Origin of the sequence: Antarctobacter heliothermus (assembly GCF_002237555.1) — a bacterium.
GTDB classification, from domain to species: Bacteria; Pseudomonadota; Alphaproteobacteria; order Rhodobacterales; family Rhodobacteraceae; genus Antarctobacter; species Antarctobacter heliothermus_B.
Map to the genome: position 1 here is coordinate 1372501 of NZ_CP022540.1, position 897297 is coordinate 2269797.

Sequence of the window (897297 nt, forward strand, 5' to 3'; positions counted from 1 at the left end):
GGCGGGCCAAACCTGCTGCTGAAACCTACATGCGCTACGATCTGGGGCACCGCAACGGTCCCTTCGGCCATGCGGTCGGGCTTTCAGTTGGCGAAAAGGGAGAGGCCTGGGTCGGCTACGGCGCGACCTACCGGATTGATCTGTGGCAGAGCGGCTTCTACGTCGAACTGCACACGATGCCGGGGCTGTACTTCGATAACGGCGGCTTTGATCTAGGTGGAATGCTTGCATTCCGGTCAGGGATCGAGCTGGGCTTTGAAACGTCCCGCGGCTGGCGCTTTGCGCTGAGCTATGACCATCGGTCAAACGCGGAGATCTACGAGGCCAATCCCGGTATCGAAACGGTGCAATACCGTGTCTCCATCCCGAGCAGATAAGGTTATCATTAGTGTCCAGTCTTGTGACGGCGTACCTTTTGTATAATGGGTCATCGACTTGGTCTATCTAGCAAGCTTAAGCCGATAGGTGTAGGCGCAGCGAAAGCGAGTCTTAATAGGGCGTCGAGTTAGATGGATCAGACCCGAAACCGAGTGATCTAGGCATGACCAGGATGAAGGTAAGGTAACACTTACTGGAGGTCCGAACCCACACCTGTTGAAAAAGGTCGGGATGAGTTGTGCCTAGGGGTGAAAGGCCAATCAAACTCGGAGATAGCTGGTTCTCCGCGAAATCTATTTAGGTAGAGCGTCATCCGAATACCCCCGGGGGTAGAGCACTGGATGGGTAATGGGGCCCCACAGGCTTACTGATCCTAACCAAACTCCGAATACCGGGGAGTACTAGATGGCAGACACACTGCGGATGCTAACGTCCGTAGTGGAGAGGGAAACAACCCTGACCTACAGCTAAGGCCCCCAATTCATGGCTAAGTGGGAAAGCAGGTGGGACGACCAAAACAACCAGGAGGTTGGCTTAGAAGCAGCCATCCTTTAAAGATAGCGTAACAGCTCACTGGTCTAAATAAGTTGTCCTGCGGCGAAGATGTAACGGGGCTCAAGCCATGAGCCGAAGCTTAGGATGCGTGAGCATGGTAGCGGAGCGTAGTGTGATATAGCTTCATGTCTCTTTATCCCTTCGGGGAGACCGGAGACACGAAGCTTTCGATGAAGCCGGCGCGTGAGCGATCCGGTGGAGAGATCACTAGTGAGAATGATGACATGAGTAGCGACAAAGAGTGTGAGAGACACTCTCGCCGAAAGTCCAAGGGTTCCTGCTTAAAGCTAATCTGAGCAGGGTAAGCCGACCCCTAAGGCGAGGCCGAAAGGCGTAGTCGATGGGAACCAGGTTAATATTCCTGGGCCAGGAGGATGTGACGGATTGTGGCGGCGTGCGTGCCTTATCGGATTGGCGCGTATCCAAGACAGTCCCTGGAAATAGCCCTCCATTAGATCGTACCCTAAACCGACACAGGTGGACTGGTAGAGAATACCAAGGCGCTTGAGAGAACGATGTTGAAGGAACTCGGCAAAATACCTCCGTAAGTTCGCGAGAAGGAGGCCCGGCGTAAGAGCGTCGGGGGCACAAACCAGGGGGTGGCGACTGTTTATTAAAAACACAGGGCTCTGCGAAGTCGCAAGACGACGTATAGGGTCTGACGCCTGCCCGGTGCCTGAAGGTTAAAAGGAGGGGTGCAAGCTCTGAATTGAAGCCCAGGTAAACGGCGGCCGTAACTATAACGGTCCTAAGGTAGCGAAATTCCTTGTCGGGTAAGTTCCGACCTGCACGAATGGCGTAACGACTTCCCCGCTGTCTCCAACATCGACTCAGCGAAATTGAATTGCCTGTCAAGATGCAGGCTACCCGCGGTTAGACGGAAAGACCCCGTGCACCTTCACTACAGCTTCGCACTGGCATCAGACACAACATGTGCAGGATAGGTGGTAGGCTTCGAAGCAGGGACGCCAGTCTCTGTGGAGCCTCCCTTGAGATACCACCCTTGTTTTGTTTGATGTCTAACCGCGGTCCGTTATCCGGATCCGGGACCCTGCGTGGTGGGTAGTTTGACTGGGGCGGTCGCCTCCTAAAGCGTAACGGAGGCGCGCGAAGGTTGGCTCAGAGCGGTCGGAAATCGCTCGTTGAGTGCAATGGCAGAAGCCAGCCTGACTGCAAGACTGACAAGTCGAGCAGAGTCGAAAGACGGCCATAGTGATCCGGTGGTCCCAAGTGGGAGGGCCATCGCTCAACGGATAAAAGGTACGCCGGGGATAACAGGCTGATACTGCCCAAGAGTCCATATCGACGGCAGTGTTTGGCACCTCGATGTCGGCTCATCTCATCCTGGGGCTGGAGCAGGTCCCAAGGGTATGGCTGTTCGCCATTTAAAGAGGTACGTGAGCTGGGTTTAGAACGTCGTGAGACAGTTCGGTCCCTATCTGCCGTGGGTGTAGGAGATTTGAGAAGAGTTGCCCCTAGTACGAGAGGACCGGGGTGAACGATCCACTGGTGGACCAGTTGTTATGCCAATAGCAGTGCTGGGTAGCTATGATCGGAAAGGATAACCGCTGAAGGCATCTAAGCGGGAAGCCCCCTTCAAAACAAGATCTCCCTGAGGACCGTGGAAGACCACCACGTCGATAGGCCAGAGGTGTAAGCACAGCAATGTGTTCAGCTGACTGGTACTAATGGTCCGATAGGCTTGATTTGATCCAGTAACAGCAAGGTTAATCACCGAGCTCTACGGACAAATAAGCATACTACACCGTAAACACAGTAAACTTCGACCTGGACAACGACCTCGCCCCAAAAGCGACGGTGTTGATTGATTGACGATGCATCACAAATGCATCGTCCTGGTTTTTCCTTGGTTTGGTGGTCATAGCACGAGCAAAACACCCGGCTCCATTCCGAACCCGGCCGTTAAGTGCCGTCGCGCCAATGGTACTGCGTCTTAAGACGTGGGAGAGTAGGTCGCCGCCAAACCTAGAAAAAACCAGATACTCTATACGACAACCAATACAAAAAGCCCCGTAGGTGAAAACCTGCGGGGCTTTTCTCATAAATCAAAAAACTTTTGAATGTAATATGCTCTCCACGGAGTCCGCTAATTCAGGTTGGCTTTGTTCAGGTTTTGGTCTCTTTTGACCGGTTGATATATTCCGCAAGAGTCATACCAGCGGGGCTTGAACGCGGGCGGTGTGAGTCGAAGTCTGTGCGCTATGAGCCTCATCAAGCGCATCAGTCGACGTATCCTCTTTTCGTTTACGAGATGTCCGCCGCGGAGCAGGTGACCTACCACGAGATCTTTCCGCCACCGTCGATTAGAGGCCGGCCCAACTTGAGGACGGACAATGAAGCGAACGAGGAGATCATCCATTGCCCGGCAGGCACATGCGCAGAATGCTGCCGAGAGGGGGCATCCTAGCCGAGCACGAGGCAGGCGCAAAATGCGCGGATCTGTGCCACAAGCACGGCATGTCTGAAGGTACTTTCTACAACTGGAAGGCCAAATTCGGCGAAATGACCGTGTCGGAGGCGATGCGGCTGAAGACGCTTGAGGATGAGAGCGCCAAGCTTAAGAAACTGCTGGCCGAGCAGATGCTCGATCTCGCCTGGATTAAGGAACTGAGTTCAAAAAAGTGGTGACGCCTGCTGTGAAGCGCGAGGCGGCCGAGCATCTGAAGGCCCTGATCGAGCGCCACGGAAAGCTGGGGATGATCGTCTCTGACAACGTCCTATGCGCGGAATAATTGGCTGATTTGGCATCAGGTCATTGTCATGCTGAAGCGTTCCAGCACGTTCGAATGTGTGTCAGTTCGGCATTTTGGTCAACAACATGTCTCTCCCATAACAAACACAGAGTACGCTTATTGCGGCTCTCACCGTCCTTAAGACGAGATCTTCGGGTCGTTGAGCAGAAGGCCTGAACATTATCTACGAGGTCGAATGCTCGCCTCTACGGCCCTTACAGAGAAAGGTCCTTCTGCTGTCAATCATCCCTCAAAGAAGGGACGATAGGGTTCGCCGCGGTTTATTATCCCATGCACGGTGCGGGCCATTTTTGCGGCGATTGCGGTATACGCCTTGCGACGTAAATGCGTGTTTTGACGATCCTTGGCGATGTAACGCTCGAACTTGTCGCGGAAGCTGTTGGTCTTTTGCATGATGGCGACCTGACCGGCCATCCAGAGCGTGCGGCGTAATCTGGCATTCCCATATTTTGAGAGCTTGGTTTGGCCACGGAATGTGCCCGACTGGATCGTTGCGAGGTCCATCCCACAGAACTTCAAAAATTGGCGGTGATGCCGAAAGCGGCGCAGATCGCCTGCTTCTGCAAGGATGGTCAGCGCGTTGATCGGCCCGATCCCTGGGATGGATGTTAGCAGTTGATAGTCGTCGTTGGTCTTGAGAAGCTCAACGGCGCGATCCTCAATCTCGTTGCGTTTGGCAATCAGGCCGCGCCCTTCACCCAAGACCAAACGGAACATCCTTGCAGCGTCGGAGTCCGGCGCAATTGGCAGGCCTACAGAGAACTTGGCGGTCTGATAAATATCTGCAAGCAAACGTTCTTTTGACACTTTGCGGCCGACCACGTCCCAAGCATCTGCAATGAAAGCCTCTGAGATATGCGCGAAAGTTGGTGATGCCCTGAGGGGCGACATATCATGGCGGTGTCGAAGCGCCGTCAATTCTCAACCGAGAAAGGGATATGCCACATGCAAGAGAATACCATCACCCAGCTATCTGATCCATCCGGGATTTCGCCGGACCCGCTGACCGACCTCATCCGGGACGGCGCGCGCAAGCTGATCGAGCAGGCGATTGAGGCGGAACTGTCCACGCTGCTTGGCGCCTTTGCCGATCACAAGCTTGAGGATGGTCGCGCAAGACTGGTTCGTCATGGGCACCTGCCCGAGCGTGAGATTTTGACCGGTGTCGGGCCTGTTGCCGTGACGGTGCCGCGTGTGCGGGACCGCAAGCCGGGCACGGACAAGATCGCGTTCACGCCCAGCATCCTGCCGCGGTATCTGCGCAAGGCAAAGTCGGTCGAAGAGCTGCTGCCCTGGCTTTACCTGAAGGGCGTGTCCACCGGCGATTTCAGTGAGGCGCTTGCCGCCCTGCTGGGGCCACACGCCAAGGGCCTCTCGGCCACTACGATCACGCGGCTGAAAGCGGACTGGTGGTCCGAGTACGAGGCCTGGGAAAAGCGTGACCTCGGCACCCGGCGGTTTCTCTACATCTGGGCCGACGGCGTCTATTTCAAGCCGCGAAGGGCCGAGGAAAAACAATGCGTTTTGGTGATCGTGGGTGCGGATGAATACGGCCGCAAGGAGCTGCTGGCCATGACCGACGGCTTCCGCGAAAGCACTCAGAGTTGGCGCGAGGTTCTGCTCGATCTCAAACGCCGCGGACTGAAGCAGGATCCCAAGCTCGCCATAGGCGACGGCGCCCTGGGGTTCTGGGCGGCACTGCGCGAGGTCTTCCCCTCGACACAGGAGCAGCGGTGCTGGCTCCACAAAACCATGAACGTGCTCAACGCGCTGCCGAAATCGGTGCAAGCCAAGGCCAAGGCGCACCTGCACGACATCTGGCAGGCCGAAACCCGAGCCGCGGCGTCGGCCGCCTTCGACTTCTTCGTCGATGCCTACGGCGTGAAATGGGACAAGGCAGTCGCCAAGTTGGTCAAGGATCGGGATGCACTACTGACCTTCTACGACTACCCGGCCGAACACTGGAAACACATCCGGACGTCAAATCCGATCGAGAGCACGTTCGCCACCGTCAGACACAGGACGAAACGCACCAAGGGCTGCCTCAGCCGCAAGACTGGGCTCGCCATGGCTTTCCGGCTGATGATGTCTGCTCAGACGAAATGGCGAAAACTCGACGGGCGGAATCGCCTCCCGGAGGTCATCAGCGGGGTTGAGTTCCGCGACGGCGTCCGCCAACTTCAAAACGCCGCCTGATCACGCGTCACCAACTTCTGCGCATATCTCGGCAATCATAGCCTCAACATCAACAACATTCCGAAGGTGTTACGGCGCGGAACTGACCAGTAACGCAGTCTTAACCTTCGCTGCCGCGCACCGAATCGAGTGGCACTACATCGCGCAGGGTAAGCCGATGCAGAACGGCTTCGTGGAGACCTTCAACGGACGGATGCGGGATGAACTTCTCAACGAGACCATGTTCCGCAGCCTGGCCCACGCGCGGATGGTGATCGCGGCCTAGACTGCCGACGACAATACCGAACGCCCGCACTCGGCCTTGGACTACCAGACCCCGGCAGCAAGCGCGGACCCTGACCACCGCAATCGCCCGTCTCGGCGCAGCAAAGGGAGTGGATCATATGTTGTGCTATTTGGCCCGGCTGACCGAGCTGGAACTGGTCGACCGGGAACGGCGCATGGTGGAACGCCGGATCAAGGCGGAAAAGTTCCCGGCTGTCAAAAGCCTCCCCTCCATGGTTTGTGCTGCAAACCACTGAAGGGCAACGGACCAGCTTCGACTTCATGGCCATCACGTCCTTGAACACGATGACGGTGCTGGACCTGGCACGCTGCGAATGGATCGAGCGCAAAGAAAACATGATCGCGCTTGGGCCGTCGGGCACCCGCAAGACTCATGTCGCCCTCGCCCCTTGGCTTCGCTGCCTGTCCGAGGGGATTGCCCGTCGCCTTCGTGACCGCCGCCGCAGATATGCTTCGAGGCCATAGCGGGCGCATGGCACTCCCGCTATGCTTTTCAGGTTTGCGGATCATGCTGCTTCGGTCAGCCGTTGAAGGATCTCCAGCATGCTTGGCGACAGGTCCGTATGATGGTGCGCCAGTTTCCACGTTCCGTCCTGCTTCTGATAGACGTTGGTCACACGGTGTTGGATCTTGGCCTCATTGCCGGCGATGATTAACTTTCCGACCTCCACGCCGGTTTCAACGGCCATGTCCGATCCAGCGTTAATCATCTGATCCAACAGCCGGATGTCTCCTCCGCCAGCAATTTCGGCAACCTTGCTGAAGGAGGCCAAGACGGAATCCGAACCCATGTCCCGCCCGCCGATGGGATGCTGCGCCGTGGCGCCGCCGCCTTTGATCCACGCGTCCTGCATCGCGGTATCGTCGCCGTTCGCCATGCTGTTGAGGGCATCGTAGAATGCGACCGAGGCGCGGCGAACATCTTCTAAGTTGATCATGATTTGGTTCCTTTCAGTTGTTGGCAAGCCGGGAGTATGCCCGGCCCATGCCGAACGCCCCGTAGCCGAAAATTTCAGTGGGTTGGATCAGGCCGCCGGTTCTTGCGTCCCGGACTTCACCGACGAGAAGAAATCGGCCCGCGCATTGGTTTTGGGGAAAGGCGCATCCGGCACGTCAACGCCAAGAAAGCGGCAGAGAGGTTCCCATCCGTCGCGGACACTGAACACCAGGGCCTTGCCCTCCGCCTCCAGGTCCCGCGCGGCTGCTTCGTTGGCGCGGTAAACCTTCAGGATGCCGTCCCTGTCGGTATGCCCACCAAGGGCCCTGCCGATGATGACGCTCTCAATCATCTGAAACCAGGGAACCGCGTTTTGTGGCCAGGCCTCCTTGTCGAGGATCAGCGGCAGGATGGTCTGGGAAAAGCTGCCATACCAATCCTCGGCTTCCCGATGTGAAAGAATGACTTTGGCGTCCGGTGTTGCCGCAAGCACGTCTTGCCAGTAGGCCGAAACCGGGAAATCCACGGCCGATCGAAAGCCCGAGAAGATCGCGTCAAAGTCGGGACGCCCCTCTGCCACCTTGGACCAGGCTTCGATCTGCCCGGAGTCGCTGACGACCTCGGACATGTGATGGCATGGGCCGAAGCCCAAATGCTCCAACGCCGCCTTCAGTGAGTAAGTCCCGGTTCGACCGAACCCCGCGCCAATGATTTCGAGTGTCATTGCATATCACCTCCTCTATGAATAAGATCGATCTACCTTGCTTGATCTTCGCCTAGTGAAATTAAGATGAGCCATTCGCCCCACAAAAGTCGAACGAAACGATTTCATAGATCATGAGCGAAATTGATCTGCACCGCGTCGACCTGAATTTGCTGGTTGTTTTCGAGTCCCTGATGGAGACCCGAAGCGTTACGGTGACAGCCGACAAGATCGGGCGCACACAGTCGGCGGTCAGCCACTCGCTTGCTCGGTTGAGGGAGCAACTCGACGATCCTGTGCTGGTCCGGGTCGGCGGCAAGATGCACCCCAGCCCGTTCGCCGAGGCCATCATCGAAGATGTCCGCCCCATTCTGCGCAGCATCCGCCGGGTGATCGCGCCGCGCAACCTGTTTGACCCGGGCCAAAGCGATCGCGTGTTTCGCATCGCCATGCCGACGCTGACCAAAGTCATTGCAGAGGTGTCGGCACGGGTCGAAGCCGAAGCGCCAAAGGTAAAGATCGAGTGGCTGCCAGCGCACCACGACGTCTATCCGGCGCTGAGCGAAGGGTTGATCGACCTCGCCCATCTGGGCGGACAGCCGCGATTGCCGGATGGGCTTGATCAGCAAATCATGGAGCCATTTTCCTGGGTGACTTTCGCGCGTCAGGGGCACCCTGCGGTCTCGGGCTGGGGGATCGACGCCTGGCGCAAATACCCGCATGTCATGGTCAATGTCACGAGGTCGCAGCAAAATCCCTTTCCGGCCACGCCCTCCACCGATGTTGGGGGGCGGCGGGTCAGCGCGATGATTGGGGACTCGGCCGGTGTAGCCTCACTCCTTGCGAATTCTGATTTTCTGGCCACATTCCCGGCGGTCCTGCTCGCTTGGGATATGGAGGCGCACGGCCTGATTGCGATGAAGCCACCTGTCGACCTCGGACAGGTTCTTGTTCGTTTTTTCTGGAGTTCGCGCCTAGCCAACGACGCCGGTGGTATCTGGATCAGATCGATCGTGATCGAGGCCTACCGACGCCTGCAAGCTGAAGCAGAGGCGAAACTGGCCGAGCCACGACTTCTCCAGCCGTCTAGGCGACCGGCTTGATTGGAGCATCGCCTGCTCGTGCGCCGAGCAACCGCGCCCGAGCCACTTCGTTGCGCGTGTCGACTGTTGAAATCGAACACAGCGCATGGTCGGCTTGGTTTCCGCAGTCTGAACTGGATTGAACGACCGCGTAGGGAAAAGTCGATGCATCGCCGCGATTTCGCCGCCGCAATTGGGCGGATCATTTTCGGTTTTCAGCACTTGTCGTCGCTGCGATAAAGTAGGTCAAGAAAGGCCCGCACTGCCGTCACCGGGCTATCCAAAATGCTGCATGATCAACGAATGGCCGGTCTGGTGAAGCTGCGCCGCACAGACAAACGTTAGTCCATTCGCAAGGGAGAACTGGAGGCCCAACTCGTAGTTGAGCCGGAAAGGTCGCCGGTTTTACTGACCCAGGGCTGGCGGACCAGTATTGTGCCGAAGTTGCACAGTTGAGTGCTGCACTCGACAATCCTGTCAGAAGGGCCGAGGTGACGTCGATCGTCCGCAGCCTTTTGTCCGAAATCAGGCTGATTCCGGGCTCGGAATCGTTGATGCTCGAACTGGTAGGGGAACTGGAGAATCTCTTGTCGCTCAACGAGTCCAAAACGACAACGCCCCGAGGCGGCAAGCCTGCGGGGCGTTCGACACTGTTGGTTGCGGGGGTAGGATTTGAACCTACGACCTTCAGGTTATGAGCCTGACGAGCTACCGGGCTGCTCCACCCCGCGACAGTGAGGCTTAGTTATATCGCCAATTGGCGGACCGCAAGGGGAAGTCAGTGCTGAATGTAAAAGTTTTCCAACTAACTGTTAGCACAAACAGCACATGCATGGTTCCCTGAAGCCCGCATCGTTTGAAACTGGAATTTTGGGCTAGAGCTTCCTGCTCAGGGGAGGGCTTCGCCATTCCGGTGGGCTATCGCCGTTTGACGCCGTGACTTGGGTCTCGTGGCCATGACTTCAGCGCAGCGCGACGTTTAACAACTTTCCCGCACAGATAAGTTTCAATTTCTGGAAACGTGGCGCTGCTACGATCGGGTCCGGAAAGAGTGTTCGTCTTGGTGAAATGTGGATTTGTTCGGTGGCTCGCGGAAATTGGCCCGACAGAACGCCACGGCGCCCGCCTGTGCCGCTGCGGGTTTGCTTGTTTTAAGCGGCCTTTGTTGGGGCGTAGCGGGCGCCTAACCCGTTTTATACTATAAGGGAAATTGAACATATTTTGCTTCACCCAGTGCCGTGCAATGCCCCGGAGCGTACTTTGAAGAGGTTTTTGACGATAAGGTGATTTTTGCAGAAGAGGGCAGTTTAGCCTTGTAATCGCTTTATTTACTTGGATATACGCGTCGGTGGAGACGTGGCCGAGTGGTCGAAGGCGCTCCCCTGCTAAGGGAGTAGGCCCGGAAGGGTCTCGAGGGTTCGAATCCCTTCGTCTCCGCCATATGGCATTGTACTTATTGAATCATTCGGGACTTTCCAACCACACCCGCCAATGCACCCGCCAACTTGATTGCGTTTGGTTGCAACAGTTGGCGACGCCATCATGCGGAGCATTCCAGATTCGGCAGTCAATCGCCAACCAGCATCCGCGCCTCTCATCTCTTTCCAACTGATTCGAGAGCAAATGCACCGCCTCCGCCTCCCGACTGCGCCCGTCGTGTTTCCAGTAAGTGCCTACCCACCCGGTTTCGCCCTGCTGCGCATTCGGCGCTCAATTTAGCCCTTCAAAAATTCGTAACTGACGCTTAAGAGCGTCGGGCTTTTCCAACTAAACTGAGCGGGTCCGATGCGTAAATTTGTAAAACTCTTTTTGGCCGCAACTCTTTCCGTACTGTTTGCTGTTTCAGCTTATGCCGAAACCAACTCTCCCAACGAGGCTGCCTATTATGTCGGATCCTCAGTGACCGTTGAGGGCGTCGTTAGTCAGGTTTCAGTAACCCGCAGTGGAACGACCTTCATCAACTTCGGCGGGGCGATATCCCAACCACGTTTTTTATGGCGTCATGGCTCTGATGATGTAACCGCCCCCCGACGGCATCTGTGTGCCAAGGTGGGTCTGTGAGGATCCACAAAGGGGAGCGGTCATGTCGGAGATTATCACGGTCGGAGTCGATCTGGCAAAGAATGTGTTTCAGGTGCATGGCGCTGATGCGTCGGGTCGTGCAGTTCTGCGCAAGAAGCTGAGGAGAATGCAGGTGTTGGAGTTCTTCAGCCAGCTGCCGCCTTGCATTGTCGCGATGGAAGCATGCGGCAGCGCCCACTTTTGGGGGCGCGAGATCGGCAAATTGGGGCATGACATTCGGCTGATCCCACCTGCTTACGTCAAGCCCTTCGTCAAGCGCCAGAAAAACGATGCGGCAGATGCCGAGGCTATTTGTGAAGCGGCAGTTCGCCCAACCATGCGTTTTGTGCCGGTGAAGAGCGAAGAGACCCAAGGCGCGGCGATGATCTTCCGCGTACGGGAATTGCTGATCCGGCAGCGGACACAGGCGATCAATGCCCTACGTGGCCACCTGACTGAATTCGGGCAGATCGTGCCGCAGGGGGCGGCCAACGCGTCAAAACTCATCGCCATCGTTGAGAACCCGGACAGCAGCATACCCACCGATGCCATCGCCACTTTGAAGGTGCTGGTTCTGGCACTCGCCCACCTCGAGGCAGAGATTGGGAAGTTGGATGCCGAGATCGCCCGCCGGGCAAAAGAGAATGACGTGGCCCGACGGCTGATGACTATCCCGGGCATTGGTCCACTTATCGCCACGGCCATCGCGGTGTTGGCCCCGCCGCCCGAGACTTTCCGTAAGGCCCGAGACTTTGCGGCATGGCTTGGTCTAGTGCCACGACAGCATTCGACCGGTGGCAAGCAACGGCTCGGGGCCACGACCCGAATGGGCGAACGATCTTTGCGACGCTTGCTCATCATCGGGGCTAACAGCGTCATCATAAAGCGGCATGTCCACGCGGCGGCCAAGCCCGGCACCTGGCTTGGCCGCATGCTGACGCACAAGCCACCAATGTTGGTGCGGGTGGCGCTGGCGAACAAAATGGCGCGCATCGTTTGGGCCCTGATGGCCCGAGGTGGCGTCTACAAAGCTCCGGCCGTGGCGGTGTAAGCCGTCAGGGGCGCGAGGACGTCGGAGCGGAAGAGGGCAAGGAGCAGTTTGGCGCAATCGTCGTGAGACGGGATTGGGAGAACCAGTGTGCAACAGAGTGCCTTCGAGCACGCGGCTTTGATCTGGACCCGACCCTCGAACACCATACGGGCCCGCGGCACGAAGATGGCCGCACACGAGGCCGGATACATGTCAGCACCCGATGACGCGACAAAATCAGCTCTGAAAATATCTCTTGCGCAAGGGGCGGTTATACATGTTGCACAAAGCCCGTGAATCCAGTGTGGTAGCTGGCATGCATGAGCAGACCGATACCACCGACCTACAAGACCAGGAAGTGGCCAGCCTATAACGAAGCGCTCAAGCGCCGCGGCTCGCTGACGGTCCATTGACCGGCAGGGCAGTGCAGAGCAATGTCCCGAGAGGTTGGTTCGACGCCGAGATGAGCTGGGATGCCGTGCCGACAGGCAGGCGTGGCCGCCAGCAGACCTACAGTGACACCGCCATCCAGACGTGCCTGACGACAAAGGTTCTGTTCGGCATGGCGCTCCGGCAGACGACCGGTTTTGTCGAGAGCCTGCTGAGGCTGGTTGGCCTCGACTGGACGGTGCCTGACTTCAGCACGCTGTCCCGCTGTCAGAAGACCCTGGCCGTCAACATCCCCTACCGTGGGTCAAAGGACCCGCTCCACCTGTTGATCCCCTCTCGTGACATTGCTGCGCAATGCACTGCCGGGCAGTGGACAGCACCGGAATCAAGGTCGAGGGCAAAGGCGAGTGGCGCGCTCGCAAGCCTGGTGGCCCCAAACGGCGGGTCTGGCGCAAGATCCACCTTGGGGTCGACGAGGAAACGCTGGAGGTCCGGGCTGTCGGGATCACCGGGAGCCACATCAGTGATGCGCCGGTCTTGCCCGATCTGCTCCGCCAGATCCCGATGGGCGAAAAGATCGGCTCGGTGGTCGCCGACGGTGCCTGCGACACCCGCAAGTGCCACGATGCCATCGCGGATCGCGGCGCCCACGCAGTCATCCCGCCCCGCAAGAACGCTAAGCCGCGGAAGACCGCTGGTGCCGTGGCTCGAAACGAGGCCTTGCGCGCTGCGAAAGACCTCGGCCGAGCCCTGTGGCGACGATGGAGCGGAAACCACCGCCGGAGCCGCGTCGAGACGAAGATGCATTGTGTAAAGCTGCTGGGTCAGCGCCTCATGGCACGGGACTTCGACCATCAGGTCGCCGAACTCCAGGTCCGCATCGCCGTCATGAATGGCCACACAGCGCTCGGCATACCCGTCACAGAGCCTGTGGAATGAGTCCGTCCGGGTAAAGGGGAACCTCGGTTTTCAGACGATTTGGGCAACAGGGTCTCAATGAATAGACGCAATTTCTATAGTTCTATCGCACTGCACTGCAGCCCACCTACTTCTCTGACTCTCGCCGCAGTCGGTACACTTCCAGCCGGGCCGCCAATTCCTCGTCGGTCAGGGTCCTGGGGTCTTCTTCGTTCTGTTGTCCATCATTGTTTGAGGCGTTGCGCGCTTCGAAGTGCTCCAAGGTATTGCGCGGCTGCTGACCCCAGGTCGCCGGAAAACGTGTCGCCATGACCTGTAGTGCTGTGGTTTGACGGAAGGCCGGATTGGTGATGTTCTCTCGCAGCAAGTTGATCCAGCACGCGTGAAGCTTGTGCCAACTGATTTCCACAGCCTCTTCGAACTCGGGATATTCGTTGGCCCACGCGTAGAGCGTTAGCATTGCGATCCCGAGCTCGCGCACCATTCTTCGGGAAACATGCCCTTGCGGGACATGTCGAGGATCTGATCGGGGATGCTCGTGTGGTACTTCTGGCGGTTGGGGCGGGTGTCCGTTTTCGGTGCGGGGACGATATTATTCCTTATGGCCATGTGTGCAGTTCCAATTCAATGGCGTGAGAGTTCGAGAGCATGGCGCCGCTGGGCGTCAGGCAACGGATGTCTTTCGTCGGCGAGAGCGGTTTTCGACCGAGACATTGATGGTCAGCCACAAGCGCTATCGAACGGCTCGTCTCTTTCCGTGCAGGGTCAATTGCCGTTATCTGCGAACCATCTCTTCCGGATGTTGCACTAATGCCGCCCATTCGGCCCATGGCGATCCCAGTCCGACAGCCTGCGCCAATCGTCCATCGACACGACGCGGCCCGTCCCAGGTGAGCGGGCGCCCACCGGGTGAGGTGCCGTGCGGGAAAGGGGGGGGTCCGGCGCGGACGCGACTGTGCGGCTTGGCTCGGGCTGGTCCCGGTACAGAAATCCACTGGAGGCAAACAGGTTCTTTGTCGGACGTCAAAGATGGGACAGCGCGATATCCGGCGGTTGCTGATCATCGGTGCCATGACCCGGATCAGATGGGCGGTCCGGAACGGCGCTCCGCGGGGCTCCTGGCTGGAGCAGATGCTGGCGCGCAAACCGCGGATGCCGGTCACCATCGCCCTGGCGAACAAGACCGCCCGGGCGATCTGGGCAATGATGACGAAGCAGGAGGCGGCGGTGGTCGCCTAAGGCGACACCGGCTGGCAGGTGTGAGAAGGACATTGGACAGTAAGGACAAACGATCGGCCAGATCGAGGTTGGGGAAACCAGGCACTCCCAAAGGGCATTCAGCTCGGGCGCACTGATATGGACCCAACCTTCGCATCGCCATACCGGCCCGCGGCATGTGATGCGCCGCACATCGAGGCCTGACACATGACCGTACCCGATCACATGTTCGAACCGTGCAAAGGAAAGCTTGCATCGCCCGAGGTATCCACACATGAGGAGTGTGATCTGATGATGTTCCGCAACGAAGATCGCCAATCCAAGCCGATCATGGAGGCGCTGATCCAGGCGTTGGCTCCCCTGCCTGCCGGCGCGCGCCAATCGATTACCTTCGGCCGAGGCTCCGAGTTTTCGGCCTGGCGGCATCTCAAAGCGGGCATCGGCGCCGAAGCGTGGTTTTGTGATCCTCAAGCGCCCTACCAGAAAGGCATCGTCGAAAATACGAACAACAGGCTGCGGAAGTACCTGCCCCGATCAACCGAACCGACGGCGCTGACAAATCGATATTTGAGGTCGATTTGTCAGCGCCTCAATTCCACGCCGCGCAAATGCCTCGGTTACCGAACGCCTGCGGAGGTTTTCGAGGCAAAGCTCCTGGGAATTCAGAACCGATTGGAAAAAAACAGATCAGAGTTTGCACTTCGCCGTGAGTTCGCCAAGCACTTGCCATTGGCAAGGTTTGCAGGCTTCGCAGCGGCAAGTAGTGGAACTGTCGGGAAGGGTGCGCGCAGACGTCGCCAGCAGGCCCAGCGGAGATGACAATCGTGAACTTCGCGTGCGAATGGGAGCTATGGCAACAGCCGCAAACGTTTTCGTGGCCTGTACCTTACTGGACAGCGTGAAGTTGACCGGGCATTTCTTCTCGCACGCCACCGGACTGGTCAGTCCCAACTTGAAGGAAGATCCCATGACGGCATCGTCAGCCGAACCCCAGCGAAGTCTCACATCTTCCGAACGCCACGATTGCATTGTCGAACTGCTTCAGTCGCGCGCGATGGTTACCATCGCTGACCTCGCTGACCGCTTTGGTGTCTCTGCTGTTACAGTGCGCTCAGACCTTGCAGCGCTTGAGCGCCGACAACTGCTGCGCCGGGTGCGCGGCGGTGCGATCGCGGTGCATCCGGCGCGCTTTGAACGTCCGACCGATTTGACTCGGCTGAATTTCACGGAGGAAAAGAAACGCATCGGCGCGGCGGCCGCCTTGCGGGTGCGCGATGGTGACACGATCATTCTGGACAGTGGGTCGACGACGCTGGCGATGGCCAGCGCGCTTCCCCACACCCTGACCGACGTGGTAGTGCTGACAAACTGCCTCGACATAGCGCTGACGCTTCAGGATCATCCGGGAGTCGCGGTCATCGTGACCGGAGGACTGCTGCGCAAGAGCAGCGGGCGCGACGTCTGGCACACGCTGGTGCCGCCCCTCGCGACCCTTCTGCTGAAAGAAGTCAACGCTGACACAGCCTATCTTAGTTGCACCGGGATCGATGTGAACGCCGGGTTCACCAACGGAAACTGGGAAGAGGCGGAACTGAAAAAGGTGATGATCGCAGCCGCCCGGAAGGTGGTGTTCCTGGCCGACCACGCCAAGGTGGGACACATCGGCAGCGCGCGCATCGCTTCGCTTTCGCAGGCATCCGCTCTTGTAAGCGACTCGCAGATGGCTGCCGCCGCAGTTGAAGAACTGGAAGGGACAGGGCTGAACGTTACCCTTGCCTGACATTTGGTTATTTCTTTCTAATCTAGAATTATCGAAAGCTGAATCTTTCGGGGAAACGTCTGTCAATAGGCTTGTCCTGCCGCGTGGCGCGGTTGCGATTTTGCCTGAATGTGTGCAGATTTTGCCATATTCGGGCAAATAGTAAGCAAAATTCAGGGTAAGATCGGCAGAGTTGGAGCATCGTGCGGCCTTGCGAACAAAAAACTTGCCAATCTCTTTGTGCTTGCCTTAGCTTTCATTCAGGCACATTGTGAAAGTGTCGAAGTAGCAGCCGGCCATTCGACGGGCGGTGCCGGGCCACTTGGCCCGGGTGCAATAACGGCCCGAAGGGGTGGCCCCAACGATGGTCCACCTCGCGGTCAACAAGGATGAGAGAATGTCACTAAAAAGACGTACGCTTATGGGGGCTGGCACTGCGATCGCGCTGGCTCTGGCCGCGCCGGGGCTGGCCCAGGCAGAACTTGCCAATGTCACGATCTGGGTGCAATCGGGTCCCGAGGCCGAGGCTTTGGGTGAGGTCGCCAAGGCCTATACCGAAAACACGGGAAACCCCGTCACCATCAGCCCGCAGGGTCGGGCCGGGTGGCGTCAGCGCTATGAGACCGCGCTGGCGGCAGGTAGCACAGAATTCGACGGTGTTCTGCACATTAGCCGTTTCGTGCCGGCCCTGGCCGCCGGCGGCCTGATCGCGCCCTATGACGATTATATCGCTGGCGCGGCCGAATATGACGCCGATGACTTTCCCGAGATCATCCAGTCCGAGATGAAATACGACGGCACATGGTACATGATGCCGACCGACATCACGCTGGAAACGCTGGTCTATCGCACCGACCTGATCCCGGAAGCCCCTGAGACCTGGGACGACCTGCGCGAGAACGCGTTGAAGTTCACCCAGTCGCACAATCCCGACTCTCCCACCAAGTACGGCTTTGCCTATGCCGGTTCGCCCGGCAACGTGATGGCAGCTTTTCTCGGGATTATGGGCGGGCATGGTGGCGATTTCCTTGACAGCCAGAGCTGTGTGACCACCGACAGCCCCGAAGTCACCGCCGCCTGGAAGATGTTCGTCGACATGAAGAACGAGGACAAGGTGACGCCGCCCGACATCAACGCATGGGACTATCCCGAACTGCTGGTCGGTCTTCAGAACGGCACGCTTGCTCAGGCGCAGTTCTTTACTGCTGGCATGCCGATCCTGAACGACTGTGCTCAATCCCCTGACGTTTGTGAGAACCTTGCACTGGTCGCGCAGCCCGAAGGTCCGATGGGATCGAAGACCCGTGTGAACCCGCTTGGCGTGATGATGAACGCGCAAAGCCCGAACAAGGACGCGCTCTGGGCGTTTCTGGAATTCGCCACCGGGAAAGAAGGCGGAGTCATCTATAGCAAGGCTGGCGGTCAAAGCCCGCGGTCAAGTGTTCTCGCCAATGAAGAGGTCGCCTCTGAACGTCCTTGGGTGCCTGAGGTGTTGAAGGCCTCCAAGGCCGGTATGGGCACCCTGCGCATCGCGGAATCGCGCGAAGTGGCCGAAGCGTTCGACCGCTATGCCCAGCAGGCCATCGCTGGCCAGATCACCCCCGAGGAATCGCTGATCAAAGCGGCCGAAGAAATGCGCGCTATCCTCGGCGGCTGCTAAGCGACCACGACAAGGAACAGACCGGATGCCCATGGAAAAAACACGCCCCAGCGGCGCCGGTCTGTTCGACCGTATCGACAGGAATATCGGCCGCGTGATGATCGCGCCAGCGATCATCGTGTTCCTCTGCGTCTCTCTCTATCCCTTCCTGTTCAACTTCTGGATGGCGACACACAACGTGAGCCTGCTGAACATCCGCGCCCCTGAGTGGGCATGGACGGGCACACGAAATTTCTTGCGCATCCTGCGCGATCCCTCGACCCAGGGCGCGCTGATCCGCACGGCGATCTTTGCCTCGGCCACCGTGACGCTGCAACTGACCCTTGGCATGCTGGGCGCTTTAGCCTTCAACCGGGCGTTTCGCGGCAAGGCTGCACTGATGGTGCTGGCGCTGGTGCCGATGATGGTGACGCCCATCGTTGTGGGTATCTCATGGCGGATGATGCTGAACTACGACTGGGGACTGGCGAACTATTTCCTGGATCTGGTCGGAAGCGGTCCCCTGCAATGGCTGTCCAATCCGCGAATGGCGCTGATTTCAGTGATCTTGGTGCAGGTTTGGTGGGGCATGTCGTTTGCCATGCTGGTGATCCTTGGCGGTTTGGCGGCAATCCCGCGCTCTCTCTATGAGGCGGCAGAGGTGGACGGCGCCAGTGATCTGCGCATGTTTTTCCACATCACCCTACCCATGCTGCGCCCTGTCCTGCTGATCGTCGGCACAATCAAGGTGATCGACGCACTGCGAGAATTCGATCTGATCTACAGCCTGACCGGGGGCGGGCCGGGTGATGCCACGCGCGTCTTTGCGCTGGAGCTTTACTACACCGCCTATGAGCGGGGGAATTTCGGGATGAGCGCAGCCCAAGCCCTGTTGCTGATGCTGCTTGTATTGATCCTGACTGTGCCGCTGATCCGGCTTCTGACCAGCAAGGAGCCGACGTGATGGCCCGTATGTCCTCTATCCGCAGCCGGTCGGCCGCGCGACTTGTCATCACTTATCTGACAGCCGTCCTGCTGGGGGTTTTTCTCAGCCTCCCGTTGCTGTGGATCGTGCTGACATCGTTCAAACCGACGGCGCAACTGCTGACTTCGCCGCCAACCTGGATTTTTTCCCCGACGCTGGAGCATTTCGATGCGGTGTTCGCGCGGCCGGAATTCTGGCGCGCACTGGTCAACACCGCCATTGTGACCGTCTCTACCACCTTCGTCACGCTGAGCGTCGGCACCATGGCCGCCTATGGCATGGCCCGTGACCGGGCCGGTGGGGCACCACTGCTGTACACCACGCTTGCGATCCGGGCGCTGCCGCCCATCGTTCTGGGCCTGCCGCTGTTTGTTGTCTTCACCCGCACCGGTCTGATCGACACTTTGCCCGGTCTGACGGTCGCCTACACGGCGTTTATGCTGCCCAACACGATCTGGTTGATGCTGGGCTTTTTCCAGTCAGTGCCGAAAAGCCTTGAGGAAGCGGCGCTGGTGGACGGGTGCACCCGGTTCGGCGCGTTCCTGCGTATTGCGCTGCCGCTGGCCCGTCCGGGTCTGGTGGTAACGGGTTTTTACAACGCAGTGGGGGCTTGGAACCACTTCTTCTTCGGGTTGACCCTGTCCACTGCGGATGCGCGGACACTGCCCGTCTATGCCGCGCAATTGATCGGTGAATACTCGATCCGATGGGGCGAAGTGTCGGCGATCGGCGCGATCCTGGTGATGCCCCCCATCGTGCTGGTGATCCTGATGCAACGGCATCTGGCCGGCGGCCTGACGTTGGGCGGCGTCAAAGGCTGAACATGACAACAAGGAAAGACAAGATGAGCGATTATACCGCGCGCCTAAAGGCGTTGACTGCTGAACCCTCGAAAGACACCGGAGACGATGCCGCCCGCCGCGGCCGCGTGGGCCGCACCCGCGATGAGATGATGGATCAAGGCCGCGTTCTGGATACGACCATCGCCGCAGAGCGCGAAGCCTGCAGCACTCTTGCGCGTGCTGTGGTCGAGCGTGGGGTCAAACGCATCGTGATCACTGGCTGCGGCGATTCATGGTTCGCCGCCATCGGTGCCCGTCTGGCCGTTGAGCGGGCGACCGGCCTTGTGGTGGAACCTGCGCAAGCCTTTGACTGGGCGCATTTCGCTAGCTCAACGGCTGACGCCTCGACCCTTGTGATCGGCATTTCGTCTGGCGGCAGCACGCCTGCCGTCGTGGCATCCATGCAGGCGGCAAAGGCACAGGAGGCGCTGGTCTTTGGTGTTTCCAACACCACGGGTTCCACGGTTCTGACTGATTTCGACGGAGGGTTGGTCGTACACGCGCAGCGACGGGGCTGGCCGACACAATCCAGTACAGCGACCACGGGCCTTTTGATTGCTCTGGGAATCGAGATCGGCGCGCTGCTTGGGCGGGATGTCGATGCGTTGCGCAAGGGGCTGTCGACTGTGGGGGCGTCGATGGATGCGGTTGCACGCGACTGCGATGACGCCGCGCGCGACTGGGCGGCGCAGATCGCGGATGCCTCGATCGTGCTGTTCGCCGGGGCCGGTCCGCATTTCGCCGCGGCCGCGTTCGGTGCGGCAAAGGTGCGGGAGCTTTCCCCGATCCACGCTATGGCGATGCCGCTCGAAGAATATCACCACTATCGCTCGCAGAAGCGCGACGATCCGTTGTTCCTGATCGCGCCCGACGCCGCATCGCGCGAACGCGCGCTCGACACCGCGCTGGTCAGCGAGGATGCGGGCGGGCGCACGGTCGCCCTGTTGCCGGGGCCCGATGACGAGATCGACAGCCGCATCGCCCACAGCTGGCGGATGCCGCAGGTCGACGATGCTCTGGCGCCGCTGGTTTATTCTGTGCCGCTGCACCTCGTGGCCTATCACTTTGCCGAGGCGCGGTTCGCCCGCAACCTCGGGTATCCGGGCCACCTTCAGGCGACATGACCGATACCGATGCACATATTCTGACGACCGGGGGGGTGATCCGCGACAGCGTGATCACCGCCGACGGGCGCGTGTCGCTGGAACAGATGGGCGGCAATGCCGTCTATTCGGCGGTCGGCGCCCGACTCTGGTCTGACCGGGTGGCGCTGGCGGGCAATGTCGCGGCAAATTACCCCGACGCGCTGCTAGACCAGCTGCGCGCTGCCGGCATCGGCTGCGACGGGATCGATCGTGCGCCCGAAGAGGTTAGCGAGACTGAGTGGTTCCTGAACAACGCCGACGGATCGCGTGTCGATCTTCTGTATGCGCCATCCCAAGTGTTCCAAGCGTTCGGCTTTGCCGAGCCGTTGGATGCCGAGGATCGCGCGCGGTTTCTCTCCCGCCTGAAGACACGCACCCCTGAGGGGCTTGGCTTTGGCGCACTACGCCAACTCTACCCGGTGTCGGTCGATCAGGCGCTGCGGGCGGCGCCCGGACCGCGCATCGTGCATCTCGCCCCCGAAAATTTGTCGGCACAGGCTGACCTGATCGCCGCGTTCCGGGCACGCGGGGCGATCCTGTCGCTTGATCCCGGGTCGTCGGGCGCCCAATCCCCGCACGAGATTGAGACGCTGGCGGGTCAGGTCGACATCTTTCTTCCCAGCCAAAAGGAACTTGCGGCGATGCGTCCGGGCCTTTCGCCCGCTGCGGCCCTGAAGGATCTGGGCCGGACCTCGTCTGCGGTTCTGGCCGTCAAGATCGGCGCAGAGGGCGCGTTGCTGCTGGACCGTGATACGGACCGGATCGTTCATGTTCCGGCGCTGGAGGTCGATGCCCCGGATCCGGTCGGTGCAGGTGATGCATTTTGCGGCGGCTTTGCGGCCGGATACCTGGCGGGGCGGGACGTCCGCCATGCTGCGGCCTGCGGCACCGTTTCTGCCTCTTTCGCGGTTGGGGGCTTTGGTGCCCTGCATGCCCTGACCGCCACCCCCGACGAGATCGCGCTCCGCCACCGCGCGATTGTTTTCAACACCCTGCCGGAGTTTTCCCGATGACCGATCTCCTGATCCGCGGCGGAACCGTCGTTACGATGGACCAAGACCGCCGCATCATCCCCGACGCAAGCGTCGCGGTCAGCGACGGGCGCATCACATATGTCGGACCCGCCGCCACCGGTCCACAAGACGCCTCAAGGGTGCTTGAGGCTGACGGCGGCATCATCCTGCCCGGTCTGGTGGATGCCCACGGCCACGGCGGGCATGGCCTGCTCAAGACGATCGCCTCGGACACGCCGTCGTTCTGGGGCAAAGTGGTGACGCGCACCTATTACCATCATACCGATACCGATTTCTGGTCGGCGGAGGGCCAGCTTTCGGCGCTGGAGCGGTTGATGTTCGGTGTGACCACCGGCCTGTGCGTCATCGCGTCCGAACCGCGCAGCGATGATCCGGCGCTGGCAGGGGCCCATGCCGCCTCTTATGCAGAGGCTGGCCTGCGTGAGATAGTGGCGACAGGCCCCTGCAATCCGCCCTACCCCCGGCCCGCCACCCGGTGGCGCGACGGCATCCCACATGACGCGCCGTTCACCTTTGAAGACGCAATGACCGGCGCCGAGCAGGTTATCCGCGACTGGCACGGCGGTGCGAATGACCGCATCCGGGTGATGTTGACGCCCTTTCTGATTGTGCCGTCCTGCGACAGTTCCGGCCCGACCCCCGCCGATAAGGCGCGCCTGACCGATCACGACTTGATGCAATCGCGCCGGATCCGCGAATCCGCGCGTGAACACGGGGTGCGCATCCATTCGGACGCCTTTGGCGGCATGGTGCGGCTGGCAAGCCGCGATCCCAACGGGCTGCTTGGGCCGGATGTTCTGGTGCAGCATTGCACCGGGCTGGGCATCGATGAGGTGCGCATCATCGCGGACACCGGCACCTCTGTGGGGCACGCGCCGCTGGCTGGGTCGATGGGGCGGGCGCGCTGTCCAGTTGTCGAACTGATCGAGGCCGGCGCGAACGTGGCGATCACCACTGATGGCACCTCGCCGCGCACCAGCTTTGATTTGTTGCCAAACCTGCGCGTCGCGATGCGCCTGCAACAGAACCATTTTCAGGACAGTGCCGTCATGCCGACCGGAAAGCTGCTGGAGATGGCGACGATTGATGCCGCCAAGGCGCTAGGGATGGACAGTGACATCGGATCACTGGAAGTCGGCAAAAAGGCCGACGTGATTACCCTTGGCGGAGGTCTGCGTCCGCATTTGACGCCCATGTACATGCCGGTCCACCGGGTCGTCCATCAGGCGGCGGGGCAGGATGTGGATCACGTTGTAGTGGATGGCCGCGTGCTGATGGAAAATCGCTGCCCTGAGGTCGTTGATGCGCGTGCGATTCAAGCCCGCGCCGAACGCGAGTCCGAGCGCATCGTTGAGCGCGCTGGGCTTGCGCCCTTCATGGAACCTCCCGAGGGGTTCTGGAGCGCGTCGTCGTCGCGCATTTCCGATGATCGTTTCGCGGAGTTCTCATCATGACCGGTCTGAAACTTCGCAACGTCACGAAAAGCTATGGCACGACGCAAGTCGTGCATGGCATCGATTTGGACGTACCCGAGGGGGCATTCACGGTTTTCGTCGGCCCCTCTGGCTGTGGCAAATCCACCTTGCTTCGGATGATCGCGGGGCTGGAAACGATCAGCGGGGGCGAGATCGAGATTGGCGGCGTTCTGGTCAACGACATCCCGCCGCGCGGTCGTGACGTGGCCATGGTGTTTCAGGACTATGCGCTTTACCCGCACATGAAAGTGCGTGAAAACATTGGCTTCGGTCTCAAGATGCGCGGCGTTCCCAAGGACGAGGCCAAGCGACGGCTCGAAGATGCGGCCGAAATTTTGCAGATCGAACATCTGCTGGACCGGCGGCCCCGCGATTTGTCCGGTGGTCAGCGTCAGCGGGTCGCCATGGGCCGCGCCATCGTGCGCGACCCCAAGGCGTTCCTGTTCGACGAACCGCTGTCCAACCTCGACGCCAAGTTGCGCGCCGAGATGCGGACAGAGATCAAGCGCTTGCATGGTCAGTTGAAAACCACGGTGGTCTATGTGACCCACGATCAGGTCGAGGCGATGACCCTCGCCGATCAGATCGTCGTGTTGAACGGCGGGCGGATCGAGCAACTGGGCACCCCTGACGAAATCTACAGCCAACCGCGCAGCCGATTTGTCGCCGCATTTATGGGCGCGCCGCCGATGAACTTGATCCCGGTGACTGCCGTGGACGGGATGCTGGAACTTGAATCCGGCGCACGGATTCCGATCCCCGCCCGATACCGCGATGCGGTTGAACGGGAGGCGTCGGCAGGTGGCAAAATGACCCTTGGCATTCGGCCCGAACATTTCACTGCAACCCCCGAACCGGGAATCGACTCTGCCTGGATTGAGCTGCCGGTATCCGTGGTTGAACCGCTTGGGTCCGACACTCTGGTCTTTCTCAAGACCGGGCAGCGCGAGATCGTCGCGCGCGTCGCTCCTGCCGCCGCGCCGCAGCCCGGCAGCGACTTTCGGCTGGCCTTTGATCTGGCCGCCTTGCACCTGTTCCGCCTTGATGACGGGCTGAACCTTTTGGCCGACCCCGACCTGACTGGAAAGACCGCACACACATGACCGACACCACGCAAAACCCCGGCCTGTCGCCCCGTCCCGGCAAGCCGTTCCTTGTGGCTGCCCTGCATTTGCCCGATCTGTCGGTGCGCCGCCATCTCAGCCCTGCCTTCCTCGAGGACTACACCTTGGCCAACACTGAGGCGTTGGTTTCGGGAGGCATCGACCATGTGATCCTTCAGGATCAAACTCGCCAAAAAGGTGAAGCCGCGCCGGAAACCGTGGCACTGACCGCAGCGCTGGGACGGACGATGAAGCGGGCCTTTCCGGAGATGAGTCTGGGCATCATCGTGCAGGCTCATGACGCTTGCGCGCCCATCGCCATTGCTCATGCCTCTGGCGCGGATTTCGTCCGTCTCAAGATTTTTGTCGGTGCGGCCATGACCTTTGAGGGCCACCGCGAGGCGCTTGCCGTTGAGGCGGTCAGCTATCGCCACCGGTTGCAGGCCGACAACGTCGCAATCATGGCCGACGTCTTTGACCGCACCTGCGTGCCGACGATCGCCGTCACGCCTGAACGCGCCGCAGTTTCGGCGGTGCATAATGGTGCTGATGCGCTTGTGATTACCGGATCGGACGTGCCCGACAGCTTAGCGCGCATCCGCGCGGCGCGGGGGGCCGGGGTGAAACGGCCAATCCTGATCGGCGGCAGTGTCACGGCGCAGAACGCGCAGGACGTGCTGGCGGCGGCGGATGGCGCGATCGTCTCCTCCTCTCTGATGCGCCCCGATTATGCCGAGGGCGACCTGCTGCGCTGGGACGCGGGGCTGACCCGCGCGCTGGTCGACGCCGCTGCGTCATGACTGACCGGCGGGACTTCATCGGACATGGGGGGCAGCCCCCCATGCGCCACTGGCCGAACGGGGCCGGCTTGGCCGTATCGTTTGTCGTCAACGTCGAGGAAGGTGCAGAACTGTCAATCGCCGACGGGGATGAGTGCAACGAGTTCATCTATGAGGCGGTCGAGCCGGTCGAGGGTGAGATCGACCTGTGCATGGAAAGCCATTTTGAATACGGCCCGCGCGCGGGCTGGCCGCGCATCCGGCAGGCGCTGCAGGATCGTCGTGTCCCGGCGACCCTGAACGCCTGCGGACGGGCAATCGCTCGCCTTCCCTGGCTTGCGCAGGAGGCCGTCGCGGACGGCCATGAGATCGCCGCTCATGGGTATCGGTGGGAGCGTCACGTTCACATGGACGCCGCGCAAGAGCGCAAGGCGATTGCCGATTGCAGCGACGCGATTGCGGCGGCCTGTGGTGAGGCTCCGGTCGGCTGGCACACCCGCTCTGCCACCTCGCCGCGCACGCGCGATCTGCTACAGGAAAACGGCGGCTTTCTTTACGACAGCAATGCTTACAACGACGATATCCCCTTTACTGTCCCCGGTCCGAATGGCCCGCATGTGGTGCTGCCCTATGCCTTTGACACCAACGACATGCGGTTCTTCAATCGGGGCGGCTTTGTCTTTGCCGAGGACTTCTCACGCTATTGCATCGCCGCCTTCGACCGGCTGCTTGACGAAAGCGCTCACGCCCCACGGATGCTGTCCATCGGGCTGCACCTGCGCATTATCGGGCGCCCGGCACGGATCAGCGGACTGGAACAGGTGTTGGACCATGTTCTGAACCACCCCGATGTCTGGATCGCGCGCCGTGACCAGATTGCACATGCCTGGCGGGCAGGGCTGGATCTTCCGGTCTGGAACACACGATGAAAATCACGCTGGTTAATCCCAACAGTTCGCGCGCGGTGACAGAGGCGATGGTTGCTATTGCCCGCTCGGTCGCGCCCGGCGTCACTGTCCAGGGCGTGACCATCCCGGACGCCCCGCCGACCATTTTGAACCCCGATGCGTTGGACGCGGCCGCCATCCGCGTCGCGGCGCTGGCACCGTCTCTTGCAGGCGCGGTGATCGTGGCTGGGTTCGGCGATCCGGGGCTGATGGAGCTGCGCGCCGCGGGGCTATCCCATGCCACCGGCCTTGCAGAGGCGTCGATCGCTGAGGCCGCCGCCCTCGCGCCTCGCTTTGCCGTGGTGACGACGACGCCGCAACTGGTCGGGCGGATCGACCTTGCCGCACAGCGGGCCAGTCACGATGGGTATGCAGGCACCTGGGTCACTCCCGGCGATCCCCAGCAGCTTATGTCCGATGCGTCGGCGCTGACGGATGCCTTGCTTGCGGCCTGTCAGCGCGCCTGTGCCGAGGCCGAACGGGACGGCGCGCTTGGAGCCATCATCATTGGCGGCGGGCCGCTGGCTGTCGCAGCGCGCACCATTTCGGCGGACGCTCCAGTGCCGTTGATCGAACCCGTTCCCGCAGCGGTGCGCCGCCTGCTTGCAACCGCTCATACAGATGGAATTCCCGGATGACCGAAACGCTCGTAACAGCCGACCGCATCCTTGTCGGCTTTGGACCCGACCACACCCCCGACCTGCGAGAGGATGCCGCGCTGCTGATCCGTGACGGCAAGGTTGCCGCCATCGGCCCGGCAGAGACGTTGCGCCGCGATCACCCCGATGCCGAACGGATTGGGGGTTCGGGACAGGTTGTCATCCCCGGACTGATCAACGCCCACCATCATGTGGGTCTGACACCATTCCAACTGGGCGTGCCTGATCTGCCGCTGGAACTGTGGATCGCGGCGCGGATCGGCCTGCGTGAAGTCGCGCCCCGACTGGACACACTTTTTTCAGCGTTTGAGATGATCGCCTCTGGCGTGACGACGGTTCAGCACCTGCACGCGCGTGCGCCGGGGACACCAGAGGGCGTGCTGGGGCGGGCGGATGAGATCCTTTCGGCCTACGCCGAGATTGGGATGCGGGTGTCCTATTCCTTTGCCCTGCGTGATCAAAACCGGCTGGTCTATGCGGCGGATCAGGACTTTGTGGCGACGTTGCCAGAACCGCTGCGTGCGCCCACCGCGGAATACCTTGGAGCCTTTGCCTTGCCCCTGTCGGACCAGGTCGCCATCTTTGACGCCCTACGCAGCCGGTATGCCGGGGATCCGATGACTGCGATCCAGATCGGCCCGTCGAACCTGCACTGGCTGTCGGATGCGGCGCTGGAAAGCGCGGCGGAGATGTCCGGGCGAACCGGCGCGCCTATGCACATTCACCTGCTCGAGACTCCGTATCAGGTCGAATACGCCCGCCAACGCACCGGCGGATCGGCCGTTGCCCATCTGGATCGTTTCGGACTGCTGGGCCCGCAAACCACGCTGGGCCATGCCGTCTGGATGACCGCCGATGACATTGCGCTTTGTGCTGAGCGCGGCGTGTGTCTATGCCACAACTGTTCGTCCAATCTGCGGCTGAAAAGCGGAACTGCCGACCTCAACGGCTTTCTTGCCTCTGGCGTTCCGGTCGCCATGGGCATTGATGAGGCGGGCATAAACGACGACCGCGACATGATGCAGGAAATGCGGCTGGTGCAGACTCTGCACCGACCGTCCGGGCACAGCTCGCCGACCCCGTCGGCCGCGCAGGTGCTGCAGATGGCGACCGAATATGGCGCCGCGACGACGCCCTTTGCCGACCGGGTCGGACGACTGGAAGTCGGTTGCGAGGCCGATCTGGTGTTGCTGGATTGGGCCCGGCTGACCTATCCTTGGCAAGACCCCGCGCGGCCTTTTGCTGAGGTTCTGGTGCGCCGCGCCCGGCCCGAGTTTGTGCTGCAGGTGCTAATTGGCGGTCGCAGCGTTCTCAAGGACGGTCGGTTCGTGAATGTGGATCGCGACCAGATACTTGATGAGATCGCGGCCAGTTTGGGCCGTTCGCCACAAATCTGCGAACAATCTCGGGTCCAGCTTGCAGCGGACCTCTTTCCGCATGTCGATAAATTCTACGCGAACTGGTAGGTGGTGAGACGGAAATGCGCGGAGCCAATGCCACATGTGCTCCGAGAGATCTTTTCGAGTTTTAGCGCAGCGAGGTGGTCCCGAATGTTCGACCAGTTTGCCAACGGGCTTCAGCATGGGTTTCATGTCTAGCGGCGGTTGCCACTTTTTGGCTCCCGGTATCAAAGGCCTCCGCTAGCGTCAGCAACACGTGGGATGCGTACGGGCGTCTCTCGTTGCAATAGGTGATCCGCGCGTCGATCCCGCGTCTTGCCTCGGAACCGGCGGCAGGCCAGGTAAGCCAACGGCAAGGTCAACTCGCAGTTGCGCGTGAGCTACGACACCAACGATTACCCGGTCCCGGTCGCCTATGGGCATCAGGATGTCTGGACCCGCGCCTGCATCGACCGGGTGATGATAGGCTGCGACGGCAATGTCATTGCGCGGCATGCGCGCTGCTACGACCGCGAGGACATGGTCTTCGATCCGGTCCACTACCTTCCGCTTATCGAGCGCAAGATCAATGCCCTGGATCAAGCCGCGCCCTTGACGGAGTAGGATTTGCCTAAAGAGCTCCAAACCCTGCGCCGTCTCATGGAAGCGCGCATGCTGAAAATGGGGCGGCGCGAGTATGTTCAGGTGCTACGCCTGCTCGAGACCTTCGGCATGGAGGACCTGCACGCTGCCGCAAAGCAGGGATAGTATCCCGAGGACTGGAATAACTTTGCTCTTCGGCCTTGGCTCGGCCGCAGTTACAGGGCGGCGATTTTCGCCGGGTCCATTGGTGCAGTGTCACAAATGGCGGTGACGGTTTCCAGCGTCATGTTGCACCGCGTGATCGCCCATTCGTCATTTTGCTCCAGCATCAGGGCGCCGACCAGGCGCGTCACCGCGGCTTCGTCCGGGAAGATCCCGACGACATTGGTCCGGCGCTTGATCTTCTTGTTCAGACGCTCAAGCGGGTTCGTCGAGTGTATCCTGGCCCAGTGCTCCTTGGGGAAGCTCTTGTAGGGCAGGACTTCGTCCTCGGCCCTGCGCATCAGCTCCGCGAGCTTGGAGTGGCGCGGTCCGAAGGCGTCGATCAGCTTGGCCCAGTGCTCTTTCGACGTTGTGAGCGTGTCCTGATCGAAAGCGGTTCGAAGCGCCGCAGTGACGATCGGGCGGTCCATCTTGCCGACGCAGGCCAGCGCGTTGCGCATGAAATGTGCGCGGCAGCGCTGGACGGTGACGCCGAGCACCTTGGCGGCCGCAGCCTTCAGGCCCTTGTGGTAGTTTGCGATGATCAGGATCGTCCTTGATGGCCTGCGTGGCGAGGATAGTACCATTCGTGACGTGCCCCCCGCTGGTCCCTCGCTCATGACGAGAGTCTGCGGGTCTGATTTTGGTGGTCGTCGGTTTCGGGTTTGGCAAGCGCGGCGGGCGCGGAGCCCTCAAATAGCTCAAGCACCTGCCGCGCTTGCTTTGGCGTTTTGTTCCCCAGCGAAGAGTGCGGCCTGACGTTGTTGTAATCGTAGCGCCCCAGCGCCAGTTTGCGGCGGGCATCGTCCAGGGTATCGAACAACTCTTCATTGAGGAGCTCGTCCCGCAGGCTGCCGTTGAATGGCTCGATAAAGGCATTCTGCTACGGTTTTCCGGGGTCGATATAGTGCCAATCCACGCCGTTCCTGTCGGCCCATTTCAGGCTTGCCCGGCTGGTGAACTCCGTGCCGTAACACCTTCGGAATGTTGTTGATGTTGAGGCTATGATTGCCTGCGCAGCCCCCAAATAGCGCAGCAGGTGATCATAGCCGGGTCTCAGGTCCCTACAGTGGTTTTGCACAAACCACGCCGCAAGGGAGACCGACTATGACCGATGCCACTATTGCACAAACCGAGCCTGTTTTGGTTGCGATTGATATCGCAAAGGCCCGCCATGAAGTCTTGATCGCTGTTCCGGGCCGAAAGCGCCGCCGCCGTTTGACCGTTCTCAACCAGCTCGACGAATTCAATCGATTGATCTCTACACTCTCAGAGTATGATCGTCCTGTCCGCGCGGCTTTTGAGGCTACAGGCAATTACCATCGCGCTCTCGCTTACCGGCTTGGGGTGGCCGGTTTCGATGTGAAGCTGGTGTCTTCGGTCGCATTGGCGCGCACCCGTGAGGCTTTGAACAACAGTTGGGACAAGAACGATCCGAAAGACGCGCAAGTCATCCTGCATATGATGCTGATCGGGAACGAGCAGTTTTACCACGACCCAATGCTGAGCGGTACGAATGATCTTCAGGAGTTGTCCAAGACGCACGACATAGTCTCGCGCTCAAAGACGGAACTTTGGCATCGGGTGCTGACCCACTACCTGCCGCTGTATTGGCCCGAGGCTGACCGCTTTCATCGCAGCTCACGCAGCGATTGGTTCTTTGCCTTTCTCGAACGTTATCCTTCACCGCATTTCATCTCTGCCATGGACCAAGAGGCTTTCATTGCAGATGCTTGGGACGTGGTCGGCCGCAAAGTGTCAAAAGAACGTTTGCTTGCAGATATTTATCAGACCGCCAAGTTCTCTGTAGGCCTGCCAATTGCGCCGGACTCCGACGCTGCAAGGATGTTCCGTTTGGTCTTGGGTGAAGGGCGCGGCCTGATTGCCAAACGCAACGAGATTGAGGATCGCGCCGTTGAGCTTCTCAAGACCAACGACGACTATCAACTGCTAACATCCATCCCAGGGATCGGGCCGATCAACGCGCTGACCATCCTTGCAGAAGCAGGCGATCTGCGCCGCTTTCGGCATCACCGCCAATTTTTGAAGTTCTGTGGGATGGACCTCGCAACGATCCAGTCGGGCACATTCCGTGGCCAAACCAAGCTCTCAAAATATGGGAATGCCAGATTACGCCGCACGCTCTGGATGGCCGGTCAGGTCGCCATCATGCAAAAGACCAACAGCTTCCGCGACAAGTTCGAGCGTTACATCGCCAAGGATCGTCAAAACACGCATTTACGTCGCAAGGCGTATACCGCAATCGCCGCAAAAATGGCCCGCACCGTGCATGGGATAATAAACCGCGGCGAACCCTATCGTCCCTTCTTTGAGGGATGATTGACAGCAGAAGGACCTTTCTCTGTAAGGGCCGTAGAGGCGAGCATTCGACCTCGTAGATAATGTTCAGGCCTTCTGCTCAACGACCCGAAGATCTCGTCTTAAGGACGGTGAGAGCCGCAATAAGCGTACTCTGTGTTTGTTATGGGAGAGACATGTTGTTGACCAAAATGCCGAACTGACACACATTCGAACGTGCTGGAACGCTTCAGCATGACAATGACCTGATGCCAAATCAGCCAATTATTCCGCGCATAGGACGTTGTCACTGACAATGCAAGCGGGTTTTCCGTAGATCCGGGCGAGTGCGTCCAGCTCTCGGGTCACGCGCTCGCCTGAAATGCTGGTGTCGGCGGCCAGGCACAGGTTTTCCCGGCAGCAGTCATCGTTCACGGCCAGGATGCGGAACTTCCGCGATGCGCCGAAGTTGTCCGCCAGGAAATCCAGGGACCAGCGCTGGTTCGGCCGTGTGGCTTCGGGCATCGGCGTGCGCGAGCCCCGGGCGCAACGGCGGCACCGCCGCCGTTCCACCGCAAGGCCTTCTTCGCGGTAGAGGCGGTAGAGTTTCTTGTGGGTCATGTTCATGCCTTTGCGCTCAAGCAGCACGCCGATCCTCCGGTAGCCGAACCGGCGGCGTTTGCCAGCGATCTCCTTCATCTCCTGGCGGATCTCGGGATGGTCAGGCGGGCGTTCGCGCCGGACCGTCTTTGGATCGACACCCCCTCTCATGGTTTTCAAGCAAAACCACTGCCGGGCAGTGGACCAGCCGGCAGGCCCTGCGCTGCGAGACATCATGATCCCGCATTGCATGGAGCGCTGCCTCTCGCCGCTCTTTCGGTGCCGTCAGCTTTTTCCCAGCAAGTCTTTCAAAACCACGTTGTCGAGCATCGTATCAGCCAGCAGCCGCTTCAGCTTGGCGTTTTCGTCCTCCAACGCCTTCAGTCGGCGGCTTCCGACACCTCCCTCTCACACATGCAGCGCATATGTTGCCGGGCAATGCATGCCGCCATACTTGGACTTCAGCTTGTAAAAGGTCGCCGGGCTCAGGACGTGCCGACGGCACACCTCAGCTGTCGACATCCCGGCTTCCTGCTCTTCAATCATCCCGATGATTTGCGCATCAGTGAAACGGCTCTTACGCATTCGTCTGCTCCTAAATAGGTTGGGCAGACTCTACTTCATGGTGTGGGATTTGGCGGCGGGCACGTCATCCACCATGAACAGGGCCGGGTGATTGGCGTTGTCGATGGCTTTGCGAACAGCCGCAACAGATGTCACTATAGCCTGTCGAGGTTTCATTGTGGACCACGCAAACTGTCTTGAGTTGGTGCGCTCGATCCTCAGCCAGCTATGCCTCGATCTTGTCCGGCGCCGCGCCGCGGCGCCAGTCGCCAGAGATGAACTCAGGCCGACGCCCGAGTTTTTGCGCCAGTTTCTTCCGCTTCGTCGCAAAATGCCCGGTCTCAAACATCAGAACACGCTCGCCCGACGACAATGTGTTGACCAGCGCCGCCTCCCACGCACCGGTTCCGGAAGCCGGGTAGATGAAGACGTGTTCATCGGTCTTGAAGATGCTCTTGAGTCCATTCAGCGCTCTTTGCCCGACTTCGGAGAAATCTGCTCCGCGGTGATTGATGGTCTGCTGCGAAATCGCGCTGAGGATGCGGTCAGATAAGGCGCTTGGCCCCGGAATCTGCAAAAAGTGACGGCCGGCTTTTCTCATGAAACCACTCTTGAATTTCATCCGGACCCAACGATGGCGCGGGTGCGTAACCTTTTGCGGTTGCGAGATCATGATTTTGAATTCAAAATTTTATTAATCAGAATGTGATAGACGCTCGCCGGGCAATGGATTGGACCAAACATGAGTGATCTGGCCGAAATCCTGCGGAAGCGCACCCAAGGCGATGTCCTGTTCGACCGCTTTTCCAGAGGACGCTACGCCACCGATGCCTCTCTGTACCAGATGATGCCGCTGGGTGTTCTGGCCCCCAAATCCAAGGATGATATCGCCGCCGCGCTGGACATTGCCCGCGAACAGGGCGTGCCGATCCTTGCGCGTGGGGGGGGGGCGTCACAATGCGGGCAGACGGTGAATACCGCGCTGGTTCTGGATAACAGTCTGTACTTCAATGACATTCTAGAGTTGGATGTCGACAACATGCGTTGCGTTGTGCGCCCTGGCATCGTTCTGGATGAACTGAATCGCGCACTAAGGCCGCACGGGCTGTGGTTTCCGGTGGACGTCTCTACGGCGTCGCGGGCCACCATTGGCGGCATGGCCGGTAACAATTCCTGCGGCGGGAAATCGCTGGGCTATGGCATGATGCGCGACAATGTTCTGTCCATCGACGCCTTTCTGGCCGATGGCGGCCATCACCATTTTGGTGTGGGCGACGTTTCTGGCACGTTGGCGGCGCTGTCAGATGACATGTTGCGCCTGGGCGCGCGCGAGGCCGAGGAGATCAACGCGCGGTTTCCCAAAGTCATGCGCCGGGTGGGCGGCTACAACATCGACGCGCTGACGCCTGCACAAGCGCCCCACAACCTGTCCCATCTTTTGGTCGGCTCTGAGGGGACGCTGGCCTATTCCACGGCTATCGAACTGAAACTTTGGCCGTTGCTCGCACAAAAGGTGCTGGGCGTTTGCCATTTTGCGACCTTCCATCAGGCGATGGACGCCGCGCAGCATCTGGTGACACTGAAACCGCAGGGCGTCGAGTTGGTGGATGCCACAATGATCGCGCTGGCCAGAGACATCCCGATGTTCCGCACCACAATCGAAGAGGTGGTCACCGGCTCGCCAGAGGCCCTTTTATTGGTTGAGTTCGCCGAAGAAGACTCAACGCGCCACCCTGAAAGGCTGAACGCGCTGGAAGAAATGATGGGTGATCTTGGCTATACATGGTCCGGTACGGGCAGGGCATGGGGCGGGGTGACCAAGGTCACGGACGCCGCAATGCAAAGCCGGATCGCCGATCTGCGCAGCTCCGGCCTGAACATCATGATGTCGATGAAGGATGACGGCAAACCCGTGTCCTTTGTCGAGGACTGCGCCGTCGAGCTGCCGGACCTTGCGGCCTATACTGCCGGGCTGACCGAGATCTTTGAAAAACATGGCACGCGGGGAACGTGGTATGCCCATGCCTCTGTCGGTTGCCTGCATGTGCGGCCGGTCCTGAACCTCAAACTTGACAAGGACGTGCGCACGATGCGCGCCATCGCCGAGGAATGCTTTGACCTTGTCGCCAAGTACAAGGGCTCCCATTCCGGCGAACACGGTGACGGGCTGGTTCGGTCAGAGTTTCACGAAAAGATGTTCGGCACCCGCATGGTCGCGGCCTTTGCCGAGGTCAAAAAGCGCTTTGATCCGGACGGGTTGTTTAATCCGGGCAAGATCGTCGATGCCCCGAAAATGGATGACCGTCGGCTGTTTCGCTACGGTCCCGATTACGCCGCGCCCGAAATGCGGACCGAGCTTGACTGGTCCGAATGGACTGGCAGCGGCGGCGGGTTTCAGGGCGCTATCGAGATGTGCAACAACAACGGTGCTTGCCGCAAGCTCAAGGGGGGCGTGATGTGCCCGTCTTTCCGCGTGACGCGCAAAGAGCAGGACGTGACACGGGGGCGGGCCAATTCGTTGCGCCTTGCGATCTCCGGGCAGTTGGGGCCCGATGCGCTGACCTCGGACGCGATGGCCGAAACGATGAAGCTATGTGTGTCCTGCAAGGGATGCACGCGTGAATGCCCCACCGGGGTCGACATGGCTCGCATGAAGATAGAGGTGATGGCCGCGCGGGCGCACAAACATGGGTTGACCTTGCATGATCGGCTGGTTGGCTATCTGCCGCGTTTTGCCCCGTGGGCGTCGCGCCTGTCATTCCTGGCGAACTTGCGAAACTCCGTTCCGGGACTGGCAAAGCTGACCGAGCGCTTGACCGGTTTCACCGCCTCACGGAACCTGCCGCGTTGGAGTGCGCGGCCCTTTCGAAATGATGAAGTCGAGACAGTAGAGCCGCCCAAGGCGGTGATTTTTGCGGACTGTTTCAACCGCTATATTGAACCGGAAAATCTGCGCGCTACGGTCAACGTGCTGGGCGCGGCGAACGTGCCGCTGCATGTGGCAGCAGCACCGCGCGGCGAACGCCCCTTGTGCTGTGGGCGCACGTTCCTTTCCGTAGGTCTTGTGGACGAGGCCAAGGCGGAGGCGCAGCGCCTGTTGGCTGCGCTGCTGCCTTACGCGCGGCAGGGGATACCCATCATCGGGCTGGAGCCTAGCTGCTTGCTGACCCTGCGCGACGAGATCCCCGCCTTGTTGCCGGGCGAGGATGCGGCACTGCTGGGCCGGCAGGCCCGAATGTTGGAAGAGTACATTGCCGATCAGGATGACAATCCAGACTTTACCCTTTCGCTACAATCTCCTGCGCCACGGATTTTGTTGCACGGCCACTGTCATCAAAAGGCGATGGGTGTGATGACCAGCATTCAAAAGACCCTGTCACGCTTGCCCGATACCGAAATCGAGACGGTTGAGACAAGTTGTTGTGGTATGGCCGGGGCCTTCGGTTACGGCACTGACACACATGATATTTCGCTCAAGATGGCCGAGATCGACCTGGCCCCCACCGTGCGCAAGGCGTGCGACGCCACGTTGATTGTTGCCGATGGAACGTCCTGTCGGCATCAGGTGTCCGACACGACGGGGCGCAAGCCGATCCATGTGGCTCGGCTGCTGGAAATGGCGCTGAAATAATGGGGAACGGCGCGCGATGATGAACCACACCGGGTCTCAGGCGATCAAGCGGAAATCCCTTCACCAGGAGTTGGTCGACCGCCTGCAGCCGCTGATCATCGGGGGTGAGCTTGCCCCCGGTTCCAAGGTTCCGGAAAAGATGCTTTGCACGCGGTTCGGCGTTTCACGGACCCCGCTGCGCGAGGCGCTCAAGGTCTTGGCGTCCGAGGGGTTGGTGCGGCTGGAACCCAACCGGGGTGCGTGGGTCACGCAGGTCACGATCAGCGAGGTCGAAGAGGTTTTCCCGGTGCTCGGTGCGCTTGAGGCGTTGTCAGGCGAACTGGCCTGCAAGAGCATAACCGACGCAGAAATCGCTGCCGTGCGCGGCCTGCATGAAGACATGATCCGCAGTTACGAGAAACGGGATCTGGACAGCTATTTTGCCATCAACCAGAAAATCCACCGCGCGATCCTGCTGGCGGCACGCAACGACACGCTGACGACATCCTGCCAAGCGCTGTCCCTGCGGATGCAGCGCGCCCGGTATCTGGCCAACATGTCTGAGGGCCGCTGGTATGCCGCAGTGCAAGAGCACGAAACCATCCTGAAATTTCTGGTCGAGAGGGATGGCAGTAGGTTGGCCCGTACGCTGCTGGATCACATGGATGCCAAACGAGCATCGGTTGTTCAGTGGCTGGAAGCTCAGAAAGTGTCCACGGACCCCGATTGATCGACAAGGCGGTCGCGGGCAACGCGGTGTCCGATTGTAAGCCGCTGATACACAACCTTTCCCCGAATTGGTCGGACTAAGCCGATGACGATCGTCAATCTGGCGTAATACTTTCCACTCAAGATGGTTGTTGTGCCTGTCGGGCACGCAACCTCACACATCGGGACGCGGAGGCAGTCTTTGTCGGCTCTGCCGATACAGCACAGTCCAGACCCACTGGAATGAAAAATCGACAGGATAGAAAAATGAGCAACCCCCTCCTCCCAACGGTCTTGCGGATGCAAGGCAACGTGGCGCCACTAGAAGATGGCCGGGTGTCGGTTGAAGGCTTCGATCTGTCGATCTTGAACGAGTCCACCATGAAGGGCGCCTTTCGGCGTATGGTCCGATCCCACGAGTTCGAGGTCAGTGAACTGGCACTGACGACCTATGTGGTGGCCCGTGAATACGGCGCCCGTTTCACCGCGCTGCCGATCTTTCTGGTCCGTGAATTTCATCACGGAGCGATCCTGTTCAACCGACATGCGGGCATCACCGATCCTCGCCAGCTAGAGGGGCAGCGCGTCGGCGTAGACCGCGGATTTACCGTGACGACCGGCGTTTGGGCCCGGTCGATTTTGGCAGATGAATACGGCGTTGACCTGTCGAAAATCACTTGGGTTCTGTCGAGCGACGAACATGTGGAGAATTTCGAACCGCCTGCGAATGTCGAGTACCTTGAGGAGGGCCGCGAGTTGCGGGAGGAACTCAACAATGGCGCACTATCGTGTGTGATCGGCTTTTTCCCGCACGACATTCCGGCAGAATACGAAAACATCGTGGCGCTGTACCCCGACGGGCTTCAGGCTGGACTGGATGCGTTCGATGCGCGCGGGCACTATCCCATCAACCATCTGATGGTTGTGCGAAATGACATTCTGGACGCGCACCCGACATTGCCACGCGCCATGTTCGATGCGTTTTCCCAGTCGAAAGACCTATACGTCGATGCATTGAGGGCGGGCCTGATCAAGAACCCCGATCATATCGACGACATGCACCGAAGAATTCTTGACCGGGGCAAGGATCCGTTGCCCTACGGTCTGGCGCCCAATCGGGAGTTGCTTGAAACCTACATTGAAAGCTGCGTGTCTCAGGGGGTTCTGAAAAACCGGGTCGCCCTGGATGACCTGTTCGAACCTTCAACGCTGGACCTAGTCGGTTAAAAGGGCGGCTTTCCTTCGGTGCACCCAACCAGTCCTTAGACGCTTTGAACGGGGAGTTCCTGTCGAAGCGGTGGAAGGGCGTTCTCGTAAGTTATTGTAGTTAATTTATTTTATCTGAGCGTTGGCAGCGAGGTGCTTGACATGTGTTGCTGCCGCTGCATAGAAAATGAAATAATGATTTCACTGAATGAAATTATAGCTAAACGAAATGGGAGGCACCGGACATGTCCAAAATTATGGCGATCAAAGTCGGCAAGCTGATTGACGGGAACGGCGGGCCGGTTCTGGACAATGGCGTTATTGTCATTGAGGGCGACAGGATCACAGCTGTCGGCGCGCAGTCTGACATACAGGTGCCGCCTGATGCGGAGGTGGTCGAAGAGCCCGGCCTGACGGCGATGCCGGGGATGATGGACGTTCATCTGCATATCGGGCAGTTCAACAACCTCACTTTCCGGAACTACCGTGTGGCGCAGTATGAGATTTCGCCGGAACTTCAGCAGCTTTACATGCTGTTCCACTCTCAACTGTGCTTTGAGCGCGGCTTTACCACGTTGCGTGACGAAGGGCTGATGTCGACGCGCGGCCTGCTGACGGATCATACGATTGCGGTGCGGGATTCAATCAATCTTGGGATTTTCCCCGGACCTCGTCTTGTCGTCGCCGCCTTTACTGTGGGGACTGGCTCACATCTGGATCTCATTCATCCCCGTGCCGCGCTGCGGGATCCGGACGCAACCGCCGACGGCGCCGATGAAATGCGCAAGCTTGCCCGACAGAACCTGCTCCGGGGCGCGGATTGGTTGAAGACCTGTGCATCTGGTGGTGGTGGCACCGACAAAGAAAGCCCCAAAGTTCGCAATCACACTCAGGAAGAGTTGGATGCGGTCTGTGACGAGGCGCATGCGCAGCACAGTTATTGTTCTATTCATTGCTTTACCCCGGAATCCCAGAAAATGGCGATCAAGGCGGGGGCTGATACGATTGAACACATGGTGTTCCACAGTGACGAGATGAACGAGGAAATCGTCAAGCACGGTATCCCGGTCTGTCCAACCCTGCTCCATCGTACCGACCGCGCGATCGAGATCCGTAGCGGAACAGGCACGTCGCAGTTCACCTTGGACAAGATGAAAAAGATCCAGCCGTTCACCTATGAAACCTTTCAGGCAATGCACAAGGCGGGTGTCAAGATCATCATGGGCACTGACATGGGTCAGGAACCCGACATGGGCAGCAACGCGCTTGAACTGGAGGTCTACGTTCAGCTGGGTATGACGCCGATGGAGGCGATCCTGACAACGACGCGGAATGCGGCCGAGGCGTTGCATATGGAAAAGGACATCGGCACGCTGGATGCAGGCAAACTCGCCGACATCCTGTTGATCGATGGAAACCCGGCCGAGGATATTACGGTCTTGCAGCCGCGCGAAAATATCAAGGTGGTCATGAAGGACGGAAAGATTTTTGTCGACCGTCGCAATGGCAAGGACAAGTCGGTGATCAATGTTGATTATGGCTCATGGCAGCTTGCTGACGGGTGACGTTGGTCGCGGTGGGGGCGGCTCTTTCGGGTGTCGACGGAGTCTGCTGGCCATCCCCGTAGTTGGCAACGCGAAAACCGGCACGCGCTTTGACTCCCCCAACGGGTGTCCGCCAGACTTGGTGGGATGGATATGACTTTCCTGCTCATAACAACAATCGGCGTTGCTTGCCTGCTGGGCGGCCTCCTCAAGGGGATTTCCGGTTCTGGGTTGCCATCCGTTGTTGTCCCTTTGGTTGCGCTCCAGTCCGATGTGCCGACAGCGGTCGCAATTGCCCAGATTCCGACCCTGGCGATCAATCTCGTTCAGGCTTGGCCCCGCGCGCATCCTGCTCGTTCGGTTTTGCCGCACTGGCCCATTGCAGCAACGCTGTTTGTGGCCACGCTCATCGGTGTTAGCCTTCTTCGGGTGGCTCCGCCAACCATCCTGCTTCTCATCGTGGCCGGGCTTACCACTTTCGCCGCGATGTTCCTTGTCCTTGTTCCGTCCTTTGTTTTGCCAAAGCGACTGAGGTTGACGGTCGGCGTTCCCATTGCCTCGGTTGCTGGCGTGTCTGCTGGATTGGCGTCGCTCGCGGGGCCGATCCTAGTGCCCTATCTTCTGGCGCTTCGATTGCCGAAGGACCTCTTCATCTCGGTTGTCAGCCTTTGCTATCTAGCTTGCATTGTGCCGACGATTGGCGCGTTTCTGTATTGGAACGTGGTGGATCCCCGGCTGTTTATACTTTCAGGCGTCGCCGTCCTTCCCGCACTTTTGGGAATGTGGGTCGGCAATCGGATGCGCGACAGAATAGACGAAAGGCGCTTTCGGTATGTCGTTCTGACCGTATTGGTGGGAACAGCGGCCCTATTGGTTGGAAAGGCTATGTCATGATGGAACGTGCCTGCAACGGGCGGCGGGGCGACGTCCCTGGGGACCAGTGTTTGGATTAAGGGCAGCGGACGGATGGTGAACCAAGAACCACGGAAACCGGTCCAGACAGTGGAACGGAGTTTGACGATCCTGTTTCATGTGGCCCACACGGGGCGTCCCATGACGCTCACGGAAATCAGCGCGGGAACGTCAGTCGACAAGGCGACCGCGCTTCGGTTGCTCGGAACGCTTCAGGATTTCAACCTTGTGTCGCGCGATCCGGTCAAACTTGTTTATGTCATTGGTCCTGCAGCGCTTCATCTGGCCGGGGCAATGCAGGGTAGCCTCCAGACGATGGCGCTGCCGCATTTGACCACTTTGCGCGACAAGACAGAAGAATCGGCCTCGCTTAACGTTCAGCGCGGTTTGGAACGTGTTGCTCTTTTGTCAGTTGAGGCGCGTCACGAACTGCGAGTTGTGCCAAGTCCTAACAGCGCTGCACCGATATACTCGGGCGCGTCGGGTCTGGCGTTCATGGCGTTCATGCCGCCCGCGAACAGCGCCCGAATAATTGAGATCACAGGTCTGGACCCTGTCAACCAGCGCGGGATCTCGGAGCCCGGACAATTTCTGGAAGAGATGAACACAGTTCGGCGCCAAGGTTACGCCGTCACCCGAGGCGATGTCACGCCCGGAGCGGCAGCAATTGCGGCGCCGGTTCTGGACAGCGCGGGATTGCCATTGGCGGTTGTCTCTTTGCGCGGCCCGGATGTGCGGATGAGCCCGGCCCGCATTGCCGAAATTGCGCCGATGGTTGTGGATGCAGCATCGCGCATCAGCGCCGATCTCCTTGGCGCGACCGACGCAGACCTAAGCGAGGGAAAATGACAGATACTGTATTGATCACAGGAGCCACGCGGGGCATCGGTTTGAGCACGGCGCACCATCTCTCTGATCAGGGTTTCCGGGTCGTCGGCATTGGTCGCAGCGCGCCTGACACCGAGTTTCCGGGCGAGCTTTTTCTTGCGGACCTAGCAGACATCGCTGCAACTCACTCCGTCATGGACGCCATACTGGCGCGGTTTGAGGTGGATTGCATCGTCAACAACGTCGGCCTCAATATCGTGGAGCCTCTTGGTGACGTACAACTGGACAGTCTGGCACGGGTTCTGGACTTGAACCTGCGTGTCTCGGTTCAGGTTGCTCAGGCAGCGCTGGAAGGGATGAAGTCTCGTAAGTACGGGCGGATCATCAACCTTTCAAGCCGGGGCGCGCTTGGTCGCGCCGGGCGCACGAGCTATGGTGCCGCCAAAGCTGGCATCATAGGTATGACGCGGACTTGGGCGCTTGAACTCGCTCCGTATCAAATTACGGCGAATGCGGTTTCTCCGGGACCGACGGAAACGGAAATGTTCAAGCGCAACAATCTTGAAGGACCGGGCGCGGAGGAGAGGCGTCAGGAGTTTCTGTCGGGTATTCCCCTGGGCCGGTTCGCGCAGCCAGATGAGGTCGCGTTCGCAATCGGTTTCCTGCTCGACCGAAGAGCGAGCTTTGTGACGGGCCAGTTGTTGCATGTGTGCGGAGGTTCGTCACTTGTCTCATCGGCGATTTGATCGCGGCGCACCGGTCGCCGCGATCGGGATGCTTATCCGGCGTCGGGTGTAAATCCAACTTTCTCGATGGCGGCAATGGCGCAAATCTCGTCATTGGGGCCAGTGTCCCCTGAAATGCCCACGGCACCGATGATGTGCCCGTCCGCGTTCTTGATCAGCACACCGCCGGGTGCCGGAATGCAACGACCCCCCGACGCATCCGAGGCCCCGACCATAAAGCCCGGCGCGTTCTTGGCCTTGCCCGCCAGATCGCGCGAGCCGAGCCCGAAACCGAGCGCGCCGTAGGCTTTCCCGAGCGCCAGTTCGAAACGGATGATGCCGCTTCCATCCTCGCGTTTTGCCGCGACAACGTGGCCACCCGCGTCAAGCACCACCGCAGTCAGAGGCTCGAATTCCTGTTCTCGCCCCTTTGCGAGCACATTGTCGACCACCTCGGCGGCATCCTTAAGTGTAATACTTGTCATGGTTTATTTTCCTCTTTCCGATCAGTTTTTCTGCATTTCCATTGAGGCTTTCTCGACCAACTCCCGCGTCACGCGCACGCCTTCGGCGCAGACCTCTTTGGGACAACGCTCCCACAAGGCCGGATTGGGGGCCTCATAACTCAGGTAGCTGTCGTAGCCGATTTCGCTCAATCGCCAGAGCAGGAAGGTCCAGTCAATAACACCCTCACCGGGCACAAGCCTGTCGACAGGGCGGCGAACGCCCGGCTCGGGAACGGGCGGGACATCGCTGTATTGAAACGCGAACAGCTCATCGGCCGTCACGTCCTTCAGTCCCGTTTCCATGCCTTGGCTTCTATGAAGGTGGTAGGCGTCCAGCAGCATCCCGCAATTCGTTCTGTCGGCGCGCTCGACGATCTCTCTGAGGACCGTAGTTTTGTTCACAAGGGGGTGCTGTGAATTGAACTCCAGCGCAAGCGATAGGTCGTGCTCCCCCACGATATCGCCCGCGACCTTCGTCGCTTCGACGGCGTCTTCGATGGTCCCGGTGACCTGACCCGGTGCGCTCATGATCATATCGCAACCGACGGCGCAGGCTATTTCACAAGTCTCCCGGAGCACTTCGAACAATCGACGTGTCTCGTCAGGTGGTGTGAACCACCACCCATATTCGGTCCCCAAGACGCTTACCGTGACGCCACTGTCGCGTATCATTCCGATAACATCGTCCTTGCTCATGCCTTTTTCATAGCACTGAACGATGTCACTTCTTCTGATTTCGATTGCATCGAAGCCGCCGTAGGCCGCCGCCTCAAGACAGGTCTCCAGCGGGGTCGTATGGATCGTCCATGTGTGAAGCGAAAGCTTGAACTCAGTGAGCATTTCTTCACCCTTCGTCTTGCGTGAACGGAACGGCACTGCCACCCCGGCATTCGTCTTGCGGCCAAAGCCGCACGTTTTTCATTGATGCGCGGCCATGAATCGACACGATTGTTTCATTTCCACCTGATGCCGGAAGGTGCTCGCGCGTTTCAGGCGCAGAGCGCCCCGCACTACTGGCGTGACGGACAAACAATGACGCCACAAACCGCGAATTCGGCTCCGGGTCAGTGTCGATATTAGGCCCAGACAGACGCAGTTGCAGTTTTCAAACCCAACCATTTGCCCGATTGGGTTGAAGGCGGGCCTTACAGGGGCTCCGGTCCGAAAGGTATCGTTCGGTGTTTCTGTTCAACAGGTTCAGCGGAGACGCATAGTCAAGAAACGTAGGAATTCGGAGGGATCACCATGGGGAATCGCGTAGCAGTTGTGACAGGTGCCGGAAGCGGTGTCGGTCGTTCCGCAGCTCTGGCCTTGCTAGGGGGTGGATATGCGGTGGCGCTGGCGGGGCGGCGTCGCGAAGCATTGGAAGAGACGGCGGAAATGGCCAAAGGTGCCGAGGCGCTGGTCGTACCGACAGATGTGACCGACCCCGAGGCTGTAGAAGCGCTTTTCGCGGCGGTGAAGGACAAGTTCGGTCGCCTCGACACGCTATTCAACAACGCGGGCGGTGGTGCCCCAAGCACCAATTTCGGCGATGTTGAATACGAGACTTGGCGCAAAGTTGTTGAGGTCAACCTGAACGGCATGTTTCTGTGCGCGAACGCGGCATACCGCATGATGCGCGATCAGGACCCGCAGGGGGGCCGGATCATCAATAACGGATCAATCTCCGCTCACGCTCCGCGTCCGGGCTCTGCGCCATACACAACAACCAAGCATGCCATTTCCGGCTTGACCAAGTGCATATCTCTGGACGGGCGGGTTCATAATATCGTTTGCGGACAAATTGACATCGGCAATGCGGCAACGCCGATGACCGCGCGTATGGCGGGCGGTGTTCCGCAACCAAACGGGACCGTCATGCCTGAGCCGACAATGGATGTCAGCAACGTTGGAAACATGGTTCTGATGATGGCCAACACTGAACTTTCGGCAAATATCCAATCTGTCATGGTGATGGCGTCAGACATGCCGTTTGTTGGCCGTGGATGATGCTGTTCTGACACATGGAAAACGTGCAGGATAAGCCGATGAAGATCTGCATTTTCGGGGCGGGTGCCGTAGGCGGACACATCGCGGTGCGCAGCAGCTTGGGCGGCGCGGATACATCCATCATCGCGCGCGGCGAGACGCTAAAGGCGATACGCGATCACGGCATCGTGGTTCAGGCACCCGAGCAGGAATTGCGCGCAACATTCAGTGCCAGCGACGATCCCGCCGCGCTGGGCGTGCAGGATGCCGTAATCGTCACCGTGAAAGCGCCTGCTTTGGGGGATGTCGCCAAGACAATCGGCCCACTACTTGGGCCGGAGACGGTGGTTCTTTTTGCGATGAACGGCATCCCGTGGTGGTATTTCTATAAGGCGGGCGGGCCCTTCGACGGCAGGAAACTGACGACGATAGACCCTGAGGGCCAGCTTTGGGACCGTATCGGACCCGATCGCGCGCTTGGGGGTGTCGTGTTCTCTGCGTGCTCTGTCGTGGAGCCGGGCGTTGTGCGGCTTGCAGGGGCCAAGAACAGGCTGACAATCGGAGAACCCGGCGGTGCCGACACAGCGCGCGCGCGTCGGATCGCCGAGGTCTTGACCCGGGGCGGCCTGCAGACAGATGTGACTGAGACGATCCGCAATACCGTTTGGTCCAAGTTGCTGAACAATGTGGCGTCCGGGATTGTGGCAACCCTGACCCAAAGCACGGTCGATGTTATTGCGGCGGAACCACCTTGCGAAAGGGCAATGCGCGACATGCTGGCCGAGACGATTGCGGTCGCCAAGGCGCATGGCTGCGATCCGGGTACAGAGATCGACAGTGTGATCGGTTTCATGAAGGCATTGTCGCACAAGCCAAGCATCCTGCAGGATCTAGAGGCCGGTCGCCTGATGGAGATCGAATCCACCTACGGCATCATCCTGCGGCTTGCCGAAATGGTTCAGGTCGACACGCCGATGCTGGATCTGATGGTGACACTTGCCCGGCTCCGGGCCGAAACTGCGGGGCTTCTGGGCGATGTCCCGAACAGGATTGCCCAGTCGTGACGCAAGGCGTTTCCATGGAGTTCCCTCTGCGCCCGCAACTGGTCGCGGGCGCGCCTATGGTCTGTCAGGGAAGAACGCGCGCAGCTTGGGCAATGGGCCGACCGGCAAAGTGGTCTTGCAGATTTTGAATGAAGAAGTGCTTTCTTTTTTCCCGGACATCCTGAATCTGTGTCCCGATATGCGCCACCAGAACTGCGCGGTCCGAATTGCGCAGCCGCTCCGGGACGTGCGGTTCATTGGCGTAGACGTCAAGGGCCGCAGCGCGGATCGTCCCCTTCTCCAGTGCCTCGATAAGGGCATCTTCATCGACGACGGGGCCGCGCGCGATATTGACAAGTGTGCCGTCCGGGCCAAGCGCGCCAAGAACTTCGGCATCAATCAGTCCACGGGTTTCGGGCGTGTCGGGACAGCAAAGAACCATAAAGTCGCTTTGCTGCGCCAAGGTCTTGAGATCGGGTTCAAACCTGTAGGGAACGTCGACCTTTTTCCGGGGGCCGAAATATGCAATCGACATGCCAAAGGCGGCGGCGCGTTCGGCGACGAAACGTCCGATGACACCAAGTGCGACTATCCCGCATCGTCGGCCCGCCAGCCCAACCCCCATGCGCGGATACCCGTCAGTTTCCCAAGCCCCGGACCGGACCACGCGTTCGCTATCGGGAATCCAGCGCGCGGCTGCCAGCATCAGGCCAAGCCCCAGCTCGGCAACGGCCACCTTGGAGTCGTCAGGCGTTCGTGTGACGACAATGTTCCTTTCGCGCGCGGCATCCAGATCGAGTTCGCTGATGCCCGCGCCCCATACGGACACCATCTCGACCTTCGGCAACTTGTCCAACATCGCCCGGTCGAAGCCGCGAAAACCGGGAACCACAAGACCGCGCACCCGTGGACCGACCTCAGCGATCAGCGCATCAGGGTCTTCAGTCTCCGTCACAACATGCGCTGTGAAAGTTTTGCGAAGTTCCTCCACGTTGTCGGGCGGGATTTTTCCACCCACAAGAATCTCGATGCTCATGACAGCCTCCATTGCCTGCTTCGTTTCATCTGTCTGCTTGATGTTCGCGCGCCGCGATTTGGCCAATGCGCCAACCATGTGATCCACAAAGAAGGAGTCCACCCATGACCCGCCGTTCGCCTGAAAGCCTTCGCAGTGCCCGCTGGTTCGATCGGCCAGATCTCAAATCCCATGTCCATCGGGCGCGCGCCATGCAGATGGGGTATTCCGCCGAGGATTGGCGAAAAAAGCCATGTATAGCGGTCATCAACACCTGGTCGGACGTCAACCCATGCCATGCGCACTTTCGCGACAGGGCAGAGTCGGTGAAACGCGGCATTTTGCAGGCGGGTGGCTTTCCGCTTGAGATGCCGGCGATCTCGCTCGCCGAAACCTTTGTGAAGCCAACCACGATGCTCTATCGCAATCTTCTGGCGATCGAGGGGGAAGAGCTTTTGCGATCCCATCCTGTGGACGGGGCGGTTCTGTTGGCGGGCTGTGACAAAACAACCCCGGCGCTCATCATGGGCGCGATCAGCGCGAACCTTCCCACCATACTTGTGCCCGGCGGTCCGCAGATGAACGGAATGTGGCGCGGTGAACGTCTCGGGAGCGGTTCGGATGCGTGGAAATACTGGGATGAATTGCGGGGCGGGACCATAGATGAGGAACAATGGAACGATGTGCTTGCGCATACCAACAGATCGTTCGGGCATTGCATGACCATGGGAACCGCAAGCACGATGAACTCGTTGGCGGATGTGATGGGCCTGACCTTTACGGGTGCAAGCTCTATTCCGGCTCCGGATTCCAACCACACCCGCATGGCGACTGCGGCTGGCCGCCGCATCGTGGACATGGTCTGGGAGGATCTGACCCCGGACCAGATCGTGACGCGGGCCTCGATTGAGAATGTGCTGGTCACAGCAATGGCGCTGGGCTGTTCGACCAACGCGGTCATTCATGTTCTGGCGATTGCCGCCCGCGCGGGGGTCGACATAAGCCTTGATGACTTTGACCGGGTGTCGAGAGACACGCCCATCCTCGCCAACGTGCGCCCCACAGGTGAGAAATACCTGATGCAGGACTTCCACGAAGCAGGAGGCCTGTGCGCTTTGCTGGAACGTCTCAGGCCGCAGCTCAATGTCGATTGCTTGACAGTCAGCGGCAAGACTCTCGGTGATGAAATCGCGGGGGCCGAAGTCTACATGGACGACGTGATACGCCCGGTCGACAACCCCATTTTTAAAGATGGGGCGATTGCGGTTCTGCGTGGCAATCTGGCTCCGGATGGATGCGTTATGAAACCTCGCGCCTGTGACCCCCGGTTCCACAATCACCGCGGCCCGGCATTGGTTTTCGACTCTATGGCAGAGATGAAAGAGTTGATTGATCAGGACGACCTCGATGTGACTGCGGATCACGTCCTGATCCTGCGAAACGCGGGTCCGCTGGGCGGGCCGGGCATGCCGGAATGGGGCATGTTGCCGATCCCGAAAAAGCTGCTCGAACAGGGGGTGAGGGATATGGTTCGGATTTCTGACGCGCGGATGAGCGGTACCAGCTATGGTGCCTGCATCCTCCATGTCGCCCCCGAAGCCCATATTGGCGGCCCTCTTGCGTTTGTCGAGAACGGCGACATGGTCGCGGTCAATCTGCAAGAGCGGACCATCCATCTTGAGGTTGATGACGCGACTCTCCAGGCACGGCGCGCGCGCTGGACTGCACCGGAGCCACGTTTCGGACGTGGCTACGGTTGGATGTTTGCTCAACATGTCGGCCAGGCGGACAAGGGATGCGACTTTGACTATCTTCAAACCGCGTTCGGACCAGCAGTCGGAGAGCCGGAGATCTTCTGAGACGATCACGCCAGGAAATCTCGGTGCTGCGCGATACGCGATCGCGCATCCATCATGTCCACGTTTGTGTTCCAAGGGCCTTTTGGGATTACTCTTTCTGTTCGTTCCTGCTTTGCAGCTTTGACCGATGCTCGCGGATGCTGCTGATGGCGCTGTACAGGAACGTCGCCAGAGCGAGGAAGAGGATGACCAGCGTGATGGGCCGGGTCATGACGACACTCAGATCGCCCGCATGAATGGTCATCGCGCGCGAGAGGTTGGTCTCGATGATTGGCCCCATGACGAAGGCAAGCACTACCGGAACAACGGGGATGTCGACCTTCACCATCCAATAGGCGAGCATGCTCAGGAAAATTACCATCATCACATGCGCAGAGTAGTTCGCGTATGCGTAGGTTCCGAGCAGGATCAGAATGAATACCAGCGGGCCCAGAATGCGCCGGGCGATATTCGAGATGTAGGCGAACCCACGCGTGTAGATCAATCCCAGCAGCAACAGCCAGAAGTTGATAAAGATCAAGCCCACGAAAATCGTCGTGATCAGCAACGGTTCCTGTCCAAAGAGCAATGGACCGGGCACGATGCCCTTGCTGATCAGGACACTCAGCAGGATCGCGGCAGACCCCGATCCGGGGATACCCAGCGTCAAGGACGGGACAAGCGTTCCGGCGACAACCGCGTTGTTTGCCGTTTCAGGCGCCGCGATGCCTTCGGGAATACCGGTTCCGAACTCCTCTGCAGGCCGTTTGGACCAGCGTCTTTCCTCACTGTATGCGATCAACGATCCGATGGATGCTCCTGCGCCCGGTATTGCGCCAATCGCAGTGCCGATGAGGCTCGAACGGATCCATGTCGGCACTAGACGCCGAACGTAGCGCAGCGGGAAACGGTCATCGCTCGTTTTTTCGATAGCTAGAACCTTTTTCGGCTTCTCAACCGTCTTGCGGTGATTGATGAGCAGCCGCAGCGATTCCGGCCCCGCCAAGAAGGCAATAATGACGACGACAAGCGGTATGCCGTCCGTCAAAAATGCCTGATCGAAGGTGAAGCGCATACCGCCGAAATCCGACGCGCCAACCGTCGCGAGGAAAAGCCCCAGTCCGGTCGCAAGAAAGCCCCGCGCCGGATCGCGTCCAAAGAAGCTGCCGATCACCGAAAGCCCGAAAATGCCCAGGGCGAACATCTCGCCCGGTCCAAATTCCAGTGCGACGCTCGCGATCCAGCCGCCCACAAAGATAAAGATAACCGTGCTTGTCACCCCGCCGATCACGCCCGAAAACAGCGACACTTTAAGCGCCCGGTTCGGATAGCCCTGCTGCGCCATCGTGTAGCCGTCAAGCACCGTCACGGATTGCGCGGGCGTCCCGGGCGTTCGTATCAGAATGGCTGGGATCGACCCGCCATATTCCGCGGCGGAATAAACGGCCAGAAAGAAAATGATCGCCACGTCTGCAGGCATCGCGAAGGTCAGAGGGAAGAGCAGCGCCAGAGATTGCGAGCTGCCAAAACCGGGTAGAGCCCCAAGGATGACGCCGAATGTGACGCCGGAAATGATGGCGAAAACGACCGCCCAGCTTCCCATCTGGAGAATTGCAGGCACAACGTAAGTGAATAGGTTTTCCATGTGTGTCTCAATACTGGCCCAGATAGCGCGGCAGGAAAGCAAGCGGCAAAGAAACCCCAAGCCCGATGACGAAAGCGAAATAGATGAAGATGGTTGTGGTAACCGCGCCGACCGCCGCATAGGCCGCCGCCTTCGGCCACGGCATCAAGATGCGTGGAAAGAAAAGGCAGAACATGAAAATCGTTGTCATGATCTCCAATCCGACCCGTCGCATGAGAACGACATATGCCGTTGAAAGCACGACTATTGTCGCCGCTTCCAACAGGTCGAACCGGATTGGACCGGACTTGTCGTCGTCCTCATCGTCGTCTTCGTCGGCTTGAACAGCCGTCGTGACCTGATCGACCTCCTCAAGGGGCGTCCGGATGAGTTCACGAAGCAGGATAATTGCTGCAAAAATCAGGATAACCGACAGCGTGATCCGGGGGAAAAAGCCGTCTCCGGGGTATCCCGGCAGGATGGATCTCGGCAACTGCGTTGCGATGTAGAAGCAGTAAGCCGCACTGACAAATGCAATCGCTGTAGTCACTTGAAGGCTGCGGCGACGATGAAGCGTGAGTGTGCGGAGCTTGTTCAACATGAAGCGTGGTCCAATGGGAAAGCGGTGCTTCGGAAAGGCGGGTCTGGCCAAATGGCGCCTGCCGATGGAGTACTTGATTATGCGACCGCCCGGAACACTGGTGTGTATTCCGGGCGGCCGATTGTTCAGCCTTGGATGAACTCGATCTCGAGCAGGAATTCCCGCGTCGTCGCGACGGCATCAAGAAAATCGGACATCAGCTTGTCCCGATCGCCGCCAACGAAGTTCGGCACCACATGCGGGTTCCGATCCATGTAAACTTCCTTGTAGTGATCGGACTCCGAGACCTTGCGCAGGGCATCGGTGAGGATGTCCATCCGATCATCCGGAGTTCCGGCCTTGACCAGAAAGCCCTGCCACTGATGCGGCACGTCGTAGGACATGCCGACGTCGCGGATCGACGGAACGCTGGCCCACAGCGGATGATCCAGCTGCTCCTCGTTGAGGATGAGCACCGGGCAGATTGTGCCTGCCTCTATGTGGCTGTTCCAGAGGCCGGGCTGGGCCGCGCCAACGCGCAGGTGACCGCCGACAACGTCTTTGACGACCCCGCCAGTACCGGAGTAGGGCACAAAGTTCAGCTTGGCTCCTTTAGGGTCGCGCGTGATCATCGTGGTCTGCAAGTGGTGAGTCGACCCGATCTTGTTAAAGCCCATGCCAAGCTGGCCGGGATTGTTCTCTGCGTAGGCGACAATATCGTCCCAGGTCTTCAGATCGGGGTCATCGCACCGAACGCCGATGCCGTAGATGGTTTCCTCGAACTTCGCGAGGATTTCAAAGGCTGCCGGCTCCAGTTCAAAGTGGGGAAGATTGAAGTAGCTGGTGAAGCTGCGGCTGAAGTGCATGATCGTGTACCCGTCGGCCGGTTGTTGCGACACATACAGCGTCGGCTCCCAGTTCGACGCACCGTTCTTGTAGGTCACGTTGACCGGAACGCCGAGGTAACCCTCCTTGGCAAGCTCACCTGCCACCATTTCGCACCAAGCCGCGGTGCCCGAGCCCGGCGACGTCGTGCACACCAGGTCGATGGGCTTGGACGGGTAGTCCTGCGCCTGCGCGGCCGAGCCGAACGCGAAAGCGGCCGGCAGGGCGATCGCCATTGCCGACACAAGATTTCTGGTCGTCGTCTTGATGGATGTCATGGGTTGGTCCTCCTCGGTGTCGAAAAACGGAATAGTGATGCGGGACTCGTCTTGCGCTGCCTTCTGGCGGACAACGTCGTTGCTGCACCCTGGTGGTGCCGGACCCCGGAGCCGGGTTGGCTTGCGCAGACCCGTATTCCATGGCTTGAATCGTAGGCGCAGAACCGCTGGGTTAGATAGCTTGATTGCTGACCAATTCTCGTATTGGTCAGCTTGTGACGGTCGTTTGACAGCCGGAATCCGATGGATCGCCCGCGCGCCTTGGTCGCAGCGATGCCCACCGAAACGTATCATGCGCACGGATCAAAAAAATGTAAGCCATGAGGAAAATCATGCCATGCGAAAGGGGTGAATTAGCGTGACGCATGTGCAGAGAGTTGGGGGGGCGCACGTCCAACTGCGCGCAATCGGGCAAAATTTGCCCGATTGCGCGACAGGTCGGTGCGAACCGATGTTTCAGAGGGCCGGTAGGGGGCAAACGCCCGTGCCTCAATCGAAGCACGGGCGTCCGACAGGATCAGCCGAACGTAAACGAGTCGTGGTATGCGCCCTGAACACTACCACCCGTGATTGGCGCACCACCGGGTACATAGACAGTGTCGCCGATGACAGCCGCGGTCGAGCCGTGCAGGCCATGCCGCGGAATCGGCATGGGCGCCACGAGCTCCCAGCTGTCGGTCTTGGGATCATAAGCTTCGTTCGCCTCGAAAACGAGACCGCGCGCCTCACCACCAAAAGCCAGAATCTTGCCGCCGACATATGCAACCGAAAGCCCGCTTCGCGCGGTGGGCATTTCCTTGCGGAAGGTCCAGGCGGCGGTTTCAGGATCAAAGACCGAATGCAGGCCTGTATTGAAATCGTAGGAGTCCTTCCGGCCGCCAATCGCGTGGATCTTGCCGTCGACGACAACCGCACCGAAATGGCAACGTTGTCCTGCGAAAGGCTGGGTCGGCGTCGATCCCCGCATATCGTTCAGGATCTCGTATTTTTTCGTTTCGGGATCGTAGACCTCGTGCCAGTCAAGTGACCTGACATTGCGCCCGCCCAGCAGGTGTATTTGACCGTTCAGGGGCACGGCCATTGTCGCTCCGCGTGGGCGCAGAAGGTTTGGGATGCGCTCCCACTCGTCAGCGTCGGCATCGTAGACAAAGCAATTGCTGTGCGGGCACCGGTTCTGTTCGATGAACCCGCCAAAGCTGTAGATGCGGTTTCCGATAACGGCGTTGCACAAGTGGTTGCAGGCATACGGGATCGGGGCCTTTAACTCCCACTCGCCCGTGGCCGGATCGAACACCTGATGAAAATCGCTGTTCACCTGACCGCGGGCGTAGCCGCCGATCACATGGACCTTGCCGTTGCACGCAACGACACCCATTTCGGCTGTCGCGACGGGCATTCGCGTCTCTTCTTTCCAGCTGCCCATATTGGCCGCGTTCGGGATCGGATCAGGAACAGGTTGAGAGACCCCCTGCGGGATGCTCGTGATCGTCGGGTCGAATAGACCGGAGAAGAGAGGATCTTCGTGGCTGTCGCGTGTATCGGGCATCGATGACCTCATTCAGTTGCTGGTGTCTTTCAGTGGAAGCGTGCTTGGATGGAAAACATCCTCGGCATTCAGCAAGCGACCCGTCAAGCCGTCGGAATGCGCATACCGCAGCATCATCTCGATTTCCGCCTTGCTCTCGGAGAAACCATACTTCCAGAAATTGCCGCCCATCATGCTCCGCGCGTCAGCGGCTCGCTCCGCGACCCAAGGCAATGTCAGGCGAAGAATATTGACCTGTTTGAGCTCGTCATACGCGATTTGCTTTGCGCGCACGAAGGCATTGAAGACTTCTGCGGCCAGCCATGGGTGTTGTTCGATCAGGCTCCGGCGAATAACGACACAATGCATGATCGGGAATGCGCCTGTGCGCTGGTAGTAAGCCATTTCCGCCGACACATAGTCCGGGAAGAGGCGCGCGACATTCGGTTTGCCTTGGGCATAGCTGGATGGAGGCTTTGTCGCGATGATTGCGTCCAGTCCCCCCTCCGCCAACATCCCGTTAAGGGTCTGATCCGCCGGAATCGGACTAAGATTGATGTCCTCGGGAAGGTCGAGCTTGAGACGTTCACCGCCGCCGGGGGCCTCTAGACCGCCGTTCTTCCATTCGACGTCCTTTGCGGGGACACCATGCTCGTCACCCAGAATGCCCCGAACCCACAGGCCGATCGTTTGCTGGAATTGTTGCACGCCAATCGTCTTGCCGCTCAAATCCTCGGGGCGCTCGATTCCGCTATTGGTGTTGATGTATATTGATGAATGCCGAAACGCGCGGGACAGGAACACGGGGATTGCTACATAATCCTGCGCCCCGCGATCAACCTGCACAAGATGTGAAGACATCGACATCTCGGCAATATCGAACGCCTGATCATCCAGTACTTGCCGGAAAATTGTCTGCGTCACACCCGGGAGCGGGATAACCTCGCAGCCAGCGATCTCGACGCGGCCATCGAGAATTGGCGCAGCGCGATCGGTTTGCGTACAAGCAAGCGACAGCTTTAGCTTGGCCATTGGGAACTCCTGGTGTGCTGTGGCCGAAATACGAATTCATCGCTGATTGAATGGCTCACAGCGGCCACGCGGCAAGCCTCAGCACCTCGTCTCAGACTGAGGCGCGACCGCTTGAAATAAAAGGTGCAATGCCCAACCAATTGTGCGATTGGTGGCCCATGGCCCGTGATCAGCAGTCCGATGCGCTGCAAAAATTGCGCACATATCTCAAAACGAAAGACTTCGCACTAAACGACCGTTTGCCGCCGGAACGTATGCTTGCCGAAGAGCTTGGTTTGACACGTTCAACCCTGCGAAACGCGATGGACGTGATCGAAAGCGAAGGACTGATTTGGCGTCAGGTCGGACGCGGCACCTTTATCGGGGCAAGGTCGGTAATCAATCTGGCAGAGGTCCGCTATCTCAGCAGTATAACGCGGCCTTCGGAAATCAGCGACGCCAGACTGATCATCGAGCCCGAGCTGGCGCGCCTCGCCGCGTTGAACTCGAAACAGAGCGATCTTCGCGAATTGCGGCATTGCAACAGCCGCTGTCGGTCGGCGACAGATTGGCGGCTTTTTGAGTCGTGGGATAACCGGTTTCACTACGCCGTCGCCGTGGCGACGCGGAACAAACTGCTGATCACGGTTTTTGAGACGTTGAATGCCGTCCGCCGCTCTTCGACCTGGCAGACCGTTCGCAAAACGACTGGTCCCACCAAGGGATACCCTTCGCTCGACGAGCACGCGGCGATCTACGATGCAATCAAAAGCCAGAACCCAGATGCCGCTGCAGACGCCATGCGTGCACACCTCGGATCAGTTCGCACCCGCCTTATTGGAGCGGTGGAGGAATAAGGCGGCAGGATTTTCCACGATGCACCCGCCCGGCAACAACTCAAAAATGACCACGGCACAGGTTGACGACGCCTCGGCAAGGCGGACAGGCGTGCGCGCAAGTTATGCGTTTGCTGCAATGCGGCATTTCCGGATCGTCGGTGGTCATGTCCACACATGTGGCCCATTTCTAGCACAGCGGCGCAATAGCCAATCGAAATAGATAAGGTTGATCCAGATGACGACTGTCACAGAATCCCACATTCCTCAGACAAGCCTAATCGGTGGCTTGTTTCGCTTCCTGACCGAGACAGTCGGAGCCTTTTCGCGCGCACGTTCGGCGGCTGCTGAGTTCGAATTCCTCACTTCCCTGTCCGACGAAGAACTTACGGACCGAGGACTTGACCGCGATATGATCGTGGATCGCGTCAACCAGCGGTTTCTCGGCCGCTGACGGCGGCAAAGCCAATCTATTAAGGCACGTTCAATCCATCCAGACGGCAGGACATTTCAGCCCAATGCTGAGTGTTGCCGTCTCGGGCTGAACCAAATCAAGCACCCCGCTTGCGGCAGCGGTGAACCTACCTTCCCTCTCTTAGCGACGTCGAAACCTTTGCCTGCGTCCTGATCCTAGGACATTGCCACCAACGCCTCTGCATGAAGGGCGCGGTTGGCAGCGGCAATGACGCGCCCATCGGAATGCAGCCCCAGCGCCTTTCCGTCCCAGTCGGTGATGACGCCGCCAGCGCCCTCGATCACCGGAACCAGCGCCATGTAGTCGTACGGGTGCAGGTCCATTTCGAACACCAGATCGACATGACCCGACGCCAACAGCCCGTAGGCGTAGCAATCCCCCCCAAATCGTCGCATCCCGACCTGCGCTGACAGCGTCTCGAATTTCTTGCGCCCTTCTGCGTCAAAAATGTCCGGCGTGGTACAATAGAGCGTGGCCTCAGCCAACTGGCTGCGATTGCTGGTTCGGCACGGCTGCCCGTTCAGCGTAGATTGCTGGCCGCGCACCCCAACCCAGCGTTCGGCCATCGGCGGAATCGAGATGATGCCGATATCCGGTGCGCCATTGGCGAGACAGGCGATCAATGTTCCAAAGGTCGGCATCCCGGACACAAAGCTCTTAGTGCCGTCAATGGGATCAAGAACCCAAACATGCGCCGCGTCCAGACGGGCGTTTTCATGCTCTTCGCCAAAGACGCCATGCGCCGGAAATCGCTGCGTGATCCGTTCGCGCATGGCGGTCTCAATGGCGCGGTCGGCCTGCGTCACCGGGGACAGGTCATCCTTTGTTTCAACATCCAATGGCTTGCGGAAATAGGTCATCGCCATCGCGTCAGTCACATCGGCAAGCTCATCCGCGAACTGCGCCAGCATTTCAATCTCATGTGATCCCACAGGGCTCTGCATGATTTTTCCTCATTTGTAGGGGCTGGCACAACAAGACAGTGCGCTGTCAAAAATAAACATTAGACAAAGCGCACAAAAGTGCAAGACTGCACAAATAACCCCAAACCCGCACACTGTGGGCGCGGCAATCAGAATGGGCCACGGCGAGGGCCTGCACCGATCTGGGCGGGCGCCGGGTCGGCAATGCGTGGAGCAACAAGGAGAGATGACATGAAGACCTGGACCAAACTCACGGCGGCGACGGTGGCGACACTCGGCCTGGCGGCACCGGCCTATGCGGATGAACTGACCGTCTATACCGCGCTCGAAGAAGAAGAGATCGCGGCCTATGTCGACGCGGCGCAAAAGGCGATGCCCGACACGGAAATCAACGTGCTGCGCCTGTCGACCGGCAAGCTGGGCGCGCGCCTGTTGGCCGAAGCGGGCAACCCGCAGGCCGATGTGATCTGGGGTTGGGCTGTCAGCGCGATGATGGACCCCCAGATCCTTGAGATGCTCGAACCTTATGCGGCTGAGGGTGTCGATGTCCTGCCTGCCACCTTCCGCGACGAAGGCGGAAAATGGTTTGCGCCGATTGGCTACATGGGCGCCTTTTGCGTGAATACCGCGCGGCTGGAAGAAAAAGGTCTTCCGATGCCGACAAGCTGGAAAGACCTGGAGAATCCGGCATTCGAAGGCGAAGTATTGATGCCCGACCCGAACTCCTCGGGCACCGGATATCTGCACGTCAACGCCGTTTTGCAGACCCTCGGCGCAGAGGCCGGTTGGGCGCAACTCGAAGCGGTCGATCCGAACATGGCGGAATACACGTCATCGGGGTCAAAGCCCTGTAAATCGGCGCGTGTCGGCGAATACACCGTCGGGATCTCATTGGCCTTTACCGCAATGCAGTCCGTGGCTGAGGGCTATCCTCTGGCGATGGTCTTTCCCGAAGGTGGTGTCGGGTATGAGCTGGAGGCCTCTGGCCTGATGAGCAGCTCGGACAACAAGGACGCGGCGAAAGCCTTTCTTGATTGGACGATGTCGGATGAGGCCATTGGTTTGTACCAGCAGTACAAGGCGCTGATCACTGTGCCGGGTGTCGATGCGTCCAAAGCTGCCGAAGACGCAGGCTTGCCGGCGGACATCTCCACAATCCTTGCGGATATCGATTTTGTCGAAGCGGCTGAGAACCAGACTGCCGTCAAAGCAACCTGGAAAGACAAGCTGGGCCGCTGATCGAAACCTCGGCGGCACAGGCTGCCTTCCCTTGCGCGCGGGCCAGAAAGGGCCCGCGCCTCAACTTAAAAAAGACATTACCCCTATGTTTCTGACTGTCCGCGAAGCGACCAAAACCTATGGCACATTCACCGCGCTAGATCGCGTGTCGATAGAGATCGAACAGGGTGATTTCGTGTGTCTGCTGGGGCCTTCGGGCTGCGGAAAGACGACGCTGTTGCGGTTGATCGCGGGGCTCACTGACCTAGACGGCGGGGAAATCCTGCTGGAGGGCGAGACTCTTACAGACCTGCCAGCGCGCAAGCGGGGCTTTGGTATCGTGTTTCAGTCCTACTCGCTTTTTCCCAACATGACGGTGGCCGAAAACGTCGGCTATGGCCTGAAAATCCGCGGTATCCCGCAACCCGAAATCGCCAGTCGCGTCACCGAACTGCTGGATTTGATCAAGCTGCCGCAGGTGGCCGACAAATTCCCGGGACAGTTGTCAGGCGGTCAGCAACAGCGGATCGCCTTGGCGCGAGCCATTGCCGTCGATCCGCGTGTGCTGTTGCTGGATGAGCCGTTGTCGGCGCTAGACGCCAAGGTGCGCGCCGACCTGCGGGCAGAGATCCGCCATGTCCAACGCTCGCTTGGTATCCCCACATTGATGGTCACACACGATCAGGAAGAGGCGCTGGCTCTGGCGGACAAGATCATCTGCATGAACCACGGGATCGTGGTGCAGGCCGGAACCCCTGAGGATTTGTATCACCGCCCCAAGACCCGGTTCGTTGCGGAGTTCATGGGGATCAGCAACATGTTAACCACCGACGCGATCCGACGCGCCTTTCCGCACCTGCTGGATACGCAGCCAGGTGACACCGGCGACGGGCTTGTTGCCTGCATTCGCCCCGAACAGATCGGTGTGGCTCCAACGCAGGATGGCACCGCAACGGTGCGCAGCATCAGCTTTCTGGGCAATCTGCGGCGGCTGGAAATCGACAGCGAGGGCGGGACGCTGGTGGTTGAAACCCACGGCGCAAACCCCTGTCGGGAAGGCGACCGCGTCACTCTGACCATCGCGCCAGAGGCCTGCACATGGCTGGCAGACGACATCGTTGCCCGCCCCATCGCAGAGACCCCAGCATGAGCGTCGCAAAAACCGCGCCCGCCGCCGCGCGCCGCCCGCAGTTTGACGCCGATCGGTTGCTTGTTCTGGTCTGTGTTGGGTTGCCCCTACTGGGGCTGACCTTGTTTTTCCTCTACCCGATGGTCATCGTGTTCCTGCGCTCTGTCACCGTCGACGACGGATATGGCTTGGGCAACTACACGCAGGTTCTGGGCTCTGTCGGGTTCTGGCGCGCGACGTGGCACTCGCTGCTCATGGGCGGGGCCACCACGGCGCTCAGCGTCTTTTTGGGCTTTATCATTGCGCATGGCCTACATCGCTGTGCCTTTCCGGGCAAATGGCTGATCCGCGGCATCATAATCCTGCCGCTGCTTGCACCCTCATTGGTGCAGGCGCTTGGCCTGATCTTTCTGCTGGGGCGCAACGGCGTGGTCAGCCGGGCGCTTGGGGTCGAGATAGAGATCTACGGCTTTCCCGGATTGTTGATTGCCAACACCCTCTATGGCTTGCCGCAGGCGGTGATGATCATCGGGGCCGCGCTGGTCCTGCTGGACGCGCGTGTCTATGAGGCGGCAGAGGTTCTGGGCGCCGCGCCGTCGCGCCAGTTTCGTGACCTGACGCTGCCTGCCGCCCGCTTTGGCATCCTGAATGCGGCCTTTGTTTGCTTTACCATCACCATTACCGATTTTGGCAACGCGGCGGTGATCGGCGGCGATTATTCCGTATTGGCGACCGAGATCTACTCGCAGGTGGTCGGACAGAGGAATTTCAACATGGGCGCTGTTGTGGGGATCATGTTGCTGTTTCCCACCGTAATCTCTTATGCAATCGAACGGCAGGCGATGAAGCGGCAGAAAACCGGGCACAACGCCGGGCAGGTTCCGTATCGGCCCAGCTTTGCGCCACTCCGCGACACGATCATGGCCGGGCTGTCATTGTTGATTTGCATGGGCATCGTCGCAGTGATCGGCATCGTGGTCTACGCCAGCTTTGTCACCCTGTGGCCCTACAACATGTCCCTGTCGACCAAGCACTACAACATCACGCTGGCCGGTGGGTATTCGTCGCTCTGGATGACCATTGTCATCTCGCTGATGGCGGCGGTGGGGGGCACGCTGGCGCTGTTTCTGCTGGGTTTGGGATTGCGCCGCTTGCCGCGTGGTGTGGCACAACCGATCCAGTTGCTGGCCGCGATGCCCGCCGCCGTGCCGGGTATGGTTTTGGGGCTTGCCTATATCCTGACGTTCAACTCAACCGCCACGCCGCTGTATCTGCTTTATGGCACCGCTGCGCTGATCGCGATCGTCAACTTTTACCATTATCACACGCAGGGCTTTCTGACGCTGATGACCGGCTTTCGACAGCTGCCCCCCGCGCTGGAAGAAGCGGCTGGCAGTCTAGGCGCTGGGCTGCGGCGAACAGCCATTGATATCGTCGCGCCGTTCATTGCCCCCATGCTGGTCGCCGTGTTCTTTTTCCTGTTCATGCGGTCGATGGTCACTTTGTCGGCAGTCGTCTTCCTGACCACGCCAAAGCTGAGCGTCGCCGCCGTGACCATCATGCGACTGGACGATGCCGGGCTGACCTCACAGGCGGCGGCCTTTTCCACATGTGTCATGGCGGTGGTCTGTCTGGCGCTCCTGAGCATGAAGGGTCTGATGCTGTTGATGGGGCAGCGGAGCGAACCAAAGGGCGCGTCCTGATGTGGGCGCAGGAGCGGCACCAACGGATTCTGTCCATGCTGGCCGCCAGCCGACAGGTCAGCGCCAATGATCTTGCAGAGATGCTAAGCGTTTCCAGAGAGACCGTGCGGCGCGATCTGCTGGATCTTGAGAAAACCGGGCAGGTGAACCGGGTCCACGGCGGCGCGGTTCTGCCAGAGCCCCGCACCGAAGAGCCGTTTCGCCAGCGTATGACCGTCCAGCTGCGCGCCAAGTCAGAAATCGCACGCAAGGCTGCCGGACTGATCCAGCCGGGCCAGACGATCCTTGTCGATGCCGGCACAACCACGGCGATTTTTGCGCGTGAACTGGCCAAACTGTCGGGCGTGTCGGTAATCACCAATTCGCTGGACGTGGCCACCACGTTGCAGGGGGCTGGCAAAGAGGTTCTTTTGCTGGGGGGGAGGATGCTGGCCGATGTACCTGCCACCGTCGGAGAGTTGACGCTGTCAGAGATCCGTCGATTCAGTGTGGATTTGTGTTTCTCCGCCCCTGTGGCGGTTCACCCGGTCAAAGGCGCGTTCTTTTACGATCTGCAAGAGGCTGAAATCGCGATTGCCATGGCATCGCAATCGTCACGCTCTATCATTTTGGCCGATCAAAGCAAGTTGGGAGAAACCAGCCGTGTTCGGTCTTGGGAACCCGGAGAGATTGGTACCCTCGTCACGAACAAGGCCGCAACGACAGAACAGATCGCGGCCTTTCGGAAGGCCGGGGTCAACGTCATGATCTGACGTCTGGTCTCAGGTTGAGAAACCTCAGGCGCGGATGCCGTGACCCTGGGGGGCCGGATTTGCCTGAAATTCGGCTTCGGCGGCCAGACGTACATTGCGCACGGCCTGAGACACCTTTTCTTGCAGGCCGCCCTCAACGGACATGCGGGTATCGTGGAGCAATTGCATGATTTCATCATACAGGCCCGTCATATCAGCCTCCATGGTTGTTTTCACAAAGTGACCGCAACCATGGCTATGACGAGTGTGTGAACCAGAGATTAACGTCCTGCGGTTGATAGGGGTTTTAGCGCCTCAGGGTGTTGCGGCTGGGCCTCAGTTTCCGGGAGGGCCGCATAAGTACACTCGTGCATCTGCTGCGCCAGAACACGCAGCGACTGGGCCGTAGCGTGAAACCCTTGGGCTTCGCATTGATCCGCTGCAAATCTGGCGCGATTGATGAGTTCTTCGGACATCTTTGCACGACCTTCCCGCATTCAATTTTCTTCAATCTGGCGCGGGTCCGTTAACGAGCCTTTAACACACGACGAATTGGGCGCGCGCGCGCAAGATCTCGCTCAGTCGATTTCTGTCAGGCGGCAATCAGCTCATGCGGCCGTACAGTTCTTGCAAAGCTCTGTCCGAGTGGAGGTCTGGTTAACTTGTTGTAAATTATATAATATTCATAAGGCGGGAGACGCGCTATTGCCCAATCGCGTTGGGCGCACACAGTTCTGTCGCCTACTAAGCAATCTAGAGGCGCGCCGTTCAGGCCATCGGTGAATCACGGGGGGCCAGACAACATCGGGCCGCCTATGTGGTGCAAGGACTGCGATTCGAAGGGACAGGGGAGGCCCGGATGAGCCCCCAGAGCATCTGAATCGGGACCAACAAAAGGGCCCGTTCCTGCGCAGACAGCGCCAAGGAGGGGTCTAGGTAACCCCCGGAACGGCGCTCATGGCGATTGTCGCCTCCAGCATGACAGGGGCATTTCGCGGCAAACGACTGACCCCAAGGACTGTTCTGGGGTGGCGACCAGATGGGCCGAGCCTTGCAATAATCGTCTCCGATGCAGCATCGGCGACGCTTGAAATGTCAAAGCCTCCTTCCGCGACCGCGACATAGACCTGCAAGCGCAGGACGCGGTCCACGGTCTCATCGGGCAGGCGTTCGGCCTCTAGCCACGCAAGGACCTGCCCGGCGGCAAGGCGCGCGCTTTCGCAGGCAGTGACCATGTCGATGTCTTCGCCGCACCGACCGGCTGCGAAGATGGTTCTTGGGTCGGTCTTGGGGATCTGGCTGGCCAGCAGCAAAACACGACCGTGACGTGCCGCCATCAGATATTGATACTCGGTCCCGATAGGTTCCGGCAGGACATTGCTCTGACTCATCACGTCACACTTTCATTTGTATGCAGAACACGACGCTGAAGGCCGTAGACGCCAATTAGCAGGAGGACGCCAGCCAATGAGGTCCAGATACCCGGATGGACCATCAGAACCGCTGTGAGGATCAATCCGCCCCGCGCCAGCCATGACAGCGACGCGCCGAACAGCCAGCCGATCACGACCGCTGACAGGGCGCCAACCGCGACAACAGACCGGCCCAATGTGTAGATGAGATCGACAGAGACTTCGGGCGTCAAAAGAACGGTATTCGACACGAACATGAACGGAACGATGTAGATCGGCAGGCCGATCAGGAAGGCGGTCCATCCGACGCGGCTGGCCTTTTCGCCAGCAATGGGCGCGGCGGCGTAGGCCGCCACCGCCAAGGGCGGTGTGATCTGGCCGAGGACGGCATAGTAAAAGACGAACATATGCGCGGCCAGCGGGTCGGCCCCTAGCTTGACCAACGCGGGGGCCACCAGCGTCGCCTGCACGATATAGGCGGCCGTTGTCGGCATCCCCATGCCAAAGATGAACGCGGCAATCATGGCGAGCACCAGCGCCATATCCAGCGATCCGCCCGCAAACCCGGTCACGACGGAACTGAACTTGAACCCCAGCCCAGAGATTTGGACAATACCGACAATGATCCCGGCAGAGGCGCAGGCAACGGCCACCACGGCAGCCCCTTCAACACCCAGCCGGATACCGGCAACCACCTGCCGCCAACCGACAAAGGTGGATGGGCGCAGGTAGGGCACGACCAAGGCAGCAATCACCCCAAAAAAGGCGCTGTAGCCCGGCGAATACCCTTGCAGCATCAGCGTCACCAGCAGGACCACTGGCAAGAGAAAGGTCCATCCACTGGCCAGTACCCGGCGCGTTGATCCCGCCTCGGCCTTGTCCAGCGGCTTGAGACCCAATTTCAGCGAGGCAAGGTGAACGGCCAACAGAAGGGCCACATAGAACAGTGCTGCTGGTAGAAACGCGGCAGCGACCACCTCTAGATACGGAATGCCCAGAATTGCGGCCATCAAAAAGGCGGCAGCGCCCATGATCGGCGGCGTGATCTGCCCGCCTGTCGAGGCAATCGCCTCAACCGCGCCAGCGAAACGGCGCGGGTAGCCCAGTTTCAGCATCATCGGGATGGTCAGCGATCCGGTTGTGGCCACGTTGGCCACCGAACTGCCCGACATCATGCCCATCAGACCGCTGGCCACCACGGCAATTTTCGCAGGTCCGCCACGGGTTTGCCCGGTCATCGCACGCGTGATGGTGATAAAGAAATCGCCGCCGCCGGCAACCTGGAGAACAGCACCGAACATAACAAAGAGAAAAATGTACTCCGCCGACACGCCAAGCGCGGTGCCAAAGACGCCCTCAAAGCTGAAATACATCTGGTCGACAAACTCGCTCAACCCGACGCCGCCATGGGCAAGGGGGCGCAGCCAACTGACAAACCGCAACTCAGGACCGACAAAGGCGTAGGCAATGAAGATCAGGCAAAGCCAGACAATCGCCATGCCCAATGCCCGACGCGTTGCCTCTAGAATCACGACCAAAGCGCCTAACGCGATGAACAGCTCAACCCCGGTGGCCTCTTGGGTCCATGGTGGGCGCACCACGATAGAGGGTTCGAATAGGACTGCGTAGCCGAGCGTGACGACTGCCAGCGCGCCCAGTATCAGATCAATGGCGGCCCCCGCCCGGTTACGGGCGGCAGGCATCAGCAGCAAGATTACCACCACCGCCAGCAGGGCGTGAACCGCTCTGAGGACCAGATTTGGTGCCAGCCAAAATGGCGAGGCCGCGGCAAGATGAAAGGCGGCCATAGTCAAAGCCAGCACGGTGATTGCCCCGTTCCGGCGCACGGACCCCTTGTCTTGCCCTGCCGCGGTCTCTGTCATGGTTTATGCCCCGAGTTTGGAGTCAGAGACGGGGATGCCCATCTCTTCGTAAAAGGTTACGGCGCCGGGATGCAGCGGAATGATCATGCCGCGTCCAACAGTTTCCTCCGAGATGTTCCCCAACAGCGAATGCACCGCCTTGAAGTCATCCAGGTTTTCCCACAGCTGCTTGACGACCGCATAGGCAAAATCGTCTGGCATCTCAGCCGCAGCAAACAGGATCGTATTGGTGCCAACAGTGTTGGCAGGGATGTCCTGACCGCCGAACAGTCCGGCGGGGAGCGAGACCTTTTCAAAGCCTGCGCCGCTGTCTTCCATGAACTTGTCCAGAACGGCGTCGTCAAAGGACAGGGCGCGCATCGGACGCACGGTTTCGTTCTGCATCACCGTCGGGTGCGGCCACAGCGACAGCCACATCACTGCATCCAGCTGACCGTTGCGCAGCGCCTCGTGCGACTCGCTCCAGCTCAGGGGGTGCAATTTGCCTCCGTCCGCCTCGATGTCGTCGGTTGTCATGCCAGCGGCGGCCAGCAGGTTCTCAAACGCCAGCCAAGAGGTCTGGCCGGGCTGGCCCGCGCTGACCTGTTTGCCACGCAGATCGTCAAGCGTGCGAATGTCACTATCGCCGTCGACCCAGATTTGAATGGCGCTTTGCATGATGTTCATCAGGCCGCGCGCGTTCTGTACGGGAGAGTCCGGTGTGGCCGGATCGCGGCCTTCCCAGGCGTCCAGCGCATTGTTGGCAGAGGTGATGCCCAAATCCGCCTTGCCGTCGCGGACCCGCAACAGGTTGGGGCCAGAGCCGCCGGGCTGAACGTCGATGATCGTTGACGGAAAGACACGCGACAGGATATCGGCCATGCCGGTGCCAACGATGCCAAAGACACCGCCCGAGGGGCCGCCGCCGATGGTCAGAAAGTCGGGTGCCTGTGCAAGGGCCAAACGCGGCATGGCGGCAAGGGGCAGCGCGGCAACTGCCGTGGCAAGCAATCTGCGGCGGGTGATTGAGTCGGTCATTCGGGTCTCCATCATCAATAGCACGGGATCGTCCGTGCGGCCGTTGGTAACTGCCCCATAGGAGACGCGCGCGCGATGCTTCAATCAATTAAGAACTTGTGTCTTCAACTTCAGGAAAACTGAAGTCATATGCCTGCAATCGTGCCAGCCTCTCGTGCGCGCGCGATTCCATCCACCACAGCGGCTTCAAAGGCGCTGGCAACGGGGGACATTTCCGATTTCACCCGTGTCAGAATTTCGACGTGCCGCCGTGCGGATGAATCCGCAAGAGGCACAAAGAGCAAACCAGGGCCCAACCCTTCCAGGGCGAGCCGTGGCAAGACCGTGACACCCACCCCGGCGCGGACCATCCCCAAAACAGAGGCGGTGTTGCGAATCCGCAGGTTCGCGGCCTCATCAATGGCGCGAAAAGCATCATTTTCTATGACGTCGCCCGATGCGTTTGAGATGACCGGATGCGCCAGAAGATCCGCCCAAGCCAGTGGTTTTGTCACTTTTGCCAGCGGATGATCCACAGAACAGATCACGCCGAAAGGTTCTGAAAACAACGAAACACGCCGCAGCGCGCCACTGGGTCTTTTGCAAGACCCAATGCCGATGTCGATGCGCCCCATCTCTAGTTCACGTTGTACCGTCGGGGAATCCATGTCCCGAACCTGAATAACCACATTCGGTCGCACGCTGAGAAACTTTTGCACCACATCTGGCAGGATGGCTGTTGTTACAGACGGGACGGCACCAATGCGGACACTGCCGCTGCGGGCCTGCGTCAGTTTCATGATGCTGTCGATGCAGTGGTCGTAATGCACAGTGCCTGCTCGCGCCTCCGCCAGCACCAGTTGACCCAAGGTTGTCAGACGGTTTTTGCGGTCACTCTCGAAGAGGGGCGCGCCCAGATGATCCGTCAACTGTTTGAGCGACATCGACACGGCAGAGGGTGTGCGCCCCAGTCGGCTGGCGGCGTCGTTCAGATTGCCCAGTTCCGCCACGGCCACATAGCAGCGGAGCATCTCGATCTTGATTGCCATAGCGTTTCAGTTTTCCTCAAGTCCGGTTCAGAGGTTTGAGTGTGACTGAAGTTTTCTTCCCGCGCCATAGTGCGGGTGACCCGCAACAACAGAGTGACCGTCATGCCCCAATCCTATCGGATCGACTGCCTGCAATATGCCAACTGGTCGGAAAAGCTGTTCTCTCAGATGCGCGAAGGTGGGTTGGATGCTGTCCATGTGACCATTGCCTACCACGAAGACTTTCGTGCCACGGCGGCGAATGTTGCCGACTGGAACCTGCGGTTTCAGCGCCACAGCGATCTGATCTTTAAGGGGCGCACCGGTGACGATGTGCGACGCGCCCGCGAAACGGGACGAACCGCCATTTTTCTCGGCCTGCAAACGCCCGCCCCGATCGAGGCGGATATTGGCCTGATCGAGGTTCTGCACGAAATGGGCGTGCGGTTTATGCAACTGACCTACAACAACCAATCGCTGCTGGCGACGGGATGTTATGAGGCAGAGGATTCCGGAATTACGCGCATGGGGCGTCAGACCATAGCCGAGATGAACCGCATCGGTCTGGTCGTGGATATGTCCCATTCTGCCGACCGCTCGACCCTTGAGGCGATTGAAATTTCGCAACGGCCCATCGCGATCACGCACGCCAATCTGTCATCGTGGCACCCCGCGCGGCGCAACAAATCGGATGAGGTTCTGCGGGCGCTCGCGCAATCCGGCGGGATGCTCGGCTTTTCGCTGTACCCGCATCACCTGAAGGACGGCAGCAATTGCACGCTGGATTCGTTTTGTGAAATGGCTGCTCGGGCCGCGGATTTGATGGGGCCAGAGCTGATCGGCATTGGCAGTGATTTGTGTCAGGATCAGCCTGACAGTGTTGTCGAATGGATGCGTGTCGGGCGCTGGACCCGTGAAATGGACTATGGCGAAGGGTCTGCCAGCGCCGCAGGATTTCCGCCGCAGCCAAAGTGGTTTCAAGACAGCCGCGACTTTGCCGGGATAGAGGCGGGGCTTCGTCGCGCGGGTTTCTCTGACACGGAGGCCGCAGGAGTCATGGGCGACAACTGGCTGCGCTTTTTCGATGAGAACTTTGGCCCGGCGACATGAGCACGCCGATCCGGGTCGTTCGCACCGACGATTGGACAGAGATGCCTTGGCTCAACGGCGGCGGCACCACGTCGGAAATTGCAGCGCACAAAGAGGGCGACGCTTGGCTCTGGCGTTTGAGCACGGCCATCGTCGCCCAAGATGGCCCTTATTCTCAGTTCCCCGGCCTGACGAGGATCAGCACCGTGATCGCAGGCGCGGGGACCGATGTTGCGGACAAGTCCGGGGGCGACTGGCAGCGGATCACGCCATTTGCCCCGATCCGTCTGGAGGGCCACAGACAGGTTCAGGGACGCCTCGTGGACGGTCCGATCCGGTTCTTGAACCTGTTTTTCGATCCTACGCGGCTCTTTGCCAGCGTGGCCGTGACCCAACTGGACGGTGACCGTATGACAGATCCGCATGAAACCATGGTTTTTTGCGTAGAAGGTCAGTGTGACATCGGAACGTCCCCCGGCGTCGGGGTCAAGGCGATGGATCTGGCGTGTTGCGTCCCGGCCAGTCAGCGTTTGTCTGGGCGGGCATCCCTAGTATTGATCAGCCTAAACTGGATACGATAAGCTTCTGGCATAGAAGCACCGGCAATTAGGTGGCCCGGAGATCTCGTGCGACAGCGCGTGGAAGGTGCAGAAAGTGGCGGGCGAAGCTACGAAAACTGGTGCTCCGCCCCCACGTTGTCTCGATACTCGTCCGACTGGCAAAGACAGCGGGTTGGCCGATGTACGAGGGATTTCTGGGGGGCAGTCTCACCTATGAAGCAAGACCCAAACTGTCAGGAGATACTGCGCGATAAATGACGCCCAAGAGAGGTTAGGTTCAGGACCCACTGATTTCAGATCTGTTGCGCGATTCACGGCTCCGAAACCGGAGCGGTGACATGTCTGGTCTTTTCTGGCTAAGCGAAGCGCAGTTGGCGCGCCTTGAGCCCTGTTTCCCGAAGTCCCACGGCAAGCCACGCGTTGATGACCTGTGCCAGTTGAGTGGTATTATTTTCGTAAACCGCAATGGCTTAGGTTGGCGAGATGCACCGAGAGAGTATGGCCCGCACAAGACATTGTATATCCGATGGTTGCGTTGGAGCGACAAAGGCATCTTCGCCCAGAGGATGGTGGGACTGGCGGCTGAGCACTGCGAAAAGACGACGGTCATGATCGACGCAACTTACCTGAAGGCACATCGCACCGCGTCCCGTCTGGGCGCGAAAAAAGGGCGCGTGGCCGTCTGATCGGGCGCACCAAGGGCGGGATGAACACGAAGTTTCACGCCATTTGCGGCAGTCTGGGACGTCCAATCAACTTTTTCGTCTTCGCAGGGCAGGGCAGCGATTACATCGGGGCGCGGGCTCTTTTGAGCACGTTGCCACAGGTCAAATGGTTGCTTGGGGACCGGGGCTACGACTCTGACTGGTTCCGGGCAGCCTTGCAAGACAAAGGCACACGCGCCTGCATCCCCGGTAGACGGCTACGGAAAACGCCAGTCAAATACGACAAGCGTCGATACAAACGACGCAACCGCCTCTTTCGTGACATTGCTACGCAATGCACTGCTGGGCGGTGATCGAAATCATGTTTGGGCGGCTCAAGGATTGGCGGCGCGGCGCAACTAGATACGACAGATGCCCCAAAGCCTTCTTCTCTGCATTCACTCTCGCTGCAACCGTCATCTATTGGCTATAAGTCCTGAGCCTTGGAAACGCCCACAGCGGCTCTCGACCGGCTCCTCAAACAGGGGAAGATTGAGGATGTTGCGACGACCGTTTGAATCCGCCTTGAGCGCCTCGTAGTAGCTGGACCAGTTCGTCGTGCGGTAGCGGGCGGGGGACGGCTTGTGAATGCAGCGCGTCTAACCGCAGGAATTCGCGACGTGCATTTTCCACGGTCAGAGTTCTGCAACAACGGCCACGATCAATGTGACTGATCCGTCAAGACCCACATATGTTTATCCGTCAATTCGATCTGCCACCCCGGGGGAACAAGGATCGCCGTTGTTTCTTCTTCTATGACCGCCGGGCCTTTGACGATCTGTCCGTGTTTGGCAGCCTTGCCCGCAAAAATTGGCGTTTGTGTCGTTATTTCGGCAGAAAACCAGCAAGCACGGGGTGGCAGTTCCCAAACGGCCTCTCGGTCTTCGGCGCTTTGTTTGTCGGGTGTGAAAACTTTGGTCACGGTGTTCTCTCGTTTTCCGAAGGCGACTAAATTGAGCCCCATGACCTCAAGATCCGATTGAGGGTCAGAAAATGTATAGGCTGCCTCATGAAGTTCATGAAAGCTTTCGGTGATGGCGCCTATCCAATCTTCTTTGTTAAGCGCTGTCTGTACGTTTAGACGCAATTCTCCGATTTCGCCAACATAACGCAATTCCATATCCATCTCGATTTCAACTCGATCAGGATCGAACCCTTCTCGTGCCAGATCACGAAACGCTTCGGCGCGCATTTGTTCAAATGCCGTGCGCAGATCACCGATGTTGCAATCCTTCAATAGTGCCGAAAGGCTGCTGGAATAGTCGTGCCGTACATCCGTAATCGCTGCCCCGAAAGAACAGAGGACCGACGACACCCGAGGCACCAGCACTTCCTTGACTCCGATACTCTGTGCAATGGCCGCAGCGTGTGCCGGACTGCATCCGCCACCGCAAACAATCGTGAAATCACGAATATCATGACCCTTTTCGCTGGAAATCGATCGGACGGCATTGGCCATATTTTCATTGATTATCGAGAAAACGGAATGTGCGGCGGCCTGTGCGGAAACACCGAGCGGGTCACCAATTTCCTTCTTCAGCACATCTATTGACTTGCTGTAGTTGAGTTTGATCGAGCCTCCCAGCACAGCATCGGGTGAAAAGTATCCAAGCGCCAGGTTTGCATCCGTGACTGTCGGAGCAATACCGCCTCTATTATAGCATGCTGGCCCCGGATAGCTTTCGGCACTTTGCGGGCCGACGTTCAGGATCCCGGCATCGTCTATATGCGCGATAGAGCCGCCACCTGCCCCTATGGTCAGCACGTTTACCATCGGCAAACCCACGCGGTAGCGATGTACATCAACATTGCGCCGGGTTTCGATCTTGCCGTCGTTCACAAGGCTGACATCGAGACTAGTGCCCCCCATGTCCAAAGAAATCACATTCCTGTTTCCGACTTGTTCTGAAAAGAACAAGGCCGCACTGGGACCGGCGGCAGGGCCAGAATCCAAAGCGAGAACAGGCCGCTTTTTCAGCAAGTCACTTGAGGTCGTGCCGCCGTTGCACTGAATGTATCGCAATGCTCGGTCAAAACCGACTTGGGCGATGTTGGCTTCAAGCGTATCAAGGTAATTCGTGAGCAACGGGGCAAGTGCCGCGCAAAGCGCAGCCGTTGAAAAGCGAGGATATTCGCGGATTTGTGACAGAACTTCGGACGACATGAACACCGGTACGCCCGGCATTTCCTGCTCTATTATGTCACGCACCCTGATTTCATGTACAGGATTCTTGATCGACCAGATCAATCCGATGACAACCGCCTCGACTCCCTCCCTCTTGAAGATGTCCGCCGCCGCCCTGACATCATCCTCGCACAGCGGAGTCAGAACGCTACCATCATTGAGCACTCTTTCACTAACGCCCAACCTCAGCTGGCGCGGCACCAACGGTTTTGGCGGCGCGTAGCTATAATCGTAGAGCTTTTCCTTTAGCCCTTCGCGAAGTTCCAGAATGTCGCGGAATCCGGCCGTCGCAATCATGCCCGTCTTTGCCAGCTTGTGCTGGATGACTGCATTCGTTGCGATGGTGGTGCCATGCACGATTAAGTCGATCGACTGCATTAAAATTTCAGGGTCGATACCACTTTGTTTTGACAGTTTCGACAAGCCGTCGAGGATGACACCCGCAATGTTCTTTGGGTTTGAAGGGACTTTTGTGATGGCCAACTCACCGAGATCGCTCAACAGAACAAAATCGGTGAAGGTGCCGCCGATATCAACGCCAATGCGATATTTCATTTTCTACGAAGCTCTCTGGTGGCCTGGATGTCGGGTTCGAACGTATTGGGGTCGATCACACAGCCGTAATCGAGGCGTGCACCGCCAACAGAGACATAGCCATTGCGCACATCCTCCACGACTTTGTCGAGTGGCCTTCCGAACGGATCGCCAACGCCGCCCCCGCCTGGCGGGCGCATCTCAAAAGACCCGTTTTTTTGCGCGTGCAGCCTGCTGGCTCCGTTCGCCGCGCGACGTGTGCCGTCGGCATCGATGGCAAAGCGTTGCCCGATTTTCGGCGCCATCAGCGTGGATTTTGCCCCCGCAACCGATACAGGTGGCAAATGTTCGATCGTACCGTGAAAACGGCTGGTTTGTTCGTGGTCGATCGCTTCCCAAGAACAATCCATCCCCAAGCCTCCACGCCAATGGCCTGCCCCGGCGCTGTCGGTGCGGTACTCCATGCTGTGAAATCTGATCGGCAGTTCGTGTTCGACGAGTTCTATGGATTCACGCTGGACCGCACCGCCTGTGCCTTCTGATCCGACAGCAGACCAGCCATCCCCACCCCAGGTTGCGCCTGAACCACCTGCTGCCGCATTGGGATGATAATGCGCATAGAACGTATCGGTATCCGGATCGACGCCGGACAGGGTCGTAGGAGAGGCCGCGCACCATCCCGCAGTCTTGTTCTCGTCCGCGATCACCTCTGTAAAGGCCATGCGCACGCTGTCGATGATCTCGTTAAAGGGCTGTGACGTGCACCCCAGTACGGCCGCAGGCGGCACTTGGGCATTCACGATTGTTCCCAGTGGACCATAGTCGATTTCGATCGTGCGAAAGATCCCGTCATTGAACGGGGGCTTCAGTCGAAGGGAAATTGCTGCAGAATGATAGACTGCGGCCTGCGTTGCACCAAAGGGTGAGTTTCGCACATCCCGCAACTGCGGCGGGGCGCTCAGTGAGATTTTCAACTGGTCGCCGAAGACTTTCAGTTCTGTTTTGATCTCGTAATTGTGGTCCCCCTCGCGGGCGGACATGAATGCGCTGCCATGATAGACACCGTCTTGCAGCTGCATGATCGCTTTCCGGGCCTTTTGTTCATTGCGGTCATAAAGCTCTTCGACGCAGTTTTTGAAGGTCTCAAGGCCATATCTTGAGAGCAAGGCCCTCATGCGTTTTTCGGCAACCGTGCAGGCGGCCATCATCGACAGCATGTCGCTGCGCTGCTGCTTCTGAAAACGGAAATTGTCGAATAGCAGGTCGAGGATGTCTTGCCGGTTCTGCCCTTTTTCAATGATCTTTATTGGCGCCAGTCTTAGACCCTCGCCGTATACATCAGTCTGGGCTCTGCGCAGGTCAGCCATCGCGACACCGCCTATATCCAGCCAATGCGCGCGGATAACGGTCCAGCAAAACAATTCGTCGCCTTCGAAAATGGGTCGCAAAAGTGCGACATCATTCAGGTGGGTCCCTCCGCAAACCGGATCATTGCAAAGGAAAACATCCTCTGCATAGACGCGGCCCTCGAATGCCTTCGCAACAGCGCGACACACAAGTGGGATACTTCCGACCTGTACGGGTAGCTCCGCATCACCCTGAACCAGTTGCCGGCCATCCCAGTCGCAAAGCGAACAAGAGAAGTCCTTTGCGAGTTTGAAGACGGCGCTTCTGGCTGTCCTGATGACGACGCTGCTCATCTCGTCGACCACCGAAGACAAGGCGCCCGAAATAGTGGACAAAGTTGTAATGTCAGTGGCGTTTGGCGTTTTCTCTAGCATGAAAGGTCCATTTTCCGGCAGCGTAAGAACGTCGTGTCTTGCAACAATCACACTGCAGGTGGAATAAATTCAAATTGAAAGAAGTGCCGTTTGAATAGGCCGGCCTTATGAGCGTAGGGCGGTCCAGCGTCCCATCTGACCGATCACATCAATCGTCCAAATGGCACGCGACCATGTGGCCATCCGATGAAGTCGGCCGCATTTGTGGCACCACAGATCGACATTCCTCGTGGACAAACGGACACTGTGCAGCATAACGGCAGCCCGTTGTGCCCCCTGCATCTTTTGGGGCATCAGGCGCAGCCCGCACGGTTCGGCCTTTTCGCCTCATCATTTTCATCGAGGGGACTGCGGCGAGCAAGGATTTCGTATAGGGGTGTTTAGGTGATTTGAACAACGATATCCGGTCACCGACTTCGACGATTCGCCCCATGTACATGACTGCTATCCGGTCGCACATGTATTGGACCACACCCAAATCATGGGAGATGAAGAGATAGGTCAGTTTGAGTTCTGTCTGGAGCGTCCGCAGCAGGTTTAGGACCTGGGCCTGTATGGCCACGTCAAGTGCCGACACAGGTTCATCGCAAAGAACAAGTTTAGGGCCGGAGGCCAGAGCGCGGGCAATTCCGACACGCTGGCGCTGTCCGCCAGAAAACTGGTGCGGAAAAAGGTTGAACTGATCCGGCCTCAACCCGACCTTTGCCAGTAAATCCCTGGCTTTTTCATCGCGAAGTTGTGGTGAATGAAGGTTCATCACATCCATCGGTTCGCGAACGATCGCACCAATGCGCGTCCGCGGATTGAGCGATGAGTAGGGATCCTGAAAGATGAACTGAAAGTCCTGTCGGATCTTCGTCAGTGCCTTTGCGCTCAACCCGCATAGTTCTTGTCCGTCGAAGAGGATTGATCCTGACTCCGCCTGAACCAACTGCATGATTGCCAATGCTGTGGTCGACTTACCAGAGCCACTTTCACCGACGATACCAAAGGTTTCGCCCCGTTCGATACTGAACGACACATTGTCCACTGCTTTGACGGGGTGGGATTTCCCGAAAATCCCCTCGGATTTCTGCGAGAAACTTACGTTCAGGTCAGTTACCTTGAGCAAAGGGGGTGAAACGTTGTTTTCAACCATTTCCAGCTGTCCTCTGCCCTTGTGGATGCCAGCAAATCAGCTGATGCCCGCCCTCGAACACATGCAGCGGTGGATCACGATCCCAGCACTCAGATGTGGCAAAGCCGCAGCGCGCGGCAAAAGCACACCCAGTCCCGACATCCATCAACGAAGGTACGACACCGGGGATCTCTTCAAGAAACGGTCTTTCCGATCCGGGATCTGTATCGATCTGCGGCACGCAGTTCACCAACCCTTGGGTATAGGGGTGTTGCGGCGCGGACAGGACCTGTGTGACTGCGCCCTGTTCCACGATCCGCCCCGCATACATCACCGCCACACGCGATGCCATCTCGGCCACTACGCCCATGTCGTGAGTGATCAGGAAAATGGATGTTCCGACCTCATTTTGCATCTTTTCCAGCAAATCGAAAATCTGCGCCTGTACCGTGACATCAAGCGCGGTCGTCGGCTCATCCGCGATTAGAACCAGTGGCTCACAGGCCAGCGCAATTGCAATCATCACCCTTTGGCGCATACCGCCGGAAAACTGGTGTGGGTAATCATTAAAACGCTTTTGCGGAAAAGGAATATCGACGGCGGTCAACATCTCAATGGCATGAGCATCAGCCTTTTTCCGGTCCCAGCCGCGATGAACCCGGATCGTTTCCGAAATTTGTTCACCCACGGTCAGGACAGGATTGAGTGACGTCATCGGCTCTTGGAAAATCATCGAGATATCGTTGCCACGGACAGCACTCATAGCCTTTTCTGAAAGCTCGAGAAGATCCTTGCCTGACAGGGCTATCCTGCCGCCGGTCACCCGTCCGTTTGGTTGCGGCAGCAACCCCATGATGGACAGGGCTGACATGCTCTTGCCGCTCCCCGATTCCCCGACGATCCCAAGCGTTTCACCCCGCTTGAGGTCAAAGCTGACCCCATTCAGCACTGTCATCGTGCCTCGCCGGGTCTTGAATTCTACCGACAAGCGATCAACGTGAAGCACGGTTTGCTCTTTTTCTCGGGTCATCTCAACGCTCCCTCAGCTTGGGGTTCAGCGCATCGTTCAGGCCATCACCAATAAGGCTCACGCTCAACACGGTAAGAAAGATGGCAAAGCCCGGGAATGTCACAGTCCACCAGCCATCCAGAAGATAGGGGCGGTTCTGTCCGATCATCAAACCCCAACTCATCACGTTGGCATCGCCAAGTCCCAGAAAACTCAAACCAGATTCAAACAAGATCGATACGCCGATGGCCAGGGTCGCCGACACAATTAGCGGCGGCATGGCATTGGGCAAAATGACCCGCCAGATGATCCGCGTATTGCTGGACCCGATCACTTTGGCCGATGCGACGTATTCCAGATTGCGCAACTGCATGAACTCAGCCCGGGCCAGCCGCGCGGTTTGCGGCCATACAACCAGTCCGATAGCCACGATGATCGTATAGACGGAGGGCGAAAACAGCGTGACAAGTGCCATAGCGAACAACAATGCCGGAAGGACTTGGAAAAACTCGGTCACCCGCATCAGGACGTCATCGACCGTCTTGCCGTAAAACCCGGCAAAGGCACCTACCAGAAGCCCGATAATCACGGTGATGCCCGCAGCACAACAACCGATCAGGATGGTAACCCGACCTCCGTTGATCAGACCGGCGACAACATCGCGCCCCAGAAAGTCAGTGCCGAGCGGTAAATTGGGATTGGTAAGCGGCGGGATTAATGGGCTCGCAATCATCGAGTAGGGGTCCACACCGTACAGGCTGGGCCCGACTGCTGTTATCAGCAGAATGAAGCCAAGTATGATTAGCCCCGATAGTGCTGCCTTATTCTGCCGAAACACCCGCCACCCTTCGAGGAAAGGTTGTTCCGCTGCAGTCACTGAGTGGTTCTCGTTGCGTGTCATGTACCTGTCATTAACCTTGAGATTTTTTGATGCGCGGATCTGCCAGCCGATAGCAAAGATCGGTCAGAAAGTTTGCCGTGATCACGACGATCGAGGAGATCAGCAAGAGGCCGAGAACCGTGGGATAGTCACGCGCAAGAATGGAATCATATGCCAATGTTCCAAGTCCAGGCCAACTGAACACAGTTTCCACCAGTACCGCGCCCGAAATCAGATTGCCGAACTGCATGCCTGCCAGTGTGATCACCGGAAGTATCGCGTTCCGCAAAGCATGTTTGAATATCACGGTCTGTTTTGGCATGCCCTTGGCCCGCGCCGTGCGGATGTAGTCAGAGCCGAGTACTTCTAACATGCTGGCGCGCGATATGCGGGAGTACTGTGCAATATAGATCGTCGACAATGTAAAGGCGGGCAGGACAAGGTGATGTGCGATGTCCAACGACTGAACCATTAATCCACCGTCCAGTCCGAAAGTCATCATTCCCTGCGCCGGAAACACGGGAATCAGCCAAGCGAACAGGATGATCATCATAATCCCTGTCCAAAACACCGGCGCCGCATATCCCACCAGAGAAAGAACGGTAATGATCGCGCTACCGATGCCGCGCGGTGAAACGGATGCGAATACGCCCAGAAGGGTTCCGGTCACTGACGAGAAAAACAATGCAGTCAGCACCAGTAGCATTGTGGGCCAAAGGTGCCGCAGGATCAGCTCCGTGACGGGGGCGTTGTTAAAGAAAGAGACACCCAGATCCCCGTGCAACACCCGCACGATGTACCGAAGCAACTGTTCGTGAACAGGCAGGTCCAGTCCGTAAAGCTCGCGTAGGCGTGCCTGCAACTCAGGAGTGGCACCTCCCATTTCCGCGGCCAAAATATCCACCGGATCGCCGGGTGCCAGATGAATGAGAAGAAAATTCAGTACAATGACCATAACGATCAGAACAACCGAAAAGGCCAGCCGTTTCAGTACTGCACTCGCGATGTTCAACATATGTTTCGCCTATCGTCCGGTGCGAGCAGGTACATGTTGCCACGCGACCTTTCCCGATTTTCCTTGGCCAAGCGTATGAAGCACCCGTAACAAGTTCAAATTCACTTGATTGGTCGCTGTATAGGTTGGCCTTATGTGGATCCGTTTCGCCGCCGCTTCCGGCTAAGGACTTGGCCTTACTTCGGCTCGATCGGATACGCTTTTAGAAAGTCCTCGATCGCAGCGGCGAACAGATCAATCAGGTCGTTCACGATCAGCGACTCCCGTCCGCCGGAAGGCGTACACAGATCTATGCTCATCGGATACTGCGGCGACATCGGGCGGATTTCTACAGCACCCGTGCTGCTGAACAGTTCACCAAGAAACGGATTAGCAACGCCGATTCCGAGGCCCTGAGCGATCATCGCACATACCGTCTCACCGAGGTTGGCTTCAAAGAAACCAGTCGATTGCGTCTTCTGCTCGGCGCGTTGCGCGAGCACGTCGTCGCGAAAGGCGTTGGGAGTCGATAACAGTACAAGAGGTTCATCCTTGAAATCCTGCGTCGTTATCGTCTTTTTTGCAGTTAGCGGATGGTCCGGCGGCATCACGCAGACCATGGGCAACTGGTAGGACTTCCATGTCTTCAGCTCGGGGGACGGGGCCGTTTTGCCCAATATTACCCCCAGATCGCATCGACCGCGTGACAACATGTCGATCGACCGATGCAGTCTCGTGGACTGAAGGTTGATTTCAAGGTTAGGTCGCTCTTTCAGATAGGGTGCCAGAACGCTAGCCGCGAACGAACCTGAAAGCGCAGGAGAACAGGCGAGCGTAATCTTTCCCCGGGCACGGCTTCGGATTTCGGACGCCACCTGATCAATCTGGTTCAACCCAGAAAAGATCTCGTTTGCATAAAAATTCAGCAGATAGGCCTCTTCCGTCGGCACCAATCGCCTATTGTTGCGATCAAAGAGCTTGAGGCCGGAGAAATGCTCAAGGTTTGAAATCAACTGGCTCAACGCAGGTTGGGAAATCGCTATGTTTTCAGCAGCCTTGTTGGCATTGCCAGCCTGAATAACCGCGTCGAGCGCCCTCAACTGCCTAAGCGTGATCTTGGACATACATCGTTCCTTTTGAAGGGGCCTGACACGCCAACATGCGGGTTTTACACCGCTTTTCGCCTGAGCGGGGCGTACCGATGGTTTAGTACAGTATGTATATAAGGTTGGGTTATGTCATGCCCAATCAGTAAAATTAGACATTCTGTCGCCCGTACTTCTACCTTGTTAATGTACGCGGGCGCTCCGAGCGGCTTGCTGTCAGAACCATTAATTTCGTCAGTGCCCAGTTCTGGTAAAACAGCGATTTGTCCGACAGCCCAAATCTCAAGGAGATATAACATGCAAGTATCTGGAGTGCTGAGAAGCGCAAGGACAACTCTGCTTACGGCGGCTGTCCTGGCCGGGACTTTGGCCATTTCCGCCACGGCAGAGCCGAAACCGGGAGGGACATTGAATGTTACGAGCATCTCGAAGTGGCGGACGCTGAATTCTGCCGTTCAGTCCGGGACGGCAACGGGATTGCCCGCGTCCCAAATCTTTGCAGGCTTGCTTCGCGTTGACGAAGCCCTTCAGCCGCAGCCCTATCTCGCTGAAAGTTGGAGCATCGCTGAAGACGGGCTGTCCGTCACCTTCAAGCTGGTCGAAGATGCGAGATTTCATGACGGGGAGTTGATTACCTCGGAAGACGTCAAGTTCTCGCTGTTGGCATCCAAAACAAATCACCCGTTTGGCATGGCCATGTTCGGCACCGTGACGGATGTTGCCACACCTGACCCGCAAACGGCCGTTTTCGAACTTTCTGCGCCGACACCGTCGTTGCTGGCGTCGCTTCAACCGCTCTTCATGCCCGTCTTGCCAAGCCATGTTCTGGATGACGGACAGGAACTGAACACGCACCCGCGCAACAACGAAGACGTCGTCGGATCAGGCCCGTTTAAGGTCGCGAGCCATGTGCCGGGCGAAAAGCTGGAATTGGTGCGAAACGACGACTACTTCATCGAGGGCCGGCCCTATCTGGACAAAATCCTGTATACCCGTTCCAGAAATACAACGACACAGGTGCTCGAACTTGACCGAGGCGCGCTGGATTACTACCCGGTGGCGTTCCTCAGCTCTCAGGACTTTTCCCGGCTAAAAAAGAATCCGGAACTGACGGTTCATCAAGGCGGACACGGTGCGATGGGTCCGATTTTTTTCCTGGAATACAATCTGAGGCAAAAACCATTTGATCGGCTTGAGGTCCGTCAAGCGCTTGCCCACGCGATCGACAAAACACGGATGGTCCAGATTCTGGCCGGTGGCGACGAAGAAGCCATAACCTTTATCCACAAGGACAATCCTTTCTACAGTGACGATGTCCCGGTGTACGAATTCGACCTCGATAAGGCAGCCGCTATGCTGGATGAGGCGGGACTCACTGCAGGCAGCGATGGAATTCGTTTTTCTTTCGCTCTCGAAATGCCGACTTGGGGCCGCAACCGTCAAACCATTATTGCCGAAACCATCAAGCAGACATTCAAGGAGATCGGTGTCGAGGTGGACATCCGCACCCACCCGGACTTTGGCTCTTGGGTCAACCGGGTAACAAGTTTCGAGTATGACGCAACGCTCAACGAAACTCTCGGCTATTCGGACCCTGTTATCGGTGTCCACCGTTCGTTTCTCTGCTCCAACATCCGGCCTGTCATCTGGTCAAACACCGAAGGGTATTGCAACGAAGAGGTCGACAAGCTCCTGCAATTGGCATCGACCACTTACGACATTGACGAGCGCAAAGACTATTACGCCCAGTTTCAAAAAACAGTCGTCGAGGAGCTTGCTTTGACACCGATGCTGGTGCCTAGCTTCTGGACCGTCTTCAATTCTGACGTAAAGAACATTCCGCTGGAAGGTTGGGGGGCATATGGCCCGTGGGACAACGTTTATCTTGATCGATAGAGGGTTTCGCAAGTTGGAAAGCTCGGAGGTCTCGCTGCTTGCCTGCGCGAGATCGACGAGCGACCTTCTACCGCTACCCACACCAGCAAAGAAGTTTGACGCATGATACCGACCGCTAACTGGACCTACCCGACCGCCATCCGTTTTGGGGCGGGGCGGATCTCTGAGATTGCCGAAGCCTGTGCCGCAACTGGCATGAAACGGCCCTTGCTGGTGACAGACAAGGGATTGGCCAATCTCGCGATAACGCATGCCACACTCGACCTGATGGAGGCTGCGGGCCTGGGTCGCGCGGTCTTTTCGGACGTCGACCCCAATCCAACCGATCAAAATGCAGAGGCGGGCGTCAAATTCTTTCGTGACGGTGGCCACGACGGTGTGATCGCCTTTGGCGGCGGGTCCGCGCTCGACTTGGGCAAGGTACTGGCTTTTATGGCAGGCCAAACCGAGGCCCTTTGGTACTATGGTGGTCTAACTGCATGGAATACCCGGGCGAATGCCGACGGGATCGTGCCGATTATCGCGGTTCCCACAACCGCTGGAACCGGTTCAGAGGTCGGGCGGGCCAGTGTTATCACCAACTCCGAAACGCACGAAAAACAGTTCATTTTCCACCCCAAGCTTTTGCCAAGTGTGGTGATCTGCGATCCTGAACTGACCGCCGGGATGCCGCAGATGATCACAGCCGGCACCGGCATGGACGCATTTGCCCATTGCCTCGAAGCATTTTCCTCGCCGAACTACCACCCGATGAGCCAAGGGATCGCTCTCGAAGGCATGCGACTTGTCAAAGACTATCTGCCCCGCGCCTTCGCGGATGGAAATGACATCGAAGCACGCGCGCACATGATGTCAGCCGCCCTTATGGGTGCCACGGCGTTTCAAAAAGGGTTGGGTGCCATTCATGCGATCAGTCACCCGATCGGGGCGGTACATCACACCCATCACGGCACCACCAATGCGGTGGTCATGCAACCGGTATTGCGGTTCAACAGGGAAGCGGTGGAAGAACGGCTAGAACAGGCTGCGGCCTATCTTGGCATTGCAGGAGGCTTTGATGGCTTTTTTGGTTTTGTGGGCGAATTGAACAGGTCGTTGGCCGTCCCACTTAACCTCACCGATCTTGGTGTCGTCGATCCTGATATAGACGCCTTGGTCTCGTCCGCATTGGCCGATCCGTCTGTGTCCAATAATCCGGTCAAGATGAACGCGGAAAATACTCGTGCCTTATTGCTGGAGTGTTTTTGAGGGGGGCTGTTGGGCTCTGTTGCGGAACCCATGCTTTAGACGTGCCTCTCCGCCCCTCGGCTGTGTTTCAAAAGCCGGGTGAAGGCCGAGCTTCCCCCTTTCCGAGGGCGGACTTATCCAACAGCGTCCGTGACGGCTATGCCGAGCGCCGTGTAGTCATTGAGCACGGCGATATGGATCTAAAGATCCGCGACGTGGTGGCCGAAATCCCGCGCCATGAGGTGCTGTCCCAGCAGCTTCATGCAATGCATCCGCTGTCCGAGAGGTTGCGTTTTGACGCGGCTCTGGCGTTAGTATCTGCTCCATCGTTGCCACAAGGCTCCTCCGTTGACAGGAGGCCCGAAAATTTTCTTTCCGCAACGCGGCACCGGCGGTGAGGGTCTGCCACGGCTTGGCATTCTTCCGTGGCGGAATGACAGCCTGCCCTTCAACCCGCGATACGGGATATTTACGGCCAGCGGCCTCTGCGGCGGCTCAGAGTGCTGATGTCGGGCAGAGACCAGTCCAAGCCGACCAGCCCCAAAAAAGACTCTCGAAGAAGCCGGTCGTTTGGTGGAGCGTCATGCCGAACCGCACTTTCATTGAAAGGCACGTCTGGAATGGCAGCCTCGCCATTATAGGTCCGCTGGCGGCGACGCCTGCCTGCCAGCGCGGCATCCCAGCTTATCTCGGGGTCGAGCCAACCTCTCGGGATATTGCTTTGCAAAGCCCTGCCGGTCAATGGATCGTCAGCGAGCCCCGGCGCTTCAGCGCTTTGCTATAGGCCGGCCAATTCCTGGTCTTGTAGGTCGGGTGTGTCGGTCTGCTCATGCAGCCTAGCTACCATGCTGGAATCACGAGATGAATCCATCATAGGACTTGTGCAACATGTATAACCGCCCCTTGCGCAAGAGATATTTTCAGAGCTGATTTTGTCGCGTCATCGGGTGCTGACATGTATCCGGCCTCGTGTGCGGCCATCTTCGTGCCGCGGGCCCGTATGGTGTTCGAGGGTCGGGTCCAGATCAAAGCCGCGTGCTCGAAGGCACTCTGTTGCACACTGGTTCTCCCAATCCCGTCTCACGACGATTGCGCCAAACTGCTCCTTGCCCTCTTCCGCTCCGACGTCCTCGCGCCCCTGACGGCTTACACCGCCACGGCCGGAGCTTTGTAGACGCCACCTCGGGCCATCAGGGCCCAAACGATGCGCGCCATTTTGTTCGCCAGCGCCACCCGCACCAACATTGGTGGCTTGTGCGTCAGCATGCGGCCAAGCCAGGTGCCGGGCTTGGCCGCCGCGTGGACATGCCGCTTTATGATGACGCTGTTAGCCCCGATGATGAGCAAGCGTCGCAAAGATCGTTCGCCCATTCGGGTCGTGGCCCCGAGCCGTTGCTTGCCACCGGTCGAATGCTGTCGTGGCACTAGACCAAGCCATGCCGCAAAGTCTCGGGCCTTACGGAAAGTCTCGGGCGGCGGGGCCAACACCGCGATGGCCGTGGCGATAAGTGGACCAATGCCCGGGATAGTCATCAGCCGTCGGGCCACGTCATTCTCTTTTGCCCGGCGGGCGATCTCGGCATCCAACTTCCCAATCTCTGCCTCGAGGTGGGCGAGTGCCAGAACCAGCACCTTCAAAGTGGCGATGGCATCGGTGGGTATGCTGCTGTCCGGGTTCTCAACGATGGCGATGAGTTTTGACGCGTTGGCCGCCCCCTGCGGCACGATCTGCCCGAATTCAGTCAGGTGGCCACGTAGGGCATTGATCGCCTGTGTCCGCTGCCGGATCAGCAATTCCCGTACGCGGAAGATCATCGCCGCGCCTTGGGCCTCTTCGCTCTTCACCGGCACAAAACGCATGGTTGGGCGAACTGCCGCTTCACAAATAGCCTCGGCATCTGCCGCATCGTTTTTCTGGCGCTTGACGAAGGGCTTGACGTAAGCAGGTGGGATCAGCCGAATGTCATGCCCCAATTTGCCGATCTCGCGCCCCCAAAAGTGGGCGCTGCCGCATGCTTCCATCGCGACAATGCAAGGCGGCAGCTGGCTGAAGAACTCCAACACCTGCATTCTCCTCAGCTTCTTGCGCAGAACTGCACGACCCGACGCATCAGCGCCATGCACCTGAAACACATTCTTTGCCAGATCGACTCCGACCGTGATAATCTCCGACATGACCGCTCCCCTTTGTGGATCCTCACAGACCCACCTTGGCACACAGATGCCGTCGGGGGGCGGTTACATCATCAGAGCTATAAAAGTGGGTGAAGCCAAAATAAATCTGTACCAGTCTTTCCATAACAACATGATGGATCGACTTGATGGTGCCAGGAGAGGACTCGCGAAAACGTCGCAATCCTTTGAAATCAGATAGTTAACCGCCGTGTGGTTTTGCGATCTACCCCAGTACGTACCCCAGGGACTGAAACAAATTGTGAGGTTCGAGTACCGAACCCCGGTTCTAAGGGCGAGCGTCGCCGTAGGCGGCGCGAGAATCACCTGCGAGAGCAGGTGAAGTCACGGTCGCAGACGAGATGTTTTCGGTCAACTATGTTCCGGCATGTTCAGCTACGTTTCCACATACATGACCCCCATACGGGTTGGGGGTGCCGTATGGGGGTTTTTGGGTTTTGATTCCGGCACTCATGGTCATTCGCAATTTTTGAAAACGGGGTTTGCCGAGGTGCCGAGATCGAACCCGCGAGTGAGGGGCGGTGAGCGAAGGGGTGAAACCCCGTTCGCCCTCACACGGCCTCGAGCCTCGTGTCCGGCAAACCCCGTTTTCAAATCCCAAGTAGGTACATTTTCGCCGATCTGCCGCATCCATGCCAGACCCGCTCAGTTGCACCTGGCGCAGCTCAACCGCCCTACCGACCTCCGCCTCTGATCCATAGAATGAGGTGATGGATCCCTTCCTTCAACGTCACCTCGACCTTTGCCAGCGCAGCTTTGAAGACATGCTGCGTGATGGTTCTTGGCCGTGGCTGGATTCGCCAAATTCTGAAGATCTGGTAGAGTCCAAGGATAACAGCCACGATCTATGAAGCCGTGTTTTGGATACATCCGAGTGTCCTCCCAGAAGCAAGGCGATGGGGTGTCACTCGACGCACAGAAAGATGCCATTACGGAATTTGCGAGTCGTGAGAACCTCACCATCATTAAGTGGTTTGAAGAGAAGGAAACCGCCGCCAAGGCCGGGCGCACTGTGTTCGGTCAGATGATGAGGGAGCTAAAGCGCGGCGGCGCGGCTGGTCTCATCATTCACCGGATTGATCGCTCGGCCCGGAACTTCCGCGACTGGGGTGCGATCGGCGAACTATCCGACGCTGGCGTCGATGTTCACTTCGCCACCGAAAGCCTCGACTTCCGCTCTCGTGGTGGTCGCCTGGTCGCGGACATTCAGATGGCGGTCGCCGCCGGCTATTGCCGCAACCTCTCGATTGAGGCGCGGAAAGGCATCAACGGGCGTCTGAAGCAGGGGTTTTACCCGTTCAATGCTCCGATTGGCTACCTGAACCAGGGTGGTGGCCAGTTGAAAAGCTTGGATCCGGTGCGGGCGCCGCTGATCAAACAGCTCTTCGAGTTGTACCTGACCGGCGAGCATTCGATCAGATCGTTGCACCAGGAAATGGTCGCACGCGGCTTCACCAGCCGAGGTGGCAAGCCGATCTCACGCCGAACCGTTGAGAACATCCTCCAGAACCAGTTCTATTGTGGCCTGACGCAGAACGGCCGCACGGGTGAAATTTTCCAAGGCAAGCACGAACCGCTGATCTCGGTGGCGGACTTCGAAAGGGTCGATGCCATCAAGCAAGGCCGGTACACCAAGAAGAAGACCAAGCATGATCATTTGCTGCCCAAGCTTTTTGCCTGTGCCGCCTGCGAAACCGTGCTGACGCCAGAGCGCCAGAAGGGCCGTGTCTACTACCGCTGTCATACAGCTGGGTGTGTTGGGAAGACGGTGCGCGAGGAGCAGCTGGAAATTGCCATCGTAGCGCAGCTGTCCCAGTTGCAGTTCAGCGATGAGGACATTGCCACGCTGCGCCGTCAGTATGAAACGTGGAATGTGCCAGTGAAACTGCAGGCCGAGCGAAAGCACCTCGAGTTGCAACTGGCGGATGTGAAGGATCGCCAAGCCAGGCTGACCGACTATCTGTTGGATGGAACGCTTGATCGTGACGCCTACACGGAAAAGAAGCAAGCGCTGCAGATTGAGATCGCTCGACTGGAAGAAGAGTATCGGAACCTGGACAATAAAAAGCTTTCGACCGTTGATGTCGAGAAATTCTTCGAACTTATGAAAAGCCTTGCCGGGCTTTATATTTCAGCAAAACCACCGATCAAACGGGGTATCGTTGAAAACTGTTTTTCGAACCGGGTGTGGACCGGAGAAAACGTTGAACTAGAGCCGTCTGATCGTTTGATTCGGGCAAGAACTGACGTGCTTGCCCCATGTGGCGGGGGTACCCGAGACACTTTTCGAACTTTCATCCAACTCTTTGACAGCTGCGGAAATTGCAATGCTCTAGATGGCTAGGAAAATGTCTGGTAATGTAAAGTAACGAATTGAGGGAAATTGATATGAAAAAGCTGAAAATTAATCTTGAAAATTGCTATGGTATTGGAAGCTTCGATCACCTTTTCGATTTTTCAAAATCATCAACGTTCATAGTGTATGCGCCAAATGGAACGATGAAGTCCTCTTTAGCTCGGACTCTTCGCTTTTTCGCCGACCGAAAGACAGATCCGCCATGCGATCGATTTTTTCCAGATCGAGTTCCCAAATTCGAATTGATCCTTGATGATCAGCTCACTGAGGGTAATGTCGACATCTTGGTTGTTGATCCGGAGCAACCTGATTATGATGCAGCACACAAAATAAGCTCATTCGTGGCAAGTAAGGAGCTGAAGCGTGCGTATGACGCGATATACGAAGACCTAGAGAAGAAAAAGACTGAGTTTGTTCGCAAGTTGAAGAGGACATCGCAAAGTACTGACTGTGAAAATGAATTCTTTGACGCATTCCAAAATGATGATCAGCAAAATTTCTTCGATTTGTTGACGGTGGCCTTTCAAGCGCTCGGCGAAGATACTAGGCTTTACAAGTTCAGGTACAACGATGTTTTCGACAGGAAAGGCAACGTGAAGAAGTTCCTTGAGAAAAAACCAAGAATACCTGGATCAGTACATTGACTTATATACAGGGCTGCTTCGTCAATCGACAGTGTTCAATAGCTCGGAGAAATCTTTTGGGACATATCAAGCAGATCAGATTGTTAAGTCTATTGCCGACAACTCGTTTTTTGAGGCAGGCCACAGAATTGAACTGGCCGGAAATAAGGTCGTGGGGTCTTCTGAGGATCTACAAGAAATTGTTGCCGAAGAGATCAATCGAATTGTTGGTGACCCTGAACTAAAGAAAATTTTTGACAAGGTTGACAAGGCTATCGGGGCAAACGTCGAGCTTCGCTCGTTTAAAACACTGATTGAAAAGGAGAACCCTCTTCTTGTTGAGCTCAGGGATTACGAAAAGTTCAGAAAAGATGTTTGGCTTGGCTATCTCATTGAACTGAAATCTGACCTTCAGGAGATCTGTGAGTTCTACGAGGCACAGAAGGACGGACTCAAGAAGATTTTCGACGAGGCCAAGAAAGAGGTGTCAATTTGGCAGGAGCTAGTCACGACATTCAACTCTCGATTTTATGTGCCGTTTGAAGTTTCTCTCTCCAACCAGGAGGATGTAATCCTAAAGGAAGATGGGGCAAATTTGGAGTTTGCTTATTCCGATCGAAAACAAGAGTCGGTAAGCTGTGAAAGAAATGCACTTCTAAACACAATCAGCAAAGGCGAGCAGCGGGCCTTCTATATACTTCAAGTGCTCTTTGAGATCGAATCGCGAAGAAGCAAAGCGGCAAGCTGTCTTATTGTATTCGACGACATTGCGGACTCCTTCGACTATAAAAACAAGTACGCGATCATCGAATACATAAAGGACCTGCATGAATCCTCGGACTTCAATATCTTAATTCTTACCCACAATTTTGATTTCTACAGGACTGTTGCATCGCGCCTCTACTTAAGCAGACGGCATGCGGTTCTTATGGGAGCGAAGGATGATGATGGCATCGTACAACTTCTTCGGGGACAATACGTGAACGATGCTTTTGAGCATCTTTCTGGCCGAATTTCCGAAGAAAAGGTATTTGTGACGTTGATCCCGTTCCTGAGGAATCTTGTGCAGTATTCGGGGCAAGAAGATTCCGACGATTTTCTGACGCTCACGAAGTGCCTTCACTTGAAGGATGGATCTGGAGCAATACTGGCCGAAGACGTTGTTCAGATTTGGCGGAATCGGTTTGGCCGATACCAAACCGAGAAATTCGAATTCGGACAAGAACCCGTCATAGACATGATATTCCGTCTAGCTGACGCGATTGTTTTGGAAGGTGACGCTGTTGACGAAATAGTCCTTGAGAACAAGGTAACATTGGCGATAGCAGTTCGGTTGAAAGCGGAAGACTTCATGATCGCATCCATCGAAGACTTAGACCTCGATCAGATTGCCAGTGTTCAAACCGCTGGGTTACTAAAACAGTACAAGGACTGCCCCGCATATGACCCTGAAGCAGGCAAAATCTTGAACAAGGTCTCCCTGATGACTCCGGAGAACATTCACCTGAACGCCTTCATGTACGAGCCACTGATTGATATGTCGGTCAGGCATTTGACCGATCTCTATGATGAGGCGAAGACATTGGGAGCCTAGTGGTAAGTGTATGACAAGATTCAAAAACCTATCTCATATCGACTTCGAAGAGCTATGCCGAGACATCCTTGGAGCAGAAACTGGGGTGCGTTTTTCCGCGTTTGGTCCAGGCCCGGACGGCGGCGTTGATGGCAGGCACTCAAAAGGAGAAGAAGCCACAGTTCTCCAGTGCAAGCACTATGCAGGTTCAACATTTTCAAATCTCAAGGCTTCAGTGAAAAAAGAAGTTCTGAAGTTGTCGGCCTTGAAGCCAAAACGATATTTACTGTGCACATCGCACTCACTCACACCGCAAAAAAGTGATGAAATCGCTGAACTGATTGGTGACTATCTTCAGAGCCCGGAAGATGTTTGGGGGCAAGAAGACCTCGAGGAGGCTATTCGACGCCACCCCGAAATTGAAAAATCTCATATGAAGCTATGGCTGTCGAGTACCGCTGTTTTGGAGCGGATTCTGCATTCCGGATTGGAAACATACACTCAAGCGACAAAGGACGAAATTCTAGGCGATCTCAAAGTTTACGTCCGAAACCCTAGTTTTGATGAGGCTGTGAAAAAACTTGAGCGCGAGAAAATCCTGATAGTCTCTGGTCCGCCTGGTGTTGGCAAAACTACGTTGGCGCGAATGGTGGCCTATCACTACCTCAACGATGGCTGGAACTTTTATGCGATTAATTCACTGGAAGATGGATTCTCGAAGATCGATGACAGCAAGCCAACGATTTTCTTCTTCGACGATTTTCCTGGACGAATTGAACTGGATCGTCAGTCACTGCTTCAAAGAGACACCGCGTTGGCAACCTTCGTTCGAAGGGTAAGAAACTCAAAGAACGCTCGTTTCATCCTTACTACCCGCGCACACATTTTCGAAGAGGCACGGAACCTGTCTGATCACGTCGATGACCGAAGGCTGCAACTGGCGAAATACTTGCTTGACGTAGGTAGTTATACACGGGAGATAAAGTCTCATATTCTATTTAACCACCTGTCTGTGTCCAGCCTGAGTCAGGGTCATTTTTCGTCACTCTTGGAAGATGATTGGCTTAAGAAAATAGTGGACCACAAAAACTATAACCCCCGTTTGATCGCCTCTGTATCGAGCGATTGCCTGGATGATGTCGTTGCAATCAATTACCCAAAGTACATCTATCACGCGCTAGAGAATCCTGATCTAGTTTGGAGTAAGCCATACAGGTCTTTAGATATGAGGTTGCAGAACCTCCTGGTCGCTCTCTTTTTGGAAATCAGATCGGACAGGAAATTGACGAGCTGAGGGAAAACTACTCAGAGTTACACAGAACAGTCAGCGCTTACTACTCTCAGCCAACAAAACCAGGGGATTTCGAGACAGCGCTTCGAGCGCTTGAATCAGGGTTTATTTCAATCTCTGGCAAAAGGGTGATCTCCATTAATCCGTCTGTAAGGGATTTTCTGAAAGCTTACCTGACTGAAAGAGAGTACTTGAACCTACTCCCCCAGACGGCTCGACGTGTTGATTGGGCTGCTTCGGTTTGGAGGCACGTCAAGGGTCAACTAAAAACGCACCCTCCAGAGGTTAAGAAGTTTGTACAGTTGTTTAAGGGTGTCGCCAATCGCATTGAAGAAACGCCATCTCAGCGACATGTCAAATCCAGCAGCAACTTCTATTCAGTTTATTCAGATGATCTTTCTCTTTCAGGCAGACTTGAACTTCTGTTTGATTGGTGGGAGCAGTCTGAGGACGAATACTTTCTCGATAGATGTCTTGAGGTTCTGGCGTCTGGGAAAGTAGAGTTGGTACCATGGCGCGACGGTCGGGTATTAGCTGAGTTGCATTGGCAGGTATCCAACTTTGTTGATTCTGAGATCGCCCAAAAGGATAAACTCTTGAGGCTGATCGAACAGAGACTTGTTCATACAATTGAGGGAGGGCTGCCTGTTGATGAAATTCTATCGATCGTCGAGGCGGTGGACGAATTCATGGCTGACACGGCTCCCGACGAGGTTACCGAAGCACTCGAAGGTGTCGTTGGATACGAATTCAGTGAGACCGAAGAGGCAATAGGTCACCTCAACACGGAAAGCGAACTTTCCGAACACATGGAACACCTTGAGCAGTTGGCAAAGGTGACAGGTATTAATCCAGATTCTGCGCTTAAGGTCGTGTCGGAGAAACTGGTTCAGTACGAAAGGCCTGACTACGATGAGCATAGGGGAAGCTTCACCCGTCCAAAGCAAAGCCAGCGTACTGAGTTCAGCGATGAGGCCTTGGTCAGTCTATTCTCGAACCTGGTTGATCGTTGAAGGCTCCTGATCAGAGTGCTGTTTTTCAGAAAGGAGAAGTGTTCCAGGAGATGTTAGACATCCGTGATTTTGAAAGTTTCGAAAAGATCCGCCCACTCCCGCATCAACTCCACCCGCTGCTCCCAATACGTCGCTCGATTGTACGTTCGACGGATCGCGTTCTTGTCCTGGTGGGCCAGCGCTGCCTCGATCACATCCGGGTCATAGCTCCGGTTGTTGAGGATCGTGCTGGCCGTAGCGCGGAAGCCGTGGGCGGTCACCTCGTCTTTCGTGTATCCCATCCGGCGCAGCGTAGAGTTGAATGCATCCTCAGACAGCCACTTCCGGTTGGAATGGATCGACGGGAACATCAACTCAACACCGTCGATTATCGGCCAGTTCCGCTCCACAATGGCCATGGCTGGTTCTGAGAGCGGCACAATGTGTTCACGACGCATCTTGGTGCGCTCGGACGGGATCGTCCACATTCGCTTGTCTCGGTCGATTTCCTGCTTCCTGGCGCCCCGCACTTCTCCTGGGCGCGTCATGGTGAGGATCTGGAACATGAGGGCATCTTTGATCACGCCAGCACCGGTGTATTCCTCAAGGTCGCGCAGGAACTGGCCGAAGGCTGTCTCGTCGGTGATGGCGGCGCGATTGGTCACCTTAACCGGCAGCAAGGCTTCCTTCACCGCGTTGGTCGGGTCGGTCTCGGCCCGCAGCGTGACGATTGCTAGACGGAAGACACCAGAGAGTGTGCCGCGCAGCTTTTTCGCGGTCTCGCGCCGTCCGCTGTGTTCGACCTTTTTCAGGAGGTGCAGGATCTCTGCCGAGGTGATCTCGGCAATCGGTCGGTCATGCAGTGCCTCGGCCAGTGTATGGATGTGCCACCGCTTCTTCTTGAGCGTGATCTCGGCGAGTTCACGGTCTTCAGCTTGCTGCAGGTACTCTTCAGCAACGAGAAGGAAGGTGGTCCGGGCTTTTGTCTCCGCCTCGATCTCATCCAGACGCTTCTGCACGGTCGGATCAGTACCTTCCGCCAGCTGCACGCGGATGGCGTCACGTTTCGCTCTGGCTTCTCGCAGCGACACGTCGGGGTACGATCCGTGCGCCAGCAATCGCTCCTTGCCTCGGAACGTGTACTTCTGCCGCCAGAGCTTGGAGCCGTTTGGGTTCACCAAGACGAATAGGCCGAGGGAATCGTAGAGCTTGTACGGTTTCTCCGCCGTCTTTGCCTTCTTGATTTTGAGGTCAGTGAGCGCCACTGGGGTATCACCTCCACCATTCCCGCCTGATACCCCAGAACCGTACCCCAAAGTGGTGGGGTATTGGGTGGGGTAGCATGTTCAGCTATGGGCAGGATGATAGTCGCAAACCCCAAGAAAACCTAGGCTTTGAGGGTAGTTATGAGCAGCTATGTGAGGGGTAAGTGGTGCCCAGGAGAGGACTCGAACCTCCACGGCCTTGCGGCCACTGGCACCTGAAGCCAGCGCGTCTACCATTCCGCCACCTGGGCACAGGTGCGTGAGGAGGGCGTTTACGCTTGCCTGCGCGGGGTGTCAACGCGGTTTTTGAAAGAATGTCTGCGCGGCAAACGGGCGCCTTGCCGGGGCGGCGCTGGCCCGGTATTCCTGCATCCGCAGGCTTGGCTACAGGAGAGCGTCCCATGTCCAAACTCGTCACCATATATGGCGGCTCGGGATTCGTCGGGCGTTACATCGCCCGCCGCATGGCCAAGGAGGGCTGGCGCGTGCGCGTTGCCGTCCGGCGGCCCAATGAGGCGATCTTTGTGCGCCCTTATGGCGTTGTCGGTCAGGTAGAGCCTGTGTTCTGCAACATCCGCGACGATGACAGTGTCCGTCGCGTGATGCAGGGCGCAGATGCGGTCGTGAACTGCGTTGGCACCTTCGACAAGGGCGGCAAGAACAACTTTGACGCGGTCCAGAACGAGGGGGCGGAACGAATCGCGCGCCTGGCAATGGAAGAAGGCGTGGCACAGTTGGTGCATCTTTCGGCCATCGGTGCGGATCAGGAAGGCGATAGCCTTTATGCCAAGAGCAAGGGATTGGGCGAAGAGGGGGTTCTGAAACACTTCCCGCAGGCCGTGATCCTGCGTCCTTCGGTGATCTTCGGACCAGAGGACCAGTTCTTTAACCGCTTCGCCGGCATGACCCGCTTTGGTCCGATCCTGCCGGTTGTCGGCGGGGGCACCCGGTTCCAGCCGGTCTATGTGGATGACGTCGCGCAGGCCGCTGTCAAAGGCGCGCAGGGAACGGCACAGCCGGGTATCTACGAACTGGGCGGCCCGGATGTCATGACGTTCAGCGACCTGATGCGGCTGATGCTGACCGTGATTCGCCGCCGCCGTCTGATCGTGAACATCCCCTTCTTTGCCGCGTCGATCATTGGTTCGGTGTCGGACCTTGTGCAAAGCCTCTCGCTGGGTCTGATTCCGGCGCAGATCACCGCCGATCAGGTCCGTACCCTGCGCCATGACAATGTGGTGACGGGAGAGGCCAAAGGCTTTGCTGATCTGGATATCGTGCCCGATGCTGTCGGGGCGGTGCTCCCGGACTATCTGTGGCGGTTCCGTCCGTCCGGTCAGTATCTGGCGATCAAGGAATCTGCGCAGAACCTGCGCCCGCACTGACCGCCGACAATCCAGCCGGGACCGACCGTCCTGTCCCGGCTGGAACCGCCTCGACACAAGCAGGGACAACCTCCTGGCGCCCGCTCTAGGCGCGGCGCCGTAGGTTGGACAAAATCGTGCTGTTGCAGCAACCGGGTGGCGGCGTCGGGGTCAGGTTGGTCTGACTGGCCAGCCAGCGTTCGCAAGCCGTGACCAACGCGCATCCCCGGCAGCGGGTGACCATTCCGGCATAGGTGTCGGGCGCAAGGCTGCCTGTCTTCATCGCGTCGTTCAGGTTCAGTCCCATGACGCGCGCCACGCTTCGCGTCATAAAGAAATGCCGGGCGGGATCGCCAAGCGTCAGGGTCATCACATTTCTCCTAGGGTGCCGTGTCTTGCGTCGCGGCCTTCAATGCGGCAAGGCGCTTGCGGTTCACGCAGGGGGAGGGCAGGGAGCGAGTGTCGCCCCCGGGGCTATCCAGCCAATGACCGCATCCCTCGGCCCAACTGCATCCCCGACAACGGCTCACCAGTCCCGCCCAGTCGGCCTGACTCAGCAGGCCCTCATTGACGGCGCGCACCAGATCGACGCCGGTGGCTTTGGCCATCCGCTGAACACGCCAATAGTGGGTCGTCTCATCGCCAAGAGGCTGCGGGTTGCTCATGTCTCAGTCCTGTTTCAGGGCGCGAAACAGCGTGGCGTTGCGGCAATACGCGGGGGTGTCCGTCGCCGTTGCCGTCTGCGCCTCCAGCCAATGTTCGCATTTTTCGACAGATTTACATGCCGTACACCCCAGTACCGCGTCCTCAAGGTCTGACATCGACAGCTTGCCGCGCAGCATCTGTTCCTCAAGATCGACGCCGTACGCCTGTGCCATGTTGTCGACAAGCGCGGCGTGCCGTTTGAGCGTGGTCTGACTTTGCATGGGTCGGTCCCCCTGGTTCTGGTCCAATGGGGCAAGGATGGCGGCTTGGGGCCGACAGTGCCTTGATGCAGGTCAACGTAGCGTCAGCGGGACCTACTGCCCGGCAAGCGCCGCAGCGGTGTCGCGCACGATCTGCATGCGGGCGGCATTGGGCGGATGGCTGCCCAGAAACCTGTTGCCCGGATCGGGGATGCGGGCAAAGAACTTGGCCCCGTTCACCGGATCATAGCCGGCGCGATAGGCGATGATCGTGCCCAGCTGATCCGCCTCCAACTCGAATTCCTTGGAATAGGTGCGCGCGCCCACGGCGGCGCCCAGTTGTTCGGCGTTGCGCACCGCCTCTGCCTCGGCTCCGCTGATGGCGGCAATCCCGGCAAAGACCACTGCGCCGATGGTGGCGCTTTCGCGGGTCTTGGCCAGATGATCCAGAATGTGGTGCGCCGCCTCATGCCCCATCACAAAGGCCAGTTCATCCGCGTTGCGCACGGAATTGATCATGCCGATATTGAACGCCAGAATAGGCCGCCCGTACCGGTCCACCGTCTGAAAGGCGTTGGGCGCTAGGTCTGCCCGGTCATCCACGACGATTTGGAAATCGCAATTCAATCCGCTCGTCCGCTTGCGGCATTCTCGCTCGGCCAGCGGCTCGACGGTCTCGACCACTTCGACAAACTGCCGCGCGGCCTGGTTGGCGCGCACCTGCGCCTCGGACCCGCCCACCAACGAGGGCGCGGGAGTGGGCAGGGACATCGGCGCGCAGGCCGACAGCAGCGCACAGACGATGATCAGGGGCAGACGGTACATATACGGTCCAGACAGGCGATGAGTGCTAAAGATATCTATGCCGCATTCGCGTCCTGCGCCAGACAGTCGCGTTCACTTGGCGGTGTTGCGCCGGTGGTCTATCTTTCACCCATGCATGAAAAAACGACGGTCATCTACAACGACACTTGCCCGATCTGTTCGCGTGAGGTGGACGGCTATCGCCGCATGACCGCGCAGGACGGGCTGGATGTCGCCTTTTGCGGCTTGTCCGATGGCACGCAGGCGGAGCACGGGCTGACCAAGGACGCCGCCGCGCGGCGCTTTCATGTGATCCAGAACGGCGTGCTCCTCAGCGGGATGCCCGCGTTTGCCGCGCTTTGGCAGGAAATGCCGCGCTTGCGCTGGCTGGCGTGGCTGGTCCGGCGTCCGGGTCTGCGGCAATTGACCGGGGTCTTGTACGATCACGCCATGGCGCCGCTGCTCTACCGAATGCACCTGCGTCGTCAACGCCGCCAAGAATCGGTTTCCGACCCCGCCGCTCCGCGATAGCCTGCAGACATGTTTAGTGTAGAGCACGATTTCGACGCCACCGTTGTCACCCTTGTGGATGAGGGCAAAGCGCCTCTGAAAGAGGACGTGGTCATTTCCAGCTTTGAGGAATGCGTGACGGTCGAACAATATGACGCCCGCACCGACCGCGTGGAAAAGATCACCCTGTCGATTTCCCAGATGCGCGACCTTGTCGCCGCCGTTAGCATGCCCGAAGGCGTCTACCGCCGCGACGACTAAGACGGTTTAGTCCGCGATCCGGAACAGCTTGTCGCGCGAGGTCTCGCCGCGCAGCAGTTCCAGCCGCGACTTGGGCACGCCCAATGCCTTGGCCAGCAGCTTGATCACCGCCGCGTTGGCCTTGCCGCCCTCGGGCACGGTGGTCACGGTCACACGCAGCCCGGTCTCGTCCCGCAGGACCGCGTTGCGCGCGGCCTTGGGCGTGACGCGCACGGCCAATGTTGTTCCGGGGATGGCAAGGTCGCTCAGATCGGGCAGTTTCATGGCTCTCCGCATACAGCTTGTGTGGCGACGCGCAAGAAAAGCGGTTGAATCCTGCGCCTAGGGGCCTGACATAACACGCGAGTGATTGAAGGAGACGCCATGCCCACCCCAAATCTCGCCGCGATGGAGTTTCTGCTCAGCCGCCGCTCGCGCCCTGCCAAGACATTGACCGGCCCTGCGCCCGATGACGCCGCGCTGATGCCACTGCTGACGGCGGCAGCACGCACTCCGGACCATGGTAAGCTGGAACCCTGGCGCTTTATTGTGCTGCGCGAGAGGGCCTTGCGCCGGTTGGCGGGCGAGGTCGCGGCCTGTGGTGAACGGTTGGGTAAAAGCGCCGAGGACATCGCCAAGGCGCGTGACGCCTATGACCGCAGCCCGCTGGTCGTGGTGGTTGTCGAGGTGCAAAAAGACAGCCCCAAGATCCCGCCGCTGGAACAGACTTATGCCGCCGGGGCCGCCTGTTTGGCGCTGCTGAATGCCGCGCTGGCCTCTGGCTGGGGGGCGAACTGGCTCTCGGGATGGGCCAGCCATGACCGTGGTTTTGTCGAGGGCGCGCTGGGTCTGGCCCCGCATGAGAAAATCGCAGGCCTGATCCATATCGGCACAGAAGGGTCCGCACCGCCAGAGCGTCCGCGTCCCGATCTGGAGGCGATCACCACCTGGGTAACGGAATGATTTTCGGCGCGGTGTCGCGGGCCATCGCGCAGCTGCCCGACCCGCGCTTTCGCGGTGTGCTCATTCGTGGGGTCGGCATAACGCTTGCCACCCTGATCGCGGCTGTTTTCGTGGTCTTTCAAATGGTGGGCTGGCTGATCGGTGACGACGCCAGCCTGCCGCTGATCGGCACGGTGTCCTGGTTGGACGATGCCGCCAGCTGGGCCTCTGTGCCGGTGATGCTGGTGCTGTCGGCCTTTTTGATGATCCCGGTCGCCTCGGCCATCACTTCGCTATTTCTCGAAGAGGTGGCTCAAGCTGTCGAGGACCGCCACTACCCCGGCCTTGGATCCGCCACGCCGGTCAGTTTTGCCGACGGCCTGCGCGATTCGTTGGGTTTTCTTGGCACATTGGTAGTGGCCAACCTGCTGGCATTTGTACTGTACCTGCTGTTTGCACCACTGGCGCCGTTCATCTTCTGGGCGCTGAACGGGTTCCTTTTGGGGCGGGAATATTTCACGCTTGCCGCCATGCGCCGGGTCGGCCGGGTAGAGGCGCGCAAACTACGCCGCCGCCACATCGGCGCGATCTGGGCCACGGGTGTCATCATGGCCGTGCCGCTGACCATTCCGATCGTCAACCTGTTGGTCCCGGTACTGGGGGCGGCTGCCTTTACCCATGTTTTCCACCGGGTGACGACGCGCTAAAGCCCCTTGCCTCACTTGACGTGAGAGCTGCCGTCCATGCGGTTGAACATCCAGCCGTCGATGTCGCGCACCGTCACAACCTCGAAAATGATGATAGAGGCCACAACCGCCCAGATCACCGCCGCCATGCCGGTGGTGATCCACGCCTTGCGTTTCAGGTTGTGCACCTCGGGGCTGCCGGCATGGGTGCCTGGCACCACCGCGCCAACGTCGCCCTGAGTCTTCAGCCGGATCGGGATCACGACCAGAAAGGTCATGAACCAGATTACGGCATACAGCACGATGCCCGACATAATGCCCATCAGACTTGCTCCAACTCGACCAGGCACCCGTTGAAGTCCTTGGGGTGCAGGAACAGCACCGGCTTGCCATGCGCGCCGATCTTTGGCTCGCCTGTGCCCAGCACGCGCGCGCCGGTCTCTTTCAGGTGGTCGCGCGCGGCGATGATGTCCTCGACCTCATAGCAGATGTGGTGGATGCCCCCCGACGGGTTCTTGGCCAGAAAGCCGTTGATCGGGCTGTCGTCGCCCAGCGGATACAGCAGTTCGATCTTGGTGTTGGGCAGTTCGATAAAGATCACCGTCACCCCATGGTCCGGTTCATCCTGCGGCGCGCCCACCTTGGCCCCCAGCGCGGTGCGATACTGCGCTGCGGCGGCGTCCAAGTCGGGCACGGCGATGGCCACATGATTCAGGCGTCCGATCATCTCAACTTCTCCATGGCTGGTGTCGAATGAGGTTATGGCGTTTGGGCCACGACCGGACAAGGCGGTGCGACCCTTAACCGCTTGTTCACCGTGTCGCGGCAAATTGGTGAGCGACTCGTAAAGGAGCGCCTGCCATGGACGACACACAAAAGCTATCTCCACACCTGCGTCCCACTGCGACGCGCCCCCTGCTGGGGCTGACGATCCTCGTGGTTGAGGACAGCCGATACTCCTGCGATGCCATGCGCCTGCTTTGCCTGCGCTCAGGCGCGCGGATTCGCCGGGCGGATTGCCTGAAATCGGCGCGCCGCCATTTGCAGGTCTACCGCCCCAGCGTTGTGGTCATCGACCTTGGTCTGCCGGACGGGTCGGGGGCCGAACTGATCGCCGAACTGGGCGTCGCCTGCCCGCGTGTTGACGTGATCCTTGGCACCAGCGGCGACAGTTTTGCCGAAGAGGTGGCGCTCGCCGCCGGGGCAGACGGGTTCCTGCCCAAACCAGTGTCCTCTGTCGTCGGCTTCCAGAACGCGATCCTCAGCGCGCTGCCAATCGAACGACGCCCCACCGGCCCGCGCCTTGTCTGCGATGAACCCGTCCTGCCTGATCCGCTGGCCTACCGCGATGATATGGCCCACGCCGCTGACGTGCTCTCGGTTGCGCGGGGTGATGAACGCAATCTGACCTACCTGACGCAGTTCCTTGCCGGGGTGGCGCGCAGCGCGGGGGACGGCATCCTGCAAAAGGCGGCAGAGGATCTGGCCGATGCCCGCGCCGCCGGACAGCCGGTCACATCCAACCTCGCCCGCGTCTCCGCACTGGTGCAGGACCGCGTGGCCGACCGCATGGCGATCTGACCCGCGGCTACAGCAACAGCTCTGGATCGTCGCCCATATCCAGACCGGGGAATATCGTGGTCTCCAGCGCGGTGCGCTCGACCCCGTAGAGACCGCGCAACAACCACGCCAGATGCGCCCGCAGGTCGCGCGTCGGCATGACATCGCGGCGCTTGTACAGTGCTGCCTCGTCCAGTCCGGGCCAGTCGGTGATCACCCGTCCGCCGCGCACAGCGCCGCCCGCCAGCACCATCACCCCGCCAGAGCCGTGATCGGTGCCGCCGGTGCCGTTCCAGCGCGCCGTGCGGCCGAACTCTGTCACCGCAACCACGGTTGTCTGGCCCCACGCCCCGGCACCCAACGTCTCTTTCAGCGTCGTCACCGACTGCGCCAGTTGTGTCAGAGCACGGGGCAGATGGTGTGCCTGCGCCCTGTGCGTGTCCCACCCCGTCAGCGAATAACAGGCGATCCGCGCCGCGCCGCGCAACTGTTCACCGGCGAATCGCGCCAGCGCCGCACCGGGCCTCTGTCGGTCCTTTCCGCTCATCATGTCATCGCGCATGGCGGCCATCATGTCGCCCATGCTGCCGGTAAATTCCACACCGTCGCCATCGCCCCCCGCAAGGGCCATGGCCGTGTCCAGTGCCGCCGCCATCGCCGGGTCGGCCTGCATCACCCGCCGGGTCAGCAGAACCGCCTGTGGTGACAGCCGCAAATCGGCCTCCGGGGTCCAACGGTTCACCTGGGCGGGGCCTTGCAGGATGCGCAATGGCTCGCCGCCGATGGCATAGGCAGTCTCTGCCGTGGCATCGGGCATCCGTTGCACCAGCCGGTTCAGCCAGCCATCTCCCGGCAGCGGAGCATCAGAGGCGGCAACCCCCGCCTCCAACAGGTCCTGACCGTCGAAATGGCTGCGCTTGTCGCGGTAGGGGATCGACACCGCATGGGCAAACCCCAACTCTCCGGCACGCCACAGCGGGGCCAGCGGCGACAGCGCGCCGTGCATGGCAAACCGCCCGTCCAGATCAAGCGCCCCGCCACCGTCCAGATCCGGCGCGGGCCGCCCCAGCGTGGCAAAATCGGGGTCGCCATAGGGACTGACAGCAGCCAGTCCGTCCATGCCGCCGCGCAGGATGATCACCACCAGCCGGTGCTCGCCCGGCGTCGCGGCAAAGCTGACCGGCGTCACCAGCGGGCTGGCGGCCAAGGAACAACCCAGCGCGGCGCTGCGGGTCAGGAAACTCCGTCTGTCCATGCTCTACATCCTCTGAAACGCGGGGGAGGCCAGCACCACACCGATCCCGTCGGCGCGGGTCTCGGCGGCACTGGCGGCGAAACGCACCTCTTCGGGCGCGCGCGCACCTAGGGCGGTCACAACAAAATCACGCGGGTCCGGCAGGGCGTCCAGCATCAGTTGCGGCAGGGTGAACCCCCATTGCAGCCGCGCGGCCATTCCCTGCGGCGTGATCCACGCCGCATCCGCCTCTGGCAACCCGTCCGGCCCCGACGGCTGTTGCCAGACCTGTCCCATCAGGCGCAGCGGGTCCATCAACAGCATCTGCGCACGAGCGGCCAGCGCCTTGGACGGCACGTCCAGCGCACGACAGGCAGAGGCGATGAAATCCAGCGGCATCTTGACGTCACCCGGCGCAGGGGCCCACGCGGCGGGATGGTCCAGCATTGCGCGGTAAACCTCTGGCAGGTCGCCACCAGTCTCGTGCCACACTCCGGCTATGGCCGTGACCAGCGCCGGATCGGGGGTATCACCCAGAAAATGCACCGCCAGCTTGTGCGCGATATGCTGTGCCGTTGCCGGATGGCGGGCCAGATCGCGCAGGACGGCGTGGATGTCGTCAATCGTCGGTTTGCCGCCGCCATAGGCCTTGCCCAGCACGGTTTCCGGTCCGGGTTCCGCCAGCGGCGGGCGAAACTCGGTGCCCGCCTGTTCGGTAAACGCCAGCCCGGTCAGCAGTTCCGCCAGTTGCCGCACGTCGTCTTGGGTATACGGCCCGTCGACGCCCAGCGTGTGCAGCTCCAGCAACTCCCGCGCGAGGTTTTCGTTCATACCCGTCTTGCCGGGAAACCGCAGTGCCTGTGGTGAGTTCGGCCCGGCAGAGGCCTGCTGATCAAGGTAATGCAGCATCAAGGGGTGGGTGGCGGTGGCGATCAGCATATCCTCGAACCGCCCGGCCAGATGCGGGCGGATGGCCGATTCGATATACGGGGACGTCGCCACCTGCAGCACGCTGGCTTTGCCATGTGCGGTGAAATGATCGGCCCAAAAACTCTCCAACCGTTCACGCATCGGGGTGTCGCTGGCGACGCGGCGCGACACATGCGCGACCAGCCAGCCACGGCGCGCCTTGCGTCCTTCGCGGGTGATGTTGACCATGGCCTGATGGGCCTCATCCCCGATGCGCGTGCCCTTGGCAGACTTGCTGAGACGGAACAGCGCATTCGTCGGCGTCACGCGCTTGGCCAGAAAAATCTCGAACGGCTCAATGGGAAAGGTTTCGGCGACAGGGTCAGGGCCGGTCAATCCATCAAGGATCGCGGCAATGCTGTCTGGCGCGGCGATCCGGGGGGATCGACCGCACCCAAAGCGGATATCGGCAAGGATCGGATCGAACATGGGTTTGCCTCAACATTGCTATTGGCAATGTAGAGGATGCGGGGCGGTTTTACATCGCCCCGCACGCATTGCGTGTCCGCCGTTTCGGCGGAATGGTGCCTTGAGCGGCGGCTATTCCTGCGGAATGACGCGCAGGCCCAGTTCCATCAGTTGCTCCGAGGACGGGTCCGACGGGGCGCTCATCATCAGGTCTTCGGCGCGCTGGTTCATCGGGAACATGATGACCTCACGGATGTTCGATGTGCCGGCCAGCAGCATCACGATCCGGTCGATGCCTGCAGCACAGCCACCGTGCGGCGGCGCGCCGTAGTGGAACGCGTTGAACAGCGCACCAAAGCGCGATTTGACCTCATCGGCGCCGTAACCGGCAATCTCGAACGCCTTCAGCATCACCTCTGGCTTGTGGTTCCGGATCGCGCCGGACACCAGCTCATAGCCGTTGCAGGCCAGATCATACTGATAGCCCAACACCTTCAGCGGATCGCCTTGCAGCGCCTCCATCCCGCCCTGCGGCATGGAAAACGGATTGTGCTCGAAATCGATCTTGCCGGTTTCCTCGTCCTTTTCGTAGATCGGGAAATCCACGATCCACGCAAAGGCAAAGCGGTTTTCGTCGGTCAGGTTCAGTTCCGTGCCCAGCACGTCCCGCGCCTTGCCTGCGACCCGCTGAAAACTGGCCGGTTTGCCGCCAAGGAAAAACGCCGCGTCGCCGACGCCAAGGCCCAGCTGCTGGCGGATCGCCTCGGTCCGTTCGGGGCCGATGTTCTTGGCCAGCGGGCCAGCGGGTTCTGGTTCGCCCATTTGAGGAAAATGGATTCGCCTTTGATCTGCCGCGATCCTAAGATCGAGTGGGTCACCTTTTTCGATCAGATCCGCTATCTTACAAACTTTTGTTAGCCCCTCTGCGACCTCTGCTGAGTTCTCTTGTGCGAGCAATTCATTCAGTCGGTCGCGGTCCACTCTCTTGGTGTCCAACCAACCATTGATTTCGTCTGCTGTAGAGTTGGGCGTTTGGCGGGAGCGCCAGAAAATATACCCCATCCCCGGCAGGCCCTCTTTCTGGGCAAAGGCGTTCATGCGGTCACAGAACTTGCGGCTGCCGCCACCCGGCGCGGGAATGGCGCGGATCTCGGTGCCGTCCTGCTCCAGCAGTTTGGCAAAGATGGCGAAACCGGAGCCTGCGAAATGTTCGGACACCACCTGCATCTCGATCGGGTTGCGCAGGTCGGGCTTGTCGGTGCCGTATTTCAGCGCCGCTTCGGCATAGGGAATCTGCGGCCAAGTCGCCGGATCATCCACCGACTTGCCGCCGCCGAATTCCTCAAACACGCCTGCAATCACCGGAGCAACCGTATCGAACACATCCTGTTGCTCGACAAAGCTCATCTCCATGTCCAACTGATAGAAATCGGTCGGAGAGCGGTCAGCGCGCGGGTCTTCGTCGCGGAAACAGGGCGCGATCTGGAAATACTTGTCGAACCCGCTGACCATGATCAGCTGCTTGAACTGCTGCGGGGCCTGCGGCAGGGCGTAGAACTTGCCCGGCTGCTGGCGCGACGGCACCAGAAAGTCGCGCGCGCCCTCGGGCGACGATGCGGTGATGATCGGGGTCTGATACTCGCGGAAATCCTTGGCCCACATCTGCTTGCGGATGAATGCCACAACATCGGACCGCAGCGTCATCGACGACTGCATCGCCTCGCGGCGCAGGTCGAGATAGCGGTATTTCAGGCGGGTTTCCTCGGGGTATTCCTGATCGCCAAAGACGATCAGCGGCAGTTCATCGGCGCTGCCCAGCACCTCCAGTTCGCGCACGAACACTTCGATCTCGCCGGTGGGCAGGTTCGGGTTCACAAGGCTGGCATCGCGCGCCAGCACGTTGCCGTCGATGCGGATACACCATTCCGAGCGCACCTTTTCCAGCGCGGCAAAGGCCGGGCTGTCCGCATCGGCGATCACCTGAGTGATGCCGTAATGGTCGCGCAGATCGATGAAAAGCACGCCGCCGTGGTCGCGGATGCGATGTACCCAGCCAGCCAGGCGGACGGTATCCCCCACCTGGTCCTTGGTCAGATCGGCGCAGGTGTGGCTGCGATAGGCGTGCATGTCGGGCCCCTTTGGATATGCGCAAAAGACAGGCGCGATACATCCCGAGGGGCGCAGGAAGTCAAGGGAGCAGGCTTTAATTGGCGAGAATCGGGGGAACCTTGTACCCTAGCCAGCTGAAAGAGGCGCTGAAACGGCGAATGGGGGTCCACAATGTCTGAGTCTCTTCTGCTGAACATGTTGCGCCGGATGGTGCGCCTCGGCCGGTTGACCGTCACGCTGCCCAGCGGCCGGACAGAAAGCGTCGGCTCAGGGCAGGGCGACAGCGTTCAGGTAGTCCTGACCGGCGACGACACCATACGCCGCCTGCTGATGCGGCCCAGCCTTGCGCTGGGAGAGTGTTATACCGACGGCACCCTGCGCATCGAAGACGACGATCTGCCGGGCCTGCTGAACCTGTTGGCCGCCAACCAAAGCTTTGCCCAGATGCCGCTCTGGTACAGCGTGCCGCGCCGCATTCAGGGTGCATTGCGCGGATTTCTGCAACGCAACACGCCGTTCAGTGCGCGCCGCAATGTTGCGCATCACTATGACTTGTCCGACGACCTGTACCGGCTCTTTCTGGATGCGGACATGCAGTATTCCTGCGCCTATTTCGCCCGTCCCGACATGACGCTGGAACAGGCGCAAGCCGCGAAAAAGGCGCATATCGCGCAAAAACTGCTGATCGAACCGGGCATGAAGGTGCTGGACATCGGTTGCGGCTGGGGCGGCATGGCGCTGACACTGGCGCGCGACTATGGCGCATATGTCACCGGCGTGACGCTGTCGGAAAACCAGTTGGCCACCGCGCAGGCGCGCGCCAAGGCAGAGGGGCTGGAGGACCGCGTGACCTTTCGCCTGCTCGATTACCGGCGGCTTGACGAACGGTTTGCCCGCATTGTCAGCGTCGGCATGTTGGAACACGTCGGCGTGCCGCACTACGCCGAGTATTTCGGCAAGGTCCGCGACCTGATGGCCGATGACGGGGTGGCGGTGATCCACTCTATCGTCAAGAACGGCCCGCCGCGTCCGAACAACGCCTGGATCGACAAATATATCTTTCCCGGCAGCTACGCGCCCTCCGCGTCAGAGATTTACCGCGCCATCGAAAACAGTTGGCTTCACCAGTCCGACGATGAGGCGCTACGCATCCACTACGCGCTGACGCTCAAGGCGTGGCGCGCGCGGCTGGAGGCGCAGCAGGACAGGGTCGAGGTCATGTTTGACGCCAAATTCATGCGGATGTGGCGGTTCTATCTGGCCTCGATGGAGGTGGCATTCCAGTCGGGCAACCTGCATGTGCAGCAGTGGCAACTTGCCAAATCCCTGTCCACGGTGCCGATCACGCGGGACTACCTGTATTCTGCGGCGCGCGCGGATCACCCGAACTGGCGCGACGCGGCGGAATAGCCGTGCAACGGTGGTCTCATGTGTCCCCGCCCGGACGTGATTCGGGGTCCGTCGCCTAGAATGGGCGCACCACGTTGCCCGAATAAAAATAGACGCCCAGTCCCAGTGCAAACAGGATCACGCCAGACAGCGAATGCAGCACAATCGCCTCGGCGAAATTGCCGCGCCGCTCATAGGCCCATGCAAAGACCAGCCCTCCGCAAAAGGTCATCGCCGCGACGATCCAGTTCCAGTACATCAGGTGCGCCAGCGAAAAGAGCGCAGCGTTCAGCACCAGCGGCGGCCAGTTTCCGCCCGGCAGCAGCTCGCCGTAACGGCGAAAGAACAGTGGCCGGAACACCAATTCCTGCGGCAAGGCGGACAACAGCGGATAGAGCAACGCAATCATCAGCATCAGCCACGGGTTGATACGCAGCAGGGCAAACGCCGCCTCTGGCGCGGTCAGTTTGACCACCGTCAGCCCGGCCACAGCGGTGACCGCGCCGAATCCCGCCACCAGCCGCCAGTCGATGGTGCGCGCACCTTCGGTCAGCGACCGCCATGCGAATCCCGGTGTCAGGTGCAACAGCACCAGACCCAGCGCGCTAAAGCCGAACAGCAGCGGAAACATCATGTCGGGCGACACGCCCACGGCGATCCCCGCCGGGATCACGGCAAACAGGCCGACAAACTCGATCCACAGCCGGACCCGGCGCGCCGCACCGCCGCCGTCTTCTGACACAATGGACATCTCGGCGGCTCCTTGCTCTGCGCGCTTGCCAGAGATAGGCACGACGTGGCGGCGTACCACCCCGTTCGAGGCTTGCGCTCGAAGGCGCGCCGCGTATAACGCCGACAATTTGCGAATAGACACCTCCGGGGCTGCCGTCTCCCGGGGCTGAGCATGGAGCGCCCGATGCCGAAGAGAACCGATATCCAGTCGATCATGATCATCGGAGCGGGTCCCATCATTATCGGACAGGCCTGCGAGTTCGATTATTCCGGCGCTCAGGCCTGCAAGGCGCTGCGCGAAGAGGGCTACCGGGTCATTCTGGTCAACTCGAACCCGGCCACGATCATGACAGACCCCGGTCTGGCCGATGCCACCTATATCGAGCCGATCACACCCGAGGTTGTCGCGCGCATCATCGAAAAGGAACGCCCCGACGCGCTTCTGCCCACAATGGGCGGACAGACGGGCCTGAACACCTCGCTCGCGCTTGAGGAAATGGGCGTGCTGGAGAAATTCGGCGTCGAGATGATCGGCGCCAAGCGTGAGGCCATCGAGATGGCCGAGGACCGCAAGCTCTTCCGCGAGGCGATGGACCGCATCGGCCTTGAGAACCCCAAGGCCACCATCGTCACCGCGCCCAAGAACGCCAAGGGCAAGTTCGATCTGGATGCTGGCGTGTCGATCGCACTGGAAACGCTGGAATATGTCGGCTTGCCCGCCATCATCCGCCCCGCCTTTACCCTTGGCGGCACCGGCGGCGGCGTGGCCTATAACCGCGAGGATTACATCCACTACTGCCGCACCGGCATGGATGCCTCTCCTGTGGGTCAGATCCTTGTGGATGAGTCGCTGCTGGGCTGGAAAGAGTTCGAGATGGAGGTCGTCCGCGACAAGGCGGACAACGCGATCATCGTCTGCGCCATCGAAAACGTCGATCCGATGGGCGTTCACACCGGCGATTCGATCACCGTTGCCCCGGCGCTGACGCTGACCGACAAGGAATACCAGATCATGCGCAACGGCTCCATCGCCGTGCTGCGTGAGATCGGCGTCGAAACCGGCGGCTCGAACGTGCAGTGGGCGGTGAACCCCGAAAACGGCCGCATGGTCGTGATCGAGATGAACCCGCGTGTCAGCCGCTCCTCCGCTCTGGCGTCGAAGGCGACCGGTTTCCCCATCGCCAAGATCGCCGCCAAGCTGGCCATCGGCTACACGCTGGATGAGCTGGACAACGACATCACCAAGGTCACGCCAGCCAGCTTTGAGCCGACCATCGACTATGTCGTCACCAAGATCCCCAAGTTTGCCTTCGAAAAATTCCCCGGCGCACAGCCGCTGCTGACCACCGCGATGAAATCCGTGGGTGAGGCGATGGCCATCGGCCGCACCATCCACGAATCGCTGCAAAAGGCGCTCGCCTCGATGGAATCCGGCCTGACCGGCTTTGATGAGGTCGACATCCCCGGTGTTGGCGTTGACGCATGGTCGATCCCCGCCGACAAATCCGCCGTCATCAAGGCCATCGGCCAGCAAACCCCCGACCGGATGCGCACCATTGCGCAGGCCATGCGCCACGGCCTGACCGATGACGAAATCCACGGCACCACCATGTTTGACCCGTGGTTCCTTGCCCGCATCCGCGAGATCGTCGAGGCCGAGGCCGAGATCCGCGCAAACGGCCTGCCGCAGGATGCCGACGGCATGCGCGCGCTCAAGATGATGGGCTTTACCGATGCGCGCCTCGCCAAGCTGACCGGCTTTGCCGAAAAAGACGTGCGCAGCCGCCGCCACGCGCAGGGCGTCACCGCCGTCTTCAAACGCATCGACACCTGCGCGGCCGAGTTTGAGGCGCAAACCCCCTACATGTACTCCACCTACGAAGAGCCCATGATGGGCGAGGTGGAATGTGAGGCGCGCCCTAGCGACCGCAAAAAGGTCGTCATCCTCGGTGGTGGCCCCAACCGCATCGGGCAGGGGATCGAATTCGATTACTGCTGCTGCCACGCCTGCTTTGCCCTGACCGACGCGGGCTATGAAACCATCATGATCAACTGCAACCCGGAAACCGTGTCGACCGACTACGACACCTCGGACCGGTTGTACTTTGAGCCGCTGACCTTTGAACACGTCATGGAAATCCTGCGGGTCGAGCTGGAAAATGGCACCCTGCACGGCGTCATCGTGCAGTTCGGCGGCCAGACCCCGCTGAAACTCGCCAACGCGCTAGAGGCAGAGGGCATCCCGATCCTTGGCACCACGCCCGACGCCATCGACCTTGCCGAAGACCGCGAACGCTTTCAGGCGCTGGTCAACCAACTTGGCCTGAAACAGCCGCGCAACGGCATCGCCTCGACCGACGCACAGGCGCTGGCCATCGCCGAGGACATCGGCTTTCCGCTGGTGATCCGCCCCTCTTACGTTCTGGGCGGCCGCGCGATGGAAATCGTCCGCGATATGGACCACCTGCGCCGCTACATCTCAGAGGCGGTTGTGGTGTCCGGCGACAGCCCCGTGCTGCTGGACAGCTACCTGTCCGGTGCGGTCGAACTGGACGTTGACGCGCTCTGCGACGGGCAGAACGTCCACGTCGCGGGCATCATGCAGCACATCGAAGAGGCGGGCGTTCACTCGGGCGATTCCGCCTGCTCGCTGCCGCCCTATTCGCTGGGCAAACCGATCCTGCAAGAGATCGAAAAACAGACCCACGCGCTGGCCAAGGCCCTGAATGTCGTCGGCCTGATGAACGTCCAATTCGCCATCAAACCCAATGAGGCCGGCGAGGATGAGATCTACCTGATTGAGGTCAACCCCCGCGCCAGCCGCACCGTGCCTTTCGTCGCCAAGGCGACCGACAGCGCCATCGCCTCCATCGCCGCCCGCATCATGGCGGGTGAGCCGCTGTCCAACTTCCCCCTCCGCGCGGGCTATGCCGAAGACACCGACTACGACACCGATGTGCCGATGGCCGACCCGATGACATTGGCCGATCCGAACATGCCGTGGTTCTCTGTCAAAGAGGCGGTGCTGCCCTTCGCCCGCTTCCCCGGTGTCGACACGATCCTTGGCCCGGAAATGCGCTCCACCGGTGAGGTCATGGGCTGGGACCGCTCGTTCCCGCGCGCCTTCCTCAAGGCGCAAATGGGCGCAGGCACCATCCTGCCACAAGAGGGCGCGGTGTTCTTCTCCATCAAGGATGAGGACAAGACCCCCCAGATCGCCGAAACCGCGCGCGTCCTTGTGGACCTTGGGTTCACCATCGTGGCCACTCAGGGCACCGCGACCTTCCTGGAGGCGCACGGGATCGCCTGCGAACTGGTCAAAAAGGTCTACGAAGGCCGCCCCAACGTGGTCGACTTGATGAAGGACGGCGGCATCCAACTGGTGATGAACACCACCGAAGGCGCCGCCGCCGTGGCCGACAGCCGCGAAATCCGCTCTGTCGCGCTCTACGACAAGATCCCCTACTACACGACCGCCGCGGGCGCCCATGCGGCGGCCTTGGCGATGAAAGAGCGTGAAGAGGGTGAGTTGGTGGTGAAAAGCTTGCAGGGGTGAGGCGTTTGGGTCGGATTGCTCAAATCTTTGGCTGGGTCGCCATAGTTGTTGGAGGACTTCGAGTTCTCATGGCAGTGTGGGTTGCGACTTCGTTTGAAGGCGAGGCTTACACGAACGCGATTGGTCAATACCTTGGAAGTGCAGAGAACACCGGGGAAGCGATAGACAAAGGAACTGTCTCGCTTCTTGTCGGGTTTGCATTTGTTTTGCTGGGTACCCTCGTGCGACGCAGCAGGGCGTAGCGAAACCCCAATTGGCGCCTAGCAACTGCTATTTGTCCTATCAACGATGCACCTGCCTCAAGCGCGGAACACGGGCCGGAAGCCCGCCGGGCGAGCACCTGACCGGCATCGTCGCAGCGAAGGCGCGCCGATCCTTGACGGATTGTCCAAAGCGAGGCTGGCACACATCCCACAAAACACCGTAGGGCGGGCTTCAGCCCGCCACCTCCTCCGCCCCCCCCCACCCGCAGAGACCTCTGCACCTCCCAGATCATCGCCAAATTCGCCACGCCAAACCCCACCGGCGACACCAACATCGACGCCATCGCCAAAGGCAGGCTCACCCATCCAATATGCGGCAAGGCCCAAGCCTCGACCGCGTACCGCAGCCAGATCGACAGGGTAAAGAACGACACTGCCGCGCAGATCATCAAAATCACCGACACCACCCGCACCCATCGCGGCAATGGCCCGGCCTTGGGTCGGACGCGCGGTTCCGGCGCTGTACTCTCCACCCGTCGGGCCTTTCGCCAGCGTTGCACCGGCGGTACGATCAGGCATCCGGCAAAGAACAGCAGAAACATCCACGCCAGCGCCATGTTCCGGCTTTCGAACAGCGGGTCCAGTTGGATGCTGCGCGGATCGTCGGGCAGATAGCGCAGCGCGACGCGCGTGCCTTGTTCCATCGCGCGCAGGAAATCCCGCGTGACCTGCGTTTCGACCGTGATCCTGCGGCCCGCAGCCTCAAACGTTACGGTGGCATAGTACCGAAGGCGGGGCGGCTTATCCGGTTGCGTGTTGGTCCTTTGACTGCGGCCAGAGACAAAGACCGCTGTCGCGTCCACCCCATCACGCTCAAACCGCGTGGCGCGGGTTGAGGCGCTGTAGATCATGGCCAGCAGGACAAGGAACAACAGCGCGAACAGACCGGCGACGATCAGAGGGATCGGTTTGCGCGTCTCCATCGTGTTGTCCTGTGGTCTGTGTTGGCGTTCTGGGCGGCGCAAGACTATCAGGAACGCCCGGGAAAAGCACCGCTGGCCAAAGGCCATTCCCCGCTCAAATCCTAACACTTCGTAAATTCGTCTCTGTAACCCATTGATTTTCCATATCCGCCCCCGTGTCCACGCGTGGACAGCCCGGATGTTATCCCTCTCCACATCTGATTGCCGCGCTGTTAAACCCATCCCAGCAGCATTTTCGGAGGGCTTATTCCATGAAACCCGTCATCCTCACTATTCTCGACGGCTGGGGCCTGCGCGAGGACGCGGAACACAACGCGCCCAAGCTGGCCAAGACCCCCACGATGGACCGCCTCACCGCGACCTGCCCGCATGCCACGCTGATCACCCACGGCCCCGACGTCGGCCTGCCCACGGGCCAGATGGGCAACTCAGAGGTGGGCCACACAAATATCGGCGCGGGCCGGGTGGTCGCCATGGACCTCGGCCAGATTGACCTCGCCATCGAGGACGGGTCCTTTTTCCAGAACACCGAGATCCTCAGCTTTGCCGAGACAGTCAAAAATGCGGGCGGCACGGCACATCTGATGGGGCTGACCTCCGACGGGGGCGTCCACGCCCACACCGATCACATCCTCGCCGCCGCCAAGGCCCTGACTGATCAAGGGCTGTCCGTCGCCATCCACGTCATCACCGACGGCCGCGACGTGCCGCCCACCTCTGCCGGGGACCAGATCGCTGCGTTCGAGGCCGCCTTGCCCGAAGGCGCCAAAATCGTCAGCGTGAGCGGGCGCTACTACGCGATGGACCGCGACACGCGCTGGGACCGCGTCGAAAAAGCCTATCGCGCCATGGTCGAAGGCGACGCGCCATCGCAGCCTGACGTCCTCACCGGGATCAAGGCCAGCTACGCCGACGACAAGGCCGATGAATTCATTCTGCCCTTCATTGTCGACGGCTACACCGGAATCGCCGAGGGCGACGGCGTATTCTTTCTCAACTTTCGCGCGGATCGCGCGCGGGAAATCCTGTCCGCTATCGGTGACCCAGAGTTCGACGGCTTCGCCCGTACGCTCAAACCCCTGTCGGGCCTGTTGGGCATGGTGGACTATTCCAAGGCACATGGTGCCTACATGACCACGGCCTATCCTAAACAAACCATCGTCAACACGCTGGGCGAATGGGTGGCCAAACAGGGCAAGACGCAGTTCCGTCTGGCCGAGACAGAGAAATATCCACACGTCACTTTCTTTCTGAATGGCGGCAAGGAAACGCCGGAACCGCATGAGGACCGCTTTATGCCCAAGTCGCCCAAGGTGGCGACCTATGACCTGCAGCCAGAGATGTCGGCGGGCGAAGTGACAGAGAAATTCCTTGAGGCCATCGACCACGGTTATGACCTGATCGTGGTGAACTTTGCCAACCCTGACATGGTCGGCCACACTGGCGATTTGCAAGCTGCGATGAAAGCCTGTGAAGCGGTGGATGCGGGCCTTGGCCAAGTGGTTGCCAAGCTGGAGGAAACCGGCGGCGCGCTACTGGTCATTGCCGATCACGGCAATTGCGAAACCATGGTCGATCCTGAAACCGGCGGGCCGCACACCGCGCATACCACCAATCTAGTCCCGGTGATCCTGTTCGGCGGGCCAGAGGCCGCGCAGCTGCGTGACGGACGGCTGGCGGATGTCGCGCCGACGCTGTTGCAACTGATGGATCTGCCGCAGCCCGAGGAAATGACCGGGGTGAGCCTGATCAAGTGAAACGTCTTGCGCTCATTCTTGCCCTTTGGGCCGCACAGGTGACCGCGCAGGATGCGGGGGCGCAGGCGCGCGCCGCGGCTGAGGCGCTAGAGGCCGCGTCAGTCCTGCTCGGCACCGCGGAAGAGGCGCAGGACCGGGTGGCAGCGCTGACCGACACTGTGCGCGCCTATGAGGATGGGCTGGCCGCAATGCGGGAGGGCCTGCGCGCCGCCACGATCCGCGAAACGGAACTCAGCCGGAGATTGGCGGGGCAGGAGGCAGAGGTGGCCCGCCTGCTGGGCGCACTCATGGCGGTCGGCGATCGGGCCGCCACACGCACGCTGATCCATCCGGAGGGGCCGCTGGGCGCGGCACGGTCAGGCATGTTGGTGGCAGCCGTGACGCCGGGTTTGGCGGACAGGGCGTCAGCGCTGCGCGCAGATCTGGAAGAGGTCACAGCCCTACGCTCATTGCAACAGAATGCGGCGGACACGCTGCAATCGGGCTTGAGCGGCGTGCAAACTGCGCGCACGGCCCTCAGCAAGGCCATCGCCGAACGCACGGATCTGCCGCGCCGCTTTACCGAGGACCCGATCCGAACCGCCATCCTGATCTCGGCCACGGAGACGTTGCAGGGTTTTGCCTCGGGGCTGGCGGAAATCTCCGAGGACGACAGCGCACCGCCGCTGCCGGCCATTGAGGACCGCAAAGGCGCGCTGCCGCTGCCGGTGCGCGGCGTGATTCTGCATGAGGCAGGTGACCGCGACGCCGCAGGTGTGTCGCGCCCCGGAATCGTTGTGGCCACACGCCCCGGCGCACTGGTCACATCGCCCACGGCGGCAACCATTCGCTACGCTGGTCCGCTGCTGGACTACGGTCTGGTCGTAATCCTTGAACCTCAGGCCGACCTGATGTTTGTTCTGGCCGGACTGGACACCACGTTTGGCGAAGCCGGGCAGGTTGTGCCCGCTGGATCGCCGGTCGGGCTGATGGGGGGCGCGGCAGGCAATAATTTGTCACCTTCAGGTGAGGGGGCTGGCGCAGGCCGGTCCGAAACGCTCTATATAGAGGTCAGAGAGGGCGACGTGCCCGAAGATCCACTGCGGTGGTTCACAACCGACAAGGGATGATTGAGGTATGAGGAAATTCGTGATGGCCGCAGTGGGCGGCACGCTGGCGTCCGTCGTGGCGACCACCCAACTGGTGGGGCCGCTGCTGGCGCAAGAAGGGGCACGCCCGCAAAGCGTCTATGAACAGCTTGACCTGTTCGGCGACATCTTTGAACGCATTCGCGCGCAATATGTCGAGGAGGTTGATGAAAAGGACCTGATCGAGGCAGCCATCAACGGGATGCTCACCTCACTTGATCCGCATTCGGGCTATTTGGCCCCCGAGGATGCCGCCGACATGCGTGTGCAGACTCGTGGTGAATTCGGCGGTCTGGGCATCGAAGTCACGCAGGAAGACGGCTTTGTCAAAGTGGTCTCGCCCATGGATGGCACTCCGGCAGACGCGGCGGGCATGGAGGCTGGTGATTTCATCACCCATGTTGACGGCGAAAGCGTGCTGGGCCTGACACTGGATGAAGCGGTGGACATGATGCGTGGGCCGGTCGGCTCTGAGATCGTGATCACCGTGGTGCGCGAAGGCGTCGAGGAACCCTTTGATGTCTCAATCATCCGCGATACCATCAAGCTCACTGCGGTGCGGACCCGTACAGAGGGTGAAACCGTGGTGCTGCGCGTCACGACCTTCAACGACCAGACGTTTGCCAACCTTGCCGATGGACTGGCCAAACAGGTCGAAGAAGCGGGCGGCATCGACAAGATCAACGGCTTTGTCGTCGATCTGCGCAACAACCCGGGTGGCTTGCTGAATCAGGCGATCATGGTGTCCGATGCGTTCCTCGACAAAGGTGAGATCGTGTCGACCCGTGGCCGCGATCCCGCCGATGGCGACCGCTACAACGCCCAGCCGGGCGATCTGGCCGAAGGCAAGCCGCTGGTGGTGCTGATCAATGGCGGCTCTGCCTCTGCGTCCGAGATTGTCGCCGGTGCGCTGCAGGATCACCGCCGTGCTATCGTCGTGGGCACCAAATCGTTTGGCAAAGGCTCTGTCCAGACGGTGATGCCGCTGCGCGGCAATGGCGCGATGCGCCTGACGACCTCGCGTTACTACACACCCTCGGGCCGGTCGATTCAGGCGCTGGGCGTGTCGCCCGACATCGTGGTCGAACAGCCGCGCCGTGATCCCAACGCGGTGGAAGAAGAAGAACCCGCGAACCCGTTCCGCCGCACCGAGGCGGACCTGCGCGGCAGCCTCGACAACGACTCGCTGACGCCGGAAGAGATCGAGCAGATCCAAGCAGACCGCGCCAAGGCAGAGGCCGCCGCCAAACTGCGTGAAGAGGATTATCAACTGGCCTACGCCATCGACATCCTCAAGGGGCTGTCGGCTCTGGCACCCAGGGACTGACGCGACACCTTTGACGATTTTGAACCGGCGGCCTTTGGGTCGCCGGTTTTTCTTTGACTGCCACCGGGGGCAAGACAGGCGCTAATCTTAGTGATCCGGCCCTGAAACGGGGGTTTCGAACAAACCGCCCCTGCGCTAGCTTCCCTGCAAATCAACCCGACGAAAGCCCGCCATGACCCCCGAACAGATTGCCGCCTTGCCGTATCGCCGCAACGTTGGCGTCATGCTGGTCAACACCCGGGGCCAGGCCTTTGTCGGCCAGCGGATCGACAGTGACATTCCCGCTTGGCAGATGCCACAGGGCGGGATCGACAAAGGCGAAGATCCCAAGGATGCCGCGCTGCGCGAACTTGAAGAAGAAACCGGCGTGCCCCGCGACCTTGTCACCGTCGAGGCCGAAACCGATGGCTGGATCGCCTACGATCTGCCGCATGACATCGTGCCAAGGATCTGGAAAGGCCGCTACAAGGGACAGGAACAGAAATGGTTCCTGCTGCGCTTTCACGGCACGGACGATCAGGTGCGTCTGGACGCCGACGATCATCAGGAGTTTTCCGAATGGTGCTGGATGTCGGCGGACGAGGTGGTCTCGCAGATCGTGCCGTTCAAACGCATGGTCTACGAACAGGTGATCAACGCGTTCCGGAAACATCTCTGATGCGCTGGCTGACATGTATCCTGTCGCTTCTGGCAACCCCAGCGTTGTCCTTGTCTTGCCTGCCGCCAGACCCAGTGCGGGATTTCCATGCGGCGGATACAGCTGACACACGATGGGGCATCGCGGTCGGACGGCTCGACTTTGACGAAAACCGGCTGCCCAAGGTCGACTGGAACCGACAAGATGCGGTGCCGCCGCAAACCGACTTGCGCGCCACGATGGTCGGCCACGCGCTGGACCCTAGCGGCTACAACACGGTGTTTCAGGCCAACGTGACGCTGCGGGTGCTGTGCTTTGGCCCGTGGTGCGCCGCCCCCAAAAGCGGTGCCCGCTACCTGGCCTTCATCAAACACGAAAACGGTATGCGGGTGGTGCAGGCTGAACCCTGCGGAAATTGGCTGTACATCAACCCGCGTCGCGAAGATCTCGACCGCGTTCACAAATGCCTCGTCGGTGGTCCCTGCGCAGAGCGCGACTTCTAAACCAAACTGCGGTCCCGGCTTCTTCTGTCCTAAAATATCCCGGGGGGGCCGGGGGCCAGAGCCCCCCGTCGGATCGCCGGGCCGCAGGCACGGCGAAACCGCTCACAGACTTAGCGCAAACGTTTGAGGATCGCGGGTGAGGCATAACCGTCCGGCACCAACCCCTTTGACTGTTGAAAATTGCGCACCGCCTCGACGGTGAGCGGGCCGATCTTGGCGTCGATCCCTTCGGTGTCAAACCCCGCTGCGGTCAGACGTTTCTGCAACTCGATGCGCTCCTGAAAGGTCAACGCCCGGTCCTCGCGTGGCCAGCTACCGCTGAACGGGGCACCGCCTGCAATCCGGTCCGCCAGATGGCCCACGCCGATCACATAGGCGTCGGCGGTGTTATAGGTCTCGATCACCTCGAAATTTTCAAAGATCAAAAAGGCCGTGCCCTGATGGCCGGCTGGTAGGAGCACAGAGGCGGGACCGAAGTCCTTGACCGGCTCACCGTCCACGCCCACCACGCCTTTGCGTGCCCAGGCAGAGGGCAGGCGGGTGACCTCGCGCTTGGCCTCCAGATAGTCGAAACCTTTGGGCAGCGTCACCTCGACCCCCCAAGGCACGCCCGTCTTCCAGCCGTTGGCTTTCAGGTAGTTGGCGGTGGACGCCAGCGCGTCGGCGGGATCGTCATCCCAGATATTGCGCCTCCCGTCGCCATCGTGATCGACGGCAAGCCGCTGGAACGATCCCGGCATGAACTGCGTGTGCCCCATGGCCCCGGCCCAGGATCCTTTCAGCCTGTCGGGTGTCGTGTCGCCTTGTTGCAGGATCTTCAGCGCGTCGATCACCTGTTCCTCAAAGAACTCCGCGCGCCGCGCATCATAGGCCAGGCTCGCCATGCTCTGGATGACCGGGGTTGATCCGCGAAAGGTGCCATAGGCGGACTCCAAGCCCCAGATCGCCACGACAACCTCTTTCTGGACGCCGTAGTTCTCCTCGATCTGGTCCAGCAGCGCAGCGTTCTTGCGCAGGGCGGCCTTGCCGTTGCGAACGCGGGCGTCCGATGCGGCGCTGTCGAGGTAGACCCAGATCGTCTTGGTAAATTCCGATTGGTTGCGGTCCCGTTCGACCACTTTGCGATCGAACGCCACATCCTTGAAGGCGCGATCAAAGGTTTCTGCGCGCACGCCCTGTTCCAGGGCCCGGGGCCGAAACTCTTGCACCCAAGCGGCAAACCCGGCCTGCGTGCCGGTGATCCGAGCAGACAGCGCCGCCTCAGCCTGTAGCGCGGCGGGGCGCAGCGTAGGGCGCAGCGACAGGGCAGGCGCAAAGGCACCGTCTGTCAGGGTGGCGGCGCGGGCGACCACCTCTTCCTCTGGCGGGATAGTGGCGGGCGTCAGGGACGTTTCGCCCCGCGCAACGGGGCGCAAAGACCTGTCGACTGCCTCGGCCGAAACTACGGGGGCGGTCAAAAGCAGGGCGATCAGTCCGAAATACGCGCGATACATCATGGCTACGATCCTGCTGCTCTTTTGTTTTACAGCAGCTTAACCCGAGCCGGGTCACTTGCGAAGACGGAACCGGTGTGGGGCGCGGTTTCCTGCCGCCGCGCCCCGCGCGACAGCCTCAGTTCTTTTCCCGACGCTGCCGCGATACCTTGCGCTTGGTCTTGGCGTCCTTGGTCTTGGCCTTGGCCAGCTTGCGACGGGGGGAAGTTCCCGGCTTGCCGCGCCCACGCCCGCGTCCGCGCGCCTGACGACCGCCTTGCACGCTCTGGTATTCGTCGTCGTCAAGTTCCAGCAATTCAAAAGCAATGCCGCCGGTCACGGGAGCCGCTTCGACCAGTTTCACTCGCGCCCGCATTCCCAGACCGATAATTCGCCCCGTGCTGCCGCCCATCAAGGTGCCTGCGTCGCGGTCAAAGTGGAAATACTCGTTGCCCAGTGTACCGATGGGCACCAGACCGTCAGCCCCGGTTTCATCCAGTTTGACGAACAGGCCGAACTTGGCAATGCCGGATACGCGGCCCGTGAATTCCGCCCCCAGCCGCTCCGACAGAAATGCGGCCAGATAGCGGTCGGTGGTGTCGCGTTCGGCCATCATCGACCGGCGTTCCGTGTCGCTGATATGCTGCGCCGTTGTTTCCAGCCGTTCGATATCCTGCACGCTCAACCCGTCGTCACCCCATTTATGCGCCGTGACCAGCGCCCGGTGCACGATCAGGTCCGAATAGCGCCGGATCGGAGAGGTGAAATGCCCGTAGTTCTGCAACGCGAGGCCAAAATGGCCAAAGTTCTTTGGGCTGTAATAGGCTTGGGTCATCGACCGCAGCGTGGCCAGATTGATCAATTCCGACTCGCCGGTCTTGGCGGCCTGATGCAGCAACTGGTTCAGGTGGTGGGTTTTCAACACCTGCCCCTTGGCGAGTGTCAGCCCGGCAGATTCCGCGGTGTCGCGCAGCGACTCCAGCTTTTCCTGCGGCGGTTCCTCATGGACGCGGAACAGCAGCGGCGTGTCCTTGGCGATCAGGGTTTCGGCGGCGGCGACGTTGGCCAGCACCATGAATTCCTCGATCAGCTTGTGGGCGTCCAGCCGGTCGGCGAAATCGACCGATGTGACCTTGCCGTCCTCGTCGAGTTTGATCTTGCGTTCCGGCAGGTCCAGATCCAGCGGCTGACGCCGTTCCCGAGCGGCGCGCAATGCGTCGTAGGCGTCGTAGAGCGGTTTCAGGACCGGCTCCAGCAGCGGGCCGGTCTTATCGTTTGGGGAGCCGTCGATGGCCGCCTGCACCTCTGCATAGTTCAGCGAGGCCGGCGAGCGCATCAGCCCGCGATAGAACCGCTGGCCCAGCTTGTTGCCTGCTGCGTCGATCCGCATCCGGACAGCGATACAGGCGCGCGGCACGCCCTCATGCAATGAGCACAGATCCCCTGACAACCGGTCCGGCAGCATTGGCACGACACGGTCAGGAAAATAGGATGAGTTCCCGCGCGACTTTGCCTCGCGGTCCAGCGCCGAGCCGGGTGTGACGTAGTGGGCGACATCGGCGATGGCGACCCACAGCACATGACCGCCTTCGTTTTGCGGATCGTCGTCCGGTTCGGCAAAGATCGCGTCGTCGCGGTCGCGGGCGTCGACCGGGTCGATGGTGATCAGCGGCATGTCCCGCAGGTCGGTGCGACCGGACAGGCCCGCCGGTTTCATGCTGTCGGCCTCTGCCAGCACCTCTGGCGGAAAGTCGTCGGGGATGCCGTGCTGGTGGATCGCGATCAGTGACACGGCGCGCGGGGCGGTCGGGTCGCCCAGACGTTCGACGATGCGCGCCCGCGGCAGGCCCATGCGGCCCCGTGCGGGGCCAGCCTGTTCCGCCTCGACCAGTTCACCCTCTTGGGCGCCGCCGGTTGCCTCGGTCTCGACCATCCATTCCTTGTCCGAGCCCTTGTCGATGGGCATGATCCGCCCGCCCTCGGCGGTCTTGCGGAAGATGCCGACCACGCGGCGCGGGCTGGCGCCGATTCGGCGGATCAGGCGGGCCTCATAGTTGTGGTCGACCTCATGCACCACCTGCAGACGGGCGAGGATGCGGTCGCCTTCGCCCAGCGCGGGGTCACTGGCGCGGGGGATCAGCAGGACTGTGGGTTCGACCCCTTCGCCGTGCCATTCCAGCGGCTGCGCAAAGAGATCGCCGTTGGCGTCCGGGGCCTTGACCTGCAGCACGCTGACGGGCGGCAGGCGGTCGGGGTCGCGGTAGGTTTTCTTGCGCTTTTCAAGATGGCCCTCATCCTCAAGCTCTCGCAGGATGCGCTTGAGATCAATGCGGTCAGCCCCCTTGATGCCAAAGGCCTTGGCGATGTCACGTTTCGAGGTGAGGGTCGGGTTGGCGGAGATCCAGTCAAGGACCTCTGCCTTTGTGGGCAGCTTGCTCATGGGAATGAGGTAGCACGGGCGCATGACGGCGTCATGTCGATTCCGCAGCCGTCCAAAAAGAGGTGCCCACGCGTGGACAGCAATTCGGCATAACAAAATCAATAGGTTACAGAGGTGATTTCATCATTTGTTAGGAAATGCAGGTTTTCGGCCTGCGCGTGAAAACGACTTTCGCTTAGGCAGGTGGCCCGGATGCGGGCGGGACGCGGTGGATCGGAGCGGTCAGGACAGAGGACCATTCGCGTGCGATGCTGGCAAGGATGATGGTCAGAACCGGAGAGCAGAAGATCAGCAGGCGGCCAATGTTGTTCCCGACCGCTGCGGCGATCCCGACAAACAGGATCACACCGAAGGTCACGCAAAGATCGCGCGTCAGCCAGCGATCGACGCGTGGTGCCCTGCGGGTTGCGACCATAAACATCACGGTGGCAAGCAGCACGATGATGGCAAGGTTCTGGGTCAGAAAGACCTGAAAGATGAACTCTCGGTTGCCAAAGGAAAAGCCCGCCAGCGCGTCGATTAAGGACTGGGGCGAGAGTTGGTGGCCGTATTGGTCATTGGAGAGCGACAGACGCAGCGCAATATGCGCGCACAGGCTGAGGGTGGCGCTGGCCAGCACCAGCAGTCGGCTCTTTTGCTTGTGCTGCCCACCCGTGATCAGATCGACAAAGACGAGGGCGACAAAGAGGATCGGAATGAGCTCTCGCTGAAGGGCGGCGGCGAGGATGATCAGCGCCGCGATCAGGGGGAGACCGGCCCGATAGGCCAGATAGGCCGCCGTGAACATCAGCAGCGAAAGCCCCTCTGTCAGTCCCGAAAAGGCAAAGAAGAGGATGCTGAAGTTGAACACCATCACGGCGGGTATCCACCACGAGACAAGTTCGGCCTGCCGCGTTTGGCGGTGCAGATAGGTGCCCAGCAAAGCCGCCGTCAGGGTGACGGACAGGTAATTTACCGTGAGGGCGGAAAAGAAAACGCCGCGCTCATAGCCCGTGGCGGCAAAGGCAATGTCCGTGTCGTAGTCAAAGCCCGCTTCATACAGAAGGTTGACGAGCACCGCCTGAATTTGGCGCAAGACCCACGGCGCGTCTGCCGCGCTGAAATCAAGCGGGCTCAGGTACATCGCGTGGTAGTGGGCGTAATCCGTGCCACCGAAATCCGGGACGTGGAATTTGTAGGCCAGATAGAACAAAGGAAAGAAGGCGAAGAGGTAGATCAGGCTGCGCGCACCAAAGGAGATCAAAGCTCTTGCCATGGTTTTTCCTAGTGATCCAATGCGCGCGGTTGCGATGGATCGGCCCGGCGCAGGTCGGCCACGGTGTCCACATCCACCAGACTGTCGATCTGTGCCGTGCGCCTGTCGGGGATGGAGGCGATGGTATCGGCCAGTGCGTGTTCGGTGGACCAGCGCACGCCATCGAACAGCGTTGCGGGGACTTGGGCCGCATTGCGGATGCCGACCAGCCAATAGCCGCCATCCTCTGCCGGGCCAAAAACCGCGTCGGCAGGCCCCAATGCGCGAAAGGCGCGCCATATGGCGGGGCGGGTGATGCCGGGGATGTCCGCGCCGATGACGCAGACCGCGCCGGGGGCGGCGGCGCGCATCATGCGGGCCATGCGGTCGCCCAAGGTGCCGCCGCCCTGTGGCAGGCGCAGCAGGTCGGCGGGCCAGACGCGGCTGGCGGTGGCGGCGCGGTCGGGGCTGACGGCCAGCACCAGATGCCAGCGCGGATCACGCAGTCGGCGCAGCAGGCGCGCGCTTTGGTGATGGAACCACCATTTCGCGGCGACGGTGCCGATGTCGCGCGCCAGCCGGGTTTTGACCCGACCGGGGCGCGGTTCCTTGACCATGACGATCAGCGTCGGTTTCACGCCTGCGCCCGCATGTTTTGATGTGGAATGCCCGCGTCGTCGTAGACCGGGCCAAAGGCGGCAAAGCCCAGTTTCTCGTAGAACGGCAGCGCGTGGCTTTGTGCGCCAAGAACGACGGAGGAAATGTCGGGCTGGCCCTTGAACCAATCCACCCCGAACCGGACCAGTGCCGCGCCAAGGCCGGTGCCGCGCGCCTCAGACAGCACGCAGACCCGGCCTATGCGGCCCTCTACGCCCTCTTGCCGCAGGCGGGCAGTGCCAAGCGGGGTGTCGTCGATATAAGCCAGCAGGTGGACCGAGCTTTTGTCCAGATCGTCCCATTCCTCTGCCTCTGGGATGCCTTGTTCGTCGATGAACACGGCGCGTCGCAGGGCGTGGCAGGTGGCAAGGTCGGTGGTCTGTTCGATCCGGATCACGCGAAATAATCCTGCAGGATGCGGGTGTAGATCGCCTTGAGCTGGTGCACATGGGCGATTTCGACCCGTTCATCGACCGCGTGCATCCGTTTGCCCACAAGGCCAAATTCCACCACCGGGCAGTGGTTTTTGACAAAGCGTGCGTCAGAGGTGCCGCCGGTGGTGGACAATTCCGGCGTGATGTTGGTTTCCAGCGCAACGGCGCGCGAAACCAGGTCCGACAGCGGGCCGGGTGGTGTCAGAAAGCTTTCGCCGGAAATCTTGATCTGGACCTCGGTCGTGGTGCCGAATTCGGCGTCCACCTTGGCCGCCTCTGCGCGCAGCCAGTCCGACAGGGCCGCGCCGGTGTGGGTGTCGTTGAAACGGATGTTGACGGTGGCGCGGGTCTGGGCGGGGATCACGTTGGTGGCGGGGTTGCCGGTGTCGATGGTCACAACCGCCAGCGTCGAGGGGTCAAAGTGGTCGGTGCCCTCATCCAGCGTGTGACTTGCCAGCCGGTCCATCAGGCGGGCCATCGCGGGCATCGGGTTCAGCGCGCGGTGCGGATAGGCGGAATGGCCCTGTTTGCCGGTTGTGGTGAACCATGCGGTGAGCGACCCGCGCCGCCCGATCTTGATCATCTCCCCCATGGTGTCCGGGCATGTCGGCTCTCCCACCAGACAGACGGTCATCTGTTCGCCGGTGGCGGTCATCCAGTCCAGCAGGGCGGTGGTGCCGTCCATGGCATCGCCTTCTTCATCGCCGGTGATGGCAAGAACCACGGCCCCGTCGGGGGGCGTGTCGCGGACAAAGTCGATGGCGGCAGCGGCAAAGGCGGCGACGCCGGATTTCATGTCGGTCGAGCCGCGCCCGTAGAGATAGCCATCGTCGATTTCCGCGCCAAATGGATCAAAGCTCCAGTCGTCGCGGTTGCCGATGGGGACGACGTCGGTGTGGCCGTTGAAGCCAAAGGTTTTGGCGTGGCCCTTGTCGCCCCAGCGGGCATAGAGGTTGGAAACGCCGCCCCGGTCGACGCGAAAGCAGGTGAAGCCTGCGTTCTCCAGCAGCTCATGCAGCAGGATCAGCGCGCCGCCCTCTGCGGGGGTGACAGAGGGGCATTGCACAAGGCGGGCGGTGAGGTCGACCGGATCGGTCATCGGCGGCTCCTGAGATGGCGGCGTTTTGGTAGGGCTAGCGCGCCTTGGGACGCTTGGCAAATGGCGCAGGGGGATTGGCCGTGTTAGGTCTGTGTCAACGGTAAGGGCTGCGGGGCAAAATGGGTTGGATTGCGGTATCGGGGGCGGGTGCGCATTGGGTCGATCCGGACTGGCAGGCGGGGGCGGCGGACCGTCTTTTGCCGCGTGGCACTGTGATGGTCGAGGCCACGTTGGGCGGCGGGAAGCGGCCGGAACGGCTGTTGTCGATTGACCGGGTGTTGCCGTGGCCCGGTAGCCTGTCGCTGACGATGGTGGCGGGGCAGGGGCTGGCGCTGGTGATCTCGCAAGGGGCGCAGGTGTTTCAGTGCGTGCTGCCGCTGGCGGTGGAACAGCGCGAAGAGGTGCTGCGCATCAGTTTCGCCTGGGACAGTCCGGCGCGGCGTGGGCGGTTTGCGGTCGAACGGGCGGATGGCACGGTGCTGGCGGTACAGGACTCCGACGCGCCGTCGCCGCTGACGGGGGGCGATGTGCTGGCCTTGCAGGGGGCGGGCTGTTGCGCGCTGTCGGATGAGGTCGAACCGCTGGGGCCGGTGCCGACGCTGGCGGGCGACACGCAGGTGGCCACGCCGCAGGGGCCGCGGCGGGTGGCGGATCTGCGCTGTGGCGATACGGTTGTGACCCATGCGGGCGCGGCGGTGCCGGTGCTGGCGCAGGTCTCAAGGACGGTTCCGGCGATGGGGACGTTCCGCCCGGTGCGGCTGCAGGTGCCGTATTTCGGGCTGAACAAGGATCTGATCGTGGCCCCCGGTCAGTGCCTTGTGGTGGCGGGGGCGGACGTGTCCTATCTGTTTGGATGTGAGGCGGTGCTGGTGCCGGCCGCCGGGTTGGTGAACGGGCGCGCAGCGGTGTTTGAGGACAGCGGCCCGCTGGTCACATGGCATCAGGTGCTGTTGCCGGGGCACGAGGCGATGGTCTCTGCCGGGGCGGGCATCGAGAGCCTGTATGTCGGGCGGTTGCGGCGGCGGCGGGATTTTCTGCGCGATACGCTGCTGGCGGATGTACCTGCGGGGTTGATGCCGGAACACGGCGGCACCGCGCTCAAGGTGCTGGCCCCGTTCGAGGCGGTGACGCTGGCCGAAAGCCGCGCCGCCTGAACGCGCCGCGCGTCAGTCGTTGAAGGGCGTCACCTGTGCGACGATCACGGCGTTTTCGGCGCGCGCACGGTCCATCAGCGCGGCCTCTTCGTCGTCGATCTCGTGGCCTTGGGCCTCACGCTCTTCGCGGGTGCCATAGCCGGTGACGTCCAGCGGGGCCATATCGGCCTGTTTCAGGATCGCCACGGTTTCACGCACGGCCTCTGCCTCATCCACGCCGGAGGCATAGCACATGAGCGCGGCGCCGGTGGATTTGGCGGGCAGGCCGTCGCCGTTCTTGCGCCCGACCTCGACCAGCAGGGTGTAGACCTGTTGTGGTTTCTTGTCGGCTTTGGGCTTTTTGTCGGCCATGACGGCACCCCCTTTGGTTGCGGCGAGAGCGATGCGCTTTTGCGTCCCGGCTGTCAAGCGGCGCACCGTGGTCATTGTGCGTGCAGTTTTGGGCAGAAACGGCCCTATCGCGTAGCTGCCCGGCAACTGTTTTGGTATCGCACGGATTGAATGTTGCTTGCCACGGTCCTGACGTGGCAAGCAACATGCGCCCGGCGGTTCCAGGGGGCCGCGCAGCCCGGAGACACGATGACCACCTCTTTCCGCAAATATGGCCTATTTTTGGCGCTGATCCTGATGCCGTTGTGTGCAAGCGCGCAGACGTTGGTTTTTTCAACTGTAGAGCGCCCGCCCTTTGCGATGAATGCACCAGAGCATGACGGGTTCAGCATTGCCCTGATGCAACGGATCGCGGCGCAGATCGGCCGCGACGTGCAGTTTGAGACCGCAGGCAGCTTTGCCGAGATGCTGGACCGCGTCCGCAACGGCGAGGTCGACGGGGCCATCGCCAATATCTCGATCACCGCCGTGCGGGAGGCGGAGATGGATTTCACCTTGCCGATCTTTGAAAGCGGGGTGCAGATCATGGTGGCGGGCGCGGCGGAAAACTCTTTCTGGCAGCAGATCTTCACGCTGGAGGTGGCAGCGTACATTCTGCTGGCCATTGCCGCGCTGTTTGGCGGCGGCATGTTGATGTGGGTCTTTGAGCGCCGCGCCCAGCCCTATTTTGAACGGCCCGCGCGCGAAGCGATGTTCCCGAACTTTTGGTGGGCGCTGAACCTAGTGGTCAACGGCGGCTTTGAAGAGCGGATGCCGCGGTCTGCCCTTGGCCGTGTTCTGGGCGTGGTGCTGGTGGTGGCCAGCTTGTTTGGCGTGTCGATCTTTGTGGCGCGGATCACCGCCGCCATGACCGTCACCGCGCTGACAAGTTCCATCGATTCAATCAACGATCTGGACCGGCGGCGGGTCGGAACGGTCACAGGGTCCACCGCAGCGCTGTTTCTGGATGGGCGCGAGGTGCGCCACAACGCCTATCCCGGCTTTGCCGAGATGATCCGAGCCTTTGAAGACGGCGAGGTCGAGGCGTTGGTGTATGACGGTCCGTTGTTGCGCTATTACCTGCTGCGCTCACCGCAGAGCGACGCCTATGTTCTGGACCGGGTGTTCCGGTCCGAGGATTACGGCATTGCGTTGCCGACCGGCAGTCCGCTGCGCGAGTCGATCAATCAGGCCATCCTGCAACTGCGGGAATCGGGAGAGTACGGCGCGCTGGTCGACGCGTGGTTCGACGATCGCTGATGGGGGCAGGGGCGCAGGGCCCCCGCCGCCGGAATGTGTCGCGGATCAGTCGCGCAGCAGTTCGTTGATGCCGGTCTTGGACCGGGTCCGCTCATCCACGCGTTTCACGATCACGGCGCAGTACAGGTTGATGCCGTTCTTGGAGGGCATCGAGCCTGCGACGACGACGGAGTAGGGCGGAACCTCACCGTACATCACTTCGCCGGTTTCGCGGTCGACGATCTTGGTCGACTGGCCGATGAAGACGCCCATGCCAAGAACCGATCCTTCGCGGACGATGCAGCCCTCGACCACCTCGGATCGAGCGCCGATAAAACAGTTGTCCTCGATGATGGTCGGGCCTGCCTGCATCGGTTCCAGAACGCCGCCGATGCCGACGCCGCCGGACAGGTGGACGTTCTTGCCGATCTGCGCGCAGGAACCGACGGTGGCCCATGTATCGACCATGGTGCCCTCATCGACATAGGCGCCGAGGTTCACAAACGACGGCATCAACACCACGCCGGGTGCGAGATAGGCGGATTTGCGCACGATACAGTTAGGGACGGCGCGGAACCCTGCGGCCTTCCACTGGTTGTCGCCCCAGCCTTTGAACTTGCTGTCGACCTTGTCCCACCAGCCCGCGCCTTGCGGTCCGCCTTCCTGCTGTTCCATGTCCTTGATGCGGAAGCCCAGCAGCACGGCCTTTTTCGCCCACTGGTTGACGTGCCATGTGCCGTCGTCGCCGCGTTCGGCCACCCGCAGCTTGCCACTGTCGAGCGCGTTCAGCGTGTCCTCGATGGCGTCGCGGGTTTCACCCGTGGTCGACGGGGTAATGTCTGCCCGGTTTTCCCAGGCGGCCTCGATGGCGGTTTCAAGCTGTGCGTTGGACATGGTGCCCTCTCCCCTCGGAATACGTTCCGATGCCCTATAGCGGTCCTGTCGTGGCGGAACAATCCTCCGCCACGCCTTCACCATGGGCCTTATCCCAGCGGATCGGGGGCGATGTTGCCGCCGCACAGCAGCACCGCCACCCGTTCGTCTGGGGCGGGGATGTAGGCACCGCTGATCAGCGCGGCCAGTGCGCAGGCCCCGGCGGGTTCGACCAGCAGGCGGTGCGCTTGCCACAGGAGGCGCTGGGCGTCGGTGATGGCCGTGTCCGTGACAGTGACGACCGGGGTGGCGTGCTCTCGCGCGAGGTCAAAGCAGATCTGACCGATGCGGCGCGCGCCAAGCGCGTTGGCGGCCACGCCCGAGACGCTGACATCCACCGGTGCGCCTGCTGTCATCGCGGCGTGGAGCGTGTTGCAGGAGGCGGGTTCAACGGCGACGATCTTGCGCGCGCCTTGGTTCCACGCCAGAGACCCGCCGATCAGCCCGCCGCCGCCCACGGCGATCAGTACGGTGTCGGCATCCAGCCCCTGTGCTTCCCATTCGCGCAGGCAGGTGCCTTGGCCCGCCACGGTCAGCGGGGCGTCGTAGGCGTGGACCTGCATCGCGCCGTGCCGTTGCTCATGGCGTTTGGCCATGTCCAGCGCATCGGCGTATTCGCCGGGCACCACGGTCAGGTCGGCCCCGGTGCGTTCGATCAGGGCAATCTTGGCGGGACCGGCGATCTCGGGGACAAAGATCTGCGCCTTGTGGCCCAGACGGTGCGCGGCAAACCCCACCGCCGCGCCATGATTGCCACCCGAGGCGGCGACCACCCCGCCTGCGGGCACATCAACGGCACGCAGGGTGTTGAACGCGCCGCGCGCCTTGAAACTGCCGGTGTGTTGCAGATGCTCCAGCTTGATCGCGACGGGACGCTCCCAGAGCGCATCCGTGGTCATGATAGGGGTGGTCACGGTATAGCCGCTGATCCTGTCGGCGGCTGCTTTGATCTCGGCTTTCCAATTCATCGGCTGTCCTGCGGTGATGGGGGCGTATGTTCGCGGTAACTGGCGCTTTGGAGCGGCACGCTATAGTTCTGAGGAAAGGCGAACAAGGAGCCGCACAATGAAAGACGACCGCCGCAGCCCGCTGCGCAATGCGCATACGGACCGCGATACCGCAAAGCAAATCCCGGAAACCCAGCAGACGCTGTCCCCCAGCTATCGGCTGGCCTTTGCGGATGATGAATTCCTGTACCGCGATGAGTTGCGCCCGGTGCGTCTGCAACTGGAATTGCAGAAGTTCGAGATGCTGATGGACGAACACGGCATCGACTCGACCGTTGTGTTGTTTGGCGGCGCGCGTATCCCGGCCCCGCCGGACAAGGATACGGCGCGGACCAAGACGCTGGCCGATCTGTCGCGGTTCTATGACGAGGCGCGTGAATTTGCGCGGTTGATGACGGCCAAGTCCAAGGAAACCGGCAACCGCGACTTTGTGATCGTGACCGGCGGCGGCCCCGGTGTCATGGAGGCGGGCAACCGTGGCGCGCATGATGAGGGCGGCCAGTCCATCGGGTTGAACATCGTGCTGCCTCACGAGCAAGCGCCCAACCCCTATGTGACCCCTGACCTTGCGTTCAACTTTCACTATTTCGCCATTCGCAAGATGCACTTTCTGATGCGGGCGCGGGCGATCTGTGTGTTTCCCGGCGGGTTCGGCACACTGGATGAGTTGTTCGAGACGCTGACCCTGATCCAGACGGGCCGCATGCAGCGGGTGCCGCTGTTGCTGTTCGGGCGCGAATTCTGGGAGCGGATCATCAACTGGGACGCACTGGCCGAGGCAGGCACGATCAGCCCCGAGGATCTGGACCTGTTCCGCTTTGTCGAAAGCGCGGCAGAGGCGGTCGAACTGGTCGAAAACTGGGGTCCGGCGGACACGCGGACCGATTTGCCGGACCGCTAAGGTCTGGGCCTATTTCGAGGCTTGTGTCTGGCCTGTGAGACGGGTTTTCGGTGAAAACCTGTCTCAGCTGGATTGCGCGGCTTCGTCCAGTTCGGCCTGTTCGACCCAGCGTGAGATGACCGCCCGCGCCGCCCCCTCATCGCGGGTTTCGATGGCCTGCCGCAGATCCTTGATCGCGGTGGCCACTTCGAACTCTGACAGAAAGATTTCCTGCGCGCGCAGGATCTTTGTGTGTGGGGTGGTCAGCATGTCAGAGGAAATCAGCAGCTCTTCATGCAGCTTTTCGCCGGGACGCAGGCCGGTGATCTTGATCTCGATGTCGCCTTGGGGGGTGTCTTCGTCGCGGACAGTGAACCCGGCGCCTTCGATCATCTGGCGGGCCAGTTTGCGGATCGGAACCGGATCGCCCATGTCGAGCACAAAGACATCGCCACCGCGGGCAAACGACCCGGCCAGCAGGACCAGCCGCGCCGCCTCTGATATGGTCATGAAATAGCGGGTGACCTGCGGGTCCGTCAACGTGACCGGACCGCCACGCAGGATCTGTTCCTCAAACAGCGGGATGACAGATCCGGACGAGCCGAGCACATTGCCGAACCTGACCATGGAAAATCGGGTGCCGGGGGTGCGGGCGGCCAGATCCTGGACCACCAGTTCCGCCAACCGCTTGGACGCGCCCATGACGTTGGTCGGGCGCACCGCCTTGTCCGTCGAGACAAGGATAAACCGGTCAACCCCGGCAGAGCGGGCGGAATCCGCTAGGATCTTGGTGCCCAGTACGTTGTTGCGCAGGCCGGACAGCACATTGTTTTCAACCAGCGGCAGATGTTTGTAGGCGGCGGCGTGCAGCACCACGTCGATGTCGTTTTCGACCAGCACTTCGCGCATCAGCCGTTCGTCCACAACCGACCCCAGCACCGGCACGATATGCAGCCCGTCGCCTATATCACGCAGTTCTTTGTCGATGTTGTAGAGCGCCAGTTCAGAGTGATCGACCAGCACGACGCAATCGGGTTTGCAGGCAATCAACTGTCGGCAAAGCTCTGAACCGATGGAACCGCCCGCACCAGACACCAGAATGCGGCGGCCAGAGTAGACGTGGCTGACGCCGGGCAGTTCGCTTTCCAGCCGGCTGCGGCCCAGCAGATCAAGGAGCGATACCGGAGTGACCTGTTTGCGGATCTCACCTTCGCCGACCATGGCGGCGAAAGAGGGCAGGGCGTGGACCTCACATCCGATATGGCGCAGCTTGTGCGCGATGCGTGCCAGCGCGGGCTGGCTGATCGACGGCATGGCAAGGACAACGCGGTCGATGTCCTTTTCCAACACCAGCGTCTTGAGGCTGGAGGGGGCATGGACGCGCAGGCCCGCGACAATCAGGCTTTGCAGCGTGGGATTATCGTCGATGAAGGCCACCGGCAGGATGGCATCGTCATGACGCAACGCGGCGACCAGCTGTTGACCGGTCTGCCCTGCGCCGTAGATCAACACCCGCACGCGGTCCTTGCCGTGGCGATAGATGTTCAGCGTGACCTGCCGCAGGATGATCCGCCAAGAGGCGGACATGACCAGCACGAGCAGCGCAAAGATCACAAATGCTCCGACTGGCAGGCCCGTTCTCATGACGGTGTTCAGGCCAAAGCCCAACACGCCCAAAATCCCGGCATAGGTTGCAGTCCGGATCACGCCGCGCATCTCGTAGGCGTTGAGCGTGATCCGGGTCAGGCTCAGCGACCAACCCGCAGCAACGCCGGTGCCGGTTAGCAGGATCACCATGGGCAGGAGGGCGGACAAGGTCAGTTGATCGCTTGTGCCAGAGGTCGACAGGACAAGCGCGGCAATCATCGCCAACGGAACGACCAAAGCGTCCATCAGGATGAAAAGCAGTTGCTTTTGCGTCCGGGACAGGGCCATCACGAGGTTGTAGAACATTCTGCCGTGTCCCATGTCGATACGTTCCGGGAGCCTATCTGCCGGGTTCGAAACGAGGCTGGTCTTGCGCCAGGCTTGGCCGTTTCGTCGACGAGGACAACTCCGCTTTTTTCTGTCTTAGGTTACTCAACCGCAAGCAAGCAAGCCGCTTATTTCTGCGGTTGCGAGTACAAGCGGATTATCACCAGGGGGGCATGCCGGTTTTTCGGGCGAATTTGAGCGTAATTCGGGTCGGTTGCCCGTTGAAGTGGCGGTGGAGCAACGAATGGGGGCTTTCGCCCATGCTGCGCCTGCGATATGACACGCGCCATTCCGCTGGCCGTGCGATCCGCGCGTGGGTGGCGGCGCAACCCCTAAGGAGGGCCATATGGGCTACCGTATTGTCGTCGTTGGTGCCACGGGCAACGTGGGCCGCGAAATGCTCAACATCCTCGCCGAGCGGGCGTTCCCCGTCGACGAGATCGCCGTACTCGCCTCGCGCAAATCGCTGGGCACAGAGGTGAGCTTTGGCGACAAGACCCTCAAGACCAAGGATCTGGCCACTTTCGATTTCACTGGCTGGGACATCGCCCTGTTTGCCGTCGGCTCTGGCCCGACCAAAGAATTCGCGCCCAAGGCCGCCGCGGCGGGCTGTGTCGTGATCGACAACTCGTCCTTGTATCGCTACGACCCGGACGTTCCGCTGATCGTACCGGAAGTGAACGCCGACGCGGTCATGGGCTACACCAAGAAAAACATCATCGCGAACCCCAACTGTTCGACGGCGCAAATGGTCGTCGCGCTCAAGCCACTGCATGACCGCGCGCGGATCAAGCGTGTTGTCGTCTCGACATACCAGTCGGTGTCCGGTTCAGGCAAAGAAGGCATGGATGAGCTGTGGGAGCAGACCAAGGCGGTCTACAACCCGACCAAGGACGTGCCGCCGACCAAGTTCACCAAGGAAATTGCCTTTAACGTGATTCCGCACATCGACGTCTTCATGGAAGACGGGTCCACCAAGGAAGAGTGGAAGATGGTGGCGGAGACGAAAAAGATCATCGACCCCAAGATCAAGGTCACAGCCACCTGTGTGCGGGTGCCGGTCTTTGTTGGCCACTCCGAGGCGATCAACATCGAGTTCGAGGATCATCTGGACGAGGATGAGGCGCGCGACATCCTGCGCGAGGCCCCCGGCATCATGGTGATCGATAAGCGTGAGGATGGCGGCTACGTCACTCCCAAGGAATGCGTCGGCGATTTCGCCACCTTCATCAGCCGCATCCGTCAGGACAGCACCATCGACAACGGTCTGAACCTGTGGTGCGTCAGCGACAACCTGCGCAAGGGCGCGGCGCTGAACGCGGTGCAGATCGCCGAAGTTCTGGGCCAGAAGGCGCTGAAAAAGGGCTGAGTGCCCGACCGCGCGCTGCAAGGCCGCGCGACGTGAAATTGACCTGAAACAGGCCCGCGCCCCCCGGCGCGGGCCTGTTGTCATTTCAAATGTAGGTAAAACAGGCATCGCGCCGTGTGCCCCTGCGATCGCACGCCGGATTAAGGGCTTGTTTGCGCTTTAGGAAGAATCCTTTGACTGGGCGTGAGGTTGCCGCAGTTTTGCCGCATTTGCGTGCCACGGTTTTTGGATCGGTAAGGATGCGATCATGCTACAGGCAGCACTTTCCCAGGCCAACGGGCCAAATTCCCCCAAATCTTCGGGCCTGCCAAGGCCGCTCGACAGTGAAGCACTGGCGTTGTTGCGTTTGTTTCTCGCCCCGATCCTTGAGGGGGCCAAGAACTGGCAGACCTTGTCCGAGCAGCTGGCGCGCAAGGGGTTTGGGCTGACGTTTCGGCGGGGCCAGATGGTGATCCTGAACGATACTGGCGAAGGGCTGTGTACCGGCAGTGATCTGGGCGTCCCGCTGGCCAGGCTGGCAAAGCGCATCGGCCGCCCCCGCGTGCGGGCACATCGCACAGGGCAGGCGGGCGAACTGGCATCGTCCAGTCTGGCGCAGAAGGCCTAGTCAAATACCGTTTTAGACCGGGGCAAAGATCCCGGTCTTGCCGTCCAGTGTGTGCAACCCGCCCTCACCGATGTCGACCCATAGGCCATGCAGGCTGAGTCGGCCGGATTCGACCGCCTCTTTCACAAAGGGGAAGGTCATGAGGTTGCGCAGCGACACGGACACCGCCTCTTTTTCAAGCGCGTGCGGCATGTCAGCATGGCCTTTCACGGTCTCATAGCCGGGGCGCAGGATGTCCATCCAGCGGCCTACGAAAGAGGCGGTTTCCTCCAGTTCCGGCGCACGGCCTTCGCACATGTCCAGACAGCCCTGCACACCGCCGCAGTTGGAATGGCCCAGCACAATCAGATGCGCCACCTTGAGCGCCATGACGGCATATTCCACCGCCGCCGAAGTGCCGTGATGCTGACCGTCGGGTTCATAAACCGGAACAAGGTTGGCGATGTTACGGTGAATAAAGAACTCTCCCTGGTCCGCCCCAAAGATAGAGGTGACATGCACACGGGAATCGCAGCATGAAATCACCATGGCGCGCGGACGTTGACCTTCGGTCGCAAGGCGTTGATACCACGCGCTGTTTTCGGCATGGGTCGTTGCTTTCCAGCCGTGATAACGTTGCACGAGAAAGCCGGGCAGGGGGCGGGCGAATTCCATTTAGGTCTCCGGTCGTCGGTTCTGATTGCCTCAAGTACGACGAATACAGAGGAAATTCGAGCGAAAACACCGATCTGGGATAACCTTTTGGGAACCTGGTTTCGTCCATGTTGCCCCCGCGTGGGAGCACATGAATGGGGTGAAACGTGAAACAGGTAACGTATCTGGCACCGGCGGAAAGTCCGGCGATGGACAGGGCGCAAATCGAAACGCTGCGTTCGGACCTTGGTCGGAGCGCAGCAGAGGGTGTGGTGTGTCGCGCGATGGAAGAATTGGCACAACGGATGTGTCAGTTGCAGACGCAGGCGCTGTCCGGTCCGCGTGAGGACATGCACAAGGGGTTGCGCGCACTGGCGGCGATTGCGGACCAGATCGGTCTGTGTTCGCTCAGCATGGTGGCGCATGACGTCGCGGCTTGCATCGAAATGGGCGATGCGGTGGCCGAGGCGGCCACATTGGCGCGACTGGCCCGCGTCGGGGAACGGTCGCTGACGGCGCTGTGGGATATCAATGAATTCACGGTCTGACGGGGCGGCGCGGGCCGCGCGATGAAATCCGCTTGCGGCGCGGCGTGCAGGCAATACGGTAAGGGCACCCTGTCAATGGAGCCTACATGCCTGACCGTTTTGCCGCGTCCGACGCGCCCGCCCTTCCGCTGCACCTGATCGAAACGGGGTCTCTGGACACCTGGCTACAGGGTCAAGACGCGCGGGTGCGCGCCTGGGTCACGGCCAGCGGGTTCACCGGCGCGCTGAACACGGCGCTGATGGTGCCGGGGGCGGATGGCACCCCCGAGGCGGCGCTTGCAGGCTATGGGACGGCAGGCCAGCGTGCACGCCAGCGGTTTGCGCTGGCCGGCGCGCTGCCCGGTTTGGCACCGGGGACGTACCATATCGCGTCGGGCCTGCCGTCCGACGCCGCCACGACCGAGGCGCTGGGCTGGCTGCTGGCAGGCTATCAGTTCACCCGCTACAGCGCCGGAACTGCTGTGCAAAAGACGCTGGTCGCCCCCGACGGTGTGGACGCCGCCCGGATCGAGGTTTTGGCCGCGGCCGAGGCATTGACCCGCGACCTGGTGAATACGCCCGCCTCTGACATGGGCCCCGAGGCGCTGGAGGCGGCAGCGCGCGATCTGGCCAACACGCACGGCGCGTCGATCGAGGTGATCACCGGCGAGGCGTTGCTGGAACAGAACTTTCCCATGATCCACGCGGTGGGCCGCGCCGCCGAACAGGCGCCGCGTCTGATCGACATGCGCTGGGGCGACACCGGGCCGATGCTGACGCTGGTCGGCAAAGGGGTCTGTTTTGATACCGGCGGTCTAAACCTGAAGCCGAGTGCGTCGATGGGGATCATGAAAAAGGACATGGGCGGGGCGGCGAACACGCTGGGCCTTGCGCAGGCGATCATGGCGCTGGGCCTTCCGGTACGGCTGCGGTTGCTGATCCCGGCGGTGGAAAACAGCGTTGCGGGCAACAGTTTCCGCCCCGGCGACATCCTGACCTCCCGCAAGGGGCTGACGGTTGAAATCAACAACACCGACGCGGAAGGGCGGTTGGTGCTGGCCGATGCGCTTGCCTACGCCGATGAGGAAACGCCCGATCTGATGATCTCGATGGCGACGTTGACGGGGGCCGCGCGGGTGGCGGTCGGGCCGGATCTGGCGCCGTTTTACACAGATGCCGAGGATTTCGCCGCCGCCCTGTCGCAGGCGGCACCCGGCGCTGCCGACCCGGTCTGGCGGATGCCGTTCCATGATCCCTATGAGCCAATGATTGAGCCGGGGATCGCCGATCTGGACAACGCGCCTGCGGGGGGCTTTGCCGGGTCGATCACGGCGGCGCTGTTCCTGCGGCGGTTCACCGGACAGGCGGCACGCTATGCCCATTTTGACATCTATTCGTGGCAACCCAAGCCAGAGCCCGGCCGCTCCAAGGGCGGGTTGATGCAGGGTCCGCGCGCCATTCTGGGCGCGCTGCCGCAGGTGTTGGAGCTATGATGGACCGTCGCCTGACCCCCTCCAATGGCCGGGTCGCGCATGTGTCGTTGCGCGGGCAGGTCGAAGCGGAATGCTTTGTCGAAGGAGAGCCTCACAGGGTGATACGCCCGGTCGCGGATCTGCTGGCAAAACCCGATGGCGGGCGCGACCGGCAATTGCTGCGCGGCGACGGTTTTCGCGTGTTGGATCTGCAGGGCGGCATGGCGTTCGGGTTTGCGCAACAAGACGGCTATACCGGCTGGATGGCAGCGGCTGACTTGATCGCCGCGCCGGTGGCCGTGGAAACGCATCGCGTCAATGCCGCGCACAGCTATGGAAAATCCACGCCGGGTCTCAAGGCGATGGGGCAGATCACGCCGCTGTCGCTGGGCACGCGACTGACGGCTCTCGAAATCACGGACGGCTGGGCGCGTGTTGCCTGGTCACAAGATTCGGCCCCACAGGATTTGTATGTGCCCAGCCAGCATCTCGTTCCTATCGACCGACTGGACAGCGATCCGGTCGCCGTGGCGGAACAGCTGCTCGGCACGCCCTATCTGTGGGGCGGCGACAGCAGCTTCGGGATCGATTGTTCCGGGCTGGTGCAAATTGCGCTGAACAGCTGCGGGCAAACCTGTCCGCGTGACAGCGACATGCAAGAGGCGCTGGGCACGGCGCTGCCCCCCGGCACGCCGCCGCAACGTGGCGATCTGATGTTCTGGAAAGGTCATGTGGCCTGGGTGTCGGACACGGATACCATACTGCACGCCAACGCGCATGCCATGGCAGTTGCCTATGAGCCGATCAATCAGGCCGTGGCCCGTATCGAATCGCAGGGCGACGGGCTTGTCATTCGCCACGCGCGCCTGTCTTCTTCTGTCTGAAAATATCCCGGGGAGCGCGAGGGGCTGGCCCCTCGCTGTCCCGCACCATCAGGAGAAAACCTTGTCCGATCCGTTTTTCCATCCCGTTTCCGGCTTCGATCTGCCACGCTTTGCCGGTGTGCCGACCTTCATGCGTCTGCCCCATGTTCCGGCGGATCATCCCCGGTTCAAAGATGTGCAGGTGGGGCTGATCGGAGTGCCTTGGGACAGTGGGACGACCAACCGCCCCGGCCCGCGCCACGGACCGCGCCAGTTGCGCGATGCCTCGACCATGATCCGCGCGCAGCATGCTTCCAGCGGGATGCGTCCGTTTGAGACGGTCAATTGTGCCGATCTGGGCGATGTCGGACCGAACCCGGCGGATATTCAGGACAGCATGGCGCGCATCACCGCGTTTTATGCGCAGGTTGTTGCGGCGGGCATCCGTCCGCTGACGGCGGGCGGCGATCACCTGACCTCACTCCCGGTGCTGCGGGCGCTGGCCAAGGATGGGCCGTTGGGGATGATCCACTTTGACAGCCACACCGACCTGTTCAACAGCTATTTTGGCGGCACGATGTACACCCACGGCACGCCTTTCCGCCGCGCGGTCGAAGAGGGGTTGCTGGACCCGAAGCGGGTGATCCAGATCGGCATTCGCGGCACGATGTACGACACAGAAGATCGCGATTTTGCCGCCGCCAATGGCATCCGCATCGTAACGATTGAGGAATTCTTTGAGCGCGGCATCGCGGATGTGATGCAAGAGGCGCGCGCCATCGTGGGCGCTGCGCCGACCTATGTCAGCTACGACATCGATTTCGTCGACCCGACTTTTGCCCCCGGCACCGGCACGCCGGAGGTGGGCGGACCGAACAGCTATCAGGCCTTGCAGGTATGCCGCGAATTGAACGGGTTGAACATTGTCGGCGCGGATCTGGTCGAGGTCTCACCGCCCTTCGACCAAAGCGGCAACACCGCCTTCCTTGGCGTGTCGATCATGTTCGAGATGCTGTGCGCGATGTTGACCCCGACCAAGGGCTGACCCGGCGTTGAGCCGCTGGTGAGACGATCTTTCGATGAAAGATCGTCTCTTACTTGACCGCGCGGATCAGTTTGCGTTCCAGCACACGCAGCACGGCGCGCAGGTCATGTCCGCGTTTCAGAACCTGACCCTCCATCCCGTAGATCGCGTATTCGCCCTGTTTGCTGCGCAGTTTCGGGCGTTTCTCAATCCGGTACAGCGGGTTCTCGGCAGTGCGGCGAAAGATGGAAAACACCGCCACCTCGCGTAGTGACGAGATGCCGTAGTCGCGCCATTCACCGGCGGCGACCATGCGTCCGTAAAGCGATAAGATCACGTTGAGCTCGGCCCGTTGAAAGGCAACCACTTCTGGCGCGGGCCCCTGTCCGGGGAAGGGTGTCAAGCTGTTCATGATGCCAGAGTTGCGCTCTTCGGCCCATAAATCAAGGGGGTAGAGACGGGGTTTCAATTTACTTGACCGTGCGGTCGGTTTTAGGCAGTGTCGCCGCATCGAGGGAGGAGCACCATGACACCGCAGGAACGCGCCACGCGCGCAGCCGAGGCCATGTGGGCCGACGACGCTGCAAGTCAGCAGATGGGTATGCGGATCGAAGAGATCGCGCCCGGTCGGGCCGTTCTGTCGATGGAGGTCCAGCCGCATCACCTGAACGGGCACAAGATCTGTCACGGCGGTTTCATCTTTACCCTTGCCGACAGCGCCTTTGCCTTTGCCTGCAACAGCTACAATCGCCTGACCGTCGCGCAGGAAAACCAGATCACCTTTCTGGCGCCCGGACAGCCCGGTGAACGGCTGACCGCGACGGCACAGGAACAGGCGCTGACCGGGCGGTCCGGCGTCTATGATGTGACCGTGACCGGCGGTGACGGGCGCAAGGTGGCGCTGATGCGGGGCCTGTCGCGCACGGTGAAGGGCCAGCTGTTTCCCGAAGACGATTTGACCCTGCAAGACGGCGCCTGAGGCGCCTGCCGTTCCCATCCCGGAGGAGACCAGATGGAAGACTTGACCCCGTCCAAGGACAGCCTTGATGCGATTGAAATCGCTTCGCGCGATGAAATTTCGGCCTTGCAGCTGGATCGCCTGAAATGGTCGCTGCGCCACGCCTATGACAATGTCGCGCATTATCGCGACAGTTTTGACGCGGCGGGGGTACATCCGGACGACCTGACCTCATTGTCGGATCTGGCAAAGTTTCCGTTTGCGGTGAAATCCGATCTGCGGGCGACCTACCCGTTTGGCATGTTTGCCGTCCCGCGCGATCAGGTGCGGCGCATTCATGCCTCATCCGGGACCACCGGGCAGCCGACGGTTGTGGGGTATACCGCCAATGATCTGGACAGTTGGGGCACGGTTGTCGCGCGGTCGCTGCGCGCGGCGGGGCTAAAGCCCGGCGATGTGCTGCACAACGCCTATGGGTACGGGCTGTTCACCGGCGGCATGGGCATCCATCTGGGTGCGGACAAGTTGGGTCTGGCCACGGTGCCGATTTCTGGCGGCATGACACAGCGTCAGGTGCGCCTGATCGAGGACTTCGGTGCCACCGGGATCACCGTCACGCCGTCCTATTCGCTGTCGATCATCGATGAATATGTGGCGCAGGGGCTGGACCCGCGCAAATCGCCACTCAAGGTCGGGATCTTCGGGGCAGAGCCGTGGACCAACGCCATGCGGCTGGAGATCGAAGACGCCTTTGATATGCATGCGGTCGATATCTACGGGTTGTCAGAGGTGATGGGGCCGGGTGTTGCCAGCGAATGCGTCGAGACCAAGGATGGCCTGCACATCTGGGAAGACCATTTCTATCCCGAGATCATCGACCCAGAAACAGGTGAGGTGTTGCCGGATGGGGAGCTGGGCGAACTGGTCTTTACCTCGCTGACCAAAGAGGCGTTTCCGGTGATCCGTTACCGCACGCGCGACCTGACGCGGCTGTTGCCGGGGACGGCGCGGACAATGCGGCGGATGGAAAAGGTGACGGGCCGGTCGGATGACATGATCATCCTGCGCGGCGTCAACGTCTTCCCGACCCAGATCGAGGAACAGCTGATGACGGTGCGCGAACTGGCCCCGCATTTCCAGTTGGAGCTGAACCGGGTTGGTCACAAGGATGAGATGCGCGTCAAGGTTGAGACATTGCCGGACACGGTCGAACTGGGCGATCAGGCGGGCCGCGAACTGGCGGCGCGGGTCAAGCAGGTGGTCGGTGTGTCGGTCAAGGTGGACGTGGCCGCGCCGGGTGGCGTGGAACGCAGTCAAGGCAAGGCCGTGCGGATCGTCGACAACCGCCCAAAGGAATAAGGGATCGGCGCCCCGTCCTTCGGGGCGCCGGACTTCCGGATCAGCGATACTCTGACGGGACTGAGGCGCGGGCCTTTTCCAGCAAATCGGCCTCGTCCCAGCCGGTCAGGCGCGCCAGCGCGCGCGCCTCATCCAGCACGCGGGCCTTGGTGCGCAGGACATAGTCCTTGCCCGCCTCGCAGGTCATTTCACCGGTGTAGGGGTGGTTCATCACATAACGGCCCTGAAAGTTCTGCCGGTCTTCGGTGGCGCGAAAGAACACGTCTTCGGCCATCTGGTCGCCCTCATAGCGGGCGTGCAGCCGGGTGACATAGACGTTCTGGCCGGACAGCGGGCCGGTGCCGGTCTCTTCGGGCAGCCAGTCGACCCCCAGTTCCGCCAGTTGCGCATTGGTCAGCGGATCGGCGGCGCAGGGGTCACACCATGCCATGTCCCATGCGTATTCGACCACGATGCCGCCCTCATCCGGGGCGGCCTGCGCAAAGAGCGCGCGGTAGAACTCGCCAAATTCGTCTTCGACAAACAGCGGGACATCCATGTTGCTGGGCAGTTGGACGGGGACATAATTCGTCGGCACCACGCGGCCGGTGCGCGACAGCATGAAGAACAGCGCATCCTGCGGACCGTCGGCGTTCAGCTTGCCCAGTTGGATCGGCAGCATGAAATCCTTGGAGGTGAATTCGATCTGAAGTGGTGGCAGTTCCTTGGTGTCGGCGGCCTCATGCCGTTCAAGGTTCACACCGGCGACAAAGAATTTCATCCCGCCATCGATGTACTGTTGCAGCGTCGCCTCTCCGCCATCGGGCATATTGTAGCCCTCTCCGGTCAGGAAGGTGACCAGACCGTCGGACTGCTCGGCCCCTAGGATCAGGATGTCATAGGTGCCGACCGCATATTCCGCTTCGATCGTGACACCCAGCGCACGGGCGCGCACGGCCAGCGGCGGCGCGGCCTCATTCACGACGGCGGTCATGGAGATCATTGGCCGCGGGATGGGCGAGCAGGGGTCGCGGTCATGATATTCGACAAGGCGCGGTGCGGTGTAATCGTCCAGGTGCTGGACGGTCTCTGCCTCGACGGTGCGGATCTGGTCGCGCAGCAGCACACGGGGCGTGGGCACGATCAGGGCAAAATCCGAAGGTGCGCCACGATAGTCCGAGGACATGGTGATCACCGACCTGTCGCCGTCGCGGACAAAGACAACCTTAGAGCTTTCGTTGAACAGCGATCCGTCTGCCTTGGCGACGTAAAAGCCGCAAAAGGCCTGCGCCGAGGCGGCAAGAGATGAGAGCAATAGGGCAAGAAAAATGCGTGTCATGAAGATCTCCGGCAAATGCTTGAGACGTCAGCCTAGCACAGGTGGCGCGTTCGATAAGGGATTCGCTGATGGTGCGCCGGGACGGGCGGTTTGTTTCCGATGCGCGTCGGGCGTGTGTTGCTGAGGGGGAAATCCGACGCAATGGCCGCTGAATCCGACGTGATTCCGACTTGCCGCCGTGTGGGCGGTGGCGTAGATGCGTCCGTGGGACACCCCTCCCCAACGAGGGGCATCTATCTGGAAGGTTAGCAGATATGACTACGACTGCACCGGCAACGCGGCCGGCTAATCCGCGTTTCTCCTCTGGCCCCTGCGCCAAGATCCCCACATTCACGCTTGAAAAGCTGGCGGATGCCGCCCTTGGCCGCTCGCACCGTGCGAAGATCGGCAAGGATAAGCTGAAGGCCGCGATCGAAGAGACGCGTGAGCTTTTGAACATTCCCGCCGACTACCGGATCGGCATTGTGCCGGCCTCGGACACTGGCGCCGTCGAGATGGCGATGTGGTCGCTGCTGGGGGCCCGCAAGGCGACGATGGTTGCTTGGGAAAGCTTTGGCGCGGGCTGGGTCACGGATGTGGTCAAGCAGTTGAAAATCGACGCCGAAGTGAAGATCGCCGAATACGGCGAGATCGTTGATATGGCGGCGCTGGATTACAAAACCGACGTTGTGTTCACATGGAACGGCACCACTTCCGGCGTGCGGATGCCTTCGGGCGACGCGATCCCGGCGGACCGCGAAGGTCTGACCATCTGCGACGCGACCTCTGCCGCCTATGCGATGGACCTTCCCTGGGACAAGCTGGATGTGACCACCTTCTCCTGGCAGAAGGTGCTGGGCGGCGAAGCGGCGCATGGGATGCTGATCCTGAGCCCGCGTGCCGTTGAGCGGCTGGAAAGCTACACCCCCGCATGGCCGCTGCCCAAGATTTTCCGCCTGACCAAAGGCGGCAAGCTGATCGAGGGTATCTTTGTCGGTGAGACGATCAACACGCCGTCGATGCTGGCGGTTGAGGATTACCTTGTGGCGCTGGACTGGGCGCGCTCTGTCGGTGGCCTGAAGGGGCTGATCGCGCGGGCCGATGCCAATGCGAAAGCCATCTGGGATTTCTGCGCGGCGCGCGACTGGATCGATAACCTTGCCGTGGATGCGGCGACACGGTCGAATACCTCTGTCTGCCTCAAGTTCACCGATGCGCGCATCACCGACGGTCCGGTCTTTGCCAAGGCCGTGGCCAAGCGGCTGGAGGCCGAAGGTGTGGCGCTGGACGTTGGCGCCTATCGTGATGCGCCTGCCGGTCTGCGGATCTGGTGCGGCGGCACGGTTGAAACCTCGGACGTCGAGGCGATGCTGCCGTGGCTGGAATACGCCTTTCACGCCGAGATCGAGGCGCTGTCGCAAGCGGCCTGACACCACATGCCCCGGGCGTGACCCGGGGCCTCTTTCCCATTCCATCCTTCCAGCAGGAGGCCCCGGATCAAATCCGGGGCGCGTAGCACATGACCGCACCCAAAGTTCTCATTTCCGACAAACTCTCTGACGCCGCCGTTCAGATCTTTCGCGATCGCGGGATCGACGTGGATTTCCTGCCCGACGTGGGTAAGGACAAGGACAAGCTGGCCGAGATCATCGGCCAGTATGATGGCCTTGCCATTCGTTCGGCCACCAAGGTGACGCCGACGATCCTTGAGCATGCCACCATCCTCAAGGTCGTGGGTCGCGCGGGCATCGGCACCGACAACGTCGATAAGGAAGCCGCGTCCAAGAAGGGCGTGATCGTGATGAACACGCCGTTCGGCAACATGATCACCACCGCCGAACACGCCATCGCGATGATGTTCGCCGTGGCGCGCCAGATCCCCGAGGCATCGGCCTCGACCCACGCCGGCAAGTGGGAAAAGTCCAAGTTCATGGGCGTCGAGCTGACCGGCAAGACACTGGGCGTCATCGGCGCGGGCAACATCGGCGGCATCGTTTGTGACCGTGCGCGCGGCCTGAAAATGAAGGTCGTGGCCTATGATCCCTTCCTGAGCGAGGAAAAAGCCAAGCAGATGCAGGTCGACAAGGTCGATGATCTGGATGAGCTGCTCAAGCGCGCCGATTTCATCACTCTGCATGTGCCGCTGACCGATCAGACCCGCAATATCCTGTCCAAGGAGAACCTTGAAAAGACCAAGAAAGGCGTGCGGATCATCAACTGTGCGCGTGGCGGTCTGGTCGATGAGACCGCTTTGGCAGAGCTCATCAAGTCGGGTCATGTTGCCGGAGCGGCCTTTGACGTCTTCGCCGAGGAACCCGCCAAGGAAAATCCGTTGTTCGGTCTGCCGAACGTGGTCTGCACCCCGCACCTTGGGGCGTCGACCTCTGAGGCGCAGGAAAACGTGGCGCTGCAAGTGGCTGAGCAGATGTCCGATTACCTGATGACCGGCGCTGTGCAAAACGCGCTCAACATGCCGTCTGTGACTGCCGAAGAGGCCAAGGTCATGGGCCCGTGGATCAAGCTGTCCGAACATCTGGGTGCCTTCATCGGTCAGATGACCGATGAGCCGATCAAGGCCATCAACATCCTCTATGATGGTGAGGCCGCCACGATGAACCTGCAGGCGCTGAACTGCGCCGCTATCGCCGGGATCATGAAGCCGATGAGCTCTGACGTGAACATGGTGTCCGCGCCGATCATCGCCAAAGAGCGCGGCATCAAGATCTCGACCACCAATCAGGCGCAATCCGGTGCGTTCGAGGGCTATATCAAGGTGACGGTTGTCACGGATAAGCGCGAGCGTTCCATCGCGGGCACGGTGTTCAGCGACGGCAAGCCGCGGTTCATCCAGATCAAGGGCATCAACATCGACGCCGAGGTGGGGGCGCACATGCTGTACACCACCAACACCGATGAGCCGGGTATCATCGGCGCACTGGGCCAGACCATGGGCCGCAACGGTGTGAACATCGCGAACTTTACCCTTGGCCGCAAGGATGCGGGCGGTGAGGCGATTGCGCTGCTGTATGTCGATGAGCCGGTCCCGGCCGAGGCGCGGGCGCAACTGGCAGAAACCGGCCTGTTCAAACAGATCAAGCCGCTGCAATTCGACGTGGTCTGATACCTGCGATCCCTTGCCGGATCGACGCAACCCTCTCCCGCCTGCCGGGAGGGGTTTTTTCTTTGCTTGGGGGTTAGCCGCGTGTGGCGTAGGCCGCCACTAGGGTTTCGAACTGGTCCATCGGCGGCCATGCCTCATAGCTGTGCTCAACCGGGACGTGGACCCAAGGCAGTTTCTCGCGGGTCATCGTTTCGATGAAGGGCTTAAACCACGTCGTGTCATCAAACATCGTCGGGCGCACGTTTACGAAGTCATCATAGGCGGTAATGCGGGTGAACATCCACGTCATGCAGTAGGGGCAAGCCATGTGGTCCTGATCGGGGCCATGGGTGCCGCAGACAACCGGCTCTCCCTGCGTGACCTCCAGCGCGCCGGATGGCACCATGACGGTCAGGGAAAAGGCACTGGACGACATCTTTTGACAGCCGCGACAGTGACACACGGAAGTCATCAGCGGCGGCGCGGTGATGCAGATATGGACGCGGCCACAGCGGCAAGATCCTGTGAGGGGCAGGGTGGGGGCAGACATGACAGTCTCCATGTTGGTGAGATGCTGCCAGTTTAGGCATCGCCATGTGTGCATTCCAGAGGGAGCGGTGCCATTGGCCCGAAATAGTGCCGTTGTAGGCAACGGGTAACGGCGCGGACTGGCCGTGCGTGGGCGATCATGCTAACCGGCATTCATGATCGACACACTCTACGCCATCGGCGACATTCACGGCCAGTTGGCCATGCTGGAAGACGCTTTAGACCGGATCGAACGCGATGGCGGTCCCAACGCGCGCATCGTCTTTCTGGGCGACTATGTCGATCGCGGACCGAACTCACGCGGGGTGATCGAACGGCTTCGTCAGGGATTGGCGGAGGGGCGTAACTGGATCTGTCTCAAGGGCAACCATGACCGTCTGTTCGAATGGTTTGTTGCCCCGCCCGTACCCCGGCAGGATTCGCATCTGCTGATAGGGTATCACTGGTTTCATGAACGGCTCGGCGGGCTGGAAACGGCGCAATCCTACGGTGTCGATGTGCCGGAGCGAATCCGCCAGAAAGAGCTGGCGGCCGAGTTTCGGGCCGCGCTGCCGGACGGGCATCTGGCGTTCTTGCAGGGCCTGCAACTGTCGCACCGCGAGATGGGCAAGTTTTTTGTCCACGCGGGGGTGCGTCCCGGCGTGCCGCTGGCGGACCAGGACGAGGAAGACCTGCTGTGGATCCGGCAGGAGTTTCTGGAAGACACCCGCGACCATGGCGCGTTGATCGTACACGGTCATACGCCGGTCAAGGCTCCAGAACTAAAGCCAAACCGGCTGAATCTGGACACCGGGGCCGGATACGGCCGCCCGATGTCCATTGCGGTTTTTGAAGCCGACGAAATCTTTGCGCTTGGGCGGTCAGGCCGCGTCCGTCTCTGAGGCATCCGGCGCGGGTGGTTTTGGCTGTTCCAGCGCCTGCCAGGCGTCGTATTGCGACAGGAATACCCGTCCCGTCAGATCGTCGAGGAAATGCGACCGTTGCAGGCGGTCCATCACCGGGCCTTTGACCTCTGACAGGTGCATCTGGATGCCCATTTCCGACAGGCGGCGGTTCAGTTCCTCCAGCGTTTCCAGCGCGCTCATGTCGACCTCGTTCACGGCGGGGAACATCAGCACAACATGTTGGATCGGTTCATCGCAGGCGACGCGGCCCAGCACATAATCCTCAAGAAAGCGCGCATTTGCGAAGTACAGGCTTTCGTCGACGCGCAGCGTGACAAGGTGCGGGTGGGTTTCGACCTTGTGCCGATTGATGTTGCGGAAATGATGGGTACCCGGCACCAGCCCGACCTCTGCCACATGGGGGCGCGATGTCTGGTACAGGTGTAGCCCGATCGAAATCAGAACCCCCGATGAGACCCCTATTTCAACGCCAAACCCAAGGGTGAGGGCGATGGTTGCAAAGACGGCGGCGAAATCGACCTTGGAATAACTCCAAGCCCTTTTCAGGATCGAGAAATCGACAAGGCCCAGAACCGCGACGATGATCGTGGCGGCCAGCGTGGCCTTGGGGAGAAAGAACAGCAGCGGCGTCAGCAGCAGGGCCGCGATGCCGATACCAATAGCGGTAAAGGCACCCGCCGCCGGGGTCTCGGCGCCCGCGTCAAAGTTCACGACCGACCGGGCAAAACCACCGGTGACCGGATAGCCGCCCGATACGGCGGCGGCGACGTTCGACGCGCCAAGGCCGATGAGTTCCTGATCGGGTTGGATGCGCTGGCGTTTCTTGGCGGCCAAGGTTTGCGCGACAGAGACGGATTCGACAAAGCCGATGATGGAGATCAGCACGGCGGACAGGAACAACTGGTTCCACAGGTCCGGCGACAGTGAGGGCATGGTCAGCGGTGGCAGGCCGGTGGGCACCTCGCCAACGATTTTGACGCCCGCATTTTGCAGGCCGAACAGCCATGTGACAAGCGTCGTGACAGCAACGGCACCGACCGGCCCGGCCTTGGCCAGCACGTCGGCAAGGCGCGGCTTTAGCCCCGCAGCCAGCAGGCGCGGCTTTAGCCCCTTGCGGACCCAGAACAGAAAGGCGGTCGCGCTGACGCCGATCACAAGGGTGATAAGGCTGGTCTGCGACAGGTTCTCGAACAGAGATCCGACGACCGTGATCAACGTGTGGCCATGCGCCTCGATCCCGAAGATATGTTTAAGCTGAGAGGCGGCGATCAGCACGCCCGAGGCGGTGATGAACCCGGCAATCACCGGATGCGACAGGAAGTTGGCCAGAAAACCCAGCCTGAGCACGCCCAGCACCAATAGCAGCGCGCCAGAGATAAAGGCCAGCGTCCCGGCGGCCAGCGCGATCTGGGCCGGGTCCGACAAGCCCAGATTGCCGATGGCGGCGGCGGTCATCAGCGAGACGACCGCGACGGGACCAACTGCCAGCGCGCGGCTGGTGCCGAAGATCGCATAAGCCACCAGCGGCAGGATCGACGCATACAGCCCCATCTCGGCGGGCAATCCAGCCAGCAGCGCATAGGCCAGCGACTGCGGGATCAGCATGATCGTCACGATGACGGCGGCCAGAATGTCGGATGAGGCAGTGTCGCGGTTGTACTCTTTTGCCCATGTCAGGATGGGCAGGTACTGGGTAAAGGTCTGGGCCGAAATACGGGGCATGGCGTTTCCTGGGTCCGGGTCAGGGGCGGTTCCCCGAGTCACGTTTGAACCTCATATATATTCACAAAGCGGAATTTGAAAGAGCCGATAGCGCGTCTCTATCCCCTTGGCCCGCTCCGCATCAAAGATGTCATCACCAGCCGGCCCATCAGCGCCTTCGCCGTCGGGACGGTTGCAAATGATAGACCGACACCCGGCAGTCGCGATGGCCTGCAGATGGTCAGCCGTGATCTGGGGCGAAGCGGTGATGTCTGCTGTGATCTTGCGGAATTCCTTGGCGCGCTCCTCCGGCAGTCAGGCAGCAATATTGCCAGAAATATACATTCCTAACACTGAATTCGTTGTGGACCAGAGGGTCACAGGGCGACTTCACGATGCGCGAAAAAAGGAACATCTGCGCAAAAATGACAAAAATGTTACATCATCAGCGAAATTCCGGGCAATCCGGGCGGTTTGGCGGGGCAATTCGGTGAAATTGCCCGCCGCGCTGCTGATAGCCTTCTTTCAGCCGAAAAGGCGGAACAGGGAAAAGGAAAAACAAGAATGACGGACAAGTTTGTCGTCGGATTTGACGGCAGCGAGGCGGCGCAACGCGCGCTGGATTTCGCTTTGGAACGCGCGTCGGCGCAGGGGGCGACCGTGATTATCGCGCATGTATTGGAATGGTCTCCCTATTCCTTTTTGACGCCGACAGAAATCGAAGAGCGTCACAAGCGGCGCACAGAGGAATTGGACCGCGCCGAAAAATCGTTGATTGCGCCCGCCAAGGCAGCGGTCGAGGGCCGGGGCGTGCCGGTCGAGACGGTCCTGCGCTATGGTCACATCGCCGATACGCTGTGCGATGTCGCGAAAAAGCAAAATGCCGCGCAATTGTTCATTGGACGCAATGGCCACTCTCCATTCGGCAGCCGGGTGTTCGGATCCGTCGCCGGATCTCTGGTCCAGACGGCCCCCGTGCCCTGCACCATCGTCCCTTGAGCGCCGACCAGAACAGGACAGACACATGACAAGATTTGCATCCCGCCTGGCGCTTGCCGCCATGGCTCCAACCTTGATGGCCAGTGCTGCGGCCGCGCAGGAAGCCTCTATCGACCAAAAGATCAACGACGCCTTTGCCGGTGCAACCGGCTGGTTTGTGAACTTTATCTTCAGCCCGTTTCCGGGCACCAGCTTTCCCTGGATCGTGGCCTGGTTGGTGGTCGCGGCCACCGTGTTTACCATCTACTTCGGGTTTATCCAGTTTCGCGGGTTCGGCCATTCCATCGCCTTGGTCAAAGGCGACTATTCTGACCCGGACGATGCGGGTGAGGTCAGCCACTTTCAGGCGCTGGCAACCGCGCTTTCGGGCACCGTGGGTTTGGGCAATATCGCCGGTGTTGCGGTGGCTGTCGGTATCGGCGGACCGGGGGCGACATTCTGGATGATCCTCGCCGGTCTGATGGGCATGGCATCGAAATTCACCGAATGTACGCTGGGCGTGAAATACCGCAATGAATACCCGGACGGTACCGTTTCAGGTGGTCCGATGTATTACCTGACAAAGGGTTTTGCGGAACGCGGCCTGCCGGGTGGCAAGATCCTTGCGGTGATGTTCTCGGTCTTCTGTATCCTCGGCGCATTTGGCGGCGGAAACATGTTTCAGGCCAATCAGGCGCATCAGGCGCTCACCGGCGTTCTGGGCGAATTCCCCGGCTATATCACTGGCGTGATCTTCGCGATTGTCGTCTTCGTGGTGATTGTCGGCGGGTTGAAGTCGATTGCCTCTGTGACTGAAAAGGTCGTGCCCTTTATGGCGGCGATTTATGTCGGTTCCGCGTTGATCATCCTGATCATGAACGCAAACATGATCGGTTGGGCCTTTGGTCAGATCTTTGCCGGTGCATTCACCGGGCTGGGTGTTGCGGGTGGTATGGTTGGTGCGTTGATCCAAGGCTTCAAACGGGCGGCTTTCTCGAATGAGGCGGGCGTCGGGTCGGCAGCAATTGCACACTCTGCCGTGCGTACCAAAGAGCCAGTGACAGAGGGCTTTGTGTCCTTGCTGGAACCGTTCATCGACACGGTGGTGATCTGTACCATGACCGCGCTGGTTATCATCATCACCCAGCAGTTGGTGATCGATGAGGCAACAGGCATCTATCTGCTGAACGAGGCGGGTACAGCGATCAGAACAGTCGGTGACACGTCGGGCGTTGGTCTGACGGCCGCAGCCTTTGGCAGCGCGTTTAGCTGGTTCCCGACAATTCTGGCGATTGCGGTGATCCTGTTTGCCTTCTCGACCATGATCAGCTGGTCCTACTACGGGCTGAAGGCCTGGACCTACCTGTTCGGCGAAGGCAAGGCCAAGGAGATCACGTTCAAGGTCATCTTCTGCATCTTCGTCATCATTGGCGCCTCGGCCAGCCTTGGCCCGGTGATCGACTTCTCCGACGCGGCGATCTTTGCCATGGCGGTTGTGAACGTCTTTGGCCTGTACTTCCTGATGCCGATCGTCAAGCGCGAGGTTGACAGCTATCTGTCGCGACTGAAGACGGGTGAGATCAAGAAGTTCACGCACTGATACAGTGTGGTGAAACAGAAAGGGGCCGCCCGGTGGGCGGCCCCTTTTTTTGTTCTGACGCTCGCCTGTTTCAGGCCGCTGCGAACCCGGCATCAAGCGCGGCCAGGATGGTGTTCACCTCACCTGCGGTGATGGTCAGCGGTGGCGACATCAGAACGTTGTGCGCGCCAAGGCGGACCATCGCGCCCGCCTCGTAGGCGGTCTGGTGGATGCGTTTCATGGTGTCATTGTCCATCGGGGTCTTGGCGTCCCGGTTGCTGACAATCTCAATCCCGGTCATCAACCCGTGGCCTCCGCGCACATCGCCGATGATGTCGTGCTTTTCGGCCAGCTTCAGAACGCCCTCATGAAGTTGTGTACCGAGCGCGGCGGCGTTGGTCTTGGTGTCCAGACGCAGGGTTTCTTCAAGGCAGGCGATGACCGCCGCCGCGCCCACCGGATGCGCCGAGTAGGTGTAGCCGTGATAGATGGCGCCCTCGGCGCCGGAGGTCTCAAACACCTCCGCCACCTTGCCAGAGATCAACGCGGCCCCAACCGGGAAATACCCGGAGGTGATGCCCTTGGCGGTGCACATCATGTCCGGTTTCACCCCCCAATGCCGCGCGCCGGACCAGTCGCCGGTGCGGCCAAAGCCGGTGATGACCTCATCCGAGATCAAAAGGATGCCGTGGCGGTCGCAAATCTCACGCATCAGCGGCATGAAGGTCGCGTCGGGCACGATCACGCCACCGGCGCCTTGGATCGGCTCCATGATGAAGGCGGCGATGGTGTTGGCGCCCTGAAACTGGATCTCATCCTCCATCGCCTGCGCGATCAGTTGTGCCAGTTGGGCCGGGTCCGTCTCATTGAACGGATTGCGATAGGTGTAGGGCGCGGGGAGGTGGAAACAGCCGGGCAACAGCGGCTCATAGCCGATACGAAAGCGGTTGTTGCCGTTGACGGATGCACCGCCGAAATGAGTGCCGTGATAGCCCTTTTTCAGGCTGAGAAACTTGGTGCGCGTGGGTTCGCCCCGCAGGCGGTGATACTGCCGCGCCAGACGCAGGCAAGTTTCGACCGTGTCCGATCCGCCGGAGGTGAAGAACACCCGCTCTATCCCGTCAGGGGCAAAGAATTCCTGCACCTTGTAGGCCGCCTCGATCGCGGGCGGGTTCGAAGTGCCCGCAAAGGCGGAATAATACGGCAGCTCATACAGCTGATCCGCGATGGACTGCTTTACCTTGTCGTTGGAATAGCCAAGGTTGACGCACCACAGCCCGCCGACGGCATCGACCACGCTATGCCCGTCGATATCGGTGATAGAGCTGCCCGCCGCGCCCTTGATTATCTTGGGCGGGGTGACCTGCGCGTCGCCGGGATGGCCCATAGGGTGCCATAGCTGAAGGGCATTGTTTTCTTTGAGAAAGTTCTCGTCCTTCATGTGGCGACTCCCTATGGATTTTGATCAAATCTGGCAGGGGGCGAAAGGGCTGTCCAGAGGGCGGCGAGCGTTGCACCCACGGGCGATTGCTCCTACGATCTCAGCACGGGATTCTGGGATGGTATTTTGATGGGTATTGCGCGCTCGACGGTATTTTACGTCTTTTCGCTGGGGGTATTCACGGCAAGCGCCGCACTGGCAGACGAGTGTCCCGCGTGGCTGACGTCGGAGTTCCACGCGAGTGCGACATTGGAAGGCATCGACGATTGCCTTTCGTCTGGCCGACTGCTGACAGAAAGAACGGACGCGGGTGAAACGCCTTTGCATCTCGCTGCGGGAGCAGCGCGAACGGCTGATGGCATTCGCGCGCTCTTGCGGATCGGGGCGGATATCACCTTGTCTACAGAGGCAGGGTGGACTCCACTGCATAGTGCCGCCGCACAGGGGACAGCGCCGGCCTTTGTTTCGGCGTTGCTGGTGTACGGCGCAGACATAGAGGCAAACGCCGAGCCGGATTGGTGGTGCATGCGCAAGCATTGCAGTGTGACACCCTTGATCCTTACGTCTGGGCGAAAAGTCGATGCAATTGAGGTTCTGACAACGCTTTTGGGGGCTGGGGCGCGTGTGGATGTCAGAGACCAAGACATGCAAACGCCGTTGCACCATGCGGCGGCGAACAGGGGATTGGCTGAAGTCGAAGTTCTGTTGACTGCGGGCGCGGATGTATCTGCAGAAGATGCAGCGGGTGAAACGCCCTTGCATCAAGTTGCACGGAGGCCGGATGCAGACCCTGCTGTCGTTGCGTTGCTGCTACAGGCAGGGGCCTTGGTCGATGCCAAAAAGGACGAAGATACAACGCCTTTGATTCTTGCCTCTTACTATGTGAGCGATCCGGCCGTGGTGCAAATACTGGTCAAGCACTCAGAGGATCCCTGTTTTAAAGATGACAAGGGGCGTAGCGCCCTCGATGGTATTTTGTACAACGAGAATCTTGAAAAGGACGATTTGTATTGGTCGCTTAGCGAGATTTGCAAATGACGCGAAAGCCAGCAAGGCGGATGGGGCTAAAGCTGGGCTGGGCCGCGATACGCAGAGCGATTTGGGTGATCGGCTTTTGTGCGTTTGTCTTGGTGTATGGGGCGACGCTATTTATCCCTAGTGTAACTGGCGCCGTACTGGGCCTGCTTTCCAAAATGGGCGTTTCTTCTGCGGTCAGCCTGACCAGCGACGTCGTTCAGTTACAAAAAAAGAACGCCGAGCTGGAACGGAAAAGCGCGCGAGCCCAAAGCGAAAGCAAACGTTTGGCGAAAAAGTCGGTGGATCTGGACAGACAGGTTAAGTCGCTTGAGCTGGACAACGCTAAATTGAGACGGTCAGCAGACACGGCCGAGCAATCCGCGCGGAAGCTGCGTCTGGCCTCCACCAAGGCAGATGACATAACACGGCGGATGGCCCGCCGGACAGCAACGAACGCTAGTCGGAATCTGGGTTCAATGGTTCTGGAGGGCGTTCCCGTCGTCGGCGTTCTTACGATTGCCAGTGTGACGGTTTTAGAGATTCAGGATTCCTGTGAGAACATCAAAGACATGGCGGAACTGCGTTCCGCATTCGGATTGGAACTTGAGCAAAGCAGGGCCGATGAGATTTGTGGATACGTCGTTCCGATGCCCCACCAGTTTGCCAATCTGACTATTTCGCAATGTGAAGAGCACGCCGAGACAGTGGCTGCCGATCTTGGAAGCGAAGCTGCCGAAACGATATGGCAGACCTGTGATTGCATTCGATTGCCGGATGGTTGCACCGATGCCGCTCCGCGTCCGGAACAGAACAAGCAACTGTTGGCGCTCCCATAGATGGGCCGCCGGGTGGGCCGCCAAATAATGTGGATGAGGTTCACCATGAACAACTTGCTGATCGTTCTGTCGTTGTGGTGGCTGCTATTGGCGCCACCGCAAGCCCTTGCCGAACCGGCGCCGCTGTCCATTCCCGGTGAAATCACGGTGCCCTTTCGCGGCGTGGACCACTCCGCACTGCGCGGGTTTGCGCAGGACCGGATTACGCATATCACTTTTCACCACGAAGGGTTTGCCGGAACGGATTCCGACCTCTTCCGACGGGCAAGTGCGGCGCGCGACCGTCAGACTATCGACCAGCGGGTCCGCAACATTCATGCCTATCACGCCGGGGACGCGGGGCTGGGGATGTTTGCCTATCACTACGCCGTCGACAAGGCGGGCAATATTGCCAAGGGGCGTCCCGTATCGCTGAAACCTTCGACCCGGTCGACAGCGATCGGATCGCGAAATCTAGCGGATTTTGCCGGGCATTTTGCCGTGGTCGCTCTGGGCGACTTTAACCACGAAAGCCTGACCCCGGCGGGGCGATTGGCCTATGTTCGGGTGATGTCAGAGGCGCAGCGCGCCTACCGCGTGCCGACGGCGCAGATCCAACCGCACAAGCACCACGCTGCCACCTCCTGCCCCGGCACGCATATCCTAAAAGAGGCGGGTGCCTTGCGGGAAATGGTCCGACACTACAGCCTTCAGGCTGAACTCGTGGGGCGGGGCTGTCTGAAGGATACGCCGGACGGAAAATGGGGGCCGAAAAGCCGTCGCGCCCTGCGTGCTTTTAGCAAAGCCAACCGGGGTGTGGTGGCGCAACCTGAGGTCAGTGACGTCGCACTATTCGGGATGCTGGACGCGCCGGGCGCGGCCTGTCGGTGATCGGGCACAGCGGCGACACACAGAGCCAGAGCGCGAAACGAAAAACGCCGCCCCGAGGGGCGGCGTTTCGATACCGAAAGGCGTTGGATCAGAAACCCAGACCTTCGTACTTTTTCTTGAACTTCGAAACGCGGCCACCCTGGTCCAGGATGCGGCCCGTGCCGCCGGTCCAAGCCGGGTGAACCGTGGGGTCGATGTCGAGGACGAGCGTGTCGCCCTCTTTGCCCCACGTCGAACGTGTCTGGTATTCGGTCCCATCAGTCATCTTGACGTTGATGACGTGGTATTCGGGGTGCAGGTTCTTTTTCATGTCACGGGTTCCTTACGCGTCTGCGCCGGCGTTCTTGGTTTTGAGCGCCTTGTAGGTTGTGTCCTCTGCGATCCGGGCCGATTTGCCACGGCGCGCGCGCAGGTAGTACATCTTGGCGCGGCGGACGCGGCCACGACGGACAACTTCGATGCTTTCGATGTTGGTCGAGAACAGCGGGAACACACGTTCCACGCCTTCGCCAAAGGAAATCTTGCGGACCGTGAACGACCCGGCGATGCCCTTGCCGTGCTTGCGGCTGATGCAGACGCCTTCGTACATCTGGACCCGGGTGCGGGTGCCTTCGGTCACTTTGTAACCCACGCGAACGGTGTCGCCGGGTTTGAAATCGGGAATTGTCTTCCCGAGCGAGGCGATTTGCTCTGCCTCAAGCTGTGCGATCAGGTTCATCTGACCTTCTCCTATATGCGTCGCGGTTTTCCCGCGGAGATGTCTGGCGATTGCTTTCTTCCCAACCGGGAAAAGAGATGCGCCAGCTTTTGTTTGTTCTTCGGTGGTCCCGTGAGCGGTCCCACAAACTCAATCGGCGCCGAGTCGCCTCAGCACCGAAAGATGCGCGTGTGTAGATGCGCGCGCGTCGCAAATCAAGGGCAAAGCAGGCGTGGCCTCGGCAATCTCTGGCCTGCTCTATTCCGGGCTCACCGGCTGCCCGGGTCGATTCCCGAATGACCGTAGGACCGGGCGATCAGAACCTGCCCGAGGCCAAAAGGGCGGACCTAGTAGGTGGAACACTCGTGCAGCGTGACACCGTTCAGCGTGGTGGCGTTCAGGTTGGCCACAAGGGTCACGCCGGTGTGTGCGTTGCCCTTGGCAGAGGCGAGTATGCGTGGGCAATCCCCAAAGCCCAGATCCGATTCTATCGCGACCCCCACGGAACCGGACTGGGCATGCCAAAGCGACACGTTGAGGACTGCGGGATCTTCGTCGTAGGCGGGTTCTGCAACGGAATACGACGTGATTTCATCCCCTTGGAATGTCCAAGTCACAAAGGTGCCCTGCTGGACGCGGTCCCATGCAAGTGCGGGGGCGCCAACCATCAGGGCGGCAAGACAAAGGGGCAGGATTGGTTTCATGGCGCGTGTGCTCCGTATGAAGAGCACAAGCGTTGCACGGGCTCTGCCCCCCTGTAAAGCGCGATGCAGGGCGTTCCAGCGGACACAAGCGGGCCACGACGACCTTCTTGCCTGGCGTCCGGGCCTAGCGTCCAGGGGTGGGGCCGTCGATCAGCGGGCGCAGGTCGGACCACCAGTAAGGAGACAGGAATCGTGCACTGACCCAGCCCGTTTGACCGTCCGCGCGCACCTGCATCCAGACGCCCTGAACGTCGTCAACGATGCGGCAGTCGCTGACCTCGACGGTCTGCTCGGCGCGAAGCCGACCGGAGACAGCGGCCTCCAAAGAGGGTTGCGCACGCATGTTGACCTCCCGGACGGCGGTCTGCGTCAGGTCGTTTTCGTTGACGTAATCGGATGCCCCGTTCAGATCGCCGGACCAGAACTGTCCCTGCTTCGTCAGGCTGCCGGAGTGGCAGCCAAAGGTATCGGCCAGCAGCGCCACCGGCGCGGCGCGGGGCCGGAACCTGTCCACCGGCAAGGCGCAGAACTGCCGCCCATCGGCCTGACAGGGCGGCGACCCTGGGCGCATGTCTAACCCGATGGTGTCATCATCGAACAGTTCCACTATGCAATGTGCGGCCCCGTTCAGGCTGGCCGCGATGCGGCGACTGCCCAGAAGGTTGGTCATGTCCTCAAGGCTGGTTGTGATCGGGTCCGGGTTACTGCCATCGATGTAGCCGAATTCATAGTCGACAAAGGACCGCCGGATATCCGGCGCGGCGACAAAGGCCGTGCGGCACAGCCCGGCAACCGTGTCCATCATCAGCGCCGACTTGTGGATCGGGCGCGACAGGATCGGCGGGCCGACCGGGGTCAGGCGCATGGCATGGGTGCGGATGCCGCCACGCAGATAGAAAAAGCTGTTCGCCTCGCGATGTTCCAGTGCCTCGGACAACAGGATCGGCGGCGCGACGCCACCCATGATCAAAGAGGCATAGGCCTGCACGATGTCATAGGTGACGTTCATCATTTGCCGGGCCTCGACGGCCTGCGTGGCTTGTGCCTCTGGCAAAAGGCCCATGTGAAACCCCAACTGCGCGCCGTGTTCGACAAACCGCGCGTCATCGCCATAGGCGATGTCGCGGGTCGAGGTGGCCAGCGCCACGGCCAGCGCACAGGCGGACAGGCACGGCGCGTCACGCAGGACAAAGATGCCGTAGATGTCGGGATCCTGGCTTTCCAGAATGCCCTTGAGATACTGCCCGAGGGCGATGCCCTCGACAAAACTGCCGCCGGGGCTGTCGATCACGATCAGCTTGCCCCATGTGGACTGCAGCGTCTCGCGAATGCGGTCGGTGTCACCCGGATTGATCCGACCCGACAGGTGAAAGACCGTCGCATCACGAATGCCCTCATTTACCCTGCCCGGTCCCCAGTTGGCTGAATAGATCGACTGTAATTGCATCAGGCGCGGCACAAGATCGGGGCGTTTTTCGGCGTCCATCGCTGCGGCGGCAACCGGCAAAAAAAGGGTCAGCGCGCAGAGAAGTTTCCGGAGAATGGGCATTGTTGATAACCTTTGGTTGAGAAAGGGCGGTCAGTCTTTGCGGTCCTTGTATGCCTGCCAAAGATCAGGGCGGCGGGCCTTGGTCAGCGCTTCGCTTTGCGCGCGCCGCCAATCGGCGACAGCGCCGTGGTTGCCGGACAGCAGGACCGGCGGGATCGGACGGCCCTGCCATTCGGCGGGGCGGGTGTATTGCGGATGCTCTAACAGACCGTCGGAAAAGCTCTCTTCTTCGGTCGAGTCTGCGTTGCCAAGAACACCGGGCAAGAGCCGGACAACCGCGTCCAGCATCACCTGTGCCGCCAATTCGCCGCCGGTCAGGACATAATCGCCGATCGATACCTCTGCGATGTCAAACTGGTCGATCACGCGCTGGTCCAACCCTTCGAACCGACCGCAGATCATCGTGACACCGGGGCGGGTGGCCAGATCGCGGGCCATTCTTTGCGTAAAAGGGCGACCGCGTGGTGAGAGGTAGATCAGCGGCGCACCGGCATGCTGGCTGGCGCGGGCGGTTGCGATCGCGGCGGCCATGACGTCGGGGCGCAGCACCATGCCCGCGCCGCCTCCGGCGGGTGTGTCGTCGACGTTCCGGTGCTTGCCCTCACCGAAGGTGCGCAGCGGCACGGTGTTGAGTTGCCACTTGCCTTCCTTCAGCGCCTTGCCGGTCAGCGACAGGCCCAGTGTGCCGGGAAACGCCTCTGGGAAAAGCGTGATGATCTGTGCGCGAAAGGCGCGCGCCAGTTCCGGGTCCTGTTCCATCAGGTCGCGCGGCTGCAGTGTGGGGCGGATGGTCTTGCGGCCATGCGACCGGCTGGGAGGTGTCTTGTCTGACATGAGGTGTCCTGCTGTTCCATGTCCTGTTACCGCGAGGTATGGGCACGGGGCAAGCGCAGCGCCGTCAGAGATAATCCGAACGGTTGGGGGCGGCAACAAGACGGCCGCTGGACAGATCCCATGCCGGACGCGGATGCGGTTTGCGCCCCTCCAACACCGTAAAGACGCACTGGGGGTCAGGCCAGCGGGGGCTGTCACTGAGGCTGGCCAGCGCGTCCAGTTCGGCCTTCAACCGAATAACTGCGTCCGCGGGGGGCACATAGACCAAACCGCGGTGTCGGTAGATGCCGACGTTGCAATTGGCAATGATGCCACGCACCTGTTCGAGAAACGCGCTGTCCGCGTCGATGTACGCGTTCTGTAGCTGCGCACCATCGGCAAGGCGCGCGAGGTAGACCGCGACACTTGCGTGATCACACGCCGGCTGTGTCGCGCACCAAAGGGCGGCCTCCCTTTGGGCGAGATCCGTCGGGTCATGCTCTGTCACGATGCGGTGCCACAGGTCTATGTCGGGCGCGTTCATCGCGCGCAGGACTTGGGTCAGGGTGCCGGGGGCAGGGGCGGTGGCCTGCAACTCGCGCGTTGCCTGATAGGCCGCGAGGGACTGGTCATAGGACGCGCGTGCCTTCGCGATCATGTCGATTTCCTGGCGCAGGCCCAGCACGACGTCGGGACGCTGAAACAGTTGTGCGATACGGCCCGCTTCGCCAGGGGGCGCTTTCAGGCATTGTTTCAATAGTGTCAGGGTAAGTGTGAGGTCGCGCGGCAGCGCCGCGATGTCGGAGGCGTTCCAGCTATCCAGAATGCGCGTCAGGATGCGGGCGATAGCGGTTTCCCGAGTTGGCGGGGCATCAGGTTCGGCCCGCAGATCGACCGCTGCCTCTAGCGCTTTGGCGATGGCCAGCCTTTGGTCGTTCAGCGTGGGCAAATCCGATCCGGCGCGGCGCAAGGCGGCACGGCGCAAGAGCGCGGGGCCACGGCGGCGCGGTTTCCCGGGTCGAAATGACGACAGCAGAGCAAGCAAGCCGCCCGCACTTCCGATGACGATGCCGAAGGAAAGGAAGGCTGACGATACCGGCGCTGCCGCCAAAAGCGCTGCGGGGCAAAGCGCCGCTCCCGCAAGGAGCAGGCGATAAACCGGAACGTCCATGGAAACCTCTTCAAACCAATTTGATTGCGGCTAAAATTAGACAGAAAATATGGCCGCAAAGTGGTCTGGGGAGCGCTAAATCGCTTGGGCTGGTTGCGCATTTGGGGACTGAAGGCCGGAAATGCGGCGTCTGTTTCCCTGGGGCGATCAAGTGCGGAGGGTGTCCGGGGGCGCTATCTTTCTAAGGGCCAAGATCTGACAGATTCGCGGCAACGCTCAGTGGTGTTGCCCCCTTGCGTAGACACAACCACGGGGTCAGTCGGACGCCTGTGCCTCGTCGAACAGGCCCTCGGGCGGATCGGCGACGATGCGCCCTGCCGTCAGATCGACTGTGGGGACGGCAGCCATGGTAAAGGGCAGAAGGACGGTGCGGGACACACCCGGCACCTGAAGCTCCAGCAGATCCGTCGCGCCGTGATTGTGGACTGCGTGCACCTTGCCCAGGGGTGCGCCGCCGGTATCAAAGACCGAAAGTCCGATCAGATCGGCATGATAATATTCATCATCGGGCAGGTTGGGCAGCCGGTCGCGCGGCGCAAAAAGACGGACGCCGCGCAGGGCGTCGGCCTGTTCCTTGGTGGTGACGCCAGACACTTCGGCGGCAAACCCGTTTTTGATCTCGCGCAGGATCTGAACCTCGAAGGTGCGAGAGCCGTCTTCGGTGGTCAGGGGGTCATAGTCGCTGATCGCATAGGGATCGGCGGTAAAGCTCTTGAGCCGCACTTCGCCGTGAACACCGAAGGCACCCGCAATTGCGCCAACGCAGATCGTCTCAGTCATTGTGATATGTCGAAACAGACGCCACCGCGTGCCTCGCCTCCCCGGGTTTCGCAGCGGTCATGCCACGTTGTCTCGGAATACAGAAATCCCGCGACGAACGCCACGGTTAGAAGAATGATAAGGCGGATCAGGCGGAACATGATGCCGTCGGGTTGGCGGGACGGGACTCGTGCTGTCGCACATCGCCCGCCCACCAACCCGTCCACCGGAACGGCGCGGGGTCTTTCCAGTAGAAAGCCCCCTGAACCAAGGGGTGCCTGTGCCAGAACACATGCACGCCTCGATTAGTCCGCGGCGGGCTCTGCAGCGGCTTCGGCTGCTGCAGCGGCTTTGGCGGCTTTCTCTTCTGCGCGGTCCTGAGCTTTTTTGCCCGGGGTGCCCTTCTTGAGGTTGCTGCGCTCTTTTTTCTCAATGATTTCGGCAGCTTCAAGGAAACGCGACACGCGGTCGGTCACTTGGGCGCCCTGGCTCAGCCAGTACTGGATACGCTCGATGTCCATCTTGACGCGGTCTTCGCTGTCCTTGGCGAGAAGCGGATTATAGGTGCCCAGCTTTTCGATAAAGCGACCGTCGCGCGGCATGCGGCTGTCCGCTGCTACGATACGGTAAAAGGGGCGCTTTTTCGAGCCGCCACGGGCGAGACGAATTTTAACTGCCATTGGTATTCTCCTTTGGATGGCTTGGTCGACGGGAGGCCCGTCAGGATTTGTGTTGCTTGTGGTGCTGGATGACTTCCTGAATGACAAAGTTCAGGAATTTCTTGGCGAATTCCGGGTCGAGATCGGCCTGGAGTGCCAGATCCTGGAGCCGCGCGATCTGATTGTCTTCGCGCGCGGGGTCGGATGGGGGAAGGTCGTGTTGCGCCTTGAGAACGCCCACGGCCTGAGTGTGCTTGAACCGCTCTGCGAGCGTGAAAACGAGGATCGCGTCGAGACGGTCGATCGACTCGCGGTGTTCCTTGAGCAGGTCGGCAGCGCGGGAAACGGTGTCAGTCAATGGCCCAGCCTTTCGGTTTGAACAGGGGATCCTGGTAATGTGCGATTTCCATGTCGACGCCGTGACCTACCTGCCCGGACAACTCATCCAGTGACGGGTGGCGGTAGACCGCGTCGCTGCCGTCGATTGTCGGCGCGTCAGTGTCCTTGGTGCAGCCAAGTCGTTCGGCCAGTCGAATGGAGTCGAGGTTCTTGGGGTCGATATAGCTGACGGCGGTAGTCCAGCCGCAATCCCGGTAGAGATGCTGCCGCACGCGGTCCGTGGCCTCCAGCGCGTAGCCCTTGCCCGCCTGGTCCGGCCAGATGATCCATGCGATTTCACGTTCTGGCCATTTGGCAGGAAACCAGCCACCCGCCATGCCGACGGTATCGCCGGTCTCACGCAAGTGTACCATCCACATACCGAAACCGCGGATTTCCCAATGCCCGATTTCAGCGGCATACAGCATCCATGTCTCATAGCCATTGAGCGGGCCGCCCATGAACCGAGAGCGATAGGAGGCGAAGGTCGCCTTGAAGTCGGGGTAATCCTCGGGCTTGGGACTGCGCAGCACCAGCCGTTTGGTTTCCAGCACAGGAATATCGCGGTGGCCCATCAGGCGGCCTCCTTAATGTGGCGATAGACATGGGTCTGGTCGGTCAATTCTGCCTCGGCCACCGCATCGCGGCGGGCGCCAAGCCGGGTCATCAAGGCGATGCAGCGGGTGTTTTCGGGCGCGACGTAAGAAACGACGCTATCCCAGCCCAGAACATCGAACGCGTGGGAACGCACCGCTTCGAGTGCCTCAAAGGCATAGCCCTGTCCCTCGACCTCTGGTGTGAGGAAGATGCCCATTTCGGGTTCTGGATCTTCGTATTCGAACCCCAACAGGGCAAAGCCGGCGGAGGGGGTGGTGCTGGCGTCGATGGTCCAGAGACCAAAACCATGCAGCAGCCAGCAAGCGGTGTAGTTGGTGAAATCTGCCCAAGCCGCGTCACGGGTCGCAGGCCCGCCCATGTGGACAGCGCGGTCGGAGCACAGGATGCCGGCATAGGCGTCGAAATCATAGATGCGCGGACCGCGCAGTTGCAGGCGGCGGGTGTCCAGAACCGGCAGACGCCCGCCCAGACGGGCGGCGGCGCGGGCACCGGGGCCGGGGATGTGACGTTCGCAGGGCGCGGTCATGACGGCCCCCCGGTATGACGCCAGACTTGTACGGGGTGCTCCATCAGGGTCCGGTCACGTTCATGGCGGGCGCCAAGCCGTTCGGCGACACGGCGCGAGGCGTCATTGTCGGGGTGAATGTATGAGATGAGAGGACCAAGGCCGCGGTCGGTGGCGGCCCAGTCGCGCACGCAGGCGGCGGCCTCTGTCGCGTATCCCTTGCCCTCGAATCCGTCAAATATGTGCCAGCCCAGTTCCGGTTCGTCCCACATGATATGGTTGACCACGCCGACGCGGCCGACCTTGTGCCCGTCATGCAGGACCATGAAGAATCCGTAGCCACGCAAGGCCCAGTGACCAAAGCCAGACAGAAAGCCGCGCCATTGGGCGAACTCATCCTCGACCGGGCCGCCGACAAAGCGTGCGCGCGGTGAGGCCATGAAGGCGGCAACCGGCGCGAAATCCTCTTCAAGCGGGGTGCGCAGGGTCAGGCGGTCCGTTGTCAGGGTGATGTGCGGGATCATGTCAGCGCCTCCGGTCCCGGATGGCGCCACAGTTCGTCCTCACCCATGTTTTCGTTGTGGTAGGTCCGTTCATAGGTTGCGCCAAGACGCTGGGCCAATGCGGCGGAGCGGCTGTTGCCGGGCACGATGTTCGACGTCAGCGTGGTAAAGCCGAGGTCATCATAAGCCCATGCACGGGCGCGCTCTGCGGCCTCACGCGCGATGCCCTTGCCTTCAAACCCGTCAAAGACCACCCAGCCGAGTTCCGGCTCGGGCCAGGTTTCAGGGTTCCAGATGCCACAGATCCCGGCAGCCTGACCGGTGTCTTTTAGTTCGATCACGAAATAGCCGTATCCGTGCCAGTGCCAGTGGCCGATGTTCATTGTAAACCAGCGCCAGGCGTCGCCGCGCAGCGGGATGTGGCCAAAGCCCTCTGACCGCAGTGGATCGCGCAGGAAGGCGATGACCGCCTCGGCGTCCGCCTTTTCAGGTCCGCGCAGGATCAAACGTTCGGTTTCGATGCGGGGGGCGTTGGTCAGGCTCATGCGTAGGCCTCCGGTCCGCCGTCGGTGTCGGGGCTGTGCCGGTAGACCACGTCGACGTCGTCATAGGTTGCGGCGCGCGGATCCAGTTTGGCACTCAAACGCTGCGCCAGCGCGATAGAACGGGCGTTGCGATGGTCGATATAAGACACCAGTGTGGGCATCTCCTGTTCCCACGCCCAATGCAGCGCAACGGTGGCGGCCTCAAAGGCGTAGCCGCATCCCTCAAACCCGTCGAAGATGATCCAGCCCAGTTCACGCTCAGGGAAATGCGGAGGGTGAGTGATAGCGATCTGACCGGCCATTTGGCCGTCCACATCGATCGCCCATGCACCAAAGCCCATCAGATCCCAACTGCCCACTTCTGAGGAAAAGCCGTACCACAGGTGGGTCCGGTTCTTGGGGGCGTCCATAAACGCGGCCCGAGTCGAGGCATAGAATGCCTCGAAACCGTCCATGTCCGACAGGACATGCGGGCGCAGCGTCAGGCGCGGGGTATGCAGGGTGGGAGCGGGCATTGGGGTTTATCGGGCCTTGGCGCGTCTGGTGGGGGCGGATGCCTCCGGCGGGAGTATTTGCCACCAAGAAGAAGCGCAGGGTTGGATCCTTTTGCTGTTACTTTTTCTTGCCGAAACCGGAGAGACCGGGGGGCAGCGCGCCGCCGCCCATGCCGGGCAGGCCAGGGATGCCGCCCTTGGCGCCCATCTGTTTGGCGGCGGCCTCCAGCGCCTTGGGGTCCATGCCGGCGGGCATGCCGCCCTTGCCGCCGAACATGCCTTTCATGGCCTGTTTCAGCATGCCGCCCTTGCCCATCTTCTTCATCATGTCGGACATCTGGCGTTGCATCTTGAGCAACTTGTTGAGGTCGGACACCTCCATGCCAGAGCCTTTAGCGATGCGTTTCTTGCGGCTGGCCTGAAGGATCTGCGGATTGGCGCGTTCCTTTTTGGTCATCGACTGGATCAGGGCAATCTGCTGTCTGAGCATCCTGTCGTCGATACCGGCACCGTCCATCTGCTTGGCCATTTTGCCCATACCGGGCATCATGGACATCATGCCCTCCATGCCGCCCATCTTGATCATCTGTTCCAGTTGCGTCTTGAGGTCGTTCATATTGAACTGACCCTTCTGGAACCGCTTCATCATGCGCTCGGCCTGTTCGGCCTCCAGCGTCTGTTGCGCCTTTTCGACGAGCGCGACGATGTCGCCCATGCCAAGGATGCGGCCGGCGACGCGGTCTGGCTCAAACGTCTCTAGCGCGTCCATCTTTTCGCCAAGGCCGACGAACTTGATCGGCTTGCCAGTGATCGCGCGCATGGACAGGGCGGCACCGCCGCGCCCGTCGCCGTCCATCCGGGTCAAAACGACGCCGGTGATTCCGATGCGAGTGTCGAAATTTTCCGCCGTGTGCACGGCGTCCTGACCGGTCAGGCCGTCCACCACCAGCAGCGTTTCGCGCGGGTTGGCGACATCGCGCACCGCCTCTACCTGGGCCATCAGTTCGTCGTCGATGGACAGACGACCGGCGGTGTCCAGCATGTAGACGTCGTAACCGCCCATGCCTGCCTGCGTCTTGGCGCGTTTGGCGATGGCGACCGGGTCTTCGCCCTTGACGATGGGCAGGGTATCGACGCCGATCTGGGTGCCAAGGATCTGCAACTGTTCCATGGCGGCGGGGCGGTTGACGTCTAGCGAGGCCATCAGGACCTTCTTGCCGTCGCGCTCTTTCAGCCGTTTGGCCAGCTTGGCGGTGGTGGTCGTCTTACCGCCGCCCTGCAGGCCGACCATCAGGATCGGCGCGGGCGGGCTGTCGATGCGCAGCTTGCCGGGGTCACCGTCCTCTTCACCTGCGAGCACAGCAATCAATTCATCGTGGACGATCTTGACGACTTGCTGACCGGGGGTAACGGATTTCGTCACCGCAGCGCCGGTGGCTTTTTTCTCGACCGCCTTGATAAAGTTGCGCGCGACGGGCAACGAAACGTCGGCCTCCAGCAGGGCCACGCGAACCTCACGCAGGGCTGTGCGGACGTCATCCTCGGACAGCGCGCCCTGCTTGGTCAGCCGGTCAAAGACGCCGCCAAGGCGTTCTGAGAGATTTTCAAACATGAGGGCAGGCCCTCCTTCTCTTCTGTCTGTGCCCCTTAAGGATAAGGGGCCACAACCGGTGACTCAATCGCGGATGGGAAATGCCAGAGAGCCCTTGTTAGCTCTTTTCAAGCGGGTGCGCCCCCGTGGGCGCAACGCGCTGACGGAGGGCGATCCCGGGCATAGCCCATGGGACCGGAAGACAAAGACGGCTTCCGGGGTTCAGGATCGATTAGAGGATGGTGCGCGCCGAGTCAAGTCTAGGGAGGGTAAGGGTCTGTTAGGCATGTCGCGGCTAGGGTCAAGGCTCAAGGGCATAACCTTTTGAGGCGGTTGCCGATCCAGTCAAAACCGTGTCAGAGACGCCAGTAGTTCGTTTTTGCAATTGCAGGGACCGCCGACTCCATGCCCGCCACTTATCGCGTATTGCCGCAATTGAATATCGTGCTGGTCCTGTTCCGTGGCGATATCACTGTGGATCAGAACGTCGAGACGCTGCTTCGGTATCGGTCGGACCCGCTGTTCGATGGCGGGCAACATACGCTGCTGGATGTCATGGACTGCACCTTTCCGGAGGGTTTTTTTGCCGAAACGGCGCGACTGGCAAACCGGCTTCGGTCGTACCATGAGGCGCGCGACCCTCGCGCGCGATCCTCGATCTTTGCCCCCGGCAAGGTGAACTACGGCATCTGCAAGCTTTACCGCGATGCGGTTCAGGCCAAGATGCCGTATCCGGTGGATGTGTTCCGTGATCCCGAATCCGCTTTGCGCTATCTGGATCTTGATCCTGCGGATCGTCGCGTTCGGGGGCTGTTGGGGCAGGTCACGCAGGGATTTGCGTCGAATTGATTCGCTGGTGGTGACTCGATCTTGAAAAAGCTGTCCGCCAGTGTTGGCCCCGGCGGGCGGGTCTGCGCGACACCGAATATACGCGCAGACCGGGCGCGTTCAGGCAGCCAGCTTGCGAACATCCGCATCGGCGCGCGCTTTGGACGCTTCGGCATCGACCATCAGGCGGTCCGAGCGCACCACCTGCACGTCGGTGATGCCGACAAAGCCCAGAACGTGCCGCAGCCAGGGTGTGGCAAAGTCGATAGGGCCATCCACTTCTGTACCTCCAGAAGCAATGACAAGGATCACGCGCTTGTCATCCAACAGACCGACCGAGCCGGTTTCGGTGTATTTGAACGTGATGCCCGCCCGCGCGATCATGTCGACCCATGCCTTGAGGCTGGAAGGCACGCCGAAGTTGTAGATGGGCGTCGCAATCACCAAGGTGTCGGCGGCGCGCACTTCGTCGATCAGCCGGTCGGATAGCGCCAGCTTGTCCTGCTGTTCAGGGGTGCGGGCATCTGCGGGGGTCATGTTGGCGGCCAGCCATGCGCCGTCGATCTGCGGAACAGTGTCCGTCAGATCGCGAGTGACAAGATGGGCTGGGTCAAGACGGGCGATAACGGTGTCGGCCAGTTGGCGGGTGACAGAGCCCTCGGTGCGGGCAGAGGCGTCGATGCGTAGAACGGTCTGTGTCATGTAGCGGGTCCTTGTAGGAAACAGGTCTTTCAGACGCTCTATTTGACCATTGCATATGCGAACACAATGGCGGACAAAGCGCAGAGTGTGTGCGCAGTCGCGCAGCCGCTTTGAGAGGTGTAAGATGGACAACTGGGATGAGATCCGCACGGCTTTTCAGGTGGCGCGGCTGGGGACAGTCAGCGGCGCAGCGGAAGTGTTGGGGGTGCACCACGCTACGGTGATCCGCCATATCGACGCGTTAGAGGGCCGGATGGGCGTCAAGCTGTTCCAGCGCCATGCGCGCGGCTATACCGCGACTGAGGCAGGCACCGACCTGATGCGCGTGGCACAGACCACGGACGACCAGTTGCAGCAACTCGAAGGGCGGATCAAAGGGCGCGGCAATGCGGTCGCAGGTGAGCTGTTGGTGACATCGCTCATCTCGTTTGCGCCGCTCATGGTGCCGGCGCTGAAGACGTTTCGCGCGCGCTATCCGGATGTGATCGTGCGGTTCTTGACCGATGACCGGGTGTTCCGTCTGGAATACGGAGAGGCGCATGTGGCGCTGCGCGCCGGGCCTGCCCCGCAAGAGCCCGACAATGTGGTGCAGGCCTTTTCCCGGCAGGACATCGCGATGTATGCGCACCGCGATTACGTCGAGGCGCACGGCCTCCCCGAGGACGAGGCGGCGTTGAAGGATCACTATTTCGTCGGCCATGATGATCCCGACAGCCGCGCGCCGTTTCAGCGTTGGCTGACAGCGCGGGTGCCTTATGACCGGATCGTGTTCCGCACCACCGACACGCGCGTCAGCGAGACGGCGGTGATTGGCGGCGCGGGCATCGGGTTTCTGGGCACGCGTGAGGCGTCCCGGCATCCGGATCTGGTGCAGGTCATGCCCCCGCGTGAGGATTGGACCGCGCCGCTCTGGCTGGTGACTCATGTGGATTTGCACCGCACCGCCAAGGTGCAGGCGTTCCTGAGCCACCTCAAGGAATTCTGCGGCGAAGCGTCGGCGCGATGACAGAGGCGGGACGCGGGCATCTTGCGATGCTGGGCTTTGCGATGTTGGTGTCGGGGTCATTTTCGCTGGGCGCGCTGGCCGCGCCGCACATCGACCCGGCGGCCCTGAACGCGGTGCGCTTTGTCATCGCCGCGTCGGTGCTTTGGGCGGTGGCGCTGGCCACGGGCAAGGTGGACCGGGCGGTCTTTGCCGCACCATGGCGGTACTTCGTGCTGGCGGGTCTGTTTGCCATCTATTTCGTGACCATGTTCGAGGGGCTGAAGACGGCGGCACCTGTCAGCATGGCGGCAGTGTTTACCCTGAATCCCGCGCTGACGGCGGTCTTTGGCTATTTCGTGGCGCGTCAGATCACGACGCCGCGCATGGCTCTGGCAATTGTCGTGGGGGGCACCGGCGCACTTTGGGTGATATTCGACGCCGATTTCGCCGCTCTTTTGCGGTTTGAGGTCGGACGCGGCGAGGCAATCTATTTCTGGGGATGCGTGGCGCACGCGCTGTATGCCCCGATGTTGAGGCGGCTTAGCCGGGGAGAGTCCGGCATTGCGTTCAATGCGGGCATTCTGACGGCAGGGGGCGTGATCCTGTGTATCTGGGCGGGGCCGGCGCTGATCTCGATGGACTGGGCAGCCCTGCCGGCAATCGTCTGGTGGACCATCCTTTACATTTCATTGGCGGCGACCGGCGTGACCTTTCTGATCTTGCGCTATGCGGCGCTGCGCCTGCCATCGGCCAAGGTCATGGCCTACACCTATATCGTGCCAAGCTGCGTGATCCTTTGGGAATTGGCACTGGGGCGTGGCGTGCCGACCGCTCTTGTTCTGCCCGGTGTGGCATTGACGGCGCTATCTCTATTGTTGCTGCTTAAGAATGAGGAACCTGTTGCGGTGTCATCGCCCTGACACACTGCCGGTCTAGCCGAGGCAATTAGCTAGGCCGCAGGAGTGTGATATGATCGAAGTGACAATGCGATTTCCGGCGCAGCCGGGCCAGTTTACTGCGCCGATGGGCATGGTGACGCCACAAAGCTCGCCGGTCAGTTTTACTGCGACAGGCGCGCGGATGAATACGGTATGCGCGGCAAATGTCTCTCAGCATCTCGCTCTGGGCGAGCCAGAGGCCGATGAGGTCGTCTTGCGCTGGCAATTTGCACCGGGCGGAGGTCCCTATCCTCAAGAGATGTTCTCGACCTTTGACAACCGCTTTACTCGTGCGGCCAGCGGCATGGCCGGTGAAACCGTTGAGATCGCACAATCAGCAGGGGGCGGTCTGGCAGGGCTGCAAGCGATCGTCGACCATGTCGCGGGAATCTTTGACTATGGGCATCCCGAAGACCGCTTTTACGACGGCTTTGACGAGATCCCGCACCTGTGTGACATGACCACCGGATCCTGTGTGGATATCAACGCCTATCTGATCGCGGGGCTGCGCAGCGCCGGGTATGAGGCAGGCTATATCTATGGGCTCTTTGTGCCTGAGACCAAGCGTGACTGGGCGGAAGACGGGCATTGCTGGGTTGTAACCCGCCACGACGGCATGGTGCAGTGCTGGGATATTGCGCATCACCTCAAGATGGGGTTGCGCAAGGTGACGCCGGGGCTGAACCCACGCCCGGGCGTACGGCTGGCGATGGGGCATTCGATGGGCTGGAACGTGCCTGCACTGGGGCTGGAGGCGGTCAAGCTGATGGCTTTGCCGCTATGGATCACCGACCAGGGACCGCAGGTGCCTGAGAGTATGAAGATTTCCCTGTCGGGATATGATGAATTGGCCGCTGTGCCGGAGCCTGCCTAAAGGCGTGCCGCCGTTGCTTTAGCTCCCGGCGTCGTGGTCTTCATTTGGCAATTCCTGTTCTAAGAACCGTTCAAACGCGTCCAGATTGACCGGCTCAAACTGGCCAAAGCCCTGCATCCAGACAGAGGCTGTCCGCAGGGCGTCCGGTTCCAGTTTGCACCACTTTACCCTGCCGCGCTTTTCCTGACTGATCAGGCGGGCGTTGGTGAGCACGGTAAGGTGTTTGGAAATCGCGGCCAGCGACATCTCGAACGGATGGGCAACGTCCGTCACGGCCATGTCGTCCTCCAGCAGCATCGCAAGGATGCGGCGGCGGGTGGGGTCCGCGAGCGCGGCAAAGACGGTGTCCAGCGGATCGTTCATCGCGCGCCGAGGATAAAGGCACCGATCCGATCGGCCAGACCGGGAGCCAGCGGCAGCGTGGGATCACTGTAGGTCGCCAAATTGCCGGTGCGCGAGTCGTCAAGCGCGGACTTCAGAACGTGGGTCATGCCCTCGACCATATACAGCGTTCCTTGCGGCAGCGCCTCGACAAGGGCGCGCGCGTCGCCTTCGGTGATTTGCAAGTCAGAGGTGCCTTGCACAACCAGTGTCGGCAGGTCGATGGTCTGTGCCTGGACTGTCGGGTCATCAATGGCGAAGAGTTCCATCAAGAAGGGCTGAATGGGCGGCGCAAAGATAGCGGCCAGCGGGCCGGGCAGGGCCTCAGGCGGGACCGGGGTTCCGGCGATCAGAGAAACCATCGCCTTTTCCAGCGCCTTTTGATGCGGGGCTAATGCGGGCACGGCGCGCAGTTGTTCCAGCATGATCTGACTGACCGGGCGGCCCGGTGCGGCCAGCAGGACCAGACCGCAAATGTCGTCGCGGCTGTGGGCGAGTTCCAGCGCGACCAGACCGCCTTCGGAATGGCCGGTCAGCCAGATGCAGGGCAGGCCGCTGCGCTCCTTGGCAAGGTCGATCCACTGGGCGGCGTCCTTTGCGTACAGTCCGATGGTCACAGCGTTTGGATTGCCGGTGCTTTGCCCGATACCGCGTTTGTCGGCGCGGATAGTGGCGATGCCTTGCGGCTCCAATGCCTCGGCGAGCAGGCGATAGGCGTCGGTCGCCAACCCTTGCACAGAGTTGCCGTGCCGATCCGTTGGCCCCGATGCGGGCAGGACCAGAGCAACAGCTGACGGGGTCTGTGGCGTCAGGTACGTCCCCTGTAGTCGGGCGTCGGATTGGGTGATCTCGATCTCTTCGGCGACCATCGGGGCCGCAAGCAGGGCCAGCCAGAAACTCAGGTAAAGGGCGGGGCGCATGGGCGTCTCCTGTAGCGGTTTGAGGTGGTGTGGGCGGGGCGGAAAGAAAACTCAACCGCAAAGTTGAATGTGCAATTGCAGCGTCTCGGGCGCTGTCGGCACCTGCGGCGGAATGGCTTGCGAGCGGATGTGTTCAGTTTTGTCATTAAATAACAGTGGTATAGGGGCGATCGCGCCGGTCGTTCACGCGTGTTGACTCAAAGCCCGCCGCGACATAGCACCAAGGCGAACCTGAGTGGAGCTAACGCCGACGTGAGCGACCAAGATCCCAAGCGCAAGCTGGACGACCTGGACGCCAAACTGACCGCCTACAAGGCGGGTCGGAAAGTCGACAAGGCCCATCAGGAAGAGCACTACAGCCAGGCCAATATCGCCTGGCGCATGGTGACGGAAATGGTGGCCGGTCTGGGGATCGGTTTCGGGATCGGCTTTGGTCTCGATGTTCTTTTGGGCACCAAGCCGTTCCTGATGGTGGTGTTCGCACTTCTGGGCGTTGCGGCGGGCATCAAGGTGATGCTGCGCACGGCCAAAGAAGTGCAGGCGAGTATGAGCCCCGGCACGACCGGGACAGGCCCCGGCGGGGCCACAGGCAAAAGCCCCGGTGAGGGCGATGAAGACAGCGCCCGGGCCACCGGAGCGGATGAGGGGAAAAGACATGGCGACTGAAAGCGCGGAAAAGGCAGACGGCGGCCTGGTGTTCCACCCGATGGACCAGTTCATCGTCAAGCCGCTGTTCGGCGATGCGGGCACGGTGGGCATGTTCACCATCACCAACGTGACGCTCTGGCTGTTCCTGGCCATCGTGGCGGTTGTGCTGCTGATGGTTTTGGGCACCTCCAAGCGCGCCATCGTGCCGTCGCGGTCGCAGTCGGTGGCTGAACTGGCCTACGGCTTTGTCTACAAGATGGTCGAGGACGTCGCTGGCAAGGACGGTCTGAAGTATTTCCCCTACATCATGACCCTATTCATGTTCATCGTCTTCGCCAACTTCCTTGGCCTGCTGCCGATGAGCTTTACCACCACCTCGCATTTTGCCGTGACCGTGGTGCTGGCAATGGCGGTCTTCCTGACCGTGACCATCCTTGGGTTCGTCAAGAACGGCGCCGGTTTCCTGGGCCTGTTCTGGGTGTCGAGCGCGCCGCTGGCGCTGCGCCCGATCCTGGCGATCATCGAGCTGATCTCGTACTTTGTGCGCCCGGTCAGCCACTCCATTCGTCTTGCGGGCAACGTCATGGCCGGCCACGCGGTGATCAAGGTCTTCGCCGGTTTTGCAGCCATCGCAGCAATCTCGCCGATCTCGATCCTGGCGATCACCGCCATGTACGGGCTGGAGGTCTTGGTGGCCTTTATCCAGGCCTATGTCTTCACGATCCTGACCTGCGTGTACCTCAAGGACGCGCTGCATCCGTCACACTGATACGGTGGCCGGGCTAAAACCCGGCCTACCGACTGAACAACCCGAATACTCAACTTCCAATCGTAAGGAGAATCTCAATGGAAGGCGATCTCGCACACATCGGCGCAGGCCTGGCAGCAATCGGTTCCGGCGCAGCCGCAATCGGGGTGGGTAACGTTGCAGGCAACTTCCTGTCCGGCGCCCTGCGCAACCCGTCGGCAGCCGCCGGCCAGACCGCGACCCTCTTCATCGGTATCGCATTCGCAGAAGCGCTGGGCATCTTTGCCTTCCTCGTTTCGCTGCTGCTGATGTTCGCCGTCTAAACCACGGAACTTAACGATCCTTACGCGCGGGCGGTCAGGCAGTCCTGACCGCCCGATGTAGAGACAAGTTCCGACGGAGGACAACATGGCGACCGAAACTCACGGGTCCGAGCCTGTCAGCGCATGCGTTGACGCCGGCGGCAGCGCCGTCGGGATGCCGCAGCTCTGCGGCGACTGGATCGGAAACCAGGTCTTCTGGCTGGTGATCACGCTTGTCGTGATTTACTTTGTACTGGCCCGTATCGCCCTGCCGCGCATCGCCGCGGTTCTGGCGGAACGTCAGGGGACCATCACAAACGACATCGCCGCTGCCGAAGATCTCAAGCGCAAGGCCCAAGACGCCGAAGCTGCTTATGACAAGGCGCTTGCCGATGCCCGGGCCGAGGCTCAGGTTATTGCGCAAAAGGCGCGTGACGACATCAAGGCCGATTTGGGCGATGCAATCGCCAAGGCCGACGCGGAAATCGCAGCCAAGGCCGTCGAGTCGGAGAAGGCAATCGCCGAGATCCGCGATAGCGCCATGGCCCATGTCGAGACCGTGGCAAAAGATACCGCCGGGGCCATCGTGGCCGCGCTGGGCGGTGCCGCTGACGACGCCAAGATCGCGAATGCGGTCGACGCGCAGCTGAAAGGGTAAGGCCATGAAGAGACTCATCCTTCCCGTTCTGGCCGCTCTGTCGGCCACACCTGCGGCGGCGGCCTCTGGCCCATTCTTTTCGCTGGGCAACACCGACTTCGTGGTGCTGCTGGGCTTTCTGCTGTTCATCGCGGTACTGATCTATTTCAAGGTGCCCGGCATGCTGGCTGGCTTGCTGGACAAGCGCGCCGAGGGCATTCAGGACGAACTGGACGAAGCCCGCCAGTTGCGCGAAGAGGCCCAGACCCTGCTTGCCAGCTATGAGCGCAAGCAGCGTGAGGTTCAGGCCCAGGCGGATCGCATTATTGCGCACGCCAAGCAGGAATCCGAACTGGCCGCCGAACAAGCCAAGGCAGAGATCGCCCAGTCGATCACCCGCCGCCTTGCCGCCGCCGAAAGCCAGATCGCCTCTGCCGAGGCAGCGGCCATCCGGGAGGTGCGCGACCGCGCCGCTTCCGTGGCGATTGCCGCCGCTCGTAGCGTTGTGGCAGAACAGATGACACCGGCCAGCGCTGGCAAGCTGATCGACGACGCTATTGCCGACGTGGGTGCCAAGCTGCACTGACGGCACGTCTCTGGAAGCAAGGCGAGGCCCGGCCACTGCGCCGGGCCTTGCGCGTTGCGGCTCTATTTCGGGCCACAGGCGTAGAAAACAGCGGACCACGGGTCAGCCGTGGCGCAACAGACAAGAGGCACAGGCGTGGCACATATCATCGTTGTCGGGAACGAAAAGGGCGGTGCGGGCAAGTCGACCATCGCGATGCATGTCGCAACTGCGTTGGCCCGCATGGATCACAGGGTCTGGACGCTGGACCTTGACCTGCGCCAGCAGAGCCTGGGCCGCTATCTGTCCAACCGCCGTGCGTGGTTGAAAAAGGAAGAGCGCGACTTGCCGTTGCCCGGTTACATGCAACTGCCAGAGGCTGACCCCGCCGCCGTTGCTGCCGGAGAGCAGGCGGCAGACAACAGGCTGAACCGCGCGGTGGCGGAGTTGGAAGAGAAATCCGACTTCATCATCATAGACTGCCCCGGATCTTACACCCGGCTGGCTCAGGTTGCGCATTCTCTGGCCGATACGCTGATCACGCCCTTGAATGACAGCTTTGTCGATTTCGACCTGTTGGCCCGGATCGAGGGCGACGGCGAAAAGATCCTTGGCCCGTCGGTTTATGCGGAAATGGTCTGGTCGGCGCGCCAGTTGCGCGCTCAGGCCGGTCTGTCGCCGATGGACTGGATTGTTCTGCGCAACCGGGTCGGGGCGCAACAGATGATCAACAAGGCCAAGATGGAAAAGGCGGTTGCCACTCTGGCCAAGCGGATCGGCTTTCGCGTCGGCCCGGGATTTTCCGAACGTGTGGTTTTCCGTGAGTTGTTTCCGCGCGGGCTGACCCTGTTGGACCTGCGCGACATCGGTGTCCGTAGCCTGAGTCTGTCGAACATCGCAGCGCGGCAAGAGGTGCGCGACCTGATCAAATCGCTGAAACTCCCCGGTGTTGAGGTCAATTTCTGACAGAACCGATAGAAAAGGGCGCGGGCCCAAAGGTCCGACCCTAGAAGCGGCCGGACAATCGGTGAGGTGTTTATTCCGGCGGAATGGCGGTTTCGGGGGTGTGGCCAAAGTGCTGGCGGTTCAAGCGTAGCACCAGCACGATGGCGACAACCTGTGAGGTGATGGCAAGCCCGGTCAGCTCCCAATAGGCTAGGTCGAATTTCGCAATCACATCTGCGGCGACCAGCCCCTTGTTGATGAAGAATTGCAGCATCACGGACAGCGCCACAAAGGGACAGACCAGCGCGTAGGATCCGGGCGACGTTCTGGTGCCCACCACGAAGTCATTGAAATAGCCCTGCGCCCTTAGAACGACCGCGCCCAGTCCCAGAAATGCAAGCTGGATGGCGATCAGGCGGGCCAGAAAGACCATGGTCTCACCGGCATTGGCGTGCGAGTCGTAGGTGGCGTGCAGCCCATGGTCCTGCCGCAGGAACATAATCCCCAGCACGGTGGCGATGGGCACGATTATCATCAGGGTCGGGCCTGCCTCGCGCGCGGTGCCGTGTTGCAGCATCGAGGCGAAGGCGGTGATCGCCGCGACAACTGTGTAGACGATGGCGATGGTGCCCAGAACGGTCGACATCACCATGGCGACACCCACGGTGGTGGGATTTGTGCTCATCGCGACCGGGGCGGAAAAACCGACGGCCACCATCGACACGGCAAAGGCCGGGGTGAGTTGCGCGAAGGAGTTATGGGCGGTCACGTCGAACAGCCCGCCCTTCGCCAGCACGCGGCCCAGAAAGACACCGATCAAACGGAAGGCCATGACAGCGATCAGCGCAAAGGCCACCATTGCCAGCGGAAACAGGTATTCGACCACGCTCCAGAGTTGGGGCACAAAGACCATCCCGAGGATGAAGCCGACGTTCACCGTCATGGCCAGCGCCAGCGGCATCGCCAGCAGGGTGGATTCCGCATTGGAGGTCCGCAGGGCGGCGTAGGCCGGGGTCTTGCGGAAGGCGCTGAAGGACTGGAGGTTCCAGATCAGGGACTTGATGTTGAGAAAGGCAAAGATGGCGATCCCGGCCATGGCAACCGCGATGGCGACCTGTATGGGCACTTCGCCATTGACCCAGGCGGCCGCGATATCCTTGAACACCGGGACCGGCTGTGTCGGGTGCGGCACCCAAAACATCAGAAACATGAAGAAGGTGACGACGATGCCGCCCGCCCCAAGGGAGCCAAGGAAATAGAGCGGCGAATAGGTGTCTGCGGGGCGATGTGCTGGTTGGACCATAATGGCCTCCTGTGACGTATAAAGAATTCCAATTGTGGAATGTAATATGAATTCAAAAAATAGAATGTAAAGGGAAATTTGTAATACATTGGTCGGTCGGGACAATCTTAACTCTTAGGTAACCAGTTTGCGGAAGGATCAGTCATGCGTTGGTTATCATGTGTTCTCCTCCTGCTTGGCCTCGCCGCATGTGATGCGGCGAGGCCGGGTTTCTACGGGGCAGAAACACAAGTACAGGAGGTTGAGGGGTCGCGTTTTACCTTGCGGTTTCAGGGCAACCTGGTCGAGGCAACGCGCACATCTCCTGAATGGTTGCCCCGGTTTGAGGATGTCACCCGCAAGGCCGGGATCGCCGCGCAGATCCAAAGCGGATGCCGCGCCGACTGGGTCGAAGGCGACCCTGCCATGATGTGGATCGGCCTGTCCTGCGACGGACGGCCCGCGCCCAAAAGGCCGCGACGGTCCAAAACGATCTACAGCGATATTGACGGTCTCTCCCAGCGGGCAGGCACCCATGCCGGGGCTCTCACCTGCCGCAAAGGACGTTAGTGACCCAATATCTTGTGGAGAAGTGGCAAAGGTCCGCCATATGAGCCACCGAATTCTTGACTCTCGACGCCTCGACAGAGCACGCTGAGGGTTCATCACGGAATCGGACCGGCACCTTGCGCTTTTCCAAAATAAGACTGACAGGCTTCAAGAGCTTTGTGGATCCGACGGATCTGATCATCAACCCCGGGCTGACCGGAGTGGTGGGGCCGAACGGCTGCGGAAAGTCCAACCTGCTGGAAGCGCTGCGCTGGGTCATGGGCGAAACCCGCGCCAAAGCGATGCGTGGCGGCGGGATGGAGGACGTGATCTTTGCCGGGGCCGCCTCGCGCCCAGCACGCAACTTTGCCGAGGTCAGCCTGCACATTGACAACGCAGACAGGCTGGCGCCCGCAGGCTTCAACGACAGCGATCATCTGGAAATCGTGCGCCGGATCACGCGGGACGTGGGGTCTGCCTACAAGGTCAACGCCAAGGATACGCGCGCACGCGACATTCAGATGCTGTTTGCCGATGCCGCCACCGGCGCGCATTCCCCCGCGCTGGTGCGGCAGGGGCAGATTTCGGAACTGATCAACGCCAAGCCCAAGAACCGCCGCAAGATCCTTGAGGATGCCGCCGGGATCGGTGGACTGTATCAGCGCCGCCATGAGGCTGAGCTAAAACTGAAAAGCACCGAAACCAACCTGCTGCGCGTCGATGATGTGGTCGAGCAACTGGCGGGGCAACTGTCACAACTGGCCAAACAGGCGCGGCAGGCGGCGCGGTATCGCGCCATCGGCACGGAACTGCGACAGGCCGAAGGGATGCTGCTGTACCGGCGCTGGCGCGAGGCGGATGAGGCGCGCGCCGTCGCAGATGCCGCGCTACGCGAGGCGGTGACAAAGGCCGCACAGGCCGAAACGGCGGCACGGACCGCGGAAAAGACGCGCAGCACTTTTGAAGACGCTTTGCCACCGCTGCGCGAGGAAGAAGCCATCGCCGCCGCTGTCCTCCAAAGGCTGATCGTCCAGCGCGACACCCTGGCCGGGCAGGAAAAGCAGGCGTTCGCCCGGATCGAGACCTTGCAGAACCGCATCGCCCAGTTGGTCCGCGACATGGACCGCGAGGCCGGGTTGAACCGCGACGCCGGTGAGACGATCGAACGGCTGGAATGGGAAGCGCGCGAGCTGCAAAAAGCCTCTGAAGGGCATGATGAGCGGCTGGCCGAAGCGCATGAAGCCGCGCGAGAGGCATCCAGCGTCTTGCAAGCGCGCGAAGCGGACCTTGAACAACAGACCGAAGATGTGGCCCGGCTGGCCGCGCGGCACCAGTCGGCGCAGCGCTTTCTTGCGGATTGTCGCAAGACGCTGGACCGGAATGAGGCCGACGCGGTGCGCGCACGCGCCATGGTGGAGACCGCGCGCGAGGCTCAGGCACTGTCGCGCGAATCGGCAGAACTGGCGCAGGACCGGCTGGAAGAGGCCCACGCGGCGGCCGAAGAGGCCGAGGATGCCCTGACAGAGGCCGAAACCGCCCGCACCGAAACGCAATCGCGTGAGGCCGAAGCCCGTGGAGAGCGGTCCGAAGCAGAGGGCCAGATGAATGCCCTGCGCGCCGAGGTGACGGCGCTGGCCCGGCTGCTGGACCGCGATACCGCCGAGGGCGGCCAGATCCTTGATCGGCTTCAGGTGGAGCAGGGGTACGAAAAGGCACTGGGGGCCGCGCTCGCCGACGATCTGCGCGCGCCCGAGGTCGAGGGCGACGGGCCGACCGGCTGGGTCGTACTGGCGTCCTACGATGACACGCAGCCCTTGCCCGAGGGTGCCAGCCCGTTGGCGGGGCATGTTTCTGTCCCCGACGTTCTGGCGCGCCGCCTCAGCCAGATCGGTCTTGTAGACGCCGAAGATGGGCCGCGCCTGCAAGCCTTGCTGAAACCGGGGCAGCGGCTGGTCACGCTGGAGGGTGATCTGTGGCGCTGGGACGGGTACCGGGCCTGGGCCGAGGATCAACCCTCGACCGCCGCACTGCGTTTGGAGCAGTTGAACCGACTGGAGGGGCTGAAACAGGAGATGGCAGCGGCTTCGGCCCGGCTCGACGGTACGCTGGCGGCACACGAGGCGCTGGTGGCGCAGTTGCGCGATCTGACAGAGGCGGACAAGACTGCGCGCCTTGCCCGCCGGACGGCGGATCAGGCGGTGGCCGATGCGGCCCGCGCGTTGAGCCGCGCAGAGGCAGAGCGCGACATGTCCGAGGGTAAGGTTGAAAGCGCTGCGCTGTCGGTCAAACGCTACGAGGATGAAGCCGGTGCCGCGCGCGGGCAATTGGCAGAGGCGCAGCGCGCGGTCGACACGCTGGACGATCTCGAAGAGGCGCGGGCGCAGGCCGAAGACGTCAAGATGACGGTCGAGGCGGCGCGCATGACCATGATGGCCAAACGGTCGGCCCATGACGAACTGCGCCGCGACGGTGACGCCCGAAAGGGGCGGTCACAGCAGGTCACCAAGGATCTGTCTGGTTGGCGGCATCGGCTTGAGACCGCCGAGAAACGCGCGACGGAACTGGCCGAACGCAAGGCCGATAGCGAAGCGGAACTGGCCGAGGCGCAGGACGTTCCCGGCGCGCTGGAGGATCAGCGCGGAGAGTTGACTGACGCGATGGAAGCCGCTGAGGCGCGCAAGGCAGAGGCCAGCGATGCGCTGTCGACCGCAGAGGGCGCGCTGCGTGAGGCCATCGCCACCGAGCGCGACGCAGAACGGCAAGCGGGCGATGCCCGTGAGGCCCGCGCCCGCGCCGAGGCCCGCGCCGAGGCGGCGCGCGAAACCGTGACAACGGCTGCAGCGCGGATTTTGGACGAAATGGACCTGTCCCCGGCGGCCTTGCTGACCCAGTTGGATACTGACCCGGACGAAATGCCAGCCTCTGACAAGGTCGAGGCCGAAGTGTCCCGTCTGAAACGCCAGCGGGATGCACTGGGCGCGGTGAACCTGCGCGCCGAGGAAGATGCCAAAGAGGTTCAGGACGAGCACGACACGCTGGTGTCGGAGAAATTGGACCTGGAAGAGGCGGTCAAGACGCTGCGCTCTGGCATCGCCAGCCTGAACCGCGAGGGGCGAGAGCGGCTGTTGACGGCGTTCGAGCAGGTGAACAGCAATTTTTCGATGTTGTTTACCCATCTGTTTGGCGGCGGCGAGGCCAGCCTGATGATGGTCGAAAGCGACGATCCTCTGGAGGCGGGACTGGAGATTATGTGCCAGCCGCCCGGCAAGAAACTGTCGACTTTGTCGCTGATGTCGGGCGGTGAGCAGACGCTGACCTGTCTGGCGCTGATCTTTGCGGTGTTCATGGCAAACCCCGCGCCGATCTGCGTGCTGGATGAGGTGGACGCGCCTTTGGACGATGCCAACGTCACACGTTTTTGCGACATGCTGGACGAGATGTGCCGCCGGACCGACACGCGGTTTCTGATCATCACGCACCACGCGGTGACGATGGCACGGATGGACCGTTTGTTTGGCGTGACGATGCAGGAGCAGGGGGTAAGCCAGTTGGTTTCGGTCGACCTCAAGCGCGCCGAGAGCCTGGTGGCCTGAGGGGGCGCTGCCCCCGTCTCCCTTCGGTCGCCCCCCGGGATATTTTGGGACAGAAGAAGCGGGGCGGATGCTCAAGTCCAGAGACGTCTTGGCGTGGTTTGGTGAGATTTGTCTATCGCGCGGGCGACATGGGTTTTCCAGCTTGGGTTTTTGCGTCATGTAGGGAGGCGCCTTGAGATATCTGGCGCGTTTTGGGTGCGGTTCTTTGAATGCCCCAGTGGTTTCAATCCTGGCCCGAGTATTCTGATGCGTCTCCTTCTTCTGATCGCGATGACCATGGTGGCCTTTGCCGCCAACTCCGTCTTGAACCGGGCCGCGCTGGCGGCGGGTGGGATTGATGCGGTGAGCTTTGGGACCATCCGTTTGTGGTCGGGTGCGGTGGTGCTGGTTTTGCTGGGTTTGGCGCTGCGCGGGCGGGTGGTGCTGGGCGGTCCGGGCCGGGTGGCCGGGGTGTTGGGGCTGGTTCTGTATATATACGGGTTTTCGGTGGCCTATGTCGCGTTGGACGCGGGGTTGGGGGCGCTGATCCTGTTCGGGACCGTGCAGGTGACGATGTTTGGCGGCAGCCTGATCGAGGGCGAGCGGCCTCCGGTGCTGCGCTGGATGGGGGCCGTGATGGCCTTTGGCGGGCTGATCTGGCTGCTTTGGCCCGGTGGCGGGCTGGAGCTGAGTCTGGTGCATGGCGCGGCCATGGTGCTGGCCGGGCTGGGGTGGGGGATCTATTCGCTGGCCGGGCGGCGGGCGAGTGATCCGCTGCTGGCGACGGGGGCGAATTTTGTCTTGGCCGCGCCGATCGGGTTCCTGTTGGGGCTGGCCCTGCCGGTCAGTCCCGAGGCGATGGCGCCGGAGGTGTCGGGCATCGTTTTGGCAGTGATTTCGGGGGCTGTGACCTCGGGGTTGGGCTATGCGTTGTGGTATCATGTGTTGCCTCAGGTGACGGGCAGTATCGCGGCTGTGGCGCAGCTGACCGTGCCGGTCATTGCGATGGCCGGCGGCATGGTTTTTCTGGGTGAGGCGTTGACGGCGGATTTTGTGGTGGCGTCCATGGTCGTGCTGGGCGGCGTCGCGCTGTCGGTGCTGCGCAGATAGGGTGCCCACGCGTGGACAGGGGGCTGCCCGTTACAGATCAATGGGTTACAGCGATGATTTTATCATTTGTTAGGATTTGGGCCCGCTGAGACCTAACGCATGATCGGTTCCAGCGCATCGTAGATAAGGCCGGTTCCCCACGCCACGTCGGGCAGGCTGGAGGGTTTGAGGCGCAGCTTGGCGACCTCTGTCCGAGTAAAAAAGCGGCGGGTGTGAACGATGCCCTCTGGGTCTTGCCAGAGGTCGGACAGCGCCCCTGCGGTGATTGTGGCGCGAAAGAACACCTCGACCTGATGGAAGCGGCCCTTGGGGTCGTGAAATTCGTTAATGAGGCAGGGCGCGCCGACCGCGATGGTCAGGCCGGTTTCCTCAAACACCTCACGGATCAGGTTGTCCGGCAGGCTGGCGTGCCGTTCCGCACCGCCACCAGGCGCACACCACAGATCGGATTGCACATCGCGCCACGCGTTGACCAGCAAGAGCCGGTCCTCATGCAGGATCACGGCGCGGGTGGCGATGCGGGGGCTGGGCATTGGACGCTCCTTTGGTCCTTTTCTACGGGCTGGACCGGCGCTATGCCAGCGGCATGAAATGGTTTTTGTTTTCACTCCTGACCCTGCTCCCCGTCGCGGCACGTGCCGGGGACTGTGTGATCCTGTTGCACGGACTGGCGCGGACGGAGCATTCGATGGCGGTTCTGGGGTTGGTTCTGGAGTCGCGGGGGCACCGGGTGATCACGCCGGGCTATGCGTCGACGTCGGACCGGGTCGAGCAGTTGGCCAACGAGACGCTGCCTGATGCGGTGGCGGAATGCGGTGCGCAGAGGGTGCATTTTGTCACCCATTCCATGGGCGGAATCCTGTTGCGGTACTGGTTGCAGGATCATCGGCCAGAGCATTTGGGCCGGGTGGTGATGATGGGGCCGCCCAATGGTGGCAGCGAGCTGGTCGACGTGATGGGCGGCTGGGAGATATTCGAGTGGTACAACGGGCCAGCGGGTCTGCAACTGGGCACCGGGCCGAACAGTCTGGCCGCGCGGCTGCCGCCGGTGGATTTTCCGCTGGGGGTGATTGCGGGATCGCGGACGCTGAACCTTGTGACCAGTTCGATGTTGCCGGGGCAGGATGATGGCAAGGTCTCTGTCGCCTCGACCCGGGTGGTGGGGATGCGCGATCATATCGTTTTGCCGGTCACGCATACGTTCATGATGCAAGCGCCCGAGGCGATGGTGCAGGTGGTGCTGTTCCTTGAGCAGGGCCATTTCGACAGTGATGTGGATTGGCGCGTCCTGCTGGACGAGGCCCTGCTGTCCTGTCTGTTGGGGGATTGCGATGTCGATTGAACTGGACCTGTACGGCGCGCGGGTGATGCGACCGGGCGGCTGGGACGCGGCGTCATTGTCGCTGGCGGGCGGTGTGATTGTGGATGGCTCTGTCGGGCGTGCTGTCGATCTGACGGGCTATGATCTGCTGCCGGGAATTGTCGACGTGCATGGCGACGGGTTCGAGCGGCACATGGCCCCGCGCCGGGGCGCGTTGCGCGAGCGGGATTCGGGCATGGTGGCCGTGGCCGCCGAATTGGCGGCCTGCGGCATCACCACCGCCGTGCTGGCGCAGTTCTGGTCATGGGAAGGCGGGATGCGCGGGCCGGAGTTTGCGCAGGAGGTCTTTGCCGCCGTGGATGCGGTGGCCCCGACTGTGCCGGTGGATCTGCGGGTGCAGATGCGGCTGGAGACCCATTTTACCGAGAGTTTCGCCGAGGCAGAGGCGGCGCTGGACCGCTGGGGCATCGGTTATGTGGTGTTCAACGATCACCTGCCGCACAAGCGGCTGGCCGAGGGGCGCACGCCGCCGCGCCTGACCGGGCAGGCGCTGAAATCGGGGCGCAGCCCGGAGACGCATCTGGCGCTGATGCAGCGGTTGCATGCGGCGGGGGCCGAGGTGCCGGAGGCGTTGGACGCGTTTTGTGCGCGGCTGGCGGCAAAGGGCGTGCGGATGGGCAGTCATGATGACCAGACGTCCGAGGGCCGGGCCGAGTGGCGACGGCGCGGGGTGTTTGTGTCCGAGTTTCCCGAGACGTTGGAGGCGGCGCAGGCGGCGCGGGACGCAGGCGAGCCTGTGGTATTGGGCGCGCCGAATGTGGTGCGCGGGGCCAGCCATGCGGGCAATGTCTCGGCCTTGGAGTTGATTGGGGCGGGGCTGTGCGATGCGTTGGCTTCGGACTATCACTATCCGTCGCCTGCGCGGGCGGCGTGGCGCTGTGTGGAACTGGGCCTGATGGACGAGGCGGCGGCCTGGCAATTGGTGTCCGAGGGGCCGGCGCGGGTGCTGGGCCTGACGGATCGCGGGCGGCTGGAGCCCGGGTTGCGGGCCGATGTGGTGGTGATGGAGCGGGAGACGCGGCGCATCGCGGCGGTGATCGCGGGCGGGCAGGTGGCGTATATGAGCGGACCTGTGGCGGGGCGTTTCATCGCCTAGCGGGGCGCTGCCGCGCACAGGGTGGTTTGCGTTCAGGCCACGCAGGCCTTGAGGAGGGCGCTGCCCTCCTCAAACTCCACCCGGGGTTTTTTACAGAGAAGAAACCGGGGGTCAGGTCTGCGGTGTCAGAAAGTTCGCGTGGCCCATTTTGCGGCCCGGTTTGGTGTCAGATTTGCCGTAGAGGTGCAGGGCACAGGTGGGGTCGGCGGCGAGGGATGGGACGCGGTCCATTTCGTCGCCGATGAGGTTTTCCATCCGGATGTCGCTGTGGCGGCTGCCGTCGCCCAGCGGCCAGCCTGCGACGGCGCGGATGTGCTGTTCGAACTGGTCGGTCATGCAGCCGTTTTGCGTCCAGTGGCCCGAGTTGTGCACGCGGGGGGCGATTTCGTTGATCAAGAGGCCGGCGGGGGTGACGAAAAACTCGACGCCGAGGACGCCGACATAGTCGAGCGCGTTCAGGATGCGGCCTGCAGTGAGCACGGCGTCGGTGAGGGTGCGGTTGGGCAGCGGGGCGGGTACGGTGGTGGTGCGCAGGATGCCGTCCTGATGGACGTTCTGGCCGGGATCGAAGGCGGCGACGCGACCGTCGGTGCCGCGGGCGGCGATGACCGAGATTTCGGCGGTGAAGTCGACGAAGCCCTCTAGCACGGCGGGGGCGCCTTGCAGGTCTGTCAGGGCCTTTGAGGCGTCGGCGGGGGAGGTCAGGCGGGCCTGTCCCTTGCCGTCATAGCCGAAGCGGCGGGTTTTCAGGATCGAGGGGGTGCCGATGGTGTCGATGGCTTGGGCGAGGCTGTCGGCGTCGTCCACCGGGGCGAAGGGGGCGATTTGCAGGCCGAGGTCTTGGAGAAAGGTCTTTTCGGTCAGGCGGTCCTGACTGATGCGCAGCGCCTCGCGGCCCGGGTGGATGGGGCGGAGGGTTTCGAGGATGTCGAGCGCTGTGGTCGGGATGTTTTCGAACTCATAGGTGATGACGTCGACTGAATTGGCAAAGCGTTCCAGCGCCTTGGTGTCGTCGTAGTCGGCCTGAATGTGGTGGTTGGCGACATGGGAGGCGGGGCAGTCTGCGCCCGGCTCATAGATACAGGTCTTGAAGCCGAGGCGGCTGGCGGCGACCGAGAGCATGCGGCCAAGTTGGCCACCGCCAAGGATGCCGATGGTGCTGCCGGGGAGGAGGGGGGCGGTCATGGGCGTACCTGCGTTTTGGGCGTTGGGTCTGTGGGTCAGTCGCGGGTTGGTTCCTCGGCGATGGAGGCCGAGAGGTCGGTGCGCCATTGGTCGAGGCGGGTGGCCAGCGCGGAATCCTGCAGGGCGAGGATTCCGGCGGCCATGAGGCCCGCGTTTTTCGCGCCCGCCGCGCCGATGGCCATGGTGGCGACGGGAAAGCCGCGTGGCATCTGGAGGATGGAATAGAGGCTGTCGACACCGTTGAGAGCGCGGGTCTGGACAGGGACGCCGACCACCGGCACGCGGGTCTTGGAGGCCATCATGCCGGGCAGGTGCGCCGCGCCGCCTGCGCCTGCGATGATGACGTGCAGGCCGCGATCGACGGCCGTCTTGCCGTAGTCCCAGAGCCGATCCGGGGTGCGGTGGGCCGAAACGATGCGCGTCTCATATGGAACGCCGAGTTCGTCGAGAACGTCGGCGGCCTCGACCATTGTGGGCCAGTCCGACTGACTGCCCATGATGATGCCGACCTTGGGGCTGTCCATCTGTGCCTCCGCGTTGGGAAGGTTGCGTTATACGGGATGCGGAGGGGGGTGCAATGGGGTCGATCCGGGGGGAGCGATTCGGGCTTTCAGGCGATGATGTCCGGCAACAGCCGGTCTTCGATGATGGCAATCTTGTCCTTGAGCTTGAGCTTTTTCTTTTTCAGCCGTTGCAGGGTCAGTTGGTCGGCGGTGCCGGTTTGTTGCAGTGCACGGATGGCGTCGTCGAGATCGCGGTGTTCGCGGCGGAACACCTCAAGCTCGACCCGCAGGACGTCGTCGTTTTTCATCGAGATGTCGGTGGGCGCGTTCATGTGGCAATTCCCCTGTCAGTCGTCCGGCCCACACGATAGCTGTTCGAATGCTTTGCGCAAAGCCCCTTGCGCGTTTTGAGCCGGGTGCCCATATTTCGGAGGTGCGGTTGCCTATCGTGGGGCCGCGCGTGACGGTCGCTTGTGCAAAGGACGTGTCGATGAGCAAACTGACCTTGGGATCGTATCCCCATATGCTTGGCTTTGAACAGCTGGAGCGCCTGCTGGAACGCACGGCGAAGACCAGCGAGGGCTATCCGCCTTTCAATATCGAGCAGACCTCGGATCATTCGTACCGCATCACGCTGGCCGTGGCCGGGTTTTGTGAGGACGATCTGTCGATCACCGTGGAGGACCGGCAACTGGTCATTCGCGGCCGTCAGGTCGATGACGGGTCCGAACGCATCTTCCTGCATCGCGGAATCGCCGCGCGCCAGTTCCAGCGCTCTTTCGTGCTGGCCGAGGGTGTCGAGGTGGGCGAGGCGGTCATGGAAAATGGGTTACTGCACGTCGATCTGACCATGACGCGGCCAGAGACTGTGGTGCAAACGATCAGCATAAGAAAAGGGTGAGTTCGATGCATGCCAAGTATGATTTTGACAAGCTGGTCGCAGGCAAGACCGTTTATGTGCGCCCGGTGAAAACCGCCGACCTGCCGGACGACCTGCGCGAACAGGTGGCCGGGCAGGACACGCTGTATGCGGTGCACCGTGCCGATGGCGAGCGTCTGGCGCTGGTCAAGGACCGCTCTTTGGCCTTTGTGCTGGCGCGCCAGAACGATCTGGCACCGGTGACGGTTCACTGAGGGTGTGAGCCTGTATTAAGGTGAGAGGGAGCGCTGCCCCCGTCTTCCTTCGGTCGACTCCCCCGGGATATTTTTGGACAAAAGAAGCTGCGGCGTTGGCGGCAGGGATGTGGAATCATCGCGGGCCGCTGATGTAACTTGCGGGCGGTGGAAGTGATCCTTGTTGCCGGTGGCAAGTGTGTGCCGGGCCGGTGTCTTGGCAAGAATCCCGATGCCTCAAGGGTTTGGGGTAAGGCGGAGTGGCGCGGTCTTGACAGACTGTGCGCCGCCGGGCGTCACTGGGTGGATTGCAGTCAGCAGATTGGAGTCCCGGATGCCAAGATGGGGAGCGGCCGCATTGGCGGTAGTGTGCCTTTTGCTGCCCGCCTTGCGGGCCGAGGCGGGCGACGTGCATGTGGCCTGTGTGCAGGGGCAATTGGCGGCGCTGGGGCAGGATCCGGGGCCGGTGGACGGGGTGAGCGGGCCGCGCACTCGCGCAGCCTTGGGCACCTATGTGGACAGTCTGGACGAGGCCCGGCGTGGGGTGTTTGACGCCCTGCCGAGGTTTGATGCCCGCAGTTCTGTCGGATGGTGCCGCGAGATCGGGTTGAGCGCTCCGGAGGCGGCGCCGCTGATGCCCTCGGCCACGCCGCCGCAGATCTTTGTCGGGCCGGATGTGCATCCCGAGATCGCCGACCATGTCATGACCGCCTTTCTGGAGGCGGAGGCGTTTCTGTATCGCCGGTATGGCGTGCAGGTCGCCAGTCAGGTCAAGATCATCGTCGCCACCAATGCCGAAAGCTGGCAGCGGTTGGTGCAAGAGGCGGGCACGATGGAGTTGCAGGCTTGGGCCGATGTGCGGGCGCGGGCGCGGCGTGATTGCGAGACAGAATTCGGGCTGGGGGCCAGCGCCTCTCGCGATGGGTTGTCGTTCTGCGGCACCACGCTGGCGTTGCGGACCCCGGCGCTGGGCGAGTTGTACCGGATGGTCCTGTCGGTGACGATGACGCATGAGGTGGTGCACAACGTCCAGCGCGAGTTGAGTTTTGACAAGGTGCCGCGCTGGGTCAACGACCCCGACAGCGTGCGGCCGCGCATGGGGCCTGCGTGGATGGTCGAAGGGTCGGCGCAGGTGATCGAACAGGCCTTTATGGAGGAGAAATTCGGGCGGTTTGTGCCCGGACTGCACGCCATGCGCACGCTGGCGGCGGGGTCGGATCTGACCCTGCACCAGATCCGGCTGGCGGGCGAGGTGCGCGAGGCGGCGGCCTATGACGTGTCGGCGTATGGAGTGGCGATGCTGGTAGAGCGGTATGGCGAAGAGACGTTGTTCCGGTTTTGGCGTGTCGTGGGGCAAACCGACAATTGGTTCACCGCCTTTGAGCAGGTCTACGGCATGACGGTCGAGGAGTTCGAGGCGCTGTATACCACGCTGCGCGATGACCAGATGGCGCAGAGGGAGTTTCTGGCAGACCGGGATATGAATGGCGATCAGATCCTTGCCCACCGCCCGCTGACGGAGGCGGAACTGGGCCGGTGATGGGCCGTTCAGGGTAGGATTCCCCTGACTTGCCGCGCGGATCGTCTGTTCCTAGGTTTGGTGCCATGTAGCATCAGGGGGCCGAACCCATGACGATCACACGATTGATATCAGCGCTTGCCCTGTGTCTGGGGGCAACTGCGGGGGTCGCGCAGGCCTCTGATACACATGTGACCTGTGTGCAGCAGCAATTGGCGCGGCTGGGGCTGGACCCCGGCGCGGCGGATGGAGTCACGCGGGTGCAGACGCGTCGCGCAGTGGCGGAGTTTGTGCAGCGGCTGGAGGGTGACGCGGTTCATGCGGTGTTTGACGCGCTGCCGGAGTTTTCAGAGCGTGCGGCGGTAGGCTGGTGCCGTGAGATCGGCTCTTATGCGCCACAGGCGGCAGAGGTCATGCCCTCGGCAGAGCCGCCGCTGATCCTGACCAAGGACAGTATCTCGCCCGAGATCCGTGGCTATATCGAACGCTCTTACGAGGAAGCGCGGCAGACCTTTGCGCAGGATTTCGGCATCGCCACTGCCAGCAAGCCGGTGCTGATCGTGGCCTTTGGCCGGGACGATCTGGAAGACCTGTTGCGCGTGTCGGTGCCGGGGATCGACGATCTGTCGCCTGCGGCGGCGGAAGAGACGGCAGACGATATGTGCGTCGGGGTCGAGCGGGTGATGGGCAGCGCCTATCGCAACCGGATCGCGCTGTGCATGCCGTCTGGGGATCTGGACAGAATTACCTCCTACGAGATCTGGCAGGGGCGCTATCAATATGTGATGCTGCATGAATACATGCACCATGTTCAGCGCGAGATGAGCTATGACAAGGTGCCCGATGACGGGTTCGGACGCCGCCCCATGGGGCCGTCGTGGATGGTCGAAGGCAGCGCCTATCTGGCGCAGATAAAATCGCGCGAGGGGCCCACGCGAGAGGTGTCGGTGCCGATGCTGGTGTCGCTGCGGGCGCGCGATGCCGAGGATCCGGTCCGGCTTGATTTCATTCGCAAGAAGCAATCTGTGCGCAGTGACGCGGAATACTCTGCCTCGAACCTTGCTGTGGCGCTGTTGGCGCTGCGATTTGGTGAGGACCACATGGTCGCCTTCTGGCGTGCGACGGGCGAAGAAGATGATTGGCACGCCGCGTTTGAGGCGGTTTATGACATGCGGCTGGAAGACTTCGAAGAGCTGTTCGAGGACATGCGCCACGATCTGACAAAACTGGTGAAATTCGCCCGTGCCGAGGCCCCGTATGGGCCGGACGTGCTGCGCGTCGGATCGCGCGGGCCGAATCGGTTGGGCCATGGCGCGCGGGTACGGGGATAGACGCGGGCGGCGGGGTTACCCCGTGCCAAAACGCAGCAACCGGACCTCGCCCGTTGCGATCTGCAGCGCGTAGAGGCGATATTGGGCGCTGGCCCGGTCCGGGCCGTCATCGCCAACGCGCGCCTCGATCAGCAGCCATCCGTCGCTGAACACGCGCGGTATCAGCGGCGGCCCGTGTTCGTTGCCATAGTCGAACAGGTCGGTCAGCCCGGGAAACCCCGTGATTGGAATAAATGCCGAAGCGCGGTGCCCGTCCAATCCGAAGACCCGGATGTCGCCGGGTCGGGAAAACGCACCGGTCAGGACCAGTTGGCGGGTGTCCGCGTCATACAGCAGCCCTGCGGCGTCGTATTCGTCCAGACTGGTCACCACTGTCCAGACCCCGGTCCGTACATCGACGGAATACAGATACCCCTCGGCCCCGATCGTAATGCAATAGATCACCTGAGAGGTGGGGTCATAGACGCCTGCGACCGGCAAGAGTATCTCGGGGACATCGGGAGTCACCGGAAACCGCCGAGGGCCGGATGGGCCGGTCAGGGTGATCCCGCCTGCGTCGAACGCCACGTCAAATTCCGTGTCATCGTCGTCAGTGTCGATCCAGGTGCGGATGTCTGGCGAGAGGTCGTCATAGCCCCGCAGGAATTGCGGCAGGTAATTCCGCGCAAGAGCGGCGGTTGTCGTGTCGATGTGATCGACCGTGAGCGGGTGCTGATTTGCCTTGTGCGCCGCCTGAAAGCTGCTGATGTGGTCGGTGCCGAACCTGTCCGCCACAGCGTCGACCAGCCCGCGGAACTTGCGCCCCGAGGGGCGATAGACCAGTGGCAGTCCTGTGACCTGCACCCCGACCATCGGAATCCCGGTCAGGGACACCTTGCTGTCTTGCGCGGATGGGCCGCTACGGATGATGTCGCTGATGATGGTCCCGGCTGTTGTTTCGATCTGCCAGTGAAGGACGCCACCATCCAGCAATACGAGGCTGATGTCGTGACCCGGACGATCCACCCGCACGCGGGCCTCTGGCAGGGCATAGTAATTGTCGGTCTGATGGCCCCGGCCAACGGCAACAACATGCACCTCGCGCTCGGCCAGAACCGGGGCGGCAAGTCCGAAAAGCAAAAGGACGAGGCCGAGCTTGTACACTGTGACCCCCCGGCATCTGGTGCCGCGATTGACCGCCAGACCGGTTGCGGGCTGACGAAAACGGGTATGAGGCAAAGTGTACTGCCGCCGGCGGATTGAGTCGAGGCTGGTGGTTTCGGGGGAGTGCGGATCAATTGCCCGTCCGACCGGGGCACGCGACGGGGATGTTGGGCGCGGCCTATCGGGCGTAGGATGTGGTCCGATCCCTTTTGCCGTCGCCGCAGTGTCAAGTTTTCGACGCTGCAAACAAAAAGGGCCGGGCGACATGCCCGGCCCTTCGTTTGTCTAACTGGTCCGCTTATTGCGCGGCGATCAGGCCCATCGACTCCAGCTTCAGGATCACCTGATGCGCGCAGTTGTCGACGTCGACATTTTCTGTCTCGACGATCAACTCGGCGTTTGTGGGCTCTTCATACGGGTCGGAGATGCCGGTGAATTCCTTGATCTTGCCTTCGCGCGCCAGCTTGTACAGGCCTTTGCGGTCGCGGCGTTCACATTCCTCCAGCGAGGTTGCAACGTGCACCTCGGTGAAGGCGCCGTACTGTTCGATCATCTCGCGCACGGCGCGACGGGTCGCGGTGTAGGGCGCGATGGGCGCGCAGATCGCGATGCCGCCGTTTTTGGTGATCTCGGACGCGACATAACCGATCCGCTTGATGTTCAGGTCGCGGTGCTCTTTCGAGAAACCCAGTTCCGACGACAGGTGTTTGCGCACCACGTCCCCGTCCAGCAGTGTCACCGGGCGTCCACCCATTTCCATCAGCTTGACCATCAGGGCGTTGGCGATTGTCGACTTGCCCGAGCCGGACAGGCCGGTGAAGAAAACGGTAAAGCCCTGGTTCGAGCGCGGCGGTTTGGTCTTGCGCAGTTCGGTGACCACCTCGGGGAAGGAAAACCACTCGGGGATTTCCAGACCTTCGGCCAGACGGCGGCGCAGTTCGGTGCCCGAGATGTTCAGGATCGTGACGTTGTCCTTGTCGGCGATCTCGTCTGCGGGCTCGTACTGGGCGCGTTCCTGCACATAGACCATGTGTTTGAAGTCGACCATTTCGATGCCCATTTCTTCCTGATGCGTGCGGAAGAGGTCCTGTGCGTCGTAGGGGCCATAGAAGTCTTCGCCGGCAGAGTTCTTGCCGGGGCCAGCGTGGTCGCGTCCAACGATCAGGTGGGTACAGCCGTGGTTCTTGCGGATCAGGCCATGCCAGACCGCCTCACGCGGGCCAGCCATACGCATTGCCAGCGGCAGCAACGACATTGTAGTGGTCGACTGCGGATATTTGTCCAGAACCGCCTCATAGCAGCGCACGCGGGTAAAGTGATCGACGTCGCCCGGTTTGGTCATGCCCACAACGGGGTGGATCAGCAGGTTGGCCTGTGCCTCTTTCGCGGCGCGGAAGGTCAGTTCCTGATGCGCGCGGTGCAGCGGGTTGCGGGTCTGGAAGGCGACAACCTTGCGCCAGCCCAGCTTGCGGAAATAGGCGCGCAGTTCGTTGGGCGTGTCGCGGCGGGCGCGGAAGTCATAGTGCACGGGCTGCTGGATGCCGGTCACGGGACCGCCCAGATAGACCGCACCGGCCTCATTGTGCAGGTAGTTCACCGCCGGGTGGGCCAGATCGTCAGCGCCAAAGACCTTTTCGGCCTCGCGCGCCTTGTTCGGCACCCATTTGTCGGTGACGGTCATGGTGCCAAGGATCACGCCCTCTTGGTCGCGCAGGGCGATGTCCTGACCGATCTCGACGGTGTCGGCAAAGGTCTGGCTGACGTCGAGGTTGATTGGCATCGGCCAGAGGGTGCCGTCGGCCAGACGCATGTCTTCCACGACGCTGTTGTAGTCTTCTTCGGACAGGAAGCCCTTGAGCGGGTTAAAGCCGCCGTTCATCAGCAGTTCCAGATCGCAGATCTGGCGCGGGGTCAGGTCGTGGCTGGTCAGGTCAGCGGCTTCGACCTTGAGCTTTTGCGCACTGTCATAGGAGACATACAGCTCCTGAATGGGGGCGAGGTTGTTTTGCATGAGTTTGCTCCTGTACTTCAAGGGGATGAGACCGCTTGCGCTGCCGGTCAATTCGGCATGAAGCGCGTCGTATTCTGCGAATTTGCGGGCGAGAAACTGGTCGGCGAGCCGGATCTTTTCGTCAGCGCCAAAGGGGGTCAGCGCATAGGCAAAGCGTTGACGCCGGTCGGGGCCGGGCCGTTCGGTGACCTTGACCAGACCTGCGTCCGTGGCGGCGCGCAGGTAGGTGTTGAGCCGTCCCAGAGAGATGCCGATGGCCTCTGCCGTCACCCGCTGCGAGGCCTCTGGCGCGCGATCAAGCTGACGCAGGAGGCGAAAGAGCTGGTCTTCTTCCGGCAGGTTTGGGGGCAGGGTTGTGGCGGGCATGTCAGGCGACTCAAAGTGTGTTCAGCGCTGAACACATCGCACGCTTTGCACCTGCAGAAAAGTCTAGATTCGGCATTGCGGGGGATTTCCGCCTGCGTGGCGCTTTGGCAACGGGCCGGATTGGCTGCCTTAGGTTAATGTCCCGAACCCTTCGGGGAGGAAGCGAACCATGGCCTCGGGGCCTTTCGGATCGAGTTGAAAGAGGTGTGGTCGTTTGCTCAGGTAGCCGCGCCATGTTTTTTCGGGGCGCGTTCTGATCTGTGCGCCATGGCTGGTGCGCATTTTGACGCTGAGGTCGGTAATCCGTATGCCCCGGCCCTGCTGGCTGTGCGCGGCAATCATGCTGCGGATTTGTTGGTCAAATCCGGTGACCTCCAATTTGCAGGTCGGGGCGTCCGGACGGGTTGGGGAGTCCAGAAAAGTAAAACCTGCGCAGGCCGCGAGAAAACTGGGAGATGCCTTGGATTCGCCAATACCCTGCACTTGGTGGCCCAGTTCGCGCAGACGCAGCGCAAGTTGGGTGAAATCCGCATCCGAACTGGCAAGGACAAAGGTTCCGATTCCTGACGTCAGGGCCAATTCCATCGCGTCGATTGTCAGCAGAATATCGGCGGCGTTCTTTCCGCTGCCGGTGTGAAGAAGCCGATACCCTACTGCGTTCTGCCAATTCGAAAAGCCCCGAGTGTTCGCATATACGCGTGCGACCGTCACGCGGCCATGTTTCGCGGCAAAGGCCAGCACCTGCTCCGCATGGCTGGCTGCGATGTTGTCGCCATCGACCAGCACAGCAACGGCGGGGCGGTCAGGCTTTGCGGGATGATTGATTAACATACGGTTCGAAACGGCTACGCTTTAAGAATATGCCTAGCAGACTTCGTTTCGACCCAGATTTCAATATGCGGTTTCAAAAACGAACAAGGCCCCGACGCATCGTCCGGGGCCTTGGCCTTGCAATTCGCAGATAGTGGGGTGTTACGCGCTTTCGGGTTCGTTCGCCGCTTCGGGGGCCGGCTCTGCCGCCGCGCCATGTTCCGCCAGCCAGCGTTCCGCCTCTAGCGCGGCCATACAGCCCATGCCCGCGCTGGTCACCGCCTGACGGTACTTGTGGTCGGTCAGATCGCCGGCCGCAAAGACGCCGGGGATCGAGGTGGCGGTGCTGTCGGGTTTTGTCACGACGTAGCCGCCCATATGGGTTTCCAGCACGTCCTTGACCAATTCATTGGCGGGCGCGTGGCCGATGGCGACAAAGACACCAGCGCAGGGAATCTGTGTGGTCTCGCCGGTCTTGACGTGTTTGACGCGCACACCGGTCACGCCTTTGGGCATGTCGTCGCCGACAACCTCATCAAGTTGGTGGAACCACAGCGGTTCGATCTTGGGGTTTTTCATCAGCCGGTCGATCAGGATTTTCTCGGCGCGCAGTTCATCGCGGCGGTGGATCAGCGTGACCTTGGAGGCGAAGTTGGTCAGGAACAGCGCCTCTTCCACAGCTGTATTGCCGCCGCCGATCACCACGATTTCCTTGCCGCGATAGAAAAAGCCGTCACAGGTCGCGCAGGCCGAGACGCCAAAGCCCTTGAACGCCTCCTCGGACGGCAGGCCCAGCCACTTGGCGCGCGCGCCGGTGGCGAGGATGATCGCATCCGCCGTGTAGGTGGTGCCGCTGTCGCTGCTGGCGACGAAGGGGCGTTTGTCAAAATCGACCCTCGAGATGATGTCGCCGATGATCTCTGTGCCCATGGCGCGGGCGTGGGCCTCCATCCGGACCATCAGATCGGGGCCTTGCACCTCTGTGTCGCCGGGCCAGTTTTCGACCTCCGTGGTGGTGGTCAGCTGGCCGCCCGGTTCCAGCCCCTGCACCAGGATCGGGTCCAACATCGCGCGGCTGGCGTAGACACCGGCGGTATAGCCAGCGGGGCCGGAGCCGATGATAAGGACCTTGGTGTGACGAGTCTGGGACATGAAAGCTCTCCTAAGCGGCGGTGCCGCCGTCATATAGGCGTGTCGGCGGGATGAAGAAAGAGGGAGGGGCGTGGCGCCGCCGAATTGACCAAGTGGACAAAATATTGTTGCGCTTTGTTGAAATATTATTGCGCAAGGCCTGTGGGCTGCTATAACAATCGCGAAAATGACGGGGGAGACGATGGCAGGTCACCGGCTTGATCCGATCGATCGCAAGATTCTGGCAGAACTGCAAGCGGATGGTCGGATGACCAATGTCGAATTGGCCCGACGTGTGGGCATTTCGGCCCCGCCCTGCCTGCGCCGAGTGCGCGTGCTAGAGGACCAGGGCTATATTCGCGGCTATCACGCCGACGTCGATAGTCGCTCGCTCGGGTTCGAGGTGCAGGTGTTTGTTATGGTCGGGCTGCAAAGCCAGGCCGAGGTGGACCTGTCTGCCTTTGAGGAACGGTGCCGGGCCTGGCCGCTGGTGCGCGAGTGTCACATGCTGAATGGCGAAGTGGATTTCATCCTGAAGTGCGTCGCCCCGGATCTGTCGACTTTCCAGAGCTTTCTGACCGGCGATCTGCTGACCGCACCGAATGTGGCCAGCGTCAAGACATCGCTGGTGATCCGCAATGCCAAGGATGATCCCGGCGTGCCCTTTGAGGTGCTGGAGGAACGGCTGAGCCGTTCTGCGTGACCTGCGTGACCTGCGCGGGCGAGGGGCCAGCCCCTCGCGCTCTCCGAAATACTTCGACCATGAAGAAACACCGGCGGCGGGCTGACAGGCCCAGTGACCCGTCAGATGCCGCGCCGTTCATACATTTACAAGACGGTCGACCACCTCGCGCGCGGTGCGGGTCATGTCGACCTGTCCGAAATCGTCGAGATCGGTGATGTTGGGGAACATGCTGAGGAACAGGGCGCGCATGTTCTGACCCAGTGCCTGACCGGCGGTGTTGCCGGGGTGATAGGTTTCCAGCTCCACCCCGCCGATGCGGATGGTGGTGTGGCGCTGCACCATCAGATGGAACAATTGCACCGTCCCCATCGGCGTCACCTGCAAGTAGCGGTCGCCGTCGACATAGTCGCGCACTGGCGCCAGCACGCAATCCTTGCCCAGTAGATCCTCCAGCCGCGGGTGGCGCACCACCATGCGGGCCGCTGGACCCAGCAGCAGGTCCATCGGCGGATGTCCCATGCCAAAGGCGTCGCTGGTGATCCGTGTCATATGGGTCAGTGTCGTGGCAGATTGGTCATGCCCCGGCACATAGGTGGTTGAGCCGATCCATGTGACCGGCACGGCCCCGCGCGCGGTTTCGATGTAATCGCCCGGCACCACATCCTCGATTGCGACCGCACCGCGCACTGTTTCGATCAGCGTGCCACGCGCCAACGCGGTTGCGCATTCCTCGAACAGGGGGGAAGCGGGGGCGACGTGCTGGGTGAACGAGACCGTGAGGTCCGGGAGCAGGGCGGCGACCTCGTATTTGCGCATGAGAGAGCCTGCGCGACGAGGTCGCCCGTCCGGAGAGATCTCCCGGTCCGAATGGACGGGAGACGAGAGAGCAGTGTCGGCCATCGGGGCAATTCCCGAAAGACCACGGTGGAGACGTGTCATGTGAACACCCCGGCAAAGGGTCACATCCGTGTTGGCCCCCACCAACAACGACAGACGGACGATTAAAAAAACGCATCTGACTGGTGACGATCTGGCCGCAACTGGCGGGTGTTGTCAAAATTAGCGTAGGGAGGGTGTGGTTTCGCGCGACAATGCGGCGACGTGCGCGGGATTGTCGGGAGAAAGCGGACGATTCCGCCACATTCAACCGGAAAGCGCGGCGAATCTCTGGCATTGGAATGTGGGTTTTGTGTCGTCGGGCAAGGCGCGTGTACGGCGCCTCGCCTGGGCGTTCAGGGCGACGGAGTGGAGGCTCAGGCGCGTTTGGCGATTTTCGGCTGGGCGTGTGCGGCTGCCATGCGGCGGGCGATCATCTGGGCGCGCGGTGCGCCGCGTTCAAACGGCAGGCGGGGCGCGCCCGATTTGGCGGTGGCGGTGATGGATGCAATAAAGCGGCGTTGCGGTTTCATGGGAGGCTCTTCTTTCCTTTGCCGACAGGGACTGTCCCTACAATTCGCAGCGAATTGCGGCAGTATTGGGACAATCGCGGGTCGATTGGCGGATTGTTTCCCAGACCTGACCGCGCATAGAGCCTGACCGCAGCTAGAGCCGGATGACAGAGATCAGTCGCCCATAGTCCGCCTCACGCGCATGGGTGGCGCGGCGGTAGGAGTAGAACAGGTCCGGGTCGGAATAGGTGCAATGGCGGGTCCATTCCGCCTCTACCCCAGCCTCACGCAGGCGGTGCAGTCCGTAGGCGGGCAGGTCGAACATCATGCGGTCGTCTGTTCCGCCGGCAAAAAAGCGCGTGTTTGCCGGGTCTTCGGCGACGAAGTCCTCAAAGAACTCCGGGCCGACCTCATAGGCGCGCTGGCTGATGGTGGGGCCGATCACGGCACGGATGCCGTCGCGGGTGGCGCCAAGGGCCACCATCGCCTCAATCGTGGATTCCAGCACCCCGTCGCGTGCGCCGCGCCAGCCTGCATGGGCCGCGCCGATCACGCCTGCGTCCGGATCGGCAAAGAGCACCGGCTGGCAGTCGGCGGTCAGCACCCCCAGTGCCACGCCCGGCGTTGCGCTGACCAGTGCATCCGCCTTTGGGCGCGGATCGGGTAGCGGGCCGTTGACCGTGACGGCATCCGCGGAATGCACCTGATGCACGGTGGCCAGATGGTCCGGCGCGACCTCGACCGCGTCGGCGACGCGGGCGCGGTTGATCGCGACGATTTCGGTCTGGTCGGTCGATCCCGTGCCGCAGTTCAGCCCGGCAAAGATACCCGAGGACGCGCCGCCCTTGCGGGTAAAGAACCCGTGGCGGAACGGCGCGAGGCTGTTCGAGGTGATAATCTCGAGCGTCATGACGTGGGGCGTAGCTCCAGTCCGGGGGGTGGCGGGGCACCCTGAGGCAGCAGGGCGAGTGTCTTGAACAGTGACCCCATTTCGTCCGGGTGCGTCAACCGGCGATGTGCGGCAATGTGGCTGTCGAGGGCCGGGCCACTGAGAGATTTGGCCAGCGCCTGCGCCCGTTGGGTGATGCCGAGCCGTTCCAGAAACACACCCTGCGGGGTCAGCAGCGTGTGCGCGGCGGGGGCGGCAGCGCGGGCGAGCGCCTCAAAATCCACATGGGTGGTCAGGTCCGATTCGCCCGGCTGCGCAAAGGGATCGATGGGCGCGTGGCCCTTGAGCGCCTGAAGTGTGTCGCCCAGCGATCGCCAGTCGCCATAGTCAATCAGCAGGGCGATGCCGCCCTGTGTCGCAATGCGCGCGCCAAGGACGGCGACAATGGCCTGACCGGGGGCGCAGGTTTCGACAAGGTCGCCGTCTTTGGTGTCGTCCTGCCGGTGGATCAGACCGGGTTGCGGTGCCGGGGCGGCAAGACCCAGCACGAGGTGATCGTCGTGCAAGCCGACCACGCGCTCGCGCCAGTCCTCACCGTCGCGTTGGAACTGGCGGACAGGCAGGGCGTCGAAGAATTCGTTGGCGACAAGGAACAGCGGGCCGTCCGGCAGGGTCTGGACCGCGTCGTGCCAAGTGGCCTGTGGCAGGCGTTTGGCCTGTTCGGCGCGCAGGCTGGGCGAGGTTTCGACCAGATGCAGGCGGGCGGCGGCGTGAAAGCCGGGGACGCGGGCGGTGGCGCGCAGGATGTCGGCCATCAGCGTGCCGCGCCCCGGTCCCAGTTCCGCCAGTATAAAAGGCGTGGGCGCGCCCTGATCCAGCCAGCATTGCGCCAGCGACAGGCCCAGCAGTTCACCGAACATCTGGCTGATCTCAGGCGCGGTGGTGAAATCGCCGCCCGCGCCCAGCGGGTCACGGGTGCTGTAATAGCCATACTGCGGGTGCATCAGGCAGGCCGCCATATAGTCGGCCAGCGTCATCGGCCCGGTCGTGGCGATCTGACGGGCAAGGATATCGGCGAGGGGCGTGGTCACGTTGCCGGGTCTGGTGTTGTTGCGGTGCGGGCGCGGCGCAGAGCGACCCAGATCGCCAGCGCGCCGCCCGCGATCATCGGCAGGGTCAGCAACTGGCCCATGGTCAGGCCGTAGCCGTTCACATGCAGGGCAAGGCCCAGCGGATTGCCCACGGTTTGGAACTGCGCGTCTGGCTGGCGGAAGAACTCGACAATAAAGCGCGCGATGCCGTAGCCCATAAAGAAGGTGCCCGCCACAGCGCCGGGGCGTTTCAGCCAGCCGCGATGCACCATCACCAGCAGCACGATCAGCAGCACCAGCCCCTCAAGCGTGGCCTCGTAAAGTTGTGAGGGGTGGCGGGCGCACAGTTCCCCCAAAGGTTGGCCGCAATCCTGTGCCAATCGGCCGGGAAAGATCACCGCCCAAGGCAGGTCCGACGGGCGGCCCCAAAGCTCGGCATTGATGAAATTCGCGATGCGGCCCAGCAGCAGGCCCGCAGGTGCGGCCAGCGCCAGCATGTCCGCCGTCGAGGCCAGCGGCACCTTGTTGCGTGCGCAGAACATCCAGACGGCAAAGACGACGCCCAGCAGTCCGCCGTGAAAGGCCATGCCGCCTTGCCAGATCATCGGGATTTCCAGCGGGTTCGATAGGTAATATCCCGGCATGTAGAAGAAAACAAAGCCCAGCCGCCCGCCAAGGATGATGCCAAGGATGACCCATGTCAGCAGATCCTCGATCTGGCGGGGCGTCATTGGGGGCGAGTCATTGGCCCAGAGGTGCGCGCGCTTGACCGTCCAGACGGCCAGCCGCCAGCCGATCAGGATGCCCGCGATATAGGCCAGCGCGTACCAGCGCAGCGCAAATTCGAAACCGAAGAGCGCGATGGAAAAGATCTCTGACGAGAGGTCGGGGAAGGGGATAGCTGCCTGCATGCGTCCTGTTGCCTCTTGTCTGGCGGCAAAGTCAACCTTGAGGGTTGCGCCTTGGGGGACCATATAGGAACGGAATGCAACGGCGGAGTGACCCATGCAAACGCGTAATAAGGTTTTCGAGGATCTGAGCCAGCTGATGACCAACGCCATGGGCGTGGCGCAGGGCGCAAAAGACGAAGCAGAGACAGCGATGAAATCGCTGGTGGACCGCTGGTTGGCGGATCGCGATTTTGTGACTCGCGAAGAGTTCGACGCGGTGCGCGCCATGGCGCAAAAAGCCCGTGAAGAAAACGAAGCGCTGAAGGCGCGGCTGGACGCGCTGGAAAAGGGCTAAGGCCGGATCGTTCGTTTCGGCGGGCGGTTGTGGTGCTGGCCTTTGGGCGCGGCGAGTGGTGAGAGGAAACTCTCAAGACACTGATATTGGGGCGCGACGCTTGCAGCGATGCAAGGTTGCGCCTTTTTTCGTGCCCTCTGTTTGACAGTCCGATCATTTGTTGGCTTTCGTGTCGGCCAGCAATGGAGGGATGGTGATGTTTGTCGGTCTGGATTTGGGAACCTCGGGGCTGCGCGCCCTTCTGATCGATGGCGCGGGCCTGCCGCTGGGCAGCGCACAGCGCGCCTATGCGCCGGTTCATCCGCATCCCGGCTGGTCCGAGCAGGATCCGGCGGACTGGGTTGCCGCAGTGGATGCCGCACTGGTGGAACTGGCCGCCGCGCATCCGCAGGCCATGGCGCAAGTGCGTGGCATCGGCGTTTCGGGCCATATGCATGGGGCCACCCTGCTGGACGACACGGGCGCTGTGCTGCGACCCTGCATCCTGTGGAACGACACCCGCAGCGCGGTTGAGGCGGCAGAACTGGACGGGACGGATGGGGTGCGCGCGCTGTCGGGCAATATCGTCTTTCCCGGTTTTACCGCGCCCAAGCTGCTGTGGGTCGCGCGGCATGAGCCAGAGGTGTTTGCCCGTGTCGCCACTGTCCTGTTGCCGGCGGCCTACATGAACTTTCACCTGACCGGCGCGCGCTTTGCCGACATGTCCGACAGTGCGGGCACAGCGTGGCTGGACGTGGGCGCGCGCGATTGGTCGGCGCGTCTGCTGGAGGTGTCGGGCATGTCCGCCGACCAGATGCCGCGTCTGGTTGAGGGTTGTGAGGCGGGCGGCACGCTGCGGCCCGATCTGGCCGGGCGCTGGGGCATGTCCGGAGAAGTGATCGTGGTCGGCGGGGCGGGGGACAATGCCGCCTCTGCCTGCGGTGTCGGGGCGATGCGTGAGGGGACCGGGTTTGTGTCTCTGGGCACCTCCGGCGTGGTGCTGGCCGGGCGGGACGGCTATGCGCCCTTGCCCGAAAGCGCGGTGCACACGTTCTGCCATGCGGTGCCGGGACAGTGGTATCAGATGGGCGTGATCCTGGCCGCGACGGACAGTCTGAACTGGTTGTCGCGGGTGACGGGCGCTTCACCGGCGGAGTTGTCGCAAGAGGTGGGTGACACGCTGGACGGGCCGGGTGACCTGCAGTTTCTGCCCTATCTCTCTGGGGAACGGACGCCCCACAACGACTCCGACATTCGGGGCGGGTTTCTGAACATCGATGTCGGTACCGAGCGGCGCGATATGACGCGTGCAGTGATGGAGGGCGTCGCCTTTGCCCTGCGCGATTGTGCCGAGGCGCTGAAGGCGTCGGGCGCGCGGCTGGACCATATGCTGGCCATCGGTGGCGGTGCGCAGTCCCGCTATTGGGTCGAACTGCTGGCCACGGTGCTGGGCGTGCCTTTGGCCTTGCCTGAAAAGGGCGATTTCGGTGCGGCGCTGGGCGCGGCCCGGCTGGCTATGTTGGGCGCGGGTGCGGGCAGCGTCGATGAGGTCATGGCCCCGCCGCCGATCCGCGAAACCATCGCGCCAAATGCGGCGCTGACAGCGGGTTATGACGCGGCCTACACGTCGTGGCGGCAGATTTATCCGGCGGTCAAGGGGCTGACATAAGCACGGAATATCTGGACGCTATCGCGCCGATCCATTTTGTATGAGGGGTCGGCGGGGGGCTAGGCGTCGATCTGGTCTATCCAGACTTCGAACCCGGTCAGGTCGTGCCGCCCGAAACTGTGGACCATCGGCACATCCGCCGCGTCGCAGCCGCGCGCGATCAACACTCGGCCAAAGCGCGTGTCGTTGTTGCGCGGGTCAAAGGTCCACCACTGGCCGCCCAGATACACCTCCATCCAGGCAGCGAAATCCATTGGCCGGATCGGCGTGCTTTGCCCGATGTCGCTGACATAGCCGGTGCAATACCGCGTCGGGATGTTCAATGCCCGACACAGCGCAACGGCAAGATGAGTGTAATCCCGGCAGACGCCGACGCCCTCATTCAGCGCCTCGACGGCGGTGCGTGTGGGCCGCGAATGTTCATAGCCAAACTGGATATGGCCATGCACAAAGTCGCAGACCGCCTGCACCCGCGCCCAGCCCAGAGGGGTCTGGTCAAACCGGTCCCACGCGAAATTCGACAGCACATCGCTTTCGCAATACCGGCTGGGAAGAAGATACTCCAACACCTCGCTGGGCAACAGTTCCACGGGCACTTGGGGGGCATCAAGCCCGACCGGGTCAGATAGGCCTTCGTCAAACAGCGTGCCTTCGGTCGAAACGGTCATCTGACCCGGCGGCGCGACAAGGCGCGTGGCCCAATTGCCGAAACTGTCTCGGTACGCCTCTGTCGGGACGGCTGGATTGGTGCGCAACAGGTCGGGTCGTTCCAGATTGCTGGCCCGGGAATAATGGACGTTCAGTAGGAAGATCATCGGCGTCGGCATCGCAACATCAACAGAAATCTGGCATCCCAAGCGAAGGTGCATGTGGTGCTCCCGAAACGTGTCCTGCCTGACCGCCGGTACGGGGGTCTCCGGTGCAGAAGCCGTATGTTTCCCCACCCAAACACCTTTTGACCGGCAGGAAAAGGCTCGCGGCATCGCCTTTGTCTGCGCCGGACCTGCGATGCCCAACGAATGGGCCGCCCTGCGGGATGCGTTCCCCGACCGACGGACGTGCAGCGGCGTGCGCGTTGCGGGGGAGAAAACGCATCGTTTGGTTTGTTGGCGGGTCTGCCGTCGTCCGCGCGTCAGTCGCGCGTTGGGAACATCTGCTGTGCTATCCCGGCGAACAACAGGTAGACCGATGTCACCAACAGCCCCCAATGCGCCCAACTGGCCGGGTGAAAGTGCACCCAAGCCGCCCAGCCGGCAAAGATCGTCCAGGCCAGCGCCACCGGCAGCGATACAGCGCGCCAGCGCTCCGTACGGACCGGATGAATGAACTTCAACGGCAGGAACATCGCCACCGCCAGAAGCGTGACCAGCACGATGATCACCCAGAACCCCGGCTCTATCGCGAACAGTACCAACACCAACATGTTCCAGCAGCCGGGAAACCCTTGAAAGGAATTGTCCGCCGTCTTCATCCGGTTGTCGGCAAAATACATCGCGCTGGAAAAGGTGATGAGGATGATCGCAAACCAGCCTGTCCAGCCCGGCAACAACCCGGATTGAAACAGGGCAAAGGCGGGAATGAAGACGTAAGTGAGATAGTCGATGATCAGATCCAGCAGCACCCCGTCAAACCGGGGCGCATGGGTCTTGACGTCAAACTTTCGCGCCAACGGTCCATCGATGCCGTCCACAGCGAACGCCACCACCAGCCACAGGAACATCAGCGACCATTCTTCCCGCACCGCAGCCAGCATGGCCAACATCGCAAAAACCGCACCGGTCGCTGTCAGCAGGTGGACGGAAAGGGCGCTTGTTTCGGGTTTGATACGGGGAGTCATTGGACCGTCATGGCGCAAATGCGCGAGGGTTGCAATTGTCCCGGCGTGTCGCGCGGCTTGCATCGCGCCGGGGCGGGGGACATATCCTAGGGGTCTGGAGACAGTCGGAGAGATTTGATGTTCAGAGCATTTGTTTGTTTCATTCTGCTGGCCCTGCCGGCGGGGGCCCAAGAGCCGCGCGTCCCGCAAAGCCCGGCAGAAATATCACTCAGCTTTGCGCCGCTGGTCAAGCAGGCGGCGCCCGGTGTGGTCAACATCTACGCCCGCCGCATCGTGGATGCGCGCAGCCCGTTTGCCGACGATCCGGTCTTTGGCAACCTGTTCCGAGAGTTCCAGTCACGCCCAAGGGTGCAGAACTCGCTGGGGTCGGGAGTGATCCTGTCGGCGGACGGGATCGTGGTGACAAACTATCATGTTGTCGGGCAGGCGACCGATATCCATGTCGTCCTGAACGACCGGCGCGAATACGACGCCGAGATCCTGCTGGCGGATGAGGAATCGGATCTTGCCATCATGCGGCTGGCGGGGGCCAGCGACATGCCGCACCTGACGCTGCGCGACAGCGATACGGTTGAGGTGGGCGAACTGGTGCTGGCCATCGGCAACCCTTTTGGGGTGGGGCAGACCGTGTCGTCCGGCATCGTGTCAGGGCTGGCCCGTTCCGGCACCGCCACCGGCAATGCGCGCGGCTATTTCATCCAGACCGACGCGCCGATCAATCCGGGCAACTCAGGCGGGGCGCTGATCGACGTTGCGGGGCAGCTGATCGGGGTGAACACCTCTATCCTGACACGCTCTGGCGGGTCGAACGGCATCGGCTTTGCCATCCCGTCGGCGCTGGTGGCGCAGTTCGTCGAGCAGGCGCAAGAAGGCCATCGCCGGTTTCAACGGCCGTGGGCGGGCATGATCGGTCAGCCGGTGAACGCAGAACTGTCTGACAGTCTGGGCCTCACGGTGCCGGGCGGTGTGGTGATCGCGGAACTGCGCCCCGGCAGCCCCTTTGATTCGGCGGGTCTGCAAGTAGGGGACGTGGTGGTGCGGGTCGACCGCGCGCCGGTGAACACACCCGCCGAGATGCTGTTTCGCATGTCGGTGCGCGGCATCGGTCGCGCGGCAGAGGTGATTTATATCCGGCAGGGTCAGGAAAAGATCGCACTGGTTGATATGATTGCGCCGCCTGAATCGCCGCCGCGCGACACCATCGATTTGGGAGAATTGAGCATGCTGCCCGGCCTGCGGATTGCGCGGACAAATCCGGCGGTGATCGCGGAGCTGGGTCTGCCACATGACGCTGAGGGCGTGGTGGTGCTGGACCCCGGCCCATATGGCGGTCAGGTCGGCCTGCTAACCGGCGACCGGGTTCTGGGTATCAACGGCCGCCGGATCGACGCGCCGCGCGATGTCGACCAGATGCTGCGTGGCGGGGGCGGGCGCATACAGTTCGAGGTGCTGCGCGGCAACCGCCGCCTTCTCCTACGGTTCCGGGCCTGATCGGTTGGCGGATCTCTTTGACACCACGGACAGCGCGCCCGAGGCGCAGGCGCGGGCTGACACCGCGCCACGTCCCCTTGCTGACCGGCTGCGCCCGCAGGTGCTGGATGAGGTGATCGGCCAGCGTCAGGTGCTGGGACCAGAGGCGCCGTTGGGCGTCATGCTGGCCGCCGGGACGCTGGGATCTATTGTCTTCTGGGGGCCGCCGGGGGTGGGCAAGACCACCATCGCGCGGCTGCTGGCCGATGCCACCGACCTGCATTTTGTCCAGATCAGCGCGATCTTTTCCGGCGTGCCAGAACTGCGCAAGGTCTTTGAGGCGGCCAAACAGCGCCGCCGCACCGGGCAAGGCACGCTGCTTTTCGTTGACGAAATCCACCGCTTCAACAAGGCGCAGCAGGACAGCTTTCTGCCTCATATGGAGGACGGGACAATCCTGCTGGTGGGCGCGACCACGGAAAACCCCTCGTTTGAACTGAACGCCGCCTTGCTCAGCCGTGCGCAGGTCCTGGTGCTGGAACGGCTGGGGCAAGAGGATCTGGAGGCGCTGGTGGCAAGGGCGGAAACCGCGCTGGACCGCGCCCTGCCGCTGGAACCGGGCGCGCGCGCGGCGCTGCTGGACATGGCCGACGGCGACGGGCGGGCGCTCTTGAACCTTGTCGAACAGGTCACCTCATGGCGACTGGACGCGCCTCTGGATGTCAACGGCCTGAAAACGCGGCTGATGAAACGCGCCGCCGTCTACGATAAATCCGGCGACGGGCACTACAACCTGATCTCGGCGCTGCACAAATCGGTGCGCGGCTCTGATCCCGATGCGGCACTGTACTGGTATGCAAGGATGTTGGAGGCAGGCGAAGACCCGCGCTACCTTGCCCGCCGCATCACCCGCATGGCGGTTGAGGACATCGCCTTGGCTGACCCGCAGGCGCAGGCGGTCTGCCTGCAAAGCTGGGAAACCTATGAACGGCTCGGCTCTCCTGAGGGGGAACTGGCCATCGCGCAGGCGCTGGTCTACATCGCGCTCGCCCCTAAATCCAATGCCGCCTACGTCGCTTACAAGGCCGCACGCCGCGCCGCTAAGGAAACCGGCAGCCTGATGCCCCCCAAACACATCCTGAACGCCCCTACCGGGCTGATGAAGGACCAGGGCTATGGCAAGGGCTACGCCTATGACCACGACGCCAAAGACGGCTTTTCCGGTCAGAACTACTTTCCAGACGACATGGAGCGTACAACCTTCTACGAACCGGTCGAACGCGGGTTTGAACGTGACCTGCGCAAACGCGTCGACTACTTCGCCCGCCTGCGCATCCAACGAACCGAAGACTGACCCCGCAGTTTCTTCTGTCCAAAAATATCCCGGGGGGAGTCGACCGCAGGGAGACGGGGGCATGATGCCCCCTGCAACCTTTCGAACCTCGGCAACGTCAGGAGAACTGCGCGAATGCCCGGCCTCTCTCATTGCTTCGCGCCGGGGTGCTGCACTTAACGGTCAGGCAGCGCGCCCATCGCACCCGCAAACGGGCAGGCCGCTTGACTTCCGCACGCCGCACCGCCATGTCCGCGCGCATGGCACCCATTCTGCAAGTCGCCCTTGGCGGCGCCCTTGGCGCATCCGCCCGCTACCTGACCGGGATCGCAACGGCGCGCCTGCTGGGCAAGGGCTTTCCCTGGGGCACGTTGACGGTGAATATCCTTGGTTCTTTCCTCATGGGGGTGCTCGTCGTGGCGCTGCTGCATTTTTCCGCCAACCGTTTTGCGCCGCTCCTGATGACCGGTCTGCTGGGCGGTTTTACCACCTTTTCAGCGTTTTCGCTGGATGCGGTCACGTTGTATGAACGTGGGCAAGTCGGGGTGGCTGCGGGCTATGTCGCGGCCTCTGTTGTCCTGTCCATTGCCGCCCTTTTTGCCGGGCTGGCGTTAGCGCGGAGTGTCACCACATGAGCCGGGTACAAACTGTCACCGTGGGGCCGGGCGACGGCGATCAACGTCTTGATCGCTGGTTCAAACGCCATTTCCCGCATGTCGCCCAAGGCCGCATCGAAAAGATGTGCCGCAAGGGCGAGGTGCGGGTAGACGGCGCACGGGCCAAAGCCTCGACCCGGGTCGAGGTCGGTCAGCAGGTGCGCATCCCGCCACTGCCCGAACCGGGCGAGGTCGAAAGTGCCCCGGTCAAGCCCAAGGTCTCTGATCAGGACGCAGAGCTGATGCGCTCTTGCGTGATCTACCGCGATGACCACCTGATCGTGATCAACAAGCCGCCCGGCCTGGCGACACAGGGCGGCAGCAAGCAGACCCGCCATGTGGACGGCCTGTCTGAGGCGCTGAAATTCGGATTTGACGAAAAGCCGCGTCTTGTGCACCGGCTGGACAAGGATACATCCGGCGTGCTGGTGCTGGCCCGCACGCGTGAGGCGGCCAAGGCGCTGACCGACGCCATCCGGCACAAGCTGACGCGCAAGATCTACTGGGCGCTCGTTGCAGGTGTGCCGGTGCCCTATCTGGGTGAAATCCGCTATGGGCTGGTCAAGGCGCCGGGCCACGGCCACCACGGCGAGGGCGAAAAGATGCTTTGCGTCCACCCGCGCGATATGAATTCGACAGAGGGCGCCAAGCGCGCGCATACGCTGTATGCCACGCTCTACCGTGTCGCCAGCCGCGCCTCATGGGTCGCGCTGGAGCCGCTCACCGGGCGCACGCACCAGCTGCGCGCGCACATGGCAGAGATCGGGCATCCGATCATCGGCGACGGCAAATACGGCGGATCGGGTCAGGAAAACCTTGGCGATGGCTGGGGCGCGCAATTGGGAGGCGACATCTCGCGCAAGCTGCACCTGCACGCGCGCTCGATGAGCTTCAAACATCCTTTCACCGGAAAGCCGCTGTCGGTGACCGCGCCGCTGCCGACGCATATGGCACACAGCTGGGATACGCTTGGCTGGGAAGAAAGCTTTGCCGCGGATGATCCGTTCGAGGAGCTGCAATGACCCTGCGGCTGGTGATCTTTGACGTCGACGGGACGCTGGTCGACAGTCAGGGCGATATTCTGGGCGCGATGGGTGCGGCCTATGCCTCAGAGGGGCTGGAGCGACCATCGCGGGAGGATATTCTGTCCATCGTCGGCCTGTCGCTGCCACAGGCGTTTGCGGTGCTGGCCCCCGCGCTTGCCCCGGAGCAACGGACGCGGCTGGTCGAGGGCTATAAAGAGGCCTACGCTGGTCTGCGGCTGACCGGCGGGCCAGAGGCGTCCCCGCTGTACCCCGGAATCCACGCCTTGCTAAATCAACTGTCCGCCCGTGATGATGTGCTGTTGGGGATCGCCACGGGAAAATCGCGACGTGGGCTGACGGCGCTGCTTGAAAGCCACGGCCTGACACAGATGTTCGTCACCCGGCAATGCGCTGACGGCAACCCGTCAAAACCGCATCCCGCCATGCTGTATACCGCGATCGAAGAGGCCGGGGTTGAGGTTGAACAGGCGATGATGATCGGTGACACCAGCTATGACATGGAAATGGCGCGCGCCGCCGGCATCGCCCGCATCGGCGTGACATGGGGATATCATCCGCCTGAGGCGCTGGTGGACGCGCAACATGTCGTGAACGATGCGGTCGCGTTGGAGCGCGCTATCGACACCATTCTGGGAGCGATGCCATGAGCGAATGGGCCCCGAAACGGTTTTGGCAGAACGCCGAGGTGGCGCAGGCCGATCAGGGGTTTGCGGTCACGCTGGACGGGCGCGGTGTCAAGACGCCTGCCAAAACGCCGCTGGTGGTCCCGACAGAGGCCTTGGCGCAGGAGATTGCCGCCGAATGGGCGGCTCAGCAGGAGCGTGTGAACCCGGCCACCATGCCGTTTACCCGCATGGCGAACTCTGCGCTGGACAAGGTCGCGCCGCAGCACGCCGCCGTGGCCGATATGCTGGCGGCTTATGGTGACAGTGATTTACTGTGTTATCGCGCCGACAGCCCGGCGGGGCTGGTGGACCGGCAGGTGGCGGGATGGGATCCGTTGCTGGACTGGGCAGAGGCGACCTATGGCGCGCGGCTGACGCCGGTGATTGGTGTGATGCACCGCCCGCAGGATCCCCGCGCACTGGCCCGTCTGACGGCGCAGGTGCATGGTCAGTCCGCCTTTGCGCTGGCGGCCTTTCATGACCTTGTCTCCATGTCTGGGTCATTGGTGCTGGCGCTGGCGGTGATCCGGGGCGAACGCGACCCTGTCGAGGCCTGGGCGCTGTCGCGGATCGATGAGACGTGGCAGGAAGAGCAATGGGGCGTCGATGAAGAAGCGGCAGAGCTCGCCCAAAGAAAAAGCGGTGAGTTTCAACACGCGGCGGTTTTTCATGACTTGGCGGAGGGTTAGACAGTGTCGCGCCGTTTGGTCCCCTGCACGTCTGTTTGGCATCCTTGCTTGACCTTTGGGCGGGAATCCGCCCAAATTGCCGCGACGGAAGGGGTGGCAGAACATCAGCTCCTCCGTTGTGGTGTGCCCGGTTCGGTGTGCCGGTTGGTGGGACGCGAAATCCGAGGATATGAAACGGCATGCTGAGGGTACTACTTTGCGCGGCGACCTTACTGGCCTGTGCCACTGGTGCGGCCTCGGCCGGCACGCTGGAGGATGTGCAGCAGCGTGAAAAGCTGAGCTGCGGCGTCAATGCTGGCCTGATCGGGTTCGCCTCGCTGGATTCACGGAATGAATGGACCGGCTTTGATGTCGATCTGTGCCGTGCCCTTGCGGCGGCAGTTCTGGGGGATCCCACGGCAGTGAACTTTGTCGAAACCACAAACGCCACCCGCTTTACCCTGTTGCTGTCCGGGGAACTGGACGTTCTGGTGCGCAATACGACATGGAGCTTTTCGACCGACGTCGGACTGAAACTCGATTTCGCCGGGATCAATTATTACGATGGACAGCGGTTCATGGTGCCCAAAACCATGGGCGTCTCGTCCGCTACAGAGTTGAGCGGCAAGCGGATCTGCATGCAGCCCGACACCAAGACGGCGATGAACCTAGATGAGTATTTCGCACGCAACAACATCACATACGAACGCGTCGAAGTCGAAAGTCTGGCTCAGGCGCAGACACTCTACCTTGAAGGCGCGTGTGAGGTGTTCACGGCTGACGCGTCTTCCCTTGCGGCGATCCGCGCGACCTTCAAGGCGCCGGGGGATCACCTCCTGTTGGGCGACGTGATCTCGAAAGAGCCTTTGGGGCCGGTGGTCCGGCAGGGCGATGACGACTGGGCCGATGTGGTGCGCTGGGTTCTGAATGCGTTGATCACGGCAGAAGAACTGGGCGTGACGTCTGTGAATATAGACGAGATGCGTGAAAGCACCGGCAACCCGGAAATCGCCCGGTTACTGGGCACCGAGGGTCGCATGGGCGAGTTGCTGGGGCTGGACGCAGAGTGGGCTGTCCGGGCGATCAGGGCGGGTGGCAATTATGGCGAGATTTTTGCCCGCAACATCGGCGAAACAACCCCGATTGGCCTGTCGCGCGGGCTAAACCTGCAGTGGACCAACGGCGGGTTGCTGTATAGCCCGCCATTCCGCTGAGGTCGGCCCGCAAGGGGCAGACAGGGGAGGGGGCTCTGCCCCCGTCGCTGCGCGACCCCCCCGGGATATTTCTGGACAGAAGAAATCAGGGCGTGGGGCGGTCCGTCAGGTCACGCGGGACGACAAAGGCGTGGGCTGTGCCGGTTCCGGGCTGCAGATCTTTCCAGGTGTCGATGCCGAAGTGGGCCACCAGCGTGGCACAGGTGGGGTAGGCGTCAAAGCGCGGGTGGTCCGGCGCGGTGCGGACAAGTGCCTTGGCCAGGGCGGCAATGCCGGGGTTGTGGGCCAGCAGCATGACGTTGTTGCCTTGCGCGGACTGCAAAAGCTGCAGCATGGTGTCTGGAGCCGCGTGATAGAGCGCGCGTTCTAAGCGGGTGGGCGCGTGAGTGCCAAGCAGGGTCAGGGTTTCGCGGGTGCGGGCCGATGTCGAACACAGCACCTCGTCCGGCAGGTGTCCGTTGTCGTGCAGCCACGCGCCGATTGCCGTCGCCGCGCCGCGCCCGCGTGCGTTCAATGGGCGGTCATGGTCCGGGCGATCGTACCCCCAGTCCGATTTGGCATGGCGTATCAGGATGAGGTGTTTCATGGGGCCGCATCTCCGAGGAAGGCGCGCATGTGAAAGGCGGATTGTTCGGGACGACGGTAGAAATCCTTGGCCACCGGGCAGGCGCGGCGTACGAGGCAGCCTGCGGTGCGGCAGGTGCGGCCCGCCTCTGATGCGATGTGGGCCTTGCAACGCGCCACGTCATAGGCCTGTCCGGGGGCCAATGCGCCGACGGGACAGGCGGTTTGACAGGGCTGCCCGCAGGTTCCGCAGGGTTTGTTGACCGCGTCGGGAAGGGCCAGTCGCACCGGCAAGGCAATGGCGGCCCGGTAGCTGATGAAAAGACCTGCCGCGTCATGCACCAACATCCCCACGGGCGAGGACCATGCGCGGCCCGAGGTCAGCGCCCAGGTCAGGAACGGCGCGTAGGGCGGGCCGTCCGAGGGGAACAGCGCTTCGCCGCCCCAGTCACCGGCCAATGCTGAAATGACCCGTTTCGACCAGCGATCCAGCGGGTCTGGCCTGCCATCAAAGTATTCCGGGCTGAAGGAGAACAGCGGCCAGAAGCCCGGCTCATCCGGGCCAAGCAACACCAGAGTGCCGGTGCCGACGGGGGCGCCATCCTCGGAGCCGGGATGCAGAGCGCCACGCACACGCAGGCCCGCGCAGGCAGCCGTCAGGTCAGCCTCGCGCAGGTCCGCCGGGGTCATTCCCTCAACGGCGGGCGGTTGTCCGATCGGATCATCGAGCCTGAACCATGTTCGGTGAACAGTTCCAGCAGGCAAGCGTTTTGCACACGTCCGTCGATGATGACCACCGCGCGCACGCCTTCGTCGATGGCCTTAAGCGCGGTTTCCGTCTTGGGGATCATGCCCCCCGCGATCACGCCCTCCGCGGTCAGGCGGCGGACGTCTTCGGGAGTGAGGGCGGTCAACACGTTGCCGTCCGTGCCCTTGACGCCCTGCACATCGGTGAGCAGCAGCAGGCGGTCGGCCTTGAGCGCGCCAGCGATGGCCCCTGCAGCGGTGTCACCGTTGACGTTGTAGGTTTCGGTGACTTCGGTGCCGGTGCCAACGGGGGCCACAACCGGGATGATCCCAGCGGTAAACAGATCGCGCAGGACCTGCACGTTCATCTCGATCGGGCGGCCAACAAAACCCAGTTCGGGGTCGTCCGGTTCACAGACCATCAGATCGTCGTCCTTGCCCGACAGGCCGACGGCGCGGCCGCCTTCGTCCATGATGGCCTGAACGATGCGCTTGTTGACGAGGCCGGTCAGCACCATTTCGACCACCTCAACCGTGGCCTTGTCGGTGACACGCTTGCCGCGCACAAAGCGGCTTTCGATGCCCAGCCGTTTCAGCAGATCATTGATCATCGGCCCGCCGCCATGCACCACGACCGGGTTCACGCCGACCTGTCGCATCAGAACGATGTCGCGGGCAAAGGCGGCCATGGCGTCGTCGTCGCCCATGGCATTGCCGCCGAATTTCACCACCACAATCGCGCCGGTGTAGCGCTGCAGGTAGGGCAGTGCCTCTGAAAGGGTGCGGGCGGTGGCGATCCAGTCTCTGTTCATGTTTTGCTGTCTCATCTGGGGTCTTTCTCGGGGCGGGCACGGCATAGAATGCCCGCTAGCCGCCCCAAAGACCAGAGGGACAGATGGGGTGGCCGTCTGATGGTGCGCGTCAGGCGAGACCGGCGATGGTGGCGCGGAGGCTGGCGATGCCCTCACCCTTTTCGCTGCTGGTGACCACGATTTCAGGATAGGCGGCCGGGTGTTTCGACAGCCTTTCGCGCACCTGGGCCAGGATTGCGTCCTGTTCTGCTGCCTTGACCTTGTCCGCCTTGGTCAGGACCACCTGAAAGGTGACGGCAGAGCGATCCAGCAGGGTCATGATTTCATCGTCAACGGGTTTGATCCCGTGACGAAAGTCCACCAACACAAAGGCGCGGCGCAGGCTGACACGGCCCGCGAGATAAGATTTCAGCAGCGCCTGCCATTTGGCAACCACCGCGACCGGCGCGTTGGCAAAGCCGTAACCGGGCAGGTCGACTAGGAACCGTTCGCTGCCCAGCTTGAAATAGTTGATTTCCTGCGTGCGGCCCGGCGTGTTGGACGCACGGGCCAATCCCTTGCGCCCGGTAAGCGCGTTGATCAGGCTGGACTTGCCGACGTTGGAGCGCCCGGCAAAGCAGACCTCTGCCCGGTCATCCGGGGGCAGGCCGTCCATGGCCACAACGCCTTTGAGGAAATCGACGTCGCCGACGAACAGCTTGCGCGCTGCCTCGCGGGTTTCGTCATCGGGCTCTTCTGCGAGAGGGAAAGGAAGTTGCATTACAGTACCTCGATACTATCGCCGGTGGCGATCCGGCCGCCGCGCAAGACCTCGGCCCGGACTGAAAAGTCGCGGTGGTTCCAACTGTCGAGCGCGTTCAGCACGTCGGTATCCCGCGTGCCGGTGTCCGGGTTATTGTGGGTGGCAAGGCAGCGATCCGTGCGCTCTCGCGGGATCAGGATGGCCTCGCCAATGCGGATCTCACGGTTGATCCAGTCGAATTCTTCCCATGGCGCGCCGCCGTCGAACCATAGATTGCCGCGCCAGCGATGGATTGACAGCGCGTGACCAACCCGCTGTTCCACCGCGCGGTGAGACGACAGGTTGCACAGAGTGATTGACGGAAAAACGCTGTCTGTAAAGCCACGCTGCTGCCCGCGGATCACCCGCGCCGATTGCGCCCGGTTGTCGGGGACAAGACCCTGACCCCAGTCGATCAGCCTGTCGCCCTCTGTGTCGGGATGAAACGTCAGGTCGTCGCGGTCGGGATGGGACAGCGTGACAGTCGCACTGTTCTCATCGAGGTGTGCAGAGATAGCAGCAAGTGCTGGTGCCTTGGACCCGCGTGAGAAGTGCTGGCAGGGCGCCCATTCAGCGCCATCGACCTGCGACTGTTCATGCGCGACCGCCCAGTGGCGATCCCACGGTAGCGTTTGACCAGCCGTCAAATTGACCGCGTCCAGTGCTTCCCGGCCGTGGCTTTTGATCGGAAAGCGCCAGATCGCAGTCAACTGCCGTGTCATTTGCTATCCTGCTCCTTGTCCTTCTTTTTCACACTGGCCTTGATGTTGCCCAGGATGTCCGGCGAATAGCCGTGGCTGCGCATAATCAGGTATTGCTGCGTGAAGGTGATCACGTTGTTGGTGATCCAGTAGACGACCAGCCCGCTGGCAAAACCGCCCAGCATGAACATGAACACCCAAGGCATCCAGGCAAAGATCATCTGCTGCGTCGGATCGGCGGGCGCCGGGTTCAGCTTTTGCTGAAGCCACATCGAGACACCCAGCAACAGCGGGAGGATACCGATAAAGACCAGCGCAAGGATCGACTGCGGATCGGGCGCGGCCCAGGGCAGCAGGCCGTAGAAGTTGTAGATCGAGGTCGGGTCCGGAGCGGACAGATCGTTGAACGGACCAAAGAAGTTCGCATGCCGCAGTTCCAGCGTGACAAAGATCACCTTGTACAGGCTGAAGAAGATCGGGATCTGCAAGAGGATCGGCAGGCAGCCCGCAGCCGGGTTTACCTTTTCCTTTTTGTAGAGACCCATCATCTCTTTCTGGAGCTTTTCACGGTCGCCGGCGGCACGCTCCTTGATCTTTTCCATCTCCGGCTGGAGTTCTTTCATCTTTGCCATCGAGGCATAGGATTTATACGCCAACGGAAAGAGGATCGCCTTGAGCAGCAGGGTCAGCGCGATGATCGCGACGCCCATGTTGCCGATATGGGCGTTCAGCCAGTGCAGGACCGCAAAAATTGGCTTGGTCAGGAAAAAGAACCAGCCCCAGTCGATTGAATCCAGAAACCGGTCGATGCCCGCCTTTTGATAGGCGCGGATGGTTTCCCATTCCTTGGCACCAGCAAACAGTTTGGAACTCACCTCACGGGTCTCTCCCGGGGCAAGCTGAACTGTCGGCAGCACGGCCTCTGTCTGATAGATGTCGCGGCGGGCGTCGTATTTCACCACTGATTTGAACGGCGTTCCCGCATCCGGGATCAGCGTGGCCATCCAGTAATGATCTGTGAAGCCGATCCAGCCGGTTTCCTGAACGCGTTCGACCACCGCCTGCGTACCTTCGGCGGGAACAACGTCAAGGTCGGGCATCTTTGTGTATTTGGTCTGCTCAAGGATGCCATCGGACATCTGCAGCGCGCCTTCGAACAGGACGAAGAAGTTCTTGAGGTCTTCGGGTTCGCCGTGGCGGGCCAGCATGCCGTAGGGGGCAAGGGACACCGTCGCGCCGCCGGAATTTTCCACCGACTGGGTGACGGAGAACATGAAATCCTCATCCACCGAAATCATACGGCGGAACACCAGACCCGACGGGCTGTCCCAGCGCAGGGTCACGGGGCTGTCGGTGCCAAGGATCTCCCCCGATTCGACTGTCCATGCGGTGTTGGCGCCGGGAACGTCCTCAAACGCCAGTCCATTGCCGGGCGCCCAACCAAAAAGAGCATAGTAGGGATTGGTGCTACCGACCGGATCCAGCATCTGGACGATAGGTGAATCGGGGCCCAATTCGTCGCGGTAGTCTTTGAGCCGGAGGTCGTCGATACGCCCCCCGGTCAGTGAAATCGACCCTTCAAGGCGCGCAGTGTCGAGCGGCAGGCGCGGCGCGTCTGTCGTGTCCGCACTGGCAGATGCGGGTTCCTGACCGGCCGGCACCCCACCAGCGACTGGGGGGGCCGCGCGCGGGGCTGTGGCGACGCCATCAGGGGACAACGGCATGTCGGTTTCCGTGGCGACCGGCGCGTTGGGATCCTTGACCGGTTCCGGTGGCGGAAACAAGAGAAACCATACAAGGATCACAACCATGCTGAGCGCGGTCGCGAGAAGCAGGTTCTTGTTTTGATCGTCCATGAGGGCGGCCACCTATCCGTTGAAAGTCACCGCTGGGTTCAAACGGTCCGCGCTGCAAAGGTCAAGCGGAATCCCCCGTTCAGGGGCGGTGTGGCACAGGTGCGCCGACCGAAAAGTGGTGGTTGCGCGGGACAGGCACGGCTGGACGCTACAGGGTGCCGGTCTCGGCCGCAGCAGTGCAGTGTGATGTCAGCCAGTGCCGCGGCCCAGTTTCTGAGCCTCTGCAATGCGGGTGACGTGGTCTTTTGCCCAATCGATCAGATTGTCCGCAGGCATCGGACGGGCGATGCCGAACCCCTGAACATGGTCACAGCCCAACTGAGACAACAGAGCGTGTTCGCCGACGCTTTCGACACCTTCTGCGATGGTTTCCAGCCCCAGCCGGTCGGCCATGCCAAGGACGGCGGCCAGCATCCGGTGCTGTTCCTCATCGCGGTCGATCCGGGTGACAAAGCTGCGGTCGATTTTCAGCCTATGCACCTTGAACCGGCGCAGCGAGGTGATCGAGGCGTGGCCAGTGCCAAAATCATCGAGGTCGATGTGGCAGCCGATCCGGCCCAGCTCGACGATATTGCGGGCCACAATCCCCTCTGGCGCACCTGCGATTACGGTTTCCAGTACCTCGATCCCCAGCCGTTCAGCAGTCAGACCAAAACGATCCAGTTCCCACTGGATGCGTTCCACCAGACGGGGATCACGCAATTCGGGATCGGAAAAGTTGACGCTGACACGCGGAATGTCCAACCCCGCCTGATCCCAACTGCGCAAGGCTGTCAGCGAATGCTGAAGGATAACCTCACTAAGGTATTCCATCCGCCCCGCATCCTCCAGCACGCGCAGGAATTGTGCGGGCGGGACGATGCCACGTTCAGGGTGAATCCAGCGCGCCAGCGCCTCAACTCCGCTGATCGCCCCGGTCGAGGTGCAGACCTGCGGCTGAAACCACGGCTGGATCTGGCCGTTGGACAGGGCGCGATCGACCTCATTGCGCAGGGTTTTCTGTTCGATATGGGTCTGGCGCATGTTTTCGGACCACGCTCGAATGGCCGACGGGCCCTTGGCTGTCGCGTCGTCCAAGGCAATCTGCGCGGCGTCGAGTAGCTGTTTTCCGGTCGCTTCGGTTTTCAGGCGCAAGCTGCCGCAAAATCCGATGGAAGCCGAAAGGTAGCGCATTGTCTCGTCAACTGATGTGGGTTCCTCGACCGCATTTTGCAGGCGACCGGCAAGTTGCAGCAACGCCTCCAGATCCAGACGCAAGGAGGGCGCAAGCAGGACAAGATAGCGGTTTTCACCGAATCGCACCGCCTCGTCATCGCGGCGCAGGGTCTTGCGCAAACGGCCAAGGGTCAGTTCGCGCAGGTTATCGACAGTCGATTCATCTGCCTGCCGGGCAATTTCAGTCAGGCCATCAATCTCTAACACCATGCAGGCGGTCGCAAGATTGGCCGCCAGCGCCCGATCCATGGCCTGTTGCACAAGTCGCGCGGCAGCGATGGAATCCACGATATCGGCATGATCGCCCTCGGCGCGGTTTGCCCCTGCGTCCACGTTGAACCCGGACAACAACAGGAGCGCCGGGGTCCCCAGCGCCACAACCAGCAACAAAGGCTCGCCCCCCAACCAGAAGGCCGCAAGCGCGGCCGCAGGCAGGAACGCCAACGCCTGTGGTCCGTGAAAACCGCGCCGTACCGCGGTGCGCAGCCTGATGGGAAGCGCGCGAAGTGACGCAAACATGCCGGTATCCTTGCTCTTCATGAGAGGGACACTAGGCCACGTCGGTAACTCGAAACTTAACGCCGGTCCGGGTTTTTTACGATTTGGGCGAAACCTTGTCACGCATCAGGCCCGCAAAATCGAAAAGTCCGGGGTCCAGCATGTGTGAGGGGCGGACATTCATCAATGACCGGAACATGACCTGCCGCCGTCCGGGCGAATTTTTCTCCCATCCGTCAAGGATTTGCTTGACCTGCTGCCGTTGCAAACCGTCCTGTGACCCACAAAGATCGCAGGGAATGATCGGATAATTCATCGCCCGCGCGAATCGGTCACAATCTGCCTCTGCCACATGCGCCAACGGGCGGTACACAAACAGATCGCCTTCTTCGTTGACCAGTTTCGGAGGCATCGTTGCCAAGCGCCCGCCGTGAAAGAGGTTCATGAAAAAGGTTTCAAGAATGTCGTCGCGGTGATGGCCCAGCACCACCGCCGAACAACCCTCTTCGCGGGCGACCCGGTACAGGTTGCCGCGACGTAGGCGCGAGCAGAGCGCGCAGAAGGTGCGCCCTTGGGGTACTTTGTCGACGACGATGGAATAGGTGTCCTGATACTCGATCCGGTGCGGGACGCCCATCTTTTCCAGAAATTCCGGTAAAACGGTCGCCGGAAAGCCCGGTTGCCCCTGATCCAGATTGCAGGCCAGCAGATCGACCGGCAACAGGCCGCGCCACTTCAGCTCATACAATATGGCAAGCAGTGTATAACTGTCCTTGCCGCCGGACAGACAGACCAGCCATCTGGCGCCCTCTTCGACCATGCCATATTGCTCCACCGCTTCGCGCACATTCTGCACGATCCGCTTGCGGAGTTTCTTGAACTCGGTGGATTTGGGCGCTCCGTAAAAGAGCGGGTGAATGTCGTCGGCATCGTCCAGCATGGGCTGCACATAGCGGCAAGGCGGTGCCATGGCAACGGGCGGCAACGGGGTAGGGAGAGGGCCCGCCCCCGCCTTCAGCGCAGGCTGTTCAGCATTGCGGTGCCGGTTGAGGGTGTCGCAGTGCCTACCGGGGCAATCCCGATGTCACGGCGCAGATGGTCGTTCAACACAGGGGATGTCGGCGGGTAGTGGAGTGCCGGGCCAGAGCGGAACAGGTCCGCCAGTGCCGACGAAAAAGCGGGGCGTGGGGCGGTCGCCGTGGGGAAGAGGGGCGTCTCGAGATGTGTCATGTCTATCGCCCGGACAGAGTCCGGCCTTTCAAATTGGGCGAGACAGCGCAGCATCGCCCACGACAAAGCGGACAAGGGCGCACGGCCTCGAAATCAGGATGAAATTGGAGAGACCTGGGGTGTCAGGCCAAAGAGCGCTTTACCCGCGCAGGTCACCGCAGAGGCAAGCGACCCGGACATGGGGGAGCGATCGAATGATCATCATGTTTGCCTCCTTTGTTGCGTGTTGAACCTGCGGTAGGCCATACGCGATTCCCCGCCGGACACATAGCGCGCAATAGGTAGGGAATACCGGAGGGCCTGTCTCAGTCGGGGACGTTGTCGATGCCGGACCCGCCCCAGGGGTGGCATCTGGCGATCCGGCGGGCGGCAAGCCATCCGCCTTTGATCGCGCCGTGCTTTTCCAGCGCTTCCAGCGCGTAGACCGAACATGTTGGGTGATAGCGGCAGCCGTGACCGACCCAGGGGCTGAGCAGTAGCCGGTAGGCGCGTACCGGCACAGCAAAAACGTGGGCCAGCGGGGTCATGGTTGCGTGCCGTGGATCTTGGCCAAGGCGCGGCGCAGATCCGACTGAAGGTCGGTAAACTCGCGCCACGCCGTCTTTTCGGCGCGCCCGATCAGGACGTAGTCCCAGCCATCGACGCCCATGTCGGGCAGGACAAGGCGTGCGATTTCGCGCAGCCGGCGTTTGGCGCGGTTGCGGGCGACGGCGTTGCCGACCTTTTTGGAACAGGTAAAGCCGACGCGGATGCCCTCTGCCTCGCCCGGTGCGCGTTGGCGACCTTGCAGCAAAAAGCCTTCGCAGGGAACGCGGCGGGCGCGAGCAGCGCGCAGGAAATCGGCGCGTTTGTTGAGAACGGTCAATGGCAAAAAGGCCGCCTCGGATTGCTCCGTGGCGGCTTTTGCGGTGGTCACGTTCCGCTCCGCTGCGTCAGGCGTAAAGCTCAGGCGCTCAGGCTCTTGCGACCGCGCAGACGGCGGGCGTTCAAGATCTTGCGGCCTGCTTTGGTGGCCATGCGGGCACGAAACCCATGGCGACGCTTGCGGACGAGGTTGGACGGCTGAAAAGTGCGTTTCATCGCGGCTACTCCGGTTCATTGCCCCAGAGCGACTCGGGGACAGGAAATTCGAAGCCCTGCCTATAGGGGGCCTTGGGGCGGCTGTCAAACGGGAGTCGTGCTTTTTCGTCCGCGTCTGCCAATGTGGGCCAAAAAGATGTGTCCACGCGTGGACAGACCGCAGCACACGCAGAATCAACAGCTTACAGAGACGTTTTTACACTTTCTTCACCTTTGACCGACTAGGTCAAGCCACGCGCCCGCGTCAAAAGACCCGCATTCCCCACCTGCTTTGCAACAAACCGCTCGCGCCATGGGGTGGGAAATGTTTCAGTTTGGCCTTCACACGTCGGAATCCTCACGCTTTGGCCTGACAGTGATCAAGCGCCCGTGAAACCCCTGTTGTCCCGCGGACGTGGGCCGCATGTTAGTCCCACCCCGACCAACAACAGGCCCCAGCAGATGAGTGACATGACCCAAACCGACCGACCGACCGGACTGAAACGGTATCTTCCGCTGATGGTGATCGCCACCGCCGCTGTCGCCGGCTATTTTGCGCTGGGCGATGTCCTGAGCTTTCAGACGCTGGCCGACAACCGCGAGGCGCTGTTGGCGTTCCGCGACTCGCATTACATCGCGACGCTGACGGTCTTTGTTCTGGTCTATGTGGCCATCGTGGCCTTTTCCCTGCCCGGTGCGAGCATCGCAACCCTGACCGGTGGCTTTCTCTTTGCCACCTTCCCCGGCAGCCTGTTCAACATCATTGCCGCGACAACCGGGGCCACCGCCATCTTTCTGGCGGCGCGCTGGGGTCTGGGGGCCAAATTGGGTGAGCGGCTGGAAACGTCCGAAGGTATGGTCAAGAAGATCAAGGAGGGCATCGATGAGAACCAATGGTCGATGCTGTTCCTGATCCGTCTGGTCCCGGCGGTGCCGTTCTTTATCGCCAACCTTGTCCCGGCCTTTCTTGAGGTGCCACTGCACCGCTTTGTCATCTCGACCTTTCTGGGCATCATTCCGGGCACGGTGGTCTATACCTCTGTCGGGGCCGGGCTGGGCGAGGTGTTCGAACGGGGTGAGACCCCGAACCTGAGCATCATCTTTGAGCCGCATATCATCGGACCGATCCTTGGCCTTGCAGCGCTGTCTGCGCTGCCCATCCTGATCAAGGTCATTCGCGGAAAGAAGGGTCTGTGATCATGGAAAATCTCAAATGTGATTTGCTGATCCTTGGCGCTGGATCGGGTGGCCTGTCAGTGGCCGCAGGCGCCAGCCAAATGGGCGCCGACGTGATCCTGCTAGAAGGTCACAAGATGGGCGGCGACTGCCTGAACTATGGATGTGTCCCGTCCAAGGCGCTGATCGCCAGCGGCAAGACCGCCTACACGATGAGCCACGCGGAGATTTACGGTGTCGCGGATGCCGCGCCGCAGGTCGACTATGCCGCCGCCAAGGACCATGTGGCCGATGTGATCGCCCAGATCGAACCGGTCGACAGCCAAGAGCGGTTCGAAGGGTTCGGTGTGCGGGTGATCCGGGAATACGGGCGCTTTACATCAGACCGTGTGGTTGAGGCGGGCGCGTATCGCATCACCGCGCGGCGTATCGTGATCGCCACCGGATCGTCGCCGCTGGTGCCGCCGATCCCCGGTCTGGATGCTGTGCCGTATCTGACCAATGAAACGCTGTGGAAGCTGCGAGAGCGGCCCGACCATCTGTTGGTCATCGGTGGCGGCCCCATCGGCATGGAAATGGCGCAGGCGCACCGGCGTCTGGGGTCGCAGGTGACGGTGATCGAAGGGGCCAAGGCGCTGGGCAAGGACGATCCCGAAATGGCGGAAATCGTGCTGGAGCAGTTGCGCGCCGAGGGTATTGAGATTGCCGAAGAGGCGCTGGCACAAGAAGTGCGGGGCCAAGAAGGCGCCATCGAGGTGGAGACCAAGGATGGCCGCGTCTTCAAAGGCTCTCACCTGCTTGTGGCGGTGGGTCGCAAGGCCAACCTCGACACGTTGAACCTTGAGGCGGCAGGGGTCGAGACGACCAAGACGGGCGTCAAGGTGGACGACAGTCTGAAAACCAGCAACCGGCGCGTCTATGCCATTGGCGACGCGGCGGGCGGTCTGCAATTCACCCATGTGGCGGGTTATCACGCCGGTATCGTCATCCGCTCTGCCCTGTTCGGCCTTCCGGCCAAGACCAAAACCGCGCATATCCCTTGGGCCACCTACACCCAGCCGGAACTGTCACAGGTCGGCCTGACAGAGGCGCAGGCGCGTGACGCGCATGGTGATCGGCTGGAGGTGGCGCGCTTTCACTACCATCACAACGACCGCGCCATTGCGGAACGCAAGACCAAGGGCCTGATCAAGGTCATGGTGGTCAAGGGGCGGCCGGTTGGCGTGTCCATTGCGGGCCATCAGGCGGGCGAATTGATCAACCTGTGGTCGCTTGTTATCGCCAACGGGTTGAAGATGAGCGCGGTTTCCAACATGGTCTCTCCTTATCCGACGATTGGAGAGATTAACAAACGGGCCGCGGGGGCCTATTTCTCTCCCAAGCTGTTTGAAAACGACACCGTCAAAAAAGTGGTCCGGCTGGTCCAGCGCTGGCTGCCCTGAATGCGATAACGCCACATGCTCAATACCCTTTCCGGCCGATTTTTGATCCTGACCGTCATCTTCGTGATGGTGGCCGAAGTGCTGATCTTTATGCCGTCGGTGGCGCGCTTCCGCGAGGATTACCTGCTGGCGCGGCTGGAACGGGCGCAAATCGCGTCGCTGGCGCTGCTGGCGGACGACATGATCGAGCCAGAGCTGGAAGCGGAACTGTTGGCCAATGCGGGGGTCTACAACGTGGTGCTGCGGCGCGACGAGATCCGGCAGTTGATGCTGTCCTCACCGATCCCCGGCGAGGTGTCGCGGTCGTTTGATCTGCGCGACGCCTCGGCGTGGGAGTTGATGCGGGATGCGCTGGGCTGTCTTGTTGACGGCAGGCCGCAGGTGATCCGCGTCATGGGCGCACCGCTGCGCGACGGCGGAGAGTTGATCGAGGTCACGATGGACAGCGGCCCCTTGCGGGCCGCCATGATCGACTACGGGCTGCGCATCCTGCTGCTGTCGGCGGTCATTTCCATCATCACGGCTGTGCTGCTGTTTCTTGCGGTGCGCCGTCTGCTGGTGAAGCCGATCAAGGGTGTGGTGGGTCACATCCAGAACTATGCCGCCGCGCCCGAGGACGCGCGCCGGATCATCCGTCCGACGGCGACGGTGCGTGAATTGCGTGAGGCCGAGGAGTCGCTGAAGCTGCTGCAGACGCAGTTGACGCAGGCGCTGCGGCAGAAAGACCGGCTGGCGCAGTTGGGCGGCGCGATGGCGCGGGTGAGCCACGATCTGCGCAACATCCTGACATCGGCCCAGTTGTTCACCGACCGGATCGAAATGTCCGAAGATCCGGCGGTGCAGCGGATGGCGCCCAAGCTGGTGAATTCGATCACCCGCGCGATTTCGCTGTGCGAGAATACCTTGGCCTTTGGTCGGGCCGAGGAACCGGCTCCCAGCCTGATGCTGTTCAATCTGTCCGAGTTGACCAACGAGGTGCTGGAGGCAGAGCGGTTGGCGCTGGACGATCACGACGTCAGCCTGTCCGAGGACATCCCCGCCAGCATGACGGTGCGCGCCGATTCCGAACAGATTTATCGCGCGCTGTCGAACCTGATCCGCAACGCGCGGCAGGCCATTGTCGCCACGGGGCAGCCGGGTGAGATCAACGTGGCCGCCCACGCCGAGGATGAGGATTGGGTGATCACCGTGTCCGATACCGGGCCGGGGCTGCCGCCCAAGGCGCGAGAGCATCTGTTTCAGGCGTTTCAGGGCGGCGTGCGCAAGGGCGGGTCTGGGCTGGGTCTGGCCATCGTCGCCGAACTGGTGCGTGGCCACGGCGGCAAACTGCGTCTGTCCCGCAGCGATGATGCTGGCACCTGCTTCGAGATCCGCCTGCCGATGGGGGATGTGAGTTGATGTCCGGGATTGAATGCGCGGGTCTGTTTGGTGTTCGCCGGGCGGCGTGACCTCGTCAGTTCTGCCGGGCCGATGCGTATCGGTGACTTGCCTTCCCTTTGGGGGAATGAGGTGCGTGGACAGCCACATCTGACGGGCGTTGCGTTTACCGGTGCCGTGCGGCCAAGGCCGGGCCACAGCAAACGCCACCCGAGCACACCGCGCGCATCCCGCAAAGAAAACCTGTGATTGCCCCTTGCAATGGTCGGACACGAGAGGTAAATCCCGCCCTCACGGACCGATAGCTCAGCTGGATAGAGTACTTGACTACGAATCAAGGGGTCGGGGGTTCGAATCCTCCTCGGTCCGCCACTACCACTTGGTAGGGCGTTGAAGCGCTAGAGAAAACCGGCAGTGCCGGGCATCTCATACACAGAATAATCCGATTGTCGTGACATTGACATGGGCCGCTGTCAGCGCGCCGCAGGCCGTCGGACATCGATTGAACTTTTTGTTCAGGCCTGACACGGGTCGACCTCTTGAGGTGAAGTCTGTCGCAACTGGCAGGCGGGCTTGGCCCATGCAGCAATGGAGACCATGATGCGCCCTGACGTGATTGTCACTTATTCCGAAGCCCTGAAGGCCGCCCGCGCCGCCGGCAAGCAGATTGTGCCGCCGGGGGAAATTCCTACCTATTCAGAGGCAATAGCCATCCAGGCCGCAATTCAAACCGATCTGGGGGCTGTGGCAGGCTTCAAGGTTGCGGCGCGGCCCGAGGGGCCGCCGGTTCTGGCGCCGATTTCGGCGCATCGTGTCTTTGACAGCGGCGTGGCTATTTCGTCGCCGAACATGGCCGGGGTTGAACTGGAAATCGCATTTGAACTGATGCAGCCCTTTTCGGATGCACCGCTTAGGGATTTGTTCCGTCCGCGTCTGGTGATGGAACTGGTCGACACACGGTTTTCGGGTGACGCTTTGGACCCGATGCAAAAGATGTCCGACATGCAATTGAACGACGGTCTGGTTCTTGGGCCGGTTCTGGACAGCTGGGATGGGTCGGATTTCGGCACGGTACAGGCGCGGATGACCGGGGCGGATCGCGTTATTCTGGATGGTGCGGCCGAGGTGCCGGGCGGGTCCGCGCTGGCCAACCTGCAACTGTGCCTTGATCATTTGGGTGACCATTGCGGCGGCGTTCAGCCGGGCCAGCACATCATCACCGGGTCGCTCTGCGGCCTGCCATGGTTTGGGGCAGGCGACGTGGTTCAGGCGGAGGTCGCGGGTTTCGGTGAGGTTAAGGCGGCGCTGGTTCCGCGCTGAGCGGGGCGGCTGTTCGTGCCGCCTGAGATCCGGCGACGGCCCCGCCAAGGGAGGCGGTGGGCTGTTTGCCATGGGTCAGGGTTCGCCTTTGTCGGGAACCTGGATTGCAGGCCGCCTTGACTTGCGGCAACGGGCGTGGCGTGCGGTGAAATTTCGTGCAAACCGCGCCGGTTTTCCGGTTCCGGCCCGGGAATGCGGTCGTACCTGTTTTGCAGAGCGTGCCGCTGCCCTTCTGGTTGTCGTTTGTGTCATCGCGACAGGACAGGGCCAATGCACGGCGCATTTTTACGACAGGTCGGGACGGTTTTCGGAGCGCGGAGGGGCGGACTTGCCGGTCTGACCGGCGGTGACCCGATCTTGGCGGCGCTGCTCTGGCTGATCCCGGTCCTGATGCCCGCGCGGCGGCGGGGGGCGCGCCGATGAGCGATCTCCCCGTGACAGAGATGGATGCCACTGCGCTGCTAGCGGCCTATGCCGATGGTCGCATCGACCCGGTCGAGGTGACGCGTGCGCATATGGACCGGATCGCAGCAGAAAACGGCAGGCTGAACGCCTATAGTGCGGTGTCTGGCACGGCCTTGGACGAGGCGCGCAATGCAACGCAGAGGTTGGAGGCAGGTGGCGCGGCGGGGCCTTTGAACGGTGTGCCGGTGATCTTCAAGGACAACCTGTGCGCCGCCGGGATGCCCGCAGCATGGGGCAACGCGGAACTGGCCCAGCGCGCGGTCGAGCGTGACGAGGTGCCGGTGGCGGCGCTGCGTGCGGCGGGGGCGGTGATCCTTGGCAAGGGCAACACGCCGGAATTTGCAGTGGATGGCTATACTGACAACGCCACCTTTGGCCCGACGCGGCACCCGCTTGACCCGGCGCTGACGCCCGGAGGCTCATCCGGCGGGGTTGTCGCAGCGGTGGCCTCTGGCATGGCGGTGGCGGGGTTGGCGACCGATGGGGGCGGGTCCATCCGGCGGCCAGCGGGTTACACCGGGCTTTGGGGGCTGAAACCGGGGATCGGGGTGGTGCGACGCGGGGGCGGTTTGCCGCAAGTGCTGCTGGACCTTGAGGTGGTCGGGCCGATCACACGATCCGCCCGTGATCTGGAGCTGTTTCACCGGGTTCTGACGGGACAAGGGGCAAAAGCGCCGGGCAGTTGCCGCATTCTGGCGGTCGGGCTGCTGAGCGATGCACCCTGTGATCCGTTGATCCGTGACAGCTTTGCCGCGACGGTCAACCGGCTCCGTGCGCTGGGCCATAAGGTGGTTGAGGGCGCTCTGCCGGTTGATCTGGCACCGCTGAACGCGGTTTGGTCCGGCATCGGTGAGATCGGACTGGCGCATCTGGGGCGCAACGACCCAGCGGTGCTGGGTAGTGCCGCCGAGAAATACCGCGCGATGGCGCGGGCCGGGGCGGGGGCCAGCGCAGTGGATCTGTATGAGGCGCTGACCCGCATCTTTGCCCTGCGCGAGACGGTGCGGGGGCTGTGGGGGTATGACGCTGTGCTGATGCCGACGGCGGCAGCGATGCCTTGGCCTGCGGATCAGGCCTTTCCTGCGCAGATCGACGGGCAGGATGTGGGGCCACGGGGGCACGCGATCTATACAGGCTGGGTCAATGCGGCTGGCCTGCCAGCGCTGGCCTTTCCGGCGGCACAGGTCGGCGAGATGCCGGTGGGTATGCAACTGATCGCCGATCAGGGCGGTGAGGGGGCTCTCTTGGGTGTTGCCGCCCAGTTGGACGCGGGGCAGGGGACATGACCCCGCTTTTGATGAATCCCAATGCAAATGTCGCGACGACCGAAGCGATGGTGCAGATCGCGTGCCAGATCCTGCCCGACATCACCGGATGGACCGCGCCTAAGGGGCCCCAGATGATTGTTGATGAGGCGGCTTTGACGGCTGCCGGGCAACAGGTGGCCGAGGCGCAATTGCCTCGGGTTGCGGGGATCATCGTGTCCGCCTTTGGCGATCCGGGGCGCGCGGCGCTGGCGGCGCGGATGGTCTGCCCGGTGATCGGGATCGGCGCGGCCTCGGCCCGGGCAGCGGGGGGGCGTTGCTTTGCCGTGGCGACGACCACACCCAATCTGTCCGTTCCGATTGATGCCTTGATGACGCCGGTGGGTGGCTACCTTGGCTGCTATCTGACTCAGGACGATCCGCTGGCCTTGATGGCGCATCCCGCGCGGTTGGATGCGGCGCTTGCCGGGGCTGTGGCGCGCGCCGCCGAGGACGGTGCCGAGGTGATCATCATCGGCGGCGGCCCTCTGGGAGAGGCGGCGGAACGCCTGTCAGCATCCAGCCCGGTGCCCCTGATTTCGCCGATTCGTGCGGCCTGTGCTGAATTACGCGATGCGCTGTTGTCTGGCGCTTCGGGGGGCGCGGTTCGTGTGCCGCGAAAAGAGGCGTCAACAACTGCCCGCAAGACTAAAAATTAGGCATTTCGCTGCGGTGCAGAAAATCATGATCGGAAAATTCACGTTTCTGCTGGTTGGACAGAAATGCCCCGGTCAAAGTTTTGCGAAACTCAATTGGCGCAAGATAGACCGACAATACAAAGGAATAACAATGACTTGGCAACCCAAGGAGGTATCAATGCCTAAATTTCTAAAAGGGGCTGTGGCCATTGCGACAGCGGTCGCGCTGTCCTGTGCCACGATGGCCAACGCCCAAGGCGTTCTGCGCGTCGGCATGACGGCAGCGGATATTCCGCTGACCACCGGCCAGACCGACCAAGGCGGCGAAGGCATGCGTTTCATGGGCTATACGGTCTACGATTCGCTAATCGAATGGGACCTGACCAGCGCTGACAAACCGTCGGTCCTGATTCCCGGCCTGGCGACTGAATGGTCGGTGGGCGAAGACGAGCTGACATGGACATTTGCCCTGCGTGAAGGCGTGACCTTTCACGACGGATCGCCGCTGACCGCCGAAGTGGTTGTCTGGAACCTGGACAAACTGCTGGACAGCGAAGCCGAGCAATATGACCCGCGCCAGTCGGCACAGGGCAAAAGCCGTATTCCCGCCGTCGCGTCCTATGAGGCCGTCGATGATCTGACGCTGACCATCACAACAACGGTCCCCGACGCCACGCTGCCCTACCAGCTTGCGTGGATTTTGATGTCCTCCAAGGCCAACTGGGAGGCGATGGACAAGGACTGGGAAAAGGTCGCGATGGCGCCCTCGGGCACCGGCCCTTGGAAACTGGAGACCTTTGTCCCCCGTGAGCGTGCCGAACTGGTGCCGAATGCGGATTATTGGGACGAAACCCGCATCCCCAAGCTGGACAAGATGGTCCTGATCCCGCTGCCGGAACCCAACGCCCGCGCCGCAGCGCTGCTGTCCGGTCAGGTGGACTGGATCGAGGCACCTGCGCCCGACACCATCCCGGCGATGACCGGCAACGGCTTTGTCATCTCGTCCAACGCTTATCCGCACAACTGGACATGGCACCTGTCGCGTCTGGAAGGCTCGCCCTGGAATGACATCCGCGTGCGCAAAGCCGCCAACATGGCGATCGACCGCGAAAGCATGATGCCGCTGTTGGGTGGCCTGATGGTCCCGGCCAAAGGGTTCCTGCCGCCCTCGTCGCAGTGGTTCGGTGAGCCGACGTTTGACCCTTCCTATGATCTGGAAGCAGCCAAAGCGCTGATGACAGAGGCCGGCTATGGCCCTGACAACCGCCTGACGGTCAAGGCGCTGATCTCTCCCTCGGGTTCGGGCCAGATGCTGCCGCTGCCGATGAACGAATACGTCCAGCAGAGCCTTGCCGAGGTCTGGATCGACGTAGAGTTCATGGTCGTGGAATGGAACCAGATGATCAACCTGTGGCGTGCAGGTGCGGCGGATGAAGCGGTAGATGGCGCGAATTCCATCAACTTTACCTACTTTATCCAGGACCCGTTCACCGGCCTGATCCGTCACCTTGACGAAGGTCTGATCGCACCCAACGGCACCAACTGGGGTCACTACATCGACCCAGAAATGCAGGCGTTGTTCGAAGAGATCAAAACCACCTTTGATCCCGAAGCACAGACCGCCGTTCTGCAAAAGACGCATGAGAAATACGTCAACGACGCGCTGTTCCTCTTCGTGACCCATGACGTGGCGCCCCGCGCGCTGAGCCCCAAGGTCGAAGGCTTTGTTCAGGCGCAGAACTGGTACCAGAACTTCTCCTCAATCTCGATGGCCGACTAAGGCCCGCAGCCCCCGCCGCGCTATGTGGCGGGGGCCTTTGGACATAGAAAGCCAACCCCGTGCTCAGCTATCTCATCCGACGTATTCTGCTGGTCCTGCCTGTCGCCTTTGGCGTGTCGGTGATCTGCTTTCTGCTGGTTCAGATCGCCCCCGGCGATCCGTTGACCGCAATCATGGCCATTGACGCCACCGCCGAAGAACAGGCCGCCATGCGCGCCGCCTATGGCCTCGATAAACCGCTGCCCATTCAATACGCCATCTGGATCGGCAATCTGGTGCAGGGCGACATGGGCAAATCCATCGCCACCGGACGGCCCGTCGCCGCCGAGGTGTTCGGTGCGGTGAAAAATTCGCTGCTGCTGGCGGTCTCGGCGGCTGTGATCGCCTTTCCCATCGGCATTTTCCTAGGCTTCCTTGCTGGCTATTTCCGCGACACATGGATTGACCGCGCGGTGACCGCGCTGTCGATCACGGGCGTGTCGGTGCCGAACTACTGGCTGGGCATCGTTCTGGTCATCATCTTTTCCGTCAACCTCAGCTGGCTGCCGTCCATGGGTGCGGGGCCGGGCGGGTCGCAAAGCTGGGCCTGGGACTGGGCGCATATGCGCCACCTCGTCCTGCCTGCGGTGACCTTGGCCGTGGTGCCCATCGGCATCGTGTCTCGCACCGTGCGGGCGCTGGCCGGGGACATCCTGAGCCAAGATTTCGTCGACGCACTGTACGCCAAAGGCATGAGCCGCGTTGACGTATTGCGCCACGTCGCGCGCAACGCCGCCGCCACCGCGCTGTCGGTCATGGGGTTGCAACTGGGCTATCTGCTGGGCGGGTCAATCCTGATCGAGACGGTGTTCAACTGGCCCGGCTCTGGCTTTTTGCTGTCGAACGCCATCTTCCAGCGCGACCTGCCGTTGTTGCAGGGGACAATCCTGATCCTTGCGCTGTTCTTTGTGGCGATGAACCTGATTGTCGATGTGGTGCAGGCCGCCATCGACCCCCGTATCCAGAGGACGTGACGCATGGCCTTGGCTGACACCACCACGCTCCCCACCCCCGAGAAGGTCGAAAAATCCAAGGGCTATTGGTCCGGCGTTGGTCACCGGTTGGTCCGCGACCCTTTGACCATGTTCTGCCTTGCAGTGGTCGCCGCGCTGATCCTGTCGGCGGCCTTTGCCCCCTATCTGGGGCTGGCCGATCCCTACAAAGGATCGATGATCGCCCGACTGAAACCCATCGGCGCCCCCGGCTATCCGCTGGGCACCGATGAGCAGGGCCGGGATATGCTGGCCCGGCTGATCTATGGTGGGCGGCTGACGCTGTTCATCGGGCTGATGCCGGTGGTCATCGCCTTCTTCGCGGGGTCGATCCTTGGGATCACCGCCGGTTACGTCGGGGGTCTGACCAACACCATCATCATGCGAACGATTGATGTGTTCTTTGCCTTTCCGTCTGTGCTGCTGGCCATCGCCATATCCGGCGCGCTGGGGGCGGGGATCACCAACAGTCTTGTGTCGCTGACCATCGTCTTTATCCCGCCGATTACGCGCGTGGCCGAGGCGGTGACATCGGGCGTGCGCAAGCTGGACTATATCGACGCCGCTCGCGCCACCGGAGCCAATGCCTGGACCGTTATCCGGGTGCATGTGATCGGCAACGTTTTGTCTCCGATCTTTGTTTACGCAACCTCGCTGACATCGGTTTGCATGATCCTTGCTGCGGGTCTGTCCTTTCTTGGCATCGGCGTGCGCCCGCCAGAGCCGGAGTGGGGTTTGATGCTGAACACGCTGCGATCCGTTATCTACATCAACCCGTGGCTGTCGGCGCTGCCCGGCGTGATGATCTTTGTCACCTCGCTGTGCCTGAACTTGCTGAGCGACGGTCTTAGGAGTGCCATGAATGTCCGTGACTGACACCTACCAGCCAACCCCGGACACCGGCGGCCCGGCGCAACCGCTGATCCGCGTGACTGGCTTGCAAAAATACTTTCCCATTCGTGGCGGTATTCTTGGCCGCACGCAGGCCAAGGTGCAGGCCGTTGATGGCGTGTCCTTTGAGGTCAAAAAGGGTGAGACGCTTGGCATTGTCGGGGAATCCGGCTGCGGCAAGTCCACCACCGCCAAGCTGCTGATCGGGCTTGTGGAAAAGGACAAGGGCGAGATCGTCTTTGACGGTCATGCGCTGGGAGAACGCCTGTCGCTGAAGGATCTGCGCCGGGGTGTGCAGATGGTGTTTCAAGACAGCTATGCCACCCTGAACCCGCGCCTGACGATCCTCGATTCCGTGGCCTTCGGGGCAAAGGTGCAGGGGTTGGACAACCCCGAGGAACTGGCCCGCAAGATGATGGACCGCGTCGGTCTGGACCCCGACCGATTTGCCCACCGCTATCCGCATGAACTGTCCGGGGGACAGCGGCAGCGGGTGAACATCGCCCGCGCACTTGCCATGTCACCGCGTCTGGTGGTGCTGGATGAGGCGGTGTCCGCGCTGGACAAATCGGTCGAGGCGCAGGTTCTGAACCTGCTCAACGACCTGCGCGCCGAATTTGGCCTGACTTATGTGTTCATCAGCCATGACCTGAACGTGGTGCGTTATATCTCTGACCGGATTCTGGTGATGTATCTGGGTGAGGTGGTCGAGGTCGCGCCGGTGGACAGCATCTGGCAAGAGCAGGCGCATCCCTACACGCGCTCGCTGTTCTCGGCGATGCCGTCGATGGACCCGGACAATCGGACCAAGGAACCACCTTTGGCGGGCGATCCGCCGAACCCGATCAATCCGCCTTCGGGTTGCCGGTTCCACACCCGCTGCCGCTTTGCCAGCGCGGTCTGCAAGGAGGCCGTGCCGAAGCTATCGGGGCTGGCGCGTAACGGCGATCACATGGTGGCTTGCCATCTGCATGATGCGCAATCCGGCCATCCCAAGGCGGGGCAGGGGGTTCCAGAATGACCAAGCTGCTTGAGATGAAGAACCTTAACGTGCGCTTCAAAGGCAAGCGCACGGTTCACGCCATCAATGACGTGTCGCTGTCAATGGAGCAGGGTGAGACGCTGGCGCTGTTGGGCGAAAGCGGGTCGGGAAAATCCGTAACGCTGAAGACACTGCTTGGGCTGCTGCCGCCGAAACGGTCGCAGATCGACGGTTCGATCCATGTCAACGGTGTCGACATCATGTCCCTGCGCGGCAAGGCGCTGCAACGCTATCGCGGCGGTGAGGTGTCGATGGTGTTTCAGGAACCGGCGCTGGCACTGGACCCGGTGTATACCATCGGTCACCAAATCGCGGAATCCGTCATGCGGCACAAGGGCGTGGACAAGGCCAATGCCATGTCAACCGCGCTGGACATGCTGGACCGGGTGCGCATCCCGTCCGCCAACCGGCGGCTGCATAACTATCCGCACGAACTGTCTGGCGGAATGCGTCAGCGGGTGATGATCGCACTGGCGCTGGCCTGCCGCCCGCGCTTGCTGCTGGCGGATGAACCGACAACCGCGCTGGATGCGACGGTGCAGATCCAGATCCTGCTGTTGCTGCGTGAGTTGCAAAAGGAATTCGGCATGGGGGTGATCTTTGTCACCCATGACATCGGCGTGGCCGTGGAAATCTCTGAGAGGATCGCCGTGATGTACGCGGGCCAGATCATCGAAGAGGGGACCACGCACGAGATCATCCGAGACGCCCGTCACCCCTATACCCAAGGGCTGCTGGCCGCGAACCTGCACGATGTGGCACGCGGCGACCGGCTGTCCGCGATCCCCGGCGCGCCGCCCGCGCTGGAGGTGCGGCCTGATAGCTGCCCCTTTGCGCCGCGCTGCCCCGTGGCGATGCCCGACTGTCGCGCCGACCTGCCGCCGATGTTGGCCCCCGGCGACCGCCGCCGCGTGGCCTGTCTGCGTGCCGCCCAACCCATAGCTGCCGAGTGAGCCGATGCTGATCGACAAAGACCCCTATCATTGTTTCATGCCTTATCCGCCGATCGCGGTGCCGAATGGCGACGGCCCGCTGAGCGGCCTGCGTCTGGCGGTCAAGGATATCTACGACGTCGCCGGATATCGCACGGGCAATGGAAATCCGTTGGCCTTGGCCATGTCCGAGGTCAAGGACAGCACCTGCCCCGCCGCGCAAGCGCTGCTGGATGCGGGCGCCGCGTTTGTGGGCAAGACACATACGGATGAACTGGCTTGGTCGATGTACGGGATGAACGCGCATTTCGGCTATGTGCAGAACCCGGCCGCACCCGGACGGATCACTGGTGGGTCTTCGTCGGGGTCTGCGGCGGCGGTGGCGGGTGGCTTGGCCGACATCGCGATCGGGTCGGACACCGGCGGATCGGTGCGCGCGCCGGCCAGTTTCTGCGGGATCTGGGGCCTGCGCCCGACACACGGTCGGATTCCACTCGACGGCGTGATGGAGCTTGCCCCCAGTTATGACACCTGTGGGCTGTTTGCGCGCGACGGTGAGACGCTGCTGCGAGCGCATTCGGTGTTGCAAAGCGATGACGCGCCCTTGCCCGACATCCCACGCCTGCTGTGGCCGGTCGAGATGATGGATCAACTGGGAGAGGCGCAGCGCGCGGTCTGCGACGCAGGCTTTGCCGAGTTGGGCGCCGCGCCGTTGGTCGGGCTGTATGCGCAGGGGGTCGACACCGTTTATCAGACCTTTCTGACCACCATGGGCGCGGATGCCAAAAAGCATATCGTGCCTTACATCCGCCAGTCCGGGATGCCGTTGGTGCGAGGCATCGACGGGCGCGCCGCTGCCGCCGAGGCGCTGACCGAGGATGAGATTGCCCCCGCCTGCGCGGCCCGCGCCGCGTTCACCGCGCATGTGGACGCGCTTTTGGGGACGGACGGCGTGATCCTTGCGCCGGTGGTGCATGACGCGCCGTTCCGATTTGACGCACCGGTCGAGGTTTTCGACGACTTCCGCCATGTCTCGCAAAGGCTGCTTTGCGTAGCGGGTCTGGCGGGCTTGCCCCAAGTGGTCTTTCCTGCGGGCAAGGTCGATGGCGCGCCTTACGGGCTGTCGCTGATCGGGCCGCGCGGGTCCGACCTGTCGCTGATCCGCCTTGCCATGACATTGCAAAAGGACGTCGAATGACCTGCGCTATCGAAGAAAAGCTGGCCGGTATGGGCCTGTCCCTGCCGCCATCGGCGCCGTCGCGGGCGCTGTATCTGCACGGCAAGATCACCGGCAAGACGCTGTTCCTATCGGGGCATATTTGCGAATGGGAAGGCGTGCCAAAGTACTTTGGCCCGATGACGCCCACGTCGGATATCGAACAGGGCTATGCAGCGGCGCAGATGTGCGCGCTGAACCTGCTCTACAATATCAAGGCGGTCACCGGGTCGCTGTCCTCTGTCGCACAGGTCGTCAAACTAAATGGGTATGTCGCTGCGACCCCGGATTTCGGCAAGGGGCCCGCGGTGGTCAACGGGGCATCACAGCTTTTCATGGATCTCTACGGAGAAGCGGGTCGCCACGCCCGCACCGCTGTCAACGTCTCTTCCTTGCCGGAACTGGCGCTGGTCGAGGTCGAGGCGGTCGTGGAACTACACTAACCCTCTGTCCGGGTCAGCAAGCCGTAGTCGCCGGGCTGGCGGTGCTGGGCAAAATCAAACACGTTGCGCCGAATTTCGGCGCAACGATCTAGGTCAACGCGCGCGGTGATGACCTCATCCGCCACGGTGGCGGCGCGGGCAAGGATCTCTCCGGTGGGCGCGACAATGCAACTGCCGCCGATCAGGTCACAGCCCTCTTCACGACCGGCCTTGGCGGCCGCGATCACCCACATGCCGTTCTGATAGGCCCCTGCCTGCAACGACAATTCATTGTGGAAGTACTGCAAGTGGTCGTGCTCCGGCGCAGGCGGATAGTGCAGCGGCGTGTTATAGCCCAGCATGACCATCTCCGCCCCGCCCAGTCCCAGCATCCGCCATGTCTCGGGCCAGCGGCGGTCATTGCAGATGCACATGCCCAGTTTGCCGCCCGCGCCGTCGAAGACCGGAAAGCCCAGATCGCCCTTTTCGAAATAGCGCTTTTCCAGATGCTGGCAGGGGCGCCACGTTTGATGGTCTGCATGTCCGGGCAAGTGTATCTTGCGATATTTGCCAGTCACTTGTCCGCCTTCGACAAAAATCGCAGTATTGAAATAGCGGCCATCGGACGTTTTTTCCGCGTACCCGAGGTGAAATGCGATGTTCAGGTCGCGGCCCAGATCAAACAGCGGCTGCACCACCGGGTTCGGCATGGCCGTTTCAAACCATGGATCAAACTCGGCAGCGTCCTCCATGAACCAACGGGGAAAGAAGGTGGTCAGCGCCAGTTCGGGAAAGACCACGACCCGCGCGCCTTGTTCATGTGCGCATCGCATCAAACCGCACAGTCGGGCGACCACCGCTGCACGCGGCTCATTGCGGGCAATGGGCCCCAGTTGTGCGGCGGCAGTGATGAAGCTTCGGTCCGTCGTGGGTGTCATTGCGGGTACCTTTTGGGTGAAAGCCCGGACAACGAAACCGAAATGCACACGACTGTCAGGCAAAAACCGCCGCGATGTGGCGGAACGTCGGCATGCGGCCCCGGACATGCCTGCGAATGCGGCGTTCGCCGGGGGCCGCTGTGACCCGGTGATGGGGTGTCGCCGCATCGCCTCAACGATTCGTGCGACGTCTGGGGTTCTTTGAGGGTGTTTCAGCTTCCTCTGTATGTTGCGTATCCGAAGGGGGAGAGGAGGAGGGGGACGTGGTAGTGTGTTGGGTGTGACATGCCAAATCGGATCGGGATGATGTCCAGGAACCGGGGGTCTTCGGGTGGGGTGCCGCAGGCGTCGAGGTAGGCTCCGGCGTGAAAGACCAGCTCGTAGGTGCCGGTTTCGAACTGGTCTGCGGGCAGGATCTGTGCGTCGGTGCGGCCATCGGCATTGGTGATCACTGTCCGGAGCAGGCTGCGGGTGTCGCCGTCGATGCGCAGCAGGTCGATGCGCATGCCCTGCGCCGGGCAGCCGCGTGCGGTGTCAAGAACATGGGTGGTGAGATAGCCGGTCATGGTGTGCGTCTCCTCAGATCATGTGCAGTCTTAGGCCAACTGCGCTGGCAGAGACAAAGCCGGTCTGCCCGAATGGTCCTTTTTGTTTTTCTTGAAAAACAGTGAGGATTTTCTGGTTTATTCATGAGTTCAAGAAAAAGGATACACCTGTGACACGTTACCCACGAGACATGATCGGCTATGGTGCCCAGGCCCCGGCGGCGGCCTGGCCGGGGGGCGCCCGGATCGCGGTTCAGATCGTTCTGAACTACGAGGAGGGCAGCGAAAACAACATCCTGCATGGCGACGCGGCATCCGAGGCGTTCCTGTCAGAGATCACCGGCGCGCAGCCCTGGCCGGGGCAGCGGCACTGGAACATGGAATCGCTGTATGACTACGGCGCGCGGGCCGGGTTCTGGCGTCTGCACCGGCTGCTGGGCGATCTGCCGATCACGGTGTTCGGCGTGGCCAGCGCACTGGCGCGGTCGCCGGATCAGGTGCGGGCGATGCAGGGCGCGGGCTGGGAGATTGCCAGCCACGGGCTGAAATGGGTCGAACACAAGGACATGTCGGCCGAGCAGGAGCGCGCGCAGATCCACGAGGCGATCCGCCTGCACACAGAGGTGACCGGCAGCGCGCCGCGCGGCTGGTACACCGGGCGCTGTTCGATGAATACGGTCGATCTGGCGGCAGAGGCGGGCGATTTTGCCTATATTTCGGACAGCTATGCGGATGATCTGCCCTATTGGGCCCGCGCGGGGGGCAAGGACCAACTGATCGTGCCCTATACGATGGACTGCAACGACATGCGTTTTGCGATCCAGGCGGGGTTCACCAATGGCGACCAGTTCGAAAGCTATCTGCGTGACAGTTTCGACATGCTGTATGCCGAAGGGCAGGCGGGCGCGCCGCGGATGCTGTCGATCGGGCTGCATTGCCGCATCGCGGGCCGGCCGGGGCGGGCGATGGCGCTGAAGCGCGCGCTGGACCATATGCAGGGCCATGAGGGCGTCTGGTTCGCCACCCGCGAACAGATTGCTGATCATTGGGCGCAGGCGCACCCGCCGGTGCCGCGCGCGCGGCCCTCAACGATGGATAAGGTGCGCTTTGTCGCCGAATTCGGCGGTGTGTTCGAACACAGCCCGTGGATCGCCGAAGGCGCGCACGATCTGGAACTGGGGCCTGCGCATGACACGGCGACAGGGGTGCATTCGGCGCTGGCGCGGGTGTTCCGCTCTGCCAGCGAGGAGCGGCGGCTGGGCGTGCTGACGGCGCACCCGGATCTGGCGGGCAAGCTGGCGGCGGCGGGACAGCTGACCGCCGAGAGCACGGCGGAACAGGCGGGCGCGGGGCTGGACCTGCTGACCGACGATGAGCGCGACAGCTTTACCCAACTGAACGACGCCTATACCGCCCGGTTCGGCTTTCCCTTCATCATTGCGGTGCGCGACCACACCAAGGCGTCGATCATGGCGGCGTTCCAGCAGCGGCTGGCCAACAGCCGCGACGCGGAGTTCGCCGAGGCCTGCCGTCAGGTCGAACGCATCGCCGAGGTGCGGCTGATCGAAAAGCTGGGCGCATGAGCGCGCGCATCCCGGTACAGCCGCTGACGGCGCAGGGGTTTGCCCCCTTTGGCGATGTGCTGGATGTCAGCGGCGATGCGGATAAGATCATCAATCAGGGCCTGTGCGGGCGCTATCACGACCGCGCGGCGCTGGAGTTTGTCGAGGGCCGCGCCGGGATCAGCCTGTTCAAGGCAGAGCCGCGCGCGCTGCCACTGAGGCTGGACATGATGGAGCGTCACCCGGACGGCAGTCAGGCGTTCCTGCCAATGAGCCTGGACCCGTTTCTGGTCATCGTGGCGCCGGATCAGGGCGGTGCGCCGGGGCAGCCCATCGCCTTTATGACCGCGCCGGGGCAGGGGGTGAACTATCACCGGGGCGTCTGGCACGGGGTGCTGACGCCGCTGCATGCGCCGGGGCTGTTTGCGGTGGTCGACCGGATCGGCGCGGGCGCCAACCTGCAAGAGCATTTTTTCGACACGCCCTATCACATCGAAGGATAAGACCGCGCCGCGCAAGACCGGCGGGTGCGGAAGGACACATCAGAGGGGACTGGAAATGGCTGACACAAGCATCGGAACGCCAGAGCAACTGCGCGATCCGGATTACACACCGCCGCTGATCAAGGCGGTGCCGCTGGGCATCCAGCACGTTCTGGCGATGTTCGTCTCGAACGTCACTCCGGCGATCATCGTCTGCGGCGCGGCGGGGTTCGGCTTTGGCTCGAACTCACCCGACTTTCCGCAGATGATCTACATGATCCAGATGTCGATGTTCTTTGCCGGCATCGCGACGCTGTTCCAGAGCATCGGTGTCGGTCCGGTGGGGGCGCGGCTGCCGATCGTGCAGGGCACCTCGTTTGCCTTTATCCCGATCATGATCCCGCTGGTGGCGGGCAAGGGCGTGGATGCCATTGCGGTGCTGATGGGCGGCATCCTTGTGGGCGGTCTGTTCCACGCGGTCCTTGGCCTGTTCATCGGCAAGATCCGCTTTGCGTTGCCGCCGCTGGTGACGGGGCTGGTGGTGACGATGATCGGCCTCGCGCTGGTCAAGGTCGGCATCCAGTACGCCGCCGGGGGCGTGCCTGCGATTGGCACGCCGGAATACGGCTCGGGGCTGAACTGGCTGATGGCCGGGACGGTGATCCTTGTGACGCTGGGGCTGAAGTTCTTTGCCCGCGGGATGCTGTCGGTCTCGGCGGTGCTGATCGGCCTGCTGGTCGGCTATGGGCTGGCTTTTGTGTTGGGTCAGGTGAACCTTGGCAATGTCGGCCGCGCGTCCAGCTTTGCACTGCCCAACCCGTTGCATTTTGGGCTGGAGTTCTCGGTCGCGGCGATTGTCGGCTTTTGCGCCATGTCCTTTGTGTCGGCGGTGGAAACCGTCGGCGACGTGTCGGGTATCACCAAGGGCGGCGCGGGGCGTGAGGCGACGGACAAAGAGATCCAGGGCGCGACCTTTGCCGACGGTATCGGCACGGCAATCTCTGGCCTGTTCGGCGCGTTGCCCAACACCTCGTTCAGCCAGAACGTCGGGCTGATCGCGATGACCGGCGTGATGAGCCGCCATGTGGTGACCATCGGCGCGGTGTTCCTGATCCTGTGCGGACTGGTGCCCAAGATCGGCGCGATCATCTCCTCGATCCCGATCGAAGTGCTGGGCGGCGGTGTGATCGTGATGTTCGGCATGGTCGTGGCGGCCGGTATCTCGATGCTGTCGGACGTGACCTGGAACCGCCGCAACATGGTGATCTTTGCGATTGCGCTGTCGCTGGGCCTTGGCCTGCAACTGGAGCCGGGGGCGCTGCAATACCTGCCCGGCACGATCAAGGTGCTGGCGACATCCGGCATCCTGCCCGCCGCCGTGATCGCCATCGTGCTGAACCTGGTGCTGCCCGAAGACCTGTCCGACGAGTCCACCGAAGAAGTCTCTGGCGGCATGGCCGGACATGGCAAAGGGTCGTTGGGGCAGAGCGATCACGGGTAAGGTCGACCTTTAAGCAAATTTTGAAAGCGGCGTGCCGAGGCACGCCGCTTTTTTCTGTTGGGGCTGTCTCACACCCCAACCAGCGCCCGTGCCGCAACGCTGCCGTTCTTGGCCGTCTGACCGGCCAGATAGACCTCGGCCACCGCGCGGTCATCCCCCAGCATTTGCAGCACGAATAGCTCTTCGGACAGGGTGTCGGCCCGTGCCATCCGCAGCGCCGCCGCCGGTGTTGCGCGGGCGTCCAGCACGACGATATCCGCCTCTGTCCCCGGTGCCAGCGTGCCGATGCGGTCCTCCAGCCCCAGTGCCACGGCATTGCCGCGCGTGATCCAGTGAAAGGCGCGCATGGGGTGCAGTTTCTGTCCCTGAAGTTGCAGCACCTTGTAGCCCTCGTTGAGGGTCTGAAGCATCGAATAGCTGGTGCCCGCGCCGACGTCGGTGGCGATGGCGTTGCAGATGCCGCGCCCGCGCAGGCCCGCATCGTCGAACAGCCCGCTGCCCAGAAACAGGTTCGACGTGGGGCAGAACACGGGCTTGGCGCCGGTGTCTGACAGCACGTCAATCTCACGCGGGGTCAGGTGGATGGAATGGCCCAGCAGGGTACGGGGCGTCAGAAGGCCGTGGGCTTCATAGACACCCAGATAATCCGGCGCGTCGGGGTACAGTTGCGCGGTAAAGGCGATTTCATCGGCATTTTCGCTCAGGTGGGTTTGGATGTAGCAGTCCGGATGTTCGGCCACCAAGGCGCCCGCCATGTCCAATTGATCGGGGGTTGAGGTGATGGCAAAGCGGGGGGTGATGGCATAGTGCGCGCGGCCCTTGCCGTGCCATTTGTCGATCAGCGTCTTGCTGTCGTCGTAGGAGGATTGCGGCGTGTCCCGCAAACCGTCCGGCGCGTTGCGGTCCATCATGACCTTGCCGCCGATCATGCGCATGTTGCGCTGCGCGGCCTCTGTGAAAAACGCGTCGACCGAGGCGGCATGAACCGAACAGAAGGCCACCGCTGAGGTGGTGCCGTGCCCGATCAGCAGGTCGTAGAACCCCGACGCCATCGCCGCCGCATGCACCGGGTCGGCAAAGCGGGTTTCTTCGGGGAAAGTATAGGTGTTGAGCCAGTCCAGCAGTTGCGCGCCCCATGAGGCGATCACCTGCACCTGTGGGAAATGGATATGGGTGTCGACGAAACCTGCCATCAAAAGGTGCGGCCTGTGGTCGATCACCGGCACATCATGCGCCTGCGACAGCACGCTGGCATAGGGGCCTGCGGCCTCGATCAGACCGTCCTTGATCAGGATCGCGCCGTCCTCATGATAGGTGAAGGCGTCGGTGTCGCGGTCGTCCTGCGGTTCTGCCTTGAAATCAAGGATGCGCCCGCGCAGCAGCACCCGGCTGGGGGTCTGGGTCATTTGGCATGTCCATGTTGGGAAAGGGTCAAAGGGGGCGGGCCGTGTCCGGCCCGCCCGATTGTTTGTGGTGCGCTATTCCGCCGGGGTTGTGACCTCATCCAGCGTGGGCTGGGGCGTGTCGTCGCGATGGAACAGCGGATAGACATAGAGGAAGGTCGCTGCGATCAGATAGCCGGCAGAGACGCCGCCCAGTTCCGGCCAGTGCAGGCTGGCACCGTGGATGATGCCGACAGAGGACATCGCCGCCGCCGCAAGGGCAAAGCCGCCCGCATTGCGGAACCGCCCGTCAATCACCGAGGCCACGATGGCCCCCCAGATCAACCCGGTCAGGATCGCTCCTTGGCTAAGCGCAAGATGGCCCTCGAAATGCGCGCCCTGTTGCAGCAGCGCGGCGGTCAGCGCCGGGTCGCCAAGTTGCGGCAGGCCCTCGACTCCGCTGGCCCCCAGCGCGCCCATCATGGATCCCCATTTGACCATTAGAAAGGCCGAGACATGCGGCATCATCGCAATGGTCACGGCGGCCATGTGCGCGGGTTTCACCGACATCGCCGTGTTGGTCACCAAGCTGAGCGCCACAAAGACCAGAACCGGCGCGGCAGCGGCCACCGGGATCAGGTTGTTGAGGAAGGCCAGCAGGCCAAAGAAGGCGGCCAGCGGAATGACCGCACCGACGCCAATGATATAACCCGCATGCGCGCCCATGCGTTTGTAGGCAGGGTGGCCGATATAGGCCGTCGTCGGGAAGGGCGAGCCAAAGACCGCGCCGATCATCGTGCCCACGCCGTCGGTGATCTGGCAGGTGGCAACGGGATAGTGATCGCCCGCCGCCTCGGCGCTTTCGACGTTGTTCATGGTTTCGATGAAGTTGTAGATCTGCACCGGCACCAGCACGAGGAACAGCTCGGGGTTGGCAAACAGATGCTGGATACCGGCGATCAGGTCGCCGACATAGGGCAAGGGCGGGTAAAAGCCGACGCCCTCGGTGCTGATTTTGGCCTCGCCCATCGCAAAGGCCACGATCGTGCCGACAATCAGGGCCAGCAGACCGGCGGGAATGTTCCACGGCAAGCGAAACCGCCCCACAAGGCCCCAGAGGATGATGATCATCGAGGCAAAGCCGACAAACGGGTTCTCAAACACGATGGCCAGCGGCACGGTGCCGATGAACACCAGCGCGATGCCACAGAGCGTGCCCAACATGCCCGCGCGCGGTGTCACCCGTTTTAGCCAGGGACCGACGATGGCGCCCATGGCCGCCACGATGCCGCCCATAAAGCCCGCGCCAATGCCCACCTGCCAAGCCAGCACCGGATCGTTTGTGCTCCAGTAAATGGGGCCGATCACGCCGAAGAGATAGACAAACATCACCGGGGTCGAGATGCCGTAGGGCAGGGCGGTGACGTCGCGGCCATGCTGTGCGGCGGCGCGTTTCGCGAGCCAGACATAGACCGCGATTCCGGCCATGATGGCAACAGCCGCGCCCGGCACGATGCGGCCAAAGACAATCTCGGCCGGCATCTGAAAGACAAACTGGCAGATGCCCGCCAGAACCATCAGGTTGATCAGGTTGTCGGTGAACAGCGCCCAGAACGCGCTGAAGTCGCTGCGGTGAAACAGCCTGTAGGTGTAACTCCCATCCCTCATCGGGACCTCCTCTTTGTGATCCGGCACCGGGTGTCCCTTCCTCCTTGGGCGTCCGGTGCCGGCGCTGTTTACTGCGCCGCGATATGCGGCGCGGTGCCCCGTTCGGGGTGGTCTTCGGCAGGTTCACTGGTCAGCGCCGCGATCACTTCGGCCACGACAAATGTGGCGATCACGGCTGGCCGTTTGTCGCGGTTACCGGCTGCCCCGATGGGGCAGATCAGGGGCGCAATGGACAGGCCATCGCAATGTGTGTGGCACCAGTTGCGGAACTTCACCCGCTTGGTGGCCGATCCGATCAACCCCACATAGGCCGCGTCGCGCCGTTCCAGCGCGGCAGAGGCCAGCAGAAAGTCCAGCCCGTGATCATGGGTCAGCACGATGAAGGCGCTGCCAGCGGGGGCGGTCAGGATGTCGAATTCGGGGATCGCACTGTGCCGTGTTTCAACAGCGGCATCGGACAGGCTGAGTTCCTCGGCGCGCTGGTCGATCAGGATGGTGCGCACCGGCAGGTGCTGGAATTGGTGTGCCAACGCCCGCCCGACATGGCCTGCGCCAAGGATATAGACGGCGGGTTGCGCGTCCTGCGCCGCCATGTCGGCCTCGACGGCCTTTTGCCGGTCGGAGCGGCTCATCCGGGTCAGGGTAACCTCGACCCGCCCGCCGCAGCACTGGCCGATCTCGGGGCCAAGCGGCAGGTCAAGGTGGCGCGCCATGTCGCCGTCGCGCAGCATCTGCCGCGCGGCGTCGATGGCGCGGTGTTCCAGTTGCCCGCCGCCGATGGTGCCAAACAGCGCCTCGGCGGTGACAAACATCTGCGCCCCGGCCTCACGCGGGGAAGAGCCGCGCACGCGGGACAGGTGCAGGCGCACGACCGGGCCAGGGCGATTGAGAAAGCAGGAAAGCGTTTCGCGTACCATCGGATCACCCCGCCCGCAGCCGTTCGACGGCCATCAGCACCCGTTCGGGGGTGGCGGGTGCATCCAGACGCGGGCAGACGCGATAGTCGGCGACGCTGGCGACCGCCATCGACAGCGCCTCGAACACGGAGATGCCCAGCATGAAGGGCGGCTCACCCACCGCCTTGGACCGTTTGATGGTCCGCTCACGGTTTTCCGACCATTCCGCCAAGGCGACGTTAAAGATGCGGGGCCGGTCGCTGGCCAGCGGGATCTTGTAGGTCGAGGGCGCGTGCGTGCGCAGGCGGCCCCGATCGTCCCACCAAAGTTCCTCAGTCGTCAGCCAGCCCATCCCCTGCAGAAATGCGCCCTCGACTTGACCGCGGTCCAGCACCGGGTTCAGTGAGCGGCCCACGTCATGCAGGATGTCGGTGCGGTCGACCCGGTATTCGCCGGTCAGCGTGTCGATCGTGACCTCGGAACAGGCGGCGCCATAGGCGTAGTAGAAGAACGGCCGCCCCTTGCCCGCCGCGCGATCCCAGTGGATGTCCGGCGTTTTGTAGAACCCCGCCGCCGACAGGTGAACGCGCGCCATATAGGCCCGGCGGATGAGGGTATCGAAGGGCACCACCTCAGCGCTGATCTGCACGGCGTTGGGCAGGAACCGCACCTCTTCTGCTGTCACACCCCATGTTTCGGCGGCAAAGGAAACCAGCCGCGCCTTGATCTGGTCAGCGGCGTCCAGCGCCGCCATGCCGTTCAGGTCCGATCCGCTGGAGGCGGCGGTGGCAGAGGTGTTTGGGACTTTCTCCGTCGTGGTCTTGGTGATCTTGATGCGGTCGAAATCCACCTGAAAAGCATCCGCCAAGACCTGCGCGATCTTGGTGTTCAGACCTTGACCCATCTCTGTGCCGCCGTGGTTCAGGTGGATGGAGCCGTCGTTGTAGACATGCACCAACGCCCCGGCCTGATTGTAGTGGGTGGCGGTGAAGGAGATGCCAAACTTGACCGGCGTCAGCGCGATGCCGCGCCGCAGGATGCCGCCCTGAGCGTTGTGCTCAAGGATCTCGGCGCGGCGCGCCTGATACTGGGCGCTGTCCGCGAGTTCATCGACCACCCGTCCGATGATGTTGTCGGTTACCTGCTGGTGATAAGGCGTCAGGTCGCGGCCCTCTGATCCGTAGAAATTGGCCCTGCGCACCTCCAACGGGTCTTTGCCAAGGGCATAGGCGACCTCTTCGATCATCCGTTCGGCGGCGATGACCCCTTGTGGGCCGCCAAAGCCGCGAAAGGCGGTGTTCGACACGGTGTTGGTCTTTTGCGGGCGCGAGGTCAGCCGGACATGCGGGTAGAAATAGGCGTTGTCGGCATGAAACAGCGCGCGGTCCGTCACCGGCCCCGACAGGTCCGAGGAATAGCCGCAGCGGGCGGCGAAATGCCCGTCGACCGCGTGAATGCGGCCTTCCTCGTCAAAGGCCACGTCGTAGTCGATCACAAAGTCATGGCGTTTGCCGGTGGCGGTCATGTCCTGATCGCGGTCAGGGCGGATCTTGACCGGGCGGTGCAACCGTTTGGCGGCGATGGCGGCCACGGCGGCAAACAGGTTCATCTGGCTTTCCTTGCCGCCAAACCCGCCGCCCATGCGGCGCACGTTCACCGTGACGGCGTTCAGCGGCACGCCCAGTGCATGGGCGACCATGTGTTGCGCCTCGCTGGGGTGCTGGGTCGAGCAGTGGACAATCACATCGTCATCCTCACCCGGAATGGCAAAGGCGATCTGGCCCTCAAGGTACATGTGATCCTGTCCGCCCACGGTCATGCGCGCCTTGATCCGGTGCGGCGCGGTCGCCTGTCCCGCCGCCACGTCGCCGCGTTCCAGTTTCAGCGGGTCGGTCACCTGCGGCAGGCCCGCCGCCTGCGCGCTCAGCGCGTCGGTGGCGTGGGGCAGGACGTCATAGCTGACGTCGGCCAGTTCGGCAGCGCGGCGCGCGGCATCGCGACTGTCGGCGATGACGGCAAAAATGGGCTGGCCGTGGTATTCGACCGTATCGGGAAAGATCGGCTCATCGTTACGGCCTGTCGGGCTGATGTCATTGACGCCGGGCACATCGCGCGCCGTCAGCACGTCGACGACGCCGGGGGCTTGCCGCACGCGGTCAAGGTTCATCGCGCGGATGGTGCCGTGGGTGACGGTGGCAACGCCAAGATAGGCGTGCAGCGTGCCTGCGGGTTCGGCGATGTCGTCGGTGTAATCCGCGCGTCCGGTGACATGTTTGACGGCGCTGTCGTGGATACGGTCGTGATGCACCGCGCCGGTGAGGGTTGAGAGGTCTTTCATGACGGGTGCTCCTTTATGCCACTTCAAGCCGGACGGGGGGCTGGCCGTCCAGTTCAAGGAAAAACCGCCGCAGCAGGTTTCCGGCGACCAGCAGGCGATAATCGGTAGAGGCGCGCCAATCGGACAGCGGGGTGAAATCCTGGCTCAGCGCCTTGGCGGCGGCGTCAAACGTGGCTTCGGTCCAGGGCTGCCCGATCAGGGCGGTCTCGGCGGCTTTGGCGCGCCGGGGGGTGGCGGACATGCCGCCAAAGGCGATGCGCGCGCCGGTCACGATGCCATCCGCCCGCGTGACGCTGATGCCCGCCGCGACCGAGGATATGTCCTCATCCCGGCGTTTTGAGATCTTGTAGGCGGCGTCGATCTGGCCCGCCTGTGGGCGCGGAATGCTGAGGCTTTCGACAAACTCGCCCTCGGCGCGGTCTTGTTTGCCATAGTCGATGAAAAAAGCCTCAAGCGGCAGGGTGCGTTGCCCAGCGGCGTTGCGCAGGGTCAGTGTTGCGCCAAGGGCGATCAGCACGGGCGGGGTGTCCCCGATAGGCGATCCGTTGGCAATATTGCCACCGATCGTGCCCATATTGCGCACCTGCCACCCGGCGATGCGGGACCAATAGTCGTCAAGGTGCGGGAACGCCGTGGCGATGGCCTGCTCGGCCTCGGAATAGGTGACGCCCGCGCCAAGGGTTAGCGCAGTATCGGTCAGCTCGATCCGTTTGAGATCCTCCAGATGGCCGACAAAAACCACTGGAGAGATGGGGCGCATGAGTTTGGTCACCCACAGGCCGACATCCGTGGCCCCGGCGACAATCGTCGCCTGCGGTGTTTCGGCCAGCACCTGTGCAAGGTCATCGACGTCGACGGGCAGGATGGCGCGGTCATTATCTGGACCGGTGACGACGCGGCCCGTGGGTTGCAGCGCGGAGAGGCGCGCGGTGATGGTTTCTCGCTCTTGCGTCAGGTGATCATGGACCGGGCTGCCGTAGCTGTTGACCGCCAGCGCCGCCTTTACGATCGGCTCATAGCCGGTGCAGCGGCAGAGATTGCCCTGAATGGCGGTCTCTACCTGCGTGACGCTGGGCTGCGGGGTTTGCATCCAGAGTGCGTAAAGCGACATGACAAACCCCGGCGTGCAAAAGCCGCATTGGCTGCCGTGATGGTCCACCATGGCCTGTTGCACCGGATGCAGTCGCCCCTCTGGCCCGGACAGATACTCCACACTGACCACATGGCAGCCGTTGAGCGAGGCGAGAAACCGGATACAGGCGTTGACGGTCTCATAACGCAATTCGCCGTCCTGTAAGCGCCCCACCAGCACGGTGCAGGCCCCACAGTCGCCCTCGGCGCAGCCTTCCTTTGTGCCGGTCAGGCGCTGTTCGATCCGCAGGAAATCCAGCAGCGTCCGGGTTGCGGGCACGTCGCGGGCGATGATCTCCTGACCGTTCAGGAGAAATCGGATGTCGGTCTGCTGGTCCATCTTGGCTCCGCTCTGGCTGTGGAAGGGGTGAGACAACGCTACTCTTGCTCACTGAGTCGAAAAACGGCGCGTGTTGGGAAATACTTTCAACGATGCGTTGAAAATAGTAGACTGGTCTGGTCGTCTGTTCCGGGCGTCGCGGAGGACGGAACATGGCCTATCTTGAGAGTATGCGGGTTTTTGTCCGCGTTGTGGAACTGGGCAGCATCACCTCTGGCGGGCGTGACCAGCGCCTGACCCCCGCTGTCGCCAGTAAGCGCATCAAGGAGTTGGAGCAGCGGTTGGGCGTGCGGCTGTTCAACCGCACAACCCGGTCGTTAACGCCGACCGAGGTGGGTAAGCAGTTCTACGAAGAAGCGCGGCGCGTGCTGGAGACGGTTGATGAGGCAGAGGCCGTTGTGGCGCGATTTTCCGAGGCCCCGCGCGGCACAATCAGCCTGACCGCACCGCTAGGCGTCGGGCGGCGCATCATCGCGCCATTGGTGCCGGAGTTTGTTGACCTGCATCCTGATATCCGCATCCGGATGCGGATGTCCGACCGCAAGGTGGATATTCTGGCTGATGGCATGGATCTTGCGCTGTTTGTCGGAACGCCGCACGACTCCAGCCTGAAACTGCGCAAGTTCGCTGATTGTCCGCGGGTGTTGTGTGCCGCACCCGCCTATCTGGACCGTGTCGGCGTGCCGCAATTCCCCGAGGATCTGTTACGCGGGCATAACTGTTTGTTGCTGCGCTATCCGCGCTCGCCGGAGTATTTCTGGCTGCTCGACACCCCGGACGGGCAACGTAAATTCGAGGTGTCGGGGAAGTATGATGCCGATGACAGCGACGTGCTGACGGGGTGGGCGCTGGCAGGCGCGGGGATTGCCAACAAGCCGCTGTTTGACGTGGCGGATCATCTGGAGGCCGGGCGGTTGGTCGAGGTTCTGCCGCAGGCGCGGCCGGTGCCGTCGATCTTTGGCTGCCTCTATCCGCACCGAAAACTGCAAGATCCAAAAATACGGTTGTTTGTGGACTTTGTCGCGGATCGCGCGGTGGCTGCCATGAAACAGGGGGCGGCGGTACGGACCCCGGATTGATTGCGCCCTGCTCGGCGAGCAGGGGGCGTGCCGTCATGCGCCCTCGCCTCCCACCCCAAGGCGAACGTTGCCCTTGATCCTTTGTGTCCCCCAAAAGACGTCCTGCGCGACAATAGGGGCAAGCAGCCGCACCACCCGCCAACCTGCTTTGGGTGCCGGATCATTTATGGCAATGAAAAGATATTCTTTGACCAGTCTGTGGAGCGGCCTATATTTACAGCTTCATTTTCGTTTGATGCTTCAGAAATACCGGGAGCGGTCTCTGGCGACACGCCTAACTATTCGTAAAAAACATTCGGCGTTGGGCGCGCATTAAGGTGCGCCGAGCCAGACAGGGTTTCCCAAGGAGGACTACAGTGCCGGAACGCGGCCAACAAATCGCCGCCCTGCCCATGCGGCGGGACGCCAAGGATGAAGTCAAAGTGCTGATGGTCACCTCACGCGATACGGGGCGATGGGTCATGCCCAAAGGCTGGCAGATGGACGGCAAGAAGCCCTGGCGCGCCGCCGAAATCGAGGCGCTCGAAGAGGCCGGGGCCAAGGGGCATATCGGTAACGAGAGGATCGGCACCTATCGCTATGGCAAGGTGCTGGACGACGGACAGGTGGTCCCTTGTCTGGTCGAGGTCTATCCAATGTTTGTCGACCGACTATTGCGCGACTGGAAAGAGCGTAAAGAGCGTAAGCGCAAGTGGTTCACACCCAAGGCGGCGGCGCAACGTGTGGACGAACCGGATCTGGCGGAATTGCTGCAAAGCCTGCACAAGAACCCGCACAAGGTGCCGGCCATCCGAAAGCTGATCGACCAAATGGCCTGATCGGCGTCCGGTTCAGTCCGCACGCCTTATCCTGTCTCCCGGTTACTCCACCAATCAATCCACTGGCAGACCGCTGGGCACGCTGTCAGGCCGCCCCAGCGGGCGTGTTTCAGCGGTCTCTCCGGTCAACGCGTTCAGGAACGCCTCTAGCGCGTCGATGTCGCTGTCGACCATCTCGACCGGAGCGATGTCCAAATAGGCAATCTGATCCGCCAATTCGTCACCGAAACTCATCAGGCGAAAATCATGCTCGTTCAGCCAGTCCACATCGGGCAGCCGTGCCATGCCGGGAGTCCATTCCTCGCGCGCGGTGATCGGATCACACATGTGTCGGATCATGTCGCGTAGCTTGGGATAGGCACCGTTGTGACCATAGGGTGCGCTGAGCGCGACGTTGCGCAGGCTGGGTGTGCGGAACTTGTAGGCGTCGTCGGGGTTGCGCGTGGTTTCCATGCGGCCAAGGTCACGCGGTATCGTATCGCCGTCGAATGGGCGGCCCGGCCCGAATTGCGGCACGCCCACGGCATGAAACGCCTGATCCGAAAATAGGGGTCCGCTGTGGCACCCGGCGCACCCTGCGTCCCCAAAAAAGAGCTGCCGCCCCTGTTCCGCCTGCGGCGAAAGCGGTTCGCCCAATGTCAGCCATTTGTCATAGGGGCTGTCGTGGTTCTGCCATTCGGTGCCGATAAAGGCGGCTAAGGCATTCACGATCTCCACTATGGTGATGTCCTCCACGGACTGCACGTCGGGAAAGGCGCGCATGAACTGTTCTTGGTATTCGGGCACATTGCGGACTCGATCGGCCACCATGGCCCACCCCAGATCGATACGCGTCGCAAACGCCGCGGCAACGGGGTTTTCATCTGGCGCGCCTGCCATCTCTGTTGCCGAACTCATCGGAAAAAGCGCCTGTGCCGCAAGGATCGAATTGAGCCCCTCGGGGGTGTGGACCCCGGCGGGGGTCCTGAACCGGGTGCCGCTGTCATCTGCCATCTCGACCCGCCCGTCATGGAACATCTGACGCACGCCGGTATGGCCGAGGTTCCACAAGGCGGGCGCGTTGCGCGGTACCCGTTCAGCTATCCGGGTCAGGCCATCGCCGGGGGTGCGATCTGCGCCAAGCCCGGCCCCGCCTTCGCCGATGCCAAGGCTAACGCCATCCGCCCCATGCAGCGAATGATGGTGGCAGGTGGCGCAGCTGATGTTCTGGTTGCCTGACAGGATTTTGTCATAAAACAGTAGTTGGCCCAACTGCGCCTGATGCCGGTCGAAGGTCAGGTAGTCCGCTGGCCGGATCGCGTCGGCCTGTGCGACGACCGGAAACAACGTCAAGAGGGCTGCGGAAACGGCCCGCAAGGACCGGAGAAAGGGAGACGTGCGAAAAATGGGAAACATGCCAAACCTGTTCTGAAATGTCGGAACTTAGTGGATAACAAAAGTGTGATCATTCTGCGGCGGCTTGGCAAGTTTCGGAAATGGCTGGATGACGCGGAGCTTCATTTGTCTGGTGAAATCAACAGGTTTCTCCTTCGGGAAATGCGTCCACAAGGCAATGTTTGGCCAATTCGGCCTTCGCTGGCGCGACTCGGCGGACGTTAAAGCCATCCGCAACACCGCTGCGGGCGAAACTCTTGCGTACCTCAAAATGCGGGGTTCCCATGACGTGTATAGCGAAACGGCCTGCGGCCATGAAAAACGGATAGCGCGTCATCGACTTGGCCGGGGTCTAAAGGACAAGGGGTGGGGCCAGCGAGACGCTGGATAATCTGTTGGCGGTGATGCCTGGCGGTCCGGTGGGTTTCATGCAGGCGACCTCTGCCATACCTGCGCAGATACGACCCAATACATCGCGAAACGCGCGGCTGCCGGCCCGTGCTGGGGTCATCAGTTCTTGCTTCCCCAGCTGTGCCCTGACGGCGCGCTGGTGCTTTGGGGGCCGTTTCGCGGGCACCGATTGTGATGCGGGCAGCTCGGTCCTTTTTGTTCCGGGGCGTTCGGGCCATCGTTGAAGAGCATATAGGATGCCGCGCAAGCTGCCACATTTTTGCCACAGGTCGCGGCGGGATTGTGGCTCTTCAACCCAATTTCCGCCTTATACCCGGGGCTTCGGGCAATTGACTGTAGCGGCGTTTCCAAAAGTAAGATAATTCGCGAAGTGTAATAACAAGCTTGCCGACCTAAACAAGGCGAGCACAGAGGTAGAGCGGTGCAAATTATGAACGCGATTAATTTCGTGACCCGTACCCGTACGGGCGACGTTGAGCGTGGTGCAGTCGATGGGGACGGCAAAGGCTTCCTGATTGGTGCGACCGGCGGTCAGGATATTTCCCTGAACATCAGTCAGGCCGACGTGCGCGGATATGACCGCGCCGCAAACGACCTGCTAATTACCTTGGCCGACGGCCGAGTGATCGTCCTGGAAGGCTATTTTGATGCGGGCGGCGGGATGGCCAGCCGGTTGTTCCTTAGCTCGGACGGGATCTTAAACGAGGTCAGCTTTGTCGAGGCGGAGGGTGGCGCGCTGTTTGCCCAGTACGGTCCGACCGAAAGCTGGGGTAAATGGAGCCCGGACGACGCGCTGATCTTTATCAACGAACCGACCGTAGTTGCCGAAGCGCCCGTGGTGGTGGGCGGCGACAATGACGTCAGCATGCTGGCAGCTGGTCTGCTGGGCCTTGGCGGGATTGGTGCGGCGGGTCTTGGCGCGGCGGCGCTGGGTGGCGCCGCCCTGTTGGGTGGCGGCGCACGCAGCGGCGGCGGCGGCGGTGGTGGCGGCACTGTTGGGTGGACCCCGCCCACTGTGGACGACCCCGAGGCCAGCTATGACATCGCGAGCGGTGACACGCCCAGCATCACCATCACCGGCACGGCCAATCCCGGCTCGGAGATCATGGTCACCATCGGCGGTATTACCCTGACGGGTGTCGCGGGCGATGATCGCACCTGGGAGATTGTCTTTGAGGGTGAGAATTTCCCGCCAGACGGCATTTACCAGAATATTCCGGTGATCGTCACCGATCCAGACGGTACGATATCCGAACTTTACGGCCCGTCGTTCGAGATTGACACAACGCCGCCGCCGATTGACGTCACTGACGGCACCGTGTCCACGGGCGTCATTGTCAACGAGGACGACCAGAGCGATGGCGTCACCGTCACGGGTGAAGGAGAGCCAGGCTCCACTGTGACCATCACCGTCGACGGCACCACGCAAGTGGTTGAGGTCGGGGCGGATGGCGCGTGGTCTTTCGACTTTTCCAGCACCATCTTTCCCCCGGGCACCTATAACAAGGACATCACCCTGACGGCGACGGACCGTTTCGGCAACAGCACGACCGTTGTCGATGTGGTCGAGGTGGATACCGAAAACAGCATTTCGCTGACCAATCTGCCGCTGACCGGCGATAACGTGATCGCCGAGGCAGAGGCGGCAGCGGGCTTTACCTTTACCGGGTCCACGGACGCGGGGGCCACGGTCAACGTCACGGTCGAGGGTGTGACCTACAGCGCGACCGCCGCAGCGGACGGCAGCTGGAGTGTGACGTTCAACGCGGGCGATCTGCCCGGCGGCACCTATCAGACCACGGCCCAGATCGTCTCGACCGACACGGCGGGCAACGTCGCCACCATGAGCCACACCTTTGACGTCGATACCGAAACCAGTGTGACCGTTGAGACCGCGACCATCGGCGGTGACGCGGTAATCAACGCGGTAGAAGCTGACGGTGGCATTGTCGTGACCGGCACCGCCGAAGACGGCGCAACGGTCGTCGTCTCGACAAACGGCGAAAGCCATTCGACCACAGCCACGGCCACAGGCGGCTGGACCGTCGATATTCCGTCGGTCAGCCTGCCACGCGGGACCATGCCGCTGGAGATCACCGCGGCGGCGACGGATGCGGCGGGCAATACCGTCACCACCACGGGCACGGTTACAATTGACACAGAGATCGACCTGACGCTGAACACCGCCACGATCGAAGGTGATGGCGTGATCAATGCCGCCGAGGCCGCAGATGGCACCGTTCTGACCGGCACAGCCGAGGCGGGCGCAAGCGTTGTCGTCAGCGCCAATGGCTTTGATTACACGGCCACGGCGGACGGCTCAGGCGCATGGTCGGTAAATGTGCCTGCGGGCAATCTGCCCTCCGGCACCACCACCATGGACATCAGCGCCACGGCTACGGACGCGGCGGGCAATACCGTGACGGCCACCGGCAGCGTCGGGATCGACACAGAGATCGCCCTGACTATCGACACCTCGACTGTTGCGGTGGACGGCATCGTCAACAGCACGGAACACGCGGGCATGATCGCCTTTACCGGCACCGGGGAGCCGGGTGCCACTGTGACACTGGAACTGTATGGACAGACGGCCAGCGCGGTTGTTGCCAACGATGGCACTTGGTCCATGCCGTTCCCGGCCAGTGTCCTGCCAACCAACGCAGGTCAGATGGGCAGTATCGCTGTTCTGGCCACTGTCTTCTCGACCGATGCGGCGGGCAACATGGCCTTGGCATCAGGCGGGTTTGAGATCGACGTCACCAACCACGTCGAGGTCTACACCTCGAACATCGAAGGGGACGGCGTGGTCAACGCCGCAGAGCGCGCCGATGGCGTGTTGCTGACCGGCTATACAGAGGCCACGACCGCAGGTTCCAGCGTAACGGTCATGGTCAACGGCACCTCCTATGATGCTGTTATCAATTTCAACGGCAACTGGTCGGTTGTGATCCCGGCCTCTGAAATCCCCGCGGGCGAAACCTCGTTGGATGTTCTGGCCACCTCGATTGACGGGGCGGGCAACGTGTCCACGGCTACTGGCAGCATCGCCATCGACACCACCACCAACGTTGCCGTCATGACGGCAGCGGTTGAGGGGGACGGCGTGGTCAACGCGGCCGAACGTGCCGACGGTGTGACCCTGACGGGTACGGCGGAGCCGGGCAGCACCGTCATGGTGACGCTGGGCACCGTGACACATCAGGCCACGGTTGCCGTCAACGGCAGCTGGACCGCCAATTTCGCGACTGCCGAAATCCCGGCTGGGGAGCGGACGCTGAATGTGACCGCCATCTCCACCGATCCGGCAGGCAATACTGCAACTGCCAATGGCAGCATCGACGTCGACACTTTGGTACGCAACTTTGCCATCACCTCCACCCCCGGTGGGGCGGATGCGGTCATCAATGCGAATGAGGCGGCGCAGGGCCTGACCCTGACCGGCACAACCGAACCGGGCGGCAGCGTCACGCTGACCCTGAACGGCCACACCGTGCAGGCGACTGTGGATGCAAGCGGCAACTGGACCGCTGGCTTCGACGCGGCGCAGCTACCGTCGGGTGAGCAGACCGTGACCCTGACCGCCGTGTCCAAGGACCCGGCTGGCAACGTTGAAACCATCAGCCAACCTGTCACCCTCGACACCAGCGCGGGCACGCTGACCATCAGCCCCGCCCCGGTCGAGGGCGACGATGTGGTGAACATGGTCGAGGCCTCTGATGGCGTGACCCTGCGCGGGACATCGGATGCCGGGCAGATGGTCGACGTGACGCTGAACGGCGTGACCCATTCGGTCCTGACCGACCCCTCTGGCAACTGGTCGGTGGATTATGCTCCGGGTGAGATCGCGCCGGGCACCTATACCGCCAACATCTCGGCCACGATCACCGACAGCGCGGGCAACACGTTGACCCGCACCGACAGCGTCCAGATCGACACAGAGGTGGTCAACTTTGCCGCTTCCGGCGCGCCGGTCGAGGGCGACAATGTCATCAACGCGAATGAGGCCAGCGACGGCTTTGTCCTGACCGGCACGACAGAGCCGGGCGGCACGGTGTCCGTCACGTTTGAGGGCGTCACACATGCTGCATTCGTCGATGCCAGCGGCAACTGGAGCGTCGGTTTCACCGCCGCAGAGATCCCCACGGGCGAGAAAGCCACCTCGGCGGTGATCAACACCACGGATGCGGCGGGCAACACGGCCACAACCTCGGTGAGCTTTGACATCGACACTGTGGTGAACACCCTGACCATGTCTGCGGACCCGATCACACCTGACAACGTCATCAACGCGGCAGAGGCCCGTCAGGGCGTCACCCTCAACGGTACCGTCGAAGAGGGATCGACCGTAACAGTGACTGTTGGCGGCATGGCGCATGTGGCGGCTGTCGATGCCAGTGGCAACTGGACCGTGGACATCCCGCCCAGTGCGATGCCCACCGGCACCCAATCCGCCCCGGTGCTGATCGAGGCGGTTGATCCGGCGGGCAACACCCGCGCCATCACAGAGTCGCTGAACGTCGATACAGACGCGCCCGACGCGCTGGGCTGGGTTGGCTATGGCCGTGACGGCTCTGGTGTGGATCTGATCCGTACAGAGATCACCACCGACGATGTGTTCCTTGGTCAACTCAACGACCCGTCGGGGACGCCGGATGTGACGGCGGTCGGCATTGATGCCAGCACGGATATCACGGCTCTGGGTCAGACCTATATCGACCTTACCGGGTCGGTTCCTGACGGCACTCATCTTGTGCTGGCCTCCACCGATGCGGCGGGCAACACCTCGGGGTCTTATCTGGTTACCGATGATCCGGCGACCAGCACGGTGCTGATGTCCGACGATATCGCCAGCGCGCTGGCGGATTTCCAGATCGAAACCATCGACCTGCATTTTGCCGAAGACAGCAGCCTGACCATCACAGAGGCGCAGATCAAGGCGCTGTCGGACAACTCTGACACGGTCACGATCCGGGGCGGATCGGATGACAGTGTGACTATCACAGGGGCGTCGGCGCAGGGCACAGAGACCGTCAATGGCGAAAGCTTCAACGTCTTTACCCTAGGCGACGCGCGCCTGTTGATCGACGACGACATCACGCAGGTCCACGGCGTCGTTTGATTGCGTACCAGTAACGTCCGCAGGCCCGGCACAGAACCGGGCCGCGGATCCCGCTACATAACGATAAATCGAGCCGAGACGGGGGCACGGATGAGCATAGGCAGGCAGAGCCTGAGCCTGATCGCCCTGGCGATCGCGCTCTCGGGTTGCATGAAAGATATGGCTGCGAAGATGCCTTTTGGCGGACGCGCGGACCCTCCGGCGGAGGAGACGGTCACGCGCGCGGCATCCGCGGCGCGCCCTGATACCGCACATGCCGCCCCCATTATTCACGCTCTGTCGCTGCGCGGCTCTGTGGTTGAGCCGGGGACACCCTATGCCCGCGTCGCCGATGCGGTCATCGCGTCGGACTCGCGGGTTGCGGCGGCTGAATTGCACATTGCCCGCCTGCGCGCCGAGGCCGCCAAGTACAACTGGCTGCCCAGCATTGGGCCGCGCATCTCTCTCAACTCGTTGGGAGATTTTGTCGCCGATCTGGTGGTCAATCAGGTTTTGTTCGACAACGGTCGCAAGAAGGCAGAGCGCGATTTGGCGAAATCCCACGTCGAACTGGCCGCCGTCAAACTGGTTGAGGATGGCAATCGGCGCGTCAACGACGCTCTGACACTGTACGTCCGCGCGCAGGAAAGCCGCGAACTGGACTCCCATCTGGAATTTGCGCTCAAGGACATGACCCAATTCGAATGGATCATGAACGAACGGGTCAAGGGCGGTGTATCCGATACATCCGACCTAAACGTTCTGCGCCAAAAACTGGCCAGCATCCGCGCGCGCCGCAGTGAGGCGCAGGAAACTGCCCGCACGGCGATGGCGGAACTGGATGCAATGGCCGCGACACCGCTGACCGATATACATGGCCTTGGCGGATTGCGTGATGCCTCTGGCGGCCCGGCGTTGGCCGTTCTACGGGCACAAGCCGAACGCGATATCGCCGTGGCCGAGGCCCGGATTGCCCGCGCCAGCCATCTGCCGAGCCTTGTGGCCAGTGGTTCAGGCGGGCAATCGCCATTGCGGGGCAGTCTGGATATCGGGTCAGACACGCTGTTTTCGCTGGGCACCGTATCCGACCTTAGGGCAATCGACGCCAGCAAGGACGCCGCATCGCGCAAGATCGGCGAGGCAGAGGAAACCGCAGAGCGCGCCATCCGCAGTCAGGCCAGCCAATTGGCCGCCTATACCCGGCAGGCCAAAGAGGCCGATCTGTTGACCCGGCAGGCCAAGCAGAACCTTGACCTGTTCCAGCGCCAGTACGATGGCGGCCAACGGCAGGTCATGGATGTGGTGGGTGTGTATGAAACCTATGCCGCTGCGCTAGAGCGGGCGATTGACCTGAAATACAAGGCGGCGCGCGCCGAATTGGAACTCGCCCGCCTGCGTGGCGCGCTGGCGGAAGGGGCGCAGTTGTGACCCAAGGTGGCGTTCTCGAGATGGCAGGCAAGGCGGGTAAGGCGATGCTGCGGGCGGTGCCGGTTGGGTCCGTCGCCAACACGGCGCGCCGCGCGCCGCGGCACACCGACCGCGCCCGTGCCCGCGCCGCGTTGATCCGCGTGCTGGCCGGGCGGCTGGGCGTCGAGGGGAAACAGTCAGACATCCTTGAGGCGTTGTCGCAAAAGGCCGGAGAGGGCGACAGCTATGGTGCTGCTGCCTTGCAGGCGGGGCTGAAAGCGGCGGGCTTGCTTGCGCTTCAGGACGCGCCGGATGCGCTGGTGCCCGGTCTTTGGCCTGCGCTGGCGTTGATGCGTAACGGGCAGGCCGTACTTGTGCTCTCGCAAGAGGGCGGTTCGTTGACCATCTACGACGAAAGCGCGGCGCACCGCCGGTCTGACGTCGGGCTGGCAGAGTTCGGGTCCGTCTTTTCTGGAGAGATCCTGCGCGCCGAAGCGCCTGTTCAGGCCCTGTCGGACAGTCATGCCAGCGTCGAGGCTGAGGCGCATTGGTTCTGGGGTCAATTCCTGCGGTTCCGCAAACATTTCGCAGAGGTGGCACTGGGCAGTTTTGTCGCCAACCTGCTGGCCGTCTCTGTCGCGCTGTTTTCATTACAGGTCTATGACCGAGTGATCCCGCACCAGTCCGAGGCGACGCTTTGGGTGCTGGCCGCAGGGGCCGGCATGGCGCTGATGCTGGAGTCGTTTCTGAAGGTCGCACGCTCACAGCTGTTGGACGGGGCCGGACGGCAGATCGAAATGGGCGTTCAAGGCCTGTTGATGAAGCGCCTTCTGGGGATGCGGTCGGACCTTCCGGGGCGCTCTCCGTCGCAACTGTTTTCGGCTATGCGCGAATTTGGATCGGTGCGCGAGTTCTTTACCGCCTCGACCGTGGGCGCGCTGGCCGACATTCCGTTCATCTTTGTCTTCCTGCTGCTGGTCTGGTCCATCGCGGGCAGCGTCGTCTGGGTGCTGATCGCGGGCGGCCTGTTGATGGTCATTCCGGGGTTCTTCCTGCAAAAACGCATGATCCGCCTGACCCAGGAAATGCAGGGGGCCAGCGCCAAGCAATCGCGCCTGTTGCAGGAAACAGTGGTGGAACTGGACACGATCAAGACGCAGCGCGCCGAGGATCGGTTTGCCCGCATCTGGGAAGAACTGACCGCCGTGCAGGCGCTCAAAAGCTCGGACCAGCGCAAACTGGCGGCATCTCTGGGGTTCTGGAGCCAGGCGATCCAGCAAGGCACCTATGTGGCCGCCGTGATCACCGGCACCTATCTGGTTTTCGCCGGCCAGTTCACCGTTGGGTCGATCATCGCCGTTGGTATTCTGTCTTCGCGCACGCTCGCCCCGCTGACGCAACTGTCGGGCATTCTGGCCCGCTGGGGCAACGTCAAGGCGGCGCTGGACGGGTTGGACGCCGTGGCGCATGTGGCGCAGGACCGGTCGGCCACGCGGACCTATCTGCGGCGCGAGAAACTGAAAGGTCAGTATGAACTGCGCGACGCCACCTATCGCTATGATCCCGATGGGGCGGCGGTGCTGGACCTGACCCAACTGGTGATCCAGCCGGGGCAGGTGGTTGCGGTGCTGGGGGCCAACGGATCGGGCAAGTCGACACTGCTCAAGATGTTGTCGGGGCTCTACGCGCCGGTCAGTGGCAAACTGATGATTGATGGCACCGAAATGGCCCAGATCGAGCCCAAGGATCTGCGCCGAGCCATTGGCTATCTTGGGCAGGACGTGCGCCTGTTTCAGGGCACGCTGCGCGACAACCTGAACCTCAGCCTGCTGGAGCGCGACGACGACCGCCTGTTCGAGGCGCTGGATTTCGCCGGTCTTGGCCAATACGTCAAGGCGCACCCCAAGGGGCTGGATCTGGACATTCGTGACGGCGGTGAGGGACTGTCTGTCGGGCAGCGCCAGTCGATCGGCTGGGCGCGGCTGTGGTTGCAGGACCCCGACATCTGCCTGCTGGATGAACCGACTGCGGCGCTGGATCAGACGTTGGAAAAGACGCTGATCTCACGGCTGGAAAGCTGGTTGGAGGGGCGCACGGCGGTTATTGCGACGCATCGGGTTCCCATCCTTAGCCTGGCGTCGCGCACGCTGATCCTAGCCAATGGTCGCATGGCTATCGACGGCCCGCGTGATCAGGTGCTGGATCATCTGCGCACGTCCCAGACCGGAGCAGCGTGATGTCGACCTCGACCACCAATCTGTCGGCGCAACTGGCGCGGAAAAATCTCAAGGGACCGTCGCTGACGATCTGGCTGTGTGCGCTGACGGTCTGGGGGTTCATACTCTGGGCCAGCTTTGCCTGGCTGGATGAGATTGTGCGGGCGGACGGCGAGATCATCTCATCCTCACGCCCGCAGATCATTCAGAACCTTGAGGGCGGCATCCTGTCGGAGCTGCTGGTCAAGGAGGGCGACGTGGTGCTGCGCGGTGATGTACTGGCGCGGCTGTATGGCACGCAATTCCGGTCGTCCGTCGACGACCTGCGTGACCAGATCACCGCACTGGAGGTGCGCCGCCTGCGGCTGGAGGCAGAGTTGCAAGGCGCATCCGTGGTCGAGGTTCCGACCGATGTTGCGGACCGCTCACCCGCGCTGGTGGCCTCGGAGCAAGCGTTGCTGGCGGCACGTCAGTCGGATTACCTGAAGCGGCGAGAGGGGGCGAAACGGGTTCTGGAACAGGCCGCCTCTGAGCGCAATTTGATGGAAGACCTTCTGGACAAGAAGGTGGTTGCGCTGATCGAGGTCACCCGCGCGCGGCGGTCCCATGCGGATGCGCAAAAAACCTATGACGAGATCATTACCCAGACGGAACTTGTCCGGGCCGAGGAGTATTCGGAAACGCTCAAGGAACTGGCGACGCTGCAACAGAACCTGAAGGCCTCGCAGGATCAGTTGAACCGGACGGTGTTGACGTCCCCGATGCACGGGGTGGTCAACAAACTGTCGGTGACAACAATCGGCGGCGTTGTCCGGCCGGGTGAAGAGATCATGCAGATCATCCCGATGGATGAGGAGTTGTTTGTCGAGGCCAAGGTGCGCCCGCAGGACATCGCAAACATCCGTCCGGGGCAAGAGGCGACGATCAAGCTAACCGCCTATGACTATACCATCTACGGCACGCTCAAGGGGCGGGTGCATGTGATTTCTGCCGATACGTTCAAGGATGAGCGGCGACCGGAGTCAGAGCCGCATTACAAGGTGACGGTTGGGGTGGATTTGTCGTCGATGACGGATCAACAGGTGAGCATGGAAATCCGTCCGGGCATGCAGGCACAGGCCGAATTGCACACCGGCGAGAAGACGGTTTTGCAGTACCTGTTGAAGCCGCTCTACAAATCGCGTGAGGCGTTCCGCGAACCCTGATCCACCTGATCCGATTTGAGCCGCCCATGGCGGCACTGGATGTCTCGGGTTTTGCCTTTGGCAAACGCCCTCGGTGGATTGGGTATTTATGCAAAGAAGAAGCCGGGGCGGGGCGACGGGGCTAGCTCTTGGTGTCCATCCAAATCGTGACAGGCCCGTCATTGGTCAGGCTGACCGCCATATCGGCGCCAAAACGGCCCGTGGCTACGGGGATGCCCTGTTGCTGAAGCGCGCTGGCGAAGTATTCATAGAGGTGTTCCCCGTCGTCCGGCGGGGCGGCGGTGGAAAAGCCGGGACGGTTGCCGCGCGATGTGTCAGCGGCCAGCGTGAATTGGCTGACCACCAGAGCCGCGCCGTGGATGTCGAGAACCGAGCGGTTCATCCGCCCTTCGTCATCCTTGAAAATCCTCAGTTTGGCAATCTTTGCCGCCAGTCTGTCAGCTTCGGCCTTGGTGTCGCCCTGCATGGCGCAGATCAACACCAGCAGGCCGGGGCCAATCTCACCAACCGTTGCTCCGGCCACCTCTACGCGCGCCTGCGTTGCGCGTTGGATCAAGGCTCTCACAATTCGTGTTCCCATGGCGGGTTGGCACCGGCACGGCTGACGGTCACCGCAGCCGAGCGCACGCCCAGGTCCGCCGCAGTTCCAAGATTTTCTGCTGTGGCCTTGGCCAGCGCCGTTCGGGACAGCAGCCCGGCCTTGTGTAGCCCGGCCAGAAAGCCCGCGTTGAAGGTATCGCCCGCGCCGACCGTGTCGACGACTGTGACCCGCCGGGCAGGCACGCGGTGCGTGCCTTGGGTTGTCATCACATCGACGCCTTCTGCGCCCAGCGTGACCAACACCACAGAGGTCTCTCCCTGCAACAGCGCCGTCGGGTCCGTTCCCAGCCAGTCCATATCTTCGTCGGAGATCTTGACGATATCGGCACGCCCCAGCATCCCCGCAAGGCGTGCGCGATAGGACGCCTCATTGGTGATGAACCCGGGGCGGATGTTGGGGTCGATCATAACCACCCGGTCGCCCGCCCGGGAACACAACGCGGCATAGCTGTTTGCCTGCGGTTCCGAGACAAGGCTGATCCCGCCGAAAAACAGCGCCTTGGTGGTGTCGTCCAGTGTCGGCAGTTCTGGTTCGGACAGCATCCGCCCGGCGGTGTTCTCATCGTAGAAGGCATAGCGCGCCTGTCCGTCCGTCAGGGTGACAAAGGCCAATGTGCTGGGCCGCCCAGAGCGTGGGCAGAGGCTATAATCAACCTTTGAGGCGGCCAGTGCTTCGGCCAGCATTTGCCCGAACAGGTCGTTGGACAACCCGCCAAGATAGCCCGAAGGTGCGCCCAGCCGACCCAGTGCGATGGCCGTGTTGAACACAGCGCCGCCTGCATAGGGGGCAAAGGCTGGTTCCCCCGCATCGGACTGGCGTGGCAACATGTCGATCAGCGCTTCGCCGCAGCAGAGGATCATGGCGTGTCTCCTTCGTGAAGATGTTTGCGCTAACTATCTCGAAAATCGGCCCCGGTCAAAGCCCATGACGCCTTGCCGCGCCCAGAATTTGCATCGGGTCACCATGGCACTGCCGGGATATATCGGGCACGAAACAGATCGCACCCGGTCCCGATCATTGATTGATCGCGATCAGATAGCCGACGCCTCCCGCCACGATCAGGCCCAGAATCACGGCAATCGTGATTTTCCACGCCGACCAGGGGCGTTCTCCCTGCACCCGGCCAGTGCGCCCGTTGACCACAAAGCGAAAGCTCTTGCCGCGATATTTGTAGGCCGCCATCCACACCGGCAGCAGAACGTGTTTGAAGGTGATGTCGCGCATGTCCGTATCGATGTTGTGCACGCGCTGACGGTCTCCGCCAATGTCGAATTTCACGTCCCTCTGGATTTGCCGGTCCATCTTTTCCTTGGCTTCGACAAAGCCCGCGTCAAGATCGACCTGATAGCCCTCGGCCCGGAACCCGGCGAGGTACTCCGGTCGATACGGTTCCATCGCTGCCAGATCCCAAGGTTCCAGCGCGTCGGTAAACCGCTTTGGTAGCGCCTTGGACGCCAGAACCAGCACGTCGTCGAAAAAGCGCTGCACCCGTCCAGAAACACGCGTCCAGCGGATTTTCTGCACTCGCTGCGTTTCTGTCTTGCCGTCGCGGACGACTTGGCGAGTCTCATAGTAGACGGTGCCACGTTCGCCGCGGTAGTCCGACGAGGTGTCGGCGTCGAAGGTCCAGTAGGGCACATAGATGCCGGTCAGTTTGCGGCCTTTGCGGGCGTATTCCTGCAAGCCGTTGGGCGCGAACCAGAGCTTGCCCAGCCAGCCGGTCATCGCCTCACGCGCTGCTGCTTCGTCCAGTGCAAAGGGCAACAGGCCGCGGGGTTTGATGTGCCGGTGCGTGCCGGTGTCGGTGACGACCGGGGTGGCGCAGAACGGGCATTCGGCGGCGTGGACATCCGGGTCAAATTCGACCTGTGCTGCGCAATTGGGGCAAGTGGAGACGCGAGTTTCCTCCATCTCCTGCAAAGGCAGAAGATCCGCCATGGCGGCCTGAAAATCCAGCTCACGGATGCCGCCGCCGCCCCAGGGGCCAGCGGTGTCTGCGATCTCGGCCGTGTTGCCGCAGTGTCCGCAGACCAGCTCGCCGTTGTCGGGGTCAAAGCGGAAGTCCGAGCCGCATTGGTCGCAGGGAAAACGGTGTTCGTCCGTCAGATCCTTCGGCGCGGAAGGGGGTGGCGGGGTGTCGGAAGGCGGTGGGGGGGGAAGATCACTCATATCGGAAATGGACATCAATCTGTGCGGGTTGGCTGCATCCTTGCGCGGATCGCAGCCGAGGGAAAGGAAAAATAGTCGGGCATCGGGACGGATCGGGCGGTGCCCGTCCCACGGCCCTTGGCGGATTGGCACGCGGGCGCTAGCCTTTGGCGGGTGCAATGAAGGAGGCGGTGGATGAAGCGGGTTCTGGCCCTTGGCTTGACGATTGCGGCGGCGGGAGCTGTGGCCGATCCTGTCACCTATGCCTTTGAATGGGCGGGTGGCGGCGGCTATGCGATCAAAGGGGCGCTGCAGTTTGATGACGCGGCTTACACCGGGAGATTTGTCCGGGAACAGGACCTGAGCTGTTTTGTGATTGAGGGCAGCAAAGACGGTGAGGACGTGGGGCGCTGGGCGTTGACCATGTTGAATGAGCAGACGTCGTGGCGGATGCATTTCGATCCCGTGTTGGGCCGCTTTCTGGTCGAAGGGGAGGGCGTCTGGATGCCTCAGGCTTGGAATATGAATGGGGAGGGGATCGACTGCGGTGAGGGTGGTTTTGGCTTTAACATCGGCAATGCGGCGCAGGATATCTGCGTCGATAATCAGCTGATTTTTGAGAGCCAGGTGACCCCGGAAGAGCCGTTTTTGGCGGCTCGGATGGATGATTTTGAGTTCCCTCGCGATGCCTGCATCGCGCCGCCCTTATTGGGGTGGTTGCGCACCGGGAATTGAACCGGGAATTGAGGTGTCCACGCGTGGACAGAAACGCGCCTTATAAAAATCAATGGGTTACAGAGACGTTTTTACATTCCGTTAGGAAACTGGATGACCCGACGCGGGCAGAGGGTGGTTAGGCGGGGCCCTTCCAGATCACCGGGGTGACATAGACAATACTGTCATCGACACTGACCATCACATCGCCGTCCTGAATATTGACCTGAAGCTTCATCGTGCGGCCGGCCAATTCTGCCAGAGCGGCTGTGTCGGCCTCGGACAAATTGATCACCTGAAGATTGTCAAACCGCGTGGTGCTGTTCTTGATCTTGTCCCACCACATGTCAGCCGTGCGGCCGCCATAGGGGTAGACGATCACCTGAGAGGCCTTGGCGCAGGATTGACGGACCACCTTTTCGCTGGGCAGACCCAGAGCAACCCAGACATCCAGTTCACCACTCAGGCTTTTCTGCCAGATGTCCGGCTCATCATCCGTAGACAACCCCTTGGTCATCTCCAGATGCTCATGCGCATTCAGGGCAAAGGCGACAAGGCGCACCATCAGCCGTTCATCCGTCTCTGACGGATGTTTGGCGACTGTCAGCTTGTGGGTCTCATAATAATGGCGATCCATGTCAGAGACAGAGAGTTCGACTTTATAAATAGTGGCTTTTTGCGCCATGATCTGTCCCAAACCTGCAAGGATTGGGATGCCTACTCTGTCCGAGGGCGTTTGAAAAGCGGATTGGGAAACGGCGCAGAGGCGCGGGCAAGGGGCGCGCTCACGAGGGGGCGCTGTGTCCCCTATCCTGCCGTCTTTACCGGCGCGTGCTGATCCCAGAATGCAACGGCCTTGGCATAAGACGCCGGATCAATTGGCTGACCTGATCCGCCCGCCTCACGGCCCAATGCGTTGCGCCATTGGGTGATGGGCGGCATGGGCGGCTCTGTTGGGGTCAGGGTGCCAATGATCGACACGATGCCCCAATCGCAGTCTGGCACGACCTGATCCTCGGGGTAGTCGGCAGCTTCTAGCAGCATTTGGGCGTGGCTGTAGAGGATCACGTCCAGCCAGTTTGCGCGGGGGGCGGGGGTGTCGAACCAGCGTTCCAGCACCGGCATTTCGCCCTCGCGCCGGGCGCGGTAGCCGCTGCGCAGGAGATGCGCGTTGTCGGGCGTGATGGGGGCAAAGCCGCAGAGCGTGGGGGTGTCGTTTTCCAGAAACAGGTGTTTGCAGAAGGGCGCGTAACCGTCGACCAGCGGCGCGCCTTGCGCCATGGCCGCGTTGCAGCGGTTCGTCAAATCCTGTGGCGACAGGCCAAGGATGCGGGTGCCGCTGGCCTCTGGGTGCCAGTTGCGCAGGGCAAAATCGGTCATGGCGATTGGAGGGACCTGCACGGGCGTCCTTTGTGGAGAGGGCGAGGTCCCGGGGCAGGCCCCGGGACGGTATGCGCGTGGAGATTGGTGCGATTACATCGGTGGCGGGGGCGGTGGCATCACGGTGAAGAGTTGCGCCAGTTCCGTCACCTCTCCGGCACGTTTCCAGCCGTCCTGACCAGGGGTCCAGACGTGGGTTTCGCGGGTCAGTTCCTTGCTGGCGACCATCTTGCCCAGATCCGCCTTGGAGAACGGACCGGTGGTTTGTCCGTTCACGGCCATGTGCCAGACATGTTCGACCGGCGGCGGCGGTGGGGCCATTGGCGCGGCTTGCGGTTGCTGTGCCTGTGACGCGGCAGCCTGTTGTGGTGCAGCACCCCACGGGCCGCCCTGCGCGCCCATGGCATTGGCCATCTGCATGCCCATCCCGGCACCAAAGCCCATGCCCATGGATTGATCCATCGCACCGCCCTGACCCATCGCCTCGGCGGCTTTCCACTTCATGTGGTCGTCGAGGTTGCCCGCCAGACCGCGGCTGGTGCGGGCGTCCAGCGCCTTTTCCACCGCTTCGGGCAGCGAGATGTTTTCGATATACAGTTCGGCCAGTTCCAGACCGTACTGGTGGATCACCGGGTCGATCGCCTTGCGGATCAGTTCAGACACTTCGCCGGTATTGGCTGCCATGTCGAGCACGGGGATGCCGCTGCGGGAGATGTCCTTGGAAAATTCCTGCACGATGATGTTGCGGATCTGAAAGCTGATCTCATCCATGGTGAATTCGCCGTCGGTGCCGACGATTTCGGACATGAAGACCGCCGGATCGGCGACTTTGATCGCATAGGTGCCAAAGGCGCGGATGCGGGTCGGCCCGAATTCCGGGTCGCGCAGCATGATGGGGTTTTTCGTCCCCCACTTCAGATTGGTAAAGCGGTTGGTGTTGACGAAATAGATCTCTGACTTGAAGGGGCTTTGGAACGCGTGGTCCCAGTGCTGCAACGAGGTCATGATCGGCATGTTATTGGTCTCTAGCATGTAGAGACCGGGGGTGAAGACATCCGCAAGCTGGCCTTCGTGGATAAAGACGGCGGCCTGCCCTTCGCGGACTGTCAGCTTGGCGCCGTACTTGATTTCATGGCCTTCGCGTTCAAAGCGCCAGACCATCGTGTCGCGGGTGTCGTCCGTCCAGTGAATGACGTCGATGAACTGGCCCGATAGAAAATCCCAGATGCCCATGGTGCGGCCTCCAATCGTTAGCTTTAATCGTCGTGGGTGCGATGCTGCGCACAGGGTACGCGATCGACAGAATAGCGGAAGCCCCCGCGCAAGGTCACGGGGAAATCAGGGGGAAATGGCGTGTCGCCTGTCGGTGGGCCTAGCTGGGTCCGCTGGTCCCCATCAGGTCCGCCGCTTTTTGCTGCACGATTGGCATGGCCTCTTCCGCGCGCATCCCCGGTTTCAGGCGCGGATCGTAGAGGATCTTGAGCAGCAGTTCGTCGTGGGTTGTCAGCAGCGCGAATTCATCGTCGTCGTTAAAGATCGACGGACGGGCGCGCGGGCTGTCGTTGCCAAGGCCCATGCCCTGGGCGAGTTCCTCATGGATGCAGGAGCGGCGCAGCAGCGGCGGGTGTTCCGAGCGGATGATGGCGATGGCGGTGCCATAGTCATAGCCACCGGGACTGCGCGAAAAGGCGACGACGACGCAATGGATGCCGCGCGGCAGGTTGTTGAAGATGCGCAGGGCGTTGGGGTTCACGTCGGGCACGATCTGGCGGATGCGCGGGGCGATCTGGTCAGCGTCGTCCTCTGACATGAACAGGACGTGATAGTTGGGGTTGCTGTCAACCATCGAGATCGGGTGCCCGGTGATGCGCGACAGGCGGGCGGCATAACTAGCCACCGCCGCTTTGGACGAGGCGATCTGTTCCTTGGGGACATGGGCGCCGAATTCGGTCGTCATGCGGACCGGGATCGTCCATTTCTTGATCGCGCTGGGGGCCCCGGAGGAGGGGCGCAGGCCCGCGCCGCGTTCATATTCCTCTTCGAGCGCGATGGCGGCAAAATTGCGCACCAGCATCGTGTCGGTAAAGGCGGTGTCCGGTCCGCCACCATCGGTGCGCAACAGGCCGCGCGCGACCAGATCGTTCTGGACGCGTCCGTAATACTGCGACAGCGCCTTGCTGGCGGGGGACGCCTCTGGCGTAGGGGCGGTTGCGGCGGGCGCGGCCCCGGGGGGACGCGCCTCTGGTGTGACCGAAGTCTTGCGCGGCGCAAGATCAGATCCGACGCACCCTGACAAGGTCAGGGCCGCCGCCAATGCAAACGCCGATGCCAGGCCGCCCCGCACCCTGCTCACCTCAGGACGGAACCGCGCCGGCACCCTGACGGCGCGACTTGGCCGAGGCCAGCGTGTCGCGCAGTTCGGATTCCATCCGCTGCAGCTCTTCTTCGGCCTTGGCGCGGCGCGCCTTGCCCTCATCCGCGATTTGCAGGCTGTCCTCGATGGTGGCAACCAGATCGGCGTTGGCCTGCTTGACCGCCTCGATGTCAAAGACGCCGCGTTCCATTTCTTCGCGGATCATCTTGTTGCTTTCGCGCAGATTGGCGGCGTTCGAGGTCAGCAACTCGTTGGTGAGGTCGTTGGCATCGCGCACGGCGGCGGCGGCCTGTTTCGACCGCTGGATGGTCAGCGCCTGCGCCAATTGGGTTTCCCACAGCGGCACGGTGTTCACGAGGGTCGAGTTGATCTTGGTCACCAGCGACTTGTCGTTTTCCTGCACAAGGCGGATCGATGGCAGCGACTGCATGGTGACCTGACGGGTCAGTTTCAGATCGTGCACCCGGCGTTCCAGATCATCGCGCGAGGCGCGCAGATCGCGCAGTTCCTGCGCCACCATGACCTGATCGTTTTCCGGTGCGGCCTGAACAGCGGCCTCCTTGGCGGGGATCTCTTGGGTGTCCAGCTCTTCGAGCTTGGCCTCACCGGCGGAGATATAGAGCGCCAGTTCATCGTAGAACTGCAGCGTCTTTTCATAGAGCAGGTCCAGCGACTTGATGTCTTTCAGCAGGACATGTTCGTGCTTGAGAAGGTCATCGGTGACCTTGTCGATCTGGCTTTGGACTGTCTCAAAGCGCGCGGTGAACTTGGCGAAAGGCGCGGCGCGGCCCAGCAGCTTTTCCCACCAGCTGCGCTCGCGGCGCACGTCCAGTTCAGAGATGGAGAAGCCGCGAATGGTGGTGACGATGCCGCGCAGGCTGTCGCCCGCCGGGCCTACGTCCTTGTTGCGGACGTCCGCCAGCATCGCTTGGCTGATTTCCTGCAATTCGGACTGGGCGGCGGAACCGAACGAGACAATCGAATTGGTGTCGCCCATGTCGAGCTCTTCCATCCGGCTGCGGATCTCGGCGCTCACTTCGGCGGGCGCGTCCTTGAGCGGTACGACGGCATTGGCTTCGGCCGGGTCAGGCAGCACGACAGCGTTGACTTCATCGACCAAGGCAACGGCTTTTTCGGCTTCCTGGCGAGTGTTTTCAGACATGGGCTTCCTCGTTCACTAAAATCATCTACGATCGAGATGGACGCCTTCGCGCTGAAGGCGGTCGCGCAGTACCTCGATTTCTACATTCAGGTCTTCGTTGTTGTCGGCCAAAAGCTTGTCGGTCTTCTTGTCGAAACTTTCTTCAAGATCGGTCAGCAACATCATGTAATCGCTGCGCGCGGCGCGGTCGTTGGAGCGAGCAAAGACATCCGCGAACTTCACCGTCGCGTCGCGGGCCCCCATCAGGTAGACGCTGAGGAACTTCTTGGCACCGGTCAGGTCACGCGGGTCTTCCTCGACCGTGCGGATCATTTCGCGGACCTTGGTGACAAACCGTTCCACGCGCGCCTCGACCTGACGGTCTCCGGCGCGTTTGACGGCATCGGTCATGGCCGAAAGATAGCTTTCGGCCTCATTGACGACGCGGGCCACACGGTCCTGGGTGAAGGTGTCGATGCCCTCCATCCCCTTGTCCTTCAACGGGTCGATGCCGAACGCGCCCAGATGCAATGCGCCCGCTGCGCCGCCAAAGATCAGCGGTGCGATCAGCCCCGGTTCGGACCGCCAAGCGGCCAGACCGGCCCCGATGCCGCAGAGAATGGCGGCGAATATCTTGCGCGGGATCGCCGGGCGGCGCGCCACCTTGCGGTCAAGGAATGCGGCCTCGGCCAGCAGGCCGTCGCGCAACAGCCATGCGCCCAGAACCAGCGCGGCAGCACCCGCAAGGCCCACGGCCATACCGACGGCACCGTCATTGATTGACAGGATGGCAAGGATCACACCCGGGATGAACAACACGTTGGAGCGCGCGCCAGCCGGGGCCACGCGGGCCCGGTGATAGGCAGGGCGTTCGTCGCGGGGCCGGTCATCCGGTCCGCCTGACGCGCCATCGGGGCTATGTTTTCCGCCAAATCGTTGAGCCATGACGTCAGAGCCCCCCGAGCCAGCCGGTTGCCACTCCGAAAAGCAGCACGATCAGCAAGACATAGCTCACCTTCTGCAAGGCGTTTCCCGACATCAGACTCCCCGTTTTCCGGCGCTCTGCCGCGCCTTTTCACCGCAGAACTTAAGGGCAAAATGCTGCACTTGCTAGGGGGAAGTCCGGGGCGATACGCTCAGGCGGCGGATTCTCGGGGCATCCGGTCAATTAGCTGATCTGCCTGCCGTTCAAAGGCGTCGCGCGCACCGCGAATGCCGCTGTGAACGGCGAATGCCTCAAAGCTCTCGGTCATGACGTCCAGCTTGGCCAGATAGCGGCGGCGCGCAAAAGCCTGACCGGGTGTGTTCCATGCGGCTTCGAGGCGGTTCACTTCGTGGTCGAGCAATGTGATGACCTTGTTCACCGGGCGGGTGAGGCGGGCGGATTTTGCCGGATCGCCGGTACTGCGTCGCATCGGGCGCAGGACAAGATGGCGCGCGGTTTGGGTTCTTTTGGTCAGTTCGACATCTTCAAGCGCGGCAACCCGATCCGCCAGCGAGGCCAGCGCCAGTTCGGCTATATCCACCGCCGCCACCTGACGCGCCCGTTCCGAGCCCTTGTTGCGCATCGGGTCCAGTCCGAAGGCGGCAATGCTGAGACCGCAGGCAACCATCCCAGCCAGCGCGGGCATCCACAGGCTGTCGTATTTGAACCCGGCCAGAACCAGAACCACGCACCCGACCATGACAGAGCCGATCAGTTTGCGCGGAATCCGGGGGGCTTGGGCCACTTCGGCACGCTCATATTCGTGGTGCAATTGCTGCCCTACGGAAATCAGGCGCAGGGCCAGCGACAGCATCCAGATCAGCGCAATGGCCGTGGCGATGCCGGCAAAGGATTCCTGAAAAACCCAGAGCAGCAGGGGAAAGGCGGCAAGAAACAGAAAATTCAGCCCCGAGTCGAGCTGCGCCCGTTCCATCCGGGGCGTGTCCAGTCCGTCGGCGTCCTCTGCCGTGTCGGTTTGGCGGATTTGCTCTGTTGCCATGCGCGTGTCCCCTCAGGCGTAGCTCATGATGAAGATCATCAGCCACAGCGCGAAATAGGCCACATGCCGGGTCATTTGCCCGGTCTGGCGGGCGCGGCGCGCATAGGTTGCCACGGCGTCGAAGGTGTCGACGGCGACCGTGCGCAGGTTCCCCAGCACCAAAAGCGCCGAGGCCGTGAGAATCGCGAGGGCTATGAATGTTGTCACCATGACGCCAACATTCGTGCGAAACCGGGCAAAACCGGGGCAATCGGCGGGAAAAAGAAAGAAGAGTTAACGAAGTGTGAAGCTGACTGCGATTTTTTTGTGCTGTGTCAGCCTTTTTGGGGGGGGCGTCGCCGCCGCTGGACGGTGGGCTTGGCGGCCCGACCGGGTTTGCCGGGTCGTCCCGGCTTTGCGGCTGTGGCAGTGCCAACAGGTTCGGGGTCCATGCCCAATTGGTCGCGCAGGATCTTGCGGCGGACCTCTTCGACCTCGCCGGGTTTGAGCTGGCCCAGTTGGAATGGGCCATAAGACGTGCGGATCAGCCGGTTCACGGTCAGGCCGATGTCGATCATGGCGCGGCGAACCTCGCGGTTCTTGCCTTCGCGCAGGCCGACGGTCAGCCATGCGTTTGCGCCCTGCTGGCGGTCCAGCGTGACCTGCATCGGTTGAAAGCGTTGGCCATCGACCTCGATGCCATTGCGCAGCGGGGCCAGCACCTCATCGGTTGGGCGGCCGTTGACGCGCACGCGGTATTTGCGCAGCCAGCCGGTCGATGGCAGTTCCAGCTTGCGCTTGATCGCGCCGTCATTGGTCAGCAGCAGCAGTCCCTCGGAATTGAGGTCAAGGCGGCCGACGCTCATGACGCGGGGCAGATCCTCGGGCAGGTCGTCATAGATTGTCGGGCGGCCCTGTTCGTCGCGGGTGGTGGTCACCAGTCCCGTGGGCTTGTGATACAACCACAACCGTGCGGCATCGGGGGCGGCCAGCGGGATGTCGTCGACGGTGATCTGGTCGGCGTCGGTGACGTTCAGCGCGGGGCTGTCGATCTTCGTGCCGTTCACGGTGACGCGCCCCTCGGCGATCATGCGTTCGGCCTCGCGTCGGCTGGCGCGGCCTGCGCGGGCGATGACCTTGGCGATTCGGTCTCCGGGAGGGGTCTTGTTTTCCATCCGCGTCCCATAGCGCGGCGACAGGGGCGGTGGGAAGGGGGGTTGCAAGCGGCTTTCCCCGGCTGCGCTGTCGCGGTAAGCACCGGAAATGAGCTTTCGCAGTCATATGGAGGCGGCGCTGCAAGAGGCGCGCGCCGCCGCCGCACGCGGTGAGGTGCCGGTGGGGGCCGTCATTGTTGCGCCTTCTGGCGCGGTGATCGCGCGGGCGGGCAATCGCACGCGCGAGTTGAACGACCCCACCGCCCATGCCGAGGTTCTGGCGATCCGCGCGGCCTGTGCCGCTGTGGGGGCGGAACGGCTGCCCGAGCATGATCTGTATGTCACGCTGGAGCCTTGCCCGATGTGCGCCGCCGCCATTGGTTTTGCGCGCATCCGGCGGCTGTATTATGGCGCGGCGGACCCAAAGTCCGGCGGCGTGGCGCAGGGGGCGCGGGTGTTTGCCCATCCGCAGTGTCACCATGTCCCCGAGGTCTATGACGGCATTGGCGCAGAGCCGTCAGCGGCGCTGTTGCGTGAATTTTTTGCGGCGCGGAGGTAAGTCATGGCGCGGGTCATCTTGTTCAACAAACCCTTTGGCGTGCTGTCGCAATTTACCGACAAGGGGACCGAGGGCAGCCCGCGCGCGACCCTGTCCGACTATATCGACGTGCCCGGCGTCTATCCGGCGGGGCGGCTGGACCGGGACAGCGAGGGGCTGATGGTCCTGACGGATGACGGCGCGTTGCAGGCGCGGATTTCGTCGCCCAAGTACAAACGCCCCAAAAGCTATCTGGCGCAGGTCGAGGGCGTGCCGTCAGAGGAGCAACTAGCGCAGTTGCGCAAGGGCGTGACGTTGAAAGACGGGCCGACGCGCCCGGCCAAGGTCGCGCGGATCGACACGCCTGAACTGTGGGAACGTGACCCGCCCGTGCGGTTCCGCAAGACGGTGCCGGACGCTTGGCTGCAACTGACCATCACTGAGGGGCGCAACCGGCAGGTGCGTCGCATGTGCGCCCATGTGGGTCTGCCCTGTCTGCGATTGGTGCGTTGGTCGGTCGGGGATTGGACGCTGGACGGGCTGGAGCCGGGCAAATGGAAGGACGCATTCACCGGCTGAAGTCTTCTTAAAGTTGAAAAATGCGCCAAATGTGATACCATAGCGGTGCATTTTCAGCATTTAGGAGATTTCTCATGGCCATAACTACAGCGGACCCACGTCCGACGTCCAAATATGACAGGCACCTGTCGCAGCGACTTGACCAGATCGAAGAGGTGCTGGCGCAGTTTGCCACGCAGTACGGTGGCGGATTGGGCGGTCACAAACCCGGCGACGTAGCACATGTCGGCCAGTGCGACATGCCCAAGGTGCCGGAACGGGTGCTGGGCCCCGGTGTGTCGGACGAACGCGCCAGCCTGATCCGGTATGTCGACCGCAAATGGGTTAATGGCACCACCCTGCGCTATTTCCTGTTCGACGAAGGCCCCTTTGCCGGGGATGCCTATAACATGGACAAGGTGCGCGAGGGGTTTCAGATCTGGGCCGATGTCGGCATCGGGCTGAATTTCGAGGAAACCGAGGATATTGATGAGGCCGAGGTTCGGATCGGCTTTCAACCCGGCGGGTCGTGGTCCTATGTGGGGCGCGATGTGATCGATATTCCCGGACAGAATGAGCGCACGATGAACATCGGTTGGGATCTGCGCAACGATCCGCGCGGCGTCGATACGGCGGTGCATGAGATTGGCCATACGCTGGGCTTTCCGCATGAACATCAGAATCCGTTTTCCGGCATCGTCTGGGATGAGGACGCGGTTTATGCCTATTTCGCCGGTCCGCCGAACAACTGGAGCCGGGAGCAGACCTTTCACAACGTGCTGCGCAAGCTGACCTCTGCCGATGTGGAAGGGTCGGAATGGGACCCGGATTCCGTCATGCACTATGGATTTGGTCCGGGATTGATCCTTGAGCCGGATGAATACCGCACCGGGTTGCGGCCCGAACTGGGCCTGAGCGACACTGACAAGGCCGAAGTGCAGAAGTTCTATCCCAAGGCGCAGGCGGAAAAGACCGCGCTGCTGGAGCCTTTCAAATCGGCGGTTTTGGACATGATGCCCGCCGATCAGGTGAACTTTCTGCTGCAACCGACGGCCACGCGGGACTACACCATCCGGTCCTTTGGCCGGGCCGATATGCTAATGGTGCTGTTCCGCAAGGACGGCGAGGTGACGCGTTTCATGGCCGGATCAGACGACGCCGGCACCGAAGACAACGCGGAAATCGCCATCCGCCTATTGCAAGGGGAGGAGTATATCCTGCGCGTGCGCATGATGTCCCATTTCGGCAGCGGGCGGGTGGCGGTGATGTACTGGTAAGGGCTAGACCCACTTGGCCAGCGGCGGCAGGCTCATCAGCACGGCGTTTGCGTCGTGGCCTGTCGCCAGTCCGAACTTGGTGCCCCGGTCGTAGACAAGGTTGTATTCCGCATAAAGGCCGCGATGGACCAGTTGCGTGTCCTTGTCCGCCTCCGTGAACTCTTGCACGCGGCGTTTTTCCACCAAGGGCAGATAGGCGGGCAGAAAGGCGCGGCCGATGTCCTGGGTCAGGGCGAAATCCGCCTCCCAGTCGCCGGTGTTGCGGTCATCCATAAAGATGCCGCCGACGCCGCGTGCGCGGTGGCGGTGGGGGATGTAGAAATACTCATCAGCCCATGCTTTTAGTTCCGGGTAGAGCGTGTGCCCATGCGGGTCCAGATGCGCCTTTTGGGTGGCGTGGAAATGCGCGGTGTCGTCGTCGTATTCGATGCAGGGGTTCAGGTCCGATCCGCCGCCGAACCACCACGCGCCGGGCGTCCAGAACATGCGGGTGTTCATGTGGACGGCAGGGGCGTGCGGGTTCTGCATATGTGCCACAAGGCTGATGCCCGAGGCCCAGAAGCGCGGATCCGCCTCGATCCCCGGAACGCCGCGCGCGGCCATCGCCTTTTGCGCGGCCTCGCCCAGCGTGCCGTAAACGGTGGAGACGTTGACGCCGACCTTTTCGAACACGCGGCCCCCGCGCATGACGCTCATCAAACCGCCGCCCGCATCCGATCCGTCGTCCGAGGCGCGTTTGGTTTCGGTGACGTCGAAGCGGCCCGGTGTTTCGTCGGCAAAGGGGCCCGTGGCGTGGCTGTCCTCTATCGCCTCAAAGGCGGCGACGATGTCGTCGCGCAACTGACGGAACCAGTCGCTTGCGCGGGTCTTTTCGGCGTCCATCATGCGGTGTCCTCCGGTTTCGCGATGTCATGTGAGGGGGCGTTAGTGGGCGGGGGCGGCCACCGGGTCCAGCAGGGTGCGCCCGCCATCGACGGTCATGATCTGTCCAGTGATAAAGCCTGCGCCCTCACAAGACAGGAACTGGACCGCATCGGCCAGTTCGCGAGGGGCGGCGATGCGGCCCAGCGGCGTGTGCTCTTCGATGTCAGCGCGGTAGCTTTTGTGCTCGCGCAGCGTGTCCTTGAGGCTGGACGACATGACAGAGCCAAAGGCAACGGCGTTGACGCGGATGCGGCGTGGCGCAAGTGCGACGGCCATCGAGCGGGTCATCTGGTCCAGCGCGGCACAGGACACGGAATAGCCCAGCAGTTCCGGGTGGGTGCGGCGCGCGGCGATGGACGACAGGTTGACGATCGCGCCGACTTGCCCCTCTTCCTGTCCTTCGGCCTGCTTGATCATGCGGCGCGCCACCAGTTGTGTCATGCGATACGACGTCGTCAGGTTTTGTGTCAGCAGTTGTTCGACAGTGTCGTCCTCAAGATCCAGCGGGTCAGAGGTCAGCAATTGCCGCGATCCGTTGATCAGAATGTCGACCCGGTCAAAGGCGTCCAGCGTGGCGGAGAGCAGGTTGGCCATGGTCAGCCGCTCGCGCAGGTCACCAGCGAAATAGCGGAGTGTGCTGTCGTCCGAGGTGTCGCCGCATTCCTTTATCAGCTGCGGCTCGTCCATGTCGGCCAGCATCACGTTTGCACCCTTGTTGGCAAAGTGCCGGGCGATGGCCAGTCCGACGCCATTGGCGGCACCGGTGACAATCGCGGTCTTGCCTTGGATGGAAAAACTCATGTGGGCCTCGTTGGGGTTGTCCGGCCACGTTAGCCGGGTTCAGCGCCGCTGTCGCGTCGGTCTGACGGCGTGAAGGATCTTGAAACGGGTGTCGCCGCCGATCTCAGTGGTTTCGCGGAACGCCTCTGCGAGGGCAGTCTCATAAGGCAGGTGGCGATTGGCCACAAGCCAGAGCCGTCCATGCGGGGCCAGCATCCGCGCGGCGGCGGTGACAAAGGCGCGACCGATTTGCGGGTCGGCCTTGCGGCCCTGATGAAAGGGCGGGTTCATGATGACGCCGTCCAGCGCGCTGGGTGGCGTCCATTCAGTGGCATCGGCCCAGTGAAATACGGCGCGCGGGTCGGTGACATTCACGCGGGCGCAGTCCAGCGCGGTCTTGTCCGCCTCGACCAGATGCAGTTCGGAGAGGCCTGGACGGGTCAGCGCCTGTTTTGACAGCCAGCCCCAGCCCGCGCCCAGATCGGCAAAGCGGCCCTTGAGGGTGTCGGGCAACGCAGCGGCCAGCGCCTGTGAGGCGGGGTCCGGCCCGTCTGCGGAAAAGACGCCCGGTGCAGTCAGATCGCCCGAAGGCAGGTGCGCAGGGGCGTGACGCCAGTCGGATAGATCGGCACCGCCCTGAAACCACAGGCATTTGCCATGCGCCTTGGACACCTGCCCCAGAAGGGGCAGGCGGGCGCGCAGGGCCTTGGCGATGGATTCGATCCCGTCCGTCTTGGCCCCATCGACAATGACCAGCCCGTCCGGCGTCAGTGCGCAGGCCTCTGCGATGCGGAGTTCGGCCAGATTGCGGGCGCGTGGCAGGGTGACGATGGCGGTGGCGTAGGGGCCAACAGGATCGGTCCGGGTGGCAACGCCGCGACGCAACCACGCGGCATGATCGGGGAAAAACCCTTGGACCACCTCGACGCGCGACGGATCAAACGCATCAAGGACGGCATCCCCCGGCGCGCCGAACAGGGCAATGGTCCCGCTGTCCGGCAGGACAAGGCCGCCGGTGGCAAGGGCGTAGGAGAGGCGATCTGCTGACATGGGGCGGAACGGCGCGGGCGCCTATTCCTTCTCCATCGTGCATTGCAGGGGGTGCTGGTGACGGCGGGCGAAATCCATCACCTGTCCCACCTTGGTCTCTGCAATTTCATGGCTGAAGACACCCACCACGGCGACGCCCTTCTTGTGCACGGTCAACATGACCTCAAACGCTTGCGCGTGGGTCATGCCGAAAAAGCGTTCCAGCACATGAACGACAAATTCCATCGGCGTGTAATCGTCATTCAGCAGCAGCACCTTGTACAGCGGCGGGCGTTTGGTCTTGGGCTTGGTCTGGACAGCCACGCCGACATCGCCCTCGCCGTCATCGGGCGGGGTGTCCGTCATCATGAACGTCCGTTTCATGTGGGCGTCTGTCATCGAACCGTTCGCGCATTGGGTTTCCAGGTACGGTCCCTTTATATAGGCTAAGGCGTGTTGCCGAAAAGGGGGCCGTTGGGGCTGAATACAGGATGGCGGGAAAACTGCAAACAATCGGATTCGATGCCGACGACACCCTGTGGCACAACGAACGCTTTTTCGTGCTGACTCAGGACCGTTTCGCGGATCTGCTGCGAGACTACGCAGAACGCGATCATCTGGCCGACCGGCTGATCGAATCGGAGCGGCGCAACATCGGCCACTATGGATTCGGCGTAAAAGGCTTTGTCCTGTCGATGATCGAGACCGCCATCGAGGTGACAGAGGAGCGCGTGCCAGCCTCTGTCATCTCTGAGTTGATGGAGGCAGGGCGCGAGATGCTGGCCCATCCGATCGAATTGCTGCCCCATGCCCGTGAGACGGTCGAGACGGTGGCGGGCACGCATCGTGTGGTTCTGATCACCAAGGGCGACCTGCTGCATCAGGAACGCAAACTGGCGCAATCGGGGCTGGGCGAGCTGTTTGACGCGGTCGAGATCGTGTCGGACAAGCAGCCGGACACCTATGCGCGCATCTTTGCTGCCTCGCCCGGCGGCGCGAGTGCGGCGATGATGGTCGGCAATTCGATGAAATCCGATGTGGTTCCGGCCATCGCGGCGGGTGCATGGGGCGTACATGTGCCGCATGATCTGGCCTGGGCGCTGGAGCACGCCGACGCCCCTGAAACGCCGCGCTTTCGCACAGTTGTGGATCTGGGTGACCTGCCTGACCTTGTGGCTGAAATCGGCTGATCCCGCGGCGCGCCCGAGTCGCCACATTCCTGCCTTAATTCGCCACAATCCCGCCGCATTGGACGGTCTAGGGGGCGGATCAAGCGGGATCGCAACATGTAGACACATGCCTGCGATAAAACCATTCAAAATCAGTATATTGCCGACTTCTCTTGAAGTCGTTCTCATGTTAGCATGAACTTAACCACGGTGCTGGCAGAGTCGCATCGGGACAAAGAAAAGAACCCCAACCGAAAAATCGGGGGGACGAGGCAGAAAGGCAGTGAATCGTGACGGGACGTCGCAGGACTCCGGGCCAGTTTGGCCCGCTCATCTTCATGTTTGTTTGGCTGTTGGTACTCGTGCCCCTCAGCGTGGCCGCCGCACCCTATGCGGCCATGGTGATGGACGCGCGCAACGGTAAGGTTCTGCATGCACAGAACGCCGACACCCGGCTGCATCCGGCCTCGCTGACCAAAATGATGACGCTCTATGTCGTCTTCGAAGCGGTGCAGAACGGTGAAATCACCATGGACACGTTGGTCACCGTCTCGCGCAAGGCCGCCGCCGAAGAGCCGTCGAAACTGGGTCTGCGGGCGGGGCAGAAGATCAAGTTGCGTTATCTTGTTCGGGCGGCGGCGGTGAAATCCGCCAATGACGCCGCAACCGCCATGGCCGAAGCCATCGAAGGGTCCGAAGCAGCCTTTGCCCGCCGGATGAACCGCACGGCACAGGCCATGGGCATGACTCGCACCACCTTCAAGAACGCGCATGGACTGACCGAAAGCGGGCATTTGTCCACGGCGCGCGACATGACGATCCTTGGTCGGCATGTGATCTATGACTATCCGCAGTATTATAATTTGTTCTCACGCAAGACGGCGGATGCGGGGGTGCGGCAGGTGTCGCACACCAATACGCGGCTGCTGAATTCCTACAAAGGCGCGGACGGGATCAAGACCGGTTATACCCGCGCCGCGGGGTTCAACCTTGTGGCTTCGGCGGAGCGCGGCAAGGAACGCGTTATCGCCACGGTCTTTGGCGGTCGGTCGACGGCCTCGCGCAATGCGCGGGTCGAAGAACTCTTGGACCTCGGGTTCAAGAAGTCTCCGGCTTGGGCCAACCTACGCGCGCCCAAGGCTCCGCCCTATCTGGGCAAGGGGGCAGGCGCGGTCGTCGTGGCCAAGACGTCGGACCCGATGCCCGGAACGCGGGCTAAGTCGATCCGTGTCGCGTCGGCGGCGGTGACGCGCAGTCTGCGACCGCAGGCCCGCCCGGGCAGCGTGGTCACGCCCGGCATGGTGGCCCCGATTGTGGCATCGGTGGGCAAGGAGATCGAACGGGAGCTACAAGAGATCGCCATGGTCTCGGACACGGCGCCAAGCCCGATCCCAAGCCCTGCGCCAGATCCATCGCCAGAGGCTGTGGTGGTCAGTGCTGTCGCGCCAACGGCCTCGGTCAAGCCGGTCCAGCGGCCTACAGGCGTGGCCGCGGCGACCCTGACGTTCAAGGATACCCCGACACCGGCGCGCAAGGCAGAGGTGGTGACCCGCCTGTCGACCTCGGGCGGGCGGCATTGGGGCATCAACGTGGGCCGCTATCCCAGCGAATTTGCTGCGCAAAAGATCCTGTTGCAGACCGCGCTTGCCGAAACGGCGTCGCTGGATGGTGCGTCGCGCAAGGTGGTGCGGGGCAAGACGGGTTTTGACGCCAACTTTATGGGCATGACCCGGGACAGCGCCGAACTGGCCTGTCGTCGGCTTCAGGCGCGTCAGATCACCTGTTTCATGGTAGGGCCGGGCTAAGTCTCTGTCTGATGCATGGTTTCAAACAACACGGGCCCGCCTTCTTCCAAAGGCGGGCCCGGTTTTTTGTGGGGCTCGGTGTCAGCGAATGGCCAGCAGAATGCGTTCCAGCACGCTCATGACACGATCCACCCGGGTCTGATCCGTCAGCAGATCAAACACCAGCAAACGGATCTCATCGCTGGTGCGCAGATGTTTGGCCTGCGCGTTCGAGATCACCCCGATGAGGTCGTTCGACGGGCAGACGCCCTCGCGGTATTCCCAGACGGTGCCGTTGCGGGCCTCACGCGCCTGCAGGCCGCAGCGCCGTTCGGGCGGGACGTCCTGCCAGAACAGGGTCATGATATCGACCAGCGCGGAGCTGTCGTTGGAGAAATAGTTGTGCGCCAGCATGTCGTCGCCCAGCGACGACATGTCGATGCTGTCGAGGGCAGGGTGCGTCAGCAGGATGTCGCCGCCCAGACCCGCACGCGGGGCAGAGCCGTGCAGCTTGCCCGACGACACCAGCGCCCAATCGGTCGAAGAAGCATAAAGCGTCATGCGCTGCGCCAAGGGGGCAAAGGTGCCCGCCATCTCGCTGAACAGATCGGCGTCGACGTCGGGCGCTGCAAACATCACCTGATCCAGGATCGGCGCGTCGCCGGGGCGCGCATCGCGCTTCAGCGCCATGATCTCCAGCGCATCGGTCAGAGCGCGGTTGCCCATGGAATGCGCCACCACGTTGATCGACCGCGCTCCGGACCGCAGCACCAGATCCTCCATGAAGCGGGCCAGACGGCGCCCGGACAGACGCACCACCGCCGCATCGGCGTTGTAGCCGATGGTTGTATCGCGCGAAGGCCATGAAAACAGCACCGGCACCGTGTCATTGCCCATGTCATGCACCATCTGCGCCGTGCGCTGGGCGGCATATTCAAAGCTGGTGTTGTAGCCGTGAATGAACAGCAAGAGATCACGCTGATCCTCTTCGGCAAATTCGTCCTGCAACTTGCCAAAGAAGCTGTCGGGGTCCACCGGCTCGACCGATTTCAGCAAAACGTGCTTGGACGGAGTGGCACGAAATTCCAGCCGCCAGATCGACGGCTTTTCAACCCGGCCGGCAACATGGCTGTCGGGAATGGTCACCGTGGCAATGCCCAATTCCAGGCGGTCGCCCCGTTCGCCGCCATAAAAGCGGGCGGGATGGGTTGCCCCTGTGCGGGCGCGATCGGTGGCATAAAAGACGTCAACCGCGTGAAACCCGCCATCGTCGGTGCCAAAAGCGGTTTCCAGCGATGGGCTGCCGAGCGCCTTTAGCATGGCGCGCGCGTTTTCAGCGGCCTCTGCATCGCCCAGAAGGTCGGCCAGCCGCACCAGTTCCTTGTAAAGGTCGATTAGCGCGTCGTCGCTGCGGCCAGTTTCCTGTTCGGCCGTAATCGCGGCCTCGATCATGGTGCGGGCCGAGGCCAGCGCGCTTTGCGCCTCATAGATCTGGGCGGCCTTGAGATAGGCGGGCACCGGGTCCTCACCCAATTCGGTCCGGGCAAAGGCGCGGGTTCGCGCCAGATCGGCCCACGCGTCGCTGGCCTGAACATAGCCCAGCCCGTCCAGCAGGTCGGCGCGCAATTGCATGAGATCGACAAGAATGCGCATTTGTGGTGGCGTGCCCAACACCAGCGGGTCGCGCATGGCGATGTCGACCTGTTGCAGCGCCTGAAACGGATCACTGCCGGCCAGTGTGTCAAGTGCGACAACCCGGCTGATGTCCTGTGCCCGACCGGGCACCGGTATTACCGCCACGCAGGCGCAGATCGTGAAAAGGATGGATCGAGCCAGCAATGTCATTGTTCCCTCGCAATATGGGGGTTCGTCTTGGTGTCGAGTATGCGGCGTCGTGGGAGCTTAACAAAGTGGGGAATTCCGGGGCTTGTCGCGACGCCCGTCTCCTATGCCCCACAAAAGCGGTCCCGCAAACGAAAAACCCCCGCGGGCGGGCCGCAGGGGTTCGTATCTGACTAAAAGCGTTCGGTACGCTTACAGCATGCCTTCGCGCTGGGCCTTTTTACGAGCCAGCTTGCGGGCGCGGCGGATTGCCTCGGCCTTTTCACGGGCTTTCTTTTCGGACGGCTTCTCGAAATGTTGCTTAAGCTTCATTTCGCGGAACACGCCTTCGCGCTGCAGCTTTTTCTTCAGAGCGCGGAGCGCCTGATCGACATTGTTGTCACGAACACTGACCTGCATGTGGTTTTCACCACCTTTCTAGATTTGAGTTGCAAGGGAATTTGCAGGAGGTGGCCATATAGCAAGCACCGTTCTATTTGTCTAGGGTGTAGACGGAACATGAAGGATGCCCCCGATGCCCGATATCACCGACAGGATTCTGGACGCCGCGCTGCTGCATGTGCCTTTTGACGGCTGGTCAGAGCCCAGCTTTCGCGCCGCCGTGGCCGACGCTGATGTCGACCCGGTGGTGGCGCAGGGGCTTTTCCCGCGCGGGGCCGTCGATCTGGCGGTGGCCTATCACAAACGGGGTGACGCGGACATGTTGCGCCGAATCGCGGGCGCGGACCTTGCAGAGATGCGGTTTCGGGATCGCGTTGTCTTTGCCGTGCGCGCCCGGATCGAGGCTGCGGAGGATCGCGAGGCGGTGCGCCGGGGTACAACGTTGTTTGCGTTGCCGCCCTATGCGCCGGATGGCGCGCGGCTGATCTGGGGGACGGCGGATGCGATCTGGACCGCGCTGGGCGACACATCGCGGGATTTTAACTGGTACACCAAGCGAGCGACGCTGTCGGCGGTCTATTCCTCGACGGTGCTGTACTGGCTGGGGGACGATTCGCTGGGCAATGATCCGACATGGGCCTTTTTGGATCGCCGGATCGAGGATGTGATGCGGTTCGAAAAGGTGAAGGGGCAGCTGCGCGAGAACCGCCTGTTCGGCGCTTTGACAGCGGGGCCTGCGAAGATCCTTGAACGGGTCAAGGCTCCGTCGGGTGTGGATGCGGATCTGCCCGGCGGCACGCCATCCCGCTGAACGCGCCTTTACAGCGCAGGCATCCCGGCCTGAAACCGCTTTGCCCCCTTCGCCCCGCTTGTTACCAGATTCCAAAAAGGGAGGCCTGACCATGTCCGACACCATGCGCGCCATCGAGATCACCGAGCCGGGCGGCCCGGAGGTTCTGAAACTGACAACGCGGCCCGTGCCGCAGCCCGCCGCAGGGCAGGTGGTCATCAAGGTTGCCTATGCCGGGGTCAATCGCCCCGACGCGCTGCAACGCGCGGGCAACTATGCGCCGCCGGCGGGGGCCTCTGACCTGCCGGGGCTTGAAGCCTCGGGAGAGGTGGTTGCGATGGGGGCCGGGGTGGACGGGCTATCGCTGGGCGACACGGTCTGCGCGCTGCTGCCCGGGGGCGGATACGCGGAATACGTCGCGACCCCTGCGGCGCATTGCCTGCCGGTGCCCAAGGGGATGGGGCTAAAAGAGGCCGCTTGCCTGCCCGAGACGTTCTTCACCGTCTGGTCGAACGTGTTTCAGCGCGGCGGTTTGCAGGCGGGGGAGCGTTTCCTTGTGCATGGCGGGTCCAGTGGAATCGGGACGACGGCGATCCAATTGGCCGCGCATTTCGGGGCGCGTGTCTTTGCCACCGCTGGGTCCGAGGCCAAGTGTCAGGCCTGCCGCGATCTGGGGGCAGAGCGGGCGATCAACTATCGCGAAGAAGATTTCGTCGAGGTGATGCGCGCGGCGGGCGGTGCCAACCTGATCCTCGACATGGTGGGGGGCGAGTATCTGCCGCGCAACGTCAAGGCCCTGGCCGATGACGGGCGGTTGGTGCAGATCGCGTTTTTGCAAGGGCCGAAGGTGGCGCTTAACTTTGCGCAGGTCATGATGCGGCGGCTGACGATCACCGGCAGCACCCTGCGCCCGCAAAGCGATCTGGCCAAGGCGCGCATCGCCGACGCGTTGCGCGCGCAGGTCTGGCCACTTCTGGATGCTGGGCTGGTGGCCCCAGTTATGGACAGCGCGTTCCCGTTGGATGAGGCCGCCGCTGCGCATGCGCGGATGGAAAGCTCGGGCCATATCGGGAAGATCGTTTTGAAGGTGGGCGACTAGGAAGCCTGCGCAAGGCATGCTTGCAGCATGTCAGTGGGGTATTTTGACAGAGAAGAAACTGCGGGCGCGGCGCCGGAATTTGGGTCGTGCCCTGTTGACTGGTTACACGACCGCGCGGCGATAGAGGTGCCAAGTGGCGTGGCCGAGCACCGGCAGGACGATCACCAGCCCAAGCAGGAAGGGCAGGCTGCCCAGTACCAGTCCGGCGGTCACGATCGCCCCCCATGTCAGGATCACCTTGGGGTTCTGTCGTGTCACACGGAGCGAGGTCTGTACAGCCATCGGCAGTCCCACGCTGCGGTCTAGCAGCAGCGGGAAGGACACCACGCTGGTGGCCAGTACCGTCAGGGCAAAAACGCCGCCGATGCCGCAGCCCAGAACGATCATCAGCAGTCCGGGACCCGTCATCAGGCTGTCGATGAACGCCCCGGGTGAGGCGGGCATATCCGGCCCAAGCGTTATTCCATAAAGATGCGCTGCCAGCACGAGCCAAAGGCAAAAAATCACCGCCAGGTAGAGCCCCATTACGACGATGGCGGCAAAGCGCGGCCGTTCCAGCACCTTGAGCGCGCCGAGCCAGCCGATGTCTTCGCCCTCTTCCCGGCGGCGGCTGATCTCATACACGCCGACGGCCGTGACCGGGCCGAGCAGGGCAAAGCCTGCGATCATTGGAAAGATCAGCGGTATCAGCGACAGGTGATGCGCCGAGACCGCAAGGACAAGTCCGATGATCGGATAGAGCAGGACGAGGAACATGACGTCTGTGCGGCAGGCCTGAAAGTCGCGCCAACCTGCCTCCAGCGACTCGCGCAGGTCCTCTGCGGTGAGTTCACGGATGCGCGGCGGGGCGGCGACCTCGACCCCGCCAAGGTTTTGCGTTGAACGTGCCGCGTGGCGACCGGCAAGACCAAAGGCCTGCGCCAGCCAACTGCCGGGGTTTCCAATTGTCTGTGTCATGCGTCCTCTCCTAATGGCGTGGGAAGGCGCCAACCGGACAAGGGGCCGTCGCGCGGCGACGGACGGACCGGTCAGACGCGATTGTGCGTCAAAAGGTAGCATGGTTTTGGCGTGTTGCCTATCACAGTGGTGAGAGACGCGCCGATCAGTGGGTGAAAAAACCCGGACCGCCCTGTGCCAGAAGGTCGGCAGCAAGGGAGCGGCCCATCTCTGCCCCGGTGCCGACGGGGCCGGTGATTTCGCCGGCGTAGGCCGCCGAGCCATCGGTTTTCAGGATCTCGCCACGCAGGCGCAAGGTGTCGCCGGTCTGTTCGGCCAGCGCCGCGATGGGGGTTTCGCAAGAGCCATCAAGTGCGGCGAGGAAGGCGCGTTCGGCGGCCAGCCGCAGGGCAGTGGGCGTGTCGTGGATCGCGGCCAGCATGTCTTGCGTGCGGGTATCGTCGGCGCGGCGTTCAATGCCGATGGCCCCCTGTGCCACGGCGGGAAGCATGTCGTCGGCTGAAATCGGGCTTTGCGGCACATGGCTCATGCCCAGCCGGTTCAGGCCCGCGCAGGCAAGGAAAGTGGCGCGCGCCACGCCCTCATTCAGCTTTTTCAGTCGGGTCTGCAGGTTGCCGCGAAACTCGACCACGTGCAGGTCAGGGCGGCGGTGCAGCAATTGCGCGCGGCGGCGCAGGGACGAGGTGCCGACAACCGCGCCTTGTGGCAGGTCATGCAGGCTATCCGCATCGGGACAGATAAAGGCATCGCGCACGTCTTCGCGCGGCAGGTAGCAGTCCAACACAAGACCGGCAGGCTGTTCCGTCGGCATGTCCTTCATCGAATGCACGGCGATGTCGATCCGGCCTGCCAGCATCGCCTCTTCGATCTCTTTGGTGAACAGGCCCTTGTTGCCGATCTCCTTCAGAGGGCGGTCGGCGTCGATCATGCTGCGGTCGTCGCCGGTGGTCTTGATCACCACGATTTCGAACGCGTCCATCGGCAGGCCAAAGGCGGCGGCCAGACGGTCACGGGTTTCATGGGCCTGGGCCAGTGCCAGCGGAGAGCCGCGGGTGCCGAGTTTCAGCGGGGATTGGGGTGTGGGCAGATCGGTCATGGGCAAGGGTTAGCGCGGCGGCGCGGGAAAGGAAACGGGATTTGACAGGCTTGGGATGCGTCATGCGCGCCCGGTTTGGCCGCAGGCGGGCAAGGCTGCTTGACACGGGCGGGCCTGCATTGGACCAAGACAATCGAATTTGAGGAGCGAGCCGAATGACCAAGACGATCCTGCGGGCCCTTGCGGGCGAGACACTGCCGACTCCGCCGATCTGGATGATGCGTCAGGCGGGGCGTTATCTGCCGGAGTACAAGGCGACGCGGGCCGAGGCGGGGGATTTCCTGTCGCTGTGCTACAACCCGGAGCTGGCGACAGAGGCGACCTTGCAGCCGATCCGGCGCTATGGCTTTGACGCGGCGATCCTGTTTGCCGATATCCTGCTGTTGCCGCAGGCGCTGGGCATGGACCTGTGGTTCGTGACCGGCGAGGGGCCACGCCTGTCGACAATTACCTCGGACGCGGATTTCGACAAGCTGGGTCGGGGCGAGATGATCCACGACACGCTGAACCCGATCTATCAGACGGTGCGCAACCTGTCGGGGGCGCTGCCGTCAGAGACGACGCTGATTGGCTTTGCGGGGGCGCCGTGGACGGTGGCGACCTATATGATCGCGGGGCAGGGGACCAAGGATCAGGGCCCCGCCCATGCGCTGAAGGCAGAAAACCGCGCGCTGTTCGAAAAGATCATCGACCGGCTGACCGAGGCAACGATTGATTACCTGTCAGAGCAGGTGAAGGCGGGGGCAGAGGTGGTCAAGCTGTTCGATAGCTGGGCCGGGTCGCTGACGGATGAGGATTTTGATCGTTACGCGCTGGAACCGGCGCGCATCATCACACAAGAGTTGAAGCGGCGGCATCCGGGTCTGCCGGTCATCGCCTTCCCGCGTCAGGCGGGCGACAAATACATCGGTTTCCATCAGGCGTCCGGCGCGGATTGCGTCGCGGTGGATGACAGCGTGACGCCGGAGTGGGCGGCGGAGCATGTGCAGGTGTCGGGCTGTGTGCAGGGCAACCTTGCCTCGTCACATATGGTCACGGGCGGCGATGCGTTGGTCGCGGAAACGCAGCGCGTGGTGCAGGCCTTCCGCAACGGGCCGCATATCTTCAACCTTGGTCACGGGATCACGCCGGATGCAGACCCCGAGAACGTGCAGTTGATGATTGATACCGTGCGCGGGATGTAACGCGCTCAGATGTGGGCGGGTTGTCCCCGCCCACCCAGAATGGCGTCCATGCTCATCCCGCCGATCCACATGCAGAACAGCGCCAGCCATGCGGTGCCCGCAAAGATCGACCCGCCAGAGACGCCCGCGCCGATGGCGCAACCGCCTGCCAGCATCCCGCCAAAGCCCATCAGCACCGCGCCGATCATGGCGTTGCGCATCGGTGTTGGCCCTTCAAAGCCCTGAAACTTCAACTCGCGGGTTGCGGCGGCGGCAAGGAACGACCCCAGCACCACCCCCGGCACCAATCCGATGTCGAACTCCAGTACCGAATTGCGGTCGAGGAAGAACATCAGCGTATTGGCCGAGGGTCCGGTAAAGGTCAGGCTTTCGATCTGCACCGGCCCAAACGCGACCTGACTGAGGGCATAGGTCAGGCCATAGCCCACGGCGGCGGCAAACCCGACGCCTGAGGCAAAGACAAGGCGCGCAAATCCGATCCGGTTACGGCGGCTGAGTTCCAGTGCCAGAAGGGCGATCATGAGGCCGATCACCAGCCCGGCCACTCGGGGCAGGTGGGCGGCGGCCAGCAGGTCCATGTTGCGCCCGCCGCCGGTGATCCAAAGCGCCGCCAGCTTGTCCCGAACGGGTGACAGCCAGCCGGTCAGCGACATCTGCGCCACCACCGCAAAGATCAGTCCGGACACGACAGACCGCAGGTTTCCCGTCGCCGCCAGCACCAGCAGGCGGCCCGAACAGCCGCGCGCCAGCACCATGCCCGCGCCAAACAGCAGCCCGCCAATGATCGCACCGGACCAACTGCCCGGCACCGCCATCATGCGGGCGTCGGATGTGTCGAGAAGGCCCAGCAGTTGCGCGCCCTGCACCCAGACCACGGCGGTGGAGAAGGTCAGCAACCAGACCGCCACCTTGTCCCGCATCATGCCGCGCGCGAATTCGACCGTGGCCGCGCGCAGGCAAAAGCGCGAGCGTTGTGCCGCGACGCCAAAGATCACTCCGGTGATCAGACCAAACAGCGCCGAGGTCGGGTTCTCACCGATGCGGTCGATCAGGGGAACGATATCCATCACAGCTGCTCCTTGCGCGTGTTGCGCAGCGTGATGCACCAAAGGGGCTTTGCCTTGCCTTGATGCAGATCATGGGGCGGAACGGAGTAGAACGGACGTTGCCTAGACAACGACGATTGCGGCAACGGCCCCTGTTCTGTGCGCTGATGCGGAGTAGGCGGGTCTCGCCAACCCTGAGATTTGGGCGTAATGCGAAATTATGGCTCCTGTTTCCCTGAATGACGCGCACCAGTTACCACTGTGGCGGCGTCCCGCAGCCTTGTTGACGCTTATGGCGATCGCAATGCCGCTGTCGTTCGCCACTTGGTCGGCGCTGCTCAACAACTTTGTTATCGAAGCTGCGAATTTCGATGGCAAGGACATCGGCGTACTGCACACGGTGCGCGAGATTCCCGGCTTTTTGGCCATCGGCGTGATCGCCGTGCTGTTGGTGATGCGCGAACAGGTGCTGGCGTTGGTGTCATTGGCGCTGTTGGCCGTGGCTACGGCGCTGACTGCGATGTTTCCCAGCATGGGCGGGCTGCTGTTCATCACCCTGCTCAGTTCCATCGGTTTTCACTACTACGAGACGGTGAACCAGAGCCTGCAATTGCAATGGCTGCCCAAGGATCGCGCGCCGCAGATGCTGGGCTGGCTGATTGCCGCCGGCTCTGCGGCCACGCTGATCGCCTATGGTGCCATCGTGCTGACATGGCAGGCTTGGGAGCTGTCCTATAATTTCGTCTACATGGTGTCGGGTGGGCTGACGCTGGTCATTGTCGCATTCTGCGCGCTGGCCTATCCGCAATTCGAAAGCCCCAACCCGCAGGTCAAAAAGTTCATCCTGCGCCGCCGGTACTGGCTGTATTACGCGCTGCAGTTCATGTCGGGCGCGCGGCGGCAGATCTTTGTCGTCTTTGCCGGGTTCATGATGGTCGAGCGGTTCGGGTTCGAAGTGCATGAGGTCACGGCGCTGTATCTGATCAACCTTGTCGCCAACATGGTGATCGGCCCGGTCTTTGGCCGCGCGGTGTTCAAGTTCGGGGAACGCAACACGCTGATTTTTGAATACGTCGGCCTGACTGTGGTGTTCCTGCTGTATGGCGGGATCTACTGGTTTGGATGGGGCGTGATCCTTGCCGCCACGCTGTATGTGATCGACCACCTGTTTTTCGCCATGGCGCTGGCGCTGAAAACCTACTTCCAGAAGATCGCCGATCCGGGGGATATCGCCCCCACCGCCGCCGTGGCCTTTACCATCAACCATATCGCGGCGGTCTTTCTGCCGTTTTTGCTGGGCTACCTCTGGCTGATCTCACCCGGGGCAGTGTTCGGTCTTGCCGCTGGTATGGCGCTGGTCAGTCTGGCGCTTGCGATGATGATCCCGCGCCACCCGGAACCGGGCAATGAAACAGTTTTTGGCGGGGTCATGGCGGCCCCGGCCGAGTAGGTATGGCAGCAGGCCCCACGCAGACGGACGGGCGGTTTCTGACCGGGTCCACGCTGGGCCATGTGGTCCGCATGACCCTGACCGGGGCGGCCGGGATTACCTTTGTGTTTATCGTCGATGCGGCGAACCTGTTCTGGGTGTCGCAACTGGGGCAGCCGATCCTGATGGCGGCCATCGGCTATGCCTTTGCCATCCAGTTCTTTACCGTCTCCATCGGCGTCGGGCTGATGGTTGGCACCACGGCACTGGTATCGCGCAGTATCGGGCGCGGTGAACGGGCGTTGGCGCGCGAACAGGGCGCGGCGGGGATGCTGCTGACCTTTCTGGTACAGGCCGTCACGGCGGGCACGGTGGTTGCGTTCCGGCGCGATTTTCTGGGCAACGTTGGTGCCAGTGGCGAGGTGCTGGATCTGGCCGCGCGCTATGTGGCGCTGTCGATGCCGTCGCTGGCGATCATGGCCGTGGGCCTGTGTGGCAGTGCTGTGCTGCGTGCCGACGGGCTGGCGCGGCAGGCGATGATGGTCACCATGGGCGGCGGGATTATCATGCTGGGCGTCGACCCGGTGCTTATCTATGTGCTGGAGATGGGGCTGGATGGTGCCGCGCTCAGTGTCTGGATCTTTCGCGGCATTATGGCCGGGTTGGCGATCTGGTACGCGGGGTTTCGACACGGGCTGCTGGCGCGGCCCTCGCTGGTCCTGTTGGTGCGCCACGCGCCCGCGTTGCTGCGGGTGGCGGTGCCTGCCATCGTGACGCAAATGGCCACGCCTTTCGGGAACTTCCTGTTGACCGGCTTTATCGCGGCCTATGGCGACAACGCGGTTGCGGCCTGGGCGGTGATCAACCGCCTGACGGTGGTGGCCTTTGGCGGGCTGTTCTCACTTGCGGGGGCGATTGGCGGCATCTTTGGCCAGAACTTTGGCGCGCGGCAGTTCGACCGCTTGCGCCAGACCTATCGGGACGCGGCGCTGTTTTGCGTCTGCTACGCGGGCGTCGTCTGGCTGATCTTGATGGCGCTGACGGGGACGATTGCCAAGGGCTTCGGGCTGACGGCAGAGGGGGCCACGGTGCTGCGCGCCTTTACCCAGATCGGCGCGTTGTCCTTTACCCTTGGCGGGCTGCTGTTCGTGTCCAATGCTGCGGTCAATACGCTGGGTCGGCCGCTGTGGGCCTCTGTCCTCAGTTGGCTGCGCGATGGGCTGTTGTTGTGGCCTGCCGCAGTCTGGTTGACGGCGGGTTATGCGGCAGAGGGCGTGGTTTATGCGCAGGCGCTGGTTGGCGCGGTCATGGGCATTGTGGCCGGGGGATTGGGCTGGCGTTATGTCCGGACAATTGGCGACGGCCCGCTGCCAAAGGTCAACCTGCGGGAGCGGCGCGCATGGCGCGATCCCAATCGCTGGCGGCGGCGCTAGACCGCACCGCGCAGGGCGAAGACCAGGATCGCTAGCGCGATCACGGCGGTCAGCACCCAGAACACGCGCAAGATGCGGCCACGGCTAGTCATAGCTGAACTGCTCCAGAAGGATGTTTTTTGGGGGGACGCCAAGGTCCGTCAGGACCTGTTCAACCGCGTGCAGCATGGGAGGGGGACCGCAGAGGACAAAGACCCAAGTGCGCAGTGCGTCTTGATCGAAATGGCGTCGGATCATTTCCGCGGTGACAAAGCCGGTCTCGCCCGTCCAGTTTTCAGGCGGTTCTGACAGGACATGGACCACCCGCAGCGGCCCGTCCGTGGCGCGCGCTTTCAATTCCGCGTCGCAGACGATCTGGTCGATGGTCCGGTTGGCGTAGAGCAACAGACGCGGGCGCGGGTCCGCGTCGGCATCCAGTTGGCGCAGGTGCGACAGCATCGGGGCGATGCCGACGCCCCCCGCGATCAGCGCAACACCCGCAGCGTCCCGATGCCGGTCCAGCGTCAGTGACCCAAAAGGCGCATCGACATAGGCACGGGTGCCGGGCCGGATCCCTCCAATTCGGTTGGTGAAATCGCCCAGTTCCTTGATGACAAAGCGCAGGTCCGGGTCTTCCGCCGGGGCAGAGGCGATGGAGAACGGATTTTCATCCAGCGATACGGCAGGTCTGCCAACACTGATCCAGGCGAAATGACCGGGTTGGTAGCGCAGCCCTGTGTGGCCTTCGGGGCGCAGGCGCAGTTCCCAAGTACGGTCAGCCACGCGGGCAACGGCGCTGACCGTCCAGGGGCAGCGCGCCTTCATGGCCGGTTTGATCACATAGACCCAGAGCAGCGAAAAGACGGCCACCGCAAACAGCGCCCACCATAGCACGGCCAGCGTCGGATCGGCGCTGTACCGACCCGCGCGAGTGGCGTGCAGCACGCCAAGCCCGGCCACACCTAGCGCCATCAGCCCATGCATCGCGCGCCAGTGTTCATGTCGGAACAGTCCGTCGCGCCCCAGCGCTATGACCATCAGTGCCCCCAGCAAAAGCCACGCAACGATTCCCGGCCATAGCCCCGACCAATCGTAGTTGAGTGCGGCAGACCCAGGCGGCGTCAACCCGCCGCTCAAGCTTTGCGGACCGGCATACAGATAGGGGTGCAGCAGGATCATCACGGTGGCGGCGCGGGCCAGCAGCTGATGCAGGCGCATGGTGACGTCCATGCCGATCCGCCCCGAGATTACCCGGAACCGCCCCGACAGGACAAATTCCACCAACAGGATGGCCAACCCGGCCAGCGCCACGCCACTGGCCAGTTCGTCGCGCAAGGGGCGCGGCGCATGGCCCTGCACTGCGGCCAAGACAAGCGGCGCGCAGGTCAGACCGAGGTAGAACAGGACAAGCAGGGCTGCGGGCATGGCGTCATCTCGAAACGTGCATTGACGATACCACGCCCTAACATCGGTTTCACACCTGGGGTGCGGCGGCTTGCGGTGGACGGGCATTCGTGCAACAGCGAGGGCGTTTTCCCCCGGAATGGACTCCTCGACATGCCCAAGACATGGACCGCCTTCACCACACTTTCCGACAAGGAGCAGGCCGAGGCGCTGGGCCTCGCAATCGAGGAGATGGACCCGGAGCCCATGGGCGTTGGTGTCTTTGAGATCGAGGACGGCTCTGGCATGTCCGAGGTGGGCGGCTATTTCACCGAGGCACCGGACGAGGTGGCGCTAGCGCTGCTGGCGGCGGCCTATGGGGCCAAACCCTTTGTTGTCTCCAAGGTGCCGGACACCGATTGGGTCGACAAGGTGCGGCGCGAACTGACCCCGGTCGAAGCGGGACGTTTTTTCGTCTATGGCAGCCACGACGCGGACAAGATCCCCGATAGCGCTGTGCCTCTGCTGATTGAGGCCGCGATGGCCTTTGGCACCGGGCACCACGGCACCACGCAGGGCTGTCTTGAGGCGCTTGATCGTCTGGCAACTGAGGGGTTCATCGGCAAACATGTCGCTGACATCGGCTGCGGCACGGCGGTTCTGGCGATGGGGGCCGCGTGCCTCTGGCCCGACATGATCATTGCCTCCGACATTGATGAAGTCGCCGTCGAGGTGGCAGAGGCCAACGTGCGCGCCAACAACCTGTCCGACAAGGTAACCTGCGTTGTGGCCGCCGGGTTCGAGAACCCGGAACTGCATGCGCGCGCGCCGTATGATCTGGTCTTTGCCAATATTCTGAAACAGCCGTTGATCGACCTTGCCCCGGACATGGCCAGCCACATCGCCCCCGGCGGCTATGCGATCCTGTCCGGCATTCTGACCTGGCAGGCGGATGAGGTCGTCGAGGTTTATACAGCCCAAGGGATGCCGCAATTGCGCCGCGATACGATTGGCGAATGGGTGACGCTTACCCTCCAGCGGAGCCAGTAAACAAAGGGTTAATGTCTCTATTCAGAACAAATTTGAACTGAATTGCCTCATTCTTGCCGTAAAGTTTGGCTAAAACTTGTCTTAATCGGTGGGGGCCGATTTCAAGTGAGGCTGCCATGGATCAGGCCCAACAAAGTTTTCACAAGCGTGAGCAGGCGCTGCGGCGCAAACACATCCGCATGTCCAAGGGCTATGTGACCCGGATGAATCGCAACGGGGTCATCGAACAGGTGCCGGACCGGCATTTCAGCGGGATTGGCCTGCGCCTTGTTCTGCGATTGGCTCTGGTCGTCATGGCGTTCAAGATACTGGCCTATGCCTGGTTGGGTGAGACGCAATACCTTAGCAGTGTCGCGACCCTGTCGCAGGGGGCCTTGTATGAAAAGGCCGGGGCCTGGGTGATGCAGGCAGATCCCGTGACCCGTGCGGTGGCGGGGTTCATCTCGCCGCGGGTCGGCTAAGGCCCATTGGTTAAAACCCATTGGTTAAAACCCATTGGTTAAAACCCATTGGTTAAAACCCATTGGTTAAAACCCATTGGTTAAAACCCATTGGTTAAAACCCATTGGTTAAAACCCATTGTCCAGAATGCGAAACGGCCACGCTTCTTGCGAAGCGTGGCCGTTTGCCTTGCCGTGAGTGGCAACCGTATGGACCGGGTCATCCCACCCGTTCCATCCAAGTCTAAAGATCAGTAGCGTCCAGCAACGCTGTCGATGTCGCCGCGGTGCAGGCCGATATCGTCAAGTTCACGATCGGTCAGGGCAGACAGGCTGTTGCGGGTCAGGCGGGCATCATTCCATGCGGCAAACGTGCCGATGGCAGTTGTAAACATAGTGCCGATGCGCGCGGCGGAGCCCGAAGCGGCGTACGGGCGGGTCAGGTCGGTTGCGGCCATTTCTGGTCTCCTTGAGTCTGGTCGAATATGGTTTGTTGTTCGTTCTGAAACCGCACATAGTTTGGGCAATCGGCCCGTTCAAGCTGCATTTTCTGCATGGGTCTCATGCATTTTTTGCATGGCAGAAACAGAGGTTAACCCTGTTGAAAAACAAGCAAAAAACCGCCGTTTTCGGCGTCGGTTTCTGACGTTTGCGTGACGCAATCAGGCAGCGCGTGTCGGTCCGGGAGTAAGCGGTGTCGCAATTGGTCTTCGGCGCATTAACCTTGGTCTTTGTTCGCGTTTCGTGCTAGCCGTGTCTGAAAAACAACAACAGTAGGCATCCATGCGGATATTGGGCATCGACCCGGGGCTGCGCACCCTCGGATGGGGTGTGATCGAGGTAGACGGCAGCCGACTCAGGCACGTTGCAAACGGGTTGTGTAAGCCCGGTGGTACGGAATTGGCCGAACGACTCCTCAATCTGCACGTTCTTTTGACAGAAGTGTTCCGCGAAATGGCCCCCGATGAGGCGGCTGTGGAAAAGACCTTTGTGAACCGCGACGGGGCCGGGACGCTGAAACTGGGTCAGGCGCGGGCGATTGCCTTGCTGGTGCCGGCTCAGTTTGGGCTGACCATCGGAGAATATGCGCCGAACTCTGTCAAGAAGACAGTTGTGGGTGTCGGCCACGCTGAAAAACATCAGGTCGAACATATGGTCAATCTGCAATTGCCCGGTGCCAATCCGGCAGGGCCGGATGCGGCAGACGCGCTGGCGATTGCGATCTGCCACGCGCATCACATGGGGACGCGACGGATGAAGGTGCGGGCATGATCGGGCGCATTGCAGGGCGGATCATCTATCACGGTGAGGATCATGTGCTGATCGACGTTCAGGGCGTCGGCTATGTCGTCTATTGCAGCGACCGGGTGCGCGCGGGCCTGCCCGGCGCAGGCGAGGCGGCGGCGCTGTTCACCGATCTGCTGGTGCGTGAGGATCTGTTACAGCTTTTCGGCTTTCCGACGTTGGTTGAAAAGGAATGGTTTCGCCTGCTGCTGTCGGTGCAGGGCGTTGGGGCCAAGGCGGCACTGGCGATCCTCGGCACGCTGGGGCCGGACGGGGTCAGCCGCGCGCTGGCATTGGGCGACTGGTCAGCGATCAAGGCGGCGCGTGGCATTGGCCCCAAGACGGCGCAACGCGTGGTCATGGAGTTGAAAGACAAGGCGCCGATGGTCATGGCCATGGGCACGGCAGAGACGCAGGGCTCTGATTCTGTGACGCCGGTCGATGTGATCGAAACCGCGCCCGCCGCTACCCCCGCTCCACCACGCGCCGCCAACGCGCAGGCAGAGGCGCTGTCGGCATTGGGCAACCTTGGCTATGCCCCTTCAGAGGCCGCAGGAGCCGTGGCAGAGGCCGCTGGTGCCGCGCCTGAGGCAGACACCGCGGGACTGATCCGCGCGGCGCTGAAGCTGCTGGCGCCAAAGGGGTAAGGGATGCGATTGGCCGAAATCCTCATGGCGAGGGGCATTCAAACGCATGAAACTGCTGTCGTCCTTCATCGTCCATCAGAGCCGGGGTTGCGTGGCGCAATGGCCCATATCATACAAAATCGCCGCGAAATTTTTGAGGCGTATCAGTCGTTTCACAGCAAGACCGCGACGGCGACACTGCGTAGGCGGGCAAAAATGCTGTCTTTTGCGGAAACGGAACCGGGTGAAATGGTGTTTGTCGGCTTTTATGCCGCGGAGTTTGTTGGCCAGCGACCGAGCGCGGAGATTAATTTGGACCCTAGTGTTCTGGCCCTTCACAGGGACTATGGTATGGACCTGTGGCGGGAAGCCGATAATGAGAGTCAGCCATGGTTTGACGTGAAGTTGTTGCCTGAGATGGCTGATTTGGCGGGCCGTCTGCGAATCCGAACACCGGAGGGGCGCGCCTATGTGCGGTTGGCTGAAAACCTAGACGCGGAAGTCATCTCGATTGAGAGAGCCTCCAGGTATTCGCCACCATTTCCTGGGTGGCGCAAGCTGTGCTTGAAAACAGAAGATGTACGGTTTCTGCCTAACGCTTGGGCGACGAGGCTGCGCGAGTGGAGAGGGATTTACCTGATCGTCGACGAAAGCGATGGCGCTCGCTATGTCGGTAGTGCTTACGGAGCGGAGAATATTCTGGGGCGCTGGCAGCAACATTGTGCCGGAGAGGTGGGTGTCACAGTCGAGCTGGAGCGACGTGACACATCCTTTTTTAGGTTCTCAATCCTCGAGAGAGTTTCCCCGGATATGCCCCCGGAAGATATCATCGCAATCGAACATACATGGATGGAGCGTCTGCATACGCGTCAATTCGGGTTGAACGCATGACCGACCCGGACCCCACCCTGCGGCCCGACCCGCTGCCAGAGGACCGCGACCGCGCCCTGCGTCCGCAGATGCTGGGCGATTTCATCGGGCAGGCAGAGGCCCGCGCGAACCTGCGCGTCTTTATCCAAAGTGCGCGCCAAAGGGGCGAGGCGATGGACCACACGCTGTTCCACGGTCCCCCCGGTCTGGGCAAAACGACGCTGGCGCAGATCATGGCGCGCGAACTGGGCGTCGGCTTTCGCATGACCTCTGGTCCGGTGCTGGCCAAGGCCGGCGATCTGGCGGCAATCCTGACCAACCTCGAACGCAACGACGTGTTGTTCATCGACGAAATCCACCGTCTGAACGCCGCCGTCGAGGAAGTGCTCTATCCGGCGATGGAGGATTATGAGCTCGACCTCGTGATCGGCGAGGGACCGGCGGCGCGAACAGTTCGGATTGAATTGCAGCCTTTCACACTGGTCGGTGCGACGACGCGGCTGGGCCTGCTGACGACCCCCTTGCGCGACCGTTTCGGCATTCCGACACGGCTGAATTTCTACACCATCCCGGAACTTGAGACGATCGTGTCCGGAAACGCGGTCAAGCTGGGCGTGCGGATGGAAGGCGACGGCGCGCTAGAGATTGCACGGCGGTCACGCGGAACGCCCCGCATCGCGGGGCGCCTGCTGCGCCGCGTGGTGGATTTCGCCATCGTTGAGGGTGGCGGCGTGGTCAGCCGCGCGCTGGCCGACAATGCGCTGACGCGGCTAGGGGTCGACAACCTTGGCCTCGACGGTGCGGACCGGCGCTATCTGACGCTGGTGGCCGAGAACTATGGCGGCGGTCCTGTGGGCATCGAAACCCTCTCCGCCGCCCTGTCCGAAAGCCGCGATGCGCTTGAGGAGGTGGTGGAACCCTACCTCTTGCAGCAGGGGCTGATCAGCCGTACCCCGCGCGGGCGGATGCTGGCGCAAAAGGCGTGGACGCACCTTGGACTTGCCGCGCCCGTGCCGCCGGGACAGAGCACTCTGTTCGACAACTGACCGTCGGGCGGCGGGATTTGAGCATTTGACGTGAGAAGAAGCAGCATGGCACAAGACCTGACCCCAGAGGACATTGAAAAACTGTTCACGCGGTCGGATGGCAGCTATCTCTGCGCGCGCTGGGGCCGTCCCCTGTCGCCGATCGTCTTTGGCGTCGAAGAGACCACACTGCAGGTGATCAAAGGCGCGTTTGAGGCTGTTTGCGTGCTGGCGGGGCATCAGATGGCCGAAACGGATCCGGAACTGGGCGCCAACGTCATGGTATTCTTCTGCCGCGATTGGGCAGAGCTTCTCGATGTGCCGGACCTCGGTCGGATGATCGATGGCTTGGAAACGATGGTGGACCGGCTGGAGGCGGCGAACGCGAACCAGTACCGGGTGTTCCGTTTCGAAGCGGATGGCGGGATCAAGGCCTGCTTTGTTTTCCTTCGGATGGATGCGGAACTGGCCAAACTGCCCGCAGAAACGCTGGCGTTGGGGCAGGTGGTGCAGTCGATCCTGCTGTGGTCAGACACGGCCTTTGCTGACCGGTCGGCGCTGGCGCAGGTCGGGGGCGGGCAGGTGATCCTGCGCCCGGACATCGCCGATGTGATCCGGGCGGCTTATGATCCGGTGCTGCCGGTGGCGGCGACGGAGCCGGCCCATGCCTTGCGGCTGGCGGCGAGGATCGCGGCCGGACGTTGAGGGTGTCCACGCGTGGACACGCACCAGTGTCAGAAAAATCAATGGCTTACAGAGGCGTTTTTACGATCCGTTAGGGATTGGCCGGACGAGAGAGGGACTGCGCAAGGCCCTGGCTTCTTCTCTGTACAAATACCCCGGGGTCCGGGGCAGAGCCCCGGTCCGGCAGTGCAACACGCGCAGACATTGAACCCTCAGCGCACCATGCCGACAATCTCATAGGTCTTCGCCAGGATCGGGGAGGCGATTTCGCGTGCGCGCTCTGACCCGCGGCGCAGGATGGCGTCGATCTCTGCCGGATCGGCGGTCAGACGCTTCATCTCGGTCGAAATCGGCTCCAGCTTGGCAACCGCCAGATCGGCCAGTGCGGGCTTGAAGGTGCCAAATTGCTGGCCGGCGTGTTCTGCAATGACCTGATCGACGGTCAGATCCGCAAGAGCGGCGTAGATGTTTACCAGATTACGCGCCTCGGGGCGTTCAGCCAGACCCTCGGCGTTGTCGGGCAGCGGTTCCGGGTCGGTCCGCGCCTTGCGGATCTTTTGCGCGATGGTGTCCGCATCATCGGTCAGGTTGATGCGGCTCATGTCCGAGGGATCGGATTTCGACATCTTCTTGGACCCGTCGCGCAGCGACATGACGCGCGTGGCCGCACCCTCGATCACCGGCTCTGTCACCGGAAAGAAATCGACGCCGTAGTCGTTGTTGAACTTGATCGCGATGTCGCGGGTCAGTTCAAGGTGCTGTTTCTGATCCTCGCCCACCGGCACATGGGTGGCGTGGTACACGAGGATATCGGCGGCCATCAGCGCGGGATAGGCGAGCAGTCCCAGCGAGGCGTTCTGCGTGTTCTTGCCGGCCTTGTCCTTCCACTGGGTCATCCGCTGCATCCAGCCCATTCGGGCGACACAGTTGAAGATCCATGCCAGTTGCGCGTGCTCGGCCACCTGGCTCTGGTTGAAGAGGATGGATTTCTCCGGATCGACACCCGAGGCGATGAACCCGGCGGTCAGTTCCCGCGTCTGGCGGCGCAGTGCCTCTGGGTCTTGCCACACCGTGATCGCGTGCATGTCGACCATGCAAAAGACCGACTGGACGCCTTGATCCTGGCTGTCGGCAAAACGTTTCAGCGCGCCAAGGTAATTGCCCAGCGTCAGCCCGCCGGAGGGCTGGATGCCAGAGAAAACGCGCGGGGTGAAGGCGGAGTTGGGCTGGCCGTCTGACATGGGAACTCCCGAAGGGTGTGGATATTGCTGCGCGGCTGGCTTACCCATGCGGCTGAGGACCGTCAAGGAAGAGGCAGACCATGACCCATCCCCACAACGAAGCCCCGATCAACCCGCTGCCACCGGTGGTGGTTGCGCTGTTCCTTGTGCTTGCGGGGATAGAGCTGGTGATCTGGCTGGGCGGGCAGGGGATTATCGGCGGTCCGGCGGCGGTTGGCTGGCGGTCCAGTATGATCGAATCCTACGGGTTTTCAGGGCGCGCCTTTGACTGGATGCTGGAGACCGGGCAGACCCCGCCAGAGCTGATGGTGCGATTTGTCAGTTACTTGTTCCTGCATGCCAGTTTCAGCCATGGACTGTTTGCCATGGTGATCCTGCTGGCCATGGGCAAGATCGTCTCCGAGGTGCTGGGGGCGCTGGCCTTTGTGACGATCTTTTTCCTGTCCGGTATCATGGGCGCCGTGGCCTTTGGGTTGATAAGCGATGATCCGTGGCTGATCGGGGCGTTTCCGTCGGTCTACGGGTTGATCGGCGGGTTCACCTTTTTGCTGTGGATGCGGTTGGGGACGGCGGGCGCGAACCAGTACCGAGCCTTTTCGCTGATCGGGATGCTGTTGGCGGTTCAACTGATCTTTGGCGTTTTCTTTGGCGGCACCAACGACTGGATCGCGGATATTGCGGGTTTCATTGTCGGGTTCGGGCTGACGGTGGTTTTGGTCCCCGGCGGACGGGCGGGCGTGATGGCGCGTATTCGGCGGCGCTGACGCGGCCGGGATCGGCGCGTGCTAGAACAGGTCGTCGGGTAACCACGAACGGCTATAGCGCGGGGTGGCTGTCTCCAGCGTTTTCCCCCCGGTGAGAGCGGCGCTGACATATGCGTGCAGCGCCTGTGTCAGGTCCGGGTCACGGGCCAGCACCATGGCCTCTGTGTTCCAGCGGCAGGCGCGGCGGGTCAGTGTCGCTGAGCCTAGCAGCGTGACATCGTCAAACAGGCACAGCGTGGCTCTTTCGCAGGCGGTGGGATCGGCGTGGATTGTTAGCCGGTCGCCAAAAGCTGATTGTAGCAGGTGCAGGTTGGTGGCCTGCAGGGCACTGGCGCGGGCATCGTCCCATGTTCCTGTGGTCGCGGGTGGCAGCAGCAGCGTCACATCGGGGCCGCTAGGGGTTGCCGCCTCGGCCAGCGCCTGCGCCAGACCATCGTGGCGAAAGGCAGCGGTGCGGATCAGGACGCGGCGGCGGGCAGAGCCAAGCAAGCGGGACAGGGTCGCCTCTATGTCATCGGCAAAAGGACGCGGGCCAAGACCCCGTTGCGGGCGCGACAGCGTGCGCAGCAGGCGCAAATCTTCGCGGCTTTGCGGTCTGGCGGGGCAGGCAACGGGGGCGATGCGTGCGGCCAGGCTGGGGGCGCCGCTGCTGTGGGCATCTGCCCAAGTATCGGCAAACTGGCCGCGCAGCGCGCCGCAGAAATCCGCGTCCTCCACCGCAAGGGCAAGACCGGCAGGGCCATCGGTGCCCAGATCCGGCCCGCCGATCACCGCGCCCAGACCATCGGCGACCGCGAAACTTTGCGAGATGTCGGCAGGGCGGGGGATTGGTCCCGTGGATAGCAAAGCGCGCTGTACCGGGGTCAGACGAGCGGGGTCTTCCGCGCGGAGCGCGGCCAGTGCGGGTGCAAGGCGGCGGCGCAGGGATCGCGCGCGTAGGCCTGTAGCGCGCTGGCCGTGGGTGGCGCAGACCAATTGCGCCTCACCCTGCACCACATCGGCGAACCCCGACGCATGGGACCACGCCGCGCGGTGTCTGTCAGGCGACAGCAGCGGGTCCGTGTCGGCGATCAGGAGACGCAGGTCGATGCCACGGCGCGACAGCAGCGCCAGCAGATCGCCCCATGTCTCTAGCCCGCCGTCGCGCAGGTCGGACGTGATGAGGGGCGCTGTTGGCGACAGATGCGGCAGGCACAGCAGCAGTTCGCCTTTGGCCGTGGCGGCAAGGCGCTCCAGCGCTGCGGCGGTGTCTTTGGCGGAGAGCAGCGCACGGGTGGTCATGTGCGGGACCGTTTGAACATGGCCTTGACCTCGGACAGACGGAAGGCACCCAATGTCTGGCCGGCGATGCCATAGACCAATGCGCCCAGAACGATCAGGCCAAACAGGACCGCAAAACGCAGGTATGGAATGGCAAGCCATGGGGCGAGCAAGACGTTCAGGCCCCACAGCGCGGCGCCCATCACGACCGAGGCGGCGCAGATGCGCCACAGGCGATTGCGAAAGCGGGTGTCGAAGCGGGCGACCTCTCCCATTTTGCGGGCGCCGCGTGCCAGTTGCCAGACCATGATCCAGCCCGCCAGCGTGGTGGCGATGGCGGGGGCCAGCCAGCCGATAAAGGGCGACAGGCCGATGGCGATGGCGGCGTTGACCACCATGGCCCAGACGGCATAGCGGAACGGGCTGCGGGTGTCCTCACGCGCAAAGTAGAGCGGTTGCAGCACCTTCTGCAGCACAAAGGCCGGCAGTCCCAGACCATAGATCGCCACCGCCGTGGCGATGGCGGCGCTGTCGATGGCGGTGGTCGCGCCACGTTCGAACAGGACCGCCACCATCGGCAGCGGGATCACGATCAGCGCCACGGACGACGGGATCGTCAGCGCGAGGCTGAGTTCGCCTGCGCGGGAAAAGGCAGCGCGCCCGCCGGTGTCATCCTGCGCCTTGAGCCTGCGCGACAGATCCGGCAGCAGGACGATGCCGACAGCGATGCCAACGACGCCAAGCGGCAGCTGGTACAGACGGTCAGCGGCATACAGCCAGCCCACCGCCTTGTCGAAATGGCTGGCGACCTGCTGGCCGACCAGCAGGTTGATCTGCATAACGCCACCCGCAAGGGCCGCTGGCACGGCGATCACCAAAAGGCGTTTCATATCGGGGGTCCAGCGCGGCAGGCCGGGGCGAATGCGCAGGCCGGACCGTTCGGCCGCGACCCAGACCAGCGCCAGTTGCGCCATGCCTGCCACAGGAATGGTCCAGATCAGCCATTGGATCACCTCGCCCCCCAGTGCCACGCCCAAGGCCATCGACGCGCAGACGAGGATGTTGAGCAGGACCGGCGCGGCAGCGGCGGCGGCGAAATGCCCGGCGGTGTTCAGCGCGCCGGAAAACAGCGCCGCGAGTGAGATCAGCAGGATGTAGGGAAAAACGATGCGGCCATAGCCCACGGTCAGATCGAACCGGGCATCGCCGTAAAACCCGCCCGCCGTGGCCCAGACCAGCGCGGGCATAAAGATCATCGCCAATCCCGTCAGCCCAAGCAGAACCGTCGCCAGCCCGTTAAAGGCATCGCGGGCAAAGACCATCGGATGCTCTTCGCCTTCATATTTCTTGGAAAACAGCGGCACAAAGGCGGCGTTGAACGCGCCTTCGGCGAAAAATCGGCGGAACATATTGGGCAGGCGAAAGGCGGCGACAAATGCGTCCATCACCGGCCCCGGACCGATCAGGCCAAGGATCAGGATTTCGCGCACGACGCCCAGAACCCGGCTCATCAGGGTCCAGAAACCGACGGTCATGACACCGGCGACAAGGCGAATGGGTTTCATGGTTGTCTCGCTTGCTGCTCTGCCGACCCGCTTATCCCAAAGCGCCAGAGGGCGGAAGGGGAGGCGATGGAGGCTACAGCAGTGTCGTGGCCGCGACGGCAATCAGCAAGGCCCCGGCAAAGGCCATGTTGATGACCCGTCCGGCGCGCGGGCTGCGCACGGTGCGGGTCAACAGGCTGCCTGCACACAGCCATGCAAGATTGACAGCAAGAATCGTCAGCATCAGCAGGGCGGTTTTTACCAGCGCGTCGCCAAGTGGTGCCCCGGACACAAGGGTAAAGCCGGAAAAGACGGCGGCCATGGCGGCGTAGGCCTTGGGGTTGACCAGCGACAGCAGCGTGCCTTCGGTCCAGTGCGGAGGATTGCCCTGCGCCTTGGTAAGACCGATCGGCGGGGCTGTGGCGATCCGCCAAGCCAGCCAGAGGAAATAGGCGATGGCCCCAAGTGTCACCACCGGCGCGACGCCCGGCAGCGCCAGCAGAAGGGCCGACAGCCCACTGCCCACAATGGCAATCACCCCCAGCATGCCCAGCGTCAGCCCGGCCATGTAACGCAGCCCCTGCCTGCGCCCGAAGGCGGCACCAACCGCCGCGACCGACAGAGTATTCGGCCCCGGACTGCCCGTAAGGGCCAAGGCAACGACAAGGAATTGCGGCACATCTGACATGGCATCAGAATGCCGTGCTCTGCCGCGCATGCAATAGGTGGGGGGAAACGACCCGATTTTTGGCAAATGGCCTAACTATTGCGCTTTGCATGGCAAAGGGTTTTGCTAGGCTCTGAAATCGACCGCCAGAACTGTCCCGGAAAGGGCTTTGACGTGCCTGTTACCTTCAAAGTGCTGCCCGAACTCAATCTGGTGCTTTCCTGGTTTCGTGGCGATGTGTCCACCGCGCAGCATATCGCCTCTTTTCAGGCCTACGCCGCAGATCCGCTGTTTGATGGCAAACAGCATGTGCTGGTCGACATGTCCAATTGTACGCTGGAGAGCAGCTATTTCGACGACATGCAGCGTCTCGCCTACCAGATGAAAAGCTATTATTCGGTACGGGATCTATCGTCGAAGACATCGGCCTATGCGCCGGGCGACGTGGCCTATGGCATGTCGCGCATGTACCAGTCGATCACAGAGGGAAACAGTCCTTGGGCCTTTGGCGTGTTTCGCACGCGCCATGAGGCGATCGCCTTTGTCGACATCCAACCAGGCAGCGCGCAGGAGGCACTATTGCTCGCAAACTGGGATGCTAATTGAGCAAGGTGGCTTCTGCTGCTCTAAGTTGAGTTGTTGGTGTGAAAAGCCCGGCAGGATTGCCAGACGATTGGCGTTCGCGTAGCCTGACGTCATAGAGACAGTCCTTTGAGGATTCCAAATTCCATGACCGCCGCCGTGTGCAGATGGTGTTCCAACACATTGCCAGCACAGGATGCCAAGGTCTGTACCGCCTGCAACATGAGCCAGAATGTGGTCTATGAGCGTGCTCGGCAGACGATCACGGTGGCAACCCTGCTGGGCTTTGTGACCTCGGCGTTGTTGTTTGTCTGGCAACCGATGCTGGACGGCTACCACCGGCTGTTCACCACGCCCAGCCTGACCGTGACGGCCTTTATGACCGAGCGGGATGGCCTGCTGAGGAACACCGGGAAGTTGCCGATTTTTGCCTCACATATCGAGATTGTGCCGGTAGACGCGTCGCGCCGCGCGGTGGTGTCCATCGCGCAAGAGCTTGCGCCGGGTGAGACGATTTCGATTGATACGCGCGGGCTATATGCGCAGCGGGTCGAGAAATCCGATACGCTGGAGCCATGGATCTTTTCCGTGGCGGCACCGGATCCGGTATTTGCAATGATTGGCGAGGACAGTCGTGTGATCCCGGTCTATGCGGCCCGCGACGATTACCAGCTGAAGGCCCAGATCGCCCATGCTGAACAGAAACAGGCCGCCAGATCGAACGGTGGCCGGGCCGTCGGACTGCCGACAAAGGTGAACATCAAGGATGCGACCTGTGAGGTGCATTTTTCCACCAAGGCGCAGGGGGCAGAGCGGTCGGCGTTCGACTGTGTCATGCTGTTGGCGTCCAAAGGATCGCTGACCGGGCTGTTCCCGATCCGTGAGGTTCCGCCGGCGGCGGGCGCAGGCGACGGTCCGGCCAAATCGGACGGCGACGATTGAGCCCGACACAGGGAGACAGGGAATGAGACGGATTGCAATTGGCACGGTGCTGGCGCTGGTCGGGACGCAGGTCGCCGCAGATGGGCATGAAATGCCCGGCTCTGCGTTGTTGATGCACGGGTTCGACCCCGACCAGATCATCGGGGTCAGCCCGCTATTTCAGGCGTCGCCAATAGAACTGCTGACGCAGGATCCGGCAGAGATGCTGCGCGATCAGGTGCCGGATTTCACGCTGCCGGACAGCACGCGGAACGGGGGCGTGCTGATGGACGAGGGGCTGCGCGGGCTGGACCCGCAGGCCGTCACCCATGTGCGGCTGGTCTGGATCGAGATTGACGGTGAGGTCTATTGCATCACCGAAACCTCGACCCAGGATACTGCGCCGGATTCGTAGCGCGTCAGTCCCGCGCCCGTTCTGACCCTTCTGCAATCGCGGCGCGCAGCTTTTTCTCGATCAGGTCGCGCTTGACCTTGGAGTGCAGCTTTAGCCCGAACATGTCCTTGACGTAGAAGGCGTCGACCACCTGTTCGCCATAGGTCGCGATGACCGCAGAGGCGATGTAGATGTTCAGGTTGGCCAGCGTGCGGGTGAGATCATACAGCAGGCCGGGGCGGTCGCGGGTGTCCACCTCGATGATGGTAAAGATCTCAGAGCCATCGTTGTCAAAGGTGATGTGTGTCGGTACCCGGAACGCTTTTTCACGCTTCTTGAGCTTGTCCTTGGGACGGATCGCCTCTCGTGTGACAACCTCCCCCTTCAGGGTCTTGCGGATGGTTTCGCGCAGGCGCGGGATGCGGGTGTCCTCATAGGGAGAGCCTTCGGCGTCCTGAATCCAGAACGCGGCGGTGGCGTAGCCGTCCTTGGTGGTGAAGGTCCGCGCATCGACGATGTTGGCTCCGGACAGCGCCAGCGCCCCGGCGAGGCGGGAAAAGATGCCGGGATGATCCTGAAGCGCAAAACAGACGCGGGTGGCGTCGCGGTCCTCATCCGGGTGGATGTCGATCTTGATCTCATCTTCCTGAAGGTCGCGCAGAAGTTTGGCGAACACCACATGCGCGGTGACATGCAGGCCTTGCCAATAGGGCGGATAATGACGCCGGATTTCGGCAACCAGCGCCTCTTTTTCCCAGTCCGACAGTGCCTCGCGCAGGGCCTTGCGCGCCTCTGTGCCGCGATTTTCACGGTTGAGCGCCTCCATCCCGCCTTCCAGTGCGCGGCGGGTCTGGCGGTAGAGCGCGCGGATCAGCGCGGCTTTCCAGTTGTTCCAGACGCCGGGGCCGACACCGCGAATATCGCAGACCGTCAGCACGCATAGCAGATCCAGCCGTTCGCGCGTTTGCACGGCCTTGGCAAAGTCGCGAACGGTGCGCGGATCGGCGATGTCGCGCTTTTGCGCCATGTCGGACATCAGCAGGTGATAGCGGACCAGCCATTCCACCGTGGCGCATTCGCTTTTGTTCAGGCCAAGGCGCGGCGCGACACTGCGCGCGATGCGTGCACCGAGGATCGAGTGGTCCTCATCCCGGCCCTTGCCGATGTCGTGCAGCAGCAACGCCACATAAATAACGCGTCGGTTGATACCCTCTTTGAGGATCGTCGACGCAACCGGCAGTTCCTCTGTCAGATGGCCCAGTTCGATTTCCGACAGGTTCCAGATGCATTGGATGGTGTGTTCGTCCACCGTGTAGTGGTGATACATGTTGAACTGCATCATCGCGACGATGGGCGCAAATTCGGGGATGACGGCGGCCAGCACGCCGAGTTCATTCATCCGGTGCAGGGCACGTTCCGGGTTGCCGTGTTTCAGCATCAGATCAAGGAACAGGCGGCGCGCCTCTTCGTCCTGACGGAAGCCGTTGTCGATCAGGTGCAGGTTCGCCTTGACCAGGCGCATAGCGTCGGGGTGGATCAGCAATCCGGTGCGCAGGCCTTCCTCGAACAGGCGCAACAGGTTCAGCTTGTCCGACAGGAACGCCTCATCGTCGTCCAGCGCAAGGCGGTTGTTGACCACGCGGTAGCCGGGTTTGACCTGTGGCGGACGGTTGAACAGCCGCTGGATTAGTGGGGCACCCTTGGTGTGATCCGCCTCCAGCGAGGTCAACAGGATACGGGTCAGATCACCGACTGCGGTGGCGTGGCGGAAATAGTCCTGCATGAACCATTCCACTGCGCGGCGGCCGCCTCGATCATTGTAGCCCATGCGCGCGGCCACCTCGACCTGCATGTCAAAGCTGAGCTGTTCGTTGGCGCGCCCTGCCGCGAGATGCAGGTGACACCGCACGGCCCAGAGAAAACGCTCCGCCTGAACAAAGGTTTCGTATTCCTCGGGGCGAAACACACCTGCAGTGACCAGTTGCGACACATCGTCGGTGTGGTGGACGTATTTGATGATCCAGAACAGCGATTGCAGATCACGCAACCCGCCCTTGCCCTCCTTCACGTTGGGCTCGACCATGTAGCGTTGGCCTTGCTTGTCGTGGCGGGCGTCGCGTTCGGACAGCTTGGCCTCGACAAATTCACGCGCCGTGGCGTTGAAGAGATCGTTCCAGAGCGTCTTTTCCAGATCGTCGGAAAGCCCCCGGTCGCCGATGAGAAATCGGCTTTCCAACATGGCGGTGCGGATGGTGAAATCCTCGCCGCCCAGGCGAAGGCAGTCCCGCACGGTGCGAGAGCTGTGGCCGACCTTCAGCCGCAAGTCCCACAAAATGTAGAGCATCGATTCAATGACGCTCTCGGCCCAGGCGGTGATCTTGTAGGGGGTCAGGAACAGCAGATCGACGTCGGAATAGGGGGCCATTTCGCCACGGCCATAGCCACCCACCGACAGGACGGACAGCCGCTCTGCCTCTGTCGGATTGGGACGACGGTGCAGGACCTCGGTGGCGATTTCAAAGGTCAGGCGGACGATGCAATCGGTGATCCAGGTATAGGATCGGGTGGTCCGACGCGCGCCAAACGGCTCCAGCGCAAAGGCCTCTGCCACCGCTGCGCGCCCGGCGTCGCGGGCGTCGCGCAGGGTGGCGACAGTATGTTTGCGGATGTCGGTTTCCGCGGAGCTTTTCGGCAGGCCGGAAAACAGCGCGCTGCGCACCGCCGAGAGATCAAAGATCTCTGCGGCGGGCGCGATCAGGTCATCGGGGAGGGTTTCTGTCTCAGAAACCGCCGCCGGAGAGGTTGCTTGGGGCAGGGTCAAGGATCACCATCTGCTTGTCTTTTACCGTGGCCACCGCCAGCGCGCGCCGGTTGGTGCCATCGTTCAACAGTCGGAATACACCGCCCGTCCCGGTAAAGCCAGTCGAGGTGAGAGCCGTTGTGGACAGCGCGTCTGCGCGCCCGGCCACTGCCAGAGTGCCGATGGCGCTGATCCCGTCATAAGCCAAACCGGCCAGCGGGTGCGGATCGGTGCCATAGGCAGTCTTGTAGCGGGCCGAGAACGCAGCAAGGCGCTGGGTGTCCGGCAGGGCGAACCACGCGCCTTCGGCGCCGGGCAACGCAAAGAGATCGGGACGGACATCCCAACGAGTCAAGCCCAGGTATTGAACCTTGTCAGCCGTAACCCCGGCCTCTGGCAATTGTGTCAGCAGCATCTGCATCGCGGCGTTGGTTGCGTCCGTGGTGATAAAGATGCTGTCGGCAGCACCGGAGTTGACCACACGACCAGCGGCCTTGGCGGCGTTCGTCACGCCCTCGATCGAAAGTTGGTAAGGCTGCGCGCCGACAACTTGGACACCGGCGGCAGTCGCGGCCTTTTCGATGGCAAGTTTGCCCAATTGGCCCGCCACGTCGTCAGAATACAGGATCACCATCTTGGATTTGCCGTTGCGGCGGGCATGCTCGACCATGCGCAGGGCGGTGTTGTCAAAAGTCGCGCCCAGGATGAACACGTTGCCGCCGGCAATGGTCGGGTTGTTCGAAAAGCCCAGAACGTTGATGCCTTCGTCTGTCACCGCCAGACCTGCGGCGTTCACTGCATCGGCGCGCAACGGCCCCAGAATGATTTTGGCGCCGTCATCGACCGCTTTCTGGGCCACCGCTGCGGCAGCGGGTGCCTGACCGCCGGTGTCATAGACACGCAGGTCGATGATCACGCCGTCGCCAAGGTCCGCCATTGCCAGCCGTGCTGCGTTCTCCAACGCGGTGGCGATGGGGGCCGCGCCGCTGTCCGACTGTGGCACCAACAGGGCGACAGGGATCGGTTTTGCGGTGTTGATCCGGGGACCGTCGCCGCCGTCACCACCAAGGCCGGGCAGGCCCGATGGATCACAAGCGGCCAGCGTGAGGGCCGCAGCCAGACCGGCCAATGGGCGCAGCGCCTTGCGGAGGTTGGTAAAAATGGCAAACATGGACTACAGGCTCCCTCGTGTTCTGCGCTTTTGGTGCGACACGGGTAGTGTGCGGCGCGATTTGCCGCCGATCATAAAGAAGCGGGAAAGGGGGGGCCAGTGACGATTGCGGACAATGGTACGTCTGGTGGCGGATTGACGCCGGGTTTATATTTGATCGCCACCCCGATCGGCAACGCGCGCGACATCACCCTGCGGGCGCTGGACCTGCTGGTGGCTGCGGATGTGCTGGTGGCAGAGGATACGCGCAGCCTGCGGCGGTTGATGGAGATCCACGGCGTGACGCTGGGGGACCGGCCGCTATTGGCGTACCACGACCACAACGGGGCGCGAATGCGACCGCGCCTGATGGCGGAACTGGAGGCGGGACGTTCGGTGCTCTATGCGTCCGAGGCGGGAACGCCGATGATCTCGGATCCCGGTTTCGACCTTGCCCGCGCGGCGTCCGAGGCGGGGCATGCGGTGACCAGCGCGCCGGGGGCAAGCGCCGTGATCACGGCGCTGACTCTGGCCGGGTTGCCGACGGACCGGTTTCTGTTCGCCGGATTCCTGCCGAACGCGGGTGGGCCACGCAAAGCCGTGCTGCGGGATCTGTCGGGCGTCCCGGCGACGCTGGTGTTCTACGAATCCCCCAGACGGCTGCCCGAGATGTTGGAAGCCGCGCAAGAGGTGTTGGGCGACCGCGAGGCCGCGGTTTGCCGCGAACTGACCAAGAAATTCGAGGAAACCCGGCGCGGCCGCCTGTCCGACCTTGCCGAACACTACCGCGAGTCACCGGCAAGAGGTGAGGTCGTCGTGGTGATCGGAAAGGGCGATTCAGCATCTGTTAGGGAAATTGACCTAGAACATGAGGTGAACAAGGCGCTGGAAACGATGTCGGTGCGGGATGCGGCGGACTTTGTCTCGGCACGGTTCGGGGTCAAACGGCGTCCGGTCTATCAATTGGCCATGCGCCTCTCTGACAGGGGGAACGATGGTGACACATGATATGGTTGGAAACGGGCGTCAGGCGACCGGGCGGTGCGGCTATCACGCCGGGCTTGCGGCCGAGGATGGTGTCGCATTGGATTATGCACGCCGTGGATATCCCCAGTTGGCGCGCCGTTGGCGTGGGCAGGCGGGAGAAATCGATCTTGTCGTGCAGGATGGTGACGGTGTCGTCATGGTCGAAGTCAAGAAAAGTCGCAGTTTCGCGCGGGCTGCCGACCGACTGTCACAGCGTCAGATCGGGCGGCTAATGCAGGCGGCTGAGGAGTTTCTGAGCACCCAGCCGCGCGGCTCCCTGACGGATGTACGCTTCGATGTGGCGCTGGTGAATGCGCGCGGTGAAATCAAGGTGATTGAGAACGCGCTCTACTGAATCCGCGTGGATGAAAAGTTCCTGTGCGGCGGCGCAGGGCCTCGCCTGCATTGCGCCCGCTCGCATCCTGCGCCATCTATGGCAAGAGACTTGCAGGGAAAGCACATGAAAATCGCCTTTCAGATGGACCCGATCACCGGGGTAGACATCAACGCCGACAGCTCTTTCCGCCTCGCCGAAGAGGCGCAGGCGCGGGGACATCAACTGTTCTATTACGGGCCGGACCAACTGGCCTATGAAGAGGGCCGGGTGACCGCGCGCGGCCATTGGATGACCGTACAACGGGTTGCCGGAACTCCTGCTGTACTGGGGGAACGTGTGGCCGTCGATCTGGCGGATATGGACGTGATCTGGCTGCGGCAGGACCCGCCGTTCGACATGCACTATATCACGACGACCCATCTGTTGGACCGGCTCAAGGACGACGTGCTGGTTGTGAATGATCCGTTTTGGGTGCGCAACTCGCCCGAAAAGCTGCTGGTGCTGAATTTTCCAGACCTGACGCCCCCGACAGCCATTGCGCGCGACCTTGGGGTTTTGCGCGCGTTCCGGGCAAAGCACGGCGACGTGATCGTCAAGCCTCTGTACGGCAATGGTGGCGCGGGGGTCTTTAAGCTGGGCGCCAGCGACAGTAACCTCAGTTCGCTTTACGAGATGTTCACGGGCTTTTCGCGAGAGCCATTGATCGTGCAAAAATATCTGCCGGCAGTGTCTAAGGGGGACAAGCGGGTGATCCTTGTCGATGGCGAAGCTGTGGGTGCTATCAACCGTGTTCCGGCTGAGGGCGAGGTGCGGTCCAACATGCACGTCGGTGGGCGGCCGGAAAAGGTGGCTTTGACCGAACGAGACCTGGAAATCTGCGCGGCTATCGGCCCAGTGCTGAAAGAAAAGGGCCAAATTTTTGTCGGCATTGACGTGATCGGCGACTGGCTGACAGAGATCAACGTGACCTCACCGACAGGAATTCAGGAACTGGAACGGTTCGACGATATCAACGTCGCCGAAAAGATCTGGCAAGCGATTGAGGCCAAACTGCCGTGAGCCTGATGCGCCCGGTTCTGAATCGCTGGCTGAGATGGGCTGAAAAGCCTCATCTCGCCCGTGAACAGGATCCGCTGGCGCTGCGCAAGGCGTTCGAACGAAAGGCTCGATTTTTCTTTCGGGCACCATTCGGGACGCGGTTCAAACGCGACAGGCAAGGCAATGTGCCTGTGCTTTGGGTCAACAAGACTGAAAGCGGCCCGCTGATCTTGTACCTGCATGGCGGGGCGTTCGTGATGGGCTCTCCCGATACGCACAAGGCAATGATGGGGTATTTGTCGCGCGCCGCCGGTCTGTCGATCTGCCTGCCGGACTACAGGCTGGCGCCAGAGCACCCTTTTCCCGCCGGACTTGACGATGCACTGTCCTGCTATGGCGCGGTCATGGACCGTCCCGGCGGCGTGGTGCTGGGCGGCGACAGTGCGGGTGGCGCAATGGCGCTTGCGCTATTGGCAGAGATCTTGCGGCTGGGCCTACCGATGCCACTGGGGGTATTTGCCTTTTCACCTCTGACCGACATGGGGTTTTCGGGCGACAGCGTGCAGTGCAACGCCGAGGCGGATGTGATGCTGCCGGTGTCGCGGGCCCAGGATACGGCGATGCTATATCTGTCGGACCATGACCCGCGCGATCCGCGTGCCTCACCGCTATACGCGGATTTCGCGGGCGCGGGGCCGGTCTGGATGACCGTCGGTGATACGGAATTCCTGCTGGACGACACGCGTCGCATGACATCGCGGCTGCGTGCGCAGGGCGTCGCGGTGACCGAAGTTGTCGCGCATGATCTGCCGCATGTCTGGCCGATGTTTCACAACATTTTGCCCGAAGGCCGCGCGACGTTGCGGGCGGTGGCGGGCTGGATCAACTCTCTTTCGCGGTCAGAAGGCGATAGCTGAGCGCCTCGGCCACATGGGGGCGACAGACATCCGGGCTGTCGTCCAGATCGGCGATGGTGCGGGCAACCCGCAAAACCCGGTGATAACCGCGTGCCGTCAGCGCAAAACGGTCGGCAGCGCGGGTGAGCAGGGCGCGCCCCTCTTCGTCCGGTGTCGCGATCTCATCCAGGCACTGGCCTTCGGCATCGGCATTGGTACGCAGTTCTTCGTGACCAGCAAAGCGGGCTTCTTGTACGGCGCGTGCGGCGGCGACGCGAGCGGCGACCTCGGCCGAGGTGTCCCCTGACGCAGGCAGGTCAAGATCGGCAAAGCCCACCGGTGGCACCTCTAGCCGCAGGTCGAACCGGTCCATCAGCGGACCAGAGATGCGGCCAAGGTAGTCCTCGCCGCAGTTCGGCGCGCGGGAGCAGGCCTGTGCGGGATCGGTGAGATAGCCGCATTTGCAAGGGTTCGCCGCCGCCACCAGCAGAAACCGCGCCGGATAGCGGATGTGGGCATTGGCGCGCGACACCATCACCTCGCCGGTTTCGATCGGCTGGCGCAGGGTTTCCAGCACACCGCGCGGAAATTCAGGGAATTCGTCCATGAACAGCACACCATTGTGCGCAAGGCTGATCTCTCCGGGTTGGGCAGTGCGCCCGCCCCCGATCAGGGCCGCCATCGACGCGGTGTGATGCGGTTCGCGAAAGGGGCGGGTTCTGGAAATGCCGCCATCGGTCAGCAGCCCGGCGATGGAGTGGACCATCGAGGTTTCAAGCGCTTCAATGGGTGTCAGCGGCGGCAGGATGCCGGGCAGGCGCGCGGCCATCATGGATTTCCCGGACCCGGGCGGCCCGATCATCATCAGGTGATGGCGTCCAGCGGCAGCGATTTCCAGCGCTCGTTTGGCGCGCTCCTGCCCCTTGACGTCGCGCAGGTCGCGCGAAGTGGAATTCGGGGTGATCTCTCCGGGTGTGGCCGGTTCCAGCACATTGGCCCCGGAAAAGTGGCGCACGATGTCCAGCAGGTTACCCGCACCGATCACGGTGCAGGCCGAGACCCATGCTGCCTCTGCTCCGGAGGCGCGCGGACAGATCAAAATGCGATCTTCATCTGCGGCGGCCATAGCAGCGGGCAGGGCGCCCACCACCGGCAACAGGTCGCCATCAAGGGACAACTCGCCCAGGGCCACCGTCTGGGCGATTGCGTCCTTTGGCAGGATGTCGAGGGCGGCCAGCAGGCCAAGCGCGATGGGCAGATCGAAATGTGACCCGACCTTGGGCAGGTCGGCCGGGGCAAGGTTCACCGTAATCCGTTTGGACGGCAACGCGATGGCCAACGAGGTCAGCGCCGTGCGCACCCGGTCGCGGGCCTCTGACACTGCCTTGTCCGGTAGGCCGACGATGGAAAAGGCGGGCACGCCGGGGGTGACGGCGCATTGCACCTCTACCGGGCGCGCCTGCACCCCTTCGAAAGCGACCGTGTGGGCGCGCGCAACCATGAACCTCTCCGTGTCGGAACTGAAAGGAGCCTGCGTCGGTCTTGGTTAGTAATTGGTTAACGCGCGCTGGGACGGGTTAAGAAACCGCGGCTGTTCCGTCGCGCAGGGCGACAAACTCTGGCCAGGCGTCCGGGTCATTGACCGTCTTGTCACGGCAAAAGGCGTTACAAAAGCCAAAGACGCGGCCATCGGTTTCCATCAGGTGTGTGACCGGATCGCCGGAGTAGGGGCAGGCAGTGTTTTCCGCTGTGCCGGTGTCCACCGCCGGCGCGGCGCGGGGGACCGGACCCGGCCAAGGCGTCTTGGCATAGTCGCGGTCATACCAAGGCAGTGTCGCGCCCCGTGCGAGGCCCATCGCGCGCCAACGGCGAAAGGCCGGGTCGGCGAGATGGGCATCAACATAGGCGCGCACCTTGTCGGACACGGGCAAGGCATAGCCTGCGATCCGTGCCGCGACCGGGGCGTAAAACGCATCGGCGACTGAGTATTCGCCACAGAGCCACGGACCGCCAGACTGGTCCAGCGCGTGAGTCCACAACACCTCCAACCGCGCCAGATCGGCTTGCAAACTGTCCGGGACAGGGGTTTCGGCATAGGCGGTGCGCAGGTTCATCGGGCACAGTTCGCGCAATGTGCCAAAGCTGGCGTGCATTTCCGACGCAAGGCCACGCGACAGGGCGCGCAGCGCCGGATCGGCGGGCCAGAGACCGGCCTGCGGATAGCGGTCATTCAGCTCCTCCGCGATGGCAAGGCTGTCCCAGATCACGGTGCCGTCTTCGGTGACCAGTGTAGGGACGGTGCGGGCCGGAACCATTGCGGCCATCTGCTCAGCCACGCTGGCCTGCATGAAGTCGACCAGTTCGATCCCGACCGGGATGCCAAAGCGACGGAACAGCAGCCAAGCCCGCAAGGACCAGCTGGAATAACTGTAGTCGCCAAGAAAAAGCCTATCCGCCATGGAACCTCTCCGGTGGTGTTTGCGTTTTAGTAACGAAGCATAGGGGCATCCGGAAATCAGATTTCGTGAAAGGGGTGATCACCGACCGAAATCATCACGAAAATCTCAGGACGCAGCAAATTTTGGCCGCAAAGTGATCCGCCAGTCCGCACCCGGCGTATCAGAATAAATGCCCCGAACCCGAGGGGCGCGAGATCACCAGGGGAACGAAAATGGCACTTGATACTTTCAATGACCAGAGCATGTCGCGCCGGGCCATGAAGGCCGAGTTGCTGGATGCGGAAACGGAATTGCGTTTGGCTTATGCTTGGCGCGATGACCGCGACGAACAGGCGCTACACCGGCTCATCACAGCATATATGCGGTTGGCGATTTCAATGGCGTCCAAGTTCAAGCGCTACGGCGCGCCGATGAATGATCTGATCCAAGAGGCCGGTCTGGGCCTGATGAAGGCGGCGGACAAGTTCGACCCGGACCGCGGCGTGCGATTTTCGACATACGCGGTGTGGTGGATCAAGGCATCCATTCAGGACTATGTGATGCGCAACTGGTCGATGGTGCGAACCGGATCGACCTCTTCGCAAAAGTCCCTTTTCTTCAACATGCGCCGCGTTCAGGCCCGGATAGAACGTGAGGCGGCGGCCTCGGGTCAGGAGTTGGACGGACATCAGCTTCGCCACAAGATCGCTACTGAGATCGGAGTGCCTATGCGCGACGTCGAGATGATGTCGGGGCGGCTGTCGGGATCGGATTTCTCTCTAAACGCGACCCAGTCGGCAGAGGATGAGGGCCGCGAATGGATCGACACCATCGAGGATGATGGCGCACAGGCGTCAGACATAGTCGAAGACACGCACGACCGTGAGCAACTGCGCGATTGGCTGGTTCAGGCACTGGGATCGCTGAATGATCGAGAGCGCTTCATCGTGCGCGAACGCAAATTGCGGGACGACTCCCGGACATTGGAATCGTTGGGCGATGAACTGGGCCTGTCGAAAGAGCGGGTGCGCCAGCTGGAGGCGGCAGCCTTTGGTAAAATGCGCAAGGCACTAGAGGCGCAAAGCGGAGAAGTGCATCACTTCCTCGCATGAGATGGTTCAATTTCCTTTGCTTGATGGCTTTTTCCTCTTCCGTTGGGGCAGACCGAAGCCGGGCTAACCTGCCTGTGGAGAGATTTGACCCGATCGTAATCACGCCACCGTTTGATCGGGGCGCTTCCTAAGACATATTTCGCAAGGCTGAACGTGCAGGAAGCCCCGGATCAGGTCCGGGGCGGGCGGCGTTGTCGGGGACAGGTCTTGCGGACAGGCGCGGGTGCTGCATAGTGCGGGCGTCTAAAAAGGGGGGCGTGACGTGCTGGCCGGAAAACGCATTCTGCTGATCATCGGCGGCGGTATTGCCGCCTACAAATGTCTCGACCTGATCCGGCGGCTGCGAGAGCGCGGTGCGTCAGTCACGCCGGTGATGACGCGCGCGGCGGAGCAGTTTGTGACGCCGCTGTCCGTCTCTGCGCTGGCAGGGGAAGAGGTCCACCGCGACCTATTTGACCTGACCAAGGAAGCAGAGATGGGCCACATTCAGCTGAGCCGCGTGGCGGACCTGTTGCTGGTGGCCCCCGGCACCGCCGACCTGATGGCAAAGATGGCGGGCGGGCACGCGAATGATCTGGCCACCACGCTGCTGATGGCGACCGACACGCCGGTGATGATGGCACCGGCGATGAATGTCCGTATGTGGGACCATCCGGCGACGCAGCGCAATCTGGTCACTTTGCAGGCGGATGGGGTGCGGGTGGTTGGACCCAATGCGGGCGACATGGCCTGTGGCGAACATGGTCCGGGCCGCATGGCCGAACCGATGGAGATCATCGCCGCGATGGAGCGGTTCTTTGACGTCGGTCCGCTGGCGGGGCGGCGTGTGTTGGTCACATCCGGCCCCACGCATGAGCCGATTGACCCAGTGCGTTACATCGCCAACCGATCATCCGGGGCACAGGGCACTGCGATTGCAGAGGCTCTGCGCGATCTGGGGGCCGAGGTTGTCTTTGTCACTGGCCCCGCCGATGCGGCGCGGCCTAATGGCGTTCAGGTTGTTGAGGTCCAGAGTGCGCGTGAGATGCACGAAGCGGTTATGGGGGCCTTGCCGTTTGAAGCGGGGGTTTTCGCGGCGGCGGTGGCGGATTGGCGCGTGGCCAGCGCGTCGGATGCCAAGATCAAGAAGATTGGGGGCAAACTGCCGGTGCTGGAGTTTGCCGAGAACCCGGACATCCTGCGCGAGGTGGCGCAATTGACCGATGGACGGCCCGCGCTGGTCGTGGGCTTTGCCGCCGAAACCAACGATGTGGTCGAAAATGCCACCGCCAAGCGCGCGCGCAAGGGCTGTGACTGGATCCTTGCCAATGACGTGTCGCCAGCGACGGGGATCATGGGCGGGGCCGAAAATGCCGTGGTGCTGATCTCTGACGGCGGCGCGGAAAGCTGGCCGCGTGCCTCCAAGCGGGCGGTGGCCGAAAAACTGGCGGGCCGGATCGCCGAGGCGCTGGGGGCGGTCGTGCGCGCGCCCGGTCCATGGGATGGTGCGCGTGGACGTGGCGGAGAGTGAGTATTTGACCCAAGAAGAAGCACAGGTTGCGATTGCCTTTGAATGGGAAGACGCGGCGGACAGGGCGTTGGGCCTGCCGGTCTATGCAACGGCCGGGGCGGCGGGTGCGGATCTGCGCGCCAACTTGCCCGACCGGGGACAAATGGTGCTGGCGCCGGGTGCGCGGGCATTGGTGCCGACGGGGCTGCGGATTGCGATTCCGGGTGGGTTTGAGGTGCAGGTGCGGCCTCGATCCGGGCTGGCACTCAAGCACGGGATTACACTGCCAAATGCGCCGGGCACGATTGACAGCGATTATCGTGGGCCGCTGGGGGTGATTGTCATGAACGCCGGGGATGAGACGTTTGTGATCCATCACGGCGATCGGATTGCACAGATGGTGGTGGCCCCGGTTGTGCGGGCAGTTTTCCAAGAGGGCGCGCTGGCGGAAACCGCGCGCGGGATGGGCGGCTTTGGCTCGACCGGGCGCAACTGATGCTGCTGGTTATCGGGGTTGCGGCGGTGATCTGGACGATTGGCCACCTGATGAAGGTGCCGCGTGGTGTGCGGTTTAATTTACTTGGACTGCTATACGTCGCCGTCCTGATGGTGCAGGTGGTGCTGCCTGAGGGCCATCCGTTGCGCGAGGCGACCGGCGGCAATGCTGCCGGTTGGTTGATTCTGGGCGGGTTGATTGCGCTGGGGGTGGGGTATGCGCTGATCCTGCGCCGGGTCAAGGCGCGCGTGCTGGACAACGAGGCCAAAGAGATCCCCAAGCCCGATCCGGGCAAGTTCCGCGACGGTGAGCTGGAGCGGTACGCCCGCCATATCGTGCTGCGGGAACTGGGCGGGCCGGGGCAGAAGCGTTTGAAGCAGGCAAAGGTGCTGGTGGTGGGGGCTGGTGGCCTTGGCTCACCGGTTCTGTTGTATCTGGCGGGCGCGGGTGTGGGCACGGTGGGCGTGATCGACGATGATGTGGTGGACAGCGGCAATCTGCAACGGCAGGTCATCCACTCGGATGCGCGGATCGGAATGCCAAAGGTGTTTTCCGCACAGGCCGCGATGGAGGCTTTGAACCCCTATATACAGGTGCGCCCTTACAAGCGGCGGCTGACGGAGGACGTCGCGCACGACTTGTTGGCGGAGTATGACGTGGTGCTGGACGGCACCGATAATTTCGACACCCGCTATCTGGTGAACCGGGCCTGTGTGGCGGCGGGCAAGCCGTTGATTTCAGGTGCGCTCAGCCAGTGGGAGGGCCAACTGTCGGTGTTTGACCCGGCGCAATCCGGTCCCTGCTATCAGTGTATTTTCCCTGAGGCCCCCGCCCCGCATTTGGCGCCAAGTTGCGCTGAGGCAGGCGTTTTGGGGCCATTGCCCGGCGTGGTGGGGTCCATGATGGCGGTGGAGTGTATCAAGCTTATCGCCGGGTCCGGGGCCGTGTTGCGGGGCGAGATGCTTATCTATGACGCACTATGGGGCGAGACCCGCAAGATTAGATTGAAACGCCGCGAGGATTGCGCGGTTTGCGGCGCGAGCCACAAGAAACCGAAGACCCCGATTGAAGCGGGCGGCACCGGCGCTTAGCTAGACGGTGACACACAGGAGATTCCCATGACCAATCCGCTGCTTTCCGACTGGCAGACGCCATTTGGCATCGCTCCCTTTGCCGAGATTTCCGATGAGGATTTTGCCCCGGCGCTGGATGAGGCACTTGCCGCCCACATGGTCGAGATCGAGGCGATTGCCGACAACGCCGAACCTGCGACGTTTGCAAATACCATCGAGGCAATGGAAGGATCCGGAGAGGCGCTGGACAAGGTGCTGGGCGTGTTTTTCAACTTGTCCGGGGCGGACAGCAACGACAAACGGCAAGAGCTGCAAAGGGATTTCAGCCCGAAACTGTCGGCGCATTCCTCGGCGATCTATGCGAACGCGGCGCTGTTCGGGCGCATTCAGGATCTGTGGGATCGGCGGGACGAACTGGACTTATCCGAGGAAGAGGCGCGGGTTTTGTACCTGACGCATCGCGGTTTCGTGCGGGCGGGGGCCGCGCTGAAGGGCGATGAGGCGGACCGCATGACGGCGGTGAAATCGCGACTGGCGGTGCTGGGCACAGAGTTCACGCAAAACCTGCTGAAAGACGAATCCGCCTGGTCGATGGTGCTGTCGGAGGCGGATCTGGAGGGATTGCCAGAGTTTGTCATCGACACGGCGCGGTCCGCCGGAGAGGCGGCGGGCGCGGAAGGGCCGGTTGTAACGCTGTCGCGGTCGCTGATCGTGCCGTTCCTGCAATTCTCGCCGCGTCGCGATCTGCGCGAAAAGGCGTGGCGGGCTTGGGTGATGCGGGGCGAAAATGGCGGGGCCACGGACAATCGCGGGATTGCGGCCGAGGTTCTAGGCCTGCGCGCAGAGCGGGCGCAATTGTTGGGCTATGCGGATTTTGCTTCCTACAAGCTGAAGACCGAGATGGCGGGCACGCCTGACAAGGTGCGTGCGTTGTTGTTGGCGGTCTGGGAACCGGCCAAGGCTGCTGCTGAACGCGATGCTTCCGAGGTCGAGGCACTGCTGCGTGCCGACGGGATCGAGGGGCCGGTGGAACCTTGGGACTGGCGTTACTACGCGGAAAAGCGGCGCAAGGCACAGCATGATCTCGACGAGGCGGAACTGAAACCCTACCTGCAACTGGACCGCATGATCGAGGCGGCCTTTGCCTGCGCGAACCGGCTTTTCGGGTTGGAGTTCAGCGCGCTGGATGTGCCGATGTATCACGCCGATTGCAAGGCGTGGGAGGTGACGCGGGACGGAAAACATGTTGCCGTTTTCATCGGAGATTACTTTGCGCGCGCCTCGAAACGGTCCGGGGCGTGGTGTTCTGCGTTCCGGTCACAGGCAAAACGTCCGATGGTACAAACGCCGATCGTCGTGAACGTCTGCAACTTTGCCAAGCCGTCAGCGGGCAAGCCGGCGCTTTTGTCCTATGACGATGCGCGCACGTTGTTCCATGAGTTCGGCCATGCGCTGCACCAGATGCTGTCGGACGTGGAGTTTGGTTCTGTCTCGGGGACCAGCGTTGCGCGCGATTTTGTCGAATTGCCCTCACAACTGTATGAACACTGGCTCGAAGTGCCGGAGGTGTTGGCGGAATTTGCCACCCACGCCGAGACCGGCGAAGCAATGCCCGAGGCGCTGCTGAACAAGGTTCTGGCGGCGGCGACCTTCGATATGGGGTTTCAGACCGTCGAATACGTTGCCTCGGCGTTGGTGGATCTGGAGTTCCACTCCGGCACGGCACCCGCCGATCCGATGCAAAAACAGGCGGAGGTGTTGGAGGGCATAGGGATGCCACGCGCCATCACCATGCGCCACGCGACGCCGCATTTCGCCCATGTCTTTGCCGGGGACGGTTATTCCTCTGGCTACTACAGCTACATGTGGTCCGAAGTGATGGATGCGGATGCGTTTGAGGCTTTTGAAGAGGCGGGCGGCGCGTTTGACCCCAAGACGGCGCAAAAGTTGGAGCAGTTCATCCTGTCGAAAGGTGGCTCAGTCGAGGCCGAAGATCTGTACATGGCCTTCCGGGGCCGGATGCCGGGGGTTGAGGCGTTGTTGAAGGGGCGCGGTCTGGCGGCCTGAATCCCAACCGGGGACGGTACACGGCGCTCGTCCTGGGCCTTTGGCCCGAACGTCGCCCCGCCCACCGTCCCCGGCTATTTGGCGCTTGTCAGTCAGGGCTTGTCAGAATGGTAGCCGTTCGAGGGTGAAACCCTTGTCCGCTAACAGTTGCAGTACGCCTTCGTGGCCGGCCAAATGCGCGGCGCCAAAGGCCGCAACGACATAGCCATCGGTATCCTTCAGCGCGTCCTCCAGCACCGGAATCCAGGCGCGGTTGCGGCTTGAGATCAGCGCCTCATCCAGCGCGCGAAAGACTAGTTTGTTCTCGGCCTCTGTCAATGGCGTCAGGCGAGGGGACAGCACCTCAAGCACCACTTGGCTGGCACCGTGATCCTCGGCGAAATAGGCCGAAAGCATGGTTTCAAACAGATCCTCGCCGTCTTCGGGCGAGCTGAGCGCAGAGCGGACCATAAGCATCTGAATTTCGAATGGCATGTCGGCAAAGGCCTTGAACCCGGTTTCATAGGGCTCAAGTGAGCGTGCGGGAACACCCTTTGCAACGGCACGTCGTTCCAGACGGGCGTCGAGGCCGTCAGCCTCTGCCAGTTGCTCTTTCATGCAGGACGGGATCGCCAACAGGATCGAGACATACCACGGCCGCATCTTGGCCCCCATGAAGGGCGGAACGCCGCGCTGCCGCATGGCATCGGCCAACATTTGCCATTCCGTCTCTGGCAAGAGATCGGGCAGTGTCTTGTCCGGCAAGAGAAGCATGTCCATACGAGTGGATAGCGCCGTCTCCAGCGCGGATTTTTCGTCGGTGGCCATTTCCAACATCAGTAGGCCTGCGCCCTCGACCAGAGGGGTCAGGCGGGTTGTCGGGCCGTCCAGGCGTGTCTCACCAAGATGCATGGTGCCGACCAGATGCAGAACCGCATCGCCTCGCGTGGCGCGCCAGTGATTGCCGGACGCATAGGGCAGGTCCGCAAGACGGGCGTCCAGTTCCACCCGTTCTGCCGGGGTCAGCGACGGTGTCAGGCTTTGCCCGTCGCAGGCCGCGTGCAGCGGTCCAGTCAGCAGGCCGAGGATGGTCAGGGCAAGGAGGATCGGTCGCATGGCGGGCCTTTCATGAGGGCTATCTTTTCATAGTCGGCTTCACGGGTTCTGGACAAGGGCGCGCGGGCTGTTGAGACTGCGCGAATGGAGCGGGAAAGCGATTTATATGCGCCGGTCAAGGCGTTGCTGGTTGGGCAGGGCTATGAGGTCAAGGGCGAGGTCGGCGCTGCTGATCTGGTGGCGGTGCGCGGAGATGAGCCGCCGGTGATTGTCGAGCTGAAGCTGCGCATCACCCTGTCGTTGTTTCATCAGGCTTGCACCCGGCTGGCGGTCAGCGATCTGGTATATATCGCGGTCCCCCGGCCCACCGGACGCACCGCGCGGCGCGCGCTGAAGGACAACCTGTCGCTGTGCCGGCGGTTGGGCTTGGGGTTCATTACGGTGCGTGCCGATGGAACAGTTGAGGTGATGTGCGATCCCGGCCCCTATGCGCCAAGGCAGTCCAAGGCGAAGGCGGCCAAACTGTTGCGTGAATTTTCGCGGCTGCGGGGGGACCCGAATGATGGCGGCGCGACCCGGCACGGGATTGTCACCGGCTACCGTCAGGATGCGCTGGCCTGTGCGGCGCATCTGGCAGAGGCAGGACCATGCCGAGGGCGCGATGTAGTGGCGGCCACGGGCGTGTCTTTGGCGACGCGGATCATGCGCGACAACCACTATGGCTGGTTCGAAAAGGTCGGGACCGGGGTCTATGCGTTGACCAAGGATGGGCACGCAGCGCTGACCCATTGGGCCTATAGTTGGGAGCCACGCTGACGTTCAGGCGCTGCCCCATTCCAGCCAGTGACGGTCCTTTGGTGACAGCGCGACGGACATGCGCGCGTCATATGCGGCAAGGTCGTCGGGCGTCAGCCTCCCCTCCCATTTATTCGATGAGGCGGTGTTGAAGAACTCTGCGTCGTTGCGCCAGAACTCCTGCCCGGCGGAGGGGGTAAAGCGGTGGGCGTTGGCCTTCATGCTGTCAAAGGTTGCGGCGTCGGCGATTGCGTCCAGCAGTGCCTTTGGGTGCTCGATGCCGACGTGATCGGCGATGCGGGCGACGGTGCGGGGCAGGTCGCGCGTCATGTCTGCGTAGTGCAGGCGCAGGAGGTTCTCTCGGGGTTCTCGCACGAGTGTCTCGCGGTAGTGGGTCAGGATCGAGTCAAGGCTGACGGCGTCGAAGTGGTCGCCTTCGAGGAACAGTCGGAATCCTTCGGACAGATCGTCAGGGTATAGCCCGATGGCAAAATCAAATGACATATTGGCGACGTGTTTTCGAAACGAAAAATGGACGTCGATGGGATGCCGGTACACGGTGATGTAGCGCATTTGCGGCCAGTAGGGGACGCCGTCAAAGGGGGTGTGCGTCTTGACCTGACGGCGGTGCTCTTGTGCCTCTAGCCGGGCCATGACTTCTGCGACGTCGCGGAACGAGATGTCGATCCACGGTGATTTCATCGAGGTCTGCGCATCCACCAGCGGATCCCCGGTGATCAGCATCGCAAGGATGGCTTGGGTCCATGTCGTGCCACATTTGGGTGGGGTCGAAACGACGATGTCGCCATCGCGCGGGGTGAAGGCGTCCCATCGGCGCGAGTCGGTGAGCGTATCCTTGTAGTCACGCAAGGCCGGTTCTGGCGGGACTATGGTCATGGTCGCGGGCTTTCTGCCGGGAACCCTTAGATTGCGCGCCCAAGAGCTGCTGCGTCAAGTATTCGGCTGGGCCTTTGCTGCCAGACGTTCGCGGTGCAGGGTGTACAGGCCAGAGGCGATGATGATGCCACAGCCAATCAGGGTCCAACCATCGGGCAGGTCGGAGAAGACCACAAAACCGTAGAAGGTACCCCAAATGATCATCGAATAGTGGATCGGGGCCAACACCACGGCCTGTGCGATATCCAGCGCGCGGATCACCAGAACCTCTCCCAGTCCGGCCGTGGCGGCAAGTCCAACCGCCAAGAGCCAGAGCGACAGTTGATCCGGTGTTGTCCAGACAAATGGCAGGGCGACGCTGACCAAAACGATAGAGGTGAGGGAGGTATAGGTGACGGTTGTGATGACCGGGTCCGCCCCGCTCAGGCTGCGCGACAGGACTTGGCGCAGAGCAAAAAAGCAGGCTGCGGCGACGGTAAAGCCGATGGCGGGATGAAACACGCCCAGTCCGGGGCGGATCACGATCAGCATGCCGATAAAGCCGATGCCGACGGCAATCCAACGGCGGATGCCAACGGATTCGCGCAGGACAAACGCCCCCAGAAGGGTGACGATGAAGGGCGCGATAAAGGTCACGGCGACCGCATCGGCCAGAGGGACATAGCTGACCGAGATGATGAAACAGATTGCCGAGCAGACTGCCAGCAAGCCGCGGGTGATCTGCAAGACCGGCAAGCGTGAGCGCAGCATGGACGGTCCGCGCAGGGCCAGCAGGACAATCACGCCAAGGGCAAGGCCGATTTGCCGGAACCACACCACCTGCACCGGGTGCAGGGTTTCAGTCAGGACCTTGGCCATCACATCGCAGGCGGCAAACGAAAAGAATCCCAGTGCCATCAGGACGATGCCGCGCAGGTTTTCGGAACTCGACGGCGGAGGCGCATGGCGCAGGGGCGCGGCGATTGGTGAGGGCATGGGGTGCTCTGTCTGGGGGTGTCGGCGCGACCCTAGTGCAGCTTGGAGACCAAGTGCAATGCCAACGGCACAGCCAAATGCGCCGTTCCATGCCGCTGTCTTGGTCGTTGCCTTTGGGGGATCTACCGCATGGTCCGGGGCATTGTGCAGTTTGGCGCGGCGTCCAGCGCGGCCGCGTAGTAGTGACCGCTGACCGCGCCACGCCCGGTGCGCAGGATTGTCAGCATCCGCTTGGCGATCCCTTGGGTATCGCCATTCCACGCCTGTAGCACAGAGGAAAGTGGATGGCCGGAACAGTCCCGCCCCGTCGGGCAATAGGTGGCGGTAAACCCGTAGTGCGTATCGCTGTGCCAATCGAATTTGGGCGCGGTAAATTCGGTTGCGAAATAGGTGGTGGCCCGGTCCAGCGTAAAAGTGGCATCGAGGCCAAAGACCTTCATCGCGGGGTTGTTGCCGTGGTCGGTCGTGATCCCCGGAACGCCATAGGCGATCCCGGCGGCGTCGCCCTGACATGAAGTCAGAAGACGCAAATCGTCCAGATGGGTATGGGCTGTCAGCATTGCGGAGATGGTCTTGGCGTGGCGGGCTGTCAGCGCCAGAAAAACACGTTCGATGGTGTGGTTACCCGCCGCACTTGCAGCAGTGAACAGCGGATCATCGCCGGTGTACCCGCTGTCCGAATACCCGCGCGCAACGGTCCACATCGGGCCGCCGCCATAGCCGTCGATACCGGGTGGAACGTGCATCGCCAGGATGACCTTTTCCCCGGCGGCCTCGGCCTCCGCCAGTTGGGTGGCAAGCCATTGCAGTTGGGTCGCAATGCGCGTTTCGATTTCCGCGATGGTCAGGGCGTTTTCGCAGGCGTCCCAGTTGAACCCGGTGCCATAGTCGTCGGTGAACATGACTGTGTTCAAGGCAATCAGCCGCAGCCCGGTGTCCGGCAGCAGCGGATAGGCAGAGTAATAGCCGTGGTCAATATGGCTGGCGTCGATCAGCGTGTCCCCGGCGCGCAGTGTCGGCCATTGATTGGTGGGCGGGCCGCTTTTGGTGGGGTCGTATTTGTCGTCCGCGACAAAGGGCACCTGACCGCCGCTGTCGAAGGCGCAATAATCGCGGTCCAGGCTGTCGTTGTTGCCGGGCAGGAAATAGAGCCTATGACTGTCCCCCGCAATTGTGGCCAATCCGTTCAGGACAGTGGTGAACTCCAGCTTGCGTGCGGCGTCTGCCTGATTGTGTGCGGGCATGTCGCCAAGATATAGCGTGAAGGCAGCGGATTCGCTGTCACGCAGGGCGCGGGCCTTGGTCTGGGCCTTGTCCCAAAGCGCCTTGCTGGTTTCATGACTGTGACCCCAGACGTGTTCCTCTGCCGCAATGCCATAATGCACGTCCGACAGGGTAAGAAACGTGCTCTGTGCCTCGGCGGGCCGGCCAAAAGCCAGCAGCACAGCGGGACAAAGGACAAGAATGCAGAGGATTTTGGGCATAAAGGTCATGGGTGTCCTTGTCGTATTTTGGGACTCAGTCAGGGGCAGCATTTCGCAAAAGGCGATTCGAGGCGAGTCGTGTTCCGCTACTGCACGCATTGGATGAAGAGGGCGGGTCGGGCGATGTTTTTTCCTGCCGTGGGTGGTAAACGCGTCTGCTGTTCATAGGTCTCAACAAGTATTGTTTGTCTGGATGTCCGGGTCGCACTCGTCCCAACCTGCCGTGCCAGCCCTCTTAGCGCCAAGCGCACCAAATTTTCCCGGTCTCCATGTTGACAGAACTGAGACTCATCCTTAGCTAGACGCCGTTAGCACTCGACTACGGTGAGTGCTAACGCCCCCGCTCATACGGTGAGGGGGCATAGAAGAAACTTTGAGCTAGGAGACTCGGAGATGGCATTCAAACCGCTTCATGACCGCGTGCTTGTCCGTCGCGTTGAAGGCGACGAAAAGACTGCTGGTGGGCTGATCATTCCTGACAGCGCCAAGGAAAAGCCGGCAGAAGGCGTGGTTGTCTCGTGTGGCGAAGGCGCACGCAAGGACAGCGGCGAGCTGATCGAAATGGGCGTCAAAGAAGGCGACAAAGTCCTTTTCGGTAAGTGGTCCGGCACCGAAGTCAATGTCGGTGGCGAAGAGCTGCTGATCATGAAGGAAAGCGACATCCTCGGGATCATCACTGACGAAGCAGCAGCAGCCGCTGCCTGAACGCCAGTCGTGATCGCCAACGAAGACTTCTAAGGAGGACATGCGATGTCTGCAAAAGATGTGAAATTCGATACCGATGCCCGCAACAAAATGCTGCGCGGCGTCAACATTCTGGCCGATGCGGTCAAGGTGACTTTGGGCCCCAAAGGCCGCAACGTGATCCTGGACAAGTCGTTCGGCGCACCGCGCATCACTAAAGACGGTGTTTCTGTCGCCAAAGAGATCGAACTGGAAGACAAGTTCGAGAACATGGGCGCACAGATGGTGAAGGAAGTTGCTTCCCGCACCAATGATGAGGCCGGCGACGGCACCACCACCGCGACCGTTCTGGCCCAAGCTATCGTCAAAGAAGGCCTCAAGGCCGTTGCCGCTGGCATGAACCCGATGGACCTCAAGCGCGGCATTGATCTGGCGACTTCGAAAGTCGTGCAGTCGATCAAGGACGCGGCCCGCAAGGTCGAAAACAGCGACGAAGTCGCTCAGGTTGGCACCATCTCCGCCAACGGCGAAGCGGAAATCGGTCGTCAGATCGCTGACGCGATGCAGAAAGTCGGCAACGAGGGTGTCATCACCGTCGAAGAGAACAAAGGCCTCGAGACCGAGACCGATGTTGTCGAAGGTATGCAGTTCGACCGTGGCTACCTGTCGCCCTATTTCGTGACCAACCCGGACAAGATGATTGCAGATCTCGAAGACTGCATGATCCTGCTGCACGAGAAGAAACTCTCGTCGCTCCAGCCGATGGTTCCGCTGCTCGAGCAGGTGATCCAGTCGCAAAAGCCGCTGCTGATCATTGCTGAAGACGTCGAAGGCGAAGCGCTGGCGACCCTCGTGGTCAACAAGCTGCGTGGCGGCCTGAAGATCGCAGCCGTCAAGGCACCGGGCTTCGGCGATCGCCGCAAGGCCATGCTGCAGGACATCGCGATCCTGACCGGCGGTCAGGTGATCTCCGAAGACCTCGGCATGAAGCTGGAGTCGGTGACCATGGACATGCTTGGCACAGCCAAGAAAGTCTCGATCACCAAAGACGAGACCACCATCGTCGACGGCGCTGGCGAAAAGGCCGAGATCGAAGCACGCGTTTCCCAGATCCGTACTCAGATCGAAGAAACCACTTCGGACTACGACCGTGAAAAGCTGCAGGAACGTGTTGCCAAGCTGGCAGGCGGCGTTGCCGTTATCCGCGTCGGTGGCATGACCGAAGTCGAAGTGAAAGAGCGCAAAGACCGTGTTGACGATGCTCTGAACGCGACTCGCGCAGCTGTTCAAGAAGGTATCGTCGTTGGTGGCGGTGTTGCTCTGGTTCAGGGTGCCAAGGTTCTCGAAGGCCTGACCGGCGCCAATAGCGACCAGAACGCAGGCATCACCATCGTTCGCAAGGCACTGGAAGCACCGCTGCGCCAGATCGCCGAGAACGCCGGTGTTGACGGTTCGGTTGTGGCTGGCAAGATCCGCGAGTCGAATGACCCCAAGTTCGGTTACAACGCGCAGACCGATGAATATGGCGACATGTTCAAGTTCGGCGTCATCGACCCGGCCAAGGTTGTCCGTACCGCTCTGGAAGACGCTGCATCGGTTGCTGGCCTGCTGGTCACCACCGAAGCGATGGTTGCCGACAAACCGGCCAAAGAAGGTGCACCTGCCGGTGGCGGCATGCCCGACATGGGCGGCATGGGCGGCATGATGTAATCACGCTTCGCCCTGCGAAGTGTGACCGGGGGGGCGCAAGCCGCTCCGACATCGCCCGAAAGACAAGACAAAGGCGCCCCAGGGCGCCTTTGTGCGTTTGATGTGGTGCGTGTTGTGATCCAGCCTGGTCATGCGGGGGGCAACAGATTGTATCAGACCGACAGACGACGCCAGTTGGGCGCATTTTTTTGCGCGAGTCAGATCGTCTGCGGGATGTGGCGGTTGAACCGGCCCGACGGAACCCGTGTCGCGCGCGACAAATCCCAGGAATAGAGATAAGAAATCGCGTCGATGACGCGATTGTCGTCCATCGTCACAGGAACGCGGCGGCGCATGAATTCATGTGGTTCCGGGCGGGACGGGTCGCAGGCCTCATAGATGTCGAAGGCGGCAATCAGGGCCTCGGCCCCGTTACTCAATGCGTAGACTTCGCCGTGGACACGGTCGTTGTCATAGCCCGATGGAACCGCGCCGGGATACCGTTGGCCGGGGTCCTCAGGGTCCTCGATATGATAGAGACGAGCCCGGATCCAGCCCAAGCCGATCAGATCGGATTCCTCGCGGAGTCGTGCGCTAATCGGGTGGTTTGCAGTGGTCATCAACGTGCCATAGACAAAAAGATAAGTGAACTGGGACATGAGACCCCTTCTTGGCTGTATCCGTCCGTCAGGCTTAGCGTGGTTTGGCCATCGCGAAAAGAGTTTGACCTTACGCGTGTGTCGTCTGCGTCAACGACAACTTTCAAGAGATCGGGTCTCGCGGTGACCGGCTATTCTGCTAGAGTGCGAAAATCCAAAAAACGAGGAATGTCATGAGTCGCCGAGACCCTAGAAAAGCGTTGGTTCTGGGTCTGCCAGAGCCGCTGCGGAAGGTTTTGGTACGCCAGTCCACCGCCCATGTGCCGCTGGCCTATCTGGTGCGGCAAACGTTGCGGCGCGCTTTGGATGCGGGGACCGAATGGACCAAGACTGTCTCATCCGGTGATCGGCGTCCGATCCTTGTTCAACTCAGCTGTGAAGAACGTGCGAGGCTGGAGATGTGGATCGGATCCCGCAAGGTGACCGAAGAAGAGGCCGTGCTGACCCTGATCACGGCTTTTCTTTCGGACGAAGGCGTACAGGTCGATCCCGAAAGGGGTTGAGACCGGCCCGCGACCCGCGCTTTAAGGCAGAACAAGGCGGCTGATACGTTCAGCGGCTAGAATCGGCTCCGGCGGAGCAGGGGAGTTCAGCCTATGTTGAAGAAATATTTGGTTACGCTGGGCTTGTTGATGGCCGCTCCGGCGCTGGCGCAGGATGCGGCCGAACAGGCGCTGTTTGGCAATGACATCTACAAGGCGGGGGCCACCGTCCGCATGTCCGAAACCGGGCGCGACGACGCCTTTCTGGCAGGTCAGCGCGTACAACTGGCTGCGCCGGTCACCGGGACGGCGCATATGGCCGGACGCTGGGTTGATGTGGACGCGGATCTGGGCGGCAGCCTGTACGCCGCCGGACAGCGGGTGCGGATCAGCGCGCCGGTGGCCGGCGATGTGGCGCTGGCGGGTTATACCCTATCGGTGGACGCAGCGATCGCGGGGGATTTGCGCGCTTTTGGGTCCGAGGTCGTCGTGAACGGCACCGTCGGCGAAAGCCTGATTGCCAACGGCGAGATTGTGGAACTGAATGGCCAGATTGCAGGCGATGCCGTCATCTCATCGCGGGAACTGACGTTCGGCGCGGGGGCGCGCATAGACGGGACGCTGACACTGTATGAAGACGTGGTCGGCGCAACAGACGTTCCCGAAAGCGTGGTCGCGGCGGAGCGGCTGACGCGGATTGAATTGAAATACAAGCGCGTCAGCGGGGCGTTTCAACACCCCGCCGGGTTGCCGAAGCAGAGCATTGGCGAAAAGCTGTCCGACATGGTGTCCTGGGTGCTTGTGGTCGGGGCGATCACGGCGCTAGTGGCGCTGATTGCGCCGGTACGGATGACTGATATGGCGAACCAGATCGCAGCACGCCCCCTGCGTCTTGTCGGTGCCGGGTTCGTTGGCCTGTCCATCCTGACCGGGGGCGGCGTTGTGGTGGCGGTGACGATGATCGGTGCGCTGCTGACGCCATTTTTCTGGCTGGCGGCCGCAGCGTTGGCCGCAGCGGGTCTGATTGTCGGGGTTTATGCCCTTGGCCGCTGGGCGTTGAGCTATGTGCCGAAGCTGCCGCTCCCCTGGATCGACCGGGTCGTGGCGGCGTTCATTGGCGCGTTGCTGGCTGGACTTATCAGTCTGATCCCGATGCTGGGATGGGTTTCTCTGGTGGTTCTGGCCATTGTGGGCGCGGGCGCGCTTACCGTGCGGCTGCGCGCGGTACGGCGGATGATGGCGGGCTGACCCTCATGGCACTTACACTGCGTCTGGAAGAGGCGCTCTGGGCGCGTGGGTTTACGCGCGTAGCGGGGGTTGATGAGGTCGGGCGCGGACCACTGGCCGGGCCGGTTGTGGCCGCGGCCGTGATCTTGACCCGTGAGGCCATTCCTGATGGGCTGAACGACTCCAAAAAGTTGAGCGCCAAACGCCGCGATCATCTGGAGCCGCTGTTGCGGCAAAGCGCGCTGATTGGCCTGGGCGTGGCCAGTGTCGAAGAGATCGACGACATAAACATCTTGCAAGCCAGCCTATTGGCCATGCGCCGCGCCGTGGCGGATTTGTCCATCGAACCAGACCATCTGTTGATCGACGGAAACCGTTTGCCAACCGGCTTGCCGTGTCCCGCGACGCCGGTGGTGGGCGGCGACGGGGTGTCGCCGTCCATTGCTGCGGCCTCAATTGTGGCGAAAAACTGGCGGGATAATGTCATGAAAGAGGCCGCAGTACGGTTTCCCGGATACGGCTGGGAAACAAACGCCGGCTACCCGACGAAGTGTCACAAATCTGCACTCCGAGATTTGGGGGTGACCCCTCTGCATAGACGTTCCTTTGCTCCGGTGCGCGATATCTTGTGGCAAGAGAAAAACTCAAGTGACTGATTCAAAATTAGAATTGACCGCGAATCACCTTTGACTCATCTTTCCCTCAACCAATGAGCGCGACAACGTGCCGGGGACAGAGGCAGAGAATGACGAAGATGACCAAAATGACGAGCGCGCATGCGCTCCCTCTCAACACGATTCTGGCGGGGGACTGCATCGATGTGATGAACAGTCTGCCGGAGGCGTCCGTTGATCTGATATTTGCCGATCCACCCTACAATCTGCAGCTGAAGGGCACGCTGCACCGTCCCGACAATTCTCAGGTGGACGCGGTCGACGACCACTGGGACCAGTTTTCGAGTTTTGCCGCCTACGACAAGTTTACCCAAGACTGGCTCGCAGCGGCGCGCCGATTGCTCAAGCCCGACGGGGCGATCTGGGTAATCGGCTCATATCACAACATCTTTCGGGTGGGCGCGGCGTTGCAGGACGCGGGCTATTGGATCCTGAACGATGTGGTCTGGCGCAAGGCCAACCCGATGCCCAACTTTCGCGGTAAACGGTTCACCAACGCGCATGAGACGATGATCTGGGCGTCCAAGGGCGAGGGGGCCAAATACACCTTCAACTATGAGGCGCTGAAGGCCCTGAACGAGGGCATCCAGATGCGCAGCGACTGGGTTCTGCCAATCTGCAATGGCGGTGAGCGACTCAAGGATGACAACGGCGACAAGGCGCATCCGACGCAAAAGCCGACCTCGTTGCTGCACCGTGTTCTGGTTGGCTCGACCAAACCCGGCGACGTGGTGCTGGACCCGTTCTTTGGGACAGGCACAACTGGTGCCGTGGCCAAGATGCTAGGCCGCGATTGGATCGGGATCGAACGCGAAGATGCCTATCGCGCCGTTGCGGAAAAGCGCATCGCCAAGGTGCGTGCCTTTGACAAGGCTGCGCTGGAGGTCAGCACCTCAAAACGCGCCGAACCGCGTGTGCCCTTTGGCCAGCTTGTCGAACGCGGCATGCTGCGCCCCGGCGAGGAACTGTGGAGCATGAATGGCCGTCACAAGGCCAAGGTCCGCGCCGACGGGACGCTGGTGGGGAATGACGTCAAGGGGTCGATCCATCAGGTCGGAGCCCAGCTTGAGGGCGCGCCGTCGTGCAACGGCTGGACCTACTGGTGTTTCAAACGGGACGGCAAGACCGTGCCAATCGACGTACTGCGTCAGCAGATCCGCTCGGAGATGAGTGAACGCCCGAGCTGAGCGTTACCTAGACAATTTTATCGAACACCGCCGATGCCGCGCCTATGCGCGTGGCTCGAACTGGCCCCGCTTGTCCTTTGGCAGGCGGGGCATTTTTCATAGACGGTTGTCGGGGGCTGGTCCATCTGTCCACGCCGCCCTAGTTTAGAAGGGTTAACAAGGAGAGGCCCGGATGGAGCTGAATGCCGATTTCACCAAGCGGGTGGTGGTTCGCCCCGAAGAGCATCATTGGCGGCCCTCGCCGGCGAACGGCGTCGAGCGGATGATGCTGGATCGGATCGGGGATGAGGTTGCGCGGGCGACCACGATCGTGAAATTCGCGCCTAACAGCGCCTTTGACCGGCACAGCCACGGCGGTGGTGAGGAATTTCTGGTCCTTGACGGGGTGTTTTCCGACGAACATGCCGACTATCCCGCCGGAACCTATGTCCGAAATCCAATCGGCTCCGCGCATACGCCCCACATCGGGCCTGAGGGTGCGGTGATTCTGGTCAAGTTATGTCAGTTCGACGCGGCAGATACCGAACAGGTGGTGATCGACACGCGGTCAGCGGTGTTCCAATCCAGTTCCGAAGAGGGGCTGAGCGTACTGCCGTTGCATAAACACGGCCCCGAGGTCGTCCGGCTGGTGCGCTTTGCCCCCGGCACCCGGTTGAACTTCCAAGGCCAGAGGGGCGGCAAAGAGGTTTACGTGATCGAAGGTGTATTGCAGAACGACAACGGGCGTTACCCGGCGGGCACCTGGCTGCGCAGCCCGGATCGGTCGCAACATGCGCTTTTCTCCGATGACGGTTGTCTGATTTTCATCAAGACGGGTCACCTGCCCGTTGGGGCCTAAGCCGTGCGCATGGCAGTCAATCGCAGTGACGATGGGGCTTTCAGCGGTGCGTGAAAGGCCCTAAGCCTTGCCCATGGATATTCGCGCGATCTTTATGGGCCTCGCCTTTGCGGTGATGTGGTCTTCGGCCTTTACCTCCGCCCGTATCATCGTGGCCGCGGCACCGCCGCTGTCGGCGCTGGCGCTGCGGTTCCTGATTTCGGGGCTGCTGGCGGTTGTTTTGGCCCGGATACTGGGGCAGACTTGGCGGCTGACGCGTAGCCAGTGGCGTGCGACGATGATCTTTGGTCTGTGTCAGAACGCGCTGTATCTGGGCCTGATGTTTGTTGCCATGCAAACGGTTGAGGCCTCGCTTGCGGCAATTGTTGCCTCGACAATGCCGCTCCTCGTCGCGCTGGCTGGCTGGATGTTTTACGGTGACCGGCCGCGCCCGCTGGCTCTTGCCGGGCTTTTCGCAGGTATTCTTGGCGTTGCCTTGATCATGGGGGCGCGGTTTGGCGGCGGGGTTGATCCGTTTGGGGTCGCGCTTTGTGTGGCCGGGGTTATTGCGCTGACGGTCGCCACGCTGTCGCTGCGCGGGGCGACGTCGGGGGGCAATTTTCTGATGGTCGTCGGGTTGCAGATGCTGGTGGGCTGCGCGGTCCTGACAGTTCCAGCGCTGGTACTTGAACCGCTGGAGGTTGACTGGTCAGTCAGCCTTGTGGTGGCCTTTGCCTACACGGTTTTCGTGCCGGGGTTGGCCGCGACGTTGGTCTGGTTCTTGCTGGTCGACCGGATCGGTGCCGTGCGCTCGGCCACGTTTCACTTTCTCAACCCGTTTTTTGGTGTGGCCATTGCTGCGGTCCTTTTGGGCGAATCGCTGCGGCCTCTGGATCTGATCGGCGTCGCGATAATCGCGGCTGGCATTCTGGCTGTACAATTGGCCAGAATACCGGCGGTACAAGATAAAACTCTCAAGAATTGAATACCCCTGATGAGGGTCCGGTAACGTTTGTTTACGGACCTGCCGCTACACCCGGTTCCAAGAGCCGGGTTCCTGTGTGCCTGGCGTTATGGCGCGAGGGCACTTCATGGGCAGGTTCACGATCCGAATACAGGTGATGTTGCTGGCATCGGCCTTTATCGCGACGCTTCTGGTGCTGTCGGTCATTTCCTGGACGGTGAAATCCGAACTGACGACCAAGCTGAGCCAAACCTCGGACCTGTCAAAGGAAAGTGAGCTGTTGGGACAGATCATTCGGCAGGCCCAGGATGCGGAACTTGCGATGATGCTGTTTGTTGCAGGCGACGATCCGCAGATCGACGAAATGCGCAACAGCATGGCGGCGGTCCACCGCCACCTTGGCGCTGTCCCGGGTGTGTTCTCTGCGGCTGAGGGCGATTTGGTGATCGATCTGGACTTTATTGCGGCGAACCTTCGTCCTTTGTCCGTTGACGTCGAGACGCTGGCCGGGCTGACGCTGTTTGACCGCAAGGCCTTTGCTTACAAAGCGATCTTGCCGGTGTTGGAAGAAACGCGCGCCGAATTGGCTGCCATGTCCGAGGATCTATTCAAAAAGGTGTCGGTGCTGGATGCAGAGGCAACCCGGGTGGCGGCAGCCGCAGACATCAAGCAGCTTGTTGGCAACGGGCTGGTCATGTTGGTTGCCTTGTTTTTTGCCTTTGTCTTTGGACGGTCGCTGTCCCTGCCCATTCGGCGCGCCAGCGATGCGGTGGCCCGCATGGCAGATCACGACTACGAATTTGAGCTTGCCGATACAGACCGCGCAGATGAGGCAGGGATGATTTCGCGCGGGCTTGAGGATCTGCGGGGCAAGCTGGTCGCAGCCGATGCCGCCGAGAAACGCGCAACCGAGGAAAACGGTCGCCGGGTCGATCTGTTCCAGACCTTTGGGACCGCGATGAGCCGCTTGCGGAACGGCGACCTGCGCAGCCGAATTAACGGCGTGGAATGGCAGGATCTGGGGGAGAGCTATGTCACCCTGTGCACGGATTTCAACTGCCTAGCAGAGGCTCTTGAGGGGCTTGTCGGCTCCCTACAGCAAAGTGCAGACGCGGTGACGGGCAATGCCAACGAGCTGTCGACTATGTCGGATGAGATGTCGCGCCGAACCGAGGTTCAGGCCGCCACGCTGGAGGAATCGGCCGCGGCGCTGGATGAATTGTCAGCCAGTGTGCAATCGGCGTCGGAACGGGCGCAGGACGTGGATTCCAAGGTCGTAGAGGGGCGACGACGCGCCGAAAGAGGCGGTGAGGTCATGGCGCGCGCACTAGAGGCGATGGGGTCGATCGCAAAATCGTCCAACCAGATTTCACAAATCATCACGGTCATCGACGACATCGCGTTCCAGACCAATCTGCTGGCGCTGAACGCCGGGGTCGAAGCGGCCCGCGCCGGTGAATCCGGCAAGGGGTTCTCTGTAGTGGCATCCGAAGTTCGCAGTCTTGCACAGCGTGCGTCGGAATCCGCTAGCGAGATCAAGGAACTAGTTCTGAACAGTTCGCAACAGGTCGAAGACGGCGAAAAGCTGGTACAGGAAACCAGCGAAACCCTGAACCACATCGTCGACAGCGTGACAGAAGTCTCCGTCATGGTCTCTGACATCGCCACATCGGCCAAAGATCAGGCCAGCGGTGTGCGTGAGATCAACATGGGGGTGAGCGAACTGGACAAGGCGGTCCAGCAAAACGCCGCCATGGTCAGTCAGACCAATACGGCCAGTCAGGAGTTGCGGGTCGAGGCCACACGTCTGTCGGATGTTCTGTCGCGGTTCTCGGGCGCCGAGACAGTGAATGCCATCGGTTCGTTGGCGAGCGCAACGCCCGAACCCGGAACAGAGGGTTGGCCGGACCATCAAAAACCAAAACTAGACGACACTTGTTCCGCTGCGGACACTGAGAGGTTGGTGCACGGAAATTGGTCCGCCGGGACCATAGAGCCGGAGCCCGTTCAGGTCGTGGTCGACCCTGACAGCGCCGAAGGTGCCAGCCTGTATGACGCCACTCCGCCACGTCGCAAGGCGGCGGGCGGCGAGGGCCAGTGGACGGATTTCTGACCCGGGCGATCCGGTTCAGGGCCGGTCGGTATCACCGATGCGTCCGCCAGCGTCGCCAACCTGACCACGATGCAGCAGCAGGTGGTCTAGCAGAACACAGGCCATCATCGCCTCACCCACCGGCACAGCGCGGATGCCGACACAAGGATCATGGCGACCCTTGGTGACGATCTCGGTGTTTTCGCCGTGAACCGTGATGGTCTTGCGCGGTGTCCGGATGGAAGAGGTCGGTTTGACGGCAAAACGCACGACGATGTCCTGCCCGGAGGAAATGCCGCCAAGGATGCCGCCTGCGTGGTTCGAGCTGTAGACAGGCCCGTCCTTACTCATGGTGATCTCGTCGGCGTTTTCGGTTCCGGTCAGGGCGGCGGTTGCCATGCCGTCGCCAATCTCTACCCCTTTGACGGCGTTGATCGACATCATCGCGGCCGCCAGATCTGTGTCCAGCTTGCCATAAACCGGTGCGCCAAGCCCAGCGGGCACGCCGCGGGCTACCACCTCGATCACCGCACCGACGCTTTCGCCCGATTTGCGCAACGTATCCAGATACCCGGCCCATTCCTCGGCGGCCTGCGGATCAGGGCACCAGAACGGGTTGGCAGCAATCTGCGCGTCGTCAAATTGTGCCCTGTCCGCCTTGCGTGGGCCCATCTGAACCATGTAGCCGCGCAGGTCTATCCCGGGGACCAACGCCGCCAGAGCCGCACGGGCAAGCCCGCCAGCGGCCACCCGCGCAGCGGTTTCGCGGGCAGAGGACCGCCCGCCGCCGCGATAATCGCGCAGACCGTATTTCTGAAAATAGGTGATGTCGGCATGACCGGGCCGGAATTTTTCCGCGATTTCCGAGTAGTCCTTGGACCGCTGATCGGTGTTCTCGATCATCAACTGCACCGGGGTGCCGGTGGTCCGTCCCTCAAAGACACCCGATAGGATCCGGACCGCATCCGCTTCGCGCCGCTGGGTGGTGTATTTGTTCTGGCCCGGTTTGCGCATGTCCAGCCAGTGCTGCAACTGCGCCTCGGTGATTTCGATCCCCGGCGGGCAGCCGTCTACCGTCGCGCCCAAGGCGGGTCCGTGGCTTTCGCCCCAGGTTGTGACACGAAAGAGATGTCCAAATGTGTTCAGGCTCATGGCGCGTCCCCTCTATTTGAGGGCGAAATACGCAAGGCGGGTGCCAAAGCCAAGACTATTCGAGCAACTCCCGCCGGTGGCGGGCAATATCCGCGACAGCGCTGGTGGCGCGATCAACGGCAATGACGATGAAAGTAGACAGCCAGAGCGGTATTTCAAAAGCCGCCAGCCAGCCGAAACAAAGGTAGATGAGCCAGATACTGGCCAGCTCGAGACATAAAATCATTATACGCGTTCCCCCAAGGGCGCCTCCTTTCTCCTGAAATTTCTGTATGTACTGGTGGTATCATAGTACCGCAAAAAAGTCACGGAGATTGTTGAAGTTCCCACGCAGGGGCGCTAGGGTCCACCTCACCTCGGGGTGTCGGTTGGTGAACCGTCTGAGATGTCCGTACCGCGGACGAACCCGTTGAACCTGAACCGGTTAAAACCGGCGGAGGGAAGGGTGCGGGCCGCTACGACGGACTCCAATCTTGCCCTCGCGCCGCAATTTTGGAGGATCTCATGAGATCACTGACCTTCACTGTTGCCGCGGGATGTCTCAGCGCTGGCCTTGCCATGGCTGAGACACCTGTTCTGACAGTTTATGCCCCTGACTATTTTGTTTCCGAATGGGGGCCGGGCCCAAAGATTGAGGAACTGTTTGAGGCGCGTTGCGCCTGCGACCTGCAATTCAAACCCGGCGATTTGCTGCCGCGCATCCTGCTGGAAGGCGACCGCACTGAGGCCGACGTTGTGATTGGCCTGAACACGGATGTCACGAAAAAGGCGCGTGAGTCCGGGTTGTTCGCACCGCATGGGGTGGACTTGTCGCCTCTGACGCTGCCACTGGAATGGACGGATGAGGTGTTCCTGCCGTTCAACTATGGGCACACGGCGTTTGTCTATGACACCACCCGCATCGAAACGCCGCCGGCGAGTTTTGACGCGCTGCTGGACGCGCCCGATGATCTGCGTCTGGTGATCCAGGATCCGCGATCCTCAATTTCCGGCCTTGCGCTGGTTCTATGGGTGCAAGCGGTCTACGGCGACGAGGCAGAAGCCGCGTGGGACAAACTGGCCCCGAAAATCGTCACCGCGACCAAAGGCTGGTCGGAAAGCTATGGCATGTTCACCGATGGCGAGGTGGACATGGTACTCAGCTACACCACATCGCCCGCCTATCACATCATCGCCGAAGAGGATGAGACCAAGAAGGCCGCGATATTCCCCGAAGGTCACTACTTCATGGTCGAACTGGCGGCGAAACTGGCCGGGACAGATCAACCAGAACTGGCGGATCAGTTCATGTCCTTTGTCCTCAGCGAAGAATTCCAAGGTATGATCGCAACTGGCAACTGGTCCATCCCTGCGGCGCTGTCGCAGGACAAGTGGCCCGAGGGGTTCCAAAAGCTGGATCTGCCGGAAAACGTTCTGTTTTATTCCGAGGATGAGGCGGCAGAGTTGCGCGCAGAGGCCATCGAGGCATGGCGGCGCGCGCTCTCGCGGTAAGCGCGGCACTGGCCCTAGCGTTTTTGACGCTGGGGCCGGTGGCTGTGGTGCTGGCGCGGGCCGGGGGCTTTGGTGTTCTTGGCCCGGGCGATTGGCAAGCGGTGCGCTTTACCCTGTGGCAAGCTTTGCTGTCGGCCGCGTTCAGCGTGGTGCTGGCGGTGCCGGTGGCCAAGGCCATGGCACGGCGGCGATTTTCTGGGCGCGGTTTGCTGGTGACGCTCTTGGGCGCGCCGTTCATCCTGCCGGTGATCGTGGCGGTCATGGGGCTGATCGCGGTTTTTGGACAGGCAGGGCTGGTTAATGCGGGCCTGGCAGCTTTGGGGCTGCCGACCATTGATATTTACGGCGTGCACGGGGTCGTGCTGGCTCATGTGTTTTTCAACCTGCCACTGGCAGTGCGGATGCTGTTTTCCGCCTGGCAGGCCGTCCCGGCAGAGCATTTCCGGCTGACGGCCTCGTTGGGGTTGAGCGGGCAGGCGCAATGGCGGGTAATCGACGGGCCATTGATGGCCAGGGTCTTGCCCGGGGCATTTACGGTAATATTCGTGATCTGCCTGACCAGCTTTGCGGTGGCGTTGACGCTGGGCGGAGGTCCACGGGCCACGACGGTGGAACTGGCGATCTATCAGGCCATGCGTTTTGAATTTGATTTAGGCCGGGCGGCGGCGTTGGCGGTGTTGCAACTGGCGCTGGCGCTGGCGGCGGGGTTGGTGGCCTTGCGTTTTGCAGGGCAAAGCGGCTTTGGCGCGGGGCGCGACCGGGTGGTGCCACGCTGGGACGGGCAGGGGCCGTTGGCCCGGATCTGGGACGGTGCGTGGATTGTACTGGCGGCACTGTTCCTGTTGGTGCCGTTGTCGACGGCGGTCTTGCGGGGCGTGCCGGGGCTATGGCTGCTTGGCCCGGACACGCTGCGCGCGGCGGGGCATTCGCTGATGGTGGCGTTGGGCTCGACGGCGTTATGTATGGCTTGGGCGCTGCCATTGGCGTCGCGCCGGGGAGAACTGTTGGCCTTGCCCGCCATCGCGATTTCGCCACTGGTGCTGGGCACGGGGCTGTTCCTGATCGTGCGACCGTTCATGAACCCGTTTGATCTGGCACTGCCGGTGACGGGTCTGGTCAATGCGCTGATGGCGTTGCCCTTTGCATTGCGCATCTTGCGGCCAGAGGCAGAGGCCGTTGCGCGCGACTATGGCCGCCTGCGGGCAACCCTACGCATGACACCCTTGGCGTGGTTACGGCTGATCTGGCTGCCGCGTCTTCGGCGGCCCATGGGCTTTGCCGCCGGGCTGACGGCGGCGTTGGCGATGGGCGATCTGGGAGTTATCGCGTTGTTTGCAGACCCGGATCGGACAACCCTGCCCCTACAGGTGTACCGTTTGATGGGATCATACCAGATGGAGGCAGCGGCCGGGGCGGCGCTGCTGTTGTTGATGCTCAGTCTCAGTCTGTTCTGGCTGTTCGATCGTGGAGGACGGGTGAATGCTGCGACTTGAGGATCTACAGGTGCCAATGGACGCGGACGCTTTGAAGGCTGATCTGGTGCTGCCACCCGGTCGGCGGGTGGCGCTGTTGGGCCCGTCCGGCGCGGGCAAGTCGACGCTGTTGGACGCCATTGCCGGGTTTCGTGAGACGACGCAGGGGCGCATCCTCTGGCAAGACCGTAACCTGACACATCTGCGCCCCGAGGCGCGCCCGGTCTCTATCCTGTTTCAGGACAGCAATCTGTTTCCCCATCTGACGCTGGCACGGAACCTGTGTCTGGCCCTGCATCCCGACGGTCGCCGCCCCGACGATGAGGCGCGCGCACGGATCGAGGGCGCATTGCGCCGCGTAGGTCTGGAGGGCATGGCGGACCGTAAGCCCGGTACCCTGTCCGGTGGCCAGCAGGGGCGCGCTGCGCTGGCGCGCGTGCTGCTGATGGCGCGGCCGGTGATCCTGCTGGATGAACCGTTTGCCGCGCTGGGACCGGCGTTGAAACGCGAAATGCTGGATCTGGTGCGCGAGGTGGGAGAGAGCCTTGCCGCGCTGGTGGTCATGGTGACCCATGACCCACGCGATGGCGCTGGTTGGGCGCAGGACGTGGTGTTGGTTGCCGAGGGAATGGCGCATCCACCTGTTCCGACGGAAAGGTTCTTTGGTGATCCGCCACAGGCCTTTCGCGACTATATCGGCACGGCAGACTAATGCCCGACCCGCGCGCCAGAAACGAAAAAGCCCCGCCAGATTGGCGGGGCTTTTCTTTTGTCATGTCACTGTGATCAGGCTGTCGGCTTGCGCTTGATCGGGGCCCAGAGGCGCTTGTTGACCAGATAGAGAAGCGCGGTCAGCACCACCAGAAAGAACACACCGATAAAGCCTGCTTCGCGGCGGGCCATCAACTTGGGCTCTGCGGTCCACATCAGGAAGGCGGCAAGGTCTTGCGCCTCATGGTGCAGGTCGTTGGAGTGGCCATCGTCAAAATCGACGTCCTCGCCATACAGCGGCGGTGCCATCGAAATCCAGCCTCCGGGAAAGGCGTGGTTCTCATAGAGGATCGAACCTGCTTCTTCCTTTTCTTCGCCGGTGTAGCCGCTCAGCAGCGAGGCGATGTATTCCGGACCGCCCATGCCCTTGAACATCTGGTTGATGCCAAGGCCGTAGGGGCCGTGAAAGCCTGCGCGCGCCTTGGCCATCATCGACAGGTCGGGCGCCCCGGCAGAGGTCACCGCCGGGAAGTGATCGGTCGGGATCGCTGGGCGGAAGTCGTCCAGCTCTGCGTCGAACACCTCGAAGTTGGCGGAATAGGCGATGACCTGCTCTTCGCTGTAGCCGAGCGCCTTGAGATCGCGCAGCGGGACGTAGCGCAGCCCGTGACAGGCTGAACAAACCTCTGTGTAAACCTTGAGGCCGCGCTGCAGCTGGTTCTGGTCCCAGGTGCCGAAGGGGCCTTCGAACGAGAAGGCAAAGTCTTCGACATGGGCCTCGCCACCGGCGGCATGTGCGCCGCCGGCCAGACCGAGGGCCACGAAGGCCGCGAGGGTAAGTTTCTTGAACATCTCTTACGGTCCTTCCTGTCTTATTCGGCCGGGGTCGGGGCAGCAGTGCCCTTTGCCGCGTCCTTCGGCGGATAGTGCGCGTCGAAGTCGGCCTCGATTGTGTCGGGCTGTGCCAGCGGTTTTTCGATCACACCCAAGAGCGGCAGGATGATCAGGAAATAGGCAAACCAGTAGGCCGAGGCGATCAGCGAGAAGCTGGCGTAGGGTTCCTCGGCGGGCATGGCGCCCAGCCACATCAGCGCAAAGAAGTCGATCACCAGCAGACCGAACCACCACTTGAACATCGGGCGGTATTTGCCCGAACGCACTGAAGAGGTGTCAAGCCAAGGCACCAGCGCCATGACAAGGATCGCACCGAACATCGCCAGCACGCCAAAGAACTTGGCGTCGATTATGCCGCCTGTGACGAAGGAGGCGAATTGCACCAGCCAGACGTCCGAGGTGAAGGCGCGCAGGATCGCGTAGAACGGCAGGAAGTACCACTCCGGCACGATGTGTGCGGGCGTCGAAAGCGGGTTCGCCTCAATGTAGTTGTCGGGGTGGCCCAGGTAGTTCGGCATGAAACCGACGATGGCAAAGAAGACTGCCATGATCAGCGCCAGCGCAAACAGATCCTTGATCACATAGTAGGGCCAGAACGGAACGGTGTCCTTTTCGGCCTCTGCCTTGGACGCGCGACGCACCTCGACACCGGTCGGGTTGTTATTGCCCGTGGTGTGGAAGGCCCAGATGTGAACGGCGACCAGCGCGGCGATCACGAAAGGCAGCAGGTAGTGCAGCGAGAAAAAGCGGTTCAGCGTGGCGTTGTCCACCGCCGGTCCACCTAGCAACCATGTCTGGATCGGTTCACCCACCAGCGGGATGGCACCAAACAGGCCGGTGATCACGGTCGCGCCCCAGAAGGACATCTGACCCCAGGGCAGAACATAGCCCAGAAAGCCGGTGCCCATCATGCACAGGTAGATCAACATGCCGATGATCCACGTCACTTCACGCGGGGCCTTGTACGATCCGTAGTACAGACCACGGAAGATGTGGGCATATACAGCGACAAAGAACAGCGAGGCGCCATTCATGTGCAGGTAGCGGATAAAGTGACCGCCGTTCACATCGCGCATGATGTGTTCGATCGAGGCAAAGGCCAGATCAACATGCGGTGTGTAGTGCATCGCCAGAATGACCCCGGTGGCGATTTGCAGCACCAGACAGAAGGTCAGGACAATACCCCAGATCCACATCCAGTTCAGGTTCTTGGGGGTGGGGATCATGATCGTGTCGTACAGAAGACCCACGATCGGCAGGCGGCTGTGCAGCCACTTTTCTACGCCGGTCTTGGGCTCATAATGGTCGTGTGGAATTCCAGCCATGTTCTAGCTCCTTAACCCAGCAGGATCGTGCTGTCGTCGACCCATTCGGCGGGCGGGACAGGCAGGTTTTCGGGGGCGGGGCCTTTGCGGATGCGGCCCGCCAGATCGTAGTGCGACCCGTGGCAGGGGCAGAACCAGCCGCCAAATTCACCGGCATCGCCCAGCGGCACACAGCCCAAGTGGGTGCAGACACCCATCTGGACCAGCCACGCTTGTGGCGCTTCACCCTCGGGCGAGGGCATCGTCCGGTTGGCATCGGTTGCGGGTGCATTTGAATCGGCCAGGTTGGCGTTGCGCGCGTTGGTGTCAACGACGCTCTCGCCTGCTGCAAAGGCCACTTCTTGTTCCTTGGCTTCTTCAATCTCGGCACCGGTGCGGTGGCGGATGAAAACCGGCTTGCCCAGCCATTTGACGGTCAATTGAGTGCCGGGGGCAACGCCAGACACGTCAACCCGGATGGTCGACAATGCGCGCACGTCGGCCGAAGGGTTCATTTGATTGACCAGCGGCCATACGGCTGCGGCTGTTGTGACGACTCCGGCGCCGCCGGCGGCGTAGTAGAGGAAATCTCTTCTGGTGCCTTCGTGGTCTTCTGCGTGGGACACGAGGTTCGCTCCATTGCTGTGGGGCCGGCGGCCCGCGGTAAACCCATGAATCCGGAGCCTCCACAGACTCTGGACCCCGCTCAGGCACGGTATCTAGCCGGGTGCCTCAGAGTGGTAAAGGATGCAAAAGCCTCACACTCAATTCTCGCGCGCATCTGTCGCGGTTGAAACCGCCCCTTCCCAATGATTATGTCCTATCAACGAACGATAGAGGCGGCGACATGCGGCGTTTGATTCTTTCCTTGGGTATCCTGATTGGTCTTGCAGCACCTGCTGCGGCTGAGATGGAGCTTTCTATCTACTCCGGGTGGCAAACCCTTCCGCATAGCCGAATCTCGGGCAAGTTGCCCAATGGTGGCGGATCATACGACGAACTCGTCGGCTGGGAGGGCAAGCCCTTTACCATGCCGCCCTACTATGGCGCGCGTGCAACATGGTGGCGCAGCGATACATTGGGCTTTGGCGTCGAATACACCCATACCAAGGCATATGCAGACGATTCGACGCAAAAGGCCCTTGGCTTTGACCGGCTCGAGTTTACGGACGGCCACAACGTCCTGACGGCGAACGTCATGCGCCGCTGGCCGGAACGCTGGGGCAAGGTGACGCCCTATGTCGGCGGCGGTTTGGGGATCGCGTTTCCGCATGTCGACGCTGACCATGTCAGCGGTTCGGACACATACGGATTTCAGGTTACAGGTCCGGCCATGCGTTTGACTGCCGGTGCCAGCTATCCGATCAGCGATCGCTTTTCGGTCTTCGGGGAATACCAGTTCACCTATTCCGCAAACGAAGGCACGTTTGACGATGGCGGTACGTTCAAGACCGACATCAAGACCAACGCGCTGAATGTCGGTATCTCGCTGAATTTCTGACGGGATGCGGGGTTGACCCCGCCAATTGGTTTCACAGTGGGCGGACAGATGTCCGCCCTTTTTCGTGTCAACCGCTGGGCATCGTCGCGATCATCGACGGGCGTTGGGCAAACTCTGCATACCAATCGGACAACGTATCGCGGCCCGTGCGCCAAGACCGCGCTTCATGCCGGTAATCAAGGTACCCCAGTGCGCAGCCCACAGCGATATGACCCATGTCCATGCGGCCCTGCAGGTGGCTCATCCAGCGGGTGCCCAATGCGTCCAGGGCGCGCGACACCTTGGCCCACTGACCTTCGATCCAATCCATCGAGACGTTTTCCGGTGTGCGAAAGCGCTCTTCGTAGACGATCAGAACCGCCGCATCCATGATCGCGTCGCCCGTCGCCTCCAACGTCAGGGTGTCCCAGATGCGGGATTCCGGATACAGTTCCGCCTTGGCGCGGTCGTTCAAAAAGCGGCAGATCACCCGACTGTCATAGAGCGTCGGGCCGTTGGTGCGCATCAACGCCGGGATCTTGCCCAGCGGATTGGCGGAAATCAGCGCCGGATTGGGGGCCACGGGGGTGGTCTTGACGTTCACGATCTCCACATCGTCCATCTGCCCGGTCTCGTGCAGGGTGACCATGACCTTGCGGACAAAGGGCGAGGCGGCGGAATGGAGCAGTTGCATCGGATGTCCTTATCGTTGCAGGGGCGACTCGCCCGGCGGACAGGTAAACAGGTTGCACGACCGGCGTCACGCCTTGGGGTGCGTTGCCTCGTAGACCTTCATCAGGTGAACCTCATCCACTGCCGTGTAGGCCTGCGTTGTTGACAGGGACGCGTGGCCCAGAAGTTCCTGTATGGCACGCAGATCGCCGCCCGCAGCCAACAGATGCGTGGCAAAGCTGTGGCGCATGGCGTGCGGCGTGGCCGTGGCGGGCAGGCCCAGTTGCATCCGCGCGCGTTCCGTCGCCTTGGACACCAGTCGCGGGTTCAACGCGCCGCCGCGCGCGCCACGAAACAGTGCGGCGTCCGGTTCGACCGGAAAGGGGCACAGCCGCAGGTAGGTGTCGACTGCCCGGACCGCAACTGGCAGCACCGGAACGATCCGTTCCTTGCCGCCCTTGCCGACGATTCGCAGAGACGCACCCAACGGCAGGTCACGGCCTGTTAGGCCCAATGCCTCGGAGATGCGCAATCCACAGCCATAAAGCAGGGTGACCACGGCGGCGTCACGCGCGCCCTGCCAGCCTTCGCGCGATTGCACCTCGACCGTGTCGATCATTGCACGCGCGGCGTCCTCTGTCAGCGGGCGGGGCAATTTCTTTTGAAACTTGGGCGCGCGGGCCGACAACACGGCGGTCGCTTCAAACCCTTCGCGGCGCGCTAGCCAGCGGTAAAAGCTTTTGACTGCGGACAGTTTGCGCGCCACTGACCGCGCGCCGATGTCCTGCCGACGCAGATGCGCCATCCAAGACCGCATGTCGGTCGTGGTCACGCGTGCCAGCGGGGCCAATCCCTGCGGTTCGGCGTGATGTGCTGTCAGAAAGACAATGAAATCCAGCACGTCGGTGCGATAGGCGCTCAGCGTATTGTCGGCAGCGCCATCCAGCGCCTTGCAAGCCTCCAGCCAGTTGGCCAACACGTCGCGGGCGGCAGGAGAGATCTCAAGGCTCATTGCGCACCCGGCCTCAGGCCAGCCACCGCCGCATCGCCCGCTCAAACACGCCTCCAAAGAAGGCCAGCAGATCGGTGCCCTGTTGCGGCGTGAATTGATGGGGGTCTTCGGACCCCATGACAAGCAGGCCGGGCAGGCGACCGGGACCGAAATCCAGACGCAGACAAGCCTCAGAGCGCATCCATTCGGCGCGCTCGCCATAGATCGTCTCGCCGCCCTGTTGCACCTGCCGCAGTACAACCGGACGCATTGGCGCCTCACGGCCCTCACCGGCATAGGCCTCGACAAAACCGGGTTCGGCCACCGACAGCACGTCGCCAAGGCGGCGCACCACCGGGTCGTCGTCTTCTTGCGCGGTTTCCAGAACAAGGCGGATCATGTCGACGCGCAGAATCTGCGCTACCTCGCCGCCAAGGTCGTGCAGGAATGTTTCAAAATCGACGGGGTCCAACATCCGCAACACTGCGCGGTGAATCTGGTTGGTTCCAGCGAGGTTCTCATAGGCCGCCGCGATCACGCTGCGATGGGTGTCCTCCAGCCGGTCTAGCCGCGATTCCAGTCGCTCCATCGCGATTCCGCGCAGATCGATGATGTTTCCACCCATCGTCCGCTCATTCGAGGCGATCAGGGCCTGCATAAGATCCTTGTCGTCAAGAATCATGTCGGGGCGGGAAATGATGGAATCGCGGACCGACTCCTCGATACGCTTGGTGCTGCTCATGGGCCTGTGTCCTGCTCGTGCCGCGCTTGTGCGCTTGATCTTTTCGGATTGGACACTGTGTGGCCCTACGCGCCCTGACCTGTCAAGAATTTCCACCCCTCTACACGGTGTCGGCCCGTGACCGCGCGGGTTTGGCCACGGTCGCAATCCATGCCACACTCTATTCAGAAGAGGAGAGCCCGATGCCCAGGATTACCGTGACGTCCGACGCCCAAACCGTCATTACTACGTTTGAGACCAGTCCAGGCCAATGTCAGGATCTGCTGGACGCGCTGCAGTCGGCCTATGCCGAGTTCATCTCGAAACGGCCCGGTTTCATCGCTGCCGCACTGCACGTCAACGACGCGCAGACGCGGATCGCCAATTATTCGCAATGGGAGCGGCGCGAGGATTTCCTTGCCATGTTGCGATCCGGCGAAATGCGAGAGCGCAATCGCGCGCTGAACAGCTTTTGCCGCAGTTTTGAGCCGGTCCTTTATGATGTGGCGGCGACCTACTAGGCGGCCTCAGGCAGCGATGGCCCCGTCGAGGCAGTTGGGGACAAACCGATAGCCCGATCCGCGCACTGTTTCTATGTCGACAGCCCCTTCAGTGGCCGCAAGGCAGGCCCGCAGGTTGCAGACATAGACATCGAACACACGCGGATCGGGTTCATCCTCCAACCCGTAGATATGGCCCAGCAGCGCGGCCCGGTTGATCAGTCGCCGGGGGCGCAACGCAATGTATTCCAGCAGTTCATAGACCTTGGGGCTCAGCTTGATCGGGCAGCCCGTCAGATGGGCTATGCGGTGTTGCAGGTCTATCGACAGGGGACCATAGCGCAGCACCGGTTGCGCCAGTCCGTGTGCCCTGCGGGCTATAGCCGAAAGGCCCATCATGGCCTCTTCGGGCGGGCTGGCCGGGTCAAGAACCGTATCGGCCCCGCTTTCCAGCCAGCGCACGATCTGAGTGTGTGAGGCGTCTTTTGCCATCAATGCAATCGGCATAAGGGGATGGGCACGCCGCAGGTTTGCCAGTGACAGGCTGGGGCGGTCCAGATCTCTGGCGTCAAGCACCAGCAGGTCGGCGGGTGTGATGTGGAGAAAGTGGAGAATGTCCTCTGGCCGGTCGGTCCGGGTCAACAGGTTGCCCGCGTCAGATAGCGCGCTGGCCAGCGTCATCAGCGACCAATTGGTTTCGGCGATCAGGTAACGCATCGCGCAAACTCCTTGCCAACTTTCCGGCAAGGAGACGTCTGGTCCATGCGGAAAGGCCGCCTTTCGGCGATCGGACCCTGCCGACCCGTTCTGTGAACGGCAAAAAGGCCAGTTTGCGGTGCGTTCTGACACCGCTCAACAGGCTAGGCGGACAATGTGTCGTGATCATGACCCTCCAATGGCGGGCAGGGGGCAGGGGCACATGACCTGTATCAAGGCGGGTTACTGCGCCTTCGCTCACTCTGGTCCCATCAGGAGGAATGCCCATGTACAAGAACATTTTAGTCCCTCTCGCCTTTGGCGAAGACAGCGATGCCCGGATCAAGTCCGCCACGGCGGTGGCGCAAAGACTGGCGACTGAGGATGCGCGCATCACGTTTTTGCACGTTATGGAACAGGTGCCGGGCTATGCTGTCAGTTACTTGCCTGCCGACTATACGGCGCAGGCTCGACTGGCGATCGAAAGTGAACTCAACGACATCGCCGCGGTGGTGCCGGGCGGAGTTGGTCTGGTGGTGTCGGGCCATTCCGGGCGGACCATTCTGGACTGGGCTGCGGACAATCCTGTCGATCTGATCGTAATCGCCTCGCATCTGCCCGGAATGCAGGATCTGCTGCTGGGCTCGACCGCAGCTCAGGTGGTGCGCCATGCCCAATGCGCTGTGCATGTGCTGCGTTGACTCTGCCCCGTTCGGCACCATCCTGCGGGCATGGACAAGACACTTGACCTGACCCGCCGCGACGGTCTGCCAGAGGCGCTGTATGCCCTGCGTGCCGACTATCCGCGCGACACATGGCAGACGCATCGCAACTTTGATGGCTTGGTGGCGTTCTGGCTGGACCGGCACCTGATGTTCCGCCGTCTTGCAGAAACGCTCCGGCAAGATGCAGAGGCCGCCGTTGATGGCGCCATCGACCTGCGCCGGATGCAGGCGCGGTTGACGCGCTTCGGTGGCATGTTGCTGCAACAGCTTCACGACCACCACCAGATCGAGGACGTGCACTATTTCCCCAAACTGGTCGCCTATGAGGCGCGACTGTCGCGCGGGTTCGACATTCTGGACCGCGACCATCACGCGATGGACGGGCTTCTGCAGCGCTTTGCTGAGTCCGCCAATGGAGTGCTGCAGGACAAGATCGAACGGGGTGCCTTTCATACGGAGATCACGGGGTTTGAGACGCTCTTATTGCGTCATCTGGAGGACGAAGAGGACCTGATCGTGCCCGTCTTGTTGAAGCACGGGCCGCAGGGGATGGAGTAGGACTGGCGGCTGGCCCGACCGCCGTGGCGCGGTTTTCCCGAATGCCGCTTGATGCGGTGTCTGTCCAATCACATACTGCAAAGTGAATGTGAGTGCGGAATGCGAATCGGAGGGATTGAGATGGCGGGAAAGAAGCTGACCTGTCTGGACTGCGGGCAAGTGAACCGGGTTCCGGCGGAAAAACTGGCGTCGGGACCGAAATGCGGAACCTGCGGGGCCAGATTGATGCCGGGTAAGGCGATGGAGGTCGATGCCGCCACTCTGGCCAAGGCCGCGCGCACCGACGACGTGCCGTTGGTGGTCGATTTCTGGGCACCGTGGTGTGGTCCCTGCCGCTCGATGGCACCTGAATTTGGCAAGGCAGCGTCCCTGCTTGGCACTGAGGCGCGGTTGGTCAAACTCAATACAGAGGATTTCCCTCAGATCGGCGCACAACATGGCATCCGGGGTATTCCCACCATGGTGGCCTTTGCAGGTGGACGCGAGGCCAAGCGCCAGTCCGGGGCAATGCCAGCGGGTCAGATCGTGGGCTGGGTGCGGGGCTGATCCGCAGCTGCGCGGCGCTACATCGTAGGGGCCGTTGGATTCAACAACAGGGAGAGGATTATGAAACAGATTGCGATTGCGGCGGTGGCCCTGACACTTGGGTTGTGCGTGCCCGCCGGGGCGGATGAGGTCAATATCTCAAGGGACGTAGCCTCTGTCACGGTGACAACGACCGGCGGTGCAAAGGTCACAATCTCACGGGTGCAGGACACGGATGCGATGATCAAGGGTGACTTTGCCCGCATCGCCCGCCCCTGTCCCGGTTTCTGCATCCAGCCGATCTCACCCGCTGAGGGTGTTACCACCATTGGCGAATTGGAGGTGCTGGCTGCCCTTCAGAACCCTGACATCATGGTGATCGATAGCCGGGTGCGGCCCGACTGGGAAACCGGCACGATTCCGGGATCCGTCAGCATACCCTATACCGAAATGGTCGACCGCTTGGGCGAACTGGGTTGCGAGGTGGATTTCGAGGGATTCGAATGTGATCCGGCGGCGGTCACAGAGGTCGTTTTGTTCTGTAACGGTCCCTGGTGCGGGCAGTCACCCACGGCCATTCGGCGCATGATCGACGCGGGCTATCCGGCAGACAAAATCAATTATTACCGGTGGGGCATGCAGGGTTGGCGCATGCTTGGCCTGACGGTGGCGGGCGGCAGCTAAGGCAATCATGCCCTCCGTCCCGTTTGAGGACAGGGGGCGACAGACTTCTAAGGCGGTTGTCAGGTGCCGCCGTCCTCACCGATGCGCCATGCGATAGAAAGCCGGATCAGTCCGTCGACGGCGGTCAGGCCATCCTCGCCTGCGGTCTGTAATTCCATCAGAACGCGGTTCTTAGCGTCAAGAATCGGCCGGCATATCGATTGTGGTGTTCACAGGGCGGAAAGGCTCGCAGCTGCGGCGGACGGACATCTAGTCGCGTGAGGCACGCGCGCCCGGCGCGCCTCTGCGCGCTTGCAGCCGCTGGGCAGGAGCTGCATAGCCCGATGGCGCGACTACCAGGGGCATCGGCAATCTACCGGCCACCGAATCGCACGTTCTCCGCGTCCGCCCGCCCTGGACGTCAGAACGCGGCAATTCTCATCATGCGGCCGTTTTGTCCGGACAGCACAGCTGCGGTCTTTACAAGAGGCTTGCTTTTGTGCCGCTGATCTGGCATATGGACCGGGCTAAAGACCTTCTCTTCGACTTCTGTTTTCCTTCACCGGCACGCAGCTACTCGATCAAGACGCGCCTTTGCCGGGCCGCTGCATGTTGCGAGCGGTGTAGAAAACAAGGATAAAACACATGGCCAACGGCACTGTGAAATGGTTCAACACCACCAAAGGTTTCGGTTTCATTCAGCCTGATGCAGGCGGCAAAGACGTGTTCGTGCACATCTCGGCTGTTGAGCGTTCGGGCCTGACCGGTCTCGCCGACAACCAGAAAGTCACCTACGACGTGGAAGCAGGCCGTGACGGCCGCGAAAGCGCAGTGAATCTGGAACTCGTGTAAGGCTTGATTGCTTTTACGGTTTGATGTGGCGCGGTCCCCGAAAGGGGGCCGCGCTTTGCGTTTTGGTGGGGCGATCCTGGCTGTCAGGTCACCCGGACCATCAGAACCATGGCCGCGACGGCGCAGGCAATTCCGGCGTATTCCCGGGCATATAGCCGTTCACCGAACCAAATTACGCCGATAGCGCACAGGGCAAGCAGCGTCAGTATCGAATAAGCCACCCCTGCCTGAGCCAGCGTCATGTGACGCATGGCCCAGAACCAGAAGATTGCCGAGAACGCGTAGATCACGCATCCCGCGACGACCAGACCGGACATCAATGGTTTACCGCTGTCGGCAGCATGTTTGAGAAGAGTATCGCCCACAATGACAACAAGGGCGGTAATCAAGGTAAATGCGAAACCAACAAGAATATGTGACATGAGACTGGCTTCCAAAAGGCGTGTGGGTCGCCAGTGCGGCGGCCGGGGGAATGCAGGTAGTTTGCCTTGTGTGCGTGGGCCGCGGCAGTGGGGGAAACCTTACCAAATGGAGGCGTCGGACCGTTCGTAGCGCGTTGGTGAATAGATGACGCACATAGCCGTGCGAAATCCCTCCTTATGTTTCAGTGATATCGCTTCTGACCTTTAATGAAATTGGGGCTATCAAGGAGGGCGATATCAAACATGGAAGATGGGCAAGTTCACTAAGCTGCCCGAACAGTAATTCGCCCGAGGAGACGTCGAGAGTTCGGCGCAAATGTGCATGCCGGATTGTTGTCGAAGCTTCCCACACGTTTCGCCCAACGCTACGCGCGATGCTATCGGAGTTGCAATGCGTGAACTAATGGTGCTGAAAAAGAAGGATTTAGATCGCGTGCTGTTGTTCGACATCCAAAGACCGTTTTTTCGACAAAAGTCGATTTTTTACACTCGGCGATCATTTAGCTTCGTTTTCGTCGTTCTTGCCATGACCTATGAGCCCGCACACGTTTGAGCGGCTTCGGGCACTCCCCCGGTCAAGGAGGTTTTCAATCTCCAGCCAAGGCCCCGTATGAATTATTGTTTTTGAGTTATATTTCCGTGATTCATACGACGCCGCACTGCACCAGCCCCTTTGGACGGTCGGGTTAACGGCGTTCTTCAGTCTCAGGCAGGAAGATCTCGTATCTGACCTTCAATTGCTTCCCGCAGATAGACCGGACCATAGTCCTGTCCACCGGGAGCAAACCGTTCGATCTGCTTCGCCCTTAGATGAGCCAGAATCGTTTGCCGGTGTAAGCCGGTTTCTGCTTCTATTGCGGTGGGAGTGATGAACCTTTCATGGAACGCCTCGATGTCTTGTTCAGTCATCCGCATCTAAATGCGCCGTGTTTTGGATGCAGGCTTTCAGTGGCAGGCGTGTGACCCGCAGCTACAAAAACCAGAAAGCGTCCCTTTCCACGCAAGCCAACCGATCGACCAAACCCGGCGGCGGACATTTGCCCAATTCATTTCGTAGCGGTTGCTGTGGATTTCGCGTTCCGCACCTTAAAGAGGTTTATCTCTGATCGCTTCAGGTCAAAACCGTGATACCCGAATACGCCCTCACGTTTGCCTAGCTCACGTTGACAAATGACGCACCCAAAGCCGGATTGACGTTATGTCGATGATGCCGAGGAACCTCTCGGCGGTTTTGTCGCAACGGGTTGCGACACGGCGGGCGTTCTTCATCTTATTGAAGCACCGTTCAACCATGTTGCGAAGCTGGTAGAGCGAGTGATCCACTCCGACCCGCATTCTGCGCGATTTCCGCATGGGGATCTGAGGCAGGATATTGCGCTTTTCCATAGTTTTGCGAATGCGATCAGCGTCATAGCCGCGATCCACCAGAAGAGCCGCCGGCTCAGGCAGGTTGTCCGCCATGACCATGTCAAAGCCAAGATAATCGGATGTTTGACCCGGTGTTATTTCAGACCTCATTGGCAGTCCTGCCGCGTTGACGCGGAGGTGGATTTTGGTCGTGCCCCCACCTCTTGAGCGGCCAAAACCCTGTCGCGGAGTCCCCCTTTCGCGCGCGCTACCTGATGGTGAGCGCGGATTACGGTGCTGTCGACCATTTGGAGGGCGTCCGGCACCGCTCCACAATGGTTCAGGCCCTCGAGAATGTCCTCTCACAGGCCTGAAAGTGTCCAACGTCGGAATTGCCTGTAGACGCTCGGCCATTTGCCGAATTCTTCCGGCAGGTCCCGCCACGGCGATCCGGTCCGGGCGATCCAGAAAATCCCATCCAGAACAAAGCGATGATTGGTTGGCTTACGTCCGTTCGGGGCACGTGCAGCAAGGATGAAATGCTCAAAGAACGCCCATTCGCCGTCCGCCATCAGGTCTCGTGCCAAGCTGGTCTCCATAGCACTAAGGGCAAACTTGCTACCAATGCCGTTAAAGGCAAGTACGGCAAAGGCTTCCTTGGTGTTTTGGTAAAGCGCACGCGGGCGATGTTCACGGCGCTAGATGCCGCAGTTGTTGTGGAGGATTTACGGTTTCCACCTGGCAACCACTTGGAAGAACTGAAAAGTGATCGGGCTGGGCAACATTCCGTGCGGATCAATGGGCAATGGCGCATCTGCTTTGTCTGGACGCCGAACGGCCCCGCCGACGTCGAGTTTGTCGATTACCATTGAAAGGATACGCTGATGAGCCTGCTTGAAAAACCAATGCACCCCGGTGAAGTCCTGAAAGAGCTTTACCTTGATCCCCTGGAATTGGGAGCAATCGCGTTTGCGCGGCGTCTGGGTGTGCCTCGGACGCGGATTGAACGGCTGATCAAGGGCACGACTGGGATCACACCGGACACGGCGCTTCGTCTCGCCCGCGTGTTCAACACAACTCCGGCCTATTGGGTGAACTTGCAGACGAATTACGACATGTCGGTAGCGGCCAAAGAGATCGACGTTTCAAACATTGAGCCGCTCATCGCGGCTTAATCATCAGCCCGCAGTCCACCTCGACTTTCCACGCCTCTAACTTTGTCTTAGCAGATCATCGGCGTCCCTCGCTATGCTCGAATCTGCTTTGACTGCACGTTCAGTGAATGACGGAGACCAACCCACGCAAAATCCCTGACGTGCCCGCCGCCAAATCCCACACCATGAAGTAGAGTCTGCCCAACCTATTTAGGAGCAGACGAATGCGTAAGAGCCGTTTCACTGATGCGCAAATCATCGGGATGATTGAAGAGCAGGAAGCCGGGATGTCGACTGCTGAGGTGTGCCGTCGGCACGTCCTGAGCCCGGCGACCTTTTACAAGCTGAAGTCCAAGTATGGCGGCATGCATTGCCCGGCAACATATGCGCTGCATGTGTGAGAGGGAGGTGTCGGAAGCCGCCGACTGAAGGCGTTGGAGGACGAAAACGCCAAGCTGAAGCGGCTGCTGGCTGATACGATGCTCGACAACGTGGTTTTGAAAGACTTGCTGGGAAAAAGCTGACGGCACCGAAAGAGCGGCGAGAGGCAGCGCTCCATGCAATGCGGGATCATGATGTCTCGCAGCGCAGGGCCTGTCGGCTGGTCCACTGCCCGGCAGTGGTTTTGCTTGAAAACCATGAGAGGGGGTGTCGATCCCAAGACTGTCCGGCGAGAACGCCCGCCGGATTGTGCTGACATCCGCAAGGAGATGCAGGAGGTCGCCGGCAAGCGGCGTCGGTTCGGGTATCGCCGGATCGGCGTCTTGTTGGAGCGCAAAGGCATGATCATGAACCACAAGAAGCTCTACAGGATCTACCGCGAGGAAGGCCTGTCGGTGAGACGGCGGCGCGGCCGGAAACGGGCGCGCGGCACGAGGACACCGATGCCGGTTGCCGCGCATCCCAATGCGCGCTGGTCCCTGGACTTCGTGTCCGACAGCTTCGGCGCCTCGCGGAAGTTCCGGATCTTGGCGGTGATCGATGAGTACCCGGGAATGCTTGTGCCTCGTGGCGGACATCAGCCTGTCCGGCGCACGGGTCGCCCGAGAGCTCGGCGCCCTGATCCGGATCTACGGCAAGCCCGGTTGCATTGTCAGTGATAACGTCCTATGCGCGGAATAATTGGCTGATTTGGCATCAGGTCATTGTCATGCTGAAGCGTTCCAGCACGTTCGAATGTGTGTCAGTTCGGCATTTTGGTCAACAACATGTCTCTCCCATAACAAACACAGAGTACGCTTATTGCGGCTCTCACCGTCCTTAAGACGAGATCTTCGGGTCGTTGAGCAGAAGGCCTGAACATTATCTACGAGGTCGAATGCTCGCCTCTACGGCCCTTACAGAGAAAGGTCCTTCTGCTGTCAATCATCCCTCAAAGAAGGGACGATAGGGTTCGCCGCGGTTTATTATCCCATGCACGGTGCGGGCCATTTTTGCGGCGATTGCGGTATACGCCTTGCGACGTAAATGCGTGTTTTGACGATCCTTGGCGATGTAACGCTCGAACTTGTCGCGGAAGCTGTTGGTCTTTTGCATGATGGCGACCTGACCGGCCATCCAGAGCGTGCGGCGTAATCTGGCATTCCCATATTTTGAGAGCTTGGTTTGGCCACGGAATGTGCCCGACTGGATCGTTGCGAGGTCCATCCCACAGAACTTCAAAAATTGGCGGTGATGCCGAAAGCGGCGCAGATCGCCTGCTTCTGCAAGGATGGTCAGCGCGTTGATCAGCCCGATCCCTGGGATGGATGTTAGCAGTTGATAGTCGTCGTTGGTCTTGAGAAGCTCAACGGCGCGATCCTCAATCTCGTTGCGTTTGGCAATCAGGCCGCGCCCTTCACCCAAGACCAAACGGAACATCCTTGCAGCGTCGGAGTCCGGCGCAATTGGCAGGCCTACAGAGAACTTGGCGGTCTGATAAATATCTGCAAGCAAACGTTCTTTTGACACTTTGCGGCCGACCACGTCCCAAGCATCTGCAATGAAAGCCTCTTGGTCCATGGCAGAGATGAAATGCGGTGAAGGATAACGTTCGAGAAAGGCAAAGAACCAATCGCTGCGTGAGCTGCGATGAAAGCGGTCAGCCTCGGGCCAATACAGCGGCAGGTAGTGGGTCAGCACCCGATGCCAAAGTTCCGTCTTTGAGCGCGAGACTATGTCGTGCGTCTTGGACAACTCCTGAAGATCATTCGTACCGCTCAGCATTGGGTCGTGGTAAAACTGCTCGTTCCCGATCAGCATCATATGCAGGATGACTTGCGCGTCTTTCGGATCGTTCTTGTCCCAACTGTTGTTCAAAGCCTCACGGGTGCGCGCCAATGCGACCGAAGACACCAGCTTCACATCGAAACCGGCCACCCCAAGCCGGTAAGCGAGAGCGCGATGGTAATTGCCTGTAGCCTCAAAAGCCGCGCGGACAGGACGATCATACTCTGAGAGTGTAGAGATCAATCGATTGAATTCGTCGAGCTGGTTGAGAACGGTCAAACGGCGGCGGCGCTTTCGGCCCGGAACAGCGATCAAGACTTCATGGCGGGCCTTTGCGATATCAATCGCAACCAAAACAGGCTCGGTTTGTGCAATAGTGGCATCGGTCATAGTCGGTCTCCCTTGCGGCGTGGTTTGTGCAAAACCACTGTAGGGACCTGAGACCCGGCTATGATCACCTGCTGCGCTATTTGGGGGCTGCGCAGGCAATCATAGCCTCAACATCAACAACATTCCGAAGGTGTTACGGCACGGAGTTCACCAGCCGGGCAAGCCTGAAATGGGCCGACAGGAACGGCGTGGATTGGCACTATATCGACCCCGGAAAACCGTAGCAGAATGCCTTTATCGAGCCATTCAACGGCAGCCTGCGGGGAGATATGCGCGAAAGTTGGTGATGCCCTGAGGGGCGACATATCATGGCGGTGTCGAAGCGCCGTCAATTCTCAACCGAGAAAGGGATATGCCACATGCAAGAGAATACCATCACCCAGCTATCTGATCCATCCGGGATTTCGCCGGACCCGCTGACCGACCTCATCCGGGACGGCGCGCGCAAGCTGATCGAGCAGGCGATTGAGGCGGAACTGTCCACGCTGCTTGGCGCCTTTGCCGATCACAAGCTTGAGGATGGTCGCGCAAGACTGGTTCGTCATGGGCACCTGCCCGAGCGTGAGATTTTGACCGGTGTCGGGCCTGTTGCCGTGACGGTGCCGCGTGTGCGGGACCGCAAGCCGGGCACGGACAAGATCGCGTTCACGCCCAGCATCCTGCCGCGGTATCTGCGCAAGGCAAAGTCGGTCGAAGAGCTGCTGCCCTGGCTTTACCTGAAGGGCGTGTCCACCGGCGATTTCAGTGAGGCGCTTGCCGCCCTGCTGGGGCCACACGCCAAGGGCCTCTCGGCCACTACGATCACGCGGCTGAAAGCGGACTGGTGGTCCGAGTACGAGGCCTGGGAAAAGCGTGACCTCGGCACCCGGCGGTTTCTCTACATCTGGGCCGACGGCGTCTATTTCAAGCCGCGAAGGGCCGAGGAAAAACAATGCGTTTTGGTGATCGTGGGTGCGGATGAATACGGCCGCAAGGAGCTGCTGGCCATGACCGACGGCTTCCGCGAAAGCACTCAGAGTTGGCGCGAGGTTCTGCTCGATCTCAAACGCCGCGGACTGAAGCAGGATCCCAAGCTCGCCATAGGCGACGGCGCCCTGGGGTTCTGGGCGGCACTGCGCGAGGTCTTCCCCTCGACACAGGAGCAGCGGTGCTGGCTCCACAAAACCATGAACGTGCTCAACGCGCTGCCGAAATCGGTGCAAGCCAAGGCCAAGGCGCACCTGCACGACATCTGGCAGGCCGAAACCCGAGCCGCGGCGTCGGCCGCCTTCGACTTCTTCGTCGATGCCTACGGCGTGAAATGGGACAAGGCAGTCGCCAAGTTGGTCAAGGATCGGGATGCACTACTGACCTTCTACGACTACCCGGCCGAACACTGGAAACACATCCGGACGTCAAATCCGATCGAGAGCACGTTCGCCGCCGTCAGACACAGGACGAAACGCACCAAGGGCTGCCTCAGCCGCAAGACTGGGCTCGCCATGGCTTTCCGGCTGATGATGTCTGCTCAGACGAAATGGCGAAAACTCGACGGGCGGAATCGCCTCCCGGAGGTCATCAGCGGGGTTGAGTTCCGCGACGGCGTCCGCCAACTTCAAAACGCCGCCTGATCACGCGTCACCAACTTCTGCGCATATCTCACCGTCTCTTAGGAAATAACTCTATTTGGCCCCATAAGCGCTGACGTCAGACAGTTAGAGCGAGGTATAAGATATTGATTCCAAATATGTTTCTCGGATATCCTGAGGTAACTTTGTCCCGATTTCCACCTTTTGCCCCCGCTGACGGGGCGGTATCGAAACATGCAGGGCGCCCGATGGGCGCCTTTTCCATTCACAGGGCGGATATGGCATCTCTGCACTTCCTCATTGATGGCGGCGAACCAGGGTGTCCCACTGTACTGCTGGCACATGGTGCCTGTGCTCCGATGGACACGCCATGGATGCACAGCATCATCAAAGGGCTTGCTGTTAGGGGGTTTCGCGTTGTCCGGTTCGAATTTGCCTACATGGCGGCGCGGCGCACCGGTGGAACCAAACGCCCCCCACCCAAGATCGAACTGCTGCAGGCTGAATTTCGCGCCGCCATTGCCAGCCTGTCCCATGACGGACCGTTGATCATCGGCGGCAAAAGCATGGGGGGACGTGTCGCCAGCCTGATTTCCGACGATCTGCACGCCGCAGGCCGCATTTCCGGGTTGCTTTGCCTTGGCTATCCGTTCCACCCCCGTGGCAAGCCGGAAACACGCCGCACTGAACACCTCGCCGATCTGCGCGCTCCCACGTTGATTTGCCAGGGGACCCGCGATCCATTTGGCACGCGGGAAGAGGTCAGCAGCTATAACCTTTCCGACAGGATTGTCCTGAAGTGGGTGGAGGATGGGGACCACGACCTGAAGACCCGCAAGAGCGTTACACGTCTTGGTCCAGAAGACAGTCTCATGCAGGTATGTGCCGAAACGGCCGCGTGGTGGTCCACCCTCGAGGAACGTTCGACCAACCGTTGAGGATAAGCGGCGCGCGCATTCAGCCCGTCACCCAGCATGGTGATCGTCCGCCTGTGGATAGCGTTTCACACGAACCCTTCCGCGATTTCTTGTGCAGCCTCTTGTGAATGCTTGCTCTGTGATGAGAAAATCTGCAAAAGCAGCGGCAGCGAGCAACCGGTCAGTCCGAGTTGGACAATTGACGTCCGGATCAGAGGCGTGGATCTAAAATAGAACGAAAAGACAGACGGTTAGGAAAATGGCAACGGCTTGCGAACCGTTTTCCGAACCGTTATCACAGAACGACGGTCCCGTAGCTCAACTGGATAGAGCACCTGACTTCTAATCAGGATGTTGGGGGTTCGAGTCCTCCCGGGATCGCCAAAATTCACTAAGTGCTGCTGTTGTTCGACATCCAAAGAGCGTTTTTTCGACAAAAGTCGGTTTTGCACTTTGCGGACATTTGACTTCGATTTCGTCGGTTTTTGCCATGACCTATGAGACTGTACATGTTTGAGCGGCTTCGGGCAGGCCCCCGTCTAGGACGGTTTTCAATCTGCAGCCAAGGTTCCGTTTGAATTTTTGTTTTGAGTTATATTTTCATGGTTCATACGACGCCGCACTGCATCAGGCCCCTTGGACGGTCGGGTCAACGGCGCTCCTCAGTCACAGGCAGGCAGATCTCGTATCTGACGCTCGATTGCTTCACGCAGGTAGATTGGGCCGTAGTCCTGTCCATCGGGAGCGAACCGTTCGATCTGCTTCGCCCTTAGATGAGCCAGAATCGTGTGCCGGTGTAAGCCGGTTTCTGCTTCTATGACGGTGGGCGTGATGAACCTTTTATGGAACGCCTCGATGTCTTGTTCAGTCATTCGCATCTGCAAGCGCCGTGTTTTTGGATGCGGACTTTCAGTGGCGGGCGTGTGACCCGCTGCGACAAAAGCCAGGAAGCCTCCCTTTCCACGCAGGCCAACCGATCGACCAAACTCGGCCGCGGACATTTGCCCAATTAAATTCGTAGCGGTTGTTGTGGATTTTGCGTTCCGCACATTAAAGAGGTTTATCTCTGATCGCTTCACGACAAAACCGTGATACCCAAATACACCCTCACATTTTCCTAACGAAATGTCGTGGGCCCTGACGTATTGAATGGGGCCTATATACTTAACTAGCCGCATACAGGATTCTTGAAAACGCAACACATGCGTGCTACATGTCCCGAAGCAGCCCTTGCTTGGTGAACGGCCCCCGGGCCTCCTCGTGATAGCCAAGATCGCCAACATGGCGGGCTGCACCTAGTAGTACAGTTTTGTTCCGTGCGACCAAAGATCATACTCTCTCGTGATCATGTGCTTGATCATGTCGTATGATCGCGTATCGGCGCGCTCCCACTTTCTCTGAATCGCCCAAGCGCAGTAATCGGCGACTTGGAGGCAAGGGTCGCAGTAAGATGGACGGAATTCAACCGCCCATCGCGCGGCTTTAATTGTTTGGCGCATCACGTCATCCAATTTTGTGCAGTAGGTCAATCGTTGTTTTTTTTCCGATTGACGCTGCTGTAACAAGCAATTCGTCGCCCGCACTGACATGTGGCGCTATCCCATATCTCAACGTATAATACCAAGGGCGCTTGTAAAACTCTGCCTTAGAGGTTGCGACGTGGGGCTGGGCTTTGGCCTTTTCGCAAATTGTTGCTTGTATTCTCACATCGTGCTTTAGGATTTCCTCATAAACCCGGTCACGGACCTCTTGTTTGTCCACGGTGGCGTGAAAATAGTCGCCGATAGGCGACCCATCCCAAATCATTTCTCGACGTAATTTCACCAAGTCGGCTGCTACTGCGAGATCACTAAGGGTGATGGTGCAGATGATGAAGTACTTTGAGACATTCGGATTGCGGTTGAACGTGAAGCATCCTGCCTCATCAGAAAAAAGGTACTTCTTTGACAATCGCCGCCCTACTCAATAATTTTGTTCATCTCATCAAACAAGTACGGTGCAACGGTCACCGCCTTCCTGCGCTTAACCATCTCTTTAAATTGCTCGATGTCACTGCACATTTCCATCATGCCTTCAACTTTTCCAATCTGGCGCGTGAGAATTGTTCGCCCTTCGCTTGTAAGCCACTGATGGAACCTAGCGCGGCGTTTCCCCTCGTCGGTTATGTTCAGTTTATCCAACTCAGCTTTCACATAGCCATGTTCTATAGGGTCATAGACATACTTGTTAATGAATCGACTATAGTACTGCGGGCGGGACCGGGCTGACGTTGGCGCATTGTCGTATAACCTATCCAGCTCGGCAAAAAATGAGTCTGGAAACGTGTGTATCCATTTCTGGAGGCCATCTGCAATGTAGCGCTCCAAGAGCAAGCGTAGCGCGTCATGGCCGCGATCTGTTTGGAAGCCAGTGGCTTCGTCCACAAGTGCCACGATGCCAACTCGGGCGAACGCTCGAACAAGAATTTCAGCTTTTTCAGCGATGTGCTTTTGCTGCTTGCTTAGAGCATCATTCGACCTAGCGGATAGAATTGCCTCGCAAATGTCCGCCAAGACCGTTGCGTCGTATCCGTAAGCGAGCGCCCCCTTGTCAGTTCGAAACAACAGAGGCTCTTTGGTCACATCCCTTAACTCTTTGGAAACATAGGGTGAAAGTGTTCTTTTGGGCAACAAAATACGCGAGGCGGTCACCGCCGCCCCTGGAACTTCCGCCGCGTGACATGCCTAAAGAGCTGACCATTCCCCGCTGGTGTATCACTCGGGTGCCATCTTCAAGTACGTAGCAGGGTATCTGCACGTCACTGATTGCCAGAATACCCCCGTATCGCGCCCTTGGGGTGTTCTGTTCGTCTTTATCTGCTGCCCCAACGACTTTATTCACCACATCGTCAAATGTGCCATCCGTAATCGGTTGAATGAGGTCTTTCTTGTCAGCCATTGATCAGCCCTTTGTAGGTCAGCCGCTTCTCAACCATGCGGTCAATTGTCATTCCGATGAAATCCATGGTGCCAATCTGCGCCGTGTTATGGCGGAATGAGAATTCCTTCACATAGCGGTGCAGGTGCTTGGCGCTCATGTAGTGATAGATGCCGATGAAACCGCGCTTGAGAAGCGACCAGAAGCTTTCGATCCCGTTGGTGTGCGCCATGCCGTTCACGTACTGTCCGACGCTGTGATTGACCTGAACGTGGTTATAGTTGCGCGAAAGGTCATGATAGCTGCGGAATGTATCGGTGACGACAGTGGAGCCGCGACGGACGTTCTGGCGAATGAAGCCTTGCAGGGTCTTCTTGCTAACATCGGCAACGGGCATGGCGCGGACTTCACCGGAGGCAGTGCGCATCCCGACAACGGGCGTCTTGCCGACAGCGCCGCGACCGGCACGCAACTTCTTGTCCGAATGCTTATTGGCCTCTTTGCCGCCGATGTAGGTTTCATCAACCTGCGTCTGACCACCTGTGTGGTTGCCACCTTCGGCCAGCCATGTCTCACGGATACGCTGCGCAAGGAACCATGCGGTTTTCTGAGTGACGCCAAGTTCGCGCGCCATCTGGGCGCTAGGGATGCCCTTGCGGGCGCTGGTGAGCATGAAGATCGCCAGCAGCCACTTAATGAGGGGGAGGCGGCTTTCGGCCAGAACTGTGCCAGTGCGAACGCTGAAATGCTTACGACAATCTTTGCAGTGGTATGGCATCGGCTTATGGTCTTTGCACTCGGTCACGGAAACCGAACCGCAGTGACCACAAACCGGCTCATCGCCCCAGCGCTTCGTCTCGAAAAACTTGCGCGCCGCTTCCTCATCCGGGAACTTCTGGAAGAACTGGAAGGTAGAGAGGGTTTCGGGCTTCGGCTTGGACATTGGGTCAGGCTCCTTCTGGAACCTGTGTAACTTAACTAGCCAAGCATGGCAGGTCGAATTTGGCTAGTTAGGTATATGAGCCCCAATTTAATGGTTGATACCTTTGTTCGTGGAACAAGAATGCCGTCCTTTTCGAGCGACCTAAGTTCCTGCCGGGTCGCCCCAATTTTTTCACGTAGCGCGATTTGGTGTCAATCGGCTCGCAATCTTGACCCCCTATCGGCATCCAAAAATGACCCCCTGCTGCGCCCTCGGGCGCCTGTCTCGAAGCGGTGTAGCCACCACACAGCGCAGCCGTATCGGGCCAGCGGGAGTTCGTTTATTCCCTGGTCTTGAAGCGCCAGCTTTCGTTGCCGGTTTCGACGATCTCACAATGGTGGGTAAGACGGTCGAGGAGCGTAGTGGTCATCTTGGCGTCGCCAACGACGGAAGGCCATTCACCGAAGTCGAGGTTGGTGGTCACGATGACCGAGGTGCGCTCGTAGAGGCGGTTGATGAGGTGGAGCAGCAACTGGCCGCCGGTCTGGGCGAACGGGAGGTAGCCAAGCTCGTCAAGGATCAGGAAGTCGAGGCGGCACAGCAGGTCGGCCGTGCGCCCCTGCCGGTCGGCACGAGCTTCGGCATCGAGCTTGTTCACCAGGTCCACGACATTGAAGAAGTGCCCCCGTTTGCCGCGCCGGATGCAGGCCCGGGCGATGCTCATGGCAGGGTGGGATTTGCCGGTCCCGGTGCCACCGATGAGCACGACATTGCGCTGCTGTTCGAGGAACTCACCAGAGGCCAGATCGCGCACCAGCGTCTCGTTGACCGGCGTTTCTTCAAAGCTGAACTCGTCCACTGCCGGCAGTGGTTCGCTTTGCGAACCACGAGAGAGACCTCTTTCGCCAGGGGCAGCTTGGCGATGGTCATCTGGTATTTGATCGAGCGCGCCTGCTTCTCGCTGATCTCGGCATTCAGCAGGTCGCCCCCTCTCGGCAGCATGCTACGCATGCGCCTGCCGGGCAGTGGACGATCTGCTGCGGTTCGTGCTGACGCTTCACTGTCACGCTGGAAGCGTGCCTCCGTCACGACGGTGATGATCTCATCGTAGGCGGCCTTCATGCCGTAGAGCTTCAGCTGGGTCGTGCCGGAGGCACGCCTTCGGCGTGACGCGTCCAGCGCCTGTGATCTTTCCATGGTTGGGTCTCCTGAGGCTGTCGTAACGTTGGCAATCGGCCACGGGCTCGCAGGTCAGTCGTAACGCGTCCGGCGTATCAATGGTCAACGGCGGCGGCGGTTCACGATATCGGGCCAGGATGTTGATGACGACCGAGGCGGCAGGGGCTCCTTCGTTCAGGGCTTCGGCACAGGCAGCGTCCACCGCATCCAATCCGTCGGTCGGGATCATGCTCAGGATCTGGACCATTCACTGCCCGGCAGGGCATTGCGCAGCAATGTCCCGAGAGGGTGCCGGTCGCCGTTCGGCACCTTGCCAGGCTTGCGCTGCACACGCCGGATCGCTGGCGGCAGGTCCCAGTCCTTGAAGGGCGCGCCATTCCGGAGAGCGCCGGGCTTGCGAGCCAGAACAGGAATGTAGTGCAACGGGTCGTAGATGGCCTTGTCGCGCCCGAAGGCGCGGGCGTGCTGCCCCATGATCTTGCCGTCCTGCCAGAACTCGACCCGTTCGGCATAGGCGCGGATCTCGACAGGGCGGCCGTCATGCCAAAGGCATGCGACCCGCATGGCGCGGCCCTCCACCGAGTAGCGGTTCTTGTCAAACCGGACGAGGCAGGTCTTCGAGACCGACGCCGGCACGGCATGGAAGCCTCCTCTCGGCAGATTGCTTCGCAATCGCCTGCCGGGCAATGATCGAACGGACCGACGTAGGGCACAAGACTCGCGCGCTCGTCCTGGAACACATTCCAGATCGTTCGATCCCGAAGCTCCTGATGCGGATTGGCCTTGGCCCAGGCAACACAGCGGTCCTCGAACCAGGCGTTGAGCTCGGCGTAGCTCCTGAACTTCGGCCGGATGTCGGAGTGCAGGGCCGTTCATTGAGGCGCCATTGGTTCAAGCCCAATGGACGGCGGATCGACGAGGTAATGCCCGCACATCTGCTGGAACCGGCGGTTGTAGGCACGGTCGCGGCCGACGAAGATCGTGTCGACCGCGGTCTTCGCGTCCATTGTCCTCGGACCAATGGCGGACAATTCCCGCTGTCGTTGATGCCCCGCGTGCAGGTGCCCCTGAAGAAGGCGAAGGCCTTGTCATGGGCGTTGAAGACCATCTCCTGCGTCTCGCGCGGGTAGGCTCGCACGAACAGCATCCGGCTGTGGAAAAGCCGGACGTGGGCGACCTTCACAGTGGTCGTCGCGCCATCGATCACCACGTTCTGTTCGTCGGGGAAACGCGCCACTGGCGCCTTTCCTGATCCTCCTTACCTCCAATCGAATTGGTAGGCCTCACCCGGATCGAAGATCAGCGGCACATAGGCAGCCGCAGATGCGACCTGCTCCTCCTTGGACCACGTGGCTGCGCAACGTCGGACAGCATCATAGCCGCCGCCATATCCACGGGCCCTGAGTTCTTCAAACATCCGAATACGGCTCAGCCGCTCACGCTTGGGTTTCCGGGCGTTGGCCGCCAGCATCTCGTCGAGCTCACCCGTCCAAGGGCCGATCTTCGGCAGCGGCTGGATCGTGCGCTCGTAGGTCAGTTCGGTCGCCCCGGACCGGATCACCTTGCGCACCGTGTTCCGTGAAACCCGCAGCTCCCGGCAGATCTGCTTGATCGACTTCTTGTCCTGAAAATATGCCCGACGGATCTTCGCTATCGTCTCCACCACCAATATCCCACACTGTGCTCCCCGATGATCTCGGGGGCATCATCCACTTCAGTGTAAGGGGGTCATTTTGGACGCCGGTAACCCCTCTACGGGGTCAAAATTGCACGCCTGTTCACAGTCTAGGAAACTAGCGGCACCTCACACATCGCGCAAGACATGAACAGGATTGCAGCCTTCCGGCTGTGATCGAATGTCGTGTGAAAAATGCCTGCCACGCTTGGGATATGAGAGATTGGTGGGGGGCATCTTGCTGGCGAGATATTGGCCTTTTTACGAGGGCGTCAGACATGCAGAAGTCCAAGTGTTTTCGCGGTCGAACATTCGACGAAACTGATGACTCACTAGGCTTCAACCCGCTGCCAACGGGCTGTGGCAATCCCTGATTTTGCGCGGGCGTTAACATCGCCACTTACCAGCAGAGCAGCACTAATTCAGGTTTGCACAGAGAGTGACCAACTGTGGTGCAACTCCGCTTCATTGAGTTCGGCTGGCAACAAAGTCACCTCTTCCGCCGCTTCACATTCCCACCTCGTTGCCCCGGCTTCCCGGCTGTAGATCGCCCCTTGGCCTTTACTGCCGCCTCTGACGCTCGCTCAACCGCCTGCTGACGCGCCAAAGGATCGTCCGAGACTGCGAGGTCGACCGCCTCTAGTCGCTTGATTTCATCACGCAACCGCGCCGCGTCTTCGAACTCAAGGTTTTCAGCCGCCTTGCGCATGTCGGTGCGCAGCCCGTCCAGAACCGTCTGAAGGTTAGCACCCTGTCGCGCCGGATCAATTTTGGCGGTGACGCGGTTCATGTCCACGTCGCCCTTGTACAATCCGGCAAGAATGTCCTCGACGTTCTTTTTCACCGTGGCGGGCGTGATGCCGTGCTCTTTGTTGTAGGCAATCTGCTTTTCGCGGCGGCGGTCAGTTTCTCCCATCGCGCGTTCCATCGACCCGGTGATGCGGTCGGCGTACATGATAACGCGTCCGTCCGCGTTCCGTGCGGCACGCCCGATGGTCTGAATCAGCGAGGTTTCAGAGCGCAAAAAGCCCTCCTTGTCCGCGTCCAGAATGGCCACCAGTCCGCATTCGGGAATGTCCAAACCCTCACGCAGCAGGTTGATGCCGATCAGCACGTCAAACGCCCCCAGACGCAGGTCGCGCAGGATCTCGATCCGTTCGATAGTGTCGATGTCCGAATGCATGTAGCGGACCTTGATGCCCTGCTCATGCATGTACTCAGTCAGATCTTCGGCCATGCGTTTGGTCAAGGTCGTCGCCAGCGTCCGGTAGCCTGCGGCGGTGACGCGGCGCACCTCGTCCAGCAAGTCGTCCACCTGCATTTCGACCGGGCGGATTTCCACCTGCGGATCCAGCAGACCGGTGGGGCGGATGACTTGTTCGGTGAACACGCCGCCAGTTTGTTCGATCTCCCATTTGGCAGGGGTGGCCGAGACAAAGACAGACTGTGGGCGCATGGCGTCCCATTCCTCGAACTTCAGCGGGCGGTTGTCCATGCACGACGGCAGGCGGAAACCGTGCTCCGCCAGCGTCATCTTGCGCCGAAAGTCGCCTTTGTACATGCCGCCGATCTGCGGGACCGAAACGTGGCTTTCATCGGCAAAGACAATCGCGTTGTCCGGGATGAATTCGAACAGTGTGGGGGGCGGCTCACCGGGGGCGCGTCCGGTCAGATAGCGCGAATAGTTCTCGATCCCGTTGCAGACACCGGTCGCCTCCAGCATTTCAAGATCAAAGTTGGTGCGCTGTTCCAGCCGTTGCGCCTCCAACAGCTTGCCCTCATTGACCAGTTGATCCAACCGCTGGCGCAACTCTTTCTTGATGCCAATGATGGCCTGATTCATTGTCGGACGGGGCGTGACATAGTGGCTGTTGGCATAGAGGCGGATGCGGTCGAATGTGTCGGTCTTTTCGCCGGTGAGCGGATCAAACTCGGTGATCGCCTCCAGCTCTTCGCCGAAAAAGGACAGACGCCAAGCGCGGTCGTCAAGGTGGGCGGGCCAGACTTCGAGCGAGTCGCCGCGCACCCGGAACGACCCGCGCTGAAACCCTTGATCGTTGCGCCGGTATTGCTGCGCCACCAGATCGGCCATGACCTTGCGCATTTCATATTCGCGGCCGGTGTGCAGATCCTGCGTCATGGCACCATAGGTCTCGACAGAGCCGATACCGTAAATACACGACACAGAGGCAACGATGATCACATCGTCACGCTCCAACAGCGCCCGGGTGGCCGAGTGGCGCATCCGGTCGATCTGTTCGTTGATCTGGCTTTCCTTCTCGATATAGGTGTCCGACCGCGCGACATAGGCTTCGGGCTGGTAGTAATCATAGTAGCTGACGAAGTATTCGACCGCGTTGTCGGGGAAGAAGCCCTTGAACTCGCCATATAACTGCGCGGCCAGTGTCTTGTTCGGGGCAAGGATGATGGCAGGGCGCTGCGTCTCTTCAATCACCTTGGCCATGGTAAAGGTTTTGCCGGTGCCCGTGGCCCCCAACAAAACCTGATCTCGTTCGCCATTGTTCACCCCAGCGGTCAGGTCTGCAATCGCAGTGGGCTGGTCCCCGGCGGGCGAAAACTCGGTGTGCAGCACAAATTGCTTGCCACCTTCCAGCTTTTCGCGATCACGGACATCAGGCGCTGGCGCGTGCAACAGCACAGGCATCTGTTCGGGGGAATTGTTGTGCATGGATCGGCTCCGTTCCCGGAGAATATGTCGTGCGGGTGGGACGACGACAAGGGGCGGGACAGGCTTTCCGCCCTACCGGGGTCAGCGGTTCCGGGGCCCGAACCGGCGAGCTGGCGCGGACGCCCCTTTACCCGACTCCGGCTTGCTCTTTCAGATGGGCAATTTCACATGGGAAAAATGTGACATTCGGCGCTCTTGCAGCCCTTGTGTACGTCCTGCATATCACGCAAGAAGGTAAGGAACGACAGGAGCTGCGACATGCGGGCACGCATTTATCAGCCGGCGAGGACGGCGATGTCCTCTGGCCAGGCAAAGACCAAGGGCTGGACGCTGGAATTTGCCCCGGATTCGCCCCGCACGGTGGACCCGCTGATGGGGTGGACCTCCTCCCATGACATGCAGGCTCAGGTGCGACTGCAGTTCGACACCAAGGATGCGGCCCTTGCCTATGCTCGTGAGCATGGGATCGACGCGCAGGTCTTTGAGCCGAAAAAACGCAAACCCAATATTCGCGCGCGCGGCTACGCCGAGAACTTCGCTGTCGACCGACGCACGGTTTGGACACACTGACGCTGTAAATCGGGTTAAAGTTGTCTCGGAATCGGGGCAAGGATTTCGCGAAGATGATTTGATATCTATATGTTGCGGTCCGTTTTGACTGCCCCACATGATATGGATTGCCTGAGAGTCCCATCCATCCCCACATTCGCATCGACCTTATGGGCGGCCTTATTGGTCGCCCAAATTAATTTAAATCCGGCTGGAGCCTGCATCTGATGACCATCACCCACCTTGTCACCCATTCCGGTGGCTTCCACGCCGACGAGCTTTTGTCCTCGGTCATCCTGACACGGCTTTTCCCAAAGGCCGAGCTGGTTCGCACGCGGGACAAGGCGTGGATCACGCCCGCCGAGGGGCGGATTGTTTATGACGTTGGCGGCGATTTTGATGCTGCCGCGCAGATTTTCGATCACCACCAGCGGCCCAATCCGCTGCGCGAAGATGGCCAGCCCTATAGCTCATTCGGTCTGATCTGGGCGCAATATGGTCGCGACTATTTGCGTGCGATGGCCGTGCCCGAGAAAGATGTCGAGGCAATTCATGACTCCTTTGATCGCGGTTTCGTTTTGCCGGTTGATTTGGTCGATAATGGCGCCGTGAATACATCCGAGGCGGGGCCGCTGTTTTCGGGCATGACACTGCCGGTGCTGCTCGAAAGCCTGAAAACCGTATTTGATGATCGCGAAGAAGGTGCCGATGATCGGGCCTTTTTGGCCGCCCTGCCAGTGGCGCGCGCATTCGTCGAGGCGCAGATCAAACGCAAAGCCGCAAAGTTTCGGGCCGAGGCCATGGTGATGGCAGCTATCGAGGCCGCCGGTGAAGGCCGGGTTCTAGAGCTGCCGATGGGCATGCCGTTTCGTGCGGGCGTCGAAAAGGCAGGCGCCGATCACCGGCTTTTCGTCATCCACCCGCGTGGCGAGGACTGGGCGCTGACGACAATCCGCGTTGGCGATGACACGTTCGATAACCGCGCTGATTTACCTGTTGCATGGGCAGGGCTGACTGATGCGGCACTTGAAATCGCCAGCGGTGTTCCAGGCGCGAAATTCTGCCACAATGGACGCTTCATTGCCGTGGCCGCATCACGCGAGGCAATCCTTAAAATGGCAGACATTGCGGTGGCAGAAGCCTTGGCTGAGTAAGCCGCAGGGGCGGCACATGCAGGCCTTCATCGAATGGACAGGAAGGTCTGCAGTCGGCTCGAAGTGACGGTTTCAGAAACTGAGCTTGGCTGGCCATGTGCTGCGGAGGGCGGAAAGCTGACTTTCGCTGCGCTCAAAATCAAGGTCGGCTATGCGCAAGGACTTTATAAAGCTGCGTGATTTCTACCTAGAGAACAGCTGCAATCATCGGGTTCTACATCCAAATAGCAGGCCTAAATCTTCTGATGGACTGGGAAGAGGTTGGGTGGGCGTGCCTGTATGTGTGTGGTCCGCCGAAGCGTAAACTAATCAGAGACGTAGAGGCCTTGTAGTGGGTCCCGTCACGTCCTGAGCAGATATCTCAGGCAACCGCCCAATACTTCCTTAGACGGCAGTGTACACCGGTTGCAACCTTTTCCTTTGCAGGAAATGCGATGTTCGCCCAGTGCTCCAGTCAACAAAAGCTACGTGTTTAGCAAGTGACCTAACGTCATCGTCCGACAACCCTGTGTTCCCCAAGACCTCCTTTATCAACTTTTTCTTCTCCGAAACCTCGACGCTCGGGCAGCTTAAGACGTCACTGAACAAAAGGTAGGTTTCAGAATCTGTCCGAAGCTCCGTCTTTTTCTCAACAACGCGTTTGCATGCCATTAGGGTCAGCTTGTCCTTGGAAGACTTGTGATTGCCACTTGAATGCCCGAATGCATACATCAACCCAACAAACGTGAAGTACCCCACAGTCTTTTGCTCGAGAAGCTTGTCGAACATCTCTTTTACGGCTTCTTGAGCCAAGAATAGATCTGGCTTTATGGAAGTGCCAAGCAAGATTAGATTGCAGATTTCCAAGGAAACATCGTTACTCGAGTGATCGTTGCCGTAAGTCGCGATTAACTCAGTCACTTCGAAGATCAAATAGTCATCCAGTGCTTCGGCATCGGATGGCCCTATGTGACGCTTAAACTCAGACAGTTCCTCGATTGCTTGGTAAGCCTTGTAAACTGGGGAGACCCGGAAATCGGAAGCGAGCGAATAGAACAGTATCCGCAAAATCCCCCGGACTCGGTTGATAGCATCTAACTGACCATCTGCACTCATATCTTTCGAGTTTTTATTTACTTCGCGCAGCGCCTTCCCAATTACGTGGTATATAGGGCCACTTACCTCGCTAAACGTCGAATGCGTCTCACGCACAACTAATCGAAGCTCTTCCAGTGTGTTCCGAAGATTACGGCTTATGTCACGTTGGTCACTCCGGTCTTCAGTGATCTCCTTTTTAGTTTCCTCGACTAACTTGTCGGCAATATTAGAGATGCCCTGCTTAGCACGCGTAATGTTCGTCACGAAGGGGCGTTGGAGGGTCTGTTCTTTTTCTTCATTTGGAAAGAGCTTGTACTCTTCAAGGCAAGCCTCCACCGCCCTAGTCAACTCATCAAGCACGCCCTCGTTCTTCGCGAACAAGAAAAAATCATCAACGTATCGTCTCAAAGCAAAATCACGTTCTTCGTGAAGAGAAGGCCCCAAATGTTCGACAACCGAGCAGTCGATCTTCTGAAAAATGATCTCCGCAAAGACCCTTGAGATTTCCGGTCCAACAACGATCCCATTTGTTTCGTTGTAGTTGGACCGCTGCATCAACGTGTCGAAGCGACCCTCAAAAGAATACTTTCCAGAATGCTTCTTGGAGTACGCTTTTTCTTTCACCGCCCAAGTAATGGAATGAGTGTATATATTGAAAAAGCACTTCGTGACGTCGATTTTCCTCATGAGGGGAAATCTGCTTTCTAAGCGAAGAAGCTCATTTGACCCGTAGAACTTGTCCAGCAGGTTGTACTTGCGAAGAGAGAAGAAGGAAGGCGCAAAATTGATATCCAATTTTCCGTCAGCAGGAGCTACGTGCGGCAATCCAAGCTTCTTCACCTTGCCGAACTTTTTTAGCTCATCTTTCGAAACCTCGGGAAGGACCTGAAACGGAGCGCGCAGAGAGCGTTCACTATCTTTGCACTCCTCAATGATTGTGCGTGAATACTCAAAAAGAAACCCGGCCATTTTCATCTGCTGCAGTGGATGAACAATGCTCAACGTGTTCCGCCCGCGTGATCCCTTTCGGATCTGGAAGTTGAAAGGAACAGTGTACTGATCATCTTTCAAAGGGCGTCGGTAGTCACCGTTAAGAAAACCAAGCGCGGCAGGCGAAAGCTTTTCCTTGCGCAGCTCGGAGACAAAAAGAAACTCGTTTGAAAAAGTAACCGGGACCTCATACGGCAGAGTTTCGGTCAGAATCGCTCGCAGTTTTTTTGCGACAGGATCAAGCATATTGCCACGCCTTGCGAATTTTAGAAACGGTGCTGCGTGTGAAACGAACCGTCATCTTCTTTTGAAATCCTTGAAGGAAGGACAACTTCTTCAAATCCAAGATTTGCTGAGGAGTAAGAGCCGCCTTAATTGAAGTTCGAAACTCGCTACCACTGCCCCACAGTAGCGCTGAGAGAAAACCATCTAACTTTTTCAACTCATCCAAATCTGTAGATGTCAGTCTCGGACCGAATTTCCCGTGCTCATACTCACCACACTGATGGTAGTTGTAGAAAATACCTGTTTTGACTTTCGCCTTCGAAGAACCGTGGGAATGGCCTGATTTCGTGATTTCGAAGTTGCTGGTTAAGTATCGAATCCTATCAATCAACAGGCTGGCATTTTTGTCTTTCGTAAACGCTTTCAAACTGAGTATGACCCGTGTTTTTCGTACCGCTACTTTATTGTCTGAAATACAAACTTGTAGCCGCCTGCTCTGGCGGGCGCGCATCCCATTTTGGCACTCGAACCGATATCCTAAGTAGCTGAACGTACTTGCTGCCTGCGTACACGGGCGTTTTTCCGTATCAGGGAGCGAATCCAAAGTGACCGTTTCAGTCTTGTTGTTCAAACTCAATGACGGCTTCAGTATTTTTTCGATTTCTGCCTTAACAGGCTCCACCTTACCGATTGAAAAGACCAAGATGTCGTCCGCGAACCTAAAGTATCTATAAACGCCCGGAATCTGACGTACTTTTCTGTCAAGTTCCCGAAGAGCTAGTTCTGCCAGAGTCGTGCTTAGCCCAATACCGCGAGGTACGCCCTTTGTCGCACCACCAAGTAAGCTCTCTTCGCGCAGACGCCGGAGAACTTCCTTGATATGAGGATGCGTTCTAGTGGAGTTCTGAATTTCTTGAAGGATGCTTTCCGCGTCGACATTCTCGAAAAAGGACTGAATATCGCAACGGAGCAGATATGATGGCGTTGCATCGAAGAGGGTTTCTATTACTGCCCGAACAATCGCGTCTCTGTTGCCTGCATGAACACCAAACTGTCGGTTCAAGCTACGTGCCGTTGCTCGAAGGGCAAGCGCACCGTGATAGTTCTCGACGAGGAACAACTTGCGCCCTTTCGAAAGGATCACTTCTCTTTGGTCGAAAACGAGAGTGCTTGTTTTGATCTTGCTTTGTGTTTCGCTGAGCAAGCGTTCGCGGTCGGCATCTAGGTCTACGTTGAATTTCGCTGAGTCACCGGAACGGATACAGCATCGAAGGTGATTTTCTGAAAATGGAGAAAGTTGCAAAGGGCGCCATCTTTATTCTTAAAGTTGATGGATGCCTATCATACTAATAGCAGCTCGAAAACAGTACATACCGCCCGTAGTATTTGAGAACGGTCATTCGCTGCCCGATGAGCGAACGGCGGCTTCGGGCCGGCCTTATCGGAGCTAGTATGTGCTACCAACAAGACGTTGCGATAATTTCGGGGTCTACAGAGAATCCAAAACAGGCATTTTCGACCCTGTCCGGACGTGGTTGGCTATAAATGCCGCCTATGGCAGCATGTTTGGGAACGAACAAAGGATTCCACCGAGTGTGAGTACCGAGAAGCCGAAGACTAGCAACATCAATATCGACCTTGATGCGATGCGCGAGGTAGTCAACCGGGCAATCCGCCGGGCGAGTGCGTTTGTGCGTTTTGGGCTGGATGATTTGGATGAGAGGGATGGTGGCGACTTCAACCTAACGGCAAGTATCGTCTACAATTTTTGGCCTGAAGAGATCACCTCGGAGTTTCGAGACGCTGCACGGGAGGAGTATCGGGCTTGGCTAGTTGGTTCCTGTCTCCGGGAGCTCGATCTGTTCTATGGGCTATTTCTGGACAAACTCTGGTTCGCAATCGAGGTTGGCGATTTGCACGGCACGTCGGTTCGGTCAGATTACATGTTTGATCCGAAGTTTGCTCGGAAGACGAACGTCGCTGCGAAGCAGAGTGCGGTGGCAGTCAAGTTGGGAATCTCCGATCACTTAAGCGAGCTTAATTCCCTTAGTCTGGCGCGTAACGCCCTTACGCATCACGCGGGAGTGGTGCGGTCGCCGTTTGACTGCAACAATGACACCCGGGATACCCTGATCATGCAATGGCTCGCCTTCGACATGCTGGCGAGTCGAGATGGCGAAGAAAGAGTGGTCGATCATGCGCCGTTCGATACCCATACCTTGCCCGGCGATGGTCCAGTTCAGATCGGCCTGCGGTTTACGCCCCGTGAGATAGTCGTTCCAGCCGGGCATCAGATCAAACTGACCCACCCTCAGATCGCTGAGCTGTGCATGTTCTACAAAGTGCTTTGTGACAAGACCTTGGATGGTTACCGGTCCTTCCTCCGGGAGAAAGGGATACTGCCACCCGGCCCTGACGAAGACGACGCAGGCCATGACACGCGCTGACGTCACGCAACGGCAGAATTGTCCCGCAGACTGTGAGTTCGAGTAGCATCTGGTTTCGCGTTCGCAGCGAATGGCCGGTAACCGGGCTGCGACCGCAGCATCTTGACCGGTCGGTTAATGGCAGCAATGGGCCGTTAGGACCAATATCACGATCGCATCGGCGAGCATGGCACCGGTGGCATGCGCCGAACCTGCGGCGCTTATGAGCGGGAGGCCGGTAGCATACGGCCGTTGGGGGGGGCGCCAAGAGTTACTCTTTTTTCGGCTGCTGCGAACGAATGTGTTTGAAAGTATTCATTCTGCATTCGGCTGAGTTTTGATAGGGGGGTTCTTCGAACTTGGTGGATTTTACAGCGCGGAACATTAATAGCTTGGCGGGTATGCGGTAAGCCGATTTTTGGTGGTTTACAGCGATTGGCCGCTTGTTTTCTGTCCAGGATAGTATTCCATAAGAGCATGACAAAGCTCGTGCTGCTACATAAAGCGGACTCTATTTACGATGACGAACCTGACGTCGTCTACGACTTTCCGCGCAGCTATCTCAGGGCTGTCCAAGAAGCCGTGGGCGACTGGGTCATTTACTATGAGCCAGTGAAAGCTGGGCCACGTGGGTATTTCGCGGTTGCTAAGATCGAGCATGTGATCCCGAAGCCTGGATTTGAGGGTCGGTTTCTCGCCATGATCGAACCGGGCAGCTTCCTGCCGCTCGATACTGAAGTTCCAAGGCTGATCAACGGCAGTCCATTGGAACAGGCTCTCACGGAGCCAGATGGAACGCCGAAGAAAGGTGGGGCCGTGCAGCTCGCGGTGCGGCGTCTCCCGGATGAGGATTTCGCTCGGATTGTGCGACTAGGGCTTCCTGAAGACCTCGAGAGGCAAGAGGCATCACGATACGATCCAAAGGGGGCGGAGGTGGCCGAGAAGGCGGCGATCTTCGAGCGCCCGGTCCTGGAACGTCTCACACGGCGCCCATACCGGGACGTCGCATTCCGCCGGAAGGTGCGCGAGGCTTACGACTACCGCTGTGCCATGTCCGGGCTAATGCTCAGAAACGGCGGAGGGCGCCCGGAGGTGCAAGCAGCCCATATCCGCCCCGTCGAACATAACGGCAGCGACTCCGTAAGGAACGGGCTGGCTCTGTCAGGCACATTGCATTGGATGTTCGATCGTGGGCTGATCTCGGTCGCCGATGACGACCAGACAATCCTCGTTTCGCGCAACAAAGTTCCGGGCGACGTCGTTGACCGGCTTTTACGTCCGGATGGAAAAATCTGGATGCCCGAAGACGAGAGAAACTGGCCGCACCCTGCAAATCTGGCATGGCATCGAGAGAACATCTTTGGTCAAATGTCGTCTGAAGATTTCGTTCTTTAGGAATAAACCTGCCAGTATGAAAAACATAATTTCTCGAGGTATATCGAAAGCCCTTGCCCGCCGTCGACCACAGCAGCCTGAAAAACCAAAGGCTGATCCGCCGACAAATAAAGGTATTCAAATGCCGCGGGACCAATCCGAAATTTTGTCGCGCTGTCTGTCGATTGATTTGGAGGTCGATCCCCAAAAAGCCCGGATCTTCGCTTTCGCCGCCGTGCCGGAGGGAGAAGAACAGGGGATCGTTCACCGGAAAGGGGATCCGAGGGTCGCGCTTGAAAAGCTCGACTTGTTCTGCGCTGGGTTCGCGCATGTTATCGGGCACAATGTCATGCGCCACGACTTGCCGCATCTCATGGCGGTGTCGCCGCGCTTCGCACAGCTCGCGGACGGACCGATCGACACGCTGTGGCTCAACCCTTTGGCGTTTCCGCGCAATCCCTATCACCGTCTGGTCAAACACTATCACGATGGGCGGCTTCAAAGTGGTCACGTCAACGATCCCGAGTTCGACGCGCGCCTTGTGTTCGAAGTCCTTCGCAACCAGATCGACGCCTTTTCATCGTTGAACACTTCGTCGCCAGAGATGATGCTGGCCTATCACTGGCTATGTTGCCGAGGACCCGGTAGCGACGGGTTCGATCGGTTGTTCAGCGATGTGCGTGGGGCGTCCATTCCGACGGAAGAGGAAGCTCACGAGGCTATTCGGGCGCTGCTCAAAGAGGCAGCCTGCAGCGCGCAGCTGGACGCTGTGCTCGAGCGGCTCCAGGACACTGGGCTGGGCTGGCCGATGGCATATGCTCTTGCTTGGATTTCTGTCTCAGGTGGGGATTCTGTCATGCCGCCCTGGGTGCGGGCGCAATTTCGGGACGCCGCACGGCTCGTCAAAGACCTGCGGGACACGGATTGCCGTGATCCGCACTGTGCTTATTGCGCAGAGCACAACGATCCTATCCGTGCCCTCGAACGCTGGTTCGGCTTTCCGAGTTTCCGCCCGGAACCGGTCGACGAGGACGGACGCCCGCTTCAGGAAAAGATAGTGGCGGCGGCCATGGACGGCGAGAACATGTTGGGCATTCTGCCGACGGGCACGGGCAAATCCATCTGCTATCAGATCCCCGCGCTGTCTCGGTTCGATAAGACCGGAGCCTTGACCGTTGTCATATCGCCGCTTGTGGCACTGATGGCGGACCAGGTTCAGGGCCTGATGCGGGCCGGAATTTCCTCGGCGGTTACGGTTAACGGGCTATTGTCCTTGCCCGAGCGTCAGGATGCGCTCGACAAGGTGCGGCTGGGGGATGCTGCGATCCTGTTGATCTCGCCCGAGCAACTGCGCAGCACAACAGTTCGGTCCGTTCTGGCACAGCGCGAAGTGGGGCTGTGGGTGCTGGACGAGGCGCATTGCGTGTCGAAATGGGGCCAGGATTTCCGACCCGACTATCGATACGTTTCGCGGTTCATAAAGGAAAGCTCAGAGGACGAACCTGCTCCGGTGCTTTGCTTGACGGCAACGGCAAAGCCGGACGTCGTGCAGGACATCCGCAGTCATTTCAAAGAGCGATTGGGGTCCGATCTGGCCTTGATCGACGGTGGCGCATCTCGGTCGAACCTGAGCTTTCAGGTGCTGCCAACGCAGCGCGCCACCAAGATGGCCGATATCCTCGATACGATCGAGGCCCAGCTTCCGCGCGAGGGCGTGTCGGGGGCGGTCGTCTATTGTGCGACCCGAAACGCCACCGAGCGCGTGGCGGAGTTCTTGAAACAACAGGGCATCGCTGCCGAACGGTATCATGCCGGCCTCAGCGCCGATGACAAACGTGAGATTCAGGAGGATTTCCGTGTCGGCAATCTGCGCGTTATCGCGGCCACCAACGCTTTTGGTATGGGGGTCGACAAGCCGGATATCCGTCTGGTGGTTCACGGGGACGTGCCGGGGTCGCTGGAAAACTACCTGCAGGAGGCAGGGCGCGCCGGACGGGACCGCGAGCCTGCAAATTGCGTCCTTCTCTATAATACCGAAGACGTCGATCGTCAGTTCAGCCTCAGTGCGCGGTCACGGCTTGCGCGGCACGAAATCGGTGCGATCCTGAAAGCGCTTCGGCGCCTTGATGCAAGGACCGGAAAAGGTGGTGAGATCGTTGCTACGCCGGGTGAGATTGTTCACGAGGAAAAAGATCGGGATTTTCAGCGTGACAGCAATACCGACGATACGCGGGTCAAGACGGCCGTTGCCTGGCTGGAAGAAGCGCATCTTCTGAACCGCGAGGAAAACCGGGTGCAGGTGTTTCCCGCTTCGCTCCGGATAAGGAGCATGCAGGAGGTCCGCGAAATCCTTGCCTCCGCCGAGATCACCGAGCGGCGCCGCCAGGATCTGGCCGCCATCGTCCAGCATATCATCAACGCGCCGCAGGAAGAGGGCATCACCACGGACGAGCTTTGCGGGGTCAGTGGGCTCACGGTGTCGGGCGTGCGCAAGGCCCTGGCGGATCTCGAGGCATTGGGGATCGCAAAGGATGATACAAACATCACAATCTTCGTGCATGTGCGTATCAAGAATGCCTCCCCGAAACGGTTCGAGGCTGCATCCCGCCTTGAAGCCGACCTGATCGCGACCCTGAGAGAGCAAGCGCCAGACACGGAGATCGGCGAGGCTTGGCCCTGTCATCTGGCCTCGGTGGCGCAGGCTCTGCGAGAGCAGGGACACGCCTCCGTGCGGCCCGATATTGTCGAGGGGCTGCTCCGCGGAATTTCGCAGGATGGCCGCGACATGGATGGCGGCAAAGGCAATATTGGCGTGCGCAAGGCCTCCAAAGGCAGTCTCATGGTGCGACTGCAAAGATCTTGGGCGGTCATCGAGCAGACCGCTCAGCTGCGCCGGCAGGCGGCGGAACGTCTGGTGTCATACTTGATCGACAAGGTTCAGGCCGGCCTGCAGGGGAAAGACATTCCTGTCGAGACTACGCTTGGCGACCTTCTTGCTGCAATCAACAGCGACGCGCTCTTGCGGGCGTCCGTGAATGATCCGTCGAAGCTGATGGATCGCGCACTTTTGTGGCTGCATGAACAGCAGGTCGTAACCCTGGGTAAGGGATTGTCCATATTCCGCTCAGCCATGACGCTGCACATCAATCCAAAAGGGGGCAACTTTACCACCCAGCATTTTGCGCCGTTGGAAGACCACTACAGCGAACAGACCGTCCAGACCCACGTGATGGCTGCCTATGCGACCAAAGGCATCGACGATATCGATCAGGCGCAGCGGCTCGCATATGACTATTTCGTATTGGAACAGTCCGACTTCATGAAAGCCTGGATGTCGGGGAAGATGTCGGAGTTCAGACGGCAGGCGACGCCCCGGTCCTATGCCGAGATCGTCGACAATCTGGGGAATTCGACACAAGAGCAGATCGTGCGTGACGACCGCGAACAGACCAATGTGCTTGTGCTTGCGGGGCCGGGATCGGGCAAGACACGGGTGCTCGTCCATCGTGTCGCCTATCTGGTAAGGATCAAGCGCGAAGATCCAAACGGTATATTGGTGCTCGCCTATAATCGTCATGCGGCCGCCGAGATTCGGGAGCGCTTGCGTCTACTGATTGGCGAGGATGCTCGCTTCGTGACGGTCCTGACCATCCATGCCCTGGCCATGCGGCTGGTTGGCGCGAGCTTCGCCGGACAGGCAGGAGCGGATGAGCCTGATTTCAAGACGCTTCTGACCGATGCGGCACGTCTCTTGCGTGGCGACGGTCTGGACAAGGTCGAGGCCGAAGCCTTGCGAGAGACCTTGATTCAGGGGTTTCGCTGGATTCTCGTGGATGAATATCAGGACGTGGGGCCCGAGGAATACGCCTTGATTGCGGCTGTGGCGGGGCGCAGCATCCACGATCCGGATCAACGGATCAGCCTCTTCGCCGTCGGCGATGACGACCAGAACATCTATGCCTTTGCCGGTGCATCGGTACGACACATCCGGCAATTTGAACAGGATTATTCAGCCAGGCCGATCTTTCTGACCGACAATTACCGCTCGTCGAAGCACATCATCAGTGCAGCGAACGCGGTGATCGAAGGATCTCGGGAACGTATGAAAACAGGGCATGGTATTACCGTCGATCAATCGCGGCAAAGGGGCCCGGCCGGGGGGGGCATGGAAAGCCTCGATCCGGTTGCGCAGGGGCGGGTTCAGATTTTGGGTTGCCCGGCAGGGAATGACGCTCAGGCGCTTGCGGCGGTTGGCGAGATGCTCCGCCTGTCCAAACTGATCCCGGATTGGAGCTGGAAGGGTGCGGCCATCATTTCTCGTGATTGGCGCAAGCTTTTGCCGGTCCGCGACTTTGCCGAGGCGCATGGGATTCCTGTCGAAATGGCGAACGAGAACTTGCCCAGCTTGTGGCGCACTCGTGAGATGCAGGGGTTTATCGGCGGCCTTCGCGAAATGCGCGGGGCCATGGTCAGCTTGGACGATCTGACCGAAATCCTGAACGCGATACCCGCCAGCCGTTGGACTGACCGGATCGGCGAGGGACTTGGCCAGCTTGCGCGCGAAGTTGACGGCAAGGCGCTCCCGACCCCTGACGTGATTGAATGGTTTGCCGAATGGTCGAAGGATTCATGGGGTGAGCAGCGCGGCCTAAAACTGTTGACGGCGCACCGCGCCAAGGGCCTCGAATTCGACGATGTCGTAATCATGGATGGCGGCTGGGAGCGGCCCTCGCGAAACGAAGATCAGGACGCACCGAGGCGATTGTTCTATGTCGCCATGACACGTGCGCGGCGCAATTTGATCGTCATGAGCAACGACAATCACGAATACCTTCCCAACGAGTCGCCCTCCGTGATCACGCGGCATGTGGTGCCCGACCTGGCGACAGTCCCCGGCCCGCGCCGGTTCTTTCAATCGCCCGAAATGAAGATGGTCGACCTGTCATTCGCAGGACGCCAAGGTGATCGGCACATTGTTCATGCTGCGATCTCCGAAGCAGAGGTCGGCGCGCCGGTCAAGCTCTCCCAGGTCGGGGATCGCTGGCAGATCGAAGACATCCGAGGACGAGCCTTGGGGCGGATGTCAAAAGCATTCGCACCACCGATCGGCACGAAATTCGTCACCGGCGAGATCGCGGCCATCATTCATTGGCGCAAAGAGGATGCCGATGAGCGTTTTCTTCATTTTCTGAAACGCGCTGATTGGGAAGTTATTGTGCCCGAGATCGTTTTCGAAGAGATCAAGGGGGCTTCCGAAATGGTTGCCGAGAGAAATCAGAACGGCAAATAATTCGCACGGTGGGCAGTTGGGATCGCATAGATTTTGTGGCTGCAGCGAATGTCCGGTCTGACGGCCGCACCGCAACATCCGTGGTAATTAACGAACGGCAGCAATGGGCCGTTTTCCGCCCTTCGTGTCGAGGGTCATCCCACCGACGCGAACGGCCCTCAGCTGCCCTCCACCCACCACGCCGATGCTGCGCCGCAGCTTCACCAGAACGGTCATTCGCCCATGGCGCAGCATTTTCGGAGGGTGAAGGTCGGCAGAGCGGACAAAGCGAGAATTCTCTGCAAATGCTCCAATGGCCGCTTCTGCCGAGAAGCTTTGGGACTAGAGGATCGGGATGTAGGCCATCGGCGCGAAAGCGACGAATAGTTCTACAGAGATGTCGGTAACTTATAATGGCAATACTACACCCTTGTTATGATGGTTGGACCAAACCAGCTTACCTCGCTTTATGATTGGAAGACATTTGATGCGGCCAGATACAATGCATGCGGTTTTATTGACTGGTCACGGCGGCATGGAAAAATTGGATTACCGCACGGATGTGCCCATACCGCAGCCAAAGCCTGGTGAGTTACTGATCCAGGTCGCTGCGGCAGGTATAAACAACACGGATATCAACACCCGTATTGGCTGGTATTCGAAGGCGGTTAACGAGGGCACGGATACCGGTGGCGCAACTGGCTTTGACAGTGTGGACGATGATGACGCTAGCTGGTCAGGCACGCCGCTGACCTTCCCGCGCATCCAAGGTGCCGATGTCTGCGGTTATGTCGTGGCTGTTGGTGACTGGGTCAGCGACGCGCGTATCGGAGAACGGGTCTTGGTCCGTAATATGTTGCGCACCTACGTTGATTTTCGCCCCTATGAATGTTGGACTATTGGCAGTGAATGTGACGGCGGGTTTGCCCAGTTTGCGGTGGCCCCAGCGATCGAAACTCATGCGGTCGCCTGCAATTGGACCGACGCTGAACTCGCCTCTGTGCCTTGCGCCTATTCGACAGCGGAAAACATGCTGCATCGCGCAAATGTGGGCGCTGAACGGGTACTGGTGACGGGTGCATCTGGTGGTGTCGGGTCCGCAGTTGTTCAACTGGTCAAACGACGCGGCGCTGAGGTGATTGCGCTGTCATCGGCCTCCAAAACGGCAGAGGTTATGGCGCTTGGCGCGGACCGAGTGATCGACCGTAATGCCGACCTGGTCGCCGAGCTTGGGGCTGGGTCCATGGATGTGGTGATCGACCTTGTCGCGGGGGATCAGTGGCCATCGTTTCTGGATGTGCTTCGTCGTGGCGGGCGTTATGCCACCGCTGGTGCCATTGCAGGACCGCTGGCACAGATCGACGTGCGCACGCTTTACCTCAAAGACTTAACGCTGTTCGGCTGCACCTTTCAGGAAGACGAAGTGTTCGCCAATCTAATCGGTTATATTGAGGCCGGTGAAATCCGCCCGGTTGTGGCGCGGACTTATCCGCTGCGTGATATTGCCCTTGCCCAGACAGATTTTCTTGCCAAAAAGCACACTGGAAAACTCGTTTTAATCCCGCCGCAGGTGACGACATGAAGATTGCAAAAGTAGAACTTTACCAAGTTGATTTACCTTATTCAGGTGGGGTTTACCTGCTGTCCGGCGGGCGAGAATACACCAGCTTTGACGCCTCGATTGTGCGCATTGTCACGGATGACGGCATCGATGGATGGGGCGAAAGCACACCATTTGGATCAAGCTATATTGCCGCCCACGCCCTTGGCACCCGTGCTGGCATCGCGGAAATTGCACCGCATCTGTTAGGGCGCGACCCACGCCAGGTTGATCGTATCAACGACACAATGGATCAAGCACTTGTCGGGCATAACCACGCAAAAACCGCGTTGGATATTGCCTGTTGGGATGTTTTCGGCAAGTCGGTGAACCTACCTGTGTGCGAATTGTTGGGCGGATCAACAGGCATTCGGATGCCGACGATCTCATCAATTTATGCCGGTGATCCTGAGCATATGCGCGCGCGCGTTGCCGATCACCGCGCACGTGGCTACATGGGACATTCCGTCAAAGTTGGTGCGCTTGATAGCGAAGGCGGCCCTGCGCTGGACGCTGAACGCATTGCGGCGTCCCTCGCGGATCGCCAACCGGGCGAATATTTCATCGTCGATGCTAACGGCGGATTGATACCGGAAACTGCATTGCGGATGTTGCGGATGCTGCCTGCGGGCCTAGATTTTGTACTCGAGGCGCCCTGCGCCACTTGGCGCGAAACATTCAGTTTACGCCAACGGTGTGATGTACCGATAATCATTGATGAGCTGGCACAACAAGACTGTGACATCTCCCAAATCGTGGCACAGGACCTTGCGGACGGCATCGGGTTGAAGATTTCCAAGGCAGGCGGCCTCACCCACGGACGCCGTCACCGTGACATCTGTGTCGCTGCTGGGTTAACTGTGTCTGTGCAAGACACCGTCGGTTCGACCATCGCCTTTGCGGGCATCGCCCATCTGGGGGCGACGGTGCCACAACGATACCTGCGCTGCATTCTGGATTGCCGTGATATGGTTACACTTGAAACCGCCGATTTTGACGCACCCATTACAGATGGCGGCGTCCTTACGCCCATGTCTCCAGGCCTTGGCATCACGGTGAAACGAGACGCCTTGAGCGATCCCGTCGCAACATGGCGGTGATTAAAGTTTATCGGCACAAACCCTGAAGCCGCCATTCGCTGCGGTGCCAAAAAATGTTAATTTGGGCTCAGACCTGCCGTTAGCTGCCCAAGACAGGGAAGACGGCTATGTGCGGACGAAGCCCCAATTCGCTGCGGCTGCGCGAAAGTCAGCTATGCTTTGAATTCCATATACGCCGCCTCGTTTCGTCTCGGCTCTCGTAGGTCTCAATCACGCCTTCTAAATCGTCAGGCGAAAGCGCAGCATCCCCATTTGCATTCTGTGTGATCTGCATCGTGTACCACGCGGTCACACCGCCTTCTGGCGGGTTCTTAAAACGTGGAAACTGCGGCTCACCGCGCTGACCAGACAGCCAAAATGACGGAAGTTCCGGATCGACTACCAGCGCACGAGCCAACCCGATGAGATCGGCCTTGCCTTCGACAATGGCGTTTTCGGCCTGAGCGCGTGTTTTGAACCCGCCGGTGACCATCAAAGGTATCTTTGTTTTTTCGCGGGCGCGACCTGCGAATTCCAAGAAATAGGGGCCGGAGCCTGCTCGATCAGACGAGGATGCCGCACCGGGGAAGTATGTGCCGCCGCTGATGTCGATAAGGTCGATTGCCATTTGATCTACAGCGGCAATGACCTCAAGGGCCTCATCCTCAGCAAAACCGCCCTCGAGCTGATCCGTGGCGTTCAATTTGATACCGACCGGAAATTCAGGACCTACAGCTTTTCGCACTTCATTGATTACTTCGAGCAGCAGCCGCATTCGGTTTTGCAGAGAACCACCATAGGCATCTTCTCGTTTGTTGAACAAAGGTGACAGAAACTGACTGAGTAGAAATCCATGCGCCGCGTGTACCTGCACTCCTCCAAACCCAAGTTCCTTTGCAAGGCTGGCGGTGCGGGTAAATTCGGCGGGCAGCGCGCCTATCTCTTCCATAGTTAACGCGCCGCAAGTCAGGCCGGGTAGGTTCAGCGCGCTCGGTCCTTTTGGTGTGCTGATTGGGGCATCCGCCATTGCACCCGCGTGTCCAAGTTGGAGCCATAGCTGCGCGTTGTCGGTTGCACCTGCTTTTGCGAGGCGCTCAAACAAGCCGCTGTCTGATTGGTTATTCAAAATGAGATTGCCGGGCTTCTCAGCAAAGTAAGGTGTGCCTTGAGCCTCACCGATTATGGACAACGCAAGACCGCCCTCGGCCCACCGTTCGTAAAGCCTGATCTGATCATCAGTTGGATTGCCAGCGCCATCACCAAGAGAGTCAGACATCGCAGACTTGGCGATCCGGTTCTTTAACGTAGCCCCGCATGGCAGTGTCAGCGGTTGGGCGAGTGGCGAAGTTTGCATTTTGATATGAGGCCTCGTAATTCCGTTGTCGTGATACGTCAAAGCGGCCATTTGTGCAAAGCGCAGCATCAAGTAGTTTGGGCTCTTTGCCGACATTCTCTGCATTTGCATACCGAATCGACGCCAAACTGTAGGCTCCAGACTCATTGATTTACAGCCAGAACAAGACGGTTGCGGCGAGGGCTATTGCGGAAAGGAATACGGTCGGGGATCTGTCGTAGCGGGTAGCGACCCGACGCCAGTCCTTCAGGCGTCCGAACATGATCTCGATCCGGTTGCGTCTCTTGTATCTCCGCTTGTCCACTGCCCGGTAGTGCATTGCGCAGCAATGTCACGAGAGGGGTATTTGACAGGTTTGTCGCGCGACTTCCGTCCGGGGATGCAGGGCTTAATCCCTTTTTCTATCAAAGCCTCACGGAACCAGTCGGCATCATATCCTCGATCTCCCAGTAGCCAGTCAGCCGATGGCAGGCTGCTCACCAGCGCCCTGGCGCCGGTGTAGTCACTGACCTGGCCCGCCGTCATGAAGAACCGGATCGGACGCCCTGCAGCGTCGGTGACGGCATGCAACTTCGTGTTCATGCCACCTTTCGTGCGCCCGATCAGCCTTCCACGCCCCCCTTTTTCAACCGCAGGCTGGAGGCCGTGCGATGCGCCTTGAGGTAGGTCGCGTCGATCATGATCGTCTTCCGATCCGCAGCCACCGCACTCTCCGCAGCCAACCCCACCATGATACGGGCAAACACCCCCATGTCGCTCCACCGCTTCCAACGGTTGTAGAGCGTCTTGGGAGGGCCATATTCCGTCGGCGCATCGCTCCAGCGCAAGCCATTGCGGTTGATGAAGATAATCCCGCTCAATACCCGTCTGTCATCGACACGGGGCTTACCATGGCTCTTCGGAAAGAAGGGCCGAAGCCGTGCCATCTGCTCGTCACTCAGCCAGAAAAGATTGCTCATTACGCCCCCTGAAGTTCAGGAGCTTGAATCAGTCTGCTGTCGGGGCCGCAACCAAATCAATGGGTCCAGAGCCTAGGCGAGCGCCAGCTGTGCGGACTTTGCTGTCGTTGCGTTTCCTCATTTGAATGTCTGCTCTTTTTCTCTTTCGAAAAAGAGGGCTTAGGCCCAACCTGGCAACGCGATGCAATCATGGTTTGATCGTCACAAGAAGGACGATCAGCGACAATAGGGCCAGCCCGACAAACAGGAACAGGCCGCCCGTGGGCCTTACATCCCGGCCGTTGTCCTGAACCGCGCGGCGCAGTTTTCCGACCAGAGCACCGTGCAATCCCGAGAGGCCGAGCACGAGCACAATCTTCATCCCCAACCATGCTGATGTAAACCAGCCGCCCTGAACCCCAAGCGATATGCCGAAAAGAAAGACGAGGATCATCGCAGGAGTCGACACCGCCCTGTCATAGGCCCGCAACGGTTTCACATGGATCAAGGCTGGATATCGCAGGGCAAGAGCGACGGCGGCCATCCCGCCGAGCCAAACGAAAAGTGCAATCAGATGTGCGGCTTTAGTGAGGTCGTAGAGCATTACTTTTGTTCCATTTTTCGGCGCAACCAGCGCTCATTCACAAAGCCGCCGAACGGGATCATCGCACCGACAAAAAGACGCGCGGCCCCTGTCCAGCCGATCAGACCTTCCGCCCAGGATCGGATCACGAACCAGAGGAAAATCATGAAGGCCAATCCGTGGAGTGGCCCCATGACAGAAACGAGTTGCGACACACCGGCAAAGTATTTCAGTGGCATCGCCACGCAAAACAGGGCGAGGAGCGTCAGAGCCTCGAAAATAGCGGCACGCATAAGGCCAATCATGAAGGATCCTCCGAATCTCTCTGTGTAAACGTATGTTTACTTTGCGGCGAGACTCGATCTGTGTAAACAGTTGTTCACACGGAGACGATATCAATGAAAAAAACCAGCATCGTAAAAGACCGCGCAGCGACCGAGGCCCGCATTCTCAACGCGGCCCGGGCCGTGTTTGCCCGACGCGGATACGATGCAGCTGGATTGCGCGAGATTGCGGAAGCGGCCCAAGCGAACCTATCGCTGATCAGCCGGTATTTCGGCGGCAAAGAGGGGTTGCTGACTGCGTTGACAGATCAGTTTGTTGCGAGCCGCCGAGAGGGGAAGTTATCCTATCCGCCGCAGGATACCTTGGAAGACGAGATATACAGTTACCTGCACGAAAAGCTACGCGACGATCTGAAAGACGAGGACATCGTGCGGCTGATCGTCAGTCGCGCCGCCATCGATGCCGAGTTTCGAGAAAAGGGGCGCGTGCATTCAGATGGTCTCGCGGATGAAAATTTTCGCATCCGTGTCGGACGGTTACAGGATAACGGCAAAGTTTCACCAGATATTAATATCGACTTGTTGTTCGCTGGGGTTATGCATGTGTCTTTTTCGGTGAATTTCTTCGGCGCGATAGTTGCGGGGCGTCCAGACACAGAAATTGATGCGCTCTTCCATGGGTTCGCTGCGGCGTTGGCACAGGGGTTTCCGGTTCGGCATTAAAGGGCGCGTTTGGCGCATGTCGCGGCAAGAGCTACCGCGCAGGCAGGGGGGGAATGTCGGCTTTGCACTATGAGAACCAATAATCGCGCACTTGCAGCGAAGGTCTGCAAACCGCCCTCCCTGTCGCTCCACGCTTGATGGGAGACCCGATTCTCCGAATCCCCAAGCGCGTTTCCATTTTTACGCATCCATTATTGGCGAAATAATCGAATTCGCACTGACTATTGCTACAAAAATAGAAAAAAACTATTTCTGAAACACACCTAATATGGCGTATTTCCGGCCTCTGATCTCGCCTGAGGAAAGTCGCCAAATGCCATTTTAACCTTGCACAGCTGGCTGAGCCGGACAAGGGCATTTGGGAAAAATCAAGCTGTTTTCCCCTGTTATTATTGATCTTTCCCGCCGCCGAAAACCCACGCTGTTGACGCTTCCAACGGAAACAGGAATGTCTTTAGTCGCCGAGTTTGAGAGCGATAACCAATTCAACCCGGCGCAAATTAAAATTGAAACGTTCCGAAATGGCTGGAGAGCTCTGCTTTCCCGTGCGGCGGAGCTATGCCGAAAGGACCCTGTATGGCCCAGATCCAATTTATTCATGCCCGGTTTAGCAAACGAGCCGGAACCAAGGCCGAGCTTGTCCGGCACCTCCAAGGCCATTTGCTTAAGCTTCGTACGAAACGCTTAACGGACAGCAAGACTTCTTCAGTCACGACAGACGTTATAGGCGTCGCGGCGTCATCGCACGAAGATCATTTGGTTCGGAATGCCAGCCGCCAAGTACAGGCCGAACTAACGTATTATGATCTATCGCGGATAGAGCGTCGGGCGACGCGTTTACATAACGCGCGGTCGATTTCTAACGGCCTCAATCACCTGGGGCCAGAGGATTTAAAGCAACTGGAAAGGTTGAAAAACGGTGTGCGTCTGGCGCAAATCCAATCCGAACATCGTGCGGATGAGGTGGCGGCAGATCTTCATGCCGATTTTCCCTGGCTCGCCGCCGCAACCGAAGTGGTTTGGCACTCCATGCGGCGTTCAGTCCGAGAGGGTTGGCCCGGGCTACGTTTGCAGCCAATGCTGCTCGATGGCCCGCCTGGCATCGGAAAATCGGTTTGGGCACGGAGGTTGGGTGAGGTGCTCGACACGCCGTCGATGATTATTGAAGCAACCAATGAGAACGCCAGTTTTGGTATTGTCGGTTCACAGCGCGGTTGGTCAAATGCCGCTCCGGGGCGCGTGCTGGGAACCATTTTCACAAGCCAGGTTGGAAACCCGATTGTCATCGTTGACGAGGTGGACAAGGCGGGATCCGCAACCTCAAGTAAGGGGCGCAGCTTTGATCTCGCCGCCGCGCTTCTTCCGCTGCTGGAGCCAGCCACTGCCCGGCATTGGAGTTGTCCGTACTACGAGGTCGGGTTTGATATGAGCTGGATCGGTTGGGTGCTGACGTCCAACAATTTTCGGGATTTGCCAACACCGTTGCTTAGCCGGTGTCCGCCGATCCGCCTGTCCGCGCTGTCGCTGGAAGACCTGGTTGGTTTTGCCCTACGCGAAAGTCATCGGCGCGGTCTGTCACAGGCGTCGAGCGAAGCAATTCAGGAAACGCTGTTGCGGTTGTCGCCCCAAACGGAACGCCTGAGCCTGCGGACGGTGATCCGCATGATCGAGCACGCCGAGCGGCTGGAAGCTGAGCAGGTGAGACAATGAGCAACTACGTGTCACCATCAGTGTCAGGCACTGGCGCACGAACCCTTCACATCTCCCTGCACGCATGGTTTCGTGCGGCAACGGGGGAACGGCAGATGCCGAGAAAAATTTGGGCGACATCCAATATAGATTGGAAAAAAGAATACGCTTACTGGGGGTGGTTGCGTGCTCAGCTGCCTGACGAAGGTGTCGATAAGGCGTTCCCAGATGAAGCATCTTGTTTGTCCCGGCTGATTGAGGTGCGCTGGAAGGGTGAGATTGCATGCCCCCAATGCGCCGCCGAAAATCCCTTCAATGTATCTGCACGAGAGCTATGGCAATGCCGTCAATGTGACCATCAGTTTTCGGCGACATCAGGCACTCTGCTCGACAACAGCAAACTGCCGCTGAAAACATGGTTTGTAGCAGCTGAACATATAATCCAGAACTCCCCCCATTTTTCCAAACATAAGATGCCGCCAATTGCAGAATTCCAAAAAAGGGTGGGAACGCACAGAAACACGGCGGGACGTCTGCGAAGAAAAATTTATGATGAGCTTCGAAACAACGGAAACCAGGGTTTCCTCGGTCAATTGGTCCTGACCAATCAATTGAATCCGCCTGAAGACATTGATTTCGGCTCACCTGATTTCTACGCGTGGCAAAAAAATTCACCTTAATATCCCAGTGATTGTTGGGGTTATGAAAGTTAGGTGCATGCGGTACCCAGCTTTGAATCTGTGTGACTATAGGATTTTTGTTCGCATCGTTTACTTTGTGTTCAAGCGATGAAAAACGCGACCATCGGAAAAGAAGCCCGATAGCAGCGTCACAACGAAAAATCGTGAAATCAAGGCGCTAGCCTAACTGCAAACAATACTTGGAGCCGTTTTGCGCGGCCTGGGTCAGAGAACGCTGAATCCTGTTGGGCAGCGAATGGAGAAGCTATGTCTGAAGATAGGAAAGTGCAAAAATTCTGGTGTTGTTCGTCAAATTGCTGCCGAAGTGATCCAAATATATCTCGCGGGGGTAACTCGAAAGTTGACCCGCACACGGCTTTCGATACCCGGCGTTTCAAAGCCCACGCACCGGAGACTCACTCGGTGACTGAGACCAGCCTCGCTATGCAACAGGTAGGCAGCATCACAGGGGGCAGTTTCGCATGAGTGAAGCAATAAAACACCTCAGGAAGACGCCGGCAAAAAGCCGGGCCGTGCGCAAGATCCCGCGGTCCTCGAAAGGACATTTTGTTGGAGAGTTGGTCTACAACAATATCAATGGGCAACCGCAACGCCTTGGGTTCGCGAGCTTAACTGAATTTCGTGCTGCGTTGTGCCTGCTCTATCGGAACGACTTTGCCGACATTGAAGAACAACTCGCGGCACTCCCATTTAACCACCCGAAGGGTGCACCGAGCGTGCATCACTTCGATTTTCGGTTCACCACGAAGGGCGGCCAGCGGATTTGTATTTCCGTGAAGCCAGAGCGGATTGCCCAGACCCATGTCTATCAGGTGACAATTGGTGCTGTGAAGAAAGCAGCGATCGGCAACATTTGCGACGCTGTTGCAACTGTGACCGAGCGCAACATCAGTCCGGTCGAGTTGCACAATGCCGAACTTTACCACGCTGCACGCAAGCCTGAGCCCGTGATTGATGCCTTGGTGGTTGAGGGGTTGGCACGGCTCGAGGCGCCGGTCTCAATTAATCGGTTTCTCGAAGACATCGGGCTTTCCGGTCGGGGCTTTTTCAGCGTTGCCCGAGCAATACGCTACGGGCATGCGCGCCTTTTCACGCCTGAAAAGATCCGGGGAAAGACCCTGATTGAACGTGGTGAGGCCGCGTAATGGCGGCTCCGTTCAAGAAAAAGAACAAGGTCCTGCTTGAGAAGGATTGCGATTTCTCGATCGGCGTTCGGCAAGGGCGTGTCCTTGAGTTGCGCCCCGAGGGATACTTGGTGTTTTGGGAAGAGTGGACCGATCCGGACTCTGGCGCATGCCATGAGAGCACTGCTGGCGTCATTTCTTTCGATGCGATCGTCACCGAGAACAATTACGGCACCCTTAAAATTCTTCGTCGCCCCTTGGCCAAACCGTTTGACCGCAAGCAGATCCGTCGCATCGAACGGTTGCCTCTCGAAGTCGCGCGCCAGCGTTTCAAGAAGCAATATGTCCTGGCGATCCAGGATATGATCGATGCCGGGGAGCTTCGGCCGATCCGCGACGATTTTTGCGACAAGATCATCGACATCGTCGCAAGAGGAAAAAATCGGTACGACAGGTACCTTGCTGCACTTGTGATTCAAGAGAAAAAGCGGGGCGGAGCAAAGGCGCAGAGAACAAAGAAGGAGATCGAGAAGTCGGTTGAGTTCCACCAGGGATTCAGATGCGGCCAAACCATGTGGAAGTGGTACTGGCAATGGCGTGTCGACGGCGACAGCGGCCTCTTTGACAAATACAGAAACTGCGGAAAATACAATCGTTACGACGATGCGACCGATGCATTCATCGTAGGTGTCCTGAATACCCTTTGGGACCAGGAGCGTCCGACCGTCAAATCTTTCGTTGAGAGTGTTCAGGCTGCACTGGGCGCCGAGAATGAACGGCGTGAGCGTTTGCCCGTTCCGGCCGCTAAAATGAAGGTGGTTGGGTATAATTACATTCTGACGTTGATCAAGGAGCACGCTCCGCTCGATCACAAGATCCGTAAGGATGGGTGGGACAAGGCCTACAAAGACCTGCACACGTTGGGAGTGGGGACTGAAACCTCCCGTGCATTGCAACGCGTGGAGATTGACGAATACACGGTTGATCTCTTCGTGCTCATGCAAAGCACGGGTTTGTTCGATCACCTGCCACAGTCCATCAAGGACATTTTGGGGTTGGACGGACGGGCGCGGCGGATCACACTGTCTGCCGCAATTGATGTTCACACCCGCTGCTTCCTTGCGCTGCAGATCGTGCCCGAGGGCATCGAAAGCCCCCTGCGCCATACCGTGGAAATGATCTACACTGACAAAAATCCCATTGCCGACGCCGCCGGTGCCAAATTCGGTTGGCCAATGGCGGGGGCGCCTGAAACTATCGTTCTCGATCGTGGTTCCGCCTATGTCACTGATGACGCCTATGACGTTCTGGCCAGTCTAGGCATCACAAACCTCGGGGCACCCGCCGGCAAGCCCTGGCTGAAGCCTTTCATCGAGCGCGTTTTCAGGACGATCCACAGTGATCTTCTGCTGCGTTTTTCAGGACGGGCATTCAGCAACGTGGTGGAGCGCGGCGAGAATGATCCCGCAGCGCGCGCTACGCTGACTTTGGAAGCTTTTCTTATCTGGCTCGTGCGATGGACGGTCGATGCCTACCACACCAAGTTTCACAGTGGTTTGGGCATGTCGCCGAACCAAGCGTGGAAAAAGGCGACCAAGGAATGTGAACCGCGGTCCCTCAGCAGTGATGAAATGCGCGAGGCGTTCGGGATCCGGGGGCGGCGGAAGCTCAACCAGAGCGGCCTTCGCGTGTGCCACATCGACTACCAGTCTGACGCTTGCATGAAGACGTTTCTCGATTCCGGTGCTGAGTATTTCGATTTCCTGCGATGGGATGGCGATATCGGTACCATCAGCGTTCGCTGTAATGATGGGCCTTGGACCACCGTGCCAGCTGCGGATGAGCAGTGGATTGGCAAGAACGATATGGACCTGCGCGTTTGGCTCCAGGAGCGGGCCGAGGAAGACACGGACGAATTCCGCGCGCGCCGTGATTTCATCAACGACGCAAACAGGGAGTCTGTTCGCCTGAAGCAGCTCAAGGGATTGCTTTCTCTGCCCAAGACGCCCGCCGAACTAGAAAAAGATGTCGAGCGTTTCATGCGGCACGCCGACACCGCAGAGCGGCGTCATAGCGCAGGCCCCCATCGCGACCTCTTGGCTGACCTCGTCGATGAGACAAGCGACGTGCCTTCGCAGGGCACCCCGGAAAATGCTGCCGACTACGCTGCCAATGGTAGCGATCACAATGATTTTGACGATGATTCAATGGAGTGACCATGAAAAACATGACTGCCAGTACCCCCGTTACCATTTCCGAAAAACTCAAATGGCTCAAGCATCGATATTGGAAATTTGGTGACGAAGAAAACTTCGATGACTACCTTATGGACCTGTTTGAGGTGGATGACGAAGGGCACCGAACAGCAGAGCCGCGGTTCGACCCGCTGACGCGTGAGACTAAGGGGCTTATGTTCCTTGGAGCGTCTGACAACGGCAAGACGGCGTTTCTGATGCGTGCTCTGCGAGTGGACCCGGTCCTGAGGGAATTCAATATCGATCAGGGAGGAAATACGCTCTACATCACCGTCCCGCCGGAGGCTTCCATTAAGAACCTCGCGGAAATCATCCTCAAGAAAACGGGCTATACCAAGGTCCATGCCAAGCTTCGTGCTGCCGATGCGTGGGAACTCGCACGACATCGGTTTGGCGTGGTCGGTATCAAGGCTTTGGTGATCGATGAATGCCATCACATTTTCCGCCCAGGGGCGGGGCGTGATATTCCTGCCGCCATTCAGGCACTGAAACACATTATGCAGTCTGAGCATCGCGTGGCGCTGATCATTGCCGGTGTACCTAGTTTGAAGGATGCGATCTTGTCAGAGGTTTCCGGTGAAACCGCGCGCCGTTTTATCGAGTTTTCCATGGCCAGAATTCGCCCGGGGTCTAGGGGAGCTGCGACTTTTGGCAGGAACTTCGTGAAATCTGCCAATTTCCTTGGTCTCCAGGTTGCGGAAGAAGATGCACTCCCCGATCGCATTCTTTTCGCCGAGCATGGTCAGGTCGGAGCAAGCGTTGGGTTGGGTAAGGAAATCCTGCGCGCTGCGATCAGCCGACGGCGTGACGCAATCACTCTTGACGCCGCAGAGCGCGTTTACCGGAAATCGAATGCGGGCCTCGATATGACGCCGTTTGATAGCGCGGAATGGGATGTAGTGAAATCTGAACTGACCTCTATCGGATGGGGGCAGTGATGACCCTTTGGCCTCGCCTTCCTTTTCATGCCGATGAAACTCTGCTGTCCTACGCAGACCGGCTGTCTATTCTGCACACCGGCCGGGGCATGGAACGCCTTGTCAGGGATCTCGGGATCAACACCGAGCATTTCACGGCCGGGCGCGGAGAAGCGGTGCTGGCGTTTGCCGAGGCTGTCGGGCTGCCGGTCAATGACGCTGAGAGGGCTTCAGTCCGCGTATTCCAGCGTGGGGCATCTTTCCGCAGAGAGGCGATCTCGAAGACCTTCCTGAGCCCGCGTGCGGCCCGCTACTGCCCGTCTTGCCTTGAAGAGGACGGAAACCATGCTGATCGCCAGTTTCGTCTGATCTGGGGCTTCCGTCATGTTGCCCGCTGTGATCGGCATTCGACGTGGCTCTTGGCAGCCGCGCGCAAGGATGAAATCAACCTTCGCCTTGCTCTCGGTGGCGAACGGCTCGGATCACCGCGTGCGGCCACGCCGGAACCTCCGGAATACCTTGCGTGGCTACGGGCCCGCCTTTCCGGCGGTGCCTGCCTCGGGAGCTCTTGGATGAGGGGGCAAACCTTGGAGCAAGTGCTGGCCGCCTCTGAAATGCTGCGTGGCATTCTCCAGCACGGTCATAAGGTGGCCCTGACGAAGCTCTCCCCGGAGCAGGTCGAAGAGGCGACAGACATCGGGTTTTCCATCTACTCCGAAGGTCCGGAGGCAATCGAAGAAGCGCTGGATACCATCCGTGTAACATCGCCCGCCACTGCGGTTCAGGCCGGTCCTTTGGCCTATTACGGCAAGCTCTTTGATTGGTTGGACCGTCGTAGCAATGCCATCGATCCGGGCCCGATCCGTGACATCCTACGTGACCATATCGTGAAGCACTCAGCCATTGAGCCCGGGACTAGGGTACTGGGCGTAGAAATCACCGAGCGACGGTTTCACACCCTGTACAGCCTGTCGACCGCAGTAGGTATCGAGCGTCCGCGTCTGTCGCGCCTCCTCAAAAAGCTGGGTCGGATTCCGTCAAGCGCAACTGAAGTCGAAACAGGCAACATGGTGTTTGAGGTCGACAAAACGGTTCCTCTGATCGAAGCGTTCAAGACTGCGATCCCGCTCCACGACGTTCCTGAATATTTGGGGGCGAGCCAGCGGCAGGTGGAAATTCTTTATCGCGTTGGGGTGCTTCAGCCTCTGGTTCCGCGTGCCGAGCGTGGAGCTGTACGCAACGTGGTGTTTGGCCGGTCGCATCTTGATGATTTCTTGAAACGCATTTCCGATCTGCCCGCCTTGGATGACGCCGCTGTAGGAGATTACCATCCGATTTCCTATGCCTGTCAGCGAGGTGCCGGGCGTTTCGAGGACATTTTCGGCGACATATTGGAGGGGCAGACCTTGGCGTTTCGCCATTCAGAAAAATCCGGAGTCTCTGCCATTTATGTTGATGTCAGATCCTTGGTCTCGATCAGAAAATCCGCCTGAAACCTTTTGAAATCTTGGTCCACCAAGCCCGCTTCGGCGGGCTTTTTTGTTTCCGTGTCCAGTGGTTCGCGGGAACTTCGTCCGATTTTCGTGGGTTCTTTGCTCCCACTGTGAAGTCGCGGGAAATAAGGCATTGATTTCGTTTGTATTCTCGAACTCATTCGAGATACCTTTGCCTAAATTTACAGACGCTGTAAATCGGGTTAAAGTTGTCTCGGAATCGGGTTAAAGATCCCGCGAAGATGATCTGATATCTATATGTTGCGGTCCGTCTTGGTTGCGCCACATGATGTGGATTGCCTCGGAATTCCGCGCATCCCCACATTCACATCGACCTGACGGGCGGCCTTTTTGGTCGCCCAAATCAATTTAAATCCGGCTGGAGCCTGCATCTGATGACCATCACCCACCTTGTCACCCATTCTGGTGGCTTCCACGCCGACGAGGTTTTGTCCTCGGTCATCCTGACACGGCTATTCCCAAAGGCCGAGCTGGTTCGTACGCGGGACAAGGCGTGGATCACACCTTCGGCGGACAGGATCATTTATGACGTTGGCGGCGATTTCGATGCTGCAGCGCAGATATTTGATCACCACCAGCGGCCCAATCCGCTGCGCGAAGATGGCCAGCCCTATAGCTCGTTCGGACTGATCTGGGCGCAATATGGCCGCGACTATTTACGTGCGATGGACGTGCCCGAGAAAGATGTCGAGGCAATTCATGACTCCTTCGATCGCGGCTTCGTTCTGCCGGTTGATTTGGTTGATAATGGTGCCGTGAACACATCCGAGGCCGGGCCGCTGTTTTCGGGCATGACACTGCCGGTCCTGCTTGAAAGCCTGAAGACCGTGTTTGATGATCGCGAAGAAGGTGCCGATGATCGCGCCTTCATGGCTGCTCTGCCGGTAGCGCGCGCATTTGTTGAGGCGCAGATCAAACGCAAAGCCGCAAAGTTTCGGGCCGAGACCATGGTGATGACGGCCATTGAGGCCGCAGGCGAAGGCCGGGTTCTAGAGCTGCCGATGGGCATGCCGTTTCGTGCTTGCGTCGAAAAGGCAGGCGCCGATCACCTGCTGTTCGTCATCCACCCGCGCGACGAGGACTGGGCGCTGACCACAATCCGCGTTGGCGATGATACCTTCGACAACCGCGCTGATTTACCTGCCACATGGGCAGGGCTGACGGATGCGGAACTTGAAACCGCGAGCGGTGTGACAGGAGCGAAATTCTGCCACAACGGCCGCTTCATCGCTGTCGCCGCATCGCGTGAGGCAATCCTAAAAATGACAGAAATTGCGGTGACAGAAGCCTTGGCTGAGTAGGCCGCAGGGGTGGCACCTGCAGCCGACTCGAAGTGACTATTTCAGAAACTGAGCTTGGCTGGCCATGAGCTGCGGAGTCGGCGGATTGCGGAAGTTCGCGGTGGGTGCACACGGACTATAAGGCTTACGCGAAACTGGAGGTTAGAATTCAAACGGCAAAGCCATTTTCCCTCGCGAAAGCGTTCTCCCGATTCAGCTGTGGTCAGATTTTCCCTTTGTTTTCAAGAGCTATGCGGGAGGGGCTCTTTACTCGCACGGATACCAGGAGGGCCCTAAGCGTTCTCTGCCGACAGATATTTGCCGGACTTGTTGCCTGCACACTTTTAGTGATATTCACATAGGGCATTGAAAGTAATAAGGAAATATAGCGATTAGAAAAGTTCTCGATCTTAGGCTGTGTTGCCAAAAGGGATTCACAGTGTGGCCCTGACGTGATTCAAGCTGGTATCTGCTATGGAGACCAGCTTGGCACGAGACCTGATGGCGGACGGCGAATGGGCGTTCTTTGAGCATTTCATCCTTGCTGCACGTGCCCCGAACGGACGTAAGCCAACCAATCATCGCATTGTTCTGGATGGGATTTTCTGGATCGCCCGGACCGGATCGCCGTGGCGGGACCTGCCGGAAGAATTCGGCAAATGGCCGAGCGTCTACAGGCAATTCCGACGTTGGACACTTTCAGGCCTGTGAGAGGACATTCTCGAGGGCCTGAACCATTGTGGAGCGGTGCCGGACGCCCTCCAAATGGTCGACAGCACCGTAATCCGCGCTCACCATTAGGCAGCGGGCGCTGAAGGGGGACTCCGCGACCGGGTTTTGGCCGCTCAAGAGGTGGGGGCACGACCAAAATCCACCTCCGCGTCAACGCGGCAGGACTGCCAATGTCTGAGGTGCCGCTAGTTTCCTAGACGCCTGCCTCGTTCATTTTCCGTTGTTTGATTTCATAGTCAACCGGCGACAGCATGCGGTTGTTGGTGTGCTTGCGGTTCGGGTTGTAGAACATCTCGATGTAGTCGAACACATCCTGCCTTGCAGCGTCACGTGTGAGGTATGTCCGCCGCCTGATGTGCTCCCGTTTCAACAACTGGAAGAAGCTCTCGGCCACAGCATTATCATGGCAATTCCCACGTCTGCTCATACTGGCTTCCAGATTGTGTTTGCCAAGGAACGATTGCCACTCCCCGCTTGTAAACTGGGAACCTTGGTCGGAGTGGATCATGACCTTTTGCTTTAGTTTGCGCCGCCAAACTGCAGCCAACAACACCTGCAAAGCCAAGTCAGTTGTCATCCGAGATTGCATTGACCATCCGACGACCCGCTTGGAGAACAGATCAATCACGACGGCCAGACAAGACCAACCTTCGTGCGTTCTGATGTATGTGATGTCTGTTACCCAGGTCCGATCTGGCGCGTCGACCTCGAATTGTCGATCCAGTGTGTTGTCCGCAACCACAGCAGGCTTGCCACCATATCGACCAGGGCGACGCTTGTAGCCGATCTGTGCGGCAATTGCCTGCGATACTGGCCAGACGTGCCACACGGCTCTCTGAACACGTCTCACCAGCATCAGGCAGATCGTCTTTCAGTTTGCGGTAGCCGTAGACCTTGCCGCTGTCAGCCCAAGCCTGTTGGATCAGTTCTGTTTGACGCACATCCTCAAGCGCACGCTGACTTAACGGTTCTTTAAGCCATGCGTAAAACCCGCTGAAATGCACCATCAGCACCCGGCACATCGATCGCACCGAAAACTCCGCGCGATGTCTCTCAATAAACGCGTACCTCACTGAGATTCTCGCGCGAAGTACGCGGTCGCCCTTTTTAAGATTATGCGTTCCTCGGTTGCCCGGGCCAGCTCACACTTCAATCGCTTGATCCGCCACCTCTGATCAAACGTTTGGTGGCTTCGCAAACTGTGCCTTCCAAGTGTACAGCGACTTGGTGCTGATCCCCAACCGCTCGGCAACCTCGCTGACCGCGTAACCACGCTCTACAACCTGCGTAACAGCGTCCTGCTTGAACTCGTCCGTAAACCGTATTCCCTTGTTCATAACCGTCTCTCCTTGGTTCCAAAATTACCAAGCAAACCGTCGACAAATCTAGGGGCACTTCACGGTGTGAGTGCGCGTGGAGAGCATTCGTCCCTGATAGTCCTTTCGTCATGTGCTGATGAACGATTGGGATACTCATGCAGCTAGTGGCATAAACGCCGTCCCAAAATCGAAAAGAGCAGTTCAGGCACGGGACACTTGGGCACCGCGTCCGTTTGGATACTGCACGAGGCTCAGGTGGTGCGAGGATGCCCTCGCCATGCTCATGAGCGGAAATTGGATTCCTCTTGGTCCAGAATCCGCATATTGCTGGCCAAATGCAGCCGGGCGGATTCCGCGTCTTCTTCGCGCATCTGGCGGGCAGTGGCCTCGGCGATCTCGGTCGATACAGGCACGATCCGGCGCCCGGTGGACAGGGCGAGGCATTGAACCTCGCAAGCGCGTTCGAGGTAGTAGAGATCATCCCACGCCTCGGCCGCCGATCCGGCCAGCACCATCACCCCGTGATGTTTCATGAAGACAATGTCAGCCTCGCCCACGGCGGCGGCAATCCGGTCACCTTCGCGTTCGTCCAGTGCAAGACCGTTGTAATTCTCGTCGACCACGGTCCGGCCATAAAATTTCAGCGCGGTTTGCCCGGCAAAGACCAATGGGTCGCCCTCGGTCATAGTCAGGGCGGTGGCATAGGGCATGTGGGTGTGAAATGCCGCCCGTGCGCGCGGCAGCGCCTTATGCAGGCGGGCGTGAATGTAGAAGGCCGTCGCTTCAGGCGTCCCGCTACCGGCGACCACGTTGCCGTCAAAATCGCAAATCAGCAGGTCAGAGGCCGTCAGTTCGCAAAAGGCCTTGCCATAGGGATTGACGAGAAACAGGTCGTCATAGCCCGGTACCATCAGCGAAAAGTGATTGCAGATGCCTTCCTGCATCCCCAGACGGGCGGCAAAGCGAAAACAGGCGGCCAACTCTACACGAGCCTGCCAGACTTCGTCTCCATCAAGTTCGGGGCGGTTCGGTCGGTCTACGGTGTCGGATGTGCCGAGTGCGTGTGCCATTTGTCTGGTCTCCGTTCAATCGGGTTCGTGCGAGGGCGGGGTGATGCCCCGTGTCAGGAAGGACAGGATCATGTCCGTGATATGCGCCTTGCGGCTTGCGATGCTATCTGGGGCCGCCAGTTCGCGGTCAAAGATCATCGACAGGGTGTACTGGTTGGACAGGTAGAAATACCCAAGTCCGGAAATCGAAATATAGAGTTCCACCGGGTCCACATCGGTGCGGAAGACAGCTGCCTCTTCGCCCGCCTTCAAGATTGAGCGGATGGTATCCGACAGGCGGTCATACATCGCCCGGATCGCCGGGGACTTGGCAATGTGCTTGCCACGGTAAAGGTTTTCCGTGTTCAGCATGGAAATGATATCAGGTTCGTCGATGAAGACCTGAAAGGTGTCTTCGCAAAGGCGCTTCATCGCCTCGACAGGGTCAAGGCCGCTCAGCGGGATGTCGCCCTGTCGCCGACGGAGCGTTTCATAGATCCGCTCCAACACTCGGATGTAAAGCTCTTCCTTGCTGCGGAAGTGGTGATACAGAAGGTTCTTGGAGATTTTCGCCCGCGCGATAATCGCATCAACGCGGGCACCGTCATAACCCTTGCGGGCGAACTCGGCTTGAGCCGCCTTGAGAATGCGCTCCTGCGTGCGAATGGCATCTCGGATACGGGTCTTTGGCGCATCCGGCGCGGGGGTAGAGCGGGCTTTGGACAAAAGGGAACCTCGTCAATAACAGGCGTCAGGCCAGAGCGGGGGGCGGTCGTGTGGCCACAAACGGTGCGCAGCGGTGCACCGCCACCCGCACCGTTTCATCCCCGTCCCGCGTCCACCAGTCCAGCTTCGAGAAGATCTCGATCTCGAACGGCCCATCGTAGCCGATCTCGTCCAATATGCCACGGTAGTGGGCGATGTCGATGACACCGTCCCCCACCATGCCACGGTCCTGATAAACGTCACGGGTCGGAGCCAGCCAGTCGCAGAGGTGAAAGGTCAGGATCTTGTCGGGGCCTGCCTTGCGCAGCCCCTCCTCGAATTCTGGATCCCACCAGCAATGATAAACGTCGGCCACGATACCGCTGCCCTCTCCCAGCCGCTCGCAGAGGTCAAGGCATTGGGCGAAGGTCGACAGGCAAGAGCGGTCGGCGGCATACATCGGGTGCAACGGCTCCAGCCCCAGCGCCACGCCAGCGGCGCGTGCATGAGGCAGGAGTTCTTCTAGGGCATCACTCACCCGCGCGCGGGCGGCGCGCAGGTCCTTTTCGCCAGTGGCAAGGCTGCCGGGCACCACGACCAGGGTTTTGGCCCCCAGGTCTGCGGCGAGGTCGAGCCTGCGCCGGTTCTCATCCAGTGCAGCGGCAAAAGCTGCCTTGTCGGTCAGGTTCACCCAGGCACTGGTGCAGAGGCAGGGCACAAACAGCCCTGCGTCGCGGATCAATTTCGCGGCGCTGGCACCGTGCGCGTCCGCGTATTCAGTCCAGACGCCGATTCCGCGCACTCCCGCGCGGGCATAGCCGTCGACCGCCTGCCCGAGGGTCCAGTTCTTGGTGGTGATCTGGTTGATGGCAAAGCGCGAGAGGTCCATCACGCCACCTGCGCACGGCGCAGCGCCTCTGTTTCAACCATGTCCAGCGTATTGCCGTTCACCGCTACGCCGAACTCTTTGCGGGCGAAGCCAACAGTGATCTTACCGTCCAGCACGTCCTCCAGAACCGCCTCCGGCGTACGATCAAACGGGTTGCCATAGCCGCCGCCGCCCGCCTGTTCGTGCCGAAGCAGGGCGCCGCGTGTGATCTCCCGCGTGACCTTGCTGTTCAAAAGCTCGAAATCCTCTGCCGCGCCGCTCTGCGCGAACAGGTTGAGCGACGGGGCGCCCGGCGCGCCCCCAAACAGACCATAAGGCCGGGTCTGGTAGCGGTCGGTGCGCAACTGCATCACCGCCTCGTCCGCCAGCAGTCGGTAAGAACGGATCACGCTAAGGCCGCCGCGCTGTTTGCCCGCGCCACAGCTGTCGGGGCGCAGCCCGTATTCCTCAATGCGGATCGGATAGGTCGCCTCCATGATCTCTACCGGCATGTTGGACATATTCTGGCAAGGGTTGGTGACGCCATCGACGCCGTCCAGCGTCGCACGCCCCCCAAGCGCGCCGTTGATCATGTCGACAAGGATAAACGGTTCGCGCGTCTGCTTGTCATAGCCGCCAAGGCAAACGACAGAGTTGCCCCCTTCGCCGGCTGCGGCCACACGGCCGGGCACGATGCCTGCCAAGGCCCCCAGTACCGTGTCCGCGACACGGTAGCCGGTCAAAGCGCGCGCCGCGACAGGGGCGGGGAATTCGGGGTTCAGCAGAGTGCCTTTGGGTGCGCTGACGTCGATACAACGATAGATGCCCGCGTTGTTCGGAACGTCGTTGTCCAGCACGCAACGTATGCCGAGATAGGTGGCGGACTTGACGAAAGAGAGGGTCGAGTTGATCGCCCCACGCACCTGCGGCGCGCTGCCGGTGAAGTCGACGGTCAGATGATCGCCTTTGACCGTGATGGTGACCTTGATCGGGATGGGTGTTTCGTCAAAGCCGTCCCCGTCGATATAGTCGGTAAAGGTATAATCGCCGTCCGGCCATTCGGCGAATGCCTTGCGGGTCAATCGTTCGCCATAGTCTAGGAACTCCTCGAGGAATTCCTCCAGCATGTCGGCGCCGTACTTGTCGACCAGCCGCAATAGTTCACGTTCGCCAAGTGCACAGGTAGCCAACTGCGCTTCGAGGTCGCCGACAACCAGCGCAGGTAGCCTGACGTTGGTGCGGATCATTGCGAACAGCGTGTCATTGCGGACCCCTTTGCTGAACAACTTCAGCGGCGGGATGCGCAGACCTTCCTGAAAGATCTCGGTCGAGTCCGAAGCGTTGGAACCGGGCACCCGTCCGCCCATGTCGCAATGGTGGCAGATCACCACGGAAAAGCCGACATGACGGTCACCAGAAAAGATCGGCTTGAACATAAAGATGTCGGGCAGGTGCATGCCGCCATCATAGGGGTCGTTGAAAATGATCACGTCGCCCGGATGCAGATCGTCGCCATAGTGCTTCATCAGGGAATCGACGGCGTCGGGCACTGCGCCAAGGTGCAGCGCGACGGTCTTGGCCTGCGCCAGAATGCGTCCCTGCGCGTCGCACATGGTGGTGGAGTAATCCAGTACGTCACGCACAATGGGTGAGCGCGCGGTGCGCATGACGGTATAGGCCATGTCGTCAACGATGCTTTCCAGCGCGCTTTTCAAAACGGCAAAGGTGACGGGGTCGATGCTGGCGGTCATGGTTGCGTCCTTCATGCGTCGGCGTCCATTTCGATCAGGATGTTGAGATAGGGGTCGCGGGTACAACTTGCGTCTGGCGGGATGACAACGGTGCTGTCGGTGCCTTCAAGGATCGCCGGGCCCTGAAGGGTTGCAGGCGCGCCGAAACGGCTAAAGCAGGGCGTGTCGTGCCAGCCGTGCTCTTCGCCGAAATAGACTCGGCGCGTCGTGGCCGGGGTCTCTGCCTCTGGATCACGCGGCAGGCGGAAGTCCAGCTTGCCGGGGCGCTCGCCGCGCCCGGTGACGCGCAGGCTGACCATTTCGACCTGATCGGTCGGCGTGTAGCTGTAAATGGTGCGGTAGGCGTCAAGATAACGCGCGCGGATTGCTTCGGCGTCGACTGGATCACCAAGCGCCACGGAAAGCGACAGTTCCTGCCCGCGAAAGCGCAGGTCGATCTCTGCCGAAAGCGCGATGGCCTCGGCAGGTATACCCTCTGCGAGAACGGCTGCGTGCGCCTCTGTCTTGAGCTTTTCAACACGGGCGAGGGCGGCACTAGGGTCGATGTCTTCCAGCATCCCCGGGAAGGGCGCGATGAAGTAACGCTCTACATCCCCCGCAAGCATTCCCATGGCAGTGAAAACGCCGGGGGACGCCGGAACGAGGATGCGTTTCATCGACAACAGCCGCGCGATATCTGCGGCATGAACGGGGCCGGAACCGCCGATGGCCACAAGATCGAAATCGCGCGGATCAACGCCGCGCTCTACCGTGACTGCGCGGATGGCGCGGGCCATGTTGGCGTTGACCACGGCACGCACGCCCCACGCCGCCTGTTCTGCTGATAGCCCAAACGGCTTTGCGAGGTCGCGGGCAATCACTTCGGTCGCGCGCGCAACGTCCAGTGTCCGCGACCCGCCCGCCAGTTGCTGCGGCAAGTAACCCAGAATGAGGTTCGCATCTGTTACAGTCGGACGATCACCGCCAATGCCGTAGCAGACTGGCCCCGGCTCTGCGCCTGCAGAAATCGGCCCAACCTTCATCAGGCCACCTTCGTCCACATGAGCGATTGATCCCGCACCGCTGCCAACCTCGGCCACGTCCACTGCCGGAACGCTCATCATGTAGCCGCCTGCCTTGATGAAGCGGCTGGGCGTCGAGATCCCGGCGCGGAATTCGTACTCTGAGACGCGGCTCAATTGACCGTCAGCCACAAGAGAGGCAGAGGCCGTGGTGCCGCCCATGTCGAACACCACCAGGTTCGCGGTGTCCAGCGCGGCTCCCAATCGCCCGCCACCCGCCGCACCCGCCGCGCGGCCGGAGGAGATGAAGAACACTGGCTTTTCCCGTGCGGTGGCGGAAGACGCCAGCGCCCCGTTGGAATTGCAGACCATCAGTGGCGCATCGATTCCCAGCGCGCGTAAACCATCCTCCAGCCGGGTCAGGTAGCTTTTCAATGCCGGACGAACATAGGCATTCACGACGGCGGTGCTGGTGCGTTCGTATTCCTTGGCCTCAGGCAGAACCGAGACGGAGGTGGTGATCTCAAGATCCGGAAACGCCTTTTCCAATGCCGCGCCCGCCTGAACCTCATGCTCTGGGTTGCGGTAAGAGTTGAGGAAGCAGACCGCGAGAGAGGTCAGCCCCTCATCGACCAGTTCCTGCGCAACGGACAGCAATTCGTCGATGTCCAATTTGGTCAGGATCGTGCCATCAGCGGCGATCCTTTCCGATACTTCGCGGCGATATCGACGGCGCACCAGTGGCTCTGGTTTTTCCCACTGTAGGTTGAACATGTCGGGGGTGCGCAGGCGTCCGATCTCCAGCACGTCGCGGAATCCTTTGGTCGTGATCAGCCCGGTCCGCGCACCAAGTTTCTGCAGCAGCGTGTTCGATCCGACAGTGGTTCCGTGGACAATTTCGCCAATGCTTGAGGCGTCAATCTCGGCGTCTTCCATGATCGCGGCAACGCCGGCCAGAACCGCCTGTTCTGGTGCAGGCGGTGTCGAGGATACTTTGCGATGATACAGCTTTCCGCCCGTACCCGTCAGCACCAGATCGGTAAAGGTTCCGCCGATATCAACACCGATTCGCGCCAGTGATTCTTTGGTCATGTAACCGCCTTCCCTGCAACTATTGGACTGATTGGTTAGTTAATGAACTTGGTGCGGTCAAGGTAAATAGCGTTGTTTGGCTGATGCAAAATTGGTCAAAAATAAAACTTGCTATAATTATTGGACTAGTTAGTCTCGAATCAAATCATGCAGCAGGGAGTCTAAAAATGATCCGTAAAAACCATGGATATGTTCGCGCCGCCGTGTCAGCGCTGGCCTTGACGATTGGGTTCGCCACCACGGCGGGTGCGCAGGAGCAATTGACCGTCCGGCTCGATTTCTCACCCTGGGGCGTGCATGCTGGAATGCATTTGGCGCAACAGCGCGGCTGGTTCGAAGAGGCCGGATTGAATGTCGAAGTGCAAGATGGACGTGGATCGGGCAACACACTGCAACTGGTAAACGCCGGGCAGGTTGATGTTGGGCAGGTGCAATTGGGCCTGCTGGCGGCGGCGCGTGAAGAGGGGGCGAAAGTAACCTCCTTTGCCGGTTTTCAGCGCAAAACAGATCTTTGCATTCTTGTCGACAAGGACTCCGAGACAACTGAGATTGCAGACCTCAAAGGTAAGTCGCTCGTGGTTTTTGCTGCCAGCCCTTGGGCGAGTTTTGTCAACGATTTCATCGCCGCAGGCGGGCTGGAGGAAGGTGACGTCGAGATCCTCTTTGTTGACCCAGCCGCGCTTTGGGGCACCTACACCGCGGGACGGGCCGATGGGTTGATGTCGACCATCGGGTCCGCCATCCCGGTCGCCGAGGCGTCGCGCCCGTCAAAGTGCCTGATGCTCGACCTTGCCGAACTTTACTTCCCCAGCTACGGCCTTATCGCGTCTGAAGACGTGATCGCAGAGCGCAGCGATGAGCTGGCAAAGCTGGTCGAAGTCCAGCAGCGTGCCTGGGCCGAGATCAAAGAGAACCCACAGGCTGGGGTCGATGCGATCCTTGCCATGCGACAGGACGCCAAGCTGAACCCTGAAGTTCTGCGCGAGCAGATCCAGCTGACCGTCGACTATTTCGATACGCCCGCTACGGAAGGCAAGCCGATTGGCTGGCAGTCCGAAGAAGACTGGGCGCAGGCGCTGGCAGGGATGGAAAAGATCGGCCTGATTGCGTCTGGCTGGACAGCAACCGATTACTTCACCAGTGACCTTGTCGAGTGAGGCAGGGCTAGAATGGATGGAAGTTTTCAAGTGAGCGATGCGGCCACACCTTATGTCCAGATTAATGCAGTGGGGAAGGTCTACGCCTCTCCCCGCGGCGACGTGGTGGCGCTGGAGGACATCAACCTCGACATCAGGCCGGGTGAGTTCGTCAGCATCGTCGGCCCCTCTGGCTGCGGCAAGAGCACGCTGTTCAAGTGCCTCGCCGGGCTGGAGCCGGTGACATCTGGAGCCATGCATGTGGCCGGAGGGCCGCTATCCGGCCCTCCGGAATCGCTGGGCATGGTGTTCCAGCGCGACGTGCTGCTGGACTGGCGCACGATCCTCGACAACGTGCTGTTGCAGGCGGAATTCCGGAACCTGCCCAAGGCAAAGTACCGTGATCGCGCCGCGCAACTGCTGCAACGTTTCGGACTTGGCGGGTTCGAAAAGATGTACCCGTGGGAGCTGTCGGGTGGGATGCGCCAGCGCGCCTCGATCTGTCGGGCGTTGCTGTGCGATCCCGACATGTTGCTGATGGACGAGCCTTTTGGCGCGCTGGACGCCATGACGCGGGACGATCTGAACCTCGAGCTGACAAGGATCTGGCAGGGCAGTGAAAAGACGGTGCTGTTCATCACGCACTCCATTGCCGAGGCGGTCTATCTATCGGACCGGGTGGTGATGATGTCGCGCAGCCCCGGAGAGATCGTTGATGTCATCGACATCGATCTGCCGCGCCCGCGCCCCTTGTCGATCCGAGAGACCCCGGAGTTCGGAGCCTACACTCAGAAGATCCGGCACCACTTTGCCGAACTGGGGATCCTGAAAGAATGAAAAAACTTTACTCTGCCCTGTCGGGCGACAACCGGACCCGCGATGTGCTGCTTGTGCTGGTCGTCTCGGTCCTTCTGTGGGAAGCGGCGGTGGCCATCTTCCAGCCGCCGCTGATCTTTCTGCCGCCGCCCTCGGCGGTCTGGGCAGAATTCATGTCCAGCCCCGGCGTATTCCTGAAACACATGGGCTATACGCTCTCGACCACCGCCGTGGCCTTTGCCCTTTCGGTGATCTTGGGTGTATTCCTCGCGGTCTGTATCGTGCAATCACCCTTTCTGGAGCGGACAGTCTACACGTTGCTGGTGGCGCTCAACTCCGTGCCCAAGGTGGCTCTGGCGCCGCTCTTTGTGATCTGGCTGGGGGTGGGCGTGGCGCCCAAACTGGCGGTTGCGATCATGCTGGCGATCTTTCCCATCGTCATCGACACGGTACTGGGCCTGCGTTCGGTCGAGCCGGACATGATCAGTCTGGCCAAGACCTCACGCGCGTCGCGCTTCCAAGTCCTGATGAAGATCCAGTTTCCAAACGCATTGCCCAGCTTGTTTGCGGGCATGAAGGTGGCGGTTTCCTTTGCGCTGGTCGGGGCCATCGTGGGTGAGTTCGTGGCGGGCGGCAACGGTCTGGGCTTCCTCGTGCTGGTGGCACAGGGGCAATTCGACACCACGCGGGTCTTCGTGTCCCTTGTCCTGCTGGGCTTGATGGGCACCATCCTGTTCTACGCAGTGGATTTTCTTGAACGACTGATGCTGCCTTGGCATGTTTCGCAACGCGGTCATCGGCCATCGGCTGCGCCCGTAGCGGCAGGAGTGTGACGATATGAACGTGAACGTGAATGAAAACCGCAACAAGCGCGCACGAGTGGCCAAAGCAGCCCATGTGTCCGGCTGCCGAATGGACCTGAATGTCCGCCATTTTGGCCCGATGACGGCGGATGAGCCGGAAATCGCGGGCGGCACCGACAAGGGTCCGTCACCCTTGGAATATGTGACCTCGGGGTTAGCGGCCTGCCAGCTTGTAACTGTGACCAAGATCGCGGACGCCATGGAGTTTTCCTATTCCGACCTCACCGTTGACGCTGAGGCGGATGTCAAGTTCCGTGCCGCTAAGGGTGCCATGAGCCCGATCCCCCGCTTTTCGGCAGCCAGGCTTGTGGTTCGGATGCAAAGCCCGGAGCCGCCTGAGCGCCGTGCGCTGCTCGAAGAGTTGGTGGAAGAACGTTGCCCGGTCAGCAATCTCTTCCTCGACGCAGGGCTGGCACCCGAGGTCGTCTGGACCTTTGAGCCCGCCTGACCCCCATGCGTCCCACGACTCTCGGCATCTGCGCGCTGCTCGCTACGGCCGTCCTTTGGGGTAGCAACCATGTGGTCGCCCGAGCCGCCAACGGTATCGTTCCGTTGGCGGCTTTTGTATTCTGGCGATGGGCGCTGGCACTGCCGATCATGCTTGCCATTGCCTGGCCCTCGATCCGGCGCCACCGTGCGCTCATTCGGTCGGAATGGCGCGACCTGTGCCTGATTGGGACACTGGGGGTTGGCGTCTTCTCGGCATTGCTTGTGGCAGGGGCCTACTACAGTCGCGCAGTCGAAGTGAGCATGATCAATGCGACGACCCCGGCATGGGTGGCACTGATGTCCGTGCACCACCGAGACAGCCGTTTGGGCGGTGTCCAATGGGCAGGTCTGTCAATTGCTATGCTGGGAACCCTTCTAATCATCTCTCGCGGCGACCTGACGTCACTGACGCAGATCGAGGCGCGAACGGGCAATTTCTTGGCGCTTGCCGCTGCAATACTCTTCGCATGGTTCGGCATCAGGCTGCGGCGCTATTCGGGCCGCTTGCCCGCCTTCACCCTAACGACAGTCACAGCAGTCTTTGGCACGGCGATCATTTCCCTGCCCTATTATCTGATCGCAGTGTATGTTCTGCATCTACCCGTTCTTGCGACGGTTCCCGGCACCGAAGTGACTGCCGCGTTAATTATCTTGTATTGCGCCGTGGGTCCGACATTGCTGGGCAATGCCTTTTTCATCTATGGATTGTCGGTGATCGGACCGCAGAGGGCCTCCTCGTTTCTTTATGCCGCTCCGATCGCGTCCTCTGTGCTTGCGGTGGTCTTTCTAGGTGAAATCCTGCGCCCGTATCACTTTGTAGGATACGCCATGATCCTGACGGGACTTGTCATGGTGAATAGACGCCGCAGTGAATGACCGTGATGCGCTCTCCTGAAATGCCCGGTGTTTGAAGTTGGCCTGTTCTCCACGCTAGGAGACAGGCAAAGCAGAAGAGGCCTTTCAAAAGGCAGATCAATCGTTGCCCGGCAGGTGATTTGCAAAACCGTTCCACCGAGAGGGGGAGTTCTAATGCAGCATCAGGCCGGGATGGGCACCAAGGAACTGTGCCGGAATGAGCACCTGATCGCCAGTCTGCGCCACGCCCGCAGGGTGATCTCGGCTTGGGGTGACGGCTACAACCATCACCGCCCACACACGAGCCTCGAAGAGCTCACTCTGTAAGGGTAATGAGCGACGAGTGCCCGATCGTTGCCGCGAGATGCACCAGTAACAAGAATAGTTGAACTGTTTTCGGTCATCGGGAGGCGTCCTGTTCGATTTGGCGTCTCAACAGGAACTCGCGGCGTTGGCATCTACAGGATTGAATAATCATGCCAATCTCGCAGAGAGGTAAGCTAAGCCTAATTGAACGTATCCATCCTGATACCGATGTGGCTTGGCACTGGCAAAGCTGGTGCGCAATGCCTTGGACAATGGGGCACCTGCAACCCACTTACATCCCGAGCACCCTTGGCTTTGGGGGGGCACCAGGGCCCAGGCCATTGGATTTTTGCCGACTCCTGAAGAGGGCACACACCAACTGAGCTCGAGGATACGAACTTGTGCACAATTGATCCAACAGGTCCGAAGCGGTCATGCAGCCAAACATAGCCGAATGTCTTCACGGAGGTGCGCAAATGTCTGCTTCTGGATAATTTCCTAGGTCCTGCGCGCACTGTGGCAAGAATCCCGCTCAGTCGTTGCGCATGACATCATTAATCATCAGGTATGCGATGTGGACGTTGAAGGGACGGCAAGCACGTCGCAGTCTGCCATGCGCAGTACGTCCTCTGCGACACTGCCCAGAACGAACCTTGCAACGCCTTCCCGGCTTTGTGATCCCACAACGACCAGACCGGCCGCTTCATCCTTGGCGGCCTTCAGGATCTCGTCTGCCGGTGCGTGTAGCCCCAACCGCACAAGCTGACGTCGCGATTGCACACCCGTGGTCTTTACGAACTCCGCTAGGTTTTTTGCCGCTTCTCTGCGCTGTTCGTCGATGTAGTCTTCGCGCTCGTTCACGGGCATGATGTGGCTCATGGCTAGGCGTGTCGCGGGTGCATCGTAGACATGCACAAACGTGACATCGGCCCCATCCGTAAGGCCCAAGGCGATGCAGGTCGTCGCCGCGCGCGTGGCGCCAACGGACAGATCGGTGGCCAGCATCACATGTCGGTACGGGCCAACCGGGGGGGCATTGACCATGAGTACGGGACAGCCAACAGTACGGATTGTCCGCTCGGCGGTGGTTCCGACGAACACATCGCGCAAGGCTTGCCGCCGATGCGGGCCGATAACCAAAAGATCCGGTGCCTCTTCTTCAGTTGCACGCGCGATGCCGACAAAGGCGTCGGCCAGTACGACACGGGTGTCGCAGGATACCCCGTCGACAAACTGCACCGTGCTCTGCAATTGTCGCAGCAGGTCAGAGGCGGCGGCGCTTTCCATTTCAACGATGCGGCGTGGTTGGTCGTCGTCAACAACGTGAATAATCGACAGGGACCCCCCGAACTGTTGCGCGAGCAACGTCGCACGCCGGAGCGCGCGATCTGACCTCTCGGAAAAGTCGGTGGCCAGCATGATCTTCTTCATGTCGCTCTCCTGAACGCAACATCGATCCTAGTGTTTCCCACCAAATCATGTCGTCTGCGATCTGCGTTGATCCAAATCAAATCAAATACACCAAACTTCGCTACACTGCGCGGTGCCGCACCACACAGGTAACTGGGATGACGCGCGAACAATATCAAACAGTGAAAGAGGTCGCTGACCTGCTCAAAGTAAACGAAGCCTCTGTAAGAAACTGGATCAAAAGCGGCCAGTTGCGCGCAATCGAGATCGGCAAGGGGTGGCGGGTCGCCGACAGCGATCTGGAGGCGTTTCTTTGCAGTCATTCAACGCGCGCCAAGGACATCACTCATCAGGAGGACGAGGCCAGCCAGGGCGGCGACTCTGAACACGAAAGCTAGACATGATAGGTAGCCTGCTCCACACGCCCTTCGCTGAAATCGCAGTCCTTCTTGTCCTGGCGGCAGCCATCGGCTTGTTCGGACTGCTGTTGCGCCAACCACTGATCGTCAGCTTTATTGCCGTCGGTCTGATCGCCGGTCCGTCGGCGCTTGATGTTGTCCATTCTGACGAACAAATCGACTTGCTGTCGGAACTCGGGATTGCCGTACTGCTGTTTCTTGTCGGCATCAAACTTGACGTGAAACTCATTCGATCGCTTGGTGCGGTCTCGTTGCTGACCGGGCTTGGGCAGGTCGCATTTACCTCGATCTTTGGGTACTTGATCGGCCTCGCGCTAGGGCTGGGGCATGTCACCAGCGTTTATGTCGCCGTGGCGCTGACCTTTTCGTCGACCATCATCATCGTCAAGCTGTTGTCGGATAAGCGCGAAATTGACAGCCTGCATGGCCAAATCGCCCTTGGTTTCCTAATCGTTCAGGATCTTGTGGTTGTTCTGGCGATGATCGTTTTGTCAGCCGTCGGGATTGGCGCGGTGGGCGAAGGTGGGGAGCATAGCGGGGGATCGATGCCAATTGTGCTGGCCTCGGGCGTCGCCATGGTGGCTGTGATCATCCTGTTCGTGCGTTATGTCGCCAATCCGCTGACTGAACGGCTGGCGCGTGCGCCGGAACTGCTGGTGATCTTTGCCATCGCCATGGCGGCGATGTTCGCAGCGGCAGGCGATCTTGTGGGTCTCGGCAAAGAGGTTGGCGGCTTGCTGGCGGGCGTCGCGCTTGCCTCCACTCCCTATCGTGAGACGATTGCGGCGCGTCTGGCACCGTTGCGGGACTTTCTGCTGCTGTTCTTCTTCATCGCGCTTGGCTCTGCGCTGGATCTGTCGTTGCTGGGCGCGCATGTTACCGGAGCCATCGTGTTTTCGCTCTTTGTTCTGATCGGTAATCCACTGATCGTGCTCGCGATCATGGGGGCCATGGGGTATCGCAAGCGCACCGGCTTTCTGGCCGGGATGACAGTGGCCCAGATCAGCGAGTTTTCCCTGATCTTCGTGGCAATGGGTGTCTCTCTTGGCCATGTTCAGGACGACGCGCTTGGCCTTGTCACAATGGTTGGACTGGTCACCATTGCGGCCTCTACCTACATGATCACCTATTCGCACCAACTCTATGCGCTTTTCGGACCGCTGCTTGGCATTTTTGAGCGTAAAGGCACTCCGCGTGAGCCGTCTGAATCCAGTGGCCACAGCACCCACAGCTACAATGTGATCGTCTTTGGGTTGGGGCGCTTTGGCACGGCCATCGGGATGCGGCTGAAGAAACGGGGCATCCGGGTGTTGGGCATCGACTTCAATCTGATGGCGGTGCGGCGCTGGCGTGAACTTGGGCTAGAGACCGAATTTGGCGATGCCACTGACCCGGAGTTCGTCGCCGAACTACCGATAGATCGCGCCGATTGGATCATCTCGACCGTGCCGATCCATCCGACGGGGCTCAGTCATGAGGATACGCGCAGGACCCTGATCCAACTGGTCAGGATGTCTGGTTTTTCTGGTCGCGTGGCTGTGGCCTCGCACCACCCCAAGGACACTGAAGATTTGTTTGCCTCTGGCGCTGACTTGGTGCTGGAGCCGTTTCAGGACGCCGCCGACCGGGCCGTGGATCTGCTGTGCGGCGCTCCGGCGGAAGAGCGGACTGAGATTCCACCCATTGAGACAGAACAAAAACAGGAACCCTGATGCGACATAGAGCGATCATTTGGGGAAAAAGGACTTATTAAGATGCCTGACATCAACATGCCGCCGCGGTGCCACGCGATTTCTGCTGGCGACGCTCTGCAGGTACTTGCCGCTACGGAATATGGTCTTGATGCCGAAGAGGTTGTCCGGCGTCAGGCCGAGTACGGGCTGAACCGTTTACCAGACCCACCAAAGCGCAGTCCGCTCCTGCGGTTCCTAGCGCATTTTCACAACGTATTGATCTATGTTCTGATCGCCTCTGCGGTGGTGACAGGCGCGCTGCAGCACTGGGTCGATACCGGTGTGATCCTTACCGTGGTCGTCGTGAACGCGGTGATTGGTTTCATCCAGGAAGGCCGGGCCGAACAGGCGATGGACGCGATCCGAGGGATGTTGGCGCCGCGGTCAGCCGTGTTGCGCAATGGGGTGCGGGTCAGTGTGGATGCCGCCGAACTGGTGCCCGGCGATATTGTCCTGATCGAGGCTGGCGACCGTGTACCTGCCGATCTTCGGCTGATCCAGTCGCGCGGGCTCAAGGTAGAAGAGGCGATCTTGACTGGTGAATCCGTGCCGGTCGACAAGGCCATTGCCCCCGTGGCAGAGGAGGCGGCCCTTGGTGATCGCACCTCGATGCTGTTCTCCGGGACACTGGTGTCCGCCGGGGTCGGGCGCGGCGTGGTCGCAGCGACGGGGGCGGCAACCCAGATTGGCCGGATCAGCGGGATGCTTAGTCAGGTCGAGACGTTGACGACACCGCTCGTGGCGCAGATGGATCGCTTCGCGCGCTGGCTGACGGTGTTTATCCTGATCGTGGCTGCATCGCTGCTGGCCTACGGGTATTTCGTTGGGCACATGCTCTTTTCGGATCTGTTCATGGCCGTCGTTGGATTGTCGGTGGCCGCGATCCCCGAAGGATTGCCAGCGGTGCTGACGATCACGCTGGCCGTTGGCGTGCGGGCAATGGCACAGCGCAATGCCATCGTGCGCCGCTTGCCAGCGATCGAAACCTTGGGCTCTGTCTCGGTGATCTGTTCGGACAAGACGGGGACATTGACCCGCAACGAGATGATGGTGGCATCGCTGGCGGATGCGGGCCACGTCTATTCCGTGGATGGCAACGGATATGCCCCCGAGGGCGCGGTGTCCTTGAGCGGGGCCAACGCACTTCCCGGTGAACACCCGGTGCTAATGGAATTCGCGCGCACGGCAGGGCTGTGTAACGACGCGATGTTGCGCTCCCATGAGGCGGGTTGGCGGGTCGAGGGTGATCCGATGGAGGGTGCTCTGATGGCGCTTGCCGGCAAGATCACAGATGACGGAACGAACACGTTCCGCCAGTGGATTCGCATGGACGCGATCCCCTTTGATGCGGTCCACCGCTATATGGCAACCTTGCACTGTGATGGCGCGGGGCTTTCGCGCATCCATGTCAAAGGCGCGCCCGAAGCGGTGCTCGCGCTCTGCGGCGATCAGCGCGCGGTACATGGCAGGGCAGAACCGCTCGACGTGGCGTATTGGAACGACAAGGTGGAGGAATTGGCAGGCGAAGGCCAACGCGTCCTCGCGATGGCGGTGCGCGATATGCCGGATCAGCACGCTGATCTGACGACTGCCGATCTTGACGGGCACCTTACATTGATAGGGCTGATCGGCTTGATCGACCCGCCGCGTGCCGAGGCCATCAAGGCGGTGGCAGAATGTCATGAGGCCGGGATCCGGGTGAAGATGATCACCGGCGATCATGCTGCAACCGCCCGCGCCATTGCTGGTATGATTGGGCTGAAGAACGACGATCGCGTGCTGACTGGCGCGGATCTGGAGGCAATGGATGACGCCGCGCTGGCGGATGCGGCGGTTCATACCGACATCTTCGCCCGCACCTCGCCGGCGCACAAGCTGCGACTGGTTGCGGCGCTTCAGGCGCGCGGGCTAACTGTTGCCATGACCGGTGACGGGGTGAATGACGCTCCTGCACTCAAACGCGCGGATGCGGGCATCGCCATGGGGCTCAAGGGCAGCGAGGCGGCGAAGGAGGCCGCCGAACTCGTCCTCGCTGACGATAATTTCGCCTCTATCGCCGCCGCCGTGCGCGAGGGGCGTACGGTCTACGACAACATCAAAAAGGTGATCAGCTGGACCCTGCCCACCAACGCCGGTGAGGCCATGACCATCATGGTAGCGCTTTTTGCTGGCATGGCATTGCCGATCACCGCTGTGCAGATCCTGTGGGTGAACCTAATCACCGCTGTTACGCTCGGCCTTGCCCTCGCCTTCGAGCCGTCTGAGCCGGGAACCATGCACCGGCCGCCGCGTCCAAGGAACGAACCGCTGCTGACGGGCGGGTTGATCTGGCACATCGTGTTCGTGTCGACGCTGTTTCTGGCGGCGGTGTTCGGCATGTATTTCTACGCCATTGACCGTGGGTATTCCGTAACCTCGGCCCAGACTGTTTCGATGAACACGCTGGTCGTGCTGGAGATCTTCCACCTGTTTTTCATACGCAACATCTACGGAACCTCGCTGACATGGGCGGCAGCAAAAGGCACTCGGGTCGTCTGGGGATGCGTGATCTCGGTCACGGCGGCACAATTTGCCATCACCTACCTGCCGCCTCTTCAAACGGTTTTCGGAACCGAGGGCGTGCCTGTGCGCGACGGCCTATTGATCGTTGCCGTCGGTGTCGTCTTTTTCGCGTTGATCGAGACGGAGAAAAAGATGCGTTTGGCATTCCGTGGCCCGTAGTTGGTCCGCTCGAACGCTCTAATGTGTCGGTTTTTCCAACACGTGGAATTGCCGCCCTCCTCCTGCATTGCGTTGCAAACCCTGTGCGTAGCCGGTCTCCCCAGATGACTCGATGCAGGTTTATGCGGCTTTGTTTCGATAGTTTCCGTGACGCGCGCGTCGATACTTGACGCTGAATTGGGTTCTATCCAGTCCAAACGCAATGCAAAGTGGCTCTGTGTTTTAAGGTTGCCTGGCTGTCCGCTTCACCAGCTTTGGCATGTCCTGGTATCCATTGCGGCGTTCAACAGCCCCCCACTCGGACCAACATGGCAATCGGCGCCATGTCCCAAAGGTGCTCCAAAACGCTTACGGGCAAATGGCGATGCCGCCTGGATCATTTTGATCTAGCTTGGATACGCCAAGGGCGGTGGTCTTTTGACGGCGAACCGATGCAAGGCAGTCGATGAAGGTCTGTACCAACGTTGATCGCGGGCCATCCACACGCCGCACGAACTCGAAGGGCGCCGTATAGCCCATGTCTTCGGGCAGGAGCACGACCATTTCTCCGCGCCGTATCCACGGCTCGGCTAGATGGTCCGGCAAGTACCCCAGATAGCGCCCGGAAAGGATCATGAGTGCGACGGCTTCCATGTGGGCGGCAAAGCTGGCGGGCTCTTTGTCATCGGATAATTGCTGGCGCAGGTAGCTTCGGGATATGAACGGGTATCGGCTGATCGCGTCCGGAGAAAGCTCGGTGTCGCTTCGGGTGGACAGGGGGTGACGCGCTCCGCAAACCAGCAATTGTCGTTCGTCGAAAAGCCAATCGTACCGCAGGCTGGCGCCGTGGTGAAAGAAAGACCCAATGCCAATATCGCACTCTCCGTTCAGAACCGACAGTTCGATGTTGTCCGGGGTGTCGACATAGATCCGCAACCGGGCCTCTGGCGCTTTCTGGGTAAAGAGGTCGATAGCGTCGGGCAAAGGGCTGGCAGGATTGCTGGACACATGATCAACGACGTGAACCGCTAGGTCGCCGACCAACCCGTCCCGCAGGCTGGACATGCGCGCCTCGAAACTTCCGACGGAGTCGAAGAGCGTCCGTGCCGCATCTATCACCTGCTGGCCTTCCTCCGTGAGGCGAAATCCACCGCGCCCTCGGTGACACAGCCGGAACCCGAGCTGTTGTTCAAGTTCCGACATCTGGTTGGACACGGTCGACTGTCCGAGGTTGAGCGCTGCCTGCGCCTGAGCAAATCCGCCATGCTTTACGATCTCCATGAACAGGCGCAATAGGCGGAAGTCTTTGTAAAACAGCTTCTGGCCAACATTGGTCTGGTTCATTTTCGGGTCCCCTCGGCACGATTTTGCGTCTTGGTGCTCGGAAATTAGACATGCTCTCCGCCAATCAATCTTAATCTGGAGGGGCGGGCTCTCGTTTCCGCCCTTGTGCGGAACGCGTACATTTGTCCGGATGGGGGTGGTTTTGCTCTGAAATCACCCGATTTTCGGGTGGCTGCGTAGAAAATCGGCATGACGTGAAACGTGGCCCTCATTCATGTCCGGTTGGGAATATTTGCTCCCGGTGCCCGATATTGAAGACGCGCCGGTCGTTTGTCTTGCTTGGGGCTGGAACTTGGACCGGAGCCCGCATGAAGGACGACACCGAAAAACTCGACAGGCTACGCGCCCGTTTCATGGATCGCCCAAGTGGCGAGTTCGAAAATCCGCGATTTGCTCGCGTGGCGGAAAAACTGTTCTCCGCCAGCGGTACGCGTCTGGCGCCCTATGCGGGTCGCCCGACGCTGCTGTCCGCACCAGCACGGATGGTGGACCCGGAATCACCAGATTTCTCTGGGTTGGACGTGGCGCTGGTTGGTATGCCGATGGACCTTGGTGTGACCAATCGGCCCGGGGCGCGGTTCGGCCCGCGCGCTCTGCGAGACATCGAGCGGATCGGTCCTTACAACCATGTGTTGGATTGCGTGCCGGTGGGCGAACTGAGGATCGCTGATATCGGGGATGTCCCGTTCAGAAGCCGTTTCGCGCTGGAGGACAGTCATGCTGATATCGAGAACTGGATCAGCTTGATCGTCGAGGCGGGGGTCTTGCCGGTCTCCGTTGGCGGGGACCATTCCATCACCCATCCTATCCTGCGAGCGCTGGGACGTGACCGACCGGTGGGGATGATCCACATCGACGCACATTGCGACACGTCCGGGCCTTTCGACGGCACCAAGTTCCATCATGGTGGCCCGTTCCGCAACGCCGTGCTCGACGGTGTGCTGGACCCGGAACGCACCATCCAGATTGGGATCCGCGGCTCCTCTGAATATCTTTGGGAGTTTAGCGAGGCCAGCGGCATGACAGTAGTGCATGCCGAGGACATCACCGAGGCAGGACTGCCGGACCTTATCCAGCGCGCGCGCGACGTGGTGGGCGAGGGACCGACCTATCTGTCCTTTGATATCGACAGTCTGGACCCCGCCTTTGCACCAGGCACCGGCACGCCGGAAGTGGGCGGATTGACCACCCGTGAGGCGTTGAGCCTGCTGCGGGGGATGAAAGGTCTGAATCTTGTGGGCGCGGATATCGTCGAAGTTGCGCCGCAATACGATGCCACAACGAATACCGCTCAGGCGGGCGGGCAGGTCCTGTTCGAATTGGCAAGCCTGATGTGCTTTTCGCCCGCCGTCAGCCACAAGGGGCTGACCCGGTGAGCGGCATCAAGATCCTCTCTGCGTCGGCATCGTCCGGCTTGCCGCGAATGGACAAAACCCAACTCATCGTATGGACCATGGCGCTGCTGCCCATCGTGGTCCTGTGCGTTTTCTACTTCTACCCTCTACTGCGGGTTCTGACGATCTCGTTCACTGAACCGACCCTTGGGTTAGAGAATTACCGCGACATCTTTAGCAGTTCCGCCGTGCGGCGGGTGCTGAAGACCACGCTTTGGATCTGCACGATCGCGTCGGCCGTATCGCTACTGTTCGGCTACTTGCTTGCCTATGCAATCGTACATGCCTCCACCCGGTGGCAAAGCTGGATGCTGCTCGCGGTGCTGCTGTCTTTCTGGGTCTCGGTCCTGATCCGCGCATTTGCTTGGATCGCGCTGCTGCAAACCCGCGGTTTGGTGAACGAAACGCTGCAGTTCATGGGGCTGATCGACGAACCTATCCGTTTTATCCGCAACACCTTCGGCGTGATCCTCGGCATGGTTCACTACATGATCCCCTATGCGGTGCTGCCGTTGATGGCCAACATGCGCACCATAGACACACGGTATGTTCCGGCTGCGCGGGGTCTTGGCGCGTCGCCGTTCGGCGCGTTCTGGCGGGTTTTCCTGCCGCTTAGTCTGCCGGGTCTAATCAGCGCCTCGATCCTCGTCTTCATCTTCTCAATCGGGTTCTACATCACGCCTGCGCTGCTGGGCGGGGGGCGCTCGACCATGTTGGCGGAATATATCGCGCTACAGGTCAATGAGACATTGGCCTGGGGGCAGGGAACCGCGCTGGCGTCGAGCATGTTGTTCGTTGTTTTCGCGATGCTGCTTGCGCTGGGCCGGATCGTAAAGTTCCGCAATATGTTCGGAGCAGGGTGATGGAGAGGTTACGCGGTGGCGCCGGATTCGCCTTCACCCTTTGTCTGGCATGGCTGTTGATTGCCTTCCTGATCCTGCCCCTGTTGGTGGTCATCCCGATTTCTTTCACGCCAGAGCGCTACCTGTCTATGCCCGAAGGCGAGTATTCGTGGCGTCACTACGAAACGCTGTTCACCGACCGCCGCTGGCGCAAGGGCATCTTTGACAGCACAGTCGTGGCGCTGGGGGCGTCTTGTCTGGCCATCATTCTCGGCACAATCTGCGCTATCGGCTGCTGGAAACTATCCTCACGACTGGGCGAGACGATCAGGGTTCTGGCGTTGACCCCGATGATCGTACCTCCGATCGTCCATGCGCTTGGCATGTACCGGGTCTGGGTCGATTACGGACTGATCGACAGCTACCTAGGACTGATCCTTGCACATGCGATGAAGGGTATTCCCTTCGTGGTGATCTCGGTCTCGGCGGTGATGTCGAATTTCGATCCCCGGCTGGAACAGGCGGCGCGCAGTCTGGGCGCGGGGCCGCTGACCGCTATGCGTCTGACGATCCTGCCGAATATCTGGCCCGGTGTTCTGGCAGGCGGGGTCTTTGCCTTTGCTATCTCTTGGGACGAGATCGTTGTGGCCCTCTTCCTGACGCGGCGCGCGGTCTACACGCTGCCGCGCCAGATCTGGGACGGGATACAGGACAACATTTCGCCCGCAGTGGCGGCGGTCGGTGTGCTGCTGATCTTTGTCACAATCCTCGCCGTGCTGGGCAAGATGGCATGGGATCGGCGGATGGCCACCCGCGAGAGCCGCCGCGCATGACACATCAGCCAACCACGCTCCCACACGGTTCCGCAGTCTTTTCGACCCCGCCGCAGCAAGGACCCCGATCCATGACCGAGACAAAAGCCGTTGCAAGCGGCCTGACGATCCAACGACTGGTCAAGCAATACGGCGACACCTATGCGCTGAAAGATGTCAGTCTGGACATCCCCGCCGGCAGTTTCACCACGTTGCTGGGGCCGTCCGGATCCGGCAAAACGACACTGCTTATGTCGATCGCCGGGTTCACGCGGCCGGATACCGGGCGCATTCTTGCCGGGGGCCGGGATATCATCGGCTTGCCGCCCGAAAAGCGGGAATTCGGCATGGTGTTTCAGGGCTACGCGTTGTTCCCGCACCTGACCGTTGCGGGCAATGTCGCCTTCGCGTTGAAGCTGCGCCGCCGAGGCCGCTCAGAGATCGAAGAACGGGTCAGGGCCGCGCTGGATATGGTGCAGTTGGCCCATCTGGCGGACCGCTACCCGCGACAGTTGTCTGGCGGTCAGCAGCAGCGAGTGGCTCTTGCCCGAGCGCTGGTCTTTGAGCCAGGGGTGCTGTTGCTGGACGAACCCCTGTCAGCGCTGGACAAGTCTTTGCGCGCTGACCTGCAATGGGAACTGAAAGAGCTGCACGCGCGGCTTGGGGTGACCTTTGTCTACGTCACCCACGATCAGGAAGAGGCGCTGTCCATGTCGGACCAGATCGCCATCATCCGCGCGGGTGAAGTGGTGCAATGCGGCTCTCCAGCAGAACTGTACGACCGACCCAAGACCCATTTCATTGCCGACTTCCTTGGACGTAGCAACTACGTCGAGGGCACCATGGCTCAACGTGATGGCCAACCCGTCATCCAGGCTGGCGGGCAGGTGGTGCCGGTCTCGCCCGACCTTGCCGCCCCGGCAGAGGGAAAAGCCGCGATCCTCGCCATCCGCCCCGAGAAAATCACCGTGTTGCCCGATACCGGGCAGGGACCGGGCCTGCCCGGGCGGCTGACGGCGTGGAGTTATCTTGGGTCGAGCATCAGTTGCCGCGTCGCAACCGACCTTGGTGAATTCCATGTGCAACTGCCGACATGGCAGGCGGCGTTCGAGCCAAAGGTCGGCCAGCCCCTTTGGCTGGGCTGGGCAGAGGACGCCGGCCGCATTGTGCGCGACGACAGATAATAACCGCAGGCAAACTTCAATCAGACAGATAGGGAAATTTTCCATGAGAAACAGGACACTGACCTCCGAAACCGAAACCCGCGTCGAACGTTTCCGCCAGATGACCGACGGTAAGCTGATGAACCGCCGCACCTTCCTGAACGTGCTCGGGGCGCTCGGCGTTTCGGCGGGTGCGTTCCGCATGACACCGGCCTTGGCGCAAGGGCGCGAGATCGTGCTGGTTAATTGGGGCGGCGATGCGGTCACTGCCATGACCGAGGCATTTGCCGAACCGTTCATGCAGGCCGACCCCGAGCATACCGTCTATGTAGACGGGGCGGGCCCGTCGTCCGGCGCGATCAAGAGTATGGTGGACAGTGGCGCTGTGACCTGGGACGTGGCGGATCGCAACATCCCGGCTTCGCTGGAACTGGGCCGACAAGGCCTGCTGGAAGAGATCGACTACTCAATCGTCGACCGCAACAAGGTCCGCCCGGAACACGCGGGGCAATGGGGCGTGGGCAGCTATATCTTTTCCAACGTTATCTGCTGGGACACCACGGTCTTTCCCGACTGGGAACCGGCGGGCTGGGCGGATTTCTGGAACCTCGCCGACTATCCCGGCACCCGCACCCTGCGCCGCCATATCGACGGCCAACTGGAGGCCGCTCTGCTTGCCGACGGGGTCGCGCCCGAAGATATCTATCCGATCGATGTGGACCGCGCGCTGGCCAAGATCGCCGAAATCAAGGAGAGCACGATTTTCTGGGGGTCTGGTTCCGAGAGCCAGCAACTGCTCCGCGACCGTGAGGTCGTGATGGGCAACATGTTCAACACCCGCGCCAGCGTGGTGCGCCGCGAAACCGATGCCGAGATCGAATTCACTTATAATCAGGGGATCGTCTGGCCCGGCGCATGGATCGTGATGAAGGGGAACCCCGCGGGCAGCGCGGTGTTCGATCTGATTGCCTCAATGCAGGACCCGGCGGCGCAGGTCGTGCTGTTCGAGCTATTGGGCAACGGCCCTGTGAACCCCGAGGCCGCGCCCATGGTCCCCGATGAGCTGAAGCCGTTGGATCCGGGGTCGCCAGAAAACTATGCCAAGCAGATCTCGGCGGATTCCGAATGGTATGCCGAGAACTCTGCCAAGGTGCTGAACCGCTACATCGAGACAATCTCTTGATTGCCCCGGGCGCTGCCGGGGCCTGCCGGCGCCGGATCGGCGCCCGGACCCGGCGGGGGTACAAATGACTGCTCGCCGCCCTACGATGATCCGGGGCGGGCGCCTGTTGCGCCCCGGTGCCGACACGGCGCCCGCCGCAGACATCCTTGTCGAAGGTGGCCGCATTGCCCGGATCGGCCCCCCGGGCATGGATATGCCAGAGGGGTGTGCCGTGATCGACGCCGCCGGATGCTTGCTGCATCCCGGGTTGGTGAACGGCCATACGCACGGCCACGGCCACTTTTCGCGCGGGTTGACCGATGACCTGACGCTAGAGACCCTGCTGGCGGGCAGCTTTTGGTTCAACGGCAACCGGCGCCACGAGGACAAGTACCTCTCGACCCTGGTTGGTGCGGCGGAAATGGTTCTGAAGGGCTGTACCGCTTGCTATGATCTGTTCTGGGAATTCCCGACGGCCTCGCAGGAGGGAATGGTTACCGCCGGGCGTGCCTACAGTGATGTGGGCATGCGTGCGGTGGTGGCGCCCATGGTGGCAGATGGCAGTTTTCTGGCTTCGGTGCCGGGACTGCTGGATGCTATTCCTGATGCGCTGCGCGACGAGATTACGCCTTGGACGGCGCCCACCGCTGATGCTCTGCTGGCGCGATTGGCCGAAATAGACGACGCTTGGCCTTTTGACCGCGACCGGATTGCGTTCGGGTTGGGCCCGACCGTGCCGCTACTATGTAGTGACGCATTCATGGCCGGGGCAGGGCGTATGGCACGGGAGCGGAACCTGCCTATCCAGACCCACCTGTCCGAAACACGCATTCAAGAAGTGACCGCCCGCCACCGTTGGGGGCGATCCCTGACAGAGCATCTTTTTGATCTTGGGGTGCTGGGTGATACCCTGTCGGTGGCGCATGCGGTTTGGCTGAATGAGCGGGACATCGCACTGCTGGCAGAGGCCGGGGTGACCGCCGTTCTCAATCCCAGTTCGAACTTGAGACTGGGCTCTGGACTGCCGCGGATGCGCGCGCTGTTGGACGGTGGAATGACCGTCAGCCTTGGCACCGACAGCGCCTCCTGCTCGGACCACCAAAACATGTACGAAGTGACGCGCCTTGCGGGATACTTGTCACATGTCCAGTCGCCGGATCCTGCCCGTTGGGTGACCAGCACTGAGGCTGCGCGCGCTGCGACCGAGGGCGGCGCAGCAGCTTTGCAAATGCCCGAAATCGGGCGACTGGAAGAGGGGCGCGCGGCAGATATCGTCTTTCTGGATCTTGGATGGGTGCACTGGATGCCGTTGCGCAACGTGACGATGCAACTGGTTCAGGCGGAAGACGCAACCGCTGTCCGGCATGTGATGATCGACGGTCGTATGGTCGTGCGAGACCGTCAGTTGCTGACGGTCGATCTGGCCCGGTTGCAACGGCAGGTGTCCGATGCGGTCGCCCGACTTGACGCCATGAACACGGGTAATGCGGCCCTGTTTCGGAAACTGCAACCGATCGTTGGTCGCTTCTGCTCTGCCCTATCCCCCTTTCCGCAGGCTGGTGCGGCCCCGTTGCCACCCGCCAGCGGCCCTGACCCAGATTTGAATTGACGATATGAGGACACTGACATGACTTTCCCCTATCCTGAGACCGCCACATGGCGTGATATCCCGATCTTTGACGAACTCACGTCACATGACGTGGCAGCGGCGGCCAAAGCCGGGGCCCATGTAATCGTCCCCTTTGGCGCGACGGAACAACACGCCGGGCACCTACCGCTGGGGACCGACACCTATCAGAGCGTTGATATCGCCCGGCGCGCGGCGGCCACGCTGAACCATGAGGGCTTGCCTCTTATTGTCGGACCAGCAGTGCCTTTTGGCCCCTCTGCTGTGCAAAGTGAAAGCCCGATAGACTTTCCCGGTTCAGTCTACGTCTCCCACGCCACGCTGCTGTCTCTGACACGGGACATCTGCCATGAGTTGGCGCGGCAAGGATTCAAAGTGATCTACCTCGTCTGCGGTCATGCGGAAAGCGACCCTGTGCTGCAAATCGCAGCCAAAGAAGTGTCCGAGGAAACCGATGCTTCTGTCCTGTCGGTGCAATGGCTGATCGGAACGCAGCCGAAATACGGAACGGTCAAGCGTGCGCCCGGCTCTCAGGGGCACGCGGGTGAAGGGGAAACCGCCCGGATGCTGGCCTCTGCCCCGCATCTGGTTCGGACCGACAAGTATGTCAGTTATCGCCCGGCGCTGCCCGTGGATCCTGCTGCGCATGACAAGATGCCCTACCTTGGCGGTGCCATAGGCCGCTACAAATACCCACCACAGGTTTTCGAAGGGTTCGAGGACGGGCTGTGGGGCGATCCAGAATACGCAACGGCAGAGAGCGGCGAGGCCTACTATCGTATTATCGACGATTGGCTCTGCGAAGTGATCCGCAAGGAACATGCCATGTGGCAATCGGCATGAGGCCGGCGGTGCAGGGAAAGGGTACTCGATGAGTGAACAGAGTCCGAACCATCACGCCGTACCTACCTTTGACGAGATGACCTCGGTCGAGGTCGGGGCCGCGATCAAAGAAAACGCGGTCATCTTGATTTCGCTGGGCGCGACTGAGCAGCATGGCGCGCATTTACCTTTGGGCGCCGACACAATGCAGGGGATCGAACTGGCCCGCCGCACAGTTGCCCGGCTGCATGCCGAGGGGCACCCGGCCATCGTCGGCCCGGCAATCCCCTTTGGCCCGCGTGGCTTTTTGAGTGAGACCCCCATCAAGCTGCCGGGCAACGTGAACCTGTCGGCCAGCACCTTTATGAAGGTGCTCGAAGAGATCGGTCGGGAAATCATCGACCAAGGGTTTCGTCGGGTGTACTTCCTTGGGTTTCATGCAGAGAGCGACGCACCCATGCAGATCGTCGCCAAAAGCCTGTGCGAAACCACAGAGGCGAATGTGGTAACGTTGAATTGGCTCGTCGGCGCGCGGCCGCGCTATTCAAAGTACATGGAAGCGCAGGCGCAGGATGGTCACGGCGGCGAGGGCGAAACCTGCCGGATGCTGGCCACAGCACCGCATTTGTGCCGCATGGAAAAGGCCGAACCGTGGCACCCGACCATCTCCGAAAACCAACCAGAGGCGGATGCGTTGCCTTACCTTGGTGGTGGGGTTGGACGTTTCAAGATGGCGGAGCCCTACTTTCAGGGCTTCACCTCTGGTGTAACGGGTGATCCGCAACTGGCCACCGCAGACCGGGGTGAACTGGTCTACGATCTGATGACCGGGTGGCTGGTGGACGTGATCCGTCACGACCTACAGGGAACAGAGGACTACAGCCGTGCCGAGCTTTGATGCGGGTATGATCGAAACAAGGCGATGTCGGCTATGTCTGCACAATGATCAGCGATCACGGGACGGAACCGACGTTCAGCGCCATTCTGAAATGGCAGAAGAATGCATGGATCGTTGAGAGTGAGTGATTGGGACAGTCAGCCGCCACTCAATTTCGCTGGCGTCGAAGGTTTTTCCAAATGCATTGGTCAAGACAGGTGCCGTTAAAGTTAGCGTGGTCCCCTAGGGGACCACGCTGTCAGCTTTATAGTTCGGAAAAGAACTTCGCCGACCCACGGTGTTGCGGGATGCCGACATCTTGGCGAACCATCTCTGGTGTCGTGTTCCTGAGTGCTGCGACGGCAAGACCAAGGTCGGACAGCCGTTCGTAAATCGCCTTGGTGATTTTGTAGACCACCTCTTCATCCAGATCGCAGTCGGCGATCACATGCGTGCCGAAGCTGGCCGATTGCACAGGTTCGTCCATACCCTTGTAGATGCCACCGGGAATAGTTGTCCGTTGGAAGCCGGCGTTTTTCTCTTTCAGAAATGCGAACGCTTCATCGGAAATTGGCAGGAGCCGCAGGTCACGGGCGGAGCCTACGTCCATGATTAGACTTGCCGGAACGCCTGTCGTGAGAAAGACGCTGTCGATTTGACCGTCCTTCATCATGTTGGATTGATCCGAAACGGACGAGAAGTTGATTTGATCAAGGTCATCGTAAGTCAGCCCAGCGGACTCGAGAACCATGCGCAAGATCTGTTCTGCGGTCGTGCCGGGAGGGGCAACGGAAAATCGTTTGCCCGCAAAATCCTCGAAGCTTTCGATGCCGGAATCTGTCCGTACGGGAACTTGCAAGACTTGTGGGTACAGGTAGGCGACGTTGCAGATATTCGTAACAGGTTCATCGAATGGGGCGTTGCCCAAGTGTGCATCAACTGCGGAAATCGTGCTGGATAGCCCCAGATCAGCCTTTTTGAGGCTGATGGATTTGATGTTCGCCAGGCCGCCACCCGGGCGGATGTTGATCTGGATGTCGTCGAAAAGATCCTCGACAGCGGTCTTGATGGCGCCGCCTGCGGGATACCACGATCCACCCGGCGTCGAGGTGACAAAGGTCAGGGTTTCAGCCGGTGCCGTGGAGGCCAGGCCGAGCGCCGTCACAGTGGCGATGGCGAATTTCTTGAAATGCATGAGTTTCTCCTCTGTTGTCATGCGGATTGTTTGGAGGCGTCGATCGTGGCGCTGTTCGGAACAGTGTCCGGCTTGTTGCGCTGGATCAGGTAGGCGGTCACTGCCAGCGTGATACCGGCGACGTCGCTCCAGATGCCTTGATAGATCAGGAGCATTGCCGCGATGACCAGCAAGAGCCGTTCAATGAATCCCAGTCGCCGTGTCAGATAGCCATGCAATCCTGACGCCAGGAAAGTGACGCCAAGGATGGCCGATACGGTTGCCAGACTAATCTGCATCGGCGTGCCTTGAAGGATCAAAGCGGGGCTGTAGACAAACATGAAAGGAACGATATATCCCGTCATCCCCAGTTTGAGCGCCGCAACGCTCGCCGGCCACAGCTTTGCCCCGGAAATGGCATTTGCGGCAAATACGCCAATCGCCACTGGTGGTGTGATCGTGGACATGATCGCGAAATAGAAGGCGAAGAGATGCGCGGCTTCCAATGTGACACCCAGCTTGATGAGGGCCGGGATGAGCAGGGCGGTTTGCAGGATGTAGGCGGGGGTGGTTGGCAGTCCCATGCCCACGATGATGCCAGCGATGGCAGTCATAATCAGAGCCAGAAGCATCGAGCCATTCGAGATCGACCGCACGAAGCTGCTGAAATCCAGACCCAGTCCACTGTGAATGATCACACCGACAACGATGCCCGCACAGGCACAGGCAAGAGCGACCTGACAGGCATTGATCACGCCGGTCTGGATCCCTTCAAGAACGTGGATAGTCTTGAACTCGGAGCGGGTCGTTCTGCGCAATAGGGTTGTCGGCAATATCGACAGGATCCCCAGGAAAGCCGCATAAGCTGGGCTGTAGCCATAAAAGAGCACGCCAATGATCAGGAAAAGGGGAATGATCTGGTGTCCGCGTTCCTTGAGCACCGTGCGCAGAACCGGGATCGACGCTGCATCCAGTCCGCTTAGCCCTTGGCGTTTCGCTTCGAAGTGGATTGCAAGAAAGACGCTGACAAAAAACAGGATCGCCGGAATAAGCGCGATCATCATGACAGTGATGTAACCAACGCCCATGATCTCGGCCATGACGAAGGCCGCTGCACCCATGACCGGCGGCATGATCTGACCGCCGGTAGAGGCCACGGCCTCGACCGAACCGGCGAATGCGGGCCGGTATCCAAGCCGTTTCATTAGCGGAATGGTATAGCTGCCGGTGGTCATGATGTTGGCCACCGCGCTGCCAGAGATCGACCCGAACAGTGCCGAGGACAGGCTGGCCACTTTCGCGGGCCCACCCGTGCTGCGTCCGGCAACTGCGGTGGCGAAGTCGATGAAAAACCGTCCGGTTCCCAATCTTTCGGCGAGCGCGCCGAATAGAACGAAGAGGAAGAGGTAGGTCGCCGAAACGCTCAGCGGGATTCCGAACAGCCCTTCGGTTGTAAGGTAGAGCACATCAACCAGATAATTCATGTCCAATCGCCCTGAGGCGATGGCGTAGACCATGAAGACAAGGGCTGTCAGGGGCAGGGCGGGACCAAGCGTTCGGCGACACCCTTCTAACACCAACGCTGTCAGGCCGATGCCCATCCAGAATTGTGTGGGTGAAAGTTCATCCACGAACTGAAAGCGGTAATAAAGTGTTTCTTGAATTGCGAGCAGGTAACCAATCGAAACCAGCATTCCGGCGATCAAGAGCAAATCCATAATCCGCGACCAGAGTGGTCCGCCTGTAAAAGCTGGATAAATCAAGAAAACGATGCCTAGCGCAAAGCCCAGATGGATGCCGCGAAAGACAAAAGGCTGAGGCGCGCCGAAGATGACGGCATTGAATTGAAAGGCGGTCATGCCGAGCATGGCCGCGAGAACGGTCCAGCGCAGAATCCTGTGGCGGTTGGCAAGCATCGATCTATGAGTTCCTTGCGTTTCGATGTGGTGCGCGCCACTTTTGCGCGCGCTGACGATGTCCACGATCAACGTGAGCAACAAAAAGACGTTGGCCGGGTGACGGCCCGCGTAAGGGTTTGTGTCGTCACCGGGCGGGGTGAACTAACGGTACGGCCTCGCTCATGACTCTGTTGAGGAGCTGACATGGGTGGTTTGGGGGCCGCGTAGATCCGCAAGCGACCGTGCACCCATCTGGATCATGTTGTTTTCAAGGTCGCGGCGTAGAATGCCATAGGCATGGTCTGCCCCCGGGGCGCCCAATGCGGATATCGAATATAGGAAGCCCCGTCCTAGAAAGCAGAAGTCGGCGCCCAGTGAAATGGCACGGGCAATGTCCAGCCCGCCACGGATACCGCTGTCGAATATGATCGGGACTCGTCCGGCGGTTGTCTTGACGATCTCTGGGAGCATCTCGATCGCGGCATGTGCGCCATCGAACTGCCGCCCGCCGTGGTTGGAAACCCAGACAGCGTCCGCCCCATGGATTATCGCCTGTTCCGCATCATCAGAGTGCATCACACCCTTCAGGATGAGATTGCCGTCCCAAGCCTCGCGAATACGGGCAAAGTAGCTCCAGTCGGGGCGGCCGTCGACGATGCGACCGACCAGCCGTGTGCCCTTGTTCATCCGATCAAAGGAAAAGTATTTCTCCAGTGTCTTGAACCGCGGCAGCCCGTACTTCAGAGTCTCCATCGCCCAACGGGGTCTTTTCATAACCCGCCACAGGGTTTTGGCGTTCATCTGGGGCGGCACAGTCAGACCGGCGACCAGTTGTCGCTCTCGCGTGCTGCTTACCGGAACGTCCGCCGTGACGGCGATCGTCTTGATCCCAGCAGCCTTGCAACGGGCAATCAGGTCGGCGAGGACTTCGGGCTCTTTGGGGCAGTAGATTTGCATCCAAGTGTTTTTGCCGGCCTTCGCCGCCACGTCCTCGGGTGTTTCGTTGGCCATCATACTCAGGCAGTAAGGAAAGTCATTGTCGCCAGCGGCTTGCGCCAACATCAGTTCCGCTCCGGGCCACATCAAGCCGGTACTGCCCACCGGAGCCGCGCCGAACGGGACTGAGTACTCTTGGCCAAATAGCGTGGTGCCAACATCAGGAGAAAACCGGCCGCCCAAGGAACGGGGTGCCAAGTTGACCTCGTCAAAAGCAGATTGGTTGCGGTTCACCAGCCGCTCCATTCCCGTCCCGCTGTCGAGGAATTCCCAGGCAAAAAAGGGAATGCGCTGACGCGCTCGCTTTTTCAGGTGCCAGATGGATGGGAATTTGCTTTCGTAGTCCATTCTTCAGAATTCTCCATGGCGCTTAGTAGCTAGAGTAAACGCGACCTCTGTTTGAACCGCGCCCGACAAAGCTATGTATTCGGAGGAGGGCTCTCGGCGGTTCACGCAGCCGACCGCGAGAGTGGAGCAGTGGTCCACTACTGTGCACTCGTTGATCCGACCTTGGGGTAGGCCAGCAGTGCTCTCCGCCTTTGACGCGCGGCGGCATCTTGGTCCGCATCGCCCGCGCTGGATGTTGGTCAACGGAGATTGGTTAACTTGTAATGAAACGTAACAATTAGGCTGTCTGCGAGTGTGGGGCCCCCAGATGGCGTCATGCCACTGTGGATGCCGAATATTTTTCGGCACATTAGCGCATAAATCCAATTGTGTACGCTGCATAAACCCCTCCTCCAAGGTGTCATGCTCTGGCTGCGGTCGGGGGGATTCCCCACACGTTGCCGATGTTGGGAATCGATACGAGTTGAGGGATAAGTTGTCAACAAAAATGACAAATAAATTGACATGTCATACTACTTATTGCATTGCGCATCCGGGGTCGCGATGCTGGTAAGAGGTCCGGATCGGATGGCATCTGAGTTTGGCAAGGTCAGATCACCGAAGTTAAGAGGAGTTTTGCCTGCAGATGGAAGCAGAGGATGACATGGATTCGGCGCCTCTAGTCTTGTCCCCTGGAAAGCGGCCGCGCCTGAGTGACCAGTTGTATTCGCAAATTCTTGAGCAAATCGTCTCGGGGCGGCTAAGCGAAGGATCCCGGTTGCCACCGGAAAAAGAAATCTGTGAGATGTTTGGCGTCTCGCGCCCGGTCGTCCGTGATGCGTTGCTTCGGCTTCGATCAGATGGGCTAGTGCAATCACGTCAAGGCAGCGGAACATTTATACAGCGCCGCCCCGCCAAGAGATTGAGCGATTTCGGCGGTATGGACCAAGTGCCGGAATTCCTTCGAGTGTTGGAGCTGCGGATGCCGGTCGAATCCGAAGCCGCCAGATTGGCCGCAGAGCGCCGTACAGCTGCACAGCTACGAAAAATTGAAGATGCCCATCGGCAAATGGAGCGTGACGCCGAAGCCGGGAACATACCTGCCGAACCTGACGCTGCTTTCCATAATGCCATTGCCGCCGCGACAGGAAATGACAAATTCCTGTCGCTGTCCCGCTCGATCCAGAGTTCAATTTCCAGCTTTCGAACAGTCGCATCCAATGTGACGAGGACGGGCCCGCGGAAACGGATTGTTCAGGTTCTCAGTGAACACACTATGATCCTTGAAGCTATTCAATCCCGTGAAACCGAAGCGGCCAGAATTGCAATGATGTTCCATTTGGAGCGCGCCCGACGCCGTGTGACCGACCGCTCCGAAGATTCCTGACCTGGGTTCAGCCAGAGTACGCCGTTTGAAACGGGCGCTAGGCCAGACGTCAGCGGACCGGTCAGCATCTGACGGCGACGGCGCGTGGACGCAAGAGGGGTGGCGTCCACTGGCTGTGTCTACTTCGCGCATGGCTCTTGATCTCTGGGCGCTGGGGCCAGAGCGATCATGTCCTCACGCAGCGTCCCGTCCAGAAAGTCCAGCGCGTTCTGAGCGGAGCGCGTGGCCATCCGGATCGTGCTTTGCATGGTCATCGCAGCAGAATGGGGCGTCACGATCACGTCCTCCCGGCCAAGCAGCGGGTTATCCGGATGTGGCGGTTCGTCCAACAGAACATCGGTCGCGTATGCTCCCGGACGACCCGCATCCAGTGCGGCAGCCATTGCGCCCTCGTCAACGATCCCTCCGCGCGCCGTATTCACAACGATTGATCCCGGTTTCATGCGTGCAAGCAAATCGCGGTCGAATAGATTTGACGTCTCTGCCGTTCGGGGCATGTGGATGCTAACGATATCTGCCTGGCTGACCGCCTCTGCAAGCGAGTCCGCCAAACTATACCCTTCTGGCAGGCCGGCATCCTTTGGCCGAAAAGGGTCGAAGACTGTGATCTGCGCGCCGAAGGCGGCGGCGCGCTGGGCATAGGCCTGGCCGATCCGGCCAAACCCGACCACCAGCGTTTGACTGCCATTCAGATCGCGCGCTTTGAGGTTTTCCCGAATGGCCCATTTGCCGTCACGAACCGCACCATTGGCGCGATCGAGATCTTTGCAGGCGGCCAGCGTAAGAGTCATTGCGTGTTCGGCCACAGAAATGAGGTTGCTGTCCGCTGCGATGGCAACGCCAATTCCAAGCGGTTGAAGCACCTCAAATTTCAGGTTGTCGCATCCAACGCCGTGGCGCGAAACCAGTCGCAGCCGGGTGGCCTGTTGAAACATGTCATCCGCAAGCACACGGGCGCGAATGAGCACCACCTCGGCATCCTGAATGTGCTTTGCGATATCCGCTTCTGTTGGATTTGGCAGGTGAACCAGTTCAACGTCTGATCGAGCCCGCAAAAGGTCCAGCCCATCAGGGTGGATCGGGTCAAGCGCAAGTACTTTGGCCATTATGTTACCTTCAGGCGTTCGGCGGCCGCAGCCGCCGTTTTCGGAAAAGAATAGTGTTCGCAGGTCGTGGCGATCATGGTCGTGCAAAGCTCATTTCCTTCGCGCGCGGTGTTGGCTCGGGTTGCGAAAGTTAGCGCTCTGATCTGCGGGCTGGGTTGTGGATAGCGTCACTAAACATGTGGGAGTGATCGCTTTGCGTCGGGTCGGGCAGTGGATCGGCAATGCCCGACCCGACGCGGGGCGGCGCCCCTTGGGGCAGAGGGTTAGCGAGGTTGTCCTGCTATCCCGTCACTTCAAGCGGGTTAGCAGGGATGAGGTGTCCCAGCGGCCGCCGCCTGCCTTCTGCACATCCGCGTAGAACTGATCTACGAGCGCGGTAACGGGCAGGCTCGCGCCGTTGGATTTGGCCTCATCCATGCAAATGCCAAGATCCTTTCGCATCCAGTTCACTGCGAACCCATAGTCGAACTTGCCATCACCCATGTTGGTTGCACGGTTCTCCATCTGCCAAGAGCCGGCGGCTCCTTTGGAAATCACGTCGATCAGAAGAGGGATGTCCAATCCGGCCTTCTGCGCGAAATGGACGCCCTCGGACAACCCTTGAACCAGGCCTGCGATACAAATCTGATTGACCATCTTGGCCAATTGGCCTGCTCCGGTGCTGCCCAGCAGTTTGCAGGATTGCGCGTAGGAATCGATGACCGGTTCGACCGCCGCGAAGTATTTTTCTTCGCCGCCGCACATGACCGTCAGAACCCCGTTTTCCGCTCCTGCCTGACCACCTGAAACTGGGGCGTCGATAAAGCCAATGCCCCGCTCTGACGCGGCTTTGGCCAGATCGCGGGCCAAGCTGGCAGAAGCGGTTGTGTGATCGACGAGAATGCTGCCTTTGCTCATGCTGGCAAGGGCGCCCTCGGAGCCTACCGACACCTCCCGGACGTCGTCGTCGTTTCCGACGCAGATAAAGACATACTCGCAGTCTTTGGCGGCTTTTTCGGGTGTGGTGGCAAAGGACGCGCCGTATTCCGCCGCCCAAGCCTCGGCTTTGGCGGTCGTCCGGTTGTAGACAGTAACGTCATGTCCATTTTTGACGAGATGCCCGGCCATCGGGTATCCCATTACGCCCAGTCCAATGAAGGCAACTTTTGCCATTTTCAGCGTCCTTATGCGTTGTTGGTTTCAGCGGTGCCCAGGTTCTGGAACGTGTCGCGCAGAGAGCTTGAGCGCGCCGTTGCCCCGGCCATCAGGTAGTTGTGATCGGTCCCCGCGAGGACAAAGCGTACACCCTCGGTCATGTAGCGCGAGGCCCACTCGGTGTCGTAGACGCCACCCATGCCCATGGCCTTGCCCGATTTGCGGCACGCGGCGGCGACCTTTGCAAAGGCATCCTGCATCTTGGGGTGCCCGATTTCGCCGGCTACTCCCGTTTCGGCGGAAAGGTCCGATGCGCCGATCATCAGGACATCTATGCCCTTTGTCGCGGCAATGGCGTCTGCATTTGCCACGGCCTCAGGCGACTCGATCATGCAGATGACGATGATCTCGGAGTTTGCCTTGGCCATGGTTTCGGCATTGCCGGCTGCCTGATATCCGAAAATTGCAGGCGCCCCGCCCCAGCTGCGATGACCGTCCGGCGGGAAGCTGAAGGCATCGGCGGCTTGTTTCGCTTCTTCTGGCGTATCGACGTGCGCCACGACGATCCCTTGCGCACCATTGTCCAGTGCACGCGTGCCTTCATCCAGGGACGATTTCATGACCCGGACAAGTGGGGTAGTGCCACTCGGAAGGGCGGCGATGCAGACTTGGGCCAGCTGATCCTGACTAAACGCGCCATGCTCGGCATCAATGAACAGCCAGTCGTGGTCACATGCGCGTGCCAACAGGCCAGCACCGGCTGACCGCAGGTGGTTCAGGCCGAAACCCAGTGCAAGTTTGTCCTCTCGCAGTAGCTTGAGAGTTTGATTCTCGAAAATGTTCATTGTGTCTCCGTGACCGGGTCTGCGTGGCGCACCACGTTCGTCCCATGCTCAATTGCAGAATGTAACATGCGCGTCCTTTTCGTGGATGTTGGGTGGGCGCATCCTCCACTGTCCAGATGCGCGCGTATGTTTAGTCGCCAGTTTTTGGGGCAACAAATTTAAACACCGGTCTACCAATTTGAGTAGCGCATGGCTGTTTTCGTTGTCAACAGGCCTTTGGCGATGCCCGCGGAAATCAAATTGGTGGCTTGACCGGATTACCTTGCAGGTGTGAACCGCTATCAGCCCTCTTCGGGCAGCGGCGCACTAAGTTCGATAACTGCGCCGTGGACGCTTTCTTTCAGAAAGCTCACCTGTCCACCAAGGCCTCCCTTGTCGATGGGGCCGCCGGGATGTGTTTCAGTAGCCTCTTTCAGTGACTCGACGTCGAAGCAAATGTGGTGAAGGCCTTCGCCTTTTGTGTCCAGGAAATCGCGCACAGGCCCAGGCCCAATCGGTGTCACGAGCTGAAGAACGGTGTCGCCGACCTCCAGAAATGCCATGCCCAATGTGCCGGGGCCGTTAGTGGCCTCTCGAATGAGCGTAAGGCCGAAGTCCTTGGTGAACGTTTCAACCGCGGCATCGAGATCGTTCACGGCGATCGCGATGTGGTTAATGCGTTTTGCCTTCATCAGGCACTCCTTCATTGACGTTTCGAACGTAGCTTGTTCTATTTGGACGACCGGTGCACCAATTTGTAGGGCGTTTTGCTCCGGGCCGCAAGTCGAGGTTTTCGCCACTTACCTCTGAAGCCCCGCTGTGGGATAGTCGGAGGCAGCGGATACGCCCAAGGAACCGACGATGGCCGGCAAGATCAAACCAATTGAACAACAGCGGCAACCATCAGTTGCCGTGGAAGTCACCAAGAACCTTTTGGGCTTTCTGCTTTCGGGCGATATCAAGCCAGGTGACCGGCTTCCTCCTGAGCGCAAGCTGGCCGAGGCTCTTGGCGTCGGGCGTACGGTTCTACGCGAGGGGTTGAAATCTCTCACTGTGCTTGGCTTGGTCGAGGGTCGGCAGGGAGATGGAAACTACTTGAAAGCGACCGAGTCAGAGTTCCTTCCGCGGGCAATAGAGTGGGGTATGTTGCTCGGGGCCAAGGTGACCAACGACCTGATCGAAAGCCGCCAAGTACTTGAACTCTCGATTGTCCGCTTGGCAGCAGAGCGTATTACGGACAAGGAAATCCGGAAGCTTGATGAGCTTATGGACAAGATGCGCGACGCCGACGATGCGGCCAAGTTCGCACGCGCAGACGTCGCCTTCCACCTAGTGATCGTGAAGGCTGCCAGAAATGAAACATTGCTGCAGATCATGAACAACATGCTCTCACTGCTTAAGGTCTGGACAAGGCGGGTCTTGGCAGAAGAAGTCGATTTCGACGAGCTGATCGATCAACATTCCGGGATTGTGGAAGCTCTGCGTGCGCATGATCAAGATCGTGCAGTGTCGGCCATGCAGTTGCATCTGGAAAGTGTATTGTCAAAGTTGCAGCAGACGGTGTCCTCAACGGGCGGCAACATTGGGGAGCAAGCGAATTGAAGTCCGCTACATCTTGGGCAGATCTTGGCGCCAGTTAAGTTTTTTTCTCCTTCTGATGGGGAGGGGGGGCTTTGCCAATCCAGTGTTTTTCGGTGGCAGTTGCGGACTTCCGGTCGCCTGCATTGGTCCGCACGCCGATTGTGCGGACGTCGCAAATGCCTCACACATCACAGTGCCGCAAGCCTTGGTTTGCTGGCGCCAATATCGGAATCTGCTGTGAAAATCCCGCCGGCATGCGGATAGTCAGTCAGTTCTTCGTCTGTCAGGCGCATGCGCAGGCTAGTTATGAAAATTTGTCGGTTTGATGCGCCGCCAATTGTCAAACAGGTTGGGCCGCGTGTTGGCAGATTGATCTTGGCGTCGATCTTGCCATCCTTGGTTATGCGTACGATGCAGCCGGCCCACACCCGTGCGGACCAATAGCTTCCCTTTTCATCTACATAACCGCCGTCTGGCGCGCCCGGGGCTATGTCGCTTCCCGCCAGGGGCGAAATTTCGGTGAACTGATCAAAGTCGCCCTCGATACTGAACCGCCGGATCACACCGTCATGGGTGTCCGTGAAATACATGATCCGACCATCTGGAGAGAAGTCCAATCCATTGCTCACCACGATCTTGTTCAAAAGTTGAACAAGCGTGCCATCCGGTTTCAATCGGTAAAGCCCGGCGAGCGGCTGCCTGTTCGCCCGATCGGCGGGTTCGTGGAATGTGCCGAAGACCACACCACCAAATGGATCAACCGTTGCGTCATTGATCCTTGTCTCGGAAAGTGAAGGCTCCACCTCTTGTAGCGTGGCAAAACTTGTCAGGTCTTGGTTGGATATCACGACGCGCTTGGGAAAGCCGATCACGAATCCCGCCTGCTTCCTGGGGCGAATAAAACAGGCCCGGTCTGGCAGATCGAAATGGGTTACTCGGTTTTCCATATCAAGACGGAACACCTGACAATTGTGGATGTCCGTCCACCACAGGCAGTTATCTCGCGGATCCCAGAAGCAGCTTTCGCCCAGCGTGTTCCTAGTGTCGGCCAGAAGTGTTGCGTTCATCGGAGGTCTTTCGGTGTTTGTGGTCGGTGATTTCAATGGCTGAGTTACAAGGCGTGGTACGGGGTGTTGCCCCAAATTCGGCTCATGCAGCAGGTCAAAGGTTGGCGTCTTGAATTGCCCGGCCCGGTGTTTTGGGCGCTCGATCGGGGGCTGTGGCCGCAAGCGGGGACCATCACGCCATGTGTCGCATATAGTCCGAATAGATTCCGGAAATATTTTCAGCCACGTCCAGAAGGGATTGCAGATACGTTTCAACAAATGTGTCGGGCGCAAGTTTGCTCGCGAACTGCGAGACAATGAGGGCCAGCTTGACGTTGTTTGTGTGGTCTCGGATCGGTGCTGCCATCGAAATCAATCCACTTTCGATCTCGAACCGGGATGTGGCATAGCCTCTGGCCTGGATCTTGTGCGCTTCTTTGACCATCTCTTCCGCTTGCGTGATAGTTTTTTCGGCGAGCGCCGTAGGCGTATAAGCGTCAAACCAGGCGTGGATTGCATCGTCGGACATTTCCGAAAGCAGCAGCTTGCCGCCCGATGAGGCATGCGCTGGCAACCGGTCGCCTAGGGCGAGTTGCGATGCAAAGACCCGCCTCGACGGATCACGGCAAAGGAACATCACCTCAGGCCCGCGCAGCGCCACGATGGAACAAGGGCAGTTAATTCGGACGGACAGTTCTTTGACCTTCTCCGTCATGATGGACAGAATGCTGTTCTCAGCAAGAAACGACCGCGAGATCGACATGCATCGCTCAGTCAGGACATAACCATCCCGTGCGGGCGCCAGATAACCCAGCGCATGGAGGGTCAGCATTATCCGTCGCGTCGCGGCCCGACTGATCCCAAGATGGTCAGCGGCGACCTGAAACGTGACGCTTCGGACTTCGGGGCTGAACAGTTCCAGAACTGCCAACCCCCTTGCAAGGGTTAGCAGGTAATCCTTCGGCTTTTCGCTAGAGATTTCCGAAAACCGTCTGTCTGAGAACTTGGTTCCTGTCACGTCCGGATATGCCCTCAAAAGATTTTGGGTTCAGGTACCTTTGCACCCGACGCGGTTTCGAGGAAATCGAAATCGCATCCATCATGCGCCTGAGAGACGTGCGCGGCGAACATCTTGCCAAATCCTCTTTCATATGGCGCTTCCGGCTGAACCCAAGCGGCCCGACGGCGTGCAAGCTCATCTTCGGATACGTCCATATGAATGCTGCGCGCAGGAATATTGACACTGATGAGGTCGCCAGTCCGGAGCAGGGCCAGTGGACCGCCGACCTGCGCCTCGGGAGAAACATGCAGGATGCAGGCACCGTAACTTGTTCCGCTCATCCGCGCATCGGACAATCGCAACATGTCTCGAACGCCGGCTTTCACGAGTTTTCCCGGGATCGGCAGCATCCCCCATTCGGGCATTCCCGGGCCTCCGACCGGCCCCGCATTTCGCAATACCAGAACGCTGTCTTCGGTCACGTCCAGATCGTCGTCGTCGATTTGCGCCTTCAACTCTTCGTAGCTGTCGAACACCAGTGCCGGGCCGGTGTGTACCTGATATTTTGCGCTACACGCTGACGGCTTAATGACACAGCCTTCGGGCGCAAGGTTGCCTTTCAGAACGGCAAGTGCGCCTTCCGCGTAGATCGGCTGATCGCAGCTTCTTATGACATCGTCGTTGAAGACCCGTGCACCTGCGATATCATCGCGCAACGGTTGGCCCGTGACCGAAATCATTTCGAGATCCAGATGCTCGGATATTCTCGTCATCAATGCGGGCAGCCCACCCGCGTAATAGAAGTCTTCCATCAAATAGGTGTCACCGCTTGGGCGCACATTTGCGATGACGGGCACCTTGCGGCTTGCTGCATCGAAATCAGCCAGAGAAACGTCCACGCCGGCGCGGCGCCCAATCGCGATCAGGTGAATGATCGCGTTGGTCGAGCAGCCCATCGCCATTGCGACGGCAATAGCGTTTTGTACCGAAGCTGGCTTTACAATGTCTGATGGCTTCAAATCTTCCCACACCATGTCGACAATTCGGCGCCCGGCCATTTTGCTCATCGCTATATGGTTGGAATCCGCAGCCGGAATTGAAGAGGCTCCGGGCAGTGTCGTTCCCAATGCATCGGCAATCGCCGTCATGGTCGAAGCCGTGCCCATCGTCATGCAGTGACCATAGCTGCGCGCGATCCCGCGCTCCACGCCCTCCCAGTCTTGCCGGGTTATGTTGCCGGCCCTCAGCTCGTCCCAATATTTCCAGCTGTCAGAGCCCGAACCAAGTGTCTTTCCCTGCCAGTTCCCGCGCAGCATGGGGCCCGCGGGAATATAAACGGCGGGAACATCCATGCTGAGCGCGCCCATCAACAAGCCCGGAGTTGTCTTGTCGCAGCCGCCCATCAACACAACCCCGTCGATGGGATGCGAACGGATCAATTCCTCGGTTTCCATGGCAAGAAGGTTGCGATACAGCATCGCGGAAGGCTTGACAAACTGCTCTGCCAGCGAGATCGCAGGCAGTTCAATCGGAAATCCACCGGATTGAAGGATTCCGGCCTTTACCGATTCCGCGCGTTGACGGAAATGGGCATGGCACGGATTGATGTCTGACCATGTGTTTATGATCGCAATCACGGGGCGACCTTGCCAATCGACCGGGTCATAGCCCATCTGCATCATGCGCGATCTGTGCCCAAAGGTCCGCAATCCGTCATCGCCGAACCAGCGGTAGGACCTGAGAGATTCTGCTGTCTTTTTCATTAGGTATTCATCCCCGACGTTGTCGTCTTTCAGGTTGCATGCCCTGAACACGATGAGGCTCCCGGCAATTGGCGACGGGGTGATCGTGCTTTTTTCCAAGCCTGTTTGTGAAAAGTGAAACGCGAAGTCAAACGTGCAACGCGAGTGTGCGATTATCGCACTTCGGAAGGTAGCGTGGATCTGATGATACTAAGTTATACAGATGTGAAGCTGTACAGGAAGTATGCGTCTACCAGCGAAGTGTGTGCGATAATCGAACGGGTGGCTAATATTGTTGACGAGCACACGCGCCAAACCTAGTCCCGGTGGCAATCACAGTATCGGTTAACAGGAGGAGTAAAACCGGATGGGTAAGCTTTTTGGACTTCGGAGCTTGGTCGGAGCGGCCGCCGTTGCCGCATCGATGGGCGGGGCAGCGTATGCTCAAGACCTCAAACTGGGATTGGCGCACAACGTCGGGCCTGATCATGTCATGGCTGAGACGCTCAACTACTTTGCTGACAGAGTGGCCGAGTTCTCGGACGGTTCGATCGAGGTGGTCGTCTACGGCGGCGGGCAGATGGGCGAGACGCGTGATGTTGTGCCCATGATGCAGCAAGGCGCCATGGACATGAACAAGAGCTTTCATGGCGAACTGGAAGCGTTTGAACCCTCGTTCTTCGTGTTCAACGTGCCTTATCTGTTTCAAGACATCGAGCACCTGCGCCGTTTCCTGTACAGCGACGCCGGAACAGAGCTGAGCGAATCGGTCAACGATAAAGGCTTTTTCAACTTGGCCGCGTATGGTGCCGAAGCGAGAAGTTTCTACACAAACAAGCCGATCAGAAAACCCGAAGACCTGGATGGGGCAAAAATCCGGGTGTTCGCAACACCGACGACTAACAGAATGGTTGAGCTGATGGGGGGCGCACCGGCGCCGATTCCGTGGGGTGAAACCTACTCGGCAATCCAGCAAGGTGTGATTGATGGCAGCGAGAACAATATCACTTCCTACGTCGCCGCACGTCACTATGAGGTCGCCAAGATCTATTCGAAAGACGAGCATACCATGGTCGTCGACTATCTGAGCATTGCAACCAAAACTTGGGATAAGCTCACCGACGAGCAAAAATCCGTACTCAAACGCGCGGCGCGTGCCTCGGAAGAGCACCAGCAGGAAGTTTATACAATTCAGGTGGCGGATGCCTATAAACTGCTCGAAGAAAAAGGCATCGAAATCGTCGAAGTTGACAAGGAAGCCTTTCGGAAATCCGTTCAACCTCTGATCGATGAGTTGATGCAGGATCCTGAAAAGGCGAAGTGGATCGAACGCGCTCGAGCACTTGCTGCCGAATAAAGACGCGACACAGGACACTCCCGGTGCAGTGACATGCATTGGGGGTGTCTTTTCCCTATCGGGCTTTCGAGGTGAGCAATGCGAATACTGAGATGGATTGAAAGGGTGCTGGACACCCTGCTTCAGACGGCGATCTTGGGCCTAGTGACGGGCTTGATTGTCACGGTCTCATGGCAAGTCTTTAGCCGATACATTCTCAACAAGCCGAGCACTTCGACCGACGAACTGGCTAGGTTCATGTTGGTTTGGCTGGTCTTGCTAGGCGCGGCTTATTGCGTCGGCAAGAAAAGCCACCTAGCGATCGACCTGCTGTCCATGGGGTCATCCATAAAGATCCGCCAGTGGTTCAATCTCTACGTCGACTTGATGATCCTTGGCTTCACGCTCTTCGTGATGGTGTATGGGGGTTTTCGTCTTCTTGCCTCGATCGCGTCAAGCAACGGGATCTCTCCGGCGATGCAGATGCCACTGGAATACCTGTTCATGATCTTACCGGTTAGCGGCCTCCTGATGGCGGCCTACTCCACCTTGTCAATCATGACCTTCCTGATCACCCGATTTGAGAAACCTGGTCTTGCGTCGCAAGGGCCTGGAACTCTCAGGGACTAAGAGGACAAACGCATGGAAGTTAGCGTCGCAGGCGTTCTATTCGGAATTTTCTTCCTTTTGGCGTTCACGGGTGTTCCAATTGCGTTCGCACTTGGCATCGCTTCAATTGTCGCAGGAAGCATGATCCTTCCCTACGAGATCATCCTGACAATTATCAGTCAGAGAATGGTTTCGGGGCTCGACAATTTCTCGTTGCTGGCCATACCATTCTTTATTCTTGCGGGTTCATTGATGAACCATGGCGGTATCGCTCTGCGCTTGATCAATTTTGCGCAACTTTTTGTCGGCCGCATGCCTGGCTCGCTGGGCCATGTTAACGTAGTCGCAAACATGTTGTTTGGCTCGATTTCGGGTTCGGCCACGGCGGCAGCTGCGGCGGTGGGCGGAACGATGGCACCTTTGCAAAAGGAAGCCGGCTTTCCACCTGAATACTCAGCATCTCTGAATATCACGTCCTGTGTCACAGGACTTTTGATTCCCCCATCCAATGTCATGATCATTTATGCAGTCACGGCCGGGAATATCTCGATCGCGGCGCTCTTTGTAGCTGGATATCTTCCGGGCATCCTTATGGGACTGCTCTTGATTGCAGTAGGCTACATCATCTCGAAACGTCGGGGTTATCAGACCTCGCAAGAGCATTCGCTGCGCGACGCATTGAAAGCCTTCATTGCCGCCATCCCAAGCCTTTCTCTGATCTTCCTGATCCTGGGCGGTATCGTTTCGGGTGCCTTCACCGCGACCGAGGCATCCGTGGTCGCCGTGCTGTACGCATTGATACTGTCAATGTTCTTCTATCGATCTATCAAGATCAGTCAGTTGCCAAAGATTTTCATGGAATCCGCCGTCACGACCTCTGCCGTTCTGGTTCTGGTTGCGATGTCGATCAGTATGTCCTGGGTCATGGCCCGAGCCGAGATCCCGCAAACAATCACCGACGCATTGCTGACAATTTCTGACAACAAGATCATCATCCTACTGATCATCAACATCATTTTGATCGTTGTCGGGATTTTTATGGACATGACACCGGCGATCCTGATCTTCACTTCGATCTTTCTGCCAGTCGCCACCAAGATCGGCATGGATCCGATGCATTTCGGTATCATGATGATCTTCAACTTGTGTATCGGTCTATGTACGCCGCCAGTGGGGGTCGCGCTATTCGTCGGCTGCTCCGTTGCAAAAGTCAGCGTGAAACAAGTCCTATTGCCGATTATGCCGTTCTTTCTTGCATTGTTGATCGGGCTCGCGCTTGTTGTGGCCTTCCCGCAGCTCAGCTTGTGGCTACCCGAACTGATGGGTCTCATTGACAGGCCGAACTGACGGCGATTTTGATCCTAAAAGTGTCCCGGCTCAGAGCTAGATTTACCGCGTATTGATCACGCAACACGCTGGCTCTGGGCTTACATCAATGTGCGACCCAACATGGGCATCGGAGAGCTGAAACCTATACGGACGTTGAATGAGCCCAGATTCTGTTCGTGGCGCCCATTGGAAATGGGAGCATTCCCGCTCTCTAGACCTGTCCCGCAATCGTCCAGCCCCAATTGCTCGTCTAGGCGACACATGACCTCATCTTTCAAGGGCAGCACGGGAGGTCGTCCAGCAATTCGACTGGCAAGCCCCAGAAAATCAGCACCACGCATCCCGGCTCTGACCAGACGGAATGAACGCTGCCCGGTGCATTGCAGATTATGTCGCCGGTTGAGTAGGTTCCATGTTCGTCGCTTTGGTTCCCGTCCAGCACAATGATCGTTTCGATCCCGACGTGTCTGTGACGCGGCACCGAAGCACCCGGCTGATATTTCAGCACGGCCCATTCCGCGCCACTGTCGGGCTCTTTCCAAAGCCTGTGGATGGTGACACCCGGTCGGAACGGCCCGTAGTCGAGCCTGTCCCAGCCCCCGGTGATAATCTGTTCAAAGACAGCAGGTCTCATTGCGCCAGACTCTTCAGCACATCGTCAGAGCTGCTGACACAGCCAAAGACACCGCCCTGCATGAGCACCATGTTGATCGCGGCGTCGTGGTTTGCGCGATCCGTCGCCCCACAGCAATCCTCAAGCAAGACACATTCGAACCCGCGATCATTGGCCTCGCGCATGGTGGTGTGAACGCAGACATCGGTCGTAATGCCGGTCAGCAGCAGGTTTTCGATGCCCTTGGTCCGCAGGATAAGCTCCAGGTCGGTGGCGTAGAAACTGCCCTTGCCCGGCTTGTCGATGATCACCTCTCCGGCGAGGGGGGCGAGTTCGTCGATGATCTCCCACCCCGGTTCGCCGCGGACAAGGATACGGCCACAGGGGCCATCATCGCCGATTCCTGCCCCGATCTGGCGCGAACGCCAACGTTTGTTTTGGGGCAGATCCGCGAGATCGGGGCGGTGCCCTTCGCGGGTGTGGATCACGTGATATCCGCCGTCACGCATTTCCTTTAGCAGTTTGGCGATCGGGCTGATCGGGGCGCGGGTCAGCGACAGATCGTAGCCCATTTTGTCGACATAGCCGCCCTGACCGCAGAAATCGGTCTGCATGTCGATAACCATCAGAGCGGTGTTGTCTGGACGCAGATCGCCATTGTAGGGCCATGGGTAGGGGCGGGCATCGAGGCTGTGCATGAGGGTCTCCGTCTGATGTACGGAGGCCAATGTAATCATAGCGGCACGGTGACGTATTCTGCTAATAACTTGCAGTACTGCTGCAAAATAATCATCGCACGGCGTAGTCTTGCAAAAGGCTTGCCAATCGCTGTGCGAACCGGGCGGGGGCGACTGGCAAACTGCGGCCGCGAAGCTGTCCCAACAATAGCGCGCCGGGGGCAATGTCGCGCGCGGCCAAAGGGCGCGAGGTAAGACCCGTGGGCAGGCGCAGTCCTATGGGGATCTGGAACGCCACCGCATTCTCGAACTCAACATAGTGCCGCATGAAATCGAAGGAATCGGTTTCGACCACCGCCGACAATTGCCGCGACGTCCCGGCCAGCGCAGCGTCCAGCATATGTCGTACGGCGTAGGCCCGTCCGGGGACGACATGGGGCTGATCAAGGCAGTCCCGCAGTCGGACTTCTTTTTGCTGGGTCAACGGGTTGTCAGCCCGCATGATTGCATGAATGGGCTGGTCGATCGTGGCAAGGATGTCGAAATCGACAAGATGTGCGGGCTCTAAGACCAGCGCGAGATCGCTCTGAAATGTGCGCAGATCCTCTTCGGCCGCGGCGCGATCGCGGATCTGCACTGAGAAGGTCACACCGGGATGTTCTGTCCGGTAGGCCGCGATTTGGGTTGGCAGGAAGTAGGGGGCCAGTGCCTGAGAGCATGCAATGGAAACGTGGCCGCGCCGTTCACCATCCAGATCCGCGACCAGGCTTTGCACGCGGCGCAGATCGCTGAGTTGCGCGCGAAAATGCTGGATCAGCAGCTCTCCCGCTGGGTTCAGGCGCATGCCACGGGGAAGCCGTTCGAAAATCTGTGTGCCGAAATCTTCCTCGAAATGCTGGATGCGCCTGTTCAGCGCAGAGCCGGTGATGTTGAGGTCTTCAGCCGCCTTGCGGATCGACCCAGCCCGCACCACAGCCTGTATGTAATGAAAGTCTTTAAGGTGGCGCATCGGCAAGCTCCTACTGCTGCATTCATTGCAGCACTTATCTGAATCTTTGGCAATTGAGTTCAGACCTGTTTCCCGGTCAATCTGTGGAAGAGCAATTGGAGAAACACATGACGACCCCCTTGAACCTTGATGCCCTGTTCCGCGCCTATGATGAGGGCGTATCCGCAGAGCACATTGTCCGGCAGGTCTATGCGCGGATCGCAGAGGTGGCGGACCCGTGCATCTTTATCAGTCTGCGGGACGAGGCGGATGTGCTGGAAGAAATCCGCGCTATGGGACCGCGCGACGCCTCAAAGCCACTTTGGGGCGTGCCCTTTGCTGTGAAGGACAATATCGACGTCGCCGGGATGGCCACTACAGCCGCTTGCCCGGCTTGGGAATACAGCCCGGCCCAAGACGCCTTTGTTGTGGCTCGGCTACGAGAGGCGGGGGCGATTGTTATCGGCAAAACCAACCTTGATCAATTCGCGACCGGACTGGTCGGGGTGCGCACGCCATATGGTGCCCCGAAGAACGCGATCGACCCGGAAATTGTCCCCGGTGGATCCTCCGGCGGGTCCGGGGTGGCCGTGGCGCATGGGATTGTCAGTTTCGCGCTTGGCACCGACACCGCCGGATCGGGACGGGTGCCCGCCGCGCTGAACAACATCGTGGGGCTAAAGCCCACGCTCGGCAGTTGGTCGGCCAGCGGATCGGTCCCGGCTTGCCGGTCTGTTGAGACGATTTCCGTCTTTGGGCTGACGGTCGAGGACGCCTATCAGGTTTATCGAACGGCTGCCGTTTTCGATCCCGGTGACAGCTATGCCCGACGCATTGAGGCTCGCCCTTTGGAAACGCCGCCCTCGGGTCTGCGTATCGGCGTGCCCGATGCTGCAACGCTGAAGACCTTCGGCGATACTGTGCAAGAGACATCCTTCCGCGCCGCGCTTAGCCTGCTGGAAAAGGCCGGTCATCAAGTGGTGGAAATGGACTTTACCTGTTTTTACGACGTGGCCGAAATGCTGTACGAGGGCGCTTGGGTGGCGGAACGGTATAGTGTCATCGAACAGCTTTTGGCGCGTGATCCTGAGGCGATCCTGCCCGTCACGCGGCAGATTATCTGCAAGGCGGAACAACTGAGCGCAACGGATGCCTTTCGCGGGTTTTATCGCCTCAAGGATTTGGCGCGCCGCGTCGAAGGCCCGCTGTCGCAGGTCGATCTCCTTTGTGTACCCACAATCCCGACCTTTTACACCGTGGCGGAATTGGACGCGGACCCGGTCGGACCGAATTCGAACCTTGGCACCTATACGAACTTCGTAAACCTTTTGGATATGTGCGGTCTCGCCGTTCCGGTGCCGCCCCGAACGGACGGGCGACCGGGTAGTGTGACGCTGTTGGGCGCGGCCGGAAAGGATGCGTTGCTGGCCGAAACCGCATTGGGCCTGGAAAAAGCCGGAACAAGAACGCTGGGCGCAACTGGTTGGAAGCGCACATAACCCAGCACGCTGCGTGGTCGGCCCCAACGGGCCGGTCTTAATCAGCGCGATTTTGTCACAATGACCGCACAACCCCTTGGAGATTGAAGGAAACAGTTTAAGACGTCGCACGCCAATTGATGTTCGATTATGTTGATATGGGTGGCCAGAACCCAAAGGAAGTGTGCGCAATGACCACCAAGTTACGGACACCTGCGCAAATTCGCATGAACGCGATCTTGAAACGCTTGCATGATGGTGGATCGGTGGCGGTCGCCGATCTCGTGAAAGAGTTCGAAGTGTCCGACATGACCGTGCGGCGCGACCTTGCTGAACTGGAACGTGAGGGGCTTTTAGAGCGGGTGCATGGCGGCGCACGCCGCCGTACCTCTGGCCCGTTGAAGGTGAACGACGATATCGAACTGGATTTCGACGCCCGGCTGGCGCGCAATTCCGTGGCCAAGCGGCTGATCGCGGCGGACGCGGCTGAGTTGCTGTCGGGGTTTCGATCTGTGGCAATCGATGTTGGCAGCACCTGCCTGTTTGCGGCAGAGGCGTTGGCCTGTCGTGGCGGACAGCGTCACATCTTTACCAACAGTCTGCGTGTGGCGACCGCGCTTGGCGCCTTGGGGACGGAAACCTACCTACCCGAGGGGCGCACCCGCCCCGGTGAGCTTTCGATCACTGGCCCCAGCGCCATCGAAAGCTTTGCCAAGCTGCATTTCGAGGTAGCGGTCATCGGCGTATCAGGAATGTCCGACCAAGGATTTTACGACTTTTCCATCGAGGACAGCGAGTTGAAAAAACTGTACCTCGAACGATCCGAACACCGCGTTTTCTTGTGCGATTCATCTAAGTTTCGGCGGCTTTCTACGATCCGCGTCGCGGCCTTGTCCGACGCTACGGTGTTGATCACCGATGCCCCGCCGCCATCGGATCTTGCCTCGGCCCTTGCAGGGGCCGGGGTAGAGATCCGAGTGGCAGAGGAACCCTGACAGGCCGCTTCTCAGGACGCCACGGCCAGTTCTGGTTTGCCGGTCAAACCGGACGCGATCCCCAGCGCATCATGGAGCGCCGCACCCACACGGCACACCAGATCGTCGCCCAAAGATGGGCCTGTCAGCATTGTGCCCATAGGAATGCCGTCGTGTCGAAACCCGGCTGGGATCGAGGCAGAGGGCAGATCCAGCAGGTTCACGAAATTGGTGTAGGTGCCCATCTTTGCGTTCAGACGGATGTTGTCCGCCAGCAGCGCCTCGATTGTGTAGGTTGACGGCGTCGTGGGCGTGACGATCAGATCTACCGTTTGAAACAACTGCCGCACCTGCTGCTTGTAGCCCGCAATGATGTACTGGGCGCGGAAAACGTCGCGGGCGGTATACTTGCGGCCCCATGACAGGATCTCGCGCGTGGGCGGGCAAAGGGCGCTTTCGTCCTCGTCGAACCGGTCGCCGAAATTGGCGTACCGCTGGGCGATGAACGGCCCATCATACAGCATTTTCGCAGCGGTCAGGTAGGGCGTCATGTCGATCTCGACCGCAGTGCCGCCCAGCGTTTCCAGTCGGGCAACGCTTTCACGGAAAAGCCGCGCGGACTCGGCGTCGCCATCTGTGTCCAGCGTGGCGGCATCTGGGATCGCGAAACGGAAAGTCGCGGGCGCGGGGGCGGCGCTGACGCGAAAACCCTGTGCCTCTGGTTTTGAGAACGGGTCCGACGGATCGTGCCGAAACCCAAGGTTTGTGAGCAGCACGCTATCCGCCATTGTCAGCGTCAGAAAGTTTTCTGTTCCGACCATCCCGGCCTGCGATTTGGCCGAGCGTGGCACCAGACCGGGCGTGGGTTTGTAACCGACGATGTTGTTCAGCGCGGCTGGCACGCGGCCTGACCCGGCCGCATCGTTGGCCACGGCGAAGCTGACCAATCCCGCGCCGACGCTGACGCCCCCACCGGATGAGGATCCGCCGGAAATGTAGCGTTCATTGAAGACGCATTGCGGGATGCCAAAGTCGCTGCGCACGCCGACCACACCCATGCCAAGCTGATCCTGGTTCTGTTTGCCGATCGGGATCGCCCCGGCATCCAACAGCGTCTGGACAAGATGGCTAGTGGTCTCGGGCATCCGTGCCCAAGCGCGCACAGCCGAGGTCGACGGTACGCCAGCAAGGTCGACGTTGTCCTTGATCCCGAACGGAATCCCGTAAAGCGGCAGTGCCTTCGCCGCGGGGTCGGCCATTAGTGCGCGGGCGCGGGCGCGGGATGTTTCGCGGTCAATCAGGTGGATCCACACATGATCATCTCCACGCGCCTCGATGCGGTCGTAGACGATGTCGATCATGTCTTCGGGGGTCAGGCTGCCTTCGTCAAACAGGGTTTTGAGCGTTGCGATATCCAATGCGCCAGTGGCGCGGTCCCATTCGATGGTCATGGATTAGTCCTTTTTTAATGTCGTCTGTGCCTCGGTACGGGCGGCGAGATACGCCCGCCAATCACCGAGGTCTGTGATGTCTTCGGAGCCGTCCTGAGCGGCGATGGCCTCGCAGATGAAACCTTTGACCTTGCGTCCGTCCGAAAGGTGCAGGGTTCCTATTCCAAGCGGGCTGTCGATCATGGTCAGAAGCTGGCCCAACCCTGCGGGCGTCATTTCCCACAATTCGAGCGAGATGGGGGCACCGCTGCCGGGGGTGCCGCGGATCAGGCCGGGTCGGATCGGCTCCATGCCGACAAGGGCATGGAAACGGTAGCTGTCGTCGGTCTGGGCGATGGCGCCGAACTGCGCGCCGCAGCGTTTCATTTGCGGCTCCAGCGGCATGCCGCGCATGTGGGCGCCGCAAACGGCAACAAGCAGTGTATCGGGCAGGGAATGTGTCACCTTGAGTGTCTTTCGTCAGAAGGGGATGACGCGCTTGTCGCGCAAATAGGTGCGGGCGGCCTCCATCACCGTCAGGATGTGACGGCGCATCAAGAGAGTTGCTTCCTCTGCCGTGCCGCGTCGGATAGCGGCCACGATCAGACCGTGCTCAACCTGCGAATTGCCGATCCGTTCTTTCAGGTCGAACTGTGCCGCACGAAAGGCGGCAACGGCCCGGCGGATCGATAGCGTCGCGTCGCGCAGGCTGTCGTTGCCAGCGCCGTAATAAATCGCTTCGTGAAACCGGAAATTGTGGTCGCGGTAGGCTGCGCGATCACGCTGTTCGACAAGGCACAAGCCGTCCTCGTGGATTTCTTCGAGTTTGGCCTTGGCCTCCGGGCTCATGCGCCTTGCCGCGTAACCCGCACACAGGCCTTCGAGTTCGGCCATGAATTCGAACTTTTCCAACATCTTATCGGGGGACACCTCCGCCACGAAGGCTCCGCGATGGGGACGCGTTTCTACCAGCCCGATCACGGCAAGCTCTCTCAGCGCTTCGCGCACCGGGGTGCGCGACACGCCAAAATATTCGCCGATCAGAGTCTCGTCCAGCTTCTTGCCGGGCGGCAATTTGCCAGAGACGATTTGCGCGCTGAGTTCGCGCACGACCGCCGCGGTATTTGTCTCACCGGCTGCGCGTTGCAGCCGGATCTCAGGTTCTGTCATACGGCCTCCTACTCCTCGGGAATCAGGCTGACATGGGCCGCGACGATGCGCCAGTCGCCGTCGATTTTCGCCCAGGTCTGGGATTGCCGGCCAATCTTGCCCGGCGTCCGTCGAAACAGGGTCATCGCCGTGGCGAAATCAGTGCCAAAGCTGGTGATCGCTGTGCGCTCTAGCGTGCGATCAAGCCCGCCCGAGGGCCGCGAAGCCCGAAAGGCGGCGATTTCGTCGTGGCCATACAGGTTTTCGCCAATCCCGTAGCGGATGGTCCGGGGATCGACAAAGAACAGCTCATCCAGAACGGCCACGTCATTGGTCGTCAACGCGGTCTCGTAGCGTTCGAAGGCGGCGGTGATCTCGGCCAATGGACCGGGCAGGTTGATGTCGTCACGGGTCATGCGGGGAGTTCCTTCAAGAGGGCGACAGGCGCGGCACAGGTGCCGGATTGTTCCAATGCGTAGGCGATGCGCAGGGCGATGTCCTCTCGCCACGCGGGGGCGATGATTTGAACACCGATTGGCAGGTGCCCGGCGATGTTCTGAACCGGAACGCAGACCACTGGCAGCCCGATAAAGCTGATCGGTTGGGTGTAGATCCCGATGTGGGCGCGGTAGGGTTGTTCCTGCCCGTCGATCATCACCGTGTCGCTGTCAACGCGCGGCGCGGGGAAGGGCGTTGCAGGCGTCAGGATGGCGTCAACATGCCGGAACACCTCTGCCGCATCTTCGGCGAATTGTCGGCGCAACCTTTGGGCGCGAACGTAGGCAATACCGGGCACGAGGGCACCGGCGACCAGACGGTCGCGCATCGGACGGCCGAAATCCTCTGGTCGGGTCTGCAAGGCTTCGGTATGGGTCGCGGCCCCTTCGACCGCTGTTATCAAGGCAGCCGAGGCTCGCGCCGCTGCCGCGCCGGGCAGATCTGCGTCCAGTTTGACGTCCAGCGCGGCGCAAACCCGGTCCAACGCGTCTTTTGCCGGTCCATCCGGCGGGGCGAAATAGCCCGACCCGCGGGCGATGCGCAGGTCTGCGACACCCTTGTCCAGTGTGGACACGGCAGGGCAGGCGGGGCGGTCGACGCAGACGGGGTCGCCCGCATCGACGCCCTGCATTGCCTCAAGCGCCAGCGCAAGGTCGCTGGCCGATCGTGCCATCGGTCCGATGTGATCGAGGCTGTCGACAAAGGGAAAGGTGCCGGAACGCGGCACGCGCCCATAGGTCGCCTTGAGCCCGAAAAGCCCGCACCACGACGATGGAACGCGGATCGACCCGTTGGTGTCTGAGCCTATTGTCAGGGGCACCATGCCAGCGGCGGTTGCCGCGCCCGATCCGCCAGAGGATCCGCCTGGGCGCCTTTCCGTGTCGTGCGGATTCCGGGTCGATCCGACGTGGTCGTTTTCCCCGGTAAAGTCATAGGCGTATTCACCCATGTTCAGCGCGCCCATCAGGATCGCGCCGGCAGCCTCCAGACGGGTGATGACCGGCGCATCGGCGTCGGCGGGTGCGTTGTCCATGTTGATCGCCGATCCCGCGCGGGTGATGACCCCCGCGATGTCGACCAGATCCTTGACCGCAAAGGGCACACCTGCCAGCGGGCCCACGTCGTCGCCCTTGGCAATGCGCGCATCGACACGGTCGGCGGTTTGCAATGCACGGGCCTCTGTCAGGGTGGTGAAGGCGATCAGGTCCGCATCCGTCTTGCGAATGCGGTCCAGGGAGGCCTCGACAGACTGGCGCGCCGTCATGCGCCCGGCGCGGACGTCCTTGGCGATTTCGGCGGCAGAAAGTTGGGTCCAGTCGTTCATTCCGTGTCCTTTTCCGGCAGGGTCCAAACCGGCGCGTTTTCACATCGGGGGCGAAGGGGGGCCGACATGACCGCCGAAACCATGCCCATGTTTTGTTTCAGGATTGCCGCGATGGCTGGCAGCCGATCTTCGGATGGGGAAATGCCAAGAGTTGCCAAACCGCTTTTTGCTTCGCTTTCGTTGTCGGTCATGGGTCAGGCGGCCTCCAGCCGGTCCAGCAGGGCAGGGCGGTGGCCTGACCACGGGCGCGCGGCCTCGTATGCAGCGGCCGCACGCAGCACCATCGGGTCGTCCAAGTGCCGCCCGACGATCTGAAGCCCGACCGGCAGTCCGTCCTTCGTCAGCCCGGCAGGGACAGAGGCCGCAGGCTGACCGGTCATGTTGAACGGAAAGCAGAAGCCCAGCCATGCGGCGGGATCGACCATCCTGCCTTCGGTCTTTTCGGGGCCTTGCATATGCAGCGCAAAGGGCGGCACGGTCAGGGTTGGCGACAACAGCAGATCATATGTGCCAAAGAACTTGGCTGCGATGTTGCACAGTTTCTTGCGCGCCATGTTGGCATTGGTCAGCGCTTCGTCGTCGTGTCGGCCCTTCAGCAAATTCACCAGGTGCGGCGACATTTCGTGAGCGTGGTCTGGCAGCCAAGCGCGCATTCCGGCAAGATCGCTGTCAGCCAAAACCAGTCCCCAGAAATCGGCGCCGGGATCACTCCAGCCGGGATCTGCGATTTCGACCTCGCATCCCAGATCATTCTCGAACACAGCGACCGCTTCGCGCACCACGCGGCGGACTTCGGGATCGACGGCCAGATAGCCAAAGTCTTCGCTGAAGGCGATCCGCAGCTTGGGCAGTTGGCCTGCCTTGGCCTCATCCAACCATGCCACATCGTTGGGAATGGTGTGGCGGTCGCGCATGTCGGGGCCTGAGATCACCGATAGCATGAGTGCCGCATCCGATACGCTGCGCGCCATCGGGCCAATGTGTTCAAGGCTTTCCCAGCTGGAGACACCGGGGAAGCGTTCGTCCCGACAGCCGGGCCACAGTGGCACTCGGCCCATCGAGGCCTTGATCCCCACCAGCCCGCAGTGGGCCGAAGGGATCCGCACCGATCCGCCCCCGTCAGATCCGATGGCGAAGGGCGTGACCCCTGCGGCCACCGATGCACCCGATCCGGCAGAGGATCCGCCCGGCGTCAATTCGGTGTTCCACGGGTTGCGGGTTGTCTCAAAGACCGGGTTGTGCCCGACGCCGCTATAGCCAAATTCCGGCACGTTGGTTTTGCCCAAGATCACCGCACCGGCATCTTTCAGGCGTTCGACCACAATGTCGTCGTCCTCTGGGACAAAGTCGCGGTAGATGACGGATCCCATTGCGGTCACAAGGTCCTTGGTCGCGACCAGATCCTTGATCCCCACCGGCACACCGGCCAGCGGCCCTAGTGGTTCGCCTGCGGCGCGCGCGTTGTCGATCGCCGCCGCTGTCTTGCGGGCAAGGTCTGGCGCGGGGGTGCAGAAGGCGTGAAGATGCGGTTCTGTCAGCTCCATCCGGGCGATGGCGGCCTCTGCCACCTCGGTGGCGGACAGGCTGCCGTCGCGGACGGAGTCTGCGATTTCGCCCGCGGACAGGGCGGCGTAGCTTTCATGAGTCAGGGTCATGCGTGGACTTCCTCTTGGTCGAGTCGGAAATGGCAGGTGGCTGCGTGCGCGCCGAATTCTGTCAGCGGTGGGGCTTTTTGCTTGCAAAGCGGCTGCTCCTGCGGGCAGCGCCCGTAAAAGCGGCAGACATTCGGATCTGGGTCGATGGGGCTGCGCGGTTCGCCATTCAGGCGAATGCGGTCTTTCTCGCTAGAGCCGGGGATCGCGGACAGCAACGCCTTGGTGTAGGGGTGCGCCGGACGGGCGAAAATTTCCTCCACCGGGGCGCATTCGATGATCTTGCCCAGATACATCACCGCCACCCTGTCGCAGACCAGCTTGATCACGTTCAGGTCGTGGCTGACGAACAGATAGCTCATCCCCAGCGTCTCACGCAGTTCGCCCAGCAGCTTCAGGATCACGACCTGCACCGAGACATCCAGCGCCGATGTCGGCTCATCCAGGATCAACAGCTCTGGCCGCAGGATGATTGCCCTTGCGATGCCCACCCGCGCCTTTTGTCCGCCCGACAATTGGTGCGGATAGCGCGACAGAAGTTCCGGGGGCAGGCGGGTGATGCGCGCGGCCTCATGAACCGCCTCGGTCACCTCGGCACGGGTCTTGCGGCCACCCAGACGCCGCAGAGGGTCGGCGATGCTATCAAAAATGCGGAATTGTGGGTTCAGGCTGTCCGTCGGGTCTTGGAACACCACTTGAATGCGCTTGCGTTCGGGATGGGTGCCGAACCGGCGCGCGGGGATGTCGCCGATGCTTTGGCCGTCGATGCGGATCGCCCCGGCGGTGGGGTCGATCAGGCGCGACAGAACCCGCACCAGTGTTGACTTACCACAGCCCGATTCCCCCACCAGGCCAAGGCTTTCTCCCCGGGTGATGGACAGGTTTACGCCATCCACCGCATGCAACAGGCCGGTGCCGGTTGGGTAGATCTTTTCCAAGTTTTCCAGTTCCAGAAGCGGAGCAGTCATGCGCTTTCCTTCCATGGCATGTGGCAAGCGACCTCGTGGTTGGCATCCAGCGCGACGCGTGGCAGAGCCGCAGCGCAGGCCGGGGTGCTTTGTGGGCAGCGCGACACAAAGCGGCAGGGCGGCAGGTCAAGACGCAGGTCCGGGAGGGAGCCGGGGATTGCAGCCAAGTCCGACAGGCTGCTTGCGCCGTGCGGCGTCGCTTTCATCAACAGCCCTGTGTAGGGGTGCGCGGCGTTGTCGAAGATGTCGGCAGTGCTGCCCTGTTCGACAATATGACCGGCATGCATCACGGCGAAGCGATCACAATATTCTGCCGCAAGGGTCAAATCATGTGTGATCAGGATCGTCGACATCCGCCGCTGAGAGGATTTCAGCCGGATCAGGTCCATGATCACCGCCTGCGTCGTCACGTCCAGCCCGGTGGTCGGTTCGTCCGCGATCAACAATTCGGGCTCGCTGGCAAAGGCCAGAGCGATCATCACACGCTGGCACATGCCACCGGACAGTTCGAACGGATAGGCGTGGTAGCGGCGTTCGGGATCGGGGATGCGCACCTCGGCCAGCGCTTCGACGGCCGCCTTGCGGGCCTCTCGTCGCGGCATTGCACGATGGGTCCGTAGCACGTCGGCGATCTGTTCTCCAATCGACCGGATCGGGTTTAGCGCCGACCGGGCGTTCTGAAAGATCATGGTCATGTGTTTGCCGCGCATCCCGGCCACCTCGGCGTCGCTGGCAGTCAGCAGGTCCATCCCGCCAGAGACCATGCGGTCGGCGCTGACCCGGGCAGAGGCCCCAAGCAAACGCATCACCGCATAGGCCGAGACGGACTTGCCAGAGCCGCTTTCGCCGACGAGACCCAGCGTCTCGCCACGAGCAAGTTGGAAAGAGACGTTTTCGATCGCGTGAACCGTGCCGTCGCGGGTGGCGAAATCGACTTTGAGGTTCTGGATGTCGAGAAGAGGAACCCGGGTCATGTGCGGCCTTTCGGATCAATGATGTCGCGCAGCCCGTCACCCAGAAGGTTGAAGCAGAAGACGGCCAACACCAGCGCAGCCCCGGGAAAGAGAAAGATCCACCATTCGCCGGAGAAAATGAAATTTGCGCCCTCGGACACCATGATGCCCCATTCGGGTGTGGGCGGGCGCACGCCAAGACCGATGAACGACAGCCCCGCCGCGTTCAGGATCGCCCAGCCAAGGTTCAACGAAACCTGAACCATCATCGGCGGTAGGATGTTGGGCACCAGATGCACCGCAAGGATGCGCGCCGAACTGTTCCCGTTCAGGCGCGCCGCCTCGACAAATCCCGCATCGCGACGGCTGTTCACTTCGGCCCGCGCAAAGCGGATGTAAAAGGGCAGGTTGATGATCGCCGTGGCGTAAACGATATTCCAAACGGTGTTGCCAAGGGCCGCAACGACGCCCATGGCCAGCACGAACAACGGGAAGGCCATGATCGTGTCGACCAGCCGTCCGGTGATGCGATCCGTCCAGCCACCGTAGTAGCCTGCGGCAGAACCCATCCCAAGCCCCAGCAAGAAAGAGATCGACACCGCCGCAATGGCGATCCCAAAGTCCACTCTGGTGGCCACGATCGTGCGGCTTAGCACGTCGCGGCCCAAATGGTCGGTGCCAAAGGGATGCGCCCAGCTGGGCGGCTGTAGTGTGTCCGAAGAGGTCGCCAGCGGATCATAGGGCGCGATGATCTCTCCGAACAGCGCCGCGATCACGAACATCAGGAACAGTACCATTGCGAAGGCCGTCAACGGGTTGGACCGCATCGCGTGCATGAAGCCCGAGCAGAAATTGGCCAATTGCGATGGCGCCTTTGGGATAGGGGCAGGAATAGCGGAAACGTTGGTCTGGTCAGTCATCGTAGCGCACCCTCGGATCGACGATCATGTTCAGGATATCCACGCTGAGGTTCAGCAGGATGTAGAGGACGGCCATCATCACAACGAAGCCTTGGATGGCCGCGTAGTCCGACGTCAGGACCGCTTCGACGGCGTAAGACCCAATGCCGGGCCAGCCAAAAACCTGCTCGATCAGCACGTTGGCCCCCAGCAGGAAGGAAAAGATCATGCCAAGGATGTTGACGACCGGCAGCAGGGCGTTGCGAAATCCGTAGGTCCACAGGATCGTGCGACGCGGCAGGCCCTCGGCCCGGGCGGTGGTGATAAAGTCGCTGCCCAGCACCCCGATCATCGAGGCCCGCGTCATCCGCGCCAGCGGTGCCAGCGCAAACAGTCCCAACGAGACCGCTGGCAGGATCAACTGCCCAAGGGCGGCCCGCGCTGTGGCGACATCCCCGGCGATCAGCGCGTCAATGGTGAAGAACCCGGTGACAGTCGGCGGGATGGGAAAGTAGATCGCCAGCCGCCCGATGGGCGAGGGCGACCAGCCCAGCTTGTAGTAGAACACAAAGATCAGCACGAGTGCGGTAAAGAACGATGGAAAAGCCGCTGCTGCGGTCACTGTTCCCCGGCATAGGTGGTCGATCCAAGATCCCGGATTGACCGCCGCCCACAGGCCTAACGGCACCGCCACCACGATGGCAAAAACCAGTGCGTACAGCGTTAGTTCCAACGAGGCGGGCAGGCGCCGCGTCAGGTCGGTCAGCACCGGTTGCCCGGAATTGAATGAGCGACCCATATCGCCCTGCACGAGATCGCCGGCATAGGCCAGGAACTGCACCGGCAACGGCCTGTCCAGACCCAGCCTCTCTCTGGTTTCGGCGATCGAATCCGCCGTGGCAGAGGGGCCAGCGAAATACGCCGCCGGATCACCCGGCAGCGCGTGGCTGATCACAAAAGTGACGATGATCACCCCGATCAGGCTGGGGAACGCGCTGAGAAAGCGCTTGCCAATCATCTTGATCATGACAGTGCCTCGAACAATTGGGCCGAGGTGCCAACGGTGCCAAACAGCCCATCGCCCATTTTCGTGAATGTCAGGATCGCGGCGTGGTTGTGCGTCAAAGAGGCCGCGCAGCAGTCGTCAAGCAACATGCACTCGAACCCGCGATCATTGGCGTCGCGCATGGTGGTATGTACGCAGCAATCGGTGGTGACGCCGGTAAAGATCAGGTTGCGAATGCCGCGCGCGCGCAGGATCTGTTCCAGATCGGTGGCGTAGAAAGCGCCCTTTCCGGGTTTGTCGATGATGGGTTCTCCGGGCGCGGGCGCCAATTCTGGCACGATCTCCCAACACGGCTCTCCGCGCGTCAACATCCGACCGCAGGGGCCCGCAGAGCCAATTTCAGCCCCTTCGCGGGCCGACCGCCAGCGCTTGTTGTCGTTCAGGTCGGCCAGATCAGGGCGATGGCCTTCACGGGTGTGGATGATCGGGAAACCCAGGCTTCGCAGCCGCTCCAGCACTGTTTTGATCGGATCGATCACGGCGCGCATCGGTGAAACATCCGCCCCGTGCTGGCCGACCCAGCCGTCGGCGTCGCAAAAGTCGCGCTGCATATCAATGACGATAAGCGCCGTGTCAGAGGGAGAGAAACGCCCGTCGAAGGGCCATGCGTAGGGGTCAGATTTGACTTGTGGATAGGCAGTCATGCGGCAGCTCCGGCTAGGGTGGCAATCACATCGTCCGAGGTGGCGATGGACCCGTAGAGCCCATTGGACAGGCCAAACATTTCGATCTGTGCTTCGTGGTTGGAATGGTCCGCCGCGCCGCAGCAATCCTCCAGCAGCAGGCATTCAAACCCGCGGTCGTTGGCGTCGCGCAACGTCGATTGCACACAGCAGTCAGTGGTGACGCCTGCGACCATCAGGTTGCGGATTCCCCGTGTGCGCAGCACGGTTTCAAGGTCGGTTCCCATGAAAGCACCCTTGCCGGGTTTGTCGATCACGACCTCGCCGGGGGCAGGAGCCAGTTCCGGAATGATGTCCCAGTTCGGCTCACCCCGGATCAGGTAGCGGCCCATTGGTCCATGCGCGCCGATGCCCTGTCCGTTCAGCCGTTCTGAGCGCCACAGCTTGTTCGCGGGCAGATCGCTGAGATCGGGGCGGTGGCCTTCGCGGGTGTGGATGATGGTGTATCCTGCCGGGCGTAGCGCCCCGAGCAAGGTTTGCAGCGGCTTGATGGCGCGCCGCGTGTTTTGCAGGTCGACTCCGCGTGAATGCACCCAACCGCCTTCGCCGCAGAAATCAATCTGCATGTCGATGATGATCAGGGCGGTGTTGTCGGGTCGCAGGTCGCCATCGTATGGCCATGGGTAAAGGCCGGAAACATGCGATGTCATGCGGCTACTCCTTGCGGAAAGATGTCGTGTGGAAGGGGAGAAGGGGGGGGCCGCGCAAACGGCCCCCCGAAGGTCGTCATTCCGCGCGCGAAACCGTGCGGAAGTCGAGGAAGGTGTGGAACCAGTAGACATAGCCGTCGATGTCATTCTGCATCGCCACGTCCATGTAATCCTGAGCGATCGGGATCTTCGGAAGTTCGGTCATGACCGTGTCGATGATGCCCTTGAGGTCCGCTTCGTAGGCATCGGGATCGCTTTCGAAACGCGCCTTCTGGATTTGCGCATCAAGCGCCTCATCCACATGTGAAGCTACGTTAAACACCGAGTTGTTGGCGCCGTAGTAGGTCCAGTAAAAGTGGTATTCGGGCCAGTCGAGCCATGCGTGGAAGCTGGTGACGGCCATCGGCATGGATTTTTCCAGCATCTTCGAGAACCAGTTTGATCCGGGAACCTTCTCGATCGATACGTCTACGCCGATCTCCTTGAGGTTTTGCTGGATCAGCAGGGCGATTGGTTCGCGGATCGTCGCACGCGACAGGTCCAGGTAAATCGTGGATTCGAACCCGTCTGCATAGCCGGCCTCAACCAGCAGTTCTTTGGCTTTTACCAGATCGGTGTCATAGGGGCTTTTGACCGGCCATGCGGCCTCATACTCGGCGCCGGGTTCGGCACCAAACATCGGTGAAGCGCGCCCGTAAAAGGCGTTGTCCATGATCGCTTCATACGGGATGGCGTAGGCCATTGCCTCGCGCACCTTCGGATTGTCAAAGGGCGGCATGGTCACGTTCATTTCCAAGTTCACGATGGCCGACTGTTTAGGGACGCCAACCACTGTGATGGCCGGATCCTCGGCCAACTCGGCAAAGTCTTTTGGGGGCAGGCCAACTGACACGTCGGCATCGCCGCTTTCCAACAGCGCCCGGCGCGTCCCGGACGACGCGATCTGTCGATAGACAACGGTTTTCATCGCGGGCAGATCGCCGTTCTTCCAGTCATCAAAACGCTGGAACACGATCTCGTTGCCCGGCGTCCAGCGCACAACGTCATAGGCGCCGCCGCCTGCGGTGTTGTTGGCCAGCCATTCTGTGGCCCAGGGATCGTCGTCGGTTGCATGTTCCAGAGCGAGGTCAGAGTTGATCACGATCGGAATTGGTGTTGTCAGGTCGGGCAGGGCCAGCTTGTTGCCGTCGGGGACCTGAATGCGGAAGGTGTGTTCGTCCACCGCCTCGAACTGTTCGGGGCTGGTCAGTGACCCTGCGCCCATCTGGATCAGTGGAAAGCCACCTGCGGCCACGGCGCGGTCGAACGACCACTTCACATCTTTCGCCTCTACCGGAGAGCCGTCGTGGAAAGTCGCATCTTCGCGCAGCTTGAACGTCAACTGCGTGCCGTCTTCGCTAATGTCCCAAGAGGTGGCCAGTTCCGGCAGAACCTCGGTCACGTCATAGACCTGCGTGCCGTCTTCCAGCGTTTTGACGCCGTGTTTCACCAGCCGGTCATAAACATGCAACGCCACAAGGCGCGTGTAGTCGTTGGACGTGGGCGTCTGCGTGTCCAGAGAGTTCGGGCCTTGTTCACCCACTGCGATGATCACGTCCTGGCGCGATTGCGCGACGGCGGTAAAGGCCGCTGAGGAAGCGATCATTGCGCCGAGACTCAGCGCTTTGATCGTGATGGATATCGTCATTTCAAGCTCCTGTTGGATCTGTTTGAGACGCTTTTTCCGACGCGGGGAGGTCGCGGCTTCGGTCTCGCCCTTAACGAAGGACCATCGCGGCGGGGGAGCGACCCCGTGGAGCAAAAAATCAGGAGTGGTCCAAATAGTTTGTTCAAAAATAAGCCGTGCATACAATGTATGATTAATTAATTATCTTTCGCGCAACGAGGCTCAGGGGTAACAACAGTATTTGTGAGAGATCGAACATAATGAGTTTGTTTTCGTTCGAATCTCATCCGCGCAGGCAAAATGCACTCTCCCCGGAGTGTCTGACGTCAGCGCCTATGGGTCCAAACAGGGGGATTTGATAAGAGAGAGTTCTTGGCTCATCGTGACCCCTGAGGAGCGGAAGATGAGACAGACAACCGGAACACGGAAAAGTCCTGGCGAGAAGATCGTCAACGAAATCAAACGGGCGACTCGCAAACATTATTCGTCGGAAGAGAAGATCAGGATCGTGCTGGACGGCCTTGGTGGGTAACCGCGCCATTGGGACCGCCTGCCTGTTTGGCATGACGACGACAAGCTTGAGACTGTCATGTCGGTTGGGGGTGGCGAGGCAAGAGTGACGCAGGTTGCGCAGTGCCATGAGATTAAGCGGCAATAAACTTACGCTTGGTGTCATGACTTCAACAGAGAGGGCCTCTGATCTCCGAATGTCAGGGCGCTGTTTTTCCGGTAGATCCGCCTGTGGAGCAGGCATCGGTCGCTCGCTGAATTGCGACTTCGAGGCGGGCGCAGTTTGCAATTTGATAGCACGATTGATTCCGCTGCGCTGGCGATGCTGATCCGCGTGGTGGGCGTCACACATGATCGGCCCCGGCGCTGGAGTGCATGTGTAGGGGGCGTCGTCGAAGCCAGGTGGCGCCATTTCGAGCCCGATACGGGCATCTGGACTGTGCGGTCACGCAGCAACAAAGAGGACGCCGGGCGCATGAAGTCCGACCGCCCTTACTCACTGCGGCTGCCAGATCGGCACTTTCGGCAGTTGGCCAACCCATCTGCCGAGTTCGTTTTTGAGAGCCCAGCGACGCGCGGTCATTTCTCGCCGAATGCACTCATGAAGAGTCTCAAGTGTTTTGATGCGAGTCTGACCAACCACGGGTTCCGAAACGCGATCAAAGAGTTTTGCCGTCGCGCCGAGCCGCCGTTTTTTGATCACGTCGCCGATGCATTTTGTGACCATGCCCTGAATGGAACAGATGCGAGCTACAGGTGCATGGACACATCTGAGGGCAGGGCGGCTCTTGCCGAACTGCTGTCAGTTTCATTACCCAATCGCAATGCTGATGTCTGAAAAGCGCGCTGGCAAGATTGAAGTGGCTGTAATCGGCCATGTTGGTCGCCCAAAATCAATCTGGAGTTTGAAAGGCCTTCGGGGAACTTCGACCTTTTCATCCGTTTGAACGTTCTTCAAAAAAAATATTTAGGGCGGGGACCTCCGTCCAGCAGTGACGACAGTGAGTCATGCTCCACGACGGGCGTCGAGGCTGGAGTTTTTCAGCAACTCGCTAGGTCTGATAAAGCAACATTTCTTTACATAATCGCCTTCAGATCATTCCGTTCAAGACGCGAAAGGATCCGCACGCAGGGCCACAAGATCACCAGATAGATCAGCGCTGCCAAAACCAACGGCGTGGAATCAAAAGTCACGCCCTGTGCGATCCGCGCGCTGCGCAACAACTCTGCAATAGCAACGACAGAGGCGAGAGAGGTGGCCTTGAACAACTCGATCGAGTTGCTCAGCAATGGCGGCAACACATTGCGCAGAGCTTGCGGCAGAACGACGTAAATCATTGTCGACGCGCCGCTTAGTCCAGTTGAGCGCGCCGCTTCGGTCTGCCCTTTGGGGATCGACAGGATGCCGGCTCGAATGATCTCGGCAAAATAGCTGGACCCATTCAACGTCATGGCTAGCGCAAAGGCCGGCACTTCGGGCAGGCGCAGCCCCAGAAACGGCAAGGCGTAAAAAACAAAGATTATCAGCACCAGCGGCGGAAACGACCGGAAGAAATCGATGTAGACAAAGGTTAGCAGCCGCACCGGGCGCGCCCCTTTGGCCGCGACGATGCCGACCAGCAATCCGGCCAAAAAGGCAAGCGGCAGGATGATCGCCCCCAGCCACAGCGTGGTTATCAGGCCGTACTTCAGATACGGCACTGCCTGTGAAATCGCGTCTAGACTAAACATGCGTTATCTCACCACTGAATAGCGGGCTTCAATCCTACGGCTGAGTAGAACAAGCGGAAAGAACAGGGCTACATAGAGAATGGCCACCAGCGTCAACGGCGTCGGATTGGCATATAGGGCCTGTTGGCTAGACGCCTGATTCAACATCTCGGACACCGAAATGACAGAGGCCAGCGCCGTGTTCTTGGTGATGTTGATCATCTTGTTGGTCAACGGCGGAATGACCATCTGCACGGCTTGAAGCAAGACAATGCTGCCCAGCGTCTGGGTAAAGGTCAGGCCAGTCGAACGCCCCGCCTCCCATTGTCCTTGGTCGACGGCGATGATCCCGGACCAGATGATTTCTTCGGCAAAGGCGGCCATGACCAGTGACAAGACCAGAACGACCGCAACAAATCCCGACAGTCGGATGCCGATTTCAGGCAGCGCGAAATAGACGACGATCAGCAGGACCAGCGCGGGAATGGACCGCAGCACATCAGCAAAAATAATGATCGCCAGATTGACCAGCCGGATGTGAAAGGCACGCAGGCAGGCCAGCAACAGCCCCAGCGCAAGCCCGAAAACGATGGTCAACGCTGCAATGATAAGCGTCGTCACAAGCCCCTTCAAAAGAAAGGGAAATGATTTGACGATAATGTCCCAGTCGAAGAAGTATTGCAGGATGGCATTCATCAGCCGCTCTCCGATCCGGCACGAAAACTACGCAAAAAATCGGCAAGGCGCGGGTTCGTGCTGTCGCGAAAGATGTGGTCGGGCGGTCCTTGGTCTACGATACGGCCTTGGTCCATGAACACGATCCGGTCTGCCACATCACGGGCAAAGGCCATTTCGTGGGTGACGACGACCATGGTCTTGCCGTCATCGCTCAGCTTGCGCATCACCGACAGGACTTCGGCTACCAATTCAGGATCCAGCGCCGAGGTCGGTTCGTCGAACAGGAACAGCTTGGGTTCCAGAGCCATCGACCGGGCGATCCCGACCCGCTGTTGCTGGCCGCCCGAAAGCTGCATCGGCCTCGCGCAATAACGCCCCTCCAGCCCGACCTGATCCAATGCGGCGCGCGCCCGTCGGGCGGCTTCGCCGCGCGGCAGTTTCAGGACTTTGCGCAGCGCAAGCGCGACATTCGCTTCGGCGCTGAGATGCGGGTAAAGATTGAACGCCTGAAACACCATGCCGATCTGGCGGCGCATCCCATTCAGGTCACGGCGCGCGGCAGTCACATCGGCACCATCTAGAAAGATAGCCCCCTGCGTGGGCTCTTCTAGCCGATTGATGCAGCGCAACAGGGTGGATTTGCCCGACCCCGAAGGCCCGATCAACGCCACAAGTTCGCCGCGCCGCACCGAGAGGTCGATGCCCTTGAGCACTGCGGTCTTTCCAAAGCTCTTGTGCAGTCCTCGGATTTCCAACAGAGGGGCGGCCCCGGTTTCTACCGGAGCCACCACAGGTTGCGTCGATGCCATCACTTGCAATCCGGCACATGAAACGTAGCGTCATAGCCTTTGAACCCGACGGGGCCGAAACCAGCGTAGACCTTCATGATTGAGTTGACCGGCTCCGGGTATTCGCCAAACCACTTTTCGTGCAGTTCATGCATCGTGCCATCAAGCTTCATGCATTCCATCGCGACCTCGATGGTATTGCGCAATTCCACATCTACAGGACGCACAGCATAGGCGATATCCTTGTCGGTGTAGATCCGAGCAACGACTTTGAGCTTCTTGTTGTTCTTAGCCGCATGCTGCGCCACGAACATGTTGACGATATCGGCATCGGCGCGGCCGGTCACAACCGCCTGCATCGCATCGGTGTCCTTGTCGTAACGCTGAACGGTGAACCCGTATTTTTCAGCATTGGCCGTCGCCCAGATGTCTGTCTGGCTGCCATTGTTGGTTGCCAATATCTTGCCGTTCAGATCTTCGGGGCTGGCAATGGTGTCGTTGCTTTCGGCCGCAACCAAAGCCAGGCCGCTGGTCAGGTAGCCTTCGGTGAACAGCAGTTCGTCGGCACGGGTTTCGGTGATCTGCATCGGTGCCACAATCATGTCATAGCGTTCGGCGAATAGCCCGGCAAAGATCGCCGAAAAGTTCACGTCGATCACTTCGACACCGTCGCGACCGATGCGCTTGGCGATCTCTTCGGCGACATCAATCGAAAAGCCCGATGTGTCGCCCGACGCGCTGCGCATGGCCCAGGGCGCATAGCCGACATCTGCTGCAACCCGCAGCGGTTCGGCCGATGCTGCCCCCGGAAGCGCCAGCAGCGGTGCCACAACCGCGCCGATCAGCGCCATAGTGCGCATGATGTTGAGTCCACTCGTTTGCATATCAAGCTCCTTGAATGTGCTTGCATTTGATTTTCGGATTGCCCTAAGTTGTACGGACAACCGTATCTCTGCACAGTTCACTTCGATAGACAAGGATTATCTAAATGGCATCTTCAAACCTTCGTTGCGCCTTTCTTGGTATGGGAGCGGCCGGTTCAGGGCTTGCCATCGAAACCGTACGACGGGGCGGAACGATCTCTGGCTGGCACGATCCGAACACCGAAATCGCTGATGCTGTCGCCTTTCGTGGAGGTCTTGCTTACGAAGGTATCGTTGGACGTGGCGCGATCAGCCTGCCCCCTGCCGCCGAGAACTCTTCCGAAGCGGTGCGCGATGCGGATATCGTGTTTGTTTCTTGCACGGCGGACAAACACGCCGACCTGGCAAAGGCCGTCGCTCCAGCGTTGACCGCCGAACAACTTGTTGTCCTGCATTGCGGCTATGTAGGTGGAACCAAGGTGTTTGGCGATATCGTAGCGGCCAATGGCGGAGCCCCGGCGCGGCTGTTTGAACTGAACAACACATTACACCTTGCAGGCAAGATCTCCCCCTCGACGTTTGTCGCACGCAGCACCAAGAAGTGGCTTGAAATTTCAGGAAAATCTGAAGACACGGAGGGTTCGACCTATCGCGCTATGATGCAGATGTTCCCCGAGTTCGAATACTCTGAAAACATCCTGCTCAACGGTTTGAACAATCCAAATTTCATCGGCCATGTACCGGCTTATGTCGGGAATGCGGTGCTGCATGACCGTGATCTTGGCGAGATGACCACCGGAATTCTGCATTTCCACGAGGCCCGGATGGGCCGCGTCAACCTGCTGTGCGCCGCGGTCGAGGCCGAACGTGATGCCTTGATTTCGGGGCTGGGTTTGAAGCCCCTGCCGACCCGCGAATTTGACCGCCGCGCTTACCCTGCAGGCAGCCGCCTGGAGGGCGGGATTGCCCGCTTTGGACCCAAGGTACAGAAACGCTATGTCACCGAAGACTTGCCCTGCGCCTTGGTGCCGATGGAAAGCATCGGACGTCATTTCGGCATTGAAACACCATTGATTAGTGGTTTGATTAATATGGTTAATATCTTTGAGGGGGTTGATTTCAGAAAGCACGGCAGAAACGTCGAGATGCTGTCTGCCAAATGGCTGGAAAGTTTCTGCGCCCGCGCCTAAAAAATCGGCCGCCATGCTTGGTAATTGTGCGCGTTGGCAAGCGCCTGGAGGGGGAACGGACGAATGAGCGGCATGCCTTTATACCTGAGCCTGCAAAACGAGATCCTGGCGGCCATAGCCCGAGGCGAATATGTTGCCGGAGATCTCTTGCCGACCGAACAGGAATACTGCGAACGATTTGGTGTCAGCCGGGCGACGGTACGAAAGGCGCTGCAAAACCTGTCGACCGATGGACGGGTGGTGCGCAAACACGGGATTGGCACCTATGTCCATTCGTCCGAGCAGCCCGGTCAGTCGGTAAAGTTTCGCGGCTTTCTGGAGGATGTGCTGGTGCATGATCCGGAAAACAGGTTCCACCGCGTATACAAGCGGGAATGCCGGTTTCCAGAGGCCATTCTGGATCTGTTTGGCGATAACGCTGTGCCTGAAGGATCGGTCAGCCTGTCGACCGTCAGCCGCCGGGGGCAGACGATCATGGCAGGTCTGATTCATCTGCCCGCGCCCTCTTGTGACCATGATACCGAGGCGGCCTATGCAACCAGCGAACAGCCGACAGTCGTGATGCTGCGCAAGGCGGGCATCTACATCGCGCGCGGCCAGCAACGAATTCAGCCGATCATTGTTGAACAGGACATCGCTACCCTACTGGGGGTTTCGGTGGGCATTCCACTGCTGCGCGCCACACGGGTCTATTTCGACATCAAGGGCCGCGCTGTGGCTGTCATCCAGACCACCTATCACCCAACCAACCACGAAATGGTCATCGACCTGCTGCCAAGGTAGGGCGACTGATTTTCGGAAACTGGAAAGAGAACTTATGACGCACGACATGGATCTGGTCATCCGCAATGCACATTGCGCCACGGCTTGCATGACTTTCGATTGCGATATTGGCGTCAAGGACGGCGTGATCCGCCAATTGGGCGGCAAGATGTCCAGCCCCGATGAGATCGACGCCAACGGTCGCTGGGTGCTGCCGGGCGGGATCGACAGCCATGTCCATTTTGATCAACGCAAGACCCATGGCGGGCAGAATGCCGATGACTTCTATACCGGCACCGTTTCTGCCGCCTGTGGTGGCACGACAACGGTGATCCCCTTTGCGGCCCAACACCGGACCCAGTCGGTGAAATGGGCGATTGAAGAATATCACGCCCGTGCCACCGGCAATGCAGTGATCGACTATAACTTTCACCTGATCCTGTCCGATCCGGCGCACCCTGACTTTACCGAAGAACTGTCCGAGGTTTGTGACGCCGGGATAAAATCGCTGAAGGTGTTCACGACCTATCCGGCAATCCGACTGGACGACGACGCACTGCTGGATATCTTTAACAAGGCCAAACTGCATGGCTGTCTGGTCATGGTGCATTGCGAAAACAGCGGTATCATCGATTTTGTGACCCAGCGGCTGCTCGATCAGGACATGACCGCGCCGAAATACCATCTGGCATCGCGTCCAGCCATCGCCGAGGCCGAAGCTGTGATGCGCATCTGCGCGATTGCTGAATTGTTCAACGTGCCGACGATGATCGTGCACGTCTCATCCGGACGGTCGCTAAAGATCATCGATATGGCCCGTGACAACGGGGCCACGATCTTTGCTGAAACCTGCACCCAATATCTGACGCTGCCGCAGTCCTTGCTAGATCAGCCCGATCAGGAAGGCGCCAAGGGCATTTGTAGCCCGCCGTTGCGCAGCGCTGCGGAATCCGAGGCCTTGTGGCAGGCCGTCTGTGACGGCACGCTTGACGTAGTATCCTCTGACCACAGTCCCTATCGTTTTGACGAAACCGGGAAATTCGCACATGGGCGCGACGTGCCATTCACCCGTATTTCCAACGGATTGCCGGGCGTAGAGCTGCGGATGCCACTGTTTTTCACCCATGCCGTCCAGACCGGCCGGATCGACATCAACCGCTTTGTCGCCCTAACCTCGGCGAATGCGGCGGAAATCTATGGGCTGTCGGGGCGCAAGGGCACGATTGCCGTGGGTGCTGACGCCGATCTGTGCATCTGGGACGATGACTATCGCTGGACGATCAACAACGACCGGATGCACCACAATGTCGATTTCACCCCCTACGAAGGCATGGAAGTCACCGCATGGCCTGCCGTCACGCTCAGCCGTGGGCGCGTTGTGGCCCGTTATCACGATTTTACCGGTACCCGCGGCGACGGGCAATTCCTTGTCGCAGATGCCGCCCTTACTCGCCACGAAATGACTGCAACTCAGAAAGAACTTAACGCGTTCGGGTTGCGCCTATCCCCGCGCCAGTAGCTCCTCACTTTACTCTACGGACTGAGAACCTACCGCCAAGCAGATCGCTTCAAAGCCGCCGTCGCGCAGCCGGGCATCCAACTGCTCGCAATTGCGAGGACGGCGAGCCACCTCCAGCATCCGGCGTTGGATTTTAATGGCCTTCTCCGTGTTGTGGAGAGTTTCAGCGATCTGCAGGATGCGTTCGCCGTGACCTGAGACCCGTTTTCTCGACCATTTTGAGGTGGAATCCGTCCCAATGTGCTCTGTAACCCAACGTTGGACAGCCATAGGCTGGCATTTCCCAGCTTTTTAACGATGACGGGCTGGTGGCGGCATCGGGAAAGCGCTTGGCGAACTGTACGTTGTATCCGATCGCACAGTGAGGTCTGACTCCGTTGTCGTGGTGACGTCGATCCTCCAGCTTTTCGTGGGCGTCCGTAAGGCATATGAACCGGTGTGCTTAAAGGCATTCCGACCGTTGCTTGCTGTTGAATGCTTCGATGAAGTCGTTGTCCGTGGGTTTTCCGGGTCGTGAAAAGTCCAGCGTGACCGGGTTGGTGTAGGCCCAAAGATCCAGATCGCGCGAAATGAACTCGCTGCCCTTGTCGACCCTGCTCGTATTTGGACAGCCGATCGTCCCACAGACCCGCGCGAGCGTCTTCCGGATCTCCGCCTTGATAGCTGACGCGCGAATCGGCCGCCGGGCAGAGCCGGGGATGTGTATCGACGATGGACAGAATGCGGAGCTTCTTTTCCAGGGCAGGCTGGTCGTGAACGAAATCCCTCCTGCACACGCAATGCATATGCTGTCGGGCAAGATATCGCCCAGACGTCGTTCGGCCCAGTGGACTCCTGACTGTCGTCTGATGCTTTGTCTACTCCCGGCGCTTCGGGTGCTTGTTCCTAAGCTGCAGGCACAACTCGTTGTAAATCCAGCGGGTCTTCTTGGCATTGATCTCCCAACCAAGGAATTGTTGTGGAAAACTCCAGCTAAAATCGAGGACGTTTCCGGGGGTCACATCAGGGCAGAGCAGGGGTCAGTCAACAAATGGTTCGACTTGAAGCGTCTGGCCCGGAATTACCATGTCGCACTTCGGTGGGATGACCGCGATCCCCCTTGCCTGCGCTAAGGGCGACATGGATGCAGAGGCGCCTTGCCCAAGGCGTATCAGCACCGGACGTCCTACGCTATCACGCTCTGACCAAGTGACTGGCACATATTCACGCCGCCCGGTCCTGCGCCGATAAGTAAAGCCCGCAACAGCGGGCAGCCAAGTATCCGGCTTTTCCAAAAGACCAGCCATCCGTCGCAGCGCTGGCCGCGCGATCTGCGCAAAGGTGATCGCGGCGGCATAGGGGTTGCCGGGTAGGCCGACATAAAGCGTTTGACCAAGCCGGCCGATGGTCAGCGGCTTGCCCGGGCGGATGGCGACCTTGAGCACGTCGAGTTCCGCAGCCTCCGCCCGCAGCGCATCCAGAATATGATCTTCTTCGCCCGCCGAAACACCGCCCGAGGAAATCACGACGTCATTTGTCTGCGCGGCATGGCGAATGGCTTTGCGGATGCTGGCGGGGTCGTCCGGCCGGATGCCGAGGTCGGTCAGGTTGACCCACGGTAGCCCGGACAGCGTTGTCCCCAGAAGCACGCGGTTGGAGTTGTAAATTTGTCCCGGCCCTAGGCCGCTGCCCGGCTCGGATAGTTCGTTTCCGGTGGACAGTATAGCCACGCGCACCCGGGGGCGGACAGCAACGGACGCCACGCCACAGCCCGCGAGCAGCGCAAGTCGGGGCGGCGTCAGCGTCAGCCCGGCGGCCAGAGCCGGTGCGCCTTGGGCCACATCCTCTCCTCGGCGACGGATGTTTTGACCCAACTTTGGGCGTTCCGTCAGCGATATCATACCCCCGGTGCTTACGACTTGTTCCTGCATCACGATGGCATCGGCCCCGAAGGGCACCGGTGCGCCGGTGAAAATACGCGCCGCCGAACCCGCAGCAAGTGAAAGGGCGCGCGCGTCGCCCGCCGCAATCCGGGCCACCACAGGCAGATGCCACGGGCCGTTCCCAGTCAGGTCGACAAGGCGCACGGCATAGCCATCCATGGCGGAATTGTCGAAGGGCGGCAGCGCAGATGTCGACACGACAGGCGCAGCGCTCACACGACCAACCGCCTTACCGAGGGCGAGCATCTCGTGGCCTACCACCGGACAGGCGGCGGCAATGGCGCGCAGTCGCGCAGCATCAACCGACAAGGTCGGGCTGGATTTTCCAGCCGAACAGGAAACAGCCGCTGTCATGTCATCTCCTCTCAGAAAACCCGCCCCCGAAAAACGGGGGCGGGTCATCGTTCCAAATGACTTACAGCATGATTTCCTTCGACTTGAAGGTAATCCCCGCAGTCTCATGCGTTGCGTTCGACACCTTGCGAATGTCACCCCAGCAGTGTTTGTAGTCTGGCAAGACCAGCTCGTTCACCCCCGGGTTGACCACGTTGCCTTGGCTGCCCGCAGGTGAACCAAAGACCATGGCGACCTGGTTGCGCTTAGACGATGGCGTTGGATAGACCATGCCCTGTGTCACACCGTTGTCGTTGATGATCTCGATCAGATCGCCTGGATTCAAATCCATTTCCACCATGTCATCGGGGTTCATCTCGATGAACGGATAGGGGAAGCGGTCCTGAACGAACTCGTTCTTCTGATCGAGGAACTGGTTCTGCCAGAAGATGTTGGCCCGAACGTTGTTGATCCAGAACTTGTGAGCGGCTTGTTCACGGGCCTTGCCCGCCGCCTGCCAGCCGCGCCAGCCCGCCGCACAGAACAACGCCTTATTGTCGTCGCGGCCATGCCGGTCGAACGTGCCGTCGGCATAGAGCCGTTTGGTTCCGACCAGCGCACCATTCTCGTAACCGACAACCGGTTCCTGCACCCCGTTGTTGCCCATGGCCCGAAGGCGGTCGTAGGTCACTTCCGGATGGCCGGTATTGTAGCCGTCCATAAAGGCGTCTTCCTCGGTCTGCCAGTCATATCCCTTGAACTGGTCAGCATAGGCATCGTGGCCCATATCGCGCAGCACGCGTTCCATGTTCCAAGCCATTTCCGCCGCGATCAGGCAGTCCGGCTTGGAGTTGCCATAGGGGTCCATGTACTTTTCAGACAGGCGCAGGCGCCGCTCTCCGTTCATCGAGGTGAGGTTCATCTCATTCGATTCACAGGCAGGCAGGATCACATGTGCGTTCTGGCCGATCTGGCTGTGGATGATATCCACGTCCACCACGAACAGGCCTCCTGCATTGATTGCGGCCACGATCGCATCGACCATCTGTTCGCGGGTGCCCCCGGCCGCAGCGTCAATCGCATCCTTGACCATGTCAGAGCGGCGTTTGTGAACGCGCTTGAATTCTGCGGCATTCAGGGTGGTTTTGTAATGGTCGCAGGCCCAAATGTGATGCACACCGCCCAGACCCCGGATCAGGAATTGGTCGATATACTCTGCCGGACGACCGACATGCGCATCGGACGGACGATAATAGCCCTCCTGATGCCCCCCCAGACGACAGACACCACCACCTTCGCGGCCAACATTGCCTGTCGCAATGGCGATGTTCACCAGCGCGCCAATGGTGCGGTAGTTGTCATTGCCCCAGATGATGCCCTTTTCGTAGCAGGTCACGCATTTGCGGCGGCTGCCATCGTCATGCGGCATCGCAACCCATTCAGCGGCCTTTTGGATATCAGAAGCCGATACGCCACAGATCTCTGCTGCCTCATCAAGCGAGGTCCGGCAAGTTTGCATGGCGTAGTCGAGGCTGCCAAGGCCTGCGGGATGTGCGCTATCTTGGGCAACGGCTTCGCCGCCTTGGAAGGTCGAGTTTGCGACAAAGTCGGAATCCGTCCAGCCCTGATCTACGATGTACGTCAGAATGGCGTTAAACAGCGCCATATCCGTGCCTTCGTTGATCGCCAGATGCAGGACGTTCTCGGGTCCAGCATATTGCTCCGAGGAATGAACCGTCAAAGTGCGACGCGGATCGACAACAACCATTTTCGCGCCGCCCTGCAGGCCCGGCACCATGTGGTTGAGATAGAGATTGGTCTGGGTCTCCATCGAGTTGGCGCCGACCATGAAGATCGTGTCGGTCAACACATAATCCTCATAGGCATAGTTCAACTCGTCAATACCCATGTCGCGCGTTGAGTGGACCTCGGAATTATAGGCCGGTCGATTGTGGATACGGCAGTTCTTGATCTTCATGCTCTCGAAGTAGAGCTTGCCGGTGCCCCAAGTGTTTTCGTATCCGCCGGCAGATCCGCCGTGATCGAACATCGAGACGACAAGATCGTCCTCGGACCCTTCGGTCACCACACGCGCCGTGACCCGGGTGACGAGATCCATCGCATCATCCCACGATGTAGGCTGCCAGACGCCGTTCCGCCAAACCATCGGATCCGACAGACGCTGCTGCTGCGTCCCGGTCACTTTCGAGGGGCGGTTTTCAGCCATACGCGCACCACGGATCGAACCGAGGCCAGAGTTTACGACGCAATCCACATCCGGTTTGACCACCAGATGCACGTCTTTGCCGTCCTGTCTGACAACATTATACATCGACGGCGCATACCACGCCTCGGTGTCCTGATACTGCTGTTCACTCAGATCGATGCCAAACTTGTTCTCGCCCGGGGCGGTGCCGCCCTGCTTATGCAGTGGCCAAGTGTAAGCCTTGTAGCCACAACCGACGATGCAGTAGTGGCAGGTCACGTTGTGTTCCTTGGCGTCTGCGGGAATGATCGGCAGACGGTCGATATGTCTTTTGTAAGCCATGTATCCCTCTCCCTTAAAGCACGTTCGACAGACGACCGTAGATCAACTCGTCGACCCCGTTCGCATAGATGTCGCCCGCGTCATCGACGCTCAGCAGAAATTGTGGCAGATTGTTGGTGGCATGGCCCCAGATCTGCTGGCCGCCGTTTTCGCAGTCAAAGCGGGAATGGTGGCCAGGGCAGTTGAGGCTCTTGTCCTCGGCCGAGTAGCTCATCATCCAGCCCTTGTGCGGGCAAAGCACGGAAAAGGCCACGATATCGCCATCCGGACCAACACCCCCTTCGACGGCTTCGCCTAACTTAAGCAGGACGCCCAAGCTTTCCTCGTCGGGATAGGCGATGTCCATCGGTTCGTTCACCGTCAAATCCGCGATATTGGCAAGACGGTTAGTCGGCATTTCGACACGCGCCAGCGCGCGCGCCTTGGCTTGCTCTGGCGTCATGACCGTTGTCGCAACAGCGCCTGCCGTCGCCATCATGCCGCCTCTTAGAAACTGTCGACGCCCTGCATCGACCAATCGGTTACACTTCATTGGCTGGTATCCTCCCTAGCTCATCAAGTGATGGATGATTGCCGTCAGCGTACCCCTTGTCCCGGAGGCGCACGATGCCACAAAAGCCTGTGCCGCACTGCGGCTACAACTTGATTTGGAAAGGGAAAATCACATGTTCGGAAATCCGAACACGGGCTTCGCAGTGGTCAGGAACCAGACAGGCCGAGTTTCTGCATCTTTTCCCAGAGCGTCGTTCGGGCAATGCGCAACAGCTTTGCCGCCTCACCTATCTGGCCTTCAGTCCGGTCGAGGGCAGCTATGATCTGTGCCTTTTCGGCGGCGTCTCGGGCCTCGGCGAGTGACATTATCTCATCCGGCTTGGCAAGCCGTTCGGGGAACAGGTCGGTGGGCTGCAACAGCGGCCCCGTCGCCATGGCCAGCCCGCGCAGCAATCTTGCCCGCAGGTCACGGCCGCCGCCGGGCCAGTCATGACTGCGCACGGCCTCTTCACAAAGCCCGCTGATCCCTGTCAGCTCTGGCGCATGGCGCGGTGCCAGCTTGCCGAACAACTGCTGCAACAGCCAGACGGCATCCTCGGGCCGCGTGTTCAGCGGGGAAATCGGAATTTCGGTTCGCGCCAGCCTGTAGAACAGTTCAGAACTGAATGCGCCTTGCTCGATCATTGGCTCAAGATCGTTGCCGCAAGCCGCCATGAGACGCCCCTCGAAGCCTGCATCGATTCGTTCGAGCAGCCGCGCTTGGTCCCCTGCGCTCATTTTGCTGACCGCGCTGACGAACAGGGTTCCTTCGCCCACGGAATCGAACCCGCCGCCAGGGCTGAACAACGCCTCCTTGGCATCTGCGTTGCGGGCCAGATTGACCGTGACGAAGGGCGCAGCGGAGCGGTCCGACAGATCGTGGATGCGCCGCGCCACCAGATCCTTGCCGGTTCCCGGTCCGCCGAGGATCAGCACGGGATGGCTGGACGTTGCGGCCTTATCGATCAGCGATTCTATTCGTCGCGCGGCGACCGATACCCCCATCAAGGGTGGAAAGTCTTCGCCCTGAAACGGTTTTTCGTGGCTTTCGACGAGCAGGCTGAGGCGCTCGAGGAAGACAGACATTTCAAACGGCTTGGTCACATAATCCGCTGCACCCGACTTGATCAGCCGCACGGCTTGACCGATGCCCCCTTGGCCGGTGATGAAAAGGAAAGGCGGCGGCGTACCGGTGCGCAGGAGCGTCGAAAACAGCTCCTCTCCGGACCCGTCCGGCAGACCGATATCGCATATCACCGCGTCGATCGGTTTCTTGGGGGTTCGGATCGCACCCAGGGCCCGCGCCATTTGTTTGTGCCAGAGAACCTGCGCGCCTTCCAGTTCCAACCGCTGCAGCAGCGAGGTGCCCATGATCTGATCATCCTCGACAAGAACGATGTATCTATTCCTGAGCATCGCGGGCCTCCATGGGCGCCGGCAAACTGACCGTGATGCGCGTTGCGCCATTTTCATTTGCATGACCGATGGTTCCCGCCATCTTCCTTGCCAGTTCGCGAACCAGTCGCAACCCGACACCCCCACCGGGCGTGAGCGGGCCGTCACCAAGCAAACGGTCCAATGCGGCCCTTGGCATGGCCGCGCCAGTGTTGGTGATCCGGAGGGTCAGACCGCCATCCATCGCGCAAGCGATTAGGCCGACGCGGCCCTCTTTGCCAGCCGCTGCGCACGCGTTCAAAAGAAGGTTAAGCGCGATCTGCCGCACCGGCCCGGCTGGGATTCCGCTCGCGGTGACCGCCGCAGGATCGACGGACCACGACAAGTCCAGTGCCAGACGCGACACTTCGGGTTGGATAAGGAGCTTGATGTCCTCGAAATCATCGGGGCCCAGCACGCGGATCTCCGGATCGACGCGGTTCTGGTCTAGAGTTGCGCGGGTTACGTCCCGCAAATGGCGCAAGCCCCGGTCAAGCAGGTCGGCGGACTGGCGCACGACCTCGGGACGGTCGGGATAGCTGCGGATCGTATCCGTTGCGTTCAAAAGCCCGCCCAGCGGGTTGTTGATCTCATGCGCCAACGACGAAGAGAGCCGACCTAGCGCCACAAACCGCTCTCGTTCCGCCAGCCTCCGCTCGGCTTCGGTCTTGGCTGCCACAGCGTCAACCATCGCGTTGTAGGTGCGCGCCAGCTGCGCCAGTTCTCCATCGCCCGGCGGGATCTCAGAGGCCGGGATAGAACGCGGCTTTCCATGCGTTTCGGTCATCTGGCGGGCCAGCGACGTAACAGGATTCAACATCTTTCGGATCGCAAGAAAGCCGGCCACGGACAATAGGCCGATGGCAATGGCGTTGCCCATGATCAGATAAAGCAGCGCTTTCCTACGCTCGGTCAAGAGGTCGGACACGTCGAGTTCGGTCGCGATTTGCCCGACGGCGCGCCCCTGATAACTCAGGGGCGCAAGCAAGCTGAGCACGGGCGATGCCCCATCTACCGTCAGACCATCCAGCGCCACCGCATCCCCGGAAAGCGCTGCGATATCGCTGTCTATCGGAACACGCCGGGGATCGGTTGCGGCCAGCACCCTTCCACGCTCATCCGCCACTGCAGTCAGAACCATCCGGCGCCCTTCGCCGCCCTGAGCAGCTCGGTCAAGCGTGTCGTATACTTCCCATATGTCATGCCGCAGCACGAGCGGTCCGAGAGCCACCGACAACCCCTCGACATGCATCCGCGCCAGTTCCTGAATCCGGGCGTCCTGAACCTGCGCCAACGATCGCAAGACCTGCTGGGATGCCACCGTGCCAACAAGGACCATCATTGCAGCCGCGAGTAGGGGCAGCTTGATCGACAGGGGAATGGGAGCAAACCAATTCATGCCTCAAGGGGCCAGATCGCGAATGCGGTCTGCGATCCCGTCAAACAAGGTTGGAGTCGCCCGTTGGAAACCGTCAAGTTGCAGTGACATGAGCGCCTGTTGGCCTTCCTTCGTCTTTGCAAGGCTCAGCAACGAACTCTGCAAGGCCTGAACCGGTTCAGAGGCCAAACTGTCACGCCGCGCACAGACCGGGGGAAAGCCCAGCCATTCCGACCGGTCGATCACCCGTGTGCGCGCGGTGAGGTCAGGCTCGATCGCCGCGAGGGCTTCCCAGACGTAGCCATCGACGCTGCCGGATCGCACCAAACCATCCGCAACGGCGCGCACAACGTTGCGATGCCCGTAAGTAAAGATTGCACGGCTGAAAAAACTCTCGGCTTGCTCCCCCATGCGCCGAAGGTTGGTCGCCGTGACAAGATAGCCAGAATTCGAATCCGGGTCGGAAAAGGCGTGTGTGCTACCTCGCAAGTCAGAGAGATCTCCGGCCGGGTCGTCCGCCCCGACAATAAGGTAGGACTGGTAGCGCGGGCCACCGCGCCAGACCGGAACAGCAACAAGGTCCAGCAAGTCGACGTGTTGCAGATAGGGATACCCGCACAGCCACGCGGCATCGAGACTGCGTTCCAGCAAGAGACCGGTGACTTCCTGATAGGTGCGGCGCTGAACCAGTTCGATCTCGCGCCCCATACCGCGTGATAAGGCGCGGCGCAGGCCGTCTATGACGCCTGCATCGTTGTCGAGGAAAACCGGTGTCAGTCCAAGGCGAAAGATCGGTTGTGCCCGTGCCCCGTCAGCCATCAACGCCGTAAGCGCCGAGCCCAGAAACATGCGTCTGTTGATAGATTTCTCCATGACTTCGGGCCCCTCCCTTGGCCGGAACCCAGACCTTTGTTATTAATTACGCGGCGTTTTCGAGTGCCCGCGACGACAGCTATGCCGCGCTTTTGGAGCGTTCGTAAAAGCGACCCAACTTGGGCATCGGCGGAATGACACCCGCTATGAAACTGAAAACAGCCGCGTGAATTCTACGGCTGAACCCCATTAAAAATGGGGGATTACCCTCGACTGTGTGCAGATCGTCGAGCCGCTTGGTGAAGCTGATAAAAGTCAGTTGTTCGATCACGGAAAGCGGGTTGGAACCCCCGCCGGACCTGAACGGGTTCCAGATGCGATCGACCTGATTGCAGATGTTGCCTGTCAGCATGTGTGCCCTCGTTGATTTGGCGCGACTATACAGATGGGTTTAAGTCGGACAATCAGGGAGACAGGCCGATCGATTGAGGGGCGGGCAGAAGGGGCCCTTAGTTTTGGGAAAACGGTCTTGAAACAATACCTTTGTGGTGCGCCCCGGGTCTGTCGGAGGCCTATAGCTTCCTTTCACGCGACCATATCCAGCCTGTCGCGCTGTGGATAAAAGTTCTCTTCAACCTATGCGGAGGGTATCCGGAGGCAGCTACAGCTTACGGCGTCGATAGATAGTCGGCGGAGACGTATCCGGTGATGCCGGGCGCTTTGACGAGCGAGACCCGGCACCAGAGCTGGCCCATCTCGGTCGCGCAGTCGCGGCGTACCAGTTCGGTGCCGTCGGGCAAACCCAGCATGACTTTGTAGCCAAGGCTTGGCCCGTGCCGCAGCTTCAACAACTCGTCCGGCCCAGCGCCTTTGACCACCACGCGGTTGCCTGAGCTGCCGCTGCCGCTGCAACTGGCGACAAGGACAAGCGCGAGTAACGATATGACTAGGTGACGGTTCATGATCTGGCCTCTGCGTTTTCTCTCCGTCTCGCCTGAATTTCCTCTCAAAGCAAGGTGCAGGCGCGGAATCACGGATTTGGGGCGGCAGCTGCCACCTCCAATCGCGTCAGCAGGTTCCTTACGGCAGACACCGGCGGAAGCTCTCGACCGGCTGCTCAAACAGGATATGATCGAAAGTGTTGCGACGATCGGACCGTATCCCTCTGACTCGCAATCTCGGTCATCAACCGATTTGCGCAACAGATTCGGTGCTATCTGTACTTGGAACGCAGGTGTGGTCAGAAAGTTGCTGATCAGGATTTTGCAGACAGCAACGTGGTCCAATCCGGCAAATTTTGTCCGCTGCCAAGGCAGACTTCAATTGGCTAGGGCCTGCCCTACCACTGAACTTTCATCCAGCCGCGACCGGGGCCCGGTTGGTGCTTACGCCGATCGGCGCAGGTTTATCAATCGCCCGACGCGCGGAGCTTTCATCTCTCGCTGCGAGGCGGGCGATTGCGGTGCTCAGGGTCCGCGCTTAGTCAGCCGGCGTCTGATATTCCAAGGCCGAGTGCGGGCGTTCGGTATTGCAGTCGGCAGTCCAGGCCGCGATCACCATCCGCGCGTGGGCCAGATTGCGGAACATGGTCTCGTTGAGTAGTTCATCCCGCATTCGCCCGGTGAAGCTCTCCACGAAGCCGTTCTGCATCTGGACCTGTCACGCTTCAGTGTCGCTCCCGGTGCTCGTTTCAGCCACCTTCCGTCCGAAAGCGACGGGGCTTTCCCAGCCCAGTTCTGAATGGCGGCGTCGTGGATTGTAGAACCCATTGATGTATTCGAAGATGACCATCTCAGCCTGTCTGCGGGTGTTCCAGGTGTCCCGCCAGATCAACTCTGCATTTATGGTTTTGAAGAAGGTAGAAGTGGTCGCGGGCCAGTCAAATACGACAAGCGTCGATACAAACGACGCAACCGCCCCTCTCGTGACATTGCTACGCAATGCACTGCCGGACGGTGATCGAGAGCATGTTTGGGCGGCTCAAGGATTGGCTGCGCGTCGCAACTAGATACGACAGATGCCCCAAAGCCTTCTTCTCTGCCATCGCTCTCGCTGCAACCGTCGTCTATTGGCTATGAGTCCTGAGCCTAAGTGAACTCGAATTCACTCAATAAGGCAGCGGGTCGCAGATTTTGGGGGGCGGAGTCTACCTTGAACGCGCTTTTTGCAGCGCACTAACGACCGCGATATCGCCGTGAGCTTAAGCTTCCCTGATGGAGGGGCCGCGATCGCGTTTCACCAAGTGAAACTTTCAAGGCATGTCCTGCCCAAAACTGCCGTTGGTCAGATTATCAACTTGCTGCGCACGCGGCTCACAATGCGGCCATTCATTGCTGACGCACGATCCGAGGTACTTCGAAAGGCCTAAGATACGGACAAGGACGAAGCTGTCACCCGCGCTACAACGGCTGAACGGCCGTAGTAGAACTGACTGGGAGTTTTATTCACGTGCCTACTCCATCTTGCGTCGCTCCGACGGTCCTGCTCCAAAGTTGCAAGGACCGGGCCGGTAGCCATGCGGCGGCCGCTACAGCGGTCGCTTAATCCGCCGCCATGCCACTTTATTGACCGTCAAAAATGACGTTGCACCCGCATCATGTGTTGTGTATGACGTTTATTGTCGGACACTAAAGGGCAGCGCAATGGTCACCACGTCAAGTCGACAGCATAGAACTTCTCCGAAAAGCGTTCCGGGCTTGGACCTGGTTCGTTTGCAGGCGTACCTGATGCGTCACCGAATCGTTCTGAACCCGAGCGCCGCACCTGAAAAATTCGCTGCCGGCTATGGAAACATGAACTTCCTCCTTCAAACTGAAGGCGGGCCGTTGGTATTGAGGCGTCCGCCGCCGGGTCCAGTCCCACCTGGGGCCAACGACATGGCCCGCGAATACCGTATCCTTTCGAGCCTCCACCCGGTGATGCCGTTGGTCCCGAAAGCCGCGCTGTTTTGCGATGATCTGTCGGTCGTCGGCGCACCGTTCCTCGTGATGGAGTATCGCCCGGGCCTCGTCATTGGCGAGACAATTCCGTCGGACACTGTCAAGAGTTGGCGGGCCGTCGAGCAGATTGGCACCGCCCTCGGCCGCAGGATCATCCATGTCCTCTCCGACCTGCACGCGGTTGATGCCGAAGCCTGCGGCCTCGGCACCCTTGGGCGGCCCGACGGCTTTGTGGAGCGCACCCAACGCGGGTGGAGCAAGCGCGCACGGCTGGCCTGGGACAACGCTCCGGAGGACCTGACCGCACTGCTGGACTGGCTGGAAGCCCATGCTCCCGAAACTTCGCGCGCGCCGACCCTGATCCACAATGACTTCAAACTCGACAACATCATCCTCGATCCAGATACCCTTGAACCCCGCACGCTGATCGACTGGGATATGGGCACGCTTGGCGATCCGCTTTATGACCTCGCGGTCTTGCTCAGTTATTGGACCGAGGCAGGCGACCCCGACGCCATGCACCAGCTGCGCCAGATGCCCACGGCGTGCCATGGCTTTCCCACCCGCGAAGAGGCGGCGACGCTTTATGCGAAGGCGAGCGGTCGCAGACTGACTGACTTCACCTATTTCCGCGTGCTGGCCACACTACGCCTCGCCGTCGTGTTTCAGCAGCTCTACCGCCGCTATGAGAGTGGCGGCACCGATGACCCGGACTTCGCCCGTTTCGACGACCTTTCTCGGGGCCTGCTGAGCTTCGGCCTGCAGGTCGCCCGCGGTGACTTTTACTGACAAGGACTGCCCATGATCTCTTTCGAGCCTACCCCCGAACAGGATGCGCTGCGCCAGCGGATCGAGAGCTTTGTCATGGAGCAGATCGTTCCGTATGAGAAGGACCCGCGCAACACGTCCCATGGCCCTACCGAAGAACTGCGGATCGAGTTGAACGCTCTGGCCCGTGAGGCGGGGCTGTTCGCGCCGCATGTGCCGCAGGAATGGGGCGGTCTTGGGCTGGATCACGTCAGCATGGCGATTGCCTTTGAGGTCAGCGGGCTGTCGCCGCTCGGCCCCATCGCGATGCATTGCGCTGCGCCCGACGAGGGCAACATGAACCTGCTCGACAAGGTTGCCACCGAGGCACAGAAACAGCGCTGGCTGAAGCCGTTCGCCGCCGGAGAATTCCGCTCGTGCTTCTCGATGACCGAGCCTTGGGGCGCTGGCGCCGATCCCTCCGAATTGAAGACCAAGGCACGTTATGACGGCGAGGATTTCGTGGTCAGCGGCGTCAAATGGCTGATCACCGGGGCGCAGGGCGCGGGCTTTACCATCATCTTTTGCGATGTCGAGGCCGAGGGCGACAAGCCCGGCGGGCCGACCATGCTGATCTCGGACATGGATGCCGACGGCATCAACCTGACGCGGCAAATCGAGACGCTCGACAGATCTTTCACTGGCGGGCACTGGGAAGTGACCTTTGACCACCTGCGCATCCCGGCCGAGAATGTGCTGGGCGAGGTCGGCGAAGGCTTTCGCTACGTGCAGGTGCGCCTTGCCCCGGCGCGGTTGACCCACTGCATGCGCTGGCTCGGCGGCGCGGTACGGGCACAGGGGATTGCGCTGGACTATGCCCGCAAACGCGAGGCTTTCGGTAAGCCCATTGGCCGGCACGGCGAGATCGGCGCGATGCTGGCCGAGAACGAGATGGAGTTGCAGCAGAGCCGACTGATGATCTGGTGGGCCTGCGCCTTGCTCGACAAGGGCGAGCATGGCCGGCACGAAAGCTCGATGGTCAAGACGGCGGTGTCCGAGGCGCTGTTCCGCGTGGCCGACCGCTGCGTGCAGGTGCTGGGCGGCATGGGGGTGACCGGCGACACGGTCGTCGAGCAGATCTTCCGCGAGACCCGGGCCTTCCGCATCTATGACGGGCCGTCCGAGGTTCACAAATGGGCGATCTCGCGCCGGATCATGAAGGGTTGAACCGCTTCAGGGGAGGAGCAAGCATGCAACGTGTGGAGATGACGAGCTACGAGGCCGCCTGCGAGCGCTTCGAATGGCGGGTGCCAGAGAGGTTCAACTACGGCGGCGACGTGGTGGATGCCTGGGCGGAGGACCCTGAGCGCATGGCGCTGATCTGGGTGAATGAGGCGGGCGAAGAGCGACGGTTCACCTATGCCGACATCCGCGACCTGACCAACCGCTTCGCCAATTACCTGACTGCCAAGGGCGTCAAAAAGGGCGACCGCGTGCTGATCATGCTGCCGCGCATCCCGGAGTGGCAGATCGCCATGGTCGGCTGCAACAAGATCGGCGCCATCCCGATCCCTTGCGTCACCATGCTGACCGAGAAGGACGTGACCTATCGCATGGAGCATTCCGGCGCGGAGGCGGTGGTGACGACCGCGGCAGAGACGCAAAAGGTCGCCAGTGACCCCAAAGTCCGGCTCTCCGTCGGCGCGACAGATGGCTGGGATGACTTCGAGACCGAAATGTTGCGGCACAGTGCCGATTTCACGCCCGTCCGGATCGAGGCCGAAGACCCGGCGATCATGTTCTACACCTCCGGCTCGACCGGTCTGCCAAAGGGCGTGCTGCATGCCAGCCGGGCGCTGTTTTCCTGGCGGGTCTCGGCCTGGTACTGGCTGTCGCTGACCGAGCAGGACGTGATGTGGTGTACCGCCGACACCGGCTGGTCAAAGGCCGGCACGTCGATCCTCTACGGCCCGTGGAGCTGCGGCGCGACGGTGCTGTTCTATGACGGCCCCTTCGACCTCGAAAAGCGGCTGGAATTGATTGAGCGCCACAAGGTCAGCGTATACTGCGCCGCCGCCACCGAGATCCGGCAGTTGGTTCAGGTGGACACCTCGGGCCATGATCTCTCGGCGCTGCGGCTGTCGGTTTCGGCAGGCGAGTCGGTGAACCCCGAAATCGTCCGGGCGTGGTCGGACAAGACCGGCGCGCTGCTGCTCGACGGGTATGGCCAGACCGAGACGCTGATGACCGTGCTCAACTATCCGCAGATGGCGGTGAAGCCCGGCGCGATGGGCAAGCCGCTGCCGGGCACAGAGGCCGCAATCCTGGCCGAGGACGGGCGTGAGGCACCAACCGGCACCCCCGGACAGCTGGCGATCCGCTGCCCGCATCCGCAGCTGATGCTGGGCTATTGGGACAACCCCGGCAAGACGGCCGAGAGCTACCAGACCGTGGACGGCGTGACCTGGTTTTTGACGGGCGACACCGCCAGTATGGACGCGGACGGCTACCTGTTCTTTGGTGGCCGAGACGACGACGTGATCAACTCGTCGGGCTACCGCATCGGACCTATGGAGGTGGAGAATGCCTTGATGGAGCATGAGGCCGTGTTGGAATGCGCCGCCGTCGCCAGCCCCTGCGAGACCCGCGGCGAGGTGGTGAAGGCCTTCATCATCCTGAAGTCCGGGTATACCCCGAGCGACGCGCTCGCCAAGGAATTGCAGGATTTTACCAAGGCCCTGACCGCACCCTACAAGTACCCGCGCAGGATCGCCTTTGTCGACGCATTGCCCAAGACGCCCACCGGAAAGATCCAGCGGCGGCGGCTGAAACAGCAGGAGTTCGCGGGGCAGCCCGCGTGACTTGAACAACCGTCCCGGCCTCGCGCCGGGACCTCTCGGTCGGTCGAACAAGAGGCCCCGGATCAAGTCCGGGGCGCGTGTCGTGTGCGGCAACCGTCTGCGCTCAGTCGAAGCCTTCGCCCTGGTGCTCCCCGACACCCGGCGCCCGCCGCAGCGGCGCGTTGTCATAGGCCGAGAACTTCACCGGCTGGCGCAACACCGGCTGCACTGTCCCATCCTGCCGCGTGACCTCGTCAAACAGACCGCGCGTCCGGAACTGCGGGTCCTCTGCAAGCTCCTCACGACGCAACGCAGGCCCCCACATCTGCCCCGAGGCCTCGAACACTGCTTCCCAATGCGAGATGGGCTTTTCGAGGATGCGCGCTGCGATCCTCGCGACGAGTTCGTCTCGCCGATCCACGCGTTCCGGACGGGTCAGACCTACGCCCTCGGTCAGCCCGACATCACGGCACAGTTGATCCCAATAGGCATCTTCATGTGCGACCGAGGTCGTCAGCCATCGCCCGTCCGAGGTCTCGTAAAGCGCATAGCCGGGATCGCGCTGCGGCAGGCTGGCGTCCTCAGCGGCGTCGGCGGCAATGAAGGGCGTCTGCAAGGCCAGCACCGCGTCACTCATGGCGATGTCGACATGGGTGCCTTGCCCGGTCCGCTCGCGGGCCAGCAACGCCGACAACACGCCGGTCAGCGCATAGAGCGCCGAGACAGAATCGCCCAGCAGCACCGCCGGGGGCAGACCGTCGACCGCTCCGTTGATGCGCTCGCCCAAGGCGCCGCCGAGGCCCTGAAAGGTCAGGTCATGCGCGGGGCGCATCCGGTAGGGCCCGCTCTGGCCGAAGCCCGATATCGACACATAGATCAACCGCGGGTTCACCGCGCTCAGGTCGTCGTACCCGAGGCCAAGCTTCGCCAGCTTGCCCGGCCGAAAACCTTCGAGAAACACGTCGGCCTGTTCAATGAGGCTCAGGAGTGCCGCCTTCTGCGCCGGATCGCGCGCATCCAGAGCCACCGAGCGCTTGTTGCGGTTCAGCCCCTCGTAGAACGACGGCAGAAACCGCGAGGGATCGCCGCCCGGCCGCTCCACCTGGATCACATCGGCGCCCATGTCCGACAGGGTCAGCGTGCAGAACGGCCCGGGATATTGTTCGGCCATCGAGACGATCTTCAGCCCTTCGAGGGCGCCGGGTTTGCGCTCTGCCATCAGATCGCCCAGCTCTGTGCGTCGTCGACCGTCAGCGCTTCGCCATTGACGAAATGGCTACGCGGATCGACGAGAAACAGAAGCGCGCTGTCGAGGTCCTTCGGCTCGCCCACACGGCGGCGCGGCAGCTTGGCCAGCTCGGCCTTGCCCTGATCGGTCTCCCAAAATTCGTCGTTGATCGAGGTGCGAATATAACCCGGACACAACGCGTTGACGCGGATGCCGTGCTGGCCCCATTCCAGCGCATGTCCGGCGGTGAGATGCCGGATCGCCGCCTTCGACATGGTGTAGAGCGACACCCCCTTGGCGACCCGTGTCGACAGCATCGAAGAGACGTTGACGATGCACCCCTCGCGACCCTCGTCGATCCAGCGCTCGGCGCAGAGCTGGGACAGCCGCCAGGGCGCACGGACGTTGACCGCCATGGTCTGTTCGAAATCCTCAAGTGTCGCCTTGTGGGCGCGGGCGGGCCTGCTGATACCGGCGTTGTTGACCAGGATGTCGGGCGTGCCCATCTGCTCGGATACGGCTATGATCAGCGCATCGGGTGCGGCAGGATCCGCTGCATCAAAGCCGAAGGCCTGCGCCTGGCCGCCCTCTGCGGTGATCCGCGCCACCAGGTCGTCAAGCTTGCCGGTGCTGCGTGCGGCCACTGCGACGGCGGCGCCCTGCGCGGCCAGTGTCAGGGCGAACTGATAGCCCAGCCCCGACGACGCGCCGGTCACCACCGCGATCTTGCCTTCAAGCATGTGTTTCCTCCTCCGAAACTGCGTTTGCCTTGAACGCTATCATGCGCATTAGTGTCGGACAATAATAGAATGGCGCCTCAGGCGGCTTCACCGAAGAACCGCGCCTGCAGGGTCTGCCGGACCGAGGGGTTGCGGGTCAGTTCGATGAACCGGCGCACCTCCAGCCGCAACGCCGGCTCTATGGGCATTTGCAGCCCGTGATAAATGGCCTCGGCAATCAACCTCTGCTCGGGTCGCTCGGCCACACCGTCCCGCGTCAACCCGGCGTTTAGCGCGTGGAAGTACCGCTCGATCTCCGGCGCAGTCGGGCCACGATAGCCGCGCACCATCCATCGCTGTTCGGCTGCGGGGTTGTCCAAAAGCCACCGGCGGGCTGCATCTCGCAGGGCACCTGCAGGGACAACATCGGTCAGCAGGCCCAAAGATCGCGCTTCCGACACATCGTAGGTAGTCCCCTGCAACATATCCCCCGTCACCCGCTGCCACGGCGCCAACCGCGTCAGACGTTGCGTGCCACCAAAGCCCGTCATCAGCCCGAGCCCGGCCTCGGGCAGGCCGAGTTTGATCGCCGGATCGTCCACGGCGAACCGCGCATGTGCCGCCAGCGCCATCTCGAAACCGCCGCCGAGACAATGCCCGTTGATCGCCGCGGCCACCGGCTTGCCGCAGGTCTCCAGCCGGTAAAGGCTGTCTTTGACGCGGGCCATGACGGACCAGAGATCCTCGGCAGGTATGTCAAAGAACTCGCCAACCATGCGCAGGTCCGCGCCGGCGTGGAACGAGGCCTTGCCGGAGGTGATCAGCACGCCGCGAACGCTCGGGTCCGAGGCCACCTGATCTACCAAGCCCACCCATTCCGAGATGGCATCAGTGGAAAACACGTTGACCTTGCGGTCCGGATCGTCCCAGCGCAGTTCTGCGATGCCATGGCCGTCGACGCCGAGAGTAATGATCCTGCTCATGCGCTTTCTCCCTCCATCCGTTCGATCACCATGGCGATCGCCTGTCCCGTCGCCGCGCAAAGCGTGGCGCAGCCGAACTGCTTGTCCGCGCGCTCCAACTCGTCGAGCAGCGTGCCCAGGATCATCGCCCCCGTGGCCCCCAGTGGATGGCCCATGGCGATGGCCCCGCCGTTGACGTTCATCCGGTCCGGACTGACGCCGGTTTCCTCCTGGAAATAAAGAACCACAGAGGCAAAGGCTTCGTTCAGCTCCCACAGGTCGATGTCGGCATAGCCCAGACCGGCCTGCTTCAGCGCCCGGTCGCAGGCGGCCTTGGGTCCGGTCAGCATGATTGTCGGCTCGGACCCTACCGAGGCCAGCCCGAGGATGCGGGCGCGTGGCGTCAGGCCGTTCTCTTTGCCGGCTTTTTCAGACCCCAGAAGAACCGCCGCCGCGCCATCGACGATCTGCGAGGAATTCCCGGCATGGTGGACGTATTTCAGCGCGCCGATCTCGGGGTACTTCTGCTCCGCAACGGCGTCATATCCCATCTTCTTCGCGTAGCGCTCAAAAGAGGGGTTCAGCGCGCCCAGGGACTGCATGTCCGCCCCAGGCCGGATGGCCTCGTCACGGTCGAGCATGGTCAGGCCGTTGCGGTCCTTCACCGGCACGATGGACCGGGCAAAGCGCCCCTTTTCCCAAGCGCGGCCGGCCCGGCGCTGGCTCTCCACCGCCAGCGCATCCACGTCGTCGCGGCTGTATCCGCGCAGCGTGGCGATCAGGTCGGCCGAAATGCCCTGCGGCACCGATTTGCGCGGGATGGCGATGCCGGGATCGGCCAGAACCGGCATGCCCGACGACAGCATGGGAATCCGGCTCATCATCTCGACCCCGCCGGCCACGGCCAAGCCGACCTCGCCGCTGGCCACCTTGCCCGCTGCGATGGCGCAGGCTTCCAGCCCCGAGGCGCAAAAGCGGTTGATCTGGACGCCGGGAACCGCCTCGTCATAGCCCGCCTCCAGCGCTGCCGTGCGCGCGATGTCGCCGCCCTGATCGGCCACCGGATCGACGCAGCCGAGCACCACGTCGCCGACGGCTGAGGTGTCGAGGTTCGACCGTTCCTTCAACGCTTTAAGCGGGACCGTGGCCAGCTCCACCGGGCTGAGTTCTGCCAGCGCGCCGACCGAGGCCTTGCCTTTGCCGCGCGGCGTGCGCACAGCGTCGAAAATCCGAACATGTTGCATGGTCAGCCCCTATTTCGCGGTCATGCGCAGCGCGCCGTCGAGCCGGATCACCTCGCCGTTAAGCATCGGGTTGGCAAAGATCGCGGCAACCAGATCTGCGAATTCCTCGGCCTTCCCAAGACGCGGCGGGAACGGCACCTTGGCGCCAAGCGATTCCTGCACCTCCTGCGGCAGACCGGCCATCATCGGCGTCTCGAAGATGCCCGGCGCAATGGCCATCACACGGATGCCCGACCGCGCCAATTCCCGCGCCGCCGGCAGCGTCAGGCTGACCACGCCGCCCTTGGACGCCGCATAGGCCGCCTGGCCGATCTGGCCGTCGAAAGCCGCGACCGAGGCGGTGTTTACGATCACTCCGCGCTCTCCGTCCGGCCCCGGCTCAGCCCCCGCAATTGCTTCAGCCGCGAGGCGCATCGTGTTGAAGGTGCCGACGAGGTTGATCGAGACCGCACGCGCGAAGCTGTCGAGGTCATGCGGCCCGTCGCGGCCGACGATCTTTTCTCCGGGCGCGACGCCGGCGCAATTCACCAGCCCATGCAGGCAGCCGAAGCGGGTTTTCGCGGTCCCGATGGCCTTTGCCACCTGTTCGGCGGAGGTCACATCGGCCCGGACCATCACCTTGCGGTCATCCTCTGCCGCGCCATCGATGTTGATGTCGAGCCCGACCACATTCGCCCCGCCTGCCATGAGCCGTGTCACGACCCCCGCGCCGAGACCGGAACTCGCGCCCGTGACCAGTATCGTCTTGCCTGCAATGTCCATGCTGTCCTCCCTCAGTGGCTTGGCTCAGATCGGTAGGGCGTGCCTGCATGGCAAACAATGATATTTTCGTTCCAATTCGTGACTGAAAATGCCATATGAAAGCATGTCAGACCTCACGGCACCGGTCTCTCCGGTCTTCATCGACGAAGCCTTCGATTGCGCCCGCCGCGTAGGTCTCGATGCGGCGCCGATTGCCCGTCGGATCGCGCCGGACGGGCCAATGACGCTGGCGCAATACGGGGAGTTCTGGTTCGCGCTCGCTCAGGAGATGCAGGACGAAATGCTGGGCATGACTGCGCATCCGATGCGGCCGGGAAGCTTTGCGCTGATGTGTCATGCCATCCGTGGCGCACCGACCTTGGGCAAGGCGCTGGAGCGCGCGCTTTGGGCCTTGGACGTGATGGTCGGCGGGCCGCGCGGACGGGTCACGGTCCGGAACGCGCAGGCCATCATCGCCTTCACCGACGACGGACCGCCGGTCTCGGCCTTCGCCTATCGCACGCTTATGATCGTTTTGCTGGGACCGCTCTGCTGGCTGGCGCGGCGGCGATTGCCCTTGGTACAGGTGGCCTTTCGCTGCGCTGCGCCCGAGGGGGCCGAGGCCTATTCGCGCCTGTTCGGCACCGAGGTTCAGTTCGACGCGCCGGAAACACAGGTGGTGATCGACGCCGCGCCTCTGACCCTGCCGGTCAACCGCAGCGAGGCCGCCCTGAAGCGCTACCTGAAACAGGCGCCCGGCAACCTGCTGGTGGGCTATCGCGGCATGGACGACGTGACCGGGCAGGTCCGCGCGCTCTTGTCACGCACATCGCCGCGGGATTGGCCGGACTTCGACAGTCTCGCCCGGCAGTTCCGCATGTCGCCCAGCACCTTGCGTCGGCAGTTCAAGGATCAGGGCGAGAACTATCGCAAGCTGACGTCCGAGTTGCGCGCGGCCCGAGCCAGGCACCTTCTGACCAAGACCGACACGTCGGTTGCCGATGTGGCCGATCTAATGGGGTATACCGAGCCGAGTGCATTTTTCCGGGCCTTCCAAGGGTGGGCTGGGACCTCCCCGGCGCGGTACAGAGCAGACAGCCAGCAGACTTCTACTGTGTCGGACGATATTGAGTAAATGACGAAACCTCTCGCATTAGCGTCGGTCAGCATGTAAGCTGACGTTGCGTATGTCATCGTGAAAGTTGCCCATGAAGCTCGACCTCGACACCACTGCCGATCTGCCCGTGTTTCGGCAGCTCGCGCTTGCCCTGCAAACGAAAATCCTCTCGGGCGAGTTGCAGCCCGGGGCGCGTATGCCCGCCGAAACCGCGCTGGCCAGCGAAAATGGCATCCACCGCTCGACCGTGCGCGAGGCGATCCGGTCGCTGGAACAGCAAGGCCTGCTTTATCGCGAAGAAGGCAAGCGCAAGCTTTTCGTGTCCCGACCCGATACCGAGGAGCTGTCGCGCCGCCTAGTGACTCCCTTGGTGATGAACGGCGTCACCTTCGAGGAGATCTGGGAGGCGATCCGCGCGCTTGACCCCGTGGCGGCGGAGGCCGCGGCGAACCGGCGCAACGCCGACAATCTGGCGGCGTTGGAGGACAATATCTCCCGGACCAGAGCGGCGATGGACGACCCCGACGCCCTGGTCAAACTGGATATCGAATTTCACGAGTTGATTGCTCTGGCCGCCAACAACCGGGTGATCCAGTCGCTGAGGTTGCCGATCAGCGACCTGTTCTACCCGTCGTTCCAGACCGTGATGACCAGCCTCAACGCCAGCGAACGCCTGCTGACCGCGCATGAAAAGATCCTGCAGGCGATCAAGTGGGGCGACGCGGATGAGGCCAAGGCCTGGATGATCAAGCACATCAACGACTTCCGCAAGGGATACGAACTGGCCAGCCTCGACATCACCGATCCGGCGGTCTTCCCAAAGGCGCGGCAGGCTTGAGACTCAGGCCGCCAGTTCGAGGATTTGCATCACATCGTCCGCGCCTTTGATCGGGCGCGGGTTCTTCGGCACCCAAGGGGTGTGAAGCGCGGCCTCGGCGATATCGGGGAAAGCATCCCGCGAAATGCCACTGGTGAGCAAGCCTCGAGGTTGCCCGAGGCTGGCAATCAGCTTGTGCAGGAGGTTCGAGGCGGGCTCAGATATATCCCCCAGAGCCTCTGCCACCAACATCTGGCGGTCAGCGTTGGCGGAGGCATTCCACGCCATCACCGCAGGCAGCATCAGACAGGACGTGTGGCCGTGCGGGATGCCGTATCTGGCGCCCAGCACATAACCGATCCCGTGACTGGCCCCCATCGGTACGCCGCTGGTGAGGGGCCCCATCGACAGCCAGGCGCCCAGCAGACAATCCTGCCGGGCCTGCAAATCAGCAGCGTCCGCCTTGATGCGCGTCAGCCCGTCCGTCAACAGCCGCAATCCGTGCAGCGCCTGGGCGTCGCCGAAGGGGTTGGCCTCCTGCGAACAGATGCCCTCGACACAATGGTCGATCGCGCGCACGCCGGTGGACAGGAATAACCAGTCGGGCGTGTGCCGCGCAACCTCGGCATCGAGGATCACCACACGCGGCATCAGGCCCGGATGGCGCAGCATGTCCTTGGTCCCCGTGGCTTCGTTGGTGACGCCAGCGATGGCGCTGAATTCTCCGGCGGAGAGCGTCGTGGGGATGGAAATCTGTGGCACGGCGGGGGCCGCGACGTCACCGCCAAGCAGACGGTCGATGTCCTGAACGGTCGAGACGTCATTGGCGAGGCAGAGCGCCACCGCCTTGGCCCCGTCGGTGGGGGAACCGCCGCCGATGGTGGCGATGAGATCAGCGCTGACCTCTCGCGCCGCAGCGGTCGCCGCGATAACATCGCCGCGCGGCACATGCGCGTCCATCCGGTCGAAAACCCCGGCGCAGCGTGCGCCCAGGGAGGCCTTCAGCTTCTCGACCTCGTCGGTCTCACGACAGAGCGTCCCGCTGGCGATGACGAAGACGCGCCGCGCGCCAAGCCGCTCGGCCTCGGTCGCCACGGCCTGCGCGGCGGGGGTGCCGTGGATCACGGCCTCCATAGGGGTAAGCGCAATTCGGGTCATCGGCCTCTCCATTCAAAATGGCAGCGCCCCCCGGGAGCAAGGGCGCGCTGCCGGACGGGCATATCAGTCGACGGCGATCACGTCGCCGAACAGTGCCCAGTTGTCGCCGTCGAATTTCATCAGCGACATCGCCTCAATCGGCGCGAAATCATCCGCAGCCGTGTTCACCGTGATCCCCGGCAGCAGCATCGGCGCCTCGAAACCTTCGAGGTTGGAGGCGACCTTCATCAGGTTCTCGCGCGTCAGCTCATCGCCCGCCTGCGTCAGCACATGTTCGATGGTGTAAGCGGTGGAATAGCACGACCAGTCCCACCAGTTGCCGTCCGAGGCCTTGGGGAAATAATCCGCCTTGAAGGCCTGCCACGCCTGCACGTCCGGATCCTCGGCATAGGCGGGGTTGGTCGGCTCCTTCAGGTACTGGGTCGAGATGATGCCGGTGGAATGATCCAGCCCCGCAGGTTCCAGCACCGCCGATTTGGCGTTGGAGACCGAGACAAGGAACTGCGTGACGTCCCAGCCGATCTCGCCCGCGCGCCGGATCGCCTGCGCCGCGAATTTGGGCGAGGCGACGTTGAAGAACACATCCGCTCCGCTTTCCTTCAGGGTCGACATCTGGCTGTCGACCGTGGCCGCCGAGGTGTCGTAGCTGACCGCCGAGACCACCATGCTCTCATCGCCCAGCTGGTCGATGAAGGCATCCATGTAGTCGCGGCCGAAGTCGTCATTCTGGTAGAGGATGCCGATCTTGGCGTCGGGCATGTTCTCCTTGATGTACTTGGCATAGATCCGCCCCTCGGCCGCGTAGCTGGGGATATAGGGCATGGTCCAGGGATAGTTCTCGGGGTCGTCCCATTTCGAGGCGCCTGTTGTCAGGAACAGATGCGGCACCTTGCGCTGGTTCATGTAGCGATGGATGGCCGAGTTCGTCGGCGTACCGATATTGCCCGCGATGAACAGCACGCCTTCGCGCTCGACCAGCCGCCGGGCCTGCTCCAGCATCTTGGCCGGGTTGTAGCCGTCGTCCTGCACCGAGACGCTGACCTTGCGGCCGTTGATGCCGCCCTTGTCGTTGACCATTTCGAAGTAGGCCGCGATGCAGCTGCCGGTCGAGCCATAGGCCGAGGCCGGACCGCTGAGCGGCACGATGGTTCCGAACTTGATCTCTTCGTCCGAGGCGCCCTTGTCATAATTGGCAGCCATGGCGCCGCTGGCGAGGGTGAGGGTTATTGCGAGGGCAGTGGTTGATTTCAGCATTGTCGGTTCCTCCCTGTCTGCTGTTATCTATTGGTGTGAGTGGTGAGCTTGTCCTTGACCCAGCCGAGCATCCCGGCCAGTCCGCGCGGCTGGATCGCCATGATCGCGATGATGACGCCGCCATAGACGGCCCAGCTTCCGCCCTGCCAGATCTCTTCGGTCACGTTGGGCACCATGACGATGAAGACCGCGCCCAGCAGCGGACCGATCAGCGGCGAACAGAGCCCACCGACGACAACGGCGGTGAACAGCGAGATCGACAGGAAGAACGGAAAGCTGTCGGGTGCCACGAATTGCACGGCAACCGCCTGAAGCGCGCCTCCGACCGAGCAGGCCAGCACCGAGAAGACAAAGGCGCGGGTCTTGGCGCGGGTAACGTCAAAGCCCATGGCGCGGGCGGCAATCGGGTTGTCGCGCGTGGCGATCCAGGCCTTGCCGTTCAGCCCACGCACCAGCCGCAGGGTGAGGAAGGCGAAAAGCAGGAAGTAGCCCACGACCGCGAGATAGATCGACTGGTCAAGGTCCAGCCCCGCCCATTCGGGCGCGGGGTTGATCAGCAGGAACAGCCCCTGCACGCCGCCCGTCCACTCTGCAAAGAGGTCCGAGCGCAGAACCGTTGGCGTGGCAATCGCCAGCCCGAAGGTGGCCAGCGCCAGATAGACGCCCTCCAGCCGCAGCGCCGGCTTGCCGATCAGCCAGCCTGCCGCCATGCCGACGACACCGGCGATCACCGGTGTCAGGGCGAAAGGCACGGCGAAACGGTCGATGCAGATCGCGGCCGCATAGGCACCGATCGCAAAGAACGCGCCGTGGCCCAGCGAGATCTGCCCGTTGTAGCCCATCAGCACGTTTAGCCCCATCGCGGCGATGGCGTAGGACAGGATCGAGGACGCGAGGAACAGCTCGTAGCCTTCCAGCACCCCGGTCGCCGCCAGAAGGGCCAGCGCCGCGGCGCCGTATCCAAGCCGCGCCAGAGGAAACGAGACCTTGCGGCTGCGGGAGGCGCTCAGGGCCTGGGTCATGTCTGTACTCTCCACGGTCATTTCACACCCTCCGCGTCACGATTTCACCGAAGAGACCCGCAGGCCGCACCAGCAGGACCGACAGGATCAGCATAAGCGCGATCAACTCGCGGAACTCGATGCCATAGGGGACGTAGGCCGAAATCATCGCCTCCAACACGCCGACGATCAGCCCGCCCAGGGCGGCGCCGAAGGGGCTTGTGATGCCGCCCAGAAGCGCACCTGCAAGGGCAAAGATCAGCGGCGCAAGGCCCATGCCGGGATCGAGGAAGGTCACCGGCGCAATCATTACGCCCGCCACCGCGCCGATCCCCGCCGCCAGCCCCCAGCCAAGCGCCAGCATGACCGACACGTTGATGCCCACAAGGCGGCTGCTTTCGTGGTTGTCCGCCGCCGCCCGCAGCGCAAGCCCAAGTCGGGTGTAGCGAAAGAAGAACCAAACCGCCGTCAGCACCGCCCCGGTGGTCAGCAGCGACCCCAGAGTATGCGCGCGGATCGACAGGTCGTCCATCAGGTTGATGGAGCCGTCGGAAAAGGCGCTGGGGAATGGTTTGACTTCGTAGTTCCAGATCACGCCAGCGAGGCTGTGGATGCTGAGAAACAGCCCCACGAAGACCGCCACGACCACAAGATCATCGGCCTTGGCAAAGGGTCGGACGACGACGCGCTCCAGCACGACGGCGCCGACGAAAGAGACGGCCACCGTCAAAAGGATCGCAGGCCAGATCGGCACCCCCATCTGCACCAGCGTCCAGGCGATGAAGGTGGAAAACACCGCCATTTCGCCCTGCGCGAGGTTCACGTGGCCGGTGGATTTGTAGATCATCACCAGAGCCAAGGCCATGATCGCGTAGATGCCGCCCGAGGACAGGCCGATGATGAGTTGTTCGAGAAAAAAGGTCATGCCCCTGCCCCCTCTGCCGCGACGTCGCCCAAATAGGCCCGCGCGATCTCCTGGTTCTGCGAAAGCTCCTCGGCAGTGCCACGCGCCACGAGGTTGCCCACCTCCAGCAGCGCCGCGTTCGAGGCCAGTTTCAGCGCGAGGTTGGAGTTCTGCTCGACCAGCAGCATCGACACCCCCGCGTCGCGTGCAATCTGATCGAGGATCTCGAAGAGCTGCTTCACGATCACCGGCGCAAGCCCGATCGAGGGCTCGTCCAGCAGGATCAGCCGCGGCTCGGCCATCAGCGCGCGGCCAATCGCCAGCATCTGCTGCTCGCCGCCCGAAAGCGTGCCGGCATGCTGGCCCACCCGCTCTTTCAACCGGGGGAAATAGTCGAACACCCGGTCGAGCGAGCGCTGGAAGTTGCCGCGCTTTTTCGCGGTGAAGGCCCCGAGCCGCAGGTTGTCCATCACCGTGAGGCTGGTGAAGGTGCCGCGCCCGTCAGGCACATGGGCCACGCCCATCCGCGCGATGGTCTCGGGGCTCTTGCCGGTGATCTCCTCGCCGAACAGTCGCACCTCGCCATGGGTTTCGATCATGCCGCAGATGGCGCGCAGCGTGGTGGTCTTGCCCGCACCATTCGCGCCCAGTAGCGCCGTGACGCCGCCCTCCGGTACCGCAAGGTCGATACCGTGCAAGATGCTGCCGTGGCCGTAGGAGGCCGTGACATTGTTGAGTTCCAGCGCATGTTTCATGCCGCTTCCTCCCCGAGATAAGCCCGAAGAACCTGCGGATGCGCCCGCACTTCATGCGGCAGCCCGTCAGCGATCTTCTGGCCGAAATCCATCGCCACCACGCGGTCGGAAACCTTCATGACAAGGTTCAGGTGATGTTCGACCAGCAGTACCGCGACCTTGAATTCGTCGCGCACCTGCCGGATCAGGTCTTCCAGATGCCGCACCTCTTCGCGGTTCAGCCCGCCGGCCGGCTCGTCGAGCATCAGAAGGCTCGGTTTCGCGGCCAGCGCCCGCGCGAACTCGATCCGTTTGCGCACGGCAAAGTTCTGATCGGCGATGGTGTGATCGGCGATCTCCGCAAGGTCGAGCAACGACAGAAGATGCATGATCCGCTCGCGCGTCTCGGCCCGTTCCCGGCGCACCTTCGCGCCGTTGAAGATGTCGGCCGCCAAACCACCGTTCATCGCGAATTGCGCGCCGGTCAAAACGTTCTCATAGACCGTCGTCGTCTCGAACAGCGCGATGTTCTGAAAGGTGCGCCCGATGCCGCGGGCCGCCATATCCTCGGCGCCCAGCGGGGTGATGGTCTCACCCCTGACAAGAATATCGCCGGAGCTCTGGCGGTAGAGACGGCTGAGGCAGTTGAACAGTGTCGTCTTGCCCGCGCCGTTCGGGCCGATCAGGCCAAGGATCTCCTGCTCGTGGATTTCGAGCGAAATCTCGTTGAGGGCGACAACACCACCGAACCGTATGGTGAGATCCCGCACTTCGAGTAGTGGATTGCCATTTTGCCGCACAGTGCGCCTCTCTGCCTGCGGAAATCTCCCATATCCCCGCAATAATGTCCGACACTAATGACACTTCAAAGGCCGGTCAAGCTTTTATCGCTTAGTGTCCGACAAAACAAACTGCGCTTAGAAAGTACTGGAAAGTGACTGAAGCTGGTCATTGCCGCCTGCTCTTTGGGCCCCATGATCGCGTCTGGGACGGCGGCCTCCTCCGCGGCATTCTCAGTTCGAGGGTTGCGCCAGATTGACTGGGGCCGCGCCTCAAGAATGCGGGAAAGACCACACCCAGACCACGGCTTTAGTGGCCCGTTGTCGTCGGAGTGACCGCCCGTCTACCCCGGAATGCACGCCCCCTTGCGGCGAATGCTCGCAAGGGGGGAGGCGAGCTTAGTCCTACAAAAGCCAGTTTGCTTCCGCTTTGGGGATACTTTCCGAGAAGGACATTTCGTGGATGATGTTGCCGGTTGCGACCTCGACTCCACCTGCGAGTGGCACCGTCACCCTGATGTCGCCGCCAAGACGGATATAGCCTGGCCGTGCGGTTTCGTCATCCGGTTGCTGGTCGGAATTGAGCGCGTCGCTCAAGAGGTGATTGCCCGAAATCTCGATACGGATCATGTCGCCGTTGTAGGGTGCTTCGATCAGGAAGCCGTCAGGCCAGCCGTTGCCGGACTGCGGGCCGACATGGATTTCACCAACGAATCTGTCCTCGAATTCACCCGTGCTGAGCAGGATTTCACTGTCTTTTGCCAACATGAACTTGCAGACGACCTTGTTGTCGTAATCCGCGTTGTGTTGAATATACGAGAAGTTCAGCGTGAAATCTCCGCATTCCGCACGGCCCCAGTGCCACGCCTTGAGAACACCTTCGATACCGGCATTGCCCCAATTGTGGTCGTGATAGCCGTGACCATCCTCGATAGCGATGGTTTCGCCCGCGACCTGAATGGTGCCGTTCACAACTGCGCGCGGTGCGGGCACGACATGCGCGTTAAACACCGTCAGCGCCTCGTCGAAATACATCGCACCGGATCCAGCACGCCAGGATTCAACGGTCGCGACAAGCTCAAGGTCGACGACCACATCGTCATGCTCGGCGTGAAGCTGCCAATTCGGGTAGCGGCCTTTACACCAGTTGTTGCCCAGTTTTACGTCGCAATGCTCCTCGGACGCGATGAAGTCCACACCGGGGAACGGCACCTGGAAATCGCGGTTGGTGCCGTCGGGGAGTTCGACGTTCAACATCAACATCGGCGGTAGATCAGGGTTATCCAACATGATCAACGGGCGGTCCATCAGGATCACCGCGGCCTTGAGGCCTGATTGGGTGAACAGATCAAAATACCACCACTCGTAATGGCGCGGGTTTCCGTCATTATGATAGCCATCATCTCGGTCGGTCACGACTTCCTGGGCAGCCTGGTCGTACAAACCCGGTGCCTCGTAGTTGCCAATGACGAGTTTCGGCGTCTGGGCACTGGCCATGGAGCGCAAACCAGGCACAAACAGGAGACCCGCTCCGAACGCGGTTGAGGTCAAAAGGGTTCTCCGGGAGATTTCCATGGTCTTTCCTTCTGGGAGGGTTGGTTACGTCGTGAGTTGATCAGCCTTCAGGCTGGTTCAGCAGCTTTGCGTATTTCTTGAGAAACAGATCCTTGCCCTTCATCCTGCTGGTCAGGAAATCCCCGGCGGTGAAGAAGCCAAGGAAGGAATTCCCCTGCTTGGGGCCAAGTGGCACAAGGATCGGTGCCTTGCTGCCCCATGGCTTGTAAGGCTTCATGTCTTCTACGGTTTTGCCCTGTGCCAAACCGGACAGCGTCGCCTTGAGCCAAGGCAGTTGGCGGCTTGTGGCCACGATCGTCATCCCGTCGCCTGCATCCGCGACATCGCCGGCCGCGAAAATATTGGGCACCGAGGATGGGCGCATCCACGGGTCGACCTTGATCCGGTTTGCCGTCGTTTTCTGGACACCGGCAAGCGTTTCAATCACCTTGGAATTCGCGCGCGATCCGATAGCCGGAAAGATCAGGTCGAAGTCGTGCTGTGACCCATCGGCGAGTTGCAGGGTTCCCGCATAAGGCTCGGTCAGGCTTTTCAGGTTCTCCGCCCTCTGGCCAAGAATGAGCGTGACGCCTGCCTTGCGCAGTTTCGCCGCGAGCGAATTGCCCAGCTTGGACGGCATCGTCGGGAACAATGCCGCGTCGCTTGAAATCAACGTCACCTTCTTGTCCGGCATGGCATAGGCGATTTCGCCCGCAAGCTCGGTGCCAACGGCACCAGCCCCGACTATGCCGATGTTCTGCGCCTCTTTGAGTTGCTGGTGAATGCGCTGGTTGTCCGCCTTCAGGCCCGCGATATCGGCGCCTTGAGGCTTGAAGGGCATGGCGTTGCCAGATCCGGTGGCAACAACGATTTGATCCGCCTCTACCCGAGTGCCGTCCTCCAACGTGACACCCTTCGCGTCTATGGCTTTTGCCTTGGACGCGATGACCCTGCCGTTCGTGAGCAGCCGATCATAGGGAATGAGAGCGCGATCCAGCAGCGAAGGGTCGACAACTGCGCGGATCATGGCCGGCGCGTGAACGAAGTGACTGCGCGGCTCGATCAATGTGACCTGTGCGGTGTCATCGAGAGACTTCGCGAGTTCGGCACCTATGTAGCCGCCGCCGACAATGGCAATTTTCTGTGACATGAATTCTAACCTTCTTGGGGCCTTGCGGCGCTTTTCTATGATTTGTGGGCGGCGTGATCGGCGGGATAGGTGATCTGTCCGAATTTCCCGGCGCGATACTCGCGGAACGCCTCGGTCAACTCGCCGTCGCGGTTCATGACAAACGGGCCGCGCATAGCGATGGGGTCGGTGATCGCCTCACCGCCAAACAGCAGCAGATCGAGCGGTTCAACAGCCGGGTTGGTTATCTCCAACGTTCCACCCCGGGCGTCCAAACCGATGAGGGTATGAGCGTCGATCTTGGCATCACCGACCACGGCCCCATGCGTCGGCAGGAATCCCGCTACAGGCAGACCAGCGCGCAAGGCGATATCGACCGTCGCAAGCGGCTCGATCCTGACGTGCCAGATAAATTCGCCCGCATAGGTGGGGATGGGCGAGGATTGCCCGTCATAACCGCCAAGCAGAACTTTGACCTCTCCACGCCCACCCGCGAGCATGACCACGGGCAGGTCCGGTGATGAGACGGGCATATATTGCGCAGGCTCGATCTTATTCGGCGCGGGCAGGTTGATCCAGAATTGAAAGGAATGCAGCACCCCGCCATCACGGCGCACGGGCGTCGCGAGCATCTCGTCATGGATAATGCCGTTGCCCGCGTTCATCCATTGCACGCCTCCCGCCGTGACGGTGCTGTTGTTTCCCAAGCTGTCGAAATGGGTCATGGCGCCTTCCATGACATAGGTGAAGGTGACGATCCCCGCATGGGGATGGGAGAAGCTGCCATCGGGTTCGGGCAACGCACCGGCAGCAATTTCGCGCCTGGGCAGATGATCGAGAAGCAGGAACGGGCCGACCGCGTTCACAGCCCGGTTCGGAAGGGCGCGTGCGATGGTAAATGTACCGACCCGATCGGGCTGCGCTGGCTCTTGGAAAGAAACTTGTTTCATTGGATTGCTCCGGTTGTTGATCCGGTGATAGGCGAAGTGAAACTTGATTGATATTTATACTTTTTTAGTATCTACATAAGTAGCCTTTAACTTATGGTGCCTTATGAAACTCGATCAACTGAACGTCTTGCGCGCCGTTGTAGAAACCGGCTCGGTCAAAGCGGCCGCCGAGCGCCTCAACCGGACGCAGCCAGCGATCAGTCAGGCGTTGAAGGCCCTGGAGTTCCAGACCGGAACCGAATTGTTTGACCGGTCGGGGTATCGGCTTGAACTCACACCCGTTGGCAAACGGGTCTATCTTCAATCCTTACGCGTTTTGACGGAGGCGGAGGATCTGGGGCAGTTGATCCAGCATTTCGAGAAAGGGCAGGAAGAAACGGTCACCATCGCGGTGGATACCACCACCAACCTCAACGCGCTGACCCCCGTCTTATGCAAACTGCAAACGGACTTTCCCGAAACCCGCGTGGTCTTGCGCCCCGAGGTTCTGTCCGGCGCCATGGAGGCCGTAAAAACGGAATCCGCGGCAATCGCGATTTCGCCTATGTCCTCGGTCATGCTCGAGGAAGAGGGTTTCGACTACATCCCCCTCGGGACATCGACATTGCGCAATGTTACGTCACCATCCCTTTGGGCTGAGATGGACAATCCCAAGCGGCTCTCGGACCTGCGCCGTTTCCATCAGGTCATCGCAAGCGACAGCGGGCAAGCCGGAGGGCTGTTCGACCGCGAAATCGGCGTCCAGAAAGGCCAGCGCCGCTGGTACGTCAGCGACCTCCACACAAAGAAGCACCTTCTGGTCGCGGGCCTCGGCTGGGGCCGCCTGCCAGAACACATGATCGCGGAAGAGTTGAAGAATGGGCAGCTGTGCGAGATAGACTTGCCACACACACATCTTGCCTTCAACGTCACCATCTATGCGTTTCGCCAGTCCAAACCAGTCGTCCGAGCCGTAGCGGAACTGCTTTGGAGAGAATTTGAAGCCCATGCTGCGTAAGGCAAGTGTATCGTGAAAGTCGGCTTTGATCGCCGATTTCCCGACGCGTTTCTGCTCCTGACACTCTATGAAAATAGTGCTCCGGCTATCCCTGTGATGCCGACAAATGCATCATGGGAACCCCTGACAGTCGAATGGCAGCTTCGGCGAAATCCACACGCGATTTCGCACCCGCTGCAAAAGTCCGCTGTCCGCCGCTACGTGTGTTCGGTGTCCAGTCGTTGGGTCCGCGATGGACCGTCAGTCACCTCCTGAACCCAATCAGGGCCACGGCATCCACTTACGATCTTCATCTTTGCTCATCCCTCACCGACACGCGCCCAGAAACCAGATTTTCCGGTGGTGCGCCTGTTTGAGTTCGGCAAGATATGTGGCGTGGCTTGTGAGTTCGCCGAGGCGGGTGGCATCGGCATCTTCCGCAAGCAGGGCCAGTTTCCAAGGCATGTCGCGCCATGCCCATAAGCCTTGGACCGCGCGCGGGTAAGGATGTCGTCCAGAAGTGCCCGGTAGAGGATCGTTGCGGCCAAGCCCGCGATAGAAGAAAGGCTCGCACGGCATAATGAGACGATTTTGTCTTTGATTGCTCAGATGACTGCAGCGGCAAAGCACCGACAAGATCTTGCCGTAGCCGTGGACGCGCTCATGTCGCTGTATTTCTATCATGTCTCGTATGGTGATGTTGCCAAGGGGTTATACGCGGATATCGGGCGCATCATTCCCGAAATGGTGATGACCTTTCCCGCGCACTCATTCCCTTTCGCGCTCTCCCTGCTGTCGCATGGCGCGGATACCGCCGAACGTATTAGCAGGATCATGATTTTCCATGTGGTAGACCGCGGGGACGTTGCACATAACCTCTGTCAGGCGGTCGCCGAGGGCACGATAGACTTGCACAGGGACCGCAAATGGCTCCGCGAGTTAGGCCCGGCAATCATGGGGCCTGTTGCGCGGGCAGTGCGCGACGAGCGCCCTGAAATATGCGACGCCTTTGTGTCGGCCTTCGTGCTGACACCGCTTCACTGCAACCCGCAGAGCCATGAAGAGCAGATTGAACGCCTTGAAACCGACCTTTCCATTTTACGTGCTCGGCTTAAGAACTTTGAAAGATGGCTCAAGGCACCGACGCCTGTCACAGCGCAGGATACCTCTTTGGTGCTCGACATCTCCGAAAAGAAAGAAGAGCTGGAGCGCGTCAAGAACGACTTTGAGGCATGGACAGAGGAACGCTGGGATTTCGCCGTGCGCCAGGTCGCAACCCGGCCAGACAACCGCGCCACACTTGAGGCGATCCAGACCGAACTGTCTCCGCTCCTCAATGCCGATCTGGAACAACTTCTTTCAGATGCGGCACAGGTGACACCGGACAAGGGTTGAAAAGAGACCGTTGGTATTTCGAACGACGATCGCCAAAATTTCTATTGCAGCGAACGCGCGGTTTCCGCCACTCGTGCAAGTTGTCTCAAACGGCCCTTAGCGTCGCTCATCCCGTCTCCAGTAGTGAAAGCCAGGCTGAAAGTCCGCTTCTACGGAAAATTCGAGGCGCTTTCGCGCCTGAAGCGAAGTTGCACCTCCCGCCCTTGGTGCCGATCAACACGAACGGCCCATACCGGAACTTCACCTCATTGCGTCAATGCTGCGGTCACACATCACATAGCGGACCTTAGCTCATACCGCCACATTTCAAAGCGTCCAGATCGCCGCTCGGTATCCAATACTCAATGTTCTTCACGTGAGAAATGTTGCGGAGGTTTCATGCCTAGGGTCAGGACACATAGCCAATAGATGACGAGCGCTGCAAGGGCGATGGCTGAGAGGAAGACCTTCGGGCACCTGTCATAGCGGGTTGCCACGCGCCGCCAATCTTTCAACCTGCCGAACATGATCTCGATCCGGTTGCGCCGCTTGTACCGACGCTTGTCGTATTTGACGGTTTTCTTTCGCTGTTTCCGGCCAGGGATGCAGGCGTGTATCCCTTTGTCTTGCAACGCTTCTCGGAACCAATCTGCATCGTATCCACGATCTCCGAGCAGCCAATCGACTTTCGGCAGACTGCTCAACAACGCCCGTGCGCCGATGTAGTCGCTGGCCTGTCCTGCGGTCACGAACAGGTTCAGCGGGCGTCCGTGACTGTCGCAGATAGCGTGCAGTTTCGTATTCATGCCGCCTTTGGTTCGGCCAATCAGGCGTCCACGCCCCCCTTTTTGACGCCCATGCTGGTCGCTGTCCGGTGGGCCTTCAGATACGTCGCGTCCACTGCCCGGCAGTGGTTTGCCTGCAAACCATGAGAGGGGATCATCACGGTTTTCTGTTCGCCGTGTTTGGCGGCCAAACCGGCCATCATCCGCGCGAAGATGCCCTTGTCGCTCCACCGTTTCCAACGGTTGTACAGCGTCTTGTGCGGCCCATAGGTAGCAGGGGCATCGCGCCACCGCAAGCCATTGCGATTGATGAGGATAATCCCGCTCAACACACGCCTGTCATCGACGCGCGGCTTGCCGTGGGACTTTGGGAAGAAGGGCTCCAGGCGCGCCATCTGCGCATCCGTCAGCCAGAAGAGACCAGACATGTTAACCGCTCGGTTTTCGCGCGGTGAATCATGCCCCTTCGCTGAAATCAATGGGTCCTGAGCCTAGGATTGCAACCCGTCTTTGCAGGCGCGTGAATTGCTCAAACTTAGCTTGTCTGACGGTATTACTCTTAGATAGCGGTGTTTGGGCTGCGCCGGTATGTATGGTCGCTTGGTCGGGGATGGTGACGACCTACCCATGAATGTCGTCAATGGCGATGATACGGCAGTGAAACTAGCGTCTGTGTTTTGAGGTTGGATGACTCGGCATCCGTTAAACGGATCTATTCAATGCAACGCGGGCCGCCTGCGAAGGCGACCCCGCTACATTTCTACCAACTGTTATACCCAAGATATTTGCCCGACATTTCAACTTTCACGCGGTCCCCTTTGGGGTTTTCGACCCGTGTGACAGACATGTCAAAATCAATTGCGGACATGATACCGTCGCCGAACTTTTCCTGGATCAGCGCCTTGAGGGTCGGACCGTATACTCCGACGATTTCGTAAAAGCGGTAGATGCAGGGGTCGGTCGGAACCGCCTGTTCCCAGATCTTGGTGGGGCTTTCGGCCAGCACGCTTTCTGCCTCTTGTGGCAGGCCCATGACCTTGACCATCAACGCGGCCTTTTCCGCTGGAAAAGCGTTCATGCCCATAGCCGCCGAATGGGTCCAGACAGGGGACATGTCTATCTTTTCGGCAATGCCTTCCCATGTCATTCCGGCGGTCTTTTTGGCCGAAAGGATCATTGCTGTGACGTCTTCTTTGGTCATCATGTCGGTCATCGGCGTGGTGTCCTTCTTGTGTATTGATTTCTTACAGCCCAAGCTCTGTCAGGCTAGGGTGATCATCGGGGCGGGGCCCGGGGGCATCCCAATGAAAGAGGCGTTCTGCCTCTGGGATGGTTACATCGTTGATCGAAGCGTGACGCTTCGCCATGTAGCCATGAGCATCGAATTCCCAGTTTTCATTTCCATGAGCGCGGAACCACTGCCCTTCGGCATTGTGGTATTCATAACAAAATCGGACAGCGATTTTGTCTTCGCCATGAGCCCAGATTTCTTTAATTAGGCGATAACCATTCTCAGTGGCCCATTTGCGGGCCAGAAAAGCCTCCACCTCGGCCTGCCCGTTCAAAAATTCTGACCGATTACGCCATTTTGTGTCGGGCGTATAAGCCAGCGCGACTTTGGCAGGGTCACGCCCGTTCCAGGCATTCTCGGCCATCCGCACTTTTTGAACAGCGTCGTCGTAGCTGAACGGGGGAACGGGCGCGCGCGGCTGTCGGCCAGTCATGTCTTGACCGCCTGCAACAAGGGCTGCGCGTCCCCCGCGTGTTCCGTTTTGTCGATGCGAACGGTTTCGGGTGAGTGGGTCTCGCCCTCCGCACTTACTTGACCGGCCAGTTCCGCCGAACGTTTGCCAAGGAACTGCACAAGATGATTGCGAATGGCGTAGTAATTCGGGTGCTCTACAATATCGGTGCGCAGGCGGGGTCTTGGGATCGTGATCTCGACACTTTCGGCGACACGGGCCAGCGGTCCGTTTGTCATCAATAGAATGCGATCGGCCAGCAGGATCGCCTCGTCGATGTCATGGGTGATCATAAAAACTGTCTGATCGGTGCCGCTCCAAACCTTGAGCAGCTCTTCCTGGATGGTGCCGCGGGTCAGCGCGTCCAGCGCACCAAAGGGTTCATCCAGCAACAACAGCTTGGGTTCATTGGCGAAAGCGCGCGCGATAGACACACGCTGCCGCATACCGCCAGACAATTGGCTGGGTTTGCGGTGGATAGCGTCGCCTGACAAGCCGACCTTGTCCAAGAATGCGATCGAATGGTCCTCGACCTTTTTCTTGGTCCAGTCAGGAAACCGCGCAGCCACACCAAACGTCACGTTCTTCAAGGCCGTAAGCCATGGCAGCAACGAATAATTTTGGAAGACAACGCCGCGATCAAGGCTGGGGCCGGAGATTGCAAAACCGTCCATCTTCACGACACCTTCGGTCGGCTCCGAAAGTCCCGCAAGGATGTTCATAATCGTTGACTTGCCGCAGCCGGAGTGCCCCAGAATGCAAACAAACTCGCCTTTTTCGATGCCAAAGCTGGCGTTTTCGAAGACGGTGAATTCACCACCCTTGCCGTCAGGATAACGCTGGGTCAGCTTTTCGATGCTTAGAAATGAATTTGCCATGGGTCTACCTTATTCGAAATAGGCGACGTGCCGTTGAAGCAGGCCAAAGGCCGCGTCCAGCAACATGCCCACAACGCCGATCATGAGAATTGAGAAAATGACGGATGTCAGATCGAGGTTGTTCCACTCGTTCCAGACGTAATAGCCAATCCCCGTCCCACCAACGAGCATCTCAGCCGCGACAATGACCAACCAAGCGATACCGATGGAAATCCGCATTCCTGTCACGATTGTGGGTGCAGCCGCAGGCAATACAACCGTGAAAGCCGTTTTGAGCGCCCCAAGTTCATGGGTTCGCGCCACGTTCACCCAGTCTTCGCGTACACCTGCCACGCCAAAGGCTGTGTTCAGCAACATCGGCCAGATCGAGCAGATGAAGATCACAAAAATCGCCGAGGCTTCAGAATCTTGGATGATAAACAGGGCCAATGGCATCCACGCGAGAGGAGAAATAGGCCGCAGAACCTGAATAAACGGGTTTAGTGCCTTGTAGGCCACCGATGACATGCCGATCAGAAACCCCAGTGGGATTGCGATGATCGCTGCAAGAAAATAACCCGTCAAGACGCGATAAAGCGAATAGCCGATTTGGATGCCGATGCCCTTATCATTGGGCCCCGCATCATAAAATGGGTTGGACAGTTCTTGCCATGCTTTGACCGCGACCTCGCTGGGGGGCGGCACGCCTGCTTTCGCAGTGCCGGCCCCTGTCAGCAATTCATATTCGGTTAGCTCGCCTGTATTGACCGTTTGTGCAGAAATCGAGATCTCCCACACCAACAAGCCGAGAAAGAGCAAAGCTATCGACCAGATCGCCGCGCGCTTGTTTTCTGATAAAATCTCCATCAATCGCCTGCTTTAATCGCGAAGCTGTCGACATATGCTTCAGGCTGAGCAGGGTCGAACGTCTTGCCCATGATCATATGCGATTTGTAATTGTCCGAGGGTGCTTCATAGCCGAGATCTGTCATGACTTTACGGGCGTCAGACGCAAGGTAAACCTGCTCTGCCACACCCTTGTAATCGACATCACCCTCGATATATCCCCAACGCTTCATCTGCGTCAGAATCCAGACCCCCATAGACTGCCAAGGGAAGGGATCGAAATCGATGCGATCCGGCACACGCTGCACTGCGCCCAGACCATCCGCATAGGTGCCGGTCAACACCTGCTCGATGACTGTCACAGGCTGGTTAAGGTAGTTCGTCGGTGCGATGGCCGCAGAGATTTCTTTGCGGTTCTCGTGGTTTGAAGCGTACTGCGTCGCGTCAATGATCGACTTGAGCAAAGCGCCGTAGGTATTTGGCAATTCGGTCGCAAAAGACAAGGGTGCCGCAAAGGCACAGCATGGATGACCTTCCCAGATTTCTTTGGTGAGGATGTGTATGAAGCCAATGCCTTCATAGACAGCACGTTGGTTGAACGGGTCAGGGGAGAGGTAGCCATCAAGGTTACCGGCCCGGAGATTGGCGACCATTTCTGGCGGGGGCACAACGCGAATCTGGATGTCCACATCAGGGTCCAGCCCGAATTCAGCCACATAGTAGCGCAGAAGGAAGTTGTGCATCGAATATTCAAACGGCACCCCAAAAGTGAAGCCCTTCCACTGGCTCGGGTCGCGCTTGTCGAGGAGTTCGTTGGACAGAACAATTGCCTGCCCGTTGATGTTTTCCACGGCCGGCATAATGTAGGGTTCGGCCACGGACCCGGCCCCCATCGTCATTGCCAAAGGCATGGGGGTCAGCATGTGGGAGGCGTCGTATTCACCGGACAGGGATTTATCGCGGGCCACGGCCCAGCCTGCAGTCTTGATAACCTGAGCATTCAAACCGTAGCGCTCATAAAAGCCCAAGGGCTGCGCCATGATTATCGGCGTGGCACAGGTAATCGGCACAAAGCCGATGTTCAGGTCAGTCTTTTCTGGCGGGCCAAGGTCATCCAGAATATTAGCCACCGCCTGTTTGACAGGAAAGACCGAAGCCAGCGCCGCCGCAACGGATGTGCCGCCCAGCATGCCCATAAACGACCGCCGCGCGATGTCGTTCTGGCCGAAAACGGATCGGACAACCGCGCTTTCAACCGCCCGTTCCATCATCTCTTCCGATGACATGGCTGTCGGTTCTTTGTGGGTCTTGTCGTGTCCGTGACCTGTCAGACAGGTGTCGCACCCGCAATCCGCGCCATGTCTAAGGTCGGTCTTGTCGGAAAAAGGATTTCCAAGGCTTTTGATCGTCATGTCCGTCTCCTGTCATTGGTTGTTAACATGCTTCCACGCAACGCCGCAGCGCAGAAGCCCTTCGGCCAAGTGCCCTCAAACCGGGTTGGGGTTGAATTTATTGGTTAATTTCTGGGCGAACGTTACGAGTTTTCGTAAGTTACGGAATTTCGTAATTTGCTCGGCTCCTGCGGACCCACATCCTCTGGCTTATGCTTGATGAAACCGAATCCGCTGATCTGATCGCCCATCACCCGATGCCAACGATCATTGTCGACACCCGCAGCGACAGCATCGTCGCGGCGAATGAGGCGGGGCGTGCCCTGTTGGGGGAGGCGACCCTGTCTGCGCCCCTCTCTCGCCAGATGGAAAATGACTTCTCCGCCGCTGTGGTGTTTTTCGATGCCGTTGCGCATTTCGGATCGTATGTGGACCGCAGTCTCTCGCTGATGGGCGCGACGGGTGCGGCTTTGCGGCTTCAGACCTACGGCGCGCAACTCAAGTCGGGCTTGGTGCTGCTTAGCTTTCTGGACCTTGACGAACATGACCGTCGCAACCAGCAAGCAGAACGGGAGGCGCATCAGAAGGCGGGCATTTCCCAATGGCAAAACATCTATGGCTTCTTTCGTGAGGTCGAGGCCCAGAACCATCTGATCCTCGAAGCTGCTGGCGAAGGCATCTATGGCATCAACGCCAAAGGGCAGGCCACCTTCGTGAACCGCGCGGCGCAGGAAATGTTGGGCTGGTCGTCGGACGATTTAATTGGGCGCGAATTGCATTCAATCATCCACCACAAACACCTGAGTGGTAATCACTTCCCCGCAGATGAATGTCCTATCTACAAATCCTTCCGCCGCGACCAGACCATGCGCGTGGAAGATGATGTGTTCTGGCGCAAGGACGGCAAGCCGATCCTTGTGGAATATGTCTCGACCCCGATCTACGACCACGATGTGCTGGCCGGAGCCGTGGTGATCTTTCGCGACGTGACAGAACGCAAGGAAAACGAACGCAAGCTCCGCGATGCCTTGGCGCAGGTCGAAGACTTGAAGGTAAAGCTGCAACAGGAAAACGAATACCTTCTGACCGAGATACGCTCGGCGCAGTCCCACACGGGCGTGGTCGGTGTGTCACCCGCAATCAAGTCGCTAAACGCCCAGATTGATCTGGCCGCGCGAAGCGGTGCCCATGTGTTGGTCTCTGGCCCGTCTGGATCAGGTAAAAGTATGACAGCCTCGGCGATCCACGAAGCAAGCGACCGTCACCACCGCCCCCTCGTGCGCATTAACTGCGATCAGAAAAAGGCCGCCGATCTGGAGGCGGAGCTTTTCGGGTATCGTCGCGGTGCCTTTGCAGGTGCGGTGCGGGATATGACGGGCAAATTGCTCATGGCCCACAACGGCACCCTGCATCTGGACGAGGTCGCGAGCCTACCCGCCAAGGTGCAAGCCAGCCTGCACGACGTTCTTCACACCGGCCACTTCCGGCGTCTGGGTGACGGCACCGACATTCCCGTGGCGGCCAAGGTCATCGCCACTACAAGCTATGATCTGCTGGCCGAGGTGCGGGCCGGACGGTTCCGGCAAGACCTCTATTTTGCCCTGAACGTACTGCCGATCATGACCGAACCCCTTCAGAACCGGCCCGAAGACATCCCCTATCTCGCGCGGCACTACCTCGATCGCACGATGCGCCGTCTGCGCCTACCAAAGATGACCCTGACCAAAGCCAATATCGAAACTCTGCAATCCTACGACTGGCCGGGAAATGTGCGGGAATTGGAAAATGTGATCGAGCGCACAGCTATCCTTGCTCAGGGCGGCCGTTTGCAGTTCGACATCCAAAGCGGCCCATTAGATGCACCCACACAGACAAACCGCGTCCTGACCCAAAAAGAGCTGCGCCAGTTCGAAATCAAGAACTTTGAAGCAGCATTGCACCGCGCCAAAGGCAAGATTTCCGGAAAATCCGGCGCGGCAGCGATCCTCGGGCTTGCGCCAACGACCGCCTATTCAAAAGCCAAGTCGCTTGGCATCCAGATGGACCAATTTTCATAAGCGGGAATTGAAGGAAGACTACGAAGGGGCAGGTCTGCAGGCCAAAATCGAATGTCCTGTGTGGATGGCTCCCGCTCCCGGCGTCGCAATGCGCCATACTGCAGGTGTCAGAATCTGCGATCGAGAGGAGCCACCCCATGCAAGTTACCACCGTCGGCCTCGACCTGGCCAAGAACATCTTTCATGTCCACGGAGTTACCGAGACAGGAGACGTTGCTTTCAACCGCCCCTTGAGACGGGCGCAGGTTCTGGCGTTTTTCCAGCGCCTGTCACCTTGCCTCGTCGGCATCGAGGCCTGCGCTTCGAGCCATCATTGGGCGCGGGAGCTTTCGAAACTCGGCCACACCGTCAGGCTGATGCCGCCAATGTACGTCAAACCCTACGTGAAGCGCGGCAAGTCCGATGCGGTCGACGCCGAAGCAATCTGCGAAGCAGTGACACGGCCCAGGCCCACGATGCGGTTCGTCGAGATCAAGTCCAAGGAACAGCAGGCGCTACTGTCCCTGCACCGCGCGCGTGACTTCGTCGTGCGTCAGAGGACGCAGCTGATCAACATGGTCCGGAGCCTTGCAGCGGAGTTCGGGATCACCATCGCTCGGGGCGTCGCGCGCGCCATTGAGTTCGCCAAGTCCATCATCGACGGCAAGCAGCCGGGACCGCCCGATCTGGCCCAGGACGTTCTGCGCGTCCTCAGCCGACAGCTGATTGATCTTCACAACCGCCTTGGCTGGTTCGAAACCATGTTGCGCATTCAGGCGCGCCTCAGCCGACAGGCTCAACTCCTGCAGACTATTCCTGGTGTCGGCCCGGTCACCGCCTCTGCCGTGGCTGCGACGATCGGGTCCGGCCGACAGTTCAGGAGTGGCCGCGAATTTTCTGCGTGGTTAGGGCTGACCCCTCGCAACCACTCCAGCGGCGGCAAAGAACGATTGGGAAAGATCACCAAGATGGGTGACCGATACCTGCGCCAGCTCATTGTAGTTGGCATGACGTCGCGCGTCCGACAAGTCGCGCCCATCCCGAGCGTGCCGATCCTTGGCTGACGAAGCTGCTGCAGAGAAAGCCCGCAAGACTGGCGACCGTCGCCATGGCGAACAAAACAGCAAGGATCATGTGGGCAATCCTCACGAGGGATGAGCCCTACAAGCCGCACGCCGTATGAGACGGCGCGCGCCCACGAGATAGCAAGACCAACGATGTGATGGTGTGCCATTCAGCCGCAACGATCAGGACGCTCCGACGAATGTCCCGGGCGCCATTGCCCGCAAAGCAGATAGGAACCTGATCTGCGGATCCCATCAGGGCCAGCGGCAATGACCGCGTCAACAGGCCGGACACAAGACCGCTTCTGAACAGGTACACGAGATCATTTACGACTTGCTATGCGGGAGCCATCCACACAGGACATTCGTCCACCACGCAGCATTTTCGCGTGTGGAAGAATATAGATACATGCAGTCACCATCCTTCCTGCTTGCAGACAGGTTGTACGGCGATACTCTCCCGGTTGAAGGCCGTTTTGTCGCGAGGGTATTTTGATGTCGGATCTAATTGCAGTCGAGGGATCGGTCGAAGAAGCAGCCACACCCCCGGCGCCAATCCTGAACACTGAGTTCTCGCGCAAGATTACCTTCGCCTCGCATCAGAATGACGTGCCCGTCCTGCTTGAGTTGAATGTCGAGAACCCGTCTGAGGTACCACTCGAGAACTTGTGCCTATCTGTCTCCGCCGACCCGGCGATCTTTGGCGCTCGTGATTGGACCATCGACCGTCTGGATGCAGGGGCTAAGTTGCGGATCACGGATCGGCGTCTGCCATTGGCCGGGGGACTGCTGGACAAGCTCACGGACCGGCTTCGCGCCGATGTCCGGATTGTCCTTCGGCAGGGCGAGGAGATCCTTGCCGAAACGACCGATTCTGTAGAGGCGCTGGCCCGCAACGAATGGGGCGGGGCGCGGTATATGCCGGAGCTCCTCGCGGCTTTCGCAACGCCGAACGATGGTTTCGTGCAGAAGGTCCTGAAGGATGCCTCAAAGATTCTGATCGAGGGCGGGCGCGATGGTTCTATCAACGGCTACCAGTCGAAATCGACGCAGCGGTCATGGGAGTTGATGTCGGCCATCTGGGCGGCCGTCAGTTCGCAGGGGCTGACATATGCCGTGCCGCCCGCCAGCTTCGAGACGACCGGGCAGAAGGTCCGTCTGCCTTCCGATATCCGCCACACAGGCCTTTCTACCTGCCTCGATACGGCGCTGCTCTTTGCTGCGGCCTTCGAGCAGGCGGGGCTGCACCCCGTCGTTGTGTTCATCAAAGGGCATGCCTTTGCCGGAGCCTGGCTGCAACCGGCGTGGTTTCCGACAATGACGGTCGATGATCCGCTGGTGGTTCGAAAGGCCAAGGACCTGCGCGAGCTTGTCTTGTTCGAGACGACGCTGGCCACGGCCGGGCATCCCCTGCCGTTCACAAAGGCGATCAACGAGGCCAACCGGCAGATCGCCGAGGAGCACGACGCGGATTTCGTCTATGCGCTGGACATCCACCAAGCGCGCAAGCGGGGCATTCAGCCCCTGTCCTCGCTGACCGAGGTGGGGACAGGGGATGCGACCGCGCCGACCGCGGCACCGCCTCTGGACATTCCACCTGAGGACCTGCCTGCCTTCGAGCAAACCGACGACCTCGACCTGTCTGAGAAAACACCAGAGGAACGGCTGGCCACCTGGAAGCGCAGTCTGCTGGACCTGTCGCGCCGCAACCGCCTGCTGAGTGTCAAACCCTCGTCCACGGCACTGCCAATCTTCTGCCCGGACCCGGGGCGGCTGGAAGACCTGCTGGCCGGTGGTGCCCGCCTGCGACTGACGCCACCGCCGGAGAAGGGCCCCAAGGGCAGCGACAGTGACCGCGCCCAATTCACCCTGCGCACCGGAGACGACTGGGCGCGCAACCATGCGCTGGATGCGCTGGAGCGCAAGGAAATCATCGCCAACACCGATCCCAAGACATTGGAGAAGGCCGGGATCGACCTCTATCGCAAGGCGCGGGCGGACATCGAGGAAGGCGGCAGCAACACGCTGTTCTTAGCCCTTGGCATGCTGCGCTGGACGCCCACGGGCACCAGCAGCGACAGCCGCGCGCCGATGATCCTGGTTCCGGTGCGATTGGAACGGGCCAGTGCCCGGTCGAAGCCGGTGCTGGTGCGGCACGACGATGACACGGTATTCAACCTGACCCTTTTGCAGATGCTGAAGCAGGATTTCGGCATCGACATGCCGGATTTGGCGGGCGAACTGCCGCGTGATGACAGCGGGGTCGACGTGGCCCGGATATGGGACTTGGTGCGGCATCGGGTGCGCAACGTGCCCGGGTTCGAAGTGACCGAGGACGTGATCCTCGGGACCTTCTCCTTTGCCAAGTACCTGATGTGGAAGGACCTCGCCGACCGTACCGAGCGCCTGAAGGAGGCGCCTCTGGTGCGCCACTTGATCGACACGCCGCGCGCGCCCTTTGCCACGCCGTCCTCCTTCATCGAGCCGCGCGAGATCGACCGCCGGATCGCGCCGTCAGATGTTTTTGCGCCTCTGAATGCCGACAGCAGCCAGCTGGTTGCCGTACATGCCTCGGGGCAGGATGGAGATTTCGTGCTGGAGGGGCCGCCGGGCACGGGCAAGTCCGAGACCATCGGCAACATCATCGCGCACAATCTGGCGCTGGGGAACAGGGTGCTGTTCGTTTCCGAGAAGATGGCCGCGCTGGATGTGGTCTATCGGCGGCTGAAGGAGGTGGGCCTTGGGGACTTCTGCCTTGAGCTGCATTCGAACAAGGCGAACAAGAAGGCGGTGCTGGATCAACTCGACAGCGCCTGGTCCAGTCATGACACGCTTGATCAGGCGGAATGGGTCCGTGAGGCGGAGCGGCTCGCAGAGTTGCGCGATCGGTTGAACGGGTTGGTAGACGCTCTGCATTCGCCGGGACCGGCGGGGATCAGTGCGCGCGATGCCATGGGGCGGACCCTGCGTTACAGCAACTTGCACCGCGTCGCGCTCGATTGGCCAGCACGGCAGGGGCCTGTGGGCTTCGCGCCTACGCCGGAGGCTTTCGACGGCCTTTGCACTACGGCCCGCAGGCTTGGCCAGAGGTTCAGCGAAACGGAACCTGAGGATTTCGAAAGCTTTGCCGGGGTTGGAACCGAGGAATGGAACTTCGCTTGGCAGGGGCAGGTGGTAGAGGCCGCGCGGCGGTTGGGGCAGGCCGCGCAGGCGCTGCTTGATGCCCGAGATGCGCTGGCACAGCGATTGGACCTGACCGGGGCGGCGTCGCGAGAAGAATCCGCGGCGCTGGCAGACCTTTCCTTGTGCTTCCCGCAGTGCTTTGCGACCGACCTCGGATTTGCTCTGACGCCGGAGGGGCGGGGCGCGGTCGAAGGTCTCGCGGCGTTGCTTCCGCTGCTCGAACGCTGGCAGGAGGTGCGCAGCGAACTGCCGCAAAACTATCGCGACGAGGCCATCGCCACAGCCCCGATCGCCGTCTGGATTGCGGAGCGGACCGAAGCGCAGGGGCGCAGCTTCCTGACCCGGGGTGGAGCCCTGAAAAAACTACGCGCGGCCATCACAAGCCAGATTGGAAAGGGTGGCGAGAGCCCGGAGAACGATCTGGAAAAGCTGGCCGAACTGGCATCTCTGTACAGTCAGATGGCTGAAATTGCGGGCAATTTTCCCGAAGGCACGCCATGGAAGGGCTTGGGCACCTCGGTGCAGACGCTGCGGGCTGCGATCATGGGCGGCGAGGCTTTGCGCGCTTCCTTGTTGCGCCTTGGCGATGCCGGGCATGATATCGTGACCCTGCGCGCGGCACTGCGGTTGCGCCTGTGCGAGGGGCGCGATCTGCTGGAGCAGGGAGGCGCGACGGTCCGTGCCGGTGCCGATCTGCGGGCTGCGCTGGACAGTTTCACTTCCGCCGAAGCGGACTGGCATGGTCTGACCCTGCCCGCCGGGCAGGCGCCGGAACCGCAGCCGCTGGATCAGGTTATTGAATCTACGGCGGCAATCGCCGACCGGGCGCGTCGGCTCAATGCCTGGTGCGGCTGGGTCTCGGCCCGCCGCGGTGCCGAGGAGAAGGGCCTTGGGGCGCTCGCCCGCGCGTTGGAAGGCGGAACGCTGAAACACGAAGAGACGGTAGAGGTCTTCCGCACCGCCTATTGCCGTTGGGCCGCGCCCGAGTTGATCGACGCCAGCCCTCTCTTGCGCCGGTTTTCGGCAACAACCCACGCTGCCGACATCTCGGATTTTCGCAGGCTTGATGCGGCCTTTGCCGAGTTGACGGCCGCCTATGTGCGGGCGTGCCTCTCGGGTGAGATACCGGATCGCCAGACCACGGCTGATGCCGGGCTTGGCGTGCTGGCGCGGCAATTGCAGCGCGGTGCGCGGGCGGCACCGGTGCGCCAGTTGATCAAGGAGATGGGCACCTCGCTTACACGTTTGACGCCCTGCCTTATGATGAGCCCCCTGTCGGTGGCGCAGTTCCTGCCTGCCGAATCTGAGCTCTTCGACCTTGTGGTTTTCGACGAAGCCAGCCAGATCACTGTGCCCGATGCGATCGGCGCCATCGCGCGCGGGCGGCGCAGTATCATCGTCGGCGACCCGAAACAGATGCCGCCAACCAATTTCTTTTCCCGTGATGCCGGGGATGATGACGGCGACGGCATGATCATGGCCGATCTCGAAAGCATCCTCGACGAGGCATTGGCCGCCCGCGTGCCGCTGCACCGCCTGACCGGTCACTACCGCAGCCGGCACGAGAGCCTGATCGCCTTCTCGAACCATGCTTACTACGACGGGCAGCTTGTCACTTATCCCTCTGCTGACACGCGGGACACCGCGGTGCGTCTGGAACGGGTCGACGGCGTCTATGCCCGGGGAAAGGGCCGCAACAACCCGCAGGAAGCGCAGGCGGTCGTGGGCGAACTGGTTGCGCATCTGAAGGACCCGGCGCGGCGGCATCTGTCCATCGGTGTTGTTACGCTGAATACCGAACAACAGCGCTTGGTGGAAAACCTGCTGGACGAGGCGCGGCGCTCCGATCCGTCGCTTGAGAAGTTCTTTGGTCCCAACGTCTCAGAGCCAGTCTTCGTCAAGAACCTGGAGACGGTGCAGGGGGACCAGCGTGACGTCATCCTGATTTCCATCTGCTATGGCCCGACGGAGCCAGGCGCGCAGACCATCTCGATGAACTTTGGCCCCCTGAACCAGAAGGGGGGCGAGTGGCGGCTGAACGTGGCGATCACCCGCGCCACAAGCGAGGTGGTCATCTTCTGTAGCTTCGATCCCGCGATGATCGACCTAACACGCACGCAATCCGAGGCGGTGCGGGATCTCAAGCACTACCTCGAATTTGCAGCCCAGGGCCCAGCGGCGCTGGGGCGGGCGGTTCGGTCGCACGGTCACAGCGACTACGATTCCGATTTCGAGATGGCCGTGGCTGAACGCCTGCGGGCCAAGGGCTGGACCATCCGGACGCAGATCGGCGTGTCAAAATTCCGCATCGACCTCGGCGTGGTGCATCCCGACAAGCCCGGCGAATTCCTGGCCGGGATCGAATGTGACGGGGCGGCCTATCACTCCTCTGCCTCGGCCCGTGACAGGGATCGCGTGCGACACATCATCCTCGAACGACTTGGGTGGCGGCTGTTGCGGGTCTGGTCGACGGATTGGTTCATCGACCCGGATACGCGGCTTGAGCAGCTGCATCACGATCTCGAAGCCCTGTTGGAAACGGTCCGCGAAGCGGATCGGCTTGCCGAAGAGGCTGCAGCATTGGCTGTCGAGGAAGCCGCCGAACCCGAACACGCTGGTGAGTACGCGGAGCCATTGGAGAACGAAGACGAAGCCGCAACCAATGATGCCGCGTTTTCGGCGTTGCCCGTGCCGGATTCTGCGCCTGCCGCGCTCGAGCATCCCTCCGTCGAACCGGATCGCCCATTGGCGGCGCGCATGGCGGTAGCGGACACCCCGATCGCGCCGGAGCTGGATCTGGGGGATATGGCACAGCCTGATCTTGACTTCGACCCTGACTCGTTTCACGCGCCGGGCTATGCCGACACCTTGAAGCGACTGGCCGCGCGGTATGTCCACGAAGAAGCTCCGATCACTTTCAAACGGTTGAGCGATCTGATCGCAAGGGACCACGGATTCCAGAAGACCGGTAAAAAGATTTCTTCGACCATCTGGCATGCCGTCGAGAGGGCTGCCCCGCGAAGCCGTTCTGCCGATGAGCATTGGATCTTCTGGCCTGAAACGATGGAGCCGACCGACGTCCTGCCATTCCGCGGCCTCGAAGTTGCCGGGCGTTTGCGGCAGTGGAAAGAGGTTCCTCTGCCTGAGAAACTGGGCCTCATCCGCGAAACGCTGGACCGAGAGCCCGTCGATTTGGCGGAAGCTGTTGCGCATGTGCTTGGCTATGGGCGCGTCACACAATCCTTCCGGTCGGACATTGCCCAGCTTACTACGCAACTGGGGCATGGGGAGGATAACCCTGCTATGGACGACCCCGAGCCGGAATGAAGGAAACCCCATGAAACGAGAAAATTTTATCGCGGCGGTTGTCGGACTGTTCATGACGGTTCCGGCCTGGGCGCAGGATGCGGATTTCACGGCCGATATTGCCGAGATCACCCAACGTATTGCCGACACCGAAAAGGTGGTGGCCAGTTACGACGGCGGGGTTGTGCAGGCTCTGGCACAATACCGTCTCGAAGTTCTGAAAATGAACCAAGCCTTGCTCGAAAATCGCCAGTTGGGCGCTGAGGCGGGCCTTTCGCCGGACCTTGTGGTGCCCTCGATTGTCCCCGATCCGGCCCGTGCCGCGGAAATCTTGGCAGATATCCAAAAGCAGACTGATGTCGTCGCCGTGGCAGAAGCCAAGGCGCGCTCCAGTGACGGTTTGGTTCAGGCCATGGCTCTGACCCGCGCCGAAACCGAGAAGCTGGCGCTCGCCCAGCTGAAACTGGCCTGGTACCAGGCGCAATATGGCATCGCCACGCCGCAGCTTGCCGCCTCGCAGCCGCCGGCAGTCACTGATGACAAAACCGAGAAAGATCCGATCCAGGCCGAAACCACTGCCCCGGCCTGGGCGGATCCAGACTTTCCGGATATCGACTACACTTCGGGGCTGTTCAGCGGGCTTGCCGAGGAAGGCTTCGTCATGGCTGGATGGTACGGCATCCTTGAAACGCGGGCGGAGATCGACGACTCGCCCAAGGTACTGGCCATCAACTTCTCCGACTACAATCCTGAGGCGTTCCAGGACAAGCGCCGTCTGCTGCTGCAATGTAACGAAGGCACGCCGTCCGTCGTCTACGATGTCGACAGCTTCATGGCCTACAACTATCGAAGCGACACGGTCCGCGTCACTTACCGGATCGACGAGGCGGACGCGGTCAACGCCTCATGGAGCAAGCTCACCTCGAACCAGGGCACAGGCTTCTTCGGGAGTGCGGGCAGCGCGCTGATGGTGGACCTGATGAAGAGCCGCAAACTGTTCCTGCGGACGTATGACAACAACGGCAAGACCTTCGATGCGTCCTTCGACATGAGAGGCACGGCCAAGGCCGTCGAGGCCGTGGCCGCCGCCTGCGGCTTCTCGACTTTGAACCTGTCGAAGGACGACCTGAAAGCCATTCAGGCTCTGCTGAACAACGCCGGGTTCGATTCCGGTACACCAGATGGCGCCTGGGGCAGTGGCAGCAAACGGGCCATGCGGGCTTTCCAGGAAACAAAGGGGCTCCGGGTCACCGGCGCCCCCGATGAGGCATCTCTGCGTGCATTGGGGATTTCGTTCTGATGTGGGCTATTCCCGTAAGGTCAGTTCCGGCCCAATCCTGCCATTCACCGAGCAGTTAAGATCCTGCGGTCGCAGCCCGCTTTGCTGTCATTCGCTGCAAGCGCGAACTCCGGACTTCGTCGAACGCGCACATCGCTGGGTACGTGGGCACTAGTGATACAAATCCCAATGCCCGGTCCCAGAACACAGTAACCATTGCGGTATTTTGTGCGGAACCCTTGATTGTTGAGGCGCATGGCCCTGTGTCCTGAAACAATATGCTTCGGCTCCCTAGGCGCGCCCGGGGATACGGGCAATCACCTTGATTTCGAAATCAAACCCAGCGAGCCAGTTCACACCTACAGCTGTCCAGTTCGGGTAAGGCTTTTTAGGGAAAGCGCGATCCTTCGCCTTCATGATGTCACCAAACTGGGCCTCGGGATCTGTATGAAAACTTGTGACATCGATTATGTCGCTGAATGAGCAGTCTGCGGCGTGCAATACATCGGTCAAGTTGTCGAATGCGCGCTGAACTTGTGTCGCGAAATCGGGTTCCGGTGTTCCATCTTCACGGCTTCCCACTTGTCCGGAAACGAACAACAAGTCGCCTGATCGGGTGGCTGCAGAATAGCGGTTGGTTTCATACAGAGCTTGACGGTTTGACGGGAATACGGGGTCTGGTTTGGCCATTGGCTTTCCTTTGGTCTGTGAAATATGCGACGCGCAGGGCGACATTCGCAATGGCATCCTGGGCTAAGTGTGTAAAGCGCGGCGGCGTTCGGTCTTGGCCAGCAATACGAGGGCAGCCATCAGCAGCAGGCTTGCATTGAAAGGGTGCAGCGCCAGCAAGGTCGCGCTGCCCGTGGCCAGCGCAATCTGTACTCCGTAGAGCGCCAAACTGCCGAAGGCCCACCATGCGAACCCGCGCAGATAGCTAGTGGCGAACGCCATAGCAGCCATGATGATGATGATCGGCACAGCGGCCAAACCGCCGGCCATGCCGTGTATGGACCACGGCAAGCCTGCGAAGAGCGACTGTCCGTCGAGAACGAACTGACCCGCGAGAGCGACTGGAAACAATCGGGCCGACCACACAAACAGGGCGGGCGTGCCTCGGTCGAGAGCGACGAAGGTATCGTGTGTGTCTGCGGTCATGGCTCAAACCTCTGCCGCAGTGGCAACACGTGGGGTCGCGATGAACGCTTGAAGCGCACGGATGTAGCTCCGGGCTGCGGTTGCCAATGCGGCGTCATCGAGCTTGTCCGCTGAAAACGTCAGATGTGGCTTATGCCACGGCAAGCCGCACCGATGCGCCATCGCTTTCAACGGGGTAAAGATTTCGTCGACCGAATAGTGATTTTGCCCCGACCGCGTGTAGGCGTCGGCCAAGTTGCCAAGCGTCGCGACCACCATCAACGGCGTTCCTGCAAGGCGCTCGCCCTCGTCTTGCGGGAAGACGTAGTACATCCGCGTCAGCACGGCGTCTTGCCAAGCCTTCAAAATCGACGGCGTCGCATACCATTGCACAGGAAACTGTAGCACAATGCGGTCGGCCCCAAGCAGCAGTTGGGCATCGGCCTGGGCATCCGTGAACATGTCGATCCGCCCATCGGGGTAGCGTGCCTGCACATCGATAGCGGTCACGCCTTCAATGCCTTGCGCCGCGCGAAACAAAGCCGCATTGGCGACGGATTTTTCAATATCGCGGTGGAACATAAGTAGCAGTGTCTTGCTCATTCGCGCAGTCCTTTCGAGTTCTTTGGGCAAGACGTAGATCCGCCAGATAAATAACTCCAACTGATATAAGATATAGTCTATTATTGATTTCATGAATTTAAGATCGATCGACTTGAACCTGCTTGTGGTGCTGGATGCGCTGTTAGACGAGGCCCATGTGAGCCGCGCGGCGCATCGGTTGAACCTCTCTCAACCCGCCGTATCGAATGCGCTGCAAAGGTGTCGCGATCTGTTTGATGATCCGTTGCTCGAGCGCGGACGTGGCACAATGCGGCGTACCGTGCGGGCGGAAGCGCTGCGGGGGCCTCTTAAATCCATTCTAAGCGAGCTGAATGACCTTATTGATCCTCCGGAAACGCCTTTGCATAGCTTGCATCAAACCGTGCGGCTCACGATGGCAGACGATCCGACGTTTCTGATCGCAGGGCCGCTTTTGACCGCATTACAATCCACTGCTCCAGGGGTGACCCCTATTTTCCGACCTTGGAACGGCAGTACGGCAGCGGCACGTGATTTGCTGAGTGGCGAAACAGACATTGCCGTCTCGGTCTTTGCAGATCAGATTGAGGGCATCGAACAGATCACACTGTTTGATGAGACATATGTTGTTGCGATGCGGCGCGATCATCCTGCCGCACAGGCGTTTGATCTTGATGCGTGGCTGGCATACCCGCACGTCCTGATGTCCGGGACAGGCGACGCGCAATCCCCTTTAGATGCTCAGCTTACGGCCATAGGGCGGTCGCGCCGTGTCGGTGCGGTTGTGCCCTCCTTCCAACTTGTCCCGTCGCTGTTGGCGCACACAGATCATATCGCGATGTTACCCAAACACGGGTTCGATCAAAACGCGCAACCGCTTTTGACCAGCTTTGATCCGCCGATTGAGGTCAGTGGCTTCCCCTTGCATCTGGCCAGCCACACGCGCCAATCGAACAATCGCGGAGTCCAGCATGTGATTGCCGCGGTCAGAGAGATTTTTCTCGTTTGAAACCGAGATTGGCGTGCGAGAAACAAGTGTAGTTTTCTGCCCCCACTACGAATCCAAGCAATGGCACATTTTTTACCACATGCTTGTAGCTACGAGCCGTTTCTATCCGATAGCAGACATCGGCGCATTCAATAGCTTCCGACATGTTGCGCTCAAAGCCGACCTCGGATGTGGTGCAGCGTCCTGTGATAGCCCACGCTATACGACACGGCTGTCGGATCCTCCGGTGGTGAGGTAATACAAGGGTGCAATTGCCTGCCGATAAGGCGATAGAAATGAAAATGGTGTCAAAGGGGGCCGTGCTCCGCGCGCAACATACTGACCTCGATCGGCTTGTGGTTCTTTGCCAATCGGAGTTGCGGGCGGTTCAGGTCTGGCTGTTTGGCAGCAGGGCGCGCGGCGATCACCACGCCAACAGCGACTTCGACATTCTTGCAATCTTGCCTGACGATGCACCCGATGCAGCAGAAGACCCGATCACGGTTTTTCTCCTGCGACGACGTTCTGGCCTGAACGCGGATCTTCTTGTCACGCGGCTGACGGATTTCGAGGGCGCGCGCGATACCATGAACACCATCAGTTTTATTGTTCATCGGGAGGGGGTTCGGCTGGACGTCTGAAGTGGCGCAGCTGTGATCTTCCAGCCGAGAGTGGGATCACAGTTGATCGGTCAACCGTTTATCGTTGGGTTCGAGAAATTTGGACCTGAACTGACAAAGCGAAACGAAAAACATCTATGCCGGGCAAATGTTGATTGGCATGTAGTTGAACCCTACATCCGCGTCTTCAGGGTTTGATGCCTCCGCTCAATCTTGCCCTAGGTTCGGGGGCGATACGACGCACCGCGAGATTGCTCATTCCCTTGTCCTACAACCATTCTGCCAAATCGCCCGAGACGTAGCTGGACCCATTTTCACTGAGCAGGCGTGTTCATGAACAACATGGACCCGGTCGCCGCCTGATGCCCGCAGCACTAACTCGAGAGTGTCAGTTACGCCCTCCACTCGCATGGTGGTGAAGAACTTCCTGGAGACAATGCAACGGCTGTCGTCGTCGAGAAGCCGACCTGCGGCTGTGCGGCATGCATCGCGAGTGCCCGCCCCTCAGATCGACATCCACGGCCAAGGGCCGTCATAGAATACCGGCTCGAATGCCGCATCGCAGCTATCCGGAATCAGCTATTCGTATTGCGTTAGCTGTAAAAAGGTTGGCGGCCTCGGTCTGCCGTTCTCAGTGGCGGCTTCTTCCGCGCGCGAAAGCCGTTGAAGGTGCTGTAAAGACGTCTACATTCGCCGACATGAAGAAACGGGATCACATGCACGCTTTCTTTCGGCGCGCCACGGCGCTTGCATCCTTTGTCGCACTGCTCTGGGCGGTCCAGGTCGTCAACTGGATCATCGGCTACGGCTTCAATCCGGTCTTCGGCCTGATCCCCCGGCACGTCAGCGGGTTGGACGGCGTCATCGCAATGCCCCTTTTGCACGGAAGCTTCGCGCATCTAATGGCCAATACGCTGCCGCTATTGGTGATGGGTGGGTTGCTGGTGGCCACTACCACGCGGGCCTTGCTGGCCGTCAACGCCGTGGTGATGGGCCTAGGCGGAGGTCTCGTCTGGCTGTTCGGAAGCTCCGCCATCCATATCGGCGCGTCAGGGCTGGTCTTTGGCTGGTTCGGCTTCCTCGTGGCGCGCGGTTTGGTCGACCGCTCGCTGGTCACGCTGGGCGCGGCACTACTGGTCGGCGTCCTGTATGGCTCCTTTCTCTGGGGTGTTCTGCCGGGGCAACCTGGCGTCTCTTGGGAGGCTCACCTGTTCGGCGCTATCGCGGGCGCAGCTGCTGCATTCCTTGTACGAACACATGTCCATGCTCCTCGCTTCGGCGGCGTCAATCGAGAATGAAGCAGCAGACTCGGCCCAGACCGGACCTTGCTGCACTTTGCGGCGAAAGGCGGCTCCGAGCCCGAATTCCCAAACTTCTGTGACGCGACAAAAATCGGCTTCTGGGCGAGCGAACAAAAAATGAATTTTCTGAGGAAGGTTCTAGCGATGCCCATGTCGAAGTTTTGCCTACCTTAACCTGTCTTGGGGTATTGGTGGTCTGAGAAAGGGAGCCGGAGTCACCAACCTTGTAAGTCGGACGCTGAGAGCCTAAGTGATTGTTACGAAAGTTGCGGTTCTCTGCGGCATAGGCGCATCAGCCTGCAAGAGCGAACCGCAACCCTCCATCATAAAAATTCAGCTGTCACGCCCTGTAGCAGGGATCTGATGTTTGGGAAGGTTGCCGATGTCATCGCGCACGACCTCGTCAGTTGTGGCATTTCTTCCTCCGTTTGTGGTCGCAGGATACATGGACGAACTGCCCGCGGGCAACTGCGGAGTGTTGGCCGACGATGACGTCATGCTGAGCCACAGCTCTGCGGTAAATCGACAGACAGCGACGTTTCTATTGATCAATTGGCCCGCTGGAAAGTCAAAGCTGCGCGCAGTGGACCACCGAGACCTAGAGTTGGCAGTGGCGCAGGATCACGCCAACGCAACTACAAACGTAGTCAAAAATAGTGCGGCGGCGCTTTCTCCGTCAGAGGATTGAAAATGACATTTCCCGAATGGACGAAACCCGGTGTTTACGGTGCCTTGGTTGGCGCAGTAGCTGTCTCTATTCTTGGCTTCACATGGGGCGGCTGGACGACTGCAGGTAGCGCGGAGGAAATGGCTGATAGCTATGCCGCAGAGCAAGTCACTCTGGCGATGGTGCCGGTTTGTTTGGACCTTTCAGAAGCTGATGCAGAACGCACCGCAAAACTAGTGACACTACGGGAAGCTTCAAGCTTTCAGCGACGTAATGCGATGATGGAAACAGGATGGGCCACGTTGCCGGGCACTGAAGCCCCGAACCGTGATTTGGCCAACGCATGTCTTGCGAAGCTTGCGTTAGATGGATCGTAAACCACAACTCACAAAGCCTCGCGGTCCACATCCAATCGCTGCCAGCGTCCCTACGCAAACACCATCGGTCATGGCCTTATTTGTCAGTTCAATTTTCGCGGTCATGCTTTTTGTACTACCTGCCTTTGCCCAAACCGACACACATCCAATTCCTGAGAACGCCAGTGCCAAAAGATACAGTGATGGATGGGAATGCAACGTTGGCTACCGGCTGAACGAAAATGCCTGCGTCGCTGTGGTCGTGCCGCAAAACGCATTTGCCACGAACCGGTCCTACGGTCCCGGATGGGAATGTCTGCATGGGTTTCGGAAAACCGATGACGCTGAATGTGTTGCGGTCGACGTGCCCGAGGGTGGATTTTTGGATCCGTCGGGCGAGCGGTGGCGTTGTTTGCGGGGCTACATCAAGGTCGATGATGCATGTCAGGAGATTGTGCTGCCAGCGAATGCGTACTTGGCAGATACCTCAGATGGCTCCAACTGGACGTGCGAACGCGGGTTTGAACTGGCTGGCGACCAGTGTACTGCCATTGTGGTTCCGGCCAACGCCTTTCTGAACGGATCAGGATACGGTCAGCCCTGGACATGTGAGCGCGGATTCTTTGAGAAGGCTGGTCTGTGCGAAGCCGTCGTGATCCCCGAAAATGCATATTTTGACGACGCGACCTACGGCTCTGGGTGGAAGTGTGATCGTGGATATGCTGCCTCTGGCGAGACATGTGAGCTGACTGTTGTTCCTGAAAACGCGCATTTGGACAGATCGGGCAACCGCTGGGAATGCGACAGGAATTTTCAAAAATCCAAGGGGCAGTGCGTGCTGAACAACTAGGCGCGAGCCACGGCACCTACCCGCTTCAATATGCGCAGGTGAGGACGATTTTGTCCTCCGTGCCAACGTATCAAGGGAAATCAAATGAAAACCAAATCTGACGCGGTCGATACCATCCGCCGCCCCATAAGGGGGGCGCAAGCGCCACCAATAACACAGATCAAACCCGCAAGCCTGACGTCAGGCAGGCAGGTCACAGGCTCACCGACGGCAGTCGTCTACTGTGAGGGGAATTTCACGCAAATCGATGGCAAGACTGCGAACGGCCTTGTCCGCCATTCACAAGCGTATCGCATCCTTTCTGTCATCGACAGCACCTATAGCGGACAAGACAGCGGATCCGTTCTCGACGACACAATCAACCACATTCCGATCGTTGCTCATTTGGAGGCTGCCGTTGCCCTTGAAGCCGTCATTCCCGATACGCTCATCTATGGGATGGCTCCGTCAACGGGACGTCTTTCGACCGCAGACCGAGGCGTAGTTCTGCAAGCGATCAAGCTTGGCATGAACATCGTAAGCGGGTTGCATGAATATCTGAGCGATGACAGCGAAATAGCCAATGCTGCTTTGGTGCGAAATGTCACGATCCGCGACATCCGCAAGCCGAAGCCCAGCAAGGATATGCGCCTGTTCGATGGCAGTGTCGCTGGTGTCAAAGCGCTGCGGATTGCCGTTCTTGGTACTGATTGCGCGATCGGCAAGCGAACAACGGCAACCGTTTTGGCCCGGGCTCTGAATGCGAAGGGCATCAAGACAGTGCTTGTCGGCACAGGCCAGACCGGCCTGATGCAGGGCGCAAAATACGGTATCGCTATGGATGCCGTACCGCCTCAATTCTGCTGTGGCGAGCTTGAAGGCGCGATTGTTGCGGCTTCTGAAGCGGAACAACCCGATGTTATTTTGATCGAAGGCCAGGGTGCATTGAGCCATCCCGCGTTTTGTACATCTGCCTTTATCTTGCGGGGGAGCCAGCCGGATGCCGTCATCCTTCAGCACGCGCCGAACCGTGCCCATCGCTGTGACTTTCCCAATATGCCAATGCCATCTGTGACAAGTGAAATTGAACTAATCGAAGCCTTTGCCGATACAAAGGTCATAGGTATCACGCTCAATCACGAGGGGATGTCTGAGGCCGAAATCACCGACACCATCGCGGCGCAGTCACTGCAACTTGGGCTGCCAGTAACAGATGCATTGGCCCGACCGACTGCACATTTGCTTGCGATGGTCGTCGCCACATACCCCGGCTTGACACGAAGGCCGTCTATGGCCGCGATATGAGCTGCCCGCGCATCGAGGTGGATCTCAGCAAGATACGTCGCAACACGCAGACCCTTGTTGAGCGCTTAGGCCCGCGTAGGATCGGCGTCACTGGCGTGACCAAAGCTGTCTGTGGGCATCCTGCGATCGCTCAAGCCATGCTCGATGGCGGGGCTGTGGGGCTTGCCGATGCGCGGATCAGCAATGTGCAAAGGTTGCGTGCGGCAGGCATGACAGGCCCCATCACTCTGATCCGTTCGCCGATGTTAAGCCAGGCCGATCAAGTCGTTCAGTCCTGCGAAGAGAGCTATAACACAGAGATCTTGGTCATTTCGGCGTTGGCTGCCGCCGCGATCCGCAATGGTTCCGTCCACGGTGTTGTCCTAATGGTCGAAATGGGTGACCTTCGCGACGGGATATCACCCGAGAACCTGCCGGATATTGCGATGCAAGTCATGCAATTGGCTGGGGTTGCGTTGAAAGGGATAGGCGCGAACTTTGCCTGTCTGAGCGGGCTTAGCCCGACTGCTTTGCAAATGGCCGCTTTTTGCGACCTCGCGAATGAGATCGAGAGTATATGCGGCCCAATCCTCAAGATCGTGTCTGGTGGCAACTCAGCCACCTTACCCTGGGCGCTTGGTGAACGCGCGACGGGTCGTGTCAACGACCTCCGTCTGGGTGAGGCGATCCTTCTGGGTGTTGAGCCAGTGTCTGGGGACCAGATCGGGGGGATGCACACGGACGCCTTCACTCTTGTTGCCGAAGTTATCGAAACGGATGCAAAACCCCCGCCTTCCCCTATCGCCCTGATCGACCCAACCACAGAACGACTTCGCATTGTGACAACCAGTGCTGCCTCTGCGCGCATGATCCTCGCGATGGGACATCAGGACACCGACATTCCGGGGCTTTCAATGCCTGTTGGAAGCACATTGATCGGTGCAACCAGCGATCATCTTGTCATTGGTTCGCCCCGAACCCTACCAAAGGTGGGTTCCGAGGTGAGATTCCAGATGAATTACAGTGCGTTGATGCATGCCATGGCCGCGCCAGACATCAAAGTAGAACTCATGGGCAATTCGTCCACACGACCAACACGGCACACCCAAGGCAAGGTCGGTCACTTCGCGCGAGTTTGAAAGACCTTGCTTGGTCCAGACGACGCTAAACCACAAAGGAATTTGAAAAATGACGAAACTCACAAAAAACACTCTGTTCAAAGTGTATGACTCCAAACCCGAAACCCCGATGGATAAGACGACGCGTGTTGTCAGGCAAATGGTCGACGAAGAAACGGAACAACGTAACGCCAGGAATTCCCGACTGCGCAACGCCCGCCTTGAAAGAGAAGCGAACAAGCCACCTGTAACCAAAGCTTCAGAAGCGTCCAAAGCGCGCCGCACGAAGGCCGCTTCAACGCAGTAGTTGAACTTCGGCCGTTTTGTGTGCGTTAGTGCTCCGCTGGGAAACAGGCACTTCAATCCTGCTGGAATCGGCCAGGGCTGTTCCCAGAACTTCCAATCGACGCAGCCGATCACAAGGATCCATCCATGACAGACGCAAACCGTTCCCCAGAAAAGATCCACTATATCTGCCAGACTTATGTTGTAACCAAGGCTGGACGCACTGGGCAGACAGGCCTGAAGATTGCCAAGCAATTTGAATATTCCACAGCGTCGGAAGCAACAAGCAGAGCCGAACGAGAGGCACTATCCGAGGATTGCACAGGCGCCGACGCCTACATGGTCACCGAAGATCCAACCAGTGGCGAAGTCGGCGACCCGAGCTTTCTTGTTAGGCTAGGTAATGTCCCCGAGTTGGCCGACTTTTAGGATCCTCAAAATAGCCGCGCCCTGCCCGGAGTTCGTATCCCTCAAACGTGACAATACGCTGGTTAGCAGCAGTTCTGGAGGCGAGGCGCCTCCTCGATCCAAGCTGTGCAAACCAAAAGCAGCCATTGGATCACCCGCCGCCAACGGCAGCTTTGTCCCGCGTCTCGTTGGTTCCAGCATCGCTCAGCTAAAGTACAGTCTGGATTTGACTTGTAAAATCTAGATTGAACGGCCGCTTTGGTGACACGTCTGCATAGCGGCGGCAAGCGTGCCGCACGCGCGAGAAAATGCTGTGTCAGCGAAGTGGGAAAAACGAATGACTGGAAAGGCGCTTTGTCCGCTCAGCAAACCTCTGCACAGATCGCAGCGAAGGGCAGCTCTCCGCCGTCAATGTCCGAATCGTCCTGAACTTCTAAAGCACGGAAAGCAGTAGTGTTGCCAACACTTGGCAACACCTGGTGCCTGTGGGTCCGGACCCAAGGGTCTGCCTTTGGGCTGGGGCGCGGTTTGCACCCTTGGTCCAGCCAAGGGGAAACTCCTGGTCACTGCGGACCGTTTCCACCCAAGGAAAGGCCAGTATCGACGTTTTGTAGTCACAGCGAACAAGCCAAGGGATCAGTCCTGTGCCATGATCCGCGCCCGACATCCGCATCTCTCGAAAGATCGCGCATGTTAACACAGCGGCCCCGAGATGGATAAAAAGCCCTTGGTCCGAGGAAGTCCGACGCAATCCCTGTTCAGGTGGGGGATGCCTTGGGGGATTGGATTTTCAGACAATAGATTTTAGTGAGTTAAAACAGTCTGTTGATCGCGACTTATGGCGGAGAGGAAGGGATTCGAACCCTCGAGACGGTCTCCCGCCTACACACTTTCCAGGCGTGCGCCTTCGACCACTCGGCCACCTCTCCGTCGACCCGTTTAACAAGGACCGGGTGGGGGCTGCAAGGGGCATTCTGTGCGAAAACGTGGGCCAGGATAGCGAGAAAACTAAGCCATTTGTGCCAACGCACCTTGGCAATCAGACGAACACGTCAAGATTTGACTGGCGGGGCGACGGTTCGAATGGGCAGGATCAGAACAGTTCGGCGGCAATCGGCTGCCGTTTTTCGATTGAACCAAAGCCTGCGGCCAACTTGATATGTTAGTGCGATTGTGCGCCAACCAGGCGCTTCACTGACAAACGGTCAACATTGACTAGGCCTGAACGGTTCGGAGGGACCGAAATCCGCAGCATTTCCGCGGGCGAAGTTGTCCCCGCAAGACTCTGCCAATACCATTCCGGTCTACATTGATCCAACGGACGTGTGACCCAAAATGCTGATGAGGCAGCCAGCCCGGGTGTCATCAATCAAGCGAGTATTTCAGATGCAAGGACCTTTCAGCGCTGAACAACAGGGAGCGGAGCCGCCCCCGGGACGGTTCCTGAATGATCATGCCGCAGGACCTGTTGTTTTGTGGCTTTTTAGAAAGGCGTGCCTGTGCCATTGATCCCTCCATGGCGCAGGCATCCGAACCCTATCTGATCGCAGTTGATGGCGGCGGCTCTGGTTGCCGCGCGGTTGTCGCGACACACGCAGGGCAAGTGTTGGGCGAGGGGTCTGCCGGACCGGCCAATGCGACAACCGATCTGGTTCAGGCGATTGCCAATTCGCGGCGCGCTATCGGCGCGGCACTGCATGCGGCGGCGCTTTCCAAAGATGCACTGCAGACGTCTGTTGGGCATCTTGGGCTTGCTGGCGCTTTGACGAATGAGGTGGCTCTGCGGATCGCGGCGGATTGCGGAGTGCGCCGGGTGACAGTCAGTGACGATCTTGAGACGGCGGTTGTCGGCGCATTTGGCACAAGGGACGGCGTGCTGGTCTCGGTCGGGACCGGATCGGTATTGGCGGCGCGGCAAGGCGGCGCACTGGTCCGGCTAGGTGGGTGGGGGTTGCAGGTTTCAGATCAAGCGTCGGGCGCATGGCTGGGGCGGGCGCTGCTGGAACGGGTCTTGTTGTGTCATGATGGGCTGGAGCAGCACTCCGCTTTGACGCTCGAGGTGCTGGAGAACACCGGAGGAACGGCTATGTCCATCGTAGGTTTTGCGTCCACTGCGCGACCCGCGGATTTCGCGAGGTTTGCGCCGCTTGTCGCGGCGGCACCGCAGGATCCCCACGGTCGTGCGTTGATGCAGGACGGTGCAGAGTATCTGCGTCGCGCGCTGATGGTGCTGGACCCGGACGGGACCGCGCCGGTCTGTCTGACAGGCGGCCTGGGGCCGGTCTATGCCGACTGGTTGCCCCCGAAGATACAGGCGCGCCTTGAGGCCCCCGCCGGCACGGCGCTGGACGGTGCCTTGCAGATGGCCCGCGACGCGGCAGAGCGCGGCGAATGATGCGGCTTATCTACAGCGGCGCGCAGGTTTTTGACGGGGTGACATTGCACAAGGACGCGGTTCTAGTCATCGAGGATGGTGCGACGGCGGCCATCTTGCCGACGTCTGACGCCCCGTCCGGTAAGGTTGTGGCCCTGGACGGGGGCGTATTGACGCCCGGTTTTGTGGATTTGCAGGCCAATGGCGGTGGCGGCGTGATGTTCAACGACGAAACCAGCGTCGATGGGTTACGCGTGATCGCCGCCGCCCATGCCGCAACCGGGACGCGGGCTTTTCTGCCTACGTTAATCACCGATACACCCAATCGCACCCGCGCTGCGATCGACGCGGTTGTGGCGGCCATCGCCGACGGCGTGCCCGGCATCGCGGGTCTGCACCTAGAGGGGCCGCACCTTGCCGTTGCGCAAAAGGGGGCCCACGACGCGGACCTGATCCGCCCGATGACGGATAGGGACGTGGCCGTTCTGGAAGACGCGGCGCACAGGTTGCCCCTACTCAAGGTGACCGTCGCGCCAGAAAGCACCCGTCCCGCGCAGATCGCGCGGTTGGCGCGGGCCGGGGTGCTGATTTCGCTGGGACACAGCGATTGCAGTTACGACACCGCCTTGGTCGCCTTTGCCGCTGGTGCGCGCTGTGTCACGCATCTGTTCAACGCCATGAGCCCATTGCGGCATCGCGCGCCGGGTCTTGTCGGAGCGGCCCTGGATTCCTGTGGGATCTCTGCGGGCATCATTGCCGACGGCGTCCATGTTCATCCTGCTGCGATACGCGCTGCGGTTGCGGCCAAACGTGGATCGGATCGTCTTTTCCTGGTGACCGATGCCATGGCCTCGCTCGCCTCGGAGTTGCAGGAGTTTCGGTTGGGCGGGCGTCGTATCCTGCGCGGTGAGGGGCGGCTGACGTTGGAGGATGGCACTTTGGCAGGGGCGGATCTGACAATGCCGCAGGCGATCCAAGTGCTGACGCAAGAGGTGGGCGTACCGCTTGCTCAGGCGTTGAGTATGGCGACGACGATCCCCGCGCGCCTGCTGTCGGGTTTCTCTGCCACGGCATCCGGTTTTCGCGCGCCATTTATCTATTTGGCGGAAAATGGCGACGTATCGTCGCCAGAGGAAACAGCCGGGATGGTTGATCCATCATCCTAATCGCATGACGTAAGGTGATGTTTTTTTACGCTTTTCATTGAACGCCTGGAATTTATGCTAAGATTAGCGTTATTTCCGATTTTTCAATAAGGTAAGAAGACGTGAGTTTCCGACCTTTCAGGTGCCAATGTAATCACAATCTTCGCTATGGCACAAAAACGTGCAGCTATTGTTTTCGCCCGACTCCGGTCTGGAACCGCTGGTGGCTACCTTTTGTCCTTCTCGTTTTGGTCGGCGGGATTGTCTTGGTCAACTGGTCATGATCCGCGCACCGCAATCGATCTGGTTGTGGTTGAATGGGGTGCTGAACTAGCGTAGCGGCGGACACATCGGGCAGGAGATATGACATGCGTCTGACCAGACGAGAATTTGCGCTGGGCGTAGCGGGTTTTGGGCTGGCCGGATGCCTGCCCGGCGGGGGGGCGATCCCGCAGGTGGCGCGCCCCGATCCAGAGCTAGAGCCGGGGCTGCGTCCGCAACCCAATCCAGCGTATGATCAGTGGGTTGCCGCGTTCAAGACGCGTGCAATGTCTCAGGGCATCACCCAAGGGACGCTGGACCGTGCCTTTCGCGGGCAGGGCTTTTTGCCCGGCGTGATAGAACGTGACCGTAACCAAACGGAATTCAACCGCACGCTTGAGGACTACATCGCCATCGTCGCGCCAGAGGAAAAGGTTGCATTCGGCCGGACGGCTTATGCCCGGCAACGCAGCGCGCTTGCCCGGGTCGAGGCACAATACGGCGTTCCGGCGGAAATCATGGCCTCTTTCTGGGGAGTCGAGAGTTACTTCGGCACCAAGCGCGGCAAGATTCCGGTGATCTCTGCAACCTCGACCCTTGCGTGGGAGGGGCGGCGCGGGCGCTTTTTCGAATCGAACCTGGTGGACGCGCTGCGAATCGTACAGACGGGGGACGCGCGCCCCGACCAACTGGTCGGAAGCTGGGCTGGGGCGATGGGCCACACGCAACTGATCCCCAACGCCTATCAGGAAAATGCGGTAGATTTTGACGGCGACGGCAAGCGGGATATCTGGTCGGAAAACCCGATTGATGCCTTCGCCACAACGGCGCGTTTTGTGTCGCGCGCCGGGTGGAAACGGGGGGCGCCGTGGGGGCTGGAGGTGCGCCTGCCACAGGGCTATTCTGGACCGACGGGGCGCAAGAACCGCGCCGCCGTTTCGCGTTTTCGTGACCTTGGGGTGCGCACCGCGCAGGGCGGGTCGTTGCCAGATCATGGGTCTGCAGCGGTGCTGGCACCGATGGGCGTGGGCAAACCGGCCTTTCTGGTGTTCCACAACTTCAACATGATCATGCGATACAACCCATCCGAGAACTACGCCTTGGCGGTGGGTTATCTGGCCGACCGGTTGGCCGGTGCCGGGCCGTTGGTCGGTGATTTCGGTCGTGACAAGTACGGGCTGAGCCAGGAAGAGCGAAAGGCGCTGCAACGCGGATTGACGCGGGCCGGATTCGACGCTGGCACGCCGGATGGGGTGTTTGGCAAAAAGACCGAGGCCGCGATCCGCGCCTATCAGGCCGCCAAGGGACTGGCGGTTTCGGGTGAGCCGTCACGCGCGTTGCTGGACGCGCTAGGCTGACCTGCCACTCAGCGTAGATTATTCAGGCCGCTTCGCCGCGGCCTGACTCCCAATCCGCTTTTATGCCGCCAGCAGAATCCGCGCCTGATCAGCCTTCAGCGAAGCACGGGCGGCGGTATAGGCGTCCCGGCCCGGGGCATTGGACAGTTCCGGAAACAGGGCCAGCAATTCCTTACGCTGCGCCGTTTCCAGACCTGCAAGCGACTGGTCGCCCGGCTGAAAACTTTCTGTCCACGCACCGTCCGACATCACCAGTTCATGCGCGTTGAACATGAAATGCACATAGGTGATGCCATCGCACGGACATTCGCGGGTGACGCCCGGACGACCAACAAGGTGGCTCGCCGCGACAAGAACCTCATCTTCGCCGAACAACAGTTCCACTGTGGCTCCGCCCATGACAACCCGGTGCTGGGGTGAGACCAGCATGTCACGTTCCGGCACGCCACGTCCCAGCGCCCCCGCAACGATGCGGATTGGGCGCAGGTCAGGGTATGCAGCCAGTTCCGCGCCAGTCAGCGACTTTGCCCCGGCCCAAAGCACCCGCTTGTACCCATTGTCGCGGGTCAGCACCCGGTCGCCGCGCGTGATCTCACCTGCATCGACCTCTCCGCTGGTGGTCTTGATTTTCGTGCCGGGGGTAAAGCAGGGGGTGTAGTTGACGTTTTCGATTTCAGAGAAGGTGAGCGTGGACCCGTCGGCCCACTCGACAGTGCCGGATTCCGCGCCGGTCATGGTGACGACCGCCGGTCCGGTGATGTTCAGTGTGTCGCCGCCGGTCTCGCCGGTTTCGCCGCCCGCCAGTTTTAGGTCGGCACCGGTCACATCGCCCGCGCCGACGTTGAAAACGTCGTCGCCATCGCCACCCTCGGCGGCATCGCCTGACCCGGCATTGATCGTGTCTGCGCCGTCGCCGCCGATCAGCAGGTCCGCGCCCGCGCCGCCGGTCAGACTGTCGCTCCCCGTGCCGCCGTCCAGCGTGTCGTCGCCCGAGCCACCGGTCAGGCTGTCGCCGCCACCGCCAGCAAAGACCGCCAATCCTGCGCTATCGGCGCTGCCATCGACGCTGTCGTCACCGCCGCCCAGTGTCAGGGTCTCGATCTCTGAGAAACCTGCGCTGTCGGTGCCATCGGTGATCGTTCCGGCCTCGTCGCCGGTATAGGTGACCGTGACCGAGCCGGGCAGGGATGAGGCATCCAGTGTGTCGTTGTCCGTACCGGTCGTGGTGGTTTCGCCGCCGACGATGGTGTCCGCGCCAAAGCCGGTTTCCAGCACTACGGTGTCGGCGTCCGCGCCGCCGATGAGCAGGTCGCCGTCGGTTCCTCCCAACAGAACATCCGCGCCGTCGCCGCCGTCAAGCGTGTCCGCGCCACTGGCCCCTTCCAGAGAATCGTCGCCGGTGCCGCCAAGAACGCTGTCGTCACCAAGACCCGCCTGTACGGTGTCATCGCCGCCGTAGCCAAGGATGGTGTCATCCTGACTGCCGCCAATGCCGTCGCTATTGTCGACGAAATCGTCGTTGGGGTCGTCTGCGTAGATCGCGCCGATAACGTCGTCCGCTGCAGTTCCCTCGACGATGAAATCACCGGGGCTGAGCGGGATTCCCATGGCATTCAGCTGTGCGGGAGTTTGCACCTCGGTGATCGAAACGCCGACAAGTGTGATGGATTCGCCGTTGGGAAAGGACAGGACCGCGTGGCCTGATCTGTCGCCTGCGGTGTCAGTGACGGTGACATCCCCGGTCGTGACCGGGTTGCCATCTAGATCGTTCAGTGCGCTGACGTCCAGCAGGTCGTTGCCCGAAAAGGCACCGCCACCAAGGTCTGTGGGGGCCTCAAAGCTGGAGATCGTGTCGTCGCCGGATCCGTCTGCCAATACAACAACGTCTTGTTCACCGTCGCCCGCGCCGACGTCGATGATATCGTCTCCTGCGCCGCCGTCGACCGTGTCCGCGCCCGAAGAGGTCAGCAGGCTATCGTTGCCCGTGCCGCCCGAGACGCTGTCATCGTCAAAGCCAGAGAAAATCGTGTCGTCGCCGCCGCCACCAAGGATCGTGTCATCACCGTAGTTGCCGATGATGTGTTCCGCGCCAGAAGAGCCGACAACGCTGTCGTTGCCGGTGCCCATCTGAAAGCGTTCGATTTCCTCGAATGTTGTGGTGTTGACCCCGTCGGTCAGCGTGCCGGTTTCCTCGCCCGTATAGACGATGGTGATGTCGTCCGAGATGGTGGAAAAGTTGATCCGGTCGCCTTGGGTCTCGTCGGTTTCGCCGCCGACGATGCTGTCATTGTCCAGTTGGACGTCCAGAAAAATCTCGTCGTCGCCACCTTCGCCGAACACCGTATCGTTTCCGGCACCTGCGTCGATCACATCGTCGCCTGCACCCGCCTGCACAATGTCGTCGTTGGAGTTCACCGGGTAATCGGAGTTGTCGATCAGGTCGCCGTCCGGGTCGTCGGTGTAGGCGGTGTTGATGGTGTCGTCGCCAGCGGTTCCCGAAACGATGAAATCGTCCGAGACTGCAGGCGGCACGCCGATCGCTTCCAACTGGGCGGCAGTCGTGACCGCCGAAGGGGGCACGCCGATCAGGGTCAGGATCGTGCCGTCCGGGAAGGTCAGGATTGCATCGCCGCTGCCGTCGCCATTGGTGTCCGAGACGGCCACATCCTCTGTCGAGACGGGGTTGCCGGATCCGTCCAGCATCCCGGAGACGTCAAGTTGGTCCAGTGCCGCTCCGTCTCCCGAATCCGTGGTGTCGAACCCGGATATCGATTGGCTGTCGCCGCCGCCCAGGATCACGGTGTCGCGGCCGGTGCCCAGATGGATCGTCTCGATCTCGGAGTAGCGCAACGTATCGGTGCCATCTGAGATGGTGCCTGCCTCGGGGTCGCTGCCGGTCATGTCGACGGTCACGCCGTCGGTGACGGCCTGCATGTCGATCACATCGTTGTCGGTGCCTGCCTCACCGCCGGTAATGGTGTCGCTGCCAAACCCGTTGCCCATGCTTAACAGGTCCGCATCGGCCCCGCCTGACAGAACATCCGCGCCTCCGCCGGAAACGATGGTGTCATTTCCAGTGCCGCCGGTGATCGTCTCGGCATCGCCCGCGCCGACGATGTAGTCGTCGCCGCTGCCGCCATCCAGTTCGTCGGCACCGCCCTCGCCATAGATCGTGTCGTTGTCTGCTCCGCCAGTGACGGTGTCATTGCCCAGCCCGGCATAGATCGTGTCGTTCCCGGAACCGCCATCCAGATAGTCGTCGCCGGTGTGCTGAACGGCGGCCTCATCGTCGATCAGGTCGTTGCCGTCGCCACCATAGACTGTGCTGGACCCCTGACCGTAGTGCAGTGTGTCGTCGCCTGCATTGCCGTCCAGATAGACGCCTGTCGTGTTGGCTGTGGCGTCGATTTGGTCATTGCCTTGGGTCGCCTCGATACCTTCGATCTCGGAAAAGGTCACAGTTTGGCCACTAATCGAAACGGTGCCCGCCTCGTCGCCACTGAAAGTGACAGAGATTGTATCGCCCGCATCGCTCTCGTTGGAAAAGTCGAGGACGTCGAAATCGGTGCCGGTGGTGACTGTTTCGCCACCTGTCACGACGCGATCAACATCCGAGCCTTCCAGCAGAATCCGGTCATTGTCGGCGTCGCCAAAGACTGTATCGGCCCCGGTCACTGCGTTCAGCGTGTCGGCCCCATCGCCGCCGCGCATAACGTCACCTTCGGCCCCGCCGTCAAGGGAATCGTCGCCCGACCCGCCCAGAAGAGAGTCGATACCGTCGCCGCCCTGCAGCGTGTCGTTGTCCGCCCCACCGTCGATGGTGTCACTGCCCGCCATGCCGTCGATGAGATCATCACCCGCGCCGCCAAAGATTAGGTCGTCCTGGCTTTCGGGGGTGGCGTTGATCACTGTGGGCGGGTTGGAAAACCCGTTTGTTGAAAAGGCGTAGTTGGTGCCGGCGCCGCGCGACGTGACCTCAAAAACCAGCCGCTGCTGATCGGAATAGGTAAACTGCGCCCAATGGTTCTGGTCGGCGTTGCCCGAACTGGTGTTGTCGGACTGCGCGCCCAACTCCTCACCTGTGTCGGTGGCATTGAGATTGGTGGTCGGCGCAGAGGCAAGGCCGACGCTGACGACATCGGCGCTTTGTGCAGTGACGCTTTCAGAGGTGGTGTCGATGTCCTGGAAGGTGAAAGAGCCGGTGATCTTGATCGGCTCGCCGGTCGCCTGATCAAAGAATTCGAACCCCAGTGTAACCCCGGTGCCTGCGTCGGCCTCTCCGTCGCGGTTGATGTAGACAGAGTTGGTGTTGAATTCGATCTGGATGTTCGGATCGTCGGCGTCGAGAACGGTCAGTCGGGCCTGTACCACCATGCCTTCATCGGTGACGCCGATGTTGTCGTAGACTGCGTAAGAACCGATGATTCCGGTGCCCGCATCCCCAGTTTCGCTGATCGTGTCAAAGTCGAAATCAGACAGCGTGCCGGAACTGACACCAACGTCTTCACTGTCGCCAAAGATCGTGTCGTTGCCGCCACCGGCGTCGATCGTGTCCCGACCTGATCCACCAGTGATTAGATCCGCGCCCGCGCCGGTTGTGATGCTGTCTGCGCCGGTGCCGCCGTCGATTGTGTTGTCGCCACCAAGGGCGTCGATCACGTCCGCACCCGAGCCGCCCTGCAGTTCGTCTGACCCGGCGTCTGAGGTCAACGTATCGTCGCCATCGCCGCCCATGACCGTATTTTTGCCGCCTGTGGCAGAGACGTTTTCGTCGCCGTCGCCGAGATTGACGAAATCACCGCCATCAATTCCGGTAACAGTGTCGGTGCCGTCCGAAGTGAAAACGGTGTCGTTGCCGCCTCCAAGGTCGATATTTTCGTTGCGGTCGCTGCCCGCATAGAAATCAGATCCGTCAGGCAAGCGCACGGTGGTGAAAAACTCAAACAACGTGTTGCCGCCCAGATCCGTATTGCTGAATCCGCTGTGAAACCGGTCGCCGATTGTATAGGTTGTCGATCCGTTCGAGATTTGCACCTCGCCGGAGATGGTGTTGTAGTCGACCGAAAAGCCCGGTCCAAGGTTAGAGAAATCCAGTGTGTGACCGGACCCTCCGTGCGAGATGCCGTTCCAGAAAGACGCGGAATTCCAATTGAAATTCGTGACCGTATATGTCGCCATCTCAGTACCACCCACCTTTTGCCGAGGCGGGTGCCAAAACCACGGCTCCACCTCGTTCGGCCCCTAATCGGGGGCCCCTGCGCAGGTGCTTTAGACGGGACAAATGGGGCCGGAGTGGGTCGGATTAATGAAAAAACGCGAGACATTGCATCTGATTTGGCCACAATCAGCGGCGGGTCGTCGCAATTTGGCCTTATTATCCGGCCACCGGCGGCGAGCTTTGGGGGCGGCACGACAGGACAAACCTGACAGGCCCCGTGGGTGCCGTCCGCATTGCCTGTTAAAGCAGGGCGCGGATCGGCTCTAGCATACCTTTGTTGCGTAGGGTCCGAACCGGGTAGCTGTCATCGTTCACCAGTCGGTCGAGGGAAAAGCCGGGTTCGATCTTGGCCAGTTTCTCGGCCACTGCTTGCGCCTTGTCCAACTGCCCTTCAAGCGCGTAAAGCGCCAGCAAATGACGATGCGCGGGCCGCGACAGTGGCGCTGACCGGACAGCAGCCTCTCCCGCCTCTATTGCCTCTTGCGGACGATTGCAGGCAACGGCCACGATGCAATGCCCCGTATCCCAGAAATGTTTGAAAGGTGAAGTCCGCGCAATCAGGCAGGCCCGGGCCGAGGCCGTAAATGCGCCGTCCAGATCGCCCGAAAGGATCAAGGCCTCGGAGAGGGATTTCCAGGCAAAGGCACTTGCCGGATTGCGTTCGACCGCGTTCTGGGCAAGGTCCAGAACCCCCGCAGTATCCCCCAACGCAGTGCCGCGCACCTTGGATACAATAGCGTGTACCAACACGTTGTCAGGGGCCAGTTCCATCGCCCTGTAGTGCAGTTCAACAGCCTCATCCAAAAGCGGTTGTTGATCGGCTTCAGCCATTTCGATCATCTGTGTCAGGCGGATCATGCTGGCCCAAGCAAGATAGATGCCGTTCTGATCGCGCTTGAACGCCTGATCCATCAGGCCATACGCCTCGCGCAGCGCGTCTTTCTCAAAAGAGAACATGCGGTACAAACCCAGCCGGGACAGCGCCGTGGATCTGGTTTCTGGACGATCCTTTTCCAGTACATGTGGCAGTTTTCCGATAATCTGGTCAGCAGCCTCGAAGACGGTGCGAGACACCGCGATTTCTGCCGTCAGGATGTCCTCCAGCCGGTCAAGCTGTTGCAGTTTCGAATACAGGATGCGGGCACTGGGCTGGTGGGTCGCCTTGATAAATAGCGCGTGCCCGCCGTCGCCGTTCGGGATCAACTGCGTGCTGACCTGAACGTCGCTTGTGGGAGCCCCTTCGGGCAAGGGGCCGTCGCATTCGGATTGACGCCATGCGCGAACCTGTTCGGCGATGTTTTCGCCGATCTGGTTGGATAGCACCTCCCCCAGCATCCTTTCCCGCCCCGGGTCCTCGGTGAGAGCGCGGCAGTTGATCAGGATGCCACGGCTGTCCGACGGGCTGGCTTTGGCGAGCTTGGACAGTAGGGCCGCGCGTTCCTGCCGCAGCCAATCCTCGAATTCAGGATCGCGCACATCAATGCCCTGCAACAGTTCAATCCGGTCGTCTTCTGGCACCACTTCTTCCAGCAGGTCGACAGTCACGCCGCGGGGATCCAACGAAACGCTGCTGCGGTCGGCGCACAAGGTGTCGGCAGAAGGCCCCAACGCGCTGCGCAATTTCGACAGGGCCTGACGCAAGTTCGCGCTGGCCTGTTCGGGGCCAAATGTCGACCACAGCTTGTCTTCTAGCCAGCGCCGTGGTCGGGACATGTCGGGGCTGAGCGCCAGCATCGCCAAAAGCGCCTGGTTCTTGGCCCCCTTGAGCGGCAAGACGACGCCATCTCCATCCCGGACCTGAAAGGGGCCGAGCACGGAAATAGTGATCTTGTTGGCGTGCGTCTGGTTCATTCGTTTGTTCCAAATCCTTCCGAACGCTAGCATTGCCGTAACGCGGCGGCAACGGACGTGAAATTTTCGCAAATGTTGGCGAGGCAAGGCAGATAGGCTTTGACCTGTGCCGGGCGGTGCCAAAAAATCGAATGGAAAACGAAGAGGATGCCATGCCTGTCTCCGGTCCCTACAATTCACAGAACTCGCAAAATTCACAAAACAGCCAAAATTCGCAGAACTCACAGAATTCACAGAACTCGCAAAACAGTCAGGCGTCAGAGAATTCTCAGGCCGGACCTGACAACACGTTCTCCAGTGCGGCGCTGGGGACAGCGCGGGACGGGACCGTGGGCTATTGGGACGGTTCGGCCGACAGAACGCCCAAACAGGACGGTCGCAGCGGGTGGGATGCCTTGCGGGCGATGGCGACGGGTCCGCGACGTGGCCTGATGGATGCCTGCCTGCACGGAATGTTCGGCGTAACCCTAGAGGCGAGGGCCAAGGACAAGCCGGCAACCGGAACGGTGGCGCTGAACGGCGCGACATTGGTCACACTGGAGGCCCCAACCAGCGCATTTCTTGCGGACGAGCAATTGCCCTATCTGCGCACCTACGCCGATTTGCGCGGCGACCGTCTGAATGAGATCATCATGCAGACCGGTGACATCCAGAGCTTTTTTGGCCTTGTCGGATACATGTCACCCGACGCGACGAAATGGAGCCTCGCGCTCAATCAAGCAATGCTGCGGCTGTGTACGATGATCGAGATGCCGTTGAAGCACGGCTTTGACGTGGCGCGGCCCATCGCGATGTCGCGCAAGGTGCAACCGATGATCCAGACACCTGGCCACGGTGCCTGGCCCTCGGGTCACGCGACAGAGGCGTTTGCCTGTGCGACGTTGTTGTCGCGACTGTTCCTGAACGCGCCGGTCGACCCTGTAGAACAAGTCAAGGCAGGCAACGAACTGTACCGCCATGCTGAACGGATCGCGATGAACCGCACTGTCGCGGGTGTGCATTTCCCAACGGACAGCATGGCCGGGGCCGTTCTGGGGGTGACCGTCGCCGAGGCGTTGATCAATCTGCTGGACGGTGCCCCGCAAACCCGCACGCGGGTTTTTCATGGTTCCGTATATGACGGCGACTTCAGCCTTGGACGCATGGTGCAAGCACTGGATACACCGACTGAGATCAAGACCGGCACGCTGTCCCTGACGCCCGGCATGGTGCCCGGATGGTTGGCCAAGATGTGGGATGAGGCCAAGGACGAATGGTAAGCGCGCGCGCCTGAGCGGCGCGCTTTCAGCAGGCGGGCAGCGGATCGGGCAGGTCGACCACGGCCTTGCCCAGACGTGCGTCCGGCGTTTCGGTCAGGATCAACAACGTAGGGTCGATATCGTCCAGTTTGGTCGATGCGGGATCTTTGGCATTTGCGGTGATGCGCTTGGCTGACATCGCCAGCGCGCGCGTCATCCGGCCGGCTGCGGCGCTGGTTCCGGTCAGTCGCCGAATGCTGCCGCTGAGCGTGCCTGCGGCGCGGACCCCTGCTGCAAAGGCACCAAGACCGATGACCGTAACGGCGGTTGGTCCCGGTACGGACCACGGTGCCCCCTGGCCAGAATATCGGGCGGCTCGAAAATTATCGATGCTCGGACCGTTCTCACGGCCCGACCGCTGCGCCGCCCCAACACAGAAAACCTGACGGCACGCGGCGGTGACAAGGGCGTTGTGACTGCCGTCATCCGTAATCGGCCCCGTCGCGCCCGGCGCAACATAGGCGGCGCGCAAGGGGTCCCACGCATAGGCGGCGGGGTGGTCAAGGTAGGATTGCCGCCCGCGTGATTCCGCTCCCCGGATCGCATCGTCGCGCTGAACCTGCACCAACACCTCGTCCGTTGCCTTGACAGAGATGTCCCATGCACCGCAGGGGGCCAGTGGTTCCCCGGCCTTTTGTCCCCGCGTCGGTGCAAGCGCCAGAACATAGTGCGCTGCGCATTCGGTGTCCGGGTCATGGCGGCGCGCGGGTACATGATAGATCCGCGCAAGCGCGGCCCCATCGGCCCGTTCCAATGTGCTGATCTCACCCGGTTTCAGGGCTATGAGACCGGTGCCGACGCCATCGGGCGTGGTCAGGCCGAGCTCGATGCCGGTTGTGTCCGCGCCGCGGCAATGGATTTCCACAAAGCTGGCGGTTTCGTCGTCGGGCTGGACGCGCCATGTCAGGTCGCGCGGTTCGGTGGCCGGGGCATATCGCGCAACCTGACTGCTGCGATAGCTGTTGCCGAACGCCCAGACCAAACGCACGGGCTGGCCTGTGACCTCTTCCCAAAGGCGTGCCTCGCGCGCCATCTGGTATTCGACAAAGCGAGAGCCGTCCTTTGGCCCGGCCAGAACGCCTAACGATATGTTGACGATGACGGGCGCTGTGGCATCGACCTGCCGGGCCTGCCGCAAGATCCAGCGCAGCCCCATGATCAGGTAACTTTCGAACCATGTGCCAGAGGTGTCATCGATGCTTTCGGGAGGCAGTTGCACCCCCAGAAGCGGCCAATTGCGGGCAGGATCCTCTGTGTCGGCTGGATCGACGCCGGCGGCAAGGTCCAGAACATGGGTGCCATGCGTTGTGCCAAATCCGGTCTCATCGCGGGTCTGACCGGGATAGAGCGCGGTGTTCAGCGCGGCATAGCAGGCGCGCTCATCCGTCTGGGCAAGCAGGGCATTGATGTCCTCTGTCCCCAGAATGCGCCCGGACACCGTACCTTGGGGCGGGGAGTCGTGCTGTTCCAGCGCTTGCAGCCACAGCGCGTGAAACCGGGTGCGCTGCGCGCCATTTGCGTCCATCCGGCTAAACCGCGCGTTCAGAAAGCCGATCCCGTCGTCAAGGATTGCCACGATCGGCTGACCGGGCTGCGGCGACGGAGGTACCGGTGCGGAGGGGGTGGGCAGCGGCCCTGCCGAGTCGATCTGAACCGGCATGCCACTGTCGAGCACCTGAAACAGCGCCGCCTGCACGCCGTCGGGTGTGCCGATGCGACGAAAGATCATGTATTCATCCGGCAATGCCGTAAGCTCTTGGGGTCGATCTATTCGTGCTCTCAGCGCCGACAGTTCGACTGTATCCATCAAAAACGGCGACTCCGCATCCTCAACCAGAACCCGCAGGCTGCTGCGCGCGGCAACAACGTCGTCAGCCGGGACTAGCCGTACCAAGATCGGCGCATAATCGATGCCGCGATCCGGGCGCGCTGGGGGCAGCATGTCTCGGCGCAGTCCGATCAGGCGCGACCAGTCGAGATAGGCATCGCGGAAGGCATGTTCCCGCGGCTTGGTCCAGACATGTGACATGATGATCCCCCTGTTTCGGCCCTGATCCAGCACAAAAAACCTACAGATCCAGAAAAGAGAATTTGCAGTAGGGGTCAAGAAATCCTGACTATGGCGACGGGTCGTTTGCGTAGAATTCACGGCTCTCTCTCGCGGAAATCGTGACCGAACCGCGTCATTTCATACTTTGTTCACGGCAGAATTGCGTTGGATTTGCGTAGCGTTCACGGAGCAGGTGCAGTGTCCGGGTAACGTACCGTCAACTTTGGCGGAGACACTTGGGTTTGGGGGAACGACCATGACACGCAACAGCGGTTTGACGCGGTTCACCGTGATAGACGGGGGCGGCACGGGGCGTTCCGTGCACGACCGCATCGCCGTGCCGGAGGCACCTTGCCTCTCGCCACCGGAATTGGCCGCCGACATGGCAGAGCTTTTTGCGCTTGGGCTTGTGCAGGACTTGCGCGCAGAGGCGCTTTTGGATCCGCACTGCGCGGTGCGCATTGATGGGGCCACCCGCTTTACCATGCATGAATTGCTGTGTGAGTTGCGAAACCTCAGCTGGTTCGACGGGGCGAGGGCCGTGTGCCCGGTGGACGAGTCGCAGACAGGGCGGGACAGCGCCGCCCTGCGTCGGGCGTTGCGGTGCAATGGCGATGGGCAGTTGACCCTGCACAGCCTTTTTCGTGGAGGCGTGGCCCTGCGCGGCGGCGGACCGGTTCTGTCGGCGCTCTGGGACGCCGATCATGTTGTCGCGCGTAGCCATTGTAGCACAGATGACTGGCCGTCCGAGGCTGCTCCGATGTCGGAATGGGAGCGCTGGTGCGCGGAACATAGCAGCGCCGGTTTGTGCCTGCCTTTGGGTGCGGTGCGTGGTGCCACACAGGACCCCAGTCTCGGTGACCGTGCCATGTCGCTGCACCAGACACAGGCGGCGCGGCCGTTCCACAACGCGGCGCTGGCCGCTCTGGCGCGGGGGGCCGAGATGGCGGCAGGGCTGCCGGTTCCGGGACTCTGGACTGGTCCTCGTCTGTTTTCGCTTATGGCCGAGGCAGAGTCGCTGGCCCGTCGTTTTGCACGGGTGCAGGCATCGCGGCCCGACCGAATGCCGCGTCCTGCTGTGACGGCGGCGCAAATGACTGTCTGGCTGGCCCAGGAAGAGGGCCGACATGGTCGCCGCGCCGATGCCTATCGCGCGGCGGCAGAGGAACTGGCCGGTGCCGCGCCCAATCTGTTGCACTGGGTCAGCCGCGCGAACCGGGCCCGCCGAGGGCCGCAACGCTTTGCCGCCAGCCTGTTTTTGCCACTGGCGGGGCCAGAGCGCCAGCATCTTACCCCATCTGATCTTGCCTCACATGCTATCGTGGCGGGGGCCTTGGCAACCCTGATCAAGGCAGTCTTTGACACCTCTCCCCGGATGCAACTACAGGCGGTGGGCGATTCTGGTCCGGCCACGGCGCTGGAGGATCAGGTAGACCGGCTCGCGGCCAACGTGGCGCTGATGCGCTGTGTGACCGGGGGCTATTTTCCGGCAGAGAACATACAGGATCTTCGTCTGGGGCAGGCCATCGCCTTGCATCTGCTGCGCGACCGAATGGAGGCCGACAACCGCAGTGCCAGACTGGCCTTTCGAGATTACGATGGGCGCAGCCTGCAGGTGCAGGCGCATCCGCGCCGTTTTGGGCGCGGGTTGGCAGAACTGCGCTGTGACGCGGTTCCGATTGCCTGGCCGCAAGAGGCGGGTCACCCGGCGGCACATCTGACGGCGGTCAGTTAATCGCCATCAGCGACGGGCGGCGGTCCGGGCAGGCAGGGTGCCTGAGATTTCGAGGATGAGCTTGCGCTTGACCGCCTCGGCAAAGGTCTCGCGTGTTTCTGCTGTCACGACAAATGCGCCGGGGCCGCCAATGATCATCTGCTCATAACGCGCCTCCAGCCCGCCATGCGCACGCCCCGGGTCATCGGGGCGCAGAATTGGCAGGGCGTTGATGGTGACCCCGGCGGCCAGCACCTGCGCGCGGGCCTCTTCGATAGATGGGCCGTAGTAGGAATTGACGCTGTCGCCGGAAAAATCGATCACTCGGCGCCAACCGTCGAAGTCATTTGTGTCCATCAGTCGTAACGCCTCGACAAGGGCCGCCCCAATCGCGTTGCGCCCATAGGCTTGGCGTGGTTTCGCGGTCAGAGTGGCAGCAAAACCGGCGGCGGCTTCGGCCCCATCGATCAGCGTCCAGTCGGCGACGACAACCTGATTGGCGGCCCATTCCACATAGATGACCGCAATGCTGCCATAGGCGGTGTTGGAAATGGCGGCCAACACCTCGGGGTCTGTGATGGCGGCGGCATAGCCCTGGCGCTGAAACGCAATCTCGCGCTGGTCGATGCTGCCCGAGGCATCGGCCAGCAACACAAGTTCAAGGTCCGTGTCCTGGGCCGCGGCCACCCCAGTCCAGAACAGGCCGAAAAAGATCATCCAGCGCATCACAGTCTCCTTTGGGACCAAGACTAGCACGTCGGGGCGCTACGCCCAATTTGATGCGGGTCAAGGTGCGAATTTGAATGCGGGGGCACACTTGGTGCGTCTGGAAACAGGAGGACACGTTCATGATCGCCCGCCTTGCCGCGCTTTGTCTTTTGGCTGCACCCGCCGTTGCGCAGGATGCGGACATTGGCCGGTCGCATTACTTTACCCATTGCGCCACCTGTCATGGGCTGGAAGGCAGCGGAGACGGGCCGATGGCCGGGGTTCTGACGATTTCGCCTGCCGATCTGACTGAATTGTCGATTCGAAACGGCGGTGTCTTTCCCTTGGTCCGGGTGGTCGAGCGTATTGACGGGCGCGATCCGCTGGTGGCGCATGGCTCGCCCATGCCGGTCTACGGCGGGTATTTCGAAAGCAGCTTTGACGTGCCGGTGAAAGCGCCGTCGGGACAGCCCATCCTGACCTCGCAACCAGTGGTCGATCTGGTGGCGTACCTGCGTGAGATCCAGCGGATCGAATGAGTCAGGCGCGGCAGATGCCATCGGTCTGCACGTCCTTCCAAGGCAGCACGACCGTTGGCCGGTCGATGGCATTGTCGAGCCGGTCAACCGGCATGTATTTTCCGATCATGCCGCGCAGCCGCGAGGTGCGCGGCGCGTTCGGGTCCAGCAGGCGGCAGCAGACGTATTCCTCGACGATGCTGCCCTGCTGTTCATAGCCGAACTCCAGAAAATCGCGCGCCTGCTCTGTGTCGAACAGGTAGGGGTCCTTGCTGTTGGCATGCTCGCGCGCGGCCTTGATCGGGTGGTATCCGGTCAGCTTGCGGTTCTGCCACTGCCAGATATGGGTGGCCTCGTGGGCAAAGAGCATGGCGTCGAACAGATCGATCCGTTCCGGGTAGCCCTTCAGCATGTCGGCGCGGTAAATGTCGTCGCGCAACAGGACCTTGTTGAAAAGCACCGTCGCGGCGGGCGAGACGGTGATGGTCTGCGCCGTGGCAATAGGTGGCCAGATGCGTTCCTGACAAGTGGTGCGGGGGCGGACAGGGATCTTATAGGTGACCGACCCTGCGGGGTTGCCGTCGATCAGGCGGATCTTTCGCGGGTCGAGATCGTCGCCGTGAAAAGCCCGCAGAAATTCGGTCTCATTCGGCGTCAGGGGACGGCCGCAAGCGGTGATGATCAGCAGGAGGAACAGGGCGAAACGGCGCATGAGAAAACAGTGGCCGGGGCCGGGGAGATTGGCAAGAGGGCTATGGCCTGTCCACGCGTGGACACCCCTGCGGCTATGATAAATCAATGGGTTACAGAGGCGATTTTACGTTCCGTTAGGACTTGGGCCGGCAAAACTGCGGCGACGGGCCGAGGGAACTGCGCAGGCAGAACGCATATTCTGCTGGCGCGGCGATGCCTGCAAGGGGGGGCAGGAGACCGCGCCAGTCAGGTGGGACGGATCAGACGGCGCGGGGGAACTTGCCGCCGGGTTTGGGGGCGTTCTTGCCCGTCAGATTGGTGCCAACGGCCTTGCCCGCGATCACCGTTTCCTTGCCGGCGTTGCTGTTGGAGGTGGCCAGCACCTTGACCTTTTCCTTCTTGGGCTTTTTCGTTTCGCGGTTTCCGCGGTTTTTTTCTTTGGACATGGGACTTCCTCTTTCGACACGAACCAGCCTGCGGGCCGGTGATTGGGACGCTCAGAGGGGGCAGGGTTGCCTGACGTGGGTCAGGGCGATGACACCGATGAGGCATCTTGCGGGATGCAGTTTAGATGTGTGGTGTCTTTGGTGGCGCACAAGGCGGGAAGCGGTGGGAGATGAAAATATAGTTTGTGGGAAGGGTGGGGGTGCCGGTCGCGCCGGAGGTGCCGGGCTGAAGCCCGGCCTACGGTCGCGCCGCAGAATGGGACGCGGAACAAGTGCCGCAGGCCTGCCGCGTTTTGCGGCTCGGCTTTCGCGAGACATGGCGGCTGTACGTTACCGTATGTCCTACGCCCTGCCCCAACTCACCGCCGCACCGAAGGGTGCGGCTGGGAGCAGTTGCCGCGGACCCAGGTGATCTCGGCGTCGCACATGTCCTGAAACTCGGGGTAATACATCTGGTCGATCGGCGCGCTTTTCATGGCGGTCACGACGTAATCGCCGTTTGCGCCCATTTCGGTCACGTAGTCCCCGACCAGCCCGTAGAATTCGTGATCCAAGGGCAGCGGCTCTCCGTTATAGGCCATCTGGTGAAAGCCCAGCTTGAACCGCCAGTTGTCGATGAGACGCGGGGTGCCGCCCAGATAGGCCAGCGGGCAGGCCGAGGCGCAGGTGGCGTAGAGATCGGTTTCCAGCCCGAGTTGACGGATCAGCCTACCAGTCTTGACCGCCTCTCCGACCGAGCCGCCCCGGCTGCCGAAGAAGACTCGGTTCACCTCATGCGTCTGAATGAAGGACTGGAATTCGTCAAAGAACCCCTCTTCGATATCGCCCAAGACGTAGAGGATGCCGTATTCGACGCGGAAGGTCGCGCGGGTGGCCCAGTCCGCGGCCACCAAACCGGTAGGAATGCCCAGCTTGCCGTCGCAGGTCAGGTTCCACATCTCCAGCCGCTGATCTTCGGACAGGTCCACGATCAGGCTGGCCTGATAGGCCCATTTCGCGTCGGCCGTGGCATGCAGGCGGATGGCATAGGGATCGTTCAGGTCCGGCTCATCCGCAGGGTTGGGGCCGTAGAGTTGGATGTGCGGGGAGACATCGCCCGCATTCAGCATCTCCGCCAAGATCAGGCATTTGAATTCCGCCACATCGGCCCGCAGGTCGAGGGTGCCCAGCATGGGCGCGCCCTTTTCTTCGGCCATTTGTTCCAACCGGGCGGCATTGTCCCGCGCGGCTGCAATTTTCTGGTCCCATGTCTGCGCGTGGCCCGCGCTGGCGAGTGAGAGGGCGCCAAGGCACAGAAGTGCGGAGCGCGTGAAAAATCTAGACGTCCAATTCCTCAACAAAGCGTGCGTTCTCCTGAATATACTGAAAGCGCAACTCAGGCTTCTTGCCCATCAGGCGTTCCACCAGATCCCCGGTTTCCCCCGGCTCATCCTCATCGATTGTAACCCGAATCAGCGTCCGTGTCGCGGGGTCCATGGTGGTTTCCTTGAGGTCCTTGGCGTCCATCTCCCCCAGACCTTTGAACCGCTGGACGTCGATTTTTCCCTTTCCGCCCAGTCCCTTGGCCATCGCCGCTTCCTTGGCGGCATCGTCGGCGACGTAGAGCCGTTTGGCGCCCTGTGTCAGCCGGTACAGCGGCGGGCAGGCCAGATAGAGGTGCCCGTTGTCGATCAGCGGGCGCATCTGGGTGTAGAAAAACGTCATCAGCAGCGCCGCGATATGCGCGCCGTCGACGTCCGCGTCGGTCATGATGATAACCTTTTCGTAACGCAGGTCGTCGATGTTGAACTTGGTGCCCAGTTGCACGCCAAGCGCCTCACACAGGTCGCGGATTTCGGCGTTGGAGGTCAGTTTGTTGGAGGCCGCCCCCAGCACGTTCAGGATCTTGCCCTTGAGCGGCAGCAGCGCCTGCGTCTCGCGGAACCGCGCGCCTTTGGCGGAGCCTCCGGCCGAGTCGCCCTCGACGATGAAAATCTCTGTGCCTTCGCGATTCTTGTTGGTGCAGTCAGTCAGCTTGCCCGGCAGGCGTAGCTTTTTGGTGGCGGATTTGCGGGCGGTTTCCTTTTCCTGACGGCGGCGCAGGCGTTCCTCTGCGCGCAGGACAAGGAAATCGAGGATCGCTCCGGCGGATTTTGTGTCTGATGCCAACCAGTTATCGAAATGGTCGCGGACGGCATTTTCGACAAGGCGCTGCGCCTCTGTGGTGGCAAGGCGGTCCTTGGTCTGGCCGACAAATTCCGGTTCGCGGATGAAACAGGACACCAGCGCGCAGCCGCCGGTCAGCAAGTCGTCGCGGGTGATTTGTGAGGCTTTTCTGTTGCTTACCAACTCACCATAGGCGCGGATGCCCTTGAGAATCGCGGCCCAAAAGCCAGCCTCATGGGTGCCGCCCTCTGGCGTGGGGACGGTGTTACAGTAGGACTGGATAAAACCGTCGCGCGCGGGGGTCCAGTTGATGGCCCATTCGACCTTGCCGGGCGTGTTGAATTTTTCCTTGAAATCAACCGTCCCGGCAAAGGGTTTGTCGGCGTAGGTGCTTGATTTTCCCAAGGTTTCGGTCAGGTAGTCGGACAGGCCGCCGGGGAAGTGGAAGGTGGCCTCTGTCGGGGTTTCGCCATCGTCGATTTCGGACTTCCAGCGGATTTCGACCCCGGAGAAAAGATAGCCCTTGGAGCGGACCATCTTGAACAGGCGGGCGGGCCTAAATCTATGGGATCCAAAGATTTCCTCGTCCGCGTGAAAGGTGACGGTGGTGCCGCGGCGGTTGGGGGCGGCGCCGATCAGGGCGACGGGGCCAAGGGGGATGCCGCGCGAAAACCGCTGTTCGTACAGCTCTTTGTTTTTGGCGACTTGGACGACCATTGAATCGGACAGGGCGTTGACGACGGATGCGCCGACGCCGTGCAAACCGCCAGAGGTTTCATAGGCGTCGCCCGAGAATTTGCCGCCCGCGTGCAGGGTACACAGGATCACCTCTAGCGCGGATTTGCCGGGGAACTTGGGGTGCGGATCAATCGGGATGCCGCGGCCGTTGTCTTTGATTTCAATAGAGTAATCCGCCAGCAGGGCGACCTCGATCCGGTTGGCGTGACCGGCGACGGCCTCATCCATGGAGTTGTCGAGAACCTCGGCCACGAGGTGGTGCAGGGCGCGTTCGTCGGTGCCACCGATGTACATGCCGGGGCGTTTACGGACGGGTTCCAACCCCTCAAGCACCTCGATGGAGGAGGCGTCATAAACGGAGGCTTCGGTCGCTTTGAGGAGGTCGTCGGCCATGTGTGTGCTCGGTTTCTTCTGATTGATTGGGGGCGAGTATGGCAGAGCGGACGGGGGGCGAAAAGGGGCAGGGGCAAGGGCATCCACAAAGGATGCACACCCTATGCCCTTAGGGTGTGCAAAAGGGGGCCGTGGAAAACCGGGGGTGGCGTTAGTTTTTAAGGCCAAGCGGTTTGGCGGTGCCTTTTGGTTGCAGGACCAGCTTGCCCTGCGCGCCGCTGCATTCGGTTGCGGAAACGGCGTAGTTCTGGATGCCGGCCACCGGGTCAAAAGTGACCTCGACGGAGCGCGGGCAGGCGCTGTAGTTTTTGTTCACCACGTCGATGTTGTGCGGCGCCCCAAGGTGGACGCGCGCGCTGGCGATGCCATTGGGGCTGGACAGGGTGCATTTGACCGCGTTGGGGGCGGTGCAGTTTTGCGAGACGTTGGCCATCGCGGCGGGGGCAAGAAGGGCGGCAACGGCCGCCGTGATCAGGGTAATGCGGGTCATTTTATGGTCCTTTTCAAGTTATTTGAGGTCTTGGGGACTCGAAATATGCAGCGCCGGAATATGGGGTGGCGCAGAAGGACTATAGCGTGGACCCGCATAGGTTGTGCAGGCCGGTATACCGGACCGGGGACCGGCGGTTTGATGCTGATGGGGGGGCCGGTCAGGCGCTCGCCCGGTGGGCCGCTTGCATCAGAGTTGACGGTGGCGAAAGGTGCGAGAAATTGCCCCGTCAGTTCACCGCATGAATACCACAAGAGCCATTGGTTCGAAATATACTTTTCGGCCTCGATTTTTCGGTTATCTGCTCGGGTCCATTTGTAACACACGCCAGAATTACGCAAGCTTGATGTGCATTGATCTGAAAAAATGCCAGTTTTTCTTCCGTGTTTATCGCATACTCATAGTTGTATTGCTCGAGGCTGTTAAGGCGACCTTGTCGAAGTAAGCCAAGTTTTCGGCTGAAGGAATTTAACGCATCGGGTATGCCATTTTTGTACAAATGATAATTCGTTATCCAGTGTGTCCATATCGCGGAGTTTTCGTCCAATATTTTCCCGGCGTGTTCGAAGTAAAGTGCGGCTGCTTGCTTCGCGGCCCAAGGGTTAAGGAAATTCGAAAACAGCTTGTAGTCGATTTTAGATTTATAGAAATCTTCGATGCTTCCGTCTGCTCCTACATGCCAAAAAGATTCCGCGTCCTCCACTCTTAGACATTTGAATGCTTCAGGTGTATTGTTGAGGACGCCTTTACTTAATTTGTTCCAGTAAGTATGGTCGGCGTCACGATCTCGCGATAGTCCCATAGTGATTGCGAACCACGACGCGACCTGGTCCAGTTGGGACGAACCATTGTTGCAGCGATTGCAGGCCGGAAACTCCAGCCCCTTCAATCTTATCTTTTCATGAAAAAAGGCTTTAGGTGGAGCATGTTCGATGGTCGTGGTTTCGTTTTGCCCTGCGCAGAAGCAACATTTTGGGTGAACTGACCTAAGCCTTTCAAGGCGGTTTTTCCTTTCTCCCATCTTCTAAAATCGGCCTCGATTTGATATAATTTCTTTTATTGACACGTCTTTTATTGTGTCATGCACTTTCAAGGTGCGCGCTGTCTCCCACCCCTCCCCAATCTCCGGGAACCACGCATCCGCACCTTCGACCGCCACATCCACCTCGGTAATCAACAGCCGATGCGCCAAGGGCAGCATGGCCTCGTAAATTCTTTGCCCGCCAATCCCGTAGACTCGGAAATAGCCAAGCGATTGCGCCAGTGCGATGCCCTCTTCGACGGAGGAGACCACATGCTCGGTCAGTCCCTTATCGCGGGAGACGACGATGTTCAGGCGTTTGGGGAGCGGCTTGAACGGGAGGCTCTCCCATGTGCGGCGGCCCATGATCAGCGCGCCGCCCAGCGTTTCGCGTTTGAACATCGCGAGGTCTTCGGGGATGTGCCACGGGATGTCGCCGTCCTTGCCGATGGCGCGGTTGCGGTCGTGGGCGGCGATGAGGGTGATCATGTCGGGTCTCCTCAGACGGCCACGGGGGCCTTGATCGCGGGCAGGGGATCGTAGCCGGGAAAGGCGAAATCCTCATACCGGAAGTCAAACAGGTCGGTGACGTTGCGGGTGAATTCCAGCGCGGGCAGGGAACGGGGCGTGCGCGAGAGTTGTTCGGCGACCTGATCCATGTGGTTGGAATAGATATGCGCGTCGCCGATGGAATGGACGAAATCGCCCACCTGATACCCCGTGACCTGCGCCAGCATCGCTTGCAACAGCGCGTAGGAGGCGATGTTGAAGGGCACGCCAAGGAACATGTCAGCGCTGCGCTGATACAGTTGCAGGTGGAGTTTGCCGCCAAGAATGCGGACCTGCCAGAGCGTGTGACAGGGCGGCAGCGCCATGTCGGGCACATCGGCCGGGTTCCATGCGGACACGATCATGCGGCGTGAATCGGGAGTCTGGCGGATTTGCTCCAGCAGGGTTTCGATCTGGTCGATGGGGCCTTTGTGACCGGGCCAGTGTCGCCACTGGTGGCCATAGACCGGACCGAGGTCGCCGTTGGCGTCGGCCCATTCATCCCAGATGCGCACCTTGTTCTCTTGCAGGTAGCGGATGTTGGTGGAGCCGGAGAGGAACCACAACAGCTCATGCACGATGGAGCGCAGGTGCAGTTTCTTGGTGGTGACGAGGGGAAAGCCGTCGGCCAGCGGATAGCGGATTTGCAGGCCGAAATAGCTGCGTGTGCCGGTGCCGGTGCGGTCGGTGGTGTCCTGACCGTGGTTCAGCACGGTGCGGAGCGCGTCTAGGTATTGCTGCATGGGGGCCTCCACAGGGGGTCGATATGCTTGGAATAGGGCATTTGGCGCGGCGGCGGAAGCCGGGGCTGTGGGATGATTATGCCGCACATTCCGGCGGGTGCCGCGGGCGTGATTGACTTTTCAAGGCGGTCTGCGCACCCTGTGGACAAAATAAAAGACTAAACCAGAGGCAGTTTCATGTATCGCACTATCGTAGCGCTCGCATTGGCGAGCGCCCTTGCCGCTTGTGATCCCGCCAGCCTGAGCAGCAGCGGCGACTCCGGTATCGGCACGGGCGCGCAACCCCTGATCGCAGAACCCGAGGCCGTGGATGGTGGCGGAACGGTTGATCCCGACGCAGATCCGGATCCCGACAACCTGTATACCAGCGAGTTGAAAAACGCGTCTGCGGATCTGACCGTCAACGAGATGACCTTTGATCCGGACACCGGAGAGCTGGTGTTCAACAACCTGCCCTTTGACAGTAATCAGGCGGTGGCGGGCGAAAACGTCTATACACGCAACGCGGGTGCCAGCGCGGCGCTGGCGGGCACCGGGTTTGACGCCTATCGCAACGCGGCGGGGCCAAACGGCGGGTCGCAGTATTTCGCCGTCTTCCGGCGGTCGGCCACCGGGTTCAGCCAGGTCGGCGCGGTCGGGTCGGATCGTTATCTGTCGTTCGGCTTTGGCGGCGCGGCGGCGCAGCGATTGGATGGCGACGGGGCCTTGCCCGATACCAATGATTCCTATGTCTTTACCGGCGAATACGCTGCGGTGCGGACGGTGGTGGACGACACCACGGGCACGCGGATGGAGTATGTCTCTGGCGTGTCGCTGATCGACGTGGACATTCAGGACTTTGACGTCTCTGGCGCGGTTGAGGGGCTGATCGTGAGCCGTGAGTTCTTTGACGCCAACGGGGTGAACATCGCCGATCTGAGCCGCGCGGATTTCCTGTCGCTGGCCACGGCGGAGATCAACTTTGACACTTGGACGATCAGTTCGTCGGATGCGAGCGCGGTGCGCTCTGACGGCGAAGTGACCCAGACCGGCAGCTGGTCGGGCCTGTTTGCCGGACCGAATGGCGAAGAGGTTGTGGGCATCGTGGTGGTTGAAGGGCAGGGGCCGGTGGGCATTGATCCGGCCACAGGCGACTTCATCACACAAGATGTCCGCGAGGTCGGCGGCTTCATTGCGACGCGACCCTAAACCTGTCGCCATGGGCGTCGGTGTCCGTCTCCGGCGCGCCATCCGTTTGGTGCTGGCCCTTGCGGTGTGCACGGCGGCGGGACTGACCCCGCAGTCCGCGCGCGCCGATGAGGTTCGCATGAGCATCGACGAGGCGCGCGGCGCGGCGGCGCGGGCACTGATGGCGGGACAGGCGGATCTGGCACTGGTGCTGGCCGAGGGTGTGCTGTTGGGCGCGCCGGGAGACGCGCAGGCGCTGATGATGAAATCCCGTGCCTTGCGCGCGTTGGGTCGCCCCCAAGAGGCGGCCGGTGCGGCGCGGCAGGCCTTTGGCCAGAGCGTTGATGAGCGGTCCCGGTTTTTTGCGGCCCTGCTGATGGCGCAGGCGCGATCCACCGGCGGGCAACCGGGGGCGGCGCAGCTATGGTTGCGGCGCGCGGCGCAGATTGCGCCCGATGAGCAGTTGCGGGCGGCGGCGGTGCGCGATTTTCGCCATGTGCGGAGCCAGACCCCGTGGCGGTTGTCGTTGGACATGTCGGTTGAGCCGTCGGACAATCTGAACGGCGCGCCCAAGACCAACAGCTTTACCTTTGGCGGATTGCCTTTTGTAAACCCCACAGCGGTGCCCTTGTCGGGAGAACGCTTTGTCTTTGGGGCCGATTATCTGCGCCGGGTGCCGTTGAGCGAATCCCGGCGGCTGAACCTTGGCGCGTCGGTCGAAATGCAGCGCGTGCGCTTTTCCTCGGACGCGCGCGACAAGGTGCCGGGCCTGCGCAACGGCGACTACCGGCAGGACGCGCTGGCACTGAGTTTGGGCTATGAGGCGCGCGGGGCCGAAGGGGCGTGGCTGGGCAAGTCGCAACTGTCGCTGTCCCGGCACTGGCGGGCCGGGACGCCCTATGCGGATGCCGCCCGGCTGGACCTGAGCTATGGCCGGATGCTGACGCCGGGGCTGACCGGCACCGCGCGCTTTGCCTATGAGACCGAACAGCGCCTTGATGTGGGCCTGCGCGACAACCAAACCCGCGAGGTGGGGGTGACGCTGACCCGGCGGTTCGGCAAGGCGGCGGTGGGGCTGGATGTGCAGGTGACGGACACGGCGTCCGAGTCGCGGCTGGTGGCGCGTGAAAGCGCGCGTGCGGCGGTCAGTTACGGACTGGGCAAGCCTGTTCGGGGCATGCTGCCGCGCCTGACGCTGGCTTGGGAGGTCACCGACTACGATCAGGCACCGGCCAGCTTTTGGGTGACTCCACGGCGGGATGAGGAACTTTCGGTTTCGCTGAATGTTCTACTGCCGGAATTCGATTACTATGGCTTTGCCCCCGAGATCGGGGTTTCCTTCCGCGATCGAAGTTCCAATTATACCATATACGAGACCCGCGGCACCGATCTGCGGCTGGGTCTGAAATCGGTATTCTGAAACGCGGCGATTGCCGGAAGGAAACACATGTCTATCAAATACCTGCACACGATGGTCCGGGTGAAAGACCTCGAAGCGTCGATGAAATTCTATGAGCTGCTGGGCCTCCAGGAGACCCGCAGGACTGAAAGCGAAAAGGGCCGGTTCACGCTGATTTTCATGGCGCCTCCGGGGCAAGAGGATTGCCCGGTCGAGCTGACCTACAATTGGGACGGCGACGAGGGGCTGCCGTCGGATTCGCGCCATTTCGGCCATCTGGCCTATTCGGTGTCGAACATTTACGAAACCTGTCAGTACCTTATGGACAATGGTGTGACCATCAACCGCCCGCCGCATGATGGCCGCATGGCGTTTGTCCGGTCGCCGGACAATGTGTCGGTCGAGTTGTTGCAAGAGGGCGAGGCGCTGGAACCTGCGGAACCTTGGACCAGCATGGGCAACACGGGCCACTGGTGACAGGTCTGATACGCCTTGGGGCCGCCCTTGGGGCGGTCCTGATCCCTGCGGGTGCCGAGGCGGCCTGTCGTCTGGCGCTGTTGCTGGCGCTGGATGTGTCGTCATCGGTCGATGAGGCGGAATATCTGTTGCAGCGCGACGGGCTGGCGGCGGCGCTGATGGCCCCCGATGTGCAGGGCGCGATCCTGCAAGGCGGGGGCGGCGTGGCTATTGCCGCCTATGAATGGAGCGGGCGACGCCAGTCGACGGTGATCCAGGAGTGGGCACTGATGTCGACTGCAGGTGACATCGCGGCGGTGTCCGCGCGGCTGCGGTCGGCGGAGCGGTCTTACCGGCGGTTCCCGACCGCGCTGGGCTATGCGCTGGGCTTTGGTGCCACGATGATGGAGGCCGCGCCCGAGTGTGAGCGGCGGGTGATAGACGTATCGGGCGACGGTATCACCAACGACGGGTTCTGGCCGCAACAGGCCTATCGGCACTTTCCCTTTGGCGGCGTGACAGTGAATGCGCTGGCAGTATTGGGGGCGGACCCGGCAGTGGTGGATCACTATGAATTCGAGGTGCTGCATGGACCGGGTGCCTTTATCGAGACGGCGCAGGGCTATGAGGGCTACGAGCAGGCGATGATCCGCAAACTGTACCGCGAGATTCAGGACCGGATTGTCGGCGCGATGCCTGACCCGGCCGCGGGGCCGGGATGAGGTGGCTGGCCATCCTTGCACTGGTCTGGGCCGGTGCGGCTGAGGCCGGGTGCCGTCAGGCGCTGGCGCTGGGGCTGGATGTGTCGGGATCGGTGGATGCGCGGGAATACCGGCTGCAACTGGACGGGCTGGCCGGCGCGTTAGAAGACCCCGAAGTGGTCGCCGCGTTTCTAGCAATGCCCGAAGTGCCGGTGGCTCTGGCGGTGTTCGAATGGAGCGGACAGGGCGCGCAACGGCTGGTGGTGCCCTGGCGCAGCGTCACGGGTTCGGCGGACGTGGCTGAGGTGGCGGCGCAATTGCGTGGCACCACACGGATGGCGATGGACCGCTCGACCGCGATTGGCGCGGCCAAAAGGTTTGGCGCGGGCCTGCTGGGACAGCAGGCGGGGTGTTGGCGGCGTGTGCTGGACCTGTCCGGCGACGGATTGTCGAACACTGGGCCACGCCCGCAGGACGTGCGTCCGGACGGGATCACGATCAACGGATTGGTGATCAGCGCCACGGGCGGCGCCGACGAAATCGGCGCGCTTGCCTCATATTACCATGCCTATGTGATCGCCGGGCCAGAGGCCTTTGTCGAAACGGCCCTAGGCTTTGAGGCGTTTGAGGCGGCCATGGTCCGCAAACTGAAACGCGAATTGCAGGTGCTGGCCGTCTCGACCCGTTAAGAGGCCAACGGGGCGGCGACCGGGGGGGGGCGACGACGTGCCTTTGGTGCACATCGCCCCGCCCGCCCTTGCACCTGACCGGCCTGGGCATTGCCGGGTTCGGCCCGCGCTGGAGATCAGTAGATATAGCGGATCTGATCTGTCCAGTAGCGTTCGACCCGACGCAGCGAGGAGGTGATCTCATCTATCTTGTCGACAGAGAGAACCGCCTTGTTCTGCAACCCGTCCGCATGGCGGGCGAACAGTTCAGCGACGATGTCCTTGATCTCACGCCCGCGCTGGGTCAGCCGCACCCGGACAGAGCGGCGGTCGATCTCACAGCGCTGATGGTGCATGTACCCCATTTCGACCAGCTTCTTGAGATTGTAGCTGACGTTGGAGCCTTGATAGTAGCCCCGGCTTTTCAGTTCACCTGCCGTGACCTCATTCTCGCCGATGTTGAACAGCAAGAGGGCCTGCACTGCGTTGACATCTATGATGCCGACCCGTTCGAACTCATCCTTGATGACGTCGAGCAGCAAACGGTGGAGACGTTCCACCAGACTCAACGCATCCAGATAACTCGACATGAAGCCTTGTCCTGGCCCCTGGTTCAGGGACGAATGAATGCTCATTTCGTTCTCCGCCTGTTTTCTTTGCAACAGAGCATTCACGGATAAACACAAATATCGGGTTAAACCGACAAGAAGACCCGGAAAATTCTAATGATTTCCGTGGCTTGATTAACCTTTCTTACCATGCGGCGGGTGACTGAATCGGGGTGACTCTTAGGTGTGAGGCACCCCGGCGCGGTGGCTTGCAGCGGGAATTTCCCGGCATGATCAACCGCTTGCGGCGACCTGCGCGATTTCAGCGACTAGCGTTGCGTGGATGTCGGGGGCCGGAGCCTGACCGGAAATCCATTGATACAAGTCTTGGTCGTTTTCTTCCAAAAGCCCCTCGTAGGCATCCAATGCCTCGGCATCCATCTGGTCCAGACGTGCCTTTGAAAAGCGGATCAGCAGAATGTCCATTTCCTTGGTGCCACGCCGCATCGAACGCATGTGCAGTCGCCGCAGGCGCGTTTCACGGGATTCGGCGGGTGCTGTTGTCATGGTCATACGGTTTCCTTGAGCACGGTGCGCAACTGCTTTTCCAGCCGCCCCAGTTTGTCCGCCTGCGCCCGGAACTGACCGCGCAGGGCGCGAATCTCTGTCAGGATGGCGTTGATGTCTGGGTCCAGCGCCTCGGTCTCGGAGGGGTCCGGCAGGCCGTCGCCTTCGCCGGTGATCAGCCAGACGATCGAGATATTCAGCACGCCGGCCAGCATGTTCAGACGGTTGGCGCGTGGTTCACTGAAATCGTCCTCCCATGCCTGAATCGTCTTGTGCTTGACGCCCAGCCGTTTGGCCAAGATTTCCTGGGTCATGCCTGCCGCTTCGCGGGCTGCGGCAAGCCGGTCGCCGAAAGTCGCTGTTTCGGGCCCGTACCAGTCAGTTGTGTCGCTCATGGTCTTTCCTTTCAGGCGAAGCCGCTTGAACGCCGTTCGGGCGCAAACTATGACAGGGCAGGCAGATTTTCAAACAACGAGGCCCCCCATGTCTTTTCTGTCGCAAACGCTGGCCCGTGTGAAACCCTCCCCAACGGTGGCCGTGACGCAATTGGCGCGTGAACTGGCGGCGGCGGGGCGCGATATCATCGGACTGGGCGCTGGCGAGCCTGACTTTGACACACCCGACAATATCAAGGCTGCGGCAATTGCGGCAATCGACGCGGGGAAAACGAAGTACACCGCGCCGGACGGCATCCCCGAATTGAAGCAGGCCGTTTGTGACAAGTTCGCGCGCGAGAACGGGCTGACCTATGCGCCGTCGCAAATCAGCGTCAGCACGGGTGGCAAGCAGGTGTTGTACAACGCGCTGATGGCCACGCTGAACCCGGGCGATGAGGTGATCATTCCTGCGCCCTATTGGGTCAGCTACCCGGACATGGTGCGTCTGGGCGGCGGAGAGCCGGTGATTGTGGAGGGGGCCGAGGCAGAGGGGTTCCGCATCACGGCGGACCAGCTTGAGGCTGCGATCACGCCGAAGACCAAGTGGTTCATCTTTAACTCGCCATCCAACCCGACCGGGGCGGGCTATGACCGTGCGGCGCTGAAGGCCTTGACCGAGGTGCTGATGCGACACCCGCATGTCTGGGTGATGTCGGACGATATGTACGAACACCTCGCCTATGATGGGTTCACCTTTGTGTCGCCCGCGCAGGTCGAGCCGGGCCTGTATGATCGGACGTTGACCGTCAACGGGGTCAGCAAGTCCTATGCCATGACCGGCTGGCGGATCGGCTATGCGGGCGGGCCAGAGCATCTGATTGCCGCCATGCGCAAGGTGCAGGGCCAGTCCACCACCAACCCCTGTTCGATCAGCCAGTGGGCCGCTGTCGAGGCGTTGAACGGACCTCAGGATTTTCTGGCAGAGCGGGCGTCGGTCTTTGCCCGACGTCGTGACATGGTGGTGGCACGGTTGAACGGCTGCGCCGGGATCACCTGCGCGGTGCCGGAAGGGGCGTTTTATGTCTATCCGTCTGTGGCAGGCTGTATGGGCAAGACCTCTCCCCAAGGGACAACCATTGACAGTGATGAGGCGTTTTGCACTGCGTTGCTGGAGGAAGAGGGCGTGGCGGTGGTGTTTGGCGCGGCCTTCGGCCTCAGCCCACACTTCCGGGTCAGCTATGCCGCCTCTGACGCGGCGCTGGTGGATGCTTGTGACCGGATTGAACGATTTTGCGCGGGGCTGACATGACCCACGAGCTGCCAGAGTTCTATTTCCGCGTGCGCGAGAATGGCGCGATGGTCTATCGGGTCGATACAGAGAACCGCCAGCGGCGGATCGAAATGGATCAGATCGCGGTCGTCAACGTCAACAAGGGTGAAATCAAGCCGCAGGGCGACCGGGAACTGACGCCGGGTGAGATGGAAGAGATCCGCACATGGATGGAGGCGCGTCAGGCGCTGCTGGCCATGCGCGAACTGGACGACATTCACCGCGCGGTGGACCACCTGAACCTGACCGCGCAATGGGCGCAGGCCAAGGCCACACCCGAGCAGCTGGATCAGGTGACAGATGCCTTGCTGCTGGCGATGCATGATCTGCGCACCGTTCTGGTGCGCAAAAAGGCCGACCGGCTGACAAAGAGTTAGTCGCGCCGGGTGGGTTTTCGTTTGACGCGATAGTGGGCGCTTTTGGGCGTCGATGCCTGCCAGATGGGCGTGCTTTGGCCGGGTGGGCGCGCCGCGGGCTTTTCCCCTTAAGATCGGGCGGTGCGGTACCTATGTCTGGTCCATGGCACAGTCAGATCTCTTTTCGTTCCGAAGTGTTGGGCGGCCGTTCCTTGAGACGGGCCGCTCGCTGTTTCCCTTGTCACCCGACGATGTGCGCGCGCTGCTGTTGACCGCCCGTTGACGGTGGCGCGGCTGTGGACGGTCCTCGTTCTTGTGGACGTGGAAGAGTTTCACACGGCTCGTTGGGTCAACCAAGGATCGCGGGCCAGTTCGCCCGACCTTTGGCGATGTTGCCCTCGATATCCTCAAGCCAGAGCGTGCGGGCGCGCAGGTTGGCGTTGAGGAAAAGCTGACCGTTGTACAGTGTCCATGCCTCGGGGATCGTCGGCGCAAGATACCCGCGCGACGTGGCAAAAGCGCAGTAGCCGCCAAATTGCGGCGCATAAGCCAACGGATCGGCGTTGAATGCGGCGGCGTTCTGGGAAGAGGCAAAGCGCCAAGTCGCACCCTTCCAGTCGAGCGTGTCGGATCCGCCCGGCACCGGGCCGTTTTCCGCGAAATAGGCCACGGGGTCAGAGCCGTCGATGGCAATGCCGGCTTCGGCGTAGATTTCCGGTTCAGCGGCCAGCGCCGCGCGTCCGGTCAACACAAGGGCGGGCGCAGCAACGGTCAGTCCAACAGCGGCGCGGCGGGTTAATCGGGTCATGATGATCTCCGGGTCAGGGTGTGAGGTGCGATCAGGATGCCCTGCATCCGATTTGCGCAGAAGCCCCTGACACGCGGACGTGACAGCGCGTGCGCTGTTAAAAAAACTCGCATGGCCGTCATGAATCCGTTACAAAGAGGCCATGGCAAAAACGCTCTTACCCTTGGTTATCGGTCTCGGGCTGGCGGGTGGACCCGCATTGTGTAACCCGATCGCAGATGTGATTTGCGCGCCGACCGACCAGATGACCCGCAAACTGACCCAACAATTTGGCACCACACGCAGCGCAAGCGGGCTGCGCAGTCCCGAAGAGGTGGTCGAGATATGGACCGACTCAGACGGGGATTGGACCATGGTAATCGCCTATTCCACCGGGCAGTCGTGCATTGTGGCGATGGGGGCTTATTGGCAAGAAACCGAGGCAAAGAACCCGGCCTGACCCCCGATTTCGGGATAATCTTCCGAAAACGCACGAAAAAATTGACTCGCGCGCATGGATTGGTAGCCTGTCGGCTATTACTTCGTCTTTAGGGGGACAAAATGCGACTGATATTGACCGCCGCTGCCACGGCGATTGCCCTGAGTGCGACCTCGGCTTTTGCTTGGGGTGACATGTACATGGGTGACGGCACCAACGATCCGAATTCAAATTTTCTGGCACATGAATACAAGGCGGCGAACTATTGCCCCGCCGGTTTGCAGCCCGTTCTGGTTGGCGGCGTCGTGTGCTGCGGCACACCCAACGCAGGCGTTTATTACAACCATCCTGGCAAAACGAAGCGTGCAACACGGTCGTACACACCGCAAATGGTCGTGGGCGAAAAGGGCGTTGTTTATCGCTAAGACGGCCTGCCCCTTGGCAAGCATGGTCGGGCCGCGTATACGCGCGGCCTGATTGCTTTTTGTGACCTGAGAAAAGGGCCGAACCATGCAGGGCACCGCGAATCTGAACATCATGATGAAGGCGGCGCGCAAGGCGGGGCGGTCGCTGGTCAAAGACTTCCGGGAGGTCGAGAACCTTCAGGTCTCGATGAAGGGCGCGGGCGACTTTGTCAGCCGCGCTGACATTGAGGCAGAGCGCATCATCAAAGAAGAGTTGATGGGCGCGCGTCCGACCTATGGCTGGTTGGGCGAAGAGGGCGGTGAGACCCCGGGTGAGGATCCGACCCGTCGCTGGATCGTCGATCCGCTGGACGGCACCACCAATTTTCTCCACGGGCTGCCGCACTGGGCGATTTCGATCGCGCTGGAGCATAAGGGGCAGATCGTGTCCGGCGTGGTCTTTGACGCGGCCAAGGACGAAATGTTTTACGCCGAACGCGGTTCGGGTGCTTGGTTGAACGATTCCAAGCGTCTGCGCGTCTCCGGACGGCGCAAGATGATTGAGGCAGTTTTTGCCACCGGCATCCCCTTTGCCGCCAAGCGGACCCTGCCAGCGACGCTCAAGGATCTTGCCCGTGTGATGCCGGAATGCGCGGGTGTCCGGCGTTTCGGGGCGGCGTCTCTTGACCTCGCCTATGTGGCGGCGGGCCGCTACGAAGGCTATTGGGAACGTGAGTTGCAGATCTGGGATGCCGCTGCGGGCTTTCTGATCGCCAAGGAAGCGGGTGCGCTGATCGAGGGCGTGCGCGAAGGACAGGACCCGCTGGAAAGCGGCAGCATCCTGTGCGCCAACAACGATATCTTCAAGGGTTTCGCCAAGCTGTTGCGCGCTGAGTAAGGTCGGTTTGACCGCGTTCCGGGTGTGACCGGGGACGCGGTCGTTTTTTCGTTTTAGACATCCGAGGGGTGATTGACCCCGTCGTGCCATGCCAGCGGCTCAAACTCCTTGGGCGCCATCCCTTCAATGCAATATAGGTTCACGCCGTATTCGTTCGGGTTCGACCGACGGCGATGGTACATGTAAATCCCGCAGGTCTTGCAGAAATGATGCTGCGCCGTGTGGGTGCCAAAGCTGTATAGCGTCAGGTTCTCCGCCCCTTTCACCACCTCGATCCCATCCAGCGGGGCCGAAACGACCGCCGCGCTGCGCCGCCGGCAGTAAGAGCAATCGCAGCGGCGTGCGGTTGTGGTGCCATCCGATAGGCGCACGCGCATTTCGACGGCGCCGCAGTGGCAGGTGGCGGAATAGGTTTCGGTCATTTGCGTCTGATCCTTGGAACCTGAGTGTGGCGTTGGCGTCCCTGAACACGCGGCACGCGGCTGGAATCAAGGGCGTATGCCTTTTCCGGATGCGGGGGCTGCCCATGGGTGCGCGTCCAGAAGCGCGGCCCACCAAGGCGCAGCCAGATCGGCACGGTCAGCGCAAGTCCCACAACAAAGCCGCCCACATGCGCCCAATAGGCGACACCGCTTTCGTCCGATGATGTGCCCCACCCTCCGATCAATTGCATGGCGAACCACAGCGCCAGCATCAGCCATGCAGGTACGGGAAGGACGCGGAAAAAGACGATGAGGATGATCAGGATGTCGACGCGCGCCTTGGGGAACAGCAGCAGATAGCCCCCCATGACCCCGGCAATGGCCCCGGAGGCCCCAACGGTAGGAATGGCCGAAAAAGGATCAGTCAGCCAGTGGATCAGACCCGCGCCCAAACCGGCGGCCAGATAGAACACGGTAAAGCCCGCGTGCCCCATCTTGTCCTCCAGATTGTCGCCGAAGATGTAGAGGAACAGCATGTTCCCGGCGATGTGCAGCCAACCACCGTGCAGGAACATCGAGGTGATCAGCCCGGAATAGCCATAGCCTTCGGACAGGAAGGCGGGAACCAACGCATAATTCGCGTAAAAGGACATCAAGGCACGGGGGGATTGATCCTGATCCAGCGTGCCCAGAAAGACCGCGATGTTGATCGCGATCAGGGCGTAGGTGACAAAGGGCGTGCGCCCCGAGGGGTTGTGGTCGCGGATCGGAAACATGCGGCGGAGAGTGGCAGTCCCGCGCGCAAGGTCAAGCGCGAAAACCAGGCTTGCGCAAGACCCTGAGCGGGCCTTGCGCCAGTGGTGTTCGACCGTGGCGCTTAACCGTCCTGACCGGCCAGAAGCGCGGCGTTGCCCCCTGCTGCGGTGGTGTCGACGCAAACATGGCGTTCCGCGCGGACGTGGCTCTGATCCGGCAGGCCCGTGATCAGCGGCAGGATTGGTCCGGGGCGCGCGGCAAGCGCCTGACGGTAGGCACGGGCCGAGGCATCGTCGCCCCACCAGATTGCGCCGGAGAACCCTGTCGCCTCTTTCAGGGCATCGACTGTGGCGCATTCGGCGATGACTGCAACGCCGCCAAGTTTTGTCACCGTCTCGACCTGCGCCAAGGCCCGTTCCAGACCGGGGCCAAGGCACAGCACCGGGGGGCGGGCATGGCTGTGCAGCACGTTCGATTCACCTGTTGGTCCGGGCAGGTCGGTGCGGCTGGGCGCGGGGGCAGATTTGGCCTCTGCCAGCCGCGCCATGACGGCAGCGGTATTGTGTCTGCCCTTGGAGGCCGCATCGCTGCGCTGCGCGGGGTGCGCGCGGAAGCGTTCAAGGTAGAGCGGCCCGCCCGCTTTGGGGCCGGTGCCGGACAGGCCCTCGCCGCCAAAGGGCTGGCTGCCCACGATCGCGCCGATCTGGTTACGGTTGACGTAGATGTTGCCCGCCGCGACGCGCGTGGTGACGTGCTGCACCCGGTCGTCGATCCGGGTCATCAGACCAAAGGTCAGCCCGTAGCCGGTGGCGTTGATCGCGTCGATGACCTTGTCCAACTCGCGCGCCTTGAAGGTGGCGACGTGTAGCACGGGGCCAAAGATTTCCCGCTCCATATCGGCGATACCGTTCACGCGGATCAGGGTCGGGGGCACAAAGTGGCCAGTGGCGGGCACGGCGACCTGTTGCAGGACGCGCCCCTCGCGTGAGGCTTGGGTGACATGGTCGAGGATGCCGTTCTGCGCCTCAAGGTCGATGACTGGGCCGACATCGGTGGCGGCGTCCCACGGGTTGCCCACGACCAGCGTCTGCATCGCGCCTTTGAGCATCTCAAGGAACCCCTCGGCCACGTCCTCCTGCACATAGAGGCACCGCAGCGCCGAACAGCGCTGCCCGGCGGACTGAAAGGCAGATTCGATGATTGCCTGTACAGCCTGTTCCGGCAGGGCGGTGCTGTCGACGATCATGGCGTTCAACCCGCCGGTCTCCGCGATCAGCGGCGCGCCGGGGGCGAGGTTTGCCGCCATGCTGCGGTGGATCAGTTGCGCGGTCTCGGTCGAGCCGGTGAAGGCGACGCCATCGACCTGCGGGGCAGAGGTCAGCGCCGCACCCACGTCTCCGGCACCGGGCAGCAGTTGCAGCGCGGTGGACGGCACGCCTGCCTGCGCCAGCAGGCGGCAGGCAAGGGCAGAGATCAGCGGAGTCTGTTCGGCGGGTTTGGCCAGCACTGCGTTGCCTGCGGCAAGGGCTGCGGAAATCTGTCCGGTGAAGATCGCCAGCGGGAAGTTCCACGGTGAGATGCAGACCATTGTGCCCAGCGGCGTGTCCGTGCCGTCTTGTCCGCGCGCTGCGTAGTAGCGCAGGAAATCCACTGCCTCGCGCAGTTCGGCCACGGCGTCGAGCATGTTCTTGCCCGCCTCGCGGTGCAAGATGGCAAAGATTTCTGCCTGATGCGCCTCATACAGATCGGCGGCGGCGTTCAGGATGCGCGCGCGTTCTGCTGGAGAGACATCCCAAGGGTGGGCGGCCTCGGCGGCGGCGCGGGCCAGATCGGCGGTGGCCCATGTGACCTCACCAACCTTGTCGGAGGGATCGGCGGGGTTGAAGACCCCCTCGGTCTGGCCTGCGGTGAGGTCGGTGCCGACCATTGGCGCGGCGCTCCAACTGGTGTCGCGGAACGCGCCGCGCGCCTTATCAAGCGCGGTGATGGTCGGACGGTGGCGCAGGTCGAGGCCCTGCGAATTGGGGCGCTCTGGCTGGAACAGGTCCGGGCCGGTGGTCAGGGATTGAGCGGGCGTTGCGTTGAACGGATCGGCGGCGACGGTTTCAGGCGCGGCATCCTCATCGACGATCTGGTTCACAAAGCTGGAGTTGGCCCCGTTTTCCAGCAGGCGGCGCACGAGGTAGGCCAGCAGATCACGGTGCGCGCCGACCGGCGCATAGATGCGGCAACGGGTGCCGTTTTGCTCCTTGACCAGCCGGTGCAGGGTTTCCCCCATGCCGTGAAGGCGCTGGAATTCAAAGGCCTTTAGGTCGTCTGCCATGTGCAGGATGGCGGCGACGGTGTGGGCGTTGTGGGTGGCGAACTGCGGATAGATGCGGTCCGTCTTGGACAACAGCTTGCGCGCGTTGGCGATGTAGGAGACGTCGGTGTTGGATTTCGAGGTGAATACCGGGAACCCCGGAAGCCCTGCGACCTGCGCGCGCTTGATCTCGGTGTCCCAGTAGGCACCTTTCACGAGGCGGAACATGATCCGGCGGTCATGCTGTTCGGCAAGCGCGTACAGGTAGTCGATGACAGCGCCCGCGCGCTGACCGTAGGCTTGGACAACCACTCCAAAACCCTCCCAGCCTGCCAGTGCCGGATCGGACAGAACGTCCTCTATCACGTCGAGCGACAGCGAAAGGCGGTCGGCCTCTTCAGCGTCGACGTTCAGGCCGATGCGGGCCTGTTTGGCTTGCAGGCACAGGGCGCGCAGGCGGGGAACAAGGGCTTCACGCGCGGTGTCGGCCTGCAGTTCGTCATAGCGTGGGTGCAGGGCGGACAGCTTGACTGAGATGCCGGGATTGTCGCGTGTCGCATCCGACTTGGCGGCAGTGGCAATGGCGGTGATCGCGCGGGCATAGGCATCGAAATAGCGCCGGGCGTCGGCCTCTGTCCGGGCGGCCTCACCCAGCATGTCGTAGGAATAGCTGTAGCCTTTCGCCTCCATCGCTGAGCCGCGTTTCATTGCGGCACCGATGCTCTCGCCAAGGACAAACTGGGCCCCCATCTCGCGCATGGCGCGGCCCACGGCGGTGCGGATCACCGGCTCTCCGAGACGTTTGATGGCCCCGCGCAAGTGGCCGACGGGCCCCGGCTTGGTATCTTCCAGAACCTTGCCTGTCAGCATCAGCGCCCATGTCGAGGCGTTGACCAGCGGTGAGGTGGAATGGCCAAGGTGTTTGGACCAGTCGGACGGCGCGATCTTGTCCTCGATCAGCGCGTCGATGGTGGCGGCATCCGGCACCCGCAACAGCGCCTCTGCCAGACACATGAGCGCGACACCCTCTTCGGTTGACAGGCCGTATTCGGCAAGGAAGACCTCCATCAAACCGGGGCGGGTGCTGCCACGAATGTCACGGACCAACTGCGCCGCGCGGGTCGTGATCTGGCCGCGGGCGGCGGCGTCAAGATCGGCCTCAGTGCGCAAACGGGCGAGGGTTTCGCCCTCATCCGCATAGGTCAGCGCGTCGATGCGCGCGCGCAGGTCGGTCATCTGGTCCTTGGACATATTTATGGCTTTCGCGATTTGAGGCATTGTTGGATGTAAGGGCAGTGCGTGTCTTCGCATGCCTCACCGATTGGTGTAGACTAACCGCGAAAATACGGGCGATTTGCCCGAAGATGGGCGAAGTGCTTGTCCATTTGGCCGAGTTTTCGGGGTATTTGCAATGCAAACGGAAGAATCGAGTCTTGATCGCTTTGACCGGGCGATTCTGGCCGAGCTGGCGGTAGAGGCACGGGTTTCGGTGACGGAACTGGCGCGCCGCATCGGTTTGTCAAAGTCCCCGACCCAGACGCGACTACGCCGGTTGGAGGAGACGGGGTTCATCCGGGGATATCGGGCGGTGCTGGACCCGATCCGGCTGGGCCTGGATCACGTTGCCTTTGTCGAGGTCCGCATGGTGGACACGCGAGAGGCGACATTGGCCCGCTTCAATGCCGCCGTCGCGGCCATTCCGGAAATCGAACAGGCGCATCTGATCGCGGGCAATTTTGACTACCTGCTCAAGGTGCGCACGCAGGACATGCCCAGTTACCGCCAAGTGCTGGCCGAAAAGGTCTCGACCCTGCCGGGGGTATCGTCGACATCAACCTTTGTGGCGATGGAGGCGGTCAAGGAAGACGTTATCGCGGATGTGACTTGACCAAACGGCACGCCGTGTCACCCTTTGGGTATGAAACACATATTGTTCCTGATGTTGTTTGCGCCGCCGGTTCTGGCGGATGGCTGTCCCACCGCTCCGGATCATCGCGCCGAAATGGACCCGCTCTATCAGGCCTTGCTGACCGCCCCAGATGAGATGACAGCCCGGCTGATCACCAACGAAATGTGGGGTTATTGGGACAATGCACCGGATGAGGCCAGCCAGTCGATGCTGGATGAGGCGATGCGCGCGCGGTTCGATTTTGTTTTCGCGCTGGAGCGATTGGATGCGCTGATCGGCTACTGCCCGTTTTACGCCGAAGGGTACAATCAGCGGGCCTTTGTCAATTTTCTGCGTGAGGATTTTGAGGCCGCATTGCCGGATCTGGAACGCGCGTTAGAGCTGAACCCACGCCATGTGGGGGCCCTGTCTGGTCGAGCGGTGACGCTGATTGCGCTGGGCCGTGACGACGCGGCACAAGTCGCCTTGCGCGCGGCTTTGGCTGTGAACCCGTGGTTACCGGAGCGGGCACTGTTGAAGTCGCCCGTTGGGGATGATCTCTGACGCCTTCTTTTGCTTGCCGTGGTTTACACGGCACGCGCAATGGCTATGTTCGCGCCACTGGCCCGCGTGGTGGAATGGTAGACACAGGGGACTTAAAATCCCCAGGCTTTAATGCCGTGCCGGTTCGAGTCCGGCCGCGGGTACCAGGTTTTCAGGGAAATGGAGGGCGATCAGCCGGTTGTCTTGCGACGCAGGCGGATCACCACCTCGACAGAGGCGATCTCGGACCCTTCGGGCGCTTCGGGCAGGCGGGTGATCTGCAACTGTTCGGCCGGGGCGTCGGTCAGCGCGCCCTGATCCTCCCAGAAGAAATGCGGGTGGTCGTGGGTGTTGGTGTCAAAATAACTGCGCGAGCCGTCCACCGTCACCTCTTGCATCAGGCCCGCCTCACAGAACGCCTTGAGCGTGTTATAGACGGTCGCTAGCGATACCTGTTCCCCGCTGTCTTTGGCGGAGGCAAAGAGGCTTTCGGCGGTGACGTGGCGGTTCTTGCCGTCGCCGACCAGCAGGGCGGCCAAGGCGACACGCTGACGTGTGGGGCGCAGATCGCTGCGTCCCAACCAGTCTTTTCCGCGTTCCATTGCCTCGGACATCGTGTGTGTCACCTGATCCCTGCTCACCCTGTATATAAAGCGCCCATGGGGCAAATTTCAAACGGTTTCGCTGATCTGGACAGCGTCGTTAGGCGGCCAGCGCCTTGGTTTGCCCGGTCTGGCGCCCTTGCGTGGTGTGTCGGGCGGGTGCTAAACGGGGCAAGGTTTGAATATGAGACAGCAAAAGGGGCCCGTCTAATGGCCGACTATCCCACCAGCTTTGGCAAGGACGACCTTCTGAAATGCGCACGCGGTGAGCTGTTCGGGCCGGGCAATGCCCAGCTGCCCGAGCCGCCGATGTTGATGATGGACCGGATCACCGAGATTTCGGGCGATGCGGGCCTGCATGGCAAGGGGCATGTGCTGGCCGAGTTCGATATCACGCCGGACCTGTGGTTCTTTGACTGTCATTTTCCGGGCAATCCGATCATGCCGGGCTGTCTGGGTCTGGACGGTTTGTGGCAGCTGACGGGCTTTAATCTGGGCTGGCGCGGCTGGCAGGGGCGGGGCTATGCGCTGGGCGTGGGCGAGGTCAAGCTGAAGGGAATGGTCCGGCCCGACCGGAAGATGCTGACTTATAAGGTGGACTTCACCAAGGCGATCCAGACCCGGCGGCTGACCATGGGGGTCGCGGACGGGATCGTGGAGGCCGATGGAGAGGTCATCTATGAGGTCAAGGACATGAAGGTCGCGCTCAGCGAGAACTGACCTGTCCACGCGTGGCGCGCAAGGTGACGTAGCGTCTTCAATGACTTGCAGAGACGGTTTTACCGATTGTTTACGAACGGGCCTCTTTTGGGGGCCCGTTTTTTGTTGGGGTTTTGGGGACTCGATGTACTCCGTTCGAGTGGGGTTTTGGGCGTCTTTGGGCGTTGCGACGGCGGTGCCGGGCTGAAGCCCGGCCTACGGTGTCGCGCAGGGCGCGTGCGGGGGACGCGCAGTGTCGGCGGATTGGTGAGCGGTGCGTGCGAGCACGCACCCTACGGCGTGCTAAGCGCCGGGCTACCGTGCCGAAAATTTAATTTTTTGAAGGGCGATAAATGGACTTGGGTGCCTTGGGATTCCAAGATGCGTGGCGCGAATACAACGCGGTGCGCTTGTTGGGGCGGGAACTCAGGTTTTCACGGCAATTAAAGGTCAGGCAGTGGTTGATGGCAGCTGCGGTTTCAGTGATTGCCTTGCCAACTTTTCTCATGTCGGTTTTTTACCTTTTATTTCTGGAGGTTCTAGATGGGTAGAGGGGCAACCGGGATGGAATGTTTTTGATATGAGTAACATTGCAAACTTCATTCAGAAGTTGCCGGCTGCCTCCGTAGTACATTTCCTAGTATCTCACTATGGATGGGATTGACGTGGAGCGGCTGGCGAACTTTCTGAATTGGTTCTTTGGAACGGTGTTTGCGTTTCTTTAGTTTTTCTGTATTATGTTGTTTTTACTCGCCATCTGCTGGGTGTTCATGTTTGGGTTGAATTAGATTTGCGGGCGGAACTTTTGTTCCAGCGAGTGAGCGTTTAAATGAGTTGGATTTCAGTGACCCAAGTTACGTGCAGACTCTTGATGCAATGATATCCGATTCAATCGGAGCGATGATTTCTTTCGCGGGTCACAAAGGCACCATTCCACTGCCTCAAGCATCAGCCGCCGCTGCCCTTTACCCATCTTCATCAATAGCTGTTCCATCCCGGTTGTCCGATGTTGACCGAAGTTCAGGATAGAAAAGGGGCAGCATGCCCCCCAACCCCCTCCTTGCACCTCCCCCCCGCCTTACCCTACTAAGTTCGGGACACATCATGAGGAGGCTCCATGCGCCGCGTCGTCGTTACAGGGCTTGGGATCGTTTCGAGTATCGGGAATTCTGCGGAGGAGGTTCTGGCCTCGCTCAAGGCAGGCAGGTCCGGCATCACCGCCAATGCGCAGATGCAGGAACACGGCTTTCGCAGTCAGATCGCGGGGGCCATCAATCTGGATGTGGCCGAGCATATCGACAAGCGGACGCTGCGTTTCATGGGGCCGGGGGCGGCCTATGCCTATATCGCCATGGGCCAAGCCATCGCGGATGCGGGGCTGGAAGAGTCCGACGTTGTGAACCCACGCACCGGCCTTGTGGCCGGATCGGGCGGTCCGTCGACCAGTGCCATGTTGACTGCGCATCAAACGGTGCTGAAGACGGGTGCGACCAAGCGGGTCGGCCCCTTTGCAGTGCCCAAGTGCATGTGCTCGACCGTGAGCGCGAACCTGTCGACTGCGTATAAGATCAAGGGCATCAACTATTCGATCACCTCGGCCTGTTCGACCTCTTTGCATTGCATCGGCAACGCGGCAGAGCAGATCATGATGGGCAAGCAGGACGTGATGTTCGCGGGCGGCGGCGAGGAGTTGGACTGGACCCTGTCGTGCCTGTTTGACGCGATGGGCGCGATGTCTTCGAAATACAATGACACGCCAGAGCAGGCGAGCCGCGCCTTTGACAAAGATCGCGACGGATTTGTGATCGGGGCTGGCGGCGGCATGCTGGTGCTGGAAGAGTTGGAGCACGCCCGCGCGCGCGGGGCCAAGATCTACGCCGAAGTGACCGGCTATGGTGCGACCTCGGACGGGGCGGACATGGTGGCGCCATCGGGCGAAGGCGGTGAGCGGGCGATGCGGATCGCGCTGTCGACGCTGCCCGAGGGGCGCAAGGTTAGCTATATCAACGCGCATGGCACCTCGACTCCCGTGGGCGACGTGGGGGAGATCGAGGCGGTGCGGCGCGTGTTCGGTGAGGGAACCACCCCGCCGGTGTCGTCGACCAAATCCATGACCGGCCACAGCCAGGGCGCGACCGGCGCGCAGGAGGCGATCTATTGCCTGCTGGCGTTGAAGCACGATTTCATCATCCCCTCGATCAATGTGCAGACGCTGGACCCGGCGTTGAAGCCTGCCGAGATCGCGACTGAGTTGGTCGAGAACGCGGGTCTGGATTCGGTCATGACCAATTCCTTTGGCTTTGGTGGCACCAACGGGTCTATGGTGTTGTCGAAGTTTCACGACTGAATAGCGCGGAAGAAGTGACATGACGTTGAGTCTGAAAGGCAAGCGCGGGCTTGTCATGGGTGTTGCGAACGAGCGGTCGATCGCATGGGGCATCGCCAAAGCCTGCCATGAGGCGGGCGCGGAACTGGCCTTTACCTATCAGGGAGAGGCGTTCGGCAAGCGGCTGGAGCCTTTGGCGGCCAGCGTCGGGTCGGATTTCATGGTCGACGTGGATGTGACGGATGATGCGTCGCTGGACGCGGCGTTTGATGAGTTGGGTCAGCGGTGGGACAGCGTGGATTTCCTTGTCCATGCGATTGCCTATTCGGACAAGAATGAGCTGACGGGGCGGTTTCTGAACACGTCGCGGGCGAACTTTAAGAACTCGCTGGATATTTCGGTGTATTCGTTCATCGAGGTGGCCCGGCGGGTGCATCCGCTGATGACGGACGGTGGCACGCTTTTGACGCTGACCTATCTGGGCAGCCAGCGGGTGGTGCCGAACTACAACGTCATGGGCGTGGCCAAGGCGGCGCTCGAGGCGACGACACGTTATCTGGCCAATGATCTGGGCCCGGATGGCATCCGCGTGAACGCGCTCAGCCCCGGACCGATGAAAACGCTGGCGGGGGCGGCCATCGGCGGCGCGCGGCGGACCTACAAGCACACCGGCCAGAATGCGCCTTTGCGGGCGAACGCCACGCTGGAGGCGGTGGGCGGCACGGCGGTCTGGCTGCTCTCGGATGCGGGCAGTTGCACCACGGGTGAGGTGATCATGGTGGACGGTGGCTATCACGTTGTGGGGATGCCGCAACTGGAGAACTTGTGATGCGTCTGGTCTGGGTTCTGGGGGCGGCATTGGCGCTGGGGGGCTGCATGGACGGCGCGACCCCGGCTTCGGGCGGCGCTGGCGGCGGGCAGGGCGCGGAGGCGCGCAAGCTGTCGGCGGGCATGACACAGGCGCAGGCCGACGCGGTCTTTGGCCTGGACGCGGGCTATGAGCGCAACCCGGCCAATTGGGACGAATCCTGCGTCAGCTACGCCTACGGCGATGCCGCGACGCCGCGCTATGTCCATGCGGTGTTCCGGGGCGGTCGCCTGCTGCGCGCGACCGACGGGCACGGCGCGATCTGCACCTACGGGGCTGCACTGTAAATCCTGTCACGGGAACCGAGGTCTGCACCGGGCGTTGATCCTCCAAACGACTGGAGGTTCTCATGACCCACAAGATCACCCTGCAAAGCATCGACACGCTGACCCATAACGTGCACCGGCTGACCTTTGATAAGCCGGAGGACTATGCCTACACGCCGGGGCAGGCGACAGATTTCGCGCTGGACCGCGACGGATGGCGCGAGGAACAGCGGCCTTTCTCCTTTACCTGTCTGCCTGATGAGGACCGACTGGAATTTGTCATCAAGTCGTACCCTGACCACAACGGCGTGACGGACCAGATCGGCAAGATGGAACCGGGCGACACTGCCCTGATTGGCGACCCGTGGGGCGCTATCGAGGACAAGGGCGATGGGGTCTTTATTGCCGGGGGCGCAGGCGTGACGCCCTTTATCGCGATCCTGCGCAAAAAGCTGGAGGAAAACGGCACGCTGGAGGGCAACACGCTGCTGTTCTCAAACCAGTGTGAGCGCGACATCGTCATGCGCAACACCTTTGAGGCGATGGAGGGGCTGCGCTGTCACTGGACGGTGACAGAGGAAAAAGGCAGCCCGCTGGCGCGCGGTCTGATCGACGCTGACATGCTGTCCGGGTTTGTCGATCCCCAAAAGGACATCTGCTATATCTGCGGTCCCGATGCGATGGTCGAGGCGATGCCCGAGGAACTGGCCAGGCTGGGCGTTGAGCAGGACCAGATTGTGGTTGAGGATTTCGGCTGACCTTGCGGGCACGTTTGATGGTGATGGGCCGGGGCATCATGTCCCGGTCTTCTCACATCCCGCTTAGAACCACTGTCCCGGCTCCATCAGGCCAAGGTCGAGCAACTGGCGCGAGTGCCATTCAAACGGCGTGGAGTTGTGCCAGCGAAAGCTTTTGATGTCGAAGGTGGAGCCGGGGTTGCGTTTGAGCGCCTTGGCGGTGCGAAAGCTGGCAATCGCGGCGGTCAGATTGTTGTGCCACGGGCAGGCGTAGGTGTTGTATTCCTCATCGGAGAACGTGTGATCGTCGCGCAGTTGCAGCCCCGGTTTGGCACGGAAAATGGCGATGCGGTCAATCTTGCGCCGGGTTTCAGGGACGTGTTCCTCATACCGCCAGCGCAGCCCGCCGAAGAAATTCAGCTGCCGTTCCTTGGGGTGATTGTGGTTCTGCGGGTCCGGGCGGGCCAGTGCGTAATAGCCGGACCGGTCCAGCCATGCGTCGTCCAGCGACACCGCATCACGGCATTTCCTGAGATCCCCGGCGTAGAGGTCGACCACATAGGTCAACATGGCATCGCGCCGTTCCTCTGCGTGATAGGCCAGCATTTCGCCGATTGTCCGGCTCTCTGAAAAGGGAAAAAAGAGATATTCGGCGTTATAGCAATAATAGACCCACTGGCCGGTGGCCTTGGCGATCACGCCATTGACGGCCCGTGTCAGGGCGGCGTCGGCGCGCATGTCATGGGCAACGTGATGCACCTTGTCCGTTAGATCGGCGGGCAAGGTCAGGTCGGCCGCGCCAAACAGCACGACAGACCGGAATCCGCAGTGGCGGTGGTGGCGCAGGGTGGTGTCCAGTTCTACCGCGTCCTCGGCAAAGATCAGCGCAATGGGGCCACGGCGCAGCGCGTCGGCACCTTGGGACAGGAAGTGATTTAGGGTCTTGTAGAACATGCTCGGCCTCTGGTGGGGCTTTTACCGCAAGGTCGGTGAAAATCTCGTGCATTGCAAGCGGGGGGGATTCTGCGGTATCGCCAGCCCTTAAATCCGAGACAGGAGCGCGCGCTATGGCCCCGAAGAAACTGTATATCAAGACCTACGGCTGCCAGATGAACGTCTATGACAGCGAGCGCATGGCCGAGGCCATGGGCGGCGAGGGTTATGAGACGACCGCGCGCCCCGAAGATGCGGATATGATCCTGCTGAACACCTGTCACATCCGGGAAAAGGCGGCGGAAAAGGTTTATTCGGAACTGGGCCGCTACAAGGGGCTGAAGGCAAACAAGCCGGATCTGAAGATCGGCGTGGCGGGATGTGTGGCGCAGGCTGAGGGCGCAGAGATCATGCGCCGTCAACCGATGGTGGATCTGGTGGTCGGCCCGCAAAGCTATCACCGGTTGCCGGATCTGTTGTCGCGTACCCATAACGGCGCCAAGGCGCTGGACACGGATTTCCCGGAAGAGGACAAGTTCGACCACCTCAAGGCGCGGCCCAAGGCCAAGCGCGGGCCGACGGCGTTTTTGACCGTGCAGGAGGGCTGTGACAAGTTCTGCGCCTTTTGCGTGGTGCCCTATACGCGGGGGGCAGAGGTGTCGCGCCCGGCGGACCGGGTGCTGACAGAGGCGCGTGATCTGGTAGAGCGCGGCGTGCGTGAAATCACCCTTTTGGGCCAGAACGTGAATGCCTACCACGGCCATGAGGGCGGATTGGCGGGTCTGATCCGCGCCTTGGCCGAGATTGACGGGCTGGCGCGTATCCGGTTCACCACCTCGCACCCGAACGACATGGATGATGCGCTGATCGCGGCGCATGGCGACTGTGACAAGCTGATGCCTTATCTGCATCTGCCTGTGCAGGCGGGGTCGGACAAGATCCTGAAACGGATGAACCGGAGCCACACGGCCGAGGACTATTTGCGGTTGATCGAACGGCTGCGCGCAACGCGGCCCGATCTGCACCTGTCGGGCGATTTCATCGTCGGCTTTCCCGAAGAGACCGAAGAGGATTTTCAGGCCACGATGGATCTGATTGCGGCGGTGGAATATGGCTCGGCGTTTTCGTTCAAATATTCCGAACGGCCCGGCACCCCGGCGGCAGAGCGCCCACAGGTTCCCGAGGACGAAAAGGACGATCGCCTGCAACGGTTGCAGGCGTTGTTGACGACCCAGCAGCGCCGTTTGCAGGATGCGATGGTGGGCCGGGACGTGCACGTTATGTTCGAAAAGCCGGGCCGGATGCCCGGCCAGATGGTCGGAAAATCTGAATATCTGCACGCGGTTCACGTCGAATCCGACGCTTTTTCACCGGGTGATATCGCGCGAATCCGAATCGTTTCCAGTGGCCCCAACTCTCTGAAGGGGGTTGTTGCGCCGCGCTAACTGCCCCCATGAACCCCTTGTTTCAAAAAAAGGGTTCAGATTATCCACAGCAAAACAAAGCGTTTTCGGGAACTGTTTCCGATTTTGGGACAGTACACATAGCTTTTCTCTTCACAGCCGGGGGAGTTTTGCTAATGTGTTGATTATAGTAAATATGCGTGCGCCCGCTGCCATGTGGTGCCCGCATTTGGGGAAACTTAAAATCAAGGGACCAGGCTGTGGCTTATCGCATTTCCAAGGCCATCGGCGCGATGGCGCTTGCGGCCCTCGCTGGTCTGTCGGCCGTTGCGCCGGCAGTCGCCGGGGACGCTGACCAGAACACACCGTTCATCTCGACGCAAAACACCCGCACCATCAAGGGTGAGCAGTATATTCCGGGCATCTGGGTGGACCCGGATGGCTGTGAGCACTGGGTGATGGACGACGGGGTTGAGGGCTACATGAGCCCGCACACTGACCGCAAAGGCATCCCGGTTTGCCATCGCAGCAACACCTGCGGTGTCATGAACACCGATCAGTTTTTTGCCACCGACAGCCACCGCATCTCTAAACACGGTCAGGCGCGCATTGCCGATTTTTTCAAGTCGGCAAACGCCGTCGGCTATGTCATCGCCGGTCACACCGACAGCCGCGCATCAGATGATTACAACATCAAGTTGAGCTATAACCGTGCGCTGGCCGTGGCCAGGGTGGCCCGCTCTGTCGGGGCAAACATCACCGATGTGCGCGGCTATGGCGAACGGATGCCGGTCGCGACGAACAAGACTGCAACGGGCATGGCCAAGAACCGCCGTGTCGAAATCCTCTGCTTCCGGTAATCCAGAAGGGATCATGACAATGAACTTCGTTAAACCGCTTCTGCTGGTTGCCGCTGTCGCTGCTGTTGCGGCCTGCGATCCGGTCGGCCCCGACAAGAGCCGGGACCGCCAGTCCATCGACCGTGACGACCTGACCGGCATGAAGGCCGGCATCTGGGTCGATCCGAACGGCTGTGACCATTGGATCATCGACGATGGCGTCGAGGGCTATCTGTCGGCCCGTCTCGACAAATACGGCAAGCCGGTTTGCTCGGGCGTCGCCCCGCCGACCATCGCCACTGGTGATTTCAAGGGCGGCTCGACCTCGATTATCGGCGACCCTCTCTGACACCCTGACAACGGGCATTTTCTGGATATTGGACCGCGCGGCATCTGCCGCGCGGTCTGTTTTTGTGGCGTTCGCATGACAATTGCCCTTCATGCGTCGCAGAGACTTGCGCCTTGCGGCCTGCCAATGCACCATATCTAGCAGAAACACGCGTCCGGAATCGGATCGCCCTGCACAGGAGACGGGTTTGACAGCGGGCATTTTGACCGAAGCCATCCTAGAATTCCCCGACAACCGATTGCTGATCGACCTCTGTGGAGAGTTCGACCGCAACCTGACAGACATAGAGGCCCGCACTGGGGTGCAGATTCTGCGCCGTGGCAACCAGTTGGCGGTGCATGGCCCCGAGGACTCGGTGCCTGCGGTGGCGGACGTGCTGCGCGGGCTGTATGAGCGGCTCGAACAGGGCCGAGAGGTTGCGCGCGGAGACATCGACCGTGCCCTGCGCATGGAAGACGAAGAACCGGACGAACAACTGGAAATGTTCACCGGCGGCCCGGTTGAGATCAAGACTCGCAAAAAGCTGATTGAGCCGCGCACTGACGCGCAAAAGGCCTATGTGCAAGCGTTGTTTGCCAATGAGATGGCCTTTGGCATTGGCCCGGCGGGCACCGGCAAGACCTATCTGGCCGTGGCGGTCGGGGTTCACATGCTGATCACCGGCGAGGTGGACAAGATCATTCTGTGCCGTCCGGCCGTCGAAGCGGGCGAGCGGCTGGGCTTTCTCCCCGGCACGCAAGAGGAAAAGGTCGACCCCTACATGCAGCCCTTGATGGATGCGTTGAACGATTTCCTGCCGGGCAAGCAACTGGCCAAGATGCGCGAAGAAAAATCGGTCGAGATTGCACCGCTGGCCTTTATGCGGGGGCGCACGTTGTCCAACGCCTTTGTGGTGCTGGATGAGGCGCAGAACGCCACCACCATGCAGATGAAGATGTTCCTGACCCGGTTGGGTGAGGGCAGCCGCATGGTGATCACCGGCGACCGCACGCAGATCGACCTACCACGCGGTGTGCCGTCCGGCCTGGCGGATGCGGAGCGGCTGTTGGGGCATGTGCCCGGCATCTCATTCAACTATTTCACCGCCAAGGATGTGGTGCGCCATCCGCTTGTCGCGGCGATCATCGAAGCCTATGAGGCGGACACGCCGGGCTAGGCCGATGCGGCCGGCTCTGCGGTATCCAATGCGCCAAGGGGGCCGGGGGCAATGTCCCCGGCACAATCACAGATGCTGACCGACACGATATTCGAGGATGACCGCTGGCAGGGCGTGGGTCTGGACCGGCTGGCCGAGACGGGCGCCGAAGCGGCACTGTTGCATCTGGGGCTGGTGCCGGGCGACTATGAAATTGCCGTGCTGGGCTGCTCGGACACCCGCATCGCTGCGCTGAACAGTGATTTCCGCGACAAGCCGCAGGCGACCAACGTGCTGAGTTGGCCGTCTGAGGATCTGGCCCCAGAGGCCGATGGCGGCGCGCCATTCCTACCCGAGCCAGAAGACGATGACCCACATCATCTGGGCGACATTGCCCTAGCCTATGAGACCTGTGCGCAAGAAGCCGCCGATCGGGGCATCCCGATGGCGCAACATGTCACACATCTGATTGTTCATGGGGTGTTACATGTCCTTGGCTATGACCATATGCGTGACCTAGACGCCACGCTAATGGAACGGATTGAGGTTGAAATACTTGGCAACCTGGGTCTGCCGGACCCATATAGAGTGGATGGCGCCCCTTTGGGGCATGATGGAACGGATTGATGGGCGATAGCGAAGACTCGTCTAAGGCAGCGCAACGCGCGCTTGGATCGGGACAAATGAACGGAAGCGGGTCACGGCCCGGGTTCTGGCAAAGCATCTTCGGACGGATGGGCGGAGCGCGGGCGCAGGGCAAGGATGCTTCGCCACAAGCGACACCGTCAATGGCGCGGCCCGTCCACGGCATGATCAACCTGCGTCGGATGCGGGTCGAGGACGTCGCCATCCCCAAGGCCGATATTGTCGCGGTCCCCAATACGATCTCCAAGGATGATCTGGTATCGGTGTTCCGCGACAGCGGAATGACCCGGTTGCCGGTCTACGACGGCACGCTGGACACGCCGGTTGGCATGGCCCACCTCAAGGATTTCGCGTTGGAGCATGGGTTCAACGGCACCGGCGAGCGGTTCAATCTGAAGCGTCTGCTGCGACCGCTGCTGTTTGTGCCGCCCTCGATGCCGATTGGCGTGCTGCTGACCAAGATGCAGACAGAGCGTCGGCACATGGCGTTGGTGATCGACGAATATGGCGGCGTTGACGGGCTGGTCACGATCGAGGATCTGATCGAACAGGTCATCGGTGAGATCGAGGATGAGCACGACACCGAAGAGGATCAGTACTGGACCCGCGAAAAGAGCGGTTGCTATCTGGTGCAGGCCAAGACGCCGCTGACCGACTTCGAGTCCGAACTGGGTCTGATGCTGACCGAACACGACACCATCGACGAGGAAGAGATCGATACGCTGGGGGGGCTGGTGTTTATGCTGGCCGGTCGGGTGCCCGCGCGTGGCGAAGTGGTGCCGCATCCCGTTGGGCTGGATTTTGAAGTGGTGGACGCCGATCCGCGCCGGATCAAGCGGCTGCGGGTGCGCCCCGCCGGTGCTGCGCGCCCCGAAAGCGCGACTGCTGCGGCAGCGGCCCCGGCTTCGACGCAATCGGCCGCGCCGTCCAAGGTCGATGCCGGCCATGCCTGACAGCCCGGCGGCTGATCGCCTGTCCGCGACCGGGGGGCGGTTGCCGGGTTGGGCGCGTCTGCCGATGGCGGTGGCCGTGGGGGTGATCATCGGGCTTGGGCAACCGCCGTACGACCTGTGGTATCTCGCCTTCCCCGGCTATGTCGCGGCGATCTGGCTGTTTCTTGTGACCGCACGCGGCACGCCGTCGGCGGGCACGGGCTGGGCCGTAGGGCTCGGCTATTTCGGCTTTTCCATGAGTTGGATCATTGAGCCGTTTCTGGTGGATGCCGCCACAACCGGCTGGATGGCTCCCTTTGCGCTGATCGGGTTGGCCGGAGGGCTGGCGCTGTTCTGGGGGCTGGCGTTCTGGTTTGCGGGTCGGGCGCGGTATCCGGCGCTGACGCTTGTGCTGACGTGGAGCGCGGTGGAGCTGGCGCGGGCCTATGTGTTCACCGGGTTTCCGTGGGCCTTGGTGTCGTATTTCTGGCTGCCGGTCCCGGTCATTCAGTGGGTGTCGGTGTTTGGGCCGCATGGGTTGACGGTGGCGACGTTGGCGGTGGCGGCGTTGCTGGCCAGCGCTCTGCGGCCCGGTCCCGCGCGTTTCAGGACCGCTGTGGCAGGCGTGGTTCTGTTTGGCCTTATGTTCGGTGGTGGCATGGTGTTGACACCGGGGGCGCAGGATCTGGACGGGCGTCCGGTGGTGCGGTTGGTGCAGCCCAACGCCGCGCAGCACGAAAAATGGGACCCGGACATGATCCCGGTCTTTATGGAGCGCAAGTTGCTCTACACCGCCACGGCACCGGAGCCGGGTAGGCTGTCACCTGATCTCATCATCTGGCCAGAGACCAGCGTGCCCAATCTGTTGCACCGGGCGGGGCCGGTGCTTGACCAGATCACGCAGGCGGCAGGAGACGCGCAGGTGGTGCTGGGTGTGCAGCGCGCCGATCAGGCCGGATACTACAATTCGATGCTGGTGCTTGCACCAGAGGGGGGAGTCAACGCGCTGTATGACAAGCACCATCTGGTGCCATTTGGCGAATACATGCCCGCGGCGGCGGTCTTTGCGCGCTGGAACATTGCCGGGCTCGCCGCCCGCGCCGAGGGGGGCTATAGCGGCGGGCCGGGGCCGCAGGTGGTCGATCTTGGGCCGCTGGGGGCCGCGCTGCCGCTGATCTGCTACGAGGCGGTGTTTCCGCAGGACGTCAACGGCGCGCCGCTGCGCCCCGACATGCTGATCCAGATCACCAATGATGCGTGGTTCGGCACATGGTCCGGTCCCTATCAGCATCTGGCGCAGGCCCGCATCCGCGCGATTGAGCAGGGGCTGCCCATGCTGCGCAGCGCCAACACCGGCGTGTCGGCGGTGATTGACGGGGCGGGGCGGGTGCTGGACGCGCTGCCGCTGGGTGTTGCGGGCTATCTGGACGCGCCATTGCCGCCGCCGTTGCGGCATACCCTGTACAGCCGATCCGGAGATCTGCCCGTCGGACTTGCGCTATTTTTCGCCATTGTATTGGTCTGGGGCGCAGCCCGGCGCATAGGTCGCACAGAATCCGATTGACGCTGTCTGTCGTGCCGCGTACCCGCGTTTGGATACTTATATCAAGCATCCCGTCACAACGGCTTCCTGGCGTGGCGGTGTCATCATTGGAGCATCCTTCATGTCGCGAAATAACTATATCTTCACCTCCGAGTCCGTCTCGGAAGGCCATCCGGACAAGGTTTGTGATCGGATTTCAGACGCTATTCTTGATGCCTTTCTGTCCGAAGATCCGCTGGCGCGGGTTGCTTGCGAAACATTTGCCACCACCAACCGCGTTGTCATCGGCGGTGAGGTCGGCCTGACTGATCAGGAAAAAATGCCCGGCTTTATGGCCAGCATCCCCGATATTGCGCGGGCCTGCATCAAGGACATCGGCTACGAGCAGGACAAGTTCCACCACGCCACCTGCGAGATCACCAACCTGCTGCACGAGCAGTCCGCGCATATCGCGCAGGGCGTCACCGGTGAGCAGGGCGATGAGGGTGCTGGCGACCAAGGTATCATGTTCGGCTACGCCACTAATGAGACCGACGCGCTGATGCCCGCGCCGATCCAGTACAGCCATGCAATCCTGCGCCGTCTGGCTGAAGTCCGCAAGGACGGCACCGAACCCACGTTGGGCCCGGACGCCAAATCGCAGCTGTCAGTGAAATACGAAGATGGCAAGCCGGTTGGCGTGACCTCTATCGTGTTGTCGACCCAGCACCTTGACGAGAGCATGACCAGCGCCGACGTGCGTGCCATGGTTGAGCCCTACATCCGTGAGACGCTGCCCGATGGCTGGATCACCGGCGACACCGAATGGTGGGTCAACCCCACCGGCAAGTTTGTCATCGGCGGACCCGACGGCGACGCAGGCCTGACCGGTCGCAAGATCATCGTCGACACCTACGGCGGCGCAGCCCCGCACGGCGGCGGCGCGTTCTCTGGCAAAGATCCGACCAAGGTTGACCGCTCAGCCGCCTATGTGGCGCGCTATCTGGCCAAGAACGTGGTGGCCGCAGGCATGGCGGATCGCTGCACCGTGCAGCTGTCCTACGCCATCGGCGTGGCCAAGCCGCTGTCGATCTATGTCGACACCCACCAGACCGGCAAGGTCGAAGCCCGCGACATCGAACTGGCGATCCCCAAGATCATCGACCTGACGCCGCGCGGCATCCGCACCCATCTGGAACTGAACAAGCCGATCTATCAGCGCACGGCGGCCTATGGCCACTTTGGCCGCGCGCCCGAAGCGGATGGCGGTTTCTCGTGGGAGCGGACCGATCTGGCCGAGGCGCTGAAAAAAGCGGTCTGAACCGGGTCCACGACGCTGTGACGTTGCATGAAAAAGGCTGGCGGGGCGTGATGCCCGGCCAGCCTTCTCTTTTTGGTAACTTGGTTTTTGCGAATATCTTGGAGCGACGCGCGCCTTAGTTTTGGTCGCCGTCCCCTTCGAGCACGATGCGCGGTTTGTGCATGTAGTCGACGCAGCACTCTTGTTCGCCCTCGTAGAACACTTCCCACCAAAAGCCGCTGGTTACGCAGAATTCAAACTCTTCGTCATCGTAGGTGCGCGACACGACCGGGTGGTTCGTGCCGGGACCACTGCGCACACTGGTGTAGCCGTCAGGGTCGTTGATCCAGGCGGTTTCCCATTCGGCGGCGACCTGCATCAGATTCTCAGTCGGGGTAATCCGGTCCATCGCGAGGCCATTGGCGTTGAAGCCTGCGACAATGTGCAGAAACAGTGGTGGTGCCTGCCGGCAGGACGGTCATTGCGATTTCGCATCGTTTTTCTGACGGAAAAGCAGGGCCTCTCGATCTCGGCCGTGCCATGTAACCAATTGGTTATATGAGGTTTATTCGAAAAATGCATCGGGTAAGGTGCAAAAATGAGGCTGACTTTGCTTTGTCCAGAACCCGATTTCCGGCTGTGCAACCACGAATGTCGGGGCCTGTCATTTCATGCGGCGGTAGCGTGTTCCGGTGCTGGTACGCCGCGTCGCACCGGGCCGGTGAACGGTGCGATTGCGCAATTGCTTGCCTCTTGCTATGGCGCGCGCCATGACCACGTCGAACAAACATCCCGATGCCCCTTGGCGGAACTTTTACGGCCGTATCCGGGGCAAGACCCTGCGGCCCAAGCAGGAAGAGTACCTGCAAGAGGATCTGGACAAGCTGTCGCCCGGCCCGGTCGACTGGGAAGAAAACCCGGATCGGACACCGCTGGACCTGCGCGGCGTGTTTGGCGATGCACCGGTCTGGCTGGAGATCGGATTTGGCGGTGGCGAACATCTGGTCCATCAGGCGGTTCAGAACCCCGGCGTCGGGTTGATCGGGGCAGAGCCCTTTATCAACGTGGTGGCGATGCTGCTGGGCAAGATCCGGGATGCGGGCGTGCAGAACTTGCGCGTCTATCCGGGCGATGTGCGCAACCTGTTTGACGTGCTGCCAGATCAGTCGGTGTCGAAGGCGTTTCTGCTGTACCCCGATCCGTGGCCCAAGAAGAAACACCACCGCCGCCGGTTTGTGACGGCGGAACATCTGGAACCGCTGCACCGGGTACTGAAACCGGGGGCGGAGTTTCGGGTGGCGACGGATATTCCGGACTATGTGCGTCAGACGCTGGTCGAAGTGCCCAAGGCGGGGTTCGAGTGGTTGGCGGAGCGTCCGGCAGATTGGCGCGACCCATGGGCCGATTGGCATTCCACCCGCTACGAACAGAAGGCGCTGCGTGCAGGTCGGGTGCCGCATTACCTGACGTTCCGGCGGACGTAGGCGGGCAGGCGGGCGTCATGCCAGAGGCCTGCTTGCAGAATTACCCCCCCCTCGGTCTGAGGCCTCACCCCCGAGATATTTCAGGACAGAAGAAGCCGGGGTTGTGTGCATGACCGTGATGGACCTCTGCGCGGGTGCTTGGTATCAGGCGGCGATGATTTTGCGAGGAGAGCGCTGATGTCTGCCCATGGCACCCCGATCCCGATGACTGCCCGCGCTGCTGGCCCGCTCAGGGGCGAGGCGCATGTGCCCGGCGACAAGTCGATTTCGCACCGGTCGCTGATCCTTGGCGCGATGGCGGTGGGAGAGACTAAGGTAACCGGCCTTCTGGAAGGGCAGGATGTGCTGGACACCGGGCGCGCGATGCAGGCCTTTGGTGCCGAGATCGAGAAGATCGGTGAAACCTGGCATGTGCATGGCGTGGGTGTTGGCGGCTTTGGCGAGCCGGGCAATGTGATCGACTGCGGCAATTCCGGCACCGGGGTGCGGCTGATCATGGGCGCGATGGCGACCTCTCCGATCACGGCGACGTTCACGGGCGACGCCAGTCTGAACAAACGGCCGATGGCGCGGGTGACCGATCCGCTGGCTCTGTTCGGCACGCGGTCTTATGGCCGGTCGGGCGGACGGTTGCCCATGACCATCGTCGGTGCGGCGGACCCGTTGCCGGTGCGCTATGAGGTGCCGGTCCCTTCGGCGCAGGTGAAATCCGCCGTCTTGCTGGCGGGGTTGAACGCGCCGGGTGAGACCGTGGTGATCGAGCGTGAGGCGACGCGCGACCATTCGGAGCGGATGCTGGCGGGCTTTGGCGCGATCATTTCCACCGAAGTCACCGATGAGGGCCGGGTGATAACCTTGCAAGGGCGGCCAGAGTTGAAACCGCAGACCATCGTCGTGCCGCGCGATCCGTCCTCTGCTGCGTTTCCGGTCTGTGCGGCGCTGATTGTCGAAGGCTCTGATGTGTTGGTGCCGAACATCGGGTTGAACCCGACGCGGGCCGGTCTGTTCTTTACCCTGCAAGAGATGGGGGCGGACCTGACGTTTGAAAATATGCGCGAAGAGGGGGGGGAACCTGTTGCCGATCTGCGCGCGCGATTTTCCCCCGATCTCAAGGGCATCGAGGTGCCCGCAGGGCGCGCGGCCAGCATGATCGACGAATACCCTGTTTTGTCCGTTGTCGCGGCCTTTGCAGAGGGACGCACCCACATGCCGGGGGTCAAGGAACTGCGGGTCAAGGAAAGCGACCGGATCGACGCCATGGCCACGGGCCTGCGCGCCGCTGGTGTCCACGTCGAAGAGGGCGAGGATTGGTGGACGGTTGAGGGACGCGGTCACCGGCGTGTGCCGGGGGGTGTCACCGTTGAAAGCCATCTGGACCACCGGATCGCCATGTCGTTCCTGGTGATGGGCATGGCCTCGACCAAGCCGATGTCCGTAGATGATGGCGGGCCGATTGCGACCAGTTTCCCGATCTTTGAGAACCTGATGGCCGCTCTTGGGGCCGAAGTCACGCGCGGATGAGCCGGAGGGTCTATCTGCTTTTGACGGTGGTTACGCTGTCGGTTTATTTCGTCATGGTGCTGTGGACCTTGCCGAAAATCGCGGCGGCAGCGGGTGGGTTGCTGCCCTTTGACCTGCGACCCTGGGGTTATACGCCCGAGGAGGCTGCGGCGTTGCTGAGCGCGTTGTCCGAGGCGGGCCGTACCTTATACTCCGACGTGCAGTTGCGACTGGATACAGTCTATCCGCCCCTGCTGGCGGTCTGGATCTGTGCGTCTGCGGCCCGACTATTTCCAAGGTCCGTGGTTTGGGCCATTGGATTGGTGGCCGTGGTCGGCATGGCGGCGGATCTGGCCGAGAACGCCGCCGTGGCGCGGTTGCTGGACGGTTTTGACGCGCAGACGGCGCAACGTGCGGCGCGCTGGACCTTGGTGAAGTCCGCTGCCACAACGGTTGCCTTGGCGGCGCTGTTGGCGGGCTTTGTCGCATGGCTCTGGCGAAAAGGCCGCGGGCGGACGACGGGCTGATCAGGTGGTGTTCGGCGATTGTTGTCGTGGGGCGACTGCGGTAGATCGGGCCAAAGGGAGCGAAACATGAGCTTTACCATCGCCATCGACGGGCCAGCGGCCAGCGGCAAGGGCACAATTGCGCGGCAGTTGGCCGAGCGATACGGGTTTGCTCATCTGGACACCGGCCTGCTGTACCGTGCGGTCGGGCGCAAGATGCTGGATGGAATCGATCCGATCGAGGCGGCGCAAGCGCTGGATGTCACTGGCCTTGACGCGCGTGAGTTGCGTGGACCTGATGTGGCGCAGGCGGCGTCCAAGGTGGCGGCGCTGCCCGCCGTACGCGCGGCACTGGTGGATGTACAACGCGCCTTTTCGCGGCGCTCCGGCGGCGCGGTACTGGACGGGCGTGACATAGGCACGGTGATCTGTCCCGAGGCAGAGGCCAAGCTGTTTGTCATTGCCAGCGCCGAGGTGCGGGCCGAACGACGCTGGCGCGAATTGGTGGCATCGGGGCATGAGGTGACGTTGCAAGAGGTGCTGGCCGATGTACTGGTGCGCGATGCCCGCGACATGAACCGGGCCGACGCGCCGCTGAAAGCGGCGGAGGACGCGACCACGCTGGACACCTCGAAAATGGCCATCGAGGACGCGGTGGCCGAGGCGATGGCGATTGTGGACGCGGCACGCAAGTCGGGGTGAGGCCGCGCCGGTTTTGGTTCTGGCGGTAGGTGTCTGTCAGGCAGGAGACCTGGGGCGGGACCGTTTGGAATGCGCGTCCTACCGACGTTTCAGGGTGTCTCCGTAGTCGATTTTTGGCGTCAGTTCGATAACGGACTCTGTCGGAGTATTGGGGTTTTCGACGCGTGCGGCGATAATCTGCGCCGCTTTGCGGCCGATCTCTGTCCGGCAGGCATCCATCGTGGCGAGATTGCGGGGCAATCCGTCCAGCAGTTCCACCCCGTTGAACCCGGCCAGTCCCACCTGCCCGGGGATGTCGATCCCAGCATCCAATAGGTGCATCAGACCACCGGCGGCAATCATGTCGTTGGAATAGTATAGGAAATCCAGCTCCGGTTCCCGTTCCAACATGGCGCGGGTCATTTCGCGCCCTTTGCGCAGCGCGGAGCCGCCGGAATAGAACTCTTGGTCAACGACCTCGATGCCGTCCTTGGCCAGCGCCTCTGTGAACCCTTCAAAGCGTTTGCGGGCGCGGTGGTCCAGCGGCATCTTGGTGCCCATGAAACCGATCCGCTGATACCCTTGTTTGAGGATCGCACGGGCCATTTCGCGACCGGCGCGGCGGTGGCTGATGCCCACGGCACAGTCGATCGGCTTGCCGTCGGTATCCATGATCTCGACGACCGGAATACCGGCGGCCTTGAGCATGGCGCGCGCCGCCTCACTGTGTTCCAGCCCGGCAATGATCACGCCCGACGGCCGCCACGACAGCATTTCGTATAGAACGCGCTCTTCCTTTTCCGGCATGTAATCGGTGACGCCGACGACCGGCTGCAATTCTGTTTCTTCCAGCACAGCGCTGATCCCCGAAAGCACCTCGGGGAAGACCATGTTGCGCAAGCTGGGAATGATGACGGCGACCAGATTGACCCGCTGGCTGGCCAACGCTCCGGCGATCTTGTTGGGCACATAGCCCAGCGTCTTGGCCGCCTCCAATACCTTTTCGCGTGTTGCCTGGCTCACGTCGCCTCGGTTGCGCAGCACGCGGGAGACGGTCATTTCCGAAACGCCGGATGCCTCGGATACATCGCGAAGGGTGAGCGGGCGGGTGTCGTCAGCGGCCAAGGGAATTTCCTTTTAGAGAGATAGCGATACGTTACTGCAATCGCGGCGGTGCGCAAGGGGCGCAGGGCGCACAGCGACGACGGTTTGGGTGGAACATGTGTCGCAGGAGACCTTTGTGCCGTGTCATCGCAGGGCTGCATCTGTAGCCAATCCAAGGGTGACAGCAGCGAAAGGAGCGGGTATCCACCAAATGCACGGCCTCGTGGCTCAACTGGATAGAGCAGCCCCCTCCTAAGGGGCAGGTTGCAGGTTCGAATCCTGCCGGGGTCACCAATTTCCGTCGATTAGTATCCGTGACGTTGAATGATGGTGGGATTTCAGTGTTCGAGGCAAGAGACCTCGGCTGGTTTTCATGCCGCCCCACCATGAGCCGACGCTACGTCTGTCCGTTTCCGGTCAAAGGCATGCGGCCCTACAGCGGCCAGACGACAAGGAGCATCGGAACAGCCACCGCAAGCACCAGTACCTCCAGCGGCAGGCCCATACGCCAGTAGTCTGAAAAGCGATATCCGCCCGGCCCCAGAATGATGGTGTTGTTCTTGTGTCCGATCGGCGTGAGGAATGCGCAGGACGCCGCCACGGCGACCCCCATCAGGTAGGTATCCGCGTTTGTTCCGGTCGCGGCGGCAATCGACAGCGCAATCGGCGCGGCGATCAGGGTTGTCGCAACATTGTTCAGGAAGTCCGACATCGTCATCGTGACAACCATCAGCACTGACAGCGTGACCCAGGCCGGAAAGCCCTGTGTCAGGCTGGTGATCTGGTTGGCCAAAAGCTCTGCGCCGCCGGTGCGCTCAAACGCTTCGGCGAGTGGAATAAGGCTGGCCAAGAGTACGATCACCTTCCACTCGATAGAGGTGTACACCTCTCGTCCGTTCACTAGCCCCAAAAGAACGTAGGCGATCACGGCGGCGCCCAAGGCAACGGTCAATGACATGAGGCCCGCAACAGCCAGACCGACTGCGGCGAAGAAGATGCCAATGGACAGCCCGGCCTTGGTTCGCTGGATGACCTCTGTTTGGCGACCCTCGATGGGCAGGACACCCAGCCAATCGGTTGCCGCCGAGAGCCGCTGTGGCGTGCCCAGCAGCAACAGGACATCGCCCGCCCGGATCGTCAGCAGTCGAACACGGTCGCGAAACCGCTGCCCTCCGCGAGAGATCCCAAGAAGCGTTACCGAATGGCGGTTGAGCAATTGCAGGCCGCGCGCTGTTCTGCCGTCGATGCGCGCGCCATCGGGAACGATGGCTTCGGCCAGCGCCAGACCGGGGGCTGTGACGCCGCCTTCGTGCTTTTCGGAGCCGGCAAATTCAAGCCCGGATTTCCCGGTAAAAGACTCGATTGCCTTGGGGTCCCCTTCGACAACAAGGAAATCCCCCGCACGCAATGTTTCATGCATGCTCAGCCCCGGACGCCGCTTGCCATTGCGAATAAGACCCAGCAGGTGGACGTCCGCAGCGTCCGCATTGGGGTACAGATCCCGGAGGATGATGTCTTCGGTCGAGGATTGCTCACCCACCCGGAGTTCAGCCACATAGCGGCCTTGGCGGATGTCTTTTTCAAACTCTGCAATTGACCCGTGTGATGGCAGCAGGCGCCAGCCGATGACGGACACAAAGGTGATCCCGACAATGGCAACTGCCAGACCGACAGGGGCAAAGTCGAACATCGCAAAGGGCGCGCCAACGGTGTCGTGTCGATAGGCGGAAATCACGATGTTCGGCGGTGTTCCGATCAGCGTGATCATCCCGCCGAGAATCGTGGCAAAGGACAGAGGCATCAGGCTTTGGCTTGGCGGGCGCTTTGCCTTGTTCGCCGCCTCGATGTCCAACGGCATCAGAAGGGCCAGCGCGGCAACATTGTTGATGATTGCGGACAGGCCCGCGCCCATCGCGGCGATGATGGCGATATGCAGGGGCAGGGGCCGTTCGGGATCGACAAGTTTCGATGCAACCAATTCCACCGCGCCGGATGAGGACAGGCCGCGGCTGACAATCAGGACAAGCGCAATGATCGCAACAGCCGAATGGCCAAAGCCCGAAAACACCTCTTCGGTCGGGATCAGCCCAAGCGATGCGGCGACGATCAGAGCGCCGAATGCCACAAGGTCATAGCGAAACTTGCCCCAGACAAGCAGCACGACGACGGATACGAGAAGGATGAAAATCTGGGTCTGATCACTGGGCATGAGGCTGAACCTAGCACAAAGAAATGGGCGTCGGCATCAAGTGTCACGCGAAGATCAGGAATGTCCATGTCCCAAAATACAAGCGCGCGGTTTCAGGCATCGCCGCACGGCCGCGGCTGCCGGTCTGGCCCGATCCACCGTGATCAAGGTCTGTCCTGTCTGGTTAACTGACGGGGACGGGTCCGAAGGCGGTCTTGAATTGAGGTCAAAAGCGGGTCAAATGAGACACCCGATCACGTCACTTGGACCTGCAACGGCATTGAGCCGGGACGATGTGATTTGTTCGGGGCCGCGCTACGCCATTGGATTTTGGTCAACCCCTACAGAAAGTGCGCCTGCCTTGGATGACAAAGCCCTTACACTCCGCGAGACCTTGCTGAACGCCTGCCGTAGCGATGGTCTGGACCCTGACCTTCTTCCACTGCTCGAAGACATCGCCACCTCCTGCCGGGTGGTATCGCATCTGGTGCAAAGCGGGGCATTCACGGGCAGCCTTGGCGCGGCGGGATCGACAAATGTGCAGGGCGAGGCGCAGCAACAACTGGACGTTCTGGCGAACGATGTCTTTGTGCGTCACTGCTCCAGCAGCGACCGCGTCGCGGCATTGGTGTCCGAAGAGGTTGAAGAGGTCTACTGGCTCAAGGACAATCCGGGGCCGGGCGATTACATCGTCTATTTCGATCCGCTCGACGGGTCGTCAAACCTTGCGATCAACATGTGTGTGGGATCGATCTTTTCGGTGGTGCGTCTGGATCGTGAGATCGACGCCAGCGACGACAGGTCGGTGCTGCTGCCGGGTTCGAGCCAGATTTGCGCCGGCTATTCGGTCTACGGCCCGTCGACGTCCTTTGTCCTGACCACCGGAAACGGGGTGACGGGGTTCACCCACCAGCCGGGCACCGGCGAATTCCGGGTGACGCACCCGGACATGAAGATCGGCGATACCGCCAGCGAATTTGCGGTTAACGCGTCGCGGTACGCAATGTGGGACGCACCGCTGCGGCGCTATTTCGACGAATGCCTAGCAGGACAAAGCGGGCCGCGCGGTCAGCGCTACAACATGCGCTGGGTCGCCTCGATGGTGTCCGAAGTGCACCGAATTCTGACCCGAGGCGGGGTGTTCATCTATCCCTGTGACGAGGGCAATCGGGAACAGGGTGGTAAGTTGCGCCTGATGTATGAGGCCAATCCGATGAGTTTCATCATCGAACAGGCGGGTGGCCGCGCGTCTACCGGGTTGGAACGTATTCTGGACGTTGTGCCCACCTCACACCATCAACGGGTTGCGGTTTTTCTGGGGTCGAAATCCGAGGTTGATGTGCTGGAGCAGTATCACCGCGAGGCGCAGCAGGGCTGACGCCGGGGCCTGTGGTGGCGGAGGCCGCCACCACAGGGGGCTAGATGTCAGGCCGCCATGCGCTCTGCAATCAGCGCGATCAGCGTGTTGTGATCCTTGTCGAAATTGCGAATGCCTTCGGCCAGCTTTTCGGTCGCCATGGCATCGGCGTTCATGTCCCAGCGGAACTGCGCCTCATCCATCTTGATCGCGGCCACGCCGGTGGCACCTTCGGGTGACAAGACGCGGGGCAGGTCCGATGTATCGGCCTCAAGGGCATCCAGCAGCTTGGGCGCGATGGTCAGGTTGTCGCATCCCGCCAGCGCCTTGATCTGGTCGGTGTTGCGAAAGGATGCGCCCATGACAACGGTCTTGATGCCGTTGGATTTGTAGTAGTCATAGATGCCGCGCACGGATTTGACGCCGGGATCTTCGTCCGGGGCATAGCTGTCACGCCCTTCGGCCTTTTTGTACCAATCGGTGATCCGGCCCACAAAAGGCGAAATCAGAAAGGCACCGGCGTCGGCACAGGCGACGGCCTGCGCCATCGAGAACAGCAGCGTCAGGTTGCAGTCGATGCCTTCGTCCTGAAGGATCTCGGCGGCGCGGATGCCTTCCCATGTCGAGGCCAGCTTGATCAGGATGCGGTCCTTATCGACGCCGCGGGCGGCATAGTCCGCGACGATGTTACGCGCGCGCGCCACCGACGCCTGAGTGTCAAAGGACATGCGGGCATCGACCTCTGTCGAGACGCGTCCCGGCACCAGTTCGGTCAGTTTTGCGCCAATCGCAACCGTCAGCGTGTCGGCCACGGCCTTGGCGTCCAGCCCCTTGGCGCGCCCGGCAGCAATCTCGGCCGAGACCAGCGCCTCGGAGGCGGGATCTTTCATTGCCGCCAGCACCAGCGACGGGTTGGTCGTGCAGTCCACGGGTTGATATGTCTTGACCGCCGCGACCTCGCCGGTGTCGGCGACCACGGTGGTCATCTCGCGCAGTTGATCCAATACGGTTGTCATGGTGTCTTGCCCCTTGCTGACATCGCCGCACTTTGGCGCCGGCGATGTTAGCGCCCTAATTGATACGGGATATAGGGTAAAGCGCGTTGCAGGGACCGGCAAGCATCCGTGACCGGCGTCAGAGGATCTGGCTTAGAAATTCCTTGGTGCGCGGATCCTTGGCATTGTCAAAGAAGGTCGTCGGCGGACCGTGTTCGACAATCACACCCTTGTCGGTGAAATAGATGTGATCGGCCACCTCACGCGCAAATCCCATTTCGTGGGTCACAAGGATACAGGTCATCCCTTCGGCGGCCAGATCCTTGATCGTGACCAGAACCTCTTTCACCGTCTCGGGGTCCAGCGCCGCGGTGACCTCATCAAACAGCATGACATCGGGATTCATCGCCAGCGACCGCGCGATGGCGACACGCTGTTGCTGTCCACCGGACAGTTCTCCCGGATAGCTGTCTTCTTTGCCCTCCAGCCGGACCTTTTTCAGCAAGGATCGGGCGCGTTCGGCCACTTTGGCCTTGTCCTCTTTCAACACTTTGACGGGGGCCATCATGATATTTTCCAGCGCGGTCTTGTGCGGAAACAGATTGTACTGCTGAAACACCATGCCGACCTTTCTGCGCAGGGCCAGTTTGTCCAGCTTGTGGTCGTGCACCTCCTGCCCCTCAACAGTGATCGACCCACCCTGAATGTCGTTCAACGCGTTGATACATCTGATGAGTGTGGATTTTCCGGACCCGGAAGGGCCGATGATGCAGATCACCTCGCCCTTCATGATGTCCATGGAAATGCCCTTGAGAACCTTCAGGGTGCCAAAGCTTTTTTCGACGTCGCGAATGGAAACAATGGGTTGGTCGGGTGTCCAGGTCATGTTCGGCCTCACTCAGAGTTTCACGGCAAACCTGCGTTCCAGACGGACCGTCAGACGGGCGATCGGATAGCAGTATGCAAAAAAGATCAGCAGCACGAACCCGTAGAACGGGATCAGCAGTTCGGGGCGGTTGTTTTCGGCCTCGATGGCCTGGCGGGTCAGGTTCAGAATTTCCTCAACCCCCAGGATCGAGACAATGGGCGTGGCCATGGTCAGGATCGCGTACCAGTTCATCCAAGGCGGGATCATGCGTTTGATGCACTGCGGCAGGATGATCTGGTACAGGGTCTGACGGCGGGTGAATGCCAGACTTTCGGACGCTTCCCATTGCGCCGACGGCACAGACCCGATAGCCCCGCGCACGATTTCCGAGATGTTGGCCATGACCGGCAGGGCCAGACCTATGACCGCCTTGCTCCAGTCCGGGACCGGGATGGTCAGGCCAAAAACCTCTATCCGGAACGGAAAGCTGAGCATCACGATAAACAGCAGAACCAGCCAGGGCGAATTGCGAAAGATCTGGGTGATCCAGTACGACGCCGACCGGATCACCCTGTTCGGGTTGACCTGACCAATTCCCAGTATGACCCCAAGGACGGTGCCCAGCAGCATCGTGAAAACTGAAATCAGCACGGTGTAGACAAATCCCTTGGTCACAAGGAACGGAATCCAGCGCAAGAGGACGGTGAAAGGGCTGTCCTTGGTCGTCGCGCCGTCCTGAGCCAGCGCAAGCGACGGCAACAGCATGGCCACAAGCACCAGCACAAAAGGTGCCCAAGGCGGGATCGACGCCAGCCAATGGCTGAAATTCATTACGCCTGCATGATGGCTTGGGGCAGGGGGCGGCAACAGGACGGGCAGATCGGTGGTCGCGGCAGTGGAAATCCCGGGGATATGGCGTTTCATGGCATCACACTCCATATCCGGGGATGCGCATGGACCGCTCCCATGAGTTCATGCCCAGAACCAGAACACCGACCAGCGAAAGATAGGCCACGAACAGGACCAGCATCATCGGGTTCTGCGCGGACGGAAAGTCGTTCCAGATCGTGACGGATTCATACAGCAATTCGGGCACCGCGATGACAAAGGCCTGCGTGGTCGTCTTGACCAGATTGACCAGATTGTTGTTCAGCGCGGGGATCGACACCCGCAGCGCCAGCGGCAGCACGATATAGCCAAAGGTCTGCATCCGGGTGAACCCCAGTGCCTCGCTGGCTTCCTGCGTCGAATCCGGTACCGCCTCGACACCGGCGCGAAAGATCTCGACGTTGAAGGCACCGGCAAAGAACGACAGCGAAATGATCGCCCAGCCGACGTTTGAGATGATTGGGATCTCCAGCCAGCCATCCGGGCTGTAGGTGGGGGTGAAACTGCCCAGTGCGAAATAAAAGAACAGCAGCTGCACAAAGGGCGGCGTGTTCCGAAAGAACTGGATATAGCCGTTGACGATGCCGCGCACGATCCGGCTGTTGGAGCCTTGCATCGCGGCCCCGACGATCCCGATGATCACGCTGAAGATCACGCAGACAACCGACAGTTTTATCGTCATCCACAATCCGCTGATGACCTGTCCCCATTGGCGTTCTTCATAGAAGAAGACAAAGTTCCATGTCGGATGGTCGGCAGCAAGTGCGCGGAAAAAGTCTTGGAACGCGTCCAGCATGGAGGCCCCTCCTGATTGTGTGCCTGCCCCGGCGGACCGAGGCAGGCGAAAGCGCGTGGATCAGGATCAGTCGGACAGCCAGTCCTTGAACCGCTCATGCTGGCTGGCGGTGTATGCCGTGGATTGAATGCCCCACTTCTTCTCAAGTTCGACCAGCGTGCCGTCCTTGTGCCAGTTGTACTGCATGCCGGACATGAAACGGCCAAAGACGCAGTTCTCTTCTGCTTTCGGCACGGCCAGGGCCCAGGGGTTGTCATCCTCTGTGGGCATCGGCATCGCGTAGTCTTCCCAATCACCCGACGCGAGGTCGGCCATGATGGAACTGTCGTCATAGACAAAGCCCACGCATTTCTTGTCGCGCAGGGCCTGTTTGGCTTCGGCATTGCCGATAAAGGCGACGACCTCTGCCCCATAACGCTCTTCAACCGCCTGATTGTAGAACGCGCCCTGTTTGCCACAGACCGGACGACCGCGCAGCTCTTCCCATTCGGTAAAGTTCAACGCCTTGGGGGCCAGCAGGTTGGTACCAGAGGTGTAGTAGTTCGGGCCGACGATGCCGACGATTTCGCGGCGGTCCGCGCGGTCCGACATGGTCGCAATCATCAGGTCGATCTTGCCTTGCTCGAGGAACTGCATCCGGTTGGACGACTGTACTGCGACCAGCTCGAGGTCGACGCCCATCTTGGCGGCCACGTCCTTGGCCATGTCGATTTCCATGCCGATCAGTTCGCCATCGGTGTTACGATAACCCCAAGGTTTGTAGTCCGCTTTGACGCCCACGGTCAGCGTGCCTGACGACATGATGCGGTTCCAAGCGTCGTTGGTGCATTCCTGCGCCGAAGCGGTAATGCCGGTCAGGCCAGTTGCCAGTGCCGTAGTCGCTGCAAGTAGTTTTTTCATGTAGTCCTCCATGTTGGTGTCTTTCGCCCCATTCATTGGCAGAGCGAAGGTTTGCGCCGGGTGTTCCCCCGACCGGGCTTCGATTATCCCGTCACGTCCGGCTTAGGACACGGCGGGCTCGAATTTGCTTATTTTTTGCGTTGTATCGCGGATTTTTTGCGCTTCCCAAGTGGTATGCCACAAAATTCGGCAGCGCGGTGGCCATCTTTTAGCGTCAACATAGGACATGTGCTTTCCGGGCACTTGCTCTGCAGCTCGTTGAAAAACGGATCCGTCGAAAAATCCAGTTCCCTCCTGCCCGACGTCGTGACCTTTGAGTGGGTCTGAAAAGTGAGACGAAAAGCGCCGGGTGTTCAAGGCAGTTTTTTTGTGGAATGCGCGCATCCCATGGGCGGGGCGGCCTGAACTTTCCACCGCAGCGGCCATGGGAGTCTTAACGCATAGGTTGCGCGGTTGGCCACGACAGTGTTCCCGTTTGCCGCGCTGGGCCAGACCGCCACGAGCGCGGCTCTGCGCGGTGCCACATGACACGCTCTGCGTGTGATAGTGCTTTACAGAACGATATTCCCAGCCGTACGCTGCCAGCAGATATTTGTAGAAGCAGGGGATATTCACATGCCGGCATACCCGTTTATTGCCCAAGTCATTCCTTTCGCAGGGAATTTCGCGCCGCGCGGCTGGGCATTTTGCGATGGTCAGCTCTTGCCGATCAGCCAGAACACGGCGTTGTTCTCTTTGGTTGGCACGATCTACGGTGGCGATGGCCGCACCACGATGGGCTTGCCGGACCTGCGTGGACGCGCCGCTATTCATCCGGGGCGCGGCCCGGGCCTGACGGCCTATCAGCTAGGCGAAAAGGGCGGACAGGAAGTTGTGACGCTGAACACGCTCGAGATCCCGCAGCACAACCATAGCGTCAACGCAGTAGCGGAATCGCGGGCCGGGAACCTGACCGATCCCGGCGGCAACATGCTGGCGTCGGGATCCACTATCTATCGCAGCAACACGCCAGCAGACGATGTGGATATGGACCCTGCGATGATCCGGCAGAACACCGTCGGGGCCAATCTGGCACATGAAAACAGGCCGCCCTTTCTGGCGTTGAACTACATTATCGCATTGGTCGGCACCTATCCGTCGCGCAGCTAGGTCTGTCCTGACCAACATCCGCGCGACCGGGGCCTCTGGCCCGTCGATCCAAAAGAGCCATTCCAGACACAGAAAGTTCCACCATGTCCGAGCCATTCCTTGCCGAAATCTCGATGTTCGGAGGCAATTTTGCCCCCCGCGGATGGGCCTTTTGCGATGGTCAGATCCTGCCGATCAAACAGAACCAATCGCTGTATTCCCTGCTGGGGACGACCTACGGCGGAGACGGGCGTACATCGTTCGCGCTGCCCGATCTGCGCGGGCGCATCCCGGTGCATTCCGGAAACGGCTCGGTCGGGCCCGGCCTGTCACCCTACGTGCTTGGGCAAAAGGGGGGCGCGGAGACGGTGACGTTGAACGTGAGTGAGATCCCGTCGCACAATCACGGCGTCGCGATGCGCGCGGAATCTCGCGCGGGCAGCGTGGCGGATCCGGCAGGCAACATGCTGGCATCCGGGTCTTCGATCTTTCGCACCAATTCACCCGCGGATGATGTCGACATGGATGCGGCGATGATCCAGCAGTTCAATGTTGGTGGCGGCCAATCGCACTACAACATGCCGCCCTTCCTGGCGGTGAATTACATCATCGCCCTTCAGGGCCAGTTTCCGTCGCGCAACTGACGGAACGCGGGAGGCCGGTGGCGGCACGGCAGGATCGCCGGTCAGCCCGCTTCCCGCAGGATCGCACATATATAAAAAGGGAATTGCAAGATGTCTGAACCGTATGTCGCCCAAATCACGATGTTCGCGGGCAACTTTGCGCCACGCGGCTGGGCCTTTTGTGACGGTCAATTGCTGGCGGTCGCGCAGAACGATGCACTGTTCTCGTTGCTGGGAACGATCTATGGCGGGGACGGGCGCACCACGTTTGGCTTGCCGGATCTGCGCGGACGCGCGGCCATGCACGCCGGCAACGGACCCGGCCTGTCGACTTATCGTCTTGGAGCGAAGGGGGGGCAAGAGCGGGTGACGCTGACCACGAACGAGATGCCCTCGCACAACCACGGCGTTACCATGCGCGCGGAATCGCGAGGCGGCAACCTGACCGATCCGGGCGGCAACATGCTGGCATCCGGGTCGTCGATCTTTCGCACAAATACACCCGCGGATGACGTTCGGATGGATGCCGCGATGATCCGGCAGAATAATGTCGGCGGAAGCCAGTCACACAACAACCTGCCGCCCTTTCAGGCCGTAAACTACATCATCGCCTTGGTTGGCATTTATCCGTCGCGTTCATGATGCAACCCAAAAAACAAAGGAGAGCGCCATGGGTGTTCTGAACAGTCTTTCACGGCGTGCCGTTTTGGCGGGTCAGGCGGCCCTCGCGGGCCTTGCCGCGCTGCCGGGTGCCGCCATGGCGCGCACCGGATCGGCCGCGCAAGTGACCGAAGGGGTGGCCCCGGTTGTTGCCAAGGCACCGCGCTGGCACGATGCCACCGCAGAGGAACTAGCCAGTCTGGTCGGAGAGCGCTTTCGTGTCTCGACCAAGGCGCATGGGGACGTGGTCTTGAAGCTGGTGGCGTTGGAACAGGGCGCATCCGGCCCTGCACGCCCCGGTGATCTTGCGCGGCGCGAAAGCGTCACGGCGTTGTTTGACAGCCCGGACGCCGGACCGCTGGTGGCGGATGGTGACGGCTTGCACCGGGTATGGCACCCGCGCATGGGGGCGGCGGATCTGTATATGACGGCGGTGCCCCGCAGGCATGGCGGGGCCGACATCGCCATCGTCCTGAACTGAGCCCGTTCTCATGAGTCTGATCTTGCGCCCGGTCCGTGCCACGGATCGGGCGTTTCTGTTACATCTGTTCATCCAGGTGCGCCCGGACCTAGCCGCGCTGCCATTGCCGGCTGAGGCGCGGCAGCACATGATCGACATGCAGTTCAACGCTCAGGATCGCGGCTATGCGGACGGATTTCCGTTTGCCAGCCACGATATTGTCGTGGCCCGTGGGCAGGACGTGGGCCAGATCCGCGTTGACCGGGGCGCAGAGGCAATCCACCTGATCGACGTGTCCTTGCTGGCGGCGGCGCAGGGGCAGGGCCTTGGCTCCAGTATCCTTCGCGACCTGCAAACAGAGGCAGCCGCCGAGGGGTTGCCGGTAGGGCTGAGCGTTCAACACGGCAACCGCGCCGCAGACCTGTATCGGCGCATGGGGTTTACCGTCACCGACGACAACGGCGTCCATCTGGCGATGGAATGGCGCGCCGCCGGATCCGCGCCTAGTTAAAGATGATCTCGTAACGGGTCGCGGTGTCGGTCTGGTCAAAAGGCGACAGAAACAGCGCAGCCGCGCCGACTCCGGGCAAGGTAATCTCCCATGCGCCCTGTTCCAGCATGGGCGACTGCGGCCCGCTGAGTGTCACGGTAAAACCTGTGCGCACCGCCGCGTCGGGGCGGCTGTCCCCGGAATGGGGCGCAACGGAAACAACTGTCAGCGCCAACTCACCCTGAGAAGTGGCGACCGATACGGGCTGGCCGATCAGCGGCTCAAACTGTTCTGGGGTCAATGTGGCAATGTCCATGCGGGTTCTCCGAGGCAACGGGCGAATTCTCTGTCCTTTTTGCAACCATACAGGGGGTTTTCAAGTTCCTGAATGCAGCTTATGATTTGCGTAGCAGAAAATCGGTTGATCTTTTTTGACATCTGCGCGGCGCAAGGGAAGAGCACATGGCACAATTTGATTTCAATGATGGTGGCGTGGTTTTTAACGCTGCTTCGGTGTCATTCAATGACACCGGAGTCAACTTCACTATCAGCACGGTGGGCAACCCCGGTGCCAACCAGATTTCCTACAGCCCGACGATTGCACCGGATGGGTCGTTCACCTTGTCGGACTTTGGCACCCTGGGGGCCTTCACCTTTGATGTCGCGGGAACCGAACCGAACCAGTTCTTTCAAGGCAACGGTCTGCAGCTTGAGGTTGGCACGGTCTATTCTGGCAACTGGAACGTCACCTTTGTGTCAGTCAACGGCGACAACGTCACCAATAACATCACGATTACCAACGTGACCAGCAACCAGACCATCAACCTGGGCGGTACCGCCAAGGTTTTCTCGGAAATTCGTTTTACCGCGACCACAGAGGGCGGTCTCGCCATCGACAGCCTAAACGCCACGTTGCTGTGCTTCCTCGAAGGCACGCTGATCGCAACGACGAATGGCGAAAAGGCGGTCGAGGACCTGCGCGCTGGCGATGTTGTGCTGACAGCCTCAGGTGGCACCACCACCGTCGAATGGCTGGGTGAACAGCCAGTCGCGACGGCAACGACAAACCCGGCCAAGGTCAACCCGATCCGCATCCGCGCCGGTGCGCTGGGCGACAACATCCCCGCGCGTGACCTGCTTGTATCCCCCGACCACGCAATCGGCATCGACGGCTACCTGGTCAACGCCAGCGCGCTGATTAACGGCAGCACGGTAACCCGTGAGGGTCAGATGCGCGGCGCGGGCTTTACCTACTTCCACGTTGAGACCGGTACACATGAGCTGCTGCTGGCAGAGGGTTGCCCGGCGGAAACCTATGTCGATTTCATCGGTCGCGACGGGTTTGTGAACGGGGCAGAGCGGACGGAGGCTCCGGCCATCGTCGAAATGGCCGCACCGCGCATCAGCGCCGCGCGTCACCTGCCGCCGCAGATCCGCGCGCGTCTGGACGACCGCGCAGAGGCGCTGGGGCTGAACACCCGCGCTGCCTGATACCCGCGTTTTTAGTGTGACATACGCCGCGCCCGGGGATTGACTTCTCCGGGCGCGCTTGCCTTTCTCCGGGTGCCGAATGGGAGACCCCGACATGACCAGCCCCGCCGCGCCGACCGATGCCGCTGCTGTCGAATCCGTCAACGCTGAACTGGCTCGCATTGCCCGCCACCAGAACGCGGGGCGGCTGGTTGAGGCGGGGGCGTCGTTGGATCATTTGCTGGCGCAGTACCCCGGACACCCGCGACTGGTGCATCTCAAGGGGTTGAACCTTGTCCGTCAGGGCCAGACCGTCGAGGGTATGGCCATGCTGGATGAGGTGATGGCACATCAGCCAGAGGATGTGGCGGTGCTGGTCGATATCGGCACGCTGCTGGCACAGCAGGGCAAAATGGACGATGCCCGCGAAAAGTTTCAGGCTGCGGTTGAGGTGGCGCCAAACTATGCGCTGGCGCATGCGAATCTGGGGGCGGCGCTGGTTGTGGCCAAGGACTATGTGCGCGCGATCCAGCATCTGGACCGTGCCATCGCACTGGACCCCAGCGTTCTGGATGTGCACCTGAACCTTGCGCAGGCCTGCTTGCGAACGGGGCACTTTCAACGCGCTGTCGATACGCTGTTCCGGGCGCTGGCGATTGATCCGCAATCGGTCGCGGTACACGTCAATCTGGCGCAGGCGCTGTTTCGGCGCGAACGACACGAGGCCGCAGAACACCACGCCCGCCGCGCCATCGAGCTGTCCCCACAGGCGGGCGAGGGGTGGCTGCATCTGGGCAACACGCTGGCCGCCTCTGGGAAAATGGACGACGCGGCACAAGCCTTTCTGAAGGCGGCGACACTGCCGGGTATGGCGCTGATGGCTTTTTCGCGGCTCGCGAATTTGCGAAAGACACGCGCCGACAGTCCAGAGTGGCAGGGATTGCAAATGTTGGCGCAGAAGGCTGATGAATTCCCCGATGAGCCGCGCGCCACGTTGGAATTTGCGTTGGGCAAGGCGCAGGATGATCTGGGCGATCACGCCGCCGCTTTTGCCCATTACGCCGAAGGCAACCGCCTGACCCGCACCCAGTTTCCCTATGATCGCACAGCCCATTCTGCCCGCGCCGAACGGATGCGCGCGCTGGTCACCCCAGCCTTGCTGACGCGGCACGCCAGTGCCGGGCTGCGCGGCGTCGCGCCGATCTTTGTCTGTGGGTTGCCGCGCTCTGGGACCACGTTGATGGAACAGATGCTGTCGCGTCATCCCGACGTTCAGGCTGGAGGAGAGATGCCAGCGGTGCAGCGTGCCTTTCAGGCGAATGCGCCCCTGCGCGCGGTGATGGAAGAACGCAGCCCCGACGATAGCCTGACCGATGATGATCTGACCCGGCTGGGGGAGGACTATCAAGCCTATCTGCACGGCGAAGGACTGCGCAGCCGCCATGTCACCGACAAGATGCCGGGCAATCAACTATATGCTGGTTTGCTGGCCCTTGCGCTGCCAGAGGCGAAATTCCTGATCATGCGCCGGCATCCATTGGACGGGCTGGTGTCGAACTACTTGCAAAACTTTGGCCAGAACCAGCCAGTCTCGACCGATCTGGAGGATCTGGCAGAATCGTGGCGCCAGTTTGATCTGAACGCGCAACACTGGGCAACGGTGATGCCGGATCGGGTGCGCGAGGTGTCCTATGAGGCCTTGGTCGCCGACCCCGAGGGGCAGGCCCGCGCGGTGCTTGATTTTGTAGGGTTGGACTGGAACGCCGATGTGCTGGACCACACCGCGTCCTCGCGGCAGGTCAACACCGCCTCTGTCGCGCAGGTGCGTGAACCGGTTTACGGCACCTCGGTTGCCCGCTGGCGGCGATATGGGTCGGATCTGGCCCCGCTCGCCGCTGCACTGGGCGACGCGCTGACTGCTGACGAACGCCTTGCCTGTGGACTGGACGCCTGACCCTTGATTGAAACACCCATCCCAGATCTGCTGGCGCTGGCCCGGACCCGCCAGGCTGAGGGCGACCCTGACGCTGCGGACCAGCTATATCAGCAGGTTCTGACGCAACGGCCCCATCACGCAGGCGCGTGGCTGGCGCGGATTGAACTGGCGTTGGGGCGTGGGCGATCCTCTCAGGCATTGGAACTGTGCGACACGGCCTTGCCACTTTGCCCGGGCCACCGGACGGCGCTGCAATCCAAACGTGCCCGCGCGATGGAGGCAGAGGGTGACCGTGACGCGGCGTTGGCGATGCTGTCAGACCTGCGCGCCGAGGCACCTGACGATCTCCCACTGGCCGCAGTCACTGCCGGGATGTTGCATCGCGCGGGCGCGATGGAGCAAGCCGAACAGGCCTACCGCCATGTGCTGACCCTGCGGCCCGACCACGCGGGGGCATGGATGTCCGTGGTCGAAATTGCGCTGGCCCAGGGCAACGCCGATCAGGCGCTGACCCTGGCCACAGAGGCAGAGCGCCATTGCCCCGCGCATGTCGTCCCGTTGCAGATCAAACGGCTGCGCGCGCTAGAGGCTGTAGGGCAGGCGGATGCCGCGTTGGAGTTGGTCAAGTCGTTGCGCGAAACGATCCCGGAGAACGCGCAGGTTGCGCTCATCGAGGCGCGTCTCAGGCGTAAATCCGGCGATCTGAGCGCTGCAGACACCGCGCTTGACGCCGTGCTGGCCCAACAGCCCGACCACGTCGGAGCATGGCTCGGTCGGATCGACATCGCTCAGACCTCGGGTGATCCCGATCGCGCGTTGGCACTTGCGGATGCGGCGTTGGACCAACGGTCTGACGACCCTGCTCTGATCGCGCGGCGGGCGGGGCTGATGGTTCACATGGGGCAACCGGGCGCCGCCATCGCAACCCTGCGCGCGGCGTTGGAGCGGACTCCGTCAGAGACTCGCCTGCGCCTGGAACTGGCGCGGGCGCAGATGAACGCGGGCCAAGCTAAGGAGGCGCGAACGCTATTCGCCGATTGTCTCGAAGAGGCACCGCAGATGGATGCGGCGCGGTTGGGGCTGGCAGAGGCCCATCAGGCGCTTGGTGAACCCGAGGCCGGCCTGACGGCCCTGTCCGGGCATGAACAGCGCAGCCCTGCCTTGGGTCTTCGGGCGGCGGAATTGCGGCTACAGACTGGCCAACGCGGGGCCATGCGCGACCTGCTGGACAATCTGGTCACTGCCGCCCCCGGCATGACAGAGCCTGAATTGCTGCGATTTTTCAAATTGGGCGAACAGGCTGATCATGTCGAGGCCGCGCTGGCGGTGATGGAGTGCGTAACTGCGCGGTCGCAAATCTCGCCCTTGATCGCACAGTTTCTGGCCAGTCGCGTTAGGGTGATCGTGGCCCCGGACACGGCTGTGCGTGTCACTGACGCGCTGGAGCAACGCCTTGCGCCCTCGCGTAGGGCAGAATTCCGCGCCTTTGTCGCCGGGCTGTTTGCCGGTCCCGAAGAGGCGCTGACCCGGGCCCGGACCGATCTGACCAGCCCGCGCGACACGCAGGGTGCCGCGTTGATCGGCGAACGGCTGCTGGATGCCGGTCGTGCAAAGCTGGCCTTTCGCTATCTGCGGATCTGCGTCGCGCGCTGGCCCAATGCGCCGCACCTGAGGCGGCAGTTCCTGCGGGCCTGCATCGAAACCGGCCAGTTGTCGGCCGGGCATGCTTGGCTTGATCACCTGTCAGACCGGTTTCCCGATCTCGATCACGGGTTTGACCGGATGCAGCTAATGACTCAGCAGGGTCGCCTTGAAGAAACCAGAGACATGGCAGAGGCGCGCGCCGCTGCCGGGATAAAGACCTTGTCGCCTCGGCAGTTTCTGGATCTTGCGCTGGCGCTGGGGGATGTGGAGAAATCGGCAGAGCTTGCCGCGCGGGTCCAGCGCGAGCCAGGCGCGGGCCGGCAGAACGCGGCGCATTTCTCGACAACTCTGCATGGCGCGCAGTTCAATGAATTGCGCCTGTACGCAGCGGCGCGCGACCATGCGCTGGCCGCAGGCGAGGAAGCGGCCCAGGTCGAGGCGCGGCTGGCCCACGATTTTTTCTATCCTGCCAAGCGTATTGTTGCGGCCCATGCGCCGCAGCTGGGGCCACGTTCAGTTTCCAGTGCCGTCCCGACGGCCGTTCCGAAGCTGATCTTTCAGTACTGGAACACGCCCAAAGTCCCGGAAGAGGTCGCCCGCGTGATGCAAAGCTGGCAAGATGCCCCCGGCTTTGAACACCGGCTGTTTGACCGCCAGGCGGCGCTGTCCTTTTTACGCGACCACTTTGGCCCGCGCCATGCCCGCGCGTTTCAGCTGGCCAATTCAGCGGCCGAAGAATGCGATTTCCTGCGCTTGTGCTTGCTGTACCGGCATGGCGGGATCTATGCGGACGCCGACGACCTGCTGATCGGTGACGCAAGCCAACTGATCGCCGAAGGCCCTGGACTGATTGTCACGGCAGAGCCTTGGGGCGCGTTGGCCAACAACGTGATTTGTGCCCCTGTTGGACACCCGGCCATGCTTTGGGCGTTGCAAGCGGCGGGCCGGTCCCTTTTGGCACGGGAAAACGACGGCACATGGTTCAAGACCGGGCCGGGGCTGATGACCCGCGCGGCGGCCAACTGGCTAGGACAGGCCACCCCGGCAGAGACAGAGACGGGCCTGACAATCCTGACGCAGGCGCAACTGGCCTCCCACGTCCAGCCCCATGTGCGCCTCAGTTACAAGATGTCGGGGCAATACTGGAACGCCCGCGACCGCCATGCACCGCAGCCGCTGGTTGCTGCCTTTGGCAGGTTGGCGGACTCGGACCGTGCGTAGCGGGTCGACGCTCTGGACCCTATCCTAGGTCCAGCAGCGCCGCGCGTTTCCAATCGCCTCGGATCAACCGCAGGTGAAAGGCCGGGAATTTTACCAGTTCCTCCAGCAGCAAAACCGCCAGAACCCAGAAGGCAGGCACGTCGAAATACAGGATCAGGACGGCTGTTGCGGGGACGCGGAACAGCCACTGCGACCAGACAAAGACGTGCATGACATAGATCGTCTCACCGGCGGCGCGCAGCGTGTTGCCACAGATCGCGTTTGATCCTTTCGGGAACGGCAACAACAACAGGATTGGCCAAAAGCCGACAAAGGTGGACAGCGTGTCGGCGTGCAGATCCGGATAGATCCACGGCGAGAGCGCACAGATTGTCATGTAAAACAGCGCAACCAGCCCTGCCGCCACACCCGCTGCCCGCCACGCCCCGGCCAGAAAGGTGTCCAGCGCGTCGCCGGAGACGTTGCGGCCCAGCATTTGCGCGACGTAGATGCCTGTCGCCTGCGCCCAGGACATCCCGAATGTCCCGGCGACCATGATCCAGGGCATGATCAGTGTCATGGCGGCGAATTCGTTCACGCCCAGACGGGCATAAAGCAACATACAGACGTTGCTGGCCACCGTTGCGCTGATAAAGGTCGCAGCGATTGGCGCGGCAAAGCCGAGATGGCGTTTGACAGAGGCGGCAAAAGTGCCATTGCGCCAGCCGATCACATCACGGTAGGCGCCGGTGCGGCGCATCAGGCTGTAGGTCAGGAAACCCGCCTGCAACAGCGCGCCGGTGGCGCTGCCGATTGCCGCGCCGACCACGCCCATTGCCGGGGCACCCAGCCAGCCGTTGATAAAGATCAAGCTGACCACGACGTTGATCGGCACACCGATCATGTAGCTGAACAGCGGGATGCGGGTGTTGCCGGTGCCGTTGAAATAGCTCGACAGGCATTGGCCTACCGCCTCGGCGGCGATGACAACCGCAAAGACCGTCAGATAGCGCCGCGCCTCTTGCGCGATCCAGGGATCATGCGCCAGTGCGTCCAGCAGAGGGCCTCCGCCCGCACCCAGCGCCAGCAACCCGACCGCACAGATGGCGAGGCTTATGGTCATCCCGGAATACAGCGCGGATTTCAGGAACACCGGGTCGCCGCCGCCATAGGCCTGTGCGATCCGGATCTGGGTCGCATTGGCAAAGGACAGCAGCACGCCCAGGAGCAGGCCCGCAACAGCGCCCGCCAGCCCTAGCGCCGCCAGCGCCGGTTCGCCCAGAGGCGACACAAGGTAGGCGTCGATTACGACGATTCCGTGCAACATGATCGCCTTGAGGGTCATGGGCCAGGCAAGGCCAAAGACGTCACGGGTTGTGGGAACCGCCACAGCGGAAAGGGAAGGGCGCATAGGGTATGAACCAGTCTATTCGAGCGTGCTCCGTCGGACAGGGGATTGGGCCACACGAGCGCGTGGCCTGATCCCGTGCCGAAGGCGGCTCAGTCGTTTTCGGAGTCGAAATAGGTGCTGTTGGTCGCCGAGATGCGCTCAATCGTGTCGTCCAATCGCGACAGGTGCAACATGCCCGCCGCGACAGCCCGGTCGGCGTCATGGTCCTTGACGGCTGTTGCGATCTCTCGGTGATCCTCGACCAGTTGCGGCATGCGGTCCTCTTTCGAGAGCCCGAGCGTGCACAGGCGATCGACCTTGATCTTTTCGGTCTGGATCACGTCAAAGGCAAAATCCGCCTTGGCGATCTGGCACAGCGTCTGGTGGAACTCATAGTCCAGCGCGCCGAAGGCCCCAAAATCACCAGCATCAATCGCCTGCGTCTGGCGCGCAAGGCAGGCGTCCAGCAGCGCCGCGTCGGATGCATCGCAGAACTCGGCGGCGCGGCGCAGCACCTCTTTTTCGATGGCCGCCCGGACAAAGCGCGACTTTTCAATCTCACGAGAGGAAAAGCGTTTTACCTCTGTCGCGCGTTGCGGGCGGATCAGCAAAAGATCGAGGTTTGCCAGCCGGTTGAAAGCGTCGCGCACGGGTTGCCGGGACACGCCAAAGCGGGCAGCGATGTCGGCTTCTGAGATCTTGTCACCGGGGCGCAGCCGTAGGGATAGGATCTCATCGTGAAGGAAATCGAAAATGTCGTCGACTGTCGTCCGGCGATCCCGAATGTTATTCACCTGAGCCATTGCTCGTCCTCCATGACGTAATCCCAGTAGCGGTGTTCTTGCTGATTTGCCAGTTCCACCGGCGGGTGGTGCGTGTCGTGACCTACCATCGCGGCACTTTTCGCACATAATCGGGCACATACTTTAACATCTCATCGGTATCGTCACGGTCCCGCACCATGGCCTGGTTGTAGAGGTCATGCAGGTCGGCAACGGCCTCGTGGTCCAGTTCAACGCCCAGCCCCGGCCCTTCGGGGACGCGTAGCATGCCGTTCTCGAACACGGGCCGCCCGGATGTGACGATCTCTTTGGTCGACCACGGATAATGTGTGTCGCAATCATAGGTCAGGTTCGGCGTGGCTGCCGCGACGTGGCACATCGCGGCCAGCGAAATCCCGAGGTGCGAGTTGGAGTGCATCGACACCCCCAGACCCGCCGCGCGACAGACCTCTCCCAGTTGAATCGCGCCGGTCGGGCCGCGCCAGTAGTGGTGGTCGGACAGGATGATCTGGACCGCGTTCTTGCGCACTGCCTCGAATATCTGTTCGAATTCGACCACCACGAGGTTGGTGGCCAGCGGCATGTCGATCTGCGCTGACAGTTCTGCCATGGCGTCCATACCGCGGCAGGGATCCTCAAGGTATTCCAGCACCCCGTCCAACTGGTCGACGATCTTTTTCGCCGTGGGCACTGTCCATGCGCCCATCGGGTCGATGCGCAATGCGTGGTGGGGAAAGACCTCGCGCAGCTTCAACATGGTCTCGACCTCGGCGTCCGGCTCCAACACGCCGCCCTTCAGCTTGAGCGATTGAAACCCATAAGCGCCGACAAATTCACGCGCCTGCGCCACCATCGCGTCGGGGGTCATCACCTCGCCCATGATGTCGGGGCCAAAGGTCAGATCCTGCTTGGCGAACTTGAAAAAGAGATAGCCGCCAAAGCCGATCTGCTTGCGCACCGCGCCGCCCAGCAGGTCATAGAGCGGGCGACCGACCTCCTTGCCGCGCAGATCCATGCAGGCCAGCTCAAACGCGCTGTAGACCACGTCGACCACTTGGTGATCGGCCAGCGCCGTGGGGGCATTGATGCCACCGGCGTCGGGCAGGGTGGTTTCGATGCGTCGTCGCAGGTCGCGCAAATCATAGGGGTCCAGCCCCTCAAGCGCCAATGCCGCCGCGCGCAACCCGTCCAACGTTCGCTTGGCGCCATAGCTTTCAGACAGCCCGACCAGCCCCGTGTCTGTCCGCATCTCGATGACAGAGCGCAGAAAGACGGACTGGTGCACCCCTTTGGTATTGGCCAGCGGCACATCAGGGACCGCGATGGGAGTGATGGTGATTTCCGTGATCCGCATGGTTGGCCTTTCGCCTCTGTGGGTTGGCAGGATTCGCTGCGCCCCCGCCCATTTCAATACTAGTATTCCAGATTTGTTACTAGTATACCAGTTGAAATTTCCCGCCGAATCGCTTGGAGGATCGGCGCGGTAATGGATCTGGGATCAGGCCTGCCGCTGGCAGGAGAAGGGGAGGAGGAATGGCTGGTGTTCAGCTCAATGGTATCGTCAAGGCGTACGGTGCCGTGCAGGTCGTCCATGGGATTGATCTGGAAGTGAACGAACAGGAATTCGTTGTGCTTGTCGGCCCGTCAGGATGCGGCAAATCCACAACTCTGCGGATGATCGCCGGGCTGGAAGAGATTTCCGACGGCGACCTGACCATCGACGGCCGCCGCGTCAACCGCGTCGCCCCCAAGGATCGAGATGTCGCGATGGTGTTTCAGAACTACGCGCTTTACCCGCACCTGAACGTTGCCGAAAACATCGCCTTTGGCCTGCGGATCCGCAAGGAAAGCAAAGAGGTGATCGCCTCTTCGGTCGAGGAAGTGGGTAACATCCTAGGCTTGACCCCATACTTGGAACGTCGCCCCGCCGACCTGTCAGGCGGTCAGCGCCAGCGCGTCGCCATGGGTCGTGCCATCGTGCGCCGTCCGAAGGTGTTCCTGTTCGACGAACCGCTGTCCAACCTTGATGCCAAGCTGCGCACCCAGATGCGCGCCGAGATCAAGCGCCTGCACAAACGCCTCGGCGTGACCAGCATCTACGTCACCCACGACCAGGTCGAGGCCATGACGCTGGCCGACCGGATCGTTGTCATGAATGACGGCAAGATCGAGCAGGTCGGCTCTCCGATGGAGCTGTTCCTGAACCCGGCCAATACCTTTGTTGCCGGTTTCCTTGGCTCGCCGCCGATGAACATGGTTGCCGCGAGGATTGCCTCGGGCGGTGATGCACCGGTGGCGGAATTCGGCGGTCAGCGTCTGACGCTGGCGCCTCTGCCCTCGCTGCAAAACGCCGTGGGCAAGGACGTGATCTTGGGCATCCGGCCGGAATTTGTGCGGATCGCCGATGACAGTGCAGCAGATATCGTCCGGGTGGAGGTCGATCTGACCGAAACGCTGGGCTCCGAGGCACTCATTCACGCCAGCCTGAACGGTGAGCCCTTTGTCATCCGCACCGAAACCGTGGGCCAGATGAATGTGCTGGACGGCATTTCGGGCTTTACCATCGCGCCGAACCTGATCCGTGTCTTTGATGCCGGAACCGGGGAAGCGCTGCCGGGACAGGTGGTGGAAAAATGAGCAGCGATCCCGATTTCACCGGCCCCAAGACCGAGGAATTGGTCATCGCGGCCCGCGAGGCGCAGCGAGAGCGCAAACCCAGCAGACTGAACCGCGTCGGGGACCACCTGAAACGCGAATGGCAGCTCTACGCCATGTTGATCCCGACCATCCTGTGGCTGTTGATCTTCCTGTACAAGCCGATGTACGGCCTGCAGATCGCCTTCAAGGACTATTCGATTTTCCGCGGTGTCGCGGGCAGTCCCTGGATCGGGTTCGAACATTTCGACGCCCTGTTCAACAACGACCAGTTCCTGCGCGCCTTGCGCAACACCATCATCATCAGCATGTACGGCCTGCTGTTCGGCTTTCCCATGCCGATCCTGCTGGCGCTGATGTTCAACGAAGTGCTGAACAAGGTGTTCAAGAACACCGCGCAGACCATCGTCTACCTGCCGCACTTCATCTCTTCGGTCATCATCGCGGGCATCGTCATAACGGCGTTCTCTCCATCTGCGGGTATCGTGAACACGATCCTTGGATGGTTCGGGATGGACTCGATTTACTTCCTGACCAAACCGGAATGGTTCAGACCAATCTTTGTCGGTACGGGCATCTGGCAAGAGGCCGGGTTCCAATCCATCGTCTACCTTGCCGCCATCGCCGGGGTGTCCCCCACGCTGTATGAAAGTGCGGTTGTAGACGGTGCCAGCCGCTGGCAGATGATGTGGAAGATCACGATCCCGTCGATCATGCCGACCATCATCATCATGTTGATCATCCGCATCGGCAACATGCTCGAAGTCAGCTTTGAGATGATCATCCTGCTGTACCAGCCCGCAACCTTCGAGACTGCGGATGTGGTGAACACCTTCATCTATCGCCAAGGCATTCAGGGCGGTCAGTACGACCTTGCCGCCGCTGCAGGCCTGTTCAACGCGGTGGTCGCCTTTGTTCTGGTGATGACGGCCAACACGATCTCAAAGCGCTATTCGCGCACGTCGCTGTGGTGAGGGAGCAAGCAACATGGCCAACATGAACCTCTATTCGCGCGGTGACAAACTCTTCGTCATCATCAACATGGTCCTGATCGGACTGTTCACGATCTCAACCCTCTACCCGTTCATCTACATCGCGTCGCTGTCGCTCAGCACCGGCTTTGAGGCCCGCGCCGGCAACGTGATCCTGACGCCGGTGGGCTTTACCCTGGAGGCTTACAAGCAGGTCCTCAGTGAGCCGATGTTCTGGACCAGCTACAAGAACACGTTCATCTACACGATCGGCGGCACGCTGATGAGCCTACTGTTCATCATTCCGGGGGCCTACGCCCTGTCGCGTCCGCAACTGTACGGTCGGCGGTTCTGGAACCTGATGGTCGCCTTTACCATGTGGTTCCACGCCGGGATGATCCCCTTTTTCCTGAACATGCGGGATCTGGGACTGCTGGACAGCTACTTCGGCATCATCATCGGCTTTGCGGTCAACGGCTTCAACATCATCCTGCTGCGCAACTTCTTCGAGGGCATTCCGCAATCGTTCGAAGAGGCGGCCCGGATGGACGGTGCCAACGAATTCCAGGTGCTGTGGAAAGTCTTTGTCCCGCTGTCGAAACCGGCCATCGCCACGGTCGCGCTGTTCTGCATCGTGTCACGCTGGAACGGGTTCTTCTGGGCGATGGTCCTCTTGCAGGACGACGAAAAGATCCCGCTACAGGTCTACCTGCGCCACGTCATCGTCGAACTGTCCGACGATGAGGAATTCGCCAGCACCCTGATCAACGCCAGCTACTCGTTCGAGACGGTCAGCGCCGCGATCATCGTCTGCTCGATCATCCCGATCCTGATGATTTACCCCTTCCTTCAGAAGTACTTCAGCAAGGGTATCCTGCTGGGTGGGGTCAAAGAGTAACCGACTAAACTGTTGTCGCAACTGGGAGGAAACCATGCGAAAACTATCCTTGGCCTTGACCATTCTGGGCACCACGTCCCTGACTGTTCCCGCCTACGCAGAAAGCCATCTGCAAGTCGTGGATAAGCCGGTCGAACTGACGATCCACATGCACTGGCCGCGCGCGCAGGGCTATATGGTGCCAAAGTCCGGTGAGCCTTATCCGGTCGAACTGGAAGCTCGCAAGCTGACCGGCGTCTCGTTGGTCGACGCTACAGCCGGACGCAACTCCACCGACAGCAACGAGGCGATGAACCTGCTGATCGCTCAGGGCAAGATGCCCGATATCGTCGGCGGCCACCTGATCCAGCAGCCGGTCAACGAATACGGCCCCCAAGGTGCGTTTGTGCCGCTCAACGAACTGGTCGAAGAGCACGCGCCCAACATTGCGAAGTTCTGGGAGGATCATCCGGGCCTGAAAGAGGCGATCTCGGCCTATGACGGCAACTACTATTACATCCCCTATCTGCCCGACGGCAAATATGGCCGGGCGTGGTTCATCCGTCAGGATTGGCTGGACGCGCTGGGGCTGGAACAGCCGCAGGATGTGGATGAGCTGTATGACGTGCTGGTGGCCTTCCGCGATCAGGATCCGAACGGCAATGGTCTGAAGGACGAAATCCCCTACTTTGCGCGCCAGTGGGAAGAGGTGAACCGCCTGCTGACCCTGTGGGATGCGCGCTCGTCCGGGTCGGACACCTACCATGACTTTTACGTCAACGACGAAGGCATACTGGTGCACCCCTACGCCCAGGTCGCCTATCGGGACGCGCTGGCCAATGTCGCCAAATGGTACGCCGAGGGTCTGATTGACCCGGAAATCTTTACCCGTGGATCATCGTCGCGCGACTATCTGCTGTCCGAAAACCTTGGCGGCATGACCCATGACTGGTTCGCCTCGACGTCGGGCTACAACGACGCCTTGGGTGACAAGATCGACGGCTTCAACTTTATCCCCTTCCTGCCGCCCGCCTCTGCCGGGGGCGTGCGGATGGAAGAGCACCGCCGCATCCCGATCAAGCCGGATGGTTGGGCCATCAGCCACATGGCCAAGGACCCGGTCACGGTCATCAAGTACTTTGACTTCTGGTTCACCGAAGAGGGCCGCCTGCTGTCCAACTTTGGCGTCGAAGGCAAGACATGGGACATGATCGACGGAGAGCCGGTCTACAAACCCGAAGTGCTGAACAGCGACAGCCCGGTCAACAGCCAGATGTATCTGGAAGGCGCGCAAATTCAGCGCGGCTACTGGCAGGATTATCGCTACGAATGGCAGTGGACCTCTGAGGCCGCCCGCAAGGGGATCGAGCTTTACGACTCCGAGGACCTGCTGATCGACCAGTTCCTTGGCGTTGCGCTGAACAAAAAGGAACAGGCAGTCTTTGACCGCTACTGGCCGTCGCTGCGCACCTACATGCTGGAGCGTCAGCAGGCCTGGATCCTCGGGGCGGGCGACGTGCAGGCGGATTGGGACGACTACGCCAAGACGCTGGACAAGATGGGCTATGCGGACGTCATCGAGGTCCTGAACACAGCCTACGAACGTCAGTACAACTAAGCCTTTCCAAGACGTTGAAAACACAAGTGCGGCCGATTCCGGCCGCGCTTTCCCGACCGCCAGAAACAGGAATACCGGACCGATGCCAGGCCAACCCACCCCCATGCTCGACGAACCCAAGACAGGCCGCCTGACGATCCAGTACGGACCCGAGGCAGGCACCGACATCGTTGAGAACCCGCCGCGTTTCACATGGTTGCCCGTGATCGAGGAAGAGGCGCAATATGTGCTGCGCATCTCGTCTGATCCGGCCTATCCCACCGGCGGCACACATTATTTCACCCGCATCCCGCTGAATTTCTTCACGCCCGATATGGTGCTGGACCCTGGCACTTATCACTGGTCCTACGCGGTCTGCGATGCAGAGACGGGCAAGCCCGCCACCAACTGGAGCGTGACCCGCAGTTTCAACATCACCGAGGGACTGCCCGCGTCGCCGCTGCCCTCGCGTAAATCCCGCTTTTGCAAGTCGGAGCAAGGCCACCCGCGCCTCTGGCTGACCCCTGACCGACTTACGGATTTCCGCACTACGGTCGAGGCGGACCCGACCCATTGCACATGGGAGACGTTCTACCGCGAGTCTGTGCTGCCGTGGATGGATCGTGAGGTCATGGCCGAACCCGCCGGCTATCCCGATCACAAGCGCGTCGCCCCGGTCTGGCGGCAGACCTACATCGACCTTCAGGAACTGATGTACGCGATCCGCCACCTTGCCATCGGTGGACAGGTCACCAATGACGCCGCGATGCTGAACCGAGCAAAGGCATGGCTGCTAGAGGCCGCCAGCTGGGACCCCATGGGGATCACCTCGCGCGCCTATACCGATGAATGGGCCTATCGCGTCTGCAACGCGCTGGCATGGGGGTATGACTGGCTGTATGACCAGATGACCGATGAGGAGCGCGCCAAGGTGCGCGCCGCGCTTCTGGAACGCACCCGCGATATCGCTGAACACGCGATCCTGAACGCCAAGATCCACCTGTTTCCCTATGACAGCCACGCGGTGCGGTCCGTCTCTCTGACGCTGGTTCCGGCCTGCATTGCGCTGTTGGGCGATGATGAGGACGATGAGGCCCGCGATTGGCTGAACTACTGCATCGAATTCCTGTCGACCGTCTATTCCCCTTGGGGGGACAGCGACGGCGGCTGGGCCGAGGGCACGAACTACTGGATGATGGGCATGGCCTATCTGATCGAGGCGGCAAACCGGCTCAAATCCTACACCGGCATTGACCTGTACAAACGGCCCTTCTTTCGCAACACCGGGGATTTCCCGCTGTATTGCAAAGCCCCCAACACCCGCCGCGCCACCTTTGGCGATGACAGCACGCAGGGCGACCTGCCCTGCATCAAGACCGGCATCAACCTGCGCCAATACGCGGGCGTCACCGGCAACGGCGCCTATCAGTGGTATCATGAAGAACTGGCCCGCCTGAATCCCGGAACCGAAGACGCATTCTACAACTGGGGCTGGTGGGACACCAACTTTGACGAACTGACCTACCTGACGGACTTCCCGCAGGTCGAAGCAACGGACCCGCCGTCAGGCATGCGCCACTTCAAGGGCATCGGCTGGGTGGGCGTCCAGCATGAGATGGCCGACCCGGACCAGCATATCCAGTTCGTGATGAAATCCTCTCCCTTCGGGTCGATCAGCCACAGCCATGGCGACCAGAACGCATTCTGCATGGCCGCCTATGGCGAGGATCTGGCGATCCAATCCGGCTATTACGTTGCCTTCAATTCTAGCATGCACCGGCTCTGGCGGCGTCAGACCGTGTCCAAGAACGCCATCCTGATCAACGGCAAGGGCCAGTACGCCGACAAGGACAAGGCCAAGGCCATGGCCGCCACGGGCAAGATCCTTGCTGCCGAAGAGCGTGAGGATCACATCTACATCAAGGGCGACGCCACCGCCGCCTATCAAAGCCTGTCACCAGAGGTCACACTGGCCGAGCGTGAGGTCTATTTCGTGCGCGGCAGCTATTTCGTCATCGTCGACAAGGTCGATGCCGAAACCCCTGTCACCCTCGACTGGCTGCTGCACGCCAACGCGCCCTATGACCTTGGCAAAACCACCTTCCGCTACACCGGCGAACGAGCCGGGTTCTACGGGCAGGTGGTCTGGTCAGAGGCGGGCAAGCCGGTCCTGACCCAGGAAACCGGGTTCTCGAACGTCGATCCAGCGGACTATGAGGGCCTGCCCGTCAGCACCTGTCTGCACGCGCAATACCCGGCCGCCACCCGCCACCGGATTGCCACCCTGCTGGTGCCCTACCGTCTGGCAGAGCCGAAGCGGATCTTCAACTTCATGGACGATCAGGGGTATGACGCCGACCTCTATTTCACCGACACCGATGAAAACACCTTCAAGGTAGTGATGAAGAAACTGGCGAACACCTGACCTGTTGCGATCAGCGGCGCCGGGCCTTCCGTCCGGTGCCTGACCGAAATTTACTGCGTGGATATGTGCAATGACTGTGAAAAACTACTTTCCCGGCAACGAAAACAAGCTGTTCGATGCCGGGGGCGGGCTGACACGAAAGGTCGCCGCGCATAATGACAACGTGATGTGCGTCGAGGTGCATTTTGAAACCGGCACAGTGGCGGCGCGCCACCACCACCCGCATGAACAGATCACCTACGTCATCTCGGGCAAGTTCGAATTTACCGTTGGCGATGAGACCTATGTCATCGGCGCGGGCGACTCGCTGTACAAACAACCCAACATCGAACACGGCGCAACCTGCCTAGAGGCAGGCACGCTGTTGGATATCTTCACGCCGCACCGCGAAGATTTTCTCTGAACCATCAAACATCATAATAAATTCTAGGGAGTATATGGCATGACCAAACCCGTCATCGGATTCATCGGCCTCGGCCTCATGGGCGGCAACATGGTTGAAAACCTGCAAAAGCGGGGGTTCGAACTGGTTGTGATGGACCTCAACAAGGATGCCGTGAAAACGGTGATCGATCGTGGCAACGCGCGTGAGGCGACCTCGCCCAAGGAACTGGCAGCGGCCAGCGACATCGTGATGCTGTGCCTGACCACCTCCGAAGTGGTCGAAAAGCTGGTTTATGGCGACAACGGCATTCTGGCAGGCATCAAAGAGGGTGCCGTGCTGATCGACTTCGGCACCTCCATCCCGGCCTCGACCCGCAAGATCGGTGCCGATCTGGCCGCCAAGGGCGCAGCCATGCTGGACGCGCCTCTGGGCCGGACCCCGGCGCATGCCACGGACGGCCTGCTGAACATCATGGTGGGGGGCGACAAGGAAACCTTTGAAAAGGTCAAGCCGGTGCTCGAAGAGCAGGGCGAAAACATCTTTTATCTTGGCGCGCTGGGCAACGGTCATGTGACTAAGCTGGTCAACAACTTCATGGGAATGACCACCGTCTGCACCATGAGCCAGGCCTTTGCCGTGGCCGACCGCGCCGGTGTCGACCGCCAGCAGCTGTACGACATCATGTCGACGGGTCCGTCCAACTCGCCCTTCATGGGGTTCTGCAAGAACTACGCCGTCGACGGGGTCAGCGATCTGGGTTTCTCGCTGAACAATGCCAACAAGGATCTGGGGTATTTCCTCAAGATGGCAGAGGATCTGGGAACCCGTGCCGAGATCGCAGAAGGCACTTCGCATAACCTTCAGGCCGCTGTCGATGCGGGTATGGGCGACGGCAATGTCCCGGAAATATTCGATTACTTCCTGAAGCTGGCCAAGTAACCCACGCGAACTGTGTCAAGCTGGAGCCAATTCAGCTGACCAAAACTGACCCGCTGCGCGCAGCGGGTCAGACCACAGGGACAGGAAGGACAGGTCATGAAACTCAAGGGGAAAGTCGCGATTGTCACTGGCGGAGGCCGCGACATCGGCGGCGCATGTGCCAAACGTCTGGCCGCAGAGGGCGCACATGTTGCGATCAACTATTTCGCCAGCGATGCCGGGGCCAACAAGGTGGTCGATGAGATCACTGCCAGCGGGGGCAAAGCCTTTGCCCTGAAAGGTGATCTGACAACGCCAGAGGGCGTGGCGGCGCTGGTGGCAAGGACAGTCGAGGAATTCGGCGGGATCGACATTCTTGTGAACAATGCGGGCGGTCTGATTGCCCGCAAGACGATCTCTGAGATGTCGCTGGACCACTGGCAGGCGGTGATGGACCTGAACCTGACCAGCACCTTTTTGATGATCAAGGCGTGCTTGCCGCACATGAAAACGGGCGCTATCGTCAACCTTGCCAGTCAGGCCGGGCGGGACGGCGGCGGCGGCGGTGCGGTGGCCTACGCGACCTCCAAGGGCGCGGTCATGACCCTGACCCGTGGTCTTGCAAAGGAACTGGGGCCAAACATTCGCGTCAACGCGGTCTGTCCGGGCATGATCGACACCGATTTCCACAACATCTTCACCAAGGACGAAGCGCGCCGCGCGCTAGAGGCCACAGCACCCGCCCGGCGTCAGGGCACCTCTGACGATGTGGCAGAACTGGTGTGTTTTCTGGCTAGCGATGCGGCCGGGTTCATCACCGGGACAAACGTCGACATCAACGGCGGCACGCTGTTCAGCTGACCGCCTTGCCCCGGCGCGGCGGCACAACTCGAAATGTGAGGGATCATGACCCAGAGCACCACACCCGCGCCTCTGCGGTTTCTCGCGATTGGCGAATGTATGGCCGAACTGGCCCCCGGCGACTCGGCTGACCAGCTGCGTCTGGGATTCGCAGGCGATACGTTCAACACCGCCTTTTATCTGCGCCAGCTTCTGACCGAGGCAGAGGTGCGGTACTTTAGCCGCGTAGGGCAGGACAGCCTGTCGGACCGCATGACCACGATGATGCGCGCCGCCGGGGTCGATACGACATTTGTCGCCGCCGATCCCAAACGGTCGGTGGGCATGTATCTCATCAGCCTCAAGGATGGCGAACGTAGCTTTTCCTATTGGCGCGACAGCTCTGCCGCGCGGCTGCTGGCGAGCGACCGGGGGGCGCTGGACCGCGCCATGGAAGAGACCGGCCTGATCTATTTCTCGGGGATCACGCTGGCGATCCTTGACGCCGCAGGACGGGCAACGCTGCTGGACGCCGTGGCGCAGGCCCGTCGGGCGGGGCGCACAATTGCCTTCGATTCCAACCTGCGGCCCCGGCTCTGGGCCGCGGCACCAGAGATGACGCAGACCATCATGGCCGCGGCGCAGGTCAGCGACATCGTGCTGCCGTCCTTCGACGATGAGGCCGTGCATTTCGGGGATGCCGATCCGGACGCCACGGCGGACCGCTATCTGCGCGCCGGGGCCGAAACGGTCATCGTCAAGAACGGGGCCGGGCCGGTTCACTATCGCAGCGGTGGTGGGCAGGGGGTGGTGACGCCGCCCGTCGCACAGGTGGTGGTCGATACGACCGCTGCGGGCGACAGTTTCAATGCCGGGTTTCTGGCCGGGCGCGCATCGGGTCTGCCAGTGGATCAGGCCATCCTGTCTGGCGCGCGGGTGGCGGCCAGGGTGATCGGCCACAAGGGGGCGCTGGTGCCGCTGACATAGCGGCAGCGGCGCTAGACCATCTCGATCACACCCTTGTCGATGGCCAGCATATAGCCGCGCCGGGCGATGTTCTTGACCAACAGCTCGCTGACCATCTGGTTGCCCAGCCCGTCGCGCAGCCGCTTGATCCGGGTGGCACCTGCGGCCTCATCACAGTCGGCCTCGGCCTTGCCGGAAATCACCGCTTCAATCTGGCTACCGGACAACATCTCATCGTCCAGCCGCGCCTCTGCCAGCACCGACAGCGTTTCCATCATCGCCTCGGTCAGCTTGAACCCCATCGTGTTCAGGTAAACCGTGTTTTCCTCACGCGAAATGATCAGCGAACTGACCTCGATCCCCGACCGCTCGATCTGCGCCATGCGCCGGTTCAACGTCACCAGCATGAGCAGAAAGACCAGCGCCGCCACCAGCAACGCGGCGGCAAAGACCAACAGCACATAGATCACCAACCGATAGCTGGCCAAGACGTCGGAAAACGCGGTGCCGGACTGGGCGAGGATCTCCAGCAGCGTAACCTCGGCCTGGCTGGTCAGATTGTCGTTCTCGACAAAGATCCGCTCGACCCGCCCATTGAACGCATTGGCGTCGGGCAGGGTAAAGATCAGCAGCACCCCGGCAATGGCCAGAATCGCCACGATGGCAATGATACCCCCGGTGACGATCCGTGCGCCGGACCGGCGGCTTTCGCTAGCGGTAATAGTGTGAGCCTGCACTGCGTCTTTCCGATGAACTTGGGGAAGAGGTCGTTACCTTTACCACGTTCAATATGGTCCAGCCACCGGAGGAAATCCGGGACTGGACAAGCCCACCGGGCGACGATGGGCATCCCCCGGACACCCGAATGATTCCATAATGCAGGCCGTATGGATTGGTGCGTTTAGCCTTGTAATGCACATAGCAATCCGCGGCGGCGGCGCTGGGCAGGGCAAGCGTGACAAGCACCAAGGCCGCCAAAAGGCGGCGCAAGAGGGGGGAGGGCATGATGATGCGACCAATCTGGAACATGGTTTCAACCTGCCTGTTCAACCCGAGAAATTCAATAACCAGAAGGGGCTGGCACAGCGGTTATCCAATATCAGGGGCCTGATATTGCCCGGCTGGTCGGATCAGAGCGACCTTGGGGTGCGGAGTCCCTGACTTGACAGGACTCGCATGCATTCAGTCGAAAGGAATTGACTCATGTCTGCAAGACTCTTCACCTCCATGCTTGCCGCTGGCGCGCTCATCATGTCGTTAGCCGCTGCCTCGCCGGTCGAGGCTGGGCACAACAAGAACGCCAAGCGGTTTGTCGGGGCTGCGATCGGGCTGTACATCCTTGGTCAGGCGCTTGAGAACAACAATCGGGGCCGTGTTGTGCATCAGCACTACAATCAACGCAAAGTGTACCGCAACCATCACCGCAAAGGCGGAAAATGGAACCAGCGGAACGGACGTCGTGATAACTGCCGCCGCGGCAACGGCCGCCACAACCGCTGCTGGTAAGCAATACCAGCCGAAAAAATGTCGAGCAGCCCCGTGCAAGGCGGGGGAACGGCCCCGGGCACCACAGTCCGGGGTCTTTGCCTGTCTTGTGGTGCGCTTGTGCTGGTCCGGTCTTGACCGCGTCGCCCCAATGGGCCTGACTGTGTCCGACCCGCTAAAAGGACAGGATCATGAGCGACGGCTATCTGACAACGCATGTTCTGGACACCGCACGGGGCAGTCCGGCAGAGGGCATCAAGATCCTCTTGTACCGCGTGTCCGGAAATTCCCATCGCAAGATCGCCGAGGCGGTCACCAATGCCGACGGCCGCACCGATACGCCCATCCTGCCGCAGAACAAATTCAAGCCCGGCAATTATGAGCTGATCTTCTTTGCGGGCGACTATCTGCGCGCGACTGGGCAGGCGGGCGAGGATCCGCTGTTTCTTGATCAGGTGCCGATCCGCTTCGGCATGGCGCAGGAAACCCACTACCATGGGCCGCTGCTGCTGTCGCCCTACGGATATTCGACCTATCGGGGCAGTTGAGAGCATGGCGGCCAGTGGACACGCCGGGTATCCGTGACTATCTAGACGGACCATGGCCAAGAAACCCAAGTCCGACCCGAACTACAAGGTAATCGCCGAGAACCGGCGCGCGCGGTATGATTACGCGATCGAGGACGATATCGAATGCGGTATCATCCTGACCGGATCAGAGGTGAAGTCCCTACGCGAGAACACCACCAACATCACCGAAAGCTATGCGGCGGTCGAGGAAAGCGAACTGTGGCTGGTGAACGGATACATCGCCCCGTACGAACGGGCCATGTTCGGCCACGAGGAACGCCGCCGGCGCAAGCTTCTGGTGTCCAAAAAGGAACTGTCGCGTCTGTGGAACGCCACCCAACGTGAGGGCATGACGCTGGTCCCGCTGGTCATGTATTTCAACCACAAGGGCATCGCCAAGATGAAGATTGGCATCGCCAAGGGTAAAAAGAACCACGACAAGCGTGAGACAGAGGCCAAGCGCGATTGGGCCCGCCAGAAACAGCGCCTTTTGAAAGAGCGTCACTGATCCAGGCACTGATCTACTTGACGTTGAGTGGCGTCAGGTGATTTCCTGTCACTGACCCGTTTGCACAGGTGCGAACGATTTGGGGCGCTTTGACATTGCGACATTTCCTGATTGTGCTTTTGACAGTATTTGCGGTGCCGGTGGCAGCGTTGGATGAGGCCACGGTCCTTGAAAAGACGCTGGCCTATCTTTCGCGCGATGCCGATTGCACCGAGACCACCACTGAACCGGCCACCACCCAGCCGGGCTGGGAACGGCGCGTTCTGACCATGCCGCACGATGGTTATCGCCTGCGCTACAGCCGCTTTGGCTGTGCGCCGGGGGCCAAGGGCGCGCTGGTGATCGCGCCGGGCCGCAGCGAGCCATCGTATGAATACGCCGAAACCGCGATTGATTTCATCGCGCGTGGTTTTGCGCCTGTCTATGTGATCGACCATCGCGGACAGGGCTTGTCCCCACGCCTGCTGGAGGACCCCGACAAAAGCCACGTCGAGGATTTTGACGACTACATTCAGGATTTCACCCAGTTTGTCGCCGCGGTAGAGGCGGATCTGCTGGCACTTGACGCGCGGCCTGACCTGCCGCTGTTCCTGACCTCGAACTCGATGGGGGGCGCCATCGCCATCGGCTATTTTCAAAAGGTCGACGGAGAGACGCCATTTGCGGCGGCGGCGCTCGTCAGTGCGATGATCCATGTGAACTACATCAGCTACACCGACAAACCGCCTCGGTGGCTCAACCTGCGGATCTACTCCGAAACCGGGGTCGCGGTGCAGGGCTGGTGGCGCTGTAACATTGCCTGGCTGTGGAATGGCGCATTGTGCCGCGACTATGCCTCGGCCCGGACCTTTGGCGCATATGAACCCGGCACCCGCCAGTTTGAGCCGGACGCAGAAGAGGTGATGACCCGCAGCCGCGCCCGCTTTGCCCTGCGCACCCGGATGTGGGACAGCTTTGACTGGAGCGGGATACGCGCGGCGGAATACGCCGGGGAGAACTGGGACGGGCCGCAGATCGGCGGCACCACCAACAAATGGGCGCGCGATTCTGTCCGCTTTCTGCGCGACATGCGCGCGCCCGAAAGCCTGACGCGCATGGTCGATACCCCGATCCTGCTGCTAAGCGGCACGCGTGACCTGCGCGCCTACCGGCAATACCCCGGCGTCCGGGATGCGCCGCCGGATCTGTCCCGGCACACCCGGTTCTGCGACGACCTGAACGCCGCCAGCCTTGCGGCGGACAAGGGCTATGTGTGCCAGTTTTCAGCCATCAACGGCGCCTTTCATGAGATCTACAAGGAACGCGACCGCGAACGGAACGCCGCGCTGGACATGGTCGAGGGCTTCTTTCTGCGCCATCGTTGACGTGAACCCGGCGCGGGGAAAGCATCGCGCGCATTCCCGTGCCGTGCCATGCCGCTTGGAGATAGGCATGCGCTGTCCGATGGTGGGCAAAGCAGAGGGTATGGATATGGAACTGATTATTGCACTGATCTCGGGCGCGGTGGGTGGCAACGTCGCAGGCGGACTGGTCAAGAACATCAACCAAGGCACATTGATCAACTCGCTTTCGGGCATCGTCGGCGGTGGCCTTGGGGCCACGATTCTCGGCATGCTGGGCGCACCCGATCTGGCAGGGGCATCGGGGGATGCTGGCGGTCTGGATATCGGCGCGATCATCGGTCAGGTCGCAGCGGGCGGCGCCGGTGGCGGCGTGGTTCTTGCGATCGTCAGCGCTGTACGCGGCATGATTGCCAAGTAAAACGCGTGCCCGGGGCGGCAATTTCGCCCCGGGGACCGGATCGCGGCGCGACGCGCTTGCAAGCTGTCCTCCTCTTGCCTAATCACGAGGTAATCACGTCTGAGGGGGACCCATGTTCGTCAACGATCCCAAGACGCTTGTCTCGACCGAGTGGCTGGCGCAGCATCTCAATGACCCCGATCTGCGGGTGCTCGACGCAAGCTGGTACTTGCCCGATATGGGCCGGGACGCGCGCGCGGAATACACTGCGGGTCACATCCCCGGTGCCCGCTTTTTCGACATTGATGAGATTTCGGACGCCCGGTCGGATCTGCCGCACATGGCACCGCCAGCCGAAAAGTTCATGTCGCGCCTGCGCGCCATGGGGGTCGGCGACGGCCATCAGGTTGTGGTCTACGACGGCGCCGGAATCCTGTCCTCTGCACGGGTCTGGTGGCTGTTCAAACTGATGGGCAAGGACGACATCGCCGTGCTGGACGGCGGCTTTGCCAAATGGCAGGCCGAGGGCCGCGCGGTCGAGGACATGGACCCGATCGTGCGCGACCGTCACATGACCGTCCGCCGTCAGGCCCACCTTGTGCGCGACGTCACACAGGTCTCTGCCGCGGCCAAGCTCAAGAACACCGAAGTGATCGACGCGCGCTCCCCGGCGCGTTTCGCGGGCGAGGCACCGGAACCGCGCGAGGGCCTGCGCGCCGGCCATATCCCCGGATCGAAAAACGTCTACTACCGCGACCTGCTGACCGAGGCAGGCACGCTGCGGGATAATGACGCCCTGCGCGCCGTGTTTGAGGCCGCAGGCGTCGACCTGTCGAAGCCGGCGATCACCACCTGCGGATCGGGCGTGACGGCGGCGATCCTCAGCCTTGCGATGGAACGCATCGGCAAGACAGACCATTCACTTTATGACGGCTCGTGGTCGGAGTGGGGCGCATTCGCAACGCTGCCCGTCGCCACGGGACCCGCCGACTGACCGGAGAAAGACATGTTCGAGACGATCAAGGAACAACCCGCCGACAAGATCCTGATGCTGATGCAGTCCTTTCGCGAGGATCCGCGCGACAACAAGATCGACCTTGGCGTCGGCGTCTACAAGGATGCCACCGGCAATACGCCGATCATGCGCGCGATCAAATCCGCCGAACAGCAACTGTGGCAGGCGGAACAGACCAAGGCCTATACCGGCCTTGCGGGCGATCCGGGGTTTTCGGATGCGATGATCGCACTGGTGCTGGGCGATACTGTCCCGCGTGAGAACGTGGCCGCAGCTGCGACGCCGGGCGGCACCGGTGCCGTGCGGCAGGCCTTTGACATGGCGCGCATGGCCAATCCCAACGTGCGGGTGTTCGTCAGTGACCCGACATGGCCCAACCACCTGTCGATCCTCAAGTTTCTGGGGATTGAGACCGTGATGTACCGCTATTTCGATTCCGAAACAGGTGGCGTGAACTTCGACGGCATGATGGCCGACCTCGCGCAGGCGGGCAAAGGCGACATCGTGCTGCTGCACGGCTGCTGCCACAACCCGACCGGCGCGAACTTGAACGTGACCCAGTGGCAGGCGGTGATTGACCTGCTGCTGGATACCGGTGCGACTCCCATGGTCGACATCGCCTATCAGGGCTTTGGCGACGGGCTGGAAGACGACGCGCAGGGCGTGCGCAGGGTCGCCGCTCAGGTGCCTGAATGCCTGATCGCGGCGTCCTGTTCGAAAAACTTTGGCATCTACCGTGAGCGCACCGGCCTGCTGATGGCCGTGGCGCAGGACGCGGGTGCCAAAAAGCTGAACCAAGGCACGCTGGCCTATCTCAACCGGCAGAACTTTTCCTTTCCGCCCGACCATGGCGCGCGTCTGGTGACGATGGTCTTGACCGACGACGCCCTGCGCGCCGACTGGCAGGCCGAACTGGAAGAGATGCGCACCGGCATGTTGGCCCTGCGCGAACAACTGGCGGGTGAGTTGCAACGCCTGTCCGGGTCAGACCGGTTCGGGTTTCTTGCCCAGCACCGCGGCATGTTCTCACGCCTTGGGGCCAGCCCCGAGCAGGTCGAAAAACTGCGCGCGGACTCGGGCGTCTACATGGTCGGCGATTCGCGCATGAACATCGCCGGTCTGAACGCGCAGTCGGTGCCATTGCTGGCGCAGGCGATTATCAAGGCGGGCATCTGATCCAAAGGGGCGGGCCCTGCGGGGCCCGCGCTTTATATCTCGTTGGCGGCCTTTGGCCGCCGGCCTCGGGGGCTGCCTCCGGCGGGGATATTTTTAGACAGAAGAAGCTGAGGTCGTTTGGCATTTTGTAGACTCGAAGTGAGAACAAAACGGGAATATACATCCTGTCATGTTCGCCGAGCTTTGCATCACCTCGAATTTTACCTTTCTCACCGGGGCCTCGCACCCGGAGGAGTATATGGAGCGTGCGGCCCTGATGGGGTTGTCTGCCATTGCTGTGGCGGATGTGAATTCTGTCGCGGGGATTGTGCGCGCCTATAGTGCCGCGCGCGAGATTGCGCGGCAGGTGGCAGAGTTGGAGCGGTTGGAGGCAGAGGGGGGACTGATTGGTCCGCCTGCGCCGCCGGGATTGCCTGCGCCGCCGCGTGCGCCGGTGCGCAATTTACCGCGTTTGATCCCGGCGGCGCGGCTGGTGTTTGAGGAGGGGGTCGAGATGACGGCGCTGGCGGCCTCGCGCGCGGGCTGGGCGCTGTTGTGCCGGATGTTGTCGGCGGGGCGGTTGCGGTCGAAGAAGGGCGATTGCCGGTTACGTTTGTCGGATCTGCCGGAGGTCGCGGAGGGGTTGGCGTTTATTCTGCATGTGCCGCTTGCCCCGGAGGGGGGCTGGCGCGACCGGGTGGCGGCCTTGGTGCAGGTGCATCGCGGGCGGATGCATCTGGCGCTGGCGCCGCGGTATGATGGGGAGGATCGGGGGCGGTTCGATCTGCTGACGCGGTTGGCCGAGGGCTTCGGTCTGCCGACCGTGGCGACGGCGGTCCCCCTGATGCATCACGGGCGGCGGCGGCGGATGGCTGATGTGTTGAGTGCGATCCGTATTGGCACGCGGGTAGAGCGGCTGGGCCGTGCGGCACTGGCCAATGGCGAACAGAGGCTGCGGTCAGAGGCAGAGATGCGCCGTCTGTTGGGGCCGCATGAGGGGGCGGTTGACCGCGCCGCTGCATTGGCCGGGCGCTGCGGCTTTGACATCGGCTCGTTGCGTTATGAATACCCCTCCGAGATCAGTGGCGGGGAGACGGCGGGGGGGCGTCTGGCGCGTCTGGCCTATGAGGGGCTGAAATGGCGCTATCCGCAGGGGGCGCCGGAGAAGGTGCAGGCGCTGTTGAAGCATGAGCTGACCCTGATCGGCAAGCTGCACTATGAGCCCTATTTCCTCACCGTCCGCGATATCGTCGCCTTTGCCCGGTCGCGCGGGATCCTGTGTCAGGGTCGCGGGAGTGCCGCCAATTCCGTGGTCTGTTATTGTCTGGGCGTGACCTCTGTCAGCCCCGAGATCGGCACCATGGTTTTTGAGCGCTTTGTCAGTGAGGCGCGGGATGAACCGCCCGACATCGATGTCGATTTCGAACATGAGCGGCGTGAGGAGGTCATCCAGCACATCTATGAGACCTATGGCCGTCACCGCGCCGGCCTGTGCGCTACCGTCATCCACTACCGCGGCAAGCGCGCCATTCGGGAGGTCGGCACCGTCATGGGTCTGTCTCAGGACACTCTCGGCGCGCTGTCCTCGCAGCTTTGGGGCTTCTTCTCGACCAAGGGGCTGGAACACGAACGCATGCGCGAAATTGGCCTCGACCCGGACGACCGCCGCCTGCAGCTCACGATGGAGCTGATCTATGAGATCATCGGTTTCCCCCGCCACCTCAGCCAACACGTCGGCGGCTTTATCATCACCGAGGGGCGGTTGGATGAACTGGTCCCCATCGAAAACGCCGCGATGGAGGGGCGCACCGTCATCTGCTGGGACAAGGATGACATCGACGCGCTGGGCATCCTCAAGGTCGATGTCCTCAGCCTTGGCATGCTCACCTGCATCCGCAAGGCCTTTGACCTGATCGCCACCCATCACGGGCCAAAGCACACGCTCGCGAGCCTGCCGCCCGAGGACCCGGAAGTTTACGACATGCTGTGCCGCGCCGACAGCGTCGGTGTCTTTCAGGTCGAATCCCGTGCGCAGATGAACTTTCTGCCCCGCATGCGGCCGCGCAACTTCTACGATTTGGTGATCGAGGTCGCCATCATCCGCCCCGGTCCGATTCAGGGCGACATGGTCCACCCCTACATCCGCCGCCGCAATGGCGAGGAGCGTATCGACTTTCCCTCTGACGAACTGGGTGAGGTGTTGGGCAAGACCCTCGGCGTGCCGCTCTTCCAAGAACAGGCCATGCAGATCGCCATCGTCGGCGCGGGCTTTACCCCCGAACAGGCCGATCGCCTGCGCCGCTCCCTTGCGACCTTCAAGAAGCACGGCAATGTCAGCGAATTCCGCAGCCTCTTCCTGCGCGGCATGGCGCACAAGGGCTATGACAGCGCCTTTGCCGAACGCTGTTTCAGTCAGATAGAGGGCTTTGGTTCGTATGGCTTCCCCGAAAGCCACGCCGCCAGCTTTGCCCTGCTGGTCTATGCCTCGGCCTGGCTGAAATGCCATCATCCGGGGATCTTTGCCTGCGCGCTGCTGAACTCCCAGCCGATGGGGTTTTACGCGCCCGCGCAGATCGTCCGCGACGCCCGCGAACATGGGGTGCGGGTGCGGCGCGTCTGCGCAAACCACAGCTATTGGAACAACGTGATGGAGCCGGACGGCAGTGGTGGGCTGGCCCTGCGCCTTGGGTTTCGCCAGATCAAGGGCCTGTCAGAGGACGACGCCGCGTGGATGGCCTCGGCGCGCGGCAATGGCTACCAATCGGTGCGCGACGTCTGGCGGCGCGCTGGGCTGCGACCGTCCGTGTTGGCGCGGCTGGCAGAGGCGGATGTCTTCGCCGACCTAAACCTGACCCGCCGCGGCGCCCTGTGGGAGGCAAAAGCCCTGATGAAAGGCGGAGAACTGCCGCTGTTTTCCCGCGACATGGACGGTGAGGCGATCTCCGAGGTTGCCGCCCACCTGCCCCAGATGACCGAGGGCGAACAGGTGGTTGAGGATTACGTCGCCATGCGCCTGACCCTGCGCGCGCACCCGGTGGCCCTGTTGCGCCACATCCTGACGCCCGAAATGGGCAAGCCACAGGTGGCCGAGGCCCGGCCCACCCCCGCCGAACTCCGATCCGACCTCGCCCGCAGCAGGCCAAGGCACCCACGGGATTTACCCAGCCCGCTGGGGCGGGGAAATTTACTCTGTTGAGGCGACTTCCGCGCTGCGAGCGCATGCAGCACAAAATCAATAGGTCCGGTGTGGGCGGATTTTATTGAAAAGCTCTTTCTTGATCGAAGTCTGAACTGCTGATTCAATTCCTGTAATCGAGGGGGGGACCGGCGATGATGGGGCCGAGGCAGGAAGCGCAACCGGCGCTGTTCTACGAGTTCTCGCTTGAGGACCATGTCCCACAGGATCATCTGCTGCGCTCCATCGACCGGTTCGTCGATCTTGGCGGCATCCGCAGGCATTTTGCGGAGTTCTACAGCCACACGGGCCGCCCCACCGTCGATCCCGACCTGCTAATCCGCATGCTCCTGGTCGGCTATTGCTTCGGCATCCGGTCGGAACGGCGGCTATGCGAAGAGGTGCATCTGAACCTGGCGTATCGTTGGTTTTGCCGTCTCGATCTGGGCGACCGTGTCCCGGACCATTCCACCTTCTCGAAGAACCGGCATGGCCGCTTCCGCGACAGCGAATTGCTGCGCCACCTGTTCGAGATGACCGTCGCACGCTGCATTGAAGAGGGATTGGTCAGCGGTCAGCGCATGGCGATTGATGCGAGCTTGATCGAGGCGGATGCCAACAAGCAGAACTCGACGTCGAAGGAGGACTGGGACGTCTCGCAGATTGATCCAGCCGATGCGCCCCGCGCCGTGCGCGAGTATCTTGACACACTGGACGAGGCCGCCTTCGGCGCCGGCAAGCCAGTGCCTCTCGTGACATTGCTTTGCAATGCACTGCCGGTAACAGACGGCAGCGCGCAAGGGACCGGCATTCTTCAGCTATTCCGACAACTACCTGATCGACACGGATCACGGCGTGATCGTCGATGTCGAGGCGACAAGATCAATCCGGCAAGCAGAACTCGGCTCGACCAAGACCATGCTGGATCGAGTGAGGACCAGGTTCGACCTGCATCCCGAACGCCTGATCGCCGACACCGCGTATGGCACCGGCTCGATGCTGGGCTGGCGGGTCGACCGCAAGATCGCCCCGCACATCCCGGTCCTCGACAAGTCTGGCCGCAGCGATGGCACCTGGAGCCGGGCGGACTTCGAGTGGGACGCCGAGAAAGACCAATACGTCTGCCCTGAGGGCCAGACACTAAAGCAGATTCGTAGGAACTATTCCGACCCGAACCGGGGCCCAACCAATGGAGGTCGGGCCAAATACCGTGCCCTGAAACTGACCTGCCAGGCCTGCCCGTCGAAACAGAAATGCTGCCCGAACGCCGATGCCAGATCCATCACCCGCGAGGAACACTAAGACGCCCGCCAAGTTGCGCGCGACATCGCCAAAACCAAGCAATACGACATCTCGATGAAGCTCCGAAAGAAGGTCGAGATGCTCGTCACACACCTCAAGCGCGTCCTCGGCCTCGGACGGCTCAGATTGCGCGGCCCATGCGGCGCAAATGACGAATTCCTGCTCGCCGCCACCGCCCAGAACCTCCGCAAATTGGCGAAGATCTTTCCTGCACCGCAGCAAACGCGCCAAGCCTGACGGAAAGGCACTCGCGCCGCTGTCGGATGCCAGGTTTCTGCGAAATCGAACGAGTGCTTTTTCGCATAACCGGCGGATTTTGTTGAAAAAGTCGGCCTGAGAACGTGTTTTGGGCTGCCCTCATCCTCGAGTGTCACCGTTTGGTTCGGGCAATCGCCCGTCGCGCCGCCTTTTGGCGTTTATCTGGCCGCTTAGATCATGCCGCGGCCTCCGAGTTGGCGCACTGCTGCCGCAGCTTCGCGAGTTTTCGGAGGTTCTGGGCGATGGCGGCGAGCAGGAATTCGTCCTTGGCGCCATTGGGGCCGCGCAGGCGTAGCCGGTTTAGGCCGAGGATGCGCTTCAGATGGGCGAAGAGCATCTCTACTTTCTTCCGCTTGTCTCGGGATACCTTGTAGGCCTTGGTCTTGCGGCATTCGCGGGCGAACTCGCGTGCTTCCTCGTGGGGTTCTCGGGTGACGTATCGGGCCTCCGCTTTCGGGCAGCAGATTTCTTTGGATGGACAGGCTTGGCATGTCGCCTTCAAGGCACGATATTTCTTCCGCCCTCCGGTGTCCTGCCCCCGGTTCGGATCGGAGTAGTTCCGGCGATATTGCTTGAGGGCGTGACCCTCGGGGCAGATGTATTGATCATTCGCCTCGTCCCATTCGAAGTCGGACCTGGACCAGGTGCCATCGGTCCGCTCTGATTTGTCGATGACAGGGATGAAGGGGATGATGCTGCGCTTCTCGACCAGCCATCCAAGGTTCTCGGCATTGCCGTAGGCGGTGTCCACTGCCCGGCAGTGCATCGCGCAGCGATGTCACGAGAGGGGCAGTCAGCCAATCCGGTCTGATCCCGAACCGTTTCTCGGTTCTGTCGAGCATCGTGCGCGACGCCCCAACCTCAGCCTGCCGGATTGCCCGTGTCGCCTCAACATCCATGATGACCGAGCTCTTGGTGTCGATCAGGTAGTTGGTCGCATAGGCAAAATACGGGCGGCTTTCCTAGGCGCGGGTCCATTGCGCAGCCGGATCGGACCTGGTCACGACTTCGGCTGGACCGGTGATGCGGCTCCGAAGGCGGCATCGTCGAGTGTTTCCAGATATTCGCGTGCCGCCCGGTTTCCGGCCTCGCGCGCGACCTCCGGGCTCCAGTCTTCGGCCGCAATAGACCGGACCTTATTGGCGTCAGCCGGGATCAGGCTTGCGTCGACGGCCAATCCTTCACCCGCGACCAGATCCTCTCTCAGGCAGCGTTCGACAGTTGCCTCGAATACCTTCCGGAGCAGATCACTGTCACGGAACTTGCCATGACGATACCGGGAAAAGGTCGAATGATCCGGCACCTTCCCTTCCAGACCCAAACGGCAAAACCAGCGGTATGCAAGGTTCAGATGGACCTCATCGCAAAGGCGCCGCTCTGAACGGATTCCCATGACATAACCGATGACCAGCATCCGGATGATCAGCTCAGGATCGATCGAGGGACGCCCCATGTGGCTGTAGAACGGGCGCACGACTTCCCGCATGCCATCCACGTCGAGGAACCGGTCGATCTCGCGAAGCATATGACCGGAAGGAACATGACGCTCCAGATCGAAGACATAGAACAACTGTGCCGGTGCCGTTTGGATGCCCATCATGACGAAATCCTCCAATCCCCTCATAATCCAGTGAATCAAAGGACTTGCCGCACTGCAACAAAGACTTTTTCAACAGCATCGGCGGGAGGCAGTCATTCGCTGCGACTGAAAACTACTTTGGGCAACTCGAAGAAAGTGGACGTACGGGATTGCACCGCCGGAGCGTCGTGCGTAACGAGGCGCTTCGCGTGTTGAAATACCTTGGCCGCGCCATCTGGCGAAGCTGGAGCGGATTCCACCGTCAAAGCCGCGTCGAAGCGAAGCGAAGATGTACTGTATGAGACTGCCGGGTCAATTCCATCATCGAATTGACGGAGAAAATTAGCCACTTCCATTGTTTCACGATCACCCGTCAAAAACCTGGCAATACCGTCAGGAAATCTGAACGGGTCACGTGACAGTACCGAACATAGAGCTTGTTTTGGACAGATCGCAATTAGCTTTGCGACCTGTCGTTTTATAGGGGAACTTTATTTGGCGGCGTCTTTGGCGGCACGCCATGCTGCCAAGACGTCTTCACGGTTCTCGGCTGCCTCAAGCTGATCGAAATCATGGACTTTAATATCCGCTATGGCTGGCAGCCCGGCGATTTCCGTGACGTCGACATCGATGCTGACAGGACGGCGGAAAGTGGCGCGGAACACGTGCTCTTGCAGACCAGGAGAGGCAAGCAGATCCATCATTTTTGCAGCGCCTTCGGAATTGGGTGCGCCGGCTATCATGCCCATGCCTTCGGGTGACAGATAGGTGCCCTCGGTCGGGTAAACCAATTTGATCTCGTCTTGACCGCCGTCAACATACGCATATGCCGAATATTCCATTGTAATCCCGACAGGGAATTCGCCCGCCGCCACGCTTTTGTAAACCTGGCTGGAGCTGTTGGTGATCACCGCCACTTTTGCCAGCGCATCCAATCCATCCTGACCAAAAGTTTGATACAAGCCATAAACCTGCGCATAGGCCGACGAGGATTTTTCAGGGTCGCCCATGATCAGCTTGCCTTCCCACTTCGGATCAAAGACGTCGCTCCATGTTTCGGGCGCTTCCAGACCGCGTAATTGACGTTCGTTGACCATCAGGACCATTACGTGCGTGTTGGTGCCAGTCCATAGGCCGTCAGGGCCAACCATCGTTTTCGGAAGGGTGTTGGTCGCCTCTGAATTGTGGGGCTGAAAAAGATCGGAGTAAGCGCCAAGCGTCGCAAAACCCGCACTCCAGAAAATATCGCCTTGAGCACTGCCAACTTCAGCCTGAATTCTCTGCATAAGTGCGCCAGTGTTGCCCGCGACCACGGTCACCTCCAAATCAGGCATGTTTTCCGATACATAGTCCATCACGGCTTCAACTGTGGAAGAGTTGTTACCGGAGTAAACAACCACATCATCCGCCTTGGCCGGTTCGGCAATGGCCAACGTCGCCACGACTGCGGTCGTTGTCAGGGATTTATAGAACATTTTGGTATTCCTAAGCTTGAGTTGAGGGAAACTGGTCATTGGCAGGTGCCGAACAAATCGATCTTGAAAACGCGCATGACGATGGTCAGCGGCAAAAAGATCGAAACGATTAGGATAGCGCTGTAGGCCGAGGCCGGACCGAAGTAGCCACCGTTAAGTTGCTGAAAAATCTGAATCGGCATGGTCGAAAGTCCGGCGCTGTATAGGACGATGGTTGCGCTTAGCTCGGACAGTGTGGTGACCCACATAAAGATCGCCCCGCTGATAATCGCGGGCGTCATGATGGGTAGGACGACCTGGAAGAAGCTGCGTAGAGGGGCAACGCCGAGGTTTATCGAAGCCTCTTCGATATTGTCGCGAATAGCGTGAACCGAGCCCGACATTGTGCGGATGCCATAGGGCACCCGACGCACAAAATAGGCCATGGCCATGATGAACCACGTACCAGTCATGGCAAAGGGTCCAGTGTTGTAGGCCGCCACCAGCGCAATACCCAGAACGGTGCCCGCCACGACCAATGGCAACACGGCTGCAAAATCAAGGATGATTGTTAGGGCAGACCGTTTTTTTACTAGCACATAGCTGGCGATCACCGAAAAGACTGTTCCGACGAGAGTCGCTATGCTGGACAAGATCAGCGAGTTATAGAGTGCCTCTGGCGTAAAAATGATTGCCCGACGCAGGTTTTCGACGCTGAAAGTGCCCCAATGTAGCACCGGGCCTTTGCTGTGGGTGAATGCAGCTACGGTGACGATTATAATGGGCAGAAGAGACACCAAGACGAAACACAACAAGCCGCCGCTAACCATGCGACCCTTTGCAAGAGGTAGCTTGACGGGCTGGGGTGCGCGGCCGCTCTCCATTTGATAGACACGGTGTTCGACGTAGACCTTTTGCAACAAAAGCACGCTGGCGGCGATGAGGACCAGCATCACCGACATCGTTGACTGCATAAGCGGGTCGCTGCCCAACTCGCTTACAAAGGTGTTGTAGGCCGTTACCGATAGGATTGGCACGCGGGGTGCAATTATTGCAGGGATGCCGAAATTGTCGATGGACATGGAGAAAACCACCATCGCGGTGACCAAAACGGCGGGTGCAAGCACTGGAATGGTCACAGTCATGTAGCTGCGCAGCGGGGAAGAACCCAGATTTTGCGCTGCTTGTTCTAGACTGCTATCGATCGATTTGAAGGCCGCAATAACCATCAAATAGGCAAAGGCGTAATGCTGGATGATCATCACAAAGATAAGACCGGTCCAGCCGTAAAACCTGGGCGTATTGATATCAAAAACATCCCAGATGAAATTGGTCACAATTCCATTGTTACCAAACACCATTAACCACGATTGAACAGCGATTACATCGGGGAGAACCAGTGTCGCCAGTGGAAGAAGGCCAATCAGCGACTTGAGAGGAAAGTCAAACCGCGCCACGGCGAAAGCGGTCCCAACTCCCAAGATCAACGCCCCAATCGTGGTGATCGCCCCCAACAAAAGAGTGTTGATCAGCGCGTCAACCAAGTCTGGCGTCGCAAAGAAGGTCCGATACCCTTCAAGGCTAAAACCGCCTTCGTTCGGGGAGGTAACACTTGCGGTGAAAAGCGAGGAAAGTGGGTACAAAATTGCGAAAATCAGGACGGACAGAGCGATTAAAGTGGCATAGGTCCAGATAGATATGCGGGAAAGGCGTTGCATATCAGACGTCCCTCACCAAGCAGCACTGTTCGGAAAAATCGATTGATACGGTAGCACCGTTCGCGAATTGCGGGGAGTTAAACCCGGTTGTCTGCGTGACCTTCAAATGTTCCCCTGTCGGCAGGGCGACCTGATAACTGGTTTGCCCCCCCAGAAAGACCACGGCTGTAACTGTCCCGTTGATTGTGTCGGACCCGGCATTTGACAGCGACGCCTCTTGGTGGTGAACGCAAAGTTTCACAGGCTCGCCTGGGCGGCATCCGTTGGCCGCAACCCGAAACTCAGATCCCAGGATTAGACAAGTCGCCGTTTCGTTCTGAACGTCTTTGACGTCTACGGCCAGCAGGTTGGCTCCGCCCACGAACGCAGCCGTATAGCTCGTTCGTGGGCGATGATGCAAATCGTGGGGCGTGGACAGTTGCTCGATTTGACCGTTGCGCATGAGGGCAATCTGATCTGACATAGACAAGGCTTCGTCTTGGTCATGGGTCACAAATATCGTGGTTACCCCGACCTCGCGTTGGATCTCACTTAGAAACAGCCGCATTTCCTGACGCAGGTTCGCATCAAGCGCCGAGAGCGGTTCGTCCATCAAAAGAACATCCGGCTCAATCACCAAAGCACGTGCCAAGGCCACGCGTTGACGCTGTCCACCACTGAGTTCGCTGGTCGCGCGATTGGCAAATTTACTCAGCCCCATCCGGCCCAGATAGGTTGTCACCTTGGCGGAAATATCCGCTTCGTTGACCTTGCGCGCCCGCAGCCCATAAGCAACGTTGTCAAAGACATTTTGATGTGGAAACAGCGCATAGTCTTGAAACACCAATCCTGTATTGCGCTTGTGCGGCACAACATGGGTCATGTCCCGCGCGCCAAAGCGCACTGTGCCGCTGTCGGGCCTGATAAACCCGGCGATCGCACGCAAAAGCGTCGATTTCCCACAGCCACTAGGGCCAAGAAGCGTGAAAAAACCACCCGAAGAAATGCTCAGCGATAGGTTTTCCAAAACCGCCACCGGGCCAAATGAAACAGAAACATCTTCGAAATCGACTTGAGTCACTATCGCCTAATCCAATCCTTCAAACGTCCGATGCGGAGCTCGTAAGGTTGCGTTCTTCCTAAGCTCGCTTTGTAACACTAACGCTTCACTGATCGCTAAATTCGATGAATAAAGGGGCTGCTGATCATGTATCAGAAGCCATGGACCAAAAAGATTCGCCCCTCCCGCTCAACGCTCTGCGCGTGTATGTAGCCATTGTGCGGGAGTTGAGTATCACCAAGGCGGCCAAGACGATTGGCTCGACGCAAAGCTCGGTCAGCCGCCACCTTGCCGTGCTTGAACAGTATGTCGGGGATAAATTGGTCGAGCGCGTGGACCGCAATATACGGTTGACTAAGCTGGGTTATGTATTGGCGGAATCCGTAACCGAGCCACTCGAGATGGTCACATTTTCAGTCAACCGTATGCGCCGCAGGTACACCCGCGAACGGCGCATCACTGTCAGGACGTCGCTTCCGACGTTGACGAGCCTGTTTATTGTCCCGCGACTGCCCGATTTTTTCGGGAATATGGGGTGATTGTTGACATATACACATCGTTAACACCGGCCGAACCGGCGCAGAGATATGATGTGCTTTTGACCCGCGACCTTGTCTTGGATACCCCATCGGATGAATGGAAATTGGCGAATGAATTCATCGTGTGCGCAGGGTGCCCCGAGCGTATAGAAACCCTTGGACAAGTGGTGATCCGTTCCAAGCCAATCTTCACTGCAAGCTCCCGTCCAGACCTTGTTTCGCGTTTTGCAAAGCACATCTGAATTGGTGACGCGGATATGTCTTTGGGTGCGGTGTTTGATCACCACAATCTGACGGTGCCCGCTGCATTGCTGGTCTGGCGCTTTATGTCGGACCACAACTTTATGTGCAGGATGCGATGACCGGGGGGACTTGATAGTTGTGCCTGTTTGTCGATTTTAAACCGAAATGCAGTATCGTGCCATATCCCGGGACTCGAGCCCTAATGTCGCCTTTGCGCGCGAATTCTGTAAATGGCTTGCGCGAACCTGCAAGGAAGTCAGCTCGACCAGCTAATGCCTATTTGAGATAGAAGTGACACGAGAGCTGAGAATATCGCCCGGGCCATGAATTCTTCAAAAACCTGATCGATTGATGCCGTCTGCGAGATGCTTGTCGTGGTGCTTTGGCTAGGTCGTGTTGACAAATGACGAACCCAAAGCCGGATTGACGTGATGTCGATGAAGCCTAGGCCGTGTTGCCAAAAGGGATTCACAGTGTGGCGTTGACGTGATTCAAGCTGGTATCTGCTATGGAGACCAGCGTGGCACGAGACCTGATGACGGACGACGAGTGGGCGTTCTTTGAGCATTTCATCCTTGCTGCACGTGCCCCGAACGGACGTAAGCCAACCAATCATCGCATTGTTCTGGATGGGATTTTCTGGATCGCCCGGACCGGATCGCCGTGGCGGGACCTGCCGGAAGAATTCGGCAAATGGCCGAGCGTCTACAGGCAATTCCGACGTTGGACACTTTCAGGCCTGTGAGAGGACATTCTCGAGGGCCTGAACCATTGTGGAGCGGTGCCGGACGCCCTCCAAATGGTCGACAGCACCGTAATCCGCGCTCACCATCAGGCAGCGGGCGCTAAAGGGCGACTCCGCGACAGGGTTTTGGCCGCTCAAGAGGTGGGTTCACGACCAAAATCCACCTCCGCGTCAACGCGGCAGGACTGCCAATGAGGTCTGAAATAACACCGGGTCAAACATCCGATTATCTTGGCTTTGACATGGTCATGGCGGACAACCTGCCTGAGCCGGCGGCTCTTCTGGTGGATCGCGGCTATGACGCTGATCGCATTCGCAAAACTATGGAAAAGCGCAATATCCTGCCTCAGATCCCCATGCGGAAATCGCGCAGAATGCGGGTCGGAGTGGATCACTCGCTCTACCAGCTTCGCAACATGGTTGAACGGTGCTTCAATAAGATGAAGAACGCCCGCCGTGTCGCAACCCGTTACGACAAAACCGCCGAGAGGTTCCTCGGATTCATCGACATAACGTCGATCCGGCTTTGGGTGCGTCATTTGTCAACATGACCTAGATACGACAGATGCCCCAAGGCTTTCTTCTCTGCCATCGCTCTTGCCGCGACCGTCGTCTATTGGCTATGAGTCCTGAGCCTAATGAGGAAACACTGGAGATCTGGGCTGTCCATTGCCCGGCAGGCGATTTGCATAGCAAATCTGCCGAAAGGGGAGATCACCGGGCGCCATATCGGTGACGCACCTGTCCTGCCCGATCTGCTCAACCAGATGCCACTTGACGAAGAGATTGGCTTGGTTACCGCCGACGGCGCCTACGATACCCGCAAGTGCCATGATGCGATCGCCAACGGCGGTGCCCATTCCGTCATCCCGGCCCGCAAGAACGCGAAGCCCTGGACGACCATCACCGCCGGAGCGTTCGCCATGGCTCTTGAACCGATGGCGACCCAAGGCTCACCGCGAAACGACGTGCTGCGCGCGGCGCAATACCTTGGAAATACCTTGGCTGCGCGCTCTGCCGACGATGGAGCGGGTACCACCGCCGGAGCCGCGTCGAGACGAAACCTCTCGGGACATTGCTCCGCAATGCCCTGTCGGTCAGCGGATGCATTGTGTGAAACTGCTGGGCCAGCAGCTCATGGCAGGGGACTTCGACCGTCAGGTTGCCGAGATCCAGGTTCGCAGCGCCGTCTTGAACGGCGACACCGAGCTCGGCAATCCCGTCACTGTGGCCGTAGGTCCGTCCGGAGAAGGGGAAACCTCGGCGTTCAGCCGAATTGTGCAACGGAGTCCGGTTCCTCTGGTACTTGCTGTGGACGGCGCATTATTCCTTGTCGGTGACGTTTTCCTTGAAAGCCTTGGCAAAGTCGGCCTGCTTGTCCGCCCCTGCCTCGGTCTGGAACTGCGATCTCCACTCGGAATAAGGCATGCCGTAATAGATCTCGCGGGCCTCTTCCTTGCCCATCTCGATGCCCTTTTCATTCGCCGCTTCCATATACCAACGGCTAAGGCAATTGCGGCAGAACCCGCCAAGGTTCATCAGGTCAATGTTCTGCACGTCTGCGCGATCTTCCATCAGGTGCTTGCGCAGCCGACGAAAGGCGGCGGCCTCGATCTCGATGCGTGTCTGATCGTCCATATTGGTATCTCCTTGTCAGTCTTTGGCGGCGGCCAAGGCCATTTCCAGAAGCGGGGCCAGTCGCACCGCCCAATGTCGTTGGCCCACCTCGTCCTCTATCAGGTCGTTACGGACCTCGATCAACGTATTGTGCCGCCCAGCCCCCAGCGCGTGCCTGTCGATGGCATCACCGGGCAGGTGGCCGGGGTAAGGTTCATTCCGTCCCACCACCAGATCGGGTTCTGCCTCCAGCAAGTCAATCAGCGGATCGGACAGCCGCGAATCCCACGATGAATGTAGAATACCCACATCCCAAGGCCGCGCCGGGCGGCCATGCAGTTGCGGTGTGAACGAATGGATGGCGACGATGGCAACATCCTCGCGCCGCGCCACCATCCGCGCAAGATCGGTGTCATATGGGCGGTAATAGGCGGCAACTCGGCGCGCCTTTTCGGCAGCATCAGCGTATCGGTTGCCGGGAATGACAGAGCCGTCATACAACTTCATCAACAGGGTCGGATCGTCCTCGCCCCGGTTTGGGTCGATCACCAGTCGAGAGAAGTTGGATAACACAACCGGCGCATCCAGCAGTGCGCCCAGTTCGATGGACACCCCAGCGGCACCTACGTCATAGGCGATATGGCGCGCCATATCCGACACCGGCAGACCCAGAGAGCCGCCCAGATCAGGCGGCACCGTGTTCGCGGCGTGGTCACAGGTTATCAGAATTCGGCTGGAGCGGCTTTCGCCTATGATCCGGGAAGGGGAATATGTCATGGTCTCATCATTGCTGTCCCGTTACATATATGTCAGTTGCGCGGCGAAGGGAAATACGAGATAACGCGCGGTGATAGCGTTAACGCCGCAATTGCATGCGCCAAGCTCCGTTCGGGACGGCGCGCCGCCGCCACAGCCCAAGGGGCAGGAGAGACTGAGATGAAACGCGACCGCAACGTCAAGATCGTGGCCACGCTGGGGCCCGCCTCCAACACTTATGAGATGATCCGGGCGTTGCATGAGGCTGGGGCGGATGTGTTTCGCCTGAACATGAGCCACGGCACCCACGAGGAAATCGAGGAACGCCACGCAATGATCCGGCAGGTCGAAAAGGACCTGGACAGCCCGATCGGCATTCTGGCCGACCTTCAAGGACCGAAACTGCGTGTGGGCGAATTTGCCAACGGGTCAGAGGAACTGGAATGGGGGCAGAAATTCCGCCTCGATCTGGACCCGGCTCCGGGCGATCTGAACCGTGTTCGGCTGCCCCACCCCGAGATTTTCGCCGCCTTGAACGGGGGCGCGAGCCTGCTGGTCAATGACGGCAAGATTCGCTTGCGAGTCACCGACTGCGGCAAGGATCATGCCAATTGCACGGTCGAGGCGGGCGGCACTATTTCCAACCGCAAGGGCGTGAACGTGCCCGACGTTGTGCTGCCGCTGGCCGCACTGTCGGAAAAGGATCGGCGCGATCTGGAATTCGCCTGCGCGCTGGGCATTGACTGGCTGGCACTGTCCTTTGTGCAGCGGGTCGAGGACGTCGAAGAGGCACGTCGACTGGTCTGGGGCCGGGCGGCGATCATCTCGAAAATCGAAAAGCCATCGGCTGTCGACTGTTTCGATGAGATCCTCGCTGTTTCTGACGGTATTATGGTCGCGCGGGGCGATCTGGGCGTGGAACTGCCCGTTCAGGCGGTGCCGCCGATCCAGAAACGTCTGGTGCGCAAGTGTCGCGCTGCGGCCAAGCCGGTGATCGTGGCCACCCAGATGTTGGAATCGATGATCGAATCGCCGATGCCCACGCGGGCCGAGGTATCGGATGTGTCTGGCGCGATCTATGAGGGCGCCGATGCCATCATGCTGTCGGCGGAATCGGCGGCCGGTCTGTACCCGATCGAAGCGGTGCAGACGATGAACAACGTCGCGGTGTCGGTCGAAAGCGATCCGACCTACCGTGAAGTCATCGAAGCCTCGCGCTCTGCCGAGCGCAAATCGGTGGCGGACGGGATTGTGGCCGCGGCGCGTGAAATCGCCGAGACGACTGACGTCAAGGTGATCTGCTGCTTTACCTCGTCGGGCACCACGGCGGCGCTGGTGGCGCGGGAACGTCCCCGCGTGCCGATCATCGCGATGACCCCGATGAGGGGCGCTGCGCGACGGCTGTCACTGACTTGGGGCACGCAATGCGTGATGACGGGGGAGCTGGAGCGGTTCAAGCAGGCGGTGGTCAACGCCGCGCGCGCCGCCCGCGCCGAAGGTTATGCCGACGAGAACGATCAGATCGTGCTTACTGCGGGCGTGCCCTTTAATCAGCCGGGCAGTACGAACATTCTGCGTGTGGCCCCCTGCAACGAGCGTTTGATTTTCTCGACCGATCCTGAATAAGTTTGGCGTCGGAAGGGGCGCTGGATGCAATCGGATGTGATGCTTGTGGCCGGGATGGGGCTGGTGGTTCTATCCCTGCCGGCGATCCTGTCGGCTTGGGCGGACAGGCGCGCGCCCCGCGTTGGCACGCTCTTGCTGCTCGGCGGGGGCGGCCTGATCCTCTGGACACTGAGCCGGGCCAAGGGCGCGTATTCCTGGGCTGACATTCCGGATGTCTTTTACGGCGTGATCGGGCAGATCGTGAACTGAACCCGGTTTATCGCGTCGCCAATGCGGCGTTGCGGGACGGACGGTGCAAATGGTCCGATCTGGTGTCAGCAATCCTCTTGCAAATGTGTTCCTGTCCTTCTATAGCACGCCCTCCAACCGCGCGTCCGGCCGTTAGAGGCATGCCGAGTCGCGCTAAAAAATGGAGATCGAAATGCCCAAGATGAAGACAAAGTCGAGCGCCAAAAAGCGCTTCAAGGTGACAGCCACCGGCAAGGTGCTGACGGCGCAGGCCGGCAAGCGCCACGGTATGATCAAGCGCACCAAAAAATTCATCCGCGACGCGCGCGGCACCACAACCATGAGCAAGCCTGACGCCAAGATCGTCAAGCAGTTCATGCCTTACGACCGCTGATAGGAGACTGAGAGATGCCCCGTACCAAAGGCGGAACCGTCACCCACGCGCGTCACAAGAAGGTCGTTGACCAGGCCAAAGGTTATTATGGCCGCCGCAAGAACACCTTCAAGGTGGCAGCGCAGGCCGTCGATAAGGCCAACCAGTACAAGACCCGCGACCGCAAGAACCGTAAGCGCAACTTCCGCGCGCTCTGGATTCAGCGGATTAACGCCGCTGTGCGCGCCCACGACGAATCGCTGACATATTCGCGCTTCATCAACGGCCTGACGCTGGCCGGGATCGAAGTAGACCGCAAGGTTCTGGCCGATCTGGCTGTGCATGAGCCCGCCGCGTTCGCCGCGATTGTGGACCAAGCCAAAGGCGCGCTGCCGGCTTCTGCCGACGCGTAGTCTTCGCCCGACACGGTCGTCGCTGACGGCCGGATTGGACAACGATATACAAAGGCCCCGATGTGATCATCGGGGCCTTTTGTCGTTTTGACAGAAAAGACAGGGGCGGGACTGCGGGGCCGTTTTCATGGGCACGCCCGCCGCGTTTGTGGTGAACTTGGGTGTTTTCGCCGTTTCAAAGGGTTGACCAGCTAGGTCGAATATTTTTAATTTTCGGAAAATTATCAAACGGCACTTCATTCACATCTCAATCCATCAACCGAAAAAATAGGAAGAACACATATGTCCGCTACTTTTTTGACTTCTTCGACTTCACTTAGTGCCACTGTGGGAGATGGCGATTTCCTCGTGGTTTTGGACGGCGTGGCCATTACAAGTCCTGCCGTCCATGCCGTGACGATGAACGACGGGCTGCAAACCACCGGGTTGGTCAACAACGGCGATATCGTTGCCGGGCAATTCGCCGTCCAAATTCTAGGCAATGACGCGCAGATCACAAACAACGGCGCGATCTGGGCGCATGATGATGTATTCAAGGTTGAGGCAGATGCCGATACAACTGATGTGTCCATCGTCAACCATGGAACAATCGGAACGTTCAATGACTTTGGCGTGTTCCTCGACATTGACGGTCAGGCTGGCAGCGTAAACTATTCGATCGTCAACACGGGCTTGATTTCGACCCAGCCCGGGACCGAGCTGATCGATGAATCCACCCAATTGGGACAGACGGAAATCATCAATTCCGGCACGATCACCGGTGGCAACATCGATATGAGCGGCAGCGGCTCCGGTAGTCTGATCAACAGTGGTCTGATCCAGACGCGCTTTATCAACATGGATGCGGACAAGGGCGCCACCGTCATCAACCATGGTCAGATGATCGACACCGGCGGCGCTGACGGGAACCGCATCCTCAGCACCAGCGTGACCTTTTCGGCGACAGACCGGGTGATCAACCACGGTGAAATCACCGGCGGTATCGGGCTGAACGGCGGCGCTGACTGGTTCGAAAACGCGGGCAGCGGTTTGGTCTACGGGGACGTGCACGGCGGCACAGGCGATGACACGCTGGTTGGCGGCTCTGAAAGCGACACCCTGTATGGCGGCGATGACGACGATCTTCTTGTCGGGCGCGCAGGGGACGATTTTCTGGTCGGCGGTGTGGGCGAAGACTATATGCTGGGCGGCGATGGTGACGATGGCATGCAGGGCCAATCCGGCGCCGATGTCATGAACGGTGGCGCGGGCAACGATACGATCCTTGGCGGCAGTGGCGACGACGTGCTGGTTGGTCAGGACGGCAGCGATCAACTGGAAGGTGGCGCAGACAACGACACTATAGACGGCGGCAATGGCGATGACGTTCTGGAGGGCGGTGACGGCAATGACATTCTGCGCGGTCGTGCCGGAGAGGATAATCTGGCGGGCGGCGACGGTCTGGATCTGTTGACCGGCGGGCAGGACGCCGACAGCTTCGTTTTCCGCAGTGCCTCTCATGCAGGGATTGGGGCATCTCGGGACCAGATTCTTGATTTCGAACAGGGCGTTGACCTGATCGTCGTCTCGAGCCTGACGCCGGGCGTATTCGAATTCGTAGGTACGGCCGGATTTGCCCCCTCGGGTAACGCGGAACTGCGGCTTTATGAGACCCCAACCGGATCAACCATCGTGCAAATGGACACGGATGGGAATGGCAGCATCGACGCCGAAATCCGCGTGGCCGGTGTCACCGGTCTGACCGCTGACGATTTCGCCCTCTGAACGAAGAGCGGTCCGCCGCTGTTCGAATCAGCCGAAAAGTCGCGTCACCTAGGCTGTTATAGCGTTTCAACACCCCACTGGGGCGGCAACATCGTGAGGCCGCCCCATAGTTTTTCTCGAAGGCCTTTCACACGGGTTGGTTTGCACCCTAGTGCGGTGGCGGGCGGTTGTGATCTCGGCCCGAACCGAGCGGTTTTCTGCGGCAATGTGGAACCTCGCCCCTGATCCAAACGGGAATGGAAAGCTATCCAACCCTCATGAAGACTGCCAAGGTAGCTCTGGCCAACAATGAGGCTTTGATGTCCCCGTTCGATCCATTTCGCTATCACCCCAATCTCCGGCCTCTCATCACGCCGCCGGAGCAGTCACGGTTCAAGGAATATCATCCTGATAAGGTGCGCACCATGGCGCGTGAGCACGGCCTGCCGACTGATTGGATCATGGTCGACGCCGAACGCGATGCGGAACGCGCCGCCATCATGCAGGGCCGTTGGGGCAACGATCTCTGGGTCTTTGGCTACGGCTCGTTGATGTGGGATCCGGGGATGCGCTTTGTCGAGGTGCGCCGCGCCTGGGCGCCCGCCGTCGCGAGGCGGTTCATCCTCTGCGATACCAATGGCGGGCGTGGCACAATGGACAATCCCGGCCTGATGGCGGCGCTGGACAGCGGCGATGGCTGTCACGGCCTGGCCTTTCGACTGGCCGCTAATGATCTGGAGGCGGAGACTTTCAGCCTGTGGGCGCGTGAGCGTATCGGCTCTGCCTATCACGCGGAATTCCTGCGCGCAGACACCGCGCAGGGAGAGGTCGAGGCGCTGACATTCATGGCCAACCATGACGCACCGCAGATCCGGACGGACCTGTCCCATGATCAACAGGTCAGCATGATTGCCTCGGGCAGCGGATTTCTGGGCACCAGTCTTGCCTATATCGAGAATCTGGCCGTGCATCTGGACACGCTGAGGATCGAGGATGCCGAAGTGATGCGCCTGCTGGCCGACGTGCGGGCCCGTGCCGGGGTCTGACACCGGGTGAGGGGCATTCAAACGGTTGCAAAGCGGGCGGGGCAGGGCTAACCCCACGCGGGCAAGGCTGAGGGACGTGACATGGACGATCTGCGCGAAAAGTACATCAATCTGATTGCCGAAGCGGGCGACGAAAGCGCGCTGGAGGACCTGCGCGTCACCGCCGTGGGCAAGAAGGGCGAAATCAGCCTCAAGATGCGCGAACTGGGCAAGATGAGCCCGGAAGAGCGGCAAGTGGCCGGTCCCGCGCTGAACCGGCTCAAGGATGAGATCAACTCTGCCCTGTCGGCGAAAAAGACCGCGCTGGCGGACGTTGCACTGGATGAACGGCTGCGGACTGAATGGCTGGACGTGACCCTGCCGGTGCGGGCGCAGCGCCGGGGAACGATCCACCCGGTCAGTCAGGTCATGGATGAGGTCTCTGCCATCTTTGCCGACATGGGCTTTGCCGTCGCCGAAGGGCCGCAGATCGACAGCGACTGGTACAACTTCGACGCGCTGAACATCCCGTCGCATCACCCCGCGCGGGCCGAGATGGACACGTTTTACATGCACCGCGCCGAGGGCGACAATCGCCCGCCGCATGTGCTGCGCACCCATACCTCGCCGGTGCAGATCCGACATATGGAGAAATATGGCGCGCCTTGCCGGATCATTGCGCCGGGCCGCGTCTACCGCGCCGACTATGACCAAACGCATACCCCGATGTTTCATCAGGTCGAGGGGCTGGCCATCGATAAACATATCTCGATGGCGAACCTGAAATGGGTTCTGGAAGAGTTCTTTTCCGCGTTCTTTGAGATCGACGGCATCAAGACCCGCTTCCGCGCCTCGCACTTTCCCTTCACCGAACCGTCGGCGGAGGTGGATATTCAGTGTTCGTGGGACAACGGTCAGCTGAAGATCGGCGAAGGCGACGGCTGGCTCGAGGTTCTGGGGTCCGGCATGGTGCACCCCAAAGTGCTGTCGGCGGCGGGTGTGGACCCGAACGAATGGCAGGGCTTTGCATTCGGGATGGGCATCGACCGGATCGCGATGCTGAAATACGGCATCCCCGACCTGCGCGCGTTCTTTGACTCAGACTTGCGCTGGCTGCGGCACTACGGGTTTGCATCGCTGGATGTGCCGACGCTGCATGGTGGGTTGAGTAGGTAGTAGCTATGTCTAGTTTCGCATTGGGCTTGGGTGCTTTATTGCTTAGCCTAGTGAGCTTCCTTTCAGGGAAAGTGTTCTCGCAATCTGAGAAAGTTCTAGACCAAAAGAGAAAGGCATACGAGACATTCTTGCGAGAGTGCCCAGGACCGAATGAAGCGCATTCGAGTGTCGACATTATGTCGACGGAATTTCAAAGGGTGACAGGATTACTGACGCTCTATGCTTCTAACGATGCCTTGCAGTATTCATCTGAGTACTTCTTGAAGTTTGTCGAGGCGCAAGAGGAATTGCAGGGGGTTAGTATAACGGGCCACCCGAAGTTCGTCGAAGTCATGACGTATTACAACCGGATGGTTTGGGCGATGCGTCGCGACGTGATGGCTTGGTCAATTTTTGCTCCTGCCAAGACCTCCAGAGCCTATTCTCAAGGAGTTTTCGGCAAAGAAAAGTGATGGCCGCTTTTAATTTGATTGCGTGGATGGTGTGACCCTTCCTGACCAATCAAAATGCACGGAGTGCCGACACCGGAATAGCATCTTAATCACTTGGCACCTGTCCCTATCCACACCCTCCAATCCATGCCACTCTCCACCCCACATCAACCCCGGAGACCTGCCATGTTCCGCGCCCTGACCCTTGCTGCCCTGCTTACCACCCCCGCCTTGGCCGATGAGGTCTGGGACAGCGACATTGGGGCCTTCGTCTATGAGGCGGAAACCGACGGCGCGGCGGTGTTCTCCTTCCGCAACTTCGACGGCTATCAGGCCACCCTGGTGATCCCCGGCCTTGCGGGCAACTTTGATAATCGCGGCGTGCATGAGGCGTTCTGGATCGGAAAGGGGCCGGGGTATTGCCTTGGCTCCATGTCCTACAACGCGCAGTCCGGCAACCAGTGGGGGCGCGCGCTGTTGCAGTTTGACAAACCCAACTATCCGACCTCTTTCACGCTGCTGATGGGGGACTGTTTCGACCCGCTCAGCTATTCGGTCCGTGCCATCATCCGCTGACTGCCCACCTGGATCTCTCAACATGGCCCTGTTTTCCCATGAGAACCGCGAGCGCAACGCAGAGACGCGTCGCGTCTTTGCGGCCTTTGAGATCGCGCACACCATTGTCGATTTCATCGCCGCCTTTTGCTTTCTCATCGGGTCGATCCTGTTCTTCTGGACCGCGTGGGAAACGGTTGCGATCTGGTTCTTTGTGGTCGGGTCCGCCTGTTTCGCGCTCAAGCCCACCCTGCGGTTGGTGCGCGAATTGAAACTCGCTGCGATGGGCGACACCAAGGACTTGGCAGAGAGGTATCGCGACTGAGCGCGTGCGCCTCTTTTCACCCACGGGCCGATCCGCTAAGCACGCGCCAACAGACGCATAGGCGGGGCACGATCCGATGAAATTCACCTTCTCTTGGCTCAAAGAGCACCTCGACACCACAGCCTCGGTCGATGAGATCACCGAGGCGTTGACCGACCTTGGGCTGGAGGTCGAAGAGGTCGTCGATCCGGCCAAGGCGCTGTCCTCCTTTACGCTCGCCAAGGTGCAGGAGGCTGAGCAGCATCCCGACGCTGACCGCCTGCGCGTCTGCAAGGTCGAGACCGATGAGGGCATGAAACAGATCGTTTGCGGCGCTCCCAATGCGCGTGCGGGCATCACCGTGGTTCTGGCCAAACCGGGCGACTATGTTCCCGGCCTAGACGTGACCCTGTCGGTGGGCAACATCCGCGGCGTTGAGAGCCACGGCATGATGGCCTCGATGCGTGAGTTGGAGCTGGGTGAGGATCACGATGGCATCATCGAGTTGGCTTCGGGTGAGGTGGGGCAAAAATTCACCGACTGGCTGGCGCAGAACGATCCCTCCAAGGTCGATCCGGTGATCGAGATTGCCATCACACCCAACCGTCAGGATGCGCTGGGCATCCACGGTATCGCGCGCGATCTGGCGGCGCGGGGTTTGGGCACGCTGAAACCGTTGAAAGAGGACACGGTCAAGGGCAGCTTTCCTTGTCCGATCTCTGTCACCATCGACGCCGATACGGCGGGCGACGGTGGTTGTCACGTCTTCGCCGGGCGACTGATCAAGGGTGTGAAGAATGGACCAAGCCCGCAGTGGTTGCAGGACCGTCTGCGCGCCATTGGCCTGCGCCCCATTTCGGCCCTGGTGGATGTGACCAACTTCTTCACCTTTGACCGCAACCGCCCGCTGCACGTCTTTGATGCCGACAAGGTCAAGGGTGGCGCGCTGCGCATCCACCGCGCCCAGGCTGGTCAGACCCTGATGGGGCTGGATGAGAAGGAATACGCCTTCTCCGACGGGCAGGTTGTGATTTCGGACGCCGAGGGCATCGAATCCATCGGTGGCATCATGGGTGGACTGGCGACGGGCTGCACCGAGGAGACGGTCGATGTCTTCCTTGAGGCCGCCGTCTGGGACCGTATCCAGATCGCCCACACGGGCCGCGCGCTCAAGATCAACTCGGATGCGCGCTATCGCAACGAACGCGGCATCGACCCGGCCTACAACATGCAGGCGATGGAGGACGCGGCGCAGATGATCCTCGATCTCTGCGGCGGTGAGGCCTCCGAGGTTGTCGTCGCGGGCGCGGTGCCGGACACGGACCGCGCTTATAAGCTGGACACGGACCGCGTTGTGTCGCTGGTCGGAATGGAGATCCCCGCCGCAACTCAGCGGGCCACGCTGGAGGCGCTGGGTTTCCGCATGGAGGGCGACATGGCGCATGTGCCGTCGTGGCGCCCCGACGTGATGGGGGAGGCTGATCTGGTCGAAGAGGTCGCGCGCATCGCCTCGCTGACCAAGCTGAAGGGCACGCCGCTGCCGCGCCTGTCCGAAGGTGTGGTGCGTCCCGTCCTGTCGCCATCGCAGGTGCGAGAGCGCAGCGCGCGCCGCACTGTGGCTGCGTTGGGGTACAACGAATGTGTCACCTACAGTTTTGTCGATCAGGCTGCGGCTGCACTGTTTGGCGGGGGCGACGATGCGCATAAACTGGCCAATCCGATCAGCTCGGAAATGAGCCACATGCGGCCCTCGCTTTTACCCGGCCTGTTGCAGGCGGCGGCGCGCAATCAGGCGCGCGGTTTTTCCGATGTCGCCCTGTTCGAAGTTGGCCATGTGTTCGACGGCGGTGAGCCGGGAGAACAGCATGTGCAGGTTGCTGGTGTGCTGGTGGGCCGGACCGGACCGAAGGACGTACACGGTGCCGCGCGCGCCGTGGATCTGTTCGATGCCAAGGCGGATGCCGAAGCGGTTCTGGCGGCCATCGGCGCGCCCGCCAAGATGCAGATCCTGCGCGGCGGCGAAGGCTGGTGGCATCCGGGACGGCATGGCCGATTCTGCCTTGGCCCCAAGAAAACGCTGGGCGTCTTTGGTGAGTTACACCCCAAGGTGCTGGACGCGCTGGACATCAAGGGGCCAGCCGTGGGTTTCGTGATCTGGCCGGAACAGGTGCCGATGCCGCGTAAATCCGGTGCGACACGGGCGGCGCTGGTGCTGAATGACCTTCAGGCGGTCGAGCGTGACTTTGCCTTTGTGGTGGACGCAGAGGTCGAAGCACTGACGCTGGTCAACGCGGCGGCTGGGGCGGACAAGGTGTTGATCAATGATGTGCGCGTGTTCGATGAATTCATCGGCGGCAGTCTGGGCGAGGGCAAGAAATCCCTTGCCATCACCGTGCGCCTGCAACCGACGGACAAGACCCTGAAGGAAAAGGATATCGAGGCGGTCGCCGCCAAGATCGTCGAGAAGGTGAGTAAGGCCACTGGCGGCACCCTGCGCGGGTAAGCCTTGTAGGGCGCTAGCCGCCTTGAGCATTGGTTTTGGGGCCCCGCCGCATTGCGAGGCCCTGTCACTGTCTGGCAAACGTGCTCAGGCTAGCAGGCGACGCGCGATGACCTGCGCTTGAATCTCGGCAGCCCCTTCAAAGATGTTCAGGATGCGGGCATCGCAGAGAATGCGGCTGATGCTGTATTCCAACGCAAAGCCGTTGCCGCCGTGGATCTGCAACGCATTGTCTGCATTGGCCCAGGCGACGCGTGCGCCCAGCAGCTTGGCCATGCCGGCCTCAAGGTCGCAACGACGGCCCTCGTCCTTTTCGCGGGCCGAGAAGTAGGTCAGCTGGCGCGCGATCATGATTTCCACCGCCATCATCGCCAGTTTGCCCGACACGCGCGGGAAGGCGATCAGTGACTTGCCGAACTGCTTGCGGTCGATGGCGTATTGCATCCCGACGTCCAGTGCCGATTGCGCCACACCAATGGCGCGGGCAGCAGTCTGGATGCGGGCGGATTCGAACGTCTCCATGAGTTGCTTGAAGCCATTGCCTTCTTCGCCGCCCAGCAGGTTCTCTCCCTTGACCTTGAAGTTGTCGAAGCCGAGTTCGTATTCCTTCATGCCGCGATAACCCAGCACCTCGATCTCGCCGCCGGTCATGCCTTCGGTCGGGAACGGGTTCTCGTCCGTGCCGGGGGTCTTTTCGGCGATGAACATCGACAGGCCCTTGTAGTTGTCCGTCGAGGTGTCGGTGCGCGCCAGCAGCGTCATGATGTGTGTGCGGGCGGCGTGGGTGATCCATGTTTTGTTGCCGGTGACGCGGTAATCGCCGTTCTCATCCTTGACCGCGCGGGTGCGCAGGCTGCCAAGGTCCGATCCGGTGTTCGGCTCTGTAAAGACCGCCGTTGGTAGGGTTTCACCGCTGGCGAGGCGTGGCAGCCATTTTTCCTTTTGCGCCTGCGTGCCGCCGGCGATGACCAGTTCGGCGGCGATCTCGGACCGGGTGCCAAGACTGCCGACGCCAATATACCCGCGTGAGAGTTCCTCAGACACGACGCACATCGACGCTTTTGACAAACCCAAACCGCCGAATTCTTCGGGAATGGTCAGGCCAAAAACACCCATCTCCGACAGTTCCTCGATGATCTCCATCGGGATAAGTTCATCTTTGAGGTGCCATTCGTGGGCAAAAGGTTCGACCTTTTCGACCGCATAGCGGCGGAACTGGTCGCGGATCATTTCCAGTTCGTCGTCCAGCCCGGTGCGCCCAACTGTCACCTCGGCGCGCCGCTCCTGCATCAATTCAACTAGGCGGGCGCGGGCACCAGGGTTGTTGCCATGCTGCATGAGGTGTTCCACCTCAGTCGTTAGCATGGCGCGGCGTTCGTCCTGATTAAGCCCCATGTCCGCAAGGCGCACGATCTCGCCTTGGTTCATCTGGATGCCGCCGTGGATCTGAGACAGGTACTCGCCAAAGGCGATCTGGTGCAGCAGTTGTTCGACCTCACCAAAGGTGCCTTCGGCGTCCAGTGTCGCGGCCCAATGCTGCATCTGCCGCAACGATTCGACATAGGTGGCCAACCATGCCAGCCCATGTGCGGCGAACTGGTTCTGCTCAACCAGCGCGCCAGACACGCGGCCATCAGCTACTACAATGTCGCGCACATGGCCCCGGGCCGTTTCCAGAATCGCCTCGACAGGGGCGACGGCCGCGCCGGTAAGTGTCAGAAGATCCGGCAAAATCACGCCGTCGAGTGTCAAGTCTTGTCCGTCATGTGCCATCAAGTCAGATCCTTCTTTGGTGCGCTGGCCATGTCAGGGCGGCCCGAAGCGGGGCCAGAGCGCGTCTCTTTTCTCGGCGCGGGACGCCTGGGGGGCGGCTCCGCAGTCCCGATGGTCCTAGCTACTTTGCAGGTGCAGCGCAACAAAAATTCGCGAGGATGCTGTCCGGCGTTCATTTGTTGCGCGGGATAGAATCGACGTGCAGTCGTTGGGTCATATGCTATGACGCAATACATGCCCGGAATCCTTGCTGATCTTACTCCAGTTATCCTGCTTTGTGCTGTTGGAATTGCGATTCTTGCGGGCGCAATCAAGGGGCTTGTCGGATTCGCCATGCCGATGGTCCTTGTATCAGGGTTGGGCAGCTTGATGGCGCCTGAACTGGCTCTGGCGGGATTGATCGTACCCACCTTGGTTGCCAATGGCGTACAGGCTATGGCGCAGGGACCGAAGGCCGCACTGCAGTCGGTGAAGCGATTCCGCCTGTTTCTGGGGATTGCTTTTGTCATGTTGCTGCTGTCCGCACAGCTTGTGAGCGTTGTTCCATCCCACGTCCTGCTGTTGATGATTGGCGGGCCGATCACCGTTTTTGCGCTGCTGCAACTGGCGGGCTGGCAGCCGCGTGTGGCCGAGGGCGGGCACCAAAAGCTGGAAATCGGGATCGGCGCATTTGCCGGATTTATCGGCGGATTTTCAGGCATCTGGGGGCCGCCAACAGTGGCTTATCTGACCGCGCTGGGCACCGAAAAGCGCGATCAGATGCGCGTGCAGGGCGTGATCTATGGGCTAGGCGCGGTGGCGCTGACGCTGGCGCATATCGGCTCTGGCGTGTTGAACGCGGCCACGGTCTGGTTTTCGCTGCTGCTATTGCCCCCGGCCATGTTGGGCATGTGGGTCGGCAAGCAGGCGCAGGACAGGATCGACCAAAAGGCGTTTCGCCGCGCCACGCTGCTGGTGCTGCTGCTCGCGGGCTTGAACCTTGTGCGCCGGGCCTTACTCTGACGGCTATGATTGTCGAGGATCTTGCGGCGCGTGTGACCCGTTTGGTGGACGGCGAATTGGCGGGGTTTGCGGTGCGCGGCCGAGGCGATCGCCTGCTGCTGGAAGACTTCGCGCGCTTGCGGGTCAAACGACCCCGACCAATCACGGTGAATTTCAGCGGTGGACTGACCGGGACTTGCTACAGCGTGACCCGGTCGGACGGGGAGTATTCGGTCCTGTACATGCCGACGGCGGGGTATTTCAGCCTCTGTGTGGACAGCGTCTTTGGCCCGCTGGACATCGGCGTGCACGGTCCGGCATTGGACTGTTTCGCGTCGGTTTGACGGAAAAAGGCATCCGCGACCCGCATTTATGGAACGTACGCCGGAATGCGGCGCGGAGCGGGCCTATACCCCCGTCTTTGCGCGTCGCGAGGCGCGTAATTTGTGGACAACGTAAAGTTGACGATTTTCGCCTGTAAGTGGCAGAAGATCGGGCGGGGATCTGCGATCCCCACCCGATCAATAACAGCAGATGCTGGGCCGTTGTTCAGACCTTGCCCATCAAGACCAGTATAAGCAGTACAACGAGGATCACTCCCAAGATCCCGGAGGGGCCGTAGCCCCAGTTGGCCGAATGCCCCCAGCGCGGCAATGCGCCAATAAGCACGAGGATCAGTACGATGATCAGGATGGTGTACAGCATGGGTCAGGACCTTTCATGAATAGCAGAGAGTGGACGGGCCGTATCCTCAGAACACGTCGAACAGATACAGCAAGATAATGATCGGAATCGGAATTCCGATCAGCCAGCCGATGATCCCTTTCATTGGAACCTCCACAGTTTGTGATGTTTAGTGAACGTCGCGTGGGGGCAAAGAGTTCCGCAACTTTTAAGGTTTCTGCGCCCGACGTAATGCCCCGGCCCCGCCCTAAGGGAGCTGCGTGGGCCCGACGGATGGCCGTCAGCTAGCGTGCGACATGCCTCCGCCAGTGCTGCCGCTGCATTCGCCCAAGACGGGCAGAACCAGCGGCATCACGACCGGAAACGGTAATGCGACAGCAGATGTTCGGTAGACGTTGGCCAGTGACCGGTGTGAGTAGGTTAGCGCACGAACTTCTTGAACTTCACCCGTGTCGGTTCCAGCGCATCGGCTCCCAACCTGCGCTTCTTGTCCTCTTCGTATTCCTCGAAGTTGCCCTCGAACCATTCCACATGGGCCTCACCCTCGAACGCGAGGATGTGGGTACAGATCCGGTCGAGGAAGAAACGGTCGTGCGAGATCACCACGGCGCAGCCGGCGAAATCGACCAGTGCGTCTTCCAAAGCGCGAAGGGTTTCCACGTCCAGATCGTTGGTCGGTTCGTCGAGAAGGATGACGTTGCCGCCCTCTTTCAATAGCCGCGCCATATGCACTCGGTTGCGTTCACCGCCCGAGAGCAGGCCGACCTTTTTCTGCTGGTCGCCGCCCTTGAAGTTGAAGGCCGAGCAATAGGCGCGGGAGTTCATTTCCGCATCGCCAAGCTTGATCTGTTCGGCGCCGCCAGAGATCGCCTCCCACACGGTTTCGTTGGATGACAGGTCATCGCGCGACTGGTCGACGTAGGCCAGTTGCACGGTGTCACCCAGTTCAATGCTGCCTGCATCGGGTTTGTCCTGACCGGTGATCATCTTGAACAGCGTGGACTTGCCCGCGCCGTTGGGGCCGATCACGCCGACGATACCGCCGGGCGGCAGTGAAAAGGACAGATCCTCAATCAACAGCTTGTCGCCCATGGCCTTGGTCAGATTTTCAACCTCGATCACGCGCGAGCCAAGGCGCTGGCCGTTGGGGATGATGATCTGCGCGCGGGCCAGTTTTTCCCGCTCTGACTGGTTGGCGAGGTCGTTGTAGGCGCTGATCCGGGCCTTGGATTTCGACTGGCGCGCCTTGGCACCCTGCCGCATCCAATCCAGTTCGCGTTCCAGCGTCTTTTGCTTGGCCTTGTCTTCGCGCGCTTCTTGCGCAAGGCGTTTGGCCTTTTGTTCCAGCCAGGCAGAGTAATTGCCCTCATACGGGATGCCGCGGCCGCGATCGAGTTCGAGAATCCAGCTGGTGATGTCATCCAGGAAATAGCGGTCGTGGGTGACGATCAGGATGGTGCCTTTGTATTCCATCAGGTGGTTTTGCAGCCAGGCGATGGTTTCGGCGTCAAGGTGGTTGGTCGGTTCGTCCAGCAGCAACATGTCGGGCGCTTCCAGCAGCAGCTTGCACAGCGCGACGCGGCGGGCCTCACCACCAGACAGGGTCGTGACATCGGCGTCATCGGCGGGGCAGCGGAGAGCCTCCATCGCAACGTCGATCTGGCTGTCGAGATCCCACAAGTTTTCCGCGTCGATCTGGTCCTGCAGCGCGGCCATCTCATCGGCGGTCTCGTCGGAATAGTTCATCGCCAGTTCGTTGTACTTGTCGAGGATGGCCTTTTTGGCCGCGACACCCAACATGACGTTTTCACGGACGTTCAGGGTTTCGTCCAGTTTCGGCTCCTGCGGGAGATAGCCCACCTTGGCACCCTCGGCGGCCCATGCCTCGCCAGTGAAATCCTTGTCGAGGCCGGCCATGATCTTCATCAGGGTGGATTTACCGGAACCGTTGACGCCGACGACACCGATCTTGACCCCGGGGAGAAAGTTCAGCCGGATGTTCTCAAAGCATTTCTTGCCGCCCGGATAGGTCTTGGAGACGCCATCCATGTGATAGACATACTGGTACGAGGCCATGATCCGCTCCTGCGCGCTTGTGCGTTGTTCGGCACGGAGTACCGCGTTGCCGGGACAGGTGCAATCAGAGGCGGGCGCGCGCGGCATTCTTGCGGAGGCGACCCCAACCGCGTAACGGGTGCGGGTTACTTGGGACGCAGGAGGGGGCCGCGTGCCGCCAGAGTTGGATCACGGATCAGGTGTGGACAGATGTCTGGGCGGTCAGGCCCTGCCAAAGGGCGCGCGGGTCGGGCTGCTGGGTGGGTCTTTTGATCCGCCGCATGAGGGTCATTTGCACCTGTCGCGCGAAGCACTTAAACGGTTCGATCTGGATTTGGTTGTCTGGCTGATCAGTCCGGGAAATCCACTGAAACCCAATCCTCCTGCCCCGTTGACGGACCGGATGGCGGCGGCCCGGGCGCTGGTGGATCACCCGCGCATTCTGATCAGCGATTTTGAGTCGCGGTCCGGCACGCGCTACACCGCGCAGACACTGGCAAGCCTGCAACAGCGATACCGCGATGTGCGGTTTGTCTGGCTGATGGGGGCGGACAACCTTGCACAGTTCCACCTATGGGAAAACTGGCGCGGCATTCTGGAGACTGTGCCGGTGGGCGTCCTAGCCCGTCCGGGACTGCGGATCGCGGCGCGCAGTTCGCCCACGGCGCGGATGTTTCGGGGCGCGCGCATCCCGGCAGGGGCGTCGCGTTTGCTGGGCAGGGCGGATGCGCCTGCATGGTGTTTTGTGAATATCCCGATGATGGATGTCAGCTCCAGCGCGATCCGGGCCATGGGCCGCTGGGCAACAGGGCGCAAATCGTGAACTGCTGGGGTCCAGTTGCCAGTTGCCCGCAGGTGTGGGATTCGCTTAGATCACGCGCATGACGAAAGGCTTTTCCAGACGTGCCTTCATGGGTGGGGCTGCCGGACTGGCGCTAGGCGGGGCTTTGCCCGGCTGGGCGCGCGCGCCGGACACCTCGTTGCGCCCGGTTGCGCGTGCAGATGATTTCCGCAAACGCGTGCAGCCCCCCGCCGAGGCGTTGATCGAACGCGCGGCGCTGGACGGCGACGTCAGCTTTGCCGTGGCCCGGTTGCAGGACGGCGAGGTGCTGGAGACGCATTCGCCCGACGTGGACCTGCCCCCGGCAAGTGTGGCGAAGGCTTTGACCGCTGGGTATGCACTGGATGTGCTTGGGCCCGCACATCACTTTGTGACCCGCGTGATCGCGACGGGTCCGGTGACAGACGGCGTCGTACAGGGCGATCTGGTGCTGGCGGGCGGCGGGGATCCGACGCTGGACACCGATGCCTTGGCCGATCTGGCCAAGGCGGTGAGCGCGGCGGGCGTGACTGGCGTCACCGGAGGGCTAAAGGTCTGGGGCGGGGCGCTGCCGTCGCTGCCCGGAATCGACGCCAGCCAGCCGGATCATGTGGGCTACAACCCTTCGGTGTCCGGTCTGAACCTGAACTACAATCGCGTGCATTTCGAATGGCGCCGCGCCGGAACGGACTACGCAGTCACGATGCAGGCGCGGTCCAGCGCGCATCGGCCCGATGTCCTGATGGCGCGCATGGCGCTGATTGATCGCAGCCTGCCGGTCTATACCTATGAGGATGCAGGTGGGCGCGACAACTGGACCGTGGCACGCGGTGCTTTGGGCGATGGCGGCGCGCGCTGGCTGCCGGTCAAAAAACCCGAAACCTATGCGGGTGAGGTCTTTCGGACGATGCTGGCGGCGAATGGTGTGCGTGTCAGCACGGCCAAGACAGCTGATGCGCTTCCTGCAGGAGACGTGCTGGCCAGCCATGACAGCCAACCATTACGGATTATCCTGCGTGATATGCTGAAATGGTCCACCAACCTGACGGCAGAGGCGGTGGGTCTTGCAGCAACCGTAAAACGGACCGGCGTCGTTCCAGCGTCTTTGGCCGCGTCGGCAGCCGAGATGAACGATTGGGCACGGTCGCGGCTGGGGGTGTCAGGCCTTGCGCTGGTGGATCATTCCGGGCTGGGCGATCAAAGCCGGATCAGCGCGCGTGAAATGATGGGGTGCCTGCGCGCCTTGCGGATGACCTTGGGGATCAAGCCGCTGCTCAAGGATATTCCGGTTCGGGATGACTCTTACGCCGTGGTTGAGGATCACCCGGTCAAGGTGCGGGCCAAGACGGGGACATTGAACTTTGTCAGCGGGTTGGCCGGGTTCATCGATTTGCCGGATGGCACCGAACTGGTCTTTGCGATCTTTGCCGCCGATATTCCGCGCCGTGACGCGTTGACCAAGGCGCAGCGCGACCGGCCCGACGGCGGGCGCAGTTGGAACAGCCGCGCGAAGATCCTGCAACAGGGTCTGATCGAGCGTTGGAGTGTGCTGTACGAAAGCGATCCGGTCTGAACGGTTTCTAGCCAATCACATGAACAGAATGACAAAAGGCCCCGCGTTCCTTGCGGGGCCTATGTGTTTTAGGGCAGCGCCAAGCTGCCGGGACAAGGTTTAGTTGTCGATCACGACCTTCATGTTCTTTTTGCCGACCTCTTGGGTCAGCTTGAACAGCAGGGCCGCATGTTCGGGATGCAGGCGCACACAGCCAGCAGAGGCGGGACGGCCTAGGCGGCTAATTTGATCGGTGCCGTGGATCGCATAATCCCCGTTGTAGAAGATGGCGAAAGGCATCGGCGCGTTGTTGTAGATGCTGGACCGGTGATGTTTGGACAGCCAATAGGCGTTCCACTGTCCGCGCGGCGTGATCTTGCCATTGCGGGCGGTGGACACGGGCCAGCGATAGGCAACCTGACCGTTGTAGATCACGGTCATTGTCTGCGTTGATACATCAACCTTGGCCACAAGCGGTGCGGCCATGGACATCAATGGGGTCAGGCAGAGTAGAGCCACGGCAAGCGCGGCAGCGTAAAAACGGTTCATTTGTCCCTCCAGGTAACAAGCTTGGCAGCTTCGGCTAAAAAATGCCTGAAGGGACCCTACTATGCGGTTAACCGCCGGTCAGTCGGGGATTCCCGACCTTGTGCACTCGAAGGAAAACAAGGCTTTCGGATATGGGATTTATGCAACGGTTTGATGAGAGTTTCAGCCAAACCCTGCCTCGTCAGGGCTGAAGGTGCCGCGCGCGGGCACCGCGTTCGATTGCGGCGGCGTGCAGGCGGTCCAGATTGAGCTCATAACGAATCTCTTCGAGCAGGCGCAGCTCTGCTTCGCGCAACGTGCCGTCGGCGGCGGCCACGTCACAGGCCAGTGCATATGCCGTCTCGAACAACCGTTCGGGCAGGTTGTCGCGGATCAAACCAAACAGCGCATCAAGCCCGTCTTCCTGATCGAAGAGTTCGAAAATCAGGCTGGACATGGTGCGGACACGGTCGGCATCGTAATCGGCAAAGATCGGCAGCAAGTTCACGGCGCTTTCGATCTTGATCAACTCGGCGGTGCGGACGTTCTCGTCCGAGGCCGAGACGGCGATCATCAGCGCCACAAGGCAATCCTGCGGGCTGAGCGGTTGGGTGTCGTCGGTCATCTGAGGCCTCGGGTTGTTTGCGGCGATGCAGCGCAATTTATTGACGCAGACCCCAAGGAGCAATAGGAAGCGCGCGCAACATTTCCCCAAGGAGAACTGAAATGTCCGATCTGCGCGACGCGGCGATGAGTGCTAAGGCCTGGCCGTTCGAAGAGGCGCGCCGGATCTTGAAACGGTATGAAAAAGCGCCCCCCGAAAAGGGTTATGTGCTTTTCGAGACCGGCTATGGTCCCTCGGGTTTGCCGCATATCGGTACCTTTGGTGAGGTTCTGCGGACCACCATGATCCGCCGCGCGTTTGAGACGATGTCAGACATTCCGACGCGGCTGATCTGTTTTTCGGATGATCTGGACGGGATGCGCAAGGTTCCGGGCAATGTCCCTCATCAAGAGATGTTGCAGGAGCATTTGCAAAAGCCGCTGACATCGGTGCCCGATCCGTTTGGCACGCACGACAGCTTTGGCGATCATAATAACGCGATGCTGCGGCGGTTTCTGGACACCTTCGGGTTCGACTATGAGTTCTATTCGGCAACAGAGTTCTACCGTACCGGCCAGTTCGACGAGACGCTGATGCTGGCCGCGGAACGCTATGATGACGTGATGAAGATCATGCTGAAGTCGCTGCGCGAAGAGCGCCGTCAGACCTATTCGATCTTCCTGCCGATCCACCCGGAAACCGGCCGCGTGCTGTACGTTCCGATGAAAAACGTCGATGCGGCAAAGGGCGAGATTACCTTTGACGATGAGACCGGGCGCGAATGGACGCTGCCGATCACAGGCGGCAACGTCAAGTTGCAGTGGAAGCCGGACTTTGGCGCGCGCTGGGCTGCGCTTGGCGTCGACTTTGAGATGTACGGCAAGGACCATTCGACCAACACGCCGATTTATGACGGCATCTGCCGGGCGCTGGGCGCAAGGGCGCCCGAGCATTTCACCTATGAGTTGTTCCTTGACGACAAGGGGCAGAAGATCTCCAAATCGTCGGGCAACGGCATTTCGATCGATGAGTGGCTGACCTATGCCTCGACCGAGTCGCTGTCCTTTTTCATGTTCCAAAAGCCCAAGACAGCAAAGCGGATGTACTTTGACGTCATCCCCAAGGCGATGGACGAATATCACCAGCAACTGCGTGCCTATGCGACGCAGGATCTGAAGGCGCAACTGTCGAACCCGGTCTGGCATATTCACGGCGGCGACGTGCCGGAATCGAAGATGGTTGTGCCGTTCTCGATGCTGCTGAATCTTGCCAGCGCTGCGGGAGCCGAAGACAAGGATACGCTGTGGGGCTTTATCCGTCGCTATGCGCCGGATGCCACGGCAGAGACCCATCCGGATCTGGATGCGGCGGCGGGCTATGCGGTGAAGTACTGCGAAGACTTCGTTCTGCCGAACAAGACCTTCCGCGCGCCGGATGAGAAAGAACGCGCTGCGATGTCCGATCTGGCCGCGCAGCTAAAGGCGCATGACGGGGCGACGGACGACGAGACGCTGCAATCGATGGTCTTTGCCGTCGGCAAGGCGCATGAGTTCGAGAACCTGCGCGACTGGTTCAAGGCGCTCTACGAGGTGCTGTTGGGGCAGAGCCAGGGACCGCGCTTTGGCGGGTTTATCGCGCTCTACGGCGTGGATGAAACCGTGGCCCTGATCGAAAAGGGGCTGTCAGGCGATTTGGGCTGACACCTTTGGTTTTGACCTGATCTCTTCGTGGCCTACCTTAGCGTAAGCCGCGAGGAGAGAGACATGCGCAAACTGATGATCGGGCTGGCCATGGCGGCGAGCCTTGCAGGGGCGGTCCGGGCGCAGGACGCCCTGACGCCGAACCCGCAGATCCAAGGCAGTATTCAGGGTCAGATTGACGCCTTTCAAAGCGACGATTTCGTGACTGCCTTTGAGTTTGCCAGCCCGGGCATTCGGGGCACCTTTCGCACGCCAGAGAACTTTGGCGCGATGGTGCAGCAGGGCTATCCGATGGTCTGGCGCCCGCAGGACGTGCGCTTTGGTCCGTTGCGTGAGATCGACGGCGGGCTGTGGCAGCAGGTGCTGATTCAGGACACGACGGGTCAGAGCTATATCGTGGAATACCGCATGGAGCAGGTGGGCAGCGATTGGCGGATATCGGGGGTCAAGGTGATCCCGGCACCGGGCCTGTCGACCTGACGGTGACGGGGGCGGCAGCTTCAATAGGTTTAGAAGTCGGTCCAGACGCCGATCTTGAGCCCCATGGATGCGTCTCCGGTCAATCCCCAAGTGACCCCGGTTTCCAGTTTCATCGGCCCCCGCAGTGGTAGCACAAGCGACGGCGCCACGCGCACAAACGGATCGCGCCCATCGGGCTGGCCGGTCTGGACTTGAAGGATCAGTTTACGGTCCTTGGACAGGTTGCGCCCCCATGTCATGTCCAGCTTGAAATCGGTGTGGCCCGAGTCGACATAGCTCTCGGCCACGCTGTCGATCGAGAGCCAGCCGTTCTTGAGGCCCCATCCGACGGAAAGACCGGGGCGGATGATGCGCTGGCTCGAAATGATGCCAAAACCAAACTGCGCTGACACCTGAGCGCCCTTTTCAGCTTGCCGCACAGGCCACTGGAAGAACAAGACCGTCTTCCCGCTGCCAGAGACCGAATGGCCAATGTCGGCCCCAAAGGTCAGTCGGTCGGTCAGTCCGTATTCCACATAAAGGGTCGAATAGTCATCCGTCGGGTCCTTGGACGTCCAAGTGCCCATGTCCTGCGGCCAGCCCAATCGCATCGACAGGCTGGCAAAACCGTCGCCCTGCTCGCGCGGCCATGCCCCGCCCTGCGCCGTGGAGGCGACAAGGCAGGTGAAAATGGAGCAGGCGATAAGGCGGGCGACTAGGGACATCTGTGCTGCACGGCGGCGCCTCCGTTAAGGCATTGTTTACCAAGGTAGGGGCGGATTGGTTAACGATAGGTGAAGCAATCCGCCGGAGGGGCTGGATTCCCCCCGCGCGCGCGTGCAAGGTCGGTAAAGGCGGTGTGCGGGGGATATCATGGCTGGACGGGTGATCACGGTCGCGCAGCAAAAGGGCGGCAGCGGAAAGACGACGCTGGCGGCGCATCTGGCGCTTGGCTTTCACGGTCAGGGCAAACGCGTGGCGGTGGTCGACCTTGATCCGCAGGGCAGCCTTGGCCGCTGGTTCATGACCCGGATCGAAAACGCGCCGGACAGTTGCGAGGGTCTGGAATTTGCGACCTCGTCAGCCTGGGGCATCTCCTACGAAGTGCGCAAGCTGTCGGCCTCCAATGACATTGTCATCATCGACACGCCGCCCAAGGCGGACAGCGATCTGCGTCCGGCGCTGCGGGTGGCGGATCTGGTGGTGGTGCCGGTGGCGGTCAGCCATGTGGATCTATGGGCGACCGAAGGCGTGCTGGATCTGGCCGCGCGGGAAAACTGTGCCACGCTGCTGGTGATGAACCGGACCCGCGTGGGCACGCGCCTGAATGCCGAGGTGGCAGAGGCAGCATCGCGCCTTGGGGCAGATGTGGCACGGGCGAGCCTTGGCAATCGTGTCGGCTATGCCGAGGCACTGGGGCAGGGGCGCGGCGCGCATGAGGGGATCAAGACGCCCGCCCGCGCCGAAATCGCCGCGCTGTTGCAGGAGGTGGCGGAGCGCCTTGGGACCGGGTAAAGGGGCGCCAAGGAGACGCCCGATGACCGATCTTGACGCACTTTCCCAGTTGATCCGCTCCGACGCTCAGGCGCGGGGGCAGACGATTTCCCGCCTTGGCTATTTCTGCGCGCCGTTTCGCCCGGACAGCGGCCCGCTGTCGGACAAGGTGATCAAGGTCTATCGCGGCTTGCGCGACGTCGCGGCGCTGGAGCGGCTGCACCAGTGCCATGACGATTATGTCGACGCGCTCTTGGCGGGCGATGTGCCGATGCCGCAGACAGAGTTTCACCTGCTGGATCTCGACGGGGCCAAGGTGCCGGTGATCGTGCAGGAGGCGCTGCCGGTGGACAGCCTGATGCGCCCGCTGATGCAGGACGCGCCAGTCGAGGCCACGCTGGAGATGATGGAGGCGGCAGGGCAGGTCATCGCGCGCTTTTGGCATTGGGCCGAGGCGCAGGAGGGTCGGATCGGCTTTCACCCCTCGATCCGCAACTTTGCGATCATCGACGGCGGCGCGGTGTTTTTCGACACGTTCCCGCCGCTGATCCACTACTCCCGCGAAGAGATGGGCCGGATGCTGCTGACCTTTTCGGACAAGCGGTTGATGCGCGTGATCGGGCCGCTGATGCAGCGGCGGGTGACGGGCATTCAGGACGAATGGTATTCGCCGGCAGAGACGCTGGTGGGGCTGGTCGGGTCGGCCTGCCGGTTGCGGCCTGATCATGCGGCGGCCTATCTGGATTGGGGCCGTGATTTCGTTGGCCGTGAAATGACGCCTTGGGCCGATGAGGCGCTGGCCGGGCTGAACGCACCGCCCAAACTGCCGGGCTACTGGACCGGGTTTCGCAAGCTGCTGGGCCTGCAGGGGGAGCCGAACGTCTGAGGCCAGCGTTTCGGTAGCAATCGCGCAGAATGTCGCCGTGCCTGCGCCGTGACGGCTTGGCCTTTTGTGCGTGGGGAATTACGCCTTGGACATGCCAAGCAAGACTCCGGATTTCTTTGACACGGGCGCGCTGGTGGGCGTGCTGACCACGCAGCCGCTGGACCGGGTGCTGGATTATCGCGCGCCAGAGGGCGGGTGCTGGCAAGGGGCTTATGTCGAGGTGCCGCTGGGACCGCGCAAGGTGCTGGGCGTTGTCTGGGGGCCGGGGCGCGGTGATTTCGACGCCTCGAAGATTCGCGCCGTCAACCGCGTGCTGGATGTGGCCCCGATGCGCGAAGAGATGCGGCTGTTCATCGAGAAATCCGCTGCCTACACTCTGACGCCTTTGACTGCGATGCTGCGACTGGCGACGCGGGCCCCGGGACTGGGCGATCCGCCGTCGATGCGCAAGGTGTACCGGCTGGGCGACGGAGAGCCGCCGCGCATGACCGATGCGCGGATGCGTGTGCTGGACGCGGCGCGTGAGATGGGCGGCCTGTCACTGACGCTGAAGGAACTGGCAGAGGCGGCGGGGGTGACCACGTCGGTGGTCAAGGGGCTGGTCAAGAGCGGCGCGATCCTTGAGGAGGACACGCCGCGCGACACTGCCTTTGCCCGGCTGGACGCCGGCTATGGCGGCAAAGAGTTGACAGCGGATCAGGCTGCTGCGGCAGAAGTTCTGCGTAAGGGGCAGCGGGCCGGACGCTATGAGACTGTGCTGCTGAAAGGCGTGACCGGGTCTGGCAAGACCGAGGTCTATCTGGAGGCCGTGGCAGAAGCGTTGCGGCAGGGACGGCAGGCGCTGGTGCTGCTGCCGGAGATCGCCCTATCGGCAGAGTTCCTGACGCGGGTCGAGGCGCGCTTTGGCGCGCGCCCCGCCGAATGGCATTCCGGTGTCACCATGACCGAACGGCGGCGGGTCTGGCGCATGGTCGGCGAAGGCAAGGCGCAGGTGGTGGTCGGCGCGCGCTCTGCACTGTTCCTGCCGTTCCAGAACCTTGGTGTGATCGTCGTCGATGAGGAACACGACACATCTTACAAGCAAGAGGATGGCGTCCTGTACAACGCCCGCGACATGGCGGTGCTGCGGGCGTCCATTTTGGGCGCGCAGGTGGTGCTGGCCTCGGCCACACCCGCGCTGGAAAGCTGGGCCAATGCGGACGCGGGCAAGTACAAGCGGCTGGTGCTGACCTCACGCTTTGGCCCTGCGGTGATGCCTCAGATGCGGGCCTTGGACATGCGGGGTGAGGATTTGCCCTCGGGGACGTGGATTTCGCCGTCATTGCAGGCGGCGGTCCGGGTGCGGATGGAAAAGGGGGAGCAGGCGCTGCTGTTTCTGAACCGGCGCGGCTATGCGCCGGTGACGCTGTGCCGGGCCTGTGGCGAACAGATTGCATGCGATCATTGTGACGCGCGCATGGTAGAGCATCGTTTTCTCAAGCGGCTGATCTGTCATCAGTGCGGCGAAAGCAAACCCGTGCCAGAGGTTTGCCCGTCCTGTCAGGTCGAGGGCAAGCTGGCCGCCGTGGGGCCGGGGGTGGAACGGCTGGCCGAAGAGGCGACGGCGAAGTTTCCGGACGCTAGGATTGCGGTGCTGTCGTCAGACCTGTTCGGGACGGCGCGTGAATTGAAAGCACAGATTGAGACGATTGCGGCGGGTGGGGCGGATATCATCATCGGCACGCAACTGGTGGCGAAGGGGCACAACTTTCCCCATCTGACGCTGGTGGGGGTGATCGACGCGGACCTTGGCCTGCAAGGGTCCGACCTGCGCGCGGCCGAGCGGACCTTTCAATTGATGCGGCAGGTGGCGGGGCGTGCGGGGCGGGCGGAAAAGCCGGGGCAGGCGCTGTTGCAGACCTTTCAGCCTGAGCATCCGGTGATCCGGGCCATTCTGGCGGGCGATGAAGAGGCGTTCTGGAAGGCCGAGGCGGATGAGCGGCGACTGGCGGGGATGCCGCCCTATGGGCGGCTGGCCGGGATCATCCTGTCCGGCGGGGATGTGGCCCGCGTCTTTGATCTGGGCAATTATCTGGCCCGCAACGATGCGGCCCTGCGGCGGGTCGATGCGGTGGTCTGGGGGCCTGCGCCCGCGCCCATCGCAAGGGTGAGGGGGCGGCATCGGGTGCGGCTGCTGGTGAAGGCCCCCAAGGGGGTGGCCCTGCAGGGGGCGCTGGCGGACTGGGCCGGACAGGTCAAGTTGACGGGCGATCTGCGCATGGCGATCGACATCGATCCGCAGAGCTTTTTCTGAGGGATCGAACCATCTGTCCACGCGTGGACAGGGTGGGTGACGTAACGTCTTCAATAACTTGCAGAGACGGTTTTACTTTTACTTTACCTTTGGCCCGCCAGCATGAGCGCGGAAATCCTGCCGCCGCCAAGGGATTTCAGCGTCATTCCATGGGGCACTTGATCAGCAGATACAGAGGGCTGCGGTGCCACATCTTGACCCGACGCTAATGGGATTTGGCCCGTTCCGCCGCTGGACAGGTGTCGCAAAGCGCGCGGCTGACGCGGATAGGCCGGGATAGTTGGCATTCCGAAGGGTGGCGCGGAACATTGCCCCGCCCAGATTTTCGTCGACGCCGCCAGTGTCGAGTTTGAGCGGCGTCAGTCAGTGCTGGAATTTGCACCGCGCCGCCTGTTCAGGTAGGGCGCGTTGATCGTGTCGGTGTTACCACTGCCTGCAAAGGCGCGAACCCAACCCCATCGCTGCGTGAAAACCCGCGGCAAAAGCCAGCGTCGGCACCAGCAGGCCCTGCGCAAGGCGGGTGGCAGGCCGGTGGTGTGACCGCGCATCGGATCACCGGTTTTCCGATATTTCCTGTCGCGGCAAGGACAAACTCCGGCATTGCAGCCACGCGGCCCAGAAATCACGCGACCAAAGCGCCACAACAAAGGGAGTTTTCCGGGGTCGCCTTGTTTGTACGCTTGGCCGTCTCTACATCGCCAGCCATGAGACGTTGGATCCCCTTTCTGAAATCCTCACCACGGGTGTCGGTTGTGCGCCTGCAAGGTGCCATCGGCGTGCCCGGCCGATCCAGTATCAGCGACCGTTCGGTCGCGGGCATGCTGGAAAAGGCCTTTAAGTCCAAACCGGACGCTGTCGCGCTGGAAATCAACTCACCCGGCGGTTCGCCGGTGCAAAGTTCCCTGATCGGGGCGCGCATCCGGCGGTTGGCAGAGGAAACCGGGGTGCCAGTGATCGCCTTTGTCGAGGACGTGGCGGCCTCTGGCGGGTATTGGATCGCCTCTGCGGCGGATGAAATTATTGCCGATCCCAGTTCGATCCTTGGGTCTATCGGGGTCATTTCATCGGGTTTTGGCGCGTCAGAGTTCCTGCAACGGCACGGCATTGAACGGCGCGTGCACACCGCTGGCAAATCCAAGAGCATGTTGGACCCGTTCCGCCCGGAAAAGCCGGAGGACGTGGCCCGCCTGACCCGGTTGCTGGAACAATTGCACGGCACGTTCATTGCCCAGATCCGGGAGCGGCGCGGTGACAAACTGACCGAGAACCCGGATCTGTTCACCGGCGAGGTCTGGATTGGGCAAGCGGCGGTGGATGAGGGGCTGGCGGATGGCATCGGCCATCTGGTGCCCGCGATGAAGGCGCGTTTTGGCGACAAGGTGCGTTTCAAACGCTTTGAGCAGCGCAAGCCGCTGATCCCGCGGCTGGGCGCGCAGGCGGTGCAGGGCACGCTGGGCGAGATCGAGGAACGCGCGGAATACGCGCGGTTTGGTCTGTCTTGATCGTCAAGATCGTCGCCCTGTTCCTGGCGTTCATCGCTGTGTTGGGGTTCTTTGGAAAATTGCGTGTGCCGGGGGCGCGGCAGTTGGGCCAGTTGCGTGACCGCGCGCGGCTGAAGGCCAAGAAATGTCCGCACTGCGGCCGGCACAAGATCGGCAAGGGGCCCTGCGACTGCCGAAAGGGGAAGACCTGAGATGGTTTACGGCTATGCGGCCCTTGGCCTAGTCATCCTGTTGCTGGCCGGTGATGCGCTGGTCAAAGGGGCGGTGAACGTCTCTTTGCGGATGGGTATCCCGGCGCTGATTGTCAGTCTGACCATTGTTGCCTTTGGCACCTCTGCGCCAGAACTGCTGATCTCTATCAAGGCGGCACTGGACAATGCGCCGGGCATCGCGCTGGGCAACGTGGTGGGGTCCAACACGGCCAACGTGCTGCTGGTGCTGGGCGTGCCCGGCCTGATCACGATCATGCACACCAGCCAATGTGATACCCGGTCCAGCTATGTCCAGATGATGGGCGCGACGCTGGTGTTTATCGCTTTGGCCTTTCGCGGTGTGTTCGACATGGTGGCGGGCATCGGCCTGCTGGCCTTGTTGGTTGTCATACTGGGCGGTCAGGTGCGCGCGGCGTTGCGCCACCGGGCGAAGGGTGACGTAGACGAAGACCTTGAAGACCCCGAGGGCGCGGACCCGGACATGCCGTGGTGGAAGATCGGGTTGTTTCTGGCGCTGGGTCTGATCGGCCTGCCGCTGGGCGCGGATCTGCTGGTCGACAGCGCCGAGGAAATCGCGCGCATGTACGGCGTGCCGGATGCGGTGATCGGCCTGACGCTGGTCGCGCTGGGCACCTCTTTGCCAGAGCTGGCGACCACGGTGATGGCGGCGATCCGCAGGCAGGCGGATGTGGCCATTGGCAACGTGATCGGGTCGAACCTGTTCAACCTGCTGGCCATCATCGGGGTTGCCTCATTGATCGCGCCGATAAGGGTCGGTCCGGGGTTCTTGCAGTTTGACCTGTGGGTCATGCTGGGTGCCTCTGCGTTGCTGATGCCCTTTGTGTTTTTCGGTCGTGACATTGGCCGTGGCTGGGGCGTGCTCTTGTCGGGCCTTTATGTGAGCTATGTCGTCATCGTATTGACCTGACGGAGGAGCACATGAGCGGAGTGGCGGGACGTGCCCTTGTGACCGGGGCGGGGCGGCGGCTGGGCCGTGCCATGGCAGAGGCATTGGCCGCGCAGGGCTATGCGGTGGCGGTGCATTACGCAGGCTCGCGCGAGGCGGCGCAGGAGGTTGTTTCAGGCATCGTGGCGCGGGGCGGGCAGGCGGTGGCCTTGCAGGCGGATCTGCTGGTCGAGGATGAGACACATGCATTGGTGGGGCGCGCGGCGCAGGCGCTGGGCGGGCCGCTGACGGTGCTGGTCAACAATGCCTCTATCTTTGAACATGACGACATCACCAGCGCCACGCGCGACAGTTGGGACCGGCACTTTGAGAGCAACCTGCGCGCGCCGTTTGTGCTAACGCAGGGGTTTGCGGCGCAGGTGCCAGAGGCGGACAGCGATGCGCAGGCAGAGCCGGTGGCGCAGGGGCTGGTGGTCAACATGATTGACCAAAGGGTCCGCAAGCTGACGCCCGAGTTCATGAGCTATACGCTGGCGAAATCCGCGCTGTGGACGCTGACCCAGACCGCAGCGCAGGCGCTGGCGCCCCGGGTGCGGGTGAATGCGATCGGACCGGGTCCGACGCTGCAGGGCGGGCGACAGGATGCCGAATCCTTTGCGCGACAGCGCGCGGCCACGGTTTTAGGGCGGGGCGTCAACCCAGAGGATATTACCGACGCGCTGCTGTTCTTCCTGAAGGCGAAGACCGTGACCGGGCAACTGTTTTGCATCGACGGTGGCCAGCATCTGGCTTGGCAAACACCGGATGTGACAGACGTCGAGTGACCTGCCGTCGGGGAAGTTTTGCACTGGTCACAAACCCTTAACAAAAGCGTTACGAAAAGATGAAGAGTCTCAATGACTTGTAAGGGTGAAGGTTTTATTTACAATGAAATCAATGGGTTGATTTGTCGCCTAAAAATTAGGCAATGCTGCGAAGTGGGCGGGAATCAAGGAAAATTTCGAACTGCCCGGAAATTGCCACCAGAGTTATCCACAGTTTCGGTGGATGCATTAACACTTGAACCGGGCTAAGCCGCGTTGCAGCAAAGGCAAGGAATCGCGCATCGGGCTGCAGGGGCGGATGGCTGTCGATCGGAACTTGGCAAGGGGGGGATTCCACCGTGGTGGCGGACGGGCACGACATCATTCAGGGCTATCTGAAAACGCTGGACAGTTCGCCCGGTGTCTACCGGATGCTGGATGACCAGAGCCGGGTGCTGTACGTCGGCAAGGCGCGCAATCTGAAGGCGCGGGTGTCGAGCTATGCCCGGCCCACGGGGCATTCGCGCCGGATCGAGCGGATGATCTCTGATACCGCGTCGATGATGTTCCTGACCACGCGCACAGAGACCGAGGCGCTGCTGCTGGAACAGAACCTGATCAAGCAGCTGAAGCCCAAGTTCAACGTGCTGCTGCGTGACGATAAGTCGTTCCCTAACATCGTTGTGACCGACCACGAGTACCCGATGATCAAGAAGCATCGCGGCGCGAAGAAGGAAAAGGGCGACTACTATGGCCCCTTCGCCAGCGCGGGTGCGGTGAACCGGGTGTTGAACCAGTTGCAGAAGGCGTTTTTGCTGCGCAACTGTTCGGACTCGATGTTCGAGACGCGCACGCGGCCCTGCCTGCAACATCAGATCAAACGCTGCAGCGCGCCCTGCGTGGGCAAGATCAGCCCGGAAGAGTATGGCGCCAGCGTTATGGACGCGCAGCGGTTCCTGTCGGGGCGGTCGACGCAGATTCAGGCGCAGTTGAAGACGCAGATGCAAGACGCCTCTGAGGCGATGGAGTTTGAGCGCGCGGCGGCGCTGCGCGACCGCATCCGCGCGCTGACGCAGGTGCAGACCGCGCAGGGCATCAACCCGCAGACCACCGCCGAGGCGGATGTGATCGCGCTGCACATGGAAGGCGGACAGGCCTGTGTGCAGGTGTTTTTCATCCGTGCGAACCAGAACTGGGGCAATCAGGATTTCTATCCGCGCGTGGGCGAGGACGTGAGCCACGCAGAGGCCATGGAGGCGTTTCTGGGTCAGTTCTATGATCAGAAGGAACCGGCCCGCCTGCTGCTGCTGAGCCACGGGATCGAGGATGCCGACCTGATGTGCGAGGCCCTGTCCTACAAGGCGGGCCGCAAGGTCGAGATCACCGTGCCGCAGCGGGGCGAGAAGGCTGAACTGATCGACGGGGCGCTGCGCAATGCCAAGGAGAGCCTTGGTCGCAAGATGTCGGAAAGCGCGGCGCAGACCAAGCTGTTGAAAGGGCTGGCAGAGGCGTTTGATCTGGATGCGCCGCCTGCGCGGGTCGAGGTGTATGACAACAGCCACATTCAGGGCACCAATGCGGTTGGCGGGATGATTGTCGCCGGGCCAGAGGGGTTCATGAAGAACCAGTACCGCAAGTTCAACATCAAGGGTGAGGATCTGGTGCCGGGCGATGACTTTGGCATGATGAAGGAGGTCTTGCACCGCCGCCTGACGCGGCTGCAAAAGGACGACCCCGACAGGGACAAGGGGCTTTGGCCGGACCTGATGCTGATCGACGGGGGCGCGGGGCAGGTATCGGCTGTGGCCGAGATTATGGCAGAACATGGCGTGGACGACCTGCCGTTTGTCGGCGTCGCCAAGGGCATCGACCGGGACGCGGGCAAAGAAGAGTTCCACCGCGTCGGACAGCGGCCCTTTGCGCTGCGACGCAATGATCCGGTGCTGTATTTCGTGCAACGCCTGCGCGACGAGGCGCACAGATTTGCGATCGGGACGCACCGGGCCAAGCGCGCCAAGTCGCAGATGGCCAATCCCTTGGACGAGGTGCCCGGCGTGGGCGCGGCCCGCAGGCGCGCGCTGATGGCGCATTTCGGGTCTGCCAAGGCGGTGAGCCGCGCCAACCTTGCCGATCTGAAAGCAGTGGATGGCGTCAGCGCCGCACTGGCGGAGCGGGTCTACGCGTTTTTCCACGAGAAAGGCTGAGGGCGGGATCCGGATGGCCCGCCGTTGGCGAGGCTGGTTGAGCCTGCGGGACACGCCCGCAGGCGGTGAGGGGCGCTGCCCCTCTTGGCCGATGGCCAATTCACCCCGGGATATTTTTCGACAGAAGAAGCGTGGGGGTGTTTGGGGGAGGTTTGGCAGGATGTCCGGGTGGGCGCGCTGTCAGGGCAGGAGGGTTTGGAGGATCTCGCGCAGGGCGGGCGGGAGTGCTGTGGGGCGGCCGTCGGTGTCGGTCAGAACCTGGGTGAAGAAACCCTCGGTGCAGGCGGTTGTGTCGTCGTTGCGGAACAGGCCAACCTCTGTACGCATCGAGGAGGTGCCGAGGTGACCGAGGCGCAGGCCTGCGTGGATCAGGTCGGGAAATCCGGCCTCTGCGTGGTAGGTGCAGCCGGTTTCCACCACGAGCAGGCGCATGGCCTGCGGTCCGCGAAGTGTGATGCCGTTGTCCATCTGCCACAGGCTGATCGCGGTGTCGAACAGCGACAGGTAGGTGGCGTTGTTCATGTGGCCGTATTCGTCGTTGTCCATCCAGCGTGTCGGCAGGGCGCGGAGGGCGCGGTAGTCGGTGCGGGTGCCGGGGGGCGTTCGGCTCATGTAGGTCGGCTCACTGTGATCTCAGGACGCGAAAGGCGGCGGAGGCGCCCCAGCCCGCCGCGATGGCGATGAACAGGGACATCAGGCCGTAGAGCAGCGGTTGTTGACGCGACAGGCTGTAGAGCCAGCGTTCAAGTCCGACCTTGCGCACCTCTATTTCGGTTTCATAGGAGGCGACGACGGTGCCGCCGCGGGTCAGGAAGATGCGTGTGGGGTAGGTGCCTTCGGTCAGGTTGGCGGGCATCGAGACGGCGGTGTTGAAGAGGGTTTCCTCGCGCACGGTTACGGTGTTTTCGAGCAGTTGGTAGGTGCCGTCGCGGCTGCGGATGCGGATCACCGCCTCTGTAAAGCTTTGCGCGTCGGGGACGTCCATCGGGGCCCCGACGGAGCGGATGGCCCTTGGGATCGAGATCCGGTGGCGCAAGTCCTCTGTGTCCGAGATCACCGTGTCCCAGGGGGCCGAAGTGGCGATGGCGTAAAAGCTGGGCGCGGAGTCCACCTCGACCGCATGGGCGTTGACCCAGATGCCGAACCGCCGCGCCTGACGCCAGACGTTGAGCGGTTTGTGCGGGCCAGCGACCGCGACGATCACCTGAAGCGGATCGCCGGTGATCGGGCTATCGCGTTTGACCGCGCCGAAGATCAGGATGTCAGAGCCGTCGAAATCGGTCGAGATCTGGACGATGTCCTTGCTCAGGCCCAGCACGACCTCCTCTGCGCGGGCGGGCAGGGCGAGGAAGAGGAGGAGGATCAGCCAGCGGGTCATGGCTCTGGCACCTCGGTGATGACATAGAGTTCTGACGGGGTCAGCAGCAGATCGAGCGCAAGTTTTCCGCAGACCAGCAGCACGAGTGCGGCCAGCAGGATGCGCAATTGTTCGGCTCTCAGGCGCATGCCGATCGTGGTGCCGACCTGCGCGCCCACCACGCCGCCCACCAGCAGCAGTACCGCCAGCATCACGTCCACCGTGTAGTTGGTCGTGGCGTGCAGCAGCGTTGTGAAGGCGGTGACAAAGATGATCTGGAACAGCGAGGTGCCGATGACGACCTTGGTCGGCATGTTGAGCAGGTAAATCATGGCGGGCACCATGATAAAGCCGCCGCCGACGCCCATGACGGCGGCCAGTACGCCTACGGCAAGGCCCACCACCAGCGGCGGTATGACGGAGATATACAGCCCGGAGGTGCGGAACCGGATCTTGAACGGCAGCGCGTGGATCCAGTTGTGTTTCTTGCGTTTGGCGGGGGTGCCGCGGCGGGATTTGCGCAGGGCGTTCAGGCTTTCGACAAACATCAGCGCGCCGATGATGCCGAGGAAGACGACGTAGCACAGGTTGATCAGCAGGTCGACCTGGCCGAGCGATTTGAGGTAGTTGAACAGCACGACGCCAATCGCCGCACCGACAAGGCCGCCGATCAGCAGGACCGTGCCCATTCGCAGATCGACCGTCTTGCGTTTGAGGTGTGCCATCAGGCCGGACACCGATGCGGCGACAATCTGGTTGGCCCCGGTGGCGACGGCTACAGCAGGCGGCACGCCGATAAAAAACAGCAGCGGAGTCATCAGAAATCCGCCGCCGACGCCGAACATGCCGGACAGCACGCCGACCAGCCCCCCAAGGCCGAGGAGGAGGAAGACGTTTACGGAAACTTCGGCGATGGGAAGGTACACCTGCATGGGTCAAGCTAGCCCCATGCGCAGGGAGGTTGCAAGTGCAGCATTGCGCCATAGGCGGCGCGGTCACTGAGCGGGGGCGCGGGAATCGCCGGGGCGATTACCGCTCTTTGACGTAGGGCTCTCCGCCAGCGCGGGGCGGGATCGCCTTGCCCACGAACCCGGCGAGGATGACCACGGTCAGGATGTAGGGCAGCGCGTCCATGACCTGTACCGGAACCACAAAGGCGCCAAGGTCGATATTCTGGAACCGCAGCGCCACCGCCTGCAGGAACCCAAAGAGCAGGCAGGCCCCCAGTGCGTACCAAGGCCGCCATTTGGCAAAGATCAGCGCCGCAAGCGCGATATAGCCCCGTCCGGCGGTCATTTCGCGCACAAAGCCCGCTTGCAGGCCGGTGGCAAGATAGGCCCCGGCCAGACCGCACAGCACACCGGCTATGGCGATAGAGGCATAGCGCAGCCCGACAACAGAGACGCCGGCGGTATCCACCGCCTCTGGAGCCTCGCCCACCGCGCGCAGGCGCAGGCCAAAGCGGGTGCGGAACAGAATCCACCATGTCAGCGGCACCAGCAGGAACGCGACATAGACAAGGATCGAATGCCCCGAGATCAGATCGGCATAGATTGGCCCCAGCACCGGCACCGGGCGCAGCGTCTCGGCAAAGGGCAGGGGCAATTCGTTGAACCGTGCGCCGCCCACCAGCGACGGCGTGCGCCCGCCTTGGGAAAACCACGTTTGGGCAATCAGAACGGTCAGCCCCGAGGCAAGGAAGTTGAGCGCCACGCCCGAGATGATCTGGTTGCCGCGAAAAGTGATCGAGGCCAGCCCGTGGATCGCCGAAAGCACCATGGAGGCCGCGATCCCCGCCAGCAGCCCCCAGCCCACCGGGGGCAACCAGCCGCGAAGCCAGGTCATGTCTATGGTTCCGTCGGTCAGCGGCAGATGAAGCGTCCAGGCCTCGTTGCTGACGGCAAGGTAGGCGACCGCGGCGGAAAAAAAGGCGGCGATCAGCATCTTGCCTTCCAGCCCGATGTCGACAATGCCGGAGCGTTCCGAAAACAATCCCGCAAGGCAGGCCAGCAGCAGCGGGGTGGACAGGCGCACGGTGCTGTCGAGCACCTGAATGATTGTATCGAAATCCATCACGCGTCTCCCTTACGGAAGGAAAGAAAGATCTTTTCCAGCGGCATGCGGATCATGTTGTCCAATGCGCCGGTGAAAAGGATCACCAAGGCCTGAATGACGGTCACCAGTTCACGGGGGATCGAGGTCCAGAAGGCAAGCTCTGCCCCGCCCTGATAGAGAAACCCGAACAAGAGCGCCGCCAGAAAAACACCGACGGGATGTGAGCGGCCCATCAGCGCGACGGCGATGCCAAGGAAACCAGCGCCTTCGGCGGCGTTGAGCACCAGACGCTCTGCCTCTCCCATGGTGGTGTTGAGCGCCATCATGCCCGCCAGTCCGCCCGAGATCAGCATGGTAATGACGGTGATCTTGACCGGCGAGATACCGGCGTATTTGGCGGCTGTCTCTGAATTGCCAAAGGCGCGGATTTCATACCCCAGCCGGGTGCGCCAGATCAGCAGCCAGACCAGAACGCAGGCAAGGATGGCGACGAAAAAGGACACGTTTGCCGGTGAGCCGCGAAACAGAACCGTTTCAGAGGTCGAAAACATGTCCTGAAAGGTCGGCAGAAAGGTGGTTTCGGGAAAGGTGGCCGAGGCTGGCTCCATCGCGCCTTTGGGCTTCAGCACGTTGACCAGCACGTAGTTCAGCACCGCCGAGGCGATGAAATTGAACATGATCGTGGTGATCACGACATGGCTGCCGCGCTTGGCTTGCAAATAGCCGGGAATGAACGCCCAAGCGGCCCCGAAGATCGCCGAAGAGGCGGTCGCCCCGATCAGCGCGATGCTCCAGTGTGGCCACGGGACATACAGACAGGCCAGCGCCACGCCCAAGCCGCCGATCAGGGCCTGTCCTTCGCCACCGATATTGAACATCTTGGCCTGAAAGGCGACCGCAACCGCAAGCCCGGTAAAGGTAAAGTTGGTGGCGTAATAAAGCGTATAGCCCCAGCCCGAGGATTTCATCAGCGCGCCGTCGACCATCAACTGAAAGGCCGTGATCGGGTTTTCGCCGATGGCAAGGATCACCAGCGCCGAAATGACGGCGGCCAGCAGGACCGAGATCAGGGGGACAAGGACCGCGTCGGCCCAGGCTGGCATCTTATCCATAATGGATCCCCGCGTTGGTTCTGGGCATTCTGTTCTTCCTTACCAATGACATGCGTCCGTCAACGGGCGCAGGGCCTCTTCAAGGCCGCGTATGTCGAATTCTATCTCCAGCGGGCTTTCACTGTGGGGCGTCAGCCGCAGGAACAATGTCTCACCTCCCAGCAACTGCTTGATCACCGGGATAGAGGCGCCACCGTTCCACAGGCCAAGCGCTGTGTTGTCCGTCGAGACCTTCATGGACTTCACAAAAGGCTTTTGCGTATCCACGCGCATGTCGACGCGGTCCCGCCCCTGAATGTCCGACAGAAAGAACCCGCCCGCGTTGACGTAAAAAACCGTGGTGTTTTCCTTGCAGCGCAGGAACAGGGCGGCGGATTTTGTCTGACCGAACCGGTCGTACAGCGCGTTTTCAGCTGGCAGGGACAGGACAACCGTGGCGGTGTCGTCAAAGTTTGACACCGAAGTGGAGACTTGCCATTTGCCGGGATCGACCTGCACCGGTTCGGGCGTGGGCGTGGGCGTGGGCGTGGGCGTGGGCGTGGGCGTGGGCGTGGGCGTGGGCGTGGCAAGCTGCAGCGGGGCGGTATTAACGGGGCCGTTTACGGTCAGGCAGGTCCCCTGTTCTTCAGCGAGCACCTGTGCATCCAAACTGACCTGTAGAATGCCGGTCTGGGGGGCGAAGGTTAGGCCGTAGCCTTGGACTGAGGCGGTTTCAAATCGGTGTCGACCCTGCCCGACATGAAGTGTGACCGGGGCCCGCCCACCGAACCTGAGAGTCGCGTCCTGCAAAGGGTCAGAGGGGTAGTGGGTGACCACATCGGGGAGGGTTTCGAATGAACAGGCCACGTAAACGCCATCGGACGCGATGGCGGGGGCCGCGGCCAGAACCGCAGGTAAGAGACAGGCGCGCAGCAGGTCAGCCATTCTTTGCCGCCTCCTCACGCCGTTTCTTTGCCTCGAGCTGTTCGTTCACGACGTCGATCAGCGGTTTGTCGTCGGTGGGCATCTCTGTCACGCCCGCCATGAGCAGGCCCAGTTCGGTCTGGTTGGTCTCGGACGGTAGTCGTTCGCCCATGATCTCACCGTCGAACATCACCGCGATGCGGTCCGACAGGGACAGGATTTCGTCCAGTTCGACAGAGACCAGCAGGATGGCCTTGCCCTTGTCGCGCAGGGCGACGATCTGCTGGTGGATGAATTCGATGGCGCCGATGTCGACGCCGCGGGTGGGCTGTCCGATCAGCAGAACCTCTGGATTGCGTTCGATCTCGCGGGCGAGGACGATTTTCTGCTGGTTGCCGCCCGAGAAATTGCGCGCGGCGAGGTTGGGGTTCGGCGGGCGGACGTCGAACCGCATCATCTTTTGCGCCGCCTCTTCCTTGATCGCGGCGTTGTTCATCAGTGGACCGGATTGGTAGGCCGCGTCGTTGTGATAGCCGAAGACGAGGTTTTCCCAAGCGGAGAACGGCAGGATCAGCGCCTCGTGGTGGCGGTCCTCGGGGACGTGGGCGATGCCGCGTGCGCGGCGGCTTTGCCCGTCCGAGTGATTGCCGGTCAGGTCGATGTCCTGCCCGTTGACGCGCACCGTGCCGGTGGCGTCGGCATAGCCGCCCAGCACATGCAGCAGGTGCGTCTGCCCATTGCCAGAGACACCCGCCAGTCCGAGGATCTCACCGGCGCGCACGGTGAACGAGATCCCTTTGAGCCGCTCGACGCCGGCCTCATCGACATGGCGCAGGTTCTCGACCTCCAGCACCGGCTTGCCGGGTTTGGCCGGGGTCTTGTCGACTCGCAGCAGCACTTTGCGGCCCACCATCAGTTCTGCCAGCTGTTCGGGGCTGGTTTCTGACGTCTTGACCGTCGCCGTCATCTCACCCCGGCGCATGACCGATACAGTGTCGGTGATTTCCATGATCTCGCGCAGCTTGTGCGTGATCAGGATGATCGTCTTTCCCTCACGCTTCAGCCCTTCGAGGATACGGAACAGGTGGTCGGCTTCGGCGGGGGTCAGCACGCCGGTCGGCTCATCCAAGATCAGGATTTCCGCCTCGCGGTAGAGCGCCTTGAGGATTTCGACCCGTTGCTGATGGCCGACGGACAGATCCTCGATCAGGGCATCGGGATCGACCTGAAGTTCATATTCCTCGGCCAGATGTTTGAGTACGCCGCGCGCCTTGGCCAGAGAGGTTTGCAGCAGGGCCCCGTCCTCGACGCCCAGAATGACGTTTTCGAGGACGGAAAAATTCTGGACCAGTTTGAAGTGCTGAAAGACCATGCCGATGCCGGCGCTGATCGCGGCCTGGCTATCGGGGATCTGGGTCAGCTTGCCGTTGATGAAGATCTCTCCTTTGTCGGCTTTGTAATAGCCGTAGAGGATCGACATCAGGGTGGATTTGCCCGCGCCGTTTTCGCCGATGATGCCGTGGATCGTGCCGGGCATCACGCGGATCGCGATGTCCTTGTTGGCCTGCACGGGACCAAAGGCCTTGGAGATGCCCTTGAGTTCGATGGCGGGGGTGTCGGTCATATCATTGCGGCTTTCGCAGGCAAAGGCAGAGGGGCCGCAATGGCTGTGGCCCCTCGGTATTGTCTCTCCGGGCGCGTGATGCGCCCGGAGAAATGCGGGATCAGAAGTTCAGAACCGGGCAGGCGTCGTCCGACGAATAGTCGTGGACCGAGATTTCGCCCGCGATGATCTGCTCACGCGCGGCATCCACGGCGGCTTTCATTTCGTCGCTGACCAGATCGGCGTTGTTGTCGTCCAGCGCGTAACCGACGCCGTTGTTGGCCAGACCCAGCGCGATCACGCCGGTTTCCAGATCGGGGCCGGCCGACATGGCATCGAACACGGCGACATCGACGCGCTTGAGCATCGAGGTCAGAACCGAACCGGGGTGCAGGTAGTTCTGGTTGCTGTCGACGCCGACGGACAGGATACCCTCATCGGCGGCGGTTTGCAGCACACCCAGACCGGTGCCACCGGCGGCGGCATAGATCACGTCCGCGCCTTGCGAAATCTGCGCTTTGGCCAGTTCCGAACCCTTGACCGGGTCATTCCATGCCGCGGGTGTGGTGCCGGTCATGTTGGAAATGACCTTGGCATCCGGTTTGACGGCCAGCACGCCCTGCGCATAGCCGCAGGCAAACTTGCGGATCAGCGGGATGTCCATGCCGCCGACAAAGCCGACGGTGTCGGATTCGGAGGCCATCGCCGCCATCATGCCGACAAGGTAGCTGCCCTCATGTTCGGCAAACAGGACCGACAGCACGTTCGGGTGCGCCTCGGGGTCGACGTAGCCATCGATGGTGACGAATTTGGTGTCCGGATACTCGGGTGCCACGGCGGTGATCGGCGTGGACATCGAAAAGCCGGTGGTCACGATCGGGTTGAAACCGGCCTCGGCGAAGCGGCGCAGAGCCTGCTCACGCTGGACTTCGGACTGCAGTTCGATGTCGCGGTAGTTGCCGCCGGTTTCGGCCTTGTACCGTTCGGCACCATTGAAACCGGCCTCGTTGAAGGATTTGTCGAACTTGCCGCCGAGGTCATAGATCAGCGCCGCGTCCGCAACTGCCGCGCCGGCGCTGAGGGCCAATGCGGCGACGGTGCCGAGGGTCTTGGCAAAGAAGGTCATGGAAGGCTCCCTGGTGTGACGGGCAGATTTTCCGCCCGGTCTGTTTATGATGCGGCAATGAAAGCCGCAGGGGGCAGGGGGGGTCAACCGGTTTTTGCAGAGGGACCAATGCCAAAGGCCTGACGTCAGGGCAAAGAGCGGGACATGATTACGGCATCATCGCGGGTGCCGTCGGGGCGCGGATAGTAGGCGCGGCGCAGGCCGACGCGGGTATATCCCTGCCCGGAATAAAAGGCGCGGGCCGCGTCATTGGCGGCGGCGACCTCAAGGAACACGCGTGTCGCCCCGCGCGCGGCGGCCTGTGTGTGAAAGGCGGTCAGGGCGCGCGATGCCTCGCCCGTGCGTTGCCTGTCAGGATCGGTGGCCAGAGCGAGGATTTCGGCCTCATCGACGATGATCTGGCCAAGCACAAAGGCGTGCTCTGTCGTCGCCAGCAGGCTGTGCGGGTTGGACAGGGATTGGGAAAATTGCGCGGCGCTCCACGGGGTCAGGTGGCGGTAGGCGCGGTGGGTGAGGGCTGCGAGGGCTTCAGGCGTCATCCAGAATCACCGGCGGCGCGTCACGCGATGGGGCGGCATCCGCTGGCTTGAGGTACAGCGGCGCAGGGCGCGGGGCGGGCTCGCGCCAGCGGGATGCGGCGATGCGCGCCACTGCAGAGGCAGGGGCATAGCGTGCCGGGGCGCAGGTGACGCCAAGGTGGGCCGCGACACCCTCGGCGGCGGAGCCGACGCAGGTCAGGCCCGGCTGGGCCCAGTTTGTCGGGATCGCGGAGATGGCGATCAGTTGCGCGGGCACGACGGTGGACATGATCTGCGATTGCACATAGGCCTGATCACGGGGGGCGGTGAGACAGGACAGCACCGGGCCGGGGGTGTCCAGTGCGGCGGCCTCCAGCAGCGACACACCGACCGCCGGAACCCCCAGCGACAGGGCAAGCCCGCGGGCCGCAGCCACCGAAATGCGAACACCGGTGAAATTGCCGGGACCGACACCCACGCCAATAGCATCCAGATCATCCCAGCCAAGGCCCGCGTCGGCCAGCACCTCTGTCAGCAGGGGGATCAGGCGTTCCGCCTGTCCGCGCGCCATGTCCTCATGCGCGGCGGCGATTACATCGCATCCGTCAAACAGCGCCGCCCCGACATGGGCAGCAGAGGTGTCAAAGCCAAGGATGAGGGTCATGTGGGCATCCAGAGTGTGTCCGGGCAGAGGGTGTCCGAGGCATGTCCGTATGGCAGGCCGTCCGGAGATTGCGAAAGGGCGCCGCAACAGCAGCGCCCTTTTAACTGTATCGTCGTGCAGGCCATCATCGGTCAGACTGCGACGGGGCGGACCTCGGTCACTTCGGGGATGTAGTGGCGCAGCAGGTTCTCGATCCCCATCTTGAGCGTCAGCGTCGATGAGGGGCAGCCCGCGCAGGCGCCCTGCATGTGCAAGTAGACCACGCCACGGTCAAAGCCGTGGAAGGTGATGTCGCCGCCATCCTGAGCCACGGCAGGACGCACGCGGCTGTCCAGCAGTTCCTTGATCTGGCCGACAACCTCGGAGTCCTCGCCATCATGCGCGGCATGGCCACCTGCCTGAGCGGCGCCGTCCATCATGACCGGCTGGCCGGACTGGAAGTGCTCCATGATCGCGCCAAGGATCGCGGGTTTGAGGTGGTCCCAATCCGACGCGTCGTTTTTTGTCACGGTGACAAAATCATTGCCGAAGAAGACGCCGGAGACGCCCTCGACCGCGAAAAGACGCTGTGCCAGCGGCGAGGCGGCGGCGGCCTCGGGCGCGGGGAAGTCCGCGGTGCCCATTTCCAGCACGGTCTGACCGGGCAGGAATTTAAGGGTGGCGGGGTTGGGCGTGGATTCGGTCTGAATGAACATCTTGGATCACCCTTTTCTGGATGGTTCCTATATGCGCCCCCAAGGTGCGGGCGTCAAGGATTGGAACGATTCTAAACTGAATGCGCGCAGAGATACCTCTCCGGCGGCGCTTGGGGTGTTTCGGGGCCGTTGGTGCAGTGGTCTGTCCGATCCGAACCGGTCAGTGCATCGGCAAAGGGGCCGCAATGCGGCGTTTTCCGGTGTGCGCCGGTCGGGCCGCTGCGGTCAGGTGATCGCCTCGAGCCTGTCCTTGGACAGGTCACCGGGCACAACGGTAACGGGGATCGGCAAAGAGCCTGCACTGCGTGTCATGTGGCTGACCAGTGGGCCGGGGCCTTTCTTGTCGACCGCAGCACCCAGAACCAGCAAGCCGATTTCGGGATCGTCCTGGACCTGGGCCAGGATCTCGCTGACCGGATCGCCCTCACGGATCACCAATTCGGGATCGACGCCCTGTTTGTCACGCATCCATTTGGCGAACACTTCGAAATGGGCGTGGATGCGTTCACGGGCCTCTTCGCGCATGATGTCGCCGACGCCGATCCAGTGGTTGAACTCATCCGGCGGAATGACGGCAAGGATCGCCACACCACCGCCCGACTTGGCGGCGCGCATGGCGGCAAAGCGCATGGCGTTCAGGCACTCTCGGCTGTCGTCGAGGACGACAAGGAACTTGCGCATGGGGTCTCTCCTGAGAGGGATCGTGGCAGAGCGGGGGCGGGCTGTCCAGCGATCAGCCGCTGTGCGCCCAGTCCCAGTACATCTCGCGCACGCGGCGGGTGAGGGGGCCAACCTGATAGGATTTGTCCTCGAACGCGGTAACGGGCGTGACCTTGTTCATGTTGCCGGACATAAAGACCTCATCGGCGGCGTTGAAATCCTCAAAGCTCAGCACCGTCTCGCGCACTTCGACGCCGTCGGCGCGCAGATTGGTGATGTGACGCGCGCGGGTGATGCCCGACAGAAAGGTGCCATTGGGGACGGGGGTAAAGACCACGCCGTCGCGCACCATGAAAATGTTGGCGGTGGCGGTTTCGGCGACATTGCCCAGTGCATCGGCCACAAGAGCATTGGCAAAGCCACGGGCGCGCACCTCGGCCAACATTCGGGCGTTGTTGGGATACAGACATCCGGCCTTGGCGTTGACGACAGAACTTTCCAGCACCGGACGGCGGAACCGGGTGTGCCCCAGCGTGGCGCTGGCGGTGTCGGGGGCCATCGGAATTTCCTCAAGACACAGGGCAAAGCCGGCCTTGTCGGGTTGCGGCACGATGGCGGTGGCATCGCCGTCAATGCCCCAATACATCGGGCGGATGTAGACGGCGGCGTCCGGGGCGTAGGCCTTCAGCCCCTCCTCGACGATCTGTACCATCTCGCTGGCCTCGACGGTGGGGCGCAGCATCAGCGCCTCGGCAGAGCGGTTCACGCGGGCGCAATGGGCGTCCAGATCCGGCGTGACGCCCTGAACATAGCGCGCGCCGTCAAAGACCGAAGAGCCCAGCCAGGCACCATGATCCCCGGCGCGCATGATCATTGCGTCGCCCTCATGCCATGTGCCGTTGAAATAGGTACGGATATTGGTGCCGGTCGCCATGGAGTGTCCTTTTTGTCTCTTCGGCGGCAGGCTAGGCGCGGTGACGGCGAAGGTCCAGAGCCGTTAGTTGGCCTCTGCCAGCAGCGCTTGCAGGTCCAGCGGCGCGTTGACCATTTGCAGGGTTCCCTGTGCATCGCGGGGCCAGTCTTGGGGTGCGCGATCGCGGTAAATCTCGATGCCATTGCCATCGGGATCGGAGAAGTAGATGGCCTCTGACACGCCATGATCGGCGGCGCCTTCGATCTCGACACCCGCATCTATGGCGGTTCTGAGGGCCTGCGCCAGCGCGGCGCGGTCGGGGTAGACAAAGGCGGTATGATACAGGCCGGGCGCGCGCGGATCGGGACGCGGGCCGCCCCGGCTGTGCCATGTGTTCAATCCGATGTGGTGGTGATAGCCACCAGCGGACAGAAACGCGGCCTGTGCGCCATAGGTTTGCGTCACCTCCAGCCCGATCACATCGCGGTAAAAGGCGATGGAGCGGTTAAGGTCGGTCACTTTCAGGTGAACGTGGCCAATGCGGGTGTCGGGATGTGCGGGCATCTGTTGTCTCCTTTGTCCTCAAAGACGGCGCATCCCGCCCGCCCCGATAAGCCCGAAGACGCGAAGGGGTTTGGTGCGGAGACGCGCAGGTCCGCCTGTTCATCTCTGCGGACACGCCGGGGTATTTCAGAGCGGCCTGTGTCGGATCGGAAACCGAGGGGCCGCAAAATCACGCGATCCTGTCGGGATTGACCGGCGGAACCGGCCTGTCCCATGCTTTAACTGAGCGCAGAAGACGGGAGACGCGCATGTCCGATACCATTCGATTCACGCTCGACGGCCAAGAGGTCGAAGCGCAGCAAGGCATGACGATCTGGGAGGTGGCCAACGGCCGCGGTCTCAAGATCCCGCATCTGTGTCACACGCCGCAAAAGGGATATCGCCCCGACGGCAACTGCCGTGCCTGCATGGTCGAGATCGAGGGCGAGCGCGTTTTGGCCGCCTCCTGCATCCGCGAGCCGCAGGATGGCATGGTGGTCAAGACCGCCACCACGCGCGCCGAAAACGCCCGCAAGATGGTAATGGAATTGCTGCTGGCGGATCAGCCAGAGCGGGACGCGGCGCACGACAAGTCCTCACATTTGTGGGACATGGCCGAAGCGAACGGTGTTTCAGAGTCGCGCTTTCCGACGCTGGAGGCAGACCGCATTCCGCTGCTGGACGACAGCCATATCGCGATGAAGGTCAATCTGGATGCCTGTATCCAGTGCGGTTTGTGCGTGCGCGCCTGCCGCGAGGTACAGGTGAACGACGTGATCGGCATGGCCGGGCGCGGGCATGATGCCTACCCGGTGTTTGATCTGGATGATCCGATGGGCGCATCGTCCTGCGTGGCCTGTGGCGAATGCGTGCAGGCCTGTCCGACCGGGGCCTTGATGCCGTCCACCGTGCTGAACGCGGCGCAGGTGGGCGACAGCAAGGATTTCGACGAAGAGGTGAAATCGGTCTGCCCGTTCTGCGGTGTTGGCTGTCAGGTGTCGGTCAAGGTCAAGGACGGCAAGGTTCGGAACGTCGAGGGCATCAATGGCCCCGCGAACGAGGGGCGGCTGTGCGTCAAGGGGCGGTTTGGGTTTGACTATATCCACCACCCTCACCGGCTGACCAAACCGCTGATCCGCCGCAGCGATGCGCCGGAAAAGGGTCTGAACGTCGATCCCAACAATCCGTGGACGCACTTTCGTGAGGCGACATGGGAAGAGGCGATGGAAAAGGCGGCGCACGGTCTGGGCGATCTGCGCAGCTATTACGGTGGCACCTCTGTTGCGGGCTTTGGCAGCGCCAAATGCACCAACGAAGAGGCCTATCTGTTCCAGAAGTTCATCCGGCAGGGCTTTGGCCACAACAACGTCGATCACTGCACGCGGCTGTGCCATGCGTCGTCCGTGGCGGCCTTGATGGAGAACGTGGGGTCAGGTGCGGTTACGGCAAGCTTTAATGAGATCGAAAACGCCGATCTGGCGATTGTGATTGGTGCCAACCCGACCGAGAACCACCCCGTCACGGCGACCTACTTCAAGCAGTTCACCAAGCGCGGCGGTGAGTTGATTATCCTTGACCCGCGCGGCACCGCGATGAAGCGGCACGCCAAACACATGTTGCAGTTCCGCCCCGGCACCGATGTGGCGCTGCTGAACGCGATCATGAACGTGATCGTCGAGGAAAAGCTGTACGACCGGCAGTATATCGAGGGCTTCACCGAGGGGTTCTTTGAATTCCGCGACCACATCCGCGCCTTTACGCCCGAGCGCATGTCCGAGCTTTGCGGGATTGATGCCGAGACGATCAAGACCGTGGCGCGCAGCTATGCGGGCGCGCAGCGGGCGATGATCTTTTGGGGGATGGGTGTCAGCCAGCATATTCACGGGACCGACAACTCGCGCTGTCTGATCTCACTCGCGCTGCTGTGTGGACAGGTGGGACGGTCGGGCACCGGCCTGCACCCGCTGCGCGGGCAGAACAACGTGCAGGGCGCGTCGGATGCCGGTCTGATCCCGCAAGTGATGCCCGATTACCAGCCGGTGACGGACGGCGAAGTGCGCGAGCTGTTCAAGCACATCTGGCGTGGCACCGAGATTCAGGCCGCGCCCGGCCTGACCGTGGTCGAGATCATGGACCGCGTCTATCGCGGTGAGATCAAGGGCATGTATATTCTGGGTGAGAACCCGGCGATGAGCGATCCGGATGTGGAACATGCCCGCAAGGCGCTGGCGCAGTTGGATCATCTGGTGGTGCAGGATATTTTCCTGACCGAAACGGCGAACTATGCCGATGTGATCCTGCCGGCCTCGGCGCTGCCCGAAAAGACCGGCACTGTGACCAACACCAACCGTCAGGTGCAGATGGTGCGCAAGGCGGTGAACCCGCCGGGCGAGGCACGCGAGGATTGGCAGATCATCGTTGATCTGGCGCGGCGCATCGGGCTGGACTGGGATTACGACGATCCGCGTGAGATTTTTGACGAGATGAAGATGTCGATGCGATCGTTGCATCACATCACCTGGAAGCGGCTGGAGACGGAATCTGCCGTCACCTATCCCTGTAGCGGCCCGGATGATCCGGGGCAGGCGGTGGTGTTCGGCGATGGCTTTCCGCGCCGCGCCGGGCGGGCCAAGTTCACACCCGCGCGGGTGACACCGCCCGCCGAGATGCCCGACGACAGTTTTCCGATGATCCTGACCACGGGGCGGCAGCTGGAACACTGGCACACGGGGTCGATGACGCGGCGGGCCAGTGTTCTGGATGCGATGGAGCCGGAGGCAAATTGTTCCCTGCACCCGTCGACCCTGCGCAAGCTGGGGGTGGAGCCGGGGGGGCATGTGCGTCTGACGACCCGGCGCGGATCGGTCGAGGTCATGGCACGGGCGGACCGAGCGGTGGCCCCGGATATGGTGTTCCTGCCCTTCGCCTATGTCGAGGCGGCGGCCAATATCCTGACCAACCCGGCGCTGGACCCCTTTGGCAAGATCCCCGAGTTCAAGTTCTCCGCCGTACGGGTCGAAAAGGCGGGCGCGGCGCCGGTTGCGGCAGAGTGATCCAAAGGGGCGCGCCCAAGGGCGCGCGCTGGTTGTCTCGGCTGTGGCCTGCGGCCTTCGCCTCGGGCCGATTGGGGCGGGTGTTGTGCCCGGTTCCGGTCTGATGGCTTGATGTTTCGGGGCAGGATTGGGAGTACTTTTGCAGAGAAGAAGCTGCGGGGCTGTGCCTGCGGCGACGTCTGTAGGAGACTTGCATGACTATTCCCGTGAATCCGGACCGCTTTTTGAAAGATCTGCACGATCTGCGTCGCTTTGGTGCGTCCGGGGTGGGCAAGGGGGTGGTGCGCCCGGCCTATTCCGAGGCGGATATTGCGGCGCGGGACTGGTTGGCGGGACGGATGAAGGCCGCTGATTTGTCAGTGCAGGTCGATCCGATGGGGTCGGTGTTTGGTCTGTGTGAGGGGCCGTCCTTGTTGTTGGGGTCGCATTCGGACAGCCAGCCCGAGGGCGGCTGGCTGGACGGGGCCTTGGGCGTGATCGCGGCGCTGGAGGTGGCGCGTGCGGCGCGCGAGGCAGGTGGACCGCCGGTGTCCTGCGTGTCGTTTCAGGATGAAGAGGGCCGGTTTGGCGTGACCACCGGCAGTGCGGCCTGGTCCGGGGCATTGGCGCGCGACAGGCTGGACAGCTTGGTCGATCCGCAGGGGGTGACGCTGCCGCAGGCGCGAGCGGCGATGGGCGACCGGCTGGGGGATTGGCTGGACCCGGCGCGGTTCACCGGGTTTCTGGAGATGCATATCGAACAGGGGCCGGTGATGGATACCTCGGGAGAGGCTGTCGGGGTGGTTGAGGCGATTGTTGGCATTCGCGATATGGTCATCACTTTTGAGGGCCAGCAGAACCACGCGGGGACCACGCCTATGGCGCTGCGCAAGGATGCGTTTCAGGCCTTGTCCGCGTTTAACGCGCTGCTGAACGACCGGCTGCGGAATGTCGTGACCCCAGCGACGGTTTGGACCATCGGCCATGTGACCCTGCTGCCGAACGCGCATTCCATCGTGCCCGGCAAGGTGAAGTTTTCGATGCAGTGGCGGGACGGCGATGCCGGGCGGTTGGACCGGATGGAGGCGATCATTCGCGAGACGGCGCAGGAAGTGGCGGCGACGCGCGGTCTGGAAATGAGCACCGGGCCAATGTTGGGGATTGCGCCGGTGGCGATGGATGCGGGGTTCCGCGCGGCATTGTCAGAGGCGGCAGAGGCGGAGGTGCCGGGGCGTTGGCGGGTCATGCCTTCTGGTGCGTTGCACGACGCGTCGAACATGGCGCGGATGATGCCTGCGGCCATGGTGTTTGTACCATCCATTGGCGGGATCAGTCACGATTTCGCAGAGGATACGGATGAGGCGGATCTAGTGACGGGGCTGAAGGTGCTGGCCGGAGCGGTGACACGGATTGCAGGGTGAGCGGTGGCACGGATGAGAGCTCGGCGGTGGTGAATTCCACCGTTCCCTCAATGCCGGGGCTGGGTTAGGCTGACCGGCAGGGAGGCACAGCTATGGACCCGATATCACTTGTTTTCTACGCCGCTGTTTGCGGACTGTTGGGTTTGGCCGGTCCCAGTCTGGGGACCGCCCCGATCCGGTTGGGGATCGGCGCGGTTGTGGGCGTGGTGGCGGTTTCTGTGCTGCCCTTTGTGCATCAGATTTTGGGTGTTTCTGCCGATTACAGCTTTGCCGGACCATAGCGGGATCAGATGACAGCCGGGCGGTTCACCCCCAGTTGACATCGCCCAGAAAAATATATCCAGCACCGTAGATCGTCTTGATCAGGCGCGGGTTCTTGGGATCTTCACGCAGTTTCGTGCGCAGGCGCGAAATGCGCACATCCATCGCCCGGTCAAAGCTTTCGCCGGCGGCCCCGCCAAGGCTTTCCTGCATGTGGGTGCGGCTGATCAGGCGTTTGGGACTTTCCAGAAACAGCCGCAGCACTTCGCCCTCGGCATGGCTGAAGGCGGTCTCGGTCCCGGTCTCGTCCTCTAGCATGTAGCGGTCGAAATGGGCGGTCCAGCCGTTGAAACGGGCGGTGTCTGACGATGTGGCGGCGCGGGCGCGGCCGCGCAGGCGGGCCCGGATGCGAGCGACGACCTCTGCCGGATCGAAAGGCTTGATGATGTAGTCATCCGCCCCCAGTTCCAGCCCGGTCACCCGGTCCTGTACCTGTGCCCGGCCAGAGATGATGATGACCGTCGCGCCCTGTTCCAGCGCAAGACGGTGGACCAGTGTCAGCCCGTCGCGGTCCGGCAGGCCGAGATCGACGAGGCAGACATCGGGGGTCGCACGGCGCAGCGCGGCCTCAAATTCCGTCGCGCGGCCAAAGGACAGGGTGCGAAACCCGGCCTCTGCCAAAGCCTCTGCCAGCATCTCGCGGATGGCGGGTTCGTCGTCGAGGATGGTGACAAGGGGGCTGGTCATGGGATGGGGTTAGCCGAATTGCGCGGTCGCAGGAAGGGCTGGTTGCCCAAGGAAGGCGGCGAGGTCTGCAGCGGTAAAGGGTTTGGGCAAGACCGGGCCGCGATGGCAGGCCTGCACATGCAGCGGGTGATCAGCAAGGAGCGAGGTCATGAAGCGGATCGGCAGATGCGGCAGGCGGTCGGCGAGGGCCAGACCGGGCGTATCGCCCTCCAGCGAGATGTCGCTGAGGATCAGGGCGATGTCGGGCAAGCCGTCGGCAAGGGCGCAGGACTCCTCGACCGAGACGGCCTCGACCACGGAAAAGCCCATGGCTGTCAGCATTTCGCGGATGGTTTCGCGCAGGTCGGCGCTGTCCTCGACCAGCAGGACAAGGCCGGTGTCGGGCAGCGGTGCGGGTTTGGCGCGGCGCAGGGGCAGGCGCAGAGAGACGCGCGCGCCTGTGTCGGTGTTGGCCATGCGCATGGTCCCCCCGGCCAGCTTGGTCATGTCGTAGACCATGGCAAGGCCGAGGCCAGAGCCCTCGCCGCCCTTGGTGGTGAAAAACGGCTCTGCCCCGTGTTCCAGCGCGGCGTCGGAAAAGCCCGGCCCGCTGTCCCCGACGGAGATGTCCAGCCATGTGTCCAGCACTTCGCCCGTGCTGATGTGGATGGTGCCTGCGGGGCCGCAGGCGTCGCGGGCGTTCAGGATGAGGTTCAGCAGCGCGTCTTGCAACAGCCCGGCGTCGGCCATGACCGGGCCTTGGGTGGCGTCGTCGATGGTGATGGTGATGCCTCCGGGCAACGAGGGCGTGGCGAGGGTGCGCAATTCCTCAAGGAAGGTGGGCAAGGACAACGGCGCGGGTCGCCAGCCGCGCGCGCTGGTCATGTTGGCGATCCGGTCGAGCAGCCGTCCGCCGCGCTGCGCCGCCGAGAGCGTGGCCGAGATCATCGGTTCCGCCTCTGGGCCAAGGCTCATCCGGTGCAGTTTGGACTGCATGCCAAGGATGATCGTCAGCAGGTTGGAAAAATCATGCGCGAGGCCCGAGGTCAGCTGGGCGGCAATTTCGCGGCGGCGGGTCTGTTGCAGCGCAGCGCGGGCCTGCGTTTCCTGCGTGACGTCCTGTGTCATGATGTAGACGCCCGGTTCCAGCGGGTCGGGGGTAAAGACGCTGCGGATCCGGCGCGAGGACATTTCGTCGGTGAACTCAAAGGCCGACTGGCATCCGTCGCGGGCGGCCTGAAGATGCGGGCGCACGCTGGCAAAGGCCTGTGGGCCAAGCGCGTCGGCGATGTGTTTGCCCACGATGGCAGAAGGGCGTCCCGGCATCACATCGCTCAGCCGGTTGTTGGAGAAGGTATAGTGCCCCCCGGCATCGACGCGGGCGATATGGGCGGGCATCATTTCGGTGGTGGTGCGGGTGCGGGCCTCTGCCTCGGCCAGCACGCGGCGGGCCTCTTCCAGCGCCTTGTTGGCCGCGGCAAGGCGGCGGTTGGTGCGGGCCAGTTCTTCGGAGCGTTTCAGCACCTCTTCGCTCAGCAATTCCGAACGGGTCCGCAGAAGCTGCTCCTGCGTCTTGGTTTCGGTGATGTCGGTGTAGACCGTGACCCAGCCGCCCTGCGGCAGTGGCGCGCCCTCGACGCTGATCATACGGCCATTGGCGCGGGGGCGTTCCATATAATGCGGCTCGAACGCGCGGGCGATCTCGACTCGGGTGCGGACAAACTCCTCTAGATCCCCGACGGGGCCGTATTCGCCGCGTTCCGCAAGGTGGCGGATGGTGTCCTCAAAGCTGGCGCCGGGGGTGGTGAGCCGGTTGGGTAGGTCGAACATCTCGGCAAACGGCGCGTTGCACACGGCAAGGCGCAGGTCGCTGTCGTATATGGTCAGGCCCTGACCGATCAGGTTCAGCCCGGCCTGCGTGAGGGCGTTCGGTGTCATGGGATCTCCTCTGCGGGGCAATCTAGCGGAGGTTGCGGGGCAGGGGAAAGGGGCCTGACCAAGGGGCGGGCGGGTCAGACATTTTGCAGATGTTACAATTCGTAAGGATTCGGAAAACCTCAGGAAAAAGTTGACCGCGAGGCTGAGCCTTGCCCAAATGGGAGTAGAATCGCGGCGAACAGCGGTCGGCCCGGAAGAGTGGGCCACATGGGATGTCGGGGGACCGGCATGGGGAGGAAAAGACTTGGCATATATGGCTGAGGGCGTAGAGGGTCTGCGCTCATTTCCGGCACTGTTGCACCGCAATGCCACTCAGTTCGGCTCGGCACCCGCGTACCGGGAGAAGGAATACGGGATCTGGCAAAGCTGGACCTGGGCCGAAACCGAGAAGGAAATAGAGGCGTTCGCGCTGGGCCTGCTGAATCTGGGCGTCAATGAGGGCGATTTTATCGCTGTCATCGGACGCAACCGGCCCACGCTATACTGGTCGATGGTCGCCGCGCAAAGCGTGGGCGCGATCCCGGTGCCACTGTATCAAGACGCCGTTGCCGAAGAGATGGAATATGTGCTGGGTCATTGCGGCGCACGCTTTGCAGTCGTCGCGGATCAGGAACAGGCCGACAAGGTGATCGAGGTGCAGGATGATCTGCATCAGTTCGAACACCTGATCTATGTCGATCCGCGCGGCATGCGGAAATATGATCACGCTCATCTGCATGAATACAGCCATGTTCAGGATCAGGGGCGCGCCGCCCGGGATGAATTTATTGCCGAGCTGAACCGGCGACGCGACAAGCTTGGCTACGACGACACCTGCGTGATGCTGTACACCAGCGGCACCACGGGCAAACCCAAGGGCGTTGTTCTATCGAACCGCAATATCATCGAAAGCGCGAAGTCCACTTCAGAGTTCGACAATCTGCGGCGCACGGATTCCGTTTTGGCCTATCTGCCCATGGCCTGGGTGGGCGATTTCATCTTTTCTGTCGGACAGGCCTATTGGACTGGTTTCTGCGTGAATTGCCCCGAAGCGCCGCAGACCATGTACGAAAATCTGCATGAGATCGGGCCCAGCTATTTCTTTGCCCCGCCGCGCTATTTCGAAGAGCGGATCACCGCAATCCTGATCCGGATGGAGGATGCGGGCCGGTTCAAGAAGTGGCTTTTTGATAGTTTCATGGCACATGCACGAGTCGTCGGCCCCAAGATCCTTGACGGCAAATCTGTCGGCCTGATGGACCGGCTGAAATATGCGCTGGGTCAGGTTGTGGTCTACGGTCCACTACGCAACCGCGCGGGCATGACGCGGGTGCGGGTGGCTTATACCGCAGGTGAGGCGATCGGACCGGAAATCTTTGATTTCTGGCGAGCGTTGGGCATCAATCTGAAACAGCTCTACGGCCAGACCGAAGCCAGCGTTTTCATCACGGTACAGCCGGACGGTGAGGTCCGTTCGGACACGGTGGGCGTGCCCGCGCCGGGTGTCGAACTGCGGATTGCCGAGAATGGTGAGGTCTTTTACCGCTCTCCGGGTACCTTTGTGGAGTACTACAAGAACCCCGAAAGCACGGCAGAGACCAAAGATCCCGAGGGTTGGGTGGCGACGGGCGATGCCGGGTTCATCGATCCCGAAACCGGCCATCTGCGGATCATCGACCGGGCCAAGGACGTGGGCCAAATGGCGGATGGCGCGCTATTTGCTCCGAAATACGTCGAGAACAAGCTGAAGTTTTACCCCAACATTCTGGAGGCGGTCGTCTTTGGGGCGGGGCGCGACCGCTGCACTGCCTTTATCAACATCGACCTGACGGCGGTGGGCAATTGGGCGGAGCGCAACAATATCGCTTACGCCAGCTATCAGGAATTGGCGCAGCATCCGCGCGTGTTGGAGATGGTGCAAGCCCATGTGGAAGAGGTCAACGTCAGTGTGGCACAGGACGACATGTTGTCGGGGTGTCAGGTGCACAGGTTCCTGATTCTGCACAAGGAACTGGACGCCGATGACGGTGAGATGACCCGCACCCGCAAGGTGCGCCGGAAGATCATCGGGGAGAAATTCGCTGATCTGGTGGGGGCTTTGTACGACGGATCGGACGAAATCTATACCGAGACCGAAGTCACCTATGAGGATGGCCGCAAGGGAAAGATCAAGGCAACGTTGCAGATCCGCGATGCCAAGGTGGTGCCGGTTGTGCCCGCGAAAGTGGCGGCGGAATGATGGTCGGACGCTCCTGCGCCTACGGCGCAAATCGCCCCGCCCACCATCCCGCAAGGCGTTTCAGTTCGGAACGCGTGGATTTGGCAGTGGTCGGCATGAGTATTTGGACCAAGAAAAAGCTGGGGGACGTCGTGTGAAGGACTCGCAAGGATACGTCACCGCGGACGGGCGCCAGATTGGCGGCGTGCTGATGGAGATGAAGAATATTACCCTGAAATTCGGCGGGGTTACGGCGATCTCTGACATCTCTTTTGATGTCCGGGAAGGTGAGGTCAGGGCGATCATCGGGCCCAATGGCGCGGGCAAATCGTCAATGCTCAATGTGATCTCGGGGTTTTATACACCGACGGTTGGCGAGGTTTGGTACAAAGGGGCAAAGCGCCCCCCGATGAAGCCCTATGAGGTGGCACGGATGGGTGTGGCGCGGACGTTCCAGAACATCGCGCTGTTTGAAGGCATGACGGTGTTGGACAACGTCATGACCGGGCGTTTGACGCATATGAACGCCTCAATTCCGGCACAGGCACTGTGGTGGGGACCGGCCCGGAACGAAGAGATGAAAAACCGTGAGATCGTCGAGAAAGTCATTGATTTTCTTGAGATTCAGGCGATCCGCAAGACGCCGGTCGGGCGTCTGCCGTATGGTTTGAAAAAACGGGTAGAGCTGGCGCGCGCGCTGGCGGCGGAGCCGTCGATCCTGCTGCTGGATGAGCCGATGGCGGGCATGAATGTCGAGGAAAAAGAGGACATGAGCCGCTTTATCCTGGACGTGAACGACGAGTTTGGCACCACGATCTGCCTGATTGAACACGACATGGGTGTGGTCATGGATCTGTCGGACCGGGTTGTTGTGATGGATTACGGCAAGAAGATCGGTGACGGCACGCCCGATGAGGTGCGGGGCAATCAGGACGTGATCGACGCCTATCTGGGGGTGCCGCACTGATGGAAAATCACGATGCATCAAACATGCACACGGCATGCACAACCCATGCGCATCACGCGCGCGGCATGACCTGAGGGGCGGGGCACCATGGACCTACTGAATCAAATCTTTATCGCGCCGTTTGTCGACATGGTCGCCGCGCCGGATTTCCTGTTGCAGGTGCTGTGGGAGGGGCTGGTGTCGGGGGTGCTGTATGCGCTGATCGCACTGGGCTTTGTCCTGATCTATCGTTCCAGCCGCATCTTCAACTTTGCTCAAGGCATCATGGTGGTGTTCGCCGCGCTGACGCTGGTGGGGCTGCACAGTTTTGGCATTCCGGCGTGGATCTCTGTGGTGCTGACGCTGGGCGTGATGTTTGTGCTGGCGGTCAGTATCGAGCGGATCGTTTTGCGCCCATTGGTGGGGCAGCCGGACATCATTCTGTTCATGGCGACCATCGGCATCACCCTGTTCCTGATCGGACTGGGTGAGATCATCTTTGGCGGTGAAAACAAGCAGATGATTTCGGCAGAGCTGGGCATTCCCACCGGCGACACGGTGCTGGAGCCGTGGGGCGGATTGCTGATCCTGCAGCACCTCGACATCACGGTGGTCGGTGTGGCGGTGGTGCTGGTGGGCGCGCTGCTTGCGTTCCTGAACTACACCCAGATGGGCCGGGCGATCCGGGCGCTGGGCGACGACCATCAGGCGGCCTTGTCGGTGGGGATCTCTCTCCAGACGATCTGGGTTCTGGTCTGGTTCATCGCGGGCATCATTGCGCTGGTCACGGGCATTGCCTGGGGTGCGCGGGCCGGGGTGTCCTTTGCGTTGGAAGTGATCGCCTACAAGGCGTTGCCGGTGCTGATGCTGGGCGGGCTGGAGTCGATCACCGGGGCGATCATCGGCGGGTTGATGATCGGCCTGTCGGAAAAGCTGTTCGAGATCTATTGGGGCCAGCCGATCCTCGGCGGCAATACAGAGACCTGGTTTGCCTTTGTTCTGGCGCTGATCGTGCTGCTGTTCCGGCCGCAGGGACTGTTCGGGGAACGCATCATCGAAAGGGTGTAGGGCGGCGCGGGGCGCGCCGCCACATCAGACTGCGGCGGGGACCCCCGCGCTACGACAGCCTGAATCGGCTGTGCCACGAGGAACGAAACGAGATGCCGAAACTGATTGCCATTCTGAACGTCGTCGCATGGGCCGGTTTTTGGGCCTTTGGGTATCTGGCGCTGACCACCAATCCCGAGGCAGAGGGCCGCATGACCATCGCGCTGCTGTTGGCGGCGGCGGGTGGGGCGCTGGGCATGTGGGCGTATTTCTGGCTGGTGCGGCATTCCGAGCGGACAGGTTATGCCAAGCCGACAAGGAGCCGCCCGCGGTTCGACGCCGACGAAAGTGTGGAGGGCTGAGATGGCCAGACCAAGGGGCAAGGAAACGTCTTCGCGGCGTGCCGAACGCAGCGGTCCTGAGGTCGCTGATCTGGCGCGCGGGGCCAACGGTCTGGGAGAGCCCGCCGACCCGCAGGAGATCGCGCAGGGGCTGTTGAAGGCGCAGGTGGAGGCGATGAACACGATGATGACCGCCTCTGTCGATATGACCACGGCCACGCTGAAGGCGATGACCCAGATGTGGGGAGTGGGCACGCCCAGGCGGCGTGACGGGGACAAAGACCGCTGAGGCGGCGCTGGTGAATTCCTGCCCAAAGGCGGCCTGACCGGTCACCTGGGGGCGAGCGACGAAAAGTGCCGCGCATCGAACGCGGATGAAGGTAAAGGGAGGGGCGGATGCTCTATCGCACCGCAGGACAGTACAAGACGAGTTACGAGGCCGATCAGGCGCTGTTTCCGGTCCGGCAGGATGCCGTTCTGCTGGGCATCATCCTGCTGTTTGTCTGGGTGATCTTTCCGCTGACAGCGAGCGAGTTCACCTTTCAGACGCTGCTGATCCCGATCCTGATCTATTCGCTGGCCGCCTTGGGCCTGAACATCCTGACGGGCTATGCCGGGCAGCTGTCGCTGGGCACGGCTGCCTTCATGGGGGTCGGGGCCTATGCCTGCTACAAGATGATCACCCTCATGCCGTGGATGAACCCGATTGTGGCGATCCTGCTGTCGGGCTTTTTCAGCGCCGGTGTGGGGGTGATGTTCGGTATTCCCAGCCTGCGGATCAAGGGGTTCTATCTGGCGATTGCCACGCTGGCAGCGCAGTTCTTTCTGGTCTGGCTGTTCGAGAAATGGGCCTGGCTGTACAACTACAACGCCTCGGGCGCGATCCAGGTGCCGAACCTGGACATCTTTGGCCTGTATGTGTCCGGCCCTCAGGCGGATTCGATTGTTCAATACTATGTGGTGCTGTTCATCGTCAGTCTGCTGACATGGCTGTGCATCAACCTGACACGCGGCAATCTGGGCCGGACGTGGAAGGCAACGCGCGACATGGACATTGCCGCCGAGCTGATTGGCATCAACCTGATGCGGTCCAAGCTGACGGCTTTTGCTATCTCGTCCTATGTGGTGGGCGTGGCGGGGGCGCTGTTTGTGTTCATGTGGCGCGGCGCGGCGGAACCGAACCTGTTCGATATTCCGCTGTCGTTCCGGATCCTGTTCATTGCGATCATCGGCGGCCTTGGGTCGATCATGGGCAACTATCTGGGCGCGATCCTGATTGTCGGCCTGCCGGTGGTGCTGAACCTGCTGCCCGAAACGCTAGGCATACCAATCTCGTCGTCCATGGTGGAACATCTTAACATCATGATCGTCGGCTCATTGATCGTGTTTTTCCTGATCGTCGAGCCGCACGGGCTGGCGCAACTCTGGCGGCTGCTGCGCGAGAAACTGATCCTCTGGCCATTCCCCTACTAAGGGGGAGGCCCAACAAAAAAAGACCAAAACAGACAGTGATATGAGACATTCCAAGGGAGGAAAGACATGAAACAATTTACCAAACTGGCCTTTGCCGGCGTTCTGGCGGCCTTGACCGCAGGCGCGGCGCAGGCGCAGGAACTGTATACCCCGAACCTTGCTTATCGGACCGGGCCGTTTGCCGCGACCGGCATCCCGCTGATGAACGGTCAGTCGGACTATATGGCGATGCTGAACGCCCGCGACGGCGGCATCGGCGGCGTCATGGTCAACGCCGAGGAATGTGAAACCGGTTACTCCACCGAAAAGGGCGTGGAATGTTATGAAAAGACCAAGGGCAAGGCGATCGTGACACAGCCTTGGTCGACCGGCATCACCCTGCAGGTGCTGCCCAAGACCAACGTCGACATGATCCCGATCCTGGCGTCGGGCTATGGCTTTAGCCCGATGATGGACGGCAAGGTGTTCCAGTGGGCCTACAATACGCCCGCCGGATACTGGGATGCCGCCGACATGATCATCCAGTACCTCGAAGGGATGGAGTCGCTGGACGGCAAGACCATCGCCTTCTTGCATCTGGATCACCCGTTCGGCAAGGAACCCCTGCCGGTGCTTGAGGCACTTGCCGAAGAGAAGGGCTTTACCCTCAATCCGATCCCGGTTGGCCTAAAGGAAATGCAGAACCAGTCGGCGCAGTGGTTGCAGATCCGCCGGATGCGTCCCGACTATGTCGTGATGTGGGGCTGGGGCGCGATGAACGCGGGTGCCATCACCGAAGCGGTCAAGACCAAGTTCCCGATGGAAAACATGTTGGGTGTCTGGTGGTCCGGGCATGACGCGGATCTGGCCATCGTTGGCGAGGCCGGCAAAGGCTACAAATCGATCAGCTGGTCGTTCCCGAATCTGGATGCGCCCGTCATGGCGGATATCAAGAAGCATGTGATCGACGCCGGTCTGTCCAAGACCGACGAGACAGAGATGAAAGGCGTGTTCTATTCGCGCGGCATCATCATCTCGGCCATTCTTGCCGAGGGCATCCGGGTGGCTCAGGCGGAATATGATGTTGCAGAGATCAACGCCGAGCAACTGCGCTGGGGTCTGGAAAACATCAACATGACAGAGGCCCGCATCGAGGAACTGGGCCTGACCGGCATGGTGCCGCCCTTTGCCACCTCGTGTTCCAACCACACCGGCCATTCGGGTGGCTGGATGCTGGAATGGGACGGCGAAAAGTTCGTCAAGGTCAGCGAACACCTGACCGCCAACGTTGCGGCATACACCGAACTGGCACAGCAGAACGCCAAGGATTACGCCGACGCAAACGCGCCTTGGCCGATGGCCGAAGGCTGCGAAGGCTGATCTGAACGCCTTCCCGGCGGCACATGTGTCGCCGGGGAGATTTGGGTATTTTCACCAAGAAGAAGCTGAAGGGGCTGCAAAACGCCCCGGGGTGTGAGGACAAGTCGATGCTGGATGCGGCGCGAACGGATGAGACGCTTCTTGAGGTCAACAACGTCGAGGTGATCTATAACCACGTCATCCTTGTGCTGAAAGGCGTGAGCCTGAACGTCAAGAAGGGCGGGATCACCGCCCTGCTGGGGGGCAACGGCGCGGGTAAGACAACAACGTTGAAGGCGATTTCCAACCTTCTGCACTCTGAACGGGGCGAAGTCACCAAAGGGTCGATCATCTACAAGGGCGAGGCGGTGCAGGATCTGGAACCAGCGGCACTGGTCAAGCGCGGCGTGATTCAGGTGATGGAAGGTCGTCACTGTTTCGAACACCTGACCGTCGAGGAAAACCTGCTGACCGGCGCCTATACGCGCAAGGACGGCAAGGGCGCCGTCGAGGCGGATCTCCAGATGGTTTATAATTACTTTCCCCGGCTGAAAGAGCGGCGCAAGTCGCAGGCCGGCTATACCTCGGGCGGCGAGCAGCAGATGACGGCGATTGGCCGCGCGCTGATGAGCCGTCCAGAAACGGTGTTGCTGGATGAGCCGTCGATGGGGCTGGCGCCGCAACTGGTCGAACAGATTTTTGAGATCGTGAAATCGGTGAATGAGAACGAGGGCGTCTCTTTCCTGTTGGCCGAACAGAACACCAACGTCGCGCTGCGCTATGCCCACAGTGGCTACATTCTGGAAAATGGCCGGGTGGTGATGGAAGGCCCTGCAAAGGAGTTGCGGGAAAACCCGGACGTCAAGGAATTCTACCTCGGCATGTCCGACGAGGGCCGAAAATCCTTTCGCGATGTGCGCTCTTATCGTCGCCGCAAGCGGTGGCTGGCCTGAGAAGTCCCTTATTTGAAAGGAATGAAGTGATGATCCGTTTTGCCGTTGCCTGTGTGGTCCTTTGGGCCGCGGCCCCTGCGTTTGCCAGTGATCTGGTCCTGCGTGAGATCCTGCAGGAACAGCCAGTGTCCGACGCGCCCGACATGAAGGTGATGATTTCCCGCGTGACGGTGAAACCGGGCGGCGCTGTGGTCGAACACAATCATCCGGGCGATGAGCATGCGGTGGTGTTGCAGGGCGGAACGGTTCTGCTGAGCGATGGGCAAGAGGTCGAATATGCCGAGGGCGACGTGCTGTTTTTCTCCGCCGGTGAGATGCATGGCGGGCTACGCAACATCGGCGGCACAGAGATCGTCTTGTTGACCACCCATGTGGTCAACGTTCTGGAACCCTTTCGCTGGCCTGCGGAGTAACTCAATGCCTGTTGTGCGGTGAGATTGGACCAAATGGGCGCGGGGCAGGGTGTCTGGACCTCAGCCTGCCGTGGCGATGCCACCCCTGCTTGTCGCAGCCGGGTCGTCATGCTCCGACCGCATCTTTTCGATCCGCACCAATGCCTTGTTTCAAAACAACGACCCCAAAGTCGCGCCGGGCGCGCCTGCAGGGCCGACAGACAATCAGGCTAGGACCGGCAATGGGGCCGGGTGGCGAAGAATTCCGAAGGAGAGCTTGATGAGCACCTATTTCGACGCGCTGGAAACCCGCAGCCGGGACGCGCGTGCGGCCGCGCACCTTGAGGCGTTGAATGCGCAGCTGGCCAAATACGGCATCGACCGGCTAGAGGCTCTGGACGGGCTGGCGGCCCTGCCGGTGTTGCGCAAGTCCGATCTGGTGGCGAAACAGGCCGCCGAGCCGCCGTTTGGCGGGCTGCCGGTGTCGAATATCGCGCATGTGTTTCAAAGCCCGGGACCGATTTATGAGCCGGGGGGCATCAGTCCCGACTGGTGGCGGATGGGTCGGTTTCTGAACGCCGCAGGGATTGGACCGGGCGACATTGTGCAGAACTGTTTCGGCTATCACCTGACACCAGCTGGCATGATCTTTGAATCTGGCGCGCGGGCTGTGGGGGCCACGGTGTTGCCCGCAGGTACCGGCCAGACCGAATTGCAAGCGCGCGCGGCGCATGACATCGGCGTGACTGCCTATGCCGGGACGCCGGATTACCTGAAGCTGATCCTTGAAAAGGCGGATGAACTGGGCCTGTCGCTGGGGATCACACGGGCGGCGGTTGGCGGTGGTGCGCTGTTTCCATCGCTGCGCCAGTATTATTCGGATCGCGGCATCCAATGTCTTCAATGCTACGCCACTGCCGATCTGGGCAACGTCGCCTATGAGAGTCCGGCGATGGAGGGCATGATTCTGGATGAACACGTTATCGTCGAGATCGTGACCCCCGGCACCGGCGACCCGGTGGCTGAGGGCGAGGTGGGCGAAGTGGTCGTGACCTCGCTCAACCCCGATTACCCGCTGATCCGCTTTGCCACCGGCGATCTGAGTGCCCTGATGGCAGGGGAAAGCCCCTGCGGGCGGACCAATGCACGCATCAAGGGCTGGATGGGCCGCGCCGACCAGACGACCAAGATCAAGGGGATGTTTGTGCGCCCCGAGCAAGTCGCCCAACTGGTGGCCAAACACGCCGAGATCGCGCGCGCGCGTGTCGTCGCCACCCGCGAGGGTGAGATGGACATGATGACCGTGCGAATCGAGACAGACAGTGGCGATGCCGCCGCCTTTGAGGGCAGCGTGGCTGAGGTGCTGAAGCTGAAAGGCAAGGTCGAGTTGGTGCCGCCGGGCGCACTGCCGCGCGACGGGCTGGTGATCGAGGATCAGCGGACCTACGACTGAAACTGCGCAAGCCCTTGCCGCAACGGCGGAAAGCCGCGTGTGGCAGGGGGCTGGCGCGGGTGTTTGGGCGAAACACCGCCATTTTCCCCGCGCGCGCCGCTTGCTCTGACATGGCGTCGCGGTAGGCTTTGTCCCAATGCAGAAGGCGGGGAGGAAAGCTCATGCGGAATTTGGCAATTGCCATGGTGGGCGCGTTTCTGGGCGCGACGGGTGCGCTTGCCAACGGCGACGCGCTGGTGATCGGCAACAGTCAGTATACTGCCGTCCAGACGCTGTTCGGCGCACAGCGAGTCGCGCAGGCGGCCAGTGCGCTGAACGCCAAGGGGTTTGATGTCACGTTGGCGCAGGATGCGGGCGCGTCGGACATGCGCAAGGCCTTTGGCGAATTCGCCGAAATGCTGGACGATGACGGCGGTCCGGTGGTGATCCTGCTGTCAGGGGTCTTTGTGCACAGCGTCGGCGGCAGCTACCTGCTGCCGGTGACCGGGAATGGCCGGATCGACGAGGCGGACGTGCTGATTCAGGGCTTTCCTCTGGATGCTGCGCTGGCGGTGCTGTCGGCCTATCAGGGGCGCGCGTTCCTTGTGTTGGGGGAAACCGGCGCGGAGCCGGATCTGAACCTGTTCCTGACCGCTGGACTGGGAGAGTTGGACATCCCGCAGGGGGTGACGGTGATACGCGGTCCGGCAATGGATGTGGCCCGCTATGCGGCGCGGGACATGGCCCGGACCGGGCGTTTTGTGCGCCGCGCCGCGATCGAATACGAATTGCAGATCGAGGGGTACGCCCCGCAGGAACAGGTGATCGTCCGCGAAGGCGACGTCAGTCCGCCGCGCGGAGCCATCGACCCGCCGCTGCCCGATCCCTTTGCCAACCGGGCGGCTGACGATGTGTCATGGCGACTGGCGCAAGAGGCCGATTCGGCCGAAGGCTACAAAACCTACCTCAACGGTTTTCCCGATGGGGCCCATGTGAACGCGGCGCGACAACGTATATCGGCGCTGACCTCCGAGCCATTTTATCGCGAACGTCGCGCCGAAGAGGATCTGGAACTTGACCGCGACGCCCGCAGGGCCATTCAGCGTGACCTGACCATTCTGGGCCATGACACCCGCGGCATCGACGGCGTATTTGGCAATGGCACGCGGGGGGCCGTCCGGCGCTGGCAGGAAGAGACCGGCCTGAAGGTCAGCAGCTATCTTGACCGTGACCAGATCGCCCGCTTGCAGGCACAGGCCACACGCCGCGCCGCTGAACTGGAAGAGGAGGAAAAGCGCCAGCAGGCTGAACGGGCACGCCAAGAGCGCGCCCTGTGGCGGCGCGTCAGGGATCGGGGCGAAGAGGCGGGCTTTCGCGAGTATTTGCAGAAATACCCCCAAGGGCAGTTTGTCGATGAGGCGCGCGCAGTGCTGAAAGCGATCGACAAGCAGCGTGCGGAACAGGCCGTGGGACAGGACCGGCGCGACTGGAACAAAGCGACACAGGCCAATTCCGTGGCGGCGTACAACGCCTACCTGCGCGACTGGCCCAACGGGGCGTTCCGTGAAGAGGCCAAGCAGCAAATCGCAGAGCTGCAGTTCGACGCGGAACGGGTGCGTAATTCGGTTCAGGCCCGAAACGAGGAGCAGGGGATGAACCTGAATTTCGTGGCCCGCCAACTGACCGAACGGCGGCTGGATCAACTGGGCATGAAACCGGGCAAGGTTGACGGGCAGTTTGATGAAAACACCCGCGCGGCGCTGCGCCGCTTTCAGGACGCGCGCGGGTTGCGGGTTTCTGGTTATCTGGACGAACAAACCATGGTGCGCCTGCTGGCCGGAGGCATCATCGGCATCGACCGTTAACCGCCCGGTGTTGGCAAGGGGCGCCGACACACGCAGTCGGCGCCCGCCAATCGGCGGGGCATTCTAGGAGAATGCCTGACAAATGTTTGCGGATTTTCACTCAAGTTGTGATCAGGCCGCAAAACCGGATTTCACCCGGTATTAAGTTGCTTCCCTGAAAGATGCTTCACCGAGTCGTTACGGTCGTTTCACAGTGAAGGAGTGCCTGCGGTGAAGTCTTTCGAAGCCCGCAGTCGCGGGGTCACATCCTTGCACGTCATCATCGTGGCCTTGTCGCTTACCATGACGGTCGGGGCTTGGCTCTATTCAAAGAATCAGGTGGATCTGCAAACTGAAAACAGGTTTGTGGCTGCCAAGGACCGTACCATCGGCCTGATCGTTGATCGCATGTCCCGATACGAAGATGCGCTTTGGTCCGGTGTGGCCCATATCGATGCCAAGGGCGGTAAGACATCCCATTCAGAGTGGAAGACGTTCTCTGGCTCATTGAATTTGGCTAAAAAGTATCCGGGCGTGAATGGGATAGGGGTCATCTATTACGTCGACAGGCGGGAGTTCCCTGAATTCCAGAGCATCAGGGACGCTGAAGGACGCGGCTTTTCAGTGTTTCCGGAACATGACCAGGACTTCAGGCTGCCGATCACGTTTATCGAACCCGAAGACATCAATGCCGCAGCCATTGGCCTGGATGTGGCGCATGAGATGAATCGCCGAACCGGCCTGTTGGCGAGTCGTGACACTGGCACAGCACAGATCACTGGCCCGATCATTCTCGTACAGGACAGCGGCCATACAGCGGGATTCTTATTCTACACACCGTTTTAAGACGGGCAAAGGCCGGGATCTGTGGGGGAACGGCAGGAAACATTTTCCGGCGTTGTCTACGCACCTTTTGTCGTTCGAAACCTGGTCCAAGGGTTGCTGTCAAAGGATCGCCGCGAAGTGCGCTTTAGCATACGCGATGGCGATCAGGTCATTTACGATGAACTTGGACCGGATGAGCCGCTATACGATGGCGGTCCCATGTTTTCAGACACTGTAGAGCTGAAAATGTATGGAAGAACCTGGCTCGTCGAGATCAGGACAAATTTGGCGTTCCGCAATCAGAATGGATATGATCAGCCGACATTGATCCTGATTGGGGGATTGGTGATCGAGATCCTGGTGATTTCCATGCTTGCGATGATGGCGCGCTCCAATCTCAAGGCGCACACCTACGCACACCATCTGACCGAAGAACTGCGCGCCAAGACAGAGCATCTTGAACACGCCAATTCGGAAATCGAACAATTTGTCTATATCGCATCCCATGACCTGAAGACCCCGGCGCGCGGGATCGGCTTTCTTGCGGATGTGATCGAAGAGGATCTGGAAGACATTATAGGCCCGCTTGATGGGCACGCAGAACTAAAGATGCAAATCGACATGATCCGAGAGCGCGTCAGCAGAATGAACGATCTGACACGGGGGATCATGGAATTCTCTCGCGTCGGGAACGGCAGCGAGACGGCGGAGACGGGTGTCTCACTTGCGACAATTGTTGGGGATTGTGTCGCCGATTTCGAAGTCGATCCCTCACAGATTCACCTGACGTCGGACATCGATACAATCCACTGTGACAGCCAGAGTTTTCGCCGCGTGCTGGAGAACTTGATTGGCAACGCCCTCAAATACCACCCGGACCCGCAGGCGGCGCGGGTGGATCTAACAGTAGAGGTGGCGGAAGAGAGTTTGAAGGTCTCTGTCAGGGATAACGGAAATGGTATCGCCCCTGAGTTTCATACCAGAATTTTTGAAGTTTTTCAAACGCTTCGCAAGGCAGGCGAACCGGAAAGCACTGGTATCGGGTTGGCCATCGTCAAAAAGGCCGTGCAGCGCCACGGTTATGATATTTGCGTGAATTCCTCACTCGGGAATGGGGCAAAGTTCACCTTTCGTTGGCCGCTAGGTCACGATGCAGCGGATCATCAACTAGAGAAGGTCGCCTAACATGAGCCGTCAGATGAATATCCTGCTCGTCGAGGACAACACGCTGGATGTGATGATGATTCAGCGCGCGCTGTCCAAGGATCGCTCCGGATGCGGTGGTCACCCGCGCAGAAGACGGCATCGAGGCGCTGGAAATAATAAATTCGGGACGGACGACCAATCCCTTTTTCATCCTGCTGGACATCAACATGCCCCGGATGAATGGGCACGAATTCCTCAAGGAACTGCGCAAGACGGCGATCGCCTCTGACAGCGTGGTCTTCATGTTCACGACGTCTGACAGCGTGCAGGACATCGCCCGAGCCTATCGTGAGAGCGTCAATGGATACATCGTCAAGCCGCACAACCGGGAAGACATGAACAAGAAGATCTCGACGCTGCAAGAGTTCTGGACAATTTGCGAACCACCCGTACGGCCTGTCGGTCCGGTCTAGCGCGTGTCGGCGGCGGCCTTGCCGGGCGCCTCTCAGGCGCACACAGGCGCCTGCATCGGGTGTAGTGGCCCCGACAAGTCCGGCGTGTAGCTGTAGAACAGGCGAACCCTGGGGCACGCAACGCCGGACAGAACCCACCAGAGATCTGGATCACGGAAATGAAAAGCCCCCGCAGGCGATACCTGCGGGGGCTTTTTGTATTGATCAAAGGCGTGGTGCCGGGACTTAGCCCTGACGTGCCTTGAATCTCCGCTGTGTCTTGTTGATCACATAGACACGGCCCTTACGGCGCACAACGCGGCAGTCGCGGTGGCGCTTCTTGAGCGAGCGGAGCGAATTGGCGACCTTCATGGGTCTTCTCCTATCGTCGCGGCGCGCGAGCGCCTTTCGTTGCGGCCAATACCCGAAACTCCGCGAGGCAAGCCCCCCCGGAGACCGGGTGATGAATTCATGGTGGGCGATACTGGGATCGAACCAGTGACCCCTTCGATGTCAACGAAGTGCTCTACCGCTGAGCTAATCACCCATATGCCCGTTGCACACCCTCATGAACCTCTACCGAAGTCGCTGGTGGCGCGCGCTGGTGGAGGGTCTATAAATGCCTTCTCTGCGGGGATCAAGGGCTTTTGGCAGGCGCAGAAATCGGTCTATCTTTGACCCCGATAGGAGCGCGAATGCCAGAGACATCGTACCACTTGCACATGCCTGACCCGCAGACGTCTTGCGTGGTTTTTGCCTCGCCGCATTCCGGGTGTGATTATCCGAATAGCTTTCTGCGCACCACCGTTCTGGACGCGCACAGCATCCGAAGCTCTGAAGATGCCTTTGTGGACCGGCTTTTCGACTGTGCGCCGCAGTTTGGCGCGGCTTTTCTGTGTGCCGGAGCACCGCGGGCCTATATCGATCTGAACCGCTCCGCCGAGGAACTGGACCCCGCGCTGATCGAAGGGCTGCGACGCACTGGGCACAATCCGCGGGTTGCCAGCGGGCTGGGGGTGGTGCCGCGCGTGGTGGCGGGAGGACGGGCGATCTATCGCGGCAAGTTGCCCCGGATAGAGGCCGAGCACCGAATCAGGCGAATCTGGAAGCCCTATCATGACCGGTTGCAGGCGTTATTAAGCGCGGCGCGTGAAACATTTGGCGAGGCGATTCTGATTGACTGTCACTCGATGCCGCACGAGGCGCTGGATGGCTCTGTCCGCCTTGGCGGAAAACGCCCCGAGGTCGTGATCGGCGACCGGTTTGGCGCGTCGGCGCGTTCCGAGATTGTCGAACGGGTCGAGGCGGCTTTTGCCGCGGCGGGATTCGTGGTGGCGCGCAACGCGCCGTTCGCGGGGGCCTATACGACGCAGTATTACGGGCGTCCGTCGCGCGGCCAGCACGCGGTGCAGGTGGAAATCGACCGCGCGCTGTATATGGACGAGGCGACGATCACACCAAATGCGCGCTTTGACGACGTCCGTTCGGCATTGCGCGGGGTGGTGGCAGAGCTGGCGGATCTGGGAGACCGGCAACCACAGCAATTGGCGGCGGAATAGGCAATGCCTGTGCGCGCCGTCCGGGGCACGCAGGTGGGTGGCCCCAATTCAGGTCTTGGGCGCCAGCAGTCCGGCCAATGCCGCGTCCAGCGGTGCGGCATCGTCGATTTCCAGTCTGACCGGCAGGGTCAGTACCTCACGGCGGACCTGCGGCGGCAAACGTACCGCGTCTTTTTCCGTTGTCACCAGCTGAGCGCTCAATAGCTGTGCCTCGCGCAACAGCCGTGTGATCAGCGCGGGCGTAAACGGCTGATGGTCTTCCAGCGCCTCGGCTCTGCGGATGTCGGCACCAAGGCCACGCAGGGTGGCAAAGAATTTCTCCGGGTGGCCGATGCCGGCAAAGGCCAGCGTGGGCAAACCGCCCCAATCCATGCCGGTTTGCAAAGGGGCCAGATTCCCGGTCAGGTGAGGTAGCGAGATCCGCGGCCCCCAGTCCTCGGAAAATCGTTTCTGTGCGGCGGCGGGACCGATCGAAAGCAGCAGGTCGCCACGGGCCAGCCCGGTGTCGATTGGCTCACGCAGGGGGCCTGCGGGCAAACAACGCCCATTGCCGAAGCCCGCCACCGCATCGACGCAAATCAGCGTCAGATCCTTGGCCACATCTGGGTTCTGGTGTCCGTCATCCAGCACGATCACCTCTGCTCCTGCCGCCTCGGCAGCCTGTGCGCCCGCTGCGCGGTCCTTGGCGACCCAGACCGGGCAGAAAGCCGCCAGCAGCAGGGGTTCGTCGCCGGTATCCTCGGCGCTGTGGCTGTTGGGGTCGACCTGCACCGGGCCGTCCAGCCCCCCGCCATACCCGCGTGAGACGACATGAGGGGCCAGCCCGCGTCCGATCAGCCGCTGGACCAGCGAGATCACTGTGGGCGTCTTGCCGGTGCCGCCCGCGTTGACATTGCCGACGCAGATCACCGGCACGCCACAGCGCGCACGCGGTGCGCGGGCGACCCGGCGGGCGGTGGCGCGGGCGGTCAGCGCGCCTAGCGGTGCCAGAACACGGGCTTGCCAAGCCGGGGTCTGCGGCGGGGTCTGCCAGAACAGAGGAGGGCGCATCAGGCCAGCCCCCGGTCGTCCAGTACATCGCAGACCTCTGCCAGCACCCGGTCGACCAGTTGCGCCCCCGACGAGATCACGTCCCAGCCCGCATGCGCCATCGTTGCCGCCTGATCCGGCGCGACAAGGTGTGACACGGCGGTGCCCAGCGAATCGGCGTCACGCACGATGCGCGCGGCCCCGGCGCTGACCAGACGGGAATACGCACCCAGATGTGCCCCGACATTGGGGCCATAAAGGATGGCGGTGCCAAGGGCGGCGGCCTCGAACGGGTCTTCGCCGCCGGTGCCGGATATCAGTGATCCGCCCAGAAAGGCCAGCGGCGCAAGCCTATACCACAGGCCAAGTTCTTCGGGCCCGCCGGCCAGCAGCACTTGGGTGTTTTCATCCGGCATGTCGCCGTTTTCCCAATCACAGACGCGCATCTGTTCGCTGCGCAGAAGACGGCTGATATGTCTGGCGGCCTCGGCGTCGGCGGGTGACACGATCAGCAGCATCCGGTGGGCTAGCCGGCTGGCCTGACGGTGGGCGTACAGGATGTCGCTGGCCTCTTCGGCGCGCAGCCGTGCGGCCAGCCAGATCGGGCGGCCGGCGATAAGCGCGGCGATTTCCTCGTGCAGGCCGTCGGGGCAGTCCAGCGGGGCCTCGGTGTCCAGAAAGGCGGTGGCGTCGTGAACACGGTCCGTCTCGACCCCAAGCCTGCGCACCCGGCGGCTGGCTGCGGCGCCATTGGTGTATAGGCTGTTGAACAGCGCCAGCGTCGCGGGGGCCGGATCGGGCAGCCAGCGCGGGGCATCGACCGGAAAGGGGGCGTCCTCGAGGGCGAGGGCAATCAGGTGGCATCCGGCTTCGGACAGCGTGGCCAGCAATCCGGGTCGCAGCGCCTGACCGGTCCAAAGCGCCACATCCGGCTGTCGCCGGCGCATGTTGCGCAGGTCGTCGCCGGACAGGTCCCGCGGCAAGGGAACGGTTGTGATCCCCGGCCGGTCTGGCACACTCCCGCTGAGCCAGACCGACACTTCAGGACGCTGCGCAACGAGCCGCGCGGCGAGGCTGGCGAGCGCACGGCCCTGTTCCGTGTCCTCGGCGAACCCCCAGACCAAAGCTCCGTCCGGCCGGTCGGGCCAATCTCGGGCCACACCCGCGGCGGAAGCGCTGCGCGCATAGGTCAGGTAGGCCGACAGGCTGAGCGCGCGGCGGGTCATGGGGTCAGCCCAGTTCCTCGGTCGAGGAAGCCTCTTCGCCCTCTTGGCGCAGGCGATGCAGATGGGCGATGAAATAGCGCATGTGGGCGTTGTCGACGGTGCGCTGCGCCTCTGCCTTCCAGGCGTTGTAGGCCTCTTGGTAGTTCGGAAAGATGCCGACGACATGCAGATCGTTGACGTCCTTGAAGACGGTTTTTGTCGGGTCGACGAGTTCACCGCCGAAGACGAGGTGCAGGCGTTGCATGGGGCGTGGTCCTTGTGGTTGTGGCGTTCCGCGCGAGCCTAGCGATGGCGGGCGGTGGGTCAAGGCGGGGTCGGGTGGCTGTAGTGGGTGGGGAGGGGGCGCTGCCCCCACCGCCCGTTCGGGCGGCCCCCCGGGATATTTTTGGACAGAAGAAACATGGTCGGGGATGTCAGGGAAGACGGTTCAGCAGTGCTGCGTGCAGGCGGGGGTTTGCAGCGACCAGCCCGTCGGCCTGGGGGTGGGCCGCGTTAAACCGCAGGGGAGCGCCGCGCCGGTCGGTGATCGTTGCGCCTGCCTCTGACAGGATCAGCGCGCCAGCAGCGATGTCCCATTCCCAGGTTGGTCGGAAGGTGAACATGGCGTCGTAGCGGCCCTCGGCCACCAGGCTCTGACGGTAGGAGAGCGAAGGCCTGAAGCTGCGGCGCATGTCCGGGATGCCCCCGGGCCACCATTCCGGATTGAGGCTGGCGCGGGTGGCCAGCACTTGTGCCGCCTCGGGCGTCGTGACGGTGTCTGCGGAGATGGATTGGTCGTTCAGGAAGGCACCGCCGCCAAGGCGCGCGGAATAGAGTTTGTCCATCATTGGCAGGTAGATGACGGCAGCGGTGGTCCGGCCATCTTCAACCACGGCAAGCGCATGGGCCCAGGTCTTGTCGCCTTCTATGAAAGAGCGGGTGCCGTCGATCGGGTCGACGATAAAGACCCGTTTCGCCGAGAGGCGCGCGGTGTCGTCAGGAGTTTCCTCGCTGAACCATGCATAGTGGGGCCGCGCGTCGCGCAATACCTGCGTCAGGTGGGTATTGACCGCCAAGTCGGCCTTGGTCACCGGACTGTCGTCTGCTGCCTTGAACTGAACATCCAGAGGGCCGCCGACAAAACTGCGGGCAATGTCGCCCGCCTGCCGTGCGGCGTCGATCAGCAGCGCGAGGTCATTCGCCGGCAAGGGTCAACCCTTCGACCAGCAGCGAGGGCACCACACGGCTGAGCCAGGGCCGGGCATCATTGGCGGGGATCAGGCTGCGCAGCATCTCGCGCAGGTTGCCGGCGATGGTGACACCAGACACCGGGTAGGCGGGCTCGCCATTCTCAACCCAGAACCCGGCGGCACCGCGCGAATAGTCGCCGGTGTTGGGGTTGATTGTGCTGCCGATCATCGATGTGACCAGAAGTCCGTTGCCCATCTGGCGCATCAGGTCTGCGTGGCTGTGATCGCCTTGGGTCAGTTCCAGGTTCCATGCGGTAGGAGAGACCGAGGCCCCGCCGCGCGCAGCGTTGGCGGTGCTGTCCATGCCCAGCTTGCGCGCATTGGCGAGGTCCAGCGTCCAGCCGGTCAGCACCCCATTGTCCACCATGGCGCGGCGGCGGGTCGGCAGACCTTCGGCGTCGAAGATGCGTGAGCCACTGATCCGGGGGCGGTGCGGATCCTCAAGCAGGCTGATGCCGTCGGGCAGCACTTGCTGTCCCAGGGCCTCGCGCAACCAGGATTGGCCGCGCGCCACCTGAGCGCCGTTGGCCGCCGCGACCAGATGGCCGATCAGCGAGGACGAAATGCGTTCATCGAAGAGCACGGGATAGGCGCCGGTTTTCGGTTTGCGCGGATTGAGACGTTCCAGCGTGCGGGCGGCGGCGGTTTCGCCAATCTCCTCGGCGCTGCGCAGGTCGGACTGGTAGACACGGCTGTCCCCGTCATGATCGCGTTCCATCCCCAGACCCTCGCCTGCGATGGCCACGCAGTACAGGCTACGTGAGGTGCGCGCGTAGCTGCCGGAAAAGCCATTGGTAGCGGCCAGGGCGATGCGCTGGGCGTTGTACTGTGCGGCGGCGGAATCGATGCGGGTGATGCCTTGGGTTGCCAGGGCTGCAGCTTCGGCCCGGCGGGCGTCGTCTTCCAGTTCGGCGGGGGCCGGTTCATTCGATGGGTCGCACAGGTCAAGCGGTGTGGCATCGCGGTCAGTCGCCAATTGATCCGGGTCGGCAAGGCCAATGTAGGGGTCTTCGGGGGCCTCGCGCGCCATGGCGACGGCGCGAGTTGCCATTTCCGTCATCGCGTCGGGGCGGATGTCAGAGCCCGAGATGCTGGCGCTGCGCTGGCCCAGAAAGACCCGCAGGCTGAGGTCGCGGTATTCTGCCCGTTCGGCCTGTTCCAGCGTGCCGCCGCGCACGTCGATCGCCTGTGCCGTTGCTTCGACCGCCAAGGCATCAGCCGCGTCGGCCCCCGCCTTGCGGGCGGCATCCAGAAGGGCGGCGGCGAGGTCTTGGGGCGTGTCGGACATGGTGGCCTCTGCGTGGTTCGGTTGGGGACCGAGGTAAGCCTGTCGGCCACAAGAGGCAAGGCCGGGGCGTGCGGGACCCTATCGGGCTGGAACGGTGACCGCCACAATCGGCCCCATCCGCCGTCCCAGATCGGCGCGCCCGACCTGCGGCGCATAGAGGCGTGAGATGTTGCCGTCCAGAAACAGCGCGTTGGGCACCTTCAAAACGTCGCGGAACAGGCGCGCGAATTCGTGAAAGGTGACGGTGTTCTGCGAGATCGCAAAAAACGTACGACGTCCGTCAGCGGAGGTGCCGACACCATTGCGGATGTAGCGCGAGGTGCTGTCTGGCAAAAAACGCGGGTGCAGCGCGCCGTCGATCACCAGCATCGGCCCGGACTGCGTGGCAAAGCGGCACTGCGGTTGGCGGGTCAGGAAATCGCGTGTCTCATACACCCGCGCCCAGTCTTTGCCGATGCAGAAGATGCCGTTGGGCAGCAGGCCAAAATTGCCGGGGCCGGGGGACGAGATCACCCGCATGTCTTCGCGCCCGTCCTCAACGTACAGCCCGACAGGCGAGCGGTCCTCGTGGTACATGCCTGCGTTCATCGCGAACTCAAGGTCGCGCCCGTCACGCGCCAGTTCGGTCTTCAGCGTGCTGAAATGGCCGTAGGGTGTGCCGGAGCTGTCCGACCTGAACAGGCGCATGTCTTCTTCGGTCGCGTCCACTTCGCAGACGATGTAGCGATTGCCGTCGTGATCCAGCGGCTGACAGCCGACGGCACCGGCCTGTGGTGCGCTGGCCAGAGTGGTGATCAAGAGGGCCAGACCAGACAAGAGATGGCGCATCGGCACGGTCAGCTGTCGATATCGCGCTTGACGGCTTCGTCGCCCAGCAGGCGGCGGGTTTCGTCAAGGCGGTCAAAGGTGTCATCCAGCCGAAAGCGCAGTTCCGGTGAATATTTCAGCGTCATGTTGCGGGTGACCGCGCGGCGCAATTCGCCCTTGTTGCGTTCCAGCAGGTCAAACATGTCGGCCTGATTCTCGCCGCCCAGTGGCACCACAAAGGCGGTCGCCACCTTGAGGTCGGGGGACACCCGCACCTCCCCCACGGTGATAGAGAGCCGGTTGAGGTCCGGATCGTGAATGTCACCGCGCTGGAGCACCTCGGAGAGGGCTCGGCGGATCAGCTCTGCCACCCGAAGCTGGCGTTGGCTGGGCCCGGAGGCGTCTTGGAATCTGTTGCGTGCCATGACCCAGACTTAGGCCCGCTGTGGCGGTTTGCCAAGCGGTTCGCGGAGGGCGTGCATTTGTCGGCGCGGGGCGCTAACAGGGGCAAGGCGTTTGTGGCAAGGAGCGGGACAATGGAGGATTACGGTGTTGTGGTGACCGGCGTGTCGGGCCGGATGGGTCAGATGCTGGCGCGGCAGGTGGTGGCGCATGAGCGGCTGCACCTGTGCGGCGCGCTGGAACGGACGGGCCATCCGTGGGTCGGGCAGGATTTGGGCCTTGCCATGGGCGGCGCGGCGCTGGGCGTGATGGTATCCGACGACCCGCTGGAGGCCTTTGCCCGCGCCCATGCGGTGATCGATTTTACCGTACCTGCGGCAACGGTGGCCTTTGCCGAACTGGCCGCCCAGGCGCGGGTGGTGCATGTGATTGGCACCACGGGGTTGAGTGACGATGACTTGCACAAGATTGCGCTGGCGGCGCGGCATTCGGTTGTTGTGCGCGCAGGCAACATGAGCCTTGGTGTGAACCTGCTGACGACAGTGACGCGGCAGGTGGCGGCGGCGCTGGACGCCGATTGGGATATCGAAATCGTTGAGGCGCATCACAACCAAAAGGTCGACGCGCCCTCTGGCACCGCGTTGATGCTGGGCGAGGCCGCCGCCGAAGGGCGGGGCGTCGCACTGGCGGATGTGTCGGACCGGGGCCGCGACGGAATCACCGGGGCGCGCAAGCGCGGCGACATCGGGTTTCATGCGATCCGGGGCGGTGACATCGTCGGCGAGCATGAGGTTATTTTTGCCGCCGCCGGGGAGCGGATCGTACTGAAACATATCGCCAGTGACCGGACGTTGTTTGCACGCGGGGCGCTGAAAGCCGTGCTGTGGGGGCAGGGCAAGGGGCCGGGCGAATACGACATGTTGGACGTGCTGGGGCTGAAGTGACGCGCCCCCGCGCTCCGGACAAAGCTTGCCCCACCCACCCACCCGCGCGCTTTGCCCAGCCCGCGTGGGCGCGTGGTGTGGGTCTGATACGGGGGTCTTCTGACTCACCAGTGCAAATGCCCGGAAGGGGAGGGCGCGACGGTTCAGAAGTCGATGGCGAGGCCCTTTTTTTCCCAGTCGCCATAGCGCACAGGTTCCGGCCCGTCGCGTCCGCCCAGTTCTCTGGGCAGGGCGTTTGCCTCGGCCTCTGCCTTGGCGCGGCGCTCGGCCGCTTCGGCCAATGCGCGTTGCGCGGCGGGGGGCAGGTCAGTGTGATTGGGGCGGTCAGTCTCGGACATGGGCTTTCCTCGTCTTGTGCCTCCTGATATACGCCCGCCGGTCCGTGGGGCAACCCCGCCCCGCCTCACCGGAGAGTCCCCATGCCCGCATCGCCCAGCCCGGCCCGACTGGCCGCCGTCGACCTGCTGGATCAGGTTGTGGAACAGGGCCGCCCCCTGAGCGAGACTGATCGGCTGGACAAACTGGCCCCGGCGGATCGCGCGGCGGCGCAGCGGCTGGCGACCGAGACCCTGCGCGGGTTGGAACGGGCGGACCGCCTGCTGAAACCGCATCTGCGCAAGCGTCCGACGCCACGTGTCATTAACATCCTGCGGCTGGGAACGGTCGAGCTGTGTCTTGGCGGCGCGGCGCATGGCGTGGTCAGCGATTGTGTCGATATTGCCGCTGCGGGCAAACACACGCAGGGCGCGCGCGGCTTGGTGAATGCGGTGTTGCGCAAGATTGCCGGTGAGGGGGTCACAGCCTGGGGCAAGCTGCGGGTGCCGCGCCTGCCGAAATGGCTGCGTGAGCCCTTGGTGGCCGCTTGGGGGCCGCAGACCGTCGCCGCGATGGAGCGTGCGCATTTTGAGGGCGCGCCGCTGGACCTGACGCCGAAGCCCGGTGCGGATCTGTCGGCGCTAAACGGCGCGGAGCTGCCCACCGGGTCCGTTCGGTTGCGGCAAGCCGGACAGGTGAGCGCACTGCCGGGGTTCGCAGAGGGCGACTGGTGGGTGCAGGATGCCGCCGCCGCCTTACCTGCGCAGCTCTTGGGCGATGTGGCGGGACAAAACGTGCTGGACATGTGTGCGGCTCCGGGCGGCAAGACGCTGCAACTGGCTGCTGCCGGGGCGCATGTCACGGCGCTGGACCTGTCAGAGGCGCGGTTGGCGCGGGTTCAGGAAAACCTTGAACGGACCGGACTGAAGGCGACGCTTGTGGCGGGGGACGCGTTGACCCATCAGGGGCAGTACGACGCCATCCTGCTGGACGCGCCCTGTTCGGCGACCGGCACCATCCGCCGCCACCCCGACCTGCCCTTTGCCCATGAGGGCGAGCGGATTGCCGATTTGATCGGGTTACAAGCCGCGATGCTGGACCACGCGCTGACCCTGCTGAAGCCCGGCGGGCGGCTTGTCTTTGCCACCTGCTCGCTGATCCCTGATGAGGGAGAATGCCACATCGAAGAGGCGCTGGCGGGCCATCCCGACCTCAAAGTCTTGCGCGCCGAGGCCCCGTGGATCGAGGACAGCTGGCGCTCTGACGAGGGCGGTTTGCGCCTGCGGCCTGATTTCTGGGCAGACCGCGGCGGGATGGACGGCTTCTACATGGCGCTTTTGCAGCGCGGGTAACTCTTTGATGACTTCGCCCGGTGGGCGGGTTATCCTACGCTCAACAAGCCCGGAAAGGGCAACCTTGAGGCAAATCGCAGAGCACCGGCACATGTCCACGGCGCGAAACTGGCGGACGACGCATGCGCGTTTGATGAACCGTATGCAGGCACGGATGGCAGCACATGCGCGGCCAGCCGAGGGATTCGTGTCGCAACCCGAACCGCGCACTGTCGGTTTTTTTGCCCGTGGCCGCCAGATGCTGGCCGGAAACCTGATGTTTGCCGGGCATCTGGTGCAGGCCGAGGGACGCTCGATCTGGGCGATCGAGGCCCCGGATGCGGCCTTTCAGGAAGAAATACAGGGGTTCGCTTGGCTGGATGATCTGGCCGCTGTGGGTGACAGCAAGGCGCGCGCACTGGCGCAGGATTGGCTGTGGGACTGGATTCGCCGCTATGGCAAAGGCAAGGGGCCGGGCTGGTCGCCAGAACTGACCGGGCGACGGTCGATCCGCTGGATTCATCATGCGCTGTTCCTGTTGCGAGGCCGCAAGGCCGACGACAGTGAGGCGTTTTATACCGCCCTTGCCGCGCAGACCCGCTTTCTGGCCAAGCGTGCCCATGTGGCTGCCCCCGGGTTGCCGCGTTTTGAGGCGATGACCGGGCTGCTTTACGCGGGCCTCTCGCTGCAAGGGATGGAGGCCCATGTGGCCCCGGCACGAGAGGCGCTGGGCAACGATTGCGCGCGGCAGGTGGATGCGCAGGGCGGTCTTCTCACCCGCAACCCCGAAGAACTGCTAGAGGTCTTTACCCTGCTGACATGGGCACAGCAGGCCCTGCACGAGGCTGATCTTGACCCCGATCCACGCCATCTGGAGGCCATTCGCCGCATCGCGCCGACCCTGCGCACCCTGCGTCATGCGGATGGCGGGCTGGCGCGGTTTCATGGCGGCGGCCGGGGTCTTGAGGGGAGGCTGGACCGGGCGCTTGCCGCATCGGGAAATCGCAAGCGGCAGGCGGACGGACTGGCCATGGGCTTTGCCCGGCTTTCGGCCCTGCGCACTTCGATCATTGTCGATGCGGCTCCGCCGCCCGGCGGGGCGGCTTCGGCCCATGCCCATGCCTCGACCCTTGCGTTCGAACTGACCTCGGGTCGCCGCCCTTTGATCGTCAACTGCGGGTCCGGCGGCGGCTTTGGTGAGGATTGGCGGCGCGCGGGCCGGGCCACGCCTTCGCATTCCACGCTATGCCTGCAAGGTTATTCCTCTGCCCGCTTGGGCGCGCCGCGCTGGCTGGGAGATGCGCGGCGCGAATTGCTGGAGGATGCGCCGCGCCATGTGCCGGTACAGATGAGCCATCTGCCCGAAACCCTGCGGTTCGAGGGGGGCATGACGGTTATGTCACCGTGCAAGGCCTCACCCATGCGCGCAGTCTGGAACTGTCGCTGGACGGGCGCGAACTGAAGGGCGAGGATTACCTTGTCGCGCTGGATGCGCCGTCGAAAAAGCGGTTCGACCGGGCGATGGATGCGATGAAACTGGCGGGCCTGCCGTTCGAGATCCGCTTTCACCTGCATCCAGAGGTGGACGTGGCGCTGGACATGGGCGGCACGGCCGTGTCGATGGCTCTGCGGTCCGGCGAAATCTGGGTGTTTCGCTTTGACGGGGCGGCGGACATCTCTCTGGAACCGTCAGTTTATCTTGAAAAGGGCCGCTTACAGCCGCGTGCGACGAAGCAGGTCGTTTTATCCGGCCGCGCGATGCAGTATGCGACGCGCGTCCGCTGGTCGCTGGCCAAGGCGCAGGAGACGGCATTTGCCGTCCGTGACCTTGTCCGTGATGAGGTGGATGTGACCGCGTAAGCGGTCTCTGGCCCGAGACAACTGAGACCCGAAGGAACATCCATGTCCGACCTGCAGCCCGTGCGCCGTGCGCTTCTTTCTGTATCCGACAAGACCGGCCTGATAGAGCTGGGGCAGGCGCTGGCCGCGCGGGGCATCGAACTGCTCTCGACCGGCGGATCGGCCAAAACCCTGCGCGACGCGGGACTGGACGTGCGCGACGTGGCCGACCTGACCGGGTTCCCGGAGATGATGGATGGCCGGGTCAAGACGCTGCACCCCAAGGTGCATGGCGGTCTGCTGGCGCTGCGCGACGACGGCATGCATGTGGCGTCGATGGCCGAACATGGCATTGTGCCCATCGACCTGCTGGTGGTGAACCTGTACCCGTTCGAGGCGGCACTGGCGCGCGGGGCCGACTACGATGAGATGATCGAGAACATCGACATCGGCGGCCCGGCAATGATCCGCGCCGCAGCCAAGAACCACGCCTTTGTCACCACCATCGTCGATGTGCAGGACTACGACGCGCTGCTGGCGGAACTTGACGCCAACGACGGTCTGACCAGCATCGAGTTCCGCAAGCGGCAGGCGCAGATCGCCTATGCCCGCACCGGGGCCTATGACGCCGCCGTCAGCACTTGGATGGCCGCCGCCATCGGTGAGACAACCCCGCGTCGCCGCGTCTTTGCCGGAACACTGGCGCAGCCGCTGCGCTATGGGGAAAACCCGCACCAGAACGCCGCCTTTTACACCGATGGGTCAGAGCGCCCCGGCGTGGCGACCGCCGAACAGTTGCAGGGCAAGGAACTCAGCTACAACAACATCAACGACACCGACGCGGCGTTTGAACTGGTGTCGGAATTTCTGCCCGCCAATGGTCCGGCCTGCGCGATCATCAAACACGCCAATCCCTGCGGCGTGGCGACGGGGGCCACCATCAAGGAGGCCTATCAAAAGGCATTCGATTGTGACCGCACGTCGGCCTTTGGTGGCATCGTGGCGCTGAACGGCGCGCTGGACGGCCAAACGGCAGAGGCCATCGCCGAGATCTTTACCGAAGTCGTCATCGCCCCCGCAATCCATCAGGACGCGCGCGACATCTTTGCCAAGAAAAAGAACCTGCGCCTGATCCTTGCCCCCGGCCTAGCCAACCCGGCACAGGCAGGCGTGGCGTGGAAACAGGTGTCGGGCGGCCTGCTGGTGCAGGACCGCGACAACGGTGCACGGTCGTTGGACGACCTGAAAGTGGTGACGAAACTGGCCCCGACTGAGGCGCAGATGAAGGACCTTCTGTTCGCATGGAAGGTCGCCAAACACGTCAAATCCAACGCCATCGTCTATGTGCGTGACGGCGCAACCGTGGGTGTCGGCGCGGGCCAGATGAGCCGGGTCGATTCGGCGATGATCGCGGCGAAAAAGGCCGAGCGTATGGCAGAGGCGCTGGGCCTCTCGGCGCCGCTGACCCAAGGCTCCGCCGTGGCCTCGGACGCGTTCTTCCCCTTCCCCGACGGGTTGATGGAGGCCGCCGCCGCTGGCGCGACCTGCGTCATCCAGCCGGGCGGGTCGATGCGTGACGATGAGGTGATCGCCGCTGCCGATGAGGCCGGTCTGGCCATGGTCTTTACCGGCATGCGCCACTTCCGCCACTAAAGACGGGCAGTCACGGCGCGGGCAAAGCCGCTTGCACCGCGTGCGGCAGGCCACTAGGTCTGCCGCGTCAAAACGGACAGTGCAGGAGAAACGGCAGTGGCACAGGCAAAGACAGGTGGCTTGCGACTGGTGTTCTGGGTGACGCTGGCTGTTTTCGTGCTGGACCAATTGTCCAAATACCTTGTCGTGCATGGCATGGGGCTGGCCAACCGTCTGTCGATTGAGGTGCTGCCGCCATACCTCAACTTTCGCATGGCGTGGAACTATGGCGTCAACTTTGGTCTCTTTGCCGGGGATGCCGCCGCAACGCGCTGGATCCTGATCTCTGTCGCGCTGGGTATCGTGCTGTTTGTGCTGGTCTGGATGCGCCGCGATCCGCCGGGGCGGATGGGCCTGATCGCGGCGGGTTTTCTGATCGGCGGCGCGTTGGGCAATGTGGTGGACCGGGTTGTCTATGGCGCAGTCGCGGATTTTCTCAACATGTCCTGCTGTGGCTTCGACAACCCCTATGCGTTTAACGTGGCGGACATTGCGATCTTTGTCGGCGCATTCGGGCTGATCCTGTTTCCGTCAGGCAAAAAGGCCCCGTGACGCCGCTGGCGAGATGGGTTAAGTCTGGCAAAACTCATGTGGAGGACTGCGATGCGGCGGGCGCATCTTGTTGCAATCATTGGTCTGGCGGGCTTGGCTTCTTGCGCGGTTGTCGACCGCGACAAACCCCTGCGCGATCTGCGGACAAACAGTCCGCAGCCCGAGGAGTTTGCCATCGTCCCCAACAAACCTCTGGTGCAACCTGAAAGCTATTCCGATTTGCCGCCCCCCACTCCGGGTGCCGCGAATCGTACGGATCTGACGCCCAAGGCCGACGCTGTCGCCGCTTTGGGGGGCAATCCCGCGCGGCTGGTCGCCCGGGGCGAAGGGGTGCCAGCAGGCGATGGCGCGTTGATCCAACGCGCCAGCCGGTTTGGCCGCGATCCCAATGTGCGTCAGGAACTGGCGCAAACCGACGCGCAATTCCGCCGCTCCAAGTCGATCTTCAACTGGTCGATCGTGCCGAAGGACGACTATGTCAACGCGTATAAGCGTGAAACGCTGGACGCCTATCGCTGGCTGAATATCTATCGCCGCGCTGGCGCAAAGACGCCGACACCGCCGCCGCAATAACTCCGGCGGCCCCGCGCCCGGTCACGTCCGCGTCACACAGTGTCACGGCGGGTTGAAGTCGGGCGAGACCCGCGTACTTAATGCAGCATCCGAACAACATGAGGATGCTGCATGCGCCCCCTGACCCTGTTATTCGCTTTCGCCGTGTCTTGCGCGTCGAGTTTCTCTGCCTCCGCGCAGGAGGCGGGCAAGGTGACCACCTTCGGCCTCGACAACGGGATGGACGTGGTGGTGATCGAGGATCACCGCGCCCCTGTTGTTGTGCACATGGTCTGGTATCGCGCCGGATCGGCAGATGAACAGCCCGGCGTCTCGGGCGTGGCGCATTTTCTGGAACACCTGCTGTTCAAGGGCACCGATACGCTGGAGCCGGGTGAATTCAGCGCCACGGTGGCGGCCAATGGCGGCTCTGACAACGCCTTCACCAGCTATGACACCACCGCTTATCACCAACGCGTCGCCGCTGATCGTCTTGGACTGATGATGAAGATGGAGGCAGACCGCATGGTCAACCTCCGCCTGTCAGAGGCCGACATCCTGACAGAGCGCGAGGTCATCATCGAGGAACGCAACCAGCGGGTCGAAAACAGCCCCGGCGCCCTGTTCCGCGAACAAAAGGATGCGGCGCTTTACCTGAACCACCCCTATGGCACGCCGATCATCGGCTGGCGCCATGAGATGGAACAATTGGATCTGGATGATGCGCTGGCCTACTACGGCGAGTTCTACGCCCCCAACAATGCCATCCTGATCGTTGCAGGCGATGTCACCCCGGATGAGGTGCGTGCACTGGCCGAAGAACACTATGTCCCGATCCCGCCGAACCCGGATCTGCAACCGCGCTCCCGCCCGACAGAGCCGACCCACTTGTCCGAACGCCGCATGACCTTTCATGATCCGCGTGTTTCGCAGCCCTATCTGACCCGCAGCTATATCGCGCCCGCCCGCACCAGTGGCGCGCAGGAAGAGGCCGCCGCCTTGTCGATGCTGGCGCAGGTTTTGGCGGGGGGACAGACCTCTGTCCTGACGCAAAAGCTGCAATTTGACAGCCGCAAGGCCGTCTACACGGACGCCTACTATGACGACACCAGCATGGATGTGTCCAACTTTACCCTTGTCATGGTTCCGACCCCGGGCGTCAGCCTTGAGGAAGGTGAGGCCGCGCTGGACGCGGTACTGGCCGAACTGATCGAAACCGGCGTCGACGCCGATCAGCTGGAGCGGATCAAGTTCCAGATCAAGGCCTCGCACATCTATGCGCTGGACAATCCTAACAGCATTGCGCGCCGCTATGGCAACGCGCTGACCACCGGGTTGACGGTGCAGGACGTGCAGGACTGGCCCGAGGTGCTGCAAGCGGTGACAGGGGATGACATCATCGCCGCCGCCAAAAAGGTCTTTGACCGTCGCCAATCGGTGACCGGCTACCTGATGGGCCCGAAAGAACCAACTCGCCCGCAGGAGGTGACCCAATGATCCGCCGTTTCGTATTGGCCGTCGGCCTGATCTGCGGCGGGTTCGCCGCCCATGCCGAAATCGACATCCAACAAGTCACCAGTCCCGGCGGAATCAACGCTTGGCTGGTCGAGGAACCCTCGATCCCGTTTGTGGCGCTGGAAATCCGCTTTCTGGGCGGGGCCTCGCTGGACGAACCGGGTAAACGCGGGGCCACAAACCTCATGGTTGGTCTGCTGGAGGAGGGCGCGGAGGGCATGGATGCCCGCGCCTTTGCCGAGGCCCGCGATGGGATTGCCGCGCGGTTCAGCTATGACGCAAGCGATGACACGGTGCGCGTGTCGGCCAAGTTCCTGACCGAAACGCAGGATGAGGCGGTCGACCTGCTGCGCGCCTCTCTGGTGGCACCCAGTTTTGACGACGTGGCCATCGAACGGGTGCGCGAACAGGTGCTGTCCGGTCTGCGCTCGGATGAGACCGACCCGGATGAAATCGTGGGCAAGGCGTTCTATGGCGCGATCTTTGGCGACCACCCCTATGGATCGTCGGAAAATGGCACCATCGACAGCGTCACCGCGTTGACCCGTGACGACATTGTCACCGCCCACCGCAATGCCCTTGCGCGGGACCGCATCTATGTCGGCGCGGCAGGGGACATCAGCGCGGAAGACCTTGGCGCGCTGCTGGACAAGCTGTTCGCCGATCTGCCGGAAACCGGCGCGCCGCAGCCTGCGGATGTGGACGTCCAGACCACCGCGGGCGTGACTGTGGTGCCCTTTGACACGCCGCAATCGGTCGCCATGTTCGGCCACAAGGGCATGAAACGCGATGACCCGGATTTTTTCGCCGCCTATGTGATGAACACGATCTTTGGCGGCGGCGGGTTTGAGGCGCGGCTGATGCACGAGGTGCGCGAAAAGCGCGGCCTGACCTATGGCATCTATTCCTACCTTGCCCCGCGCGAACATGCGGAACTGTTCCTTGGCCGTGTCGCATCGGCCAATGACCGCATCGGTGAGGCGGTTGAGGTGATCCGCGATGAGTGGGCCAAGATGGCCTCTGATGGCGTCACTCCAGAAGAACTGGACCGCGCCAAGACCTATCTGACCGGCTCCTATCCGCTGCGCTTTGACGGCAATGCACCCATCGCGCAGATCCTCGTGGGGATGCAGATGGACGATCTGACGCCGGACTACATCACCACCCGCAACGCCAAGATCGAGGCGGTCACGCTGGAGGATGTAGAGCGGGTGGCGGGCGAATTGCTGAAACCCGAAGAACTGCTGTTTGTGGTCGTCGGTCAGCCAGAGGGGCTGGAAGCGACGGTGGGCCAATAGGCCCGCCCGGCAACAGTGCCCTGACACGAAAACGGGCCGGAACCCTCAGCGGTTTCCGGCCCGAATTGTCTATAAAACCCGATCAGGCCCGTATCAGCTGATCAAACCCGCATGCACCAGCGCCACGTCCATCTTGGACTTGGTCGCATCGCTCAGCGGCAGCAGCGGCAGGCGCACCTCTTCGGAACACATCCCCAGCCGCGCCATACCGTATTTCGCGCCCACCAGACCCGGCTCGGTAAAGATCGCCTGATGCAGCGGCATCAGCTTGTCCTGAATCTCCAGCGCCTTGGCGTAATCCCCGGCAAGGCAGGCCTCTTGCAGTTGCGCACACAGCTTGGGCGCGACGTTTGCAGTGACCGAAATGCAGCCGACGCCGCCTTGGGCGTTGAACCCGTGCGCAGTCGCGTCCTCACCGGAGACCTGAATGAAATCCGTGCCGCAGGTGATCCGCTGGTAACAGACCCGCGCCAGATCGCCGGTGGCGTCCTTGACGCCCACGATGCGCGGCAGTTTGGCCAATTCGCCTATGGTGTCGGGCAACATGTCCACAACCGACCGACCGGGGATGTTGTAGATGATGATCGGAATATCGGCGCTGTCATGCACGGCGGTGAAATGCGCGATCAGACCGGCCTGCGTCGGCTTGTTGTAATAGGGTGTGACGACCAGCGCGCCATTGGCCCCGACGCGCGCGGCGTATTGGGTGAACCGGATCGCCTCGGCGGTGTTGTTGGACCCGGCCCCGGCGATCACCGGGATGCGCCCTGCCGCGGCCTCGACCACGCTGGCGATGACCTCTTCGTGTTCACGGTGGGTCAGGGTCGGGCTTTCGCCGGTCGTGCCCACAGGCACCAGCCCGTGAGAGCCTTCGGCAATGTGCCACTCGACCAGCTTCTTGAGCGTGTCGAAATCCACGGCGCCGTCCTTGAACGGCGTGACCAGGGCAGGCATTGAACCTTGAAACATGACACGCTCCTTTCGTTTGTCGCTGTCCGGCGTTGGTTGCGGTGGAAACCCGCCGACCCCTCAACTATGTGAGTTGCATGGTCCCGCGCCGGACGTATCCTCTGCAAGAAGCGTCTATTCCTTTTCATCACGGAAAAAGCAAGCCGATGTCTCGTCTCCTTGCCTTGTTGTTGCTGCTTGTCACCGCTCTGCCCGTCATGGCGCAAGAACGGGGTGCCGGCTTGGCCAAAGCCATGCAATCCATGCGCGAAGGCAACTGGGCTGCGGCCCGGATTGCGGCGCGGGCTGATGGGCAGGCGGCGGTGGATGTGATCCTGTGGCACGCGCTGCGCGCAGGCCGGGGGGACGTTCGCGAAGTACAGGACTTTCTGGCCCGCCACCCGGATTGGCCGGGGATGGATTACCTGCGCGAAAAATCCGAACCCACCATGTCAGAGGCCACGGCCGAATCGATCCACGCCTTTTTCGACGGCGATCTGCCGCAGACCGGCAGCGGGGCGCTGGCAATGGCGCGGGCGCATATGGCCGCCGGGGATGAGGGCGCGGCGCAGGCGGACATCGTATTGGCATGGCGCACTCTGTCAATGACGGCGGACGAACGGCGCGCGTTCCTTGAGAACTGGGGCGACATCCTGCGCCCGCATCACGTCGCACGGCTGGACATGGCGCTCTGGCAAGGGTGGAGCAGCAACGCAGGCCAGATGATGAGCCTTGTGGATGAGGGCTGGCAGGCGCTGGCGCAGGCGCGCATCGCGCTGCGCACCTCTGCCCCCGGTGTCGACACGCTGATCGCCAAAGTGCCGACAGAGCTCGCCGATCATCCGGGCCTTGCCTATGAACGCTTCCTCTGGCGCGTGCGCAAGCGGCGCACGGCGGATGCGATAGAGCTGCTGCGCCAGCAATCCACCAGCCGCGCGACACTGGGCGAACCTTGGGCCTGGGCGCCCGAACGGGTCGATCTGGCCCGCGAACGGATGCGCGACGGCGCCTATGCCGAAGCCTATGAGATCGCCGCCCACCACTGGCTGGTCGAGGGGTCAGAGTTCGCCGAACTGGAATGGATCGCGGGCTTTCTGGCGCTGCGCTATCTGGACCGTACCGATCTGGCCATCGCCCACTTTGAGAACTTCCGCGATGGTGTCTGGACGCCGATCTCGGTCGGACGCGCGGGCTATTGGCTGGGCCGCGCCTATGAGGCCGCGGGGCAGGCCGACAAGGCGAAAGAGGCCTACGCCCACGGCGCGCAGTTCCAGACCTCATTCTACGGGCTGCTGGCCGCCGAACGCGCGGGCCTGCCACCCAGTCCGACCCTGTCCGGGGTGGAACCCTTTGGCGATTGGCGCAACGCGGATTTCGCCAAGACCAGCGTGTTTGAGGCTGGTATCCTTCTGCTCGCCGCGGGTGAGATCAGCCTTGGCGAACGCTTTCTCACCCATCTGGCCGAATCGCTGGACCGCACCGGCATGGGGCAGATGGGCACCATGCTGATGGACATGGGCCGCCCCCATATTCAGGTCATGCTGGGCAAGCGCGCGGCCCAATTCGGCATCGAACTGCCGGGGCCGTACTATGCGCTCGACCCGCGCGTGACAGAGGGTGAATACCCGGTGCCCAAGGAAATGGTGCTGGCCATCGCCCGGCGCGAATCCGAATTTGATCCCGGCGTGATCTCGGGTGCGGGGGCGCGCGGCTACATGCAGTTGATGCCGGGCACGGCCAAGCTGGTTTCAGGCCAATTGGGCATCGAATACGACCTTGACCGCCTGTTGACCGATCCGGGCTACAACGCACGGCTGGGATCAAACTATCTGGCCGGACTGGCCAAACGGTTCGATGGCAACGCGGTGATGATGTCAGCGGGATACAACGCCGGACCGGGCCGTCCGGTGGGCTGGATGGACCGCTTTGGCGACCCGCGCAAAGGCGACATCGACATCATCGACTGGATCGAGATGATCCCTTTTGATGAGACCCGCAACTACGTCATGCGCGTCACCGAAAGCCTGCCGGTCTACCGCGCCCGGCTGGGAAAACCGCCGCATCCGGTGCCGTTCAGCCAGGAATTGCTGGGCAACACACTGCAATCGGCGGTCCGCTGACGGGCGCGTTCAGCCGCGCGCTTGCCGTTCCCGCCACAGGGTAAACAGCCCCGCTGCCACGATCAGCCCCGCGCCCAGTGCCACGTTCCAGCGGATGCTTTCGCCAAAGACCATGAGGCCCAGCGAACTGGCAAAGACCAGTTGCAGATAGGCAAAGGGCTGCACCGCGCTGGCCTCTGCCACCTCAAAGCAGCGGATCATCAGGTATTGCCCGCTGACCCCGGCGATGCACAACAGCCCCATCCAGACCCAGTCTGCGCTGGTCATCGGCACCCAGAACCCGACCCCGATGGCGGTCGCCACCACAACGCCGACCACGCCAGTATAGAAAAACGATGTCGTCGCGCTGTCGGCCCGCGCCACATAGCGCGTCAACAGCGCATAAAGCGCAAACATCGACGCTGCCAGCAGCGGGATCGCCGCATAGGGCGAAAACACCCCGCCCGAGGGTTGCAGGATGGTGATCACCCCGACAAAGCCGATTCCGATTGCTACCCAGCGCCGCCAGCCCACATGCTCGCCCAGCACCGGCCCCGACAGCGCCGCCACCAGCAGTGGATAGACCGTAAAAACAGCATGGCTCTCGACCAGTCCCAGATAGACAAAGGCCAGCACCATCACGTTGATTTCCACCACCAGCAACGCGCCGCGAAAGACCTGCAACCACGGGAACGCGCTCTGCGCCGCCGCCCGCAAGCCGCCTGCTTTGCGCGCCGCCACCGCCACCACAAAGGCCGCAAAGAACCAGTAGCGGATCATCACCACCATCATGGTGTTGTATTCCGTCGCCAAATGCCGAGAGATCCCGTCCTGCAACGTAAAGACAAGGGTGGTGGCGACCATCAGCCAGATGCCAAGGCGGGTGTTCTGCTCTGCCATCAGGCGCGCTTTCTGTTGGGTAGGCCGATCCGGATGGCTCAACAGGCGCGTCTGCAGGTCAGGCGGTCGTCATTGGTTTTGAGGCAAGTGTCATGTGACGCTTTCGGCCATAGCCCGGCACGCGGGTGACCTCAAGTCCTGCGGCCTGTAACGCGCGGCGCACATGGCCCGCTGCCGTATAAGTGGCCGCTGAGGCTCCGGGGGCCATGTGGCGTGCCACCTGCGCCATCAAATCTTCGTTCCACAATTCCGGGTTCTTGGCGGGCGAAAATCCGTCAAGGAACCACGCATCCACCATTCCAGACCAGTTCGGCAGCGTGTCGCGTGCATCGCCCTCGATCAACTCAAACGACAGATCGGGCAGGGCAAAGACGGTCTTGCCCCAATGCGGTGCCAGTTCCTGCGCCAAAGGCGCAAGTTCGGGAAACGCCTCTTGCGCCCGGATCATCTGTTCCGGCGTCAGCGGATAGGCCTCAAACGTGGTGAAATGCAGCGTGCCGCCCTGACTGCTTTGTCGCCACAGGTCCAGCGCCGCAAGCAGGTTCAGCCCGGTGCCGAACCCCAGTTCGGCAATCCGGAACCCGTCGCAAAACCGGTCCGGCAACCCGTTGCCAGTCAGAAACACATGACGCGTCTCGGCCAGCCCGTTTTCCAGCGAGAAATACGGATCATCAAACCGGGTCGAGACCGGCGTGCCGTCTCGCCAATCCAAACCTGCGCTCTGGTCGGCCATCGCTTTGTTCCTTATCAACGGCCCCAAGTTCTGGCGAGGAGTGCAGGCAATGGCAAGCGTCGACGTGACAGTGCGCGGGGCAGGGATCTTTGGCCTTTCGGTGGCCTGGGCCTGCGTGCGGCGCGGCGCGCGGGTGCGCATGGTCGACCCCAACGGGCCGGGGGCCGGGTCGTCCGGGGGGATTGTCGGCGCGCTGGCCCCGCATGTGCCGGAAAACTGGAATGAGAAAAAGGCGTTCCAACTGGACAGCCTCCTGATGGCCGACGCGTATTGGGCAGAGGTTCACGACACCGGCGGTGTCAGCGCGGGCTACGCGCGCACCGGACGGTTGCAGCCCTTGGCCGACGATCACGCGGTTGCACTGGCATTGGACCGCGCTGCCGGTGCGGTGACGCTCTGGCAGGGCAGGGCGGTCTGGGAGGTCGTCGCGCAGGACGCGGCAGGCGGCTTTGCGCCCGCCTCTCCCACCGGCAAGCTCATCCATGACACGCTGACCGCCCGCATGTGCCCCCGCCGCGCCTGCTCTGCGCTGAAAGCCGCGTTAGAGGTGTCCGGAACGCAGATCGTGACAGAGGCCCCGGATGCGGGCGCGGTGGTTTGGGCGACGGGCTGGCAGGGGTTGCTGGATCTCTCAGACGACTTGGGCCGCAAGATTGGTGACGGTGTCAAAGGGCAGGCGGCGCTGTTGCGCTATTCCGCGCCAGACGCGCCGCAGCTGTTTGTCGACGGCTTGCACATCATCCCCCATGCGGATGGCTCCGTGGCGATTGGATCAACCTCAGAGCGGGAATTTGACGCCCCCACCACCACCGACGCGCAATGCGACGCCCTGATAGAGCGCGCTTATGCCGCCGTCCCCGCGCTGCACGGCGCTGCGGTGCTGGAACACTGGGCCGGGGTGCGGCCGCGTGCCCGGACCCGCGCGCCCCTGCTGGGCGCGTGGCCCGGGCGCGACGGGCATTACGTCACCAATGGCGGCTTCAAGATCGGCTTTGGCATGGCGCCGAAGATAGGCGAGGTCATGGCCGATCTGTTGCTGGACGGGTGCGATACCATCCCCGAGGGGTTCCGGCTGACCGCCTAAACAGCGGTTCAGTACACCCAGCCAACCCCCGGCTCCCACCGCAGCCCGGCGCGGGCTTTGCCATCCGACAACCCGTTGGAGTAGGGGAAATCGATGGCCGGTCGTTCGCAGGTCAGAGAGGCAATCTCTCGCCCGCCTTGGGACACGGTCACACCGCCATACATCGCGTTGGCCAGATTGTTGCCCTGATACTGCCGATCCACACCGCCATGTACCAGATAGGTATAACCGCCGTTATGGAACGCAACCTCTTCCCAGATGTCGCGCCCGACACCGGGCCAAGGACGATAGTCCAGCGTATCGTAGCGCTCGACCAGTTCCAGTTCGGGCCGCCCATGCGGACCATAGCGATAGACCGCGCCATAAGGTTCGGCGCAGACCTCCAGCTGTTTGGAGCTGCCTTCGATGCGGCACCACAAAAACGTGGTATCGGCAGAGGAACAGGCAGCGGCGGCAGGGCCAGCGGCCAACAGGATCAGGGGCAATAGGCGCAACATGGGAAAACCTCGGGGGGGAATGATGTCCCCTAGGCTACCCCGATTTGCGACCCGCGCGAAAGAGCCGGTTTTCCCGACCTCAGTCGAATTTGCGCGACGGGGCCAACACCTTGGCCTCGCCGATCAGGACCTTCTTGCCGTCCACCGCGCAATGGGTTTCCAGCGTCACCCGGCGCTTGGCATGGTCGATATCGACCACCTTGACCTCGGCATAGACCATGTCGCCGGGACGCACCGGGCCAAGAAACTTCAGCGTCTGGCCCATGTAGACCGTGCCATGCCCCGGCAGCTGTTCACCGATCACCGCAGAGATCAGCCCGGCCGTCAGCATCCCGTGGGCAATCCGCCCCTCAAAGATGGTGTCCTGCGCATAGTCATCGTCCAGATGCACCGGGTTCCGGTCGGTCGATACCTCTGCGAACATCTCGATGTCCCGATCCGTTACCTGTTTGCGCAGGGAACGGGTCATCCCCATTTCGATGTCTTCAATGCAGATCGTGCCGCGAGGCATATTGTCCAACATCCGGCCCTCCATGTGCAGGTCTCAAAGTAATAAACGCGCGCCAAGACGGCGCTTTCAGCAATTTAATTACTTCGCGACTGCAGAAAAGGCAAGCAAAATGTGCCCTAGCGCAACGTGCCGATAGAGTAGCTGGGGTTGATCATTTCTTTGCCGATATAGGCGTTTAGTGCCTCTGCCTCGGGCTGCTGCGACGTTTTGGTCTCTGCCCGCGCCAAACCGCCGGTGATGAACAGGGAATCGATGTCCTCGCCCATGGCGCCATCAATATCGGTATGCGCGCCGTCCCCGATGGCAAGGATTTCGGCATCCTGTACGCCCTTGCGGTGCTTTGCCAAACGGCGGCGGGCAAGGTCATAGATCGGCGGATAGGGCTTGCCGAAATACAGGCTCTCGCCGCCCATTTCGGTGTATAGCTTCGCCAGAGCACCGGCGCACCACTCACGTCGCTCACCCCGGTCCACAACGATATCCGGGTTGGCGCAAAGCAGCTTCAGCCCCTTTTGTTTGGCAAACAGGAACTGCGGCCGGTTCACTGCCGGATCGGCGTGCGGGTCAAACGGCCCGCAACAGACGATGCCCTCGGCCTCTTCCAGCGGAACCTGCTCAATCGTGACCGGGTCTTCGATGATGTTGAGCGGGGCAAAGAATGTCTCGTCGAATGCCTGTCCCATGAACCACACCTTTGACCCCACGGCCCCCCGGAACATCGCCGCGCGCGCGCTGTCGCCAGAGGTGGCGATATCGTCCCACGCGTCCTGCGGCACGCCAAAGCGGTCTAGTTGCTTGGCCACCTCGTGGCGAGAGCGGGGGGCATTGGTGACAAGGATCACGCAGCCGCCGCGCGCGCGGTACGCCTGTAGCGCCTCGACCGCTGACGGGATCGCGCGGATGCCGTCGTGTACGCAGCCCCACAGGTCGACGAACAGCGCCTCGTAGCGGTCTGAAATCTCGGAAAGGGATTGGATGATCTGGGTCATGGGGCGGTCCTCGTCACGCGTCTGATGACCCGGTCATCCCACATACCGCCGCCGCTGGAAAGCCCGCCGCCCACAGGCCCGAAAACTTGCCCCAAGCACGGGACCGAACGCACCCGTTATCAGGCCTGATTCATACGCTCGACGTAGACACGCATTTCCTCGGCGTCGGACCGCGCCTCGCGCAATCCATCCATCGCGGCCCCCAGCTCGGCCTCGGTCTGGGCCAACTGGTTGGTCAATTCGGCCTCACGCTGTTGCAGGTAGGTGATCGCCTGATCGCGGGTTTCTTCTGCCTCGTGCAACTCTTGGCTCATCTTTTCCAGCTGGTCCATGTCCGCCTGACTGACCCGCTTGAACCGATGTACCAGCCAATGCGCGAACCACCCCAACAGGAAAGCCACGAACAGGATGATCGCGGTTGTCACGATGAATTCGGTTCTATTCATCCGCTGTCCCTTCGCCCGCCGGGGGTATGTCCGCATCCGGATCGTCCGCCACTGCGTCCGCCGGATCCGAGTCGCCCGGATCTGCGCCCTCTTCACCCTCTTCTGCGGCGGGTTTCAAGAGCTTGAATTCGATCCGACGGTTGGCCTCGCGGCCTTCTTCGGTGTCATTGTCGGCGATGGGCAGCGCCTCGCCATAGCCTTTGACCGTGTAGGCCCGCACCGGCACCCGCCGCGCGCGCAGCGCATCCAGAACCGCCTGCGCCCGGTCGCGGCTCAATTCTTCGTTCATGATCTCGCGGCCCTGACTGTCGGTATGGCCACTGATCTCTAGAGGAATATCGCCGCATTGTTTCAACAACTCCGCCAACTCGTCCATCAACCCGTTGGCCGATGCGTCCAGCGTGGCAGAGCCGGGTTCAAAGGTGATCTTGCGATTGCCGATGATCTGAACAATCGTGGCTTCGCATTCCTCGGGCGTGGGAATAGCGGCAATCGGGTCCAGCGCCTCGACATATTCCACGTCGATCTCAAAGGCGGTGGCCTCGCCCAGTTTGGACACCAAAAGATCCGCGATCATCGTGCCCGCATCGACGTTGCCGGTCTTACCGGAAATGGTCAACATGTCCGGCGTCACCGTGACCGCCCCATGCGCCAGCAACGACAACGCCTCCAGCGCCGCAAGGGTGCGCATTGACCAGTCGTTCGGCATGCCCTCGGTCACCCGCGCGGCCGTATAGACAGAGCCAGAACTGAACAGCGCGCGCGCATAGCTGTCGGCGGTGGTGCGCGCCTGTTCCGATGCCAGCCGTCCGCGCAATTGCACGCCGCCCTCGGGGCTGAGCGTGGCAACGAATTCGGGGATGCCCTCTGGCGGGGTCTCGGGGGCCTTGGGCAGCACGGCGTTCAGGGCAAAAATCTCGGGCAGGGCGGCGTCCAGCTCACCGACGATGCGGTCAAACCGGGCCTGATTGGTGCCCTCGGTGGCGATCAGGGAAATATCGGCATTGGAAAAGGTCAGCGTGCCGCCGCCCAATTCGGCCAGCTTGGCAATGGCGATTTCGGCGGCATCGGCCCAGCGGCGCGACGGCACGCCCAGACCCAGACGGCAGGCGGCCTTGCCCTCCAGCCCGGCCTTGCCAGCGGCGTGCAGGATTCGGTCCCGCGCCGCTTCGGTGTCGGCAGAGCAGGCGTCAAACCGTGCGCCGCCGTCGTCGAGCGAAAACCGCAGGATGAAAGGAGAGATCACCGGGCGCGGTGCGGTCAGGTCCAGCGCAAGGCGCATGTCATCTGGCTTGCGCCGGGTCAGCGCGGTTTCCAGACGGCTGCGCGCCTCCGGGCTTTCGGTTGTGGCCTTGATCGACACGCGGCCTGCCTCGACCGACACCTTGGACCGGGGCAGGTCACGCAGAGAGGTCGCAGCATAATCCAGCGCCACGTCCCAGCCGTCGGGGGCGGGGAAATCGGCGCTTTCCAGCAGGTCGGTCACTTCGACCCCTTCTGCCAGACGGCTGAACCGTTCGACCAATGCGGCGCGGTCGGTGTCGGCGGGCACAAGGCCGATCACCGACACGCCCGAATCGTTGCGCAGGATCTCGACCGAAAAGCTGGGCGGCGCGTGGTCTTCGGGTTCCACGACCAGCATCTGGTCAATCACGCGGCTGGCGTCCACCACCCGGCCCGCGGCGCTCAGCGCCTGAAACCGGGTCGCCTCGTCCGGGGCGGTTCCGAACAGAAAGACCTGCAGGCCGTTGGTCTCGACCTCGGCCCATGTCAGCCCGGTGGCGTCAAGTTCCGACAGCACACCCGTCATGGAGGCGCGTTCAACCGCGCGCGCGGCAAAGTTCGCGGCAACAAGGCTCACCCCGCCCGCAGCGAGAAAGATACCACCGGTGATAATCAGTGAGGAGAGGCGCATGGGCGCTGCATTTTCCTTGTTATTTCAATTCCTGATACGCAAGCACGGGGGCCTCTGCAATCAGGCGATCAGGGCGATGGCGAAAAACAGCACAGGCAGCAGCCCCGCGTCCCGGTTCGACCTGAAAAGACTGAGCAATCGGTCGTTGTCATCCAGTTTCACCCGTCCCAACTGCCAGACCATGTGCCAGCCCATCGCCCATGGCCCCGCGATCATCACGATCAGCGCCAGCAGGTTGCCATCCGGCGCGGCCATGACAATCGCCAGCCCCATCAGCACAACCGTGGCCACAAGGAACCGCTTCAGCCACCTCGGGGTCTCATCCCCAAACAGCCGTGCGGTGGACTTTACCCCGATCAGCGCGTCGTCCTCGGTGTCCTGGTGGGCATAGATCGTGTCATAGAACAGCGTCCACGCCATCCCCGCCAGATACAACAGCACCGCCGGCCACTCCAGCTGCCCGCTGTGCGCCGTCCACGCCAGCAGCGCGCCCCAGTTGAAGGCGATGCCCAGAAACACCTGCGGCCACCATGTGAACCGCTTGGCAAAGGGATAGACCGCAACCGGCAACAGGCTCAGCACCCCCAGCACGATGGCGGCGGGCGGAAAGCTCAGCAATATGGCGAATGAGATCAGCGCCTGAACCACCGCCCACATCAGCGCCTGTTTCACCGTCACCTGCCCCGAGGGGATCGGCCGCGACGCCGTCCGCGCCACCGACCCGTCAATCCCCCGGTCGGTGATGTCGTTCCACGTACAGCCCGCGCCGCGCATCAGCACCGCGCCGATCCCGCAGCCGGCAAAGATCCACAGGTCAAACCACCTCGCCTGCCCGTCGTGGATCATCGACAACAGCAACCCCCACCAGCACGGCAGCAACAGCAGCCATGTGCCAATCGGCCGGTCCGCCCGGCTGAGCCGCAGATAGGGGCGCGTCCAAGCAGGGGCATACAAATCGACCCAGTTGCCCTGAACAGCATCCGCGACCTGACCCTCGGCCTCTGGTCTCTCTTGCGTGCCGGACATATGTTCCCCCCATGACAGTGCAGACGCCAAAAATCCGCCTCTATGTAGAGCACCCCTTGGGGCAGGAACAACAGGTCGGCCTGTCGCGGGAGCAGGCGCATTACCTGTTCGGCGTGATGCGGCTGACAGTGGGCGCACAAGTGGCCCTGTTCAACGGCACCGACGGCGAATGGCGGGCCGAGGTCGCAGAGGCCGGCAAACGCGGCGGCACCCTTGTCTGCCGCGCCCAAACCGCGCCGCAAACCCTGCCGCCCGACCTCTGGCTGTTGTTTGCCCCGATCAAAAAGGCACGCACCGATTTCATCGTCGAAAAATCGGTTGAGATGGGCGCGCGCCGCATCCTGCCCGTGCAGACCGCCTTTACGAACTCTGAACGCATCCGGCAGGACCGCCTGCAGGCCCACGCGACAGAGGCGGCCGAACAATGCGGCGCGACCTATGTGCCAGAGGTCGCTGACCTCACCCGCCTCGACCGACTGCTGGCCGACTGGCCAGAGGACCGCCAGTTGATGTTCTGCGATGAGGCCCGCGCCGGTGCCGCCACCGCCCTGCCAAATACCCCCGGCCCATGGGCCATCCTGATCGGGCCAGAGGGCGGCATTTCCGACGCGGAACGCACAAAACTGCACGCGCTGCCCTATGCCCATGCCATAGCCCTTGGCCCGCGCATCCTGCGCGCCGACACCGCCGCCGTCGCTGCCCTGACGATCTGGCAAACCACGCTTGGAGACTGGCAATGATCCGCCCCGCCAGAGGACAGTGGCGGAATGTACTGGTTGGCCCATCTAAGATGTGGAAATGCCACTAGTTTTGCATGACAGGAGTGCTTGATGCGCAACGACTTTGAAATCTGGATGGAACGCCAAGGGTATGCTGAAAATACCCGAGGCGCGCAATTGCATCGCGTCGGTAAGGTTGAGAAATGCTATGGTCCCATTGACGATCTGATTGCTTCCAACACGTTTGAGGAAGTGATTCGAGAGCTCACTTACTCGACCGAAGATGAACGCCTTGGTCGCCCCAACCCGTCTCGAATTCAATTCAATGGCAATATCAGAAACAATCTGGCCTCTTACAAAAACGCCGCGCTGCGATATGGCCGGTTTCTGGAAGAAACCGACGGGGTTCCTCTCGACGACGAAGGCGACACAGAAGCCGAATTCTCTGATCGAGTCGCTACCGCCCAACCTGAGCGCCACAAACTGGCATTGGAAAGGGACATGCAAGCTGCGCTTCGTCGGGATATTTTGTCGCTAGGCAAAGACCTGAGCATTGTCGATGACGGTGTGGAGCGGTCCGTTGCCTCTGGCTACATCGATATTCTTTGCGAAAATGAAGCAAAGGACTTTGTCGTAGTCGAGTTGAAAGCGGGACAGACTGATCCTCGAGTCATTGCGCAAATCCTTGGCTACATGGGAGACTTGCTGGAAGAAGAGCCGGCGCGATCAGTGGCCGGAATTATCGTGGCGCATGAATTCGATAGACGCACAATTGCGGCGGCGCGGGCGATCCCGAATCTCCGATTGATGAAATACCATGTGCATTTCAGTTTCTCAGAGCTTGGCATAGCGCAATGATCCGCCCCGCCGCCGCTGCCGTGATCAAACGCTGGCAAGAGGCGCTGATTGGCGTCGGTGTTGTCCTTTTGGGTCTCTATTGGGCCTTTTTGACGGGCGGTGGCCTGCTGCATTGGATCGGCTATGTGGTGATCGCACTTGGCATAGCCCTCACCGTCACCGGCATTCAGCGGGCGCGCTTTCGCACCGGCGATGATGGCCCCGGCGTGGTGCAGGTGGTCGAACGCAGGATCAGCTATTTCGGCCCACTCTCCGGCGGCATCGTCGATCTTGAGGCGCTACAGGCGCTCAGCCTTGATCCCGCCTCGAAACCGCCGGTCTGGCTGCTGATGGCACCGGGCCAGCCGCGCCTTGAAATCCCGCTGACCGCCAAGGGCGCGGATCAGCTTTTTGATGCCTTCGCCACCCTGCCGGGCATCCGCACCGAACACATGCTGCGCCAAATGCAAGAGCGCGCCGCACATACAGTTGTCATCTGGCGCGCGGCTTCTGTGCGCGATGCGGCACGTCGCTTGCATTGACACTCTGTCCGATTGGCGACAACAGATTAGGCCACAACGGCCACCAGATCCGGAGAACGACATGTCTATCCCTCAATCCGGCGGCGGGCCGATCACGTCTCAGGCGCAATTGGCCGAATATCTGGCCTCGGGCTGCAAGCCCAAGGACGATTGGCGCATTGGCACCGAGCATGAGAAATTCGGCTACTGCAAGGATTCGCTGAAACCGCTGCCCTATGACGGCGACCGATCCATCCGCGCCGTGCTCGAAGGGCTGCGCGACCGCCACAACTGGGAGCCGGTGCTGGAGGGCGGTCATATCATCGGCCTGACCAAGGACGGCGCAAACGTGTCGTTGGAACCGGGCGGGGCGCTGGAACTGTCCGGCGCACCCTTGGAAACCATCCACCAGACCTGTGATGAGGTGAACGAACATCTGGCGCAGGTCAAAGACATTGCTGACGAAATTGGCGTTGGCTTTATCGGACTGGGCGCGGCCCCGATCTGGACCCATGACCAGATGCCGCTGATGCCCAAAGGACGGTACAAGCTGATGGATGCCTACATGGACAAGGTGGGCACCACCGGCAAGCAGATGATGCGCCGCACCTGCACCGTGCAGGTGAACCTCGACTTCGGGTCAGAGGCGGACATGGTGCAGAAAATGCGCGTGGCCCTTGCCCTGTCGCCCGTGGCCACCGCGCTGTTTGCCAATTCGCCGTTCTTTGAGGGCAAGCCCGTCGGCGTGAAATCCAAGCGGATGCAGATCTGGGAAACACTGGACGATTCGCGCACCGGGATGCTGCCCTTTGTGTTCGAAGACGGCTTTGGCTTTGAACGCTGGGTCGACTACGCGCTGGATGTGCCGATGTATTTTGTCTACCGCGACGGCGTTTACGTCGATGCGCTGGGCATGTCCTTCCGCGATTTCATGGCAGGAAAACTGCCCGCGCTGCCCGGCGAAACGCCAACGCTGTCCGACTGGGCCGATCACCTGACCACCGCCTTTCCCGACGCCCGGATGAAAAAATACATCGAAATGCGCGGCGCGGACGGCGGCCCGTGGCGGCGGCTTTGCGCGCTGCCCGCTTTCTGGGTCGGGCTGATGTACGACCAGACCGCGCTGGATGCCGCGTGGGATCTGGCCAAGGGCTGGGACGCGGACACCCGCGAGGCGCTGCGCCTTGCCGCCACCCGCGACGGGCTTCAGGCGCAGGTGGGGTCGATTAAGATGCACGATCTGGCGCGCGAACTCCTGGACATCTGTGAGGCCGGCCTTGTCGCCCGCGCCCGTCCGGGGGCAGGGGGCCTAGTGCCGGATGAGACCCACTTCCTGAACGCGCTCAAGGAAAGCGTGGAGACCGGCAAGGTGCCCTCTGATGAGTTGCTGGACCATTACCACGGCGACTGGAACGGCGACCTCAGCAAGATCTACGGCCAGTATTCCTACTGACCTGACAGCGCACACAGACCCGCCCCGGACGCGGTTCGGGGCCTCCAAACCCTAACGAAACGTAAAAACGCCTCTGTAAGCCATTGATCTTACACAGGCCGCAGGCTGTCCACGCGTGGACAGCCGCCTCAATGCCCGCCCCTCAATACCCGATGGCACAGCCATCCTTGCGCGGGTCCGAGGCCCCTTCAAGCACGCCGTTCTCATGGATTTTGATTGCCTGAGCGCCCCCGATCGGCGCGCCGGGCACCTCGATCTCATGGCCCCTCTCGGCCAGTTCGGCCACGACCGCCTCATCAAAGCCCCGCTCCAGCATCAGTTTGCCCTTCTCGGCAAAACTCCGCGGCGCATCCAATGCCGCCTGCGGGTCCATCCCAAAATCGATCATATTGGTCAGCACCCGCGCGTGCCCATTGGGTTGGTACTGCCCGCCCATGACCCCAAAGGGCATGGCCACGCGCCCCTTTTCCATCAGGATCGCCGGGATGATCGTATGCATCGGCCGCTTGCCGCCACTCATCTCGTTCGGATGCCCCTCTTGCAGGGTAAAGCCCGCGCCACGGTTCTGAAACAGGATGCCAAACTTGTCCGACGCAATCCCCGAGCCAAAGCTGTTGAACACCGAATAGATCAACGACACCACCATCCGGTCGCGATCCACGACGGTGATATAGATCGTCTCACGGTGAACCTCTTCGGTCAGTGGCGCAGCCGCTGCCATCGCCCGTTTGGGATCAATCAACGCCGCCAGCCGCGCCGCCGTCTCGGGGCTTTGCAGGTGATCCAGCCGGGTCATATGATCCGCATCGGCAAGGAACCGATTGCGCGCGTCATAGGCCAGCTTGGCCGCCTCCGCCTCGATATGCACCCGATCCGCCCCCAAGGGCGCCATCGCCGCCAAATCGAAATGCGACAGGATGTTCAGCATCAGATGCGCCGTCACGCCTTGCCCATTGGGCGGCGTCTCCAACAGCTCGCGTCCCTTGTACCCCCCCGACAGCGGCGCACCGATGGTGCAGGCCGTCGTTGCGAAATCGTCCAGCGTATGTGCCCCGCCGCCAGCGTTGAGCGCGGCACACATGTCCTCGGCCACCTCGCCAGAATAGAACCCGTCGCGGCCCTGTGCCGCGATCCGGCGCAGTACCTCGGCATTGCCCGGCAGCCGAAAAATGTCGCCGACACGCGGTACGGCCCCGTCGTTCAGAAAATGTCTGCGGGCATCCCCCTGAAGCTGGGCAGAGCTTTCCATCCAGTCAAACGCCACGCGCGGCGCCACCGGCACGCCCTCGTCCATGTAGCGGATCGCCGGGGCGAGACAATCGGACAGGCCCAGCCGTCCCCATGTGTCTGACATGGTGCAGAACGCATCGACCGCGCCGGGGATCGTTACGGCAAAGGCGCTGGTGGGTGGCACGGTGTCATGCCCCGCCGCCCGCAACGCCTCGGCGCTGGCGGCCATCGGTGCGCGTCCTGATCCGTTCACGGCGATCACCTCGTCACCCCCCGCCGGAGAGACCAGCGCAAAACAATCCCCGCCCAGCCCGGTCATCGCCGGTTCCGCCAGCCCCAAAATCGTGGCCCCGGCCAGCGCCGCATCCATGGCGTTGCCGCCCCGTTGCAGGATTTCGACCGCCGCCTGCGCGGCCAACGGATGGGACGTGGCGCACAGTCCGTTCAGGGCAAAGACCGCCGATCGGCCGGGTTTGTGAAAATCGCGCATGCGCTGTCGTGCTCCCTCAATTTCCGGTCGAGCATAGAAGCGCTTCAGGTAAGGTCAATCTGAGGGGAGGGGCAAAGGCCTCGACGCCGCGCACTGGGTGGGGGCTGAAAACGCGCAACGTCGAGGGAAGCCATATGCAGCTACCCCTCTTTAGTGCGACTCGAAAGGGGCGGAAATGTGGTATGCTACGGGTGATATCGTGGCGGATCTGCGCGGTTCGAACAGGTGCGTTTCGTGCAGATGTCCAGAGCGATGTTCGGGGAAAGTAGCCTCGGCACCGTGCACTGGGTGGGGGCTGAAAACGCACGGTGCCGAGTGAAGCTATATGCAGCTACAAGACCGTTTCTGACCGGGAATGCGGGCGACATTGAGGCGCGGAGTGGGCCTTTCAGCGACAATCGGTTCAGGGTTTTAGGTACCCGGCCGGCTTGTCAGGATGACGTGCCGTGCGGCCCCTTGGGCGCCAGCGATATCGCCAGCGTCAGCAGATTGCGCCCGCCGTCGTGGCAATAGGTCAGGTCTTCGCTGAGCGACCGGATCAGAAACCAGCCAAAGCCGCCTTCGGGCAATTCCTCTACGGGCACGTCCACATTGGCGAGTGCGCCATCGGGCGCCATGCCGCTGGGCATCGGCAGACCGAAATCGGTGAACTCGACAGTCAGACGTTCATGGCCGAAACGTAGCCTGAGCAGGATGTCCCCCCCGGCGCGGTCCTGATAGGCATGCTCGACGATATTGTTGAGAACTTCTGCCACCACCAATTCCCATATGCTGTCGGGCGGCGGCGCGATTTCCTCACCCTGAAGCAGAGTGTTGATGTCCAGCAGCGAGGACTGGACATCGTCGGGGGTGCTGTCCATCCGACAGGAAATCAGAAAAGCGCCGTCGTCCAACCGCTCCGCTTGCATGATCTGTCGCTCCGGTCCGGGGTCAGATACAGGCAGCGGCTTCGACGGATGGGTGGATGGCAAAGATCGAATCCATCCGGGTCATGCGAAACACCTTGTCGACGGCAGGGCGCAGGCCAGCCAGTTCCAGCTTGCGTCCCTTCGGCAACAGCTTCATCCCGGCGACAATGGCGCCCAGCCCGCTGGAATCGATGAATTCCACCTGATGCAGATCCAACACATAGCGCGGTTTGTCGGTGCCCAGAACCTCGCGCATGCGATCCTTGAACTGGATCGCCACGGCAGCGTCGATCCGGGTGGCGTCGACGGTGATGATATCGACACCGTCCTGAAGATGCGTGGTCAGTTGCATGCGGTCCTCTTTCTTTCAGGTCGGCTGGACACTAGACGGCAATCCTTACCATTCTGTATGCAGATCCTGACAAAGGGAGACATGCACATGCAGACGGTTGTGATCACAGGGGCGGCCCGGACACCGATGGGCGGATTTCAGGGCGTGTTTGCCGAACAGCCCGCCAGCATGTTGGGCGGCGCGGCGATCCGCGCGGCGCTGGCTCAGTCCGGTGGGCCAGCGGTGGATGAACTGTTGATGGGCTGCGTTCTGGGCGCAGGTCAAGGACAGGCCCCCGCGCGTCAGGCCGGGTTCGCCGCCGGGCTGGGCGAAGAGGTCCCGGCCACCACCCTCAACAAAATGTGCGGATCGGGCATGAAGGCTGCCATGATCGCATGGGACCAACTGGCGCTGGGCACTGCCTCGACCATCGTCGCGGGCGGCATGGAATCGATGACGCAAGCGCCCTACATGCTGCCCAAGATGCGCGGCGGCGCCCGGATCGGCCACGGTCAGGTGGTGGACCACATGTTCCTCGACGGGCTGGAAGATGCCTACGACAAGGGCCGCCTGATGGGCACCTTTGCCGAAGACTGCGCTGAGGCGTTTCAGTTCACCCGTGAGGCACAGGATCAATACGCTCTTGCCTCGCTGTCGAATGCTCTGGATGCGGAACGCTCGGGCGCGTTTGCCGATGAGATCACGCCGGTCACCCTGCACATGCGCCACGGCGAAGAGGTCATCACCACCGATGAACAACCGGGCAAGGCGCGCCCGGAAAAGATCCCGATGCTGAAACCGGCCTTCCGCAAGGACGGCACGGTAACACCCGCAAATTCCTCGTCGATCTCGGACGGGGCCGCCGCACTGGTGCTGTCGACGCTGGACGCGGCGATTGCGGCGGGCGCAACCCCGCGCGCCAAAATCCTCGGCCACGCCAGCCATGCACAAGCCCCCTCATTGTTCCCCACCGCCCCGGTGCCCGCGGCCCGAAAATTGATGGAACGGATCGGCTGGAAAATCGGTGATGTGGACCTCTGGGAGGTGAATGAGGCCTTCGCTGTGGTCCCTATGGCCTTCATGAAGGAAATGGGCTTGCCGCGCGACATCGTCAACGTAAACGGCGGCGCCTGCGCACTGGGCCACCCTATCGGCGCCTCGGGCGCACGCATCATCGTCACGCTGCTGAACGCGCTGGAAAAACGCGGGCTTAAACGCGGCATCGCAGCGATCTGCATCGGCGGCGGTGAGGGCACAGCCGTAGCCATCGAACGGATCTGACACCCGTCGTTTCTTCTGTCTTTAAATATCCCGGGGGGTCCGGGGGCAGCGCCCCCGGTCCTGTCCTCGAAATAAGGCGCACCATGGCGATTGATTACGCAACCCTGACCCAGACCATCGCCGCCCTGACCGCAGGCGAAACCGACGCCGTGTCCCTGATGGCGACCGTCACCTGTGAGGTACACCATGCCGACTCCCGCTTTGACTGGACGGGGTTTTACCGCGTCGTGGGACCGGAACTGTTGAAAATCGGCCCTTATCAGGGCGGGCATGGCTGTCTGGTGATCCCCTTCTCGCGCGGCGTCTGCGGGGCTTGCGCGCGCACCGGACAGGTACAAATCGTCGCCGATGTTGAGGAATTCCCTGGCCATATCGCCTGCGCCACATCCACCCGGTCGGAACTGGTCCTGCCGGTGCGCGACGGGGCAGGGCGGCTGATCGCGGTCTTCGACATCGACAGCGACCAACCAAACGCCTTCACGCCAGAGGACGCCACTGCTTTGCAGGCCATTCTGGATGCGGTGTTTCAGAACGCGGCCTGATCATGTGAAAAAGTGCTTTGAAATTTCACGGGCTCGTGCCACCGTGAAATTCAACCGCAATTTTTCACGACTCGTCTCATGTCCCACCCGCAACCCTTGCCTACCACCCTTGGCGCCGATCTCCGGGCGCTGCGGCGCACCCGTGGGCTGACCTTGCAGCAACTGGCGGATCGGCTGGGCCGCTCCGTCGGCTGGCTCAGCCAGGTAGAGCGCGACCTGTCCGATCCGTCCATCACTGACCTGCGGCACCTCGCAAAGGCGCTGGACGTCTCTGTCTCGATGCTGGCCCGTCACGGCGCGGTGGCCGGACCAGAGGCGGGCCGGATCGTGCGGCACGGCGCGCGCCGTCCCATCGGGTCGCGGATCACCGGCCTCGTCGAAGAACTGTTGTCGCCGGATCTCACCGATGACTTTGAGATGGTGCACTCCACCTTCGAGGCCCACTCCGAGATCGGAGAGACGGTACAGCGACCGACGCAAGAGGTGGGCTATCTGATTTCGGGCAAACTGGACCTGACCATAGGCGAAGACCGCTTTACCATCTCACCCGGCGACAGTTTCCGCATTCGCGGTGAACCGTTCCGCTGGGCCAATCCCTATGACGCGGTTGCAGTGGCAATCTGGGTCATCGCCCCCCCGGTGTATTGACGTGAGCGCGGTGCTTTTGACCTATGACGTGGTGCATCGGGCGAGGGCGGAATGCCTCCGGCGGGGATATTTGAAGACAGAAGAAACAGCGGGTCTCGCGCCTTTTTTTCGACAGGAGCCAGCAGCATGACCAAGGGACAATGCCTTTGTGGCGCCATCACCTTTCAAACCAATGCCCCGCCGCAGGGGCCCAGCGTTTGCCATTGCGGCCAGTGCCGCCGGCAATCCGGTCATCTCTGGGCTTCTGCCTATGTGCCCAAGGCCGCGCTGACCATCGCAGGTTCGGTGCGCTGGTATGACAGTTCCGACACGGCCCAGCGCGGCTTTTGCCCGACCTGCGGCAGCTTTCTGTTCTGGCATGCCCATGCCGAGGACACGATGAGCTTTGCCCTTGGGGCGCTGGATGCCCCCACCGGCCTGCGTTTGGAAAAGCACATCTTTACCGCCGACAAGGGCGATTACTACGACATCGCGGACGGCGTTCCGCAGACACGTTGAAAGGAGAGGCGATCATGTCCGAGTTTCCGACACAGGCCCGCGTGGTCATTATCGGCGGCGGTGCGGTGGGGGCCTCTTGTGCCTATCACATCGCGAAAGCCGGGTGGGATGTGGTCGTGCTGGAAAAGAACGAGCTGACTGCCGGATCCACCTGGCACGCGGCGGGCAACTGCCCCTCGTTCAGCACGTCCTGGGCGGTGATGAACATGCAGCGCTATTCGCTGGATCTGTATCGCAGGCTGGCCGATGACGTCGACTATCCGATGAACTACCACGTCACCGGGTCGATCCGCCTTGGCCATTCATCGGAGCGGGTACAAGAGTTCGAACGGGCCTGTTCCATGGGGCGCTATCAGGGGCTTGATCTGGAGATGCTTGCGGTGTCGGACCTCAAGGCGCGCTATCCGTTCCTTGAGACCCATGACCTTGCCGGGGCGCTGTATGATCCCGACGACGGTGACATCGACCCGGCGCAATTGACCCAGGCATTGGCCAAGGGCGCGCGCATGGCCGGGGCGCGAATCGAACGGTTCTGCCCGGCCACCGGCGTCAGTCGGGACAGTGGCGGCTGGATCGTCCACACACACAAGGGCGACATCCGCTGCGAAAAGGTCGTCAACGCCGCGGGCTATTACGCCCAGCGGGTCGGTGAGTGGTTCAAGCCCTACGGCGGGCGCACGGTCCCCATGGCCGTCATGTCCCACCAGTATTTCCTGACCGAGGAAATTCCGGCGCTGAAAGAATGGTCCGACGCAAACGGCAAGTTGCCGCTCCTGCGCGATGTCGACAGCAGCTATTACCTGCGGCAGGAAAAGAACGGTCTCAACCTCGGCCCCTATGAGCGCAATTGCAAAGCCCACTGGATCACGCCCGACGATCCGATGCCCGAGGATTTCAGCTTTCAGCTGTACCCGGACGATCTGGAGCGGCTGGAATGGTACATCGAGGACGCGATGGCGCGGGTACCGTTGCTGGGTGAGGGTGGCGTGGGCCGAAATATCAACGGCCCGATCCCCTATGCCCCCGACGGCCTGCCGCTGATCGGACCCATGCCCGGCGTTCCCGACGCGTTTGAGGCCTGTGTCTTTACTTTCGGGATCACACAGGCGGGGGGCGCGGGCAAGGTGCTGGCCGAATGGGTGACTGAGGGCCAGACCGAATGGGACATGTGGTCGGTCGATCCGCGCCGCTACACCGACTACACCGACCCGCAGTATTGCATCGACAAGGCGGTAGAGGTCTACGGCCACGAATACGCCATGCACTTCCCGCACCACGAATGGCCCGCCGCCCGCGATCGCAAACTGTCGCCGGTGCACGACCGGATCACGGCACAAGGTGGGGTCATGGGCGCCTACAACGGGTGGGAGCGGGCAAACTGGTACGCCATGCCCGGCGACGACACCTCGGAGGAGGCGACCCACACATGGGAACGCAATGGCCCGTGGCTGGCGCGCATCCGCGAGGAATGCCTTGCGGTGCGCGACGCCGCCGGCATCCTCGATCTGCCCGGGTTCTCGCGCTACCGGCTCAAGGGTGCGGGCGCGGCAGAGTTCCTGCGTGGCCTGTGTACCGGCGGCATCCCCAAGGTCGGTCGCATCGGCCTGCTGTACTTCGCCGATGACCGGGGCCGCATCGTGACCGAAATGTCCGCCATGCGACTGGACGAGGATGACTTTTTCCTGATCACCGCAGCGGCGGCGCAATGGCATGACCTTGAGTGGCTGCAACGCCATGCCCCCGCCGACGCGGCATTCACCTTGACGGATGTGACGCGCGACTTCTCCTGCCAGATCCTGACCGGACCGAAATCCCGCGACATTCTGGCCCGCCTGACACAGGCGGACTTGTCGCAGCCTTGGCTGACCCATCAATCGGCGCCACTGGACGGCACATGGGTTCAACTGGTCCGCGTCAGCTTTGCCGGGGAATTGGGTTGGGAGGTGCACTCAAAGATAGAGGACACGCCGAAAGTCCATGACGCACTGATGGCGGCAGGCATGCCCTTGGGGATGAAACCCTTTGGCATGTACGCGCTAAATTCCCTGCGCCTCGAAAAAGGCTATCGCGCGTGGAAAGGCGATCTGTCCACCGATTACACCCTGCTTGAGGGCGGTCTGGACCGCTTCGTCAAACTCGACAAGCCGCAGGATTTCCCCGGCAAAGCGGCACTCTTGGCGGAAAAACAACAAGGGCCGAAAAAGCGGTTTGTCACCATGATCGTGGACGCAGGCGCGGCGGATGCGCCCTACATGTCGACGGTCTGGCACGATGGCGAAATCGTAGGTGAGACAACCTCGGGTGGCTGGGGGCACCGCATCGACGCCTCCATTGCGCTGGGCATGATCCGCAGCGATCTGGCGCTGCCGGGCACCGAGGTGGAGATCGACATCTTTGGCCAGAAATGCCGCGCCGTGGTGCAAGAGGACAAACCGCTCTGGGATCCGCAGAACGAAAGACTGCGCGCATGACGGTCGAGGTTTATCTGATCTATCTGGCGGCACTGGCGGCCTTCTTCGTGACGCCCCCGGACACCAGCCAGCTTTTGATCATGTCCAACAGCCTGCGGCACGGCCTGCGGCGCAGCCTGTGGACCGTGGCGGGCGATCTTGGCGCGAACGTCGTGCAGATGACGGCGGCGGGGTTTGGGCTGGTTGCGGTGATTGCGACCTCGGCCAGCGTGCTGGTCTGGGTGAAATGGGCGGGCGTGGCCTATCTGATCTGGATCGGCCTCAGCCTGATCGTGCGCGCACCCACAACGGACCGGCCGGGCGCAGCCCCGCTTGCGCGCCGCCGGGTGCTGTTCCGGCAGGGGGTCTTCACCTCCGCCGCCAACCCCTACGCGGTGGTGTTTTTCGGCGCGCTTTTCCCGCAATTCATTGATCCAGCGTCGCCCATCGTCCCGCAACTTGTTCTGCTGGGGGGCACCTATCTGCTGGTCGATGGCGTGATCCTGATCCTCTGGGGCTATGCCGCCACCCGCGTCCTGTCGGGACCGCTGCAGCTGTCCGGGCGGATGCTGAACCGTGTGTCGGGCGGGCTGATGATTGGCGCGGCGATCCTGCTGGGCAGCCGCGATCTGGCACGGGAGGCAGAGCTGTGACCGCGATAACTCTTCTCGACGGCGGTATGGGACAGGAACTGATCCAACGGTCCGGGCAACCGGCCAGCCCGCTGTGGTCGACACAGGTCGTGATCGACCGCCCCGGTCTGGTGGCCGAGGTGCACCGCGACTACGCCGATGCGGGCGCAACAGTAGCCACAACCAACACCTATGCCATCCACCGCGACCGGCTGCGCGGCGGGGCCGGCAATCACTACGCCGCCGATGGCGCGACAATCCCCGACATGCAGGACCAGTTCAACGCCCTGCACCACGCCGCGCTGGCCGAGGCGGATGCCGTGCGCGACCGCTGCCGCCTCGCCGGGTCGATTGGTCCGCTGGGGGCCAGCTACCGCGCTGATCTGCATCCCGATCTGGACACCGCGATCCCGCTCTATGCAGAGGTTGCAGGCCTCCTTGCCCCTCGCGTCGATCTGCTGATCTTCGAAACCATCGCCTCCCTCGACGCGGCGCGCGCCTGCCTCACCGCCGGACGCCAGACAGACAAACCCGTCTGGCTGGCCTTTACCGTCGATGATGAGGACGGCACCCGCCTGCGCTCTGGTGAGCCGCTGGCAGAGGCGGCGCGCATCGCGTCAGAGGCGGACGCGGCTCTGGCCAACTGCTCAGCACCCGAGGCGATGCCCGCCGCGCTGGGCGCCCTCTCTGGCTCGGGCGTGCCGCTAGGCGCTTACGCCAATGCCTTCACCATGATCACCAAGGCGTTTCTCGACGGCGGGTCCACGGCGGCCTCGCTTCAGGCGCGCCGTGACATGAGCCCCGCCATCTACGCCGAGCACGCCATGACATGGATCGACGCAGGCGCCACCATCGTCGGCGGTTGCTGCGAAACCGGGCCCGCCCATATCGCTGAAATTGCCCGCCGCCTGCGCGCCGCCGGGCATGAAATCACCTGATGTTTCTTCTCTGCGAAAATACCCCTTCTGCGCCCGCAGGGCGCTCTGACGCCCGAAACCGGAGACCCCGCCATGCCCCTGCCCACCCAAGCCCGCGCTGTCATCATCGGCGGCGGCGTCATCGGTTGTTCCGTGGCTTATCATCTGACCAAACTCGGCTGGACCGACGTGGTGCTGCTGGAGCGCAAGCAGCTCACCTCCGGCACCACATGGCATGCCGCGGGCCTGATCGCCCAGCTGCGCGCCACCGCGAACATGACGCGGCTCGCCAAGTACAGTCAGGAACTCTACGGCAACCTCGAGGCCGAAACCGGCGTCGCCACCGGCTTCAAGCGCGTCGGCTCGATCACCGTCGCTCTGACCGCCGAACGGCATGAGGAACTGCGCCGCCAGGCCGCCATGGCCCGCGCCTTCGGGGTCGAGATCGATGAGATCGACGTGGCAGAGATCAAATCCAAATACGCCCATCTCAACACCGACGGCGTCCTGGGCGGCGTTTACCTGCCCAAGGACGGGCAGGGTGACCCGGCCAATATCGCGCTCGCCATGGCCAAGGGCGCGCGTCAGGGCGGCGCCACCGTGGCCGAACGCACCAAGGCCACACGCGTCACCACCGTCGGAGAGCGGATCACCCAGGTGCATTGGGAGGCAGAGGACGGCACCTCCGGCACCATCGACGCCGATCATGTTGTCAACTGCGCCGGCATGTGGGGCCGCGAGGTGGGCCGGATGCTGGGCACCGATGTACCCCTGCAAGCCTGCGAACACTTCTACATCGTGTCCGAACCCATCGCCGGACTGACCCAGTTGCCGGTCCTGCGCGTGCCGGATGAATGCGCCTACTACAAGGAAGACGCCGGCAAGATGATGCTGGGCGCGTTTGAGCCGGGCGCCAAACCCTGGGCGCTGAACGGCATCCCCAAGGACTTTGAGTTCGACCAACTGCCAGAGGATTTCGACCACTTCGAGCCGATCCTCGAAAACGCGGTCCACCGGATGCCCATGCTGGGCGAGGCGGGCATTCACACGTTCTTCAACGGCCCGGAATCCTTTACCCCCGACAACGCCTATTACATGGGCCTCTGTCCGGGGCGCGAAAACGTCTGGGTGGCGGCAGGCTTCAACTCCATCGGGATTCAGTCGGCGGGCGGTGCGGGCATGGCGCTGGCGCAATGGATGAACGACGGCGAGAAACCCTTTGACCTCGGTGATGTCGACATCGCCCGCGCGCAGGGGTTCCAGACCAACACCAGCTACCTCGCCGCGCGCGTCTCGGAAACGCTGGGCCTGCTCTACGACGACCACTTTCCCTTCAAGCAAAAGGTCACCGCCCGCGGCCTGCGCCGCTCGCCCTTCCATGATCGGCTGGCCGACGGTGGTGCGGTCTTTGGCGAACTGGCAGGCTGGGAACGCGCCAACTGGTTCGCGCGCGAGGGTCAGGAACGCGAATACCGTTACAGCTGGGGCCGCCAGAACTGGTTCGACAACTCGGCCGAGGAACACCGCGCCATCCGCGAAAACGTTGGCATGTACGACATGTCCTCTTTCGGCAAGCTGCGCGTCGAAGGCCGCGATGCCGAGGCCTTTCTGAACCACGTCTGCGGGGCCGACATGTCCGTGCCAGCGGGCAAGATCGTCTACACCCAGTTCCTCAACAGCCGCGGCGGGATAGAAGCGGACGTTACCGTCACCCGCCTGTCGGAAACCGCTTATCTTGTCGTCACTCCCGCCGCCACGCGCCGTGCCGATGAAACATGGCTGCGCCGCCATCTGGGGGACCGCAACGTGGTCATCACCGATGTGACAGCGGCGGAGGGCGTGCTGGCCGTCATGGGACCAAAGGCACGCGAGGTGCTGCAGGCGGTTTCTCCCAATGATTTCTCCAACACCGTGAACCCCTTTGGCACCGCGCAGGAGATCGAGATCGGCATGGGCCGCGCCCGCGTCCACCGCGTCACCTACGTGGGCGAACTGGGCTGGGAGGTCTATGTCGGCGCCGATATGGCGGGCCATGTGTTCGACACGATCCATACCGCAGGACAGGAGTTTGGCCTCAAACTTTGCGGCATGCACGTCATGGACAGCTGCCGCGCCGAAAAGGCCTTTCGCCACTTCGGCCATGACATCACCTGCGAGGATCATGTGCTCGAGGCGGGGCTGGGCTTTGCCGTCAAAACCGCCAAAACCCACTTCATCGGTCGCGACGCCGTGCTGGCGAAAAAGGAAACCGGACTGGAAAAGCGCCTTTTGCAGTTCCAGCTGCAAGACCCCGAACCGCTGGTTTACCACAATGAGCCGATCCTGCGCGACGGCCAAATCGTCGGCTACCTGTCATCGGGCGCCTACGGCCACACGCTGGGCGGGGCGATCGGCCTTGGCTATGTCCCCTGCAAGGGCGAAACCGCGCAGGACGTTCTGGCCTCCAGCTATGAAATCGACGTCGCCGGCACACGGGTCAAGGCAACGCCCTCGCTGAAACCTCTCTACGATCCCAAATCCGAACGGGTCAAACTCTAGGCCAACCGCGCCCGCGGCAGGGGCGGGGGTTGCGCAAACCGCCCGCGCTTGCCACATGGGGGCATGGCATCCGACTACAATCCCCCCACCGGCGAAATCCCTGTCCTGTATGAGGACAGCGACCTGTTGCTTGTCGACAAACCCGCCGGGCTGTTGTCCGTACCGGGCAAGACCGAAGACTTGCACGATTGCCTGCTGCACCGTCTGGAAAAGGCCTTTCCCACAGCGCGGCTGGTGCACCGGCTGGACCGCGATACATCGGGCGTAATGGTCTTTGCCCTGACACCGCACGCACAGCGGCACCTCAACCTTCAGTTTGAAACCCGCAAGACGAAAAAGACCTATCTGGCGCGCCTGCAAGGACGGCTACAGCCCTCGACCGGAGAGGTGGACCTGCCGCTGATCGTCGACTGGCCCAACCGGCCCCGGCAGATGGTCTGCCATGAGACTGGCAAACCCTCTCTGACCCTTTGGAAGGTGCTAAAGGCCTCGGACACGGAAACCCGCGTGCGGCTGTTTCCCCATACGGGCCGCAGTCACCAGTTACGGGTGCACACGCTGGCGCTGGGCCATCCGATCCTTGGCGACACTCTGTATGCGCCTGAAACCGCTGACCAATACCCACGCATGATGCTGCATGCCGAGGAATTGCGGGTGAACCATCCCGAAAGCGGCAAAGGCATGAAATTCCGCGCCCCGCCGCCGTTCTGACCATCCCTGACAGCCACCCGTAGGCCGGGCTTCAGCCCGGCACATCACTTAGGCACATCCCTAAACGTTCTTGATCGACCACCCTTGATGTGTTACTTAGGTGTATGGCTAAGTTTGACCCAAACCTCGACCTGTGTTTCTCCGCTCTCGGGGATCCGACACGCCGCATGATCCTGCAACGTCTGGCGCGGGGCGAGGCGTCGGTCAGCGAACTGGCAGAGCCGCACGATATGGCGCTGCCGTCCTTCATGGAGCACCTGAAAAAACTGGAAGCGGCCCAACTTATCACATCGAAAAAACAGGGCCGCACCCGTATCTGCGCGCTTTCCCCCGATGCCTTTCTTCCGGCCAAGGACTGGCTGACGGAACAAAGGGCCATTTGGGAAGGAAGGCTTGATCGTTTTGATGACTATGTGACCGCCCTAGCGAAAGAGCGCCAAAAATGATCCTGTATCCTGAAACCGACCTGACATTCACGCGCACCATCCAAGCGCCCCGATCCCTGCTGTGGGAATGCTGGACCACCCCACAACATATCAAGCAGTTCTTCGTGCCACGGCCGCACTCTGTCGAGGATTGCGAAATTGATCTGCGTGTTGGCGGAAAATTCAATACGACCTTCAATGTCGATGGCAACACGATGAAGAATGACGGCGTCTTTCTTGAAGTGGAGGAGGGCAGGCGATTGGTCTTTACCGATGCCTACAGCGAAGGGTGGAAGCCTGCCGCAGACCCCTTCATGACCGCGATCATCGAATTCGAAGACGACGGACATGGCGGGACCACCTACACGGCCACAGCACGGCATCGATCCCCAGAGGCGCGGCAAACCCATGAGGATATGGGGTTCTTCGGCGGCTGGGGCACGGTGGCAACGCAACTCGAAGACTATGCAAAGACGCTTGTCGGCAAGTGATTTTCCACGCGTGATTTTCGCCGAGTGAATGGGGGCGTTTGGTGGATGCGTTGGATGGATGCGGCGGTGGTCGGACACACAGTCATGGTCATCCCTTCGGGCATACCCGGTCCGCAATCCCGTCAAAAGCACGGTGTCAGATCGGCTCCGGTTCCAGACTTTAATCCCCCCAAACGGGGACGCAGAAACGCAAAAAACCGGGCCTCGTGAGAGGCCCGGTTTCCTAAGCGTTCGTTAAAACGCCTCTGTAACCCATTGATTTTGCGTACCCGTTGGGCTGTCCACACGTGGACAGCCCATGGGAGTACGCCTTATTTGGCGGCCCAACCAGAGACGGATTTCACCTCGACAAAGTCATGAATGCCCCAGCTGCCACCCTCGCGGCCATTGCCGGACATTTTCATGCCACCAAAGGGCGCGCCTGCGCCACGGCTCTCACCATTCATCTCGACCATGCCCGACCGCAACTGCCGCGCCAGCCGCTGACGCCGCTCAGGGTCGGAACTCTGAACGTAATTGGTCAAGCCGTAAGGCGTATCGTTGGCGATCTGAACGGCTTCTTCTTCGCTCTCGAACTTCAGGATCGACAGCACCGGGCCAAAGATTTCTTCCTGCGCGATGGTCATGTCATTGGTCACGTCGGCAAAGACCGTGGGCCGCACATAGAACCCTTTGTTGAACCCCTCGGGCCGCCCCGGACCGCCCGCCACCAGACGCGCCCCCTCGGCGATGCCCTTTTCGATCAGCGCCTGAATCTTTTCCCACTGGCTGCCGTTCACCACGGGACCGATGTGGCGCCCCTCCTCAGAGGCGGGGCCGACGGTGACCTTGCTCGCAACCGCTGCAGCTTCTTCGACGGCGGCATCATAGCGCGACGCCTCGACCACCATCCGGCTGGGCGCATTACAGCTCTGCCCGGTGTTGTTCATCATGTGCAGGACGCCGCGCTTGACCGCCTTGTCGTCCGCATCGGCAAACACAAGGTTGGCGCCCTTGCCGCCCAGTTCCAGATGGACACGTTTCAGCGTGTCAGCCGCCGCGATCGAGATCAGCCGCCCCGCGCGGGTCGAGCCGGTGAAGCTGACCATATCCACGTCCGGGTGCGACGACAGCTGGCTGCCCACACCCGCGCCATCGCCGTTCACAAGGTTGAATACCCCCGGCGGCAGGTCGGCCGCGTCCATGATCTCGGCAAAGATCATCGCGTCCAGCGGGCTTTCCTCAGACGGTTTCAGAACCATCGTATTGCCCGCCACCAGCGCCGCGCCGACCTTGAGCGTGATCTGGTTCATCGGCCAGTTCCACGGCGTGATCAGGGCGCAGACGCCCACTGCCTCATGGATGATCCGATCATTGGGCGTGTCATCGCCAAGCGGTGCCTCCCAAGGAAAGGCTTTGGCGGCGGTGATAAAGTTCTTGAGGTGCCACAGACCGGCCCCGACCTGCTGGGTCTTTGCCATGTCGATGGGCGCGCCCATCTCTACGCTGATGGCCGGGCCCAGATCCTCGGCACGCGCCTTGTAGGCGGCATAGACCCGTTCCAGCGCAGCGATGCGGTCCTCGACCGGGGTCGCCATCCAGCCGGGCAGGGCGGCCTTGGCGGCGGCCACAGCGGCGTTGGTGTCGGCCTCGCCGCCCAGCGAAATCACTGCGCAGGCCTCTTCGGTCGACGGGTCGATCACGTCATGCGCTGTGCCGGCCTGCGCCTCTACCCAGGCGCCATTGATATAGAATTGGCGTTTCTCGATCATCGCTCTACTCCTGCGTTGAAATCTGTCGACACGCTGGCCCCTGGATCTTACCAACAGGGCGGCGGCCGATTTTGCGGCACTCTGTCACCCCGCCCGTTGGGGTGCAAGGCGGGGCTTTACATGTCGTATTTAGAATATACCTAAGTCCCGTAAATCAAACCCGAGTTTTTCGGACAGGAAAGGAAGACCCACAATGGCCCTGCGTATCAACGATGTGATCCCCAACCTTACCGTGACCACCGATCTGGGGAAGATCGTGCTGCACGACTGGATCGGCGACAGCTGGGCGATCCTGTTTTCGCATCCCAAAGATTTCACCCCGGTCTGCACCACCGAATTTGGCGCAGTGGCACAGTTGGCGGCGGAATGGGATAAGCGCGGCACCAAGGTGATGGGGATTTCCGTCGACGGTGTGGACGAGCACAAGAAGTGGAAAGGCGACATCGAAAAAACATCAGGTGCGCCGGCCGGTTTCCCGATCATCGCGGATGAGGATCTGGCGGTGGCCAAGGCGCTGGACATGCTGCCTGCCGATGCCTATCTGCCTGATGGCCGAACCCCTGCGGACAGCGCCACAGTGCGCTCTGTCTTTATCATCGCGCCGAACAAGAAGGTTCAGTTGATGATGACGTATCCGATGTCGGTGGGTCGCAACTTTGCCGAAGTGTTGCGCGCACTGGATGGTCTTCAGCGGACCTACGAACAGCCGCTTGCGACTCCGGCCAATTGGGAGGTCGGGCAAGATGTGATCGTGGCCTTGTCATTGGATAATGACGCCGCAGCGGACAAATTCGGCGAACTGGATATCAAGTTGCCTTACCTGCGCTATGCGAAGAACCCGGCCTGATCCGAAGCGGATCGGTCACGCGGGCGCCCGTCCGGGCGCCCGTTTTCATATGCAGGGGGTGCTTGCCAAGATCACGTCGCCCGCCTAATCCGAAAGGCAGGAGGTGCGGTCATGAGAGAACCCTTCATCCTTGGCGATGAGTCTGTTGCGGCGGGCACTCGGCGCACGGTGGACCTGCCGGTCTCGGTGCTGTCGGATCACTCGCCGGTCACGTTGTCGGCCCATGTAATACACGGCAAGCGGCCCGGCACGGTGATGTTTGTCTCGGCTGGCGTCCACGGCGATGAGGTCATCGGGGCAGAGATTGTACGGCGTTTGTTGCGCGCCGCGCCGCTGTCGCGGATGTCCGGCACGCTGGTGGCTGTGCCGATTGTAAACTCCTTTGGGTTTATAAACAGATCGCGGTACCTGCCGGATCGGCGCGATTTGAACCGGTGTTTTCCGGGCTCTCCGGCGGGGTCATTGGCGGCGCGGCTGGCGCATCTGTTCCTGACCCAGATCGTGACCCGCTGCGATGTCGGCATTGATCTGCATTCGGCGGCGGTGGGCCGGACGAACCTGCCGCAAATCCGCCTGACCCCCGGCAACCCGCGCCTGCGCGAGCTTGGCGAGGTTTTTGCCGCGCCGGTTACGATGACCTCCAAGACGCGCGAAGGATCGCTGCGCTTGGCCGCGTCCGAGGCGGGCGTGGATTTGTTGTTGTTCGAGGCCGGCGAGGGGCTGCGGTTTGACGAACATGCCGCACGCACCGGGGTTGCGGGCATTTTGCGGGTCATGGCCAAGTTGGACATGATCGCCGGGCGCGGTGTGCCGCGCGCGCGCGGGCCGTCGGTCTATTGCGAACGGTCGTCCTGGATGCGTGCGCCGTCTGGCGGGCTGTTGCGGACGCTGAAACGGCGGGGCGATTTTGTCGAGAAAGGTCAGGTGCTTGGTGTGGTGTCCGACCCGTTCGGAGAACGCGAGGCCGAAGTGGTAGCGGATGTCACCGGCATTGTGATCGGTCGTTCGGACCTGCCTGTCGTCAATGAGGGTGATGCTCTGTTTCATGTCGCCGAACCACGCGAAATGGCGCGCGCCGAGGCCGCGGCGGAACGGTTCGAGGACGATCTGGACGCGCCACCCTTGTACGATGAGGACGAGATCATCTAGAGGCGGGGTTCCGTCGACCAAAACCCTGGCCAAACCCGGTTGCGCACCGGGGATGGGCTTGGCAGTCTCGCGCCACCTGATCCGGAGATCCCACATGCCGACTACACTAGCCACCTGGAACATCAACTCTGTCCGTTTGCGGGCGGGGCTGGTCGAAAAGCTGTTGTCTGAGCAGGCGCCAGACGTTTTGTGCCTTCAGGAATGCAAATCGCCGGTGGCAAAAATACCGCACGATGTGTTTGCGGCGCTTGGCTACCACCACATGGTGGCGCGAGGCGAAAAGGGGTACAACGGGGTCGCGATCCTGTCCAAGTTGCCGCTGGAGGACGTGGGCGACAAGGATTTTGCCGGTCTCGGACATGCGCGACATGTGGCGGCGAAACTGGAAAACGGGCTGACAATTCACAACTTTTACGTTCCCGCTGGCGGCGATATCCCGGACCGGGAGAAGAACGTGAAGTTCGGACAAAAGCTGGATTACGTCGCCGAAATGCGCGACTGGTTTGCGGCGGAACGTCCCGAAAAGGCAATTCTTGTTGGCGATCTGAATATTGCGCCGATGGAGGACGATGTCTGGGATCACAAGAAGATGCTCAAGGTGATCTCACACACGCCGGTCGAGGTTGAGGCGCTGCAACAGGCACAAGATGCCGGGGGCTGGGTGGATGTTACCCGTAAAGATTTGCCCGTGGGCAAGCTGTATAGCTGGTGGTCCTATCGTGCACGGGACTGGAATGAGGCGAACAAAGGTCGGCGGCTGGACCATGTCTGGGCCACCCCGGACATCGTGAACGCCTCTCATTCCAGCCGCGTCCTGCGCGACGCGCGCGGGTGGGAAAAGCCGTCGGACCACGCGCCGGTCTTTGCCACCTTCGACCTATAGGGGCTTCGCAAAAAAGGCCCGTTGCCGCAGTGTCCTGCGCTACAGCGCTTCTTGCACGAGCAGGGCACGGCGCAGGGCGTCGACAATGACGGGCGCGATCAGAACGGCACCTGTGGTGTGAGCAAGGTGGTCGTCGTCGAAGTATAGAGGCCGCCCCTCGTCGTCGAACATACGGCACCGGCCTCCGGGGATCGTGTCACAGAAAGCCGGAGCGATTTTCGCACGATGGATGAGCCCCTCACGCTCTAAACGGCCCAGCATCTGGAGAATGGGGCGGTTGCGGTCGAGGTAATTATTGTAGGAGTGGCCATCCCGGCAGGATTGTCGCCCCTGTAGTTCACAAAGTGCCGCCGCGCGGGGAACGTTCCAGCCGACCTCTGGCACCGGGTCCACTACGACCACGGCGAATTCTGACGAGAGGTCGCGCAGCCCCGCCTCATAGGCTGCCAAAACGTCTGCGCGGCGTTGGGGATCATCTGGCGCGCGTTTCTCGTCGTAGCGATCAAAGAGATCGGCCGTCATTGTCGGACCGGCTTCGACGCCGCCTTCGCCGTTGTCATAGCGATATCCGCTGAGGTAGCCGGGCCAGCGGATCGAGACGATGACCGCCTTTGCGTCACGACTGCGGGCAGAGGCGACGATCTGGCGTTGATAGTCCAGACACCCTTCGGCGGATTTGCGGTTGAGTTGAACCAGTCCTCCGATCGCGGGGCAGCCGCTGTAGGCTAGCGCATCCGTAGCAAAGCCCGCTTCGACCAGAGCGATTTGCGCTTGCCGGGCAAAAGCGTTGGAATGGCTATCGCCGATCAGAACGACGTCTGGATTTGTTGCCGAGGCATTGGGAAGCCCGCATCCGGCCAAGGGTAGATCGGGCACGGGCGCACGATAGGTCAGCAAGCAGAGGTCGCGTTGCGGGCTTCTGTCCTCTTCGAAGGCGGCAAAGGCGCGTGCTCTATCCGGCAGGCGTTGTGGCAGACCCTCGCTTTTGTAACCCCAGACCCCGAAGGCGAGGATGACAGTGCCCAAAGCCGCAAAACTGGAAAACAGTACCGGACGCCTTGGCAGGATCGGCCGTTTCCGACGGCGGAACGGACGTTCCACGAACCACCAAGTCAACCAAGCAAGCATCAGCGACAGGACGGACAGCAGAAGCATGAGAGACGGTGGTGGCGCGGACAATTCATATAGGCGGGCGAAAGCAAACAAGGGCTGGTGCCAAAGGTAGGCGGAATAGCTGATCAGCCCGATGCCAACCACCGGCGCCGCGCAAAGTAGCCTACCCGCGGGGCTGGCCGAGCCTCCGAACAGCAAGACGAGCGCGGTTCCCAACACAGGCGGCAGAGTCCAGAGGCTCGGCATAGGGACGGTTTTGTCGTAAAAGACGACAGCGTAGGCGATCAGAGCTAGACCCAGCGCGGTGGCCCCCCCATGCTGGCGCCGTTTCCTGTCCAACAGCAATAGGGCACAGATTGAGCCGATCCCGATCTCCCAGAACCGCGCTGGCGAAAAGTAGAACGTGAGATCAGGCGCGGTGGCTGCGCCAATCACCGCCACAACGAGGCTGATTGCCACCAGAAGTGAGACTATAGCCAGCGTTCCGCGCCGCCCGGTTTTCCAGACAAGCCACAGTAGGGGCGGGAAAAAGAGATAATACTGTTCCTCAACCGCCAAGCTCCAAGTGTGCAGCAGAGGCTGTAAGTCGGCCTCGGTATTGAAATAGTCGACCTCGTTCATAAAAAACTGGTTCGAGAGGAAAATGGTGATCGACAGACTGCCCGCGAAATCCTCGAAATCGGCGGGCAGCATCCAGATCCATGCGAAGGGAATGCAGACAAGGATTACCAGAAAGAGCGCCGGCAAGATGCGCCGGACGCGACGTTCGTAGAACCGCCCAATTGAAAAGCGGCCTTGCCTCAGATCTTCGGCGAGGAGAGAGGTGATAAGAAATCCCGAAATAACAAAGAAGACGTCGACGCCCACAAAGCCACCCGAAAACCATGAAAATCCGGCGTGGAACAGGACTACTGGAAGAACCGCTATAGCGCGCAGCCCGTCAATATCTCGTCTGTAGTCCATTATAGCCTCGTCATTCTTTTGTTCGCGATAGCGATGACCCGCCTAAAATAGAAGCTGGCAAGTGACCGCAGGGCTGCGCACCCACCCTTGCAAATCTGTTTCCCCTGCGCCATCTACCTCGTAAAGCGCACATAGAACCTTATGGGGGCGAGATGCTGGAACTGGGTGGCGGCCAACAGGCTGCGGACAATTTGGTCAAGGATATCTCTGAAGCGGAGTTCATGGCCGAGGTCGTGGATGGTTCTGCCGAGACGCCGGTCATTGTCGATTTCTGGGCGCCTTGGTGCGGTCCATGCAAGACTTTGGGCCCGATGCTGGAGGACGCGGTGAAGGCGGCCAAAGGCGCGGTGCGCATGGTCAAGGTCAACGTGGACGAGGCGCAAAACATCGCCGGGCAGTTGCAGATCCAGTCAATCCCGACGGTCTATGCCTTTTACAAGGGCCAGCCGGTTGACGGGTTTCAGGGCGCACAGCCGCAATCCGAGATCAAGGCTTTTGTCGACCGCGTGGTGCAGGCCTCTGGCGGGGATGCCTCTGGTGGGTTGGACGATGCGGTCGCCGCGGCTGAAGAAATGCTGGAGCAGGGCGCGGCTGTGGATGCGGCGCAGACTTTTGCCGCGATCCTGGGTGAGGAACCGGCCCATGCCGGGGCCTACGGCGGTCTGGTGCGAGCGCATATCGCGATGGACGATCTGGATCAGGCCGAGGCGATCCTGAACGGGGCCCCGGTCGAGATTTCCAAGGCCCCTGAACTGGAAGCCGCCCATGCGCAGTTGCAGCTTGCCCGGCAGGCGGCGGATGCGGGTCCGATCACCGAGCTGACAGCCAAGGTTGAGGCCGATCCGGCAGACCTGCAGGCGCGGTTCGATCTGGCGCAAGCGATGTACGCGGCGGGGGATGCCGAGGGCGCAGTTGAACAGCTGTTGGACATCTTTCGGCGCGACCGCGAGTGGAATGACGGCGCGGCAAAGACACAGCTGTTCACCATTTTCGATGCGCTGAAAGCCAATGATCCGTTGGTTCTGAATGGACGACGCAAACTGAGCTCGATGATATTTGCCTGATCGGTTGGGCAGTCTACCTTGTCCGGCATGAAACGGTTCAAAGATCTTCCGGGGACAATCCCGGTCTTCCCGCTGCCCGGGGCGCTGTTGTTGCCCCGGGCGCGTCTGCCATTGCATATCTTCGAGCCGCGTTACCTTGCGATGCTGGATGATTGCCTCAAGACAGAGGCACGCCTGATCGGAATGGTGCAGCCGCATGTTGTCCCGGGGCGCGATGAGGACGGGTTGCACCGGATCGGCTGTGCGGGCCGCGTGACCCAATTCTCCGAGACAGAGGACGGGCGCTATATGGTCACGCTGACCGGGCTGTCGCGCTATCGCATTCTGGGTGAGGTCGACGGGTTCACGCCCTATCGGCGCTGTGAGGTCAGCTGGGACGGGTTCGAGCGCGATCAGCAAGGGGCCGAGACGGATACCGGGTTTGATCGCAGCACGTTCATGAACCTGTTGAACCGCTATTTCATGTCCAAAGAGTTGTCGGCGGATTGGGACACCCTGCAAGAGGCGGATGACGAGCTGTTGCTCAATTCGCTGTCGATGCTGCTGGAGTTCAGTCCAGAGGACAAGCAGGCGCTGCTGGAGGCGCCGTCACTCAGTACGCGGCGCGAGACACTGGTGACGCTGATCGAATACACCCTGCGGGGCGGAGAAGAGGATCTGATGCAATGACAACGGAATTTGACCGCCGCATGCTGGAGGCGCTGATTTGCCCGGTGACCCAAACCGGGCTGCGCTATGACGTGGACAAGCAGGAATTGATCAGCACCGCAGCCGGGTTGGCTTATCCGATCCGCGACGGCATCCCGGTGATGTTGCAGGATGAGGCGCGGGTGCTGGGCTAGGCCGGGTTGGTCAATTGTCGCCGCTGAGGATCGTGAGGCCCGGCGGCAGTTCCACAAATCTGTTGCTGTCACCGAAGATCGTGTACCAGTCGCCCATGACATGGCTGCCTATCTTGACTCGATGATGCACGGAAGACGCCGGCGGCTCGTAGGAGATCGGCTTTTTGCGGACCGGACGGCTGCCGATCTGGACGACGGTGCCAGCGGTGTAGGTCCTGGCCGTGACGGTCTTTGGTGTGGAAGGTGGCTCGGTTTTCGCGGAAACGAGAATTTTCAGTCCTGACCTGACCTGCACGTATTCTCTCGTCCGGCCCTGAACCTTGTACCAGTTCTCAAAGACATGCTCGCCCAGAACGGTCGATCCGGTTGATCTGTTCACGACGCGTGCCTTGGTTGATGGCGTGTCATAAATTGAATGGCCGTAAGCCTTGAGGACAGAACCCGGCGCATAGAGTCTGGCGGCGATGGTTGTCGTTTCGATCATCGGCGCGGTGGTGGTTTTTGACGGCGGGGTCGCCGCATCCGACGTTGCGGACACAAGGATTTTCAGCCCTGACCTGACCTGCACATACTCTCGCGTTCGATCCTGAACCTTGTACCAGTTCTCAAAGACATGCTCGCCTAGAACGAGCGATCCGGTTGATCTGTTCACCACGCGTGCCTTGGTTGATGGCGTGTCATAGATCGAATGACCGTAAGCCTTGAGGACAGAGCCCGGCGCATAGAGTCTGGCGGCGATGGTTGTTGTTTCGATCATCGGCGCGTTGGCGGGTTTTGCCGGTCTCGGGGCGGCGGTTGCCTTGGCCGTTGAAGTCGGCGTCGGCGCGGTCTTGGGAATAGGCTTGGGCTGTGCCACGGGATCCGCCGTTTTGGGACGTGTTAGCGTTAGCAGCGTGGCGCGGGCGGCGGCAGCGGCGGGGGTGTCGCCATAGGTGCGCAACATCTCCTCCAGCGCGCGACGCTGGGCGTCGGTGTCGGTCAGGACCAGCGCCGCCAGGAGGGCCTCATTGGCCTTTGCCAGTTGCGCCCGGTCGCTTGCCACCTTTTGCGAGCTCTGCAGCCGGTCCAGCCGGAGTTGCGCGCTGCGCGCCGCCGGGGTGCCGGGGAAGTCGGTGATCAGCTCGCCCAGTCCGGCCTTCAGCGCGGTGTCGTCCTGCAGTCCGAACAGCCGCGCCAGCGCGCGGTCGGCCTGCGTGTCGCGGTCTGGTTTGGCGGCGGTGGGCGCGACGATGGGGGAGGCGGATTTCAACACGGTGCTGTTGCGCAGGATAGCGGTCATCGGCACGGCGTAGTTGATGCTGTTGCGGGCCGACCCTGCGTGGTGCAGCGCGATCACCTGCTGGGTGCCCGCGTCGATCACCGGAGAGCCAGAGTTTCCGGGTAGGGTATCGCAGGTGTGCAATACGCGGTCCTTGGACAGGGCAGGGGCGTTGGCACGGCATTTCTCACGGCTGATGCGCTGCGCCTCTCCCATCGGGTGGCCAATGATCCAGAACGGCGCATTGTCGTCGGGGTCTAATCCCGCCAGCGCCAAAGTGCCGTACTGCTTGCCGGGTTTGGAGCCCAATATGCGCAGCAAGGTGTAATCCAGCGTCTTGCTTGTCTCGACCGGGATCGGGTTGACCAGAAAGCGCTCGCTGCCTTCCTCGATGCCTTCTTGTAGGTAGCCCGCGACGAATTGCACGCCGACAATGGCGGTGGCCCCGGCGCGTTCATGATCCAGTATGCCAGGTACGCAGTGGTGGTTGGTCATCAACAGGTCGTCGTCGACCAAAAAGGCGGTGCAGGGAAAGACGCCCGCGTCCGTGGCCACGTCCAGCCGCCCCACGGCGCGGCCCATCTTGGCAAAAACGGATTTTGGTGAATAGGTCGCGATGAACTCATTGTTGTAGGAGCCAAAAGCGGCCTCAAGCATGATGTCGCCCCCTGCCGCCTGATTGTTCGACAAGATGGTCTTGCCAAAGGACGACAGATCAAAGCCGATCAGGTCCTGTTGTGACAGGGCGGGCGAGGCGATCATCAAGGCGGCGAACAGTGATTTTTTGAATGACATGAGCTTTACGCCACCTTTGAAAAAATATGCCGTAGCCTAGCACAAAAGGCCGGACTGCAGGTTTGGGAATATGTGACAGGTCATTGCGGCAGGAGACGGCGCATCGCCTCTTGTGTCTGCTGGCCGATGCGGCCATCGGTTGTGCCGGAATAGACGCCCTCGGCAGCCAGCGCCTGTTGCAGCGCGCGGGCGGTGTCGGTGGTCCAGCCTGTACTCTCGCGGTTGAGGGACCAGTCGTTGCCTGCTTTCAAAGAGGCGATGTACAGGCGTGCAGCCTCTGCCGGGTCGGCCGCAACGCCCCGGCCCTGTTCGGTGAGCCAGGCAAGGGCGAACAGCGCGCCGGGGTTGTTGCCGTCCGCAGCCGTCTTGTACCAGCGGACGGCCTCTGTGTCGGATTGGGTGACGCCACGCCCCCACAGGTACATATTGCCCAAGGCCAATTGGGCATCTGAAAAATCCTGTTCGGCGGCGTCGCGGTATAGCCGGGCGGCGCGGGCATCGGATTTCTCGACGCCGTTGCCCAACATGTAAAGCTGGCCAAGGTTGAATTGCGCGCTCGCGTTGCCCTGTACGGCAGATTTTTCGAACCACTCGGCAGCGGTTTTGTCGGACTGCGGGACGATTTCGCCCGCACGGTAGAGGTCACCTAATTGGTCTTGCGCGCCGTGATAACCTGCGTCGGCCCCCTCCTGATACAGTTTCAGTGCCCGGTCCGGGTCGGCGGTGACGCCCTGTCCGTGCTGGTAAATCACGCCCAGTGCTGTCTTGGCGATGGGGTGGCCTTGCGCTGCGGATTTTTCAAACCATTCGCGGGCTTCTTGCGGATCGGGATCTGTCCCCAACCCCCAGAGATACGAGATCCCAAGCCCGGCCTGACCAATTGCATCCCCGGCGAGGGCGGCGGTGCGGTAGGCGGTAAACGCCTCGTCGGATCGTTCTGCTGCGCTGAGGGCCTCTGCGAGAAAACCGGTTAGGCGCGGGTGATCGGGAAAGGTGTCCAGCGCGCTGCGGCAGGCGGCGATGGCGGGGTCCGGGTCGATCTCTTCGAACACCATGCCCTTGGCCAGCATCAGACCGCGCGCCCGGTCGGGGTGATAGCGGTCCCCGGCAAGGCGGTCGCAGTCCTGCACGTCGGCATCGGCGGCCATGCGCTCGGCCAGCGTGGATTCGGGCGGTGTTGGGGCAGGCACCGGCTGCATCGCCGCAATCAGGCGGGTGGCCGTGCGCGCGGCGGCTGTGTCAGGGGCCTCTGCCACCAGTGCCTCCAGCGCGGTGCGGCGGGCGGTGTCGTCGGACAGATCCAGCGCCTCTGACAGGCTGGTAAAGGCGCGCGTTTCTGACGTGTCCGGCGCGGGGGCGGGCGCGGTGCCGGTGGCGGCGGTCAGCACGGCGCTGTTGGCAAGGATCTGCGCCATCGGGATCGCGTAGTTGATGCTGTTGCGGGCAGATCCAGCGTGGTGCAGTCCGATCACCTGCCGTGAGGTCGCGTCGATCACCGGAGAGCCGGAGTTGCCGGGCAGCGTATCGCAGGTGTGCAGCAGTTTGCCATCCGACAACGCAGGAGCGTTGGCGCGGCATTTTTCGCGGCTGATGCGCTGCGCCTCTCCCATCGGGTGGCCGATGATCCAGTAGGGGTCATTGTCGAGCGGCGTGGCCGAGGCCAGTTGCAGGGCACCGAACTCTCGTCCCGGCGAGTCGCCGAGGATGCGCAGGACGGTGTAATCCAGCGGCTTGGACGTCTCGACCGGGGCGGGATCGACAAGGAATGAGGTGGTGCCTTCTGTCACACCTTCATTGGTGTAGCCCATGACAAACCGCACCCCGACGATAGAGGTTGCGTTGGCCTTTTCATTGTCGATGATGCCTGGGACGCAATGGTTGTTGGTCATGATCAGGTCATCGGCCACTAGAAAGGCGGTGCAGGGAAAGACGCCGTTGTCGGTGGCCACGTCCAGACGGCCCACGGACCGTCCGATACTGGCAAAGATCGATTTCGCCGAATAGGTCGAGATAAATTCGTTGTTGTAGGCGCCAAAGGCGGCCTCGGGGATGGCATCACCGCCGAATTGTTTGCGTGACAGGACGGTGTGACCAAAGGAGTCGAGGTCAAAGCCGATCAGTTCCTGTGCTGTGGCGGGAACGGCATAAAGCAGGGCAGCAGCAGAGAGCGTGGCAAGGCGTTTCATCTGTAGTCCCCTTGAATCCAAGGTTGTACTATAGCACTTGCGGCGCGCCTTGGGGGCGGGGGAATTCCGGACCCGGTCTTTAGCCTGACAAGGCGCGGATCAACAAATCCGGGTCAAGGTTGCCGCCAGAGATGGTGCAGATGACCGTGTCGCCCGCAATTTCCGTGCCGTGAAACAGGGCTGCGGCCAGTGCTGCGGCACCGCCCGGTTCGGCAATGACCTTTAGGTGGCGGGCGGCCAGCGCCATGGCCTGCAACACCTCATCGTCGGTGACAACGATGCCCGGACCGCAGAGGCGGGCGTTGATCGGAAAGGTGATCTCTCCGGGGCTGGGCGTCAGGATGGCGTCGCACAGGCCACCGGCCTCCTTGGCGTTGGTTTCCCGCTGGCCAGAGAGCAGTGAGCGGGCGGTATCGTCAAATCCGGCCGGTTCAGCGGGGCGGGGGCGCAGGCCGGGAGCGCGCGCCTCCAGCGCCAGCGCGATCCCGGCGGTCAGCCCGCCGCCGCCGCAGCAGATCAGCACGTCCGCCTCTGTCACGCCTGTCTCTGTGGCTTGTTCTGCGATCTCCAGCCCGCAGGTGCCCTGACCGGCGATGACCTGCGGATCGTCATAGGGCCTGACCAGCGTCAGATCGCGGGCGGCGGCAATCTCGGCCCCGATCTTTTCACGGCTTTCGCGGCCCCGGTCATACAGGACCACCTCTGCCCCGTAGGACCGCGTGCCATCTATCTTGGCGGCGGGGGCGTCCGACGGCATCAGGATAACGGCTGGCACACCCAGTTTTTGTGCGGCCAACGCCACGCCTTGCGCATGGTTGCCCGAGGAAAAGGCGATCACGCCTTTGGCGCGCTGGTCTTCGGGCAGGGCGGTCAGCGCCGACCATGCGCCGCGAAACTTGAAGCTGCCGGTGTGTTGCAGACATTCGGGTTTTACCAGAACGCGCCGCCCCGCGATGGCGTCAAGCGCCTGCGCGGACAGCAGCGGCGTGCGGCGGGTGATGCCGCTGGCGCGGGTGGCGGCGGCCTCGATCATCTGGATGTTCATGAAATGCTCCGTCTGGCTGCGGGCAGGGGGCCGCAGGGGACGCGGAATGTCAATCGCCCTTGAACGTCCCGCGCGGGCGGGGCAGCTTGGCCGCATGATAGAACGGCATGCACATCAGGACGGGCAGCGCAGCACCGCGTGGTATTCGCCTTGTGAAACTTATCGTTATGGGTTGCGCCGGGTTTGGGATGCCGATGCCGGAGAGGTGTTGTTTGTGATGCTGAACCCCTCGACCGCCAGCGAGCTGCAAAACGATCCGACCATCGAGCGATGCCAGCGGCGGACGCGGGCGTTGGGCTATGGGGCGATGCGGATTGCCAACCTGTTTGCCTATCGCGCCACCCGGCCAGAGGATCTGCGCCGTGCCAATGATCCTGAGGGGCCAGAGAATGCCGCGCTTTTGGCGGACTGGTCGGGCGCTGCGGATTTGACGCTGGCGGCCTGGGGCGTACATGGCGCGTTGCAGGGCGCCGGGGCAAAAGCGGCGGCCTTGCTTTCGGGCGATGTGCGCCATCTGGGTTTGACAAAGGCCGGACATCCGCGCCACCCGCTATATGTGTCCTATGCGGTTCTACCGGAACCCTGGCCAAAGGAGATGCGCTATGCCGCCTGAATCTGACGACGACTTGCGCCTAGAGCTTGCCCGGCTTGCCGATGAGGTGGCGCTGTTGAACAGCCATCGCTTTGTGCGAATCCACAATAATGTGCCGCGCTTGATGTTCTTTCAGTTCCTGCGCGGCCTGATGCTGGGCCTTGGCACGGCGGTCGGGGCCACGGCGTTGGTGTCGGTGGCGGTTCTGGTGCTCAGCCATATCGAATTTATTCCCATCCTCGGCGATCTGGCCACTGCCCTGATCCAGGAAATCAAGATCGAGGTCACCGAGTAAGCACTGTTTAACCGTGGGGTGCGACACTCGGGGCTGTTCTCTAGGTGGCCCGGGCATTTCGTGCGTCGCCACCTGTGGGCACGAAACGGGGCAGTACCGATGTATCTATTGGCCGGGCTCATGGGACTCATGGCGCTGGGATCTGTTGCCATTGTCAGCATGGGCGATGACACCGACGACACGCCTCACGAGGACGGCGACGAACTTGATGCCGTTGCGGCCTCTCTCGACGTCGATCCCGAACAGGATGGGGTATGGCACCGGCATGACGACGATGCGTTGGCGGATGGGCGGTCGCTGTTCGATCGCATGGGTTTGATCAATATTTTTGATGCGGCCCCTTCGGAGGCAGGGGAGCCATCTGCCGAGCCGGTCGAAGAGGCGCAGGGCGCGGTTGAGGTGCTCACGCTGCATGGATTCCGGATCGAGGTTGGCGATGCTGCGCAGGAGCAAGCGTTGCCCGGCGGCGCAATGCCCGGTGACATAGTGGCCGATGCCCGGTCAGAGCCGATTGAGCAGCTTGACTATGACGCAGCGGAAGACCAGCTGCTGATTGTCTTTGATGACAGCACGCCAGGGCCAGAACCACAGTTGGAAATGCGGCTCAGCAAGGATGATCCCGACACGACCGAGATCAGGCTGGGCGGTAGGGTGCTGGCGAACTTGCCCACCGATGAGGCTCCGCCGCTGTCGTCCATCTTTCTGGTCGGTGAAAGCGACGCTGCGGCACTCGGGTTGGCGGGTTGAGGATTGCCGCCTTGCCAAGTGGCGCGGAATCACGTACCTGCGCGCATCCGCTACTGCGGACCTCTCCACGGGCTTTGCTGGACGACATCCCGGCTTGTGCCATAACCCTTTGATCCGAAAAGGAGACCCCGATGTCGATTACTGCGGAAGAAAAGACCCGCCTGATGAAGGAATACGCCACCAAGGAAGGTGACACCGGCTCGCCCGAAGTGCAGGTGGCCATCCTGACATCGCGTATCACCACGCTGACCGAACATTTCAAGAGCCACAAGAAGGACAACCACTCGCGTCGTGGCCTTCTGATGATGGTGGCACAGCGCCGCAAGCTTCTGGATTATCTCAAGGCCAAGGACGAAGCGCGCTACAAGTCGCTGATCTCCAGCTTGGGCATCCGCCGCTAAACGCGAGCGTCCTCGAATGAGCGATACGCGCCCGTCTCCGACAGGAGGCGGGCGTTTCGCGTTTCTGGCCTTTGCGTTGGGAGAGTTACGAGGTCGGACATTGGTCATGGCCAAGGACAGCCGTTTTCCTAGGCTCAGGACCCATTGATTTCAGCGAAGGGGCATGATTCACCGCGCGAAAACCGAGCGGTTAACATGTCTGATCTCTTCTGGCTGACGGATGCGCAGATGGCGCGCCTGGAGCCCTTCTTCCCAAAGTCCCACGGCAAGCCGCGCGTCGATGACAGGCGTGTGTTGATCGGGATTACCTTCATCAATCGCAATGGCTTGCGGTGGCGCGATGCCCCTGCTGCCTATGGGCCGCACAAGACGCTGTACAACCGTTGGAAACGGTGGAGCGACAAGGGCATCTTGGCGCGGATGATGGCCGGTTTGGCCGCCAAACACGGCGAACAGAAAACCGTGATGATCCCCTCTCATGGTTTGCAGGCAAACCACTGCCGGGCAGTGGACGCGACGTATCTGAAGGCCCACCGGACAGCGACCAGCATGGGCGTCGAAAAGGGGGGCGTGGACGCCTGATTGGCCGAACCAAAGGCGGCATGAATACGAAACTGCACGCTATCTGCGACAGTCACGGACGCCCGCTGAACCTGTTCGTGACCGCAGGACAGGCCAGCGACTACATCGGCGCACGGGCGTTGTTGAGCAGTCTGCCGAAAGTCGATTGGCTGCTCGGAGATCGTGGATACGATGCAGATTGGTTCCGAGAAGCGTTGCAAGACAAAGGGATACACGCCTGCATCCCTGGCCGGAAACAGCGAAAGAAAACCGTCAAATACGACAAGCGTCGGTACAAGCGGCGCAACCGGATCGAGATCATGTTCGGCAGGTTGAAAGATTGGCGGCGCGTGGCAACCCGCTATGACAGGTGCCCGAAGGTCTTCCTCTCAGCCATCGCCCTTGCAGCGCTCGTCATCTATTGGCTATGTGTCCTGACCCTAGGGTTGACCGGCGCGCGCATAGGAACGGTCCCGCAGATCTTTGCATGACGGTTTGACAAGGCATTGCGCAATGAAATCCAGTTTCCACAGACCGTGCCAACGGAGGCGATGACCAGTCCGGGGCTTTGGGGTCGCCGCGCTACGCCGGTCGGCGTGGCTGGGACAGAGCCTTTCGCGGTGGATCCTAGCTGGACCGCCTTCGTCAGACAAGGTCAGGTTCCCGCCCGACCCGGCTGGCGAGTTTGCCCACGGTCAATCCCTGCACGATGATCGAGAAGACGACGATCACATAGGTCACGGTCAGGATCAACGGTTTCCACTCTCCATCCGGCAGTGAAAGCGCCAGCGCGACAGAGATACCGCCCTTCAGTCCTCCCCAGGTCATGATCGGCATGACGCCGGGCGCAAAGGAGCGAAAAGGCTTTAGCATCAGGATTGGCACCACCACGGCAGTCAGCCGCCCGAACAGCGCCAGTGCGATGCACAGCACGCCGGTGATCAGCATGTTTGCCTCAAGCTCGACGGCGAAAATCTCGACGCCGATGAGCATAAACAGGACGGCGTTCAGGATCTCATCCACCAGCACCCAGAACTTTTCCACATATTCGCGGGTTTCCTCGGACATGCCGTGCTTGGCGCCGATGTCGCCAATCAGCAGGCCCGCGGAAACCGCCGCGATGGGCGCGGAGAAATGTAGGAAAATCGCCAATTCGTAGCCGCCAAAGGCCAGCGCGAGGGTCAGCAGCACCTCAAGTGCGTAGTCGTCGATATGGCGCATGACGCGAAAGGTCAGCCAGCCCAAAACGATGCCCAAGACAGCACCGCCTAGTGCCTCTTGCGCGAACAGCTTGGCCGCGTCCATCGCCGGGCTGCCGTGGGCGTCGCCATGCGACAGTGCCGGAAAGGCAAGGCCGACAAGAACAAGAAACACAACATAGCCAACGCCATCATTGAACAGGCTTTCGCCCGCGACCTGCGTTTCGAGTGACTTGCGCAGATTGGCCTGTTTCAGAACACCCATGACGGCCACAGGGTCGGTGGGTGAGATCAGAGCACCAAAGACCAGCGCAATCAGGATCGGTGCGCCGGTTAGCCAGTGAAAGCCCATGCCGATGACGGCCGTCGACAGCGCCACGCCGATGGTCGCCATCAGCAGGACGGTGGGCCAGACCGCACGCAAATCCGACAGCTTGACATGTAGTGCCCCAGCAAACAGCAACAGCCCCAGCATCCCCTCCAGCAGTGCGTCAGAAAAGTCGATGCCCGTCACCACGCCGCGCAGTGTGTCGGCTATCCCCAAGGTGGGCATCGCCACATCCAGACCCAGCGCCGCCATCGAGGCCAGCAGTGCCACCACAAGGATGCCGATCGCCGAAGGCAGCCGGAAGAAGAAGTAGTTGATGGTGCCGAAAACCCCGGCAAGCACGATGAGGAGAGAGGTGATCTGCAGCAGGGTCATGGGGGCGCTTCACTTGAAATAACTGTTCGGCCTGTATCACGGCGCAGGCAATGTGGCGAAAGCTTTTGACACCAAGCAATTATTCTCCAGCAGCCGGCGAGGTGGGGCTATTGGACGGCTTCACAAAGGTTGTTGTCTGCTGTATGGGCCTCGCATCTGAGACGTGACGCACTGACCCGGCGCATGGGATGATGAAAGGGTCGGCGGCAATGGGGCCGCTAGTCAATCGGAGGACCCGGGCCAAGGGGCTTGGGAGTGCCTCCAAGAGGATTTTTGATGTTCAAAGAAGTGAAAAAGACGCTGCAGTGGGGCGAAGAAACGCTCACGCTGGAAACGGGCAAGGTTGCCCGCCAGGCAGACGGCACCGTCATTGCCACCCTGGGCGAAACATCCGTCATGGCCAACGTGACGTTTGCAAAGCAGCAGAAGGAAGGCCAGGATTTCTTTCCCCTGACCGTCCACTATCAGGAAAAATACTATGCGGCCGGCAAGGTGCCCGGCGGTTTCTTCAAGCGTGAGGCACGGCCCACCGAGAAAGAAACGCTGACAGCGCGCCTGATCGACCGTCCGATCCGCCCGCTGTTTGTGCCCGGCTTCAAGAACGAAGTCCTGGTCATGTGCACCGTGCTGAGCCACGACCTTGTCAACGACCCCGACATCGTCGCCATGATCGCCGCCTCTGCCGCGCTAACCATTTCCGGCGCTCCGTTCCGTGGCCCGATCGCGGGCGCGCGCGTTGGTTTCGAGGACGGTGAATACGTCCTGAACCCGACAGTCGACGACATGCACCAGCTGCGCAACAACCCCGAGCAGCGGCTCGATCTGGTTGTCGCGGGCACCAAGGACGCGGTCATGATGGTCGAATCCGAGGCCTATGAGCTGACCGAGGATGAGATGCTGGGCGCGGTCATGTTCGCACATGAAAGCATCCAGCCGGTGATCGACACGATCATCGAACTGGCTGAGGAAGCCGCGAAAGAGCCGTTTGATTTTCAGGCCCCCGATTACTCGGCGCTGTTCGAAGTCGTCAAAGGTCTTGGCGAAGAGAAGATGCGCGCCGCTTATGCGATTTCGGACAAGCAGGAACGCGTTGCTGCCGTGTCCGCGCTGAAGGATGAGATCAAGGCTGGTCTGAACGAAGAGCAGCTTGCAGATGCCAACCTTGGCCCGGCGATGAAAAAGCTGGAGTCGATGGTTCTGCGCGGTGACGTGGTCAAGAACGGTCGCCGTATTGACGGCCGTGCGCTAGACCAAATCCGTCCGATCGTGTCGGAAACCGGCCTGTTGCCGCGGACCCACGGGTCGGCGCTGTTCACCCGCGGTGAAACTCAGGCGCTGGCCGTTACTACGCTGGGCACCGGCGACGATGAGCAGTTCATCGACGCCCTGCACGGCAACTTCAAATCCAACTTCCTGCTGCACTACAACTTCCCCCCCTATTCGGTTGGCGAAGTTGGCCGTGTGAGCGGCCCGGGCCGTCGTGAGATCGGTCATGGCAAGCTGGCGTGGCGTGCCTTGCAGGCGGTTCTGCCGGCGGCGACGGATTTCCCCTATACCATCCGCATCGTGTCCGAGATCACCGAATCCAACGGCTCCAGCTCGATGGCGTCGGTTTGCGGTGGCTCCTTGTCGATGATGGACGCAGGTGTTCCGCTCAAGGCGCCGGTGGCCGGTGTGGCCATGGGTCTGGTGCTGGAAGATGATGGTTCTTATGGCATCCTGTCCGACATCCTGGGTGATGAGGATCACCTTGGCGACATGGACTTCAAGGTGGCCGGGACGGAAAACGGCATCACCTCGTTGCAGATGGACATCAAGGTTGCGGGCATCACGCCTGAGATCATGAAAGCCGCGCTGGCACAGGCCAAGACGGGCCGTCTGCACATTCTCGAAGAGATGTCCAAGGCGATCACAACGGCGGGTGAGTTCAGCGTTCACGCGCCGCGGATCGAGACCATGCAGATCCCGACCGACAAGATCCGTGAAGTGATCGGTTCGGGCGGCAAGGTGATCCGCGAGATCGTCGAAGTGTCGGGCGCAAAGGTCGACATCAACGACGAAGGCATCATCAAGATCGCTTCGCCGGACGGCGAGTCCATCAAAAAGGCCTATGACATGATCTATTCGATCGTGGCAGAGCCGGAAGAGGGCAAGGTCTACAAAGGCACGGTCGTCAAGATCGTCGACTTTGGCGCCTTTGTGAACTTCTTTGGCAAGCGTGACGGTCTGGTGCATGTCAGCCAGATCGAGAACAAGCGCCTGAACCATCCTTCGGACGTGCTGAAGGAAGGCCAAGAGGTCTACGTCAAGCTGCTGGGCTTTGACGATCGTGGCAAGGTGCGTCTGGCGATGAAGATGGTCGATCAGACAACCGGCGAAGAAGTCTCCAACGACGCGAAAGAAGACGCCGAGGGCTGATCCGCCCCCAGGTCTTCCTGACAAATAGAAAGCCCCGGACCGAAAGTCCGGGGCTTTTTTCGTCTGATCGGGGGATTACAGGTCGTCGTTCGCGCCGCGAACCACAGAGCGGGTGCCCTTGACCGCCAGCTTTGTTGCTCCGGCGGTGGCCTTTACAGCGGTCTTGCCGACAAAAAGCGAGGCATCGACCGTGTTGTCGAAAGCGCGTTCAGCGGAACAGCCCCCCAGCAGGGACAGGCTCAGGGCGGCGGCAGTTGCGGTCAGACCGTGCGAGATCATCAGTTTCATGGTCGCTCCTTTTCTGTGGGCGGCTCAGGGTCAGTTGGCCGGGCCTCGTGTCGGGGGGGATTGTCCCGTCAAGGCAGTCCGGCCCGGCCTCCTCCCTGTGCGGATTGGAATACAAGTTTTTATAAAACAAGGAAAACGAATAAGAATTATGGTTTAGATGAAATTTTCTGATGTTAAGATCGGGTGGAGACCAAAGCCGCGGGTTCCCTTTTGGGGAGGCGCAGGGGTCTTGGCCCCGCAGGGTTTCGCGCTTTCGCCATTTCAAGCAGCAGCCGGATCGGCGCGGGCGGTCCGGGTCCACGGCGGCCGCACCATCCCATGTCCGGACGGATCGGTGAGCGTTGTGAGGGGCAACGGCCTGTCCGGCAAACGGTGTGCCTTGCTAGCGCCGCACGGGCGCAGGTCTTGCATATGGCGTCCCGGGGTCCTAGGGCGGGGACATGCAGGTCCTGGAGAATATTATAAGCGACCGGGGGTCACGCTATGCGGTGTCTGGCGGCCCTTGCCACACGCCCGAAGAGGCGGCGCTTTTCCTGAAAGAACTGAAGCGGCGCAAAAAATTTGCCAAAGCCACGCACAACACATGGGCCTGCCTGACGACAGACGGGCCGTTGAAAAACGACGACGGTGAAAGTGGCGCGGGCATGGTGATCCTGCGAATGTTGGAACGCGAGGATCTGCGCGACACCATTGTCGTGGTGACGCGATGGTACGGTGGCAAACATCTGGGAGGCGACCGCTTTCGCCATGTGCAGGAGGCGGTCCGCCAGTTCATCGAGGCGCGAGGAGCCTGAGCCCCCCGCGCCACGCCATCACAGCAGTTCGGTTTCGACCGAGATGTTGCCTTGTGTTGCGTTCGAATAGGGGCAAATGAAATGGCCGCGCTCGACGATCTTTTCTGCCACATCACGGTCAACGCCGGGCAGCGCGACAATCAGTTTGACCTTGAGGCCAAAGCCGCCGTCATCGCGCGGGCCAATGCCCACATTGGCGGTAACGCGAGCGTCGTCTGGGACATCACCTAGGTTCTCGTTTTGCGCGGCAAAGCGCATCGCGCCGAGGTAGCAGGCGGCATAGCCGGTGGCGAACAGCTCTTCGGGGTTATGGCCTTTGCCAGAACCACCCAGTTCGGTGGGGCTGGTCATGGTCACGGTCAGCATCCCCGAGGCAAGGCCGGCGGTGCCGTTGCGGCCACCGCCGGTGGCCCAGGCTTCGGTCCAGTATTTTGCATCCACGCTCATGAAATGCTCCTTTCGTGTGAGATTGTATCCTTCACGATATAAGTGGTCCCGCCCAAGCGTTGTCAACGCTTGCGATTATATCGTGCGCGATTTATTCATTTCATATGACAAATACTCTTTCTCCCTCGGACATGCTGTGTTTTGCGCTGTACTCAGCCGGACATGCGATGCAACAGGCCTACAAGCCGCTGCTTGATCCGCTGGGGCTGACCTATCCGCAGTATCTGGTGCTGGCGGCACTGTGGGCCGAGGATGATCAAACGCTGGGTGCTCTGGCGACGCAAATGCAACTGGCGTCCAACACGCTGACGCCCTTGGTCAAACGGCTGGAGGCGAAGGGCATGCTGACCCGGCGCCGGGACCCGGCGGATGAGCGGCAGGTGAGGATCGCGTTGACAAAGACAGGGCGGGCACTGCAGGCGCATAGCGTTGAAGTGTCACGCTGCTTTCTGGACCGGACCGGGTTGTCGATGGAACAGGCAATCAGATTGCGTGACGATGTGTTGGGCCTGCGCGATACCCTGCGAGAGGCCAGCGATAAGGACAGCGCGGCAGGCGACGCTTACATTAGCGGCGGACAAAAAAAGGCCGGGCACTAGGCCCGGCCAAGTCCAACAGGGAGGTGCATGTGAAAACCCGCACATGCAACGGGAACTGATGGGTTCGATCTAAAGATGACCAAAGCCTATGATTTTGACCCACGTCAAAACCGGACACAGCCTACATTACTCCGGGAACTTTGATCGACACAATTCGACCTAAGCACACCCTACCTTCAGCTCACCAATCGATAGCCGCCAGATTCGGTGACCAGCAGGCGGGCGTTCGAGGGATCCGGCTCTATCTTCTGGCGCAAGCGGTAGATGTGGGTTTCCAGCGTGTGCGTTGTTACCCCGGCGTTGTAGCCCCAGACTTCATGCAGCAGGGTATCGCGCGGCACCACGCCTTCGGTCGATCGGTAGAGGAATTTGAGGATATTGGTTTCCTTCTCCGTCAGGCGAATTTTACGATCTTCTTCGGTAACCAGCATCTTCATCGCCGGTTTGAAGGTGTACGGGCCGACGGTGAATACCGCATCCTCGGACTGTTCGTGCTGGCGCAGTTGGGCGCGGATGCGGGCCAGAAGGACGGGAAACTTGAAGGGTTTGGTGACATAATCGTTGGCCCCCGCGTCCAGACCCAGAATGGTGTCGGAATCGCTGTCGTGGCCGGTCAGCATCAGGATCGGCGATTTGACCCCCTGCTTGCGCATCAGGCGGCACAGTTCTCGCCCGTCGGTGTCAGGCAGGCCGACGTCCAGAATGATCAGATCGTAGATCTGTTCCTTGACGCGCGACATGGCGGTGGCGCCGCTGTCAGCCTCGAAAACTTCAAAGTCTTCGGTCATGATCAACTGCTCGGCCAGTGCCTCGCGCAGGTCTTCTTCGTCATCGACCAGCAGGATGTTTCGCAGTTGCGCCATGGGCTCGGGTCTCCGTGTTGCGTTTCCTGCCATTTGTGACCAGAGTGCGCCTCCGGCAACCTTTGCTGCAAGCGGTTCACGGCCTCGTGTGCGTGAGGGCGAAATGTTACAGAATGTCGGGAAGTTGGCCAGCCGAAGGAGGCACAGGTGGGACTGAGGCCTGACCTGAATGAAACACTTGCCCGGGCGCGGGCGGATCTGCGGATGGGCGTACCTGTCGGGCTGACGGGTGGCGGTCAGACGGTGCTGGTTGCCTCTGCCGAGACACTGTCAGAGGCGCGGCTGTATGAGTTGCGCGCGCTGGGACCGCTGGATCTGGCGCTGACCGGGCGCAGGGCGGCGACACTCAAGGCGCGCGCCTATAACGATGGCGTCGCGCGCGTGGTGGTTCCCGAAGAGGCACAGTTGTCTTGGGTTCAGGATCTGGCAGACCCGGCGGACGATCTGGCGAACCCCATGAAGGGGCCACTGCAGACGCGGCGCGGTGGATCGGCCGTGCTGCACCGACTGGCGCTACAACTGTGCAAAGGCGCGCGCCTGTTGCCTGCTGCATTGGTGGTTGGGGTTTCGGCGGATAAGGTGACGACGGAGGGGCTGTTGTTGATCAATGCGGCAGAGGCCGCGCCGCTGCTCGACGCGTTGCCTGAGCTAGATCACGTCGTGTCTGCCCGTGTGCCGCTGCGTGCGGCAGAGAATGCGCGGCTGCACATCTACCGACCCAAGGACGGATCCGAGGAGCATTACGCCATAGAGATTGGTCGCCCCGACCGGGCCAGGCCGGTGCTGGCGCGACTGCATTCGGCCTGTTTTACCGGCGACCTGCTGGGGTCGCTGAAATGCGACTGCGGTCCGCAATTGAATGCGGCACTGGCACAGATGGGGCAGGAGGGGGCGGGCGTGCTGCTGTACCTGCAACAGGAAGGGCGCGGGATCGGTCTGGCCAACAAGATGCGCGCCTATGCCTTGCAGGATCAGGGGTTCGACACGGTCGAGGCCAATCACCGGCTGGGGTTTGAGGACGACGAAAGAGACTTTCGTTTGGGTGCGCAGATTCTTGAACAATTGGGGTTTTCCTCTGTCCGTTTGATGACGAACAACCCCGCCAAAATGCAAATGATGGAGAGCTGCGGCATCGCCGTGGCAGACCGCGTGCCTCTGAAGGTGGGTGAGACGCCGTTCAACAGCCGCTACCTTGCGGTAAAGGCCGCGAAATCCGGGCATCTGCTATGATGGCGGCGGGGGCTTGTTCCCTTGCGATCCGTGCATAGCTTTGCGGTCAAAGGAGCCTTCCCCATGCACTATTCCCTGCTCGACCTGTCGCCCGTCCCCGAAGGCTTCGCTATCGCTGACGCCCTGCGCAATACCGGCGACCTTGCTCGCCACGCCGAGGACTGGGGCTATCATCGCTATTGGATGGCCGAACATCACAACATGCCGGGCATTGCCTCGGCGGCGACGGCGGTTCTGATTGGTCATGTGGCCGGTCTGACCTCTCGGATGCGAGTCGGGGCAGGGGGCATCATGCTGCCCAATCACGCTCCGCTAGCGGTGGCGGAGGCGTTTGGCACGCTTGCTACGCTATATCCTGACAGGATTGACCTTGGACTAGGCCGCGCGCCCGGCGGTGATCATGCGGTCATGCGCGCGCTTGGGGTCCATCCTGAACGGTCAGAGCAGTTTCACAATGAGGTTGCGGAACTGCGCGATTTGCTGGGTTCGCCACAAGAGGTCCGCCCTGTACGGGCGTTGCCGGGGGAAGGAACGCAAGTGCCTTTGTGGATACTTGGGTCATCGCTGCACGGGGCGCAGGTGGCGGCGATGCTGGGCCTGCCGTATGCCTTTGCCTCTCATTTTGCGCCCGCCATGTTGGAACAGGCGTTGGAGGTTTACCGCCGGTATTTCAAGCCCTCGGAGTCACTGGACAAACCGCATGCGATGATGGCGGTCAACGTCTTTGCGGCAGACACCGAGGCCGAGGCGCGGCGATTGCGGACCACCATGCAGCAGGCTTTTTACCGGCTGCGCACGGGGCAACCGGGCAAGTTGCCCGCACCTGTCGATGATCTGGCGACGGTGGTGCCCGCCAGTGCGATGCCTGCGTTGGATGAGGCACTGCGGATCAGCGCGGTGGGCGATCCTGGGCAGGTCGAGGGCCAGATGCGCGCCCTGATTGCGCGTCATCAACCCGATGAGGTGATCCTCACTGGCCAAATCCACGACCATACGGCGCGGCTGCGGTCGTTTGAGATTGCAGCAGAGGTTATGGGCCGGGTCTCTCGGGCAGAGGCGGCCTGACCGGGTGCTGACGGTCAACGACATGGTTCTGACCCGGATGGGCCTGCGGTTTGCGGGTCGGTGCTGGCCCTGCGTGATCGGAAAAGGCGATGTCACCGTCGACAAGCGCGAAGGCGACGGGGCGACGCCTGCGGGCGTGCACCGAATTGTCGGCATGCTTTACCGGCCAGACCGGATCGCACGACCCACCGATTGGGCTGTTCCGATCGGTCCATCGGATCTGTGGTCGGATGATGCGACGCACGAAGATTACAACCTTTTGGTGCGTGCGCCTTATGCGTGGAGCCATGAGAGACTGCGGCGCGGAGACCGGCTATATGATCTGGTGATCCTCACGGATTGGAACTGGCCCCGGGCCGAACGGGGGAGGGGATCTGCCATTTTCCTGCATCGTTGGCGACGACCGGGATTCCCGACTGAGGGTTGCGTGGCCTTTCGGTCGAACCATCTGAACCAGATCGCGACCCGGATCACCCTTGGCACCCGGCTGATCGTACCCGAGGCGTTGGGAAAGTAGGACGAAACGCCCGGTCGGTCGTCCCGAAACTTTGGAAATCAGAGTCCAAAGGGCCTGTATGGTGCTGATTTTCTGACCGGACCGACCGGATTTGCGCATCAGATGCGCAGAAACCAGCGATTTACTTGCAACCCCTCCCATCACGCGCTTTAGTCTGGCTTCAAGACAGCGGGAAAATCCGCGACATAACAGACAGGGAGTCTGACGTGGCCGATGGAGCAAGTGGCGACGCATTCGTTGCCTTTGAGCGCGTGCAAAAAAGCTATGACGGCGAAACGCTGGTCGTGAAAGATCTCAATCTGAGCATGCCGAAGGGTGAGTTCCTGACCATGCTTGGGCCGTCCGGGTCGGGCAAGACAACTTGCCTGATGATGCTTGCGGGTTTTGAGACCGCAACACATGGCGATATCATGCTGGATGGCGTTTCGATCAACAACATTCCACCGCACAAGCGTGGCATCGGGATGGTGTTCCAGAATTACGCGCTTTTCCCGCACATGACGGTGGCAGAAAATCTTTCCTTCCCGCTGGAAGTCCGGAAACTGGGCAAATCCGAGCGTGAGAAAAAGGTCAAGCACGCGCTGGATATGGTGCAGATGGGGGCCTTTGGCGGCCGCCGTCCCGCGCAGTTGTCGGGCGGTCAACAGCAGCGGATCGCGCTGGCCCGTGCGCTGGTGTTTGAACCGGAACTGGTTCTGATGGACGAACCGCTGGGCGCGCTGGACAAACAGCTGCGCGAGCACATGCAGTTCGAGATCACCAATCTGGCGCACCAGCTGGGGATCACCGTGGTTTATGTGACCCACGACCAGACAGAGGCACTGACCATGTCGGATCGCGTTGCCGTCTTCAACGACGGCCGCATCCAGCAGTTGGCCCCGCCGGATGAGCTGTACGAAAAGCCGCAGAATAGCTTCGTCGCGCAGTTTATCGGTGAGAACAACACGCTGGAAGGCGTGGTGAAGGAAATCAGCGGTAACACCTGCGTCGTCCAACTGGATGACGGCGAGGTGCTGGACGCAACCCCGGTGAACGTCAGCAAGGTGGGCGAGCGGACTCGCGTGTCCATCCGTCCCGAAAGGGTGGAGTTCAACAAGGACCGCCTGAAGGACGGCGTGCACACCTTGAAGGCTGAAGTGCTGGAATTCATCTACATGGGCGATATCTTTCGCACCCGGCTGCGCGTGGCGGGCAAGGATGATTTTGTCATCAAGACCCGCAACGCACCGGATCAGGTGCGGCTGGAACCTGGCAGCCAGATCGAGATCGGCTGGCTGCCCGAGGATTGCCGGGCGCTGGACGCCGGGTGATCCGAAACGCCGCGTCCTGTGGCCGGCAAGGCCGGCGGGACGCGACCTGGGGGCGGTGTACAAGCCCGTAACCCGTCCCTCCAAACAATTCGGGTAACCAAAGGGAGTATAACATGAAACTCACCAAGACTCTGCTGGCGACCTCGGCTCTGACCGTTGCTGCGTCCGGCGCGTTTGCCGAAAGCCATGCCGACATGGCAATGGACATGACGCTGGTCAGCTGGGGCGGTGCCTACCAGGCTTCGCAGCAGAAAGCCTATGCCGAGCCCTACATGGCGATGAAGGACGGCGTGTCCATCACTTGGGACGAAAGCTCGTCCGAGGCGGTGGCCAAGCTGCGCGCCATGAACGAAGCTGGCAACATCACATGGGATCTGGTCGACGTGGAAGCCGCCGACGCCATCCGTCTGTGTGACGAAGGTTTGGCGATGGAAGTCGACCATGATGAAGTTCTGGCAGCGTCGCCGGACGGCGTCGATGCCTCGGATGACTTTGGCGACATGATCGTTTCCGACTGCTTTATCCCGCAGATCGTGTTCTCGACCACGTTTGGCTATCGCACTGACATGGTGCCCGAAGGGGCCGAAGCGCCGTCCGGTGCATGTGACGTGTTCGACCTGGAAACCTATCCGGGCAAGCGCGCTTTGAACAAGCAGCCGATCGCCAACATGGAATGGGCACTGCTGTGTGACGGCGTGGAGTACGGCGACGTCTACGACATGCTTGAGACCGAAGAAGGTCAGTCGCGCGCGTTGGCCAAGCTGGAGACGATCAAGGACGAAACCATCTGGTGGTCGTCTTCGGCAGAGCCGATCCAGCTGCTGGCGGACGGCGAAGTCTTCATGGCGTCAGCCTACAACGGTCGCCTGTTCTCGGCGATTGTCGAGCAAGACCAGCCGATCGGCATGGCTTGGGAATGGCAGATGTTCGACCTTGACGGATGGGTAGTCCCCGAGGGTCTGCCCGAGGACCGTCTGGCCCGCGTGATGGACTTCCTGCACTTCGCAACAGACACGCAGCGTCTGGCGGATCAGGCCAAGTACATCTCGTACGGTCCGGCCCGCGAAAGCTCGGCTCCGCTGGTGTCAACCCACGCCGATCTTGGTATCGAAATGGCGCCGCACATGCCGACCGATCCCAACAACGCGACGAACACCTTTGTGAACAACTACAACTGGTGGGCTGATTACCGCGACGATCTGGACGCCAAGTTCCAGGCGTGGCTGGCACAATAAGGCCATTGGTGTGGCGGGGGTTCCCCGCCATGCCGGACACGACTGTTTGTGGCGGGTGACACGCCCGCCACGGACCAAAACAAAAAGACAGGGACGTGACATGCCAAAAGGCTATATCATCGGCCATATCACCGTGAACGATCCCGAGACGTACAAAGACTACGTCGCGAAGGACACGCCGATCCTTTTGGGGCTTGGTGGACGTTTTCTGGTCCGCGGCGGACAGGCCGAAGTGGTCGAAGGGCGTGCCGAAGATCGTCACATCGTCTTTGAATTCGACAGTTATGACGCGGCGATTGCCGCATACCACGACCCCGAGTATCAGGAAGTCGCCAAGCTCCGTCACTGTTCAGCCACAAGCTCCATCCTTGTGGCAGAAGGCAACGACGAAGATCTGCCTGGGCCGTCCGGTGACGCGCCGTTAGGCTATCTGGTTGCCCATGTCGCGGTCCGTGATCCGGATGCCTACCGCCCCTATGTCGACGGGAACACCCCGATCATGCGTGGATATGGCGCGCGCTATATCGTGCGCGGTGGCCGGTCCGAGGTGCTCGAAGGTGACATGGGCGGACGCCATGTGGTGATTGCCTACCCCAGTTTTCAGGCCGCCCGCGCGGCCTATCATGACCCGGCCTATCAGGAGGTCGCCGCGATCCGGCGCGACAATTCCGAAGGCACCATCATCCTCGTGGAGGGCGCCGCGTGACCGACACCACCCAAGAAACATCCGGCCCGATGTTGGCCGCCGACGGCACGCCTCTCAAGCGGAGCCTTGCCAAGGCCCTGAGGGCACAAAAATTGCGGGCGTTGGCGCTGATAGCGCCCTTGCTGTTGTTTGTTCTGATCACGTTTATCGCACCAATCGCGGACATGCTGTTTCGTTCGGTCGATGACAGCCAGCAGGGCACGGTGCATGGCACCATGCCGTTGACCGCTGAGGCGCTAAAGGATTGGGATTCCGCAACCGGGGAACTGCCGGACAACGCGGTTTTCGACGCGGTCTACACGGATCTTTTTGTTGCCGCCGAGAGAAAGCTGCATACGCGTGTGGGGTCGCGCCTGAACTATGAAAAGACAGGTAGCTCCTCATTGTTCCGCAAGACCGGCCGCGGTCTGGATGACATCGGTGAGGTGTATCAGGACCAGTTCGAAGATCTTAATCCCAATTGGGACGAAGGTACACCTTGGGCCGAGTTGATGGGGTCGCCCGACTGGCTGACATCCATGCAAGGCTGGGAAGAGGGGCAGCCCTTGCCCCCCTTCGAGTTGCGCGATGGTGTGGCAGATCTGTTGCCTCGGACAGCCGCGATTTATCAGGTTTTTGCCGATTTCCAGATCGTGGAAGAGGAAAACAGCCTGCTCGACGAAGAGCCGTGGAGCATTGTTCACACCCGCCTTTATGAAGACCTGCGCGCCGGTGACTTTTCGACCTACTCGGGCCCGCGTGCCGAGATGGTCAAGGCCGCCGACGCATTGGTCGACACCGCAGAGTTTGAAACCGTCACGATCAAGGACGGGTTCGAGGCGATCGACGAGGATTGGCTGGACGTCGATCTGTGGCAAACCGTCAAGGCATACAGCACAGCCTATACCGCAGGTTATTTCCTGAACGCGATCGACATGCAAAAGACGCCCGAAGGTATGGCCCTGCGTGATGAAAATCAGCGGATCTACGGCCTGCTGTTCAAGCGCACGATGTTCATGTCTATGGTGATCACATTCAGTTGCATCATGCTGGCCTATCCCGTGGCCTATCTGCTGGCAAACCTGCCGATGCGGACGGCCAACCTGTTGATGATCCTAGTGTTGCTGCCGTTCTGGACCTCACTTTTGGTGCGGACCAGTGCATGGAAAGTGATGCTGCAACAGCAAGGTGTGATCAACGACGTGTTGGTCTGGATCGGAATGGTCGGGGACGATGCGCGACTGGTCATGATCAATAACCAACTGGGTACGATCATTGCGATGACGCACATCCTGTTGCCGTTCATGATCCTGCCGATGTATTCGGTGATGTCGACGATCCCGCCCTATTATGTGCGCGCGGCCAAGAGCCTTGGCGCCACCAACTGGACGTCGTTCTGGCGGGTTTATTTCCCGCAGTCGGTGCCGGGCATTGGCGCGGGGTCGATCCTCGTCTTCATCCTTGCCATCGGCTACTACATCACGCCCGAAATCGTTGGCGGGAACACGGGGACGTTCATTTCGAACCGGATCGCCTATCACATCTCGTCCAGCCTCAACTGGGGTCTTGCGGCGGCGCTAGGGTCGATTCTGCTGGCGGCAGTTTTGATCCTCTATTGGGCTTACGACCGGATCGTGGGCATCGATAACGTCAAGCTGGGGGGCTGAACATGATCATTTTGACAAGGCTTCATCTCCGGTCCGGCACGCGGTCGCGCATCATGCGTCTGGCCACTGACATTGATTCCGCGCGGCCCAGGCCCGCGCAAAAGAAACAGGGGAGCTGACCGATGGCTGTCGAGACACAAGCCGTAAAGCGGCCGATCCAGTTCGTGGCTCCGGTGGCGGGGGCCTCTGGGGCCTTTGCCGGGGTCTTTGTCGGCGCGGCCAACGGGTCTGTCCTGCTTGGTTTGCTGATTGGATTTGTCATTCTGGCCGCGATTGCCTTTGTCCTGCTCGAAGCGCTGGATCCGGGTCTTGAGAAAGCGGCCAAATGGGCATTGATTGCGGCCATGGCCGTCGCTGGATTCCTGCTGGGTGGTCTGCCAGGACTGGTGGTTGGCGGGCTGTTCGGGTGGTTCTTCGGCTGGTTCATCTATTGGGTGGGCATGGGGCGCTACCGGGTGCCGCTGCCGCCCTATCTGACCTCTGGTCAGGTGCTCTGGCACTACGGGTTCCGGGTGCTGTGCGGAGCGATCTTTGTCTTTCTGATCACGCCGATCCTTGTGGTGATGCCACTATCCTTTAACGCGCAGGATTTCTTTACCTTCACGCCGGAAATGCTGCGGTTTGACCCTGCGGGCTATAGCCTCAAACACTACCGTGATTTCTTTACCTCGTCGGAATGGCAACAGGCACTGCGCAATTCGTTGATCATTGCGCCGCTGGCGACGATCCTCTCGGTCAGCTTTGGAACGCTGGCGGCGATCGGCCTGTCGGGTGAGCATGTGCCGTTCCGCCGCGCGATCATGGCGATCCTGATCTCGCCGATGATTGTGCCACTGATCATCTCAGCGGCGGGGATGTATTTCTTCTATTCGCGGATTGGATTGCAGGGCACGCTGCTGGGCGTGGTTCTGGCCCATGCCGCCCTTGGTATCCCGTTTGTTATCATTACCGTGACGGCGACACTGGTTGGTTTCGATCGTTCGTTGACGCGGGCGGCGGCCAACATGGGGGCCGATCCAGTCACTACATTCTTTCGGGTGCAGATGCCGTTGATCCTGCCGGGGGTGATTTCGGGCGGCTTGTTCGCCTTCATCACGTCCTTCGATGAGGTGGTGGTGGTGATCTTTGTCGGCTCTGCTCGACAACAAACACTGCCGTGGCAGATGTTCACCGGTCTTCGCGAACAGATCAGCCCGACCATCTTGGCCGTGGCGACGATTCTGGTTATCATTTCGATCGCATTGCTGACCACGGTCGAGCTGTTGCGGCGGCGGTCGGAGAGAATGCGCGGGCTCAGCCCGGGCTAACTTTCGCTTTTATCGCAAATTCGGGCGCGGCACCTCGGTGTCGCGCTTTTGCGTTTAGGGTTTGCAAAGAGATTTGGACCTAATGTCGCCTCCAAACAGGAGACGTCGCATGTCCGAACTCGATCCCGCATTTCCGTCTAGGTTGTCCAATTCTGAGGTGAAATTCCTTCTGTCAGAGGCGATTTATTCGCGCACCGACAAGCGCGGGGTCATTCAGGCCTGCAACCAGGTGTTCTATCGCGTCGCCGGGCATGATTGGGACCGCATCATAGGCGCTCCGCACAAGCTGATCCGCCACCCTGACATGCCGCGTGGGGTATTTCATTTCGTCTGGGAACGACTCAAAACGGGCCAACCGACCGGAGCCTACGTCAAGAACCGTCGATCTTGCGGGCGGTACTACTGGGTCTTCGCTCTCTTCGCGCCGACAGAGGATGGCTATATCTCGACCAGGATCAAGCCAATCTCTCCCCTGTGTGCCGAGGTTCAGGAATTCTATGCTGAAATGCTGGAGCGTGAAAAGGGCGGTGCCAGCCCGGCGGAGTCCGCCGAGGACCTATGCGCCTGGGTCCGCAATAAGGGGTTCACCTGCTATGACGCCTTTCAGAGCCACGCGCTAGCGACTGAATTCGAAGCCCGGTCGCGCCAAATGGGCTGTACCCTTGATCCACGGTTGAAACGGTTCATCGACATGACGCAGGCGATTTCCGATGTCTGGGATGAGGCTGACAGGATGACCGAAGCGTTCAAAGCAATCCGTACGGTTCCGATGAACATGCGTATCATTGCGTCGCGGCTGGAAAACGCCGGTGGCCCGATCAGTGCGATCTCAGTCAACTACAGTCAGATGCTGGAGGAAATGACAACCTGGGTCAAAACCTTCGTCGAAGGGGAGGACTGCGTTTTTGCCAAGATCCGCAATGCCGTGCTGATGGGGCAGTTCCTGACCTTTGCATCGGCAACTGAACGAGAGATGATTACTGCCTTTGGCGCCACGGATGATGCCTATCCAGATGATGTGGACGTCGCGCACGAAATTGCCGTGCTGGCAGGACATGAAAAGCGTTTCATGCAGCAGGCGGCTGACAATCTGTCGTCCGTCGAGCGTGAGGCGCGGCGGTTTTCGCTCAGTGTTTTGGACATGAAACGATTTGTCACCGGGCTGAGTTCAACGCGCATGATGTGCAAGATCGAAAGCGCCAGCCTGTCCGAATCCGGGACAGGGCTGACCGGGATCGTCGAGCAGTTGGACAGTTGCCAGGAAGAGATCGAACAGCGGCTTGCGCGGGTTATGGATCTGAACGCTGTTATCCAGAACAATACCTCGATGCTGCGGTCGATGCTTTGATTGGGTATCCGCATAAAGCACCAAGCCACGGATGTCTGGGCACGGGCGGGATCAACGCGCCACATCGGAAATTCGGCGAATGACGGTGCAAACGGCTGGCTTCACCGCCGATGCTGCCTACGCCAACTCGGAGGCGCTTTTCGGGTTGTCCGAGTTGTTCTGCCCACGCATCGACACAGGGTGTGGTCCATTCAGGCTACTGCGTGGTCCGGCGCGCGGCGGATATGATTGGCCCGAGTTCCACACACCCATCAGGCATCTGGAGAGGCCTAGAGGCGCTATCGCAGCCTTTGAGCATATCAGCGTCATGACCCAATGCCGGAGCGTCCTGGGTCAGCTCCGTGTCGGTAGCGACAAGTTCGTTCAAACGCAAAGCGGCAGGGCCACAGGCCCTGCCGCTGAGAAACCTCGATCCGGCGAATGGACGTTCAGCTGCGGACCAGCTTTTCGTAGTCTTCAGAAATCTCGCGGGTCAATGCGCCGACCTCAAAGTTGAAGTCGCCAATCTGGCCCACTGGCGTGACTTCGGCCGCAGTGCCGGTCAGCCAGCATTGCTCAAAGCCTTCCATCTCTTCGGGCATGATATGACGCTCATGCACCTTGATCTGCTTTCCTTCCAGCATCCCGATCACGGTCTGGCGGGTCAACCCGTTGAGGAAGCAGTCGGGTTTGGGCGTATGCACTTCGCCATCTTTCACGAAAAAGATGTTGGCGCCTGTCGCCTCGGCCACATAGCCGCGATAATCCATGAACAGCGCATCGGAACAGCCTTTGGCCTCTGCCGCGTGTTTCGACGTGGTGCAGATCATGTAGAGACCGGCGGCCTTGGCGTGCACCGGGATCGTCTCTGGCGAGGGGCGCTTCCAGCGCGAGATGTCCAGCTTGGCGCCCTTCATCTTGGCGTCGCCGTAATAGTTACCCCAGGACCAGGCTGCGATGGCCAGTCGGACCGGGTTGCGCGCAGAGGCGACACCCATGTCCGGCCCCGCCCCACGCCACGCAACCGCGCGCACATAGGCGTCCGTCAGGCCGTTGGCGGCCAGTACCGCGATCTTGGCGGCTTCGATCTCATCGACGGTATAGGGGATCTCGAAATCCAGTTCGCGGGCCGAGAAATGCAACCGCTCGGAGTGCTTGCGCGACAAGAAGATCTTGCCGTTGTAGCACCGCTCGCCTTCGAAGACTGAACTGGCATAGTGAAGGCCGTGGGTCAGAACGTGCACATTGGCCGCCCGCCAGTCTACCATCTGGCCATCCAGCCAGATCTTGCCGTCGCGATCGTCATATGCGCCATCTGCCATCTTGGTTCTCCTCACATTCAGCAGGTGATTTTTTTCGATTATTGCGTTTCTTGCGTCCGAAACGGACATAAAGTTGCGTAAAATCTGCGACTCGCTACCAGTTGGTCCTTGGAATGTCAATAAGGCTGACTTAAAGTGCCTCCGGGCCAGACAAGGGCGATTGACGATGTCAGAAGGGCGTACAGCGCAGGGGGAAACCCTGCTTTATCTCACGGATGAACAGCTGCGGCAGGGGGCTGAGGCAATGTTCTTTGCCTATCGGGGGTTTACCGCTGATCCTGACCGTATCCTGGACGGGCTATGCTATGGTCGTGCGCACCACCGCGCGCTGCATTTCATACACACCGCGCCTGGCACGACCGTGAACAACCTGCTGAGCATTCTCGGGGTCACGAAGCAATCGTTGAATCGGGTGCTGCGCACAATGATAGAGGATGGTCTGGTCGAAAGCCGGGTCGGTCGTGTCGACAAGCGCGAGCGCCACCTGTACCTGACAGAGGCGGGCGATACGCTGGAACGTCAATTGTCGGATGCGCAAAGGATGCGGATGCGCGCGGCCTTTCGTGATGCCGGGCCAGAGGCTGTCGCGGGCTTTCGCCGCGTGCTGGAGGCGATGATGGACCCGGAGATGCGCAGGCAGTACCAAAGGCTGAGGGAGGGCCGCGGATGAGCGAGAACGACGCCCATCTGCTGATCGTCGATGACGATGAGCGGATCAGGGGACTGCTGCAAAAATTCCTGATCCGGAACGGGTTCCTTGTTAGTGCGGCGCGGGATGCCGCCCATGCACGGCGGCTGTTGTCCGGGCTGGATTTCGACATGATCGTGCTGGACGTGATGATGCCGGGTGAGGATGGCGTGAGTCTGACAAAGGGGATTCGAGAAACCTCGCAGACGCCGGTACTGTTGCTGACTGCCCGGTCTGAAACAGAGGACCGGATCAAGGGACTCGAGGCCGGAGCGGACGACTATCTGGCCAAGCCATTCGAGCCCAAGGAACTGCTGCTGCGGATCAATGCGATCCTGCGCCGGATGCCAGAGACCACCGCCGAATCCAGCGTGCCCAAGCTGCTGACATTGGGTGACATCCGCTATGACATTGAGCGCGGCGAGATGTGGCAGGGCGAGGATATGGTGCGGCTGACCGCAACAGAAAGCCAGTTGATGCGGATCTTTTCCGCCCGTCCGGGAGAGCCGCTGAGTCGCGCCAAGCTGGTAGAGGAGCTGGGCCGCGATAAAGGGCAGGCGCAGGAACGCGCGGTCGATGTTCAGATCACCCGACTGCGGCGCAAGATGGAGGCGGACCCCAAGCAACCGCGCTATTTGCAGACGGTACGCGGGGCGGGATACATGCTGGCGCCCGACTGACGGCCCGACTGACTGGTTGTGGGGACGCACGTTTCGCGTTTTTGTCGGGCTGAGGCGCTTTCGGATCGGGCGCTTTTCAGGTGTTATTTCGGAAAAGAAACTGGGGGCACGATGGCAACGGCACTCTTTACCCACGCGGATGCGCTGGATCATGTGACGCCCGAAGGGCATCCAGAGCGAGTGGCGCGGATCGAACATCTGCTGCACGCGTTGGCCGGGTTGGATCTGGTGCGCGAAACCGCACCAGAGGCGACAGAGGCGCATTTACGGCTTTGCCATCCACAGCGCTACATCGACCGGATTCGGTCGGCTGTGCCGGACAGTGGTCAATTCCAGTTGGATGCGGATACTTGGCTGTCGTCAGGCTCATTCCGTGCCGGGTTGCGTGGTGCGGGTGCGGCGATTGCGGCGGTGGATATGGTGCTGGGCGGACAGGTGGCCAATGCGTTTTGCGCCATGCGCCCGCCGGGACACCATGCCGAAACAGAGACGCCGATGGGGTTTTGCCTGTTTGGCAACGTAGCTATCGCCGCCAAACTCGCGTTGGAGGCACATGGGCTGGCCCGCGTCGCAGTGGTCGATTTCGACGTACACCATGGCAATGGGACGCAGGACTTGCTGTGGGACGAGGCGCGTTCGCTGTTCATCGGCTCACACCAGATGCCGCTTTGGCCAGGCACTGGCGGGGTGGAAGATCGTGGCGAGCATGACAATGTGCTCAACCTGCCACTGCCGCCCGGATCGGGCGGGTCCGAGATGCGCAGCGTCTGGACGCCTGCGCTATCGCGTATCCGCGACTTTCAGCCCGAATTGCTGATCATCTCCGCCGGCTTTGACGCGCATCAGGATGATCCGCTGGCGCAGTTGGAATGGAACGTTGACGATTTCCGCTGGATCACTCGCGAATTGTGCGATCTGGCGGCGGATGTCTGCGACGGTCGCGTGGTGTCCTGCCTCGAAGGGGGCTATGACCTTGGCGCGCTCAGCACAAGCGGCAAGGCGCATGTGGAAATCTTGATGGAGGCAGGCCAATGAGCGAGACACCGGTCGAAGAGATGAGTTTTGAGCAGGCCATGACCGAACTGGAAAAGGTCGTGGGGATGCTGGAACGCGGCGACGTGGCTCTGGAAGAGTCGATCACGCTGTATGAGCGTGGCGCACAACTGAAAAAACGCTGTGAGCAAAAGCTGAAGGATGCCGAGGAAAAGGTTGCCCTCATCACGCTGGACAGCGACGGCAACCCAGTGGGGACGAAGCCGGTCGAGGGGCTCTGATGAGCTTTGATGACGGGCTGGCGTCGGCGGCCTCTGCGATCGGCACACATCTGGAAACGGTCCTGGCCGACTTTCCCGATCTGCCTGTGACGCGAGCGATGGGCTATGCAGTGGCGGGTGGTAAACGCCTGCGTGGCTATCTGGTGCTGGAGGGCGCGCGCCTGCATGGCGTGGCACCGGAGCGCGCGATCTGGCCTGCCTGTGCGATTGAGGCAATCCACGCCTATAGCCTCGTCCATGACGATCTGCCGTGTATGGATGACGATGACCTGAGACGTGGTCTGCCCACGGTGCATCGGAAATGGGATGAGGCAACCGCAGTATTGGCGGGGGATGCCTTACAGACCCTCGGGTTTGAAATGGTCGCACGGGATGCCTGTCATGACGACCCGGTGGTCCGAGCCGATTTGGCGCTGAGCCTTGCAAGGGCCTCTGGCGCGCAGGGCATGGTGCTTGGACAGGCATTGGACATGGCGGCGGAACAGGCGGATACGCCATTGACGTTGGATGAGATCACGGCCCTGCAGGCGGGCAAGACCGGCGCGCTGATCTGCTGGGCGGCAGAGGCGGGCGCACGGATGGCGCGTGTCGATCTGACACCGCTTACGGGCTATGCGCAGCGCCTTGGCCTTGCCTTTCAAATCGCCGATGACATTCTGGATGTCGAAGGGGACGCAGCGCAGATGGGCAAGGCGGTGGGCAAGGACGCGGATCGCGGCAAGGCGACCTTTGTCAGCCTGCTGGGATTGGACGGGGCGAAACGCCGCGCCGAAACCCTTGTGACCGAGGCGTGTGATTGCCTATCTTTGTATGGTGCAGAGGCGATCAACTTGCAGCAGGCCGCGCGCTTCGTTATTGCGCGGCGGACCTGACCAGACGGAGGCTGCCCCATGACCGATCGGCCCCAGACCCCCTTGCTTGACCGGGTGACATCCCCGGCGGACCTCAAGCAGTTTTCCGATGCCGAGCTGGAACATCTGGCTGTAGAATTGCGGGCAGAAACAATTTCTGCCGTGTCCGAGACCGGCGGCCACCTTGGCGCGGGCCTTGGCGTGGTCGAACTGACGGTGGCGTTGCATGCGATCTTTGACAGTCCGCGTGACAAGATCATCTGGGACGTCAGTCACCAGTGTTACCCGCACAAGATCCTGACCGGGCGGCGCGACCGTATCCGCACCTTGCGGCAAAAGGACGGGCTGTCGGGGTTCACCAAACGATCTGAGTCACCCTACGATCCCTTTGGCGCAGCGCATTCCAGCACCTCCATCAGCGCCGCCCTTGGTTTTGCCGTGGCGCGCGATCTGGGGGGGCTGTGTGACACCGGGCACGGCGATGCCATTGCCGTGATCGGCGACGGCGCGATGAGCGCGGGCATGGCGTTTGAGGCGATGAACAACGCGGGCCATCTGGGCAAGCGGCTGATCGTGATCCTCAACGACAATGAGATGAGCATCGCACCTCCCACTGGCGCGATGTCCTCTTACCTCAGCCGTCTGTACGCCGAGGCCCCGTTTCAGGATCTCAAGGCCGCCGCCAAGGGGGCGGTGTCCTTTCTTCCCGAACCCTTCCGCGAAGGCGCGCGGCGCGCCAAGGAGATGCTCAAGGGCATGACCGTGGGCGGGACGCTGTTCGAGGAGCTGGGGTTCTCCTATCTTGGGCCACTGGACGGGCATGACCTCGACCAGTTGTTGCCGGTCCTGCGCACGGTACGTCAGCGCGCCACCGGGCCGATCCTGCTGCATGTGCTGACCAAAAAGGGCAAGGGCTATAGCCACGCCGAACATGCTCCGGACAAGGGGCACGCGCGGGCCAAGTTCGACGTTGTCACCGGCAAGCAGAAAAAGGCACCGTCCAATGCGCCCAGCTATACCAAGGTGTTTGCGCAGGCGCTGTTGCAGCACGCCGCCGACGATCCGCGCATCTGCGCGGTGACAGCGGCGATGCCGGACGGCACCGGGCTGGATCTGTTCGCGGAACGCTATCCGTCACGGTGTTTCGATGTGGGCATCGCCGAACAGCATGGCGTGACCTTTTCCGCCGGGCTGGCGGCGGGCGGGATGCGGCCATTCTGCGCGATGTATTCGACGTTTCTACAGCGCGGCTATGATCAGGTTGTGCATGACGTGGCGATCCAGCGTCTTCCGGTGCGCTTTGCCATCGACCGCGCGGGGCTGGTGGGCGCGGATGGCGCGACCCATGCGGGCAGCTTTGATGTTGCTTACTTGGCTAACCTGCCCGGCTTTGTCGTGATGGCTGCGGCGGACGAGGCAGAGCTGAAGCATATGGTCGCCACCGCCGCCGCGCATGACGAGGGGCCGATCGCCTTTCGCTATCCGCGCGGAGAGGGCTCGGGTGTGGAGATGCCGGAACGCGGTCAGGTGCTGGAGATCGGCAAAGGCCGCATGATGCGTGAAGGCAAGGGCGTCGCTATCTTGTCCTTTGGCACGCGCCTGTCCGAAGTGCTGAAAGCGTGTGAGGCTCTGGAGGCGCGCGGCGTATCGCCCACCGTGGCGGATGCGCGTTTTGCCAAGCCGCTGGACCGGGACCTGATCCTGCAACTGGCGCGGGATCATGAGGCGTTGATCACCATTGAAGAGGGCGCCATCGGTGGCTTTGGCAGCCATGTGGCGCAGCTACTGGCCGAAGAGGGTGTTTTTGACAGCGGTTTGAAATATCGTTCAATGGTGCTGCCTGATACCTTTATCGACCATGCCAGCCCGACGGACATGTACGCGGCGGCCAAAATGAACGCGTCGGACATCGAGACGAAGGTGCTCGAGGTTCTGGGCGCAAGGGTGCTGGACAAGCGGGCCTGACCGGGCCCGCCTCTGCCGTTTCAGATCAGACCCGACCAGAGCGAGACCAGCGCCAGAACGACCAGACCGGCCTGAATATACCCGGCCAGTAGATACAGACCGTCGCGCGTCATCACGCCGAACATCATCATTGCCACCGCCCCGGCAAAGAACGAGGTCACAAAGGGCAGGATCTCGAGAAACGGCCAGGACAGCGCGATCAGCGTCACTGCCGCAAAGGCAAGCGGCCTCACCGGGCGCGAGGTCAGCAGCCTGAGCCGACCACTGCTGTGCCGATCCATCCAGCCCGCCGGTTTGCTGAGCCAGTCGATCGCCTTGGTCATCTTTTTCGCGCTGACACTGCGACGATGCAGAAAACCGGGCAACCACAGATGCCGCCGTCCCAGCAAGGCCTGAATCGACACCAGCATTGTGATCAGCGCGCCGATGGTTGGACTGCCCGGAATGCCGGAAATCGGTGAAACCAGAACAATCGCGGGGACAAGGATCACGGCGGCAAAGGATTGGTCACCAACGCGGCTCAGCACGTCGCCGACAGAGACCCGCGTGTCACCCTCGCCGGGGCGCATGGCCTCCAGCAATTCCCCAAGGGATTGTGGGCTGCGTTTGGATGTCGTCTCTGTTGTTTCAGGGTCGGCGGTCATCATTCGGACGCCTGTTCGGCGGCGAGGATTGCCGCCAGTGCGCTTTGATAATCGGGATAGCGCAGGGTCACGCCCAATTCCTTTTTGATACGTTCGTTCGAAACGCGTTTGCTTTCGCCATAGAAACTGCGGGCCATCGGGGAAAGTTCCGCCTCTTCAAAGGCGACCTCGGGCGGGACGGGCATCCCCAGCATCTCAGCGGCGCAGGCGATCACGTCCTGCGGCGGGGCGGGCGCGTCATCACACAGGTTGTAGACAGCGCCCGGATTGGGTTGCGCGATGGAGGCACGCAAGACTTGCGCGATATCCTCGACATGGATGCGAGAGAAAACCTGATCGGGCTTGATGATCCGCCGCGCGGTGCCTTTGCGCAGCTTGGCAAAGGGTCCGCGTCCGGGACCGTAGATGCCCGCCAGACGGAAGATATGCAGCGGCAATTCGGGAATGTCGGCCCATGCCTGTTCGGCGGCGACCCGCATCTGGCCGCGTCGGCTGGACGGGGTCAGGGGGGAGCCCTCATCGACCCAGCCGCCCGCATGGTCGCCATAGACGCCTGTGGTCGAGAGATAGCCCGCCCATTCCAGCGCGGGCGCGTGACGGGCGATGTCAGGGCCGATCATGCGCAGAGCGGGATCACCCTCGGCGTCCGGAGCCGCTGAGATCAGCAGATGGGTCGCGTGTTGCAGCGCCTCTGTCACGGCCTCTGCCTGCCACAGGATCGGGGTGATCCCGGTGGCGGAAAGCTGCGCCATCTTGTCGGCACTGCGTGTGGTTCCGATCACCTGCCAGCCCTCGGGCAGCAAAACATCGGCAAGAGCGCGCGCGGAAAATCCGTGGCCAAGGGAGAGCAGGGTACAAGTCATTGGCCTTAGTTGGCGCTGCGGGCGTCAAGTTGCAAGTCTTGTCGCGATGTCGCAGGCGGGAAACGACGCGCGGACCGGCGCCGGTGTTTTGCGTGGCTCGGGCGGCGTTTCGCCGACGCGACGGCTGCGGACTCGCGCCGTTAAAAAACGCGGGCTAGGACAAAACCGTTCTTTCCGGAGTTTTCGACATGCTGGCCCGTCGCGCCTTTCTGTTCACCGCCCTTGCCGCCGTTGCGGGGTGTTCCACTGCCCCGCGTGAGACCCGCGCAGGGGACGGTCCCGTGCCGAAGGCGCTGCCGCTGCACCCCAATGAAACGCCCGAATTGCGCGCCAAGATCAACAAATGGGCGGACCACTACGAGTTGCCGCGCGGGCTGGTGCATCGTCTGGCGATCCGCGAAAGCACCCACAACCCCAAGGCGCGCAGCGGACCGTATTGGGGCTTGTTGCAGATCTTGCCGCAGACCGCGCGCACCATGGGCTTTCAAGGCCAGAACAAGGACCTGTTGGATGCGGATACCAACCTGAAATACGGGCTGAAGTATCTCAAAGGCGCCTACGTCGTCGCGGACGGGAACTGGGACAATTCTATCAAATGGTACGCGCGCGGTTACTACTATGAGGCCAAGCGCTTGGGCCTGCTGGTCGAGACCGGATTGCGACCGGGCTGAACCAGAGACGATTTTCCACGAAAAATCGGTTCACCCGGTTGGGGATTCGCGTTTAGGCTGCAGATATGCAGGATGAACCGGATCTAAACGCCGCCTACGGGCTGGAAACCCCCGACGACAATCGCAGGCTCTATGCGCAATGGGCTGCGACCTATGACGATGAATTTGCCGTGGACATGGATTACATGCTGCCGCTGCACGTCGCCGAGGCCTATGCCGCAGCGGGCGGGCAGGGGCCTGTGATCGACCTTGGCGCAGGCACTGGCCTGCTGGGGGCCGCGCTGCGCAGCTGCAGTGTCGGCCCGGTTGAGGCCACCGATCTTTCGCAGGACATGCTGGATGTGGCCGCAAGGAAGGGTCTGTATGATCGGCTGTTTACCGGCGACCTGCTGTCCCGGCTGCCAGTAGACGACGGGGCCTATGCGGGCGCGGTCAGTTCCGGCACCTTTACCCATGGGCATGTCGGCCCACAGGCCTTGGACGAGGTGCTGCGCGTCGTGCGGCCCGGCGGGATCGTGGCCCTGTCGATCAACGCGGAACACTGGACGGCCAAAGGGTTTGCCGAGCGGTTCGAGGCGTTAGAGGACCGGATCGCCAATCTGTCGCTGCGTACCGTGCGGATTTACGGGCCAGAGGCATCCGGCCCGCATTCCGGTGATCTCAGCCAGGTGGTGACGTTCACCCGCGTCTGAGACCTTCTCAGGTCGCGTAATCGGACCCTTCTTCGTCAAGGATCAATTTCAGCTCCTCCAGGTGGTGATGGTCGCCACCCGGATATTCCTCGATCTCGCGCGCGGTCTTTTCGGCCACCTCGTCAGACAGGATGTCCAGCGGCTGCCCGGTCTGCAACGCGGTGATGTAGACCTGCGCTGCGCGTTCGAACATGTACATCCGGTTAAAGGTGTCGGCCACCGTGTCGCCGATCACCATGATGCCGTGGTTGCCCATCACCAGCGTCTTGATCTTGGGATCTGCCATCAACTGAGCGCAGCGAATGCCCTCTTCCTCGAACGCCAGACCGCCGTATTGATCATCGACCGCCTGACGGTTGAAGAACATTGCCGCGTTCTGATCCAGCGGCGGCAGTCGCTTGTCCTTGAGGCAGGCCAACACGGTGGCATTGATCGAATGCACATGCATCGCGCACCGCGCGTGCGCGCAGGCCCGGTGCAATCCGCCGTGCAGACCCCAGGCTGTCGGGTCGGGCGCGCCGGGGCGGTCCAGCGTTTCGGGATCGTTGGCATCGACGACCAACAGGTCAGACGCCTTGATCCGTGAGAAATGCACCCGGTCCGGGTTCATCAGGAATTTTGTGCCGTCTTCGTTGATCGACAGGCTGAAATGGTTGGCCACCGCCTCGTGCATGTTCAGCCGGACAGTCCAGCGGAATGCGGCGGCAAGGTCGACCCGTTCTTGCCAGTGGTCGATATTGGCGATGTTGTGCGGTGCGTTCATGTGGGTCTCCGGGGTTGGCATGTTTGCGCAGAGCCTATCAGCGCCCGCAGTCCTCGCGCAATGTGTCGTAAGCTTGTTGCGCCTCCTCGGTGTCCCACTGACCGCGAAGTGTGCGGTGCTGTCCCGCCTCAACGATAACGACCTCATAGCCGATGGTGTCGCTGGTCAGGATCGTGTCCAATAGCCGCTCGGGCGACTCGTGCCGTGTCCAGGCCCAGACCCCGCGTGAGAGAAACGGCACCTCGCGGAGGCCAAGGGCCATCAGGTGATTTGCTGTGTCGTCGAATACCGCGCCGGATTGCGTATCGATGAACAGCGCCACGCTGCCTTCAAGATCGACGGTCAGCAACAGTCGATCCCGGCCGGGCAAACGTGCGTTGGTGGCGATCCAGCAATAGCCGTCATCGTCGAACAGCGACCAGTTGGTCAGGCGGTCGTTGCGGTGGAGCTCTGTCTGTGCGGCAAGCGGCAGAGCGGTACACAGCGCAGCAGCCAGTACCGCCGGAAATCGAAATATCATGGGCGTTGTCCGTTGTTGCGATACGGGAATCTCCGGCCCAGCCTAGCCGGACAAACGCTGCGTGCAAACTGGTCAAAGCGGGCGGGAGGGTACCCATGCATAGCCGTCTGGGCAGATCAGATAGCATTCGCGCAGGCCGTGCGGTTTGTCCGTCGGCGGCTGAAGGATGTGCATCCCCTGTGCCTCGGCCATGGCCGCCACCGCGTCCGGGTCGCTGTCATACAGCCGCAGTTCAGCACCCGCGCCGCGCGGGCCCGCCTCTGGCAGGTAGGACAGGTAGGGGTTGGCGTGGTAGGTGCCGTCGCCGTGCAGTTGAAACACCGACATTCCGTAGCGAAGAATCGCAAAATCGGCACTGACGCGGTGGGCAGTCATGCCAAAGACGGCCTCCAGCATCGCGCAATAGCCGCGCACGTCACGCACCAGCAGGTTCAGTCCCAGCCCCCGCAGCGATGCGCCAAACTCCGCGGCCGGAACGGTTTCATAATCCATGTCAGTTCCTATGACCTTATCGTCAGCTTGAACACGGCTCCCGGACCTGTCAACCTTCGCGCAAAATCAGGGGGCACGCATGCAGGACACGGCAGAAAATCTTGAGATCATCACGCCGGAGGTCCCCGGTGAAGAGAGTTTCGACGACTCAGGTGCCGCGGTGGCACGTCTGATAGAGTTGTACGACACGGCGGCGGTCTTTCTGCGCGACGCCTTTCTACAGGCCATGACCATGGGCCATCCCGGCACCCGGCTGCGCGCCTTTTATCCGGAAATCCGCCTGACGACGACACGCTTTGACAAGATCGATAGTCGCCTCAGCTTTGGCCATGTGACTCAGCCGGGAACCTATGCCACCACGGTCACGCGGCCCCAACTGTTTCGCGACTATCTGATGCAGCAGATCGACCTTCTGCTAGGAAACCACGGCGTCAAGGTGCGCATCGGGCTGTCGGATACGCCGATGCCGGTGCATTTCGCCGTTGCGAACTTCCCGGACGTGAATGTCCCGCAAGAGGGCGCTGCCAGTTTCGCCTTGCGCGATGTCTTTGACGTGCCGGACCTGACAACGACCAACGATGACATTGTGAACGGCGAGGCACAGCCCGCCCCCGACGGCACCTTGCCGCTGGCGCCGTTCACGGCGCAGCGGGTGGATTATTCGCTGGCGCGGCTGTCACACTATACCGCGACAGATCCCGAACATTTCCAGAATCACGTCCTGTTCACCAATTATCAGTTCTACGTCGACGAGTTCGAGGCGTACGCCCGTGCCATGCTGGCCGATCCCAACAGCGGCTACACCAGCTTTGTCAGCACCGGCAACGCCGAGATCACCGATCCCGATACGGTGCTGCATCCGCCGATCCGGATGCCGCAGATGCCCACCTACCACCTCAAACGGCCCAAGCAGGCGGGCATCACGCTGGTCAACATCGGCGTTGGTCCTTCGAACGCCAAAACCGCGACAGACCATATCGCGGTGATGCGCTCACATGCGTGGTTGATGGTTGGACACTGTGCGGGGCTGCGCAACTCACAGTCGTTGGGCGACTATGTTCTGGCCCATGCTTATCTGCGTGAGGACAAGGTGCTGGATGACGATCTACCAGTCTGGGTGCCGATCCCGGCACTGGCGGAAATTCAGATCGCGCTGGAAAATGCGGTGGCGAAGGAAACGCAATTGGACGGGTTCGACCTTAAGCGAGTGATGCGCACGGGCACGGTTGCCTCACTGGACAACCGCAATTGGGAACTGCGTGAGCAGAGCGGCCCGGTCAAACGGCTCAGCCAGTCGCGCGCCATCGCTCTGGACATGGAAAGCGCCACGATTGCGGCCAACGGGTTCCGGTTCCGGGTGCCCTACGGGACGCTACTTTGCGTGTCGGACAGACCGTTGCATGGCGAATTGAAACTGCCCGGCATGGCCTCTGATTTCTACAAATCGCAGGTCAGCCGCCATTTGCGCATTGGGATTCGCGCCATGGAAACGCTGCGCGAGATGCCGCTGGAGCGCATCCATAGTCGAAAACTCCGCAGTTTCGAGGAAACCGCGTTCCTTTGACGCGGCGGAAACCAGCACAAACTGCAGAAATGGCATTGATGCACAGCCCCTAATCGTTGTGTTTTGCCCCCACATCCGGTTTTATTGCGTTTGAGAGGCCCTAAGTGTGACGGGCAGTGAAGGAGACCATGAAATGGCGAAACCCATGACAAAAACCCAGCTGGTGGCTGCACTGGCGGAAAAGATGGATGCGGACAAGAAAGTGGCTGGTGCCGCTCTGGACGCGATCACAGAGATCATCACGTCCGAAGTGGCCGCAGGCGGTGCTGTGACCCTGCCCGGTGTCGGCAAGGTCTATTGCCGCGAACGCCCCGAGCGTATGGTGCGCAACCCGGCAACCGGCGCGCAGTTCAAGAAAGAGGCCGACAAGCAGGTCAAAGTGACCATTGCCAAGGCGCTCAAGGACAGCGTAAACGCCTGATCCCCGGCATCTGCCCGGAGACACAGGAATGAAAGGGTCGCTTTGGCGACCCTTTTTCTTTGCCTGTTTCCCGGATCGGGTAGATCGGCGACGTCAGTACCGGCCTGAGACCTGAGCGCGCGTCTTCCATTCGAATTTGTTGCCCCGACCGTCATCGGTGGGGATGTCCAGCGTAGTGGCGCGTTCGTAAACCGCCTGCGTGGGAACATTCAGCGTGTCGGCCACCAGATTGGCACGGCCCTCATACCAGAGGCTGCAAAAAACCTCGCCCGGCATCAAAAGGATTCGGGCAAAGCGGACCGCCTCTGCCTGTGCGGTGCGGTCGGTCGGTCTGAGCAGTGCCTGAATTCCGCAACCCGGGTTCGCCTCGCGCGTTGTCGGCACATGCAGAATCCAGTGACCCACCCCCATGGCGGCCATAAAGCGGTCCTGACGCGGCTTGCCCTTTTTCGGCAACCAGATGCAGGATTTCCTTCCTTGCGGCACGTCCAACAGGATTTCATGCGGCGGGCTAGAATATTCGATGTCCACGTTCAGCGCCCGGCAGATCGGGTCCATCGGATCGCCATGGGGCAGGGACATGCCGGGCGACTGGGACACCAGATCATCGATAATCTCTTCGATCTCGGTGTCGCTGACGCCGGTCGCCATCGGTTCGACGTAGGCGTAGTTGGGGTACTTGGGCGGCATGGAAATCTCCGCTTCGACGAAGGGCGCATGGGTTTGACCAGCCCGGATGCCGAATGTTGTCACGAAAGAGGTTTCCAAACTCTGAACAGCAGGGCGAACCCCTAAGATTGCAGGTGTATTGTCCCGCTTCAGGGCTTTGCGGAGGCGATCAGCGCGCTTAGGGATTGCCGCTGTTGGCCCTGCGCGTCGAAATTCTCAGGCTTCAGCCAAATCTCAAATCCTTGGCGCAGGGCGGGCCATTCGCCGTCGAGGATCGAATACCACGCCGTATCGCGGTTGCGTCCCTTGTAGACCAGCGCCTGTCGAAAGATGCCCTCAAAGGAGAACCCCAACCGCAGGGCGGCGCGGCGTGATGGCGCATTCAGCGCGTCGCATTTCCACTCGTAGCGGCGATAGCCGAGATCCTCAAAAACGTGGCGCATCAGCAAGAATTGCACCTCAGTCGCGGCGCGGGTGCCCTGCAATGCCGGGGAGAAATGGATGAAGCCCACTTCGATCGATGCGGCCTGTGGATTGATCCGGAGCAGCGACAGAAAGCCAACGGCGCGGCCCTGAACAAGGACGGTATAGAACTGCGGGTCACGGCTGGCGGCCTTGCCTGCGGTCCAGTCCCGCGCATGTTGGCGGTCGTCAAAGGGCGTTTCCTCACCCAGATAGGTCCAGCCGGAGGGATCGGAAAAGGCGTTAAAGAACCCATCGGCATGGTCGACCGATAGCGGTTCCAGCGTCGCATACCGACCTTCCAGCGCCTGATGCGGGGGGTGCGGGCGGGGCAAGGGCAGATCGACGAACAGCCCTATGGGCTGTCCGTACTGGTTCAAACGGTGGTCCATCCCTCAGCCGAAAACGCGGCCAAGCGCACCATCGACCGCCGAGAGGATCTCATCGATATCATCCTTGGTGGCGATCAACGCAGGAGAGAAACACAGCGTGTTGTTGCGGCCGGGCACCGAGCGGTTGGTGGCACCGATGATGACGCCCTGCGCCATGCAGTCGCCAACGACGGCCTGCACCTGCGCCTCTGCAACCGGGTCTTTGGTGCTCCGGTCCGACACCAGTTCGGCACCCAGAAACAGACCCTTGCCGCGCACGTCGCCGATCACCGCATGACGGTCGGCCAGCGCGCCCAGTTGGTCCAGCATGTAGTCGCCCATGGCCACAGTGTTGCCCAGTAGGTTCTCATCCTCGATGATGGCCATGTTCTCAATCGCCGCCGCCGGACCGGCGGTGCACCCGCCAAAGGTGGAAATGTCGCGGAAGTAGTTCAGCGGGTCGCTGGCATCGTCCTTGAACAGCTCAAACACCCGTTCAGAGGTCACGCAGCAGGCAATCGCCGCATAGCCCGATGCCACGCCCTTGGCCATGGTCACAAAATCAGGCTCGATCCCATAGTGCTGATAGCCGAACCAGGTGCCGGTGCGACCCACGCCGCACACCACCTCGTCAATGTGCAAAAGAATGTCGTACTTGCGGCAAATCTCTTGCACCTTCTGCCAATACCCATCCGGCGCGGCGATCACACCACCGCCCGCCGTCACCGGCTCTAGGCACAATGCGCCCACGGTGTCCGGTCCTTCGGCAAGGATCACCTGTTCGATCTGCTCTGCCGCCCACAGGCCATAGTTCTCGTCTGGCGCGCCGTCCTGTTCGTGCTTGCGATACTCAAGGCAATGCGGCACGCGCACGAAACCGGGCGTGTAGGGGCCGTATTGCGCGTTACGCTCTTCCTGACCGCCTGCGGACAGGCAGGCAATGGTGGTGCCGTGATAGTCGCGGTCACGGTAAAGGATCTTGTGCTTCTTGCCGCCGTACCGCTTGTGCGCGATCTGGCGCACCATCTTGAACGCCTTCTCATTCGCTTCGGAGCCAGAGTTGCAATAATAGACCCGCGTCAGGCCGGGCATCTTTCTGATCAGCTTTTCAGAAAACAGCGCGCCCGGCACCGACCCGGCAGAGCCTGCGAAATAGTTCATACGCAGCAGTTGGTCGTAAACGGCCTTGGCGATCCGCTCACGCCCGTAGCCGACATTGACCGTCCAGACCCCGCCCGACACGGCATCCAGATGTTCCTTGCCCGCCTGATTCCAGACGCGCATGCCCTTGCCTTCGACGATGATGTTCGGGTCCTTGCTCTCAAACCCTTTGTGCTGAATCAGATGATGCCAGACATGGGCCTTGTCAGCCTCGACAACATGGCTGAGGTCGTTCTTGGAATAGGTGCCGTCCATACTGTTGTTCTCCTTGGACCGTCGCGCGGTTTGTGTAGGGATGCTACCACATGGGCCAGTTTTATGGGCAGCCGTTAGGTCCAGAATTTCCATGCATATAAGTCCACAGTTGCGGAGATTCGCCGAACCCTCAATGGCCACGACGTGCGTTTCCAAACATTTTCAGAACGATAGATAGATTTGGCTTTCTGGAAAGGAACAACTGCTGCGACGAAATCCGGGCAAACAGTGGGAAAAACCGTTGATCCGTTGCCTGTTTTCCGGTCCGAATTGGCCAGAGCGCCCGGCACGAGGCGCCGCCAAGCGCGCGACTCCGTGCGTAAGGACCAATCCGCCGACGTCGCGGACAGACAACAGGGAGACGAACTATGATGATCAAATCAACGCTCATGGGGGCCGCAGCGGCTATGGCCGTGCTGGCCGGAACCTCAGCCGTGTCGGCCCAAGAGATCACCGTGGGCTATTTCCTCGAATGGCCGATGCCGTTCCAGTACGCCAAGGCGACCGGCATGTATGATGAGGCGATGGGCGTCACCATCAACTGGGTCAGCTTTGACACGGGTACGGCCATGTCGGCGGCGATGGCCTCTGGCGATGTGCAACTCAGCGTGTCGCAGGGCGTGCCGCCCTTCGTGGTGGCCACCAGCGCCGGGCAGGATCTGCAAATCCTCGATGTGGCGGTCACCTATTCCGAAAACGATAACTGCGTCGTGCTCGAGGCGTTGGAGATCGACAAGGATTCGGCGATCGAGTTGGAAGGCAAGAAAGTCGCCGTGCCTCTGGGCACGGCCGCGCACTACGGTTTCCTCAAGCAGATGAGCCATTTCGGCGTCGATATCGGCACGATGGAAGTTGTTGACATGGCCCCGCCCGATGGCGCGGCTGCGCTTGCGCAAGGATCCGTGGACATGGCTTGCGGCTGGGGCGGTTCGCTGCGTCGTATGATGGAACATGGCAACATCCTGCTGACCGGCGCCGAAAAGGAAGAGCTGGGCATTCTGGTCTTTGACGTCACCTCTGGCCCGGCCGGTTGGGTCGCGGAAAACTCTGACGTGGTCACGGCCTTCCTCCAAGTCACCGCTGAGGCGAATGCCATGTGGGCGGATGAGGCAAACCACGACACGATGCTGCCGGTGATCGCCAAAGACGCGGGCATGGATCCGGATGCCACATTGGCGACCATCTCGACCTTTGGCTTCCCGACTGTCGAAGAGCAACTCTCTGCCAAGTGGCTGGGCGGCGGTGCTCAGGAGTTCATGAAGGGCGTCGCGGATGTCTTTGTCGAGGCAGGTTCCATTGATGCCGCGCTGGATAGCTACGTCGACAACGTGAATGTCGATCCGTTGACAGCCGCAAACGGCATGTAAGCGACCACTGGCCCGGGGCATCCGCAAGGGATGTCGCGGGCCTACAGGTTCTCTGTGTCGAACCTGACGAAAGGTGTCTCTGGGCACCTTTCCCCCTCCTGTAACATCCAGTGAAAGACCGGAGGCCATGAGCGGACTAACCATCGAAAAGATCTCCATGCGGTTCGACCTGCCCAACGGATCCTCCGTTCAGGCGCTCAAGGACGTGTCGCTGCAACTCGCCGAGGGTGAGTTGCTCAGCGTGCTGGGCCCATCGGGCTGCGGCAAGACCACCCTATTGAACATCGTCGCGGGCTTTCTGGCCCCCACCGACGGCACCATCACCCTCAACGGTCACCGTGTGAAAGGCCCCGATGCCGAACGCGGCATGGTGTTCCAACAAGGCGCGCTGTTTGAATGGATGAGCGTGCGGGAAAACGTCAGTTTCGGCCCCCGGATGGCGGGCAAACGCGAACGCGACTGGGGCGAACACGTCGATCACCTGCTGGATGTGGTTGGTCTGCGCGACTTCAAGGAAAAGGCGGTCTACGAACTGTCGGGCGGCATGCAGCAGCGCGTCGCGCTGGCCCGCTGTCTGGCCAATGACCCGGACGTGATCCTGATGGACGAACCGCTGGGCGCGCTGGACGCGCTGACCCGCGAAAAGATGCAGGGGCTGGTGCTGAAGCTCTGGAAAGAGACTGGCAAGACCATCATCCTGATCACCCACTCGGTCGAAGAGGCGCTGCTGTTGGGCGAACGCCTACTTGTCATGGCGCCGCGTCCGGGCCGCATCCACCGTGAATACCGTCTGCCCTTTGCCGACATGGGCGTGAATGCTGACCTGAGAGAGGTCAAGAAACACCCCGATTTCAGTCAAAAACGCGAAGAGATCCTGAGCATGATCTGGGACATGGAAGAGGAAATTATGGGCCGCACGGAGGAAAGTGCATGATCGTCTTTGCCATCTATATCGCGATCTTTGTCGTCTCTTTCTTTGTGGTCAAATTTGTCGTCCACCGGGCGGCAACCGATTTCACTTCGCTCAAGACAGTGACCTTTGGCGACGAAAGCGCGGTCAAGCCGAACCGGATCGCCAGCGTGATCTCCGTTCTGTCGATCTTTCTGCTTTGGGGGGCCTTTACAGGCTCGTCACTTGTACCGGGGTTCCTGCACGCGCCGGGTCCGTTTGTCGGTGATGCGACCTTTACCTATACCGCGCAGGCAGAGGGACAGACCCCCGACGATGCCACAGTGACGGTCCGCGTCTTTGAGGTCGGGACAGAGGTCGATGATCCGGTCGTCGACCCCGGCGACGGCTGGGCCAAGAATGATGTCGACACCGTCGGCGCATGGCGATCTGGCCTGATTCGGGTGGACAACAACGACGAATTTGGCCGCGACGAAGGGCACACTGTCATTGCCATCAATGGCGAACCCATCTCGCCCGGACAGTCCGTCCATACGAAATTTGGCCGGGTCGGCATGTCACCCAAGGGAACGCTGAACTTTGAACCCGCAAAAGGCTGGCAGATGGAGCCGATCTGGCTGCCCGCGCCAGAGGCGGTCTGGGTCCGTGTCGGTGAGATCGCCTCTGAAGGCTATCGCAGTTTCACCTTGCTGGAGCACCTTGGCTATTCGCTGTTTCGTGTCGTGGTGGGCTTTGTATTCGGGGCGCTGGTGGGCATCCCGCTGGGTTATGCCATGGGCCTGTCGAACTGGTTTCGCGGCTGGTTCGATCCGATTGTCGAATTCATGCGTCCGGTGCCGCCGCTGGCGCTGATCCCGCTGGTGATCATCTGGGCGGGCATCGGCGAAGTGGGCAAGATCATCTTGTTGTTTCTGGCCGCGCTGTGGATCATGGCCATTGCCGCCCGCGCCGGGGTGTCGGGCGTCGCGATTTCCAAGGTGCACGCGGCCTATTCTCTGGGCGCATCCAAGTTCCAGATCATGCGCCATGTCATCATGCCCAATTCGCTGCCAGAGATCTTTACCGGCGCACGGGTTGCGATGGGGGTCTGTTGGGGCACCGTGGTGGCCGCAGAACTGGTCGCGGCGGAAAAAGGCGCAGGCATGATGATCATGGTGGCGTCAAAGTTCCAGCAGACCGACATCGTTCTGATGGGTATCATCCTGATTGGTGTGATCGGCTTTGGCATCGATATTCTGATGCGTATGGCGGAAAAGGCCCTGGTGCCGTGGAAAGGCCGGATCTGACGGTTAGCGGTGTCGGGGCGGGACGCCGTTAAGGCGCCCGCCCCGCCCACCATCCTGCAGAGCGCGCCTTTGGCGCGTTTCTTGCGTTTCGGGCCCGCGCGCCCGGCGCGCGGTCATTTGGTGGCTTAGTTGGCGGGGTCCGGGACAGCAGCGTCGGGGACCGCGGCCTCGGAACTCATCTGGTCAAGCTGCGACAGCAGGGCCTTGACCTGCCCGTCCAACCAGACGCGTCCCTTGTCCACCGTCGCGACATAAGTGTCGAGGTAGGGGGCCGCTTGCGGCATTTGCTGCGACAGTTTCGGCGCGCTGACATAAATCGCCACGCCGATCACTGCCAGCAACACGACCAGCATAAAGCCGCGGGCAAAGGGATTGCCGGTTTGGCGCGGCGCGCCGTGGGACGGCGTTCCGGCCTCGCGGTCGATCACGCGCGGCTCAGACGATGCGCGCAGAGTCTGGTTGATTTCGTCCACATCGGGCAGCAATTCGCGCCGCGATGCTGCGGCTGCGGCCACGGCGGCAGCCTGAAGTTCGGCATCGGCCGCTGCGGGGGGCGGAATGGAACGCCCTGCGCCTTGGGCGATCTCTTCGCCCTTTATCTGCGCCATCCGTTCGCGGCTTTCGCGAGTGCGGCGCGCCTTTTCATCCTCAGCCGGGGGTTCAAGTCCCAGATCCGGCTGCGTTTCCAGCCCCTCGGCCGCGCGTTGGCGCGCTTCGAATTCGCGCTCTTCGCGGAACAACTCGGCCATCTCCGGGTCGATGCTTTTCTTGGGGCTGCGCAATTCTGTTTCGGGCGGACCCGGATCAGGTGATTCCGGTATCGGGTCGGGCATCGTTTCGGGCATCGGCGCAGGTTCTGAAGGCGCTGCCGATCCGGGCGACACTCGTTTTTGAAACCAGGTATGCCCACAGTTCGAGCATTGTACGTCGCGGCCCGCTTCCGGGATCACTTCGACGGGCACGTCATATTGAGCGCCGCAATTTGGGCAAACCAGCCGCATTCCGTCCCGATCCCCTGTCTATTCCTGCATGTGTCGACTATTGCGGTGCCTCGTCGGGCGACCGCCTGAACCTTAAGCTGCCCGTTTCGGCGGGAAAAGTCCAATTCTGTGGCCCACGCGTTGCAACAGCGCGATAGCTCGGGCAAAACTGCGTTCTGAACGCCAATCATAAAGGCAGACCCCCTGTGATCGAGCTGGACAATGTGGCCTATTCCTACAGCGGAGCGGCGCTGTTTTCGGGCCTGTCCCTGCAGCTGGCGCCCGGATCCTTTCATTTCCTGACCGGCCCGTCAGGATCGGGTAAGACAACCTTCCTGAAACTCTGTTACGGCGCGCTGCGGGCGACAGAGGGGCGGGTGTCGATCTTTGACACCGATGTCGCGGACATGGACCGCGACGCGGTGGCCTTTGCCCGCCGCCGCATCGGCGTGGTGCATCAGGACTGCCAGTTCCTTGACCATCTGCCGCTGGCAGAAAATGTGGCGCTGCCATTGACCGTGACCGGACAGGCGACGGTCGATCAGGTGGACAACCTGCGCGAACTGCTGACATGGGTCGGATTGACGGCCAAGGCCGAGGCGCTGCCGCCGGAACTGTCGGGGGGCGAACGTCAGCGCGCCGCGCTGGCCCGCGCGTTGATTCTCAGCCCGGATGTGATTTTGGCGGATGAGCCCACCGGCAACGTCGACTGGGAGATGTCGCAACGCCTGCTGCGCCTGCTGGTCGAGTTGAACAAGATGGGCAAGACGGTGATGATTGCCACCCATGACCTGATGCTGATACGCGCCGCCAAAAGTCTGGTGCCCGCGCGCATCCTGCGCATCGCGGGTGGCACGCTGCAATCGGCGGGGGCGGACCTGTGATCGCGATGCTGGACCGGTTCAAAGGGCTGATCGCCCGTGACGCAGGCGCGGACCGCGTGGTGCCACCTGCCGGGTTCACCGTACGCCTGACGCTGTTCACCGCCGCCGCCATGGCCTTTCTGACGGTCTTCGCACTGGCCCTCAGCCTTGCCGCCGGGCGACTGGCAACCTCTTGGGGCGAGGAATTGGCCCGCGCCTCAACCATCCGCATTTCCGCGCCCGAGGGGCAACTGGCGGCACAAACCACCACCGTCCTGCGCGTGCTCGAACAGACACCGGGGATCGACTCGGCCCGTGCGCTGACGGCGGATGAACAACGCGCGCTGTTAGAGCCGTGGTTTGGCCCCGACCTGCCGCTGGAAAGCCTGCCGATGCCACAGATCGTCGAGGTGCAAGAGGCATCGGGCGGCTATGATGCCGACGGCCTGCGTCTGCGTCTGCAGGCAGAGGCACCGGGTGCTGTGCTGGATGAACACAACCGCTGGCGTAGGCCGCTGGTGACGGCGGCGGGTCGCTTGCGCTTGTTGGGCTGGGCGGCGATCGTGCTCATCGGCGCGGCCACCGGCGCGATGGTCACGCTGGCCGCCCATGCCGCACTTGCCGCCAACGCGCAGGTCATCGCCGTGTTGCGGTTGGTCGGGGCCACCGATGGTTATATTGCAGGCGCCTTTGTGCGCCGCTTTACCCTGCGCACGCTGACCGGGGCGGCGGTGGGCACGTTGGTTGGTGTGGCCGCACTGCTGCTGATGCCCTCCGCCGGGGACACGGGCGGTATCCTGACCGGCCTGCGCTTTAGCGGGTTTCAATGGCTCTGGCCGCTGCTCGTGCCATTTCTGGCCGCTGCCGTGGCCTTTCTGGCCACCGAACTGGCCGCACGCCGTGTCTTGGGGGAATTGGCCTGATGCGTTGGGTGATGTCGTTTCTTTTCGTTGTTCAAATGTACGGCATGATGGCGATCATGGGCATCGTCTTCCTGCCGTGGGCATTGATCTCAAAACAGGGCGCCCGCGCGGCCTGCAAGACCTACTGCCGCTGGGTGCGCTTTACCGCGCGCTGGATGGTGGGCCTGCGGACAGAGGTCCGAGGCCCGATCCCGCGCGATGAGGTGCTGATCGCTGCCAAACACCAAAGCTTTCTGGACATCATCCTGATCTTTGGTGCGATCCCGGCGGGCAAGTTCATCATGAAACGCGAACTGATGTGGGCACCGGTCATTGGCCAATACGCCCTGCGCATCGGATGCGTGCCTGTGGCGCGCGGTAAGCGCGGACAAGCCATCGCCAAGATGCTGAGCGATGTGGATCGCGGTGCAGCTGATCCGGGCCAGCTGATCATCTACCCCCAAGGCACCCGCATCGCGCCCGGTGTCAAAGCCCCGTATAAAGTTGGCACCGCGTTGCTCTATGAACAGACGGGCCAGCCCTGCGTCCCGGCGGCCACCAACGTGGGCCTGTTCTGGCCGCGCAAGGGGATCTACCGCAAATCGGGCCTTGCCGTGGTTGAGTTCCTGCCCAGAATCGAACCGGGGCTGGGCCGCGATGCTTTTCTGGCGCGCCTCCAGAATGAGGTGGAAACCGCGTCCAATGCACTGATGAAAGAGGCCGGATTCGATGCGCAGACTTGAAACACAGGACGATCTGCACGCGCTGTACGGCGCACCGGTTCCTGCGGCGATGAGCAAGGTCGCCACCCGTCTGACCCCGCTTTATCGCCAATGGATCGAGGGCGCGCGCTTTGGCGTGCTGTCGACCGCCGGACCAGACGGCGTGCATGGCTCGCCCCGTGGCGACAATGGCCCGCTGGTGCGGGTCGCGGATGAAACGACGCTGATGATGCCGGACTGGTGGGGCAACAACCGGCTAGATTGCCTGCGCGACATCGTGCAGGACGGGCGCGCGGCGCTGCTGTTTCTGGTGCCGGGAACCAACACCACGGTGCGCGTCAATGGCCGCGCCTTCCTGACCGATGATGCGGACCTGCGCCGCAGCTTCGCCAAAGGCGACAAGCAGCCTGCCACCGTCATCGTGATTGAGGTGGCAGAGGTCTATACTCAATGCGCCAAGGCGCTGATGCGCTCGGCCCTCTGGACCTGCGGAGACATCTCAAAAGGCCTGCCCACGACCGGAGAGATCATCGCCGACATGACAAACGGCGCATATGGCGGCAAGGACTATGACCGCACCTACCCGGAATACGCCAAGCCCAAGATGTGGTAGCCGCTCAGCCCGGCGGGTCGGGATAAAAAAGCGTCAAGGAACTGCCCGCGCCGTCTTCCATCTCGGGATAGGCGAAAAACACCACGCCGCGCCGCTCGGGTGACATCGCCTCACCACGCATCCAGCCGCGTGAGATGGTGCCGTCGCCTAGGGTCACGCTGGGATCAAACGCCAGATCGGGAAAGCTGTCCAAAACGATCGGTTCAATCCGCGCCGCCAGTTTTTCCGCGTCAACGCGGCTCAGCGCATTGGGATCGTGGGTTTTGAGGTCGCATTTTGCGTCCGGTATCTCTAGAAAACTGGCCGACACCGGGTCCACCCACAGGCGCGTGTTGTCAAATGACCGGACCGGAACCACTTTCTGATAGGGCGGTTCCGTCCGCGCCTCCCCAAACGCCTGCCGCACGCAGACCTCTTCGAACAGGGTCGCAATCCGCTGGTCTCGGGACGGCGGACCAAATATCAGCCCTCCGGCCATGTATCCGACAGATCCGCCAACGACGAGGATGGCACCCATGATGGTCCTGTTCACACTGACCCCCGCCCATCATCCGATCTGTCCAAAAAGCGGGCGGCAGTCCTGAAAACAACCTCCGCCCGCAGCTTCTTCTCTGGAAAAATACACCCACGGGGGTGCGGGGGTGTGAAACCCCCGCTCTGTCCCCGCCAGCTACGCAGGCTTACATGTGGATCGCGCCGTCGCCACAGGCCAGCGCCGCCTCACGCACCGCCTCCGAGAAGGTCGGGTGCGCGTGGCAGGTCAGCGCGATGTCCTCGGCAGAGGCCCCGAACTCCATGCCGACACAGATCTCATGGATCAGATCGCCTGCCGCCGGGCCGATGATGTGACAGCCAAGGATCCGATCCGTGTCCTTGTCCGCCAGCAGCTTGACGAACCCGTCGCCCTGGAACACTGCCTTGGCGCGACCGTTGCCCATGAACGAGAACTTGCCAACCTTGTAGTTGACGCCCTCTTCCTTCAGCTGCTCTTCGGTCTTGCCGACAGAGGCCACCTCGGGCGTGGTGTAGATCACACCGGGGATCACGCCATAGTTGACGTGGCCATGTTTGCCCGCGATCACCTCGGCGGCGGCCATGCCTTCATCCTCGGCCTTGTGGGCCAGCATCGGGCCGTCAATGGCGTCCCCGATGGCATAAACGCCGGGCACGTTGGTGCGCCACTGGGCGTCGGTCTTGATCTGGCCGCGCGGGCTTGTCTCGACCCCCAGCGCGTCCAGTCCCAGCCCGTCGGTGTAGGGCTTGCGGCCCGTTGCCACCAACACCACATCCGCGTCCACGGTGTGTTCACTGTCGTCCTTGCGCAACTTGTAAGTCACCTTGGCCTTGGTCTTCAGCGTTTCGACCTTCGACACCGCCGCCCCAAGGGTGAACTCCAGCCCCTGCTTCTTGAGGATCTTCAGCAGACCTTTCTGCACGTCCGAATCCATCCCCGGCGTGATCTGGTCGAGGTATTCGATCACATGCACCTCGGTCCCCAGACGCTTGTAAACAGACCCCAGCTCCAGCCCGATCACACCGGCTCCGATCACCACCATCTTTTTCGGCACCTTCGGCAGGTCCAGCGCCCCGGTCGAGGTCACGACGATCTTTTCGTCAATCGTCACCTCGGCACCCGGCACCGATGACGGCTCGGACCCAGAGGCGATGATGATGTTCTTGGCCTCATGGACCTCATCGCCGACCTTGACCTTGCCCGCCTCGGGGATCGAGGCCCAGCCCTTGATCCAGTCGACCTTGTTCTTCTTCAACAGGAACTCGACGCCCTTGGTGTTCTGGTCCACCACGTCCTGCTTGTACGCCTTCATCTGGTCCCAATCGACCGAAGGCGACTTGCCCTTCAGGCCCATCTTGACGAAATTGTGCTCTGCCTCGTGCAGCGAATGGGTCGCGTGCAGCATCGCCTTGGACGGAATGCAGCCGATGTTCAGGCAGGTGCCGCCAAGGGTCTCACGCCCTTCGACGCAGGCGGTTTTCAGACCCAGCTGGGCGGCGCGGATCGCGGCCACATAGCCGCCGGGGCCAGAACCGATAACGATCAGGTCATAGTTTGCCATGAAGTTTTCCTTTCATTGTCAGCGGGGCAGGGGCGCGCTGCCCCCAGACTGCCTGCGGCAGCCGTCCCCGTTATGCGTGCAGCCCCGGAGGGGCCGGTGTTGGTACGGGCAGGGGGCTCATATCAGGGCCACCAGCAGCAAGAGCGCGGTGGCACCAAAGCCCACCAGCCAGATGACTGATCGCCACGGCGTCCAGCCGAAATAATACGCTGGAACGTACAGCACACGCGCCAGCAGGTAGAGGAACGACAGCAGTGCGGTGATCCCGGTGCCCTGATCCGAAAAGGTAATCACGAAGACTGCGATCGAAAACAGGATCAACCCCTCAAAGTGATTGTTCAGGGCCCGCAACAGCCGCGCGGTTTTCGGCGACAGTTGATCCTCCAGCGCGCCACCCAGCCTTGCACGGTCACGCGGGCTCATGGTCTTGCGTGGGCCCACCTCCATGTTGGCGGGCACCGCCATCAGCACAAATTGCACAACCTGCAACAGCGCGGCGAGGGTGAGGGCCGTCAGTTCAGGGGTCATCGCGCGCCCCCGTCCCGGGCGTGACCCAGGACCTCAAGGCTGGTTTCGTGTGTCGTCGAGGAGGTCATGCCTTTGCCTTTCCACGGGTCCACGCCGCCCGGTTTCCCGGCGTCAACAGACGCCCGCGAGTGGCAATGAACCAGTCCTGACAGACCTGTTCGGCCTTGGCGATAGCTGGATTGGCGCGCCACGCGGCCAATGTCTCGCGCAGGGCGGGCACGCGATCCGCCAGTCGGCGGTCCTCAACATCGTTGCGGTTCGCCGTTCGGTGCCAACTGCTGTTCAGGTGGTATTTGGTGTCGCCCTGCTTGCCCTGACCATCGCCCCGATCGCTCTTCATCAGGAAACAATCCTGCGCGCGAACGGCATAGTGATACAACTGCGCGCTGCGGGTTGACGCCGCGATCTCATGAGGGCGAAATCGGGCGGATTTCCTTTGAAACAAAGACGCGTTGGACAGCGGCGCACCATCTGCAGTCAGGACTTGCGGGTCATCCACCAGCGGTTCCAACGGGTTGTGATCGGTGGCCCGGGCAAAGCTGGCCACACGAAAGAGACATTTGAACTTGGTCACACCCGGCTCCGGCGCAGGCTCGGCCCGGGTATTGGCCTCTGTCACCAGATCGCCGGGCGTCCAGTCCGTCACGTCGCTATCGCCAAACATGCGCCACGGGATCGGAACCACATCCGCCCCTTCGGTGCGCGCCAGCAGATCGGTCAAAGAGCCTTGGCGCAAAGCCAGAAATTCGTCGCTGTCGATGTGCAGGACGTGGGTGATGCCCCTGTCGCGGGCATGGCGCAGGACAAGGTCCATACCGCTGTCCTGCGGCGCGGCACCCTCGGGCACGTCCTGCGTGATATGGGTGACAAGCCCTTTGGCCGCCAACGCATCCAGCAGCCTGTCAGAGCCATCGGTGATGTCATTCGTCACCACGATCACCTCATCAAAGCTAAGCGAGCGGTGATGCGCCAGCCATTCCATGAGGAAGATACCTTCGTTGCGCATGCAAGAAGCAAGGGCGATGCGCCGCGAAAAGGACGTTTTGTCTTGGGCATCGCTCATGAGGGACAGGCGCAATTCAGTGAGATGGGGAAGGTGCGCACTGACCGCGCACCTCTTCGATAGGTAGGTGTAGGCCGGGCTTCAGCCCGGCCTTTGAGGTGGATTACAGATCCATCAGTAACCGGCGCGGATCTTCCAGCGCCTCTTTGACCCGCACAAGGAAGGTCACGGCACCTTTGCCGTCGACGATGCGGTGATCGTAGGACAGGGCCAGATACATCATCGGGCGGATCTTGATCTCACCGTTGATGACCATCGGGCGGTCTTGGATCTTGTGCATGCCAAGGATACCCGACTGCGGCGGGTTCAGGATCGGCGAGGACATCAGCGAGCCGTACACACCACCGTTCGAGATGGTAAAGGTTCCGCCCTGCATTTCCGCCATCGACAGCTTGCCGTCACGGGCGCGCTTGCCCTTTTCGGCAATCGCTTTTTCGATCTCGGCAAAGGACATCTGGTCAGCGTCACGGATGACCGGAACCACCAGACCCTGCGGCGTACCTGCCGCGATGCCCATGTGCACAAAGTTCTTGTAGACGATGTCGGTGCCGTCGATCTCGGCGTTGACCTCGGGCACCTCCCTCAGGGCGTGGCAGCAGGCTTTGGTGAAAAAGGACATGAAGCCCAGTTTGACGCCATGCTTCTTCTCGAACAGATCCTTGTACTCTTTGCGCAGGGTCATGACCTCGGTCATGTCCACCTCGTTGTAGGTGGTCAGGATCGCGGCGGCGTTCTGCGCGTCTTTCAGGCGGCGCGCGATGGTCTGGCGCAGGCGGGTCATCTTGACCCGCTCTTCCCGCGCGGCGTCATCGGCAGGCACCGGCGCGCGCGGCGCGGCGGCGGCCGGGGCCGCAGCCTTGGGCGCGGCGCTTGCAGCGGCCACGGCGGCGGCGACATCGGATTTGGTCGCGCGGCCATCGCGGCCGGTCCCGGTCACGGCGTCGCGCGTGACGCCAGCCTCTGCCATCGCCTTTTCGGCGGCGGGGCCGTCCTTGATGTCCTTACCCGGACCACCGTCACCGGCAGGCGGAGTGGTGTACTGCTCGCCGCCAGCAGCTTCGGCCTTGGCCGCCGGAGCAGCGGCACCCGCACCCGAGGACAGAACCGCCAGCTTGGCGTCGGCCTGCACGGTGTCGCCCTCGTTGGCGATGATCTCGGTCAGCGTACCTGCGGCGGGGGCGGGCACCTCGACCGACACCTTGTCGGTTTCCAGCTCACACAGCATCTCATCCTGCGCGACGGTATCCCCGACCTTCTTGAACCATGTCGAGACGGTCGCCTCTGTCACAGATTCGCCCAGCGTGGGTACCATGACATCGACGCTGGACCCGCCGGCATCGGCCGTGTCCTTGGGCGCGTCGGCAGAGGCGTCCTTTGCCTTGGCCTTGGGGGCGGCAGCCGATCCGCTGTCCCCTTCGGAGATATTGGCCAGCAGGGCATCCACGCCCACCGTCTCGCCCTCTGCGGCGACAATGTCCGACAGGGTGCCGGCAATGGGCGAGGGCACCTCGACCGTGACCTTGTCGGTCTCCAGTTCGCAGAGCATCTCATCCACTGCCACGGCATCGCCTGGCTTCTTGAACCAGGTTGCGACGGTGGCTTCGGTCACCGATTCCCCAAGCGTGGGAACGCGTACTTCGGTCATGATCTCAGTTTCCTTCCATCGTCAGCGCTTCGTTCACGAGCGCCTCTTGCTGTGCTTTGTGCTGGCTGGCCAGACCCGTCGCAGGGCTGGCCGATGTGGCGCGGCCCACATAACGCGGGCGCGGGTGGTCGGCCTTGATACGGCCAAGGACCCATTCGATATTGGGTTCGATAAAGCTCCATGCGCCCTGGTTCTTGGGCTCTTCCTGACACCAGAGCATTTCTGCGCCCTTGAACCGTTCCAGTTCCTTCACAAGGCTGATCGCCGGGAAGGGATAGAACTGTTCGACCCGCAGCAAATAGATGTCGTCGATGCCGCGCGCGTCGCGTTCCTCCAGCAGGTCGTAATAGACCTTGCCCGAACACATCACCACGCGCTTGATCTTGTCGTCAGCCACCAGCTTGGTGTCGCTCTCGCCCGATTCCGCGCTGTCCCACAACACGCGGTGGAACGACGATCCGCCGGTGAAATCCTTGGCGGTCGACACGCACAATTTATGCCGCAGCAGCGACTTGGGCGTCATCAGGATCAGCGGCTTGCGGAAGGTCCGGTGCAGCTGGCGGCGCATGATGTGGAAATAGTTGGCGGGCGTCGAACAGTTCGCCACGATCCAGTTGTCCTGACCGCAGGCCTGCAGGAACCGCTCCAGCCGCGCTGAGGAGTGTTCCGGCCCCTGACCCTCAAACCCGTGCGGCAGCAGGCAGACAAGGCCCGACATCCGCAACCATTTCGATTCACCCGAAGAGATGAACTGGTCGAACATGATCTGCGCACCGTTGGCAAAGTCACCAAACTGCGCCTCCCAAAGGGTCAGCGCGTTGGGCTCTGCCAGCGAATAGCCGTATTCAAAACCCAGCACCGCATATTCCGACAGCGCACTGTCGATCACCTCAAAACGGGCCTGCCCCTCGCGGATATTGTTGAGAGGATAGTACCGCTCTTCGGTCTCTTGGTTGATAAAGGCCGAATGCCGCTGCGAGAACGTGCCGCGCGTGCTGTCCTGACCGGACAGACGCACCGGATACCCTTCGAGCTGCAGCGACCCAAAGGCCAGCGACTCGGCAGTGGCCCAGTCAAACCCTTCGCCGGTCTCGAACATCTTGGCGCGGGTATCGATCAGGCGGCCCACGGTGCGGTGGATCGGAAAGCCGTCCGGCACCCGTGTCAGCGCATTGCCGATGTCCTTCATCGCCTCTTTGGACAATGAGGTTTTGCCGCGCTGGTATTTGCCCTCTTTCTGCTTGTCCAGATGGGACCAACGGCCATCCAGCCAGTCCGCCTTGTTGGGGCGATAGACTTTGCCGGCCTCGAATTCCTCGTTCAGCTGCGCCTGAAACGAGGCCTTCATGTCCTCGATCTCGCCCTCGGGGATCAACCCGTCCTTGACCAGACGTTCGGTGTACAAGGTCAGCGTGGTCTTATGCTTCTTGATCTTGTTGTACATCATCGGGTTGGTGAACATGGGCTCATCGCCCTCGTTGTGACCAAACCGGCGGTAGCAGAAGATATCCAGCACCACGTCCTTGCCAAACTTCTGGCGGAACTCGGTCGCAACCTTGGCGGCATGCACCACGGCCTCCGGGTCATCGCCGTTGACGTGGAAAATCGGCGCCTCGACCACCAGCGCATTGTCGGTGGGATAGGGCGAGGACCGCGAAAAGTGCGGCGCGGTGGTAAAGCCGATCTGGTTGTTCACCACGATATGCATGGTGCCGCCGGTGCGGTGGCCGCGCAGACCCGACAGGGCGAAACATTCCGCCACAACACCCTGACCGGCAAAGGCCGCGTCGCCGTGCAGCAGGATCGGCATGACCTGTGTGCGGTTCGTGTCGTTTAGCTGGTCCTGTTTGGCGCGGACCTTGCCCAGAACGACCGGGTTCACCGCCTCCAGGTGGCTGGGGTTGGCGGTCAGTGACAGGTGTACGTTATTGCCGTCAAACTCTCGGTCCGATGAGGCACCAAGGTGGTACTTCACGTCGCCCGACCCATCGACATCCTCAGGCTTAAAGCTGCCGCCCTGAAATTCGTTGAAGATTGCCTTGTAGGGTTTGTTCATGACGTTCGCCAGAACAGACAAGCGGCCCCGGTGGGGCATCCCGATGATGATTTCCTTGATGCCAAGGTTGCCACCGCGCTTGATGATCTGTTCCATCGCGGGGATCAGGCTTTCGCCGCCATCAAGGCCGAACCGCTTGGTTCCCATGTATTTCACATGCAGGAACTTCTCGAACCCTTCGGCCTCGACCATCTTGTTCAGGATTGCCTTGCGGCCTTCGCGGGTGAATTTGACCTCTTTGCCAAAGCCCTCGATCCGCTCTTTCAGCCAGCTTGCCTGCTCAGGGTCGGAAATATGCATGTACTGCAGGGCAAAGGTGCCGCAATAGGTGCGCCGGATGATCGAGAGGATCTCACGCAGGCTTGCGATCTGCAGGCCCAGCACGTTGTCGATAAAGATCGGCCGGTCCATGTCGGCCTCGGTAAAGCCATAGGACTTCGGGTCCAACTCCGGGTGGTTCGAGGTGTCACGCAGGCCCAGCGGGTCCAGATCGGCGGCCAGATGGCCCCGGATGCGGAACGCGCGGATGATCATCAACGCGCGGATGCTGTCCAGAACGGCGCGCTGGATCGCCTCGTCACTGACGGTGACGCCCTTGGCCTCGGCCTTGTCCTTGATCTTTTTGGCGGCGCCTTTGGCCTCTGCCGGAACGGCGGGCATCGGCCATTCGCCAGTCAGCGCGCCGGTCAGATCATCGTCAGGCTGCGGCGGCCAGTCTTTGCGCGCCCAACTGGGGCCCTGCGCCTCTTTCTGCACGTCCATGTCGGCGTCGCCAAGCTGGCTGAAAAACGCGGCCCATGCGTCATCGACTGCGTTCGGATCGGCCGCATAGCGGGCATACATCTGTTCAAGGTATTCCGCGTTGTGCCCCTGCATGAAACTAGAGGCGTGAAACAGGTCGTTGGGGCTTTGGTCGGTCATAAAGGCACCTCATTAGGGTTGGGACCGTCTGTGTTGGGACCGGGGTGAGAGGGCAGGAGACGTCCTGCGGCGAGGAACAGGGCGCGGTCGGTCGCATTTTCAGGCAGGAGCGGGGTGGCTGGCCGGGCAGTCGCGTGACTGGCACGCCTTGCCATGATCGGGGGCCGAACATCGGTGGGCAAGTTTTCCAGCACAACAAGGTTACGGCACCGGGTGATCCCTGTGCCTCCGCGTCTTGCGGCTTTTGGCCGATGTTTGGCGCGACGTGCCATCTGGTCCTCGTGTGTGCCCCGGGCCGTGCCCCGTGGCTTTCTGCGTGTTACCCGGTCCGGGAAAAGACCGGGCCGGGAAAGGGAGCTTTTGCCTCCCCGCTTTGTGCCAATTCGCCCACCGGCCAAATGTTCCGGCGGCGGGCGTCATGGGGCGGACGTTAACAGAGTGTAAAAACGCCTCTGTAAGCCCTTGATTTTTAACACCCGGAAACCTGTCCACGCGTGGACACGCCCCGGCGGGTAGGCCGGGCTTAAGCCCGGCTTACACCTTAGCCGATGGCCTTCAGCACGGCCTCACCCAGCGTCGCGGGGCTGTCGGCGACCACGATGCCAGCCTCTTTCATGGCCTCGATCTTGCTCTCTGCATCGCCCTTGCCGCCGGCAACAATCGCGCCCGCGTGGCCCATGCGACGTCCCGGAGGGGCGGTGCGGCCCGCGATAAAGCCAGCCGTCGGCTTCCAACGGCCCTTCTTGCGCTCATCGGCCAGAAACTGCGCCGCTTCTTCTTCGGCAGAGCCACCGATCTCACCGATCATGATGATCGACTGGGTCTCATCGTCGGCCAGGAACATCTCCAGCACGTCGATATGCTCGGTCCCTTTGATCGGGTCGCCACCGATGCCCACGGCCGTCGATTGACCCAGACCGATGTCAGCGGTCTGCTTGACCGCCTCATAGGTGAGCGTGCCCGAACGCGAGACCACACCAACGCTGCCACGCTTGTGGATGTGACCGGGCATGATGCCGATCTTGCAGGCGTCAGGCGTGATGACACCGGGGCAGTTCGGGCCGATCAGACGGCTCTTGCTGCCTTCCAGCGCGCGCTTGACCTTCATCATGTCCAGCACCGGGATGCCTTCGGTGATGCAGATGATCAGCTCCATCTCGGCGTCGATCGCCTCAAGGATCGAGTCGCCCGCGAAAGGCGGCGGCACATAGATCACAGAGGCGTTCGCCTCGGTCACGGCTTTGGCCTCATGCACCGAGTTGAAGACCGGCAGGTCCAGATGGGTCTGCCCACCTTTGCCGGGCGTCACGCCGCCAACCATCTTGGTGCCGTAGGCGATCGCCTGTTCAGTGTGAAAAGTGCCCTGCGAGCCGGTGAGGCCCTGACAGATGACTTTGGTGTTTTCGTCTACGAGGACGGCCATGTGCTTTCCTGTCTTTGCTTCGGTTAGGTGCGGCGCGACTGCGCGGCGTCGGTTTGTGCCTGTGAACAGGCGAAACTGTAGGTCGGGGGTGTCGGATCGTTCATCGCCCCGCCTCCGGTCCCGCCGCCCAATTCCGGAATTCCGTCCGGCGGTCGGCGAAAAAGGTACTTTCGACCCAGCTCATGTCGTCAGCATTGAGCTGAGAGATCTTTTCACGGGTCTGCGCTGACAAGGCGGGGCGCTTCGGTGCGCGTGACCAAGGCGTCATGCGAGCGCGGAACGATGTATTTACACGTTTCGACCGCGAAGGCAGAGTTCCGGCGGGTAGACCGAGCACCGTCTGGAAATCCGTGATCAACCCGCCACCGTCGAGCCAACTTTCGTCAAAAAGGCGCACGTCCAGCGCATCTTGTCCGACGGCAGAGCGCCACAAATCCAGCAGACGGGCAAAAGGCGCCGGGCCAAAGCGATCAACAAAGGCAGTCAACTCTTCGGCACTGGCAGTCTTGCGCAGCTGGTGGCCGAACAAGCTGACCAGCCATGTTTCCGGGCGACGAACATAGGCGACATAACGCACGTTCCCAAAAAGACCCGACAACCATTCTGCCAGTGCTGAAATCGCTTCGGGGGTCATGAAGCGAGACACCAGTGCCTCGCTGGACCCGACCCAAGTTGTGAAACCACCGTTTGCAACCTGTGCCTCGAACTGTTCGCGAAACGCATGTGCAACCGCATCCTGAGCGACGCGGTCCCCCTCCGGTATGCCCAGAACCGCGTTCATCGGTCGGCTGGGCACTGGCTGACCCGCAAGGGTAAAGGCCAGTACCTGCAGGTGGGGGTTGGTGCAGACCACGTCGGTCCGTGGATCCATCCTGCGATACCAGATGCTGCGCGCCAGCAATGCGTCCTCCTGCGCGCCCAACCATTGTTGAAGCGCGGTCGAGCCACATTTGTTGAAGCCGATATGTAGAATTGCGTCTGGCATGAGCCTCGGTGTTCCAGCACAGGCGGTAGGGGGGCCGTTGGCCCGCCCCGAACGATTACCCTTTGACCGCTTTCACGATCTTCTCGGCGCCATCTGACAGATTGTCAGCCGCGATGACGTTCAGCCCAGAGGTCGAGATGATCTCTTTGCCCTTCTCCACATTGGTGCCTTCAAGGCGCACAACCAGCGGAACCTGCAGGCCGACCTCTTTGACCGCGGCGATCACGCCCTCGGCAATGACGTCGCAGCGCATGATGCCGCCGAAGATGTTGACCAGAATGCCTTTGACCTGCGGGTCAGAGGTGATGATCTTGAACGCCTCAGTGACCTTTTCCTTGGTGGCGCCACCGCCCACGTCGAGGAAGTTGGCAGGCTCCGCGCCGTACAGCTTGATGATGTCCATCGTCGCCATGGCAAGGCCCGCGCCGTTGACCATGCAACCGATTTCGCCGTCGAGAGCGATATAGTTGAGGTCGTACTTGGACGCCTCCAATTCCTTGGAGTCCTCTTCAGATGTGTCGCGCAGTTCGGCGATATCGGCGTGACGGTAGATCGCGTTGCCGTCAAAGCTCATCTTGGCGTCGAGGCATTTCAGGTCGCCCGTGTCAGTCACGATCAGCGGGTTGATCTCCAGCATCTCGACGTCTTTTTCGACAAAGATCTGGTACAGCGTACCCATCAGCGCGACGCACTGTTTGACCTGCTTGCCGGTCAGACCAAGGTTGAAGGCAATGCGGCGACCGTGGAACGCCTGATACCCAGTGGCCGGGTCAACGCTGAACGACAGGATCTTTTCGGGGGTCGACTCGGCGACCTCTTCGATGTCCATGCCGCCCTCGGTCGAGGCAACAAACGACACTCGGCTGGTCTGACGATCGACCAGCAGGGCAAGGTAGAGTTCGGTCTCGATGCCAGAGCCGTCTTCGATGTAGATCCGGTTGACCTGCTTGCCGACGTCGCCGGTCTGCTTGGTCACAAGGGTGCGGCCCAGCATACGCTTGGCCTCCATCTCGGCTTCCTCAACCGATTTGGCGAGGCGCACGCCGCCCTTTTCGCCTGCATCGGCTTCTTTGAAAGAGCCCTTGCCGCGGCCACCAGCGTGGATCTGCGCCTTGACCACCCAAAGCGGGCCGTCAAGCGCGCCAGCTGCGGTTTTTGCCTCTTCGGCTTTGAGAACGACGCGGCCGTCCGAGACAGGTGCCCCGTAGCTGCGAAGTAGGGCCTTGGCCTGGTATTCGTGGATGTTCATGGGTCGACTGTCCCCGTTTTGCTGCGGATTTGCCCTACCTATTCAGGGTCTGGCGCGGGTTTGAACCGCTATTTTGCCGCATGGGCGGTTTCGGGGGTAGGTTTCCGACATTTGTGATCACACCCCCGAAAGCTGTGATCACAAATTAATCAAGGCTTGTATGCAAAGTGATTCGCGGTGAGCGCTATCAGTTTAGCCAGACCATGAAGAGAAGGGCATCACCGCGGAACATCTGTTCAAACCGGCGCAGATTGCCGTCGTCCACAAGTGGCCCCTGTTCCATGTAGGGCAGCAGGCCATTGCCATGAACCCATGTCACGATGTCCACCGGAATGGGGGCCTGCAACAGTCGCGCAACATTGACCCCCGCTGCCGGTTCGACGCGCCAATGGGGTACCAGCAAGCGCCCCTCCAAAAGACCTTCGGCATCATCCAGGACCTTCATCCACACGGGGCCGGCGTCCTCGGGCAATTCGATGCCCAAGGCCGAGATCTGCCCAGCCCCAGGAATCCACTCGCGGTCGTTGTCGGTCTCCAGCGCCAGAAGATCCCAGAACCGTCGGTTTTGGGCGACCATGGCCAGCAGGTTTTCCCGCATGGCGCGGGTATGCGCTGGGTCCGGTTGCCGGTTCAGCGCGCCATAGAACATCGAAAATGTGTCGATCCAGCTTTCGAACCCACGCAGATAGCTGTGACGGGTGTTCGGCTGCGCGCCCCTCAGATCGGACATGGCATCAATGCTCTGGCTGACATCGGCGATGACCTCGGTTGGGTCAAACGCAAGGACGACATCGGTAATCGCCTCCAGCAGGTGAGTGTAGGCCGTCAACCATGCGGCATCCGCCGTATCAAACCGAACCACCAGACTGTTCAGATCACTCTGCGGCGCGGCGCGGCCAAAGGCAGCACGGGCGGCGGACATCAGACCCTCACCCTTATCCCGTGCGCCGTTTTCATTGATGTCGAACCAGACGCGTGTCAGGTCAAGGATCACACCAAAATCGCCCTGCACGTTAGTCAGCACGGCGCGCGCACCCTGCATGTCCGTACCAAGGTCGCGGAACAGATCGGTCACCAAGCCGGGGTAAAAGGGCGTGGCCTCAGGATTTGCGGGCAAGGGCAGCCGCAACACTGGCAGGTCCAATTTCCCGAAATCGGCATTGTGGCGATAGCGTAGTTGCAGCGTCTTTTCGATACCACGCAGGAACAGCACGCCGCCCAGGGCAAAGTCGCGCCCCGGGCTGGGTTGATCGTTTTCCAACGCCACGATCGTGTCCGTCAATCCGACACTTGAAACAAGCGGTGTCAGATCGATGTCCTGCGCGGCAGCAACGCTTGCCGTAAAGGTCAGGGCCAATAAGCTCTTGCGAAATAGCATCATGGAAAAAAGAATGCGCGCCCGAGGGCGCGCAATCAAGTATTTCAAATCGGCGGCAGCGTTCAGGTCAGCGAGCTGTCGATGGCCTTGCAGGCCGTAACCAGACCTTGAACGGCCTTGATCGAGGCATCGAACATCTCTTGCTCTTCCTTGTTGAGCTTGATGTTGACGATCTTTTCGACACCGCCGGCACCGATCACGGTGGGCACGCCGACATACATGCCGTCCAGGCCAAATTCGCCATCGCAATAGGCGGCACAGGGCAGAACGCGCTTTTGATCTTTCAGGAATGCTTCGGCCATTTCGATGGCTGAAGTGGCGGGCGCGTAGAAGGCCGATCCGGTCTTCAGCAGGCCGACGATTTCTGCGCCGCCGTCACGGGTGCGCTGAACAATCGCGTCCATCTTGTCCTGTGTCGTCCAACCCATGTCGATCAGGTCGGGCAGGGGAATACCAGCGACTGTCGAATAGCGCACCGACGGCACCATGGTGTCGCCGTGGCCGCCCAGAACAAACGCGGTGACATCTTTCATCGACACGTTGAACTCTTCGGCGAGGAAATGGCGGAAGCGCGCCGAATCCAGCACGCCGGCCATGCCGCATACCTTGTTCGCGGGCAGGCCCGAGAACTGTTGCAGCGCCCAGACCATCGCGTCCAGCGGGTTGGTGATGCAGATCACAAACGCGTCAGGGCAATTGTCGCGGATGCCTTCGCCGACAGATTTCATGACTTTGAGGTTGATGCCCAGCAGGTCATCGCGGCTCATGCCCGGTTTACGGGGCACACCAGCAGTGACGATGCAGACGTCCGCGCCTGCGATGTCGGCGTAGTCTTGCGTGCCCTTGAGGCTGGCGTCAAAGCCTTCTGACGGACCGGATTCGGCAATATCGAGCGCCTTGCCCTCGGGAGTGCCCTGAGCAATGTCGAACAGGACGACGTCGCCCAGTTCCTTCATTGCCGCGAGGTGGGCAAGCGTGCCACCGATCTGTCCCGCGCCGATGAGCGCGATCTTGGGTCTGGCCATGGATTCAATCTCCGCCTTGCGTGAATTTGGCGCTGTGCGTACGCGCAGACGGGCTGACGCGCAAGGGTGCTGCGACGCGGCGCTTGGTCCGCGCGCCTTGTAGAGAGCGCTAAATGCAGGATAAAGACCTGTCACGGGGAGATATTCACAGAGGCACTCATGGATTTATTTACCGCATCCGTTTTCGCGGTGTGCATCCCGGCTGTCATTTTTGCAGGCATTTCCAAGGGCGGTTTCGGCTCTGGCGTGGCTTTTGCCAGCGCATCGATTCTTGCGATCGTTCTGGAACCCGGCGTGGCGCTGGGTCTGATGCTGCCGCTCTTGATGCTGATCGACGTGGCAAGTCTGCCCGCCTATTGGCGCAAGTGGGATTGGGCCGCGGCAAAGGTGCTGCTGATCGGATCGGTGCCGGGAACGTTACTGGGGGCGCTGTTCTATGCCTGGACAGACCCGGACGCGGTGAGATTGCTTATTGGTTTGGTGGCGCTGTTATTTGTGGCCTGGCAATTGGGGCAATCAACAGGCTTGATCAATCTGCGCGGCAAGCGGTTTGGCCCCCGCACGGGGGTAATCGCAGGCGTGGTCCTCGGGTTTACCAGTTTTGTCAGCCATGCAGGTGGACCGGCGGCGGCGGTCTATCTTCTGGGGCAGGGGTTGGGAAAGACGACCTTTCAGGCGACCACGGTGCTGATCTTTTGGGCGGTCAATTTCTCCAAGGCGGGCATTTATGCCGGGATGGGCATCTTCACGCGGGAAACGCTGTTGCTTGACCTTGCACTGATCCCTTTTGCGCTGTTGGGCACTTGGCTGGGCATCAAGGCGCATCACATTGTCCCCGAACGGCTGTTTTTTGGCATCGCTTATGTCGCGCTGACGCTGACCGGGACAAAACTGATCTGGGATGCGCTGACCTGACACGGAAAGAACCGGAGCAGGTGTTTCAGGAACCGATCCTTCTGCGAAAAACCGGTTCCATGTCGATCACGCATCGTCCCCCTTGGCAGGCAGCGCCTCGGCCAGTTCCTCAAACGCCTGACCGCTGGCGACAAGGCAGGTGATGCCATTGGCCATAGTCACGGTGATGGTCCATGATCCAGAGTCGGGTGAGGCAAAAACCTCCATCACCGCATTGTTTGCGCCAAGGCCCATGCTTTGCCGGGTTTCACCGAACTTGGCGGCCAGTCTGTCGACCACCTCGTCGCGTGGGGCGCAGTGGCGCAGGTTCTGCGCCTCGACAATGTTGGCCGCGCCCAGCAGTAAGCCTGCCGCAAGCAGCGTCAGCTTGAAATATTTCTCCGTCATAGTGTCACCTTTCGGCTGCGCGCCGGGCCGATCTGGCGGATTGTCCGCAAGCCCGACACAGGGAATGTCCCCTCTGATCCGGGGCACCATCCTTGTGGCCTTATTGCCCCGTTGCCGCGTTCAACGACATGTCCCGATAGTCCGCTTGAGGCCGCTTAAAACAAGTTAACGCACCGCGCGTTGCATCGAATCCGCTAGGTTCGGTAGTCGGTTTGACACAAAAATACGCTGGTATTCTGCGGTGCGGCGTATTCGACCTTGAATTATCCGGCAAAAAATGCGCATCTCCGCGCAACAAAATTTCGCCCCGTCAAGGGGGGCTTAGATGGAGACCCCAATGGACCTGCGCGCGCGCCCTTACCGATCCGTTCTCTACATTCCCGGCTCCAAGGAGCGGGCGTTGGAAAAGGCCCGCGCCCTGCCCATCGACGCCATCATCTTTGACCTCGAGGACGCGGTTGCGCCGGGAGAAAAGACCGCCGCCCGCGAAACGCTGGCAGAAGCGCTGTCGCGCCCCTATGGCAATCGCACGCGCATCGTGCGCATCAACGGTTTCGACACCGAATGGGGAGAGGCGGACGCCCGCGCCGCGGCAGCGATGGACTGCGATGCGATCCTGTTGCCCAAGGTAGAAACCACAGCACAGCTTGATGTGTTGGCTGCTCTAACGGACAAGCCGCTTTGGGCAATGATGGAAACCCCAATGGGTATGATGAACGCGGGCCAGATTGCCGCGCATCCGCGCCTGCAGGGGATGGTTATGGGGACCAACGATCTTGCCAAGGATCTTAATTCCCGTTTTCGCGCCGACCGCCTGCCGATGCTAACCGGGCTGGGGCTGTGCGTGCTGGCGGCCAAAGCCCACGGCGTCACCATCGTTGACGGTGTGTACAACGCATTCAAGGACGATGAGGGCTTGCAGGCCGAATGCGTCCAGGGACGTGATTTGGGTATGGACGGCAAAACCCTGATTCACCCGGCACAGGTCGAGATTGCCAATGCGGCCTTCGCCCCCGGGACGGATGAGATCGACCTCGCCCGCCGCCAGATCGATGCGTTCGAAGAGGCCGCCAAGGCCGGGCAGGGAGTTGCTGTGGTCGACGGAAAGATCGTCGAAAACCTACACGTTGAAACCGCCCGAAAAATGCTTGCCAAGGCCGAAGCCATTGCGGCTTTGGCTGAATAAACGCAGGTTCACGCCGAAACCATGGAGGCCAATATGCTGCTATTGATTCTCGGCGTCGCGCTCTGGTGGGGCGCGCATTTGTTCAAGCGGGTCGCTCCCGGTGTGCGCGCACCCATGGGCGACAAGGGCAAGGGCGTTGTGGCGCTGGCGATCGTTGTCAGTATCGTCCTGATGATCTTTGGCTACCGGATGGCGGACGGCGCCTTTTTCTGGGGACGTCACCCGGCCACCGTTGGCATCAACAACCTGATCATGATCTTCGCCCTGTACCTGACTTCACCGGGACCGTCCAAGGGGGCGCTGTTCTACAAGATGCGCCACCCGATGCTGACCGGCTTTTTCCTGTGGACCGTGGCGCACCTGTTGGTGAACGGCGACGTCCCCAGTTTTGTCCTCTTTGGGGGGCTGGGTGTCTGGGCGCTGGTGGAAATGGCAGTGATCAACCGGGCAGAGCCGCACTGGACGCCGAATTCCAAAGGCGCGATCAAGAAGGATGCGATCTTTTTGGCTGCCTCTGTCGTATTGCTGGCGGTGATCGGCTATATTCATGGCCTTCTCGGCTATCCGGCCTTTGGATAAGCCAGTGAAACTGTATCGTTTCCTGTCGAGCGACGACACTTCTGCATTTTGCCACAAGGTCACCGCCGCGCTGAACGCTGGATGGGATCTACACGGCGGGCCGACCTATGCGTTTGACGCCGCCAACGGCGTCATGCGCTGCGGTCAGGCGGTGGTCAAGGATGCCCCCGGCACCTATTCCCCCGACATCAAGCTTGGAGAACAGTGACACATGGCAAAGACCAATCCGGGCCGGTTTTTCGAAGACTATACCGTGGGCGAAGTCATAGATCATGCCGTACCGCGCACCATCTCGGGCGGAGAGCGGGCGCTGTATCACGCGCTCTACCCGATGCGGCACGCGCTTTATTCGTCCGATGAATTTGCGCGCGACTGCGGATTGTCTGCGGCCCCCATCGACGACCTTGCCGCGTTTCACATCGTCTTTGGCAAGACGGTCCCGGATGTCTCGTTGAATGCCGTTGCCAACCTTGGCTATGCCGAGGGGCGCTGGCTAAAGCCGGTCTGGCAGGGGGATACGATCCGGTCGCAATCCGAGGTGATCGGGGTCAAGCAGAACTCCAACGGACGCACCGGCGTGGTTTACGTTCGCTCACGCGGACTCAACCAGCGGGATGAGGTAGTCATGGAATATGCGCGCTGGGTCATGCTGCGCAAACGAGACATGGACGCACCCGCCCCTGAGACAGTCATCCCCGAGTTGAAGAAAAGCCTTGAACCGTCCGACCTTGTGATCCCCGACGGACTGGATTTTTCCAGTTACGATTTCACACTCGCGGGGGAAAAACATCGCCTGTCGCACTACGAAGTTGGTGAAACCATCGACCATGTCGATGGCGTCACCATCGAAGAAGCCGAACACATGATGGCAACGCGGCTGTGGCAGAACACTTCAAAGGTGCATTTCGACATCACAGCGCGCCCGGACCAACGTCTGATCTATGGCGGGCACGTCATTTCGATGGCGCGGGCGCTGTCATTCAATGGTCTTGCCAATGCGCAGATCATCGCTGGCCTGAATGGCGGCGCACATGCCAACCCCTGCCTTGCTGGCAACACGATCAAGGCGTGGTCAGAAGTGCTGGATAAGGCCGAAACCGCAGCCCCCGGTGTCGGTGCAATCCGCCTGCGGCTGGTCGCAACCAAAGGCGGCGCGCCGTTCGAGTTGAAGGGGCCGGATGGCAAGTATTTGCCGGACGTGCTGCTGGATCTGGATTATTGGGCGTTGATGCCGGTCTGAGCCGGACCAATTAGCGGGCCTACCTTATCTCGGACCAAGTGAAAGCACCCGGTGTCTGTGGGGGAGGCTGCTGCCATGTCACCTTGACGTGACTTGCGTGCCGACGTCGGTCACGCTCTGTTTGAGCCATGCGCCTTTGTTTGGTCATCGCCTTCTGTCTATTGCCCGCGCGTCTGATCGCCTGCGAGGTTGCACTGGTCTTGTCGGTTGATGTTTCGGGGTCGGTGGATACACAGGAATATGACATCCAGATGCAGGGGGTGGCCCAAGCGCTGCGCGACAGTGCCGTGGCCGAGGCGTTGATCCGGGGGCGTGCGCAGGTGGCGCTGGTGCAATGGACCGGCAGTTCACGCCAGCAGGTGACACTGCCATGGCAAGAGGTCCGCAGCTTTGCCGATACCCGTGCACTGGCCGATGAAGTGGCCAACGCCCCGCGCGCCTGGCGGCATTATTCGACTGCCATCGGAGAGGCGCTGCGTGTCTCCGCCAACCTGTTCGACAGCGTTCCACATTGTCTTCGCCGGGTGATCGACCTGTCCGGTGACGGCGTGTCCAATGAGGGGGTACCTCCGGCCGTGCTACGCGCGGACTTTGGTCAACGGGGAATTATCGTGAACGCGCTGGCCATCGAAGGCGCGCAGGCGGGCGATCTCACCGCCTATTTCTTTGAAAACGTCATCGTTGGCTCCGGTGCCTTTGTCGCTACAGCAAACAGTTATGCCGAGTATCCCGACAGAATCCGTCAAAAACTCTTGCGTGAGTTGACCAAACAGACAGCGGGAACACAGCGCGTACGTTAGCGCGAAACTGTGATCACACACTCCGAGTGTGTGATCACAAAATGTGAAAATCCCACCAGTTGCGCCAAAAAACCGCAGGATTAACGGGGCCACCCCCGTGACACGCCGCGTGAAAGAAGTAGAACAAGAGGCAACGGACCCGAAAGGACATCATCCATGGCCGACGTGAACCGGGGCAATCGCCCACTCTCTCCGCATCTGCAGGTGTATCGCCCGCAGCTTACCTCGATTTCCTCAATCCTCACCCGCATTACCGGCAATGCGCTGTTGCTGGCCGCGCTGATGATAGTCTGGTGGTTCCTCGCTGCGGCGACCTCGCCAGAGTACTTCGCAACCGCAGACGCAGTTGTGCGTTCATGGTTTGGCGATCTGGTGATGCTAGGCTCTGTCTGGGCGATCTGGTATCACCTGCTGGCTGGTGTGCGTCACATGATCTGGGACGAGGCCAAGATGCTCGAGATCGACTCCGCCGAAATGCTGGGGTGGGGTGTGATCATCGGCTCTGTCCTGCTGACCCTCTTTACCATCATCGTTGTCTGAGGAGGCCCGAAACATGGCATTTCTGACCGATCGCAAGCGCGCAGTGGGCTGGGGCGCAGCCAAATCCGGCACCGAACACCACTGGGCAATGAAGAAAAGCAGCGTCGCGCTGCTTATTCTAGTGCCTTTCTTCATCTTTACCTTTGGCGGCGCACTGGGCGGCACCTATGAAGAGGTGCTGGCCTACTACAGCCGCCCCTTCCCGGCGATCGTCGCTGCGCTGACCATCCTTGTGGGCTTTCACCACTTCAACATGGGGGTGCAGGTGCTGATCGAGGATTATGTGCATGGGGTGATGGAGAAAATCCTGATCCTGATCATGACCTGCCTCAGCTACGGCGCCGCCGCAGTCGGCGTTTTCGCCATCGCCCGCATCGCCCTCTGAGACGACGCGCCAGACCCATCCGCCAGTGACGATTTTTCGACGAAAAATCGCCTCCCGCTACAGATCGACAGGTACATTCCAATGGCAGCATACGAATACGAGACGCATGATTATGACGTCGTGGTCGTCGGGGCCGGGGGCGCAGGGCTGCGCGCCACGCTCGGCATGGCGGAACAAGGGCTGCGCACCGCATGCGTGACCAAAGTATTCCCGACACGTTCGCACACCGTCGCCGCCCAAGGCGGCATCGCGGCCTCGCTGTCGAACATGGGTCCCGATCACTGGCAGTGGCACATGTACGACACGGTCAAGGGCTCCGACTGGCTGGGTGATACCGACGCAATGGAGTACCTCGCGCGTGAGGCGCCCAAGGCTGTCTATGAATTGGAGCATTACGGTGTTCCATTCAGCCGCACCGAAGAGGGCAAGATCTATCAGCGTCCCTTCGGCGGTCACACCACCGAATTTGGCGAAGGCCCGCCCGTGCAGCGCACTTGCGCCGCCGCGGACCGCACCGGCCACGCAATCCTGCACACGCTTTATGGCCAGTCGCTGAAGAACAACGCCGAGTTCTACATCGAATACTTTGCCATCGACCTTTTGATGGAAGATGGTGTCTGCAAAGGTGTTCTCTGCTGGAAGTTGGACGACGGCACCTTCCACGTCTTCAACGCCAAAATGGTGGTGCTAGCGACCGGCGGCTATGGTCGTGCTTATTTCTCTGCCACATCGGCGCACACCTGCACCGGCGACGGTGGTGGTATGGTGGCCCGCGCGGGGCTGCCGCTTCAGGACATGGAATTTGTTCAGTTCCACCCCACCGGCATCTACGGTTCCGGCTGCCTGATCACCGAAGGTGCGCGCGGCGAAGGCGGCTACCTCACCAACTCCGAAGGTGAGCGTTTCATGGAACGCTACGCCCCGACATACAAAGACCTCGCGCCGCGCGACTATGTCTCGCGCTCCATGACCATGGAAATCCGCGAAGGTCGCGGTGTGGGTTCAGAAGGCGATCACATCCACCTGAACCTGTCGCACCTGCCCGCAGAGGCATTGGCCGAACGCCTGCCCGGCATTTCGGAAAGTGCCAAGATCTTTGCTGGTGTCGACGTGACCAAGGAACCGATCCCGGTTCTGCCGACGGTCCACTACAACATGGGCGGCATTCCCACGAACTACTGGGGTGAGGTGTTGAACCCGACCGAGGGCGATTCCAACGCCGTTGTTCCTGGCCTGATGGCCGTGGGCGAGGCAGGCTGCGCAAGCGTCCACGGGGCCAACCGCCTTGGATCAAACTCGCTGATTGACCTAGTGGTCTTTGGCCGTGCAGCCGCGATCCGCGCCGGGAAGGTTGTCGACCCCGAAACCGCTGTGCCAACAGCGCCCAAAGATCAGATCGAAAAAGCCTTTGACCGCTTTGACGGCATCCGCAACGCGGACGGTGGAACGCCCACCGCCGAACTGCGGCTGGAAATGCAGAAGACCATGCAGCGCGACGCCGCCGTTTTCCGGACCGCCAAGACCATGGCCGAGGGTGTCGAGGCGATGACCGCCATCGCTGGCAAGATGGATGACATCAAAGTCACCGATCGGAGCCTTGTCTGGAACTCGGACCTGATGGAAAGCCTTGAGCTGACCAACTTGATGCCCAACGCACTGGCAACCATCGTCGGGGCCGAAGCGCGCAAGGAAAGCCGCGGCGCGCACGCGCATGAAGATTTCTCGACCCGCGACGATGAAAACTGGCGCGTGCACACCATCGCCCGGGTCGACGGCAACAAGGTCGATCTCAGCCATCGACCGGTTGTCGTAGATCCTCTGTCAACCGAAGAGCAGGGCGGTATCTCGCTCCAGAGGATCGCGCCCAAGGCACGGACCTTCTGAGGTCGGCAGAGTGGTCGGTATGGCTCGCAAACATGTCATCTTTCACGTCGGGCTCCCCAAGACCGGGACCTCGGCGTTTCAGGACGCACTTGTTCTGAATCGGGATGCCCTGCGGGCCCGTGGGATCGCGTTCAGCCGTAAACAGGACGTCGGCTCCGACTTTCGCAGCGCTGCGCGCGACACTGTTCGGTATGGCCCGTCGCGCCTGCGGCAGAGGCGGCTAGATCGCGCCGCGCGCCGCATCCGCGACTGGGCCGACGCGCAGAAATCTCCCGTCGTGTTGATCACTGACGAAAACCTGCTTGGCTGGCGCGTCCGCGACATGTACCGGATGACGTTCGACAGGGGACCGGCGCAGGCCATGCGGGCGCTGCAAAAAGCCTTTGACGGCGATGAAATCTCTTGGGTGCTGTTTCGGCGCGATCCGGCAGCGCATATGCAGTCATCCTATCGCTACGCGGTCAAATTGCGCGGCGTCAGCGCGGACTATGACGATTGGGCGCGCGAGATCGGACGGCCCGAGGCTCTTGGGCAATTGGTTGCCGAGGCGGAAAAGGCGTTTGGTGTTGCGGGTCATGTTTTTGACATGGAAGAGCAAATCGCCTCACCCCGCTTTTGGGGGGCGCCGATCCTGGAACTTGCCGGGATGTGCCCAGAGGATGTTGACGCGCTGAAGCCCGCGCCGCGCACCAACGCTGGGGTGCCGGACGATCTTTTGGAATACGTCCGCCGGATCAATGCGATCGGGCTGGAAAAAGAGCAGCGGCTTAAGGCCGTGGATGTTCTTTTGACCATGCATTCGGACCTGACGGACGGTGTGTCGCGTGCAGCCTATGGGAGGGTGGAATAGATGTTTGAGACTTCAGCAACGACCCATACATCAAAGGGTAGCAGAGGGGCGCGCGGCTCGATCCTCGCGGCCTGCAAGCGCGCGTTCAGCGCGGAACACCCGATATTGTGGTCAACGCTTGCCGCAGCGCTGTTCACCGTCTCGGCGTTGCCAGCAATGGCAAACGGATATGGTCAAACCTCTCGCACCTGTGAGGCCTTGGCACACGACTACGCCTACACAGGATCGAAATCGGGCTATGTTAATCGCTATCAGCAGGCGCTTTATGACTGCCGCAACCGACAAGCCGCCCCCTCGCCACAGCAGAGATATCGCAGACCAGTCGTTGTCGTGCCAGCAGAGCAGGTCGGCTGCTACCCTGGCGCGCCGCGCATGTACCGAGGAACACTCTATTGTTTCGATTGATCCGTCATTGCCTTGTTGGTGTTGCGCTTGCGACCCTCATAGGCTGCTCGCCGCAGGCGCAGGATCAACTTGCTCGCAACGCAGCGCGCAGTGCGCTCACCCCAGTGGTGTCTGAGCAATTCCCCGGAGTTCCGCTGCAGCCGACGCTGGACTGCCTCATTGATAATGCCAATGCGCAGCAGATCCGCGCGCTGGCTGCCGACGCCGTGCTGGGGCCGACGGAAAGCACGTTTCAGATTGCAAAGGACATCGCGTCCAAACCCGAAACCCTCCGCTGTCTGGCCGTGAACGGCCTGCCAGCTTTGCTTCGCTAAGGAGAGAGAAATGGTACAGTTCACGCTCCCCAAGAACTCGCAGATCAAGACCGGCAAGACTTGGCCTAAGCCCAAGAATGCCAAGACGATACGCAAGTTCAGCATCTACCGCTGGAATCCGGATGACGGCAAAAACCCGCAGGTTGATACCTATTTCATCGACATGGACACCTGCGGTCCGATGGTTCTGGACGCGCTGATCAAGATCAAGAACGAGATCGATCCGACGCTGACCTTCCGCCGGTCTTGCCGCGAAGGGATCTGTGGTTCCTGCGCGATGAACATCGACGGGATCAACACGTTGGCGTGCATCTATGGCTTGGACGAGGTCGAGGGCGACGTCAAAATCTATCCGCTGCCGCACATGCCGGTGGTCAAGGATCTGATCCCGGACCTGACGCATTTCTATGCTCAGCACGCCAGCATCATGCCTTGGCTGGAAACCAAGACCAACCGCCCCGCCAAGGAGTGGAAGCAGTCGATCGAAGACCGTAAAAAGCTGGACGGTCTGTATGAATGCGTGATGTGCGCCTCCTGTTCGACCGCATGTCCGTCGTATTGGTGGAATGGTGACCGCTACCTTGGACCGGCGGCCTTGTTGCACGCGTATCGCTGGATTATCGACAGCCGCGATGAGGCTACCGGCGAACGTCTGGATGAGCTTGAAGATCCGTTCAAGCTTTACCGCTGCCACACGATCATGAACTGCGCCAAGACTTGCCCCAAGGGTTTGAACCCGGCGCTGGCGATTGCCGAGATCAAGAAAATGATGGTCGATCGCGCAGTCTGATCGCGCGGGCGGTCGGTTCCTGTCAATTGCACAAGCGCCCCGGCCGCCTTTGCGCGGTTGGGGCGCATTTCTTTGGGTGACGCAACTTCCCTTGCATTGGGTGCAACACGCGTTTGCGGCTTTGACGGGTGTCACGACCGCAAAGGTGGACTAGGTAGCACGGCAGGGAGGGGGTCGCTGTAGATCGAAAGGCAACCCCATGACAGAGAACCAAAAAAGCAAGGCGAACGCCGCCCTTGAAGCCCTCAATCAGGCTTGGGCCTATTACACTCCTGAAAGACGACCTGAAAGCACGGTGCCGGTCTATGAGGATCTGCCCTTTGCCGCATGACACCAAGATGATCTCGCCCGGCCCGTCGGACCGGGCGTTTTAGTCTGAGCGGCGTGGGCTGCGGGCTTTATCCGCTTCCGCGCTTCTGGCACCACACCGCCGAATGCTGGCTATGCGCGACAGGTTGCTTTTCCTACGCGGCCGCGACCGCTACATGACCTCTATGTTTGTCATCGTCGGTCTTATCATCGCCTTTGTCCTGATTGCCGTGTTTTCCAACAGGGCCACCCGCCTTTGCCGGTGGCGTGAGCGGCGGAAAGATGGACTCAGTACGTGGACCTGTGTGCATTGCGGCGCGCAGTTGTCAGGTGCCATTGGGCAACCTCCACGCGAATGCCATCGCCCGGACGCGCAAGCGCGCCGCTGATGTCATCGCAGGGGGAGTGGGCAGTCACCTCTTGCGTTATATCGACCTCGGGGGTTCACTCGCCGGAAAAAGGAGCCGCGCCATGACCACACCGCCCTCTGACGCCGAGGCCCGCCGGGCCATACCGCCGGTGATCTGCTACCCCAATGAGACGCTGCCGCAGCCCGATCTGCCTGTGTATCGTGCGGCGTTGGAATCCGCAGCGGTCATCGAGACGATTTTGGCACAGCCCCGCAATGCCTGCAGCTTTGCCGTGCCTGCCGGGCATTTCTTCCGTATTTCCTCTGTCGAAGGTCCGCAGGTCGGCGACCTGAACCTGTGGAACGCGCAGGACCTGTCCGAGCGGTTCTATTCTGGCAAAACCCGCGCCCTGCACGGCACCCATGTCACCACAGGGGAACGCCTCTGGTCCAGTTTTCCCAACCTGCGGCCGATGGCGACCATCGTAGAGGACAGCCTGGATTGGTACGGCATCGACGCCTTTGGTGGATCCGTGCATGATGTGATTGGCACGCGCTGTGATCCTTACACCGGCAATCTGTTGGCAGGTACGCAATACCATCACTGCTGCCACTCCAACCTGACACGCGCCTTGGCGGTGGCGCGTCAGATGTCCGTGGAAGAGGCCGAAACCCATGTCCACGACGTGCTCAACGTCTTCATGTGCACTGGGTTCACCCGCGACACCGGTCAATATTTCATGAAGGCAAGCCCGGTCCGACCGGGAGATCAGATCACATTTTTTGCTGAGATTGATCTTTTGGGAGCGCTCAGCGCCTGTCCGGGCGGCGATTGTTCGGCCCAGCACAGTTCAGATACGGCTGAGTGCCACCCACTGAAGGTTGAGGTGCTTGCCCCTGCTACAGGTGCGTTGGGCGACTGGCAAAGCCCGCCGCCCAACGGTTATGATAGAACGCATGGTGTCTAGTGTGGGGACGAGCTCGCCGCCGTTCGATTAATTAAAGGCCGCTTCCAACGCGATCGCGACCATTTCGCCGAAAGACCGTTCACGGTCTTCGGCTGGCAGCGCCGCCCCGGTTGCTAGGTGATCAGAAACGGTCAGCACAGCCAAGGCCCGCGCATTGTGACGGGCGGCGACAGAATATAGCTCGGCGGCCTCCATCTCGACCGCAAGAACGCCGTGCCGCACCATCTGCTCATTCAGGTCTGGCCGTTCGTCGTAGAAGACGTCCGACGAATAGATTCCGCCCACATGGGTCGTTGCCCCGTGCCTGCGCGCCGCAGCGACTGCCGCTTCCAACAGTCCGAAATCCGCGCAGGGCGCAAAGCTCAATTCCCGGAACAGACCCTTTGAGGGAGTGGATAAGGTCGATGCCGTCATTGCAATGACGATGTCACGCAAGCCGACATGTTCCTGCATCGCGCCACAGGATCCGATCCGGATTAGCGTCTTTGCCCCGTAGTCACGCAGCAATTCATTGGCATAGATTGAAAGGCTGGGCATTCCCATGCCCGACCCCTGGATAGTAACACGATGGCCTTTCCAGGTGCCGGTATACCCCAGCATTCCCCGTGTTTTGTTCACACAGAGGGCATTATCCAAAAATTTTTCTGCGGCCCACTTTGCCCGCTGCGGGTCCCCGGGCATCAGCACGGTTTCGGCGATATCACCCGCAGCGGCCCCAATGTGAATCGTCATGTTAGATCGCGAGATCGTCTAGGGACTTGCCACCGTCCAGCGCCTCAATTACCCAATTGGGTTTGCGACCACGCCCGGTCCATGTTTGAGTTGGGTCGGCAGGGTTGGCGTATTTCGGCGCGCCCTTGCTGCCTTTCACATTAGCCGAATACACCTCGTCCAACGAAAAGCCGAACTCTTTCACAGCCAACTCCGCTGCGCGTTTTGCTTCTGCCCGTTTACGCGTCTCGACAGTCTTGAGCGCTTTCTGCGCATCGGCGATCAATTGCACAAGTTCTTCGCGAGAGAGCTTTTCCAGATTAATATCCATGTTTCTTCTCCATTATTTAGGACGCTACTTCTTTATCCGTTTCCACTAAGTTTCAACTTCTTTTTTGTGACATTTGCAAGGGTGTGCGATTTGTAGCCAAAAGTATAGGTAATTCAATGTGACCACTTATGACCCGCGGTTGCGAGAAAATACTAGGCCGATTTGACGCCGACTAGAGGCAGACATGTAAAAGCCCCGCAAAAATTGCGGGGCTTTGCGGCGATGACAGGACGCTTGACGTCTTTTACTCTGCGGCAACAGAAGCAGGATCGGCAAGAGTCACAATATCGCGCATTATTGTGTTCAACTTAAAATCCTTGGGCGTATAGACTTGCGCGACCCCCATGACTTTCAAGCGCCGGGCGTCTTCGTCAGGAATAATGCCGCCGACAATCACCGGCACATGGCCCAGCCCGTCTGCCCGCATCCGCTCCATCAGGTCTTCGACCAGTGGAATATGGCTGCCGGACAGGATCGACAGGCCGACCACATGCGCACCGTTGCGCGCCGCATCGACGATCTGTTCCGGTGTTAGGCGAATCCCCTCATAGTCGATCTCCATACCGCAATCCCGTGCCCGGAACGCGATCTGTTCGGCGCCATTAGAATGCCCGTCCAGTCCCGGTTTGCCGACCAGAAATCGGAGCCGCGTGCCCAGCCGGTCACTGACCATGTTCACCGCTTCGCGTAGGTCTTCCAGCCCCTCGGTTTTATTGGACACCGACCGCGATACGCCTGTGGGGCCACGGTATTCGCCAAACACTGCGCGCATCTGCGCCGCCCATTCGCCGGTGGTCACCCCCGCCTTGGCGCAGGCGATAGAGGCGGGCATCACATTGCGGCCCTCGGCCGCGGCCGCGCGCAGGTCCGCGAGTGCGGCGCGGACCTCTCCATCGTTACGTTCGTCCCGCCATGCGCTCAGCCGGCCGATCTGATCCTGCTCCATCGCCGGATCGACCGTCATGATGCCGCCTTCCGCGTCCATCAACGGGCTGGGTTCGCCGTGAGTGAACTTGTTGACGCCCACCACCACGGTCTCTCCACGTTCAATACGGTTCAGCCGTTCGGCATTGCTGTCGACCAGCCGCCCCTTCATGTATTCGATCGCCTCGACCGCGCCGCCCATGCTGTCGATATTGGCCAGTTCGGCGCGCGCCCCCGCTTTTAGGACCTCCACCTTGGCATCCACCGCGGGGTTGCCGTCAAACAGGTCATCGTATTCCAGCAAATCGGTTTCATAGGCCATTATCTGCTGCATGCGCATCGACCATTGCTGATCCCAGGGCCGGGGCAAGCCAAGCGCTTCGTTCCACGCGGGCAATTGGACGGCGCGCGCACGGGCATTTTTCGACAGGGTGACTGCCAGCATCTCGATCAGGATACGGTAGACGTTGTTTTCCGGCTGTTGTTCGGTCAGCCCAAGGCTATTCACCTGAACGCCATAGCGGAACCGACGGTATTTGGGATCCTCGACACTGTATCGATCGCGGCAGATCTCATCCCAGAGGTCCACAAAGGCGCGCATCTTGCACATCTCGGTCACAAACCGGATGCCGGCGTTTACAAAGAAGCTGATCCGCCCGACCAGTGTCGGGAAATCCTCGGCCGGGACACGCGTCTTCAGCTCATCCAGAACTGCCGTGGCCGTGGCCAGTGCAAAGGCCAATTCCTGTTCCGGTGTCGCACCCGCCTCTTGCAGGTGGTAGGAGCAGACATTCATCGGGTTCCATTTGGGCACATTAGTATAGCAGTATTCCGCAACATCTCCGATCAGCTTCAGGCTGGGTTTCGGTGGGCAGATATAGGTGCCGCGGCTGAGGTACTCTTTGATCAGGTCGTTCTGCACCGTGCCTTGCAGTTTAGAGATATCCGCGCCTTGTTCCTCGGCCACCGCGATGTAAAGCGACAGCAGCCACGGCGCGGTCGCATTGATCGTCATCGAGGTGTTCATCTGTTCCAGCGGAATATCCTGAAACAATGCGCGCATATCGCCCAGATGGCAGACCGGCACACCGACCTTGCCGACCTCGCCGCGTGCTAGAATGTGGTCACTGTCATAGCCCGTCTGCGTCGGCAGGTCGAAAGCGACAGACAGTCCGGTCTGGCCCTTGGCTAGATTGCCGCGATACAATTCGTTCGAGGCTTTGGCCGTCGAATGACCGGCATATGTGCGGATCAACCAAGGTTTGTCGCGTTGCGGCATCTGGGTTTCGGTCATCGGGGTCTCCGTCAGGCATGAATCGAGTTCAGCAATCTTGTTGCGTTTCAGCAGAGATACGCGAAAGATTGTGTCTCTGTCAATTCGCCGCATCGCAGCGCGAGCACATGCAGCATGGGCCGTCTCTGGCGCGAGCGCAATATTCTGCGGCGCGGCAGGCTTTGGGTTTTGGGGCGATGAGGTCGGTCTTGAAAAAATTCAACCGGGTTGAGGATTTATCGCCCCGTTTGTACAAAACACCGCTCGGCGATACCTGCCCCTTGCCGCCCAGCCATACCCCTGCAAGAGTCACCGCAATGACGTCGCAAGTATCCCTGCCGTTCTGGCTCTTTGCCCTGATCCTCGCCTTTGCGGTGGTCAGTTTCGCGACGCACTTTCTGTTTCCATCTGTGCGCTGGGTGTTGCGACGTAGGCTGGAACGGGCGGTGGCGCAGTTGAACCAACGGTTGGAACGCCCGATCGAACCTTTTCGCCTGTTGCGCCGATACGATCTGATTCAGCGGCTTCTATATCATCCGGACGTCACTCAGGCGATTGTTGAGCATGCGGCCGAACACGGCCTGCGTGAGGATGTCGCCTTTGAACAGGCCCGCCGTTATGCGCGCGAGATCGTGCCGTCGTTTTCCGCGTTCGCCTATTTTGGCCTTGGGCTTCGCTTTGCGCGCTGGTTGTCGAACACCCTGTATCGCGTGCGGTTGGGCCGGCATGACGGCGAAGGGCTTGCCGCAATTGACCCGGAGGCCACGGTGGTTTTTGTCATGAACCATCGGTCCAACATGGACTATGTGCTGGTCACGCATCTGGCGGCCAACCGTTCAGCCCTGTCCTATGCGGTGGGTGAATGGGCGCGTGTCTGGCCGTTGTCGCGTCTGATCCGATCTATGGGGGCTTACTTCATCCGCCGGACATCGCGGGACGGTTTGTATCGCACGATTTTGCGGCGCTATGTCCAGATGGCGACCAGCGGTGGCGTGACACAGGCCATCTTTCCCGAAGGCGGGCTAAGTCTGGATGGCGGCATTGCGCCGCCGAAACTGGGGCTTCTGGCCTACCTTCTAGATGATCTCGATCTGGCAGCCCGTGATGTTGCCTTCGTTCCAGTGGGCCTGAACTATGATCGCGTGTTGGAAGATAAGGTGCTGATAGCTGCCGATCGTCAGGGAACACGCCGGTTTGATGCCTCCGTCACCCGTGTCATTCGATCTGTCCTTCGTCAGGTCTGGTTGCGCCTGACAGGACGGTTCCACCGTTTCGGGTATGCGGCGGTCAGCTTTGGTCCGCCCGTTTCCCTGCGCGCGCATCCCGCACTTGCCAGCGATGCCGAGGCGCTGGCCAAGGCGCTCATGGCGAGGATCGCGGCCATCATTCCGGTGCTGCCGGTGCCTCTTGTCGCGCATCTTCTGATGCGTGGGCCGCAAACCCGCGTCGAATTGGAGCGTGGCTTTTCCGACGCGGTTGCCGCCTTGCCTGAAGCGCATGTCCATCTCGCCCGGAACAACCGGGGCTACAGCGTCGAATTTGGTCTACGCGCCATGATCGAGCGCGGTCTGGTGGAGGAACGCGACGACTCGTTCCATCTCACGCCCCAAGGGGCACCGCTGGCCGCCTACTACGCGCGTTCCATCGACCACCTGTTCTAAAATACCTCATCTGTCGAGTTCTCAGGGCATTAGGCGCAATGCTTTGGCCAGACCGCCAGTGGTTAATGCTGCGCTCGCATAGATTATTCTGCGTTCGCGAGGTCATAAAATTTCAAAAACGATGCAAATGATGTTGCAATGTTGCGCGACGAAGAATATTCCGGGGTCAGACGCCGCGATTCTGCACCGCAGAACCGGTCAACCCGTCCACTCTGGCCTACAGGAGACCGATATGGCTCTGGATACGCAAACGAACATCGCTCAATATGATGCGCCGGAAAAAGACCTCTACGAAGTCGGTGAAATGCCCCCGATGGGCTACGTCCCTAAAAAGATGTACGCTTGGGCGATCCGTCGTGATCGTCATGGCGAGCCGGATCAGAGCTTTCAGCAGGAGGTGGTCGATGTCTGGGACATTGACAGCCACGAGGTGCTGGTTCTGGTGATGGCGGCAGGCGTCAACTATAATGGCGTCTGGGCTGGTCTGGGTCAGCCGATCTCACCCTTTGATGTGCATGGTCAGGACTACCACATCGCAGGGTCAGACGCGGCGGGTATCGTCTGGAAGGTGGGCGACAAGGTCAAGACCTGGAAGGTCGGTGATGAGGTTGTCATCCATTGTAATCAGGACGATGGCGACGATGAGGAATGCAACGGCGGCGACCCGATGTTTTCCCCCACCCAGCGGATCTGGGGCTATGAGACTGGCGATGGGTCGTTTTCACAGTTCACCAAGGTGCAGGCCCAGCAGTTGATGCCGCGTCCCAAGCATCTGACCTGGGAGGAAAGCGCCTGCTACACGCTGACTTTGGCCACCGCGTACCGGATGCTTTTCGGTCACCATCCTCATGAACTGAAGCCGGGCCAGAACGTTTTGGTCTGGGGCGCCTCGGGCGGACTGGGCTCTTACGCGATTCAGCTGGCGAACACGGCGGGTGCAAATGCGATCGGCGTGATTTCGGATGAAAGCAAGCGTGAGTTCGTGATGGCGCAAGGCGCCAAGGGCGTAATCAACCGCAAGGATTTCGATTGTTGGGGCCAGTTGCCCATCGTGAACTCGCCCGAATACAATGCGTGGCTGAAAGAGGCGCGCAAGTTCGGCAAGGCAATCTGGGATATCACTGGCAAAGGTGTGAGCGTTGACATGGTGTTCGAACACCCGGGTGAGGCGACCTTCCCGGTCTCCACGCTGGTGGTCAAGAAGGGCGGCATCGTCGTGATCTGTGCTGGCACGTCCGGGTTCAACTGCACGTTTGACGTGCGCTACATGTGGATGCACCAAAAGCGCCTGCAGGGTTCGCACTTTGCCAACCTCAAGCAAGCCGCATCAGCCAACCGCCTGATGATCGAGCGCCGCCTTGATCCCTGCATGTCCGAGGTTTTTCCGTGGGCAGAAATCCCCGACGCCCACATGAAGATGCTGCGCAATGAGCACAAGCCCGGCAACATGTCGGTTCTGGTGCAGGCCCCCAAGACCGGGCTGCGCACCCTTGAGGATGCATTGGCCGCCCGCAAGTAACCTTTGGCCGCCAATCTTCGGCTCTCTGACGCCCGCGAATCGCCCCTGGCATCGCGGGCGTTTTGCGTTTGAGGCCCGGCCTGAACGGTTTCAAATACTTGGCGAAACGCCCCCTCGCTATTTCTGGGGAGGAAGATTCCGCGAATATCGGCAAGTTCGAGTGCGTGCTATGGTTGTTTTAATGAAGCGTTAACCATCTATACACGAGGCTGATCATGGGACATGACTGGATTTTGGACGTTCTCACTGACCTGAAATCATTCGCTCGGGCCAATGGCATGCAGTCACTGGCCGCGCAGTTGGATGATGCATCCTTCGTCGCACAGGCAGAGATTGCGTCCCAGGCCGAGGGTAATGGCATTGGGCTTTTTGTCGGGAAACGCACTGCGACTGGACGGACTGATAGAGCGGCTCGAATCCGCTGAGGGACTCGAGGATCTGCAAATCCTGATTGAGGAATTGCGAGACAGCTATGGGGTCGACCACATTGTTTATCACTGGGTCAACAGCAATGGCGAACAGTACGGATGTGGCACCTATGACCTGGAGTGGGTCAACCGCTATGTCGAAAAGGGCTATTTGCGTGTCGACCCAGTGGTGGTGGGTTGCTATCAGCGGTTCCACCCCGTGGATTGGAAGCGGCTGGATTGGTCAAGCAAGGCTGCACGCGCGCTCATGCAGGATGCAATCGCCTATGGCATTGGGAACCAGGGTTTTTCAATTCCTCTTCGTGGACCCAACGGTCAATTCGCGCTGTTTACACTTTCGCACAACTGCAATGACACCGAATGGGAGGATTTTACCTTAACCAACCGGCGCGATCTGATCCTGATCGCGCACTACTTCAACCAGAAAGCGCTTGAATTCGAACCCGGTCGCACGCCAGAGGCCTCGCAGTCCTTGTCCCCGCGTGAGATCGAAGCCATGACACTACTTGCAGTTGGCTACAGCAGGGCACAAGCCGCTGATACTCTTTCGATTTCCGAGCACACCTTGCGAGTTTATGTCGAAAGCGCCCGGCACAAACTGGGTGCTCTGAACACCACTCATGCGGTCGCGCGGGCCCTGAGCCGGGGCGTCATCGTGGTCTGAACGCGCGCTTTGGTAAAGCATGTGTTTGGTCAGCGCGCGCTCAGGTTGAATCTCGTTAACCACTCTGCCGGCAATCTCTCCTCATCGAATTTACATTCCGAGGGGAAAACGAAAATGATCCGCTACATCTACGGCACTGACCTGCACAAGTTCCCGAAGCTCGCAGAGGCGATGTTCCGCGACCGCGCCGACCAGTTCAAGACGCGTCTTGGCTGGGAAGTGTCCGTCGACGAAAGCGGTCTTGAGCGTGACGAATACGATGATGAGAACCCTCTGTATGTCATCTGGGAAAACGCCGATGGCACACATGGCGGATCCATGCGTCTGCTGCCCACAGTGGGTCGCACCATGATAAACGATCATTTCATTCACCTGACAGACGGCGTGCGTATCCAGTCTCCGTTGATCTGGGAGTGCACCCGATTTTGTTTGGCCCGCGGTGCGACCCCCGGTGTGGCGGCGGCACTGATGCTGGCCGGTGGCGAGGTCATGCAGGAATTTGGTGTAGAGCACTATGTCGGCGTCTTTGATGCGCGGATGGTGCGGATCTATCGTCGTATTGGCTCTTCACCAGAGGTGTTGGGACAACAAGGGGAAGGTCGCGAACAGATCAGCGTCGGACTGTGGGAGTTTACCAAAGCAGCACAAGCACAAGTGTCGAAAAGTGCGGGCATCACGCCGGAAATGTCCAAACGGTGGTTCGCGCGCTCCTTTGGCGACATCGTTGTGCCAAAGGAACGGGAAGCGGCCTGAGGAACTTCGGACAAAGGTAATTCCAACCGATGCTTCAAAAACGCGCGTAGGGTGATCCCTGCGCGCGTTTTCCATTTCCAGCCAAGGCAGCAGGGCCGTCAGCGGCAGAAAAGAGTATGTGAGCCAAAAAGAAGCCGCAAAGGGTTCTGGTGGCCCCTCGCCGGGCGCGTTATTGTCCGATATGACCTTGCCCTCCCTCGTATTTTCCGACGACCAGGCCGCTGCCTATGACAGCGTCACACAGCTTTTGCGTGAGGCTGGCGTTGATCTGGACGAAGGGTTGTGCCTCCCGGCACAGGAGGGACGCGCGCGAGTGATGGCCTTGATGGGCAAGGCGGGCAGCGGCAAGACGCTGTTGCTGGCTGAGTTGGTCAAGGCGTTGGAGGCGGTCGGGGTCGAGACGGTCTCTGGCGATTATGAAAGCAGGCGGTCACGCGAAAAGCGTACCCTTGCCGTGCTGGCGCCCACCAACAAAGCGGCCAGCGTATTGCGGATGCGGGGGGTGCCTGCCACCACCATTCACCGGATCATCTACACACCCGTCTATGATCCGGAATATGAAAAGATTGCCGAGTGGCTCATGGGCAATGAGGACGAGCGGCCAGAGATTGAGGGGCTGACCGACGTGGCTCTGGAACGAGCGCAGGCGGTTTATGCACAGCACAAATCCGTTCCCGCAGCATTGGCGGCCGCCGGTTTGAGGGGGAGTGACTTCATCACCGGCTGGAAGCGGCGCGAAGAACCGTTGGACATCGGTTTTGTCGACGAATCCTCAATGCTGGACGAACGCCAGTTCGAAGACCTGCAAGAGATCTTTCCCAACCTTGTGCTGTTTGGCGATCCAGCGCAGTTGGCGCCCGTCAACCAATCGGGAAAGATGGTGTTTGACGGCCTGAAAAACAGCCAGAAACGTGAGCTGAGCCGCGTCCACCGACAGGCGGCGGACAACCCGATCCTTGATCTGGCCCATGCGCTGGCTGACCCCGCACTGGGGTTTGAAGATTTTGAGCACATGGTCGAAGATGCGTCGCGGCGTGACGACCGGGTTGTCTTTGCCAATCGCGTCGAGGTCGATCTGATGGCGCGCTCGCCTGTGCTGGTCTGGCGCAATGCCACGCGCATTCGGTTGATCAATGCCTTTCGAAGGGTGCATGAAGCCCCTGCCGATAGCCTGTTGCCCGGTGAACCGCTGATCTGTGACGGTCTGGAACTGCCGCTGAAGCACCGCAAGAAACGGCTGGATCTTGAGGCGCGTGGCCTGATCAAAGGCGCGCAGGTTATCTATCTGGGCCCGGGGAAAAAGCCGGGGTTTTCGCGTCTGCATGTGGTCGGCGCGATGGAACCACAAGTCTCTGCGGCGTCTATCGTCAAGATCGAGATGCCCGATGAGGAAGAACCGTTCCTGCCCTATGCGGCGCGAATGGGGGCGACCTTTTTGCACGGGGCAGCGGTGACAATCCACAAGGCGCAAGGCAGCCAATGGGAGGCGGTGCAGGTTTTTGCGCCCGATCTGTTTGCCGCTGCGCGGGCCGGTCGGAACGAGGCGGGACAACCTTTGTGGAAACGGCTGGCTTATGTGGCGATCACTCGGGCGCAGTCGCGACTTTTGTGGGTGGTGCGCAACCGGCTGGCGCGGCCATCAGGGCCGCTGCGGGTGGATGATCTGGCGGGCGCACCTGCGCCACTGGCGTTAGAGGCTGAGGTGGACGGGTCCGCCATCTGATGGGCGCGCCGTAGGGAATAAGGCAAAATGACCAAACGTATTCTCAAGGTGGCTGTCGGCGGATTTGGCGCCATTGGCAAGGCGGTGGCGGCGGCACTGGATCAGGGCATCGACGGGCTGGAACTTGTTGCTATCTCAGCGCGCGATGTAACCAAAGCCAAGGCCCATATGTCCGCTCAATTCCGGCGCAGTTACGATGTGTATTCACTGGACGCACTGGCCACGACCGCCGATGTGGTCGTCGAATGCTGTCCGGCGCATCTTCTGGATCAGGTGGCTCGTCCGACGCTTGAGGCTGGAAAAGTCGTTGTGGTGGCCAGCGTTGGGGGGCTGCTTGACGCGCCGCACCTCAAGGAGATCGCGGCCCGAACAGGGGGGCGAATCCTAGTGCCATCGGGCGCATTGTTGGGCCTTGATGCGGTGCAGGCCGCCGCGCAGGGCAGGATCGACAGTGTGACGATCATCACCCGCAAACCGCCTGCCAGCCTGAGAGGCGCCCCGGCGATTGAAAAGTTGGGACTGGATCTGGACGGCCTGACCGACCCGGTTCAGTGTTTCGCCGGATCGGCGCAGGACGCGATCAATGGATTTCCGGCAAACACAAATGTCGCCGTGGCACTTGGGCTTGCCGGGATCGGCACTGAACGCACGCGGGTTGAGGTCTGGGCCGACCCGACCGTGGATCGAAACACGCATAGCATCACGGTCATGTCCCACAGCGCCAATATGACCATGAAGATCGAGGGAATTCCGTCCGAGGACAACCCACGGACGGGCCGGATCACGCCGCTTAGCGTGATCTCGACCCTCAAGCGGTTGACGGCCCCTTTGGTGATCGGGGCCTGAAAACCGCGCAATCAGTTCGCGACTTTGACGATCTGCTTGCCCGTGTTCCCGCCTTTCAGCATGGCCATGAAAGCGGCCGGTGCGTTTTCCAACCCCTCGGCGATATCCTCAAGGAACGACAGTTCGCCCGCCGCGACCTTGGGGCTGACCTCTTGCAGGAAAGTCGGAAAGTTTCCCCAGTGATCAAAGATGATGAAGCCGTTGACGGACAACCGCTTGACCAGAATGGATCGCCAGACTGCTGGCAGGCGGTCGGCGCAATCCTCGGTCCCGCCATACCATGAAATCGCGCCGCAGATCGGGATGCGTCCGTGCACGTTCATAAGCGGAAGCACCGCCTCCAATACTTTGCCGCCGACGTTTTCCCAGTAGATGTCGACGCCGCCCGGGGTCTCGGCGGCGATTGCCTTGCGCAGGCTGGAGGCGTCGTCAAAGGCGCGGTGGTCGATGGCGGAGTCAAAACCGAAGCTCTCAACAGCAAGGCGGCACTTTTCGGCCCCGCCCGCGATGGCCACGGTGCGAAGGCCCGCCGCCTTGGCCAGTTGACCAACCAGCGATCCTACCGGACCGGTGGCCGCCGCCACGACCAGCGTTTCGCCCGCCTTGGGGCGACCGTATTCGCGCAGGCCGGTCCACGCTGTGAACCCCGGCATCCCCAGCACGCCAAGGGCGGTTGACGGGGGCAGGGCGTCGTCCAGCCGTCGCACCTCTGCCGCAGGCAATACGGCATGGCTCGCCCAGCCGGTCATTCCGGTGACCAAGTCGCCGGACGTGAAATCGGTGCCCGGGGCCGTAACAACGCGGCCAACGCCCTGACCGGTCATTGTGCCGTCGATCTGGACAGCAGGAGCATAGCTTTTCACGTCATCCATGCGGCCGCGCATGTAGGGGTCAAGCGACAGGTGCGTGACCTCGATCAACACCTCACCTTGCGCGGGGGCGGGCATTGGGTCGGTCTTGAGCGCAAAATCTTCGGCGACCGGATGGCCCGAGGGCCGTCGGGCAAGGGCAATGCGCTGCATCTGGCTGGTCATGGGGAATCCTTGCGTCACTATTTGGGAAAAACGGTTGCACGCGGGGCGCGCTCTCGCACAGTCTAGCGGGACGTGAAGTATCGGCAAGGGAGGGTTGGATGCAAGGCATGATGATGCATATGCCGCTGAGGATCATTGAGATTCTTGATTACGCGGCGCAGGCGCATCCGGGGGCAGAGATCGTCTCGGTGCGGACCGAAGGCGACATCCACCGTGAGACATATCGGCAGGCCTATAGCCGCACTGCGCAACTGGCGCACGGGCTGTCCGGGCTAGGTGTGGGGCAGGGGGACCGGGTGGCGACGCTGGCCTGGAACGGCTACCGCCATTTTGAACTGTATTACGCCATCTCTGGCATGGGAGCGGTCTGTCACACGATCAACCCGCGCCTGTCCGCCGAGCAGATGGTTTATATCATCCAGCACGCCGAGGATAAGGTGCTGTGTGTCGACCTGACCTTTGTGCCGCTGGTCGAGGCATTGTCGGAACACCTGCCTGACGGGCTAATTTTGGTGGCCATGACGGACCGGGAGCATTTGCCAGAGGGTAAACTGGATTGGCTGTGCTACGAGGAGGTTCTGGCCGGTCAGGACGAGACGTTCGACTGGCCCTTGGTAGCCGAGGACGCGGCGGCGGCGCTGTGCTATACTTCTGGCACCACGGGGCATCCCAAGGGCGCGCTTTATTCGCATCGGTCCACCGTTCTGCATGCACTTTTTTTGTCAGTCACTGTACCGCGCAGTCTGCATGAGGGCGCACGAATCTTGCCTGTGGTGCCCATGTTCCACGTCAATTCATGGGGGCTACCCTATGCCGCGCCATTGGTCGGCGCATCTTTGATCATGCCGGGCGGCAAGCTAGACGGCGCGTCCGTGTTTGACCTGATGGAAAATGAGCAGGTCACTGCTGCGTGGGGCGTTCCCACCGTCTGGCTGGGCCTGCGCGCCGAGGTTGAGGCGCGCGATTCCGTACCATCCGCTCTTGATCAACTGGTAATCGGCGGGTCTGCCGCGCCGCGCGCGATGATCGCGTTTTTTGAAAACCACGGGGTGGATGTCTGCCACGCTTGGGGCATGACGGAAATGAGTCCTGTGGGCACACACGGACAACTGTCGCCGCCGATGCAAGACTTGCCGTTCGAAGAGCGCATGACGGCCAAGTCCAAGCAAGGGCGGCGTTTGTTCGGGGTTGAGTTGAAGATTGCCGATGAGGATGGCGTCAGGCAACCCCATGACGCCAAGGCTGTAGGAGAGCTGTATGTGCGCGGCAATGCGGTCATCTCAGGATATTTCAACAACGAGGCTGCCTCTAACGGGGCTTTTGATGCCGATGGCTGGTTCGGGACCGGGGATGTGGCCAGCATCGATCCGAATGGTTTTTTGTATATTCAGGACCGGGCCAAGGATCTGATCAAGTCGGGCGGCGAGTGGATTAGTTCGCTGGATCTGGAGAACATCGCGATCGCCCATCCCAAGGTGGCCAATTGCGCGGTGATCGCCGTGCCGCATCCGAAATGGGATGAGCGACCCTTGCTGGTTGTTGTGCCGCGTGACGCGGGCGACCCGCCCACGCTGAGTGAGATACATGAGATGCTGCTGGAGCATCTGGCGAAATGGCAATTGCCAGATGCAATGGAGTTCGTCGAGGATCTGCCATTGACGGCCACCGGCAAGGTGTCAAAACTGACACTGCGGCAGCGGTTCGCAGATTATGTGTTGCCCGATGCTGGCTGACGATCTGCGCGACCTTGCCCCGCGTGAAAGTGACTGGGTGACGCTGGATTCGGCGCGCGTCAAGGCATTTGCCGATGCGACGGAGGACTGGCAGTTTATCCACCTTGATCCGGAACGCGCGTCCAAGACCGCGTTTGGCGGGACTGTGGCGCATGGCTTCCTGACGCTGTCGATGCTGTCGATGATGTCCTATCAGGTGATGGAGGGTATCCCGGGCGTCCTGTCCAGCGTGAACTACGGTTTTGATCGCATCCGCTTTGTCTCACCCGTGCGGGTTGGGCTCCGGGTGCGCGGGCGGTTTGCCGTGGCCAGCGTGGACGAGGGCGATGGCTGGCTGGATGTGCATTGGGACGTGGAGGTCGAGATAGAGGGCGCGGCGCGGCCGGCGCTTGTCGCGAACTGGATCACACGGCTGTATTTGGGGTGAGGCGCCGCCCGCGCGATTTTCGACGCGACGCCCCACCCGCCCACCCGCGCGCGTCGAAAAGCGCGCGCGCGGCGTGAGACGATCAAGGAGGGATCATGGATCTTGGGATGACGGAGCGGGTGAAACCGCTGGTGGGGCAAGTGCGCCGAATGATCGACGAAGACATCGCGCCATTGGACGCAGAGTTCCACGCACTGGTGGGGACACATCCCTCGGGGGATCGGTTCAAACATGTGCCGCGCCAGTTGGAAATCCTGAACGAGCTCAAGGCGTTGGCGAAAGAGCGCGGGTTGTGGAATTTCTGGCTGACCGGGTCGGACCGCGGGTATGGGCTGACCACCGTGGAATATGCCTATCTGGCTGAGGAGATGGGCAAAGTCAGCATCGCTGCAGAGGTGTTCAACTGCAATGCACCGGATACGGGCAACATGGAGGTGCTGGAACGCTACGGCGACGACTGGATGAAAGAGCGCTGGCTGACTCGCCTGCTGGAGGGCGAGATCCGGTCGGCCTATGTAATGACAGAGCCGGACGTGGCCTCATCCGATGCGGCGCAACTGGCGTTTGCAGCGAAAAGGGACGGCAATGACTATGTCCTGAATGGTGAGAAATGGTGGATCAGCGGCGCGGGCGATCCGCGCTGTGGTCTGTATATCGTAATGGCCTGCACCGATCCGGGGGCGGCGAAACACGCCCGCCACACGATGTTTGTGATGGATGCGGATACGCCGGGGATTGAGATCCTGCGCCCCATGCAAGTGTTCGGCCAGGATGATGCGCCGCATGGGCATATGCACCTGCGGTTTACCGATGTGCGCATCCCCGCGACTCATGTCGTGCTGGGAGAGTCGCGCGGGTTCGAGGTCGCGCAAGGGCGGCTGGGGCCCGGTCGCATCCACCATTGCATGCGCGCCATCGGGCAGGCGGAAAAGGCGTTGGAAATGATGTGCAAGCGCGGGTTGTCGCGTGAGGCCTTTGGCAAGCGGATCGCGGATCTGGGCGCCAATTATGACATCATCGCCAACGCACGGATGGAGATTGAGATGGCGCGCCTGTTGTGCCTCAAGGCGGCCTGGATGATGGACACGGCAGGCGTGCGGGCCGCGCAACCATGGATTTCCAAGATCAAGGTGGTGGCCCCGTTGATGGCGGGTAAGGTTGTGGATGAGGCGATGCAGTTGCATGGCGCGGGCGGCATCAGTCAGGACTATGATCTGGCATCCATGTGGACACACATCCGCACACTGCGGTTTGCCGATGGTCCGGATGCGGTGCATCGCCGTCAAGTGGCGCGCGCCGAGTTGCGCAAATACGCCAACGAAAGGATCTGACATCTGCCGCCGCAAGATGGGAATTTTTTTGCCAAGAAGAAGCGTGGGGGCGGTATGAACACGGATGAGCTGGCGCGTGTGGCGGCATGGATGACGGCCCATGTGCCGGGGTTTCAAGGGCCTGTCAGGGCAGAGAAATTCGTGGTTGGCCAGTCCAATCCGACCTTCCAGCTGGAGAGTCCCTCGGGGGCCTATGTGTTGCGCCGCAAGCCCGCTGGGGACTTGTTGAAATCCGCCCATGCGGTGGACCGGGAGTTTCGTGTGCAACGGGCGCTGGCCGGGACATCCGTGCCGGTCCCTCAGGTGTTCGCACTGTGTGAGGACAAGACCGTGCTGGGGTCGATGTTCTATGTCATGGAACACATCGACGGCCGTAACCATGTTGACCCTTCGCTGCCGGGAGAGACAGCAAAGGGCCGCGCGGCGATCGTGGACGAAATGAGCCGGGTTCTGGCTGCGATCCATGACGTTGATCTGGCTGCTGTCGGGTTGGAGGATTTCGGCGCGCCGGGGAATTATCACGCGCGCCAGTTGGGGCGCTGGACCAAACAGTATCGCGCGTCGGAGACAGAAGAGTTGCGCGATATGGAAACGCTGATGTCATGGCTGGGCGAGGCGATGCCCGAAGAGGACGGGCAGCGGACGTTGGTGCATGGCGACTACCGGATCGACAATTTGCTTTTCGCTGCTGACGGGTCCGCCTGTGTCGCAGTGCTGGATTGGGAGTTGTCGACGCTGGGGCATCCCTATGCCGACCTTGCGGGTGTGTTGATGCAGTGGCAACTGCCGCCGGGGGCCGAAGGGCGCGGTCTGTCGGGGGTGGACCGTGCGGCGCTGGGTTTGCCGTCGGATGCGGATTTTGTGGCCGACTATTGTGCGCGGCGCGGCATCGACGGCATCGACAGTCTTGGATTCTATGTCTCCTTTGCGTTCTTTCGCATGGCGGCGATCCTGCAGGGGGTCAAGAAACGCGCCCTTGACGGCAATGCGGCGAACCCCGAAAAGGCACTAAAATTAGGTGCTTATGTGCCGCTGTTTGCGAAACTTGGGTTGGAGGCCCGGCACCGTTATGGATGAGGCTTTACGCGAAGATCCCTATGCTTTTGCCGCCCACATCGGGATGGTGATGACCGATTGGCGCGAGGGATATGCCGCGTTTGACGTGCCGTTGGAGCCGTTCTTGATGAACCGGCACGGCAATCCGCATGGCGGGGTGCATGCGTCCTTGCTGGACACTGTCATGGGCTATGCCGGGTGCTGGACAGGCGATGCGGCGCGGCGACAGATGTGTCTGACGTTGAACTTGAATGTACAGTATCTGTCGCGCCCCCGGGGCGTGATGCTGAAGGGCGAGGGGTGGAAGACTGGCGGCGGCAAGAGCACATTTTTTGCCGAAGGTCAGATTGCCGATGAAACGGGTGAGGTGATCGCCAAGGGAACGGGCGTTTTCAAGTATCGGTCGTGATCTCGGGAGAGCCATGGTTAATGCACAGAAATGAAAGCATTATTTGGGAACAAAACGCCTGCATAACCGGTGCATACTCCGTACACATTGATGTGCGGACTCGGCAGGTCAATGGTGGCCCACCGGGGACCGTTACATATGAATTTGCACCAGACCGGGAAGGTCCGCGAAATCCGAAAACCGGGCGGTGTGAGGCAGCGCCTCGACCGGGGTCGTGCGGTAGCCTTCGGTGTAGAGCAGGAACGGAACCTGGCCGCGCTGCGCGGTTTCCGCGTCGGTTTCGCTATCGCCGACGTAGAGAACCTGCGTTGCGCCGTCGAGCGCGGCAAACAGCATCTCTGGGTCGGGCTTGCGGGTCGGCAGGCTGTCGCCGCCGATTACAATATCAAAAAACTTGTCCAACCCGGTATCACGCAGGCACGCGCGGCTGGCCTCTATCGGTTTGTTGGTACACAGAGTCAGACGGAACCCCTGCGCCTTCAGGTCCGTCAGCGCGTCACGCGCGCCGGGATAGACCGAGGCCGGATCGGACGGTGTGCCGACATAGTGGAACATGGTGCGGCGGGACAGTTCGGCGTGATGTGCCTGTGGCGCACCGATGTGGTCCAGCACCTGTTGCAGCAGGATCGGCAGGCCGCGTCCGACAAACCCCTGAGTGTCCGCGCGGCTGACTGTTGGCAGACCCATTTCCGAAAGCGCCTGTGAGACGCCGTGATGAATATGGCCCACGCTGTCGATCAGGGTGCCGTCGAGGTCAAAGGCAATGGTGAGGCTCATGCGGTCAGCGTGGTCGCGGCCATGCGGATGGCGCGGATGTTGTCGCCGTAGGGCGTGGGGTTGTCGACCGAGCCGCCCTTGAACACGGCAGATCCCGCCACCAGCACGTCCGCACCAGCGTTGACCACCAGCGGCGCGGTTTCAGGCGTCACGCCGCCGTCGATCTCGATATGCACCGGGCGGTCGCCGATCATGGCGCGCAGGGTGCGCACCTTATCGGTCATGTCGATGAATTTCTGCCCGCCAAAGCCGGGGTTCACAGTCATGACGCAGACAAGATCGGCCAGATCCAGCAGGTGTTCAACCGCCTGTGCTGGTGTGCCGGGGTTCAGCGCCACGCCTGCCTTCATCCCGGCGGCGCGGATCGCTTGCAGGGTGCGATGGGTGTGGGGGCCGGCCTCGACATGCGCGGTGAGGATGTCAGTGCCCGCCTCGGCATAGGCGTCGATGTAGGGATCAACGGGTGCGATCATCAGATGCACGTCCATGACCGTCTTGACGTGTTTGCGGAACGCTTTGACGGCAGGTGGGCCGAAGGTGAGGTTTGGCACGAAGTGCCCGTCCATCACATCGACATGGATCCAGTCGGCGCCTTGCGCCTCGATCGCTTGGATCTCGCGCCCGAAGTCGGCGAAATCGGCAGAGAGGATGGACGGGGCGATTTTCACGTTGCGGTCAAAGGGCATGGGGCATCCTGAAGTCTGGGCGGTCACGCGCCCCGGACCTGATCCGGGGCCTCTGGCTTGTGGCTGCTGGAAAGTCTCGGGTCAAGCCCGGGACAGCGCGCACGTCAGTACCCGGCGTTGCGGTCCACGACATGCTGCAGTGGCGTGCCGTCCTCTGCACGGCGGATATTGTCGGCAATGACACGCGCGGCCGTCTCTGGCCGCGTGGTGGAGGCGATGTGCGGAGTCACCGTGACTTTTGGGTGGGTCCAATAGGTGTGATCATCGGGCAGCGGTTCGGTGCGGAACACATCCAGCGTGGCATGGCTGATCTGGCCGCTGTCCAGCGCGGCCAACAGCGCGTCATCGTCAATCAGCGGGCCGCGTCCGGGGTTCAGGATCATCGCGCCGGGGGCCATCACGGCCAGAGTGCCGGCGTTGATGACGTTGGCTGTGGCGGCGGTGTCGGGCAGCAGCAGAATGACAATCTGCGCATCGCGCAAAGCGTCGTGCAGGCCGTCATCCCCGGCGTAGGTCGTGATTCCGGGCAGGTTCTTGGCGGACCGGCTCCACCCGCTGACAGGAAATCCCAGAGCGGTCAGCGCGTGGGCGCAGGCCTGTCCCAATGTCCCAAGGCCAAGTATCGTGACTGGGCGATCCGCAGACAGCGGTGGCGGGGTCGTGTCCCACGCCCGATCCGGGTTCACGATATGTGCGTCCATACCCAGGTGATGGCGCAGCGTATGGCCCGTCACCCATTCCACCATGCCCTGCGTCAGACCGTCCTCGTCGACCATGCGGGCCAGCGGTACGGTCAACGTGCTGTTGCCCACCACATCTTCGACCCCGGCCCAGAGATTCAGCACCGCCTTCAGCCGCGTGAAGGGAGTGAAATCCTGCACGTCCGAGTTTGGGGCATAGACGATATAGTCGACCTGTTCGGGGGCAATGTCTGTGCCCAAGGTGTACGGCAGGCCGGTCGCGTCGAGCGCGGCGTTCAGCGGCGTTTCATATTCGTCCCAGCTTTCGGAGCGGGCGGCGAAAAGGATGTTGGGCATGGCTGTGCTCCTTTGCTGTGTCGTCCGACTGCTTAAAGGAGGAGCGGGTGGAAAGGAAAGCCGTCAGGTCTGCCTTGGCCGGTGGATATGCGCGCTTTGCACCATGCCAAAGGCCAGCATCAGCACCAGCATCGCAGAGCCGCCGTAGCTGACCATCGGCAAGGGCACACCGACAACCGGGGCCAGCCCCATGACCATCGACATGTTTACCGCAAAGTACAGGAAAAAGGTCAGCCCGACCCCCAGGATCAACAACGATGAGAAACGGTCGCGGTTCTGGATTGCTGCTACGATACAAAACAGCAGGATCAGCACATAGAGCGCCAGCAGGGAGACACCGCCGATAAAGCCGAACTCCTCCGCCAACGTATTGAAAATAAAGTCTGTGTGTTTCTCTGGCAGAAAGTTCAGACGGCTTTGAGTGCCCTGCATGAAGCCGCGCCCGGTCCAACCGCCGGACCCCATGGCGATTTTGGCCTGCGTGATGTGATAACCCGCGCCCAGTGGGTCGGATGACGGATCAAGGAAGGTGTCGATGCGACGGAACTGGTAGTCTTCCAGCAATTGCCATTCGGTGCCGCGCGATTTGAACACCGCCCAGATGCCGCCGCAGGCCGCGCCCAGCACGGTTGCGAAATAAAGCCAGTGGACCCCGGCGAGGAACATCATCAACCCGCCCGCCGTCATCAGCAGGATCGCTGTACCAAGGTCGGGCTGGGTCAACACCAGTCCGGTGGGAAGCAGGATGATGAGGATGGGGACCAGCACCCACAAAGGACGGGAGGTGCGGCTGAGCGGTAGTCGGTCATAGTAGGCGGCCAACAGCATGACCATCGCAATTTTCATCACCTCGGAGGGTTGCAGTCGCATGAAACCAAGGTCGATCCAGCGCTGGGCGCCCATGCCCACGGCGCCGAAGAATTCGACCATGACCAGAAGGCCGAGTGAGCCGACATAGGCGATCAAAGCCATGTTGCGCCAGAAATAGATCGGCACCATGGCAACGATGAACATGAGCGCGAGACCCAAACCGAACCGTTTGATCTGCGGTTCTGCCCACGGGCTGAACGAGCCACCCGCAACTGAGTAGAGCATCAGGAAACCGACACCAGCCACGGCAGCCAGCAACACTACCAGCGGCCAGTTCAGATGCAGGATCTTGCGCCAGCCGGTCGGAACCGTTTTTACGTTGTATTCAAGATAGGTCACGCGCTGTCGCTCCCGCCTGCGCGGCGTCCGTCGCGTTCGCGCGCAAGCCGTTCCTGCAACGCCTTGACGCGGCGGCGGTCGGCGGTCGGATAGGCCTCTAGCGGCGGGTCTTCGCCATACAGCGCCTGCAACGTAACGTCGCGCGCGATGGGTGCTGCGACGGCGCTGCCGCCGCCGCCATGTTCGACCACCACCGACACGGCGATACGCGGGTTGTCGAAGGGGGCAAAATTGACAAACAGCGCATGGTCACGCCGATCCCAAGGCAGATCGTCGTTTGAGGTCACGCCACGCGCGCGTTCAGCGGCGGTGATATTGCGGACCTGGCTGGTGCCGGTCTTGCCCGCCATGCGTAGCCCTTCGGCTACGATGCGCGACCGATATGCAGTGCCATGGCGGTGGTTCGACACGGCAAACATGGCGCGGCGTACCTGCAGCAGGTGGTTGGGGTTCAGGCCCAGATCGCCGGCAGCGGGCCGGGCCGCTTCGACACCGTCTACGCTCTTGACCAGACGCGGAGTGATTGCCCGTCCGGTCGCAATCCGTGCGGACATGACGGCGAGTTGCAACGGAGAAGCCAGTACAAACCCCTGACCGATGGAGGCGTTTACGGAATCGCCGATCACCCAGTCTGCACCGCGTTCGCGCAGTTTCCATGCCTTGTCCGGAACCAGCCCGCTGGTCACCGCCGACATGGGAATGTCATGCGACTCTCCCATGCCCAGCTTGCGGGCCATGGCGGCAATGCGTTCGATCCCGACCTTCAGCGCCAGATCGTAGTAATAGACGTCACAGCTTTCGCGCAGGCTTTGTTCTAGGTTCATGTGGCCGTGGCCGACACGTTTCCAGCAGTGGAACTTCCGCCCGCCGACCTCAAGATGGCCGGGGCACCAGACGGTATCGTCCGGCGCCATCAGTCCCGCGTCCATCGCGGCAAGTGCCGTAACCATCTTGAAGGTCGAGCCGGGCGGATAGGCGTCTTGCACCGTCTTGGACGCCAGCGGGCGGTGATCGTTGTCGCGCAATTCGCCGTAGTCCTTGACGGAAATGCCGCGCACGAACTTGTTGGGATCGTAGGAGGGTGACGAGGCGATGGCCAGCAGATCGCCGTGTTCCAGATCCATCACCACAACAGAGGCACTGTCGGGGCCCAGCCGCGCCTGCACATAGTCCTGCAATGCAGTATCGACCGTCAGTTGCAGATCGGCCCCTGCCACACCCTCGCGGCGGTCAAGTTCGCGCATAACGCGGCCCACGGCGTTGACCTCGACCCGCTTGGCCCCGGCGCTGCCGCGCAGCTCTTGCTCATAATTCGCCTCGACCCCGACCTTGCCGATCTGAAAGCGCGGGATGCGCAGCACCGGCGGCGGATCCTCATAGCGGCTCAGGTCGCGCTCCGAGACCGGACCGACATAGCCCGCCACATGAGCATAGAGATCACGTCCGGGGTAAAAACGGCTAAGGCCAACCTCTGTCGTCACACCCGGCAGGGCCGGGGCGTTGACGGCGACGCGGCTGATGTCCTCCCATGTGACGCGGTCGGCCACGGTGACTGGAAAGAACGGTGGCGTGCGTTCCATTTCTGCCAACGCGCGGTTGAGATCACCCTCATCCAGTTCCACCAGTTGGCCCAACCGCTGGATGACCGTGCCTACATCGCCTGCGTCCTCACGCGTCAGGGTGATGCGGTAGGTCTGTTCGTTTTCGGCGATCACCCGACCTTCGCGGTCAAAGATGCGGCCCCGCGCGGGTGGGATCAGCCGGATATTGATGCGGTTTTCTTCGGCCAGCAGGCGAAATTCATCCGCCTGATCGACCTGCATGTGGCGCATCCGCAGCGCCAGAACCCCGGCAAAGACCAGTTGGCCGCCGCCAAGGATCAGCCCGCGCCGGGTGATGCGGCGGGCACTTTCCTGGGTTTCGCGTGACGTGCGTCTCATAGCGGGCGTCCTGTGTGATCATATTCTCCGGGGGTGCTTCGGCGCACACCCAAGGCCAGATAGCTGATCGCGGCGACCAGCGGATAGACCGCAACCGTCATACCATATTGCATCACCCATAGAGAAAGCATTCCTGGCGTCACGATCAAGACCGCCAGAATGACGCGGTATATCACGGTTACAACAAATAGCGCCGTGGCGGCGGTGATCCACTCAGCGACAAAGGTATTCTCGCGGACATGCCGACCGCGTACCTTGAGCCATTCAGCGGCCAGAAGCACAAGAAGCGCCCATAGGCCGGGCGGACGATGGAACAGAAAATCAGCCAGCAGCATGACCACCGCCACTGACAGCATCGGCACATAGCTGGGCCTGCGCAGCGCCCATGCAAAGGTGAGCACCGTCAGAATATCCGGCCCGGCGACGCGCGACGGCATGATCTGCAGCGGCAACAGGTGAAAGAAAAAGACTACAAACGCGAGGCCGAAATAGGTCGCCCGCATGCTCCAGAGCCGCGCGGGGCTGTTTTCAGCCATCTCCGCCGTCCCCCGAAACCACGTCAGGTGCTGCTGTGGGCGGGACGCCGGCATCCGGCAATTCCTCGGGCAGAATCAGCGACGAGGGCGAATCGACTCGTCGCGTGCCGTGATCCCGCAAGACGCGCAGAAACTCCAGCCGTTCGTAGTCTGCGGCCAAACGCACGCGCAAACGCCCACCGGGATCTTCGGCCACTTGCCCGATCAGCAGGCCGGGTGGAAACACCTCACCGTCGCCAGTGGTCACGATGCGGTCGCCGGGGCGGACAAGGTCAGGGTTTTCCAGAAAGTCGATGGGTGGGGCGGATGTGTTGTCTCCGGCGATCAGCGCGCGCTGGCCCGAGGGTTGGATTTCTGCCGGAATGCGGCTGGTGGCATCGGTCAGCAGGATCACGCGGCTGGTATTGGCCCCTACGCCGGACACGCGCCCGACAAGGCCGATGCCGTCCATCGTGGCCCAGCCGTCGACGATTCCATCGCGGGAGCCCACGTTGATCAACACAGATTGCCGAAAGGGCGACCCGCTGTCCGCCAGTACCACGGCGGTAATGAAGGTCAGGCGCGGGTCCAGCCGCACGTTGTTCAGATCGCGCAGGCGGGCGTTTTCTTGCTCCAGCTGCAAGGCCGCCTCTTTCCAGGCGGTCATCTTGCGCAGCTCGCGGCGCAGTTCCTCATTCTGTTCGTAGAGGCGCTGATAGCTCTGGAAATCGCGCACAAGCCGGACAGAGGCGGTGACCGGCGCCATCGCCCAGTCCATGCGCGGCACCACCGCATCCACGACCTGCGCACGAAATCGTTCGACGCGCGGGCTGTCGATCCGCCAGAGCAGAAAGATGCCCGCCAGAGACAGCGCTAGAACGACCAGCAGCAACCGCTTGAGCGGGCCGGTGAAATCGTCTTGTGCGTTGCGGTCGCTGGCCAAGGGTCTCTCGCATCGGGGTTGGCGGATGTTACAGAATGCCTTGGATCAAATACAGCGGGAGTTGGGGGGAACGATCTCTCGCCGAGAAATCGCCTTGGCCCGCGGCATTCTTAGCTATCGTAGTCGATCGCGTGGCGGAGTTGCTTTTCGTATTCCAGAGCCTTGCCCGTGCCCAGAGCCACACAATTGAGCGACTCGTCCGCGATGGAAACCGCCAGTCCGGTCTGTTCGCGCAGCGCCAGATCCAGATCGCCCAACAGCGCGCCGCCGCCGGTCAGCATCACGCCCCGGTCAACAATGTCGGCAGCCAGATCCGGCGGGGTCGCCTCCAGCGCGGTCATCACCGCCTCGCAGATCGCCTGCACCGGTTCGGACAGCGCCTCGGCCACTTGGGCTTGGCTGATCTCTGTTTCCTTGGGCACACCGTTCAGCAGGTCGCGTCCGCGGATCTGCATCGAAGAACCGCGCCCGTCGTCGGGCATCCGTGCCGTGCCGATCGACGTCTTGATCCGTTCGGCGGTGGATTCGCCCACCAGCAGGTTTTGCTGACGACGCAGGTAGTTGATGATTGCCTCATCCATGCGGTCACCGCCGACACGCACAGACCGCGCGTAAACGATGTCACCCAGTGACAGCACGGCGACCTCGGTCGTACCACCACCGATGTCGACGACCATGTTGCCGGTCGGGTCGGTGATCGGCATCCCCGCACCAATGGCCGCCGCGATGGGTTCGGCGATCAGACCGGCCTTCCGCGCACCCGCTGACAGAACCGACTGTCGGATTGCGCGTTTTTCGACCGGAGTCGCACCATGCGGAACGCAGACGATGATTTTCGGTTTGGAAAAGGTCGAGCGGCGGTGAACCTTGCGGATGAATTCTTTGATCATCGCCTCGGCGGTGTCGAAATCCGCGATCACGCCTTCGCGCATCGGGCGGATCGCCTCAATGCTGCCGGGCGTCCTGCCAAGCATCAGCTTTGCATCCTCACCGACGGCCAACACCTTCTTGACCCCGTCCTTGATATGGTAGGCGACGACGGACGGCTCAGACAAAACAATTCCCTTGCCCTTGACGTAGACCAGTGTGTTCGCGGTCCCAAGGTCGATGGCCATGTCCGACGAGAACAGGCCAAGGAGTTTATCCATGCCAAACATTTTATTATTGCCCCATTGCCTCATTGGCCCGCGACTCTTCCAGTCCGGGCCAACGCTCTTATAGGCCTGCGCCGGTTGATGCGGAAGGGGGGCGAGCGGCCTAATCAGCGGGGAATCGCCGCATGTCGCCGCAATATCGAGACAAGATCAAGTGTGACCGTGACTTGTACAGGCCCGTGCTCGCGTCAGCACCGCCTACTCTGTCAAAGTCAGTGCGAACTTGGCGTGAAGCGCCCGCGGCATTTCGTTGTCAGATGTCACTGACTGAGGGCGAATACCGCTGAGGTCGTTGGTCTGACAGAAGCGTTCGATGTGGAGGTCCGGCGCGCGGGCCGTGATCATCAGTCAACCTCGTCGAGCCGTGCCTCGAAGACGCCCAAACGATGCGGCCGGGCTCCGTTGTGGTCCGTTTTGACCGAGACGCGGACCTCAGGCCAACGCACACCCTGATAGGTTGCGTGTTCCAGCGAGTTGGACCTGGTGGCATTGAACCCACCAAGCTCAGAGTCTGTACACGACCCCTGGGCGGCATAGTCGGCGCAAAAGGCGCCCACACCGGTAGTCCGGGTCAGTTCGAGAACGACAACGACCCCTGCGAACGACATGAAACACTGCTGTTCACCCTATGCTTGCAACTGCGACGCTCACTAGCGGCATGGGTTCGTCGGCGGCGGGACAAATTCGGCAAACTGGCGGCGGGGCGCGTCGTTCAAAAATGTTTGACAGGTCACTTATCGCAGGCGGAAGATGAGGTCAGGTCATTCTACCAAAAGCTAAAGGAACACCAATGAAACGATTTTTGACATTGATTCTTGCCAGTCTGATTGCCAGTCAGGCCGCCGCCGATTCCTGCTGGGATCACAACGGATCGGTGATGCGTTTACAGGCGCAAGGCAACAGCCGTTGGATCAGCTACGAGACAACGCCGCACAACTGGCAATGGCCGGCGGGCGTGCGTCCCGGCACCTTGTTGTTCAACGGGGTCAAGAATGGCAACTGGTATTCGGGTACGGCGCGCGTATTCTCCAGCGCTTGTCCCGGTAGCCCCAGCGAGTACCATGTAGAGGGGCCGGTCGCGGCAAACCAATTGCGCGTGCAGGTCAGCGGTGATCGACAGGTTTTTCACAACTGTCAGCCCACGGGTCAGTGGACGACCGATACGCTGGTCTTCACCTATCTCTACGACTGCTGAACGCGTTTGGCGGCCTGTGCCGCATTAGGCCCGGTCGGCTGCCAAAGGTCGGTACGCCCCGGCTGCCGTGTGATTTTTCGTACGCCGCCCCGCGCCTTGCACGGGGCGGCGTCGTTTTCCCTACCTGAGATGTCGGGCGCGCGCGGCGCGGGTCTGCGCGGCGCGCTATGCACTCTTTCAAAGAACGGGAGAGTCGTGTGATGAAAACCCATGTCAAAGCTTTGGTCGTCGGCGGCGGTGCCGTCGGCACCTCGATTGCCTATCATCTGGCCAAGGCGGGCTGGGATGACGTGATGCTGCTGGAACGCGATGAACTGACGTCGGGCAGCACATGGCATGCGGCTGGCCTGTTGCCCTACTTCAACATGTCTTTCGCCACGACCCACATCCACGACTACTCAATCCGGTTCTACAAAACGCTGGAAGAAGAGACCGGGCTGAACGCTGGGTTTTCCGTGGTTGGCAACCTGCGCATGGCCCAGACGCAAGAGCGCATGGACGAATATATGCTCTATGCCTCGACCGCCGAGACCTGCGGTGTGCCCTATGAATGGATGACGCCCGCGCAGATCAAGGACCGCTGGCCGCTGATCCGCACCGAAGATCTGGAAGGTGCGCTGTATCATCCGACGGACGGGTACATTAACCCAGCGGATGTCACGATGGCCATGGCCAAGGGCGCGCGCCAAAGGGGGGTCTTGATCGAACGCAAGTGGCAGGCGGATGGCTATCACTGGACCGGAGAGCATTGGGAGGTCACGGTCACCAAGATGGTCGAAAGGGGCGGAAACCTGGTCCCAAGCGACGAACAGATGGTCATCATCGCCGAACATGTGGTCACCGCCACGGGCAACCACGCGCAACGCACCGCGCAACTTCTGGGGATCAAGATCCCGGCCATCCCGGTCGAACATCAGTTCATCGTGATGGAGCAGGATCCGGCCCTCGTCGAATTCCGTAAGACAAACGCCGAGCATCCTGTCATCCGCGACGCCGATGCACAAAGCTATGTGCGTGAGGAACGGGGCGGCTGGATCCTGGGCGTCTATGAAAAACACGCGCCCGCGCGCTTTGCCTATGGCGTGCCGGACAGTTTCCGCGCCGATCTGTTCCAGTTGGATCTGGAACGGATCGAGGCGCAATACATGGCGATGATCCACCGGATCCCGTCCTGCGAAGACTGTGGCCTCAAGGACGATTTCAACGGTCCAATTTGCTATACGCCCGACGGCAACCCGCTGCTTGGCCCCGCGCCCGGACTGCGCAACATGTGGCTGGCCGAAGGCTTTTCCTTCGGGATCACCGCAGCGGGCGGCACCGGTCACTACCTTGCGCAGCTGATGGTAGAGGGCGAGGCAGAGATCGACATGGCCTCACTTGACCCGAAACGGTTCGGCGGCTGGATGACCACCGAATACGCCGTGACCAAGAACGAAGAAGCCTATGAACACGTCTACATTCTGCACCACCCGGATGAGGAACGCCCAGCCGCCCGTCCGCTGCGCACCGCGCCTGCCTATGATCGCCAAAAAGCGTTGGGCGCGCAATTCGGCTGTGTGAATGGCTGGGAGCGGCCAAACTACTACGGGCCGCTGGATGCGCCGGGCTCGTTTGACCATGACGCGCGGTCGTTCCGCCGTGGTGGCTGGTGGCACCATGCGGTGGAAGAGGCCAAGGCTGTGCGGGAGAGCGTGGGCCTGATTGACGCTACCGCCTTCACCAAACACATCGTCGAAGGACCGGGGGCAACGCAGTTCCTCGACTGGTTCACCTGCAACAAACTGCCCAAGGTCGGCCGCATCAACCTGACCTACGCGCTGACCAGTCACGGGACAACGCGCACGGAATACACCATCGTACGGCTGGATGAGGACCGCTACTACCTTGTCTCTGCAGGCGCTTGGACAGCCTATGACAGCGACTTTCTGCAAAAAGCGATAGAGGACAAGCGGGCTGAGTTTGGCTGGATCTCTTGCCATGACGTGACAACGCAGTGGGGGGTCTTTGCCATTGCCGGGCCGAAATCGCGCGATGTACTCAAGGAGATCGTCAAGGATGCCGACCCCAACATCGTGCTGTCCAACAAACGGTTCCCATGGCTGACCATGCGCAACATCGAACTAGGCATGGTGCCGGTCATGGCGATCCGCGTCGCCTATACTGGTGAGCTTGGCTGGGAACTGCACCACCCGATTGAGATGCAGAACAACCTGTGGGACCAATTGGTGAGCGCAGGGGAAAAGCACGGGATGAAGCTGGTCGGCGCTCGGGCGCAAAACTGGCTGCGGCAGGAGAAATCCTACCGCGCTTTCGGCAACGAACTCGGTCGTGACGCCACCCCGCTGGAGGCCGATCTGCCACGCTTTGTCGACCTGTCCAAGGAGTTCCACGGCAAGGCAAAGCTGGAAGAGACCGGCATCCGCTCCAAATGCGTGACCCTACTGATCGACGGCCCGTCGGATGCGGACCCTTGGGGGCGAGAGGCGCTGTATGCCGCGGACGGCACTCGCGTCGGGCGCCTGACCTCAGGCGGGTATTCGGTTCACTTTGGCAAGTCCGTTGGCATGGGCTACGTCAAACCCGAACACGCGATTGAAGGCACGGCGCTGAAGGTCAAGATGCTGGATCAACTTTGGGACGCTACCGTGACCCACGACAGTCCCTATGATCCCAAAAACGAAGTCATTCGCAAAGACGGCTGAAGCGGCCGCACCTCCTCCCGGTTTCTTCTGTCCAAAAATATCCCGGGGGAGTCGACCGAAGGGAGACGGGGGGCATGCTGCAAGCATGCCTTGGGCATGACGCCCCCCACACCTTGCCACAGGCGCAAGGCCGGATATGTTGACAAGAGACGGGGCGCACATCGCGCCCTTTTTCATGGAAAGGAGCGGACATGGGACTGAACGTCTATCTTTCAGGAGAGATCCACACCGACTGGCGCGAACAGATCATCGAAGGCGCACAGGGTTTGGACATCACGTTCAACGCGCCGGTAACAGACCACGGTGCCAGCGACGATTGCGGCGTAGAGATCCTCGGGCAGGAACCCGACAAGTTCTGGCACGACCACAAGGGCGCGCAGGTCAACGCAATTCGCACCCGCAAGGGAATTGCCGATGCCGATGTCGTTGTCGTCCGCTTTGGCGACAAATACAAACAATGGAACGCAGCCTTTGACGCAGGCTATGCCAGTGCTCTGTCGAAATCGCTGATTATCCTGCAACCGCCTGAACACGATCACGCCCTGAAAGAGGTGGATGCCGCCGCCCTGGCAGTCGCCCGCACGCCGGAACAGGTGGTGCAGGTGTTGCGCTATGTTCTGACCGGGACATTGCCCGGCTGATGAGCAAGCCGGATGTGAAAAGTACCTTCGCGACGCCGAACGGACTGACGTTCTGGATGGATTACCGGGGGCCGGGCGAAATGCCGACGATCCGGACAAAGGACACCGCCATCTGGATCCGTTTTCTTCCAGAGCAGTTTCGGTCCAAGCAGGCCTTTCTGATGGCCTGCGACGGGGGGACATGGCTGTTCACTTGTCCCGCCGCATCGTCAATGTTGGACACTTCCGAATATGAGGATCTTCGGGCCCGAAACCCGGACCTCGACATGGCCATCGCGGGGATCGCACGATCCTATGCCTGGATCGAGCGGCTTCGCGGAAATTCGGGTGTGAAGGAGCATGAGGTCAATGCAAACGCAGGTTTCAATGATCGCGCCCAGCAAAGCCGGATCACGGACCTTTTCTGCGACCTGATGGCGTGGAGCGCCTTGAATGGTCCGGCTGCCTTGGCGCGCGGTGGATACATCCATTCTGATCTGACGCTCCAGCCGGGTCTTGTGGGGTTCGACAAACCCCTTCAAGCCCGGCTGGATGCCGGCGAGTTCATCGGGGTCTGATCAGCCTTCACGCGGCGGAATGTTCAGCCCGCGTTGCACAGCTGGACGCGCCAGAAAGCGGTCCAGATACGCGACAGCGTTTGGGTGATCGAACCAGCCAATGGCCGCTTGAGTGCCGTAAAAGTCCAACGCCTTCAGCCAGGGCGCGATGGCGATATCGGCGATGGAATACTCTCCGGCGATCCAGTCCTGGCCTTCCAGCTGTTTTTCCACAACGTTCAACAGCCGCTTGCCCTCGACGACGAACCGCTCCCGCGGGCGGGGATCTTCGATCTCGGCCCCGGCGAACTTCGAGAAATAGCCAAGCTGCCCCAGCATGGGGCCAAGCCCGCCCATTTGAAACATCAGCCATTGGGTGATCGTGTGGCGGTCGCTTGCAGTTTTACCCGTCAGCTTGCCGGTCTTTTCTGCCAGATACAGAAGGATCGCGCCGCTTTCGAACAAGGCCAGCGGGGCGCCGTCAGGTCCGTCTGGATCAATGATCGCAGGGATCTTGTTGTTGGGGTTCAAGCTGAGGAACTCTGCGCTTTTTACATCCGCAGCGCTGAGCGTGACGCGATGAGCCTCGTACGGCAGGCCGATTTCCTCCAACATGATCGATACTTTCACACCGTTCGGCGTGGGAAACGAGTAAAGCTGGAGTCGGTCAGGGTGCTGGGCGGGCCAGCGCGTGGAGACGGGGTGAGTGGTCAGATCAAACATGGGTCGGGCCTTCCTGTGGTTTGGGGGAAAGCTAGGTATCTTTTTCCCTGTTTCACAGGCCGGCGAATGTGCGATTGCGCAGACCTGATACGCAAGGGGAGCGCATGTCCGGTGGAAAACCGGTTGCGCCGGAACATGGGAAAAACGGAATGATTCAGGAATTCAGGGATTTTATCGCCAAGGGCAATGTCATGGACATGGCCGTCGGTATCATCATCGGCGCGGCCTTCACCGCGATTGTTGCGTCTCTGGTGGGTGACATCATCAACCCGATCATTGCGCTGTTCACAGGCGGGGTCGATTTCTCGGGTTGGTTCTATGCGCTGGACGGAAACGAATACGCGTCGATTGCCGTGGCGGAAGAGGCCGGTGCGCCGATCTTTGCCATCGGTCGCTTTGTCATGGCGATCATCAACTTTCTGATCATCGCCTTTGTGGTCTTCATGCTGGTCAAGATGGTTAACCGCATCAAGGACGCCGCCGCCGAACCGGAAGAAGCGGTTGAAGCAGCCCCCAAGGGCCCGAGCGAAGTTGATCTGCTGGTCGAGATCCGCGATTCACTGAAGGCGCGCGGCTAAGATCCCGCCAGTTGGGGCAGAGGGCTGGGCGTTCCGCGCTCTGGCCACTGCCCCCCAAAAAAACTATCGGTTCGCCCCGGCTGCGGTCTTGCGCTGCCGGGGCGGTTTCGTCCAAGTCAGGCCTTGATCAGCGATTGTGAGGACGTGACCTCCAGCCCCTGCGCCTCGCCGACCGCGTCATAGGTCAGCTTGCCAGCATGAACGTTCAACCCGTTCAGCAGGTGCGGATCGTCCGCGCAGGCCTGTTTCCACCCTTTGTCGGCCAGCGCCAGCATGAACGGCATGGTCGCATTGCCCAGCGCGATGGTCGAGGTCCGTGCAACGGCACCCGGCATGTTGGCCACGCAATAGTGCATGATCCCATCCACCTCATAGATCGGGTCGGCGTGCGTGGTTGCCTTTGAGGTCTCGAAACAACCCCCCTGGTCAATGGCCACATCGACTAGAACCGCCCCCGGTTTCATGGTTGGGAAATCGGCACGTTTGACCAGTTTCGGGGCGGCTGCTCCGGGGATCAGCACCGCGCCGATGATCATGTCAGCCAGTGTCAGATGCTCGGCCAGCAGACCGGCGCTGGAGTAGCCGGTGCGGAAGATGCCGCCAAACGCATCGTCAAGATAGCGCAGGCGGGGCAGGGAGCGGTCCAGCACGGTTACATCCGCGCCCATCCCGGCGGCGATGCGCGCCGCATGGGTGCCGACGACGCCGCCGCCTATGACCACAACCCGCGCCGGGCCGACACCTGGGACTCCTCCCATCAGCACGCCGCGCCCGCCATTCGCCTTTTGCAGTGTCCATGCACCAACCTGTGGCGCAAGACGGCCTGCGACCTCGGACATCGGTGCCAGTAGCGGCAGGCCGCCACGATCGTCGGTCACGGTTTCATAGGCGATGCAGGTGGCCCCGGAGGCCAGCAGATCCTGTGTCTGTTCCGGATCGGGAGCCAGATGCAGATAGGTGAACAGCAGCTGGCCCTCGCGCAACATGGCACGCTCGCCGGCCTGCGGTTCCTTGACCTTGACGATCATGTCGGCGGTGGCAAAGATTTCCTTTGCGGTTTCCGCCATGCGCGCGCCAGCGTCAGTGTAATCGGTATCGGTGAATCCGGCCCCCATGCCGGCCCCGGTTTGCACAATGACGTCATGTCCGTGCTCGACCGCCTCTCGGGCGGCGTTGGGTGTCAGGCCGACACGGAATTCCTGGGGCTTGATCTCGGTCGGGCAACCGATCTTCATGGCGAATCCTCCTCGCGTTGTGGGCGGGATTATGTCACCGGCACCTTGCAAATGGCTGCCTACCTTGCTTTCACTATCGGCAGGCGGCGCACGATTTGTCGACGGATGATCGAATTTGACGGAGGTTCTTGCGCAGATGGCACTTGACGAGACAGACAAGCGTATCTTGCGTGTGATCCAGCGCAAGGGGCGTATTTCGAACGCCGACCTGTCGGAGGCCGTCAACCTGTCTCCCTCAGCCTGTCACCGGCGGGTGCAGCGATTGGAAACCGAAGGCTATGTGAGGGACTATGTCGCCCTGCTGGATGCGCGGCGGATGGGGCTGCCTGCGACAGTCTTTGTCGAGATCAAGCTGACGGCGCAGGCCGACGAGGTTCTGGATGCCTTCGAGAAGGCGGTGGCGCGGGTGCCTTCGGTGCTGGAGTGTCATTTGATGGCCGGGACGGCGGATTACATTTTGAAGGTGGTGGCCGAAGATACAGAGGATTTCGCCCGCATCCACCGGCAGTACCTGACCCGGCTGCCGGGCGTGGCGCAGATGCAGAGTTCCTTTGCGTTGCGCACGGTATTTCGGACGACGGCGCTGCCAGTCTGAGGTGGGGTGGGGGACCAATCATGCCGACGCATGTTGCGGGTCCGGGTCTTGCACGTTCCGCCGCGATGTCTGTGACCAGTCAGGGCCGACGGTGCCAAGGTTCGGAACGAGCAAGGGGGCGCTGCCCCCGTCTCCCTTTGGTCGTCTCCCCCGGGATATTTTCAGGACAGAAGAAGCCGGGGGTTAGTCCTGTTTGGGATGGTCGTCGTATTCGCCCGAGAGAATTCTCTGCGCGTCTCCTTCGGGGTCGTCGTACTGGTTGGACCTTAGGGTGAAGACGAAAAAGGCTAGGCCGAGGCCGCCAAGGATCAGAGAAATCGGGATCAGATAGGTCAGGATGTTCACCGCATGTCTCCTGTTTCAGCGCAATCGCAGGGCGTTGAGCGAGACGGTAATCGAACTGGCGGACATGGCCAATGCGGCAATCAGCGGCGAGCAGAGCCCAGCTACTGCCAGCGGCACGGCAATCACATTGTACCAGGTGGCCACGGTAAAATTTTCGCGAATGCGGCGGGTCGCCTTGCGGGCGGTCGATATGGCGTCGGGAATTGGCGCTAGTGTTCCACCCAGCAGGACGATGTCCGAGGCCACACGGGCCGCATCCAGTGCCGAAGCGGGAGAGATCGAGGCGTGTGCAGCGGTCAGCGCTGCCGTGTCGTTCAGGCCGTCGCCCACCATCAGGACATGTGCGCCGGATTGGGTCAGTTGTTCGATCCGGGCGGATTTGTCCTGCGGCAGCGCCTCTGCCACCCATTGCGTTATGCCGAGACGGTTTGCCAGTGCCTCGACCGCGAGAGGAGTATCCCCCGAGATGAGAACGATCTTCAGCCCGGCCTGTTTGAGCGCGGACACAGTTTCCCCGGCCCCTGCGCGCAGCCGGTCGGTGAATAGAAAGCCCTGTGCCGGTCCGTCCCCCACGCGCAGCCATGCGGCCGTCTGAATGGCGTGCCCGCCGCCGACCCATGAAGCACGTCCGAGCCGCACCTTTTCTCCATGCCAGGTGCCTTGGGTGCCGTGGCCGGGGATTTCCGTCACATTTACGATGTTGGCAGGTTTGATCCCGGCGTCGCGTGCGGCGGCTGACAGGGATTGTGAAAGCGGGTGGCTGGATCCTTCGGCCAGAGCCAGTGCGATTTCCAGATCGCGTTGGGTGAAGTCGCCAAGATTGGTCAGTTCGGGTGTGCCAGCGGTCAGTGTCCCGGTCTTGTCAAAGACCACCGTATCGACCTGGGCCAGACGTTCCAGCGCTGTAGAATCCTTGATCAGCAATCCGCGCTTGAACAGTCGACCGGAAGCGGCGGTTGTCACCGCCGGAACCGCAAGGCCCAGCGCACACGGGCAGGTGATGATCAGCACGGCTGCAGCAATATTGAGGGCAACTCGCAGATCGCCGGTGACGGCAAGCCAGCCAAGGAAGGCCAGCGCCGACAGTATATGAACCCCTGGCGCGTAGAGTTTTGCTGCGCGGTCAGCCAAAGAAGTATAGCGCGAGCGACCGGATTCCGCCACAGCCACCAGATCAGCCATGCGGTGTAAAGAGGTATCGCGACCCACAGCGCTGGCGCGCACCACCAGCGGTCCTGTCAGGTTGACCTCACCGGCGCTGACCGTGTGGCCGGGTTCAGCGAAAACCGGCAGGGTCTCGCCTGTCAGCAGAGAGCGGTCCAGTTCAGACGTGCCTTGGGTGATCTCGCCGTCCACTGGCATCCGCCCGCCGGGGCGCACGCGGATCAAATCGCCGACGAGCAAGTCGCTGACTGACACTTGTTCATCGCCACCTGCCGTCACCCGCCATGCGCGCGGCACTTCCAGCGCGGCCAGTTCTTCGGCGGCGGACCGTGCGACAGACCGGGTGCGGTGATCGAGGTACCGCCCCGTGAGCAGGAAAAAGGTAAGCGTGATGGCCGCGTCGAAGTAGGCGTGTTCCCCCGATAGCGAGGTTTCCCAGAGAGAGGTGCCCACCGCCAGCAGAATTGCCAAAGAAATCGGCACGTCCATGTTCAGACGGCGCGCCGACAAGGCAGTCCATGCGTTGCGGAAGAAAGGCATCCCGGAAAAGGCCACGGCCGGCAGGACAATGGCGGCGGAAATCCAGTGGAACAGATCGCGGGTGGGCCCCTCGGCCCCGGACCAGACTGCGACCGACAAGAGCATGACGTTCATCGCCGCGAAACCCGCCACAGCAAGCCGCATCAGCAGATCGCGACCTGCTTTATCCGTGGCCGTCGCTGACAGGGCGCTGTTGTCCAGCTCATGCGCCTCATAGCCTGCGCGCTCGACCACCGGAATGACATCGGCGGCGGTCAGATCCGGTGCGGCCTCAATGCTCACCCGCTTGAGCGTCAGATTGACCCGTGCCGAGCGTATGCCCGGCACGTCGTTCAACGCCCTCTCGACCGATGCCATGCAGGCCGCGCAGTGGATTGTGGGCAGCGACAGGACGATATGTGCCTCTGCCGGGGCGGATTGTGCGGCCAGCGCCTCTGCCGCAGGGGCGGCGGCGCAGGCGGGACAGGCAGAGGCGGGCGGGCGCATCGTGGCGGTCATGTCAGCGGGTCACCGTCATTTCCAGACGTTGCTGAAACGGTGTTCCGTCCAGTGCAGTCGCCGTGAGCCAGACATCCCAGTTGCCTGGGCGCAGGGTTTCATAGGCGACATAGGCATGGCCGTTGAAGGTGAACTCTGGCTCAATGTCGTCGCTTACATTGGTCGGACGCCCGACCTTGGCATGTAGCCGTGACGCCTGAACAGGACGCCCCTCTGGATCGGTGATGGAGAGGATCAGCATGTCGTCTTCCAGACGCGCCGCGACCGTCCATCCCAGGCTTTCCTGAACCGCGCGGCGCTTGTCGAATGTCTGGCTGGCGACGTAGGAATTGGCGACTTCTAGTCCGGGGAACGTACTGACCGCACTGACTGCCAGCACGATATTCACGCCGATAATGACCGCGAACGCTCCGCCGAAGATACCAAAGACGTGCCAGCCCTTGAGGGTGAATTCCTTGCCAGCCATCAGTTCGCCTTTCCGTTGAAAAAGGTATCGTTGTGTGCGCGATCGCCGTTGGTGAGATCCTCGACCCAGAACCGGAATTCCGTGCGCTCCGCGGCTGCGGGGCCGGAGGACGTTGGCGCAATGACGTATACCTTTTGCAGATAGGTTGCGTTTGCTGGAACGTCCACGGTTTCATAGGGCGTGCCTTCTAGCTGGATCCGCAGGGTTGGATCGCCGGTCAGCGTGATGCGGAACGGTCGGTCCTCGCCGTGCTTGTTGAGCAGGCGAACGTCGTAGGTGTTGCGGATAGATCCGTCCGACAGGGTCACAAATGTCGGGTTGCGCACCGGGGCCACCGTCATTTCAATCTCTGGCCGGATGAACAGCGCAAAGACAAGACCGATGCCGACAAGACCCCAAAGGGTGGTGTACATGATGGTGCGTGGCCGAAAGATGTGTTTCCAGACCGGGCGCGGATCATGACCGGCGCGTTCGCGCGGCTCGTCCGAAAAGGCCAGATAGTCAATAAGCCCGCGCGGCTTGCCGATTTTGGCCATCACGTCGTCACAGGCGTCGATACATAGCGCACAGGTGATGCATTCCATTTGCTGGCCGTCACGAATGTCGATGCCCATCGGGCAGACGTTGACGCAGGCCATGCAGTCGATGCAGTCACCCAGATTTTCGGCACCTTCGGCCTTGCGGTGCTTCCCGCGCGGTTCGCCGCGCCATTCGCGATAGCCGACGGTCAGGGTTTCCTCATCCATCATCGCAGCCTGAATACGCGGCCACGGGCAGGCATAGATGCAGATCTGTTCACGCGCGAAACCGCCGAAAAAGAACGTCGTCAGCGTCAGGATCAGCATCGTGATATAGGCAGCGGGATGGGCCTGTCCCGTGACGAGATCCACCAGCAGGGTGGGCGCGTCAGCAAAATAGAACACCCAGGCACCGCCTGTCGCCAGTCCGATCAGGAACCAAGCCACCCATTTGGTCGCGCGAAGGCGCATCTTGCGGAAATCCATCTTCTTCTGGCGATGTAGACGCAGTCGGGCGTTGCGATCGCCCTCAATCCAGCGTTCCACGAGGATGAACAGATCGGTCCAGACGGTCTGCGGACATGCATAGCCGCACCACACTCTCCCCAGCGCCGAGGTGAACAGGAACAGGCCAAGACCCGCCATGATCAGCAAACCCGCCACAAAGTAAAACTCGTGCGGCCAGATTTCGATCCAGAAGAAAAAGAAGCGGCGATTGGCAAGGTCGATCAGCACCGCCTGATCGGGCAGTTGCGGCCCACGGTCCCAGCGCAGCCAAGGGGTGATGTAGTAGATCCCCAGCGTTACGATCATGATGATCCACTTGAGATTGCGGAAGCTGCCACTGACCCGTTTGGGAAAAATCGGTTCGCGGGATGCGTACAGGGAGGGCGGCGGGGCATTGCTGTCGGACACGGCGGATTCGCTCCGTTGGAATGGAATTTGTGCCGGTTCTCACAGACCGCGGCGTGCGCAGCTTTGACCTGTATCAATTTTGAGTTTGAAACTCAGCTTTTACGCGCTTCGCGGCGGAGCCAGTTCAGGAACGCCTTGAGAGGTGGGCGCGGGACACCGGGGCGCGTGACAATGTGATACCCCTTTTCCTTGTTGTCTTCGAACAGTTTCCGAAGGCGTCCGGCGCGGATATCTGGTTCGACAAACACACCTGCGACGATGGCGATGCCTTGGCCCGAGCGAGCCGCCTCTAGCATCAGGTTGCCCGGCATTGCGGTAAAGCCGCGGCCTGCGTCCCGGTCCACGCCGTTCTTGGCAAACCAGTCGGTCGCCTCGTTGGTGCCCAGTTCCTGAAGCCAGTGATAATCGCGCAAATCGGACGGCGAGGTGATTTCCCGGTGACCGACAAGGTCCGGGGCCGCAACGACAACGATGGGGGAGCGGATCAGCGGTTCTGACAGCAGGCCGGGCCATGAACCGTCGCCATAGCGCAGGGCAAGATCGATGCCGCCGGGTTCCAGTGTCTGAACCTTGGCGGAGGGGTCGATCATCAGGTTGATGTCGGGGTGCGCCTCGCGGAAGACGCTTAGTCGCGGCATCAGCCAGGAAGCTGCCAAAGTAGGAGTGACGGAAATCTGCAACGGGCGCGAGGCGTCTGCGCCGGTCAACGCCTCAATTGTCTGGGCAATGTCACCAAAGGCATCAATCAAGACGCGGGCCAGTGTCTCACCCTCGGGTGTCAGTGCCAGCTTGCGGCCCGAACGGTCCAGCAGCGCAACGCCCAGATGTGTTTCCAGCGCGCGCATCTGCTGACTGATGGCAGCGTGGCTAACATTCAAGAGATCTCCCGCCGCATTGACGGAGCGCGCCTGGGCATAGGCCGCAAAGGCACGAAGAGAGGCAAGAGGGGGGAGCGTTGACCAGTTCATGTGTAATTTCAGGTTACATAATGGATTTATTCTTGAGTCGCATGAAAGCCGCGTTCGGGTCAAGTTGGTTGCAGAGTTGAACATGTCATGGAGGCTTTGATGTTCGGAATACTTGCAAGAAGTTTTCTCACCGCAACCCGGAATGCCCCGGACTCGCATCCGCGCCTGCCGGAGGCGCTGCCCAAGTTGAGTTGGATCGACGAGGACCTGCCGTTCCGCAAGCACGCCGGATCAAGGAGTGGACGCGATGATTGATCCCGTTGTCTATCTGCCAGACCTTTGGCGCGCGCCGGACCCGACAAGGCGCAGCCTGACTGGCCCGCGACCAAGGTCCGCTGCCGAAGTGCTCAGGGCGCGCCGTGGTTTCATGATGTGGGACAAAGGGGCGCTGGCGTCCTAGGAAACGCGCGAACAGGACAGGACACCAGCGCCATACCCCGACCGATATTGGCGGGGGACTACGGCGTCGGGATGTGTTCCCCGACGACCTTGCCACCAATCTATAGGTGTTGAGAGCGGGTGCCTTGACTTGGGTCAAGCGGCGATGGTCCGCGACGATTATTTGCGAGAGGAGCGGCGTCCAACCCAAAAAAGAAACCCCCGCCAACGGCGGGGGTTTCAGTTTTGTTTGAGGGAAATCAGTCTTCCGAGGCTTCGCCACCGCCTAGACCGTGGACATAGGTCGCAACGGCGCGGATCTCGGCCTCGCTCAGTTCGGCCCCGCCCATGGGCGGCATCACACCAAAGCGCGAGTTGTAGACGGTCTGGTACAGCGAGTCGTAGTCGCCGCCATACAGCCAGATCGCATCCGTCAGGTTGGGGGCACCCTGATAGCGGTCGCCGGTGCCGTCTTCCATATGGCAGCCCGAGCAGTTGATCTCAAAGACTTCGGCACCCGCTTCGGCGGCGGTCGCATCCTTCGGGGTCTGCCCGGAAAGTTGCATCACATAGTTGACGGCCTGAACGACCTCTTCCTCGACCAACAGTTCGTCGCGGCCAAAGGCCGGCATTTCAGACCAGCGGGCCATGTCATCCACCTCGTTGCGGATGCCGTGGCTGACCGTTTCATGGATTGCCTCGATGGACCCTCCCCACAGCCAATCGTCGTCAAGCAGGTTGGGATAGCCCTTGGCCCCGGCCGCACCCGACCCGTGACACTGGGCGCACCATGTCAGAAAGACCGCCGCACCAGCGTTGTTGGCGTAGGTCAGCAGTTCCTGATCATCGGCAATTGCACCCAGATCAGCCGCCGCCAGTTTGGCATTGATCGGGGCCAGTTCTGCCTCATGCGCCTCAATCGCCTTGGCGACGTTGACGCGTGTGGAAAAGCCCAGCAGACCCGGCGTTGCTGCCTTGATGCCCGGCCAAGCGGGGTAGGCGATAGAATAGCCGATCGCCCAGACGATGCAGGCGTAGAAGGTATAGAGCCACCATTTTGGCAGCGGCTTGTTGTACTCCTTGATGCCGTCCCATTCGTGGCCCGTCGTCTCATAGTCGAGATCGTCGTGATTTTTCTTGTCACTCATGTCCTGGGCTCCTTATTGCGCAGGGTCGTCCCCGAGGGACGCGGCAGGTCTGTCGTCATGACGAAACGGGATGTTGGCGATATCCTCGTGGACCTTTCGCGATCCGGGCCGAAAGGCCCAGATCACGATCCCCACAAAAATGGCGAACATCACAAGCAACGCCCAGCTGTCGGCCAGTTGGCGGAGAAAAGAATAGGTTTCCATATCTGTTCCCCTTACCGGCTTGCGTCAGGCGTGAAGGTCGAGAAATCGACCAACGTACCCAACATTTGCAAATAGGCGATCAGCGCGTCCGCCTCAGAGATGCCGGGGGCACCGTCAAAGTTGCGCACATTGACCTTGTCACCATAGCGCTCCAGCAGGCCGTCATAGTCACTGTCGGGGTCCGCCTGTGCCTTGAAATCGGCCTGAGCGGCCTCGATCATTTCATCCGTATAGGGAACGCCGACAAAGCGGTTTGTGCTGAGCAGGTCGGCGATATAGGTGCCCTCGATCAGCTTGGCTTCGAGAAAGCCGTACTTGGGCATGACGGACTCGGGCACCACCGATTGCGGGTTGCGCAGGTGATCGACGTGCCATTCGTCCGAATAGCGACCGCCGACGCGGGCCAGATCCGGTCCGGTCCGCTTGGAGCCCCACTGGAACGGATGGTCATATTTGCTTTCCGCCGCAAGGCTGTAGTGGCCATAACGTTCGACCTCGTCCCGCATCGGTCGGATCATCTGGCTGTGGCAAACATAACAACCTTCGCGGATGTAGACATCGCGCCCTGCCAGTTCCAACGGGGTGTAAGGGCGCATGCCCTCGACGTCCTCGATGGTGTTTTCGAGGTAGAACAGCGGCACGATCTGCACCAGTCCCCCGATGGTCACCACGAGGAAGGCAAAGATGGCCAGCAGCGTGACGTTCTTTTCGAGAACAGCGTGTTTGTTGAGAATGCTCATTTCCCGGTCTCCTTATTCGGCCGGTGTGGCGTGGGCCGTGGCGGCGTTGGCCTCAACAGCCGGCGAGCGCCTGGCAGTCATCCACAGGTTGTAGCACATGATCAGGGCACCAGCGACGTAGAGCCCCCCACCCAGAGCACGCACAACGTACATCGGGAACTTTGCGCCCACGGTGTCAGCGAAGGAGTTCACAAGGTAGCCGTTCGCATCCACTTCGCGCCACATCAGGCCCTCCATGATGCCCGTCACCCACATCGATGCCGCGTAGAGAACGATACCGATAGTCGCGAGCCAGAAGTGCCACGACACCATCGATAGCGAATACAGACGCTCACGGTTCCACAGTTTGGGCACCAGATAGTACAATGCGCCGAAGGTGATCATGCCGTTCCAGCCAAGCGCGCCAGAGTGGACATGGCCGATAGTCCAGTCGGTGTAGTGCGACAGCGAATTCACCGCGCGGATCGACATCATCGGGCCTTCGAAGGTCGACATGCCGTAGAAACCAATAGAGATCACCATCATACGGATGACCGGATCGGTGCGCAGTTTGTCCCATGCACCAGACAGCGTCATCAGGCCGTTGATCATGCCCCCCCAGGACGGCATCCACAGCACGACAGAGAACACCATGCCAAGGGTCGAGGCCCAGTCAGGCAACGCAGTGTAGTGCAAGTGGTGCGGACCGGCCCAGATATACAGGAAGATCAGCGCCCAGAAGTGGATGATTGACAGTTTGTAGCTGAACACCGGGCGTTCTGCCTGCTTCGGAACGAAGTAGTACATCATGCCCAGAAAGCCTGCGGTCAGGAAAAAGCCCACGGCGTTGTGGCCGTACCACCACTGCACCATGGCGTCCTGAACGCCGGAAAAGACCTGAACGGACTTGGAGCCCCAGATCGACACCGGGATCGACAGGTTGTTGAACAGGTGCAACATGGCTACGGTCAGAATGAAGGACAGGTAGAACCAGTTGGCCACATAGATGTGGGGTTCTTTCCGCTTGACCACAGTGCCGACAAAAACTGCCAGATAGGCGACCCAGACCACCGTCAACCAGATGTCGACGTGCCATTCCGGTTCGGCGTATTCCTTGGATTGCGTTCCGCCCAGCACATACCCTGTCGCGGCCAAAACGATGAACAGCTGATAGCCCCAGAAGACAAACCATGCGAGGTTGCCGCCCCACAGCCGCGCCGCCGAGGTGCGCTGTACGACGTAAAAGGACGTGGCGATCAGAGCGTTGCCGCCAAAGGCAAAGATTACGGCCGATGTGTGCAGAGGACGCAGGCGACCAAAGTTCATATAGCCTTCGGCCCAGTCAAAGTTCAGCCCCGGAAAGGCCAGCTGTGTGGCGATGAACGTGCCGACGACAAAGCCGATCACGCCCCAAAAGGCGGTGGCAATCACACCATATCGGATCACGCCGTCCATATATTCGTGTTGCGGAGCCGGTGTCACCGGCTCATCGGTGCGGCGCAAGACCCACACGAACAATCCGGCGGAAACCGCCAGAATGATGATCGCATGAATCATGTAAGCCACATCGCGTGCGTAATTGATCGCGATCATCGAGAAGATCGCGATCAAGCCCAGCACGATAAGCTTGAGATAATTCAACATTTTTCGTCCCTTCGTCTGACCCAAACGATTCTTTGACCGCGAGGGCGTCATTTGACTGCACCCCTGTTAGCTATGTTACGCCAAAGGCATCTTTGATCTGCATCAATGGAAGCAGACGGATGTGTTGACCCGCGTCAAAGTGCGACGAAAGGCGCAGCGATAACCTGTGCGCATGGAGCCGACGGAAATGCAGACGGAGATGCACATGTACTTTAAATCTATCCTGACCGTGGTAACGGACAGCGAGTTGCTGCCTTCCACCATCTCGCACGCCGCGAGTTTAGCTGAATCCTACGACGCGCATCTGACCGCCCTTTGTTTCGGCGTCGACCGAACCCAGACCGGCTACTACTACGCCGGGGCCAACGCGATGGTTCTGCAGGAAACGCTTTCGCGGGCCACCAAAGAGGCCGAGGCGCTGGCCGCCGACGTCCGCGAGGCACTGGGACGGACCAATGCGGTGTGGGGCGTGGACCACGGGGTTGCGCAACTGGCTGACATCGGACGTCATGTCGCGTCGCGCGCCCGGTTCTCTGACCTCGTTGTTTTGCCGCAACCCTATGGCGACGGCAAAGGCGTGGAACTGGAGCCCGTGCTTGAGGGGGCACTGTTCGACGGTCAGGTGCCGGTGCTGGTCGTGCCCGACAACGTCGAACCCAAGGCGCGACCTAAACGCGTGGTCGTTGGCTGGAACGAGGGCAACGAGGCGCTGCGCGCCCTGCGCTGCGCCCTACCTTTGCTGACCACAGCCGAAAATGTCCATGTGGTTGTGATCGACCCACCCAAGCACGGACCAAACAGATCCGATCCAGGGGGGATGGTGTCCGAATTCCTTGCCCGCCATGGGGTCAAGACCGAGGTAGACGTTCTGGCCAAGACGTTGCCGCGCGTATCGGATGTGCTGCTGCGCCATGTGTCGGATCTGGACGCCGACATGGTTGTCATGGGGGCTTACGGGCATTCGCGTTTTCGCGAGGCCATCCTTGGCGGCGCGACGCGCAACATGCTGGAACAGGCGGGTGTGCCGGTCTTCATGGCACACTGAAACAAGGCGCACTGTATCGCAAGACGGCGCTCCACCACGGGGCGCCGTCTCTTGACGTCATTGACCTGTGGTCTCGGTTCAGTCGGTGGGCGCTGTGATGTAGCCTTCACTGATCGGCACCGCAGATCCGCCGACATAAACGGCCTGAAGGGCGTCACCCTTGGTCACGATGCGCAGATCGATCTGACTGGGTCGGCCCATGTCGGCCCCCTGAAGCAGGCTCAGACAGGTTTCGCCCTCAGACAGGGTTCCGGCGCTCAATAGTTGCGCGGCAAAAATGGCAGAAGCCGATCCGGTTGCGGGGTCTTCGGGGATACCATCGCCGGGCGCGAACATTCGGGCAGAGAAATCAACACCGTCTCCTTTGGTGTACAGGTAAAGTGCGTTCACCCGAGTGGCTGCGGTCAATGCCTCCCATGCAGCACCAGTTGGACGTGCGGCCGTCAATGCATGGTGATCGCACACCGGCGCATAGGCAAACGACGGTCCGCCCTGCCAAAGCCCTGGCCGGTGCGTACCAAAACCGATTTGCCCCGGCGACAGGCCAAGGGCTGCGGCGATCGCCGCGTCGTCTGGCATATGGCCGGCCTCGACCGCATGTGGCAGGATCGGGGCGCGAAACTCCGCTGCGATCCGGCCGTCCTTTCGCCAGACTCGCACCGGGACAAGCCCCGCGACCTCTTCCAGCGTAATCTCGGTTTCAAAGTCGCACAATGGCGCCGATTCCAACGCCAGGTGAATGGCGCAGCCGATGGTCGGATGTCCGGCAAAGGGGATCTCTGCCGTCGGAAAGAAAATTCGGACGCTGGCTGAGTGCGTCGGATCGGCAGGACGCCGCACAAAAATCGTCTCTGACAGGTTGAATTCTCGCGCAATGGTCTGCATCGCGGAGTCGCTTAGCCTGTCTGCGTTTTCGACAATCGCCAGCGGATTGCCGGAAAATGGCGTTTCCGTAAAGACATCGTAGGTGACGAACGCCAGTTTGTCAGACAAGCAATCCACCGTCCGCATCATCGCCTGCTTCTTCCATCAGGCGGGCCATGTCTGGCACGGTGACTTGGCGTTTGCCTTCCAGTTCGATCACTCCGTCCTTGCGCAGGGCAGAGATTTGGCGACTGACAGTTTCCAGTGTCAGACCCAGGTAATCGGCCATGGCCTCACGCGTTAGCGGAAGGTTGAAGGTGACACTGCCCGTGCCCGATCCGCGCATGTTCAACGTGGCATCGCGGCGCGCGATGATCGACAACAGCGAAGCGATCTTTTCGCGTGCCGTCTTGCGGCCCAGTACCAGCATCCATTCGCGCGCGGCATCCAGTTCATCCAGCGTCATTTCCAGCAGGCGCTGGGCAATATGCGGCGTGCGGTGCATCATGTCCTCGAAAGGCGAGCGCCGAAAACAGCACATCACCACATCGGTTGTCGCGACGACATCATAGGCTGCGGTGTTGCGGCCCGGACGCCCGACAAAATCGCTGGGGAGCAACAGACCAACCATTTGGGTGCGACCGTCCTCCATCGCCTGGCTGAGCGTTGCGATTCCTGACACGACGGAGCCGACAAAATCCATCCGGTCACCAGCCCAGATGATCGACTGGCCGGCTTGGAATTTGCGATAGTATTTGATCTGTTCGAGTTTTTCGAGCTCATCGCTTTCACACCGTGCGCAGACCGCTCTGTGTCGGATCGGGCAGTCGCTGCAATCGGGCGCTATGGAAAAACTACGTTCATTCAGCATCAGAATTGCCTTTTTGATCTGCGTCAAGGCTCTGCGGTCTTTCGCAGCCTAACCGTACTTTCATGACGAAGCGAACACAACTCGCGCGGCTGGGCCTCTTCGACGCCAAAGTGCCGCGATACACATCATATCCTACAGCGCCCCACTTTGATGGGGATGTCGGACCCGCACTATATCAGGACTGGATCCGCTCCATTCCTGAAAATGGTAACATATCCCTCTATTTGCATGTTCCATTTTGCCGCAGACTCTGCTGGTTCTGTGCTTGTCGGACGCAGGGAACGGCCACCTTGGGCCCGGTAGAGGCTTATGTAGGCGATCTGCAACGAGAACTTGCGCTCTTGCGCACTGTTTTGCCGCAGGGTGTGCGGCTGTCGCGACTGCATTGGGGGGGCGGGACACCCACACTGTTGTCGCCGGACCTGATGAAACGGCTGATGGACTCGATTCGCGAGGTTGCCGACTTTGCCGAAGGGTATGAATTCTCGGTCGAGATCGATCCGAATGAAATCGACGAGTCGCGGCTGGACGTCCTTGCCGCAAGCGGCATGAACCGGGCCTCCATCGGGGTTCAGGATTTCGATCCGCAGATCCAGGCGGCCATCGGGCGTGAGCAAGGATATGAACTGACCCGCGACACGGTTGAGATGATCCGATCGCGTGGCGTCCACAGCCTGAACGCCGACATTCTGTTTGGGCTGCCCTTTCAAACGAATGCAAGGATCACCGAAACGGTGCAGAAATTGCTGAGTTTCGCCCCGGATCGGGTGGCCTTGTATGGTTATGCGCATGTGCCGTGGATGGCAAAACGCCAGCAATTGTTGCCCTCCGAGGCCCTGCCCTCGCCTCAAGAGAGGCTAGAGTTGTTCGAAACCGCCCGGCGGCTATTTGTCTGGGACGGCTACGATGAAATCGGAATCGATCACTTTGCAACCAAAGAAGACGGTCTGTCGGTGGCAAATCGTGAAGGACGGCTGCGGAGGAATTTTCAGGGCTATACGGATGACGTATCGGACTACCTGATCGGGGTAGGGGCCTCTTCGATCTCGAAATTTCCGCAAGGTTTCGCGCAGAATGCATCTGCCACATCCAAACATGTGGCCGCGATCCGCGACGGTCAATTTTCGACCGCCCGAGGGCATATGCTGAAGGGTGAGGATCAGATGCGCGGACGCTTGATCGAGGCGCTGATGTGCGATTTCCGGATTAATGCGGATGAGATCCTGCGGGATTTCGACATCTCGCGGGAACGCCTGTTTGAAATGTTCCGCGACGCGAACGCATCGTTCGAGAACATCATGGAAATCACCGAGGACGGGCTTTTCCTGCCCGAAGCGGCACGCCCGCTGACCCGCATGGTGGCGCGGGCTTTTGACGGCTATGAGCTAAGCCGGGCCGGGCATTCCAGCGCAATCTGAACTGGGGCGGGCTGGGCGCCCTGCCTTATGCGATGTTGAGCGCCGCCGCCAAGAGCGTGCGGGTGTATTCGGTTTGTGGGGCGTTAAAGATGTCCTGCGCAGAGCCGTATTCCACCACATCACCCTGTTTCATCACGATGACCTTGTGGCTCATCGCACGGATCACCTTGAGGTCGTGCGAAATGAACAGGTAGGCAAGGTTGTATTTACGTTGCAGGTCGCGCAGCAGGTTCACGATCTGGACCTGCACCGTCATATCCAATGCCGAGGTCGGCTCATCCAGCACCAGCAGGCGTGGGCGCAGCACCATGGCGCGGGCGATGGCGATGCGCTGGCGCTGACCGCCGGAAAACTCATGCGGATAGCGGTGCATGGTCATCGGGTCCAGACCGACCTCTACCATGACCTCGGCCACCAGTTCGCGGTGCGAACGACCATCTGGCGCGCCATGCACCTGCAGCCCTTCGGCGATGATCTGTTCGCAGGTCATGCGTGGACTGAGCGACCCATAGGGGTCCTGAAAGACAATCTGCATTTCAGAGCGCAACTTGCGCAGTCGCTTGGTCGACCAAGCGTTCACGTCCTGTCCCCGGTAGGTGATTTGCCCCTCAGAGCTGATCAGACGCATGATTGCCAGCGCAAGTGTTGTCTTGCCTGACCCGCTTTCACCCACGATCCCCACTGTCTCTCCTGCGCGCACTGCGATCGAGGCGTCGTTGACTGCCTTGACGTATCCCACTGTGCGTTTCATCAGCCCGCGCTGGATCGGGAACCAGATCTTGAGGTTGTCGGTGCTGGCGATCAGTTCCGCGCCTTCATCCACCGGGTCGGGCGTGCCGGTGCTTTCGGCCGACAACAGCATCTGCGTGTAGGGGTGTTGCGGGTTGGCAAAGATTTCCGAGGTCTTACCCTGTTCGACGATCTCGCCATTCTTCATCACGCAGACCCGGTCGGCGATCTTGCGCACGATGCCTAGGTCATGGGTGATGAACAGCAGGCTCATGTCTTCGGCCTCTTTCAGGCCGGCCAACAGATCGAGAATCTGCGCCTGAATGGTCACGTCCAACGCGGTTGTCGGCTCATCCGCGATCAACAGTTCCGGCCCGTTGGCCAGCGCCATGGCGATCATCACGCGCTGGCGTTGCCCACCCGACAATTGGTGCGGGTAGGCCCCCAGTCGCGATTCCGCGTCGCGTATGCCGACCTTGGTCAGCAGTTCGATGATGCGGGTGCGGGCGGCATCGCCACTAAGCCCCTGATGTAATTCAAGGCTCTCACGGATCTGCTTTTCCAGCGTGTGCAGCGGATTGAGAGAGGTCATCGGCTCTTGAAAGATAAAGCTGATGTCGTTGCCGCGCACGTCGCGAAGGTGCTTGTCCGTCGCACCGATCATCTCGGTCCCGTTGTACAGAACCGATCCCTGAACACGCGCGGAATCGCCCAGCAAGGATACCGTGGACAACGCGGTGACAGACTTACCCGACCCGGACTCGCCCACCAAAGCGACGGTTTCGCCTTTTTCGATCTCAAAGCTGACGCCCTTGACGGCCGGGATAGTCACGCCGTCCTGACGAAAGCCGACCTTGAGGTCGCGGACCTGTAGCAAAGCGCTCATGAGAAGGTCTTTCTGGGGTCAAAGGCGTCACGCACCCCTTCGAAGATGAAGACCAGCAGCGACAACATGATCGCGAAAACCGCGAAGGAGGTGAAGGCCAGCCAAGGTGCCTGCAGGTTCTGTTTCGCCTGAAGCGTCATTTCCCCCAATGAGGGGGAAGAAGACGGCAAGCCGAAACCAAGAAAATCCAGACCCGCCAGTGTGCTGATTGTTCCAGTCACGATGAAAGGCAGGAAAGTGACAGTGGCCACCATGGCGTTGGGCAACATGTGACGGAACATGATTGTCCAGTTCGACACTCCCAGTGCCTTGGCTGCGCGGACGTATTCCAAATTGCGGGCACGCAGAAACTCTGCCCGCACCACGCCCACCAGAGCGGTCCAGCCAAACAGGATCGTTAGAAAGACCAAAAGCCAGAAACTTCGCCCCAGAATCGCGAAGAGGATGATGATGATATACAGCGAAGGCGTCGCGCCCCAGACCTCGATCACCCGCTGAAAGACCAGATCCAGCCAGCCGCCGAAATAGCCCTGCAGCGCCCCGGCGGTGATGCCGATGAGAGAGGCGCAGACCGTCACGATCAGCGTAAAGATGATGGAAAGGCGGAACCCGTAAATCACCCGTGCCACGACATCGCGTTTGGTGTCATCCGTGCCCAGCCAGTTCTGATCGTTGGGGGGCAGGGGGGCCGCGCCGGGACGGTCCACCGGGGTGTCATAGCTGTAGGGAATCGGTGGCCAAAGCAGCCAACCTTTTTGAAAGCCATCGTCGGTCAGAGTGCCGGCTCTGGCGTCCTCGATCATGCTATCGGGGTCGTCAAAACACCGTTCCAGCCCGCCGGTGGTGATCAGGCAGCGCACCTCCGGGTCGCGGTACGCGGCCTCTGTGCGGAAATCGCCACCAAACTCTGTCTCCGGGTAAAAGTTGAAAATCGGTGTGTAATACTCACCCCGAAAGTTGACCAGGATGGGTTTGTCGTTGGCGAGGAACTCGGCGAACAGCGACAGACCGAACAGAAACATGAAGATCCACAACGACCACAGCGCCCGGCGGTTGCGTTTGAAGTTGTTCCAACGCCGTTTGTTGAGCGGTGAGAGGGTGAACAGACCCTTTTGGGGCTCTGGCGGAACGGTGATGTCCGGGTCCGCCTTGGGAGTCGTCTCTGGTTGAGGAGTGGCAACCATCTATCAGCCCTCCCGCTTTTCAAAGTCGATGCGCGGATCGACAACGACGTACATCAGGTCGGAAATCAATCCGACGACAAGGCCGATCATCGACGTGATGAACAGCGTGCCAAAGATCACCGGATAGTCGCGCGCCACAGCCGCCTCAAATCCCAGACGCCCCAGACCGTCGAGGCTAAAAATGGTCTCGATGATGATCGAGCCGCCAAAGAACACGCCGATAAACACACCCGGCAGCCCGGCAATCACGATCAGCATCGCGTTGCGAAAGACGTGGCCATACAGCACACCCTTTTCCGACAGGCCCTTGGCGCGGGCGGTCATGACGTACTGTTTCTTGATCTCGTCCAGAAAGCTGTTCTTTGTCAGCAATGTCAGCGTTGCAAAGGCCGAAATGGTCGAGGCAAAGATCGGCAAGGCAATATGCCAGAAATAATCGACCACTTTCATGAAGATGTTCATCTCTGCCCAGTTATCAGAGGTCAGCCCCCGGATCGGAAAAATCTGCCAATAGGAGCCACCGGCAAAGAGCACCAGCAGCAGGATGGCAAAGAGAAAGCCGGGGATGGCGTAGGCGACGATGATCACGCCGCTGGTCCATGTGTCAAAGCTGGTGCCATCCTTGACCGCCTTGCGAATGCCCAGCGGGATCGACACGAGATAGGCAATCAGCGTCGACCACAGGCCCAGCGAGATCGACACCGGCATCTTTTCCAGCACCAGATCGATCACACCGATGGAACGGAAATAGCTCTCTCCGAAATCCAGCCGCATGTAGTTCCACATCATGTTCAGGAACCGTTCCAGCGGCGGCTTGTCGAAACCGAACTGGCGTTCGAGATCGGCGATGAACTCTGGCGGCAGGCCACGGGCACCGGCATAGGCGTCGTTGCCTCCGCCCATGGTGCCGGCCTCTGGCGTTTCTGATGCACCGGCGAATCCGCCGAAGACATCGCCCTGACCCTCGATCTGGGCGATGATCTGTTCAATCGGGCCGCCGGGGACAAACTGCACCAGAACAAAGTTGATGATCATGATCCCCAGAAGGGTGGGGATAATGAGCAGGAGGCGGCGGAGGATATAGGCTCCCATGTCAGTCTAGGTGACCTTTCGCCTTGAGTGCTGCGGCCTTTTCAGGATTGACCCACCAGAAGCTCAGGTAGCCCAGATCGTAGGGCGGGATGGTCTCCGGGTGTTCGTACATGTCGAAATAAGCCACCCAACTGTCCGCGATATACCCCGTCGGGATCACAAAGAACTCATATCGCAGCGCACGGTCCAGAGCCATCAGCGCCACGTCTGTCTCATCCTGGCTTTCCGCGACAAAGCTGGCGTCGATAATCGCATCCACCAGCGGGCTGGCCAGACCGGCGGGGTTGAACAGGCTGAATTCGGCCTCGGCGGACCCGTACATCTGGGTCAGACCGCCGCCCGTCGACAAAAAGCTGCCGTAGCGGGTGGAATACAGGATGTCATAGTCCCGTTCGCGGCGGCGCAACGTGTACTGCGACGGATCGACTTTTTCAAAGCTGGCATCCACGCCGATCTGGCGCAGGTTCTGTACAAAGATGTCGTGCATCCCCTCGACAGAGGACTCGATGTTCGACGGGATCAGCATGTTGACCTTGAGCGTCTCACCCTTGTCGTTGCGCGCCAGCCCGTCCTGACCCACGGTCCATCCCGCCTCTTGCAGCAGCCCCATCGCCTCTCGCCGTGTGCGGCGCGACGGGAGACTGTCAGAGGGATCAGAGACGTGCATGGTCCAGACGTCTTCGGCAAGCAGGTCTTCGGGGACGACATCGCCCAATGATTTCAGGAATTCCAGCTCCGCGCCCTCGGGCTTTGCCTTGGCCTCGACATGGGTGCCTTCGACAAAGGAACTGCGCGTTGTGTACAGGCCGTGCAGCAGCGACTCGTTCGACCATTCAAAGTTGAAGGCCAACGCAATCGCCTCGCGCACGCCTTTGTCGGCGAACTGCGGCTTGGCAAGGTTAAAGACAAAACCGGTGGGGTTCGGCGGGCTGCCGTCCGGGATTTCCTCCAGCTTGACGATGCCTTGCTTGGCCTTGGGAAAATCGTAGGCCGTGGCCCACTGCTTGGGGTCGCTTTCGATCTTGAAGGTATATGCCCCCGCCTTGAACGCCTCAAATGACGCGGTCTGATCGGCAAAGTATTCGACCTGAATGGTGTCGTAGTTATAACGCCCGACGTTATACGGCCGATCTTTGCCCCAATAATCCGGGTTCCGCTTGTAAACGATGCGGCGGTTCACGTCGAAACTGTCCAGCTTGTACGGCCCGGACCCCATCGCCACCTCAAGGCGCGGTTCATCCAACCGGCGGTTTTCCAGATCGGCCTCGAACCATGCCTTGGAAAAGACCGGGGTAGAGCCCACAGTTTCGATCCGCGACCGTTTGGTGAGTTCAGAGTTGAAGGTGAATTTCACCGTGTAGGTGTCCAGCGCCTCGACGCTGTCGATCATGCGGCCCACGGCCTGTGCGTATGACGGCAGGCCCTGCGTGACGAACAGCTTGTGGGAATAGATCACATCCTCTGCCGTGACGGGCGAGCCATCCCAAAATGTCGCGTCCTCGCGCATGTGAAAGATCACCCAGTCGCGGCTTTCGGGGTATTCGATGCTTTCGCACAGGATGCAGTAGTACTGCCCGACCGAATCCTCTGTCGATTCAATCAACTGGTCGTATTGCAGGGTTGTCAGGGCACCGGGGCGCCCCTTGCGCGAATAGGGGTTGAGGCTGTCGAAGGTGCCCGTTGCACCTAGCACCAGTTTGCCGCCCTTGGGCGCGTCGGGGTTGACGAAATCAAAGTGGCTGTAGTCCGCCGGATAGTCGAGATTGCCGAAGTAGGAGTAGCCGTGCGCCGTGATGACATTGTCATCGCTGTCTTGCGCCAGCGACGCGACACCCCAGAGCGCGAGCCCGATGGCTAGCGTTCCGGTTGCTATGAGACGCAAATCCACTGCGGGTCGCGTTCGCACGGCGCTGCGGTTTTGAGGACGTTTGGCCTGGATCGTCATCGTCATCTCCCTGTCGCCCTGTCACCCGGCGGGTCTGCCCGGCAATTTGGCGGTCTTCCTGCTTAGTTCTAAGCTAAGTTTTCCGCGAGACCACATTCAAGTCGAGATTACGGAAACGTCAACGGCGCGAAGGCGCCGAGGCGGGGATATGTATGTGACATGCGCACGAAAAAGGACCGCCCAAACCGGACGGCCCCAATAACTGGCCCGATCTGGACCAGAACGCGATGTGATCAGCCGCCGGTAGTTTCAAGATACGCGATCAGGTTCACGCGATCTTCGGCCTTTTTCAAACCGGCAAAGCCCATTGTGGTGCCGGGGGCAAAGCCTTTGGGGTTTTCGAGGAAGGCAAAGAGGTTTTCCGGCGACCAGACGTCTGCAACTTCGCTCAGTTTGCCCGAGTAGTTGAAGCCATCGACAGCGCCCACGTTCCGCGCCACGACGCCGTCAAGATGCGGGCCGGTTGCGTTGCTGCCGTCCAGCTTGTGGCAGGCGCGGCATTTGCTCCAGACCTTTTCGCCCTTGCCGGCATCGGCTGCGGCCATGAGCGCGGCAAAGTCCACTTCGACCGCTTCGACCGGTTCCGCCTCTTCGACCAGAATCGCGAACCCTGCGGCGTGCTCTTCTTCGCCGTGGCCGCCGCCCGTGTGATACAGGCCCTCTGCGGCCCATTTGCCCATCAGGAAGATCAGCAAGGCGCCGCAGACGCCGCCGACGATCTTGGTAAAGGTCATGGTATCGAACATGGGAAGCCCTGCTTGTTTTATGTCGGTGTCGGGCGCGTATCTATTGCTTTCCATCCCTCTGGGCAAGCGGTAGAAGGCGCGACCAATCGCCCGTTTGTACGGGTCGTGTGACGAGGGGCCGGAAATGACGCAACGGATTGCCTTTCAGGGAGAGTTGGGCGCCTATTCCCATCAGGCCTGCACAGAGGCCCGCCCGGGTGCGGACGTGCTGCCTTGCCGGTCGTTTGAGGACGTGATTGCAGCGGTGCGCGGCGGACAGGCCGAACTGGCCATGCTGCCGGTCGAGAACTCGACCTATGGTCGTGTGGCCGACATTCACCGTCTGCTGCCCGAAAGTGGCCTGAAGATTGTTGGTGAGGCTTTCGTTCGCGTTCATATCAGCCTCATGGCGCTGCCCGGCGTTCAGGTTGAAGAGCTGGCGCGGGTGCGGGCGCACCCCGTCTTGTTGCCGCAGGCGCAGAGCTTTTTGACGAAATACGCCATTCAGGGCGTGGCGGCCCC

832 protein-coding genes, 9 tRNA genes, 2 rRNA genes, 37 pseudogenes and 2 riboswitches (2 of these 882 cut by a window edge) are annotated in these 897297 nt (G+C 61.0%); of the genes and pseudogenes, 478 read left to right on the forward strand and 402 right to left on the reverse strand.

Annotation, left to right across the window (positions count from 1 at the left end; genetic code table 11):
- The 3 genes and pseudogenes from ANTHELSMS3_RS06450 to ANTHELSMS3_RS06460 all read left to right on the forward strand — a co-directional run.
- Positions 1–2643, forward strand: a 23S ribosomal RNA gene (locus ANTHELSMS3_RS06450); it begins 808 nt to the left of the window's first position.
- A 161-nt stretch (positions 2644–2804) separates the two neighbouring features.
- Positions 2805–2919: ribosomal RNA gene (rrf, locus tag ANTHELSMS3_RS06455) — 5S ribosomal RNA — on the forward strand.
- A 408-nt stretch (positions 2920–3327) separates the two neighbouring features.
- Positions 3328–3623: pseudogene (locus ANTHELSMS3_RS06460) on the forward strand (transposase); the annotation flags it as partial.
- A gap of 247 nt (positions 3624–3870) precedes the next feature.
- Here ANTHELSMS3_RS06460 and ANTHELSMS3_RS06465 read toward each other — a convergent pair.
- Positions 3871–4580: pseudogene (locus ANTHELSMS3_RS06465) on the reverse strand (transposase); the annotation flags it as partial.
- Between the two features lie 72 nt (positions 4581–4652).
- Between ANTHELSMS3_RS06465 and ANTHELSMS3_RS06470 the strand changes: the two are divergent.
- The 3 genes and pseudogenes from ANTHELSMS3_RS06470 to ANTHELSMS3_RS25945 all read left to right on the forward strand — a co-directional run.
- Positions 4653–5903: an IS256 family transposase gene (locus ANTHELSMS3_RS06470; RefSeq protein WP_094033518.1), complete on the forward strand. Its 1251-nt coding sequence runs from the start codon at positions 4653–4655 to the stop codon at positions 5901–5903.
- A 73-nt stretch (positions 5904–5976) separates the two neighbouring features.
- Positions 5977–6234: pseudogene (locus tag ANTHELSMS3_RS06475) on the forward strand (integrase core domain-containing protein); the annotation flags it as partial.
- A 16-nt stretch (positions 6235–6250) separates the two neighbouring features.
- Positions 6251–6633, forward strand: a pseudogene (locus ANTHELSMS3_RS25945) (ATP-binding protein); the annotation flags it as partial.
- A gap of 61 nt (positions 6634–6694) precedes the next feature.
- Here the strand turns inward: ANTHELSMS3_RS25945 and ANTHELSMS3_RS25950 are convergent.
- Both ANTHELSMS3_RS25950 and ANTHELSMS3_RS06490 read right to left on the reverse strand, forming a co-directional pair.
- Complete coding sequence (locus ANTHELSMS3_RS25950; RefSeq protein ID WP_094034164.1) at positions 6695–7126, reverse strand: nuclear transport factor 2 family protein; 432 nt, start codon at positions 7124–7126, stop codon at positions 6695–6697.
- Between the two features lie 87 nt (positions 7127–7213).
- A complete protein-coding gene (locus ANTHELSMS3_RS06490) occupies positions 7214–7849 on the reverse strand; it encodes a sulfotransferase family protein (RefSeq protein ID WP_094034165.1) in 636 nt (211 codons plus the stop codon).
- A gap of 113 nt (positions 7850–7962) precedes the next feature.
- Between ANTHELSMS3_RS06490 and ANTHELSMS3_RS06495 the strand changes: the two genes are divergently transcribed.
- Entirely contained in the window at positions 7963–8931 is a 969-nt protein-coding gene (locus ANTHELSMS3_RS06495; protein WP_094034166.1) for a LysR family transcriptional regulator, read from the forward strand.
- A 633-nt stretch (positions 8932–9564) separates the two neighbouring features.
- On the opposite strand, the gene ANTHELSMS3_RS06500 is transcribed toward ANTHELSMS3_RS06495, so the two are convergent.
- Positions 9565–9641, reverse strand: a tRNA-Met gene (locus ANTHELSMS3_RS06500).
- Between the two features lie 619 nt (positions 9642–10260).
- Here ANTHELSMS3_RS06500 and ANTHELSMS3_RS06505 point away from each other — a divergent pair.
- The 4 genes and pseudogenes from ANTHELSMS3_RS06505 to ANTHELSMS3_RS06520 all read left to right on the forward strand — a co-directional run bounded on the left by ANTHELSMS3_RS06505 (position 10261) and on the right by ANTHELSMS3_RS06520 (position 13330).
- Positions 10261–10350: transfer RNA gene (locus ANTHELSMS3_RS06505), tRNA-Ser, on the forward strand.
- 345 nt (positions 10351–10695) lie between these two features.
- Entirely contained in the window at positions 10696–10971 is a 276-nt protein-coding gene (locus tag ANTHELSMS3_RS25430) for a hypothetical protein (RefSeq protein WP_157733415.1), read from the forward strand.
- A gap of 22 nt (positions 10972–10993) precedes the next feature.
- Entirely contained in the window at positions 10994–12022 is a 1029-nt protein-coding gene (locus ANTHELSMS3_RS06510) for an IS110 family transposase (RefSeq protein ID WP_094034167.1), read from the forward strand.
- Between the two features lie 299 nt (positions 12023–12321).
- Positions 12322–13330: pseudogene (locus ANTHELSMS3_RS06520) on the forward strand (IS5 family transposase).
- A gap of 106 nt (positions 13331–13436) precedes the next feature.
- Here ANTHELSMS3_RS06520 and ANTHELSMS3_RS06525 read toward each other — a convergent pair.
- Positions 13437–13769: a hypothetical protein gene (locus ANTHELSMS3_RS06525; RefSeq protein WP_157733416.1), complete on the reverse strand. Its 333-nt coding sequence runs from the start codon at positions 13767–13769 to the stop codon at positions 13437–13439.
- Between the two features lie 479 nt (positions 13770–14248).
- Between ANTHELSMS3_RS06525 and ANTHELSMS3_RS06530 the strand changes: the two are divergent.
- The 15 genes and pseudogenes from ANTHELSMS3_RS06530 to ANTHELSMS3_RS06600 all read left to right on the forward strand — a co-directional run.
- Positions 14249–14548: pseudogene (locus tag ANTHELSMS3_RS06530) on the forward strand (transposase); the annotation flags it as partial.
- Positions 14549–14800: 252 nt separating this feature from the next.
- A pseudogene (locus ANTHELSMS3_RS06535) lies at positions 14801–15184 on the forward strand (IS30 family transposase); the annotation flags it as partial.
- Positions 15185–15377: 193 nt separating this feature from the next.
- Positions 15378–16307, forward strand: a complete 930-nt coding sequence (locus ANTHELSMS3_RS06540; RefSeq protein ID WP_254694865.1) for a DeoR/GlpR family DNA-binding transcription regulator — start codon at positions 15378–15380, stop codon at positions 16305–16307.
- 376 nt (positions 16308–16683) lie between these two features.
- A complete protein-coding gene (locus tag ANTHELSMS3_RS06545; protein ID WP_157733417.1) occupies positions 16684–17946 on the forward strand; it encodes an ABC transporter substrate-binding protein in 1263 nt (420 codons plus the stop codon).
- A gap of 25 nt (positions 17947–17971) precedes the next feature.
- On the forward strand, positions 17972–18889 hold the full coding sequence (locus ANTHELSMS3_RS06550) for a carbohydrate ABC transporter permease (RefSeq protein ID WP_094034171.1): 918 nt from the start codon (positions 17972–17974) through the stop codon (positions 18887–18889).
- Positions 18889–19731 carry a carbohydrate ABC transporter permease gene (locus ANTHELSMS3_RS06555; protein ID WP_094034172.1) on the forward strand — a complete coding sequence of 281 codons (843 nt, stop codon included), beginning with the start codon at positions 18889–18891 and terminating at the stop codon, positions 19729–19731. The genes ANTHELSMS3_RS06550 and ANTHELSMS3_RS06555 overlap by 1 nt, the downstream gene beginning before the upstream one ends.
- Before the next feature lie 23 nt (positions 19732–19754).
- Positions 19755–20876, forward strand: coding sequence for an SIS domain-containing protein (locus ANTHELSMS3_RS06560; protein WP_198319891.1), 1122 nt, complete (start codon positions 19755–19757; stop codon positions 20874–20876).
- The gene (locus tag ANTHELSMS3_RS06565; protein WP_094034174.1) at positions 20873–21910 is read left to right on the forward strand and encodes a carbohydrate kinase family protein; all 1038 of its coding nucleotides are present in this window, start codon (positions 20873–20875) and stop codon (positions 21908–21910) included. The genes ANTHELSMS3_RS06560 and ANTHELSMS3_RS06565 overlap by 4 nt, the downstream gene beginning before the upstream one ends.
- The gene (locus tag ANTHELSMS3_RS06570; RefSeq protein ID WP_094034175.1) at positions 21907–23385 is read left to right on the forward strand and encodes an amidohydrolase family protein; all 1479 of its coding nucleotides are present in this window, start codon (positions 21907–21909) and stop codon (positions 23383–23385) included. The genes ANTHELSMS3_RS06565 and ANTHELSMS3_RS06570 overlap by 4 nt, the downstream gene beginning before the upstream one ends.
- Positions 23382–24509 (forward strand): ABC transporter ATP-binding protein, encoded by a 1128-nt coding sequence (locus tag ANTHELSMS3_RS06575; protein ID WP_094034176.1) that lies wholly within the window; start codon positions 23382–23384, stop codon positions 24507–24509. The genes ANTHELSMS3_RS06570 and ANTHELSMS3_RS06575 overlap by 4 nt, the downstream gene beginning before the upstream one ends.
- Entirely contained in the window at positions 24506–25309 is an 804-nt protein-coding gene (locus ANTHELSMS3_RS06580) for a BtpA/SgcQ family protein (protein ID WP_094034177.1), read from the forward strand. Before ANTHELSMS3_RS06575 ends, ANTHELSMS3_RS06580 begins: the two co-directional genes overlap by 4 nt.
- Before the next feature lie 41 nt (positions 25310–25350).
- Positions 25351–26217, forward strand: coding sequence for a polysaccharide deacetylase family protein (locus ANTHELSMS3_RS06585; RefSeq protein WP_254694866.1), 867 nt, complete (start codon positions 25351–25353; stop codon positions 26215–26217).
- Positions 26214–26873 (forward strand): aspartate/glutamate racemase family protein, encoded by a 660-nt coding sequence (locus tag ANTHELSMS3_RS06590; RefSeq protein ID WP_094034179.1) that lies wholly within the window; start codon positions 26214–26216, stop codon positions 26871–26873. Before ANTHELSMS3_RS06585 ends, ANTHELSMS3_RS06590 begins: the two co-directional genes overlap by 4 nt.
- A complete protein-coding gene (locus tag ANTHELSMS3_RS06595) occupies positions 26870–28360 on the forward strand; it encodes an amidohydrolase family protein (protein ID WP_094034180.1) in 1491 nt (496 codons plus the stop codon). Before ANTHELSMS3_RS06590 ends, ANTHELSMS3_RS06595 begins: the two co-directional genes overlap by 4 nt.
- A 282-nt stretch (positions 28361–28642) precedes the next feature.
- Positions 28643–29035, forward strand: a pseudogene (locus tag ANTHELSMS3_RS06600) (Mu transposase domain-containing protein); the annotation flags it as partial.
- 56 nt (positions 29036–29091) lie between these two features.
- Here ANTHELSMS3_RS06600 and ANTHELSMS3_RS06605 read toward each other — a convergent pair.
- Positions 29092–29631: pseudogene (locus tag ANTHELSMS3_RS06605) on the reverse strand (transposase); the annotation flags it as partial.
- A 62-nt stretch (positions 29632–29693) separates the two neighbouring features.
- Positions 29694–30047: pseudogene (locus tag ANTHELSMS3_RS06610) on the reverse strand (integrase core domain-containing protein); the annotation flags it as partial.
- Positions 30048–30184: 137 nt separating this feature from the next.
- Here ANTHELSMS3_RS06610 and ANTHELSMS3_RS06615 point away from each other — a divergent pair.
- Positions 30185–31476, forward strand: a pseudogene (locus tag ANTHELSMS3_RS06615) (IS110 family transposase).
- A gap of 202 nt (positions 31477–31678) precedes the next feature.
- On the opposite strand, the pseudogene ANTHELSMS3_RS06620 reads toward ANTHELSMS3_RS06615, so the two are convergent.
- Positions 31679–32560, reverse strand: a pseudogene (locus ANTHELSMS3_RS06620) (transposase); the annotation flags it as partial.
- Between the two features lie 205 nt (positions 32561–32765).
- Positions 32766–33140, reverse strand: a complete 375-nt coding sequence (locus ANTHELSMS3_RS06625) for a hypothetical protein (RefSeq protein WP_198319892.1) — start codon at positions 33138–33140, stop codon at positions 32766–32768.
- A 141-nt stretch (positions 33141–33281) separates the two neighbouring features.
- On the opposite strand from ANTHELSMS3_RS06625, the gene ANTHELSMS3_RS06630 reads away from it, so the two are divergent.
- The 7 genes from ANTHELSMS3_RS06630 to ANTHELSMS3_RS06660 all read left to right on the forward strand — a co-directional run bounded on the left by ANTHELSMS3_RS06630 (position 33282) and on the right by ANTHELSMS3_RS06660 (position 42093).
- A complete protein-coding gene (locus tag ANTHELSMS3_RS06630; protein WP_094034182.1) occupies positions 33282–36170 on the forward strand; it encodes an FAD-binding and (Fe-S)-binding domain-containing protein in 2889 nt (962 codons plus the stop codon).
- Between the two features lie 16 nt (positions 36171–36186).
- Positions 36187–36879: a GntR family transcriptional regulator gene (locus ANTHELSMS3_RS06635; protein WP_094034183.1), complete on the forward strand. Its 693-nt coding sequence runs from the start codon at positions 36187–36189 to the stop codon at positions 36877–36879.
- 245 nt (positions 36880–37124) lie between these two features.
- Entirely contained in the window at positions 37125–38084 is a 960-nt protein-coding gene (locus ANTHELSMS3_RS06640) for a 4,5-dihydroxyphthalate decarboxylase (RefSeq protein WP_094034184.1), read from the forward strand.
- A 224-nt stretch (positions 38085–38308) separates the two neighbouring features.
- The gene (locus ANTHELSMS3_RS06645; protein WP_094034185.1) at positions 38309–39628 is read left to right on the forward strand and encodes an amidohydrolase family protein; all 1320 of its coding nucleotides are present in this window, start codon (positions 38309–38311) and stop codon (positions 39626–39628) included.
- Between the two features lie 132 nt (positions 39629–39760).
- On the forward strand, positions 39761–40501 hold the full coding sequence (locus ANTHELSMS3_RS06650) for a sulfite exporter TauE/SafE family protein (RefSeq protein ID WP_198319893.1): 741 nt from the start codon (positions 39761–39763) through the stop codon (positions 40499–40501).
- A 159-nt stretch (positions 40502–40660) separates the two neighbouring features.
- Positions 40661–41368: an IclR family transcriptional regulator gene (locus ANTHELSMS3_RS06655; RefSeq protein ID WP_254694868.1), complete on the forward strand. Its 708-nt coding sequence runs from the start codon at positions 40661–40663 to the stop codon at positions 41366–41368.
- Positions 41365–42093, forward strand: a complete 729-nt coding sequence (locus ANTHELSMS3_RS06660) for an SDR family oxidoreductase (protein WP_094034188.1) — start codon at positions 41365–41367, stop codon at positions 42091–42093. Before ANTHELSMS3_RS06655 ends, ANTHELSMS3_RS06660 begins: the two co-directional genes overlap by 4 nt.
- 32 nt (positions 42094–42125) lie before the next feature.
- Here ANTHELSMS3_RS06660 and ANTHELSMS3_RS06665 read toward each other — a convergent pair whose 3' ends face one another.
- Together ANTHELSMS3_RS06665 and ANTHELSMS3_RS06670 are read right to left on the reverse strand one after the other, a co-directional pair.
- Entirely contained in the window at positions 42126–42557 is a 432-nt protein-coding gene (locus ANTHELSMS3_RS06665) for a GlcG/HbpS family heme-binding protein (protein ID WP_094034189.1), read from the reverse strand.
- Positions 42558–42578: 21 nt separating this feature from the next.
- Positions 42579–43418, reverse strand: a complete 840-nt coding sequence (locus ANTHELSMS3_RS06670; protein WP_094034190.1) for a sugar phosphate isomerase/epimerase family protein — start codon at positions 43416–43418, stop codon at positions 42579–42581.
- Between the two features lie 405 nt (positions 43419–43823).
- Between ANTHELSMS3_RS06670 and ANTHELSMS3_RS06675 the strand changes: the two genes are divergently transcribed.
- Together ANTHELSMS3_RS06675 and ANTHELSMS3_RS06680 are read left to right on the forward strand one after the other, a co-directional pair.
- The gene (locus ANTHELSMS3_RS06675; RefSeq protein ID WP_094034191.1) at positions 43824–44570 is read left to right on the forward strand and encodes an SDR family oxidoreductase; all 747 of its coding nucleotides are present in this window, start codon (positions 43824–43826) and stop codon (positions 44568–44570) included.
- 38 nt (positions 44571–44608) lie between these two features.
- Positions 44609–45613 (forward strand): ketopantoate reductase family protein, encoded by a 1005-nt coding sequence (locus ANTHELSMS3_RS06680; RefSeq protein WP_157733418.1) that lies wholly within the window; start codon positions 44609–44611, stop codon positions 45611–45613.
- A gap of 64 nt (positions 45614–45677) precedes the next feature.
- Here ANTHELSMS3_RS06680 and ANTHELSMS3_RS06685 read toward each other — a convergent pair whose 3' ends face one another.
- Positions 45678–46628: a 2-hydroxyacid dehydrogenase gene (locus ANTHELSMS3_RS06685; RefSeq protein ID WP_157733419.1), complete on the reverse strand. Its 951-nt coding sequence runs from the start codon at positions 46626–46628 to the stop codon at positions 45678–45680.
- 104 nt (positions 46629–46732) lie between these two features.
- Here ANTHELSMS3_RS06685 and araD (ANTHELSMS3_RS06690) point away from each other — a divergent pair, with 104 nt between their 5' ends.
- Entirely contained in the window at positions 46733–48466 is a 1734-nt protein-coding gene (gene araD / locus ANTHELSMS3_RS06690) for an L-arabinonate dehydratase (protein ID WP_094034194.1), read from the forward strand.
- An 88-nt stretch (positions 48467–48554) separates the two neighbouring features.
- Here araD (ANTHELSMS3_RS06690) and ANTHELSMS3_RS06695 read toward each other — a convergent pair whose 3' ends face one another.
- The 5 genes from ANTHELSMS3_RS06695 to ANTHELSMS3_RS06715 form a co-directional block, all read right to left on the reverse strand.
- Positions 48555–50090, reverse strand: a complete 1536-nt coding sequence (locus ANTHELSMS3_RS06695) for a tripartite tricarboxylate transporter permease (RefSeq protein WP_157733420.1) — start codon at positions 50088–50090, stop codon at positions 48555–48557.
- Between the two features lie 7 nt (positions 50091–50097).
- Positions 50098–50670: a tripartite tricarboxylate transporter TctB family protein gene (locus tag ANTHELSMS3_RS06700; RefSeq protein WP_094034196.1), complete on the reverse strand. Its 573-nt coding sequence runs from the start codon at positions 50668–50670 to the stop codon at positions 50098–50100.
- 125 nt (positions 50671–50795) lie between these two features.
- Entirely contained in the window at positions 50796–51812 is a 1017-nt protein-coding gene (locus tag ANTHELSMS3_RS06705; protein WP_157733421.1) for a Bug family tripartite tricarboxylate transporter substrate binding protein, read from the reverse strand.
- Between the two features lie 517 nt (positions 51813–52329).
- Positions 52330–53358: a Kelch repeat-containing protein gene (locus ANTHELSMS3_RS06710; protein WP_198319895.1), complete on the reverse strand. Its 1029-nt coding sequence runs from the start codon at positions 53356–53358 to the stop codon at positions 52330–52332.
- A gap of 12 nt (positions 53359–53370) precedes the next feature.
- Positions 53371–54369 (reverse strand): hypothetical protein, encoded by a 999-nt coding sequence (locus ANTHELSMS3_RS06715; protein ID WP_094034199.1) that lies wholly within the window; start codon positions 54367–54369, stop codon positions 53371–53373.
- 158 nt (positions 54370–54527) lie between these two features.
- On the opposite strand from ANTHELSMS3_RS06715, the gene ANTHELSMS3_RS06720 reads away from it, so the two are divergent.
- Together ANTHELSMS3_RS06720 and ANTHELSMS3_RS25435 are read left to right on the forward strand one after the other, a co-directional pair.
- The gene (locus ANTHELSMS3_RS06720; protein ID WP_094034200.1) at positions 54528–55205 is read left to right on the forward strand and encodes a FadR/GntR family transcriptional regulator; all 678 of its coding nucleotides are present in this window, start codon (positions 54528–54530) and stop codon (positions 55203–55205) included.
- Between the two features lie 217 nt (positions 55206–55422).
- Positions 55423–55638, forward strand: a complete 216-nt coding sequence (locus ANTHELSMS3_RS25435) for a DUF1127 domain-containing protein (RefSeq protein WP_157733422.1) — start codon at positions 55423–55425, stop codon at positions 55636–55638.
- Between the two features lie 176 nt (positions 55639–55814).
- On the opposite strand, the gene hisN is transcribed toward ANTHELSMS3_RS25435, so the two are convergent.
- Positions 55815–56603: a histidinol-phosphatase gene (gene hisN / locus ANTHELSMS3_RS06725; protein ID WP_094034201.1), complete on the reverse strand. Its 789-nt coding sequence runs from the start codon at positions 56601–56603 to the stop codon at positions 55815–55817.
- Positions 56604–56813: 210 nt separating this feature from the next.
- On the opposite strand from hisN, the gene ANTHELSMS3_RS06730 reads away from it, so the two are divergent.
- The 4 genes from ANTHELSMS3_RS06730 to ANTHELSMS3_RS06745 all read left to right on the forward strand — a co-directional run bounded on the left by ANTHELSMS3_RS06730 (position 56814) and on the right by ANTHELSMS3_RS06745 (position 61384).
- Positions 56814–57821, forward strand: coding sequence for an ABC transporter substrate-binding protein (locus tag ANTHELSMS3_RS06730; RefSeq protein ID WP_094034202.1), 1008 nt, complete (start codon positions 56814–56816; stop codon positions 57819–57821).
- An 85-nt stretch (positions 57822–57906) separates the two neighbouring features.
- The gene (locus tag ANTHELSMS3_RS06735) at positions 57907–58950 is read left to right on the forward strand and encodes an ABC transporter ATP-binding protein (protein WP_094034203.1); all 1044 of its coding nucleotides are present in this window, start codon (positions 57907–57909) and stop codon (positions 58948–58950) included.
- Positions 58947–60632, forward strand: a complete 1686-nt coding sequence (locus ANTHELSMS3_RS06740) for an ABC transporter permease subunit (RefSeq protein ID WP_094034204.1) — start codon at positions 58947–58949, stop codon at positions 60630–60632. Before ANTHELSMS3_RS06735 ends, ANTHELSMS3_RS06740 begins: the two co-directional genes overlap by 4 nt.
- A gap of 35 nt (positions 60633–60667) precedes the next feature.
- Positions 60668–61384 (forward strand): DeoR/GlpR family DNA-binding transcription regulator, encoded by a 717-nt coding sequence (locus ANTHELSMS3_RS06745; protein ID WP_254694869.1) that lies wholly within the window; start codon positions 60668–60670, stop codon positions 61382–61384.
- 24 nt (positions 61385–61408) lie between these two features.
- Here ANTHELSMS3_RS06745 and ANTHELSMS3_RS06750 read toward each other — a convergent pair whose 3' ends face one another.
- The 5 genes from ANTHELSMS3_RS06750 to ANTHELSMS3_RS06770 all read right to left on the reverse strand — a co-directional run bounded on the left by ANTHELSMS3_RS06750 (position 61409) and on the right by ANTHELSMS3_RS06770 (position 66703).
- On the reverse strand, positions 61409–61576 hold the full coding sequence (locus ANTHELSMS3_RS06750) for a hypothetical protein (RefSeq protein WP_157733423.1): 168 nt from the start codon (positions 61574–61576) through the stop codon (positions 61409–61411).
- A gap of 719 nt (positions 61577–62295) precedes the next feature.
- Positions 62296–62754 (reverse strand): RidA family protein, encoded by a 459-nt coding sequence (locus ANTHELSMS3_RS06755; RefSeq protein WP_094034207.1) that lies wholly within the window; start codon positions 62752–62754, stop codon positions 62296–62298.
- Positions 62754–64658, reverse strand: a complete 1905-nt coding sequence (locus ANTHELSMS3_RS06760; RefSeq protein WP_094034208.1) for a TRAP transporter permease — start codon at positions 64656–64658, stop codon at positions 62754–62756. The genes ANTHELSMS3_RS06755 and ANTHELSMS3_RS06760 overlap by 1 nt, the downstream gene beginning before the upstream one ends.
- Before the next feature lie 3 nt (positions 64659–64661).
- On the reverse strand, positions 64662–65675 hold the full coding sequence (locus ANTHELSMS3_RS06765) for a TAXI family TRAP transporter solute-binding subunit (protein ID WP_157733424.1): 1014 nt from the start codon (positions 65673–65675) through the stop codon (positions 64662–64664).
- A gap of 125 nt (positions 65676–65800) precedes the next feature.
- Positions 65801–66703: a LysR family transcriptional regulator gene (locus ANTHELSMS3_RS06770; protein WP_094034210.1), complete on the reverse strand. Its 903-nt coding sequence runs from the start codon at positions 66701–66703 to the stop codon at positions 65801–65803.
- A 102-nt stretch (positions 66704–66805) separates the two neighbouring features.
- Here ANTHELSMS3_RS06770 and ANTHELSMS3_RS06775 point away from each other — a divergent pair, with 102 nt between their 5' ends.
- The 3 genes and pseudogenes from ANTHELSMS3_RS06775 to ANTHELSMS3_RS06785 all read left to right on the forward strand — a co-directional run bounded on the left by ANTHELSMS3_RS06775 (position 66806) and on the right by ANTHELSMS3_RS06785 (position 69468).
- Positions 66806–67792 carry a membrane dipeptidase gene (locus ANTHELSMS3_RS06775; protein ID WP_094036973.1) on the forward strand — a complete coding sequence of 329 codons (987 nt, stop codon included), beginning with the start codon at positions 66806–66808 and terminating at the stop codon, positions 67790–67792.
- Positions 67789–68352 carry a HutD/Ves family protein gene (locus ANTHELSMS3_RS06780; protein WP_094034211.1) on the forward strand — a complete coding sequence of 188 codons (564 nt, stop codon included), beginning with the start codon at positions 67789–67791 and terminating at the stop codon, positions 68350–68352. Before ANTHELSMS3_RS06775 ends, ANTHELSMS3_RS06780 begins: the two co-directional genes overlap by 4 nt.
- A 317-nt stretch (positions 68353–68669) precedes the next feature.
- A pseudogene (locus ANTHELSMS3_RS06785) lies at positions 68670–69468 on the forward strand (IS5 family transposase).
- A 228-nt stretch (positions 69469–69696) separates the two neighbouring features.
- On the opposite strand, the gene ANTHELSMS3_RS06790 reads toward ANTHELSMS3_RS06785, so the two are convergent.
- From ANTHELSMS3_RS06790 to ANTHELSMS3_RS06820, 7 genes are all read right to left on the reverse strand, one after another.
- A complete protein-coding gene (locus tag ANTHELSMS3_RS06790) occupies positions 69697–71775 on the reverse strand; it encodes a hydantoinase/oxoprolinase family protein (RefSeq protein ID WP_094034212.1) in 2079 nt (692 codons plus the stop codon).
- Positions 71772–73535 (reverse strand): hydantoinase B/oxoprolinase family protein, encoded by a 1764-nt coding sequence (locus ANTHELSMS3_RS06795; protein ID WP_094034213.1) that lies wholly within the window; start codon positions 73533–73535, stop codon positions 71772–71774. Before ANTHELSMS3_RS06795 ends, ANTHELSMS3_RS06790 begins: the two co-directional genes overlap by 4 nt.
- Before the next feature lie 148 nt (positions 73536–73683).
- On the reverse strand, positions 73684–74673 hold the full coding sequence (locus ANTHELSMS3_RS06800) for an ABC transporter ATP-binding protein (protein WP_094034214.1): 990 nt from the start codon (positions 74671–74673) through the stop codon (positions 73684–73686).
- On the reverse strand, positions 74666–75682 hold the full coding sequence (locus ANTHELSMS3_RS06805) for an ABC transporter ATP-binding protein (RefSeq protein ID WP_094034215.1): 1017 nt from the start codon (positions 75680–75682) through the stop codon (positions 74666–74668). The genes ANTHELSMS3_RS06800 and ANTHELSMS3_RS06805 overlap by 8 nt, the downstream gene beginning before the upstream one ends.
- A 1-nt stretch (position 75683) precedes the next feature.
- Positions 75684–76562 carry an ABC transporter permease gene (locus tag ANTHELSMS3_RS06810; protein WP_094034216.1) on the reverse strand — a complete coding sequence of 293 codons (879 nt, stop codon included), beginning with the start codon at positions 76560–76562 and terminating at the stop codon, positions 75684–75686.
- Positions 76563–76572: 10 nt separating this feature from the next.
- On the reverse strand, positions 76573–77556 hold the full coding sequence (locus tag ANTHELSMS3_RS06815; protein WP_094034217.1) for an ABC transporter permease: 984 nt from the start codon (positions 77554–77556) through the stop codon (positions 76573–76575).
- 176 nt (positions 77557–77732) lie between these two features.
- Entirely contained in the window at positions 77733–78659 is a 927-nt protein-coding gene (locus ANTHELSMS3_RS06820) for a LysR family transcriptional regulator (protein ID WP_094034218.1), read from the reverse strand.
- Between the two features lie 279 nt (positions 78660–78938).
- On the opposite strand from ANTHELSMS3_RS06820, the gene ANTHELSMS3_RS06825 reads away from it, so the two are divergent.
- Complete coding sequence (locus ANTHELSMS3_RS06825; RefSeq protein ID WP_157733425.1) at positions 78939–80537, forward strand: ABC transporter substrate-binding protein; 1599 nt, start codon at positions 78939–78941, stop codon at positions 80535–80537.
- A gap of 102 nt (positions 80538–80639) precedes the next feature.
- Positions 80640–81785: an iron-containing alcohol dehydrogenase gene (locus tag ANTHELSMS3_RS06830; protein WP_094034220.1), complete on the forward strand. Its 1146-nt coding sequence runs from the start codon at positions 80640–80642 to the stop codon at positions 81783–81785.
- A gap of 113 nt (positions 81786–81898) precedes the next feature.
- Here the strand turns inward: ANTHELSMS3_RS06830 and ANTHELSMS3_RS06835 are convergent.
- Together ANTHELSMS3_RS06835 and ANTHELSMS3_RS06845 are read right to left on the reverse strand one after the other, a co-directional pair.
- Positions 81899–82595: pseudogene (locus tag ANTHELSMS3_RS06835) on the reverse strand (transposase).
- A gap of 315 nt (positions 82596–82910) precedes the next feature.
- Positions 82911–83939, reverse strand: a complete 1029-nt coding sequence (locus tag ANTHELSMS3_RS06845) for an IS110 family transposase (RefSeq protein WP_094034221.1) — start codon at positions 83937–83939, stop codon at positions 82911–82913.
- 728 nt (positions 83940–84667) lie between these two features.
- Here ANTHELSMS3_RS06845 and ANTHELSMS3_RS25440 point away from each other — a divergent pair.
- The 6 genes from ANTHELSMS3_RS25440 (at position 84668) to ANTHELSMS3_RS06870 (ending at position 90813) form a co-directional block, all read left to right on the forward strand.
- Positions 84668–84808, forward strand: coding sequence for a hypothetical protein (locus ANTHELSMS3_RS25440; RefSeq protein WP_157733426.1), 141 nt, complete (start codon positions 84668–84670; stop codon positions 84806–84808).
- Positions 84809–84831: 23 nt separating this feature from the next.
- Positions 84832–86301, forward strand: coding sequence for a recombinase family protein (locus ANTHELSMS3_RS06850; protein ID WP_198319896.1), 1470 nt, complete (start codon positions 84832–84834; stop codon positions 86299–86301).
- A 44-nt stretch (positions 86302–86345) separates the two neighbouring features.
- A complete protein-coding gene (locus tag ANTHELSMS3_RS25445) occupies positions 86346–86957 on the forward strand; it encodes a hypothetical protein (RefSeq protein ID WP_157733427.1) in 612 nt (203 codons plus the stop codon).
- Positions 86920–88530, forward strand: coding sequence for an AAA family ATPase (locus ANTHELSMS3_RS06860; protein WP_157733428.1), 1611 nt, complete (start codon positions 86920–86922; stop codon positions 88528–88530). Before ANTHELSMS3_RS25445 ends, ANTHELSMS3_RS06860 begins: the two co-directional genes overlap by 38 nt.
- Positions 88531–88540: 10 nt before the next feature.
- Positions 88541–89803, forward strand: coding sequence for an ATP-binding protein (locus ANTHELSMS3_RS06865; RefSeq protein WP_198319897.1), 1263 nt, complete (start codon positions 88541–88543; stop codon positions 89801–89803).
- Positions 89804–89991: 188 nt separating this feature from the next.
- Positions 89992–90813 (forward strand): hypothetical protein, encoded by an 822-nt coding sequence (locus ANTHELSMS3_RS06870; protein WP_157733429.1) that lies wholly within the window; start codon positions 89992–89994, stop codon positions 90811–90813.
- Positions 90814–90866: 53 nt separating this feature from the next.
- Here ANTHELSMS3_RS06870 and ANTHELSMS3_RS06875 read toward each other — a convergent pair whose 3' ends face one another.
- Together ANTHELSMS3_RS06875 and ANTHELSMS3_RS06880 are read right to left on the reverse strand one after the other, a co-directional pair.
- A complete protein-coding gene (locus ANTHELSMS3_RS06875; protein ID WP_094034227.1) occupies positions 90867–92057 on the reverse strand; it encodes a tyrosine-type recombinase/integrase in 1191 nt (396 codons plus the stop codon).
- A gap of 165 nt (positions 92058–92222) precedes the next feature.
- Positions 92223–92308: transfer RNA gene (locus ANTHELSMS3_RS06880), tRNA-Leu, on the reverse strand.
- 150 nt (positions 92309–92458) lie between these two features.
- On the opposite strand from ANTHELSMS3_RS06880, the gene ANTHELSMS3_RS06885 reads away from it, so the two are divergent.
- Entirely contained in the window at positions 92459–93442 is a 984-nt protein-coding gene (locus ANTHELSMS3_RS06885; RefSeq protein WP_094034228.1) for a complex I NDUFA9 subunit family protein, read from the forward strand.
- An 85-nt stretch (positions 93443–93527) separates the two neighbouring features.
- On the opposite strand, the gene ANTHELSMS3_RS06890 is transcribed toward ANTHELSMS3_RS06885, so the two are convergent.
- The 4 genes from ANTHELSMS3_RS06890 to ANTHELSMS3_RS06905 form a co-directional block, all read right to left on the reverse strand.
- Complete coding sequence (locus ANTHELSMS3_RS06890; RefSeq protein ID WP_094034229.1) at positions 93528–93791, reverse strand: DUF6455 family protein; 264 nt, start codon at positions 93789–93791, stop codon at positions 93528–93530.
- Positions 93792–93801: 10 nt separating this feature from the next.
- Positions 93802–94086: a DUF6455 family protein gene (locus ANTHELSMS3_RS06895; protein ID WP_094034230.1), complete on the reverse strand. Its 285-nt coding sequence runs from the start codon at positions 94084–94086 to the stop codon at positions 93802–93804.
- 3 nt (positions 94087–94089) lie between these two features.
- Positions 94090–94347 carry a DUF6455 family protein gene (locus ANTHELSMS3_RS06900; protein WP_094034231.1) on the reverse strand — a complete coding sequence of 86 codons (258 nt, stop codon included), beginning with the start codon at positions 94345–94347 and terminating at the stop codon, positions 94090–94092.
- Positions 94348–94440: 93 nt separating this feature from the next.
- Entirely contained in the window at positions 94441–95151 is a 711-nt protein-coding gene (locus ANTHELSMS3_RS06905; RefSeq protein WP_094034232.1) for a M48 family metallopeptidase, read from the reverse strand.
- Positions 95152–95169: 18 nt separating this feature from the next.
- Between ANTHELSMS3_RS06905 and ANTHELSMS3_RS06910 the strand changes: the two genes are divergently transcribed.
- Both ANTHELSMS3_RS06910 and ANTHELSMS3_RS06915 read left to right on the forward strand, forming a co-directional pair.
- The gene (locus tag ANTHELSMS3_RS06910; protein WP_094034233.1) at positions 95170–95661 is read left to right on the forward strand and encodes a thiol-disulfide oxidoreductase DCC family protein; all 492 of its coding nucleotides are present in this window, start codon (positions 95170–95172) and stop codon (positions 95659–95661) included.
- A 9-nt stretch (positions 95662–95670) separates the two neighbouring features.
- Positions 95671–95901, forward strand: coding sequence for a hypothetical protein (locus ANTHELSMS3_RS06915; protein WP_094034234.1), 231 nt, complete (start codon positions 95671–95673; stop codon positions 95899–95901).
- A gap of 6 nt (positions 95902–95907) precedes the next feature.
- On the opposite strand, the gene ANTHELSMS3_RS06920 is transcribed toward ANTHELSMS3_RS06915, so the two are convergent.
- A complete protein-coding gene (locus ANTHELSMS3_RS06920) occupies positions 95908–96165 on the reverse strand; it encodes a DUF167 domain-containing protein (protein WP_094034235.1) in 258 nt (85 codons plus the stop codon).
- Between the two features lie 99 nt (positions 96166–96264).
- Here ANTHELSMS3_RS06920 and ANTHELSMS3_RS06925 point away from each other — a divergent pair, with 99 nt between their 5' ends.
- Together ANTHELSMS3_RS06925 and ANTHELSMS3_RS06930 are read left to right on the forward strand one after the other, a co-directional pair.
- Positions 96265–96843, forward strand: a complete 579-nt coding sequence (locus ANTHELSMS3_RS06925) for a nitroreductase family protein (RefSeq protein ID WP_094036974.1) — start codon at positions 96265–96267, stop codon at positions 96841–96843.
- A complete protein-coding gene (locus tag ANTHELSMS3_RS06930; RefSeq protein WP_094034236.1) occupies positions 96840–97529 on the forward strand; it encodes an EI24 domain-containing protein in 690 nt (229 codons plus the stop codon). The genes ANTHELSMS3_RS06925 and ANTHELSMS3_RS06930 overlap by 4 nt, the downstream gene beginning before the upstream one ends.
- Positions 97530–97540: 11 nt before the next feature.
- Here ANTHELSMS3_RS06930 and ANTHELSMS3_RS06935 read toward each other — a convergent pair whose 3' ends face one another.
- Entirely contained in the window at positions 97541–97831 is a 291-nt protein-coding gene (locus ANTHELSMS3_RS06935; protein WP_094034237.1) for a DUF1467 family protein, read from the reverse strand.
- The gene (mce, locus tag ANTHELSMS3_RS06940; RefSeq protein ID WP_094034238.1) at positions 97831–98235 is read right to left on the reverse strand and encodes a methylmalonyl-CoA epimerase; all 405 of its coding nucleotides are present in this window, start codon (positions 98233–98235) and stop codon (positions 97831–97833) included. The genes ANTHELSMS3_RS06935 and mce overlap by 1 nt, the downstream gene beginning before the upstream one ends.
- Positions 98236–98369: 134 nt before the next feature.
- On the opposite strand from mce, the gene ANTHELSMS3_RS06945 reads away from it, so the two are divergent.
- Positions 98370–99089, forward strand: a complete 720-nt coding sequence (locus ANTHELSMS3_RS06945) for a response regulator (RefSeq protein WP_094034239.1) — start codon at positions 98370–98372, stop codon at positions 99087–99089.
- 7 nt (positions 99090–99096) lie between these two features.
- On the opposite strand, the gene ANTHELSMS3_RS25780 is transcribed toward ANTHELSMS3_RS06945, so the two are convergent.
- The 3 genes from ANTHELSMS3_RS25780 to aspS form a co-directional block, all read right to left on the reverse strand.
- Positions 99097–100323 (reverse strand): DUF1501 domain-containing protein, encoded by a 1227-nt coding sequence (locus tag ANTHELSMS3_RS25780; protein WP_198319898.1) that lies wholly within the window; start codon positions 100321–100323, stop codon positions 99097–99099.
- A gap of 3 nt (positions 100324–100326) precedes the next feature.
- Entirely contained in the window at positions 100327–101700 is a 1374-nt protein-coding gene (locus ANTHELSMS3_RS25785; RefSeq protein WP_198319899.1) for a DUF1800 domain-containing protein, read from the reverse strand.
- A gap of 111 nt (positions 101701–101811) precedes the next feature.
- On the reverse strand, positions 101812–103806 hold the full coding sequence (gene aspS, locus ANTHELSMS3_RS06955; RefSeq protein ID WP_094034240.1) for an aspartate--tRNA ligase: 1995 nt from the start codon (positions 103804–103806) through the stop codon (positions 101812–101814).
- A 153-nt stretch (positions 103807–103959) separates the two neighbouring features.
- Between aspS and ANTHELSMS3_RS06960 the strand changes: the two genes are divergently transcribed.
- Positions 103960–105198, forward strand: a complete 1239-nt coding sequence (locus ANTHELSMS3_RS06960) for an SAM-dependent methyltransferase (RefSeq protein WP_254694870.1) — start codon at positions 103960–103962, stop codon at positions 105196–105198.
- A gap of 55 nt (positions 105199–105253) precedes the next feature.
- Here ANTHELSMS3_RS06960 and ANTHELSMS3_RS06965 read toward each other — a convergent pair whose 3' ends face one another.
- On the reverse strand, positions 105254–105928 hold the full coding sequence (locus ANTHELSMS3_RS06965) for a CPBP family intramembrane glutamic endopeptidase (protein WP_094034241.1): 675 nt from the start codon (positions 105926–105928) through the stop codon (positions 105254–105256).
- A gap of 165 nt (positions 105929–106093) precedes the next feature.
- Here ANTHELSMS3_RS06965 and carB point away from each other — a divergent pair, with 165 nt between their 5' ends.
- A complete protein-coding gene (gene carB, locus ANTHELSMS3_RS06970; RefSeq protein WP_094034242.1) occupies positions 106094–109465 on the forward strand; it encodes a carbamoyl-phosphate synthase large subunit in 3372 nt (1123 codons plus the stop codon).
- 124 nt (positions 109466–109589) lie between these two features.
- On the opposite strand, the gene ANTHELSMS3_RS06975 is transcribed toward carB, so the two are convergent.
- Entirely contained in the window at positions 109590–110651 is a 1062-nt protein-coding gene (locus tag ANTHELSMS3_RS06975; RefSeq protein WP_157733430.1) for a DUF3592 domain-containing protein, read from the reverse strand.
- 251 nt (positions 110652–110902) lie between these two features.
- Here ANTHELSMS3_RS06975 and gpmI point away from each other — a divergent pair, with 251 nt between their 5' ends.
- The 5 genes from gpmI (at position 110903) to ANTHELSMS3_RS07000 (ending at position 116002) form a co-directional block, all read left to right on the forward strand.
- Positions 110903–112408, forward strand: coding sequence for a 2,3-bisphosphoglycerate-independent phosphoglycerate mutase (gene gpmI / locus ANTHELSMS3_RS06980; protein WP_094034244.1), 1506 nt, complete (start codon positions 110903–110905; stop codon positions 112406–112408).
- Positions 112405–113517, forward strand: a complete 1113-nt coding sequence (locus ANTHELSMS3_RS06985) for a murein hydrolase activator EnvC family protein (protein ID WP_094034245.1) — start codon at positions 112405–112407, stop codon at positions 113515–113517. Before gpmI ends, ANTHELSMS3_RS06985 begins: the two co-directional genes overlap by 4 nt.
- 7 nt (positions 113518–113524) lie before the next feature.
- Positions 113525–114862 (forward strand): S41 family peptidase, encoded by a 1338-nt coding sequence (locus ANTHELSMS3_RS06990; protein WP_094034246.1) that lies wholly within the window; start codon positions 113525–113527, stop codon positions 114860–114862.
- 172 nt (positions 114863–115034) lie between these two features.
- Entirely contained in the window at positions 115035–115520 is a 486-nt protein-coding gene (locus tag ANTHELSMS3_RS06995; protein WP_094034247.1) for an RNA pyrophosphohydrolase, read from the forward strand.
- Positions 115520–116002: a hypothetical protein gene (locus ANTHELSMS3_RS07000; RefSeq protein WP_094034248.1), complete on the forward strand. Its 483-nt coding sequence runs from the start codon at positions 115520–115522 to the stop codon at positions 116000–116002. The genes ANTHELSMS3_RS06995 and ANTHELSMS3_RS07000 overlap by 1 nt, the downstream gene beginning before the upstream one ends.
- A gap of 110 nt (positions 116003–116112) precedes the next feature.
- On the opposite strand, the gene ANTHELSMS3_RS07005 is transcribed toward ANTHELSMS3_RS07000, so the two are convergent.
- The 6 genes from ANTHELSMS3_RS07005 to dapE all read right to left on the reverse strand — a co-directional run bounded on the left by ANTHELSMS3_RS07005 (position 116113) and on the right by dapE (position 123338).
- Positions 116113–117495 (reverse strand): lytic murein transglycosylase, encoded by a 1383-nt coding sequence (locus ANTHELSMS3_RS07005; protein ID WP_094036976.1) that lies wholly within the window; start codon positions 117493–117495, stop codon positions 116113–116115.
- Positions 117496–117613: 118 nt separating this feature from the next.
- Positions 117614–119914, reverse strand: a complete 2301-nt coding sequence (gene rnr / locus ANTHELSMS3_RS07010) for a ribonuclease R (protein WP_094034249.1) — start codon at positions 119912–119914, stop codon at positions 117614–117616.
- Between the two features lie 175 nt (positions 119915–120089).
- Positions 120090–121169 (reverse strand): hypothetical protein, encoded by a 1080-nt coding sequence (locus ANTHELSMS3_RS07015; protein ID WP_094034250.1) that lies wholly within the window; start codon positions 121167–121169, stop codon positions 120090–120092.
- 8 nt (positions 121170–121177) lie between these two features.
- The gene (locus ANTHELSMS3_RS07020; protein ID WP_094034251.1) at positions 121178–121786 is read right to left on the reverse strand and encodes a TIGR04282 family arsenosugar biosynthesis glycosyltransferase; all 609 of its coding nucleotides are present in this window, start codon (positions 121784–121786) and stop codon (positions 121178–121180) included.
- On the reverse strand, positions 121783–122199 hold the full coding sequence (locus ANTHELSMS3_RS07025; RefSeq protein ID WP_094036977.1) for a GNAT family N-acetyltransferase: 417 nt from the start codon (positions 122197–122199) through the stop codon (positions 121783–121785). Before ANTHELSMS3_RS07025 ends, ANTHELSMS3_RS07020 begins: the two co-directional genes overlap by 4 nt.
- Positions 122199–123338: a succinyl-diaminopimelate desuccinylase gene (dapE, locus tag ANTHELSMS3_RS07030; RefSeq protein WP_094034252.1), complete on the reverse strand. Its 1140-nt coding sequence runs from the start codon at positions 123336–123338 to the stop codon at positions 122199–122201. Before dapE ends, ANTHELSMS3_RS07025 begins: the two co-directional genes overlap by 1 nt.
- Positions 123339–123457: 119 nt before the next feature.
- Here dapE and ANTHELSMS3_RS07035 point away from each other — a divergent pair, with 119 nt between their 5' ends.
- Positions 123458–124492, forward strand: a complete 1035-nt coding sequence (locus ANTHELSMS3_RS07035; RefSeq protein WP_094034253.1) for a Hint domain-containing protein — start codon at positions 123458–123460, stop codon at positions 124490–124492.
- A 12-nt stretch (positions 124493–124504) separates the two neighbouring features.
- Here the strand turns inward: ANTHELSMS3_RS07035 and ANTHELSMS3_RS07040 are convergent, their stop codons facing one another.
- Complete coding sequence (locus ANTHELSMS3_RS07040; RefSeq protein WP_094036978.1) at positions 124505–124843, reverse strand: hypothetical protein; 339 nt, start codon at positions 124841–124843, stop codon at positions 124505–124507.
- A gap of 228 nt (positions 124844–125071) precedes the next feature.
- Between ANTHELSMS3_RS07040 and ANTHELSMS3_RS07045 the strand changes: the two genes are divergently transcribed.
- Positions 125072–126121 carry a transporter substrate-binding domain-containing protein gene (locus tag ANTHELSMS3_RS07045; RefSeq protein WP_094036979.1) on the forward strand — a complete coding sequence of 350 codons (1050 nt, stop codon included), beginning with the start codon at positions 125072–125074 and terminating at the stop codon, positions 126119–126121.
- Between the two features lie 45 nt (positions 126122–126166).
- Here the strand turns inward: ANTHELSMS3_RS07045 and dapD are convergent, their stop codons facing one another.
- Positions 126167–126994: a 2,3,4,5-tetrahydropyridine-2,6-dicarboxylate N-succinyltransferase gene (gene dapD / locus ANTHELSMS3_RS07050; protein WP_094034254.1), complete on the reverse strand. Its 828-nt coding sequence runs from the start codon at positions 126992–126994 to the stop codon at positions 126167–126169.
- Between the two features lie 89 nt (positions 126995–127083).
- Entirely contained in the window at positions 127084–128001 is a 918-nt protein-coding gene (locus ANTHELSMS3_RS07055; protein ID WP_094034255.1) for a threonine/serine dehydratase, read from the reverse strand.
- A gap of 97 nt (positions 128002–128098) precedes the next feature.
- Between ANTHELSMS3_RS07055 and ANTHELSMS3_RS07060 the strand changes: the two genes are divergently transcribed.
- The gene (locus ANTHELSMS3_RS07060; protein ID WP_094034256.1) at positions 128099–128941 is read left to right on the forward strand and encodes a TIGR00730 family Rossman fold protein; all 843 of its coding nucleotides are present in this window, start codon (positions 128099–128101) and stop codon (positions 128939–128941) included.
- 63 nt (positions 128942–129004) lie between these two features.
- Here ANTHELSMS3_RS07060 and ANTHELSMS3_RS07065 read toward each other — a convergent pair whose 3' ends face one another.
- Entirely contained in the window at positions 129005–130873 is a 1869-nt protein-coding gene (locus ANTHELSMS3_RS07065) for a polysaccharide biosynthesis protein (protein WP_094034257.1), read from the reverse strand.
- Between the two features lie 367 nt (positions 130874–131240).
- Here ANTHELSMS3_RS07065 and ANTHELSMS3_RS07070 point away from each other — a divergent pair, with 367 nt between their 5' ends.
- Both ANTHELSMS3_RS07070 and ANTHELSMS3_RS07075 read left to right on the forward strand, forming a co-directional pair.
- Complete coding sequence (locus ANTHELSMS3_RS07070; RefSeq protein WP_094034258.1) at positions 131241–132263, forward strand: aspartate-semialdehyde dehydrogenase; 1023 nt, start codon at positions 131241–131243, stop codon at positions 132261–132263.
- Between the two features lie 247 nt (positions 132264–132510).
- Entirely contained in the window at positions 132511–132870 is a 360-nt protein-coding gene (locus ANTHELSMS3_RS07075; RefSeq protein ID WP_254694871.1) for a hypothetical protein, read from the forward strand.
- A gap of 12 nt (positions 132871–132882) precedes the next feature.
- Here the strand turns inward: ANTHELSMS3_RS07075 and ANTHELSMS3_RS07080 are convergent, their stop codons facing one another.
- Positions 132883–133524: a carbonic anhydrase gene (locus tag ANTHELSMS3_RS07080; protein ID WP_094034259.1), complete on the reverse strand. Its 642-nt coding sequence runs from the start codon at positions 133522–133524 to the stop codon at positions 132883–132885.
- 146 nt (positions 133525–133670) lie between these two features.
- On the opposite strand from ANTHELSMS3_RS07080, the gene ANTHELSMS3_RS07085 reads away from it, so the two are divergent.
- The 4 genes from ANTHELSMS3_RS07085 to speB (ANTHELSMS3_RS07100) all read left to right on the forward strand — a co-directional run bounded on the left by ANTHELSMS3_RS07085 (position 133671) and on the right by speB (ANTHELSMS3_RS07100) (position 137410).
- Positions 133671–134051, forward strand: coding sequence for a hypothetical protein (locus ANTHELSMS3_RS07085; RefSeq protein WP_254694872.1), 381 nt, complete (start codon positions 133671–133673; stop codon positions 134049–134051).
- 86 nt (positions 134052–134137) lie between these two features.
- On the forward strand, positions 134138–135523 hold the full coding sequence (locus ANTHELSMS3_RS07090) for a leucyl aminopeptidase family protein (protein ID WP_094034260.1): 1386 nt from the start codon (positions 134138–134140) through the stop codon (positions 135521–135523).
- The gene (locus ANTHELSMS3_RS07095; RefSeq protein WP_094034261.1) at positions 135523–136386 is read left to right on the forward strand and encodes a C40 family peptidase; all 864 of its coding nucleotides are present in this window, start codon (positions 135523–135525) and stop codon (positions 136384–136386) included. The genes ANTHELSMS3_RS07090 and ANTHELSMS3_RS07095 overlap by 1 nt, the downstream gene beginning before the upstream one ends.
- Positions 136387–136447: 61 nt before the next feature.
- The gene (gene speB, locus ANTHELSMS3_RS07100; protein ID WP_094034262.1) at positions 136448–137410 is read left to right on the forward strand and encodes an agmatinase; all 963 of its coding nucleotides are present in this window, start codon (positions 136448–136450) and stop codon (positions 137408–137410) included.
- 49 nt (positions 137411–137459) lie between these two features.
- Here speB (ANTHELSMS3_RS07100) and ANTHELSMS3_RS07105 read toward each other — a convergent pair whose 3' ends face one another.
- Entirely contained in the window at positions 137460–137801 is a 342-nt protein-coding gene (locus tag ANTHELSMS3_RS07105) for a DUF2794 domain-containing protein (protein ID WP_094034263.1), read from the reverse strand.
- A gap of 114 nt (positions 137802–137915) precedes the next feature.
- Between ANTHELSMS3_RS07105 and paaI the strand changes: the two genes are divergently transcribed.
- Together paaI and paaK are read left to right on the forward strand one after the other, a co-directional pair.
- Positions 137916–138368: a hydroxyphenylacetyl-CoA thioesterase PaaI gene (gene paaI, locus ANTHELSMS3_RS07110; protein WP_094034264.1), complete on the forward strand. Its 453-nt coding sequence runs from the start codon at positions 137916–137918 to the stop codon at positions 138366–138368.
- Between the two features lie 33 nt (positions 138369–138401).
- Complete coding sequence (gene paaK / locus ANTHELSMS3_RS07115) at positions 138402–139706, forward strand: phenylacetate--CoA ligase PaaK (RefSeq protein WP_094034265.1); 1305 nt, start codon at positions 138402–138404, stop codon at positions 139704–139706.
- A 40-nt stretch (positions 139707–139746) separates the two neighbouring features.
- Here paaK and ANTHELSMS3_RS07120 read toward each other — a convergent pair whose 3' ends face one another.
- Positions 139747–141024 carry a DUF2330 domain-containing protein gene (locus ANTHELSMS3_RS07120; RefSeq protein ID WP_094034266.1) on the reverse strand — a complete coding sequence of 426 codons (1278 nt, stop codon included), beginning with the start codon at positions 141022–141024 and terminating at the stop codon, positions 139747–139749.
- A 254-nt stretch (positions 141025–141278) separates the two neighbouring features.
- Here ANTHELSMS3_RS07120 and ANTHELSMS3_RS07125 point away from each other — a divergent pair, with 254 nt between their 5' ends.
- Both ANTHELSMS3_RS07125 and serA read left to right on the forward strand, forming a co-directional pair.
- Entirely contained in the window at positions 141279–142433 is a 1155-nt protein-coding gene (locus tag ANTHELSMS3_RS07125; protein ID WP_094034267.1) for a phosphoserine transaminase, read from the forward strand.
- 89 nt (positions 142434–142522) lie between these two features.
- On the forward strand, positions 142523–144124 hold the full coding sequence (gene serA / locus ANTHELSMS3_RS07130) for a phosphoglycerate dehydrogenase (RefSeq protein ID WP_094034268.1): 1602 nt from the start codon (positions 142523–142525) through the stop codon (positions 144122–144124).
- A gap of 73 nt (positions 144125–144197) precedes the next feature.
- Here the strand turns inward: serA and ANTHELSMS3_RS07135 are convergent, their stop codons facing one another.
- A complete protein-coding gene (locus ANTHELSMS3_RS07135; protein WP_094036982.1) occupies positions 144198–144653 on the reverse strand; it encodes a GFA family protein in 456 nt (151 codons plus the stop codon).
- Positions 144654–144807: 154 nt separating this feature from the next.
- On the opposite strand from ANTHELSMS3_RS07135, the gene ANTHELSMS3_RS07140 reads away from it, so the two are divergent.
- A complete protein-coding gene (locus tag ANTHELSMS3_RS07140) occupies positions 144808–145533 on the forward strand; it encodes a metallophosphoesterase family protein (protein WP_094034269.1) in 726 nt (241 codons plus the stop codon).
- Here ANTHELSMS3_RS07140 and ANTHELSMS3_RS07145 read toward each other — a convergent pair.
- Together ANTHELSMS3_RS07145 and ANTHELSMS3_RS07150 are read right to left on the reverse strand one after the other, a co-directional pair.
- Entirely contained in the window at positions 145513–147279 is a 1767-nt protein-coding gene (locus ANTHELSMS3_RS07145; protein ID WP_094034270.1) for a SulP family inorganic anion transporter, read from the reverse strand. The two genes, ANTHELSMS3_RS07140 and ANTHELSMS3_RS07145, sit on opposite strands and share 21 nt — an antisense overlap.
- A gap of 51 nt (positions 147280–147330) precedes the next feature.
- Positions 147331–147573, reverse strand: coding sequence for a beta-lactamase hydrolase domain-containing protein (locus ANTHELSMS3_RS07150; RefSeq protein WP_094036983.1), 243 nt, complete (start codon positions 147571–147573; stop codon positions 147331–147333).
- On the opposite strand from ANTHELSMS3_RS07150, the gene ANTHELSMS3_RS07155 reads away from it, so the two are divergent.
- The 3 genes from ANTHELSMS3_RS07155 (at position 147527) to ANTHELSMS3_RS07165 (ending at position 149836) form a co-directional block, all read left to right on the forward strand.
- The gene (locus tag ANTHELSMS3_RS07155; protein ID WP_157733431.1) at positions 147527–147826 is read left to right on the forward strand and encodes a hypothetical protein; all 300 of its coding nucleotides are present in this window, start codon (positions 147527–147529) and stop codon (positions 147824–147826) included. The genes ANTHELSMS3_RS07150 and ANTHELSMS3_RS07155 overlap by 47 nt on opposite strands.
- Complete coding sequence (locus ANTHELSMS3_RS07160; RefSeq protein WP_094034272.1) at positions 147823–148257, forward strand: universal stress protein; 435 nt, start codon at positions 147823–147825, stop codon at positions 148255–148257. The genes ANTHELSMS3_RS07155 and ANTHELSMS3_RS07160 overlap by 4 nt, the downstream gene beginning before the upstream one ends.
- Positions 148258–148318: 61 nt before the next feature.
- Positions 148319–149836 (forward strand): alanine/glycine:cation symporter family protein, encoded by a 1518-nt coding sequence (locus tag ANTHELSMS3_RS07165; RefSeq protein WP_439098671.1) that lies wholly within the window; start codon positions 148319–148321, stop codon positions 149834–149836.
- Between the two features lie 70 nt (positions 149837–149906).
- On the opposite strand, the gene ANTHELSMS3_RS07170 is transcribed toward ANTHELSMS3_RS07165, so the two are convergent.
- Positions 149907–151256, reverse strand: a complete 1350-nt coding sequence (locus tag ANTHELSMS3_RS07170; RefSeq protein ID WP_094034274.1) for an aminotransferase class III-fold pyridoxal phosphate-dependent enzyme — start codon at positions 151254–151256, stop codon at positions 149907–149909.
- Positions 151257–151385: 129 nt separating this feature from the next.
- On the opposite strand from ANTHELSMS3_RS07170, the gene ANTHELSMS3_RS07175 reads away from it, so the two are divergent.
- Genes ANTHELSMS3_RS07175 through ANTHELSMS3_RS07185 form a run of 3 tightly spaced genes read left to right on the forward strand, consistent with a single transcriptional unit; the run spans position 151386 to position 153979 of the window.
- Positions 151386–152294 carry an ankyrin repeat domain-containing protein gene (locus tag ANTHELSMS3_RS07175; RefSeq protein ID WP_094034275.1) on the forward strand — a complete coding sequence of 303 codons (909 nt, stop codon included), beginning with the start codon at positions 151386–151388 and terminating at the stop codon, positions 152292–152294.
- Positions 152291–153109 carry a hypothetical protein gene (locus ANTHELSMS3_RS07180; protein ID WP_157733432.1) on the forward strand — a complete coding sequence of 273 codons (819 nt, stop codon included), beginning with the start codon at positions 152291–152293 and terminating at the stop codon, positions 153107–153109. Before ANTHELSMS3_RS07175 ends, ANTHELSMS3_RS07180 begins: the two co-directional genes overlap by 4 nt.
- A 45-nt stretch (positions 153110–153154) precedes the next feature.
- Entirely contained in the window at positions 153155–153979 is an 825-nt protein-coding gene (locus ANTHELSMS3_RS07185; RefSeq protein ID WP_157733433.1) for a peptidoglycan recognition protein family protein, read from the forward strand.
- 88 nt (positions 153980–154067) lie between these two features.
- Here ANTHELSMS3_RS07185 and rpmE read toward each other — a convergent pair whose 3' ends face one another.
- The 15 genes from rpmE to ffh form a co-directional block, all read right to left on the reverse strand.
- Positions 154068–154289 carry a 50S ribosomal protein L31 gene (gene rpmE, locus ANTHELSMS3_RS07190; RefSeq protein WP_089276775.1) on the reverse strand — a complete coding sequence of 74 codons (222 nt, stop codon included), beginning with the start codon at positions 154287–154289 and terminating at the stop codon, positions 154068–154070.
- A 12-nt stretch (positions 154290–154301) separates the two neighbouring features.
- Positions 154302–154697: a 50S ribosomal protein L19 gene (gene rplS / locus ANTHELSMS3_RS07195; protein ID WP_089276774.1), complete on the reverse strand. Its 396-nt coding sequence runs from the start codon at positions 154695–154697 to the stop codon at positions 154302–154304.
- Between the two features lie 326 nt (positions 154698–155023).
- Positions 155024–155380, reverse strand: coding sequence for a hypothetical protein (locus tag ANTHELSMS3_RS07200; RefSeq protein WP_094034278.1), 357 nt, complete (start codon positions 155378–155380; stop codon positions 155024–155026).
- A gap of 124 nt (positions 155381–155504) precedes the next feature.
- The gene (locus ANTHELSMS3_RS07205; RefSeq protein WP_094034279.1) at positions 155505–156929 is read right to left on the reverse strand and encodes an SH3 domain-containing protein; all 1425 of its coding nucleotides are present in this window, start codon (positions 156927–156929) and stop codon (positions 155505–155507) included.
- Positions 156930–156959: 30 nt separating this feature from the next.
- Entirely contained in the window at positions 156960–157763 is an 804-nt protein-coding gene (gene trmD / locus ANTHELSMS3_RS07210) for a tRNA (guanosine(37)-N1)-methyltransferase TrmD (protein WP_094034280.1), read from the reverse strand.
- Between the two features lie 64 nt (positions 157764–157827).
- Positions 157828–158913: a hypothetical protein gene (locus ANTHELSMS3_RS07215; RefSeq protein ID WP_094034281.1), complete on the reverse strand. Its 1086-nt coding sequence runs from the start codon at positions 158911–158913 to the stop codon at positions 157828–157830.
- 255 nt (positions 158914–159168) lie between these two features.
- Positions 159169–159693: a ribosome maturation factor RimM gene (rimM, locus tag ANTHELSMS3_RS07220; protein ID WP_094034282.1), complete on the reverse strand. Its 525-nt coding sequence runs from the start codon at positions 159691–159693 to the stop codon at positions 159169–159171.
- A 284-nt stretch (positions 159694–159977) separates the two neighbouring features.
- Complete coding sequence (gene rpsP, locus ANTHELSMS3_RS07225) at positions 159978–160352, reverse strand: 30S ribosomal protein S16 (RefSeq protein ID WP_089276769.1); 375 nt, start codon at positions 160350–160352, stop codon at positions 159978–159980.
- Positions 160353–160392: 40 nt separating this feature from the next.
- Positions 160393–160689, reverse strand: coding sequence for a chorismate mutase (locus ANTHELSMS3_RS07230; protein ID WP_094034283.1), 297 nt, complete (start codon positions 160687–160689; stop codon positions 160393–160395).
- Positions 160682–161284 carry a GNAT family N-acetyltransferase gene (locus ANTHELSMS3_RS07235; RefSeq protein ID WP_094034284.1) on the reverse strand — a complete coding sequence of 201 codons (603 nt, stop codon included), beginning with the start codon at positions 161282–161284 and terminating at the stop codon, positions 160682–160684. Before ANTHELSMS3_RS07235 ends, ANTHELSMS3_RS07230 begins: the two co-directional genes overlap by 8 nt.
- On the reverse strand, positions 161284–161853 hold the full coding sequence (locus ANTHELSMS3_RS07240; RefSeq protein ID WP_094034285.1) for a GNAT family N-acetyltransferase: 570 nt from the start codon (positions 161851–161853) through the stop codon (positions 161284–161286). The genes ANTHELSMS3_RS07235 and ANTHELSMS3_RS07240 overlap by 1 nt, the downstream gene beginning before the upstream one ends.
- On the reverse strand, positions 161850–162356 hold the full coding sequence (locus ANTHELSMS3_RS07245; protein WP_094034286.1) for a GNAT family N-acetyltransferase: 507 nt from the start codon (positions 162354–162356) through the stop codon (positions 161850–161852). Before ANTHELSMS3_RS07245 ends, ANTHELSMS3_RS07240 begins: the two co-directional genes overlap by 4 nt.
- On the reverse strand, positions 162353–162880 hold the full coding sequence (locus ANTHELSMS3_RS07250; RefSeq protein WP_094034287.1) for a GNAT family N-acetyltransferase: 528 nt from the start codon (positions 162878–162880) through the stop codon (positions 162353–162355). The genes ANTHELSMS3_RS07245 and ANTHELSMS3_RS07250 overlap by 4 nt, the downstream gene beginning before the upstream one ends.
- Entirely contained in the window at positions 162877–163395 is a 519-nt protein-coding gene (locus ANTHELSMS3_RS07255) for a GNAT family N-acetyltransferase (RefSeq protein ID WP_094034288.1), read from the reverse strand. Before ANTHELSMS3_RS07255 ends, ANTHELSMS3_RS07250 begins: the two co-directional genes overlap by 4 nt.
- A 97-nt stretch (positions 163396–163492) precedes the next feature.
- Entirely contained in the window at positions 163493–164986 is a 1494-nt protein-coding gene (gene ffh / locus ANTHELSMS3_RS07260) for a signal recognition particle protein (protein ID WP_094034289.1), read from the reverse strand.
- Positions 164987–165370: 384 nt separating this feature from the next.
- Here ffh and ANTHELSMS3_RS07265 point away from each other — a divergent pair, with 384 nt between their 5' ends.
- Positions 165371–165814 carry a hypothetical protein gene (locus ANTHELSMS3_RS07265; protein WP_094034290.1) on the forward strand — a complete coding sequence of 148 codons (444 nt, stop codon included), beginning with the start codon at positions 165371–165373 and terminating at the stop codon, positions 165812–165814.
- A 99-nt stretch (positions 165815–165913) separates the two neighbouring features.
- Here the strand turns inward: ANTHELSMS3_RS07265 and ANTHELSMS3_RS07270 are convergent, their stop codons facing one another.
- On the reverse strand, positions 165914–166495 hold the full coding sequence (locus tag ANTHELSMS3_RS07270; RefSeq protein WP_094034291.1) for an FMN-dependent NADH-azoreductase: 582 nt from the start codon (positions 166493–166495) through the stop codon (positions 165914–165916).
- Positions 166496–166619: 124 nt separating this feature from the next.
- Here ANTHELSMS3_RS07270 and ANTHELSMS3_RS07275 point away from each other — a divergent pair, with 124 nt between their 5' ends.
- Genes ANTHELSMS3_RS07275 through ANTHELSMS3_RS07285 form a run of 3 tightly spaced genes read left to right on the forward strand, consistent with a single transcriptional unit; the run spans position 166620 to position 169292 of the window.
- Entirely contained in the window at positions 166620–167501 is an 882-nt protein-coding gene (locus tag ANTHELSMS3_RS07275) for a LysR family transcriptional regulator (protein ID WP_094034292.1), read from the forward strand.
- Positions 167498–168400 (forward strand): DMT family transporter, encoded by a 903-nt coding sequence (locus ANTHELSMS3_RS07280; protein ID WP_254694873.1) that lies wholly within the window; start codon positions 167498–167500, stop codon positions 168398–168400. The genes ANTHELSMS3_RS07275 and ANTHELSMS3_RS07280 overlap by 4 nt, the downstream gene beginning before the upstream one ends.
- A gap of 49 nt (positions 168401–168449) precedes the next feature.
- The gene (locus tag ANTHELSMS3_RS07285; RefSeq protein ID WP_094034293.1) at positions 168450–169292 is read left to right on the forward strand and encodes a transglutaminase-like domain-containing protein; all 843 of its coding nucleotides are present in this window, start codon (positions 168450–168452) and stop codon (positions 169290–169292) included.
- 18 nt (positions 169293–169310) lie between these two features.
- Here ANTHELSMS3_RS07285 and ANTHELSMS3_RS07290 read toward each other — a convergent pair whose 3' ends face one another.
- Entirely contained in the window at positions 169311–169655 is a 345-nt protein-coding gene (locus ANTHELSMS3_RS07290; RefSeq protein WP_094034294.1) for an ArsR/SmtB family transcription factor, read from the reverse strand.
- A complete protein-coding gene (locus ANTHELSMS3_RS07295) occupies positions 169652–170593 on the reverse strand; it encodes an alpha/beta hydrolase (RefSeq protein WP_094034295.1) in 942 nt (313 codons plus the stop codon). Before ANTHELSMS3_RS07295 ends, ANTHELSMS3_RS07290 begins: the two co-directional genes overlap by 4 nt.
- Before the next feature lie 252 nt (positions 170594–170845).
- On the opposite strand from ANTHELSMS3_RS07295, the gene ANTHELSMS3_RS07300 reads away from it, so the two are divergent.
- The 6 genes from ANTHELSMS3_RS07300 to ANTHELSMS3_RS07325 all read left to right on the forward strand — a co-directional run bounded on the left by ANTHELSMS3_RS07300 (position 170846) and on the right by ANTHELSMS3_RS07325 (position 174459).
- A complete protein-coding gene (locus ANTHELSMS3_RS07300; protein ID WP_094034296.1) occupies positions 170846–171259 on the forward strand; it encodes an AtpZ/AtpI family protein in 414 nt (137 codons plus the stop codon).
- A complete protein-coding gene (locus ANTHELSMS3_RS07305; RefSeq protein WP_094034297.1) occupies positions 171249–172010 on the forward strand; it encodes a F0F1 ATP synthase subunit A in 762 nt (253 codons plus the stop codon). Before ANTHELSMS3_RS07300 ends, ANTHELSMS3_RS07305 begins: the two co-directional genes overlap by 11 nt.
- A 77-nt stretch (positions 172011–172087) precedes the next feature.
- Entirely contained in the window at positions 172088–172312 is a 225-nt protein-coding gene (locus ANTHELSMS3_RS07310; RefSeq protein ID WP_089276753.1) for a F0F1 ATP synthase subunit C, read from the forward strand.
- 85 nt (positions 172313–172397) lie between these two features.
- On the forward strand, positions 172398–172949 hold the full coding sequence (locus ANTHELSMS3_RS07315) for a F0F1 ATP synthase subunit B' (protein ID WP_094034298.1): 552 nt from the start codon (positions 172398–172400) through the stop codon (positions 172947–172949).
- Positions 172950–172953: 4 nt separating this feature from the next.
- Complete coding sequence (locus ANTHELSMS3_RS07320) at positions 172954–173514, forward strand: F0F1 ATP synthase subunit B (protein ID WP_094034299.1); 561 nt, start codon at positions 172954–172956, stop codon at positions 173512–173514.
- A 135-nt stretch (positions 173515–173649) separates the two neighbouring features.
- Complete coding sequence (locus tag ANTHELSMS3_RS07325) at positions 173650–174459, forward strand: division plane positioning ATPase MipZ (RefSeq protein ID WP_094034300.1); 810 nt, start codon at positions 173650–173652, stop codon at positions 174457–174459.
- 70 nt (positions 174460–174529) lie between these two features.
- On the opposite strand, the gene ANTHELSMS3_RS07330 is transcribed toward ANTHELSMS3_RS07325, so the two are convergent.
- The gene (locus ANTHELSMS3_RS07330) at positions 174530–175741 is read right to left on the reverse strand and encodes a TsoY family (seleno)protein (protein WP_094034301.1); all 1212 of its coding nucleotides are present in this window, start codon (positions 175739–175741) and stop codon (positions 174530–174532) included.
- Between the two features lie 144 nt (positions 175742–175885).
- Between ANTHELSMS3_RS07330 and ANTHELSMS3_RS07335 the strand changes: the two genes are divergently transcribed.
- The 3 genes from ANTHELSMS3_RS07335 to ANTHELSMS3_RS07345 all read left to right on the forward strand — a co-directional run bounded on the left by ANTHELSMS3_RS07335 (position 175886) and on the right by ANTHELSMS3_RS07345 (position 180951).
- The gene (locus tag ANTHELSMS3_RS07335) at positions 175886–176290 is read left to right on the forward strand and encodes a hypothetical protein (RefSeq protein WP_157733434.1); all 405 of its coding nucleotides are present in this window, start codon (positions 175886–175888) and stop codon (positions 176288–176290) included.
- A 116-nt stretch (positions 176291–176406) separates the two neighbouring features.
- Positions 176407–179862 carry a chromosome segregation protein SMC gene (gene smc / locus ANTHELSMS3_RS07340; protein WP_094034303.1) on the forward strand — a complete coding sequence of 1152 codons (3456 nt, stop codon included), beginning with the start codon at positions 176407–176409 and terminating at the stop codon, positions 179860–179862.
- 246 nt (positions 179863–180108) lie between these two features.
- Complete coding sequence (locus ANTHELSMS3_RS07345) at positions 180109–180951, forward strand: DMT family transporter (RefSeq protein ID WP_094034304.1); 843 nt, start codon at positions 180109–180111, stop codon at positions 180949–180951.
- Positions 180952–181043: 92 nt separating this feature from the next.
- Here ANTHELSMS3_RS07345 and ANTHELSMS3_RS07350 read toward each other — a convergent pair whose 3' ends face one another.
- Entirely contained in the window at positions 181044–181484 is a 441-nt protein-coding gene (locus tag ANTHELSMS3_RS07350; RefSeq protein ID WP_094034305.1) for an NUDIX domain-containing protein, read from the reverse strand.
- A gap of 53 nt (positions 181485–181537) precedes the next feature.
- On the opposite strand from ANTHELSMS3_RS07350, the gene ANTHELSMS3_RS07355 reads away from it, so the two are divergent.
- Entirely contained in the window at positions 181538–182293 is a 756-nt protein-coding gene (locus ANTHELSMS3_RS07355; protein WP_094036985.1) for an alpha/beta fold hydrolase, read from the forward strand.
- The gene (locus ANTHELSMS3_RS07360; RefSeq protein WP_094034306.1) at positions 182283–183428 is read left to right on the forward strand and encodes an alpha-D-ribose 1-methylphosphonate 5-triphosphate diphosphatase; all 1146 of its coding nucleotides are present in this window, start codon (positions 182283–182285) and stop codon (positions 183426–183428) included. The genes ANTHELSMS3_RS07355 and ANTHELSMS3_RS07360 overlap by 11 nt, the downstream gene beginning before the upstream one ends.
- 111 nt (positions 183429–183539) lie before the next feature.
- Here the strand turns inward: ANTHELSMS3_RS07360 and ANTHELSMS3_RS07365 are convergent, their stop codons facing one another.
- From ANTHELSMS3_RS07365 to ANTHELSMS3_RS07375, 3 genes are all read right to left on the reverse strand, one after another.
- A complete protein-coding gene (locus tag ANTHELSMS3_RS07365) occupies positions 183540–184613 on the reverse strand; it encodes a 5-(carboxyamino)imidazole ribonucleotide synthase (protein ID WP_094034307.1) in 1074 nt (357 codons plus the stop codon).
- Between the two features lie 35 nt (positions 184614–184648).
- Positions 184649–185137 carry a 5-(carboxyamino)imidazole ribonucleotide mutase gene (gene purE / locus ANTHELSMS3_RS07370; RefSeq protein ID WP_094034308.1) on the reverse strand — a complete coding sequence of 163 codons (489 nt, stop codon included), beginning with the start codon at positions 185135–185137 and terminating at the stop codon, positions 184649–184651.
- 86 nt (positions 185138–185223) lie between these two features.
- Complete coding sequence (locus ANTHELSMS3_RS07375; RefSeq protein WP_089276740.1) at positions 185224–185448, reverse strand: YdcH family protein; 225 nt, start codon at positions 185446–185448, stop codon at positions 185224–185226.
- 158 nt (positions 185449–185606) lie between these two features.
- Between ANTHELSMS3_RS07375 and ANTHELSMS3_RS07380 the strand changes: the two genes are divergently transcribed.
- From ANTHELSMS3_RS07380 to ANTHELSMS3_RS07395, 4 genes are all read left to right on the forward strand, one after another.
- Entirely contained in the window at positions 185607–186017 is a 411-nt protein-coding gene (locus ANTHELSMS3_RS07380) for an Hsp20 family protein (RefSeq protein ID WP_089276739.1), read from the forward strand.
- 5 nt (positions 186018–186022) lie between these two features.
- Positions 186023–186250, forward strand: a complete 228-nt coding sequence (locus ANTHELSMS3_RS07385; RefSeq protein ID WP_094034309.1) for a DUF1150 family protein — start codon at positions 186023–186025, stop codon at positions 186248–186250.
- A 313-nt stretch (positions 186251–186563) separates the two neighbouring features.
- Positions 186564–187769: a hypothetical protein gene (locus ANTHELSMS3_RS07390; RefSeq protein ID WP_157733435.1), complete on the forward strand. Its 1206-nt coding sequence runs from the start codon at positions 186564–186566 to the stop codon at positions 187767–187769.
- An 89-nt stretch (positions 187770–187858) separates the two neighbouring features.
- Positions 187859–189079, forward strand: coding sequence for a peptidoglycan-binding domain-containing protein (locus tag ANTHELSMS3_RS07395; RefSeq protein ID WP_094034311.1), 1221 nt, complete (start codon positions 187859–187861; stop codon positions 189077–189079).
- Between the two features lie 15 nt (positions 189080–189094).
- Here the strand turns inward: ANTHELSMS3_RS07395 and ANTHELSMS3_RS07400 are convergent, their stop codons facing one another.
- The 4 genes from ANTHELSMS3_RS07400 to trxB form a co-directional block, all read right to left on the reverse strand.
- Positions 189095–190222 carry a hypothetical protein gene (locus tag ANTHELSMS3_RS07400; RefSeq protein ID WP_254694874.1) on the reverse strand — a complete coding sequence of 376 codons (1128 nt, stop codon included), beginning with the start codon at positions 190220–190222 and terminating at the stop codon, positions 189095–189097.
- 298 nt (positions 190223–190520) lie between these two features.
- Positions 190521–192599, reverse strand: coding sequence for a bifunctional sulfate adenylyltransferase/adenylylsulfate kinase (locus ANTHELSMS3_RS07405; RefSeq protein ID WP_094034312.1), 2079 nt, complete (start codon positions 192597–192599; stop codon positions 190521–190523).
- Between the two features lie 129 nt (positions 192600–192728).
- Positions 192729–193385, reverse strand: a complete 657-nt coding sequence (locus ANTHELSMS3_RS07410) for an NYN domain-containing protein (RefSeq protein ID WP_254694875.1) — start codon at positions 193383–193385, stop codon at positions 192729–192731.
- Positions 193386–193571: 186 nt separating this feature from the next.
- The gene (gene trxB / locus ANTHELSMS3_RS07415) at positions 193572–194561 is read right to left on the reverse strand and encodes a thioredoxin-disulfide reductase (protein ID WP_094034314.1); all 990 of its coding nucleotides are present in this window, start codon (positions 194559–194561) and stop codon (positions 193572–193574) included.
- A 181-nt stretch (positions 194562–194742) separates the two neighbouring features.
- Between trxB and ANTHELSMS3_RS07420 the strand changes: the two genes are divergently transcribed.
- The gene (locus tag ANTHELSMS3_RS07420; RefSeq protein ID WP_094036987.1) at positions 194743–195243 is read left to right on the forward strand and encodes an Lrp/AsnC family transcriptional regulator; all 501 of its coding nucleotides are present in this window, start codon (positions 194743–194745) and stop codon (positions 195241–195243) included.
- Positions 195244–195360: 117 nt separating this feature from the next.
- Here the strand turns inward: ANTHELSMS3_RS07420 and ANTHELSMS3_RS07425 are convergent, their stop codons facing one another.
- The 5 genes from ANTHELSMS3_RS07425 to lgt all read right to left on the reverse strand — a co-directional run bounded on the left by ANTHELSMS3_RS07425 (position 195361) and on the right by lgt (position 199504).
- Complete coding sequence (locus ANTHELSMS3_RS07425; RefSeq protein WP_254694876.1) at positions 195361–196164, reverse strand: Hint domain-containing protein; 804 nt, start codon at positions 196162–196164, stop codon at positions 195361–195363.
- A gap of 314 nt (positions 196165–196478) precedes the next feature.
- Positions 196479–196634: a hypothetical protein gene (locus ANTHELSMS3_RS25450; protein ID WP_157733436.1), complete on the reverse strand. Its 156-nt coding sequence runs from the start codon at positions 196632–196634 to the stop codon at positions 196479–196481.
- A 133-nt stretch (positions 196635–196767) separates the two neighbouring features.
- The gene (gene pgeF / locus ANTHELSMS3_RS07430; RefSeq protein WP_094034316.1) at positions 196768–197523 is read right to left on the reverse strand and encodes a peptidoglycan editing factor PgeF; all 756 of its coding nucleotides are present in this window, start codon (positions 197521–197523) and stop codon (positions 196768–196770) included.
- Complete coding sequence (locus ANTHELSMS3_RS07435; protein ID WP_094036988.1) at positions 197520–198539, reverse strand: class I SAM-dependent methyltransferase; 1020 nt, start codon at positions 198537–198539, stop codon at positions 197520–197522. The genes pgeF and ANTHELSMS3_RS07435 overlap by 4 nt, the downstream gene beginning before the upstream one ends.
- 50 nt (positions 198540–198589) lie before the next feature.
- Positions 198590–199504 (reverse strand): prolipoprotein diacylglyceryl transferase, encoded by a 915-nt coding sequence (gene lgt / locus ANTHELSMS3_RS07440; protein WP_094036989.1) that lies wholly within the window; start codon positions 199502–199504, stop codon positions 198590–198592.
- Positions 199505–199598: 94 nt separating this feature from the next.
- On the opposite strand from lgt, the gene ANTHELSMS3_RS07445 reads away from it, so the two are divergent.
- On the forward strand, positions 199599–199838 hold the full coding sequence (locus tag ANTHELSMS3_RS07445; RefSeq protein ID WP_094034317.1) for an accessory factor UbiK family protein: 240 nt from the start codon (positions 199599–199601) through the stop codon (positions 199836–199838).
- A 196-nt stretch (positions 199839–200034) separates the two neighbouring features.
- Positions 200035–201486 (forward strand): xylulokinase, encoded by a 1452-nt coding sequence (xylB, locus tag ANTHELSMS3_RS07450; RefSeq protein ID WP_094036990.1) that lies wholly within the window; start codon positions 200035–200037, stop codon positions 201484–201486.
- 59 nt (positions 201487–201545) lie between these two features.
- Here the strand turns inward: xylB and ANTHELSMS3_RS07455 are convergent, their stop codons facing one another.
- Together ANTHELSMS3_RS07455 and ANTHELSMS3_RS07460 are read right to left on the reverse strand one after the other, a co-directional pair.
- Entirely contained in the window at positions 201546–202355 is an 810-nt protein-coding gene (locus ANTHELSMS3_RS07455; protein ID WP_094034318.1) for a transglutaminase-like domain-containing protein, read from the reverse strand.
- 263 nt (positions 202356–202618) lie between these two features.
- Positions 202619–203323, reverse strand: coding sequence for a CDP-alcohol phosphatidyltransferase family protein (locus ANTHELSMS3_RS07460; protein ID WP_094034319.1), 705 nt, complete (start codon positions 203321–203323; stop codon positions 202619–202621).
- A gap of 117 nt (positions 203324–203440) precedes the next feature.
- Between ANTHELSMS3_RS07460 and ANTHELSMS3_RS07465 the strand changes: the two genes are divergently transcribed.
- The 7 genes from ANTHELSMS3_RS07465 (at position 203441) to ANTHELSMS3_RS07495 (ending at position 210375) form a co-directional block, all read left to right on the forward strand.
- Entirely contained in the window at positions 203441–204814 is a 1374-nt protein-coding gene (locus ANTHELSMS3_RS07465; protein ID WP_094034320.1) for a trypsin-like peptidase domain-containing protein, read from the forward strand.
- Positions 204815–204818: 4 nt separating this feature from the next.
- The gene (locus ANTHELSMS3_RS07470) at positions 204819–206147 is read left to right on the forward strand and encodes a replication-associated recombination protein A (RefSeq protein ID WP_094034321.1); all 1329 of its coding nucleotides are present in this window, start codon (positions 204819–204821) and stop codon (positions 206145–206147) included.
- A 239-nt stretch (positions 206148–206386) separates the two neighbouring features.
- Positions 206387–206761 (forward strand): fluoride efflux transporter CrcB, encoded by a 375-nt coding sequence (crcB, locus tag ANTHELSMS3_RS07475; RefSeq protein ID WP_094036991.1) that lies wholly within the window; start codon positions 206387–206389, stop codon positions 206759–206761.
- Positions 206758–207804: an RluA family pseudouridine synthase gene (locus ANTHELSMS3_RS07480; RefSeq protein WP_094034322.1), complete on the forward strand. Its 1047-nt coding sequence runs from the start codon at positions 206758–206760 to the stop codon at positions 207802–207804. The genes crcB and ANTHELSMS3_RS07480 overlap by 4 nt, the downstream gene beginning before the upstream one ends.
- Entirely contained in the window at positions 207801–208475 is a 675-nt protein-coding gene (locus tag ANTHELSMS3_RS07485; RefSeq protein WP_094034323.1) for an HAD-IA family hydrolase, read from the forward strand. The genes ANTHELSMS3_RS07480 and ANTHELSMS3_RS07485 overlap by 4 nt, the downstream gene beginning before the upstream one ends.
- A complete protein-coding gene (locus ANTHELSMS3_RS07490) occupies positions 208472–209182 on the forward strand; it encodes an ATP12 family chaperone protein (protein WP_094034324.1) in 711 nt (236 codons plus the stop codon). Before ANTHELSMS3_RS07485 ends, ANTHELSMS3_RS07490 begins: the two co-directional genes overlap by 4 nt.
- Before the next feature lie 179 nt (positions 209183–209361).
- Complete coding sequence (locus tag ANTHELSMS3_RS07495; RefSeq protein ID WP_094034325.1) at positions 209362–210375, forward strand: amino acid ABC transporter substrate-binding protein; 1014 nt, start codon at positions 209362–209364, stop codon at positions 210373–210375.
- Between the two features lie 85 nt (positions 210376–210460).
- Here the strand turns inward: ANTHELSMS3_RS07495 and ANTHELSMS3_RS07500 are convergent, their stop codons facing one another.
- From ANTHELSMS3_RS07500 to rpmH, 12 genes are all read right to left on the reverse strand, one after another.
- Entirely contained in the window at positions 210461–210961 is a 501-nt protein-coding gene (locus tag ANTHELSMS3_RS07500) for a SixA phosphatase family protein (RefSeq protein ID WP_094034326.1), read from the reverse strand.
- Positions 210958–211629: a ferredoxin gene (locus ANTHELSMS3_RS07505; RefSeq protein WP_094034327.1), complete on the reverse strand. Its 672-nt coding sequence runs from the start codon at positions 211627–211629 to the stop codon at positions 210958–210960. The genes ANTHELSMS3_RS07500 and ANTHELSMS3_RS07505 overlap by 4 nt, the downstream gene beginning before the upstream one ends.
- Positions 211626–212513: an acetylglutamate kinase gene (gene argB, locus ANTHELSMS3_RS07510; protein WP_198319900.1), complete on the reverse strand. Its 888-nt coding sequence runs from the start codon at positions 212511–212513 to the stop codon at positions 211626–211628. Before argB ends, ANTHELSMS3_RS07505 begins: the two co-directional genes overlap by 4 nt.
- Before the next feature lie 94 nt (positions 212514–212607).
- Entirely contained in the window at positions 212608–213258 is a 651-nt protein-coding gene (gene yihA, locus ANTHELSMS3_RS07515; RefSeq protein ID WP_094034329.1) for a ribosome biogenesis GTP-binding protein YihA/YsxC, read from the reverse strand.
- On the reverse strand, positions 213258–214001 hold the full coding sequence (locus ANTHELSMS3_RS07520; protein ID WP_094034330.1) for an MOSC domain-containing protein: 744 nt from the start codon (positions 213999–214001) through the stop codon (positions 213258–213260). The genes yihA and ANTHELSMS3_RS07520 overlap by 1 nt, the downstream gene beginning before the upstream one ends.
- Positions 213998–215836 carry a membrane protein insertase YidC gene (gene yidC, locus ANTHELSMS3_RS07525; protein WP_094034331.1) on the reverse strand — a complete coding sequence of 613 codons (1839 nt, stop codon included), beginning with the start codon at positions 215834–215836 and terminating at the stop codon, positions 213998–214000. The genes ANTHELSMS3_RS07520 and yidC overlap by 4 nt, the downstream gene beginning before the upstream one ends.
- Positions 215837–216025: 189 nt before the next feature.
- The gene (locus ANTHELSMS3_RS07530) at positions 216026–217570 is read right to left on the reverse strand and encodes a putative bifunctional diguanylate cyclase/phosphodiesterase (RefSeq protein ID WP_094036992.1); all 1545 of its coding nucleotides are present in this window, start codon (positions 217568–217570) and stop codon (positions 216026–216028) included.
- Between the two features lie 76 nt (positions 217571–217646).
- Positions 217647–218489: a tRNA 2-thiocytidine(32) synthetase TtcA gene (gene ttcA, locus ANTHELSMS3_RS07535; RefSeq protein WP_094034332.1), complete on the reverse strand. Its 843-nt coding sequence runs from the start codon at positions 218487–218489 to the stop codon at positions 217647–217649.
- A 74-nt stretch (positions 218490–218563) separates the two neighbouring features.
- Complete coding sequence (locus tag ANTHELSMS3_RS07540; RefSeq protein WP_094034333.1) at positions 218564–218779, reverse strand: hypothetical protein; 216 nt, start codon at positions 218777–218779, stop codon at positions 218564–218566.
- Between the two features lie 305 nt (positions 218780–219084).
- Complete coding sequence (gene yidD, locus ANTHELSMS3_RS07545) at positions 219085–219306, reverse strand: membrane protein insertion efficiency factor YidD (protein ID WP_094034334.1); 222 nt, start codon at positions 219304–219306, stop codon at positions 219085–219087.
- Complete coding sequence (rnpA, locus tag ANTHELSMS3_RS07550) at positions 219303–219695, reverse strand: ribonuclease P protein component (RefSeq protein WP_094034335.1); 393 nt, start codon at positions 219693–219695, stop codon at positions 219303–219305. Before rnpA ends, yidD begins: the two co-directional genes overlap by 4 nt.
- 29 nt (positions 219696–219724) lie before the next feature.
- Positions 219725–219859 (reverse strand): 50S ribosomal protein L34, encoded by a 135-nt coding sequence (gene rpmH, locus ANTHELSMS3_RS07555; protein ID WP_094034336.1) that lies wholly within the window; start codon positions 219857–219859, stop codon positions 219725–219727.
- A 441-nt stretch (positions 219860–220300) separates the two neighbouring features.
- On the opposite strand from rpmH, the gene ANTHELSMS3_RS07560 reads away from it, so the two are divergent.
- From ANTHELSMS3_RS07560 to ANTHELSMS3_RS07625, 15 genes are all read left to right on the forward strand, one after another.
- Entirely contained in the window at positions 220301–221035 is a 735-nt protein-coding gene (locus tag ANTHELSMS3_RS07560; RefSeq protein ID WP_094034337.1) for a TVP38/TMEM64 family protein, read from the forward strand.
- A gap of 2 nt (positions 221036–221037) precedes the next feature.
- Entirely contained in the window at positions 221038–222456 is a 1419-nt protein-coding gene (locus tag ANTHELSMS3_RS07565; protein WP_094034338.1) for a dihydrolipoyl dehydrogenase family protein, read from the forward strand.
- Between the two features lie 15 nt (positions 222457–222471).
- On the forward strand, positions 222472–223854 hold the full coding sequence (locus tag ANTHELSMS3_RS07570) for a sensor histidine kinase (protein WP_094034339.1): 1383 nt from the start codon (positions 222472–222474) through the stop codon (positions 223852–223854).
- Between the two features lie 274 nt (positions 223855–224128).
- A tRNA-Arg gene (locus tag ANTHELSMS3_RS07575) sits at positions 224129–224205 on the forward strand.
- A gap of 201 nt (positions 224206–224406) precedes the next feature.
- Entirely contained in the window at positions 224407–225153 is a 747-nt protein-coding gene (locus ANTHELSMS3_RS07580) for a hydratase (protein ID WP_157733437.1), read from the forward strand.
- A 270-nt stretch (positions 225154–225423) separates the two neighbouring features.
- The gene (locus tag ANTHELSMS3_RS25455) at positions 225424–225576 is read left to right on the forward strand and encodes a hypothetical protein (protein WP_157733438.1); all 153 of its coding nucleotides are present in this window, start codon (positions 225424–225426) and stop codon (positions 225574–225576) included.
- Positions 225573–226904, forward strand: a complete 1332-nt coding sequence (locus tag ANTHELSMS3_RS07585; RefSeq protein ID WP_094034341.1) for an amidase — start codon at positions 225573–225575, stop codon at positions 226902–226904. Before ANTHELSMS3_RS25455 ends, ANTHELSMS3_RS07585 begins: the two co-directional genes overlap by 4 nt.
- Positions 226901–227581, forward strand: coding sequence for an aspartate/glutamate racemase family protein (locus tag ANTHELSMS3_RS07590; RefSeq protein WP_198319901.1), 681 nt, complete (start codon positions 226901–226903; stop codon positions 227579–227581). Before ANTHELSMS3_RS07585 ends, ANTHELSMS3_RS07590 begins: the two co-directional genes overlap by 4 nt.
- A gap of 157 nt (positions 227582–227738) precedes the next feature.
- On the forward strand, positions 227739–229340 hold the full coding sequence (locus ANTHELSMS3_RS07595; RefSeq protein WP_094036993.1) for an ABC transporter substrate-binding protein: 1602 nt from the start codon (positions 227739–227741) through the stop codon (positions 229338–229340).
- A 59-nt stretch (positions 229341–229399) separates the two neighbouring features.
- Positions 229400–230353, forward strand: coding sequence for an ABC transporter permease (locus ANTHELSMS3_RS07600; RefSeq protein WP_094034342.1), 954 nt, complete (start codon positions 229400–229402; stop codon positions 230351–230353).
- A gap of 3 nt (positions 230354–230356) precedes the next feature.
- The gene (locus ANTHELSMS3_RS07605) at positions 230357–231247 is read left to right on the forward strand and encodes an ABC transporter permease (RefSeq protein WP_094034343.1); all 891 of its coding nucleotides are present in this window, start codon (positions 230357–230359) and stop codon (positions 231245–231247) included.
- Positions 231234–232283 (forward strand): ABC transporter ATP-binding protein, encoded by a 1050-nt coding sequence (locus tag ANTHELSMS3_RS07610; protein WP_094034344.1) that lies wholly within the window; start codon positions 231234–231236, stop codon positions 232281–232283. Before ANTHELSMS3_RS07605 ends, ANTHELSMS3_RS07610 begins: the two co-directional genes overlap by 14 nt.
- On the forward strand, positions 232280–233257 hold the full coding sequence (locus ANTHELSMS3_RS07615) for an ABC transporter ATP-binding protein (protein ID WP_094034345.1): 978 nt from the start codon (positions 232280–232282) through the stop codon (positions 233255–233257). Before ANTHELSMS3_RS07610 ends, ANTHELSMS3_RS07615 begins: the two co-directional genes overlap by 4 nt.
- Before the next feature lie 4 nt (positions 233258–233261).
- The gene (locus ANTHELSMS3_RS07620; RefSeq protein WP_094034346.1) at positions 233262–234434 is read left to right on the forward strand and encodes an amidase; all 1173 of its coding nucleotides are present in this window, start codon (positions 233262–233264) and stop codon (positions 234432–234434) included.
- The gene (locus tag ANTHELSMS3_RS07625; RefSeq protein ID WP_089276695.1) at positions 234431–234895 is read left to right on the forward strand and encodes a RidA family protein; all 465 of its coding nucleotides are present in this window, start codon (positions 234431–234433) and stop codon (positions 234893–234895) included. Before ANTHELSMS3_RS07620 ends, ANTHELSMS3_RS07625 begins: the two co-directional genes overlap by 4 nt.
- Here ANTHELSMS3_RS07625 and ANTHELSMS3_RS07630 read toward each other — a convergent pair.
- Both ANTHELSMS3_RS07630 and uraH (ANTHELSMS3_RS07635) read right to left on the reverse strand, forming a co-directional pair.
- On the reverse strand, positions 234892–235812 hold the full coding sequence (locus ANTHELSMS3_RS07630; RefSeq protein WP_094034347.1) for an N-carbamoyl-D-amino-acid hydrolase: 921 nt from the start codon (positions 235810–235812) through the stop codon (positions 234892–234894). The two genes, ANTHELSMS3_RS07625 and ANTHELSMS3_RS07630, sit on opposite strands and share 4 nt — an antisense overlap.
- 212 nt (positions 235813–236024) lie before the next feature.
- Positions 236025–236378, reverse strand: coding sequence for a hydroxyisourate hydrolase (gene uraH / locus ANTHELSMS3_RS07635; protein ID WP_094034348.1), 354 nt, complete (start codon positions 236376–236378; stop codon positions 236025–236027).
- Positions 236379–236527: 149 nt separating this feature from the next.
- Here uraH (ANTHELSMS3_RS07635) and puuE point away from each other — a divergent pair, with 149 nt between their 5' ends.
- The 3 genes from puuE to ANTHELSMS3_RS07650 are packed head-to-tail and all read left to right on the forward strand — an operon-like array spanning position 236528 to position 239902.
- Positions 236528–237940, forward strand: coding sequence for an allantoinase PuuE (puuE, locus tag ANTHELSMS3_RS07640; RefSeq protein ID WP_254694797.1), 1413 nt, complete (start codon positions 236528–236530; stop codon positions 237938–237940).
- The gene (locus ANTHELSMS3_RS07645; protein ID WP_094034350.1) at positions 237937–238422 is read left to right on the forward strand and encodes an ureidoglycolate lyase; all 486 of its coding nucleotides are present in this window, start codon (positions 237937–237939) and stop codon (positions 238420–238422) included. The genes puuE and ANTHELSMS3_RS07645 overlap by 4 nt, the downstream gene beginning before the upstream one ends.
- A gap of 55 nt (positions 238423–238477) precedes the next feature.
- Positions 238478–239902: a uracil-xanthine permease family protein gene (locus ANTHELSMS3_RS07650; RefSeq protein ID WP_094034351.1), complete on the forward strand. Its 1425-nt coding sequence runs from the start codon at positions 238478–238480 to the stop codon at positions 239900–239902.
- 68 nt (positions 239903–239970) lie between these two features.
- Here ANTHELSMS3_RS07650 and guaD read toward each other — a convergent pair whose 3' ends face one another.
- From guaD to xdhA, 5 genes are all read right to left on the reverse strand, one after another.
- Positions 239971–241308: a guanine deaminase gene (gene guaD / locus ANTHELSMS3_RS07655; RefSeq protein WP_094034352.1), complete on the reverse strand. Its 1338-nt coding sequence runs from the start codon at positions 241306–241308 to the stop codon at positions 239971–239973.
- A gap of 72 nt (positions 241309–241380) precedes the next feature.
- Positions 241381–242952, reverse strand: coding sequence for a xanthine/uracil/vitamin C permease (locus ANTHELSMS3_RS07660; protein WP_094034353.1), 1572 nt, complete (start codon positions 242950–242952; stop codon positions 241381–241383).
- A gap of 68 nt (positions 242953–243020) precedes the next feature.
- On the reverse strand, positions 243021–243869 hold the full coding sequence (gene xdhC / locus ANTHELSMS3_RS07665; protein WP_094034354.1) for a xanthine dehydrogenase accessory protein XdhC: 849 nt from the start codon (positions 243867–243869) through the stop codon (positions 243021–243023).
- A gap of 4 nt (positions 243870–243873) precedes the next feature.
- Positions 243874–246186: a xanthine dehydrogenase molybdopterin binding subunit gene (xdhB, locus tag ANTHELSMS3_RS07670; RefSeq protein ID WP_094034355.1), complete on the reverse strand. Its 2313-nt coding sequence runs from the start codon at positions 246184–246186 to the stop codon at positions 243874–243876.
- A gap of 13 nt (positions 246187–246199) precedes the next feature.
- Entirely contained in the window at positions 246200–247657 is a 1458-nt protein-coding gene (gene xdhA, locus ANTHELSMS3_RS07675; protein WP_094034356.1) for a xanthine dehydrogenase small subunit, read from the reverse strand.
- A gap of 152 nt (positions 247658–247809) precedes the next feature.
- Here xdhA and ANTHELSMS3_RS07680 point away from each other — a divergent pair, with 152 nt between their 5' ends.
- A complete protein-coding gene (locus tag ANTHELSMS3_RS07680; protein WP_094034357.1) occupies positions 247810–248736 on the forward strand; it encodes a LysR family transcriptional regulator in 927 nt (308 codons plus the stop codon).
- A gap of 356 nt (positions 248737–249092) precedes the next feature.
- Positions 249093–249554, forward strand: coding sequence for an NUDIX hydrolase (locus tag ANTHELSMS3_RS07685; RefSeq protein ID WP_094034358.1), 462 nt, complete (start codon positions 249093–249095; stop codon positions 249552–249554).
- A 54-nt stretch (positions 249555–249608) separates the two neighbouring features.
- Here the strand turns inward: ANTHELSMS3_RS07685 and ANTHELSMS3_RS07690 are convergent, their stop codons facing one another.
- Together ANTHELSMS3_RS07690 and ANTHELSMS3_RS07695 are read right to left on the reverse strand one after the other, a co-directional pair.
- A complete protein-coding gene (locus tag ANTHELSMS3_RS07690; protein WP_254694877.1) occupies positions 249609–250886 on the reverse strand; it encodes a cytochrome-c peroxidase in 1278 nt (425 codons plus the stop codon).
- Between the two features lie 181 nt (positions 250887–251067).
- Positions 251068–251265: a hypothetical protein gene (locus ANTHELSMS3_RS07695; protein WP_094034360.1), complete on the reverse strand. Its 198-nt coding sequence runs from the start codon at positions 251263–251265 to the stop codon at positions 251068–251070.
- 522 nt (positions 251266–251787) lie between these two features.
- Here ANTHELSMS3_RS07695 and ANTHELSMS3_RS07700 point away from each other — a divergent pair.
- From ANTHELSMS3_RS07700 to ANTHELSMS3_RS07715, 4 genes are all read left to right on the forward strand, one after another.
- The gene (locus ANTHELSMS3_RS07700; RefSeq protein ID WP_094034361.1) at positions 251788–256458 is read left to right on the forward strand and encodes an Ig-like domain-containing protein; all 4671 of its coding nucleotides are present in this window, start codon (positions 251788–251790) and stop codon (positions 256456–256458) included.
- A gap of 90 nt (positions 256459–256548) precedes the next feature.
- Positions 256549–257865: a TolC family protein gene (locus tag ANTHELSMS3_RS07705; protein WP_254694878.1), complete on the forward strand. Its 1317-nt coding sequence runs from the start codon at positions 256549–256551 to the stop codon at positions 257863–257865.
- 20 nt (positions 257866–257885) lie between these two features.
- Entirely contained in the window at positions 257886–260081 is a 2196-nt protein-coding gene (locus ANTHELSMS3_RS07710) for an ATP-binding cassette domain-containing protein (RefSeq protein WP_094034362.1), read from the forward strand.
- The gene (locus ANTHELSMS3_RS07715; protein WP_094034363.1) at positions 260081–261265 is read left to right on the forward strand and encodes an HlyD family type I secretion periplasmic adaptor subunit; all 1185 of its coding nucleotides are present in this window, start codon (positions 260081–260083) and stop codon (positions 261263–261265) included. Before ANTHELSMS3_RS07710 ends, ANTHELSMS3_RS07715 begins: the two co-directional genes overlap by 1 nt.
- A 121-nt stretch (positions 261266–261386) precedes the next feature.
- Here the strand turns inward: ANTHELSMS3_RS07715 and dtd are convergent, their stop codons facing one another.
- The 3 genes from dtd to ANTHELSMS3_RS07730 form a co-directional block, all read right to left on the reverse strand.
- The gene (dtd, locus tag ANTHELSMS3_RS07720) at positions 261387–261830 is read right to left on the reverse strand and encodes a D-aminoacyl-tRNA deacylase (protein ID WP_094034364.1); all 444 of its coding nucleotides are present in this window, start codon (positions 261828–261830) and stop codon (positions 261387–261389) included.
- Complete coding sequence (locus tag ANTHELSMS3_RS07725) at positions 261827–262726, reverse strand: carbohydrate kinase family protein (RefSeq protein WP_094034365.1); 900 nt, start codon at positions 262724–262726, stop codon at positions 261827–261829. Before ANTHELSMS3_RS07725 ends, dtd begins: the two co-directional genes overlap by 4 nt.
- Before the next feature lie 154 nt (positions 262727–262880).
- Positions 262881–264035: a TFIIB-type zinc finger domain-containing protein gene (locus ANTHELSMS3_RS07730; protein WP_157733439.1), complete on the reverse strand. Its 1155-nt coding sequence runs from the start codon at positions 264033–264035 to the stop codon at positions 262881–262883.
- A gap of 174 nt (positions 264036–264209) precedes the next feature.
- Between ANTHELSMS3_RS07730 and ANTHELSMS3_RS07735 the strand changes: the two genes are divergently transcribed.
- Positions 264210–264749 carry a hypothetical protein gene (locus ANTHELSMS3_RS07735; protein WP_094034366.1) on the forward strand — a complete coding sequence of 180 codons (540 nt, stop codon included), beginning with the start codon at positions 264210–264212 and terminating at the stop codon, positions 264747–264749.
- 118 nt (positions 264750–264867) lie between these two features.
- Here ANTHELSMS3_RS07735 and ANTHELSMS3_RS07740 read toward each other — a convergent pair whose 3' ends face one another.
- The 9 genes from ANTHELSMS3_RS07740 to ANTHELSMS3_RS07780 form a co-directional block, all read right to left on the reverse strand.
- Complete coding sequence (locus ANTHELSMS3_RS07740; protein WP_094034367.1) at positions 264868–265413, reverse strand: YaeQ family protein; 546 nt, start codon at positions 265411–265413, stop codon at positions 264868–264870.
- Between the two features lie 122 nt (positions 265414–265535).
- Positions 265536–266108, reverse strand: a complete 573-nt coding sequence (locus tag ANTHELSMS3_RS07745; RefSeq protein ID WP_094034368.1) for a DUF3228 family protein — start codon at positions 266106–266108, stop codon at positions 265536–265538.
- Positions 266109–266201: 93 nt separating this feature from the next.
- Positions 266202–267341 carry an SPFH domain-containing protein gene (locus ANTHELSMS3_RS07750; protein WP_094034369.1) on the reverse strand — a complete coding sequence of 380 codons (1140 nt, stop codon included), beginning with the start codon at positions 267339–267341 and terminating at the stop codon, positions 266202–266204.
- A gap of 139 nt (positions 267342–267480) precedes the next feature.
- Positions 267481–268452: a DUF2927 domain-containing protein gene (locus ANTHELSMS3_RS07755; protein ID WP_198319962.1), complete on the reverse strand. Its 972-nt coding sequence runs from the start codon at positions 268450–268452 to the stop codon at positions 267481–267483.
- Between the two features lie 10 nt (positions 268453–268462).
- On the reverse strand, positions 268463–269644 hold the full coding sequence (locus tag ANTHELSMS3_RS07760; RefSeq protein ID WP_094034371.1) for a toxic anion resistance protein: 1182 nt from the start codon (positions 269642–269644) through the stop codon (positions 268463–268465).
- 21 nt (positions 269645–269665) lie between these two features.
- Positions 269666–270568: a 5-bromo-4-chloroindolyl phosphate hydrolysis family protein gene (locus tag ANTHELSMS3_RS07765; RefSeq protein WP_094034372.1), complete on the reverse strand. Its 903-nt coding sequence runs from the start codon at positions 270566–270568 to the stop codon at positions 269666–269668.
- A gap of 191 nt (positions 270569–270759) precedes the next feature.
- Positions 270760–271608: a hypothetical protein gene (locus tag ANTHELSMS3_RS07770; RefSeq protein WP_094034373.1), complete on the reverse strand. Its 849-nt coding sequence runs from the start codon at positions 271606–271608 to the stop codon at positions 270760–270762.
- 12 nt (positions 271609–271620) lie between these two features.
- The gene (locus ANTHELSMS3_RS07775) at positions 271621–271818 is read right to left on the reverse strand and encodes a hypothetical protein (protein ID WP_089276562.1); all 198 of its coding nucleotides are present in this window, start codon (positions 271816–271818) and stop codon (positions 271621–271623) included.
- A gap of 104 nt (positions 271819–271922) precedes the next feature.
- Positions 271923–272762, reverse strand: coding sequence for a pseudouridine synthase (locus ANTHELSMS3_RS07780; protein ID WP_094034374.1), 840 nt, complete (start codon positions 272760–272762; stop codon positions 271923–271925).
- An 88-nt stretch (positions 272763–272850) separates the two neighbouring features.
- On the opposite strand from ANTHELSMS3_RS07780, the gene ANTHELSMS3_RS07785 reads away from it, so the two are divergent.
- The 3 genes from ANTHELSMS3_RS07785 to ANTHELSMS3_RS07795 all read left to right on the forward strand — a co-directional run bounded on the left by ANTHELSMS3_RS07785 (position 272851) and on the right by ANTHELSMS3_RS07795 (position 275114).
- Complete coding sequence (locus ANTHELSMS3_RS07785) at positions 272851–273300, forward strand: nucleoside deaminase (RefSeq protein ID WP_094034375.1); 450 nt, start codon at positions 272851–272853, stop codon at positions 273298–273300.
- 3 nt (positions 273301–273303) lie between these two features.
- Entirely contained in the window at positions 273304–273858 is a 555-nt protein-coding gene (locus ANTHELSMS3_RS07790; protein WP_094034376.1) for an rRNA large subunit pseudouridine synthase E, read from the forward strand.
- Between the two features lie 74 nt (positions 273859–273932).
- Positions 273933–275114: a M12 family metallopeptidase gene (locus ANTHELSMS3_RS07795; RefSeq protein WP_198319902.1), complete on the forward strand. Its 1182-nt coding sequence runs from the start codon at positions 273933–273935 to the stop codon at positions 275112–275114.
- A 3-nt stretch (positions 275115–275117) separates the two neighbouring features.
- Here ANTHELSMS3_RS07795 and hemF read toward each other — a convergent pair whose 3' ends face one another.
- The 4 genes from hemF to clpS are packed head-to-tail and all read right to left on the reverse strand — an operon-like array spanning position 275118 to position 278231.
- The gene (gene hemF, locus ANTHELSMS3_RS07800) at positions 275118–275999 is read right to left on the reverse strand and encodes an oxygen-dependent coproporphyrinogen oxidase (RefSeq protein ID WP_094034377.1); all 882 of its coding nucleotides are present in this window, start codon (positions 275997–275999) and stop codon (positions 275118–275120) included.
- A 39-nt stretch (positions 276000–276038) separates the two neighbouring features.
- The gene (locus ANTHELSMS3_RS07805) at positions 276039–276839 is read right to left on the reverse strand and encodes an SDR family NAD(P)-dependent oxidoreductase (RefSeq protein WP_094034378.1); all 801 of its coding nucleotides are present in this window, start codon (positions 276837–276839) and stop codon (positions 276039–276041) included.
- Positions 276840–276878: 39 nt separating this feature from the next.
- A complete protein-coding gene (locus ANTHELSMS3_RS07810) occupies positions 276879–277868 on the reverse strand; it encodes a class I SAM-dependent methyltransferase (RefSeq protein WP_094034379.1) in 990 nt (329 codons plus the stop codon).
- Positions 277869–277889: 21 nt separating this feature from the next.
- The gene (gene clpS, locus ANTHELSMS3_RS07815) at positions 277890–278231 is read right to left on the reverse strand and encodes an ATP-dependent Clp protease adapter ClpS (protein ID WP_198319903.1); all 342 of its coding nucleotides are present in this window, start codon (positions 278229–278231) and stop codon (positions 277890–277892) included.
- A 107-nt stretch (positions 278232–278338) separates the two neighbouring features.
- Between clpS and ANTHELSMS3_RS07820 the strand changes: the two genes are divergently transcribed.
- Both ANTHELSMS3_RS07820 and ANTHELSMS3_RS07825 read left to right on the forward strand, forming a co-directional pair.
- Positions 278339–279037 (forward strand): HAD family hydrolase, encoded by a 699-nt coding sequence (locus ANTHELSMS3_RS07820; protein WP_094034381.1) that lies wholly within the window; start codon positions 278339–278341, stop codon positions 279035–279037.
- A 317-nt stretch (positions 279038–279354) separates the two neighbouring features.
- The gene (locus tag ANTHELSMS3_RS07825) at positions 279355–280821 is read left to right on the forward strand and encodes a D-alanyl-D-alanine carboxypeptidase family protein (RefSeq protein WP_094034382.1); all 1467 of its coding nucleotides are present in this window, start codon (positions 279355–279357) and stop codon (positions 280819–280821) included.
- Between the two features lie 81 nt (positions 280822–280902).
- On the opposite strand, the gene ANTHELSMS3_RS07830 is transcribed toward ANTHELSMS3_RS07825, so the two are convergent.
- The gene (locus ANTHELSMS3_RS07830) at positions 280903–282645 is read right to left on the reverse strand and encodes an alpha/beta hydrolase (protein ID WP_094034383.1); all 1743 of its coding nucleotides are present in this window, start codon (positions 282643–282645) and stop codon (positions 280903–280905) included.
- Positions 282646–282834: 189 nt separating this feature from the next.
- Positions 282835–283041, reverse strand: a complete 207-nt coding sequence (gene rpsU, locus ANTHELSMS3_RS07835) for a 30S ribosomal protein S21 (protein ID WP_008207378.1) — start codon at positions 283039–283041, stop codon at positions 282835–282837.
- 115 nt (positions 283042–283156) lie between these two features.
- Between rpsU and ANTHELSMS3_RS07840 the strand changes: the two genes are divergently transcribed.
- A complete protein-coding gene (locus ANTHELSMS3_RS07840; RefSeq protein WP_094036997.1) occupies positions 283157–283834 on the forward strand; it encodes a COQ9 family protein in 678 nt (225 codons plus the stop codon).
- Between the two features lie 91 nt (positions 283835–283925).
- Positions 283926–284912, forward strand: coding sequence for an NAD(P)H-quinone oxidoreductase (locus ANTHELSMS3_RS07845; protein WP_094034384.1), 987 nt, complete (start codon positions 283926–283928; stop codon positions 284910–284912).
- A 102-nt stretch (positions 284913–285014) separates the two neighbouring features.
- Here ANTHELSMS3_RS07845 and ANTHELSMS3_RS07850 read toward each other — a convergent pair whose 3' ends face one another.
- The gene (locus ANTHELSMS3_RS07850) at positions 285015–285869 is read right to left on the reverse strand and encodes a DUF2189 domain-containing protein (protein ID WP_094034385.1); all 855 of its coding nucleotides are present in this window, start codon (positions 285867–285869) and stop codon (positions 285015–285017) included.
- A 145-nt stretch (positions 285870–286014) separates the two neighbouring features.
- The gene (hemC, locus tag ANTHELSMS3_RS07855) at positions 286015–286965 is read right to left on the reverse strand and encodes a hydroxymethylbilane synthase (RefSeq protein WP_198319904.1); all 951 of its coding nucleotides are present in this window, start codon (positions 286963–286965) and stop codon (positions 286015–286017) included.
- A 155-nt stretch (positions 286966–287120) separates the two neighbouring features.
- On the opposite strand from hemC, the gene hemE reads away from it, so the two are divergent.
- Positions 287121–288149 (forward strand): uroporphyrinogen decarboxylase, encoded by a 1029-nt coding sequence (hemE, locus tag ANTHELSMS3_RS07860; RefSeq protein ID WP_094034387.1) that lies wholly within the window; start codon positions 287121–287123, stop codon positions 288147–288149.
- A 5-nt stretch (positions 288150–288154) separates the two neighbouring features.
- Here the strand turns inward: hemE and ANTHELSMS3_RS07865 are convergent, their stop codons facing one another.
- Entirely contained in the window at positions 288155–289216 is a 1062-nt protein-coding gene (locus ANTHELSMS3_RS07865; RefSeq protein ID WP_094034388.1) for a YeeE/YedE family protein, read from the reverse strand.
- Positions 289217–289412: 196 nt separating this feature from the next.
- Between ANTHELSMS3_RS07865 and ANTHELSMS3_RS07870 the strand changes: the two genes are divergently transcribed.
- Positions 289413–290645, forward strand: a complete 1233-nt coding sequence (locus ANTHELSMS3_RS07870; RefSeq protein ID WP_094034389.1) for an MFS transporter — start codon at positions 289413–289415, stop codon at positions 290643–290645.
- Positions 290646–290647: 2 nt separating this feature from the next.
- Positions 290648–292057, forward strand: coding sequence for an MATE family efflux transporter (locus ANTHELSMS3_RS07875; protein ID WP_254694879.1), 1410 nt, complete (start codon positions 290648–290650; stop codon positions 292055–292057).
- A gap of 84 nt (positions 292058–292141) precedes the next feature.
- Here the strand turns inward: ANTHELSMS3_RS07875 and ANTHELSMS3_RS07880 are convergent, their stop codons facing one another.
- Positions 292142–293461, reverse strand: a complete 1320-nt coding sequence (locus ANTHELSMS3_RS07880) for a ferredoxin reductase family protein (RefSeq protein WP_198319905.1) — start codon at positions 293459–293461, stop codon at positions 292142–292144.
- Positions 293462–293593: 132 nt separating this feature from the next.
- Between ANTHELSMS3_RS07880 and ANTHELSMS3_RS07885 the strand changes: the two genes are divergently transcribed.
- Positions 293594–294469, forward strand: a complete 876-nt coding sequence (locus ANTHELSMS3_RS07885; RefSeq protein WP_094034391.1) for a 50S ribosomal protein L11 methyltransferase — start codon at positions 293594–293596, stop codon at positions 294467–294469.
- A 116-nt stretch (positions 294470–294585) separates the two neighbouring features.
- Positions 294586–294930 carry a hypothetical protein gene (locus tag ANTHELSMS3_RS07890; protein WP_094034392.1) on the forward strand — a complete coding sequence of 115 codons (345 nt, stop codon included), beginning with the start codon at positions 294586–294588 and terminating at the stop codon, positions 294928–294930.
- A gap of 230 nt (positions 294931–295160) precedes the next feature.
- On the opposite strand, the gene ANTHELSMS3_RS07895 is transcribed toward ANTHELSMS3_RS07890, so the two are convergent.
- Entirely contained in the window at positions 295161–295367 is a 207-nt protein-coding gene (locus tag ANTHELSMS3_RS07895; protein ID WP_094034393.1) for a DUF1127 domain-containing protein, read from the reverse strand.
- 325 nt (positions 295368–295692) lie between these two features.
- On the opposite strand from ANTHELSMS3_RS07895, the gene ruvC reads away from it, so the two are divergent.
- Genes ruvC through ANTHELSMS3_RS07920 form a run of 5 tightly spaced genes read left to right on the forward strand, consistent with a single transcriptional unit; the run spans position 295693 to position 299419 of the window.
- Entirely contained in the window at positions 295693–296181 is a 489-nt protein-coding gene (ruvC, locus tag ANTHELSMS3_RS07900; protein ID WP_094034394.1) for a crossover junction endodeoxyribonuclease RuvC, read from the forward strand.
- Positions 296178–296840: a Holliday junction branch migration protein RuvA gene (gene ruvA / locus ANTHELSMS3_RS07905; RefSeq protein ID WP_094034395.1), complete on the forward strand. Its 663-nt coding sequence runs from the start codon at positions 296178–296180 to the stop codon at positions 296838–296840. The genes ruvC and ruvA overlap by 4 nt, the downstream gene beginning before the upstream one ends.
- A gap of 9 nt (positions 296841–296849) precedes the next feature.
- The gene (locus ANTHELSMS3_RS07910) at positions 296850–297710 is read left to right on the forward strand and encodes a GIY-YIG nuclease family protein (RefSeq protein WP_157733440.1); all 861 of its coding nucleotides are present in this window, start codon (positions 296850–296852) and stop codon (positions 297708–297710) included.
- Positions 297707–298735 carry a Holliday junction branch migration DNA helicase RuvB gene (gene ruvB, locus ANTHELSMS3_RS07915; RefSeq protein ID WP_094034397.1) on the forward strand — a complete coding sequence of 343 codons (1029 nt, stop codon included), beginning with the start codon at positions 297707–297709 and terminating at the stop codon, positions 298733–298735. Before ANTHELSMS3_RS07910 ends, ruvB begins: the two co-directional genes overlap by 4 nt.
- 57 nt (positions 298736–298792) lie before the next feature.
- A complete protein-coding gene (locus ANTHELSMS3_RS07920; RefSeq protein ID WP_094036999.1) occupies positions 298793–299419 on the forward strand; it encodes a hypothetical protein in 627 nt (208 codons plus the stop codon).
- 191 nt (positions 299420–299610) lie between these two features.
- Here the strand turns inward: ANTHELSMS3_RS07920 and trpS are convergent, their stop codons facing one another.
- On the reverse strand, positions 299611–300639 hold the full coding sequence (gene trpS, locus ANTHELSMS3_RS07925) for a tryptophan--tRNA ligase (protein ID WP_094034398.1): 1029 nt from the start codon (positions 300637–300639) through the stop codon (positions 299611–299613).
- Positions 300640–300719: 80 nt separating this feature from the next.
- Here trpS and ANTHELSMS3_RS07930 point away from each other — a divergent pair, with 80 nt between their 5' ends.
- Positions 300720–301403, forward strand: coding sequence for a rhomboid family intramembrane serine protease (locus ANTHELSMS3_RS07930; RefSeq protein ID WP_094034399.1), 684 nt, complete (start codon positions 300720–300722; stop codon positions 301401–301403).
- Between the two features lie 21 nt (positions 301404–301424).
- On the opposite strand, the gene ANTHELSMS3_RS07935 is transcribed toward ANTHELSMS3_RS07930, so the two are convergent.
- The 3 genes from ANTHELSMS3_RS07935 to ANTHELSMS3_RS07945 form a co-directional block, all read right to left on the reverse strand.
- Positions 301425–302684: a phospholipase D-like domain-containing protein gene (locus ANTHELSMS3_RS07935; protein ID WP_094034400.1), complete on the reverse strand. Its 1260-nt coding sequence runs from the start codon at positions 302682–302684 to the stop codon at positions 301425–301427.
- Positions 302681–304228, reverse strand: a complete 1548-nt coding sequence (gene murJ / locus ANTHELSMS3_RS07940) for a murein biosynthesis integral membrane protein MurJ (RefSeq protein ID WP_094034401.1) — start codon at positions 304226–304228, stop codon at positions 302681–302683. The genes ANTHELSMS3_RS07935 and murJ overlap by 4 nt, the downstream gene beginning before the upstream one ends.
- Before the next feature lie 73 nt (positions 304229–304301).
- Entirely contained in the window at positions 304302–304895 is a 594-nt protein-coding gene (locus ANTHELSMS3_RS07945; RefSeq protein ID WP_157733441.1) for a LysE family translocator, read from the reverse strand.
- A gap of 153 nt (positions 304896–305048) precedes the next feature.
- Here ANTHELSMS3_RS07945 and ANTHELSMS3_RS07950 point away from each other — a divergent pair, with 153 nt between their 5' ends.
- The 3 genes from ANTHELSMS3_RS07950 (at position 305049) to ANTHELSMS3_RS07960 (ending at position 306792) form a co-directional block, all read left to right on the forward strand.
- A complete protein-coding gene (locus tag ANTHELSMS3_RS07950) occupies positions 305049–305480 on the forward strand; it encodes a hypothetical protein (RefSeq protein ID WP_157733442.1) in 432 nt (143 codons plus the stop codon).
- A gap of 123 nt (positions 305481–305603) precedes the next feature.
- The gene (locus ANTHELSMS3_RS07955; RefSeq protein ID WP_157733443.1) at positions 305604–306398 is read left to right on the forward strand and encodes a hypothetical protein; all 795 of its coding nucleotides are present in this window, start codon (positions 305604–305606) and stop codon (positions 306396–306398) included.
- A 22-nt stretch (positions 306399–306420) separates the two neighbouring features.
- Positions 306421–306792 (forward strand): hypothetical protein, encoded by a 372-nt coding sequence (locus tag ANTHELSMS3_RS07960; RefSeq protein WP_094034405.1) that lies wholly within the window; start codon positions 306421–306423, stop codon positions 306790–306792.
- 4 nt (positions 306793–306796) lie between these two features.
- Here ANTHELSMS3_RS07960 and ANTHELSMS3_RS07965 read toward each other — a convergent pair whose 3' ends face one another.
- Both ANTHELSMS3_RS07965 and ANTHELSMS3_RS07970 read right to left on the reverse strand, forming a co-directional pair.
- Positions 306797–309592, reverse strand: a complete 2796-nt coding sequence (locus tag ANTHELSMS3_RS07965; RefSeq protein ID WP_254694880.1) for a [protein-PII] uridylyltransferase — start codon at positions 309590–309592, stop codon at positions 306797–306799.
- A complete protein-coding gene (locus tag ANTHELSMS3_RS07970; protein WP_094034406.1) occupies positions 309552–310742 on the reverse strand; it encodes a penicillin-binding protein activator in 1191 nt (396 codons plus the stop codon). Before ANTHELSMS3_RS07970 ends, ANTHELSMS3_RS07965 begins: the two co-directional genes overlap by 41 nt.
- 99 nt (positions 310743–310841) lie before the next feature.
- On the opposite strand from ANTHELSMS3_RS07970, the gene rsmI reads away from it, so the two are divergent.
- From rsmI to ANTHELSMS3_RS07990, 4 genes are all read left to right on the forward strand, one after another.
- The gene (gene rsmI, locus ANTHELSMS3_RS07975; protein WP_254694881.1) at positions 310842–311729 is read left to right on the forward strand and encodes a 16S rRNA (cytidine(1402)-2'-O)-methyltransferase; all 888 of its coding nucleotides are present in this window, start codon (positions 310842–310844) and stop codon (positions 311727–311729) included.
- Positions 311716–312102 (forward strand): YraN family protein, encoded by a 387-nt coding sequence (locus tag ANTHELSMS3_RS07980; RefSeq protein WP_254694882.1) that lies wholly within the window; start codon positions 311716–311718, stop codon positions 312100–312102. Before rsmI ends, ANTHELSMS3_RS07980 begins: the two co-directional genes overlap by 14 nt.
- A 105-nt stretch (positions 312103–312207) precedes the next feature.
- Positions 312208–313143: a glutathione synthase gene (gene gshB, locus ANTHELSMS3_RS07985; RefSeq protein ID WP_094037003.1), complete on the forward strand. Its 936-nt coding sequence runs from the start codon at positions 312208–312210 to the stop codon at positions 313141–313143.
- Between the two features lie 5 nt (positions 313144–313148).
- The gene (locus ANTHELSMS3_RS07990) at positions 313149–314039 is read left to right on the forward strand and encodes an alpha/beta hydrolase (protein ID WP_254694915.1); all 891 of its coding nucleotides are present in this window, start codon (positions 313149–313151) and stop codon (positions 314037–314039) included.
- Here the strand turns inward: ANTHELSMS3_RS07990 and ANTHELSMS3_RS07995 are convergent.
- The gene (locus ANTHELSMS3_RS07995; protein ID WP_094034408.1) at positions 314005–315519 is read right to left on the reverse strand and encodes a YifB family Mg chelatase-like AAA ATPase; all 1515 of its coding nucleotides are present in this window, start codon (positions 315517–315519) and stop codon (positions 314005–314007) included. The genes ANTHELSMS3_RS07990 and ANTHELSMS3_RS07995 overlap by 35 nt on opposite strands.
- A 76-nt stretch (positions 315520–315595) precedes the next feature.
- Positions 315596–316477 (reverse strand): glutathione S-transferase, encoded by an 882-nt coding sequence (locus ANTHELSMS3_RS08000; protein WP_094034409.1) that lies wholly within the window; start codon positions 316475–316477, stop codon positions 315596–315598.
- A 212-nt stretch (positions 316478–316689) separates the two neighbouring features.
- On the opposite strand from ANTHELSMS3_RS08000, the gene ANTHELSMS3_RS08005 reads away from it, so the two are divergent.
- The 5 genes from ANTHELSMS3_RS08005 to ANTHELSMS3_RS08025 all read left to right on the forward strand — a co-directional run bounded on the left by ANTHELSMS3_RS08005 (position 316690) and on the right by ANTHELSMS3_RS08025 (position 322693).
- The gene (locus ANTHELSMS3_RS08005; protein ID WP_094034410.1) at positions 316690–317568 is read left to right on the forward strand and encodes an RNA polymerase factor sigma-32; all 879 of its coding nucleotides are present in this window, start codon (positions 316690–316692) and stop codon (positions 317566–317568) included.
- A 262-nt stretch (positions 317569–317830) separates the two neighbouring features.
- Positions 317831–319078 carry a bifunctional phosphopantothenoylcysteine decarboxylase/phosphopantothenate--cysteine ligase CoaBC gene (coaBC, locus tag ANTHELSMS3_RS08010; protein ID WP_094034411.1) on the forward strand — a complete coding sequence of 416 codons (1248 nt, stop codon included), beginning with the start codon at positions 317831–317833 and terminating at the stop codon, positions 319076–319078.
- Positions 319079–319082: 4 nt separating this feature from the next.
- Positions 319083–319553, forward strand: a complete 471-nt coding sequence (dut, locus tag ANTHELSMS3_RS08015) for a dUTP diphosphatase (RefSeq protein ID WP_254694883.1) — start codon at positions 319083–319085, stop codon at positions 319551–319553.
- Positions 319553–320644 carry a HesA/MoeB/ThiF family protein gene (locus ANTHELSMS3_RS08020; protein ID WP_094034413.1) on the forward strand — a complete coding sequence of 364 codons (1092 nt, stop codon included), beginning with the start codon at positions 319553–319555 and terminating at the stop codon, positions 320642–320644. The genes dut and ANTHELSMS3_RS08020 overlap by 1 nt, the downstream gene beginning before the upstream one ends.
- A gap of 27 nt (positions 320645–320671) precedes the next feature.
- A complete protein-coding gene (locus tag ANTHELSMS3_RS08025; RefSeq protein ID WP_094034414.1) occupies positions 320672–322693 on the forward strand; it encodes a M3 family metallopeptidase in 2022 nt (673 codons plus the stop codon).
- A 102-nt stretch (positions 322694–322795) separates the two neighbouring features.
- On the opposite strand, the gene ANTHELSMS3_RS08030 is transcribed toward ANTHELSMS3_RS08025, so the two are convergent.
- The gene (locus tag ANTHELSMS3_RS08030) at positions 322796–323788 is read right to left on the reverse strand and encodes a TraB/GumN family protein (RefSeq protein WP_094034415.1); all 993 of its coding nucleotides are present in this window, start codon (positions 323786–323788) and stop codon (positions 322796–322798) included.
- 84 nt (positions 323789–323872) lie between these two features.
- Here ANTHELSMS3_RS08030 and ANTHELSMS3_RS08035 point away from each other — a divergent pair, with 84 nt between their 5' ends.
- Positions 323873–324544: a DUF2161 domain-containing phosphodiesterase gene (locus ANTHELSMS3_RS08035; RefSeq protein ID WP_094034416.1), complete on the forward strand. Its 672-nt coding sequence runs from the start codon at positions 323873–323875 to the stop codon at positions 324542–324544.
- A gap of 3 nt (positions 324545–324547) precedes the next feature.
- Here ANTHELSMS3_RS08035 and ANTHELSMS3_RS08040 read toward each other — a convergent pair whose 3' ends face one another.
- From ANTHELSMS3_RS08040 to ANTHELSMS3_RS08050, 3 genes are all read right to left on the reverse strand, one after another.
- Positions 324548–325420, reverse strand: coding sequence for a sulfotransferase domain-containing protein (locus ANTHELSMS3_RS08040; protein WP_094034417.1), 873 nt, complete (start codon positions 325418–325420; stop codon positions 324548–324550).
- A 54-nt stretch (positions 325421–325474) separates the two neighbouring features.
- Complete coding sequence (locus ANTHELSMS3_RS08045) at positions 325475–326395, reverse strand: DMT family transporter (protein ID WP_198319906.1); 921 nt, start codon at positions 326393–326395, stop codon at positions 325475–325477.
- Positions 326396–326517: 122 nt separating this feature from the next.
- On the reverse strand, positions 326518–327888 hold the full coding sequence (locus tag ANTHELSMS3_RS08050; protein ID WP_157733444.1) for a metallophosphoesterase: 1371 nt from the start codon (positions 327886–327888) through the stop codon (positions 326518–326520).
- A gap of 384 nt (positions 327889–328272) precedes the next feature.
- Here ANTHELSMS3_RS08050 and ANTHELSMS3_RS08055 point away from each other — a divergent pair, with 384 nt between their 5' ends.
- Together ANTHELSMS3_RS08055 and groL are read left to right on the forward strand one after the other, a co-directional pair.
- On the forward strand, positions 328273–328584 hold the full coding sequence (locus ANTHELSMS3_RS08055) for a co-chaperone GroES (protein WP_094034419.1): 312 nt from the start codon (positions 328273–328275) through the stop codon (positions 328582–328584).
- Between the two features lie 45 nt (positions 328585–328629).
- Positions 328630–330273 carry a chaperonin GroEL gene (groL, locus tag ANTHELSMS3_RS08060; RefSeq protein WP_094034420.1) on the forward strand — a complete coding sequence of 548 codons (1644 nt, stop codon included), beginning with the start codon at positions 328630–328632 and terminating at the stop codon, positions 330271–330273.
- A 197-nt stretch (positions 330274–330470) separates the two neighbouring features.
- On the opposite strand, the gene ANTHELSMS3_RS08065 is transcribed toward groL, so the two are convergent.
- The gene (locus ANTHELSMS3_RS08065; RefSeq protein ID WP_094034421.1) at positions 330471–330911 is read right to left on the reverse strand and encodes a gamma-glutamylcyclotransferase family protein; all 441 of its coding nucleotides are present in this window, start codon (positions 330909–330911) and stop codon (positions 330471–330473) included.
- A gap of 173 nt (positions 330912–331084) precedes the next feature.
- Here ANTHELSMS3_RS08065 and ANTHELSMS3_RS08070 point away from each other — a divergent pair, with 173 nt between their 5' ends.
- The 7 genes from ANTHELSMS3_RS08070 to ANTHELSMS3_RS08100 all read left to right on the forward strand — a co-directional run bounded on the left by ANTHELSMS3_RS08070 (position 331085) and on the right by ANTHELSMS3_RS08100 (position 338375).
- A complete protein-coding gene (locus tag ANTHELSMS3_RS08070; RefSeq protein WP_157733445.1) occupies positions 331085–331414 on the forward strand; it encodes a hypothetical protein in 330 nt (109 codons plus the stop codon).
- Between the two features lie 93 nt (positions 331415–331507).
- Positions 331508–332641, forward strand: coding sequence for a hypothetical protein (locus tag ANTHELSMS3_RS08075; protein ID WP_094034423.1), 1134 nt, complete (start codon positions 331508–331510; stop codon positions 332639–332641).
- Between the two features lie 5 nt (positions 332642–332646).
- Entirely contained in the window at positions 332647–333276 is a 630-nt protein-coding gene (locus ANTHELSMS3_RS08080; RefSeq protein ID WP_094034424.1) for a ribonuclease HII, read from the forward strand.
- Between the two features lie 89 nt (positions 333277–333365).
- Positions 333366–334481 carry a site-specific DNA-methyltransferase gene (locus tag ANTHELSMS3_RS08085; RefSeq protein WP_094034425.1) on the forward strand — a complete coding sequence of 372 codons (1116 nt, stop codon included), beginning with the start codon at positions 333366–333368 and terminating at the stop codon, positions 334479–334481.
- Between the two features lie 172 nt (positions 334482–334653).
- Positions 334654–335319 carry a cupin domain-containing protein gene (locus ANTHELSMS3_RS08090; RefSeq protein WP_094034426.1) on the forward strand — a complete coding sequence of 222 codons (666 nt, stop codon included), beginning with the start codon at positions 334654–334656 and terminating at the stop codon, positions 335317–335319.
- 73 nt (positions 335320–335392) lie between these two features.
- Complete coding sequence (locus ANTHELSMS3_RS08095) at positions 335393–336283, forward strand: DMT family transporter (protein ID WP_094034427.1); 891 nt, start codon at positions 335393–335395, stop codon at positions 336281–336283.
- A 106-nt stretch (positions 336284–336389) separates the two neighbouring features.
- Complete coding sequence (locus tag ANTHELSMS3_RS08100) at positions 336390–338375, forward strand: methyl-accepting chemotaxis protein (protein WP_254694884.1); 1986 nt, start codon at positions 336390–336392, stop codon at positions 338373–338375.
- A gap of 15 nt (positions 338376–338390) precedes the next feature.
- Here the strand turns inward: ANTHELSMS3_RS08100 and aroC are convergent, their stop codons facing one another.
- Entirely contained in the window at positions 338391–339506 is a 1116-nt protein-coding gene (gene aroC, locus ANTHELSMS3_RS08105) for a chorismate synthase (RefSeq protein ID WP_094034429.1), read from the reverse strand.
- A gap of 55 nt (positions 339507–339561) precedes the next feature.
- The gene (locus tag ANTHELSMS3_RS25460) at positions 339562–339732 is read right to left on the reverse strand and encodes a hypothetical protein (RefSeq protein ID WP_157733446.1); all 171 of its coding nucleotides are present in this window, start codon (positions 339730–339732) and stop codon (positions 339562–339564) included.
- 121 nt (positions 339733–339853) lie between these two features.
- Positions 339854–339966: riboswitch (TPP riboswitch) on the forward strand.
- A gap of 44 nt (positions 339967–340010) precedes the next feature.
- Between ANTHELSMS3_RS25460 and thiB the strand changes: the two genes are divergently transcribed.
- The 3 genes from thiB to ANTHELSMS3_RS08120 are packed head-to-tail and all read left to right on the forward strand — an operon-like array spanning position 340011 to position 343181.
- Positions 340011–340997 (forward strand): thiamine ABC transporter substrate binding subunit, encoded by a 987-nt coding sequence (thiB, locus tag ANTHELSMS3_RS08110; RefSeq protein WP_094034430.1) that lies wholly within the window; start codon positions 340011–340013, stop codon positions 340995–340997.
- A complete protein-coding gene (locus tag ANTHELSMS3_RS08115; protein ID WP_094034431.1) occupies positions 340973–342490 on the forward strand; it encodes a thiamine/thiamine pyrophosphate ABC transporter permease ThiP in 1518 nt (505 codons plus the stop codon). The genes thiB and ANTHELSMS3_RS08115 overlap by 25 nt, the downstream gene beginning before the upstream one ends.
- Positions 342477–343181: a thiamine ABC transporter ATP-binding protein gene (locus ANTHELSMS3_RS08120; protein ID WP_094034432.1), complete on the forward strand. Its 705-nt coding sequence runs from the start codon at positions 342477–342479 to the stop codon at positions 343179–343181. Before ANTHELSMS3_RS08115 ends, ANTHELSMS3_RS08120 begins: the two co-directional genes overlap by 14 nt.
- A gap of 74 nt (positions 343182–343255) precedes the next feature.
- Here the strand turns inward: ANTHELSMS3_RS08120 and ANTHELSMS3_RS08125 are convergent, their stop codons facing one another.
- Genes ANTHELSMS3_RS08125 through petA form a run of 3 tightly spaced genes read right to left on the reverse strand, consistent with a single transcriptional unit; the run spans position 343256 to position 346004 of the window.
- The gene (locus tag ANTHELSMS3_RS08125; RefSeq protein ID WP_094034433.1) at positions 343256–344032 is read right to left on the reverse strand and encodes a cytochrome c1; all 777 of its coding nucleotides are present in this window, start codon (positions 344030–344032) and stop codon (positions 343256–343258) included.
- 20 nt (positions 344033–344052) lie between these two features.
- Complete coding sequence (gene petB / locus ANTHELSMS3_RS08130) at positions 344053–345399, reverse strand: cytochrome b (RefSeq protein ID WP_094034434.1); 1347 nt, start codon at positions 345397–345399, stop codon at positions 344053–344055.
- Between the two features lie 11 nt (positions 345400–345410).
- A complete protein-coding gene (petA, locus tag ANTHELSMS3_RS08135) occupies positions 345411–346004 on the reverse strand; it encodes a ubiquinol-cytochrome c reductase iron-sulfur subunit (RefSeq protein WP_094034435.1) in 594 nt (197 codons plus the stop codon).
- Between the two features lie 221 nt (positions 346005–346225).
- Between petA and ANTHELSMS3_RS08140 the strand changes: the two genes are divergently transcribed.
- Positions 346226–346879, forward strand: coding sequence for an outer membrane protein (locus ANTHELSMS3_RS08140; protein WP_094034436.1), 654 nt, complete (start codon positions 346226–346228; stop codon positions 346877–346879).
- Between the two features lie 67 nt (positions 346880–346946).
- On the opposite strand, the gene ANTHELSMS3_RS08145 is transcribed toward ANTHELSMS3_RS08140, so the two are convergent.
- From ANTHELSMS3_RS08145 to ANTHELSMS3_RS08155, 3 genes are all read right to left on the reverse strand, one after another.
- Positions 346947–347552 (reverse strand): glutathione S-transferase, encoded by a 606-nt coding sequence (locus tag ANTHELSMS3_RS08145; RefSeq protein WP_094034437.1) that lies wholly within the window; start codon positions 347550–347552, stop codon positions 346947–346949.
- Positions 347553–347618: 66 nt separating this feature from the next.
- Positions 347619–348542: a tyrosine recombinase XerC gene (locus tag ANTHELSMS3_RS08150; protein ID WP_094034438.1), complete on the reverse strand. Its 924-nt coding sequence runs from the start codon at positions 348540–348542 to the stop codon at positions 347619–347621.
- A 13-nt stretch (positions 348543–348555) separates the two neighbouring features.
- Positions 348556–349263, reverse strand: coding sequence for a DUF484 family protein (locus tag ANTHELSMS3_RS08155; protein ID WP_094034439.1), 708 nt, complete (start codon positions 349261–349263; stop codon positions 348556–348558).
- A 182-nt stretch (positions 349264–349445) separates the two neighbouring features.
- Between ANTHELSMS3_RS08155 and ANTHELSMS3_RS08160 the strand changes: the two genes are divergently transcribed.
- A complete protein-coding gene (locus ANTHELSMS3_RS08160) occupies positions 349446–349763 on the forward strand; it encodes an antibiotic biosynthesis monooxygenase family protein (RefSeq protein WP_094037005.1) in 318 nt (105 codons plus the stop codon).
- Between the two features lie 6 nt (positions 349764–349769).
- On the opposite strand, the gene ANTHELSMS3_RS08165 is transcribed toward ANTHELSMS3_RS08160, so the two are convergent.
- Entirely contained in the window at positions 349770–350459 is a 690-nt protein-coding gene (locus ANTHELSMS3_RS08165) for a winged helix-turn-helix transcriptional regulator (RefSeq protein ID WP_094034440.1), read from the reverse strand.
- A 266-nt stretch (positions 350460–350725) separates the two neighbouring features.
- On the opposite strand from ANTHELSMS3_RS08165, the gene ANTHELSMS3_RS08170 reads away from it, so the two are divergent.
- The 5 genes from ANTHELSMS3_RS08170 (at position 350726) to ANTHELSMS3_RS08190 (ending at position 353761) form a co-directional block, all read left to right on the forward strand.
- Positions 350726–351139, forward strand: coding sequence for a universal stress protein (locus ANTHELSMS3_RS08170; protein ID WP_094034441.1), 414 nt, complete (start codon positions 350726–350728; stop codon positions 351137–351139).
- A 30-nt stretch (positions 351140–351169) separates the two neighbouring features.
- Positions 351170–351721 carry a hemerythrin domain-containing protein gene (locus ANTHELSMS3_RS08175; RefSeq protein WP_094034442.1) on the forward strand — a complete coding sequence of 184 codons (552 nt, stop codon included), beginning with the start codon at positions 351170–351172 and terminating at the stop codon, positions 351719–351721.
- Positions 351722–351841: 120 nt separating this feature from the next.
- On the forward strand, positions 351842–352267 hold the full coding sequence (trxC, locus tag ANTHELSMS3_RS08180; protein ID WP_094034443.1) for a thioredoxin TrxC: 426 nt from the start codon (positions 351842–351844) through the stop codon (positions 352265–352267).
- Positions 352268–352327: 60 nt separating this feature from the next.
- Entirely contained in the window at positions 352328–352930 is a 603-nt protein-coding gene (locus ANTHELSMS3_RS08185) for a rhodanese-like domain-containing protein (RefSeq protein WP_094034444.1), read from the forward strand.
- A 624-nt stretch (positions 352931–353554) separates the two neighbouring features.
- Positions 353555–353761, forward strand: a complete 207-nt coding sequence (locus ANTHELSMS3_RS08190; RefSeq protein WP_089276256.1) for a cold-shock protein — start codon at positions 353555–353557, stop codon at positions 353759–353761.
- Between the two features lie 83 nt (positions 353762–353844).
- Here ANTHELSMS3_RS08190 and ANTHELSMS3_RS08195 read toward each other — a convergent pair whose 3' ends face one another.
- The 3 genes and pseudogenes from ANTHELSMS3_RS08195 to ANTHELSMS3_RS08205 form a co-directional block, all read right to left on the reverse strand.
- Entirely contained in the window at positions 353845–354183 is a 339-nt protein-coding gene (locus tag ANTHELSMS3_RS08195; RefSeq protein ID WP_094034445.1) for a hypothetical protein, read from the reverse strand.
- A 705-nt stretch (positions 354184–354888) separates the two neighbouring features.
- On the reverse strand, positions 354889–355098 hold the full coding sequence (locus ANTHELSMS3_RS08200; RefSeq protein ID WP_094034446.1) for a hypothetical protein: 210 nt from the start codon (positions 355096–355098) through the stop codon (positions 354889–354891).
- Positions 355099–355341: 243 nt separating this feature from the next.
- Positions 355342–356129: pseudogene (locus ANTHELSMS3_RS08205) on the reverse strand (IS5 family transposase).
- Here ANTHELSMS3_RS08205 and ANTHELSMS3_RS26320 point away from each other — a divergent pair.
- The 3 genes and pseudogenes from ANTHELSMS3_RS26320 to ANTHELSMS3_RS08220 form a co-directional block, all read left to right on the forward strand.
- Positions 356070–356402, forward strand: coding sequence for a type II toxin-antitoxin system RelE/ParE family toxin (locus tag ANTHELSMS3_RS26320; RefSeq protein WP_094037006.1), 333 nt, complete (start codon positions 356070–356072; stop codon positions 356400–356402). The pseudogene ANTHELSMS3_RS08205 and the gene ANTHELSMS3_RS26320 sit on opposite strands and share 60 nt — an antisense overlap.
- 12 nt (positions 356403–356414) lie before the next feature.
- Positions 356415–356705 (forward strand): HigA family addiction module antitoxin, encoded by a 291-nt coding sequence (locus tag ANTHELSMS3_RS08215; RefSeq protein WP_094034447.1) that lies wholly within the window; start codon positions 356415–356417, stop codon positions 356703–356705.
- A 203-nt stretch (positions 356706–356908) separates the two neighbouring features.
- Positions 356909–357788 (forward strand): annotated as a pseudogene (locus tag ANTHELSMS3_RS08220) (transposase); the annotation flags it as partial.
- Positions 357789–357990: 202 nt separating this feature from the next.
- Here ANTHELSMS3_RS08220 and ANTHELSMS3_RS08225 read toward each other — a convergent pair.
- Positions 357991–359282 (reverse strand): annotated as a pseudogene (locus ANTHELSMS3_RS08225) (IS110 family transposase).
- 359 nt (positions 359283–359641) lie between these two features.
- Here ANTHELSMS3_RS08225 and ANTHELSMS3_RS08230 point away from each other — a divergent pair.
- The 3 genes from ANTHELSMS3_RS08230 (at position 359642) to ANTHELSMS3_RS08240 (ending at position 362151) form a co-directional block, all read left to right on the forward strand.
- Positions 359642–360892, forward strand: coding sequence for an IS256 family transposase (locus tag ANTHELSMS3_RS08230; RefSeq protein WP_094034449.1), 1251 nt, complete (start codon positions 359642–359644; stop codon positions 360890–360892).
- A 332-nt stretch (positions 360893–361224) separates the two neighbouring features.
- Positions 361225–361788 carry an alpha/beta family hydrolase gene (locus tag ANTHELSMS3_RS08235; protein ID WP_439098668.1) on the forward strand — a complete coding sequence of 188 codons (564 nt, stop codon included), beginning with the start codon at positions 361225–361227 and terminating at the stop codon, positions 361786–361788.
- A 286-nt stretch (positions 361789–362074) separates the two neighbouring features.
- Positions 362075–362151, forward strand: a tRNA-Arg gene (locus ANTHELSMS3_RS08240).
- A gap of 278 nt (positions 362152–362429) precedes the next feature.
- On the opposite strand, the gene ANTHELSMS3_RS25470 is transcribed toward ANTHELSMS3_RS08240, so the two are convergent.
- The 7 genes and pseudogenes from ANTHELSMS3_RS25470 to uvrB all read right to left on the reverse strand — a co-directional run bounded on the left by ANTHELSMS3_RS25470 (position 362430) and on the right by uvrB (position 371148).
- Positions 362430–362639 (reverse strand): hypothetical protein, encoded by a 210-nt coding sequence (locus ANTHELSMS3_RS25470; protein WP_157733449.1) that lies wholly within the window; start codon positions 362637–362639, stop codon positions 362430–362432.
- Positions 362640–363270: 631 nt separating this feature from the next.
- Positions 363271–363717, reverse strand: coding sequence for a hypothetical protein (locus ANTHELSMS3_RS08250; RefSeq protein WP_094034451.1), 447 nt, complete (start codon positions 363715–363717; stop codon positions 363271–363273).
- A gap of 8 nt (positions 363718–363725) precedes the next feature.
- On the reverse strand, positions 363726–364457 hold the full coding sequence (locus ANTHELSMS3_RS08255) for a P63C domain-containing protein (protein WP_094034452.1): 732 nt from the start codon (positions 364455–364457) through the stop codon (positions 363726–363728).
- 239 nt (positions 364458–364696) lie between these two features.
- Positions 364697–365626 (reverse strand): IS1595 family transposase, encoded by a 930-nt coding sequence (locus tag ANTHELSMS3_RS08260; RefSeq protein WP_094034453.1) that lies wholly within the window; start codon positions 365624–365626, stop codon positions 364697–364699.
- Positions 365627–365945: 319 nt separating this feature from the next.
- Positions 365946–366802 (reverse strand): annotated as a pseudogene (gene istB, locus ANTHELSMS3_RS08265) (IS21-like element helper ATPase IstB).
- Positions 366708–368456 (reverse strand): annotated as a pseudogene (gene istA / locus ANTHELSMS3_RS08270) (IS21 family transposase). Before istA ends, istB begins: the two co-directional pseudogenes overlap by 95 nt.
- Before the next feature lie 493 nt (positions 368457–368949).
- Positions 368950–371148: an excinuclease ABC subunit UvrB gene (gene uvrB, locus ANTHELSMS3_RS08275; protein ID WP_094034454.1), complete on the reverse strand. Its 2199-nt coding sequence runs from the start codon at positions 371146–371148 to the stop codon at positions 368950–368952.
- Between the two features lie 258 nt (positions 371149–371406).
- Here uvrB and ANTHELSMS3_RS08280 point away from each other — a divergent pair, with 258 nt between their 5' ends.
- The gene (locus ANTHELSMS3_RS08280) at positions 371407–371718 is read left to right on the forward strand and encodes an ETC complex I subunit (protein ID WP_094034455.1); all 312 of its coding nucleotides are present in this window, start codon (positions 371407–371409) and stop codon (positions 371716–371718) included.
- A 206-nt stretch (positions 371719–371924) separates the two neighbouring features.
- Positions 371925–372851 (forward strand): MYG1 family protein, encoded by a 927-nt coding sequence (locus tag ANTHELSMS3_RS08285; protein ID WP_094034456.1) that lies wholly within the window; start codon positions 371925–371927, stop codon positions 372849–372851.
- Positions 372852–373235: 384 nt separating this feature from the next.
- On the opposite strand, the gene drt3b is transcribed toward ANTHELSMS3_RS08285, so the two are convergent.
- Together drt3b and drt3a are read right to left on the reverse strand one after the other, a co-directional pair.
- On the reverse strand, positions 373236–375164 hold the full coding sequence (gene drt3b, locus ANTHELSMS3_RS08290; protein ID WP_094034457.1) for an antiviral reverse transcriptase Drt3b: 1929 nt from the start codon (positions 375162–375164) through the stop codon (positions 373236–373238).
- Positions 375157–376446 (reverse strand): antiviral reverse transcriptase Drt3a, encoded by a 1290-nt coding sequence (gene drt3a / locus ANTHELSMS3_RS08295; RefSeq protein WP_094034458.1) that lies wholly within the window; start codon positions 376444–376446, stop codon positions 375157–375159. The genes drt3b and drt3a overlap by 8 nt, the downstream gene beginning before the upstream one ends.
- A gap of 292 nt (positions 376447–376738) precedes the next feature.
- Between drt3a and ANTHELSMS3_RS08300 the strand changes: the two genes are divergently transcribed.
- The 5 genes from ANTHELSMS3_RS08300 (at position 376739) to ANTHELSMS3_RS08320 (ending at position 386912) form a co-directional block, all read left to right on the forward strand.
- Positions 376739–377590 (forward strand): hypothetical protein, encoded by an 852-nt coding sequence (locus ANTHELSMS3_RS08300; RefSeq protein WP_157733450.1) that lies wholly within the window; start codon positions 376739–376741, stop codon positions 377588–377590.
- A 456-nt stretch (positions 377591–378046) separates the two neighbouring features.
- Entirely contained in the window at positions 378047–378964 is a 918-nt protein-coding gene (locus tag ANTHELSMS3_RS08305) for an HNH endonuclease (protein ID WP_094034460.1), read from the forward strand.
- A gap of 121 nt (positions 378965–379085) precedes the next feature.
- Positions 379086–384233 (forward strand): RecQ family ATP-dependent DNA helicase, encoded by a 5148-nt coding sequence (locus ANTHELSMS3_RS08310; RefSeq protein ID WP_094034461.1) that lies wholly within the window; start codon positions 379086–379088, stop codon positions 384231–384233.
- 481 nt (positions 384234–384714) lie between these two features.
- The gene (locus ANTHELSMS3_RS08315) at positions 384715–385794 is read left to right on the forward strand and encodes an alcohol dehydrogenase family protein (RefSeq protein WP_094034462.1); all 1080 of its coding nucleotides are present in this window, start codon (positions 384715–384717) and stop codon (positions 385792–385794) included.
- Positions 385791–386912: a mandelate racemase/muconate lactonizing enzyme family protein gene (locus ANTHELSMS3_RS08320; protein ID WP_094034463.1), complete on the forward strand. Its 1122-nt coding sequence runs from the start codon at positions 385791–385793 to the stop codon at positions 386910–386912. The genes ANTHELSMS3_RS08315 and ANTHELSMS3_RS08320 overlap by 4 nt, the downstream gene beginning before the upstream one ends.
- 148 nt (positions 386913–387060) lie before the next feature.
- Here ANTHELSMS3_RS08320 and ANTHELSMS3_RS08325 read toward each other — a convergent pair whose 3' ends face one another.
- The 4 genes and pseudogenes from ANTHELSMS3_RS08325 to ANTHELSMS3_RS08340 form a co-directional block, all read right to left on the reverse strand.
- Positions 387061–388356, reverse strand: coding sequence for an NADH:flavin oxidoreductase/NADH oxidase family protein (locus ANTHELSMS3_RS08325; RefSeq protein ID WP_254694885.1), 1296 nt, complete (start codon positions 388354–388356; stop codon positions 387061–387063).
- Positions 388357–388396: 40 nt separating this feature from the next.
- Positions 388397–389204: pseudogene (locus ANTHELSMS3_RS08330) on the reverse strand (IS5 family transposase).
- Positions 389205–389391: 187 nt separating this feature from the next.
- Complete coding sequence (locus tag ANTHELSMS3_RS08335; RefSeq protein WP_094034464.1) at positions 389392–389787, reverse strand: CopD family protein; 396 nt, start codon at positions 389785–389787, stop codon at positions 389392–389394.
- The gene (locus ANTHELSMS3_RS08340; protein ID WP_094034465.1) at positions 389787–390071 is read right to left on the reverse strand and encodes a DUF3817 domain-containing protein; all 285 of its coding nucleotides are present in this window, start codon (positions 390069–390071) and stop codon (positions 389787–389789) included. Before ANTHELSMS3_RS08340 ends, ANTHELSMS3_RS08335 begins: the two co-directional genes overlap by 1 nt.
- A gap of 93 nt (positions 390072–390164) precedes the next feature.
- On the opposite strand from ANTHELSMS3_RS08340, the gene ANTHELSMS3_RS08345 reads away from it, so the two are divergent.
- The 9 genes and pseudogenes from ANTHELSMS3_RS08345 to ANTHELSMS3_RS08385 form a co-directional block, all read left to right on the forward strand.
- Positions 390165–390773, forward strand: a complete 609-nt coding sequence (locus tag ANTHELSMS3_RS08345; RefSeq protein ID WP_094034466.1) for a TetR/AcrR family transcriptional regulator — start codon at positions 390165–390167, stop codon at positions 390771–390773.
- Between the two features lie 576 nt (positions 390774–391349).
- A complete protein-coding gene (locus ANTHELSMS3_RS08350) occupies positions 391350–392483 on the forward strand; it encodes an AAA family ATPase (protein ID WP_094034467.1) in 1134 nt (377 codons plus the stop codon).
- Complete coding sequence (locus ANTHELSMS3_RS08355; RefSeq protein ID WP_094034468.1) at positions 392480–393142, forward strand: transposase; 663 nt, start codon at positions 392480–392482, stop codon at positions 393140–393142. Before ANTHELSMS3_RS08350 ends, ANTHELSMS3_RS08355 begins: the two co-directional genes overlap by 4 nt.
- Before the next feature lie 482 nt (positions 393143–393624).
- Entirely contained in the window at positions 393625–394308 is a 684-nt protein-coding gene (locus tag ANTHELSMS3_RS08360; RefSeq protein ID WP_094034469.1) for a hypothetical protein, read from the forward strand.
- Positions 394308–396503: a DDE-type integrase/transposase/recombinase gene (locus tag ANTHELSMS3_RS08365; protein WP_094034470.1), complete on the forward strand. Its 2196-nt coding sequence runs from the start codon at positions 394308–394310 to the stop codon at positions 396501–396503. Before ANTHELSMS3_RS08360 ends, ANTHELSMS3_RS08365 begins: the two co-directional genes overlap by 1 nt.
- 2 nt (positions 396504–396505) lie before the next feature.
- Positions 396506–397480 carry a TniB family NTP-binding protein gene (locus tag ANTHELSMS3_RS08370; RefSeq protein WP_094034471.1) on the forward strand — a complete coding sequence of 325 codons (975 nt, stop codon included), beginning with the start codon at positions 396506–396508 and terminating at the stop codon, positions 397478–397480.
- A complete protein-coding gene (locus tag ANTHELSMS3_RS08375; protein WP_198319909.1) occupies positions 397480–398952 on the forward strand; it encodes a TniQ family protein in 1473 nt (490 codons plus the stop codon). The genes ANTHELSMS3_RS08370 and ANTHELSMS3_RS08375 overlap by 1 nt, the downstream gene beginning before the upstream one ends.
- Positions 398953–399347: 395 nt before the next feature.
- On the forward strand, positions 399348–400274 hold the full coding sequence (locus ANTHELSMS3_RS08380) for an MYG1 family protein (RefSeq protein ID WP_094034473.1): 927 nt from the start codon (positions 399348–399350) through the stop codon (positions 400272–400274).
- A 453-nt stretch (positions 400275–400727) separates the two neighbouring features.
- Positions 400728–401158, forward strand: a pseudogene (locus ANTHELSMS3_RS08385) (IS5 family transposase); the annotation flags it as partial.
- Positions 401159–401178: 20 nt separating this feature from the next.
- Here the strand turns inward: ANTHELSMS3_RS08385 and ANTHELSMS3_RS08390 are convergent.
- From ANTHELSMS3_RS08390 to ANTHELSMS3_RS08415, 6 genes and pseudogenes are all read right to left on the reverse strand, one after another.
- Positions 401179–402322: pseudogene (locus ANTHELSMS3_RS08390) on the reverse strand (IS3 family transposase).
- Positions 402323–402585: 263 nt separating this feature from the next.
- Entirely contained in the window at positions 402586–403374 is a 789-nt protein-coding gene (locus tag ANTHELSMS3_RS08395) for an aldolase (protein WP_094034474.1), read from the reverse strand.
- Between the two features lie 15 nt (positions 403375–403389).
- On the reverse strand, positions 403390–404079 hold the full coding sequence (locus tag ANTHELSMS3_RS08400) for a TetR/AcrR family transcriptional regulator (RefSeq protein WP_094034475.1): 690 nt from the start codon (positions 404077–404079) through the stop codon (positions 403390–403392).
- 25 nt (positions 404080–404104) lie between these two features.
- Positions 404105–404947, reverse strand: coding sequence for a sugar phosphate isomerase/epimerase family protein (locus ANTHELSMS3_RS08405; protein ID WP_094034476.1), 843 nt, complete (start codon positions 404945–404947; stop codon positions 404105–404107).
- Complete coding sequence (locus ANTHELSMS3_RS08410; protein WP_198319910.1) at positions 404947–406692, reverse strand: hydantoinase B/oxoprolinase family protein; 1746 nt, start codon at positions 406690–406692, stop codon at positions 404947–404949. Before ANTHELSMS3_RS08410 ends, ANTHELSMS3_RS08405 begins: the two co-directional genes overlap by 1 nt.
- The gene (locus tag ANTHELSMS3_RS08415; RefSeq protein ID WP_094034477.1) at positions 406689–408770 is read right to left on the reverse strand and encodes a hydantoinase/oxoprolinase family protein; all 2082 of its coding nucleotides are present in this window, start codon (positions 408768–408770) and stop codon (positions 406689–406691) included. The genes ANTHELSMS3_RS08410 and ANTHELSMS3_RS08415 overlap by 4 nt, the downstream gene beginning before the upstream one ends.
- Positions 408771–408937: 167 nt before the next feature.
- Here ANTHELSMS3_RS08415 and ANTHELSMS3_RS08420 point away from each other — a divergent pair, with 167 nt between their 5' ends.
- The 6 genes and pseudogenes from ANTHELSMS3_RS08420 to ANTHELSMS3_RS08445 form a co-directional block, all read left to right on the forward strand.
- Entirely contained in the window at positions 408938–409927 is a 990-nt protein-coding gene (locus ANTHELSMS3_RS08420) for an ABC transporter substrate-binding protein (RefSeq protein ID WP_094034478.1), read from the forward strand.
- A gap of 12 nt (positions 409928–409939) precedes the next feature.
- Positions 409940–410743: an ABC transporter ATP-binding protein gene (locus ANTHELSMS3_RS08425; protein ID WP_094034479.1), complete on the forward strand. Its 804-nt coding sequence runs from the start codon at positions 409940–409942 to the stop codon at positions 410741–410743.
- The gene (locus ANTHELSMS3_RS08430; protein WP_094034480.1) at positions 410740–411555 is read left to right on the forward strand and encodes an ABC transporter permease; all 816 of its coding nucleotides are present in this window, start codon (positions 410740–410742) and stop codon (positions 411553–411555) included. Before ANTHELSMS3_RS08425 ends, ANTHELSMS3_RS08430 begins: the two co-directional genes overlap by 4 nt.
- 4 nt (positions 411556–411559) lie before the next feature.
- On the forward strand, positions 411560–412033 hold the full coding sequence (locus ANTHELSMS3_RS08435; protein ID WP_094034481.1) for an OsmC family protein: 474 nt from the start codon (positions 411560–411562) through the stop codon (positions 412031–412033).
- A gap of 5 nt (positions 412034–412038) precedes the next feature.
- Positions 412039–412950: a DMT family transporter gene (locus tag ANTHELSMS3_RS08440; protein WP_094034482.1), complete on the forward strand. Its 912-nt coding sequence runs from the start codon at positions 412039–412041 to the stop codon at positions 412948–412950.
- Between the two features lie 183 nt (positions 412951–413133).
- Positions 413134–413256: pseudogene (locus ANTHELSMS3_RS08445) on the forward strand (integrase core domain-containing protein); the annotation flags it as partial.
- Positions 413257–413796: 540 nt separating this feature from the next.
- Here the strand turns inward: ANTHELSMS3_RS08445 and ANTHELSMS3_RS08450 are convergent.
- Positions 413797–414666 carry a universal stress protein gene (locus ANTHELSMS3_RS08450; RefSeq protein ID WP_094034484.1) on the reverse strand — a complete coding sequence of 290 codons (870 nt, stop codon included), beginning with the start codon at positions 414664–414666 and terminating at the stop codon, positions 413797–413799.
- Positions 414667–414803: 137 nt separating this feature from the next.
- Here ANTHELSMS3_RS08450 and ANTHELSMS3_RS08455 point away from each other — a divergent pair, with 137 nt between their 5' ends.
- Genes ANTHELSMS3_RS08455 through ANTHELSMS3_RS08465 form a run of 3 tightly spaced genes read left to right on the forward strand, consistent with a single transcriptional unit; the run spans position 414804 to position 419518 of the window.
- Positions 414804–415043 carry a helix-turn-helix domain-containing protein gene (locus ANTHELSMS3_RS08455; RefSeq protein WP_094037009.1) on the forward strand — a complete coding sequence of 80 codons (240 nt, stop codon included), beginning with the start codon at positions 414804–414806 and terminating at the stop codon, positions 415041–415043.
- Positions 415044–415045: 2 nt separating this feature from the next.
- Complete coding sequence (locus ANTHELSMS3_RS08460; protein ID WP_094034485.1) at positions 415046–416776, forward strand: cation:proton antiporter; 1731 nt, start codon at positions 415046–415048, stop codon at positions 416774–416776.
- Positions 416777–416818: 42 nt separating this feature from the next.
- Positions 416819–419518 (forward strand): cation-transporting P-type ATPase, encoded by a 2700-nt coding sequence (locus ANTHELSMS3_RS08465; protein ID WP_254694886.1) that lies wholly within the window; start codon positions 416819–416821, stop codon positions 419516–419518.
- Between the two features lie 348 nt (positions 419519–419866).
- Here ANTHELSMS3_RS08465 and ANTHELSMS3_RS08470 read toward each other — a convergent pair whose 3' ends face one another.
- Entirely contained in the window at positions 419867–420841 is a 975-nt protein-coding gene (locus ANTHELSMS3_RS08470) for a LysR family transcriptional regulator (RefSeq protein ID WP_094034486.1), read from the reverse strand.
- Positions 420842–421149: 308 nt separating this feature from the next.
- Here ANTHELSMS3_RS08470 and speB (ANTHELSMS3_RS08475) point away from each other — a divergent pair, with 308 nt between their 5' ends.
- The 8 genes from speB (ANTHELSMS3_RS08475) to ANTHELSMS3_RS08510 all read left to right on the forward strand — a co-directional run bounded on the left by speB (ANTHELSMS3_RS08475) (position 421150) and on the right by ANTHELSMS3_RS08510 (position 429561).
- Positions 421150–422217: an agmatinase gene (gene speB, locus ANTHELSMS3_RS08475; RefSeq protein ID WP_094034487.1), complete on the forward strand. Its 1068-nt coding sequence runs from the start codon at positions 421150–421152 to the stop codon at positions 422215–422217.
- Complete coding sequence (locus ANTHELSMS3_RS08480) at positions 422214–423098, forward strand: ABC transporter permease (protein ID WP_198319911.1); 885 nt, start codon at positions 422214–422216, stop codon at positions 423096–423098. The genes speB (ANTHELSMS3_RS08475) and ANTHELSMS3_RS08480 overlap by 4 nt, the downstream gene beginning before the upstream one ends.
- Positions 423098–423910: an ABC transporter permease gene (locus tag ANTHELSMS3_RS08485; RefSeq protein ID WP_094034488.1), complete on the forward strand. Its 813-nt coding sequence runs from the start codon at positions 423098–423100 to the stop codon at positions 423908–423910. Before ANTHELSMS3_RS08480 ends, ANTHELSMS3_RS08485 begins: the two co-directional genes overlap by 1 nt.
- A gap of 71 nt (positions 423911–423981) precedes the next feature.
- Complete coding sequence (locus tag ANTHELSMS3_RS08490; protein ID WP_094034489.1) at positions 423982–425073, forward strand: ABC transporter ATP-binding protein; 1092 nt, start codon at positions 423982–423984, stop codon at positions 425071–425073.
- 43 nt (positions 425074–425116) lie between these two features.
- Positions 425117–426235: an ABC transporter substrate-binding protein gene (locus ANTHELSMS3_RS08495; protein ID WP_094034490.1), complete on the forward strand. Its 1119-nt coding sequence runs from the start codon at positions 425117–425119 to the stop codon at positions 426233–426235.
- A 64-nt stretch (positions 426236–426299) separates the two neighbouring features.
- Complete coding sequence (locus tag ANTHELSMS3_RS08500; RefSeq protein ID WP_094034491.1) at positions 426300–427823, forward strand: amidohydrolase family protein; 1524 nt, start codon at positions 426300–426302, stop codon at positions 427821–427823.
- A gap of 18 nt (positions 427824–427841) precedes the next feature.
- Entirely contained in the window at positions 427842–428684 is an 843-nt protein-coding gene (locus ANTHELSMS3_RS08505) for a creatininase family protein (protein ID WP_094034492.1), read from the forward strand.
- A 28-nt stretch (positions 428685–428712) separates the two neighbouring features.
- Complete coding sequence (locus ANTHELSMS3_RS08510; protein ID WP_157733451.1) at positions 428713–429561, forward strand: creatininase family protein; 849 nt, start codon at positions 428713–428715, stop codon at positions 429559–429561.
- A gap of 244 nt (positions 429562–429805) precedes the next feature.
- On the opposite strand, the gene ANTHELSMS3_RS08515 is transcribed toward ANTHELSMS3_RS08510, so the two are convergent.
- The 3 genes from ANTHELSMS3_RS08515 to ANTHELSMS3_RS08525 all read right to left on the reverse strand — a co-directional run bounded on the left by ANTHELSMS3_RS08515 (position 429806) and on the right by ANTHELSMS3_RS08525 (position 433956).
- The gene (locus ANTHELSMS3_RS08515) at positions 429806–430735 is read right to left on the reverse strand and encodes a TAXI family TRAP transporter solute-binding subunit (protein ID WP_157733452.1); all 930 of its coding nucleotides are present in this window, start codon (positions 430733–430735) and stop codon (positions 429806–429808) included.
- Positions 430736–430752: 17 nt separating this feature from the next.
- The gene (locus ANTHELSMS3_RS08520) at positions 430753–432630 is read right to left on the reverse strand and encodes a TRAP transporter permease (RefSeq protein WP_157733453.1); all 1878 of its coding nucleotides are present in this window, start codon (positions 432628–432630) and stop codon (positions 430753–430755) included.
- 162 nt (positions 432631–432792) lie between these two features.
- Positions 432793–433956: an alpha-hydroxy acid oxidase gene (locus tag ANTHELSMS3_RS08525; RefSeq protein WP_094034496.1), complete on the reverse strand. Its 1164-nt coding sequence runs from the start codon at positions 433954–433956 to the stop codon at positions 432793–432795.
- 625 nt (positions 433957–434581) lie between these two features.
- Between ANTHELSMS3_RS08525 and ANTHELSMS3_RS08530 the strand changes: the two genes are divergently transcribed.
- On the forward strand, positions 434582–435322 hold the full coding sequence (locus ANTHELSMS3_RS08530; protein ID WP_198319912.1) for a FadR/GntR family transcriptional regulator: 741 nt from the start codon (positions 434582–434584) through the stop codon (positions 435320–435322).
- A 119-nt stretch (positions 435323–435441) separates the two neighbouring features.
- Here the strand turns inward: ANTHELSMS3_RS08530 and ANTHELSMS3_RS08535 are convergent, their stop codons facing one another.
- From ANTHELSMS3_RS08535 to ANTHELSMS3_RS08550, 4 genes are all read right to left on the reverse strand, one after another.
- Positions 435442–436428, reverse strand: coding sequence for an NAD(P)-dependent oxidoreductase (locus tag ANTHELSMS3_RS08535; protein WP_094034497.1), 987 nt, complete (start codon positions 436426–436428; stop codon positions 435442–435444).
- Positions 436429–436716: 288 nt separating this feature from the next.
- Positions 436717–437580 carry an NAD(P)-dependent oxidoreductase gene (locus ANTHELSMS3_RS08540; protein WP_094034498.1) on the reverse strand — a complete coding sequence of 288 codons (864 nt, stop codon included), beginning with the start codon at positions 437578–437580 and terminating at the stop codon, positions 436717–436719.
- Positions 437581–437591: 11 nt separating this feature from the next.
- On the reverse strand, positions 437592–438407 hold the full coding sequence (locus tag ANTHELSMS3_RS08545; protein ID WP_094034499.1) for an HpcH/HpaI aldolase family protein: 816 nt from the start codon (positions 438405–438407) through the stop codon (positions 437592–437594).
- A gap of 281 nt (positions 438408–438688) precedes the next feature.
- Positions 438689–439078: a VOC family protein gene (locus ANTHELSMS3_RS08550; protein ID WP_157733454.1), complete on the reverse strand. Its 390-nt coding sequence runs from the start codon at positions 439076–439078 to the stop codon at positions 438689–438691.
- A 169-nt stretch (positions 439079–439247) separates the two neighbouring features.
- On the opposite strand from ANTHELSMS3_RS08550, the gene ANTHELSMS3_RS08555 reads away from it, so the two are divergent.
- Positions 439248–439988 carry a FadR/GntR family transcriptional regulator gene (locus tag ANTHELSMS3_RS08555; protein ID WP_094034501.1) on the forward strand — a complete coding sequence of 247 codons (741 nt, stop codon included), beginning with the start codon at positions 439248–439250 and terminating at the stop codon, positions 439986–439988.
- 167 nt (positions 439989–440155) lie between these two features.
- Here the strand turns inward: ANTHELSMS3_RS08555 and ANTHELSMS3_RS08560 are convergent, their stop codons facing one another.
- The 3 genes from ANTHELSMS3_RS08560 to araD (ANTHELSMS3_RS08570) form a co-directional block, all read right to left on the reverse strand.
- Positions 440156–441034 (reverse strand): SMP-30/gluconolactonase/LRE family protein, encoded by an 879-nt coding sequence (locus ANTHELSMS3_RS08560; RefSeq protein WP_094034502.1) that lies wholly within the window; start codon positions 441032–441034, stop codon positions 440156–440158.
- Between the two features lie 172 nt (positions 441035–441206).
- Positions 441207–442031: an IclR family transcriptional regulator gene (locus ANTHELSMS3_RS08565; RefSeq protein WP_198319913.1), complete on the reverse strand. Its 825-nt coding sequence runs from the start codon at positions 442029–442031 to the stop codon at positions 441207–441209.
- Between the two features lie 14 nt (positions 442032–442045).
- Complete coding sequence (araD, locus tag ANTHELSMS3_RS08570) at positions 442046–443776, reverse strand: L-arabinonate dehydratase (RefSeq protein ID WP_094037013.1); 1731 nt, start codon at positions 443774–443776, stop codon at positions 442046–442048.
- Between the two features lie 346 nt (positions 443777–444122).
- On the opposite strand from araD (ANTHELSMS3_RS08570), the gene ANTHELSMS3_RS08575 reads away from it, so the two are divergent.
- From ANTHELSMS3_RS08575 to ANTHELSMS3_RS08585, 3 genes are all read left to right on the forward strand, one after another.
- Positions 444123–445112 carry a TRAP transporter substrate-binding protein gene (locus ANTHELSMS3_RS08575; RefSeq protein ID WP_094034504.1) on the forward strand — a complete coding sequence of 330 codons (990 nt, stop codon included), beginning with the start codon at positions 444123–444125 and terminating at the stop codon, positions 445110–445112.
- A gap of 105 nt (positions 445113–445217) precedes the next feature.
- Entirely contained in the window at positions 445218–445721 is a 504-nt protein-coding gene (locus ANTHELSMS3_RS08580; RefSeq protein WP_157733455.1) for a TRAP transporter small permease, read from the forward strand.
- Between the two features lie 12 nt (positions 445722–445733).
- The gene (locus tag ANTHELSMS3_RS08585; RefSeq protein ID WP_094034506.1) at positions 445734–447047 is read left to right on the forward strand and encodes a TRAP transporter large permease; all 1314 of its coding nucleotides are present in this window, start codon (positions 445734–445736) and stop codon (positions 447045–447047) included.
- Positions 447048–447303: 256 nt separating this feature from the next.
- Here the strand turns inward: ANTHELSMS3_RS08585 and ANTHELSMS3_RS08590 are convergent, their stop codons facing one another.
- From ANTHELSMS3_RS08590 to ANTHELSMS3_RS08600, 3 genes are all read right to left on the reverse strand, one after another.
- The gene (locus ANTHELSMS3_RS08590) at positions 447304–447663 is read right to left on the reverse strand and encodes a cupin domain-containing protein (protein ID WP_094034507.1); all 360 of its coding nucleotides are present in this window, start codon (positions 447661–447663) and stop codon (positions 447304–447306) included.
- Complete coding sequence (gene biuH / locus ANTHELSMS3_RS08595; protein WP_094034508.1) at positions 447660–448340, reverse strand: biuret amidohydrolase; 681 nt, start codon at positions 448338–448340, stop codon at positions 447660–447662. The genes ANTHELSMS3_RS08590 and biuH overlap by 4 nt, the downstream gene beginning before the upstream one ends.
- Positions 448341–448431: 91 nt before the next feature.
- Positions 448432–449328 (reverse strand): LysR family transcriptional regulator, encoded by an 897-nt coding sequence (locus ANTHELSMS3_RS08600; RefSeq protein WP_094034509.1) that lies wholly within the window; start codon positions 449326–449328, stop codon positions 448432–448434.
- A 107-nt stretch (positions 449329–449435) separates the two neighbouring features.
- Here ANTHELSMS3_RS08600 and atzF point away from each other — a divergent pair, with 107 nt between their 5' ends.
- Positions 449436–450806, forward strand: coding sequence for an allophanate hydrolase (atzF, locus tag ANTHELSMS3_RS08605; protein WP_094037014.1), 1371 nt, complete (start codon positions 449436–449438; stop codon positions 450804–450806).
- A gap of 170 nt (positions 450807–450976) precedes the next feature.
- Positions 450977–451780, forward strand: coding sequence for a DeoR/GlpR family DNA-binding transcription regulator (locus tag ANTHELSMS3_RS08610; protein WP_094037015.1), 804 nt, complete (start codon positions 450977–450979; stop codon positions 451778–451780).
- An 11-nt stretch (positions 451781–451791) separates the two neighbouring features.
- Here the strand turns inward: ANTHELSMS3_RS08610 and ANTHELSMS3_RS08615 are convergent, their stop codons facing one another.
- The 14 genes from ANTHELSMS3_RS08615 to ANTHELSMS3_RS08680 all read right to left on the reverse strand — a co-directional run bounded on the left by ANTHELSMS3_RS08615 (position 451792) and on the right by ANTHELSMS3_RS08680 (position 464718).
- The gene (locus ANTHELSMS3_RS08615; RefSeq protein ID WP_094034510.1) at positions 451792–453210 is read right to left on the reverse strand and encodes an amidase family protein; all 1419 of its coding nucleotides are present in this window, start codon (positions 453208–453210) and stop codon (positions 451792–451794) included.
- 3 nt (positions 453211–453213) lie between these two features.
- Complete coding sequence (locus tag ANTHELSMS3_RS08620) at positions 453214–453654, reverse strand: allophanate hydrolase-related protein (RefSeq protein WP_157733456.1); 441 nt, start codon at positions 453652–453654, stop codon at positions 453214–453216.
- A 15-nt stretch (positions 453655–453669) separates the two neighbouring features.
- A complete protein-coding gene (locus tag ANTHELSMS3_RS08625) occupies positions 453670–454359 on the reverse strand; it encodes a GntR family transcriptional regulator (RefSeq protein ID WP_094034512.1) in 690 nt (229 codons plus the stop codon).
- An 8-nt stretch (positions 454360–454367) separates the two neighbouring features.
- Entirely contained in the window at positions 454368–454754 is a 387-nt protein-coding gene (gene hpxZ, locus ANTHELSMS3_RS08630) for an oxalurate catabolism protein HpxZ (protein WP_094034513.1), read from the reverse strand.
- The gene (locus tag ANTHELSMS3_RS08635) at positions 454751–456160 is read right to left on the reverse strand and encodes an AtzE family amidohydrolase (protein ID WP_094034514.1); all 1410 of its coding nucleotides are present in this window, start codon (positions 456158–456160) and stop codon (positions 454751–454753) included. The genes hpxZ and ANTHELSMS3_RS08635 overlap by 4 nt, the downstream gene beginning before the upstream one ends.
- Entirely contained in the window at positions 456157–456351 is a 195-nt protein-coding gene (locus tag ANTHELSMS3_RS08640) for a hypothetical protein (protein WP_094034515.1), read from the reverse strand. Before ANTHELSMS3_RS08640 ends, ANTHELSMS3_RS08635 begins: the two co-directional genes overlap by 4 nt.
- Positions 456352–456354: 3 nt before the next feature.
- Entirely contained in the window at positions 456355–457815 is a 1461-nt protein-coding gene (locus ANTHELSMS3_RS08645; RefSeq protein WP_094034516.1) for an amidase, read from the reverse strand.
- Positions 457812–458780, reverse strand: coding sequence for an oligopeptide/dipeptide ABC transporter ATP-binding protein (locus ANTHELSMS3_RS08650; RefSeq protein WP_094034517.1), 969 nt, complete (start codon positions 458778–458780; stop codon positions 457812–457814). Before ANTHELSMS3_RS08650 ends, ANTHELSMS3_RS08645 begins: the two co-directional genes overlap by 4 nt.
- On the reverse strand, positions 458777–459754 hold the full coding sequence (locus tag ANTHELSMS3_RS08655) for an ABC transporter ATP-binding protein (protein WP_094034518.1): 978 nt from the start codon (positions 459752–459754) through the stop codon (positions 458777–458779). Before ANTHELSMS3_RS08655 ends, ANTHELSMS3_RS08650 begins: the two co-directional genes overlap by 4 nt.
- Positions 459751–460653, reverse strand: coding sequence for an ABC transporter permease (locus ANTHELSMS3_RS08660; RefSeq protein ID WP_094034519.1), 903 nt, complete (start codon positions 460651–460653; stop codon positions 459751–459753). The genes ANTHELSMS3_RS08655 and ANTHELSMS3_RS08660 overlap by 4 nt, the downstream gene beginning before the upstream one ends.
- Positions 460646–461659: an ABC transporter permease gene (locus ANTHELSMS3_RS08665; protein WP_094034520.1), complete on the reverse strand. Its 1014-nt coding sequence runs from the start codon at positions 461657–461659 to the stop codon at positions 460646–460648. The genes ANTHELSMS3_RS08660 and ANTHELSMS3_RS08665 overlap by 8 nt, the downstream gene beginning before the upstream one ends.
- A complete protein-coding gene (locus tag ANTHELSMS3_RS08670) occupies positions 461656–462342 on the reverse strand; it encodes a cysteine hydrolase family protein (RefSeq protein WP_094034521.1) in 687 nt (228 codons plus the stop codon). Before ANTHELSMS3_RS08670 ends, ANTHELSMS3_RS08665 begins: the two co-directional genes overlap by 4 nt.
- Positions 462339–463031: a cysteine hydrolase family protein gene (locus ANTHELSMS3_RS08675; RefSeq protein WP_094034522.1), complete on the reverse strand. Its 693-nt coding sequence runs from the start codon at positions 463029–463031 to the stop codon at positions 462339–462341. Before ANTHELSMS3_RS08675 ends, ANTHELSMS3_RS08670 begins: the two co-directional genes overlap by 4 nt.
- A gap of 76 nt (positions 463032–463107) precedes the next feature.
- The gene (locus ANTHELSMS3_RS08680) at positions 463108–464718 is read right to left on the reverse strand and encodes an ABC transporter substrate-binding protein (RefSeq protein WP_094034523.1); all 1611 of its coding nucleotides are present in this window, start codon (positions 464716–464718) and stop codon (positions 463108–463110) included.
- Between the two features lie 382 nt (positions 464719–465100).
- Between ANTHELSMS3_RS08680 and ANTHELSMS3_RS26325 the strand changes: the two genes are divergently transcribed.
- Both ANTHELSMS3_RS26325 and ANTHELSMS3_RS08690 read left to right on the forward strand, forming a co-directional pair.
- Positions 465101–465229: a hypothetical protein gene (locus tag ANTHELSMS3_RS26325; RefSeq protein ID WP_302630588.1), complete on the forward strand. Its 129-nt coding sequence runs from the start codon at positions 465101–465103 to the stop codon at positions 465227–465229.
- 261 nt (positions 465230–465490) lie between these two features.
- Complete coding sequence (locus tag ANTHELSMS3_RS08690) at positions 465491–466045, forward strand: hypothetical protein (protein ID WP_094034525.1); 555 nt, start codon at positions 465491–465493, stop codon at positions 466043–466045.
- Between the two features lie 239 nt (positions 466046–466284).
- Here ANTHELSMS3_RS08690 and ANTHELSMS3_RS08695 read toward each other — a convergent pair whose 3' ends face one another.
- From ANTHELSMS3_RS08695 to ANTHELSMS3_RS08710, 4 genes are read right to left on the reverse strand one after another with little or no spacing between them, the layout of a single operon-like run.
- A complete protein-coding gene (locus ANTHELSMS3_RS08695; RefSeq protein WP_094034526.1) occupies positions 466285–466938 on the reverse strand; it encodes an amino acid ABC transporter permease in 654 nt (217 codons plus the stop codon).
- 3 nt (positions 466939–466941) lie between these two features.
- Positions 466942–467613: an amino acid ABC transporter permease gene (locus ANTHELSMS3_RS08700; protein WP_094034527.1), complete on the reverse strand. Its 672-nt coding sequence runs from the start codon at positions 467611–467613 to the stop codon at positions 466942–466944.
- Positions 467613–468404, reverse strand: a complete 792-nt coding sequence (locus tag ANTHELSMS3_RS08705; protein WP_094034528.1) for an amino acid ABC transporter ATP-binding protein — start codon at positions 468402–468404, stop codon at positions 467613–467615. Before ANTHELSMS3_RS08705 ends, ANTHELSMS3_RS08700 begins: the two co-directional genes overlap by 1 nt.
- Complete coding sequence (locus ANTHELSMS3_RS08710) at positions 468404–469267, reverse strand: transporter substrate-binding domain-containing protein (protein WP_094034529.1); 864 nt, start codon at positions 469265–469267, stop codon at positions 468404–468406. Before ANTHELSMS3_RS08710 ends, ANTHELSMS3_RS08705 begins: the two co-directional genes overlap by 1 nt.
- 140 nt (positions 469268–469407) lie before the next feature.
- On the opposite strand from ANTHELSMS3_RS08710, the gene ANTHELSMS3_RS08715 reads away from it, so the two are divergent.
- From ANTHELSMS3_RS08715 to hydA, 3 genes are all read left to right on the forward strand, one after another.
- The gene (locus ANTHELSMS3_RS08715; protein ID WP_254694918.1) at positions 469408–470436 is read left to right on the forward strand and encodes an NAD/NADP octopine/nopaline dehydrogenase family protein; all 1029 of its coding nucleotides are present in this window, start codon (positions 469408–469410) and stop codon (positions 470434–470436) included.
- Between the two features lie 63 nt (positions 470437–470499).
- Entirely contained in the window at positions 470500–471219 is a 720-nt protein-coding gene (locus ANTHELSMS3_RS08720; protein ID WP_094034531.1) for a GntR family transcriptional regulator, read from the forward strand.
- A 34-nt stretch (positions 471220–471253) separates the two neighbouring features.
- The gene (gene hydA / locus ANTHELSMS3_RS08725; protein ID WP_094034532.1) at positions 471254–472717 is read left to right on the forward strand and encodes a dihydropyrimidinase; all 1464 of its coding nucleotides are present in this window, start codon (positions 471254–471256) and stop codon (positions 472715–472717) included.
- Positions 472718–472726: 9 nt separating this feature from the next.
- On the opposite strand, the gene ANTHELSMS3_RS08730 is transcribed toward hydA, so the two are convergent.
- The 12 genes and pseudogenes from ANTHELSMS3_RS08730 to ANTHELSMS3_RS08780 all read right to left on the reverse strand — a co-directional run.
- A complete protein-coding gene (locus ANTHELSMS3_RS08730) occupies positions 472727–472987 on the reverse strand; it encodes a hypothetical protein (RefSeq protein ID WP_094034533.1) in 261 nt (86 codons plus the stop codon).
- A gap of 70 nt (positions 472988–473057) precedes the next feature.
- A pseudogene (locus ANTHELSMS3_RS26600) lies at positions 473058–473664 on the reverse strand (integrase core domain-containing protein); the annotation flags it as partial.
- A gap of 72 nt (positions 473665–473736) precedes the next feature.
- Complete coding sequence (locus ANTHELSMS3_RS08735) at positions 473737–474993, reverse strand: molybdopterin molybdotransferase MoeA (protein WP_198319914.1); 1257 nt, start codon at positions 474991–474993, stop codon at positions 473737–473739.
- A gap of 61 nt (positions 474994–475054) precedes the next feature.
- Positions 475055–477520 (reverse strand): arsenate reductase (azurin) large subunit, encoded by a 2466-nt coding sequence (locus ANTHELSMS3_RS08740; protein ID WP_094034535.1) that lies wholly within the window; start codon positions 477518–477520, stop codon positions 475055–475057.
- Positions 477521–477533: 13 nt separating this feature from the next.
- Positions 477534–477998, reverse strand: a complete 465-nt coding sequence (locus tag ANTHELSMS3_RS08745) for an arsenate reductase (azurin) small subunit (RefSeq protein WP_254694887.1) — start codon at positions 477996–477998, stop codon at positions 477534–477536.
- 221 nt (positions 477999–478219) lie between these two features.
- On the reverse strand, positions 478220–479467 hold the full coding sequence (locus tag ANTHELSMS3_RS08750) for a sigma-54-dependent transcriptional regulator (RefSeq protein ID WP_094034537.1): 1248 nt from the start codon (positions 479465–479467) through the stop codon (positions 478220–478222).
- Positions 479454–480884 carry a sensor histidine kinase gene (locus tag ANTHELSMS3_RS08755; RefSeq protein WP_094034538.1) on the reverse strand — a complete coding sequence of 477 codons (1431 nt, stop codon included), beginning with the start codon at positions 480882–480884 and terminating at the stop codon, positions 479454–479456. The genes ANTHELSMS3_RS08750 and ANTHELSMS3_RS08755 overlap by 14 nt, the downstream gene beginning before the upstream one ends.
- Positions 480885–480887: 3 nt before the next feature.
- Positions 480888–481736: a substrate-binding domain-containing protein gene (locus tag ANTHELSMS3_RS08760; RefSeq protein WP_157733458.1), complete on the reverse strand. Its 849-nt coding sequence runs from the start codon at positions 481734–481736 to the stop codon at positions 480888–480890.
- Positions 481737–481815: 79 nt separating this feature from the next.
- A complete protein-coding gene (locus ANTHELSMS3_RS26330) occupies positions 481816–482088 on the reverse strand; it encodes a hypothetical protein (RefSeq protein WP_157733459.1) in 273 nt (90 codons plus the stop codon).
- 256 nt (positions 482089–482344) lie between these two features.
- Positions 482345–482638 carry an SH3 domain-containing protein gene (locus ANTHELSMS3_RS08770; protein ID WP_094034539.1) on the reverse strand — a complete coding sequence of 98 codons (294 nt, stop codon included), beginning with the start codon at positions 482636–482638 and terminating at the stop codon, positions 482345–482347.
- A 391-nt stretch (positions 482639–483029) separates the two neighbouring features.
- Positions 483030–483326 (reverse strand): annotated as a pseudogene (locus ANTHELSMS3_RS08775) (integrase core domain-containing protein); the annotation flags it as partial.
- 9 nt (positions 483327–483335) lie between these two features.
- Positions 483336–483548 (reverse strand): annotated as a pseudogene (locus tag ANTHELSMS3_RS08780) (IS3 family transposase); the annotation flags it as partial.
- Between ANTHELSMS3_RS08780 and ANTHELSMS3_RS08785 the strand changes: the two are divergent.
- The 4 genes and pseudogenes from ANTHELSMS3_RS08785 to ANTHELSMS3_RS08800 form a co-directional block, all read left to right on the forward strand.
- Positions 483513–483754 (forward strand): annotated as a pseudogene (locus ANTHELSMS3_RS08785) (hypothetical protein); the annotation flags it as partial. The pseudogenes ANTHELSMS3_RS08780 and ANTHELSMS3_RS08785 overlap by 36 nt on opposite strands.
- A gap of 714 nt (positions 483755–484468) precedes the next feature.
- Positions 484469–485404 carry a phosphotransferase family protein gene (locus ANTHELSMS3_RS08790; RefSeq protein WP_254694919.1) on the forward strand — a complete coding sequence of 312 codons (936 nt, stop codon included), beginning with the start codon at positions 484469–484471 and terminating at the stop codon, positions 485402–485404.
- 12 nt (positions 485405–485416) lie between these two features.
- Complete coding sequence (locus tag ANTHELSMS3_RS08795; RefSeq protein ID WP_094034541.1) at positions 485417–486589, forward strand: acyl-CoA dehydrogenase family protein; 1173 nt, start codon at positions 485417–485419, stop codon at positions 486587–486589.
- 23 nt (positions 486590–486612) lie between these two features.
- A complete protein-coding gene (locus tag ANTHELSMS3_RS08800) occupies positions 486613–488223 on the forward strand; it encodes an acyl-CoA synthetase (protein WP_198319915.1) in 1611 nt (536 codons plus the stop codon).
- Between the two features lie 103 nt (positions 488224–488326).
- On the opposite strand, the gene ANTHELSMS3_RS08805 is transcribed toward ANTHELSMS3_RS08800, so the two are convergent.
- The 5 genes from ANTHELSMS3_RS08805 to ANTHELSMS3_RS08825 all read right to left on the reverse strand — a co-directional run bounded on the left by ANTHELSMS3_RS08805 (position 488327) and on the right by ANTHELSMS3_RS08825 (position 493117).
- A complete protein-coding gene (locus tag ANTHELSMS3_RS08805) occupies positions 488327–489421 on the reverse strand; it encodes a CaiB/BaiF CoA transferase family protein (RefSeq protein WP_094034542.1) in 1095 nt (364 codons plus the stop codon).
- Positions 489421–490170, reverse strand: coding sequence for a glucose 1-dehydrogenase (locus ANTHELSMS3_RS08810; protein ID WP_094034543.1), 750 nt, complete (start codon positions 490168–490170; stop codon positions 489421–489423). Before ANTHELSMS3_RS08810 ends, ANTHELSMS3_RS08805 begins: the two co-directional genes overlap by 1 nt.
- A 77-nt stretch (positions 490171–490247) precedes the next feature.
- The gene (locus ANTHELSMS3_RS08815; protein ID WP_094034544.1) at positions 490248–491132 is read right to left on the reverse strand and encodes an enoyl-CoA hydratase/isomerase family protein; all 885 of its coding nucleotides are present in this window, start codon (positions 491130–491132) and stop codon (positions 490248–490250) included.
- Positions 491129–492355 carry an acetyl-CoA C-acetyltransferase gene (locus ANTHELSMS3_RS08820; RefSeq protein ID WP_094034545.1) on the reverse strand — a complete coding sequence of 409 codons (1227 nt, stop codon included), beginning with the start codon at positions 492353–492355 and terminating at the stop codon, positions 491129–491131. Before ANTHELSMS3_RS08820 ends, ANTHELSMS3_RS08815 begins: the two co-directional genes overlap by 4 nt.
- 9 nt (positions 492356–492364) lie before the next feature.
- Positions 492365–493117, reverse strand: a complete 753-nt coding sequence (locus ANTHELSMS3_RS08825; protein WP_094034546.1) for an SDR family NAD(P)-dependent oxidoreductase — start codon at positions 493115–493117, stop codon at positions 492365–492367.
- Between the two features lie 103 nt (positions 493118–493220).
- On the opposite strand from ANTHELSMS3_RS08825, the gene ANTHELSMS3_RS08830 reads away from it, so the two are divergent.
- Together ANTHELSMS3_RS08830 and ANTHELSMS3_RS08835 are read left to right on the forward strand one after the other, a co-directional pair.
- Positions 493221–494231, forward strand: a complete 1011-nt coding sequence (locus ANTHELSMS3_RS08830; RefSeq protein WP_198319916.1) for an AraC family transcriptional regulator — start codon at positions 493221–493223, stop codon at positions 494229–494231.
- A 73-nt stretch (positions 494232–494304) separates the two neighbouring features.
- Complete coding sequence (locus tag ANTHELSMS3_RS08835; RefSeq protein ID WP_094034548.1) at positions 494305–495051, forward strand: FadR/GntR family transcriptional regulator; 747 nt, start codon at positions 494305–494307, stop codon at positions 495049–495051.
- Between the two features lie 3 nt (positions 495052–495054).
- Here ANTHELSMS3_RS08835 and ANTHELSMS3_RS08840 read toward each other — a convergent pair whose 3' ends face one another.
- The 9 genes from ANTHELSMS3_RS08840 to ANTHELSMS3_RS08880 all read right to left on the reverse strand — a co-directional run bounded on the left by ANTHELSMS3_RS08840 (position 495055) and on the right by ANTHELSMS3_RS08880 (position 504409).
- The gene (locus tag ANTHELSMS3_RS08840) at positions 495055–496188 is read right to left on the reverse strand and encodes an iron-containing alcohol dehydrogenase (protein WP_094034549.1); all 1134 of its coding nucleotides are present in this window, start codon (positions 496186–496188) and stop codon (positions 495055–495057) included.
- A gap of 63 nt (positions 496189–496251) precedes the next feature.
- Positions 496252–497442 (reverse strand): ABC transporter substrate-binding protein, encoded by a 1191-nt coding sequence (locus ANTHELSMS3_RS08845; protein ID WP_094034550.1) that lies wholly within the window; start codon positions 497440–497442, stop codon positions 496252–496254.
- A gap of 23 nt (positions 497443–497465) precedes the next feature.
- Positions 497466–498464, reverse strand: a complete 999-nt coding sequence (locus tag ANTHELSMS3_RS08850; protein WP_157733461.1) for a branched-chain amino acid ABC transporter permease — start codon at positions 498462–498464, stop codon at positions 497466–497468.
- 22 nt (positions 498465–498486) lie between these two features.
- A complete protein-coding gene (locus tag ANTHELSMS3_RS08855) occupies positions 498487–499368 on the reverse strand; it encodes a branched-chain amino acid ABC transporter permease (protein WP_094034552.1) in 882 nt (293 codons plus the stop codon).
- Positions 499365–500102 carry an ABC transporter ATP-binding protein gene (locus tag ANTHELSMS3_RS08860; protein ID WP_094034553.1) on the reverse strand — a complete coding sequence of 246 codons (738 nt, stop codon included), beginning with the start codon at positions 500100–500102 and terminating at the stop codon, positions 499365–499367. The genes ANTHELSMS3_RS08855 and ANTHELSMS3_RS08860 overlap by 4 nt, the downstream gene beginning before the upstream one ends.
- Entirely contained in the window at positions 500099–500881 is a 783-nt protein-coding gene (locus tag ANTHELSMS3_RS08865) for an ABC transporter ATP-binding protein (RefSeq protein ID WP_094034554.1), read from the reverse strand. Before ANTHELSMS3_RS08865 ends, ANTHELSMS3_RS08860 begins: the two co-directional genes overlap by 4 nt.
- 384 nt (positions 500882–501265) lie before the next feature.
- Positions 501266–502435 (reverse strand): hypothetical protein, encoded by a 1170-nt coding sequence (locus ANTHELSMS3_RS08870; protein ID WP_157733462.1) that lies wholly within the window; start codon positions 502433–502435, stop codon positions 501266–501268.
- Positions 502436–502475: 40 nt separating this feature from the next.
- Positions 502476–503564, reverse strand: a complete 1089-nt coding sequence (locus ANTHELSMS3_RS08875) for an NAD(P)/FAD-dependent oxidoreductase (protein ID WP_094034556.1) — start codon at positions 503562–503564, stop codon at positions 502476–502478.
- Between the two features lie 35 nt (positions 503565–503599).
- Positions 503600–504409 carry a pirin family protein gene (locus tag ANTHELSMS3_RS08880; protein WP_198319917.1) on the reverse strand — a complete coding sequence of 270 codons (810 nt, stop codon included), beginning with the start codon at positions 504407–504409 and terminating at the stop codon, positions 503600–503602.
- 187 nt (positions 504410–504596) lie between these two features.
- On the opposite strand from ANTHELSMS3_RS08880, the gene ANTHELSMS3_RS08885 reads away from it, so the two are divergent.
- The gene (locus tag ANTHELSMS3_RS08885) at positions 504597–505490 is read left to right on the forward strand and encodes a LysR family transcriptional regulator (protein ID WP_094034558.1); all 894 of its coding nucleotides are present in this window, start codon (positions 504597–504599) and stop codon (positions 505488–505490) included.
- A gap of 299 nt (positions 505491–505789) precedes the next feature.
- Here the strand turns inward: ANTHELSMS3_RS08885 and ANTHELSMS3_RS26455 are convergent, their stop codons facing one another.
- Entirely contained in the window at positions 505790–506017 is a 228-nt protein-coding gene (locus tag ANTHELSMS3_RS26455) for a DUF6880 family protein (protein WP_368074430.1), read from the reverse strand.
- Between the two features lie 115 nt (positions 506018–506132).
- Between ANTHELSMS3_RS26455 and ANTHELSMS3_RS08890 the strand changes: the two genes are divergently transcribed.
- A complete protein-coding gene (locus ANTHELSMS3_RS08890; RefSeq protein ID WP_157733463.1) occupies positions 506133–506864 on the forward strand; it encodes a hypothetical protein in 732 nt (243 codons plus the stop codon).
- A 341-nt stretch (positions 506865–507205) separates the two neighbouring features.
- Here the strand turns inward: ANTHELSMS3_RS08890 and ANTHELSMS3_RS08895 are convergent.
- From ANTHELSMS3_RS08895 to ANTHELSMS3_RS08920, 6 genes and pseudogenes are all read right to left on the reverse strand, one after another.
- Positions 507206–508056 (reverse strand): annotated as a pseudogene (locus ANTHELSMS3_RS08895) (IS5 family transposase).
- Between the two features lie 332 nt (positions 508057–508388).
- On the reverse strand, positions 508389–508841 hold the full coding sequence (gene cynS, locus ANTHELSMS3_RS08900) for a cyanase (protein WP_094034560.1): 453 nt from the start codon (positions 508839–508841) through the stop codon (positions 508389–508391).
- 31 nt (positions 508842–508872) lie between these two features.
- On the reverse strand, positions 508873–509352 hold the full coding sequence (locus ANTHELSMS3_RS08905; RefSeq protein ID WP_094034561.1) for a nuclear transport factor 2 family protein: 480 nt from the start codon (positions 509350–509352) through the stop codon (positions 508873–508875).
- Positions 509349–510248: an ABC transporter ATP-binding protein gene (locus ANTHELSMS3_RS08910; protein WP_094034562.1), complete on the reverse strand. Its 900-nt coding sequence runs from the start codon at positions 510246–510248 to the stop codon at positions 509349–509351. Before ANTHELSMS3_RS08910 ends, ANTHELSMS3_RS08905 begins: the two co-directional genes overlap by 4 nt.
- 9 nt (positions 510249–510257) lie before the next feature.
- Positions 510258–511094, reverse strand: coding sequence for a nitrate ABC transporter permease (gene ntrB / locus ANTHELSMS3_RS08915; RefSeq protein WP_094034563.1), 837 nt, complete (start codon positions 511092–511094; stop codon positions 510258–510260).
- Positions 511094–512485, reverse strand: coding sequence for a CmpA/NrtA family ABC transporter substrate-binding protein (locus ANTHELSMS3_RS08920; RefSeq protein ID WP_094034564.1), 1392 nt, complete (start codon positions 512483–512485; stop codon positions 511094–511096). Before ANTHELSMS3_RS08920 ends, ntrB begins: the two co-directional genes overlap by 1 nt.
- Before the next feature lie 191 nt (positions 512486–512676).
- On the opposite strand from ANTHELSMS3_RS08920, the gene ANTHELSMS3_RS08925 reads away from it, so the two are divergent.
- From ANTHELSMS3_RS08925 to ANTHELSMS3_RS08940, 4 genes and pseudogenes are all read left to right on the forward strand, one after another.
- Complete coding sequence (locus tag ANTHELSMS3_RS08925) at positions 512677–514521, forward strand: sigma 54-interacting transcriptional regulator (RefSeq protein WP_094034565.1); 1845 nt, start codon at positions 512677–512679, stop codon at positions 514519–514521.
- 137 nt (positions 514522–514658) lie between these two features.
- Positions 514659–515683: pseudogene (locus ANTHELSMS3_RS08930) on the forward strand (IS110 family transposase).
- A 376-nt stretch (positions 515684–516059) separates the two neighbouring features.
- On the forward strand, positions 516060–522074 hold the full coding sequence (locus ANTHELSMS3_RS08935) for a DUF3320 domain-containing protein (RefSeq protein ID WP_094034566.1): 6015 nt from the start codon (positions 516060–516062) through the stop codon (positions 522072–522074).
- Positions 522075–522084: 10 nt separating this feature from the next.
- Entirely contained in the window at positions 522085–523353 is a 1269-nt protein-coding gene (locus ANTHELSMS3_RS08940) for a peptidoglycan-binding domain-containing protein (protein WP_157733464.1), read from the forward strand.
- Between the two features lie 270 nt (positions 523354–523623).
- Here ANTHELSMS3_RS08940 and ANTHELSMS3_RS08945 read toward each other — a convergent pair whose 3' ends face one another.
- The 3 genes from ANTHELSMS3_RS08945 to ANTHELSMS3_RS08955 form a co-directional block, all read right to left on the reverse strand.
- Positions 523624–524022, reverse strand: coding sequence for a RidA family protein (locus tag ANTHELSMS3_RS08945; protein ID WP_094034568.1), 399 nt, complete (start codon positions 524020–524022; stop codon positions 523624–523626).
- A gap of 63 nt (positions 524023–524085) precedes the next feature.
- The gene (locus ANTHELSMS3_RS08950) at positions 524086–524487 is read right to left on the reverse strand and encodes a DUF6220 domain-containing protein (RefSeq protein WP_094034569.1); all 402 of its coding nucleotides are present in this window, start codon (positions 524485–524487) and stop codon (positions 524086–524088) included.
- A 3-nt stretch (positions 524488–524490) separates the two neighbouring features.
- Positions 524491–525069 (reverse strand): NAD(P)H-dependent oxidoreductase, encoded by a 579-nt coding sequence (locus ANTHELSMS3_RS08955; RefSeq protein WP_094034570.1) that lies wholly within the window; start codon positions 525067–525069, stop codon positions 524491–524493.
- Positions 525070–525181: 112 nt separating this feature from the next.
- Here ANTHELSMS3_RS08955 and ANTHELSMS3_RS08960 point away from each other — a divergent pair, with 112 nt between their 5' ends.
- From ANTHELSMS3_RS08960 to ANTHELSMS3_RS09005, 11 genes and pseudogenes are all read left to right on the forward strand, one after another.
- A complete protein-coding gene (locus tag ANTHELSMS3_RS08960; RefSeq protein WP_254694888.1) occupies positions 525182–526057 on the forward strand; it encodes a LysR substrate-binding domain-containing protein in 876 nt (291 codons plus the stop codon).
- 275 nt (positions 526058–526332) lie between these two features.
- Positions 526333–526677 carry a nucleotidyltransferase domain-containing protein gene (locus ANTHELSMS3_RS08965; protein WP_157733465.1) on the forward strand — a complete coding sequence of 115 codons (345 nt, stop codon included), beginning with the start codon at positions 526333–526335 and terminating at the stop codon, positions 526675–526677.
- A 14-nt stretch (positions 526678–526691) separates the two neighbouring features.
- Positions 526692–526842 (forward strand): annotated as a pseudogene (locus ANTHELSMS3_RS26605) (IS6 family transposase); the annotation flags it as partial.
- A gap of 365 nt (positions 526843–527207) precedes the next feature.
- On the forward strand, positions 527208–527954 hold the full coding sequence (locus tag ANTHELSMS3_RS08975) for a rhomboid family intramembrane serine protease (RefSeq protein WP_254694889.1): 747 nt from the start codon (positions 527208–527210) through the stop codon (positions 527952–527954).
- A gap of 448 nt (positions 527955–528402) precedes the next feature.
- Complete coding sequence (locus ANTHELSMS3_RS08980; RefSeq protein WP_094034572.1) at positions 528403–528645, forward strand: hypothetical protein; 243 nt, start codon at positions 528403–528405, stop codon at positions 528643–528645.
- Between the two features lie 2 nt (positions 528646–528647).
- Positions 528648–529001, forward strand: a complete 354-nt coding sequence (locus ANTHELSMS3_RS08985; RefSeq protein WP_094034573.1) for a hypothetical protein — start codon at positions 528648–528650, stop codon at positions 528999–529001.
- Positions 529002–529071: 70 nt separating this feature from the next.
- Positions 529072–529830, forward strand: coding sequence for a hypothetical protein (locus ANTHELSMS3_RS08990; RefSeq protein ID WP_094034574.1), 759 nt, complete (start codon positions 529072–529074; stop codon positions 529828–529830).
- 84 nt (positions 529831–529914) lie between these two features.
- Positions 529915–531114, forward strand: a complete 1200-nt coding sequence (locus tag ANTHELSMS3_RS08995) for a DUF1611 domain-containing protein (protein WP_094034575.1) — start codon at positions 529915–529917, stop codon at positions 531112–531114.
- Positions 531111–532232: an alanine racemase gene (locus tag ANTHELSMS3_RS09000; RefSeq protein WP_094034576.1), complete on the forward strand. Its 1122-nt coding sequence runs from the start codon at positions 531111–531113 to the stop codon at positions 532230–532232. The genes ANTHELSMS3_RS08995 and ANTHELSMS3_RS09000 overlap by 4 nt, the downstream gene beginning before the upstream one ends.
- 49 nt (positions 532233–532281) lie before the next feature.
- Positions 532282–532518, forward strand: coding sequence for a hypothetical protein (locus ANTHELSMS3_RS25485; protein WP_157733466.1), 237 nt, complete (start codon positions 532282–532284; stop codon positions 532516–532518).
- 125 nt (positions 532519–532643) lie between these two features.
- The gene (locus tag ANTHELSMS3_RS09005) at positions 532644–532925 is read left to right on the forward strand and encodes a hypothetical protein (RefSeq protein ID WP_094034577.1); all 282 of its coding nucleotides are present in this window, start codon (positions 532644–532646) and stop codon (positions 532923–532925) included.
- A gap of 818 nt (positions 532926–533743) precedes the next feature.
- On the opposite strand, the gene ANTHELSMS3_RS09010 is transcribed toward ANTHELSMS3_RS09005, so the two are convergent.
- Positions 533744–533833: transfer RNA gene (locus tag ANTHELSMS3_RS09010), tRNA-Ser, on the reverse strand.
- 587 nt (positions 533834–534420) lie between these two features.
- On the opposite strand from ANTHELSMS3_RS09010, the gene ANTHELSMS3_RS09015 reads away from it, so the two are divergent.
- The 3 genes from ANTHELSMS3_RS09015 (at position 534421) to ANTHELSMS3_RS09025 (ending at position 538042) form a co-directional block, all read left to right on the forward strand.
- Positions 534421–535299: a BadF/BadG/BcrA/BcrD ATPase family protein gene (locus ANTHELSMS3_RS09015; RefSeq protein ID WP_157733467.1), complete on the forward strand. Its 879-nt coding sequence runs from the start codon at positions 534421–534423 to the stop codon at positions 535297–535299.
- On the forward strand, positions 535296–536444 hold the full coding sequence (gene nagA, locus ANTHELSMS3_RS09020) for an N-acetylglucosamine-6-phosphate deacetylase (RefSeq protein ID WP_368074431.1): 1149 nt from the start codon (positions 535296–535298) through the stop codon (positions 536442–536444). Before ANTHELSMS3_RS09015 ends, nagA begins: the two co-directional genes overlap by 4 nt.
- A gap of 347 nt (positions 536445–536791) precedes the next feature.
- Positions 536792–538042 (forward strand): lytic murein transglycosylase, encoded by a 1251-nt coding sequence (locus ANTHELSMS3_RS09025; RefSeq protein WP_094034579.1) that lies wholly within the window; start codon positions 536792–536794, stop codon positions 538040–538042.
- 60 nt (positions 538043–538102) lie between these two features.
- On the opposite strand, the gene ANTHELSMS3_RS09030 is transcribed toward ANTHELSMS3_RS09025, so the two are convergent.
- On the reverse strand, positions 538103–543220 hold the full coding sequence (locus tag ANTHELSMS3_RS09030) for a Hint domain-containing protein (RefSeq protein ID WP_094034580.1): 5118 nt from the start codon (positions 543218–543220) through the stop codon (positions 538103–538105).
- Between the two features lie 280 nt (positions 543221–543500).
- Positions 543501–545111: a transcriptional regulator gene (locus tag ANTHELSMS3_RS09035; protein ID WP_094034581.1), complete on the reverse strand. Its 1611-nt coding sequence runs from the start codon at positions 545109–545111 to the stop codon at positions 543501–543503.
- A 329-nt stretch (positions 545112–545440) separates the two neighbouring features.
- Between ANTHELSMS3_RS09035 and ANTHELSMS3_RS09040 the strand changes: the two genes are divergently transcribed.
- Positions 545441–546370, forward strand: a complete 930-nt coding sequence (locus ANTHELSMS3_RS09040; RefSeq protein ID WP_254694890.1) for a phosphatase PAP2 family protein — start codon at positions 545441–545443, stop codon at positions 546368–546370.
- A 25-nt stretch (positions 546371–546395) separates the two neighbouring features.
- On the opposite strand, the gene ANTHELSMS3_RS09045 is transcribed toward ANTHELSMS3_RS09040, so the two are convergent.
- Positions 546396–548438 carry a hypothetical protein gene (locus ANTHELSMS3_RS09045; RefSeq protein ID WP_157733468.1) on the reverse strand — a complete coding sequence of 681 codons (2043 nt, stop codon included), beginning with the start codon at positions 548436–548438 and terminating at the stop codon, positions 546396–546398.
- 277 nt (positions 548439–548715) lie between these two features.
- Here ANTHELSMS3_RS09045 and ANTHELSMS3_RS09050 point away from each other — a divergent pair, with 277 nt between their 5' ends.
- Entirely contained in the window at positions 548716–550194 is a 1479-nt protein-coding gene (locus tag ANTHELSMS3_RS09050) for a hypothetical protein (protein ID WP_094034583.1), read from the forward strand.
- A gap of 6 nt (positions 550195–550200) precedes the next feature.
- On the opposite strand, the gene ANTHELSMS3_RS09055 is transcribed toward ANTHELSMS3_RS09050, so the two are convergent.
- The gene (locus ANTHELSMS3_RS09055) at positions 550201–550899 is read right to left on the reverse strand and encodes a DUF1194 domain-containing protein (protein ID WP_094034584.1); all 699 of its coding nucleotides are present in this window, start codon (positions 550897–550899) and stop codon (positions 550201–550203) included.
- Between the two features lie 122 nt (positions 550900–551021).
- On the opposite strand from ANTHELSMS3_RS09055, the gene ANTHELSMS3_RS09060 reads away from it, so the two are divergent.
- Positions 551022–551420 (forward strand): c-type cytochrome, encoded by a 399-nt coding sequence (locus tag ANTHELSMS3_RS09060; RefSeq protein ID WP_094037022.1) that lies wholly within the window; start codon positions 551022–551024, stop codon positions 551418–551420.
- A 1-nt stretch (position 551421) separates the two neighbouring features.
- On the opposite strand, the gene ANTHELSMS3_RS09065 is transcribed toward ANTHELSMS3_RS09060, so the two are convergent.
- The 8 genes from ANTHELSMS3_RS09065 to ANTHELSMS3_RS09095 all read right to left on the reverse strand — a co-directional run bounded on the left by ANTHELSMS3_RS09065 (position 551422) and on the right by ANTHELSMS3_RS09095 (position 558617).
- Positions 551422–552111: a hypothetical protein gene (locus ANTHELSMS3_RS09065; RefSeq protein WP_094034585.1), complete on the reverse strand. Its 690-nt coding sequence runs from the start codon at positions 552109–552111 to the stop codon at positions 551422–551424.
- 241 nt (positions 552112–552352) lie between these two features.
- Positions 552353–552538, reverse strand: coding sequence for a hypothetical protein (locus tag ANTHELSMS3_RS09070; protein ID WP_157733469.1), 186 nt, complete (start codon positions 552536–552538; stop codon positions 552353–552355).
- A gap of 359 nt (positions 552539–552897) precedes the next feature.
- On the reverse strand, positions 552898–553734 hold the full coding sequence (locus ANTHELSMS3_RS09075) for a hypothetical protein (protein ID WP_094034586.1): 837 nt from the start codon (positions 553732–553734) through the stop codon (positions 552898–552900).
- Positions 553735–553855: 121 nt separating this feature from the next.
- Positions 553856–555814 (reverse strand): DNA topoisomerase IV subunit B, encoded by a 1959-nt coding sequence (gene parE / locus ANTHELSMS3_RS09080; RefSeq protein WP_094034587.1) that lies wholly within the window; start codon positions 555812–555814, stop codon positions 553856–553858.
- A gap of 151 nt (positions 555815–555965) precedes the next feature.
- Complete coding sequence (locus tag ANTHELSMS3_RS09085) at positions 555966–556304, reverse strand: hypothetical protein (RefSeq protein ID WP_094034588.1); 339 nt, start codon at positions 556302–556304, stop codon at positions 555966–555968.
- Positions 556305–556533: 229 nt separating this feature from the next.
- The gene (locus ANTHELSMS3_RS25490) at positions 556534–557325 is read right to left on the reverse strand and encodes a hypothetical protein (RefSeq protein ID WP_157733470.1); all 792 of its coding nucleotides are present in this window, start codon (positions 557323–557325) and stop codon (positions 556534–556536) included.
- A 3-nt stretch (positions 557326–557328) separates the two neighbouring features.
- Positions 557329–557814, reverse strand: a complete 486-nt coding sequence (locus ANTHELSMS3_RS09090; RefSeq protein ID WP_094034589.1) for a dihydrofolate reductase — start codon at positions 557812–557814, stop codon at positions 557329–557331.
- An 11-nt stretch (positions 557815–557825) separates the two neighbouring features.
- Positions 557826–558617, reverse strand: a complete 792-nt coding sequence (locus tag ANTHELSMS3_RS09095; RefSeq protein WP_094034590.1) for a thymidylate synthase — start codon at positions 558615–558617, stop codon at positions 557826–557828.
- 177 nt (positions 558618–558794) lie between these two features.
- On the opposite strand from ANTHELSMS3_RS09095, the gene ANTHELSMS3_RS25495 reads away from it, so the two are divergent.
- From ANTHELSMS3_RS25495 to ANTHELSMS3_RS09115, 5 genes are read left to right on the forward strand one after another with little or no spacing between them, the layout of a single operon-like run.
- The gene (locus ANTHELSMS3_RS25495) at positions 558795–559805 is read left to right on the forward strand and encodes a hypothetical protein (protein WP_157733471.1); all 1011 of its coding nucleotides are present in this window, start codon (positions 558795–558797) and stop codon (positions 559803–559805) included.
- Positions 559789–561204: a surface lipoprotein assembly modifier gene (locus ANTHELSMS3_RS09100; RefSeq protein WP_157733472.1), complete on the forward strand. Its 1416-nt coding sequence runs from the start codon at positions 559789–559791 to the stop codon at positions 561202–561204. Before ANTHELSMS3_RS25495 ends, ANTHELSMS3_RS09100 begins: the two co-directional genes overlap by 17 nt.
- A 27-nt stretch (positions 561205–561231) precedes the next feature.
- Positions 561232–561660: a VOC family protein gene (locus ANTHELSMS3_RS09105; protein ID WP_094034592.1), complete on the forward strand. Its 429-nt coding sequence runs from the start codon at positions 561232–561234 to the stop codon at positions 561658–561660.
- Entirely contained in the window at positions 561657–562361 is a 705-nt protein-coding gene (locus ANTHELSMS3_RS09110; RefSeq protein WP_368074432.1) for a DUF1194 domain-containing protein, read from the forward strand. Before ANTHELSMS3_RS09105 ends, ANTHELSMS3_RS09110 begins: the two co-directional genes overlap by 4 nt.
- Positions 562358–563029 (forward strand): DUF1194 domain-containing protein, encoded by a 672-nt coding sequence (locus tag ANTHELSMS3_RS09115; RefSeq protein WP_094034594.1) that lies wholly within the window; start codon positions 562358–562360, stop codon positions 563027–563029. The genes ANTHELSMS3_RS09110 and ANTHELSMS3_RS09115 overlap by 4 nt, the downstream gene beginning before the upstream one ends.
- Before the next feature lie 116 nt (positions 563030–563145).
- Here the strand turns inward: ANTHELSMS3_RS09115 and ANTHELSMS3_RS09120 are convergent, their stop codons facing one another.
- From ANTHELSMS3_RS09120 to ANTHELSMS3_RS09130, 3 genes are all read right to left on the reverse strand, one after another.
- The gene (locus ANTHELSMS3_RS09120) at positions 563146–563643 is read right to left on the reverse strand and encodes a MarR family winged helix-turn-helix transcriptional regulator (RefSeq protein WP_094037023.1); all 498 of its coding nucleotides are present in this window, start codon (positions 563641–563643) and stop codon (positions 563146–563148) included.
- Positions 563644–563850: 207 nt separating this feature from the next.
- Complete coding sequence (locus tag ANTHELSMS3_RS09125) at positions 563851–564123, reverse strand: succinate dehydrogenase assembly factor 2 (RefSeq protein WP_094037024.1); 273 nt, start codon at positions 564121–564123, stop codon at positions 563851–563853.
- Between the two features lie 2 nt (positions 564124–564125).
- On the reverse strand, positions 564126–564518 hold the full coding sequence (locus tag ANTHELSMS3_RS09130; RefSeq protein ID WP_094034595.1) for a helix-turn-helix domain-containing protein: 393 nt from the start codon (positions 564516–564518) through the stop codon (positions 564126–564128).
- An 88-nt stretch (positions 564519–564606) separates the two neighbouring features.
- Here ANTHELSMS3_RS09130 and ANTHELSMS3_RS09135 point away from each other — a divergent pair, with 88 nt between their 5' ends.
- Positions 564607–565809 carry a pyridoxal phosphate-dependent aminotransferase gene (locus tag ANTHELSMS3_RS09135; protein ID WP_094034596.1) on the forward strand — a complete coding sequence of 401 codons (1203 nt, stop codon included), beginning with the start codon at positions 564607–564609 and terminating at the stop codon, positions 565807–565809.
- Positions 565806–566207, forward strand: coding sequence for a hypothetical protein (locus ANTHELSMS3_RS09140; RefSeq protein ID WP_094034597.1), 402 nt, complete (start codon positions 565806–565808; stop codon positions 566205–566207). The genes ANTHELSMS3_RS09135 and ANTHELSMS3_RS09140 overlap by 4 nt, the downstream gene beginning before the upstream one ends.
- Before the next feature lie 328 nt (positions 566208–566535).
- Here the strand turns inward: ANTHELSMS3_RS09140 and ANTHELSMS3_RS09150 are convergent, their stop codons facing one another.
- The gene (locus ANTHELSMS3_RS09150; protein ID WP_094034599.1) at positions 566536–566994 is read right to left on the reverse strand and encodes a YHS domain-containing (seleno)protein; all 459 of its coding nucleotides are present in this window, start codon (positions 566992–566994) and stop codon (positions 566536–566538) included.
- 142 nt (positions 566995–567136) lie between these two features.
- Between ANTHELSMS3_RS09150 and ANTHELSMS3_RS09155 the strand changes: the two genes are divergently transcribed.
- The 3 genes from ANTHELSMS3_RS09155 to ANTHELSMS3_RS09165 all read left to right on the forward strand — a co-directional run bounded on the left by ANTHELSMS3_RS09155 (position 567137) and on the right by ANTHELSMS3_RS09165 (position 568714).
- On the forward strand, positions 567137–567433 hold the full coding sequence (locus ANTHELSMS3_RS09155; RefSeq protein ID WP_198319918.1) for a hypothetical protein: 297 nt from the start codon (positions 567137–567139) through the stop codon (positions 567431–567433).
- 101 nt (positions 567434–567534) lie between these two features.
- Positions 567535–567837, forward strand: coding sequence for a hypothetical protein (locus ANTHELSMS3_RS09160; RefSeq protein WP_094034600.1), 303 nt, complete (start codon positions 567535–567537; stop codon positions 567835–567837).
- An 85-nt stretch (positions 567838–567922) separates the two neighbouring features.
- Positions 567923–568714 (forward strand): inositol monophosphatase family protein, encoded by a 792-nt coding sequence (locus ANTHELSMS3_RS09165; protein WP_094034601.1) that lies wholly within the window; start codon positions 567923–567925, stop codon positions 568712–568714.
- A 53-nt stretch (positions 568715–568767) separates the two neighbouring features.
- Here ANTHELSMS3_RS09165 and ANTHELSMS3_RS09170 read toward each other — a convergent pair whose 3' ends face one another.
- The 3 genes from ANTHELSMS3_RS09170 to putA all read right to left on the reverse strand — a co-directional run bounded on the left by ANTHELSMS3_RS09170 (position 568768) and on the right by putA (position 573445).
- A complete protein-coding gene (locus tag ANTHELSMS3_RS09170; RefSeq protein WP_094034602.1) occupies positions 568768–569136 on the reverse strand; it encodes a GFA family protein in 369 nt (122 codons plus the stop codon).
- The gene (locus ANTHELSMS3_RS09175; protein ID WP_094034603.1) at positions 569133–569912 is read right to left on the reverse strand and encodes a rhomboid family intramembrane serine protease; all 780 of its coding nucleotides are present in this window, start codon (positions 569910–569912) and stop codon (positions 569133–569135) included. The genes ANTHELSMS3_RS09170 and ANTHELSMS3_RS09175 overlap by 4 nt, the downstream gene beginning before the upstream one ends.
- 101 nt (positions 569913–570013) lie before the next feature.
- A complete protein-coding gene (putA, locus tag ANTHELSMS3_RS09180; protein WP_094034604.1) occupies positions 570014–573445 on the reverse strand; it encodes a bifunctional proline dehydrogenase/L-glutamate gamma-semialdehyde dehydrogenase PutA in 3432 nt (1143 codons plus the stop codon).
- Positions 573446–573605: 160 nt separating this feature from the next.
- Between putA and ANTHELSMS3_RS09185 the strand changes: the two genes are divergently transcribed.
- The 3 genes from ANTHELSMS3_RS09185 (at position 573606) to ANTHELSMS3_RS09195 (ending at position 574792) form a co-directional block, all read left to right on the forward strand.
- Complete coding sequence (locus ANTHELSMS3_RS09185; RefSeq protein ID WP_089276653.1) at positions 573606–574082, forward strand: Lrp/AsnC family transcriptional regulator; 477 nt, start codon at positions 573606–573608, stop codon at positions 574080–574082.
- A 51-nt stretch (positions 574083–574133) separates the two neighbouring features.
- Entirely contained in the window at positions 574134–574646 is a 513-nt protein-coding gene (locus ANTHELSMS3_RS09190) for a tetratricopeptide repeat protein (protein ID WP_254694921.1), read from the forward strand.
- 60 nt (positions 574647–574706) lie between these two features.
- A tRNA-Leu gene (locus ANTHELSMS3_RS09195) sits at positions 574707–574792 on the forward strand.
- A gap of 24 nt (positions 574793–574816) precedes the next feature.
- Here ANTHELSMS3_RS09195 and irrA read toward each other — a convergent pair.
- Positions 574817–575239, reverse strand: coding sequence for an iron response transcriptional regulator IrrA (gene irrA, locus ANTHELSMS3_RS09200; RefSeq protein WP_094034605.1), 423 nt, complete (start codon positions 575237–575239; stop codon positions 574817–574819).
- A gap of 198 nt (positions 575240–575437) precedes the next feature.
- On the opposite strand from irrA, the gene fabA reads away from it, so the two are divergent.
- The 5 genes from fabA to ANTHELSMS3_RS09230 all read left to right on the forward strand — a co-directional run bounded on the left by fabA (position 575438) and on the right by ANTHELSMS3_RS09230 (position 580144).
- Positions 575438–575947 carry a bifunctional 3-hydroxydecanoyl-ACP dehydratase/trans-2-decenoyl-ACP isomerase gene (gene fabA / locus ANTHELSMS3_RS09205; RefSeq protein ID WP_094034606.1) on the forward strand — a complete coding sequence of 170 codons (510 nt, stop codon included), beginning with the start codon at positions 575438–575440 and terminating at the stop codon, positions 575945–575947.
- Positions 575948–577043: 1096 nt separating this feature from the next.
- Positions 577044–578273 (forward strand): beta-ketoacyl-ACP synthase I, encoded by a 1230-nt coding sequence (fabB, locus tag ANTHELSMS3_RS09215; protein WP_094034608.1) that lies wholly within the window; start codon positions 577044–577046, stop codon positions 578271–578273.
- 19 nt (positions 578274–578292) lie between these two features.
- On the forward strand, positions 578293–579081 hold the full coding sequence (locus ANTHELSMS3_RS09220; protein ID WP_094034609.1) for an enoyl-ACP reductase FabI: 789 nt from the start codon (positions 578293–578295) through the stop codon (positions 579079–579081).
- Positions 579081–579407 carry a hypothetical protein gene (locus ANTHELSMS3_RS09225; protein ID WP_094034610.1) on the forward strand — a complete coding sequence of 109 codons (327 nt, stop codon included), beginning with the start codon at positions 579081–579083 and terminating at the stop codon, positions 579405–579407. The genes ANTHELSMS3_RS09220 and ANTHELSMS3_RS09225 overlap by 1 nt, the downstream gene beginning before the upstream one ends.
- A 62-nt stretch (positions 579408–579469) precedes the next feature.
- On the forward strand, positions 579470–580144 hold the full coding sequence (locus ANTHELSMS3_RS09230; protein ID WP_094034611.1) for a flavodoxin reductase: 675 nt from the start codon (positions 579470–579472) through the stop codon (positions 580142–580144).
- A gap of 63 nt (positions 580145–580207) precedes the next feature.
- Here the strand turns inward: ANTHELSMS3_RS09230 and ANTHELSMS3_RS09235 are convergent, their stop codons facing one another.
- The gene (locus tag ANTHELSMS3_RS09235; protein WP_094034612.1) at positions 580208–581077 is read right to left on the reverse strand and encodes a hypothetical protein; all 870 of its coding nucleotides are present in this window, start codon (positions 581075–581077) and stop codon (positions 580208–580210) included.
- 113 nt (positions 581078–581190) lie between these two features.
- Between ANTHELSMS3_RS09235 and miaB the strand changes: the two genes are divergently transcribed.
- The 8 genes from miaB to metK all read left to right on the forward strand — a co-directional run bounded on the left by miaB (position 581191) and on the right by metK (position 589202).
- Positions 581191–582501, forward strand: a complete 1311-nt coding sequence (gene miaB / locus ANTHELSMS3_RS09240) for a tRNA (N6-isopentenyl adenosine(37)-C2)-methylthiotransferase MiaB (protein WP_094034613.1) — start codon at positions 581191–581193, stop codon at positions 582499–582501.
- 218 nt (positions 582502–582719) lie between these two features.
- Positions 582720–583319, forward strand: coding sequence for an OmpA family protein (locus ANTHELSMS3_RS09245; RefSeq protein WP_254694891.1), 600 nt, complete (start codon positions 582720–582722; stop codon positions 583317–583319).
- Positions 583320–583338: 19 nt separating this feature from the next.
- On the forward strand, positions 583339–583647 hold the full coding sequence (locus ANTHELSMS3_RS09250; RefSeq protein WP_094034614.1) for a hypothetical protein: 309 nt from the start codon (positions 583339–583341) through the stop codon (positions 583645–583647).
- A gap of 187 nt (positions 583648–583834) precedes the next feature.
- The gene (locus tag ANTHELSMS3_RS09255; RefSeq protein WP_094034615.1) at positions 583835–584803 is read left to right on the forward strand and encodes a PhoH family protein; all 969 of its coding nucleotides are present in this window, start codon (positions 583835–583837) and stop codon (positions 584801–584803) included.
- Between the two features lie 72 nt (positions 584804–584875).
- On the forward strand, positions 584876–585409 hold the full coding sequence (ybeY, locus tag ANTHELSMS3_RS09260) for an rRNA maturation RNase YbeY (protein WP_094034616.1): 534 nt from the start codon (positions 584876–584878) through the stop codon (positions 585407–585409).
- A 161-nt stretch (positions 585410–585570) separates the two neighbouring features.
- Entirely contained in the window at positions 585571–586380 is an 810-nt protein-coding gene (locus ANTHELSMS3_RS09265; RefSeq protein ID WP_439098672.1) for a hemolysin family protein, read from the forward strand.
- Complete coding sequence (gene lnt / locus ANTHELSMS3_RS09270) at positions 586373–587923, forward strand: apolipoprotein N-acyltransferase (RefSeq protein WP_094037028.1); 1551 nt, start codon at positions 586373–586375, stop codon at positions 587921–587923. The genes ANTHELSMS3_RS09265 and lnt overlap by 8 nt, the downstream gene beginning before the upstream one ends.
- Before the next feature lie 47 nt (positions 587924–587970).
- Positions 587971–588017, forward strand: a riboswitch (SAM-SAH riboswitch).
- 6 nt (positions 588018–588023) lie between these two features.
- Complete coding sequence (gene metK / locus ANTHELSMS3_RS09275) at positions 588024–589202, forward strand: methionine adenosyltransferase (protein ID WP_094034618.1); 1179 nt, start codon at positions 588024–588026, stop codon at positions 589200–589202.
- A gap of 115 nt (positions 589203–589317) precedes the next feature.
- On the opposite strand, the gene ANTHELSMS3_RS09280 is transcribed toward metK, so the two are convergent.
- Positions 589318–589590, reverse strand: a complete 273-nt coding sequence (locus ANTHELSMS3_RS09280; protein WP_094034619.1) for an SH3 domain-containing protein — start codon at positions 589588–589590, stop codon at positions 589318–589320.
- A 361-nt stretch (positions 589591–589951) separates the two neighbouring features.
- Between ANTHELSMS3_RS09280 and trmB the strand changes: the two genes are divergently transcribed.
- The 4 genes from trmB (at position 589952) to ANTHELSMS3_RS09300 (ending at position 593373) form a co-directional block, all read left to right on the forward strand.
- Positions 589952–590665, forward strand: a complete 714-nt coding sequence (gene trmB / locus ANTHELSMS3_RS09285) for a tRNA (guanine(46)-N(7))-methyltransferase TrmB (protein ID WP_094037029.1) — start codon at positions 589952–589954, stop codon at positions 590663–590665.
- Between the two features lie 177 nt (positions 590666–590842).
- A complete protein-coding gene (gene aroA, locus ANTHELSMS3_RS09290; RefSeq protein WP_094034620.1) occupies positions 590843–592186 on the forward strand; it encodes a 3-phosphoshikimate 1-carboxyvinyltransferase in 1344 nt (447 codons plus the stop codon).
- Positions 592183–592692 carry a hypothetical protein gene (locus ANTHELSMS3_RS09295; RefSeq protein WP_094034621.1) on the forward strand — a complete coding sequence of 170 codons (510 nt, stop codon included), beginning with the start codon at positions 592183–592185 and terminating at the stop codon, positions 592690–592692. The genes aroA and ANTHELSMS3_RS09295 overlap by 4 nt, the downstream gene beginning before the upstream one ends.
- Positions 592693–592758: 66 nt before the next feature.
- Positions 592759–593373 (forward strand): (d)CMP kinase, encoded by a 615-nt coding sequence (locus ANTHELSMS3_RS09300; RefSeq protein WP_094034622.1) that lies wholly within the window; start codon positions 592759–592761, stop codon positions 593371–593373.
- Positions 593374–593451: 78 nt separating this feature from the next.
- Here the strand turns inward: ANTHELSMS3_RS09300 and ANTHELSMS3_RS09305 are convergent, their stop codons facing one another.
- Positions 593452–594411: a LacI family DNA-binding transcriptional regulator gene (locus tag ANTHELSMS3_RS09305; RefSeq protein ID WP_302630586.1), complete on the reverse strand. Its 960-nt coding sequence runs from the start codon at positions 594409–594411 to the stop codon at positions 593452–593454.
- Positions 594412–594673: 262 nt separating this feature from the next.
- On the opposite strand from ANTHELSMS3_RS09305, the gene ANTHELSMS3_RS09310 reads away from it, so the two are divergent.
- A tRNA-Arg gene (locus ANTHELSMS3_RS09310) sits at positions 594674–594750 on the forward strand.
- 139 nt (positions 594751–594889) lie between these two features.
- Here ANTHELSMS3_RS09310 and ANTHELSMS3_RS09315 read toward each other — a convergent pair.
- A complete protein-coding gene (locus tag ANTHELSMS3_RS09315) occupies positions 594890–596665 on the reverse strand; it encodes an SLC13 family permease (RefSeq protein ID WP_094034624.1) in 1776 nt (591 codons plus the stop codon).
- Positions 596666–597005: 340 nt separating this feature from the next.
- Here ANTHELSMS3_RS09315 and ANTHELSMS3_RS09320 point away from each other — a divergent pair, with 340 nt between their 5' ends.
- Positions 597006–598022, forward strand: coding sequence for a class 1 fructose-bisphosphatase (locus ANTHELSMS3_RS09320; protein WP_254694892.1), 1017 nt, complete (start codon positions 597006–597008; stop codon positions 598020–598022).
- A 47-nt stretch (positions 598023–598069) separates the two neighbouring features.
- Here the strand turns inward: ANTHELSMS3_RS09320 and tal are convergent, their stop codons facing one another.
- From tal to ANTHELSMS3_RS09345, 5 genes are all read right to left on the reverse strand, one after another.
- A complete protein-coding gene (gene tal, locus ANTHELSMS3_RS09325) occupies positions 598070–599017 on the reverse strand; it encodes a transaldolase (protein WP_094034626.1) in 948 nt (315 codons plus the stop codon).
- Positions 599018–599135: 118 nt separating this feature from the next.
- A complete protein-coding gene (locus tag ANTHELSMS3_RS09330; protein WP_094034627.1) occupies positions 599136–599882 on the reverse strand; it encodes an amino acid ABC transporter ATP-binding protein in 747 nt (248 codons plus the stop codon).
- A gap of 12 nt (positions 599883–599894) precedes the next feature.
- On the reverse strand, positions 599895–600788 hold the full coding sequence (locus ANTHELSMS3_RS09335; RefSeq protein ID WP_094037030.1) for an amino acid ABC transporter permease: 894 nt from the start codon (positions 600786–600788) through the stop codon (positions 599895–599897).
- Between the two features lie 4 nt (positions 600789–600792).
- The gene (locus ANTHELSMS3_RS09340; RefSeq protein ID WP_094034628.1) at positions 600793–601548 is read right to left on the reverse strand and encodes an amino acid ABC transporter permease; all 756 of its coding nucleotides are present in this window, start codon (positions 601546–601548) and stop codon (positions 600793–600795) included.
- Positions 601549–601614: 66 nt separating this feature from the next.
- Positions 601615–602448 carry a transporter substrate-binding domain-containing protein gene (locus ANTHELSMS3_RS09345; protein ID WP_094037031.1) on the reverse strand — a complete coding sequence of 278 codons (834 nt, stop codon included), beginning with the start codon at positions 602446–602448 and terminating at the stop codon, positions 601615–601617.
- A 615-nt stretch (positions 602449–603063) separates the two neighbouring features.
- Here ANTHELSMS3_RS09345 and ANTHELSMS3_RS09350 point away from each other — a divergent pair.
- The 5 genes from ANTHELSMS3_RS09350 to ANTHELSMS3_RS09370 all read left to right on the forward strand — a co-directional run bounded on the left by ANTHELSMS3_RS09350 (position 603064) and on the right by ANTHELSMS3_RS09370 (position 605830).
- Positions 603064–603597, forward strand: coding sequence for a phage tail protein (locus ANTHELSMS3_RS09350; RefSeq protein ID WP_094034629.1), 534 nt, complete (start codon positions 603064–603066; stop codon positions 603595–603597).
- Positions 603598–603680: 83 nt separating this feature from the next.
- Complete coding sequence (locus ANTHELSMS3_RS09355) at positions 603681–604220, forward strand: phage tail protein (RefSeq protein WP_094034630.1); 540 nt, start codon at positions 603681–603683, stop codon at positions 604218–604220.
- A gap of 90 nt (positions 604221–604310) precedes the next feature.
- Positions 604311–604841, forward strand: a complete 531-nt coding sequence (locus ANTHELSMS3_RS09360; RefSeq protein ID WP_094034631.1) for a phage tail protein — start codon at positions 604311–604313, stop codon at positions 604839–604841.
- Between the two features lie 28 nt (positions 604842–604869).
- Positions 604870–605340, forward strand: coding sequence for a DUF6916 family protein (locus ANTHELSMS3_RS09365; RefSeq protein ID WP_094034632.1), 471 nt, complete (start codon positions 604870–604872; stop codon positions 605338–605340).
- A 10-nt stretch (positions 605341–605350) separates the two neighbouring features.
- On the forward strand, positions 605351–605830 hold the full coding sequence (locus tag ANTHELSMS3_RS09370; protein WP_094034633.1) for a GNAT family N-acetyltransferase: 480 nt from the start codon (positions 605351–605353) through the stop codon (positions 605828–605830).
- Here ANTHELSMS3_RS09370 and ANTHELSMS3_RS09375 read toward each other — a convergent pair.
- A complete protein-coding gene (locus tag ANTHELSMS3_RS09375) occupies positions 605823–606125 on the reverse strand; it encodes a DUF6916 family protein (protein WP_094034634.1) in 303 nt (100 codons plus the stop codon). The two genes, ANTHELSMS3_RS09370 and ANTHELSMS3_RS09375, sit on opposite strands and share 8 nt — an antisense overlap.
- Positions 606126–606271: 146 nt before the next feature.
- Here ANTHELSMS3_RS09375 and ANTHELSMS3_RS09380 point away from each other — a divergent pair, with 146 nt between their 5' ends.
- From ANTHELSMS3_RS09380 to ANTHELSMS3_RS09390, 3 genes are all read left to right on the forward strand, one after another.
- Positions 606272–607300 carry a Hint domain-containing protein gene (locus ANTHELSMS3_RS09380; RefSeq protein ID WP_094034635.1) on the forward strand — a complete coding sequence of 343 codons (1029 nt, stop codon included), beginning with the start codon at positions 606272–606274 and terminating at the stop codon, positions 607298–607300.
- A gap of 94 nt (positions 607301–607394) precedes the next feature.
- On the forward strand, positions 607395–609233 hold the full coding sequence (locus ANTHELSMS3_RS09385; RefSeq protein WP_198319921.1) for a tetratricopeptide repeat-containing sulfotransferase family protein: 1839 nt from the start codon (positions 607395–607397) through the stop codon (positions 609231–609233).
- A gap of 3 nt (positions 609234–609236) precedes the next feature.
- Positions 609237–612080: a tetratricopeptide repeat protein gene (locus ANTHELSMS3_RS09390; RefSeq protein WP_094034637.1), complete on the forward strand. Its 2844-nt coding sequence runs from the start codon at positions 609237–609239 to the stop codon at positions 612078–612080.
- Between the two features lie 19 nt (positions 612081–612099).
- On the opposite strand, the gene ANTHELSMS3_RS09395 is transcribed toward ANTHELSMS3_RS09390, so the two are convergent.
- The 3 genes from ANTHELSMS3_RS09395 to ANTHELSMS3_RS09405 form a co-directional block, all read right to left on the reverse strand.
- Positions 612100–613470: an MATE family efflux transporter gene (locus ANTHELSMS3_RS09395; RefSeq protein WP_094034638.1), complete on the reverse strand. Its 1371-nt coding sequence runs from the start codon at positions 613468–613470 to the stop codon at positions 612100–612102.
- Positions 613471–613559: 89 nt separating this feature from the next.
- Positions 613560–614252 (reverse strand): GntR family transcriptional regulator, encoded by a 693-nt coding sequence (locus tag ANTHELSMS3_RS09400; protein ID WP_094034639.1) that lies wholly within the window; start codon positions 614250–614252, stop codon positions 613560–613562.
- A gap of 82 nt (positions 614253–614334) precedes the next feature.
- On the reverse strand, positions 614335–615585 hold the full coding sequence (locus tag ANTHELSMS3_RS09405) for an enolase C-terminal domain-like protein (protein ID WP_094034640.1): 1251 nt from the start codon (positions 615583–615585) through the stop codon (positions 614335–614337).
- Between the two features lie 179 nt (positions 615586–615764).
- Between ANTHELSMS3_RS09405 and ANTHELSMS3_RS09410 the strand changes: the two genes are divergently transcribed.
- The 9 genes from ANTHELSMS3_RS09410 to ANTHELSMS3_RS09450 all read left to right on the forward strand — a co-directional run bounded on the left by ANTHELSMS3_RS09410 (position 615765) and on the right by ANTHELSMS3_RS09450 (position 625886).
- Positions 615765–616868, forward strand: coding sequence for an ABC transporter ATP-binding protein (locus ANTHELSMS3_RS09410; RefSeq protein WP_094034641.1), 1104 nt, complete (start codon positions 615765–615767; stop codon positions 616866–616868).
- The gene (locus ANTHELSMS3_RS09415; RefSeq protein ID WP_094034642.1) at positions 616865–617860 is read left to right on the forward strand and encodes an ABC transporter permease; all 996 of its coding nucleotides are present in this window, start codon (positions 616865–616867) and stop codon (positions 617858–617860) included. The genes ANTHELSMS3_RS09410 and ANTHELSMS3_RS09415 overlap by 4 nt, the downstream gene beginning before the upstream one ends.
- 13 nt (positions 617861–617873) lie before the next feature.
- Positions 617874–618755, forward strand: a complete 882-nt coding sequence (locus tag ANTHELSMS3_RS09420) for a carbohydrate ABC transporter permease (protein ID WP_094034643.1) — start codon at positions 617874–617876, stop codon at positions 618753–618755.
- A 34-nt stretch (positions 618756–618789) separates the two neighbouring features.
- Positions 618790–620352, forward strand: a complete 1563-nt coding sequence (locus ANTHELSMS3_RS09425; RefSeq protein WP_254694893.1) for an extracellular solute-binding protein — start codon at positions 618790–618792, stop codon at positions 620350–620352.
- A 103-nt stretch (positions 620353–620455) separates the two neighbouring features.
- Positions 620456–622756, forward strand: a complete 2301-nt coding sequence (locus ANTHELSMS3_RS09430; RefSeq protein ID WP_302630584.1) for a DUF4962 domain-containing protein — start codon at positions 620456–620458, stop codon at positions 622754–622756.
- Positions 622757–622826: 70 nt separating this feature from the next.
- Positions 622827–623159 (forward strand): cupin domain-containing protein, encoded by a 333-nt coding sequence (locus ANTHELSMS3_RS09435; protein WP_094034645.1) that lies wholly within the window; start codon positions 622827–622829, stop codon positions 623157–623159.
- A 39-nt stretch (positions 623160–623198) separates the two neighbouring features.
- Entirely contained in the window at positions 623199–624080 is an 882-nt protein-coding gene (locus ANTHELSMS3_RS09440; RefSeq protein WP_094034646.1) for an NAD(P)-dependent oxidoreductase, read from the forward strand.
- A gap of 96 nt (positions 624081–624176) precedes the next feature.
- Entirely contained in the window at positions 624177–624920 is a 744-nt protein-coding gene (locus ANTHELSMS3_RS09445) for an SDR family NAD(P)-dependent oxidoreductase (protein WP_094034647.1), read from the forward strand.
- 45 nt (positions 624921–624965) lie between these two features.
- Positions 624966–625886 (forward strand): sugar kinase, encoded by a 921-nt coding sequence (locus ANTHELSMS3_RS09450; RefSeq protein ID WP_094034648.1) that lies wholly within the window; start codon positions 624966–624968, stop codon positions 625884–625886.
- Between the two features lie 11 nt (positions 625887–625897).
- Here the strand turns inward: ANTHELSMS3_RS09450 and ANTHELSMS3_RS09455 are convergent, their stop codons facing one another.
- Positions 625898–626602, reverse strand: a complete 705-nt coding sequence (locus ANTHELSMS3_RS09455) for a winged helix-turn-helix domain-containing protein (protein WP_094034649.1) — start codon at positions 626600–626602, stop codon at positions 625898–625900.
- A 139-nt stretch (positions 626603–626741) separates the two neighbouring features.
- Between ANTHELSMS3_RS09455 and ANTHELSMS3_RS09460 the strand changes: the two genes are divergently transcribed.
- The 10 genes and pseudogenes from ANTHELSMS3_RS09460 to ANTHELSMS3_RS09505 all read left to right on the forward strand — a co-directional run bounded on the left by ANTHELSMS3_RS09460 (position 626742) and on the right by ANTHELSMS3_RS09505 (position 637051).
- The gene (locus ANTHELSMS3_RS09460) at positions 626742–627026 is read left to right on the forward strand and encodes a hypothetical protein (protein ID WP_094034650.1); all 285 of its coding nucleotides are present in this window, start codon (positions 626742–626744) and stop codon (positions 627024–627026) included.
- A 42-nt stretch (positions 627027–627068) separates the two neighbouring features.
- Positions 627069–627371: a hypothetical protein gene (locus tag ANTHELSMS3_RS25500; RefSeq protein WP_157733473.1), complete on the forward strand. Its 303-nt coding sequence runs from the start codon at positions 627069–627071 to the stop codon at positions 627369–627371.
- A gap of 170 nt (positions 627372–627541) precedes the next feature.
- On the forward strand, positions 627542–627898 hold the full coding sequence (gene uraH / locus ANTHELSMS3_RS09470) for a hydroxyisourate hydrolase (protein ID WP_094034652.1): 357 nt from the start codon (positions 627542–627544) through the stop codon (positions 627896–627898).
- 52 nt (positions 627899–627950) lie between these two features.
- The gene (smpB, locus tag ANTHELSMS3_RS09475) at positions 627951–628427 is read left to right on the forward strand and encodes an SsrA-binding protein SmpB (RefSeq protein ID WP_094034653.1); all 477 of its coding nucleotides are present in this window, start codon (positions 627951–627953) and stop codon (positions 628425–628427) included.
- 119 nt (positions 628428–628546) lie between these two features.
- On the forward strand, positions 628547–629791 hold the full coding sequence (locus ANTHELSMS3_RS09480; protein WP_157733474.1) for an alpha/beta fold hydrolase: 1245 nt from the start codon (positions 628547–628549) through the stop codon (positions 629789–629791).
- 67 nt (positions 629792–629858) lie between these two features.
- Positions 629859–630188 carry a hypothetical protein gene (locus ANTHELSMS3_RS09485; RefSeq protein ID WP_254694894.1) on the forward strand — a complete coding sequence of 110 codons (330 nt, stop codon included), beginning with the start codon at positions 629859–629861 and terminating at the stop codon, positions 630186–630188.
- A 112-nt stretch (positions 630189–630300) separates the two neighbouring features.
- The gene (gene sseA, locus ANTHELSMS3_RS09490; protein ID WP_094034655.1) at positions 630301–631161 is read left to right on the forward strand and encodes a 3-mercaptopyruvate sulfurtransferase; all 861 of its coding nucleotides are present in this window, start codon (positions 630301–630303) and stop codon (positions 631159–631161) included.
- 12 nt (positions 631162–631173) lie between these two features.
- A complete protein-coding gene (locus ANTHELSMS3_RS09495) occupies positions 631174–632358 on the forward strand; it encodes an amino acid aminotransferase (protein ID WP_094034656.1) in 1185 nt (394 codons plus the stop codon).
- Between the two features lie 169 nt (positions 632359–632527).
- Entirely contained in the window at positions 632528–635533 is a 3006-nt protein-coding gene (locus tag ANTHELSMS3_RS09500; RefSeq protein ID WP_094034657.1) for an error-prone DNA polymerase, read from the forward strand.
- A gap of 134 nt (positions 635534–635667) precedes the next feature.
- A pseudogene (locus tag ANTHELSMS3_RS09505) lies at positions 635668–637051 on the forward strand (transposase).
- 196 nt (positions 637052–637247) lie between these two features.
- On the opposite strand, the pseudogene ANTHELSMS3_RS09510 reads toward ANTHELSMS3_RS09505, so the two are convergent.
- A pseudogene (locus ANTHELSMS3_RS09510) lies at positions 637248–638672 on the reverse strand (IS1182 family transposase).
- A gap of 161 nt (positions 638673–638833) precedes the next feature.
- Between ANTHELSMS3_RS09510 and ANTHELSMS3_RS25505 the strand changes: the two are divergent.
- Positions 638834–638944: pseudogene (locus ANTHELSMS3_RS25505) on the forward strand (IS5/IS1182 family transposase); the annotation flags it as partial.
- Between the two features lie 198 nt (positions 638945–639142).
- Here the strand turns inward: ANTHELSMS3_RS25505 and ANTHELSMS3_RS09520 are convergent.
- From ANTHELSMS3_RS09520 to ANTHELSMS3_RS09530, 3 genes are read right to left on the reverse strand one after another with little or no spacing between them, the layout of a single operon-like run.
- Positions 639143–640126, reverse strand: a complete 984-nt coding sequence (locus ANTHELSMS3_RS09520) for an extracellular solute-binding protein (RefSeq protein WP_094034659.1) — start codon at positions 640124–640126, stop codon at positions 639143–639145.
- A 35-nt stretch (positions 640127–640161) separates the two neighbouring features.
- Positions 640162–641823, reverse strand: coding sequence for an ABC transporter permease (locus tag ANTHELSMS3_RS09525; protein ID WP_094034660.1), 1662 nt, complete (start codon positions 641821–641823; stop codon positions 640162–640164).
- A 1-nt stretch (position 641824) separates the two neighbouring features.
- The gene (locus ANTHELSMS3_RS09530; RefSeq protein WP_094034661.1) at positions 641825–642883 is read right to left on the reverse strand and encodes an ABC transporter ATP-binding protein; all 1059 of its coding nucleotides are present in this window, start codon (positions 642881–642883) and stop codon (positions 641825–641827) included.
- Between the two features lie 140 nt (positions 642884–643023).
- On the opposite strand from ANTHELSMS3_RS09530, the gene ANTHELSMS3_RS09535 reads away from it, so the two are divergent.
- The 3 genes and pseudogenes from ANTHELSMS3_RS09535 to ANTHELSMS3_RS09545 form a co-directional block, all read left to right on the forward strand.
- Entirely contained in the window at positions 643024–643401 is a 378-nt protein-coding gene (locus ANTHELSMS3_RS09535) for a helix-turn-helix domain-containing protein (RefSeq protein ID WP_157733475.1), read from the forward strand.
- Positions 643402–644152: 751 nt separating this feature from the next.
- A pseudogene (locus ANTHELSMS3_RS09540) lies at positions 644153–644940 on the forward strand (IS5 family transposase).
- 90 nt (positions 644941–645030) lie between these two features.
- A pseudogene (locus tag ANTHELSMS3_RS09545) lies at positions 645031–645628 on the forward strand (transposase); the annotation flags it as partial.
- Positions 645629–645712: 84 nt separating this feature from the next.
- Here the strand turns inward: ANTHELSMS3_RS09545 and ANTHELSMS3_RS09550 are convergent.
- Together ANTHELSMS3_RS09550 and ANTHELSMS3_RS09555 are read right to left on the reverse strand one after the other, a co-directional pair.
- Positions 645713–646027 (reverse strand): DUF1244 domain-containing protein, encoded by a 315-nt coding sequence (locus tag ANTHELSMS3_RS09550; RefSeq protein WP_094034663.1) that lies wholly within the window; start codon positions 646025–646027, stop codon positions 645713–645715.
- Between the two features lie 15 nt (positions 646028–646042).
- The gene (locus tag ANTHELSMS3_RS09555; RefSeq protein ID WP_094034664.1) at positions 646043–646783 is read right to left on the reverse strand and encodes an N-formylglutamate amidohydrolase; all 741 of its coding nucleotides are present in this window, start codon (positions 646781–646783) and stop codon (positions 646043–646045) included.
- 159 nt (positions 646784–646942) lie between these two features.
- Between ANTHELSMS3_RS09555 and pyk the strand changes: the two genes are divergently transcribed.
- From pyk to pheT, 11 genes are all read left to right on the forward strand, one after another.
- Positions 646943–648388, forward strand: a complete 1446-nt coding sequence (gene pyk, locus ANTHELSMS3_RS09560; RefSeq protein ID WP_094034665.1) for a pyruvate kinase — start codon at positions 646943–646945, stop codon at positions 648386–648388.
- Positions 648389–648412: 24 nt separating this feature from the next.
- Positions 648413–648637 (forward strand): hypothetical protein, encoded by a 225-nt coding sequence (locus ANTHELSMS3_RS09565; RefSeq protein ID WP_094034666.1) that lies wholly within the window; start codon positions 648413–648415, stop codon positions 648635–648637.
- 172 nt (positions 648638–648809) lie between these two features.
- Complete coding sequence (gene rpmI, locus ANTHELSMS3_RS09570; protein ID WP_089279946.1) at positions 648810–649010, forward strand: 50S ribosomal protein L35; 201 nt, start codon at positions 648810–648812, stop codon at positions 649008–649010.
- Between the two features lie 14 nt (positions 649011–649024).
- Entirely contained in the window at positions 649025–649402 is a 378-nt protein-coding gene (gene rplT / locus ANTHELSMS3_RS09575) for a 50S ribosomal protein L20 (RefSeq protein WP_094034667.1), read from the forward strand.
- A 282-nt stretch (positions 649403–649684) separates the two neighbouring features.
- Positions 649685–651166, forward strand: coding sequence for a calcium-binding protein (locus tag ANTHELSMS3_RS09580; protein ID WP_094034668.1), 1482 nt, complete (start codon positions 649685–649687; stop codon positions 651164–651166).
- A 257-nt stretch (positions 651167–651423) separates the two neighbouring features.
- Positions 651424–652191 carry a gamma-glutamylcyclotransferase gene (locus ANTHELSMS3_RS09585; RefSeq protein WP_157733476.1) on the forward strand — a complete coding sequence of 256 codons (768 nt, stop codon included), beginning with the start codon at positions 651424–651426 and terminating at the stop codon, positions 652189–652191.
- An 81-nt stretch (positions 652192–652272) separates the two neighbouring features.
- Entirely contained in the window at positions 652273–653346 is a 1074-nt protein-coding gene (pheS, locus tag ANTHELSMS3_RS09590; protein ID WP_094034670.1) for a phenylalanine--tRNA ligase subunit alpha, read from the forward strand.
- Positions 653347–653351: 5 nt separating this feature from the next.
- The gene (locus ANTHELSMS3_RS09595) at positions 653352–653798 is read left to right on the forward strand and encodes a hypothetical protein (RefSeq protein WP_094034671.1); all 447 of its coding nucleotides are present in this window, start codon (positions 653352–653354) and stop codon (positions 653796–653798) included.
- A 165-nt stretch (positions 653799–653963) separates the two neighbouring features.
- Positions 653964–654353: a hypothetical protein gene (locus tag ANTHELSMS3_RS09600; RefSeq protein ID WP_094034672.1), complete on the forward strand. Its 390-nt coding sequence runs from the start codon at positions 653964–653966 to the stop codon at positions 654351–654353.
- 22 nt (positions 654354–654375) lie between these two features.
- Positions 654376–654657 carry a YrhK family protein gene (locus ANTHELSMS3_RS09605; protein ID WP_094034673.1) on the forward strand — a complete coding sequence of 94 codons (282 nt, stop codon included), beginning with the start codon at positions 654376–654378 and terminating at the stop codon, positions 654655–654657.
- A gap of 76 nt (positions 654658–654733) precedes the next feature.
- Positions 654734–657139 (forward strand): phenylalanine--tRNA ligase subunit beta, encoded by a 2406-nt coding sequence (pheT, locus tag ANTHELSMS3_RS09610; protein WP_094034674.1) that lies wholly within the window; start codon positions 654734–654736, stop codon positions 657137–657139.
- Positions 657140–657223: 84 nt separating this feature from the next.
- Here pheT and ANTHELSMS3_RS09615 read toward each other — a convergent pair whose 3' ends face one another.
- A complete protein-coding gene (locus tag ANTHELSMS3_RS09615) occupies positions 657224–658909 on the reverse strand; it encodes an acyl-CoA dehydrogenase family protein (RefSeq protein ID WP_094034675.1) in 1686 nt (561 codons plus the stop codon).
- 234 nt (positions 658910–659143) lie between these two features.
- Between ANTHELSMS3_RS09615 and ANTHELSMS3_RS09620 the strand changes: the two genes are divergently transcribed.
- Both ANTHELSMS3_RS09620 and ANTHELSMS3_RS09625 read left to right on the forward strand, forming a co-directional pair.
- Entirely contained in the window at positions 659144–659911 is a 768-nt protein-coding gene (locus tag ANTHELSMS3_RS09620) for a sulfite exporter TauE/SafE family protein (protein WP_094037034.1), read from the forward strand.
- A 5-nt stretch (positions 659912–659916) separates the two neighbouring features.
- The gene (locus ANTHELSMS3_RS09625; protein ID WP_094034676.1) at positions 659917–660234 is read left to right on the forward strand and encodes a hypothetical protein; all 318 of its coding nucleotides are present in this window, start codon (positions 659917–659919) and stop codon (positions 660232–660234) included.
- A gap of 205 nt (positions 660235–660439) precedes the next feature.
- Here the strand turns inward: ANTHELSMS3_RS09625 and ANTHELSMS3_RS09630 are convergent, their stop codons facing one another.
- Positions 660440–660595, reverse strand: coding sequence for a DUF3309 family protein (locus tag ANTHELSMS3_RS09630; RefSeq protein WP_094034677.1), 156 nt, complete (start codon positions 660593–660595; stop codon positions 660440–660442).
- A 399-nt stretch (positions 660596–660994) separates the two neighbouring features.
- Positions 660995–662650 carry an energy-dependent translational throttle protein EttA gene (ettA, locus tag ANTHELSMS3_RS09635; protein ID WP_094037035.1) on the reverse strand — a complete coding sequence of 552 codons (1656 nt, stop codon included), beginning with the start codon at positions 662648–662650 and terminating at the stop codon, positions 660995–660997.
- Positions 662651–662858: 208 nt separating this feature from the next.
- Between ettA and ANTHELSMS3_RS09640 the strand changes: the two genes are divergently transcribed.
- Both ANTHELSMS3_RS09640 and dacB read left to right on the forward strand, forming a co-directional pair.
- Entirely contained in the window at positions 662859–663452 is a 594-nt protein-coding gene (locus tag ANTHELSMS3_RS09640) for a nicotinate-nucleotide adenylyltransferase (protein WP_198319941.1), read from the forward strand.
- A 58-nt stretch (positions 663453–663510) separates the two neighbouring features.
- Positions 663511–665022 carry a D-alanyl-D-alanine carboxypeptidase/D-alanyl-D-alanine endopeptidase gene (dacB, locus tag ANTHELSMS3_RS09645; RefSeq protein ID WP_094034678.1) on the forward strand — a complete coding sequence of 504 codons (1512 nt, stop codon included), beginning with the start codon at positions 663511–663513 and terminating at the stop codon, positions 665020–665022.
- A gap of 99 nt (positions 665023–665121) precedes the next feature.
- On the opposite strand, the gene ANTHELSMS3_RS09650 is transcribed toward dacB, so the two are convergent.
- Together ANTHELSMS3_RS09650 and ANTHELSMS3_RS09655 are read right to left on the reverse strand one after the other, a co-directional pair.
- Complete coding sequence (locus ANTHELSMS3_RS09650) at positions 665122–665550, reverse strand: L,D-transpeptidase (protein WP_094034679.1); 429 nt, start codon at positions 665548–665550, stop codon at positions 665122–665124.
- A 181-nt stretch (positions 665551–665731) separates the two neighbouring features.
- On the reverse strand, positions 665732–666154 hold the full coding sequence (locus ANTHELSMS3_RS09655) for a tellurite resistance TerB family protein (protein WP_094034680.1): 423 nt from the start codon (positions 666152–666154) through the stop codon (positions 665732–665734).
- Between the two features lie 101 nt (positions 666155–666255).
- Between ANTHELSMS3_RS09655 and ANTHELSMS3_RS09660 the strand changes: the two genes are divergently transcribed.
- Both ANTHELSMS3_RS09660 and ANTHELSMS3_RS09665 read left to right on the forward strand, forming a co-directional pair.
- Positions 666256–667833 (forward strand): lysine--tRNA ligase, encoded by a 1578-nt coding sequence (locus tag ANTHELSMS3_RS09660; RefSeq protein ID WP_094034681.1) that lies wholly within the window; start codon positions 666256–666258, stop codon positions 667831–667833.
- Positions 667834–667896: 63 nt separating this feature from the next.
- Positions 667897–668313 carry a DUF4864 domain-containing protein gene (locus ANTHELSMS3_RS09665; RefSeq protein WP_094034682.1) on the forward strand — a complete coding sequence of 139 codons (417 nt, stop codon included), beginning with the start codon at positions 667897–667899 and terminating at the stop codon, positions 668311–668313.
- Positions 668314–668342: 29 nt separating this feature from the next.
- On the opposite strand, the gene ANTHELSMS3_RS09670 is transcribed toward ANTHELSMS3_RS09665, so the two are convergent.
- Positions 668343–669017 (reverse strand): hypothetical protein, encoded by a 675-nt coding sequence (locus ANTHELSMS3_RS09670; RefSeq protein WP_094034683.1) that lies wholly within the window; start codon positions 669015–669017, stop codon positions 668343–668345.
- Between the two features lie 148 nt (positions 669018–669165).
- On the opposite strand from ANTHELSMS3_RS09670, the gene parA reads away from it, so the two are divergent.
- The 7 genes from parA (at position 669166) to uvrC (ending at position 678593) form a co-directional block, all read left to right on the forward strand.
- Positions 669166–669807 (forward strand): ParA family partition ATPase, encoded by a 642-nt coding sequence (gene parA / locus ANTHELSMS3_RS09675; protein ID WP_094034684.1) that lies wholly within the window; start codon positions 669166–669168, stop codon positions 669805–669807.
- Between the two features lie 22 nt (positions 669808–669829).
- Entirely contained in the window at positions 669830–670672 is an 843-nt protein-coding gene (locus ANTHELSMS3_RS09680; protein ID WP_094034685.1) for a DUF6206 family protein, read from the forward strand.
- Between the two features lie 91 nt (positions 670673–670763).
- A complete protein-coding gene (locus tag ANTHELSMS3_RS09685) occupies positions 670764–672965 on the forward strand; it encodes a primosomal protein N' (protein WP_094034686.1) in 2202 nt (733 codons plus the stop codon).
- Positions 672966–673669: 704 nt separating this feature from the next.
- Entirely contained in the window at positions 673670–674467 is a 798-nt protein-coding gene (locus ANTHELSMS3_RS09690; protein ID WP_094034687.1) for a S49 family peptidase, read from the forward strand.
- 192 nt (positions 674468–674659) lie between these two features.
- Positions 674660–675607 carry a calcium/sodium antiporter gene (locus ANTHELSMS3_RS09700; RefSeq protein WP_094034689.1) on the forward strand — a complete coding sequence of 316 codons (948 nt, stop codon included), beginning with the start codon at positions 674660–674662 and terminating at the stop codon, positions 675605–675607.
- 11 nt (positions 675608–675618) lie between these two features.
- Complete coding sequence (locus tag ANTHELSMS3_RS09705; RefSeq protein ID WP_094034690.1) at positions 675619–676410, forward strand: SDR family oxidoreductase; 792 nt, start codon at positions 675619–675621, stop codon at positions 676408–676410.
- Positions 676411–676751: 341 nt separating this feature from the next.
- Positions 676752–678593, forward strand: a complete 1842-nt coding sequence (gene uvrC, locus ANTHELSMS3_RS09710) for an excinuclease ABC subunit UvrC (protein WP_254694895.1) — start codon at positions 676752–676754, stop codon at positions 678591–678593.
- Positions 678594–678773: 180 nt separating this feature from the next.
- Here uvrC and ANTHELSMS3_RS09715 read toward each other — a convergent pair whose 3' ends face one another.
- From ANTHELSMS3_RS09715 to ANTHELSMS3_RS09780, 14 genes are all read right to left on the reverse strand, one after another.
- Positions 678774–679205, reverse strand: coding sequence for an acyl-CoA thioesterase (locus tag ANTHELSMS3_RS09715; RefSeq protein ID WP_094034692.1), 432 nt, complete (start codon positions 679203–679205; stop codon positions 678774–678776).
- Positions 679206–679215: 10 nt separating this feature from the next.
- Positions 679216–679971 carry a TIGR02186 family protein gene (locus tag ANTHELSMS3_RS09720; RefSeq protein ID WP_094034693.1) on the reverse strand — a complete coding sequence of 252 codons (756 nt, stop codon included), beginning with the start codon at positions 679969–679971 and terminating at the stop codon, positions 679216–679218.
- Entirely contained in the window at positions 679968–680882 is a 915-nt protein-coding gene (locus tag ANTHELSMS3_RS09725; RefSeq protein WP_094034694.1) for a sulfite exporter TauE/SafE family protein, read from the reverse strand. Before ANTHELSMS3_RS09725 ends, ANTHELSMS3_RS09720 begins: the two co-directional genes overlap by 4 nt.
- A gap of 97 nt (positions 680883–680979) precedes the next feature.
- On the reverse strand, positions 680980–682023 hold the full coding sequence (locus ANTHELSMS3_RS09730; RefSeq protein WP_094034695.1) for an ABC transporter permease: 1044 nt from the start codon (positions 682021–682023) through the stop codon (positions 680980–680982).
- A complete protein-coding gene (locus ANTHELSMS3_RS09735; RefSeq protein WP_094034696.1) occupies positions 682023–683117 on the reverse strand; it encodes an ABC transporter permease in 1095 nt (364 codons plus the stop codon). The genes ANTHELSMS3_RS09730 and ANTHELSMS3_RS09735 overlap by 1 nt, the downstream gene beginning before the upstream one ends.
- Positions 683118–683156: 39 nt before the next feature.
- Positions 683157–684041, reverse strand: coding sequence for a type VI secretion system-associated protein TagO (locus ANTHELSMS3_RS25795; protein ID WP_094034697.1), 885 nt, complete (start codon positions 684039–684041; stop codon positions 683157–683159).
- Positions 684034–685644, reverse strand: coding sequence for an ABC transporter ATP-binding protein (locus ANTHELSMS3_RS09745; protein WP_094034698.1), 1611 nt, complete (start codon positions 685642–685644; stop codon positions 684034–684036). The genes ANTHELSMS3_RS25795 and ANTHELSMS3_RS09745 overlap by 8 nt, the downstream gene beginning before the upstream one ends.
- Positions 685645–685744: 100 nt before the next feature.
- A complete protein-coding gene (locus tag ANTHELSMS3_RS09750) occupies positions 685745–686749 on the reverse strand; it encodes a BMP family lipoprotein (RefSeq protein WP_094034699.1) in 1005 nt (334 codons plus the stop codon).
- 125 nt (positions 686750–686874) lie between these two features.
- On the reverse strand, positions 686875–687288 hold the full coding sequence (rimI, locus tag ANTHELSMS3_RS09755; protein WP_094034700.1) for a ribosomal protein S18-alanine N-acetyltransferase: 414 nt from the start codon (positions 687286–687288) through the stop codon (positions 686875–686877).
- Positions 687278–687931: a tRNA (adenosine(37)-N6)-threonylcarbamoyltransferase complex dimerization subunit type 1 TsaB gene (gene tsaB, locus ANTHELSMS3_RS09760; RefSeq protein ID WP_094034701.1), complete on the reverse strand. Its 654-nt coding sequence runs from the start codon at positions 687929–687931 to the stop codon at positions 687278–687280. The genes rimI and tsaB overlap by 11 nt, the downstream gene beginning before the upstream one ends.
- A gap of 131 nt (positions 687932–688062) precedes the next feature.
- Positions 688063–688626: a NifU family protein gene (locus ANTHELSMS3_RS09765; protein ID WP_094034702.1), complete on the reverse strand. Its 564-nt coding sequence runs from the start codon at positions 688624–688626 to the stop codon at positions 688063–688065.
- Positions 688627–688851: 225 nt separating this feature from the next.
- On the reverse strand, positions 688852–689307 hold the full coding sequence (locus ANTHELSMS3_RS09770) for a universal stress protein (RefSeq protein WP_094034703.1): 456 nt from the start codon (positions 689305–689307) through the stop codon (positions 688852–688854).
- Between the two features lie 52 nt (positions 689308–689359).
- Positions 689360–690220 (reverse strand): branched-chain amino acid aminotransferase, encoded by an 861-nt coding sequence (locus tag ANTHELSMS3_RS09775; RefSeq protein WP_094034704.1) that lies wholly within the window; start codon positions 690218–690220, stop codon positions 689360–689362.
- A 63-nt stretch (positions 690221–690283) separates the two neighbouring features.
- A complete protein-coding gene (locus tag ANTHELSMS3_RS09780) occupies positions 690284–690763 on the reverse strand; it encodes a VOC family protein (protein ID WP_094034705.1) in 480 nt (159 codons plus the stop codon).
- Positions 690764–691011: 248 nt separating this feature from the next.
- Here ANTHELSMS3_RS09780 and fdhF point away from each other — a divergent pair, with 248 nt between their 5' ends.
- The 3 genes from fdhF (at position 691012) to ANTHELSMS3_RS09795 (ending at position 695476) form a co-directional block, all read left to right on the forward strand.
- On the forward strand, positions 691012–693795 hold the full coding sequence (fdhF, locus tag ANTHELSMS3_RS09785) for a formate dehydrogenase subunit alpha (protein ID WP_094034706.1): 2784 nt from the start codon (positions 691012–691014) through the stop codon (positions 693793–693795).
- A 200-nt stretch (positions 693796–693995) separates the two neighbouring features.
- The gene (locus tag ANTHELSMS3_RS09790) at positions 693996–695195 is read left to right on the forward strand and encodes a hydantoinase/carbamoylase family amidase (RefSeq protein ID WP_198319942.1); all 1200 of its coding nucleotides are present in this window, start codon (positions 693996–693998) and stop codon (positions 695193–695195) included.
- 92 nt (positions 695196–695287) lie between these two features.
- On the forward strand, positions 695288–695476 hold the full coding sequence (locus ANTHELSMS3_RS09795; protein ID WP_094034708.1) for a hypothetical protein: 189 nt from the start codon (positions 695288–695290) through the stop codon (positions 695474–695476).
- A gap of 25 nt (positions 695477–695501) precedes the next feature.
- On the opposite strand, the gene ANTHELSMS3_RS09800 is transcribed toward ANTHELSMS3_RS09795, so the two are convergent.
- Together ANTHELSMS3_RS09800 and ANTHELSMS3_RS09805 are read right to left on the reverse strand one after the other, a co-directional pair.
- Complete coding sequence (locus ANTHELSMS3_RS09800; RefSeq protein ID WP_094034709.1) at positions 695502–696203, reverse strand: response regulator transcription factor; 702 nt, start codon at positions 696201–696203, stop codon at positions 695502–695504.
- Between the two features lie 9 nt (positions 696204–696212).
- The gene (locus ANTHELSMS3_RS09805; RefSeq protein ID WP_094034710.1) at positions 696213–698120 is read right to left on the reverse strand and encodes a PAS-domain containing protein; all 1908 of its coding nucleotides are present in this window, start codon (positions 698118–698120) and stop codon (positions 696213–696215) included.
- Positions 698121–698373: 253 nt separating this feature from the next.
- On the opposite strand from ANTHELSMS3_RS09805, the gene ANTHELSMS3_RS09810 reads away from it, so the two are divergent.
- From ANTHELSMS3_RS09810 to ANTHELSMS3_RS09870, 14 genes are all read left to right on the forward strand, one after another.
- Positions 698374–700338, forward strand: a complete 1965-nt coding sequence (locus ANTHELSMS3_RS09810) for an AMP-binding protein (protein ID WP_094034711.1) — start codon at positions 698374–698376, stop codon at positions 700336–700338.
- Between the two features lie 190 nt (positions 700339–700528).
- Positions 700529–701284, forward strand: a complete 756-nt coding sequence (locus tag ANTHELSMS3_RS09815; RefSeq protein ID WP_094037037.1) for an ABC transporter ATP-binding protein — start codon at positions 700529–700531, stop codon at positions 701282–701284.
- Between the two features lie 87 nt (positions 701285–701371).
- Positions 701372–702331 carry a branched-chain amino acid ABC transporter permease gene (locus tag ANTHELSMS3_RS09820; RefSeq protein WP_094034712.1) on the forward strand — a complete coding sequence of 320 codons (960 nt, stop codon included), beginning with the start codon at positions 701372–701374 and terminating at the stop codon, positions 702329–702331.
- Positions 702332–702423: 92 nt separating this feature from the next.
- Positions 702424–702672: a hypothetical protein gene (locus tag ANTHELSMS3_RS09825; protein ID WP_094034713.1), complete on the forward strand. Its 249-nt coding sequence runs from the start codon at positions 702424–702426 to the stop codon at positions 702670–702672.
- Between the two features lies 1 nt (position 702673).
- Positions 702674–702940, forward strand: coding sequence for a hypothetical protein (locus ANTHELSMS3_RS09830; RefSeq protein ID WP_094034714.1), 267 nt, complete (start codon positions 702674–702676; stop codon positions 702938–702940).
- 107 nt (positions 702941–703047) lie between these two features.
- A complete protein-coding gene (locus tag ANTHELSMS3_RS09835; protein ID WP_094034715.1) occupies positions 703048–704124 on the forward strand; it encodes a branched-chain amino acid ABC transporter permease in 1077 nt (358 codons plus the stop codon).
- Positions 704125–704190: 66 nt separating this feature from the next.
- Positions 704191–705483, forward strand: coding sequence for an ABC transporter substrate-binding protein (locus tag ANTHELSMS3_RS09840; RefSeq protein ID WP_094034716.1), 1293 nt, complete (start codon positions 704191–704193; stop codon positions 705481–705483).
- 107 nt (positions 705484–705590) lie between these two features.
- A complete protein-coding gene (locus ANTHELSMS3_RS09845) occupies positions 705591–706415 on the forward strand; it encodes an ABC transporter ATP-binding protein (protein WP_094037038.1) in 825 nt (274 codons plus the stop codon).
- A gap of 29 nt (positions 706416–706444) precedes the next feature.
- On the forward strand, positions 706445–706828 hold the full coding sequence (locus ANTHELSMS3_RS09850) for a cupin domain-containing protein (protein ID WP_094034717.1): 384 nt from the start codon (positions 706445–706447) through the stop codon (positions 706826–706828).
- Between the two features lie 259 nt (positions 706829–707087).
- On the forward strand, positions 707088–708260 hold the full coding sequence (locus tag ANTHELSMS3_RS09855; protein WP_094037039.1) for a phenylacetate--CoA ligase family protein: 1173 nt from the start codon (positions 707088–707090) through the stop codon (positions 708258–708260).
- Between the two features lie 161 nt (positions 708261–708421).
- Complete coding sequence (locus ANTHELSMS3_RS09860; protein ID WP_094034718.1) at positions 708422–710104, forward strand: peptidoglycan-binding domain-containing protein; 1683 nt, start codon at positions 708422–708424, stop codon at positions 710102–710104.
- 249 nt (positions 710105–710353) lie between these two features.
- Entirely contained in the window at positions 710354–710929 is a 576-nt protein-coding gene (locus ANTHELSMS3_RS25975; RefSeq protein ID WP_254694896.1) for a CHASE domain-containing protein, read from the forward strand.
- A gap of 21 nt (positions 710930–710950) precedes the next feature.
- The gene (locus tag ANTHELSMS3_RS09865) at positions 710951–712093 is read left to right on the forward strand and encodes a sensor histidine kinase (RefSeq protein ID WP_254694897.1); all 1143 of its coding nucleotides are present in this window, start codon (positions 710951–710953) and stop codon (positions 712091–712093) included.
- Between the two features lie 95 nt (positions 712094–712188).
- Positions 712189–712527: a response regulator gene (locus ANTHELSMS3_RS09870; RefSeq protein WP_254694898.1), complete on the forward strand. Its 339-nt coding sequence runs from the start codon at positions 712189–712191 to the stop codon at positions 712525–712527.
- Between the two features lie 225 nt (positions 712528–712752).
- On the opposite strand, the gene ykgO is transcribed toward ANTHELSMS3_RS09870, so the two are convergent.
- On the reverse strand, positions 712753–712878 hold the full coding sequence (gene ykgO / locus ANTHELSMS3_RS09875) for a type B 50S ribosomal protein L36 (protein WP_007792261.1): 126 nt from the start codon (positions 712876–712878) through the stop codon (positions 712753–712755).
- A 100-nt stretch (positions 712879–712978) separates the two neighbouring features.
- Positions 712979–713053, reverse strand: a tRNA-Val gene (locus ANTHELSMS3_RS09880).
- Positions 713054–713201: 148 nt separating this feature from the next.
- Here ANTHELSMS3_RS09880 and ANTHELSMS3_RS09885 point away from each other — a divergent pair.
- The gene (locus tag ANTHELSMS3_RS09885; RefSeq protein ID WP_094034719.1) at positions 713202–714065 is read left to right on the forward strand and encodes an N-formylglutamate amidohydrolase; all 864 of its coding nucleotides are present in this window, start codon (positions 713202–713204) and stop codon (positions 714063–714065) included.
- Positions 714066–714113: 48 nt separating this feature from the next.
- On the opposite strand, the gene lpxK is transcribed toward ANTHELSMS3_RS09885, so the two are convergent.
- The 7 genes from lpxK to rbfA all read right to left on the reverse strand — a co-directional run bounded on the left by lpxK (position 714114) and on the right by rbfA (position 720069).
- The gene (gene lpxK / locus ANTHELSMS3_RS09890) at positions 714114–715115 is read right to left on the reverse strand and encodes a tetraacyldisaccharide 4'-kinase (RefSeq protein WP_094034720.1); all 1002 of its coding nucleotides are present in this window, start codon (positions 715113–715115) and stop codon (positions 714114–714116) included.
- Positions 715115–716320, reverse strand: a complete 1206-nt coding sequence (locus ANTHELSMS3_RS09895; RefSeq protein ID WP_094034721.1) for a 3-deoxy-D-manno-octulosonic acid transferase — start codon at positions 716318–716320, stop codon at positions 715115–715117. Before ANTHELSMS3_RS09895 ends, lpxK begins: the two co-directional genes overlap by 1 nt.
- A 4-nt stretch (positions 716321–716324) precedes the next feature.
- Positions 716325–716564, reverse strand: coding sequence for a DUF4170 domain-containing protein (locus ANTHELSMS3_RS09900; protein WP_089278402.1), 240 nt, complete (start codon positions 716562–716564; stop codon positions 716325–716327).
- 169 nt (positions 716565–716733) lie between these two features.
- Positions 716734–717507 (reverse strand): 3'(2'),5'-bisphosphate nucleotidase CysQ, encoded by a 774-nt coding sequence (locus tag ANTHELSMS3_RS09905; RefSeq protein ID WP_094034722.1) that lies wholly within the window; start codon positions 717505–717507, stop codon positions 716734–716736.
- Complete coding sequence (locus ANTHELSMS3_RS09910; protein WP_094034723.1) at positions 717494–718837, reverse strand: TldD/PmbA family protein; 1344 nt, start codon at positions 718835–718837, stop codon at positions 717494–717496. Before ANTHELSMS3_RS09910 ends, ANTHELSMS3_RS09905 begins: the two co-directional genes overlap by 14 nt.
- Positions 718838–718915: 78 nt before the next feature.
- The gene (locus ANTHELSMS3_RS09915; RefSeq protein ID WP_094034724.1) at positions 718916–719665 is read right to left on the reverse strand and encodes a phosphodiester glycosidase family protein; all 750 of its coding nucleotides are present in this window, start codon (positions 719663–719665) and stop codon (positions 718916–718918) included.
- An 8-nt stretch (positions 719666–719673) separates the two neighbouring features.
- Positions 719674–720069, reverse strand: coding sequence for a 30S ribosome-binding factor RbfA (rbfA, locus tag ANTHELSMS3_RS09920; RefSeq protein WP_094034725.1), 396 nt, complete (start codon positions 720067–720069; stop codon positions 719674–719676).
- Between the two features lie 111 nt (positions 720070–720180).
- Here rbfA and dapB point away from each other — a divergent pair, with 111 nt between their 5' ends.
- Entirely contained in the window at positions 720181–720990 is an 810-nt protein-coding gene (dapB, locus tag ANTHELSMS3_RS09925; protein ID WP_094034726.1) for a 4-hydroxy-tetrahydrodipicolinate reductase, read from the forward strand.
- Between the two features lie 143 nt (positions 720991–721133).
- Here the strand turns inward: dapB and ANTHELSMS3_RS09930 are convergent, their stop codons facing one another.
- Positions 721134–721328 carry a DUF1674 domain-containing protein gene (locus ANTHELSMS3_RS09930; protein WP_094034727.1) on the reverse strand — a complete coding sequence of 65 codons (195 nt, stop codon included), beginning with the start codon at positions 721326–721328 and terminating at the stop codon, positions 721134–721136.
- Positions 721329–721409: 81 nt separating this feature from the next.
- On the opposite strand from ANTHELSMS3_RS09930, the gene ANTHELSMS3_RS09935 reads away from it, so the two are divergent.
- From ANTHELSMS3_RS09935 to ANTHELSMS3_RS09965, 7 genes and pseudogenes are all read left to right on the forward strand, one after another.
- On the forward strand, positions 721410–722657 hold the full coding sequence (locus ANTHELSMS3_RS09935) for an RsmB/NOP family class I SAM-dependent RNA methyltransferase (RefSeq protein WP_094034728.1): 1248 nt from the start codon (positions 721410–721412) through the stop codon (positions 722655–722657).
- Positions 722658–722748: 91 nt separating this feature from the next.
- A pseudogene (locus ANTHELSMS3_RS09940) lies at positions 722749–724496 on the forward strand (heparinase II/III family protein).
- Between the two features lie 42 nt (positions 724497–724538).
- Entirely contained in the window at positions 724539–726128 is a 1590-nt protein-coding gene (gene purH, locus ANTHELSMS3_RS09945; RefSeq protein ID WP_094034729.1) for a bifunctional phosphoribosylaminoimidazolecarboxamide formyltransferase/IMP cyclohydrolase, read from the forward strand.
- A gap of 120 nt (positions 726129–726248) precedes the next feature.
- Complete coding sequence (gene lspA / locus ANTHELSMS3_RS09950) at positions 726249–726719, forward strand: signal peptidase II (protein ID WP_094037040.1); 471 nt, start codon at positions 726249–726251, stop codon at positions 726717–726719.
- 51 nt (positions 726720–726770) lie between these two features.
- Positions 726771–727292 carry a DUF3035 domain-containing protein gene (locus tag ANTHELSMS3_RS09955; RefSeq protein WP_094034730.1) on the forward strand — a complete coding sequence of 174 codons (522 nt, stop codon included), beginning with the start codon at positions 726771–726773 and terminating at the stop codon, positions 727290–727292.
- Between the two features lie 111 nt (positions 727293–727403).
- On the forward strand, positions 727404–728768 hold the full coding sequence (locus ANTHELSMS3_RS09960) for a M16 family metallopeptidase (RefSeq protein WP_094034731.1): 1365 nt from the start codon (positions 727404–727406) through the stop codon (positions 728766–728768).
- Positions 728765–730084 carry a M16 family metallopeptidase gene (locus ANTHELSMS3_RS09965; RefSeq protein ID WP_094034732.1) on the forward strand — a complete coding sequence of 440 codons (1320 nt, stop codon included), beginning with the start codon at positions 728765–728767 and terminating at the stop codon, positions 730082–730084. The genes ANTHELSMS3_RS09960 and ANTHELSMS3_RS09965 overlap by 4 nt, the downstream gene beginning before the upstream one ends.
- A 93-nt stretch (positions 730085–730177) precedes the next feature.
- On the opposite strand, the gene dapA is transcribed toward ANTHELSMS3_RS09965, so the two are convergent.
- Positions 730178–731053 (reverse strand): 4-hydroxy-tetrahydrodipicolinate synthase, encoded by an 876-nt coding sequence (dapA, locus tag ANTHELSMS3_RS09970; protein WP_094034733.1) that lies wholly within the window; start codon positions 731051–731053, stop codon positions 730178–730180.
- A gap of 146 nt (positions 731054–731199) precedes the next feature.
- Between dapA and ANTHELSMS3_RS09975 the strand changes: the two genes are divergently transcribed.
- Entirely contained in the window at positions 731200–733152 is a 1953-nt protein-coding gene (locus ANTHELSMS3_RS09975) for a lytic transglycosylase domain-containing protein (RefSeq protein ID WP_094034734.1), read from the forward strand.
- A gap of 9 nt (positions 733153–733161) precedes the next feature.
- On the opposite strand, the gene ANTHELSMS3_RS09980 is transcribed toward ANTHELSMS3_RS09975, so the two are convergent.
- Together ANTHELSMS3_RS09980 and mnmD are read right to left on the reverse strand one after the other, a co-directional pair.
- Positions 733162–734031 (reverse strand): DMT family transporter, encoded by an 870-nt coding sequence (locus ANTHELSMS3_RS09980; protein ID WP_094034735.1) that lies wholly within the window; start codon positions 734029–734031, stop codon positions 733162–733164.
- A gap of 58 nt (positions 734032–734089) precedes the next feature.
- Complete coding sequence (gene mnmD, locus ANTHELSMS3_RS09985) at positions 734090–734764, reverse strand: tRNA (5-methylaminomethyl-2-thiouridine)(34)-methyltransferase MnmD (protein WP_094034736.1); 675 nt, start codon at positions 734762–734764, stop codon at positions 734090–734092.
- Positions 734765–734813: 49 nt separating this feature from the next.
- Here mnmD and ANTHELSMS3_RS09990 point away from each other — a divergent pair, with 49 nt between their 5' ends.
- Positions 734814–735848, forward strand: a complete 1035-nt coding sequence (locus tag ANTHELSMS3_RS09990; RefSeq protein WP_094034737.1) for an NAD(P)/FAD-dependent oxidoreductase — start codon at positions 734814–734816, stop codon at positions 735846–735848.
- Between the two features lie 8 nt (positions 735849–735856).
- Here the strand turns inward: ANTHELSMS3_RS09990 and ANTHELSMS3_RS09995 are convergent, their stop codons facing one another.
- The 6 genes from ANTHELSMS3_RS09995 to ubiA form a co-directional block, all read right to left on the reverse strand.
- Positions 735857–736345: a hypothetical protein gene (locus tag ANTHELSMS3_RS09995; protein WP_094034738.1), complete on the reverse strand. Its 489-nt coding sequence runs from the start codon at positions 736343–736345 to the stop codon at positions 735857–735859.
- A 79-nt stretch (positions 736346–736424) separates the two neighbouring features.
- Complete coding sequence (locus tag ANTHELSMS3_RS10000; protein ID WP_094037041.1) at positions 736425–736868, reverse strand: MaoC family dehydratase; 444 nt, start codon at positions 736866–736868, stop codon at positions 736425–736427.
- Positions 736869–736972: 104 nt separating this feature from the next.
- Entirely contained in the window at positions 736973–737845 is an 873-nt protein-coding gene (locus ANTHELSMS3_RS10005; protein WP_094034739.1) for a TIGR01459 family HAD-type hydrolase, read from the reverse strand.
- Between the two features lie 119 nt (positions 737846–737964).
- Positions 737965–738291, reverse strand: a complete 327-nt coding sequence (locus ANTHELSMS3_RS10010; protein WP_094034740.1) for a hypothetical protein — start codon at positions 738289–738291, stop codon at positions 737965–737967.
- A complete protein-coding gene (locus ANTHELSMS3_RS10015) occupies positions 738284–740206 on the reverse strand; it encodes an OmpA family protein (RefSeq protein WP_094034741.1) in 1923 nt (640 codons plus the stop codon). The genes ANTHELSMS3_RS10010 and ANTHELSMS3_RS10015 overlap by 8 nt, the downstream gene beginning before the upstream one ends.
- A gap of 60 nt (positions 740207–740266) precedes the next feature.
- On the reverse strand, positions 740267–741232 hold the full coding sequence (ubiA, locus tag ANTHELSMS3_RS10020; RefSeq protein WP_094034742.1) for a 4-hydroxybenzoate octaprenyltransferase: 966 nt from the start codon (positions 741230–741232) through the stop codon (positions 740267–740269).
- Positions 741233–741243: 11 nt separating this feature from the next.
- On the opposite strand from ubiA, the gene ANTHELSMS3_RS10025 reads away from it, so the two are divergent.
- From ANTHELSMS3_RS10025 to ANTHELSMS3_RS10040, 4 genes are all read left to right on the forward strand, one after another.
- Positions 741244–741972 carry a 16S rRNA (uracil(1498)-N(3))-methyltransferase gene (locus ANTHELSMS3_RS10025; RefSeq protein ID WP_094034743.1) on the forward strand — a complete coding sequence of 243 codons (729 nt, stop codon included), beginning with the start codon at positions 741244–741246 and terminating at the stop codon, positions 741970–741972.
- Between the two features lie 90 nt (positions 741973–742062).
- Entirely contained in the window at positions 742063–742809 is a 747-nt protein-coding gene (locus ANTHELSMS3_RS10030; protein ID WP_094034744.1) for an endonuclease NucS domain-containing protein, read from the forward strand.
- Complete coding sequence (locus tag ANTHELSMS3_RS10035; RefSeq protein ID WP_094034745.1) at positions 742806–743330, forward strand: hypothetical protein; 525 nt, start codon at positions 742806–742808, stop codon at positions 743328–743330. The genes ANTHELSMS3_RS10030 and ANTHELSMS3_RS10035 overlap by 4 nt, the downstream gene beginning before the upstream one ends.
- Before the next feature lie 61 nt (positions 743331–743391).
- Positions 743392–744762, forward strand: a complete 1371-nt coding sequence (locus ANTHELSMS3_RS10040; RefSeq protein WP_094034746.1) for a glutamate--cysteine ligase — start codon at positions 743392–743394, stop codon at positions 744760–744762.
- 142 nt (positions 744763–744904) lie between these two features.
- Here the strand turns inward: ANTHELSMS3_RS10040 and ANTHELSMS3_RS10045 are convergent, their stop codons facing one another.
- From ANTHELSMS3_RS10045 to ANTHELSMS3_RS10055, 3 genes are all read right to left on the reverse strand, one after another.
- Positions 744905–746482, reverse strand: a complete 1578-nt coding sequence (locus ANTHELSMS3_RS10045; protein ID WP_094034747.1) for a gamma-glutamyltransferase family protein — start codon at positions 746480–746482, stop codon at positions 744905–744907.
- A 431-nt stretch (positions 746483–746913) separates the two neighbouring features.
- The gene (locus ANTHELSMS3_RS10050; protein WP_094034748.1) at positions 746914–747390 is read right to left on the reverse strand and encodes an ATP-binding protein; all 477 of its coding nucleotides are present in this window, start codon (positions 747388–747390) and stop codon (positions 746914–746916) included.
- Positions 747391–747412: 22 nt separating this feature from the next.
- A complete protein-coding gene (locus ANTHELSMS3_RS10055) occupies positions 747413–747742 on the reverse strand; it encodes an STAS domain-containing protein (RefSeq protein ID WP_094034749.1) in 330 nt (109 codons plus the stop codon).
- Between the two features lie 87 nt (positions 747743–747829).
- Here ANTHELSMS3_RS10055 and ANTHELSMS3_RS10060 point away from each other — a divergent pair, with 87 nt between their 5' ends.
- The 11 genes from ANTHELSMS3_RS10060 (at position 747830) to ANTHELSMS3_RS10110 (ending at position 758854) form a co-directional block, all read left to right on the forward strand.
- Positions 747830–749002: a thiolase family protein gene (locus tag ANTHELSMS3_RS10060; protein WP_094037042.1), complete on the forward strand. Its 1173-nt coding sequence runs from the start codon at positions 747830–747832 to the stop codon at positions 749000–749002.
- An 83-nt stretch (positions 749003–749085) separates the two neighbouring features.
- On the forward strand, positions 749086–749544 hold the full coding sequence (locus ANTHELSMS3_RS10065; protein ID WP_094034750.1) for a GAF domain-containing protein: 459 nt from the start codon (positions 749086–749088) through the stop codon (positions 749542–749544).
- Positions 749545–749622: 78 nt separating this feature from the next.
- Entirely contained in the window at positions 749623–750192 is a 570-nt protein-coding gene (locus tag ANTHELSMS3_RS10070; protein ID WP_094034751.1) for a helix-turn-helix domain-containing protein, read from the forward strand.
- 126 nt (positions 750193–750318) lie between these two features.
- Positions 750319–750690, forward strand: coding sequence for a GFA family protein (locus tag ANTHELSMS3_RS10075; protein WP_094034752.1), 372 nt, complete (start codon positions 750319–750321; stop codon positions 750688–750690).
- 14 nt (positions 750691–750704) lie between these two features.
- The gene (locus tag ANTHELSMS3_RS10080; RefSeq protein ID WP_094037043.1) at positions 750705–753161 is read left to right on the forward strand and encodes a GcvT family protein; all 2457 of its coding nucleotides are present in this window, start codon (positions 750705–750707) and stop codon (positions 753159–753161) included.
- Positions 753158–753793, forward strand: a complete 636-nt coding sequence (locus ANTHELSMS3_RS10085; protein WP_094034753.1) for a LysE family translocator — start codon at positions 753158–753160, stop codon at positions 753791–753793. Before ANTHELSMS3_RS10080 ends, ANTHELSMS3_RS10085 begins: the two co-directional genes overlap by 4 nt.
- Positions 753790–754710 (forward strand): homocysteine S-methyltransferase family protein, encoded by a 921-nt coding sequence (locus tag ANTHELSMS3_RS10090; RefSeq protein ID WP_094034754.1) that lies wholly within the window; start codon positions 753790–753792, stop codon positions 754708–754710. The genes ANTHELSMS3_RS10085 and ANTHELSMS3_RS10090 overlap by 4 nt, the downstream gene beginning before the upstream one ends.
- A 72-nt stretch (positions 754711–754782) precedes the next feature.
- Positions 754783–757227 (forward strand): GcvT family protein, encoded by a 2445-nt coding sequence (locus ANTHELSMS3_RS10095; RefSeq protein ID WP_094034755.1) that lies wholly within the window; start codon positions 754783–754785, stop codon positions 757225–757227.
- 63 nt (positions 757228–757290) lie between these two features.
- The gene (locus ANTHELSMS3_RS10100) at positions 757291–757938 is read left to right on the forward strand and encodes an RluA family pseudouridine synthase (protein WP_094034756.1); all 648 of its coding nucleotides are present in this window, start codon (positions 757291–757293) and stop codon (positions 757936–757938) included.
- A gap of 167 nt (positions 757939–758105) precedes the next feature.
- Positions 758106–758384 (forward strand): ArsR/SmtB family transcription factor, encoded by a 279-nt coding sequence (locus tag ANTHELSMS3_RS10105; RefSeq protein ID WP_439098669.1) that lies wholly within the window; start codon positions 758106–758108, stop codon positions 758382–758384.
- Positions 758381–758854, forward strand: coding sequence for an SRPBCC family protein (locus ANTHELSMS3_RS10110; protein WP_094034758.1), 474 nt, complete (start codon positions 758381–758383; stop codon positions 758852–758854). The genes ANTHELSMS3_RS10105 and ANTHELSMS3_RS10110 overlap by 4 nt, the downstream gene beginning before the upstream one ends.
- Before the next feature lie 311 nt (positions 758855–759165).
- On the opposite strand, the gene ANTHELSMS3_RS10115 is transcribed toward ANTHELSMS3_RS10110, so the two are convergent.
- Positions 759166–760605, reverse strand: a complete 1440-nt coding sequence (locus tag ANTHELSMS3_RS10115) for an aldehyde dehydrogenase family protein (RefSeq protein WP_094034759.1) — start codon at positions 760603–760605, stop codon at positions 759166–759168.
- Positions 760606–760798: 193 nt separating this feature from the next.
- On the opposite strand from ANTHELSMS3_RS10115, the gene ANTHELSMS3_RS10120 reads away from it, so the two are divergent.
- The 3 genes from ANTHELSMS3_RS10120 to ANTHELSMS3_RS10130 all read left to right on the forward strand — a co-directional run bounded on the left by ANTHELSMS3_RS10120 (position 760799) and on the right by ANTHELSMS3_RS10130 (position 763484).
- A complete protein-coding gene (locus ANTHELSMS3_RS10120; RefSeq protein ID WP_094034760.1) occupies positions 760799–761452 on the forward strand; it encodes a peroxiredoxin in 654 nt (217 codons plus the stop codon).
- A 111-nt stretch (positions 761453–761563) separates the two neighbouring features.
- On the forward strand, positions 761564–762601 hold the full coding sequence (locus ANTHELSMS3_RS10125) for a succinylglutamate desuccinylase/aspartoacylase family protein (protein WP_094034761.1): 1038 nt from the start codon (positions 761564–761566) through the stop codon (positions 762599–762601).
- Positions 762602–762695: 94 nt separating this feature from the next.
- Positions 762696–763484, forward strand: a complete 789-nt coding sequence (locus ANTHELSMS3_RS10130; protein ID WP_094034762.1) for an exodeoxyribonuclease III — start codon at positions 762696–762698, stop codon at positions 763482–763484.
- 39 nt (positions 763485–763523) lie between these two features.
- Here the strand turns inward: ANTHELSMS3_RS10130 and ANTHELSMS3_RS10135 are convergent, their stop codons facing one another.
- Entirely contained in the window at positions 763524–765560 is a 2037-nt protein-coding gene (locus tag ANTHELSMS3_RS10135; RefSeq protein WP_094034763.1) for an acyltransferase family protein, read from the reverse strand.
- Between the two features lie 152 nt (positions 765561–765712).
- Here ANTHELSMS3_RS10135 and trxA point away from each other — a divergent pair, with 152 nt between their 5' ends.
- From trxA to ANTHELSMS3_RS10150, 3 genes are read left to right on the forward strand one after another with little or no spacing between them, the layout of a single operon-like run.
- A complete protein-coding gene (gene trxA / locus ANTHELSMS3_RS10140) occupies positions 765713–766624 on the forward strand; it encodes a thioredoxin (RefSeq protein WP_094034764.1) in 912 nt (303 codons plus the stop codon).
- Between the two features lie 27 nt (positions 766625–766651).
- Entirely contained in the window at positions 766652–767293 is a 642-nt protein-coding gene (locus tag ANTHELSMS3_RS10145; RefSeq protein WP_094034765.1) for an LON peptidase substrate-binding domain-containing protein, read from the forward strand.
- Complete coding sequence (locus ANTHELSMS3_RS10150; protein WP_094034766.1) at positions 767290–767466, forward strand: Trm112 family protein; 177 nt, start codon at positions 767290–767292, stop codon at positions 767464–767466. Before ANTHELSMS3_RS10145 ends, ANTHELSMS3_RS10150 begins: the two co-directional genes overlap by 4 nt.
- Positions 767467–767476: 10 nt before the next feature.
- Here the strand turns inward: ANTHELSMS3_RS10150 and ANTHELSMS3_RS10155 are convergent, their stop codons facing one another.
- From ANTHELSMS3_RS10155 to ANTHELSMS3_RS10165, 3 genes are all read right to left on the reverse strand, one after another.
- A complete protein-coding gene (locus tag ANTHELSMS3_RS10155; protein WP_094034767.1) occupies positions 767477–769519 on the reverse strand; it encodes a trypsin-like serine peptidase in 2043 nt (680 codons plus the stop codon).
- Positions 769520–769599: 80 nt separating this feature from the next.
- On the reverse strand, positions 769600–771705 hold the full coding sequence (locus ANTHELSMS3_RS10160) for a bifunctional trypsin-like peptidase domain-containing/SEL1-like repeat protein (RefSeq protein WP_094034768.1): 2106 nt from the start codon (positions 771703–771705) through the stop codon (positions 769600–769602).
- 79 nt (positions 771706–771784) lie between these two features.
- Entirely contained in the window at positions 771785–772750 is a 966-nt protein-coding gene (locus ANTHELSMS3_RS10165; protein ID WP_094034769.1) for a threonine ammonia-lyase, read from the reverse strand.
- 94 nt (positions 772751–772844) lie between these two features.
- On the opposite strand from ANTHELSMS3_RS10165, the gene ANTHELSMS3_RS10170 reads away from it, so the two are divergent.
- The 5 genes and pseudogenes from ANTHELSMS3_RS10170 (at position 772845) to ANTHELSMS3_RS10190 (ending at position 775837) form a co-directional block, all read left to right on the forward strand.
- The gene (locus tag ANTHELSMS3_RS10170) at positions 772845–773363 is read left to right on the forward strand and encodes a DUF1643 domain-containing protein (protein WP_094037044.1); all 519 of its coding nucleotides are present in this window, start codon (positions 772845–772847) and stop codon (positions 773361–773363) included.
- A complete protein-coding gene (locus ANTHELSMS3_RS10175) occupies positions 773353–773637 on the forward strand; it encodes a DUF5665 domain-containing protein (protein WP_094034770.1) in 285 nt (94 codons plus the stop codon). Before ANTHELSMS3_RS10170 ends, ANTHELSMS3_RS10175 begins: the two co-directional genes overlap by 11 nt.
- A gap of 99 nt (positions 773638–773736) precedes the next feature.
- Positions 773737–774384 carry a hypothetical protein gene (locus ANTHELSMS3_RS10180; RefSeq protein ID WP_094034771.1) on the forward strand — a complete coding sequence of 216 codons (648 nt, stop codon included), beginning with the start codon at positions 773737–773739 and terminating at the stop codon, positions 774382–774384.
- Positions 774385–774515: 131 nt separating this feature from the next.
- Complete coding sequence (gene rpsO / locus ANTHELSMS3_RS10185) at positions 774516–774785, forward strand: 30S ribosomal protein S15 (RefSeq protein WP_089278349.1); 270 nt, start codon at positions 774516–774518, stop codon at positions 774783–774785.
- 195 nt (positions 774786–774980) lie between these two features.
- Positions 774981–775837 (forward strand): annotated as a pseudogene (locus ANTHELSMS3_RS10190) (IS5 family transposase).
- Between the two features lie 154 nt (positions 775838–775991).
- Here the strand turns inward: ANTHELSMS3_RS10190 and ANTHELSMS3_RS10195 are convergent.
- Positions 775992–777248, reverse strand: a complete 1257-nt coding sequence (locus tag ANTHELSMS3_RS10195) for a cation:proton antiporter (protein ID WP_094034772.1) — start codon at positions 777246–777248, stop codon at positions 775992–775994.
- A 276-nt stretch (positions 777249–777524) separates the two neighbouring features.
- Between ANTHELSMS3_RS10195 and pnp the strand changes: the two genes are divergently transcribed.
- Positions 777525–779666: a polyribonucleotide nucleotidyltransferase gene (pnp, locus tag ANTHELSMS3_RS10200; protein WP_094034773.1), complete on the forward strand. Its 2142-nt coding sequence runs from the start codon at positions 777525–777527 to the stop codon at positions 779664–779666.
- 75 nt (positions 779667–779741) lie between these two features.
- Here the strand turns inward: pnp and ANTHELSMS3_RS10205 are convergent, their stop codons facing one another.
- Complete coding sequence (locus tag ANTHELSMS3_RS10205; protein ID WP_254694899.1) at positions 779742–779954, reverse strand: hypothetical protein; 213 nt, start codon at positions 779952–779954, stop codon at positions 779742–779744.
- Positions 779955–780394: 440 nt separating this feature from the next.
- Between ANTHELSMS3_RS10205 and ANTHELSMS3_RS10210 the strand changes: the two genes are divergently transcribed.
- The gene (locus tag ANTHELSMS3_RS10210) at positions 780395–780748 is read left to right on the forward strand and encodes a YigZ family protein (protein WP_094034774.1); all 354 of its coding nucleotides are present in this window, start codon (positions 780395–780397) and stop codon (positions 780746–780748) included.
- Between the two features lie 18 nt (positions 780749–780766).
- On the opposite strand, the gene ANTHELSMS3_RS10215 is transcribed toward ANTHELSMS3_RS10210, so the two are convergent.
- Positions 780767–781195: an organic hydroperoxide resistance protein gene (locus tag ANTHELSMS3_RS10215; protein ID WP_094034775.1), complete on the reverse strand. Its 429-nt coding sequence runs from the start codon at positions 781193–781195 to the stop codon at positions 780767–780769.
- 167 nt (positions 781196–781362) lie between these two features.
- Here ANTHELSMS3_RS10215 and ANTHELSMS3_RS10220 point away from each other — a divergent pair, with 167 nt between their 5' ends.
- Positions 781363–781794 carry a MarR family winged helix-turn-helix transcriptional regulator gene (locus tag ANTHELSMS3_RS10220; protein ID WP_254694900.1) on the forward strand — a complete coding sequence of 144 codons (432 nt, stop codon included), beginning with the start codon at positions 781363–781365 and terminating at the stop codon, positions 781792–781794.
- Positions 781795–781970: 176 nt separating this feature from the next.
- Here the strand turns inward: ANTHELSMS3_RS10220 and ANTHELSMS3_RS10225 are convergent, their stop codons facing one another.
- Positions 781971–782657, reverse strand: coding sequence for a response regulator transcription factor (locus ANTHELSMS3_RS10225; protein ID WP_094034777.1), 687 nt, complete (start codon positions 782655–782657; stop codon positions 781971–781973).
- Between the two features lie 147 nt (positions 782658–782804).
- Here ANTHELSMS3_RS10225 and ribA point away from each other — a divergent pair, with 147 nt between their 5' ends.
- From ribA to ANTHELSMS3_RS10275, 9 genes are all read left to right on the forward strand, one after another.
- Complete coding sequence (gene ribA / locus ANTHELSMS3_RS10230) at positions 782805–783887, forward strand: GTP cyclohydrolase II (RefSeq protein ID WP_094034778.1); 1083 nt, start codon at positions 782805–782807, stop codon at positions 783885–783887.
- Between the two features lie 63 nt (positions 783888–783950).
- The gene (locus tag ANTHELSMS3_RS10235) at positions 783951–784952 is read left to right on the forward strand and encodes an LLM class flavin-dependent oxidoreductase (RefSeq protein WP_094034779.1); all 1002 of its coding nucleotides are present in this window, start codon (positions 783951–783953) and stop codon (positions 784950–784952) included.
- A 7-nt stretch (positions 784953–784959) separates the two neighbouring features.
- Entirely contained in the window at positions 784960–785469 is a 510-nt protein-coding gene (locus tag ANTHELSMS3_RS10240; protein ID WP_094037046.1) for a L,D-transpeptidase family protein, read from the forward strand.
- A 206-nt stretch (positions 785470–785675) separates the two neighbouring features.
- Positions 785676–786779, forward strand: coding sequence for an ABC transporter ATP-binding protein (locus ANTHELSMS3_RS10245; RefSeq protein ID WP_094034780.1), 1104 nt, complete (start codon positions 785676–785678; stop codon positions 786777–786779).
- 113 nt (positions 786780–786892) lie between these two features.
- Positions 786893–788014: an extracellular solute-binding protein gene (locus ANTHELSMS3_RS10250; protein WP_094034781.1), complete on the forward strand. Its 1122-nt coding sequence runs from the start codon at positions 786893–786895 to the stop codon at positions 788012–788014.
- 100 nt (positions 788015–788114) lie between these two features.
- Positions 788115–788720: a DUF1330 domain-containing protein gene (locus ANTHELSMS3_RS26460; RefSeq protein WP_368074434.1), complete on the forward strand. Its 606-nt coding sequence runs from the start codon at positions 788115–788117 to the stop codon at positions 788718–788720.
- A 29-nt stretch (positions 788721–788749) separates the two neighbouring features.
- Positions 788750–790366 carry an ABC transporter permease gene (locus tag ANTHELSMS3_RS10265; protein WP_198319944.1) on the forward strand — a complete coding sequence of 539 codons (1617 nt, stop codon included), beginning with the start codon at positions 788750–788752 and terminating at the stop codon, positions 790364–790366.
- A gap of 122 nt (positions 790367–790488) precedes the next feature.
- The gene (locus ANTHELSMS3_RS10270) at positions 790489–791673 is read left to right on the forward strand and encodes an ABC transporter permease (RefSeq protein ID WP_094034783.1); all 1185 of its coding nucleotides are present in this window, start codon (positions 790489–790491) and stop codon (positions 791671–791673) included.
- Between the two features lie 109 nt (positions 791674–791782).
- Positions 791783–793021, forward strand: coding sequence for a PAS domain-containing protein (locus tag ANTHELSMS3_RS10275; RefSeq protein WP_094034784.1), 1239 nt, complete (start codon positions 791783–791785; stop codon positions 793019–793021).
- 428 nt (positions 793022–793449) lie between these two features.
- On the opposite strand, the gene ANTHELSMS3_RS10280 is transcribed toward ANTHELSMS3_RS10275, so the two are convergent.
- Positions 793450–794322, reverse strand: a complete 873-nt coding sequence (locus tag ANTHELSMS3_RS10280) for a branched-chain amino acid aminotransferase (RefSeq protein WP_094034785.1) — start codon at positions 794320–794322, stop codon at positions 793450–793452.
- A gap of 166 nt (positions 794323–794488) precedes the next feature.
- On the opposite strand from ANTHELSMS3_RS10280, the gene ANTHELSMS3_RS10285 reads away from it, so the two are divergent.
- The 6 genes from ANTHELSMS3_RS10285 (at position 794489) to dxs (ending at position 799780) form a co-directional block, all read left to right on the forward strand.
- Positions 794489–794992, forward strand: a complete 504-nt coding sequence (locus tag ANTHELSMS3_RS10285) for a MarR family winged helix-turn-helix transcriptional regulator (RefSeq protein ID WP_094034786.1) — start codon at positions 794489–794491, stop codon at positions 794990–794992.
- Positions 794989–795690, forward strand: coding sequence for a response regulator (locus ANTHELSMS3_RS10290; RefSeq protein WP_094034787.1), 702 nt, complete (start codon positions 794989–794991; stop codon positions 795688–795690). Before ANTHELSMS3_RS10285 ends, ANTHELSMS3_RS10290 begins: the two co-directional genes overlap by 4 nt.
- Before the next feature lie 111 nt (positions 795691–795801).
- On the forward strand, positions 795802–796725 hold the full coding sequence (locus tag ANTHELSMS3_RS10295) for a histone deacetylase family protein (protein ID WP_094034788.1): 924 nt from the start codon (positions 795802–795804) through the stop codon (positions 796723–796725).
- A complete protein-coding gene (locus tag ANTHELSMS3_RS10300; protein WP_094034789.1) occupies positions 796722–796964 on the forward strand; it encodes an exodeoxyribonuclease VII small subunit in 243 nt (80 codons plus the stop codon). The genes ANTHELSMS3_RS10295 and ANTHELSMS3_RS10300 overlap by 4 nt, the downstream gene beginning before the upstream one ends.
- On the forward strand, positions 796964–797836 hold the full coding sequence (locus tag ANTHELSMS3_RS10305) for a polyprenyl synthetase family protein (RefSeq protein ID WP_094034790.1): 873 nt from the start codon (positions 796964–796966) through the stop codon (positions 797834–797836). The genes ANTHELSMS3_RS10300 and ANTHELSMS3_RS10305 overlap by 1 nt, the downstream gene beginning before the upstream one ends.
- An 18-nt stretch (positions 797837–797854) precedes the next feature.
- Entirely contained in the window at positions 797855–799780 is a 1926-nt protein-coding gene (gene dxs, locus ANTHELSMS3_RS10310; RefSeq protein ID WP_094034791.1) for a 1-deoxy-D-xylulose-5-phosphate synthase, read from the forward strand.
- Between the two features lie 20 nt (positions 799781–799800).
- Here dxs and ANTHELSMS3_RS10315 read toward each other — a convergent pair whose 3' ends face one another.
- Together ANTHELSMS3_RS10315 and ANTHELSMS3_RS10320 are read right to left on the reverse strand one after the other, a co-directional pair.
- Positions 799801–800427, reverse strand: coding sequence for an exopolysaccharide biosynthesis protein (locus ANTHELSMS3_RS10315; protein WP_094034792.1), 627 nt, complete (start codon positions 800425–800427; stop codon positions 799801–799803).
- Positions 800424–801287: an SDR family oxidoreductase gene (locus ANTHELSMS3_RS10320; protein ID WP_094034793.1), complete on the reverse strand. Its 864-nt coding sequence runs from the start codon at positions 801285–801287 to the stop codon at positions 800424–800426. Before ANTHELSMS3_RS10320 ends, ANTHELSMS3_RS10315 begins: the two co-directional genes overlap by 4 nt.
- 188 nt (positions 801288–801475) lie before the next feature.
- Here ANTHELSMS3_RS10320 and ANTHELSMS3_RS10325 point away from each other — a divergent pair, with 188 nt between their 5' ends.
- Both ANTHELSMS3_RS10325 and ANTHELSMS3_RS10330 read left to right on the forward strand, forming a co-directional pair.
- The gene (locus tag ANTHELSMS3_RS10325) at positions 801476–801958 is read left to right on the forward strand and encodes a lytic transglycosylase domain-containing protein (RefSeq protein WP_094034794.1); all 483 of its coding nucleotides are present in this window, start codon (positions 801476–801478) and stop codon (positions 801956–801958) included.
- Positions 801959–802023: 65 nt separating this feature from the next.
- Positions 802024–802650 (forward strand): class I SAM-dependent DNA methyltransferase, encoded by a 627-nt coding sequence (locus ANTHELSMS3_RS10330; RefSeq protein ID WP_094034795.1) that lies wholly within the window; start codon positions 802024–802026, stop codon positions 802648–802650.
- Between the two features lie 7 nt (positions 802651–802657).
- On the opposite strand, the gene ANTHELSMS3_RS10335 is transcribed toward ANTHELSMS3_RS10330, so the two are convergent.
- From ANTHELSMS3_RS10335 to ANTHELSMS3_RS10345, 3 genes are all read right to left on the reverse strand, one after another.
- Complete coding sequence (locus ANTHELSMS3_RS10335) at positions 802658–803413, reverse strand: class II aldolase and adducin N-terminal domain-containing protein (RefSeq protein ID WP_094034796.1); 756 nt, start codon at positions 803411–803413, stop codon at positions 802658–802660.
- A gap of 37 nt (positions 803414–803450) precedes the next feature.
- Positions 803451–803933 carry a hypothetical protein gene (locus ANTHELSMS3_RS10340; RefSeq protein ID WP_094034797.1) on the reverse strand — a complete coding sequence of 161 codons (483 nt, stop codon included), beginning with the start codon at positions 803931–803933 and terminating at the stop codon, positions 803451–803453.
- A 72-nt stretch (positions 803934–804005) separates the two neighbouring features.
- Positions 804006–804425 (reverse strand): VOC family protein, encoded by a 420-nt coding sequence (locus ANTHELSMS3_RS10345; protein WP_094034798.1) that lies wholly within the window; start codon positions 804423–804425, stop codon positions 804006–804008.
- Between the two features lie 79 nt (positions 804426–804504).
- Between ANTHELSMS3_RS10345 and ANTHELSMS3_RS10350 the strand changes: the two genes are divergently transcribed.
- Positions 804505–805989, forward strand: a complete 1485-nt coding sequence (locus tag ANTHELSMS3_RS10350; RefSeq protein WP_094034799.1) for an AMP nucleosidase — start codon at positions 804505–804507, stop codon at positions 805987–805989.
- A gap of 133 nt (positions 805990–806122) precedes the next feature.
- A complete protein-coding gene (locus ANTHELSMS3_RS10355; RefSeq protein ID WP_089278914.1) occupies positions 806123–806410 on the forward strand; it encodes an HU family DNA-binding protein in 288 nt (95 codons plus the stop codon).
- Positions 806411–806503: 93 nt separating this feature from the next.
- Here the strand turns inward: ANTHELSMS3_RS10355 and ANTHELSMS3_RS10360 are convergent, their stop codons facing one another.
- From ANTHELSMS3_RS10360 to ANTHELSMS3_RS10370, 3 genes are all read right to left on the reverse strand, one after another.
- The gene (locus ANTHELSMS3_RS10360) at positions 806504–807163 is read right to left on the reverse strand and encodes an ImmA/IrrE family metallo-endopeptidase (RefSeq protein WP_157733477.1); all 660 of its coding nucleotides are present in this window, start codon (positions 807161–807163) and stop codon (positions 806504–806506) included.
- A 65-nt stretch (positions 807164–807228) separates the two neighbouring features.
- On the reverse strand, positions 807229–807933 hold the full coding sequence (locus ANTHELSMS3_RS10365) for a GNAT family N-acetyltransferase (protein WP_094034801.1): 705 nt from the start codon (positions 807931–807933) through the stop codon (positions 807229–807231).
- Positions 807934–807936: 3 nt separating this feature from the next.
- The gene (locus ANTHELSMS3_RS10370; RefSeq protein WP_094034802.1) at positions 807937–809328 is read right to left on the reverse strand and encodes an aminotransferase family protein; all 1392 of its coding nucleotides are present in this window, start codon (positions 809326–809328) and stop codon (positions 807937–807939) included.
- A gap of 368 nt (positions 809329–809696) precedes the next feature.
- Between ANTHELSMS3_RS10370 and ANTHELSMS3_RS10375 the strand changes: the two genes are divergently transcribed.
- The 3 genes from ANTHELSMS3_RS10375 to ANTHELSMS3_RS10385 all read left to right on the forward strand — a co-directional run bounded on the left by ANTHELSMS3_RS10375 (position 809697) and on the right by ANTHELSMS3_RS10385 (position 812891).
- The gene (locus ANTHELSMS3_RS10375) at positions 809697–810695 is read left to right on the forward strand and encodes a taurine ABC transporter substrate-binding protein (RefSeq protein WP_094034803.1); all 999 of its coding nucleotides are present in this window, start codon (positions 809697–809699) and stop codon (positions 810693–810695) included.
- 127 nt (positions 810696–810822) lie between these two features.
- Positions 810823–811629, forward strand: coding sequence for an ATP-binding cassette domain-containing protein (locus ANTHELSMS3_RS10380; RefSeq protein ID WP_094034804.1), 807 nt, complete (start codon positions 810823–810825; stop codon positions 811627–811629).
- Positions 811626–812891, forward strand: a complete 1266-nt coding sequence (locus ANTHELSMS3_RS10385; protein ID WP_094034805.1) for an ABC transporter permease — start codon at positions 811626–811628, stop codon at positions 812889–812891. Before ANTHELSMS3_RS10380 ends, ANTHELSMS3_RS10385 begins: the two co-directional genes overlap by 4 nt.
- Before the next feature lie 125 nt (positions 812892–813016).
- On the opposite strand, the gene ANTHELSMS3_RS10390 is transcribed toward ANTHELSMS3_RS10385, so the two are convergent.
- On the reverse strand, positions 813017–813892 hold the full coding sequence (locus tag ANTHELSMS3_RS10390; protein ID WP_094034806.1) for a zinc-ribbon domain-containing protein: 876 nt from the start codon (positions 813890–813892) through the stop codon (positions 813017–813019).
- A 185-nt stretch (positions 813893–814077) separates the two neighbouring features.
- On the opposite strand from ANTHELSMS3_RS10390, the gene ANTHELSMS3_RS10395 reads away from it, so the two are divergent.
- From ANTHELSMS3_RS10395 to ANTHELSMS3_RS10410, 4 genes are read left to right on the forward strand one after another with little or no spacing between them, the layout of a single operon-like run.
- A complete protein-coding gene (locus ANTHELSMS3_RS10395) occupies positions 814078–814755 on the forward strand; it encodes a cell division ATP-binding protein FtsE (RefSeq protein WP_094034807.1) in 678 nt (225 codons plus the stop codon).
- A 5-nt stretch (positions 814756–814760) separates the two neighbouring features.
- Positions 814761–815657 (forward strand): cell division protein FtsX, encoded by an 897-nt coding sequence (locus ANTHELSMS3_RS10400; protein ID WP_094037049.1) that lies wholly within the window; start codon positions 814761–814763, stop codon positions 815655–815657.
- Positions 815657–816379: a lysophospholipid acyltransferase family protein gene (locus tag ANTHELSMS3_RS10405; protein ID WP_198319922.1), complete on the forward strand. Its 723-nt coding sequence runs from the start codon at positions 815657–815659 to the stop codon at positions 816377–816379. Before ANTHELSMS3_RS10400 ends, ANTHELSMS3_RS10405 begins: the two co-directional genes overlap by 1 nt.
- Positions 816366–816971 carry a pyridoxamine 5'-phosphate oxidase family protein gene (locus tag ANTHELSMS3_RS10410; RefSeq protein WP_094034808.1) on the forward strand — a complete coding sequence of 202 codons (606 nt, stop codon included), beginning with the start codon at positions 816366–816368 and terminating at the stop codon, positions 816969–816971. Before ANTHELSMS3_RS10405 ends, ANTHELSMS3_RS10410 begins: the two co-directional genes overlap by 14 nt.
- Positions 816972–816975: 4 nt before the next feature.
- On the opposite strand, the gene ANTHELSMS3_RS10415 is transcribed toward ANTHELSMS3_RS10410, so the two are convergent.
- The 11 genes from ANTHELSMS3_RS10415 to mdh form a co-directional block, all read right to left on the reverse strand.
- Positions 816976–817503: a hypothetical protein gene (locus tag ANTHELSMS3_RS10415; RefSeq protein WP_094034809.1), complete on the reverse strand. Its 528-nt coding sequence runs from the start codon at positions 817501–817503 to the stop codon at positions 816976–816978.
- Positions 817504–817651: 148 nt separating this feature from the next.
- Positions 817652–819046, reverse strand: a complete 1395-nt coding sequence (gene lpdA, locus ANTHELSMS3_RS10420) for a dihydrolipoyl dehydrogenase (RefSeq protein ID WP_094034810.1) — start codon at positions 819044–819046, stop codon at positions 817652–817654.
- A gap of 117 nt (positions 819047–819163) precedes the next feature.
- The gene (locus ANTHELSMS3_RS10425; RefSeq protein ID WP_094034811.1) at positions 819164–819574 is read right to left on the reverse strand and encodes an MAPEG family protein; all 411 of its coding nucleotides are present in this window, start codon (positions 819572–819574) and stop codon (positions 819164–819166) included.
- Between the two features lie 64 nt (positions 819575–819638).
- Entirely contained in the window at positions 819639–820637 is a 999-nt protein-coding gene (locus ANTHELSMS3_RS10430) for a glycosyltransferase family 2 protein (RefSeq protein WP_094034812.1), read from the reverse strand.
- A 103-nt stretch (positions 820638–820740) separates the two neighbouring features.
- On the reverse strand, positions 820741–822285 hold the full coding sequence (gene odhB / locus ANTHELSMS3_RS10435; RefSeq protein ID WP_094034813.1) for a 2-oxoglutarate dehydrogenase complex dihydrolipoyllysine-residue succinyltransferase: 1545 nt from the start codon (positions 822283–822285) through the stop codon (positions 820741–820743).
- Position 822286: 1 nt separating this feature from the next.
- The gene (locus ANTHELSMS3_RS10440; protein ID WP_094034814.1) at positions 822287–825259 is read right to left on the reverse strand and encodes a 2-oxoglutarate dehydrogenase E1 component; all 2973 of its coding nucleotides are present in this window, start codon (positions 825257–825259) and stop codon (positions 822287–822289) included.
- A 541-nt stretch (positions 825260–825800) separates the two neighbouring features.
- The gene (gene sucD / locus ANTHELSMS3_RS10445; protein WP_089278897.1) at positions 825801–826682 is read right to left on the reverse strand and encodes a succinate--CoA ligase subunit alpha; all 882 of its coding nucleotides are present in this window, start codon (positions 826680–826682) and stop codon (positions 825801–825803) included.
- A 100-nt stretch (positions 826683–826782) separates the two neighbouring features.
- Complete coding sequence (locus ANTHELSMS3_RS10450; protein ID WP_094034815.1) at positions 826783–827667, reverse strand: hypothetical protein; 885 nt, start codon at positions 827665–827667, stop codon at positions 826783–826785.
- Positions 827668–827722: 55 nt separating this feature from the next.
- Entirely contained in the window at positions 827723–828916 is a 1194-nt protein-coding gene (gene sucC, locus ANTHELSMS3_RS10455; RefSeq protein WP_094034816.1) for an ADP-forming succinate--CoA ligase subunit beta, read from the reverse strand.
- Positions 828917–829103: 187 nt separating this feature from the next.
- Complete coding sequence (locus tag ANTHELSMS3_RS10460; protein ID WP_094034817.1) at positions 829104–830297, reverse strand: hypothetical protein; 1194 nt, start codon at positions 830295–830297, stop codon at positions 829104–829106.
- Between the two features lie 59 nt (positions 830298–830356).
- On the reverse strand, positions 830357–831319 hold the full coding sequence (gene mdh / locus ANTHELSMS3_RS10465) for a malate dehydrogenase (protein ID WP_094034818.1): 963 nt from the start codon (positions 831317–831319) through the stop codon (positions 830357–830359).
- Between the two features lie 159 nt (positions 831320–831478).
- Here mdh and ANTHELSMS3_RS10470 point away from each other — a divergent pair, with 159 nt between their 5' ends.
- A complete protein-coding gene (locus ANTHELSMS3_RS10470) occupies positions 831479–832234 on the forward strand; it encodes a sulfite exporter TauE/SafE family protein (RefSeq protein ID WP_094034819.1) in 756 nt (251 codons plus the stop codon).
- 66 nt (positions 832235–832300) lie between these two features.
- Here the strand turns inward: ANTHELSMS3_RS10470 and ANTHELSMS3_RS10475 are convergent, their stop codons facing one another.
- A complete protein-coding gene (locus ANTHELSMS3_RS10475; RefSeq protein ID WP_094034820.1) occupies positions 832301–832621 on the reverse strand; it encodes a hypothetical protein in 321 nt (106 codons plus the stop codon).
- A gap of 337 nt (positions 832622–832958) precedes the next feature.
- On the opposite strand from ANTHELSMS3_RS10475, the gene ANTHELSMS3_RS10480 reads away from it, so the two are divergent.
- The 14 genes from ANTHELSMS3_RS10480 to ANTHELSMS3_RS10540 all read left to right on the forward strand — a co-directional run bounded on the left by ANTHELSMS3_RS10480 (position 832959) and on the right by ANTHELSMS3_RS10540 (position 843220).
- Complete coding sequence (locus ANTHELSMS3_RS10480; protein WP_094034821.1) at positions 832959–833807, forward strand: HpcH/HpaI aldolase/citrate lyase family protein; 849 nt, start codon at positions 832959–832961, stop codon at positions 833805–833807.
- Positions 833808–833840: 33 nt separating this feature from the next.
- Positions 833841–834386: an NnrU family protein gene (locus tag ANTHELSMS3_RS10485; protein WP_094037050.1), complete on the forward strand. Its 546-nt coding sequence runs from the start codon at positions 833841–833843 to the stop codon at positions 834384–834386.
- A gap of 4 nt (positions 834387–834390) precedes the next feature.
- Complete coding sequence (locus ANTHELSMS3_RS10490) at positions 834391–834594, forward strand: DUF1737 domain-containing protein (RefSeq protein ID WP_094034822.1); 204 nt, start codon at positions 834391–834393, stop codon at positions 834592–834594.
- A gap of 3 nt (positions 834595–834597) precedes the next feature.
- Positions 834598–835626 (forward strand): MaoC family dehydratase, encoded by a 1029-nt coding sequence (locus ANTHELSMS3_RS10495; RefSeq protein WP_094034823.1) that lies wholly within the window; start codon positions 834598–834600, stop codon positions 835624–835626.
- 200 nt (positions 835627–835826) lie between these two features.
- Positions 835827–836426 carry a DUF1194 domain-containing protein gene (locus tag ANTHELSMS3_RS10500; RefSeq protein WP_368074435.1) on the forward strand — a complete coding sequence of 200 codons (600 nt, stop codon included), beginning with the start codon at positions 835827–835829 and terminating at the stop codon, positions 836424–836426.
- A 156-nt stretch (positions 836427–836582) separates the two neighbouring features.
- The gene (gene sdhC / locus ANTHELSMS3_RS10505; protein ID WP_094034825.1) at positions 836583–836966 is read left to right on the forward strand and encodes a succinate dehydrogenase, cytochrome b556 subunit; all 384 of its coding nucleotides are present in this window, start codon (positions 836583–836585) and stop codon (positions 836964–836966) included.
- 13 nt (positions 836967–836979) lie between these two features.
- Positions 836980–837351 (forward strand): succinate dehydrogenase, hydrophobic membrane anchor protein, encoded by a 372-nt coding sequence (sdhD, locus tag ANTHELSMS3_RS10510; RefSeq protein WP_094034826.1) that lies wholly within the window; start codon positions 836980–836982, stop codon positions 837349–837351.
- Positions 837352–837432: 81 nt separating this feature from the next.
- Positions 837433–839235, forward strand: a complete 1803-nt coding sequence (gene sdhA / locus ANTHELSMS3_RS10515; protein WP_094034827.1) for a succinate dehydrogenase flavoprotein subunit — start codon at positions 837433–837435, stop codon at positions 839233–839235.
- A gap of 19 nt (positions 839236–839254) precedes the next feature.
- A complete protein-coding gene (locus tag ANTHELSMS3_RS10520) occupies positions 839255–840085 on the forward strand; it encodes a hypothetical protein (protein WP_094034828.1) in 831 nt (276 codons plus the stop codon).
- Positions 840086–840490, forward strand: a complete 405-nt coding sequence (locus ANTHELSMS3_RS25515) for a hypothetical protein (RefSeq protein WP_157733478.1) — start codon at positions 840086–840088, stop codon at positions 840488–840490.
- A complete protein-coding gene (locus tag ANTHELSMS3_RS10525) occupies positions 840478–840804 on the forward strand; it encodes a hypothetical protein (RefSeq protein WP_254694901.1) in 327 nt (108 codons plus the stop codon). The genes ANTHELSMS3_RS25515 and ANTHELSMS3_RS10525 overlap by 13 nt, the downstream gene beginning before the upstream one ends.
- A gap of 10 nt (positions 840805–840814) precedes the next feature.
- Positions 840815–841594 carry a succinate dehydrogenase iron-sulfur subunit gene (locus ANTHELSMS3_RS10530; protein WP_094034829.1) on the forward strand — a complete coding sequence of 260 codons (780 nt, stop codon included), beginning with the start codon at positions 840815–840817 and terminating at the stop codon, positions 841592–841594.
- A gap of 199 nt (positions 841595–841793) precedes the next feature.
- Positions 841794–841925 carry a hypothetical protein gene (locus ANTHELSMS3_RS26335; RefSeq protein WP_302630585.1) on the forward strand — a complete coding sequence of 44 codons (132 nt, stop codon included), beginning with the start codon at positions 841794–841796 and terminating at the stop codon, positions 841923–841925.
- Between the two features lie 449 nt (positions 841926–842374).
- Entirely contained in the window at positions 842375–843220 is an 846-nt protein-coding gene (locus tag ANTHELSMS3_RS10540; protein ID WP_094034830.1) for an urea carboxylase-associated family protein, read from the forward strand.
- A 27-nt stretch (positions 843221–843247) separates the two neighbouring features.
- On the opposite strand, the gene deoD is transcribed toward ANTHELSMS3_RS10540, so the two are convergent.
- The 3 genes from deoD to ANTHELSMS3_RS10555 all read right to left on the reverse strand — a co-directional run bounded on the left by deoD (position 843248) and on the right by ANTHELSMS3_RS10555 (position 846480).
- Complete coding sequence (gene deoD / locus ANTHELSMS3_RS10545) at positions 843248–843952, reverse strand: purine-nucleoside phosphorylase (protein ID WP_094034831.1); 705 nt, start codon at positions 843950–843952, stop codon at positions 843248–843250.
- A gap of 1 nt (position 843953) precedes the next feature.
- Entirely contained in the window at positions 843954–844262 is a 309-nt protein-coding gene (locus ANTHELSMS3_RS10550) for an H-NS histone family protein (protein WP_094034832.1), read from the reverse strand.
- 244 nt (positions 844263–844506) lie between these two features.
- The gene (locus ANTHELSMS3_RS10555) at positions 844507–846480 is read right to left on the reverse strand and encodes a protein meaA (RefSeq protein WP_254694902.1); all 1974 of its coding nucleotides are present in this window, start codon (positions 846478–846480) and stop codon (positions 844507–844509) included.
- A gap of 296 nt (positions 846481–846776) precedes the next feature.
- Between ANTHELSMS3_RS10555 and ANTHELSMS3_RS10560 the strand changes: the two genes are divergently transcribed.
- The 6 genes from ANTHELSMS3_RS10560 (at position 846777) to ANTHELSMS3_RS10590 (ending at position 854053) form a co-directional block, all read left to right on the forward strand.
- Positions 846777–848120 (forward strand): 1-acyl-sn-glycerol-3-phosphate acyltransferase, encoded by a 1344-nt coding sequence (locus tag ANTHELSMS3_RS10560; RefSeq protein WP_094034834.1) that lies wholly within the window; start codon positions 846777–846779, stop codon positions 848118–848120.
- Positions 848121–848352: 232 nt separating this feature from the next.
- Entirely contained in the window at positions 848353–849639 is a 1287-nt protein-coding gene (gene ccrA / locus ANTHELSMS3_RS10565) for a crotonyl-CoA carboxylase/reductase (protein ID WP_094037053.1), read from the forward strand.
- A gap of 354 nt (positions 849640–849993) precedes the next feature.
- Positions 849994–850731 (forward strand): helix-turn-helix transcriptional regulator, encoded by a 738-nt coding sequence (locus ANTHELSMS3_RS10575; RefSeq protein WP_094034835.1) that lies wholly within the window; start codon positions 849994–849996, stop codon positions 850729–850731.
- Positions 850732–850845: 114 nt separating this feature from the next.
- Complete coding sequence (locus tag ANTHELSMS3_RS10580) at positions 850846–851484, forward strand: acyl-homoserine-lactone synthase (RefSeq protein WP_094034836.1); 639 nt, start codon at positions 850846–850848, stop codon at positions 851482–851484.
- A gap of 181 nt (positions 851485–851665) precedes the next feature.
- Positions 851666–853207 (forward strand): ATP-dependent DNA helicase, encoded by a 1542-nt coding sequence (locus ANTHELSMS3_RS10585; RefSeq protein ID WP_094034837.1) that lies wholly within the window; start codon positions 851666–851668, stop codon positions 853205–853207.
- A gap of 27 nt (positions 853208–853234) precedes the next feature.
- Complete coding sequence (locus tag ANTHELSMS3_RS10590; protein ID WP_094034838.1) at positions 853235–854053, forward strand: aspartate dehydrogenase; 819 nt, start codon at positions 853235–853237, stop codon at positions 854051–854053.
- An 11-nt stretch (positions 854054–854064) separates the two neighbouring features.
- On the opposite strand, the gene ANTHELSMS3_RS10595 is transcribed toward ANTHELSMS3_RS10590, so the two are convergent.
- Positions 854065–855087 (reverse strand): NADP-dependent oxidoreductase, encoded by a 1023-nt coding sequence (locus tag ANTHELSMS3_RS10595; RefSeq protein WP_094034839.1) that lies wholly within the window; start codon positions 855085–855087, stop codon positions 854065–854067.
- Between the two features lie 98 nt (positions 855088–855185).
- Here ANTHELSMS3_RS10595 and ANTHELSMS3_RS10600 point away from each other — a divergent pair, with 98 nt between their 5' ends.
- The 5 genes from ANTHELSMS3_RS10600 to ANTHELSMS3_RS10620 all read left to right on the forward strand — a co-directional run bounded on the left by ANTHELSMS3_RS10600 (position 855186) and on the right by ANTHELSMS3_RS10620 (position 860043).
- The gene (locus ANTHELSMS3_RS10600) at positions 855186–856820 is read left to right on the forward strand and encodes a long-chain-fatty-acid--CoA ligase (protein ID WP_094034840.1); all 1635 of its coding nucleotides are present in this window, start codon (positions 855186–855188) and stop codon (positions 856818–856820) included.
- The gene (locus ANTHELSMS3_RS10605; protein ID WP_094034841.1) at positions 856810–857247 is read left to right on the forward strand and encodes a MaoC family dehydratase; all 438 of its coding nucleotides are present in this window, start codon (positions 856810–856812) and stop codon (positions 857245–857247) included. Before ANTHELSMS3_RS10600 ends, ANTHELSMS3_RS10605 begins: the two co-directional genes overlap by 11 nt.
- Before the next feature lie 95 nt (positions 857248–857342).
- Positions 857343–858578 carry an acyl-CoA dehydrogenase family protein gene (locus ANTHELSMS3_RS10610; RefSeq protein ID WP_094034842.1) on the forward strand — a complete coding sequence of 412 codons (1236 nt, stop codon included), beginning with the start codon at positions 857343–857345 and terminating at the stop codon, positions 858576–858578.
- Positions 858579–858632: 54 nt separating this feature from the next.
- Positions 858633–859655, forward strand: a complete 1023-nt coding sequence (locus ANTHELSMS3_RS10615; RefSeq protein ID WP_094034843.1) for a phosphotransferase family protein — start codon at positions 858633–858635, stop codon at positions 859653–859655.
- Complete coding sequence (locus ANTHELSMS3_RS10620; RefSeq protein WP_094034844.1) at positions 859648–860043, forward strand: PaaI family thioesterase; 396 nt, start codon at positions 859648–859650, stop codon at positions 860041–860043. Before ANTHELSMS3_RS10615 ends, ANTHELSMS3_RS10620 begins: the two co-directional genes overlap by 8 nt.
- Before the next feature lie 132 nt (positions 860044–860175).
- Here ANTHELSMS3_RS10620 and ANTHELSMS3_RS10625 read toward each other — a convergent pair whose 3' ends face one another.
- From ANTHELSMS3_RS10625 to ANTHELSMS3_RS10665, 9 genes are all read right to left on the reverse strand, one after another.
- Positions 860176–860820 (reverse strand): HAD-IA family hydrolase, encoded by a 645-nt coding sequence (locus tag ANTHELSMS3_RS10625; protein WP_094034845.1) that lies wholly within the window; start codon positions 860818–860820, stop codon positions 860176–860178.
- Positions 860817–861506 carry a ribulose-phosphate 3-epimerase gene (gene rpe / locus ANTHELSMS3_RS10630; protein WP_094034846.1) on the reverse strand — a complete coding sequence of 230 codons (690 nt, stop codon included), beginning with the start codon at positions 861504–861506 and terminating at the stop codon, positions 860817–860819. Before rpe ends, ANTHELSMS3_RS10625 begins: the two co-directional genes overlap by 4 nt.
- A 104-nt stretch (positions 861507–861610) precedes the next feature.
- A complete protein-coding gene (locus ANTHELSMS3_RS10635; protein WP_094034847.1) occupies positions 861611–862543 on the reverse strand; it encodes a 2-hydroxyacid dehydrogenase in 933 nt (310 codons plus the stop codon).
- Between the two features lie 63 nt (positions 862544–862606).
- Complete coding sequence (gene rodA / locus ANTHELSMS3_RS10640) at positions 862607–863752, reverse strand: rod shape-determining protein RodA (RefSeq protein ID WP_094034848.1); 1146 nt, start codon at positions 863750–863752, stop codon at positions 862607–862609.
- A complete protein-coding gene (gene mrdA, locus ANTHELSMS3_RS10645) occupies positions 863749–865692 on the reverse strand; it encodes a penicillin-binding protein 2 (protein ID WP_094034849.1) in 1944 nt (647 codons plus the stop codon). Before mrdA ends, rodA begins: the two co-directional genes overlap by 4 nt.
- Positions 865689–866228, reverse strand: coding sequence for a rod shape-determining protein MreD (locus ANTHELSMS3_RS10650; protein WP_094034850.1), 540 nt, complete (start codon positions 866226–866228; stop codon positions 865689–865691). The genes mrdA and ANTHELSMS3_RS10650 overlap by 4 nt, the downstream gene beginning before the upstream one ends.
- On the reverse strand, positions 866221–867150 hold the full coding sequence (mreC, locus tag ANTHELSMS3_RS10655; RefSeq protein WP_094034851.1) for a rod shape-determining protein MreC: 930 nt from the start codon (positions 867148–867150) through the stop codon (positions 866221–866223). The genes ANTHELSMS3_RS10650 and mreC overlap by 8 nt, the downstream gene beginning before the upstream one ends.
- 110 nt (positions 867151–867260) lie before the next feature.
- The gene (locus ANTHELSMS3_RS10660; protein ID WP_089277421.1) at positions 867261–868307 is read right to left on the reverse strand and encodes a rod shape-determining protein; all 1047 of its coding nucleotides are present in this window, start codon (positions 868305–868307) and stop codon (positions 867261–867263) included.
- Between the two features lie 341 nt (positions 868308–868648).
- Positions 868649–868912, reverse strand: a complete 264-nt coding sequence (locus tag ANTHELSMS3_RS10665) for a hypothetical protein (RefSeq protein ID WP_094034852.1) — start codon at positions 868910–868912, stop codon at positions 868649–868651.
- A gap of 182 nt (positions 868913–869094) precedes the next feature.
- Between ANTHELSMS3_RS10665 and ANTHELSMS3_RS10670 the strand changes: the two genes are divergently transcribed.
- The 4 genes from ANTHELSMS3_RS10670 to ANTHELSMS3_RS10685 all read left to right on the forward strand — a co-directional run bounded on the left by ANTHELSMS3_RS10670 (position 869095) and on the right by ANTHELSMS3_RS10685 (position 873399).
- On the forward strand, positions 869095–869499 hold the full coding sequence (locus ANTHELSMS3_RS10670; RefSeq protein ID WP_094034853.1) for a hypothetical protein: 405 nt from the start codon (positions 869095–869097) through the stop codon (positions 869497–869499).
- Positions 869500–869699: 200 nt separating this feature from the next.
- Complete coding sequence (locus tag ANTHELSMS3_RS10675; RefSeq protein WP_094037054.1) at positions 869700–872201, forward strand: GcvT family protein; 2502 nt, start codon at positions 869700–869702, stop codon at positions 872199–872201.
- Between the two features lie 191 nt (positions 872202–872392).
- Positions 872393–872842 (forward strand): YtoQ family protein, encoded by a 450-nt coding sequence (locus tag ANTHELSMS3_RS10680; RefSeq protein ID WP_094034854.1) that lies wholly within the window; start codon positions 872393–872395, stop codon positions 872840–872842.
- A complete protein-coding gene (locus ANTHELSMS3_RS10685) occupies positions 872842–873399 on the forward strand; it encodes a hypothetical protein (RefSeq protein WP_094034855.1) in 558 nt (185 codons plus the stop codon). The genes ANTHELSMS3_RS10680 and ANTHELSMS3_RS10685 overlap by 1 nt, the downstream gene beginning before the upstream one ends.
- Here the strand turns inward: ANTHELSMS3_RS10685 and ANTHELSMS3_RS10690 are convergent, their stop codons facing one another.
- Positions 873400–874101, reverse strand: coding sequence for a glutathione S-transferase family protein (locus ANTHELSMS3_RS10690; protein WP_094034856.1), 702 nt, complete (start codon positions 874099–874101; stop codon positions 873400–873402).
- Positions 874102–874250: 149 nt separating this feature from the next.
- Between ANTHELSMS3_RS10690 and mscL the strand changes: the two genes are divergently transcribed.
- Positions 874251–874679, forward strand: coding sequence for a large conductance mechanosensitive channel protein MscL (gene mscL, locus ANTHELSMS3_RS10695; RefSeq protein ID WP_094037055.1), 429 nt, complete (start codon positions 874251–874253; stop codon positions 874677–874679).
- A 116-nt stretch (positions 874680–874795) separates the two neighbouring features.
- On the opposite strand, the gene ald is transcribed toward mscL, so the two are convergent.
- Positions 874796–875914 carry an alanine dehydrogenase gene (gene ald / locus ANTHELSMS3_RS10700; protein ID WP_094034857.1) on the reverse strand — a complete coding sequence of 373 codons (1119 nt, stop codon included), beginning with the start codon at positions 875912–875914 and terminating at the stop codon, positions 874796–874798.
- A gap of 136 nt (positions 875915–876050) precedes the next feature.
- Here ald and ANTHELSMS3_RS10705 point away from each other — a divergent pair, with 136 nt between their 5' ends.
- Entirely contained in the window at positions 876051–876509 is a 459-nt protein-coding gene (locus ANTHELSMS3_RS10705) for an Lrp/AsnC family transcriptional regulator (protein WP_094034858.1), read from the forward strand.
- 183 nt (positions 876510–876692) lie between these two features.
- Here the strand turns inward: ANTHELSMS3_RS10705 and ccoS are convergent, their stop codons facing one another.
- From ccoS to ANTHELSMS3_RS10730, 5 genes are all read right to left on the reverse strand, one after another.
- A complete protein-coding gene (gene ccoS / locus ANTHELSMS3_RS10710; protein ID WP_094034859.1) occupies positions 876693–876854 on the reverse strand; it encodes a cbb3-type cytochrome oxidase assembly protein CcoS in 162 nt (53 codons plus the stop codon).
- A 15-nt stretch (positions 876855–876869) separates the two neighbouring features.
- Complete coding sequence (locus ANTHELSMS3_RS10715; RefSeq protein WP_094034860.1) at positions 876870–879056, reverse strand: heavy metal translocating P-type ATPase; 2187 nt, start codon at positions 879054–879056, stop codon at positions 876870–876872.
- Between the two features lies 1 nt (position 879057).
- Positions 879058–879522 (reverse strand): FixH family protein, encoded by a 465-nt coding sequence (locus ANTHELSMS3_RS10720; RefSeq protein WP_094034861.1) that lies wholly within the window; start codon positions 879520–879522, stop codon positions 879058–879060.
- Entirely contained in the window at positions 879522–880955 is a 1434-nt protein-coding gene (gene ccoG, locus ANTHELSMS3_RS10725; protein WP_094034862.1) for a cytochrome c oxidase accessory protein CcoG, read from the reverse strand. The genes ANTHELSMS3_RS10720 and ccoG overlap by 1 nt, the downstream gene beginning before the upstream one ends.
- 92 nt (positions 880956–881047) lie before the next feature.
- Complete coding sequence (locus ANTHELSMS3_RS10730) at positions 881048–881923, reverse strand: LysR substrate-binding domain-containing protein (RefSeq protein WP_094034863.1); 876 nt, start codon at positions 881921–881923, stop codon at positions 881048–881050.
- 99 nt (positions 881924–882022) lie between these two features.
- On the opposite strand from ANTHELSMS3_RS10730, the gene ANTHELSMS3_RS25520 reads away from it, so the two are divergent.
- Both ANTHELSMS3_RS25520 and ANTHELSMS3_RS25525 read left to right on the forward strand, forming a co-directional pair.
- Complete coding sequence (locus ANTHELSMS3_RS25520) at positions 882023–882178, forward strand: hypothetical protein (RefSeq protein WP_157733479.1); 156 nt, start codon at positions 882023–882025, stop codon at positions 882176–882178.
- Complete coding sequence (locus tag ANTHELSMS3_RS25525) at positions 882171–882323, forward strand: hypothetical protein (RefSeq protein ID WP_157733480.1); 153 nt, start codon at positions 882171–882173, stop codon at positions 882321–882323. Before ANTHELSMS3_RS25520 ends, ANTHELSMS3_RS25525 begins: the two co-directional genes overlap by 8 nt.
- A 238-nt stretch (positions 882324–882561) precedes the next feature.
- Here the strand turns inward: ANTHELSMS3_RS25525 and ccoP are convergent, their stop codons facing one another.
- The 4 genes from ccoP to ccoN are packed head-to-tail and all read right to left on the reverse strand — an operon-like array spanning position 882562 to position 886016.
- Positions 882562–883449: a cytochrome-c oxidase, cbb3-type subunit III gene (gene ccoP, locus ANTHELSMS3_RS10735; protein ID WP_094034864.1), complete on the reverse strand. Its 888-nt coding sequence runs from the start codon at positions 883447–883449 to the stop codon at positions 882562–882564.
- Between the two features lie 12 nt (positions 883450–883461).
- Positions 883462–883653, reverse strand: a complete 192-nt coding sequence (locus ANTHELSMS3_RS10740; protein ID WP_094034865.1) for a cbb3-type cytochrome c oxidase subunit 3 — start codon at positions 883651–883653, stop codon at positions 883462–883464.
- Positions 883654–883664: 11 nt separating this feature from the next.
- Positions 883665–884393 carry a cytochrome-c oxidase, cbb3-type subunit II gene (gene ccoO / locus ANTHELSMS3_RS10745; RefSeq protein WP_094034866.1) on the reverse strand — a complete coding sequence of 243 codons (729 nt, stop codon included), beginning with the start codon at positions 884391–884393 and terminating at the stop codon, positions 883665–883667.
- Between the two features lie 12 nt (positions 884394–884405).
- A complete protein-coding gene (gene ccoN, locus ANTHELSMS3_RS10750; protein ID WP_094034867.1) occupies positions 884406–886016 on the reverse strand; it encodes a cytochrome-c oxidase, cbb3-type subunit I in 1611 nt (536 codons plus the stop codon).
- Positions 886017–886221: 205 nt separating this feature from the next.
- Here ccoN and ANTHELSMS3_RS10755 point away from each other — a divergent pair, with 205 nt between their 5' ends.
- Positions 886222–887061 (forward strand): universal stress protein, encoded by an 840-nt coding sequence (locus tag ANTHELSMS3_RS10755; RefSeq protein ID WP_094037056.1) that lies wholly within the window; start codon positions 886222–886224, stop codon positions 887059–887061.
- 78 nt (positions 887062–887139) lie between these two features.
- Here ANTHELSMS3_RS10755 and ANTHELSMS3_RS10760 read toward each other — a convergent pair whose 3' ends face one another.
- Both ANTHELSMS3_RS10760 and fnrL read right to left on the reverse strand, forming a co-directional pair.
- Positions 887140–888063, reverse strand: a complete 924-nt coding sequence (locus ANTHELSMS3_RS10760; protein WP_254694924.1) for a PhzF family phenazine biosynthesis protein — start codon at positions 888061–888063, stop codon at positions 887140–887142.
- Positions 888047–888796: a transcriptional regulator FnrL gene (gene fnrL, locus ANTHELSMS3_RS10765; RefSeq protein ID WP_094037057.1), complete on the reverse strand. Its 750-nt coding sequence runs from the start codon at positions 888794–888796 to the stop codon at positions 888047–888049. The genes ANTHELSMS3_RS10760 and fnrL overlap by 17 nt, the downstream gene beginning before the upstream one ends.
- Before the next feature lie 62 nt (positions 888797–888858).
- Here fnrL and hemN point away from each other — a divergent pair, with 62 nt between their 5' ends.
- Entirely contained in the window at positions 888859–890214 is a 1356-nt protein-coding gene (hemN, locus tag ANTHELSMS3_RS10770; RefSeq protein WP_094034868.1) for an oxygen-independent coproporphyrinogen III oxidase, read from the forward strand.
- Positions 890215–890239: 25 nt separating this feature from the next.
- Here the strand turns inward: hemN and ANTHELSMS3_RS10775 are convergent, their stop codons facing one another.
- From ANTHELSMS3_RS10775 to ANTHELSMS3_RS10795, 5 genes are all read right to left on the reverse strand, one after another.
- Positions 890240–891829, reverse strand: coding sequence for an ABC transporter ATP-binding protein (locus ANTHELSMS3_RS10775; RefSeq protein WP_094034869.1), 1590 nt, complete (start codon positions 891827–891829; stop codon positions 890240–890242).
- A complete protein-coding gene (locus ANTHELSMS3_RS10780; protein ID WP_094034870.1) occupies positions 891826–893013 on the reverse strand; it encodes an ABC transporter permease in 1188 nt (395 codons plus the stop codon). The genes ANTHELSMS3_RS10775 and ANTHELSMS3_RS10780 overlap by 4 nt, the downstream gene beginning before the upstream one ends.
- A 3-nt stretch (positions 893014–893016) precedes the next feature.
- A complete protein-coding gene (locus ANTHELSMS3_RS10785; protein ID WP_094034871.1) occupies positions 893017–894105 on the reverse strand; it encodes a microcin C ABC transporter permease YejB in 1089 nt (362 codons plus the stop codon).
- A 1-nt stretch (position 894106) separates the two neighbouring features.
- Positions 894107–896050 (reverse strand): extracellular solute-binding protein, encoded by a 1944-nt coding sequence (locus ANTHELSMS3_RS10790; RefSeq protein ID WP_094037059.1) that lies wholly within the window; start codon positions 896048–896050, stop codon positions 894107–894109.
- A 233-nt stretch (positions 896051–896283) separates the two neighbouring features.
- Positions 896284–896796, reverse strand: a complete 513-nt coding sequence (locus ANTHELSMS3_RS10795) for a c-type cytochrome (RefSeq protein WP_094037060.1) — start codon at positions 896794–896796, stop codon at positions 896284–896286.
- A gap of 124 nt (positions 896797–896920) precedes the next feature.
- Between ANTHELSMS3_RS10795 and ANTHELSMS3_RS10800 the strand changes: the two genes are divergently transcribed.
- Positions 896921–897297, forward strand: the 5' portion of a protein-coding gene (locus tag ANTHELSMS3_RS10800) for a prephenate dehydratase (protein ID WP_094034872.1). It continues 457 nt past the right edge of the window; the window shows 377 of its 834 coding nt (coding positions 1–377); it begins with the start codon at positions 896921–896923; its stop codon lies beyond the right edge, outside the window.

Excerpts from the sequence above, each read along its gene's own strand:
- ANTHELSMS3_RS09690 (WP_094034687.1), top strand. The coding sequence starts at position 673,670 with ATGAGACGTTGGATCCCCTTTCTGAAATCCTCACCACGGGTGTCGGTT.
- ANTHELSMS3_RS10145 (WP_094034765.1), top strand. The coding sequence starts at position 766,652 with ATGAAACGGTTCAAAGATCTTCCGGGGACAATCCCGGTCTTCCCGCTG.
- ANTHELSMS3_RS09960 (WP_094034731.1), top strand. The coding sequence starts at position 727,404 with ATGCGCCCCCTGACCCTGTTATTCGCTTTCGCCGTGTCTTGCGCGTCG.
- ANTHELSMS3_RS10340 (WP_094034797.1), bottom strand. The coding sequence starts at position 803,933 with ATGATATTTCGATTTCCGGCGGTACTGGCTGCTGCGCTGTGTACCGCT.
- ANTHELSMS3_RS09030 (WP_094034580.1), bottom strand. The coding sequence starts at position 543,220 with ATGGCGACATATACGGTCACGAATTTCAATTGGAATTCCGCGTCTTTC.
- ANTHELSMS3_RS09045 (WP_157733468.1), bottom strand. The coding sequence starts at position 548,438 with ATGTCACATGTCTGGACCAAGCCGCGGGAACATGCCTTCCGCGATGCC.
- ANTHELSMS3_RS10030 (WP_094034744.1), top strand. The coding sequence starts at position 742,063 with ATGCGCAACGACTTTGAAATCTGGATGGAACGCCAAGGGTATGCTGAA.
- ANTHELSMS3_RS07740 (WP_094034367.1), bottom strand. The coding sequence starts at position 265,413 with ATGGCGCAAAAAGCCACTATTTATAAAGTCGAACTCTCTGTCTCTGAC.
- ANTHELSMS3_RS08905 (WP_094034561.1), bottom strand. The coding sequence starts at position 509,352 with ATGACTGGCCGACAGCCGCGCGCGCCCGTTCCCCCGTTCAGCTACGAC.
- ANTHELSMS3_RS07540 (WP_094034333.1), bottom strand. The coding sequence starts at position 218,779 with ATGACACATCTCGAGACGCCCCTCTTCCCCACGGCGACCGCCCCACGC.
- ANTHELSMS3_RS08555 (WP_094034501.1), top strand. The coding sequence starts at position 439,248 with ATGGCCGGCAAGATCAAACCAATTGAACAACAGCGGCAACCATCAGTT.
- ANTHELSMS3_RS26320 (WP_094037006.1), top strand. The coding sequence starts at position 356,070 with ATGCTCAAAGAACGCCCATTCGCCGTCCGCCATCAGGTCTCGTGCCAA.
- ANTHELSMS3_RS09395 (WP_094034638.1), bottom strand. The coding sequence starts at position 613,470 with ATGCGCCCTTCCCTTTCCGCTGTGGCGGTTCCCACAACCCGTGACGTC.
- ANTHELSMS3_RS06745 (WP_254694869.1), top strand. The coding sequence starts at position 60,668 with ATGCTGGCCGCCAGCCGACAGGTCAGCGCCAATGATCTTGCAGAGATG.
- ccrA (WP_094037053.1), top strand. The coding sequence starts at position 848,353 with ATGGCTCTGGATACGCAAACGAACATCGCTCAATATGATGCGCCGGAA.
- atzF (WP_094037014.1), top strand. The coding sequence starts at position 449,436 with ATGACGACCCCCTTGAACCTTGATGCCCTGTTCCGCGCCTATGATGAG.
- ANTHELSMS3_RS08470 (WP_094034486.1), bottom strand. The coding sequence starts at position 420,841 with ATGAACCAGACCAATGTTGGCCAGAAGCTGTTTTACAAAGACTTCCGC.
- ANTHELSMS3_RS10275 (WP_094034784.1), top strand. The coding sequence starts at position 791,783 with ATGTCCGAACTCGATCCCGCATTTCCGTCTAGGTTGTCCAATTCTGAG.
- ANTHELSMS3_RS08940 (WP_157733464.1), top strand. The coding sequence starts at position 522,085 with ATGAAACGAGAAAATTTTATCGCGGCGGTTGTCGGACTGTTCATGACG.
- ANTHELSMS3_RS06560 (WP_198319891.1), top strand. The coding sequence starts at position 19,755 with ATGAGCGATTATACCGCGCGCCTAAAGGCGTTGACTGCTGAACCCTCG.
- ANTHELSMS3_RS08160 (WP_094037005.1), top strand. The coding sequence starts at position 349,446 with ATGCCCAGGATTACCGTGACGTCCGACGCCCAAACCGTCATTACTACG.
- ANTHELSMS3_RS10075 (WP_094034752.1), top strand. The coding sequence starts at position 750,319 with ATGACCAAGGGACAATGCCTTTGTGGCGCCATCACCTTTCAAACCAAT.
- ANTHELSMS3_RS08045 (WP_198319906.1), bottom strand. The coding sequence starts at position 326,395 with ATGCCCTCACCAATCGCCGCGCCCCTGCGCCATGCGCCTCCGCCGTCG.
- ANTHELSMS3_RS07095 (WP_094034261.1), top strand. The coding sequence starts at position 135,523 with ATGGACCGTCGCCTGACCCCCTCCAATGGCCGGGTCGCGCATGTGTCG.
- ANTHELSMS3_RS07185 (WP_157733433.1), top strand. The coding sequence starts at position 153,155 with ATGAACAACTTGCTGATCGTTCTGTCGTTGTGGTGGCTGCTATTGGCG.
- ANTHELSMS3_RS09015 (WP_157733467.1), top strand. The coding sequence starts at position 534,421 with ATGGCGCAGGCATCCGAACCCTATCTGATCGCAGTTGATGGCGGCGGC.
- yidC (WP_094034331.1), bottom strand. The coding sequence starts at position 215,836 with ATGGACGATCAAAACAAGAACCTGCTTCTCGCGACCGCGCTCAGCATG.
- dapD (WP_094034254.1), bottom strand. The coding sequence starts at position 126,994 with ATGTCCAACGCACAGCTTGAAACCGCCATCGAGGCCGCCTGGGAAAAC.
- mce (WP_094034238.1), bottom strand. The coding sequence starts at position 98,235 with ATGATCGGACGCCTGAATCATGTGGCCATCGCCGTGCCCGACTTGGAC.
- ANTHELSMS3_RS09420 (WP_094034643.1), top strand. The coding sequence starts at position 617,874 with ATGGCCAACATGAACCTCTATTCGCGCGGTGACAAACTCTTCGTCATC.
- ANTHELSMS3_RS09315 (WP_094034624.1), bottom strand. The coding sequence starts at position 596,665 with ATGCCCAGTGATCAGACCCAGATTTTCATCCTTCTCGTATCCGTCGTC.
- ANTHELSMS3_RS10365 (WP_094034801.1), bottom strand. The coding sequence starts at position 807,933 with ATGGACCACCGTTTGAACCAGTACGGACAGCCCATAGGGCTGTTCGTC.
- ANTHELSMS3_RS10080 (WP_094037043.1), top strand. The coding sequence starts at position 750,705 with ATGTCCGAGTTTCCGACACAGGCCCGCGTGGTCATTATCGGCGGCGGT.
- ANTHELSMS3_RS09655 (WP_094034680.1), bottom strand. The coding sequence starts at position 666,154 with ATGACCGACGACACCCAACCGCTCAGCCCGCAGGATTGCCTTGTGGCG.
- ANTHELSMS3_RS07995 (WP_094034408.1), bottom strand. The coding sequence starts at position 315,519 with ATGGTTGCGCGCGCCCACACGGTCGCTTTCGAAGGGGTGCAGGCGCGC.
- ANTHELSMS3_RS08550 (WP_157733454.1), bottom strand. The coding sequence starts at position 439,078 with ATGAAGGCAAAACGCATTAACCACATCGCGATCGCCGTGAACGATCTC.
- ANTHELSMS3_RS10600 (WP_094034840.1), top strand. The coding sequence starts at position 855,186 with ATGCAAGGCATGATGATGCATATGCCGCTGAGGATCATTGAGATTCTT.
- ANTHELSMS3_RS25795 (WP_094034697.1), bottom strand. The coding sequence starts at position 684,041 with ATGGCTGACCTGCTGCGCGCCTGTCTCTTACCTGCGGTTCTGGCCGCG.
- ANTHELSMS3_RS09265 (WP_439098672.1), top strand. The coding sequence starts at position 585,571 with ATGGCGCGGCCCGTCCACGGCATGATCAACCTGCGTCGGATGCGGGTC.
- crcB (WP_094036991.1), top strand. The coding sequence starts at position 206,387 with ATGGCACCCATTCTGCAAGTCGCCCTTGGCGGCGCCCTTGGCGCATCC.
- ANTHELSMS3_RS07385 (WP_094034309.1), top strand. The coding sequence starts at position 186,023 with ATGCATGCCAAGTATGATTTTGACAAGCTGGTCGCAGGCAAGACCGTT.
- ANTHELSMS3_RS08870 (WP_157733462.1), bottom strand. The coding sequence starts at position 502,435 with ATGGAAATCTCCCGGAGAACCCTTTTGACCTCAACCGCGTTCGGAGCG.
- ANTHELSMS3_RS09090 (WP_094034589.1), bottom strand. The coding sequence starts at position 557,814 with ATGATCACCCTCATCGCCGCCCACGACCGCAACCGCGCCATCGGCAAG.
- ANTHELSMS3_RS07680 (WP_094034357.1), top strand. The coding sequence starts at position 247,810 with ATGGCCTATCTTGAGAGTATGCGGGTTTTTGTCCGCGTTGTGGAACTG.
- ANTHELSMS3_RS10585 (WP_094034837.1), top strand. The coding sequence starts at position 851,666 with ATGACCTTGCCCTCCCTCGTATTTTCCGACGACCAGGCCGCTGCCTAT.
- ANTHELSMS3_RS08000 (WP_094034409.1), bottom strand. The coding sequence starts at position 316,477 with ATGGCGGATAGGCTTTTTCTTGGCGACTACAGTTATTCCAGCTGGTCC.
- ANTHELSMS3_RS08085 (WP_094034425.1), top strand. The coding sequence starts at position 333,366 with ATGACGAAGATGACCAAAATGACGAGCGCGCATGCGCTCCCTCTCAAC.
- ANTHELSMS3_RS07295 (WP_094034295.1), bottom strand. The coding sequence starts at position 170,593 with ATGCGCCCCGCCCTTTACCTGAGTTTCTGGCTGGCCCTGCTTGCGGCC.
- ANTHELSMS3_RS07750 (WP_094034369.1), bottom strand. The coding sequence starts at position 267,341 with ATGGGCATCTGGGATTTTCTATCGGGCCAGTTCATCGACGTCATTCAC.
- ANTHELSMS3_RS10095 (WP_094034755.1), top strand. The coding sequence starts at position 754,783 with ATGCCCCTGCCCACCCAAGCCCGCGCTGTCATCATCGGCGGCGGCGTC.
- ANTHELSMS3_RS07810 (WP_094034379.1), bottom strand. The coding sequence starts at position 277,868 with ATGTCAGCAGATCGCCTCTCCTACGCCCTTGCCACCGGCGGCCTTGTC.
- ANTHELSMS3_RS09235 (WP_094034612.1), bottom strand. The coding sequence starts at position 581,077 with ATGTTCTACAAGACCCTAAATCACTTCCTGTCCCAAGGTGCCGACGCG.
- ANTHELSMS3_RS07165 (WP_439098671.1), top strand. The coding sequence starts at position 148,319 with ATGGCTCCAACCTTGATGGCCAGTGCTGCGGCCGCGCAGGAAGCCTCT.
- ANTHELSMS3_RS08705 (WP_094034528.1), bottom strand. The coding sequence starts at position 468,404 with ATGGCATCGACGCAACCTGTGGTGGCTCCGGTAGAAACCGGGGCCGCC.
- ANTHELSMS3_RS09025 (WP_094034579.1), top strand. The coding sequence starts at position 536,792 with ATGCGTCTGACCAGACGAGAATTTGCGCTGGGCGTAGCGGGTTTTGGG.
- ANTHELSMS3_RS08360 (WP_094034469.1), top strand. The coding sequence starts at position 393,625 with ATGAGTGAAGCAATAAAACACCTCAGGAAGACGCCGGCAAAAAGCCGG.
- ANTHELSMS3_RS08650 (WP_094034517.1), bottom strand. The coding sequence starts at position 458,780 with ATGACTGCTCCGCTTCTGGAACTGGAAAACTTGGAAAAGATCTACCCA.
- ANTHELSMS3_RS10785 (WP_094034871.1), bottom strand. The coding sequence starts at position 894,105 with ATGGGAGCCTATATCCTCCGCCGCCTCCTGCTCATTATCCCCACCCTT.
- guaD (WP_094034352.1), bottom strand. The coding sequence starts at position 241,308 with ATGACCCAGACCCCCAGCCGGGTGCTGCTGCGCGGGCGCATCCTTGAT.
- ANTHELSMS3_RS26460 (WP_368074434.1), top strand. The coding sequence starts at position 788,115 with ATGCCAAAAGGCTATATCATCGGCCATATCACCGTGAACGATCCCGAG.
- ANTHELSMS3_RS10100 (WP_094034756.1), top strand. The coding sequence starts at position 757,291 with ATGGCATCCGACTACAATCCCCCCACCGGCGAAATCCCTGTCCTGTAT.
- ANTHELSMS3_RS08600 (WP_094034509.1), bottom strand. The coding sequence starts at position 449,328 with ATGCGCCACCTTAAAGACTTTCATTACATACAGGCTGTGGTGCGGGCT.
- aspS (WP_094034240.1), bottom strand. The coding sequence starts at position 103,806 with ATGCACGCCTATCGCAGCCACACCTGCGCCGATCTGACCAAGGACCAG.
- ANTHELSMS3_RS10555 (WP_254694902.1), bottom strand. The coding sequence starts at position 846,480 with ATGACCGAAACCCAGATGCCGCAACGCGACAAACCTTGGTTGATCCGC.
- ANTHELSMS3_RS08145 (WP_094034437.1), bottom strand. The coding sequence starts at position 347,552 with ATGCAACTGCTCCATTCCGCCGCCTCGCCCTTTGTCCGCAAGGTCATG.
- ANTHELSMS3_RS08855 (WP_094034552.1), bottom strand. The coding sequence starts at position 499,368 with ATGACCTTTTTTCTCGAACAACTCATCATCGGCCTGTCCTCGGGCGGC.
- ANTHELSMS3_RS08410 (WP_198319910.1), bottom strand. The coding sequence starts at position 406,692 with ATGAAGGACGCAACCATGACCGCCAGCATCGACCCCGTCACCTTTGCC.
- ANTHELSMS3_RS06630 (WP_094034182.1), top strand. The coding sequence starts at position 33,282 with ATGAGTGATCTGGCCGAAATCCTGCGGAAGCGCACCCAAGGCGATGTC.
- ANTHELSMS3_RS10675 (WP_094037054.1), top strand. The coding sequence starts at position 869,700 with ATGAAAACCCATGTCAAAGCTTTGGTCGTCGGCGGCGGTGCCGTCGGC.
- ANTHELSMS3_RS08530 (WP_198319912.1), top strand. The coding sequence starts at position 434,582 with ATGGAAGCAGAGGATGACATGGATTCGGCGCCTCTAGTCTTGTCCCCT.
- ANTHELSMS3_RS08730 (WP_094034533.1), bottom strand. The coding sequence starts at position 472,987 with ATGGCTGTCCAACGTTGGGTTACAGAGCACATTGGGACGGATTCCACC.
- rimI (WP_094034700.1), bottom strand. The coding sequence starts at position 687,288 with ATGACGCCTGAAGCCCTCGCAGCCCTCACCCACCGCGCCTACCGCCAC.
- ANTHELSMS3_RS07785 (WP_094034375.1), top strand. The coding sequence starts at position 272,851 with ATGAGCTTTCGCAGTCATATGGAGGCGGCGCTGCAAGAGGCGCGCGCC.
- ANTHELSMS3_RS06895 (WP_094034230.1), bottom strand. The coding sequence starts at position 94,086 with ATGAGCAACCCGCAGCCTCTTGGCGATGAGACGACCCACTATTGGCGT.
- ANTHELSMS3_RS08745 (WP_254694887.1), bottom strand. The coding sequence starts at position 477,998 with ATGATGGCGACGGCAGGCGCTGTTGCGACAACGGTCATGACGCCAGAG.
- ANTHELSMS3_RS10470 (WP_094034819.1), top strand. The coding sequence starts at position 831,479 with ATGGATTTATTTACCGCATCCGTTTTCGCGGTGTGCATCCCGGCTGTC.
- mrdA (WP_094034849.1), bottom strand. The coding sequence starts at position 865,692 with ATGAGACGCACGTCACGCGAAACCCAGGAAAGTGCCCGCCGCATCACC.
- yidD (WP_094034334.1), bottom strand. The coding sequence starts at position 219,306 with ATGACCCCGCTGGCCCACGTTTTTGCTGTGCCGGTACGCGCCTACCGG.
- ANTHELSMS3_RS07155 (WP_157733431.1), top strand. The coding sequence starts at position 147,527 with ATGTCTGCTGTGATCTTGCGGAATTCCTTGGCGCGCTCCTCCGGCAGT.
- yihA (WP_094034329.1), bottom strand. The coding sequence starts at position 213,258 with ATGCAACTTCCTTTCCCTCTCGCAGAAGAGCCCGATGACGAAACCCGC.
- ANTHELSMS3_RS07360 (WP_094034306.1), top strand. The coding sequence starts at position 182,283 with ATGTCGATTGAACTGGACCTGTACGGCGCGCGGGTGATGCGACCGGGC.
- carB (WP_094034242.1), top strand. The coding sequence starts at position 106,094 with ATGCCGAAGAGAACCGATATCCAGTCGATCATGATCATCGGAGCGGGT.
- ANTHELSMS3_RS08485 (WP_094034488.1), top strand. The coding sequence starts at position 423,098 with ATGGAGAGGTTACGCGGTGGCGCCGGATTCGCCTTCACCCTTTGTCTG.
- ANTHELSMS3_RS07060 (WP_094034256.1), top strand. The coding sequence starts at position 128,099 with ATGAAAGACGACCGCCGCAGCCCGCTGCGCAATGCGCATACGGACCGC.
- ANTHELSMS3_RS07790 (WP_094034376.1), top strand. The coding sequence starts at position 273,304 with ATGGCGCGGGTCATCTTGTTCAACAAACCCTTTGGCGTGCTGTCGCAA.
- tsaB (WP_094034701.1), bottom strand. The coding sequence starts at position 687,931 with ATGACCCTCATCCTTGGCTTTGACACCTCTGCTGCCCATGTCGGGGCG.
- rpsP (WP_089276769.1), bottom strand. The coding sequence starts at position 160,352 with ATGGCAGTTAAAATTCGTCTCGCCCGTGGCGGCTCGAAAAAGCGCCCC.
- ANTHELSMS3_RS06510 (WP_094034167.1), top strand. The coding sequence starts at position 10,994 with ATGTCGGAGATTATCACGGTCGGAGTCGATCTGGCAAAGAATGTGTTT.
- ANTHELSMS3_RS06800 (WP_094034214.1), bottom strand. The coding sequence starts at position 74,673 with ATGGTTGAAAACAACGTTTCACCCCCTTTGCTCAAGGTAACTGACCTG.
- ANTHELSMS3_RS08050 (WP_157733444.1), bottom strand. The coding sequence starts at position 327,888 with ATGACCTTTATGCCCAAAATCCTCTGCATTCTTGTCCTTTGTCCCGCT.
- ANTHELSMS3_RS07345 (WP_094034304.1), top strand. The coding sequence starts at position 180,109 with ATGCGTCTCCTTCTTCTGATCGCGATGACCATGGTGGCCTTTGCCGCC.
- ANTHELSMS3_RS10170 (WP_094037044.1), top strand. The coding sequence starts at position 772,845 with ATGATAGAACGGCATGCACATCAGGACGGGCAGCGCAGCACCGCGTGG.
- ANTHELSMS3_RS10265 (WP_198319944.1), top strand. The coding sequence starts at position 788,750 with ATGTTGGCCGCCGACGGCACGCCTCTCAAGCGGAGCCTTGCCAAGGCC.
- ANTHELSMS3_RS10595 (WP_094034839.1), bottom strand. The coding sequence starts at position 855,087 with ATGACCAGCCAGATGCAGCGCATTGCCCTTGCCCGACGGCCCTCGGGC.
- ANTHELSMS3_RS25430 (WP_157733415.1), top strand. The coding sequence starts at position 10,696 with ATGCGTAAATTTGTAAAACTCTTTTTGGCCGCAACTCTTTCCGTACTG.
- ANTHELSMS3_RS06470 (WP_094033518.1), top strand. The coding sequence starts at position 4,653 with ATGCAAGAGAATACCATCACCCAGCTATCTGATCCATCCGGGATTTCG.
- ANTHELSMS3_RS08055 (WP_094034419.1), top strand. The coding sequence starts at position 328,273 with ATGGCATTCAAACCGCTTCATGACCGCGTGCTTGTCCGTCGCGTTGAA.
- ANTHELSMS3_RS25435 (WP_157733422.1), top strand. The coding sequence starts at position 55,423 with ATGACGACTGTCACAGAATCCCACATTCCTCAGACAAGCCTAATCGGT.
- ANTHELSMS3_RS06935 (WP_094034237.1), bottom strand. The coding sequence starts at position 97,831 with ATGGGCATTATGTCGGGCATCGTGCTGTATGCCGTAATCTGGTTCATG.
- ANTHELSMS3_RS10085 (WP_094034753.1), top strand. The coding sequence starts at position 753,158 with ATGACGGTCGAGGTTTATCTGATCTATCTGGCGGCACTGGCGGCCTTC.
- ANTHELSMS3_RS07240 (WP_094034285.1), bottom strand. The coding sequence starts at position 161,853 with ATGACCGCGCCCTGCGAACGTCACATCCCCGGCCCCGGTGCCCGCGCC.
- ANTHELSMS3_RS06695 (WP_157733420.1), bottom strand. The coding sequence starts at position 50,090 with ATGGAAAACCTATTCACTTACGTTGTGCCTGCAATTCTCCAGATGGGA.
- ANTHELSMS3_RS07825 (WP_094034382.1), top strand. The coding sequence starts at position 279,355 with ATGTTTGTTTGGCTGTTGGTACTCGTGCCCCTCAGCGTGGCCGCCGCA.
- ANTHELSMS3_RS08465 (WP_254694886.1), top strand. The coding sequence starts at position 416,819 with ATGCCTGACATCAACATGCCGCCGCGGTGCCACGCGATTTCTGCTGGC.
- ANTHELSMS3_RS10065 (WP_094034750.1), top strand. The coding sequence starts at position 749,086 with ATGGCGATTGATTACGCAACCCTGACCCAGACCATCGCCGCCCTGACC.
- paaK (WP_094034265.1), top strand. The coding sequence starts at position 138,402 with ATGGAAGACTTGACCCCGTCCAAGGACAGCCTTGATGCGATTGAAATC.
- ANTHELSMS3_RS07615 (WP_094034345.1), top strand. The coding sequence starts at position 232,280 with ATGACCAAGCTGCTTGAGATGAAGAACCTTAACGTGCGCTTCAAAGGC.
- aroC (WP_094034429.1), bottom strand. The coding sequence starts at position 339,506 with ATGAGCCTGAACACATTTGGACATCTCTTTCGTGTCACAACCTGGGGC.
- ANTHELSMS3_RS06590 (WP_094034179.1), top strand. The coding sequence starts at position 26,214 with ATGAAAATCACGCTGGTTAATCCCAACAGTTCGCGCGCGGTGACAGAG.
- ANTHELSMS3_RS07505 (WP_094034327.1), bottom strand. The coding sequence starts at position 211,629 with ATGACCCCGGCGGACCTGCGCGAGGCTGACCTGACGGCTGCCTGCGCG.
- ANTHELSMS3_RS07355 (WP_094036985.1), top strand. The coding sequence starts at position 181,538 with ATGAAATGGTTTTTGTTTTCACTCCTGACCCTGCTCCCCGTCGCGGCA.
- ANTHELSMS3_RS08640 (WP_094034515.1), bottom strand. The coding sequence starts at position 456,351 with ATGACCGACAACGAAAGCGAAGCAAAAAGCGGTTTGGCAACTCTTGGC.
- ANTHELSMS3_RS08215 (WP_094034447.1), top strand. The coding sequence starts at position 356,415 with ATGAGCCTGCTTGAAAAACCAATGCACCCCGGTGAAGTCCTGAAAGAG.
- paaI (WP_094034264.1), top strand. The coding sequence starts at position 137,916 with ATGACACCGCAGGAACGCGCCACGCGCGCAGCCGAGGCCATGTGGGCC.
- ANTHELSMS3_RS09055 (WP_094034584.1), bottom strand. The coding sequence starts at position 550,899 with ATGCGCTGGATGATCTTTTTCGGCCTGTTCTGGACTGGGGTGGCCGCG.
- uraH (WP_094034652.1), top strand. The coding sequence starts at position 627,542 with ATGAGCGACGGCTATCTGACAACGCATGTTCTGGACACCGCACGGGGC.
- ANTHELSMS3_RS10755 (WP_094037056.1), top strand. The coding sequence starts at position 886,222 with ATGTACTTTAAATCTATCCTGACCGTGGTAACGGACAGCGAGTTGCTG.
- ANTHELSMS3_RS08875 (WP_094034556.1), bottom strand. The coding sequence starts at position 503,564 with ATGTCACAGAAAATTGCCATTGTCGGCGGCGGCTACATAGGTGCCGAA.
- ANTHELSMS3_RS06925 (WP_094036974.1), top strand. The coding sequence starts at position 96,265 with ATGCCCACCCCAAATCTCGCCGCGATGGAGTTTCTGCTCAGCCGCCGC.
- ANTHELSMS3_RS08305 (WP_094034460.1), top strand. The coding sequence starts at position 378,047 with ATGACAAAGCTCGTGCTGCTACATAAAGCGGACTCTATTTACGATGAC.
- ANTHELSMS3_RS07625 (WP_089276695.1), top strand. The coding sequence starts at position 234,431 with ATGACCTGCGCTATCGAAGAAAAGCTGGCCGGTATGGGCCTGTCCCTG.
- ANTHELSMS3_RS07090 (WP_094034260.1), top strand. The coding sequence starts at position 134,138 with ATGCCTGACCGTTTTGCCGCGTCCGACGCGCCCGCCCTTCCGCTGCAC.
- ANTHELSMS3_RS10775 (WP_094034869.1), bottom strand. The coding sequence starts at position 891,829 with ATGAGCGCTTTGCTACAGGTCCGCGACCTCAAGGTCGGCTTTCGTCAG.
- rpmI (WP_089279946.1), top strand. The coding sequence starts at position 648,810 with ATGCCCAAGATGAAGACAAAGTCGAGCGCCAAAAAGCGCTTCAAGGTG.
- ANTHELSMS3_RS07420 (WP_094036987.1), top strand. The coding sequence starts at position 194,743 with ATGGCAGGTCACCGGCTTGATCCGATCGATCGCAAGATTCTGGCAGAA.
- ANTHELSMS3_RS08715 (WP_254694918.1), top strand. The coding sequence starts at position 469,408 with ATGGGAGCGGCCGGTTCAGGGCTTGCCATCGAAACCGTACGACGGGGC.
- gshB (WP_094037003.1), top strand. The coding sequence starts at position 312,208 with ATGAAAATCGCCTTTCAGATGGACCCGATCACCGGGGTAGACATCAAC.
- ANTHELSMS3_RS06845 (WP_094034221.1), bottom strand. The coding sequence starts at position 83,939 with ATGTCGGAGATTATCACGGTCGGAGTCGATCTGGCAAAGAATGTGTTT.
- ANTHELSMS3_RS07065 (WP_094034257.1), bottom strand. The coding sequence starts at position 130,873 with ATGTTCTACAACCTCGTGATGGCCCTGTCCCGGACGCAAAAGCAACTG.
- ANTHELSMS3_RS09230 (WP_094034611.1), top strand. The coding sequence starts at position 579,470 with ATGACCCACAAGATCACCCTGCAAAGCATCGACACGCTGACCCATAAC.
- ANTHELSMS3_RS08955 (WP_094034570.1), bottom strand. The coding sequence starts at position 525,069 with ATGAGCAAGACACTGCTACTTATGTTCCACCGCGATATTGAAAAATCC.
- araD (WP_094034194.1), top strand. The coding sequence starts at position 46,733 with ATGACCCGCCGTTCGCCTGAAAGCCTTCGCAGTGCCCGCTGGTTCGAT.
- ANTHELSMS3_RS07320 (WP_094034299.1), top strand. The coding sequence starts at position 172,954 with ATGAAGAGACTCATCCTTCCCGTTCTGGCCGCTCTGTCGGCCACACCT.
- ccoO (WP_094034866.1), bottom strand. The coding sequence starts at position 884,393 with ATGAGCATTCTCAACAAACACGCTGTTCTCGAAAAGAACGTCACGCTG.
- ANTHELSMS3_RS09000 (WP_094034576.1), top strand. The coding sequence starts at position 531,111 with ATGAGCTGCCCGCGCATCGAGGTGGATCTCAGCAAGATACGTCGCAAC.
- ANTHELSMS3_RS08155 (WP_094034439.1), bottom strand. The coding sequence starts at position 349,263 with ATGAGCAGCACCAAGCGTATCGAGGAGTCGGTCCGCGATTCCATCATT.
- ANTHELSMS3_RS07290 (WP_094034294.1), bottom strand. The coding sequence starts at position 169,655 with ATGAACGATCCGCTGGACACCGTCTTTGCCGCGCTCGCGGACCCCACC.
- ANTHELSMS3_RS09160 (WP_094034600.1), top strand. The coding sequence starts at position 567,535 with ATGCGACTGATATTGACCGCCGCTGCCACGGCGATTGCCCTGAGTGCG.
- ANTHELSMS3_RS10165 (WP_094034769.1), bottom strand. The coding sequence starts at position 772,750 with ATGAACATCCAGATGATCGAGGCCGCCGCCACCCGCGCCAGCGGCATC.
- ANTHELSMS3_RS08830 (WP_198319916.1), top strand. The coding sequence starts at position 493,221 with ATGTCAGACCTCACGGCACCGGTCTCTCCGGTCTTCATCGACGAAGCC.
- ANTHELSMS3_RS10460 (WP_094034817.1), bottom strand. The coding sequence starts at position 830,297 with ATGATGCTATTTCGCAAGAGCTTATTGGCCCTGACCTTTACGGCAAGC.
- ANTHELSMS3_RS10575 (WP_094034835.1), top strand. The coding sequence starts at position 849,994 with ATGGCATTGGGCTTTTTGTCGGGAAACGCACTGCGACTGGACGGACTG.
- ANTHELSMS3_RS07310 (WP_089276753.1), top strand. The coding sequence starts at position 172,088 with ATGGAAGGCGATCTCGCACACATCGGCGCAGGCCTGGCAGCAATCGGT.
- ccoN (WP_094034867.1), bottom strand. The coding sequence starts at position 886,016 with ATGTTGAATTATCTCAAGCTTATCGTGCTGGGCTTGATCGCGATCTTC.
- ANTHELSMS3_RS10635 (WP_094034847.1), bottom strand. The coding sequence starts at position 862,543 with ATGCCCAACATCCTTTTCGCCGCCCGCTCCGAAAGCTGGGACGAATAT.
- ANTHELSMS3_RS26330 (WP_157733459.1), bottom strand. The coding sequence starts at position 482,088 with ATGCTGACAGGCAACATCTGCAATCAGGTCGATCGCATCTGGAACCCG.
- uraH (WP_094034348.1), bottom strand. The coding sequence starts at position 236,378 with ATGACCGGCTATCTCACCACCCATGTTCTTGACACCGCACGCGGCTGC.
- ANTHELSMS3_RS25525 (WP_157733480.1), top strand. The coding sequence starts at position 882,171 with ATGATTGATCCCGTTGTCTATCTGCCAGACCTTTGGCGCGCGCCGGAC.
- ANTHELSMS3_RS10015 (WP_094034741.1), bottom strand. The coding sequence starts at position 740,206 with ATGCGCCTCTCCTCACTGATTATCACCGGTGGTATCTTTCTCGCTGCG.
- aroA (WP_094034620.1), top strand. The coding sequence starts at position 590,843 with ATGTCTGCCCATGGCACCCCGATCCCGATGACTGCCCGCGCTGCTGGC.
- ANTHELSMS3_RS06775 (WP_094036973.1), top strand. The coding sequence starts at position 66,806 with ATGCCCCAATCCTATCGGATCGACTGCCTGCAATATGCCAACTGGTCG.
- ANTHELSMS3_RS06885 (WP_094034228.1), top strand. The coding sequence starts at position 92,459 with ATGTCCAAACTCGTCACCATATATGGCGGCTCGGGATTCGTCGGGCGT.
- ANTHELSMS3_RS07405 (WP_094034312.1), bottom strand. The coding sequence starts at position 192,599 with ATGCCCGCCACAACCCTGCCCCCAAACCTGCCGGAAGAAGACCAGCTC.
- ANTHELSMS3_RS07830 (WP_094034383.1), bottom strand. The coding sequence starts at position 282,645 with ATGACATTGCTGGCTCGATCCATCCTTTTCACGATCTGCGCCTGCGTG.
- ANTHELSMS3_RS09115 (WP_094034594.1), top strand. The coding sequence starts at position 562,358 with ATGAGGTGGCTGGCCATCCTTGCACTGGTCTGGGCCGGTGCGGCTGAG.
- pheS (WP_094034670.1), top strand. The coding sequence starts at position 652,273 with ATGGACGATCTGCGCGAAAAGTACATCAATCTGATTGCCGAAGCGGGC.
- nagA (WP_368074431.1), top strand. The coding sequence starts at position 535,296 with ATGATGCGGCTTATCTACAGCGGCGCGCAGGTTTTTGACGGGGTGACA.
- ANTHELSMS3_RS09745 (WP_094034698.1), bottom strand. The coding sequence starts at position 685,644 with ATGACCGACACCCCCGCCATCGAACTCAAGGGCATCTCCAAGGCCTTT.
- ANTHELSMS3_RS09035 (WP_094034581.1), bottom strand. The coding sequence starts at position 545,111 with ATGAACCAGACGCACGCCAACAAGATCACTATTTCCGTGCTCGGCCCC.
- ANTHELSMS3_RS08990 (WP_094034574.1), top strand. The coding sequence starts at position 529,072 with ATGGCCTTATTTGTCAGTTCAATTTTCGCGGTCATGCTTTTTGTACTA.
- xdhA (WP_094034356.1), bottom strand. The coding sequence starts at position 247,657 with ATGGACCAGCAGACCGACATCCGATTTCTCCTGAACGGTCAGGAGATC.
- ANTHELSMS3_RS07465 (WP_094034320.1), top strand. The coding sequence starts at position 203,441 with ATGTTCAGAGCATTTGTTTGTTTCATTCTGCTGGCCCTGCCGGCGGGG.
- ANTHELSMS3_RS09800 (WP_094034709.1), bottom strand. The coding sequence starts at position 696,203 with ATGACCAGCCCCCTTGTCACCATCCTCGACGACGAACCCGCCATCCGC.
- ANTHELSMS3_RS10155 (WP_094034767.1), bottom strand. The coding sequence starts at position 769,519 with ATGTCATTCAAAAAATCACTGTTCGCCGCCTTGATGATCGCCTCGCCC.
- ANTHELSMS3_RS10110 (WP_094034758.1), top strand. The coding sequence starts at position 758,381 with ATGATCCTGTATCCTGAAACCGACCTGACATTCACGCGCACCATCCAA.
- ANTHELSMS3_RS07865 (WP_094034388.1), bottom strand. The coding sequence starts at position 289,216 with ATGGATATCGTTCCCCTGATCGACCGCATCGGTGAGAACCCGACCTCG.
- xylB (WP_094036990.1), top strand. The coding sequence starts at position 200,035 with ATGTTTGTCGGTCTGGATTTGGGAACCTCGGGGCTGCGCGCCCTTCTG.
- ANTHELSMS3_RS06990 (WP_094034246.1), top strand. The coding sequence starts at position 113,525 with ATGAGGAAATTCGTGATGGCCGCAGTGGGCGGCACGCTGGCGTCCGTC.
- rbfA (WP_094034725.1), bottom strand. The coding sequence starts at position 720,069 with ATGGCACGCAACAGATTCCAAGACGCCTCCGGGCCCAGCCAACGCCAG.
- ANTHELSMS3_RS06765 (WP_157733424.1), bottom strand. The coding sequence starts at position 65,675 with ATGACCGACTCAATCACCCGCCGCAGATTGCTTGCCACGGCAGTTGCC.
- ANTHELSMS3_RS09915 (WP_094034724.1), bottom strand. The coding sequence starts at position 719,665 with ATGCGCCATCTCTTGTCTGGTCTGGCCCTCTTGATCACCACTCTGGCC.
- ANTHELSMS3_RS09335 (WP_094037030.1), bottom strand. The coding sequence starts at position 600,788 with ATGAAACGCCATATCCCCGGGATTTCCACTGCCGCGACCACCGATCTG.
- ANTHELSMS3_RS08460 (WP_094034485.1), top strand. The coding sequence starts at position 415,046 with ATGATAGGTAGCCTGCTCCACACGCCCTTCGCTGAAATCGCAGTCCTT.
- ANTHELSMS3_RS08610 (WP_094037015.1), top strand. The coding sequence starts at position 450,977 with ATGACCACCAAGTTACGGACACCTGCGCAAATTCGCATGAACGCGATC.
- ANTHELSMS3_RS07760 (WP_094034371.1), bottom strand. The coding sequence starts at position 269,644 with ATGTCTGAAAACACTCGCCAGGAAGCCGAAAAAGCCGTTGCCTTGGTC.
- ANTHELSMS3_RS06645 (WP_094034185.1), top strand. The coding sequence starts at position 38,309 with ATGTCCAAAATTATGGCGATCAAAGTCGGCAAGCTGATTGACGGGAAC.
- pyk (WP_094034665.1), top strand. The coding sequence starts at position 646,943 with ATGAAACGCGACCGCAACGTCAAGATCGTGGCCACGCTGGGGCCCGCC.
- ANTHELSMS3_RS09300 (WP_094034622.1), top strand. The coding sequence starts at position 592,759 with ATGAGCTTTACCATCGCCATCGACGGGCCAGCGGCCAGCGGCAAGGGC.
- dapB (WP_094034726.1), top strand. The coding sequence starts at position 720,181 with ATGGAGGATTACGGTGTTGTGGTGACCGGCGTGTCGGGCCGGATGGGT.
- ANTHELSMS3_RS10740 (WP_094034865.1), bottom strand. The coding sequence starts at position 883,653 with ATGGAAACCTATTCTTTTCTCCGCCAACTGGCCGACAGCTGGGCGTTG.
- ttcA (WP_094034332.1), bottom strand. The coding sequence starts at position 218,489 with ATGCTGGACGATGCCGACGACATTCACCCGCTCTTTTACGGAGCGCCC.
- ANTHELSMS3_RS10530 (WP_094034829.1), top strand. The coding sequence starts at position 840,815 with ATGGTACAGTTCACGCTCCCCAAGAACTCGCAGATCAAGACCGGCAAG.
- ANTHELSMS3_RS08975 (WP_254694889.1), top strand. The coding sequence starts at position 527,208 with ATGCCGCATCGCAGCTATCCGGAATCAGCTATTCGTATTGCGTTAGCT.
- ANTHELSMS3_RS09460 (WP_094034650.1), top strand. The coding sequence starts at position 626,742 with ATGCAGGCCGTATGGATTGGTGCGTTTAGCCTTGTAATGCACATAGCA.
- ANTHELSMS3_RS06780 (WP_094034211.1), top strand. The coding sequence starts at position 67,789 with ATGAGCACGCCGATCCGGGTCGTTCGCACCGACGATTGGACAGAGATG.
- ANTHELSMS3_RS07255 (WP_094034288.1), bottom strand. The coding sequence starts at position 163,395 with ATGCCCGCTCCCACCCTGCATACCCCGCGCCTGACGCTGCGCCCGCAT.
- ANTHELSMS3_RS10380 (WP_094034804.1), top strand. The coding sequence starts at position 810,823 with ATGAGCGGACTAACCATCGAAAAGATCTCCATGCGGTTCGACCTGCCC.
- ANTHELSMS3_RS06595 (WP_094034180.1), top strand. The coding sequence starts at position 26,870 with ATGACCGAAACGCTCGTAACAGCCGACCGCATCCTTGTCGGCTTTGGA.
- ANTHELSMS3_RS08505 (WP_094034492.1), top strand. The coding sequence starts at position 427,842 with ATGACTTTCCCCTATCCTGAGACCGCCACATGGCGTGATATCCCGATC.
- ANTHELSMS3_RS07735 (WP_094034366.1), top strand. The coding sequence starts at position 264,210 with ATGAAGCGGGTTCTGGCCCTTGGCTTGACGATTGCGGCGGCGGGAGCT.
- ANTHELSMS3_RS08800 (WP_198319915.1), top strand. The coding sequence starts at position 486,613 with ATGCAACGTGTGGAGATGACGAGCTACGAGGCCGCCTGCGAGCGCTTC.
- ANTHELSMS3_RS10250 (WP_094034781.1), top strand. The coding sequence starts at position 786,893 with ATGAAACTCACCAAGACTCTGCTGGCGACCTCGGCTCTGACCGTTGCT.
- ANTHELSMS3_RS06685 (WP_157733419.1), bottom strand. The coding sequence starts at position 46,628 with ATGAGCATCGAGATTCTTGTGGGTGGAAAAATCCCGCCCGACAACGTG.
- lgt (WP_094036989.1), bottom strand. The coding sequence starts at position 199,504 with ATGCAGGCAGCTATCCCCTTCCCCGACCTCTCGTCAGAGATCTTTTCC.
- hisN (WP_094034201.1), bottom strand. The coding sequence starts at position 56,603 with ATGCAGAGCCCTGTGGGATCACATGAGATTGAAATGCTGGCGCAGTTC.
- ANTHELSMS3_RS06760 (WP_094034208.1), bottom strand. The coding sequence starts at position 64,658 with ATGACAGAGACCGCGGCAGGGCAAGACAAGGGGTCCGTGCGCCGGAAC.
- ANTHELSMS3_RS06545 (WP_157733417.1), top strand. The coding sequence starts at position 16,684 with ATGTCACTAAAAAGACGTACGCTTATGGGGGCTGGCACTGCGATCGCG.
- ANTHELSMS3_RS08120 (WP_094034432.1), top strand. The coding sequence starts at position 342,477 with ATGCTGCGACTTGAGGATCTACAGGTGCCAATGGACGCGGACGCTTTG.
- ANTHELSMS3_RS10115 (WP_094034759.1), bottom strand. The coding sequence starts at position 760,605 with ATGATCGAGAAACGCCAATTCTATATCAATGGCGCCTGGGTAGAGGCG.
- ANTHELSMS3_RS10105 (WP_439098669.1), top strand. The coding sequence starts at position 758,106 with ATGATCCTGCAACGTCTGGCGCGGGGCGAGGCGTCGGTCAGCGAACTG.
- ANTHELSMS3_RS06930 (WP_094034236.1), top strand. The coding sequence starts at position 96,840 with ATGATTTTCGGCGCGGTGTCGCGGGCCATCGCGCAGCTGCCCGACCCG.
- ANTHELSMS3_RS09380 (WP_094034635.1), top strand. The coding sequence starts at position 606,272 with ATGGCACAATTTGATTTCAATGATGGTGGCGTGGTTTTTAACGCTGCT.
- ANTHELSMS3_RS10400 (WP_094037049.1), top strand. The coding sequence starts at position 814,761 with ATGCTGGACCGGTTCAAAGGGCTGATCGCCCGTGACGCAGGCGCGGAC.
- rnr (WP_094034249.1), bottom strand. The coding sequence starts at position 119,914 with ATGAGCAAGCTGCCCACAAAGGCAGAGGTCCTTGACTGGATCTCCGCC.
- ANTHELSMS3_RS10280 (WP_094034785.1), bottom strand. The coding sequence starts at position 794,322 with ATGGCAGATGGCGCATATGACGATCGCGACGGCAAGATCTGGCTGGAT.
- ANTHELSMS3_RS10665 (WP_094034852.1), bottom strand. The coding sequence starts at position 868,912 with ATGTCGTTCGCAGGGGTCGTTGTCGTTCTCGAACTGACCCGGACTACC.
- ANTHELSMS3_RS08635 (WP_094034514.1), bottom strand. The coding sequence starts at position 456,160 with ATGAACGACTGGACCCAACTTTCTGCCGCCGAAATCGCCAAGGACGTC.
- ANTHELSMS3_RS10040 (WP_094034746.1), top strand. The coding sequence starts at position 743,392 with ATGTCTATCCCTCAATCCGGCGGCGGGCCGATCACGTCTCAGGCGCAA.
- ANTHELSMS3_RS09165 (WP_094034601.1), top strand. The coding sequence starts at position 567,923 with ATGCAGGGCACCGCGAATCTGAACATCATGATGAAGGCGGCGCGCAAG.
- ANTHELSMS3_RS07820 (WP_094034381.1), top strand. The coding sequence starts at position 278,339 with ATGGCGGGAAAACTGCAAACAATCGGATTCGATGCCGACGACACCCTG.
- ANTHELSMS3_RS10045 (WP_094034747.1), bottom strand. The coding sequence starts at position 746,482 with ATGCGCGATTTTCACAAACCCGGCCGATCGGCGGTCTTTGCCCTGAAC.
- purE (WP_094034308.1), bottom strand. The coding sequence starts at position 185,137 with ATGGACAGCCCCAAGGTCGGCATCATCATGGGCAGTCAGTCGGACTGG.
- ANTHELSMS3_RS10495 (WP_094034823.1), top strand. The coding sequence starts at position 834,598 with ATGGCAAAGACCAATCCGGGCCGGTTTTTCGAAGACTATACCGTGGGC.
- ANTHELSMS3_RS06730 (WP_094034202.1), top strand. The coding sequence starts at position 56,814 with ATGAAGACCTGGACCAAACTCACGGCGGCGACGGTGGCGACACTCGGC.
- ANTHELSMS3_RS09735 (WP_094034696.1), bottom strand. The coding sequence starts at position 683,117 with ATGGATAAGATGCCAGCCTGGGCCGACGCGGTCCTTGTCCCCCTGATC.
- ANTHELSMS3_RS07585 (WP_094034341.1), top strand. The coding sequence starts at position 225,573 with ATGAGCGATCTCCCCGTGACAGAGATGGATGCCACTGCGCTGCTAGCG.
- xdhB (WP_094034355.1), bottom strand. The coding sequence starts at position 246,186 with ATGAAAGACCTCTCAACCCTCACCGGCGCGGTGCATCACGACCGTATC.
- ANTHELSMS3_RS09660 (WP_094034681.1), top strand. The coding sequence starts at position 666,256 with ATGTCCGATCTGCGCGACGCGGCGATGAGTGCTAAGGCCTGGCCGTTC.
- ANTHELSMS3_RS08005 (WP_094034410.1), top strand. The coding sequence starts at position 316,690 with ATGGCACTTGATACTTTCAATGACCAGAGCATGTCGCGCCGGGCCATG.
- rpsO (WP_089278349.1), top strand. The coding sequence starts at position 774,516 with ATGTCGATTACTGCGGAAGAAAAGACCCGCCTGATGAAGGAATACGCC.
- ANTHELSMS3_RS08095 (WP_094034427.1), top strand. The coding sequence starts at position 335,393 with ATGGATATTCGCGCGATCTTTATGGGCCTCGCCTTTGCGGTGATGTGG.
- ANTHELSMS3_RS10350 (WP_094034799.1), top strand. The coding sequence starts at position 804,505 with ATGCAGGACACGGCAGAAAATCTTGAGATCATCACGCCGGAGGTCCCC.
- ANTHELSMS3_RS10235 (WP_094034779.1), top strand. The coding sequence starts at position 783,951 with ATGCACTATTCCCTGCTCGACCTGTCGCCCGTCCCCGAAGGCTTCGCT.
- ANTHELSMS3_RS10315 (WP_094034792.1), bottom strand. The coding sequence starts at position 800,427 with ATGATGACCGCCGACCCTGAAACAACAGAGACGACATCCAAACGCAGC.
- ANTHELSMS3_RS08315 (WP_094034462.1), top strand. The coding sequence starts at position 384,715 with ATGCATGCGGTTTTATTGACTGGTCACGGCGGCATGGAAAAATTGGAT.
- hemE (WP_094034387.1), top strand. The coding sequence starts at position 287,121 with ATGACCAAGACGATCCTGCGGGCCCTTGCGGGCGAGACACTGCCGACT.
- ANTHELSMS3_RS06770 (WP_094034210.1), bottom strand. The coding sequence starts at position 66,703 with ATGGCAATCAAGATCGAGATGCTCCGCTGCTATGTGGCCGTGGCGGAA.
- ANTHELSMS3_RS10660 (WP_089277421.1), bottom strand. The coding sequence starts at position 868,307 with ATGTTTGGCATGGATAAACTCCTTGGCCTGTTCTCGTCGGACATGGCC.
- ANTHELSMS3_RS09810 (WP_094034711.1), top strand. The coding sequence starts at position 698,374 with ATGGCTGAGGGCGTAGAGGGTCTGCGCTCATTTCCGGCACTGTTGCAC.
- ANTHELSMS3_RS08200 (WP_094034446.1), bottom strand. The coding sequence starts at position 355,098 with ATGCGGATGACTGAACAAGACATCGAGGCGTTCCATGAAAGGTTCATC.
- ANTHELSMS3_RS08645 (WP_094034516.1), bottom strand. The coding sequence starts at position 457,815 with ATGACCCTGACTCATGAAAGCTACGCCGCCCTGTCCGCGGGCGAAATC.
- ANTHELSMS3_RS09295 (WP_094034621.1), top strand. The coding sequence starts at position 592,183 with ATGAGCCGGAGGGTCTATCTGCTTTTGACGGTGGTTACGCTGTCGGTT.
- ANTHELSMS3_RS09435 (WP_094034645.1), top strand. The coding sequence starts at position 622,827 with ATGACTGTGAAAAACTACTTTCCCGGCAACGAAAACAAGCTGTTCGAT.
- ANTHELSMS3_RS08545 (WP_094034499.1), bottom strand. The coding sequence starts at position 438,407 with ATGAACATTTTCGAGAATCAAACTCTCAAGCTACTGCGAGAGGACAAA.
- hemC (WP_198319904.1), bottom strand. The coding sequence starts at position 286,965 with ATGACCGATCTGCCCACACCCCAATCCCCGCTGAAACTCGGCACCCGC.
- ANTHELSMS3_RS07435 (WP_094036988.1), bottom strand. The coding sequence starts at position 198,539 with ATGACGCTGGCCGACTATATGGCGGCCTGCCTGATGCACCCGCAGTAT.
- ANTHELSMS3_RS10055 (WP_094034749.1), bottom strand. The coding sequence starts at position 747,742 with ATGCAACTGACCACGCATCTTCAGGACGGTGTCGATATCATCACCGTC.
- ANTHELSMS3_RS06635 (WP_094034183.1), top strand. The coding sequence starts at position 36,187 with ATGATGAACCACACCGGGTCTCAGGCGATCAAGCGGAAATCCCTTCAC.
- ANTHELSMS3_RS09895 (WP_094034721.1), bottom strand. The coding sequence starts at position 716,320 with ATGACCCGCCGCGCGCTCAGCCTGTCGGCCTACCTGACCTATGCGCGC.
- ANTHELSMS3_RS09400 (WP_094034639.1), bottom strand. The coding sequence starts at position 614,252 with ATGGCTCAGGTGAATAACATTCGGGATCGCCGGACGACAGTCGACGAC.
- ANTHELSMS3_RS08680 (WP_094034523.1), bottom strand. The coding sequence starts at position 464,718 with ATGACGATATCCATCACGATCAAAGCGCTGAGTCTCGGCGCAATGATC.
- ANTHELSMS3_RS08430 (WP_094034480.1), top strand. The coding sequence starts at position 410,740 with ATGAAAAAACTTTACTCTGCCCTGTCGGGCGACAACCGGACCCGCGAT.
- ANTHELSMS3_RS09360 (WP_094034631.1), top strand. The coding sequence starts at position 604,311 with ATGTCTGAACCGTATGTCGCCCAAATCACGATGTTCGCGGGCAACTTT.
- ANTHELSMS3_RS08845 (WP_094034550.1), bottom strand. The coding sequence starts at position 497,442 with ATGCTGAAATCAACCACTGCCCTCGCAATAACCCTCACCCTCGCCAGC.
- ANTHELSMS3_RS09930 (WP_094034727.1), bottom strand. The coding sequence starts at position 721,328 with ATGTCCGAGACTGACCGCCCCAATCACACTGACCTGCCCCCCGCCGCG.
- ANTHELSMS3_RS08115 (WP_094034431.1), top strand. The coding sequence starts at position 340,973 with ATGGCGGCGCGCGCTCTCGCGGTAAGCGCGGCACTGGCCCTAGCGTTT.
- ANTHELSMS3_RS07705 (WP_254694878.1), top strand. The coding sequence starts at position 256,549 with ATGAGCATAGGCAGGCAGAGCCTGAGCCTGATCGCCCTGGCGATCGCG.
- ANTHELSMS3_RS10430 (WP_094034812.1), bottom strand. The coding sequence starts at position 820,637 with ATGAGCGATGCCCAAGACAAAACGTCCTTTTCGCGGCGCATCGCCCTT.
- ANTHELSMS3_RS08395 (WP_094034474.1), bottom strand. The coding sequence starts at position 403,374 with ATGGCACACGCACTCGGCACATCCGACACCGTAGACCGACCGAACCGC.
- ANTHELSMS3_RS06995 (WP_094034247.1), top strand. The coding sequence starts at position 115,035 with ATGACCCCCGAACAGATTGCCGCCTTGCCGTATCGCCGCAACGTTGGC.
- mnmD (WP_094034736.1), bottom strand. The coding sequence starts at position 734,764 with ATGGCCGACCAGAGCGCAGGTTTGGATTGGCGAGACGGCACGCCGGTC.
- ANTHELSMS3_RS09425 (WP_254694893.1), top strand. The coding sequence starts at position 618,790 with ATGCGAAAACTATCCTTGGCCTTGACCATTCTGGGCACCACGTCCCTG.
- ANTHELSMS3_RS10150 (WP_094034766.1), top strand. The coding sequence starts at position 767,290 with ATGACAACGGAATTTGACCGCCGCATGCTGGAGGCGCTGATTTGCCCG.
- serA (WP_094034268.1), top strand. The coding sequence starts at position 142,523 with ATGACCGCACCCAAAGTTCTCATTTCCGACAAACTCTCTGACGCCGCC.
- ANTHELSMS3_RS08700 (WP_094034527.1), bottom strand. The coding sequence starts at position 467,613 with ATGAATGCCATCCTGCAATACTTCTTCGACTGGGACATTATCGTCAAA.
- ANTHELSMS3_RS07265 (WP_094034290.1), top strand. The coding sequence starts at position 165,371 with ATGCCCGCCACTTATCGCGTATTGCCGCAATTGAATATCGTGCTGGTC.
- ANTHELSMS3_RS06660 (WP_094034188.1), top strand. The coding sequence starts at position 41,365 with ATGACAGATACTGTATTGATCACAGGAGCCACGCGGGGCATCGGTTTG.
- ANTHELSMS3_RS09595 (WP_094034671.1), top strand. The coding sequence starts at position 653,352 with ATGTCTAGTTTCGCATTGGGCTTGGGTGCTTTATTGCTTAGCCTAGTG.
- ANTHELSMS3_RS10720 (WP_094034861.1), bottom strand. The coding sequence starts at position 879,522 with ATGGCTGGCAAGGAATTCACCCTCAAGGGCTGGCACGTCTTTGGTATC.
- deoD (WP_094034831.1), bottom strand. The coding sequence starts at position 843,952 with ATGACGATTCACATTGGGGCCGCTGCGGGTGATATCGCCGAAACCGTG.
- uvrB (WP_094034454.1), bottom strand. The coding sequence starts at position 371,148 with ATGCACAACAATTCCCCCGAACAGATGCCTGTGCTGTTGCACGCGCCA.
- hemF (WP_094034377.1), bottom strand. The coding sequence starts at position 275,999 with ATGATGGACGCCGAAAAGACCCGCGCAAGCGACTGGTTCCGTCAGTTG.
- ANTHELSMS3_RS09730 (WP_094034695.1), bottom strand. The coding sequence starts at position 682,023 with ATGGATTTCGATACAATCATTCAGGTGCTCGACAGCACCGTGCGCCTG.
- ANTHELSMS3_RS07045 (WP_094036979.1), top strand. The coding sequence starts at position 125,072 with ATGACCACCTCTTTCCGCAAATATGGCCTATTTTTGGCGCTGATCCTG.
- sdhD (WP_094034826.1), top strand. The coding sequence starts at position 836,980 with ATGGCATTTCTGACCGATCGCAAGCGCGCAGTGGGCTGGGGCGCAGCC.
- biuH (WP_094034508.1), bottom strand. The coding sequence starts at position 448,340 with ATGCACAGCCTCGATGCCCGCCCCTACCCATGGCCCTACAATGGCGAT.
- putA (WP_094034604.1), bottom strand. The coding sequence starts at position 573,445 with ATGTCCAAGGACCAGATGACCGACCTGCGCGCGCGCATCGACGCGCTG.
- ANTHELSMS3_RS08425 (WP_094034479.1), top strand. The coding sequence starts at position 409,940 with ATGGATGGAAGTTTTCAAGTGAGCGATGCGGCCACACCTTATGTCCAG.
- ANTHELSMS3_RS10120 (WP_094034760.1), top strand. The coding sequence starts at position 760,799 with ATGGCCCTGCGTATCAACGATGTGATCCCCAACCTTACCGTGACCACC.
- ANTHELSMS3_RS08025 (WP_094034414.1), top strand. The coding sequence starts at position 320,672 with ATGACCAATCCGCTGCTTTCCGACTGGCAGACGCCATTTGGCATCGCT.
- ANTHELSMS3_RS10475 (WP_094034820.1), bottom strand. The coding sequence starts at position 832,621 with ATGACGGAGAAATATTTCAAGCTGACGCTGCTTGCGGCAGGCTTACTG.
- ANTHELSMS3_RS10345 (WP_094034798.1), bottom strand. The coding sequence starts at position 804,425 with ATGGATTATGAAACCGTTCCGGCCGCGGAGTTTGGCGCATCGCTGCGG.
- ANTHELSMS3_RS09935 (WP_094034728.1), top strand. The coding sequence starts at position 721,410 with ATGCCCGCATCGCCCAGCCCGGCCCGACTGGCCGCCGTCGACCTGCTG.
- ANTHELSMS3_RS08125 (WP_094034433.1), bottom strand. The coding sequence starts at position 344,032 with ATGTTCAAGAAACTTACCCTCGCGGCCTTCGTGGCCCTCGGTCTGGCC.
- ANTHELSMS3_RS10560 (WP_094034834.1), top strand. The coding sequence starts at position 846,777 with ATGACGTCGCAAGTATCCCTGCCGTTCTGGCTCTTTGCCCTGATCCTC.
- ANTHELSMS3_RS07490 (WP_094034324.1), top strand. The coding sequence starts at position 208,472 with ATGAGCGAATGGGCCCCGAAACGGTTTTGGCAGAACGCCGAGGTGGCG.
- ANTHELSMS3_RS08510 (WP_157733451.1), top strand. The coding sequence starts at position 428,713 with ATGAGTGAACAGAGTCCGAACCATCACGCCGTACCTACCTTTGACGAG.
- hydA (WP_094034532.1), top strand. The coding sequence starts at position 471,254 with ATGACGCACGACATGGATCTGGTCATCCGCAATGCACATTGCGCCACG.
- ANTHELSMS3_RS09170 (WP_094034602.1), bottom strand. The coding sequence starts at position 569,136 with ATGACCGAAACCTATTCCGCCACCTGCCACTGCGGCGCCGTCGAAATG.
- dxs (WP_094034791.1), top strand. The coding sequence starts at position 797,855 with ATGACCGATCGGCCCCAGACCCCCTTGCTTGACCGGGTGACATCCCCG.
- ANTHELSMS3_RS25780 (WP_198319898.1), bottom strand. The coding sequence starts at position 100,323 with ATGGACAGACGGAGTTTCCTGACCCGCAGCGCCGCGCTGGGTTGTTCC.
- ffh (WP_094034289.1), bottom strand. The coding sequence starts at position 164,986 with ATGTTTGAAAATCTCTCAGAACGCCTTGGCGGCGTCTTTGACCGGCTG.
- ANTHELSMS3_RS08950 (WP_094034569.1), bottom strand. The coding sequence starts at position 524,487 with ATGACCGCAGACACACACGATACCTTCGTCGCTCTCGACCGAGGCACG.
- tal (WP_094034626.1), bottom strand. The coding sequence starts at position 599,017 with ATGACAACCGTATTGGATCAACTGCGCGAGATGACCACCGTGGTCGCC.
- ANTHELSMS3_RS09720 (WP_094034693.1), bottom strand. The coding sequence starts at position 679,971 with ATGACCCGCTGGCTGATCCTCCTCCTCTTCCTCGCCCTGCCCGCCCGC.
- ANTHELSMS3_RS08310 (WP_094034461.1), top strand. The coding sequence starts at position 379,086 with ATGCCGCGGGACCAATCCGAAATTTTGTCGCGCTGTCTGTCGATTGAT.
- ANTHELSMS3_RS10355 (WP_089278914.1), top strand. The coding sequence starts at position 806,123 with ATGGCGAAACCCATGACAAAAACCCAGCTGGTGGCTGCACTGGCGGAA.
- ANTHELSMS3_RS06640 (WP_094034184.1), top strand. The coding sequence starts at position 37,125 with ATGAGCAACCCCCTCCTCCCAACGGTCTTGCGGATGCAAGGCAACGTG.
- ANTHELSMS3_RS06865 (WP_198319897.1), top strand. The coding sequence starts at position 88,541 with ATGACAAGATTCAAAAACCTATCTCATATCGACTTCGAAGAGCTATGC.
- ANTHELSMS3_RS07160 (WP_094034272.1), top strand. The coding sequence starts at position 147,823 with ATGACGGACAAGTTTGTCGTCGGATTTGACGGCAGCGAGGCGGCGCAA.
- ANTHELSMS3_RS09705 (WP_094034690.1), top strand. The coding sequence starts at position 675,619 with ATGAGCGGAGTGGCGGGACGTGCCCTTGTGACCGGGGCGGGGCGGCGG.
- ANTHELSMS3_RS08500 (WP_094034491.1), top strand. The coding sequence starts at position 426,300 with ATGACTGCTCGCCGCCCTACGATGATCCGGGGCGGGCGCCTGTTGCGC.
- ANTHELSMS3_RS06675 (WP_094034191.1), top strand. The coding sequence starts at position 43,824 with ATGGGGAATCGCGTAGCAGTTGTGACAGGTGCCGGAAGCGGTGTCGGT.
- ANTHELSMS3_RS08285 (WP_094034456.1), top strand. The coding sequence starts at position 371,925 with ATGACCATCACCCACCTTGTCACCCATTCCGGTGGCTTCCACGCCGAC.
- ANTHELSMS3_RS06890 (WP_094034229.1), bottom strand. The coding sequence starts at position 93,791 with ATGACCCTGACGCTTGGCGATCCCGCCCGGCATTTCTTTATGACGCGA.
- ANTHELSMS3_RS10295 (WP_094034788.1), top strand. The coding sequence starts at position 795,802 with ATGGCAACGGCACTCTTTACCCACGCGGATGCGCTGGATCATGTGACG.
- ANTHELSMS3_RS09125 (WP_094037024.1), bottom strand. The coding sequence starts at position 564,123 with ATGACAACAGCACCCGCCGAATCCCGTGAAACGCGCCTGCGGCGACTG.
- ANTHELSMS3_RS07005 (WP_094036976.1), bottom strand. The coding sequence starts at position 117,495 with ATGTATCGCGCGTATTTCGGACTGATCGCCCTGCTTTTGACCGCCCCC.
- ANTHELSMS3_RS10070 (WP_094034751.1), top strand. The coding sequence starts at position 749,623 with ATGTCCCACCCGCAACCCTTGCCTACCACCCTTGGCGCCGATCTCCGG.
- ANTHELSMS3_RS07565 (WP_094034338.1), top strand. The coding sequence starts at position 221,038 with ATGGAAAATCTCAAATGTGATTTGCTGATCCTTGGCGCTGGATCGGGT.
- ANTHELSMS3_RS09955 (WP_094034730.1), top strand. The coding sequence starts at position 726,771 with ATGCGGCGGGCGCATCTTGTTGCAATCATTGGTCTGGCGGGCTTGGCT.
- ANTHELSMS3_RS07390 (WP_157733435.1), top strand. The coding sequence starts at position 186,564 with ATGCCAAGATGGGGAGCGGCCGCATTGGCGGTAGTGTGCCTTTTGCTG.
- ANTHELSMS3_RS10440 (WP_094034814.1), bottom strand. The coding sequence starts at position 825,259 with ATGACCGACCAAAGCCCCAACGACCTGTTTCACGCCTCTAGTTTCATG.
- ANTHELSMS3_RS07520 (WP_094034330.1), bottom strand. The coding sequence starts at position 214,001 with ATGACACGGCAGTTGACTGCGATCTGGCGCTTTCCGATCAAAAGCCAC.
- ANTHELSMS3_RS07075 (WP_254694871.1), top strand. The coding sequence starts at position 132,511 with ATGCTACAGGCAGCACTTTCCCAGGCCAACGGGCCAAATTCCCCCAAA.
- ANTHELSMS3_RS06755 (WP_094034207.1), bottom strand. The coding sequence starts at position 62,754 with ATGAGTCAGAGCAATGTCCTGCCGGAACCTATCGGGACCGAGTATCAA.
- ANTHELSMS3_RS07770 (WP_094034373.1), bottom strand. The coding sequence starts at position 271,608 with ATGGCAACAGAGCAAATCCGCCAAACCGACACGGCAGAGGACGCCGAC.
- ANTHELSMS3_RS09615 (WP_094034675.1), bottom strand. The coding sequence starts at position 658,909 with ATGGCACATGACGGACAAGACTTGACACTCGACGGCGTGATTTTGCCG.
- parA (WP_094034684.1), top strand. The coding sequence starts at position 669,166 with ATGGCTGGACGGGTGATCACGGTCGCGCAGCAAAAGGGCGGCAGCGGA.
- ANTHELSMS3_RS08985 (WP_094034573.1), top strand. The coding sequence starts at position 528,648 with ATGACATTTCCCGAATGGACGAAACCCGGTGTTTACGGTGCCTTGGTT.
- ANTHELSMS3_RS06790 (WP_094034212.1), bottom strand. The coding sequence starts at position 71,775 with ATGAAATATCGCATTGGCGTTGATATCGGCGGCACCTTCACCGATTTT.
- dapA (WP_094034733.1), bottom strand. The coding sequence starts at position 731,053 with ATGTTTCAAGGTTCAATGCCTGCCCTGGTCACGCCGTTCAAGGACGGC.
- petB (WP_094034434.1), bottom strand. The coding sequence starts at position 345,399 with ATGGCTGGAATTCCACACGACCATTATGAGCCCAAGACCGGCGTAGAA.
- ANTHELSMS3_RS10290 (WP_094034787.1), top strand. The coding sequence starts at position 794,989 with ATGAGCGAGAACGACGCCCATCTGCTGATCGTCGATGACGATGAGCGG.
- gpmI (WP_094034244.1), top strand. The coding sequence starts at position 110,903 with ATGAAACCCGTCATCCTCACTATTCTCGACGGCTGGGGCCTGCGCGAG.
- rplS (WP_089276774.1), bottom strand. The coding sequence starts at position 154,697 with ATGAACCTGATCGCACAGCTTGAGGCAGAGCAAATCGCCTCGCTCGGG.
- rplT (WP_094034667.1), top strand. The coding sequence starts at position 649,025 with ATGCCCCGTACCAAAGGCGGAACCGTCACCCACGCGCGTCACAAGAAG.
- ANTHELSMS3_RS10795 (WP_094037060.1), bottom strand. The coding sequence starts at position 896,796 with ATGTTCGATACCATGACCTTTACCAAGATCGTCGGCGGCGTCTGCGGC.
- ANTHELSMS3_RS07205 (WP_094034279.1), bottom strand. The coding sequence starts at position 156,929 with ATGCCCATTCTCCGGAAACTTCTCTGCGCGCTGACCCTTTTTTTGCCG.
- ANTHELSMS3_RS09715 (WP_094034692.1), bottom strand. The coding sequence starts at position 679,205 with ATGAGCCGAACGCCCCCCGGCACCCGCACCGACTACCGCGCCCTCCGC.
- ANTHELSMS3_RS08535 (WP_094034497.1), bottom strand. The coding sequence starts at position 436,428 with ATGGCCAAAGTACTTGCGCTTGACCCGATCCACCCTGATGGGCTGGAC.
- ANTHELSMS3_RS07970 (WP_094034406.1), bottom strand. The coding sequence starts at position 310,742 with ATGTTTGCCATTTTTACCAACCTCCGCAAGGCGCTGCGCCCATTGGCC.
- ANTHELSMS3_RS08075 (WP_094034423.1), top strand. The coding sequence starts at position 331,508 with ATGTTGAAGAAATATTTGGTTACGCTGGGCTTGTTGATGGCCGCTCCG.
- ANTHELSMS3_RS06525 (WP_157733416.1), bottom strand. The coding sequence starts at position 13,769 with ATGCTAACGCTCTACGCGTGGGCCAACGAATATCCCGAGTTCGAAGAG.
- ANTHELSMS3_RS08365 (WP_094034470.1), top strand. The coding sequence starts at position 394,308 with ATGGCGGCTCCGTTCAAGAAAAAGAACAAGGTCCTGCTTGAGAAGGAT.
- ANTHELSMS3_RS09835 (WP_094034715.1), top strand. The coding sequence starts at position 703,048 with ATGCTCTATCGCACCGCAGGACAGTACAAGACGAGTTACGAGGCCGAT.
- ANTHELSMS3_RS10285 (WP_094034786.1), top strand. The coding sequence starts at position 794,489 with ATGTCAGAAGGGCGTACAGCGCAGGGGGAAACCCTGCTTTATCTCACG.
- araD (WP_094037013.1), bottom strand. The coding sequence starts at position 443,776 with ATGAAAAAGACAGCAGAATCTCTCAGGTCCTACCGCTGGTTCGGCGAT.
- ANTHELSMS3_RS09340 (WP_094034628.1), bottom strand. The coding sequence starts at position 601,548 with ATGCTGGACGCGTTCCAAGACTTTTTCCGCGCACTTGCTGCCGACCAT.
- ANTHELSMS3_RS08835 (WP_094034548.1), top strand. The coding sequence starts at position 494,305 with ATGAAGCTCGACCTCGACACCACTGCCGATCTGCCCGTGTTTCGGCAG.
- ANTHELSMS3_RS10330 (WP_094034795.1), top strand. The coding sequence starts at position 802,024 with ATGCAGGATGAACCGGATCTAAACGCCGCCTACGGGCTGGAAACCCCC.
- ANTHELSMS3_RS10210 (WP_094034774.1), top strand. The coding sequence starts at position 780,395 with ATGCAGGTCCTGGAGAATATTATAAGCGACCGGGGGTCACGCTATGCG.
- ANTHELSMS3_RS09535 (WP_157733475.1), top strand. The coding sequence starts at position 643,024 with ATGGACCAAAAAGATTCGCCCCTCCCGCTCAACGCTCTGCGCGTGTAT.
- ANTHELSMS3_RS09585 (WP_157733476.1), top strand. The coding sequence starts at position 651,424 with ATGAAGACTGCCAAGGTAGCTCTGGCCAACAATGAGGCTTTGATGTCC.
- rimM (WP_094034282.1), bottom strand. The coding sequence starts at position 159,693 with ATGACTGAGACGATCTGCGTTGGCGCAATTGCGGGTGCCTTCGGTGTT.
- ANTHELSMS3_RS10335 (WP_094034796.1), bottom strand. The coding sequence starts at position 803,413 with ATGAACGCACCGCACAACATCGCCAATATCGACCACTGGCAAGAACGG.
- ANTHELSMS3_RS09795 (WP_094034708.1), top strand. The coding sequence starts at position 695,288 with ATGGACCCGATATCACTTGTTTTCTACGCCGCTGTTTGCGGACTGTTG.
- ANTHELSMS3_RS10790 (WP_094037059.1), bottom strand. The coding sequence starts at position 896,050 with ATGACGATCCAGGCCAAACGTCCTCAAAACCGCAGCGCCGTGCGAACG.
- ANTHELSMS3_RS08090 (WP_094034426.1), top strand. The coding sequence starts at position 334,654 with ATGGAGCTGAATGCCGATTTCACCAAGCGGGTGGTGGTTCGCCCCGAA.
- ANTHELSMS3_RS07035 (WP_094034253.1), top strand. The coding sequence starts at position 123,458 with ATGGGTTGGATTGCGGTATCGGGGGCGGGTGCGCATTGGGTCGATCCG.
- ANTHELSMS3_RS07375 (WP_089276740.1), bottom strand. The coding sequence starts at position 185,448 with ATGAACGCGCCCACCGACATCTCGATGAAAAACGACGACGTCCTGCGG.
- ANTHELSMS3_RS08825 (WP_094034546.1), bottom strand. The coding sequence starts at position 493,117 with ATGGACATTGCAGGCAAGACGATACTGGTCACGGGCGCGAGTTCCGGT.
- ANTHELSMS3_RS07890 (WP_094034392.1), top strand. The coding sequence starts at position 294,586 with ATGGATCAGGCCCAACAAAGTTTTCACAAGCGTGAGCAGGCGCTGCGG.
- ANTHELSMS3_RS08450 (WP_094034484.1), bottom strand. The coding sequence starts at position 414,666 with ATGAAGAAGATCATGCTGGCCACCGACTTTTCCGAGAGGTCAGATCGC.
- ANTHELSMS3_RS10610 (WP_094034842.1), top strand. The coding sequence starts at position 857,343 with ATGGATCTTGGGATGACGGAGCGGGTGAAACCGCTGGTGGGGCAAGTG.
- ANTHELSMS3_RS06960 (WP_254694870.1), top strand. The coding sequence starts at position 103,960 with ATGTCTGAGTCTCTTCTGCTGAACATGTTGCGCCGGATGGTGCGCCTC.
- smpB (WP_094034653.1), top strand. The coding sequence starts at position 627,951 with ATGGCCAAGAAACCCAAGTCCGACCCGAACTACAAGGTAATCGCCGAG.
- ANTHELSMS3_RS08495 (WP_094034490.1), top strand. The coding sequence starts at position 425,117 with ATGAGAAACAGGACACTGACCTCCGAAACCGAAACCCGCGTCGAACGT.
- ANTHELSMS3_RS10035 (WP_094034745.1), top strand. The coding sequence starts at position 742,806 with ATGATCCGCCCCGCCGCCGCTGCCGTGATCAAACGCTGGCAAGAGGCG.
- ANTHELSMS3_RS09175 (WP_094034603.1), bottom strand. The coding sequence starts at position 569,912 with ATGTTTCCGATCCGCGACCACAACCCCTCGGGGCGCACGCCCTTTGTC.
- ANTHELSMS3_RS09415 (WP_094034642.1), top strand. The coding sequence starts at position 616,865 with ATGAGCAGCGATCCCGATTTCACCGGCCCCAAGACCGAGGAATTGGTC.
- ANTHELSMS3_RS25445 (WP_157733427.1), top strand. The coding sequence starts at position 86,346 with ATGAAAAAGCTGAAAATTAATCTTGAAAATTGCTATGGTATTGGAAGC.
- ANTHELSMS3_RS08065 (WP_094034421.1), bottom strand. The coding sequence starts at position 330,911 with ATGTCCCAGTTCACTTATCTTTTTGTCTATGGCACGTTGATGACCACT.
- ANTHELSMS3_RS09525 (WP_094034660.1), bottom strand. The coding sequence starts at position 641,823 with ATGCAACGCCTTTCCCGCATATCTATCTGGACCTATGCCACTTTAATC.
- ANTHELSMS3_RS08660 (WP_094034519.1), bottom strand. The coding sequence starts at position 460,653 with ATGACTGACCAGACCAACGTTTCCGCTATTCCTGCCCCTATCCCAAAG.
- mdh (WP_094034818.1), bottom strand. The coding sequence starts at position 831,319 with ATGGCCAGACCCAAGATCGCGCTCATCGGCGCGGGACAGATCGGTGGC.
- ANTHELSMS3_RS08540 (WP_094034498.1), bottom strand. The coding sequence starts at position 437,580 with ATGGCAAAAGTTGCCTTCATTGGACTGGGCGTAATGGGATACCCGATG.
- ANTHELSMS3_RS08040 (WP_094034417.1), bottom strand. The coding sequence starts at position 325,420 with ATGACCATAGTCCCGCCAGAACCGGCCTTGCGTGACTACAAGGATACG.
- ANTHELSMS3_RS07560 (WP_094034337.1), top strand. The coding sequence starts at position 220,301 with ATGAGTGACATGACCCAAACCGACCGACCGACCGGACTGAAACGGTAT.
- ANTHELSMS3_RS06655 (WP_254694868.1), top strand. The coding sequence starts at position 40,661 with ATGACGCTCACGGAAATCAGCGCGGGAACGTCAGTCGACAAGGCGACC.
- ANTHELSMS3_RS07365 (WP_094034307.1), bottom strand. The coding sequence starts at position 184,613 with ATGACCGCCCCCCTCCTCCCCGGCAGCACCATCGGCATCCTTGGCGGT.
- ANTHELSMS3_RS10620 (WP_094034844.1), top strand. The coding sequence starts at position 859,648 with ATGGATGAGGCTTTACGCGAAGATCCCTATGCTTTTGCCGCCCACATC.
- ANTHELSMS3_RS08885 (WP_094034558.1), top strand. The coding sequence starts at position 504,597 with ATGAAACTCGATCAACTGAACGTCTTGCGCGCCGTTGTAGAAACCGGC.
- ANTHELSMS3_RS08350 (WP_094034467.1), top strand. The coding sequence starts at position 391,350 with ATGGCCCAGATCCAATTTATTCATGCCCGGTTTAGCAAACGAGCCGGA.
- ANTHELSMS3_RS10730 (WP_094034863.1), bottom strand. The coding sequence starts at position 881,923 with ATGAACTGGTCAACGCTCCCCCCTCTTGCCTCTCTTCGTGCCTTTGCG.
- ANTHELSMS3_RS08490 (WP_094034489.1), top strand. The coding sequence starts at position 423,982 with ATGACCGAGACAAAAGCCGTTGCAAGCGGCCTGACGATCCAACGACTG.
- ANTHELSMS3_RS10025 (WP_094034743.1), top strand. The coding sequence starts at position 741,244 with ATGACAGTGCAGACGCCAAAAATCCGCCTCTATGTAGAGCACCCCTTG.
- ANTHELSMS3_RS08585 (WP_094034506.1), top strand. The coding sequence starts at position 445,734 with ATGGAAGTTAGCGTCGCAGGCGTTCTATTCGGAATTTTCTTCCTTTTG.
- ANTHELSMS3_RS09885 (WP_094034719.1), top strand. The coding sequence starts at position 713,202 with ATGCCAGAGACATCGTACCACTTGCACATGCCTGACCCGCAGACGTCT.
- ANTHELSMS3_RS07460 (WP_094034319.1), bottom strand. The coding sequence starts at position 203,323 with ATGACTCCCCGTATCAAACCCGAAACAAGCGCCCTTTCCGTCCACCTG.
- ANTHELSMS3_RS10375 (WP_094034803.1), top strand. The coding sequence starts at position 809,697 with ATGATGATCAAATCAACGCTCATGGGGGCCGCAGCGGCTATGGCCGTG.
- ANTHELSMS3_RS06585 (WP_254694866.1), top strand. The coding sequence starts at position 25,351 with ATGCGCCACTGGCCGAACGGGGCCGGCTTGGCCGTATCGTTTGTCGTC.
- ANTHELSMS3_RS07040 (WP_094036978.1), bottom strand. The coding sequence starts at position 124,843 with ATGGCCGACAAAAAGCCCAAAGCCGACAAGAAACCACAACAGGTCTAC.
- ANTHELSMS3_RS09220 (WP_094034609.1), top strand. The coding sequence starts at position 578,293 with ATGACGTTGAGTCTGAAAGGCAAGCGCGGGCTTGTCATGGGTGTTGCG.
- ANTHELSMS3_RS09605 (WP_094034673.1), top strand. The coding sequence starts at position 654,376 with ATGGCCCTGTTTTCCCATGAGAACCGCGAGCGCAACGCAGAGACGCGT.
- ANTHELSMS3_RS09410 (WP_094034641.1), top strand. The coding sequence starts at position 615,765 with ATGGCTGGTGTTCAGCTCAATGGTATCGTCAAGGCGTACGGTGCCGTG.
- ANTHELSMS3_RS10135 (WP_094034763.1), bottom strand. The coding sequence starts at position 765,560 with ATGGACTACAGACGAGATATTGACGGGCTGCGCGCTATAGCGGTTCTT.
- ANTHELSMS3_RS10215 (WP_094034775.1), bottom strand. The coding sequence starts at position 781,195 with ATGAGCGTGGATGCAAAATACTGGACCGAAGCCTGGGCCACCGGCGGT.
- ANTHELSMS3_RS09355 (WP_094034630.1), top strand. The coding sequence starts at position 603,681 with ATGTCCGAGCCATTCCTTGCCGAAATCTCGATGTTCGGAGGCAATTTT.
- ntrB (WP_094034563.1), bottom strand. The coding sequence starts at position 511,094 with ATGGAGATTTTATCAGAAAACAAGCGCGCGGCGATCTGGTCGATAGCT.
- ANTHELSMS3_RS06580 (WP_094034177.1), top strand. The coding sequence starts at position 24,506 with ATGACCGACACCACGCAAAACCCCGGCCTGTCGCCCCGTCCCGGCAAG.
- ANTHELSMS3_RS10180 (WP_094034771.1), top strand. The coding sequence starts at position 773,737 with ATGTATCTATTGGCCGGGCTCATGGGACTCATGGCGCTGGGATCTGTT.
- ANTHELSMS3_RS06625 (WP_198319892.1), bottom strand. The coding sequence starts at position 33,140 with ATGAGAAAAGCCGGCCGTCACTTTTTGCAGATTCCGGGGCCAAGCGCC.
- ANTHELSMS3_RS09750 (WP_094034699.1), bottom strand. The coding sequence starts at position 686,749 with ATGACCTTCTTTGCCAAGACCCTCGGCACCGTCGCCGCATTGGCCCTC.
- purH (WP_094034729.1), top strand. The coding sequence starts at position 724,539 with ATGTCCGACCTGCAGCCCGTGCGCCGTGCGCTTCTTTCTGTATCCGAC.
- ANTHELSMS3_RS06555 (WP_094034172.1), top strand. The coding sequence starts at position 18,889 with ATGGCCCGTATGTCCTCTATCCGCAGCCGGTCGGCCGCGCGACTTGTC.
- ANTHELSMS3_RS07395 (WP_094034311.1), top strand. The coding sequence starts at position 187,859 with ATGACGATCACACGATTGATATCAGCGCTTGCCCTGTGTCTGGGGGCA.
- hemN (WP_094034868.1), top strand. The coding sequence starts at position 888,859 with ATGACGAAGCGAACACAACTCGCGCGGCTGGGCCTCTTCGACGCCAAA.
- ANTHELSMS3_RS10125 (WP_094034761.1), top strand. The coding sequence starts at position 761,564 with ATGAGAGAACCCTTCATCCTTGGCGATGAGTCTGTTGCGGCGGGCACT.
- ANTHELSMS3_RS08575 (WP_094034504.1), top strand. The coding sequence starts at position 444,123 with ATGGGTAAGCTTTTTGGACTTCGGAGCTTGGTCGGAGCGGCCGCCGTT.
- ANTHELSMS3_RS09370 (WP_094034633.1), top strand. The coding sequence starts at position 605,351 with ATGAGTCTGATCTTGCGCCCGGTCCGTGCCACGGATCGGGCGTTTCTG.
- ANTHELSMS3_RS09620 (WP_094037034.1), top strand. The coding sequence starts at position 659,144 with ATGCCCGGAATCCTTGCTGATCTTACTCCAGTTATCCTGCTTTGTGCT.
- ANTHELSMS3_RS09350 (WP_094034629.1), top strand. The coding sequence starts at position 603,064 with ATGCCGGCATACCCGTTTATTGCCCAAGTCATTCCTTTCGCAGGGAAT.
- ANTHELSMS3_RS07070 (WP_094034258.1), top strand. The coding sequence starts at position 131,241 with ATGGGCTACCGTATTGTCGTCGTTGGTGCCACGGGCAACGTGGGCCGC.
- ANTHELSMS3_RS08175 (WP_094034442.1), top strand. The coding sequence starts at position 351,170 with ATGGACAAGACACTTGACCTGACCCGCCGCGACGGTCTGCCAGAGGCG.
- sucD (WP_089278897.1), bottom strand. The coding sequence starts at position 826,682 with ATGGCCGTCCTCGTAGACGAAAACACCAAAGTCATCTGTCAGGGCCTC.
- ANTHELSMS3_RS07015 (WP_094034250.1), bottom strand. The coding sequence starts at position 121,169 with ATGGCAAGAGCTTTGATCTCCTTTGGTGCGCGCAGCCTGATCTACCTC.
- ANTHELSMS3_RS09680 (WP_094034685.1), top strand. The coding sequence starts at position 669,830 with ATGACCGATCTTGACGCACTTTCCCAGTTGATCCGCTCCGACGCTCAG.
- ANTHELSMS3_RS10010 (WP_094034740.1), bottom strand. The coding sequence starts at position 738,291 with ATGAATAGAACCGAATTCATCGTGACAACCGCGATCATCCTGTTCGTG.
- ANTHELSMS3_RS06795 (WP_094034213.1), bottom strand. The coding sequence starts at position 73,535 with ATGCTAGAGAAAACGCCAAACGCCACTGACATTACAACTTTGTCCACT.
- ANTHELSMS3_RS07805 (WP_094034378.1), bottom strand. The coding sequence starts at position 276,839 with ATGAGTTTTTCCATCCAAGGCAAGACCGCGATTGTCACCGGTGCCGCC.
- ANTHELSMS3_RS08840 (WP_094034549.1), bottom strand. The coding sequence starts at position 496,188 with ATGACCCGAATTGCGCTTACCCCTATGGAGGCCGTGATCCACGGCACC.
- ANTHELSMS3_RS09190 (WP_254694921.1), top strand. The coding sequence starts at position 574,134 with ATGTTGTTTGCGCCGCCGGTTCTGGCGGATGGCTGTCCCACCGCTCCG.
- ANTHELSMS3_RS07715 (WP_094034363.1), top strand. The coding sequence starts at position 260,081 with ATGTCGACCTCGACCACCAATCTGTCGGCGCAACTGGCGCGGAAAAAT.
- ANTHELSMS3_RS07495 (WP_094034325.1), top strand. The coding sequence starts at position 209,362 with ATGCTGAGGGTACTACTTTGCGCGGCGACCTTACTGGCCTGTGCCACT.
- ANTHELSMS3_RS08440 (WP_094034482.1), top strand. The coding sequence starts at position 412,039 with ATGCGTCCCACGACTCTCGGCATCTGCGCGCTGCTCGCTACGGCCGTC.
- ANTHELSMS3_RS25500 (WP_157733473.1), top strand. The coding sequence starts at position 627,069 with ATGTCTGCAAGACTCTTCACCTCCATGCTTGCCGCTGGCGCGCTCATC.
- ANTHELSMS3_RS07725 (WP_094034365.1), bottom strand. The coding sequence starts at position 262,726 with ATGATCCTCTGCTGCGGCGAAGCGCTGATCGACATGTTGCCACGCCAG.
- ANTHELSMS3_RS07840 (WP_094036997.1), top strand. The coding sequence starts at position 283,157 with ATGCCCGATATCACCGACAGGATTCTGGACGCCGCGCTGCTGCATGTG.
- ANTHELSMS3_RS07250 (WP_094034287.1), bottom strand. The coding sequence starts at position 162,880 with ATGAGCCTGACCAACGCCCCCCGCATCGAAACCGAACGTTTGATCCTG.
- ANTHELSMS3_RS06720 (WP_094034200.1), top strand. The coding sequence starts at position 54,528 with ATGGCCCGTGATCAGCAGTCCGATGCGCTGCAAAAATTGCGCACATAT.
- ANTHELSMS3_RS10390 (WP_094034806.1), bottom strand. The coding sequence starts at position 813,892 with ATGCGGCTGGTTTGCCCAAATTGCGGCGCTCAATATGACGTGCCCGTC.
- ANTHELSMS3_RS09280 (WP_094034619.1), bottom strand. The coding sequence starts at position 589,590 with ATGGACCGGATTACCCCGACTGAGAATCTGATGCAGGTCGCCGCCGAA.
- ANTHELSMS3_RS10680 (WP_094034854.1), top strand. The coding sequence starts at position 872,393 with ATGGGACTGAACGTCTATCTTTCAGGAGAGATCCACACCGACTGGCGC.
- ANTHELSMS3_RS06820 (WP_094034218.1), bottom strand. The coding sequence starts at position 78,659 with ATGTCCAAGATCACGCTTAGGCAGTTGAGGGCGCTCGACGCGGTTATT.
- ANTHELSMS3_RS09120 (WP_094037023.1), bottom strand. The coding sequence starts at position 563,643 with ATGAGCATTCATTCGTCCCTGAACCAGGGGCCAGGACAAGGCTTCATG.
- ANTHELSMS3_RS07980 (WP_254694882.1), top strand. The coding sequence starts at position 311,716 with ATGGTGACACATGATATGGTTGGAAACGGGCGTCAGGCGACCGGGCGG.
- pheT (WP_094034674.1), top strand. The coding sequence starts at position 654,734 with ATGAAATTCACCTTCTCTTGGCTCAAAGAGCACCTCGACACCACAGCC.
- ANTHELSMS3_RS10540 (WP_094034830.1), top strand. The coding sequence starts at position 842,375 with ATGACCACACCGCCCTCTGACGCCGAGGCCCGCCGGGCCATACCGCCG.
- ANTHELSMS3_RS10005 (WP_094034739.1), bottom strand. The coding sequence starts at position 737,845 with ATGACCCAGATCATCCAATCCCTTTCCGAGATTTCAGACCGCTACGAG.
- ANTHELSMS3_RS08560 (WP_094034502.1), bottom strand. The coding sequence starts at position 441,034 with ATGAACGCAACACTTCTGGCCGACACTAGGAACACGCTGGGCGAAAGC.
- ANTHELSMS3_RS06705 (WP_157733421.1), bottom strand. The coding sequence starts at position 51,812 with ATGACATCCATCAAGACGACGACCAGAAATCTTGTGTCGGCAATGGCG.
- ANTHELSMS3_RS07885 (WP_094034391.1), top strand. The coding sequence starts at position 293,594 with ATGCCCAAGACATGGACCGCCTTCACCACACTTTCCGACAAGGAGCAG.
- ANTHELSMS3_RS08655 (WP_094034518.1), bottom strand. The coding sequence starts at position 459,754 with ATGACCCGGGTTCCTCTTCTCGACATCCAGAACCTCAAAGTCGATTTC.
- ANTHELSMS3_RS08945 (WP_094034568.1), bottom strand. The coding sequence starts at position 524,022 with ATGGCCAAACCAGACCCCGTATTCCCGTCAAACCGTCAAGCTCTGTAT.
- ANTHELSMS3_RS07245 (WP_094034286.1), bottom strand. The coding sequence starts at position 162,356 with ATGATCCCGCACATCACCCTGACAACGGACCGCCTGACCCTGCGCACC.
- fabA (WP_094034606.1), top strand. The coding sequence starts at position 575,438 with ATGGCCGACTATCCCACCAGCTTTGGCAAGGACGACCTTCTGAAATGC.
- ANTHELSMS3_RS10605 (WP_094034841.1), top strand. The coding sequence starts at position 856,810 with ATGCTGGCTGACGATCTGCGCGACCTTGCCCCGCGTGAAAGTGACTGG.
- ANTHELSMS3_RS09850 (WP_094034717.1), top strand. The coding sequence starts at position 706,445 with ATGATCCGTTTTGCCGTTGCCTGTGTGGTCCTTTGGGCCGCGGCCCCT.
- ANTHELSMS3_RS09725 (WP_094034694.1), bottom strand. The coding sequence starts at position 680,882 with ATGCAGGTGTACCTTCCCATCGCCGAAGTTTCCGTAAACGTCTTCCTC.
- ANTHELSMS3_RS08760 (WP_157733458.1), bottom strand. The coding sequence starts at position 481,736 with ATGGAGAAATCTATCAACAGACGCATGTTTCTGGGCTCGGCGCTTACG.
- rpsU (WP_008207378.1), bottom strand. The coding sequence starts at position 283,041 with ATGCAGGTCAGTGTTCGTGACAACAATGTCGATCAGGCGCTCCGCGCT.
- ANTHELSMS3_RS09130 (WP_094034595.1), bottom strand. The coding sequence starts at position 564,518 with ATGAGCGACACAACTGACTGGTACGGGCCCGAAACAGCGACTTTCGGC.
- dapE (WP_094034252.1), bottom strand. The coding sequence starts at position 123,338 with ATGACCGATCCGGTCGACCTCACCGCCCGCCTTGTGCAATGCCCCTCT.
- ANTHELSMS3_RS07350 (WP_094034305.1), bottom strand. The coding sequence starts at position 181,484 with ATGCCCAGCCCCCGCATCGCCACCCGCGCCGTGATCCTGCATGAGGAC.
- ANTHELSMS3_RS09440 (WP_094034646.1), top strand. The coding sequence starts at position 623,199 with ATGACCAAACCCGTCATCGGATTCATCGGCCTCGGCCTCATGGGCGGC.
- ANTHELSMS3_RS07280 (WP_254694873.1), top strand. The coding sequence starts at position 167,498 with ATGACAGAGGCGGGACGCGGGCATCTTGCGATGCTGGGCTTTGCGATG.
- ANTHELSMS3_RS09565 (WP_094034666.1), top strand. The coding sequence starts at position 648,413 with ATGCAATCGGATGTGATGCTTGTGGCCGGGATGGGGCTGGTGGTTCTA.
- ANTHELSMS3_RS07595 (WP_094036993.1), top strand. The coding sequence starts at position 227,739 with ATGCCTAAATTTCTAAAAGGGGCTGTGGCCATTGCGACAGCGGTCGCG.
- ANTHELSMS3_RS08815 (WP_094034544.1), bottom strand. The coding sequence starts at position 491,132 with ATGAGCAGGATCATTACTCTCGGCGTCGACGGCCATGGCATCGCAGAA.
- ANTHELSMS3_RS10220 (WP_254694900.1), top strand. The coding sequence starts at position 781,363 with ATGCAACAGGCCTACAAGCCGCTGCTTGATCCGCTGGGGCTGACCTAT.
- ANTHELSMS3_RS09965 (WP_094034732.1), top strand. The coding sequence starts at position 728,765 with ATGATCCGCCGTTTCGTATTGGCCGTCGGCCTGATCTGCGGCGGGTTC.
- ANTHELSMS3_RS09005 (WP_094034577.1), top strand. The coding sequence starts at position 532,644 with ATGACAGACGCAAACCGTTCCCCAGAAAAGATCCACTATATCTGCCAG.
- ANTHELSMS3_RS07875 (WP_254694879.1), top strand. The coding sequence starts at position 290,648 with ATGGCAGCAGGCCCCACGCAGACGGACGGGCGGTTTCTGACCGGGTCC.
- ANTHELSMS3_RS07180 (WP_157733432.1), top strand. The coding sequence starts at position 152,291 with ATGACGCGAAAGCCAGCAAGGCGGATGGGGCTAAAGCTGGGCTGGGCC.
- ANTHELSMS3_RS08890 (WP_157733463.1), top strand. The coding sequence starts at position 506,133 with ATGTCGCTGTATTTCTATCATGTCTCGTATGGTGATGTTGCCAAGGGG.
- ANTHELSMS3_RS25485 (WP_157733466.1), top strand. The coding sequence starts at position 532,282 with ATGACGAAACTCACAAAAAACACTCTGTTCAAAGTGTATGACTCCAAA.
- ANTHELSMS3_RS08935 (WP_094034566.1), top strand. The coding sequence starts at position 516,060 with ATGTCGGATCTAATTGCAGTCGAGGGATCGGTCGAAGAAGCAGCCACA.
- ANTHELSMS3_RS10425 (WP_094034811.1), bottom strand. The coding sequence starts at position 819,574 with ATGACCCCTGAACTGACGGCCCTCACCCTCGCCGCGCTGTTGCAGGTT.
- sucC (WP_094034816.1), bottom strand. The coding sequence starts at position 828,916 with ATGAACATCCACGAATACCAGGCCAAGGCCCTACTTCGCAGCTACGGG.
- ANTHELSMS3_RS08850 (WP_157733461.1), bottom strand. The coding sequence starts at position 498,464 with ATGACCCAGGCCCTGAGCGCCTCCCGCAGCCGCAAGGTCTCGTTTCCT.
- ANTHELSMS3_RS07285 (WP_094034293.1), top strand. The coding sequence starts at position 168,450 with ATGATCGAAGTGACAATGCGATTTCCGGCGCAGCCGGGCCAGTTTACT.
- ANTHELSMS3_RS08030 (WP_094034415.1), bottom strand. The coding sequence starts at position 323,788 with ATGCGACCGATCCTCCTTGCCCTGACCATCCTCGGCCTGCTGACTGGA.
- ANTHELSMS3_RS10485 (WP_094037050.1), top strand. The coding sequence starts at position 833,841 with ATGCTGCTATTGATTCTCGGCGTCGCGCTCTGGTGGGGCGCGCATTTG.
- ANTHELSMS3_RS08520 (WP_157733453.1), bottom strand. The coding sequence starts at position 432,630 with ATGCTTGCCAACCGCCACAGGATTCTGCGCTGGACCGTTCTCGCGGCC.
- ANTHELSMS3_RS06670 (WP_094034190.1), bottom strand. The coding sequence starts at position 43,418 with ATGCTCACTGAGTTCAAGCTTTCGCTTCACACATGGACGATCCATACG.
- ANTHELSMS3_RS25495 (WP_157733471.1), top strand. The coding sequence starts at position 558,795 with ATGTATCGCACTATCGTAGCGCTCGCATTGGCGAGCGCCCTTGCCGCT.
- ANTHELSMS3_RS09780 (WP_094034705.1), bottom strand. The coding sequence starts at position 690,763 with ATGCCCGCACATCCCGACACCCGCATTGGCCACGTTCACCTGAAAGTG.
- rpmE (WP_089276775.1), bottom strand. The coding sequence starts at position 154,289 with ATGAAAAAGAACCTGCACCCCGAATACCACGTCATCAACGTCAAGATG.
- ettA (WP_094037035.1), bottom strand. The coding sequence starts at position 662,650 with ATGGCCTCGTACCAGTATGTCTATCACATGGATGGCGTCTCCAAGACC.
- ANTHELSMS3_RS09550 (WP_094034663.1), bottom strand. The coding sequence starts at position 646,027 with ATGGACGATCAGACACGCATCGAGATCGAGGCCGCCGCCTTTCGTCGG.
- ANTHELSMS3_RS08280 (WP_094034455.1), top strand. The coding sequence starts at position 371,407 with ATGCGGGCACGCATTTATCAGCCGGCGAGGACGGCGATGTCCTCTGGC.
- ANTHELSMS3_RS07780 (WP_094034374.1), bottom strand. The coding sequence starts at position 272,762 with ATGGAAAACAAGACCCCTCCCGGAGACCGAATCGCCAAGGTCATCGCC.
- ANTHELSMS3_RS09495 (WP_094034656.1), top strand. The coding sequence starts at position 631,174 with ATGTTCGAGACGATCAAGGAACAACCCGCCGACAAGATCCTGATGCTG.
- ANTHELSMS3_RS08455 (WP_094037009.1), top strand. The coding sequence starts at position 414,804 with ATGACGCGCGAACAATATCAAACAGTGAAAGAGGTCGCTGACCTGCTC.
- ANTHELSMS3_RS06920 (WP_094034235.1), bottom strand. The coding sequence starts at position 96,165 with ATGAAACTGCCCGATCTGAGCGACCTTGCCATCCCCGGAACAACATTG.
- ANTHELSMS3_RS07455 (WP_094034318.1), bottom strand. The coding sequence starts at position 202,355 with ATGCACCTTCGCTTGGGATGCCAGATTTCTGTTGATGTTGCGATGCCG.
- ANTHELSMS3_RS07080 (WP_094034259.1), bottom strand. The coding sequence starts at position 133,524 with ATGGAATTCGCCCGCCCCCTGCCCGGCTTTCTCGTGCAACGTTATCAC.
- ANTHELSMS3_RS09375 (WP_094034634.1), bottom strand. The coding sequence starts at position 606,125 with ATGGACATTGCCACATTGACCCCAGAACAGTTTGAGCCGCTGATCGGC.
- ANTHELSMS3_RS09770 (WP_094034703.1), bottom strand. The coding sequence starts at position 689,307 with ATGCGCAAGTTCCTTGTCGTCCTCGACGACAGCCGAGAGTGCCTGAAC.
- ANTHELSMS3_RS07930 (WP_094034399.1), top strand. The coding sequence starts at position 300,720 with ATGACCCATCCCCACAACGAAGCCCCGATCAACCCGCTGCCACCGGTG.
- drt3b (WP_094034457.1), bottom strand. The coding sequence starts at position 375,164 with ATGCTTGATCCTGTCGCAAAAAAACTGCGAGCGATTCTGACCGAAACT.
- ANTHELSMS3_RS08795 (WP_094034541.1), top strand. The coding sequence starts at position 485,417 with ATGATCTCTTTCGAGCCTACCCCCGAACAGGATGCGCTGCGCCAGCGG.
- ANTHELSMS3_RS09555 (WP_094034664.1), bottom strand. The coding sequence starts at position 646,783 with ATGACATATTCCCCTTCCCGGATCATAGGCGAAAGCCGCTCCAGCCGA.
- ANTHELSMS3_RS25515 (WP_157733478.1), top strand. The coding sequence starts at position 840,086 with ATGTTTGAGACTTCAGCAACGACCCATACATCAAAGGGTAGCAGAGGG.
- ANTHELSMS3_RS07630 (WP_094034347.1), bottom strand. The coding sequence starts at position 235,812 with ATGACACCCACGACGGACCGAAGCTTCATCACTGCCGCCGCACAACTG.
- ANTHELSMS3_RS25520 (WP_157733479.1), top strand. The coding sequence starts at position 882,023 with ATGTTCGGAATACTTGCAAGAAGTTTTCTCACCGCAACCCGGAATGCC.
- clpS (WP_198319903.1), bottom strand. The coding sequence starts at position 278,231 with ATGAAACGGACGTTCATGATGACGGACACCCCGCCCGATGACGGCGAG.
- irrA (WP_094034605.1), bottom strand. The coding sequence starts at position 575,239 with ATGTCCGAGGCAATGGAACGCGGAAAAGACTGGTTGGGACGCAGCGAT.
- ANTHELSMS3_RS08325 (WP_254694885.1), bottom strand. The coding sequence starts at position 388,356 with ATGCAAATGCAGAGAATGTCGGCAAAGAGCCCAAACTACTTGATGCTG.
- ANTHELSMS3_RS08345 (WP_094034466.1), top strand. The coding sequence starts at position 390,165 with ATGAAAAAAACCAGCATCGTAAAAGACCGCGCAGCGACCGAGGCCCGC.
- ANTHELSMS3_RS07105 (WP_094034263.1), bottom strand. The coding sequence starts at position 137,801 with ATGAACAGCTTGACACCCTTCCCCGGACAGGGGCCCGCGCCAGAAGTG.
- ANTHELSMS3_RS06750 (WP_157733423.1), bottom strand. The coding sequence starts at position 61,576 with ATGACGGGCCTGTATGATGAAATCATGCAATTGCTCCACGATACCCGC.
- ANTHELSMS3_RS08525 (WP_094034496.1), bottom strand. The coding sequence starts at position 433,956 with ATGGACTACGAAAGCAAATTCCCATCCATCTGGCACCTGAAAAAGCGA.
- ANTHELSMS3_RS07620 (WP_094034346.1), top strand. The coding sequence starts at position 233,262 with ATGCTGATCGACAAAGACCCCTATCATTGTTTCATGCCTTATCCGCCG.
- ANTHELSMS3_RS09990 (WP_094034737.1), top strand. The coding sequence starts at position 734,814 with ATGGCAAGCGTCGACGTGACAGTGCGCGGGGCAGGGATCTTTGGCCTT.
- ANTHELSMS3_RS06815 (WP_094034217.1), bottom strand. The coding sequence starts at position 77,556 with ATGTTGAACATCGCGAGTGCAGTACTGAAACGGCTGGCCTTTTCGGTT.
- ANTHELSMS3_RS10670 (WP_094034853.1), top strand. The coding sequence starts at position 869,095 with ATGAAACGATTTTTGACATTGATTCTTGCCAGTCTGATTGCCAGTCAG.
- ANTHELSMS3_RS08165 (WP_094034440.1), bottom strand. The coding sequence starts at position 350,459 with ATGCGTTACCTGATCGCCGAAACCAATTGGTCGCTGATGACGCTGGCC.
- ANTHELSMS3_RS10175 (WP_094034770.1), top strand. The coding sequence starts at position 773,353 with ATGCCGCCTGAATCTGACGACGACTTGCGCCTAGAGCTTGCCCGGCTT.
- ANTHELSMS3_RS08070 (WP_157733445.1), top strand. The coding sequence starts at position 331,085 with ATGAGTCGCCGAGACCCTAGAAAAGCGTTGGTTCTGGGTCTGCCAGAG.
- ANTHELSMS3_RS09135 (WP_094034596.1), top strand. The coding sequence starts at position 564,607 with ATGTCTTTTCTGTCGCAAACGCTGGCCCGTGTGAAACCCTCCCCAACG.
- ANTHELSMS3_RS07135 (WP_094036982.1), bottom strand. The coding sequence starts at position 144,653 with ATGTCTGCCCCCACCCTGCCCCTCACAGGATCTTGCCGCTGTGGCCGC.
- ANTHELSMS3_RS10320 (WP_094034793.1), bottom strand. The coding sequence starts at position 801,287 with ATGACTTGTACCCTGCTCTCCCTTGGCCACGGATTTTCCGCGCGCGCT.
- ANTHELSMS3_RS07745 (WP_094034368.1), bottom strand. The coding sequence starts at position 266,108 with ATGACCGATTTTGCCCTGCGCAACTGGCACCCAGAGGCCAGCGGCACC.
- ANTHELSMS3_RS09085 (WP_094034588.1), bottom strand. The coding sequence starts at position 556,304 with ATGACCCGCATTACCCTGATCACGGCGGCCGTTGCCGCCCTTCTTGCC.
- ANTHELSMS3_RS07650 (WP_094034351.1), top strand. The coding sequence starts at position 238,478 with ATGGCTGACACAAGCATCGGAACGCCAGAGCAACTGCGCGATCCGGAT.
- ykgO (WP_007792261.1), bottom strand. The coding sequence starts at position 712,878 with ATGAAGGTCGCCAATTCGCTCCGCTCGCTCAAGAAGCGCCACCGCGAC.
- ald (WP_094034857.1), bottom strand. The coding sequence starts at position 875,914 with ATGAAGATCGGTTGCCCGACCGAGATCAAGCCCCAGGAATTCCGTGTC.
- ANTHELSMS3_RS06715 (WP_094034199.1), bottom strand. The coding sequence starts at position 54,369 with ATGGCCAAGCTAAAGCTGTCGCTTGCTTGTACGCAAACCGATCGCGCT.
- ANTHELSMS3_RS08355 (WP_094034468.1), top strand. The coding sequence starts at position 392,480 with ATGAGCAACTACGTGTCACCATCAGTGTCAGGCACTGGCGCACGAACC.
- ANTHELSMS3_RS07960 (WP_094034405.1), top strand. The coding sequence starts at position 306,421 with ATGAGACGGATTGCAATTGGCACGGTGCTGGCGCTGGTCGGGACGCAG.
- ANTHELSMS3_RS07530 (WP_094036992.1), bottom strand. The coding sequence starts at position 217,570 with ATGTTTGCGTCACTTCGCGCGCTTCCCATCAGGCTGCGCACCGCGGTA.
- ANTHELSMS3_RS09140 (WP_094034597.1), top strand. The coding sequence starts at position 565,806 with ATGACCCACGAGCTGCCAGAGTTCTATTTCCGCGTGCGCGAGAATGGC.
- ANTHELSMS3_RS07955 (WP_157733443.1), top strand. The coding sequence starts at position 305,604 with ATGACCGCCGCCGTGTGCAGATGGTGTTCCAACACATTGCCAGCACAG.
- ANTHELSMS3_RS09975 (WP_094034734.1), top strand. The coding sequence starts at position 731,200 with ATGTCTCGTCTCCTTGCCTTGTTGTTGCTGCTTGTCACCGCTCTGCCC.
- ANTHELSMS3_RS09345 (WP_094037031.1), bottom strand. The coding sequence starts at position 602,448 with ATGAAAAAACTACTTGCAGCGACTACGGCACTGGCAACTGGCCTGACC.
- ANTHELSMS3_RS09405 (WP_094034640.1), bottom strand. The coding sequence starts at position 615,585 with ATGCGGATCACGGAAATCACCATCACTCCCATCGCGGTCCCTGATGTG.
- ANTHELSMS3_RS09225 (WP_094034610.1), top strand. The coding sequence starts at position 579,081 with ATGCGTCTGGTCTGGGTTCTGGGGGCGGCATTGGCGCTGGGGGGCTGC.
- ANTHELSMS3_RS09450 (WP_094034648.1), top strand. The coding sequence starts at position 624,966 with ATGACCCAGAGCACCACACCCGCGCCTCTGCGGTTTCTCGCGATTGGC.
- ANTHELSMS3_RS07850 (WP_094034385.1), bottom strand. The coding sequence starts at position 285,869 with ATGACACAGACAATTGGAAACCCCGGCAGTTGGCTGGCGCAGGCCTTT.
- lpxK (WP_094034720.1), bottom strand. The coding sequence starts at position 715,115 with ATGCGCCCTCCTCTGTTCTGGCAGACCCCGCCGCAGACCCCGGCTTGG.
- ruvA (WP_094034395.1), top strand. The coding sequence starts at position 296,178 with ATGATCGGGCGCATTGCAGGGCGGATCATCTATCACGGTGAGGATCAT.
- fdhF (WP_094034706.1), top strand. The coding sequence starts at position 691,012 with ATGTCCGATACCATTCGATTCACGCTCGACGGCCAAGAGGTCGAAGCG.
- ANTHELSMS3_RS08375 (WP_198319909.1), top strand. The coding sequence starts at position 397,480 with ATGACCCTTTGGCCTCGCCTTCCTTTTCATGCCGATGAAACTCTGCTG.
- ANTHELSMS3_RS07695 (WP_094034360.1), bottom strand. The coding sequence starts at position 251,265 with ATGACGCGCTATCCGTTTTTCATGGCCGCAGGCCGTTTCGCTATACAC.
- ANTHELSMS3_RS07795 (WP_198319902.1), top strand. The coding sequence starts at position 273,933 with ATGGCCATAACTACAGCGGACCCACGTCCGACGTCCAAATATGACAGG.
- ruvC (WP_094034394.1), top strand. The coding sequence starts at position 295,693 with ATGCGGATATTGGGCATCGACCCGGGGCTGCGCACCCTCGGATGGGGT.
- ANTHELSMS3_RS06915 (WP_094034234.1), top strand. The coding sequence starts at position 95,671 with ATGTTTAGTGTAGAGCACGATTTCGACGCCACCGTTGTCACCCTTGTG.
- ANTHELSMS3_RS09580 (WP_094034668.1), top strand. The coding sequence starts at position 649,685 with ATGTCCGCTACTTTTTTGACTTCTTCGACTTCACTTAGTGCCACTGTG.
- ANTHELSMS3_RS08080 (WP_094034424.1), top strand. The coding sequence starts at position 332,647 with ATGGCACTTACACTGCGTCTGGAAGAGGCGCTCTGGGCGCGTGGGTTT.
- ANTHELSMS3_RS10300 (WP_094034789.1), top strand. The coding sequence starts at position 796,722 with ATGAGCGAGACACCGGTCGAAGAGATGAGTTTTGAGCAGGCCATGACC.
- ANTHELSMS3_RS09305 (WP_302630586.1), bottom strand. The coding sequence starts at position 594,411 with ATGACCGTCTCCCGCGTGCTGCGCAACCGAGGCGACGTGAGCCAGGCA.
- ANTHELSMS3_RS08230 (WP_094034449.1), top strand. The coding sequence starts at position 359,642 with ATGCAAGAGAATACCATCACCCAGCTATCTGATCCATCCGGGATTTCG.
- ANTHELSMS3_RS09330 (WP_094034627.1), bottom strand. The coding sequence starts at position 599,882 with ATGACCTGGACACCCGACCAACCCATTGTTTCCATTCGCGACGTCGAA.
- ANTHELSMS3_RS10625 (WP_094034845.1), bottom strand. The coding sequence starts at position 860,820 with ATGAGCCTCACCATTGCCTTTGACCTCGACGGCACCCTGATCGACAGC.
- fabB (WP_094034608.1), top strand. The coding sequence starts at position 577,044 with ATGCGCCGCGTCGTCGTTACAGGGCTTGGGATCGTTTCGAGTATCGGG.
- ANTHELSMS3_RS09845 (WP_094037038.1), top strand. The coding sequence starts at position 705,591 with ATGCTGGATGCGGCGCGAACGGATGAGACGCTTCTTGAGGTCAACAAC.
- ANTHELSMS3_RS09155 (WP_198319918.1), top strand. The coding sequence starts at position 567,137 with ATGGCAAAAACGCTCTTACCCTTGGTTATCGGTCTCGGGCTGGCGGGT.
- ANTHELSMS3_RS07170 (WP_094034274.1), bottom strand. The coding sequence starts at position 151,256 with ATGAAGGACGAGAACTTTCTCAAAGAAAACAATGCCCTTCAGCTATGG.
- ANTHELSMS3_RS07710 (WP_094034362.1), top strand. The coding sequence starts at position 257,886 with ATGGCAGGCAAGGCGGGTAAGGCGATGCTGCGGGCGGTGCCGGTTGGG.
- ANTHELSMS3_RS08965 (WP_157733465.1), top strand. The coding sequence starts at position 526,333 with ATGAAAATGGTGTCAAAGGGGGCCGTGCTCCGCGCGCAACATACTGAC.
- ANTHELSMS3_RS08235 (WP_439098668.1), top strand. The coding sequence starts at position 361,225 with ATGCACAGCATCATCAAAGGGCTTGCTGTTAGGGGGTTTCGCGTTGTC.
- ANTHELSMS3_RS06910 (WP_094034233.1), top strand. The coding sequence starts at position 95,170 with ATGAGTGCTAAAGATATCTATGCCGCATTCGCGTCCTGCGCCAGACAG.
- ANTHELSMS3_RS06665 (WP_094034189.1), bottom strand. The coding sequence starts at position 42,557 with ATGACAAGTATTACACTTAAGGATGCCGCCGAGGTGGTCGACAATGTG.
- ANTHELSMS3_RS10130 (WP_094034762.1), top strand. The coding sequence starts at position 762,696 with ATGCCGACTACACTAGCCACCTGGAACATCAACTCTGTCCGTTTGCGG.
- rpmH (WP_094034336.1), bottom strand. The coding sequence starts at position 219,859 with ATGAAACGCACTTTTCAGCCGTCCAACCTCGTCCGCAAGCGTCGCCAT.
- ANTHELSMS3_RS08665 (WP_094034520.1), bottom strand. The coding sequence starts at position 461,659 with ATGATCAAGATGATTGGCAAGCGCTTTCTCAGCGCGTTCCCCAGCCTG.
- ANTHELSMS3_RS10780 (WP_094034870.1), bottom strand. The coding sequence starts at position 893,013 with ATGGTTGCCACTCCTCAACCAGAGACGACTCCCAAGGCGGACCCGGAC.
- ANTHELSMS3_RS07660 (WP_094034353.1), bottom strand. The coding sequence starts at position 242,952 with ATGAGGGATGGGAGTTACACCTACAGGCTGTTTCACCGCAGCGACTTC.
- ANTHELSMS3_RS08790 (WP_254694919.1), top strand. The coding sequence starts at position 484,469 with ATGAACTTCCTCCTTCAAACTGAAGGCGGGCCGTTGGTATTGAGGCGT.
- ANTHELSMS3_RS08020 (WP_094034413.1), top strand. The coding sequence starts at position 319,553 with ATGCTGCTGGTTATCGGGGTTGCGGCGGTGATCTGGACGATTGGCCAC.
- ANTHELSMS3_RS25440 (WP_157733426.1), top strand. The coding sequence starts at position 84,668 with ATGGATCCCTTCCTTCAACGTCACCTCGACCTTTGCCAGCGCAGCTTT.
- groL (WP_094034420.1), top strand. The coding sequence starts at position 328,630 with ATGTCTGCAAAAGATGTGAAATTCGATACCGATGCCCGCAACAAAATG.
- ANTHELSMS3_RS08750 (WP_094034537.1), bottom strand. The coding sequence starts at position 479,467 with ATGCTCAGGAATAGATACATCGTTCTTGTCGAGGATGATCAGATCATG.
- ANTHELSMS3_RS10650 (WP_094034850.1), bottom strand. The coding sequence starts at position 866,228 with ATGGCTGAAAACAGCCCCGCGCGGCTCTGGAGCATGCGGGCGACCTAT.
- ANTHELSMS3_RS08320 (WP_094034463.1), top strand. The coding sequence starts at position 385,791 with ATGAAGATTGCAAAAGTAGAACTTTACCAAGTTGATTTACCTTATTCA.
- sdhC (WP_094034825.1), top strand. The coding sequence starts at position 836,583 with ATGGCCGACGTGAACCGGGGCAATCGCCCACTCTCTCCGCATCTGCAG.
- ANTHELSMS3_RS10480 (WP_094034821.1), top strand. The coding sequence starts at position 832,959 with ATGGACCTGCGCGCGCGCCCTTACCGATCCGTTCTCTACATTCCCGGC.
- ANTHELSMS3_RS09485 (WP_254694894.1), top strand. The coding sequence starts at position 629,859 with ATGCGCTGTCCGATGGTGGGCAAAGCAGAGGGTATGGATATGGAACTG.
- ANTHELSMS3_RS08675 (WP_094034522.1), bottom strand. The coding sequence starts at position 463,031 with ATGACATCGCATGTTTCCGGCCTTTACCCATGGCCATACGATGGCGAC.
- ANTHELSMS3_RS07775 (WP_089276562.1), bottom strand. The coding sequence starts at position 271,818 with ATGGTGACAACATTCATAGCCCTCGCGATTCTCACGGCCTCGGCGCTT.
- ANTHELSMS3_RS10370 (WP_094034802.1), bottom strand. The coding sequence starts at position 809,328 with ATGGACGGCACCTATTCCAAGAACGACCTCAGCCATGTTGTCGAGGCT.
- ANTHELSMS3_RS09980 (WP_094034735.1), bottom strand. The coding sequence starts at position 734,031 with ATGGCAGAGCAGAACACCCGCCTTGGCATCTGGCTGATGGTCGCCACC.
- ANTHELSMS3_RS07000 (WP_094034248.1), top strand. The coding sequence starts at position 115,520 with ATGCGCTGGCTGACATGTATCCTGTCGCTTCTGGCAACCCCAGCGTTG.
- hpxZ (WP_094034513.1), bottom strand. The coding sequence starts at position 454,754 with ATGACCCGTGACGACATCAACCTGCCCGGTCCATTGGCCGAGATCACC.
- ANTHELSMS3_RS06490 (WP_094034165.1), bottom strand. The coding sequence starts at position 7,849 with ATGACACTCGAAATCATTGGCGCGGGGTTCGGTCGAACCGGGACTTAC.
- ANTHELSMS3_RS09860 (WP_094034718.1), top strand. The coding sequence starts at position 708,422 with ATGCGGAATTTGGCAATTGCCATGGTGGGCGCGTTTCTGGGCGCGACG.
- rpe (WP_094034846.1), bottom strand. The coding sequence starts at position 861,506 with ATGCCCTTTGACCGCAACGTGAAAATCGCCCCGTCCATCCTCTCTGCC.
- thiB (WP_094034430.1), top strand. The coding sequence starts at position 340,011 with ATGAGATCACTGACCTTCACTGTTGCCGCGGGATGTCTCAGCGCTGGC.
- ANTHELSMS3_RS09700 (WP_094034689.1), top strand. The coding sequence starts at position 674,660 with ATGGTTTACGGCTATGCGGCCCTTGGCCTAGTCATCCTGTTGCTGGCC.
- ANTHELSMS3_RS08380 (WP_094034473.1), top strand. The coding sequence starts at position 399,348 with ATGACCATCACCCACCTTGTCACCCATTCTGGTGGCTTCCACGCCGAC.
- ANTHELSMS3_RS07570 (WP_094034339.1), top strand. The coding sequence starts at position 222,472 with ATGCTCAATACCCTTTCCGGCCGATTTTTGATCCTGACCGTCATCTTC.
- ANTHELSMS3_RS09095 (WP_094034590.1), bottom strand. The coding sequence starts at position 558,617 with ATGCAGCAATACCTAGACGCGCTCCGCACCGTGCTGAACCACGGTCAG.
- parE (WP_094034587.1), bottom strand. The coding sequence starts at position 555,814 with ATGGCCGACGACCTCCTCAAAGCGACCGAAGCCTCCGTTTATGACGCC.
- ANTHELSMS3_RS07990 (WP_254694915.1), top strand. The coding sequence starts at position 313,149 with ATGCGCCCGGTTCTGAATCGCTGGCTGAGATGGGCTGAAAAGCCTCAT.
- ANTHELSMS3_RS09060 (WP_094037022.1), top strand. The coding sequence starts at position 551,022 with ATGATCGCCCGCCTTGCCGCGCTTTGTCTTTTGGCTGCACCCGCCGTT.
- ANTHELSMS3_RS09805 (WP_094034710.1), bottom strand. The coding sequence starts at position 698,120 with ATGACACCGAACGCCCTCACGCAGGCCGGGCTGAACCTGATCGGTCAG.
- ANTHELSMS3_RS10685 (WP_094034855.1), top strand. The coding sequence starts at position 872,842 with ATGAGCAAGCCGGATGTGAAAAGTACCTTCGCGACGCCGAACGGACTG.
- ANTHELSMS3_RS07125 (WP_094034267.1), top strand. The coding sequence starts at position 141,279 with ATGACTACGACTGCACCGGCAACGCGGCCGGCTAATCCGCGTTTCTCC.
- ANTHELSMS3_RS10715 (WP_094034860.1), bottom strand. The coding sequence starts at position 879,056 with ATGACCGCCACGATGCGCCCGCCCGCCTCTGCCTGTCCCGCCTGCGCC.
- ANTHELSMS3_RS06565 (WP_094034174.1), top strand. The coding sequence starts at position 20,873 with ATGACCGATACCGATGCACATATTCTGACGACCGGGGGGGTGATCCGC.
- ANTHELSMS3_RS09665 (WP_094034682.1), top strand. The coding sequence starts at position 667,897 with ATGCGCAAACTGATGATCGGGCTGGCCATGGCGGCGAGCCTTGCAGGG.
- ANTHELSMS3_RS10270 (WP_094034783.1), top strand. The coding sequence starts at position 790,489 with ATGGCTGTCGAGACACAAGCCGTAAAGCGGCCGATCCAGTTCGTGGCT.
- pgeF (WP_094034316.1), bottom strand. The coding sequence starts at position 197,523 with ATGACGCTCGAGATTATCACCTCGAACAGCCTCGCGCCGTTCCGCCAC.
- ANTHELSMS3_RS07765 (WP_094034372.1), bottom strand. The coding sequence starts at position 270,568 with ATGGCTCAACGATTTGGCGGAAAACATAGCCCCGATGGCGCGTCAGGC.
- ANTHELSMS3_RS08335 (WP_094034464.1), bottom strand. The coding sequence starts at position 389,787 with ATGCTCTACGACCTCACTAAAGCCGCACATCTGATTGCACTTTTCGTT.
- ANTHELSMS3_RS08860 (WP_094034553.1), bottom strand. The coding sequence starts at position 500,102 with ATGAAACATGCGCTGGAACTCAACAATGTCACGGCCTCCTACGGCCAC.
- ANTHELSMS3_RS07315 (WP_094034298.1), top strand. The coding sequence starts at position 172,398 with ATGGCGACCGAAACTCACGGGTCCGAGCCTGTCAGCGCATGCGTTGAC.
- trxB (WP_094034314.1), bottom strand. The coding sequence starts at position 194,561 with ATGTCCCAGACTCGTCACACCAAGGTCCTTATCATCGGCTCCGGCCCC.
- ANTHELSMS3_RS25450 (WP_157733436.1), bottom strand. The coding sequence starts at position 196,634 with ATGAAACCGCAACGCCGCTTTATTGCATCCATCACCGCCACCGCCAAA.
- ubiA (WP_094034742.1), bottom strand. The coding sequence starts at position 741,232 with ATGTCCGGCACGCAAGAGAGACCAGAGGCCGAGGGTCAGGTCGCGGAT.
- ANTHELSMS3_RS07480 (WP_094034322.1), top strand. The coding sequence starts at position 206,758 with ATGAGCCGGGTACAAACTGTCACCGTGGGGCCGGGCGACGGCGATCAA.
- ANTHELSMS3_RS07590 (WP_198319901.1), top strand. The coding sequence starts at position 226,901 with ATGACCCCGCTTTTGATGAATCCCAATGCAAATGTCGCGACGACCGAA.
- ANTHELSMS3_RS08810 (WP_094034543.1), bottom strand. The coding sequence starts at position 490,170 with ATGCTTGAAGGCAAGATCGCGGTGGTGACCGGCGCGTCGTCGGGGCTG.
- metK (WP_094034618.1), top strand. The coding sequence starts at position 588,024 with ATGTCGCGAAATAACTATATCTTCACCTCCGAGTCCGTCTCGGAAGGC.
- ANTHELSMS3_RS06965 (WP_094034241.1), bottom strand. The coding sequence starts at position 105,928 with ATGTCCATTGTGTCAGAAGACGGCGGCGGTGCGGCGCGCCGGGTCCGG.
- ANTHELSMS3_RS10195 (WP_094034772.1), bottom strand. The coding sequence starts at position 777,248 with ATGACCCTGCTGCAGATCACCTCTCTCCTCATCGTGCTTGCCGGGGTT.
- ANTHELSMS3_RS07880 (WP_198319905.1), bottom strand. The coding sequence starts at position 293,461 with ATGCCCGCAGCCCTGCTTGTCCTGTTCTACCTCGGTCTGACCTGCGCG.
- ANTHELSMS3_RS10550 (WP_094034832.1), bottom strand. The coding sequence starts at position 844,262 with ATGGATATTAATCTGGAAAAGCTCTCTCGCGAAGAACTTGTGCAATTG.
- cynS (WP_094034560.1), bottom strand. The coding sequence starts at position 508,841 with ATGACCGACATGATGACCAAAGAAGACGTCACAGCAATGATCCTTTCG.
- ANTHELSMS3_RS10405 (WP_198319922.1), top strand. The coding sequence starts at position 815,657 with ATGCGTTGGGTGATGTCGTTTCTTTTCGTTGTTCAAATGTACGGCATG.
- ANTHELSMS3_RS09625 (WP_094034676.1), top strand. The coding sequence starts at position 659,917 with ATGATTGTCGAGGATCTTGCGGCGCGTGTGACCCGTTTGGTGGACGGC.
- ANTHELSMS3_RS09815 (WP_094037037.1), top strand. The coding sequence starts at position 700,529 with ATGGAGATGAAGAATATTACCCTGAAATTCGGCGGGGTTACGGCGATC.
- ANTHELSMS3_RS08625 (WP_094034512.1), bottom strand. The coding sequence starts at position 454,359 with ATGACAGAACCTGAGATCCGGCTGCAACGCGCAGCCGGTGAGACAAAT.
- ANTHELSMS3_RS07730 (WP_157733439.1), bottom strand. The coding sequence starts at position 264,035 with ATGAGTGATCTTCCCCCCCCACCGCCTTCCGACACCCCGCCACCCCCT.
- ANTHELSMS3_RS07145 (WP_094034270.1), bottom strand. The coding sequence starts at position 147,279 with ATGCCCCGTATTTCGGCCCAGACCTTTACCCAGTACCTGCCCATCCTG.
- ANTHELSMS3_RS08340 (WP_094034465.1), bottom strand. The coding sequence starts at position 390,071 with ATGATTGGCCTTATGCGTGCCGCTATTTTCGAGGCTCTGACGCTCCTC.
- ANTHELSMS3_RS08420 (WP_094034478.1), top strand. The coding sequence starts at position 408,938 with ATGATCCGTAAAAACCATGGATATGTTCGCGCCGCCGTGTCAGCGCTG.
- ANTHELSMS3_RS08195 (WP_094034445.1), bottom strand. The coding sequence starts at position 354,183 with ATGTCACATATTCTTGTTGGTTTCGCATTTACCTTGATTACCGCCCTT.
- sdhA (WP_094034827.1), top strand. The coding sequence starts at position 837,433 with ATGGCAGCATACGAATACGAGACGCATGATTATGACGTCGTGGTCGTC.
- ybeY (WP_094034616.1), top strand. The coding sequence starts at position 584,876 with ATGCTGACCGACACGATATTCGAGGATGACCGCTGGCAGGGCGTGGGT.
- ANTHELSMS3_RS06735 (WP_094034203.1), top strand. The coding sequence starts at position 57,907 with ATGTTTCTGACTGTCCGCGAAGCGACCAAAACCTATGGCACATTCACC.
- ANTHELSMS3_RS09065 (WP_094034585.1), bottom strand. The coding sequence starts at position 552,111 with ATGCGCCGTTTCGCCCTGTTCCTCCTGCTGATCATCACCGCTTGCGGC.
- ANTHELSMS3_RS08995 (WP_094034575.1), top strand. The coding sequence starts at position 529,915 with ATGAAAACCAAATCTGACGCGGTCGATACCATCCGCCGCCCCATAAGG.
- ANTHELSMS3_RS06975 (WP_157733430.1), bottom strand. The coding sequence starts at position 110,651 with ATGGAGACGCGCAAACCGATCCCTCTGATCGTCGCCGGTCTGTTCGCG.
- trmB (WP_094037029.1), top strand. The coding sequence starts at position 589,952 with ATGACCACGTCGAACAAACATCCCGATGCCCCTTGGCGGAACTTTTAC.
- speB (WP_094034487.1), top strand. The coding sequence starts at position 421,150 with ATGAAGGACGACACCGAAAAACTCGACAGGCTACGCGCCCGTTTCATG.
- ANTHELSMS3_RS09685 (WP_094034686.1), top strand. The coding sequence starts at position 670,764 with ATGCCAAGCAAGACTCCGGATTTCTTTGACACGGGCGCGCTGGTGGGC.
- ANTHELSMS3_RS06650 (WP_198319893.1), top strand. The coding sequence starts at position 39,761 with ATGACTTTCCTGCTCATAACAACAATCGGCGTTGCTTGCCTGCTGGGC.
- sseA (WP_094034655.1), top strand. The coding sequence starts at position 630,301 with ATGTTCGTCAACGATCCCAAGACGCTTGTCTCGACCGAGTGGCTGGCG.
- ANTHELSMS3_RS09445 (WP_094034647.1), top strand. The coding sequence starts at position 624,177 with ATGAAACTCAAGGGGAAAGTCGCGATTGTCACTGGCGGAGGCCGCGAC.
- ANTHELSMS3_RS07445 (WP_094034317.1), top strand. The coding sequence starts at position 199,599 with ATGCAAACGCGTAATAAGGTTTTCGAGGATCTGAGCCAGCTGATGACC.
- ANTHELSMS3_RS07605 (WP_094034343.1), top strand. The coding sequence starts at position 230,357 with ATGGCCTTGGCTGACACCACCACGCTCCCCACCCCCGAGAAGGTCGAA.
- ANTHELSMS3_RS08910 (WP_094034562.1), bottom strand. The coding sequence starts at position 510,248 with ATGGCAAATTCATTTCTAAGCATCGAAAAGCTGACCCAGCGTTATCCT.
- ANTHELSMS3_RS26325 (WP_302630588.1), top strand. The coding sequence starts at position 465,101 with ATGAGACAGACAACCGGAACACGGAAAAGTCCTGGCGAGAAGATCGTC.
- ANTHELSMS3_RS10160 (WP_094034768.1), bottom strand. The coding sequence starts at position 771,705 with ATGAAACGCCTTGCCACGCTCTCTGCTGCTGCCCTGCTTTATGCCGTT.
- ANTHELSMS3_RS07235 (WP_094034284.1), bottom strand. The coding sequence starts at position 161,284 with ATGGGCCACCGCGATATTCCTGTGCTGGAAACCAAACGGCTGGTGCTG.
- ANTHELSMS3_RS07935 (WP_094034400.1), bottom strand. The coding sequence starts at position 302,684 with ATGACCACCCGTGCGCTGCTCTCCGCCAAAGACACCGCCGCAGCGCTG.
- ANTHELSMS3_RS07845 (WP_094034384.1), top strand. The coding sequence starts at position 283,926 with ATGTCCGACACCATGCGCGCCATCGAGATCACCGAGCCGGGCGGCCCG.
- ANTHELSMS3_RS08515 (WP_157733452.1), bottom strand. The coding sequence starts at position 430,735 with ATGCATTTCAAGAAATTCGCCATCGCCACTGTGACGGCGCTCGGCCTG.
- ANTHELSMS3_RS09150 (WP_094034599.1), bottom strand. The coding sequence starts at position 566,994 with ATGACCCGATTAACCCGCCGCGCCGCTGTTGGACTGACCGTTGCTGCG.
- ANTHELSMS3_RS06700 (WP_094034196.1), bottom strand. The coding sequence starts at position 50,670 with ATGTTGAACAAGCTCCGCACACTCACGCTTCATCGTCGCCGCAGCCTT.
- ANTHELSMS3_RS08820 (WP_094034545.1), bottom strand. The coding sequence starts at position 492,355 with ATGCAACATGTTCGGATTTTCGACGCTGTGCGCACGCCGCGCGGCAAA.
- ANTHELSMS3_RS10520 (WP_094034828.1), top strand. The coding sequence starts at position 839,255 with ATGGCTCGCAAACATGTCATCTTTCACGTCGGGCTCCCCAAGACCGGG.
- ANTHELSMS3_RS09840 (WP_094034716.1), top strand. The coding sequence starts at position 704,191 with ATGAAACAATTTACCAAACTGGCCTTTGCCGGCGTTCTGGCGGCCTTG.
- ANTHELSMS3_RS10385 (WP_094034805.1), top strand. The coding sequence starts at position 811,626 with ATGATCGTCTTTGCCATCTATATCGCGATCTTTGTCGTCTCTTTCTTT.
- ANTHELSMS3_RS07140 (WP_094034269.1), top strand. The coding sequence starts at position 144,808 with ATGATCGACACACTCTACGCCATCGGCGACATTCACGGCCAGTTGGCC.
- ANTHELSMS3_RS09520 (WP_094034659.1), bottom strand. The coding sequence starts at position 640,126 with ATGTTCTATAAATCCCTGACAACGACCGCAGTCGTGGCGACGTTGGCC.
- ANTHELSMS3_RS06900 (WP_094034231.1), bottom strand. The coding sequence starts at position 94,347 with ATGCAAAGTCAGACCACGCTCAAACGGCACGCCGCGCTTGTCGACAAC.
- ANTHELSMS3_RS06680 (WP_157733418.1), top strand. The coding sequence starts at position 44,609 with ATGAAGATCTGCATTTTCGGGGCGGGTGCCGTAGGCGGACACATCGCG.
- ANTHELSMS3_RS08170 (WP_094034441.1), top strand. The coding sequence starts at position 350,726 with ATGTACAAGAACATTTTAGTCCCTCTCGCCTTTGGCGAAGACAGCGAT.
- xdhC (WP_094034354.1), bottom strand. The coding sequence starts at position 243,869 with ATGGTACGCGAAACGCTTTCCTGCTTTCTCAATCGCCCTGGCCCGGTC.
- ANTHELSMS3_RS08670 (WP_094034521.1), bottom strand. The coding sequence starts at position 462,342 with ATGACTGCCTATCCACAAGTCAAATCTGACCCCTACGCATGGCCCTTC.
- trmD (WP_094034280.1), bottom strand. The coding sequence starts at position 157,763 with ATGTCAGACAAGACACCTCCCAGCCGGTCGCATGGCCGCAAGACCATC.
- miaB (WP_094034613.1), top strand. The coding sequence starts at position 581,191 with ATGGCCCCGAAGAAACTGTATATCAAGACCTACGGCTGCCAGATGAAC.
- ANTHELSMS3_RS07200 (WP_094034278.1), bottom strand. The coding sequence starts at position 155,380 with ATGAAACCAATCCTGCCCCTTTGTCTTGCCGCCCTGATGGTTGGCGCC.
- trxC (WP_094034443.1), top strand. The coding sequence starts at position 351,842 with ATGGCGGGAAAGAAGCTGACCTGTCTGGACTGCGGGCAAGTGAACCGG.
- ANTHELSMS3_RS25785 (WP_198319899.1), bottom strand. The coding sequence starts at position 101,700 with ATGTTCGATCCGATCCTTGCCGATATCCGCTTTGGGTGCGGTCGATCC.
- ANTHELSMS3_RS07425 (WP_254694876.1), bottom strand. The coding sequence starts at position 196,164 with ATGACACGTCTCCACCGTGGTCTTTCGGGAATTGCCCCGATGGCCGAC.
- ANTHELSMS3_RS06740 (WP_094034204.1), top strand. The coding sequence starts at position 58,947 with ATGAGCGTCGCAAAAACCGCGCCCGCCGCCGCGCGCCGCCCGCAGTTT.
- ANTHELSMS3_RS10410 (WP_094034808.1), top strand. The coding sequence starts at position 816,366 with ATGCGCAGACTTGAAACACAGGACGATCTGCACGCGCTGTACGGCGCA.
- lnt (WP_094037028.1), top strand. The coding sequence starts at position 586,373 with ATGCCTGACAGCCCGGCGGCTGATCGCCTGTCCGCGACCGGGGGGCGG.
- ANTHELSMS3_RS09910 (WP_094034723.1), bottom strand. The coding sequence starts at position 718,837 with ATGTCCGACACGCCCCAAGACCTCGCCGCCGCCCTTCTGGATGCCGCC.
- trxA (WP_094034764.1), top strand. The coding sequence starts at position 765,713 with ATGCTGGAACTGGGTGGCGGCCAACAGGCTGCGGACAATTTGGTCAAG.
- ANTHELSMS3_RS09500 (WP_094034657.1), top strand. The coding sequence starts at position 632,528 with ATGTTCGCCGAGCTTTGCATCACCTCGAATTTTACCTTTCTCACCGGG.
- ANTHELSMS3_RS09775 (WP_094034704.1), bottom strand. The coding sequence starts at position 690,220 with ATGGCGACCGGCACCAATATCCGTACCTATTTCAACGGCACATGGCAT.
- ANTHELSMS3_RS08435 (WP_094034481.1), top strand. The coding sequence starts at position 411,560 with ATGAACGTGAACGTGAATGAAAACCGCAACAAGCGCGCACGAGTGGCC.
- ANTHELSMS3_RS07175 (WP_094034275.1), top strand. The coding sequence starts at position 151,386 with ATGGGTATTGCGCGCTCGACGGTATTTTACGTCTTTTCGCTGGGGGTA.
- ANTHELSMS3_RS09765 (WP_094034702.1), bottom strand. The coding sequence starts at position 688,626 with ATGTTCATTCAGACCGAATCCACGCCCAACCCCGCCACCCTTAAATTC.
- ANTHELSMS3_RS09075 (WP_094034586.1), bottom strand. The coding sequence starts at position 553,734 with ATGGCCGAAGAAAAGGGCGCGCCCATGCTGGGCACCCTCGACCTGCGG.
- ANTHELSMS3_RS10305 (WP_094034790.1), top strand. The coding sequence starts at position 796,964 with ATGAGCTTTGATGACGGGCTGGCGTCGGCGGCCTCTGCGATCGGCACA.
- ANTHELSMS3_RS08980 (WP_094034572.1), top strand. The coding sequence starts at position 528,403 with ATGGACGAACTGCCCGCGGGCAACTGCGGAGTGTTGGCCGACGATGAC.
- ANTHELSMS3_RS08185 (WP_094034444.1), top strand. The coding sequence starts at position 352,328 with ATGAAACAGATTGCGATTGCGGCGGTGGCCCTGACACTTGGGTTGTGC.
- ANTHELSMS3_RS07305 (WP_094034297.1), top strand. The coding sequence starts at position 171,249 with ATGGCGACTGAAAGCGCGGAAAAGGCAGACGGCGGCCTGGTGTTCCAC.
- ANTHELSMS3_RS08100 (WP_254694884.1), top strand. The coding sequence starts at position 336,390 with ATGGGCAGGTTCACGATCCGAATACAGGTGATGTTGCTGGCATCGGCC.
- ANTHELSMS3_RS09070 (WP_157733469.1), bottom strand. The coding sequence starts at position 552,538 with ATGTCCAAAGAAAAAAACCGCGGAAACCGCGAAACGAAAAAGCCCAAG.
- ANTHELSMS3_RS08920 (WP_094034564.1), bottom strand. The coding sequence starts at position 512,485 with ATGACGATCAAAAGCCTTGGAAATCCTTTTTCCGACAAGACCGACCTT.
- ANTHELSMS3_RS09105 (WP_094034592.1), top strand. The coding sequence starts at position 561,232 with ATGTCTATCAAATACCTGCACACGATGGTCCGGGTGAAAGACCTCGAA.
- pnp (WP_094034773.1), top strand. The coding sequence starts at position 777,525 with ATGTTCAAAGAAGTGAAAAAGACGCTGCAGTGGGGCGAAGAAACGCTC.
- ANTHELSMS3_RS10705 (WP_094034858.1), top strand. The coding sequence starts at position 876,051 with ATGGCACTTGACGAGACAGACAAGCGTATCTTGCGTGTGATCCAGCGC.
- ANTHELSMS3_RS25460 (WP_157733446.1), bottom strand. The coding sequence starts at position 339,732 with ATGATTTTATGTCTCGAGCTGGCCAGTATCTGGCTCATCTACCTTTGT.
- ANTHELSMS3_RS06825 (WP_157733425.1), top strand. The coding sequence starts at position 78,939 with ATGCAAGTATCTGGAGTGCTGAGAAGCGCAAGGACAACTCTGCTTACG.
- ANTHELSMS3_RS08405 (WP_094034476.1), bottom strand. The coding sequence starts at position 404,947 with ATGGACCTCTCGCGCTTTGCCATCAACCAGATCACCACCAAGAACTGG.
- ANTHELSMS3_RS08925 (WP_094034565.1), top strand. The coding sequence starts at position 512,677 with ATGCTTGATGAAACCGAATCCGCTGATCTGATCGCCCATCACCCGATG.
- ANTHELSMS3_RS06810 (WP_094034216.1), bottom strand. The coding sequence starts at position 76,562 with ATGACACGCAACGAGAACCACTCAGTGACTGCAGCGGAACAACCTTTC.
- dacB (WP_094034678.1), top strand. The coding sequence starts at position 663,511 with ATGACGAAAGGCTTTTCCAGACGTGCCTTCATGGGTGGGGCTGCCGGA.
- ANTHELSMS3_RS07645 (WP_094034350.1), top strand. The coding sequence starts at position 237,937 with ATGAGCGCGCGCATCCCGGTACAGCCGCTGACGGCGCAGGGGTTTGCC.
- ANTHELSMS3_RS09650 (WP_094034679.1), bottom strand. The coding sequence starts at position 665,550 with ATGAACCGTTTTTACGCTGCCGCGCTTGCCGTGGCTCTACTCTGCCTG.
- ANTHELSMS3_RS09630 (WP_094034677.1), bottom strand. The coding sequence starts at position 660,595 with ATGCTGTACACCATCCTGATCATCGTACTGATCCTCGTGCTTATTGGC.
- ANTHELSMS3_RS08615 (WP_094034510.1), bottom strand. The coding sequence starts at position 453,210 with ATGACCATCGAATGGGACCGCGCCACTGGCGCATTGGATATCGCAACG.
- ANTHELSMS3_RS07945 (WP_157733441.1), bottom strand. The coding sequence starts at position 304,895 with ATGTCAGATGTGCCGCAATTCCTTGTCGTTGCCTTGGCCCTTACGGGC.
- ANTHELSMS3_RS10450 (WP_094034815.1), bottom strand. The coding sequence starts at position 827,667 with ATGCCAGACGCAATTCTACATATCGGCTTCAACAAATGTGGCTCGACC.
- ANTHELSMS3_RS09365 (WP_094034632.1), top strand. The coding sequence starts at position 604,870 with ATGGGTGTTCTGAACAGTCTTTCACGGCGTGCCGTTTTGGCGGGTCAG.
- ANTHELSMS3_RS08735 (WP_198319914.1), bottom strand. The coding sequence starts at position 474,993 with ATGACAGCGGCTGTTTCCTGTTCGGCTGGAAAATCCAGCCCGACCTTG.
- ANTHELSMS3_RS25950 (WP_094034164.1), bottom strand. The coding sequence starts at position 7,126 with ATGATCAACTTAGAAGATGTTCGCCGCGCCTCGGTCGCATTCTACGAT.
- ANTHELSMS3_RS07055 (WP_094034255.1), bottom strand. The coding sequence starts at position 128,001 with ATGAATTGGAAAGCCGAGATCAAAGCAGCCGCCGACAGGATCAGCGGC.
- ANTHELSMS3_RS25455 (WP_157733438.1), top strand. The coding sequence starts at position 225,424 with ATGCACGGCGCATTTTTACGACAGGTCGGGACGGTTTTCGGAGCGCGG.
- ANTHELSMS3_RS09995 (WP_094034738.1), bottom strand. The coding sequence starts at position 736,345 with ATGTTGCGCCTATTGCCCCTGATCCTGTTGGCCGCTGGCCCTGCCGCC.
- ANTHELSMS3_RS08740 (WP_094034535.1), bottom strand. The coding sequence starts at position 477,520 with ATGGCTTACAAAAGACATATCGACCGTCTGCCGATCATTCCCGCAGAC.
- ANTHELSMS3_RS06550 (WP_094034171.1), top strand. The coding sequence starts at position 17,972 with ATGCCCATGGAAAAAACACGCCCCAGCGGCGCCGGTCTGTTCGACCGT.
- ANTHELSMS3_RS06945 (WP_094034239.1), top strand. The coding sequence starts at position 98,370 with ATGGACGACACACAAAAGCTATCTCCACACCTGCGTCCCACTGCGACG.
- argB (WP_198319900.1), bottom strand. The coding sequence starts at position 212,513 with ATGAGACAGCAAAACATGAACAGAGACTGGATCGCCACCGCCCGCACC.
- ANTHELSMS3_RS06830 (WP_094034220.1), top strand. The coding sequence starts at position 80,640 with ATGATACCGACCGCTAACTGGACCTACCCGACCGCCATCCGTTTTGGG.
- ANTHELSMS3_RS08590 (WP_094034507.1), bottom strand. The coding sequence starts at position 447,663 with ATGAGACCTGCTGTCTTTGAACAGATTATCACCGGGGGCTGGGACAGG.
- ANTHELSMS3_RS07275 (WP_094034292.1), top strand. The coding sequence starts at position 166,620 with ATGGACAACTGGGATGAGATCCGCACGGCTTTTCAGGTGGCGCGGCTG.
- ANTHELSMS3_RS07215 (WP_094034281.1), bottom strand. The coding sequence starts at position 158,913 with ATGGACGTTCCGGTTTATCGCCTGCTCCTTGCGGGAGCGGCGCTTTGC.
- ruvB (WP_094034397.1), top strand. The coding sequence starts at position 297,707 with ATGACCGACCCGGACCCCACCCTGCGGCCCGACCCGCTGCCAGAGGAC.
- ANTHELSMS3_RS06805 (WP_094034215.1), bottom strand. The coding sequence starts at position 75,682 with ATGACCCGAGAAAAAGAGCAAACCGTGCTTCACGTTGATCGCTTGTCG.
- ANTHELSMS3_RS09820 (WP_094034712.1), top strand. The coding sequence starts at position 701,372 with ATGGACCTACTGAATCAAATCTTTATCGCGCCGTTTGTCGACATGGTC.
- ANTHELSMS3_RS09185 (WP_089276653.1), top strand. The coding sequence starts at position 573,606 with ATGCAAACGGAAGAATCGAGTCTTGATCGCTTTGACCGGGCGATTCTG.
- ANTHELSMS3_RS26335 (WP_302630585.1), top strand. The coding sequence starts at position 841,794 with ATGACAGAGAACCAAAAAAGCAAGGCGAACGCCGCCCTTGAAGCCCTC.
- mscL (WP_094037055.1), top strand. The coding sequence starts at position 874,251 with ATGATTCAGGAATTCAGGGATTTTATCGCCAAGGGCAATGTCATGGAC.
- ANTHELSMS3_RS08260 (WP_094034453.1), bottom strand. The coding sequence starts at position 365,626 with ATGTCCAAGCCGAAGCCCGAAACCCTCTCTACCTTCCAGTTCTTCCAG.
- ANTHELSMS3_RS07895 (WP_094034393.1), bottom strand. The coding sequence starts at position 295,367 with ATGGCCGCAACCGACCTGACCCGCCCGTACGCCGCTTCGGGCTCCGCC.
- ANTHELSMS3_RS07120 (WP_094034266.1), bottom strand. The coding sequence starts at position 141,024 with ATGACACGCATTTTTCTTGCCCTATTGCTCTCATCTCTTGCCGCCTCG.
- ANTHELSMS3_RS08755 (WP_094034538.1), bottom strand. The coding sequence starts at position 480,884 with ATGAATTGGTTTGCTCCCATTCCCCTGTCGATCAAGCTGCCCCTACTC.
- ANTHELSMS3_RS09250 (WP_094034614.1), top strand. The coding sequence starts at position 583,339 with ATGAACTTCGTTAAACCGCTTCTGCTGGTTGCCGCTGTCGCTGCTGTT.
- ANTHELSMS3_RS07380 (WP_089276739.1), top strand. The coding sequence starts at position 185,607 with ATGAGCAAACTGACCTTGGGATCGTATCCCCATATGCTTGGCTTTGAA.
- ANTHELSMS3_RS09825 (WP_094034713.1), top strand. The coding sequence starts at position 702,424 with ATGCCGAAACTGATTGCCATTCTGAACGTCGTCGCATGGGCCGGTTTT.
- ANTHELSMS3_RS08805 (WP_094034542.1), bottom strand. The coding sequence starts at position 489,421 with ATGGCAGAGCGCAAACCCGGCGCCCTCGAAGGGCTGAAGATCGTCTCG.
- ANTHELSMS3_RS10580 (WP_094034836.1), top strand. The coding sequence starts at position 850,846 with ATGATCCGCTACATCTACGGCACTGACCTGCACAAGTTCCCGAAGCTC.
- ANTHELSMS3_RS10225 (WP_094034777.1), bottom strand. The coding sequence starts at position 782,657 with ATGGCGCAACTGCGAAACATCCTGCTGGTCGATGACGAAGAAGACCTG.
- ccoP (WP_094034864.1), bottom strand. The coding sequence starts at position 883,449 with ATGAGTGACAAGAAAAATCACGACGATCTCGACTATGAGACGACGGGC.
- ANTHELSMS3_RS08770 (WP_094034539.1), bottom strand. The coding sequence starts at position 482,638 with ATGAACCGTCACCTAGTCATATCGTTACTCGCGCTTGTCCTTGTCGCC.
- ANTHELSMS3_RS10000 (WP_094037041.1), bottom strand. The coding sequence starts at position 736,868 with ATGTTGGACAATATGCCTCGCGGCACGATCTGCATTGAAGACATCGAA.
- ANTHELSMS3_RS07610 (WP_094034344.1), top strand. The coding sequence starts at position 231,234 with ATGTCCGTGACTGACACCTACCAGCCAACCCCGGACACCGGCGGCCCG.
- ANTHELSMS3_RS09855 (WP_094037039.1), top strand. The coding sequence starts at position 707,088 with ATGAGCACCTATTTCGACGCGCTGGAAACCCGCAGCCGGGACGCGCGT.
- ANTHELSMS3_RS06570 (WP_094034175.1), top strand. The coding sequence starts at position 21,907 with ATGACCGATCTCCTGATCCGCGGCGGAACCGTCGTTACGATGGACCAA.
- ANTHELSMS3_RS08695 (WP_094034526.1), bottom strand. The coding sequence starts at position 466,938 with ATGTTTAGTCTAGACGCGATTTCACAGGCAGTGCCGTATCTGAAGTAC.
- ANTHELSMS3_RS08720 (WP_094034531.1), top strand. The coding sequence starts at position 470,500 with ATGAGCGGCATGCCTTTATACCTGAGCCTGCAAAACGAGATCCTGGCG.
- ANTHELSMS3_RS06575 (WP_094034176.1), top strand. The coding sequence starts at position 23,382 with ATGACCGGTCTGAAACTTCGCAACGTCACGAAAAGCTATGGCACGACG.
- ANTHELSMS3_RS07485 (WP_094034323.1), top strand. The coding sequence starts at position 207,801 with ATGACCCTGCGGCTGGTGATCTTTGACGTCGACGGGACGCTGGTCGAC.
- ANTHELSMS3_RS10050 (WP_094034748.1), bottom strand. The coding sequence starts at position 747,390 with ATGCAAGCGGAGCGGTTGGACGACGGCGCTTTTCTGATTTCCTGTCGG.
- ANTHELSMS3_RS09385 (WP_198319921.1), top strand. The coding sequence starts at position 607,395 with ATGACCAGCCCCGCCGCGCCGACCGATGCCGCTGCTGTCGAATCCGTC.
- ANTHELSMS3_RS08140 (WP_094034436.1), top strand. The coding sequence starts at position 346,226 with ATGCGGCGTTTGATTCTTTCCTTGGGTATCCTGATTGGTCTTGCAGCA.
- ANTHELSMS3_RS09670 (WP_094034683.1), bottom strand. The coding sequence starts at position 669,017 with ATGTCCCTAGTCGCCCGCCTTATCGCCTGCTCCATTTTCACCTGCCTT.
- ANTHELSMS3_RS08035 (WP_094034416.1), top strand. The coding sequence starts at position 323,873 with ATGGAGCGGGAAAGCGATTTATATGCGCCGGTCAAGGCGTTGCTGGTT.
- ANTHELSMS3_RS10205 (WP_254694899.1), bottom strand. The coding sequence starts at position 779,954 with ATGAAACTGATGATCTCGCACGGTCTGACCGCAACTGCCGCCGCCCTG.
- lpdA (WP_094034810.1), bottom strand. The coding sequence starts at position 819,046 with ATGGCAAACTATGACCTGATCGTTATCGGTTCTGGCCCCGGCGGCTAT.
- ANTHELSMS3_RS10615 (WP_094034843.1), top strand. The coding sequence starts at position 858,633 with ATGAACACGGATGAGCTGGCGCGTGTGGCGGCATGGATGACGGCCCAT.
- ANTHELSMS3_RS09900 (WP_089278402.1), bottom strand. The coding sequence starts at position 716,564 with ATGCAACGCCTGCACCTCGTCTTCGGCGGTGAACTCGTCGACCCGACA.
- ANTHELSMS3_RS07335 (WP_157733434.1), top strand. The coding sequence starts at position 175,886 with ATGCGTTGGTTATCATGTGTTCTCCTCCTGCTTGGCCTCGCCGCATGT.
- fnrL (WP_094037057.1), bottom strand. The coding sequence starts at position 888,796 with ATGCTGAATGAACGTAGTTTTTCCATAGCGCCCGATTGCAGCGACTGC.
- ANTHELSMS3_RS06905 (WP_094034232.1), bottom strand. The coding sequence starts at position 95,151 with ATGTACCGTCTGCCCCTGATCATCGTCTGTGCGCTGCTGTCGGCCTGC.
- ANTHELSMS3_RS25470 (WP_157733449.1), bottom strand. The coding sequence starts at position 362,639 with ATGACTGAACAAGACATCGAGGCGTTCCATAAAAGGTTCATCACGCCC.
- ANTHELSMS3_RS09830 (WP_094034714.1), top strand. The coding sequence starts at position 702,674 with ATGGCCAGACCAAGGGGCAAGGAAACGTCTTCGCGGCGTGCCGAACGC.
- ANTHELSMS3_RS08415 (WP_094034477.1), bottom strand. The coding sequence starts at position 408,770 with ATGACCAAAGAATCACTGGCGCGAATCGGTGTTGATATCGGCGGAACC.
- ANTHELSMS3_RS09430 (WP_302630584.1), top strand. The coding sequence starts at position 620,456 with ATGCTCGACGAACCCAAGACAGGCCGCCTGACGATCCAGTACGGACCC.
- ANTHELSMS3_RS08370 (WP_094034471.1), top strand. The coding sequence starts at position 396,506 with ATGAAAAACATGACTGCCAGTACCCCCGTTACCATTTCCGAAAAACTC.
- ANTHELSMS3_RS06710 (WP_198319895.1), bottom strand. The coding sequence starts at position 53,358 with ATGCCCGATACACGCGACAGCCACGAAGATCCTCTCTTCTCCGGTCTA.
- trpS (WP_094034398.1), bottom strand. The coding sequence starts at position 300,639 with ATGTCAGACGGCCAGCCCAACTCCGCCTTCACCCCGCGCGTTTTCTCT.
- ANTHELSMS3_RS10325 (WP_094034794.1), top strand. The coding sequence starts at position 801,476 with ATGCTGGCCCGTCGCGCCTTTCTGTTCACCGCCCTTGCCGCCGTTGCG.
- ANTHELSMS3_RS07500 (WP_094034326.1), bottom strand. The coding sequence starts at position 210,961 with ATGAAACACCTCATCCTGATACGCCATGCCAAATCGGACTGGGGGTAC.
- ANTHELSMS3_RS07330 (WP_094034301.1), bottom strand. The coding sequence starts at position 175,741 with ATGGTCCAACCAGCACATCGCCCCGCAGACACCTATTCGCCGCTCTAT.
- murJ (WP_094034401.1), bottom strand. The coding sequence starts at position 304,228 with ATGAAACCCATTCGCCTTGTCGCCGGTGTCATGACCGTCGGTTTCTGG.
- ANTHELSMS3_RS25490 (WP_157733470.1), bottom strand. The coding sequence starts at position 557,325 with ATGGGAGAAAGGAAAAACCGCCTTGAAAGGCTTAGGTCAGTTCACCCA.
- ANTHELSMS3_RS10690 (WP_094034856.1), bottom strand. The coding sequence starts at position 874,101 with ATGTTTGATCTGACCACTCACCCCGTCTCCACGCGCTGGCCCGCCCAG.
- ANTHELSMS3_RS08150 (WP_094034438.1), bottom strand. The coding sequence starts at position 348,542 with ATGAGCCTTGAGATCTCTCCTGCCGCCCGCGACGTGTTGGCCAACTGG.
- ANTHELSMS3_RS06495 (WP_094034166.1), top strand. The coding sequence starts at position 7,963 with ATGAGCGAAATTGATCTGCACCGCGTCGACCTGAATTTGCTGGTTGTT.
- ANTHELSMS3_RS09050 (WP_094034583.1), top strand. The coding sequence starts at position 548,716 with ATGACACGCAACAGCGGTTTGACGCGGTTCACCGTGATAGACGGGGGC.
- ANTHELSMS3_RS09600 (WP_094034672.1), top strand. The coding sequence starts at position 653,964 with ATGTTCCGCGCCCTGACCCTTGCTGCCCTGCTTACCACCCCCGCCTTG.
- ANTHELSMS3_RS06540 (WP_254694865.1), top strand. The coding sequence starts at position 15,378 with ATGGCAACAGCCGCAAACGTTTTCGTGGCCTGTACCTTACTGGACAGC.
- ANTHELSMS3_RS08190 (WP_089276256.1), top strand. The coding sequence starts at position 353,555 with ATGGCCAACGGCACTGTGAAATGGTTCAACACCACCAAAGGTTTCGGT.
- ANTHELSMS3_RS08710 (WP_094034529.1), bottom strand. The coding sequence starts at position 469,267 with ATGCAAACGAGTGGACTCAACATCATGCGCACTATGGCGCTGATCGGC.
- ANTHELSMS3_RS10590 (WP_094034838.1), top strand. The coding sequence starts at position 853,235 with ATGACCAAACGTATTCTCAAGGTGGCTGTCGGCGGATTTGGCGCCATT.
- ANTHELSMS3_RS10060 (WP_094037042.1), top strand. The coding sequence starts at position 747,830 with ATGCAGACGGTTGTGATCACAGGGGCGGCCCGGACACCGATGGGCGGA.
- ANTHELSMS3_RS07270 (WP_094034291.1), bottom strand. The coding sequence starts at position 166,495 with ATGACACAGACCGTTCTACGCATCGACGCCTCTGCCCGCACCGAGGGC.